Here is an 882,782-nt window from a genome sequence, read left to right as displayed (position 1 = left end):
AATCAAGCCACAGCAGACGGAACCGCTCCAAATGGCGATCCAGTAAGTGATGATAGTGATGATCCATCGGATACAACTAGTGATGATGATCCAACCGATACAGAGATTGTTCAGAGTCCAGAGTTAAGTATTACCAAAACAAGTAGTTTAGACTTAGGCTCAGACGGAGTAGTGAGTGTAGGAGATGTTATTACCTATACTTATACAGTAACCAACACAGGAGATGTCACCGTATTTGATGTGAGTGTGAATGAGAGTGCAGCAAACTTTACAGGAACCGGTACCTTACCAAGTCCAGTATATGTAAGTGGAGGCACAGATGAAGATGGAGATGGCGATTTAGAAGATATGGCAGTAGGCAACGGAACGATAGTTTACACGGCAACCTATGCAATTACCCAAGACGATATCGATGCAGGAGTTGTAACGAATCAAGCCACAGCAGACGGAACCGCTCCAAATGGCGATCCAGTAAGTGATGATAGTGATGATCCATCGGATACAACTAGTGATGATGATCCAACCGATACAGAGATTGTTCAGAGTCCAGAGTTAACATTGACAAAAACTGCAGTAATATCCACTGATATTGCTCCAACAGGTGCGAGTTTAGGTGATGAATTAACATATACTTTTAGTGTACAGAACACTGGTGATGTTACTATTACTAATATTACAATTGATGATGCATTAACAGGAACAACTGGTTTAACTATATCGCCGTCATCTTTATTGCCAGGTGAAATAGGTATTGCGACAGCTACATATATTATAGATCAAGATGATATTGATGCTGGCTTTGTAGAGAATAGTGCAACAGCGACAGGTGATAGTCCAAGTGGTACAGACGATGTAAGTGATACTAGTGATAATGGAGATGAGACGAGTGATGGTCCAGATGCTGATACTGATCCAACTAATGACCCAACAATTGTAACAATTAATCAAAACCCTGAATTGAGTATTATTAAAACAAGTTCTCTAGATTTAGGAGATGATAATGTTCTAAGTGTAGGTGATGAGATTACTTATACTTATACGGTGACTAATGTTGGAAATGTAACAATTTATGATGTTAGTGTGAATGAAAGCGCTACAAACTTTACAGGAACTGGAACTTTACCAGTACCGATGTATGTAAGTGGTGGCTCTGATGAAGACCTTGAAAATGATTTAGAAGATATGATTGTTGGTGTAGGCACCATAGTTTATACAGCAAGTTATATAATTACGCAAGAGGATATTGATGCAGGTGTAGTAACAAACCAAGCAACTGCAAACGGTACGGATCCAAATGGTAGTTCTATTAGTGACACTAGTGATGACCCAACGGATGCAACAAGTGATGATGATCCAACAGATACAATTTTACTTGGTACCCCAGACATTGAAGTGGTAAAAACATTTAGTATTACAAATGATATTTCACCTGTAGGAGCAAGTCTAGATGATGAAATTACATATACAATTACTGTTACAAATACAGGTAATGTAACACTTGATAATGTTATGATTGTTGATACATTCACTGACTTAGATGGTAATCCACTAGTATTCGTTTCGGGACCAATTTTTGAAAGTCCGTCTTCTCAAGGTAGTTTAGAAGGAGTATTATTAGTTGGCGAAACAGCTACATATACAGCAACGTATATTATAGAGCAAAATGCTATTGAAGCAGGTGGATTCCAAAATAGTGTAGTAGCTAGTGGAGATAGTCCAAACGATGTAACTGTCAGTGATGTAAGTGATGATGGTGATGATTCTGATGGAAACACTGAAAATGACCCTACAGTAATTACAATAACTGCAGATCCAGAAATTAGTTTAATTAAAACGATTGAGCCATTAGAAGATACAAATGGAGATGGTATTATAGGAGGATTAGATGATGTTATTAATTACATCTTTATTGTAGAAAATACAGGGAATCTTACGTTAACTAATATTGTTATTGAAGATAACTTACCAGGCTTAAACTTGGTAGGTGGTCCTATAACTGAATTGTTACCAGGTGAAATAGATAGTACAACGTATACTGCGACATATACGATTACTCAAGCTGATTTAGATATTGGTACTGTAACTAACTCTGCATCTGTTCGTGGTGAATTAATTGGTGGTGACCCTACGGATCCATCAGATGATATTATAGATACTAGTGATGACCCAACAGATAGTTCAGATGAAGATGACAATGGTGACGGTGAACCAGATGATCCAACAGTAGTTATTCTAAATACAATGTTCGATTTAGAAATCACTAAAACTGTTGATGAGTTAAGACCTGTAATTGGTGATTTGGTAACATTTACTATTGAAGTAGCAAACATTGGTAATGTAACAGCAACTGACATAGTAATAGATGAACAAATTCCTGATGGTTATGTGTTTGTTTCTGCAATTACAACCGCAGGTGTGTATTCAGATTTTGACGGAGAGTGGACAATTTCACAATTAAATCCTGATCAAGTTGAAATTTTACAAATTACTGTTGAAGTATTAGGATTTGGAGACTATCTAAATATTGCATACATCGATAGTGCTTCTGGTGGGACCGATGAAGACCCTAGTAATAATGAGGACGATGCTTCTGTAGATCCAATCTGTTTAACAATTTATAATGAATTCTCTCCAGATGGAGATGGTGTTAATGAAACGTTTGTAATTGATTGTATAGAACGTTTCCCTGATAATAAACTAGAGGTTTATAATAGATGGGGGAATATAGTCTACTCTGCTAAGGGATATTTAAATGATTGGAAAGGTACTTCTAACGGAAGAGCCGTTATTAACCAATCAGATGATTTACCAGTAGGTACATATTATTATGTACTAGACCTAGGTGATGGTTCTGATCCAAGAGTTGGATGGTTATATATTAATAGAAATAACTAATTAATACTGAATTATAAAATAATTAAAATGATACATAAATCATCACTAATAAAGGGATTAATAGTTTTAGTATTTACACTAATCAGTACTATTAGTTTTGGACAGCAAGACCCACAATACACGCATTATATGTATAACACTTTGAGTGTTAATCCTGCGTATGCTGGACAGAGAGAAACTCTAAGTGTTGTAGGTTTACATAGATCTCAATGGGTTGGTATTGATGGGGCGCCACAGACGCAATCCTTAAGTATTCATTCGCCATTAAGAAACGAGCGTGTAGGATTGGGTTTAAATATTGTAAAAGATGCTTTAGGTCCAGCTACTGAATCGTTTATAGATGCAAGTTTTTCTTATACTATTCCATTAAATGCAAATGATTTAAAATTATCTTTTGGAGCAAAGGGAGGTTTACATATTTTGGATACAGATTGGAGTAAGGGGCGTTTTCAAAATACGGATCCCAATAATTTTGGTGAAAATATAAATCTAATTTCACCTATGATTGGTGCAGGTTTATATTTGCATACTCGTAAATGGTATTTAGGCTTGGCAGTTCCTAATTTTATACAGACAGAACACTATGATGATTATGAAGAATCTGTTGCCACAGAACGTATGCACTTTTATTTCATCGGTGGATACGTATTTAATATTAGCGAATCAACAGAATTAAAACCAGCGCTTATGTTAAAAGGTGTTTCTGGGGCGCCATTAATAGCAGATGTATCGGCTAATTTTTGGTATCAAAAGAAGCTTACTTTTGGTTTAGCTTGGCGTTGGGACGATTCAGTTAGTGCATTAGCAGGTATTCAAGTAACACCTGGAATGTTTGTTGGATATAGTTACGATATGACCTCTACTGGTTTAAATAATTATAATAGCGGAACCCACGAAGTAACCCTAAGATTTGAAGTTAAAAGAGTTGGTAGAATTTTATCTCCACGTTTCTTCTAAAAAAATTACTATGAAAACACTATCAAAATATCTATTATTAGCTTTTGTAATTGTAATATCCTCAAATGCTTTTTCTCAGAGAGGAAAAATTCAAAGCGTTAAAAATGATTATAGAAATTTCGCCTATGTTAAAACAAGTGAAGTTTTATTAGAGGTTGCTAATAATGGTTATAAGTCTGCAGATTTATTTCAAAAATTAGCCAATTCGTTTTATTTTCAAAATAAAATGGAGGAAGCGGCGAAGTGGTACGGTGAGTTAATGCAATTAAATGAAGTAATAGACCCAGAATATTATTTTAGATATGCATTAGCTTTAAAAGGAATAAAAGACTACGAAAATTCGGATAAATGGATGGAGAAATTCAATTCACTTAAGCCAGATGATACAAGAGGAAAAGCATTTTTATCTAAAGTAGATTATAAATCTGCAATTGAGGAAATGAGTAGAGACGACATAGAACTGGTAAATTTAGATATCAATACACCTTTCTCTGATTTTGGAACAACGGAACATGAAAACGGAATTGTTTTTGCTTCAGCAAGAGGAGGCGGACGATTATATAAATGGAACGAAGAGCCTTACCTAGATTTATATAAAGCTGAGAAAAATGAAGATGATACCTTTGAAGAGCCTAAGAGTTTTGGAGAAAATGTAAACACAAAATTTCATGAGTCAAGTGCTATATTTTCACCTAATGGAAAATACATGTTCTTTACACGAAATAACTTTTTTAGATCAAAATACAAGGAAGATGCTGTAGGTATTAATAGGCTACAGCTATATAGAGCTACTTTGAGTGAAGACAGTATTTGGGGAAGTATACATAAAATACACTTTAATAGTATAGACTATAGTGTTGCTCATCCTGCTCTTAACTTAACAGGTACAAAATTATACTTTGCATCAGATATGCCAGGAACACTTGGTCAATCTGATATTTTTGTTGTAGATGTTAATGAAGATGGTACCTTAGGAGAACCTGAAAATTTAGGTAGTTCAATAAACACAGAAGGACAAGAGTCTTTTCCTTTTATAAATTCAGATGGTGATTTATACTTTTCTTCAACCGGTTTTCCAGGTTTAGGTGGTTTAGATGTGTTTGTTTCAAAAGGTGCTGACCAAAAAGTACTAAATAGCGCTAATCGAAATTTTCCTATAGAAAATGTTAGTGAGCCAATAAATAGTCCTTATGATGATTTTGGTTACTATGAAAACTTAGTAACTAAGCGTGTATATTTTAGTTCTAACAGAGAGGGTGGTAAGGGTAGTGATGATATTTATACTTTTAAATTCCCAGAAATTAAATTAATTGTAGAGGGAGAAATTAAAGATATAGATACAGAAGAGATTATACCTGGTGCTACCGTTATATTATTAGATGAAAACGGAAAAGAATTAGATAGACAAGTAGTTGGTGAAGATGGATATTTTAAATTTGACGTAGACCCAGAAAAAGAATACCTAATTCGAGTTCAAAAAGATAAATATACTTCAGATGAGCAACGGTTTACAACACCTAATAGAAACCAAGAGTTGTTAATGGAATTGCGTATTGAAAAAGATGAACAACAAATTGAACCGTGTGACGATTTAGCCAAAGTATTAGATATTCCAATTATTTATTTCGATTTTGATAAGTCTAATATAAGATATGATGCAGAAATTGAAATTCAAAAAGTATTAGCCGTACTAAACAAGTACCCTACAATGCATATAGATATTCGTAGTCATACAGATTGTAGAGGTCCAGCTTCTTATAACGAACAATTATCAGACCGTAGAGCAAAGTCTACAAGAGCATATTTAATAGAGAAAGGAATTGCCGCTGAACGATTAACAGCTAAAGGTTATGGAGAGTCTCGTTTGGTTAATGATTGTGGTTGCGAACCAAGTAATGAATCTGAGTGTTCAGAAGCAGAACACCAGCTTAATAGACGTAGTGAGTTTATTATTACTAGTATAGATGGTAAAACTTGCGATGATAAAGTAGAGAGTGAAGATTAAATAAATCATTCAAAAATAGACTTTAATAGCCGTTTAAATTTTTAAACGGCTATTTTTATGAAATCCTTTACTTTTATTAATCAATTAGGAGTTAATTTTGTAATATGACAGAAGAAAAAGTCATCCTAGTGGATGAAAACGATAATCAAATTGGTTTAATGCCAAAAATGGAAGCACATGAAAAAGCACTTTTACATCGTGCCTTTTCAGTTTTTGTATTTAATGATAACAATGAATTAATGCTACAACAACGTGCCGCACATAAGTATCATTCTCCAGAGTTATGGACAAACACTTGTTGTAGCCATCAACGCGATGGAGAAACTAATTTAAGCGCTGGTAAGAGACGATTAGAGGAGGAGATGGGATTTGTTACAGAATTAGAAGAAAAGACATCTTTTATATATAAGGCACCTTTTGATAATGGTTTAACAGAGCATGAGTATGATCACGTTATGGTAGGTCATTTTAATGAAGCTCCAAACATTAATGAAGAAGAAGTCATGGCTTGGAAATGGATGAAGCTTGAAGATGTAAAGAAAGATATCAATGAAAACCCAGATATATACACAGCTTGGTTTAAAATAATTTTTGAAAAATTTTATGAATTCATAAATATTAAGAAATAATGAAGGTAACTGTACATAGAAAGGCACATTTTAACGCAGCTCACCGATTATATAGAAAAGATTGGAGTTTTGAGAAGAATGAATCTGTTTTTGGTTTGTGCAATAACCCCAATTTTCATGGTCATAATTATGAATTGATAGCGAGTGTAACTGGAGAAATAGATCCGGAAACAGGCTATGTAATAGATGTAAAAATTTTAAAAGATATTATTAAAGCTGAAGTAGAAGATGCATTTGATCACAAAAATTTAAATGTAGAAGTTGAAGAGTTCAAAGAATTAAACCCAACAGCAGAAAATATAGCGGTTGTTATTTATAATAGAATTAAACCTAAATTAGATGCAAAGTTTCATCTTGAAATTACATTGTATGAAACACCTCGAAATTTTGTAACTTACTCAGGAAATTAATATTATGAAAAACGCATTGCACCCTTTGAAGTTTCAACCCATTTTAAAAGATAAAATTTGGGGTGGAGAAAAGTTAAATAAAAATTTTAATAAACCATCAGATTCTAAAACTTTAGGAGAAAGTTGGGAAATTAGTACGGTGCCAGAAGACGTTTCTATTGTATCTAATGGTGAATTAAAAGGCCAGTCACTTCAAGATTTAGTTGAAAATTTTAAAGCAGATATGTTAGGAGCTAAAAATTATGAGCGATTTGGTAATGAATTTCCTCTGCTAATTAAATTTATAGATGCAAAGCAAGATTTAAGCATTCAGTTGCACCCAGATGATAAGTTGGCAAAAGAGCGTCATAATTCTTTTGGCAAAACAGAAATGTGGTATGTAATGCAAGCAGATAAAGATGCTAATCTAATTGTAGGCTTTAACCAAAATATGGATAAGGAAACTTACCTAAAACATCTCCAAGATAAAACGCTTACCAAAATATTGAATTTTGATAAAGTAAAAGAAGGTGATACTTATTTTATTGAAGCAGGGCGAGTACATGCAATTGGAGCAGGTGTTTTATTAGCGGAAATTCAGCAAACTAGTGATGTAACTTACCGTGTTTACGATTGGGATAGAGTGGATGATAATGGTAATGAGCGCGAATTACACAATGATATCGCAATTGATGCTTTTAATTTTAATATGAAGAACGATTTTAGAGTAGATTATGATACTCAAAAAAATGCTTCAAATACAATGGTGAGTTGCCCATTTTTTACTACTAATTTTCTAGAATTAGATGATGAAATAAAAAAACAGAATACGCACGATTCGTTTTTAATTTACATGTGCGTTGATGGTAAAGTTGAAGTTATAACAAATACTTCAAAAGATATCATATCTAAAGGCGAAACTATTTTAATTCCTGCACAGATTAAGGACTATACATTAAAAACAAATTATGGTAAACTCTTAGAAGTGTACGTTTAAAACTTCAAAATAAAGACTGTTATACAGTATTAAATAACTAAAAGGATTTAGTACTTTTGCGGTTATTAAAAAATAAAATTATTATGGCAAATAAAAGAGATTTAAAAAAAGATATAAACTACGTTTTAGGAGATATTATTGAAGCGGTTTACGTATGGGAATTAACTAATTCTGAAAAACCAACAAAAGAAAGTGAAGCAATCATTGATGAAGCTATTACGACTTTTGATGAATTAATTGCACGTGTTAATAACAGAGCAGTAGAAGATAAGAAAGCTCACTTTAAAGCTATTGTGAATGATCTTGAAGCAAAAGGAAAAGGACTTATAGAAAAAATCAATAATTTAAAATAAATTGATTTGCAAATTTAAAAATCTATTTTAAATTTGCGCTCGCTTATTGAGAGATTAATAAGCTTGTTTTTTGCCGATGTAGCTCAGCTGGCTAGAGCAGCTGATTTGTAATCAGCAGGTCGTGGGTTCGAGTCCCTCCATCGGCTCTTAATAAGAAGCTTCAATCATAGGGTTGAAGCTTTTTTTATGTATATATATTAGCTCAAACTTTAATTTTTATTTCAATTATTCACTTATTAATTAGTTGAATTCTAAAATTTTAGTTCTAAAATTGAAAATTAATTCTTACAAGTACATTAATTTAAGTATATTTTGATTTTATTATTTAAATTCAAAATTATATGAAAAAAAATTTACAATTAAGCTTAGCTTTACTTGCAAGTATTGCAATTTATGGTCAAGAATACGATGCATGTGGCAATATAGAAACAGTGCCTTACTCAACAAATTTTTCAAGTTTCTTACCATCTTGTTGGGATGAAGCAGATTATGCTACAATTACAGATGGACCATCTGTTTTTGGAACTGGAGGTTGGGCAGTAGATGGCTTTAATAACAATGGCACAACAGGTGCAGTGAAAACACGTGTAAGATGGGCAGGAAAGAAAGACTGGTTAATTTCGCCATATTTAGACATAACACCTGCGTCATCTACAGGAAGTTATTCTGTTAGTTGGGATATGGCATTTGCAGGGCATTTAGGAACAACTTTTCAACCGTTAGCTGCTGATGATGAATTACATTTGTTAATTAAAAAGCAAGGAGCAACAGAAGTTTGGACTTCCATTGCTGTATATGATGATACTACAGTATTGGATGATGCAGGCGAAACAATAATTATTGAAATTCCCGCTGCTTATAATGGCAGTGTAATTCAGTTGGCATTTTGGATAGATGAAGGAACAAATGGATATAACGCAGGAGATGGAACATATAGTGATGTAGATTTATCTATTGATAATTTTCAAGTAATAGAAACTACAGCAGCAAATTCATGTGATCCTGTAGCAGATTTGGATGAAGATTTTAGTAGCGTAATAGAACCAAACCTACCTGATTGTTGGGTTTCTTTAATTGGAACAACTGCAGTTAATGATGATGCAGAGATTAGTAGCCAAAGTTTGTATGCTAATTCAGCTTCTAATGCATTAGTTATATTTTCTCTAGAAAATGCTAATGATACTACCGACGAATCCATAATATTAGTTTCACCAGAAATTTCTAATCTGTCATTGGGTACACATTCCTTAAGTTTTTATGCATTTTCAGAAAACGATGATATTATAGTAGGTACACTTTCTGATCCTAATGATGCATCTACATTCACCGCTTTAGAAACTGTTGAATTATCTAATGATTACTCAGCAGATGGTAATTATGTAGAGTATAATGTTGATTTTACCGGTTATACAGGAACCAATAGTTATATAGGGTTTAAGCACCCAAGAATAGAAGATACACCTTCTTTTATTTATTTAGATGATATTACTTGGCAAGTAGATTCTAGTTTATCAATAGGCGACAGTATTGAAGACAAAGACATAAAAATATATCCAAGAATAACATCAGAAAATGTTTATGTGGAAGGTTTTGAATTTCAATCGGCGAATGTTTTTACATTGACTGGTCAGAAAATTGCAGTTCAATTTAGTGGTTCAATGATTTATACTAATAAACTGAGTTCTGGCATGTATATCGTTCAGTTGACAGATTTAAATGGCAATAACTACACAGGTAAATTTATAAAAAATTAATATTTAATATAAAAATTGAAGGCATATGAGAGTTACGGCAAAGGAGCGTTTTTAAGGCTATGATTAACAATTCAATAAATAGCTTACAAGATTTATTAAAACAAAAAATCCAATCATTATTTGATTGGATTTTTATATTACAGTTAGTTTTAAAACTATTATTCTGTCTTATGGCTCGCTACAACTTCAGCTAATTTTTTTCCATAAAAGGAATTTTTAATTCTAGGCGTAAGGTTGTTGTAAATAGAATCTATAAAAATAGGATTGGCTTTCCTAGCTTCAAATAACGCTAAGTATGGCGAAATTTCACTATCTCTATTGTTTATTGCAAATTGAATTGTATACGCATACTTTCGTTTAACTATGGTGTTTGCTAAATTTGATAAAGAATCTGCTGCAATACTATCTTGTGCTTTAAGAGCTAAAAACTTTTGCTCAATAAAATCTAAATTTTGATTATTATATTTAGTAATAATCTTTAAATAATCATCTAATAATTCTTGTTGTTTAGACCCTTTTATTTCAGAATCATAATTAAAGTTCTTTAACGTCGTATTAATTTCTGTAACCCCTTTATCTGCAAAAAACGGAATGTAATGTTCTGCACCATCGTTTTTAAACATTTTTAAATAAAGAATTATTGGTTCTTCAATATTAGTATGAAGCATAAATTCATTCTGACCGTTAATTGTCATAGAATCTAAATCTACGATACTAGAGTCACCATCTTTTTGAAGATAAACCACGCCTTTTTTTAACCCTTTAACACTACCTCTTAAAGTAAAGTTAGCATCGCTTTCTTTACCACAAGAGATGGCCAAAACAGATAAAATAATGAGACTTATGGCTTTGTTTAATTTTGTCATTTGTTGTTATAAATTTAGTCTGTAAATATCTTAATAATAGTTTAAATATGGTTAACTAATTGCGGCTAATTCCATTAAAATTGTACAACCAATTGCAGCAATTGTTCCAACAGCATAACCAAATACAGCAAGTAATACACCAACTGTAGCTAGAGAAGGGTGAAAAGCTGATGCTACAATTGGAGCAGAAGCAGCACCACCAACATTTGCTTGGCTACCTACGGCTAAGAAAAAGTATGGTGCTTTAATTAATTTTGCAATAAGCATTAAAAGTAGGGCATGTATTGTCATCCAAACAATACCAATTGCAATTAGGCCAACATTATCAAAAATCATGGTTAAATCCATTTTCATTCCTATACTAGCTACTAAAATATAGATAAAAACACTTCCAAACTTACTAGCACCAGCGCCTTCGTAATTTTTAGCTTTTGTATATGATAATAGAATAGCAATTAAGGTAGCTACGCTTATCATCCAAAAGAACTTTGAACCTAAAAAGGTGAAAATATTTTTTGTAGTAGGCGATTCTATATTGTTAACAATATTTTCAAAAGAAGGGGCTAAAAAATTAGCACTTAAATGTGCAATACTAACAGTACCAAAAGCTATGGCACAAATAATCATAATATCTGTTAGCGAAGGGTTACGTTTAACTTTTTCTGAAAACGTTGACATTTTGTTTTTTAATTCTTCAATTGAAGATGTATCTGCATTTAGCCACTTATTTATTCTATTTCTTTTTCCAATACCAATTAGTATTATAGCCATCCATATGTTAGCCACAACGATATCTACAAATACCATTCCTCCATACTTGGCTTGGTTGTAACCATAAATTTCTAACATAGCGGTTTGGTTAGCACCACCTCCAATCCAACTACCAGCTAGCGTAGAAAGTCCTCTCCAAACAGCATCTGGTCCAACACCTCCAACAGTTTCTGGAGAAACACTAGCAATTAATAATATGGCAATAGGGCCACCAATTATAATACCTACAGTTCCTGCAAAAAACATTACTAAAGCTTTCCAACCGAGATTAAAAACAGCTTTTAAATCTATACTAAGTGTCATTAAAACCAAGGCTGCTGGTAATAAATATCTACTAGATACATAATAAAGGTTAGAACTATGTTCTGTTATTTCGCCAGTTTCAGAAACAGTTGTCCAGTCTGGAGATATAAGACCAGTGGTTGTTAAAACTGCCGGAACCATGTAAGCCATAAATAATCCTGGAACTATTTTATAAAATTTAGACCAAAACCCAGTTTTAATAGATTCTGTAATAAAAACAAATCCTAAGGCTAACATTAAGAGGCCAAATACAATAGTATCGTCAGTAAAAATTGGAGTAGTATCCATAGATAATTTTATTTTAATGTCCGCAAAATACAAAAATTAAAAACGAAAAAAAGCGACCATTTCCGATCACTTTTTGTCTTTATCATTATCCTTTTGTTTAGGTTGCCGATTATGCGCTTTTAGATATTGCATAAGCATCCATTCTATTTGGCCATTGGTACTACGAAATTCGTCTGAAGCCCATTTTTCAATGGCTTTCAGCATATCTTCATTCATTCGTAATGCAAAGGCTTTCTTTTTAGACATTATTACATTAATTAATTTTATTGTTATAAGAGGCTAATACATTTTTAACATCATTTTGTTTTTGTGTACCTATTAAAAGCTTTTTCTTGTTTTTTAATATCAGTTGAATTCCAATATCTCCAGAGACGTTTATTGCTTTACCTTTAGATTTGTTCCAAAATGCGCCTCCCTTTAATCCCCAACCACCGTACTCACCTAATGCGTCATAAGATCTTACATAGACGTTTTGGATGTCTTTCCATTTAATAACCTTAAAACTCCAGTGAAAAGGAAAAAACTTATAATGAATCCCAGTTTCGTCAATACGAGTTGTAAGTTTAAATACAAAGATAATACTAGAGCCTAAAAGAATAAGAAATATGAAACCAATTACTTCTATATATGTAAAGCTTTCAGGACTTTCAATGTATTCTTTTATATAAATACTAATTGGCACTATGGCGCTAAATAAAATTAGTATAATTAACCATAATTGATTAAATCGTTGTTCTTCTTTAAAAATTTTCATTATCTGTTTTTGTCGCGTTCAAATATAATTAAAGGTGAATTTTGTCCTATATGTTTCACTTCCCAACCTTCTCTTGCATATTGATTTAAAAGGTCTTCATATTTCTGAATTCTATTTTTAAATCCTAATTTTGGTTGAATTACTTTGTACTCTTTCATATTTTAATGATTTAAGGTTCCTGTGTTTAAAACTGGTGAAGCATCCTTATCGCCACAAAGTACTACCATAAGGTTACTTACCATGGCAGCTTTACGCTCTTCATCTAAATCAACAACTTGTTTTTTATTAAGTTCATCTATAGCCATTTCTACCATACTTACGGCACCTTCAACAATTTTATGTCTTGCTGCTACAATAGCTGTGGCTTGTTGGCGCTTTAACATGGCATTTGCAATTTCTTGTGCGTAGGCTAAATAGCCTATTCTAGCTTCTAATACTTCTATACCAGCGATAGATAAACGTTCGTCTATTTCTTTTTCTAAGGCAGTACTTACTTCGTTAACACTAGATCGTAGAGTTATATCTTCATCTACACCTTCATCTGCAAAATTATCATAAGGATACATACTGGCTAGTTTTCTAACAGCGGCATCTGTTTGTACGCGTACAAAGTTTTCATAATTATCTACATCAAAAGCGGCTTTATAGGTATTGTGAACTTTCCAGACTAATATTGTGCTAATCATTATTGGATTTCCTAATTTATCATTCACTTTTAAACGTTCGCTATCAAAATTACTTGCTCTTAATGATATCTTCTTTTTTGAGTAAAAAGGATTTACCCAATAGAAGCCGTTCTTTTTTACAGTACCAACATATTTTCCGAATAACAGTAAAACACGTGAACCATTTGGTTGTACCATTAAAAAACCAAAGGCTAATATTAGTGCTGCTAAGATGCCAAAAATCGACCAACCTGTTTTTGTAATAAAAATAAGGGCTATACTACCAAAGAATAGGATTAAAAATAAAAACAACATTAAATAGCCATTTGCCGGAACGATGATTTTTTCTTCTTTCATGATTTGTAAATTTAATTGGTTAATTATTATTAATCAATATGATATTAAAATAATATCATAAAGATATAATTTATTAAGTTAGTATGCAAACCAATTATTTTGTTACAGCTTTTTAATAAATACCTTAAAAATAAACTTTGGCACGCCATTTGTGTTATACTAAGTGTAATGATTAATACGATAGTTACCCTGAGTAACATTACTACAAAATCGTAACATTACATTTGGTTGGTTAGTTAAGAAAAGGCATCTCGTGGTTGGGATGCTTTTTCATTTGTAATATTTTTGGACATAAAAAAAGCATCTCGTTGTTGAAATGCTTAGATATTTGAGTGCTAATTAATTCTTACGATTTAATAAATGCTGAAATGGATGTTATCAGTTGAGGAGAAATTTCTCTAAAGGACTCATTATAAGATTTTGAGTTTTCTAAATCATCACCGTCTATTTCAAAAAGTACATGATTCATGTTTTCAATAATAACTAACTCAGCTTTATCATTAGCTTCTTTTAAAAGTTTAGCTTCCTTTTCCGTTACTTGTAAATCTTTAGTTCCATTAATAATTAGAATAGGCATTTCTAATGTTTGGATAACTTCAGTTGGGTTATAAGACATCCAATTTATCATGAAAGGTTGGGTGTCTACATTAAATACGGCTCCTAAAGCTGCAGGATAATCGGTTGTTGTTTTACCCTCTTTTAAACTTGCAACAACGCGTTTGGTGTCTTCGGTATACATAGATGCTGTTTTTTCCACTTGTTCTATTATAACATCACCTATATTATTACCAGCACCAGCTAATGAAATAAAACCATCAGCTTTGTCTTTCCCTGCTAACATACCAACTAAACTTCCTTGGCTATGACCAATTACATAAATCTTACCATATGTATCTTTTTCTTTAAAAAAATCTATAACAGCCGAAGCATCGTTTACAAAATCATCAAACATTATATTTGGATCTACACGGTTGGTTAGTATTTGTTTTACTATACGTTTATCATATCTAAAGGTTGCGATATCTTTATTGGTAAGTTGTTCTGCTAGTTTTTTTAATGAATTATTTTTTAAAAAATTTTGATTTCCATTTCTATTTGTTGGCCCAGAACCAGCAATAATTATGGCTAAATTGGGTTTGTCTACTGATTTAGGCAATAATAAGGTACCATTTATCCATTTGGTTATAGATAATTCTGTTTCTGTAAAAGTTGTATTCTGACTGTAGCTTATACAACCAATAAAACATAATAATAAAACTAAATACTTTTTCATTTTGTAATTTTTTTGTGTGATAAAGTTAATTTAATTGTGTTTTAGTTGTAAATTATTAAGCAAATTTTATTCCATTTTTATGATTTTTTTTACCTGATTTCTGTGGTTTTATATTGGTATTTAATCGTTAATATATGTTTTTTGTCTAAATATGTTAAAATTTAGTGTATTTTATCGATAAAATATGTTTTTTAGCTTGTAGGATAAAAATGAATTATATCTTTGACATGTACTAAAAAAAAAGTTTTTAGTTCAATGGATTAATTAATTAATATTTGCCGTGTGTTGTGTATAATTAGAGACCCTAAATCTACCAGCATAGTAAAAAGCAAATAAACGAAAACCGAGATTGAGGGATCTCGGTTTTTTGTTTTTGTATACTTTCTGTTTATTTAATTTTACTAACATTTATGAATTTTTAGTATGGTAATCTTCAAGCTCATTCACAATTTAAATTGATCTTTTGTTTTGATTTTATAAAATTGGGTTCAAAATTCTATTTTTTCTTTAATTTAGTATTTCCATATGAAATGTAAAGCACTCTTTTACGTAATTAGTTTACTTTTTATTTTGGTGGGTTTTCAAGTAAAGAAAGCCTTACCAGAAGGTTTTGTTTATGTAGATACCATTATACCAGATATAGATGTAGAATTGCGATATTTTTCATCGAATAATTTTGTTGGTGATACTATTGATGGTTATAAAGTAAACCGGTTAATTTTAACAAAACCAGCAGCTGAAAAACTGAAACTTGTGCAAGATGAGTTGCAACAACAAAATTTATGTTTAAAAGTTTATGATGGCTATAGACCACAACGTGCTGTAAATCATTTTATCCGTTGGGCAAAAGACTTAAATGATACGATTAAGAAGCAACAATTTTATCCTGAAGTAGATAAACGAAACCTATTTAAATCGGGTTACATTGCTTCGCGTTCTGGTCACAGTAGAGGTAGTACTCTAGATTTAACCATTGCAGATGGAGAAACAGGTGAGCCTTTAGATATGGGAAGTCCTTTTGATTTTTTTGGAGAAGAATCTTGGGTTGCAGATGAGGATTTAACAGAAGAACAACGTAAAAACCGTGAGTTATTACAATCTGTTATGATAAAACATAACTTTAGAAATTACCCAAAAGAATGGTGGCACTTTACCTTACGTTGGGAACCATACCCAAAAACTTATTTTGATTTTGAAATTGAATAAACTAAGACTTCTTTAAGTTTATTAAACCTAATATTGGACCTACAGCTAAAATCATAAATGCAAATTGTCTATAACCATCTTGGCTTAACAAAATATTTAAAACCTGAATACTAATAATTGTAACTGAATATCCAATACAATTTACAATGGTTAATGCTGTACCTTTAGAACTAGCATCGCAATTTTGGGCTACCAACGTAGAAAATAATGGTGAATCTGCTATAACAGCCATTCCCCAAATTATAAGAAATATTATAAAAATAAAGCTTGAATTTATCTTAATAAATAAAGGCGAAAGCAAACAGCACAAACCAGAAATACTTATAGATAACATTGCCGTTTTACGTATACCATAAGATTTTGAAAGGAAACCTCCAATAATACAAGATATGGTGCCAGACGCAATAATTATAAAAGCAAATAAAGCAATGTTTAAGCTAATGTTATGAAGTTTTGTATGTGTAATTAGAAGCACTGGTACAAAGGTCCAAAACGCGTAGAGTTCCCACATATGTCCAAAATAGCCAAAAGCAGCAGACCTAAATGATTGCTCTTTAAAAACGTTGAGTACTTTTGAAAGCTCAAATTTTTGAGCTAATTTTTGATATGGTCCATTTGGCACAAATAGCAGAATGAGAAAACCACCTATTAAGGCTAGTGAAGTAGTAACCCAAATAACCAATTCCCATTTAAAATTTAAATTAAACGATTTTATTAAATAAGGAAATGCAGTACCTAAAACTAAAGCAGCTATTAAAAAACTAAGCGATTTACCAAGTCCTTTTTTAAAATGGTCAGCCGCAATTTTCATTCCAACAGGATAAATACCTGCCAAACAAAATCCAGTGAGAAACCTAAATGTAATTAAAGTATAAATGGTATTTGCAGAATACAGCATGCCAAGATTAAAACTAGCTCCTAAAATAGCACAGACAAAAAATACTTTAGATGGTGAAAAACGATCACTTATGGTAAGCATTGCAAAAATAAAGGTGCCTACTATAAAACCAAATTGAACAGAAGAACTTATATCTCCTAAAGACGCCTCACTTAAATTAAAATGACCAATTAAATCATCTATTATAGAATTACCTGCAAACCATAATGATGTGCAACAAAACTGAGAAAAGATTATTATGGCTAATACCCATTTTGATGAGCTCTGTATTGTTTTCAATAGTGCTGAAATTAGGAATTGTGAAGTTTATTTATAAATATTTATATCTACGTTTACGTTTTGTTCACCATGATATTTTTTGCCGTATACCAAGTCTATATCATATTTAATATTGTAGATTTTTAAAAAATTATCTACATCGTCTTTTTTAGCTTTAGCTAATTTTAAATCGTTTCTAAATTGATTCAAGGGTCCAATTGCTAAAGGTAAAACTCCCATTAACCCTACAGCTGAAATTATAAAAGGAACTGTGCCAATTACTCTAAATTTTAATAAATACTGCGCCAAAAAGTAGCCAGCCAAAATAACAGCGAGACCAATAATTAAAAAGACTACAAAATTAATATAGACCAGAGTTTGTGTCTTTAAGATACCTTTATATTCAACATTTGTTGCTTCAATTTTAGGTCTTAATTTAGAATCTAATTTTGCTTTAACACATTTATTAATAAAATCAGGTTTTCTATTGGTAAGCCCACAAAGTGTTCCTGTTTTAAAATCTACTACTTGATGATCGCATAATTGGCAATGTTTTGTAATATTCATCTGTGAATTAAATTTTAGAGATACATATATGCCCAATACATTAAGAAAAGCTGTAGTGGTAATCGTAATATTAGTATCCATTTAGGGATTCCTGCAGAAGCTTTTTTGCTAGACAGCATATAAAAATGAACTAATAGAAATACGGCCAACATTACAATTATTCCATAAATTGAAACTGCCTTGAGTGTTGGTATACATAAACCTATACCAAAACTGATTTCTGCAATACCACTTAAATACACTAAAGTTTTATGGTTAGGCAGATATCTTGGCATAATACGCATATACATTTTTGGTTTAAAAAAATGCATTGCACCAGCTAAAATATACATTGCAGCCATTACGTATAGACCTAATGGCTCATTCATCCTTATAAGTTTTAAAGGTTATGCCAATGCCATAATTATATAAATCTCTTTTAATAAGACTAGACTGCAGACCATTTCCTTTGTCAAATTTTACCCAATTATTACCATTAATGAATACACGTTTTATATATGTATTTTTAGATTCAATTTCATTGGTAAAGGGTAGAAGTGGTCTAAAATTTGTTGGTATTTTAACAACACCTCCATTTTTAGAAACAATCTCCTTGTATTTTTTATTAGGTAATAATTTCCCCATTTTATTAGTATATCCTAATACTTGTAGAGATATAAAAAAACCATTATCTGGTACATAAATATCAAAATTATCTACATCTAGTTCATAAGAATCGCCATCTTTTTCAGTAGCTTTAAATACAATAGTTTCGTAGGTTAATACCTCACCTGGCATACCATCGTTATTTTTATAAAATTGAACTTTAAATAAGGTTGAGAATTTCTTTTTGTCACTATTTTTTTTATTTCGTTTTTCCCAGTCTTTAGACTCTAAAGCGATAGGAAAGAATACGGTTTTTAATTTTTGGTCTTGGCTTGTTGTTTTAGGGAAATAAACGGCAATTTCAGATTCTATAGTTGGTAACCAGCAATTATAATAATCATCATCTAAAAAAGGTTTTAGTTTTTCTTCTTTAAATTTTCTATCCTTTTTAAAATTAAGCATTACTTCATCTAGCTGATGCGATTGTGCTTTCATTATTATTTCGGTAGATAAGTTTTTAGTTGAAATATTTAAATTTTTAAAACCAATTGCAGATATAAATAGCGAATCTATATCTGGATATAACTTTTCAGTAAAAACAAATACCCCTTCATCATCGGCAAAAATACCGTTACCATTGCCAAAAGATATCGTTGCATAGCTTACAGGATAATTTGAAATACTGTCTTTTATAGTGATTTGAGCAAAAGATAATTGCCCAATACATAGCAGCGTAAATAGAAATTTGTACATGTTTTAGATTTATAGATTTTAAAGATACATCATTTATAGGCATAAAAAAACGTCTCAATTATGAGACGCTTTTAAATTATAATAATTACAAGAGTTACGCTTTACCAACATGTTTTTTAGTTTGTGTAAATCCTATATACAAGCCAACACCTGCCATAAAGAATATTAAAGAAGGATAAACGGCATCACCTAAACCAGTGTAGGTATCTAAAATATTAGCAATAAATACACCCAAACCAATTCCCATTAATAGAAAAGCTAAATTTAATACAACCACTTTCCAAGAGGAGCCAGTTCGTTTGCCAATGTTAAAAATACTGGCATCAGCACCTTTTTCTATAAGCGCTAAACGTTCTTTGTTTCGGGTAGAAAAGTATAGATATACAATTCCAAAAATAGATAAGAATAAACTTAAAGGGATTAATATTTCTTCATTCATAATGTTCGATTTTTTTAATTGATTAATTTTATTTGTTTCATAGCTTATGACGATACTAATTAAACTTAGGTTACACTTTTGGTAAAAAAAATAAATATTTAACTAAGTGTAACCTTAAATAATGTTTTGTCGTCTATACTAATATAATGACCACCAACGACGACCAAATACTAATCAACGCTATAAATAATGGCAATACCAAAGCATATGCACAACTTGTAGATTGCTATAAGGAATTTGTTTACGTTAGCTTTAAGAATGTTAAAACACAGAGAAGAAGCAGAAGAGGTGGCACAAGATACATTTGTAAAAGTGTTTAAGTCATTAAATAATTTTAAAGGTGATTCTAAATTTTCTACCTGGATTTACAGAGTGACCTATAATACTTGTCTAGACCGTATAAAAAAGAATAAAAAGTATATAAATGATGTTGCTATAGATGAATTTACCATGAACAAATTAGATACTATAGACAATGCGTTAGACCATATAATAATGGAAGAAAGACACGCTTTAATTAAAAGGTGTGTTAATATGTTACCACAAGATAGCAGCGCATTATTAACGCTATTTTATTTTGAAGAATTATCTTTAGATGAAATATCTAGTATTATTAATATTGAAGCGAATACAATAAAAGTGAAGCTTTTTAGAGCACGAAAGAAATTGGCAGTTATATTAGAACAATATTTGAAACCAGAAAACAGATTGAAACATGAGAGAGGATAACAAAAAAATAGAGCAATTTATAAATAATATTATGTCTGAAGCTGGTTTAGAACAACCTTCGTTAGATTTCACAGCAAATGTTTTGTCTCAGATTGAAGTTACTTCTACTTCTAATGCAACGGTTTATAAACCTTTAATTTCAAAATCAGTGTGGATTTTAATTTTAGGAAGTTTTATAGCCTTAATTGGTTATGTTATTATTGGAAATACCGAAACAACGGCAAGTTGGATAGACCGTTTAGAATTACCAAAAGTGTCTTTAAATCTTTTTGAAAATGTATCTAGTCATTTATCGTCAACTTTAATGTATGCTTTTGTGTTATTGGCACTAATGGTAAGTATACAAGTCCCTTTGGTAAAATATTATTTTAAAAACCGCATAACATTTTAATCTGGGTAATACCAAAAAAGTATAGATAACAGGTCTCGTTTTACAGTGTCTTGCTTTTTTAAGGTATTATATTTAATAGTAAGTAAGTGTTTCCCTTTACTTAAAGATTCTGTAGGTAAGTAGGTTTCAAAACCTAAAGTGTTTTTATTAATAACAAAATCTGACGTAAATTGTAGTGTGTCAATTTCAATAGTGTATAATTTATTGAATGTTTTAAGATAGTCTCTCTTTAAACTATCGAATTTTTGTCTCTGGTTTTTAGAATCAAATTTTGCACTATTATAACCTTTGCTAAAATCGGTAATCATGCCTCGTTTGTCCTTTTCTGGTTTTAAGTTTTTGTTGAAACTGAAAATATTATCTTCTATAGATTCAGTAAATCTAATAAATACTTTTACAAAATTACCTGTAATAATTTTAGATTGTATAGCAGCATCATCAATAAAAAGTTCATTGTCTTCTTTTACTAAATCTTCATAATTATTATCACTTGTAGTATAGGCATTAGATTTAGATTGTTCGCTAAAATAGTTTGAGAAATTATAATCTACAGAAGAAAAAAGACTAACAATAATAAACATTGGGAAGAGCACAAAACTTAATCGTTTTCCAAATTTATTGTCTAAAAAATTATATACAATTGGTCGGTACAAAAAGCTTAAAGTTATAAAGCTAAATACCCAATAAAATGGAAAGTAAAATTTAGATATCCATTTATTCTTTTTTAATAAACCTTGCGTAGCAAAGTCAAAAAACGTTAATAGCATACCAAAACAGATAAAAAGCATAATTGGCACACCAAGTGTAAGTCTTAACCATTCTGGGAAACTCTCGTTTTCAATTATATATTCCGCTGTTAAAACAATTGCGATTAGAGAAAATGTTAAAGCTAAAACATAGAATATAAGTAAGAACGAAACCGCAAACATAATACTACAGTAATTCTCTAATCGCCCAATGTATCTATCAAAAGACCCAACTCTTTTCTTTAAATATTTTGTGAATTTTGGGCTGTATTTAAGGTAGTCATAATCAATATCACCAGAAACATATCGCAATCCTAAAGCTCCAATCCATAAACCTCGTAATAAGACATGTAAGAGTAGGTTAACTAGCAAAATAACACAAGAAAACAATGCTACTTGTGTAATAATATTTTCATGCACAACACCATTTACAGAGGCTTCAATACTTGCAATTTTAATAGAATTATAAGCCGTAAACAAACCAAAAATGGCAAAACCAGAGATTAATAATTCTAGTTGCCAGCTTTCTTCTTGTAATTTTTCGAGGAGTTTTTTAAACGCTGGTTTATTGTAATTGTCACTCATGTTATAATTGGTCGGTTGATAATGTGTTTAAAATTAAACATATTCAGCTAAATTCAATCTTTTAATTAATATTTTGAAACCTTTTATAAATTCTATCGTTTTTAATAATAGAAACGGCTAATCAATACAATGCATCAAATAGATACTAAACTTATAAAGCTTTGCAAAAAAGGAAATGAAGTTGCGCAAATGCAAGTTTATGATTGTTATGCACAAGCAATGTTTACTATTGCTTGCAGATATCTTAATAATGATGAAGATGCCAAAGATGCAATGCAAGAAGGGTTTTTAAAAGCTTTTAGAAATATTGAACAGTATCATCCCAAAGCTACGTTTGGTGCTTGGTTAAAACGGATAATTATCAATCAATGTTTAGATGTTCTTAAGAAAAATCAATTACAATTTGATGCTATTGAAGTTTCAGAACTAAGAATAACAAACGAAGATGATTGGCAATTTGATAGTTCAATTTCAAAACAAGAGATATTAAATGCCATTAAGCAACTTAACGAAAAACATAAAATAGTAGTAAAACTATATCTGCTAGAAGGTTACGACCATGAGGAGATTTCAGAGATTCTTGAGATTCCTATAAAAACATCGAGAACACATCTGAGACGAGGTAAACTAAAACTACAAGAGTTATTAAAACACAAATACAATGAAGCGAGATATTAGATACTTATTTAATGATGAGGACGACAATTTAAAACAGCTTCCTGATAATCATAGAGCTGAGTTTATGACGCAACTGAAAAAGCAATCTAAGCCAAAACGAAAACCATTTGTTTGGTTAAGTGTAGCAGCAATTTTGCTTATTGCATTAACCGTTGGTTTTAATGTTTTTAATACAGATATAGATACAAATAAGCCTGAAGCAATAATTGCGCAAGTAGAAAGTATTGAAGCCGAATATTTAGCCAATATTGAAACCGAATGGCAAAATTTTATAGCCTTAACCGAAGATGAAAAATTGGTAAAACGCTTCAGAAAAAAGCTAGATGAGTTAGATAGTGACTATCAAGAGATTTCAGTACAATTTAAAAACGATAGTAATAATATTTTAGTTATTGAAGCTTTAGTAGACAACCTTCAAACGCGACTTCAAATATTAAAAGACATACAAAAACACATCAAAATATTAAATCAAAATAACGAACAACATGAAAACACTATTTAAATTATTGGCATTGATGCTCATCACATTATTGCAACTTAATGCACAACAGCACAATATTTTTAACAAAAGCTTTGATGCAAATTCTATTACTACATTAGATTTGAATCTTGATGGTGTATACGTCAAAATTGAAGAGTCTTTAGACAATAAAATCCATTTTAATTATACTATCGAGTTTGATAATTACTCTAAGAAAGCAATTGAAGAACAATTGGAAGGGATTAACACGATTGCAAAAATTGTCGATTCAAAATTATTGTTTGAAACCTTTAGTGAAACCCCTTTGTCTGATGTAGTTTACAGTATTGAAAGTTTACATGGTATTACTTTTGAGGGTGATTACATGACTTTTAAAGAAACTTCAGAAATACGATGGAGGAAACCTAAAAAGTATTTTTATGGAATGAATGATGATACTAAAGTAGAAACTTTAAAAGAGTATCTTAAAGATTTAAGAGGATTAGATGGTGAAGGAAGAGCACAAAGAATAGATTCTAAAAATGTAAAGACTTTAAAAACTAATTTTATTATAAAAATACCTGCTGATATTAATCTAAGAATCCGATCTTTTGATTCTCACATGACTTTTAAGTTAGATTTAACCGGATTAGTTAATGTGAATGCAAGGAATACTAATTTACAATTTATGAGTTTAACCAATCCTTTAAACAACTTTGATATTGCTAATGGAAAATTTAGAAGTAATGATTTAAAAGGTGGTGCGTATAAGTTTAATCATGTCAGTGACTTAAAAATTGCAAGTGTAGATCATCTTAATATAGATAGTGAATTTACGACCATAATTATAGGAGAAGTAGGTAGAGAGGTGAAAATTGTAGATTTTAATGGAAAATATTGGTTAAATAATTTTTCAGAAGGTTTTAAATATTTTCAAATGGATACTGAATACTCTGAAATCAATCTGTTTTATCCTGAAAAGTCAAGCTATTATATAGAAACTTATGGTACAGATACATTGCACATCTATGATAAAACAAACTTTGAGATTGAACCAAATCGAAAAAATGAATTATCTAAAATGTTCGTAATTGGTAAGGCATCTAACATAAATAAAATTCAATTAAACTCGGTTCATGGTATAATTAGGTTTGGAAAAGACTTTATTGAAATTAATGAGTAATATTATTTTTTCAGAATAATAATTAAAACTTTTTAAGAGCTGTAATCCTGAACTAATTTCAGAATCTAAATTGAAAATTCTGTGCACTGTACATAGAATCTGAAACAAGTTCAGATTGACAAATGAGTAGATTTATAACTACAAGTCAGAGGTTTTACAGACTATGTCATTCCTCAAATTTTATCTAAAAAAAAGCACTTAGATAAACTAAGTGCTTTTTGTCTTTGTTCTTGGCTTTAATATTTAGTATCTTTTTTTAATACCAACGCTTTTTCTTCTTCTTAGAAGCCTCACTTTTTCTTCCTTTTTTATACTTGCTTCCTTTCTTTTTATGCACTATAGGGTTGGCCTTTGGGTCTAATGGATAAGGATGTTCTGTCTCAACAGGTATTTGTACGTTTATGGCATTTTCTATGATTTTTACATAGCTTTTCTCATCTGCAGAGCACATTGCGTAGGCTTTACCAATGTTACCAGCTCTGCCAGTTCTACCAATTCTATGGACGTAAGTTTCGGCTACGTTTGGCATATCAAAATTAAACACGTTATCTAGTTCGTTAATGTCAATACCACGTGCTGCAACATCTGTTGCGATTAATACTTTAACGTAACCGTTTTTAAATTTATTTAGTGCTGTTTGTCTATCACTCTGGTTTTTATCGCCATGTATAGAATCTACTGTATAACCGTTTTTAAGCAAGGTTTTTTCAAGCTTATTGACACCAAATTTAGTACGTCTAAATATTAAAACGTTCCCTTTTATAGTGTTGCGCATTAAGTGCAAACACAATTCAATTTTGTTACGTTTTGGTACATAATACAATACCTGACTTACATCTTTTGCAACAGAGCGTGTTGGAGTAACATCTATACGTTCTGGGTTTTTAAGTATGGTTTTTGCTAATTCTTCAATTTTAAATGGAATAGTAGCAGAGAATAATAAGGTTTGCTTGTTTTCAGGGCAAAGTCTGTCAATTTTCTTTACATCATCTATAAAACCCATGGCTAGCATTAAATCGGCTTCATCTAGCACAAAGGTTTCAATATAATCTAGGTTAATGTAATCTTGCTTGTGTAAATCGAGTAGGCGACCAGGTGTTGCTACTAAAATATCAACCCCTTTTTTTAAAACATCAATCTGTGGTTCTATAGATGTACCACCAAAAACAACTAAAGAACGCAAATTAGTAAATTGTGCGTAGGTTTTAAAGTTTTGCTGAATTTGAACCGCTAATTCTCGAGTAGGACTAATTATCAGTGCTCTGATTTTTTTTCCTCGTTTTGGCGCATCTTGTTTATCGTACAATTGCTGAAGAATAGGAAGTGCAAAGGCAGCCGTTTTACCTGTTCCGGTTTGAGCAGAAACAGTAACGTCTTTTTTATTTAAAATTAACGGAATAGAACGTTGTTGCACTAAAGTAGGTTCTGTATAACCAGAAGTTTCAACAGCTTTTTGCAATGGCTTTATTAAATGTAAGTCTTTAAATGACATGTGTTTTGTGTTTGTTAAATTTGTCTTTCCTGCGAAGGCAGAAAACCACTTTGTAGGTTAAATTTGTAGATTCCTGATTTCGTAGGAATGACAAATAAGATGTGGTAAACATAGCACAAAGGTAAATGAAATGTTTTACCAACGCTCAGCAACCCAATCCTTTTGTTCTTTTTCTGTTAAAAACGTCCAAGCTATAAATCGGCTTATTTTGTTGCCTTGTCCCATTTCAATGGTTTTTACATCAGTTGCATTTACTTTTTGTAAAATTTTATAAGTGGGTTTTAAGGTTGTTTCTTTAGAAATTAAACTCGTAAACCAATAGCATTGTTTACCAAAATGTTTGCTTTCGTAAATCATATCTTTTACAAAACGTGCTTCGCCTCCTTTGGTCCAAAGTTCGTTCTGTTGACCTCCAAAATTTAAAAGTGCTTTGCTTGGTCGTTTTCCTTTTAGGTTTTTTAATTTTTTTAAACTTGCTTTTTGAGCATCGTCTAATGAGGCATGGAATGGCGGATTACAAATGGTGAAATCTACTTTTTCTTCAGGCTTTAAAATATTGTAAAAGAAGTCATTCGATTTTTCTTGTCGTCTAATTTCTAAATTAGATTTTAAGTTTTTATTACGTTGCTCAATCTCTTTTGCTGAGGTAATAGCTTTCTCGTCTGTATCACTGCCAATAAAAGACCAACCATATTCATGCTGACCAATAATTGGGTAAATACAATTGGCACCAACACCAATATCTAAACCTTTTATGTGGTTACCTGTTGGGATTTTAGAAGTATTGCCTTTTAATAAATCGGCAATATTATGAATGTAATCTGCTCTTCCAGGAATTGGAGGACACAAATAATGCTGCGGAATATCCCAATATTGTAATTTGTAATGATGAATTAATAACGCTTTATTCAAGGCTTTTACAGCTGCAGGATTAAAAAAATCTATAGATTCATCACCATATTTATTAGGTGCAACATACGCCGCTAATTCTGGTGAACTTTTAATGAGTTTTTTGAAATTATAGCGTTCTCTATGTTGACTTCTAGGATGAAGCTCAGATTTTACTTTTGGATGCTGTTTCTTTTTTTGCAAAGTTTCTATTGTTTAGAGTTGCAAAGGTAAGCTAAAAGCATTTGGTTAAACGTTTGTTTTCTCGGCAATAATATAGAGGTAATCACCGAGGTTGTTCTCGTAAGATTTAATGATATCGTTAATTTTTCCGTTGTCTATATCATTTCTTAACATTTGTAAGCCTAGTTTAACTTCATCTTTGTTAGCTAATGCACTAAAAGATGAAATTCCATTTCTAATACTTGCGTCAAAATATAATTCGGGATTATGCTTACCACAATATAGAAATTGGTCTTTTAAATCTGGTTTTATGTTATAGAGTTCGGTTTTTGAGATTTTTAATCCTGAAAGTTGCATAGCATTTTCAATTACTTCCATCGATGGCATTTGTATAATGGAATCTTGTAGCATTTTAGGAAAATAATGATTCAGCCAATAGCCTTTCATCTGCTGAGGCGTGGAAGTAAAGATTACAATTTTTCCGTTGGGTTTTAAAATATAATTAAATTCTGAAAAAGCTCTTGTAATATTTGGCCAATGATGTATGGTTAATGTTGCTATAATGCCATCGATGCTTTGATAATCTAAGTTTGTTTTTTCGGCAGCAGCAAAATTCCATTCTATATTTCGGTTAGTAGCGTGTGCTTGTTTTAGCATTTCTATAGATGGATCGATACCCATAAATTGAAATCCTTTTTGTTGCAACGCATCGGTGTAATTACCTGTTCCGCACCCTACATCTAAATACAAACTGTCTTTTTTAGGGTTGAGGTGTTTAAGAAATTGTTCGGTTAAATAAGGATCCGCTTTACGTGTTTGGTTGTAATTGATTCCTATTTTGTTGTATATGCTAGAATTCATAATTTTCTTATTATTTCAAAAAAAACTTTAAACGCTTTTTAAGATTTTCAGGTAAAGCATCATTATTTAGTAATAAACTAATATGGTCTCGATTCTTATTCTCTGCATATAATAATTTAAATAACTGAAAAATAGAAACACCATTTGGTTGCTGTTCTACTAATTGAAATGTATCGTTAATTTTTACTTCACCTTCTTCTAAAACTTTTACATAAGTACCAGAAAAACCATGGTCAACAAATTGTTTTAAAACGGCATTAGAACCAAACTTATAAGCAAATTTAAAACAAGGTTCTCTAGGTTGAGTAATTTGGACTAAAGCATTACCTAATTTATAAATACTTCCAATGGTAAGTTGTTTTTCATCTAACCCATTAACCGTGAGATTTTCGCCAAGCATGCCAAAACTCCAATCTAAATGCGGATACAAGTTTTGCCAGTAAGGATATTGGTCTGCAGAAAAGAGATAGCAAGCTTTAAACACGCCACCATGTACTTTTCTATCAGAAACTGTATCACCTTTAACATCAGTCTTGCCTAAGTAAATTCCCTCTTGAGTTGGTTTTTTATAAATGCCAGTAGTTACTTCTTTATCATTCCAAATAAAAGTTGTGGGTTGTGCAATATTGGTTGAAATGACTTTCATTATTGTTGATTAATAGTTTTCCAAACAGGATATAAACTTTTTACTGAGGTCTTATATTTTTCTGGTAAACTTGTAAGGGGTTCTAAAGTAAAGGTAAATGGTTGATCTGTTTTAAAATTCCAATAGCGATCATTTAAAATTCCATCAGTGGTTTCTATTTGAAATTTTGGAAAATTGGTCATTGAGAATTCTCCTTCCGCATTAACGTTAATACCAAAAGCAACTAAATCTTCAATGGTTGCGTAGGTGAGTGCTAATTTTGCATTAAGGGTTTTAGTGTCTTCTGAAGTATAGAATTCTATACTTTTTTTAGAATACTCATTAAATTCTGATTCCCATTTTGCGTCTGTCTTACTTATTTCTAGTAATTCTGAAGTTACACTGAGACTATCACTTTCTTGCTGAATGATAGAAACCAAATTTTCTTGTAGTATAAAAATGTTTTTTTCTGAAGGATTTATGGTTACAGTTGTTTTTTCTGAAATTATTTGGCCTTGGTTAAAACCAAAAAAGGAACCAACAATAAATAGTAGTATTTTAATTTCTTGCATAGGCTAATTTAAATAAAAAAGCGCAAGTTATAGAACTTGCGCTTTTTAGCTATTAATCCTAGGGGAAAATAAATGGATATTTATTAGTTAGGACTACAAATCTATAACTATTAACTAGTTATAAAATTGATGTATGTTAAGAAATTAATTAGATAATTCTTTTCTTATTCTACTTAAACTTTCTGTGGTAATACCTAAATAGGAAGCGATATGGTAATTTTTAATATTTTTTTCAATAGAAGGGTAAGATTCTATAAAATACAAATAACGCTCTTTGGCAGGTAATGCTAAATTGGCCAGAATTCGTTTTTGAAATGCAGCGAATGATTTTTCTAATTTTATTCTGAAAAATTTATCAATTTTAGGGATGCTGTTATATAGTTTTTCTTTGTCTGCTTTAGAAATAACATAAACGGTAGAGTTCTGTATTGCTTCAATAGTTAAAATGGCCTTTTCGTTAGAGAAGAATGATGTAAAATCACTAATCCACCAATCTTTTATACCAAATTGAATGGTATGTTCTTTACCTAATCTATCTATGTAATAAGATCGTAAGCAGCCATTAGATATAAAATATTGATGGTTGACAATTTCTCCGTAATTAATGAGGATGGTCCCTTTCTCTACGTCTTTTTTATGAAACACAGAGTTGATGAGCTCAATTTCACTAGGACTGAAATCAATACCTTTAAAAATTTCTTTTATTATAGAACTATCGGAGCTCACGTATAAATATAACTTTCTGTTAAGTTATATAAAACATTTGCAATGAGTGTATTATAATCGACAGATTATAGTATTAAACGGTTAAACCGCTAATTCTATAATTGTGATAGAACATAATATTATTCAATTTTTTTTGCAATATTTTCTTCACCGCCTTGGTAAATTGTAAAACTATCTACATTGCCGAGGGCGTCTTTATTAAAAGTCATTTTTATGGCAGCAACTTTAGCAAAAAAGTCAGTGTTGTTTTCTGCATAGATTTCAAATTGACCTTGGCCAGTGGCTTGAGCAAAAATTTGATTCTTATTTACAGTTATAGTAACGTTGAAATTAGGAGCAAGTTCATAAACACCTATATAGTCTTTTAAAGTATTATGAGGCAACGTAATTTCTTTTCTAGGTAGTGGCATTGATTTATCTATCGCTTTCCCGATATTTTCAGTACTAGCTATAAAAATAGCCTGACGCTTTCCATCATCGGTTTTAGAAAATTTGTATTCAATGCCACTGTCTTCAAACATAAAACGATTTTCAGATAATGGATATATCTCAAAAGGTGTATTAGTTTCAGATTCTTTCATGCTATTTAATTTGCCATCTTTTAAAAAGATATGTCTAATAGCACCATCTTCAAACTCATAAGCACCAACCCATTGTGCCATTTTAGCTTCAGGTAATTCTATAACATCTTTCATTGTAGGAAATGGTTTTCCTATGGCAATTGCAGCTAATTTTTCTGTAACAGCACCAATATCGTTACAACTACAGTTGCTAAGGCCAATTACGTAGACGTCTTCTTCAATAAGGTAAATTCCGTTAGTTGAGGTGCCAAAAATGCCGCCACTGTGGGCATAACCTTTAGAGCCTTTTAGGGTTGTTTCTCCCAGACCGTAGCCATAGAAAATGTGTTCGCCATTATTTAGTTGAGACCCGTTAATAGCTTTTTGTAAAGTAGACGCTTTAATAAGAGTATTATTGGTTAGAGCATTTTGCCATTTTAGCATATCGTCTACTGTAGATATAAGTGCACCAGCAGCATGTGGTACAGTCATGCTAAGATAGCTAGCGTTTACAAAACCACTCTCGTCTTGTTCATAAGCTTCTACTCTGTTTTTTACAAGTTCTCTGTTATTTCCGTAGCGAGAGGCTAACATGTTTAATGGTTTAAAAATTTCGTTTTCAATGAAATTCTCATAAGTGTCTTTACTGATAACTTCTATTATTTTACCAAGTAAAACGTAGCCAGAGTTATTGTATTTATAGTCTTCACCAGGATTAAAATCCATTGGTTCATTTTTAAAATAATCTATAAGTTGGTCTAGAGTAAAGTCTTTTCTTGCTACTTCGTAAAGGTTGCCAATACTTGTATAACTTTTTATGCCAGAGGTATGATTGAGTAAATGATGTACGGTTATGGTTTTACCCTGAGTAGGATAATCTGGAAGAAACTTTGTTATAGGATCGTCTAAATTTAATTTTCCTTGTTCTTGAAGCATTAAAATAGCGACTGCTGTAAATTGTTTAGATATAGATGCGAGCATAAATACATTTTCTGGTTGCATATCTACGTTAAGTTCTAAACTAGATTTTCCTACGGCTTTTCTATAAATTGGTTTGCCATCCTTGGCTACTAAAATGGTAGCACCTGGAGCATTAGCATCATTGTAGAATTGCGCTACAATATCATCAAATTGTGGTTTTAGATCTTGTGCTTTTAAGGTTGAAATAAATAAGCCACTTAATAAGATGAACAATAAGGTGTGATTGGTTTTCATTTTGCTTGAAGATTGATTCATATTATTAAGACGACTTTAAAACCAATACGTTACAAAAAAAAGCCGCTTTGAACTAACAAAGTGGCTTTTTAAGTTGAGACGCTTGGCTTTTTACAGCTAAGTCATCTGTAATTTATTTAATCATATCGTAGCTACGCTTAATAAAGTTAGTTAGCTCTTCACCTTTTAATAGGCCTTGAGATAAACGTGCTAAATCTAAGCTCTGATTAATTAGTCGTTCTTGTTTCTTTTTAGTTTTAGTACTTAAAATTTCACCAACTAATTCAGAGTTTGTATTTACAATTAAGTTATGGATTTCTGGCATGCTACCAAACATGTTCATTCCGCCACCACCTGTTGCTTGCATTTCTTTCATTCTACGCATAAACTCTGGTTGCGTAATAATAAAAGGAGAAGCATCGCTATCCATAGCTTCTAATTGTATAGAGAATTTTTCAGAAGGAATCACTTCTTTTAAAAGCGTATCTAATTGTGTTTTTTGCTCTTCTGTTAATTTAGAAATAGTAGTATCTTCTTTTTTAATTAAATTGTCAATATGGTCACCATCTACTCTTGCAAAAGAAACATTTTCTTTAGTAGTTTCTAATTTTTGTATTAAATGCGATACAATAGGAGAATCTAATAACAACACTTCATAGCCTTTAGCTTTGGCAGCCTCAATGTATGAGTGTTGTTGGTCTTTATTAGATGCATAAAGAATTACTAATTTGTCGTCTTTATCTGTTTGGTTTGCTTTAATTTTATTGTAAAGCTCATCGTAAGTATAATACTTACCATCTACTGTTGGGTACAATGCAAAGGCATCAGCTTTTTCAAAGAATTTTTCTTCAGAAAGCATTCCGTATTCAATTACAATTTTAATGTCGTCCCATTTTGCTTCAAAATCTTCGCGATTAGCGTTAAATAAAGATTTTAATTTATCAGCAACCTTACGTGTAATATAAGATGATATTTTCTTTACAGCACCATCAGCTTGTAAGTAAGAACGCGATACGTTTAATGGAATATCTGGAGAATCAATTACACCTCTTAACATGGTTAAGAATTCTGGTACAATACCTTCTACGTTATCTGTTACATATACTTGGTTTTGGTAGAGTTGAATTTTATCTTTTTGAATATTCATATCGTTTGTCATCTTAGGGAAATATAGTATTCCGGTAAGATTAAAAGGATAATCTACATTTAAATGAATATTGAAAAGAGGTTCTTCAAATTGCATTGGGTATAACTCTCTGTAAAAGCTACTGTAATCTTCATCTTTTAATTCTGAAGGTTGTTTTGTCCAAGCAGGATTTGGGTTATTAATAATATCGTCTACGGTAATTTTTTTATGCGGTTCCGTAGTTTCTTTACCATCTTTGTCTTTAGTTGTTTTTGGAGTAAAGTCTGGGTCGTTTATTTCCTTAGTTCCAAATTTAATAGGAATAGGCATAAACTTATTATACTTATTTAATAATTCTCGTATTCTAGATTCCTCTAAGAATTCTGTTGAGTCATCAGCTATATGAAGAATAATTTCTGTACCTCTACTTTCTTTGTCTGCTTCTTCTAATGTAAATTCTGGAGAACCATCACACGTCCAATGTGCTGCAGGAGCACCAGTATGAGATTTTGTAATTATTTCTACTTTTTCTGCAACCATAAAGGCAGAGTAAAACCCTAAACCAAAGTGACCAATGATACCAGAGTCTTGTGCAGAATCTTTATACTTATCTAAAAATTCTTCAGCACCAGAAAAGGCAACTTGGTTTATGTATTTTTCTACTTCTTCTGCAGACATCCCTAATCCTTGGTCAATAACGTGAAGTTTTTTTCCTTCTTTGTCAATTTTTATTTCAATCTGTGGATTTCCGTATTCAGATTTAGATTCACCAATACCTGTAAGGTGTTTTAATTTTAAGGTGGCATCTGTACCATTACTAATTAGCTCACGTAAAAATATTTCGTGATCGCTGTATAAGAATTTTTTAATAAGCGGAAAGATATTCTCTACCGATACATTAATACTTCCTTTTGTCATTTTTATGTAGTTTTTGTCATTCCTGCGCGGGCAGAAATCTAATTAATAATTGTTTTAATTACGTTTTACTACTTGTCAAATAAAATACCAAGACATAAAAGGTGACAAACTGACACAAGTACTATGCGTGCATAACGAATATAAAATCTAATAAAAATAAATCGTCTCTTAAATATTAAATTGCAGAACTAAATAATAACTATGTATAATTCAAAAATAATTGGCTTAGGAAAGTATGTTCCTGATAATGTTGTAACTAATGACGATTTGTCTAAAATAATGGACACAAATGATGCGTGGATACAAGAACGTACCGGAATTAAAGAACGTCGTTGGGCTGTAAAAGGTGATGGAGATACAACGGCAACCATGGGTGTAAAGGCAGCAAAAATTGCCATTGAACGTTCTGGTTTAGATAAAGATGATATTGATTTTATAGTGTTTGCAACATTGAGTCCAGATATGTATTTTCCTGGTCCAGGAGTACAGGTTCAGCATGCTTTAGATATTAAAACAGTTGGTGCATTAGATGTACGTAATCAATGTTCTGGTTTTGTATATGCCATGTCTGTGGCAGACAATTTTATAAAAACAGGCATGTATAAGAATATTCTTGTAATTGGTAGTGAATTACACTCTCACGGATTGGATAAAACAACTAGAGGACGTGGTGTTTCTGTAATTTTTGGAGATGGTGCAGGAGCTGCCGTTTTAACCAGAGAAGAAGATACTACTAAAGGTGTTTTATCTACACATTTGCACTCGCAAGGCGAACATGCAGAAGAGTTGGTTTTAGTTGCACCAGGCATGGGAAAACGTTGGGTAACTGATATTTTAGCAGATAATGACTCAAAAGATGAAAGTTATTTTCCTCACATGAATGGACAATTTGTATTTAAAAATGCTGTAGTTCGTTTTAGTGAAGTTATTATGGAAGGTTTAATTAAAAACCAATTAAAAGTTGATGATATTGATATGCTAATTCCGCATCAGGCCAATTTGCGTATTGCTCAATTTATACAGAAGAAATTTAAGCTTGGCAATGACCAGGTATTTAATAACATACAAAAATACGGTAATACTACAGCAGCATCAATTCCAATTGCGTTAACCGAAGCTTGGGAAGAGGGTAAAATAAAAGAAGGCGATACTGTTGTACTAGCTGCTTTTGGTAGTGGGTTTACTTGGGGAAGTGTTATTATGAAGTGGTAGTAAAATTAGATATAATTAAACAACAAAAAGCCCAAACAGAACTTCTGTTTGGGCTTTTCAACTATTAACCAAATTTAACTAATCATATATAAATTCCCAAAATTTATAATACTATGATTAAAACCTACTACTATATAGACGCTAAAATTTCAGTTTTATTTCATAGCAATCTATATTTAACGTGTATTTAACAAAAACCCGAAACGGAAGTTTCGGGTTTTCTTTACTTAATAGTTAATACACTAACACTAACCATCAACTATAGATATAACTATTAAATATTTTTTTTAGAACATTCCACCACCTTCTTTAACATCGTTATCTCGTCGTTTACGAGATTTTGCTCTGTAGTTTCCGCCTCCAAAACGGTAAGATAAACTGGTTGATATTTGTTGGCTCTCCCAATTAAATTGTCCTTGTTGTGCATAAGGTCTTTCGCCATCAAACTGTGCATACATAGTATCAAAGATGTCATTATAGCTTAGGCTAAAGCTAGCTCTGTTATTCTCAAGAAAACTATAACGCATACCAAGGTTTACCATTAGCATGTCGTTAGTTTCAAATTGAATGTTTTTATTTTTAGAACGGTACATGCCAAAGGCAGAAAAACTTAGACTTTTACTCACTTTAAAGTTATTAAAAGCTCTTGCGCTCCATGCTACATTGTCTACTTCAACTGTATTTAAAACAATATCATTATTAGTATCAAAAGACTCGGCTAAGCTCTTTTGCGTTTGAGAATATAAGTCAAAACTTGCATTTACACTCCACCATTTTGTTGGTCTGTAGTTAGAAGAAAATTCAATACCATAAGCTGAGGTGTTGTCAAAGTTTAAATTGGTAAAAATTACTCGGTTAATGTCTGTACGATCTATTAAAATAGCTTGTTGAATTTCATCTTCAATTATTCTATAAAAAACACCTACAGTAATACTTCCTTTTTCAAGTTGTCTTGTATAATTTGTTTCAATAGAATTGGTAAACTGTGGACGTAATTCTTGGTTTCCAAATTCTGATATTAAAGGCGTGCTCCAGTTTGGTAAAGGATTTACTTGTCCAATACCTGGTCGATCAATTCTTCTGCTATAACTAAATTGATAAGAGTTTTTCTCAGAAGGTGAATAGGTTACAAATGCGGACGGATACAATTCAAAATAATCATTTTCAAAGGGTATATTTAGTTCTTCATTGCTATCTAAGTCTTGTTTAAAGGCATCAGAATTTACATTTACCGTTTCTGCCCTTATTCCTAATTGATAACTCCATTTTTCTAACTTTTTACCATACGTAGCGTACGCAGAATATATGTTTCTAGTATAATCGAAATTTGTAGTTGTTGGTATATAGGTTCCATTTTCGTTTTGCTCTCTAGCGTCAGACTCATAGAAAATACTAGTATCAAACAGACGTGCTTGTAACCCTAATTCTAATTTTACAGATTCAGATAAAGGATTAACATAGTCTAAATTAAATGTTGTACTATTTCTATCTGTGTCTGTATCTTCAATAAAATTTGGTCGTTGAGAATTAAAAAATAAATTGCTATTATCAACATATCCTTCATATATATTATGGTCTACTTCTAATTCTATATTATGGCCTTCTTTGTTAAAATTGTGCTTATAATTAAAGTTGTATTGTTGCGAATCGTTTTTGTTTATCCCAAATAAGTACTGCGATTCATTAAGAGACTCATCTAATAAATAGTTGATATATGAATTTACATCTGTTTCTCCATCAAAGATATTTTGGTTAGTAAATACAGATATGGAGTTTTTGTCATTTAAGTAATAATCTAATCCTATTTTAAATAAATGCGATTTGTTATCATTTAAAATATCAAAATTTTGATTTATTTCTTGTTCGGTTCTATTAATGTAACCATAGTTGGCATTTCTGCTAATGTTATTGCCATAAGACCCATAAATATTTAATTTACCATTTCTATAATTAGCATCGATAGAGCTGTTAAATTTAGGTTCAATATCGTGTGCTAAACCTACTGAAAGATTTCCATTAAAACCAATTTTTGTATTTTTATGTAGTACAATATTAATAATACCACTCATCCCTTCAGGATTATATTTTGCTGATGGATTGGTGATTAATTCAACACTTTTTATAGTATTAGAAGGTATTTGTTTTAGTAATTGCTCTGCCGGAATATTAGATAATTTTCCATCAACCATAACTCTAACATTTTGGTTACCACGCAAACTAATAGAGCCCGTTTGCTGATCTATACTTACAGATGGTAAATTATTCATTAGCTCACTAGCAGTTGCGCCTGCGGTTTGCAAATCTTTACCAACAGTAATGACTTTTCGGTCTACTTTCTGTTGTATGGTAGATACATCTGCAACAATGGTAACTTCATCTAAACCTGTAGATTCTTCCTCTAGTTTTAGGTCGCCTAGATTTACTTTATAATTTCCTTTTCCCAAGGTTACACTTTTATCTATAGTTTTAAATCCTACAAACTGAATAGAAACTGTAATCGTTCCTTCTGGTATATTTTTAATTTCAAAAGTACCATCATCATTAGTAATTCCGCCTGTAATTATTTTTTTAGCAGCATCCTTAATAACAATGTTTACATAAGGTAAGGGTTCATTTAATTGTGCATCGATAACGCGTCCATAAACAGAACCGTTTTTAATGTCTTTGTTAGAATTGGGTTGGGCTAGTGCAGTAAAAGATAATATTAATGCACAGAAAAGCATAACTGATTTCATTTTTGATTGATTTTTTTTGATTGATTTGATAGTTTAATACTGTTAAGACGACTAACTTTAACGTATGTTACTTAAATTATTTACGTTAACATCTTTTTAACATTATGAAGAAAAAAACACTTGTTATTGGCGCATCTCTAAAAGAAGAGCGTTATTCAAACATTGCTATAAAAAGACTTAGAACTTTTAATCATCCTGTAAAAGCCTTTGGTTTAAAATCAGGTAGGGTTGAAGACGTAACGATTGATACGGAATTAATTGATTATGATACTATTGATTCTGTAACACTTTACCTAAACCCAAAAAGACAACAAGATTATTATAATTATATCATTAGCTTAAACCCTAGGCGTGTAATATTTAATCCAGGCACTGAAAACCCTGAGTTTTACCAATTGCTAAGAGATAACAATATTGAGTTTGAAGTAGCCTGTACTTTAGTACTTTTGGGTACTAATCAATATTAAGATTTCTTTCTTATAACAAGGAGTCCAAGGAACATTAAAAGTCCGTTAATCATCAGTATTTCAAAACCAATTTCGTAACCATTGAATAACTCTTTAGAATATAAGTTTAGAGTGTAAGACAATATTGGAGCTACAATAGCAATAATCCATACAAACTTGTCTTTAATTTTTGATTTAGTAATAAGTCCAAAAGCAAATAAACCTAATAGTGGGCCGTAAGTGTAACCCGCAGCTTTAAATAATTCCCATATTACGGAAACATCTTTAAATATTAAATCAAACAAAACAATTACTATAACTAATAATATACTAAAGCCAATATGAACGCGTTTTCTAAGATGTTTTTTTTGAGTTTCAGGTTTGTTATCAATATCTAAAATATCAAAACAGAATGATGTTGTTAAGGATGTTAATGCAGAATCTGCACTAGAATATGCTGCAGCAATTAAACCTAGCAAGAAAAATGCTGAAGTTACAATGCCAATTTCTGGAAGCATTGCTATGGTTGGGAACAAATCGTCTTTAGAAGCTGTTAACCCTTTGTTTTCTGCGTATTGCGTTAGCATTAAACCTAGAACCAAGAAAAGTATATTTACAAAAATTAAGACCACACTAAAGGTAATCATGTTTTTTTGTGCATCTTTTAAGTTACGGCAAGTTAAGTTTTTTTGCATCATATCTTGGTCTAAACCTGTCATAGTAATGGTGATGAAGATTCCAGATAAAAAGCTTTTCCAGAAATATTGTTCGTTGTTACCATCTTCAAAAAAGAATACTTTACTTAATTTACTGTCTTTTGTATAGGTGATAACATCGCTAATACTATTTAAATCTAATGCAGAAGCTAAAAATATGATAGCTACAACTACAGATATCAGCATAAATAAAGTTTGAAGCGTATCTGTAAAAATAATGGTCTTTATTCCGCCTTTAAATGTATAAAGCCAAATTAAAGCAATAGTAATTATTACTGTAATGGCAAATGGAATATTAAAAAGGTCAAAGACTAATAATTGTAAAACTTTGGCAACTAAAAATAAACGAAAAGCAGCACCAACAGTTCTAGAAATAAGAAACGCAATAGATCCTGTTTTATAACTAATAATTCCAAAACGGTCTTTTAGATACGTGTAAATAGAGGTGAGATTTAATCTATAATAAAGCGGTAATAAAACATAAGCAATAATGAGGTAACCAAAAAAGTATCCAAACACAACTTGAAGGTAGCCAAACTGCCTAGCTTCTACAGCACCAGGAACCGAAATAAATGTAACTCCAGAGAGCGATGCACCAATCATACCAAAGGCTACTAAGTACCAAGGTGCAGATTTGTTAGCTTTAAAAAAAGCAGCATTACTATCTTCTCTGCCTGTAAAATAGGAAATGATAACAAGTAGTAAAAAGTAACTTGCAATAAGAATTAGTATGGAAGTTGGTGTCATGTTAAAAGCTTCGTTTTCATCAATATTTTTGAAAAGTAGTACATTTGAAAAAAAAGAATGCTTTAAAAAAGATTTTTTTTATGAAAAAATATGCTTTCCAATTTGTGTTTTTATTTATTTGTTTAGGTCTTAGCGCGCAAGATTTTAAACAATTAATCGCAGAAGGTTCTCATACCATTGAAGAAATTGTTTTGGTAGCTGAAAATCATTTTGATTCCGTTGGTAGAGAACGCGGAACTGGTTATAAACCTTTTAGACGTTGGCAGTATTTTGCTGAGCGTGCTATGGATGAAACAGGTAAACTAAAGTCTTCAGAATTTTATTATAATGAATTAAATAATTTAAATGCTGATCGGAACAGCGAAGGTTTTACGGCCAAGACTTTAGTTGGTACTTGGGAAGAAATGGGGCCTACATATTGGAATGCTACCTCTGGATATAATCCTGGTGTTGGAAGAATAACTTCGATTTCTATAGATCATACCAATTTAGATCATATTATAGCTGGCAGTGAGACTGGTGGTGTTTGGAAAAGTTTAGATGGAGGAGCAACATGGACGGTTTTAACAGATAATTTAGCGAATATAGATGTGCGATCTTTGGCAATAGATCCTAATAATAGTAATTACTATTTTTGGGGTTCTACAAATGGTTCTATATTTAAATCTTCAGATGGCGGTTCTACATGGTCTCTCCATAGTAATGTTTCGGGTGGTTCTGTAAATAAAATATTAATTCACCCAACAGATGCTCAGATAATGTATTGTACTTCTCAAGGTAATGGTATTTATAAATCAACAGACGGTGGACTAAATTGGAGTTCCATTTATTTTGCTGGTGTTAGTGGTGGATATGATGTAGATTTTAAACCAGGTGATCCCAGTATAGTGTATGCTTCTGGTGATGAATTTTATAGGTCTTCTAATAATGGTGTGAGTTTTGTTAAAATCTCTGGCGTTGCTCCAGATGAATTTAGTTATGGTCCAAAAATGATTGCTGTTTCTCCAAACGATGCATCAGTGGTTTATGTTCTAGAAGCCAATAGTGGTGTTTTTGGGGCCCTCTATAAATCAATAGATAGTGGAAGTAGTTTTACAAAATTAACGCATACGGCAAATTATTTTGGTTATGATACTAATGGAAGTGATGATTTAGGGCAAGCACCAAGAGATATGGATATTGCCGTTAATCCTAATGACGCCAATGATGTGCATATAGCAGGTATTAACACGTGGCGCTCTACAGATGGAGGTATTTCTTTTAATATAACATCTCAATGGACGCCAAATGGAGCGAGTAATTTAAATATAGGGTATTGCCATGCAGATGTAGATATTTTAGAATTTGTGGGTTCTGGAGCAGAAACCAAACTTTTTGTTGGTACCGATGGAGGAATTTATAAAGCGGATAACCCTACAACGGTTGATAGTAATTACTATACAGATTTAACAGTAGGTATGGGTATTAGACAGTTTTATAAAATAGGTGTAAGCCAAACAAATCCTGTTGTTGTTACAGGTGGTTCTCAAGACAATGGATCGTCGGCATTGTTACCAGATGGTAATTGGATAGATTGGTTTGGCGCAGATGGTATGGAAGGATTTGTAGATAAAAATAATTCTAACATTTTTTATGGTACTGCACAGTTTGGAACATTATTAAATTACTCTTATAGTGCGCTGTCTAATTCTATTTCATATTTAACACAACCAGATAATAAAGGAGGAGACTATACTTGGAATTGGATTGTGCCTTTTGAACAAGACCCAATAACTCCTAATACAATTTATTGTGCGTTTGATGAGGTTTATAAATCTATAGATGGTGGTTTTAATTGGGAATCCATATCTCAATCGTTTTCTAATAATATAGATCATTTAAAAATAGCACCAACAGATAATAATAAGATTTACTTAGCTATTAATGGTGTACTTTGGTACACGCTTAATGCCGGTATTTCATGGACGCAATCATCGTTAAATTTGGGAGGTGCACAAATTAATAGTATTGCGGTACATCCCACAGATGCTAATAAAATAGCCATCGCAACTACTAATAGTGAAAAAGTTTATGTAAGCACCGATAACGGTGTCACTTTTACAGGGATTGGTTGGGATTTGCCTAATTTCTCAGCTCAGGCTTTAGCATGGCAAAATAATGGAGAAGATGGTTTGTATTTAGGAATGAATTATGGTGTGTATTATACCGATAATACTTTAGGTAATACTTGGTCTTTGTTTAATAATGGATTACCAAATGTTAGAATAAATGAGTTGGAAATTAATGCAGCAGATAACAAAATATATGCGGCAACGTACGGAAGAGGGTTGTGGAGATCTAGTCTTTATAATGAATCTTTAACTGATAGTGAATTTAAAATAGACGAATTTAAGATGTATCCAAATCCAGCAACACATCAAGTGAATTTAAAATGGAAGATATCAGAACCTGTAACCGTTAGAGTTTTTAACGCTTTAGGTAAGTTGGTTTTTTATTCAAAAAACAAAGACCTTTCAAGTACTTATAAGATTGATTCTTCATCATTTGCATCTGGTATTTATTTTGTGAAATTAAATAGTTCTAAGGGTGAATTAATAAAAAAACTTATCATAAATTAGTAATGTAGCGTATTGTAAAAGTCCAATTGTAATGCCCTTACGATTGGGCTTTTTTGTACTCAAAAATCAATACCTTTGCAACTATGGAATTTTCATCAAAACTCTTAGAAAACGCAGTAAATGAAATGGCACAATTACCTGGTATTGGTAAACGTACAGCCTTACGTTTGGTACTACATTTATTAAGACAACCAGAAAACCAAACGTTTCAATTAGCAAATTCTCTCACCAAGGTTAGATCCGAAATTAATTTTTGTAAATCTTGTCATAATATTAGCGATAAAGTGCTTTGTGAGATTTGCGAAAATCCAAATAGAAACAGAGAACTCATTTGTGTAGTTGAAGATATTAGAGATGTTATGGCTGTAGAGAACACAAGTTCTTTTAAAGGGTTGTATCATGTTTTAGGTGGTAAAATATCACCCATGGATGGTATTGGACCACAAGATTTAAATATTACGTCTTTAGTAGAAAAAGTAAAATCTGGAAAGGTAAAAGAGTTGATATTTGCAATGAGTCCAACGATGGAAGGCGACACTACAAATTTCTATATTTTTAGGCAAATACAAGGCTATGATGTCTCAACATCCACCATAGCTAGAGGTGTTGCTGCAGGTAACGAACTAGAATATACAGACGAAATTACCTTAGGTCGCAGTATTATAGATAGAGTTCCTTTTGAAGCTTCATTAAAATCATAAATTGTTTTGAAGCTATCTGTTGTTATATTAAATTACAATGTACGCTACTTTTTAGAATTATGTTTAAAAAGTGTAGAAGATGCTGTAGCAAATATTGATGCGGAAATTATTGTAATTGATAATAATTCTTCGGATGATAGTTGCTCCATGGTTAAGCAATTATTTCCTTTTGTTAAATTAATTGAGAACAGAGAAAATTCAGGATTTTCAAAAGGGAATAACATTGCGGTTGCAGAGGCAAAGGGAGAATATTTGTGTATTCTTAATCCAGATACTGTTGTAGCAGAAGACACGTTTACTAAACTCCTTAATTTTTCAAAATCTAAGACTAATCTTGGTATTGTTGGTTGTCAGCTTATTGATGGTAGAGGTAGATTTTTACCAGAGAGCAAACGAAATATTCCAACACCAAAAGTGTCATTAAAAAAAGTGCTTGGTAAGACTAACGATTATTATGCAAATGATATTGGTATAGGTAGTATTAGAAAAGTAGATATTCTTGTTGGTGCTTTTATGTGGTTGAAAAAAGAGGTTTATACAGCTGTTTCAGGTTTTGATGAATCTTATTTTATGTACGGAGAAGATATAGAATTATCTTATAAAGTACTAAAAGCTGGATACCATAATTACTATTTCGGAGAAACTACAGTTATTCACTTTAAAGGAGAGAGTACATTAAAAGACGCAACATATGCAAAACGCTTTTATGGTGCAATGCAGATTTTTTACAAAAAACATTTTAAACAAAATATACTATTTAATATTGTGGTTTGGTTTGGAATTAAATTAGCCCAATTCTTAAATAAAATGCCCCAAAAAGTTGAAATAGCTTCAAAAAGAACAATAGTATATACTAACGGTATTGAAGAATCCTTAGAAGTTCAATTGCCAAAACCTGTTCATTTTAAGACAACTATTCAAAATAAAGCAGAACATCATAGTATGGTAATATACGATTTTAATATTCTGAAAATCAGTGATATAATTTGCGATATGAAGGCAATGTCTAAACAAGAAAATATTGTTTTTAGATTTCTGCCAAAAAGCAGTAAATTTATCCTCGGAAGTGATAGTGCTACAAATAGAGGTGAAGTGTTACATTTCTAGGATGTAAAAATGAATAAAAATCAGTGATTCGTCTATTTTTTTATTAATTTTGCAAACAATTACAAAATAAAGACCTTCAAATTAAATATATGTCAAAGTTCGAGCTTAAGTTACCTAAAATGGGAGAAAGTGTTGCAGAAGCAACTATAACCTCATGGCTTAAAGAAGTAGGAGATACGATTGAAGCTGATGAAGCTGTTTTAGAGATTGCTACAGACAAAGTAGATAGTGAAGTTCCAAGTGAAGTTGATGGTGTCTTAGTAGAAAAATTATTTAATGTTGATGATGTTGTACAAGTAGGACAAATCTTAGCAATTATAGAAACAGAAGGTGGTGATAATGTAGAGGTAAAAGCACCAGAAGCAGCACCAGAACCAATTATAGAGCCAGAAACGCCTAAAGCTGTTGCTGAGGTTGCACAAACTATTGTGGCAGCAAAATCTACAACTGAACCAGTGGTGTCTACAGAAGGTCGTTTTTACTCGCCTTTAGTAAAAAACATAGCTAAAAAAGAGGGTATTTCACAATCAGAATTAGATGCAATTGCAGGAACCGGAAAAGATAACCGTGTTACTAAAAATGATATAAAAGCGTATTTAGAGTCACGTAGTTCAGGACCAGTTGCTCCAAAACCTGCAGCAACTCCAGTAGCTGAGCCAGTAACAAAAGCTCCTAGCACTCCTGATGCTCAAAGCAATGGTTTGGAGGTGCCAAAAGCTAAACCAGCTCCTGTTGCAGAAAAATCAAAAGCAGAAACATCTACAGAGAAGCCAAAAGAAAACCCAATTGCTATTTCAGATGGTGATGAGATTATTGAAATGACTAGAATGGGGAAACTCATTTCTAAATACATGGTAGATTCTGTGCAAACTTCTGCACATGTACAATCATTTATAGAAGCTGATGTTACCACAATTTGGAATTGGAGAAAGAAAGTTAAAAATGATTTTATAAAACGCGAAGGTGAAAACCTAACCTTTACACCAATCTTTATGGAAGCTGTAACTAAGGCGTTAAAAGAATTTCCAATGATGAACATTTCAGTTCAAGGCGATAAAGTCATTAAAAAGAAAGCTATAAATGTTGGTATGGCTGCAGCTTTACCAGACGGTAATTTAATTGTACCTGTCATTAAAAATGCAGATCAGTTAAATTTATTTGGTATGGTAAAACGTGTAAACGATTTAGCAACTAGAGCAAGAGAAAATAAATTAAATCCAGATGATATTCAAGGAGGAACATATACTGTAACTAACGTTGGTACGTTTGGTAGTATAATGGGTACACCAATTATTAATCAACCTCAGGTTGGAATATTGGCATTAGGTGCTATTAGAAAAATGCCCGCCGTTATTGAAGGACCAGAAGGAGACTATATTGGTATTCGTTACAAAATGTATTTATCGCACTCATATGATCATAGGGTGGTTAATGGTGCCCTTGGCGGACAGTTTGTAAAGGCTGTAAAAGATTACTTAGAAGCTTGGGATTATAATCGTGAGATTTAATTAATATTTCTATATAGTAGTAAAATAAAATTTTTAATTTAGAATATAAAAAGCACAGTATTTAAACTGTGCTTTTTATATATAATATGTTAGTGTTTCAAATTTATGATGTTTTCAAAGTTTTTCATCTTCTACAAAACCTTCCCATCGACGCATGTAAGTAATAAAGGTGTGACTTAAACCTTCTTGTTTTAAATAATCTACACTTACAGGATTTTTAACAGGCGTAAAGTAAGGATCGTCCATAACACGCGTTGGAAAATCATGATGTAAAATTCCAGAGCGACCAATAGTAACAAAGTCAACACCTAAATCTAACACTGTTTGCACATCTACTGCAGTTCTTATGTTGCCAGCAACAGTTAATTTTACAGTTTTAAAATCGAGTTGTAAAATATGCTCTAATAAATTTAATTTGCTTTCTGGGTATTCTTCTGGTAATTTAAAGCAATCCCAAAGTGAAATATCTAAAAAGTCAATTTGCTTAGCATCTATAAGCTGTTGTGATATAATTTTTATTTCAGATAATTTCATCCCAAATTTCTCAGGAGATAATCTTACACCTAGTAAAAAGTCATTGCCACATTGTTTTCTGATTTCGTAAATAATTTCAAATAATAATCGCGAACGATTTTCAAGTGAGCCACCATAGCTATCTGTTCTTTTATTAAAATCCGAACTCAAAAATTGAGTTAAAATATACCCATGTGCTCCATGTACTTCAACACCATTATAGCCGCATTTTTTAGCTCTTATAGCTGCATTGATAAAGTCTTCTTTTAGTTGTACAATTTCATCTAATGTTAACGCTCTAGCATTATGTTTGTCATTATCAGAAGGACATACACCTTTCTGTTTAATCACCTCTTTTGGCGAGCGCATACCAGCATGATGTAATTGTATGACGGCCAAGCTCCCTTCGGCTTTAATAGCTTTTGTCAGTTTTTTGTGCCCTTCAATTAAATCGTCAGAGAATATACCTAGCTGGCCAGGAAACCCTTTGCCAATTTGTTGTACATGCGAGGCGCAAGTCATAACCATTCCAAATTGTCCTTTAGCTCGCATAGTAAGCCAATGAAATTCTTCATCAGATAATTTACCATTCTCAAAACTTTGTCTATTTGTTAAAGGAGCTAACATAAAACGATTTTTCATTTTTGTACCGCAACTAAATGTTATCTGGTCTGAAGGATTGTTTTTCATAAGGTGTTCTAAATCTATTTGCAAAGCTAATTTCGCTCATTTATTTTTTAAACTCAAATAAGACAAAAAATTAACGCAATTATTTTAATCTCCATACCTTTGTTAAAAATTACAAACAATGCAACTGAATCTCTCAAAACCTATTTGTTTCTTCGATTTAGAAACCACTGGAATAAATATCTCAAAAGACCGAATTGTAGAAATATCAATCTTAAAAGTTTTTCCAAACGGAAAAGAAGAGGCTAAAACATGGATTGTAAATCCTGAAATGCCAATTCCAGCAGAGGTGACGGCAATTCATGGAATTTCAGATGCAGATGTTGCAGATAAACCTACGTTTAAAGCACTATCTAAAGAAATCTATAATATGATTAAAGATTCTGATTTAGGCGGATTTAATTCTAATCGTTTCGATATTCCATTATTAGCAGAAGAATTGTTACGAGCAGGTGTGGATTTTGATATGAAAAACACCCAATCTGTAGATGTTCAAACTATTTTTCATAAAATGGAACAACGTACTTTAGTTGCTGCTTATAAGTTTTATTGTAATAAAAATTTAGATGATGCACATAGTGCAGAAGCAGATACTAAAGCAACGTATGAAGTTTTAAAAGCTCAATTAGATCGTTACGACGAATTAGAAAATAACACTAAGTTTTTAGCCGAATTCAGTTCTAGAAAGAAATTCGCAGATTTTGCAGGTTTTTTAATATATAATAAAGAAGGAGAAGAGTGCTTCTCATTTGGTAAGCATAAGGGAAAACGTGTGTTAGAAGTTTTAGAAAAAGAACCAGGTTATTTTGGTTGGCTGTTAAATGCAGATTTTCCATTATATACTAAAAAGGTTTTAACGGCAATAAAATTGAGTCAGTTTAATAACAAATTGAGCTAATTTTTTTCATTTCGTACTCGATGCCGAATTAAATTTGAAGTAAGAATGTATAATAGATAAGATTCCTGGGGTCTCAGGAATGACAGAAATATGAAATTAATCTGTATAGGTCGTAATTACACAGACCACATAAAAGAATTAGAAAACGAAAAGCCAACGGATCCTGTTATTTTTTTAAAACCAGATACGTCTATATTATTAAAAAAACAGCCCTTTTTTATTCCAGATTTTTCAGATGAGGTGCATTATGAAGTTGAGGTATTAGTAAAGATTAACAAAGTAGGTAAATATATAGATAAGAAGTTTGCACATAAGTATTTTGATCAAATTGGTTTAGGTATAGATTTTACAGCGAGAGACCTTCAGGCTCAATTAAAAGAAAAAGGCTTACCTTGGGAAAAAGCTAAGGCTTTTGATGGTGCAGCTATTGTGGGTAAATGGATAGATAAGACTTACTTTAAAAATATTAATAACATCAATTTTAGTTTAAAAAAGAATGAAGAGATCGTTCAGAATGGAAATACTGAACTCATGCTTTGGAAAATTGATGAAATTATAGAATATGTCTCAAAATATTTCACTTTAAAAATTGGAGATATTATCTTTACAGGCACGCCAGCAGGAGTTGGTAAGGTATTTGCAGAAGATCGATTAATAGGATATCTTGAAGACGAGGAAATGTTTTCAATAAAAATTAAATAAATGTCAAAACATTACAAATTAGATAGAGTTAGAGAAATGGCAGATAATGACGAAGATTTTGTCTTAGCTATTGCCTCAGCTTTTTTAGAAGAGGTGCCAGAGGATGCAGAGCGTCTTAAAATAGGTGTACCGGCAAAAAACTACAAAGATGTATACCAGGCAGCTCATAAAATGAAACCAACAGTAGATTTGTTTGAGTTAGGTGTTTTAGATACACTTATTGAAGTACAGGATTGGGGAAAATTTGAGCAAACTGATAAAAACGTAGATCAACAACTTCAAATTGTATTAACTGCAGTAGAGAATGCGGTTGAAGAAATTAAAGCCGATTTCGGACTCTAAATGCAAGCAGAAATAATAACTATTGGCGATGAAATTCTTATTGGCCAAATTGTGGATACAAATTCTGCATTTATAGGCAAGGAGTTCAATAAATTTGGGATTTCAGTTTATCAGATTACATCTATTCAAGATGACAAATCACATATTCTTCAAGCTTTAAAAGAAGCAGAAGCCAATGCCGATATCATTATTATAACAGGTGGATTAGGACCAACTAAAGATGATATTACAAAACACACCATTTGCGAATACTTCAATGATACCTTAGTGGAGGATAAATCTGTATTAGCCAATGTAGAACAAATTTTTTCTAAATGGAGTTCTGCACCACTTTTAGATGTTAATAAACAACAAGCCTTGGTGCCTTCTAAAGCAAGTGTATTAATGAACCATAATGGTACAGCTCCTGGTATGTGGTTAGAAAAAAATGGAAAAGTGTTTGTGTCACTTCCAGGTGTGCCTTATGAGATGAAAGCTTTAATAACAGATCAAGTTATTCCTAAATTAAGACAGCAATTTCACTTTCCATACATTTTACACAAAACTATATTAACCTATGGAAAAGGGGAGAGTGCCCTTGCAGAAGATATTTTTAAATGGGAAGAAGCATTACCTAGTTTTATAAAATTAGCCTATTTACCAAGCTTAGGAAGAGTACGGTTACGCCTGTCAGGTAAATCTCAGGATAGAAAGAAACTTGAAGAAGAAATTCAAAAACAAGTAGATTTACTTCTACCACAAATTGAAGATATTTTTGTTGGGTTTGAAGAAGATAAATCTATAGAAGCCATATTAGGAGAAAGATTAGCCCAATTAGGGAAAACCTTATCCGTAGCAGAAAGTTGTACAGGGGGAAAAATTGCATCGTCTTTTACAGAAAATGCAGGTGCCTCTCGTTATTTTAAAGGTAGCGTTGTTACTTATGCAACAGAAACTAAAGTGGATGTTTTAGGTGTGTCACAAGAGATGATTAACAAACATTCTGTAGTAAGTAAAGAAGTTGCAGAGGCAATGGCAAAAGGTGTACAAAAATTATATAACACAGATTACGCAATAAGTACTACAGGCAATGCAGGACCCGAAAAAGGGGATTCAGATGCAGAAGTAGGTACGGTTTGGATAGCAATTGCCACAAAAGATAAAGTGTTTTCAGACGTTTTTAACTTTGGTACTCTTAGAGAAAAGGTAATTGGAAGAGCAACAAGTAAGGCTTTTGAGATGTTATTTAAAGAAATTTAAAAAAAGTAGAAATATTTTTGCTAAACCTCAAAGTTTTATTAAATTTGCACCCTGTTAAAAATGTCCGTATTCGGATGTTATACTCTAAAGACTACTGTTAATAGGGATTTGCTTAAAAACGAAGCGTTTAAAAGAGTATACAGAGAATTAATAATACACCTAAAGAAAGAAAACAATGTCAAGAGTTTGTGAACTTACAGGGAAAAAAGCAATGGTAGGAAACAATGTTTCTCATGCTATGAATAAAACAAAACGCAAGTTTGGAGCAAACTTGATTAAAAAACGTTTTTATATTCCTGAAGAAGATAAGTGGGTAACATTAAAAGTTTCTACATCTGCATTAAAAACTATCAATAAAATTGGTATCGATGCAATGTTAAAAGAAGCTAGAGCAAAAGGATTTTACAAATAATAGCGTAGACGCTTAAGTCAATTTACTATGGCAAAGAAAGGAAATAGAATACAAGTTATCTTAGAGTGCACAGAGCACAAAACTTCTGGTCAACCAGGAACATCAAGATATATTACAACAAAGAATAAGAAAAATACGCCAGAACGTATGGAGATTAAGAAATTTAATCCTATCCTTAAGCGTATGACAGTTCATAAAGAGATAAAATAAGAAAACCATGGCAAAGAAATCAGTAGCGTCTTTACAGACAGGATCAAAGCGTTTGACAAAAGCGATAAAAATGGTAAAATCACCAAAAACTGGAGCTTACATGTTTGTAGAATCAGTAATGGCACCAGAATTTGTCAATGACTTTTTAAACAAGAAATAATCTTTATTATTTATAGATTTACTAAACTGCTTTCTTATGAAAGCAGTTTTTTTATGTCTATATTTGAGGAATTATGACAACTTAGCAGTAAAATATTAAAGGCAAGGTTGTTGTTTTAGGTATTGACAGTATCCTTAACCGAGTCATATAAAGTTATTTTAGCTTTTGACCTTTAAACTAAATAGATGAGTTTTTTTAAAAAAATATTCTCTTCAGAAAAGAAAGAAACCCTAGATAAAGGTTTAGAGAAATCTAAATCCTCTTTTTTTAGCAAATTAAATAAAGCTGTTGCCGGAAAATCTAAAGTAGATGATGATGTTTTAGATAATCTTGAAGAAATCTTGGTCACCAGTGATGTTGGTGTTAATACCACATTAAAAGTTATAACAAGAATTGAAGAGCGTGTTGCTAGAGATAAATATTTAGGCACATCAGAATTAAATAGAATTCTTCGTGAAGAAATTGCAGCTTTACTCTCGGAAACTAAATCTGGAGAGGAAACAGACTACGTAGTTCCTGAGTTACCAAAACAAGCCGATGGAACTAAAACACCATATGTGCTTATGGTTGTTGGTGTTAATGGTGTTGGTAAAACAACTACAATTGGGAAATTAGCCTATCAGTTTAAGAAAAAAGGACTTAAAGTGGTTCTGGGAGCTGCTGATACCTTTAGAGCAGCGGCTATAGATCAATTACAAGTTTGGGCAGATAGAGTAGAGGTACCAATGATAAGACAAGAAATGGGTTCTGACCCTGCTTCGGTTGCTTTTGATGCGTTGCAATCTGGTGTAAAACAAGATGCAGATGTTATTATTATAGATACCGCTGGCCGTTTACATAATAAGATTAACTTAATGAATGAGTTAACTAAAGTTAAGCGAGTAATGCAAAAAGTTGTTGGAGATGCACCTCATGATGTGTTATTGGTATTAGATGGTTCTACTGGGCAAAATGCCTTTGAACAAGCTAAGCAATTTACAGCAGCCACAGAAGTGACATCTTTGGCAGTAACCAAACTTGATGGTACTGCAAAAGGAGGTGTAGTTATTGGTATTAGTGATCAATTTCAAATACCTGTAAAATATATTGGTGTTGGTGAAGGTATCGAAGATTTACAAGTCTTTAATAAATATGAATTTGTAGATTCATTCTTCAAGTAGTATACTTCCTACGAAAGTAGAAATCTTAACGTAATATTTTAAAAATTGTAGTATTTGTTTTATTGATAATTTTGAATAAATCTTACAATTTTAAAAGCACTAAAGTTTTAAAGCCGATAACAATAGTTACACTGTTGTATTCGGCTTTGATGTTTATAAAATACACTGACAAGTTAACATTGCTTTTTCGTGAACCAAGAAACCCTCTGTTACCAAAGTTCTTACATAATTACGCTGCTTTTCCTTCATATTTTGTTGTGCCATTTTTTTTGGTACTACTTTTTTTATGTATTCAGGTTTTAAGAAAAAAGAAATATAATTTCAAAATGGTATATCTCTTATTTGGTTTAGCTCTTTTATTTTATATTTTTCAAGAACAAATTTATAAATTCATTATAGGCTTCAGCCCTTATAATAATTAAAACTATTCTATCTTTTTAAAGTAAAATGACCTCTATAGTTAAGACCATTTGCTCTAGTAACAACAAACCAATAATCTGATGTAGGTAGTTTATGTCCGCCATAAGTACCATCCCAAACTGAGTAAGCATCTAAAGTTTTAAGTAATTTTCCGTACCTATCAAAGATTTTAATTGTTAAACTAGGTTCGGTTAAAGCATTCTTTATATACCAAGTATCATTGGTACCATCTCCATTTGGTGTAAAAAACTTAGGGTAATTTAAAAGGTAAACCACTTGTTCCGTTACATCGCAACCGTTTTTATCTCTTACATATATTGTGTATTCTCCAGAACTTAAATTAGTAAAACTGTTACTATCTTGGTAATTAATGTTGTCTATAGAATACTCATAATCTCCTAAACTTAATTCAGAAAGATGAACAGTAATAGAATTGTTATAGTCTGTCCAATCTTCAATGTCTATATAAGATATAATTGCAGCGTTAGATTGTATAACTTCAAAGCTTTTTGTGGCTTCGCAAATATATGTAGAATGATTTTCTGTTACAGTAACACTGTAATCGCCAAGCATATCATTTGTTACGTTTATGGCATGCGTAGTTTCTCCTGTTGACCATAAATAACTGTAAAAACCTGTACCTGCATCAATTGTAATATAATCTTCAGTTTCACAAATTCCAACATAATCTGAAATGGCTATTTCAGGTGTTGCTACTAAATTAATAGTGATTTCTGCTATTTGGTAACAATTATCTGAAGAGTCTATTCTAGCGTAAATAATGCTAGAATCTTCATAGGTATTATAATTTTCTGGATTAGTAATTAAACTGTCTTCATTGTAGTTTTGTGCACCAGATAAACTTTCAAAATAACTAAAAGAACAATCTATACAATCTGTTATGTCAGATTCATAAAATGTAAAATCAATAGTTTCTTCATTATCATTGTAGGTGTCGCATAAAATTACCATAATATCATTAACTATAAGTGTTGGTTCAATGATATTGACTAACACCGAAATTAACTCTTCGCTTTCGCAACCATTAACTGTTTCTTGTGCACCATAATAAACAAAACCATCAATAAGGTTAGTAGTGTTACTAATTAAATTTCCGTTAGTTTCTGCATCATACCAAACGGCTGAGCCACTGACTTCGATATCTGCAACAGTAGCTTGTTGTGTGGAGCAGAATTCTTGTTGAGAAGAACCTGTTAATGCTTCAGGTGTTTCTAATATGGTAACTTCAAATATTTCTGAAGCAATTCTACAAGATTCAGATCCTATATTAATACCATTAGCAACGGTAATTCTGTATTGAAATTCTCCTGGATTACTAGTGTCAGTAAACAAATAACTTTGGGTGGTTTCCCCTTCAATATCTGTCCAGTTTAATCCTAAATCATCTGAATATTGCCATTGAAACTGTGGGTCTAAATATCCAGAAGATACTTCAGCCTGAAATGTATAATTAGAAATTTCGTCTTCACAAAGTGTTATACTGCTACCTAATTCATCATTAATAGAATTGGTAATGGTTGGTCCACATGGTCTAAAGGCTATATCATCTAATGCTATATCATTACCAGGATGCGCACTTGGTGCAGAATTCAATATAGTGATAACAACCTCTGTGTCGTTTTCTAAAGTAAAATAGAAGCCGTATTGTAACCAACTGCCAGAGGTAGTCTGTGCAATGTCACCCGTATTATAAGACCCTAAAATATTGCCAGAGGTATCACTAATTCTAAAGGTTACGTCTGGGTGATACTCGTCTGTACCTGCAGAAGGATTCATTATGTTAATAAGCCATGCCGAAAATTCGTACGTGGTATTAGAGCACAAACCAGTTACCGATTTGGTGTAAAAGACACCTTCATTGGCTAAAACAGCACTATTAATAACCATCATGTATCCATTGGTGTCACCAGTATGGTCAGTTGTTACGTGCCAAGCCGTTCCTTTTAATCCGCTGGTTGTGGAGGCAATTGTGTATTCACCTTCGTCTAATTCCCCAGAACTACTATATGTAAAAGCTGTAATGTCAGCGCCTAAGGCATCACCTCTTCCTGAGCCCGAACCAAAATCTATTTCTACTAAAGGGTCTCCTAAATTTCCTTCACAAAGTTGAGCGAATGCTTTTGGATAAAAAAAGCTTAAGATGATAATGGGTAAATAAGTTTTGATGTTCAATGTTTCCGTATTTGATTAATTCTTTGGGTAAGCTATTTTTTTTAGATGCGTTTTTTATTTAAAACTTGTGGTGTATTGCGATAAGTTTTTGAAAAAAGACCTACAATAAAAATTGTATTTTTATAAAAAATTGAATAATGAGAAATTGTGTTTATATAGTAATGGTGTGCTGTTTGATATCGTGTAAAAAACCTAATTCTTCTGAAGCACGGATGCCTATTCAAAGAATAGAAATAATTGATGATTCTTCAGTTTTAAGTGCTATTTCAACCAAAGATTTTAGAGACTTTAAAGTGTTAGATTCTAAATATATCACTAAAGATGAATTGTGGAAAGTCCTTAATCCGCAAATGGAAGACTTTACAGAGGCGGATTACAACCGTTTAAAACCGGTAATATTAGAGCAGACGATTACTGAACTACAAGTGAGCAGAACCCGTAATATTTTTACTTATGAGGAATTAACGAAATTCTATTTATTCAGAATCAGAAAGTTTGATAGAGAAAACCCATTGTCGTTAAACTCTGTGATTGCAGTTAATCCCAATGTTATTGAAGATTCTAAACAAAAAGATAAAGACTTTTCAACTAAAAAGAGTAAACATCCCATTTTTGGAATGCCTATTTTATTAAAAGATAATCTAAATGCTAATACAATGGCAACTACAGCTGGTGCAGTTGCTCTAAAAGACAATATAGCCAAAGATGCTTTTATAGTTAGTCAATTAAAAACTAAGGATGCCTTAATTTTAGGAAAAGCAAATTTAAGCGAATGGGCTTATTTCTTCTGTGACAACTGCCCAAGTGGCTATTCTGCTATTGGAGGACAAACGTTAAATCCATATGGTAGAAGAGTTATTGATACTGGAGGTTCTAGCTCTGGTAGTGCTGTAGCTGTAGCAGCAAATTTTTGTGTTGCGGCTATTGGTAGTGAAACGGCTGGTTCAATATTATCTCCAGCTAGTCAAAATTCTGTGGTTGGTTTAAAACCAACAATAGGTTTAGTGAGTAGAGCAGGTATAGTGCCTATTTCATCAACATTAGATACGGCAGGTCCTATTGCAAAATCAGTTAGTGATATCGCTATTGTCTTAGATGCGATTTCTGGTTATGATAGTTTAGACTCCAAATCAACCAATAAAAAGGACGCCTATGTCTATTTTAACACACCATCTTCTGAACTTATAAAAGGAAAACGATTTGGCGCACCAACACGTTTAAAGGAAGATTCTTTATATGTTAAAGCATTAAAGGTTTTAAAAGAAAAAGGAGCTGAAATTGTTGAAATTGAAGAAGAGAAGGTAAGCTTACCAAATTTTATTAGATTACTAAATTTAGATATTAAAAATGATTTACCGCTGTATTTAAAAAACTATGCTAGTGCTAATATTGAAATAAAATCAGTGGATGAAATTATAAATTTTAACCAAACAGATTCTTTAAAAAGGATGCCTTATGGTCAAAGTTTGTTAAAAGGAATTGTAGCTGATAGTGGTGATTTAGAATATTTAGAAAGAATTAAAGATACCTTAAAAACAAATGGACAATTGTTTTTTGATAAACCAATGCGCACACATAATTTAGATGGTTATTTATCTATTAATAATTATCATGCCGCATTTGCAGCCGTTGCAGAATATCCTGCTTTAACTATTCCTATGGGTTATGATAGAAATGGAGTGCCTAAAGGACTCACGTTTATTGCAAAACCGTATCAGGAAAAAGTAATTATCGATTGGGCTGCAATTTATGAAGAGGCCTCACAATTAAGAATAGCACCTAAGGACTATAATTAATTTATTAAAGCGTTAATTTTTATCCAAAGGTCATTATCAAAACTAGAAAGCGCAAAGTTTTCGCTATCTGCCGCTTGTCCCATTCTTATTACAACCAATTCTTTGCTAGGTACAACATATATTTTTTGGTCGTTTAAACCCAACGCAGCAAAAGTATCATCTGGCGCATCTGGTATAAGTTCACCTGGAAATTCAACTTGACTTTGAGGTAAATGATATGTGGACTTACCGTTTAGCCACCATAAATAACCATAGGCTAAATTGATATCTTGAGAAGTGTTTGTAGCTTCTGCTACGAAGTTTTCATTTAAAATTTGCGTGTCTTCCCAGCTGCCATTGGCATAGGTTAATAAACCAAATCTTGCCATGCTTCTGGTGTTGCTCCAATACACATTAATGTTTCCTAAGGTGGTCCAACTGCCATTCATCCCAATAGGATCCTTAAGTTTATTTGTAAAGTAGTTATCCCAAGTTTCATTTGTTGCTTGTTCTACAACGTCTTGCATTTTCACAAATACATTGTGGTAAGCCCAACGTGTGCCAGCGTCAGCGACATACTGTAGATTTTCTGGAGATATATCATCGCCTGCTTCATCATCTAAACCAGATGTCATTGATAACAGATGTTGACATGTAATTAAATCTTCCTTTTCAGCAGGAGCACTTGTCCAACCTGTACCAACATAGTCAGACACTTTATTATTTATATCTATGAAACCTTCTTGTTCCGCAATACCAGAAATTGCGGTTGTTAAAGTTTTTCCGGCACTTGCCCAATACCATGTGGAATTAGCATCATGACCATTCATATATTCTTCTACTACAATTTTACCCTTATGCAAAATCATAAAACTTTTGGTATTTTTTTCTTCTAAAAAGTCTAGTAATGGTTGAAGCTCAGTTGTATTCCAGTCTAATTCTTCTATAGTTTTTGTTTCCCATGTATCTGAATTTATAGGTGGAAAATAAATAGCCTCTGTTTGCGGTGCGTCATCATCATTAGTGTCACTATCACTAGAACAAGATAAAATGGTGCAAAAACAAATAAAAAAAGTGAGTAATTGTAAAGTTTTCATGGCTAAGTATTTATTTATGACTGTTAAATATACTAAAGGTTTAATTAACGTTGTATCTTTGCAAACTGATTTTATAGAACATGCGTACAAAAACTCTTAAGAAAAACAGAATCAATGTTGTAACCCTTGGCTGTAGTAAAAATGTTTACGATAGCGAAGTATTAATGGGGCAACTTAAAGCTAGTGGTAAAGATGTGGTCCATGAAGAAGAAGGTAACGTTGTTGTTATTAATACTTGTGGATTTATAAATAATGCCAAAGAGGAAAGTGTGAACACCATTTTGGAGTACATGCAAAAGAAAGAAGATGGCGTAGTAGATAAGGTATTTGTAACGGGTTGTTTAAGTGAGCGTTATAAGCCAGACTTAGAAAAAGAGATTCCTAATGTGGATCAGTATTTTGGTACAACTGAATTACCAGGCTTATTAAAAGCCCTTGGTGCAGATTATAAACACGAGCTTATTGGTGAACGTCTAACTACAACACCAAAAAATTACGCCTATCTTAAAATTGCCGAAGGATGTGATAGACCTTGTAGTTTTTGTGCAATCCCAATTATGAGAGGTAAACACAAAAGTACACCAATAGAAAACTTGGTTACTGAAGCTGAAAAATTAGCAGCTACAGGCGTTAAAGAATTAATACTTATCGCTCAAGATTTAACTTATTATGGTTTAGATATCTATAAAAAACGAAACTTAGCTGAACTTTTAGAACACTTAGTTAAAGTTGAAGGGATTGAGTGGATACGCTTGCATTATGCGTTTCCAACAGGTTTTCCAATGGACGTTTTAGATATTATGAAGCGCGAGCCAAAAATTTGTAACTATTTAGATATTCCTCTACAGCACATATCAGATTCTATCTTAAAAAGTATGCGTCGTGGTACAACTAAAGAGAAGACCACTAAATTACTTAAAGATTTTAGAGCTAGAGTGCCTGAGATGACTATTAGAACCACTTTAATTGTTGGTTATCCTGGAGAAACTCAAGAAGATTTTGAAACCCTTAGAGATTGGGTAAAAGAAATGCGTTTTGAGCGTTTAGGATGCTTTACATATTCTCACGAAGAAAATACACATGCCTACAACTTAGAGGATGATGTACCAGAAGATGTAAAGATTGAACGTGCCAATGAAATTATGGAAATTCAATCTCAGATTTCTTGGGAATTGAATCAAGCTAAAATAGGACAGGAGTTTAGAGTAGTGATTGACCGTAAAGAAGGAAATTATTTTGTTGGTAGAACAGAATTTGATTCGCCAGATGTAGATAATGAAGTTTTAATTGATGCCTCTAAAACTTATTTGAAAACAGGTGAATTTGCAACTATAAAAGTGATTGAAGCAGAAGACTTCGACCTTTACGGCGAAGTCTTATAAATTTATTAAATTTTAAGTTGTTTTAAAGGTGTGCAACGTTTGATTAACAACCATCATCAGGACCAAAAGTAAATACCAATTCTTGGTTTGTTTTTTCGCCATTAGCCTTTTGTGCAGGTATCCATTGACCAGGAATATTTTTTACTAATTCCATTAATTTTGCATCAATTTCGGGATAGCCAGTTGACATGGCGTCGTGTTTAACATCTGTTACTTTTCCTTTTTTGTTGATAATGAAACTTATTTTTATGGGGTAAATTTTATTATCTGTTATTATACTCATAGCTCTTCTGCTATGGTCTTTAAAATAGTTTACTAATGCTTCTTTGCCGGCAACATATTGTGCTTGTTGATTGGGTACAACCGTAATATGTGGGCTTATAAACATGTCTTCAATGTTTCTGGTTTTAGGGTTTTTACCTTTAAATTCTGATTTTACAGTAAAATGACTAAAGTAATCTGTAGCCTTTAAAATTTGAAGTTGAGTTTCAGTAAATGCAGCTGTTTTTCCTGATTCTTGTGTATTTGAGTGTTCGTTATTTTCAATAACAATGAGGTTGATGTATTTTATATCTATAATTTGTTCTTTTTCTTCTTTTGTAATAAAATCGTAAATACTTGTTGCTTTATCTATATCAGATTTTTTTACTGCTTTAAAACGGGTATCAACGCCATAATACAAATTAGGTAATGGTTTCTCATATGGACCAAAAAAAGCATTGTTTTCAATGAGTGGTTCAATTGGTTCTGTGGTTGCTGTTTCTTTAGATTCATTCAATTTCAAATTAGTAAAACCAAATAAAACAATAGCAAGAATTGCCAAGGCCGTTGTAGAAATAATAATACGTTTTTTCATAATATGTTGTTTTTTGAGATGAATATACTCAAATGTATTATGGAATGCGGTGGCTATTGTAAAACAAAATGTAAAAAAAGTGTAAAAACTTTGTGAACAATTAATTTTTAAATATTTAACTGCATGAGTATGTGATATTACTCGGCTTTTTCATAAGCTTCTTTCATCCATAAAATTAATTCATCATCTAAATCATTAACCGATGTAATTTGTACACGATGCGTGCACATTGTACCAAATGGACCAGAATTACCTAGTCTAACTGTAGTTGGTTTTTCAGGTAGTTTTAATCCTAAATCTATTCGGGTTTTAGTAGCTGGTTTAATAAGAACAAATTGTCGCTTTCTAATAAAGCTAACACTTGTTTTCTTTGGTGTAATAGTTACATCGTCTCCAAACGCTTCAATTATAGAATGCAGTTTTTCATAAATAGGAATCAAAGCTTCTTTGCCTTTATATTGGTTAGCAACTAAATCGTCTTCCGAATGATTTTCTTCTTTAGATAGTGTTACAATGGTGTTGGCGAAACCATGAGTTACTCCGTGTTCTTTCTTTAAAAAATTAACGCCTTCTGAGTGTTTAGCAAATGCTTTTTCTTTTAATATAGATTTCCATTGCTCTAAAGATTTACCTGTTTTTGCAGGCATATTATTAATCATTGTTTGTAAGGCTTTTTCCATGAGTTATTGTTTTTAAAAGGGTTAAACGTGACTTTTTACAAAAATGTGTGTCTTATAATTGAACACAAATATCAGTAATATGAACAGAGCCGTTAGACACAATAGAATGCAAATTGTATTATTATCTTGTTACACGTTAGTCTGTTTTCTTATTTGGTATTTTCTATTTTAATTATTTAGAAGGTAAACTATTAACGTAATCAAAACTTTGTTCAAAATAATTTACTAATAACGCTTTTTCTGTATAAAGGGATTCAGGTACCAAGACATAATCTTTCATTTTTGCCCCATAAGAATAATAATACCCAGTATTATGTTCTTCCATAAATTTAGCCGCTTTTTCTTTTGGTAGACGTATACCAATTTCACCTGCTTTATTAAGTAATGTAAACATATAACCATTAGAAGAGGTGTAAATCATTTTTTTGCCTTTGCGCTCAAAGCCATGACAAGCATTTGTAATTCCGTCATATAATTTTAAGGTTTCATCCCAATTCATAACTTTATATGTGTTGATCAACTAAAATAGCGTTGCCGTCTGGATCTAACACAGCAAAACTTGCAGGTCCAGAAGTCGAGGCATCAGCTTCATGTTCAAATGTTATGTTTTTAGATTTTAAAGCTTTTTGAATAGTTCTAACATCATCAAAATTTTCTAAAGTATTAGCGTTTTGGTCCCAACCAGGATTAAAGGTGAGGATATTATTTTTAAACATACCTTGAAATAAACCAATCAATGATTCACCATTTTTCATAATAAGGTAATTTTTTCTAAATCACCACCAAAAACGGAAAACCCTAAAGTTTCATAAAATGTTTTTGATGCCTTTATGTCTTTTACAGCAAGACTTACTGAAAATGCGCCTAGTTTCATAATCTTATTTAGTTAGACTTAAAGATAATGAAAGTTTTGATTATGACTTTTAGTAGTTGTTTTTTTTAATGGGTATAATATGTTGGTTAAATTAAGATTTTAATTTTAATTCGGTTTTGAACATTCGTTTAATGGTTTGTATAAGAGTAGTAGTGGATTAAAATGCACTGCTCTTCCGTTTGACAATTTACATAATTAAATTATAATAGCGATTCAGGTTGGCACCAAAACCGCTATTACTTTTATACTTTGTTGGCAATAGTGTTCAATTTTTATAATACGATGTTAAGTTTGACAATATTTAGTCATTTTCTATTGTTTCAAGTATATAATTAACCAAAATCAATGCATTTTTTGAAGCTTCTAACTGATTTAATGTACCAGAAATGTATGTGTCTAATTGTGGGCAATACCATAAAAACGAGGCAGTAGCACCAGAATGACCAATAAGTTGTAAATCTGATTCTGTATCAGTTAACTCACCAATAGAAACTTGTCTTATCCCAAAACCGTATTCCATACCTTTAGTTTCAGTTACCCAATTTTTCATAGCTAAACGTGTATCTTTTTTTACAATGGCATTATTATTAAAAGCTTTTAAAAACGTAATTAAATCTTGAGCTGTTGAGACTAAACCGCCTCCGCCCCAATCAGCACTTAAGCTTTTAAGTGATGACAACTCGTATTGACTAGCATAGAACTTAACGATTGGAAGGTTGTTTTCTATAGAAGATGACTTTAAGTTGACATAAGAACTATTCATTTTTAAGGGTTGAAAAATATGCTGACTAAAGAACTCATTTAACGATAAACCACTAACGTTTTCAATTATCAACGCCAAAAGCACATACCCTGTGTCTGTGTAATGATAACCTTCACCAGGAATAAAATGAGGTGTCATTTTTTCTTTTGAAAATTGAATCAGTGCTTCTGCAGACCACAATTTATTGCGATTCATCAATAGTTGATTGATGATATTCGGACTTCCGTCATTAGTTTCATCTGTGAAATAATCAGGTAAACCAGAGGTGTGTTGTAATAAATGTGCAATGGTTAAATCTTGAGAATAGTTTTTGCCATCAAGTACATGAAGGTTGTTCATCAGTGAATCTGGTAAGTACTGAGCGATTTTATCTTCAAAATTTAATTTATTCTGATCCTTTAAAATACCTATTGCTGTTGCCGTAAACATCTTGGTAATGCTAGCTGTGTAAAAGGGGTGATCTATTGCAATAGAATCTTCTTTACTTTCCGCAATCTGAATGTTAATACCAAGAGATCCAGAATATACGTGTAGTATTCCTCTTTTAATATTTTCCTTTTCTAATTCGGTTTTAAATCGTTGTTTAATTGTTGTTTCTGTTGTTTGCTGAGCAATAGCTGATAATCCAACTAAAAATATTAAACCTAGAAATAGATGTTTCATAATGTTAGTTTTAGAATTTTAAGATGGTTTTATAAGTTAAAATTTTATTCCAATATAAAGGTTGGGTTCAAATAAGAAATAGGAATCCCATTTATTGTCGAGTTGCTTAAATGAATCTGGCGTATTGGTGTCAAAATGCCAAACATTACAATGAAATTGCGGCTCTATAAAAAACTGTTTCTTTTTACCAAAAGCAAAATGATAACCAATATGATATGAGTTGTAGAGTTTGAATCCGTTGGCTATTTTTTTGTCATTAAGATCTAAATAGGTTTTGTATAATGGTAAAACTTCAACCGAAGCAAATAACCCTTTCCATAGCATACGTTGATATGAAATACCTATACCTGTTTCGCGTAAATACCCTGGATAAAATTCGGTTTCAGTATCTATTTTATCTGTAAGTCCATCCCACCATTGAATTCCCATAGGTTGAAATAAGCGCCAAGTAGCAAATTTTACACCAACGATATTTTTAGCGTCAAGCTCACGTTTAACGTGTAATTCAATGTGTTGCGTATTAGTTCTTTTGCCTCCGTCACCAATATTGGATAAGATAATAGCAGGAAAGCTAACTCTGTATTTTAATTCATTGTCACTTTGGTTAGATGATTCTGAGATCTGTTGTGCAAAAGCGTTAAATGTAAAAAGTGACAGGCAGATGATTAATAGTTTTTTCATTTTGATAAATATTTAATTGTTCGTTTTTTGATTGATGTTTTGATGGTACAAAGATGCAGTAGAAGTGAAGACTAATCGTTCTGAATTATGATTCGGTACCTTTTTGATATTTAGTACTAATCCTTAATTTTTATATGAAAAGAAAAAGACTTAACAGTTTTACTATTAAGCCTTTTATTAGTTCTTAGGGTTTATTTATAACAACGCCTCGGGATGCGAAGTGAGTTTGTCTACATTTTTTGTGATTTTCTCGATATCCCAATCCCACCATTTAAGTTCTAATAATTTACAAATGATGTCTTCTGAAAAACGTTTTTTAATCGGTTTTGCAGGATTACCGCCAACAACAGTATAGGGTTCTACGTTTTTTGTAACTACTGCTTTTGTGGCTACTATTGCGCCATCACCAATGGTTACACCAGGCATGATGGTAGCATCATGTCCAATCCACACATCATTACCAATTATAGTATTCCCTTTGGTTGGATAGCTTTTGCCATCCATTGCATGTTGCCATGCACCACCAAAAATGGCAAAAGGGTAAGCAGATGTGGCTTCGGTTAAATGATTACCACCATTCATAATAAAAGTTGCGCCAGAAGCAATCATGCAAAACTTACCAATGATGAGTTTATCACCTGTAAAATCAAAATGATATTTGACGTTTTTTTCAAAGTTAGAAACATCTTCAAAATCGTCATAATAGGTGTAATCGTCAACTTCAATATTAGGATTGTTAATGTAGTTTTTCAAAAAGCACAACTTATCGTAATTGGCTAACGGAAAAACGGTATTTGGATCTGGTATGTTCATATCTCTAGTGTGTTGGCTTCTTCTCTAAAATAGTCTTTTAAATGATAATCTCCATAAGTTGGTGCAATATTATCCTCTGCCATTAAGGTTAAGAAAAATTCAATCGGTCCATAGGTTTTTACACTGGTAAATGTTCTTAAAGTCCAAATAGTGAATCGTCTTAAGCAATCTGGTAAATGCGTTATTTTTATAGGCTTGTTTAATGAAGTCAGAGCTAGTTTACTAATATCATTTAAGCTTAATATATCAGGACCTCCAACGGTTAGTTCGTTGTTGTAATCCTCTAAGTTATCGACAATAGCTTTTGCTAAATCCTCTCCTTGAATTGGGTTGAATCTTTGATTGCCTGATCCAAATAAATACACACGACCAGATTTTGCCATTTGCAGAAAGTCTTTCATATCAGAGAAAAAACCATTAGGTCTTACAATGGTATAGTTCAATCCTGATGTTTTTAAAGCATCAACAAACTTTTCTTTGGCTTCAAAAATTTTCAAATGTCGATGTTTATTGCCATTAATAGCAGACACATAAACAAAGTGGCTTACACCAGACTTTTTAGCTTCTTCAAGTAAATTCATATTTGCTTGATAATCGACATCCATATACGTTAAACCATCCTTTTGCCTTGTAATACCAACGGTTGAAATGACCGTATCTATGCCCTTACAAATGTCTCGTAAAGTTTCGGGTTTGGTGACTTCGGCTTGCTTAATTTCCAGATAGTTTTCATTAGGATTATCTAACTGATTTAGCTTACGGACAATAGCAACAACCTGGTTTTGTTTTTCTATTAAAACCTTTAATAAATGCTTGCCTAAATAACCTGTAGCACCTGCCAATAAAACGTTGGTATGTTGCATGCCTGTAATTTATTGGTTAAACTCGTTTGTTAGTAGTTGTTCAATAATAGTATTACGTTGTATGCCAGTATCATCTTGCTTATTGCTTAATAGTACAATTGTAGCATCGTATTCTGGTATAAAGCCAATCATACTCCAATAACCATTGATATCGCCACCATGCCAATAAAGTGTTGTATTGCCTTCTTGCGTGGTAAACCAACCTAAACCAAAGTCAACATACCCACTTGGTACATCTTGCGCGAATATGTCGTCTTTCTCTACGGTTGTAAACCAGGTTGTTTTTACAGCATTCGTCCACGTTTCCATATCTTTTGGTGTACTACTAAAATCGCCAGCGCCAAAAGCAACAGCTATAGGGTAAGTGCTGTTTGCATTGCCATCCTTGTAACCTTCAGCATGCGTGTTAGGGTTGATAGCGTCAGTTCCTTTGAGTGTATCACCCATTTCCAAAGGGTTAAAGATATTTTGTTGAATATAATTATGATAAGGCATTTGAGTTAATTCCTGAATCAACAATGCTGCAATGAGGTAATTTGAATTGCTGTATTGTTTACTTGCGCCTGGTGCAAAGTTGAGACCGTTTTCAGAAATCAAATATGTAATAACTTCATAAATATCTTCTTCATCTAGAATTTCACCTTGTTCAAAGGCATCTTCAACTATAAATTGATAATCTGGAATACCGGATTGATGAGATAATAAATGTGCGATTGTTATTTGATCACCGTTTGGGAATTCAGAATCGAATTCATCTAAAGTTTGATTAAAACTGGTTACGTAACCATCACGCTTTAATTGAACAACAGCTGCTGCTGTGAGCGTTTTAGATACTGAACCGATTCGGTATGCTAGTTCGTAATCTTGCGACAATGTTGTAGTTTCATTGGCTAAGCCAAACCCTTGACGTACCAAATCATTTCCATTTTTTGTGATAATAGCATAGCCTTGAAAGTTTATGTCGGTTAATAAATTTTCAGCAGTAGTGTAGTTGATTGCTGGTGTGTTGTTGTCATCATCTGTTGAACATGATGTAAAAAGGATGACCATGCTAATGGCTAAAGCGACTAATAATTTGTGTAATGTTGTCATAACTGTTCGTTTTTAATTGATTGTTTGATACTGCAAAATTGACGTATAATCAGTTATGAGTCGTGCTAAATTATAATTTAGAACGTTCGGAATTTGAAATGAAAAGTAATTTACTTAGAGTGTTTTTGTACCCATTTGCTAGGTGTAATGCCTTCAGTTTTTTTAAAAAAAGTATTAAAAACGCTTTTAGAATTAAAGCCACTATCATAAGCCAGCCCAAGAATAGTAAGGTGAGAATTCTTAGGGTCTAAGGCTATTGTTTTAAAATGATTTAAGCGATAAGAATTAACAAAGTCATTAAAATTATAACCTATACAATCATTTAATAACCAAGATAATTTATTTGGGTGAAGATTTACTTGTTTTGCAAGTGATCTCAAATTTAAATCTTGATTCAAATAAAGATGTTGAGATTCCATGATTGTATTCAGGTTATCTATTAAGTTATTTATTTCTTCTTTTTCAAAATAATCTTTTTTAGAGCTATCATTTTGTTCATTCTGATGAAACCTTGCTGCGTTGAATACAAAATTAGATTTCAATTCTTCCTTTTGTAAAATTTCTTCTTTAATAGGCTTAAGAAAAGGATCGTATTTATACCAAACAACTTGTCCCATTCTACGCTCTACTTTATCAATTAATAAACTTATTGCTTTTTCTTTTTCATTGGAATATAAATTTAAATAGATATCCCAAGGATATAATAAAGGCGATTTCAATGTTTTTAATTCACCTATTATATTGTTAATTTTTAAGCTTGCATTTTCAACTTTATTATATAAATCGAATAATGCTAATGCAATTTTTTTTAAGGATGGAATTTTATTTTCATTATCTAAAAAGTATAAAAGCTCTTCTCTTTCGTTCAATTGAATTAATACAAGAGCTTTTAAATTATGAAATAAACTGAAATCTGCATCTAGTTCGAGCCCTTTATTTATGTATTTAAGAGATTCACCTGCCTCATTATTTAAATAATGTAATGTTGAACGCGTATAATTAGCATTGGCTGATAATGGATTCAATAAGAGGGCTTGCTCATTTAATTTTATGGCCTTTTTAAAATCACCCGTTGAACGATGTATTTCTGCCATAAAATCTAACACTTCTGAGGATTTCGGGTTAATATTTAGGGCTTTTTGAAGATAATCATACGCTAATTTAGAATTCCAATTCCCCCAAAATTCCTTAGCAGCAAGGGCAAAATACCCATCTACGGATTCAGAATTTATTTCAGCTCCAAGATTTAAGTAATTTGTTGCTTTAGAAAAAGTTTCTTGTTTAGGTAGATAACCCCATGCAGCAAGAAGACTGTAACACAATCCTATACTAAAGTAAGGTTCGCTATATTCTGAATCATATTTAATACTTTCTTTAAAAAAGGAAATAGCCTGTTCAATAGCAGGAAGATTCCATTTGAAAAAAAAATAACGCCCTTTTAAGTAATTATCATATGCTTTTAAACTATTTGTTTTTTTACTTACTAAAGTATCTTCAATATCAAAATGCCCAAAATTATTTCTTACTTCGTCTGCAATAGCAAGACTTATTTCATCTTCTAAATCGAAAATATCTATTAATTCCCTATCGTATCTTTTAGACCAATAATGAATCCCTTCCTTAACATCAATTAATTGAGCCGTGATTCTCACCTTTTCTTGAAACTTTTTAATACTTCCTTCAAGAATGGTATCCACATTTAATTGCTCACCAATTATTCTTATATCAATATCCTTTCCTTTAAAAGCAAAAGATGAGGTTCTTGCAATTACTTTTAAGCCTTTTACTTTTGTGAGTGCATTAATAATCTCTTCCGTAATTCCATCGCAAAAATATTCGTTTTCAATATCACTGCTCATATTGACGAAAGGAAGGACGGCTATGGATTTTTGATTATTCAAATTTCACAAAATTTAGAAGCATACATTATTCGTTGTTGTATACACATTCTTACTCTCGCATTATTGGCAATGTCTCGCGAATATAAAAGCGTTTCAATGTTTTATATCCAACGTTAAACGAAGGTAGTTTTTCCGAGGTTTATAGTCAAGTGACTCACTCTTAAATATTTATATTTTTATCATCAATTGTTAATAAATTGAAACACCATTTATTACTATAACTCCAAATACTCTGTAATTACTTAACTCATACTTTTAAGCGCTTCAATAATCTCATCTGGTTCAGAGCGCGTTCTGTAATCTACATTGACGTAATTCCATTTTACAATGCCTTCTGTATCTAAAATAAATGTCGCAGGAATAGGTAGAACATTAGCATTACCATTATTAATAGTCTTTAAATCTAGTCCTCGATCTACACGCATATGTTCCATTAAAAATTCTGGGACTTCCCAAGCCACGCCATATTGTCTGGCAACTTTAGCATCTTGATCCGACAACACTGTAAATTCCATTTTACTAATTTCGTTTTCAGTTAAAGAATCATCTGGCACTTCTGGGCTAATAGCAACTAAGCTTGCACCTAAAGCTTGTATCTCATTGAGTTTAGCCTGCAATGCTCTTAATTGTAAGTTGCAATATGGACACCAGCTCCCACGATAAAATGTAACAACAACTGGTCCTTTTTCTAATAAATTGGCTAATGCAATTACTTCTCCTTTTGCATTTGGTAATTCAAAATCAATAGCTTTATCGCCAATTTTAAGCGCATCTTTTCCGTCTTCAAAGGCTTTTGCTTTGGCTATAACATCATCAACACCTTGCATAAATTCTGGTTTTGCGTTTCGTCCTGCTGCAATTTTGGCGTCGGTTTGTTCTTTTAGGGTTTTCATTTCATATTAGGTATTTAATTTGACTAATTTTTTAATAATGCTTCAATAAAAAATTCAATTTACCCATAATCTAATAACTGAAGTTATTCTTTAATTTTAATTAACGTTTTAAGTAGTGTTTACAACTCGTAAGCATTGTTGTTGACTAAGAATATAGAATTCACAAAAAACAACTTACCGTTTTCCCAAAAGCTTCTAAAAAGAGGATTGTCTACCATGTAAATAAAACTACCACTTCCCATAGTTTCTTCTCCGAAAACTAAAGTTTGGTCTAAATTTTTTACGGCATTTTTACCTGCAAATCCAGAATAGATTTTGGTGTTATTTAAGTAAGCCACATTATAGCCACTATCTAATAAATTGTATGCAGAACTACCTAGTTTTAAAGTGAAATAATTATCATCATAACCAAAAGCCATAGGATGCGTAGCGTCTACTTTAGTATTAAAAATGGCACCTGTAATTAAGTGGTTGCTGTATTCGCGTTCACGCTGAGCGTAAGGTGTTAAGTTTTTGTCGTCTTCATTATCATCAGCATCTTTGTAGCTTAAACTAAATCCGTCTTTACCAGCAAAGCTTCTAAGTGCACCATCAATAGCAATTACTTTTCCGCCAGACCTTACCCATTTTTTTAATTTCGTTATGTTGTCACCAGTTAATACTTTGCCATAATAACCATTTGGTATAATTAAAACGTTGTATTTATTTAGGTTGGTTTTACCTAAATCATCTGTATTTATAGAAGTTACTGGGTAATGTAATTGTTGCTCAAAGAAATGCCAAATCTCACCATAACTTAAGGATGATGTACCTTCACCAGAAAGCACCGCAATTTTTTGTTGGTTGATTAACTTAATATCTGGTGAGCCAATATCTGGTGTTTTTTGAGAAAATCCAGAAGTGATTTCTGTTAAAGGCTGTGCATGTTCTTGTGCAAGAGCATTTAATTTTGAAACCATTTTTTCAATATGTTTATTGTCGCCTTTAGTGATAATTAAAGAACCACGACCAAAGGTTTTATCATTAGAAGTAAATGACTTTTCTGTAAAACGTACTTTAAAATTGTGCTTCAATAATGCTGCTAAAAATTGTGCATCTTCCATAGAATTCCATTTGCTCACATAACCATAAGCATCATTTAAAACCATAAGCGATTTTTTACTCGCTGTTTTACTACTGCTCACTTTAGAAGTTGTGGCGATAGCGTCTAATCCATAAGCATAAGGTAGTGACCAAGCCGTAATATCATAGGTTAACGAATCTGAAAGCAATGTGTTTGGTTCAAATAAAACTTTAACCATTTTACCTTTGGGTTGGTTAGAATGTACTACCAAAGCATTAGCATCTACATTAAAACTACCTTGGTTTCCTGTAGCATAATGGTAGCCAGAAACTTTAGAGCTAGTTGCGTTTTCAAATGAAATTTGATGTTTATTTAAAAGGGTTTTTAAGCGATTAATTTTGTCTTCATTCCCTTTTAAAACGTAGCTTTTATATTTGAGATTATCATTTTTAAAGAATTTACCAAACTCAATATTTAATTGTTTGGCATTTTTTGAAGCCATTTCTACAGTAGAAATTCCTGTGGTTGTATGATGAGTTAAGCGCTCTACCAAAGTTAAAACATGACCTTCATCGTTTAAGATGCCTAAACCTGCCATACCATGACCACCTTGCTCGTAGGTCATTCCCATGGCACCCATAAAAGTGGGATAGGTATCACCATAACTTGGGTACAATAAATCAAAACGTTCTCTAGTGAAAAATAACCAACCTTCTTTGTCAAAATATTTAGCATGGTTCTGACCAATTTGTGTTTGAAAATCGCGTTGCCAATCTGAAATTACCTCATGAAACGGTTCTGCTGCAGGCGCAAAATAATACGGTTCGTTAATACCTTGCTCGTGGAAATCTACGTGCACATGTGGCATCCAAGAATTATAAACCTCTAAACGTTGTTGTGTTTCAACTTGTGTTGCCCAAACCCAATCTCTATTTAAATCAAACAAGTAATGATTTGGTCGTCCGCCTGGCCAAGGTTCGTTGTGTTCACTGGCTTGTTTGTCTATATCGTAAGGTTCGCTTTTGGTTTCGTTATACCAATTAATGTAACGGTCTCTACCATCTGGATTGACGCTAGGATCCATAATTACAACCGTATTTTCTAGTAAATCTTGTTCTTCAGTTAGTAATTTATATAGAGTTAGCATGGCAGCCTCAGAGCTAGATGCTTCATTACCATGCACATTATAACTAAGCCACACAATAGCAATATCAGTAGCTGTTGGGTCTCCATCTAATAAACCAGCATTTTTTAAATTGTTTTCTCTTATGGTTTCGAGATTTTTCATGTTAGCTTCACTCGTAACAAAAGCTAAATACATGTTTCTACGTTCATTGGTTTTTCCGTAGTTAACCAATTTTACTTGGTTAGGAGTAGCAGTTTCAACAGCTTTAAAATATTCAATAACTTGATGATTTCTACTAAACTGTGTCCCAATATCATAACCTAAAACGTCATTAAGAGAGGGAATAGTTTGTGCTGATGTTAAGGATAGACTGCCAAAAACGACCAATAAAACGAAGACTAATTTTTGCATTGTAATTTAAATTAAGGTTGTAAGCAAGTAAAGATAGTTAGTGCAACTGAATTAACTAAAAATTAGCAGATAAAAAATTGAAGAACCTTATCTTTATGCCGAAATTATGATTTGTTATTTTACAATGATATAAATAACGTCTTTTCGAGTGGATTCTATCATTGCAATGAATAGAATTTGTATCGAGAACTTTAATTTCAATTAGAGCTAAGTTCTCGATACGATTTTAAAAAGAAAATCACTCGAACGGACGTAGAATAGAAATTTTGATTTTATAAATGAATTCCAAACCAACCACCAACTATATTCCATTTAAGGAAACCCATTATTTTTCTGATTTTATATGCGATTATCTCGCTGAAAAACCAGAATTAAAAGATTTTTACCATCGTTTTCCTAAGCTTGAAAATTTTGAAGCTCAGATAAAAGAGAAGTCTAAGTCATTTCGAAGCGAAGCGAGAAATCACATCACCAAGGTTTTAGAACACCAATATAAGAACCTTAATCCTTCAGATGTAACTTCTAAAAACATTGAAAAGCTAAAGCTAGAAAATACCTTTACCATTACAACAGGTCACCAATTAAACCTGTTTACAGGACCACTTTATTTTTTGTTCAAGATTATTTCAACTATAAATTTAACAAAGCAGTTAAAAGCAGAATATCCCAATTATAACTTTGTACCAATCTATTGGATGGCTTCAGAAGACCACGATTTTGAAGAAATCAATTTCTTCAATTTTAAAGGAAAAAAAATACAGTGGAATTCTAACCAAACAGGTGCTGTCGGTCATTTTAACACGGAAGGTTTAGACGATGTGTTTGAAATTATTTCTTTAGAATTTGGAGAAGGAAGTAATGCCGAACAATTAAAAACATGGTTTAAGGAAGCGTATCTAAAACATAATAATTTAGCTGATGCGACACGCTATTTGGCAAATGAATTGTTTGGCGAACACGGCTTAGTGATTATAGATGCGGATGATAGCGCATTAAAACGTTTGTTTATACCACAGATGAAAAAGGAAATGCTAGAACAAACGGCATTTAAAACAGTATCTAAAACCAATAATAAGTTAGAAGAATTAGATTTAAAAATTCAGGTTAATCCAAGAGAAATTAATCTATTCTATATAAAAGATGGCTTGCGCGAACGTATTGTTGAAAATGAAGGTGCCTATTCAGTTTTAGATTCAGATATCCAATGGAGCGAGACTGAACTTCTAAATCATCTAGATGAAGCACCAGAATGTTTTTCGCCTAACGTCATTATGCGACCTTTATATCAAGAAGTGATTTTGCCAAATCTCTGTTATATTGGTGGAGGTGGCGAAATGATTTATTGGTTGCAATTAAAATCTAATTTTGAAGCGCAGAGCGTTACATTTCCAATGCTGTTATTGAGAAATTCAGCTTTAATAAAAACAGCTAAACAAGCTGAAAAGCTTAAAAAATTAAATATTTCAGATAAAGACTTATTTTTAGATAGACACGAGTTTATCAATAAAAAGGTTAGAAAAATTTCTAATATAGATATTGACTTTTCAGACCAAATAGCGCATTTAGAAGCTCAGTTTAAATCTCTTTTTGAATTAGCAGAACAAACCGATAAATCATTTATTGGTGCTGTAAAAGCGCAAGAAGTAAAACAATTAAAAGGCTTAAAACATCTCGAAAAACGTCTACTACAAGCACAAAAGCGAAAATTAGCAGACCAAATTAGCCGTTGTACAGAATTGCAAGAACAGTTGTTTCCTAATCAAAGTTTACAAGAACGAAATACCAATTTTTCCGAGTTATATTTAGAGTTTGGAGACCAATTAATTCCTGAATTATTAAAAGCCTTAGAACCTTTAAAAGGTGAATTTCTAATATTAAATTTAAAATAATCAATGCATCATATTGATATTGAGTTAATTGAAATGACATTAGATGTCATGAAGTATGTTATCGGAAGAGTTTCTGCAACCGAACATCAAATAGGTAAACCAAAAAAATCAGAAGAATTATTAGCCTTAGTTGGAGAAACCGTAACACCAAAGGGAGTTGGTGGAGAGTACGCTTTTAACCTTTGGAAAGAGCATTTAGCAAAAACAAATGTGCCAGTTGATCATCCTAGAAATTTAGCATTTGTGCCAGCATCACCAACTAAAGCTGCTATTATGTTCGATTTAATAACGTCGGCTTCTAGTATTCATGGTGCGTATTGGATGGAAGGTGCAGGTGGCATTTTTTGTGAAAACGAAGCTATGAAATGGATTGTATCCTTAACGGGCTTACCAGAAGGTGCTTTTGGTGTTTTTACTAGTGGAGGTACAGCAGCTAATTTATCTGCGATAGTCACTGCAAGAGAACATTGGAGAGAAAACCCAGAATTTAAAAGAGAAAAAGGGTTAATAATTACATCATTAGGTGCGCATTCTTCTATAAAATCTATGGCCAAAGTAGCAGATGTAGATATACTGTTGGTAGACTCTGAGGAGCATTTAACAGGTGATGCCTTAATGGAAACTATTTCTACATTAACAGAGCATCAACGTAAATGTTTATTTGCTGTTGTGGCAACTGGAGGAACCACAAATGCAGGTATTATTGACGAGTTAGATAGTATTGCAGCAGTTTGTGAAGCAGAGAATCTATGGTTTCATGTAGACGCTGCTTATGGTGGAGGCGCTTTGGTTGCAGATTCCGTGCGCCATTTATTTAAAGGTATAGAAAAAGCTGATAGTATAACTATAGATCCTCACAAATGGATGTTTTCGCCATACGATTGTGGTGCGGTTATTTATAAGAATATGGAGTTGGCAAAAAATGCCCATTCGCAACAAGGGTCTTATTTAGAAATTTTTAAAGACGAAGGTGCACACGGATTTAATCCAACAGACTATCAAATTCAATTAACAAGAAGAGTAAGAGGTTTACCTTTATGGTTTTCTTTGGCAACTCATGGTACAGACCGTTATAAAGAAGCTGTAGAACGTGGTTTGGAATTGGCACAAATAGCAGGTCGTTTAATAGAAGCGCATCCAGATTTAGAATTGGTTAGAGAGCCAAGTTTATCTTGTGTTTTATACAGAAGAATAGGATGGGAGCCAGAAGATTATACACATTGGACATACGAAAATCACGATAAAGGATTTGCATTAGTTACACCAACTAAGTGGAAAAATGGTGATACATATGAAACCTGTTCTCGTTTCTGTTTTATCAATCCAGATACCACAGAAAAGGACATTCAGTTGATTTTAGAGACTATGGTTTAAACTAAAAGTTTGGACGTGTTAATTTTATAAATTATTTTAAATTTTGAAAGAATTAACTTAATAACAGGAATGCTGATATTATGTTAAAAACTTAATTTAAAAAAATTGTAAATCGTAAAACGTAGTTCGCAAATCTATCCTTATTTTTGCGCATGCAACACAACAAAGTCCTTATTTTAGATTTCGGTTCGCAATACACACAGCTTATTGCGCGTCGCGTTAGAGAATTAAACATCTATTGCGAAATTCACCCATTCAATAAAATTCCTTCAGATTCAGATAGCTTTAAAGCTGTTATTTTATCTGGTAGCCCAAATTCTGTTAGAGGAGAAGATGTACTTCATCCAGAATTAGATGGTATAAGAGGAAAAAAACCAATGCTTGCCGTTTGTTATGGTGCGCAATACTTAGCCCATTTTTCTGGTGGTGAGGTTGCGGAGTCTAACACTAGAGAATACGGAAGAGCCAATCTCGATTTTGTAAAAAAGAACGAAGATTTCTTTGAAAATATACACGAAGGCAGCCAAGTATGGATGAGTCACAGTGATACTATAAAACAATTACCAACTAATGGTGTATTGTTGGCAAGTACAAGTGATGTAAAAAATGCCGCTTATAAAATTGAAGGTGAAGAAACCTATGCTATTCAGTTTCACCCAGAAGTGTATCACACAACAGATGGTCATCAATTGCTTCATAATTTTTTAATTAAAATAGCCAAAGTCGATCAAGACTGGACGCCAAATGCGTTTGTAGAAGAAACAGTGCAAGAACTAAGGGAAAAACTAGGCAATGATAAAGTTGTATTAGGATTATCTGGAGGTGTAGATTCTTCTGTAGCAGCTATGTTATTGCATAAAGCAATTGGCAAAAACCTATATTGTATTTTTGTAAATAACGGTTTATTGCGTAAAAATGAATTTGTAGATGTACTGCATCAATATGAAGGCATGGGATTAAACGTTAAAGGTGTAGATGCTTCGGCACGCTTTTTGGAGGCTTTAAAAGGGTTGAGTGATCCAGAGAAGAAGAGAAAAGCAATTGGAGCAGAATTTATTGCAGTTTTTGATGATGAAGCACACTTAATTGAAGATGTAAAATGGTTAGCACAAGGTACTATTTATCCTGATGTAATTGAAAGTGTATCTGCAACAGGAGGCCCAAGTGCAACTATTAAGAGTCATCATAATGTAGGAGGATTACCAGATTATATGAAGCTAAAAGTGGTAGAACCATTAAGAGCTTTATTTAAAGATGAAGTTAGACGCGTTGGTGCATCAATGAATATGGATAGTCAATTGTTAGGTCGTCATCCATTTCCTGGTCCAGGATTAGCAATTAGAATCCTTGGAGATCTAACTGAAGAGAAAGTACGTATATTACAAGAAGTAGATGCTATTTTTATTAATAACCTTCGTTCTTGGAATTTGTACGATAAAGTTTGGCAAGCAGGTGCTATGTTATTACCAGTGAATAGTGTAGGTGTAATGGGAGACGAACGCACCTATGAAAAATGTGTAGCTTTAAGAGCTGTAGAAAGTACAGACGGAATGACTGCAGATTGGGTAAATTTACCATATGAGTTTTTGCAAAAAACTTCAAATGAGATTATAAATAAAGTAAAAGGTGTTAATAGGGTTGTGTATGATATTAGCTCTAAACCACCCGCTACTATAGAATGGGAATAAAAAGTAATATATACATGAAACATATTTTAACCATCTTATTAATTGCATTTACCATTGGCTTAAGTGCTCAAAACTATGTTGAACACAAAGTGCAACCAGGTGAAACTGTTGAGATAATTGCTAAAAAATATTTGGTGACGCCTTTTGATATTTATGCATTAAATCCGGATGCTAAAAATAATTTTAAAACACATTCAGTTTTAATTATTCCTAATTCTAAAATTAAGAATGAACCAATTGTAGAAAATAGTAGAGAACTAACAGGTTATAAATCTCATAAAGTTAAAAGAAAAGAAACTATATATAGTATTACTAAACAGTATGGTATTTCTGAAGAAGAGCTTAAAAAGGCAAATCGTAGATTGTATTCAGAAAACCTAATAAAAGGTGATAAATTAAGAATTCCTCAATATAGAACCATAATATCAAAACAAACATTGAGTAATACCGTAAAAAAATATACGGTTCAACCATCTGAAGGGAAGTGGAGAATTGCTTATAAATTTGGTATTTCTGTCTCAGAATTAGAAGATTTAAATCCTAATATGAATGAGGTTATACAACCTGGAGATACCCTTAATGTTCCTAATATAGAAGATACAGACGAAAAACCTATAGAAGCGTCTTATGGATATTATGAAGTTTTGCCAAAAGAAACGTTTTATGGTTTAAAGGGTAAATTAAACTTAACACAAGAGCAGCTAGAGCAACTAAATCCAGATTTAAAAACATCTGGTTTAAAGGCAGGTATGGTGTTAAAAATACCTCAGAGTTCTGAAACAAGAATTGCTGCAACAATCAATTCTAATATTAATACAACAGACTTAAAGCGTAATCTTACCAATTTTAAAACTAAAAAAATTGCGTTAATGATGCCTTATCAATTGCACAAAATTGATGTAGATTCTGTAGAAGAAGCAAAAGATCGTATAAAAAACAACAAACTATTATCTATAGTTTTAGATTTTCATGTTGGTGTTTTAATGGCGTTAGATTCTGCTAAACAATTAGGAATATCTACAAACTTAAAGGTTTTTGACACGCGTTATCATTCTGCAATTACTTCAAAATTATTAGCTGAAAATGATTTTTCAGATTACGATGCGGTTATTGGACCAATGCAAGAGGAAAGTTTTGATCGTGTGGCATCGGCTTTAAAAGGTGACCGAGTTCCGGTTATCGCAGCTATGAATAAGCCAAAACAAGTGTATAGCAATGTTTTTCAAACATTACCAGAAGATAAGTTGTTAAGAAAAACAATGTTAGATTTTATAAAAGCGGATAGTTTAAAAGTACAGGTTGTAATTATTTCGGATCGTGCTAATAAAGCAGATAGTGAGGCTTTACAAAAGCAGTTTCCGGGTTCTAAATTAATTCTTTCAAGATTAGATAAGAAAAATAAAACCAAGGATGCCTTCTTTATTTATCATTCAGAATTACAGAACGTTTTTAAACCAGGTAAAACTATTGTCTTTTTAGAAACGGATAACGATTCTTTTGCATCTAGTGTTATTAGTATGCTTAATGGTTTTAATGTAGATAAAACAGAAATAATTTTAACGACATTAAAAAAAGGTAAGGCATTTGAAAGTAAAGATATTGATAATATTAATTTGTCTAACTTAAAATTTCATTATGCTTCTGTTCATAGAGATTATGACGAATCTAAAACAAATGGATTTGTAAAGGCTTATAGAAAAGAATATGGTGTTACACCAAGCAAATACGTGGCTCGTGGTTTTGATATCACTTTAGATTTATTAATGCGTTTAGCCTCTGCAGAGAATTTATATGAAGCATCTGGTGATACTGTAGAAACTGAATATATAGAAAATAAATTTAGATATACTACAGACTTTTTTGGAGGCTATGTTAACCAGGCTGTTTACGTTGTTAAATTTGATGATTTAAAGGTTGTTGAGGCAAAGTAATAATTGTAAGGGAGTTATACTTTAATTTAACTTGATTTGCTAAGTTTAAAAAAATAGAATAATTTTTAATAAACGACGTTATTTTAAAAGGTATGCAATCCTAATGTAGTATAGTAATCACTTTAATCCTCTTGTCCATTGAAAAATATAATACTATGTTTATTCGTTTTTTTTATTGGTAGTAAACCTAATGAGGAAACGCTTAATTGGGATGCAGACAAGAAACTAACTTGGGAAGATTTTAAAGCAACGCCAAATAATAATTCTGATGCGGTAGCTTTAACAGCTTCGGGTATAACGTTTGGTTATTCTGTTCAAACATCAGGTAAACATATTATAGAGTTTTCTACTATTGTAGAAGCACATTTTTATCCTAATAAATCTTGGTATAAAGAGGATCAGAGTAATATTCATATTTTGGAACATGAGCAACTTCATTTTGATATTACAGAACTATATGCACGTAAGTTTAGAGAACAGATTTCAGAACTTCAGGTTAATCAAAATATTAAAAAACAGTTAAACAAATTACATGAAGATATTAATGCTGAGCTTAGTACTGCGCAGCATAAGTACGATAAAGAAACGCAACATTCAATTGATGCTGATCAGCAAAAAAGATGGTCGAACTATGTTGAAAAAGAATTGGCAAAGCTAGATATTTATAAATCCTCCCTCTAGATTTGCATGTTATAACGCATTGCAATCTTAATTTTTATTATGGAATTAGATGGACAACTACTTATTGAGTTAGCGCACTATAAAATGCCATTTGGTAAGTATAAAAATCAATATTTAGTAGATTTACCTGAAGCTTATTATGTATGGTTTCAACATAAAGGGTTTCCACCAGGTAAGTTAGGTAGCATGATGAAACAGATGTTAGAAATTAAGGTTAATGGTTTAGAAGATATGATTAGAACCATTAGACGCGATTTTGCAAATCGGTAATAGTTCTTCTTTTATAGTTTGCCTTTACATTTCATTGTGAAGCATTGGTAACTACGAGTTAGATACCATTAAAGCAGAAGGACGTGACTTTTTTTAAACTTTAGTGTCTTATTATTGAAGGAAGTCATAACAGTCCTTAGATTAATGAAACATAAAGTAAACCTATAAAGGTCAATAAAAAGAAACATTAATCATTTTAGCAAACACTTACTGAAAGTTAAGCCCCAAATTAATTTTCATATAAAAATCCTGATACATTGTATCAGGATTTTTTCTATTTATTTAGCATATGCACCAGATGAATACGTTAATTCGTAACTGTGTGTGTAAACTTCAAATACAATTCCGAAAGGGTCCTCAACATAACACATTTTATAGGGTTTGTCATTAGGATAATATTCTCGTATAGGCATTCTTTGTTTACCACCAGCAGCAACAATTTTGTCAACTAACGTTTCAATATCTGGATCTTGAATACAGAAATGAAATAAGCCTGTATTAAAAGGATTGAATTCTGGTGCTTCTTTTACACCATTAGGAAAAGAAAATAATTCAATACCAATACCATCTGAAGTAGACATGTGAGCAATTTCAAAACTTTCCCAATCCTCTCCAAAAACATCAATACACATAATGCCAATTGCAGTATCTGTCTCTTTCTTTACAGTAGAAGGTTCCATTATTATATACCAACCCATAACATCCGAATAGAATTTTACAGCCGCCTTAATATCTGGTACTGTAATACCAATATGCGAAAATGATTTTGGATAATTTTTATTTGTTTCCATAGATTTTATTTTAGGTTACAAAATTAATTTATATTTGTCAAAATGGCAATAACTTACTAAAAAGTATTATAGTGTACAAAAAGAGTTAAATGCTGATTATTAATTATTTAAATTATTTTTTTATGAAAATTAATTGTCCGTTAAACTATACAATGACCTTAATTGGTACAAAATGGAAGCCATTAGTGCTTTTTCATTTGTTAGAAGGTGCTTCGCGCTCTGGCGTATTACAGAAAAAGGTGCCAGAAATATCTAATAAGATGTTTACGCAAACGGTTAGAGAATTAGAAAAAGATGGACTTATTTCTAGGAAAGTATATCCTGTAGTACCACCAAAAGTAGAATACAAGCTTACTAAACGTGGCGAATCCTTAGAAGGTATTTTAAGAAGCCTTGATAAATGGGGTGTAGAAGATTGTAAAAATTAAACCTTTAGTGATTTAATTGGTTTTGTTGAGGTCTATTTTTAGCATATAAAATTACTCACATTTAGCTTGTATAGTTTTGTGTTTCCACTGTATCCAATATTCTTGTAAGCCTTCTGCTGTGATTTTTAGTTTACTTATGTCTAGATGTTCTCCTGGTAAAAGTAGTTGTTGTAATTGTGCCTTGCGTTGAGAAAGGGCAGGTGCATGGTTCCATCCACCGACATGATCAAAAGAGGTGTAAGCGTTACATTTTGTATTTACGGCTATAAATGGTATAGATAAATAATATGAAACCTCTCCAGAGCCCATACCTTTAGTAGTCATTGTAATATTTTTAAAATCCACTTTGCTATATGCTCCCGTTTTATAAAGTACTTTTAATTGGTCTCCAACAGCAGCAGACATTTTGTTTGAGAATTGGTGTGCGATATCCTCACCATTAATAAATTCTTTGCCAACGTAGGTTCCTTGGCATTCTGTAATGCTACAAGAGATTTGGTTTCCTAAAAAAGATTTAGTTAGGGATGAAGAAGTTTCAGTTTTACAGCGCATTAAAACTGAACTAAAGATAATAATTACCATGAAATATTTCATATTGGCTTTACTAAGGTAGTTTCCACATTTTACGTTTTCTAGACTTTTTGTTAATAATTTTAGTACCAAGTAAGGTTTCCCATAATAGGAGACCGGCTATTTTTTCAACTTTAGTGGTTTCTACTAAAAAGTCCTCTAGGTGTTCACTTGTTTTTTTATTCGGAATAATAAAAGACCACATATTTATGGTTCCAGTATTTCGTTCAGTTAAGACTGATTTAAAAAAGGCATGTGGTATGGGTAATGAAACTGAAATATTAGCATTATTATCACCCATCATAACTACTTCTTGGTCAAAATAAAATAACGGACCACTGATAACGTAGGTTTCAAAAACTTTTGGGTCACTATCTAGTATTCTAATGGCTTCTTCTAGTTTTTTCCATACTCCTTTATTAAAATCTGGTTTCTGCGGACACATATTAGAAAGTAAAAATGTTTCGCTGTTCTGAATTTCATTTTCAAATTGATTTGCGCTAGCAACAAGATGGCCTCTGTCTAAACCAGAGTTTTGGTAGACTTCTTTATCGGCTCTAAATCCTTCCGGAATTCTATAATCTGAACGAAAATTATCTAAGCGTTCTATATCAGTTCTGTCTTTATCAATTATTTCTAAAGCCCATTTCGCTTGTCTAAAATAATAAGAATAACCTAATACGTAATGTCTGTTGTACAATATTTGATCTGCTGTAGGCAGACCATACCTTGTTTCTCTTTTTAAATTAGGATGGTTCATAAATTATTAATATCAAAAGTTTATATGTATTCTTATTTTTTTGGGTGTTTTTTAGTTACATATTATTTACAATTAAAGAAAATAATCCTAATTATTACATTAGGATTATTTTTATTTAAGATTAGGGTTGATTTAACATTTTATGATTGATTAATTTCTCTGAATTTAATTTGGCCTACTAGATGTATTAAATTTATGCAAAATATAAATGCTTTATAATACGTAGTTCTACGTATATTTTAATATAAATGAGTGTATTATATCGATGTAATTAAAATAACGTAAAAATGATAGAGCTTCTGAGTATAAAAATTTAAGAAAAAGAAATGGCATTTAAATTAACATAATGTATTTAAACAAAAAAAATCCTGATGAATTACTATCAGGATTTCTAAGTTCTATTAATGAGTTGTCTACTTTCGCTGACATTTGTGTTACACTACAAGTACCCATTCGCCTTTATTAATTAACGGAATGGCTTGCTTATATTTTACATCTTTAGTTTCTCCACTCATAACATGCTTAATAGTTACTTTATCATTACGACCAATTTTTGGTTGATCTCTAACAATAGTTTCTACTACTTGTTGTTGACGAGAAGCACCTTCACCTACTTGTCTACTTTGTGAAGCACGCTCATCTAAATTTTGAATTTCTTCTTTTTGAGTTTCTAATTTTTCTTGTTTACGAGCTCTAGCTTCTTGAATTGTGTTTGCTGTTTCTTGTGGAATTTCCCCTTTAAATAAAAATGAAATAACATCTTTATTAACTTGGTCTATCATAGCTTTAAACAGCTCAAAAGATTCAAACTTATAAATTAATAATGGGTCTTTCTGTTCGTGTACAGCTAACTGAACCGATTGCTTTAACTCATCCATTTTACGTAAATGGGTTTTCCAAGCATCATCTACAATAGCTAAAGTAATATTCTTTTCAAAATCGTTAATTAACTGTGTTCCTTTAGTTTCGAATGCTTTTTCTAAATCGGTTACAACTTGTAAATTTTTAACACCATCTGTAAATGGTACAACGATACGCTTAAATTTATCGCGCTGTGTGTTATATACATTTTCAATTACAGGAAATGCCAAATCTGCTGCTCGTTGCATTTTTTCTCTGTAGTGCTTAAATGCTGCTTTGTAAATAGTGCCAGCAATTTCTTGAGCACCAAGTTTTCCAAATTCAGCTTCAGAAATAGGAGATTCCATAGAGAAGTAACGGATTAATTCAAACTCAAAGTTCTTATAATCGTTAGCATCTTTGTTATTAAGAGCAATACCTTCTGAGGTATCAAAAATCATGTTAGCTAAATCTACTCTAAGACGTTCTCCGTGTAAGGCATTACGACGACGCTTATAAACAACCTCACGTTGTGCATTCATTACATCATCATATTCTAATAAACGCTTACGTACACCAAAGTTATTTTCTTCTACCTTTTTCTGCGCACGTTCAATAGATTTAGAAATCATACCATGTTGTATCACTTCGCCTTCTTTTAAGCCCATTCTGTCCATCATCTTTGCAATTCGCTCAGAACCAAATAGACGCATTAGGTTATCTTCTAATGATACATAAAACTGTGAACTTCCTGGATCTCCTTGTCGGCCAGCTCTACCACGTAACTGTCTATCTACACGACGAGAATCGTGACGCTCTGTACCAACGATAGCTAAACCGCCTGCGGCTTTAACTTCGTCACTTAATTTTATATCTGTACCACGACCAGCCATGTTGGTGGCGATTGTTACTTGGCCTGCATTACCGGCTTGTGCTACAATATCTGCTTCCTTTTTATGTTGCTTGGCGTTGAGTACATTATGTGGTATTTTACGTATACTCAGCATTTTTCCTAAAAGCTCTGAAATCTCAACGTTAGTTGTACCAATTAAAACGGGTCTTCCTGCTTGCGATAACGCTGTAACTTCATCGATAACGGCATTGTATTTTTCACGCTTTGTTTTGTATACTAAATCGTCTCTATCTTCTCTAGCTATTGGTCTGTTAGTAGGAATTTCCACAACATCTAATTTATAGATTTCCCAAAGTTCGCCAGCTTCTGTAACGGCAGTACCTGTCATACCAGACAGTTTACGATACATTCTAAAATAATTTTGAAGTGTTACCGTAGCAAATGTTTGTGTAGCAGCTTCAACTTTTACATTTTCTTTTGCTTCAATGGCTTGGTGTAATCCGTCACTGTAACGACGACCATCCATAATACGACCTGTTTGCTCATCTACAATCATAACCTTGTTGTCCATAACAACATATTGATTGTCTTTTTCAAATAAAGCGTAGGCTTTTAGCAGTTGATTTAATGTGTGAATACGCTCTGACTTAATACCAAAATCTCTAAATAAATCTTCTTTTAAATTAGCTTCTTCTTCAGAGGATAGACCTTTTGATTCAATTTTAGCTATTTCAGTTCCCATTTCTGGCATAATGAAGAAATTTGGGTCATCGGCACCAGATAAGAACTCTACACCTTTGTCTGTTAATTCAACTTGATTATTTTTTTCATCGATAACGTAATAAAGTTCTGCATCTACTTTTGGCATTTCTCTATTGTTATCTTGCATGTAAAAGTTTTCGGTTTTTTGAAGTAATTGTTTTATTCCTTCTTCAGATAAAAACTTAATTAAAGCTTTATTTTTTGGTATACCTCTATATGCTCTTAATAATTGAAAACCACCTTCTTTAGTGTCTCCAGCAGCAATCAATTTTTTAGCTTCGGCTAAAACGCCAATAAGATATTTACGTTGTACTTCTTCGATTTTTTGAACTTTAGGTTTAAGTACATCAAACTCGTGTTCATCTCCTTTTGGTACTGGGCCAGAAATAATTAATGGTGTACGCGCATCATCAACTAATACAGAATCTACCTCATCTACAATAGCGTAGTGGTGCGGACGTTGTACTAAATCGTCTGGTGAGTGTGCCATGTTATCACGCAGATAATCAAAACCAAATTCATTATTTGTTCCGTAAGTAATATCTGCATTATAAGCTTTACGGCGCGCATCAGAGTTAGGTGTATGGTAATCAATACAATCTACACTTAGACCATGAAATTGAAATAATGGTGCCATCCACGCGCTATCTCTTTTTGCTAAATAGTCGTTTACTGTAACTAAATGAACCCCTTTACCTGCTAATGCGTTTAAATAAACCGGAAGCGTAGCTACCAATGTTTTACCTTCACCAGTCTGCATTTCTGCAATTTTACCTTGGTGCATGGCAACACCACCAATAAGTTGAACATCGTAATGAATCATGTCCCAAGTAATTGGTTTACCTGCAGCATCCCAAGAGTTTGCCCAAATAGCTTGGTCGCCTTCTAAAGTTACATAGTCGTTTTCTCCAGAAATTTCTCTATCAAAAGCATTTGCAGTTACAGGTAATTGTGTATTGTTCACAAAACGTTTTGCTGTTTCTTTTACAACGGCAAAAGCCTCAGGTAAGATAGCGTTTAAAACACCTTCTGTTACCTCATAGATTTCGTCTTCGATTTTATCTACTTCTAAATAGATGTCTTCGCGCTCGTCTATATCTTCCGTGTTTTGTGCTTTTTCTAAAAGCTCTTCTTTTTTAGTGTTTAATGGCTGTCTTGCTTCGGCAATTTTAGCTTTAAACTCGGCTGTTTTTGCTCTTAATTGATCATGTGATAAAGCTTCTAAGGCTGTTTCAAATGATTTTATTTTTTCAACAATAGGCTTAATTGCACTTACATCTTGCTGAGATTTATCTCCTACAAAAAGTTTAAGTACTTTATCTAAAAATGTCATATTTTATATTTTGTAAAGATTGTTTGGTGTTAATCTTTGTTTTTGTTTCAGTTAGTTGCTGGCTTGCGTTTTAATGTTTTATAATTAGTGAATTAAAAAGCATCCGAAAATAAAAAAAGTCTCTTAGGTATAGAAACGCAAGAGACTTTTTTGTGATAATTTTATGTGTTAATATTCATCCTCGTTCCAGAGGTAATCTTCATCAGTTGGGTAATCTGGCCAAATTTCTTCAATTGAGTCGTAAGAATCTCCTTCATCTTCAATAGCTTGTAAATTTTCAACAACTTCTAAAGGAGCTCCTGTTCTAATTGCGTAGTCAATAAGCTCATCTTTGGTTGCTGGCCAAGGTGCATCACTTAAATAAGATGCTAATTCTAATGTCCAATACATAGTTGCGTGTGTAATTTAATTTTTGCAAAAATAATTTTTTAGTTGAACAATTCAAGAAAAAATTAAATTAATTAGTTTGTTACTTTAATAATTTTATTTATTGGTCTCACTGAACATTTATATTTAAGTGTTTTTGAATGATTCTAATTTTCACTTATAAATGTTTAATCATTATAAAAAGAACGTATAATATTCAGTATTTTTAAATCAGAATATTGCAATATTCATAATTTAAAACCTTTTGAATTTATGAATTTTTTTCAGGAATCCATTTTACTTCATCGGCTTGTAAATCATATGACAACTTCCGTGCCAATACAAAAAGGTAGTCAGATAGTCTATTAATATACATTAATGTTTCGGGTTGAAAGGGTTCTAAGTCATTAAGATGCGATGCTAAACGCTCTGCTCTGCGGCAAACTGTGCGTGCAATATGACAGAATGACACAGTTTGGTGACCACCTGGTAAAACAAAATGCGTCATAGGAGGAAGGCTGTCTTCCATAAGGTCCATTTCCTTTTCTAATTTCTCAATATCTTCGTTTGATATTTTAGGAATATTTAAACGGGCTTTACCATTTTTTAATTGCGACTTTTCTGGATCTGTGGCTAAAATGGCACCAACGGTAAACAAACGATCCTGAATATGCATCAACGTATTTTTGTACAATTGATTAATCTCTTGGTCTCTAATTAGACCTATGTGAGAATTGAGCTCATCTATAGTTCCGTAACTTTCAATTCTAATATGATGTTTAGGAACACGTGTACCGCCAAATAATGCCGTTGTACCTTTATCTCCTGTTTTTGTGTATACTTTCATGTTTCAAAGTTAAGTTTTTAATGTTGAATGTGGAAAGTTGGAATGTTGAAAGTTATAAAGTTTAAAAGTTGGAAGTTTGAAGTTTCTCTCAAGTGGGCAAAGGCATAAAACTATGTATAATTAGTTTAGCTACATATTAGTTTTTCCCCTTTGGGGAATTTAAAAATCTATTGGAGAGCATGAAGTGAATTAAGGGGCTTATTCATTAAACGTATCACTCTCAATAATACCATCTCTTAAACGAATAACGCGTTTGGCGTGTGCAGCAATATCTTCTTCGTGTGTTACCATAATTACGGTATTACCTGAGGCGTGAATTTGGTCAAATAAAGCCATAATCTCTGTTCCGGTTTTAGAATCTAAGTTTCCAGTTGGCTCATCTGCTAAAATAATTGACGGCTTATTTACCAATGCTCTCCCAACAGCTACACGTTGTCGTTGTCCACCAGAAAGTTGATTGGGTTTGTGGTCCATACGGTCTGCCAAACCAACATCTGTTAAGACTTCTGTAGCGCGTTGTTCTCGGTCTTTTTTAGATTTTCCGGCGTAAACCATTGGTAATGCTACGTTATCTAAGGCAGTAGTTCTAGGTAATAGGTTAAAGGTTTGAAATACGAAACCTATTTCGGTATTTCTAATATCTGCGAGCTCGTCATCAGACATTTGGCTTGCGTCGTTTCCATTTAACTTGTACGTACCTGCTGTTGGTGTATCTAAACAACCTAGTAAGTTCATTAATGTAGATTTACCAGAACCAGAAGGTCCCATAATAGCCACATATTCACCACGTTTTATATCTAAATCTATACCTTTTAAGACATGTACAATTTCTTGTCCTAATTTAAAATCTCTAATGATATTTCTAATTTCAATGACGTTGTCACTCATAATTAAGGTCTTAGTTGCTTAACTGCTCTGCAAGATACTAGTTTTTGTAGCAATTTTATTATAAGACGTTAAAGTATCTTGTATGTTACAATCTAATTTTAAAATGTTCTTTTACTTGTTCTATTCTAAAGAAAACAAAGCCTAAATAGAAACAATCTACAGTGACTTTAACTGACTTATGGTTCTTGATATATTCCCAAGCTTCCGTCATGCCTTTAGACCAATAAATGTCATCGAATAGGAAAACTGTATCATTATGAATTTTAGGTAATAAGGCTTCAAAATATTGAATTGTTGCGTCTTTGTTATGATGACCATCAAAGAAGATAAAGTCGAATTTGTCTGTAGTTAAGTTTGGAATTGTATCCGTAAAACTTCCTGTTATAAACTCAACATGTTTAATGTTTCGTTTTTCTATTTCAGATTGTGCAAAAGCAGATGTGTTGGCACAACCTTCAATAGTTGTAATTTGAGAGGTTTTGTTGGCTAAGGATAAAGGATACGTTCCCATTCCTAAAGAGGTGCCTAATTCTAAAATAGTTTTTAAATTGAAATATTTTGCTATTCTAAACAATAATTGAGACTCTTTTTTTGAGCTACTTGAAGCCTTAACCATAGCACTTACTTTTCGCTTTTTGGAATCGAGTACTTTTGAACCAGCACCTAAATCGGTTATCGTTAATTCTGCTTTTGATTCTTTTAAAGAATTACGATATGTTTCTAAAGCGTTGTATTGGGGATATTTTGTGTTGTCATAAAGACATTTGGTAACAAAATTATAGACAAAAGGGGAGTGGACACCATGTTGGTTGGTGGCTTTTGTTAAAAATTTTATGTAGGATTTTATTTGGTACATATATTTAGTTGAAAAGTTGAAAAGTTGAAAAGTTGAACGTTTGAAGGTTTCAAAGTATCAAAGTTTCAGAGTTAAAAAAAGTTTCTATGAAAACTCATTTTTTTAATATCACTTCACACTTTTACCCTTCTAATTTTTCAGACAATTCAAACCAACGCATTTCTTTTTCTTCGATTGTATCCATAATCACTTGAAGCTTTGCGGAAAGTTTTCCTATTTCGTCTTGAGTTAAATCTGGATTATTGAATTTAGATTCTAATGCTGTTTTATCTAATTCTAATGCTCTAATTTTAGATTCTAAATTTTTATATTCTTTTTGTTCGTTATAATCTAGTTTGTTGGCTTCGTTTTTCTTTTTTGCTTTTGTGTTGTCTTTTTTTTCTGAAATTTCAATTTGTTTTGTTTGACTACTATCATAAGCTCTAAAGTCTGAATAATTCCCAGGAAAATCATCTACAACACCCTGACCTCTAAACACAAATAAGTGGTCTACAATTTTATCCATAAAATAACGATCGTGAGACACAACTAACAGTACTCCAGGGAAATCCATTAAGAAATCTTCTAGAACATTTAAGGTTACAATATCTAAATCATTAGTAGGTTCATCTAATATTAAAACATTAGGATTTTGAATTAAAACAGTACATAAATACAACCGTTTTTGTTCGCCACCACTTAATTTTTCGACAAAATCCCATTGCTTTTTTCGGTCAAAAAGAAAACGTTCTAATAATTGCTGAGCGCTAATTTGTCTGCCTTTTGCTAATGGTATATAGTCGCCGAATTCTTTAATAACATCGATTACTTTTTGGTTGGGTTTAGCCTTAATTCCTCCTTGAGTGTAATAGCCAATCTTAACTGTTTCTCCTATAACCACTTTACCGCTATCTGGTTGCATACTTTGGGTTAAGAGATTTAAAAATGTAGATTTTCCGGTGCCATTTTTACCAATAATACCAATACGTTCGCCTTTTTTAAAGGTGTATTCAAAACCATTTAAAATGGTTTTATTTTTAAATGATTTAGACACCTTATGGAATTCTATAATTTTACTGCCAAGACGTTCCATGTTAATTTCTAATTGGACTTGGTGGTCGTTACGACGTTTGTGTGCTTTAGATTTTATTTCAGAAAAATCGTCTATTCTACTTTTAGATTTTGTGGTACGTGCTTTGGGTTGGCGACGCATCCATTCTAGCTCTTTTTTAAAGAGTTGTTTGGCTTTACCAACTTCTGTAGCTTCATTTTCAATTCTTGCTTCTCTTTTTTCTAAGTAGTAAGAATAGTTGCCTTTATAGGTGTAGAGTTGGCCATGGTCTAACTCTATAATTTCGTTACAAACACGTTCTAAAAAATAACGATCGTGCGTTACCATAAACAAGGTTTGCTGTGTTTTAGCAAAATAATCCTCTAACCATTCTATCATTTCTAAATCGAGATGATTGGTTGGCTCATCTAAAATTAAAATATCTGGTTTGCTTAAAAGGGCTTGTGCTAAAGCTAATCGTTTTTTTTGGCCACCAGACAAAGTTTTTACTTTTAGTGTTAAATCATCTAGTTTTAATTGAGAGAGTGTTTGCTGGTATTGTGTTTCAAATTCCCATGCATTATATCTATCCATAGCTTCAAATGCTTTCTGATAAGCATCTGTATCTTCCGGATTTTTTAAAGCATGTTCATAAGCTTCTATAACTTTAAGAATAGGAATGTCTGAAGCAAATATTGTTTCATCAAGCGTAAGATTTGGGTCTAATTCTGGCTCTTGATCTAAGAATGCTAATCTGAGTCCTTTTCTAACTACAATTTGACCGTTATCTGGTGCGTCCTTGCCTGCTAAAATATTTAGAATAGATGTTTTACCACTTCCGTTTTTGGCTACAAATGAAATTTTTTGATCTTTATGTATGCTAAATGATAAATCTTTAAAGAGTACCAACTCTCCAAATGATTTTGATATGTTTTCTACGTTGAGATAATTCAAACTTATTTATTTTAAAAATGTATCAATGGAATAAACCAAAAACAAAAGTAATTGTTTTGTTATTACTATTGATACATTATATTTGTCTTTAAAGATCCATTGTTTATATGAAGCGTATAAAGCTTTTAATCATTTTATTAGTTTGTGTTATTGTTTCCTCATGTATTCCTCACAAAGACACCATTTATTTGCAAAATAAAGAGAATTCAATTAATAATACTATTCCTTATAATTTAAGCGAAATTCAGAAACCTTATAGAGTTCAAATTAATGATATTCTCAATGTAAGAGTTAAGGCTATAGATCAAGAAACTGTTGAGATTTTAAATCCAATAGGAGAAGAAAATTTAAATGCGTCAAGTGCAGAAAGGTCTTATTTTGATGGGTTTACTGTTGATGTGCACGGTAATATAAGAATACCAACCTTAGGTTATATAAATGTTTTAGGGTTTACAACTGAAGAAATTGAGAAAATCATTGAGAAAAAATTATTAGATGAACAGTTTAAAATTACAGCTAATATTTTTGTAACGGTAAAATTAGCAGGTTTACGTTTTACAGCTAATGGAGAAGTAGGTAATCCTGGTAGTGTGGTTTTATTTAAAGAACGTGTGAACATTTTTGAAGCAATTGCTAATGTTGGTGAGATACCAGTAACAGGTAATAAAAAAGCTGTAAAGATTATTAGACAATATCCTCAAGGACAGAAAATACATACCTTAGATTTAACTGATGTTAAAGTGATGAGGTCTCCGTATTATTATATTCAACCCAATGATATTATATATGTAGAACCCTTAAAACAAAAATCTATAGGGACTGGTGAAACAGCAATATCAAGTTTATCTGCCATTGTAACTGTTGTATCACTGTTATCTACTACAGTTTTATTATTTTCAAGATTATAATAGATGAATACAAGAGTGTACGACGAAATTGAAGAAATGGAGCTGCAAGGTACCAGTTTTGACTTTAAAGGGTTTTTGTTTAAAGTTATAAGTCTATGGAAATTTGTTGTGTTATGCATTGGTGTAGCACTATTGGTTGCTTATTTTGTAAATGTTAGAAAAGAAAGTATCTATAGATTAGATTCACTAATCACTATAGATAATGACCAGAGTCCATTTTTTACGGCAAATACTAGTATTTCCTTTAATTGGGGAGGTGTTTCTAGTAAAGTAGGAAGTATTTTAACTGAAATTAAAACAAGGTCTCATAATGAGTTGGTTGTAGATTCTTTAGAGTTCTATAAAGAATATTTATACCAAGGCGAATATCATTTGGTTGATATTTATAAAGCTGCACCATTTGAAGTAATTACAGATAAGTCTAAGCCGCAAGCTTTAGGTAAAGCCATAGCCATAGATGTAATTAACAATACAACGTACCAATTAAGTTATGAGTTTTCTAACGCTCAAGTGTTATGTCAAATTTTTGACACTAAAGATAAAATAACGGCTCACGTTACACCTGGATTATTTTCTAAAAAATATAAATTTGGAGAGGTAGTAAATACAGCATTTTTTAACGGTATTGTAAAACTAAAATCAAACGCCGTTATAAATGATGAAGCTAAATATTTTATTAGGTATTCTAATTTTGATGGTGTAGTAAATCAATATAAAAATAATATAAAAATAGAACCATTTTCTAGAGAATCATCTTCTGTGTTAAGGTTGTCTTTAGTAGGAAAAAATAAGTCTAAAATTGTTGACTTTTTAAATGCTACATCAGCGATATTAAGTAGAACAGAATTAGAAAGAAAAAACCTATACGCAACAAATACTATAAAATTTATTGATAGTAGTTTAGGTGCGGTGAATACAAATTTGAAGGCTGTAACCGATGAAATGAATGATTTCCGAAAGACAAATAAGGTTTATAATGTAGAAGAAGAAATTAGTCAGATTTCAGAACAATTAAAAGAGTATGAACAAGAAAAATTAGTAGAAGAATCTAAACTAAATTATTTAAATACGCTTCAAGACTATCTGGTTACAAAAACAGATTACACAAAATTAGCAGCACCAACTTCTGTTGGTATTGAAGAGGGTAATATATTAAGTGGTGTTTCTCGTATAATAGGTTTGTCTGTTCAACGTCGTAATCTTGAATATTCTACAAAGGAAGGCTCTATATTGTTTGAAGATATAGACCGTCAAATAGATACAGAAAAAAACGTTTTACTAGAAACAATCAATGCAACAAAGCAAACGATTAGTGTTCAATTAAATACTATAGGGAGAAAAATAGCAAATTTAGAATCAAAACTCAGTGATTTACCAGAAGGACAGCAAGAGTTTTTAAAAATTCAAAGAAAATTAGATTTAAGCCGTGAAGCCTATGAAATATATCAAGCAAAGCGAGGAGAGGCAGCAATTGTAAAAGCCGCTAATATATCTGATATTACTGTAATTGATGAGGCAAAAGATATAGGAGATGCACCAATAGGACCTAATAAAACTCTCAACTATATGATGGGTTTAATGATTGGTTTTTTTGCACCTATATTATTAATATTTCTTATATATCTATTAGATAATACCATTCATGGCTCAGATGAAATTGCTAGAATGTCTAATATTCCAATATTAGGGTTAATTGGAAAATATCGTTACAATAATAATTTGGTGGTTTATGAAAAGCCAAAATCAGCCGTAGCAGAATCTTTTAGAGCAATTAGGTCTAGCTTGCAATTTATTTTTAAAAACAAAAAAGTAGATACTAAAGCAAATACTTTAATGATAACCTCTTCAGTTAGTGGAGAAGGTAAAACGTTTACTTCAATAAATATAGCTACAGTGTATGCGCTTTCTGGTAAAAAGACAATCTTGTTAGGTTTAGATTTACGAAAACCTAAAATATTTGACGATTTTGAAATTGATAATGAAAAAGGAATAGTTAATTATTTAATTGATGATAGTCCTTTAGAAGACGTCATAATAAATACACATATTGAAAATTTAGATTTAATAACTTCGGGACCAATCCCTCCAAACCCTTCAGAATTATTGATGGGAGATAAGTTAAAAGGCGTTATAGAGAAATTTAAAAACGAGTATGATATTATTATTTTAGATACGCCTCCACTTGGTTTAGTAACAGATGCATTAGAGTTAGTACAATATGCAGATGCAACCATTTTTATGGTGAGATTAAATTATACAAAAAAAGGTATGTTACAACTTGTAAACGCTAAACATAAAACAGGAGAACTGAAAAATGTTAGTTATGTTCTAAATTTTTACAAGCACAAAAATAATTATAATTACGGTTATGGTTACGGTTATGGTTACGGATATGGTGTGTATGGAAGTGCCTACCATGAAAAAGATAAGAATTCGTTTTTAACTAAAATTAAGAATTTAGTTAAGAGGACTTAATATAACTAATCTCATATATATTGATTACTAAAACTCAACTTAGGATTAAGCGTTTATTTGATTTTTCCTTAGTCATAGTGTTTTTGCCGTTCTTAATTATCCCTATTTTTCTATTAATAGTAATTGCTACCATTGATACCCGAAAATATGGTGTCTTTACACAGTATCGTATTGGTCAGCACGGTAAGCCCTTTAAAATTTATAAAATAAGAACATTACGAGATGGTAATCATCAATTAGGTAACATGGACAAATATGCATCAAAAACAGGTGTGTTTTTAAGGAAATCAAAATTGAATGAGCTTCCGCAGCTATTTAATGTTTTAATAGGAGATATGAGTTTTGTTGGTCCTAGACCTGATTTAGAGGGTTTTGCAGATAAATTAGAGGGTGAAGATAGGATAATATTGTTGGTTAAACCAGGTATAACTGGTCCTGCTACTCTTAAATATAAAAATGAGGAGAACATATTAGCCAGACATAAGGATCCAGAACATTACAATAGAACGATTATTTGGGTAGATAAAGTGAAAATCAACAAAAATTACGTTAAGAACTATAGTTTTTACTTAGATTTGAGATTCATTTTTAAATCTATTTTAAACAAATGATAAATTCGGAAGATAGAATTGCAATTATTGGATTAGGCTATGTTGGTTTGCCTCTGGCTGTAGAATTTGCTAAAAAATTCTTTGTTGTTGGTTTTGATATTAATAAATATCGTATTAGCGACTTAAACGATGGAATTGATAAAACCTTAGAAGTAGATAATGAGGAGCTTAAGTCTGTGCTAACAACAGATATTAATGCTGAAAATGGTTTGTATATTACCGATGATATTGAAGCATTATCTAAACCAAACTTTTACATTGTTACAGTGCCTACGCCTACAGATGCATTAAATAAACCTGTTTTTACACCTTTAATTAAAGCAAGTGAAACGGTTGGTAAAATGTTAAGTAAAGGAGATATTGTAGTTTATGAATCTACAGTTTATCCAGGTGCTACAGAAGATATCTGTATTCCTGTTGTAGCTAAAACTTCCGGATTAATTTATAATAAAGACTTTTTTGCGGGCTATTCACCAGAAAGAATAAATCCAGGAGATAAGCTCCATACAGTAACAAAAATCCTTAAAGTAACTTCAGGTTCAACTCCAGAAGTAGCAATTAAAGTAGATAATTTATATAAGGAAGTCATTACAGCAGGGACGCATTTAGCGCCATCTATTAAAGTTGCAGAAGCTGCAAAAGTAATAGAGAACTCACAAAGAGATATTAATATTGCTTTTGTTAACGAACTGTCTAAAATTTTTAGACTTTTAGATATAGACACAAAAGCAGTTTTAGAAGCGGCTGGAACTAAATGGAATTTTTTGAAGTTCTCACCAGGTTTGGTAGGTGGACATTGTATTGGTGTAGACCCATATTACTTAGCACAAAAAGCTATTGAGTCTGGTTATAATCCAGAAATAATATTAGCAGGTCGTAAAATGAATGACAGTATGGGTGGTTATGTTGCTACTGAAACCGTAAAAATGATGATTAACAAAGGGGCTACAATTAAAGGTTCAAAAGCACTTGTACTCGGAATAACTTTTAAAGAGAATTGTCCAGATATCAGAAACTCTAGAGTTATTGATATTATTGAAGAGCTACAGTCTTATCATGTTAACGTAGAGGTTTATGATCCATGGGCTTCAGTTGAAGAAGTAAAACATGAATATGATTTAGACTTAATTAATGATTTTAATCAATTAAGTTCAGACTACGATGCGGTTATATTAGCCGTTTCTCATAATGAATTTTTAAAATTAGACATAACTAAATTAAAGTCAAATTCAGGTGTTGTATTCGATGTAAAATCGTTGTTGCCTATAGATACAGTTGACGCAAGATTATAATATATGTATTCAAATCCACATCACACTAATGACCTTTCAGAATTAAGTTTTTTAATCACAGGAGGAGGAGGCTTTATAGGGTCTAATTTAACAGAATATTTACTTAAGTATAACGCAAAGAAGGTTCGTGTTTTAGATAATTTTTCGAATGGTCATCGTGAAAACTTGATAGAATTTATGGAAAATCCAGCTTTCGAGTTAATAGAAGGCGATATTAGAGATTTAGAAACTTGTAAAAAAGCAATGGATGGTATTGATTATGTGTCTCACCAAGCCGCTTTAGGTTCTGTGCCACGTTCAATTAATGATCCAGCTACAACTAACGAGGTTAATATTTCTGGGTTTTTAAATATGATGATTGCTCTCAAAGATAGTCCAACGGTTAAACGAATGGTTTATGCAGCATCAAGCTCTACGTACGGAGATAGCAAGGCGCTGCCAAAAGTAGAAGATACAATTGGTAAACCATTGTCACCGTATGCGGTAACTAAGTATGTAAATGAATTATATGCAGATGTTTTTGGTACAACTTACAATACAGATGTAATTGGGCTTCGTTATTTTAATGTTTTTGGGCCAAAACAGAGTCCAAGTGGTGCCTATGCTGCTGTAATTCCTTTGTTTATGCAAGCTTTAAAGGACAATGTGCCTTCTAAAATTAATGGTGATGGTGAGCAAACAAGAGATTTTACATTTATCGATAATGTGGTGCAAGCTAACGTAAAAGGATTTTTTGCGTCAAAAGATGCTAAAAACGAGGTGTTTAATGTAGCTTGTGGAGAACGTATAACTATTAATTATTTATGGGATTCATTAAGAGCTGCTGCAAATTCAGAGTTAAAAGCTATATACGGTCCTAATAGGCAAGGTGATGTAAGGGATTCTTTGGCAGATATTTCTAAAGCCCAAAACCTGTTAGGATACCAACCTAGATATACAGTAAGAGAAGGCTTAAAAATTACTTGGGATTCCTTTAGTTAATCCGTTTTATTTTAGATTCACAACATATTTAATATTTAATGTTGAAAGTTAAAATTAAAAAGCATTAGGGATCAATTATTTCTCAGAATGCATTTCTTATATTCGCGTTAATAATATTAAAGCATTAATAATTGAAAACTACCGATCAAGAGCATTGGCTATATGTTATATCTTCTAAAAAGAAGCTAGTAGATTTTAATTTTAAAGAAATTTGGAGGTATAAAGATTTGCTCTTTTTATTTGTAAAAAGAGATATAATTACCCTGTATAAACAAACGGTTTTAGGACCACTTTGGTACTTAATTCAGCCCTTATTTACATCTTTAATATTTACTTTAATCTTTAATAATTTAGCAGATATACCAACAGGTAATGGTGTTCCTGGATTTTTGTTCAATTTAGCAGGTATAACAACTTGGAATTATTTTAAAGAATGCCTTTTAGGTACAAGTGATACCTTTAAAAAGAATGAAAATATTTTTGGTAAAGTTTATTTTCCAAGAGTTATTATGCCAATGTCTGTTGTTGTCTCTAATTTATTAAGATACGGAATTCAGTTTTTAGTTTTTACTGCAGTTTATGTATACTATGTTAATTTTACAACATCCGCTTTTGGCGTTTTTCCTAGCTTTGAGGTTGTTATTTTACCATTTTTAATTTTTCTAATGGCACTCTTAGGATTAGGTTTAGGGATGATAATTTCCTCAATGACCACTAAATACCGCGATTTAACATTTTTAATTCAATTTGGAGTTCAATTACTAATGTATGGTTCTGCGGTAATGTACCCTATGTCTTATTTTAATAATAAGTTGCCTAATTATTATTGGCTTATAGAATGGAATCCTATAGCTATAATTGTAGAGTTTGTTAGAAATATTACATTAGGCATAGGTGTGTTAGATTTATATAAACTACTGTACGCAACTTTAGTGAGTTTTATTATATTCTTAGTGGGATTAGTTATATTTAATAAAACAGAAAAAAGCTTTATAGATACAATTTAATGAGTGCTGAAGTAATTTTAAAAGTAGAAAATATAGGGAAACAATACCGTTTAGGCCTTGTTGGAACAGGCACAATTAGTCATGATCTTAATAGATGGTGGAAGCGAATATTGGGAAAAGAAGATCCGTATTTAAAAGTAGGAGAATCAAATAATAGAACCAAAAAAGGTCAATCAGATTATGTTTGGGCTATAAAGAACATAACTTTTGAGGTTAAAAAAGGAGAGGTACTTGGTATTATAGGGAAAAATGGGGCAGGTAAATCTACTCTTTTAAAAATATTGTCTCGTGTAACAGGGCCGTCAACAGGTGAAATTAAAACTAAAGGAAGAATAGCCTCATTGTTAGAAGTAGGTACAGGTTTTCATCCAGAAATGACAGGACGAGAAAATATCTATTTAAATGGAGCTATTTTAGGAATGACTAAAGCAGAAATTAGAAGTAAAATAGATGAAATAATTGATTTTTCGGGTTGTTTAAGATATATAGATACTCCAGTAAAGCGCTATAGTTCTGGGATGAAGGTGCGCTTAGCCTTTGCTGTTGCTGCACATTTAGAACCAGATATTTTGGTGGTAGACGAAGTTTTAGCGGTAGGCGATGCTGAGTTTCAAAAAAAGGCCATAGGTAAAATGCAAGATATTTCTAATAGTGATGGGAGAACTGTACTCTTTGTAAGCCATAATATGGAGTCTATGGCGCGTTTATGTAAAAGGGGGTTACTTCTAAGCAATGGAGAAGTTAAATTTACAGGGAATATAAATGATGTAATAAATTTCTATTTAAGTGAAAATTTAAATTTCAAATCGAAATTTATAGAAGAGAATGTTAACGGAAATTGTATTGTAAAAAGTGTCAGTTTAATTAATGATGAAGATAATTCTTCTTCAAATTATAGGTTTGATGAAGCTATAAATATCGTATTTGAAATTGAAAAAAAGAACATTGATGATTATAAATATAATTTATCGTTTGCCATCGTTAATGCTAGTGATTCGGTTATATTAAGCTCTTCTTTTAACGATTTAAATAATTTTAATATAGATCAGGGTGTAAGTCATTATAAGGCTACTATTAATGGAAACTTTTTAAATAAAGGAGATTATTATGTAAGATTGTTTTTTCAAAATGAATCCCTTAAAAAGAATATACAAAGAGTGGATTGTCTTAATTTTAAAATTAACGAAACAGGATTTTATAAAAATGCACAGTTTAGAAAGGCCTATATAATTCCTAATTTAAATTGGGAAAAGATATGAGTAAAAAAATTTTTATACATGTTGGTACCCACAAAACTGGTACAAGTAGTTTTCAAAAAACTATAGTTAAAAATGCTCAAAAATTAAAAAATGCTAATGTAAAATACATAAATTTATATCAGTTTGAGTATGCTCAGAAATTAATGGCGTTAGAAAACTTTGATAATAATCTTGTTATAAAACTAGAGCAGTTTATAAATTCTAGACTAGAACAAGATATCAACTCTTATATTATTTGTTGTGAGTATTTATCTGGTAATCCTAAAAAATTATATTCTAATGTTTCGGTAGTTGCTGAGGTTTTATATAAAAGTTTAAACAATTTTGAAGAAAAAAAAGCTTTTGTGGTTTTAAGAAATCAAAACCAGTTTATTCAATCTATTTATACGCAGTATATTCATCAATCAGAAAATTATCAATTAAGTAATTTAATTGATGAAACAAAGTTAGAAGGGATTAAATGGTGTGGATTTCTAAAAAAATATGAAAGCGTCTTTGGTGAGAACAATGTATTCGCAATTCCTTATGATAAGGAAATTTTAAATTCTAGAAATAAACTTTCTTACTTTAGTGAATTTTCAAAAATAAACATATTAGAAAATTTAGACGAGGACTTCTCTAATATAGGCTACAATAAAGAAGCTGTAAAGATAGCAGAAGCCTGTAACCCACATTTAAATAGCATAGAAAAGAAAACGCTTAGAAGTCTTTTACAAGAAAATTTTAATAAAGGTGTTTTTTCGGAGTACAAAATTTTAGATACTCAGCAGAAAAATCAAATAGATAACTACTTTAAAGACGATAATTTACTTCTTTTTCAAACATATTTTAAAAACTTTAGTATTTCCAGTTTTTCAGAAAATATTATTAATAAAGAATATAATAATACTGAATTTAAAGAAACAGCATCTAATAGATTAATTGTTATCTTATTAAAAGAATTAAATAGAGCGACTAAAAAAAATAATGCAAAGCAAGAATTTCAATTTCAAGATTTGATTGTTTTATCAAAGAAAATTGTAAAAAAAATATTAGGTAAAAGTAGTAACAGGGCTTTGTATCCAGATTTTCAGCGAAACACAGAGTTTAAAGAACGTTTTTCACCCTATGATAAAGCTGTTATTTTAGGGTCGTCGTCGTCTATAAATAAGCTAGATGTTACAAGGTTTTCTAACGATTTAGTAATTACTGTAGGTAATTTTTATGAGCATCCGCTTATAAATGAAATAAATCCTAAAGCACATATTTTTGCGGCATCTCACCCACCAATTACAACAGAGGTTTTAGAAAATTGGTGGAATCGTTGTAATGAGGTTTTACCAAGTACTACAATTCTACTAATAGAAAAAAGAGACAAATTGGTAGCAGAACAGGTGTTTAAAAATCGTGAAGTCTATTATTATTCTTACGGTGGAAATTTACCTGTAGATTTTACAAAGCCAATAAAATCGCCTTGGAGTGTTACAATTGTGGCTTTGCAATTAGCTATTTATTGTAAGGTAAAGACTATTGGTTTACTGGGAATTAATCACGATTGGCAATGTATTAAACCGTATACACATTTTTATTCTCATAATAAGCCAAGTTTAGAGTACTATTTAAAAGCTGCAAATATTGAAATCAGTTATGAGAAACAAAAGCAGCCATTTCCTAAAGAGCGTTTGTATAGAGAATACGAACTATATCAGCAATATGAAGCTTTAAAAAAAGAGGCTGAGAGATTACATATCGATGTATTTAATTATGATCCTTTTTCAGATTTCGATGTTTTTGAACGCAAAAACATATCAAATCTTACAGTAAAAAATAAAGATGGTGCTTAGAAAAATTATATCAAAAATTGTTGGCTATTTTATACCGCAGTTACGACCTATTTTAAATGATGAGGTATCGTTAAATTATTATAAAAATAACACAAGAGATTTTAAACAAGCCGAATTCTCCAAAATATATGAGCCTTACAGAATTGTAAATTGTACTATAGGTAAGGGAACGTATATATCAGTTAATTCTAGAATTTCTGGTTTAACAGTTGGTAAATTTTGTTCTGTTGGTCCCAATTTTGTTTGTGGATGGGGAATTCATCCTATCGATGGCATATCTACTAATCCATACTTTTACAGTACTGCAAAGCAAAACGGACAAACGTTGGCTAGTAAAAATTTAATAAATGAACGGTCTAAAGTAACAATTGGTAATGATGTTTTTATAGGTTCTAATGTCACAGTTTTAGACGGAATTACTATAGGCGATGGTGCTGTTATTGGAGCAGGTGCAGTGGTTTCTAAAAACATTCCAGATTACGCGGTTGCTTATGGAAACCCAATAGAAATTAATAAATATAGATTCACGCCATCACAAATTGAAAGTTTAAAACGAATAGCCTGGTGGGATTTTGATGACGATAAATTAAAGGATATAAATAAAATGTTTTATAATATAGACGCGTTTATAGCTAAATATGATAAATAAGGGATGAGCGTAAAATCATCAAATAAAATTTCAATAATTACCATAAACTATAACAATGTTTATGGACTAAAGCTAACTGCAGAAAGTGTATTAAATCAGACATTTTCTAATTTTGAATATATTATAATTGATGGTGATTCTAACGATGGTTCTAAAGCGTATTTGCAAACGATAACTAGAGATAACTTTATTTGTATTAGCGAACCAGATTCTGGTATATATAATGCCATGAATAAAGGCATAGAAAAAGCTTCTGGAGACTATTTGTTGTTTTTAAATAGTGGCGATGTTTTAGAAAACGACAATGTTATAGAGACTATTCAACCTTATTTAGAGCAAGACATTAGTGTATTGTCTGGTAACATTATTTTTAATGAAAACTCTGGTAAACGTTTAAGAGAGCATCCTAATAAAATGACATTTTCATATTTAGTAGGTAATGCCATTTCTCATCCTTCTACATTTATTAAAAAATCATTATTTGTTAAATACGGCAATTACTCTGAAGAGTATAAAATAGTGTCTGATTGGGCATTTTTTCTAAAGGTATTAGGTTTAAATAACGAAAGCTATAAGAAAATCCCGGAAGTAATTTCAATTTTTGATACTAAAGGTGTTTCGACAAATTCAGATAATTTAAAAAGCATTTATGCAGAACGTCAATTGGTATTAAAAACATTTTTTCCTAGAATATTTAATAATGATGGCGACACTTTAATTTTTAATCACTTTATACATCAGAATAAGCGATTTAGGATGTTAAAAGAAATAGAGAATTATTCGTTTTTTAGAAAAGTTACAACGCTTAAACTAAAACTTATCTTATGGTTTGCTAAATTGTTTTCAAAACCTTCTAAATAATGAAAAACCTTTTAGTATTTGGACCCATAGGAGATTTTGGAGGTAGAGAATTAGAGACTGGTTTTATAGCTAGCTCACTAAGCGATGATTATAATGTAACAATACTTACTACTAATTATTTAACTCATAAATCTCAGGTTTTCGATTTTGTAAAAGAATCAGATGTTAAGATACTAAATCAGTTAATTTATAATAGAAATATATGGTTTAAGATTATAACGTATATAGCCTATTTAAAATCTTTTAGAAAAAAGCCAATCTTAAGTTATGTGAGCAATAAATTGGCAAAAAAAACAGGTTATAGAAATTATGCTATAAAACAAATAGAACAGGAAATAGATAATAACGAAGCTATTGTGGTTTGTGCACAAATTACCAGTAATTACATAGACCATATAGTAAACTATGCTTATAAAAAACAAATCCCTGTTTTTTTTAGAACCTCTAATACTATTAAAGTAGAAGATGTATTTAAAAAGAATTGGTTGAATAAGGTAACCCTCTTTGCGCATCATTCATTCTCTAATGCAGAACGATTATCATCTTTAAAAACTCATAATTATAAAATAATTGATCAATGCACATTTAAAGAAGATGAATTATTAAGCTTAAAACCTTCAAAAGCATTTAAAAACGTATTATGTATTGGAAGATTTTCAGATGAAAAAGGTATTAAAGAATTGTTTAATTTTTTTGCAAATCATGTTCTTAATTTAAATATTAAAATCATTGGAGACGGAAAGTATTTTAATGAGCTCAAGTCGAGAAGTGAATCCATTAAAAATGTAGAATTACTTGGGTTTTTAAATCAGACAGAGATTTTAAAACATTTTGAAAGAGCAGATGCTATTATTATACCGTCTTTTGAAGAATCTGGCCCATTGGTTGGCTTAGAGGCTATGGCTGCGGCTAAGTTAGTTGTTTCTACTAAAGTTGGTGCTATGGAAGAAAGACTAAAAGGGCTAGAAAATCAATTTTGGTTTAACATAAATTCGCCTGAAACACTTGAAAAAGTATTGCAGTTTATTCTTAAATTAAACTCTGAAACAATTGAAAAAATAGCATTAGAAAATAGACGTAGATATGTGGAAAAGTATAAAATGACAATGATAAAAAGTCAATATAAAAATGCTATTTTTAAACTTTTACAAAAATAAAGATTATTTAGGATTATGAGAGTAGGGATGAATCCTCAAAAGCAATCAAAAAAAATTCAATTAAAGTATCAACATAGATTAATAATTGTTGTTTTTATTCCTTCCTTAGATGGTTATTACAAAAATGTATTAGATGTTTTTAAACTGTGTTTAGATTCAGCCATTGCTACTACAAATTCTAATTGCGCAATAACGGTTGTAAATAATGCGTCTTGCAATGAGGTTGGTGAGTATTTAAATATTAAATTAAGTGATAATGCAATAGATACCGTTATTCATCATAAAGAAAATATTGGAAAAATAGATGCATTAATAGGTGCAGCAAGAGGGAGTAGAGAACCAATTATTACGGTTTCAGACGTAGATATCCTTTTTAAGCATGGCTGGCAAACAGAAATTGAAAACGTTTTTTCTACTATTAAAAATGTAGCTTCAGTATCTCCAATACCTTGCAGAAGGTTTATAAATTATGAAACGTCTTCAACCTTTAGTCAAATTTTATCTAAAAAAGTAAAATTTAAATTTGAACCTATTCCTGAGAATCATACTTCTCAAAATCAATTTTTAGAAAGTTTTCATTGGCAACTAGAAAACGATAGTAACGCAAAGTGGCCCGTAATTGAGTCTAATGGTTTAAAAGCTGTTGTGGGTAGTGGTCATCAAATATTAAGTATGCGACGCGAGTTGTTTCATTCTACTGTACCAAAGGAACCATCACTGGTATTAGTAGGTAATAATTCTGAATTCTTATATTGCGACGAACCGATTAATAGGTCTGGAGGTATGCGATTAGCCACTTATCATAATTTTGCTTATCACATGGGAAACACGGCAGAAAAATGGATGTATGATATTCAAGATGAAAATCTAAAACAGGAAAAATCAATTCCTAATGAAGTTAACGCAATCAACCTATTAGAATTTAAGCCAAAACAAATTAATTTTGGTTGGTATAAGCTTAAAAAACGAATAATAAATAAGTTATTTAAATTAAGGTACAAACAGTAGTTGATATAAAGATTACTCTTGTGCTAAAACTATTATAAATGAAAAATAATCCTTTTATAGAAATATCTGGTAGAAAAATAGGTGCAGATTTTCCGCCTATAGTAATTGCAGAAATAGGTATAAACCATGAAGGTTCAATCGTTGTAGCTAAAGAAATGGTTGATGCAGCATTTAGGGCAGGCGCAGAGATGGTAAAGCATCAAACTCATATTGTAGAAGATGAAATGAGTATTGCGGCTAAAAAAGTAATACCTGGTAATGCAGATGTTTCTATATACGATATTATGGAGCGTTGTGCATTAAATGAAGCTGATGAACTAGAATTGAAAAATTATGTAGAAAGTAAAGGCATGATTTTTATATCTACTCCATTTTCTAGAGCAGCAGCAGAACGATTAAATAAGTTTAACGTGCCAGCCTATAAAATTGGTTCTGGAGAATGCAACAATTATCCTTTATTAGAGCATATCGCAAAATTTGGTAAACCTGTAATTCTAAGTACAGGAATGAATACTATAGAAAGCGTAAGTAAGGCAGTTGCTATATTTGAAGCGCATAAAACACCTTTAGCACTATTGCATACTACAAATTTGTATCCTACACCTTCTCATTTAGTAAGATTTGGAGCTATGATGGAATTACATAATGCGTTTCCTCAAAACGTATATGGTTTAAGCGACCATACCTTAAATAATAATGCGTGTTTGGGAGCAGTAGCCCTTGGTGCGTCTATTTTAGAACGCCATTTTACAGACCATATGGAAAGAAAAGGGCCAGATATTGTGTGCAGTATGGATGAGGAGGCGTGTAAGAATCTCGTAACTGGCAGCCAAGAAATTTGGTCAATGAGAGGCGGAACTAAAGAACCTGCAAAAGAAGAAAAAGTAACCATAGATTTTGCTTTTGCTACGGTTTGTACGATAGCAAAAGTTAATAAGGGAGACATATTAACTGAGCAAAACATTTGGGTAAAACGCCCTGGTACAGGTAAAATATTAGCAGAAGATTATAAAACTATTTTAGGTAAGGTGGCTCAAAGAACAATAGAGGAAGGTGAGCATCTAGATTATAAAGATTTTATATAATGCGAAAAATAGTCTTTCTTACTGGTACAAGAGCAGATTTTGGTAAAATTAAGGCGCTTATACAAAGTGTTGAAAATCATAACGATTTTGAACCTTATATTTTTGTTACAGGCATGCATCTTATGCAAGAATATGGTTATACTTTAATTGAAGTTGAGCGTTGCGGATTTAAAAATATAGAAACGTTTCACAACCATACAGATGAAGCTACTATGGATTTAACCTTGGCCAAAACAATTAACGGATTTTCTCAATATATTAAAACAATTGAACCTGATTTAATTGTGGTTCATGGCGATAGAGTTGAAGCTTTAGCAGGTGCCATTGTAGGAAGTTTAAATAATGTTTTAGTCGCTCATATAGAAGGAGGCGAACTATCTGGTACTATTGATGAGTTAATAAGACATTCGGTTTCTAAGCTAAGTCATATTCATTACACCTCTAATGAAGAAGCTAAAAAAAGATTAATGCAAATGGGCGAATTAGAGGAGTCTATTTTTACTATTGGTTCTCCAGATGTGGATATTATGTTCTCTAATAATTTACCGTCTCTAAAAGAGGTAAAAGATTATTATCAGATAGATTTCGATACGTATGGTGTAGCAATGTATCATCCGGTTACAACCGAAATTGAGGGTTTAGAAGATAGAGCAAACCAGTTTGTAGAGGCCTTAATTGAAAGTAAAAGAAATTACGTCGTCATTTATCCTAATAACGATTTAGGGAGTAAACATATTCTTAACGCTTATAAAAGATTAGAAAACAATAGTAATTTTAAAATATTCCCATCCGTTAGGTTTGAGTATTTCCTAACACTCTTAAAAAAATCCGATTTTATTATTGGTAATAGTAGTGCAGGAGTAAGGGAAGCACCTTATTATGGTGTTTCTACTATTAATATTGGAAATAGACAATTAAACAGAGCTAGCTCATCTAAAATTATTAATGTACCATGCGAAAAGCAGATGATTTTAGAAGCATTTAAAAAGCTCAATCAATCTACAGAGAAGTCAAATAACTCTTTTGGTAAAGGCGATAGTGCAAAACAGTTTTTAAATAGTTTAGAGTCTTTAGCAGTCTGGTCTATTAATCATCAAAAACAGTTTAAGGATGCCTAAAGAAAAGCATATTCTTTTTTTAGTGCCAGATGGCGTAGGTATAAAAAATTATATTTACTCAAATATAATTAAGGAATTAAAAGAAAATGCAAAAATATCTATTTGGTCGCCTTTACCAATTGAGGCTTTTGCTGATGTAAAAAAGATTCATAATATAGATTTTCAATACAAGCAAATAAAGCTAAAGCCAGAAAATATAAAAACGCGTTTGTATAGAGAAGCTACAACCTTTGCGCGTTTAATTCATAACAGTAAAATACAGAGTAATCCTTCAATATTAACGAATTGGCGACCTAGCAAATATAGTTTAAAGGTTAAGCTTCTTTATAAAAGTGCAGAGATTTTAGGTTCTTATTTATCAAAAAAGTACACTAAAATTTTACACTTCGAACAGAAAAGTAGAAACAATATTTCTTCCTTAACTATTGATAATTATATTAAAGAGTTAGAGAAATTAAATCCAACATCAATTTTAATTACGCATCAACGTGTACCAGGATTAATGCCTATTTGTTTGGCTGCGAGAAAACTAAATATAAAAACTTTTACCGCCATTTTTTCTTGGGATAATCTTCCAAAAGCTAAATTGGTTGTAAATTCTGATTATTATATCGTATGGTCTGAATGGATGAAAGCAGAAATGAAGACCTATTATCCAGAAATATCAGAAAATAGAGTTTTATTGATTGGCTCACCTCAATTTGAGTTTTATTTAGATAAAAATAGAATTACTCCTCGCGAAGAATTTGCACATATACATGGATTAGATATTCATAAAAAATGGATTTGTTTTAGTGGAGATGATCAAATTACGTCGCCATTTGATAATTTGTTTTTAGATGATATAGCAACATCATTAGAAAGTGAAAAGGATGATATTCAAATTATTTTTAGAAGATGTCCTGTGGATTTCTCAACGAGATATGATAGTACGTTAAGTAAATTTAATAATTTAATTGTTTCAATAGACCCTTTATGGAACAACGAATCTAATTCTGGTTGGGTAGGTTATTTTCCTAAATACCAGGATATTGATATGCAAGTAAATCTAGCTTATCATTGTAGTATGGTTATTAATTTAGGTTCTACAATGGCATTAGATTTCTCTATTTACGACAAGCCTTGTTTGTATCTTAATTATAATCCAGCCTATAGCAAAGTTTGGAGTACTGAAATGATTTATAGTTTTCAGCATTTTAGAAGTATGAATGGTTTAGATGCCGTTGGCTGGTTAAACGATAAAGATAGTATAAGAAATACAGTTTTAAAAGCTCTTAATCCTAAGCAAGAAATAGCGGTAGATAGAAAAAAATGGATGGAAAAACTAGTTCTTCATCCATTAGATGAAAATTCAAGCAAAATTGCTAAAGCACTACTCTAATGCATATATGTTTTATAACAAATGAATTTCCCAAAAAAGGCTACGCACATGGAGGCATAGGAACATTTGTGTCTACTTTGAGTAAAGGTCTCGTTGAGAACGGAATTAAAGTTAGTGTTGTGGGTAAGAATTATGAAAGTAAAAATGAAGTAGAGTTAGTTAATGGTATTAAAGTATATAGACTATTTTCAAAAAATGTTAAGGGTTTAGGGTGGTTATTTAATTCGAGAATAATAGCCAAAAAACTTAAAGAAATTCATTCTGAAACTCCCATTGACATAGTAGAGGCTTCAGATATGGGATTAGCATTTTTACCTAAGTTAACAGGGGTTTCTTATGTAATCCGTATGCACGGCGGACATCATTTTTTTGCAGAGTCTGAGAAACGTAAAGTTGAAGTTTGGAAAGGTATTCAAGAAAAATTATCTTATAAGAAAGCAGATGGTTTTATTGCTGTGTCTGATTATGTTAGAAATCATACGTTCAAATATTTACCATTAAATAATCGTCCGGTAGAAAAAATAAATTCACCTGTTAATTTAAATCATTTTCAGCCTATAAATAAACCTTATAAGCCTTTTAAAATAGTTTTTGTAGGCACGGTTTGTGAGAAAAAAGGAATTCGTCAACTAATAAATGCTATGCTACCTATTTTAGAGGCTTATCCAGAGGCTAGCTTAGATATATATGGAAGAGATTGGCTATTTCCTAATGGAGATTCTTATATTGAAATGTTAAAAACAACAGAACTGCCAAAATTAGGAAATAAACAGAATAAGGTCAATTTTTGTGGAGCAATTGATTATGCTGAAATTCCATTGAAATATGCAGAAGCACATGTATGTGTTTTTCCATCTCATATGGAAACTCTTGGTCTTGTTGCTCCAGAAGCGATGTGTATGGGTAAACCTGTTATCTTTACAAAATTAGGTCCTGGGCCAGAAGTTATCTCTCATGGTATAACAGGATTGTTATGTGATCCTCATAATCCGTTAGATATAGCTAAACAGATTAAATGGGGTTTTGCTAATTCTGAGGCAGCATTACAAATAGGTTTAAAGGCTAGGGAAAGCGTGTTAAATAATTTTAATATGGATAAAATAGTAACTCAGAATATTTCGTTCTACCGTCAATTTTCAAAAAAGTAATAAATGAATTTAAGATATAATGTTATCAAAATTTAAAAAGGATATTAGTAAATATAAAGCGTATAGTCAATCTAATACCATAATCTTACTGTTGACGCAACAAGGACTTTGGGCTTTATTTGTATACCGAATATCTAATGCTTTGTTTGTTAGTAAGTCACCTCGATTAATAAAGCGATTTTTGTTAGTGTTTTGTTTAATTGCGCAGAAATGGATTGAGATATTAACTGGCATATCTCTACCGTATTCAGCTACTATAGGAGAACGATTTTATATTGGTCATTTTGGGGGTATAATTATAAATGCAAATGCCATTATTGGTAATAACTGTAATATATCTCAAGGTGTAACTATTGGTGTAAGTGGTATAAGTGAAAAAAGAGGTGTACCAATTATCGGTAATAATGTTTATATAGGTGCTAGTGCAACAGTAGTAGGAAAAATTAAAGTTGGAGATTTCGCCGTTATAGGTGCTAATTCATTGGTAACAAAAGATGTGGAGTCTAATTCTACGGTTCTAGGTGTACCTGCTGTAAAAGTAAGTGATCGCAATTCAAATGGATATATATGAATTTAAAAACAAAACGATTGCTAGTTATATCCTTAGCGCCTACTATTTTAAAAGATGGAAAATTTTGGTCTTATGCACCATATGTTAACGAAATGGATTTATGGTTTAAATATGCAGAACAACAACGTATTTTGGCTCCATTTTCGTATCCTGAGAATGTTTTAATAAAGCCATTTAGTACAGAAAATATTGGGCGTTATTACATACCTTTTTTTGCATTCAATTCTTTTTTTAATATTTTAAAAGCTTTAATTATTCTTCCTTTTGTAATATTTCAAATGATAAGAGCTATGCTTTGGGCGGATCACATTCATTTACGTTGTCCGGCTAATGTCAGTTTAATTGCAAGTTTTGTTCAAATTTTATTTCCTTGGAAGCAAAAAACCACCAAGTATGCTGGTAACTGGGACCCTAGAAGTGATCAACCTTTAGGTTACCGAATGCAAAAAGCTATACTTAGAAACACTACCTTAACTAAAAATATGAAAGTACTAGTTTATGGTGAATGGCCTGGTGAAACATCAAATATTTATCCATTTATTACAGCGACATATAGAGATAGTGAGCGTGTACCATTTCAATCTAAAGATTATTCCAAAGAATTAGTATTTGTATTTGCAGGAATGTTGGTGCCTGGAAAACGACCATTATTAACAATTAAATTTATAGAGCATTTAAACAAAAACGGAATTGCTGCAAAATTAGAAATGTTTGGAGATGGTGTTTTAAAGCAAGAATTACAAGATTATATAATAAAACAGAACCTAAGCCAATATATTAAACTACATGGAAACCAAGATAAAGCAGTGGTAAGGCAAGCATTGTTAGATGCTCATTTTAATATATTACTTTCAAAAAGTGAAGGATGGCCAAAAGCAGTGGCAGAAGGTATGTTTTATGGTTGTATTCCAATTGCTACTTCAGTATCTTGTGTCAATTGGATGTTAGGATATGGCAGTAGAGGAATAATTGTAGAGCCAGAACTTAATGCTGCTATAGATAGTTTTATTAAAGTTTACAATGCAAATGAATTAGATAGTTTAGCACTAAATGCATTAAATTGGTCGCAACAATATACCTTTGATAGATTAGAAAACAACATTGAAACTGTTTTAAACGGAACATTTAAGAGTAAAGTATAATTTATTCGTTTATAAATCCTAGAATTAACTAAAAAGTGCAGTACAATTAGGAGTGAAATATAGCTTAGATGAAATATTATTATGAAAATGCGCGTACTACAATTAATAGATAGTTTAGAGCCTGGTGGTGCGGAGCGTATGGCAGTAAATTTGGCAAATGCTTTAGCTGAGGATAATGTGTTTTCTTGCATTTGTGCAACAAGAGCGGAAGGTGCCTTAAAATCTACAATTAATAAGAGCGTAAATTATTTATTTTTAAATAGAAAATATGTAGTTGATGTAATTGCTTTGATACGTTTAGTAAAATTTGTAAAAACAAGTAATATATCAATTATTCACGCTCATGGATCGTCGTTCTTTTTTGCTTGGTTACTAAAATTAAGGTTACCAAATTTGAAATTGATATGGCATGATCATAATGGTAATAGATCTGAAGTAAAAGGATTATTTCCGAGGTTATTAAAACTTTGTTCAAGTAAATTTGATGCCGTCTTGTGTGTTAATGACAACTTAAAACATTGGATTCAAACTAATTTAAAGGCTAGTAACCTTCATGTTATTCAAAACTTTCCTATGCTATCTTTAAGTGAGCATACAACAATTTTAAAAGGCGAAAAGGGAAAAAGAATATTGTGTCTAGCAAATTTAAGACATCCAAAAAATCATTTATTATTACTAGAAAGTTTTAAAGACCTTTGCGATAAGTTTTCAGGTTGGACGTTGCACATAGTAGGTAAAGACTACAATGATGATTATAGCAATGCAGTTAAGGAATTTATTAATAGTGAAAAATTATCTAATTCTGTATTTATATACGATTCATGTAATGATACGTCTAATATTATTTCTCAAGTAGAAATAGGAGTATTATCATCTAATTATGAAGGTTTACCAATGACATTGTTAGAGTATGGTTTGGGAGGTTTAGCAGTTATAGTAACCAATGTTGGTGATAATAGCAAGGTAATCATCAATGATGAATTTGGTCATTTAATACCTGTTAAAAATCCAAAGGCTTTAACGGAGTCCCTATTATTTTATGTAGGTAATGAAGAAGATAGGATTGCTGCAGGAAAAAGGTTAAAACTACACGTGCAGAATAATTTTTCTAAAAAAAGTGCTTTAAAAAAGATAATTGATGTCTATTTGTCTTTAAATAATAGTTGATGGTGACAAATCAATTCCGAAATAGAAAATATCATTTTACAAACGACTCGTATGTCTTTTTAGTCTTATTACATCTTGTAATAGGTGTTTGTGTTTTTTATATTCCATTGTTTCCAAAAGTGTATTTTGCCGTTACAAGTCTTTACTTTTTAGTTCAGGTTTTAGCAGCTCCTAATCAATCTAAAACAATGTGGGTGTTATTAGGTTGCGCTTATATTGCAGCAGCAGAATCTTTATTTAGGATGACAGGTGGTGGTTTGTTTTATGAATTTTCAAAATATTATATCATCTTACTCGTGTTAATTGGGATGTTCTACAAAGGTGTTTCAGGTAATGGGTACGCCTATTTTATTTACCTTTTATTATTATTACCTTCTGTTTTTGTGGCTTCAACCACGTTAGGTATAGATTTAGATTTTAGAAAATCAATAGCTTTTGTATTAAGTGGACCTATTTGTTTAGGAGCATCAGCCTTATATTGTTATGAAAAACGAATAACACAAGAGCAGCTTTTTCAAATCTTGGCGTATTTAACATTTCCGATACTTTCAATGATGATGTATTTGTTTATGTACAATCCAAGTATAAAAGAAGTATTAAAAGGTACAGGGTCTAATTTTGAAGCGTCAGGAGGGTTTGGTCCAAATCAGGTTGCAACTTTATTAGGTTTGGCAATGGTAACGTTAACGGTTCGTTTTTTTTTAAAATCACCATCATTGTTTTTAAAAATTTTTAACTTGATTTTGCTAAGTTTGGTTTCATTTAGAGCATTAGTAACATTTAGTAGAGGAGGTGTGTTCACTGCAATTTTAATGATTATAGCATTTTTATTTGTTTTATATGGTAATTCTAAATATAAACAACGTCAAAAAATAATAGGGTCGTTGGTTTTACTAGCAATAGGTGTTATGATTACTTGGGCTTTTACCACAAATCAAACAGATGGATTAATAGAAAATCGATACACAAATAAAAATGCAAAAGGTTTAGAAAAAGATGATGTTTCTACAGGAAGAGTAGATTTAATTACAAGAGAATTTGAAGGATTCTTAAGACACCCGTTTTTAGGAGTAGGTGCTAATGGAATGAAACAGATAAGATTAGAAGAAGAGGGTGAAATTATTGCATCTCATAATGAGGTAAGTCGTTTATTTTCTGAGCACGGCATTTTTGGTGTTATTATTTTATTATTACTAATATTTACACCCTTAGTATTTAGATCAAGATATAAAGGAAATTTGTTATTCTATTCTTTTATAATATTTTGGTTTGCAACAATTAATCATTCAGCTATGCGTATTGCAGCGCCTGGTTTTATATATGGTTTAGCATTATTACATATAATTAATGAAAAAAAACGTCCTTTACATAGGAAACGCGTTATCCAATAAAGGAAAAACAAGTTCTACTATAGATACTTTAAGTACACATTTAAAAGATATGTGCCATTTAAAAATAGCTTCTACGAAGTCTAATAAAATATTACGTTTATTAGATATGATGTTGTTAGTAATAAAGCATAACAGAAACACAGATTATGTTTTAATTGATACCTATAGTACTTTTAATTTCTACTATGCTTTAATTATAAGTCAGTTGTGTAGGTTGTTTAGTATAGAATATATCCCTATTCTGCATGGTGGTAATTTAGAAAATAGATTAAAAAATAATGCTAAATTGAGTCAGCTCATTTTTAAAAATGCCTATAAATTAATTGCACCTTCAAATTTTTTAAAATCAGTATTTAATAAGTATAGCTACAGTAATGTTACGTATATTCCTAATAGTATAGAATTAGAACAATATACTTTTAAAAAAAGGGATATAGATGTTATTAAGTTATTGTGGGTAAGGTCTTTTTCATCAATATATAATCCAGAATTGGCAGTGTTAGTTCTAGAAAAATTATTAAAAGATAATATAAAAGCAGAATTAACGATGGTTGGGCCAGAGGTTGATGGTTCTTTATTACAAGTAAAACAATTCGCAAAACGTAAAAATGTAACTATTAACTTTACCGGTAAACTTTCTAAAAAAGAGTGGATTAACCTGTCTAAAAATTCTAATATTTTTATAAATACTACAAATTTTGACAACACTCCAGTTAGTGTAATAGAAGCTATGGCACTTGGTTTGCCTGTAGTATCAACTAATGTAGGAGGCCTTCCATTTTTAATCTCTAATACTCACGATGGTGTTTTGGTAAATGCTAATGACTGTAAGGCAATGGTAGATGCCATAATTAGAATTAAAAATGATGAAAAATTTAAAAATGAGTTAGTTGAAAATGCTCGTAAAAAAGTTGAAGATTTTAGTTGGAAAGTTGTTAAACCCAAATGGGCTGCCCTTTTAACTTAAATAAATGTTCAGAATCAATTGTACTTATTATCTTTACGGCCTAGTTTCCCCTCAAAATGACTAAAAAGAAAGGCATTCACTTCGAAGTATCAGAACGAAAGGTTCTATTGAGAATTTTAGATTTGGTAATGGTTTTTTTTGGTGTTTATATCCTTAGTATGTCTTTTGATTTCGAATATATTGAAGTCAGTAAAAGTAATAGCATTGCATTAATTCTTTTAGGTGTATATATATCAATATTCGGAACAATTTTTGAATTATATGATCTTCAAAAGGCAAGTAAACTAGATTCTACATTTAGAAATATTATAATTACAGCATCAACAGTAGTATTGTTTTACTTATTAACACCAGTACTTTCTCCATATTTGCCTGCCGAAAGAATGCAAATTGTATATCTCTATTTAACTATAATTTCCTCAATTTTATTATGGCGATTGTTATATATGAATTTAATTGAATCGCCTCGTTTTTATAAACGTGTACTCTTGGTAGGAGAGGTTTCAAATATCGAAGGTTTGGTAAGAGCTTTAGATACATCTGATCCTAATTATAAAATAGTAGGTTTTATTAATAGTGAGAGCTCCTATAAAGAAGCAGTAAAATTTAAAGGTTTAAAAGAATTTGAAGCCAACAGTTTTTTACAAACCATAGAAGACGAAAAAATTTCGGAGATTTTAGTGGCCAGCTTTAATTCAGAAGCGATAACTGTTGAGGTTTACCATGATCTAATGTTGCTATTAGAACGCGGATTTAAAATAAGAGACTACACACAAGTCTATGAAGAATTACTTCAAAAAGTACCTGTGCAATTTGTGGGTAAGGACTTTTATAAATATTTCCCTTTTAGTCGCAGTAACGAAAACAAACTTTACATTTATTTTCAAAGAGGATTTGATGTTGTAGTGTCATTATTAGGTTTGTTTTTTGGATTGCTAATAGCTCCAATTATATTAATAGGAAATGTAATAGGAAATAAAGGCCCTTTATTTTATACGCAAGAGCGCGTTGGTCGCAACGGTATAACCTTTAAGATTATTAAGTTGAGAACAATGGTGGTAAATGCTGAAGCAGATGGTGTAAAATGGGCAAAAAAAAATGATACAAGAATTACTGCTTTTGGTATGTTTTTAAGGCGATCTCGGTTAGATGAAATTCCGCAATTTATTAATGTATTAAAAGGCGATATGAGTATAATTGGTCCTAGACCAGAGCGTCCGTTTTTTGTAAATGAATTATCTAGAATCATTCCTTTTTATGAAACGCGTCATATCATTAAACCAGGTCTTACAGGTTGGGCTCAAGTGAGTACTAGATATGGTGGTTCTGTAGACGAGAGTTTAACAAAATTACAATACGACTTATATTATATTAAGCATAGAAGTATATTTTTAGATTTTAATATTGTTATAAAAACACTAAGTACAATATTATATTACAGAGGGCAATAATTACAATTTGCTTAGGTGTTTACAGAGGTAAACAAACCTTAATAATAAAGCTATTAACAAAGGTATTAAACCAATCGCAAATACTTGTATGCCACTTATCCAATGAAACGTTAGTAATGCCAACATAATTATTAGGAGTTTTACATATCGTTTTAACCAATTCTTAATTTTTGGTTTTAATAACTGAACAACTATTATAATATTAAGAGGAAAAGCCCATAAAAGATTAAAGTTATAAGCTGTGGCTGAATGGTCTGTGGCAAACCAGAGTAATAATAATACAATACCAATAACTCCCGTAATACCAAAAATCACAGAATCTATCCATTTAGTTCTCTTGTTGTTTTTATAATCTTTGTAAGTAATAATGAGTATTCCAATACCGATTAAACCAATTATAAACAGCGGACTTAAAAGAAAATCAAAGTAAGAAGACTGGGTTTCTTTTTTTTCAAAAATATTAGAAGATGCTTTAACCAATTTATTAGTACCATTTAGGGTTGCATCTGCAAAAAATGTATTTATATATTTAGGTAAAAACATATGTTCAGCTGTTGTAGCTTCTACGTCTATAACAGAGCCTAGGGCAATGTCAATACCAAAACTTCCCCAAGTATTTAAGCCAACATGGTTATGTATTAATGATCTAAATGTTTTGTGTTTAAAATCCTCTGGTAAATTATAATCTATTTGCCTAGTTGTTGCTTTAGCTGTTACATCTCTAATCCTTGTAGCGCAATTGTCAAAAAAGAAATCGTAGATGTAACGTCTGTTTTCTGGTTTATAATTGGTTTCTAAAAAACTAAAAAGCTTTTGTTTTTCTTCAGCTGTAAAATTTAAAATTTGTTCGTCTATAGTTCTGTTATACTTAGTATAATAATAGTATATGTCAGCAAAACTGTGTTTACTCATAAGATATTCTAATTTGCCTTGAGTAAATTTTAAATAAAAATTTGGTGCATCAAAATCATACTGACCATAGCCATATACAGCATCAATCCCTAAGCTATTATCTTTTATTCTAAAGGCATTATGGCCAAAGGCATCATTTAAAGAGCTGCCAGGACCTATAGTTAATACAGATACTTCAGCATCTGGTGAGAGTTTGTATTGCTGAGAAAATGCAGAATTAATTGTAAATAGAACTATTAAAACTAAATATCTAAATTTCATATGTTGTACTATCTAAAGACGCTAAAATCAATTTTTAATGAGAACACATTGGAATAAAGTGCTGCACTTTGGTCTCCAATATCAGTGAAAGCATAATCTATTTCTATACCTCTATATTTAAAACCAACGCCAAAATTTGGTTGAAATGTTAATTGCTCAGAGTCGTCAATTTGCAGTTCGTTTTGAAAATTACCTGCTCCAGCTCTTAAAAAAACTAAATCGGTATAACCAAACTCAAAACCCAATGCCGGATTAATACTTGCAAAAGATGTTGATATAATGTCATTATTTTCTGCAAAACGAACGTTTAAATTTGCAGCAGCAAGTAAAGTGTAATCGTAATGGAAAATCCATTTTTTAGACATTCCTATTTCTAGTTTAGGTATAGTTATTTCGGTAGTTTCTGGTAATTCTTGGTTTTCTCCATCAATTGCACCACTAATTTGTTCAAATTTTTCTTCGTCTATAGACCAGGCGTTAAACGTAGTTGTAATGTCCCTTGCCATAATACCAAATTTCCAATCGTTATTACCTTCAAATTGAATTCCAGCATCTAAACCAAAACCCCAAGATGAGGCAAAATCACCAATAATTCTTCTTATTATTTTTGCGTTTACACCAAAATTTAAACCATCTAAGGGTAATTTTCTGGCATATGAAAACGTTAGACCATAATCTGCAGTAGAAAAGGTACTAATTCTATCATAATTAATATTTCCTTGGTCGTCAATTAATTGCGTAGTATCTAAAATATCATCTACACCAAACCTAATTAAAGAAATACCAATAGCACTTTGGTTATCTAAAGGCATTCCATATCCAATATAATTGTAATTTGCAATGTTGGCAAAATAACTAGAATGCATTAACGCTAATTGTTTTCCTTCTAAATGCACTAATCCTGCAGGATTCCAATAACCAGAATTTACATCGTTTGTTTGAGATACTACAGCATTGCTCATACCTAATGCAGCAGCATCAACACCAATATTCATAAATTCATTTGAATATTTTCTTGTAGTTTGACCCGAAACTAAAAATGTAGCAAGTGTTAATAGAAGTGCTAAGTGATTTTTCAACGGCAAAATTTTTTTACAAAGATGCACAATATTTTATATCTATTTAACTGTAAAATAAGGTTGTTATTGTTTTCTTTTTTAGCAATTTTAAAATTAATAAGTACAGACTGAAATACTTTTTTATTTTTACACAAAATTAAATTATGAGTTTTAAACGCCATATTCCTAATATTGTAACCTTGCTTAATTTGTTTTCGGGCTGTATTGCAGTGGTTTTTGCAGTATATGGTAATTTTGTGGCATCCGCTTTTTTTGTGTTTTTGGGTATATTTTTTGATTTTTTTGATGGACTTTTAGCGCGTAAATTAAATGTACAAAGCCCATTAGGTATTCAATTAGATTCCTTGGCAGATTTGGTAACAAGTGGTGTTGTACCAGGTGTTATAATGTTTAAGTTAATTTCCGATTCTTTAGGAACCTCTAATTTTAATTATGCAGTGGATTGGTCGTCTAGTGTATTTTCTACTATAGTTGAGATGCCATTACTACCACTAATAGGTTTGTTAATTGCTTTGGCTTCAGCTTATAGATTGGCAAAATTTAATTTAGATGAAGACCAGCAAACCTATTTTAAAGGTTTACCAGTACCTGCCAATACTTTAGTTATAATGGCATTTCCATTAATATTAGAATATCAGAATAGTGATTTAATGAACTCAATTATTCTAAACACATGGTTTTTAGTTGGTGTAACATTTTTGAGTTGCTACTTGTTAAATTCTAATATAAAACTATTCGCATTAAAATTTAAAAATTGGAGTTTTAAAGCGAATGCCGTACGTTATATTTTTCTTATTCTCAGTGTTGTACTTTTAGTTGTACTTCAATTCGCTGCGATACCACTAATTATTGCAATGTATATTATATTATCAATTTTAGACAGAAAAAATATTCACTAAAGCTAATACACAATAATCTTATTAATAAAATCCAAATAATACTTCAATTATGGCTCAAATTATATTTACTCTTTTAATGCTTGTAATGCTACAAGCTGTTTTAGGTTTTGATAATTTACTTTACATTTCTTTAGAATCTAAAAAAGCACCTTTAGATGCTCAGAAGCGCGTAAGAAAGGTTGGAATTTTAATAGCTATTGTTTTAAGAATAGTACTTTTATTTGTTTTAGTTAGGGTTATTGGTTTTTTTCAAGAACCATTTTCGTTTTTAACAGGTCATATGGAAGATGTTTTAGAATTTGCTTTTAATGGTCATAGTTTAATTGTTTTAGCAGGTGGAGGCTTTATTATCTATACGGCAATTAAAGAAATTTGGCATATGATTGCTGTACCTGATTTAGACCATGACGTAGAAGAAGGTACAGTTGAACGAAAAAAAACGGCTAATGCGGTGATTGTTAGTATTGTTATAATGAATTTAGTATTTTCCTTCGATTCTATATTGGCAGCGATAGGACTAACAAGTGAAATTGAAGATTCTTCAACGGCATTTATAGTAATGGCAATAGCGATTGTAGCTAGTGGATTATTAATGTTGTTTTTAGCAGATAGAATTTCAACGTTCTTAGCCAAAAATAGAATGTATGAAGTATTAGGGCTCTTTATTTTATTTATAGTAGGAATTATGTTAGTGACCGAAGGTGGTCATTTAGCACATTTAAAAATCTTTGGAAATGAGATTGTACCAATGAGTAAAACCACATTTTATTTTGTAATTGTAGTTTTAGTTATTGTAGATATAGTTCAGGGTCGTTACCAAAAGAAACTTATAAAAGAGAGAGAGAATACACTAAAAAAAGAGTAATAAAACCAGTTAAGTAATGGAAAAGTATAAGCTTAAATATTTAATTTATATTTTCTTATCGCTAATGGCAATTCAATTTGTTATTGGTTTGTTAGATATTTTATTTTCTCAAACAGATAATGAATTGACCTCTATTACTTCCATCTTACTATCAGTCTGTAGTATACCACTGAGTTTAATTAATAGCAAACTACCATTTTTTGTATCAGAAAATATTGTGATGATTCTAATATATTGGGCCATCAATTTAATAATACAATCTATATTTGTTTATGGTGTTTTATTAGTGATCCAGAAAATGAAACAAAGTAACAAAGGTTAAAACTCTAATTTCTTTTTACGAAGTTCAAAGTTTTGACCTAAATAGACTTTACGTACCATTTCGTCGCTGGCTAATTCCTCGGGTTTACCCGCTTTAAGAATATTACCTTCAAACATTAAATATGTTCTATCTGTAATAGCAAGTGTTTCTTGTACATTATGATCAGTAATTAAAATACCAATATTCTTTTTGGTTAATTTGGCAATAATTCGCTGAATGTCTTCTACAGCAACAGGATCAACACCTGCAAAAGGTTCATCTAGTAAAATAAAATTAGGGTCGGTGGCAAGGGCACGTGCAATTTCTGTTCGTCGTCTTTCACCACCAGAAAGCAAATCACCTCTGTTAGTTCTAATATGTCCTAAACCAAATTCTTCTATCAAAGATTCCATTTTCTCATGCTGTTCTTTCTTGCTCAATTTAGTGAGTTGTAAAACACTTAAAATGTTATCTTCTATACTTAATTTTCTAAAAACAGAGGCCTCTTGTGCTAAATAACCAATGCCGTTTTGAGCACGTTTGTACATTGGGTATTTAGTAATGTTAGTATCATCTAAATAAATATTACCACCATTTGGTTTTATAATACCTACAATCATGTAGAATGATGTGGTTTTACCAGCACCATTAGGACCTAATAAACCTACTATTTCACCTTGGTTCACCTCTAGTGAAACATCCTTTACTACTTTTCGTCCGTTATAGGACTTCATTAAATGTTCTGCTCGTAACTTCATGTTGTATTTAAGAACGTTAAAATTAATAAAATCATATCTAAAAGGTTGATTTTACAAATCATTTATTAAAAGTTTAACCTTAAAAGTTTTTTATTTTAGGTTAAGCTCGCTTAGCTTTTCGCTTTTGATTTCTTACAACAATTGCAGAAATATAAATACTTACTTGGTATAATAATAAAATAGGAATAGCAACAATAACTTGACTCGCGATATCTGGAGGCGTAATAATTGCTGACAAAATTAGTACAATAACCAGCGCAAATTTTCTGTATTTTCTAAGAAATTGAGGTGTTACCAAACCGGCCTTTGTTAAAAAGTAAATAACAATAGGAAGCTCAAAAACAAAACCAGAAGCAATAGAGGAAGAGCGCACAATTGCAATAACAGAACTAATATCAAACTCATTAGAGATTTCTTCGCTAATTTGATAATTAGCTAAAAAGTTAAGAGATAACGGTGTAATAATATAATATCCAAACAGTACACCAATAAAAAATAGTAATGATGCAATCACAATAAAACCTCTAGAGTTTTTACGTTCACTTGGTTTTAATCCTGGGCTAACAAAACTCCATAATTGATATAAAACGTATGGAAAAGATACTATAAAACCAGCGTAAATAGAGGTCCATATGTGTGCAGAAAACTGACCTGCAACTGTTCTATTCTGAATTATAAAAGGAAATTCAGCAGCACAGAATGTTGTGTCTGTCATGCCTAAAAACTTAGAGGCCTTACATAAACTTTCGTAGGTTGGAAAATTCATGTGTGTAGGACCAAAAATAATATCGAAAATAAAATTCTTAAAAATAAAAGCTAATGTTGCGGCTACAGCCACACTAATTACAGCTCTTACCAAATGCCATCTTAAATCTTCGAGATGGTCTAAAAACGACATCTCATCTACCTGCTTTTTCGCCATTATATAATGCCTTCTTTTATTAAATCGTGTAAATGAACAACACCTGCATACTTAGCATCTTGCTCAACTAATAATTGTGAAATTCCAAATTCTTCCATTATCTCTTTAGCATCAACAGCCATGGCGTCTTCAGAAATTCGCCTAGGATTATTACTCATAATGTCTTTAGCTTTTAAAGCAGAAATATCATCGCTCTTACTAAGCATTCTTCTTAAGTCACCATCGGTAATAATACCAATAATTTTTTCGTCTTCAACAACAGCAGTAACACCTAACATTTTTTCAGTAATTTCTACAATAACTTCTTTTAATGAAGCGTCTTTGTTTACTTGTGGTTTTTTATTTTGAGAAGACAAATCATTCACTCTTAAATACAAACGCTTACCAAGTGCGCCACCAGGATGGTACTTTGCAAAATCCTTACTAGAGAAACCACGTAATTCTAGCAAACAAACTGCTAGGGCGTCACCTAATACTAATTGTGCAGTTGTACTTGTTGTAGGTGCAAGATTATTTGGGCAGGCTTCTTGCTCCACAAATGCATTTAAAATATAATCCGCTTGAAGACCTAAAAACGAATCTTTATTGCCTGTAATTGCAATCATTTTATTTTTTGCATTTTTTATTAGTGGTACTAAAACCTTAATTTCTGGTGTGTTTCCACTTTTAGAAATACAGATTACAACATCATCTTTTAATATTAATCCAAGATCGCCATGTATAGCATCTGCCGCATGCATAAAAACAGCAGGTGTACCTGTAGAATTAAGAGTTGCAACTATTTTATTAGCAATAATTGCACTCTTACCAATGCCTGTAATAATAACTCGACCTTTAGACTCATAAATTAATTCTACAGCATCAGCAAAATCCTCAGTTAGTAATTCTGATAAATTATTTATAGCTTTACTTTCTAATTGTATAGTTGTTTTTGCAGTTTTTAAGATAGATTGCTTTGTGTTCAAAACTTATTATTTATTGAGTTTTATAGATATAAAGAATTTGTTATCTTTAAAGTTCTTGCAAATGTATATAAAATACCAATAGGGATTAATGAGTATTGAAGAAATTGACTTACACGCCTCGCTTAAAAAGCACTTTGGATTTTCGGGATTCAAAGGTCTTCAAGAAGAAGTAATAAAGAACGTCGTAGCTGGCAATAACACTTTTGTTATTATGCCAACTGGTGGTGGAAAATCTTTATGTTATCAGCTACCAGCATTAATAAAAGATGGTACAGCCATAGTTGTATCACCTCTTATTGCTCTAATGAAAAATCAGGTAGATGCCATAAGAGCTGTTTCTGAGCATGAAGGTGTTGCACACGTTTTAAACTCTTCTTTAAATAAAACGGAAGTAAAAAGAGTAAAAGACGATATTATTAATGGTGTCACTAAATTACTTTATGTAGCTCCAGAGTCATTAACAAAAGAAGAATATGTTGACTTTCTAAGAACTGTCAAAATTTCTTTTATGGCTGTTGATGAAGCACATTGTATTAGTGAATGGGGACACGATTTTAGACCAGAATATAGAAATTTAAAAACCATAATAAAACGTATAGGTGATGACATTCCTATTGTTGGTCTCACAGCAACCGCTACACCTAAGGTTCAAGAAGATATTTTAAAAAGTTTGGGCATGCCAAATGCTGTTACTTTTAAAGCGTCTTTTAATAGACCTAATTTGTATTACGAAGTACGGCCTAAAACTAAAAATGTAGATGCAGATATTATTCGTTTTGTAAAACAGAATGAAGGAAAATCTGGTATTGTATATTGTTTAAGTAGAAAACGCGTTGAAGAATTAGCACAAGTTCTGCAAGTAAATGGAATTAAAGCAGTGCCTTATCACGCAGGTTTAGATGCAAAAACTAGAGTAAAACATCAAGATATGTTCTTAATGGAAGATACAGATGTTGTGGTTGCAACCATTGCCTTTGGTATGGGTATTGATAAACCAGATGTTCGTTTTGTAATTCATCACGATATTCCAAAAAGTATAGAAAGTTACTACCAAGAAACAGGAAGAGCAGGTAGAGATGGTGGAGAAGGTCATTGCTTAGCTTACTATGCATATAAAGATATTGAGAAATTAGAAAAATTTATGGCAGGCAAGCCTGTTGCAGAGCAAGAAATTGGTCATGCGCTTTTACAAGAAGTGGTGGCATTTGCAGAAACTTCTGTGTCTAGGCGTAAATTTATATTACATTATTTTGGTGAAGAATTTGATAACGCAACGGGAGAAGGAGGCGATATGGATGATAATGTTCGTCACCCTAAAAAACAAGTTGAGGCTAAAGAAGATGTTAAACTATTACTCGAAATAGTTCAAAAAACCAATGAAAAATATAAAGCTAAAGATTTAGTACAAGTATTGGTTGGCAATTCTAACGCACTAATTTCTTCTCACAAAACCGACACCCAAGATTTCTTTGGTGTAGGTAAAGATAAGGATAAACGTTATTGGATGGCATTAATTCGTCAGGTTTTAGTTGCTGGTCAATTAAAAAAAGATATTGAAACTTATGGTGTTTTAAGATTAAGTGAAAAAGGGCTAGATTTTATTTCTAAGCCAGAATCGTTCTTAATGGCAGAAGATCATGTGTTTGACGAAGACTCTAACGATAGTATTATAACAAATGCTAAAGGTGGAGGTGCTACGGCTGATGAAAATTTAATGAAAATGCTTAAAGATTTACGTAAGCGTAATGCTAAAAGATTAGGTGTTCCGCCATTTGTAATTTTTCAAGACCCTTCATTAGAAGATATGGCATTAAAATATCCTATATCTATTGAAGAATTAAATAATGTACATGGTGTAGGAGAGAGTAAAGCTAAAAAGTATGGAAAGGATTTTGTAGCTTTAATAGCCGATTATGTTGAAGAAAATGAAATTATACGACCGGATGATATGGTTGTAAAATCTACTGGAACTAATTCTGCTATAAAACTATATATTATTCAAAATGTAGATAGAAAACTACCTTTAAATGATATTGCTTCTTCAAAAGGTATGGAAATGCCTCAATTTATTAAGGAAATGGAATCTATTGTTTTCTCTGGTACAAAATTGAATATCAATTATTGGATAGATGAAATTTTAGACGAAGACCAACAAGAGGAGATTCACGATTATTTTATGGAAACAGAAAGTGATAAAATTTCTGATGCTATAGAAGAATTTGATGGAGATTATGATGACGAAGAATTACGCCTATATAGAATAAAATTTATGAGTGAAGTAGCCAATTAAGGCTATAATTATAAAGTGCTATTGCCAAGTCCGGTTGAGTTTAGGAATAAAAATTCTTAAATATAAACCGGGCTTTTTTATTCTTCTTCTTCTTCTTGATTAATGACTACAGCTTTTTCAAATACAAGGTGGTGTTTTTTAAGTTTTATTTCTACAGCATTTAACGTTGTATTTTCTAAGGTTTTAATGTCGTTTTCTTCAACCTGAAAATCTATTTTGGTAATACTTCTGCCTTTAATACTAGAATTTTCAGATTCAAACTCTGGCATATCAGAATCTAGTTTTAATTCAAAATTGTCACCTACAAAGGTTAGTGTGGCACCACTTTTACATTTAATATGTAATTGACCAACAATAACGGTTTGAAAAAAGAAATAACCACCCAATTCATTTAAACCAGCATAGAGTACGTTGTTCTTAGATACACCATAAGGTTGGTTTTCAACGTCTTTAATTATTGCTTCAATGCTGTCCTTAGTTTCAGAAGTTTTACTGCCAAAAATTTTAGATAAAGAAAATGCCATATTTAATTTTTTTCAAAACTAAACTTAATAATTTAAAACTCAAATTCTCGGTATAGAGTTTCAGTCCTCAGTCCTCAGTCCTCAGTCCTTAGTCTTCAGTCTTTTGTCTTAGGTCTTCAGTCTTCAGTCTTTAGTCAATATTATCATATTCGCAAAAATTAACAGTTAATTCGTAAATCGTAAATCATTGCCTATCTTTGCACTCCTAAATAAAATTTAATACAATGCAAGACGGATTATACGCAAAATTTAACACCACAAAAGGTGCAATTTTAGTAAATTTAGAGTTTGAAAAAACTCCAGGAACAGTTGGTAATTTTGTGGCATTAGCAGAAGGGAATTTAGAAAATTCGGCTAAACCACAAGGAACACCTTATTATAATGGATTAAAATTCCATAGAGTAATTCCAGATTTTATGATTCAAGGTGGTTGTCCTCAAGGAACTGGTACTGGTAATCCTGGTTATAAATTTGATGATGAGTTTCATCCAGATTTAAGACATTCTGGTCCTGGTGTATTAGCTATGGCAAATTCTGGTCCTGGTACAAACGGAAGTCAATTTTATATTACACATGTTGCAACCGATTGGTTAGACGGAAAGCACACTGTTTTTGGAAATGTAGTTGAAGGACAAGATATCGTAGATGCTATTGTACAAGGTGATACTATTGACAGTATTGAAATAGTAAGACAAGGAGAAGCTGCAGAAGCGTTTAATGCTATTGAGGCTTTTAGAACTTTTGAAGGAGCTAGAGAAAAACGTTTGGCTGCAGAACGCGAAGCTGCAAAAGCTGAGTTAGATAAATTGGCTGCTGGTTTTGATGTAACTGAATCTGGGTTACGTTATAAAATAATACAAAAAGGAGATGGTAAAAAAGCTGAGAAAGGTAATACGGTTTCAGTGCACTACAAAGGCCAATTGGCAGACGGAACTGTTTTTGATTCTTCATATAAGAGAAATTCACCGTTAGATTTCCAAGTAGGTGTTGGGCAAGTTATACCTGGTTGGGATGAAGGTATTTGTTTATTAAACGTTGGTGATAAAGCGCGTTTAGTTATACCAAGTGATTTAGCCTATGGAGCTGCTGGAGCAGGTGGTGTAATTCCTCCAAACGCAACGTTAGTTTTTGATGTTGAATTAATGGACGTAAAAGGGTAAACTTTTGTTTATACCATGCAAAATAGATAAAGGGTCTCACAGAACAGTGAGACTTTTTTTTGCGAACTAATCAATTTTGTACATTTTGTGTTAAGCTGTAAAAGAGATTTAAGTTACTTTCTAATTATTAGGTTTTTAATCAATTTTAGAAAAGACGGAATATTAACTTATAAGATAAAAAGTGCTAAAAATCAGTTGATTAGTAATGTTTTAAAAAAAATAGTCAAGGTTTTTGTAGTTTTTAAAATAAAACTCTAATTTCCATTTATATTGAATGTAAAGCATAAAATGATTAGCATAAAACATACCGATTTTTACAATGACGTTTTAAAAGTATTAAATTATAAGTTTGGAAGTGTTTTTATTTTTAAAGGATACGTAGTCTCAGAGATTAATGAAGGCGTGAGTTTTTCTTGGGAAAGTCATGCTCAGATTATTGTAAAAGATGTCACTGATTTTACTAAATGCGATGGAAGCGATATTGTATATATATCTAATAGAATTTATTCGTATTCTCTAGTGCCAACAGATTGGCTTAAATTTTTTAAAAATAGTTTTCATTTAAAAGGCTATGGTGTTATTGGTTATCATAAAATGAGTTTTGTAAACACAGTAGTAGAAAACTTATTCTTTAAAAAGAAAATTAGACGATTTAATTCTCTTAATTCTGCCATTCAATGGGCAAAAAGTTTTGATATTGTAGAGGCTTAAGCTGAAGATTATTAGTAATTAAAACGTTTTGCTACACCAATATCTATTAAATAGCTTAGTCTTAATTGAAGATTTATTGGTTTCTCATTAAGGTGTTCTGTATAGTAAATTAGGCCTTCTTTTCTAGGGTTTAATTCTGCAATACAGTTTTTACCGTATGTTGCGTTTGTTCTGCAATCAAAATCATAATATAAGAGCTTCGCTCTATCCAAATTATTTGAGGCGAGATGTGTTAATAATTTTTTTCTGTTGACGGTTGTTATTTTTAATGATTTAATGTCATTAATTGAGGTTAGTTTTTGCTTTTTGTTATTTAAAATAATGCCTGTTATTAAAAAGTAGTATTGTGTTAGTTTGCTATCGTCTAATAACCAACCGTTTTTAGAATTATTATTTTTTAAATAAGACAGTTCAAAGGTAAAGGTTGGTATATCTATATTTAAGTAATGCAATTGCGCTTTTTCATCGATATAATAAGATTGATTATTAACGGTCATTATTACATCTATACCTAGCAGTTGTTGGTCTATTTTTTTTATTCTTCTAAATTCAATCTTTTTATTAGCATAGATGTTATCTAAATATTTAGATAATAAGTCTTCTTGTGCTAAATCAGATTTAAAATTAGACATTGATTTGATTATATAGTGCTTTTCCTATTTTTTCAACAACACCGACAACTAGCGCATTTCCCATAAAAAAGGCACGTTTGGCATCTGTAATGCCTTCTAGTTTTGTGTGATTATCCGGAAACATATTAAGTCGTTCTAACTCAATAGGTGTTAATCGTCTTAAACCTTTATGGGTTTGGATTACATGTTTAAAACGTGATGGAGATTTACCACCTTCGCCTGTAATAATGGTTCTAGAAGCGTTATCTAAAGCATCAGGATAAATCATGCCACCTTCAGAATATTTGTAAATAAAACCATCTGCAGATTTGCGTTCAATAGTTTTTGCACCTTTTAAATATTCCCATTTTTCTTTGTCTTTATCTGCTATAAAAAACTCAGGTGGTACGTTTTCTTTTTGCAAAATATCCGCCAAAACAGTTGTCTCACCATCGTAATTTGGAGTTGTTTTAGTTGTGAAAACTTTACCGTTAATAAGTAAACCAGTGTTTAAAAAAGGAGATAGTTTACCATTTTTATTAAAGTTATTGGTGATCTCTACCAAGTTACCTTTTAAAGCAATCTCTTCAATGACGTTGGTTTTGTTAACAGGGAACGCCTCTGCAATTGTGCCAGATTCCGTGAGCCATTCTACTTTACTTGATTCTAAAAGTCTTTTATAAGTTGAAGTAGATTTGTGATAACCAATAAAAAATACACGTCGTCTGCGTTGTGGCATTCCATATTCTGCCGCATTTATAACACGCCATTCTACAGCATAATCTAAGTCATTTAAACTTTGAAGCATAACGGCAAAATCACGTCCTCTTTGTTTGGCAGGAGATTTTAATAATCGATCCACATTTTCTAAAAACAGATATTTTGGTTTGTGTGTTTTATTTTCTAAAATATTATGAATAGACCACCACAACACACCTTTTTTACCTTTTAAACCTTTAGAATTATGTAATGTTGTGGCAACAGAATAATCCTGACAAGGAAAACCGCCTACTAATAAATCGTGGTCTGGTATGTCTTCAACGTTTCTAGTAACTACTAGGTTGATGTCTTCATTTGAGTGATTTTCTTTACCAAAACGAGCTTCGTAAACTTTAGAAGCATGTTGTAATTTAGTAGAAGGTTCCCATTGGTTACTCCATACAATTTCATAATTACTTTTTTCGAGTCCTAGTCTAAAACCACCAACTCCTGCAAATAATTCAGCAACTTTTAATTTATTTGTTTCCATGTATTAGTTAAGAAGTCGTTTTATTCTAATTAAGGATAAAGGTAATTTTAATTTTTTTATCTAAAATCTAATGTGAATTATCTAGTTCTAAAAAAAAGAATTGTATCTATTTAGTGCTATTATTTCTTATAACAACCGTTTGCACAGCTCTAGGTGCAATTGTTGTTGTAAATGTTTTATTATCTAGATTTAGTGATACGTTAAAAACTTCTTCATTTTTATTGTAAATAATAATGGAGATAGAATCATCTGTGTTTTTCGCAGCAGTGTAAATAAGACCTTCAGAATTTAAACTTTTTAATTCAATTCTGTGGGCATCTGGTCTAATAAATTTACTAAAATGACTGAGTAAATAATATAGAGGTGTGTATATAACTTGGTCAGTTGTTGGATTAATAAGTACTGGTGCACTATTGTAATTATTGTATGGATTTGGTTGACCTTTATGGCTTAAAATACTGCACCATTCTACATAACCTTGCGTGCCATGGTTTAAATCTGTAATTATATCTGTAGCATAGGTTTCAAACGGAACAAATGTACCAGCATAATCTGTACTTGCTCTCCAGTATTGACCAATAGGATCGTTAGCATCAATATCTATGCTAGATTCTGAATGAATCATTCCTTTGTTTGGCCATTTTTTTTGTAACTCTGCTAATTCATTTGCGTACCAGTTATTTTGTTTTAATTCAGAATTTGTGTACCAATGAAATGCAGTTCCCCAAGCATATTTAGAAGCTTCTGGGTCGTTATATGTTGCGTCTACGTAATCATTCATGGTAGATTTATTATGATCGTAAATAAGTACACGTAAACCAGACTCTAAATCGTCTAAATTAAGATGGCCATCTTTTACAAGTTGAGGGCCAAGATGATCTCTTAAAAAATCTCTTCCTTGTTCTGGTGTAAAACCGTTACTGTCCCATTGTGCATCATGTGCGTGTAGAGGTTCATTCTGTGGTGTAATTCCCCATAAATTAATACCTTGTGCTTTATACGCGCTTACATATTTTGAAATGTATTCTGCCCAAAGTCCATAATATTTTGGTTGTAAAGTTCCATTAGTCATGGTTGCGGTTTCACCTGTTTTCATCCAAGAAGGCGGACTCCAAGGTGACGCGATTATTTTAAAATCTGCACCAGGAATATTTGATGCCTCTAAAATCATAGGAATAAGGTCATAGCTAGGTTCTACTAGCTCAACACCTCTTACTTGGTCATTTTCCTCACCAGAAAATCCTTTTAAATCTTCGTTAATACTAAAAGTAGTAAGGTCTTCGTCACCTTTTTCTACATAAGTATAATGGGTGTTAGAGTAATCACTACTATTAATATGTGTTCTTGTTAAGGTAAAGCCAGCTCCTTCGGTAGGACTAAAAAGTTTGGTTAAAACATTTTTACGAGATTCTACAGGAATTGTAGCGAGATTCCAAGCAGAAGACTCTGTGAATGATGCACCAAAACCGTAATATTTTTGAAATTCTTTATCTGGATATACCGTTATTGTTACTTCTTTTATGTCTTTGGATTCCGTTTGAAATTCTTCAGGTGATATTTTTTTTAAGTTATCACCTGCATATGATGTTTGATAAACTTCAGACATGTAGTCGTCGTATTTACTTTTTTCTGTACAACTTACTATAATCAAAGCGATTAATACTATTATTACATAATTTATGCCAGAATTGCAGAGATTTTTAGTTTGTTTACTGTTAGAGATATTCATAGTTTATTTAGGATATTGGTTTATTTTAACTGTAAATTATTCGCAATAAATATAGGCTTTATTCAATATTTAAGAAAGAATAATATAAATTTTAAAAGGTTGAATTTCTTCTTAAAAAGAGGTGTGTAATTTCAACTTAAAAACTGATAATCTCTGTGTATTTAGGCGTGGTTATTAGGTTTTAAAAATGTTAATTTTTGATGTAATTTTATCGTAAAACTAATTTTTTAACCACTTCTTTACGTAAGGATTCATTTAACATTTTAATAATTTTATCCGTTCCGTAACTTAATTCTTCTCGCAAAACACTAGAACTGAGTTGCACGTATAAAGTATTGTGCTTTAACTCTATAGCAGTTGTATAGTTATTTACACCGTTTCCCATTAGGTTTGTCCAAGCTTCACGCACATCTACTTTGTCTAAGCCAGATTGTAAATTGTTTTTTTCTACAAACTGCTTTAAGATATCTTCTATAGATTGATTGTCGTTATTCCGTTTTGCCATAATATTGAATTTTCAATAACTCATTTTACAAATTTACTCTTCTAAATTTAATTTTATAGGCGTATATCTTTTGTATAAATATATATTTTGGTCTTCGGTTATTATTTTGAGTTGTTCTTCGTTAGCGTTTAAAACAGTTTCTTTCCAGTTAGTATATGGTGTTGTGTAATAAATATATAGTATGTTATCTTCAATTTTTAACTGAATGTCTTCTGCATCACCAGAGGTGTAATACGTATCGTTAATACCTGGTTTAAGTTTTTTTCTAAAGCCTTTTAAACTGTCTTTTATACCTATATAATCTATAGTTTCATTGAATTTATATTCTTTTTTGCTGCCATCTGCCATAGTAACTTCTTGTATTTCCCAGTAGCCTTCTATATGCTTAATAAAAGGTTTAGGGTTTTTAGAGCAACTAAAAATGCTTGCAGCAATAACAACGAATAAATATGTTATTAATTTGAAATTGATTCCATTTTGCCCTATAAAACTCCATTTCAATAAATTAGGAAACTGTTTCATAATTTAAAAATTTTATAAGATTGATGCGTTTGTTTTATGACATCTTCTGTACGTTCAGCATGTGTATCACTAATAAAAATTTGCCCAAAATGTTCATTATCAACCAAGCTTATAATTTGTGATACTCTGTTTTCATCTAACTTATCAAAAATATCATCTAATAATAGAATAGGAGAGACGCCACTTTGTTGTTTTATAAAATCGAATTGTGCCAATTTTAAAGCTATTAAAAATGATTTTTGTTGGCCTTGACTTCCAAATTTCTTAATAGGAAATTCGTCAATTGTAAAAACCAAATCGTCCTTATGCGCACCCACACTTGTATATTGCAGCGCCTTGTCTTTATTGATGTTTTTAGCGAGTAAATCAATTAATTTAGTATTAAATAAATCACTTTTATAAGTTAGGTTAATGGCTTCTTCGCTTTGTGCAATGGCTTCATATCTAGATTTAAATATAGGAATGAAAGTTTGTAAAAAAGCGTCGCGCTTTTTGAAAATTTCACTACCATAAGTATGTAGCTGTTCGTTGTAAATAGCTAAAGTATCTGCGTTAAAAGTATTGTTTAATGCAAAAAACTTTAATAGTGCATTTCGTTGAGATAATACTTTATTATAGTTAATAAGTTCTGTTAAATAACTTTTGTCACTCTGAGAAATTACGCTGTCTATAAATTTTCGTCTGGTATCACTACCTTCAATTATTAAGTCGCGATCTGCAGGAGAAATTATAACTAAAGGAATAAAACCAATATGCTCACTAAATTTCTCATAAGCCTTACCATTTTTTTTAATTACCTTTTTTTGTCCTCGTTTTAAGGATACAATTATTTTTTCGTCGCGTTCATTTTTTGTGAATTTTCCATCAACTACAAAAAAATCTGCATTGTGATTTATATTCTGAACAGCAATAGGATTAAAATAACTTTTTCCGAAAGCCAAATGATAAATCGCATCTAAAGCATTGGTTTTTCCGATACCATTTGCACCAACAAAACAATTGATTTTGGTGTCGAAATCGAAAACCTGACTTTCAAAATTTTTATAATTAACTAAAGATAGTGTGTTTAGATTCATGAAAAGTAAACAGATTCCTTGATTTTACTGATGTAGAAAAGCTTTTTAAGCTTGTTATTAATAATTCAAAAATAACAAATAAATAGGCTTTTAAATCCCAATAAAAATTTTATTTTTGCGCACGCACAAAATGACAATTTATGGCAACGTATAATAAAAGAGGCTACAAACCAAAAACAGTAAAGGAGAAGGAAGTAATTGTTGAAGAAGAATCAACAACAGCAGAAGTATTTAATACTTTAGATGAAGGAGCTTCAAAAGCTGAGGAATGGGCTGTAAGAAACCAGAAGTATATAATAGGTACCGTAGGTGCAATTGCTTTATTGGTTTTAGCATTTTTAGCTTACAATAAATTTGTAGCTGAACCTAATGAGAAAGATGCAATGAACGAGATGTATACTGCAAAGAAATATTTTAACGATGCAGTTAATGGTATGTCATCAGATTCATTATATAGAATGTCTCTAGAAGGAGGTGAAGGTAAATATGGTATGCTAGATATTATTGACAACTATAGCGGAACACCAGCTGCTAATTTAGCAAACTATTATGCTGGTATGGCATATTTAAATTTAAAAGATTACCAAAAAGCTGTAGAACATTTAGATGATTTTTCTAGTGAAGACATAATGTTAGGTCCAATTGCAAAAGGCGGAATTGGAGATGCTTTTGTTCAATTAAATCAATCAGATAAAGCATTAGAGTATTACGAAAAAGCATTTAAGGCTAATGTTAATGACTTTACAACACCTTTATATTTATTAAAAGCGGCTAAAGTTGCTATTGATTTAGGTGAAAATAGTAAAGCATTAGATTATTTAACTAGAATTAATACAGAATTCTCAGATTCTAAAGAGTCTAAGGAGGCAGAGGTGTTAATTGGTAAAGTAGAAGCAAGCTTATAATATATGGCAACTGCAAATCATAATTTATCAAATTACGATAAAGCTACAATCCCAAACGCGAAAGATTTTCGGTTTGGGATTGTTGTTTCAGAATGGAATGATAAAATTACCGAAGGTCTTTGGCAAGGTGCTTTTGATGCACTTATAGATTGTGGTGCTGTTAAAGAAAACATTGTACGGTGGAATGTTCCGGGAACGTTTGAGTTAACTTACGGTGCCGCACGCATGAGTAAAAGTATATATGCAGACTCTGGTATGCTAGATGCTATTATTGTAATAGGTTGTGTAATACAAGGGGAAACAAAACATTTCGATTTTGTATGTGAAGGCGTTACTCAAGGTATAAAAGACTTAAATCTTAAAGGTGATATTCCGGTTATATTCTGTGTGCTTACCGATAATAATATGCAACAATCCATTGACCGTTCTGGCGGAAAGCATGGTAACAAAGGTACAGAAGCTGCTATAGCTGCAATTAAAATGGCAGAGTTGCGCAAGCAGTCGTTGTAGTTTTTTTATTTTATAGTCTTCAGTCTTCAGTCTTCAGTCTTCAGTCTTCAGTCTTCAGTCTTCAGTTCTTGGTCTAGGTTTTTCAATAAAAAGAATTAAGTAAAGTTTATGTTTCCAATAAAATTTATTTTTACCAACTACCAACTACCAATTACTAACTACTAACTCTGGCATTCTTTTTGTTAATAATTTTAAGGAATCCTTAAGGGTTAATTCCTTGTATTTTCAGTACTTTTGAGATTAATCTATTGTAATTTACAAATCATTTGTTTCAACAAAGAAAAAATAAGCGCTTTAATTATAAATCAAGACTTCAGGATTCCGAAGAAAAAAAGTCGAAAGCCGACTTCGAAACTCAATGGAATGAGCTAAAAGGAAATGATAAGAAACGTGGAAATGTTTTTACCTCATTACCGCTTTTAATCGTAATGTTAGTTTCACTTTTTGTTTTACTTTATATTCTAGAAGGATATATAAAATAGGGATACTATGGGATTAATGAAATTAAAAAAAAATAAAAAATATAATTATCAACCTCGTTATTATAAAGGAGATGGTTTTGAGCTTAAACATAAATTTGATGATTATAGAACTACCATAGATCCTGCAAAAGGATTAAAAGGTAAATTTAATGCTGCTGTAAATGATTATAAACATAACAATGATAAAAGCGTTAATAGACGTGTTCTTATTATTGTTGGCATTTTAGTTTTTTTGTTTTTGTTTTTAATAGGTTTTGATCTCTCTATTTTTCTCCCAAATAGCTAATGTCAGATATTATTCAACTTTTACCAGATCATGTTGCTAACCAAATTGCAGCAGGTGAGGTCGTTCAACGTCCTGCTTCCGTAGTAAAGGAACTCTTGGAAAATGCCATTGATGCCAATGCTACTGAGATAAAATTAATTATTAAAGATGCTGGTAAAACGCTAGTACAAGTTATTGATAATGGTAAAGGAATGAGTGTTACAGACGCTCGCTTAAGTTTTGAGCGTCATGCCACATCAAAAATTAGAGCTGCAGAAGATTTATTTCAACTTAATACAAAAGGGTTCAGAGGTGAAGCTTTAGCAAGTATTGCTGCTATTGCGCATGTTGAATTAAAAACTAAACAAGTTGCTGATGATTTAGGAACGGTAATAGTTATAGAAGGAAGCGATGTAAAATCTCAAGAAGTTTCTGTAACTCCTACTGGTACTTCGGTGTCGGTGAAACATTTATTTTTTAATATTCCTGCAAGACGTAATTTTTTAAAGTCAGATACGGTAGAATTAAGACATATTACTGATGAGTTTCATCGTGTGGCTCTAGCGCATCCAAATATAGCATTTGCATTTTATCATAACGGAAGTGAATTATTTAATGTGCCACAAGAGAATTACAGACAACGTGTGGTGCATATATTTGGAACAAAAACCAATGAAAAATTAGTACCTGTTGAAGAAGAAACAGAAGTATTAAAAATATCAGGTTTTGTTGGTAAACCCGAATTTTCTAAAAAGACAAAGTCAGAGCAATATTTTTTTGTTAATCAGAGATTTATAAAAAGCCCATATTTAAATCATGCTATAAAATCTGCTTTTGAAGGTTTGCTAAAAGATGGTTATCATCCCAGTTATTTTTTAAATCTTATGGTAGATCCAAAGTCTATAGATATTAATATTCATCCTACAAAAACCGAAATAAAATTTGATGATGAGCATACGCTTTATGCTATTTTACGTGCAGCGGTGAAGCATAGTTTAGGGCAATTTAATATCGCTCCAATTTTAGATTTTGAACAGCAAAGTAGTTTTAATACACCATATAATTATAAAGATAAAACTGCAGCAGCACCAGCTATTGAGGTAGATCGCAGTTTTAACCCATTTGCAGATGATTCTTCTTCTAAAAATAGTAGTCCTAAAACTTCAAATTATAATAACGAATATAAATCTAAACCAACACCAGCTTGGGAAAGTTTGTACGTTGGTTTAGAATCTAAAAGTAATAATTCGCCATCTGATTTTAGTGAAGTAACGTTTGAAAGTGCAACTAAAAACGAATCTATATTTAACGATTCAACAATAGAAACCGCAAAAACAACCTTTCAGTTACAACAGAAATATATTGTAAGTACCATTAAATCTGGTATGTTAGTTATAGATCAAAACAGAGCACATCAGCGCATTTTGTACGAAAGTTTTCTAAAACATATAACAATACAAGAAGCTACGAGTCAGCAGTTATTATTTCCGTTACAGTTACATTATACACCTAGTGAGACAAAAATAATTCAGGATTTAAAAACCAATTTAGAACATACAGGTTTTGTGTTTTCAGAATTAAGCACAAAAGAAATTACAATTACAGGTGTACCAGTTGGTGTACCAGAAAGTGAGGTGTCTATTATTTTAGAGCAGTTAATAAGCGATGTAGAAAATGATGTGCCAGATACTAATTTTAGTGCAGCAGATTTATTAGCAAAATCTATGGCTAAAAGTTTAGCCATAAAAAATGGGCAATCTTTAAATAGTACAGAGCAAGAACATATAGTAAATAGCTTATTTGCCTGTAAGGAACCTAATGTATCACCAACTAATAGACCTACGTTTATTACCATGGCAGTTGATGATATTGAGAAAAAATTTATGTAGAGTATGGGAAGACAATTGACAGATGCAGTAAAAAATTTACTAATAATTAATGTTTTAGTTTTTATAGGAATGGTTTCTGTTGGTAACAATAATGAGCCATTTACAACTTGGTTTGCTTTGTATTTTCCGGAGAATGCAAGGTTTCAACCATGGCAAGTATTAACACATATGTTTATGCATGGAGATATTATGCATATCTTTTTTAACATGTTTGCTCTATGGATGTTTGGTACAGCTGTAGAGCGCATTTTTGGTTGGAAAAAATTTATAATGTTTTATTTATTGTCAGGGTTTGGGGCAGCAACACTTCAGATAGCATTTTCATATTATTTTTATAATACCGGATTAGCCGAGTTGGTAAATGCTGGTTTTTCTGAGACGAATATAATAGAGTTGTTGTCAACAAATCAATATAGCCAAAATTGGGCTAATGTTTTAGGTGATATAGAAAATACAGAACGTTTTGCCGGTTCTTATATTTCACCAATGGTTGGTGCTTCAGGTGCAATTATGGGTATTTTAGTGGCTTTCGGGATGTTGTATCCAGATAATAAATTAATGCTTATTTTTTTGCCAATTCCTATTAAAGCTAAGTATTTTATACCTGGTATTATAGTGTTAGATTTAATTTCTGGTTTAACTGGTCAATCATTTTTTAGTCCTAGTAATACGGCTTATATGGCTCACGTTGGAGGTGCTTTAACTGGTTTTCTTTTAATGTATTTCTGGAAAAAAAATGAGAAGGATAAATACCGTTGGAATTAATTATGAGTACAATAGATAATTTAAAATTTAAGTATAAAAATTTAGATGTTTTTGGTAAAATTATAGCCATTAATATCTTGGTGTTTTTAGTTGGATTGGTTTTAAAATCATTGTTGCGCCTCAATTTATTCACCTTTTTTGAACTGCCAGCTGGTATAATGAATTATTTGTTTCAACCATGGTCTTTAATCACTTACGGATTTTTACATAGTGGGATATTTCATTTGGTGTTTAATATGTTATTCTTGTATTATTTATCTAGAGTAACAATGAATTTGTTTCGTACTAAAATGATTCTTAATATTTATTTCTTAGGGATTATTTGTGGTGGTTTAGCATACTTAGCAACGGCAAATCTGTTGCCAATTAAATTTATTGGGCAAAATGATGTTCTTGTTGGTGCATCCGCAGGTGTAAGTGCACTTTTATTATTTGTAGCGGTTTATATTCCAAATACAGAAATACGGTTGTTTAATGCTTTTAATGTAAAATGGAAGCATATTGCATTGGTTATTGTAGGTATAGATTTATTTAGACTGTTAACAGGCGTAAATCAAGGAGGATATGTTGCGCATTTTGGCGGTTATCTTTTAGGTTACATCTATGCTACTAAATTATTAAAAGGTACTGATATAGGCATTGGTTTTGAGCGTACTATGGACAGTTTTATGAGTATTTTTAAATCTAAATCTCAGTTAAAAACAGTACATCGTAAAACCAACAAGAAAAAAGAGTATGTTGGTAAAACCAAAGACGAGTTTAACCAGTATAATAACCAAAAGAAAATAGATTTAATTCTAGATAAAATTAGTAAAAGTGGTTACGAGAGTTTAACTGCAGAAGAAAAAGAATTCTTATTTAAAGCTGGTAAATAATAAGGACGTGAAAGGGTTGAGATTTGGTAGTAAAATTGTATTTGTAATCAATTCATTGGTGGCATTTCTACTGCTTATATCTTACATTTTACCTTATATTCCACCTAAAAGTTTTGCAACATTGTCTGTGTTAAGTTTAGGTGTACCTTTACTTATTTTATCTAATTTGTTATTTTTTATATTTTGGTTGCTCCGTGTAAAAAAGCAAATGATTTTATCGCTTGTTGTATTACTACTAGGTTACAATTATATTAGTTCAATGTATAAGTTTTCTGGAGCTTCAAAGGTTGAAGATGATGCCAATTTCTCTGTAATGTCCTTTAATGTTAGAATGTTTAACAAATTTAATTGGTTGCCAGAACCAATAGATAAGGAGCATATAGTAAAAATATTAGCAGACGAAAATCCAGATATATTATGTCTTCAAGAATACCCAAGAGGCGAACGTGTAGAGATTGTTGGTTATGATAGTTTTAATGCTAAGTATGTTAAAGGTATTAAAGGCGGACAAGCTATTTTTTCAAAATTTCCAATTGTAAATTCGGGCTCCTTAGAGTTTCCTAATACCTTTAATAACGCCATTTTTGCAGATATTGTAAAGGAGAAAGATACCATTAGAATTTATACGTTTCATTTACAATCTTCTGGTATAAATACAGATGTTGAAAACCTAAAAAACGAAACATCCGGACATTTATTTAAGCAGGTTGGTGCTACGTTTAAAATGCAACAAGACCAAGTGGCCCTTTTTTTAGCACACAAAGAGAAATGCCATTATAAAACTATTGTAACAGGAGATTTTAATAATACAGCCTATTCTTATGTCTACAGAAAAATAAAAGGTGATGATTTGGTTGATACGTTTGAAGAAGCCGGTAACGGTTTTGGAAGAACCTTCGATTTTAAATTTTTCCCAATGCGTATTGATTTTATTCTTGCAGATCAAGATTTTACTGTAAATGGTTTTAAAACTTACGATGTAAAACTATCGGATCACTTTCCTATAAAAACGACTTTAAAATTACATTAAACTACAGTCTACAATATCTGCAATAATATGGATCACTAATCCTAGACCCAATATGCGAGTTTGTTTTGGAATTAGTAATACTAAATATATAATAATAGCGTAGTAGGAGTGAAGCGGATGAAAATTGATGCTACAACGATTTGGGTCAAACATAGGGTTTGCTAATAAATGATCTAAATCTATAAGCATACCTAAGATCATTATGGTGTATGCTTTAATCCAAATTTTTCTATAAATTAGAAGTGCTACAAGCAGAGGTAAACCAAAATGAATACCGTAATGTACTATTGGTTGAAGCATAAAAACTAAATTAAAGATAGCTGTTGCTGTTTTAAATACAACTCCGTATTTGGACCTTCGTTAAATAATACATCTAAGATACTAAGGTTAGGTATAAATCCATGTTTTTCAGTAAATACTTGAGTATATGGCTTTATTGAATCTACCTTAAAATTACGTTTAGTTATGGCTCTAAAATCCGTTATTCCAATAGGCTTTTTTTCAAATGTAGATGTATTAATTGGATTTACATTAAGTTGAATTGCATCAGAAATTAGTTCAAAACACTTTAAATTTAAATCCAATATATAATGAAACTTTAATTCAAAAATTGGCATTAAATCATCTATATAGAATTCAAAAAAAGGTGACATGCTATAAGCAGATTGTAAAGATTTTAAATGCTGTACTTGCCATTGTGCGTCGTTAGCAATTTTTACATCTTTATAAAGTTGTCTGTTTTTCTGAGAAAAGGTTACAGGCACAGTTAATGCAAGTTTGCCATTGGCACCATAGATTTCTGTTCTATTTCTAAAAGATTGCTTTTGGTAATTATCGCAGACTTCAAAATAAACTGAATCTGCATTAACAATAGTCCAAAAATGTACAATATTTGGAAAATATGTAGGATGAATAACGGCTTCCATTTAGACTTTTTTATAAAAGCCTAATTACGACTTGGCTTTTTTTTTCTTACGCCATTTATTAAAAAATACAAGGCCTAAAACAATAATTATAAAAGGAATAATATAAGAGGTGCGTTCTCCACTTCCGCTTACCGTAGTAAACACTCTATCCCAACGGATACGCACATCGTTAGAACCATCTAAAATACCGTCAATACTCATCCAAATAAATACAGGTTTTCCAAAAATGTGGTTGTATGGTACAAATCCCCAATATCTACTGTCAATAGAATTATGTCTATTGTCTCCCATCATCCAATAATAATCTTGATTAAAGGTATATGAAGTTACAGGTTGGTCATCAATTAAAATTTGATTTCCTCTTGTAACAACTTTATGACCTTCATATTCTGAAATTGCACGTTTGTATATAGAAATATTATCAGTACTAAGTTGTATTGTTGCCCCAGCTTTTGGTATCCACATAGGTCCAAAATTATCTGTATTCCACTTGTAATTAGGGTCTCTAGGGAAAAGATTTCCATCTACACCTTTCTCTGTCTTTAGAGGTGAAATATTAGCTACTTCTGGATGTGATTTTAATTTAGCTATAGCTTCTTTTGTTGCAGCAGGTATTCTGTAAGTTCCTTCTGTATTACCATACCCTAAACCATCTGTTATATCATATTTTTTTAAAATATCAAAAATTCTAGCGGGTTGTAATTGACGCTTAAATGAAATTTCATAAGAAAATTGAATATGAGCTCTTGGTGGGAGTTTGTTTTGCTTTCCATTAATAAATACATAACCATTTCTTATTTCTAAAGTATCACCAGGAATACCCACACAACGTTTTACAAGATTTGTTTTCTTGTCAATTGGCTTGTAGTAGTTACGATCAGGGTTAAAGTCATTCATATCTAATAACGTATCGGCTGGTTGGTTAAAAACCACAATGTCATTACGTTCTACACTTTCAAAACCTGGTAACCTTAAATAAGGAAGTTGGAATATATTTTTCCAAGATGTGTTACGCTCTTCAAATTTATCGTCAAATAAATAAGATTTGGTGTTTAATTTAGGAATGGTATCATGCACCATTGGTGCAGCAACCGTTGTCATTGGTACTCTTGGGCCATAATGTAATTTACTTACAATTAAAAAATCACCAACTAACAATGATTTCTCTAAAGAGGATGATGGAATTACAAATGGTTGAAAGAAGTACGTATGCACAATTGTGGCGGCCACAATAGCAAAGAGTATTGAAGTTATCCATTCACCTGCTGTTGTTTTTGGTGATAATTTTCTGTTTTCAATAAAATTAACATCTGCAATATAATTGAGATAATACAAATAAAAACCTAAGGTTATAATGCATAAAAGGGCATCTACTTTACTATCTTTTCCGAAAGTTCTTGCAGTTTCTACCCATACGGCCGGAATCATAATAAGATTTACTATTGGTAAAAACATTAAAATAATCCACCACCATGGACGTGATATTATTTTCATTAAAATAACGGCATTGTAGATTGGTACAAATGCTTCCCAAGCTTGTCTGCCAGCTTTAACGTATAATTTCCATGTGCCTAAGCCATGTATAATTTGTATAACGAGTAAAAATATAAACCACTGTGTCCAGCTCATAATGTAGTATTTAATCTAGTAGGTTGTAAATTATTTCAATTTGTCTCAAAATTTTGACAAATTAACCAATGTTTAACACATCTTTCATAGTAAAGACGCCTTTCTTGTTTTTAATCCACTCAGCTGCAATAACGGCTCCCATCGCAAAACCTTGTCTGCTATGCGCTGTATGCTTAATGCTAATAGAATCAATTTCAGAGTTATAGGTTACTTCGTGAGTGCCAGGAACGTCTTCTATACGTTTAGCGTCAATAAAAATCTCATTAGCTTTAGGCTGCTCTAAAGTCCAATTTTTATAAGTAGAATTTTTAATAATTTCTTCGGCTAAAGTTATAGCTGTTCCGCTTGGAGCATCTAACTTTTTTGTATGATGAATTTCTTCCATTTCAATTTTATATTCAGAGAAACCAGACATTAATTCACTTAGTCTTTTATTGATTTCAAAAAATATGTTTACACCTAGACTAAAGTTAGAGGCATAAAGAAATGTACCATTCTTTTCTTTGCAATAAGAAACAACGTCATCATATTGTTCTAACCAACCGGTTGTTCCGGATATTACAGGAACTCCTGCGTCTAGCGCTTTTTTTATATTGTAAACGGCAACTGTAGGTATACTAAAATCTATAGCAACTTCAGCATCTTTAAAATTATAATCCGAGTCAGCATCAGAAACTTTTAATACAATGCTATGGTTGCGATTTAAGGCAATAGTTTCAATGCTTTTACCCATTCTACCATAACCGAGTAGTGCTATTTTCATGTTAAAATTTAAAATTAAGTGTGAGGCCTAAATCTGAAGTGTTTTCGAGCTCGTTATATTGATAATGTGGACTTAAACTAAGATTTTCATCTACATTAAACTGAAGCAAATGTGCATCTATATTGGCATCTAAAATGTTTAAAGCATAAAAACCAAATGTAACAAGCAAAGAAAGGTCTTTATTTCGTCTGGCTTGTGTTTGTGCTCTAACAAGAGCATCAGTAGAAATATTTGGTGTGTCTCCATCACCATAAAATTCATCGTCCTTAAAACCTGCCAAACGTCTTTTGTAAGCATCTCTATACCTGTTTAATTGACGCGTATTAAAGTCATAGACTAAGATACCTCCTGTAATGGCACCAATAACTATTGGTATTTTCCAATACCTCTTATTATAGGCCTGACCTAAACCAGGTAAAACAGCAGATAAAAAGGCTGCTTTTGCAGGTCTTAAAGGGTCTATTTCGGTTTTAACAATGCTATCTGTAGAAATAATTACTTTATCATTAACAGCAACACGAGTACTGTCTGTTTCTATCTCGGTTTGAGCATAGGTAAACAGTAATGAAATAATACACCATAAAACTGCTAAGAAATTCTTATTTGGTTTCACGTTGAACTAATTTTTTAATTCTATTAAAATCTTCTTCAGAATGGAATGGAATTGTGATTTTTCCGCTACCATTCTTTGCTACTTTAACGTCTATTTTATGTCCAAAGTATTCTGAAAATTCTCTAATACCTTTTTTAATGTGTTTTGGAATTTCTAAAACAGAAGTTTCTGGCTTAACAGGCGTTTCGGTATTTAAATTCTTTACTAATTGTTCCGTGGCTCTTACAGAAAGTTTATTGGTAATTATTTTTTCATAAATCTCAAGTTGGTCTACTTGGTCATCAATATTTACTATTGCTCTACCATGACCCATGCTTATAAAACCGTCTCGTATACCCGTTTGAATAATTGGGTCTAACTTTAGTAAACGTAAGTAATTTGCAATTGTAGAACGCTTTTTACCAACGCGTTCACTCATTTCTTCTTGCGTTAGGTTTATCTCATCAATTAAGCGTTGGTATGACAAGGCAATTTCTATGGCATCTAAATCTTGACGTTGAATATTTTCTACCAAAGCCATTTCTAATGACTCTTGGTCATTGGCAATTCTAATATAAGCAGGTATGGTTTCTAGGCCAATTAATTTTGAGGCTCTAAAACGACGTTCACCAGAAACTAATTGGTAATTGTTAAATGCTAATTTTCTAACCGTTATAGGTTGTATTACACCAAGTTCTCGTATAGAAGATGCTAATTCTCTCAGTGTTTCTTCATTAAAGTTAGTTCTTGGCTGAAATGGATTTACTTCAATACTATTAATATCTAATTCTACAATATTACCAACTACTTTATCTGCATTTTTATCTTCTGCTGAATTTATATCGTTTTCAGGATCTTTTAATAAGGCCGATAGACCTCTGCCTAATGCTTGTTTTTTAGTTGCTTTCGCCATTATAATTCATTTTTCTTAATCAGCTCTTTGGCTAAGTTTAAATAATTTACTGCACCTTTACTACTAACATCATAGTTAATAATACTTTCACCATAACTTGGTGCCTCACCTAAACGTACGTTTCTTTGAATAATAGTATCAAAAACCATATCACTAAAGTGTTTCTGCACTTCTTCTACTACTTGATTTGATAATCGTAAACGTGAATCGAACATGGTTAAAAGCATGCCTTCTATATCTAACGCTTGGTTATGAATTTTTTGTACACTTTTAATAGTATTTAACAGTTTTCCTAAACCTTCAAGCGCAAAATACTCGCATTGTATAGGTATTATTACAGAATCTGCAGAAGTAAGAGCATTTAGAGTTAATAAACCTAAAGATGGTGCACAGTCAATTAAAATATAATCATAATCTTCTTTTAAGCCATGAATAGCCTTTTTTAACATATACTCACGTTCTTCCTTATCTACTAATTCTATTTCAATAGCTACAAGGTCTATATGTGCAGGTATTACATCTACGTTTGGAGCATTTGAAGCTACAATAGCTTCTTTTGCCTCAATAGAATGCTCTATTAATTGGTAAGAGCCAATATCAACAGCATCTACATCTAAACCTAAACCAGAACTTGCGTTGGCTTGTGGGTCTGCATCTATAAGTAATACTTTTTTCTCTAATGCACCTAATGAAGCTGCAAGATTTACTGAGGTTGTGGTCTTACCAACGCCTCCCTTTTGGTTTGCTATTGCAATGATTTTACCCATTTAATAATGTTCTTAGGAATGAAGTGATAAAATTACGATTATTTACGACTTTAGAAAATTGAATTTGTTAACAATAAATTAAAGATTTAATTGTCTTTAATTTTTAGTTGCTTCACGGAATTTTTATTTAAAAATTGTAATAGTTTTTCAAAGTACGCTGTGCCTCCAGTTTTCCAGACATTGAGATGATTAGCGTTTTCAACTTCTAAAAATTCTTTGTTTTTACTTTTTATGTTTAAAAAATTAGCTTTTCCGTAGTTTATATTAATTCGGTCGTCTTTTGTACCATGAACCACTATAATAGGTTGGGTAATTTTTTTGCAATATAAAAGTGGGTTGGCATCGTTAACATTAAAATTTGCAATATCAGCAGCTCTGTTTACTAAGTAATTTGAAAATGGTTTATAGCTAAAACCTACATTAAGCTGAAAATAATCGTGTACAATAGACCTGAAGTCTGAAAATGTACTTTCTATAATTCCAAATTTAATACGTTTGTCAAATCCCATAGCTTGTAATCCAATAGCTCCACCAAGAGACTGTCCCCAAATACCAATATTGTTAAGTTGTTCTTTATTAATTAAATAATCTATAACATTCTTTACGTCTTGTTTTTCATTAACACCAAAGGTGCAAAACTGACCTTCACTTTCTCCATGTGCTCTAGAATCTAAGGCAAAAGAATTAAAACCATTCTGAGCTAAAAAAGTACTTAACTCTAAAAAGGCTTCTTTGTTTGAGCGAATGCCATGCAAAAGTATAATAGTACCTTTAGTAGAATCTAAACTAGAAAATGATAATCTACCAGATAAATTAATACTGTCAAAAGACGTTATAATAAGATCTTTTCTTTTGATGTCTTTATTGTCATTTAGAGTAATTTTGGCAGTCTTTACCTTATTTCGGTTTATTAAATTAACTACAGGATTTCTAATTTCAGTGATTAATCTAGGAATGATGAAATGAGTAATTAATACACCAAAAATTACTATAATTACAATGATTCTTTTTAGTATTTTAAACCTTCGTTTTGGAGTTGAATTACGCATCAATCAATATCTCTAATAGCCGTATTGCAGCATCACTAATTTTTGTACCAGGACCAAATACTGCTGCTGCTCCAGCATCAAATAGATATTGATAATCTTGCTTTGGAATAACACCACCAACAATAACCATAATATCTTCGCGTCCGTAATTTTTAAGTTCTTTAATGACTTGCGGAACTAAAGTTTTATGGCCTGCAGCTAATGAAGAAACACCAAGTATGTGTACATCATTTTCTACAGCTTGTTTTGCAGCTTCTTGTGGTGTTTGAAATAAAGGTCCAATATCTACATCAAAACCAACATCTGCATAACCAGTAGCGACTACTTTTGCGCCACGATCATGGCCATCTTGTCCCATTTTTGCAATCATTATTCTAGGACGTCTTCCGTCTTGTTCTGCAAATTGGTCTGCTAGCTCTTTTGCTTTCGCAAAAGATTTATCGTCTTTTATTTCTTTACTATACACGCCAGAAAATGATTTAATTTGTGCTTTGTGTCGTCCAAATTCGGCTTCTAAAGCATCGCTTATTTCACCTAAAGTTGCACGTTTTCTTGCTGCATCTACAGCTAAAGCTAATAAATTATCTTCACTTGTCTTTGCAGATGCTGTTAATTTAGATAATGCTTTGGTTACTGCGTCTGTATTTCTAGTTGCTTTTATATGGTTTAAGCGATCTATTTGTTGTAGACGAACGGTTTTGTTATCAACTTCTAAAGTAGAGATTGGGTCTTCTTCCTCTAATTTGTATTTATTAACTCCAACAATTATATCTTGGCCAGAATCTATACGTGCTTGTTTACGCGCTGCAGCTTCTTCAATTCGTAGTTTAGGGATGCCGGCTTCAATAGCTTTAGTCATACCGCCTAATGCTTCAACCTCTTCAATAAGTTTCCAAGCTTGGTTTACAATATCATCGGTTAATTTTTCTACATAATAACTGCCAGCCCAAGGGTCAACAGTTTTGGTAATTTGTGTTTCTTCTTGTAGATAAATTTGTGTATTTCTAGCAATACGAGCAGAAAAATCTGTGGGTAATGCTATAGCTTCGTCTAACGCATTAGTGTGCAAACTTTGTGTGCCACCAAAAGCAGCAGCAGTTGCTTCTATGCATGTTCTGGCTACATTATTAAAAGGGTCTTGTTCTGTTAAGCTCCATCCAGAAGTTTGGCAATGTGTTCTCAGTGCTAAAGATTTTTGATTTTTTGGGTTGAATTGCTTCACTAATTTTGCCCAAAGCATACGAGCTGCACGCATTTTTGCAATTTCCATAAAATGATTCATGCCTATAGCCCAAAAGAACGAAAGACGAGGCGCAAAGGTGTCAATGTCCATACCCGCAGCTAATCCTTTTCTTATATATTCTAATCCATCAGCTAAGGTGTATGCTAGCTCAATATCGCAAGTAGCACCAGCTTCTTGCATGTGGTAACCAGAAATGCTAATACTGTTAAATTTAGGCATGTTTTTACTGGTATATTTAAAAATATCTGAAATTATTTTCATTGAAGGTGTAGGAGGATAGATATACGTATTTCTTACCATAAACTCCTTTAAAATGTCATTTTGAATGGTACCTGCTAGTTGTTCTGGTTTAACACCTTGTTCTTCAGCTGCTACAATATAAAATGCCATAATTGGCAAAACGGCACCATTCATGGTCATGGAAACAGACATTTTATCTAGTGGAATTTGGTCGAATAGAATTTTCATGTCTTCAACCGAATCGATTGCTACACCAGCTTTACCAACATCACCAATTACGCGTTTGTGGTCAGAATCATAACCTCTATGAGTGGCTAAATCAAAGGCAACGGACAATCCTTTTTGGCCAGCAGCTAAATTTCTACGGTAGAAAGCATTGCTTTCTTCTGCGGTAGAAAAACCAGCATATTGTCTAATAGTCCATGGTCTACGAACATACATGGTTGAATATGGACCTCGAAGATTTGGTGCAATGCCAGCAACAAAATTTAAATGTTCTAAATCCTTAATGTCTTGCTTAGAGTAGGTAGTTTTTACCTTAATATTTTCAGCCGTTAAGAATTCCTCTTGAGTATTTAATTCAAAATTTTGAGCGGTGGACTTTAACGTTAAATGTTGAAGATTTTTTCTACTCATAATATCATTTTTTCTAAAAACGGGTCAAAATTCACATCAAAAGGTGTAGATAGATTTATGAATGCTGTTTTTTTATTTGAAGACACAAAGTATATATGTTGAAATATTTGGTGATAATTATCTTCGTTTTCAACTTTGTAAATGGCTTTAAAAACTTGAGTATTACCATTATTGTTGTGTTTGGCTGTTAGTTTAGTGTATTTTAAATCTGTAAGCTGAGATAAATTATCTTGATTTTGCCTTATTATACCTAACAAATATTTTGCATCTTGTCTTGTAATTGGTGTATATGGAATTGTATTTATTGTATAGGTGGAATACGCTGTACTATCGAAAAAAATGTAGTGATTTCCCTCTATTTCTCGCATGGTTTTGAGACGTTTTTGTTCAATTTTTAATTTTTTATTATCAACAACTAATGAGTCAATTAATTGATTGTATTCAACAGCATTGTATGGCTTAAAACTTTCTGGTAAAAAGACTTTTATGCCATCTTTATCTAAATAATGTTGTTTGCCAAAAAGTTGGTCTGAGGCATTGATTTCTGTCCAATTTTTTATTTCATTTGCAACCTCATAGCATGAAGTTAAAAGCAGCAGAGGTAATATAAAAATTAATACAATAGGTTTTTTCAATGTCATATATTATTCTTGGTTTAATCTTTTGTTTTCCAGTTTTTCAGATAATCTTTTTTTAATTATAGGTTCAATTAGAGTTTTGCGTTTTTCTATTTTTAAAAACGGACTAATTTCTAAATTATCTTTCATTTTATCTAAAGCATTTGGGTACTTGTTTGTACCTAAAAGTATCAGCTTTTCAGCATCAAATTCAGTTTGTTCTTTAGAGGCGCTTTCTTTTATTTTTCTTTGAATCGTTCCTGTTTTAAGTTGACTTAAAAAACCTCCATTAGCTTCAATATTTTTAAAAATTTCTAAAGCTTTTTCTGCTAACTGCGTCGTTAAACTTTCTATATAGTATGCGCCATCTGCAGGATTGTTTACTTTATTAAAATAACTTTCGTTTTTAAGAATTAACAATTGGTTTCTGGCAATGCGATCACCAAACTCATTTGATTTATGGAATATTGCATCATAAGGTTGGTTACAGATTATGTTTGCACCACCTAATATAGCACTCATACATTCTGTTGTTGTACGTAGCATATTTACGTTATAATCGTAAATTGTTTTATTACGTTTGCTTGGTGTTGCGATGATGTTACACTCTGTTTTGAGATTATATGCTGCTGCTAAGGTAGACCATAATTGACGTAAAGCTCTTGTTTTTGCGATTTCGAAAAAATAATTACCACCAACAGCGATATTGAATGTAACGGTAATGTTGTTGAGATTACTGTTTTTAGATGCTTCAAAGTGGTTTAAATACTCATTAACATGGGCTAATCCATATGCTAATTGTTGAACAATAGTTGCGCCAGCATTTTGGTAAAGACTTAAATCAACACTTAGTTGTTGCGTTGTATTTATAATGTTTTCAAAAATTTTATAGTCGTCGTTTAAGCTTTTGTACCAATTACCTGTCTTTGCAAGGTTACCAATAATATCTGTGTGTATGGTGATTTTTGGTAGTTCGGTTTTGTAATTTACTTCTGATAAAAGATTTTTAATATAATCTTCAGAAAGAAAACTACATATTACATTTATGTTGGTTTTTGAGAGATCTATATTTTGAAATAATATTTCTGCGCTAATGTCTCTTGACGTTATTTTAAAGAATATACTTTCTGCGCCTCTATTTATAGCATCTATGGCTTTTAAATTTGCATTTTCTGCATTGGTGACAACGATGTATTGAGAGATTTTCCATTGGGTAGCCTTGCTATTTGAAACTTCTGCCAGCGTTTCAAACTCGTCAGCATGGTAAAAGGGTTTTACATTGATGTCTTCATTAGTTTTCCAGATCAGTTCATCGTTATAATCTGCTCCTTTTAAGTCAACTTGTATTTTTTGTTTCCATGCTTTTGAAGAAACGGCCTCAAATTCTTTAAATAATGATTTACTCATCTTCTGATTGTTTCACAATACTGTCTTGGTATTCAATTATATAAATATCCTCGTTTGGCTTTTTCATATAATAATTTTCTCGGGCTGTACGTTCAATACCTTCGTCAGTACTTAATTCTTTAATGGCTTTATCATCTTTTGCCATTTCATTTTTATAATGTTCTTTTTGGTATTCTAACTCTTCAATGTCTTGGTTCAATTCGTGATGAAATAACCAAGAATGTGCATCAAAAAATAACATCCACACTACAAAAACGACTATAACAATTATATATACGTTCTTAAAGGGTTTTAGATATTTAGAATTTAAAATGCTCATTATAATCTTTCGTTAATTATAGTTTTAACGATATCTACAGCTACTGTGTTGTACTTGTTGTTAGGAATTATAATATCTGCATACTCCTTCATTGGTTCAATAAATTGCTGATGCATAGGTTTTAACGTGTTTTGGTAACGCAATAAAACTTCATCGATATCTCGTCCTCGCTCTGAAATGTCTCTTTTTAAACGACGAATTAATCGTTCGTCTGAATCTGCATGTACAAAGATTTTGATATCAAAAAGATTGCGAATTTCTGAGTGCGAAAGAATTAAAATTCCTTCTACAATCATAACTTTTCTGGGTTTAGTGACAATGACATCACCTGTTCTATTGTGCTTAACAAAAGAGTAGACAGGTTGGTCTACTGATTTACCTTCTTTTAATTCTTTTAAATGTTGTTCTAATAATTCAAAATCAATAGATCTAGGATGGTCAAAATTAATTTTTACACGCTCTTCAAAACTTAAATGCGTAGTGTCTTTATAGTAAGAGTCTTGAGATATTACACCAACTTCACCTTCTGGTAATTCTTTTAAAATAGTGTTGACTACTGTTGTTTTTCCGCAGCCAGTTCCACCTGCAATTCCTATAATTAGCATATTTAAATATTGATTAGTTTTGAATGCTACAAATTTATATATTTAAGTATAATGATTGGCTATAACTCTGAAACTTTATCTACAGTAACTACATCACTATTCTTATTTCCCCAACTATTATTAATATAATTCATTACATCGGCAATTTCTTGATTGCTTAAGCTAAAAGAAGGCATTGAACCATTATAAGTAACACCATTAACAATGATTTTACCAGATAAGCCATGTTTTATAGCTTTTATACTTTCCGTTTGTTTTTTTATTAAATAATCCGATTCTGCGAGAGGTGGAAAGACATTAGGAATTCCCTTGCCAGATGGTGTATGGCAAACCGAACATTGGTTTTTGTAAATTGGCTGACCTCTTTTAATACTATCCTCTAGAGGTTGAGGTTCTTGGTTTTTGGTCAATGTATTTGATGTTTTAGAATTTGAATTACAAGCTAGATTAATAGCTAAAAAACAAATGGCGAAAAATTGGTTTTTCATTCTACTAGGTTTTGTACTGGTATTTGCTTATACTGGTAAATAATAAAATTTAAATAAATGGACTTGAAAGTATTTAAATTTTATAGAGATACAACTCAAGAATTAATAGATTAAATATAGGCTAAAAAAATACTTTTTTAAAGTTAGTAAAATGTTGTTGGATTATAAAGAAAATCTATATATTTGCAGTCCGAAATTGGGAAACCAAAATTCGGGGTGTAGCGTAGCCCGGTTATCGCGCCACGTTTGGGACGTGGAGGCCGCAGGTTCGAATCCTGCCACCCCGACTTTTAAACAAAAAAAGCTCAGCATTTGCTGAGCTTTTTTTGTTTATTGAGTTCTTAAAACCATTCAAAATGAATTCCGGATACAATTACAGCACCTACTAATACTACAAGGGTTATAATAACGATTCTCATTCCGTTTTTAGTTGTATTATCTTTTTGAAAAATATAGTCTCCTCTTTCTTCGTGTTCTTCTTTTATAAATTTCATTGATTTTTAATTTTATTTGTTAATGTAAATTGTTTTTTTGTTGACAAATGCCAACATACCTTCTTTAGATAATTCTCTTCCATAGCCCGATATTTTAGTGCCTCCAAAGGGTAATCTTGGGTCAGATTTTACCATCTCATTAATAAAAAACGCACCATCTTCTATTTCAGAAATACGCTTAGAGGCTGCGTCATAATTAGATGTAAATACCATTGTACCCAAACCAAACTTTGATTGTGATGCGGATTTATAAGCTTCATCTTCGTCTTTTACTTTGATAATAGCGGCTACAGGTCCAAAGGTTTCCTCTTTAAATACTGGCATTTCTGCTGTAACATTTGTTAATATAGTAGGTTGATAATAAGCACTATCTCGTTGATTTCCTATTAAAACTTTAGCACCTAAGTCTATAGATTTATTGACTTGTTCTTCTAATATTTTAGCTAAATCTTCACGCGCAAGACAAGACATTGTTGTAGTCTCATATAATGGATTACCATAATTTAAGTCTTCTACTTTAGATTTAAATTGCTTTATAAATTCATCATATAGCTCTTCAACGACTATAAATCGTTTAGCAGCAATACAGCTTTGACCAGAATTTTGCATCCTTGCCTTTACTATAGTATCCATATGTTTTCTTAAATCGGCATCTTTTAAAATAATACAAGCATTGTTTCCACCTAATTCTAATAGAGAGGGTTTAAGGTTTTTACCTGCCAATTCGGCTATTTTTCTACCTGCTTTTTCACTTCCTGTTAAAGAAACGGCTTTAACGATGTCATTTTCTATAATTGTTTCTATACCATTATGGTCTGTAACTAGGGTTTGAAAACACCCTTCTGGAAATCCTGCATTTAAAAATAATTTTTCAATGGCAATGGCACAACCTGTAACATTAGAGGCATGTTTTAGTAGCCCAACATTACCTGCTGTTAATGTTGGTATTGCAAATCTAAAAACTTGCCAAAAAGGATAATTCCATGGCATTACAGCTAAAATACAACCCAATGGATCATAACTAATAAAGCTCTCGTGTGCTTCGGTTTCAATAATGTCGTCTTGTAAAAATTGGTCGGCATTAATAGTGTAGAAATCTATTAATAAGTTACATTTTTCAATCTCCGCTTTACTTTCTAGAAGTGGTTTACCCATTTCCTTTGTTATAAGTTCACTTAATTCATCTTTATTTTTATCTATCTCATTTGCAAGATTTTGTAATAATTTAATGCGTTTAGAGATTTCTAAAGCTTTCCAATCTTTTTGTGTATTATCAGCTAATTTTAATTTGTTAATTAAATCTTCATTACTATTTAAAGTATAAGTTTCTAGTTTGTCTCCGTTATAAGGATTGTATGTATTGATTTCTTTTTTCATAATAACTGTTTCTTACACAAATTTAATTGTATTCCGTTCTATGTCTTAATGCTATTGCTATAATGTTTAACGCTAATAATAAATAGCAATACAGCTAACATCGCTATCTAAAGAGTTAAGCTAAACTTTGTAATGCTCATACCTTTGTATCACATCAAAGCGCTGAATTTAAATGATAATTAAAAGGAAAACAATTATGAGTAATAACGGAAATACAATATTAGGAATTTTAGCAGGTACAACAGTAGGAGTAGTTTTAGGGATATTATTTGCACCAGATAAAGGAAGTGTAACAAGACAAAAAATTGCAGATGAAGCAGCGACGAAAAGAGATTTAATGGCAGAGAAAGCTACGGAATTGAGAGATTCTTTAGGAAACAAAATTTCTTCACATAAAGAGAATTTAGACCATCAAGTAGAGTCTATTGTGTCTAATGCTAGTTATAAAGCTGAAGATGTAATTACAACACTTGAAGCTAAATTAAAAGATTTAAAAGCGAAGAATAAGAACTTACAGAAAAAAGCCTAATTGATGAGTGTATTTGAAGACATAAATCAAACTACAAAAAAGGCATCTAATGCTGGTGAGCGCTATATTAAGTCGTCTCATCAATATTTTAGATTAAAGATTTTTCAACAGTTAACCTTGTCATTAAGTCTAATGGCTAAGGTAATAGCTGTTGGTAGTCTTTTATTTGCGGGCTTAGTATTTTTGTCTGTTGCTGGTGCAATGGAATTGAGTAGACTGCTTAAAAGTCATCCCTTAGGTTTTTTGCTTATGGGTCTTATTTACATAGCTGTTGCGATTTTAATCTACTTATTTAGAGCTAAATTTAATAGTTTGATTATAAAAAAAGTTGGACCAAATTTTTTCAATTAACATGAAGACATATACATCATTTAACGATATAAATAACGATTTAAAACGTTATAAACTAGAGCGGGATATTGCTTGGGAAGAGTTAAAACTTATAAAAAATGAATATAAGGAAGACCTACAACCCCTAAATTGGGTAAGTACAGCTTTAAAGTTAACAGGTAAATACAGCGTTGTCGCCTTAATTAGAAAATGGCTATTTAAAAAGTAATCTAGCTTACCATCACTTTAGATGGAACTTGTTTGCTAAATTCATTTGGTGAAATTCCATATTTGTCTTTAAAAATCTTAGAAAAATAACTTCTACTGGTAAAACCAATGGTGTATACCACTTGTGAGATATTTAAATCACTAGTTTTTAATAAATCTCTAGCCAATTCTAATCTTACATGTCTTATAAATTCTGTTACAGTTCTGGTGTATAAAAATTTAAAACCATCCTGAAGTTTGGCTTGAGACAAACCAGACTCTACAGATAAATCCTCTAAATTATATGATTTAGCAGGATTTTTTAAAATACGTTCTCCAATTTTTCTAACCCGTTTTAGTTCACTTTTAACTAAAGATGTTGGTAATTCTACACCTTGAGATTGTCTGTTGTATTGCTGAATGTGTAAAGATAAAATCTCGTAAACTTTGGCTTCCATTTTTAAAATACGCAACATGCCTTTAGTTTTTATATTGTGTAATTTTTTTACATGATCTGCCATTTTTAAGTTAAGAGTACCATGATGAGAAAAACGATTATCGTGATCAGTATCTACAAATACTTCTTGTAGTTTTTTATTTAAGGTAGAAACTTTAGTTGTTCGTTTTTTAAGAAAGTCTTTTCTAACAATTTGAATAATATTAGTTTCAATTTTAATGCCTTCCTTAAAATGTAAATAGTTAATTCCGTCTGTTTTATTTGTGAAAATTAGTGTTTGAAATTGCTCAATTAAAACCTCTTTGCTTTGTATACCAAAACGGTGCAAAAATTCACCTTGAAGATTGTAAATAAATCTAATTGGGTTAAATTCTGTTGCTTCAATTTTCAATATAATTTCTTCAAAAAATTCAATATTGTAAATCATTAAATTTACGCCCCAATCAAACGGAATTACTTTAACCATTCCGTTGGCTTTATGGTTATTAACAACTAGTGTGCTTTCTCCCCAACGTTCTAATATTTCACCGCCAATTTTTTCTTGTAATTGCTCTATTATTTGTTTAGTGTTATCAGCGCTTATTTCTATTTCAGTCATAATTTATTTGTTTAACAATAGCGTTAAAAGTTAATAAGATAATAGAACTTTCGTTCTCATTTAATGTTCAAATAAATCTAAACTAAAGAGGAAATTACCTCATTGATAGAATAATTTGTTTGTTGGTAAAGATAGCTTAAAAACAAATTGAAAATTTATTTTTTTTAAGAGCCTAATTTATTTCCAATTTTGAGTCTAATTATTAGAAATTTTAATGTCATTATTATTTGAGTTAAAACTGAAATCGTTTGCATCAATATTAGCTAACTAGTCCCATTAACTTTGTTACAGCTACGAAAAAGAGCTAAAAAAACAAAGATGTCAATTGGTACACATCTTAAAAATAAAGTGCCATAAATTTTAAACAAAAGATATGAGTACATATACAGAAGAAGTAGGAAAAAAATTAAATAATCTACTAGAGAAAACATACGATGCAGAAAAAGGATTTAAAAAAGCAGCAGAAAATATAGAGCATGCACCTTTAAAATCGTATTTTAAAAATAAGGCTCAAGAGCGTTATAATTTTGGATATGAGTTAAAACAAGAAATTAGAAGTTTTAATCAAGATATTGAAAAAGGAGGAAGTTTAACTGGCACAGCACACAGAGCATGGATGGATATTAAAAGTTTACTATCTTCAGATGCTGAAGAGTCTATGTTAAATGAAGCCATAAGAGGAGAAAAAGCTGCTATAGAAGAATATGAAGAAGTTTTAAACGAACAAAGCTTACCAATGAGCACAAAATCAATATTGCAATCCCAAAAATCCACAATAAATAATGGATTAGCAAAAATTAATTCGTTAGAAGATTTACACTAAAAAAGTTTATTAGTTAGGTTAGGTTAGGTTAGATTGAAGAAGGTGTCATACGTTAGTATGGCACTTTTTTTATGGACTTAACTACAAGGAAATGAGTTAGTAAACTTATGGAATGGGCTAATTTAATATTAGCATTGACAGTATCTTTATATTAAGAAATTAGAAGAGCTAATTTCTATTAATTAACACTAAAACCATAAAATTATGTTACGTTGGACAATCACATTTATTATAATAGCATTAATAGCAGCCGTATTGGGATTTGGAGGAATAGCTGGAGCTGCTGCCGGAATTGCAAAAGTTATTTTCTTTATATTTTTAATTCTATTTGTATTCTCTTTATTAAAAGGGCTAGTTAAAAAATAATTTAGAAAAATTTAGAATAATATAAAAAGCTTCAAGAGTTACTTACTCTTGAAGCTTTTTTGTTTTCACTGAAAACCGTGATATTCAGAACTTTTAATTGGTGTAATTTTGTATTACCAAATCTCACAACTAGTAATGCCGTCTAGATTTTATAAAAAAGACCATCAAAATGTTACTTTTGTGTACAGAATATAAACGCTAATGCAAATTAAAACCATACTATTTCTAATTATTAGCTTTGTATCACTTTTAGGTTTTAATCAAGAAGTGCATTATAACTTTAAAGCTTTTGGTCATATGCCACAAGTAGTTGGAAATGATATTTTTGAAAAATTAAATGATGCAGAAACCTCACAAATTAGATTTCGATATTTAGATACAATTGCGCAGATTTATCTAGAATCTGGACATGCAGATTCTTTAATGCATTACGGTAAATTAATAAAAAGTGAAGCTTTTTACAAGGATTCTACTTTTCAGAATATAAAAAGTATAAAACTTAGAGCGTTGTATTATGAAGCAGTTGCAGCACACAAAATGGGATTGTTTGATGAAGCAATTAAATCTTGCATAGAAGGCCTAGGGTTTTCAAATTCAGAAGGTTATATAAATAATTATTTAAAATTACAATTAGCTGAAACTTACTTGTTTAAAGGAGAATTAGAAAAATCTAAGGCACTTTTAGAAACGTTACCACAAACCAAAACAGACCATAAATTCTATTTAAAAAATAATGTAGTAAAAAGTCATTGGCTTATTTTAGATAAGGATTATGATTTGGCAAAAGCCATGCTTAATGAAACTTTATCAGAAGATTTTGTAAAAGATTTTAAAAAGCTAAAATTAGAACTAGAACTTAATTTATCTGAAATTGAATTAAGAAAAGGAGATTTTAAAAGCTTAATAGATAAATCTGAAGCCATAAAAAAAGAAGCTCTAAACCTTGGCTTTTACGATGTGTTTATAGAAGCTACTTTAGATGTTGGTTATGGTTATGCTATGCTTAGAAATTTTGATATTTCTGAAATGGCATTAAGTACAGCCTATATAAATACGGTGCAATGGAACCGATTAGAGCTTCAAAAAAAGGTAATAAATGCCTTGGTAAAATTATATAATGCCAAAGGAGATTATAAAAATGCTTATGGTTTAATGACGCAGTATCAAAGTGTAACTAGAGAAATTGCAGATAACCAAAATCAAAGATTAGTAAAAGATTTAGAACTTAAATACGAAACTTTAAAAAAGGAAAAGGAGATTGATAAATTACAAGAAGACCAAATTTTGCAAGAAGCAGAGATTCAACGCCAGAAAACAATAAAACATGCCTTTTTAATTGGTTTTTTGGTGATTTTAATACCTATTATTTTGTTGCTAATTGTGTATTATCAAAAATTACAAACTCAGAGTTTGGTAAATAAGCAACAAGAAGCGTTGAATCAGCAAGAAGTAAAAACCTTATTACAGTCTCAAGAATTAGATTTGGCCAAAAATGCTATTGCAGTGCAATCTAAAGAACGGAACAGAATAGCACGGGAATTGCACGACAGTATTGGCGGGAATTTAGCAGGAATAAAATTAAAAATGAATAGCCTTGGCGATCATCAACCAGAGTTTAGACAAATTTTAAATCAGTTAGATGCTACTTACAATCAGGTTAGAGAAATTTCGCATAGTTTAATTCCTAAAGAATTTGAAGCGTCAGCATTTATAGATTTGGTAAATAATTACATTCAAAATATAAAGGAAGATGTCTCAGTAGATTTACGTTTTGACGCCTTTCCTAAAGAGGCAATTAATGCTATTAATGTGCCAATTCAAGTTGCTTTATTTAATATTGTAAAAGAACTAATTACTAATGCTTTAAAACATGCCAAAGCTGATGAAGTAAGTATTCAGCTAACGTCGCCCTCTAGTGAAAACAGCATTGAACTTATTTACGAAGACGATGGCATTGGCTTTGATCTAAACAATGAAAATAAAGGCATTGGTTTAAATAATATAGAAACCAGAGTAGCTGATTATAAAGGCACAATGTCTATAAATACGGCAATAAATAGAGGTACTGTAATTAGTATCAGTATACCAAAAACATAACTTATGAGTACACCATATTCAATTATAATTGCAGACGATCATTCTATGTTTTTAGATGGTTTAACTAGTATTTTGGCTAATGAAACGTCTATAAAAATTATTTTAACAGCAAAAACGGGAACTCAGGTAATAAAATATTTAAGAATAAATTCTGAAGAAAAAATAGATTTAGTTATTACGGATATTAACATGCCAGAAATGGATGGTGTAGAGCTTAATGCTGCAATAAAGGAAGAATTTCCTAAAGTGAAAACCCTTGTGGTTAGTATGTTAGAGGATGCAAAAAAAATTAAAGTATTAACAGAGGCTAATGCTAACGGTTATATTTCTAAAAATGCTGAGAAAACAGAATTATTAAAAGCCATTAAATCTATTTTACATGGTGAAAACTATTTTTCGCCTCGCATAAAGCAAGTTTTAATGGAGGCTATGTTTTCTGACAAGTTAGAACCCGAAATTTCTCTCAGTAAAAGAGAAACAGAGGTTTTAAAACTTATAGCCCTAGAGTTTACCACACAAGAAATAGCAGACCAATTATTTTTAAGTAAACACACCATAGAGAGTTATCGTAAAAATCTGATTTCTAAGCTTGGAGTCCGCAATTTAGCTGGTCTTACCCGTTATGCAGTAGAAAAAGGTATGCTAGATTAAATAACATATCCCAGAAAACAGGGTAATCACTTTTACTACTTACCGTCTGTTGTACAGGTGCTTATTTACTGAAATTTGTATCATAATTAATCACTAAAAATTTTATATTATGATTTACGGAATTTCTTTAATCCTTTTGAGCATTATCGCAGTGCCATCACTTATTTTATCAAAAAAACCTAACGCACAAGAGTTGTTAGACAAAGTTGCACCTTACCAAGGTTGGATAGGTATTGTCTTTTGCTTTTTTGGAGTTTGGGGAATTATTTCTGCCTTCTTAAATATGGGTTGGTTAACAGCAGCACCAATTTGGTGGATTACATTATTAGCTGGTAGTTTTGTAGAAGCTACACTTGGTTTTATGCTTGGCTTTGGCATGATAAATAAATTGTTGTTAAGTAAAAACGTAGCAGCCAAGGAAAAAGCAACTCAATTAAGGGAGAAATTAGCACCAAAATTGGGTAAATTAGGCATCTTAGGTCTTATTGTTGGTGGTTGGATGATTGCAGCATCATTAATGTTTTCAGTAGTATAGTTTATAAACTTCTAGGTAAAAATAAAGATGAAACACTATATTTTAATAACACTTTTGTGCCTTACAACATTTGGTATAGCACAGAACGAAGCAGGTCCGAGAACGGTAACTACATATGGTTCAGTTAAAATTGAATCTAAAGAAAAACTGTACAAAACAGATGTTACATTATCATTAGAAAATAGTTATTACACTGATAATGTGTGCACATCAATAGATGAGCTAAAAGCAAAATATTTTGCTGAAGCTAAAAAAAGAGGCATAGATACTTCTAAATTTATACAAGATGATTTGGCATATACTTCATCTGGTTACAGAAAAGGAGGAACCATGCTTCATTTTGAAACTAATGACAAATCTGAAATGCTTAAAGTCGCCAGTATAAATATGGCTCAAATAATGCCAGCATATGTGCAGGTTAAAGATGTAGTAAACGATGAGCAGATTAAACAATTGGTAAAACAAGCCATAGCTAATGCTTATAAAAACGCTAAAATTTTAGCAGAAGCTTCTGGCGAAGAAATAGACAAAATTTATGCTGTTAGTAGCTATGATTTAGAAGGCGACACGTATTGGAGAACACCAAACTCTAGTCCTTCATATTTAAGATTAACAGTAATCTATTTATTAAAAGATTAATGTGTAATGTTTATGGTATCACTTATTTAATAGTGATTTGTTAGTTAGGAGTTAAAGTCTGTGTTCATTTTTTCAAAGATGTTCGCAGACTTTACATTTATAACAGTCTATTATATTACTCCACACGTTTATAATTTTCAGAATAAATTTTATTACCCTCTTCGTCAATTTCAATTTGTTCAAAACGGTTTTCCGATAAATCTAATTCGAATTTAAATTCTTGTTGTTCTTTAATTACCTCATTCATAAAAGCAGAACCAAAATCTAAAACTTCAGTTAATGTACCTTCATCATAATTGTAAGAACCATACCCAAAAAACTCAATAGAATCTGTCTTTAGTAATTTACACCACATTACTTTACTATCTGTAAACATTTTAACTTGTTTAGAAATGGTATTGTTAGAGAATGAATCTACAACCACATTATCCTTGTAATTATAGAACCCTACAAGTTCCCAAGTGCCTTTAAGCTTATTTAATTTATTTTCAGTTGCTGTTTCTGCTTCTATTGGTTTTACTTCAGTTTCAGGTTGGTCTTTGCAAGAAATTACAAACACCAAAGCCATAATTAATAGTACTAAATTTGATTTCATAATTTTAGAGATTTTCAGTTAAACACCTATAAATTACGAAATTATAAATAGAAAACCATTGTATTTGTAAAATTTATAAAACTATAGATAGTGTTAATAACTATTCTGTAAGGTTTTAGTCAAAAAACCTACTTTTGTTATAGCTATAAAAAAATAAGGTTATGTCTGATACAATTGAAAGAGTAAAATGTTTAATTATAGGTTCAGGACCTGCAGGGTACACTGCTGCTATCTATGCCTCTAGAGCGAATATGGAACCTGTTTTATATCAAGGAGAACAACCAGGAGGACAATTAACAACGACTAATGATGTTGAGAATTTTCCGGGTTATCCAGAAGGAATTACAGGACCAGAAATGATGATGCAATTACAAAAGCAAGCAGAGCGCTTTGGTACAGATGTGCGTCATGGCTGGGTGAGTAAAGTTGATTTTTCTGGAGATATACATAAAGCGTGGATTAATGATGAAAAAGAAATTCATGCAGATACGGTAATTATTTCTACAGGTGCTTCTGCTAAATACTTAGGCCTTCCATCTGAACAAAAATATTTAAAGCTTGGTGGAGGTGTATCTGCATGTGCGGTTTGCGATGGTTTCTTTTATAGAAATCAAGAAGTTGTAATTGTGGGCGCAGGAGATTCAGCTTGTGAAGAAGCTCATTACTTATCTAAACTTTGTAAAAAAGTCACTATGTTGGTAAGACGAGATGAGTTTAGAGCTTCTAAGATTATGGCACAACGTGTTATAAATACAGAAAATATAGAAATCCTTTATAATACAGAAACTGAAGAGGTTTTAGGCGATGGGCAATTAGTAAATGGCGTTAGGGTATTTAATAACAAAACCAATGAAAAACACGATATTGAAGCTACAGGTTTCTTTGTAGCTATTGGCCATAAGCCTAATACAGATATTTTTAAAGGTATTTTAGATTTAGATGAAACTGGCTATATTATTAATGCACAACCAGGCACAAGCAAAACTAATGTAGAAGGTGTATTTGTAAGTGGCGATGCTGCGGATCATGTTTATAGACAAGCTATAACTGCAGCAGGTACAGGTTGTATGGCAGCGTTAGATGCTGAGAGATACTTAGCAGCAAAGAATGCTGATTTTGAAATTGCAACGTCTAGTTATAACTAAAATTTTTACCACATTATATAAAAGCCGAAACGAAAGTTTCGGCTTTTTTTATGTTTAAATTTTAGAGAAAAATCAATCATTGTGTTAAAAAATAAGATATAATTATTTATATGATTTTTGTCATAATTTAAAATGCTATTAATATAAATCTTTGCATAAACATTAATAGCAAGACAATGAAACATTCAATTAAATTTCCAGCATTTTTTATTTTGGTTATTATAAGTGGTCTATTTTCTACCCAAATAACATATTCACAAAATTTCACCTTAAGCAATTCTAATTCGGTATTAGAAGTACACGGTACATCTTCTTTACACGATTGGCATTTAGATACAGAAAAGCAATCTGGTAAGCTTGTTATTTCTAATACAGAAGATTTAACAATTGAAAGTTTAAGTGTTTCTATAGAAGCAGAAAGCCTTAAGAGTGGAAAATCTTCTATGGATAACAATACCTACGAAGCTTTAAAAACGGATGATTATAAGACAATGGATTATAAGTTAACTTCTGTGAGTAAGGTAGATAAACTAACTGATACTTCATTTAAAGTTACCGTTGTTGGAGACATGACAATTGCAGGTGTTACTAAATCACTAACAATGATTGTATCCGTAAAAATCGATGGGTCTAAAGTTTCGTTAGAAGGCGAAAAGTCTTTTAAGATGACAGATTTTGGGGTAGATCCACCAAAAGCACTTTTAGGAACCATTAAAACAGGAGATGAAATAAAAATCATTTTTAAATCAGTATTCAATAAAAATTAACATTAATAAAATTTTTTTAATAACAATTAAACCTAATACATATGAAACCAGTATTAAAACTCGTAACCCTTTTCATTGTAATTACAATGGGATATACAGTATCAGCACAAAACAAAGCAAAAAGAGATTTAGATAACTATAGAACTCCTGATCAAAGAGGTGTAAATTTATTTGAAGCAAAAAAAGATACAGTTACAACTTTTGAAGATATTAAAGTAAGAATAGGAGGTGCGTTTGCATTACAATATCAGGCTTTAGATAATGAAAATTCAGGGTCTGTAGCAATGGCAGAAGTAGGCAGTAACTTTAACCTAGCAACAGCTAACTTAGACTTAGATGTAGCACTTTTTGATGGTGTTAACATGCACTTAAGAACATATTTGTCTTCTAGACACCACCACGAACCATACGTTAAAGGCGGTTATTTTCAAGTTGATAAATTAGATTTCATCAAAGAAGGTTTCTTAGAAGAACTTATGAAAAAGACGACTATTAAAATTGGTCATATGGAAAACAACTATGGTGATGCACACTTTAGAAGAAGTGATAACGCAGAAGCTATACATAACCCATTTGTAGGTAACCTAATAATGGATTCTTTTACAACAGAAGTTGGTGCAGAAGTATATTACAATACAGGAAACGGTTTCTTTGGTATGGTAGGCTTCACAAATGGTAAATTAAATCAAAGTACGTCTATTTCTGACGGATCTACAGGTGGCGCTGCATTTTTGGCTAAAGTAGGCTATGATAAGCAAATTTCTGAAGACTTTAGATTTAGATTATCTGGATCTATTTACAATACAGGTTATGCACAAAGAGTTTATCTGTATAGTGCAGATAGAGCAGGTTCTAGATATTATGACATATTGCAAGATGCTTCTGCAACTAGTGATAACTTTAGATCAGGTCGTTTTGATCCATCTTTTACAAATAAAATTACAGCCATAATGATTAACCCATTTGTTAAGTATGGTGGTTTAGAAGTGTTTGGTACTGTAGAATTAACATCTGGAAAAGCATTAAGTGAAACAGATAGAAGAAATGCAGAACAATATGCAGGTGAAGTTATCTACAGATTTGGAGAAAAAGAAAATGTATTCTTAGGCGCTAGATATAATACAGTTAGTGCTGAATTAGCTAGTGGTGACGATGTTAGTATAAATAGATTTCAGTTAGGTGCAGGTTGGTTTTTAACTCAAAATGTACTTTTAAAAGCGGAGTATGTAACTCAAGAATATAATGATTATCCTACAGCTAATCTTTTAGAAGATGCTAAGTTTAATGGACTTATGGTTGAGGCTGTTATTAGTTTCTAAAAAAAATAATTAACTTGGCCTTTGTCTCTTTAGATGAAGGCCTTTTTTTTATTTTCATCATGGTAAGAACATTAATATTTCTCATTGTAATTTTTATATACTCTAATAAAGCAGAGTATATAATGAATGCGTCTACAATTAAAGAATCTACAGTTGTCTTAGCAACAGATAGTTTTTTAAAAATAAATGGTGAAACTAATGTAAGTACGTTTGAGTGTCAGTTTAATATGTCTGCTATCTCAAAATCCATAGCCATTCAGTATACAGATTTAGAGCATAATATTGAATTTAAAGATGCTAAATTAATATTACCTAATGTAGAATTTGATTGTGGAGGAAAAGCAATTAATAAAGATTTTAGGGCATTGCTAAAAACAGAACAATTCCCTGAAATTACACTTAAATTAAAAGAATTATCTAAAGTAGAAACTAGTAGTAATACAAGAACAGCTATAATTGATATTTTAATAAATGATGTTGTAAAAACTTACAGAATACCAGTAACTATAGTTAATAACGACTTATTAAACGTTGGTGGTGTTATGCCATTAGATATTACAGATTTTAACTTAGTTGCACCAACAAAAATGTTAGGTATGGTTAAAGTATCTCCAATTATAGAAATAGAGTTTTTGCTTAAAATAATAGAATCTTAAAACTAATATTTCTTTTTCTGAAGTTTAGCGGTGTCTCCAAATTTTGTAATTGTTATTGTAGAATTTCCATATAGGTAAATTTCACTATTACCAGAAGCTGAAATGGTAATATTATCTACGGCAGAAATAGTTAAATCGCTAGAATCCTCTACACTTATATCTGCAGATTTAACATCAAATTTTTCACCGTTAAAGTTAGTTGAATTATCTAATCGTAAAACAGAACTATTAGTGTTTCCTTCTATCACAGCGTCTGCTCGTTGGTACAAATCAAAATCAGCTATTTTACTAGTTACTAAAGCATCTAATTTAGTATTGTCACTAAGTTCAATCTTAACAGAATCTGCAGTTAGGTTTAATCTTGTTTTAGATTTACCAGAGCTTTTATAATCAAATGATTTAGCAATTATATTTAAGTATGCTCTAGAATTATCTGCTGTCACTAAAGTAACATCGTTAAGTTCCATAGATGTTAGTGATCGAATTTCTCCATCACCTCTAGTTTCAATATTAGACAGCAAATCGCCATAGTTAACAGTAATATTTAGTTTCTTTTTAGATGAAATCCTTACTTTCTCTATAAAGGTTAACACACCATCAACAACATTAAAATCTATAACCTCGTGTAGGTTTTCATCAGCTTCAATATTAACTGAAGGTTTGCTATTGTAAACCATTTCTATAGAAAAATCCCCATCAACTAAAATAGAGTGGAAATCATCAACATAAGTTTGTTGTATGGTAACGTTTCTATTTCCTTTTATTTTTTCTTCAGATTGTGCAGATGCCAATGGTAATGTTACCACTGTAATAAATAGAATGCGTAATAATTTTTTCATATTCTAATAGTTTATTGTCTCTTATAAGACACAAAATCCACTAAATTAGTCACTGTAATAGGTTATTCACCTCTTTAATGAATTTGGTTTGTCAATATTAACAATTTCTCTTTAATATTGGTCAATAAAAGTTTTGAACTAAGATAAATAAAAACCATCCCAAACTCTAATTAGAATTTGAAATGGTTTTAAATTGACTGATTGGTGTTTGTTTGGTTGGTTATCTCTATGAGGTTATTTTAATGTTATTGTTTTCTAATACTACCAGCTGATGTGTCTGATTTTTCTACTTTTTCTGGGTTTCCAGAATATCTAATATCTCCTCCGCTTGTAGCTTTTGCTATCAGTGATTCTGATGTATTTAAAGATATATCTGCACCACTTGTGGCTTTAGCATTAGAAGACTTAGCCTTTAGGTCTGAAGCATTAATATCACTACCACCTGTTGCAGAAGCTTTAAAATTGTTGGTGATACCACTAAGTTTTATATCACTACCGCTTGTAGAGCTACATTCTAAAAAGTTAGTTTTTACAGCAAGTTTAATATCTGCTCCACTTGTACAATTTAGTTGTAAATTTTCGGCTACAATAGTATTTGTTGAAAATACATCGCTTCCACTGGTTGCCTTTATAGAGGAGATGTGTTCTACATTTAAAAGTATTTTTCTAGAGGTTGCTCTTCTTATATTTTCTGTAGTATATATTCTTAATGTACCGTTTTCAACGTCTGTCATTATAAGGTCCATTAAGTTTTCATCGGCTTCAATAGTTAAAGCAACATTATCTGTTTGAGTAATGTAAAGGTCTAATCCTTGGCTTACTTTAATGTTCTCAAAATCACTAGAAATACTGCGATCTACATTAATTACATTGCCGTTTCCGTCAATGCCTGTTCCTAAATTCATAGAAAAGTTGCAAGAAAATAACATTAAACTAATTATACTGGTTACGATTATTCTGGTTAGTGTTGTCATAAGTTCTGTTTGTTTTTTGATTGATGAAATTCTTGTTTTTATAAATGTATTAAGGTTTTATCTTTTTTTAAATTAAAAAGTGATGAGTTGTTTAATTTTGGGTATCAATCATCAATAGTAACACCATCTTCTTCATTAATCTCATAATCAACAGTAGATGTTTTAGATTTTGACTCTTGCGTATTGGGTTCAGATTCATTTGAAGCATTAACAATTGTTGCATCAGATTTAGATTCTTGAGTGTAGCTGTCTTCCGTTATATAATCATCTTCATCTAAAGTGTTTTTTTTACGTTCACAGTCTAAACATTCTACATCATCTTCAATGACTTTAAGATATTGATTTTCCATACCATTGTCTAAAATATCGTTTGCAGAGCTATAGTTTTTATGAAAATTATAAGTGTTATTATTAGCAAATAGTGTAGTACCTTCTGGTAAGTAAATTATAATTTCAATATGCTGGTCACTAAACTTATTTTCTGCATTTGTGGTTAAATAAGAATTTAGTTTTAATTCATTTTCAACTAATTCATAATTATAGTTAATCGCCTCAGCACGTTCTCTGGCCAAATTATAATTACTACCTCTAGCAAATGCATTTATTTTGATTTTTGCCAAAGAATCTGTGGTAGACCTAACAATAAATCTAACATCTGTAGCAGAAATAATATTCTCGTAGTTATCATCATTACTTAATTTATAGTCATATCTGTCGCTATACAAATGCTTATTATAGTTGTCATGGTTAATCATTTTAATTTTTAATGTATCGTTTTTAGTAATATGTAAAATATTTTCACTTTGTGTAATGTTGGCATCATAAGCATGTTCTGTTGCTTGTTTTATTCCTGTAATAATTAATCCTATTATAGACACTATCCATAGCCCTAATAATGCAAATTTGGCTACGCTACCTATAGATTTTAGGTTGTTTATAAGAATTTTTAAGCCTAGATAAAAGACAAAGAAAAAAGGAATACCTATGGCGAAAAACAATAATAATGACATTAACCATATAGGAATATTTGCTGCATTAGATGCATTAATAAAATCCATACCAGGAAAATGAACAGCATTGGTTACACCAACAGTAAAAAAGGCAATAATTAACCCAATAATAGTACTTATACCTATAGTGATTAGAATAATTCCAATAAACTTGGCAACAATTTTTAAGAAAAACATAATAATGCTACCAATAGATTCAAAAAAGGATTGTGAACTCGATTTTAACTTACTGCTTTGTTTCTGAAAATCAACACTTTTAACGGTTTCAGATATATTATCAGACACATGGTCAAAACCTTCTTTCAGTCTATCGCCATGCTTTTTAAAGTCTACATTTTTCACGGATTCTGAAACCGTTTCAATGCCGTCTTTAATTTTTTTTTCAATGTTACTGATGTTCACTGGGTCGCCAGACATGGTTAGTTTTTCTGCCGTGGTTTTGGCTTCAGGGATTAATGCCCACAGTAAAATGTAAAGTAAAACACCTGTACCTGCACTAAAGAAAAGTATAACCCAAATCAGTCTAATCCATAATGCATCAATGCCAAAATAATGACCTAATCCTGCAGCAACACCGCCAATATATGAGCTGTCTGTGTCTCTATATAAACGTCTCATGGCGTTAGACTTAGACTTGTAGTTTGGTTGTGGTCCATCTTCAAAGATTTCATCATCAACTAGGTAGTCTTCTGGTTGTCCCATTATGGTAATGACCTCATCAACGAGTTTAATACCAACAACTTGCTTTTCATTTTGAATACGTTCAGAGAACAATTCTGCAATACGTGCTTCAATATCTGCAATGATTTCTGTTTGACCTTGAGAATCTGTAAATGAACGTTTTATAGCCTCAAGATAGCGCGATAATTTTAGGTATGCATCCTCGTCTATATGAAAGAATATACCTGCTAAATTAATATTGACTGTTTTATTCATTTTTTTTGATGTTTTTTTGTGTTGGTAACTAGGTTAACGGCATTTTGTAAATCGCTCCAAGTGGCGTTTAATTCATTTAGAAACAGTTTGCCTGTTTCTGTAAGACCATAATATTTTCTTGGTGGTCCTGAGGTAGATTCTTCCCAACGGTAATTGAGTAAACCTGCATTTTTTAATCTTGTTAATAGTGGATAAATAGTACCTTCTACAACAAGCATTTTTGCATCTTTTAGAGTGCCTAGAATTTCTGCTACGTATGCGTCTTCATCTTTTAAGATTGATAATATGCAATACTCCAGAACACCTTTACGCATTTGTGCTTTTGTGTTTTCTATTTTCATGTGTTATGAGTCTTTAATTCTATTAAACTGTTCATTTTTTGATTGATAATTATTAAGTGATTAAATAACGAGTGATTAAGTCGTGTTATATTATTTTAAAAAGTTAATTGTAAACGGGTACTTATAATTTTCGCCATCTCTTGCAGATAAACTCGCCTTAACTATAAGGGCTAACTCTATAATAAAAGCAAGCACTGCAATAGCACCTAAACTTCCTCCAATATACAGTAGAGGAGATGGGTGGTCTATATTAATATGAAAGTTGTTAAAACCGTTAAAATCTATAAAACTCATGTTTCTAAAGACTTTAAATATAAAAAACGGAACACTTAACGTGCCTATAATTATAGCATACAGCAAAACACTAATTTGAAAATTAATAGCTTGTTTACCATGTTGATCAATAAAGTCTGACTTGTCTTTATTTGCTGCCCATAATATTATAGGGCCAATAAAATTACCAAACGGAATAATAAACCTAGAAAATGTTGACAAATGAATAAATGTCGCTAAATTTTTATGATGATTATCTAACATAATAAAAAGTATATAATAGTTTCTTATACAAATATATGTCTTTAAAAAGGTATTATGTTACGCATAGTACTAAAAATTAACATTTTGTTAACATTAGTAAGGTTGAGTTTTTTCAATTATTTTAGTGAAAATTTTAAATTATAATATGAATATTTCGCCATCAAAACTCAACACGTTCTTAATGTTTAAGTTACCTGCCGCGTATTTTACAGGTGTAAGAACCAAACATTTAGATGATACCACTTGTGTTGTGTCTGTAAAACATCGTTGGGTAAACCAAAACCCATTTAAATCTATGTTTTGGGCTGTGCAAGGCATGGCTGCAGAATTAACTACAGGTGCATTAGTAATGAAAAAGATTAAAGAAAGCGGAAAAAAAATCTCTATGTTAGTTGCCAGCAATAATGCCACCTTTACAAAAAAAGCTACTGGTAGAATTACATTTACTTGTAAAGAGGGTCATAAAATAAATGAGGCAATAACAAAAGCAATTGAAACAGGAGAAGGACAAACCGTTTGGATAAATGCCAATGGTGTAAATGCTGAAGGCATAGAAGTTTCTTCTTTTAATTTTGAATGGACCTTAAAAGTAAAGTCATAATTAATAGTGCTGTATTAAATTCTGACAGCTATTGTAACAAAGTTTATAAATCGTCAACATATATAGAAATCAATCTTTAAACGAAAATTATAATATTATGGAACAATTATCAAATTACAGTAATAGAGATGCACACGAAATCGATTATCGAATCTATGGCGAAGAAATGCAATATGTAGAAATAGAATTAGACCCGCAAGAAGGAGTTATTGCAGAATCAGGAAGTTTTATGATGATGGACGATGGTATTAAAATGGATACAATATTTGGAGATGGTTCGCAAAAAGATACTGGGTTTTTAGGTAAAATTTTAGGTGCAGGTAAACGAATTTTAACTGGTGAGAGTTTATTTATGACCGCTTTTTACAATGATTTAACAGGAAAACGAAACGTATCATTTGCGTCGCCTTATCCTGGTAAAATTATTCCTATTGATTTACAAGAGTATGGCGGAAAATTTATTTGCCAAAAAGATGCTTTTTTGTGTGCAGCAAAAGGTGTTAGTGTAGGCATTGAGTTTTCTAAAAAACTAGGACGAGGACTTTTTGGAGGCGAAGGCTTTATAATGCAAAAACTAGAAGGCGATGGAATGGCATTTGTTCATGCAGGCGGTACAACTGCTGTAAAAACGTTGGCTGCCGGTGAAACCTTAAGAGTAGATACAGGTTGTATTATTGGTTTTACGCAATCAGTAGATTATGATATAGAATTTGTTGGAGGTATTAAAAATTCAATTTTTGGAGGTGAAGGCTTATTTTTTGCAAGACTCCAAGGACCAGGCAAAGTTTATATTCAATCGTTACCATTTAGTAGATTGGCAGGAAGAGTTTTGGCATCTGCACCACGATCAGGAGGAAATTCTAAAGGCGAAGGAAGTATTTTAGGTGGTATAGGAGATTTATTAGATGGTGATAATAGGTTTTAGACTTATTATTAAGTTAGCTATTTTTTAATTTATTTTTTTATCACAAATGAAAAACTAATTGGGTTTTAATGAGGTAACAGTAATTTTTAACATAATAAGCTGTTAAACTTTTTAAGAAACATATGGTAGTTTAAATTTTTTACTACCTTTAAAAAAGAATTAAAACAAAAAGCCTATACAGAAGATTACTTTTTTAAACCTAAAACTAAAAAATACCTATGGCAAGAGCAATGTACGAGTACACTAAAACGGTACTTAGCAAAGTTAGTTTTGATACCACATTATTTTGTAAGGAAGTACAGAAAGCAGTTAGACGCTTACTACCTCATGAATTAGAGGAACTTACAATCTATATACAATCTTTAATCAATCAAAACCCAGAATTAGACCAATGTTTAATTTATTTAAAAGCATAAATATTTAAAACAGATATACAATTAAAGCGACTTACGAGTCGCTTTTTTTATGATTTATAATTTCAGAGTTTTAATAATAGAATTAACTTTGAAAAAAAATAATTACTCTTGAGGAAGGTATTTATCTTCATATTACTTTTATCTATTTCTCTTAGATCATTATACATGGTTGGTAATGTTTTGTATTATCAGCTAAATATAGATTACATAATAGAAACTTATTGTGTAAATACAGATAAGCCAGAACTAAAATGTAATGGAAAGTGTCATTTAGCTAAACAACTTACAGCGGTAAACAATACAGATGATTCTGGTAAAGCCATAACTAGTTATTACGATTCATTTTTTCCTGTTTTTACTCAAAAACTACCAGTTTTAGAGATTAAAAGCTTTTCTTATTACATAGAAAAGCAAAAAATTAACTCAAATAATAACGGTTACACTTACCATTTTAATTACTACCATTTTAAGCCTCCAATGGCATAGTTTTATTTTTAGACTTGGATAGTTCTATTTATCCATTACATTTTCAAATTATAAAATAAAACAAAAACAAATGAAATTACTTAAATATACATTTGCACTTTTGGCGTGCGCAATATTTACAAACTGTTCTATAGACAATGATGATAATGAAGAAGATTTATCTGGTGAGACAGGAGAATTAATTCTAAAATTTGATAATTCTGTTGGTGATCAAGATTTTATCTTTGAGACGTCTTATTCAAAATCTAATAACGAATCTTTTAAATTAACTAACGTAAAATACATTATTAGTAATGTAAGAGTAACTGATACCGAAGGTAATACATTTACTTACCCAACAGAAGAGAATGTATTTATAGTTAGCGAATTAAATGGTAATAATGCTGGCGAAATTTATATAACGTTAAATGATATTGATGCTGCAGATTATACAGAAATCACTTTTGGTATTGGTATAGATCAAGAGCGTTTTGCACTTGGTGCAGATGGCCAAGGAGACTTTTTAGATTTAGCTTCAGAAGAAGGTATGATGTGGAGTTGGGCTTCTGGTTATAAGTTTGTAAGATTTGATGGTACATTTTCAACAGATACAGTTACAGACGAACCATTAAATATTCATATGGGAAGCGTTGGTGAAGCTTTAGATAATTATAGAGAAGTGACTTTATCCTTTCCAAATACAGTTTTAGTAAGAGAGGAAAATTCGCCAGAAGTACATATTGTTGCAGATATTTCTAAAGTGTTTGATGGAGCCACAACAGTAAATTTTGCAGATGGTTACGATCAAGTACATACAGACGAAACAGAAACACCAATTATAGCATCTAATGTACAAACGATGTTTGAGGTTCACCATGTACATAACGATTAATCAATATTAAAATCATTGGGAATTTTATATTCCCAGTGATTTAATATAAACTATTGATTATGAGATATATAAGAGAAATGCTACTTGTGATGGTATTGGTATTTTCTTGTTCTGAATCTTCAGATATAGCAAAATATGAGCCTGTTTCAGTAGAGGTAGAAATGCCTTCTAATTTTCCGGATATGGTTTATAATATGGATAATAACCCTATAACCGAAGCTGGTTTTGAATTGGGTAAGGATTTATTCTACGAAGGTAAATTATCTTCTAACAACGCTATTGCATGTGCTTTTTGTCATGAACAAGCATTTGCATTTACGCATCATGGCCATAATTTAAGTCATGGTGTAGATGGAGGCGTTGGGACAAGAAATGCACAGCCTATTCAAAATTTAGCCTACCAAACATCATTTATGTGGGATGGTGCTGCAACACATTTAGACTTGCAACCCATTATTCCTTTAACAAGTGAAGTAGAAATGAATGAAACATTGAGTAATGTGATTTCAAAATTAGAGGCAGATACTGATTACCAAGACAAATTTGCACGTGCTTTTGAAGATGGTGAAGTTAACACTGAGAATATGTTAAAAGCATTATCTCAGTTTATGGTTATGATGGTGTCTTCAAACTCTAAATATGATAAATATGTTAGAAATGAAGATAATGTAACTTTTACTGCGCTTGAAACCGATGGACTAAATACATTTAATAATAAATGTGCTACTTGCCATGCAACAGATTTATTTTCTGACCAAAGTTTTAGAAATAATGGTTTGCCTATAAATCCATTGTTAGATGATAAAGGAAGTTACGATATTTTAGAAAACACGGAAGATTTATACAAATTTAAAGTCCCGAGTTTACGTAATGTTGTAGTTACATACCCTTATATGCACGATGGCAGATTTACAACCTTAGAAGCCGTTTTAGATTTTTATGATAATGGAGCTATAGATAATGGAAATGTAGATCCATTATTGTTAAGAGAAGATGGTAGTTATGGTATAACACTGTCTGATTATGAGAAGGAAAGCTTAATTGCTTTCTTAAATACTTTAACCGATACTGAATTTTTAGAAGATGAACGTTTTGCAGAATTTTAAAATAAAACTAATTTTAATTGTGCTATTAATTTGTAGTACTACAAATTTAAAGGCTCACAATCCTAATACTTTATGTAGTAATAGTCATCAATTTAAGTGGTTTTGCGATTTATGTGGGTGCTCTACAAGTAGTGGTAGTTTTGGTTTTGGTACGTTGAGCAATGCAAATTTTGTTGGTGTACGCTATATCTACCAAAGTTTTGAGTCTAAAGCAGGCATTTTTACAAATTCGCCAACAAGTACAGAAAAATTTAATACAATTCAGTTGTGGGCTCAGGTCCCAATAAATGATAATTTCTATGTTACAGCAAATGTGCCATACCAAGATTTAAGCAGAAAATTAGAAAGTGAAACAGAAAATTTAAATGGACTTGGCGATGTTAGTGCCATTGGTTGGTACAAATTAATGTTTTATAAAAAGAAGAAAGATTCTACAACAATTGATTATAACTTAACAAAAGAAGCTTCAGGACATTCTATTCAATTTGGAATAGGCGTAAAATTACCAACTGGAAAGTTTGAAGAGCGCTTAACCGATAATGTAAATCCAGGCTTCCAAGTTGGTACAGGTAGTGTAGATGGTATTTTCTCTGTGGGTTATAACTACGGAAGTGATAAAATTGGTGTAAATACGTTATTTAGTTATTATCTAAAAGGTGAGAATAAAAATGATTACCAATTTGGTAATCAGTTTAGTTATTCTGCTAATGTATATACTGTTTTTGCCAGAGAGAAAATGAATATAATGCCATTTATAGGCTTATCAGGTGATGTTTATGATTCTATTAAACAATATGATGAAACATTGCAAGATACAGATGGAAGTATTCTTAATGCATCTTTAGGTTCAGAATTAGCCATTGATAAATTTATTTTTGGAGCTAGTTATACTTTGCCAGTAAGTCAGAATTTATTTGGAGATAATGTAGAGTCTCAACAACGTTTTTCGTTGTATGTGAATTATGCTATTTAGAACAAAATTTAGAATTTAAATAAAAAACCTTGTCACAATCTTATGTAACAAGGTTTTTTTATTATCCAGTATTTATTTAGCCTTAGGGCTAATAATTTCTACATTCTGAAAAGCAATTGCGCCACGTATTATACCAGAAATTACCTCGTGGAGAGCATTAATAATTTGCATTTTTAATTCACTTTTATGATAAATAATACTCACTTCTCTTGCAGGTGAAGGTTCTTTAAAATGTCTAATATGTTTACTAAAATTTTCATTAACATCTAAAGTATGTAGATAAGGGAGTAAGGTCATTCCCATACCTTCGTTAGATAATTTTATAAGCGTTTCAATACTACCACTTTCTAATTGAAAATTATCATCCATTTGATCTTTAAATGTTTTACAAAGATTAATAACGCCATCTCTAAAACAATGTCCATCTTCTAAAAGCAACATATCATCGATATCTAAATCAGCAACCTCAATGGTTTTGTTTTCTCTTAATCTATGGTTTTCTGGGATATAGGCTACAAAAGGTTCGTAATATAAAACACGTTCTTTAATATTATCGCTTTCTAAAGGTGTTGCAGCAATTGCAGCATCTAAATGACCGTCACTTATACGCGTTAAAATCTCTTCGGTAGTTAATTCTTCAATCTTAAGTTTAATTTTAGGGAATTTTTTAATAAAATTCTTTAAAAACATAGGGAGTAATGTAGGCATAACGGTTGGGATTATTCCTAATCTAAATTCGCCACCAATAAACCCTTTTTGCTGATCAACGATATCTTGTATTCTATCCGCTTCGTTTACAATATTTCTAGCTTGAAATACAATTTTACGACCAACTTCGGTTAATTCAATTGGTTTTTTTCCACGATCAAAAATTATAATATCCAATTCATCTTCTAACTTCTGTATTTGAGTACTTAAAGTGGGTTGCGTAACAAAGCATTTTTCTGCTGCCTTAGTAAAATTTTTATGTTCTGCAATGGCTAATGCATATTTCAGTTGTGTGATCGTCATGACTATTTGATTTGGCTATAAAAGTATAAAAACTATTCATATAATCTATGCTTAATAAACCTTATTATTTCGTAAATTTGAGTAACAAAAAAGTAAATAATTATGAAACTAAATAGCATTGGTTTAGATACCAAAAAAACAGAAGAATTAGCTGAAGAATTAAATCAGTTGCTAGCAAATTTTCAACTATATTATCAAAATTTACGTGGAATTCACTGGAATATACAGGGAAGAGCTTTTTTTAACTTACATGAAAAATTTGAGGAATTATATACAGAAGCAAATTTAAAAGTAGATGAAATTGCTGAGCGAATTTTAACTTTAGGAGCCACGCCTTTACATACATTTGACGATTATGTAAAAGCTGCAAAAGTGCCTATTGGTAAAAACGTATCAGTTGATGAAAAAGCCGTTGAGCTTATTGTAAATTCACTTACCGAGTTGTTAAAATTAGAACGTTCTATTCTTGAAAATGCAGGAGATGCAAATGATGAAGGTACTAGCGCTATGATGAGTGATTTTATTACCGAGCAAGAAAAAACAGTTTGGATGATGAAAGCTTGGCTGGGAGAAACAGTATAATTTTTTTTATAAATAAAGAAGCCTTAAAGTTTATTCTTGAAGGCTTTTTTTAATCAATTTACTAACTTATAAATTAATATTAATTTATTTAATCACAGTCTCTGCTCAGTAACATTTCGTCTCCATTATTAGATAATAATGATATAGAACATGGTAAATCACAATCAATAATCATCCAATCACCACTTGCTTGTTGTAGGTTTGGTCCAGAAAAACTTAGAGATAGCATGTTACCGTTTACTGAATTTTCGCTAGCAGACCAATTACCATTAAAAACAGCTCCGTTACTCATCCATTCTAAGGTGCCATCAGAATTAAAAGTAATATTATAATCAACAAATTCTTCTGAGTCGTTATAGTCACTAATAGACCAACCAGAATTGTTAGTTAGTGCATCTGAAATAGCACTTGGTAAACAAACATCATTTCCAGAGTTACAGAATACAAAATCAGCTTCTGTATAACCAGCACATATGGCATAGCACGCATTATCAAAGACAACCGTAGTACCATCAATATTAACACAAACAGGATCTATTGGCTCATCACCACATTCTTCACAATCCTCATTAACACCGTCACAATCTAGTTCTATTATGTAGCTGTCATTATAAAATTCTAAGTCATCATCATCACAATCAAAAATCCAACTACCATTAAGTAATCCAAAGTCTTGTAAACCATCTATGTTTAAAATAAGAGTATCATTAGTACTTGTAATGTTCCAAGTAGCTATTTCTGTTACAGTAATTTCTCCAGTAACGATAAACTCACCGTTTTGATTGAAGTTTACATTATATGCATTTACAATGTTGCCATTAAGGTCGTATAATTCAATGTTGTATAATTCACAACTAGCAATTAAGGTATTTTCTAAACTAGTACTATCATATTGGCAGTCATCATCATTATAATCTTCGTTGCATTCTTCTAATATATTTTCTAAATCTTCAACGCTATTGATGGTTACTGTAATGGCTTGGTTATTGTCATATACAGATATTGTAAATGGATAAACAAAATCAAAGTTATATACATTATAAGTTGCATTACCAAAATCTTCGAGAGAATTAATAGTAATTACATTTCCATTTTCAATGATGATATCTATAGGGAAATTAAATTCAAAACATTCATTTCCTCCACCAGAGTAATAGTCTTCTTCGCAATTTTCAATAAAATCATCTTCTTCAAAGCCATCACACTCAGCATAGCACTCGTTTGGGTAAGTAACAATAAAGGTGTTTCCGCTAGGATCGGTTATTTCTACACAAACAGGATCATAAATTTCGAAGCATTCACAAGTTTCAATATCATCAAAATCACAATCTTCAATTAAATCAATAAATTCTTCTTCATTATTAATTGTTACAACTTCAATAGCATTAGTGTCATTATTAAAGGTCTCTACATTAAAAGGAAAAGCAATTCCATTAACGTATAATTGGTCGGTTGATGTTAATAAAATGCTGATAATCCCATTTAAGTCATCAACAGTAACTGCTGTACCGTTGTTATAAGATAAGGTAATGGGGTAAACAAAATCAAAACAGAAGTCTAAAACAATATTACCAGCAGGATTATCGGTTTGTGTAACATTACCGTCAGAATCAAACTGTATTGTTAATGCAGCAAGTGCAGCTGTAATTGATTCACTTTCTTCAGTTTGTTGTTGATTTTCAATAATAGATTCATTGTTAGTACAAGATGTAAACATCAATAAAGAAAACGCTAAGCTAAAAAGTACTAATTTTAATTTTTTCATTGTAATTGTTTTTGGTTTAACTAGTTTTATTGAGGTTAATCATTAACAAGACAACATAACTTTATAAAACCCTACTTTTTTCTCAAATTATTTTTTTCATAGTTTTGAAACTGAAATTTCAAAAGCGCTAATGTTTAAAGATAACCGTAATATTTGTCACTCAAAAACCTTTGAGAAGATCTATAAAGCTTACGCAAAAGACATAAGGCGTTTTCTGTTTTTTAAAACGCAAGATATTGAAAGGGCAGAAGATTTAATGCAAGATGTATTTATAAAATTATGGAATAATTGTAGTAATGTAGATTATAACAAAGTAAAAAGTTACATATTTAGTATTGCTAACAATATGTTTTTAAATGAGGTAAAGCACCAGAAAGTGGTTCAAAATTTTAATAAACAGCATAAGAAAGAAAGTTCTAATGAGTCTCCAGAGTTTATCTTGTTAGAAAAGGAATTTATGGAAAAGCTAGAGGCTACTATTGATTCTTTACCAGAAAAACAACGCGAAGTTTTCTTAATGAATAGAATAGAGAAGAAAAAATATAAAGAGATAGCAGAGCAACTAAATATTAGTGTAAAAGCTGTAGAAAAACGGATGCATCAAGCACTAATTATAATGCGAAAAGAGATAGGAAATGTGTAAATAATCTATAAGAAAGTAGGGTTTTGCAATTTAATGTTGTCTTAATATTAGAATCAAATGAATAAAGAGCATTTACATAACAATTCAGATACGTTTTTAGCCAAATGGTTAGAAGGAGAGCTTACAGATACTGAACTAAAGCATTTGGTAAGTGAGGAGGATTATACTATGTTTTTAAAGTTACGAAAAGGTTTTAATGTTAAACAGCAACTCGATGCTTCTGTCGATAAATCATTTGTAAAGATTAAAAAACAAATAGAGCAGAAGCCACCAAAAGTTAAGCCACTTTATACAAATTGGGCTATTGGTATTGCAGCTTCAATAGTAATGTTATTTGGCCTGTTTATGTTTACAACGAGTAATGAAGTTATAATTGAAACAGATTTTGGAGAGCATAAAACAATTGCACTTTTAGATGGTTCTGAAGTTATTTTAAATTCTAAATCTAAGCTTATTTACGATGAAGATGGTTGGAAAAATGATCGTAAACTTTATCTAGAAGGAGAAGCCTATTTTAAAGTAGCTAAAGGCAAAACGTTTGTTGTAAATACTGATAATGGCTCAGTGTCAGTATTAGGAACTCAATTTAATGTAAATACTACAAATGGTTTTTTTGATGTTGTATGTTTTGAAGGTAAAGTGCTTGTAAAAACTATACAGTCAGAAAACATTCTATTACCTCATAATGCTCTAAGAAGTGTAAATGGAGACGCTATTAAAACATATAAAAGTTCTAATAAAATGCCAACATGGATACATGGTGAAAGCACATTTAAAAGTGTACCTGTACGTTATGTTGTAAAAGCCTTAGAAAATAAATACAATGTAAAGTTTAATACAGAAGCCATTGACAACTCAGAAGCATTTACAGGTAGTTTTCCGCACGATAGTTTAAATATTGCTTTAAAAACAGTATTTGAAACGCTCAATATTACATATAATGAAAGAGAAAAAGGTAACATTAAACTGAGCTATAAAGAATGAGGTTAATATATATCTTGGTCTTAATGTTACTACCTACACTAGCCTTTTCTCAAGAAGAGGCTTTTTACATAGAGTTCAAAGATGTATTACTACAAAATGCTATTGAAGACATAGAAGATACTTACAATGTTTTGTTTTCTTATAAAGACGATTATGTTAAGGATAAAAGAATTTCCGTAACTCGTAAAAAGAGAACTTTGTTAGAGGTTTTAAATGAATTAAAAACACAAACTAACCTTAATTATAAGATTATTGAGAAACGCTATGTTGTTGTTAGTTTAGCGCAACAAGAAGAAATAGATAATACCAAAAAATTAGATCTAGTCCTTATTAAAAGCTACCTTACAAAAGGTATAGAGAAAAACAGTGATGGTACCTATAAGTTATATCCTTCTCAATTGGGTATTCTACCAGGTATAACAGAGCCAGATGTTTTAGAAAGTATTCAATTATTACCAGGCGTATTGAGTCCTAACGAAACTGCATCAGGCTTTTTTGTTAGAGGTGGTTATGCAGATCAAAACCGTATAATTTGGGATGGTATAAATATTTATCACAAAGGACACTTATTTGGGATGATATCACCTTTAAATCCAAATGTGGCCTCAGAAATAAACTTTATAAATAAAGGCACGCATGCTAGGTATGGAGAACGCTTATCTTCAGTAATAAATATTAATTCTAAAAATGAGATAGCCAATACACTTAATACTGAAATTGGTATTAATGGCGTTAATGCAGATGCTGTTATAGAATTACCAATAATAAAAGATAAGCTAAATATACAGGCATCCTTAAGAAGAAGTTATACTGATGTTTTTGAAACATTTACATTCAATCAATTTGCAGATAAGGTTTTTAATAGCACTAAGATTAATGAAGCAGAAGAAGGCGAAAATGATTTTTCATTTATAGACTATAATTTAAAGTTGAATTATAAGTTAAATACCGCTCATAGTTTCTATGCAAGTATTATAAATATTGATAATCAGTTAGATTATTTTTCAATTGAATCTAACACAGATAGAAGCTTTAATGATCTTCTAAACATTAGAAATGCTGGTTATAGTTTACGTTGGAATTTTAAATGGAATAATAAGTTACAACAGAAAACTCAGGCCTATTTTTCTGACTACGAGCTCAATTACAATTTTCTAACTTTTGAAAACAACGAACAGGTTTCTAATTTCGAAAAACGAAATATAATTTTTGATTCAGGATTATCCACAGAATTAAATTACAGAGTCTCAAAAAAGTTTAATTACGACTTTGGTTATCAGTATACATTAAAAGATGTGGCTTATGCGTTTTTAAACACCACCAACTTAAGATTCGTGCTAGATTCTGAAGAAAACATAGTGCAAACGCATAGTGCTTATGTTAATGTAGATTATAAAAACCCTAATTTTTTTGATATATCTTTTGGTTTAAGAAACACCTATTTTCAAGAACTAGATGCTATACGATTAGAACCAAGACTACTTGTTTTTAAAGACCTCAGTCAATATTTTAAGTTACAGGCCAGTGCAGAAATTAAAAACCAGATTATTAGCGAAATTGATGAAACCGTTTTTAGTGACTTGTCTTTAGAAAATAGAGTTTGGAGACTTGCCAATGGAGAAAATTCACCAATAATTAATAGTAAGCATGCTTCACTTGGTTTTATTTATTCTAAAAGTGGGTTTAGTGTAGATACAGATATCTACCTAAAACGTATGAAAAATATTTCGGCTTTATCTTTAGGATTTTTAAACCCAGAGAATATTGGTTTCAATATAGGTAATCAAAATATTTTTGGAGCAGATGTGTTTCTTAAAAAGCGGTTTAGAAGATTTAACTCTTGGATTAGTTATTCTTACATCAACGCAAAAAGTCAGTTTAGTGATTTAAATAATAATAAGGCTTTTAATTCTAGGACTAACATAACTAATGCCATATCTACCGCTTTAAGCTATAAGTTACATGGATTTCAAGTAGCCTTAGGTTGGAAATGGCAAACCGGAAGACCGTACACTATAGCTAGCGATAATAGTTTAGGTGACTTAGAGTTTAATAATGGCATTAACACAGGGCAATTACCTGTTTATCATCGTTTAGATTTATCTTCAACCTATACGTTTAAAATGTCTAAAAGAAATAAACTAAGAGGTAAAATTGGTTTGTCGGTTCGGAATTTGTACAACAGAAATAATCTCATTTCAAGAGAGTATAGAGGAAACAACAGTTTAAATGATTCTGTTGAAATAATAGAACGTTATTCTATTGGTATTACACCAAACTTTATGTTTAGACTATATTGGTGATATAATGAAAAAACCTTCGATAGTTTTTATCGAAGGCCTGTCTTTTTTTAGATTGATGATAATGTTTTTTTTAGAATCTAATATTAAGTTCTAGATTAGTGTCCTCTACTTTAAATTTGGCATCATCATAATTTGGAGGGCCAAAAGACATAGAGTTATTAGACATACCGTAAGATTCTAAAGGCATTCCATTTTCACTAAAATCCATATTATTGTTTTCATTAGCATCATGAAAAGCAATAATTGCATATTCACCAGCTTCTACGTTTTCAAAAGTGATAGCGACCTTACCATCCTTTATTTCAGATTTTGCATTCATTATAGCTTTAGCTTTCATAAAGGTGTCTTTATTGTGCAGAGACATCATAACTAAACCTTTATCACTGGTAACATTATCAATTGTTACTGTAATAGTTGCTGTGTCTTGAGAAAAGCCTAACAATGAAGTTAATACAAGTGTTAATGTTAAAAATAAATTTTTCATAATTTGAAGTTTAATGGTTAGTGATAAATACTATTCGTTTTGTTTGATGATTCAAATATCTAACAATAGGTATTGTTTTTTTAATTGTATTTACTGAATTGTAATTTTAATAGGATGAGTTGTTATTTTATTTGAAGTAAGTTTCAACCAATCACCAATCACCAATGACCAATGACCAATCACCAATGACCAATGACCAATCACTAATTATTAATCACTACAAAAGCCCTCTCGCTTTAATCTCTAAATATTTGTTAATAGTATTTATTGTTAGATGTTCAGGTGCTGTTAAAATAGACTGAATACCATGTTTTTGAAGCTCGTTGACGATAAGTTTTTTTTCGTACATAAATTTCTCAGCTATAGTTTTCTGAAAAATTTCAAATGTATTATGCGCTTCTATATTAGTTAACTTCTCTAGTTCTGTGTTTTCAAAAAAGATAACAACTAAAAGATGGTGCTTTGCAATAGCTTTTAAATAAGGTAACTGGCGATGTAGTGCGTCTAAAGTTTCAAAATTAGTGTAGAGCAGAAGTAGACCACGTTGTGTAAGGCTTCGTTTAACATCTATATATAATCTTGAAAAATCGGATTCTGAGAAATCAGTGTTTACATTATATAAGGTTTCTAGAATTTTATTCATTTGAGAAGGTCGTCTTTCTGCAACCACTTTATTTTCAACCTTACGAGAAAAAGTAAACATTCCGGCTTTATCTTGTTTTTTTAAAGCCACATTACTAATTACTAATGTTGCATTTATGGCATAATCTAAGAGGCTTAAACCGTCAAAAGGCATTTTCATGGCTCTTCCTTTATCTATTACCGAATAAATAGGTTGCGAGCGCTCATCTTGAAACTGATTTACCATTAATTGGTTTCGCTTGGCTGTTGCTTTCCAGTTAATGTTTCTTATGTCGTCACCATTAACGTAATCCTTAATTTGCTCAAACTCCATGGTATTACCAATTCTTCGTATTTTCTTTAAACCATATTCAAACAATTTATTAGAAAATGCCAAAAGCATATACTTTCTCAGTTGCAAAAATGATGGATAATTGGGTACCATAGCATCTTTTGCAAACTGAAAGCGTCGCGTAACTAAACCAATAGGTGAATTAACGAAAATGTTGAGATTACCAAAGTAATATTCGCCACGTTCTAATGGTCTTAAGGTATATGTGATTTTCTTTTTGTTAAGCTTGCTGAGTTGAGTATTAATTTCAAAATCGCGCTTTTGGTATTGAAAAGGCATTTCGTCTATTAACTGTAAATCAGTTCTAAAATTATAAGCATTTTCAATGGTGATTTCAATTGGGTTATCATCACCATTACTTAATTTTTCTGGTAGAATACGTGATGCTGAAATTCCTTTTTGTTTAAATAATAATACAAAATCAATGAGTACTAAACCTAGCGCAATAAAAAATAAAATGGTCACAATGCTCTCTAAACCAGGGTAAATGTAGGCGAGGATAAACAGTGCTACAAAAATCATGGCAACAACAAAAAACCGAAAGGTCAAATAAGTATGTTTAAAAAAACGCTTCACTATCTAGGAATCTCAATAGTTTCAAGGATTTGGTCTACAACTTTATCTACTGTAAAGGCTTCCATTTCGCGTTCTGGTGTTAATACTAATCTGTGTTTTAAAACCGCTTTTGTACAACGTTTAATATCGTCTGGCGTTACAAAATCTCTACCATTAATAGCTGCATTTGCTTTGGCAGCATTTAATATAGCAATTGAAGCTCTTGGTGAAGCTCCTAAATACAAATTAGCGTTGGTTCTGGTATTATGAATTATGGAAGCAATGTAATTTAATAGGTTATCTTCCACAATAATTTGCTTAATAAGGTTTTGATAATTCTTAATAGATTCTGCAGACAACACAGCTTTAATTGAATCAAAATCCATTTTGTCTTGGCGCGAATGATTATCTACTAAAATTTGAATTTCATCTTCTAAAGAAGGATAATCTACATCTATTTTAAATAAAAAACGGTCTAATTGCGCTTCTGGTAATCGGTAAGTTCCTTCTTGTTCAATTGGGTTTTGTGTAGCGAAAACTAAAAAGGGTAATTGCATATCATAACGCGCACCATCCATAGTTATTTGACGTTCTGCCATCACCTCAAACAAAGCTGCTTGTGTTTTTGCAGGTGCTCTGTTAATTTCATCAATTAGAACGATGTTGGAGAAAATAGGTCCTTTTTTATACTCGAATTCACTCGATTTTACATTAAAAATTGAAGTACCAAGAATATCACTTGGCATTAAATCTGGTGTGAATTGAATTCTACTAAAATCAACAGCCATAGTTTTAGCTAACATTTTAGCCGTAACCGTTTTTGCAACACCAGGAACACCTTCTATAAGTGAATGTCCATTAGTTAAAATAGAAATAATTAAAAGCTCAATCATTTCATTTTGTCCAACAATGAATTTTGCAATTTCATTCTTAATGTCTTCAACACTCTTTTGTAAAGGTTGAAGGTTTATACGATTTTGAAAACCTTCGGATTCCGTTTTTGCAGTTTCTTGCGTGCTTGCTGTTTCAGTATTAGAAGGGGTAACTTTGTTTTCTTCTGTAGTTTTTTTGTCATCAAAATTATCTGATGATGGTATATGTTGATCTTCCATAATAACTTATGTTCGTTTAAAATGTTCTATTTTTTTATTCAATTCTATCAGGTCTTGCTCTGTATGATAGGGTTTAGACTTTAAAAAAACAATGTAATCTACTAAGTTTTTAGTCTCTTCTTTAGTGTTACTAGATTTTGCGGCAAGATTGTCTATAAATTTAGAATTAAATTGATTAGTTTCTAAGTAATAACGCGTTCTAATGTGTTCTAAAAAGTACTGAATCTTCTTTTGTATAATATTGGTAAAATTACCATGTTGGTAATATAATTCTCCAATAGTCCTTGTAAAATCTACAGTAGCATTATCTAATTTTTTAATAACAGGAATAATACGTTGCGTACGTTTTCCTCTAAAAATAACAAAGAGAATTAAACCAAACATACTTATATAAAAAGCCCATTTTAAGGCCGAATTAGATAGAATGAAGCGGAGAGGACTGGTTATTATTTTGCGTCCGCTTTTGTAATTGTTATCCCAAATAATTTGTTGTTTTGGCAAGTAAGATAAAACTGTTGCGGCATAATTTTCATTATCATTTAATAGATGGTAATTAGTGAACGCAAAGGGATTAGTGTGTAAAATAAATTGGCCATTATTTTTACCAAAATCTACTTTTATGAAATTGGCATGTGTTTCATCTTCATCATCTTCATTTTTAGAAGTTAAGGTTCCTAAAACAGTTGTTTTTAAGGTGTCAATAGATTCAAAAAAGCTGTTTTCAATAACATCTTTATATAATCTATTGTTGTCTTGTAAATGTGGACTTGTAAATTTATTTTTAGCTTCTTTTCTGTAAATATCAGTGTATTGTTTTTGTACGCTTACATTTAGTGTATCTAGTACATTACCATAGAAATAGGAGCTGCTAATGAAGACGGTATTACCGTCTTCCACAAATTTCATTAATGCGTTAGATTCTTCATTATCAAAACTTACTAAATTATTAATAAGCATTAACGACTTGGGTTCTGAGAATTCTTGGTCTTTTAAATATTCGTAAACAGATTGTTTAGAAACTAAAACGTCTCCTTTAGAAAATGTTTCAAGTTCATTAAAAAGTACAAAGCAACCTAAAGGAATCTTATCTGCAGCAGAATAAGAATTTCGCCAATTTAGAGCTTTTGGTTTGGCAATTTCTGCTATCATCATAAAAACAATTACTGCGCCAATGATATAGAGCGCAATTTTAGAACGCTTATCCATGTTGAGATGTTTTTATGAGTTGATTAAAATCAGCTTTATTTTTATTAAAACTTGCCTCATTTATTGGGAATTCACCATACCAAACATAATCGTATATATAAGATACACGTTTAAATAATGTTTTAAGTTGGTTGTCTTTTATTTCGTTTAAATAATCGGTGTTTGTTTTTTCGTAGTGCCATTCTATAACCTTTTTGTTGGCCAGAGATTTTAATGATTTTAAGTATAGATAGCGCGTTGCTAATCTATAATTTTGTTCTTTTAAGGCTTTTGATATAAGAAGGTCAAAATCTATTTGCTCAATGTTTTCTTCTACATAATTAAATCCTTCAATAGCTGCAGTTTCGGTTTTAAATACTGAATTTATTGGGTTTTCTAATAAAAACTTAATGAGCAGATACAATATAATAACACCTAATAATCCGTATACAATATATTCTAGAGTTTGGTAATCTATCCAATCTATATCAAATCCAAAAACATCACCTAACCAATTAAAGAATTTTCTAAGAATTTGTTGTATAAGATTAATGCCTCCTGTATCATTGATAGAATAGTTAAAATCACTATCAGCATAGTTTTCTTTAAAGTTTTCTTTAAAGTAAGTAACGTCTATATTAGATGAATCTGTCTTTACAATAACGTCTTGAGCCCACAAATAAGATGAGCCAAAAACGGACATTAAAAAAGTACTGATATGGTTAAAATTAGGTTTATTCATTTACTCCAATTTCATCAATTTTCTTTTGAAGGAATAAATTATATTTTACTTCGTTGAGGTTGTAATATAAAATTCCATAAGAAATCTGCGATAAGGCTTGTGTATAAATAAATGATAATAGAAAAGCTGCAAAGCCAAAAGTAAATATCAACGTAGCGAAAGTACTTGTGGTTAAATCTATATTGCTTTCAATTGAAAAATAAGCGTAAATACCTATAATTACACTAGGTATAGATATAATTAGCATTGTAATCATAGAATTTAAAATACCTATTACTAACCCATATAAAACAATTCGCCAAAAATTAGACATAGTAAAACTAAAACCCTCAGAAAGTGCATCACCAACACCTTTACTAGTTGAAAAAATGGACATAAATGTTAAGCCAAAAACAGCAGAAAGTGTAAAGTTTAAACCGTATTGAGCAATCATTCCTAAAAATGGAATAAAAGCCAAAACCATAGTAATAATGAAGTATCCAAAAACAATAAGGGCTCCTATTAATATAAATACAAAAATAGTTCCGATACTGTTTAATATACTATTCCAAATTCTTTTTGATTCTATTTCTCCTTCATGCTTAACATAATCGGCAACATAGGCACTAGAAAAACTGTAATTAATTAAAGAAGTAACAAAAACAATTAAAAACAAAATAATAACACCAGCGATAAAATAACTCTCGGTAGCAACATTATTACCCATTCCAAATCTAAAATCTTGGCTGGCCAAACCCATAAAACCTGTAACCAAAAGGTAAGAACAGATTAGAGTTAATATTATACTAACTGCATTATATCTTAGATATAAGTTGGTATAACTTTTAAAATTATGTTTCAAGAAAAGAAAATAGGTATTTATAATATCACCAAACGTACTTCTTGTTCTAAGTTCTATATATTTTTCGTTCACGTTAATAGAGATTTAGGTGATTCTGTGGGTAAACTAACTGCCTGAGATTTGCTCGCTTTATTTAATTTAATAGGGTAGATTATGTAATAATAGACAATAATAAATAAAGACAAAAGTATAATGCTATAAGCTAAAGTCCAATGTATTTGCTCCCCATAACGTGTTATAAAACCTTCAATAAAACCAGCGACTATAAACAGCGGAATAGTACTTACCACAATTTTTAATCCGTCTTTAGCACCTTTCATAAAAGCAACGCGTCTAGAGTACGTTTTTGGAAATAAAAAACTATTTCCCATCACCAAACCAGCACAACCTGCAATAACAATTACTGATATTTCAATAGTTCCGTGCAGCCAAACTGTAGATGTTTTTTCCAAAATACCTTGATTGTAAAAAAACGTTATAAATGCACCTAGCATAATACCATTACTAAAAAGCACGTAAATAGTACCAACACTAAAAATGGCTCCACATGCAAAAGCCATAATAGCAACTCTAATATTATTTATAGTAATACCTAAAAAGGTACCTATACTACTACCGCTTTTGTAAACAGCCATTGGTTCACCATTTTCAATATTTTCTAAGGTCATGTTTACATATGCATCACCTAGTATTAATCTAATAAAAGAATCGTCATTTAAGGTAGAAACTGCACCAATAGTAACTGCAGCCATAAATATTAGAAAAGTATATAGTAAGGTTTTATGATATTGATAAAAGAATAATGGAAACTCATCTCTCCAAAAGGAAATAATTTTGTTTTTAGATTCTTTTTTAGTGATATAAATTTTTTGATGTGCTTGCGAAGCTAATGAATTTAGATACAATAAGGTCTTACTGCCAGGATAATAAGTCTGAGCATAAGATAAATCATTAGTAAGTTGTATATAGTAAGAAGCTAAGTCATCCGGATTTATTTTTACATTATTATCTAATGCGTTTTCAAAACCAATCCATTTTTCCTTATTTTGCTTCACGAAAGACGCTTCGCGCATAAATTCATTTTAATTATAAACGAATATACATTTCCATGAGCAAATTAGCAATTAACACGGCACAAAATGTCAACTTAGATTATAAGTTAATAGGTTTAGGAGAACGTATGGTTGCTTTTCTTATAGATGGAATTATCTTAATAACCTATATGACTATTATTGAAAATCTGGTTTCAGTTTCTGAAATTTTTGATGCAGATAGTTGGACCAGACGAGGTTTTTTAGGTTTATTTACGTTACCTGCACTTTTTTACTCAGTGATTTGCCATATCGTTTTTGGCGGGCAAACAGTTGGTAAAATGTTATTAAAAATAAAAGTAGTTAGCGTAGACGGATCACCAACCCAATGGTATAATTTCTTTGTAAGGTGGATGCTAAGAATCGTTGATTTATGGATTTTTTCGCCATCTATAGGAATATTAAGTATTTTATTGTCTGACAAAAAACAGCGTGTAGGTGATGCAGCAGCTGGTACAGTAGTTATTAGTGTAAAGAAAAAACACAAGATAACAAGTACAATACTTGAAGATATTAGTGAAGATTACCAACCTGTTTTTAGTAATGTAACTCAACTTACAGATAAGGATGTTAGAATAATAAAGGATGCTTATTCTATCTCAAAAAAGAATAATGACTTTAAAACCTTAACAATTTTGAAGAAAAAGATTTGTGATACATTACAGATTGAATCTAAGTTATACGATGTTCAGTTTATAGACACAATTCTTAAAGATTATAATTATTACACGCAAAATATGTAAGCAGAGAACCACGTTTTTTATTTCTAAAAACGAGAGTGAATCGCTTATGCTGAGCGCACACTAAATATCTCACAAAATAATTTTTTAATAATTATTTATTTTGAATGCTTTTAACTGATTAAGACTATTGTAACTAAAACGAATATAAATTCATGTTTTTTCAAATAGTAGACATATTAGGAACCATTGCTTTCGCTATTTCTGGTGCATTAGTGGCAATGAATAAACGCATGGATCCATTTGGAGTTCTTATTATAGCCTTTGTAACTGCTGTAGGAGGAGGAACTTTACGCGATATTATGATAGGAATAGAACCTGTTTCTTGGATGAAAAATATGACCTTTGTTTACGTTATCATAGGTTCTGTGGTTTTCGCAGTTCTCTTTAGAAAACGAATTAATTTTTTAAGAAAATCACTCTTCCTTTTTGATACTATTGGGATTGCATTATATACTTTAGTTGGTATAGAAACCGGTCTTATTGCTGGTTTACATCCAATAATTTGTATAGCATTAGGTACTATGACGGCCTGTTTTGGTGGTGTGTTACGTGATGTTTTATGTAATGAAATCCCTGTGGTATTTAGAAAAGAGATTTATGCTACGGCTTGCATTTTGGGAGGATTTACCTATTTTATTCTACGTAAATTTTTATATGATGAAAATTATTTGTTTGTTATTGCTGGTTTGGTAGTCATTGTTATTAGACTAATTGCGGTACGTTTTAAAATTAGTCTGCCGAGTTTGTATAAAAAAGATAATATATAGCTCTGAATAATTAATTCAGTAAAAAAAATGCCAAGTATTAGAATTGTACTTGGCATTTTTTATAGTAATAATTAAATATATTTAATCTGCAACTACAGGTCTTGTAATTGGAGTATCACTTTTAACTACTACAAAAGATGAGATAGGATAATATGCTTCATAACCACTATTAACTACCCATGGCGAAAAATAGTATTCATAATCTATTGAAGTACCAGCAACACTATTAGTAAATTCATCAATTCTGGTTGGTACTTCCATTCCTGGGCACCATCCGGCTCTATCTGGAGTCCAATTTCCTGGTGCTTGATTATTAACAGGGTTAGAGGCACAGCCTAGTGGTCCTAAATAATGATCAAAAGTTGAAACATTATTTATATTTATATTATGTGTTCTATAACACCATTCTGCACATCTTCTGCCATCGTTATCACTTGGATAAGCTTCACCCCAACCACTAATTATAGTTCTTAAGTGTGTACTTTGTGCATTGCTCGGTATAGTTATAGTTTTAGTTAAATCTTTATCATGAGATGTTCCATAAGGTACACCTGCGGCAGAACCATTATCATAATTTATAATTCTTGCTATTTCGTAATATTGATAATCTGGTGTGCCTTCTATATAATCAAAATCTATACTAACTTCATATCCTTTTGCATTCCAGCACTCAGTTCTAATTCTTAATTCAACAGTACCAGTTAATAACGACTTAAAATCTGTTACATCAAACTCAAAACCTCTCTCTAATTGGCTGTTGTCATTCCAGTAAGGTGTTATAAATCTTGCCATCTCAAGTCTTTCTCCAGATATAGGATCCGTAACCTTAACATTTGCAAAAACATCCCATTCATCACAACCGCCTGTAGGACATGTAAGCTGAACATACATTTTTATAGTTTCAATGTTAGTTAAATCATCATGTAGAGTAAAGTTTTGTACAGAAGTTTGAGTATAACCTCCACCAAAAGCAACACGCTCTTGATCAAAAGTTTGGTAGTTATGTATTACAGGAGTCCCTTCACCAGATAATTGAACTGTAATATCGTCATCTAATTGTTCGTTCTCAATGGTTAAAACACCGTCTAAATCACCAATTGATTGTGGAGTAAATCTAAGGAAAACTACATTTGTATCGCTTATATCTTCAGAAGAAATTACGAGGTTATTAGAAAAAACGCTGTTATCATTAGAAACTTCAAAGCCTCCAGATGTTGTTAGCGTAGTATTAGAGGTTATATGGGTTAGTGTAAGAGTTAAATTTTCTGAAGTAGAATAACTATTAACTTGAGTATCTTCAAAATTTATTTGATTACTTGAAAGTGCAATTGTTGGAATAAGGTCTAAACCTGTCCCTGAAACTTCAATAATAATATTTTCAATTTCTTCGTTCTCAATGGTAACTGTACCTTCTAAATCCCCTACAGAAAGAGGTGCAAATTGAATGAATATGTTTTGCGAGTTATTTAAATCTTCTACAGATATGGTTATGTTATCTGAAAAAGTACTGTTATCTGTTGAAATTTGAAAGTTAGCAGACGATGAAATATTAATCTCAGTTTCTATATCAGTTATAGTAAGGGTGATTGGTTGAGATACTGATACGTCGTTAATTTCAGTGTCGGCAAAAATTAATGCATCTGATGAAGATGTTATTGAAGACGTTTCTCCAGAACCAGAGTTACCATTATCATCATTGCCACAACTTATACTGACTAAAGTAAATAATAAAATAAAGCAATAATAAAATTTGTGTTTAAAGTTTTTCATGAGGTTTTGTTAAAAATTAATGAGTGTAAGCTAAATTAATTTTTTTTTAAAAGTTACAAATGAAATGCCCATTTTACTTTAGTATTTTTATGATAATGATGCTTTTTGTATTGTTTATTGTTTATTTTTAAAAATGGCGTTATTAAATTGAGAATAATATAATATTGTGTTTGTTATAAATTGAATACAAATTATACTCCAAACTGAGTTAAGTGATGGTCTAGATGTTTGTAAAACATATTATTCCATTCCGTTTTATTTAATTTTCCAAAAGAATGGCTTTCACGGTTATGATAATAGTCACTACCCAATTCTTGGACTTTAACGATATAATCAACCAATCGGTCTTTTTCTAAATTAAAGTCTTTTTCATTGGTAATTAAAAAAACTGGTGCAGTACGGCTGTTTCTTTTATAGGGTTTTTCACTCACTACAACTTTTTTAACAAACGTTTTAAGCATCCATTTCATTAAACCTTTTGGTTTAGGGTGTTTGTCTTCAAAATCCATTTCGTAAGTAACATTGCAATGGGCTAACATTTGGTCTACAGACATTTTTCCCCAATTTGGTTTAGTGTTTGGGTTAAGTTGGTTAATACGTGCAATAACCTCTTCTGTAACAGCTTTGTCAAAAATGTTTTTCATATTTGGTTGTTTTTTGGTTGGTTGATTATCCTTTAATCATATCTCTGTATTCCTCAAAAAACGCTTCAAAAAGACTCATGTTTTTATTAAAGAATTCCATAACATCGCGCCAAGTGTTTTTATTATGGATAGATACTTTTTTTTCTAAAGGTATGTAAATACGAGATATCTCTTTGCCATTATTTAAAAAAAACTCCTCCTCGTAAATAGCATCTGGTAAATACTCATTTTTTAAAATACCCTTTAAAGCTTCTAATTTTTCCCAGCAATTAATTCGGTTTTCTAAGTCGTCTTCTAAATCTAATGCAATTAATGCCGACTTTGTATCGAAGTGAAATTTAAAAGCAGCACCTTTTATTTTAGTATTATATAACAACCATTTTCTTGGAAATGATTTCCCAAAACTGGTCCAAAATTCTTGTCTTAATAGTCTCGATTCTTCTTTGGAAAACATTTATATAAAATAAGCAATTATAATCCCTAAAATAATAGCAATTAACTTAGATAGATTGAATTTATGGCCTTCACTAGATTCAAATAAAATTGTAGTAGCTATGTGTAAAAATATACCAATAACAAAGGCATTAATAACATCTACATAATTAAGCATTACACTAGAGTGGTTAGAAATAAAGGTTCCAAAAGGTGTCATTGAAGCAAAAACAATTAAGAAAAATATAATTTGAAATTTGCTGTAACTAGATTTTAATAAAAATGCAGTAATTAAAATAGCAATAGGTATTTTATGAATTAAAACACCATAAACCATGTCATTGTGCTGATGTATAGGAAAACCTTCTAAAAAGCTATGTATACAAAGGCTAATAAATAGTAGCCATGGAAAATTGGTATCCTTATTATGTATATGCACGTGGCCATGTTCTGCACCTTTAGAGAAAAACTCTAAAATGATTTGTAGCAGTATACCAAACATAATATACAAACCCGTTTTTTTTGCATTTAAATGCAGATATACCTCTGGTAATAAATCAAAAAGTGTAAGTGCTAGTAAGAAAGCACCACTAAAAGATAGCAGTAATTTTGTGTATAAAGATTTTTGCTTTTTAGTAAAAAAAGCAATTACAACGCCAATAATAACGGCTAGTAATGGAAGTAAATAGCTGTTCATTTTACTTAAAAATCAGTATTAAACGATCTGAAGTTTCAGGATGATATTTTTTTAATTTATAATTACCAAAGACATCTAATAAGTGAACGCCTGCTTTTTTAAATAGGTTTTCAAAATCTTCTAAAGTAAAAGCTTTAACACGTTCTTGAAATTCAAACTGTTCTCCATCAGCTTCAAAATTGATGTCTTTTATAATGTAACCATTTTTTACATAGCGTTGCTGATGAAAGTCTATGCCTTCTACTGTTTTAACATCTTCTGCAACTAAATTTTTAATAACGTAATTTGTATTCATAAAATCTATAACACCAAAACCAAATTCGTTAAGTTCTTCTTTTATAGCTGCTATTGTTTTAAGATTACAATTCTCATCTTCAAAATAACCAAAGCTTGTAAATAGGTTAAAAACGGCATCAAAAGTATCTGGATATGTTTTGCTCATATCATGTACATTAAACTTTAATGTTTCGTTTTCATATTGTTTAGCGTGTGCAATACTTTGCTCAGATAAATCTAAGCCTGTTACGTTGTAGCCTAAGGAATTTAAATACACAGAATGTCTACCTTTACCACAAGCCAAATCTAATATTTTAGCTTGTGCTGGCAGGTTAAGGTAATTGGTGAGATTATCCATAAAACCTTGGGCTTCTGTGTAATCTCTGTCCTTATATAAAATATGGTAATATGGTGTGTTAAACCAAGAAGCATACCATTGTTTAGTTGATTTACTCATAATGTAAAATGTACTGCAAAAATACTGTATTTTTGCAATCTATTTATAGTAGTATATGGAAGATAATTTCAAAATGTTAGCCAAGACGTTATTTGGCTTTGAAGATATTTTAGCAAAAGAACTCACGCAACTTGGTGCTATGCAAGTAGAAAAAGGGGTGCGTAATGTTAGTTTTGTTGGTGATAAAGGCTTTATGTACAAAGCAAATCTTGGCATAAGAACTGCTATTAAAATCCTAAAACCAATTCATTCTTTTAGAGTAACAAAAGAAGAGGATCTTTACAAAAATGTAAAGAACATGAAATGGGAAAATTACATAAAAGCTAATGGTTCCTTAGCTGTTGATGCTACTGTACATAATAGTGTTTTTACCCATTCTCTTTATACAGCGTTAAAAACAAAGGATGCTATAGTAGATCGTTTTAGAGATTTAGAAGGTGTACGGCCAGATGTAGATTTGCGTTTTCCAGATTTAAAAATAAACGTCCATATTGATCGTCAGCGCTGCACAATTTCTTTAGATACCTCTGGTGAATCTTTACATAGAAGAGGGTATAAGTCAGCCACTAATATTGCACCAATTAATGAAGTTTTAGCTGCTGGTTTAATAATGATGAGTGGTTGGGATGGACAAAGCGATTTTATGGATCCAATGTGTGGTAGTGGAACTATGTTGGCAGAAGCTGCAATGATTGCCTGTAATATACCACCAAATCTAATGCGCAAGGAATTTGCTTTTGAGCGTTGGCAAGATTGGGATGTTGATTTGTTTGAGAAAATTGAAGAATCACTGTTGAAAAAAACACGTGATTTTCATTATAAAATACTAGGTTACGATAAGTCGCCATCAGCTGTAGCCAAAGCAAAGGAGAATATTAAGAATGCACATTTAGATGAATTTATTCATATTCAGCATGAAGATTTCTTTAAAACTCGTAAATCTGGAAATGAAAAATTACATATGGTTTTTAATCCGCCTTATGGAGAACGTTTAGAGAATTTAAATGTTGAAGAATTCTACGGAAATATTGGTTCTACTCTAAAACATGGTTATCCTAACACCAATGCGTGGTTGGTAACTTCTAATCTTGAAGCTTTAAAATTTGTAGGATTAAGACCTTCTCGAAAAATAAAAGTTTTTAATGCTAAACTTGAAGCAAGATTAGTAAAGTATGAAATGTACGAAGGGAGTCGTAAGGCAAAGAAAAACCTTTAGTTTTAAATGGTTTTTTACATTTCGGTATGTTTAGTAAGGTACTCTGAGAACCATTTTAAATCATTTAACACGTATTTTTCGTTCTCATCATCAAATCCAAGAATTTGATGTATTCTGTCTTTGGTATCTACTAAATTAAGAGTACCCACGTATAATTCATCATTTATTTCTTTAACATTGTAGATAAAGGTTTTAATGTTGTTAGAATCAAATGTGTTTTCTCCAAATTCATTTTTAATTTTTATAACTTTTGGTAATAATGTTTTTAAATTATTATTGGATTTTTTTTTATTTTGAATTCTCGAAAAGTTAAAATAAGCAGTACCAGCCAAAAATAAGATGCCTGCAATTATTTTTCCGCGGTTGGCTCCCAAAAAATCAAAGTTATCCCAAATTAGAAATGTAGTTATGCAGATTGCAGCTATTAGAGGGAAAATAATAAGACCTAATACAATGGTATAATCTGTTTTTGATTTTCCGATAATGATAGTTCCATATTCAGAAACATAAGAAATTTTGTGCCTTTTTAGCTTAGACTCTAAAATAGTAGTACTAGGATTTTTCATTTAATTCTTGCAATTGTAAATTATAATCGTATTGCAAATCTTCATGCAGTACACTAATTTTTTTCTTAATAGATAAGATTTGACGCTCATATAAATTACTGAGTGTTGTGTTTCTATGTATTGAAGGTTTTAGTTCGTTAAGACGTTTGCAGAAGTAGAGTAGGAGTTCTACCTCTGTTGTTTTTTTTAAAGAATATCTACTGTAAACTCTTATTTGTCTTAAGATTTTCCGAATCGTTTTCTTCATGTAGAAGTAACTATCTGTATTTATAGCTTCAAATAATTCATCTAAAGTTGTTTTTACACTGGCTACATAACCATCTTCATCATGAGATTGAAATAATAAATAAGTGAGTAACGCTTTATTTTCTTTTTTAAATTTCCCTAAACGCAAGCATAGTTCTAGAAGTTCTTCTTGGGATAAATGCTTTAATTCCTTTTTTATAATGGCAATAGATTCAATTTTCATTATCTAAATGTAGTACTAAATTATTAATATGGAAATCTAATTATTAATCTTTAAAAAATATTGCCTTTAAAATTACAGATTATCAAAAACAATTAATCAAATTAACAAAGATTAAAAAAAGCTAGAATTATAATAATTACCTAACATTTCAACGGGTTGATACACAAAAATCTATCTATATTTATAGATAACAACTAATCTGATTAACTAAATTTTTTTTATTATGAAATTAAAATTACTTTCTTTTTTAGGTGCAATTTTTACCTCTTTTATTTTTTCACAAACCCAGAATTGTCTTGATTTTGATGGAACAAATGATTTTGTTCAAACAACCTATGCAGGAGTTTTAGGTTCTTCAGACAGAACGTTTGAAGCTTGGGTAAATTTTAGTTCTAATGCACCAAGTACTAATTTGGCTATTATAGATTATGGTGCTGGTAGTTCTGGATCGAGAAATACATTTATGATAAATTCTAACAGAGGGTTAAGCTTTATTTCTGGAGGTACTAATGCAAACTTATCATCTACATCTACAGGGATAATTACGGCTGATACATGGACACATGTAGCTTTTGTTTTAGATAATGGTACAGGGTATCTTTATGTAGATGGGGCAGAAGTAGGAACGGGTAACTTAAGTGGAGTTAACACAACTTCATCAACAGATTTAAGAATTGGTCAGCGTGTACCTGGAGGTACCATAAGATTTTTAGGAAAAATTGATGAGGTAAGAATATGGAACGTAGCGCTTTCTCCAAGTGAAATTATGGCAAATATGAATAGTGAAATTTGTCCATCTACTGCTGGATTAACGGCATATTATCAGTTTAACGAGGGAATGGATGGTGCTGACAACACTACTGTGGATACTTTACCAGAATTGGTTGCTGGCAATGACGGCGTTCTAAATAATTTTACTCTTAATGGTGCTACCTCTAATTGGGTTTCTGGTAGTACAGCTTTAGCAAGTTTTGCTGTAGATACTTCGGTAACGGAGAGTAATGGTGTTCTTACAGCACAACAATCTGGAGCTACTTACGCTTGGATAGATTGTGGAAATGATAGTTTTATTTCTGGTGAAACTGCCGCGAGTTATACGCCTACGGCTGTTGGTGATTATTCTGTAGAAATTACTTACAATGGATGTGTTTTACAATCGGATTGTATCACTGTTTCTTCTCTTGGAGTAACAAATAATCAGTTATTAGATAATTTAAGTATATCTAAAAATCCTTCACAAGTTTTAAGTTTTAATAGAATGATTGAAACTGATGCAAAAGTATCTATACATTCATTATCTGGAAAAGAATTGTTTGTCGCTACCATGAGTGATGCTCAAACATTTAGTCCGTCTATAGCTTCTGGTTTATATTTGGTAACGGTAACTCAAAATAATGCTAGTAAGACTTTTAAATGGATTAAAGAGTAAAAAAAGAAGATTTTTATAGACCTAAACTAGAATTAATAATTTGTATCTTAATGCCTATTAAATATAGAAGCTAGGTTAATTTAAAATTAAAAAATAAAAGCAGTTTATTTACTGATGTTTTCAGCTAAATAAACTGCTTTTGTTTTTAAAATTAATCTAGAAATTGAATTTGGGTGTTTTTCAATAGACAGGAAGTTTAAAAAAAAATCAGTGAGTTTGATTTTAAACTGGCTTTATAACTATCTTAATTTTGAAATTAAAATAATTAATAAGAAAAAAGGGCTTTATTCTCTTTTTTTAGCTTCCTTCAGCGTAAACACAATTCTAGTAAATCTTCTAATGGTTAATGCCTAAGCTCTTATTTATTGTAATATTTAATACAATATTTACATTACAAATTTAGTGCTTTTAGAACTGTTTTTTTATAGGTTTGACCAATTGGGATGGTGTGTGTGTCGATTGTGATTTGATTGCCAGAAAGTTGATTCATTTTATTAAGGTTAATACTAAAAGATTTATGAATTCTTAGAAAATTATTTGGTAAGCTTTCTATGAATTTAGAAAATGTACTATGAGTTGTAATTGTTTTAATTTCAGTATGTACTTTTACATAATCTCCATAAGCTTCGATGTATTGAATATCGTTTAAAACTATTCTATGTAAAGCTTTATTTTCTTTTATAATGATAAAATCATCTTCCCTATTAACGTTACTATTAGTAATTGAAATCTTCTTAATAGCCGCCAAAAAGCGTTGGTATGATATGGGTTTTAATAAATAATCTATAGCATTAACCTCAAAACCATCAACCGCATATTGAGGATAAGCAGTTGTAAAAATAACTTTAGGTGGGTTTTTAAGTGCTTTATAAAAATTTAATCCAGATTGTTGAGGCATATTTATATCTAAAAAAAGCAAATTTATATCATTATTAAGTTCTAAATATTTAAGGGCTTCAATTGCATTGTTGCATGTTGCTTTTAAATCCAAGACATCTGTTTTTTCTATAAAATGTTGAAGTACCCGCTGTGATGAAACTTCATCGTCAATTATTAAACATGTTATTAGTTGGTTAACCTTCATTGATTATTAATGTTACTTCAAAAGTATCTTTTGTTTCGTTAACTTCAAACTGATGTTGATTTGGATATACTAATTTCAGATTGTTTTTTAGGTTTTCTATGCCAACACCTGAATATTTTTCTTCAAGTTGATTTTTTGTATTTAAGTTAGCATTACTTATATTAAATTTAAATTGTTTATCATTTTGGTGTAGCTTAATTTTAATAGGTGTATTAGTTTGGCCAGCAATGACTCCATGTTTGAAGCTGTTTTCCAATAACGGTAATAATAACATAGGATAGATTTTAAAGGATTCTTCTTCTATATCAATTTCAAAATGGGTTGTGTTTAGAGTTTCTACGCGATGATTATGAAATGCAATATAATTTTTAAGTAAACTAATTTCATCTTTTATAGAAACACGTTCTGTGTCCGAATCGTAAATAACATACCTCAAAACATCAGAAAGTTGTACAATAGCATTTGTTACACCGTCTTTCTTTTCTAATGCTAAAGCATAAATAACATTTAAAGAATTAAATAAAAAGTGCGGGTTTAGTTGAGCTCTTAAAGTAGTTAATTGAGTCTCTATTTGCTGATTTTTTAGACGTAATATTTTGTTCTCATTAGTATTAAAGTAAAACCAATCTTCTGCTAGTTTTAATAATGTTGTGAGCACTAAAAAAATAATAAAAACTAATAAAATATTAGGTTTTGAGAGATAGGAAATAAAAAAGTAACTCGGAAATATAGTGTCTAATATAGGATGTAAAAGCCATGAACTTAAAAAGGCAAAAATTAATAGGTTTATAACAAAACTTAAAATGTAAAAACCGTATTTTTCTTGTTTTAATAATTGAGGAATATAAATATAGAAATTAATACTAACAGGTATAGCCAACAATATTATAAATACGGTAGTATAAATGTAGTCTATTTTAATTGGTGCTTTTCCTTTTGAAAAAACAAAGAGTAAAATTATAAATGCCAAAACCCACAGAACACCATTAAAAATAATTGGTCTGTGGTAATTTGTTTTCTTTATAAGTAAATTTAAATTAAGGCTTTGCATTAGCTTTTATTAAATTTAATTTATCTGCTGATTTCCATGTTTTATCTTTATTGCTAATTTCATTAAATAAATCTGCTTCAACACATTTTTTTAAAAATGATTGTAATTCTTCAGAAGATGCTGTTATTAATAAATCTTGTTGAAACCCAACATTCTCATGTTTTAGACGTATTTTTTGATTTTCAAAAAGATCTTTAATGTGCTCTTCACTTAACCATGATAGTGAAACTACTGCTTCGGAGTTAGTATCTAATTTTGCAACCGAATGTGTTTTAAGAAGATGTTCTGCTGCTAAGCTGTTGATTTCTTCATCTTCAATCTCAATAGGAATAAAGTCTAAAAAATACTGCTCTTTAATTTTAAATGGCATAGCTATAAAACCAGCTTCTTTTTCTTTTTTTAAGTAGGTGATGTAATAGCCTTCTTTATAGATTTCAAATGTTTTTAATTCTTCTTTTGATAATTTGAGACCATTCTTTTCATCTTCTTCTATTTTAGATTTAATGGATTCGACATTCCATTCTCCTTTTTTGTTATCTACCCAATTTCCTAATAGCTTTTCATTAAAGCTTAAGCTATCTTTTGTGTAGAATGGTTGAAGTGATTTTACAATACAAGAGCTAAATAATAGTACAACTAATATTAAAATAATTCCTTTGGTTTTCATAATACATTGTTTTAAAATATTCAACTAAGCTATATATATTAAATTTTTACCACAACAAATTTCGATAAACAAAATGCAACTAATGTCAAACAATTTATAACAAAAAAGAGAAGGCTTATTCCTTCTCTAATTAATTTTTTAAGTATATCTAAAAATCCTTTAAAAGTTTTAAGTTTTAATGGAATTATTGATGCTGATGTAAAAGTATCTATACATTCATTATCTGGAAAAGAATTGTGTGTTGCCATTATGGGTGATGCTCAAACATATTGTCCTTCTATCGCTTCTAGTTTATATTTGGCAACAGTATCTCAGAATAATGCTAGTAAGACTTTTAAGTAGGTTAAAGAGTAATTCTAAAAATTGATAAGACCAATACTTATCCTCAAAACATGTAATAGTTGAAAAGTTAATTCGGGATTTTGAGTTTTTTTATTATTTAATTTTTTTACATAAAGGATAACTTTAAAAATTAATTTAACGTAATATTTATGGTTTAATATAAAAATGGCAATCTTAGAAGATTGCCATTTACATTTATCAAATATTGTATTCGTTGTGTTTTACCAAGTCATTTTATTTAGCCAATATTGGTCACCTAATTTGGTAATGTAGTACACGATACCATAATTTTTTACTGGGACTACTGTTTTGGGTAAAATATTTGGTGTTGTTGGTATACTGTGGTCTGTTAATCTTACTTTTGGTTTTAAGTATGTAATATTATTGTCTGTGTAAAACGAATTTAAAGATGATCTATCGTTATAATTAGATAATACTCTAATTCCATTTTCTAAATTTAAAGCGGTAAATGATCCAATTTCTTTTTGATGGTTTTTTAATTTCATTTCTTTAAATAAAGGTGTGAATCCTTTCAATGTTCCTTTAGTATCCATATTAACAATAATACTAGACCCATAAGTATAGAAATAGTCTAATTCTGTAGACATGGAATTGCCTGATTTTCTAAATGCACTATCAGTTAATTGTTTTTCACCAAACACATAAATTTCATCACCAATAACTTTAGTATCTACAATAGCCAAGCTTTTTAAATCTTCTGAGTTTATAGTTGAGCTCCATTGGTGTATGCCTATTAATTTGTTTAAATTTAAATCGTATAGGTAAGCCCCATCATTATCTTGGCCTTCTTTTTCATTTATTTTTATAATTGCTTTTTTTCCATTCCAATAAAAACCAGTTAGCATTGATTTGCCATTAACGTCAATTAATTCTGTCGACATTGGCATAAAACCATCTGAGGAAAATTCTATAGTTTCTACACTATTTCCGTTAAAGTTTAAGATTTCCGATTTTCTGGTCTTCTTATATTCATCTGTAACTTTAACCATTGATACCTTACCGGTATTATCTACAAATACTTCTTCGTTATAGGCTCTTTCACTACTATAGTTTAGAGTTTCACTTTGATTCCATAGGAGGTTTAAACTGGTGTCATAGACCCAAATCTTTACTTTTTCATTAGATTTTTTTTCAAAAGGTAAGTTAGCAACAATAGCAATTTTAGATTGATCAGGAGAAGTTGCAATATTAAAAAAACCAGATTTAGAATAGCCCTCAATATCAAAAGAGGCTATAATAGTGTTGTCACTAACAGAATTATCTGCTTGGGTATAAACTTGGGCATTCAACTGATGTAATTTAGATTTTTTATCCATTACAGTAGATAAAAATAGTAATTGATCATCAGTTTCTATAACCCTTCTTAAATCAGAAGCACGTAACCCTAATTTTGGTAAATTGAAGGTTTTGCTATCTATAGCTTGAAAAGTTTGGTCGTACTTGGTTAATACCATGGCTTTAATATTATCCATCATTACATTATCTAAGTGATGCAATGTCATAAAACCATATGGTGACGGAAAAACAATATTATAAATATCTTTTTCACTTTCTTTTTTAAACGATTTACCATGTTCTGTTTTAAAGGTTTGAGAAAACCCAAATGAAAAAGTTAAAAAAGTGGCTATTGCAATAATGTAAGCTTTCATAATTACAGGTTGTATATTTGTTCTTCTAATCTAGTAAATCTACCTTTTTCATCGTAGCTTAAGTCTAAATCAATACGTTTTTCTTGCATTAGATTTAATGTTTCTTCTGCTTTTGCTTTGTCCTTTAAACTGATATCTACTTTCATTAAATTAAAGAAAATTATTTTAGCAATGTCTTTGTTCATTACTGCTTTTTTATCTTTGTAATCTATTTTATTTAGTTCTGAAAACCAGATGTCTCTAACATTATTAAGGTCAGAACGTACTTTTTCTCTTAATTCAGAGCTAGTATCTTCTTTTAATTTTCTATAGGCAGAAACTGCCTTTATTTTGGCATTTTCTAAAATGTCATAATCTCGTTTTTTGTTTTTAGGGTATTCAATTTTTATAGTCGCGGCAACTGGTACAAAACCAAATTGACTATTAATATAATCATTAATTTCTTCCATTATTTTATTAACATTGTTTTTTTCATAACGGTCTAGGTTAATAGTGTTACTAGAAGATGACGTTAAAAATTTAAATTCTTCATCAAATGTTTTTTCATCTATTACGGTTGCACCATTTAATACGGTTAGTTTAGAAGGTTGGCTGTAAAATGTCTGTCCGCCATTTGTTTGAAATTCCATTTTGCTAATATCTATAGCAAAAAGCACGCCTTCGCCACGTTCATAACCAGAAAGTGTAATACCGTCAGCTAATACTTGGTTGTCAAAAATAAGATAGTCGTTTAAGTTAGGATCTCTATAAACAGGCTCTCTTGGTTCTATATATTTAGGTTTAGCAGGTACCACTAGTTTTGGTTTTTTGCCTTGGTCAGTTAAGGCTAAGCGTTCTATTAAAGATAATTCTTTAAAATCTTTCATTTCTTTATCATAACGTTCTTCTGCTTTTTTTACGTCATCATCGTAACTAGCTAATTTTTCTTGGTATTCTGCTTCGCTCTCTTTTAAAACATTTGAATAATTTGATTTTTCTTCTTCAAAATCTTTTAATGATTGTGTCTTTACATCTTCTTCAGTTAACGTATAAGGAGTTTCAACTACAACTTTGTACGCATTAATAGATGCGTCTAGTGGGTTTTTGGGTGTTTTTACATCAAAGTATCTTACTTGCTCAAACATTGCCCTTTGCGAATGCCCTAAAGTGAATATCATTAATGCAATAAATGTTAGTAGGAAATAATTTTTCATTATATACGTTTTTTGATTTTTTAATGTTTTAAAAATACAATAATTAAATTTGGTAATATATAGTTAATAAACAGGTGTGTAGACTATTGTTGTTAAATAATAAAGCTTTAAATTGAAAGTTAAAGTGTTATTGATTTGTTATTTGATGAGTTACAATTTAATATTATAAAGCGACAAGGCTTTACGTTAAATTGAAATTAAAAAAAATACCTATTGTTAACGTAATTTTGGATAATCTGACGGATTTAGTTCGTGCATAACGTCATAAATAGCTTCAAAGATGTCTTCTACAGATGGTTTAGAAAAATAATCACCATCAGTTCCGTAAGCAGGTCTGTGTGGTTGCGCCGCTAATGTTTTTGGTTTGCTATCCAAATATTCAAAGGCATTTTGCTCATTTAGTATTTGATCTAAGATAAATGCAGAAGCTCCTCCTTTTACATCTTCATCAATTACCATAACTCTATTGGTTTTGGCAATACTCTTTACAATGTCGTGATTTAAATCGAAAGGTAATAACGACTGCACATCAATAATTTCTGCGTCAATACCAACTTCTTGCAGTTCTTTAGCGGCTTGTTCAACCAATCTCAAAGTAGAACCGTAAGATACTAAAGTGATATCGTCACCTTTTCTAATAGTTTCTACAATACCAATTGGTGTTTTAAATTTACCAATATTATTTGGTAATTTTTCCTTTAATCGGTAGCCATTTAAACATTCTACAACTAAAGCGGGCTCATCACTTGCAAGTAAGGTGTTATAAAAACCAGCAGCCTTAGTCATATTTCTTGGTACTAAAACATGAATTCCTCTTACAAGGTTTAAAATACCTCCCATTTGTGAGCCAGAGTGCCAAATACCTTCTAATCTGTGGCCTCTAGTTCTAACAATTAATGGTGCTTTTTGGCGTCCTTTAGTTCTGTATTGAACGGTTGCCAAATCATCGCTCATTATTTGAAGCGCATACATTAAATAATCTAAATATTGTATTTCTGCAATAGGTCTTAAACCTCTCATAGACATACCAATACCTTGACCTATAATTGTAGCTTCTCTAATTCCGGTATCTGCCACTCTAAGTTCGCCATGTTTTTTTTGTAAACCCTCTAAGCCTTGGTTAACATCACCAATATATCCTGCATCTTCTCCAAAAATTAAACTTTCTGGGTATTTAGTAAAAATAGCATCGAAATTTTCTCTTAAAACAACGCGTCCATCAACTTCTTTGGCATTGTCGTCATAAGTTGGTTTAATTTCAGATTGTTGTAATACATTTAGATTAGATTGGCTATGTAGATGCGAACTATATTTTGGTTGTATAATTGAGAAATAATTATTTATCCAATTCTGAAGTGCAGTTTTTGCAGATGAATTTTCTGATACTACGTAGCGCAGTGCCTTACGAGTAGCGGATAAAATATCTCTTCTAAGCGGCTCATCTATAACTTCTAAATCGTGTACCAATTTTTTTATAAATACACCATTGGCACTAGTGCTGGCTAACTGATTTAGTAATTTAAGAGCCTCTGCAGCTTCTGCTTTTATTGGATTAATAAAGGTTTCCCAAGCTTCTTTTTTTGCGAGTCTTACTTCGCGCTTTATTTTACGTTCTAGGTCTAATAATTCGTCGTCTGTTGAGATGTTATTGGCAACAATCCAATTACGCATTTGCAAATTACAGTCGTATTCAGCTTCCCAATTTAAACGATTTGTGTCTTTATATCTTTCGTGAGAGCCAGAGGTTGAATGCCCTTGAGGTTGTGTTAGTTCTTGTACATGTATAATTACAGGTACATGCTCTTTTCTAGCAATAATGGCAGCACGTTGATACGTATCCATTAATTCTGGGTAGTTCCATCCATTAACTCTAAATATTTCGTAGCCATTATGGTCTTCAGTACGTTGAAAACCTTTTAAAATTTCTGAAATATTTTCTTTTGTTGTTTGGTGTTTAGCGTGTACAGAAATACCATAATTATCATCCCATACACTTATAATCATTGGTACTTGTAAAACGCCAGCAGCGTTAATGGTCTCAAAAAACAAACCCTCACTTGTACTTGCATTACCAATAGTTCCCCATGCTATTTCATTACCCGAAACAGAAAAATTAGTAGTATTTATACCTTTTACTTTTCTGTAAATTTTAGAAGCTTGTGCTAAACCTAAAAGTCTTGGCATTTGGCCTGCTGTAGGTGAGATATCTGAACTAGAATTTTTTTGTTGTGTAAGATTATTCCAATGGCCATTTTCATCTAAACTATGCGTAGCAAAGTGTCCACCCATTTGTCTACCAGCAGACATAGGTTCTTCTTTTAAATCTGTATTGGCATATAAACCAGCAAAAAATTGCTCTACGGTTAGTTCTCCTATAGCCATCATAAAGGTTTGATCTCTGTAATAACCAGATCTAAAATCGCCGTTTTCAAAAGCTTTAGCCCATGCAATTTGCGGAATTTCTTTTCCGTCGCCAAAAATTCCAAATTTTGCTTTACCTGTTAAAACTTCTCTACGACCTAACAAACTACATTCTCTACTGGTTACAGCAAGTTTATAATCATTTAAAACTTCCGCTTTAAAATCATCAAATGTAATTTCTGTTTTTGTGTCAGGATTTGTCTTCATGCAGGAATAACTAATTTTACGCGAAAGTACAAAAATTAATACTCTTATGCAATAAGGGTAATAGTTATAATAATATCATATTCTTTAAAAAGTTGTATTTTTATTAAGAATATTTCAATATAATTAAAAATATTAACAATTGATTAGGAATTTGTTAATACCACTTTCTTCTAAAAAGACCTAGAAGAACTTGAGGATCTACAGTAAACATAAAGCGGATACTTTTATCGTAATCTGGCTGTGCAATTTCCCAACCTAAATTTGAATAAATTGGTAGATAAATTTCAAAATAATCTTCTACTAAATTTAATCTAATACCAGAATCGTAAACAAACTTTGTGTTTTCAAATTTGTTTTTTACTAATCCTAAATCACCATAAGCTTGAATATATCTCCAAATCGATGTGCTAAAATTTGCAGTAGTCATCCATTGATTTGCAAAGGCAGGTTCTAATTGCGATTTAAAGCCTCCTTCTGCAATAATAAGTTGTTGACTAAATAGGCCTGCAGCTTCAGAACGTCCTAAATAATTAAGGTCAAACATGTAGTCTGTTGGTCTATCTAAAGCAAAACTAAAATAATCATCTCTTGGGTCTGAATTGTTTTCTAAAAAGAAACCTGCATAAAATCTAAAGTTTATATTTCTGTTACTTTTGGTTAATTTTCTAAACTCAAAATTAAGAGCAAGCTTACTAAACTTATCTGCAATCTGAAAATCGGTATTAAATTTTGAAAAATTTATAATTCCAGGATTAGAGTGTGTGTAGTTTAAATTAAAAACACCGTAATCTGGTTCGTCTACAATGGTGGTAGCATTTTCTCCAAGTTCTCTTTTAATACTTACGAACCTAGCAGTAATAATATCTGTAGCATTAGATCTAAAATTTTTATCGTCTCTAAAAGCAAATGAAATTGAGGGCCTTAATCTTGTAAAAAAAGCATCATCAGCAAAAGATTGATAACCAGCAAACATGCCATAGGTTATATTGTATAAATTTTGGTTTTCTATATTGTGTGTGTAGAATATAGACGTAGAGCCGGTTAAGGCTTTAGATTTTGTAGCATATTGCGGTGAAAAACGATAGTTTAATCGTTTTCTCAACGTGGTTTTATTATACACTTTAGCACCTAATGTTAAACCATCATAAATATTATTAAATTCCACCAGAGGCATAAAGAATATTTGATTGTAATTTGGGTCTTCTACATCTTTAAATAATCTAAATTGTAATGGTTTGTTATTTAACAAACCTCCATTTACGGCTTTATAATTATCTCTTTGATTGTACTCTGGTATAACATTGTCATAATCTAGTACAAATTTTTCTGTACTATCTTTTTCTATTGTAACTGTTTTTTTGCCTTGTATGTTTTCTACCCATAATTTCCCTATTACACTATCGTTTTGTAATTTAAATAACGAGATAGGCATTGTATTATTACGCTTGTTTTTTATGGTTATTTTTAAAGAATCTTGTAAGCTTTCTACTTCTGTAATTTTAAAATCAATTTTTTTTCTTGAATTTATAAAATCTGTGAAAAACCAATCTATGTTTTTGTTGGTTTTAGATTTTATATAGTTTTTAAAATCATCAATTGTTACGGATTTCAATTGATAGGATTTTAAAAATTCGGTAATATTTTGAGTTAAACTAATATCGTCTGTAAAATGGTCTAAATAATTAAGACCAACGCCTGCTTTGTATTTTCCGGCAATATTAGCATTAAATTTTGTGAGTGAGTCTTTAGATGTAGAAATAGGTTGGTCTCTGTTTTTTCGAGCAATTTCCATGGAGTACAAAAAGTACTGAAAGTTAAATTCTAAATCTGCAGCATGAAAAGCTCTTATGCCCCAAACATCGGCTAGAGTTCCTAGTAATTTTTTATCTGGATAATTTTCTTCTACATACTTAATTAAGAAATAAATCTGAAGTCCTTCACTTAGCCAATGGTCTTTTCTAGGGTTAAGGAGTAAGGTGTTATCAATATATTTTTTTAAAGCAGTTTTTAAAAGTTTTAATTCATATTGAAAATCATTAGGGAATGGTCTTAAAAAATCTGGTAATTGATTTATTCCGTAAAGCGGATTTTTTTGATAATCTATATGAGAAACTAGTAATAATTGATGAGGGTATTCACCTAGATGTTTAGTTAAATATCTTGTGACTTTATCAGTTATGATAGCTTTTTCAGTTGTAGTGATTTCTTTTTCATATATGTTAGAAGCTATTGTAAAATCGTCTGTTCTTATAAAACGAAATGAAGGAAATTTTTCAATAGCAAGATAAGAGTCTAATCTATCTTTACCAGTTAAGGTAAGGGTTTGTTTTTGATTTTTGTTGTTAGCTTCTAAATTTAAAAAGTCTAATTCTGATGTTACTTTATAATTTCTAGGATAGGTTAGTTTTAATGTAATATCTGATTTAGGTACAAATAAATCATCTAAGTTTTTATTACTGTAATAATGCCATTTACCATCAAATATAACTGGCGTAATGTACCAGTATTTAAGATGAAAGTCCTCATTTTTTGTTATACCATAATCTGTAAAAGTTGCATCTGGTATTATAAGATCGTAAATAAGTTGCAGGTGGTAAGATTCTCCAGGGTTTAATGGTTTAGCTAAACTTACGTTTATAACATCTGGATGATTTTTTAATCTCGTATAGTCCAACTTGGTAGAGTCAGAATCTTTTATAGCAGTAACCAATGTATAGCCACGTTGTTCGCTTTTGGCTAAGTGAAATTTAGTACTAAACTCTTCTTCAAAACGTTTTGCTAAAGGTGTTGTTTTAGTTGAGTAACTGTTATTCCAATCACTTAAATAAATTTCATTTAGCGCTATGTTAGTTTCGTTTTTATAAATTATTGATTGATTAACATTAATGGTTTTTGTTTCTACAATTACATTGGCAGAAATATCTATAGCATTCTGTGTATAACAGGCTAAGCTAAAGGCAAATAGTAAAACCGTTATTTTTAATACATGATTCAATTAAAAACTATGAATTTTAATGGATTGATATTTCGGTTTAAAAGGGCTAGATAATAGAGGCCGTCTTGTAAACTTGAAACATCAAGATATTGTTTTACTTCGCCGTTGGTTTGAAATGTTTTCACCTGCTGACCTAAACTATTATATATAACTATAGTTTCATTATTGTAATTGAAATTATAATTTAAGATTAACGTGTCGTATATAATATTGCTCTCTAAATTTAACTTACTGACAGATTCAAGCTCATTTATACTTAAAAAAGTAGCATCCGTTTGCAGCGATAATGTAACGGGTAAATGATCACTAAAATTGTGTAAATGATTTCTTAATGTATACGAAAATTGTGAACCAGTGGTTTCGCAGTCTGAAGAATTGATAGATTTATTCCAACAAGATACCAATCCATTATTACCGTATACCTGATAAGAATCGGCAACAAAACTAAGGTCTGTTGAATTTGCCATATTATCAGAAGTTAGAATGAAATCAAAACGATCATCAAAACCACCTGTAGATCCACCATAACCTGTTTGAGTTCTGGTAGACTGTGTAAATACATCTACGTAACTAGAATTATTATGCCAACTACCAACACGGTTTGCAGGATCTATAAAAGTAATATTGTTATTGGTGTTTAATAAAGTTTGAAACGCACTTTCGCTAGAGGTATAAACATTTAAATCTCCACTAAATAGTACAAAAGTGTCATTAGTAAGCGTATCTAGATAGATTTCCAAATCTTCTATCATCTCAAAACGTTTTTGTGCATTTGTTGTTCCGCTAGATGCTTTTAAATGACCAATAATTACGTAAAATTCAACTGGATTGGTATTTTGATTAACAGTGTTTAATTGTAATCGATACACATTAAAATCTCTTAAGTAGGTAGGAACAATAATTTCTTGAATAATTGTAAACTTACTACTATCATAATAAAGTAGATTTTGTAAATCATTTTGGTCTCCATAGTTGTCGTCTGAAGTGTTGGAAACGTAAGTTGCCATTTCAAAATCTGAACTAATTTCAGACTTAGTTACATTTAAAACATCTATTGCACCAGAAAGATTATTTAACTCACATACTAAAAATAAATCGGGTTGATAGTCATTTATAATATAAGCTAAATCATTAATTCTGTTAGGTACAGCGTCTTCTAATGGATAATTTAATAAATTATAAAACATTACTTTAAAGGTCTCTTGTGCAGAAACAATTGAAAGGGAAAGTGACATTAGTGTAAAAAAACCAAAGATTTTCTTTTTCATAGCTGTGAATAAAAAATAGGTTTTCTTAGAAATTTGGACTAAGGTTGTACTCTTTGTAAAAGTTGTTTAATATTTCAATAACTTCTTCACCAGTGTCAACTAAATGTATAAGGTCTAAATCTTTTTCGCTAATATTTCCTGCTCCAAGTAAGGTAGATTTTATCCAGTCCATTAGTCCACCCCAAAATTCTTTACCAACTAAAATAATTGGAAAGGTTTCAATTTTATGCGTTTGTATAAGGGTTATAGCTTCAAACAATTCATCTAATGTTCCAAATCCTCCTGGCATTACTACAAATCCTTGCGAGTATTTTACAAACATTACCTTTCTAACAAAGAAATAGTCAAAATCTAAACTTTTATCATTGTCTATATAAGGATTGTCATGTTGTTCAAAAGGTAAATCTATATTTAAACCAACAGAGGTTCCGCCAGCAATATGAGCACCTTTGTTACCAGCTTCCATTATACCAGGTCCACCTCCTGTAATAACGCCATAACCTTGATCTACAATTTTTTTAGCAACGTCTTCTGCTAATTTGTAATATTTATGGTCTGGCTTTGTTCTAGCTGAACCGAAAATAGAGACGCATGGTCCAATTTTACTTAGTTTTTCGTATCCATTTACAAACTCTCCCATGATTTTAAAAATAGCCCATGAGTCGTTTGTTTTTATTTCGTTCCAACCTTTGTTTTTAATTGCGTTTCTCATTTAGTATGTCTTAATTTTATTTATTTTGTTTGGCTACCGTTTTTGGTTATAACGGTAATGATTTGTTTTTTTGCGACTTGCGAATTTAGTTAAAAAAAGAAATGTATATTTTAGTTTTTAATATAGTTTTAATTCATTTCTTTCTTTAAAAATTTAGCCGTGTAACTCTTTTTATCTTTTATAATTTGTTCTGGTGTACCTTTTGCAACAACGTTTCCGCCACCTTTTCCGCCTTCGTAACCAATATCTATAATGTAATCTACGGTTTTAATAACATCTAAATTGTGTTCAATAATTAAAACCGTATTACCTTTGTCGGCTAATTTGTTAAGCACTTTCATAAGTACTCTAATGTCTTCAAAGTGTAAGCCTGTTGTAGGTTCGTCTAAAATATAAAATGTATTGCCAGTATCTCTTTTGCTTAATTCTGTGGCTAATTTAATTCGTTGTGCTTCACCACCAGATAGTGTTGTACTTTGTTGACCTAACGTAATATAGCCTAGGCCTACATCTTTTATTGTTTTTAGTTTTCTGTGAATCTTAGGAATGTGCTCAAAGAAACCAACAGCTTCTTCAATGGTCATATTCAATACGTCACTAATAGATTTACCTTTGTATCTAATTTCTAAGGTTTCTCTATTAAAACGTTTGCCTTGGCAGGTTTCGCATTCTACATAAACATCTGGTAAGAAGTTCATTTCAATAACTCGTAATCCTGCGCCTTGGCAGGTTTCGCAACGTCCACCTTTTACATTAAAACTAAATCGACCAGGTTTGTAACCACGTATCATAGCTTCTGGTATTTTAGAAAATAAGCTTCTTATTTCATCAAAGGTTTTGGTATATGTTGCAGGATTACTACGTGGTGTTCGGCCAATTGGTGATTGGTTAATATCAATGACCTTATCTAAATGCTCTAATCCTTTTATACTCTTGTAAGGCATTGGTTTCTTTACACCTTTAAAATAGTGTGCGTTAAGAATAGGGTAGAGGGTTTCATTAATTAAGGTAGATTTTCCACTACCAGAAACGCCTGTTATACCAATCATTTTGCCTAACGGAAATTCAACATCTATATTTTTTAAATTATTTCCTGTACACCCTTTTAAAACTAATTTTTTGCCATTACCTTTTCTTCTGGTTTTAGGGATTTCAATTTCTTTTTCGCCATTAAGATAAGCTGCAGTTAAGGTATGTTGTTCTCGTAATTCTTTTGGTGTGCCCTCACTAATAATTTCGCCTCCATGTTTGCCAGCAAAAGGGCCAATGTCTATAACATGGTCTGCTCGCTCAATCATATCCTTGTCATGCTCAACAACAATTACAGAATTACCAACGTCTCTAAGTGAGACTAGAGAGTTAATTAGTTTTTCGTTGTCTCGCTGATGTAACCCAATGCTCGGTTCGTCTAAAATATAGAGCACACCAACCAATTGCGACCCAATTTGTGTAGCTAAACGAATGCGCTGAGCTTCACCGCCAGAAAGTGATTTAGAGCTGCGGTTTAAAGATAAGTACGTAAGACCAACATCTAATAAAAATTGTACTCTACTTGTTATTTCTTTTATTATCTCTGATGAAATTTTTTGCTGCTTTTTGCTAAGACGTTCCGTTAAGTTCTCTAACCAAAGTCCTAATTCTACAACATCCATATGTACTAAGTCTGCAATGCTTTTGCCATCTACTTTAAAGTAGAGCGATTCTTTACGTAAGCGAGAGCCTTCGCATACAGGACATTCTACTTTATCCATATATTCTTTGGCCCAACGGACTAAAGAGGTGGAGTCTGAATTGTACTGACTTTCTATAAAATTAGCAACACCTTCAAAATCTATTTTATAATCTCTGGTAACACCTAAAAGTTTACTCTCAACTGAAAATTTATCTTTTCCACCGTACAAAATAATTTGTTTAGCATCTTCAGGTATATCTTTCCACTCATCGTTTAAAGAAAACTCAAAACGTTGTGCTATGGTTTCAAATTGTTTAAAAATCCAACTTTTCTTTTGTGGTCCATGCGGTGCAAGAGCTCCGTTTTTAATAGATAAGGTCTCGTCTGGTACTATCTTCTTATCATTTACAACATACAATTCGCCAATACCATTACAGTTAGAACAAGCACCTTTTGGAGAATTAAAAGAGAAATTATTTGGTTCTGGGTTTGGGTATGATATTCCAGAAGACGGACACATTAAATTTCGACTAAAAAAACGTGGTTCATTGGTGTCTTGGTCTATAACCATTAAGACATCTTCTCCATGATACATGGCTGTATTTATGGAATCCATTAAACGTTTTTCGTTATCCTTACCATTGTCAATTTTTAATCTATCAATAACAATCTCAATGTCGTGCGTTTTGTAACGGTCTAACTTCATACCTTTTTCAAGGTCTACAATCTCACCATCTGTTCTAACTTTTACAAACCCTTGTTTTGCAATTTGCTCAAATAATTCGCGATAATGTCCTTTACGAGAACGAATTACAGGCGATAAAATATTGATGCGTTTGTCTTTGTACGATTTTAGAATTAAATCCTTTATCTGTTCATCATTATAGCTCACCATTTTTTCTCCGGTCTCGTAACTATACGCGTCTGCTGCTCTTGCATAGAGTAAACGCAAAAAATCATAAATTTCTGTTATAGTACCAACTGTTGAACGAGGCGACTTACTTGTTGTTTTTTGTTCAATGGCAATTACAGGTGAAAGCCCGTCAATTTTATCAACATCTGGGCGTTCTAAACTGCCCAAAAATTGACGTGCGTAGGCAGAAAATGTTTCTATGTAACGACGTTGCCCTTCGGCATAAATAGTATCGAAGGCTAATGAGGATTTTCCACTGCCAGATAAACCAGTAATAACAACCAATTTATCTCTAGGAATGGTAACGTCTATGTTTTTAAGGTTGTGAACGCGCGCTCCTTTTACTTCAATAGCATCGTTAAATTGGTTCATCTTTTGTTTAATCTTCCTTTTGTTTATAGCATTTCTGTTTATTTAATAAACAGATTTGCAAAGGTACAAATTATAGTTGTGATAGAGAATGTTAGAAAGTAAACCGCTAATATGATTTATTCTTTAATTGTTAAACTATCTGTTTTTGCACGCTCTATATTTTCTTGTAATTTGTTTATCTCGTCTGTAGATTGACTTTCTCTTAAAGCTTCCTTTTTATTCGAAATATTTTCTAAAGTTTCGTTGATTTGGTTGTCATCAATAGTATCATCTGTATTTAAATCTTTTGATTTTTTACCAAGTTTTACATTAAAATCTTCGCTGTTACCTTCAATAACAACTGGAATTCCTATGAGTCCAAGAGGTGGTAAACCAATTCTCATTTTTAGACTTAAATTGCCATTTAAACTTGTTTGCCCTTCTAGTCTCAGTTTAAAAGGACGGACTTTAAATTTGAAGCGTTCTATGTCTAATACATTATTGTTTATTGAAGAATTAATGGTGATTTCTGAAATTTTGGGGTCGTTGAGTTCTTTAAATCCAGATTTTTCTGAAACTTTACCCAATAACTTGTAGCCATCGAATTTCACATTGTGTACTTTAATGGTGCCTTTTCCATTTAAAGATGGAAGGTTAGGCAACATATCTTGGTCTAATTTCCCTGTTAATGCATAATCTATGGACACGATTCCGGAAGCTTGTGCAGCAGCAGGTGCTAATTCTTTAAATAATGCCATACTATTATATCCTTTTTCTATATTCAGTTTTTTAGCATCAATATCTAAAGAAAATAAAGCGTCTTTTGTTGAGGTTGGTTGGTAAAAGCCTTCTATTTTAGCTGCGCCATCCACCAAATTTAGAGCGCTGTTTTTTAAAAATAAACCTTGTTCTTTTATACCTAAGTTGCCTGAAAGTTTACTGATTTTTAGACTGTTATAAAGTAAGCTGTCAATACTTATCTGTATAGCTAAATCTATATTTTTTGGCACTTGCATTACACCACTTACAACATTCTCAACAGTATTAGAATTAACTAAACTATCTGTGCTTTGTGTTAGCTGATCTTCTTTTGGAAAAAACTCCGTAATATCAACCATTGGAGCGTTTAGCGTTAGGTCACCTTTTAAAATACCTTTAGAGTAAAGTGCATAATCTAAATAGTTTTGAAAATACCCATTCAGTACAACATCAGACGATTGATGTTTTACTGTTAAATTAGTAAATGCCATTTTTTCATTTAAAAACAAAAATTTTCCTTCTTTTACAGTAACAGCATGTTGTAGAATATTACTTTTAAATTCTAAATTAGAGAGGTTTAATGTCCCAGTATTACTGTTGTTTTTTACTGAATTACTAAGCTGACCTTTTAAATCTAAATCTGCAAAAAGCTGACCGTTTGTAATGTTTATAGGTAATTCTATAACTTGATTTATTGCGGTAAAGTCAATAGTTCCGTAGCCTTTAATTTGATATTCCGGATTGTCAAAATTCTTAAAAAAGCCCGAACTTGTAAATTGGTTATTTAGAAAACTAAAATTAAGCGCATTAATCCTTAACGTAGATTCTTGGTAAGTTTGCCCTTTGTTTTCTGCAATAGCCTTTAGTTGAATATCTATAATAGGTTCTGGATGACCAGAAGTTTGTAACGACCCATTGACTAATTTAAAAGCACCATTGGTTTTAGGTAATTTAGAGGCGAGCGGTTGGTAAATACCATCAGTATGAATATCAGCTGCTAATACTCCGTTGAATTTTAAGTCTGGAAGATTTAAAGTTTGATTAAGAATATTAAGGTCAATCTGTGATTTTATATTAGATTTTACATAAAGTGAATCTGTTGTTCCATGCACAGAAACCTGTCCTTTTGTACTTTCATTGTTGAGTAAAAAATCAAAATTATCTAAATTAAAATTGATATAATTATCAGTTAAGTACCCTTTTAATTTAAGATTTAAATTTTCAATGGGCTTTATGGCAGTATTATGCTTTATTCTTCCATCAACGATATTAACATCTAAATCTATTCTATTAATAGCAGAAGAATCTGGGACTATACCAGAATAACCCGCAAGTTGAATTGTTGCATCTAAATCACCATTAAGCAGTACATCTTTAGACCATTCTACATATTTTGGAGGTAATGCACTTACCACATTTTCTAATGTGCCATCTTCAGTTTTAAAGTGAAGGTTATAGGCTAAGCCATTATCATATACATCGAGATTTCCGTTAAAATTAACTTTTAAATCATTTAGAGAAAAGGTGTTTTTATCTAAGGCAACAGAAAGGTTTTGCGAATCGTATATGGTGAATGACCTTGCTTTAATCTTCTTTCCGTTTAAATAATCTGTGTGATCAAAAACCACATCTACACTAGTAATGTCTAATCGAGAACCTAATTCTAATTTACCACCTACAATGCCACCCCTTCCATTGTAATTAAGTCCACGAGAACTAATCGTTATACCATTATCTTTGTCAATATAATGAATAGACGCATTTTGTAGTTGAAGTCTTCTAAGGTTAAGGTTTAATCCAGAAGATGTGGTATCTGTAGCAATAGAAGTGGTGTCTGTAGCATTATAAACGTCGTAATTATTTCTTCCAAATTTATCTTTAATTAAGTTTATGTTGCAATCGGTTAAATACGTTTCGTGTACTACAACCTTATCAGAAAAAATGAGTTTAAACACATTAATACCAAACCCTAATTCTTTTGCACTAATTAAGGTGTCTTTTTCAAAAGGTTGCGCACTGGCTAAATTAATATCTTCAAAAGAAAACGTTAATGAAGGGAAGTGATGAAAAAATGAAATATTAGAGTCTTTAAACTGAAGTTCTGTGGTTAAATTATTATTAATGCCTTTTTTTATTTCGGTAGAAATAACATCATTAAATAATGTTGGTAAGGCAAACAGACCAATAATTAGCAATACTATTATTCCTAAAGTCCATTTTAAAACTTTCTGCCACCTGCTTGATTTTGCCTTGTCCATTAAACCACTTTAGTCTTAAAGTATTAGACATCAAAATTAATATTATTTTTAAAAAAGATGGTTGAAGAATAGTTAATAATAAAGGGTATAATTGTTAAATTCTAAAAAAGGCAATGTATTCTACCAATTAGAAAAAGAAACTCCCAAACCAACCGTATTTTGGTAATGGTTATAATCTACTAAAGTTTCGCCATAACCTGTAAAAAGTTGCGCATGAAGATTAAGATTTTCATTTAAAGGATAGAGGTAATTAAATTGTAAGCTGCCTCTGTTGTCTTTTACAGTAAATGTGTTTGTGAGTACAGTATAAAAGGTATGCTTTTTTAATTTGTAGATGGCGGTTAGTCTTCCGTTTCCTATGAAATCTGTAATTAAGGGGTTTTCATCTTCATCGTCTGGTAATCTTAACCAAGGCGTTAAGTATAATGTTAGGTTTTTACTTTCCATTGCAATGTTAAATATTATACGATTCCAACTACGAGAGCGCGGTAAATCTCTTCCGTTAGATTGGTGATTAAGGCTAACACTTGCCATTTTTATATTAAAACCTGCAACCGTAAGGTTTAAAGGATAGGTTATTATTAGTTCAGGTTCGTAATTAAGTTCTCTAAAAGCTCTAGAAATATCTGTGTTATAAATTTGCCAATGCGCAATTTGTGTATATGTAGCCCATAAATCGCCCTTACCAAACAAAATAGATTCAGCCAATTTAGTTTTAAAACTGAGTTGAAATTTAGCTTCTAAACTGTTGTAATCTATTTCTTCAGTTACCGAATAGTCTGAATTTTCACTATAAGGCAATTTATTAGGTGTATCTGACCATCTAGACGCGGTAAAGTAAATAGGTTTATATGCTGTAATTTTAAAGGTTCCTTGTTTATTTGCTTTGTCTAAATCCCAAACGGTCGCTATAGATTTAAGTGACGTTGTTTGCTGTATAAGTTTTTGCGCATTTAAATGAAGACACAAAAGCATTAGTATTAATAAGCTAGCTCTTGTTTTATTCATAAATTGTTGTATTGGTTGAGAATAGCAAAGCTATTTTTTAATTTTTAATTGTAATAGATAAACTTTTGTTTTTAACATCTAAAATAATGATTCTGTAGTTTTGTGCCTCATATGCTTTAAGTATCTTTACCATGTTAAAATAACTAAATAGATAATTAGATGAAAATTATAGGAATCGGTAAAAACTACGTTAACGATAACGCAGAACTTAGTGCGGCTAAAACCGGAAGCCAAACCATATTTACAAAGCCAGAATCTACATTGGTAACAGATAATAAAGATGTTGTATTTCCGAAAATAACCAACCAACTAGTTTATGAGGTTGAGTTAGTGGCAAAGATTGGAAAACAAGGAAAAGATATTGCGTTAGAAGACGCTAACTCTTACATCTCAGATATTGCGGTTGGTATAGATTATACCGCAACAGATGTTTTATCGGCAAGTAGAGAGAAAAAGGGACCATGGGCATTAGCAAAGGGTTTTGATGGCGCTTCGCCAATATCTAGCTTTAAACCAGTTTCGGAATTTACGGATTTGACCAATATTAATTTCGATTTAAAAATTAATGGCGAGCAAAAACAAGAAGGTAACACTAGTCTTATGATTTACAATTTTGCTGAAATTATTGCGTATGTGTCTTCGTTTATGACTTTAGAAGAAGGTGATCTTATATTTACAGGTACACCTGCAGCAGGTAAAGGGACTAATGTAAAAGGTGATCATTTGCAAGCTTCTATTGAAGGTGAGTTGTTATTAGATTTTAAATTGGTGTAATTTCAACCTAAATAAACTATTATCGCAGCCTTTTAAATTAAATAAAGGCTGCATTTTTTCTAAATTTTAATCTTCACGACCAATCTTATTATAAGCACGTATCACTAAAATTGCCCAAATAATGACACAAATAGATACAAAAATTGAAAAAGAGATAATTATATCATTTGGTTCCATTTAATATCTGTTTTATAAAAATTACAATTCCGAGCAAGGTTGGTGCCCAAAGCCCTATAAAAATAGCATGCAATTGATCACCTCTTAAAAATAAATATTCTGCAACACCGATAATTAAGGCACATAGCAGCAGCATAAATAGATTTAAAGGGCCAATTTTTTTTAATAAATTCATTGTAGATTAATTATATATTCTTGTAAGTTAATAAAAAAATACACTGAATACATCTTTTTAAAGCAGTATGCGCTTTATCTTTGTTAAAAGCCTACTCGCTATGTCTAAAAACAAAAAGCCCGATCAAATAGTATTTAATGAAGATACGCAACGTTACGATTCGTCATTAAAGCCTTATGCTACAAATGTAGGAGCGCCTTCTATACAAGTGACAGATAATTCTACTTGGAAAACGCGAAATATTAATAAAGCAAATAAACAGATAAAGGCGAAGTATATAGAGCTTAAAGCCGCTTATGATAAAATGATGAAAGAGTTAGAGTACAATACCTTAGTGTATAACTCGCGCTACAGCTTTGAGCCACTTATTGGAGAAACCTACCACTTGTATCGCGATAAAAAGAGCGAACCATTTTTATCTATAATTAATCCGGAAAGTTGCAATTTTGATTACATAGGCAGTTTTGTGCTTAACAGTGAGCTTATCTGGAAAAAAGTAGAAGCCTAAAATAAAGCATCAAACATTTTAATAAAAACAAAAAAGTATACCGTAAATTCGGTATACTTTTTTGTTTAGGTTGTATTGGTATTATTACATAATTTCAATTTCATTGGCTCGAAGCGCTTTGTTGTAATCTGCTTTTACGTTGCTTAAATAGCCAAAAAATTTGCTGCCATCTTTTTTAGTTAATACTACTTTTATATCGCCATCATCTTCCGTAATAATATCTTTAATAATAACCACATTATTCTTAACACTTTTGTAACCTGTTACAGTACCACGTTTAATTAAAATGTTTGGTTTAGGAAAGTAAATATAGCTGTAAGTATTAGAGGATGGGGATTTTATGATTAAAATATCTCCAACTTTAGGTTGATTACTAGTAAAAGACAAAAAGAGAATTCCTAAAAATAAAAGGGTTAAAATTGATTTTTTCATATTTTAATAGGTTAAAATTGTTTATTTTTTAAAGATAATACAATTTTAGATAAGTAAAAAAGTTTATAAATGAGTTTTATCAGTTTACAAAATAACAACGTTTTAATAGTTATTTTTTTAATTTAGTGTTGTATTTATAAATCATTTTAAAATAAATAACATGAAAATATTAGGTATAGGATCTAGAATAAACCATACTACATACGGCAAAGGTGTAGTAACTAATGTTACCTCAAAACACTATTGGGTAACCTTTATTGAAAACGGTTTAGAAACCATAGATATTGACTCTGAATTTGAAGTCATTGAGGCTGCAGAAGATGAGGTAGATACCATTAGCTTTTTTGAAGTAGAACAAAGTTTAAAATCGATATTAAGAAAATGGTCTGATGTTTCTGAAGTGGTGACTATTGCAGATAAATGGAAAGGCGGAAAACTTATATTAGAACCTGGTGATACTAATCTTAAAGGTAAAGAATTACCAATAGATACGTTTTTTCATAAAATAACAATGGTACGTGATCGTCTGCGAGTAATGGAGCAAAAAATAAACTCTAGTAATTTAGGAGAACAAGAGAAGATAGATTTACAACAATACATCGCCAGAAGCTACGGTAGTTTAACCAGTTTTAATGTATTGTTTAAATTGAAGAGTCAACAGTTTGTTGGTCAGCGAAAATAGGGCACAAGCATAAATTAAAAAAAAACAGCATCAAATCTTAATTAGTAAAATTTAATGCTGTTTTTGTATCTCTATTTTATAGGTGTATAGATCTATCTTATACCTGTGCTTACACCTCTAATTTTTTTAATTCTTGGTAATTTCTGGTAAGTCTTTTTATTAAGATTCCGTAGATTAACTTATAAAACAACCAAATTAAGCCAAGGAATATTGCCGTTAAACCAACCGCAACTATAGACATAATAATTAGTTCTTTAGTGCTGGCATTATTTAGTTGATCAGACATTTCAGGATGTTCGTTAATAGAAAAATATAGGGAAAACGGAATACTAATTAGCGCAATACATAGATTATACAGCACATAATACTTAATTATTTTACGCGTTTTAAGAATGCTTTCCATGAGTTTTTTTGCGTTATCTGTAACCGAAATCGCTTTGTGTGCATTATAAAGTAAATAAATAAACAGTATTATAACGCCATAGCTAAGAATATTTAAACTTACATATAGCCAGCTATGACTAATTTCTTCAAGTTGCGCTTTTAAGCGGTCAGAGACAACAAAAGGTAAAAAGTTTATTAATATCCAAAACACCAATTCAGCCAAACTAATGTAAAATAAAGTTTTTACAATAGAAGATGATTTTTTATGGCTCATCTTATAAATATCGGTATCCGAAAATGTTTCAAACTGATGTTCGTTTTGTTTCCAGTCTTTCTTTAATAATTCTAATTCATCCATATAATTACGGATTTAGTATGGTTCTTAATTTCTTTTTAACACGGTTCATTTTTACACGTGCATTAACTTCAGTAATACCTAAGGTTTCACTGATTTCTCTATAGTCTTTATCTTCTAAATACAATAGGACCAAGGCTTTTTCAATATCATTTAATTGATGTACCGCTTGGTATAAAAGTTTTAATTGTTGTTCTTCAGTATCATCATATTCTTCTGCTTTAATTTTAAATTGCACCGCATCAAAAGCCTGCGTGTCTATGCGTCTTTTAGATTTTCTGTATAACGTAATTGCGGTATTTAATCCTACTCGATACATCCAAGTACTAAATTTGGCATCGCCTCTAAATTTAGGATAGGCTCGCCATAATTGTATAGTAATTTCTTGAAACAAATCGTTATGCGCATCCACATTGTTAGTGTACAAACGGCACACCTTGTGTACAATGTTTTGATGTTTCTGCAACTGTTCTACAAAACTATGTTCTAGTTCTTTATTCAATTGTTGAGTTAGGTTGGTTATCTTATTAGTAGTATAAGTGTTGGTTTTGTTACAAATTTATTTAACTAAAGTTAAATAGTATCTCTATTGCCTCTATAATTTGTAAATTTACTGGAGTAACAACTTTAATTATTTTATGAATATTCCAGATACAAATTTCCCAAGAATTGTAATTATAGGTGGTGGTTTTGCCGGTGTTAATTTAGCGAAGTCTTTAGCCAATAAAAATGTACAAGTTGTGCTAGTAGACAAACATAATTACCACACATTTCAACCTTTATTATATCAGGTGTCAAGTTCTGGTTTAGAGCCAGACTCTATAGCTTATCCGCTTCGTAAAATAATTAAAAAGCATAAAAATTCATTTTTTAGATTAGCTGAGGTAGACCAAATATTAGCAGAGTCTAATGAGATTATAACCTCTATCGGTCATTTAAGGTATGATTATTTAGTTATTGCTACTGGTACCAAAACAAATTATTTTGGCAATACAGCTATTGAATCTCATAGTATGCCCATGAAATCCGTACCGCAAGCGTTAAATATTAGAAGTCTAATTTTAGAGAATTTTGAAAAAGCAGCAATTGCCACATCAGAAAAAGAACGCGAAGCCTTTTTAAATTTTGTAATTGTAGGTGCAGGACCAACAGGAGTGGAGTTGGCTGGCGCCATAGCAGAACTAAAGAACAATATACTTCCTAGAGATTATCATGATTTAAATCCGGATGATATGCATATTCATCTTATAGAAGGTTCAGACCGTGTTTTGCCACCAATGAGTGAGCACGCTTCTAAAAAAGCAGAAACGTTTTTAAAGCGTTTAGGTGTAAAAGTGAGTTGTAATACTATTGTAAAACATTACGACGGTAAAACAGTAACCACTAATTCTGGCGACACCATGGCCTCTGAGACCCTTATTTGGGCTGCTGGAGTTACCGGAGCACCAGTACTTGGTTTGCAAGCAGAATCTATAGTTGAAAAAACTAACCGTTATAGTGTAAACCATTACAATCAAGTAGAAGGGTATAACAACATTTTTGCTATAGGAGATATTGCTTTAATGTCAACGGAAGCGTACCCTAAAGGGCATCCTCAAGTGGCGCAACCTGCTATACAACAAGGTAATTTATTAGGTAAAAATTTATTGCGTTTAATAGATAATAAACAATTGAAAGCATTTGTATATAAAGACAAAGGCTCCATGGCAACCATTGGAAGAAATAAAGCAGTTGTAGATTTAAAACATTATAAGTTTGGTGGTTTTTTTGCTTGGTTTGTATGGATGTTTGTTCATTTAATGTCACTAGTCGGTTTTAGAAACCGTGTGATTGTGCTTTTCAATTGGACGTACAACTATATTAATTTTGATAAAGCTGCGCGGTTAATAATTCGTCCTTTTAAGAAATAAGTGTTATTGGTTATAGGTTGGGAGTTGTTGTTTCATGGTTTTTGTTCAATGGCTTTAGCTCAGATTATTGTTTTCTTACCTAAATTATTTATAATATTCAATTCATCATTCAAAAGTTACAGTTGGGTAACTTAGAATTCTGTAAGCATGTAAAATTGAAGAAGTTTGTTTCATCAATTAAAAAACGAACTTTAATCAATCAAAACCATGAACAAGCTCATCACTATTCTAATTTTATTAATTTTTGGTGTTACCAATGCGCAAACTACCATTTCTGGAAAGGTTACAAATGCTAAAAACGAACCTATTAATGGTGCTAATGTTTATTTAGAAGGTACCTATGATGGTGCAACAACTAATGAAGATGGCGAATTTAACTTTACAACAGAAGAAACAGGAACACAAACTTTAGTGATTTCATTTATGTCTTTTGAAACTAAATCTATATCTAAGGATGTTTCAGAAATGAATCAACTTATTATAAAATTAAGAGAAGATGTAGAATCTTTAGATGCAGTGGTTTTAAGTGCTGGTACGTTTGAAGCCAATGATAATAGCAAGGTTTCTGTATTAAAACCATTAGATGTGGTAACCACAGCAAGTGCCTTAGGCGATTTTGTTGGCGCATTACAAACCTTACCTGGTACCTCTAACGTATCCGAAGATGGACGTCTATTTGTAAGAGGAGGAAATGCAGACGAGACTCAGATTTTTATAGATGGTATAAGAGTTTTTACACCATATACGCCTTCGCCAAATAATTCGCCAACACGAGGTCGTTACTCACCATTTTTTTTTGATGGTATTACGTTTTCAACTGGTGGTTATTCCTCAGAATACGGTCAAGCGTTATCTAGTGTTCTTCTTTTAAATACTATTGATGAACCAATCCAAGAGAAGACCGATATTGGTATAATGAGTGTTGGTGCTACGTTAGGAAATACACAGAAATGGGAAAAATCTTCATTAAGTTTTAATGTGTCTTATATTAATTTAGGGCCTTATTTAGAAGTTTTTGAAGATAGAAACGATTGGCAAACACCATATAGTAGTGCGCAAGGCGAAACTGTGTTTAGACAAAAGCTAGATAACGGAATGCTAAAGTTTTATGCAGCTTTTGATACCTCTAATTTTGAATTGACTCAAGAGGATATTAATTATGAGAATGGTATAGATTTTAAATTAAATAACAGTAATTTTTATTTAAATACATCTTACAAAGGTGTTTTGGGAGCCAATTGGACAATGACTACAGGTCTTAGTTATACGTACGCAAAAAACAAATTAGGAATTGAAGCTAGCGACATTGATGGTACTGAAAACTCAGCACATATAAAGTTAAAACTAAAAAAACGTTTCCATAGTAGATTTAAACTCAGTTTTGGAGCAGAACAATTTGTAACCGATTACAAAGAGAATTTTATGGATAATACATTAGATGAAACCTATGGCTATGACAATAATATAACGGCAGGTTTTGCAGAAGCTGATATTATTTTCTCAAAAAAATTAGCTTTAAAAGTGGGTATGCGTGCCGATTATAGTTCTATATTTAAATCAGCAGAAGTTGCTCCAAGAGCAGCCTTGGCTTATAAAGCTTCTAAAAACGGGCAGTTCTCATTAGCTTATGGTAACTTTTTTCAGAACCCAAATAGTGAAATATTAAAGTTTAATCAAGATTTAAGAGCCGAAAAAACGTCTCATTACATTTTAAACTATCAATACGTAAACGATGGTAAAATATTTAGAGCAGAAGCTTATAGAAAGGATTATGATAACTTAATTAAATATGATACAGAATTTGTACAGTATGATAGTAATTTTAATAACACAGGAGACGGTTATGCGCAAGGTTTAGATTTTTTCTGGAGAGATAACACAAGTATTAAAAATGTAGATTATTGGTTAAGTTATTCTTATTTAGATACAGAACGTAATTATAAAAATTTTGAAACATCAGCTCAACCTAATTATGCAACTAATCATAATTTATCTGTCGTAGGTAAATATTGGATAGATGGTTGGAAGAGTCAAGTAGGTTTGGCCTATAGTTTTTCATCTGGTCGTCCATATACTAATCCTAATACCAATCAATTATTAGGTGAAAAAACAAAATCTTTTAATAGTTTAAGTTTAAATTGGGCCTATTTGTTAGACCAGCAGAAGATTTTATACTTCTCAGTAAATAATGTTTTAGGATTTAAAAATATTAATGGCTATCAATATTCTAATACACCAGATTTTAACGGACAATATAATAGAAGTGCTATTAAACCAGCAGCCGATCAGTTCTTTTTTGTAGGATTCTTTTGGACTATAAGTGAAGATAAACAAGACAATCAATTAGATAATTTATAAATGATAATAATATAATAGATAAATTTAAACCTGACCAAAATCATTATTTAATAGACATAAGTAGAGTAATTTTATACTATTAAATTAAACGTCATGGAACTCAAAAAAAACCCAAAAGCCAATGTAGGTCGAAACAGCAGTTTATACTTTGCTGTTGGCTTAAACGTAATGTTACTCCTTACATATATAGGACTAGAACATAAGACTTACGATAAAGATGTAATTACTGCCGATGTTTTAATGTTAGATGATCAATTTGATGAGGATATACCAATTACAACTATAAATATTCCGCCACCACCTCCTCCTCCTGCTCAAAAGCCAATGATAACTGAGGCTATTACTATAGTAGAAGATGTTGAAGATGTAGAAGAAACAGTTGTAAAGAGCACCGAAATAGGACAAGATGATATTATAGACGAACGAGAAATAGGTGTAGAAGAAGTAGAAGTTGTTGAGGTAGAGGAAGATATAGAAGTGCCATTTTCTGTAATTGAAAAAGTACCTACTTTTCCTGGCTGTAAAGGTACAAATGCCGAATTAAGAAAATGTTTTGAAGAAAAAATGCAGGCTCACTTGTTAAAAAACTTTAGATATCCAGAAGCCGCTGCAGAACTTAACATACATGGTAGAGTATTTGTGTTTTTTGTTATTGACAGAACAGGTAGAATTACTAAAATTAAAAGTAGAGGACCAAACCATTTGTTAGAAGCAGAAGCAGAACGTATAATGAGTTTACTGCCAAAAATGGAACCAGGAACACAACGCGATAGAAATGTAAGTGTACCATATAGTATTCCTATTAACTTTATATTGCAAGAATAAATAAACTCGTTATATAAACAACAGCAGTCAAGAGCACTGAAAATAAAATTTCATTGTCTTTTGACTGTTTTTTTGTTTACTATTGACTATATGGATTTTTCAAATTATACCAGTTACATAATGTGTTTTTAAACGTAAAGGTACCAGCGGGAATTAAACCCACTTTTTTAAGAATTGTATTAGAAGCTACGTGCTTACTATCTGCAGCTGCACCTATTTCTTTTAGCTTTAAGTCTTTAAAACCAAATTCTAGAGAGGCTAATGCTGCTTCAGTAGCAAAACCTTGTCCCCAAAATTGTTCTTTAAATCTATAACCTAAATCGTAATAATTAAATTCTGTTCTTACTTTATCTTCTAATTTTAGTCCAGACCAACCAATAAATGTATTGGTTGCTTTTTCAATAACGGCTAATCTTCCCAAACCATTTGTTTTGTACTGTTCTAATATATCTTCTATAATAGCTTCGGACTGATCAATAGTTTTTACAGGATTATTTCCTAAAAATAGATGCACTTTAGGGTTAGAATCTAATTCAAAAAAATCTTGAATATCATCTTTAACGATTGGTCTTAATAACAAACGTTCTGTTTCTATCGGTTTTATAATCATACTCGTGTTTTATTGAATTTTCTTTAATAGTTAACACTTTATTAGTTATAAATTTATTCAATTAAATTTAAGTCCGTATCTTTTATTTTTAAATGACACTTTTAAAAATTACAAGGTATTAAAAAGTACTAATATGAAGCAAATCATAACTTTTGGAGAGGTTTTAATGCGTATTTCGCCACGCGGAAATAAAAAATTTATGCAATCTAATTTAGCGGAATTTTATTTTGGAGGTACAGAATTAAATGTAGGTATTTCTATTGCTAATTTTGGTGGAAATGTTAAGCACATTAGTGCAGTATCTGAAGATTTTATAGGTGATACAGCCATATCTTATATTAGAAAATTTGGCGTAAGTACATCTTCTGTTGTGCGTTCTAAACGTCCGCTTGGTGTTTACTTTTTAGAGGTTGGTGCCGTAATGAGACCAAGTCAGATATCATATAATAGATCTCATTCATCTTTTTCTGAAATTCTGCCCTCTATGGTAGATTGGGAAAAAGCTTTAAAAAAAGGGAATTGGATGCATTGGACAGGTATTACACCAGCTCTAACCCAAGGTGCTTACGATACCTTAAAGGAAGGATTACAATTAGCAAAAGAAAAAGGAATTACGGTTTCTGCAGATCCAACCTATAGAAGTGGCTTATGGAAATATGGACAAGACCCAAAAGAAGCATTAATAGAGCTTTTAACCTATTCTAATATTTTTATAGGCGGAATCAATGAAATTAATGAAGTATTAGATACAGATTATAGTTATTCTAATGAAGATTTTATAACAGCATGTAAACATTTAATGGAAACGTTTCCTTCTGTTGAAAAAGTTTTTGATAAGATTAGGACCTCTTTAAATGCCTCTTGGCATAAAATTAGAGCTAGAATGTGGAATGGCGAAGAGTTTAGAGAAACCGAAGATTTAGATATTACGCATATTGTAGATAGAATTGGTACAGGTGATGCCTTTGCTGGTGGATTAATTCACGGTTTACAACATTATGATGATTATAAAGCGATGTTATTTGCATGTGCCGCTTGTGCTTTAAAACATACTTATGAAGGTGATGTGAATTATAGTAACGTTGATGATGTTGTACAAATTATTGAAGGTAATATTTCAGGTCGTTTTGTCCGTTAGAAATTGGTGTTTTAATTGATAAAGTGGATATTAAATCTTATTCTAGATTTAATATCCACTTTTTATTATTAATTTTTTAAGATGTAGCAACACATCTATAAAAAAGGGAATAGTATCAAATTAATACTAATGAAAGTTTGTTCACTATTATTCTTCAGAAATAGGAAAACCGCGATCGCGCATTAAAGCTTCAATTTTAGCATCACGTCCTCTAAATTTTCTGTAAGCCTCTGCTGGATCCATCGCATTACGCGGTGCAAACAAATACTTTACTAATTTGTCTGCTACTTCTTTATCATAAAAACCACCTTTAGCTTCTTTAAACGCTTCAGACGCATCACTTGTTAAAACATCTGCCCACATATAGCCGTAATATGCTGTTGCATAACCTTCACCAGAAAACACATGTCCAAATTGAGGTGTTCTATGACGCATTGGCAATTCTTTAGGCATTCCTAATTCTACTAAAGTTTCACGTTCAAATTGATTAATATCTATTTCTGTTGGGTCTGCTAAGTGCAATTTCATATCCATTAGAGCAGAAGCCAAGTATTCTGTAGTACCAAATCCTTGATTAAAAGTTGAGGCTTTCTTAATCTTTTCTACTAAACTTGCAGGTATAGGTTCGCCAGTTTTATAATGCACCAAATATTTATTAATTACATTATCTGTAGATAACCAACGCTCTAGTAATTGCGATTGGAATTCTGTATAATCTCTCACACCTCCATTTAATGTTGGATATTTTACATCTGCTGAGAAGAAGTGAAGGGCGTGTCCGAACTCATGAAAAAAGGTGGTAGCATCATCCCATGATACCAAAACAGCTTCACCTGGAGCAGGCTTAACAAAGTTAGAATTGTTAGATGCTAAAACATTCATGTCACCTTCAAAAGATGCCGAGCTTCTATAGGTTGTAGCCCATGCACCAGAACGTTTTCCTTCGCGTGCATAAGGGTCTAAATACCAAAGTCCAATATTTTCACCAGAGTCCTTATCGGTAACTTCCCAAACCTTAACATCTTCATGAAATACAGGTACAGAATCTTCTTCTACAGGCGTGAATTTGTAATTAAATAATTCACCAGCAACATAAAACATGGCTTCAGTAAGTTTATCTAATTGTAAATATTGTTTTACTTCATCGCTATCTAAATCGTATTTCTTTTTACGTACTTTCTCTGCATAATATCTATAATCCCAAGGTTCAATAGTAATGTTATCTCCCAACTCATTAGCTATAGTTTGCATATCTGCCACTTCTTCTTTAACTCTTTCAGTTGCAGCAGGCCAAACCTTAAGCATTAAGTCCATAGCATTTTCTGGAGTTTTTGCCATACGGTCTTGCAAACGCCATTCGGCATAATTTTTATAACCCATTAGACCAACGCGTTCTTTTCTAAGTTTTAAAATTTTGGCAATAATGTTATTGTTGTCGTATTCATCACCATTGTCACCTCTAGAGTAGTAGTTTTCCCATACTTGTTTGCGTAATTCGCGTTCTGTAGAGTACGTTAAAAAAGGATCCATAGAAGAGCGCGTATTGGTAATAGCGTATTTTCCTTCTTGGCCTTTATCTGTTGCAATTTTTGCTGCAGATTTAATATAACCATCAGCTAAACCACCAAGTTGATCTTTATTTAAATACGTGATATAATTTTCTTCGTCGTGCAATACGTTATTAGCAAAATACGTGTATAATGACGATAATTCTTTATTGATGGCAGCATAACGCGCTTTCTTTTCGGTATTAAGGTTGGCGCCATTCATTTCAAAACGTTTATAAATTAAATCTACAACACGTTGCTCTTGAGGTTCTAAAGGTGATTTTTGCGCAGCATCGTATACGGTTTTTATACGTTGGAATAGTTTTTCGTTTTGAGAGATTTTAGATCTAAAGTCGGAAAGTTTGGGCGCTAATTCAGACTGAACTTTTCTAAATTCTGGAGACGACACATTGGCTCCCATAATGCCATAATAGGCAAAAACGCGGTCTAAAGGTTTACCAGCACTTTCCATGGCAACAATGGTGTTTTTAAACGTTGCTGGTTCTGTATTATTTGCTATAGCCTCAATTTCTTCTAAATTTAGTTTCATAGCTTCTTCCATAGCAGGTTTTATAGCTTCCACGGAAATTTTATCGAAAGCCGGAACGCCTTCAAACGGACCTGTCCATTCTTGTATTAATACATTATCGCTCATTGCTGTTTCAATAGGTTTTTGGTTTTCTTCATTACAGCTAGATAATACAATGATACTGCAAATTAGGGTAGATTTTAATGTTTTAGAAATCATTATTGTTTGTTTTATAAGAGGAAAATATGTTGTGTTTTAAATAAAGAAACAAGATACAGAATTAAGAGCAAAACTGTTATTAAAATATTTATAATTGTTAGAGAACTTCTCTTTATTTTAAAATAAGAATTTTGTTGTTTTTTTTAATCAATGAGCTCTATTTTTCTAATATAAACGTTGTGTAAAGGCCAGTCACCTTCGTCTGTTTTTACGCTATTGATTTTATCAACTACCTCCATGCCAGATGTTACCTCTCCAAATACGGTGTAGTCACCATCTAAATATTTTGCGCCACCAGGTCGCTGAATAATAAAAAACTGAAAAGGTGATGCTAATTTATAAGCATTTTCAATTTCGCTACTAGGCATAGAAATTGCTCCTCTTTTGTGTGTATAACCGCGTTTAGTGTCTGGCGGTAATAAATACTTTCCTATTTTTTGTCGTTTTTTAGCTAGGTCATAGTCATCACTACTGCCACCTTGTATCACAAAGTTTTTTACGACTCTATAAAATTGTGTGCCATCAAAATATTGGCGTTTTGTGAGGTAGACAAAATTGGCTCTGTGAAATTTTGTTTTGTTGTACAGTTTAATTTCAATAATCCCAAAATCGGTAGTAATACGCGCTTTGTTTTCTTTGTTTTCTTTTTCGTATTCTAAAAAGAATTCCATCGCATTAGCATCTGTAAGTTTAGGGTAAGCAGAAGTAATTTCTTTTTTTTGTGTTATTTTAGTTTTAGTAATCGTAGAATCTTTTACAACCGAATTATTCGTTTTTTTTGAAGTTTGTTTATCTTCACAATTCAGGAGTAATAATCCTATTCCGAGAACTATCGGAAACACAAATTGAAATTTCATAAATGCTATTTAGTACGTTTTTAGAATCTGTAGTAAAAATAAAACATCTTGCGCTTTTGGGCGAAGACTCGCATGCAAAAATGTCTCCACCTTATCGTTTAAATTTGGTAAATAAAATTAATACGGCTTCAAAAACACCTCGTAAAGCTGGAGTTATGGCGTTGTTTTATCCAAAAACTGATAATCAAACTTATTTGGTTTTAATTCTGCGTAAAACTTATAAAGGCGTACATTCGGCTCAAGTTGGATTTCCTGGTGGTAAATATGAAGACGAGGATTATAATGATTTACAAGAAACAGCAATTAGAGAAACTGAAGAGGAGATTGGTGTCTCTAGAACAGAATTTGATGTTTTAAAAATGATATCACCTATTTATATTCCTCCAAGTAATTTTATGGTGCATCCTTTTATTGGTATTTCTACAAAACCACTAATTTTTTCTAAACAAGATGAAGAAGTAGAAGCAATTATAGAAGTAAAGCTTTCTGATATTTTAAGTGAAATTAATTCGGTAACAGCAACAGTACCAACCTCTTTTAATGTTGAAGTGGAAGTTCCTGCATTTAAATTAAGCAATCATATAGTTTGGGGAGCTACAGCAATGATTCTTGGGGAAATAAAAGACTTGTTAAAACAGGTTTTATAACTTAACATATTGGTTACATTTGTAATCGATTAAAAATTGAAAAATAACTATGGGATTATTCAAAAAAAATCCTTTCGGACATATACTTTGGGTTAAAAAATGGCTTATTAGACTTTTAGGTGTAGCTACACACAGACGTTTTAGAGGGTTTAATGATTTGCAGATTGAAGGCTCTGATATTATTAAGAATCTACCAGATACTAATGTGTTGTTTATATCTAATCATCAAACCTATTTTGCAGATGTAATTGCCATGTTTCATGTTTTTAACGCCAGTTTAAGTGGTCGATTAGATAGTATAAAGAATGTAGGTTATTTATGGAATCCTAAATTAAATATGTATTACGTAGCGGCCAAAGAAACCATGAAATCTGGTTTATTACCTAAAATCTTTGCATATACAGGTTCTATTAGTATAGAGCGCACCTGGCGATCTAAAGGAAAAGATGTTAATAGACAAGTGAAAATGAGTGATATTACCATGATAAAGACCGCCTTAGATGATGGTTGGGTAGTGACATTTCCACAAGGTACAACGACACCTTTTAAACCCATTAGAAAAGGAACTGCTCATATTATTAAAACATACAAACCCGTTGTTGTGCCTATTGTAATAGACGGTTTTAGACGATCATTTGACAAGAAGGGACTGAGAATAAAAAAGAAAAATATTTTTCAAACTTTTGAAATAAAAAAGCCTTTAGAAATTGATTATGACAACGAATCAATTGCAGAAATTGTTGAAAAAATAGAATACGCCATAGAGCAACATCCTTCTTTCTTAAAAGTGATTCCTCAAAAGGAATTAGAAGAAATGGAACGCATGAATAGAGAACTACGAGATATGTAGTTATTAGTTTGATTTCTTAGGATTTATTTTTGAAATATTAAGAATAAATTGATGTTTTTATTTCAAAAAGTTAATAACTAGTCTAAATTTAAACCTTTTAGATCAGTCATTTCAATTCCTAAAATTAATAATTTATGAAAGGATGGTAGTTGAGCACCACTTTCTGTAACCGTCCAATTTTCCCAAGTGGCTTCTAAACCTTCAATTGGTAGAATGTCTACCCACATTTGAAAACTTATGGGTTTACCGTTATCACCAAAATGCCATAAATAAGAATCTCCTGGTGTTGTGCCTCCAGATGTGTAGGTCACTAAAAGGGCTTTTTTATTATCTTCTGTTTTAACAAGGCGTCTTTCTACACCATCATCAAATACTTTGTATGGTGCTACTAACCAAAAGGAATCATTATTAAAATAATTTTGAGCTTTTGTAATATAGTCTTGTTTTTCTATTCCATTATACTCTTGCTCTAAAACAAATACTTTTGATTTTGATGAGTCTTCAAAATCTAAAATCACGCTAAAATCATCCCAATACACCTCACAAACCTGATCTGATTTATACCATTTATAATGATGCATATTTTTAAATGTCCATTCTAAATAATCGGTGTTTAAATATGCGTCTACGTCTAAAGACTTAAGCATTTTTGTAGCAAGTTGGTCAGCATCAGCACCTAGTTTTCCTGTAGGTAAGTCTTCATTGTATTTTAAATACATAAAACCAAAGAGTAGGAGTGTAGGTAAGGTAAAGAAGATTATAATTCCTCCAATTATTTTTAGTATACTTTTAGCTGTATAAGTTTTTTTTGCCATTATTTTTTCTTGTTTTAAAATCCGTCTGCTGTATCATCGCCACGTTTGTCTGCACCACCTTCTAAAGTACCATTATCTAATTTTAGTATACCATCTACTTTACCAATTATAGGAGAACGTTCTATATTAATATTATAGCCAATAGATTTTAAATCCTCGATAAGTGTAGAGTTGAAAGAATTAGGCTCCATACGTATTTCATCTGGTAACCATTGATTGTGAAAACGTGGTGCGTCAACAGCTTGTTGCATGCTTAATCCAAATTCGTGTACGTTAAGTATAGTTTGTAAAACAGATGTGATAATTGTTGAACCACCTGGTGTACCTACAGACATATAAAATTCGCCATTTTTTTCAACAATAGTAGGTGTCATTGAGCTTAACATGCGTTTTTCTGGTGCTATACTATTGGCCTCAGCACCTATTAAACCAAAGTAATTAGGTTCACCAGGTTTACTGCTAAAATCGTCCATTTCATTATTAAGAAAAAAGCCTAACTCTTCCACATATAATTTTGAACCATAAGCGCCATTTAAAGTTGTAGTTACAGCAATAGCATTTCCAAATTGATCAACAATAGAGTAGTGCGTTGTTTCTTCGCTTTCGTATTCTAATGTGTTTCCGTGAGATAAAGAATCGGCAGGTGTGGGTAAATTAAAAGAAAAGTTGTCCATTCTGTTTTTAAGATAGGCTTTACTAGTTAATGTTTGCAGTGGAATATCTACAAAATCTGGGTCACCAAGGTAGAAACTTCGATCTGCATAAGCACGTTTTTCGGCTTCTACTATAACTTGTATTGTTTTTAATGAATTATGTCCAAGTTCTTTTAAGTTAAAAGGCTCAATCATAGTCATTATTTGATTTAAGCAAACACCACCAGACGAAGGAGGTGGCATTCCTGAAATAGTTAAATCATCATATTGAAACGTTACAGGTGTTCGCCATTTGGCTTCATATTTTTCTAAATCTTTTGCTGTAATTATAGCACCTTTATTTTGAAGGTAATTAACTAAGATTTTAGCCGTTTCGCCTTCATAAAATTCTTTACGTCCGTTTTGAGCAATACGTTCTAGAGTTTTTGCTAAAGCTTTATTTATAACAGTATCACCAGCTTTTAAGCTGTTGTTGTATAATATTTCTTTCTTATTTACAGCTCTAAATAAACTATCATATTTTTTAAAACGCTTTTCTTGATTTTTTGTTATAACAATTCCTTTTTTTGCTAATGCTATTACAGGTTTTAAGATGGTTTTTGTTTCTAATTTTCCAAATCGTTTTTGTGCTTCAAAAATACCAGCAATAGTTCCTGGTATACCAACAGCCATGTGACCAATTGTACTTTTATCTTTAATAATATTTCCATTTGTATCTAAATACATGTCTTTTGTAGCTTCTAAAGGTGCTTTTTCTCTGTAGTCTAAGGCACCTTTACTACCATCAGCTAAACGGTAAACTAGAAATCCGCCACCACCAAGATTTCCTGCAAAAGGATAAGAAACTGCTAATGCCATTTCGGTTGCCATCATAGCATCAAATGCGTTTCCGCCTTGTTTTAAAATAGAGACTCCAATTTTAGACGCTTCGGCTCTGGCACTTACAACCATTGCTTTTTCAGTAATAAGACCTTGTTTATTTGTTACAGCATCGGTTTTATTTGTTTCCGTTTTGCAACTTAAGATACAGCAAACGAGCAGAATTGGTAATATATATAATTGTTTCATACGTTAAATAGGTTTTCAATGTCTTCTCGTTTTTTGTGACTAAAAACAATTAATTCATCAAAAAAAGTAGTAAAATCAGTTTCAAAAGCCTCATAATATTCTACGAGTTCCTTTGTAGCTTCGTTCATTTTAGAGCGTCCTTCTGTTCTGTGATTCATGCCGTTTAAAACTTTTTGAATGCCATCAATTGTTGCGTAGCTCAATAGCCAATTACCTTCAATGATTAATGGCGAAATTCTTTTAAAACGAGGTGGAAGAATTTCAATATTTTTATTTAGGCTTTTATAAAATACATCTACATATTCAGCTAAAGGTATTTTAGAATACGTCATCCAGTTTTTAGCTAAAAAATGGTCGAAAAAAATATCTACAATTACACCACTATAATGTCCGTAATTGTTGTGAAGGCGTTTTGTACATTGTCTAAAAATTGGGTGTGCATCTGTAAATGTATCTATATGTCGGTGAAGTTGAATACCAATTTGAATGTCTTTTGGATACAACTTATATTTATTGCCTCTAACACCATCACCAACAAAGTTGCCAATAGTAATAAGTTCGTTATCGCCAGAAAGATAAATGTGTGCCAGAAAATTCATTATTCTAATTTACAAATTCAAAATTAACTCAACTTAATTTTAAGATAATACTTTGTTTTTCTTTTTTTAATATTTAGAAATACAATTAAATTTTTGAAGGCTAAATATTGAATTCAAGGTTAATTTTCGGTTAAAAGACAAAAGTCAAGATAAGTTAAAGACCTAAGTTAGATTAAGATATTATATTTGCTAAAAATAGAAAATATACATGACATTAATAAAATCAATTTCAGGAATCAGAGGAACTATTGGAGGAGCAGTAGACGAAAATTTAACACCTATAGACGCTGTAAAATTTGCTGCAGCTTATGGTACTTGGTTAAAAAACCAGCGTAAAAAAGAAACGTATAAAGTTGTGGTTGGGCGAGATGCACGTATCTCTGGAGAAATGATTCAGAATTTAGTAATGAATACCTTGGTAGGTCTAGGAATTCATGTGGTTGATTTAGGATTGTCTACAACGCCAACGGTTGAAATTTCAGTACCATTAGAACATGCCGATGGAGGTATTATTTTAACAGCAAGTCATAACCCTAAACAATGGAATGCTTTAAAATTATTAAATGCTAAAGGTGAATTTTTAAATGGGGCTGAAGGTCAGAAAATATTAGAAATTGCAGCCTCTAATGCTATGAGTTTTTCTGAAGTAGATGACTTAGGAAAAATTGCAGTTAATGATGCTTATATAGATATTCATATTGATGAGGTTTTAGACCTTGAGCTTGTTAATGTAAAAGCCATAAAAGATGCCAATTTTAAAGTGGTTGTAGATGGTGTTAATTCTACAGGTGGTATTGCTATTCCTTTATTATTAGAACGTTTAGGTGTAGAGCCTGTAAAATTATATTGCGACCCAACAGGTCATTTTCCTCATAATCCAGAACCGTTGAAGGAACATTTAGGAGATTTAGCAAAAGCTGTAGTTAAGGAGCGAGCTGATTTCGGAATTGTTGTAGATCCCGATGTTGACCGTTTGGCTTTTATGGATGAGACTGGTGAAATGTTTGGAGAAGAATATACCTTGGTGGCTTGTGCAGATTACGTACTAAGTAAAACGCCAGGTAATACAGTAAGTAACATGAGTTCTACAAGAGCTTTGCGTGATGTTACTGAAAAACATGGTGGAACCTATGAAGCTAGTGCTGTAGGTGAAGTTAATGTGGTGACTTTAATGAAGAAAAATAAGGTTGTTATTGGTGGTGAAGGAAATGGAGGAATAATTTATCCGGATTCTCATTACGGTCGTGATGCTTTAGTTGGTGTAGCGTTATTTCTAAGCTTATTAGCAGAAAAGCAAATGAAGGTAAGTGAGTTAAGAGCTTCTTACCCAAATTATTTTATGAGTAAAAAGAAAATTCAATTAACACCTGGTTTAGACGTTGATGGAATTTTATCGACTATGGAAGCTAATTACAGTGATGAAAAATTAACGACTATTGATGGTGTAAAAATTGATTTTGCAGATAGTTGGGTACACTTACGTAAGAGTAATACAGAACCAATTATTAGAATTTATACAGAAGCGCCTTCTCAGGAAGCAGCAGATACTTTAGCTGATCGTTTTATTGCAGAGATTAAGAAAGTTGCTAATATTTAGTATCTTTAAATACTTTAAATTATTAAGATAATAAGACTTCTATTTTTAATGAATAGAAGTCTTATTCATTAACATATTTGGCTATGATTATAAAACCTAACACAACAGAGTCTACAGAATTAGAAAACTATTTTAGTCAATTTAGAAAACATATAATCGGCCAAAATCAAACTTTTGAGTCACCATATGGTAAGCAAAAAATCATTTATACAGATTGGACAGCTTCTGGTCGCTTATACAGACCTATAGAAGAAAAGATATGTAATGATATAGGTCCTTTTGTAGCTAATACACATACAGAGACTACAGTTTCTGGTACAGCAATGACTAAGGCTTATCATAAAGCAAGACGCATTATTAAAGACCATGTTAATGCTAATGAAGATGATATTCTTATCGTTTCTGGTAATGGGATGACAGGTGTGGTGAATAAATTTCAACGTATTTTAGGATTAAAAATTCCAGAGAATTTACAAGAATATACTAAGATTCCCGAAGAAATGCGACCCGTTGTTTTTGTGTCACATATGGAGCATCACTCAAACCAAACCACATGGTTAGAGACTTTGGCTAAAGTTGAAGTTGTACCACCAAATGAAGAGGGTTTATTTTGTCTTAAAAACTTAGAAAAATTATTAGTAAAATATAAAGATTATACAATAAAAATAGCCTCTATTGTTGGTGGCTCTAACGTTACAGGTATACAAACACCATATCATGATGTGGCTAAATTAATGCACCAACATGGCGGTGTTTGTTTTGTGGATTTTGCTTGTTCTGCTCCTTATGTAGAGATGAATATGCATCCAGAAGATAAAGAAGCGCAATTGGATGCTATTTTCTTCTCACCGCATAAATTTTTAGGAGGACCTGGAACTTCTGGTGTTTTAGTGTTTAACAAGAAATTATATAAAAATATGGTGCCAGACTGTCCTGGAGGTGGAACCGTAAGTTGGACGAATCCTTGGGGAGAACACAAATACATAGATAATATTGAAGACCGAGAAGATGGTGGCACACCAGGATTTCTTCAAACCATAAAAACAGCATTATCTATTCGTTTAAAAGAGAAAATGGGTGTTGCAAATATGTTGCAACGCGAGCATGAGTTGGTGACTATTGTTTTTAATAAATTAGGTGATATACCTAATATAAATATTCTAGCTGGTCAGCACCAAGACAGGTTAGGTGTTATTTCGTTTTACATAGATGATTTACATTTTAATTTAGCTGTGAAATTGTTGAATGATAAATTCGGAATTCAAACAAGAGGAGGTTGTAGTTGTGCAGGTACGTATGGCCATTTTTTGTTACACGTAGATCAGCAAATGTCGCATGAGTTAACTGATGAAATTTCAATTGGAGATTTAGTGCGTAAACCAGGTTGGATACGTATGTCTATTCACCCAACAACTACAAATGCCGAAATTGAATTTGTTTGTAATAGTATTATTGATGTTGCTAAGCATCATAAAGTTTATGCAGTAGATTATGAATATTCAAAATGCAATAATGAGTTTATTCACAAATCATTGCTAGAAACAGATACTTCTGGTCCAGATATAGAAGCTTGGTTTAAGATGTAGATTGGGTCTTAAGTAAAGATATTACTTCACTTACATTTTAAACAGAATGCAGTTTTATAAGAATTCTGCAGGTACTTTGTCCCTGTGTTTCCAACGTTTGTGAGTCCATAAATAATATTGTGGTGCTGCTTTAATTTGTTCTTCAACAAGTTTAAAAAACAAATCTGTAATCTCGTAATCTTTGAATTCTTTTGGGGTTTCGGTTATGGTTGTAAATGTCGTTTCGTAATATCCACGTTTAATGCGTTTAACACTAAAAAAGACAACAGCCATATCTAACTTTTTGGCTAACATTTCTGCACCAGTATACATAGGCACTTTTATACCCATAAACTCATTCCAATGAAATGCTTTATTGGCTTTTGGTGATTGATCAGATACAAATCCATTAATGGTTAACTCACCTTCTGTTTTACTTTTCATTAAAACACTTAAAGTTTCTTTAGTAGTAATTAAGTGAGAATTATATTTTGCCCTAATACGTTTTACTAATTTGTCGAAATATTTATTGGCTAACCGTTTATAAACGGCATATCCTTTATGCTGAACATATTTTTGAAGAATAAAAATCCACTCCCAACTGCCATAATGCGCACACATTAATATTATGCTTCTTTGTTTTTTTTCTAAGTCGTTAATTAACTCAACATTAGTAAATTTAAAACGTTTTTTCATCTGTGCTTCAGTAATGGTTAACGATTTAATGGCTTCAACCATCATATCACAAAAGTGATGATAAAACTGACTTGTTATTTTACTAATTTCTTTTTCGGATTTTTCAGGAAAAACTAGTCTTAAATTGTTCTTTACAGTAGATTTTCTGTAACCTAAAATTCTATATATAACAAGGTAAATTACGTCAGAAAACGCATAAAGTAATCTAAATGGTAAAATGGAAATTAGCCAAAGAATTGGGTAAACTAAGATATAAGCAATAAGTTGCATTAAAGTATGATTGCAATTAAGTACAAATATATATATTTGATTATTAAGAATAGAGTTTATGAACAATTTAGGTATTAGTTTAGTTACCATAATTATTATTGCAGCTAATGTTATTATTTCAATTAAAGGATTTGATGATCGTGGCTTTTTTGAGAAATTTAAGTTTAATGTTGGCAGTATTAAACGAGGTGAGCAAATAAGAATGTTAAGTTCTGGCTTTTTACATGCAGATATATCGCATTTATTTTTTAATATGTTTACCCTTTATTTCTTTGCAGATTTTGTGGTTGCTAAATTAGGTTCTATTCATTTCTTAATCATTTATTTTGGGAGTTTAATTTTTGGTAATCTATTATCTTTGTATTTTCATAAAAACGAGTATTGGTATAGTGCCATTGGTGCAAGTGGTGCTGTTACAGGTATTTTATATGCTGCCATATTATTAGAGCCAAGTATGAGTTTGTATATGTATTTTATACCTATTCCAATTCCTGGTTATGTGTTTGGTATTGGCTATTTGTTATACTCTATTTATGGTATGAAAAACAAAGTGGGTAACATTGGTCACGATGCGCATTTTGGTGGTGCTATTGGTGGTTATGTGATAACCTTAATTTTATATCCAAGTTTGTTTCAAACCAATTTGGGTTATATAGGTTTATTGTCTATTCCAATTATTATTCTTTTTGTATTGTACAAAACAGGAAAGCTGAAGTAACCGTTACTCATACTAATAGCAAATTATATGCTGTTATGTTATGACATTTGTCATCTTATTAAGAATTATCCAAAGTCATCTTTGTGGTTTAATTAATTCTAAAACAAAAGAGATGGCTACATCTAAAACACTACATAATTTTCATATTCCTGTAATGGGATTAGCATTTACCATAGACAGTCCAATAAGAGTGGCACAATATGGTATATCTTCTGTAATCTCTATTATAGATGATGATTTGGTAGAAAAAATGAATGCGTTTTACAGTGAGAAATTTAATAAACCTTATAAAGAAATTACAAAAAAAACACACGATTATCGTGCAGAACGCATCACATCTTACCTCAATTTAGTAGATGAAGTTGTAAAAGAAAAATTTTCAAAATTTAAAACTGAACTATCAGATAGTAAAATTGCTTTAGAAAACTTCTTAGCAACATTACCAAATACCTCTGATTTTAAAAAGGGACTTTCTAATTTAATGCATGAAGGTGTGGTACTAAAAGATAATCTGAAAAACTATTTAGAAACACATTTAAAAGCGGGTGATATTGATGTTAACATTATGACCAAAGTAGATAAAGATAATTTTGAAAAATCTGAACAGCTACCAACAATGTTTAATGATGCACACGCATCACTTAGAGGTTTTGCAAAAAGTAACTTAAGGTCTTCTGTAGTGCTTTCAGCAGGTATGAATCCTAGATTATACAGCTATTTTGAAACGTTTAAAGATTTCTTTCCTGATGAAAAAGGTCAATTAAAAAAGAAAATTATTTTAAAAGTAAGTGATTATCGTTCTGCCATTATTCAAGGAAAATTTTTAGCTAAAAAAGGATTATGGGTTTCAGAATACAGAATAGAATCTGGTTTAAATTGTGGAGGACATGCTTTTGCTACAGATGGTTTTTTATTGGGACCAATTTTAGAAGAATTTAAGTCTAAAAAAGTTGAGCTTATCCGAGATACGCACGCTGTTTTAGTAAAGGGATTAAGTCATAAGGAATTAGAAATCCCAACAGAACCATTGGAATTAAAAATTACAGTTCAAGGTGGTGTTGGTACAGCAAATGAACAGTCTTTTCTATTAGACCACTACGATGTAGATTCGGTGGGTTGGGGAACACCATTTTTATTGGTGCCAGAAGCAACTTCGGTAGATCAACAAACAAGAGATTTAATGCTTAAGGCCCAAGAAAAGGATTTGTATTTAAGCGGAATTTCTCCTTTAGGTGTACCATTTAACACCATAAAAGGAACAACTAATGAATTTTATAAACAACAGCGTATTAAAAACGATAAAGCAGGTAGTTCTTGCCCTAAAAAGTTACTAGCGTTAAGTAAAGAATTTGGAGCAGAAGGTATTTGTACAGCCTCTAAAAAGTATCAAGATGCAAAATTACAAGCCTTAGAAACTAAAAAAGAGTCTTTAACAACAACGCTTTATAACAACGCCAAAGCTAAAATTACAGAGAAAACATGTCTTTGTGTTGGTTTAGCAAATGCAAGTTATATTGAGAATGATATAGCTATTAAAGGTCAGAAACAAGGTGTTGTTGTGTGTCCTGGTCCTAATCTGGCTTATTTTAACAGGGAAACGTCATTATTTGATATGATGAAACACATTAACGGAAATGCTTCGGTTTTATCGCATATCAACCGACCAAATATGTTTGTAAAAGAACTAAAGATGTATGTAGATTATTTAAAAAATGAAATACAGTCATTGTCGGAAGACATTACAGTAAAACAAGTTAAAAAATGGAATGCCTTTAAAAGTAATCTGTTTAAAGGTATTTCATATTATCAAGATTTGTTTCTTTCGTCTACTACAAGTGATTATAAAAACATTCAAGAAGAATTTCAGCTTTATAAAGCCGAATTAGAAGCTATAATTATTCCTGAATTTGTAAAAGTTTAATTTTTGTTTTTTAATGCTTCCTATTATTAATAAGCTCGTTAAATCTTAAAATAGGAAGCATTTACTTCTTTACAATCATATATTTTACAATACTTTTGCAACAAATAATTGTAAAATGCATAACGATACTATTGTAGCTTTAGCAACACCATCTGGTAGTGGAGCAATAGCTGTTATAAGATTATCTGGTAAAGAGGCTATAACTATTGCTTCAACTTGTTTTAAGTCTGTTTCAAACAAAGATTTAAATAAACAAGCAACACACACTATTCATTTAGGCCATATTGTAGAAGATAATAGAACCATAGATGAGGTTTTAGTATCTGTATTTAAAGACCCAAACTCTTATACTGGTGAGAATGTAATAGAAATATCTTGCCATGGTTCATCTTATATTCAACAAGAAATCATTCAACTCTTTCTTAGAAAAGGCTGCAGAATGGCTACTGCAGGCGAGTTTACCTTACGTGCATTTTTAAATGGTAAATTAGATTTAAGTCAGGCAGAAGCTGTAGCCGATTTAATTTCTAGTGATAATGAGGCCTCACATCAAATAGCCATGCAGCAAATGCGAGGTGGTTTTTCTTCAGAAATATCAAAACTTCGCGAAGAACTACTAAATTTTGCATCGTTAATAGAGTTAGAATTAGATTTTGCGGAAGAAGATGTGGAGTTTGCAGATAGAACTCAATTTAAAACATTAGTAGAACGTATTACTTTTGTATTAAAAAGATTAATTGATTCATTTGCTGTAGGTAATGTAATTAAGAATGGAATTCCTGTGGCTATCGTAGGTGAGCCAAATGTAGGGAAATCTACGTTGCTAAATGCGTTATTAAATGAAGATAGAGCCATCGTTTCTGAAATTGCAGGTACCACAAGAGATACTATTGAAGACGAAATTTCAATAGGAGGTATAGGGTTTCGATTTATAGATACAGCAGGAATAAGAGAAACTGACGATATTGTTGAAAGTATTGGTATAAAAAAGACTTTTGAAAAAATAGAACAATCTCAAGTTACCATTTATCTGTTTGATGCAAGTAAAGCCATTGATTTACTTGAAGAGGTAAGAATAGAAATTGAAAAAATAAGAAATAAGTACCCTCAAAAACCTTTATTAGTTATTGCTAATAAAATTGATAAATTAGAGGATTTAGAATTAGCTAAAATGCAATCTAAAATCCCAGAAATAAACTTACTTTCTGCTAAAACAGGTTTTGGAGTAGAGCAATTGACCAATTCTTTACTAAGTTTAATTAATACAGGAGCGTTAAGAAATAACGAAACTATAGTAACCAACTCGCGTCATTATGATGCGCTTTTAAAAGCTTTTGAAGAAATCCAAAAAGTACAGTATGGTTTAGAAACTGGTTTGTCTGGAGATTTATTAGCTATAGATATTAGGCAAGCTTTATACCACTTTGGTGAAATTACAGGTGAGATTACCAATGACGATTTATTAGGAAATATTTTTGCTAATTTCTGTATCGGGAAGTAACTTACTTTCTTTTATTTGTTAATCCCTTGTTATTCTTGGATTTATAGAGTTTTATCTTCTCTTTTTTGTTGTTTATTTGCTCTTTTTTAATTAAATTTGTTGTATATCTGTTGCCTAAAACGCAAAATTGTTGCCCATTTCTGTTGGCGAAGATATTGGCGAAATGATGCACCATAACGCACCACGTTGCACCATTACGCTACATAAAGCACCATTTATGAGCAGTAATTTATTCATTCCTAAAACTTGTAAGCATTGCGGTAATGCGTTTACAGCACGTACAACAGTTACTAAATACTGTGGTGATACCTGCGCAAAAAGAGCCTATAAGGCACGCAAGCGTAAAGAAAAAATTCAAGCTACTCTTACTGAAGATATGCAACAACAAAAAGAAGTTGTTCAAGTTCATAATCCTAATACTGTAAACCATAAGGATTTTTTGAGCGTTACAGAAGCCTCACAATTAATTGGTGTTAGTAGATGGACCATTCAAAGAATGATTCAACAAGGGCGTTTAAAAGCTGTTCCTTTTGGTAGAAAGCGTATTGTAGCAAGATGGCAAATAGAAAACCTTTTTAATTAGTAGATTATGAAAGTAACATTAAGACAACGCAAGAAGAACGATAAAATTAGTTTGTATTTAGATTACTATCATAAAGGCAAACGTAAAACTGAATACTTACGCTTATACCTTACACCTAATCCTAAAACTAAAACTGAAAGAGAGGTTAACAAGAAAACCAAACAACTTGCAGAAACTATATGTGCACAGCGACAAATAGAAATTCAAAACGGTATTTATGGCTTTCAAGATATTGAAAAGCTAAAAGGTAGTTTTATTACTTATATAACAGCTTTAGCAGAAAAGAAAAATACAAGTTCTGGCAATTATGGCAATTGGAACAGTATGCTAAAACATCTAAAAACTTTTTGTCAGACAGACGTAAGTTTTCAAGATATTGATAAGGATTTCGTAGAACGCTTTAAAGAGTATTTAGATAAGGATGCAATGGCAAGAGCAGGTAAAAAATTATCTCAAAACTCTAAATATTCTTATTATGGAAAATTCAACGCTGCATTAAAACAAGCTGTTAAGGATGGTATTTTAAGAATAAACCCAGCAAATGGTGTTGAGTATTTTAAACAAGGTGAACCTCAACGAGAGTTTTTAACTTTGGATGAATTACAAATAGCAGTTAACACAGAATGTGAGTTACCACTTTTAAAAAGTGCTTTTATATTTTCTGCGCTTACCGGTTTACGTTGGTCAGATATTGAAAAACTAATATGGTCAGAAATCCAGCACTCAAAAGAAATGGGATATTATATCCGATTTAGACAAAAGAAGACTAAAGGTGTCGAAACCTTACCAATATCAGACCAAGCAAGAAATCTATTAGGAGAAAAAGGTAATCCAGACGATAAAGTATTTGATGGTTTACATTATAGTGCCTGGTCTAACTTAAAATTGCAACAATGGATGATGAAAGCAGGTATTACTAAAACTATTACCTTTCATTGTGCGCGTCATACCTACGCTACCTTACAGTTAACTTTGGGTACAGACATATATACAGTATCAAAATTATTAGGTCATAAAGAGCTACGGACTACACAGATTTATGCCAAAGTAATTGACGATAAAAAGAAAGAAGCTGCTAACCGTATTCAACTGGATTTATAATGAAAGGAAGTATATTTTCAAGTTTGGTTTCTATAACCAATGGCTTACATAGAGATAATAGGCAGGAAAAGGATTTTAAATACTTATTGTCTGATTTTAAATTGAACCAAAAAGCTAATAACGCAGTTTTTAAAGTAAACTTTAAAAAACCTTTAAATGCGAAAAAAGAATACTATCAAAAGCTAATATTTAATGAAACAGAAAATACAGTAGCATCATTTGCGAAGGAATTTCCGAAAAATGCAACTACACCAGAAAATAAATACAGCTATACCATTCTACTTAATAAATTTGATAAGTACTTAAATGACATTGCAACTTATATCAATAAAAGAGGAATAACATCAGATTTCAACAATGACGACAATTATATCATAAACAACCTAAAAGTGTCTGCTATAAGATTGTATGCTGAACTACAAGGGCAATACGGACAGTTTTCGGAAAATACAAAATTCTCAATTTCTGAAATTGCAGAAAAATACTTTAATGATGAAACTTTTGATGTTAGCTTAATAGAAAAGAACACCACTAAAAAAGTGGCTACCAAAACAACATCAAAACTTAAAAGCAAACCGAAAACCTCATTTGCGTTTAAAGGAAAAGATAAATCAAATCTTTTAAAAGTACTTGAACAGCTTCAAATTAAAATAGATTTATTAGAAAATAGAACGACTACAAAACAGCTGTTAGAGATTCTAACAACAGATGATTTTACTTCTTTAAGTTTTAATATTTATTTTGAAGCTAATACAACTGCAATTAGATACATCTTTGACAAACTAAAACCTCAATTTAAAAATTTAAAGTTATCTGAAATTGAAAGGTCTAATAAGTTTTATACTAAAAATGATTTTGAGTTAACTGCTCAAAATTTATCTTCAAGCAAGCAATATACTTTTAAAGAAAAAGAAACTATTGATAATATTTTCAAACAAATGCAATAAAAAACATTGAGAACATTGAGATTTCTCAATGTAATCTCAATACTACCTAAAAATCTTCATTTTTTAAAAATCTACATTTTCAACCTTTGTCCTGTTCTTGAAAACCAAGAATGACATTTGGCCAGATGTCCTCATTTATTTAAAACAAAATAAACGATGGACACAAATATCATCGAAAAGTTAGACCGCATTGAAAAACTCTTATTAGAGCAACAAACAATGCAAAAGCAAGTATTAAACTTTAATGAAACTTGCAAGTATTTAGAATTATCCCAATCGCACTTGTATAAACTTACAAGTACGGGAACCATTCCACATTATAAACCTAATGGTAAAAAGATTTATTTCCAACGAGAAGAGTTAGACCATTGGTTACTGCGTAACCGTATGGACTCAAGAGACGAAATTGAACAGCAAGCTGCCGATTACCTAATTAAGAAAGGAGCGGTGAAGTTATGACTGAAATAATTGATTTAATCTTGGCGCTCTCACAAGATGTTAAGGACTTAAAAGCACGTATCGAATTGTTGCGACAATCGAGAGCAGAAGTATTAAAAGATACGTGGATAGACAATCAAGATGTATTGCAGACCTTACATATTAGTAAGCGAACGCTACAAACTTTAAGAACCAATGGCACTTTGCCTTACAGCAAAGTAAAAGGTAAATTTTACTATAAAGTTGCTGACATAGAGCAATTGCTTCAAGACAACTACTACAACCATAATTTCAAGCGAGATGGAAATAAGTAGAGAAGCAATTTTAGACAAAACACATTATGGTTTAAAAATCTATGCCTATGTGTTGAGGCAGTATTATCCTAATCAAACAGTCCTTTCTGTAAAAGGAAGGGACTGTGGGATAACTCGCAATCCATTTAATGGTGGTAAAGAAACCTTACGGATTCATATTGTTGGTATTATAGCAACACATAGAGATATAGAATTAGAGGCCTTTAAAGGTGATGTATTCGATTTTGCACAATACCATTTTAGAATAACCGATGAAGAAGAATTATTCCAGAAGATAAATCAAGAGCTACATCTAAATTTAGAAGTCAAGGGAAAAGACGAATTGGAATGGCTTAATGAACCAGACGATACCTGGTATGCCAACTGTAGCTTTTTTAAAGCACCTGTTCACAATGTGTTTCCTTCTGAAACTCTACGATTGCATCAAGTATTTGCATTAATCACAAGTGATAAATACAAAAGAATTACTGAAGATTTAAGAGCAATTACCAATGTAAAAGAAGCACGTAAATTCAAAGCGAATCGCTTTGATTACGTAACACTTTCAGGAATATTTGAAAAACGAGGCGATAAAAATTTGCTAAAGCATTCTAATTTATTAACCATTGATTTTGACCATTTAGAGAATCTACAAGAGTTAAGAACGCAGCTCTTAAATGATGAATATTTTGAAACCGAAATGCTATTCATATCACCATCTGGTGATGGCCTAAAATGGATTATTAGAATAGATATTTCAGAAGTATCACATTCAGAATATTTCACAGCAGTAGCAAATTACATTAAACACAATTATAACATTGAGGTTGACCAGTCAGGTAAAGACGTTTCCAGAGCGTGTTTTTTACCATACGACCCAACAGCCTTTCTACATAAAAGACATCAAGCATTATGACTAAAATATTTAACCCAAAAGATTGGTTAGAAGTTCCTAAAGAGCCAACAAAACCAAAAAGAAACAAGACAATAACTCACGTTATTGCTGTTGCTGATAACGATATTGAAGCCTACATTTCAGCAATCGAGCAATCAGGTACAGACATAACAGGAAGTTATGCCACTTGGAGAGATTTAGGCTTTGCTTTAGCAGAAGAATATGGAGAAACAGGAAGGGATTATTTCCATCGAATAAGTAAAAATTATGCAGGTTACGATACCAAAGAATGTGATGCACAATTTGATAAATGTTTAAACGCAAAAGGACACGGAATTACAATTGCTACCTTTTACCATTATGCACATAATTCAGGCGTCAAACCGCCTAAACAACAGTACAACAACGAAGTTGCAACAAATGTTGTAACGGTTATTGATACACAAGAGCAAGCAATGCCAACGATACCAGAAACGGTATATGAAAATTTGCCACAGTTTTTACAACAAGTTGTAAACCCTGCTAATGGACAGGAAGAAAAGGACATTTTGTTATTAGGTGCATTAACAGCGTTTAGTGCTTGTTTTCCTAAACTCTTCGGAATCTATGACCAACGTAAAGTGTTTTGTAATTTATATCTATTTGTTACAGCACCTGCATCTGCAGGTAAAGGAAGACTTAACCAAATTAAAAATTTGGTAGAACCTGTACACAAGTTAAAACGAGAACAAGCCAAAGTATTAAAACAGCAATTTCAAGCAGAAACAGCTACTTATAATATGAACAAGGGTAAAGATGAAAACTTGGAAAAACCAAGTAAACCACCAGAAAGAATGCTGTTTATTCCTGCCAACAATAGTGTAACAGGCGTATATCAATTAATTTCTGATAATGATGGTAGAGGATTAATTTTTGAAACCGAAGGAGATACATTAGCACAAGCCTTTAAAAGCGATTATGGTAATTATTCCGATGGATTTCGTAAAGCCTTTCATCACGAAACCATAAGTTATTATCGTAGAACCGATAGAGAATATGTAGATATTGAGAAACCGTGTTTATCAACAGTATTATCAGGGACACCAAAACAAGTGGCAACCTTAATACCTAATGCAGAAAATGGTTTGTTTAGTCGCTTTATGTTCTACTATATGAATATAAAACCAACTTGGAAAAACGTGTTTCAAAATAGCAATAAAGTAGGTTTAGACGATTACTACAACCAATTGGGTAGCGAGTTTTTAGAATTGTACAAAACGCTAAAAAACAATCCAGAGATTGAAATACGATTAACCACAACCCAACAACAGCAATTCAATACGTTTTTTGAATCTTTACAGACCAAATACATCAACCTACAACCCGAAGAGTACATCGCAACGATAAGGCGTTTAGGCTTAATTGCGTTTAGGATAATGATGCTATTCACAGCATTTCGTATTATGGAAGATGGTGATGTAAACGCAACTAAAGAATGTGAGGATATGGATTTTAAAAACGCACTAACCATAATTTCAATTTTAGTGAAGCACAGTAGTAAAGTATTTAATGATTTACCAATAGAGCAAAAAGTAACAAAACGGTTAAATAGAAAAGAACGCTTTTTAGAAAGTTTACCAAAGCAATTTAGCAGACAAGAGTATTTAGATTTAGCCACAAAACAGAGCATCCCACATAAAACAGCAGAAGGTTATATTACCAAATTTGTTGATGCAGGATTAATACACAGAGAAGCACACAATAACTATTCAAATCCTGCAAAGATATAGTTAAGGATTTGAAGGATTTAAGGATATGATTAAATGGATTTCCTCAAATCCTCAACTTCCTCATTACCTGTTAATAACTGTTTATATCTTTTTACTTTCCTTTTGTTTCCTTTTATTAAATTAGACAAATATTGACAAGTCAAAATATCTCTAAAATGACATTTGGTAATTATATAAGGAAGTTAAGGGAAGAAAAGCAACTATTACTGCGTGAGGTTGCCTCTCAAATGAACATTGATACCGCCTTATTAAGTAAGATTGAACGTGGAACACGTATGGCCAGAAAGGAACAAGTAGAAGATTTAGCAAAGGCTTTAAACAAAAGTAAAAATGAGTTACTAAACTTTTGGATGGCTGATAAAATTGTCAATATGCTTAAAGATGAATCCAACATTACGGAAATCCTCAAAAAAGTAGAAGAAGAAATTAAGAACTTAACCAACAAAAAACAGCAGCTTTAAATGGCATTATTTCAAACATCAGTAATAAAAACATATCTGGCGCAACAAGATAATTCAGTAGTAGAGCGTGCCTATAAAAAATATACCAAGTATTTTCATAATGCTACCATTCAAGAGAATATTAAAAACTCTAAAGAAGAACAGTACCAGGCAAAGTTTCTGGATGAGCTGTTTGTCAATGTCTTGGGTTATACGCTAAATCCAAAGCCTGATTTTAATATCACTACCGAGTTTAAAAACCAAAAAGGAGCTGGTAAAGCAGATGGAGCTATTTTAAAGGAAGCTAAAGCAATTGGCGTAATTGAACTAAAGGGAACCAATACCAAAGATTTAGAAAGCATCCGTAAACAGGCGTTCGATTATAAAGCCAATCAAAAAGGCTGTGTGTATGTTATTACGTCCAATTTTGAGAAGTTGCGATTTTACATTAACGATGCTACTGAGTTTTTGGAGTTTAATCTCTTTCAATTAGCACCCGAAGAATTTGCTTTAATGTACCTATGCTTACAAAAGGATAACATTCTTAACAATCTACCGCTAACCATTAAAGAAGCGTCTTTAGTTGAAGAAGACAAGATTACCAAACAGTTTTACAACGACTATTCCGTATTTAAACGCGAACTCTTTAGAGACCTCGTAAAACGAAATGCCAAACGCCTAAAACAAAATGTCATTGCGAGCGAAGCGCGGCAATCTCATAATGGAGACGATAGCACCGAACTAAAAGCACTCGAAAAAAACGTAAAACTATCCCTATTCAAAAAATCACAGAAACTCATAGACCGTTTCCTGTTCATTTTCTTTGCCGAAGATAGAGACCTGTTACCACCAAATTCAACCATACAGATATTAGATAAGTGGAAAGCCGACATCGATTTTGGTGACGAACGCCCATTATATAATCTCTTTAAACAATACTTTCATTTTTTAGATGAAGGTAGAAAAGGCACAACCTCAAGAGCAGAAATCTATGCCTACAATGGCGGATTGTTTAAACCGGATGCCATTTTAGATAGTTTGGAGATTGATGACGACTTGCTTTATAAACACACCTACAAACTCGCTAAATACGATTTTAGCAGTCAAGTAGATGTCAATATTTTAGGGCACATCTTTGAAAACTCACTTAACGAAATAGAAAGCGTTAATGCCGAAATTGAAGGTGGCGAGTTCGATAAGCAAAAGAGCAAGCGTAAAAAAGATGGCGTGTTCTACACACCCAAATACATTACCAAATACATTGTAGAAAATACCGTTGGTAAACTTTGCCAAGAGAAAAAAGACCAATTAGGTTTTAAGGAAGAAGCCTATTTCGAGATAAAAAAGGGAACACACCAAAACACCAAAAAGCAACTATTAGAAGTTTTAGATAATTACAGAGCGTGGTTACTACAAATAACCATTTGCGACCCAGCTTGTGGCTCTGGAGCATTTTTGAACCAAGCATTAGATTTTCTTATTAAAGAACACCGTTACATCGATGAGCTAAAAGCAAAAGTATTAGGTGGTGGCCTTATATTAAGCGATATAGAAAACACCATTTTAGAAAACAATATTTATGGCGTAGACCTTAATGAAGAATCTGTAGAAATTGCTAAACTATCGCTTTGGTTACGTACCGCACAACCACGACGAAAACTCAACGATTTAAGCAACAATATTAAATGTGGTAACTCATTAATTGATAGTAAAACCGTTGCAGGAGATAAAGCCTTTAATTGGCAACAAGAATTTCCACAGATATTTGATAAAGGTGGTTTTGATGTGATTATTGGAAATCCACCTTATGGTGACTATTTTACGCCAACGGAAAAAGATTATTTACTGAAAAAATATCAAAAGTCTTTTTCTGGGACATTTGATATGTACATATTCTTTTTTGAGGTAGCTCTGAATATTTTAAATGAAGAAGGAAGATTGTGCTACATAACCCCAAATACTTTTGTTGATTATTCCCAGTTTTCAGGATTAAGAAGCTTACTAAAAGAAAATAATAATATTGAACAAGTTATTACACTTTCAAAAGTTTTTGAAGATGCAATAGTTGATACGACGATTATCTCGCTTGTTAAAAATATAAAACAATCTAACACATTTTTAGGTGAAATTTTTAAAATGAAACTTAAATCTTTAGATGATACCATTTTATCAGAAATAGATTCAGAAAACCTCTTAAATGAAGGGTTTATTATTAAATCAAGTAAAGGTTTTGATGTATTTAGTTTAATTCATAAATGTCCATTTAAACTTTCAGATTTAGTAAAAATAACTCAAGGTGTCACAACAGGAGGAAACAAGGCTTTTATAAATAGAAAATCTTACTTTGTGGATAATGATATTCCAGAAAAATATGTCAAAAAAGTTTTAAAAGGCAAAACAATAAATAGATATCGGGTTCTTTTTGATGATGAGTATATATTGTATTCTACAAAGACTACCAATCCAGAGGTTCAAAATAAAATTTCAGAACTTTTAGAACCTTTTGAAGAAAAACTCTCAACAAAAAGAGAAACAAAAAAAGGTACATTACCTTGGTATTGTTTGCATTGGGCAAGAGAAGAAGAAGACTTTAATGAACCTAAAATTCTTATTCGTCAAACGGCGTCAGAGATAGTTGGTGTTTTGGATGAGGAGAATTATTATCCAATAGATACAATTCATACATTAAATCTAAAAGTTAATATTAAAGATAAAAAAACTCATCTGTCATTCATTCTCGGATTAATAAATTCTAACCTCTTTAAATTTCTTTATAATTGGAAACTTGATGAAGGAGGAAAGGTCTATCCTCAAGTTAAAAAGGTGAATATTGAATGGTTTCCGGTTGTCGATTTAGAGAGCACTATAATTGACGATATATCTATAATAGTTTTAAAAATACAAGACCTATATAAAACCCAGAATGAAATAAGAGATAAGCTTGTAAGGTATTTGTGTTCAAAATTTAATCTTGATAAGGTAAGTCAATCTTTGTTTAACTGGCACGAATTAGACTTTGCAGACTTTATAAAAGAACTCAACAAAGCCATTAAAAAAGCAGGTGGCACACCATTAACCAAAAAAGACGAGTTTGAGTGGTTAGAACTCTTCGAGGACAACAAGAAAAAAGCCCAAGAGTTACAAACCCAAATCACCCAAACAGAAAAAACAATTGATACGATGGTGTACGATTTATATGGCTTAACACAAGAAGAACGAGACATTATAGAAAATTCATAAAAATTAATAGTAGTTGTCATTGCGAGAAGCGCAGCGACGTGGCAATCTTTTAAATTGAAACTAAAAAAATAAATATGTAAAACTGAAAATCCCAATACCAATGCAAGAACACCTCAAAACCAACATACTTAACTTTAAATGGCCAAATAGTGCGCCTATCATTTATTTATCTATAGAAGATATGGAAGGTAGTCATCCCATCCATAAATCTAAATTTTCAAGGCAGATTAAAGAGGTGTTTTCAGATGCAGACTTATCTAACACAGACCAAATATTTACAACATTTACAACAGAAATACCAGATGCACCAAGCATTAAGCTAAATTTAGTAGATGGTAGAGAATTAAGAATTTATAAGCAATTCCTTAAACATCAATTAAGAAGCTATTTTAAATCTAAAGACTATATAGTAGTAAAAAACTTCGTTGGTGATGTACAAGTGTGGATGCCTTCAAAAAAAGGGAATACAGCAGACTATAACCTCTACTATAAATTTTCATTTAAAATACAGTTTGCAAAACTCGCAGACTTACCAGAGTTAATTGTATCATACGATGGTACTTCAAAAGTCCTTACAAAGTCAGTTAAGGATATTGAGGATTCAGAGTTAATAAAGCGTTGTGTATATGGTCAAAAAACGTTCAATTACCAAATGGACCTCGATACAGAGGAAAAACAAGAATTTTACAATGCTATTCAGTTTGAGCAAGCATACCCAATTTTTAATTTGCCATTAGCACGAGCATTAGATATACCTATTGAGGAACCTGTAAGACCAGCCAACAAATACCAAAAGTATGTAGCACTTATTAATAATTTCGCTACCAATTATCTGTTTACAGAAGACTTTAAAGCCATATTTCCGTTTAAGACTGATGCGTTTATTGAGGTGCCACTCAATCGTATTAATCATATCGACCCACAAGTAGGTTTATTGGAATTTGGTAAAGACCAATACGGTAACAAGAAAACCCATTTAGTGCCTAAATTGGCAATGAATAATCTCAATCCTTACAAAAGACCAAACAACCAAAACATTAAGTTTTTCTTTGTGTACCATACCTCACATAAAGAAGCAATTAAAACCTTTTATAATAACCTTAAAAATGGTGTTACATCCGATAAAAAGTATTTTAAAGGAATTGAGGCTTATGTAAACATTAAGGCTTCAACATCTAAAGAACATTTTATTGAGTTTACCAACGAAAACAACCCAATACCAGAAATAGTTGAAAAGTTAGAGAGCTTAACCTTCGACCACGATAATGTACGTTATGCGGCGTTCTATTTAAGTCCTTTCGATAAGTATACACCAAATCCCGAAGACCGAGATATCTATATTCAAATCAAAGAATTGTTTTTAAACGAAGGCATTGTTACACAGGTTGTAGATTATGAAAAAATGGTGGTTAATATCGAAAATCAATACAACTTCCAATTTTCATTACAAAATATGGCGTTGGCAATTCACGCCAAATTAGGTGGTGCACCTTGGAAACTCGCAGTAACCGATAAAAAAGAATTAGTAATTGGTGTTGGTGCTTTTACCAATCAAGGCGAAAACAGACGGTATATAGCAAGTGCCTTTAGTTTTCAAAACAATGGTTTATTTAGAAAGTTCGAATATTTTGACCAAAGCGAAACAGACCTATTAGCAGGTAGTATATGTAAAGCCATAAGAGATTTTACATCGGTTGCTGAAGCAGATAAAGTAGTCATTCACTTTTATAAGGAAATGAGCTACGAGGAACTAAAACCTATTATAAGAGGGATGCATACATTAGGGTTGAAAATTCCTCTTTACATTTTAAATATCAATAAAACAGAAGCAGAAGATATTATTGCTTACGACCTTAATTGGAACAAAAAGCTAATGCCTGTAAGTGGCACATACATACGTATTAGCGAAAATCAATTCCTGTTGTTTAATAATGCACGTTACCCTAATTCACAGCGGTACGCAGATACAGATGGTTATCCGTTTCCAATAAAAATTAAGGTAAGCAGTCCAGATGAAGATGCTTTTGAAGATGCAGATGTAGTATTAGAACTATTAACGCAAGTGTATCAGTTTAGCAGATTGTATTGGAAGTCGCTTCGACAACAAAATGTACCAATCACTATAAAATATCCAGAAATGGTAGCACAAATAGCACCGCGATTTAATAATGGAGTTCCAGACGATGCCAAGGATGCATTATGGTTTTTATAATTTACTAATCAATTTATTTGCACAACCATTGCATCAAAAAATTAGTATCTTTGCTTCAATGAAATTTTTAGCATTCATATTAGCTATAACAATGTTAGCATTATCTGCAATGCCTTGTTCAGATGGTCAAAATTTAGAAGACCAACAACACGAGGAAATTAGTGCTGAACATAATCATCAAAAAGATAGTGATGATTCTTGTCCTATAACTTGTATTTGTAATTGTTGCGGTATATCAATAACCTATGAGCCATTGGCGACATTTGAACTATTAAATTTTCATAAAATTTCGACTCAATTAATATCTACATATCAGTCGAATTATAGATTTGATTTCCATTCTAATATTTGGCAACCGCCACAAGTAATAAGCTAAAACGTTTCGATTTTAAATCAATTATTTAGTTAATTACAATTATAATTCAATGAATAAATACCTATTGAGCCTAAAGCTCATATTAATACTTTGCCTATCGTTAAAGGCACAAACATCAGACATACAAATTAAAGTCATAACAGAGGCAGATAACGAACCTTTAATGGGCGCTACTGTTTACTTTGAAGCATTAGAAAAAGGAGCAGTCACCAATTTTGATGGTATTGCAGAATTTACAGAAATACCAGACGGTCAGCATCAAATAATAATTTCCTTTTTAGGTTTTGAAACATTTGAGACAACAATTCAAATTCCAAGTAATACAGAATTAATGTTTAAACTAAAAGAGGGCGGTAATCAATTAGATGCTGTAGTATTGCAATCTACAAGAAGCACAAGAACAGTACGAAAAATACCAACACGTATCGAGTTTATCGGTGCAGAGGAATTAGCAGAAAAAGCAATAATGAACCCTACTAATATTTCTATGGTGCTTCGTGAAAGTACAGGAATACAAATGCAACAAACATCATTAAGTAGTGGGAGCACCAACATTCGTATTCAAGGATTAGATGGTAGATACACACAACTTTTAAGAGATGGGTTTCCCTTATATGGTGGTTTCTCAAGTGGATTAAGTATTCTACAAATACCACCTTTAGACTTACAACAATTTGAAATTATAAAAGGAAGTTCATCAACCCTTTATGGTGGTGGTGCTATTGCAGGATTGGTAAATATGGTATCTAAAACACCAGACTTTGAACCTGCTTTAGATATAATGCTTACACAAACACAAGCATTAGGAAGTACAGCCAATGTATTTTATAGTAAAAGAAATGAAAAATTCGGTGTATCACTTTATGGTTCTGGTCATTATCAAAAAGCATACGACCCAGAAGATGATGGCTTTAGCAACCTGCCAAAAACAACATCAATTTCTTTTAATCCTAAACTGTTTTATTATCCATCAGATAAAACAATGCTCTGGTTTGGGTTAAACGGAACGTATGATGATAGAATTGGTGGAGATATTACCAAAATTGAAAGTGGTGCGGATGGTATTCATCAATATACAGAAGAAAACAACTCAAAACGATTAAGCAGTCAATTTGTATATCAAACACAATTAGATTCCGTTAGTTCATTAGAGTTTAAAAATAGTGTCTCTTTTTTCGATAGGAACTTAACTGTTCCGGATTTCAATTTTGATGGCAAACAAACAAATACGTTTACTGAAATATCTTATAATACAGCTTCAGATAAAACGGATTGGATAGTTGGAGCTAATCTATATACCTCAAATTTTGATGAAAATGATAACGTACCATTACAGCGAGACCAAAAAGATGTAACCTTTGGTGCATTTGCAAATAATATCTTTGACATATCAGATAATTGGATATTGGAAACTGGATTAAGAGCAGATTATAATACGGATTTCGGTTTCTTTCCACTTCCAAGAATTTCATTACTTTATAAAAACAATAGTGGATTTTCAAGTAGAATTGGTGGAGGTTTAGGGTATAAGATTCCTGATATTTTTACAGAAGAAGCAGAGTATATTAACTTTGAAAATGTGCTTGCAATAGATAAATCTACAGTAGATGCAGAACGTTCTTATGGTGTTAATTTCGATGTGAATTATCAAACACGATTATCGGATGAGATTGGTTTTTCCATAAACCAATTATTCTATGTGACTGCTATTAATGATGGACTGCTTTTAAATTCAACAGATAACGGATTTTTTCAATTTGAAAATGCTTCAGATAAAATATTCAGCAAAGGTTCAGAAACGAACATCAAATTTACATATAAGGATTTTAGATGGTTTTTAAATTATGCATTTATTGATACAAGGCTAAATTATTTAGAAGGCAATCCTCAAAAACCCTTAACAGCAAAACATAATGCAGGAAGTGTTATAATGTACGAATCTAAAAAATGGCGCATAGGTTATGAAACTTATTATACAGGGAAACAGTTCTTGTCTAATGGTACAGAAACTACAGACTTTGTAACTATGGGTTTAATGGTTATGCGTAACTTTAAATTGGGAAGTGTATTTGTAAATTTCGAAAACTTTACAGATAGAAGACAAAGCAGGTTTTCACCTTTGGTTTTACCACCGCACGAAAATCCTGTTTTCCCAGAAATATATGCGCCTACAGATGGTTTTATATTTAGTGTAGGACTTATTATTAAACCATTTGGAAACGAAGACCACGATTAATTATGGAAACAATAGAACAAGTATTAGAATCAAAAAACATACGAGTTACTGCAATGCGTATGTTAATTTATAAGTTCCTAGTTGAGAAGGAGGTTGCAGTAACATTGAGTGATATAGAAAATGCTTTTGAAAAAGCAGACAGAACTACCTTATACCGTACAATTAAAACTTTTGAGGAAAAAGATATTGTCCATCAAATTGATGATGGCACAGGTATTACCAAATATGCTTTATGTGAAAAGGGATGTAATTGTGAAATTGAAACTGATTTGCACTTACACTTCCATTGTAACAATTGCAATGAAACCATTTGCTTAACAGACCATAAAATACCCCAAATTAAAGTGCCTGATGGCTTTGTTTCGGAAAATGTAAACTTGGTTGTAAAAGGTATATGTGATAAGTGTAGTGGATAACAAATGCACTTCCATTGCACTTACTATTAAATTACTTTTATCCAAAATTAGTGGATATGAAGTTTAATACTAAAATACCTAAACATCTTAAACAGGCTTATAACGAAGAATTAAAACAATACAGTTTCTGTTTAGAAAATAAGCATTTTGGCAATGCTTGGTATCATTTAGAACGCAGTCATATCATAGGGCAATCTTATCCAATAGAACATACCTATTCACATTGGTTAATGCTAAAATTTGGATTTAGACAAAAAGATACTAAAGAAGTAATAGGTCAAATAGTTAGGTTGTTTGTGGGTGGCTGGAAATCATTTATAAATCACGTTCCACTTGGTAATACAGGTGGAGCAAACGTGCCACCATTAAAACGGATGCCTATTCCCAATGACATTGAAAAATTATTAGATATTAAATGAAAAAAAAGAAAGTCAATTTAAGAGATTTAAAACCAAATTCAGAAGAACAACATTCTCACGATGATGGTCACGACCACGGAGATGGAAGTGCATTCAAGACATACATTCCTGCTATCATAAGTTTTGTTATGTTAATGGTAGGTATCGCTGTAGATTATTTTGATGCGATTCCTCAATTTCAAGGATGGATTCGAGTAGTTTGGTACACTTTAGCATATATTCCAGTTGGATTTCCTGTAATTAAAGAAGGTTGGAAAAGTCTTATAAAAGGCGATGTTTTTACCGAGTTCTTTTTAATGTCTATTGCCACCATTGGTGCGTTTATCATTGGTGAATATCCTGAAGGTGTGGCAGTAATGCTATTTTATGCAGTAGGAGAATTATTTCAAAACGCAGCAGTTAATAGAGCAAAAGGAAATATTAAAGCCTTATTAGATGTTCGACCAAAAGAAGCCAATGTATTTCGTGATGGTGATTATGTTAGTGTGTCGCCAGAAGCTGTAAATATTGGTGAAAAAATACAAATTCGAGTAGGTGAGAAAATACCGTTAGATGGGATTTTATTATCCGAAAAAGCATCTCTAAACACCGCAGCGTTAACAGGCGAGAGCAAACCAGATTCCATTCAGAAAGAAGCAAAGGTTTACGCAGGTAGTATCAATTTAGAAAGCGTTATTGAAGTTGAGGTAACCAATAAGTTTGAAGATAGTTCAATTGCGAGAATATTAGACTTGGTTCAAAATGCTACAGCTCGTAAATCTAAAACAGAATTATTTATCAGACAGTTTGCTCGTATCTACACACCAATCGTTGTATTCTTGGCTATTGGCGTGACATTCATTCCTTACTTTTTTGTAGATGATTATGTGTTTAGAGATTGGTTATACAGAGCATTAATTTTCTTGGTAATATCTTGTCCTTGTGCGTTAGTGATTTCAATTCCATTAGGTTATTTCGGTGGATTGGGAGCAGCTTCCAAAAATGGAATATTATTTAAAGGTGCTTCATTTTTAGATGCAATGACCAAAATAAATACTTTGGTAATGGACAAAACAGGAACCGTTACCAAAGGTGTTTTTAAAATCAAAGAAGTAAAAGCAATTGGTTGGAATGAAACCGAATTTATGCAATACTTAATGGCGTTGGAAGAACAATCCACGCATCCAATTGCTAAAGCTATTTTAGAGTACAAAGCTGAAGGAGAAGATTTTGAAGCACAAGACGTTTCTGAAATTGCAGGTAAAGGTTTAAAAGGCGTTGTTAATGGTAAAACAGTTTTAGTAGGAAATAAAGCCTTAATGACTGCGAATAATATAAATGTTCCATCTGAAACGGAATTTATTGTAGAATCGATAGTATTAGTTGCAATCGATAATCAATTTGCAGGTTATGTAGTCATAGCAGATGAATTAAAAGAGGATGCAAAAGAAACTATTACAGCATTACACAAAGTAGGCATTAAAAATATTATGATGCTTTCCGGTGATAAAGATTCCATCACGCAACAAGTCGCTAAAGAGTTGAATATCGAAAATGCTAAAGGTGGTTTACTTCCAGAAGATAAATTAAACGAAGTTGAAATTTTAAAGAAAAATCCTGAAAACAAAATAGCCTTTATAGGTGATGGTATTAACGATGCACCTGTTTTAGCAGCAAGTAACGTTGGTATTGCAATGGGTGGTTTAGGTAGTGATGTAGCTATTGAAACAGCAGACGTTATCATTCAAACCGACCAGCCTTCAAAAGTAGTTAGAGCCATTAAAATAAGTCGTTCTACACGCAAAGTAGTTTGGCAGAATATCATTTTAGCGTTTGGAGTTAAAGTTATTGTCTTGATATTAGGAGCAGGTGGTTTAGCCACAATGTGGGAAGCTGTTTTTGCAGATGTAGGAGTAGCATTATTAGCAATTTTAAATGCAGTTCGATTGCAGAAAATGAAATGGGATTAAGCAGATTAATCAATTAAACTTCTGTTAAACAAAATCAATAGTTGTTAAAATTTCGTAACTTCGCAATCAATATGAAGCAGATTTTCCATAAAATAATGTCTTTAGCAATGACTTTTGTAGTGTTATTCTCTACAATGTCATTTACTGTGAATATGCATTATTGTGGAGATACTTTAGTAGAATCTGCTATCTTTCAAAAAGCCAAAGGTTGCGGAATGGAAATGGAAAAGCCTTCAACCGAAGAATGTTCTATTACCAAGAAAAATTGTTGTGATGATAAACAATTAGCAATTGAAGGTCAAGACGAATTACAATTGCAAGTTGACAAAATCACGTTTGAGCAACAAGTATTCATCGCTTCATTTGTATATACTTACATCAACCTTTTTGAAGGGTTAGATAAAAATGTTTCTTCTTTTGAGGAATACAAACCACCATTAGTCGTCAAGCAAATCTTCAAGATTGACGAAACGTATTTAATTTGATTTTTAAACATTAGACTATTTATATCCTATGGCATTATGTCGTAAGGATAATTTACTGTATTCGGTGTTTTTACAACACTATTGTCTAATTGTTTAAAATCAATCATATGCTAAATAAAAGCATCAAATTTTTAATAGAAAACAAACTCGTTGCAGTTTTACTACTTGTCCTTTTTATTGGATGGGGAACTGTTAACGCACCTTTTAATTGGGATACAGGATTTTTACCAAGCGATCCTGTAGCAGTAGATGCTATCCCCGATATTGGTGAAAATCAACAAATCGTATTTACCAAGTGGGATGGTCGTTCCCCACAAGATATAGAAGACCAAATAACCTATCCATTAACCACTTCATTATTGGGTATTCCAGGAGTAAAAACCATTCGTAGTTCCTCTATGTTTGGATTTTCAAGTATCTATATCATTTTTGAAGAGGATATAGAGTTTTACTGGAGTAGAAGTCGTATTCTCGAAAAACTTAATTCCTTACCAAGTGGTTTATTGCCCGAAGGTGTTAATCCTGCTTTAGGTCCAGATGCCACAGGATTAGGACAAATATTTTGGTACACACTTGAAGGTCGTGATGAGAACGGTAATGTAACAGGTGGTTGGGATTTACACGAATTACGTAGTATTCAAGATTACTATGTTAAATATGCCTTGTCCTCTGCAAGCGGTGTTTCTGAAGTTGCATCAATTGGTGGTTATGTTCAAGAGTACCAAGTGGATGTAAACCCAGAACTAATGCGACAATATAATATTGGTTTGCACCATATTGTTAAAGCTGTAAAAGAAAGTAATAAGGATATTGGCGCACAAACCTTGGAAATTAACCAAGCTGAATATTTAGTTCGTGGTTTGGGGTATGTAAAATCCATTGCAGATATTGAAAATGCTGTAGTTGATTCTGAAAATTTCACTTCAATAAAAATTAAAGACATTGGAAAAGTTTCATTAGGTCCAGCAACAAGACGAGGTTTATTGGATAAAGAAGGTGCTGAAGTTGTTGGTGCTGTTGTGGTGGCTCGTTATGGAGCAAACCCAATGGAAGTCATTAATAACGTAAAGGAAAAAATTAATGAATTAAGTGCAGGATTACCTTCAAAAGTTTTGGCAGATGGAAGAACATCACAAGTTACCATAGTGCCTTTTTATGACAGAACAGAATTGATACAAGAAACTTTAGGTACACTCAATGAAGCCTTAACTCTTGAAATATTGATTACCATTTTGGTTATAATCATTATGGTGTTTAATCTTCGAGCTTCTGTCTTGATTTCAGGATTATTACCAGTTGCAGTCTTAATGGTATTTATTGCGATGAAACTCTTTGGCGTCGATGCTAATATTGTCGCATTATCTGGTATTGCAATTGCTATCGGAACAATGGTCGATGTTGGTGTTATACTATCAGAAAATATCATTCGGCATTTAGATGAAGATGATGGAACACAATCCATTAATACAGTAGTTTACAACGCAACAGCCGAAGTTTCTGGTGCAATCGTAACCGCAGTAATGACTACAATTATAAGTTTCATTCCTGTATTTACAATGATTGGCGCTGAAGGTAAATTGTTCAGACCATTAGCATTCACAAAAACCTTTGCATTAACAGCTTCAATAATTGTAGCATTGTTTTTAATTCCACCTTTTGCAGCGTTTTTATTCAGAAAGAAAAGCATAAAAACGCATTTTAAATATGCTTTAAATGGCGTTTTAATAGTATTAGGGATAATAGCAATAATCTATGGTTATTGGTTAGGATTAATATTGATAGCTTTTGGTATCACAGCATTGTTAAGTACTCAAAATAAAATAACAGAAAAACAATCCAACTTAATTAATATCATAATATGTACAACTGCAATAGTATTTCTGTTAGCGGAATATTGGAGACCTTTAGGAGTTGATAAAAGTATCTTCTGGAACCTCATCTTTGTTGGTGTCATTTGCTTTGGCTTATTGGGTGTTTTCTCATTGTTTATCAGGTATTATACTCGAATTTTAAGATGGTGTTTAGATAATAAATTACTATTTCTTTCAATTCCAACTGCAATTGTCATTGCTGGTTTTTTCATAATGAAAAACACAGGCAAAGAATTTATGCCATCGTTAAATGAAGGTTCTTTTTTATTGATGCCTACTTCTATGCCACATTCTGGTGTAGAAGAAAATAAGCGTGTTTTACAGCAGTTAGATATGGCAGTTGCCAGTATTCCAGAGATAAAAACTGTTGTTGGAAAAGCAGGTCGTACAGAATCTGCATTAGACCCAGCACCACTATCAATGTATGAAAATGTTATTCAGTATAAGTCAGAATATATGCTGAATGAAAACCGAGAACGTCAACGCTACAAAGTGAATAATGATGGCTTGTTTGAATTAAAAGATGGTCGTTTTATAACGAACCCAAATAATACTGAAAACACACCTTTCAATACTGTTTCAAGGTCTCAATTAATAAAAGATAATAATGGTGAGTTCTATCGAAATTGGAGACCTGAAATACAATCACCAGATGATATTTGGAATGAAATTGTTAAAGTTACCAAACTACCAGGCGTTACATCTGCACCAAAATTGCAACCTATTGAAACCCGATTGGTAATGTTGCAAACAGGAATGCGAGCACCAATGGGTATTAAAATAAAAGGGCAAGATTTAAAGCAGATTGAAGCGTTTGGAATGCGATTAGAAGATATTTTAAAACAAGCTGAAGGTGTAAAAGATGAAGCTGTTTTTGCAGACCGTATTGTAGGTAAACCCTATTTGTTAATTGATATTGATAGAGAGAAAATTGCTCGTTATGGCGTAACCATTGAGGAAGTTCAAAATGTTTTGAAAGTGGCTGTTGGTGGTATGGTATTAACACAGACAGTAGAAGGTCGTGAGCGTTATGGTGTTAGAGTTCGTTACCCAAGAGAATTAAGAGCAAATCCAACCGATTTAAAACAAATCTATGTGCCTGTTGAAAAAGGAAGCCCTATTCCTTTAAGTGAATTAGCGACTATAAAATATGAACAAGGTCCACAAGTAATTAAAAGTGAAGACACTTTTTTAGTTGGCTATGTGTTATTTGATAAAATGGATGGTTTTGCAGAAGTCAATGTGGTAGAAAATGCACAAACCTTAATTCAAGAAAAGATAGATAGTGGCGAATTGGTAGTCCCAAAAGGTATCAACTACCAATTTACGGGAACGTATGAAAACCAATTAAGAGCAGAAAAAACCTTGTCGGTTGTTGTGCCTTTAGCGTTGGCAATCATTTTCTTAATTCTGTATTTCCAATTTCGTTCAGTAGGGACATCACTAATGGTATTCACAGGTATTGCAGTTGCTTTTGCTGGTGGTTTTGTAATGATATGGCTCTATGGTCAAGATTGGTTCTTAAACTTCAATGTCTTTGGTGAAAATCTGCGCGATTTATTTCAAATGCACCCCATTAATTTAAGTGTAGCAGTTTGGGTTGGGTTTATTGCACTATTTGGTATCGCAACCGATGATGGAGTTGTAATGGCAACTTATTTAACACAAACATTCGATAGAAACACACCAGAAAATAAAAAAGAAATCAGAGCATCAGTAGTAGAAGCAGGAGAAAAACGTATTAGACCTTGTTTAATGACAACTGCTACTACAATATTGGCATTATTACCAGTATTAACATCTACAGGAAGAGGTAGTGATATAATGACACCTATGGCAATACCAAGTTTTGGCGGAATGCTCATTGCCTTAATCACTTTGTTTGTTGTACCAGTATTGTACAGCTGGAAAGCAGAAGTTCAACTTAAAAGAACATCAAAATGAAAAATATAATTCTAATAATCAGCATTTTGTTTGTTTCCGCTTCCGCGAAAGCACAAGAGCTTCAATCCTACATTCAAGAAGCAGAATCAAACAATCCAGATATTCAAAAATTTGAATTGCAGTACAAAAGAGCTTCAGAAAAGGTAAAAGAGGTCAACACCATTCCTAATACCGAATTTGGTGTCGGTTATTTTATAAGTGAGCCAGAAACCCGAACAGGTGCGCAACGCTTTAAGGTGTCAGCAAAACAAATGTTACCGTGGTTTGGTACGATTACTTCACGAGAAAATTATGTGAGTTCATTAGCTGATGCAAAATACGAAGATATTGTTATTGCAAAGCGAAAGTTAGTGGCTTCTGTATCACAATCCTATTACAATCTATATGCTAACAAAGCAAAACAAGAGGTGCTAACCGAAAACATTAAATTATTGGAAACCTATGAAACATTAGCATTAACATCGGTTGAGGTTGGTAAAGCATCTGCAGTAGATGTATTACGATTACAAATGCGTCAAAACGAATTGCAACAACTTAAAGATGTATTGCACCAACAATTTTTAGCAGAACAGACCAAATTCAATAACCTATTGAATAGGGAAAATGATGTTACAGTCTACGTGGTAGATAGCTTAATTATACCTTCAGAAGATTTTGAAATCAATACTGAAAATATAGCATTACATCCCGAATTACTTAAATATGATAAACTTTATCAATCCATAGAACAATCAGAATTGTTGAACCAAAAAGAAAGCAGTCCTATGATAGGTTTTGGGTTAGATTATATCAATGTTTCTGAAAGACCCAATATGGATTTTAGTGATAACGGAAAGGATATTGTTATGCCAATGGTTTCGGTATCTATCCCAATTTTTAATAAGAAATATAAATCCCAAACCAAACAGAATGAGTTGCAACAGCAGGAAATTACATCTCAAAAACAAGAACGGTTAAATGCATTGGAAACGCTTTTAGACAAGGCGATTAACGAACGTATTTCTGCAAGAATAAGTTATGAAACCCAAACTAAAAACTTAAAGCAAGCCAAAGATGCAGAAGACATTTTAATCAAAAGCTATGAAACAGGAACGATTGATTTTAATGATGTTTTGGATATTCAAGAGTTGCAGCTAAAGTTTCAAATGAACCAAATAGAATCTGTGAAGACCTACTATGTGCAAAGTACAATCATTAATTATTTAATTCAGTAAACAATGAAAACATTTAACACAATATTTCTCTTGTTTCTAACTTCAATGGCATTTGCCCAAGTTGGTACAAATGGTCAAGATAGAAAAGAAGAAGGCCGAAACATACAAGAGTATAACCTTACTATAGAAGAAAATGAAATAACTCTTTCAGGTGTAACCGCCAAAGGAATGACAATTAATGGTGGAATTCCAGGTCCTACATTAGAATTTAATGAAGGTGACCTCGCTATTATTAACGTAACCAATAAAATGGATGAAGAAACCTCTGTACATTGGCACGGTTTAATACTTCCTAATTTTTATGATGGTGTACCTTATTTAACTACGCCACCTATAAAACCAAATACTACATTTCAATATAGAATACCTATAAACCAATCTGGCACATATTGGTATCATTCCCACACGATGTTGCAAGAGCAAAAAGGAGTTTATGGCTCAATAGTCATTCATCCTAAAGAAAAGACCTTGGACTATGATAAGGATTTAGTCGTAGTCCTTTCCGATTGGACAAATGAAAAACCAATAAATGTACTGCGAAACCTTAAACGAGGAAATGAGTGGTATCAGGTTAAAAAAGGAACAGCGGTACCATTAAGCAGAGTTATAAAAGAAGATGCATTAGGCGCACAATTCAAATTTTGGCGCGATAGAATGGAAGGTGCAGATATTGCAGATATCTACTATCCTGCGTTTTTAGCCAATGGTAAAAAAGTTGCAGAATATCCAGAGTTTAAAGCAGGTGAAAAAGTACGACTACGTTTTATTAATGCATCTGCTTCATCTTATTATTGGCTGGATTTTGGTGGTGGTAACCCGATGATTGTAGCGAGTGATGGTGTGGATGTAACACCAAAATATAAAAACCGATTTCTTTTTGCAATTGCCGAAACCTATGATGTGATTGTAACCATTCCAGAAGGCACATTGGAAATTACCGCAACAGCACAAGATGGTTCTGGTAATATGTCCATTCGTTTAGGTAGCGGAAAACTGTATCCAGCAACAGTTATAGACAGACCAGATAAAGTAGCTATGATGAAGCAAATGGCAAAAATGGATATGAAGATGGGTGCACCTGCTTTAGTAGGAAATAAAAACAGTAACACACCAGAAGTCCTAATGCAGAAATATGGGATGAAGATGAATATGGATATGAAAGATGGACAGATGGAGAATGAAATGAATATGGAAATGAAAAAGGATGTGATGCCAATGAATCATAAGATGATGCAAAAGGACACCACTTCATTTAATTATGACACACGTAAAACCTATTTCAATTATGATTTTTTAAAGGCAAAAGAAAACACGACTTATAAGGCAGACATACCTGTAACCGACCTTTTACTTAATCTAACAGGTAATATGCAACGTTATGTTTGGAGTTTGAATGGCATACCACTTTCGGAAACAGACAAAATTAAAATTAAAGGTGGAGAGGTTACTAGAATTACTTTGAATAACCTAACAATGATGCATCATCCAATGCACTTACACGGACATTACTTTAGGGTCATCAATGAAAATGGCGAACGTTCCCCATTAAAACATACCGTCAATGTACCACCTATGCAAAAAGTGGTCATCGAATTTTATAACGAAGAATATGGTGATTGGTTCTTTCATTGTCACGTGTTATATCATATGATGGGTGGTATGGCAAGAGTATTTAGCTATGATACACCACGCGATGAAAGGATGAAACCTTATCCAGTTCAAAAACTAATTGATGAAACTGACCATTATTACTCTTGGGGAGCTGCACGTGTAGGTTCAAACTTTAATGAACTTTTATTGATGTCAAGCAACATTCGTAACGAATTTGGACTACGTGCCGAGTTTGATTATAACCAAAATGCCGAGATAGAAGTAAATTATAACAGATATCTCAATGATTGGGTACGTGTGTATGCAGGTGTAAATACTGAAACTTCTACACCAAATTCTTATGATACATTTAATACTGTAGGATTAGTTGGAGTTAAATATTTCACGCCTTACAGATTTAATGTGGATGTGAGTATGGACCATCAACTGCGCCCAAGAATACGTTTGGACAGAGAACTATTGATTTTTCCTAGAATTTTTCTCGAAGGAGAATACGAGTATAGAGCGGATTTTGGATGGGTCAATGATTTAGAAAACAACAATTCTTATGAAGGTGAAACTCAATGGTTAATTGGAGCATCGTACATCTTATCTCGAAATTTTTCAATTCAAGGGAATTATAACAACCGATATGGTTGGGGTGGTGGACTTTCAATTAGATTTTAAATAAAATTATAACAATGAAACACACATATCACATACACGGAATGACCTGCAACGGTTGTCGCAGTCACGTTGAGGAAACACTTTCTAAAGTAGAAGGCGTTTCAAAAGCAACCGTCGATTTAGAAAAGGCAGAAGCTACCATAGAAATGGAATCGCATATTCCTATAGAAAAGTTTCAAGAAGCCTTAAAAAAGGATGGTGATAGATATAGCATTCATAAACAAGGTGAACAACATCAATATTCAAAAGATAAAAAGAAAGTGCAATCCAAAGGAAAAGGCACAGGCACATTTTATTGTCCTATGCATTGCGAAGGCGATAAAACTTATGACGAACCAGGCGATTGTCCTGTATGCGGTATGGACTTGGTAGAAGAACAAAATCTATCAACATCAAATGCAGAGCAATGGACGTGCCCGATGCATCCTGAAATTGTAAAAGAAGAAGCAGGTTCGTGTCCTATTTGTGGGATGGATTTAGTGCCAATGGAAACAGATAGTTCAGCAGAAGAAAAAACGTATAAAAAGCTATTAAAGAAATTTTGGATTGCCACAGCATTCACCTTGCCCATTTTCTTAATGGCTATGAGCGAAATGCTCAATAACAATCCGTTGTACGATATAATGGAACAGAAATATTGGAACTGGATTCAATTTGCATTATCAATTCCAGTAGTGTTTTATGCCACTTGGATGTTCTTTGAACGTGCCTATAAAAGCATTAAGACTTGGAATCTCAATATGTTTACACTTATTGGGATTGGTGCAGGTGTGGCGTGGTCGTTTAGTGTTTTTGGTATGTTCTTTCCAGACGTATTTCCAAGTCAATTTAAAACCGAATCGGGAGCAGTTCACGTGTATTTTGAGGCGGCAACAGTTATTCTAACATTAGTACTTTTAGGTCAATTGTTAGAAGCTCGTGCACATAGTAAAACCAATTCGGCAGTAAAAGAACTGTTGAAATTAGCACCTAATAAAGCCATAAAAATAGTAGATGGTGAAGAAGTTGAAGTCAGTATTGACGAGATAGAACTTAATGATATTCTAAAAGTGAAACCAGGAGATAAAATTCCTGTGGATGGTGTGATAACTGAAGGCGAAACAACTATTGATGAATCTATGATTACAGGCGAACCTATTCCTGTAAACAAATCTCAAGAAGATAAAGTAAGTAGCGGAACCATTAATGGGAATCAATCCTTTTTAATGAAAGCAGAAAAGGTAGGAAGTGACACTTTATTATCACAAATCATTCATATGGTTAATGATGCCAGTAGAAGTCGTGCACCTATTCAAAATTTAGCAGATAAAGTTTCAGGCTATTTTGTGCCAGTTGTAGTTCTTATTTCTATTATCACATTTATTGTGTGGTCTATTTGGGGACCAGAACCAGTTTATGTGTATGCGTTTGTCAATGCAATTGCAGTACTAATCATTGCTTGTCCTTGTGCTTTAGGTTTAGCAACACCAATGTCTGTAATGGTTGGTGTGGGTAAAGGTGCTCAAAATGGTGTATTGATTAAAAATGCTGAAGCTCTTGAAAAAATGGATAAGGTAAATACGCTTATCGTTGACAAGACAGGAACAATTACCGAAGGAAAACCAACAGTTGAAACCGTTGGAGCTTTTAATGATGCTTTAAGCGAAAAAGAAGTGTTACAATACATCGTGTCATTAAATACAAATAGCGAACATCCTTTGGCAGAAGCGACAGTTAAATATGGCAAAGAACACAACGCAGAAATTTTAAAGTCCGAAGATTTTAGTGCTGTTACAGGAAAAGGTGTTGAAGCTAAAATTGATGGAAAAAATGTAGCATTAGGTAATCCTAAAATGATGGAATATGCTAAAGCGGATATTACTTCTAAAATGAAAGACGAAGCTAAATCTTACCAAGAACAGGGTAAAACAGTTTCTTATTTGTCAATAGATGAAACCGTAGTTGGATATGTAGTTATAGGCGATAAGATAAAAGAAACAAGTGCTAAAGCCATTAAAGCACTTCAGGATAAAGGGATTGATGTTATAATGCTTACAGGTGATAATCACGATACAGCACAAGCAGTAGCATCAGAACTAAATCTTGCAGATTTTAAAGCCAGTATGTTACCAGAGGACAAACTCAAAGAAGTAGAAAAATTACAAGAAAACGGAAAAGTAGTTGCTATGGCAGGTGATGGTATTAACGATGCACCAGCATTGGCTAAAAGTGATGTCGGTATTGCTATGGGAACTGGAACAGACGTAGCGATAGAAAGTGCTATGATAACTTTAGTAAAAGGCGATTTACACGGTATTGTAAAAGCAAAAAATTTGAGTAATGCTGTAATGAAGAACATTAAGCAAAACCTATTTTTTGCACTTATCTACAACACTTTAGGTGTACCTATTGCAGCAGGTGTGTTGTTTCCATTCTTCGGAATACTACTCTCGCCAATGATAGCAGCTTTAGCAATGAGTTTTAGTTCGGTTTCGGTAATAGGTAACGCACTACGATTAAGAACAATTAAAGTATAACTATAAAATCAAATAATTATGGAAAATTCAAAAAAACACTCAAACAAAGGAAATTACAAAACCTTCTTTATAATGTTGGCTTGCTCATTTGTAGCAATGTACATCACAATGTATTTAAACACCTATTCCATAGACCACGTATGGTTTAGTTTAACACGATTCTATATGACGTGTTTAGGGATTTCAACAATGGCAGTGATAATGTGGTTTTTTATGCGAAAAATGTATAATAATAAAAAGAAGAATATCGCCATACTTGCAGGTAGTTTCATACTGTTTCTTGGTGCATTAGGGTTGGTAAGAACACAAGCACCCATTATTGGTGATGTACTTTGGATGAAAGCAATGATTCCACATCATTCTATCGCTATTTTAACAAGTGAAAGAGCAGATATTCAAGACCCAGAAGTTAAAAAATTAGCGGAAGATATTATTAAAGCACAACGAAAAGAAATAGAAGAAATGAAAGCAATGATAAAACGATTAGAGAATGAAAAATAATAAAATAGTCATATATATTGGCATACTCGTAGTAGGTGTGTTATTGGGTTGGTTGCTTTTTGGTGGCTCATCAAATGAAGAAATAGACCATAATCACGATGCGGTTGCAGCAACCAATCAAATGTGGACCTGTTCAATGCATCCACAAATTATGCAACCAGAACCAGGTGATTGTCCTATTTGTGGAATGGATTTAATTCCTGCCGAAAGTGGAAGTGATGGCCTGTTAGCAGACCAATTCAAATTAACCGAAAATGCGATGGCTTTAGCCAATATTCAAACAACTGTTGTAGGCAAAGGAAATGTTGATGGCAACACCCTTAAATTATCTGGTAAAATTGCTGAAAATGAAGAAGCTAATGCAGTACAAGTCAGTTATTTTTCGGGTAGAATAGAACGTTTGAATATCAGTTTTACAGGAGAAGAAGTCCGTAAAGGTCAATTACTAGCAACCATTTATTCGCCAGAATTGTATGCAGCACAACAAGAGTTAATTACAGCATCGTCTTTAAAGGAATCACAACCTGCATTGTACAAAGCGGTTCGTAATAAATTGAAGTTATGGAAGCTATCTGAAAATCAAATCAATCAGATTGAAGAAACTCAAAAAATAAAAGAAAACTTTCCAGTTTATGCAACCGTTTCAGGTACAGTTACCGAAAAATTAGTAGAACAAGGCGACTACATCAAACAAGGTCAACCATTGCTTAAAATTGCAAATCTCAATACGGTTTGGGCAAACTTTGATGTCTATGAAAATCAAATCGATTTATTTAAAAAGGGACAAGAAGTTTTAGTGACTACAAACGCTTATGCTAATAAGGAATTTAAAGGGAAAGTCGATTTCATTGAACCAATATTAAATACCAAAACAAGAACAGTAACCTTACGTGTGGTGCTTAATAATAAAAACGATGTATTTAAACCAGGAATGTTTGTAACCGCCAATATTGAACGAGTTTCAAGAAGTAATGATGAGGTATTAACAATCCCAGCATCTGCTGTACTTTGGACAGGTGAACGTTCTGTTGTCTATTTAAAAACCAATCCAGACCAAACCGTTTTTGAAATGCGTGAAGTTGTTTTAGGGAATCAAATTGGTAATGAATATGAAGTTGTAGAAGGTTTATTTGTTGGAAATGAAATCGTAACTAACGGAACATTTACTGTAGATGCTGCTGCACAACTACAAGGCAAAAAATCAATGATGAATAAGCAAGGTGGTAAAACAATGACAGGTCACGAAGGTCATTTAGGTATGGATAATAATTTAAAAAATGAAAGCGACCATACTTATATGAATGAACGCTTAAAAGTGTCAGGGAAATTTCAAGAGCAATTAAAAGAGGTATACTATGATTACATCAATTTAAAAGATGCTTTAGTAAAAGAAGACTCAAAAGGTAGTTCAAAAAATGCAACTACTTTACTATCAAATTTGGGTAAGATAGATATGAAATTGCTTAAAGATGAAGCACACAATCATTGGATGTCATTAATAGATGAGATAAAATCTTCTACAACTTCAATAGCCGGTTCACAAGACATTAAAACCCAAAGAAATCACTTTAAACACTTGTCTTCACATTTAATTAAAGCGGTTCAAATATTTGGTGTAAAAGAAAAGGTATATGTAGAATTTTGTCCAATGGCAGATAACAATAATGGTGCTTATTGGTTAAGCAAAGAAGAAAAAGTAATCAATCCATACTTTGGCGAAGCAATGCTAACCTGTGGTGAAGTAAAACAAGTAATAGAATAATAAATCAAGTAATAACAATTAAATTTTAAACAATGAATTTTTCAAAGAAAAATCACGAACACAAAAACAAAAATGTAATCGACGTGAGTAAAAAAGTAATTTTAAGTGTAGCTGTAATAGCAGCATTAGGTTTAACAAGTTGTAAAAACGAAACCAAAAAAGAAACAGAAACCACAACTACTGAAATGTCAAAAGATATGGCAATGACAGACCTGTCTTTTGGTGTAAGAGGAAATTGCGGAATGTGTAAAAACACTATCGAAAAAGCAGCTAACGGTGTTGAAGGTGTTGCAAGTGCTAATTGGGATGTCGATAAAAAGAAGATTGATGTGTCTTTTGATGATACAAAAACCGATGCAATGGCAATCCATAAAGCAATCGCAGCTTCAGGATATGATACCGAAAAAGTAGCAGGTGATGAAGAAGCATATGATGGTTTACCAGGTTGTTGTAAATACGACCACGAAATGATGATGAATCAATCTGGTGAAGAAGAAAGTGATGACCATTCAAATCACGACCATTAAGCAATAATGAAAGAGTCTTTTTCGGAAGGCTCTTTTTTATTCCCCACAACCCAAAACCCAGTTTTTTCGCTTGCCTTGTCTTGAGCCTGACGAAAGCTCAAAATCCTCTGTCTTTTGTGTTGTTCCGCTCACCTAACAAGTTTAGCGTTTTTTTGTCTTTAAGGTAATAGCATATTACAGCTTTGGTTTTCATAAAATCAAACCAAACTGCAAAAAGCTATTCTGTTATTATTTTATCATAAAACCCTAAACTCACCCAAGCTATGTTACATAATACAAGTTATAGTAGCAAACGGCACTTTTCAAAGGTTTGCTATCGCAGTATTAATGCATTTTGTAGCTATAACTGGTATTATGTAAAATATCCGCTATTCCAACGCGCACTTCCGTACATTAAACCACATTTTGAACTAACATTAAACATTTGAACATTTTAAGGTTTCCGTTAATTGATAATAATATTCGTTACCTCATTCAAGCTGCACAAAACCATCGTTAAGTCCAAGTATTCCTTACCTCAAGTCTTTGTTTGTTTCATTTCGTTAACAAATATAAAAGTCCACTTTTCCCCACCACCCAAGTCAGCGGTTATAAAAAAATAGGTTTATAAAGTGTAGTAATACCCCATAGCATATTGCTTTTTCTCGTGCCTCAAAAAAAGCAATTAGCTATTGTCTAAAAGTCCTGTATAAGTAGCTTGTTTAAATGCTGTTTTATCAAACAACTATTTAAAACGCTACCCATACAAACGCTTCATCCAACACTTAATAACAAAATGCAACCTATTTTTTTAAGTGTTAATTCCCCAGAAAATTTAAAGGCAATTTCAATCAAGTTTAAACCAATTTGAAATATTAAAATAAAAAAAGATGGCAAATATATGTGGCTACCTCTGCCAACCGCACAAGGCTATAAAGGTCAAGCCCTACGGGTTTTGAATAAAACTTTTTTCAAGACCCTTTTTCTTTTGATTTAGACATTCAACTCAAAAACTTTTATCCAAAAACCTTGACAGCCTTACCCACGCCACAACAACTATGGCTATCTTTTTTCTTTTCAAAAAAAATAATGGCGCGAAGCGTAGCGAAGCAATTTTAAATTGGATAGCTATGTCAACTTTTGAACTAAAAACACACCAAATCGGAAGAACCTACTCGAACCCTCATTTTTTTATTCTAAACAAAGGTCTAAACAGCGGAAAACCACTCTTAAAATCCTGTGCTAACTGTTTCGTTGTCACTACTACAACAGAAGAGTTAAAACACACACTTTTTCACTTATCTATGATGTTGCAAATAGGCGGTTTTTACGCTTACTATTTAAAAGGAAGTGTTATTCAGTTTATTTCAATAGATGATTGTAGGAACACTTTGAAAAACAGTTACAGCTCATTGTTTTATGATGCAATTCAGTTGCAAAAGCATATTAATATTGTGTCAGCAATTAACAAAAAGGAAAAGGAACTTCATAAAATCATTTCAAAAATGGCAGATTTGAAAGTGTCATATATTCAAAACCTATTTTCTAAAAAGCAAAATCGGGCAACAAAGGGCAACAAAAACCAAATCAATCTATTAGCATAGTATTTGCCATATATTACTTGTGTTGGATAAAGACCGTATCAAGTCCGAACCAACTTCGAACGAATATAAATTTTTAATTTTTTTTGAGATGGGTAAAATTTCACAAGGTATTTTAGGTGGGTTATCTGGAAAAGTAGGTAACGTAATTGGAGGTAATTGGAAAGGTATTGATTATTTGAGAATCAAACCTTCTAGTGTAGCAAATCCTCGAACAGAAGGGCAAGTTAACCAAAGAAACAAATTTACTGTTACTTTGGAGTATCTTCAACCGAATTTAGGATTTATCAAGAAAGGGTATAAATCTTATGCGGTGCAAAAAACAGAGTTTAATGCAGCAATGTCTTATGTATTGAATAATGCGATTACAGGAGCTGCACCAAACTTTACTGTAGATTATTCATTAGCTTTATTAAGTAGAGGTAATCTATCTGGAGCATTGAACCCTACAACAGATTTAGCAACTGCGGGACAAGTAGAATTTACTTGGGATGACAACTCTGCTGAAGGTAATGCAAATGCAACTGATAAAGCAATGATTTTAGTTTACAACCCAAGTAAAAAGGAATCAATGTATATTCTTGATGGTGCTGATAGAACTGTAGGGTCACAAATCATTACAATTCCAAGTACTTATGCAGGTGATACAGTCGAGCTTTTTATGGCATTTATTACTGCTGAAGGTAATACCGTGTCAAACAGCGTTTATTTAGGCTCTGGAACAGCTAATTAACGGTAGATGTTTTTATGTATGAAACCACTCTTTATGAGTGGTTTTTTTATGCTATATTCGTAATTGAATTTATTAATGATTGCCTTTAATTTACCCTTTTTAGGTGTTTTTTTGTATCCTATTTGTTGCCCAAATGCTCTAACCCCAATAAATATAAGGTAAATTACATATTGTATTGGTAAGTAATTTATTTGATCTTCTAAATAATAGCATACTTTACGTAAAACTTAGTTTTTAAGCTTTAAAATTAATTCAATTTTAAGCATTTTTTTAATTAACAGAGTTAATGAAGTTGTTATTTATTATTCAAATTGTTGTGAATTAGTTTATTTATTGCGTAAATTATGCCTAATAGTTTTTGCGAATAAGCCCTTAACTTAGTTTGCTTTACTAACTAAACCGCTATATGACTATTTATTTTGCAATTATTTTTGGCTTTATAGGTATTACCTTTTTATTTCTATTACTATATAGATTAAGGTCTAAATTTGGATTTACTCCACTTTTTATGCTCCTTGGTTCTATGCTCTATTTTCAAGCGCAAAATGCGCAACTTTTAAATACAAATCTAGGAGATAGTATATCAATATACTCAGTAAATTCAATCATAGCTGTATGTATTTTAACCGTTATTTTACTTTTTTATGTAAAAGAAGGTATTGCACAAACAAAAACAGTTTTATTGGGTGTTTTTATAGCAAGTACTATGATGTCTTTGATAGTGTTTTTTACAGCTGCCAATCAAAATAGTACTACAGAGGTTAAGAGTCTATTTATTATATATTTAAAACCTTTTATATGTAATATAATGTTGCTGGTTGCAGGATTACTGTTAATCATATTTTATCAAAAACTAATTAACTCTGTTAAAAAACCATCGTTACTAGTTTTGTTTTGTAGTAGCATATTAATGGCTACAATAGGATATACGTTATTATACAATTTATCGTTTAATTATAATGCTACAGATTTTAAAAGGCAGTTAATCTATCAACTAACCAATACTTCCTTTTTAGCAATAAGTGCAGGTGTGATACTTCATCTTTATTTAAAGTATTTTGAGCAAGATTCTGATGCTTTAAAACTAAATATTAAAAGAAATGTATTTTCTATTCTGGCTATAAAAAACACTGAAAATGATTTAGATATAGTTGTAGGCGATTTTGACGCTAAATCAAATGTTTTATTAGAAACTACATTAAATAATATTTCAGATGGTTTTGTAACCTTAGATAAAAATTGGCGATTTACATATGCCAATGTTAAAACCGGAGAGTTTCTTAACCAGAACCCTAAAAGTCTAATAGGTAAAGAAATCTGGAATGTATTTCCGGATAATAAAGACTTATCATTTTCTAAATTATATCATAAAGCAGTAATGTCTCAAAAAGAACAGTTTTATGAAGGTTATTATGAAAAATTAGACAAATGGTTTGAAAATAGAGTATACCCAACAAAAGATGGTGTAACCATTTATTTTAGAGATATAACAAAGCGTGTAAAATCAGAAGGTCATGGTCAAATGTTAAACTCTCTAATAAATAGTAGTGATCAATTTATCGGTTTAGCTACTTTAGAAGGTAAACCATTTTATTTAAACCGTAATGGTAGAGCCTTAGTTGGTTTAACAGAACAAGACAATTTGCCTGCTACTATTTATAATTTCTACCCATCTAATTATAAAAAAGAAGTTAAAAATGTGCAATTAGCTGAGGTATACAAAAAAGAAAGTTGGAGAGGAGAAACATATTTTATAAATCTTAAAACTAAAGAATTAATTCCGGTTGAGGTATCTCGTTTTTTAATTAGAGATGAACAATCAAATAAACCAATTGCATTAGGTATTGTTGCAAATGACATTACAAGTAGAAAAATCTCAGAAAATAAAATATTAGATTTTCAGCACAAAATGCAAGCTGCTATAAGAATAGGTAATATTGGTCATTGGTCTTGGGATATGTCTACAGACGAAGTATACTGGTCAGATGTTATGTATAATATATATGATGTAGACAAAGATACCGTTGTAGAATATAATACAGCTTCAAATTGCGTGCATCCAGAAGATAAAAAATACTACAATGAAACAAGTGCACAACGTATTGAAAATAAAAGCAACAAGCCATTTGAATTTAGAATTTTAGCAAAAAATGGCACCGTAAAATATGTTATGGTACAAATGGAGGTTATAGAAGATGCTTCTGGTGTGCCTATAAAATTTCATGGAACGGTTATAGATGTTACAGAACGTAAACACGCAGAAGAAAAATTAGAAAACAGCGAATTATTATTTAGAGAACTAACATCTAGTGCACCAGTTGGTATTTTTAGAATGGAACTAGACGGAAGTTGCTCTTATGTTAATTCGCAATGGCAAATCTATGCTGGTATGTCTTTTAATGATGCTATGGAATTTGGGTGGACAAATGCCATACATCCAGATGATAGAGAACGCGTGTTTAAGTCTTGGATGGAAATAGTACCAACAGGTAAAGATTTTAACGTAGAATTTAGATTTTTAAATCCAGACGGAAAAATTCTATGGATGACGGTTAAGGCTGTAGGTAATTATAACGCTGATAAAAAGCTATATGGGTATACAGGTATTTGTCTCGATGTTACAGAAATAAAAGTAGCGCAACAAAACCTTATAAAAAGTGAAAAACTATTTAAGCGTTTAACGTCTAAAGCACCAGTTGGCATATTTCAAACTACCAAAGAGGGTTTATGTAATTATGCTAATAAACAATGGTTACAAAGTGCAGGTTTAACTTATGAAGAAGCAATGGGTGATGGTTGGGCAACTGCATTACATCCAGATGATTTAAACAGAATAGCAGAAGAATGGCAAAATTATATAGAATCTAATAAGACAGAATTAGAAACCAGTTTTAGATTTTTACATAAAAATAAAGAAGTTATTTGGGTAACTGTTAAAACTGTTGCCACCTTTGATGCAGACAATAGGCTAAACGGATACATAGGTATGACTATCGATATTACAGATAAAAAAATAGCCGAAGAAAAATTAATTAATAGCGAATTGCTTTTTAGAGGGTTAACAAACAACGCACCTGTAGGAATTTTTAAAACAGACAAAGATGGGGCTTGTAATTTTGTTAATAATGAATGGATTAATTACGCAGGTATATCCTACGAAGAAGCCATGGGCTTTGGTTGGTCTAATGCATTACACCCAGAAAATAAATCTTACATAATAGATCATTGGCAAGATTGTGTTGCTAATAATAAAGAATATAATGTAGATTTAACATTCTTCAATAAAAAGAAAAATAAAACCTATTGGCTCTCTGTAAGGTCAGAAGGGTTATATGATTTAAATAACAATCTTATAGGATTTGTTGGTATATGTTTAGATATCACAGAAAGAAAAAAAGCAGAAGAACAATTAAAAGAAAACGAAAGGTATTTAGAGAATATATTAAATAATATAGGCGACCCTATTTTTGTAAAAGATGACCAAAGTAGAATTATTTTAGCCAATGAAGCATTAAGTACCTTTTTTAATATAAAAAAGGAAGATATTTTAGGTAAAACTTTAGCTGAAAAATTTCCTGCAGATGCTAGAAATCGATTGTTAAATAATGACCAAAATATTTTAAAAACAGGTTTAGTTAATATACAAGAGGAAACACTTAATCTAAATAATATAGAAACAAGAACTTTTATAACCAAAAAGACAAGATTTATAGATAGTAAAGAAAAAAAATATATTATAGGAGTAGTAAGAGATATTACTGAAAGAAAAGAAACAGAGTTGAAAATTGCAGATATGCAACATAAAATTGAATCTGCCATAAGAATAGGGAACATAGGTTATTGGAGCTGGGAAATTGAAACAGACGAAGTGTTTTGGTCAGATTTAATGTACGATATATTTGAGTTAGAAAGAAACACTATCCTAAACTATAACACAGTACTAAATTGCGTACATCCAGAAGATAAAGATTACTATGATAAAACCACAAAAAATAGAATTACTAATAAAAGTAATAAGCCAATAGATTTTAGAATTCTATGTAAAAATAATATTGTAAAATACATAACAGCACAAACAGAAGTAATATTAGATGACCAAGGAAATGCAATTAAATTTCAAGGTACAGTATTGGATATTACAGAAAAGAAAGTGGCAGAAATAGAATTAATAAATAATGAAAAATTATTTAAAGGTCTCATTTCTAATTCGCCAATTGTTATTTATCAAACCGATAAAAACGGAGCTTGTAACTATATAAATGAAAAATGGTATCATTTAACAGGGCAAACAATTAATGAAGCCTTAGGATATGGTTTTGCAAATGCTATTCATCCAGAAGATAGAGATCGAGTAATTAATAAATGGAATAATGCCGTAAAAAACCAAGAAAATTTTAAAACAGTGTTTAGGCATCTTAAACCAAATGGTACAGTGATATGGTTCTCTAACAAAGCAGTTAAAACCTATGATGCTAACAATAAATTCTCAGGCTATATAGGCACAATATTAAATATTACAGATGCCAAAAAAGCAGAAGAGATAGAACAAAAAAGTAAACAATATCTCAATGATATATTAAATAATATTGGAGATCCTGTATTTGTAAAAGATAACCAAAGTAAGTTAATTTTAGTTAATGATGCACTTTGCAATACGTTTGGCTTACAAAGAGAACAAATAATAGGTAAAACTTTAGGTGAAAAAATACCAGCAAAAGAATACGAAACATTGCTTAAAATAGAAAATCACATCCTACAAACAGGCGAGGAGGTAGTTAATGAAGAAACAGTAAGTTTAAATAATAAACCAACTCGAACATTTTCTGTTAAAAAAACAAGATATATAGACAATGACAGTAACAAATTAATTGTTGGTGTGCTAAGAGATATTACCGAGCGCAAAAAAGTTGAAGAAGAAATTAGAAAAGCACACCAGCGTTTAACTACCCATTTAAATAATTCGCCATTAGCAATTATAGAATGGGACACGGAGTTTCATATTACAAGTTGGTCTACAAAAGCAACAAAAATTTTTGGATGGACTGAGGCAGAGGTTAATGGTAAAAAAGTTAGCGATATTCGTTTTGTTTATGAAGAAGATGAATCCTTAATAAATAAATATTATTTAGAATTAAAAAATGCAGAAGTTAATTTTAATAGAATAATAAACCGTAATTATACAAAAGATAACAAAGTAATTTATTGCGAGTGGTATAACTCAGCGCTATTAGATGCAGAGGGCAAAATAGAGTCCTTTTTGTCTATGGTACAAGATGTTACAGAGCGTGTAGAAATAGAGAAAAGTATAAAAGAAAGTGAAGAAAAATTCTCAAAGGTATTTCACTCTAGTCTAATAGGATATTCTATAATAAATACAGATGAAGTAAGAATCGATGTTAATGAAGCTTTGGCAAAAATTTTAGAGACAACAAGAGAACATTTAATTGGTAAAACAATGGAGGGCGCTCAAATAGAACTTATAGATGATGCCTATTATCAGCAAAAAAATAGACTTTTAGATAAGCTTTTAAAAAATGGGTATTTACACAACGAATCTATAAATAGAACATTAAACAGTGGTAAAAAAATTAACCTTTTAACCTCTGTAGAACCCATAGAAATTTCAGGAGAAACTCATGCACTTTTTGCAGTTATTGATAATACAGAAAATAAAATAACAGAATTAGAATTAGAGAATTATAGAAATAATTTGGAGGAGTTAGTAAATATAAGAACCTCAGAAGTAGATTCTAAAAATAAAGAACTAGAACGGATGAATAAATTATTCATCGGTAGGGAGTTAAAAATGAGAGATTTAAAAAATGTAATAAAAGACTTAAGAAAAAAGTATGAGCAATAATTACGTTATATTATTGAAGTAATTGGTAAGCTAATAGCATTATGAAAAGTACGCCCTTTTATCGTTTTCTTAAGAAGCCTTTAGTAATCTCTGTGATAACTATCATTGCACTTTTGGCTATCACTCAGTATGTGGCTTATCAAAAATACTTAATCAATGAAAATGAGCAACGCAAAGAATTAAATAATGAAATAAATATAATTAAAGACAAACTACAGGCTTTAATTATGTATAATTATTCTGCAACAAAGTCTTTGGCTTATATTGTAGAACGTAATGGTATACCATCAGATTTTGATGAAATAGCAAAAGATTTTTTAAACCATCAAAACTATTTTGATGCAATAGAATTAGTAGATAGTACAGGTGTAATAACCCATGTATATCCATTAGAAGGCAACGATGTCATAGGTTTTAATATATTATCTAGTAAAGCAGCAAGCCAAGGTGCTTATGCAACGATTGAAAGTAAAGATTTTTTTATAGCAGGCCCAGTAAATTTAAAACAAGGTGGTGTAGGTATAATAAGCAGACAGCCTATTTTTATTGATAATAAATTTTTTGGGTTTTCTGCAATAGTTACAAAACTGTCAACATTTCTAGAAGACTTAAATATAGCCGAAAAAAAAGACAATAGATTTTATTATCAATTATCAAGAGTAAATAGCAAAACAGGAGAAGAGCAATTCTTTTTAGAAAATAAATTATCAGTTTATCAAGAGTATGCAGTACCAATAGAAATGTCATTTGGTGAGTGGAAATTATATGTAGTACCAATAAATAGAAAGGTAAATTCTGCTTTCAGTTATTCTGCAATAGGTATTTTACTAGCACTATTAGTTGGTTGGTTAGTTTGGAGGTATACTGGGCAAACAGAACGATATAATAAAATTTTAACAGAGAAGTTAGCGAGTCAAGAAACGGAATTAAAATTAATACACAAAAAAGCAGAAAAGCAGATAAAAAAAAGTGAGTTAGATTTAAATAGAGCGCAGCGTATTGCAAGTATTGGAAGTTGGGAGTACAATTTAAAAACAAAACGCCTTTTTTTTTCCAAAGAAATGTATAGAATAATTGAAAAAGACTCAGAAAAATTTAAAGTAACAAGAGATAATTATTACCAGATTCTTCACCCAGAAGATAGAGAAAAGGTAAAAATAGCCATTGATAGCTTTTTAGAAAAAAAAGAATCTTACAATATAACTTATAGGCTATTACTGCCAAATGACCGCATAAAACATGTCAATGAACATTGCGAATTGTTGTTAGATAAAAAAAATAATTTATCTAAATCTTTTGGTACTATACAAGACATTACTAAAAGAGTAATTAGTGAAAACGAGCTATTAAACTTTAAAATAAATTTAGAAAACCTAGTCAATCAAAGAACAGAAGAACTTAACGATAGTAAAGAAGCATTGTTAAATTTATTAGAAGACATTAATTTGCAGTCTCTTGAATTAGAGAAAGAAAAAGCCAAAGCACAATCTGCAGATGCTATGAAATCCGCATTTTTGGCAACTATGTCGCATGAGTTAAGAACACCAATGAATTCTATAATAGGGTTTACAGGTATTCTGCTAAAAGAATTGGCGGGTCCATTAAATGAAGAGCAAAAAAAGCAGCTCAATATGGTTAAAAGAAGTAGTAAAAATTTATTAGATTTAATAAATGATATTTTAGACATTTCAAAAATTGAAGCAGGAAAACTAAATGTAACGTTTTCATCATTTAATTATCATACGATTATAGATAAAACAATCGCCTTTTTTGAACCACAAATTTCTCAGAAAGGACTTAAGTTAGTAACAGATATTAAAAATGATCAAATAACGGTCTATAGTGACGAAAGACGCTTAGAACAAGTACTTATAAATCTTATAACTAATGCTATTAAGTTTTCAGAAAAAGGAACCATAATTGTAAAAGTTTATATTTTAGAAGATTATGTTGTTACCGAGGTAATTGATCAAGGTATAGGAATAAAAGCCAAAGAAATGAATAAATTATTTCAGCCATTTGTTCAGATAGAAGGTGGATTAAGTAGAAAGCATGAAGGTACAGGTTTGGGATTAACCATTAGTAAAAGCTTAATAGAAAAGCTAGGCGGCACAATACGTGTAGAAAGTGAAATTGGTAAGGGAAGTAATTTTACATTTACAATACCGCAAAATAAAGTTAATTAATTGCTATTAATAATATAAAAAACAGAGGGAATTTGAGTACAACAAATTGGGATTAAATATTCAGTAAAAATGAAACCATCTATTTTAATAATAGAAGATAATGAACAAAATATGTATATGTTGTCTTATCTTTTAACAAAAGAAAAATTTGAAGTTATTAAGGCATATAATGGTAAAGACGGACTAAATTTAGCAACTAGTTATCAACCAGAAATTATCTTAGTAGACATTCAGTTACCAGATATGGATGGTTATGAGATTTGTTTACAACTTAGACAAACAGATATACCAAAATCTACAACAATAATTGCCGTTACATCTTATGCAATGCAAGGCGATAGAGAAAAAGCTATAAAAGCAGGTGCAGATGGTTATATTGAGAAACCAATAAATACAGAAACATTTATAGCAGAAATGCAAAAAATCTATAAATCAAATCAATTATAGTAGTATGGGTACTATTTTAATAGTAGATGACATATATGAAAATCTCTATTTACTAAAAGTAATTTTAGAAAAAGGAGGTTTTGAGGTAATAGAGGCTTATAATGGTAAAGAAGGGCTAGATCAATTGTCTAAACATAAAGTAGACCTCATTATTTCAGATATATTAATGCCAGTAATGGACGGTTATATGTTTTGCCAAGAATGTAAAAAACAAGACAATTTAAAAAATATTCCATTTGTATTTTATACATCTACCTACACCGAAAAGTTAGATGAAGAACTAGCCTTAAAATTAGGAGCTGCAAAATTTCTACGAAAACCAATGGATTACGACAAAATCGTAACGATAATCAATAAAATTTTAAAGCAGCATACCATTGAAAAAGACCCAATAGAATATCAAAATAAGGATTTTTCTGAAAAAGAAGTTTTAAAATTTTACAGTAAAAGGCTTATAAGTAAACTAGAGCAAAAAAATATAGATTTAGAAAAAGAGATAGTAGAACGAAAAAAAATTGAAAAATCATTAATAGATAAAAACGAAGTACTAGAGTTATTTGCCTCTAACATAGCAATAGAAAAAATCTTTGAGCAATTAATTCTCAATTATGAAAGGGAAAATAGTGGATATTATGGATCTATAAGTTTAGTGTGTAAGGAAGGAACTCACTTAGAATTAAGCGCAGCACCCAGTTTGCCAAAAGCGTATAATGAAGCCTTAAAAAGATTTGAAATTGAAGACCAAAGAGGCTCTTGTGGCACTGCGGCATATAATAAAAAAACGGTAATAGTATCAGATATTAGTACAGATACTTTATGGGATTTTGATAGAGCGTTAGCCTTGTCTCACAATTTAAAGTCGTGTTGGTCTGTACCTATACTCTCAAAAAACAATGATCTTTTAGGTACGTTCGCCATTTATAGCAATGAAATTAATACGCCTACCGATGATCATATTAGAGATTTAGATTTTGCCGTAAGTTTAGCAGTAATTGCAATTGAAAAAACTATTATTACTGAAGAAATTAAGAAAAAAGATCAATCTTATAAATTGTTAGTTAACCAAGCTAGTGATGCTATTATTACTTATGATTTTGACGGCAATATTTACGATTTTAACAAAGCCTCATATATAATGTTAGGCTATACCAAAGAGGAATTTACACAGCTAAAAATTCAAGATTTTTTGGTAAATAAAGTTAGAGATGAAAATATTATTCAACGCATACGTCTGGGTAATTCTGAGGTTTTTCAGAGGCAATTAGTAGCTAAAAACGGCCAAATAATTGAAGGTGAGATTTCTGCGCAAATACAGCAAGATGGTAGAGTAGTTAGTATTATAAGAGATGTAACAGAACGTCAAAAAAATCTTCAATCTATTAAAAAAGAAAAAGAATTTTCTTCTGGTCTTTTAGAATCTATGCAAGAAGGCTTGTATGTTATTAATTTGGAGTCTGAAATTATTAGAGTAAATCCGGCATTTTGTAAAATGACAGGCTTCTCAAAAGAAGAATTATTAGGAGCAAAAAGACCATATCCTTTCGCGGCACCAGAAATGGCATCTAAAAACAATGAGCGTTACAAATTATTAATTGAAACCAATAATAATCCTAATTTCGAGAATATATATAAGCGAAAAAATGGAGAACGTTTTCCTGTGCAAATTATGGTATCTAGGATAAATGACGATCAAGGAAATGTCATAGCTTTTTTTGGTACTATACAAGACATTACAGAAAGAAGAAAAGCTGAGATAGAATTAAAATTGTCTAAAGAGTTTAATGACAAGTTAATTATGTCTATGCAAGAGGGTTTAATAATTGTTAATGTAGATACCAAAATAATATTGGTAAATGATTCCTTTTGTAAGATTACAGGCTATGATAGAAACGAACTTTTAGCACAAAGTCAACCTTTTTCATTTTGGAAAAAAGAAGATTATAAAAAAGTCTTAGCAATACAGAATTCTGTTGCACAAAAAGAAAGAAAAGAAATATGTTTTGATATCAAAAGAAAAAATGGAGAGATAATTAAAGCTTCCTTTAATTCGGGTACCATTAAAAATAATGATAATGAGGTTATAGCAGTATATGCTACGGTAAAGGATATATCAGAAGAAGAAAAAGCAAAACAAATACTCATAGAGAAAGAGAAAAAATCTAACCAAAAGAAAAACGTAATTTTAGAATTAGCACAGTTGGTAGGTAAAGATATTCACTCTTCATTAAAGAGAATAGCGCAATTAGCAGCAGAGACATTAAAAGTATGTAGAGTTGGTATTTGGAGCTTTAATAAAGATATGAGCATCTTAAAATCAGAATATTTCTACGATTTAAATAAAGGGTTTATAAATCCCAATTATATAATAAATTATGCAGATAATCCTTATTATTTTGAAGCATTAAAACTGTATCAATCTGTTCGTGTTAACGATGCTCAAGATAACTTAATAACCAAATTATTTAACGATAATTACTTAATACCAAATAATATTAGGTCATTGTTAGATGTTTTTGTGCAAAGTTCTAATAGATATTACGGCATTGTCTGTTTTGAGCATAAAGGAGACTTTTTAAGAGAATGGACAGCAGAAGAGCAAGAATTTGCGTCTTCTATCGCTAATATTGTTTCGTTAATGGTAGAAAGTTCAGAAAGAAAACTTGCAGAAAATAAACTTGTTAGTGCTAATGAAAAACTCTTAAAGGCTAATAATGAGTTAAACACTTTGAAAAACAAACTTCAACAAGAAAACGTTTATCTTAGAAATGAATTAGACCTAGTTTTTAATTATGAAGAAATGGTGTACGGAAGCGAAGTATTTGCAAACGTTTTAAGTGAAATAGAAAAAGTAGCACCCACGGACGCAACAGTTTTACTTCTTGGAGAATCTGGCACAGGAAAAGAATTATTGGCAAGAGCTATACATAATATAAGTAAACGAAATAATAAACCGTTAATTAAGGTAAACTGTTCTGCAATACCAAGAGAACTTTTTGAAAGTGAATTGTTCGGTCATAAAAAAGGATCTTTTACAGGTGCTTTTGGAGATAAAGTAGGAAAGTTTGAATTAGCGGATAACGGCACCTTGTTTTTAGATGAAATAGGAGAATTGCCATTAGATATGCAACCAAAAATATTAAGATTCTTACAAGAAGGCGAAATAGAAGTGGTAGGAGGTTCTGAAATAAAAAAATTGAATGTTAGGGTTATTGCAGCAACTAATAGAGACTTGAAAGAAGAAGTACAAAAAAAGAAATTTAGAGAGGATTTGTATTTTAGACTCAATGTATTTCCTATTAATATCCCATCACTTAAAGAAAGAAAAGAAGATATTCCTTATTTGGTAGAACATTTTGTAGAAAAGTTTAACAAAGCATATGGTAAAAACATAAAGTATATTTCCGATGAAGCTATGACTAAACTTAGAAGCTATGATTGGCCAGGTAATATTAGAGAATTAGAAAACCTTATAGAACGTGCATCTATTCTTTCTGCAGATGAGACTTTATTAATTCCTGGCTTTGAATCGGCAAGCCAAAAGGTAAAATCTATACATAATAAAGACTATTCTTTAGATGCAGCTCAAAAAACGCATATATTGATGGTGTTAGAACAATGTAATTGGAAAATAACAGGAGATAATGGCGCAGCAGCACTTCTAAAACTAAAACCTAGTACATTGAGAGACCGTATGTCTAAATTAGGTATAAAAAAGCCCATAGCTAAGTAACGGCATTTCGTTAATCTTATAAATTTTATAACAAAAGTCACGGTATTCCGTGACTTTTGTTTTTGGTGATTTTTACTAAAAAAATATTTAATTAACTGATAATTAGTTATTTATAAATTAATTTTGATTTTTTTTTAATATTTGGCACACCAATTGGTATTTAGTTTTGCAAATGAGATAATTATGAAAAACGTAATTGAATTTGATGGAATTAAATTTTGGGTAGACCAAAACACAATCCATTGCGATTTAAATACGGTTTTCTTTAAAACATTCGATTCAGCAATTATAGAAGAACTATTTTGTGATATTTTACCACTAATATCTAATGGTACCTACATGCCTATAATAGTTAACTTAGAATCGCTTAATCGTAAAAATGCTTTAAGAATCTTTAGAATTATATCTAAAAGTGCAGTAATAAAAAAACTAGTCCTCTCAAGAATATTCTTAGTCGATTCTTTAAAATTAAAGTTAGTATTATCTCTAAATAACATTCTTGTAAAACAAGTTGTCCCAAATAAAATTTATACAGATTTTAATACAGCACATGAGTTTTGTAAAAATGATTTTAAAATTTTTAATACAGTTAGCCAACAAGCATTCTCATGAGCAAAGTAATAGGATTTAATAACGCTATATTTTGGACAGATGACACTGATATACTCTATTGTGATTTTAGTAATGATGATCCAAATTTAAAACTAGATATAAAAAATGGAAAAGCTTACGTTGATGCTATTCTTACATTATGTGACGGAAACTCTAAACCATTTTTAATTGATTTGTCTAAGACATGTGGTTCGTTCACTATATCTATAGTAAAGTTATTAGCGAGAAATCCAAAGTTAACAAATGTAAAAGTGTCAGAATCGTATTTAATAGACACAATGGGAATAAAATTATTAATCGCTTATTATAAAAAACTATATGATCCAAATACAACATTCGGAATTTTTAAAGATAAAACCTTGGCAAAAAAATTTTGTCAAAACATAGATAATTGTATTAATAGCAATATGTTGAAACTTGCTGAATAAACGCCTTAATAATATTAATTAAGGATACGTTCAGAATAAAATAGCAATCACTTACAACATTGGATCCCTATTAACAACCCATCCAATGTAAGTGTTTTTTAAAGTAGAGTATTTTCTTATGCCCTAACTGAGATTTATAACTACTACTTTTATAAAACACGTTAAGTGAATTATCGGTAACTATTTCATTTAAGGCGTTTTAAGTGAGTTCAATGTTTAATAAGGAAAGAGAGCTAATTAGCTCTCTTTTTTTTGTACCAATTATATCATATGTTTTTTGTCGCTTTAATAACTAAAACGATTAATTAATTTTTGTTTAATACCTTTGTAATGAGACGTAATTTATAAGGTAAATTAACGTCTAAACCATAAAAAAAAAGCTATGTTAACTTGGAAAGATATTATCAATTTTTCAGTAAATGGAAACCCAAAACCAGACCGAAGAGTTGAAAAAACAGAAGAAGAATGGAAAGCAATTTTAACACCAGAACAATTTAGAATTACCAGAAAAGCAGGTACAGAAGCACCGCATTCAGGAGGATTGTGTACAACCTATGAAGCTGGTAAATACAACTGCGTTTGTTGCAATACACCATTGTTTGATTCTACAATTAAATTTAATTCTGGTACAGGTTGGCCAAGTTTTTCACAACCTATTAAAGAAAACGCTATAAAATATATAAGAGATACAAGCTTTGGTATGGTTAGAGTAGAAGTACAATGTAATACTTGCGATGCGCACCAAGGCCATGTGTTTCCAGATGGACCAGAACCTAGCGGTTTGAGGTATTGCATCAATTCAGAATCTATGGTGCTTCAAACGGAAGAACAAATTTCAGAATAAGGTTTACTTATAATATGGCAATTCAATTCAACATAAAAGATAGGTTTAACCAAGAACTTCCTGCAGATAAAATTCTAGAGAATTCTAGAAGACAGGTTAAGGAAGCTTGTTTTTCTTATGTAACACCAAAAATTCCTAGTAAGCCGTCGTTAATTCATGTTTCGCCAGAAATGTTAGAAAATTTAGGTCTAACGGAAGCTGTTAGTAAAACTGAAGAATTCTTAAACGTGGTTACAGGTGCTGAGGTTATACCAAATACTAAACCGTATGCCATGTGTTATGCAGGTCATCAATTTGGTAATTGGGCAGGGCAGTTAGGCGATGGTCGCGCTATAAATTTAACGGAAATAGAGCACAATAATAAACATTGGGCGTTGCAATTAAAAGGTGCTGGCGAAACACCATATTCGCGCTCAGCAGATGGTTTGGCGGTTTTAAGGTCCTCAATTAGAGAATACCTTTGTAGCGAAGCCATGTTTCATTTAGGAGTGCCAACCACAAGAGCATTATCCTTAAGTTTATCTGGCGATGATGTCCTACGAGATGTTATGTATAATGGCAATGCGGCTTACGAAAAAGGTGCTATTGTAAGTAGAGTTGCAGAATCGTTTTTAAGATTTGGGAGCTACGAGATTTTTGCTTCAAAAGGCGATGCTAAAACCCTGAAAACCCTTGTGGATTATACGATTAGAAACCATTATTCAGAATTAGGAGAACCGTCTAAAGATACCTATATCGCTTTTTTAAAAGCAGTTACAAAACGCAGTTTAGACATGGTTGTACATTGGCAACGTGTAGGTTTTGTGCATGGTGTAATGAACACGGATAACATGTCTATACTCGGATTAACCATAGATTATGGGCCATATGGTTGGTTAGAAGGTTACGACCAAGGTTGGACACCAAATACCACAGATAATACACACAAAAGATATCGCTTTGGTACTCAGCCACATATTGTACTTTGGAATTTAATTCAACTCGCCAACGCCCTATATCCATTGGTAGAAGAAGCAGAACCTCTAGAGGAAATTCTTAATAATTATCAAATTGAAGTGCAGCTAGAACTTCAACAAATGATGCGTTCAAAATTAGGGTTAAAAGTGGCAGACCGAAATGATATTCAACTTATTGAAGCCTTAGAAAACGTGTTACAACTTTCGGAAACCGATATGACTATCTTCTTCAGGAATTTAGCCAACTTAGAAAAAGAAAATACTGAAAATTGGTACGCTACAATTGAAAATGCCTTTTATAAACCAGAAGAGATTTCAGGCGAAATTAAACTACAATGGTCCTCTTGGTTTAAAACCTATGAAGAGCGGTTAACGCTTGAAACCTTATCTGATGCTGAAAGAAAATCTGAAATGAATAAGGTAAACCCTAAATATGTGCTTCGAAATTATATGGCACAATTGGCTATTGATGATGCAGATAAAGGGAATTATGACTTAATAGATGAATTTTTCAAGCTATTAAAAAAACCGTATGATGAGCAGCCAAATTCAGAAAAATGGTTTGCAAAACGCCCAGAATGGGCAAGAGATAAAGTAGGGTGTTCTATGTTATCTTGCAGTTCTTAAAAAAAGAAAGATTTTTACCAAATTAGTGTAATTTATTTCAATAATAGAGACTAAGTTTAGTGTAAATTTAATTGAAAAATAAAAAGAAGAATGTCAGAATATAAAAAAGCATACATTGCAGGCGGTTGTTTTTGGGGAATGGAAGATTTGTTTAGAACACGTCCCGGAATTATAGATACAGAAGTAGGCTACCAAGGTGGCGAAAATGAGAACCCAACTTATAAACATCATCCAGGTCATGCTGAAGGATTAGAATTAACTTACGATCCAAATGTAACCTCTTTTAAAGCAATTTTAGACTACTTTTTTAGAATGCATAATCCTACAACAGTAGACCAACAGGGCAATGATAAAGGGTCTAGTTATCGTTCTGCTATTTTTTATCAAAATGATGAAGAGAAGCAAATTGCAGAAGAAATGATAGCTGTTGTAGATGCTTCTGGTAAATGGGATTCTAAAGTGGTTACAACGTTAGAACCTTTTGCACCATTTTGGAAGGCAGAAGAGTATCATCAAGATTATTTAGAAAAAAATCCAAATGGCTACACATGCCATTACCTAAGATTTGAAGAGTCTTATATTTAAGAATAAACTATTTTAAAACTTTTAAGACGTATTGAAACTAAAATATTTAGGCCTAGGAACAGCTGCAATTGGCAGACCAGTTTACATTAATATTAAGGAAAATGCTGATGAGACACCGTTTAACTTATTAGCATTTAAAACCGAAGGCGTAAAAGTTTTAGATGAGGCTTACAATAAAGGTGTTCGTTTTTTTGATACGTCACCTGGTTATGGTTTGGCAGAAGAATTATTAATTGGTTGGTTAAAGCAAAAAAACGACCCAACTATTAAAGTCTCTACAAAATGGGGTTATACTTATGTTGCCAATTTTAAACCAGATGCAACAGTACATGAAGTTAAAGAGCATTCGCTTAAAAAACTAAATGAGCAGTGGGAAAAATCTAAATTGTTGTTACCTAATTTGGCGCTCTATCAAATACATTCTGCCACTTTAGACACTGGTGTTTTAGATAATTTAGACGTACTAAAACGCTTACACCACATAAAAAAATCACATCATATTACCATAGGTTTATCTACTACAGGTCATAATCAAACTGAAATTTTAGAGAAAGCTTTGACGGTTGAAGTTGAGAATGAACCGTTATTTCAATCGTATCAAAGTACCTTTAATATTTTAGACCAAAGTATTGCACAATATAAAAACAAATTACAAAAATTGTCTGGGTCGTTTATTATTAAAGAAGCTTTGGCCAATGGACGATTAATCCCGAATTCAAATTATTTCAACTATAAAAACCTTTATACATTTATAAGTCAATTGGCTGATAAATATAAAGTTGGTGCAGATGCTATTGCTTTAAATTATTGTGCATCTGTTTTTCCTGAAGCTATAGTTTTAAGTGGTGTAAATAATAGCCATCATTTAGATGCTAATTTAAAAGTAGTTGAGTTCTCTTTAACCACTTCTGAGTTAGAACAATTAAGTGCTTTTAGAATTTCTAGCAATAAATATTGGCAAGAACGGAAGCAACTAAAATGGCATTAATTCCCTTTTATACGTTGCCATAAACTCAATAATAATGCTTTTCCGTCGAATTGGTTTTTCTCTTGTTCAACAAAATTAACGTTGCCCGTAGCATCAACATCGATTAAATATTTAAACACAAAATCTTGAGAATTGGGTTTTAAATTTATTAAACCAAAACGTAAATCGTTGTAGTATAATTTATCGTCTATTTGATTAATGGTGTACCAACCTTCAGAGATGGCAATCATTCGTTTTACCTTCTCATTTTCAATAAGATTGCCTAATAAATGATGATTTTTAGCATAGGTTTGAAATGAAATAGCTTGGGTATCAAAAAAGGAATAATCTGCAATAAGATAATGGTCTTTAGTATCTATGTTAGCATTCCAAAGTATTGTGTTTAAGGCAGAAGGTCTGGTGTCTAATTGTTGATAAGTTATATTTTGAAGTTTTAAGGCGTCTTTAAATTTTGTAAACGCTAAACTTTTAAACAGAAATGTAAGTGCTAAATAAGTTGAGCTTATCGCAAGACCTATAGTATTGTATACGCGCCTTTTTTTAGACGTTCGCTTTTGAAATAGTACTAAAATAACGCATATTAAAAACGGCAAGGTATACAATGGGTCTATTACAAAAATAGTTTTAAAAGCCAATCTCATATCTAAAGGCCAAAATAATTGCGTTCCCCATGTGGTATGTGCATCTAAGATAGGGTGTGTAATAAATGCCCAGAAAAACAGCCAAGCCCAACCTTTAAAACCTTTGTATTTCTCGTATTTAGAAACCATCCAACCAAAAATAGGCGCAAAGAGTATTGAGAATAGAATAGAGTGTGTAAAGCCACGATGCATAGCTAATGCAGAAACCGTATCTGTAAAGTGCGAAGCTAATACATCTAAATCTGGAATGGTGCCAGCGATAGCTCCATACAAAAGCGCTTTGTTACCTACTTTTTTTCCTAAAACAGCTTCGCCAACGGCTGCACCTAAAACAATTTGTGTGAGTGAATCCATAATTGAATGTAAAAATACGGTTTCTTAGATTGAATTGAGTTAAATATTACACATGAGATTTTAACTATTATTGTAACAAAAGTTACGTAACAACACCATCTAAATTATTATTTTTAGTAAAACTGATTTAGAATGAAAAACATATTAGGATTCGTTGTATTGGTCTTGTTTTTAGTGAGTTGTAATTCTTCTAATAAAAACGACCCTTACAGTAAAGCTAACAAAGCGGTTGCCGCTACAAAGGAACATCCTGGTAAAAAACTTATGGAGACTAATTGCAATATTTGTCATAGTCCCACAGCAGCTGAAAATAATAGAATTGGTCCACCAATGATTGCTATAAAAAGGCATTATATAGATAGTGGAACCACAAAAGAAGAGTTTATCTCTGCGATGCAAGCTTGGATTAAAAATCCTAATGCTAAAGATGCCAAAATGTTAGGTGCTATAAAACGATTTGGTGTTATGCCAAAACAGGCGTATCCTGAGAAAACAATAGAACAAATTTCAGAGTATTTGTACGATTTTGAAATTGAACAACCCGATTGGTTTGAAGCCCATTACAATGAAGAAATGGGAAATCAAAAGGGAACAAGAAATGGTAAAGCCATGCAGCATGGAAAGAATAAACAACAAGCAGAAGTAAATTTTGAAGAATTACCATATGGCGAACGTGGATTAAAATATGCACTAACAACAAAAGCGGTTTTAGGTAAAAACTTAATGGGAACCATTCAGCAAAAAGGTGTTTTAGAAGCTTTAAAGTTTTGTAACGCGCAAGCATATCCTTTAACAGATAGTATGGCGGTTGTACATAATGCCAAAATTAAGCGTGTTACAGACAAGCCAAGAAATCAACAAAACACAGCTAATTCTGAAGAGTTAATTTATATTAACAACTTTAAAACAGCTATTGCAAACAATGAAGAACCTAAGCCACTTGTAAAAGAATTTAATAATAATATAAAAGTTTATTACCCAATTACGACTAATACAATGTGTCTGCAATGTCACGGCAAACCAAATGAAACAATAGATGAATTAACATTAGCTAAAATTAAAACGTTATATCCAATGGATGAAGCTGTTGGCTATAGCGAAAATGAAGTAAGAGGTATATGGAGTATTTCTTTTGATAAATAAATTCAAGTCAGGTATGAGTAAATTTTCAGAAATAATAAATAAAGACCAACCCGTTTTAGTTGATTTTTTTGCAGATTGGTGCGGACCATGCAAAATGTTGAGTCCTATTTTAAAACAAGTAAAAGACGAGTTAGGCGATGATGTTGCTATCATTAAAATAGATGTAGATAAAAATCAACCTTTAGCAACCAAATACCAAGTAAGAGGTGTACCAACAATGTTACTCTTTAAAAACGGTAAGCAAGTTTGGAGACAGTCTGGCGTTTTGCAAAAAGAAGAGTTATTAAAAGTTATATATAGTTATAATTAGGTACTTATATAAATTTGACACTATTAAATTATGTATAACGCCTTATTTTGAAGTTTTTATCAAATACTGATATATATCATACTTGGTAAAAGTTTAAGTTGTTAATTTTACGGTAAGAAATAATAGATTATAACATGATTAATTCTTTAATAGCCTTATATAGCTGGACAGGTGGAGTAGTAATGATTGCCATCTTCGCGGTAGTATGTATTACCTTAGTTGGTATTTTAATTAATTTTATGTCTAAAGGAAAGCCTAAAGATGTATCTAATGATTTGCTAGAAGAAGAACATAAAGAGAACTAAATTTAACTAATAATATATTCAAAAAAAGGGGTAGTCTCTACATAACTACCCTTTTTTCTTATTTAAATATTATTCAATGCCTAATTCCTTTTTAATATGTTCTACATTGAGGTTCTCTAATAACTCTACTAAATTAGGATATCTATTTTTGTGATAACCAAATTCTTTAATTTTAAATTCATTAATTGCGTCTTCTTTAGTCCAATTTTCTACAATTATTCTGTAAGCTGCTATCATAACACCTGTTCTATCAGAACCATGCCAACAATGTATTAATACTGGTTTTTCTGCATTTTGCACGCGTTGTAAAACTTCTATTACATCTTCTTCTTGAATAAATTTAGTAGCTAAGGGTATATGCTCTAATTGTAAATCTGTGTTTTGTGCCTTTTTTATGTCGTTGCGCAAACGCCTTAAGTTTATAATTGTTTTAACTCCAGAATTTTCTAATTCTTTAAAACCCATTTTACTAGGTTGCTCTGATCGAAATAAAGAGTCGTTTATACAGTATAGATTATTAAAGTACTTGGAGTTTACCGTTGTATAATTATCAGTTTTCAACTCTTGCTTTTCTGTATCATCTTGTGAATATCCATAAGAGATTATAAAGAGCACTATTAGTGTTAATTTGTTCATTAATAAATAATTATATGTTTAAAAACTGTATTGAAGAAAAGCAGAGAAATTTCTTCCTGGTTCTGTAATGGGTGTTCTTCCAAATTCTGCTTGATTGGTAAACGAAAAATTTAAATGGTTATTATAGTTTTTATTCAATAGATTCATAATAGCCAATCCTAAGGTAATATTTTTAACGGGTTTTATACCTAATCTAAAATCTATAGTTTGGTAACCGTCAGTTGTAGTCTCACCATAGCTATATGAAATGTTATTTTGTTGCGCAACTATATTGTACTGAACGTTAGTCCATAGTTTAGATTTTTCATATCCTAAAACAAATTTTGTTGTAAAAGGAGGTGTTAATGGTAGAGATTCATCTAAATCTTTATTTCTAGAATAGATATAAGAAAATTCAGATTTTAAAAAGTAATTATTTAAAAAATCTAATTCTACCATCATTTCAACACCAGTTTTGTAGGCATTATCAATATTTCTAAACACTTTTGGGTGAACAGGATCTAGTGTTGCATTATATTTTCTGGTTAAGTTCTCATCAACAATTCCTACAATATAATTGTCTAAAAGTGAATAATATAAGGACGTTTCAAATTTTAAATTATTATAGCCATTTTTTAGTAAAGTGTTTCCTTTAAATCCAATTTCAAATTGATTATTAATTTCAGCTTTTAAATTAGGGTTACCAATATATTCATAAGGATCTTGGCCAACTGTAAAATGATTTATAAAACGCTCTATCATATTAGCAGATCGTACACCACGGCCATAGGCCGCTTCAAGTGTAAAATTATTTGAAACCCTATGCTTAATAGAAACTGTTGTACTTATATTGTGTTCAGTACGTTTATCCAAGTCATACATTTCTGCAAAATCTTCTTCTGGATCTTGTATGTTTGATGTTACATTATCATATCTTACACCTGCTGTTAAAATGGTTTTAAGATTTAAATTATACTTTAATTCTGTAAAGATGCCTAAATCGGTAATGTAAGCGTCTTGCCATACCTTATCATTAAACTCTAATGGATTTGTTAATGTATTTCCATTCATTATTTTAACAAAGCGTGTTCTATTGCCTTCTCGTGCAACATGCATGGCGTCTAAACCAGAGAACATGTTAAATTTTTTAAATGGTGTCCAATTCAATTCAATTTTTCCACCAATTGTAGTTGCATTTACATTAGATGCAGCTTCCGTTATACTAAACGAAGGCCTGTTGTCATTAGTCATTAAATGGTCTACATAACTATAATAGGCTTTTGCGGTTAATGATTTTAAGGTTTTACCTATATGGTCTAGTGAATAATCTAACGCCATAATATTGCTATTATCATATTCGGTATCCATGGCTAATGCGGCATGTAATACATCACGTCCAAAAGATTGTCGCCAATGTGCTTGTAAGCGTTGGTTTTGAGAAAAATTATAACCAATTTTAAGTCCATAATCTGTACTTCTAAATGATGAAGGGATTTGTGTACCATCGCCATCTTCATAATTCCCAAAATCTCTATAGCCAGCATTAGCAACAATATCAAATTTATTTTGAATGTATTGAAGTTGTACAAGGTTAACTATAGAATTTCCGTTACTCTCATAACCACCAGATACTTTACCATGTAAGTCATAATCTTCAAAGTCTGGTTTTTGTGTTACAAGATTTACAATGCCTCCAAATGTAGCACCATATCTCACAGTATATGGTCCTTTTATAATTTCAATTTTAGAAATTTCTTCAGGAATTATATGTGTGGTAATAGGGTCCATGCGGTTAGGACAAGCATGCATTGCCTTTGTGCCACCATCATATTGTATGTTTAGTTGTTCATATTGCGTACCTCTAAAAGACGGGTCTATGGCATAATTTCCTCTTTTTATAACTGAGAATCCGTTGATATTATTAAATAAATCAGCAACATTTTTAGGTTGCACAATTTTCTCATCATATTTATTTGCAACTACTGTAAGTACTGGGTCTGTTTCTAAATTTCCAGTGACTATTACGGTAGTTAATTTTGTTACTTTTTTAGTAGTATCTTTTTGAATAGTTTTTTTTTCTTGGCCATAAGATACAGTAGTGATAAGTGCACATAATAGTGCACCAAATAGTGTTTTCATAGTCTCAAATGAATTTGTTTAGCTTAATAATTCTGGTAGTAATAACTACTTATGTAAAAGAGCCAAAAGACTTCGGAGGATGAAAACTGGTATTAATGTTGTTAAAAGAATAATGATTAATATAAACCGAAACGTTGACCTTTTTTAGTCTCAGTTTGTTTTTAAATTCAAAATTAGTGATGGTATTTGGGCAGTAAATAAGTTCTTTAAAGTCAATAATACTTTCTGGTGTATTTTGGCTACTGTTCTGCGATTCAGCAACTTTTTTTAAATGACACTTTCCGTTACACTGCATCTGAGGTTTGTCCTTATTCTCACAAAGATTTTCTATAAAACCAATTGGGTCTAATTGATAATAGGCATATGTCAATGAAGTCTTTGTACTATTGAATAAAATCAATACTAATAAGAAGTTACTTAAGATGTATGTGCCAAATTTCATTTTGTAAAAATAGTTTACGCACCTAAAATTAAAACTGAGTATTATCATTTATAAAAGGAACGTATTATCACCTTTTTTTGGTTGTAATTATCAAAGATCTATATAAAATAGACTTTCTAAGGTAACCTTAGTTACATAGCTAAAAACTATTGCAAACTATATTTGTTATAAATTAATTTAATACAAGAGAAAACATGAATATAGCAGAAACAGTAAAAGAGGAACAAACCTTTTCAATGCCAAGAATTGGAGATAAAGCACCAGAATTTAAAGCCGTAACGACACAAGGAGAAATTAATTATCCTTCTGATTATAAGGGGAAATGGTCCATATTATTTAGTCATCCAGCAGATTTTACACCAGTTTGTACATCAGAGTTTATGACATTTGCACACTTAGAAGAAAAATTTGAAAAAGCAAATTGTAGTCTTATTGGTCTATCTATAGATGGTCTTTACAGCCATATCGCTTGGTTAAGAACTATTAAAGATAAAATTGAATTTAACGGAATGAAAGACATAGAAGTTACGTTTCCGTTAATTGAAGATATCTCTATGGATGTTGCCAAAAAATATGGAATGATTCAGCCAGGAGAAAGCAAAACACAAGCCGTTAGAGCCGTGTTTTTTGTAGATCCTAATGAAATTGTTAGAGCCATCATTTATTACCCATTAAGTATAGGAAGAAACTTTGATGAGTTGTACAGAGCATTAATAGCAATGCAAACTTCAGATAAATTTAATGTAGCAACACCAGCAGATTGGAATCCAGGTGACGATGTTATAGTTTCACCAGCAGGATCTTGTGGTGTGGCCGAAGAACGAATGACCTCTACAGAAGAATTAGAGTGTAAAGACTGGTTTTTCTGTACTAAAAAATTAGATAAAGATTTGGTTTTAAACGAAATCTTAAAAAATTAATTATTTAAATAGGTTGAAATAAAGTCTCATTTTGAGGCTTTATTTCTTATAAATTGTAAGTATCAGTAGATGGTATTTGCATTTATCTATAAGGTTGAACACTATATTTTAAGATTATAAAATTAGGATATTATGAATGTTATACAATTTGAAGATAAACCATTAGCACATTATTCTTACGCTATAATTAGTGGTAATGAAATGGCATTAGTGGATCCAGCAAGAGACCCAAAACCTTATTATCAATTAGCCGAAAAACATAATGCAAAAATAAAAGCTGTATTTGAAACGCATCCACATGCGGATTTTGTGAGTAGTCATTTACAATTACATCAAGAAACTGGTGCAATCATTTATGTGAGCAAATTAGTAGGTGCTAGTTATACACATCAGTCTTTTGATGATGGTGACACTATTACTATTGGAGATGTTACGTTTTCTGCTATTAATTCACCAGGTCACTCACCAGATAGTATCACTATTATAGCTGTAGATAAGGATAATAACCATGCTATGTTTTCGGGAGATACACTTTTTATTGGAGATGTAGGTAGACCAGATTTAAGAGAAAAAGCGGGTAACATGAGAGCTAAACGAGAAGAGTTAGCAAAAAGTATGTATCATACCATGCAGCAAAAATTCAATCATTTACCAGATGAAACTATAGTGTATCCAGCACATGGAGCAGGTTCGTTATGTGGAAAAAATATGAGTACAGACTCACAAAGCACTTCAGGAAGAGAACGAACAGAAAATTGGGCGTTTAAAGATTTAACTGAAGACGAATTTGTAAATCATATTTTAAAAGACCAACCGTTTATTCCTTCGTATTTCGGATTCAATGTTGATATCAATAAAGAAGGAGCAGAGAATTTTCAAATGAGTATTGCAGTCCCAATATTTCAATTTCAGATTAGTAAGTTTATTAATGATGGTGCTTTAATTATAGATACAAGAAGTAAAGCGGATTTTGATAAAAATCACATACCAAAGAGTATTAATCTAATCGCAGAGACTGAAGATGATAAATTTGAAACATGGTTAGGCTCTATTGTAAAACCTAATGAAGCATTTTATTTAGTTATAAAATCTATAGACGATAGAGATAAAATGTTATCTCGAATTGCTAAAATTGGCTACGAAAAACAATTAATAGGATTGATGACTCTAGGTGAAACCAAATTTGAAGACTCAGATGTTTTAAATTTTAAAGATTTTAAAAACAAACCCGATAAATACACTATTATTGATATAAGAAACAAAAGTGAAGTAGGAGAAGGAAAAATCTTTAAAGAGGCTACAGCAATTCCGCTTCATCAATTACGAGATGCAAAAGATGCAATACCAACAGATAAGCCTATAGTTGTACATTGTGCAGGTGGTTACAGAAGTGCAGCTGGTAGCAGTATTATTTCTAGTCAACTTAAGGACGCTGTAGTTTATGATTTAAGTGATGATGTTACTAAGTTTAAATAATTGAAGACCATAGGAAAGTTAACCATAAAAGATGTGGCGTTTGTAGCAGTTCAAATGTTACTGTTTTTAGCCTATTTATTAGCCATTTAGTATAAATACATCAATGTCAATAAAAAACAAAACCTATAAAATTACAGCTATTACTGGTATTGCGTTGGTAGTCGCTAATATGATTGGTACTGGTGCATTTACCAGTTTAGGTTTTCAGTTAAAAGATTTAGAAAATCCTACCGTTATACTTATACTTTGGGTTTTGGGAGGCCTTATTGCGTTATCTGGTGCATTTAGTTATGCCGAAATAGGCACGCACATCACACGCTCTGGTGGAGAATATGCATTTCTTACCAAGTTGTTTCATCCGCTTGTTGGGTATTTATCGGGCTGGATTTCTATAACCGTTGGTTTTGCGGCACCAATTGCGCTGTCGGCAATGGCATTTGTTGCTTATTTTCCTTATTTTAACCTTAATCCAAAATGGACAAGCATTCTATTAATAGGTGTTGTTACGCTTATTCACACTAAAAATCTTTCATTAAGCTCTAAGTTTCAGAATATAAGTACGGTTTTAAAAGTTGCTATAATCGTTGTACTCATTATAATTGGTATTTGGCAAGAACCATCGTTTCAAAGTGTTGGCTTGTTTAATAATTCAGATTATCCTAATTTAATTTCACCAGCATTTGCCATTGCTTTAATATATGTGAGTTATTCATATTCTGGCTGGAATGCAGCGGCTTATATTACAGAAGAATTCAAAAATCCTAAAAAATCATTGCCTATTGCATTAATAGGAGGCACCATTTTAGTAACTGTGCTTTACACTTTTTTACAATACGTATTTATAAAACACGTACCAATACCAGAGTTAAAAGGGCAATTAAATGTTGGTACCATTGCCATGAATAAAATGATTGGCGAAGATTACGGACGATTATTCGGATTATCCATTTCCTTATTATTGGTGTCAGGTATAAGCGCTATGGTTTGGGTAGGCTCTAGAGTAACGTCTAATATTGCCAAAGACCATCAGTTTTGGCAGTATTTTAAATCCGAAAAAAATAACATACCACAACGCGCCTTATGGTTGCAATTTGGTATCAGTGCCTTGTTAATTTTAACAGGAACCTTTGAGCAAATATTAATTTATTGTGGTATTCTATTAACACTATCTTCTATGGTAACAGTTTTCGGCGTTTTTAAATTGAGAAGTCAACATAAAATGACAAAATCTAACAGTTTTAAAAGTCCACTATTTCCTGTTTTTCAACTGATATTTATTATCTTATCCATATGGATGATTGTCTATGCCTTTATTAATAGTCCGTTTGAAGTTTTAGTGGGTTTAAGTAATATTTTATTAGGTTTTATAACCTATTGGAGGAGTAATACATTAAATAGTAAACATAATATAAATTGAATTAAAAGAATTTTAAACAAAACAAAACAAAATGAGAAGAACAAAACAGATTTTTATGGCAACAGCAATAACATTAGCGTTAGTTGGCTGTAAAGAAAACAATGAAAAAAGTGATAAAAAAGATGTTAAAATGGAACAAAATCACGATTCTAAACCTAACAAAGACCATCATGCAAAACACCATCATATGGATAGTGCAAAAACAGCAAATGATTATATGCATCAATCAAATACCGAAGAATTAATAGAGCGTTTTGAGTCACCAGAGCGTGATGCCTATCAAAAACCAGAATTGGTTCTGGACTATTTGGGAGATGTAAAAGGTAAAAAAATAATGGATATTGGTGCTGGTTCAGGATATTTCTCAGTGAAATTAGCAGAAAAAGGAGCTCACGTTATTGCAGCAGATGTCAGTGATGAATTTCAATCGGCATTAAAACAAAGAATAGAAGCTAATAAACTCGAAAACATAGAACTTCGTAAAATCCCATATGATAGTCCAGATTTAAAGGATAATGAAGTGGATATGGTATTAATTGTAAATACATATCACCATATAGAAAACCGAATCGATTATTTTTCAAAAGTCAAAAAAGGAATCAAATCAGAAGGAGAATTAGTAGTTATAGATTTCTTTAAAAAGGAAATTCCTGTTGGTCCACCATCTAACCATAAAATTGATTTAGAAACCGTAAAACAAGAATTAACAGAAGCTGGTTATACCCAATTAGATGTAAATGTAGATTTACTGCCTTACCAATTTATCATTAAAGCAAAGTAATTATGAACGACTTTTGGAATGAACGCTATGCCAATGAAGAATTTGCTTATGGTACCGAACCTAATGCATTTTTTAAACAACAGCTAGATAAACTCAAACCAGGAAAACTATTACTACCAGCAGAAGGTGAAGGTCGTAATGCTGTATATGCAGCTGCCCAAGGTTGGGAAGTTACTGCTTTTGACATGAGTAAAAAAGGCAAAGAAAAAGCATTGAAGTTAGCAAAATTGAATGATGTTAAAATTACGTACCAAGTTATTGGTGCAGAAGAATTTAAAACCGATGAGGAGTTTGATGTTATAGGTTTAAGTTTTGTGCATTTGCCAATAGAAATTCGTGAACAAGCACATCAACATTTACTTCAGTTTTTAAAAGTTGGAGGAACGATAATTTTTGAAGGTTTTGCAAAAGGGCAGTTAGGTAATACTTCTGGTGGTCCTAAAAATGCAGCTATGTTGTTTTCTATTGAAGAAGTTAAAAATGAATTTGCAGACTTGGATTTTAAAATTTTAGAAGAAAAAACTATAGAGCTTTCAGAAGGCGATTATCATAAAGGAAAGGCGCAAGTTGTGAGGTTTGTTGGTGTAAAATTATAAGAGATTAGAAACATAATTTTTTTAAACTAAATTTTAACATATTTCAGACCCCAAATACAAAAATTTGTAACCAATGTAACATAGCAACCTTTGTAAAATCGATAACTTTGTATAATCCAAAATAAGACATATGGAAGATATGCTATTCTATGATCGAATGCAGTTTGCATTTACGATTACATTTCATTATTTATTTCCACAGTTGACTATGGGATTATCGTTATTGATAGTCTTTTTTAAAGGGAAATACCTCAAAACTAAGATTGATAAATACAACGACGCTGCAAAATTCTGGATGAAGATTTTTGCACTCAACTTTGCTATGGGAGTTGTAACAGGTATTCCAATGGAATTTCAATTTGGTACCAATTGGGCAAAGTTTTCAGAATTAACAGGTGGTATTATAGGTCAGACATTAGCCATGGAAGGTATGTTTTCATTTTTCTTGGAGTCCTCCTTTTTAGGACTCTTTTTATTTGGTGAAAAGCTATTAGGTCATAAACTTCACTTTGTCACAGGTTTTCTTGTCTTTTTGGGCTCTTGGGCAAGTGGTTATTTAATTATTGCCACGCATTCTTGGATGCAATATCCTGTGGGTTATGAGGTGTTAGAAAACGGAAAGTTTATACTCAATAATTTTGGTGCCTTATTCTCTAATCCTTGGTTATTACCTTCATATTTACATAATCAGGCTGCATCATTAGTAACATCGTCTTTTGTAGTCGCCGCAGTTGGTGCATTTTATTTACTAAATAATAAACACAGCGATTTTGGAAAGCTTTTTGTAAAAACAGGTGTTGTTTTTGGGTTAATATCTAGTTTAATAGTGGCATTTCCAACAGGAGATTGGGCTGCTAAAAATGTAGCCGAACATCAACCGGTTACTTTCGCGGCTATGGAAGGTATTTTTGAAACTGAAGAAGGTGGTTCAGAAATAGTACTAATTGGTCAGCCTAACATGCTAGAGAAAAAGCTTGACAATAAAATTGCTGTACCAAACATATTAAGTTTTTTAACCTATCAAGATTGGAATGCAGAAATTAAAGGTTTAAATGAGTTTGATGAGAGTGTGCATCCTACAAACGTTCCTGGTTTATATTATTCTTACCATATAATGGTTGGTTTAGGGACTATTTTTATTGGTTTAATGTTATTGGCAGCTGTTCAATTATATAGAAAAAAACTATACAAAACCAAGTGGATATTATGGGCCTTAATGTTTATGTTACCATTTCCATATATAGCAAATACTACAGGTTGGTACACAGCAGAATTAGGTAGACAACCTTGGTTAGTCTATAACTTATTACGCACTGCTGATGGTGCTTCACCTACGGTGTCATCTGGTAATACCTTGTTTACATTACTTGGTTTTATTGGCTTGTATCTGTTGCTAGGCTTACTATTTTTAATGTTAGCCGGAAAAATTATTAATAAAGGTCCTCAACTAGAAAAACACTAATTATGGAATTATTTTGGTATATCGTTTTAATGACAATGCTCGCTGTTTATGTAATTTTAGATGGTTACGATTTTGGGGCAGGAATAATTCATTTGTTTTTCGCTAAAGAAGAAAAAGATAAAAAGGCTATAACTAACGCCATTGGTCCTTTTTGGGATGCTAACGAAGTCTGGTTAATTGCAGCAGGAGGTGTATTGTTTTTTGCATTTCCTACCTTATATGCATCATCTTTTAGTGGTTTTTATTTACCATTAATTATGATTTTGTGGTTGCTTATTTTTAGAGCCATTGGTTTAGAATTAAGAGGACAAATCCATAATAAAATGTGGGAAGCCATTTGGGATAAAGCCTTTGGTATTGCCAGTTTACTATTAGCATTGTTCTTTGGTGTAGCTTTAGGTAACGTGGTGAGAGGTGTAAATCTTGGTAATGTGGTAAATGGAGTTTCTACTCAAGAAGCGCATTATTTCTTTTTACCACTTTGGAATCCGACGTTCAGTCCGCAAGCAGAACAGTTAGGAATTATAGATTGGTTTACTTTATTATTGGGAATAATAGGTGTTGTAGCACTTACAATTCATGGTGCCAATTGGATAATTTTTAAAACCAATTCTGGTTTAAATGAAAAATTAAAAAAAGTAGTGTTTAACCTCAATATTGTAATGGTTGTATTGGTTGTCATATCGCTATTAGTATGGCATGTAATTGAGCCAAAACCATTTCATAATTTCCTAGACAAACCTTGGTTATTTATTTTTCCAATCATTACATTTACAGGATTGTTTGGTCTGTTTAAAGTAAAAACCTTCAAAAAACATGGCATGGGATTTTTGTTTTCATCGTTGTTTTTATTTGGAGGATTAACATCTACCGTAGCATCTATATTTCCAAAGGTATTACCATCAACCAATACTGTAAATCCAGATTTAACCTTGTATAATATGGCTGCGCACGGATATGGATTAGGTGTTGGTGTCTATTGGTTTATTATTGCTATCATTTTAGTTATCACATATTTTACAATACAGTATCGTGTATTTAAAGGAAAAATGGACGATGTTGGTTATGGCGAACATTAACTAAAAAGATAAAGTTATGACAGGTGCGTTAATTTCCTTGATTAGCATATTTATAGGAATCATAGCTGCCAACATTTACGGTTATTTAAAACAAAAATATTCTTTTGGGTTTACCGGAAATACATTGGTTGGCGTATTTGGAAGTATCTTATTAATTAAAACGTTTGGACGTTTAGGTTTTGACCCTTGGTCTATTATGAACAATGGCGATTTTGATGCCGTACGTCTTGTGGTTAATTTATTCATGTCTGCCTTAGGAGGTATTACCCTTTTGATACTCGCTAAAAAGCTCTATTTGCACATCAATAAACCGTAGCCAAAACTTACCCTTGGCTTGTGTAACCTAAGTTACTGTGAACTCTCTCGAAGTGAAGTACCTTTATTAAAAATTAAGGTCATGTCTAAAATTGTCATTTTAGGAGCAGGAATTTCTGGTCACGTTGCAGCTACAAATTTACGTAGAAAATTATCTAAACAACACGAGGTTGTAGTTGTGTCGCCTAACAGTAATTACCAATGGGTTCCTTCAAATATTTGGGTTGGTATTGGTAGAATGAAGTCCGAAAAAATCTTGTTTCCTCTTGCACCTTTATACAAAAAGAAAGGTATTGGTTTTAAACAAGCTAAAGCCATTTCATTTCATCCTGAAGGTGATACTACAGAACCAAAACCTTACGTATTATCAGAATATGTTGCTGGAAATAATAAAGGACAACAAGAAAAAATAACCTACGATTATCTCATAAATGCCACAGGGCCGAAATTAAATTTTGAAGCTACAGAAGGCTTAATTCCTGGCGAAAACAAAACCTATTCCGTTTGTACTTATACACATGCAGACCACGCTTGGCATGGGTTAATTGACGTTATTCAACAAATGAAAAAAGGAAAAAAGGCCAAAATATTAATTGGAACAGGTCATGCAAAATCAACATGTCAAGGTGCTGCTTTCGAATATATTTTGAATGTAGAAAACGAGTTAAGACGACACAAGGTAAGAGATATGGCTGAAGTAACATGGATTTCTAACGAATATCAGTTAGGTGATTTTGGAATGGATGGCATGTTAATGAGTTATGGAAGTATGACCATGAAATCTCATGAGATGATTGAAATGATTTTTGAAGACAGAGATATCAAATGGATTTTAGGTGCAGGCGTAAATAAAATTGAAGATGGTGTAGCACATTACGAAAATTTAGAGGGCGAACACAAATCTGAAACTTACGATTTTGCCATGTTAATTCCGTCTTTTTCTGGTCATGGTTTTAAAGCTTATGATAAAAACGATAATGATATAACGGAAAAACTCTTTAGAGGATTTATGGTTGTTGATGCGGATTATACACCAAAACCTTATGAAGAATGGTCGGTTAGAGATTGGCCAGAAACTTACCAAAATCCTAGTTACAATAATATTTTTGCACCAGGTATTGCGTTTGCGCCACCACATTCTATTTCAAAACCTCGAAAAAGTAAAAACGGAACAGATATAACACCAGCACCACCAAGAACAGGTATGCCATCTGGTATTACTGCAAAATTAGTAGCCGATAATATTATAGATACTATAAAAGGAGGTAAAGAAAGTTTACATCATAAAGGCTCAATGGGAAATATGGGAGCAGCCTGTATTGCTTCGGCTGGTTATGGTTTAACAAAAGGTAGTGGAGTAAGTATTACCACGTATCCTATAGTGCCAGATTATGAAAAATATCCTAAAACTCAAGGACGACAATTAGGAAAAACCTTTGGAGAAATAGGATTAGCTGGTCATTGGTTAAAATTGGCTTTACATCACGCTTTTATTTATAAAGCTAAAATGAAACCATTTTGGTGGTTAATTCCTGAATAGTTATCTGGGTTAATACTGAAAATTAAATATTATTTTAATCAGAGTAGTGTCCCCTTGAGGGGACTTTAGGGGTGTTTTATTATGAGAACAATAGTAGTTGAGTTGGAGACATAAAACTGTAAAAATTAAAAAATCATGACACAAAGAATTTCAAAATATCAAAGATTTAAAATGATGAATCCTGTGATTCAGTTTTTCAAATTCATTTATTTAAGTATAAAAATAATGATTGTTGTAGCTGGAGGACATGGAGGCACTAGAAAAGTGAACTGATGTGGTTATCAGTTTTTTTGATTGATTGTAAAAAGCATTCATTTTTAAGGTGAATGCTTTTTTTATGGAATAAATCTAAGTTGTTTATAAAAAAGATTCTGAGTTTACAATTTTAATACCCTTAGCTACCATTTCTTGTTTCAGTTTATCTAAATGAACATTATCTAATGCTTTTGAAGCATCTTCAATAAAGGTACAATTAAAGCCTTCATTAAAAGCATCTAGTATTGAAAAGTAAACACAAATGTCTGCAGCCAAACCACAAAAGTAAAGTTCAGTAATTCCTTTTTCTTTCAAATAACCCGTTAAACCTGTAGATTTTAAGTGTCCGTTATCATAAAAAGCACTGTAACTATCAATAGAAGTATTAGTGCCTTTTCTAAATATAGCTTCAAAGTTTTTAGTATTTAAATCTGGGTGGAATTCAGCACCTTCTGTTCCTTCTACACAATGGTTTGGCCATAAGGTTTGTGGTTTACCATGCAATTCTATAACATCAAAATTAGATTTGTCTTTATGGTTTGTAGCAAAACTAACATGATTCAAAGGATGCCAATCTTGGGTAGCTATAATTAAATCAAACTTATTATTTATGGAATTTATTACAGGAACAATTTTATCTCCTAAAGGAACAGGTAACGAACCGTTTGGCATAAAATCATTTTGTACATCAATGATAATTAAGGTTTTCATGAGGAAGTATTTTATAAAATAAGTTTTAAAATTTATTCTTTTTAATTAAAAGGTCGCGTTCATTTTTAAGTTTTGTGCTTAACCCTATTTTATAAATGTGTGGATTTTGAAAACGTTTATATTCATCGGGAAGTTGTTGTAATCGTGATAGTGAATATTCTTTGATTTCAGTAACAGTTCTAGAAGCAATAATTCTTTTACCATCTTTCATTACTTGTTGCAATAAAGGCTCATGTTTAAACCTATTAAGATCTAAGCTTTTTGTATTATCAAAAGGATGTTCCATAAGCGAAACACTTTCTTCGGAGTAAATGGTTACAGCATCTGCTCCATAAAACATATTATTTTCGTCTATCATTCTATAAACTTGTTTTTTAAAAGGCAATGACGTTTTAATAATATTTTCCGATAGTTTTATTCGTGGTGTATTATTAAATTCAGAAAGTTTATAAACACCATCTATAGAAGCATCGGGCTTTCCAGTAACTAAATTTGTTCCAACGCCATAAATATCAATGTATGCACCTTGTTCTTTTAAACTTTTAATAACATATTCGTCTAATTGATTAGAAACTACAATTTTTACATAACTTAAATCAGCTTCGTCTAATAAAGCGCGAGTTTTTTTAGATAGGTAAGCTAAATCTCCACTATCTAACCTAACACCTAACAATTTATCGCCACGTTCTTCCATTTCTTTTGCTACTTTTATGGCATTTGGTAGCCCACTTTTTAAGGTATTATAGGTGTCTATTAACAACACGCAATTTTTTGGACGCATTTTGGCAAAATCTCTAAAAGCTTGGATTTCTTCTTCATAGCTTTGTATAAAAGAGTGTGCCATTGTACCTGTTGAAGGAATATCGTAATCTTCGGCAGCCTTTACGTTACTTGTACTGTCAAAACCACCAATAGCAGCTGCTCTAGACGCATAATAACCACCTGTAGCATGAGCGCGACGTAAGCCCATGTCTAGTAATATACCGTTTTTAGCGCTATATTTTATTCGGCTAGCTTTAGTGGCAATTAACGTTTGAAAATTTAGAATATTTAATAACAAAGTTTCAATAATTTGTGCTTCAATAATATTCGCTTCAACTTGTAATATTGGTCTATTTGGGAAAACAACGTCACCTTCATTACTGGCATAAATATTACCTTTGAAACTAAAATTCTTGAGATAATTTAAAAAATCATTTTCAAATCCTTTTTGTTTTAAATAATTCATGTCAGAAGAAGAAAACTCTAAAGTTTCAAGTATGTTTAAAACATCTTCTAGTCCTGCAAAAATAGAATACCCACCTTTATATGGGTTATGTCTAAAATAATAATCGAAAACGGCTCGTCCGTTTGGTTTGGTGCCAAAATAAACTTGCGCCATGGTTATTTGATAAAGGTCAGTATATGCTGCGGTAATATTCATAAAAATTAGAAATATTTTTTAACTAAATATCTTAAAATTTATCAGATATCTCGTTTAGAATTTTGAAAAATAAAGACATAAATTTAAGCATATTTAACCATTTTACGCAGAACAATGATTTTAAAACTTAGAATGTATAAGTATTAAGTAACAATAGTTACTAACGTTTGTTTTAGGTTCCTTTATTTTTGCATGGTAATGTGAGGAAATGTATTTCTATAATTATTATTAAAATACAATGAATTTGGTTTTGAGTACGTTACAATTTAAAGAATTTAATAAAAGTTAACTGATGTGGTTATCAGTTTTTTGGTTGGTTGTTAAAAAGGCATTTATATTTTAATATGAATGCCTTGTTTATTTATTAATTTAAATCCATGTTGAAAAACCCACCACAATTCTTTTTTCTTTTTTTAGAGAACTGCGTTATTAAATAGGCAGTTGTGATTAGATTTCTTAATTCGCATAAATCTGTTGATATTTCCGAATGGTCGTATAGACGTTTATTATCCTCGTAAAGAACTTTTAGCCGTTTTTCAGCACGGAGTAAGCGTTCATTAGATCTTACAATTCCTACGTAATTGGTCATAATGGTTTTTACCTCATTTCTATCGTGAGTTATCAAAACTTTTTCCATGTTTTTAATGACACCATTGTCATTCCATTCTGGGATATCTTTTGGCATATTAGTTTTTGTAAACTTTTTGCTCACATTTAAAAAAGCGCTATGTGCATAAACCAATCCTTCTAATAAAGAATTTGAAGCCAATCTATTTCCTCCATGCAATCCTGTTCTAGTAACTTCGCCACAAGCATAAAGTTTTTTTATGGATGTTTTAGAGTTTTTATTAACTACTATGCCACCGCAAATGTAGTGAGACGCTGGTGCTACAGGAATAAAATCTTTTTTTATATCTATACCAAGTGATGTGCATTTTTCCGAAATATTAGGGAAGTGTGTTTTAAATTTTTCAATATTTAAATGTCTGCAATCTAAATAAACATGAGAATTTCCACTTTTTTTAAGTTCGTTATCAATTGCTCTCGCCACAATATCTCTTGAGGCTAGTTCTTCCCGTGCATCGTAATTGTGCATAAACTTCTGGCCATTACTATTTCTTAACTTGGCTCCAAATCCTCTCACAGCTTCAGAAATTAAAAATGCAGGATATTCACCAGGATTGTATAAAGCTGTTGGATGAAACTGAATGAACTCTACATCTGCAATTTCAGCTTTTGCTCTGTAAGCCATGCCTAAACCATCACCAGTTGCAACCTTTGGGTTTGTTGTAGTTTCGTAGACTTGACCATTACCACCAGATGCTAGCATAGTAAACTTGCTAATATAAGTTTTTACCACTGATTTTTTTTGGTCCAAAACATAAGCACCAAAGCAAGTTATTTTACTGTTTCGCTTTGTTTTTTTCTTTTTGGTTTGGTGTTCGGTTATTAAATCAATGGCGTAATGGTATTCTAAGAATTCTATGTTTGGTTTTGCTTCTACTTGTTTTAGTAAAACACGTTCTATTTCTGCTCCTGTAATATCAGTATGATGTAGAATTCGATTTTGTGAGTGTCCACCTTCTCGTCCTAAATCGTAATCGCCATTTTCGTTTTTATCAAATTTTGTTCCCCATTCAATTAATTCTTGTAAACGGTTTGGTGCATCATTCACCACCATTTTTACAACTTTTTCATCACACAGACCATCACCAGCAATTAAAGTGTCTTTAACGTGTTGCTCAAAACTATCAATGTTAGAATTTGTAACAGTTGCAATACCTCCTTGCGCGTAATTGGTATTAGATTCATTTTTTTTATCCTTTGTAATAAGAATAACTTTCGCTTCCTTAAATTTTGTAGCCACTTTTAAAGCAAAGGTTAAACCAGAAACTCCTGAGCCTATAACTAAAAAATCAGTTTCTATAGTAGTGTTTTTATTGCTCATAAGGTGTTATTTAGAAAGTTCTAACATTCTTTCAATTGGGACAATAGCTTTTTTAGCCAATTCAGCATCTACTTCTATATTCGGTAATTCGTGTTTAATACATAAATAAAGTTTTTTTAAGGTATTCATTTTCATGTAAGCACATTCGCTACAAGCGCATGTATTATCATCTTCAATAGGTGCAGGAATTATTGTTTTATTTGGGTTTTCTTTAGTCATTTCGTATAAAATGCCAACTTCAGTTGCCACAATGAATGCTTTCTTTTTACTATTTTTTACATAATTAAGCAAACCTGATGTAGAGCCAATATAATTTGCGGTTTTTAGGATGTGAGCTCCAGATTCTGGGTGTGCAATTATTTCAGCATTAGGATGTTCTTTGTGGATTTTAATTAATTTTTCCATAGAAAAAGCTTCATGCACAACACAAGCGCCATCCCAAAGTAGCATATTTCTTCCTGTTTCTTTATTTAAATAAGCACCTAGATTTTTGTCTGGCGCAAAAATAATAGGTTGGTTTTTTGGTATGGCCTCAATAATTTTCTTAGCGTTAGAGGATGTACATACATAGTCACTTAGCGCTTTTATTTTAGCAGAACAATTAATATAGGTAACCACAACATGATTTGGATGTTGCTTTTTGAATTCTGAAAATGCTTCAGCAGGACAAGAATCCGCCAAGGAACATCCTGCTAGTAAATCTGGCAAGACTACTTTTTTAGAAGGATTTAAAATCTTAGCAGTTTCTGCCATAAAATGAACACCAGCAAATATAATAATGTCTGCATCTGTTTTTGCCGCTTGTTGAGCTAAGGCAAGGCTATCTCCAACAAAATCTGCAATTTCTTGGATTTCATCTTTTTGATAATAATGTGCTAATAGAATGGCATTTTTTTCTTTTTTTAATTTTTCTATTTCAGTTACATAGTCAATATGTGGCGTTTCTATATCTAGAAAATCTTTCTTATGAAGGTCTTGCTTCGCAAGTTCTAAAGTTTCCATGTTTAGGATATTTACTAAAATTTATATACTAGTTAATAGCTTGTAAAATTAGGAACTTAACCAAGCTAAAAACATGACAAAACGCATATAATGGTTTTAACAAATAAGCTTAAACCATATATACAGACAAACCGTTTTGTTGCTATAGAATTCCAGAGTAACATTGGTTACAGACTTAACAAACGCATTACAGTAATTTCGCAGTATAAATAATAATTCAATGAAAAAAACTGTTAGTATATCACTGTTATTCTTTGTTTTAAGTTTGGTTTTACATTCGCAAGAGAACGTGGCAATCACCAAAAATGAAGTCTTAACTAAAGTTTCAGAAAATAACACAAGCATTAAAATTTCTGAAGAAGAGTTTAAGCAAGCCAAAGCAGATTTTAGACAAACTAATGCGGTGTTTTTGCCAAACATAACAGCAAGTCATACAGCTATAGCAACAACGAATCCTTTAATGGCTTTTGGTTCTAAATTGAATCAGGAAATTTTAACACAAAACGATTTTAATCCAGCGTTATTAAACGACCCATCGCAGATTGAAAACTACGCTACCAAGTTTGAAATACAACAACCATTAATTAACGTAGATGGTATGTTTCAACGAAAAGCAGCCAAATCTAAAATGGAAGCGATGGCTTTAAAGACGGAACGTACACAAGATTATTTAGCATTTGAGGTTGAAAAAGCCTACATGCAATTACAATTGGCATATAAAGCTGTAGATGTTTTAGAAACGGCTTTAGAAGCGGCCAATGCCAATAAACAATTAGCAGATAATAGTTTTAAACAAGGGTATTTGCAACGTGCAGATGTGCTAAATGTTGAAGTACGCGTTACTGAGGTAAAGAATCAATTACAAGCTGCAAAGAGTAATGTGCAAAATGCCTCAAATTATTTGTCTTTTTTAATGAATGATGACACCTATGTAGTTTACACACCATCAGATGAATTAGAGGTAACAACGACAACAATAGCGGATAAGTCAATTTCTGAAAACCGTTCAGACATTAAAGCCATGCAATTAGCCTCTAATGCTTATGAAGCGATGAACAAGGCTGATAAAATGGCATTTCTTCCAAGATTGAATGCATTTGGTAGTTATGAGTTGTACGATGACCAAATTTTTCAAGCCGATGCCAATGGTTATTTATTTGGAGCACAATTAAGTTGGGATGTTTTTCAAGGGTCTAAGCGTTTTGGAAAAGCCCAAAAAAGTAAAGCTGAATATGAAAAATCGAAACTAGAATACAAGCAATATGTATCACAAAGTCATTTAGAATTAAACAAAGCAAAACGTGCCTTTATTGATGCTGAAAACAAATTGCAATTAAACACTTTAGCTTTAGAACAATCTGAAGAATCTTTAAGAATTAGAACCAACAGATTTAAAGAAGGCTTAGAAAAAACGTCTGATTTATTGATAGCTGAAACACAATATGCTCAAAAACAATTGGAGTATTACCAAACCATTTTCGAATACAATTACGCACAAGCTTATTTACAATTTTTAACTAAAGAATAATTTTTCCTGCAAGGTTTCCAAAACCTTGTAGGTATCAACATAAAAACAATCAAAATGAAAAAATATATTTATTTAATAACGCTTACAGCAACAGCATTTTTTGTAACAAGCTGCGGAAGTGAGGATAAAAAAGCAGTTGAAGACAATTCGCCAGCAATTGTTGTAAAAACCAGTCAGGTAGAAGCCAATAGCAACAGTCCATTTTTGGCAGTGAGCGGAAAAATTCAGGCTACAAACAGTGCAGATTTAAGTACCAGAATGATGGGTTATGTAAACAAAGTGCACGTTAATGTTGGAGATAAAGTGCGTAAAGGACAATTATTAGTGTCTATTAATAATGCCGATTTACAAGCTAAACGTGCACAAGTAAATGCAGGAATTACAGAAGCAACAGCTGCTTTTAATAACGCACAAAAAGATTACAACCGATTTAAAAATTTATTTGCAGAAAACAGTGCATCTCAAAAAGAAATGGATGACATGACGGCTAATTTTGAAATGGCAAAAGCACGATTAGAATCGGCTAACCAAATGAAAAATGAAGTGAATGCACAATTCACTTACAGTAATATTACAGCACCATTTAGAGGAACTATTACTAGTAAAAATGTAGAAGCAGGTAATATGGCAAATCCAGGAGTGCCATTAATAAGTATGGAGACACCAGGTGCTTTTGAAGTCATGGCTATGGTACCAGAATCTGAAATTTCTACGATTAAAAAAGGAACTACAGTTGATGTTTTGGTAAAATCTATTAACCAATCCATTAAAGGAAAGGTGACTGAAGTTAGTACATCTGCAAAAAATACAGGCGGACAATATTTAGTGAAAATAGATTTAGGTAAAACAGAAGCCAATATTTTATCTGGCATGTTTACAACGGTTCAATTTCCTGTAGAACGTAAAGCTAAATCAGAAATGGTTTTAGTACCAACAGAAGCTATTATAACTAACGGACAATTATCTGGTGTGTATACCGTAAGCCAAAGTAATACAGCATTATTACGTTGGTTACGTTTAGGAAGAACTTTTGGAGACCAAGTAGAAGTATTATCGGGTTTAAATGGAGATGAAGCTTATATCATATCAGCAGAAGGAAAGCTTTACAATGGTGCAAAAATCAGTGTTCAGTAAACAGTCACAGTTTTCAGTATCTGGTCAACTAAAATAAAAGAATAACATAAATAAGGGAAAGCAGTAAAAGTAACAGTTTTCAGTTTATCCCATAATGATTTTCCCCTTTGGGGAATTAAAGGGGCTTAAAAATATTATTAACTAAAAAATAACCCGTAACAGTTTTTTCCCGAGCTAGTGCTGAGCGCAGTCGAAGTAGGGAAATTAAAAGGGGCCAATTATGAAAGAAGGAATCGCAGGTAAAATCGCCAAAGTCTTTATGCAATCCAAGCTCACCGTGCTTTTGATGATTGTATTTATGGTGGTTGGTGTTTATAGTTCGTTTTTAATTCCGCGTGAGGAAGAACCACAAATAGACGTGCCAATGGCAGACATTTTTGTTGGTTATCCTGGAGCAAGTCCTACGGAAGTAGAGTCGCGCGTGATTAAGCCGTTAGAGCAATTAATTTCAAATATTAAAGGTGTAGAATATGTGTATTCAACGTCGATGAAAGAGCAAGGTATGGTTATCGTGCAATTTTATGTAGGCGAAGATATTGAGCGTTCGTTTGTGAAAATGTACAACGAAATCAATAAACATATGGACCAAATGCCAGCTGGTGTTACGTTTCCGTTGGTGAAAACGAGAGCGATTGACGATGTGCCAATGTTAGGTTTAACGTTGTGGAGCGAGAATTATGATGATTTCCAACTCAACCAAATGGCTCAAGAGTTAGAAGCCGAAATTAAAAAGGTAAATGATGTTGCGATTACCCACAAAATTGGTGGAAGAGACCGTCAGTTGCGTGTAGTTTTAGATAAAGATAAACTGGCAGCAAGCGGATTAGATTTCTTGTCAGTTTCTGAAATGATTAAAGCCAACAACAGCCAATTAAGTGCAGGAAGTTTTGATAAAAGTGATACAGAATTCCTTGTAAATACTGGTAAGTTTTTAGAATCGGTTACTGATGTTGAGAACTTAGTAGTTGGTGTGCTGCAAAATCAACCAATTTATTTAAAGCAAGTGGCTAAGATTATTGATGGGCCAGAAGTACCTCAAAATTACGTGAGTTTAGGTTTTGGTAAAGGAAGCGAAGCATCAGCCCAATATAAGTCTGAATATCCTGCGGTAACGATTTCTGTTGCCAAAAGAAAAGGTGCAGATGCTATGAAAATTGCAGAAGTCATTATTGATAAGGTAGACCATTTACGTGCCAATTTAATTCCGGATGATGTCCATGTAGAAATTACAAGAAATTACGGAGAAACTGCATCTCATAAAGTATCAGAATTATTATTACACCTTATTGGCTCTATAGTTGCGGTTACTATTGTTGTAATGTTAGCCATGGGTTGGCGTGGTGGATTAGTGGTGTTTTTATCCGTGCCAATTACGTTTGCATTAACGTTATTGAGTTACTATATGATGGATTATACCTTAAATAGAATTACGTTATTCGCTTTAGTATTTGTTACAGGTATTGTCGTCGATGATTCCATTATTATTGCCGAAAATATGCACAGGCATTTTAAAATGAAACGCTTGCCTTTTAAACAAGCGGCTTTATATGCTATTAACGAAGTAGGTAACCCAACCATTTTAGCAACGTTTACTGTAATTGCTTCGGTTTTACCTATGGCCTTTGTGTCTGGGTTAATGGGTCCATATATGGCGCCAATGCCAATTGGAGCATCTATTGCTATGATTTTATCTTTATTTGTAGCCTTAACCATTACACCATATTTAGGTTATATTTTCTTAAGGGAAAAGGATAAGAAAGGCGTAGAAGACAAACCTGAAAAAGCCATAGAAGGTACACTTATTTACAAAGTTTACAACAAATTTGAAAGACCTCTTTTAGAAAGTAAAGGTAAACGTTGGTTGTTTTTATTAGGAACCTTCGCTGTATTATTAGGAACTATGGCATTGTTTTTTACCAATTCAGTGGCTGTAAAAATGTTGCCTTTTGATAACAAGAATGAATTTCAGGTAGTGATTGATATGCCTGAAGGAACAACGCTTGAAAGAACAGGTGTTGTAGCTCAAGAAATTTCACAATATTTATCTAATAGACCAGAAGTGGTGAATTACCAAAACTATGTTGGGACATCTGCACCAATTACTTTTAACGGATTAGTCCGTCATTACGATTTACGTGGTGGAAGTAATATGGCGGATATTCAAGTGAATTTATTGTCTAAAGAAGACCGTTCAGCCCAGAGCCATGATATTGCTAAACTACTACGTCCCGATATTCAGAAAATAGCAGCAAAATACAATGCTAATGTAAAGTTGGTAGAAGTGCCACCAGGACCACCAGTACTATCAACTATTGTTGCTGAAGTTTATGGACCTGATTATGATAAACAAATTGAAATTGCAGATAACGTTCAGAATATTTTAAGAAATACAGACGACGTGGTTGATATTGATTGGATGGTAGAAGACGACCAAACCGAATACCAATTTGATATTAACAAAGAGAAAGCGATGTTATATGGAGTTGCACCACAGCAAATTGCCTACACCATGAATATGGCTTTATCTAACAGAGCGATTACAACGCTTTATGATGAAGATGCAGTAAACCAAATAGGTTTGGTGTTGGCTTTAGATGAGAAAGAAAAATCGACGATTACAGATATTTCACAATTAAAGGTTAAATCTAAAATGGGAACTATGGTGCCAATTTCTGATTTAGTAGATATTTCTCAAAATACTGCAGCAAAAAGCATTTACCACAAAAATCAAAAACGTGTTGTTTATGTGATGGCAGATATGGCTGGAGAATTAGAGAGTCCTGCGTATGCTATTTTAGGAATGGAGAAAAAGTTGAAAGAAATTCCATTGCCAAAAGGTTACGAAATGAACGAAATGTACTTAGGGCAACCAGAATTTGAAGATGATTACACCGTAAAATGGGATGGCGAATGGCAAATTACTTTAGAAGTATTTAGAGATTTAGGAATTGCCTTTTTAGGAGCCATAATTTTGATTTATATCTTAATTGTAGGCTGGTTTCAAAACTTTAAAGCACCAGTGGTTATGATGGTAGCTATTCCGTTGTCTTTAATCGGAATCATTCTTGGTCACTGGATAATGGGAGCATTTTTTACAGCAACTTCTTTTATTGGTATGATTGCTTTAGCAGGAATCATGGTAAGAAACTCGGTATTACTTATTGATTTTATAAACCTGAGAATCGCAGAAGGCGTACCAATTAAACAAGCAGCCATTGAAGCAGGAGCCGTTAGAACAACACCAATTTTACTGACGGCAGGAACGGTTGTGATTGGAGCCTTTGTTATTCTATTTGACCCAATATTTCAAGGTTTAGCCATTTCATTAATGGGAGGAACTATTGTATCTACGGTGTTAACTTTATTGGTTGTGCCATTAGTATATTATATGATAGAGAAGAAGAATTATAAATAATTATTCTTAGTTAGTTATCCTGCAAGGTTTTCAAAACCTTGTAGGTATAAAAAATAAAAAACACCCCTAAAGTCCCCTCAAGGGGACAACTGACTCGGTTGAATTGGACGATTGTCCCCTTGAGGGGACTTTAGGAGTGTTATGAGATAATTGAGATTTAAAATTAATACCTGCAAGGTTTTAAAAACCTTGCAGGTAGTAAAAATAGAAACAAATGAAATTAGTCATAGTTACAGCTGTAGAGCAGTATCAGAAAGAGGTTTTGAAACTTTTTAAAAAAGCAGATATCGAAAATTTCAGTAGTTCTGAAATTGATGGACATAAAAATAGTTCGTCTTTGTTAATGGCTTCTAATTGGTTTCCTGCAGAAAAAGGAGGCAACGAATCTAGCATGTTCTTTTCGTTCACTGATGAAGAGCGCATTGATGCCTTGTTTGAAGCTATAAAAGAATTTAATAAAAATTTAGAAACTAACAATCCTATAAAGGCGATTGTAGTTCCTATTGAAAAATTTGTATAAATTAAAAAATAATTAAAATGTTAAATACATATTTTAGAGTTATTGTTGGTTTTATGGTGCTTTTAAGCGTTGTTTTAACCGTTTATGTCAATCCAAATTGGATGTGGTTTACTGTATTTATTGGAGTAAATTTAATCCAATCCGCTTTCACAAAATGGTGCCTGTTAGAAACTATTTTAATGAAATTAGGCGTAAAGAAAGAGGGTGGAAGTTGTAAGTCTTCTTAACAGCGATTACCTTCTTTTTTATATAAAGTAGATTCAGAGTTTCTATAAATTTAATTATTAGGATATTCTTAATTGTAATTTATTCTATGTTTAGAAAGCGCGAGTTGCAATGAAAACTGTATAATAAGTATCGAAATCAATGCGTTTTATTTTCAATAAAGTCTTATTTATGAGTTACTATTAGTTTTTTAGTAAAAGATTCATTGTTTAAAAGTTGAATAGTGGCTAAATAAACACCATCATTTAATGATTTTGAAGAAAAACGATACTGATTTTCAACAGATAAAATAGAATGATTTAAAACTAGCCTTCCATTCATATCGTATACTTTAAACGATTTTAAGTCACGCATATTAGGGTTTGATAGAAGAAACTGAGCCTCTTGGTTATTCGCTATAATATCAAATTGGTTTTTAATATGAGTTTGAGCATCTAATGTACTTTCATTTTGAAATACAATTCTAAAACGTGAATCAAAATTTCCTGCATTAATATTTATATCATAGTCCTGTTGTGTTAAATCTACATAAATATCATTTTCTATATCGTGTAAATATATAGGTTGACCTTCATCAAAATTTTGAACGTCAAAAATGCTGAATTTTAATTGTTGCTGTTCTCCGGACTTAATCACTACAGGTATAGATAAATCTAAAGTGTAAGTATTTGCTTGAATGGTATAAGGTACTGAGTTGAAGATCCAATTAGCATCTGATGAAGTGTTACTAGAGGATTTAGCTTCTAAACCATAATCAAATCCTGGTGTTGCAGAGTCGTGAAAATTATGAAGCAATTGCCGTGTATATTGATCGTTAAATGTAACATTTAAACGAAACCGTTTAAAATCATCAGGCACATTGTTAAGACCGTATTCATTATATAAAGGTTCGCTTGAATCCATGTTTTTCGATGAAGCTGAGTTGCTTACATTTCTAAAGAAAACGCTATTTCCATCTGAAATCTTTTCATACACGCGATGGGCATTTTTTACATACACTAATGAGCCAGGCAATGTACTACTGGCCCCTTCAATCATAAAGCCTTGACCGATAGGAATATATCGTTTTGATATTTTTGTACCTGTATTATCTGGTGTTGGAGCTAAAGGAATTGGATTACCGGCACTATCATATGCTGAAAACATTGCATTTACAAAGCTCTCTACGCCTGTGTTTGAAATTGTATAAGAAGCGTAACCACCTACATATTCATCAAGCATATGTGATCCTTCATCAGATTGTTCCCAAAAATATAGAGCACCAGTAGTTGTAGGGTGTGGACTCGGACCATTATTTAAATTTGTGTTTTGAGAATCGTGAATAAAAAGTAAAGCATCTATGGCTGATGGGTAAGGGTTACCAATTAACGTAAATTCATTAGCAGTAACTAAATTACTTATGGTTCCATTATTGGCTTTACCTCTAAAATCGTAAAGTTGGTTATTAGTTCCAGATACACCTTTCATGGTAAAACCAAGTCCAGGTAAAATAGGAGCAGACTCACCAACATAGTTCCAATCTGCATAGTCATTAGATGTGCTAAATGTATAGAGCCAACGATTAGAGATTGTTAATGATGGTGTTGAAACACCATCATAACTAGATGTAAACCCTACATCAATACTAGAAGTTAAACCTTCTGGGTCTTGAGCAGTTATAACGTAAGTGGCCTCGTCAATTAAATTGACACGCGCAGATTCATTGCCAAATGAACTAGAATTGTTCCCTACTGGTGAACACCAATAATTATAGGTGTAATTACTGGCATTACCGGTCTGGTAAACACTGAGTTCACCAATACCTGTATTTGCAGAAACTTCATTGCCTTGAATGAGTTGTCCCTCTTTTCTTAAATAAAATTTTGAATCTGCTTCACCTAAAGTGATAGCATCGTTTACAAAAATGATTTCATCATTAACTATTATGAAATTGTCATTTCTTACGCTTAATTGTGCATAGGAAGAGAAAATAATACCAGTAAATAAAATAAAAACGGTTAGAGTCTTTATTTGAAAATTAAAAGGATTTACTAATGAACGATGATAAAACATTATAATTGATATTTTAATTGCTAAAACACTTATTTACCATAAACTTAAAAACAATATGTTCATATAATTATGAAACAATTCTTACTGGTAATATATTATATTTCAACAGCTATAGTTATTTTATGTAATAGATTTGATTTTGAATGTAAAAATGCTATTATTAACACCTAGTCATCTATTTATTTCTTTTAGTATAATTAATTTACAGTTGCTGTAATGTTTGATTCAGAATAAGACCAATTGTCACTTCCTAAATTTCTTCCCCACAATGAAATTGTATATGTTCCATCGCAAGAAATATTAGTTCCACTTGTACCATTGTAACCATTAAAAAGATCATGGTTCACTTCTGGAAAATCACCACCTGACAGACTGATGTCACTACAGCCATCAGCTCCAGTTAAACGAACTTCAAAAGATAAAGTGTCTGTTGTGCTAGAGCCAGTAAGTTTTACTATGGTCGACCAGTTTACTAAAACAACATCTCCGTTTATTACATCTAGGGCAGAAGATGTAGGAGAAATTCTTCTCCAGTCATCTAAACTATTATAATTGGCACCCGTACCTCTCGCAAAAGTAGCAGTTCTTGTAGATCTAATATTTAATACACCCTCACTGTCTGCATAAACAGATCTATTTTGCGAATTACTTAAATCTCGTATACGAGCTTTCCCATTAATGTCTAATTCTTCAGTAGGTGCAGTTGTGCCAATTCCTAAACCGTTTGTGGTTAAGGTCATTTCAGTAGTTGTTGTAACCGTAGTTCCTGCTGTTACTCCTTCAGCTATTTCAAAAGACATTGCAGCATTAGTACTACTGTCTACATTTACACTTATTCGTGCTGCATTACCATTTGAATCAGGTATTCTGTTAGTGTTATTAAAACTAACATTTGCATTTCCGCCCCCATCATTGGCTGTAAGTGCTACCGATCCTGAATTTCTGCCAATTTCTATTCTATTGGTGTTCATTTGGGCATGTGTTGATGCTGCTCGACCCACTTGGATATTACCATTGAGAACGTTTAGCCTTTCTTCAGGATTTGACATGCCAATACCAATTCTATTAGTATCAGCGTCTACTGTAAATGTAGACCCATCAACTTGAAAAGCATCATCAGCACCACCATTAAAATTTATTGTGTTTGAGTTTAAATTTATTACACGATTTGCAGTAATAGTACCATTGGTAGAATAGATGTTGTCATCATTACCACCACCAGCAGCTACAATTTGAGCGGCAGTTCTTCTACGAATGTTACCATTAGAATCTCTAGTTAATATATTATCTGTATCATCACCATTATTTACGGTTCTAATTCTTGCGGTGCCGTTAATGTCTAATTTAGCAGTTGGGTCATTTATTCCAATCCCTACATTACCACCGTCTTCAATAAATAAATCATCTGTATTATTAGTTCCTAGCCTTACTTGTCCAGATCCACGATTACGAAGGTACATAATACCATTACCTTCATTATCAATAATAAAATCACCATCAGTTCCATTATATCTAATAATTTCAGCATCATTTGAGGCATCAGCATCAGTATAGAATTGAATTCTAGAATTTCTATTACCAGTTCCCATTTCATTAAGTCTAAAATCACCATCACGAGCAATATTTGTTCCTAATCTACTGTTGCCGTTTACATGTAATCGTTCTGTTGGTGTGGTTGTTGCTATACCTACGTTTCCAGAATTGTTTATTCTTACTCTTTCGTTGTTGTTTGTATAAATGGCTAAATTGCCATCACCTTGTTGCTGTAGTCCTGTATCGGTATCACCAATAGCTAAATCTATATTAGGATTTGCTGTTCCAATCCCTACATTGTTTGCACCACCGTCGATGACTAAGGTATTAGCATCAAAATTAACATCGTAATTATTTTGTGTGATGTTACGATGGTTAGTAATTGTACCATTAGTAGAATAAATATTATCATCGCTTCCACCACCAGCAGCTACAATTTCGGCCGCTGTTCTTCTACGGATATTACCACTAGAATCTCTTGTTAGTATATTATCTGTTGCAGCTCCATTGTTTACAGTTCTAATTCTAGCAGTTCCGTTGATATCTAATTTAGCTGTTGGGTTGCTTACGCCTATACCAACCTCGTTAGCGCTACCATCGATTACCAAAGTGTTAGAATCAAAATTAACATCAAAGTTATTCTGAGTTATATATCGATTTGCAGTAATAGTACCATTGGTAGAATAAATATTGTCGTCATTACCACCACCAGCAGCTACAATTTGAGCGGCAGTTCTACGGCGAATATTACCACTAGAATCTCTAGTTAAAATATTATCTGTATCAGCACCATTATTTACGGTTCTAATTCTTGCGGTTCCGTTAATGTCTAATTTAGCAGTTGGGTCACTTATGCCAATGCCGACATTGCCACCATCTTCAATAAATAAATCATCTGTATTATTAGTTCCTAGCCTTACTTGTCCAGATCCACGATTACGTAGGGACATAGTGCCATTACCTTCATTATCAATAATAAAATCACCATCAGTACCATTATTTCTAAGAATTTCAGCATCATTAGAGGCGTCAGCATCTGTATAGAATCTAATTCTAGAATTCCTATTACCAGTTCCCATTTCATTAAGTCTAAAATCACCATCACGAGCAATATTTGTTCCTAATCTACTGTTGCCGTTTACATGTAATCGTTCTGTTGGTGTGGTTGTTGCTATACCAACGTTTCCGGAATTGTTTATTCTTACTCTTTCGTTGTTGTTTGTGTAAATGGCTAAATTGCCATCACCTTGTTGTTGCAGTCCTGTATCAGTATCACCAATAGCTAAATCTATATTAGGATTAGTTGTTCCTATACCTACATTGTTTGCACCACCGTCAATTACTAGGGTGTTAGCATCAAAATTAACATCGTAGTTATTTTGTGTGATGTTACGATGGTTAGTAATTGTACCATTAGTAGAATAAATATTATCATCGCTTCCACCACCAGCAGCTACAATTTCGGCCGCTGTTCTTCTACGGATATTACCACTAGAATCTCTTGTTAGTATATTATCTGTTGCAGCTCCATTGTTTACTGTTCTAATTCTAGCAGTTCCGTTGACATCTAATTTAGCTGTTGGGTTGCTTACACCTATTCCAACCTCGTTAGCGCTACCATCGATTACCAAAGTGTTAGAATCAAAATTAACATCAAAGTTATTCTGAGTTATATATCGATTTGCAGTAATAGTACCATTGGTAGAATAGATGTTGTCATCATTACCACCACCAGCAGCTACAATTTGAGCGGCAGTTCTACGGCGAATATTACCACTAGAATCTCTAGTTAATATGTTATCTGTATCAGCACCATTATTTACGGTTCTAATTCTTGCGGTTCCGTTAATGTCTAATTTAGCAGTTGGGTCACTTATGCCAATGCCGACATTGCCACCATCTTCAATAAATAAATCATCTGTATTATTAGTTCCTAACCTTACTTGTCCGGATCCACGATTACGTAGGTACATAATACCATTACCTTCATTATCAATAATAAAATCACCATCAGTACCATTATTTCTAAGAATTTCAGCATCATTAGAGGCGTCAGCATCTGTATAGAATCGAATTCTAGAATTTCTATTACCAGTTCCCATTTCATTAAGTCTAAAATCACCATCACGAGCAATATTTGTTCCTAATCTACTGTTACCATTTACATGTAATCGTTCAGTAGGCGCTGTTGTTCCAATACCTACGTTTCCGGAATTGTTTATTCTTACTCTTTCGTTGTTGTTTGTGTAAATGGCTAAATTGCCATCACCTTGTTGTTGTAGTCCTGTATCAGTATCACCAATAGCTAAATCTATATTAGGATTAGTTGTTCCGATACCTACATTGTTAGCACCACCATCAATCACTAGAGTGTTAGCATCTATATTTAAATCAAAATTGCCTGTAGTTAGTGTTCTATTAGCATCAAGTACGAGATTTGTATTTGCAATATTAGTATCTGAATTACCAATAATATCTGCTAATGGAACAGTTGCTGTATTACCATTTTCTAGAGTGATACTTAGATTTGATCCTGAAACACTAAAATTTGTAATAATTTGATTATCAATATTAGAGCCCGCAGCTATACGTACCCATTGGTTTGTGTCCCAGTAATAAAAACCTGGTTGTACATCGTTAATAGATTGCGTATTGTAAACTATTAGACTTTCTACATTTCCTGCGGTAATCGTAGAATTATCATTAGTTCCAGTAAGACTTACTCTCGGAATTAATAATCCTTGAGTATTGGCTTCGATATCTAAAATTGACGAGGGATTAGGAGTCGTTGTACCAATTCCTACTTGTGCGTTAGTATAAAAACAAAAGCAAAAAAAGGCAATGGTAATTTTTAAAACGTTGGATAAATTAAGATTCATGATTTGAAAATATTGTTATTCTGTGTTTACAAATAAACAAAATAAAAATCGATAAAACACAATAAAATCCGATAAAATGCAATATTAATGTAGTATTATACCTATTTTATGTAGGGTATTTCTGCTAGTTATCGGTGAAATTGGATTTTAATTATTTGATTAATAAGTGTTTAAATAAAATTATGTAACAATATCATTTATGAAATAAAATAAATAAAACGTCCTTTATTTATAGAAAATCTAGGCCTTCAAATTTAATTCTTAAGTAGGTAAAAGGCTACAAATTAGGTTAAACTCTTTTTTATAAAAATTAAAAACGAAAAAAAATATTCCGTTTAATGCAATTGAAGAAATTTATAAATATGTAAAATTATTGAGTTAATTTAATATTTTTATAGTTGAGATCTTACGTTTTTATTGAAATATATGTAACAATTTTAAAATAATGACGTCTTATTGTTATAAAATCATTAATCATGGAATCTAATTATTATACGCTTAAACGCACAGACAATCAATTAATATTAATAACTCATTTATCACAATTACTTACTTATGTAACTGGTTTTGGTGGGTTAATAGTACCATTAATTATTTGGGTAACTCAAAAGGAGCATGTCAGTGGGATGGATGAACATGGTAAGTCTATTTTAAATTTTCAATTAAGTCTTATCGTTTATTCCTTAATAAGTATTCCATTAATCTTTGCATTAGGTTTAGGTATTTTACTTTTAATATTAGTTGCAATCTTGGCGTTTGTTATGCCAATTGTAAACGCTATAAAAGCTAGTAATGGAGAATTACCTAGCTATCCATTGTCTATTAATTTTGTTAGTTAGGATTTAAAAGAAATGGAACTTAAAAAGACTTATCAATTGATAAGTCTTTTTTTTGTTTAGAAAAAAACTAAGGTATTACAGAAAAATAAAAATTTGTTATCATTATTATAGTTTAAGTTTGTTTATTCTTAAAATGAGGTTTTTTAAAAGATATATCGCTTTATTGGGTTTTGTGTGCCAATTAGCAATGGCCGTAAATCAAAACCCTATCACTGTAGACATGGCAAGTGTTTCAAATCTTCCAGATGTAGAATTTTATGATATTCTAGAAGATAATGAAAATTACATTTGGTTGGCAGCGGATAAGGGGTTGTATCGCTATAATGGTCAGTCTTATAAACGTTTTGTTAATCTCAAGCAAAAGGCTAATTCTCTTTTTCAGCTAAAATTAGATGAGCAAGGTAAGTTATGGTGTAATAATATATATGGACAATTGTTTTATGTAGAAAACGATAGTCTTAAGTTGTTTTATGATGCTAATATATTGTCAAAAGGGCAATTAGCACCTTACCAAATACTAAGAAATAGCATCCGATTATTTACCATAACAGGTGTTTATGATATTAATAAATCAAACAAGAAAGTAACTAAGGTATTTGACGGTATTTGTCTAAGTAGTGCTAATAATAGTTTATCTAATTATACATTTTTAATTAATAAAGAAGGTCGAATTAAACAACATAGATTGTACAAATTTGAAAATAATGAACCTACTAAAATTTTAGAAATTAAAAGCTCAAATTTTATACAATCTCCAAAACTTTTCGCTTTTAAAGACACCGTTTTTTTTATACACAAAGTTGCAAATGCCAATATTATTTATCTTGTGGATAAAGTTAGAAACCATGCTAAACAGATAGTAACACCATTAGCTTTACAGAATGAAACTATATATAACCTTTTAAATATTGAAGACGACTATTGGTTTTTAACCAGTTCTGGTGCATTTCTATATACTTTAAAACATAATAAGTTAGAATTTAAAGAACAATTGTTTAAGGCCGAATCTATAACAGATGTTGAAGTAGATTTTAATGGTAATTATTGGTTTACAACATTAGACAATGGTGTTATTGTTTCTCCAAATTTAAATATTCGTTGTGCAGATATAGAAACGTTTGAAGCTAAGGTTACAGCTGCAGTTGCTTTAAAGAATAATAATTTTGTATTGGGAACCAATAATGGGAAATTGTTGTTTTATAATGAATCTACTCATATTAAAACCTTAAAATTACCAGGTAAAAAAATTATTGGTAAACTATACTTTGATGCTCAAGAAAACCAATTAATAGTTAGTATTAATTCTTCGGAATCTTATATAGTAAATTTAAAAACTAATAAAATAGTAGATGTAAAGCATACGTTTTCAGTAGCCAAGTCTTTTTCTAAAATAGATGAAGAAGTACTGTTTTATGGTAATTATAGGCAAGGTATTGTATATAAAAATCCTTTCAACAACCCACAAAAACAAATAATTAAAGAGAGTCGTGTTAAGGCATCTGTGGTGCTAAATAATCAATTATATGTTTCTTATGTCGATGGATTTTATAAATATGATTTAAATACATTTCATTCTAAAGAAATTCTTTACAAGAAAAATAGTCTTCTGGTAAATTCTATTGCAAATAACGATAAGTCAATTTGGTTAGCAACACAGCATAACGGATTACTTAAACTAGAAAATAATAACATTACAGAAGCTAAAATTAATTTACCAAATAAACTACAAGTTAATGAGATTCAATCAGATGGAGATATTCTTTGGATTTCTACAGATTTAGGCCTATTTCATTATAATACAATAAGTAAAACTTTAAAGTTGTTGGGAGAGCAAGATGGTTTAAATATTGCTGTTAATGACTTTTTGGTGCTTCAGGATAAAATAATAATTACTTTACCCAAAGCCTTTTATATTCTTCCAAAAAAGGAAGGGTTATTTAAAGAATATAAAACTACTAATGTTAGAATAGAATCTGTTAGTATTAACGGCAAAGACACCTTGGTTAATTCTCATTACAGATTACCTTATAATTTAAATAACATTGTTTTAAAATTTAATTCAAACGGCTTTCAATCCAATGCCAACGTCAAATACCAATATCGAGTAAAACAAATAGATACAAGTTGGCATGGTATTCCTTTAAATACACATTTTGTAAATTTTAATAGTTTAGCGAGTGGCATTTATACTTTTGAGATAAAAGCACAAAATGTAAGTGCAAAACAGCCTGTTTTTGCTAAGCCAATAACATTTATTATAGCAAAGCCATTTTGGGAAACCTATTGGTTTTACGGTTTAGTGCTTTTGATAGTTTTTGGATTAATTTGGCTGTATTTTAGTTGGCGCTTACAACAAAAAGAAGAGCAACGTATTGCAGAAATTGATAAAATCTTAATAGATAAAAAAATCACCAATTTGAGATTAGAAAATTTGCGTTCTCAAATGAATCCACATTTTATTTTTAATGCTTTAAATTCTATTCAAGATTATATAGTGTCTAATGAAAAAGAATTAGCTAGCTCATATTTAGTAAAGTTTAGCCGCTTAATCCGTATGTATTTAGATTACAGCCAGCAAAACGAAATTACTTTAGAAGAAGAGTTAAACGCTTTAAAACTATATTTAGAATTAGAAAAAGTACGTTTTGAAGAAGAGTTAGAATATGATATAAATATAAATCATCAAGTAAAAACAAAACAAATAAAAGTACCTTCGTTGTTTATTCAGCCTTATGTTGAAAATGCATTAAAACATGGTTTATTACATAAAACAAAAGATAGACAACTAATGGTTGATGTAAAAATTGTTAAAAACAACATCTTACAAATTACAATAGAAGATAATGGCATAGGTAGAGTGCAATCTGAAAAATTAAAACGACCTAACCAACAGCACAAACCCTTTGCTACTAAAGCTAATGAAGAACGTGTTCATCTTTATAGAAATAAATTAAAACGTAATATAACCATTGCTATTGAAGATTTATATACTCAAAATCAAATTGCTTCTGGTACCATGGTGGTTATAACAATGCCAATTCAATAAGATATGAAAGCCATAATTATAGACGATGAAAAACGCGCTAGACATTTACTGTCTAATCTCTTAACAGAGCATTGCACAAGTATCACAGATATTGTTGAAGCTCAAGATTTAGCAACTGGTGTGGACTTAATAAAGACTATAAAACCAGACGTGGTATTTTTGGATATTGAAATGCCAAATCAGTCGGGTTTAGATATTCTAAAATATTTTCCAAATCGTATTGATTTTAAAATCATTTTTGTCACAGCGTATAATCAATATGCAATTGAAGCTTTTAAATTATCAGCAGTAGATTATCTATTAAAACCGTTAGATACTATTGAATTAAAAGAAGCTGTTACAAAAGCAGAGGAAGCTATAAAAACAAACAATTTAAACGACCAATTAAACAAATTACGCGACTCGCTTAAACAGTTGTCAATAGATAAAATAGCTTTAGAAATCCCTAAAGGAATTATGTTTGCGTCTCATAAAGATATCGTTTATTTTGAGGCAGATAGCATGTACACCAACGTGCAACTTATAAACGGAAACCAAAAAACCATTTGTAAACCATTAAAACATTTTGTTGAGCAATTAGAACGAAATGCTATGTTTTTTAAATGTCATCGTTCGTATTTAATTAACTTAAAATATGTGGATGAATTGGTGAAAGACGATGGTGATTACTTACTAATGAATAACCAAAAACGGATACCTATTTCAAAATCTAAACGCGATCAGTTTTTAGAGGTTATTAAAGAAACGTTTTTGTGATTTTAGATTTTAACTAATTTTTTATTTAGAAAAAAAATCCAACACTTTAGAAAAATTGTTATTAAGATAGGATGTTTAGTCACTTCCTTTGAAGTCTATTAAACACAATTCTTATGAAAAAAATTATTCTATTATTAGTTTTAGCATCATGCTTTAATGCGGCTAATGCGCAATTAGGCAAAATGTTAAAAAAGAAAGCCAAAGCTGCTGTAGAGAAAAAGCTTAATAAAAATGAAGATACAAGTTCATCTTCAAAAAATGAAAATGCAACCGGAATGGTTGGTAGTGCTTCATCTTCCAATCAAAGTTCATCTAAGACCGAATATACAGATGAAGAGTTTAAAGCAGAATTGGCTAAAAAATATCCTAACGATCAAGCAAAGCAAGATTTGTATTATCAGAAATATCTTGAGAAAAAGCAAAAAGACATTGAAGCGAATGCACCTAAAGCAGACTCAGGTATAAGTGATGATTTTTTATACATGTCGTATCCGTTTGCTATGACTAAAGGTATGAGTGCCGTTGGTGTAGATCGTGTAAAATTAAGACGTCAAATGACCGATATGGGTGATAACGTCGATATATTACCAGCACAAGATCCAGAATATTCGTGGTTACGCTTTTTAACCACACCAGAATTAGTGGCTATGTCACCAGAAGGTTATATTGGTTACGAGTTGGTTTCCGGAATGTTCACTACTAAAGTGGGAGCAGACCGATCACAAACTTTAGAACTCGGCACTGGCATGCCAATCTTGGTAAGAGGTATGCTTATTGCAGACGATGTGTTTGTAATTTATGCCGCATCGCACCAAGGCGGACATGCATTTAATGTGCCATCGTATATGCATCAAAAAGATATTACAATTTTAAATGTTATTGGTAAAGGTGAGCAACAGTTTCATTTAGAATGGTTAGAAAAAGCAAAGCCAATAGTAAAAGAATTTGAAGCAACCTTAAAAGCTAATTATGATGCTGCAGCAAAATCTACTAGAGACGCTATAAAAATGCCAAAAGCTGGTAGCATGAATAGTAATACATCATTAAAAAGTTTTGCTAAAGAAAATGTGTCTAAAACTATTGAAAAAGATGGTGCCAAATTGTTAAAATTAAATATAGAATCTAACGATTGGAGTGTTGTTAAAAACAAGTATACAGGTCATATTATGTATCGTTGGATAAAAGGAGCTTTTACAGAGAAAAACAAAAATAACGATTGCTATTTACAAGGCTTTTTAATTAAGCAACATTACAATGGCTCTGGTTATGGAAGTTCAGAATTTGGTGGTGTTATCCATGGCCAAATGCCTTATGGGCAGATAATGAATTGTGAGTAAAAGGAGCTATCGTTTTTTTAGTTAATTAAAGTCTGTTTATCTAAGCAGGCTTTTTTTTAAGTTATAATGTAAGTGTAAACTTTCGGTTTCTTTTAGAAAGAAATTTCAGTTATTCAGAAAAAAGCGAATTGAAAACCTTTAAGTTGATTGTTGCTTTGTAGTCTATTAATTTAAAAATTCTCAACTACAATGAAAAAAACAGTACTATTATTTATAACCTGCTTGTGTTTTGGTTTGTTTTCGGCGATGGCCCAAAATGTGAACATTCCAGATATTAACTTTAAAAACTATTTATTAGGAAATACAGCAATTAATACCAATAGCGACTCGGAAATTTCTGTAGCAGAAGCACAGGCTTTTACAGGAACTATATCGGCAACAGGACTTGGAATAACAGATTTAACAGGAATTGAAGCCTTTGTAGATATTACCATATTAGAAGTATATTCAAATAGCCTAACATCTATAGACGTTAGTAATAACACTAATTTAACACGATTACATTGTGCAGATAACCAAATAACCCAATTAGATGTTAGTAACATACCTACATTAAATCAAGTTCATTGTCAAAACAATCAGCTTGTAGAATTAAATTTAGCTAATGGCAATAATGCTAATTTTATCTATATGAAATCTTATAACAACCCTAGTCTTACTTGTATTCAGGTAGATGCAGGAACTGTGCCACCATCAAATGTAGGTTTGTATGATGTAGGATGGACTAGAGATTTAGAAACTAGAGTAGTAGAAGACTGTAGTATTAGCGTTACTTACGTTACAATTCCAGATGCCAATTTTAAGTCTTATTTAGTTGGTAACAGTGCCATTAACACAGATTATGATCAAGAAATATCTGTTGCAGAAGCTCAGGCGGTTACAGGAGTATTAGATGTAAGTAGTTTGGCAATTTCAGATTTAACTGGGATTGAAGCTTTTATTAATCTTACCGAATTAGATTGTAGTTATAACACAATTGCGGCTTTAGATGTGTCAACTATTACAGGTCTTGCTAATTTAAATTGTAAAGAAAATAATATTTCTAATTTAAATGTACAAGGGACTTCATTAGTAGCCTTAGATGCTGAAGATAACAGTTTAACGAGTTTAGATGTTTCAAATTTAGCGACCTTAACAACTTTAAATTCGAGATCAAATAATATTTTAAATTTAAATCTTCAAGGTGCAACTGGTCTAGAGGTTTTAAATTGTAGCGATAATAGCTTATCTACGTTAAATGTAAGTTTAAATACAAACCTTATGGATTTAAATTGCAGTGATAATAACTTAACAAATGTAGATGTTACTAATTTAACAGCTTTAACAACTTTAAATATTAGTGACAATGCCATCTCATCGATTGTACTTACTACAAATTCAAATTTAAATACATTAACAGCAAACGATAATAACTTTTCTAATATTGATGTATCTAATAATACAATGTTAACTGATTTAATTGTGGCAAGTAATAGCTTAACAAGTATAGATATTACTAATAACACAATGCTTACTGCTGTAGATTTCCAAGATAATTCTATCAGTAGCCTAGATATTAGCAATAACCCTAATTTAACTAGAATTCACGCTGCTTTTAACCAATTTACAACTTTTGATATTAGCGCTTATCCTCAAATAAATCAATTGTTAATATATAACAATCAGCTTACTAGTTTAAACGTAGCTAATGGTAATAACTCTAATTTTGTATACATGAAGGTATATAATAATCCTGATTTAACATGTGTACAAATAGATTCAGGATATACACCAAACCAAGTAGGATTGTATGATTATGGTTGGACTAAAGATACAACCACAAACTATAGTGAAAATTGTATTCCTACAGTGTATTATGTTAATGCAAATGCCTCCGGAAATAATGACGGAAGCTCTTGGACAGATGCTTTTACTAGCATTGAAGATGCACTAAATAATGCATTATTAAATGATGAAATTTGGGTATCTAGTGGTGTTTATACGCCAGCAACAGCTGCTTCAGTATTAGCATTAGATTTGGAAAACTTAAAAATATATGGTGGTTTTGATGGAACTGAGTTAACCTTAGCAGATCGTGATTTAACTAAAGTATTTACCGATAATGTTACTATTATTTCTGGAGATATTAATGGTGATGATATTGAAGGTGATTTCACAACTAATAAAACCGATAATGCCACAACATTAGTTAGTCTTGAAGATGATAATGTCATTTTTGATGGCTTTGTACTTAAAAATGCGTATACCTCTGGGTCTAGTCCAGTTATCGCAACTAATACCAATGTTACCAATTTTACTATAAAAAATACATGGATTACAGAAAATTATAGTGAAGGTTTACTATTAGATTGGAGAAGATTTTCTGGAGACTTGGTGATTGAAAATTTAGCTATAACCAATAATGCTAGTAATAATGGTGTTGTTTTGATAGAGCATAGCGCTTCAAATTCAGATGCGTTAACGTCTCATTGGGCAAATATTCTATTTACAGATAATACGTATAATTCAGATTTTGGTGCTATTTGGTTTAGAAGAAGTACGTCTTCTAACGGCAACAGAAGTGTGGTACACTATTTAAATAATGCTACAATTGTAAATAACGTTAACAACCACGCAACCGCACAACATGTCGTTAACGTTAGTGGTAGTGGTTGGATCCGTTTAGAAACAAGAAATAGTATTTTTTGGCAGAATAAATATAATGGAAGCCAATTTAGTACGGTAGATATTGAGAATAGTAAAGTAAATGAAGGCGATAGCCAAACCATTAATGTTTACAATACTATTGCACAGGTGACAGCAGCTGCTACTTCTGGGACTTTCAATACAACTAATTTAACACTGTTAGATCCATCAACGGACAATTTAAATTTAGATGCTGAATATAAACCAACGACGGCTTCAAATTATATCATAGATCAAGGTGATAATTCTTATTATGATACCACAATTTTTACGAGCTTAGATTTATCTGGTAACAACAGATTTTTCAATACGACTATAGATTTAGGTGCTTATGAGTATAATTCTACATTAGGATTCGAGGATGAAACTTTCACTTCAAATACCCTAAAATTATATCCAAACCCTGTAAATGATAAATTATATATTCAGTCTGCGGCACAAATTGAAAGTGTAGCAATTTACAATATTAATGGACAATTGGTTAAACAATCTCAGTATATTAATAACGCAATTGATACCGCTAATTTACCTACTGGGTTTTATCTTATTCAAATGAAAACAGCAACAAAATCGGTAAACCATAAGTTTTTTAAAAACTAGATTAGTCACATATAAAAGCGCTCATTTTTATGGGCGTTTTTTTAAATTCACATAGAATAAATAATATGAAATTACTTAAATATTGTACAATAGTATTATATGCATTGGTTATTACGGCTTGTGCCTCAGATGATAGTTCTAATTCTTATGAAAATAATATTACAGTAGAAGCTTCTACATACCCAATGAACTCTGCTGTTGTTGAAACTTCATTTAATAGTGTGTATTTAAATTTAACTAATATTTCAGAGATACAAATTGAAGACTCTTTTTTAGGTACTACAATTACTAATGTCGATTTATTTACGGCACAAATTAATGATTCTGATTTTACTCCTAATTCCACTTATGAATTCCATGAAATTTCAAGTTTAGAATTCGTTGTAAATGGAAGTATTATCAATGGAGAATATGAAGACGGATTTGTTCAGTTCTATAAAAGCGGAAATAATTCTGACTTAGAAATAACTGAAGGAAGCATAACTATTATAGATTATGATGTAGATGGTATTCAGTTAAGTTTTTCGTTTACAAGGGCAGATGGTTTAGAAATTACTGGAGTTTACGATGGATCTTATATTTATATTAATGAATTTTATTTAGATTAGAAGTTACCTAATAAAGACTATAAAAAAAGCACACTATTAGAAAGTGTGCTTTTTTATTAATTATACAATACTTAGCTATTTAGCATTACTGGCATTACAAGCATTGTAACAAATTCACCTTCATCTAAACCATCAGTTGGAGTTAAGATTCCTGCTCTGTTTGGTAAGCTCATTTCTAACTGTACGTTATCTGATCCTAAGTTGTTAATCATTTCAGTTAAGAAACGCGAGTTAAATCCAATTTGCATATCATCGCCTTGATAATCACAAGTTAAACGCTCTTCTGCTTTGTTAGAGTAATCAATATCTTCAGCAGAAATATTTAATTCAGCACCAGCGATTTTAAGTCTAATTTGGTGTGTTGTTTTGTTAGAGAAAATACTAACACGACGAACAGAGTTTAAAAATTGTGTTCTGTCTATAACTAATTTATTTGGATTCTCTTTTGGTATTACAGCTTCGTAATTAGGGTATTTTCCATCAATTAAACGACAAATCAATACGGAGTTTTCAAAAGTAAACTTAGCATTAGATTCATTGTATTCTACTAAAACGTCATCTTCACTACCTGCTAAAATTCCTTTTAAAAGATTTAAAGGTTTTTTAGGCATAATGAACTCTGCAGTTTCAGTAGCACTAACATCGTTTCTTGTATATTTTACCAATTTGTGAGCATCTGTCGCTACAAATGTTAAGTTATCTTGAGAAAACTGAAAAAATACACCACTCATTACTGGTCTTAAATCATCATTACCAGCAGCAAAAATGGTTTTACTAATTGCAGTGGCTAAAATATCACCCATTATAGTGGTTGTACTAGCATCTTCAATAGAAACTGCATTTGGGAATTCTGCACCATCAGCATAAGCCAAAGCATATTTACCATGATTAGAGCTAATTTCAACCGTATTGTTTTCTTCAACAACAAAGGTTAAAGGTTGTTCTGGAAATGTCTTTAAAGTATCTAAAAGTAAACGTGCTGGTAAAGCAATACTTCCTTCAGAATCACTTTCTACATCAATCGTTGCAGACATTGTTGTTTCTAAATCACTAGCCGAAATCGTTAATTTCGATTGGCTAAGCTCAAATAGAAAATTATCTAGAATAGGAAGTGTATTACTGTTATTAATAACACCTCCTAATACTTGAAGTTGCTTTAATAAATATGTACTTGAAACAATGAATTTCATACTATATATATATATTTAATACGTTTAATTGGTCTTACAAATATATCTTAATAGATGGGTTTTATAAAACAAACTTATTAACAAATTAGGCTTAAGAATACACAATTCGCAACAATACTTTGCTAGAATTTTAAGATGCGTATTTTCGTTTTCTTAAATAGTTGAAAGCAAAACCAAATAAACCTAAAAGTATGATTGGCAACGCTATATTAATAAATTGCCACGTACCTTTACTTTCTTTTACCTTATCTGCATCTAAAAATGCCACTTTAATTTCTTTGGCTCTTATGTTTATAAGTCCTGTATCGTCTAAAAGATAATTTACGGTATTAAGCAGAAATTCCTTGTTACCAAAAGATTTTCCTGTCATTTGATCAAAGCCTAATTCTAAAGGTCTATTTTTAATAACTTCGTTTTTAGCAACGTTTCCATCAGAAATTACAACCATTTTAGTTGCTGTACTTTTAGATTTATAATTTTTAACCTTAAATGGTAATACACGTTTGTCGTACACAGAGGTAAATTCGCCTTCTAATAAAACAGCTAAATTCTGAGGCCCTAAATTATAACTAGCTTCATCTGGAGCTTGTGTAACATTTGCTAAAGAAATTGTGGTTGGTGCGCCTTCAATTTTAGATTTAGGGGAACTTTGTAACAATATAGATTTTTTAATGTTATTTTTTAAGGTATCAATTGGGCTAGCAAAATCAAATTTAACTAAGTTTAAATTCTTAGTAATAGCATGATTTGGATTAGAGGCAGCCAATGGCGAATATTGCCATTGTATAGGTTGCATTTGTGCCTGACTTCCTTCACCAATTGACAACATAATAGGAGCAGAGTAAAGGTCCTTTACTAAAGTAGGATTAACACGTACACCGTATTGAAAGAAAAAGTCATTCAACTTTAAATCTCGTAAAATAGAAACGCCAGTTCCTGTGGCATTGTACAAACTGTCTTTGTCCATTACTACAGATTCTGTAAGCCAAAGGCTTTTTCCACCATTCATGGTATATTGGTCTAAAACCAGTTTTTCGTTTTCAGAAAAAGCAATACTTGGTTTTGCAGAAACGATTAAATCGTATTGTTCTAAATTCTCTAAAGTCCCTTGTGGATTGGTAGCTACGCTATCTAAAGTAAATTGCGCTAAATTATAATAAGGCTTTATTGTTTTTAAAAAATCTGCAATATAAATATCGTCTAATTGTCCGTTTCCTTTTAAAATGGCAATCTTTTTTTCTTTTGCTTTAACTAATTTTCTAAACCCATCTGCAAAAGCATATTCTAAGGATTGAACAGAATTATTAATTTGCTCTGGTAAACCAAGTGTAATGCTTCGTTTTAAAAGCGGAATTTTTAAGGTTTGGTCTTTGTAACTTGCAAAAGCCCAAGGAAAAATAATGTCTTGCGTCACTTTTCCTGTGCTATTATCGGTATTAATATAAGGTTCTAAACCAGCATTTGTAAGTTCCTCAATGTATTGCTGACGCGTAGCTTCATCTTTTACTGGATCTATGTAATTAACAAAAATCTGATTAGATTCTTGTTGAAATTCTTCTACCATTTGTTTTACTTCAGTTTGAAGCAACCTAAATTCTGAAGGAAAATCCCCTTCTAAAAACACATCAATTATTAATGGCGAATCTAAGTCGCTAATCAATGATTTTGAAACATCCGAAAGTGTGTAACGATGGTCTTTTGTTAAATCGAAGCGCTGATATACTGAGCTCGATATTGCATTAACAATAATGAGTCCAATTATAATGGCAACGATATATAGGATAGTTTTATTCTTTTTCATTCTCGAAGGTTATTTCTTCTTGATAAGGTTTTAAAGCGATGACTTTATCATCTTCAAATATAATTTCTACGCGTTCTCTTTGGTCGTTAAAAGCACCAGGTTCTATGCCAAGTCCGTAATTCCATTTGTTGGTATCATGTTTTTTATTAGCATCATCCCAACTAAGCCATTCTGCTTTGCCTAAAAGCGTAGTTATCTCTTGTTTTGAAACACCAATAAGTGTATCAGACTCAATAGTATTATCAATCATTTCATAACGTAGAGCAGGATTCTCTATCCAAGCTTCGCTGTTAAAATATTTTTGATGATGGTAATTACTAATAATATTTAAAAACGGATAAAACATAAAGAAAAAAGCAAATGGTGTAGCTACTAAACTTATGATTGCTGTTAGCCATTTACGCTTGTCTACAGTGTTAAAAAATAAAAACAATAAAACAAATACGAAGACTAAAAATATAACTAAAAGTGGTGTAATTATCATGTTAATGTTTTTGAATTCTAAGTTTAGTAAACATTAAAAAGGCTAAAGCGATACTTATAAAATAAACTAAATCTCTAGTGTCAATTACACCACGACTCATACTATTGTAGTGTGCAGACATTCCAAGATTTTCCATATAGATTAGGTCTCCAAATACGTTGTAATTAGATAAGCCTTCAAAACCAAAATAGAAAAAGAAACAAATAAAAACAGCAATTATAAAAGCAACAATTTGATTATCTGATAGTGTTGAAGCAAATACGCCAATCGCTGTGTAAGCGCCAATTAAAAACAACAACCCAAAATAAGAACCAATAGTGCTTCCCATATCTAAATTGCCTTCTGGATTTCCTAATTGTGAAACCGTGTAAACATATAATAAAGTGGGAATCAAAGCCATTAAAATTAAAACAAAAGCACCAAAATACTTACCTAATACTATTTTAAAATGAGAAATAGGCTTAGTAACTAACAACTCTAAAGTACCTTGTTTTTTCTCATCGCTAAAACTACGCATGGTTACTGCTGGCACAAGGAAAATAAGAATCCAAGGCGCTAATAAAAAGAACGATGATAAACTGGCTTGGCCATTATTTAAAATATTGAATTGGCCTTTAAAAACCCAAAGGAATAAACCATTGAGTAATAAAAATACACCAATAACTAAATAGCCTATTGGCGAGGCGAAAAAGGTGTTTATTTCTTTTTTAAGTATTGCTAACATATTTTAAATTCAGTATTCAGTATTCAGTATTCAGTATTCAGTATTCAGTATTCAGTATTCAGTATTCAGTATTCAGTATTCAGTATTCAGTATTCAATTATTTTTTCTAACAGCTATTCAATCGAAGCTATTTTATCAACACTCCAAGCTTCAGGCTTTCCATTAAACAAAGGTTTTGTTTTAGACCAAACCGCTTTAAATAAATCAGAATGTCTGTAATTATTTAAAGCGTTTTCAGAATTCCAATAACTATAAGTAAAAAAGATATTGGTATTATTCTTGTCTCTATATAGTTCTAAAAATTGGCAACCTTCAAAATTCCTAATCTTATCCTTTACGGTTTCAAAATTAGCCAAGAATTCTTCAATTTTAGAAGGTTCAAAACTCAGTTTTACAATTCTTACTAACAAATCTTTTAAGTTTTAGAGAAATTAACAGTGACAGTATCCATATTTTTTAATCCCATTAAAGTTGAGGCACCACCAACCGTTAAACAATTACTTTTATATACTGCAATTTCTAAATAACCAGAAGAATTAAAAACAACTAAACCTTTACCATCCACATTTCGTTTAGACTCTTCAACATCAAAATCTATAATATCACTAAATCTATTATAAATTTTATCAAATTTATGGTTCCTAGCAGAAACTTCAAACTTTCTGGTTTTTTGTACAGATTCAAAAAATTGGCGTTTAATATTTGTTACTACATTTCCGTAATTATCAATATAAATAACACTGCCTATAATTTGGTTTTGTTCGTCGTTTACAAACGGAATTAAATTTTTAATTGGTTTAATAGTGTTAATAACTTTTCCAATTACATCTAAAGTTCCTCCACGTGCAATATGGCAAGCCACTTTTACAAAGATATCTAAAACAGGGAAGTTAGTTTCAACCCTATCATGTATGTTAATTTCTACCAACTTTTCAGGTACAATTTCGTTACAAATCATACTCATAATACCATTGTTGGCACATATAAAGTAATGGTCGTCTAGTTTAACTGCAATATGCTTGTTTTCAGGGCTTAACTCAGAATCTATTCCTATTAAATGAATCGTTCCTTTAGGGAAACTACTATATGCATTTTGTATAATATAAGCCGCTTCAGCAATATTAAAAGGCGATATAGAATGCGAAATATCAACAATATTTATCTGCTCAAGTTCACTAAAAATAGCGCCTTTTATAGCGCCAACAAAGTGATCTTTTTCTCCAAAATCAGTCGTTAAAGTGATTATTGCCATGGATTGATTGTTGATATTTTTTTAAGATTTGTGATTGTAAAATTATTAGCTTTGTGTGTACACGCTTTGTAGTACAAAATTAATAAAAGAAAAGAGATTAACGCATTAAATAAAGCACGCTTTTGAACGAACTTATATTAGAATTAGAAGAAATTTCACCAAAAGAATTCTTCGGAGCACAAAATGCAAATATTGCGCTACTTAAAAAGTACTTTCCAAAACTAAAAATAGTAGCAAGAGGCAATAAAATTAAAGCCTATGGAGACGAGGATTTACTAGAGGAGTTTGATCGCAGAATGACCATGTTAATAAAGCATTTTGCAAAATATAATAAGTTAGATGAAAACGTAATAGAACGTGTATTAACCAGTCAAAGCAGTGATGATTATACAACATCTACTAAAAGTGGAGAAACTATAGTGCATGGTGTAGGCGGAAAACTCATAAAAGCACAAACCGCAAATCAACGTAAGCTTGTAGAAAGCATGCGCAAAAACGATATGGTTTTTGCCATAGGACCAGCAGGTACTGGTAAAACCTATACAGGTGTGGCACTGGCAGTTCAAGCATTAAAAAGTAAAGAAGTAAAACGAATAATATTAACACGTCCTGCGGTAGAAGCAGGCGAAAATTTAGGATTTTTACCAGGTGATTTAAAAGAAAAACTCGATCCATACATGCAACCATTGTATGATGCGTTACGAGACATGATTCCGGCAGAAAAATTAGACAACTACATAGAAAAAGGCGTTATTCAAATCGCACCATTAGCCTTTATGCGAGGCCGTACCTTAGATAATGCCTTTGTTATTTTAGACGAAGGGCAAAACACCACACACGCCCAAATGAAGATGTTTTTAACACGTATGGGAAGAAATGCTAAGTTTTTACTAACGGGTGATCCAGGCCAAGTAGATTTACCACGTCGTTCTATTTCTGGACTAAAAGAAGCACTTTTAGTACTAAAAGATGTAGAAGGCATTGGCATGATCTATTTAGATGATAAAGACGTCATTCGTCATAAACTCGTTAAAAAAGTCATAGCAGCCTATAAAAGTATAGAAAACAGAGATTAAAATTTTTAGAAGCTATTTCCAGCTTTCCGCTATATCTTTTTTGCTTTTAATGGCAAAAAAGGATGCCGCTTCAATCTGGGCTAGGGCTTAACCATAAATTAAAAATCAAAACAAACAACTAGCTAAAACCCATTAGTTAAAAGCCGTAAAAATGAATAATACCATAATAGATACCAATTTCAATTTTCCTAATCAAAAAAGTCTTTACAAAGGAAAAGTAAGAGCCGTTTATAATATTAACGATGAGCAATTAGTAATGGTAGCTACAGACCGTTTAAGCGCTTTTGATGTGGTAATGCCTAAAGGAATTCCGTATAAAGGGCAAATTCTAAATCAAATAGCAACCAAAATGATGAAAGAAACCGAAGATTTGGTGCCAAATTGGTTAGTTGCCACACCAGACCCAAATGTAGCAGTTGGCCATTTATGCGAACCATTTAAAGTAGAAATGGTAATAAGAGGTTATATGTCTGGTCATGCAGCAAGAGAGTATAAAGCTGGTAAACGCGTGCTTTGCGGTGTACCAATGCCAGAAGGCATGAAAGAAAATGACAAATTTCCATCACCAATAATTACTCCGGCTACAAAAGCAGAAATGGGTGATCATGATGAGGATATTTCTAGAGAAGACATTCTAAAACGTGGTATAGTTTCAGAGGAAGATTATTTGGTGTTAGAAGATTATACAAAAAAACTCTTTCAACGCGGCACAGAAATAGCAGCCGCAAGAGGTTTAATTTTAGTAGACACTAAATACGAATTTGGTAAAACCAAAGACGGTAAAATTGTGCTAATAGACGAGATTCACACACCAGATTCTTCACGTTATTTCTATGCAGACGGTTACCAAGAACGTCAAGACAAAGGCGAATCACAAAAGCAATTGTCAAAAGAGTTTGTAAGACAATGGTTAATTGCTAACGATTTTCAAGGATTAGAAGGCCAAACTGTACCTTTTATGAGTGATGAATATATAGAATCTGTCAGCGAGCGTTATATAGAATTATACGAAAACATTACAGGCGATAAATTTGTAAAAGCAGATGTTTCAGATATTCAGAGTAGGATAGAAGCTAATGTTTTGACTTATTTAAAGTAGAGGAGTGTAGTCATATCGAACGCATGTGAGATATCACATAGTTGTTTTAGTTAATTATTTGTTGAATTATTGGTAATGTGTGATTTCTCGTCGCTCATGCTTCGCTCTGTCGAAATGACTAAGTGCAGTCATATCGAACGATGGTGAGATATCACATAGTTGTTTAGGTATATAATTGTTGAATTATTAGTGTTATGTGATTTCTCGTCGCTCATGCTTCGCTCTGTTGAAATGACATTGTGTTATTCTTCAACCTCTTTTTCTTGGATTACTACTTTATCTTTCTTAAAAATAGGAACTAAGTAAGATAAGTTAAATCCAAAACCACCGCCAAATGCACTACTGTCGTAAGTTCTGTTATATCCAGGGATATAGAGATTTTCATAATTGTCAATTTCCTTGTCTGTAATTAATACTTTTAATTGAACGTTTATGCCTCCATAAAAATTATTGAAAAGTTCAGCTTTTAAGCCTATTTGAAGTTCTAACCAAAGCGCTGTTAAGCCACTAAATTCTGTTCCTTCTTCTATAGAATATTGGTCATCCCAGTATTGATTATAAACATCGTAAATTGTATAACTATTTAAAGTCTGGCTAAATGTACTGGCTCCTACTCTAAAACCAGAATAAATCATGTTTTCCATGTCTAACCAGTTTTTGTAAAAATTCATGTCTATTCCACCTTTAAAATAACTTCCTTTTGTGGTATTATTTAAGTAATCGGTTTCAAGAGTTTTTTCTTCATTACCAATTTCTCCTGCAATATAGATGCGTTTTGTAAGTCGGTAATCTCCCATAATTTCAAAACCAGTATAATCATCATCAAAATAAGTACGCGCCAATTTACTTAAATCAGCACCTATACGTAATCCATACTTTTGTTTATAGACTAAAGTATCTTTAACCGTTTTCTTTTTTTGAGCGAAAGCTATTGTAGAAAACAATAGCAAAACTATTACGCTTTTAATGATAGATGCGTACATGTGTTGTGTTTTCATTCTCTACAGTGCTTTCAATACTTTCTTCAATAATAATATTTCTAATCCAAGTGTCATCATCTAGTGTTGAATCTCTTGAAACACCTAGGTTGATAAACGTGCTTTTATAACCACATGCTCTAGATACATAAACAAAGTCTGTACTATATCTAATTTCTAAAATATCAATATTAGATTCACCAGAACCATCTATTCTTAAGTTAGTATCTTTTTCTAAAATAAAGCGTGTAGTAATAAAATTGTTACCTAGGTCGTCGGTTAGTTTTAATGGTAATGCTATGATGTCTGTATTAACGTTAAAAACATATGATGGAGCATCATCAATCGTATCACTTTCGTCATAAACTTCAACTATAGAATCTGATGATTCTGTAGGTTCTGTTGTTATGCCATCTTCATCTGTAAAAATGCCTTCACCATAAACCGTTAGTCTAGGTACGTCTTTTAAATCATCTGGATTATCAGTATCGTAGAATTCTATAATTAAACGAGGTGTTGTAGATGTTGTGTAGGCACATATATCATCACGCTCGCAATTAATGAACGAAATGGCTATAAGTAGAACTATGTATTTTAAGTTTTTCATTTAATTTTTTTCAAATAAAACTACTGTTTCAATATGTGCAGTGTGCGGAAATTGATCTACTAAACTTATTTTTTTTATGGTGTAACCAGCTTCCATTAATTGCTCAGTATCTCTTGCCTGCGTTGCAGGGTTACAAGATACATAAACCAAACGTTCTGCCTTTAGGTTTATTATTTTTTTAAGAGTTTTTGGCGCTATACCAGCTCTTGCAGGATCTAAGATAATCGTTCTTATTTTATTGGTGTATTCTGGATGTTCTGTTAAGAATTTACCAACATCTGCTGCATAAAATTTTAAACCTTCTATATTATTTCGTTTGGCATTTTCTTTAGCATCTTCAATCGCAGCTGCAACAATATCTACACCAACTATTTTAGTATTATCAGCTTTATTAGCTATAATTTGCCCAATGGTTCCTGTCCCGCAAAATAAATCTAAAACAACCGTATTATCTACGGCTTCTTTATTTTCTAAAGCATAATCTACAACCTTTGAGTATAATTTTTCTGCGCATTTTGGGTTGGTTTGAAAAAAGCTCTTCATGCTAATTTCAAAATTTAAGTCGAGTAATTCTTCTACAATTTTATCATCGCCATAAACTAGAGAAATTTCACCTGTAGTTGCAATAGTTCTGTCTCCTGTTTCGTCATTAATAGTATGTAATAAACCTGCAACTCTATCACCAAATAATTCAACTAAATAATTAGCAAATTTATCTAAATCAAATTTTGGCAAATCATAAGATGTAGTTACTAAATTGAATAATAGTTGATTGGTTTTAAAAGATTTTCTAACTACAAAGTATCTAAAGAAACCTTCCCTTTTCGGTGCATGCCAAGGTGCCAAACCTGTTTTTTCACAATACTCTTTAATGTCTTTAAGTTGGTTTTCTAATTCGGCATCAAATAAACCAGAATCTTTCTTTAGGTCATCGCCACACCACCAAGTACCACGTTTTTTAAAACCGAGTGTAAATTCGTCAACATCAGTTTTTAATTCGTGATTATATCCGATGGCAGAAAACCCATATTCCATTTTATTTCTATAATGAAAGGTGTTCGGCGAGGTTACAAATTCGTCAAACTTATCTTCAATATCGGCAACTTTACCAATACGTTTAAATAACTCTAGGGTACTTTGCTTCTTGTATTTATGCTGTTTTTCAATAGGCAAATTAATATAAGGTGCACCAGGAATACTTTGGTAAGGCATATCAATTTCATCTTCAGATGGTTTTAAAACATCAAAAAGTTTGCCTTCGGCATATTTTTTACTACTCTTTTTAATCTGCGTTTTTACCAACTGACCTGGTAATGTATTAGGTACAAAAACAACAAATTCGCCATGTTCATTTCTTATGCGACCAATACCTTTGCCACCAAAAGCATAATCTTCTATTAAGAGGTCTATGATTTGTCCGCGTTTTACAAATTTGTTTCGTTCTCTTCTTGGCATTTTTTATATTAATTAAGCTGCAAAGATAGGTGCAATTTTGTGAATAGTAAAGCCGAAAAGTAAGCTAATATTAGTGATTTTAGAATAATAAAAAAACGACTTAGTTCTCTAAGCCGTTTTAAAATAATTAAGGGTAACGTATTTAGTTCTTATTAAATTTCTCTAAGATTTTTCCCATTTGTTTTCCTGCAGCTTCTCTGCCACCAAGACCAAATGATAATACCACTGTAAGTGCTACGGTTCCTAAGGTAATACCGAAAGCTAGATTTACAATTTCGTCTGCAATTCCCATAGAACGTAAGCCAATAGCTAAGAATATGGCAATGATGCTAATTTTTACAATAGAAACCACAAAAGGATTATTTTTGCTATTTAATGCTTTTGTAAATAGGTTAGAAATAATTAAACCAATTCCAATAATTACAATTCCGAATAAGATTTTACCAGCGTAAGCTAAAACGGTATCGATAATTTCTGTGAGTTGTGTGAATTCTAATTTCTCAAAAGCCGTAAGCATTCCAAAAACAAAAATAAGAGCATAAGCAATGTTAGAAATCATTTTAGCGATGCTTTTAGTACCAACGTATTCAGACATATTCATTTTAGCTACTAAACCATCTACATTAAGGCTTTGTAATAATTCTTTTAAAAGTTGAGCCACAAAACGACCCACAAAAACAAACACTAAAATGATAATAGTTGCTACTAATATTCTAGGGATAGCTTCAAAGAAAGAGCTTAACATTGTTGTAGCAGGTTCAGAAATCGCTTTCATGTCTAAAATGTGAAATGCCGAAATCAATAGTGGAATAAAAATAAATATGAAGACTACTTTCTTTAAAATAGAAACCACATTGATATTTTCTGGTAATCTTAATTTTGGTATAAATTTTTGAATTGTGTCTCCCGATAATTCTACTAATTCAGATACTATTGTTGCTAGCATGTAACCAATATATGCTACTAAACCTGCGCCAATAATATTTGGAATGTAATCTGTAAATCCGTTAAGTAAGTTCTTTATAGGGTCTAATACATCTGTTAAGCCTAGTTTTCCTAAGGCTAACATAAACACAAATATCATTACTAAAAAGTAAAGTAATTTTCCGATAAATGAGGATAGCTTTAATTTTGAATTTTTTAGTTTGTCATCTACACCAGTTTTCTTTATAAGTTTTGTGGTCATTCGTTTTACAAAACCAGCAATAAACCAACCGATAATTAGTATTAAAACGGCTGCAATTACACCAGATAAGCTTTCTCCAAATGAGGCTGTTAAGTTGTTAAATAATTCTGTTAAATAGTCCATGATTAATTAAAGTTGAATAGTTAATATTATACAATTGAGACACTTAATGTTTCATAAAGACACAACAAGAAGACGAAAGTCCTTAGGATTTTAAATTATAAAATTGAGTTAGCAAGTGTGTTTATGACTGCTCAATAGGAATTGATTTTTTTTGAAAAAAAGTTACAAATCTTAAAAATTGGTGTTAAATAATGAGAACTAATTTATAATTGAAGATTAATATTTAGTAATTTGCAGCCTCTAGGGATGATTTCTTTCCCACGCTGAATTTTCGGATACTTCGAAAGGATAAAGGTAGATAAGGAACTCGCTAAGCGAGATTTAATTATTAATGTTTGCATTTATTAATGTTAAACGATGCCTTCTAAAGAGGCATAAACCTTAAATTATTTTTAAAAATGGCTGTTTTAGACCAATTAACATCGCAGCAAGCGATAGATTTAGAAAACAAGTATGGTGCGCATAACTATCATCCGCTTCCAGTAGTATTGAGTAGAGGAGAAGGTGTCCATGTTTGGGATGTAGAAGGTAAACAATACTACGATTTTCTTTCTGCATATTCTGCAGTAAACCAAGGACATTGTCATCCAAAAATTGTGGCAGCAATGACTTCACAAGCTCAAACTTTAACCTTAACATCACGAGCTTTTTATAACGACATGTTAGGGAAATATGAAAAATATGCTTCTCAATTATTTAATTTCGATAAGCTTTTACCTATGAATACAGGTGCAGAGGCTGTAGAAACAGCTTTAAAGCTTTGTAGAAAATGGGCTTACGAAGTAAAAGGAATTGATGAAAATGAAGCCGAAATTGTAGTTTGTGAAAATAACTTTCATGGTAGAACAACAACGATTATTTCATTTAGTAACGATCCTGTTGCTCGTAAAAACTTCGGTCCATATACAAACGGATTCATAAAAATAGAATATGATAATCTTAAGGCTTTAGAGGATACAATAAAAAACAATGCTAATGTTGCAGGCTTTTTAGTAGAACCAATACAAGGTGAAGCTGGTGTTTATGTGCCAAGTGAAGGATATTTATCTAAAGCAAAAGCTATTTGCGAAAAGTATAATGTTTTATTTATTGCAGACGAAGTGCAAACAGGTATCGCTAGAACAGGTAAAATGCTAGCCGTAGATCATGAAAACGTAAAACCAGATATTTTAATACTAGGTAAAGCTTTATCGGGAGGTGCTTATCCTGTTTCTGCTGTATTAGCAAATGATAATGTAATGAATGTTATAAAACCAGGAAATCACGGAAGCACATTTGGTGGAAATCCAATTGCGGCTGCTGTTGCTATTGCAGCTTTAGATGTCGTAAGAGATGAGAATTTAGCCAATAATGCTGAAGAATTAGGGCAATTATTTAGAAGTGAATTATCTAAATTTATTGAAACTAGTTCTATTGTGAATACTGTTAGAGGAAAAGGATTATTAAACGCTATTTTAATAAATGATACAGAAGAAAGCGATACTGCTTGGAATATCTGTTTAAAGTTAAGAGATAATGGTTTATTAGCAAAACCAACACATGGAAACATTATTCGTTTTGCACCACCTTTAGTAATGACTAAAGAACAATTATTAGATTGTGTTTCAATTATAACAAAGACTTTAAAGGCGTTTGAATAATATAATTAATAATATTAAGTAATAAAAAAAAAGCGATTTTAATTAAGAAAATCGCTTTTTTTTGATTTGTATAAATAACAGGTTATTCATTAGCGGCATCTTCTAGCCCTTGCTCATAACCTTTATTAAACTCTTCGCTAAAAGTTTCAAAGAATTCCATTCTTCTTTCAAAACCTCCAGTTGATAAGTCGTAAATATTATAAATTAAAGTAATTGCACAAATTATAGTAACTACTAAAGCCATTGTTTTTGCTGTAGTCATAGCTTTTACACTTGCAGGATCGTAGTCATCTGGACTTAGGCTTGCTTTTTTCAATCCGCTTTGCGCAATAAAAAAGGCTGGTGCAGCAAGTAAAACTCCAAGTCCACCAAAGCAGCAGCATAAAAGGCCAATGATTGATAATACGTAAACGATTGCTGGATTTAGTTTCTGTTGTTCCATAGTTAAGTTTGTTTTAAGTAAAGTTTGATTAGATAGCTTCCAACGATAATAATAACATTAGATATGGCTAATATAAAAATAATTTTATTGCTGTTTTTAAAATTCTTAAAACTGTTGATAATCAAAAATCCAAAAAATCCTATTAACGTATAAATAGCTGGATACATATAAAACGCATCAATAAATTGACCATTAAGAATTAAAGCAATAGAACGCTGTATACCACAACCCATGCACTCAAAACCTAAAATTTTTTTATTTAGGCAAGGTAGCATGTAATCTTCTATTCCTTCTGTAATTATTAGCATGTTGCTAAAGTAAGGATTTGCTAAATATTTTGGTAATTGCAGTTAATATTTTTCTAAACCTTATTTTTGCAGTGTAAACGTAGTATGAGTTATGAATATATCTAGATCTATAAATTTTTTCTGTATCGTAGTTGGTGGTTTAATTGCATTTTATGCAAATGCAGAACAAAAGCAAAACACTTATTTATTAATAGTAGGAATAGTATTATTAATGTTAGGTGTTTACAGAACCTCTAGAAATATTCCGAGTAAATCGGAAAAGCCAGAAGAACCATTTGTTAAAACTGAAATGAAAGATGAAATTTAAAGTAGGTGATACAGTTGAAACCATTGATGATGCTATAACAGGGATTATTACTAAAATTTCTGAAAATTTAATTACTGTTGAAGATATTGATGGTTTTGATTTGCAATTTGAAGCCCATGAGTTAATGATTTCAGCTTCTGGTAATTCATTAGAAAATGCAGTATATAACACAGATTTTGATGTTGTAAAAAAAGAAAAAGAATCTAAAAAACGAAAGTCGGCACCAGCCGTTAAACCTAAAGAAAGAAATGCACCAAAGTTTGAAGTAGATTTACACATTCACCATTTAACTAAATCATCTCGTGGCATGACTAATTTTCAAATGCTCAATCTTCAATTAGATACTGCCAGAGGTCAATTAGAATTTGCTATTAGAAAACGTATTCCTAAAATTGTATTTATACATGGCGTAGGAGAAGGCGTGCTAAAGCAAGAATTAGAAACCTTATTTAGTCGTTATAACAATGTAAGATATTATGATGCCGATTATAAAACTTATGGCTTAGGTGCCACGGAAGTTAGAATTCTTCAAAACGTTGCGCCTTAATCTTCATCTTCTGGTTCGTTAGTGATGTCAAAAGAGTTTTCAAAAGTCCCAAAATCTATATAGTCTGAACTTATTATTTCAAAACCTGCGTTTTCTATAATAAAACTTGTTGTTACTGATCTTGTATAAATATTATAGATAAATCCTGTGTCTTCAAATTCTTCATTTGCGTTGATAACCCCATCATTATAATTGTATAAATAACGATATATATCAATGCCTTCTGTGTTAGTTACATAATTATCAAAAGCTCTTGGGTCTTGGCCATCTTCACTTAAATCTTCTAGTCTTGTAAGAACACCATCACCATCGTCATCATCATCTAAATAATCTGGAGTACCGTCCTCATCAGTATCAAGTATGTTTGTAGGGTTACCATCATCATCTAATTCGTCGGTATCAATTTCATAAATTGTTAATACATTATCGTTGTCATCGTCTTGGTCTATATAATCTGGTATGCCGTCTTCATCAGAATCTAAAGAATCCCAGTAAATACCATCCGCAGAGGCTTCACCAGATAAGCCTTCGTATTCGTTTGTTAACCCATCGTTATCATCATCTTCTACAGTTGTAGTAACGTATACGGTTCCACTATCGGCATAGTCATCGTCGGTTATAACTAAATCCCCTGGAGGAATAATATCACAAAGTTCATCATCTTCAAGAGCTCTATTAAAGGATCTAAAAATAAATTGAGTTTCACCGGTTTCTGAAATTGTTAATTCTGTCGGTACATCTGTGATTGTAGGTGTTGTAAACAATAACTCATTAGCGTCGTCTCGCTCTATAATTAGTAATAATGCCTCGTTTGGGGAATCTCTGGTGTCGTATATTATATAAGAATCGATGTCGTTTTCACAGCGTTCTAATTCGCCTTCAAAATCTAAATCAATAGTAAAAATATCACCATCATCACAAGACACTAATAAGACTAAACAAAAAAAGATATATAAATGACGTTTCATAAAAGGATATGTATTTCTTACAGCTGTTTCTATTTAAAAATTGTATGTCAATGTTTCTAAATTAAATCTAATACAATTTCAATTTGAACAAAAATAAACGATTTGTAAAATTATAACGTTGCATTATCTAAATAATTTTATTTAAGATATTTTTGTGCCATGAAACAGGTTTATCTAGATAACGCAGCAACTACAGCAATAAGACCAGAGGTGATACAACGCATGACTAAAGTTTTGCAAGAACATTATGGTAATGCCTCATCTACGCACAGTTTTGGGCGTTCTTCTAAGGCGCTTTTAGAGCAATGTAGAAAGAATATTGCATCGTATTTTAACGTAGCCGCATCAGAGATTGTTTTTACCTCAGGAGGAACAGAGGCGGATAATTTAGCTTTACGAAGTGCTGTTAGAGATTTAGAATGTAATGAAATAATTACATCTAGAATAGAGCACCATGCCGTTTTACATACAGCCGAGCAGTTACAAAAAGAGTATGATGTAAAAATCACCTATGTCAACCTAAACGATTGTGGTCTTGTAGATTATACGCATTTAGAGCAATTATTACAAGAAAGCAATAAAGCTGTTGTGAGTTTAATGCATATTAATAATGAAGTTGGTAATATTTTAGATTTAGAGCGTGTTGCTAAAATGTGTAAGTCTAATAATGCATTGTTTCATACAGATACTGTGCAATCGGTAGGACATTATACAATAGATTTACAAAAAATTCCATTAGATTTTTTAGCGGCTAGTGCGCACAAATTTCATGGACCCAAAGGTGTTGGGTTTTGTTTTATAAGAAAAGAATCTGGTCTAAAACCTTTAATATTTGGAGGTGAGCAGGAGCGAGGTTATAGAGCAGGTACAGAATCTATACATAATATTGTGGGTATGGATGAGGCTCTAAAAATAGCATATACTAATCTTGAAAATGATAAGGCATACGTATTTGATTTAAAGAATTACTTTATTGAACAAATAAAATCTAAATTACCAAATGTTAGTTTTAATGGGAGTTGTTCAGACTCTAAAAATAGCACTTATACTTTGGTCAATGTATGTTTGCCTATTGCACCCGAAAAAACAAGTATGTTGCAATTTCAACTAGATTTAAAAGGTATTGCTTGCTCTAGAGGAAGTGCTTGCCAGAGTGGAAGTAGCCAGCAATCTCACGTATTAACAGAGATTTTAACAGAAGAACATTTAAAACAACCTTCTGTTCGTTTTTCATTCAGTATTTATAATACAAAAGAAGAAATTGATTATGTGGTTGAAACCTTAAGTGCGTTTGCTAATACTTAAGAATTAAAATCTGGCAGATAATCTTAAGTTAAAAACGCGTGGTGTTAGGTAATTTGGTATAGCATATTGCGCCTTACTATAAACATCTCTAACCCAAGTATTGGTTATAGAATTTTGATTATTAAACATGTTATAGATTTCAAAACCAATAGACAATTCTTTTACTGATTTCTTCCATTTTGCATTATACGTCCTTTCTGGGTTAACCGCTTGATAAGAAATACCTAAATCTGCACGTCTATAATCTCTAAGTCTTATTTGATAATCGTAAGGGTCTGCATAACTAGGAGAGCCACCCGGAACACCTGTATTATAAACTAAGTTGAGGTACATTTTTAAATCTGGCATATTAGGAACATAATCTTGAAACAAGGCACCAAATTTTAAACGTTGATCGGTAGGTCTTGCAATATAGCCACGATCATCTATATTTTCTTCAGTTTTTAAATAGCCAAAACTAAACCACGATTCTGTGCCAGGTACAAATTCACCATTAAGTCTTAAATCTAATCCATAAGCATATGCTTTAGCATTATTGTCAGCGCTATAACGTATTCTTACATTTTCTAAAGTATAAGGATTTACATCTGTCATACCTTTGTAATAGCCTTCTATAACCAGTTTAAAGGGTCTGTCCCAAATTTCAAAACTTTGCTCGTTATCTAAAACAATATGATAAGATTGTTGTGCTTTAACATCTGGCTGTACAGTACCAGTAGAATCTCTTAATTCTCTATAAAAAGGTGGTTGGTAGTATAAACCACCTGCAATTCTAAATAATACGTCTTTTTCCCAATTGGGTTTTATTGCAAATTGCGCTCTTGGACTAAACACCGTTTGTGTTTTACTACTTTCAACATCTCCACTAACAGACCAACTATGTGTTCTAAGACCTGCATTATAAAAAACTTCGCTTCCATTCCAATCTGTACTTTTGCTATATTGCACAAAGGCTTGAAATCTATCAATCGAAACTCTATTTAAAGCTCTAATGTTCTCATAAGCGGTTAATGGACCAGAGAAAGATTCGTAGGGTTGATTATTTGGCTGACTAAAACGAGGTGGCCTAATTGAAAATCCGGCTGAATCAATGATTTCATATTCAACTAAACGGTCTCTGATATCTTCATTGGTGTATTTTACAGACCATTCTAATGTGCTTTCTTCGTCAATTTTATAATCACCTCTATGTTCTACATTAACTATAAATGCATCTAAATCATTACGAGCATGCGTTAATTGAGACCCAATACCTTCGCTAAATTCCACTTCACCTAAATCTTCATCTCCAATATTTGTATTTACTTCGCCTAATCGGTATTGTGCTAATATGTCAAAATATTCTTGTTCCGTTGTTTGGTACGCAGAACCTATTAATTTTAAAGTTAAATTTTCGTTTATAAAATAATTAGCTTTTAAAGCACCAAAATAGGTTTGGTATTCGTCTTTTTCTTGACCTTCATAAAATACTAAAAGTGCCACAGGGTCAGAGATTGTTCCAAAATTAGTTTGTCTATTTTCTGGTTGAAAGTTGTATTTATTTAATGAAATATTCCCTAAAAAATTAACATGAAACTTACTTGTAAATCTATAAGTTAAAAAAGTTTGAGCATCTGCAAACACAGGTTCTACATTGCCTTCAGTTTCTAAACTGTTTAACAATAAACTATTATCTCTGTATCGAACACCCGCAATACCAGAAAATTTTCCATCTTTAGAAACGGTTTCGGCTGCAAGGCTTCCGCCGAGTAAACTTAAATCTGCTTTTAATCCAAAATCTACAGGATTACGATAAGTTATATCTAAAACTGAGGATAATTTATCACCATACTTAGCCTGAAAACCACCGGCAGAAAAATCTACATTATGTACTAAATCTGTATTAACAAAGCTTAAACCTTCTTGGTTACCAGAACGAATTAAAAAAGGTCTATATACTTCTATTTCGTTAACGTAAACAAGATTTTCATCAAAATTTCCACCTCTTACCGAATATTGCGTGCTTAATTCATTAGAAATATTAACACCAGGTAATGTTTTTAAAATATTTTCTACACCTGGTTGTGCCCCTTTTATAGTTCTAAGCATTTGTGGAGAAATAGAGGTAACGCCTTCTACCTTTAATCTTGTATTTGTGTTAATTACTACTGTAGATATTTGTTCTACCTCTAACAACATCATAGGGTTGAATTCTAATTCTTGCCCATTTTTTAATAAAAATTTCTGCTCAATACGCTCATGAGAGATATGTGTAAATACCACGGTTACCTCTACACCATAAGGTATTTTTAATTCGTAAAAGCCATTGCTGTTGGTGGCTGTGCCTTCTCCGGTGCTTGCTTTAATGTTTACATTTTCAATTGGTGTATTTCCTTCATCTAAAATAACACCTCTCACAATAGCGGTTTGCGAAAATGATAGCATACTAAAAAGTAAGCTTGTTAGGATGGTTAAGTGTAAGCGTTTCAAATAGGGTAGTTTTATTTTCTGTAAAATATAGCTTCAAATGTAGAACTATTTCCAACATTATCGGTTACAATTATCTTTAATTCGTTCTTAGTATCTTTAACGATATTATCATTAAAATCGTGTATTAAGGTATTGGTTTTATAATCATATTCCATTAAAATCCAGTTTCCATTAACAGAAGCCCTATATTTACTAATGCCAGATAAATCATCAGTAATTTTAACTTTTAAATAACGGTATTTACTGAGCCACTTTTTATCTTGAAAATTAATTGGTTTAATAGTCGGTGCAACCGTGTCCATTGCCAAAGCATAAGTACCAAATTTTTTGCTTTTTGCACTTAAAATTTTACCCTTTCTTGTGGTTGTAATATAACTTGGCTTTTTGTAATAACCATGCAGATTAGCAATGAAAATTTTATTTAAATGTTCGGTTTTGTAATTGCTTAAATCGTAATTAATATAGAAATTCTTTTGAATTGGAATTTTATCTTCATGAAGAAAAAGTGTGTCAGAACTCACTTTAAAATCTATATAAGTATCATCATATAGCGTATTTTCATAAAAATTTACGCTTACTAAACCAGAATTTAAATTTGTTGTTTTGTCACTGTAAATAAGTGATTTATTGGTGTGGTCGCTAATACTATCTTGTACAATAGTTTCTGGTTTTCCTTTTACAGGTATAGTTACCCAAGTTTCGTTATTATGATAATCTCTAATTCTTATTTTATAAACGTTAGCAGTACTATCTTCAACTAAAATATAACCGTTGTCATTGACATTTTTGTACATGCTCAATGGATTATTTGGTTCTATAAAAAGCTTTTGAATTCTAGATTTTTTTGTTTTAAAGTAATCGTAATCTATAAAACGTTTAATATGTTTAGTTTCTTCAAAACTGAATCGTTTAAAATCAATTTCAAAACTCCTATTGCCGTTGTAGATGGTTTGTATATTGCTTACGCCGTTATTATTTGGTGCTAAATCTTGCTTATCATAAGAGGTGACTCCAAATCCTATTTTTCCATAAGCTGTTATTTCTTCTACAGTATAGTCGCCAGATTTTTGAGGAATTAAGCGTAATTGTGTACGTTTATTATTACCGTTAATAATAGCGTTTTTGTCCTTAGGATATGCAAATATAGCTGAAACATAAGGTGCTTTTGTGTCTTTTACTTGTAAACCAAACAGTAAAGGATTCATTGGTCGTTCTTCATTATCTCTAATTTCAAAATGAAGATGCGGACCACCAGAGCTTCCAGTATTACCAGAATATGCAATTACTTCGTTTGGTTGAATAAGGAGTTCTTCGGTATGAGGAAAAACTTCAACTTCAAAACTTTCTTTGTCGTATTGGCATTGTTTAATGTATTCTTCTAAACGATTAGATAATTTTTGAAGATGCCCATAAACCGTTGTGTACCCATTAGGATGCGTAATATAAATGGCTTTACCATAGCCGTAATGCGAGATTTTAATTCTACTCACATAACCTTCTGCCGCTGCATAAACTTTTAATCCAACTTTTTGTTGAGTTTTTATATCTAATCCACCATGAAAATGTGTTGAACGTAATTCTGCAAACGTACCAGCTAGAACGATTGGAATATCTAACGGATTTCTAAAATAATCTTGAGGGTACTTTGATTGGCCATAAATAGAGCAAGAAAGTAAAAAAAATAGAAAAAAATGTTTCATATATGCAACTCGAACAGCTAAAGTATTAATTTGATAACGAATTACAAATGTTAAAAGTGTATTATTTTTAAATGTAATTATCAACTTTTTTAGCCTCACAAAATTATTTAAGCTAAAATTTATATTTTAATACGCCCTTTTTAAAGTTTTTATTTGTGAAAAAAGCCTAACAATTTAATTCCTTTAACATTACAGTATTAAAAAATAATTGTAAAAAATTGGGTTTTTACATTAGGTATGTTAACTTTGTTCACATAGTATTGAATTGCTTTAATGAGTAAAATAGAAGACATTGTTGATGCGTTAGAGAATAAAATCAGTAAGATTTTACATAAGCAAGAAGTTTTAAAACAAACCAACGCTAAGCTCGCTGATCAATTAGAAAAGCAGCAACAAAAGCTTTTGGAGCAGCAAGAAGAAATTGCTGATTGGGTAGATAAATATGATACTCTTAAAATAGCGAATTCAATGCTTGGTAGTGACGAAAATAAACGAGAAACAAAGCTCAAAATAAATGCACTAATTAGAGATATAGACCATTGTATTGGTCAGTTATCTGAATAAAATTGGGAAATATATTATATGCCAGATCAATTAAAAATAAAACTTTCTATAGCTAATAGAGTTTATCCGCTAACGATAAATCCGGCTCAAGAAGAAGGTTTGCGAAAAGCTACAAAGAAAATTGAAGCTATGATTGGGCAATTTGAGCAGAATTACTCTGTAAGAGATAAGCAAGATGTTTTGGCCATGTGTGCTTTACAGTTTGCGGCTCAAGTAGAGCAAAAATCTATTGATAAAGAGTATGTAAATGTGGAGGTTCAAGAAAAGTTACAGGCTTTAAATGAACTTTTAAATGAGCATATTTAACTCGTACGTTCTTTAAAATAAAATAAGGTTACTGCCTATATTAGTTACATTTTTTGATAAACTCAACGATCAATTCTTTAAAAAGGGTGAGTTTAAGTTGTAAAATCGTGCTGTTAGTACTGAACTTGTTTCAGTATCTTAGACAGATTTTTGATCAGCTTGTTAGCCCTAAACTTGTTTTTAAGGAGTTTATACAAAACCGCTAACTGATATAGGCTTTTTTTATATACTAAACTAAACAACAAACAATGGACAGCAATACAATTATATATATAGTTGGGGCCGTAGTATTAGGAGTAATACTAGGATTTATTATAGCAAAAGCTTTAGAAAAAGGTAAGGCATCTAAGTTAATTGCAAATGCAGAAAGTGAATCTAAAACAATATTAAAGCAAGCTAAGTTAGATGGAGAATCTATAAAAAAAGATAAAATTCTTCAGGCAAAAGAAAAATTTATTGAGTTAAAAGCAGAACACGAAAAAGTCATTCTTTCTCGAGATAAAAAAATGGCTGAAGCTGAAAAGCGAATTAGAGATAAAGAATCTCAAATTTCTAATGAGCTTAATAAATCGAAAAAAGCTAATCAATCTTTAGAGTCTAAAATTAAAGATTACGATTATAGAAACGACTTCCTAGAAAAGAAACAAGAAGAAATTGAAAAGGCACATAAAAGCCAGATTAAACAATTAGAAGTTATCTCTGCATTATCCGCGGAAGAGGCTAAATCTCAGTTAGTAGAATCACTTAAGGAGGAAGCTAGAACAGATGCCATGGCTTTTGTGCAAGATAGAATAGAAGAGGCCAAACTAACAGCACAGCAAGAAGCTAAGAAGATAATTATAAACACCATTCAACGTATTGGTACAGAAGAAGCGGTTGATAATTGTGTGTCTGTATTTAATATAGAATCTGATGATGTAAAAGGACGAATTATTGGTAGAGAAGGGAGAAATATTAGAGCAATTGAAGCAGCAACAGGTGTTGAGATTATTGTAGATGATACACCAGAAGCCATAATTTTATCTTGTTTTGATTCTGTTAGACGAGAAATTGCACGTTTATCATTACACAAATTGGTTACTGACGGAAGAATACATCCTGCAAGAATTGAAGAAGTTGTTAGAAAAACAGAGAAGCAAATTGAACAAGAGATAATTGAAGTTGGTAAACGCACAGTTATCGATTTAGGAATTCATGGTTTACATCCTGAATTAATAAAAATGGTAGGGCGTATGAAATACCGTTCTTCTTACGGACAAAATTTATTACAACACTCTAGAGAAGTGGCTAAACTTTGTGGTGTAATGGCTGCAGAATTAGGCTTAAATCCTAAATTAGCTAAAAGAGCTGGTTTATTGCATGATATTGGTAAAGTGCCATCTTCTGAAACAGATGTAGAAACACCTCATGCTATTTTAGGAATGCAATGGGCAGAAAAGCATGGTGAAAAACCAGAAGTTTGTAATGCTATAGGTGCACACCACGATGAGATAGAAATGACTACTCTATTATCTCCAATTATACAGGTATGTGATGCTATTTCTGGTGCTAGACCAGGCGCAAGACGTCAAGTTTTAGATTCTTACATACAGCGTTTAAAAGATTTAGAAGATGTAGCCTTTGGGTTTACTGGAGTTAAAAAGGCTTATGCAATACAAGCAGGTAGAGAATTACGTGTAATTGTAGAAAGTGAAAAAGTTACAGATGATAAGGCAGCTAGTTTATCGTTTGAGATTTCTCAGAAAATACAAACAGATATGACGTATCCAGGACAAGTAAAAGTTACCGTAATTAGAGAAACTAGAGCAGTAAATATTGCAAAATAAGATGATATAATTTTATACATAAAAAAGTGTCTTTAGAAATAAAGGCACTTTTTTTATGATAGTTTTAAATTTGAATTCAGCAAGAAATAGAAATAATGCAAATTTATTTTTGCTTTTGAAATGTCAGTGAAAACGCTGTACCTTCATTTAATTTGCTTTCTATTTGTATAACACCTTGTAGTGCTTCTACTTGTGTTTTAGTTATATATAAGCCAATACCTCTAGAATCTTGTCTGTTTGTACCATGAAACGTTTGGTACATTTCAAAAATATGATCTTTAAATTTTTCCATATCAATACCAATACCATTATCCGAAATTAAAATTTTTATGGTGTCCTTAGTATGTACAGATTGAATGATTATTTGAGACTTTTTATTAGGATCTGAATATTTAATACCATTAGAAATTAGATTATAAAAAATACTATCTAAGTAAGATTTGTTAGAGAGTATCACTTCATCTTTACGAAGCGCATTATGTATTGTTACACCTTTTTCTTCACTCTCAATACTTAAACTTTCTATAATTTTACTACAACAATTATGTAAATAAACACGCTCGTTAATTTGGCTAACTTGGGCTTTAGATTTAATAGTTATAATATCATCGAGGTCTACAATAGTATTAGTTAATGATTCTGAAATAGATTTTAAATGCCGAATTAAATCTTCTTTTTCGGTATCAGTTTCCGCATCATCATAGAATTCTAAAATATTTTTAAAATTACCAATGTGTGTTTTTAAATTATGAGAAACAATATGAGTAAAACTATACAGTCTCTTATTTTGGCTCGTTATTAATTGTAGGTTTTTATTTTGTTGATCTTGGTTTTTCTTTAAATGAGAGATATCTGTATGTGTACCAATTATGCGTGTAGGTTTATTTTGGTCGTTTTTTTCAATAACTTTTCCTTTATCTAAAATCCACTTATAAGTGCCATCTTTACATAGAATTCGGTACTCGTTTTCATAATACTCTACATCTCCATTTATGTGCGCTTTAAAATCTTTAAAATAAGATTCTCTGTCATCTGGATGAACTTTATCATCCCATGCTTTAGATTTATTTTTTAGTTCACTGTCTTTATAACCTAAGAGTTGTTTAGATTCTTTTGAATAGAAAACTTTATTAGACACAATGTCCCAATCCCATAGACCAACATTAGAAATCTCTACGGCCGTTTTATATTTTTGGTCTTCAAAATTATCGTTAGAAAGATGGTTCTTTTCGTAAAATTTTGACTTGTAATTAGTTAAGTTAAAATCTGAGAATTTCATGGAATATTATTTTGTATTAAGACACAAAATGTAAAAATTTGTCATGGTTAAAGTTACTCTTTTTTAATTACTTTCTAGGGTGATATTTATTTAAGACTTCACTTAAGTGAGAGCGGTCAACATGCATGTAAATTTCTGTAGTTGTAATACTTTCATGGCCAAGCATCATTTGTATAGCACGTAAATCTGCACCATTCTCTAATAAGTGTGTGGCAAAAGAATGTCTAAATGTGTGTGGAGAAACTGTTTTTTTTAATCCAACGATTGCAACGAGTTTTTTAATAACTGTAAAAATCATGGCACGTGTTAACTTTTTACCTTTATAATTTAAGAATAAAATATCCTTTGATTCTGGTTGTACATCAATATGATTTCTAATTGACATCCAAATATTTATGAATTTCTGGGTAGATTCACCAATAGGAACAAAACGCTGTTTATCGCCTTTACCCGTAACCTTTATAAAACCCTCTTCAAAAAACAAATCAGATATTTTCAAATTAATAAGCTCACTAACACGCAAACCACAACTGTATAAGGTCTCTATTATTGCTCTATTTCTTTCGCCAAGATTTACACCGTTGTATTGATAACTTAAGTCAATGGCATTTATTAAATTATCTATGTCTTTTATAGATAAGGTATCTGGTAGTTTTCTTCCAATGCGTGGTGATTCTATTAAATCTAATGGGTTTGTTTCTCTGTAGTCTTCAAAAATTAAATAATCGAAAAAATTTCGAAGTCCAGAAATTAATCGTGCTTGTGATCTTGGGTTTATGGTTTTAGAAACCGAATAAATAAAATCTTTTATGGTGTTATTATCTATTTCTATTGGAGATATAGAAATAGTATGATTTTCTAAATAGGAAGTAAGCTTTTTAATATCATAACAATAATTCTCAATAGAGTTGGTGGAAAGGCCTCGTTCTATTTTAAGGTAATTTTTATAATCTGTTATGGCTTGGTTCCATTTCATATATAAATTTGGATATAAAAAATAGTGCGGAAGCTAAAGTTTTAAAACAAAAAAAGTCATCTTTTTAAGAGGTAAAGATGACTTTTAATAATATAGTTATTTATTATAATCCAGGGTAAGAATCAGTTAGTATTTGTACAATATCAATAATATGCCCTACAATAAAGAAACCGAATGTTATTATGTATAAAACATTCCAATACCATGGACTACCAATGTACCATCTATGAGCGGCAAAACCACCTAGCACAAACCATAAAGCGGCTGCAACCCATTTGTCTTTCCCAGAACTTGCAGCAGGTATAGCTTCTGCAATTTCATCTTCAGAAATGTCAGTAGAAACTGAGTTTTCGATGTTGTTTACAGTAGCTCTTTTAACAGGAAATGATGCATAAGAAGCACTCATACATAAAAAAATAGCGATTGTTGAAAGTAATAATTTAATTTTCATAAAAATTGGTTTAAGTTTGTTCGAAAATATATATAATAATTGAAAATTCAAACAATTTTATTGCTAGTATTTTAATAAAAATAAAAATATTAAGTGATATATTGAAAAAATCTTATTCAATGAAATTTTTTAAAGTTTTATTATTTACTCTTATCGTTTGCCAATTTACAGAAAGCCAAAATGAAAATAAATATGTTGGTTTTATAAAATTGAAGGACACACTCTTAATTAAGTACAGATTAGAATTTAGTGAGTCCAATGGTGAAATAAGTGGTTATAGTTTAACAGATTTTGGTGGTGAGCATGAAACTAAGTCCAAAATTTCTGGTATTTATGACCAAACAAATCATAGGATATCTTTTAAGGAAGTAGAATTGATTTACACAAAATCACCAGTGTCTTTAGATGATTTTGATTTTTGTAATATTCACCTAGAATCCGCAAAGTTTAAATTAGGTGCCAATGAATTTAATGGTAACTTTAAAGGAAAGTTTAGCGATGGAACACAGTGTATTAATGGAGAATTAGCTATGAGTTCTGTTGAAAAAGTAGCTAATAGAGTTGCAAAGTTTTCTAAGAAGGTACAAAAATCAAAACGTATTGAAGATAGTATAAAGGATAAAATGAAAAATTTAAAAATATTAGATTCACTGAATCTAAATGTTTTAAAAAAGAATGAAGTTACATCTGTTTTTACTAAATCTAAAGTTATGAAATTTTTTATCTACGATGGCGGTAAAATAGATAAGGATGTTGTTACAATTTTGAGTGAAGGAAAAATAGTGTTACTTAATTATGAGATATCCGAAAATAAAAAAGTAATTGAAATCCCAATAAAAACAAAGAAAACAACGATTACAATAATTTCAAATTCTGTAGGTACTATTGGTACTAATACTACTGTTTTAGAAATTGTAGATGATGTAAATAAAATTAAAACTTTAACTAGCCTTAATAAAGATGAAAAAACCTATATTGATATTTTTCAAAAATAACGATTTCAATTTTCAGGGTGTTTTATCTATTTAAGCTAACTAAGTAATTTTAAGATATTTACTTTATGAAAAAACTGATAATTATAAATGGTCCAAATTTAAACCTTTTAGGTAAGCGAGAACCAGAGATTTATGGTAGCCAAACCTTTGAAGATTATTTGGAAATTTTAATAAATAAATACCCTAAAGTTGAGCTAGATTACTTTCAATCTAACATAGAAGGCGAACTCATAGATAAAATTCAAGAAACTGGTTTTTCAGCAGATGGTATTATATTAAATGCAGCTGCATATACACATACATCAGTTGGTATTGGAGATGCTATCAAAGCGATTTCCACACCTGTTATTGAAGTTCATATTTCAAATACATTTTCTAGGGAAGAATTTAGACATCAATCTTATATTTCGCCAAATGCTTCAGGTGTAATTTTAGGTTTTGGTTTAAAGAGTTATGACTTGGCTATTGAGAGTTTTTTTAATGATTAATTAAAAATGATATGAAGCTATTTCTAAAATCATTTTTGTTTGTAATTCTGTTTTTAACATTTAATGATGCTTCTTCGCAAACTCAAATAGGGATTAAAGGAGGTGTTAATTATACTTTTTTTAAGGTTAATCAAGGTAATTTTGGCAATTTTTCAAAAGCTGAAACAGGCTATTATGGTGGCTTATTTGCTGATTTTAAGATTGAAGAGGATTATAGTTTTCAGGCAGAGTTATTATACATTGGTCTAAATGATTTTAAATTCTTAAATGCTCCCTTATATTTTAAGTATAATGTATTCAATAACTTCCATATTTTAGTTGGTCCTAGTTTAAATTATTTTTTCGATTTTTTTAATGCCAAATTAAAAGTTAGAGCAGATTTGAGTTTGGATTACGATTTTTCATCAAAATTGAATGTGCATATGAAGTATGTTATTGGTTTTAAAGAGATTTCACCAAATGGATTGTTTTTAGGTATTGGTTATAGATTGTAAAATTTTTCAAATAAAAAAAATGCAATTCAGTTCAGAATCGCATTTTTTTTATTTGACAACCATCAGAGTAAGCGTTCCTTCCTTCTGGGAAGGCTAGGAAGGGCTCTCTTTTTATAAGTGTATCACTTCATCATAAGCGGCAGCGACAGCTTCCATAACCGCTTCACTCATTGTTGGGTGAGGGTGGACTGCTTTTAAAACTTCATGCCCTGTAGTTTCTAACTTACGTCCTAATACCGCTTCAGCAATCATATCCGTTACGCCAGCGCCTATCATGTGACAGCCTAACCACTCACCATATTTAGCATCGAAAATTACTTTTACAAAACCTTCTTTGTTTCCACCTGCACTTGCTTTTCCAGAAGCAGAGAATGGAAATTTACCAATCTTTACATCTAAACCTTGTGCTTTAGCTTGCTCTTCAGTTAAACCTACAGATGCAATTTCTGGTGTACAATACGTACAACCAGGAATATTGCCGTAATCTAAAGCTTCTACATGCTGACCAGCAATTTTTTCTACACATAGAATTGCTTCTGCAGATGCAACGTGCGCTAAAGCTTGGCCTGGTGTTACATCTCCTATAGCGTAGTAACCAGGAATATTAGTTTGGTAATAATTGTTAACTAAGATTTTATCTCTATCAACTGCAATACCAACATCTTCTAAACCAATATTCTCAATATTAGATTTAATACCAACAGCAGATAATACCACATCTGCCTCTAATACTTGTTCTCCTTTTTTAGTTTTTACTGTAGCTTTTACACCTTTACCAGATGTGTCTACAGAAGTTACTTCAGCAGAAGTCATTATTTTTATACCATTTTTCTTAAAGCTACGCTCTAATTGTTTAGATACTTCATTGTCTTCAACTGGTACAATTTTATCTAAATACTCTACAATAGTTACCTCAGTTCCCATTGAGTTATAAAAATATGCAAACTCTACACCAATAGCTCCAGAACCTACAACTATTAATTTCTTAGGTTGTTTCTCTAAACTCATGGCTTGTCTGTATCCAATTACTTTTTTACCATCTTGAGGTAAACTTGGTAATTCTCTAGAACGTGCACCTGTTGCAATTATAATATGGTCTGCAGAATACTCAGTACCATCAACGTCAATTTTCTTTCCGGTTTTAAGAGTTCCGAAACCTTCAATAACGTCGATTTTATTTTTCTTCATTAAAAACTTAACACCGTTGCTCATTCCATCAGCAACACCACGACTTCGTTTTACAACTGCATCAAAATCATAATCAGCATCTTTTACTTTTAAACCGTAATCTTCAGCATGCTTTAAGTATTCAAAAACTTGAGCAGACTTTAAAAGTGCTTTTGTTGGTATACAGCCCCAATTTAAACAGATTCCTCCAAGACTTTCTTTCTCAATGATGGCTGTTTTAAAACCTAATTGCGAAGCTCTAATAGCTGCAACATAACCACCAGGACCACTTCCTAAAACAATAATATCGTATTTACTCATGCGTAAGTTTTTTTATTAAATTCTTTGAAGTTACAAAAGTAAGAAATTCAAAATATAAAATGTAATTAGTTAGTTCTAATTTTAGTAAAACAGATGGATTGTTTTGGTTAAATATCATCTGTAAAATGCTTACGTCTTTTTTCTGCTTTAAATTTTAATTTGTTATAAGATTTAGATTCTCCTTTGGCTATTGACAGTGTTTGCCAATTATTTTCCTTAATTGTTTTGCCTATGAACACAATTTGTCCTATATGGTACGCATAATGCATTGTTTGTCTATTAATTGCTTCAGTGATAGTGTGTCCCTGATTTCTTATGTATATAATTTGCTCTAAGTTTTCGTTGTTTAGTGGCTTAATAGCTTTAAATAGACAAAGCCAACCTTGTTCCCAAGCTTCTATCAATTGTTGCTTGGTATTAAAATTATCCTGGAATTCCTCATCGCGTTTTCGCCATTCTTTCTCACCATCTTCGGTTAAAAAATTTGTCCAGCGACTTAACATGTTGCCATGAAGATGTTTCACAATTATAGCGATTGAATTAGAATTAATGCCAAATTCTGTTTTTAATTCTGCCAGTGTAAGTTGGTCTAAGGTTTTATCACCAAGACTTTTGTAATACTGAAGTTGTTTGATAACACTTTTTAAATAGGAAGAGGCCATATTTTTAATTTTGTTGTATAAAAATAGCGATACATTATTTATTACATCGTTAATTTGTATAATAAGATAATATATAGCTATTTTTAATTTAAACGCTTTACTCTTCGGTAGCAACAAATATCAGAGCATCACCATTTATACAGTGCCTTTTGCCTGTTGTTGCTCTTGGCCCATCATTAAAAACATGTCCTAAATGCCCTCCACAAGTGGCACAATGTTCCTCATCTCTAGTATAACCAATTTTTGTATCTGTACCATAAGCCACATTACCTTCTATTTCTCTATCAAAACTTGGCCAACCAGTACCAGAATCAAATTTATGTTCACTTTTAAACAATGGTGTATTACAAGCAGCACAATGATAAACTCCTTTTTTGTAATTTTTATTTAATGGACTAGAAAATGGACGTTCTGTACCAGCTTCTCTTAAAATATAATATTGCTCAGCAGTGAGTTGTTCTTTCCACTCTGCTTCAGTCTTAGTGATTGCAAATGTTTCTTTTTCACTAGATTCCTTTTTCTGCGCTGCAGAATTACAATTAAACAATGTAATAAACGTAATAAATGACAGCACTTTTTTCATAACCTAATTTTATTTTCTTTTTTCAATATTTTATGGGTCGAAAGTTAGTTTGTTTCATTACAAAATACTGGTTTTATTTAACAAAGATTTTATAAAAATGATAGTGGTATTTAGCAATTTAATTGTTAAATTTAAAAACTAATACTAAATAAGAACTAATGAAAATAGTGCATATAAGCGCAGAATGTTATCCAGTTGCAAAGGTAGGAGGATTGGCAGATGTGGTTGGAGCTCTACCTAAATATCAAAATCAATTAGGTGCAGATAGTAGCGTTATAATGCCTTTTTATAATAACACTTTTACTCGAAAACATAATTTTGAATCTGTATACAATTCAAAAATCCATCTAGGTTATATTGAGTATGATTTTGATATACTAAAATTATCAACGCAAATTTTAGAGTTTGATGTATTCTTTATCGATATTCCAACATTATTGTATAAAGATTATGTGTATTCTAATGACGATACTGACCGTTTTTTAGCATTTCAGATAGCAGCATTAGATTGGATTTTAACTTTAAATAAGAAACCAGATTACATCCACTGCCACGACCATCACACAGGTTTAATTCCGTTTATGGCCCAAGAAAGTTATAAGTATAGTGCTCTAAATAAAATACCTGTAATAACAACTATACATAATGCGCAATATCAAGGTTGGTTTAAGTATCATCATTTATATAAAATACCAGACTTTGATAATAACAACGTAGGATTATTAGACTGGAACGGAATTATAAACCCTTTAGCAGCAGCCATTAAATGTGCCTGGCGTATAACTACCGTTTCTCCTAGTTACATGGAAGAACTTATGATTAATGCTAATGGATTAGAGGGTTTATTAAGAGCAGAAAATGCAAAGGCTGTTGGTATTTTAAATGGAATAGATACCGAAGTATGGAATCCGGAAACAGACAAATACCTTATAAAAAATTATAAAGTATCTTCTAATCAATCTGGAAAATTAGCAAATAAAAAGTGGTTGTGTACAGAGTTTAATCTAAATCCAGAAAAACCTCTATTTGCATTTATTGGTCGCTTGGTGGGTGAGAAGGGCTCAGATTTATTTCCCGATGCTTTTAATGTTGCCCTAAGAAATAATGATATTTCAATTTTACTTCTAGGTTCCGGAGATCCAAATACAGAAGAAAGATTAAATGCACTTAAAAATGAAAATGAAGGTAGATATAACAATTTTATAGGTTATGATGAAAGGTTATCACATATTATATATGCAGGAGCAGATTTTTTATTAATGCCATCTCGAGTAGAACCTTGTGGATTAAATCAAATGTATGCTCTTCGTTATGGAACGATTCCAATAGTTAGAAGTATTGGAGGTTTAAAAGATACAATTATCGATATTGAAAATGATGGTTTTGGATTTGTACATAAAGAAGCTTCTGTAAATGATATTTGTTATTCTATAGAAAGGGCAGTCAATTTTTATAAAGCTAAAACAGAACTTAAAAAGATTAAAAAATATATTATGCAAATTGACCACTCTTGGGGAAATTCTGCGAAGCAATATATAAAACTTTATAAGTCAATAACAACTAATTAACTATAACTAAAGAACTAAAAAAATAAATTATGATAAATGAAAGTGTACTATCAATTATACTGGGTGGAGGCCAAGGGTCTAGATTATATCCATTAACGGCTGATAGATCTAAACCAGCAGTACCAATAGCAGGTAAATATAGATTAGTAGATATACCTATATCTAATTGTATAAATTCAGATATAAAAAGGATGTATGTATTAACACAGTTTAACTCTGCCTCTTTAAACCAACATATAAAGAACACTTATCATTTTAGTTTTTTTAGTAGTGCTTTTGTTGATGTTTTAGCAGCAGAACAGACCATGCAAAGTGATAAGTGGTTCCAAGGTACTGCAGATGCTGTAAGGCAAAGTATGCATCATTTTTTACAAAATGAATTTGATTATGCTTTAATTCTTTCAGGAGACCAATTATACAATATGGACCTAGAAGATATGATTGAAAAACATAAAGAAAGCAACGCAGAAATATCTATAGCCACATATCCAGTTACAGCTAAAGATGCTACTGGATTTGGGCTTCTTAAAACAAATGAAGAAAGCATTATTACTTCATTTATTGAGAAACCTGCAGCAGAATTATTACCTAATTGGACCTCTGAAGTAAGTGATGACATGAAAGCAGAGGGAAGAAATTATCTGGCCTCAATGGGAATTTATATTTTTAATAGAGACCTTTTGGTAAAACTTATGGAAAATCCAGATACTATAGATTTTGGAAAAGAGATAATACCACAAGCCATACATAACCATAAAACATATAGTTACCAATATGAAGGTTATTGGACAGATATCGGAACCATAGAATCCTTTTTTGAAGCTAACTTGGGTCTAACGGATGATATTCCAAAATTTAATTTGTACGATGAAAACAGAATTTACACTAGAGCCAGAACGTTACCAACTTCAAAAATTTCGGGAACGATATTAAACAAAGCAGTAATATCAGATGGATGTATTATTCAGGCAGAAAAAATTGAAAGAAGCGTAATAGGCATTAGATCTAGAATTGGCAAAGAATCTATAATAAAAAACACTTATATGATGGGTAATGATACCTATGAGTCATTACATGATATAGAAGTAAAAAATATTGAAAACTTATTAGGAGTTGGTGATAGATGTTACATAGATAATTGTATCGTTGATAAAAATTGTAGAATTGGAGATGATGTTAGAATAGAGGGTGGTAAACACTTACAAGATGAAGAAACTGATAGTTACCTTATAAAAGATGGTATTGTAGTAATTAAGAAAGGTGCAACAATACCAAAAGGAACAATAATCAGTTAAATAAATCTTTTACAATAGATGGCAGAAATTATCAATTATAGTTTGTTTACTGATTTTGATATTAATTTATTTAAATCAGGAAAACATTATCGTTTATACGAAAAATTTGGTTCTCACATTATAACTGTAGATGGAGTAGAAGGTGTTTACTTTTCAGTTTGGGCGCCAAGTGCAAATACAGTTTCAGTTGTTGGAGATTTTAATTATTGGACAGAAGGCGAACACAAATTAAGTGTACGCTGGGATTCTAGTGGTATATGGGAAGGCTTTATACCAGGTTTGGGTAAAGGTACTAAATACAAATACAAAATAGAAAGTAATCATAATGGTGTAAAAACTGAAAAAGCAGATCCTTACGCTAGACGATATGAACATAATCCTAAAACTGCATCTATTGTTTGGGACGAGCCTTATACCTGGAAGGATACTAATTGGATGAAAAAACGTAAGGCCAATAACGCCTTAGACGCTCCATTCTCGGTTTATGAAGTTCATTTAGGCTCTTGGAAAAAGAAAGTTGAAGAAAATCGTTTTTTATCGTATGTAGAAATGGCAGATGAGTTAGTTTCTTACGTAAAGGATATGAATTTTACCCACGTAGAACTAATGCCAGTAATGGAATTTCCTTACGATCCATCTTGGGGTTATCAGGTTACAGGTTACTTTGCACCTACATCAAGATTTGGTTATCCTGAAGAATTTAAATTATTGGTAGATAAACTTCATCAAAATGATATTGGGATAATTTTAGATTGGGTGCCATCTCATTTCCCAGAAGATGCTCATGGTTTAGGTTTTTTTGATGGATCCGCACTTTACGAGCATCCAGATCCAAAAAAGGGCTATCATAAAGATTGGAAAAGTTTAATTTTTAATTATGGTCGTAATGAAGTTAAATCGTTTCTAATAAGTAATGCTATTTTTTGGTTAGATCAATTTCATGCAGATGGACTTCGGGTAGATGCCGTTGCTTCTATGCTATTTTTAGACTATAGTAGAGAAGATGGTGAATGGGATCCAAACATGTTTGGAGGAAGAGAAAATCTTGAAGCAATGTCATTTTTAAGAGAAATGAACGAAGCTGTGTATGCTGCATTTCCAGATGTACAAACTATTGCAGAAGAATCTACTGCATTTCCTATGGTATCAAAACCAACGTATTTAGGTGGTTTAGGATTTGGCATGAAATGGATGATGGGATGGATGCATGATACGCTTCAATATTTTGCAAAAGAGCCTATTTATAGGCAATACCATCAAAACGATTTAACATTTTCAATGACGTATGCGTTTACGGAAAATTTTATGCTTCCGTTAAGTCATGATGAAGTTGTTTATGGTAAAAAATCAATTTTAGGACGTATGCCAGGAGATGAGTGGCAACGCTTTGCTAATTTAAGATTACTATATAGTTACATGTTTACCCATCCTGGTGCCAATTTATTGTTTCAAGGTGCAGAATTTGGCCAAAGTGAAGAATGGGATTTTCAAAACAGTATTGATTGGCATTTATTACAATATGCACCTCATAAAGGTGCTCAAGAATTGGTTAAAGATTTAAACATTTTTTACAAAAGCCAACCTGCATTGTACCAGAAACAGTTTTCTATAGATGGCTTTGAATGGATAGATTATGGAGATTCTAAAAATAGCGTATTTACATACATTAGAAAAGGTCATGACGAGATTGATAATTTAGTTATAGCTTGTAATATGACACCTGTCCCTAAAGAAAATTACAAGTTAGGTGTACCAAAGGCAGGTAAGCTAAAGGAGGTTTTTAATAGTGATTTAAAAAAGTACTTTGGAAGTGGTCAATACAGTAACAAACTAAAAACTACCAAGAAGGACCCTTGGCATTTTAGGGATCAATCCATTGTAATTGATATTCCACCCTTAGGTATGGTTGTTTTTAAATACCAAAACAAAATAGTTTCTAAACCCAAGGTAAAATCAACTAAAAAAAGAACAACAAAATCTAAGACCAAGTAATTAAGTAAAAAAAAATTAAAAAAGACCATTCTAAACTTTATTAGAAAGGTCTTTTTTATTTTTAATTAGCTGTATTGAAAAGGATATGTCTAAAAAAACATGTCCTTATAACAGATGTTTTCTTAAGTTTACAAAAGTTGCATTTTCATTATTCTACTTTAAAATGAATACCACTACAAAACAAGGTTTATTAAAATACGGCATTCCTTCTATAGCAATAATTGTTGTTGTTATTCAGTTATTTTTAGTTAACACAAAAGATTTGAGTAGATGGAAAGGTGGAGGATATGGTATGTATACTGAGATGCATTACGTCTATAATCAAATATATATTCCTGGTATGTCTGTTGATTCTTTGGTAAAAGATAACCCTAAAATGAAATCTACTTTAGGTCATTTAATGCTAATGCCAAATAAAATAAATCTAAAGAAAGCTGCCAAATTAGTATTGGATACGTTTAAAAAAGATAGCATCCATATTCAAATTTGGAAGCCTGTTGTAAATGTAGAAAAGGAAACCTATACCAGAGTTTTAAAAGAAGAAATCCGTTTAAATAAATCGAATCTTTGAAACCTTGGTCTTACATACAATTAAAGTTAAGGGAACCAATATTTTTGGGTAAGCAATTGCTGTTATTGTTGCTACTAGTTTACATCATTATTTTAGGAGAAGATTATTTTTTTATTAAAACTACTATTATCTGTTTGGGTTTAACGTTGTGGTTTGTTTTTAATAGTAAAATAAGAGAAAAAATGCCATGGATAGTTATTATTGCACTTCTATTAGTTGATTTATATTATTCTTACTTCTGGGTTGCTAATCATCATTTTATGTTACTTTTTATGGTACTGTCTTTAATGTTATTAACTTTTCATAAGCAAGAATCTATTTTTATAAAAAACATTCAATTCCTTGTGGTTGTTGTAATTATGGCCTCAGTAATTCAAAAACTGTCGTCATCTCAATTTATAAATGGTAGTTTTTATTATCATGCCTTGGATGTAGGCGCTTTATTCAAAAAGATATTTATTTTTTTTCCTGATAGTTTAGACATAGTTCAAAATAATTCAGATAATATAAATGTCTTGTATAAAAGCGACCCTAATTTAAGAGAATACATTGTATTGAAACCTGTTTTTAATAATCTTAAACTTATAAGTGTATTATTTGCATGGCTTACCATAATTATAGAGTTCATAGTAGCTGCGGCATTATTATGGAAACCCAAATCTACTGTTACACATCTTCTGTTTATAGCAATGATTATTGCTGTTCTTGTTACTAGGTTAGAAACAGGTTTTATGGCGCTTCTCTCTTTAAGTGGTTTGTTTCTTTGCGCTAATAAATATTTAAGATTTATTTATATTTTAATTATTCTGGGATGCATCATATTAATAATAACTAAGATAGGGTATCATTAATATTCAATAATTTAACATAATCTTCATTAGAAAATAAATGTGCAGAATATGTTTTTAGAATGATGTGCTGTTAAATTTTAGGAAATCAAGTAAAATATGCATGTAAATTAGAACTATCGCAAAAAATAATACATAAAAAGCGATTGTTAGCAACAATTGGCATTATACTATGAGAACCCTTTTATTTATTGGATTTTTTCCGTTTTTTTGTGTCAGATTTTGATAAAAAATTGACCTATGATTGTAAATACAGAATTAGAAAATAAAGGGAATTTATTTCCATCAAACATAATTGACTTTAAAAAAGATGTTGATAAGCTATATTTTACAGCCGCTAATGACGTTATTTTAGAATTAACTGTTGTTAGAGATAGTCTATTACGTTTTAGATATACCACGGTTGGAAATTTTAAAAATGATTTTTCATACGCTATTACTAAGTATGCGAGTATAGGTTATAATAAATTAGAAATAGAAGAGCGCAAAGACTGTTATGAAATAACCACTTCAAAGTTGCGTTGTGAAATTTCAAAAGTAAATATGAAAGTATCTATTTATGATGCTTTAGATGGTACATTAATTAACCAAGATGAAAGCGGATTTCATTGGGAGGAAAGTTATGAGTTTGGTGGAAACATCGTAAAAATGAGTAAAATTTCTAACGATGGAGAAAGTTATTATGGACTAGGAGATAAACCAAATCATTTAAATTTAAAAGGAAAGCGATACAGTAATTGGGTAACAGATTCTTACGCATATGGTAAAGACACAGACCCCATTTATAAAGCCATTCCGTTTTATACAGGTCTACATCATAGTAAAGCCTATGGTATTTTCTTTGATAACACCTTTATGTCCTATTTCGATTTTGCGCAAGAACGTAGAAACGTTACCAGTTTTTGGGCGCAAGGTGGTGAAATGAATTATTATTTCTTCTATGGTCCAAAAATGAGTGATGTTGTAGAAAGTTACACGGATTTAACTGGTAAGCCTCATCATTTACCACCACTTTGGGCATTAGGTTTTCATCAATGTAAATGGAGTTACTACCCAGAAAGCAAGGTAAAAGAAATTACATCTACATTTAGAAAACTTCAAATTCCATGTGATGCAATTTATTTAGATATTGATTATATGGATGGTTTTCGCTGTTTTACATGGAACAAAGAACATTTTCCAGATCCAAAACGTATGGTCAAAGAATTGTTAGACGATGGATTTAAAACCGTGGCAATTATTGATCCAGGTATTAAAATAGATAAAGAGTATTCTGTTTTTAAAGAAGCTTTAGAAAAAGATTATTTCTGTAAACGTGCAGATGGTGATTACATGAAGGGTAAAGTTTGGCCAGGTGAATGTTATTTTCCAGATTATACAAATCCAGAAGTTAGAGATTGGTGGTCTGGTTTATTTCAAGAATTGATTGAAGATATAGGAGTAAAAGGTGTTTGGAATGATATGAATGAGCCTGCTGTAATGGAAGTGCCAAATAAAACATTCCCAGATGATGTTCGCCATGATTATGACGGAAACCCTTGTAGTCATAGAAAAGCGCACAACATCTATGGTATGCAAATGGCCAGAGCAACCTACCAAGGTTTAAAGAAATATTCGTATCCAAAACGACCGTTTGTTATTACACGTTCTGCTTATTCTGGCACACAACGTTATACATCAACATGGACAGGTGATAATGTAGCTACTTGGGAACATTTATGGATTGCCAACATGCAGGCACAACGTATGGCAATGTCTGGTTTCTCTTTTGCTGGTAGCGATATAGGTGGATTTGCAGAGCAACCGCAAGGTGAGTTATTTACGCGTTGGATTCAACTAGGTATCTTTCATCCATTTTTTAGAGTACATTCATCTGGTGATCATGGAGACCAAGAACCTTGGGCTTTCGATGAGGATGTAACGGATATTGTGAGGAAATTTATTGAAATTCGTTATCAAATTTTACCATATTTATATACAGCTTTCTGGAATTATGTTGATCATGGAACCCCTTTACTTAAGTCACTAGTATTATATGATCAAGAAGATGTGCAAACACATTACAGAACTGACGAATTTATTTTTGGAGAACAAATTTTAGCTTGTCCAATTTTAGAGCCAAATGCAAAAGGAAGACGTATGTATGTACCAAAGGGAAAATGGTATAATTTCTGGACAGATGAGGTTATAAAAGGAGGTAAAGAAATGTGGGTAGATGCAGATATTGATAGTATGCCAATATTTGTAAAAGAAGGTGCAATAATACCTAAATATCCAATTCAGCAATATGTTGGCGAAAAGGAAATTACCGAAATCACTTTAGATGTTTATTACAAAAAAGGCAAAGAAAAAAGCGAGTTGTTTAGTGATGCTAATGATGGTTTTGATTATACTAAAGGACGCTATAGTTTAAGAAATTTCTCATTTACCGGAAAAGCAAATGAGTTAATTATTAATCAATATAAGGAAGGTAAATATGTTACAAATTATGAAACTTTTAATATTAAATTTCATGGATTACCTTTTGATGTGGTTGAAGTGCAGCTAGATAATGAAAAATTAGAATTAGAAAGTTTAAAGGTTAATGGAGTAACATCAATAGTTGTAGATAAGAATTTTGCAGAATTACACATCATAGGTACTAAGTCGGAATCGTAAATAGTTAATAGTGACCAATTGGGTATTTTTGTGTCTTATTACTATAAATTCATTTTTGTATTTTAGTAATTCTTAATAAATCAATTTATCATGAAATATATTAAAGTAGTTTTCGTACTACTAATTGTAGCAGTAGTTTACGCTTGTGCAACCAATCCTTTTACAGGTAAAAAGACAATGGCTTTTGTTGGTAACGACCAATTGTTTCCATCAGCTTTTGCCCAATACAATCAAGTAAAATCAGAGAGTAAGGTAATTACAGGGACATCAGATGCTGAGATGATAACAAGAGTTGGTCAACGTATTGCAGCTGCTGCAGAACGCTGGTTAGTTGCTAACGGAAATCATGGATATTTAGATGATTACCAATGGGAATATACGTTAATAGAATCGGATCAAGTAAATGCTTGGTGTATGCCAGGTGGTAAAATAGCATTTTACACAGGTATTTTACCAATAGCGGCCAATGAAACAGGTGTTGCCGCAATTATGGGGCATGAAGTAGTGCATGCGTTAGCAAATCACGGACAGCAACGTATGAGTGCAGCATATTTACAACAAGGTTTGGCTGTTGCAGGTAATGTTGCATTAGCAAGTGATGATCAAGCTTTAGGTATTTTTAATCAGTCTTTTGGTGTGGTATCAAATGTAGCCGGAATGTTGCCATTTAGTAGAAGTCATGAAACAGAAGCAGATAAAGTTGGTTTAATTTTAATGGCTATTGCTGGTTATAATCCAGATGAAGCTGCTGAATTATGGAAAAGAATGAAAGCTAATAGTGGATCTTCATCTACACCAGAGTTTTTAAGTACACACCCAAGTAATGATTCTAGAATTGCAACATTACAAGAACTGGCACCAAAAGCAAAGGAAGAAGCTAAAAAGTTTGGAGTTACTTCGTTTAGACCAATAAACTGATTACTTATTATTATATATTTAAATTTTTAAGCTGCTTGTTAAGAGCAGCTTTTTTTATGTTATATTGTGGCTTAATTTACTTAGTTTTTCGTAAAGTTTACTAAAGGATTAAAACTACTACCTAACAAACTAATATTATGAATAAATTTGATAAAGGAAGTAAAAAACTTCTAAACGCTTGGGCTTTTTACGATTGGGCGAATTCCGTTTATACATTAACTATTGCCTCCTCAATATTTCCAATATTTTATTCTGCTTTGTTTTTAGGGCAAATTGAAAAAACGGTACCTGCATTTGGGATGGTTTTTAAAAGTACTGCTCTTATCACTTATGTTACAGCATTTACATTTTTAATTGTAGCCTTTTTATCGCCAATTTTATCTGGTATTGCAGATTATGTAGGTAATAAAAAGAATTTTATGAAGTTTTTTTGTTACACAGGTAGTTTAGGTTGTATTGGTTTGTATTGGTTCAATTTAGATAGTATTCACTTAAGCCTTCTCTTTTATTTTATGGGATTAATTGGGTATTGGGGAAGCTTAGTGTTTTATAATTCGTATTTACCAGATATTGCGTACCCAGAACAACAAGATAGTATTAGTGCCAAAGGTTTTAGCATGGGTTATATTGGTAGTGTAATTTTGCTACTAATAAATTTAGGTATGGTTATGATGCCAGACCTATTTGGTTTTGATACTAGTATTTCACAAAATATATTAGACACTGGTACAGAAACTGAAATTGCTGATGCATTAGAAAAAGCCAAGAATAATGCCTCTTTTGAAGCAATGCGTATATCATTTATAACTGTGGGTTTATGGTGGATTCTTTTTAGTCAATATACATTTTACATATTGCCTATAGGTGTATCAAAAGGGCATAAGGTCACTAAAGATATTGTCTTTAATGGCTTAAGAGAATTAAAACAAGTTTGGTTTCAACTAAAGCAAAATTTAAGATTAAAGCGTTATTTGGTAGCCTTTTTTGTGTTTAGTATGGCAGTACAAACTATTATGCTAGTCGCAGTTTACTTTGGAGAAGAAGAAATTGCTTGGGGAAGCTCTGATGCTAAAACGCAAGGCTTAATTGTAAGCATTCTCGTTATTCAATTGGTTGCTATCCTTGGTGCATTTTTAACATCCAAAGCATCTTCTAAATTTGGAAATATTAAAACACTTATTGTTATTAATTTCTTTTGGATGGCATTATGTTTTTATGCTTATTTTATGGAATCACCAGAACAATTTTATATTGCAGCGGGTTTTGTAGGTTTGGTTATGGGAGGTGTTCAATCTTTAGCGAGGTCCACTTATTCTAAATTTTTACCAGATACAGAAGATACAACGTCGTATTTTAGTTTTTATGACGTTGCAGAAAAAATAGGTATTGTTATAGGAATGGTGATTTTTGCTACCATAGATCAAGTTACAGGAAGTATGAGAAACGCCATTTTGTTTTTAGTTATCTTTTTTATAGCAGGTATTGTTTTACTTTTTAAAGTACCTAGGCATGCTGATTGACTTTGCACTATGAACTATTAATTAGGTAGTTGATTTAATAAAAGTTTTTTAAACCCATAACAAAAGAAATCCATACAATTATTCTTATATTGCGTTTAACTAATATATTTATCAATGAAAAAGCTCGTATTTCTTTCAATTTTATCTGCTATGTTTTTTACATCATGTAGCAACAGCGTAGACTTAGCAATAGACAATCCAACTGATTTTTCTGTAGAAGTAGTCGTAGATACACTTAGAGTAGTTGTGCCTCCAAAAGAAGTTGTTTGGGTAGAAATGGGCAAAGGAGAACATCAATTAACTTTAGAGAACGATAGTATAATTAAATTTAATTTTCAGTCTGATGTCTATATGGTTAATCCATCATTGTCAGAATATTTATTGGCAGATGAGTATTATGGTCCAGAGATGTATCAAGATACTTATGCGGCTAACCTAACAAATAAAGAAGTTACATTTTTAGGAATACCTATGGAAGGTAATTATGATGTGGTTAGAGATGTTATTAATGAAGTAACTTGGGATTATGGACCAAGAGAGTCGTTGCCAGAAATGGTAGAAGTAGATTCTGATGAGTCTTATACCAGTTTAGTTAAAGCATACGACCCACAAGAATTTATGGCGTTAATGATGAGTTCTTATTCAGGTGAAGAATAAAATTAAAAAGTCCCAATAATCTATCTATATTGAAAACTTCGTTAGGAACACACATCACTTGGGATGTATACAACTGCAACGCCAAGGCCATTTCGTTTATTCCAAAAGTTAAAACGGTTTTAAATGCTATTGTAGAAGAGCTGCAGCTTTCTAAAGTGAATGAATCTTTTAAGCAATTTGAGCCGATTGGTGTAACAGGCTTCATTCTATTAGAAGAAAGTCATGTAAGTATACATACTTGGCCAGAGTATCAATTTGCCGCTGTAGATATTTTTTCATGTAAACATTTTGATGCCGAAAAAATTCAGAAATTACTCATGTCTTCTTTTAGTTCAAATAAAGTAATTATCAAACAGATAGAAAGAGGAGACGCTATTGATGTAATTACAAAAGAGTTTAACTAGTAAAACCTTATTCTTCTACAGATTTCCAATTCTCACCAGATTTAATTCTGTAAAGCTGCATTGTTGAAATACCAAATTGTTTTGCAATCATTTTCATTCTTGTTCTACGATTTGGATCGTTTATCTTTCGTTTTATAAGCTTTACTTTTGTTTCAGTTAGTTTGGCAGTGGATGGTATTTTACGCACCATATTTTTATACTTTGGATTACTAAACTGGTGAAGCTCTTTTTCTCTTTTAGTAGCCCATTTTAAATTATCAACATGGTTATTTGTTTTGTCATAATCTAAATGAATAACATATATACCATCATTTTTTTCTAAAAAATGTTCAGCCACAAGTTTGTGGACATATCTACTCGTTTGTTTTCCGTTTTTTTTCTGTTTTACAGGTAAGTTTTGGTAACCGTTGATGTAGTATTTTTTTACAAGCGTTTCTTCACTTGTTTTACAATTTATTATACGGCCATAGTTTGAAATTTTAAACTTTTCATTATCATCGATGTTATTATCAAAAACAATAGTTTTCCATTTCTCATTCCAGTAATCTCTTATCATTGCTCGCTTACGTTAGTTTGTGGCAAAGTTACAACAAATATTTTTTTACGAAATTTTAAGTGGTTTTAAGGAAATTTATTACAAAAAGAATGTAAGATTTTAAATGATAAAATGCGACATAAATTCGCAATCATCAGTAATAATTGGAGATTCTTGAGCTCTTAAATTAAGAGCTGATGCTTTGGTTGTGAAGAACATACCGATTTGGTAATAATACTTTTCTAAATCTTGATTTAAAGGATAGTATTTTTGAAAAACCATCTCTTGGTTGCTATAATCTCCTACAGATTCTTGCCTTGCTTTTGTTTCAGTTTCAATAACAATATTTTCGCCTAACCTGCCATAAATGGGCTTCTTTACGTATTCTCCTAAACGTGCTTCTTGCTGTAAATACGTTTCTGCAATGACATTATTTGGGAAATTTTGAGAAATGTAGGCTAAGAATTTTTTATTCTGCCAAATGGCTGTGTAAGGTGGATTTAAAACAACCACCTTATCGTTACAAATTATATCAGATAAGGTTTTAGCCAATTCTGGCTCGTCATTAAACATCCAATCCCAAGGAACCATTTTAAAAAGTACATCAATTTCTTCAAATTCACCGCCAATTTCATAAAAAACGCCTTCATCTGAAAATGTAATATGCTCTAAATCTGAATACATTGGTTTAAAGCCGGCTTGGTAAGCAATGTCTATTATACAGTTTACATTTTCTACATCTTCAATATATCCAAATGAAGTTCCTAAAAATGTAGGATTAGGTTTGTTTAGTGTACTTTTAAGGCTAGAAAGAGTTGTTTTTATATCCTCACTTAATGTATTAAAACTTTGAGGATTTCCTTTTAATTCTGCTAACTGCAATGGATGCCATAATAGTGTTTCTGGTATGGTGCTGCATGTGTCTGCATTAAATTCTATAATACGACCATAATCAGATTTTAGTCCACCATTGATATCAAATCTTCCGTAAAGAAAAGGATGTTTGGTTTTATTTTTCCAGCTGTGAATAATACATTTTTGAAAAGAGAGCGGAATACCTAAATCTCCTAACCTCTCTTCGGTAATAATTTTATCTGTAGCGCGTTGAAATAAATAGAAAGCTTCATCAGAAATACGACGTAATTGTTCTATTTCTGAACGGTAAATACCAAGTAACTCTTCAGAAAAATAATCTTCTCCTAAAAACCAATGTAAACGATTTGGGACATGTTTCTTTTTAAGGCGTTTAATTTCCTTAAAACGATTATCCTCCAAATGATCTAAACGACTTTCCACTGCCATAGCCTTTAGATGATGAACCAGGTACACTTACACGACGAGATGTAGCTGAGCTTTTTAAATCATTTTTTAAACTTGTAGACTTATTATAAGCCGAAGCGTTTTTGTAGTTGCTCTGTTTAGGCGTAACATTGTTCATGTTTCTATTAAAATAAGAGCTTGCTAAAGAATAATATAAAATACTTCTTAGACCAGAGTGGCGGTACGTAGAAGAATTGTCATCTTTTAATTTTCTTAAGGATAAAGTATCAACAGTACCTTCTAAAGTATGCACAATTGCAATAGATTTTTCCTTATCGTCTATAATACGCTCATCAATTATTTTATAATCTTCACCAGGTTCAACTTCTTCAACTTCAGTAATTACACCTTTAGTAGATTCGTAAATCGTTTCTTCTTGTGCATCTTTAATTCTTGGACTTCCGTCTTCTTCTCCACAACTTTGTAAAGCTAAGGTGGCAGAGACGGCAGCAATTAAAGTTATTTTTTTAGTTAAAGCAAGACCTGTTATAAAATTTTTCTTCATCTTTGAGCTGTTGTTTATACCTCAAACATAGTCAAATTTTTATGAAAAAAAAAGCCATTATTCCTTTTGCTGTTTTTATTGCAGGATTATGTTCTATTATCTATGAATTACTGATTAGTACTACAGCGACTTATTTTCTTGGTGATGGTGTTAGGCAGTTTTCTATTATCATAGGTGTTTACTTGTTCTCCATGGGAATAGGTGCTTTTTTAACTAAATTTCTTAAGGATAAACCTCTCATTTTTTTTATTAATGTAGAGTACCTTTTAGGTTTTATAGGAGGTATTTCAGTGCCTTTACTTTATATGCTTTTTGTGTATGTGTCACCAACAGTGTTGCAGATTAGTTGTTTGGCAATAATATTTATAATTGGTATGTTAACTGGTATGGAAGTACCTTTGCTAACGTTTGCATTAGAGGATAGTAATATAAAGAATAATCTTTCTAACATTTTGTCGCTAGATTATATTGGTGGCCTAATAGCAACACTGATTTTTCCGTTTATTATTTTACCTTTTGTTGGGCTGTATTACTCCTCGCTAATTTTTGGTATTGTAAATATTTTATTAGGAATTATTTTAAATTATTCAATGCTAAAAGATAAAAAAAGTAATAGTATTTATGGGTTTTTGGTCATAGCTGTATTACTAACTTTAGTGGTTTTAGGAGGACGATTTTTAGAAGTTTGGGATCAGAAAATATATAAAAGACCAATTGTATTAAATGAGCAAACACCATATCAAAAAATTGTAATGACAAAGAATAGTGATGATGTTCGTTTGTATTTAAATAGAGTAATTCAATTTTCTTCTTCTGATGAATATCGTTATCACGAATCTTTAGTGCACGTACCATTGGCTATGCATTCTAACCCTAAACGTGTTTTAATTCTTGGAGGTGGAGAAAATTTGGCCAGTAGAGAAGTATTGAAAAATAAAAAGGTACAACAAATAGATGTTGTAGATATTGATAGTACTATGTTTCATTTGGCAAAAAAAAATCCCTACTTAAAAGACATTAACCAAAATGCGGCCTTAAATGATAAGGTAAATTTAATTGCCGAAGATGCCTTCACTTTTCTATTTAATAATGATGAAAAGTATGATATTATTATTGCAGATTTACCAGACCCAACTAACCAAGCTATTGCAAGATTATATAGCAAACAGTTTTTTTTAATGGCGAAACGAAATTTAAAAAAGGATGGTGTTTTTGTAACACAGTCTGGAGAAATTTATTTCTCAAATACGGTTTTTAGTTGTATTAATAACACTTTAAAATCTGTGTTTGAAACCGTAGAACCTTATCACACCTATATACCTTCATTTGGAGATTGGGGATTTATTATTGCTAGAAATGGTAATAGCATTAGGGAAATTGATATGAATAGTTTACCAAAAGATTTAAAATACTTAAACCTAAATCAAATAGAACAAACCTTTGTTTTTCCGCAAGATATCAAAATTGCCGAAACTAAATTAAATACTTTAGATAATCCTATTATTCTAAATTACTTCTTGGATGATTGGGGAAAATGGAAAGCTGATTTTCAAACAGGAACGAAGTAAAAAATAAGGACAAGCAAAGCTCATCCTTATTTCGATTTGTTTTTTACAATTTAATTACTCACACTTCCTGAGCCTGTAATTTTAGTGTCTTTATTTGTTGGGTTTCCGGAGTAGTTAACGTCACCAGAACCTGTTATTCTCACAACTAATTCGCCATCACAAACCACATCAGCACTTCCTGAGCCTGTTATTTTAGCAGTAACGTTTGTACTGTTTAAACTATCACCTTCAAAATCTCCTGAACCCGCTACTTTTACAGTTAAATCGGTGGTGTTGCCTTCTAATTTAATATCTCCAGAACCTGCAATATTACTTTCTGTTTCATCAGAATCTATATTTAATTCAATATCACCAGAGCCAGCTAAAGACACCTTAAATTTATCTGCTTCTATTGTACCTGAATTTTTTACATCTCCAGAACCTGCAAGTGACACAGAATTTATGGATTTATAAGGTATAGTAACAACAATCGTTTTAGTCGGTTTTAAATTATAGCCATCCTTAATACGTACAGATAGCGTGTTATTCTTAACTTCTACCAAGATATACTCCATAAGGTTGTCATCGCCTTTAATGGTAATATTGCCTTCTTTGCCTGGTACTAAATTAAAGTCCATGGATCCGGCAGTTTTAACGCCATCATAAGATGCTGTAGAAAATGTTTCTGTGGTAATGTTTCCATTACCTTTAATTTTTTTCCATTTTCCCCATTGTGCGTGAGACAAACTTGTACTTAATAAAATGGTAAGAACTGCGATTGATTGTAATAGTTTCATAATTGTTTGTTTTTTAATTGATTTATAATTGATGATGTTTTAATCTAAATTTAATTCTTCTTAAAAGTTACACTTCCGTATTCAGAATTAATTTTAACAAAATTACCAGAGTCTTTAGAGCCATAGAAACCACTATATTTTTTTTCGGTCATTTCTATTTCTTTATTTATAAAATTAAAGCCATCTGATTGTCTTAAAGATGCAAATTCTAAGTCGATATTGAAGTTAAAATTATAGTCTTCGTCATGTCCAATAGTGATACCTGTAAACTCTGCTGTAATATCTATATTACCAGCTTTAGAAGCCATTCGGTCAATTTTTAAAGAACCATAGTTGGCATTTAGTTTTACATTTTTATAAATGTTACCTAATCTTAACGTTAGGTAGTCACCTTTGCCTTCAAAATTATTAACATTATCTACTTTTAAAGACCCATAATCACAATTGTAGGCTACATGTTCTGCTACTTCTACAATAGATTTTGTATAGTCTGCTTTTATCATTAAATCTTTAGTTTTTGCAACGGTAAATCCGCTATAATCTGCTGTGATTTTACCTCCTTTAATGTATTCAAAATAGCAATTAGAACTATAATCAAATCTAATATCGTTATTGCTAGACATGAGCTCTTTAGTGGTTATTTTACCATAATCACAGCTAATTTTTGTAGCTCCATGTAATCGGTCTAAATTTATAGATCCATAATCTTGAGATAAATCTACATTACCAGAAATTGGCATTTTAATCACATAATTTATTTCAATCTGAAGATTCATGTTTTTTCCCCAATTCCACCAACTACTTTTGTTTTTACTAATGTTTGTAATGGCGGAAACCATGTCAGTGCTAGAAGAGAAATCTACAGTTATACCATCAATTTTTTCTTCAACTTTTTCAGCATTATTTCCCGAAACTTTAATATGTATATCAAAATCTATGCGATTTTCTTCCCATGTAATTACATCTACGCTCCCAAAACTATTATCTACTTTTAGGGTGGCATTAGACGAGACATTAAATGTCTTTTTTATACTGCGCTCTTTTGAAGATTTCTTGAGGTCCTCTCCAGAATTTGCTATTACAATACTCGGTAAGAGTAAAAGTAAAAAGGCAATTTTATAATGTATTTTTAGGTTCATTTGTGTTTGTTTTAAGTTCTTTAATGATTTCAATCTGTTCTAATACAGTATTTAAAATATCGATTCGGTTTTGAAAGTTAGAAATCATCGCATATATAACACGTTGGTTTTTTCCGCTTTCGGTTAAATCTGTTTTTAGTTTTTGATAATCGTTTTCTAAAAGTTTAATTTGTGCTAAAGCATCTGCTATAATTTGCTCAGTTAGTGGTGAACGTTCTTTGTTTAGTTTTTTTAATTCGTTTTCAATGGTTACTGTAAAGAAATCTTGTGTTTCTGACATTTCTGGTGATACACTTGCTAAATCTAAATCTTCAGAATCAGTTTGTAACGTGGTAAAAAGACCTAAACATATTATTATAGAAGCTGCAATGGCTAAAAAAGGTTTCCAGTTAAAACCAGAGGTTTTTTTCTCTTCTACTGAAGCGATATTGCTAGATTTTAATTTATCTAAAAACCTTTGTTTATGATTAGTTTGAGGTGTTTCAATATCAAATTGACCCTTCAAATTTTCAAATAAACTATCTAAATTATCTTTTTCCATAATTATGTATTAAGATGCTTTTAGTACTAATTTTTTTCTTAAACTTTCTTTTGCTCTCGATATTAAAGTTCTGCAATTGGCGTAAGAGATATTCATAATCTCGCAGATTTCTTCGTAATCGTATCCTTCAATTAAATGTAGTGTTAGGCATAAACTGTAATTAGGTTTTAAAGTTTTCATAACGGTTAAGATTTGTGTCACTTTCTCATTATTTTGATCTGGTTCAACAATACCTTGGTCATCTTCAACTTTGTAAATTACATGGTCTATAGGCACTTCATTTTGTTTTACTGTTTTATTGTAATAGCTAATACTATTATTTATTACAATACGTTTTAACCATGCACCAAACATGTTGGTGTCTTCTAAGGACTTCAATTTTGTAAAAGCCGTTAAAAAAGACTCTTGCATAATGTCCTCAGCTTTAAAAGAATCTTTTACAATTCTTATGGCTGTGTTATACATCGCTTTGTTGTATCTGTTGTAAATTTCTAACTGTGCACGTTGGTTACCAGATTGACAAAGGATTAATAACTGTTCGATATTTTGATTGGTTGATGTCAAAAAACAATTGCTTTTACTTATAGATAATGTCTTTTTTAAAGTGTTACAGTTTTAATAAAAAAAGTTTTATTATTTGATAAAGGTAATGGCATAACAATTGAAATTACATTAGTGTGAATAACTTTGAATATCTTTTAAGTGACTGATATTCAGTGTAAAGTTAATTTTTAATACATTTAAAATAATGTTGTTCTGTTTGTTTTTATGACAGAATGACCATAATATATATATGAAAAAATCCAAATTTATAAATTTAGACAATCTGTCATTTCAAGATTTTAACGAAAATTCAGAGTTAATACCGTTAATGACACCAGAAGATGAAGAGTTAATTAACAACGAATCTTTGCCAGATTCTTTACCAATTTTACCTCTGAGAAATACGGTACTTTTTCCCGGTGTTGTAATTCCTATTACTGCAGGTCGAGATGCATCTATTAGATTAATTAATGATGCCAACAAAGGCGGAAAAGTTATAGGTGTTGTTTCTCAAATAGATGAAAATGTAGAAAATCCTAAAGCAAAAGATATTTATAAAACTGGTACAGTTGCCAGAATTTTAAAAGTATTAAAAATGCCAGATGGTAATACTACAGTGGTAATACAAGGTAAGAAGCGTTTTGTGATTAATGAGATGGTTTCAGAAAAACCGTATTTAACAGCAACAATATCTGATATACCTGAAGCAAAGCCAGCTCCAGATAATGAAGAATTTAAAGCCATAATTGATTCTATTAAAGATTTATCTTTAGATATTATAAAGGAAAGTCCAAATATTCCTTCAGAGGCAAGTTTTGCTATTAAGAATATTGAGAGTAGTTCATTTTTAATCAATTTTGTGTCTTCTAACATGAATCTAAAAGTAGAGGAGAAGCAAGAGTTATTAAAAATTAACGATTTAAAAGAGCGTGCGCTTCAAACCTTGAAGTACATGAATCTAGAATTTCAAAAACTAGAGCTTAAAAATGATATTCAATCTAAGGTTCAAAGTGATATGAACCAACAGCAGCGCGAGTATTTCTTGCATCAACAAATGAAAACCATTCAAGAAGAATTGGGTGGAGGTGTATCTTCTGGTGAGGAAATAGAAGAAATGCGAGCACGTGCTAAAGACAAAAAATGGGACGATAAAGTAAAGGAGCATTTTGAAAAAGAATTAGCTAAAATGCAACGTATGAATCCTCAGGTTGCTGAGTATTCTATTCAACGTAATTATTTAGACTTATTTTTAGATTTACCATGGAATGAGTTTAGTAAAGATAAATTTGATCTTAAACGTGCTCAGAAAATTTTAGATAGAGATCATTTTGGTTTAGAAGACGTCAAAAAAAGAATTATAGAATATTTGGCCGTTTTAAAACTTAGAAACGACATGAAATCCCCAATTCTATGTTTGTATGGACCTCCAGGTGTTGGTAAAACATCTTTAGGAAAATCTGTAGCCGAAGCTTTGGGTAGAGAATATGTAAGAATTTCTTTAGGTGGTTTAAGGGACGAAGCAGAGATTAGAGGACACAGAAAAACTTATATTGGTGCAATGCCAGGACGTATTATTCAGAGTTTAAAAAAGGCACAAACATCTAACCCTGTTTTTGTTTTAGATGAGATAGATAAATTATCTTCTAGTCATCAAGGTGATCCGTCCTCTGCATTGTTAGAAGTTTTAGACCCAGAACAAAATAATGAGTTTTATGATAATTTCTTAGAGCTTGGATATGATTTATCTAAAGTAATGTTTATTGCAACCTCTAATAGTCTAAATACAATTCAGCCTGCATTAAGAGACCGAATGGAAATTATTAATGTTACAGGTTATACTATTGAAGAAAAAGTAGAGATTGCAAAACGCCATTTATTACCGAAGCAACTTAAAGAGCATGGTTTAGATGATAAAGCATTAAAAATTGCAAAACCACAATTAGAAAAAATAGTTGAAGGTTATACTAGAGAATCTGGAGTTAGAGGCTTAGAAAAGCAAATTGCAAAAATGGTACGTTATGCTGCCAAGAATATTGCAATGGAAGAAGATTACAATATTAAAATCTCTAATGATGATGTCATTGAAGTTTTAGGAAGCCCAAGATTAGAACGCGATAAATACGAAAACAATGATGTTGCTGGTGTAGTTACAGGCTTAGCTTGGACAAGTGTTGGTGGAGATATTTTATTTATAGAGTCTATTTTATCTAAAGGTAAAGGTGCGTTGTCTATTACTGGTAACTTAGGGAAAGTAATGAAAGAGTCTGCGACTATAGCCATGGAGTACATAAAAGCTAATGCAGAAGAGTTTGGTATTAATCCAGAAATTTTTGGTAAGTACAATGTGCATATACACGTGCCAGAAGGAGCTACTCCAAAAGATGGACCAAGTGCAGGTGTTACCATGTTAACATCTTTAGTATCTTTGTTTACGCAACGTAAAGTTAAAAAGAGCTTGGCTATGACAGGTGAAATTACATTACGTGGTAAAGTTTTACCTGTTGGTGGTATTAAAGAAAAAATCTTAGCGGCTAAACGCGCTCGTATTAAAGAAATTTTGCTTTGTGAAGACAACAGAAGAGATATAAATGAAATTAAACCCGAATATTTAAAAGGATTAACGTTTCATTACGTAACAGAAATGAGTGACGTTTTAAAGTTGGCTCTTACCAAGCAGAAAGTAAAAAATGCAAAAAAATTATAGATTAAATATATCCATTATTGCCCTCGGATTTTCTAGTATTTGCGCAGTGGCACAAGATGCTGTAAAATATAAAGATGTTTTTTTAGATGGAAAGCCAGCTAAATTAAATATTTCTACAGGAGAAGTTAAACTAGTAACGGCAGAAGAACTAGTTGTTAAAACTAAAGGTTATACTGTAAAAGAGAGCTCAGCTATTCTTGAAAATAATGAGGACAATAATGGTGAAATCTATTATGTTACTGAAGCAGATTTTTATACGGTTGCAGAAGGTGAAACTTTATTGGATGTTGCAAAAAAATATAGTGTTTCCTTAACTAAATTGAAAGAAGTAAACGGTTTAGAAACTACCTTGGTAGATGCTGGCCAAAAACTACGTATTGGTAACTTTAATGCAATTAAAGCACCAAATGAAAATACAACATCTTCCAAAACATCAAATTTAGAATCTTCAAATACTACTTTAATTATCACAGATTCTGTAAATAGTGATTATTACATTGTAAAAAATGGAAATACCCTCTTTAGTTTAGCGAGACAATTTAAGTTGAGTGTAGATGAATTAAAACGCTTAAATAATTTAAATTCTAACTTAATTACAGTTGGTCAAAAGCTTAGAATTGTAGATTCTGTTTCAGTAGAAGAAGAGTCTAATCATAATAATTTGCCATCAATTTATATTGTAAAAAGTGGTGATAATTTGTACCGTATTGCCTTAAATAATAATACAACTGTTGAGGTTATTAAAAAACTAAATGGACTAACAAGTAATTTAATCACTGTAGGCCAAAAATTACAATTACATTAGAAAAAATTACGTTAGAAAAAATAAAAAAATCATATCATCGTTTTAAGATAGATTTAGTTATTTTGCAAAATCTATGATTAAAAGGATTTTCACCTTATGTATTATGCTTTCTGCATTACCTGTTTTTGCACAATTGGGTGGCGAATCAACCTATCAATTTCTAAACTTAGTATCATCTCCAAGACAAGCCGCTTTAGGAGGTAAAATCATTACCAATTTCGATAAAGATGTAACAGAAGCATTATATAATCCGGCTTCTATAAACTATCAAATGAATAATCAATTGGCTCTAAATTATTCTAGCTATTTAGGTGGAATAAGCTATGGGACAGCTGCATATGCTTACACTTGGGATAGACATGTGCAAACCTTTCATTTTGGGGTAACTTACATCAATTATGGTTCTTTTGATGGTTATGATGTTAATGGAAATTCAACCGGAACATTTAGCGGTAATGAGACCGCAATTTCTCTGGGTTACAATTATCAAATTCCATATTCTGATTTTTATGTAGGAGCCAACGTTAAGTTTATTACATCATTGTTAGAACAATACAATTCCATTGGAGGCGCAGTAGATATTGGAGTAATGTATATTAATGAAAAATTAGATTTTCATGCGGCTTTATCTATTAGGAATTTAGGAAGTCAATTTTCAACATACGCTGGTCAATATGAGCCGTTACCATTTGAGGTTAATTTCGGAATGTCACAAACCTTAGAAAACATGCCGTTGCGTTGGCATGTAACGTTAGAAAATTTACAAAAATGGCCAATATCAGTTGCTAATCCTGCAAGAACAACGACAGATTTAGATGGTAACCAAACCGAAGAAAAAGTAAGCTTTTTTAATAAAGGTCTTCGTCATTTAATATTAGGAGCAGAGTTGTTTCCAGACGGAGGCTTTAATTTACGTTTTGGGTATAACTTTAGACGGGCAGAAGAATTAAGAATTGAAAACCAAAGAAATTTTTCGGGCTTATCATTTGGTGTTGGTATAAAACTAAATAAAATGAAATTTAGTTATACACATGCGAGATATTCTGGCGCTTCTAATACAAGTTTCTTAGGGCTTCAAATAGATTTACGATAAATAGAATAGATAATTTGTATTTCATATTATAAGGTATAAAATGCTTATATTTCTAAAGGTCTTAATTTTTAATTGGAGTGTTTGGCCTATAAAGAACTTTAGGAATAAGTAATAAATTTGAATAAAATAATTTAAAAGATTCCCATTTTCATGGGAAATAAATATGAATAAAATTGTAATTGCCATAGACGGATTTTCTTCAACAGGAAAAAGTACAATAGCTAAGCAGCTAGCAAAAACACTTAACTATATTTATGTAGATACAGGTGCAATGTATAGAGCTGTCACTTATTTTGCTTTAGAGAATAAATTAATAGGTGAAGATTTTTTTAAAGAAGATGAATTAATTGAGAGACTAGGAGAAATTGCCATAACATTTAAGTTTAATGAAGCTGCTGGTTTTGCTGAAGTGTATTTAAACGGCAAAAATATTGAAGCAGATATTAGAACGCTTAAAGTTTCAAAATTTGTGAGTCCTGTGGCTACTTTGTCTGAAGTTAGACGAAAGTTAGTAGAGCAACAGCAACTTATGGGAAAAGATAAAGGGATTGTAATGGACGGAAGAGATATTGCAACTGTTGTTTTTCCTGATGCAGAGTTAAAAATATTTATGACGGCTTCTGCCGAAACAAGAGCAAAGCGTCGTTATAAAGAATTATTAGACCGTGGACATCAATTAAGTTACGATGAGGTTTTAGAGAACGTAACAACAAGGGATCGCATTGATTCTACAAGAGAAGAATCACCTTTAGTAAAAGCTGATAATGCAATAGAAATTGATAATTCTAATATGACTATAGATGAGCAATTACAGCGTTTAATTGTATTGGCTGAAGAATTGATTTCGAAATAAAAAACACATAATTTGTATTTACAAAAAAAGCGACCAAAATGGTCGCTTTTTCATATAATTTATCGTTCCTCTTCTCTTATAAATTAGGAATGATTAATTCTTGATCAGGATGAATAACATCAGGATTTTTAAGTAAATCAGAGTTAGCAGCAAAGATTTCTTTATACTTCATTGCATCACCATAATAGTGCTTAGCAATTTTTCCTAAAGTTTCTCCAGAAGCAACAGTATGTCTAGCATACACAGACTCATCTGCAACTTTAATATCAGCGATGATATCAGAAGGCTCTACACCACCTACTTCTTTAATTTTATCCCAAAGTAAGTTTTTTTCGTATTGTGTAGCTGCAGTACCTAGTACTTTAAGTACACCATTTTCTTCAGTTACTTCTCCGTTTTGGATATTTAATTTCTCTCCTAAATCTAATACGCTTTGGTATTTTGCTTTAACCATTGTTTATAATGTTTTAATTGTTAATAGTAATTATTGTAAATATACCAAAATATGTGCCAAGATTTATGCAATAAAGCATCATTTTGATATTCTTATTTATAGGAAACACTAATTGTTGTTTGGTCACTTTATGAGATAGTTTTATTCTTCTATTACTTTAGTATAAATTTCCCAATGACGATGCTCATTCTCATAATACCAAAGTTCCAAGGTGTTTTCAGTGATTAAATATGTTTCTGTATTAATGTTTCCATTTTCGGAAGCAAACGTTATCGTTGTATTATCGGTATCTAAATTAAAGGAACCGTAATTTTCGCCACTATAAATATAAGTATAGTAACCTATTAAATCATTTTTGGTGTCATTATCAGAAAAAATAAGAGATTCGCAACATACAATTTCAGCAGTAGATGTATTATCGATACCTCTCATGCTTATTTCCCATTCGCCTAAAATACCTGTGTTTTCTAATGGATAATTATTAGAATCATCATCACTACAACCGAAAAAGCAACAAGAGAAGAGTATAAAAAATAGAACTGAATTTTTCATAACTTTAAATGTTTGGTTATAAAATTAATTCAATTGAATGAGATAGAATTTATTTATGCGTTATCTAATTGTAAATTTAGCGTTTTAACGGCTTGTTAATAAACTGTTTAAACGTTGTTACATTTAGGTAAATATGTTTTGTTTTGTTTTAAAAATATTGTACTTTTGCAGCCCTTTTTAGCGGATTAAAGAAAGAGAAAAGGGAATAAACTTAATTTTAATTAATATCTTCTGTAGATTTTCCGTGTTATTTCTATAACTACAGAATACAAATTTTAATTCAGCACACATGTCTGAAAAAGAAACAAATCAAGCTGAGGTTGAAGCAACTGAAGCAGTTCAAGCTCCAGTAATCTCTGAAGCACAAGCAAATCCAGAAAAATTCTTAGCAGAGTTCGATTGGCACAATTACGAAGAAGGAATTGAGCAAGTTGCGGACACAAAATTAGAAGAGTTTGAAAAATTAGTATCTGAAAATTTCGTTGATACATTAGATGATCAAGTTGTAGAAGGTACTGTAATCACAATCACAGATCGTGATGCAATTATTGACATTAACGCAAAGTCTGAAGGTGTAATTTCACTTAATGAGTTCCGTTACAACCCTAACTTAGCTGTTGGTGATAAAGTAGAAGTATTAATTGATGTACGCGAAGATGCAACTGGTCAATTAGTATTATCTCACAGAAAAGCGAGAGTAATTAAAGCATGGGATCGTGTAAACAATGCACATGAAACTGGTGAAATTGTAAACGGTTTTGTAAAATGCAGAACTAAAGGTGGTATGATCGTAGATGTATTTGGTATAGAAGCTTTCTTACCAGGTTCTCAAATCGATGTGAAACCAATTAGAGATTACGATCAGTACGTAAATAAAACTATGGAATTTAAAGTTGTAAAAATCAACCACGAATTCAAAAACATAGTTGTTTCTCATAAAGCGCTTATTGAAGCAGATATTGAAGAACAAAAGAAAGAAATCATTGGTCAACTAGAAAAAGGACAAGTATTAGAAGGTGTTGTAAAAAATATTACTTCTTATGGTGTGTTTATCGATTTAGGTGGTGTAGATGGTTTAGTACATATTACAGATTTATCATGGTCTCGTATCAACCATCCAAATGAGATTGTTGAGTTAGATCAGAAATTAAATGTTGTAATCCTTGATTTTGATGAAAACAAATCAAGAATCCAATTAGGTCTTAAACAGTTATCTAAACATCCATGGGAAGCTTTAGGTGAAACTGTAAAAGTAGGAGATAAAGTAAAAGGTAAAGTAGTAGTTATTGCAGATTACGGTGCTTTTGTTGAAGTAGAAGAAGGTGTAGAAGGATTAGTTCACGTAAGTGAAATGTCTTGGTCAACACATTTACGTTCAGCGCAAGATTTTGTATCTGTTGGAGATGAAATTGAAGCGGTTATCTTAACTTTAGATAGAGAAGATCGTAAGATGTCTCTTGGTATTAAGCAATTAACACCAGATCCATGGACAGATATTACTAACAAATACCCAGTTGGTTCTAAACACACAGGTATTGTACGTAACTTTACAAACTTTGGTGTTTTTGTTGAATTAGAAGAAGGTATTGATGGATTAATTTACATCTCTGATTTATCTTGGACTAAGAAAATTAAGCATCCATCTGAGTTCTGTAATGTAGGTGATAAGTTAGATGTTGTAGTATTAGAGTTAGACGTAGATGGACGTAAATTATCATTAGGTCACAAACAAACTACAGAAAACCCTTGGGATAAGTACGAAACTGAATTTGCTTTAGGTACTACGCATACTGCAGCAATTACAGAAGTAGTAGATAAAGGTGCAACTATAGACTTTAATGAAGATATCGTTGCATTTGTACCAGCACGTCACTTAGAGAAAGAAGATGGTTCTAAACTAGGTAAAGGTGAAGAAGCAGAATTCAAAATCATTGAATTTAATAAAGAATTCAAACGTGTTGTAGCATCTCATACAGCAGTATTTAGAGAAGAAGAAGCTAAAATCGTTAAGCAAGCTGTAAGAAAAGCAGAAGCTCAAGCGGCAGAAGCTAAACCAACTTTAGGTGATGCAAATGATGCTTTACAAGCTCTTAAAGATAAAATGGACGGGAAGAAATAAGCCCACGCATTAATCTATATTAAAAAGCCTCTCGATTTTCGAGAGGCTTTTTTTGTTTTATAATTTGTACGGTTTAGATATGTCTTTGTGTGTAAATTGTATTGTAAACAAAAAATTTTACCCTAAATTTGTAAACCAACAACGTTTGGAAACTATATGAGTCATAAAGTACTACTTAACTCTAAAGAAGTCAATATTATCCTTCACAGATTGGCTTGTCAACTCATTGAAAATCACGATGATTTTTCTGAAACAGCATTGATAGGTATTCAGCCAAGAGGAAAGTTTTTAGCAAATCGTTTAGCTAAAATTCTAACCGAAGATTACAATATTAAAAACATTCAACTTGGTCATTTAGATATTACTTTCTTTAGAGATGATTTTAGAAGAGGAGAAAAACCATTAGAAGCCAATACTACAATTATAGATTTTATTGTTGAAGATAAAAACGTAGTTTTTATTGATGATGTTTTATATACCGGAAGAAGTATAAGATCTGCTCTAACGGCAATTCAATCTTTTGGAAGGCCTAAGGATATAGAATTGTTAACTTTAATAGATAGACGTTTTAGCAGGCATTTACCAATACAACCTAATTATAGAGGAAGACAAGTAGATGCTATAGATAACCAAAAGGTTATTGTTAAGTGGCAAGAAAATGAAGATGAAGATGCAGTTTATTTGGTTAACAAATAATTGAATTAAATCATATAATAAAAAGTGAATTGCTAAAGGCGAATAGCTAATAGCTAAAAGCAAAATAGAATGAGCGAATTAAGTGTTAATCACTTATTAGGAATTAAATATCTCACTAAAGAAGATATTGACCTTATTTTTGATACTGCCGATCAGTTTAAAGAGGTTATTAATAGACCTATTAAAAAAGTACCATCACTTAGAGATATTACTATAGCAAATTTGTTTTTTGAAAATTCAACCAGAACAAAGCTTTCTTTTGAGTTAGCGGAAAAACGATTATCTGCAGATGTTATTAATTTTTCGGCTTCCCAATCTTCGGTAAAAAAAGGAGAAACACTTATAGATACAGTTAATAATATTCTGTCTATGAAAGTAGATATGGTAGTAATGCGTCACCCAAACCCTGGAGCTGGTGTATTTTTATCTAAACATGTTAATGCAAGTATTGTTAATGCTGGTGATGGTGCACATGAGCATCCTACTCAAGCCTTGTTAGATTCTTATTCAATAAGAGAAAAATTAGGAAGCGTTAAAGGTAAAAATGTAGTTATTGTTGGCGATATTTTACATAGTAGAGTGGCACTTTCAAACATATATGCTTTGCAATTACAAGGTGCAAATGTTATGGTTTGCGGGCCAAAAACATTACTGCCAAAATATATTAAAGAGTTGGGCGTTAAAGTAGAAACCAATCTAAAAAAGGCTTTAGAATGGTGCGATGTAGCTAATATGTTACGTGTACAAAACGAACGTATGGACATTAGCTATTTTCCTTCTACAAGAGAATATACTCAGCAATTTGGAGTTAATAAAGAGTTATTAGATAGCTTAAATAAGGAGATTGTAATAATGCATCCTGGACCAATAAATAGAGGTGTAGAAATTACAAGTGATGTTGCAGATTCTAAACAGGCTATAATTTTAAATCAGGTAGAAAACGGTGTCGCTATTAGGATGGCAGTGATTTATTTGTTAGCTTCTAAAATTAAACAGTAGGATATGATAATAGATAGAGACGGTAATACTACAATAATAGCACAAGAAAAAGCTTCGGTAAAAACATTAGTTAATAATATTGAGCAGGCTTATGATAAGTATAAAAACTATCATCTAATTGTAAGATTATCTAGTTTAGAAAAAATAAAATTAGAAGATATTTTAGAATTTCTTCGGTTAAGTAATAATCATAGAGCAGATAAAAAGAGCTTTGTTGTGGTATCTGATCAGGTAGATTTAGATAATATGCCAGACGAAATTGTGGTGGTCCCAACTATACAAGAAGCATATGATATTATAGAAATGGAAGATATGGAACGCGACTTAGGGTTTTAAAAGTCTATTAGTTGATGGTGTCTTTAAGTCATTTCAACCTATTAAATACAATTAATGAAATTAACTATTCTTGGCTGCCATAGTGCAACACCACGTATAAATACAAATCCAACATCGCAAGTTTTAGAAATTAAAAACCATATGTTTTTAATAGATTGTGGTGAAGGAACTCAGGTAGAATTAAGACGAAACAAGGTTAAGTTCTCTAGAATTAAGCACATATTTATTTCTCATCTTCATGGTGACCATTACTTTGGGTTAATAGGTTTAATAAACACATTTAGTTTATTAACTAGACTTACAGAACTTCATATATACGGACCAAAAGGTCTAAAAGAAGTTGTTTTACTTCAAATGAAATTATCTGGAGGATGGACACAATATCAACTTATTTTTCACGAATTAAATTCTAAACATTCAGAATTAATTTATGAAGATGATAAAGTACAAGTACATACAATTCCACTTAAACACAGAATTTATACCAACGGATTTCTTTTTAAAGAGAAAGAGAATGAGCGTAAATTAGATATTAATATGGTAAATGAAGCCAATATTGATATGGCTTATTACAGAAAATTAAAGCAAGGTTTTGATGTGGTTAATGAAGATGGCGTTCTTATTAGTAACCAAAAAGTAACCAAAGACCCAGTGCCAGCAAAAAGTTATGCGTATTGCAGTGATACAGTTTATAATGAAGAAATGCTTCCTATTATAGAAGATGCTACAGTGCTTTATCATGAATCTACGTTTTTAGAAAAAGACGAAGCACGCTGTGAGCCTACAAAACATAGTACAGCAAAACAAGCAGCTACAATAGCAAAAAAAGCGAATGTAGATACTTTAATACTTGGCCATTATTCTACACGTTATAGCGACTATAACTTGTTTAAAAACGAAGCCAAAACTGTTTTTGAAAATACCGTTTTATCTAAAGACGGCAAATCGTTTGAATTTTAACGTTTATCTCAATTCAGTTAAATGTTGTACCCAACCAATAGCTTCCTCTAAACTAGACGAACGTTTTAAGCTTATTGATGCTAATTTCTTCTCAATACTAGCACTCATAAAAGAAGAGTTAGAATACGTTACAATAGATGCTGCCACTAACATATTATCATCTTTATCAAAATAAGACCACAAAATAGGGTCAATAGAATAAGAATTAACACGGTTAGCTATATAAGCTAGTTTTTTATCAAAACCGTAGTGAGCGGTTATTTCTGTTAGTAATTCGTTTAACTTATCAAAATTAAAGTGAACACCTTCGTTAACTTCCATAATAATGAAGTTTTCAAAGAGGTAATTGGTTCCAAAGTCTAAAGTTAATTTTTCATAAGTTAATGATTTTGACAGGAGGGAATTTTCAAAGTGCATTTAAGGGAATTATTTTTTAAGGGTGGTTATTTTATAAAACTACACTTTTTTTGATAAAAACAAAATATTGAATTAACTTCGTATTCCTATGGAAAAGGACTTAAGCGATTACAGAAAATCTTACGAAAAAGGGGAATTATTATTAAGTAATGTTCCAGAAAATCCATTAGAATTATTTAGAGATTGGTTTGTTGAAGTGGATACAAATTTTAATGTAGACGAGACCAATGCTATGACTATTTCTACCTTAGGGCTAGATGGTTATCCCAAAAATAGAGTTGTACTTCTTAAAAAATACACGCACGAAGGTTTTATATTTTACACTAATTATAATAGTGAAAAAGGGAAGGCTATTGCTAATAATCCTAATGTATGTTTATCTTTCTTTTGGCATGCTGCAGAACGTCAAATTATCATAAAAGGGACGGCAGAAAAAATTTCAGAAAATCTTAGTGATGGCTATTTTGAGTCGAGACCACGAGGAAGTCAGCTAGGAGCAATAGCTTCTAACCAAAGTGAAACTGTAAAGGATAGAACAGAGTTAGAACTAAAATTAAAATCTTTAGAGTCTAAATTTGAAGGAAAAGAAATAGAACGACCTAAAAATTGGGGAGGCTATATGGTAAGACCTGTTGAATTAGAATTTTGGCAAGGTAGACCAAATCGACTTCACGATAGAATAAGATATCAACTACAAGCAGATTATAACTGGAAAATTGAGCGTTTGGCACCATAATTACACTTTAGCTTTTAATTATTACCACATCCATTGTTTTTAAATAATCATACTTAAATTTAAGGATACTATCTACCAAATTTTTTGATACAATTTGCGTATGGTTCTGTAATCATTACTATTCATTTTTTATATTACTATTAATTCGATGAATAGCCTTTTTAATCGGTTGTATGGTAGTAAAATATAGCAAATACATGTATTTCGTCGATGTTTTGCATATTAATCCGATTAAAAACATGCATTTTGTCGTTTTTAACATTTATTTAACATTTTAATAAATATGTGAGTTTAATTTAGTGTTGCCAAATAGTAATATCCTACTTATGAAGACTCTAAAAAAAATATTTTTCTTCGCTATAATTGTGTTAAGTTTCACCTCTTGTTCTACAGATTCTGTAGACGAAGGTATTGCAACAATTGAAGTTCCTTCAACTCCTCAAGCCAAGCAAATTGAGATTGAAATAATGGAATTAATAAACCAACATAGAATTACTTTAGGTTTAAATACGCTACAAAACCATGATACGGTTAAAGCGGTAGCATCAACTCATACTACTTATATGATTGCAGAAGCTAATGTCTCTCATGATTATTTTTTTCTTAGAAAGGAAAGTTTAGAGACCAATGCAAATGCCAATGAAGTGACTGAAAATGTAGGTTATGGGTTTCATACTGCAGAAGGTGTGGTTAATGCTTGGTTGGCAAGCACAAGTCATAGAGAAAATATAGAAGGTGATCATACAGATTTTGATGTCTCTGCAGAGCAAAATGCGGAAGGTAAATGGTATTTTACAAATATTTTTATTAAAAGATAGTTCTTATATATAAGTAACGTAAATAAACTAGACGTAACGATTCTACTGTGTATTAAATAGAAATTATCCCTAATATCTAACACTTATTAAACTTATAACCCTTACTTATGATGCAAAAATTACTCTACAGTTTAATTGTCTCATTGATGACTTTTTCTTCTTTTTCCCAAAGTGTAAAAATTACAACTATGGTTGAAGGGGATTGCCCAACTGGTTCAGTGGCACCAAGATTTATTGAATTATATGTTGAAGGTAGCGTAGATGTTACAGATTTACAAATTCAGTTTCAGTTTGCCTCAGCTACAAATTGGGTAACTAATAATTCTATAGGTACTGGTATACATACAGACACCTATTTATATCTTGTAAACGATGTTACTGCTTTTGATGACAACTTTCCAGGTGTGAGAACGTCTGTAAATACAACAATTGGAACCGTTTTATCTAGTGTAGAAGGTGGTGATAAGGTAAGATTGATAGATGCAGCTAACGGAAATCAAGTTATAGATATTTTTGGGTTTGATGGTCAAAATGGTGAAACAGAATCTTGGAACTTTTCAAACTCTTATGTAAAAAGGAATGCTGGTAGTGGTCCAAGTAGCACCTTTACAGAAGCCAATTGGTCTATTACGCCAAAAAATACGCTTTTATTTGAAGGTGTTTGTTGGAGTGAAGGTGCTTTAGATAACATTGTAACTTTGCAAAATTACGCCTTATCAACAGATGATTTAGATTTATCGTCTTCACGGATAAGTTATTATCCAAATCCTGCCAAAAGTGTAATTAGAGTTTCTGGATTAGAAAATAATGAAAGTTATGTAATGTATAATATTTTAGGAACAAAAGTGCTTAATGGAATTTTAGATAACGATAAAAGTATTGATGTAAGTGGTTTATCTACAGGTATTTATTTATTAAAAATAGCATCAGGTCATACCTTAAAAATCATTAAAGATTAAGCTAGATTAATTCAAGGTTGATTTTGAAATCTCTGTTCGTTTTATATGAGCAGGGATTTTTTTGTTAAAATTTAGATAGGCTTTATTCTTTTTCAAAAACAGCTTTTAATTTAATAAATGGTACAGCAAACAACTTCTTTTTAAATACGGATGTTTTACGTTGTTTATGCCATTGGTTAGATCGGAATCTAAAATATGTTTTACTAGATTTAGTATGAGTGTAAATGAGACTAGGCGCTGAGAGGTACATTGCGCTTTCAACTTTAACAAAGTCTGGTTTAATGGTTTCAATACCTATAAACATACCAATTTTAGAAAATGGAATACCTTTTTCTTCTAAATCTACTATAAGGTTTTTAGTTTCAGTTTCTGGTTTTATAATTATGTTTTCAAAATGAATTAAATCTCCAGGAAACCCTAAATTATCCACATTATAAAAAGCTATTCTATAGTAGGTTTGATAAGTAAGAAATTTATCGTCTTTAATTGTTTTAAATTTTAAATGAAGTTCAGTGAGCTTGCCATATTTATTCTTAGGATTTTCTATAAATATGGCCACTTCGGACCCATATGGTTGAGAAAGTGGAAATGTTTGATTTCTGTTTCCTGTAGATAGTTGGGTGCTATTCTTACTAAAATTTTTAGGATTACTATGAATTAAAATTTCTTTTAATGGTTCAGTTTTAGAGGTAAGTTCTAAATTCAGTTGATATTCCTTGTTCTCTTGAAATTTACTAACGGCTAATTTTTGTTTTTTATATCCTATATAGGAAATAATTAACGTGTCTTTTACTGTAGTTTTTGATAAGTTAAATTTATACCCACCATTTTCATCTGAGTAAACACCAATCCTTTTATCTTTAATACTGATATTAACATAGGATAACGCTTCATGTGTAAGACTATCTGAAATTTTCCCTTTTAATGTTTGAGAGCTTATTGTGAGGTGAATGAGTACAAGTATTATTACAGTATAATATTTCATCACATAGAGTAAAGTCAAACTTACAGTATTCTATTTAAATTTTGGGTACAGATTGCACTTTCCTAAATAAAAAAAGCAAGCCTTATTAAGCTTGCTCTTCGTTCTTTTGGTGTGTTTTTTAAATTTTATTCATTGTCTTCATTACCATCTACAATATAGAAATATGATCGTCTATTAACCTGGTGTTCTTCTTCACTACATTTTACTCCGTTTTCACATTTGTTAAGCAGTCTAGTTTCTCCAAATCCTCTTGCACTTTGTATTCTACTTCTTTCAATACCTCTAGAAATTATATATTCTGCTGTTGATTTTGCACGTTTGTCAGATAGTTTTAGATTGTATTTATCACGACCTCGGCTATCGGTATGTGCTTCAATTTTAATAATCATTTCATCGTGTTTACGCAATACGTTAACAATGTTTTCTAGTTCATATTGTGCATCAGTTCTAATGGTTGCTTTGTCATAATCAAAGAAAATAGGGTTAATGATTATTTGACTTTCTAACAACATTGGTTTTAAAACAAGATCTAAAATGTTTTCTTCTTCATTTTTATTAGATGTTATTATGGTTTTCTGGTCTTCGTGATAATCATCTTTTGTTCCAAGAATTGTATATTTTTTATTACATTCTACTTCAAAAGCATAAGCTCCATCTTCTTTTGTTATGGCTTCGGCAATAATTTTGCCTGTTTCATCAATTAGTTTTACGGTAACACCATTTAGTATAATTTCGGTTCTGTGTTCTGTAGCAATACCAGAAATTAGTTGAACACATTTTGATATGGTAAAGCCATAAATGTCATCTCCACCTTTGCCTTCTGGTCTGTTACTAGAAATATATCCTTTTTTAGTTTCATTGTCTATGTAATAGGCAAAATCATCGTAACCACTGTTAAATGGAGCACCTAAATTTTCTGGCGCTGTTATATTTTTTGAGTCTTTTAGAATATTAGATTTAAAGATATCTAATAACCCTAGGTTTAAATGACCATCCGAAGAAAAATAAAATGTACTATCTTGACTTACAAATGGAAACATTTCACGTCCTTCAGTGTTAATTTTATCACCTAAATTTATGGGTTCTCCGTAAGTTCCATTTTCTTTAATAGACACTGCATAAATATCGGTTTGCCCAAAACCATCAGCACGATCAGATACAAAATATAGTGTTTTGTTATCCACGCTCAGTGCAGGATGACCTGTAGAATATATTTCGTCATTAAATGGTAATTCTTCTGGTTCAGTCCATAGTTTACCAACTAATGTAGATTTATATAATTTAAGATGAGTTGTTCCTTCTTTATCATATTTTAATCGTTGTCTTTGGTTAACGTTATCTCTAGTAAAATACATAGTTTTACCATCGTTAGTTATAGCAACAGATGCTTCATGATAAACGGTGTTAATACCTTGGCTCAATAATTCAGAAGGCTTATCATATGTGTTTAAAGCTATACCTTCTTCATTAACTTTTTCTGTAAAATCAACTTGAAAAATATCTAAAAAAGGTTCTTTGTTCCAATTATAAACTTTTTTATTTTCACCTCTTGCAGATGCAAAATAAAGGGTACTATCTTTTACAAATGATCCAAAATCTGATAATTCAGAGTTAAATGATAAGTTCTCCATAGTGACCATTAAATCGACATTCTTAGAGGTTAATTGGTCAAAAACTCCTACATTATTAGGGTCGTAACCTTTTAATCTACTATCACCTTTTTGTGCATCACTTAATTTTTTAAACCAAACATTGGCTTCTTCATAATTACCAATACTTCTTAGTGATTGTATATATTTATAAATATATTCAGCTTCAATATTTTTGTATTTAGTAAGTGCTTTTTTGTACCAATAAACAGCTTTTTCAGAATTAGAATTATTGTAGTAAGCATCACCTAAGCGCGTTAAAACGTGAGCATCTGCTTTTCCTTTTTCTACTACTTTTTCATATAATTCTATAGCTTTTACATAGCCGTAATTTTCAAAAAACTTATCAGCTAGTTTGGTTTGAGAAAATGATAATGAACTAGTAATAGCTAAGAATAATGTGAGTACTTTTATTTTCATATAACTAGAGTGTTTAGAAATATCTAGGTGATTTAATTCGTTTACTTTTAAAGACTTCAAACATTAGTAATACTTCATGTGTGCCACTAGTATACGCTGATAAATCTGAAATTGGATATTCATAAGCATAACCTATTCTTAGTTGTCTTGAAATTTGAAAATCAGCTATTCCACCAATTGCAGCAGCCTGCTCATTTATTCTGTAGGCACCACCAATCCAGAATTTTTCATTAAATAGAAAGTTAGCAGAAATGTCAAAGGATAAAGGTGCTCCATTTGTTGCTTTTAATAAAATCGAAGGTTTAAGCTTTGTAGTTTCGTTTAAATTAAATACGTAGCCACCAGTAAAATAATAACTTATTCTTTCTAAAGCTACATAATCTATAGTACCATTATGTCCTTTGTTATAGTCTATATTTAGAATTCTTGGTGCAGATAAACCAACATACCAACGTGCATCATGTAAAAATAAACCAGCACCAACATTTGGACTCCATCGGTTAGATACATCATTAAAAAAAGGATCATCTACTACAGATGGGTCGTTTAGTAATGTTTCGTCTAAGGTGTAATGAGTTACACCAGCTTTCATACCAAAAGCTAATTTTGTTGTTTTACCAGTATTTATGGTGTATGAATAATCTGCATATAAGTATGAAAAATTCTCGTATCCTAATTGATCATTGATAAAAGAAATTCCCACTCCCATTTTTTCATTTCTTAAAGGTGTATGTACTGATAATGTTTGAGTCTCAGGACCACCTTCTAAACCAACCCACTGACTTCTATGCAAACCAACAACACTAAGTGTTTCTCTGCTACCAGCATAAGCCGGATTAATAGAGATGGTGTTAAACATGTATTGCGTAAACTGCGGTAACTGCTGGGCAAAGGCTGTAAATCCGCTTAGCAAAAGTATAGCAATACTAATATATTTTGAAAACTTCATCGGTTAAGGTTATTTGTTTGTTGCTACGTATATAGGACCTGTAAAAGGTGATAAACCGCTATTTTTTAAATTAACTATATAATAGTAAGTACCTGTAGGGACGTTACCAGAACTTCCTACTGAAGCACTGTTAGAAAATCCATTCCAATTATTTTTATAATTATTAGATTTGTATATTTCTGCACCCCATCTATTAAAGATTTGAATTTCTACTTCAAAGTCACAATCTTCTACACCAGTAATAGTAAAGAAATCATTAAAACCATCTCCATTTGCGGTCACTGTTTTTGAAATAACAACGTCATCTTCACCACATCTTAGAACCACACAATCATCATCTAAAGTTATGTTTAACTCTACTTCAGTTTGACATGGTCCATCGAAAATAGTATACATAAATGTATAGTCTCCTGTAGCGTGTATACCTGGATCAAAATAACTTCCGTCTAGTGTTGCATTACCATAGATTACACTCCATTCACCATCTGTCTCATAATCTCCAGATAATAAATTAAACAAATCAAATTCTGGGTCTAAAGTACAGCGTTCTGTATCTAATGCTTCAATATATGTGCCTACCTCTACAGCAATAGTTTGTGTAAAATCTGCCATATTACCACAATCGTCAGTAACAGTCCATATTCTAGTTATATCATAGAATTCTGGATCAATACCAATTGTAGATTCTTCATGGAATTCTACTTCAATATTATTTGAGCAAGAGTCTTCAAAAACTAAACTAGGAACAACTGGAATGTCACTACATAAAACTGACATAGAAGTTTCTATAGGTGTTAATAGTGTAGGAGGGTTATTATCTTCTACAGTTATTATTTGTGTGTGAACGTTTTCATTATTACAATCATCAAAGGCGGTCCAAGTGCGTACTATGAGATAGTCTCCTATACAAGACCCAGTAACAATTTCTTCTTCAAAGGTAACTTCTGCTAAGCTACAATTATCTGTTGCAGTTAAACTTTCTACGCTAGGTACTGCATCACATTCTGTTGTTAAATCTTGAGGTAATGTTTCATTAAAAATAGGCGCTGTAGTATCTTGAACCGTTATAGTTTGAATATGTGTAGTTGTGTTATTACAAGCGTCACTCAATGACCATGTTCTTGTAATAGTAGCTTCTCCAGAACATTCGCCATTAACAATAGTATCTGTAAATACTGCTTCTAGGCCCACAGCACAATTATCTAATTCATCAGTAACATCACCTGTTAAGGAGACGTTTGTAACATCTATATCACATTCAATAGTAATATCTTCTGGTACTGTAAAAGTAGGCGCAGTTGTATCTTCAATAGTTAAGATAGCGGTCAATGTTGAGGCATTACCACAATCATCCGTTACGGTATATAGTACTGTTATTGATCCTGCAGAACCACATGTTGTGATAAGATTAGTATAATCGAAATCAGAAGTAACTATGTTTGTTGGGCTAACATCACAGGTATCAGTTCCACACGTTTCAAGTGCTACAATATTGGTAGCATTCCATGCTAAAGCTAAATTTTCGGTATCTAAACCTGCACATTCTATGGTTTCGTCAATAACAGCACAAGCAGATAAATCTGGCCCAGTAGTATCTTCTAAAGTAAGGGTAGCCGTAAAAGATGTTGCATTATTTGCAGAATCTGTTAGTGTATAAGTAACAGTAATTGTTCCACCCGCACCACATGTTGAAACTAGGTTATTAAATACGTAGTCTGATGTTACACTAAAGTTATTATCACACGCATCTGTTGCGCAATTTTCTAACGCTAATATATTCTCGGAATTCCAAGTGTTAGCAATAGTTTCATTATCTGTTCCGCTACATTCTATTGTAGCATCTAAAACTGCACAATTAGAGACATTAGGCGGTGATGTATCTTCAATTAACTCTGTTATTGTTTGCGAAGTAGCATTAACATTGGTGTTATTAATTACTTCTAAAGCATTTACTGTTGCGGTATTAATTACTTCAGTGGCATCAATATCTAATTGAGTTACCAAATAAATGGCCGTATAATACCAAGTTTCAGAAGGAGCTAAAAGACTATCTCCATCTATATCTCCCGATACATAGTCAATAGTAACAGCTGGTGTTGCATTAGATAATAATGGGTCTGTTATAGTTACATTGCTTAAAGCAACATCACCAGTATTTGTTACTTGAAAAGTATATGTTATTGTTTCATCAATTTCTGTACAACCATTACCATTATCATTATTGAAGTTTCCTATTTTGACGAGTTCAATACCAAATTCACTACAAAGTGTTACTTCAGTGTTATTTGCATCAATAATATAAGTGTCATTAGCTTGTACAGTTGTAGTTCCATCAGGTTCTAAACCAGAAGCTGTTACATTGTTAGTAATATGACCGGCATCTACATTAGCTTGTGTAATTGTGTAATTAGGAGCTGTGAATACCCAAGTTTCCGTTGGGTCAAGAATACTATCGTTATTATCGTCTCCAACAAGTGAAAGGGTAGAAGTTATATCTCCGCCTAATAAATCATCGGTAATTGTAATTGTGTTAATAGAAACATTACCAGAGTTTGTTACTGTAAAAGAATATGTTATTTCATCACCTTCACCAACACAACCTGCAGTTGCTGTGGAAGCGGCTTTCACAATATTAATTCCGCCATCGCTACAAAGTGTTACTTCAGTGTTATTTGCATCAATAATATAAGTGTCATTAGCTTGTACAGTTGTAGTTCCATCAGGTTCTAAACCAGAAGCTGTTACATTGTTAGTAATATGACCTGCATCTACATCAGCTTGTGTAATTGTGTAATTAGGAGCTGTGAATACCCAAGTTTCCGTTGGGTCAAGAACACTATCGTTATTATCGTCTCCTACAAGTGAAAGAGATGAAGTTATGTCTCCACCTAATAAATCATCGGTAATTGTAATAGAGTTTATAAGTACGTCACCAGTATTGGTTACTGTAAATGTATAAGTAACTTCATCTTCTGCTGTAACACAATCTGTAACTGCACTCGTTGCCGTTTTAACAATACTTAAACCAGCAACGCCATCTAGTGTAATATAAACTGTAGCTTCATCAAGTGCATTAGGAGTACCATTATCACTAAGACTATAAATAAATGAATCTGTTCCAGTATATCCAGCATTTGGAGTATAAGAAAATTCACCAGTATTAGCATTTATATTTACAACAACACCTTGGGTTGATATTACAGATGTTGATATCACTGTTTGTATGTCACCTTCTATATCATTGTCATTAGATAATACGTTTCCTGTTAAGATACTTGTAGGATTAACATAATACGCATCATCATTTGCATTAGTGGTATTTGGAGTACTAGAATCTTGCACTGTTATAGTTACTGTAGCAGTATCGCAAAGTTGAGGTGTAGCATCATCACAAATAGTATACGTAAAGGTGTCTTCTCCTGAAAAACCAGGATTGGGTATATAGGTTATTGTGTTATTTGGATTAACAGTTATTGAACCATTAGCAGGATTTGTTGTTCCGGTAATATTAATGGAATCTCCGTCTTGGTCAAAATCATTTGAAAGAATAGCAATTTCAATTGGTGTTGCTTCAGGAGTTGTAGCAGTATCTGCATTAGCAATAGGAGCTTCATTATCATCTTCACTTTCTGGTAATATTTCAATATACGCAATAGCTGAATCACATGCTTGAGGGTTTCCATCATCACATATTGTGTATTCAAATGTATCTTCACCTATAAATCCAGAATTTGGAATGTAAGTGTACGTGCCATTAGGGTTAATTGTTACAGAACCGTTTGAAGGATTTGTGTTAGCGGTTACTGTTTGTATATCACCTTCTAAATCCTCGTCATTAGTTAATACGTTACCAGTAACAGATTGGTCCACAAAAGTATTGTTAATATCTGCAATGGCATCAGTACAATTTATTAGAATTTCACTGGTTATTGTTGTTGAACAGTTATTAGCATCTAAAATTGTAAATGTATAATTTCCTGGATCTAAATCTGAAAATATTCCATCATTTTGATAATTAGCACCTGCATCTTTTGAATAGGTATAAGGAGCAGTGCCACCTATACCTGAAATGGTAATGCTTCCTAATCCCGAACAAATAATATTAGATTGCGAATTTATAGAGCCTGATAAAGCTTGAGAAGGTTGTGAAATTTGAATATTATGAACCACAGGATCACAAGACGAGCCATCCATTGCCACACTAACAGAATAATTACCAGCACTAACATTAGATATTGTACTAGAAGCAACATTAGTATCAACTTGACCATTAGACCAAGTAAAAGTATATGTAGCATTAGGGTTTATTGCAGAACTAGCAGACACAGTAGCCTCACCAGTAGCTTCACCATAACAAAGCACGTCCGTAATAGTGCCAGAAGTTGTAGCGGTATCACAATCGTCAGTACAAGTAATATCAACAGTTTGTATGGTTTCACAATTATTGGCATCTGTAATAGTAACGGAATAGGTGCCTATTGCTAAATTAGAGATAGTAGCCGTAGTTTGGTTACCAGCCGACCATAAATAGGTATAAGGTGCAGTACCACCAGATGGATTAGCTGTAGCTGAGCCATCATCACAGCCTTGAGCAGATGTAGCGTTAACTTTATCAATAGAAACAGACAATGCAGCTGAAGGTTGGGTAATTGTAAAATCTACTGTTACTATACAATCATTGGCATCAATAACTGTGTAGGTATAGTTGCCTGTTGCTAAATTTTCAAAATAGTTATTTGATTGTAAAGTTGTTCCGTTATCTAATGAGTATTGGTAAGGTGCTGTACCTCCACTGACTTCATATTTTATTTTACCAGTTGATTCTCCAAAACACAATACACTCGTATTATAAATTAAATTTGTTGATAAGGCTTCGTTTGGTTGAGTTAAAGTAATGGATTCTGTATCTGTACAACCATTATCATCAGTTACAGTTACTGTATATGTACCTGCAGTTAAATTAGATAAATTTTGATCGGTAGAACCATTACTCCATGCATATGTCAAATTACCAATTCCACCCCATACGTCTATTGAAATTGCTCCAGTAGCATCTCCATAACACAGTATATCTGTTGTTGAAACCACATTAATTATTATTTCGTCGGGTTGGGTTATTTCTAAATCTACAGTAGATGTGCAATCTAACGCATCTATAATAGTTACAGTATAATTACCTGCAGAAAAAGGAGGTGCAAAGAAATCACTAGTTTGGGTAGTTGTACCACCATCAACTGAATACAAATATGGAGGAGTTCCACCAGAACCAATGACTTTAAAATCTCCGGAGTCGTTACCATAACAATCTACATGTTTTATCCAATCTACGACAACAGCTAACTCTTCATTTGGTTGTTCAATTTCAAAAACTTGATCTTTAGTACAGCCATTTGCATCTGTTACTGTTATAGTATAAGAACCCGCGTATAAATTATTAATATCTTGGGTGGTTGAAGAATTGCTCCAGTTATAAGTGTAAGGAGGAGTTCCACCTGTTACAGTAACATCAATTGCACCATCATTACCTAATTTACAAGAAACATCTGTAATTTCTGATGTTATTTTTATACTAGATAATTGAATAGGGTTATTAGAATAAATTTTTTCACAATTTGAGTTTATATTTTTTAATTTTAAGTTATAAGAGCCTGCAGGCACATTAAAAATTGGAGAACTTTGATAATCACCCGAATTTAATTTATATTCATATTCGGCACCTAAAGGCGAAGTAACTTCTATATTAAAGGTTCCATCTGTATTGCAATCTATTTGGTATGTTGGGTCTGGTGGTAAATCTACAAAGTTGAGATACACAGTGGCTTGATCACATACGCTTTCGTTTGGTGCAGGTAAACAAACACTATATTCAAAACTAACTTCACCTGTAAAACCAGGGTTTGGTTCATAGGTATATGTACCATCTGTATTTAATTCAAAAAAGGCACCAGCAGTGGTTGGAGCAGAAACTAAACTAAAAGTAGAATTTTCAGGTGCATTATTTGTAAGTTTTAAGTCACCATTATAAGTTTCGTTAATACAATTAACCTCGTGGTTGTCAACCGCATATTTTTGAAGAATTAAAAATTTACCATCACCGTGATCGTTGGTTGAAGCATTAAATTCAATTTTCGTTATTTTAGAACCTAGAGGAACTATGTCACTTAAATAGAAAAGCGCCATTCCAATGGTTTTGTTTTGTTCAACCGTTCTATCCGTTAACCAATAATCAGTACCAGGGTTTGGAGTTTGATTTGGAGGTTGATAAGTACCATTTATGGTAGAATAATTAGCTCTAACAAAAGTTTCTCCTAAAAAAGTTTCTGTACCGCCACCCATAGGTGTACCATAAACTGCTATATGATAACAATTATTTGCGTTTCGTTCTGTAATGGCTAATACGCCACCTTCATTTGCCGGAATTGATGGATTGTAAAAAATAGTCTGTTTTTGGGCATCTGTATATGCTACTCCATCAAAATTTTGACATATGTTTCTTCCGTTTTTACTGCAAGAGAAAAAGTGATTAAGATTTTTGTCTTGAAACGCAGATAAAGCTGCATCATGCCACAACGGATTACTACTATCATTAAATATTGTTGTTGAATTTTCATTTATGTGGTTATAAGAATCACCATTTGGACCAACACGCGTCATCTCATAATCCGTGGGAACTACAAATGTATTATATAATTCTCCGTCAATAGTAATGGATTTAATCGTTGCAGGATAAGTACCATCTGGTTGTGTAGCCTCTAACCATTGAAAGGTTACACCAGTTTGTATAGAAGGTGATTGCTGTGCTACTAATAAATTTGACAATACAACAAAAAAAGCTAAAATGACAGCTCTTGTTATATTTATTACAGAAACACAATTGTATTTTTTTCTCATACCGTACATAATAACTTATTGTATCAATAATTCAATATGTGTACTGAACGCATTTATGGCAAAAAAAATGGCATAAACAATTCAGTATAGAATATTAATGTTATTCGTTTTTGTTAAAATATAGAGGGAGATATTATTAACGTAAATGAAATATATTTAATGGATTAATATATTTTTTGATTTGGCATCATTTACATTATTTTTACGTTACAAAATAAATATTTACTAAAACCATAAACAAACTTTGATGTTAAGTCGGCAATTTACTCGATATAATGGACATGTACAACATTTAATCGGTAAAATTTGCATTTTATCGTAATTGTATGAAAAGTATTACATTAATTAGACATGGAAAATCGTCGTGGAAATACGACGTTATTGACCGAGAAAGACCATTACAAAAAAGAGGTGTTGATGATGCAAAACTAGTTGCAAATGAGTTTGTTAGATTGAAAGGCTGTGTTGGTAAAATCTATTCTAGTCCAGCAAGAAGAGCATTAAATACTTGCGAAATTTTTACAGAATTGTTGAAAATAAGCAAAAATGAAATTTCAATAAACGAAGAATTATATGATTTTGACGGTAGAAATGTCATAGATTTTATCAAAAAATTGCCAAATACTATTGATGATGTTATGATTTTTGGACACAACCATGCATTCACATCAATTTCTAATATATTTGGTGATGTATTAATAGATAATCTTCCTACTAGTGGATTAGTAAGGTTGAATTTTGAAATTAATACTTGGACAGATTTAAATAAAGGAACTACAGAATTTGTTATTATTCCTAAGGAATTAAGAAAATGATAAAAGAAAAAAATATATACATCAACAGAGAATTAAGTTGGTTAAAATTTAATGAGCGTGTATTGCAAGAAGCAGCTGATACAGAAGTTCCTTTAATAGAACGTCTTCGCTTTTTAGGTATTTTTTCTAACAATTTAGATGAATTTTTCAAAGTTAGATACGCTACAGTCAAACGAATATACGAAGCTGGTAAAGGTGGTAAAAGCGAACTTGGTGGGATTAAGGCAGGTGATTTGTTAGAAAAAATTACGGAAATTGTAATACAACAGCAAATTAATAGTGGTAAGATATTGGATAGCATAGAAGCTCAGTTACAGCAAGAAAATATTCACGTTATAAATGAGTCGCAGATAAAGGATGATTATCATGAATTTGTTAAGAATTATTTCTATCAAGAAATTAGTCCAGCATTGGTAGTTATTATGCTAAATGAAGATGTAGGTTTGCCAGAACTTAAAGATATTTCTGCTTATTTAACAGTGAAAATGAGCAGTACTAATGCTAAAGACCAGTTAGCGTTAATTGAGATATCTTCTGCAATGGATAGGTTTGTCGTTTTGCCTAAAATCGATGATAAGAACTATATTATTATGTTAGATGATATTCTTAGATATTGTTTAGATGATATATTTAACATATTTAGTTACGATACTATATGTGCACATATGATTAAAATTACCAGAGATGGTGAGCTAGATTTTGATAGTGATTTAAGTAAAAGTTTTATAGATAAATTATCTGAGAGTGTTAAGGATAGAAAAAGTGGTGCACCTGTTCGTTTTGTTTATGATAAAAATATAGATCAAGAAACTCTTAATTTCTTATTATCTAAAATGGGTATTGATGAGAAAGAAAGCATTATACCTGGTGGACGTTATCACAACAGACGTGATTACATGAGCTTTCCTAGTTTAGGAAGAACAGATTTATTATATAGTAAAATAAATCCCTTGCCTGTTAAAGGACTTAGTTTAGAAGATAGTATTTTTAAAACAATCGCAAAAAAAGATTATCTAATTTATACACCATATCATACATTTTCTTACGTCGTAAAGTTTTTAAGAGAAGCTGCCTTAGACCCAAAAGTAAAAACCATAAAAATTACTATATACAGATTAGCTCAAATTTCTCATGTTGCAAGTTCTTTAATCAATGCCGCAAAAAATGGTAAAAAAGTAACAGTATCTATTGAGCTTAGAGCACGTTTTGATGAGGAAGCAAATATTAATTATGCAGAGCAAATGCAAGATGAAGGTGTAAATATGCTTTTTGGTGTAACAGGTCTAAAAGTACATGCTAAAATGTGTGTCATAGAACGCAAAGAAAATGATAAATTAGTACGTTACGGATTTATTAGTACCGGAAACTTTAATGAGTCTACTGCAAAAATTTATACCGATTTTACCTTAATGACGGCTAACCCTAAAATCTTAAAAGACGTTTATAAAGTTTTTAATTTTTTAGAAGTTAATTACAAGGTAAATAGATATAAACACATTATTACGTCACCACATTATACTAAATCTAAGATTTTTGCATTAATCGATAACGAAATTGAAGCTGCAAAAAAAGGTCAACCAGCATTTATTAAGTTAAAAATAAATAGCATAAGTAGCTACAAAATGATTGACAAATTGTATGAAGCGAGTAGAGCGGGTGTCAAAATTCAGATGATAGTTAGAGGACTTTGTTGCTTGGTGCCAGGCATTAAAGGAATGAGCGAAAATATTGAAATTATTAGTATAATAGATAAGTTTTTAGAACATACACGTTTGTATATTTTTTCTAATAATCAAAATCCAAAAATATTTATTTCTTCTGCAGATTGGATGACACGTAATATAGATAATAGAGTAGAAGTAAGTTGCCCTATTTATGATGAAGAAATTAAACAAGAACTTCAACAATTGTATAATATATGTTGGAATGATAATGTTAAATCAAGAATAATTAATGCAACGCAAGATAATAGTTACCGACGAAATAATAAGCCAAAAATAAGAGCTCAATTTCATACTTATGAGTACTATTTAAATAAATTAGAAGGATAGTTATGTTGAAGATACAGAAATATGCGGCCATTGATATTGGGTCTAATGCTGTAAGATTATTAATTTCAAATATTATAGAGCAGGACGATGAACCTGTGATTTTTAAAAAAAATTCCCTCGTTAGAGTACCAATTAGATTGGGTGCAGATGTTTTTTTAAAAGGAGAGATATCAGAATACAACCAAAACCGAATGTTAGATACCATGAAGGCCTTTAGTCTAATTATAAAATCTCATGGTGTGGTTAGATATAAAGCATGTGCTACTTCTGCCATGCGAGAAGCAAAAAACAGTGAGCCCTTAACCAAGAAGGTTTTTGAAACTTGTGGTATTAATATAGAGGTTATAGATGGAGAAGAAGAAGCCGCAATAATAGCCGCAACAGATTTGAAATCCTTTATAAATCCTAATAAAACATATTTGTATGTTGATGTTGGAGGAGGAAGTACGGAATTTTCTATTATTCATAATGGTGATAAAAAACTGTCTAGGTCTTTTAAAATTGGTACTGTAAGATTGCTAAATGATATTGTAAAACATGAAACTTGGTTAGACTTAGAAAGTTGGATTAAAGAGAACACCAAAACATATGATAAAATTGAATTAATAGGTTCTGGTGGAAATATCAATAAAATTTTTAAAATTTCTGGTAAAGATGCAGGAAAGCCATTAACTTATTTTTATTTAACAAGTTATTATAAAACGCTTCAAAATTATTCTTACGAAGAACGAATAACTAAATTAAACCTTAATCAAGATAGAGCTGATGTAATTATACCTGCAACAAGAATATATCTCTCTGCTATGAAATGGAGTGGCGCAAAGGATATCTATGTGCCAAAAATTGGTTTATCTGATGGTATAATAAAAAGTATGTATTATGAAACTGTATCTAGTGTTGTTATTTAGAAAAACTAATTAATTTATGTAGTTTATCTGATTTTTCCTTATTACACACTCAAAATATAGAAATTAATTTATCTTAGCTTTCTTTAATAACTAATTATGAAAAAATATTTATTTCTTTTAATTTTCGCTTCATTCACAAGTTTTGTAATGGCTCAAGACATTTTTTATGGTGTTAGAGGTGCAATAAATGTATCAAATTTAGATTTTGACCCAGACGCTGACTTCAAAAATCAGCATAGAAATGGTTTTGCTTTTGCCGGATTTGTGGATTTTGAGTTTAATGAGAAATTTGCTCTTAGAACAGAGTTGCAATGGTCTGCAGAAGGTGGAAAAGCTGAAGAATTAAGAGCAAATTATTTGCATTTACCTTTATTACTTAATATTTCGTTTTCAGACCGATTTGCTTTATTGGTAGGGCCACAACCTAGTTTAAAAACATGGAATGATTATGATGGGTTTGCTACATTTGCGGTTTCAGGTGTTGTAGGTATAGAATTTATGATAACCGACGAATTATTTATAGACGCAAGAGCAGCTTATGGTTTAACTAATGTTATAGACCATGATTTAACAAATTTAGAAGCTAAAAATAGTGTTCTACAATTTGGTTTTGGTATGAAACTATAAATAAAGAGAGACTAGTTTCCATAAAAAAAAGCCTTAACTTAAAAAGTTAAGGCTTTTTTTATTTAGCCATGTATAGTTTCTTTATTACCAAGAGATTTAATAATCTCGGCCTCATAGTTTAGTAAAGCATCCCACTTAGCATCTACTTCTTTACGATCTCCATATTTTCTGGCAAAATTTAAAAACATGGTATAATGTCCTGCTTCACTAATCATTAATTTTCTATAGAATTTAGCCAGTTTTTTATCCTCAAGTTGTTCAGATAATAGTCTAAAGCGCTCACAACTTCTGGCTTCAATTAATGCCGCATACAATAGTCTATGCACTAATTGTGTTGTTCTACTACCTCCTTTAGGAAAGAACTTTATTAGTGCAATAACATAATCGTCTTTTCGATCTCTTCCTAACGTCCATCCTTTTTCTAAGATTCTATCGTGCACCATTTTAAAATGACTCATTTCTTCATTCACTAATTCAATCATTTCTTGAACAAGTTCTGTGTATTCAGGAAATCCTACAATTAATGAAATGGCTGTACTTGCAGCTTTTTGCTCACAGTAAGCATGATCAGTTAAAATATCTTCAATATTTTTTTCTACGATATTCACCCATCTTGGGTCCGTTGGTAATTTTAATCCTAACATACTTATTTTATTTATAATTGTACACTGTGAGATTTTCCGTTTTCATCAATAAACAACCTGTGAGACGAAGATTTTTTAGATTCAGGTATACCGTAAATAATGTCTATTAATACCATGTTGGTAAAAGAAGGGTCATCATTTAGATTAATAGATTTTAAAGTGGCGAGTTTATTAAAATTATACAAGTTAGCACCAATTGGTAAATCAGTTTTGTAATTAAAAACAGTGTTAATTTTTTGTTTGTTAAAACTCTCTTTATATATTTCTTTATCATCTTTTAAAACAGTGATGTCAAATTTAAAATTTCTATAATGTGTTTGGTAATTAACCGTGTCTTTTATTTTTGAAAAACGCACCGAATTAGATAAATCAGTGTAGGTTTTAATTTTTACTCTAAAACCGTTACTCATAGTAGTATCTACGTCTTGTTCTATATATGTTTTAGGTACATAAACATTAGTTTCAAAATTTACTGTTTTTTTAAATTCTTCAATACTATCAGAAAGTGCTTGATTTTGAGTTTTTCTACCATCACAGCTAGAAAAACCAATTCCTATTATTAATAAAAGTAAGATTAACTGTTTCATTATATCAGGTTTTAAATATCCAACCCAAACGTTTGTCTTAAGATTTCTATGTTTGGATTTTTTTCTTTTAACTTTTCGTATTTCTCTAATGGTGTAAAAGCGTATTTTTTTGCAATTTCTTCGTTAACGGTAATATCTAATTTTAAATCGTAATTAAGTAATTTCTTCTTTAAAAATGCCATTAGCGGAAATTCCGCACGTTCTAATTCTATTTTATTGGTATTATTAGAATAAGTGAGATAAATGGTTGTACCTTTTAATTTTGGTTGATCCATTTGTAAAATAGATGCCATAATTTTTTCACCTTTTTTATCCATTTGTGCTGTATACATTTGCCAAGCTTCATCGAGAGCTTCTTGGGTAACAGCTTCTTTAGGTAAATCTTCTTCATCTATTACTACATCCATTTGGCGTAGTTGATGTTCCTTTTTTTCTCTAATACTTTTTAATGATAAACCAGACGTAGAAGATTTAGGTTTATTAATTGATATTTTAGGAATTGCAGGTTTAGGAATTGTTGCAATTTTTTCTTCAGGTTTTTCTTTAGTACTAGAAACGTTTTTATTTTCAACTGGTTTTACGTCAGTTTTTAGTTTTGAAACAGTAATAGGTGTAATGCCTCTCGCTTTAAAGTACGAAGGCGGAATTATGAAGTACTTAGAATTTTTTTTTTCTCCATCAAAAGTGATAGAGGCAAGTTGCATAAGGGTTAACTCAACAAGTAGACGTTGATTCTTACTAGTTTTATATTTTAAATCGCAGTCATTAGCAAGTCTAATGCCTTCCATAAGAAAGGTGTGTGTGGTTTTTAGCGATTGTTCTTGGTATTTTAAACTTGTATCTTCTCCGACTTCTAACAGCGGAATAGTTGATGGATTTTTACAGACCATTAAATCTCTAAAATGCGAGGCTAAACCAGCAATGTAATGATGGCCATCAAATCCTTTAGACAGAATTGAATTAAATTGTATTAATAAATCTGGAATTTTATTTTCTAAAATTAAATCTGTACTTGTAAAATACGTTTCGTAGTCTAATACATTTAAATTTTCAGTAACTGCTTGTCTTGTTAGGTTTTTCCCAGAAAAACTAACCACACGATCAAAAATAGAAAGTGCGTCTCTCATGGCACCATCTGCTTTTTGGGCAATGATATGTAAAGCATCATCTTCAGCTGTAATACCTTGTTCTTTTGCTATGTATTTTAAATACTCTTTAGCATCAGAGACCGTGATTCTTTTAAAATCGAAAATTTGACAACGCGATAAAATGGTTGGAATAATTTTATGTTTTTCTGTCGTTGCTAAAATAAAAATACAGTGCTTTGGTGGCTCTTCTAATGTTTTTAAAAAAGCATTAAAGGCTGCTTGAGACAACATGTGTACCTCATCAATAATGTAAACTTTGTATTTACCTACTTGAGGAGGAATCCTTACTTGATCCGTTAGACTTCTAATATCATCAACAGAATTGTTAGAAGCTGCATCCAGCTCAAAAATATTAAACGCAAAATCTTCGTCTTCTTTAGTATCTCCATCACTATTTATCATTTTAGCCAAAATACGAGCACATGTTGTCTTACCAACACCTCTTGGACCTGTAAATAGTAAAGCTTGTGCTAAGTGATTGTTTTCAATGGCATTTAGTAAAGTATTTGTAATAGCTTGCTGACCTACAACATCCTTAAAGGTTTGTGGTCTGTATTTACGAGCCGATACTACAAAGTGTTCCATTAAAAATATACTGAATTACAAATTTAAGAATAACCTATAAATAGCGAATTCTAAGAGGTTAAAAATTAGTATGAGTTATTAACAATTTGTGTACTTTTGCGGCAAGTAAATCGCCTTATCGATCTAAATACTGAAACAAGTTCAGCACAAGGTAGGAAAGTCCGAACACCATAGTGCAATCATAGTGGTTAACAGCCATCCATCGTAAGATGAGGAAAAGTGCAACAGAAAGAATGTACAGGTAATGCTGTAGTGAAATCAGGTAAACTCTATGTGGTGCAATGTCATGTAAACTAACGTTTGAGCGTGCACGCGCGATTGTTAGAGGGTAGGCAGCTAAAGTTTATTAGTAATAATAAACGTAGATAAATGATAAGGGCTCTTTTGAGTACAGAATTCGGCTTATAGATTTGCTTAACTAAACAAGCTTCATGTTAATTCATGAAGCTTTGTTTTTATTATTTATGTTGTCTTTTAGTTCTTAATTTATTCAAAAAAACTAAACATATTTCCGCCATAACTTTTAGAATATGAAAAATGTTCTAAATGGCTTAAGTCTGTGTGTTTAGAGTGTTCTACAATTAATAAACCAGTGTCTTCTAGTAATTCATTTTTAAAAACTAATTCCGGAATTTTAGAAAAAGTATCCAATTCAAAGTCATAAGGCGGATCAGCAAATATAATAGTGTGTTTTTGTTTTAATTTTTCAAGAAATTTAAATACATCACTTTTAATAGTTGTAATATTCATATCAAAAGCCTCTGCGGTTTCATTTATAAATTTAATACAACCAAAATTTGCGTCTACTGATGTTATTTGTTCAGTTCCTCTAGAAGCAAATTCATAACTTATATTGCCAGTACCAGAGAATAAGTCTAGTACAGATATATCATCAAAATAGTAATGATTATTAATAATATTAAAAAGTGCTTCCTTAGCCATATCTGTAGTTGGCCTTACAGGTAATTTTTTAGGAGCCGTGATGCGCCTGCCTTTATACAAACCCGATATTATACGCATTAAAAAGAATTTAAGATTACATAATGTTGGTGCAAATATCGTCTGTCTGTTTCTGCTACAATATTAAATTTATAGGTTTTATCTATAAATGTAACGTGTCTAATATATAGATAAAGCATCACAAAATTTTCGTCCCCAATTACAATGCTACCACTTAGCAGAACCTGAGTAGATTCTACGTCTAATTTTAATTGCTCAAATACAAATAAGACATAATAAATAAAATCTTCTTTACTATGGTATTCAAAAACATTATATAATTGAAGCTTGCCATTTTTTAAAACTAAAAGTTCTAATGTATTTTTATTTACGTTAATATAAACTATTGGCTCTTCAGTAATTGATTCTGGAGTTTGAATAAATGAATCAATAAGTATACTAGAGGAGTGTTTGTATACAAACGCACCAAAAGTTTCAAAAATATAATTATTAATATTTACGTAAGGTACATAAACATTTACACTATTATTTATGGCAATTCTATCTTCTGTAATAAAATCGTTTCTAAGAATTTTAGAATTAAATTTTAAATAATCTGCTTTACTTTCTGAATTAAAAAGTGCTTCTGGTACTAGTGTAGAAAGCTCGTTTTGGTGTATTACTAATACATCATTAAAGTCTTCAGAAAAAGCAGTATTGGTACTTAATTCTGTTTTTAGATGGTTAAGAACAGCATCTGGCATTTGTTTCTGTTCAAAATCTATAGTTTTAAGAAATTCAACTTCATTTGAAGTTCTGTTTAGTATACAAAAAGAAAGCCCATTCAAATTAATTTGAATGGACAACTCTTTAATATCGTTTGTTTTCAAACTATTCTTTGTTTGTGTAACTCTTAGGCCAGTTTCCTTTAGTGAACACTTCATCCATAGATCCAACAATTAACGTTGGTCCGTTTACACCATCTACAGAAACTACTTGTTTTTCTTTCTCAACTAGATATGGTTCTTGATCAGCTAAGACCACAGCTTTATCTACACTAGCCTCAAATACAGGGAATTCATCTAGTTTACCAGCTTTTAATGTAAATTTAGCACCTTCTTTACCTATTCCTACGTCCATCATTTTTTTGTATCTATCACTACCTTTAAAAATAGAATCTTTTAAATTCCAATAATCTAAGGTGTCAATTAGAGTTAATGTTTTCATAGTTTCTACACCACCAAAAGCTCTTGTTCTTTCTTCATCTAAAACCAAGGTATCACGTCTTTGTGTAATTGGCACTTGTCCGTTTTCTACAAAATCGATAAGTTTATCAAAACTATCTGTATAGGTTCCATTTACATCTTTATAGGCTAACTGAGAATCTCTAATATCAATTAATTTATCAATTACTATAGAAAAACGTTCCTTTTTTAATTGGTTAAATTGAATCTCTTTATAAACGGACATATACGTCTTATAACCTAAGAAAATAATTAATGCCCAAAGAATTATATTAAGAAAAGGTTTAATTTTTTTTGGTACGAACTTGTCAATTAACCATACAATTCCTATGGTTAAAATTATAATCAATACAATTGCTAGAATTATCATATAAAAGTTTTTATTAATTAGGTCTAACGCAAATCTACAATTTTTTTTTGTTGCTAAAAACTATCTAAATAAAAAAATAAGTAAATATTTTTTTGACATTCAAAATTGAGATTATTACTATCTTGCACATCATATTTTTTCACTATGATTTCTAATGCTTCTGCATTTTATTCGTTATTAAAATCTAAATTTCTATTTACGCCAACTTCTAAGCAAGACATGGTGTTAATGCAGTTATCTCAATTTATTTTTGATAAAAATAAAAACGCTATTTACTTATTAAAAGGCTATGCAGGAACCGGAAAAACAAGTATAATAGGTACTATTGTTTCTAATCTATGGCAAGCTAAAAAAAGTGCTGTTTTATTAGCACCAACAGGTAGAGCTGCAAAGGTGATTTCTAACTACTCTAAAAAAGAGGCGTTTACAATTCATAAAAAGATTTATTTTCCTAAAAAAGATAAAGGTGGTGGTGTAAATTTTGTAATACAACCTAACAAACATCGTAACACTATTTTTATTGTAGATGAGGCTTCCATGATATCTGATACGCCTTCTGATACAAAATCTTTTGAGAGCAGCTCGCTTTTAGATGATTTAATGAGTTATGTGTATTCTGGTCACGAATGCAAATTACTACTTATTGGAGATAAGGCACAATTGCCACCTGTAAAGTCAGATTTAAGTCCAGCACTAAATGAAAATAAACTGAGTTTAACTTATAATAAAGATGTTATTGGTATAGAGTTAGATGAAGTGGTAAGACAAGAACAAGATTCTGGTATTTTAAGTAATGCTACAGAGCTTAGAGCTGTTTTAAAATCTGAATTTTACGAGAGTTTTAAATTCGATTTAAATGGTTTTACAGATAGTGTGCGGTTAATTGATGGTTACGAAATTATGGATGCCATTAATGACGCTTACAGTAATGATGGTTATGAGGAAACGGCAATTATAGTAAGAAGTAATAAGCGTGCAAACGCTTACAATCAGCAAATAAGACAACGTATTTTATTTAACGAAAGTGAGTTGTCTGCAGGCGATTATTTAATGGTAGTAAAGAATAATTATTTTTGGATAAAACCAACAACAGAAGCCGGATTTATTGCTAATGGAGATATTATTGAAGTACTAGAAATATTTAGCATAAAAGAATTATATGGTTTTAGGTTTGCCGAAGTAAAAGTACAAATGGTAGATTATCCTAGAATGAAACCTTTTGAAACAGTGTTGCTTCTTGATACTATTGACGTTGAAAGTGCATCTTTAAGTTACCAAGAGTCTAATCGTTTATACCAAGAAGTATTAAAAGATTACGAAGAAGAAACATCTAAATATAAACGCTTTTTAGGCGTAAAGAACAATAAATTTTTTAATGCTTTGCAAGTTAAATTTTCTTACGCCATTACTTGCCATAAATCTCAAGGTGGACAGTGGAATACCATTTTTGTAGAGCAACCTTATTTGCCTAACGGAATGGACAAAGATTACATACGTTGGTTATATACTGCCGTAACAAGAGCTAAGGAAAAATTATATTTAATTGGCTTTAAAGATGAAATGTTTATAGAAAAAGATTAATCTTTTTCTATATTTTAGTAACCACAATGAAAGTAATTAAAAAGATATTTAAACGAACACTCTACTTGTTGTTGGCTCCTATTGGATATTTTATTATTTCACTTATTTTCACATATATAACAATTGATAGAAAGTATAATGCTAATAACGATGTCTCAATTTATTTAAGTACAAATGGTGTTCATTTAGATGTTATAATTCCAAAAGAAAAATTAAGTAACCAGATATTGGTTGGAGTTAAATATAATACTTCTGATAAGTATTTGGCGTTTGGTTGGGGTGATGAGAATTTTTACATCAATACACCATCATGGAGTGATTTAACGTTTAGTAACGCTTTTAGTGCATTGTTTTTAAAAAGTTCAACATTAATGCATGTTACTAGGTATAAATCACTTGGTAATAATTGGATTGAAATAAAAATTAGTGAATTTGAATTAAAAAAACTTAATATATTCTTGCAGAGTTCATTTCAGACTAATGAAATCGGTAATAAATTAATACTTAAAAATAAAGGATATTCATCTAACGATGATTTTTATAAAGCTTTAGGTAGTTATTCTTGTTTTAATACATGTAACAGTTGGGTAAATAGAGGATTTAAAAATAGTGGTCTAAAATCTTGTTTATGGACACCATTTGATTTTGGGCTATTGAGTAAGTACAATTAAATATGGAAACTATTCTTAGTATATTTTTGGGTATAGGACTTTCAGCTTCAGTAGGTTTTAGAGTTTTTTTACCATTATTTGCATTAAGCTTAGCGGCTTATTTTAATGTTTGGGACCTTAATGAATCTTGGATGTGGGTAGGAAGTACAACAGCGGTTATTACATTAGGTATTGCAACTTTAGTAGAAATTGTTGCTTATTATATTCCTGTTATAGATAATGCATTAGATACAATAGCAATTCCATTAGCAACATTAGCTGGCACGGCAGTTATGGTATCTACAGTTGCAGATTTAAGCCCTGTAATTACATGGGCTTTAGCTATAATAGCAGGAGGAGGAACGGCAGCTGCAGTAAAAAGCTCAGCGAGCACAACAAGGTTAGGTTCTACAGTTTCTACAGCAGGTATAGCAAATCCAATAATTTCTACAGTAGAAACAGGAACATCAATCGTTATGTCCGTTATGTCTATATTTTTACCAATTGTAGCTATTCTGCTTGTTCTATTAATTTTTTATTTAATTTATAAATTCTATAAAAAAATTAAGAGAAAAGCACCTTAGTAACTCTAATAAACTTAGAAAGTTTTATATCAATTTTAAAGCTTATTTTTGAAAATTCACAAGTACACGTAATAGAGATGAAAATTATTTCCATGATTCCTGCACGTTATAGTGCATCGCGATTTCCAGGTAAGTTAATGCAAAATTTAGCCGGAAAATCAGTAATTCTAAGAACTTATGAGGCTACTGTTGCAACAGAATTATTTAGTGAAGTTTATGTAGTTACTGATAGTGATATCATTTACAAAGAAATTGTGGATAATGGCGGAAAAGCTATTATGAGTTTAACAGAACATGAGTCTGGAAGCGATAGAATTGCAGAAGCGGTAGCTAATGTAGATTGCGATATCGTTATTAATGTACAAGGAGACGAGCCTTTTACCGAGCGCGAAAGTTTAGCTAAAGTCATTGATGTTTTTAAGGACGATAAAGCTAAAGAAATAGATTTAGCCTCTCTTATGGTTGAGATAGAAGATTGGGAAGAAATAAACAATCCTAACACCGTAAAAGTTATTGTAGACCAACAGAATTTTGCTTTATATTTTTCACGTAGTCCAATACCATTTCCAAGAGATAAGAATGCAGGAGCTCGCTATTTTAAGCACAAAGGTATTTATGCCTTTAGAAAAGAAGCATTATTAGATTTTACTATTTTACCAATGCAATTTCTTGAGGCTTCAGAGAAAATTGAATGCATTAGGTATTTAGAGTATGGTAAAAGAATTAAAATGGTTGAAACAACTATACAAGGGGTAGAAATAGATACACCAGAAGATTTAGAAAGAGCAAAGAAATTATGGAAGTAGACTATAAAAACATAAAAGTTATTGGCTTCGATGCTGATGATACACTTTGGGTAAACGAAACCTATTTTAGAGAAGCAGAAGAAGCTGTAGGTAAGTTATTATCTCAGTATGAAACGCCAAACAAAATAGATCAAGAGCTTTATAAAATGGAGATTAAAAACCTACCAACTTATGGTTATGGTATAAAAGGTTTTGTGTTATCTATCGTAGAGTTGGCTGTAGAATTATCTAACGGAAAAGTATCTAATGATGTTATTTTAGAAATTTTAAATATCGGTAAAGACATGATAAATAAACCGATAGAATTGTTAGATGGTGTAGATGAAGTTCTAAAAACATTATCTAAAGATTATAAATTAATTGTAGCCACAAAGGGAGATTTATTAGATCAGGAACGTAAACTAGAAAAATCAGGGTTGTTAAAATATTTTCATCATATTGAAATTTTAAGCGAAAAACAAGATGCGAATTACTCCAAATTATTGAAACATTTAGATATTGAACCAGAAGCTTTTCTGATGGTTGGAAACTCTCTTAAATCTGACGTTTTACCGTTAGTTAATATTGGTGCTCAGGCAATTCATATACCGTTTCATACTACTTGGGCACATGAAAAAGTAACTAAAAAAGAAGCAAATGGCTCCAATTATAAAACAGTACAAAGATTAACCGAAATTTTAGACTTTTTTAATTAGGAATTTGAAAATATTAGATAAAAACACCTGGAATAGAAAAGCTCATTTTGAGTTCTTTAACACATTTGTGGACCCTTATTTTGCGGTTACCTTTAAAGTAGATGTTACTAAAGCCTATGAATTTTCTCGTATAAACAATGTTTCGTTTTTTGTAACGTATTTGCACGCTACAATGAAAGCAGTAAATGAGGTAGAGAACTTTAAATACCGAATAAATAAAGACAATGATGTTGTAGCTTTTAATACTATACATGCATCACCAACCATACTAAGACCTAATAAAACTTTTGGTTTTACATTTATAAATTATGATGAGGATATTTTAAAATTTCAAGGTAATTTTATAAAAGAAAAAGAAAGAGTTTTTAATTCCAATGAATTGTTTCCACCTGTAAATTCAATAGACTGCATACATTGTTCATCGTTACCATGGGTAAACTTTACAGGTCATAAAGAACCTTTTAATGGACAAAAAGATTCTATACCCAAATTAGCATTTAGTAAAATGGAGATTAATGGTAAAAAAAGAGAAATGCAAATTGCTGTAAGTGTTAATCATGCATTGGTAGATGGCTACCACGTTGGTCAATTTAATAATAGAATACAATTTCACTTAAATAACCCATAAATATAAACTAAGTTGTTATTTTTGTTAAAGATATAAAGTAAATGATATATAAAAATTATCCAATGGTATCCAGAGTTGTTTTTGGACGTGGAAGTTTCAATCAACTCGATGAAATTCTTTCTCCAAAACGCAATGGAAGAAATGCACCATTTATATTTTATGTTGATGATGTTTTTAAAGGCAATCATTGGTTAACATCAAGAATTACGTTGTCTTACAAAGACAAAATTATTTATGTACCTACAAAAGAAGAGCCAAGAACTGAGCAAGTTGATCAGTTAGTAGAAGATATTATTTTAGAGCATAGTGAACTGCCATCTGGTATAATTGGTATTGGTGGAGGTATAGTTTTAGATATTGCTAAAGCAGTAGCTTTAATGCTAACCAATAAAGGCGAATCTAAAGACTATCAAGGTTGGGATTTAATTAAGCAGCCTGCAATTTATCATGTCGGTATTCCAACACTTTCTGGTACTGGTGCAGAAGTATCCAGAACTACAATCTTAACAGGTCCTGAACGTAAGTTAGGCATTAATAGTGATTATACACCTTTTGATCAAGTCATTTTAGATCCAGAATTAACCAAGGATGTTCCAAAAGATCAATGGTTTTACACTGGTATGGATTGTTTTGTACATTGTGTAGAATCTCTAAATGGAACGTTTTTAAACGCCTTTAGCCAGAGTTATGGTGAAAAAGCATTTGAGCTTTGTAAAGAAATTTTTTTAGAAGATACTTTATCAACAGAAGAAGCTCAAGATAAATTAATGATGGCTTCATGGCATGGCGGTATGAGTATTGCCTATTCTCAAGTAGGTGTTGCTCATGCAATGAGTTATGGATTAGGTTACCTATTAGGTATAAAACATGGTATAGGTAACTGTATAGTTTTTGATCATTTAGAAGAATATTATCCTGAAGGAGTAGCCATATTTAAAAAAATGAAAGCCAAACATAGCATTCAACTTCCACAAGGTATTTGTACAGATTTAGAAGATTATCAATTTGATAAAATGATTGACGTGGCATTGAGTTTAGAACCACTTTGGGAAAATGCTATCGGTAAAAATTGGAAGTCCATAATAACTAGAGAAAAGCTTCTGCAGCTTTACAAAAAGATGTAAGATGCACTGGCTAGCTAAACTCATTTATTACAATATTTTAGGATGGAAAGTTGTAGGAAATGTCAATTTCTCTAAAGACACTGTGAAGAAAGCTGTAATTATTGCTGCGCCACATACAAGTTGGAGTGATTTTTATATTTCATTATTACTGAGAAAAGTAACTCAACTTAAAACAAATTTTATTGGCAAAAAAGAATTGTTTACATGGCCTTTTGGTTACTATTTTAGAGCAGTAGGAGGACATGCATTAGATAGAACTTCGGGTCAAAATAAAGTAGAGGCTATTGCTAAGTTATTTGAAGGAAAAGAAGAGTTTAGATTGGCACTTTCTCCTGAAGGTACTAGGAAAAAAGTAGATAAATGGAAAACAGGGTTTTACTATATTGCAAAACAAGCTAATGTACCTATTATTATGTTTACTTTCGATTTTAAAAACAAGCAGAATATGGTTTCACAACCATTTTACCCAACAGATAATATGGAAGCAGATTTTGCTTTTATGAGGTCATTTTATAAAGATGTAATTGGTAAAGTAAAGGAAAATAGTTAAGTAGCTAATTAAATAAGAAATTTGGCATAGCAATTGATGTGTACATTATGCAATGAAACATAAAGTAAACTATAAGTCACTAAAAAGAAACATTGTTACAAAAAGCAATCTAATTAATTAGGTTGCTTTTTTTTAGTAATAAATTTATCTAATAATGAATTTGTTTGTAGTTGAAGTTTATTCTTAAAAAAAGACATACCTCCAAACAAGAATCCCTTAAATCCCATAGCTTGTTTTGCCCAATCGCGTAAATTAAATACATCGGTATGTTTTATTATTAAACCATCTTTAAACTCAAAAGTAGCATCAATTTTATTGTGAACTTTATTGCCTGTTTTACTAAAAGTATAGAACGCTTCCCAATGTGCAGACCCTGTTTTTTCATTAGTAATTATATTAGAATACTCTGCTTTAAAATCTTTTCCGTTTTGTGAGGCACAAAGCATTAACCACATATATTTTGCACGTTCTCCTTTTAGAACTCCAAATGCTGGATCCTCAAAAACTACATCATCATGGTAGCAATTTATCATTGTTTCTCCATCAGAATTGCTTAATGCGGTATAAAATGTTTCAATAAGTCTTTTCATAAGAATTCTATATTTAGTTGACAAAAGCAATTATTTTAATATAATAATTAAAATTTTGTTTATTTCCATATCCAATCGGTTTGGTCAACTATCTCGATATTAATATCAGTAAATATTTTTTTAAATCCTTTCAAGTCATCAATTGCACGTTTGGGGATGATAAACGAGACATTAGATTTTAGCTTTAAGAAAAAGTGTTCTTTTATTTCAATTAAAACATCAAATTCAGAATAATTTATTGTGCTTTGTGTACCTTCTTCAATTCCCTCTATAGCTCTAGAATTTTGATTAAAGGTTAATGAGATTTCCTTATCTATTCTGTTTTTGTAATTTTCTTTTATATGGTTTTCAAAATGCTTTTTATATCTGTACTTAGCATATACAGGATGAATTAGATACCAAATAATAGCAATTATAGCAAAAGTAATTGCTAAAATATAGTTGCCAATAAGTATGGCGATTAGAATTAAAACCGCATATATAATAGGAACAATAATTCTTGATTTTTTACGATTTTTCTGTTGAACTTTAGATTTTGAAGAAAAATAAAGCTGATACTCTAAAAAGTCAGAAAAGCTTAAATCGTATTTTAAATTCATTCTTTTAATAATTTAAATTAGCTGGTGTAGCGTTTAATTTTATCCATTAATTTTCGTGTATTAGAATATACAAAGGCGTTGGTTTTTGCATAATGAAATGATAAAAAACAAACCAATGATAAAAAGAGTAGTGCACCAATTAAGGCTTGCCAAGGTGTTAGGGATTTGCCTATAATTTGGTGCAATCCTAGTCCTGTAAAACTGCCATATATTATTATAAAATGTATTACATATATTGAAAGTGTCTTTTGTCCTATTTTTAGGATTAAAGGCTGTTTAATATAATTTTCTGCTAAATAAAATATAGAAAACAAAACTAAGACATTCCCGAGTCTGGTATATAAATAATTGTAATATGCTACCTCTTTAAATAATGAAATATCTAACCAATAATAAAGTTTCATTAATACGTAAGAAGATTTAAAAATTAATGCAATTCCCACAAGGAAAAACCCAGAGACAATAGCGATTTTAAATTTAGGGCGTTCTACATAACGGTAAAATAAAGTGGCTATAAAAGCGCCAAAGGCTACATAACCAAACCATGGAATTATGGTAAATACAGACCCATTAGATTTTGATAAATAATTTGAAATGGCAATAGGTAAACCAGGTAATTCCAAGAAACGATATAAAGGTTCTGTCATAAAAACGATACCACCCAATATCAACATTAATATAGAAAATAATAACGTTTTCTTTAAGGTTATTTGATATACTAAAACGATTAGAATAAGCGATAAGCCTATACACTGTAGAACATCAACAATGAGAAAATAACTGCTGAATTTCCCAAATAGCCATTCAAAAATAGGAACTCGTAAAATATAGCCAATACCAATTAGCATTAAACCTCGCATAAAGCCTTTTCGCATTCTGTAATTTATAGAATCCGTTTGTTTAGCTCTTATCAGAAGATACGAAAAAATGAGGCCAGAAATGGTGAAAAATGTTGGTGCTGTAATACCTCTAAAGTACTCCCAAATATTAAACGCTAAGTGGTTTTGATTTCTATAAATAGGGTTGAGTAGTGTATCTATAAAATGCCCTTGTAGCATCATTAAGATGGCAAACGCTCTAACAGCATCTATAAAATATAATCGTTTTACTTTCAATTAATCATTGGGTTGGGATGTAAATATATGATTTATTGAATTAAAGGTTTTTTAAGTTTAGATTTTTAATTCATTTTTGGGTCAGATCTCAATACACCAGAACCAGTATGTACATTACCAACCTCTGTTATAACAGCACCTTCAGGACCAGCCATTTGCCAATGTGGAGATTCTACTTTTTGTAATGATGCAAAATCACCTTCATTAGCTTCAATAATATGGTTGGTAGTTACCTTACCATCCCAATGTTCCTTTGGTACTACAACTTGTGGAAACTCATCACGATTGTTTATACCAATACCTGCAATATAACTTTTACCATGTCTTACAAGCCAACCTTCCATTTTTGCAGGATTTCCTTCAGCGGCAAAATGCATATGCTCACCTAGCATCTGATTTGGTAGTAGAAATATATCCATTAACATATATTTATCTTCCGTATTGTTTACAAACATAACAGAGGCTAATCCCAGTTCTGCATAATTACCTTGGTTATAATCGGTTAACCAAATTTTTTCTCTTAAACCATCAAAAACAGGATAATTATGGTACTCTAACATTTCAATTAAAGCATCTTTAGCTTTTTCTTTTAGAAAATTACCTTCAGAATCATAGAATTGGTCGTTTGTAAATTTTAATTCCTTTTTAGAATTATCTGATACTATTGACTCTGGCACTATTTCTGTAACTGTTTCAGTATTTTCTTTACAATTGGTAATTAAAGTAAAACTTAAAAGTGTTAATAATATTAAAGACTTATTCATAAAAAAAGAATATTTTGAGGTTATAAGCTGTTTAAATATAGTGTATTTATAAATGTATTAAAAGGTCTATTTGTTTTTTTAATTTGTTTAAATTGAATTGAAAATCCTAGCTAAATTATTTTTTAAATCTTCAATAACACATAAGTAATATTAAAAAAAGAGGAACATAAAATTTAAAATGTGTCTTAGACAAAATATCTTTATTCTGCTTTTAAAAATTGCTTTCTTCTGCCATTTTAACAACACCAACGGTTAAAATTAAATTAGCAAATCTACGTTGTTCTCCTGTTTGAATAATTAATGTAGTGTTTGGGTTTCTTATTTTGTCGTAAAAAGACCAGCGTTCCATTTCTTCCCAAGTGACATCACCTAATAATTTCTTATAGGCTCGGTGTATTTCTGCATTTGCTTCAACTGGTTTCTCCATTACAATAGCACCTTGTATTGGGCATACTTCTAAAATACCTTCTAATACGGTAATTGCGTCTAATAATCCAGGTCTAAAATTTAAATGTACTGTTGTGGAATTAGGACCTGTCATTGCGCCAACAGGTAAATTTCCGTCAGCAATTACAACTTGTGCAAAATGACCAGAGCGTGCAAGGACTTCCATAATAGTTGGGTGAATTACTGCAGTTTTAAGCATAATATTTCATCTAGTTAAGTATTATATTTTAATCACCATAAATTAATGATTTTCTTAAAGAGCTTTTACAAATATAGCGTATTAAGCTATTTTTATATAATATATCGACTAGTCAAATATTCATAATTAATATGAAAACAATGCTGTTAATTAAAACGGTTTACTAATTTTAACGTCTATGGAATTTTTAAACCAATTACTCAGTGATTTTTCCTCATTAGCTTGGGGACTGCCGTTACTTATATTGTTAATAGGAGGTGGACTTTATTTATTAATTCGTTCTCATTTTTTGCCATTTAGATACCTTGGTCACGCCATTAATGTGTTAAGAGGCAAATATGATGATCCAAATGATCCTGGTGAGATTTCTCATTTTCAGGCATTAACAACAGCTTTATCGGCAACAGTAGGTATGGGAAATATTGCAGGTGTTGCTGTGGCTATAGCAGTAGGTGGGCCAGGCGCTGTATTTTGGATGTGGATGAGTGCTATAGTTGGTATGTCTACAAAATTTTTCACTTCATCTTTAGCTATAATGTACAGAGGTAAAGATACTAATGGAGAAATACAAGGTGGACCAATGTATTTTATCATAGAGGGCTTAGGGAAATCTTGGAAACCATTAGCTATGTTTTTTAGCCTCTGTGGTCTCATTGGAGCATTACCAGTATTTAATGTTAATCAACTAACACAAGCTTTAAATGATATTTTATTAGTTCCTAATGGCGTAGAAGTTGGGCTGTATACTAATCTTACAATTGGTGTAATCTTAGTGTTTATAACAGGTATGGTTATTTTAGGAGGTATTAAACGAATAGGGAACGTTGCTTCTCGTTTAGTGCCAAGTATGGTAGCGTTGTATTTTGTGTTGGTGATAATAATTCTTGTAACGCATAGCGATGTCTTAGTATATTATTTAAAACTCATTTTTACAGATGCTTTTGCCGCTAATTATTATCCAAAAGACGACACATTTTTAGGAGGAGTTTTAGGAGCGCTAATTCTCCATGGGATAAAGCGAGGCGCATTTTCTAATGAAGCAGGTATAGGTACGGCACCTATGGCGCATGGAGCAGCCAAAACAGACGAGCCAATAAGAGAAGGTTTAGTAGCAATGCTTGGACCTGCTATAGATACATTAATTGTTTGCACACTTACTGCTTTAGCAATTTTAGTAACTGGTGTTTGGGAGTCAACCTCAGATAATGGTGTTAGCTTAACGGCTGCTGCTTTTGGTAGTGTAATGCCTACTTTTGGTAAATATTTACTACTTATTTGTATATCTGTTTTTAGTTTGAGTTCTTTATTCTCCTATTCGTATTACGGAACTAAATGTATGTCTTTTCTTTTTGGAGCAGATAAAAAACATTTCTATAATTACTTTTATATTTTAAGTATTTTAATAGGAGCAACTACAAGTTTAAGTATGATGATAAATCTTATTGATGGCGTATTTGCGTTTATGGCCATACCAACAATGTTAGCAACGATAATTCTAGCACCAAAAGTAATTGTGGAATTAAAGCGTTACGTTAAAAATTTAAAGACTTTATAGACTAGTGGTAGTTTTTTTAATCTGTATATTTTCGTCAATACAATCTCTCCGCTTCTTAAAGTAATGGTAATGTCTTTCTAATTGTCTTTAATAACTACTAGTTTGCCTTAAAAGGGTATTTTAATTATTCTTTGTATAGGTATAAAAATTAGTGTAATTATTTATTATTTGGCGAATATTTTAATAGATATTCACTTTTTTAACAATTGTCTATATTTTTTATTGCTAATTTGGTATATTTATGCTAAATAAGTATATATGAATATTGATTGTTGTCCAAATTGCGGGTCTGACCACTACATTAAGAGTGGTGTAGTTAATGGTAGACAGCGCTATAAGTGTAAAAAGTGTAATTATTTTTTTTCTGTGAATAAAATAGGAAAGCAAATAGATGATTACTATGTTAATAAATCACTTCAGCTGTATTTAGAAGGATTAACCTATCGAGAGATTGAACGTATTCTAGGAGTTTCTCATGTTAGTATTATGAATTGGGTGAAAAAGTATAATATTAAAAGGCCTTATAATTCAAACTATCATCCAACCTACAAAATACTCAACGCAACAGAGCTTGGATTGTATTTTAGCGAAGCAAATAATATTAAGGGAGCAGGCGTTATTGTTACTGAGTTGGGCGATAAGTTTATGTTAATTAAATGGGAGCGTTTTAAAGATTAGTATAGTAAATTAACAATAAAATATATTAAGTTTATTTTAACTGATTGTTTTATAGAATTTAGTGGTGCATACAAAACCAATTTATAACTAACTAAATTTTTAAACAATGAGAAAACAACACTTTATATTGATTGGACTTCTTTTAGTATCCTTTCAATTATTGAAGGCTCAAGGCTCACCAGATTACTCTGGTGGTCTTAAGTTTAAATTTAACGAAGATGGCTCTAAATATCTTCGGCTTATTTCTTGGGCACAAGTACAAGCCAATTATAATACAGATGATTCTTTCGATTCAAACGGAAATGAAAACAGTAAATTAAGTTTCAATTTACGTCGTGCAAGAGTTTTAATGTTTGCGCAAATCAACAAAGACTTTTTAATCTTAACACATTTTGGATTAAATAGTTTAACAAGTACTACGTTAAGTCCTACAGGTACAGGAGAAGGGTCGCAACTTTTTTTTCATGATGTTTGGGCGCAATATAATTTAGGTAAAGACCACACTATTGGTGGAGGGCTTCATTATTTTAATGGTATCTCTAGATTAAATAATCAGAGTACTTTAAACATGATGACCTTAGATAATAATCGACAATCATGGGCAACAATAGGTTTGTCTGATCAGTTTGCTCGTCATTTAGGTGTATTTTTAAAAGGAAAATTTGATAAGCTACAATATCGCGTGGCAATTAATGATGCTGCTTCTTCTACATTAGATTCTAGAACAGCAACAGCAGGAGGAGATGCTGTGTATAATGGACGTTTAAACCTAGGTTCTAAAGATGCAGGTAAAACTTATGCAGGTTATTTCGATTATCATTTCCTTGATCAAGAGTCAAACTTTTTACCATATAAAGTAGGTTCTTATCTTGGAGGAAAAAAAGTCTTTAATATTGGTGCAGGTTTCTTTCTGCATCCAAAAGGTTCCGTTATAGATACAGGTACTGCTTTGTCACCCAATTTAGAGGGCGAAGATGTCTCAATTTTTGCAGTCGATGCTTTTTATGATGCTCCAATTGGAGAGAATGGAAGTGCGCTTACAGCATACGCAGTATTTCAAAATAACGATTACGGTAAGAACTATCTCTACAGTGCTTACGGTACAGGAAGCATGATTTACGGTCATGTTGGTTATGTTTTAAAAGGTGATGCTGCCAAAACAAGATATCAACCATACATCAGTTATGGAACTCATAGTTATGATGCTGTAAGTGATGATAGAACTACTTTAGGTGTAGGTGTAAATGCTTATATGAGTGGACATAATTCAAAATTAACTTTAGAATATAAAAATCAACAGTTTGGTGCTTTAGATGCAAATACTATTTCGCTTCAGGCTATGATTTATCTATAAAAACGAATAACGATGAGTGAAAAACAACAAAACGCAACGGCGTACTGGAAAGAAAATTTAAAGTATTTGGTTATTCTATTAACTATATGGTTTGTAGTATCCTTTGGGTGTGGCATATTATTTAAAGAAGCATTAAATGAATTTAAACTAGGAGGCTTTAAACTAGGATTTTGGTTTGCACAACAAGGATCCATATATGTATTCGTAATTCTAATATTCGTTTATGTAAGAATTATGAACAGACTAGATAAAAAATATGGTTACGACGAGTAATCCTTAACTAACTTAAAAACAAAAAGATTATGAGCGTACAAACGTGGACTTGGATATTAGTTGGGGTTACATTTGCCCTATATTTCGGAATAGCAATTTGGGCCAGAGCAGGCTCAACTAAAGAATTTTATGTTGCAGGTGGAGGCGTTTCTCCATTAGCAAATGGTATGGCAACTGCTGCCGATTGGATGAGTGCGGCTTCCTTTATTAGTATGGCAGGTATTATTTCCTTTGCAGGTTATGATGGCTCTGTTTATTTAATGGGTTGGACAGGTGGCTATGTGCTTTTAGCATTATTACTTGCGCCATATTTACGGAAGTTTGGGAAATTTACAGTACCAGATTTTATTGGAGATAGATATTACTCAAACACGGCAAGAACAGTAGCTGTAATTTGTGCTTTAATTGTTTCATTTACCTATGTTGCAGGTCAAATGCGTGGTGTTGGGATTGTGTTTTCTCAATTCTTACAAGTAGATATTAATATAGGTGTTATTATAGGAATGACAGTAGTTTTAACCTTTGCATTATTAGGAGGTATGAAAGGTATCACCTATACGCAAGTGGCACAATACTGTGTTTTAATCTTTGCATTTATGGTGCCTGCATTTTTCATTTCTATGCAAATGACAGGAAATATTATTCCGCAAATAGGCATGGGAGGAACTGTTGAAGGTGGTGAATTTCTCTTAGATAAATTAGATAAACTTCATACAGAATTAGGCTTTAATGAATATACAAGTGGAACAAAATCTACTTGGGATGTATTCGCCATTACTTTAGCATTAATGACAGGTACAGCAGGATTACCTCACGTAATTGTGCGTTTCTTTACAGTGCCTAAAGTGAAAGATGCCCGTAAATCTGCAGGTTATGCTTTATTTTTAATTGCAATTTTATATACCACAGCACCTGCAATCGCAGTATTTTCTAGAACTAATTTAATTGAAACAGTCAGCAATCAACAATATTCTGATATTCCGGTTTGGTTTAAAAATTGGGAGAATACTGGGTTAATTGCTTGGTCTGATAAAAATGGCGACGGAAAAATTCAATATGTTAAAGGGAATGCTTTAGACGGCAAAAAGCCTATTTATACAGATGCTAGAGGTTTAAATGGTGAACGAATGATTTCTAATGCAAGTGAAGCAAAGAATGAACTATATGTTGATAGAGATATTATGGTATTAGCTAATCCAGAAATTGCAAATCTTCCAAATTGGGTGATTGCTCTTGTAGCAGCAGGTGGTTTAGCAGCAGCTTTATCAACAGCAGCAGGATTACTTTTAGTAATTTCTACATCAATTTCTCACGATTTAATTAAGAAACAATTAAAGCCAGACATTTCTGATAAAGGCGAATTAACAGCAGCAAGAATTTCAATTTTTGTAGCAATTTTAATCGCAGGATACTTTGGTATTAATCCACCAGGATTTGTCGCCGCAGTCGTCGCCTTGGCATTTGGTCTCGCTGCCGCCTCATTCTTTCCTGCTATTATTTTAGGAATTTTTGATAAGCGAATGAACAGTCAAGGAGCAATCTCAGGTATGGTTGTAGGTATTGTTTTAATGTTATTCTACATGATGAAGTTTAAACTAAACATGTTTGGAGGTGGTACCAGTGAAGATTGGTGGTTTGGCACCTCTCCAGAAGGATTTGGTACCATTGCAATGTGCGTTAACATTGTAATTTCGGTAGTAGTGTCTAGATTAACATCAGCACCTCCTCAAAATGTTCAAGATATGGTGGAAAGTATAAGAATACCATCTGGAGCAGGTGAAGCTTCAACTCATTAAATTAGAGTTCGTCTTATTATGATTCTAACTCAATATTGTGAGTTAAAAATCAGCATTACTCATGTAGTGCTGATTTCTTATATTAGTAGAATAATTGCAAATTTATAGATTTAGTGATTTTAAAGAAGAGTTAAATCTTATTTAGTATATACAGTATATGAAAAAAAGGCACGAACAAAAATTGGTAGTTTTATCAATTGCGCTACTGTTAATTTTTAATATTCCATTAGTATTAATTTTTAATAATGAAGATGTCATTTTTGGTGTTCCTGTGTTTTATTTTTCAATATTTTCGCTTTGGTTAGTATCGGTAGTTGTTTCATATGTAGTATTAAAACGACACTATGAATAACTACGCATTAGTTCTTGTTATTATTGTTTATTTGGCTGTGTTATTTTACATAGCTTTCATAGCTGAAAAAAAGAAGCAAAGTAAGTGGGTTAATAATCCTTATGTGTATACACTATCATTAGCTGTTTATTGTTCTGCTTGGACGTATTATGGCAGTGTGGGTATTGCGGCTAATTCTGGTATAGATTTTTTGCCAATTTACTTAGGGCCTGTAATTGTTGCACCACTTTGGATTGTGGTTTTAAGAAAAATAATAAGAATTTCTAAACAGCATAAAATTTCTTCTATCGCAGATTTTATCTCCTTACGATACGGAAATAGTAGGTTGTTAGGTGCTTTAGTGACTATTGTTTGTCTTTTTGGAACCTTGCCATACATTTCCTTACAGCTAAAAGCTGTTTCTGAAACTTTTGAAATTATGTCTGATGAGACCAGCTATATTTCTACCACTGTCTTTGATGATTCTACTTTTTATGTGGCTTTAATATTAGCTATTTTTGCAGCATTTTTTGGAACTCAGAATGCAGATGCTTCAGAAAAACATAAAGGAATAATAGCAACTGTAGCTTTTGAGTCTATTTTAAAATTGGTATTCTTTCTCGTTATTGGCATATATATTAGCTTTTACTTATTCGATGGTACTACCGATATTTACAATAAAATAGCTTCAGCAGAAAATTTTAGTTCACTCATAAGGATAGGAGAATTAGAAGACGGCTTTAATTGGTCTTTTATGATAGCTTTGTCAGCAATGGCCATATTTTTATTGCCAAGGCAATTCCAAGTTTCGGTTTTAGAAAATAATAGAGAGAAGCATTTAAAAAAGGCAATTTGGTTGTTTCCTTTGTATTTATTGTTGTTCAATATTTTTGTTGTATTTATAGCTTGGGCAGGGAAATTAACTTTTGGTAGCTCTATTAATGCAGAATATTTTACCTTGTTACTACCTTTAAAAAATGGCAATTTGTTTTTAGCTACTCTTGTTTTTTTAGGTGGATTTTCAGCAGTTATATCAATGGTGGTTGTCTCAACTTTAGCTTTGTCTACTATGGTGAGTAATAATCTAATAATACCTTATGGTTTTTTAGATAAGTTTATAAAAAATCAACCAGAGCGTAACTCTAAGTATATTAAGAATATTAGACGTATTTCTATTTTTATAATCATAATTACAGCCTATTTCTTTTATGTGTCTTTTTCAAAAGAACTGTCTCTATATTCTATAGGCTTAATTTCTTTTGTTATTATAGCACAACTCGCGCCTTCTTTTTTTGTCGGTTTGTATTGGAATAGAGGTTCAGCAAAGGCAGCAATAATTGGCATTATAGTAGGTTTTTTTGTTTCGGTTTACACATTGGTACTTCCATTTACTATTGCAGCATATACAGGTACCGATGATTTTACACAATATGGTTTAATGGGTATTTCTAATTTAAAACCCTATGCTTTATTTGGTATTGATTTTTTGAGTCCTCCTGCACATGCATTTTTCTGGAGTATGACTTTTAATCTTTTGTGTTATTTAACGTTTTCATTAACATCAAAGGGAAATTATAGAGAACGAAATTATGCAGAAATGTTTGTAGATAGTAAGAATTTTACAACGCTTCAAGATAGTGCATTAGTATGGAAAGGGGAAGCTTATGTTTCTGATATTAAAAATGTACTCATTAGATTTTTAGGTGAGAAAAGAGCAACTAGAGCATTAAATATTTTCTTTACTAAATACAAATTACCCAAAGACACACAATTAGCTGATGCGCGATTAATTAATTTTTCCGAAAAACTCTTAACAGGAAGTATAGGTTCTGCTTCTGCAAAAATTTTAATAGCCAGCGTTGTAAAGGAAGAGCAAATTAGTTTGGTTGAAGTGCTAAAGATTTTAGAAGAATCCAAAGAAAATATAGTGAGTAATAAAGTTTTGCTCGAAAAATCTAATGAATTGTCTCAATTATCTTCAAAATTAAAGGATGCTAATAAAGAATTAATTAGCAAAGACCGACAAAAGGATGAGTTTTTAGATACCGTTGCCCACGAGCTTAAAACACCAATTACTGGTATCCGAGCAGCTACAGAATTATTGATGGATGACAACGATGATATGCCTAAGGAAACTAAGACACAATTTTTAAAAAATATCCTTCAAGATTCAGACCGTTTAGGACGCTTAATTAATAATATTTTAGATTTTGAAAAATTAGAAACAGGTCGTTTACATTTAGATATACAATACAAAGATATTCAAGAAACAATTGTAAAAGCAATTTCTAGTATTTCTCAAATAGCCGCTAGAAAAGAGGTCACCATAACAAATAATAACACACATAGTTTTAGCACCAATTATGATGAAGACCGCATACTTCAAGTTTTAACTAATTTACTCTCAAATGCTATCAAGTTTTGTAGCCCTAAATCTGGAAAAATTATAGTAGATTATAAATTAGGAAATGAAACAGTTGAAATATCTGTAACGGACAATGGTAAAGGGATTCCTGAAGAAGATTATGATTATATTTTTGATAAATTTTACCAGTCTAAAGACCAAAACACTAGAAAACCACAAGGAAGTGGATTGGGTTTAGCTATTACCAAGCAAATAGTAGAAAAACATAACGGTAAAATTTGGGCAAAAAAAGACGTTAAAATTGGTGCCTCACTTGTTTTTACGATACCATTTAAGTAAATTGTTCTCATAAAGTATGAAGAAGAAAATTTTAATTGTAGATGACGAACCAAATATTGTAATGTCATTAGAATATACTTTCAAAAAACAAAATTTTGAAGTATTCATTGCAAGAGATGGAAGTGAGGCTTTAGAGATATTAAAACATCAAACACCAAGTGTAGTTTTATTAGATATTATGATGCCAAATGTAGATGGTTATCAAACTTTAAAACATATTAAAAACACAGAGAATTTAAAACATACTAAAGTTGTTTTTTTAACAGCTAAAAATAAAGCTTCAGATATTGAAAAGGGTTTAAAACTCGGAGCAGATAAGTATTTAACAAAACCTTTTTCAGTAAAAAAAATAGTTTCAGAAATTTTGGAACTTACAGAATAGATATAGTCAACTAAGACTTTTAATAAATTGGTTTTGTATGCAAACAAACAAGTTTAATTAAAAGTTTAATGACATGAAATTTCAAATAAATCCTTTAGCATCAGATATTATTATTAGTATCTATGTTATTGCTACTTTATACCTAAGGTTTAAATTTGAAAATACGGCAGATGTTAGCCCAATGCTTTCTATAGTTATGGGAGTTTGCTTTGTAGTGATAATTTGGGCGTTGGTAAAACTTAAAGTGCTTAATCCTAATTGGTTTGGCTTACTTAAATCTTAAAAAAGTAAAGCCATTCAGCATCTTTTTTTTTATATTAAATGAATTGCAGATTCTGCCTGGTATATGTAATAACCAGACATTATAAGAATGCTTTAATACATAATTAAGTACTAAAAAAAATTACTAAATATTAATAAATAAAACTATCTACAATCAACTAATTTGATGAATAACTAATAAAAATAAACAACAACATTATGAGTAATTATCACATAAAACACTTAGAAGAATATTATCAAGTCTATCGTAAGTCTGTCCGAAATCCTGAAAATTTTTGGGAAGAAATTGCTGAAGAACATTTTATGTGGCGAAAAAAATGGGACAATGTGCTAAGTTGGGATTTTGAAAAACCAGAAGTAAAATGGTTTGAAGGTGCAAAACTTAATATTACAGAAAACTGTATAGATAGGCATTTGTACACAAGAGGTGACAAAACAGCAATTATTTTTGAACCTAATAATCCAGAAGATGAATCAGAACATATTACATACAGAGAATTACACGAGCGTATGTGTCAATTTGCTAACGTTTTAAAAGAAAAGGGTGTTAAAAAAGGAGATCGCGTTTGTATTTATTTACCAATGATTCCTGAATTAGCAATTTCTCTATTAGCATGTGCACGAATTGGAGCAATACATTCTGTGGTATTTGCTGGTTTTTCATCAACAGCATTAGCAACAAGAATTAATGATAGTGATTGTAAAATGGTAATAACTTCAGATGGTTCATATCGTGGTGCAAAAACAATAGACTTAAAAGGTATAGTAGATGAAGCTTTAGAAGAATGTGATGGTGTAAATAATGTCTTAGTTGTTAACAGAATTAATTCAGAAATAAACATGAAAGATGGCCGTGATTATTGGTTACAACCTTTATTAAATGAAGCTTATCATGATTGCGACCCAGAAATAATGAATGCAGAAGATCCTTTGTTTATTCTCTATACATCTGGTTCTACAGGTAAACCTAAAGGAATGGTTCATACCACTGGTGGTTATATGGTGTATTCAGCTTATACGTTTAAAAATGTATTTCAGTATAGAGAAGAAGATGTGTATTGGTGTACAGCAGATATTGGGTGGATTACAGGTCACAGTTATATTGTTTACGGGCCATTGTGTAATGGAGCAACAACTGTAATGTTTGAAGGTGTACCAAGTTATCCAGATTTTGGGCGCTTCTGGGAAATTGTAGAAAAACACAAGGTAAATCAGTTTTACACAGCTCCAACAGCAATTAGAGCATTAGCTAAAGAAGGTGTTGACCATTTAGAAAAACACGATTTATCCTCAATCAAAGTATTAGGAACAGTAGGAGAGCCAATAAACGAGGAAGCGTGGCACTGGTATGATGATAACGTAGGCAAGAAAAAAGCACCAATTGTAGATACGTGGTGGCAAACAGAAACAGGCGGTATTATGATTACGCCAATCGCTTTTGCAACACCAACTAAACCAACCTATGCAACACTACCTTTTATTGGTATTCAACCAGCTTTAATGGATGAAAATGGTAAAGAAATTAAAGGAAATCAGGTAGATGGACGTTTGTGTATTAAATTTCCTTGGCCAAGTATGGCGAGAACCATATGGGGAAATCATCAACGTTATAAGGATACATACTTTTCGGCATACAAGGATAAATACTTTACAGGAGATGGCGCTTTAAGAGATGAGGTTGGTTATTACAGAATTACAGGTAGAGTAGACGATGTTATTATTGTATCTGGTCATAACCTTGGTACTGCACCAATAGAAGATGCTATTAACGAGCATCCAGCAGTTTCAGAAAGTGCAATTGTTGGTTTCCCACACGATGTTAAAGGAAACGCATTATATGGTTATGTAAGTCTAAAAGAAACAGGTGAATACAGAAATCATGATAATCTAAGAAAAGAAATTAATCAAATCATTACAGAACAAATAGGGCCAATTGCTAAGTTAGATAAAATTCAATTTACAGATGCCTTACCAAAAACACGAAGTGGAAAAATTATGCGTCGTATTCTTAGAAAAATTGCGAGTAATGATACAAGTAATTTGGGAGATACAAGCACGTTGTTAAATCCTGAAGTTGTTCAAAATATTATAGATAATGTTTTATAGCTTTTAAGACGCATTGGCTTTTCTGGTTTTAGCTAATTCAATAATGGCTTTCAGTTTTGCCTTTCGTTCTTCAGATTTAGATTTAATTCTATTCTTTTTCTGAGCAATTAATTTACTGTGTTTAGCCTTGTTTGCTGTATTTTTTTCGCGTCCTTTTTTGGCCATTTTATAGTAATTATAAATTATATGCAAAACTAAGCATAATTTAATATAAAGGTAATGGCATTGTTCGTTCTTCTTTTCGGCAATGCCATTTGCTTTTTTATCTTTGAAAAAAAAATACAATGTTAAAAGCAGTTTTATTTGATATGGATGGTGTAATTGTGGATACAGAACCCTTGCACAGAAAAGCCTATCACCAAATGTTTGAAGAAGTTGCAATTGATGTAAAAGAAGATTTATATACCTCTTTTACAGGGCAATCAACTATAAATATATGCAAACGATTAGTAGATTATTTTTCTTTAAATGAAACACCAGAATATTTGGTAAGTTTAAAACGCAAGCATTATAATAGTATTTTTGAAAATGACGATTTACAATTAATAGATGGTGTTTTAGATAGAATTAAAGATTATCATGCCAACAATGTTACTTTGGTTGTTGCGTCTTCAGCATCAATGCCAGGAATTCAACAAATTTTTAATTACTTTGATTTAAACCAATATTTCAGTGCTAAATTTAGTGGTGCAGATTTAGAGAAATCCAAACCACATCCCGAAATTTTTCTAAAAGCGGCAGAATTCACTGGTTTTAAAAAATCAGAATGTATGGTCATAGAAGATTCTACCAATGGTATAAAAGCTGCGCATTCAGCCGGAATTTTTTGTACAGGTTTTAAAAGTAAGCATTCCTCTGGGCAAGATTATTCCTTAGCAAATATGGTGGTTTCTAGCTTTGAGGAAATTAGTTACTCTAAAATTGTTAATCTTATTTCGTAATTATTTGCTAAATTTTTCTTGAATCTCGTTAACAATATCAGCAATTTTTGCATCCTTTTGTGCAGATAAGATGCTAGTTGGTTGGGCTTGTCTAACATTACAATTACTAATTGCACAACGTTCGCAAGTAACTCCAACGTCAGCTTTAGAAATTGATTCACTCTCGGTAAACGCAATTTTTCGTTTAAGTTGATTATTAATTTGTAAACCAATATTTACACTTCTATAACTGTTAGCAACAAAAGGGTCTGCCGTTGCAGAAGAAAAGATTAAATAGCTTTTATCTTCATTTGGGTAATTAGAGATTTGTATGTCAAATTCATGTGGTTTGTTACTTTTACTAATTTCTTCCAATACTTTAAGAGAAACCCAACGTCTACAATAATGTTGATTGGTTTCATTGGCATGCGGCGACTGTTGCTTTGATAAATGTAATTCTTTGTTTAATTTGAAATGATTTGAGTCCTTTTGATGAGAAAATCTTAAAAAGAATAAGCTTTTAAGATTAAAATCTTTAGTTAAAACATTAGTTAATCGTTGATAAATAGACTCTGGTGAAGCATTGTAATTTCTAATAATGCGCTCAAAATCTTTAGGTTTAAATGATTTTTTTGAAAATAAATCTTTCAAGTCTTCAACTAAACTGGCTCTAGGTATAATTAATGCACCTGCAAAATAAGAAGCATGAAAATTATTTAGTACTTGATCAAAATTTTCGAATTTAATCCAAGAAAATGTATAAAGACGGTCGCTAATTTCTAAATAATTATAAGCAATTTCTTTAGCATAGATAAATGTTTTTTGGGCATCATCTATATGTCTAGCTAATAAAAGTGTTTTTGTTTTAGGGACATATACAGAACGTAAATTAGCTAATTCTGTATGAGAAGTAAGTTCCGTAGAGTTTATAGTGTAACCGAATTCTTCAATTAAAATTTCTTCAAGTTCAATAGATTTTAAAGGTTGATTTAAGTCAACGTGGTAGGTTTTTGCAAATTTTAAAACCGCTTGTTCTAAATCATCAAAGTAATTATTGTTGGCTTCTTGGTAAGAGCGTACAGAAGCCAAATAAAAACTCTCTTTACTAAAGTTGTAGTTTTTTGCAATTTCAATAATTGTACTAATAAACGCTGTTACTTTTGCTGGTGCATTAGAGATAATATCAATCATAGTGCTTTCTTGAATTCCAAATAACTCTAAAGGAATTTCTTTAAGTAACTTAGATTGTAATATCTCACCAATTGGAGCTAAGTTTTTATCTAGCTTTAAAGACACAATTTCATCGTAAGGAACATCTAAATGTTCAGAAAGTGCAGCAATTTTATCTGGTTTAGGATATTTTTTTCCTTTTTCAATTTCGTTTAAATACGATTTTGAAAGTCCAGACAATTTAGATAAACCAAAAAGCGAAAGCCCTTTGTCTGTGCGTATTTGCTTCAGTTTTAATCCAAATATCAGTTTAATATAATCTTGTTCCATAATAACAAATATAACACTATTTGCGAACTTATATAAATAGCGAAAATATATATTTAGCGAACGTTCGCTTGTTTTTTTGAAAAATTGGTTGTAACATTGCTTCATCAAATAAAACTACAGCATGGAAATCTCAGTAACAACACAACAAAAATTGAAATTTGCACCAGAGGTGACTAATTTCTATCCAGAACTTTTAACTGAAGACGCTATAGAGTTTCTTACAGTATTGCAAGAAAAATTTAATGCTTCGCGTTTATCTTTATTAGAACGAAGAGAACAACAGCAACTTATTTTCGATAAAGGTGGTTTTCCGTCTTTTCCTTCAGAAACAAAATCTCTTAGAGAATCTGATTGGACAGCAGCTGCTATTCCAGATGATTTAAAAGACCGTCGTGTGGAAATTACTGGTCCTGTAGACCGTAAAATGGTGATTAATGCACTCAATTCAGGAGCCAAAACATTCATGGCAGATTTTGAAGATAGTAATGCGCCAAGTTGGAAAAATACTTTAGAAGGGCAACAAAACTTAATTGATGCCAATTTAAAAACTATTGAGTTGTTAGACGAAGCTAGAGGCAAGCACTACAAACTAAATGACCAAACTGCTGTATTAATTGTAAGACCAAGAGGATTACATTTAAATGAGCGTCATATTTTGGTAAATGGCGAAGAAATGTCTGGTAGCTTGTTCGATTTTGGACTATACGTATTCCACAATACGGTTGCCTTAATGGAAAACAATTCTGCACCTTATTTTTATCTACCAAAATTAGAACACTATTTAGAAGCGCGTTGGTGGAACGAGGTGTTTGAATTTGCTCAAAACTATTTGCAAATTCCATATGGAACTTTTAAAGCGACCTTATTAATAGAAACTATTACAGCAAGTTTTCAATTAGACGAATATATCTATGAACTTAAAGACCATATTGTAGGTCTAAACTGTGGGCGTTGGGATTACATTTTTTCATACATCAAAAAGTTTAGAAATCATAAAGACTTTGTAGTGCCAAACAGAGACCAAGTGACTATGGCATCACCGTTTATGGCAGCTTATTCTAATTTGGTAATTCAGCGTTGTCATAAAAGAGGTATTCATGCCATGGGAGGAATGGCAGCACAAATTCCTATTAAAAACAATCCTAAAGCAAATAATGCTGCGCTAGAAAAAGTAAGAGTAGATAAAGAGCGCGAAGCCAAAAACGGACACGATGGTACTTGGGTGGCGCATCCTGCGTTAGTTGAAGTTGCTATGAAAGAATTTGATAAATATATGCCAACACCAAATCAAATTTTTAAGAAGCGCGAAGATGTTGTGGTCACTGAAGCAGATTTAGTAGAAATTCCTCAAGGAACTATTACAGAAGCTGGCGTTAGAAAAAATATCAATGTTGGTATTCTATATCTCGAAGCTTGGTTAAGAGGTTATGGAGCAGTAGCACTTTATAACTTAATGGAAGATGCAGCTACAGCAGAAATTTCGAGAACACAAGTTTGGCAATGGTTAAAAAACGAAGTGATTTTAGAAGATGGAAGAGTTTTTAATAAAGCCTTATTTGATGCATTATTTGATGATGAAGTCGAGAAAATAATAAGAGAAGTAGGTGAGGGGAAAATAAAGAACACCAAATTTTCTGAAGCTATCTCATTATTCAAAAGGTTAGTAACACAAACTGAATTTGAAGAGTTTTTAACCCTTTCAGCGTATCAATTAATATAAAAAAAATGTCTCGCAACTACTGGAATAGATTACGAGACTAATTATCAAAATTTGGAATAAACTTAATAATCAAAAGCAAAATTATGAAAAATTTAGGACAAAGTAACTATCGTTCTGCATTAGAAACCGTAAGAAATCTTAAAGCTAAGTACGGACAAACATGGAATGCCATTAAACCTGAGAGTGCTGCCAGAATGGTAGCTCAAAACCAATTTAGAACTGGTTTAGATATTGCAAAATATACAGCAGCAATTATGAGAGAAGATATGGCAGCTTATGATGCAGATTCATCAAATTACACACAATCTTTAGGTTGCTGGCATGGTTTTGTGGCGCAGCAAAAAATGATTGCTGTTAAAAAACACCACAAAACAACGAGCAAACGTTATTTGTATGTTTCTGGTTGGATGGTAGCTGCATTACGTTCAGAATTTGGACCATTACCAGATCAGTCAATGCACGAGAAAACTGCTGTTGCAGGTTTAATTGAAGAAATTTATGATTTTTTACGTCAGGCAGATGCGATTGAGCTAAATGATTTGTTCCGAAGATTAGAAAATGGCGAAGATGTACAACATGAAATAGATAATTTTGAAACGCATATTGTTCCAATCATTGCTGATATTGATGCTGGATTTGGTAATGAAGAAGCAACCTATTTATTGGCTAAAAAAATGATTCAGGCTGGTGCTTGTGCTATTCAAATTGAAAATCAGGTGTCTGATGCTAAACAATGTGGACATCAAGATGGAAAGGTTACCGTTCCTCATGAAGATTTTATAGCAAAATTGAATGCTGTACGCTATGCTTTTTTAGAGTTAGGAGTAGAAGACGGAATTATTGTGGCAAGAACAGATTCTGAAGGTGCTGGTTTAACTCAAAAATTACCCGTAAGTCAAGAACCAGGAGATTTAGCCTCTCAGTATTTAGCTTTTGTGGATGCGGAAGAAGTGGCTATTGAAGATGTCAAACAAGATGAAGTATTATTAAAGCGTAATGGTAAATTGGTACGTCCTATTAGGTTAGCAAACGGTTTATATAAATTTAAAGACGGTTCTAATATTGATAGAGTAGTTTTAGATTGTGTTACTAGTTTGCAAAATGGAGCTGACTTATTGTGGATTGAAACACCAACGCCAAACGTGAAGCAAATTGCGCATATGGTAAATAGAATTAGAGCAGTGGTGCCAAATGCTAAATTGGTTTACAATAATTCACCATCATTTAACTGGACGTTGAATTTCCGTAATCAAGTATTTGATGAAATGTTGGCTGAAGGTGAAAACATGACAGCTTATGATAGAAATAATTTAATGGATGCGCAGTATGATCATTCAGAATTATGCCATAGAGCAGATGAGAAAATAAAAACCTTCCAAATGGATGGCGCAAGAGAAGCTGGTATTTTTCATCACTTAATTACATTACCAACATATCATACAACAGCATTGCATATGAATGATTTAACCGAAGGTTATTTTGGAGACCAAGGTATGTTAGCGTATGTAAAAGGTGTGCAAAGACAAGAGATTAGAAAAAATGTATCTTGTGTAAAACACCAAAGAATGGCTGGTTCTGATTTAGGTGATGACCACAAAACATTTTTTGCAGGTGAGAAAGCACTAAAAGCAGGTGGTGTAAATAATACATCTAATCAGTTTGAAACGAATTCAAATGCAACAAAGATGAATAAAAAACTAAGCGTAGTCGCTTAAACGGTAAAATAAATCTTAATTTTTTATTTTAAATTAGTTAGTTAAAGGCACACTCTTTTGGGAGTGTGTCTTTTGTTTACAACAAACCAATCCTTTTATGCGAACGCAATAAGCTTTTTAAGGTTAAATCTTTATTTTTATTTAAAATGGCAAGTAGTTTTAAAAATAGAATGGCTGTAATGTAGGCATCACCAGAAGCTGTGTGTCTGTCGTGTAAAGGAATGTTGAATCGTTTTGAAAGTTCATCTAAACTAAAATGTTCTTTGGCTGTATCTAATTTTGTTTTTTGAAATAGATGTCCTGTATCTAATACTTTATTTTTTAGTTTGGGTAATTGCATTCTTTTTAAAGCATTATTAATCATAGTAACATCGAAAGCGGCATGATGTGCTACTAAAACAGCATCTTTTATATAATCTAAAAATTGAATGATGACTTCCTCTTCTTCAAGCTTTGATAATTGTCCGGCTTTTAATAAACCATGAATTTTTACGGTTTCAGCATTAAAATGTTCTTGAATCACATAAGATTCTAATTGGTCTGCAATTTTAATTTTAAAATTTTCAACACCAACACAACCAATGGATAAAATTCGGTCTTCTTTGGTGTTTAGTCCTGTGGTCTCCGTATCAAAAACGCAAAACCGAATAGCTTCTAATTCATTTTTTTGTTGAACTTTAAAATGAGAAAGATAATTCTGCCAAAATTGTGGATACGTTTTTCGTTTAAACCAGCTCATATTACATTAATTGAGAAAGTTTAAATCTTGTTTGAATAAGCTCTTGCACTGATTTTACGGCTTTAAAACTTTGTTTTAATTTCAGCCTATCTACTTTGCTTAGCGACTTTACATCAATAAATCGTCCGGAATCAGAATTTTGTAAACCTTGTTCTGTTCTAAACCATAACAGGTCTTTGTAGGCTTCAATACAAAATAGGTAGATGTCTTTGTTTTGTGGTTCTAATTCTACCAATTTTTTAAAACGTTCTACGGTGTTATTTGTAGATTTAATATTGTGCGAAAGAATAAGTAAACGTGCAGCATCAACTAAAGGCATCATGGAGCGTGCTTTAATATCAAATTGATTTTTATGTTCGCCATCATCTTCAACTAAAAACTGTCTAAAAAAGCTTAAAGGAGGAGGGTTTTGTAATGCGTTTCTTCCTAAATAGGTTAAAAATATATCGTGGTTTTCTATACTTTTAAAAATATTTTGAGCTAGTTTTTCAATAAGTGTTTTATTACCATATACATGTTCAAAATCGAAGAAAATGGTACAGAGCATTAAATTATCTTGGTCTGGTATTGTTATCCATCTGTTAAACTGAAGGTTCCATTCTGAAACCGATAAACACCATTTAAGATTGCTACTCATCATATTTGCAGGGCATAATTTAAAACCAACAGTAGCTAAATCGTTATTAATTTGCTTGGCTAAGTTTAGAAAATAAGTTTTAGTCGCTTCTTGTTTATCTTTAGAAACATCTTTGTAGACCAAGGCATTGTCTTGGTCTGTTAGTAACAATTGCTCTTGCCTGCCTTGACTGCCAATAGCTAGCCAAGCGAATTCAGTAGGAGGTTTTGTGTCTTGTTTATTAATCGCTGAGTCTATTATTTTTTGAGTAATAACATTGTTGATGGTTGAGATTAGTTTGGCTGCAAACTCAATAGGTAAGTCTTGTTCTAAATACCGTTTTAATAATTTTTCGGCTTTTGCTCTAATAGCTTTTAATTGCTCTGCTGTTGCACTTCGCTTTATTTCCTTAACTAAAGACGAAGCGCTGTTTTCCCTTAAAACAATAATATCATGTTCAGATAAAATGCCTGTTAATTTAGAATTGTTGGTGCCATCTTCTGTAATACACAAATGGGTTATTTGATGTTTCAACATGGCAATTTGCGCTTCGGCAACAGTGGTGTTTTTTTGGTAGGTGATTACAGGCGAAGACATAATTTTAGAAACAGATTCTGAAATTGAAAAGCGACCTGTTGCAATCTTTATTCGTAAATCTTTATCTGTTATAATTCCTATAGGTTTAGAATCTTTTTCAATGACAATAGAACCAATACGTTTGTCTGTCATTATTTGTGCAGCAGATTGAATGGTAGTTTCAATAGTGCAAGTAATTGGATTTTTAGAATAATCTACAGATTGAAGGCTTGTAAATTCTGAAGAAACTATTGATGAAGCATCAGATTCTAATTGTTTAGTGTTAGAAATAAAACTAGTCATTAAAAACCGACTAGCATCTGAATTGGTTGTAATATATTCTTCTAATAATTGTGATGAAATTGAATAGACAATACTCTCTTCAATGGCAATAGCATCTAAAATATAATTGTCTTTTCTCAGTAAAGCTCTAAGTCCAAAAATGTCACCTTCATCACATTGGTCAACTATAGTTCCTTGACTTGTGTACAATCCAATAGCACCATTTTTTACAACGTAAAAATGATTTTTAATTGCTTGGTCAATGTTGAACAATGCTTGGTCTTTTTCAAAATAGCCAACTTCTACAGCTTCAGCAATAGAAAAGAGTTGATGTCTGGTTAGCATGTTAAAAGGAGGGAAGTCCTTAAGAAAATCATATATACGTTTAGCAATAGTATTCATGTTAGTAAGTTAGCTAAAATTTAAATTGAAAAACATTAAACACATTGTAAGTTTGCTAAATTGATATATCTAAAAATACAATAGAAAATTTTGAATTTTATCCAAAGTAATAGGATTTAGAGCTCTGGCAAATCAATTAATTTAACATTTAAGAATAAAATAGTTTTATAATTATTCAATATCTTGGTGAAAATCAAATGAATAATAAGTTATGAAAATCAAAAAACGTAATGTCTTAAGACTTTTGTCTATTACTTTAGTTATGTGTGCTTTTATGGCAACAAATCACCTAGAAGCGCAAAATAAAAAGAAAAAGAAGAAGAAAAATCAAATTGAAGCATCTGCTCCAAAACCAAAATCTAAAACTAAATCGATAAAAGATCTTACAAAATCTAGCAAAAAAATAGAAGGGCTTTTTACAATGTACAGAGATACTATTACAGGTTCTTTACAAATGGTTATTACTGAAGAGCAACTAGGAAAAGAGTACATTCACTTCAATCAAGTATCTAATGGTGTAATTGACGCTGGCCGATTTAGAGGAGCTTATGGAGGTTCTAAGGTTTTTAAAGTTAAGAAATTCTATAATAAAATAGAGTTTGTATCCCAGAACACATCATTTTATTTTGATCCAGACAATGCTATTTCAAAATCTAAGGATGCAAATACTAGTGAAGGTATAATGGCTGCTGTAAAAATTGAAGCGCATGATAACAAGGAAGGTTTATATTTAATAAAGGCAGATGGTTTGTTTTTAAAAGAAACCTTCTCTCAGGTAAAACCACCACGTTTTCCAGGTGCTAGTCCAATGTCGTTTACGCTAGGTAATTTAGATAAAAATAAAACCAAAATTAATTCTATTAAAAATTATAACGATAACACTAATTTAGAAGTAGAGTATGTGTACTCCAAACCTTCAGTATTAAATGGAGGTTCTAGAGGTGTAACAGATGGTAGAAATGTTAGTATTAAAGTGTTTCATAGTTTAATTGCTATGCCAGATAATGATTATGAGATTCGTTTAGATGATCCAAGAGTTGGGTATTTTACTACGCAAGTTAATGATCAAACTGCTACAAATTCTACACCATATAAAGATTTAGTACATCGTTGGAATTTAGTAAAGAAAGATCCAAATGCTGCAATTTCAGAGCCAGTAAAGCCAATTACGTGGTGGATGGAGAACTCAACACCTGTAGAGTGGAGAGAAACTATTACACAAGGTGTATTAGAATGGAACAAGGCTTTTGAAAAAGCAGGATTTAAAAATGCCATGGTTGTAAAGTTACAACCAGATGATGCAGATTGGGATGCTGGCGATATTAATTATAATGTACTACGTTGGACGTCTTCACCAAATCCACCATTTGGCGGTTATGGTCCAAGTTTTGTAAACCCTAAAACTGGTGAAATAATTGGTGCTGATATTATGTTAGAGTATGTACATTTTACAAATAGAGTGTTCTACGATCAATTATTTGATTTAGCAAAAGCAGATGCAGAATTTGATGCCTCAGAATATTTACAGAAAAATAAAGTATTATGTTCTTTTGGACATGTAATGCACGAGAATACTATGTTTGGACAAGCAGTAGTTGAAGCTGCTGGAGGTTCTGAATTAGAAATGGAGAGAATGAAAGAAGAAGCTATGTTAGCCTTAATTATGCATGAAGTTGGCCATACCTTAGGTTTAAATCATAACATGAAAGCGAGCCAGTTATTTTCGCCGGAAGAATTAGCAAACAAAGATTTTATTGAAGGAAAATGTTTAACAGGTTCTGTGATGGATTATGCCGGAATTAATATCACTAACGATAGAACCAAACAAGGACAATATTATGACACTTCTGTAGGACCTTATGATGTTTGGGCAATACAATTTGGATATACACCATTTAAATCTGAAGATGAAAAAGTAGCTTTACTCAATAGAAGTACAGAACCACAACTAATTTTTGGAAACGATGCTGATGATATGCGTGCTCCAGGAAAAGCAATCGACCCAAGGGTAATGATTGGTGATTTATCTAATGATCAAATAGGATACTCTATTGATAGAATAAAGTTAGTAGATAGTATGATGCAAGTTGTAAAATCTAAATTTTCAAAAGAAGGAGAATCTTATCAAGAATTAAGGAGAGCATATTATATTTTAAGTGGTCAACGAGCAACTGCTGTTAATGTAATTTCTAGGTTTATTGGTGGTGTTTATGTGGATCGTGCTATGGTTGGGCAAGAAGGCGGTACACAACCATTTACTCCTGTAAGTTTAGAGGATCAAAAACGCGCCATGGATGCTTTAAAAAAATATGCCTTTGCACCAGAAGCCTTTAGTGCACCAAATGATTTATATAATGATTTAGCAATGCAAAGACGTGGATATGGATTTATGAGAGGACCAGAAGATCCAAAAATTCATAATCAGGTTTTAACATATCAGCGTAATGTGTTAAGACATTTATTACATAGAAATACGTTACAGAGAATAACAGATAGTGAATTGTATGGTAATGATTATAGCTTGTCTAAATTTATGACCGATTTAAATTCGTCTATTTTTAAAGCTGATATTTTTGGAAATGTAAATTCATTTAGACAAAATTTACAATTAGCTTATACCAATATGCTAATAGATATGTTGATAGGGAAGCAAAATAGCCGTTATACCAATAATGCAAAATCAATGGCGTTGTACAATTTAAAACAAATTAGAAGTATGGCAGCTCCAAGTGGCAATGTTTCTAGTAAAGCACATAAGCAGCATTTACGTATGTTAATAGATAATGCTTTAAAGGAAGTGAAATAAAATAAGTTCTATTTTATATAAAATGTAAAAGGCACAAAATGTAGAAAATTACGTTTTGTGCCTTTTTAAATTACTAATGTATTAAAGATTTATCCTTCAAATTCCATATCGTCATCGCCATTTCCTCGGTTTCTAGAATTTTTTTCGCGCTTATTTAATTGCTGATTAAATCTATAGGTAAATGAAAGATTTATTTGTCGTTGTCTCCATTGAAATTCGTTATAACGCTCAAAGAAATCTGTTGTAGTAGTGGCTTTATATTTTCTAGAGTTAAATAAATCTCTAACGTTTAAAGCTAGCGTCCCTTTTTTATTAAAAATTTCTTTACTAAAAGCTAAGTCTAAAGAAAAGATACCCTCTGCATCTGTTTGCGCATCTTGACTAGGACCTCTATAAAAAGCACTAGTTTGCCAATCTATAGCAAATGGTAATGTTACTTTAGAACTAAAACGACCAAACCAACTTGTGTTTTTTGAACTGTAGTCTACATCGTTAAACTCACCTTCCGTTTCAAATTGAAAGAAATTAAAACTAGAGTTTAATCTTAACCATTTAGCTGGTGTGTACATTAAACCTAATTCTACACCTGTACGGTCGTTAGAGGATAAGTTAATTGGTATGGTTCTAATAATGTCTATACCATCGGTAGTTTGTTGCCCTGTGTTTTCTTGAACACGCTCAAAAGAGTCTGTTTCGTGCTGGTAATAAATAGATGAGGTTAAGGTAAATTTTTCCCAACGTTTTAAATAACCTAGGTCAAATGTACTAGAAAATGCAGGATCTAAATTGGGGTTTCCTTGCCAAATGTTTGTTCTACTAGAACGTGAAGGAAACGGATTAATATAACGTCCTCGAGGTCTATTTATTCTTCTGTTAAAGCCAAGTGTTATACTTTCTTCAATGTCTGAATCTTCTTTATTAAGGTTGTAAATTAAATTAACTGTAGGAAATAAGCCGAGATAATTTTTATCAAAATCTGTTTCAATTGGGAAACCGAAATAATCGTTTAATTCTTCTTCTGTTAATCTAGAATCTATTTCACCTTTTAATTGCGTGTTTTCTAATCTCAACCCTAGCAAGAATGAAAACTTACCAAACTTGGTTCCGTATTGAGTGTAAACGGCATTCACGTTTTCATCGTAGTCAAAAATGTTTGAAACAAATTCGTTTAATTCTAACACACCTGTATCTAAATCTTCTTGGTCTAGTTCATAATCTGTAATACTATTTTTAAAATTTCCACGATAGCCCGCTTCAAATCTAGAACCTTTTCCTAATGGTAAAACATAATCTGCTTGTATTAAATACTCTTTCTGATCTTCATCTGTTGTTTCTTGTTCAATCTGAAAAGCTTCTGCATCAGTATCATTTGTAAATAAGTAATCTTCGTTTAAATAAGTATATGCTTCTTCTTTATCTTTTTCAAATTGAAAATCTACTGTAAGTTTATGGTCTGTATCTTTTCCAAACTGCTTAGCATAGTTAACAGCTACTTGGTAGCCATCACTTTTTTCTGTTTCTCGTTCTCTTCTTAGAGTTTCTTCAATAATAGTATTGCTGTTATCAAATCTTTCACTATTATTTAAACCAACATCTGCATCTGTACCAAAATTATAAAAGAAACTACCTGTAATAGAAGAGGTTTTACTTAAAAAATATTCCATACCAATATTGGTATTGTAGTTTCTTCTAATACGGTCTACATCTTGGTTTTCTAAAATTCTTCTGTATTCTGGTTCTGAAATTGAACCATCATCTTCTACAGTGTCAAAATAATTAACATCTATTAAAGAAGTTCTAGGAGCATTAAAATATCGCCAACCAAAATTAGAAAAGAGGTTGTATTTTTCTTTTCTGTAATTTAATGCAGCGGAAACGCCAACATTGTCTGGGTTACCTGCAGTAAGTGTAACTGAGCCGTTAAAACCTAAAGTTTCCTTTTGTCTTAATATTATATTTAGAATACCTGCAGTTCCTTCTGCATCGTATCTAGCGGAAGGCGATGTGATGACTTCAACACGTTCAATTGCATCGGCAGGTAATTGACTTAGTACATTACTATCTCCAAAACCAGCCATTGCAGATGGTTTACCGTTAATTAAAATACGAACGTTTTCGTTACCTCTAAGGCTAATGGCACCTTCTACGTCTACAGTAACAGACGGTACATTGTTTAAAGCATCACTTACTGTTCCTCCTGCTGTGGTTAAATCTTTACCAATGTTATAAACTTTTTTGTCTAGTTTAATTTCTACAGTAGTACGTTCTGCAACCACCATAACTTCATCTAAGGATTCTTCATCTAAAGCGAGTTTTATGGTGCCTAAATTGGTGTTTTTAGAGTAATTTTTATTTGGGAATGTTTTTGTTTGATAAGAAATATATTCTACAGATACAACGTAATCACCAACAGGTACTTCTACTTTAAATTTTCCTTTAGCGTCTGTTATGCCTCCTGTAACTATATTATTATTATTATTATTATTATTATTATTATTATTATTAGATTTTATAACAACAGTTGCATATTCTAATGGAACGTTGGAGCCTTCTTCTATTATAGTTCCTTCAATTTTTATGTCCTTTTGAGCATGAGAGGCAAAAGACAATGTAAAAATGAATAATAGAGTAGCGTAAAAGTTTAATTTCATTACAATTTTTTAAAGGTTAGTATTGATATAGGACTAGCAAAAATACCTTTAGTTCAATCGTAAATGGTTAATCTTTTGTTAAAGCAATGTGTTAAAAAAGTCTGTATGAATTCTAATTTTAAAAAATTAGTCCTCGTCCTTTTTTTTCTTCTTTTTTTTACGCTTTTCTTTTATCACTTCTTTTTCGTCAAATTTACCTTTAATCATTTCTTTGATCTTAGCCATATCAGCATCAGAAATTAATTCTTCTAAATCTTTAAAATGATTGTTTTCAAGATTTTCAATAGCATTTTTTCTGTCTATACTATGGTCGTATTTTACTTTAAAAAGTGCCACTTTGGCTTCAAAAAAACTATTAATGTTTTGCTTAATAATATGCTTTTGAAATTCGTCTGCTTCTAATGTGGTTAAGAAATTATTAATAAATTCTTCTTTGCGCTCTTCCATTTCGCGCGCACGTTTTTCTAATTGTTCTTCTGTTGGTTCACTACTTGCTTGAGGAATTCTATTAGAGTTTCTGCGCATTTGTGCATTTGTACTTAAAGCAAATAGTACCATAAATAATAGTAAAGTAGTCTTTTTCATTTTTTATTGTATTAAATGATTTCGGTGATTGATTCTGGCGGTCTGCCAACAACAGCTTTATCTTCATTAACCACAATTGGTCTTTCAATTAATTTAGGATGGTTAACCATAGCTTCAATAATGTTTTTGTCTGAAAGGATTTTTCCTTTAAAATCGGATTTCCAAATGGCTTCATTTTTACGAACTATGTCTATTGGTTTAACACCTAATTTTGAAATAATAGATTCTAATTCTATAACACTTAATGGTTGTTCTAGATATTTTATTGTTTCAAATTCTTTGCCTGAATCTTCTATAATTGCTAGACCTTGTCTAGATTTTGAACATCTTGGGTTATGGTATATTTTAATCATATTTATTTACAGAATAAGCGATAACTTTATTTTGTTAATTACAATTATAATGCCGAATCTTCTTTTTGACCCATCATCATTAAATAAGCTTTTAAAAAAGGTTCTATGTCCCCGTCCATTACGGCATCTACGTTTCCTGTTTCGTGTGCCGAGCGCACGTCTTTTACTAATTTATAAGGATGCATAACATAGTTTCTTATTTGGCTTCCCCATTCAATTTTCATTTTACTAGCTTCAATATCATCGCGTTGCGCCATTTGCTTCTGTAATTCAATTTCGTATAATTGAGATCTTAACATTTGCATTGCTCTAGTTCTATTATCGTGTTGAGAACGTGTTTCTGAACATTGAATTTGTATGCCAGAGGGTTTGTGTAATAACTGAACTTTTGTTTCAACTTTATTGACATTTTGACCTCCAGCACCACTAGATCTAGCTGTTGTTATTTCAATATCTGAAGGATTAATATCTATTTCAATAGAATCGTCTACTAACGGATAAACATATACTGAAGCAAAGCTAGTGTGGCGTTTTGCATTACTATCAAAAGGAGAAATACGCACTAAACGATGTACACCGTTTTCACCTTTAAGCCAGCCAAAAGCATAGTTGCCTTCAATCTCTAACGTTACAGTTTTTATGCCTGCAACATCGCCTTCTTGCATGTTGAGTTCTCTAACTTTAAATCCGCTTTTTTCTGCATACATTAAATACATACGCATTAGCATACTTGCCCAATCGCAAGACTCTGTTCCGCCCGCACCTGCAGTAATTTGTAAAACGGCACTTAAACTATCGCCTTCTTCAGAAAGCATATTTTTAAATTCTAGTTTTTCAATGGCATTTACAGCAGCTTCAAAACGGTTTACAACGTTCTCCATAGGAGCTTCGTCTTCTTTGTAAAATTCGTATATAACTTCTAAATCTTCAAAAAGCGATTTAGCATCGTTATAATCGTTAACCCAACTTTTTTTCTCTCTAATGGATTTCATTACCAATTCTGCAGCTTTAGAATCGTTCCAGAAATTAGGGTCGAAGGTTTGCTCTTCTTCGTTAGATATTTCTATGAGCTTAGCATCTAAGTCAAAGATATTGTCTAAGTATGTCTAGACGGGAATTAAGATCTTTAATTTGATCTGATGTAATCATATATTTTGTTGTTTCTACAAATATATGCAGTGGATTTAAAGTGCCATAATTTTGAATTGTTTTTTTAATGAATTCTATATGGTAAAATTGGAAATAATTAGGTGGATACGTGACATAGCAATACCATTTCTTAAAGAATAGGCTAATTACGTCTTTTAAAATTTGAGTAAAATTGTAAATGTTTTTTTGATTTACTCAGTAACAATTTGCTAGTGTTTTTATTTAAGATAACAGGTTAATTATAGTTGATTAACCGAGGATATTGTTGTTATATCGTATATTAATGGGCATTGAGGTTTTAGTGATTAATTTTAATTTTCTTTGCAATAAATTACTAATAAATGAATGAAGGTTTAGAGAACTTTTCAATTTTAATACCTGATAGTGACGACCAAAAAGTTTTAGCATATCAAGTAGTAAATTGTCTATCCTTTTATAAAGCTATTAAGATTTATATTATGTCTTCTAACAAGAATAGTCATTTACGATATTCTAGAAGAATTAAACATTTTTCCTATTATCCTAATGGAAGTACCGCAACATGGATAAGTAATATTAATAAAGAAGTTGAAAGACATAAGATTGATCTTATTATGCCCATTTTTGATGGTGGTATTGCGCGTATTATTAAAAACAAAAGCTTACTGAAAGACGCATGTAAAGTTTGTGTTTTACCTTCAAATGAAAATTATTTTACCGCTATTGATAAAGGTCTTTTATATCGATTTTTAAAGATTAATAATCTTCCCTGTCCTGAAAGTGAAATTACTAAGCCTAATGAGCTTCCTAATTTTAATAACTTAAAATTTCCAATAATAGCTAAACCCGTTAATGGCTATAGTGGCGGTAACCAAATTAAAATATTAAAGAACCCAGAGGAAGTTGAAAATTATAACAAATTAATTAAATATAATTGTAACGTTATTTATCAAAATTATGTCAATGGCTACGATTTATGTTGTAATGTTCTTTGCGATAAGGGAGAAATAAAAGCGTATTCAGTTCAAAGTACTGAGAAAATTGAACATCAAGATTTAGAACCTCAAACAGGATTTAAATTTGTTGATAATACTCAATTATTAGAGATTATTAAAAAAGTAATGAAGGGTTTAGAATGGTCTGGTGTAGCAAATATAGATTGCAGATATGATAAGGATGATAACAGTTTTAAAATAATAGAAATAAATAGTAGGTATTGGATGAATATTGACGCATCTTCTATGGCGCAAGTTAACTTTCCATATTTGCATTGCTTATTAACATTAAACAAACTATTTGATTATAAAAAGGCTAAAGAAATTTCTTATGTTAATTTAAGAGGTTTAGCGCGCCTAGTTTCAAATAAACCTGCGACGTTATTAAAAGTAAAATACATTCTACATAGTACACCTTTGAAATTTGTTTTCAAGGATCCTATACCAATGCTCTTTATTTACGCTTGGAGAACAAAAAAGTTATTAAAAGCCAAGTTTAAGAATTAATTGAATCAATATTTTTAATTAGTAAAGCGTTCTGTTAAGCTATAAGATAGATATTTATAAAATATTATATCCCAAGTATTAAAGGATAAAAGTCAAATTTTTTATTATTTAAGAATAAAAAAAGAGGTACTGTAAGCACCTCTTTTTAAAATTATATTTATTAGTATTGACTACCACCAGTAGCAATAGTTATGTGGTGGTACATAATCGCATAATTCACCACCTAAAGAACTTTGTCCTTCAACTACTTCTAGAACTCCTCTCTTGTAGCCAGGTCCAATGTTTAAGTTACAGTTTGTTTTAATTTTAGTGTAATAGCAGTTACCTACATAAACATATAAGTATTTGCCAAAAGTACCATTACTGTTAACTCCGCTTACAGCAATTTCATCGTTAAGACCTACAACGCTATCAAATACTTTTACAGCATAACAAGTATTTTCGTAACGCTGGTATACTCTAACTCTGTAGTCGTTATGCCAATCCCATTTTAAAGTTAAATCAGTTACTTTACCTAAACAATCATCACATTCTTCAACAGGAGCAGCAGGTAAGTCTTTTGTTATTAAAATTGATTGAACGTCATCTGGATTTGCAGGAATTAAAAGTAATCCTAATTTTTCGCCACAAGATGGTGTATATCCTTCACCGTTTGCAACAGCCAAGTCGTAGATATCATCACCTAATGCATCATCAATATAGTTTACCCAATCACCAGGAGTTGGCGTTAAATAATCTGTAAAATCATTGTAAAATGGCCCCTCAATTAATTTCCAAATTGCATATTGTACGTGTCCGTATGTGTAAACAGATTCATCACTGATATCGATATTGTTAAGAATCCAGTTAACTTTATCGAAATTTTGTGGATTAGTGTAAACATTTTCAAAAGTACCACCAGCTAAAATAGCGTCGTCGTAGCTAGAAATAACACTAAAATCTAAAAAATCGTCCTCAGCACTAAGACTTGGTAATCTATCAGAACAATATGCCTGAACAATGTCACCACCATCTAAAGATACATCAAAGTAACCATTAGTTCCTGGTTTACTAATTACTTCAATGTTTACTGTTGGATCGTATCCTGTTTCTAATAAATCAGGAGTACATGCTACTACAGATTTCTGAATAAACTCTTCGTTGCGTACACTTAGTAATTCACTTTTATCAGTAAATACTAATTCATCTTTTTCTAAAAGTCCATCAGAGACAACATTGCCATCTCTAAAATTTAATTCAACTTGCTGATTTTGTGACTCGTCTATAGACTCATCTTGACACGATGTAAAACCGATTAGTACAGAAAGTAAAATTAATTTTGATAATTTTCTCATTTTCAATTGTATTAAGTAATATATGATTAATAGTTAGACGAAATTATCTTAACATAAAGTTATGTTAAAAAAAAACTGTTGAGAACTCTAAAATTTCAGTTAAATAGAAAAGTGGTGTTTATTTTATCGATGAAATAACTATATATGGCTACAACAGACTTTAATCTTCGATAAACTGTTTTTATTTCAGAACCATATAAGTTTGATATTTATTAATTACATATTTAATGATGGTTTTTTTTGATAAATAATTCAATTTAGATATATAATAATACTATTAATGTAAGTTTTGTTGATTTTGCATATTGAGTAGAATTTTTAATATAGGTGAAATATAACTTATGAAATAAAACTATTTTTGCTAATATTTAATAGAATTTGCTGAAATGATTATAGATTTAAGAAGCGATACAGTTACAAAACCAACAAAACGCATGTTAGAAGCTATGATGTCTGCACGTGTGGGTGATGATGTTTTTAGAGAAGACCCAACTGTAAATGAGTTAGAGGAACGATTGGCTAAAATGTTTGGAAAGGAAAAGGCTTTGTTTTTTCCATCAGGAAGTATGGCAAATCAAATTGCCATAAAATTACACACCAATCCTGGCGAACAAGTAATTTGTGATAAATACGCACATATCTATAATTATGAAGTTGGAGGTGTGGCTTTTCACAGTGCAGCCTCTTGTAAATTAATAGATGGTAACAGAGGTATGTTTACTGCGGAACAAGTTATAGAAGCTATTAATCCACCAGAATATTATTATAGTCAATCTAGTTTAGTAGAAGTAGAAAATACAACCAATAAAGGAGGAGGAGCCTGTTGGGATTTTAAAGAATTTGAAAACATAAAGAAAGTCTGCAAAGCCAATAATTTAGGTTTTCATATTGATGGTGCAAGAATCTGGAATGCTATGGTAGCTAAAAATGAAACCACGTTGCAATACGGAAATGTTTTCGATACAATTTCGGTATGTTTAAGCAAAGGTTTAGGTTGCCCTGTGGGTTCTGTTTTAATAGGAGACGAGGACATTATGAAACAATCCTTAAGCTTGAGAAAACTATTTGGTGGCAATATGAGACAAATAGGTTATTTAGCAACAGCTGGTTTGTATGCTTTAGATAACAACATAGAACGCCTTGCAGACGATCATAAGCGTGCCAAGGAAATAGGAGAGGTTCTATCTAAATTGCAGATTATTAAAAAAATAGAACCCATTGAAACTAACATCGTTATTTTTGAATTAAACGATGATGTGGATGAAACACAATTCCTAAATAATCTAAACGAAAAGAATATTAGAATTATAGGCATGGGAAGCAATAAGCTTCGCATGGTCACACATTTGGATTATACAGACCAAATGCATGACAAGTTAATGGGAGTTTTAAAATCCTTATAAATAATGTATGCCTTAAAAAAAAGTTACTATTTCAACAGTATTTTTAAAGTATTGGTTTTCCCCTTTGGGGCATTAAAGGGGCTTCTACTTAAATATATCCATCCCAGGAATGCTAGGCATGCCTTCTTTGGCAACAGCAGCAACTTCAGTTTCGTGCACATTGGTAGCTTTTTCTATGGCTTTATTTAGTGTAAGAATGAGATAATCTTCAAGCATATCCTTATCTTCAAGCAACTCATCAGCAATGTCAATAGATTTAATAGTTCTATTAGCAGTAATCGTTACTTTAAGTTTATTATCGTTACTTGCTTCGTCAATTAAAACGGTGTGCAAACGTTCTTTAGTTTCTTCAACTTTTTTCTGAGCTTCTTTTAATTTGCCCATCATTCCCATCATATCTCCAAACATATATTGTGTCTTTTAAATTTTTACGCTGTAAAATTAGTAAATTGCGCGACTTTTTAGATTAAAATTTTCTTAAAACAAATGACAAAAATTTCAGATTTAAAACCACCAATTGCCAAAAAGATTCCGCATCAATTAGAAAAGCATGGCGACGTGCGTGTTGATAATTATTTTTGGATGAAAGACAGAGAACATCCAGAGGTTATTGACTATTTAAATGCCGAAAATGCGTATTGCGATGGAAAAATGGCACATACCAAAGCGTTTCAGAAGGATTTGTTTGAAGAAATGAAAGCCAGAATAAAAGAAGATGATTCTTCAGTACCTTATAAATATAATGGCTATTGGTATATTACCAAGTTTGAAAAAGGAAAAGACTATCCAATTTATACACGTAAAAAAGAAAGTTTAGATAATCCTGAAGAATTATTATTTGACTGTAATAAAATGGCAGAAGGAGAATCTTATTTCAAATTAGCAGGTATAAGTATTAGTCCAGATAATAAAAAAGTCTCATACGGAATTGACAAAACAGGACGACGAAATTATACCATCCATGTAAAGGATTTAACAACTAATAAAGTAGCAGACGATAGAATAGAAGGGACTACAGGTTCTTCAAGCTGGGCAAATGATAATGCAACCTTGTTTTATACTAAAAAGGATGAGGTTACACTGCGAGCATTTCAAATTTTTAAACACCGTTTAGGAGATACATCTAAGGACAAACTTGTTTTTGAAGAAGGCGATGATACATTTGGTGCAGCCGTTTACAAATCTAAATCTAGAAAGTACATTATTATTGCTTGTTATAGTACATTAACAAACGAGTATCATATTTTAGATGCGGATAATCCTGAAGGTGAGTTTCAAGTTTTTCAACCAAGAATTAGAGGATTAGAATATAGTATTTCTCATTATAATGACCATTTCTATATTACTACTAATAAGGACAAGGCGACCAATTTTAAATTAATGAAAACTTTAATAACTAATACTACAGTTGAAAATTGGACAGAAGTTATTGCACATAGAAACGATGTTCTGCTAGAAGGCATTGATATTTTTAAAGACTATTTAGTTGTTAGTGAACGTAAAAACGGACTTAACGAAATTAGAATAAAACGTTGGGATAACACTGAAGATTACTATTTGCCTTTTAATAATGAAACGTATACAGCCTATACAGGGACAAATGTAGATTTTGATACGGAATTATTGCGTTATGGCTATAATGCTATGACAACGCCTTCTTCGGTTATTGAATTTAATATGCGTACCAAAACTAAAACCGTTTTAAAAGAACAACAGGTGTTAGATAAAAATTTTGATAAAGACAATTATGTGTCTGAACGTATTTGGGCAACAGCAGAAGATGGTACAAAAATCCCAATGTCTATTGTTTATAAAAAGGGAATTAAGAAAGATGGTACTAATCCCTTATTACAATATGCCTATGGAAGTTATGGTTCTACCGTAGATCCATACTTTTCAACTATAAGGTTAACTTTATTAGACCGTGGATTTATTTATGTGATCACACATATAAGAGGCGGTGAATATCTTGGACGAGATTGGTATGAAAACGGAAAGTTACTCAACAAGAAAAATACGTTTTCAGATTTTATAGCATGTTCAGTACATTTAATTAAAGAGCGTTATACATCTTCTAAGCACTTATATGCCATGGGAGGAAGCGCAGGTGGTTTACTAATGGGAGCAATTATTAATAAAGCGCCAGAATTATATAACGGTGTTATTGCAGCAGTACCATTTGTAGATGTCATTACAACCATGTTAGATGATTCAATTCCTTTAACAACAGGTGAGTATGACGAATGGGGAAATCCTAATGATGTTTTGTATTATAATTATATTAAGTCATATTCTCCATATGATAATGTAGAAGCTAAAGCATATCCAAATATGTTAGTAACAACGGGTTTGCACGATTCGCAAGTTCAATATTGGGAACCGGCAAAATGGGTTGCTAAACTTAGAGATATGAAAACAGACAACAATCAGTTGTATTTAAAAACTAATATGGATGCTGGTCATGGTGGTGCCTCCGGACGATTTGAAAGTTTAAAAGAAGATGCCGAAGAGTTTGCATTCTTGCTAGATTTAGAAGGAATTACCAACTAGTTTTAAAAAAAGTGTTACATTTGCGAGGTTTTAGGTGTCTAATTTATAAAACTAGGTTACTGTAAAATATTTTTTATGAAGCAAAACAAAAATGTATTTGATAATGTACTTCAACTAATAGGAAACACACCTCTTATCAAATTAAACAGAATGACTGCTGACTTTGACGGCGATTTTTACGCAAAGGTAGAGGCATTTAATCCAGGTCATTCTTCTAAAGATAGAATTGCGTTACATATTATAGAAGAAGCAGAACGTCAAGGTATTTTATCACCTGGTGATACAATTATTGAAACCACTTCTGGTAATACAGGTTTTAGTCTTGCTTTAGTTAGTATTATAAAAGGTTACGATTGTATTTTAGCTGTAAGTTCTAAATCATCTGCAGATAAAATAGACATGTTAAAATCAATGGGCGCAAAAGTTTATGTTTGTCCTGCACACGTAAAGGCAGATGATCCTCGTTCTTATTACGAAGTAGCAAAACGTCTGCACGAAGAAAATAAAGGTTCTATTTATATTAATCAGTACTTTAATCAATTAAATATTGATGCACATTACCATTCTACAGGCCCAGAAATTTGGGAACAAACCGAAGGAGAAATAACACATCTCGTAGCTTGTAGTGGAACAGGAGGAACTATTTCTGGTGTTTCAAAATACTTAAAAGAGCAAAACCCAAATGTAAAAGTAATTGGTGTTGATGCATATGGTTCTGTTTTAAAGAAATATCACGAAACACGTGAGTTTGATGATAAGGAAATTTATCCATACCGAATAGAAGGATTAGGTAAAAATCTAATACCAACTGCAACTGAATTCGATTTAATAGATAAGTTTATTAAAGTTACTGACGAGGAAAGTGCACACACTGCAAGAGAGGTTTCTAATACAGAAGGTCTATTTGTAGGTTACACAAGTGGTGCAGCAATGCAAGCTATAAAACAACTGCAAGAAGAAGGTGAATTTAAGCCATCAGATAAAATTGTGGTAATATTTCCGGATCATGGATCGCGTTATATGAGTAAAGTTTATAACGATAAATGGATGGAAGATCAAGGCTTTTTTGACAGTAAATCAGAAGTACAAGCTACCATAGAATACGTAAAGTAAAAAATGATATATATATAAAACCTATTACATTTTATGTGATAGGTTTTTTTTGTTTAAAACTTAGTTAATAGTATAAATAAATAAATTATGCAGTCATAATATTATTACCTAATTTTGCAGACACTAACATAACTAATTTAACAATTATTAAAAGGATCTCTACGAGCTAATTTTAGCTGAATTTGAATAAAATAAATATTGAATAGAAAACTATATTTGAAACCGAAAAAAATAATATCGGTTTGCTTACTTTAAAGTTTAAACAATATTAGATAGATTTAAAAATGATATTAGAGATAGGGATTGATAGCAATTAACAAGCATGAAAGATTTATTTGAAAAGATTTATAGAGATAAAGGACCATTAGGAAAATGGGCAGAACAGGCAGAAGGATATTTTGTATTTCCAAAGCTTGAAGGTGAAATCTCTAATAGAATGAAGTTTCAAGGAAAAGATGTTATTACTTGGAGTATAAATGATTATTTAGGTTTAGCCAATCACCCAGAGGTTAGAAAGGTAGATGCTGAAGCTGCTGCAGAATACGGTTCTGCATATCCAATGGGAGCACGTATGATGTCTGGTCACACAGAATTACACGAGAAATTACAAAATGAATTAGCTGATTTTGTTAGTAAAGAAGCTGCTTACCTTTTGAACTTTGGTTACCAAGGAATGGTATCTACCATAGATGCTTTGGTTGCTAAAGACGATATTATTGTTTATGATGTTGATGCACATGCATGTATAATAGATGGTGTGCGTTTGCATATGGGTAAACGTTTTACATATAAACATAACGATGTAGCAAGTTTAGAAAAAAACTTAGAGCGTGCTACTAAAATGGCAGAACAAACAGGTGGCGGAATCTTAGTGATTTCTGAAGGTGTATTTGGTATGCGTGGTGAGCAAGGTAGATTAAAAGAAATAGTTGAACTAAAGAAAAAGTTTAATTTTAGGCTTTTTGTTGATGATGCGCATGGTTTTGGTACCTTAGGAGCAACAGGAGCAGGAGCTGGTGAAGAACAAGGTGTGCAAGATGATATTGATGTGTATTTTGCAACCTTTGCAAAGTCTATGGCAAGCACAGGTGCATTTATTGCTGGTGATCAAGAAATTATTGATTATTTAAAATACAACTTACGTTCTCAAATGTTCGCTAAGTCATTACAAATGCAATTGGTAGTAGGCGCATTAAAACGTTTAGATATGTTGCGTACCATGCCAGAACTTAAAAAGAATCTATGGACAGTTGTAAACGCGTTACAATCTGGTTTAACTGAGCGTGGTTTTGATATTGGAACAACTCAAAGTTGTGTAACACCAGTATATTTAAAAGGTAGTATTCCAGAAGCCATGGCATTGGTAAAAGATTTACGTGAAAATCATGGTATATTCTGTTCTATTGTTGTGTATCCTGTAATACCAAAAGGCTTAATTTTATTAAGAATGATTCCTACAGCTACACACACATTAGAAGATGTAAAAGAAACATTAGATGCTTTTGATGCTATTAGAGATCGATTAGAAAATGGAACTTATAAAAGAATGTCAGCAGCTTTAATTGCTGCTATGGGTGAATAATTTATTCACTTTTACCAAATAAAAAAGGTCATCACAAAAGTGATGGCCTTTTTTATTATACTGTTGTTTTACAAACTTTTAATTATAAATCCTTTTTAAAAGTTTTACGTCTTGCGTAAACCTTTGGGTCAAAGTGTTTCCAAATTTGTTTTATGGCGTAATTATCTTCTAATTCAGGGGTTCTATAACAGGTTTCAATTCCTTTTTCTTTAAAGGTTTCATAATATTCGTTAAATATTACAGCATGTACACCTTTATTTTGATAATCAGGATGTATACCTATGAGGTAGAATATTACATCTTTGCTATTTTTCTTTGCTTTTAAGATATGAGTAAACCCAAATGGAAATAATTTTCCTTTCGTTTTTTGAATAGCCTCTGAAAACCTAGGCATAACAATCGCAAACGCAATTAATGAATTCTTATCGTCAACAACAAACTTGATGTATTCTGGGTTTACAAAACTGATAAATTTCTTTTTAAAATATGCTTTTTGTAAGTCCGTAATTTCAACAAAAGATGAAAGCTCGGCGTAGCTTTCATTAAACAAATCGAACATTCGATCTACATAAGGCATTACCTCTTCCGTTTTAGTAAACTTTAGAGCTTTTAATTTATATCTACGTTTAATTAATTGTTGCGCCTTTATAAAAAACTCTGGTTGTACATTAGAAAAAGGAAATTTACTTTCGGAGTATTCTTTTTCTATTTGATAATTTAAAGCTTTGTAATGCTCTATATAATAGGGATGATTGTACCATGTAATCATTGTTGCTAAATGGTCAAAACCTTCCGTCATTACACCAACCTTATCTAAGTTAGAAAATCCAACTGGTCCTTCAACATAGCTTAATTTCTGCTCTCTACCAATATTCTCAACAGTTTCTAACAATTTTTGGCTAACTGCTTTATCGTCTATAAAGTCGAACCAACCAAAACGCATCTTTTTTATGTTTTGTTTATCAACTTCTAGCCAATTAATAATTGCTGCAATTCTTCCAACAATGTTATCACCTTTATAAGCTAAAAAAAAACGCGCTTCCGCATCTTTAAATATGGGGTTTTTATCTTTATTAAAGGTTTCTAGTTCTTGTTTTATAATTGGAGGTACCCAATATTTAGAGTTTTTGTATATAGAAAAAGGAAAGGTTACAAATGCTTTTAAATCCTTTTTAGAAATGGCTTCTTTTATTGTAATCATGTAATTAGGAAAGCTATAAATTAAGAATCAAATTCGTCTAATTTCTTCTTTTTGTTTTTGTTTCTGCGCTCTTTTCTTTTACCTTCTTCTTTTGCAGAATTACCATTGTCAATTTTTTTGTCTTTATGAAAGTCTAAACGGTAAGAAGCTCCAAATGCTATATTAAAAACAGTTGGTGTATCTTTTGTATTAAAAGCAATATTTGCATCTATTTGAAAATCTTTAGTCCAAAGGTAAGCACCTCCAAATCTAAAAATATTATCTGCATAAAAATCACTTTGTATGCCTTGTGTTTCTCCAAAAACCACCCATTGTGGTGTGAATGAATGTGTTAACGTAAGTATGTATGAAAAATCGGATTGATCTGTACCTATTCTGTCTTTAATTAAATTCATTACAAAAACCCAACCGCCATTAAAATTGTTTTGGGTTGCAATCATTATTTTTGGACTAAAGCCTTCAATTCCAACATCAGTATACGGATTTCCTTTTGTATCAAAATTTGCTCCAGCGTATATAGAAATAGCTGGTATCAAAGACTTCCAATTAAACTTTCTATTAGCATGGTAGCTATAAAGATTAGGTTTGGCTTCCTCTGCATTTTTGTAAGGGTCATATATTAAATATTTAGCACCTATGGTGAAATTTTTAAAATTTGAACGTTTATTATCATCTGCAACTAAGCCATTATTATCCGTAAAAGTATCATTTTGATAAATGCCATCAAGAGATAATTCTAATTCTTCAAAAAGTAAACCGTAGCGCAGTCCAAAATCTAAACCAAAGCCAGAAACTTCATAATTACTTAACGCGTGTTCTTCTTTTACAGTATATGCTCCAGCTTCAAATTGTACAATTCCAGTTCCAACGGAAAAAGCACTTTTTGAGACTCCAGGTCTGTTAGAATTAATAACTTCTGTGTATTGCGCAAAAGCAGAATTAAAAGACGTAACTAATAATAAAATAAGGGTTGATTTGAGTATTCTCATTTTTACAGGATTTAAAACCATTCAGTTTAATGTAGATTTGAGTCAAATATATAGATTTTATACTTTTTTTAAGGAATAATAACGTATTATAAATGACTATAATTGTATTTTTGATTAAAATTAAATTTATTATTGAAGCAGCTTAGTCCATGCAATTACTAAGAACTATATTAATTATCTTGTTGGTTTATTACGGTTTTAAGATTTTATCTCGTCTTTTTGCCCCTTTATTAGTGCGTTTCGTTGCTAAAAAGGCAGAACAAAAATTTGGACAACAATTTGGTGGATTTCAAAATCCAAACCAACAAAGACAACAAGCAAGGCAAAAAGAAGGAGAAACGGTAATTGATAAAATGCCAAATAAAAATAAATCTTCAAACCAAAAAGTAGGTGAGTACATTGATTACGAAGAAATTGATTAGTTATTTAATATCCTACATAGGAAATATATATTTCTTTCAAAAAAAATAACTACTTTTCAGAATCATTCAACTTAAAGCATTTTCATGTCATTTTCCATTAAGCGTATTTTACCACATGTCCTTGTATTATTAGGGTTTGTAATTGTTTCATTAGCCTATTTTAGTCCTGTTTTACAAGGTAAAAAAATTAACCAAAGCGATATAATGCATTACATTGGTATGGCTCAACAGCAAAAAGAGTTTGCCAAAACTACAGGAGAAGAAACGTATTGGACAAATAGTGCATTTGGTGGCATGCCAACGTATCAGTTAGGTGCAAAATATCCTCATAATTATATTAAAAAATTAGATTTAGCATTGCGTTTTCTTCCAAGACCGGCAGATTATCTATTTCTTTATTTTATAGGTTTTTATTTTTTATTAGTAGCTTTAAAAGTAGACTTTAAATTGGCTGCTTTAGGTGCTTTAGCTTTTGGATTTTCAACTTATCTTATAATTATTCTAGGAGTTGGGCATAACTCAAAAGCACATGCCATTGCATATATGCCGTTGGTTTTAGCCGGAATTATACTTGCATTTAGAAAGAAATATATCTTAGGGTTTTTACTCACAACTATTGCTTTGGGTTTAGAGATAGTTGCAAACCATTTTCAAATGACCTATTATTTATTGTTACTGGTCTTGGTTTTAGGATTAGCTTATTTAATAGATGCCTTTAGAAAAAAAGAATTACCACATTTTTTTAAGTCAGTTGCATTGTTAACTATTTCTGCTGTTTTAGCTGTTGGCCTTAATGCTACAGGCATTTTGGCAACACAAGAGTATGTTAAAGAAAGTGCTCGTGGACAGAGTGATTTAACTATTAATTCAGATGGATCACCAAAAGCGGTAACAACAGGTTTAGATAGGGATTATATAACAGAATATAGTTACGGAATTTTAGAATCATTCAATCTTTACATCCCAAAATTTATGGGAGGCGGAAATTATGAAGATGTTGGTAAAGATTCTGAAACTTATCAAGCATATATAAGATTAGGCGCTTCACCAATTGAAGCACTAGATGCTGCTAGAAATGCACCAATGTATTGGGGAAAACAGCCCATTGTAGAAGCACCAGCCTATGTTGGCGCTGTTATAATATTTCTATTTGTTTTAGGATTATTTTTAGTTAAGGGTAGATTGAAATGGTGGCTTGTTGGTGGCACAATTTTATCCTTATTGTTGTCTTACGGAAAAAATCTAGGATTCTTAACTGATTTCTTCATCGATTATGTACCTATGTACAATAAGTTTAGAGCGGTAAGCTCAATACAAGTTATACTAGAATTGTGCATTCCAGTCTTAGGAATATTTGCATTATCTCGACTATTTAATGATTTTCAAAAGGATGAAGAAAAACTAAAAGCATTATATTACTCAGTTGGTATTACAGCAGGTTTGGCTTTAATATTTTTATTATTTAAATCTGCTTTATTTGATTTTGAAGGTTTAAGAGACGACCAATATATTGGTGCGTACGGACAAGCTTTTATGGACTCTATTATTGAAGATAGAAAGTCTCTAATGACCACAGATACATTAAGAACTTTAATATTAGTTTTACTTTCTGCAGGAACAATATTTTTATTCTTAAAAAAGAAATTGTCAGAAAACTTAGTCGTTGTGATTTTTGCTGTTTTAATACTTTTTGATTTGGTTTCAGTAGATAAGAAATATGTAAATAACAATGATTTTATATCAGCTGTAAGAGTAGATAAGCCATATCAACCCAATCAAGCAGATATAGAGATTTTAAAAGATAAGAGCCATTTTAGAGTAATGGATATGTCTAGTGATGGGCAAAGAATGCCAGCAAAAGCTGCGTATTACCATAATTCTTTAATGGGATATAGTGCAGCAAAATTAGGACGCGTAGAGGAGTTGTTAGATTTTCATGTGTATAAAAACAACATGAATGTCCTAAACATGTTAAACACAAAATACATCATCGCAGAAGAACAGAACACTATTTTTCCATATACCAATACAGATGCTAATGGTAACGCTTGGTTTGTTTCAAATTTGAAGGTTGTTGCAGATGCAAATGAAGAAATCTTAGCTTTAGATAGTTTAAATACCAAAACTCAAGCGGTTATGGAAAGGCATGAGTTTGAAAATTTTGCTAGCTCAATACCTAAAGCACAAATCAAAACTATTAATAATTATGTTTTTGATTTAGATTCTACAGCTTCAATTGATTTAAAAGAATTTAAGCCTAACTATTTAAAATACGAATCTAGTAATAGTAATAAAGGCTTAGCTGTATTTTCTGAAATTTTTTATAAACAAGGTTGGGATGCTTATATAGATGGTAAATTAGTACCTCACTTTAGAGTAAATTACGTGTTGAGAGCCTTAGAATTACCAAAAGGAAAACATACAATAGAATTTAAATTTGAACCGCAAGTAGTTGAAACAGGAAGTAAAATTGCTTTAGGAAGTTCTGCTATTTTGGGTGTTTTATTGCTTATAAGTATATTTTATTCCTTCAAAAATAAAAAAGACTGATTGTGATTTCTGCGAAGACAGGAATCCGCATTTAAATCATTAGTTAATAGATTCTTGCCTTTGCAGAAATGACAGACATGAGCAAAAAAAAAGTACTAATCATAACCTATTATTGGCCACCAGCAGGAGGTCCAGGCGTACAACGTTGGTTAAAGTTTGTGAAGTATTTACCAGATTTTGAAATAGAACCTATAGTGTATTGTCCTAAAAACCCAAATTACCCAATATTAGATGATAGTTTGGTCAATGAGATTCCAGAAAATATAACTATTTTAAAGCAACCTATTAATGAGCCTTACGGTTTGGCTAGCTTGTTTTCTAAAGGCAAATCTAAAACGATAAGTTCTGGCGTTATACCAAAAGCGAAAAAACAATCTATTGTTGAGAAAACAATGCTTTTTGTGAGAGGGAATTTCTTTATTCCAGATGCTCGTAAAAATTGGATAAAACCTTCGGTAGATTTCCTGTCTCAATATATAAAGAAGCAAAAGATTGATAACATTATTACAACAGGTCCACCACATAGTTTGCATTTAATTGGTTTACAATTAAAAGCTAAATTAGATTTAAAATGGTTTGCAGATTTTAGAGACCCTTGGACGACTATTGGCTATCATAAAGATTTAAAACTTACAGCTTCTTCAAAGGCGAAACATTTAGCTTTAGAGCACAACGTTTTAAATTCAGCAGACCAGATTATTGTGACAAGCCATCATACCAAAAAAGAGTTTCAGACCAAAACAAAACAACCCATTACGGTTATTACTAATGGTTATGATGGTCATAATAATAGAATAGAAGGGAAGGATGAGAAATTCACACTATCTCATATAGGTTCTTTATTATCTCAAAGAAATCCGTTAGTTTTATGGGAAACCCTTTCAGAATTAATAAAAGAAAACAAAGATTTTTCTGAAGCTTTTAGGTTACAATTAATAGGTGTTGTTAGTGATGACGTTATTGAATCTATTAATCAATTCGGATTAAAAAATCATTTAGATGTTGTAGGTTATGTGAGTCATGACGAAGCTATAAAGTTTCAAATGAAATCGCAATTATTATTATTAATAGAAATTGATTCCGAAGACACCAAAGCCATTATTGCAGGTAAAGTTTTTGAATACCTTATTGCCGAAACTCCAATACTGGCTTTAGGTCCTAAAGATGCTGATGTAGAAAAAATTATCACGTCAACCAACACAGGAACCTATTTTAATTATACTCAAAAGGCGGAATTAAAATCTCAATTATTAACTTATTTTGAAGCATTTCAGAATAAAACTTTAATTGTAAACCCTATTGGTTTACAGCCTTACAGCCGAAAAGCATTGACAGAAAAATTAAGTCAACTTATAAAAGATAACTGATTATTTATCGTAACGGTGAGATTTTCCCTTGACGGGATTTTAGGGTGATTTTTAAACAAAAAACAATATACAAATTGAATTTTTATAAACGTATTTTGCATCACTATGGGAATAGTATTAAACCAATCTTTTAAAAACACAATAACCACGTATTTGGGTTTTGGTATAGGTGCGATTAATACGCTTTTTCTTTATACCAATTTTCTAACCGACGAATATTATGGATTGGTGGCTTTTTTACTTTCTGCAGCTAATATTATGATGCCTTTTATGGCTTTTGGAGTTCATAATGCGATTGTAAAATTCTATTCAACATTTAAAACTAGAAATGGTATTAATAGTTTTCTAACGTTTATGTTATTTCTGCCTTTTCTGTTTATTATACCTGCTACATTTATAAGTTATTTTGCGTACGATATTATTGTAGAATGGTTGTCTAATGAGAATCAAATAGTAGAAAATTATATTTGGCACATTTTTGTACTAGCGATTTCAATGGCTTATTTCGAAATCTTTTTTGCATGGACCAAAGTGCAAATGCAAACCGTTTTTGGTAATTTAATGAAAGAGATTTTTCATAGAGTTTGCATTATGTTTCTATTGTTGGCTGTTTATTTTAATTGGTTAACAGCAGATGGTTTTATTGTGGCACTTGTTGCTGTATATGTAATTAGAATGGTAATAATGAAATTGTATGCCTATTCTGTTAGATTTCCGAATTTGAAATTTCAAAAATTAGAGCGTCAATTTTCTATTTTAAAATATGCAGCATTAATGATTATAGCAGGTTCTGTTGCTACGTTAATTTTAGATATAGATAAGTTTATGATTGGTATAATGTTGCCAGATATTGAGAAAGTGGCTTATTATAGTGTGGCTATTTTTATTGCAACTGTAATTGCTGTTCCACAGCGTGCTATGCATCAAATTATGTTACCATTATCTGCAAAGTATCTTAATGAGAGGGACTATGATTCACTTGAAGATTTATACAAACGCAGTTCTATGACGCTTTTGGTGATTAGTGGCTTTATATTTCTGTTGATTATTTTAAATATTAATCAGCTGTACGAGATTCTTCCAGATAAATTTACAGGAGGACTTTTTGTAGTTTTAATTGTAAGTTTAGCTAAGTTGTATGATAACAGTTTGGGTAATAACAATGCCATTTTATTTAATAGTGATTATTACAGAATGGTGTTGTTTTTTGGAGTGTTGTTAGCCATTATGGCGATTATTCTTAATGCTATTTTTATACCTATTTATGGCATTGAAGGTTCTGCATTTGCAACATTTTTAGCCGTTTTTATCTATAATACGGTTAAAATTTTATTTGTAAAACAAAAATTTAATATGTTGCCTTTCACTTTAGGTTCTACCAAAATTGTAGTAACATTATTGGTATTATCTCTAGGGTTTTACTTTTGGGATTTTCCTTTTCAACCTATACTAAATATAATTTTGAAATCAATTTTAATAGGATTAATTTATGTAATTCTTATATTTAAATTAAATGTTTCTGAGGATATTTCAAATCAGATAAAAAAGTATTTACGTTTCAAGTAATATTCGTTTTCTCAATTATAATAAATATTGGAGATAAGATTATAAAATAGAAATTCCTGCTTTCGCAGGAATCTATAAAAAAGAATGTCCCATAAGGTGCTCTAAAGCATACATCAAATGGGACATCCTAACCAACCAAAAAAATCTTTTTTATCCTCTTGTACGTTTTGTGTTAGATCTAGTAGCACTTCGGTTAGTGTTTCTACTGCTGTTAGATCTATTAGACACAGACGTTGTTTTTCTTTTATTTTGAACGGAGCTTACCTTTCTAGTGCTTTGAGATCTATTGTTACTTGATCGTGTTGCTGTAGTTCTAGGCTTGCTCGTAGTTGTTCTATTATTAGACACAGTTCTGTTCGTTCTGGTCACATTATTATTTCTTGTGCTTCTAGTAGTTGTCGTTGTGCTACTACGTGTTGTTGTAGTAGGTGTGTTAACTCTAGTTGTAGATCGTGTTGTCACTGCTCTATTATTTCTTGTAGTTCTAGTAGGCGTTACTTTATCTGTGGTGCGTCTTGTACTAGTTCTAGTTGTTGTATTATTATTTCTAGACGTTCTTACAGCATTGTTTGTATTTAAACGTGTAGCTCTAGTTGTAGCAATGATTTTGTTATTTCGTGTTGCACGTGTTCTAATGCTTCTTTCTGTTTTATTTCTTGGTGTTTGTACATATCTACGTGTATTTCTTACAGTAGTAGTACGTCTTGTTACATGTCCATTATCTCTTCTTACAATGTTGTAATGTCTTACATTATTAGTGTAAGGTCTGTAGTAAATATGTCTTACAGGAGTATAAAATTGTCTGTAAGGATTTACATGAACCATACAAAAATTAACATTTGGAATTGCATAAAACCTATGCCATGGTCTGTAAACGTATGCTCTATTATATGCATTTATAAAACCATCATATCTCCAAAATGCGTTATTTCTGTAATATACATTTAGTCCACCTAATCTAGTAATTCTTCCTCTAGAGTTGTAGTTAATAAAAATGTTGCCTATTTGGTTAACTCGTCCGTAATAATCATAATAAATAGGAGTGTTTTCTATTTGAATTATTGCACCAAACTCATCGTACTGTATGTACGGATTGTAATTGTAACCGTTGTTAAAACTTAAGCTAAATCCAGGAGTATCTATGTTAACATTTACATCTGGTCCGTAATTTGGTATATAAAAATCAAATTGACCATCTGCAAATACAGAAAATTCAATACCAGCTTCTGTAAATATGAAAGAATTGCCATAACCTCTCACATAGTTATTAATTGAAGCTTCTGCTTCTGATGTTGTGTTAGTTGTTGCGAATGCAGTTGTGCTTATTGCTACTAAAGCTGCAAATAAATATAGAATTCGTTTCATAATAAATGGGTTTTAAATTAAACTCGTTTAGTAGTAAACAAACAGCGTGCCAAAATATTTAAGTAGCTTAAAATTAGGTAATTATAATAGTGTAATTTTGTTTTAATTACAAATATTGAAATTGAAATTATAAAATTATGTAAGAAATATTATAATTTTTGTTACTTTTAAAACGGATTGCCAACTAAAATGAAAACCAACCAAACAAATTGTAAAAATTGTGAACAACCTTATGATGAAGGTTTTCAGTTTTGTCCGCATTGTGGACAAAAAACAAACGACGAATTAACTATTGGCGTTTTATTTTATAACACCATAAGTAATTACTTTTCGTTTGATGCTCGTTTTATAAAAAGTTTTATTCCATTATTATTTAAACCAGGTTATTTAGCTAAAGAGTTTATTAAAGGAAAACGTTTGTTGTATTTGCATCCTGCACAGATGTATTTGTTTATTTCTGTTGTATTCTTTTTTATATTTTCTTTTACCGTTAGAAATCAAACAGAACTATTAAACGAAGAATTAAGAAAAACTTTAGAGGGAGACGATGTTTCTACTGTGGTGGATTCTTTAAAAATTAGTAAATCAGATTCTTTAAGCAGATTAAAAATTAAAAAAGCTTTAAAAGACAATCAATATTTAACCAGAATGTCTGATGCCGAAATAGATTCTATTGTTTCATTAGAAAAGTTACCAAAGAAAACTGATATTTCATTTGATTTTAATGAAGCAGAAATAGATTCCTTAATAAGAATTAATGCACCAGATACCAAGATTTATAAAGCAATGGGTTTGGAAGAAGATGACGGTTGGTTTAAAACAAAACTGTATGAACAAGCTCTAAAGTTTTATAAGGCTAGAGATGGCGGAAATATTCTACATGCGTTTTATGATACAATACCTATTGCATTATTCTTTTTATTACCCATTTTTGCCTTAATTATAAAGTTACTTTATTTTAGAAAAGGACGATATGCACATCATTTAGTATTTAGCTTTTACTTTTTTTCTTACCTCTTTACCGTATTCAGTATTATTTTTGGTGTAAATTTAATTTGGGATATCCCAGATTGGATAGACTGGCTTGTAGCACTTTCTACATTTTTTTATTTAATGGCTGGTTTAAAGAATTTTTATGGTAGAGGATGGTTTGTAAGTTGGTTTAAGTGTAGTATTGCAACCTTTATGTTTATGACCATTGTAATACCAACCACAGCTATAATAATAGCTTTGTATGCATTTATGTTTTACTAATTAGTAGAACCAGCATGCCAAATAGGGACGTTTAAAAACTCACTTAAAACTTCAGCATCTTTAATTAAAGATTTTAAATTTCCATGATCAACAACGTTTTTTCTAGAACTATCATTTAAAACTAAATTGAGCTCAAAACTTTTGTAAGAACCTTTATCACTTTTTACATGCTCACCAATAATTTGTAAAGCAATAATAGTGTTTAAAGGAATGTATTTTTTGGAAGTATCCCTTCTTATTTTATGAATATCAACATTATAAGCTTTGTAATAAACACCTAATTGTTTGTCGAAAACACGTGGTTTGTAAAAGCTATAAAACATAAAACTTCCAGCAGAAAAAAAAATTAGCCCAAAAATGAGTAAGAACCAATTTACAGATGCGCTATCAAAATTAGATTTAAATAAAGGGATTATACCAAAAAATAAAACGCCAAACCCTACGGCTAAAAAAATAAAACTAAAAAGGGCAACACCAATAGAAGGTTTATAAAGCACTTTTGAACTCGATTTTTCAACAAGAACATTCGTTTTAAAACTTGCGCCACCATAAACTAAAGGAGCAGTAGATACGGAAGATTTAAAATTATCATTCTTCAGAGAATTTTCTTTTGCTTCTATAACTTCATTATGAAATCCTCTTGGTAATTCCATATTATAATTTTTCTTGAAGATATTTTCCTGTTATGGAATTCTTGTTTTTTGCAATTTCTTCCGGTGTTCCTGCGGCAACTAATTGCCCTCCATGTTTACCGCCTTCAGGTCCTAAATCAATAATATAATCGGCACATTTTATTAAATCGATATTATGTTCAATCACAACTATAGAATGCCCTTTACTTATTAACGCCTGAAATGATTTTAGTAATTTCTTTATATCATGAAAATGGAGTCCTGTAGTAGGTTCATCAAATATAAATAGTGCATTATCACTTTTACTCCCTTTTCCTAAAAAAGTAGCTAGTTTAATACGTTGAGCTTCACCACCAGAAAGGGTAGAAGAGGATTGGCCTAAAGTAACATATCCTAAACCTACATCTTGAAGCGGTTGTAATTTTCCTTGTATTTTAGTTTGTTTGTGAGTTGAAAAGAAAGCAATAGCGTCATCAATAGTAAGATTAAGAATGTCATCTATAGATTTACCTTCAAACTTAACTTCTAGTATTTCTTTTTTAAAACGTTTTCCATTGCAGGTATCACAAGTTAAATGCACATCTGCCATAAATTGCATTTCTATAGTCACTTCGCCTTCACCTTTACAAGTTTCACAGCGTCCACCATCTACGTTAAAACTAAAATGTTTTGCCGCATAATTTCTTATTTTACTTAGTTGTTGTGCAGCAAATAAAGCTCTAATATCATCATACGCTTTTATATAGGTAACTGGATTAGAGCGCGATGAACGACCAATAGGATTCTGGTCTACAAATTCTACATGTTTTATATTACTGTGATTGCCTTTAATTTCTGAAACCTGACCAATTTTATCACTAAAACCAGTTAATTTCTTTTGTATTGCAGGAAATAATATTTTTTTAACTAACGTGCTTTTTCCACTACCAGAAACTCCAGTTATTACTGTTAGCATGTCTAATGGTAGTGAAACATCTATATTTTGTAAATTATTTTCGCGAGCACCAATTATATTCACACTATACTTTGAGGTTCTTCGTTTTTTTGGAATCTCTATTTCTAGTTGACCATTTAAATATTTTGCAGTTAAAGTATCTGCTGCTAGAATGTCTTTAAAATTGCCAACTGCCATAACTTCACCGCCAAAAGTTCCGGCTTCCGGACCAATATCTATAATAGCATCGGCTGCTTTCATTATATCTTCATCATGCTCAACAACAATAACCGTATTGCCTAAATCTCGCAATGTTTTTAAAACGTCTATTAAACGTTCAGTATCTTTAGGATGCAGGCCAATACTTGGCTCGTCTAAAATATACATAGAACCAACTAGGCTACTACCTAAAGATGTTGCTAAATTAATACGTTGACTTTCTCCACCAGATAAGGTGTTAGATCTTCGGTTTAAAGTTAAATAACTTAAGCCAACATTAGAGAGAAATGCAAGACGTGTATTTATTTCTGTTAATAAACGTTTTGCAATTTTAGCATCACTTTCACTAAGCTTTAATTTGTTAAAAAAATCGGCTAATTCATCAATTGGTAAATCAACTAAATCTGTAATAGTAGCGTCACTTACTTTTACATAATTAGCCTCTTCTCGCAAACGTTTACCATTACAAACACTACATTTGGTTTTACCACGATAGCGCGATAACATTACACGATTCTGAATTTTATAAGCTTTAGACTCTAGCTCAGCGAAAAAAGAATCTAAGCCTTCAAAGTACTTGTTTCCTTTCCATATGAGCGCTTTTTGCTCATCTGTTAATTGAAAGTATGGTTTATGAATAGGAAAATCAAAATGATGCGAGTTATTAACCAACTGGTCTTTATACCAACTCATAGAATCTCCACGCCAAGGAAATATGGCATTTTCATAAACCGATAATGCGGTATTAGGGATTACTAAATCAGCATCAATACCAATAATATCACCATAACCTTCGCATTTTGGGCAAGCACCATAAGGATTATTAAAGCTAAATAAATGAGTATTAGGTTCTAAAAAAGACATACCATCTAATTCAAACTTATTATTAAAAATCGTTTGCTTATTATCTGAAAGCGATTCTATAATGCAGGTGCCAATACCTTCATAAAAGGCAGTTCCTACAGCATCTGCTAATCGGTTGAGAAAATCTTCATCATTTTTAAAAACGATTCTGTCTACAACAAGAAATAAATTTTTATCAGGTGATATTTCTCCTTTTAAGGCTTCGTCAATTCTAACTACTTCATCTTTTACCTTAATACGTGCATAACCTTGCTGTTGTAAAGTTTTAAGTTTGTTTTCTATGGTTCTGCCTTCTTCTAATAATATAGGAGCTAAGAGAAGTAATTTAGAACGTTCTTCAAATTTTGAAATAAAGTTTATAACATCAGAAACTGTATGTTTTTTTACCTCCTCTCCAGAAATAGGCGAGTAGGTTTTTCCAATTCTAGCAAATAATAATTTTAGATAATCATATATTTCTGTTGTTGTACCAACTGTAGAACGTGGATTTGTAGAATTTACTTTTTGCTCAATGGCAATGGCTGGTGCAATACCTTTTATATAATCTACTTTGGGTTTGTTAAGTCGTCCTAAAAACTGACGCGCATAACTACTAAGACTTTCTACATAACGTCTTTGGCCTTCTGCATAAAGGGTATTAAAAGCTAAACTAGATTTACCCGAACCTGATAACCCTGTAATAACTACTAACTTATTTCTAGGAATAACCACATCAATATTTTTAAGATTATGCAGTTTTGCACCTTTAATTATGATGTTTTCTTTTGGGTTAACGTCTATAACAGTAGAATTCATAGGATATAATCGGTATCTAAGTTTGCAAAGATACTTAATACCTAATGAAGATTAAAACAACCTAAATAATTCGTTTATAACTTAATCAATTATCATTTATGAAAGAATTGCCAAACAAAGTTAATTGGTATATAATATAAGTCATCGGCTTACACTTTTAAGTTTTAAGTTAAAATCCTGTCTAAAACAACGATTCAATCTATAAAAGGAACACTTTATCCGACAAAATGTTAAAATTTAGGGTTTATGTTTGTTTTTTCGGAATGATTGTTGTTATATTTGGAACATATCCATTTAAACACAACTGCTTATACTATAATATTACTTTAAAAAAAAACAACTTTTTAACCCCAAACTTAATAGGTAATTATTGAGTTTTAAAGTAATTATTATGAAAAAAGAACTTGTCCAAGACTCGCAGTTGGTTAGCAATTATATTAACGGTAATGAAAATGCACTTTCTATATTAATTGAGAGGCATAAGCAAAGAATTTACAGTTTTATATATTCTAAAGTTTATGACAGAGATGTTACTGAAGATATTTTTCAGGATACATTTATAAAAGTTATTAGAACTTTAAAACGAGGAAAATATAACGAAGAAGGTAAATTTTTACCATGGGTAATGCGTATTGCGCATAATTTGGTGATAGACCATTTTAGAAAAAACAAGCGTATGCCAAAATTTGATAATACAGGCGAGTTTAGTATTTTTTCTGTTTTAAGCGACTCTAGTTTAAATGCTGAAAAAACTATTATTAAGGACCAGGTAGAATCTGATGTGCGTCGTATTATTGAAGAATTACCAGAGGATCAAAAACAAGTACTATTGATGCGTATGTATCAAGATATGAGTTTTAAAGAAATTTCCGAAAGAACAGGTGTAAGTATTAATACTGCATTGGGTAGAATGCGTTATGCACTTATTAATATGCGAAAAGTTATAGATCAAAATAATATAATTTTAACAAATTGATACAATAAAGTATTTAGAAATACGTTTTTGCTATATATAAACTTATAAATTATTGAAATGGCAAAAATTTACTCTAATGTTTCCCCAAAAAACAATAACCTAAAACCAAAAGATGAAACGATAAGTTTTCTTTTGAATTACTCTAAGGCTTTAAGTGTTATAAATTATAATAAATTGAAGTTTGAAGCACTTCTAAATTAAGTTGTATTAAAAATCCTAATGTAAAAGTATTAGGATTTTTTGTAAAAAGTAACTCTTCATAATTAGAAGTAGCTAAATACTCTGCTTTTAATTTTCTTAAATATTGAATGGTTTTTTCTTTTAACGGATGATTATTTTTTAAACAATTTTTTATGTCTTCGTCATAAACAGTTAAAATTATATACCAATGTCCCGTTCTACTTGTGTAATTATTCTCAAATATTTTAATCCCGGTTTTGTTATCTAATATATCATCTGCTACAACTAAAGGTAAATTAAACGTTTCATCCGTTCGTTCTGCTTCATAATAGGTTAAGTATAAAATTTGATCTTCTATTTGAAATGGAACATTAACGCCAACATCTACGTTATTTAATCTATATTTTTTATTAATATAATTATAAAATTCATTTGCGTCTTTTGGGTCGTTAAAGATAAATGATGTTTCCCTAGGCATTTGCTTTTGAAACTTTTTAGCCAACATTACCTTGTAGTCTTGGTTTTTAAATTTGGGAGCAACTTTATAAGGTATGCAAGAAGAAATAGCTAATACAAAAATTATAACGATAAACTTTTTCATGGATTGGTGATTTATGTTATCGCATCAAGTTTTGTACCAAAAAAAGCTTATTTTTTCTTTTTATAGTAGTCATCTAAAACAGATTTTCTTCCAATAGTTTTTGTAATAATATCTTTTTCTAAATCCCAACCGCGTGCAGGTGAATACTGTCTGCCGTACCAAATGATTTGCAGGTGTAAATCATTCCAAAGTTCCTCAGGAAATAATCGTTTGGCATCTTTTTCGGTTTGCACTACGTTTTTTCCATTGGTAAGATTCCATCGGTACATTAAACGATGAATATGTGTGTCTACAGGAAAAGCGGGAATACCAAAAGCTTGAGACAATACAACAGCAGCTGTTTTGTGTCCTACTGCTGGCAATTCCTCAAGTTCTTCATACGTTTTTGGAACTTTACCATTATGTTTTTCTATTAGTATTTGAGACAAACCATGAATACCTTTACTTTTCATTGGCGATAAACCAACAGGTTTTATAATTTCTCTAATCTCTTCAACACTTAATTTAACCATATCATAAGGGTTATCTGCACGTTCAAATAACAGCGGTGTAATTTGATTAACACGCACATCTGTACTTTGAGCAGACATTAAAACCGCTATTAATAAAGTATAAGGGTCTTTGTGATCTAGAGGAATAGGAATCTCAGGATATAATTTATATAATGTATTTATTACGAAATTAACTTTTTCTTGTTTTGTCATTTTGTATTTTTACGATTAAGACATTATATACAAATTTACATAATATGACACACTTAAAAGTAGGCGATAAGGCTCCAGATTTTTCAGCGCTAGACGAACAAGGTAATAGAGTCTCATTATCAGATTATAAAGGTAAAAAATTAGTAGTTTTCTTTTACCCAAAAGCAAGTACACCTGGTTGTACAGCAGAAGCTTGTAATCTTAACGATAATTACCAACGTTTTCAATCTTTAGGGTATGAAATTATTGGCGTTAGTGCGGATAGTGCTAAGCGACAAGCTAACTTTAAGACCAAATATGGTTTTCAATATCCATTGCTAGCCGATGAAGATAAGGCGGTAATTGAAGCTTTTGGGGTTTGGGGACCAAAGAAATTTATGGGCAAAGAATATGACGGTATTCACAGAACTACATTTATAATTGATGAAAATGCTGTGATTACAGATGTTATATCTAAAGTGAAGACTAAAGCGCATTCTGAGCAAATATTAGGTGATTAAAATCTTATGTACTTTAAAAAAATAAAAGGTTACACATAGGTAACCTTTTATTTTTATAATGTAAACTGTATGTAGTTGCTAGTTTTTATGCAAAACCTCTTCAGATTCGCAACCAAATAAGCTCTTTTCTTTAATTAGTTTAGCAACTCCTTCAGGCAACATTTTTTCCCATCCATTTTCATTATTATTAATCATCTTAAGTACTTTTCTTGAAAAAACAGATAAGTTAGAGCGGTCATAGTCAGCAATATCAACTACTTTTCCATTGTATTTAAAGAACTTGTATAATTCCTTCATACGTGGATGTACTTTAAGATTTTCACTTGTTGTAAGGCTACCATCCTCATTTTCCATAGGATATAAATATACACGTAAATCTTTGTAAAATAGTTTACCAAAAGCTTCTAAAATTCCACCACTTAAATGACGGTAATATTTTTCGTCAAAAATATCTACGAGGTTATTTACACCCATAGCTAAGCCCATTCTTGCTCTAGAGTATTGAGAGAAATATTCTACTAGTTTATAATATTCTTGGAAATTTGAAATTAACACAGTTTGTCCGAGAGAACATAATAGTTTAGCACGATCCATAAAATCTTGCTCATCAATTTCTCCTTCAGCTCTTAGATTAGATAAGGTAATCTCAAAAATAACTTGTGTTTTTTCTTTTTCTACTTTATTTTCTTTTATAAACATTTCTAAAGACCTCTCTAGCATGTCCATATTTACTTTAGTTACAGGTCTAAAGCTACCTCTTAGTGTTAAAATGTTCTTTTTATAAAGTACACGTGCTGGTAAAACGTTGTTTCCGTCTGGAGCAAACATTACGGCATCTGTCATTCCGTTTTTAACTAATTGTAAACTCATTAAACGGTTATCTACATCTTTAAATACAGGGCCAGAGAAATTAATAGTATCAATTTCTAGTTGATCTTTATCTAAGTGGTCGTATAGATAACGTAATAATTTGCGAGGTTGGTTGTATTTATAAAATGCACCGTAGATTAAATTTGTACCTAATTTGCCTAAAGTTTCTTGCTGTAAACGAGCATCTGTTTCTTTAAATCTTACATGTATAATAATGTCATTATATTCTTCGCCTGGTGCAACTTGGTATTTAATTCCTACCCAACCGTGGCCTTTATATTTTTTAGCAAAATCTATAGTAGCTACCGTATTTGCATAAGAGAAAAATATTTTGTGAGGATTACTATCTCTAGTAATACGCTCTTCCATAAGGCGCACCTCATGGTTTAGCATTTTTCTAAGTCTAGCTTCAGTTACATAACGTTTGTCGTCTTCAATACCATAAATGGCATCACTAAAGTCTTTATCATAGGCAGACATGGCTTTAGCAATAGTACCAGACGCTCCACCTGCTCTAAAAAAATGACGCACCGTTTCTTGTCCTGCACCAATCTCAGAGAAGGTGCCGTAGATATCAGCATTAAGATTAATGCGTAATGCTTTATCTTTCAGTGATGGGATGTTTTCTATTAAAGTATCACCTTTATACGTTATTTCCTTCATTAAATCTGGGTTTCAATCGTTTTCGCAAAGGTATCAATTTACTGTTGCAAACAAAAAAATAAGTTTATTTTTGTGAAATCACTTTCTGAATTTAAAGTATTATAAATTAAATTGATGATTTTTTTCAATTTTATTCAAATAGAAAAGAAAATAGATTGTTTTATTGCGGTAATATTAATTTTAAAAAAGAACGATTAAATTAATTAAGGTTGAAAATCACGTTTTTAGGTACTGGTACTTCTCAAGGCATTCCAATTATAGGTAGTAATCATCCTGTATGTTTAAGTGAAAACCCTAAAGACAAAAGGTTACGGGTTTCAGTTTTAGTAGAGTGGGAGGATTATACTTTTGTAGTAGATTGTGGTCCAGATTTTAGACAACAGATGCTTAGAGCAAAAGTTACTAAAATAGATGGTGTTATTTTTACACACGAGCATGCTGATCATACTATGGGATTAGATGATATTCGTCCTTTTTTCTTCAAACAAGGTGATATTGATTTGTTTGCCCATCAACGTGTTTTTAAATCTTTAGAAAAACGTTTTGACTATATTTTTACAACAGGCGAAAAATATCCTGGAGTACCAAGTGTTACAAAACATATTGTTAAAAATGAACCATTTTTGGCAGGTAATCTCAACGTTATTCCTATAGATGGCTTACACTATAAATTACAGGTTTTTGGTTATCGCTTTGATAATTTTGCATATCTCACGGACATGAAAACAATTGCAGAAACTGAAATAGAAAAGCTTCAAAATTTAGATGTTTTAGTGGTGAATGCACTGCGAATTACAGAGCATATTTCACATTTTAATTTAGATCAAGCGTTAGAACTCATTAAAAATTTAAAACCAAAACGTGCTTACTTAACACATATTAGTCATCATCTAGGTTTTCATGATGATGTACAACAAAACTTACCAGAAAACGTTTTTTTAGCATACGATAATTTACAAATTACTATATAGATATGAAGAGTAAAATTTTAATGTATTTATTCATTTTTACAGTTTTATTATTAATTTTTCAATTCGTAAATTCTAAAAATATTTTAGATAAGTACGAAGCGGATATCGTAAAGGTAAAAGCTAAATTGGCAGAAAGTGAAAAAGAGGTGAAAGCATTAGAAGACAAAAACTTTGAATTGAGTTATTTTGATATTAGTGGAAATGAGGATGCTTTAACGTATTTTGAAGCAGAAGGATATGATACAGAGCAGTTAATACCTGTAATTATTGAAGGGTTATATAATATGAATGATTATGAAGGTGATGACCACCCAATTGTACCGTACGTATCTATGACAGACTCTAAATTGTTAATTAACAAAATTAAAGTCTTAAACCATAAATGGATTATTGCCAATTTTACGGATGGCGAATTTTGGGGTGAAATTTTTGTGAGTTACGAGATTGATGAAGAAAATAAACTTAAATATAAATTGGTAGAATATTTAATGTATCCTACCATTAATTAAGAAGGTTAAGTTCAGTTAAATTTAGTTGCTATTTTTCTTCTTTTTATAGTTCCTTCCATACCACAATAAAATACCGGTTACAGGTAATGATGCTGTGATAAGGCTAATTAAAAAGGCTAAAATTTTACCAGCAATTCCGCCAATGGCACCAATGTGAATGTCGTAATTCATTCTTAGAATTTTATCTGCAAATTTGGCGTCTTTGTATTTTCCGTAAATAGCTGGAGTTTCAATTTCTTTTAAGGTATTTTGGTCAAAAAATCTGTAATCAGCATCGTAATAAAGTCCTTTACTATTAGAAACTTCTACATAAATACTTTCAGTTTCGGTTTTAGGATAGTGCAACTCAAAAGCAACAGCTTCTGGATTTTCTTTTTGAAGTTTTACAATTAGGTAGTCCATTGGCACAGTATCACTGTTGCTGCGTAATTCACTTTCATTCTCGGGAATAATAAAAGCAGGGACTTTGTCGCCTCCTGTAGAGACATATACCACATATTTTAACCAATTATAAGAAATTACAGAACCTGTAAACGCAATAATTAAAGCAAAAGAGCAAATGTAAAACCCTATAACTGTGTGCAAATCGAAGTTTTTACGTTTCCAACGTGTTGTTTTTTTCCAATCGAAGGTTATTCGTTGTTTTAAGTTTTTTCGTTTTTTAGGTATCCATAGAATAAAACCAGATATTATAATAAGAATAAAAATTAATATAGAAGCAGCAACAACTTGTTCACCTATAGCTTTAGGCAACCATAAGCGCATATGGCCTTTTAAAATAAAAGCAAAAAAACCTGTAAGATGGTTGTCTACTTGTATAACTTCTCCGTTATATGGATTTAAAAAAACACTTTGATAAAATTCAGGTTCGGCATCATAAAAAATAACTTCAATAGCATCTGTATTTTTTTTAAAAACAGTACCATGTATGGTGTTTTCTGGGAAAACAGGGCTTGCATAGTTCTTTGCTTCAGTAGGTGTTAGTATTGGTGCATCTTGTGGTGTTACATATTTGTAATCATCATAAGTTGCTTCAATTTCTTCTCTAAATGCCCAACAACAACCCGTAATTGCCACAATAAATACAACAAGTCCTGTTGCTAGTCCTAAAATTTTATGAAGTTGAAAAATAATTTTTTTTGCAGCCATAAAGTGTCTTTAATTTAAAAAAGAGCAAACCTACACTAAGGCTTGCTCTTTATTTATTTAAAACTAATTTAGAATTTATAGGTAAAAGTACCAAGTAACACACGCTGTTGTTGAGGTGTTATTGTACTCCAACCAGAGTAATAACTTTCATCGGTAAGGTTATTTCCTTTAACGCTAACTCTAAATTTATCAGTTTCGTAATAAACAGATGCATTAAAGATTGTATAAGCCGGAATATAAAAACTTCCTGTTACTGCTTGGTAATCCGTCATGGTATCATATTTAGATTGGCCGTTAAAACCAGCACCTACACCAAAGTTTTTAAAGAATTTATAATCTGCCCAAAAGTTATATGTAATTTCTGCACCAGATTCGCCATAACGATTTCCTTCTAAAAATCTTGCCGAAGGTGAATCTGTAATTTCAGAATCGTTGTAACTAAAGCCAGAGTGAATATTTAAGTTTGAAATTGGGTTAGCATTAACCTCCAACTCAATTCCTTGACTATTAATTTCTAAATCTTGAGTTTGTGTTGCCCAATAATATTTGTTATCTACATTAATATTGTAATAACTTAAAGTCGCTTCTAATTTATTATTAAATAGGTTGGTTTTTGCTCCAACTTCAAATTGATTAGCTTGCTCAACATCAAAAGATTCTAATGTAGTATTAGCATTACCCAAATCATCATAAGTTGTAACGTATTCAGGATTTACGTAAGAAAACCCATTTTGATAATTTGCGAAAATTGATAACTCATTTAAGATAGGCTGAAAAACAATTCCGAATTTTGGTGAAAACGTAGACTCGGTATATTCGGTATCATCGTCTGTATCTGTATTTCTGTCACCTTGGTAGTCAAATCTATCATAACGCACACTTCCCATAACGGATAATGATGGTAAAATATTAATAACATCAGATACATAAGCACCAAAGATATTCTGGCGAATATCGCTATCTACATTTCCTATACCAGATAAGGCAGCACTTAAATTTTCTTCATTTATTTCAGGTTCACCAAAAATTAAATCACCATCAATATTTATAGTGTGTAAGTAACCCCAATTAGAGCTATTATCAATAATATTGTAATCTAGGTAATCTGCTCCAACTAATAATTTGTTTTCTAAATCGCCAATTTTAAATGTACCTGTAAAGTTCTGTTGTAAGTTAATTGTTTTTGTTTTAGAGTCTGTGTCTTGCGCGTATAATGCAAAATTTTCAGTTCCAACAATTGCAGAAAGGTCAGTATAATCAGCATAGTTCCATAAATAGGTATAATAACCTAACGACTTCGCTGAACTACCAGATATTAACGTTTGAGAAGACCATTGGTCAGTAATTTTCCAAGCGATTTCTCCACGGAAATTTTGAGTAAGATTGTTTATAGTTACATCGTTACTTGTAAAGGATAAATTGGTGTCGTAACCTAAGTCGTCAATAGAATTAAATGCTAAGGTTCCATAACGGTTTAAGAATAAAAACGTCTCGTTAGTTTGCTCATTGTCAGAAACTTCATAAGAAAAGTTTAAAGTCACATCATTATTAATTTTATAGGTTAATGATGGCGCCAAGAACACTGATTTTTTTAGTCCAGCATCTTGAAAACTATGTTCTTGCTGAAAACCTGAGTTAATACGGAAAGATAATTTATCATTAGCACTAACATTAACATCTGCATTAAATTTAGCAAAATCGTAAGAACCACCAGAAACAGTTATTTCTCCACCTGTTCCGCTATATGGCTTTTTTGTAATAATGTTTATTAAACCACCATAAGAGGTTACAGAGCTTCCAAATAAAGTGCCAGAAGGCCCTTTAATAACTTCTACACGCTCAATGTTAGATGGATTGATAAACCCGTTAGTAATACCAGCAACACCATTTACTAATTGTGGTTGTACAGCAAAACCACGACTAGAGTAGTAACCTGCACCATCGCCACTTCTACCAGTAGATGACCATAATTTTGTAACACCAGCCGCATTTTTTAAGGCATCTTCAAAAGTATTTACAGATTGAGATACTAATAGTTGATTGGTAATTGTATTGTAAACTTGCGAATTTTCAATGTTTTTTAAAGGCATTTTTGAAACGTATGCACTTGTTTTTCTTGAAAATTTGTTTTTTCTATCCACATCGAGTACAACTTCTTCTAAAATTTCATTTCCTTCATATAGAATTATAGTTGATAAATCTACATTTTGGTTGTCTGTAACAGACACTAAAACTTCTTTAGTTTTAAATCCTATATATGAAATTACAAGTGTGTAATCGCCGTTTTCAATTGAGTTAATTACAAATTTTCCGTTGTCGTCTGTTTGTGTTCCTTTTGTAGTATTTTTAATGGATATATTTACGCCAACAAGGGGTGAATTATTGTTGTCAGTTACAGCTCCTTTTATAGTTGCATCTTGTGCAAAAGCTAAACTACTTAACAATAACAATGTTAAAAATGATAATAGGTTTTTCATCTGTTTTTATTTAGACTTATTATAGATAATAATTTTGCAGCAAAAATATTTATGTCTTTTGACATATGCAAATTATTTATAACAAATCTAAATAAGATAATTAAAGCTATTACTTAGCTGCTCTAAACGAGTTATTTATGAAGACAATATTTATTAGATATGGTTCTCTAACCAAGCCTTTAAGTCATAAAAATTCTGAGGTGCAACACCATGTCCCACAGGATATTCAGAATACACATGATTAATATCTAAAGCCTTTAAAAACACAGGTGCTTTTTGTGCCCAATCTACAGGAATCACTTGGTCTACTGAACCATGAGAACAGAAGAAGTTAAGATGAGAAACGTCTGCTTTATTTATTGATTTAGGTATAATATCTTCATTAACATAACCACTTAAAGCCAGAATGTTTTTAACTTTATCAGGATACGTTAATGCCACAGCATAACTCAATATAGTCCCTTGACTAAAACCTAATAAAGTTACGTTATTAGAATCTACAGCGTAAGTATCGCAAGCATAGTCAATAAACTCAGCAATTTTATCTACCGATTCTTTTGCTTGTTCATTATCACTCCATTTTCCTTTATCAGCATCAAAATTAATAGCATACCAAGCGTTTCCATAAGGTTGCATAGCGTAAGGTGCTCGTAAAGAAATAATCATTAATTCTTCTGGCAATTCTGAAGCAAATGAAAACAAATCATTCTCGTCACTGCCGTAACCATGACACAATATTAAAAGAGGTGCGTTTTCTTTTAAAGAAGAAGGCCTTGTGATGTAGTGTAATTTCGACATAATTATTGACCTATAGATTTAAAAATATTTTGAAACACATCGCCTATTAATGGAATTTTATTCATTTTTCCAGAAATAGCTCCTATTAAACCATAGAAATATAAAATTGAAAAGAAAACCCAAAAAGACATACTTACCATCATGCTATCCATACTACTTACTACAAAAGCAATAATTGTATAAAGAATGCCTAAACCTAAACCTTGTCTAATATGAAAAGCCGTAAACGGATTCTTTTTATCTTGATTCATAAAAAAGGCAATTAGCGTACCCAATAACGTTAAGTAAGCTACTAAACCTAAAGTTTTTCCTTCGTCTATTGTATTTTGGTTCATTATTTTAAAACAATTTTATTGTTGGCAATAATGCCATAAGTTTCACCTTTAAGTTGTTTTCCTATAAACATACTATTCTTAGAACGCGATGTAATGTGTTTAAGACTAAATTCGAAATCTTTATCAGGATTAAACAATGCTAAATCTGCTAATTCACCTTCGTTTATTGTAGATTCAGAAACACCAAATCTTGATTTTCCTTGTGTTAAAAGACTAATCGTTTTCTTTGTTGTAAATATTGTTTGTAGAGCTCCAAAAGCAGATTCTAAACCAATGGTTCCGTATTTGGCATAATCGAACTCTATCTTTTTGTCTTCTATATCAATTGGGTTATGGTCTGTAGTAACCATATCAATAGTGCCATCTTTTAAGCCTTCAATTAAAGCATCGCAATCGGTTTGCGTTCTTAAAGGCGGTAAAACTTTGAAATTGGTATCAAAACTATGCAAAACGTCATCTGTAAACATAAGGTTGTGGACAGCCACACTGCAGGTAACATTCAGGTTTTTAGCTTTTGCAGTTCGTATTAATTCTACTGATTTTGCTGTAGAAATTGTTGGTATATGAAGTTTACCTTCTGTGTATTCTAAAATAAATAAATCTCTAGCTAATTGTAATTCTTCAGCTAAAGTCGGATTTCCTTTTAAACCTAATTTAGTACTATTAATGTTTTCGTTTGCTACACCAAGTCCAGATATTTTAGATTCTTGCGGAAACGAGCAAACTAATCCATTAAAATTACTTGCATATTGCAATGCAATTTTCATTAAGTTAGGATTACAAATTGGTTTTTGATAATCGTAAAAAGCAACTGCACCAGCATTAGTCATATCAAACAACTCAGCTAAATCTTCACTTTGGCTACCTTGGGTTAAAGCTCCAAGAGGATAGAGGCTAACCGCATGGTTCTGTGCTTTAGATTTTACAAACGTAATATCTGCATAACTATCAATCACAGGATTAGAATTAGCATTTAAAGCCACAGCAGTAAAACCAGAATTTGCCGCAGTTTTTAAACCATTGCTAATAATTTCACGTTCTTCATAACCTGGCTCACCAAAAGATACACTACTATCAAACCAACCTTGCGAAATATGCAAGTTGTCTAGTTTAATTTCTTTGTAATTATTGGGATTGGTAATGCGTTTTGAAATCTTGGAAATACGACCTTTTTCAATTAAAATATCAACCGTTTCATTGTGAAAATCACTTTTAGAATCAACGATGGTTGCAGATTTTATGAGTGCGTTCATTTAAGATATTTTAGAAGTAACATTTCAATTATTAGAAATAGTAATGCAAAAATAACAAACCATTTCCATAACGCATTAATACTTGTGTCACTTTTTATATTATTAATTGTGGTTGCTAAACTAGTTTCAACATCTGCTTCTGCCAAAGCATTTAAATTGTAATAACTAAGGTTGCTTTCTGTTCTGTTGTAATTGAAACTGAGATTTTCGAGTATGTTTTCTTTATTCTTAACGTTTAATATGCCTGCAACATTTGGAAAATCTTCAGTTTCTAAAACTACCGATTTGCTAAATGTTTTTTGAAGCGGAATGACAGAAGTTTCATCAGAATCTAAAGTTAATATATCATCTTGACCAATTGAAGTTTGAATAGCAATAGAATTTGGCTGACCAATAGTGTAATACAATTGCGATAATTTTAAACTCTGTAAGCCTAGATTATACAACACAGGAATTATTAATTGTGAATTTTTGAAGTTTGAATTATCCGAATTTAATGCAGAAGAAAAAGCGTAACTATTAGCATTACCAACTAAAAAAGGCGAACCATCTTCGTAAGATAAAACGTTGTTAGCATTTGAAGTAAAACGGTATGATTTTTCAACCTTTGGATATTGAAAATTAGTCACTTTAGCGTAAAAAGCATTAGCCAAAAGCGGATGATTATAGTTGATGCTTGTTATTCGTTTTTCATCCGTATTTTGTTTAGAAAAAACACTGAGATTTAAATCTCTAAACGTTTGATTATAAGAATTTAAGTCAATTTCTTTTGAAGGAATAATTAATAATTTACCACCATCGTTTTTAAAAGCAATTAAAGCTGTTTTTAAAGCATTAGAAATGTTATTTAATTCATTAAGGACGATAAGATTTTGTTCAGGAATTAAATTAAAATTAAGAGCGTTTAATTTGAAACTTTTAAAGTCGAATTCATCTTCCGTATAAATCCGATTTAAAAACGAATCATCCGCATCTTCGTTTATCGCCAAAACTTTAATTTTTGGTTTTGTATTAATATTAAAATAGAAGGTATTATCGTATTGCAAACCTGCATCTTCTATTGTTATTTTGCCATTTATGGCTTTATTGTTCGCAATTGTAAAAATGGCTTCCGCTTCGTCATCAATAGACACTGCGCTTTTTGTGAGTAAGGCATCATTATTAAATAAGGAAATGGTAACGTTGTCAACTGGTTCCGCTTGGTTAGATAATTTTACGTTTAAATCTAAAGTTTCAGAAGTAGAATTAGAAACAAAAACACTGTCTATACTAATGTTTGAAACCAATGTTGATTTAGGTTGGACTAATTTTAGTTGAACCGTTGAATCTTTTTCAAAATTTAAAAGACTTCCTTTTTGCTGAAAATCTGAGACTAAAACCAAATTCTTTGTAGCAGTACCTGAATTAGAAAATAGTTGTTTTCCTTTTAAATATGCTGCATCATAATTGAGTTGATTTGGCGAATACGATAATTGAATTAAATCGTTTTTTAAGGCTTTAATCGTTGTGTTTCTGAAGGTTTTATCGTTAGTAAACAAATTGATTTTTTCATCCTCTGGCAATGTGTTTATAATATCTTGTATGGATGCATTAAGCAAGGTACCGTTGCTGCCAGTAGCTTCCATACTAAAGGAATTGTCTAGATAAATAACCGTTTCTTGAGTTTCGTTAAATGCTTCTGTATTTGGTATATATGGTTGTGCAAACGCAATAATAGCACAGGCTAAAAGTAGCATTCTTGTAAAAAGGGTTATCCATTTTTTTAATTGAGAACTTTTACGTGTTTGTAGCTTTACAGATTTTAAAAATTTAACATTGGTAAATTCAACTTTTTGAAAACGACGAAGCTGAAATAAATGTATAAGAATAGGAATAACCAGCAGAAATAGTGCATAAAGTAATTCGGGATTTTTAAACTGCATTCGTTGTTGTTATCTGTTTTATTTTTAAACTTTTGATGCTTTATTTCTCGTTTCTTTACATCCCTAAAGTCCCCTTAAGGGGAAAATCTCACTGTTGCGAATAAAAAAATCTGAAAGATTTTTTTATTAATTGTCCACTTGAGGGCATCTTAGAGGTGTAAAATTATACCATTAAAAATAGTCGATATTCTTACTATTAATTATGTTTCTAAAACCTAGCAGGTCTCGATTGTTCAAATATAAATAATCATAACAGATAACCTCGTTTAGCTTCTGAGAATTTTAACAGAAAAAGAAATAATCTATCATGGATTCCATATTTTGAGTTTCAAAATACTGGGTTATTTCTTCTTGAGCTTTGGTGTTGGCAACAGTTACAATACTTTGAGGGTTTTTAAGTTCTGCTAAATAATCAAAATTATAGAGCTCTTGGTCGTAGATATGTTTTCCTATTTTCTTTGGGTTATCGCAAATCCAGAAAAACGGAATCTGTTGTTTCAATAATATTTTGGCTAAGGTTTTGCCTTTATGTCCTGCGCCCCAAATTGCTAACCGTCTAGAAGTATCATAATTCAACTCTAAAAAATATTTCACTTTAAGGTCTAAAAAGGAATTCTCTGCATAATGCTGGTGTGTTCTAGAGGTTCTTGTACTATAATCTCGCCAATGCAGTAAAACTTTATCACTAGGAATACAAGTGTAATTTGCTTTGTAAAATCGGAAGGCTAAATCGTAATCTTCTGGGTAAATGTCTGAATTAAATCCATTACAGGCATCAAAATCTTCTCTGTGAAGCATCCAACAAGGTGACGGAATCACACATTCTTTATAAATTTCAGAATAATTAGCGCCTTTAATGGTTAGTTGGTTGAGCCAAGATTCATAACGTGCAAAACCATCACTAAGTCCATCTGCTCTAAAATATTTTACTTGGCCTACGGCTAAATGTCCTTTGCCATAGGCTTCAAGATTAGAAACCATTGTTTCCAGTCGGATTGGTGTCATAATATCATCACTGTCCATTCTAGTTACATAGCTTCCAGAACTATAAGAATAGGCTGTTTTTAAAGCTTCTATAATTCCTAAGTTATTATTTTTAAAAACTTTAAGTCTAGCATCCGTTTTTGCATGGTTTTCTACTATTTTGTACGAATTATCATCAGAATTGTCATCAATAAAAATAGCTTCCCAATTAGCGTAAGTTTGATTTAAAATAGACTGAATACACTCTGTAATAAAGGCTTCTGTGTTTTTAAAAGGAATTAAAATACTAACTAAAGGTTGCGACATGTTGCGAATTTAACAAAACCTTTAGGTTTTTAATAGTAACACATTGTAGATTTGTGGGTCTTATAAAAAAATAAAAATTTAAACATGAAGAATTATTTAGCCATACTTGGTTTAAGTGTCGTTTTGGTAGGTTGTGGATCAGCAAAACCAACAGCAAATGATTTAGCAATTAGCAATCCTATTGTTACAGCATTAGATTTAACAGCTGTAGATAATGATAGAGTACCTGTTACAATAAATCCAGGTCGTTTTACAGCCGAAAAGGTGACATACAGATTACCAAGGGTGGTACAAGGAACCTATGCTGTAAGCGATTTTGGTAAATATGTTGATGATTTTAAAGCTATTGATTACGATGGTAATGAATTGACAGTAACCAAGGAAGACACTAATACTTGGACAATAGCAAATGCAACCAAATTAGATAAAATTCTATATTATGTGAATGATACATTTGATATTGAAACGACTGGTGGTATAGGAGGAGAGCAACCTTTTTCTCCATCTGGAACAAACATTGAAGAAGATAACTATGTTTTAAACCTTCATGGTTTTATTGGTTATTTTGATTCTTTAAAGAATAATCAATATACCGTTGATGTTACTGGGCCAGCTAATTTTGTAAGAAGTTCTGCTTTAGAAGATAAAGGTGTAAAATCTAGTGAAAACGGAACAGTTATAACGAGCAGTTATTTTGCACAACGTTATTTTGATATTACAGACAATCCAATGATGTATGGAAAATTAGATGTTGAAGAATTTATGGTTGGCGATATTAAAATTGTTTTAAGTCTTTATTCTCCAACAGGAAAACATACTGCTGCAAGTTTAAAAGAAACGGTTTATAAAATGATGGAAGCCCAAAAGAGCTATTTAGGAGACGTAAACAGTACTCCTCGTTATGATATTTACGTGTATTTATCTAGAGGTGATGAAACGTCACCAAAAGGTTTTGGAGCCTTAGAGCATCATACTTCTACAGTAGTTGTTTTTAATGAAAACATGCCACTTGATGCTTTAAAAAGCTCTATGGTAGATGTTGTAGCACATGAATTTTTTCATATTGTCACACCATTATCAGTACACTCTGAAGACGTTCATTATTTTGATTATAACAAGCCAACATTTTCTAAGCATTTATGGATGTATGAAGGGGTTACAGAATATTTTGCACAACATTTTCAAGTTTATGAAGGTTTAGTTGATGAAGCTACGTTTTACAAAACAATGCAGTCTAAAATAGATATTTCTAGATCGCGTTTAGATGATGCTATGAGTTTCACAATTATGAGTGAAAACGTATTGGATGAACCTTATGCTGATCAGTATTACAATGTGTACATGAAAGGTGCTTTAATTGGTATGTGTATTGATATCTTAATGCGTAAAGAAAGTGATGGAAACAGAAGTATGCTGTCTTTAATGAAAGAGTTATCTGCAAAATACGGAAAAGAAAAGCCGTTTGAGGATGATAAGCTGATAGCAGAAATTACAGCTATGACTTACCCAAGTATAGGTGAATTCTTAAAAACACATGTAGAAGGAGATGTGCCAATTAATTACGAAGAATTTTTTGCGATGGCAGGTTTAGTTAAAGGTGAGGCTCAAGTAGAGACTAACTATATTTTTGCTGGTGGACAAAACATCATTTTTGATGGTGACCAAGAAAAGGGTGTTATTTTCTTTTCTTCAATGGTAGAGAAAAATTCATTTTGGAAATCTCAGGGTGTTTTAGCAGGTGATGTTATTAAGAAAGTAAACGGTGCAGATTTAACATTAACTAATGCACAAGGAATAATTGGTGGTATGTTTGGATGGCAAGAAGGACAAGAAATCACTATGGATTTAGAACGTGATGGAAAGCCAATGCTTATTAAAGCTACGTTAACAAAAGCGTATGCTACTGATGAAACTATTGTAGAGGATGAAAATGCTACTGAATCTCAGAAAGCATTGCGTGCTGCATGGTTAAAAGGTTAATTAATGGTTATTTTTAGTGAAAGCTAGAACTGTAAAATAATTGAATTAAAGAAAAGGCTTCCGAAATTAGGAAGCCTCTTTTTATTTTGCCACTGTAAAACAAAAAGTACTGCCTTTACCAATTTCTGAAGTTACACTTATTTCTCCGTTAAGTTTATCAACTAAATTTTTAACCGTACTCAATCCAATACCAGTACTAGATTTTCCATAATCATTTTTTACGGTTTTAAATATTTCAAAGATTTTATCTTGTTCGGCTTCAGGTATGCCAATACCGTTATCCTTTACACTAAATTTGTGGTAGTCTTCTAATAATTGGTAGGAGATGGTAACAATACGCTCGTCCTTGTCATTATATTTTAAAGCATTATCAACTAGGTTGAGTAATATTTGAGTTAAAGCTGCTCTATTTACATTTTTAATAAGTACATTAGAATAAATGAGTTTATCGTTTTTAGAAATTAAAATGTGTTCTATATCTTCATAAATGTTATCAAGATTAAAATCTTCCTTTTTCGATTTTACTAAACGATCAGATTTATAATAAATTAAAATGCCATCTATATAATTTTTTAGAACGTTTGTAGATTCTTCAATGTATTCTAGATACGTTATAGACTCTTCAGATAAATTAGAATCCTTGTCGTCTTTAAGTAGATTGGTTAAAGAAGTGATATTTGCCAAAGGAGATTTTAAATCGTGAGATACGTGGCTGGCAAAAGCACCTAGTCTTTTATTACGTTCTTGGAGTTCTGCTTTAGTCTTTTTAAGTTTCTCATTTTTTCTTCTTAATTCAAGTAAATTAATCACCTGTTTTCCTAAAGACTTTAATGCTCTAATTTGCGATTCATTAAGTTCTCTAGGCTTGTGATCAAAAACACAAATAGTACCAAGTGCAAATCCATTGCTATTTTTTAAGGGAACTCCAGCATAAAAAACAGCATTTTGTTCTGTAAGTAATGGGTTACCTGTGAAACGATTATCTTTTCTGGCATCATTTATAATTAAAATCTCTTCTTCTAAAATTGTATGACCACAGAATGAAATATTTCTAGGCGATTCATTAAAAGGAATACCATAGTGCGATTTAAAATAATTACGCTCAGTATCTAATATGGCAATTAATGCAATAGGGACATCACAAATAGTTGCAATTAACTCAGTAATATTGTCATAATCTTCCTCAGGTAGAGAATCTAAAATGTTATAAGATTTTACTGCTTTAAGACGTTGAATTTCATTATCTGGAAATTTAGGGCTTACCATATATTAGCTTTGATTTTGTGTTTAAATTAAAGATAACGTTTAAGGATTTTAAATAAGGATAACCCTAATTTTTTTAACAGTGTTTTATTAGTTTTTGCAAGTAAAGTTGCTTTTAAGCGTACTTTTTAAAACCCTTCAAAAACACCTAAACCAAATAAAGCAAAATCATATTTCACTGGATCATCACCATCTAGTTGTCTTAAGGCATGGTCTAACTCAGCTAAGGCTTTTCCATCATTTTGTTTTCGTTTTAATAAGCCTAGCTTTCTGGCTACGTTACCAGAATGCACATCTAAAGGACAACTCAGTTGAGAGGGAGAAAGAGAATTCCAAATACCAAAATCAACCCCTTTTTTATCATGTCTCACCATCCATCGTAAAAACATATTTATCCGTTTAGCAGCAGAATTTTTAAGAGGGTCACTAACATGTTTTTTAGTGCGATCTAAATGTGAAATTTCAAAAAATATTTTTTTGAATTGATGTATACTATGTTGAAGCGAATCTGTCTCAGCATGCTTGGCAAAAACGGCTTCTATACCTTGATGATTTTTATAAATATGTTGTAGACTTTGTACAAATTGTATAAAATCATTGCCATTAAATGTTCTATGTACAAAAGGTATTAGTTTTTCTAAATCAGATTCTTGGTGTTGTGTAATAAATTGAAAAGGGGATTGTTCTAACATCGCCATCATTCTGTTAGCATTTTTTATAATGCTTTTTCTATTTCCCCAAGCAATGGTAGCTGTTAAAAATGCAGAGATTTCAATATCTTCTTTTTTAGAGAATTGATGAGGAATCTGTATTGGGTCGCTCTCTATAAACTTTGGGTTATTGTAGAGCACAACTTTTTCTTCTAAAAAGTCTTTTAATTCTTGTTTTTTTAGTTTTGGCATATGTGGAGCAAAAATATTAAAAGCTATCATAAAAATTACCAAAGTAGATACTATTCCATTTAATATGATACAAAAAATTATGCTGCATTAGATATGGCAAAGTACGATGAACGACTTCTGAAATGGAAAAAATCACATTAGGAATTTCTCTATAGCGTATTTAAAGAGAGCGTAAAAATACCTGCAGAAGATATGTTGGTGTTTTGAAGTGGTTTGAAACCATCTACAAATAAACAATTAAATCAGTATCTAAGAATTATAAACTTGGTTTTCTTGTTCTGCTACACGAATAAATGTGGTTCTTTTGGTTAATTCCTTTAAGCGTTCTGCTCCAACATAAGTACATGTACTTCGCAGACCTCCTAAAATATCTTGAAGCGTGTTTTTTACGTCACCTTTATACGGAACTTCTACAGTTTTACCTTCACTAGCTCTATATTCTGCTACGCCACCAACATATTTATCCATTGCAGTAGAAGAACTCATACCGTAAAACTGTTTAAACTTTTGCCCGTTTCTTGTAATAAGTTCGCCACCACTTTCTGTATGACCAGAAAACATGCCACCTAGCATAACAAAATCTGCGCCTGCACCAAAAGCTTTAGCTACATCACCAGGCGTTGTGCAACCACCATCACTAATAATTTGCCCACCTAAACCATGAGCAGCATCCGCACACTCTATAATTGCAGATAATTGTGGGTAACCAACACCAGTTTTAACACGTGTTGTGCACACACTTCCAGGGCCAATACCAACTTTTACGATATCTGCACCAGAGAGTAGAAGTTGTTCTACCATTTCGCCAGTAACCACGTTACCAGCAATAATAATTTTATCAGGATATTGCTTTCTTGTTTGTTGTACAAATTCTACAAAATGTTCAGAGTATCCATTAGCAACATCAATACATATAAATTTTAGCTGAGGATTGTTTTTAAAAACAGCTTTGAGTTTGTTAGAATCTTCTTGTCCTGTGCCAGTGCTTATGGCAATGTAATCTTCGAGACCTTTTGGAGATTTTGATAAAAATAAATTCCATTCATCTACAGAGTAATGCTTATGAATGGCTGTAAATAGCTTTTGTTTAGATAATTCTAGAGCCATTTCAAACGTACCAACTGTGTCCATATTGGCAGCCATAATAGGTATACCTTTCCAAGTTGCTGTGCTATTTAAAAACGTAAAGTTGCGTTCTAAAGTTACTTGCGATCTGCTTTTTAGAGTAGAACGTTTAGGTCTTATCATTACATCTTTAAAGCCCAGTTTAATATCGTGTTCTATACGCATTTTGGAAATGTTTTTGGTTATAACCAAAAATACAATTCTTTAAAAATTACACGGCTCACAATTGTAACTAAGTAAGATTGTTTTATTAACAATTGTTTATATCCAAAATGAAACAAATAATTATTTAAAGTAATAAATAGAGTTATTACTTCACGGCGATCATGCTAATTTCAACATTTACAAATTTAGGTAAATTGGCAACTTCTACAGTTTCTCTTGCTGGAGCAGTAGCTTCATCAAAATAACTACCATAAACTTCGTTTATTTGTTTAAACGTATTCATGTCACTAATAAATATGGACGACTTTATAACGTTGTCAAAAGTCATATCTGCCGCAGCTAAAACGGCTTTCATGTTTTCCATTACTTGCTTAGTTTCCGTTTTAATATCCTCATTTACTAACTCCATAGTCTCTGGATGCAACGCAATTTGTCCTGAAGTATATAATGTATTTCCTGTTAAAACCGCTTGATTGTATGGTCCTATTGGAGCAGGAGCATTTGGTGTATTAATTATTTTTTTCATCTTAAAAAAGAATTAAATCGTTTTAATTATAATTAGGATAAAAACGGTAAAATATTTGTGTTTTTATCTTACATCAAATTTAAGAATTTTTGATAAGAAAACACTTGTAATATTTGCTATAATATGAAGGGTGTAACTTTAGACTAGTTTCCTAAAGTTTTATCTGCCTGACGTTGTTTGTCGTATTTTAAATCGCTTAACATACTAGACGAGATACCAATAAAGAAGTTCCAAGAACTATTATCACTAAAAGGAATCCAGCTAAAGTTCATTCGCCAACTTAATAAATCGCGCTCAAAACGCAGTTGTGTGTAGGTGAAACCTTGATTTAAAAAATCATAACCAGAAGATGCACCAACACTCCATCTAGGAGATAAATCTACATCACCAGAAAACATTAAAGAATGTGAGGTGATTTCATTTTGCCGCGTTGTATTGCTATAATTTGCGGAATAAGCCAGTCTTAAGCTCCAAGGCATTTTGTAATTGTAGAAATCGTTTGTTTCTTCTTTATCGCCTTTGCTTTTATCGTCATCACTTAAGCGTTTGTTAGCATAATCTTCTGAGCGGCCAAATAAATCATCTGTTCGGCCTCCAGACCTCGCAGATTCTTTAGAGGAGGCATCACTTTGTGCTGTTTCATCTCCTGTAAAGCTGTCGTTAGATAAGGTGTAACTCATAGTCATGTTAGCAGAAGTTAATCTAAATAAACTACCTCCATTATTTATGTTAAATGTATTAATAACGTTATTGTTACTGTCTAGAGCATACGGATTTAGTGTCATACCAAAATTAATACTCATCTTATTGTCTAAGATTTGTGTTCCTCCTGTGACTCTTACCGGACTAATATTTAATGAATCTGCTGCTAAATCATATGCTGTAGAAAAGTTGAAACTATTTAAAATAAATTTTTTCTCTGGTTCTGTTTGTGTAGAATCTTTAGCTCTTACTTTAGCTTCTAAGTTGTTAGTAACGGATAAACCAATACTGCTAGAAAAATTATTGCTTGGGCTGCCATACAATGAATTTTCAAAACGTGTATATGCTACATCAGAGGTTGTTCCGTCTGCATCAATAACTTCGTAAGTTTCATAATAATTATCAAATGCAGGTGTAATGGAGTAACTTAAAGAAGGTCTCATTACATGTCTTATAGCTTGTATTTTTGGGTCTTTTCCTTCTTTTTCAAAATTATACATTCCGTATATAGTAGTACCTACACTTGCTCCAAAATTATAGGTTAAAAAACGGTCAAATCCATATTGGTCAATAGAGACAACTTCTTCTTCTGTTTGATCATAGTATTTGCTAACTGTTTTTAATGTCCAGTTTTCTTCTAAATTAGCATTTGCACTAACACTAAAATAATCAAACACTTTAAAGTTTGTTGTTAATGGAATGGTATGTTTCATACCAATTTCGGCATCATCAAACATTTCACTTTTACCAAAAATAGAATCGTTAGTGCTTATGTTGTATTCACCTCTAGTTGTAACTTGAAAATTAATGTTTTCAATTATACCTTCTTTAGTACCAGATTTAGGCGCAAACGGATAAACTCTTCCCATTGAAGCTTGCAATGTAGGTAACGTTAAATCTATATCTCCTGTATTAGTGTTTTGACTATGTGTAGCCGTTAAACTTACATTAACTTGCGGTTCTACATCAAAGGTTTTTGAGTAAGACACTGAAGATGCTAACGTATTATTTAAAAAACTAGATTGGTTAAGCTGATTTATAGATTCTTGAAAATAAGTACTACTACCTAAGTTAACCGATGCAGAAAATGTAGAAGACGGATTTGCTTTAGAATCTTGAGAATGCGACCATCTTAAATTAAAAATAGTACTTTGACTAAAATCAGAGAAACCACGTTCACTATTTAATAAGTTTTCATACCTAAAGCTTACATTTCCTCTATATTTATAACGAACAGCATAGTTGTTTTCAATTCTCAATCCATAACTACCGTTAGTGTAATAATCACCAAGAACAGCCAAGTCTAAATAATCGCTAATTGCAAAATAATAACCTCCATTTTGAAGAAAATAACCTCTATCATTACCAGAATCTTCACCAAAAGATGGAAAAATTATTCCAGAGGTTTGTTTTTTGGTCATCGGAAAAAATGCAAATGGTAATGCAATTGGTGTGGGTACACCATAAATTTCCATATAAGTTGGTCCAACAATTACCTTTTTATTAGGTACCAATTTCATTTTAGAGGCTACAAATTGGTATTCTGGATCCTCTTCACTTTCGGCAGTAGTAAAACGTCCGTTTTTCATAAAATAAACAGAGTCATTTTCCTTTTTTGTAATAGGAGAGTAAACTTTAAAACCTTGTTGTTCTGTTCTAGAATTAAATACTAAGGCCTTTTTTGTTTCTGTATTAAAGACAATAGAATCTGGTTCTATAACATTTTCTCCTTGAGTAAAAACAGGCCTTTGAGAATAGCCAGTAGAATCTTTAATTCTTCCTGCATATACTAGGTTTTTACTATAGTCTATTTCAATAATTCCTGCTGTAATTTCCATGTCTTCATAGGTAACGACAGCTTCATTATACATATAGATTTTTTGTTTCCTTTGATTCATGGAAACATAATCTGTAGCTTTATATTTCACAATACCAGTTAAAAGCTCCTTCTTCTTAATAGTATCTTTTTTAGAAGAATCAATTTCTTTAGTATTAATAGGTGGTTTTAATATAGAATCTGTAGCAATTGAAGCTGTGTCTTTTTCTTTCTCAGCAGGAATTGAAACACTAGGTTTAGGAAGTTCTTGAGCCAAGCTTGCAGTGTTTATAAACACTGTAAAACTCAATAAAAAAAGTATGTTTATTCTATTTGTACGCAATGCTTTTAAATGTATTTTTGTAAAAGTATGGCTCGGTTTTTGAAACGCCAAAAGTACAGTTATTTTTTTGTGATTAATTTATTAAATTCATAAAGTTGAAAAATAGACTGTATTTATTAAAATTATCAAATAAATTGAGACAAAAAATCGTTACTAAAATATGCAAACGATGCAAAAACAATTAATAGTATTTCTACTTCTTTTATTTATAACTTCTTTAACATCTTACAATAATTTATATGCACAAGATGATAAGTTTGTTGTTGTTTTGGATGCTGGGCATGGAGGTAAAGATCCAGGTCGACCTACAAAAAATGGTTATAAAGAAAAAGACATAGCTTTAAAAGTTGTTTTAGAATTAGGTAAGCAATTAGAAAAGTATGCAGATGTGAAAGTTATTTATACACGAAAAACAGATGTGTTTTTAGAGTTGTATGAACGTTCTGCAATAGCTAATAAAGCAGATGCAGATTTGTTTGTATCTGTACACTGTAATGCTCATAGTTCTCAAGCTTTTGGAACCGAAACTTATGTGTTAGGTGCTAAAAATGATGAAAGAAATATGGCTGTAGCCAAAGCGGAGAACGAAGTTATATTCTTAGAAGATAATCACGAAGAAAATTATGAAGGTTTTGATCCTAGTTCTCCAGAAACTGCTATAGCTCTAGGTATTGTGCAAGAGATTTATGTAGAACAAAGTATAGTTTTAGCCCGTAAAATTGAAGACAACTTTTCGGGAAAACTTAAAAGAAAGAGTAGAGGTATTAAGCAATTAAGTTTATGGGTTTTACACAATACATATATGCCAAGTGTTTTAGTGGAAACAGGTTTTATTACTAATAAGACGGAAGGTGCTTTTTTAAATTCTAAAGATGGCCAAACTAAAATAGCAACGGCCATTAAGGATGCCATTATAGATTATAAAAAGGAATTAGATTTAAATGTAGGAAACCACCTTTCTATTAAAGAAGATGAATTGCCTACGGCAGAAAATGAGGAAATCAATCCACAAATAATAGAAGGCGTTATTTTTAAAATACAAATAGCATCTAGTTCTAGAGATATTGAAGCAAAATCGTATAATTTTAAAGGTCTAAGTGAGATAACTAAAGAAAAATTAGAGAACATATATAAATATTACAGTGGAAATACTTCAGACTTTAATAAAATTCAATCACAGTTAGAAGAGGCCAAGCAAGAATATTCAGGCGCTTTTATAGTAGCTTTTAAGGACGGTAAAAGAATTAGTATGACCGAGGCATTAAAATCTGCAACAGATTAAGAATATTATTAATATATTTATTACTAATTTTGTTACAAACCAAACAATAGCCCATTGAAAATTTCAAGAGAAGTTAAAACTGCTGTATTAGTCCTTGCTGGTATAGCATTTTGTATCTATTTATTCACGTATTTAAAAGGTGAAGAATTATTTACAACCACAAATACCTACTATACAGAATTCGATTACAATTCATTGTCAATGGCTTCACCAGTAACGGTAAAAGGTAATAAAATAGGAAAAATAAAGAATATTTACTACGATTTTGATTCAGGTAAAACAAAAGTTGCTTTTAAGGTTACGCCAGATTTAAAATTTTCAAAAAATAGTGTTGTCAGGTTGTATCAAGATGGATTAATGGGAGGCAATGGCTTGGCCATCATAGATGCTAATGATGGTAATTTTGCTAAAGATGGTGATTTTATAAAATCTGAAATAAAACCAGGAATGATTTCATCTTTAGAAAAGAATTTTTCTGGTATCAGTGAAGATTTAGGATCTACCTTACGTTCATCAGATTCCTTATTAACAAATTTGAATGCATTGGTGGACGACGAATCAGAAAAAGGCCTGAAGCAAACTATTGCAGAGTTAAACTCAACCTTAAGAACATATAATAGAATAGGTTTAAAAGCAAATAGCTTATTGAATCAGCATGATGAAAAATTAGGGTCTATTTTAGATAATTTTGATACCACTACTAAGGAGTTGGCTATCTTAATGAAAGATCTAAATAAGGCAGAATTAGCCAATACAGTAAAAAACTTAGATGAACTAATACTTAAATTCAACCAATTAGCCACAGGCCTACAAGCAGGTGATGGCTCATTGGGCAAGTTTCTAAAGGACGACAATCTCTACGACAATTTAGAAAATGCAACGAAAGAATTAGAATTATTACTTTTAGATATTAAACTACATCCTGCGCGTTACAGACGTATTTTATCTAAAAAAGAAATTCCTTATCAGGAACCTACAGAAGCTGAATTAAACAACAATTAGATTATCCAACTCTATGGAATACATACCAAATATTATTTTTGTAATTTTATTAATTGCAGGCATTGGTTATTTTGCAAATAATGTAAAAAAACTAATCCGAAACATTAAATTAGGTCAAAAAGTTGATGCTAGTGACCAAAAATCCGAACGTTGGAAAAACGTTGTTAATATTGCATTAGGCCAAAGTAAAATGGTCAAAAGGCCAGTTTCTGGTATTCTACATGTTGTAGTCTATGTAGGTTTTGTGATTATTAACATGGAAGTCTTAGAAATAATAATCGATGGACTTTTTGGAACTCATAGAATAGGTCAAGAATATTTACCTGCAACTTTATACGGATTCTTAATAGGTGCTTTTGAGATTTTAGCCGTTTTGGTGCTGGTTTCTGTTGCTGTATTTTGGATTAGAAGAAATGTAATCAAAATTAAACGTTTCTTAAGTTCAGAAATGAAAGGCTGGCCTAAGAGTGATGGCAATATTATACTTTATTTTGAAGTTGTATTGATGTGTTTGTTCTTAGTAATGAATGCAACAGATACCGTTTTTCAAACGGCCAATTCAGGTAATGTAATCTCACAATTTATAGCACCTTGGTTTAGTGGTTTTGAAATAGAAACACTTCATACTATAGAAAGAATAGCTTGGTGGTTACATATAGCTGGTATTCTTGTATTTTTAAATTATTTATATTTCTCTAAACATTTACATATTTTATTAGCATTTCCTAATGTGTATTACGGTAGCGTAGAGCCAAAAGGTAAATTTAATAATCTCGATGCGGTTACTGCCGAAGTAAAATTAATGATGGATCCAGATGCAGATCCTTATGCCGCACCTCCAGAAACAGCAGATGATGAAGTGCCAGCTAAGTTTGGTGCTAGCGATGTTATGGACTTAACGCAAGTGCAGTTACTTAATGCATATACGTGTACTGAGTGTGGACGTTGTACCTCTTCATGTCCTGCAAATCTTACAGGTAAAAAGTTATCACCACGCAAAATTATGATGGATACAAGAGATCGTCTAGAAGAAGTTGGTAAAAACATAGACCTTAATAAAGGTAAGTTTGTAGATGATGGTAAGCAATTGTTAGGCGATTATATTACAAATGAAGAACTTTGGGCATGTACAACCTGCAATGCATGTGTAGAAGAATGTCCTGTAAGCATTAACCCATTATCTATAATTATGGAAATGCGTCGTTATTTAGTGATGGAGCAAAGTGCCGCACCAATGGAATTAAATAATATGATGACTAATATAGAAAATAATGGAGCGCCATGGCCTTATAACCAAATGGACCGTTTAAATTGGAAAGACGAAAACTAAGACCTGTTGAAAAGTTGAAGGGTTTAAATGTTTCTAGCTTAACAATTAAAGAAACCAATAACAATTTAACAAAGAAACAGTTACACAATTAAATAAACCTGATAGAATGAGTGAGCAACTAAAAGTGCCAACTATGGCAGAAATGATGACAGAAGGTAAGCAACCAGAAATTTTATTTTGGGTTGGTTCAGCTGGTAGTTATGATGATAGAGCAAAGAAAATCACAAAAGCTTTTGTTAAGATTTTAAATAAAGCGAATGTTGATTTTGCCGTTTTAGGAACTGAAGAAAGTAATACAGGAGATGTTGCAAAACGTGCAGGTAATGAGTTTTTATTTCAGATGCAAGCCGTTATGAATATTGAAGTTTTAAACGCTTACGAAGTAAAACGAATAGTAACCTGTGATCCTCATTCATTTAATTGTTTAAAAAACGAATATCCTGGGCTTGGCGGTAATTATGATGTTATTCATCATACCCAATATATCCAAGAATTAATAAGTACAGGGCGCTTAACATTAGACGGAAACACTTATAAAGGAAAACGTGTCACTTTTCATGATCCATGTTATTTAGGTAGAGCAAATAGTGTATATGATGCACCAAGAGATGTACTTAAAAAAACAAATGCAACTTTAATAGAAATGAAACGCCACAAAGGTACGGCGTTATGTTGTGGAGCAGGAGGTGCACAAATGTTTAAAGATGCAGAACCAGGAAACAAGGAAATTAATGTTCTTAGAACCGAAGATGCTATTGAAACACAACCAGAAATTATAGCAACCGGTTGCCCATATTGTAATACCATGATGACGGATGGCGTTAAGTTTAAAGAAAAGGAAACCGAAATTACAGTAATGGATATTGCAGAACTTATTGCAAACGCCTAAAATCTCCAATTTAAAATTTTATGTTAGTAGATTTTAACACATTACCAGAAGAATCTAGAGTTTGGATTTATCAAGCAAATCGTTCGTTTTCTGAAGAAGAAATTGATCAAATTAAATCGCAATTAGATACATTTATTGAGGCTTGGACAGCACACGGAAAAGATTTAAAAGCGGGTTATAAACTTGTTTATAAAAGATTTATAGTAATAGCTATGGATCAGAGTCTAAATAGTGCAACAGGTTGTTCTATAGATAGTTCAGTGAGTTTTATACAACAATTAGAGCAACAATACAATGTAGATTTAATGGATAAAATGAATGTGTCTTATAAGCAAGGCGAATTTATTGCGTATAAGCCATTGAGTGATTTTAAGAAAATGGCACAACAAAAAGCAGTGTCTAAAAAGACAATTGTATTTAATAATTTAGTTACAAATATTGCGGAGTTTAATGAAAACTGGGAAGTACCTGCAAGCGAAAGTTGGCATAATCGATTTCTTAAATAAGATTTTACATTAAACCTTTTTATATATAAAATAGATTAGTCACTTTTACGACAATTAACAACAACGAAACTTACATTGTGGCAACAGATATTTTTTTACTAAACATTTCAGGACAAGATAAACCAGGATTAACCTCTAGCTTAACAAGTGTTTTAGCTGAATATGATGCCAAGGTTTTAGATATAGGACAAGCAAATATTCACGATACCTTATCATTAGGTATAATGTTTGAAATTAAGTCGGGTAAAAAATCAGCTGCAGTTCTAAAGGATTTGCTTTTTAAAGCTTATGAATTAGGGATTACGGCCAAATTTTCACCAATTTCACTTCAAGATTATGAAGATTGGGTAAGTCTTCAAGGCAAAGACCGATACATTGTAACCATTTTAGGAGAAAAATTAACCGCTGAGCAAATCTCTGAGGTAACTAAAGTTATTTCTAGTAGAAATTTAAATATAGATTCTATAAAACGATTAACTGGACGATTATCATTAGTTGAAAAAGTTGACTATCCAAGAGCATCTATTCAGTTGTCTATTAGAGGAAAAATTGAAGATAAACCTGATTTTACACAGAAAATCATGGATATTTCAAATGATCTAGATGTCGATATTGCGTTTCAAGAAGATAATATTTTTAGAAGAAATAGACGTTTAGTTTGTTTTGATATGGACTCAACTTTAATTCAAACTGAAGTTATTGATGAACTCGCAGAATTAGCTGGTGTAGGAGAAGAAGTAAAAGCAATTACAGAATCTGCAATGCAAGGCGAAATAGATTTTAATGAAAGTTTTAAAAGAAGAATGAAACTTTTAAAAGGTTTGAGTGAATCTGTTTTGCAAGAAGTAGCAGAACGCTTACCAATAACAAAAGGGGCAAGACGACTAATTGATACATTACATAATTACGGTTTTAAAACCGCTATTTTATCTGGTGGTTTTACATATTTTGGACATTATTTGCAAAAAAAATTAGATATAGATTATGTCTTTGCAAACCAATTAGAAATTAAAGATGGCGCCTTAACAGGTGGATATCTTGGTGATATTGTAGATGGTAATAAGAAAGCTGAATATTTACAGCAGTTAGCTGATGAAATGGGTATTGATATTAGCCAAACCATTGCTGTTGGAGATGGTGCTAACGATTTACAGATGCTAAATCTTGCAGGTTTAGGCATTGCATTTCATGCCAAACCTAAAGTAAAAGACAATGCGCAGAGTTCTATTTCTAGTATAGGATTAGATGGTGTGCTTTATTTGCTAGGTTACCATGATAGGCATATAGATTTACTATCTTAAACCGCACTAAATTGTTTATTTTATCGTTTATAAAAGTATCTTAAAGTCTTCATTCTTCCTTTAAAATATGCTAATTTGGCACAATATTCGTTATTTTAAATAAAACGATAAAAGATTGTCAATGCGTTACATTTTACTTTTCCTTATATGTAGTTGTTTTCAGTTTAATTTTGCACAAGATTATTCTAAAAATCCACTTCAAACTAAAGATTCTATTCAACAACAAAAATGGGTGGATAGTCTTTATAATTCTATGTCTTTAGATGAAAAAATAGGCCAGTTATTCATGGTTCAGGTATTTTCAAATAAAGGAAAAACACATGAAAACGCTATTGCTAGCTTAATTAAAAAACATCATATTGGCGGATTAATTTATTCAAATGGAGGACCAATTCGTCAAGCAAAATTGAATAATGAATTACAGGCGGCTTCTAAAATACCATTGTTAATTGGTATGGATGCAGAATGGGGTTTAAGTATGCGTTTAGATTCTACGTATGCCTTTCCTTGGAATATGACTCTTGGTGCTATAACAGATAACAATTTAGTAGAACAAACAGGCAGATATATTGGTGAGCATTGTAAACGCCTTGGAGTTCATTTTAATTTTGCTCCTGCGGTAGATATTAATACAAATCCAAATAACCCAATTATTGGTAACCGTTCTTTTGGTGAAGATCGAGATAATGTTACCGATAAAGGTTTAGCATTTATGAAAGGTATGCAAAGTGCTGGCACGTTGGCCAACGCAAAGCATTTTCCTGGTCATGGTGATACTGAAGATGATTCGCATTTAAAGTTACCTACCATCAATTTTAGTGCAAAACGAATTGATTCTATTGAGCTATATCCTTACAAAAAGTTAATTAAGCAAGGTTTAGCAAGTGTTATGGTTGCGCATTTAAATGTGCCTAGTTTAGAGAAGCGAAGAGACTTTCCGTCTTCATTATCTAAACATATAGTAACTGATATATTAAAAGAACAATTAGGGTTTAATGGTCTAATTTTTACAGATGCATTAACAATGAAAGGTGCTGCAGATTATGTAGCTAAAGGTGTAGATGGTACTAATAAAAAGAGTTTAGTGACAGGTGGCGAAATAGATTTAATGGCATTTTTAGCCGGTAATGATGTTATGTTAATGTCTGAAAATCCAGCAAAAGGAATAGCTAAATTTGTAGAGGCTTATACAAGTGGGACAATTACTGAAGAGCGTTTGTCGCATTCAGTAAAGAAAATATTAATGGCCAAATATAAAGTAGGTTTACATAATTATTCACCTATTGGAATTTATAATTTAGAAAAAGATTTAAACAGACTTAAAGATGATGCACTCTACGGAGAACTCATGGAAAATGCTATTTCTGTTGTCAAAAATACTGATGCTTTATTACCGTTTAGAGATTTAGAAACAAAGAAAATAGCGTATGTTTCGCTTGGTAATGACGATGGTTCAGCATTTTTAGATGAGTTAAGAAAATATACAAAAATACATGAAATAAGAGCAGATAAGCTAGACGGTTTACTTACAAAGCTTCAAAATTACAATACCGTTGTAATCGGTTACCATAAGTCTAATGCCAATCCTTGGAAAAGTTTTAAATTCTCTCAAAAAGAATTGGCTTGGCTATATGAAATTTCTAGAACCAATACGGTTGTATTAGATGTTTTTGCAAGACCATATGCTTTAAACGATTTATTGTCTGTAGAAAATATTGAAGCTATTGTAATGAGCTATCAAAATAGTGAGATTGCGCAACAAAAATCGGCACAACTTTTATTTGGAGCTATTGCTGCTAAAGGAAAATTACCTGTAAGTGCAGGTGAGTTTTTTCCATTAGGTACAGGAGAAACATATAACTCTATAATGAGTTTAAGTTACGGATTGCCAGAGCGTGTAGGTATGGATTCTAAATTATTAAGCAAAATAGATTCTGTGGCCAACCACGCTATTAACGAAAAAATGACACCAGGAATTCAATTATTAGTGGCCAGAAAAGGTAAAGTAATCTATAATAAAAATTTTGGTTATCATACTTACGCTAAGCAGAATAAGGTAGATTTTGATGATATTTACGATGTTGCATCGTTAACAAAGATATTAGCAACATTACCAGTGTTAATGGAATTAGAAGAAAGAGGTTCTATTTCATTAGATAATACTTTAGGTCAGTTAATGCCAGAATTTAAAACCACGAATAAGAAGAATATCACCTTAAAAAAAATGCTTTCTCATTATGCGAGATTAAAACCTTGGGTGCCTTTTTATTATGCAACATTAGATTCTGTAACAAAACAACCAGACCCCAAATATTATAGAAAAAAACGTACAGAAGGGTTTGAAGTAGAGGTAACTAATACGCTTTTTATGCGTAATGATTATCAAGATTCTATTCAGAAAATCATTAGAGAAACAGAATTACTGTCTAGCTTACGTTACCGTTATAGTGATTTACCATATTATATTCTTAAAAACTATCTTGAAGGTTTCTATGATAAACCATTAAACGAAATAGCACAAGACCGTTTTTATAAATCCTTAGGCGCAAATTATACAACTTATAATCCTCGAAAAAAATTCAGCTTAAGAAATATTGTTCCAACAGAGATTGATAATTATTATCGCTATAAAAAAGTACATGGTTATGTCCATGATATGGGTGCAGCAATGCAAAATGGAGTAGGAGGACATGCTGGTGTTTTTAGCAATGCCAATGATGTCGCTAAAATTATGCAAATGTATTTGCAAAAAGGATTTTATGGAGGTAAACGCTATCTAAAAAGTGAAACTATAGATAAATTTAATCATTGTTATTATTGTGATAGCGATAATAGAAGAGGCATTGGTTTTGATAAACCTCAGTTAGGTGACTCTGGTCCAACTTGTGGTTGTATATCTATGACTAGTTTTGGGCATTCAGGTTTTACAGGTACATATGCTTGGGCGGATCCAGAAGAAGAAATTGTCTATATCTTTTTAGCTAATAGAACTTATCCGCAAGCAGGTAAAAATTTGTTGCTACGAGAAAATATTAGAACCGAAATTCAACGTCTTATTTATGAGGCAATTATTGAGTAAGTTATAAAGTTGAACGTTAAAAAGTTATTAAAACCTAAGATGGCAGAATTAAATCCTATAACTTTAACTAAAAATTGGAATGTGAAAGCATTGTAAATAATTTACGACTATAAACGCACTTTAATTTCAAGAATTAATTATATATGAAAATAGGAATAGTATGTTACCCAACATTTGGAGGTAGTGGAGTCGTTGCGACAGAATTAGGCTTAGAGCTTTCTAAACGTGGTCACGAAATTCATTTTATCACCTATAGTCAGCCCGTAAGACTAGAATTGTTGAGTAGTAATGTTCATTTTCATGAAGTGCATGTACCAGAATATCCATTATTTCATTATCAGCCATACGAGTTAGCATTATCTAGTAAATTAGTAGATATGGTAAAATTGCATGGTATAGAATTATTCCATGTGCATTATGCCATTCCTCATGCTTATGCTGCGTATATGGCGCAACAAATGTTAGAAGATGAAGGTATTATAGTGCCTATTGTAACCACTTTACATGGTACAGATATTACTTTAGTAGGTAGCCATCCATTTTATAAACCAGCAGTAACGTTTAGTATTAATAAGTCTGATGCGGTTACGTCTGTTTCAGAAAGTTTAAAAAAAGATACACTACGATTATTTGATATTAAAAAAGATATTCATGTCGTTCCAAATTTTATAGATTTAGAAAAGCACGAACCTAAATTTACAGATTGTCAACGAGCTATGATGGCAGATGATAATGAGCGCATAATTACACATATTAGTAATTTTAGAGAAGTTAAGCGTATACCAGACGTCATTAAAATATTTTATAATATTCAAAAAGAAATTCCTGCAAAATTAATGTTGGTTGGTGAAGGCCCTGAAAAAGAAGGTGCTGAAATATTAGTGGAAGAATTAGGAATTTCAGATAGTGTAATTTTCTTAGGAAATAGTAATGAAATAGATCGTATTTTATGCTTTACGGATTTGTTTTTATTGCCATCTAATACAGAAAGTTTTGGATTAGTAGCGCTTGAAGCCATGGCAAGTGGTGTTCCTGTTATTTCTACTAATACTGGTGGGTTACCCGAAGTAAATGAAGATGGATTTTCGGGTTATTTAAGTGATGTTGGTGCTGTAAAAGATATGTCTGCAAATGCTGTAAAATTACTATCTGATGTAGATACTTTGAATAAATTTAAAGCGAATGCAAAAATACAATCTCAAAAATTCGATTTGCATAATATTGTACCTATGTACGAGAAAATATATGAGGAAACCTTAAAAAAGTTTATGGCTGTTTAGTTAGACCAAACAGCATAACCTTCACGTCTTAATTCTATTGTTATTTGTTCTTCAGCCTTTAAAGCTTCTGCTCTTGTAAAAAAAGGATCTATATGATTATATAAACTCGGACGTAAATACGTACCATATTTTTCAACAATGTTTGACGAGATTTTGTAACCTTTCTTATTTCTATGCCCTGTTTTATGCTGAAGAAATCTTTCCTTAGGCGTTTTACTCGTCATGCCAACATACAAACATTCTAAAACACCATTAAACTGTGGATTTGCTTTTCTAAACTTCGCATTTTCAGTAAATACACGTTTAGAAAGTTCTATCACGTAAATGGTGTAAAGTGTTTTTGGCATATGGTTTAAACCTTAAACATTTTTAAAGACCTTTTTTTAAAGTTAAGAGTTACACTTTTAAAACTACCATTAACAATCATATTTTTCTCTGATTCATTTAATATGAAACTAACTTTAGTTAACCATATATTTGAAACATTAGAAAAATCAGATTCAATTTCTTTAGTATCTGAAGGAATTAGAATACTCCGTTTATCAGTTTCAAAGACTAACTCACAACCTTTAAGGGTTTTAATATTGGTTGTACTTAAAATTGAAACATTTAAAAATTCATAACCAGCTAGATTTTGAAAAGACCCAAATAATTGACCAAGTTTAGATTCAGCAAGTTTTGTACCTTTAATATTCTGTATTAAATCTTCTGTAAAAGTATCAACATGATTGCGCTCCATAGCTTTGATGTTTCCAAATCCAGCTAACACTTTATCTATGGTTTTAAAAATATTCATGGTAAACTATGGGTTGTTGCCGTTTACTTCAACAAAAAGGCTTTTAAATCTTCATAAGAACTCGCTTTAATTGAAACTTTTTCTTTATCCATAACAGCTTTAATTTGAGAAGGTAAAGGCACGGTTTTCTCAATAACGTCTTCAACAACATCTAAGAATTTTGTTGGATGTGCTGTTTCTAAAAATACCACATGAGCATCATTATTTTCTAAATACTTTTTTGCACCTAAATAACCAACTGCACCATGCGGATCAGCAATATAATTGTGTTCTTTATAGATTTCTAGTAGTGCTGCTTTAGTTTCCTCATCAGAAAAACTATACGATGACAAGTTAGATTTTAACGTATCAAAATCATTGTTATGTAATTCTTGAATTCTAATAAAATTACTAGGATTACCAACATCCATAGCATTACTAATGGTTTGTACGGATGGTTTTGGGTTGTAGGTTTGAGATATCATATAGTTCACAACCGTATCATTTGCATTGTTAGATGCAATAAAGTGTTTAACAGGTAAACCTAATTTTTGTGCAACCATACCAGCGCAAATATTTCCAAAGTTTCCGCTTGGTACAGAAAAGGCGATATCTTTATGTTTAGATTTTAATTGCTTATACGTAAACATAAAGTAAAACAACTGTGGTAGCCAACGCGCAATATTTATTGAATTTGCCGATGTTAATTGCATTTTACTCGTTAACTCCTTATCCATAAAGGCACGTTTTACCATGTCTTGGCAATCATCAAAAACACCATCTACTTCTAGTGCTGTAATATTTTGCCCTAGAGTGGTTAGTTGTTTTTCTTGTATGTCGCTTACTTTTCCACTAGGATAAAGTATAACAACATTTACACCGTTTACACCTAGAAAACCATTAGCTACAGCGCCTCCTGTATCTCCAGAAGTTGCCACTAAAACGGTAACATCATTAGTGTTTGTTTTGTTGAAATAACCTAAACATCTTGCCATAAAACGAGCGCCAACATCTTTAAAAGCCATGGTTGGTCCATGAAATAATTCTAGTGTAGAAATATGCTCATTAATCTCAACAACAGGAAAATCGAAGTTTAAAGTTTCTTCTACAATTGTTTTTAGTACATCTTCTGGAATTTCTGGAAGTATAAATTGTTTAATGGCTTCAAATGCGATTTCTGTATTCGATTTATCTTCAATAGTTTCAAAAAATGAAGGGTCTAAAGGTGTTATTGATTCAGGAAAATATAAACCTTTATCTGGCGCAAGTCCACGGACTACAGCATCTGCAAAAGTTGTATTGGCTGCTTTTTTATTTAGAGAGTAATAGTTCATTATAATGTTTTTATACCTTGGGTATTAATTTTAGAAACGTAAGTTTCAAATTGTATGTTAGATTTTGAGTATGCATTCTGCATAGATAACTGAACAGCTTTGGCAGTAGCTTCACTTTTACTCAATGCGAAAATTGAAGGGCCAGAACCAGAAATTGCACAACCTAAAGCTCCTGCTTCTAATACAGCCGATTTTACGTCATCAAAATGCGGAATCAATTGTTTTCTGTAAGGTTCTATAACCACATCAGTTAAAGATTCTTTTATTAAATTGTAATCTGAAGTGTGTAAACCATGAACCAAACTTCCAACATTTGCCCATTGTGTTATGGCATTTTCTAAAGGAATTTCTTTTGGAAGAATTGCCCTAGATTCTGATGTTTTAACTTCAATCTGTGGATGAATTAAAGTTGCAAATAAATCTGGAGGTGTTGGTAATTCTAAAACCTTTAACGGACATGCACTTTTAACAAGTGTGAAACCTCCAAAAATTGCAGGCGCTAAATTATCTGCATGTTCGCATTTGCTAGCTAAAGCTTCGCCTTTCATGGCAAAATTAGTGAGTTCGGTATTGTTTAATGGCTTTCCTAATAATTCGTTCATACCAAAAACACTACCTGCAGCACTTGCAGAACTACTACCAATACCACTTCCTGGTTTTATCTTTTTATAAATTTCAATTTCGAATCCACAATCTGGCTGTAACGCATTGTACATGGCTAGTGCCGAAACACCAGCAACATTCTTCTCGGCTTCAAAAGGAAGGTCGTAACCTTCAATTTTTGTGATTTTAATCCCATTTTCTTCTGTTTTTCTAATCACCATTTCGTCTCCAATGGTGTCTAAACAAAAACCAAGGACATCAAATCCGCAAGCGACGTTAGCGACTGTAGCAGGCGAAAATATTTTGATTTCGTTTTTCATGCTTAATTATTAGCAATTCTTATAATATCTGCAAACAATCCAGAAGCTGTAACATCTGCACCAGCACCAGCACCTTTAATAATCATAGGTTGTTCTGGGTAACGCTGTGTGTAAAACATTACAATATTATCTTTTCCTTTTAAGTTGAAAAAAGGATGACCTTCAGGAATTTCTTTTAAGCCTACTTTGGCTTTTCCGTCATTAAATTCGGCTACAAATTTTAGTTGACAATTTTTATCTTCAGCGGATTTAAATAAACCTTGGTAATAAGCTTCGTCTGTTTTTAAGGTTTCAAAAAAATCATCAACAGAAGAGGCATTCATTGCCGCATCTGTTAAAAAATTATCGCTTTCTAAATCGGCAAGCTCAATAGCGTGTCCACTTTCTCTAGCCAAAATTAAAACTTTTCTTGCAACATCAATTCCACTCAAATCAATTCTTGGGTCAGGTTCTGTGTAACCTTCTTCTTGTGCTTGTTTTACCACATCATAAAATGTAGTTTCAGCATTAAAGTTATTGAATATAAAGTTTAAGCTGCCAGATAAAACAGCTTGTATGGTATTGATTTTATCGCCAGAAGTTATTAAATGACTCAATGTGTCTATAACCGGTAAACCTGCACCAACATTGGTTTCAAATAAGAATGAGGCGTTGTATTTACGAGATAATGTTTTTAACTCATTGTAATATTCAATATTACCAGAACATGCAATTTTGTTACACGCTACAACAGAAATACTTTGTTTTAGATATTCGCCATAAATTTTAGACACCGCTTCGTTTGCAGTGATATCTACAAAAACAGAGTTTCTTAAATTTAAAGATTTTGCATGCTGAAAGAATCCTTCTAAACTTGCTGTTTCTCCAGCTTCTAATTGTTCTTTCCAGTTTTTAAGATCAATACCTTCATCATTTACAACCATTTTTCTAGAATTTGATAATCCAGTAATTCTTAGGTTGATTTTAAAGTTTTCTTTAACGTATGCTTTTTGTTGCTTTATTTGTTCAATAAGTCGTTCGCCAACATTACCAACACCTGTAATAAACAGATTAATTTGTTTCGTTTTTATTTCAAAAAACTGCTCGTGTAAACTATTTAAAGCTTTTTTTACATCGTTTTTATGGATAATAGCAGAAATATTTCGCTCAGATGCACCTTGTGCAATCGCTCTAATATTAACGTTGTTTTTACCAAGTGTACTAAACATTTTTCCGCTAATACCTTGGTGGCTTTTCATTTTATCGCCAATTACCGCAATGATAGATAAATCTGTTTCAACAACAATTGGGTCTATTTTTTGTAAGGCAATTTCGTATTCAAAAACCGTATCAATAACTTCTTTAGCGCGTTGTGCATCGTTTGCAGAAATACCAAAACATATAGAATGTTCTGAGGACGATTGTGTTATTAATATGATATTAATTTTCTCTTGAGCAAGTGTTTCAAAAAGACGTTTACTAAAACCAGGAACACCAACCATACCATTACCTTGTAAGGTTAATAATGCAATGTTTTCAATATTACTTATACCTTTTACTGGCGAATTATCTGTATTAACGGTGTTTTTTGTTATAGTTGTCCCAATTGCTTCGGGTTCCATTGTATTTTTAATAACAATAGGTATTTGTTTTTTAAGCACAGGCATCACAGTAGGAGGGTAAAGAACTTTTGCACCAAAATGCGATAGTTCTACAGCTTCTTGATATGATAATTCAATAATAGGAGAAGCTTGTTTTACCAGCTTAGGGTTTGTGGTGTACATACCACTAACATCTGTCCAGATTTGTAATTCGTTTGCATCCATTGCAGCGGCAATAATTGCAGCTGTATAGTCTGATCCACCACGACCTAATGTTGTAATTTCGCCATGTGTAGATTTTGAAACAAAACCAGGAAATAAAACAATTGAATTAGAATTAGTACTAAAGAAATTTTGGATATTAGAATTGGTAACTTCAAAATTTACAATAGCATTATTAAAGTTAGAATCTGTAACAATAACCTCTTGTGAGTTTTTTAGTGCAGCATCTAAACTTCTAGATTTTAAAGTATGATAAATTATAGTAGACGATAAAGCTTCACCAAAACTTAATAATTTATCTTTTGTTTTTGGTGATAATTCATTAATAAGGTAAATACCGTTAAGAAGACTTTTAAGGTCGTTTAATTTTTCTGAAATGATGTCGCTTAAACTATCTCGTTGTTTTTTTATTTCATTATCATTTGCTGAGTTTTCAAATAACCCTTCAATAACTTTATTATGTATAGACCAGATTACATCGTATTTTTGTTTGTAAGCTTCGTTTTTATTACAAGCTAAATTTGCAGCTTCTAATAATTTATCTGTAATACCGCCAACCGCAGAGACTACAACGGCAATATTTGTATTTTTAGATTGTTGATCTAATATAGTTATAACTTTATTTATGTTTTCGGCTGAACCTACTGATGTTCCACCAAATTTAAGGACTTTCATATTTTTTAAAATTTAAGAGAATAAAATGTCTGTATAGACAAAAAGGGACGAAGTGCATATTAGAAATTACCCCAAAGGGTAATAATAGTTGAAATAAAAAACATAGAAATAGACATACCGAATGTATGTGAGATTGTATTTTCTGATATGTTTATTTTTTTCGTCATTACATGTCAAAAGTATTATTTTTACAGTAATAAAAAAACTAATTTTTCCTTTTTAGGGAATTTTTAAAAAAGCGCTAGTCTTTGCAATTAAATTGAATTATTCCTAGCGTTTTGTGAAAAGTTTTAAACTATTCACATGAAACAATTGCTATGTTGAAATAAATTCTCAAAATGAAGTTTATTAGTAATGTTACATGTAATCACATTTAAATTATAACAAGTACAGATGAAATTATTTTCGAAAGAACAGATTTATGAAGGCGATAAATTAACTACTGAGCGTCAAAAAATAACATCAACAGATTTAATGGAACGTGCCGGAATTCAGATTTTCAACTGGATTCATACGCGTATGCAAGGTGCTCAAGTACCAATCCATGTGTTCTGCGGAATAGGTAATAATGGAGGTGATGGTTTAGTGTTAGCAAGGCACTTAGTTACACATGGCTATAATGTTGTTACTTATATAGTTAATTGCAGTGATAAACGTTCTAAGGATTTTCTAATTAATTATGATCGTATAAAAAACGTATCAAAGGAATGGCCAAAAATGTTGAGCTGTAAAAATGATTTTTCTGAAATAATAATAAAGGAAGAAGATATCATAGTAGATGCTGTTTTTGGTATTGGATTAAACCGTCCACCCAATGATTGGGTAAAAGCATTGTTTGAACAATTCAGAGTATCTAAAGCATTTACATTATCTATTGATGTGCCTTCCGGTTTATACACAGATAAGGTTGTTGAAGATGAAAAAAATGTAGTTAATGCTAATTATACATTGAGTTTTCAGACGCCTAAATTGGTATTCTTTTTACCTGAAACAGCAAAATTTACTGTACAGTGGGAAGCCTTAGACATTGGTATTGATCGCGATTATTTAATAAATACCGATACAGAAGTAGAACTTATTTCAAAACATGAAGTTTTACCACTTTATAAACCGAGACAAAAATTTTCTCATAAAGGAGATTTTGGACATGTATTAATATTAGGAGGAAGTTATGGGAAAATAGGAGCCGTTAATTTAGCGAGTAAAGCAGCTTTAAGTTCTGGTGCTGGACTAGTAACAGCTTATACTCCAAAATGTGGTTATCAAAGTTTACAATCTGCAATACCAGAAGTTATGGTTGTTACAGATAATGATGAAACACACATTTCTAATATTGATTTTACCATTGAGCCAACAGTAACTGGAGTAGGAGTAGGACTAGGAACTTCTGCTAGAACAGCTAAAACTTTTGAAGCCTTTTTAAAAACCAATAAAACACCTTTGGTTATTGATGCTGATGCTATTAATTTATTATCTAAAAAGAAGGCTTTGCTAAAATTGTTACCAGAACAAACTGTATTAACACCACATCCAAAAGAGTTAGAACGTTTGATTGGCAAATGGTCTAATGATTTTGAAAAACTTAATAAGGTAAAAGAGTTTTCAAAGAAATACAATGTTATAGTGTTAATAAAAGGTGCTAATTCTATTACTGTTTATCAAGATAAACTTTATATAAATACAACAGGAAACCCAGGAATGGCAACAGCAGGTTCAGGAGATGTTTTAACAGGAATTATTTCTGGTCTCATAGCTCAAGGCTACGAGCATTTGTCAGCAACCATTTTTGCAGTTTACTTACATGGAAAATCTGCAGATATTGTGCTAGAAGATTATGGTTATCAAAGTTTAATAGCAAGCCATATAATTGATGGTGTAGGTAAAGCATATATTGATTTGTTTAAACAACCAGAACAATCAAAAGAAGCTGAACAACAAGCAGAACCAAAACAACAATAAAAAATGTACAACAGAAAAGCCTGTCTATAATTAACTAGACAGGCTTTTTTTATTGTGCATAGAGTATTAATTATAATAACTCATTCAATAATTTTGTTAAAGCAGGATTAGATGGTCTAGGCGCATCAGCACTTACTATATTTCCATTAGGATCAATAAGAATAAATCTAGGTATAGAAGTTACCTGATAACTTTTCATGAAATCTGAAGAAAAAGCTTTATCTGCTAATAGTTGAACACCACCTAGGTCTTTATCTACAATCATTTTTTTCCAACCTTTATAGGCTGCTGCAGCATCGCTTTTATAACCACGTCCGTTATCTACAGAAATACTAACAAATTCAATGTTTTTATCATGAAATTGCTCTTCAACTTTTTTTAGCGAAGGGATTTCTTTAATGCAAGGTCCACACCATGTTGCCCAAATATCAATGTAGACATATTTACCTTTAAAATCTGAAAGTGATGTATTTCCTCCAGCATTATTTTCATAATTTATAAAATCAGGAGAAGGGCCACCTTTTGGTAAGGCTTCACGAGCAGCTAGTTTTCCTGTCATAAATCTTGTAACTTGTTGTAACGTTCTATCAATATTCCTATCCATCATTTTTATATGAAGAGAATCAACTTCAGGATACGTTTTTTTTAATTTTTCATAACCTAATTTGTACTGTTTTGTAGCTTCTTCAAATTCAGCTCTAGAGCCATTAGCAATTAAATTTTGTGTAAAATGTTCTTTGGATAATAAATAAGATTTTAAAGAAAAATTATTAATATCAGATGCATCTCCTGCAAATTCCATAGAGTCTACAAAAGAATTATAATCGGTTTCAAAAGAAGTTACATTGTCGTTTTTTAAGTATATAGGCCCAATTTCTTTTCCATGTTGAAAATTAAAATCACCTGCCACAACTTTTAAAGTATCTTCAAATGTGCCATCATCATTTAATGTTATAATTTTTTCGTATTCTCTTCCTCGGTAAATTTTAAGTGTTTTACTTTCATCTGGGTTATTAATTTTTCCAGAAAGTGTAACATAATCTTTCGGTTCTCCTTTGCATGCAACTATGGTAATAATTGAACAAAGTAATACTATTTTTTTCATTGTTTTCAATTTTTTTAGGAATGTAAAAATAAGCATTAATAGGTAAAAACAAAGTAGGAATGAATTATTAACAAATCCTTGTAATCTCCAAAATTATTCTCAATTTTGAATACTAAATATTTCGACTAATGAACAACTATCATGTTATCTCTTCTGGTGCTTTAGATATTGTAACTATTTATAATATTTTTTATAAAAATAAGAAGCTAAAACTCTCTGAAGGTTCTATTAAGAATATAAAGAAATGTAAGTCTTATTTAGATGATAAACTCACTAATAACAAAAAACCAATGTATGGTATTAATACAGGGTTTGGTTCCTTGTATAATGTTAAAATTTCTGATTCAGATTTAAGTCAGTTACAAGAGAATTTAGTAATGTCTCATGCTTGTGGAACAGGTGAACGTGTGCCAGAATCCGTTGTTAAAGTTATGCTTTTATTGAAAATTCAGTCGTTAAGTTATGGTCATAGTGGTGTGCAATTGGCAACTGTAGAACGACTTATTGAGTTTTTTAATAATGATATTTTTCCATTTGTTTATACGCAAGGTTCTCTTGGTGCGTCTGGTGATTTAGCACCATTAGCACATTTGGCGCTTCCACTTTTGGGTAAGGGAAAAGTAGTGCATAATAATGAGGTTTTTGAAGCTTCCGTGATATTAGAAAAGTTTAATTGGAAACCAATTACTTTAGAAGCAAAAGAGGGGTTAGCTTTGCTAAATGGCACACAATTTATGAGTGCTTACGGTGTGTATTTATTATTATTGTCTCATAAAACATCGTATTTAGCAGATATTATAGCAAGTATATCATTAGATGCTTTTGATGGTCGTTTGGACCCTTTTCATGATTTAGTCCATGCTGTTAGACCTCATCCAGGTCAACGAAAGGTGGCAAGACGTTTTAATGAATTTTTAAAAGGAAGTGAGTTAATTTCTCGCGATAAAGAACATGTACAAGACCCGTATTCATTTAGATGTATTCCGCAAGTACATGGTGCAACAAAGGATACATTAGATTTTGTAGAGCAAGTGATATTAACTGAAATTAATTCAGTTACGGATAACCCAAATATTTTTCATGAAGAAGACTTGATTATTTCTGGAGGAAATTTTCATGGTCAACCATTAGCTTTAGCATTAGATTACTTAAAAATTGCTATGGCAGAAATTGGTAATATTTCTGAACGTAGAGTTTTTCAATTAGTATCTGGTTTAAGAGGTTTGCCAGCTTTTTTGGTTGACAATCCAGGTTTAAATTCTGGTTTTATGATTCCGCAGTATACAGCAGCAAGTATTGTAAGTGCCAACAAACAATTAGCAACACCAGCCAGTGTAGACAGTATTGTGTCTAGTAATGGTCAAGAAGATCACGTTAGTATGGGTGCAAATTCAGCAACACAAGCTTACACTTTAGTTAAAAATGTAGAGCGTATAATAGCTATTGAATTAATGAATGCTTCCCAAGCGATAGAATTTAGAAGACCCTTAAAAACGTCACCTTTATTAGAGTCGTTTTTAGAGCAATACAGAAAAGTAGTTCCATTTATAAAAGTTGATGAAGTATTACACGACGATATTCAGGCTTCAATTCAATTTTTAAAAGATGTTGATATAGAAATTGAAGAGTTGTTTTTAAATCATTATAATTTGAAATAAATTGATTCTGTTTATTATGTGTTGTTTATTATATCATTTCCCCATTCAATAGCTTCTTTCATATTAGAAAATATTTTGTAGGGTTTATTGTAAAATAGTTTTTCTATTTGGGCATTTCCTATTGCTTTATTATTATCTGAAATTATAGCAAGACCTACTAAATTTTCAATTTTTGAAACTTGGTAGTAAACTTTAGGGTCTAATGAATAAGAATTAATTCTATTTGATAAATAGAAAAAATTTGAGTTTTTAAAATACGTTTGTGCAACATCTAAAAGTACTTTATGTTGCTCTACAACTATATGTTCTCCATCATTTATCGTTGTAATAATGTGATTATCATATATTTCCATTTGACAAAAGTCAAAGGTTAATAAATCTCTCATTTTTAAGGGTTGGTTAGGGAAAGAAAGATAAAAAAAACTCCTTTATTTTAAAGGAGTTTTTTAATTTGTTCTGATTTATTTTAAGATTCTGTTGTTTTTTCAGAAGATTTTATTTGTATGCTTAAGTCGTCATCGTTTTCATTAAAATCAATTAGAATTGAATCTCCTTCATGAATTTTAGAATTAATAATTTCTTCGGCTAAAGCATCTTCAACATATTTTTGTATGGCTCTATTAAGTGGTCTTGCCCCATATTGTTTATCAAAACCTTTTTCTGCAATATAATCTTTAGCTTTCTCTGTTAATTCTAATGAATATCCTAGTCCTTTAATTCTTTCAATTAGTTTAACCAATTCAATATCAATAATTTTATTAATATCCTCTTTTTCTAAAGCATTAAATACAATTACATCATCAATTCTATTTAAAAACTCTGGAGCAAATGCTTTCTTTAAAGCATTTTCTATTACGCCTTTAGCATGATCAGATTCTTGGGCAATTGCGGCAGAAGTTCCAAAACCGACACCAGTACCAAATTCTTTAAGTTTTCTGGCACCAATATTAGATGTCATTATAATTATAGTATTTCTAAAATCTATTTTTCGTCCTAAACTATCTGTTAAATAGCCATCATCTAAGACTTGTAAAAGCATATTAAAGACATCTGGATGTGCTTTTTCAATTTCGTCTAATAAAACTACAGCATAAGGCTTGCGTCTTATTTTTTCTGTTAATTGCCCACCTTCTTCATATCCTACATATCCAGGAGGTGCACCAATTAAACGAGAAATTGCGAATTTCTCCATGTATTCACTCATGTCAATTCTAACTAAAGAATCATCACTCTCAAATAATTCGCGAGCTAAAACTTTAGCCAGCTGTGTTTTACCTACGCCAGTTTGACCCAAAAAGATAAATGAACCAATTGGTTTATTTGGATCTTTAAGTCCAGCTCTATTTCTTTGTATAGCTTTAACAACTTTAGCAACGGCTTGATCTTGCCCTATAACCTTTCCTTTTATTAGATCTGGTAATTGCGCTAGTTTATTAATTTCGGTTTGAGCAATCTTATTTACAGGTATACCTGTCATCATAGAAATAACATCAGCGACGTTATCTTCTGTTACTACTTCTTTATGAAGTTTTGTTTCTTCTTCCCATTTTTCTTGCGCTGTTGCTAACTCTTTTTCTAATCGTTTTTCGTCATCTCTTAGTTTTGCAGCTTCTTCATATTTTTGCTTTTTAACAACACTATTCTTAGTTTCTTTAACTTCTTCAAGTTTCTTTTCTAGTTCAATAATTTGTTTAGGAACATCAATATTAGTAATATGAACTCGAGAACCAGCTTCATCTAAAGCATCTATAGCTTTGTCTGGTAAAAATCGTTCGGTCATATAACGATTAGTTAATTTTACACAGGCTTCAATAGCTTCATCGGTGTAGTCAACGTTATGGTGTTCTTCGTATTTTCCTTTTATGTTGTTAAGGATTTCTATAGTTTCTTCTACAGAAGTTGGCTCAACAATTACTTTCTGAAAACGACGTTCTAATGCGCCATCTTTTTCAATATATTGTCTATACTCATCTAAAGTGGTTGCACCAATACATTGTATTTCACCTCTTGCTAGAGCTGGTTTAAACATATTAGAAGCATCTAGACTTCCGGTTGCGCCACCTGCACCTACAATGGTATGAATTTCGTCAATAAAAAGAATAATGTCATCATTCTTTTCAAGTTCGTTCATAACGGCTTTCATTCGTTCTTCAAACTGACCTCTATATTTTGTTCCGGCAACTAAACTTGCTAAATCTAAGGTCACCACACGTTTATTAAATAATGTACGAGATACTTTTCGTTTTACAATTCTAAGTGCCAGTCCTTCTGCGATAGCAGATTTACCAACACCAGGTTCACCGATTAATAATGGGTTGTTTTTCTTTCGTCTACTTAAAATCTGAGACACACGTTGTATTTCTTTCTCTCTACCTACAACTGGATCTAATTTACCTTCTTCTGCAAGTACAGTTAAGTCTCTTCCAAAATTGTCTAATACAGGTGTTTTTGATTTCTTGTTAGTTTTGCCTGCTTGTCCTCCAAACGGATTCTGTTTAGCTTGTTCATCTTCATTAATATCATCATCAGAAAACGACTCTGCTTTTGGAGTTTCTAAATAATCATCTTCGCTCGTTGCCATAGATTTAAATTCTTCTTTTACGTTATCATAATCCACTTTAAGCTTATTAAGAAGCTTTGTTGTTGGATCATTTTCATTTCTTAAAATACACAATAATAAATGTGCTGTGTTTATTGAGGTGCTTTGAAACAGTTTTGCTTCTAAAAATGTAGTTTTTAATGCACGCTCTGCTTGCCTTGTTAAATGCAAGTTCTTCTTTTCGTTAGATGTTGTAACTATGTTAGGATTAGCAGGACTTAAAATCTCTACTTTGCGTCTTAAGTGATTAAGATCAACCTCTAGCGCACCTAAAATATCTATTGCTTTACCGTTACCATCTCTTAATAAGCCAAGCATTAAATGCTCTGTGCCAATAAAATCATGACCTAAACGTAAAGCTTCTTCTTTGCTGTAAGCAATAACATCTTTAACTCTTGGGGAAAAATTATCATCCATACTAAATTCCTTTCTGCTTTAAAAATAATAAAAACATATTAGGTAACAGGCAAAAACCATACCTTAAATTATATCTTTATGTAATGAGTTAAACGAAGAGAGTAAAAAAGCATTTTAAATCAAAGAAAAATAGGAGATATTTATTAACTAAAAAGATATTAAATATTGTTAATAAAAAAACCTAAAAACCAAGCTAGATTTGTTTAGAAACAGTAGTATTTTGGTTATATTAGCATGTTATTGAATATTACAAAAAAACTAATTAATTTTATATATGGCAGAAGGAGAAAAACTCATTCCAATTAACATAGAAGATGAAATGAAATCGGCCTACATTGACTATTCAATGTCGGTCATTGTGTCACGTGCGTTACCAGATGTAAGAGATGGATTAAAACCAGTGCATAGACGTGTACTTTATGGTATGCATGAACTTGGTGTTAGATCTAGTGGAGCACATAAAAAATCCGCGAGAATTGTAGGAGAGGTTTTGGGAAAATACCATCCACATGGTGATACTTCAGTTTATGACACAATGGTTCGTATGGCTCAGGAGTGGAGCTTACGATATATGTTAATTGATGGCCAAGGAAATTTTGGTTCTGTAGATGGTGATAGTCCGGCTGCTATGCGTTACACAGAAGCGCGTATGCGTAAGATATCTGAAGAAATGCTTGCAGATATTGATAAAGAAACCGTAGATCATAAATTAAATTTTGACGATACTTTAGAAGAACCTACTGTATTACCAACACGTATTCCTGGTTTATTGGTAAACGGTGCATCTGGTATTGCTGTTGGTATGGCAACGAATATGCCTCCTCACAATCTTACAGAGGTTGTTAACGGAACTATTGCTTATATTAATAATAATGACATTGAAATAGATGAATTAATACAGTATATAAAAGCACCAGATTTTCCAACGGGAGGAATAATTTATGGATACGACGGTGTAAAGGAAGCTTTCCATACAGGTCGTGGGCGTATAGTAATGCGTGGAAATGCTGTAGTTGAAGAAGTTCAAGGAAGAGAATGTATTATAGTTACTGAAATTCCTTATCAGGTTAATAAGGCTGATATGATTAAGAAAACAGCAGACCTTATTAATGATAAAAAACTTGAAGGAATTTCCTCTATTAGAGATGAGTCTGATAGAAATGGAATGCGTATAGTTTATGTATTAAAACGTGATGCTATACCTAATATAGTTCTCAATAAACTATTTAAATATACGGCTTTACAATCTTCTTTTAGTGTAAATAATATTGCCCTAGTAAATGGACGTCCTCAACTTTTAAACTTAAAAGAGTTAATTCATCATTTTGTTGAACACAGACATGATGTGGTTGTGAGACGAACAACTTATGAATTACGTAAGGCTGAAGAACGTGCACATATATTAGAAGGATTAATTATAGCATCAGATAACATAGATGAGGTTATAAAGATTATCCGAGCATCATCAAACGCAGAAGAAGCTCGTAATAATTTGATAGAGCGTTTTAAACTTTCAGAAATTCAGGCAAAAGCTATTGTAGAGATGCGTCTGCGTCAATTAACTGGTTTAGAGCAAGACAAGTTACGTGCAGAGTACGATGAGATAATGAAAACAATTATTGATCTTAAAGATATCTTAGACAAGAAAGAACGTCGTATGGATATTATAAAAGAAGAACTTGAAGTTGTTAGAGATAAATATGGTGATGAGCGTCGTTCTGTTATAGAATATGCAGGTGGAGATTTGAGTATAGAAGATATGATTCCAGATGAACAAGTTGTAATCACAATTTCTCATGCTGGTTATATTAAACGTACGTCACTAACAGAGTACAAAACACAAAATAGAGGAGGAGTAGGACAAAAGGCCTCTACTACACGTAATGAGGATTTCTTAGAGCATTTATTTGTAGGTACTAATCATCAATACATGTTATTCTTTACGCAAAAAGGAAAATGTTTTTGGATGCGTGTTTATGAAATCCCTGAAGGATCTAAAACATCAAAAGGTAGAGCAATTCAGAATTTAATTAATATTGAGCAAGACGATAAAGTGATGGCTTTCATATGTACTCAAGATTTAAAGGATGAGGATTACATTAATAGTCATTATGTAATAATGGCAACAAAGCAAGGTCAGGTTAAGAAAACGTCTTTAGAACAGTATTCTCGTCCTAGATCTAACGGTATTAATGCAATTACCATTAAAGAAGATGACGAGTTATTAGAAGCTAAATTAACTACAGGCGAAAGCCAGGTAATGTTAGCTTTAAAATCTGGTAAAGCCATTAGATTTGAAGAAGCAAAAACAAGGCCTATGGGTAGAAATGCTTCTGGTGTTAGAGGAATTAGACTTCAAGATGAAAAAACAGATGAAGTTATAGGAATGATTGCTGTAAACGATATGGACAGTAACATTTTGGTGGTTTCAGAAAACGGGTATGGAAAGCGCTCTAGTTTAGAAGATTACAGAATAACAAATAGAGGTGGTAAAGGTGTAAAAACAATATCTATTACCGAGAAAACCGGAAATTTAGTATCTATTAAGAACGTTACTGATGATGATGATTTAATGATTATAAATAAATCTGGAATTGCTATAAGAATGGCAGTAGCAGATTTGCGCGTTATGGGTAGAGCAACCCAAGGTGTGAAATTAATAAATCTAAAAGGAAAAGATTCTATTGCAGCCGTGGCTAAAGTGATGAAAGATGATGATGAGAACATTGAAGATATAGAGGCTGAGTTAATAGAAGGCGATGTAAAAGAAGATAAGTCATCTGACAATACAGACCCAAAAGAAGATGGCACGGCTATTGATAATTAAAAACTAAAACTAATATTTAACAAAAAAACTATTTATTACAAGATGAAAAAAATAACGACATTAGTGCTTTTATTAGCAATTAGTTCAATGTCTTTTGCTCAAAAAGATGAGTTAAAAGCTGTTGAAAAAGCACTTAAAAATGTAAATTTCTCGGATGCTAAATCTGCAGTTGCTTCAGCTGAGGCCTTAATAGACAAAATGGATGATAAGTCAAAGGCAAAATTTTATTTCCTTAAAGCAAAATCCTTATACGCTAATGGAGCAGGAACTGATGCAGATATCGATAAGGCTATAGCAACCTTAAATGATCTAAAAACTTTAGAATCCTCTATGGGTAAATTAAAGTACACGGATCAAGCAAATGAAATGAAATCTGAGATGTACAATACGTTTATTACAAAGGCTAATGATGCCTTTAAAAGCAATGATTTTAAATTAGCAGCTGGTAGATTTGAGAAAATTTATAGAGTTTCACCAAAAGATACGTCTTACTTATATAGTGCAGCATATTCTTCAATAAGAGCTAATGATTATCCTGGTGCTTTAAAATATTATATAGAACTTGCAGACCTTGGTTATACAGGTATTACAATGAACCATTATGCTACAGAAAAGGAATCTGGTGAAGAACAATTATATGCAGATAAATCTGGAAGAGATTTTGCTGTAAAAACTTTAAAAACTCACATTAAGCCTAGAGATGAGAAAACTGAATCTAGACGATCAGAAATTGTAAAAAATATTGCTTTAATTTATGCTGATCAAGGTGAAAGTGAAAAAGCATTAGCAGCTACTGTTGAGGCTAGAGATGAAAACCCAGATGATTTAGGTCTTATTGTTGTGCAAGCGCAAACCTATTTAAAATTAGGAAACAAAGATAAATTTACTGAACTAATTGATGAAGCGTCAGCTAAAGCAGATGGCAATGCAGAGTTTTTATATAATTTAGGTGCCTTATTAGGTGAGTCAGACAATCCTGAGGAAGCAAAAAAATATTATCAAAAAGCTATTGATGTAGACCCTACATATAATAATGCTTATTTAAACATGGCATTTGTAATTTTATCAGATGAAGCAAAATACATTGAAGAAATGAATGCAATTTTAGATAGTAGTAAACCTGATTATAATAAGTACGATACTTTAAAGGCTAAAGTAAATGATCTTTACAATGAAGCTATTCCGTATTTAGAAAAATCACTTTCTTTAAATGAAACTGTTAATACAGCCAAGAATTTAATGAACTTATATAGTGCAATTGGAGATACAGATAAATTTAAGGCTATGAAAGCTAAATACGAATCTTTAGAAGCTTCAGCTTCTGGAAATTAATGTTTTAGTTTAGACAATAAAAAAAGCGACTAAATTTTTAGTCGCTTTTTTTATACTATTTTTTTAATTACTCTAAGTTTATGTGTGTGCGTTTTTTTGTCGGTATTATAAATACCACTGTGGTCTAATCGGTCAATCCTTACTTTGCCATGAGCATGTATTATATAATTGTCTTTCATTATAATACCAACATGTGTTATGTTACCTTCTGCATTGTCAAAAAAAGCTAAATCACCAGGTTCACTTTCCTCTATAAAACTAAGAGCTTCTCCTTGAGTAGCCTGTTGAGAAGCATCTCTAAGTAGTTTATAGCCATTTAATTTATATACCATTTGTGTAAAGCCAGAGCAGTCTATACCAAAAGGAGATTTTCCACCCCAAAGGTATGGTGCATTTAAAAATAGAAAAGAGGTATTAACTATGTTTTCTTTTTCACTTATGGTATTTACAGCAGTGCCTTCAAACTTATGTTGTAATAAATCTATGCCATTTAGATTAGATCCAACCGGAATAGGGTAAAGGTTATTTAAGTTATCTGAAACAAATTCAATTAAATCTTTAGATAAATAAATATCCGCGGATTTAAGTTGGCTATAATTACTTTCTTCAATTTCAAGATATTGTTTATTATCAATCCAACCTTCGTAATTATCAAAATAAAATCTAATACGGCTCCATTTCTTTCTTTGTTCTAAAACTTTAAAAAAGTCACCATACAATGCTTGTGTTACCATTTCACTGGTGTCACTAGGTTCTAATCGTATAGGTACAATACCAAGATTGCAAATGCCGTATTGCATAAATTTTTTTTAAGCGTTTTCTAATATTAGTGCTGAAGCACCACCACCACCATTACAAATAGCAGCTGCGCCCAATTTAGCATTATTTTGATGTAAAACGTTAATTAAAGTCACTAAAATTCTTGCGCCAGAACAACCGAGTGGATGTCCTAAGGAAACAGCGCCTCCATTAACATTTACATTGCTATCATTTAAACCTAAGATTTTCATATTTGCTAAACCTACCACAGAAAATGCTTCGTTAAATTCAAAAAAGTCAATGTCACTTATATCCACATTGGCTTTAGCTAATGCTTTAGGTAATGCTTTAGATGGTGCAGTAGTAAACCATTCTGGTTCGTGAGCTGCATCAGCATAGCCTTTTATTGTTGCTATAGGTGTTAATCCAAGTTGGTTAGCTTTTTCCTTACTCATTAAAACTAAGGCTGCAGCTCCATCATTAATAGTAGATGCATTGGCAGCTGTAACTGTTCCATCTTTAGTAAAGGCAGGTCGTAAAGTTGGGATTTTATCCATTTTTACATTAGTATATTCTTCGTCTTTATCCACAATTATAGGTTCTCCTCTTCGTTGCGGTACTTCTACAGAAATAACTTCATCTTTAAATTTTCCAGAATCCCAAGCAGCTTTAGAGCGTTCATATGACTGTACAGCATAGGCATCTTGGTCTTCTCTTGAAAAATTATATTCAGCAGCACATGCGTCAGCACATACACCCATTGCATTATTATCGTAAGCATCTACAAGACCATCTTTTTGCATACCATCTTGGAGAGTAGCAGGACCAAATTTGGTAGCTTTCCTAGCATGATAGTAATGTGGTATAGAGCTCATATTTTCCATTCCTCCTGCAACTACAATATCAGCATCACCTAGCTGAATAGCTTGTGTAGCTTGCATTACAGCTTTCATACCAGAAGCACATACTTTATTTATAGTAGTACAAGGTGTTGTATTTGGTAAACCTGCATATATTGCAGCTTGTCTAGCAGGTGCCTGACCTGTGCCAGCTGAAACTACATTACCCATTATAACCTCATTAACCAATTCTGGTTTCAAATTAATCTTATCTAATGCACCTTTAATTGCAGCAGCACCTAAATTTGGGGCAGAGACAGAAGATAAACTTCCTAAGAAACTGCCAATAGGAGTTCTTACAGCAGAAACGATAACGACTTCCTTGTTCATATAAATATAATTGTTGTTGTTTCGTGCGAAATTAAACAATTTTTAAGAGTTTTTAGAATGTATTATTGATATTAGCCGTCTAAAATTTTAATATTTATTACATTTGATTGTATATGAATGTATTCCTTAATAAATGGTATAAAAATCATGCCTTAGGCTATAAAATATTGCTGTATTTGGTTACAACATTATTTATAGTTTATCTATTTCCAAAAACAGGAAAATTTAGATACTCTTTTGAAAAGAGTAAACCATGGCAATCAGAAAATTTATACGCACCTTTTAATTTTGCTATAAAAAAAACTAATGAGGAAATCGAGAAAGAGAAAGCTGAAATTGAATCTCAGAGTCCAGTTTATTTTGATGTAAATAAAGAGGTAGAGCGTGAGGTTTTGGTTAAATACTCTAATAGATTTAAACAAGTTTTTGAGGATTCTAGTGCTTATAGTATCAAAAACTCTAATCTCTATAAGGAAGGTAAATCTATTGTTGAAAAAGTTTATAAACTTGGTATATTAGATTTAGAATATAGTTATAATAACGAAAGAAATGTGGTTTTAGTTATTTCTAATAAAGTTCAAAATGAATTGCAATATGGCAGCTTAAATGAGTTAGGAGACTTAAGGCAACTTATAGAAAAACTGTTACCAAATAATCTATCTGTAGATGCTAAAAACCGAATGATTTCAATTTATTTCGATGTCATTAAACCAAATATAAGTCTTAATAAAAGTTTAACTGAGAAAGTTCTTGAAGAAGAGTTATCTAAAATATCTTTAACAAGAGGTCAAATTGAAAAAGATCAATTAATCGTTTCTAAAGGGCAGGTTATAGAAGAGGATCAATATGATATTTTAAACTCATTAAAATCTGAATATGAATCTCATGTATGGAACACTAAAAACTATAATTGGGTTCTAGTAGCATACACTTTGTTGGTGGCGTTGGCATTGCTCATGTTGTTACTTTTTCTACAAAAATATAGAATTGAAGTTTTCTTAGATAATACTAAAGTGACCTTTATATTTTTCAATATCGCATTAATGATATTGCTTACCACATTAGTAATTAATTTTAATTCACAATATATATACGTAGTGCCTTTATGTATTTTACCATTGGTGTTAAAAGCGTTTTTTGATGCTAGGTTAGGTTTATTTGCTCATGTTTTAACTGTTCTGCTGTTAGGTTTTATAGTGCCTAATAGCTATGAATATATGTTTCTACAAATTATAGCAGGTATGGTAACTATATTAACAGTTTCTGAACTGTATAAGAGGGCTAATTTATTTATTTCTGTGGGTCAAATTACTTTCATTTATATAATTGCTTACTTTGCCTTTTTTGTAATACATGAAGGACAATTAACAGGAATTAAATGGGAAACTTTTGGTCTTTTTGTGCTTTGTGGACTCGCAACTTTATTTGTTCAGCCTTTAATCTATATCTATGAAAAAATATTTGGATTAGTTTCGGATGTCTCATTATTAGAACTTTCAGATACAAATACTAAACTGCTAAAAGAATTATCTAATAGAGCGCCGGGAACATTTCATCACTCCTTAAATGTTGCAAATTTAGCGGAGGCATCAGCAAATGAAATAGGAGCTAATGCTATGTTGGTGCGAGTAGGAGCTTTGTATCATGATATTGGTAAAATGAAAAATCCAACATATTTTACTGAAAACCAAAGTACAGGTATTAATCCTCATGATGAATTATCGAGTAAGGAAAGTGCTAAGATAATTATTGAACACACCCTCAATGGAATAGAAATAGCAAAAAAGAACAAATTACCTGATCGTGTTATTGACTTTATTAGAACTCACCATGGTACTAGTTTAGTATACTATTTTTACATAAAAGAGAAAGTTAATAATGAATTAGTAGATATTGCCGACTTTACGTACCCTGGCCCTAAACCGTTTAGCAAAGAAACTGCTATATTAATGATGTGTGATAGTGTTGAAGCTGCATCAAAAAGTTTAAAAGAACCTACAAGCACTAAAATAAATGAATTTGTAGAAAATATTATCAATAAACAGATGGAGGCTGGGCAGTTTTTAAATGCAGATATTACCTTTAAAGAGATACAATCCATTAAAAAGGTTTTAAAGCACAAATTAGCCAATATTTACCATTTAAGAATAGAGTATCCAGAATAGAACTATTTAAAACATATTTATAGAAACAAAAAAGCCTTAACTTAATAGTTAAGGCTTTTTGTGATCGCACTAGGATTCGAACCTAGGACCGCCTGCTTAGAAGGCAGGTGCTCTATCCAGCTGAGCTATGCGACCATTTAGAGTGAACTCTAAAATTTCAATGAAAGTCGGGGTGGCAGGATTCGAACCTGCGGCCTCCACGTCCCAAACGTGGCGCGATAACCGGGCTACGCTACACCCCGAAATGTGATAGTCTAAAAAAATATACATACAGTCTCAATTACTGCAGTAAATTTTGCGGAGAGACAGGGATTCGAACCCTGGGTAAGTGTTTCCACCTACGACGATTTAGCAAACCGCTCCTTTCGGCCACTCAGGCACCTCTCCAGTAAATTAATGAACGTAATTCGTTAAAATTGCGGATGCAAATGTAGTACTTCATATTAAAGAAAACAACATTTTTATAAAATTATTTTCACATAATTCAATTATTATTTATAAACAAATTATTATCAGAGATATAGGTAAAAAAAAAGCTTGAATTATATAAATATTTAGTTTTTATTAAATTACTACCAAACTATGTTAAAACGACGTTCTTGTAGTAAAAATCCTATTTTTATCTTCTATTTTCATTATAACTCATTGATAGTTAATACTCTTTTTTACTTATAAACGGCAATTTTATCCGATAAAGTAAGAAATAGTTGTCATTTTGTTCCAAAAATCATGCATTTCGTCGAAAATATAGAGCTTTTCGTCGGTGATATATTTTTTGTTTTATAAATTTGCAATCCCAAATTAAATGAATTGAGTTTTTAAGCTTTTTTCAAAAACTAAATAAAAAATGAAAAACCTACTTAAGTTAAAGGCATTTTTATGTCTAATTTTATTATTTTCTGCATGTACTCCTTCTGATGCTGATTTTGATACAGAGAGTATTTCTGATGTTGATTACACAATAGATTCTATACTAAATCCTTGTGATAATGAGGATCCAAAAACAAGAGTTATCAATAATGGTACTGTTGCATTTGATTTATTGGTTGTGCAAAATGATGCTACGCCTGTAGTTACTATTTTTAATATCCCACCAAATTCTACTACATCTTGGGCTAATTTTAATGAAGGCGAGTATGTATTTGCTTTAAATTGTTCTGATCAAAATGTAAGTGATGATAAGGTACAATTGCAAATGGATAATTGCACAGCATTTGAAATTGAAATAGATTCTAATAATCAGATTGTATCGTACGTACCTATAGTGCTTTAGTGCAAACGATTACAGTTTTGTTGTTGTTAATATCTGTTGTAAAAAACAGGTAAATCTCACCACCATCTGTAATCTTTAGTTTCTTGCGTATTTCTTTTACAGATACGGGGAAGTTTCTAGTAGTGATATTGGCTTTGCTTATATTTTCTTTTGCAATAATTTTTTTATTGAAAGGTAATACGCTTTCTATTTTAAATCGTCTACCTGGAAATTCTAATAAATTATTTGAGGTATATAGATGCGAATGTTGGTGAAGTTTATAAATGTTTAATTTATAACTTACTGAGATGAACCCACCAGATTTAAGTACAGCGGTATTGGGCTCATATAAATAGGTTAGCGGTAAGTTATAGCTTGCTGTTGCTTGCTGTTCTTCTTCAAAAATATATTCAAAAAACTGTGAATCTTTATTATTGAAATTCACAGTTTTTACGTTTACTTTTCCTTTATAATTTTTTTCTAAAATCCATAATAATTCCTTCACCTCATTATTACTGGCTACAATATGGATTTCTCGTACGTAATTTAAATCTTTAAGCGTAGCTGTTAAATCTAATAATGGAGATGTTTTAATCATTACGTTATTAGCACGCATAAGTAGTAATTTTTGTTGTTTTTTAATATCTGGCGTACAATCAGATAATAAAAATACTTTCTTTTTTAATTGATCTCTTCGGGAAGGGTCTATATAAATCCAATCAAAAGTTTTATCATTTTTTATTAATTCTTCAATGCCATTATCATTTAAGCAATTAATATTTGAAATATTTAACGCCTTAAAATTGTGCCGAACCATTTGTGATAAATTTGTATTAATTTCACAATGTGTAACCTTTTCAATTTGTTTTGAAAAATAATAAGTATCTACACCAAAACCACCTGTAAGATCAATTAAGTTTTTGCCAGAAACTAAACTGGCTTTATATTTTGCAGTAGTCTCAGAAGAGGTTTGTTCAATATTTAATTTATTTGGATAGTATATGTTTTTGGCGTTAAACCATGTTGGTAGTTTTTTTGTGCATTTTTTTTTAGCTTCAATTTGTTCAATAATAAGTTTTGAATCGATATTCTTAAAAGGAATTCCTTTTAATATTAATTTAGAGGTGTCAGAATTTAAATTTTCATTTATAAATTCTTGAATTTCAGTATTTAAAATAGTGTGATTCAAATTGAATTAAATGCCTTTTGTAAACTTTTTTACAATTTTATATTCAGATAAAAATTCCTTCAAAATTACTTTAATAGCCGTATATGTTGGGACAGCGACAATCATCCCTACAATACCAAATAAAATTCCTGCTATAATTATAACTAAAAAAATTTCTAAAGGATGGGATTTTACACTTTTTGAAAAGATATACGGTTGGCTAAAAAAGTTATCTACCAATTGAGCAATGATAAAACCAATCATTACATAAGTTGTTTTGGGTAAAATAACGTCGCTAAAACTCTCTCCTAAATTACTAGACATACTAAGAAGCAACATTAAAAAGCCACTTACTAAAGGACCAACGTAAGGTACAAGATTAAGAAGTGCACATAAAAATGCAATTACTATAGCGTTATCTATTCCGAAGATTAATAGGATAATAGTGTAAATTATGAACAATATTAAAATTTGAAATATTAACCCAACAAAGTAGCGCGACAATAAATCTTTTATAGTATTTATAGAACGTTTTGAGCGTTCTTCATTTCCGCTAGGCACAAATATCATTATACCATCTTCAAACAATTTACTGTCTTTTAAAAAGAAAAAGGATATAAATAACACGGAAAATAAACCAATACTAAAACTACCTAAACCACTAATAAAGCTGTTTAAGAAATCTGGAATAATTGCAAAGTCTAATTTTGAAAGTACATTAGACTCTTTAATAGATTGCTCAACATCTATATTATTAAACTCAAAATAGGTTATGATTTGATTGTATAAATCTTCTACATTAACTTGTAATTGTTCAATATTTAAAAGCGATAAATTATGACCTTGTTCTACAATAAGTGGAATAAACAAGCCAACTAAACCAACTAATAAGCCTAAAAGTAATACCATGGTAACAACAACAGATAAGGTGTTGTTAAATTTTAATTTACGTCTAAAAAAAAGGATAATTGGTCTGCCAATAAGTGAAATAACAGCAGCAATAGCTATATAAATTATTACGGATTGTATTTTAAAAAGAAAATATAAAACTAAAGCAATTGCCAAAATTATACCTAATGCTCTTAAAATGCCATTGGCTAAAGTTTTTGAATTCATTTCTGTTTGTTTATTTACTCAAAGATGCTGAATTAAATTCAGCACGACAAATTTAAGAATTAAGTTGTTTTGTTATTTCGTATAGGGCAATGCTAGTCGCTTGTACCACATTCATACTACTATTATTACCAAACATATTAATATGCACCACACTATCCACTTGGTTTAAAATAGCTTCTGAAACTCCAAAATTTTCATCACCTAAAATCAATGCTATGGGTTGATTAGTGTCTAATTTAAATGTTGTTAAAGGTTGGCTGTTTTCTGTGATTTCTAAGGCAATAAGATAATAGTTTTTAGATTTTAGCGCTTCAATTTCAGATTCTATTTGTTCTGAAATACTATAGGAAACGTATTTTTCAGTAGAGCGCGATGTTCTTGTTATACGTTTGCCAATAGAGATATTGGTACCACAAAAAATGAGTTCTTCTACACCAAAAGCGTCTGCAATCCTGAATAAACTACCAATATTTGGCGCATTAGTTACATTATCGCATACAACTGTAATGGCATGTTTTTGTTTTTTAAAATTGGTGTTGTAGTGGGTAAGTTGACTCAATGTGTTTCTAAAAAAATATATGACGTTTATGGTGTCTGTTTAGTCGACCATTGTTCTATTAAAATTACTCGATTTCTTTTTCATTTCTGTCCAAAACCAAATAGGTATGGATCCAGTTAATGTTGATATAAATCCAAAATCCCACATAAAATAAGTGGCTATTACCGCAAGTACTAATCCTGCCAAAACATAGGTGTAATTATCCTCTGCATATAAACGATTAATATGTTTTTTAGTAATGTTACCACAATGCTTACAACGATGTTTAAATTCGTTTGTTCCTGTTTCCATTAATAAACCATATCTATCTGTAGCTTTTGTTTTGATGGAATTGTCTTTTTTGCAAGAACTACAACGGTAACTTAATTTCATTTTTCAGGTTTCAATTTTAGTTTTTAATTCTCAAAAGCATATTTTATAATGTTGGCACCCATTTTTAGAGCTTTTTCTCTAACATCTTCTGGGTCATTGTGTACTTCTTGATCTTCCCATCCATCACCTAAATCACTCTCAAAGGTAAATAATAAAACGAGCCTGTTTTCTACAAAAATTCCGAAAGCCTGAGGTGCTTTTCCGTCGTGCTCATGTATTTTAGGAAGTCCGTTAGAAAACTCATACGCAGCTTTAAATATGTCATGATCTTTAGGGATTTCTACTAATTCACTGTTAGGGAAAACCTTTTTTAGTTCTTTAGTAATGTAAGGTTCCATGCCATAGTTGTCGTCTATGTGAAGAAATCCACCCGAAATAAGATAATTTCTTAAATTTTCGGCATCATCTTCACTAAAAAATACATTGCCGTGACCTGTCATATGTAAAAACGGAAACTGAAAAATATCTGTACTTCCAACTTCTACAGTTTGAATATTTTCATTTATACTAGTATCAATATTATTGTTACAATATTTTACTAAATTAGGTAATGCTGTGGGATTACTGTACCAATCACCACCTCCTTTATATTTTAAGATAGCAATATCTTGAGAAAATATAAAGAGGTTAAAAAGTGTAAAATATAAGGTAACTATAAATTTCATTTGCTTATTCATTTAAAAACGCAACAGAGTGACAAGCAGCAATAGCAGCCGTTTCTGTCCTTAAACGTGTCTCTCCCAAAGTTACAGGAATAAAGTTGTGTTGCAAGGCAATTTCAATTTCTTTAACGCTAAAGTCGCCTTCTGGTCCTATTAAAATGGTACAATCTTTATTTGCTTGTAATTGAGATTTTAACGATTTTTTATCTGTTTCTTCACAATGTGCAATAAATATTTGATTGTTAAAGTCTTGTTTTATAAATTCTTTAAATGTAATTGGTGTATTTAACTTAGGTAAGTAACATTGTAGCGATTGCTTCATTGCAGACTGAATAATTTTTTCAAAGCGTTCTGTTTTTACAACTTTACGTTCGCTATGGTCGCAGATAATAGGAGTAATAGTTTCAATGCCAATTTCAGTAGCTTTTTCTAAAAACCACTCGTACCTATCATTCATTTTTGTTGGTGCAACTGCTAAATGTAAATTATATTTACGTTTAGGCTGTGGCCTTTTAGATGTTATAGAAACAACACAGTTTTTCTGTTCTGCAGTAGTTATTTCTGCAGTAAATAACCAACCTTTTCCGTTAGTTATATTTAAGAGGTCTCCTTCTTTTTTTCTTAAAACTTTAGCAATGTGTTTGCTCTCGTCTTTATCGAATTTAAAAGTTAAATCGTTTTCAGAAATATTTGAATTATAAAATAGTTGCATTGCTAATCTAAGTCTTCAGAAAATTTTAAAACTGTAATTTCTTCAATAGGCGTTTTTACTTCCGTTTTCACTACAAGATAGTACATGTTATTTTCCGTGTCATCTACAGTAAAAACTTCATTTAAAGGATGTTTTTCTTCAAAGGCAACACTATCAAAAGCTTTGGACATATCACCTGCTTTTATCCAGCCAGTATCGCCACCCATTTTAGCAGTAGGTCCAAAGGAGTAATGCTTTGCTAAGTCTTTAAATCTATAGCCTTCGTTGTACTTTGCTAATACTTTATTTCGTTGTTCAATAACATCTTCTATAGACGTTTTTGAAGCATTAAAAACAATGATATTAAATTTAGAATACATCACTTCAGACTTATCAATAACTTTGTAGTAGGTTTTTTTAAAGTCAGTTTTTATTACTTTTTTTCCCCCTTTGGCTAAATTGAATAAATCGTTAGCTAATCTGGTTTTATGTTTAGCTTTATTAAAAGTGAAAAGTTTACCGTTTTTAGGTTTCTTTTCTTTTAAGAATGTTGTCGCTTCCTCAGAACTAGATATTGAATCTAATTGCTGTTCTAATGAATCTTGAGAAAAACTAATGATAGGAATTAATAAGAAAATTGATAATAAATACTTCATGGTTATTTAGGTTTTGATTTAGGTATTACAAAACAACTAAATATTAAAACACCATAAAAGTAAAGTCATAAAGATATTAACAGATGTGTTAACAATTTAGATATTGAACATGTTATTTAACACTAAATGAGACGAAATTCTTTATTAAAAGAATTTAAATTTAAAAAGTAGACTAAATCTTTAATCTAGCCGTGGCCATAACATCAAAACCAGAGAAATCTCTTTCTAAATATTTTAAATAACCAACAATAGCAATCATTGCAGCGTTATCTGTTGTATACTCAAATTTTGGGATATAGCTGGTCCATCCAAACTTGTCTTCAGCATCTTTTAATGCTTTTCTAATTCCAGAATTAGCCGAAACGCCTCCACCAATAGCAATATGATTTATACCTGTTTGTTTTACCGCTAGTTTTAATTTTGCCATTAAAATGCCTATTATGGTATATTGAATTGAAGCGCATATATCATTGAGATTGTCTTCAATAAAATTAGGGTTTGCTTTTACTTCTCGTTGTACAAAATAAAGAATGTTGGTTTTTAATCCTGAAAAACTAAAGTTTAATCCATCCACTTTTGGTTTTGTAAATTGAAATGCTTTGGGATTACCAATTTGCGCTCTACGGTCTATTTCTGGACCAGCAGGATAACCTAAACCTAAAACTTTTCCGCTTTTGTCATAAGCTTCACCAACCGCATCATCTATGGTTTCACCTAAAACTTCCATATTAAAATGACTCGTTACTTTTACAATTTGTGTATGACCTCCAGAAATGGTCATTGCTAAAAATGGAAATGGTGGTTTTTTATGGTTGTCTTCATCTATAAAATGAGCTAAAATATGCGCTTGCATATGGTTAACATCAATAAGTGGAATATCTAAACCATAAGCCAAGGATTTTGCAAAAGATGTACCAACTAACAAAGAACCCATTAAACCAGGACCACGTGTAAAAGCTACAGCGCTAAGTTGTTCCTTTTTAATTCCGGCTTTTTCAATCGCTTGGTGCACTACAGGTACAATATTTTGTTGATGTGCACGAGAGGCCAGTTCTGGTACAACACCACCATATTCTGCATGTATTTTTTGGTCTGCAACTACATTACTTAAAATGCGGTTGTTACATAATATTGCAGCAGATGTGTCATCGCAAGAAGATTCTATTCCAAGGATGTAAATATTTTCTTTTTCCATAGTCGATATTAGGCACAATAATTGTTAATTTTACAAGTTAAAGTCCGGCATTAGGTTTAACAATGTATTGTTAGGGCAAAGGTAAAAAGTTTTAAAACATTTAAAGACAATAAATTTATCAAACAGATACTCAAAATATTAGGTAAAATAGTAGCAATAATCTTGCTACTATTTTTCATTTTGTTTTTGATTCTTTCTATACCTGCTGTACAAACCAGATTAGGAAGATATGTTACCGATAGACTAAATAATGATTTTAAAACCGATATCAACGTTGGTAGAGTTGGTTTACAGCTAAATGGTGATGTAGAGTTAAAAGAAATCTTAATTAGAGATTATAAAAAAGATACGTTAATTAGTGTTGGTGAACTTAATAGTTCTATTATAAGTTTTAGAAACTTAATTAATACAAAACTGAATTTTGGAGATATTGATGTTCAAAATTTAATTTTTAACCTAAAAACTTATAAAGGTGAAACAGATACCAATTTAGATATTTTTGTTGCAAAGTTTGATAGTGATAACCCACGAGTTGGACCTAGTGAATTTTTATTCTCATCGAGTGATTTATCTATAGAAGATGGTATTTTTAAATTAACAGATGAAAATTTAGAAACGCCAGATGTTTTTAAATTTACTGAATTAAATGCTAATGCAACCAACTTTTTAATTAATGGTCCTGAAGTTAGTACTCGTATTAATAAATTTAGTTTTAGAGATAGTAGAGGTATCGCTGTTAAGAATTTAATGTCAAATTTTGAATATACCTTAGATCACATGACCTTTGGAGATTTAAACATTCAAACAGAAGCATCAGAACTTAAAGGCGATTTAAGATTTAATTATAAGCGTGAAGATTTAAAATACTTTAAAGACAAAGTTAATGTCGTTGCAAGTTTTAGGGATTCTAATATATCGTTAACAGAACTTAATGCTTTTTTTGATGAATTTGGTACAAATCAACAAGCTAGTTTTAATGCAGACTTATCAGGGACTTTAAATGATTTAGTAGCCACCAACTTAAATGTTAGTACAACAACAAATACACGGATAATTGGTGATATAAGTTTTAAAAACTTATTTAGCAGAGAAGATGATAGTTTTGCTTTACAAGGCGATTTTAAAAATTTAGCTTCAAATTATAGAGATTTAACAGCGTTATTACCAAGGCTATTAGGTAATTCTATTCCTAGTGTAATTTCAAAGGTTGGAAATTTTAATATTACAGGCACAACGTTTATTACAGCTAAATCCGTTGAGGGCGATATAGAAATAGATACAGATTTAGGCTTTATAAAATCTGATTTGCAACTTACTAATATTGACAATATAGATGACGCTAATTATATAGGAAATATAATTTTAAACGATTTTGATATTGGAAAATTAATTGATGATCCATTAGTAGAAACAACAACTTTAAATCTAGATGTAGATGGTAAAGGGTTTACCATAGATAATCTTAGAACTGATGTAAAAGGTGCCGTAACTACTTTAAAATATAATGGTTATACCTATAGAGATATTGAACTTTCAGGTGATTTAGGAAATAAAATATTTAATGGAGTTTTAAATGTTGAAGATTTAAACCTGCAGCTAAACTTTAATGGTTTAGTAGATTTTTCAGAGGATATTAAAAAATTCGATTTTAAGGCTAAAGTTGGTTATGCTAATCTTAATGAATTAAATTTTGTTACACGAGATGAAATTTCAGAATTTAGAGGTTTAGTAACTATGAATGGTACAGGTTCTACCTTTGATAATGCAGAAGGTGCTATAAATATTAAGAATACGACGTATAAAAATCAAGATAACAGCTACGATTTTAAAGATTTTGATATTGTTTCTTCATTTGAAGGTAAAGAGCGTACTTTGTCCATTAACTCACCAGATATTATTAATGGGAAAATAACAGGGCAATTTAATATTGCAGATGTGCCTGGATTAATAGAAAATTCAATAGGAAGTATATATACTAATTATGTGCCCAATATTTTAGAAGAAGGACAATATCTTAACTTCAACTTTAATATATACTCTAAAATAGCAACCGTATTTTATAAAGAATTAATATTAGGTAAAGATACTTTTATAAAAGGTAGAATTGAAACAGATGCAAAAGGTTTTGAACTTACCTTTAACTCGCCTGAGATTAAGTTTAAGAACTATTTTGCAAATCAAATAAACTTAAACATTGACAATAGTAACCCATTATACAATACCTTTATAGAAGTAGATAGCATTGGTACAGGAGTCTACAATGCTTCACAATTTAATTTAATTAATGTTACTAAGCGAGATACACTTTTAGTTAAATCTGAATTTAAAGGAGGTAACAATAATACAGATAACTACAATTTAAACTTGTTTTATACCATAGATAAAAATAACCAGTCTGTGGTTGGTATTAGAAAATCTGATGTTAAATTCAAAGGTTACAATTGGCTCTTAAATTCTAAAAAAGATACGCTCAATAAAATTCGTTTTAACAGAAATCTAAAAGCATTTGATATTCTTCCTATTAGTATCACCCAGGGCGATGAAGAAATTTTAGTTTCTGGTAAAATATCAGATTCAATTAATAAAAGATTTAATGTTGATTTTAAAGATGTAGAACTCGTAAAAATTACACCTCGTATTGATAGTTTAGACTTAAAAGGTTTGGTTAATGGTAAGCTAGAGGTTTCTCAAAACGATGGTATCTACTTACCAAAATCTAACGTAGAAATTAGTGACCTTTTTGTAAACAACTATGACTTAGGCAAACTAAAAGCAAACATAGAAGGTAATAATTCCATAACAGACTACTACGTTGATATGTCGCTAATCAATGATAACTTAAAATCTTTAGCAGCAAAAGGAACAATTGATGTCTCGGCAAATAATCCTACCATTAATTTAGACGTCGATTTTGAGGAATTTTTATTAGATCCTTTAAATCCGCTAGGAGAAGGAGTAATAAATAACATAAGAGGATTAGTATCAGGTAGTGCTAAAGTTAGTGGAAGTTTAAACAAACCAAGTATTGATGGAGAGCTACTATTAGATAGAGCAGGTTTGTCTATTCCGTATTTAAACGTAGATTATGGTTTTGATTTCGATTCTAAAGTTGAATTAAAAGGACAGCAATTTATATTTAAGAATGTGGCAATGACAGATTCTAAATATTTCTCTAAAGGAAATTTAAATGGATTTATAGAACATTATAATTTTTTAAATTGGAGGTTAGGATTAAGACTTAATACTAACCGATTACTCGTTTTAAATACTGAAGAGTCTGTAGACGAGCTGTACTATGGTACAGGTTTTATTTCTGGTACAGCAGAGATAAAAGGACCAACTGAGCAATTGGTGATTGAAGTTAATAATGGAAGAACAGAAGCAGGTACAGAATTCTTTATTCCACTTAATGATGCAGAAAGTTTTGGCGATAATACATTTATTAATTTTTTAAGTCCAAATGAAAAACAAGCAAAAGTAAAAGGTGAAATTTCAGAACAGATTGAAGTAAAAGGTTTAATCTTAGATTTTGATTTAAATGTTAATCAAAATGCCACAATAGAAATAGTAATAGATAAAGAAGCTGGTAGTACAATTAAAGGAAAGGGAGAAGGAACATTAAACTTTTTTATTAATACTAATGGTACATTTAATATGTTTGGTGATTTTACAGTATACGAAGGGTTTTATAACTTTAAGTATGGTGGTTTTGTAGAAAAGAAATTTAAGGTTGAAGAAGGCGGAAATATTGTTTGGCAAGGTGACCCTTTAGGAGCAGAGTTAAACCTAAAAGCTGTATATTCTGGTAGTGCTAATCCTTCTGTATTATTAGACAATCCTATAACGCAAAGTATAGATGTTGATGTAGAAATACATTTAACAGGTCAGTTAGAACAACCAGAGCCAACTTTTGATTTTAGGTTTCCTGGCGTAAGTTCTACAGTAAAATCAGAGTTAGACTACAGGTTATCTTCTAAAGAAGAAAAAGACAATCAAGCCTTAATATTTTTAGCAACAGGTGGTTTCTCTAATGGTATAGAAGGTGCCAATTTTACAGGTACAATCTCGGAGCGTCTTACAGGTATTGTAAATAATTTATTTGGTACAAACAACGGAAATTTAGATGTTGGTTTCGATTTAGAACTTGGGCAAGACACACCAGACTTGCAAACAGATAATAAATTTGGCGTTACACTTCAAACTAAAATTAACGATAAAATATTGGTTAATGGTAAAGTAGGTGTACCATTTGGTAGTGCTAGTCAAACTGTAATTAGTGGAAATGTACAAATAGATTTTTTACTTAATGAAGATGGTACGTTAAGAGCTAAAGTATTTAATAGGGAAAATAGTATTGTAAATCTTGGAGATGAAATAGGTTACACGCAAGGTGTGGGTTTATCTTATAATGTAGAATTTGATACGTTTAAAGAATTACTTCAGAAACTATTTTCTGGAAAAAACAAACAAGAAAAATTTACTAAAAAGCAGTCTCAAAAAGAAGCTAATAATGACAGTGATTTTATGCCAAATTTCATGACAGTTAAAGAAAAAAAGGCAAAAACAAAGTCTAATTAACTCAATATTCTTTGTTTTTTAAATATATTTATTAACGAAAACGTTTGAATTGTTTTTTCAACAAATATTTATGATAATAGTCACATATTTCTGTGTAATGTTTACTAATTTTACTGTAAACAAAATATGGAAATGCTACAAACAATTAAAAAAATAGGTGTTTTAACATCTGGAGGAGACGCTCCAGGAATGAATGCTGCAATAAGATCTGTAGTAAGAACTTGTGCTTTTCACGATATAAAATGTTACGGTATTTATAGAGGTTACGAAGGGATGATAGAAGGTGACTTTGTAGAAATGGATGCTCGTAGTGTAAAAGGTATTATTAATAAAGGCGGCACAATGTTAAAATCTGCACGTTCAACCAAATTTAGAACTAAAGAAGGTAGAATAAAAGCTCACGAACAATTATTAAAAGCAGGTATTGATGCTTTTGTTGTTATTGGTGGAGACGGAAGTTTTACTGGTGCAATGATTTTTAATCAAGAATTTAATTTCCCGGTGATGGGAATTCCTGGTACAATTGATAATGACATTTATGGTACATCACATACATTGGGTTACGATACAGCTTTAAATACAGTGGTAGATGCTATTGATAAAATTAGAGATACGGCAAGTTCTCATAATCGCTTGTTCTTTGTAGAAGTAATGGGTAGAGATGTAGGGCATATAGCTCTAAATGTTGGTATTGCTGGTGGTGCAGAGGAAATTTTAATACCAGAAGAAGATTTAGGATTAGATAGATTAGTAGAATCATTACGTAGAAGTAAGAAATCAGGAAAGTCTTCTAGTATCGTAGTAGTAGCAGAAGGTGATAAAATAGGTAAAAGTGTTTTTGAACTTAAGGATTACGTAGATCAAAATATGGAAGATTACGACGTAAGAGTATCCGTTTTAGGACATATGCAACGAGGTGGTTCACCGTCTTGTTTTGATCGCGTATTGGCCAGTAGAATGGGTGTAAAAGCAATAGAAAGTTTAATTACCGGTAAAAGCAATTATATGGTTGGTATTAAAAATGATGTTATGGAGTTAACACCATTTGACCAAGCTGTAAAAGGTAAATCAAAAATTAATATGGAACTTTTAAGAGTTTCAGATATAATGACAATTTAATAATAAGAACGAAAATTAAAATAGAAAAATGGCAAATTTAAAATTAGGAATTAACGGATTCGGTAGAATAGGAAGAATTGTATTTAGAGCAACAGTAAAACGTAGTGACGTAGACGTTGTAGCAATTAATGATTTATTAGATGTTGATCACTTAGCTTACTTATTAAAGTATGATTCGGTACACGGAAGATTTGATGGTACTGTAGAGGTAAAAGATGGACATTTAGTTGTAGATGGAAAAACAATCCGTGTAACTGCAGAAAGAGATCCAAAAAACTTAAAGTGGGATGAAGCAGGAGCAACTGTAGTAGCAGAATGTACAGGTATCTTTACAACTTTAGAAACAGCGCAATACCATATTGATGGTGGTGCTAAAAAAGTAGTAATCTCTGCGCCAAGTAAAGATGCTCCTATGTTTGTAATGGGAGTAAATGATGATAAATTAACGGCAGATAATGCAATTGTATCTAATGCATCTTGTACTACTAACTGTTTAGCACCTATAGCTAAAGTAATTGAAGATAACTTTGGTATTGAAGAAGCTTTGATGACTACAATTCACGCGGCAACTTCTACACAATTTACAGTAGATGCGCCATCTCGTAAAAATTACAGATTAGGTCGTTCTGCGTTAAATAATATTATTCCTACATCAACAGGTGCTGCTAAAGCTGTTGGTAAAGTAATACCAGAATTAGATGGAAAATTAACAGGTATGGCATTTAGAGTGCCAACTGCAGATGTTTCTGTTGTAGATTTAACAGTAAAAACTAAAAAAGAAACATCTTTAGAAGAAATCAAAAATGCAATGAAAACTGCTGCTGCAGGTTCTATGGAAGGTGTTTTAGGGTATACAGAAGATGCTGTAGTTTCTCAAGATTTTGTAAGTGAAGTAAAAACTAGTGTTTTTGATGCAGATTCTGCAATAGAATTAAATTCAACGTTCTTCAAGTTAGTATCTTGGTATGATAACGAATTTGGTTATTCTAACAAATTAGTAGATTTAGCTCAAAAGGTAAATAGCCTTTAAGACATATTATTAATTCTGAAAATTCCGTAGGATTATGTATTGTCATAGACTACGGAATTTTTATTTATACATATCACTATCATGATTTTAATTACAGATGGCGGTTCTACAAAATGCGATTGGATTGCTATAGATAAAGATGGTAACCAAGCCGTTGATAAAATTAGAACCAAAGGTTTAAATCCAGCTATTGTTGCTGAGAAAAAATTGAATAAAATAATAGGTAAGAGTAAAGAGTTAATGGCTATTGCCGATCAAGTAACACGTATTTATTTTTATGGTGCAGGTTGCGGTACAGATAAACCAACATTACTTCTTAAATCTATACTAGAATTCTATTTTAAAAACGCAATTGTTGAGGTTAGAGAAGATACGTATGCCGCCGTTAGAGCATGTATTAATACTAACGATGAAGCTGCTGTAGTTTGTATTTTAGGTACTGGGTCTAATTGTAGTTATTATGATGGTCATAAACTACACCAAAGAGTAGCTAGTTTAGGTTTTATTTTAATGGATGATGCCAGTGGTAATTATTTTGGTAAACAACTAATAAGAGACTACTACTTTAAAAAAATGCCAGATACTATTAGTGTTGCTTTTGCTCACAAGCATAATTTAGATGCAGATTTTATTAAATATAATTTATATAAACAAACCAATCCTAGCGCATACCTGGCTGATCATGCAGAGTTTATGTTTATTAATAAAGATTCAGAATATATAAGTAACCTTATAACTAATGGTATTCGTCTATTTGCAGAAAATATGATTCTTCAATATAAGGAGGAATTAGAAACTGGAATTCCTGTACATTTTGCAGGTTCTATTGCATTTTTTGGACAAGAAGAAATTAAACAAGTTGCTAATGAATATGGCTTTAAAGTTGGTAATTTTGTTAGAAGGCCAATAGAAGGATTGGTAGATTATCACGTAAAGAATCTTTAATATGGAAATTGCAATTATTGCGCATGATGGTAAAAAAGCTGAAATGGTTCAGTTTTTAAATCAGAATAGAGAAATTTTAGAACATAAAAATATCACTTTAATATCCACTGGTACCACTGGAGAAAAAGTAAGTAAGGCGGGTTTAGAAGTTAATGCACTATTATCTGGACCCTTAGGTGGCGACGCACAAATTGCAGCAAGGGTTGCAGAAGGTCATTGCCATATGGTGTTGTTTTTTAGAGACCCTTTAGATCGACATCCTCATGAGCCTGATATTTTAATGCTTATGCGATTGTGCGATGTACACAATGTACCATTAGCAACAAATCCTGCGACAGCAGAATTACTTATAAAAGGCTTATAATTTTTAATAATCTGTTAATAAAACTAGGCAAGCCTATTGTAAAACTTATATTTTGGTTATATCTTTGTGCTATTAAAACGTAAACGAAACAAAAATTATGTTCGAATTTGATCAATACTTAGGATTTTTAGCATTTTTAACCATTTTAACTATAGGATTTTGGTTAATGATTTTCCTTTTAACTTTTGTTATACCTTATTGGGTATTTGGTTCAGCTATTGAGCGTTTTAAAGAAATAAAAGAAGAAAAGAAAGCTGCACGAGAAGGTCTAACCTTAGAATAGTTTTCTCAATAATATAAAAAAGAGCATAAATTTTAAATTTATGCTCTTTTTTTTTGTTATTCGCTTCTACAAAATATATTATTAAACTTGTAAAACTCCCATATTAAAAGGTTTTTCAATAGGAGCGTGGTTAGCAGCTTCAATTCCCATAGAAATCCAAGTTCTAGTATCTAATGGGTCAATAATAGCATCTGTCCAAATACGAGAAGCTGCATAATATGGTGAGACTTGATCGTCATATCTCTGTTTTATTTTATTAAATAATGCTTCCTCTTTTTCTTTAGTAATTGTTTCACCTCTCTTTTTTAGAGAAGCCGTTTCAATTTGTAATAATACTTTAGCTGCAGAATTTCCGCTCATTACAGCTAGTTCAGCACTTGGCCAGGCAGCAATTAGTCTTGGGTCATAGGCTTTTCCGCACATGGCATAGTTTCCTGCACCATAACTATTACCTATAACAATAGTAAATTTTGGTACTACAGAGTTACTTACGGCATTAACCATTTTTGCACCATCTTTAATTATTCCGGAATGTTCAGATTTGCTACCAACCATAAAGCCTGTAACATCCTGCAAAAATACTAACGGAATCTTTTTCTGATTGCAATTAGCAATAAAGCGAGTTGCTTTATCAGCAGAATCATTGTAAATCACACCTCCAAATTGCATTTCACCCTTTTTAGTTTTTACCAATTTTCGTTGATTAGCAACAATACCAACAGCCCAACCTTCAATTCTGGCATATGCTGTAATTATTGTTTTACCGTAATCTGCTTTATACTCTTCAAATTCAGAATCGTCAACCAATCTTTTTATGATGTCTTTCATATCATATTGGTCTGCTCTACTTTTAGGGAGGATACCGTAAATATCATCTGGATTCTCTTTTGGTTTTTTAGATTCAGCTCTGTTGTATCCAGCTTTATCAAAATCACCAATTTTATCAACTATAGATTTTATTTTATCTAAAGCATCTTTATCATCTTTAGCTTTATAATCAGTAACACCAGAGATTTCGCAATGTGTAGTTGCACCGCCTAAAGTTTCGTTATCTATAGATTCACCAATTGCAGCTTTTACTAAATAACTTCCTGCTAAAAAAATACTTGCTGTTTTATCTACAATTATGGCTTCATCACTCATAATAGGTAAATAGGCTCCACCTGCAACACAGCTTCCCATAACGGCAGAAATTTGAGTAATTCCCATGCTGCTCATTATAGCATTGTTCCTAAATATGCGACCAAAATGTTCTTTGTCTGGGAAAATTTCATCTTGCATTGGTAAAAACACTCCAGCACTATCCACTAAATATATTATTGGTAAACGATTTTCTATGGCAATTTCTTGAGCACGTAAATTCTTTTTACCTGTAATAGGAAACCAAGCACCTGCTTTTACAGTTGCATCATTTGCAACTACAATGCACTGTGTACCATTAATGTAACCCATTTTTACAACAACACCTCCAGAAGGACAACCACCATATTGCTCATACATGCCTTCGCCTGCAAATGCACCAATTTCAATGGACTTAGATGTTGAATCTAATAAATAGTCTACCCGTTCACGAGCAGTCATTTTACCTTTTGCATGATGTTTGGCAATACTTTTTTCGCCACCACCTAATTTTACTTTAGCAATTCGTTTTTTTAAATCGGAAACTAATAGCTTATTGTAGTCTTCGTTTTGGTTGAATTTTATATCCATTTATTTAGTTCTGTTTTGTACGAATTTACAAAATGATAATATGTTAAGAAAGTGAATATTTTGTTAAAAAAATATTACATGGAAATATATTCCTAGGAATATAAAATTAATTTTGTGTATATTTGTACCCTAACTAAATTTAAGTGTTATGAAAAGAGATAAGATTATTTTTTATGCATCTACAGGTCTATTAACTTTATTAATGTTATTTTCTGTGAGTATGTATTTTTTTAAAAACGATATGGTTTCAGATATGTTTGAAGGTTTTGGATATCCTTCTTACATTATTTACCCTTATGCTGTCGCCAAATTATTAGGGCTATTTGCTATTTGGAACCCTAAATTTAAAGTGATTAAAGAATGGGCTTATGCTGGTTTCTTTTTTGCTTTTGTTTTGGCATTTTTCGCTCATTTTATGATTAGTGATGGAGGGCACTTTTCACCATTAGTTGCAATTATTCTTTTAGCAATTTCTTATATTTTTAACAAAAAAACTCAAAATTAGTATGAAAACGATTATAGCATTTGCCGGAAGCAACAGTAAACGGTCAATTAATAAACAGCTTGCAAGTTATACAGCAAATTTAGTGAGTAATGTAAACGTAGAAATCTTAGATTTAAATGATTATCAACTGCCATTATATAGTGTTGATTTTGAGCAAGATAATGGGTTGCCCAATGTTGCAGAACGTTTTGTAGAGATGATTAAAAAATCTGATGGTATTATTTTGTCTCTTGCAGAGCATAATGGGGCATATACTGCAGTTTTTAAAAACTTATTTGATTGGATGTCTCGTGTAGAGCAAAAAACCTTTCAAAATAAACCCATGTTATTAATGGCAACATCTCCAGGAGCAAGAGGTGGTGCTACTGTTTTAGAAATTGCAAAGGGAAGATTTTCATATCATAATGCTCAAATTGTCGGTGAGTTTTCATTACCGTCATTTTATGAGAATTTTTCAGAAGGCAAAATAAATAACGATACTTTAAATGAAGAGTTATTGGTGCAAGTAAGACAATTTGAAGAAGCACTTTAATAATCAGCTTTATATCATTATTCACTAAAATAATCTAAGCTAATGGGCGATTTTTCAAAAGATATAAACTCCACTTTTCCAAATCAAAAAGTTAAGGCATTATTGAATATAATGTATACAGCTAATTGGATTAAAAGTTACCAAACCTCCTTTTTTAAGCCTTTTAAAATTTCATCACAACAGTATAATATTTTAAGAATATTGAAGGGAGCAGAAAAACCATTAAAAGTTCAAACTATTAAAGAGCGCATGGTAGAACGATCTCCAAATGCAACGCGTTTAATGGATAAACTTAGTGCAAAAAGATTAATTGAGCGTATTGCTTGCCCAACAGATAGACGTGTTGTGCACATTAAAATTACTGAAGAAGGAATAAATCTATTAAACGAAATTTCTAAGTCTCACAAAACAGATATACTAAAGAATATAACGGAGGAGGAAGCAACTCAATTAAGCAATTTATTAGATAAAATTAGATGAAAAAGTTAATTCATAAAGCGCAAAGTAGAGGATTTGCCGATCATGGTTGGTTGCAGGCTAATCACTCATTTAGCTTTGCCAATTGGTATAATCCTCACAGATTACATTTTGGTGCTTTAAGAGTGTTAAATGACGACGTTATTGCGCCCAACATGGGATTTGGTACTCATCCGCATGACAATATGGAAATTATAACCATTCCATTACAAGGTATTTTAAAGCATAGCGATAATATGAATCACAACAGGCAAACGGTTGTACCTAGTGAAGTGCAAGTAATGTCTGCAGGCACAGGTATTCAGCATTCCGAAATTAATGGATCTTTAAATGAGCATTTAAAATTGTTTCAAATTTGGATCATACCTAATAAACGGAATGTAACACCAAGTTATCAACAAAAAGTATTTAATGAAGGAGATAGAAAAGGAAGACTTCAAACTTTAGTAACATCTTATGAAGATACTGATTCGGAAAGTTTAAAAATTCATCAAGATGTTAAATTATCTCGAATTGATTTAGTGGAAGGTGAATCATTTAATTATGTTTTAAAAACTGAAAAACATGGTGTTTATGTTATGTCTATTTCAGGTAAATGTGAAGTTGAAGGAGAAATTTTAGAAACCAGAGATGCTATTGGACTTTCTGAGTTAGATGCTTTTAAAATCATTTCAAAAACTAATTGCGAATTATTATTTATAGAAGTGCCAATGCTTAAAATATAGATTTTCATTAATTTTTATAATAGAAGCATCACAAATAGTGATGCTTTTTTTATTTAAAATGCGATATTTGTAATACAACTAACTACTAAAACTTAAAGAATAAGAATATGGCGATGAATAAAAATACAGTACTGTCTTGGGCAACATGGATTATGATATTTGTGGGATTAGGATTAATTGCACTTGGTGCATTTAGATATGATGACGTTGCAGGTTGGGGATTTGCAGCAGTTGGTGGAGGTTTTTTCTGTATTGCTTGGGTGTTTAATGCCTTAAAAGGAAGAGTGTAATTAACCTTTTAATTTTAAATTGATTAAATAAACTTTAAACTAAAAAAATGAGTGACGATAAAAAAGTAATTTTTGCCATGTCTGGCTTAACTAAGACATTTTCAGGAGCAAATACACCAGTATTAAAAAATATATATTTAAGCTTCTTCTACGGCGCTAAAATAGGTATTCTTGGTCTTAACGGATCAGGTAAATCAACTTTGTTAAAAATTATTGCTGGAGTAGATAAAAACTATCAAGGTGATGTGGTATTTCAACCAGGTTATACAGTAGGTTATTTAGAGCAAGAACCGCAATTAGATGATGACAAAACGGTAATGGAAGTTGTACGAGAAGGTGCTGCAGAAACTGTTGCCATTTTAGATGAATATAACAGTATAAACGAGCAATTTGGTTTGGAGGAAGTTTATAGTGATGCGGATAAGATGGAAAAGCTAATGAACCGTCAAGCAGAACTACAGGATCAAATTGATGCTGCAGGAGCTTGGGAATTAGATACCAAATTAGAAATTGCTATGGATGCTCTGCGCACACCAGATGGTGATAAAAAGATTGGTGTACTTTCTGGAGGTGAGCGTCGCCGTGTCGCATTATGTCGTTTATTATTACAAGAGCCAGACGTTTTACTATTAGATGAGCCCACCAACCATTTAGATGCAGAATCTGTACATTGGTTAGAACATCATTTAGCACAATATAAAGGTACCGTAATTGCTGTAACTCACGATAGATACTTTCTAGATAATGTAGCAGGATGGATTTTAGAACTCGATAGAGGTGAAGGTATCCCATGGAAAGGAAACTACTCGTCTTGGTTAGACCAAAAATCTAAGCGTATGGCACAAGAGAGTAAATCAGCGTCTAAACGTCAAAAAACATTAGAACGAGAGCTCGATTGGGTACGTCAAGGCGCAAAAGGAAGACAAACAAAGCAAAAAGCACGTTTAAAGAACTATGATAAATTAATGAGTCAGGATCAAAAACAGCTCGATGAGAAATTAGAAATCTACATACCAAATGGTCCGCGTTTAGGTACCAATGTAATTGAAGCTGCAGGTGTTGCAAAAGCCTATGACGATAAATTATTATACGACGATTTAAACTTTAATTTACCTCAAGCTGGTATTGTTGGTGTTATTGGTCCAAATGGTGCTGGTAAAACTACAATATTTAAGATGATAATGGGAGAGGAGAATCCAGATAAAGGCGAGTTTAAAGTAGGTGAAACAGCTAAGATTGCATACGTTGACCAAAAGCACTCAAATATTGATCCAGAAAAAACAATTTGGCAAAACTTTAGTGATGAGCAAGAGTTGGTGATGATGGGAGGAAAGGAAGTAAATTCTAGAGCCTATTTAAGTCGATTTAATTTCTCTGGAGGTGAACAAAATAAAAAGGTAAAATTGTTGTCAGGTGGAGAGCGAAACCGTTTACATTTGGCTATGACACTAAAAGAAGAAGGTAACGTATTACTATTAGATGAGCCTACCAATGATTTAGATGTAAATACCTTAAGAGCTTTAGAGGAAGGTTTAGAGAACTTTGCAGGTTGTGCCGTAGTTATTAGTCACGATAGATGGTTTTTAGACAGAATATGCACCCATATTTTAGCGTTCGAAGGTGATTCTCAGGTTTATTTCTTTGAAGGAGGATTTAGTGACTATGAAGAAAATAAGAAGAAGCGATTAGGGGGTGACCTAATGCCAAAACGTATTAAGTACAAAAAGTTGGTGAGGTAATTTAAATTACCTAATAAAATAAAAATAGCCAGCAAATTGCTGGCTATTTTTATTTTATAAATTACGTTCTAAATCTTTAATTTTAGCTTTAAGTTTTCGGTTTTTTAAAAACTGTAAAAACCATAATATTATCATAGTTACAAGCGCTACCGATAAAATACTAATTAATTTATTAGTTGTGTTTTCACTGGTTTTTATGGATGTTCTTATAAATTCAATCATTCCAAATATTTGTTAGCTTTCTCCATATAAATGACCGCTTGGTGTTCCATCATCAGAATTTTCATAGTCTTTAAATGCATTGGTTTGCATTAACTTTTTATTTTCTGCTTTTAGCTTATACATTTTTAATATTGCAAAAATAATAAGAACAAAAAAAACGGTAGCTACTGCAATCAAAATCATGGTTAGTTGCGTGGTTGTAACAATCAGAGGCTTAGGGAGTAGGTTACTATTCATGGTGTTGTTTATATAGAATTGGGCTTGTAGAGTGCTAAGATATATAATTATATTTTCTTAAACCTTTAATTTTAAATTATTTACGAAAAAAATACGAAAATTTCATCGTTTAAATGTAGTTAAAAGTCGACGAATAACAGTGTTTTTAAGGTTTATTTAAGGTTTTATGCTTTCAATCTTTCTCAAATTATAATGAACATTTTTTTAATGTAAAAAGAATTATGTAATGGATTTCTTGAATTATTTTGAATTAGACTGTAACATTTTTAATTATTAATCTACCTATATTTTAGTAAGTAAAGTTTTTATAGTCTTAAAAAATTACCGAAATTGTTATCCTTAAATTGTTCAACTTAATAACACTACACAAATATGTCTGATGATTTTGATTTATTAGAAACCAATTCCAATGAAAAAACAGCTAAAGTCGATGTAAATTGGGGAAAAGCTATTGACCAAATGAAGTCTAAATTGGCTCAAGAAGATGATCCAGAAAGCCGTCAGAAGATATTAAATGCAACATTAGATAATGTTGTAGACATGGCTGAAAAAGACAGAACAACATTATTAGATGCCATAAAAGACTTAACAGATTACCAAGATGAAGTTGGTATTATGTTTGAAGGTTTTTCGGCTTTAAACGCAGAAGAACAAAAAGTAATTGACGATGCAGTAAAACGTTTAGAACGTGCTAAGGTAAAACTTGAAGACGCCAATAATAAACCAGATACATGGTGGAATAATCTTTGGGGTCGAAAAAGCAAGATTAAAGATGCAGAGGCAGAACTTAAAAATGCTCAAAAAGAACGTGATGCATCAGATAATAAAGCAAAAGCCATGTTTCAGCAACGTATTGAGACTGCCGATGTACAAACCTTGTTAAATGAATTGTCATTTAAAAGTCAAGCAGCTATTAAACGTTTAAAGGACAGAGAAATTGAAATAAAAGAAGTTGAAGAGAGTTTAAAAACAGCCATTGTTGAAGCCTCTAACAACCACACCAAAGCACTTCAAAAGAAAAAAGAAGTAGAGGACAAGTTAGAAGAACAATATGCATTGTTAAAACAAGCACGTCAAGCATTAGAAGAAGTTGCGGATAAGCAATCTACAGAATATTCAGATGCCTTAGGTAAAGTAACTACGTTAGAGCAAAAGGTTGAAGAATTAGAAGGTCTTAAAAATGCTTATACAACCTTAGCGGCTTCAAAAGATAGTTTCGTTCACAAACATAACCTTACAATTAAAGTTCTTACATCGTTACGTAGTAATTTACAAACGCATAGAGCAAAATTAAAGAGTGATACTGATGAGCGTCTAAAATATTATGACGGTTACGTTGTAGCTTTAAAAGCACGTACAGACCAAGAATTTGCAGCTATTTTAGAACACTTAGGTGTTAAAACTGATGAGCATATTGGAGAAACTTTAGCAGCAATGCATACAGCAAGTGCTAAAGCACGTCAAGAAATGATGGACAATATTCCAGTGCACGAAAAAGTGATGCAAGGTGTCTATGGAAGTTATGCTGAAGCATTACAAGAAATTAGAGAAAAGGATAAGTCTATTCAGTCTAATTTTGCGGACCGTTACGGCATTGATATGAAAGAAATTTTTGAAGATTATTACGCAGCAGACGGAAACGCACCAGTAAATGACGGAGCAGGTGAACCAGCAGATTCACCGAAGCCAGAAGCTAGTGACGACGACCTTTTAGGATAAAAATTAGTGAGCAGTCTTCAGTATTCAGTTGGCAGTAAAATCGTGACTGAATACTGTTGCTACACACTAAAACTTCAATAACTTTTTAAATACGTTTTGGGTATTCGTAGATTACTGTAAACTGAATACTGCCAACTACCAACCAGAATGATAGTTACACCCTTAGATTCCGCAATATTAGATTCCAAAGAACAGTATGTGTTCTATCACAAAATGATAGATTTCACATTAAAGGAACTTATTGTTGCTGTACAAGAAAAACAATTACTAAACAACCAAGAAGTTCAATTATTTAAACAATACAGTGATTTATTATTGTATTCAATTGAAGCCATGCGTGTAAAATACATGTATGACGAAGAGGAAAACATGAAAGTGGATTTAACCGATTCTGGATTTCCAAATTATCTTGAGTTTAGATATTTGTTTAATGATTTGGAATTACGTGAAGAGTATCTGGGTAAACTTACAGATGTAGAAACTCTAAAGGACGAATTTTTAGACACGCTAATGCGGAAAAAAGAGCCAATTGCAAAACGCAAACTCTTTCAAGCATCATCAATTGTTTATTATACATCGGCAAAAAAAGAATATATTTTTAATCGTTTTGTACAAGGTAAAATAATGCAAGTGTCAGAAAATGCCGAGGCAGACTATTTGGTAAGTTGGAGCTTTTATGATGTTACACACAACAGACCATACATTTGCTATATGTATTTTAATTATGACGGTAAAAATGTGCAAGATTATAAAGATGAAATCTATTCTATTCTTAAAACTGTAGCAGATCGCGATATGAATCTAGATACCATGGCTTATGCTATAGATAAGCGTTTGCCAAAAGTGTTTCCTAAGCACATAAGACGTGTAGATTTAGGACCAATACACAATGTATTTGCTAAAGACGAAAACAAAGTAACACATGCCATTTTGCAAAGTATAGCGAGTAAAGAAGTGCCTTTAGAATCTTATGCTATATCATTTAAAATAGACGAATTAAAATCTAGTAGCGAATTTAGAGAAGGCAGTTTTTTTAGTAAACAAACCTTTCAAAAATGGGATACAATTTTTAGACAACGCTATGTATTTGCACCACATAGAATTATACAATTACTTTATAATAAAACACCAGAGATTATGAATAAGTTGGCGATGTCGCCTATTCAAATTTCGGAACTAAATACAAAATAAGTTTAACGTTAGAAGATTGTAGCTCAAAAATTAGAGTGATAAAACTTCTCACTTTTTACTTTTCACTTATAACTTAACCAATGGAACACAACTCAACTTTCCCTATAAAACAAAATGAATTAGACATGCTTCGAGATGAAGCAACAACATATCTAAAATCTATTCAATGGGAACAAAGTCAACGCGCAAAAAATAAAGATGCAGATGCTAAAGACGAATCTATTTTATTGTATTTGTCTAGAGCCAATAACGGAAGTAACGTTAATGTTACTTCAGTTTCTAAAACCATTTTAGCCTTAAAAAAGCGTTTATTACCAGAGTCTGTGGCACTTCCTATTTATTTAAATCAAACGTTATATGCCGTGCAAGAAGCTATAACGCTTGGTATTTGGATTAAAGATTCATTTTATGATGCTTCAGGATTATCGAGTTTAAGTGAAAATAAATCTGCTTTAGATAGCTCAGGAAGACGAGAATACGAAAGTAAAATGCATACAGCAACGGCTTTTATGCTATTTTCAACAGCGTATAAAGTTCTTCACGATTTAAAACCACATGCTTCAGATGATTTATCTGTAATGAAACAGAAATTTGCAGGCATACCAGAAGTATCATTTTTAACACCTTTAAAAGGAATTTCTTGTCAGTTATTTTATTACGATAAATATTTAGGGCATCCTGAAATTATAAAGTCAGACAAAGATGTTATTGATTTTACAGTCGTTTATTTTGAAGCGTTAATAGACGAAATTCAACTTAGAAAAAGTAGTTTAGAATACACCGAAACCATAGTTGATAGAACTTATAAATTAGAAAATTCAGAATTTGCAGTATCTGGCTGGGAAAATTCATTTTCTGGCACAGCAAAGAGTATAGAATTTAATAAAATTCAGTTTGAGCAAATTGTAGGTAACAGAGATGCTAAACATTTTGCACGTCGTTTAACAGAGCGCTTATTAAGTTACGATATAGAAGCAAAGAAAAACCCATTTCAAGAATTAGGTGGATTTATGCCAGTTTTTATGGGTTACGGTATTCCTGGTACAGGTAAAAGTATGTTAATTGCAGCAATTGCAACCCGATTAAAAGAACATTCAGATAATTTAGATATTCCATTTTTATTCCACCCAATGCCAGATACGTTGATTAGTACGTTTCAAGGTGGTTCTGCCGAAAAAATGGTAGAGTGGATGAAGCCATTGCAAGACCCAACAAAATTAATTTTTGCGCCAATAGATGATGCCGAAAACAATTTGCAAGAACGTACAGCACAAGGCGTTTCTGCAGGAGTAAAAGAAGTAATTGGTGTGTTTTTAAGATATACAGAAGGCGCTTATGCTGTAAATTATGGTAACAGTTCTATTGGTTTATTTACCAATTTGCCAGAAATGTTAGATAAAGCCGTAATTTCTAGAGTGCAAGGCAGATTTAAAATAGATGGTGCACGCACTGAGCACGATTTTGTTGATCAAGATTACATTTGGTGGAAAAAGTTAAATGATACTATGCCAGATTTTGTAAACATGAATGATCCAGAAGTGTATAAATATTTGTCAGACCAAGGGTTAGCCAGCAGTATGGGAGACATTCTTAATACCATTGAAAAACCTTCAGAAGCAAGAGTACATGATACTTTTGATAAAGTAGAAAAGCTTCATCAAGAGACGGATCATATGTTTTATGCAGCGTTATATAAAGAAATTCAGAAAATATTTCCGTTTTTCTCTTCAAGAGATGTAAGAAATATTCAATCTGCTATTTCATTGCGTCTTACGGATTTTGATTTAGAACAAGATTGGTTTGAAAATCCTGAAACGTATTTCAAAAAAGATTACGAGACTAAATTTAATATGCTTCAAGAATTAATGAAATCTAATATGAAAGGTTTAAACTTTTCAGATATTAGAAGACAAGAAGTAATAAGATATTTAGATAACGTAGCAACCATTGCAGATACAGACTTTAAACGAAAAGTAGATGCTAGAGTAAACCAAATGAATATTGAAACTAAGGCTCGCGAGCAATTTGGTATTAAAGGCTAAAAATGGAAGAGAACGCAAATAAAGAAATAGAAATAAATGAAGTGGTCAAAGCGCCTACTAAAGGTTGGTTGCAGCGACTAAAAGATGAAAGCTGGGAAGCTGAATTGCTAGTCTCTGCCATTGCTATTTTTGGGATATTTCAGATGTTTGATGTTATTGATTGGGGAACAAATAAGTTTATTAACATATTAAATCCTAGTCAATATTTAGTGGGTTATGCCATTTTATTTATAGGATTATTTGCCATAAGTATTTTGGCATCAATGTTTGTAATTCATTTTTTTCTTCGTGCGTATTGGATTGGTTTAGTAGGCTTAAATTCTGTTTTTCCAGATTACAGTATAGAAGATAGTGCCTATTCAAAAATATATACAGAGAAGATTCTTTCTATTCTTCCAAAATTAGAAGACTCAATAAAAAAAGTAGATGAGCTGTGTAGCGTTATTTTTTCGGCAGCATTTACGTTTTTATTGATGTATGCTTACATGGCTTTAATGGCTTGTCTTTACCTGCTGTTATTTAATTTGTTATCAGGTTTTATACCTACACTAATTCTTTTAATTCCATTAGTTTTATTTATTGGAGCCATGATGTTTCAAATAATTATTGGTACCATAGCTAATTTGAAGAAAAATAGAGAAAAAGAAAGTCTTCAGGTTTTATATTTTAAAGCTGTAAAATATACCTCACTGATTATGATTGGACCTTTGTATAAGTCCATTCTGCAAGTATCAATGATATTTGGTTCTAATTTTAAGAAGAACAAATCCCTTGCTTATTTAATGCTGTCGTTTTTAGTTGTTGGAATGCCCTTGGCTATTATTCAAATGAATAAAACTAACATTCCGTATTTAATTAAAACAGGAATTGGAGTAGAAGACGACGAATTAAAAATAGACCCAAATTACTATGCGTCAGAAAATACAAGCAGCACATTTCTTTTAGCACCAGAAATTGCTTCAGATGTTATTAAATCTAAAGTAATTAAAGTCTTTATACCCATTTTTGATAATGAAAAGAAGCTGAGAGAAGGCACTTGCGAAACTTATAAAGAGGATGAAAATTTAACCAAATCAGAACAACGAAAAGCGAGTGGTTTAAGTTTTTTAAATTGCTATAAAACGTATAATACAGTATTTTTAAATGATGAAAAAGTAGATGCCAATTTCTTAAAATATAAGCATCCAATAACAAAACAATTTGGAGTTATAGGTTATGTATCGTTAAAAGATGCAACCTTCGGAATGCAGACTATTACTATTAAAAAAGAATATAGCAAGGATAATGTAAAGTCTTGGTCAATTCCTTTTTATTATACCGAAAACAATTAGAAACAAGCCTTTAAATGAATAATAACCTTAAAAATATTACTAAAACTAACCTGTCGAAAGAATGGGCAACATTAGATAGAATAGATTACGATTTTCAATTTAAAAATGGTGATTGGAAACGTTTGTCTAGAGAATGCTATAATCGTGGTAATGGTGCGGCAATTTTGTTATATAATTCTTTAAAAGGAACGGTTATATTAACAAAACAATTTCGTATGCCAATCTATGAGCAAAACAAAGAAGAAGGCATGTCTATTGAAGTATGTGCTGGTGCTATTGATAACAGTGACGAGCCTTTAGAAACTATTATTAGAGAGACAGAAGAAGAAGTTGGTTATAAAATTAACAACGCCAAACAAGTACTCACGGCATATACATCACCAGGTGCATTAACAGAAAAAATGTTTTTATTTGTTGCGGAATATAGTGAGGAGATGCAAATAAACGAAGGTGGTGGTTTAGAAAGTGAAAATGAAGAAATAGAAGTTTTAGAATTATCGTTTTCTAAAGCTATTAAAATGGTCAAAGACCAAGAAATTATTGACGCAAAAACAATAATGTTATTGCAGTTTGCGCAGTTAAATAATTTGTTAGACTAAGATGCAAAAATTAAAAAAAGCACATTTATATAGAAGTGAACTAATTCCGGTGAGTGGCAAACTGGTAGAGCGCTATAATAAATGCTTAAAAACCTTAGGTTTTAAAGAAACTAAACTAAAATCATTTTCTATTGACGGTATTGGTTGGAGCCCAGAGGTAGCAGACGAAAAAGAAAATGTACATTACCTAAATCATGGTGATGCTAATCCGCATGGCATTATTATTTCACCATTACAAAAAGGAAAACCGGTGTATTTGCCATTTCATTCTTTTGATAAAGAAATGATGCAACATGTGTTTAGAACTCATGGACCAAAAATTAATGATATCACAAGAGATTCTGCCATTTGTATCGATTTTGACCAAGATATTGATGTCTTTTACGAACCATTAGACGTGCTTAAATACAAGAATGTTAGTATAACATTTCGTCTAATAGATAATCTTGAAGACAAACAAAAAGAACAATTAAAACTCATTGATAAATTTAGAACTGAAAATAATTTTATTGATGAGCGTATTCATCAACAATTATTAGACTCTGCCACAACTTATGGAGACTTAAGAGACAGAGATTTAAGTTTACATCCTTTGCATTATTCTACAGGTTCTTTTTTTACAAGAGCATTTGGAGGTGTTTATTTGCTTAGAGATTTTATAAAGCCAATTATAATTTTTGAAAATTTAGACCATTATAAAGAAGCTATAAAAGATACTGTTTATGATATTTTAATCTATCATATCTCGCAGCCAGAATTAGTAGAAAAACTGAAAAGCCATCTAATTATAGACTGTGATTTAGAACAGGTTGTAGATACACCTAATTATAACAGAATTAAAAAGTTTGAATTATATCAGTTTTTAAAGGAAACAGAACATCCTATTAAAGATATATTAGATAATAAAGTACTGTTTAAGAGTTACTTAAATAAAATTGATATAAAAGCGCGTAAACAAGTGATGAGTGTAGAATTATATCTCGAAAAACTAGAACGTAGCAATGCCTATAAAATTGAAGATATAGTAGACCAACAATTGTATTTTGCATTGCATCAGCCACATTCTTCGCTTTCAGCAGAGCACAGAGACTTAATACACAAATTATTAATAAACATTGCACCAAAAGACGTTTTGTTCTTGTACTGGTACGATAAAGAACAGTTTTATAAGAGTTATGACACTTGGGACGACTCTTTTAAAGATTGGGTAATTGAAAGAATCCGTAACAATATCTAATAATTTTAGACTAATTTTATAACAGCTGTCATTCCGCAATTGATGCGGAATCCAATAAATGAAAATAAATTGTTATCAAAGGAAGGTTGATTTAATTAGATAAGGTCATATTAAATTGGTTAGATTATTTCAAGGAATGAAATTTGTAATAGATTTTAAGACCTAGAACAGAATGACAAAAAACTAAAAACATAAAAAATGATGTCACTAGAAATAATAGCTTTTGTAGCTTCAATACTATTCGGAATTGTATTGTATTGGAGAGAATCTAAAAGCAATAAAGTATATAAGTTTTTCAACAAACTTTTTTATTCTAAAGATTTACAAATGGATGCCAATAGTAAAAAAGGTTTCTTATATCAACAATCTTTCTTAATGCGGTTGGTCTATATTGCTGTACTATTTTTAGTAGGTATACTTATTACTAGATTTTTAATTCCTATAGATTTAATGACCATTTCTTTATTTGCATCTAGTATGTTTGGTACTTTATTAGGAACTTATTTAGCAAATTTTGTGTTTAAATCGTCTGAAGTTATAGATGAAAAAGGAGATTCATTACTAGATGCCGTTAAGGACACTGTAGAAAAAGGAAAAGAGTTTATACAAGATTTAGAAACAAAAGAAAGTACTAAAGATGTAGAAATAGAGCAAGAGATAAAAGCGAAGCCTAAAGTAGAAAAACAAAGTGCACGTGACCGATTAAAAGATAAGGGTCTTATGTAATACCAAGTGTTTTTTCTAAGTTAATTTAAATATGATATTACATATACGTTACACTATATGTAATACGGATTTGAAAAAAGATGTTTAATAAATAAAGATTTCTGTCAAGTCAGGAATTACAAACAATTATGATTAAAAGTTATTGGAATAAAGGAGGAAAACAAAAAGTAATTACAATTTTCGTAGTCTTGCTATTATTAGTGCTATTATTCTTTTTTAGAGACGATTACCAGCCAGCTTTATTATTTATACGTAAATATATTTTTATAATTATAATCAGTGCATTGGTTTTAATCTTAGGCTTAAGAAAATTCAGAAATTCATCTAGTATTGGTACACGTTTAGGTATGTTAGCTTTGCTTATTGGTTTTTTCGGTATATTATATACAGTTGGTTGGCATTTAAAAATGTACGATTACATGAAAACCTATAATGTATTCAATAGCTTAAATAAAGTTGAAATAAATGAATTACCACTAACACAAAATGAACGTATACAACCACTTAGAAATATATTTTCTATGGCCAATGAAAGTGTTGGAGAAACAAAAGATGTCTCATTACCACATTTGGTGCGCATTGGTACTGAAAATAAATGGACAATGGCCATTCAGCCAAGTGAAAAGTATGTTATGCAACAAATGAGTGATAATACAGAAGAAGTATTTGCAGTAAGCAGTACAACACCTTTTCCGCGTTTTTCTAACGAAAATAGAATTTCTGTAACCTTCTCAATTGGAGAATCTTTAAAGTTTAGCAGAAATACATATAATGCAGTAGTACAGCGTTTTAATCCTTGGATGTTATTTAATTACGAGCCAAGTGATACATTTTACATGAAAAATGATGATGGCAAATGGGTAGAAGTAGTAAGTTTAATTAAATGGAAAGGTTTCTTTTTTCCTTATCCATCATTTGGAGGAGTAATGATTATTGAAAGTGGTGAACATGATATGAATGATTATTTAGAGCGTATCACAATCGGTAAAGGAACTTTTGTAAGTCCAGAAGAAATTAAAAATCATCCGTTTTTAAATAAACAAAATACCTTAGCAGAAGAAGTGTCTCAGTTACAAGCAGAATCATTAAAGTTCTTAGGAGGTTTTAGCGACCCTTTACCATGGAACATGGAAACAGCGGTAAAAATCCCAATGATGCCTAAAGATCAAAATCAACAACCGTATGTTACTGATTTTGATTTTGCAGGTTCTAATTCAGATGCTTTTAGTGGTTTGTACCATTGGTTTGGTTTGGAGCCAGTAGGAGAAGAGCGTACTAGTTTAAGTTATAGTGTATTTATTCCGGCAGACGGAACAGATAGACTGTACTACTTTGATCACGCTTCTAAAAAACAAGGTTATGCAGGTGTTTCTGCTATGCCTTTAAAAGTAAAAGAATCTAGGAAAGAATACGATTGGTCAGCTAATACACCTGTAGAATTTAGACCATATATAAAAAATATAGCAGGAAGAAAGCGCATGTTTTTCTTAGGAACAGTATCTTCTATTAGCGAAAAAAACGCTAAGCAATTTGACGGTTCTGCTACACCAGATTTAGTTTTAATTGATAGTGAATATAGAGATGTTATTTGGATAGACGTTAAGCATCCTAGTACTTGGGACGAGGAAGTTTATAACCAATTAAACGAAGCATGGAGAGCAAGTGAAGGTATTGGTTATTATTACAAAGAAGTGCCAAAAGATGAAGATGTTATGGAACAGCAAATGGATTCCATAATGAGTATACCTAAAATTGAAGATAATACAGATAAAATAGATGCGCTTCAACGTCAATTAGATTCGTTAAAAGCATTAGGCGGACAATAAAATATTTAGTTTTATAGTATTTAGACCTGTCAAGTTTTTTAAACCTGACAGGTTTTTTTAGCAATAAGATATTACTCATTTTATTTATGCATTACAGCAATTATATCTATTGTTGTCTTAAATTTGTTTCAGATTTAGATGATAAAACTAAAATTCTATAAACATCTTTATATCACAGCGTTCATAAGGACAATTTTCTTCAACCTTAATTTCCACAAAACCATATTTTCTATATAAATAAATTGCATTTTCTAATTTTCTACTTGAATAGAGTAGAAGGCCTTTTAAATTTTTAGTTTTACCAAAATCAATACAGTGTTGCAATAATTGCTGACCAATTTTTTGTCCGCGTTTTTCTGGTAATACGGCCATTTTTGTTAATTCAAAAAAGCCAGTTTCAGTTGTTGGCATTAAAGCAGCAGTACCTACAACTTTATCATTTTTTAATACAAAGAAAATATAGCCGCCTTTATCAATTATATAGGTGATGGGGTTACTTAATACGTCTTTATCATAAGATTCTACGTAAAAATGTGCTTTGAGCCATTCAATATTTAAATTGTAGAAATCTTGGGTGTATTCTGGTTTAAAATCAATAATTTTAATTGCCATTTGCTCTAATAAAATCTGTTATGAGGTACGTAATTAGTTTACCAACTTTAGTATTGGTTTTCTTTGTTGGTGCTGCTTCGCAAATGTGAATGTAGGTTACGTTTTTATGTTTTCCAAAATAATTAACGAATTGTCTAGCCTGTTTAACGCTAAATCCACTTGGTGATTTTGCACTACTTGGTATGTTTTCTATAGCATCGCAATCTATTTCAATACCAAAATAGCTTTCTGAGACATGGTCTAATGCAGATTTCATTTCGGGTTTAAAGTCAACCTCGTTTCTTACTTCAATAGACTCATATGTATTGTATTTAATGGACTTTACTTTTTTCATCTTTTTAAGTAAAGCATCAGACGTATAGTTTTCATGCAGACCAAAAACAAAATAATTTTTTAAAAAACCTTCAGCATAAGCATAACTAAAACCATTGCCACTGTGTCTGCCTTCTTCTGCTCTAAAATCTGAATGTGCATCAAAATTAACCACATTAATTCTTTTGTTAAGCGCTAAAGCACTTCCTTTTAAATTTCCATAAGCATTATTGTGCCCTCCACCAATTACAATTGGGATTTTTTTAGCTTTTACTATAGAGGCTACAATTTGTGTAACATCTTTATCAATGGTATTAACAAAATTTCTAATTTTTGAAAGTTCTTTCTTTTTAGATCTATCTAAAGCTAACAAAGTTTCACGTTGTTCATTATACATTAAACACCCTAAGATTAAAATGCGTTTTGGAGTGGTAAAATCGTTATTCTGTATATTTAACAAAATTTTTATTGTGGCTTCCCAAGTCTTGTAAGTTCCTGTTTGTCCGAAGTTTCCGTATACGCCAACGTCTTCTGCAATACCAAATAATACATAGTCAACGTCTAAATTAACAATATCATCGTATATGTTAGTGAGATTAGGTAATACCTGAATATGTTCTCCAAATTTTGATTCACCTTTACGTTTATTTAAAAGCTGTTGTTTTTCTTTTTCTGTAAATACTATAAGATGATTCATTTGGACGAATAATTAAATAATAGAATAAAAATACAGTTTTATTTAATTACATTGATCTCAAATTAATTATAAAACAACAATTAATAATACCTAAAATCAGATAATTTATGGAAGGTACACAAAAATCAAATACCGCGTTAAAAGTTGGCTTAGCAATATTGGCTGTATTGTTCTTAGTCACTGCATTTTATACATCTAAGTTGTATAATGAAAAACAAGAAAATGAAAAACTATTAGTTAGCGAAAAGCAACAGGTTTTAAATGACCTTAATAATTTAGCTAAGGATTATGATGAAGCAATTGCAGAAAGCGAAATTAAAAATGAAGATTTAATTGCAGCTAGAGAACGTATTCAAGGTTTAATGGATTCTTTAAAAATATCTCAAAGTAGCGTTAACAGTTTATGGAGATATAAGAAGAAGTACCAAGCGTTAGAAGAAGAAATGGAAATTTTATTAGCTGAGAACGACCGTTTAAAAGTAGAGAATGAATATTTAGCAACATCTTTAGACAGTACTCAGGTACAATTAGCAGAGCGTACTATGTTTACAGATTCTCTATTAGTGCAAAACACACAATTGGCTACTGTTGTTAAAGATGCAGCAGCGTTACAAACTGTTGGTTTAGTTGGTATGGGAGTTATTGAAAGAAGTAGTGGTAAGCAAATACCAACAGAGAGAGCTAGTAGAAGTGATAAGCTTAAAGTTTGTTTTACTGTTGCTAAAAATACGCTAACAGAAGCTGGTGATAAAGAACTTTACGTACAAGTTATAGACCCATTAAATAATGTACTTGGAGCTAACGGTCAAATTAATTTTGACGATCAAGTACTTAACTATAGCTTAATTAGTAGGTTTAATTATGAGAATAGAAACTTAAATATTTGTGAGTATATAGATGAACTTCAAGACTCCAAATTTGAAAAAGGTCGTTATAAAATAAATGTTTTTAACGATAAGGCATTAATTTCTGCATCAGAGTTTACTTTGAAATAAGGGGATTAATTAATTGATTAATAGGTAAAATCCAGAAGTGAACTTCTGGATTTTTTTGTTTTATTATATTTAAAAATTGATATTAATTTAATAATTGACCATTTATAATAACCTGTTCAATTGGGTTATGTGCAAATCCATATGGAATTTCACTGTAATGATTCATGGGCTTTGTAATTAATAAATTTGCTTTTTTTCCTCTGGTAATACTTCCATACATATTACTAATTCCCATTGCATATGCACCATTTATAGTTGCTGCATTAATGGCTTCCTCTGGTGTCATTTTCATTTTTACACAAGCAGAACTTACAATAAAATTCATATTTCCGCTAGGTGCAGAACCTGGGTTGTAATCTGTTGCTATTGCTAACGGTAAACCAGCATCTATTATATCTCTAGCTTTTGTATATGGTATTCCTAAAAAGTAGGAGCAACCCGGTAAAGCTACAGGTATTGTGTTGCTTCCTTTTAAAGCTTCAATATCCTTATCATTAAGTTCTTCTAAATGGTCTACCGATAAAGCATTGTACTCAACACCAAGTGCAATACCTCCTAAAATATTAAACTGATTAACATGTATTTTAGGTTGAAGATTATAGGCTTTTGCAGCTGCTAAAATGGCTTCGGTCTCTTTTAAATTAAAATAACCTTTTTCACAAAATACATCTATATAATGAACAATGTTGAGTTGTGAAGCCTTCGGAATTAATTCTTCAATAATTAATTTAATATACTCTTGTTTTTTAGATTTATATTCAGCCGGAATAGCATGTGCAGCAAGTAACGTAGGAATAATGACTGCCAAACTTTCTTGCTTAATTCGTTTTATAACCCTAAGCATTTTTAATTCTGCTTCTACAGTTAGTCCGTAACCGGTTTTAATTTCTACGGCTCCAGTTCCCATAGCAATTAATTCATTTAATCGTTTTATAGATTGCTCAAATAACTCATCTTCTGATGTGTCTTGTAAAACCTTTGCGGAATTTAAAATGCCACCACCTTTATTTGCAATTTCCTCATAAGATAATCCATTAATTCTATCTACAAATTCTGATGTTCTATCGCCAGCATAAACAATATGAGAATGTGAGTCGCACCAAGAAGGTAACACAATTTTTCCGGCAGCGTCAATAGTAATATCTGCTTCTATAGGTCTATAATCTTCCATTTTACCAAACTCAATAATTGTATCGTGGTCTATATATACATACGCGTCTTCAATTATAGAGAGTGTTTTCATTTCTTCACCTTTTAGGATAGTGACATTAGACTCATGTGCTTGTAAAAGTTGTTTAATATTTAAAATGAGGGTTGACATATTGGTTGGTGTTTTTGTAAAGATTGTTAAAATTTTGAACAAAAAAAAACACTAATAGCAATTTATTAGTGTTTTTTTTATGAATTGTGGTTATATTCTTGATTTATTTCAAAATAAATATTTTAAAATTATCCATTTTTACTAAAATAAGAAACACTTTTAATTCTATTTATTTTAAGCTTCCAACCATGTTTTCTGGTTTTACCCATTCGTCATAATCTTCGGCAGAAACGTAACCTAAATTAACAGCTTCTTCTTTTAATGTGGTGCCATTTTTATGCGCTGTGTTTGCAATTTCTGCAGCTTTGTAATATCCTATTTTAGTATTTAATGCGGTAACTAGCATTAAAGAATTGTTTAATAATTCTGTTATAACTTTATGATTTGGTTCTATACCGCTAGCGCAGTGTTCTTCAAAACTTACACAAGCGTCACCAATTAATTGCGCAGATTGTAAAATATTTGCTGCCATCATTGGTTTAAAAACATTTAGCTCATAATGGCCTTGTGTACCACCAACGGAAATGGCTACGTCATTACCTATTACTTGAGCGCATACCATAGTCATAGCCTCACATTGTGTAGGGTTTACTTTCCCTGGCATAATAGAACTACCAGGCTCGTTTGCAGGTATTATTATTTCACCAATACCAGAACGTGGTCCTGAGGCCATCATTCTTATATCATTCGCAATTTTGTTTAATGATACTGCAATTTGTTTTAAAGCGCCATGAGTTTCTACAATGGCATCATGAGCTGCTAAAGCTTCAAATTTATTTTCCGCAGTTACAAAAGGTAATTCTGTAAAATCTGCAATATATTTTGCTACTAAAACATCGTAACCTTCTGGTGTATTTAATCCTGTACCAACAGCTGTTCCACCTAATGCTAATTCACTTAAATGTGCTAAAGTATGTTCTAAGGCTTTTAAGCCATGATCTAATTGAGACACATACCCAGAAAACTCTTGACCTAAGGTTAAAGGTGTAGCATCCATTAAGTGTGTACGACCAATTTTTACTACGGATTTAAATTCTATAGATTTTTTATGTAATGTATTTCTAAGTTGAATAATCCCTGGAATAGTAGTTTCTACTACTTTTTTATAAGCAGCAATATGCATGCCTGTAGGAAATGTGTCATTAGAAGATTGTGACTTGTTTACATCATCGTTTGGTTGAATTGTTTTTTCACCTTCTCCAATTACTTTCCCAGCAATTTGATGAGCTCGGTTAGCAACAACTTCATTAACATTCATGTTACTTTGAGTACCTGAACCAGTTTGCCAAATGACTAAAGGAAACTGATCGTTGTGTTTGCCCTCTAAAATTTCATCACATACTGTAGCAATTAAATCTCGTTTTTCTTTAGATAAAACATTTAAATCACAATTAGCAAATGCAGCTGCTTTTTTTAAGTATGCAAAACCATATACAATCTCTAAAGGCATAGAGGCAGAAGGTCCTATTTTAAAATTATTACGAGAACGTTCAGTTTGCGCTCCCCAAAGTTTTTCGGCAGGTACTTTTACCTCACCCATTGTGTCTTTTTCTATACGGAAATTCATTTGTAATATATTTTTAGCTCTTACAAATTTAAGGGTTTTGTAAGATTTAAGTGCTAATTATTGTGGTTTTATTTAACAGTTTTACAGTTGAAAAGTTGGCAAGATGCTGTTATCAATTAATCTGATTTTTAGCTTTGTCCGCGTTAAAATATATATGTACTTCTATGAGGCTATTTATTTGAGCAATTCTTTGATGTAAATAAAGATAAGATTATAAACCTATCCACCAATCCGTGTACGTGTTGGTAGAATCTTTTACCATTATTTGTTCACCAATTCTGGGTGTAATAACCTCAAGATTTAATTCTTTTGCTTTCTTAGTAACACGCTTTATTGGGTCTGTCCATTCATGTAATGCTAACTTGAATCCTGCCCAATGAATTGGCATTATTTTGTTGGCTTTTACATCAATTCCGGCTTGTGCTGTTTCTTCTGGCATCATGTGTATGTCAGACCATTTTTCGTTGTATTGACCGCACTCCATAAGTGCTAAATCAAAAGGGCCATATTTTTCACCTATCTCTTTAAAATGATTAGCATAACCACTGTCTCCACTAAAATAAATGTTTTCGGTTTTAGATTGAATAACCCAAGAACTCCATAAGGTACTTTGTCCATTATTCATTTTACGACCAGAAAAATGTTGAGCAGGAGTGCAGACTAAATTTAAACCTTTAAACTCTGTATTTTGCCACCAATCTAATTCTGTAATTTTATGAGATGGTACATTCCAAGCTTTTAAATGTGTGCTTAAGCCTAATGGTACATAAAAATGTTTGGTTTTATCTTTAATTTTTAAAATTGATTTATAATCTAAATGATCATAATGATCGTGCGAAAAAATAACGGCATCAATTTCTGGTAGTTTTGCGATTTCTAAAGGAAATTCTTTATTAAACCGATTACCACCTAAAATATCTAAAGGAGCTGCCACTTTGCTAAACATTGGGTCTAGTAGAATTGTTTTGCCATCTATTTGTAATAAAAAAGAAGAATGCCCAAACCAAACCATTCTAGCTTGGCCTGTATAATTTGCAATAGTTGTAGAATCTATTTTAACTGCTTTTAAGTCTTCTTTTGGCCTTCCGTTAGGCACTTTTGTAGTAAAAAAAGCATACACCAATTTCATAGTTTCGGTAAAACTTAAATCTTTAGGAACCGGATTTGTATTATTAAATTTTCCATCTCTAAATTGTTCAGATTTTGCATAGACAGCTTTTTGTTTTTTAGAAACATCGCCACCAAAACTAGGGTAGAAGTTAGTAAAAGCAAAGTACGTTATTACCAATAAGCCAATTATAATTAAGGTTGTAATCATTATTCGTTTTAAAATATTTTTAATCATTTTACTAAATTCTAGAGCAAAATTATACGAGTTAAAGATGTTTAGTTGGATTTTAATTACTGATTGTAAAATACAAAATACCGAATTTAATTATTAATATCTATCAATTGCCAGTCTTCGTTTGGTTGTTTGGTTAAGTAAACATCTACGTTTACATCTTTTTCAATTCCTTTAACTGTAATTGATAGTTGGGCTTTACCAAAACCATTAGTTATATTTATGCTACCAGAAGGCATAATTCCATAACCTGTTATTCCTCCTGTTTCTTCTAAAATAAGTTTGTTCTGTTCTATGTTTTCTACAGCTACTTTGTAGGCATCAGAGTTTTTCATTACAGAGCCAATAAAAATTACCAAAAAAGTAATGAAAATTAAACCAGCTAAAATTAAAGCAAGTATTCTTGGAGTTTTACTTGGTTTGTGAGGATTTTTAACTACGCGAGTTTTTGCTATATTATCTCCTAAACGTTTTTTCTCATTGCTAGATGCAAGAACAATAAATTCTACAGGCCAAATGATTAAAAAGATATTTCTAATGAATAATTTACCTATTGAGGGTACAACTTCAGGATTGTCTTCATCTCTAACCATAATACCAAAAATCCATTTGCCAATACTGATGCCATTAATTGAATCTTTACCGAAATAAATAGTAAAACCTAACAATAATGTTGTTAACATTACTGCTGTTATTTTAGAGAAATCAGGGTTATTTAAATAATCTGGACCTAATATTAAAAACGTAATAGAAACGATTAAAAATGTTATTACAAAATGATCTATTAAAAAGGCTGCAATTCGTCTTTTTCTACTTGCTAATTGGTATTGAAAGCCTGAGGTTTTTTGCATGTTTAATGAGGTTGAACCAATTTTAATAAAATAATAAGGAGGGTTGCTGTTAAAACTTTTTAGAATTTTTGAAAGCGCATTTAATATCTGCTACTTATTTGTATGTAAATATATTTATAATTTTAAAATTCATTGATAGAATTAAAGCTTATAATTAACTCACCTTTGAGAGAAGTTATAGTTTTTAAACTTTTTAAGGGCAAATAGAATAGACGAACGGAGAATGTTTCTGTTAGTTTAGTTTTATTAAGCCATTATTTTACCATCAACCATAGTAAGTTTTCTGTCTGCCATAGCAGCTAATTCTTGGTTGTGTGTAACAATAACAAATGTTTGATTAAACTCATCTCTCAGTTTAAAAAATAAATTGTGTAATTGCTCAGCAGACTCGCTATCCAAGTTACCAGATGGTTCATCTGCAAAAATAATATTAGGTTTATTAATTAAGGCTCTGGCTACAGCAACACGCTGTTGTTCTCCACCAGACATACTGTTTGGTTTATGGTGAATTCTATCTTTTAAGCCTAAATAGTTTAATAATTCTATAGCACGTTTTTCTGCCTCTGCTTTTGGTGTGTTATTAATAAAAGCAGGAATACAAACGTTCTCTAATGCAGTAAATTCTGGCAGTAATTGGTGAAATTGAAAGATAAAGCCAATATTTTTATTTCTAAATTTAGCTAAAGCTTTGTCGTTTAATGTTTTTATAGATTCGTTATTAATAATGAGTTCAGTATCTGCATAATAATCTGGCTTATCTAAAGTACCTAAAATTTGAAGTAATGTTGTTTTACCAGCACCAGAAGCACCAACAATAGAGATAACTTCACCTTCTAAAATGTTTAAATCTACACCTTTTAAAACTTGAAGTTCTTTATAGGCTTTCTTTATTTGTTTGGCGGAAATAACTGTTTTACTCATACGCTGTGAAAGTAATACTTAATGTAATAACACGCAATATTTAGGATGCGGATTTGTTATTTTTAAAAACAGATTTTAGACCATTGAAGTCTATAAAATACTGAACTCGTAAAGACAACGTGTGTTGTATTGGTTGGTCAAATAAATTATTTAATGTATCAGTGTAACTCTCTTCGGCTAAGGTATCTCTGTTAAAAAGCTGATTTCTGTAAAGAGCAGTTAAAAAACTACCAGGAGCAAATTGCCATGAATAACTAAAATCAATATTCCATGTACTGAAATTAATATTAGGACTATCTCCAATATTATCAAAAGAATAACCAGATGCTGTAGTTAATAAGCCATTATCTAACAGGGTAAAAAAATCATTATCATATTTTACAGTATCCCAGTAATGTCTAAAGGTTAATGCTAAAGTATTTAAAGGGTTAAAGGTGTAATTTGCAGAAACACTATTGGTTAAACTATGCCTATTGCGTTCTCCAAAAATAGGTTGGTCATCTACAAAAGTGGCATAACCTCTAGAGCCATTAGATACATTTAATGCTGCAGAATAAATAAGTAAAAATTTATCGTTAAACCTAAACCTTGGACTTAATGTTAAGTTATAGCCAAATAAGTCTCTGCCATCTTCAAATATCTTAAAAGAATTAGCGTTAATATCAAACGCAAATTTTTTATTATAATTAGAGGAATAATAACCACCTGCGCTAGCTAAATTTTCATATATAAAGGCTCTTCCGTCCCTAGATTCAAAATAATCATATTGTTTACCTGGTTCAAAATCTGCCCAAAAGCCATAGTTATTTAGTCCTTTATTTTGTGCATTAAATTCAGCACCAAAATTAGTACCTGTAAATGTTCCTGGATTTGCTAGATTTTCATAGTTTACATATGCATTAACGCTATAGCTATTTAAATTACCTTTGGGTTCAAAAATCTGATACGAGATATCTGCTCCAAAATTGTTATAATTATTTCTGTAAATTAGTCCAAGGTCATTGATGTTATATTTGGTATCTGCAAAACTATGATCAAAACTATATCTTAAATTACCATGAGTTTTACCTACATAAATGAAGGTGCTGTAACCCGTTTCTAGTTCGCTATTTTGGTAATTAACATTGCTCATTTTTAACTGAGGCACAATTCTGTAGGTGTTTCTTTTGTTTTTAATATCACCAACTAAGGCAGTGGCATTACCATCTCTAAAATTGCCTTCTCTTAAAACATTGGTATTAATTAAACCAATAGAAGAATTACCGTTAAATTGTTTGTCTACAACAAGGATATTATAATTGGCAAATGGCTCCACAACTTCTTTTCTTGATTCTTGTGTATCTGTATTTGTAATGGTTGCGTATGTTTTTTCAGTTATAGCATTAAAAAGGCCAATACCAAGTCCGTCTTTTGTTCTTCCGGAGACTTTTATAGCATTTAAAACTTTTACCTCGTTTGGAATGCTAGCTTCTTCATTATCTGCTAAATTGAGTTGACCGCTAGGACTATTTCCAATTCGTCTAGAAAAAAATAAATCACCTTTAGAAAATAAATCCACACCTTCAGTAAAAAATTGTCGTTGCTCTGAGAAGGTTTGTTCAAAAGGCCCTAGGTTAAGGGTAATATTATCAAAACCAGCTTGACTAAAATCTGGAACCAATGTTGCATCTAAAGTGAAATTATCTGTAATACCATATTTTACGTCCATACCAAAGGTTAAATCAGTATCTGTATCACCATCATAATTATTAATTAGACCTGTAGAAAATGGATAAAGATTTAATCTCACAGGAGGTTTAATATTATCTAATCCTTTTAATTCTCCATGGTATAGACCAACATAACCTTGTGTTGGATCTAAGGGATTCCAAGTATATTGTGAGCGCAAACGTCTAAAATGTCTATGGAATTGAATGCCCCAAGTAGGTTCTTTTTGATCGGCAAATCTTAATGCTCTATAAGGTATTTTCATTTCTAATGCCCAACCATCATCGTTAATTTTAACCGCACTTTCCCAAACGGCATTCCAACCATAATCTTCGCCAATTGTTGGGTTTGCAATAGCATCTGCTTGCTGGCCAGAACTAAAAACTACGAAGTATGTATCGTTTTGAGAATCGTTATTAGGATTTAAAGCCACTAAAAAAAAATCACTTTGCCCAAAGTTATCTCTAGCTGTTAGTTGTTTCATTATTTTTGATGGGTCATCATAGAGATATGCGGCAATGTAAATAGCATTATCATCGTAAGAAAGTTTTACTTCGGTTCGTTCTTCATTTGGTAGTTTATTGCCAATTTCGGGTCTAATTTGAGTGAAATTTGTGGCAATTTCAGCATTTTTCCAAACGTTATCATCTAAAATACCATCTATCTTAGGAGCGTTTTGCGTACGTTCCATTTGAAGCGATTTTTTTTCCTGTGAGAAAATACAAAGTGTTAAAATAAAGTAAAGTAGGAGTGAAAGGTGCGAACGTAAGTTCATAATTGATTGATTTCTTATGATTGATATAACTATATAGATGCAATTATTTAGCGGTTGTTACACTTATATAATGACAAATCTAACTTTAGATGTTAGGCTTATATCTTAATTATATGTTAAATCCTAGTTTTTAGAAACTGTTGTAACTGATGCCTTCTATATTTTGGAACACTTATTGCTTTAACATGGGTAATAAATATGATATATGAATAAATACAAAATACTTGGACTTGGCTTATTGTTAGATGCTTTGGGCTATGTCTCTTTTATAATACCTGGAGTAGGTGAGTTTTCTGACATAATTTGGGCACCTATTTCGGCATGGTTAATGACAAAACTATATGCTGGCAAAGCTGGTAAGATTGCAGGTGTAATTACTTTAATTGAAGAAGGTTTACCTGGCTTAGATGTTATACCTACATTTACGATAATGTGGTTTTATACTTATGTTTTTAAAAAGGAAAATGTTTAAATTTATGATATAAAAAAAGCACTCAACTGAGTGCTTTTTTTAACTGTATTACAAACTATATTTATTGTACCTCGATATCAAACGTTACTTCTACGTCAGTACTACCACCAGCTCCTTCTGACGTTCCATCATTTGGTTTAGTTGGTTCGTGCTTTAAGATAATTGTTAATGTACCAGTAGCAGCATCACCTGTTTCTAAAGTAGAGGTAATTCCTATTGGGTTTCCATCTTCGTCAACATCTGTTTTAGTAACAACGATATCACTGATAGATGATGTAATAAAGAATTCGTGTTCATCACCTTCTTCTTCAACTTCTTCTGTAATATCTTCAGCTGGATCTTCTGTTTCATTTAATAATTCAATTTCACCAGTGTATATTGTATTTGCCATTAATGGCCCAGAAATTGTGTAAGTTGGTAAAGCACTTCCGTCGCCATCGACATCTTGAAATTCTAAAGTAACAATGTCAGTACCGTTAGTAAGTTCATAAGTAACTGTAGTAATTAATTCTTCTTCGTGATCGTGGTCATCACCATCATCATCGCTAGAACAACTTACTATTGTTAAACTAGAAATAAATAATAATGCTAATAATTTAATTGTTTTAATTGATTGTAAATTTTTCATTTTTTTCATTTTTGTGTTAATAATTAATTTTAATCTTTAAGTTGAAGTTTCTACCTAACTCATCTGCATAATATCTAAGCCTATTTAAATAGTCTCTATATGAGGTGTTAAATATATTTTCTACGTTAAATTCTAATTTTAAATTTCCTTTTTTAAAAGCTTTAAGTTCTATTGAACTATTAAAACTAAATAAGGAATAAGAGGATGGAGTAGAACTAATGTCTACATACACATCTTCTTGTAAAGTTGCATTGTAAGTGTAAAAATTGTAATCTGGATATCTTTTTTGTTGTAATACAGTTTTGTGATTTAAACTAAGTGTTAATTGGTTTAAATCTTCATTTTTATAAGATATACTATTGTAAAAATTAGTTGCAGGCATATTAATTAAGGCAATTTTGTCTGTTTTATTATCTCCTTGGAGAAGACTAATACTACCGTTGTATGTAATCTTTTGACTAATTTTTTTATTGATGTCTAAATCAACACCAAAAATTTGAGCATTGACTTGGTTATATTCCCAAACAGGGAAAGCACCACGAACTGTGGTTGTTATACCTGTAGGAATAAGTTGAATATAATCATTAATGTAATTATAATATGGACTTATTGAAAACCCAAAATTTTCATTATTACGTTCTAATGAAGCAATAAATTTATGTGCTATTTCTTTGTTTAAATCTAGAGAACCTGTTTCAAATCTGGCAGCACCATGATGTAGTCCGTTGCTAAATAATTCCGAAGGATTAGGAACTCGAGAAGCTAAACCATAATTTACGTTAAATGATAAATTGTTATTAAATTGCTTTACATAACTAACATTGGTAGATAGGTTATTAAACGTGCCTTTCCAATCTGCTTCGTCATTTCGTCCTTCAGAATTTATATTTGTGTAGTCATATCTAACACCAGCACTAATCTCTGATGTATCGTTTAAATTGTAACTACCAATAGCATATAAGCCTCCATCATATTTTTCGTAATCTGGGATTAAAGCGCTAGTACCTGTGCCAGAAATAGCATCGTTTTGTTGAAAGCGCAACAATATACCTGTATCAATCTTTAAATTACTAAAATAATCTATCCTTAAATTAGGTTGAAAAGTATTGGTAAATAAGCGTAAATCAATTACAGGTGTATCTGCTAAATCGCCTCGTCTTAAATCAAATTCTTTTCGTCTATTTATTTGCAAATCATATTGTAGGGTTAATTTCCCTAATCCTTTAAAACGTTTATAAGCTTCTATTTTGGCTAAATGATGTAGTATATCTTGTCTTGGATAGTCAATGTCATAAGAAAAATCATCTGCCACTATAGGTTCGTCGCTATTTATTGCGTTTACCAAATCATTAACATTACCAATGTGCGAAGATTTTAAAATCGCTAGTTCATTATGGACCAAGCTATAATAGGCATCAAATCCTTTTTCAAAGCTGTTATAACCAAAATTAAAAGACCCATTTAAATTCTTTAATCCAGAATTTGTTAAGTAATAGTCTGGTGCTTTAAAATCACCAAATTGTTTATAGCTCGCCTGAATTTTTCCGTAATAGCCAGACTCATAAGTTTTAACTAATTCTGAATTAACAATTCCACCACGACCATTAGAATTTAATGCTACAATAGAACTACCAAACAAGCTATCTATTGCTATATATTTTTTAGGTCTAATTAGTATTAATCCTCCTATAGCATCACTTCCATACCTAAGTGTGTTAGCACCTTTTATAACTTCAATTCTGTTACTAGAATTAAGATCAATATTTGGTGCATGCTCATCTCCCCAATCTTGGTCAAACTGTCTCACATTATTGTTAATAATTAACAAACGGCTACTGTGTAAACCATGTATCATTGGCTTTACAATTGTGTTTCCTGTATTTAAAGAAGAAACACCACTGATGGTATTTAGAGCATCTCCTAAAGATTTGTCTGAGTAATTGTCTATAACCGATTTATTTATAGATCGTTCTACGCTTGTACTTTCGGTTTTTAAGTTAGAGTTTACCGTAACCTCATTGAGTTCTTCTAAATGATGTTCTAAGTATATTTTCTTAAACATATCATTTTCAATAAGAAATGAAACTGTTTTAGTTTCACAACCTACATGAGAAATTGTTAAAGTGATGGTGCCGTTGCATAGATTTTCAATCTTAAACTTTCCATCAAAATCAGATACAACATATTTATCAATTTCTTTAATATATATGGTAGCTGAAGAGATGAGTGTTCCGTCATGAAAATCAGATAGCTCTCCTAAAAAAGTAAAAGTACAGTCTTGACTATAGCTAAAACAGGTAAACGCTAAAGCTAGGCCAATAATGAATTGCTTCATTAAATAGATTTTATTTATTAATGTAAATTATTTTGAAGTTACACTGTTTGAGGAGGACCTCTTAAAAATCTAGAAAGTGGTTGATAATTAGTTGAAGAAATATAATATGAAGACAAGTGTTGAGAAACGGTCTTCTTTGTAGTTATTTCAAAATTGCTAATTTCTAAAAATAAATTATGTGTAAGCTTGAATTTATAAAAATTACAGTCAAAATCAGATTCATGAAAATGGGTGTCAGAAGAATCGTCATTGTTACAAACCGTATGTGAGTGATGGCTAAATACATGGTTAAATTTAACGGCAGATGGCAATAATACCGCAAGCATTAGCATAATTGCTAAGCCTTTACATATTGATGATATTACTGTATTAAAATTCAATCTACAAATCGTTTAAGCCCAAATCTTCTAAGCATTTTCTTTTCAAATTCCCAAAAAAACTTGAATTGACCAAAAAGCCATCCAAAGCTTACAAGTAAAATTTGATAAAAAATAAGCCCAATGATAATAAATAAAACCCAATAAACTATAGGGTTTAGGTTTTCTTTAGTAATTCCTAAGAATTTAATAATTGGTCGTCCTACATATAACGAAGATGATCCTGTAATTGCAAAGACCATAAAAACCCTTATCATTTCCCACTTGTAATCTAGAATCCACTTTTTTTCTAATTTTTTAAATATGAAAAGTGTTACTTTTAAAAGTAGATAAAAAATAATAATAGCAATTAAAATTACTAGTAGTAAATTGTATTTTTTTAAAAAAGCATTAGATATTTTAAAACCGGAATACCCTAATATTAATATACCAAAAAAGGGAAATAACAACTGCCAATTGTGTTGTATTTCCCATTGTTTTTTAAATTTATCCATAGCATAATTGTTATGCTACAAAATTAATAAAATAAGCTGTCTTTCTATTCTAAATTCGAGGTCTAAAAGAAGATAATCGTTGGTTGTGTTTTATTTGAAAGTAAACAAAGTAGTTATATAATTTATAATTAACCTCGTAACCATAATCTGTAGTTGTGTCGTAGTCTATACGTAATTCATAAAGATTTGGGTCGTATTGACCAGGTTGAAGATTTCTTTGATTCCAAGATTGTACCAATATTGCATTTCTACTTTCTAGCCAATCTTGCGAATAATAACCTTCTGGTCTTGCTGTAGACACTAACCATGCGTTAAAACCTGGTTCTATAATTATAATTTCGTAATCATTTTCATCGCTATTAATTACAACGGTATCATTAGCTACTAAACTATCCGTATTTGAGTTGTCTACAACTGGATCTGTGTTGTAAGATTTACAGCTCGCTATTAAAATTAGAATAATAAAAAATGGGATAAGCTTTTTCATAAGATTAAAGGTATTAAAAAATTGTTAGTCTGTTTTGCTTTTTAAGTTGATTTAACACTTTAAAGAAACAAGGAATGTAAACTAATAACAACCTATAATAAGTAAACACAGCTTTACAATGGGGTAACTCACCATTTTAATTAGTTAGGTTTGTATGAAACAAAAAAAGCAGCTCATTAGTAGCTGCTTTAATTTTATATACGGTAAGAATTTTTATTTTCCGAATAAACCTCCTAAAAGACCTCCAATTCCTCCAGAGCTTTTGCTTCCGCCTAAAACCATACCTGCTACATCATCAATTACACTACCATCTCCATCAGAATCTAATATTTTTTCTAAGAAACTTTGCTCATTTGCAGTTTCATTACCTCCAAGTAAACCTCCTAAAAGTCCGGTAATTCCATTTTGGTCAGTTACATTATTTTGGCTAGCTTGTTTACCTAAAACACCCATTAAAATTGGTGCAGCTACTTTTAAAATATTTCCAACTGATCCTGCATCTAAACCAGCTTTTTGACCAATAACTTGCTCAACACCTTGTTGCTTACTTCCTAAAACATGGTTAAGAATTTTAGAACCATCGTTAGTTACTTCTTCATCAACTCCACCACCAAATAAACCACCAAGGTTATCTAAGATACTTCCGTTATGCTTTCCGCTTAAAGCACCCATTAATCCTGCCGCACCTTCTGGAGTAGAAGCATTACGTTCCATTGCTTTCATAAGTACTGGTAAAGCCATAGTTAATACGCTACTTGTTTTACCTGTATCTGTTCCTGTTGATCCAGAAACACCGCTTATTATTGTTTTTCCTAAGTCACTGTTTAATAAATCTAAAATTCCTGCCATTTTGTTGTATATGTTTTAAGTTAAAAATAGTTTCAGTTTTAAAGGTACAAAAAAAAAGTCCCACATTAAGTAGGACTCATTTTTTATGGATTGGTCACATTTATATATGATTAGCCAAGTATACTAATAATTTGTTCAGCTAATTCCACACCAATTCTATCTTGAGCTTCATTAGTTGCAGCACCTGTATGAGGTGTTAGTGATAATGCAGAGTTCATTAATAATTGAATTTCTGGTTTTGGTTCTTTTTCAAAAACATCTAGAGCTGCTCTTGCTACTTTTCCGCTTTCTATAGCTTTAACAAGTGCAACTTCGTTAACCACACCACCACGTGCAGCATTAGCTATAATTACACCATCTTTCATTTGTTTAAACTCAGCTTCATCAATAACATAGTCTTTTTGAGCTGGTACATGTAATGTTAAAAAGTCTGCTTGTTTTAAAACCTCTTCCTTAGAAATTGTTTTAATTTCAAAATTTACGTTTTGGCCATCAAAGAATTCTAATTGTAAATCTGCTTTTTCTATAAATGGGTCAAAAGCAACCACTTTCATTCCTGCTCCTAAAGCTACTTTTGCTGTGGCCTGGCCAATACGTCCAAAACCTAATACTCCTAAAGTTTTGCCTTTTAATTCTGTTCCCTTTGCGTAGGCTTTCTTTAAACCTTTGAAATTAGCGTCGCCTTCTAATGGCATATCTCTATTAGAGTTATGTAAGAAACGTGCTAAACCGTAAAAGTGACCAAATACTAATTCTGCAACAGAATGCGATGATGCAGCTGGTGTGTTAATTACACTTAATCCTTTTTCGCGTGCGTATTCTACATCAATATTATCCATACCTACACCACCACGACCAATGATTTTAAGGCTAGGGCAGTTGTCAATTAAATCTTTTCTTACCGTTGTTGCGCTTCTTACTAATAATACCGAAATTTCATTTGTATTGATGTAATTTTCTAATTGTTCTTGGGCAACTGTTGTTGTTATAACTTCGTAACCAGCAGCTTCTAAGGCATCAATACCACTTTGAGAAACTCCGTCGTTTGCTAATACTTTCATGTTTGTTTATTCGTTTAAAAGTGTGAAGGTTTAAAAGTTTTTAACTTGGAGACTTCAACTTTAAATTATAATTATTTTTTAATTTTTAATAAGCAACCGTAAACTGCAACAAAATACTGCTTCGTTTTTAGGGCCAAGTAAATACTGTAATCTGTCTACTGAATACTGCCTACTATTTTAAGCTTTACTTTCTAATTCACTCATAACTTCCACAAGGGCTTTAACACTATCTAAAGATAAGGCGTTATACATTGAAGCTCTGTAGCCACCAACGCTTCTGTGGCCATTAATGCCATTAATACCAGCTTCTACACACATGGCGTCAAATGTTTCTTTTAGATTTTCATTTTCTAGGGTGAAGGTCGCATTCATGTTAGAACGGTCTTCTTTTGCAGCATATCCTTTAAATAATGGATTTAAATCAATTTCAGAATAAATTAAACTTGCTTTTTTCTCATTAATCTCTTCAATAGCCTTAATACCACCTAAATCTTTTAACCACTGCATTGTAAGCATGGATACGTAAACTGCAAACACAGGAGGCGTATTAAACATACTGCCTTTACTGATGTGTACCTTATAGTCCATCATTGATGGAATTTTACGAGATACTTTTCCTAAAATATCTTCTTTAATAACTACTAAAGTTGTACCTGCTGGTCCCATATTTTTTTGAGCACCTGCGTAAATTAAATCAAATTGCGTAAAATCTAACTGACGTGAAAAAATATCGCTACTCATATCACAAACCATAGGAATTGGTGAGTTTGGGAAACTCTTCATTTGTGTTCCAAAAATGGTATTATTAGATGTACAGTGAAAATAATCGTAATCTTCTGGGATATCATATCCTTTTGGGATGTAATTAAAGTTAGCGCTTTTAGAAGTGCCAACTTCATAAATATCATCGTATATCTTAGCTTCTTTTATAGATTTATCTGCCCAAGTACCAGAATTTAAATATCCAGCTCTTTTTTCTAATAAATTTAAAGCTACCATTAAAAATTGTGTGCTTGCGCCTCCTTGTAAAAATAAAGCTTTATAGCCTTTTCCTTCTAAACCTAATAATTCTAATGCCAAGGATCTAGCATTTTCCATAACATCTACAAAAGGTTTACTACGATGCGAAATTTCTAAAAGCGATAAGCCGTCGTCAAAGTTTAAAACTGCTGCTGCTGCTTGTTCCATTACCGATTTTGGTAATACACATGGTCCTGCACTAAAATTATGTTTCTTCATTTATTCTTAGTTTATATTTCAGAAAATTTCAACATTTCTGAGTTTTTAAATAATAGTTAAACAGATACAAAGGTGGCACTTATTTGATTAAATACTGTTATTAAAATGATAATTTTTAAGTCATATTTCTAATAAAAATTCAATGGTATCTACATTGTCTGCATAATCATATAACTCAGGATTTTGTGTTTTTCCGAATGGAATTTCGGTATCTAAAAAATCTTGAGAAACAACACATTGTATCTTGTCTGATTCTGCACTTATTTTTTGTTTAAGTTCTTCTGTGGAATTGTAAAATTCATAAAATAACGTAGCAATAGGAGAGGCGTAGCTTTGGTCTTCCTTTATCATAAGAAATCCGTTTTCTAGCATATCAAATTCGCTCATTAAATAAACCGCTTTGTTATAATCGTAATTGTTGGCGTATTTAGTTTCGTTTATAATAGGATGCCATTTATAAACGGCTTTAAAAAGGGGTTGAAAATCATAATCCTTTGGCACAAATAACTTAGATACGTTTCTGCAGCCTAAACCATAATATCTAAAAATATCATCAGATAAATTTTCTAATTGCTCAGTGGATTCGTTTCCTGTTAAAACGGCCACTGAATTTCTGTTTTTTCTAATTATGGAGGGTTTATTTTTAAAATAGTATTCAAAATAACGTGCAGTATTATCACTTCCTGTGGCAATAACAGCATCGAAACCTTCTAGTTTTTCTTCTGTAAATTTAATTTTCCCTTTAAAATCTGGTTCTACAATTTCTAGATATTTCGCTAAAAAAGGTAATAAGTGCATATCGTTAGAAGATTGTTTAACCAGTACATTATGACCAGAAATAAGTACGCATAGAAAATCATGAAAACCAACTAGAGGAATATTTCCTGCCATGATTACTGCAACTGTTTGTGGATTTACATTATTAAAATTGTATTTGCTTAACCAATTTGATATATTGTTTTCTTTTAGGGCTTTAGACCAATTTAATAAGGTGAATTCAATATTTTTTTTAGAAAACCAACCATTAGATTCTTGTGCTAATTTTATTTGATGCTTAAAGCCGTCAAAAAATAAATCGTTGGCTTCAACTTTATTGTTTTTAACAGGTTCATTGTTCTGAAATTGTTGTAAAAAACCACCCAATTTTATAAATGCGTTAATTCTTTGTTGTAAATCCATATATGGTTTGGTTAAACGATGTTTTGGCTTTATTTTTGCATTTGCAAAATTACGCAATCCATTTGAGCGAGAAAAAGTTTGTTGTAAAATATGGTTTAAATTTTGCGGATTCAATCTGACATTTAATTAAAATAAACAAACAGATTAAAAAAAGAAAAAGAAAAATATTATGGCAATAATAATCACAGACGAATGTATTAATTGTGGCGCATGCGAGCCAGAATGTCCAAATACTGCTATCTATGAAGGTGCTGATGATTGGCGTTATTCTGATGGTACTAGTCTATCTGGAAAAATTGTTTTACCAGATGGTAAAGAAGTAGATGCAGATGAAACACAAGAACCTATTGATGATGAAGTCTATTACATTGCACCAGATAAGTGTACGGAGTGTATGGGTTTTCATGAGGAGCCGCAATGTGCAGCAGTTTGCCCTGTAGATTGTTGTATACCAGATGATGCACATGTGGAAACAGAAGAAGAGCTTTTAGCAAAACAACGTTTTATGCATCCAGATGGTCATTAATTGAGTTTTATATAAAATTGAATAAGAAATCCTAAGTCTAGTGCTTGGGATTTTTTTTAATGATAACAATGTAATCTATGACTAATACATAGGTAAAGTCTATTTTACTAACATCTTATTTAAATTATTAAGTAATTGAAAATATAATAAATTAAAAGCAACAATTAATAATAATATGGAGCAATCAGAATTCTTAGAAAAACATATATTTAAAGGCTTAACTAATATTAATGATGGGTTTGATTCTGATGACATTCAGTACTTTACGGAAGCTGATTTTGAAATTGTATTACAACGTGTAGAGCATTTTGGTATTAGCGTTTATGGTATAGAATCTTGGTTAAATGGCGAAATGTTTGATGTTTATAGTCATGATGCTTATAGAAAGAAAGCTACTGACCCAAGATGGTACAATAAAGCATTTTCAGAATTTAAAAAACGCCAAGAAGGTTTGGCATATGCGGCAAGTTATAAGGTTTCTAAAAAATTTTTAGAGCGAGAATAATATAGCATTTAGTTTGTACATATTTCAATTATAAATCTTCAGTGTTTAACTCAAATTTTTTGTATTTTTTTGTTAAAATATTGATTTTTAGTTAATTAAGGTGTTTTTACGCATTGCTTTTAGTTTATTTTTTGTAAATTTAGCTGGTTGTATATTTGTTAACTGTATGTAACAGTTGATTTTATTGTTTGTGAATTCTAATAAAGGGTGGAAGATTGTTAGTGGTCATTATTCGCCTTTAAAAATAAAAATAACAGATTGCTAATAGAAGTTGCTGTTTTCCCTTAATTTAATATTTAAATCCTGAGTCTCTAGCTTGGGATTTTTTTCTTCATTTTTTAATTATCTGCTCTAAAGCCGATATTTGAAATTATCGGATAATAAGCCGATAAAGTTGTGTATTGGCTAAAAAACCGATATATTTGTGTAAAACCCAGAAAAATGATAGCAGTAATAACAGGAGATATAATCAACTCTAGAGAGATAGACGTAAAGCGTTGGTTAGCACCTCTAAAAAAAACGCTTAATTATTATGGTAACGAACCTAAAAATTGGGAGATATTTAGAGGTGATAGTTTTCAGCTTTTAATAGAACCACAAAAAGCATTACTTGCAGCTATGCATATTAAAGCAACAATTAAGCAATTAAAATCACAAGATGTTAGAATGGCTATTGGTATAGGCGATGAAAGCTATGAATCTAACAAAATAACAGAATCTAATGGGTCTGCATACATAATGTCTGGTGATTGTTTTGAAGCACTTAAAAAGCAAACTTTAGCCATAAAGACAACGGACCAAAATTTCAGTGAATCTATAAATATTATGCTTAGTTTAGCATTATTAACTGCTAATAATTGGAGTAGTACAGTTGCTAAAGTAATAACAACAACTTTAGAGCATTCCGATAAAAAACAAGAAGATTTGGCGCAATTATTAAATAAATCACAGAGTAGTATTAGTGAAGCTCTAAAAAGAGGAGGCTTTGAAGAGATAATGACTATGAATAATTTTTATAAAGCAAAAATCTCTCAAATATGATACTCTTATTTACAAAATTTTTAATCGCTCACATCATTGGAGACTTTGTTTTGCAACCAGATAGTTGGGTAAAAAATAAAAAAGCTAAAAAGCATAAATCAAAATACTTATACTTTCATGGTTTAGTACATTTTATGGCATTATTAGTTTTGTTTCAATTCAATTGGTCGTTTTTACCATATTTTTTGATAATAGTTATCAGTCATTTAGTAATTGATATTGTTAAAATAAATCTCGAAGAAAAAGTTAATACCAGATGGTTGTTTTTTATAGATCAAATACTTCATGTATTAATTATAAGTGCAATAGTTTATTTTAAAGCGCCTTATAAATTGGATTTTGAAAAACTATATTCTAAAGAAGTACTTCTATTACTACTTGCACTGTTAATAATTACTTCTGTATCTTCCATAATTATGAAAATGTTAATGGGAACATGGAGTTTAGAAGAAGATAATTCTGAAGACTCATTAGAAAGCGCAGGTAAATACATTGGTATCTTAGAGCGTTTATTTGTATTTAGTTTTATTTTGCTAAATCAGTGGAGTGCTATTGGGTTACTCATTGCTGCAAAATCCGTATTTAGATTTGGCGATTTGTCTAGAGCAAAAGATAGAAAGCTTACCGAGTATATGCTTATAGGTACATTAATAAGCTTTGGTATGGCTATATTTATAGGTCTGTTGTACAAATATGCAATAACTTTAGTCTAGATTTAAATAATCAAAAAACATTTAAAACAGAGTAAAACCAGTTTAAATAATAAAATCAATGACCTACCAAGATGTTTTTAACGAATTCTGGGAACAAGTAAAAGAAAGTGTAGAAGCTAAAACGTTTGCAAAATTAACCATGGCAAAAACCATTGGTAAGCCTGAGTTAAAAAATATTTTCTTAAGACCAATATATTCTGAGGATGAGTTTAAGGTGTCTCTTAAATATAGCTTTAGGCCAAGAGAAACCGAAGATATAGAAGAAGAAATGACTTTAGAAGACGCTTTACCTATTGTAAAGCAACATTTAAAATCCTCTTTTTTATCTGTACTATTATTTACTACGGAAAAGGATGTAGTTTTTAAAGTGAATAAAAAAGGTATTGGTAGTATTACTGAGAACTATCCTACTTTTAAGAATGTGAGTTAACTACAGAAAAATATAAAATAGATTACGAAATATTATATTAAATCCTAAGTCTTTGGCTTGGAATTTTTCTTGTTAAAATACATAGATTTACGTATTGAATTTCTGTTTTGAAAAGGGTAACTTCGATTACATGTGCTGAACTTGCTTCAGTATCGTCTGATATAAGTCATTAAAACGGACTCATATCATTAAAGTTAGTCACCATAAAATTTAAAAAATGAGAATAACAATCATTTTAATTATTATGACAATTCAAGTAGGTTGTAAAAACCGTAATGAGACGAATATTAAGTCTGAAAATTCTACAATCACTGAATTCACGACATGCAAATACAATAATGAAGCAATTACTAAATATCACATTCTAACTAATAAAGCTGAAATTGCAATTTGTGATGGTGATTTCGATAGAGCATCCAAAAATTATTCATTGGCATTTAGAGAAATCAAAAAACCTTTTGGACATGATGTTTATAATGCCGCACTTTCAAATCAACTCTCTAATAATTTAGATGAAAGAAATTTAAATATTCAACTACTTATAAATAATTCTGATGATTTAAGTTTGCTAAAGTCAATTTTTGTCAACACATATATAGATGAAAACCTCTGGAATTCTTTTATCGAAAAAAGAACGACTGAATATGACACAAGATTAAGAAATGAATTTAAATCAATTTGGGAAAGAGATCAATTGTTCAGACCAATGTACGATACTCATGATGACACTATTCAAGCTAATCGAATAATAAATATGAACAGGATACTTTCAATAACTGATTCTGTTGGCTTCCCTTCTCAGATAGAGCTCGGTTATAGAAAATCCTTAAGAGGGCAAAATCATGATGTGGTTTTAGTTCATACATCTCAAAGAAGAAGCAACAATAAAAACATTATTGATCTTGAACCAATTCTTTGCAAGGCAGTAAATGAGGGACGATTTGATCCTGAACAGGCAATCTCTTACCTGCATTTCCAAAATGATAAAGATAAAGGTAATTTTGAGGTTTACTCAACTTGGCAATATAGACATCACTTGTTGCCAGATTCTCTAAATAACAAAATATGGCTTCGGAATTTGAATAAGGAAAATTATGAACGTGCTAATGAAATAAGAAAAAAATGGAACGCTGATCAATTAGATGACATTGCAACGAAATCTGATTTTAATTCAAAAAGTAACATACCGTTCATATTTACATCAGTTATGACATTCATTGAAAATATGCCAACAGATCTTACTCTAGAAGAGGCTTTAGAACAATATAAAATGACTACTTCAGATAAAAGACCATTTGAAAAGTCAAAAACACGGTGACTAACAATGTATATAAAACATAGCTATTATAAGATTTGCGAGAGGTTTATGTGTATTTACGAAGACTGCCAAATTTTTAAATTTGGTTTTTTGGAAATTTAAGATAAAAAGAAAAATTTAAAAATTCGGCTCGTTTATAATCCGAAACGAAAGTGTTTTTTAACACGCTACGTTTCAAATACGGAAACGATAAGCGCAATCCAAAAATCGCATTTCAATTATTCTTAAATCTTTTAAATAACCATTATACTACATGTCTATTTTAGAACCGATGTTTTAATAAAAAATATTACAAAATTTAGTTTCACTTCAGGAACCACTTCTTTAGGTTATAAATATTTTTTCATTTCGTTTTTAAGAACTTTATAATGAAAAAAAATCATGTACTTTTGCAAACGCAAAAATAATATTCAATGAAAGCTGGAATTGTAGGATTACCAAACGTAGGAAAGTCAACCTTATTTAACTGTTTATCTAACGCTAAAGCACAGAGTGCAAACTTTCCGTTTTGTACTATAGAGCCTAATATTGGTGTGGTAAATGTGCCAGACCCAAGATTAGAGAAATTAGAAGAACTAGTGAGTCCAGAGCGTGTAATACCTGCAACGGTGGAGATTGTAGATATTGCCGGTTTGGTAAAAGGTGCTTCTAAAGGAGAAGGATTAGGAAATCAGTTTTTAGCAAACATTAGAGAAACAGATGCCATTTTGCATGTATTGCGTTGTTTTGATAACGAGAACATTGTACACGTTGATGGTTCTGTAGATCCTATTAGAGATAAGGAAACTATTGATATGGAACTGCAGTTAAAAGACTTAGAAACTGTAGAAAAGAAATTAGATAAAGTAAAGCGTGCTGCCAAAACTGGTAATAAAGAAGCACAGAAAGAAGAGGCTATACTTTTAAAAATTAAAGAAAACATAGAAGCTGGTATTTCAGTTAGAGCTATTGAGTTTTCTGAAGAAGACTACCAAGATTACGTAAAGCCATCTCAGTTCATTACAGACAAGCCTGTATTGTATGTTTGTAATGTAGATGAAGGTGCTGCAACAACTGGTAATGCTTATGTAGATAAAGTAAGAGATGCTGTTAAAAATGAAAATGCAGAAGTCTTAGTGTTAGCTGTAGGCACAGAAGCAGATATTAATGAGTTAGACGACTATGAAGAGCGCCAAATGTTCTTAGCAGATATAGGATTAGAAGAACCAGGTTCGGCAAAGTTAATTCGCTCGGCTTACAAACTTTTAAATCAGCAAACGTATTTCACAGCTGGTGTAAAAGAGGTTAGAGCTTGGACGGTTAATGTAGGAGCAACTGGTCCGCAAGCAGCAGGTGTGATTCACACCGATTTTGAAAAAGGTTTTATTAGAGCAGAAGTTATTTCTTACAACGATTATGTAGAATACGGAAGTGAAGCTAAAGTAAAAGAAGCTGGTAAAATGAGAGTAGAAGGGAAGAATTACATTGTTAAGGATGGTGATGTGATGCACTTTTTGTTTAATGTTTAAGTAGCCTTTGGCTTTTAGGTGTTAGCTCTTGGCTTAGCTTGTTTTTGTGTAGGGTTCTTGGATTTTTAGTTTCAAAGTTTCAAAGGCTCAAAGTTTTAAAGTTATAGAGACTTAAAGACTTAAAGATTTTTGATTTCTTATTATTTGTTATTGAGTTGAATTTTTTTTCAACATTTCAACATTAAAACCTATAAAAGTGCCCAAAATCGAAATCAAAACCCTAATAAAAGCAGACCTGAAAACCTGTTTTGATTTAGCACGTAGTATTGATTTTCATAAGGAATCTATGTCAGATTTTAAGGAGAGAGCTGTGGCAGGTAAAACATCTGGTTTAATAGAGCTAGGTGAATGGGTAACTTGGGAGGCGAAGCACTTTGGTGTTACGCAACAATTGACTTCAAAGATCACAGCATTTGAAAGTCCAACTTATTTTGTAGATGAGATGGTTTCTGGTGCTTTTAAAAGTTTTAAGCACGAGCATATTTTTCAGATTAAAAATGAACAAACACTAATGATTGATAAGTTTCATTTTGTGTCGCCATTTGGATTTATGGGTAAATTAGCTAATGTACTTTTTCTAAAACAGTATATGCATAATTTATTACAAACAAGAAATCAGTTATTAAAACACCAAGCTGAAACTATGTTTTACTTTGAACGTCGTAATTCTTAAATCTTTTCATTTTTTCTTTAATAGCAAGAGCGTTAATTTCATAACATGAAATCTAAGCAATCATTTATTTATGGTATTTTATTAGGTATTTTAGGTATTGTGCTATTTTCGTCTAAAGCTGTAATGGTTAAATTAGCGTATCAATACCGTATTGATGCACTAAGTATGTTGCTTTTGCGTATGTTGTTTGCCTTTCCGTTTTATATCATTATAGCCTTTAGTTATAAGAGTGAAAATAAAGCTTCTTTAAAAAGAAAAGATTATCTGTGGTTGGTATTTTTTGGATTCGTAGGTTATTATATGGCAAGCTATTTCGATTTTGTTGGCCTTACATATATAAAAGCGAGTTTAGAAAGGATTATACTTTTTGTATATCCAACCATAGTGTTGTTGTTTAATAAATTATTTCTAAAAAAAGCAATAAATAAGCTTCAAAAATTTGCAATTTTTATAACGTATATTGGTATTGTAATTACGTTTAGTAGTGAAGTTACAGTCTCTGGTAATAATACATATTTAGGAGGTTTATTTGTGCTTCTTAGTGCTATAACGTATGCATCTTATTTAGTTGGTAGCGGATGGTTGATTCCTAAGTTTGGCGTAATGCGTTTTACGGCTTATGCCATGTTAGTATCTTGTATTTGTGTGTTTGTACATTATGGATTATTTTCTAGAGTAGCAATTTTAAATTATCCTTGGCAAGTGTATGCGCTTGGTTTAGCAATAGCTGTATTTGCCACGGTTATACCTTCGTTTTTAGTGTCTATGTCTATAAAATTAATCAATTCATCAAATTTTGCAATAGTTGCAGGTATTGGCCCAATTTCAACTATAATATTAGCTGTTATTTTCTTAGATGAAAATTTATCTCTACTTCAAATATTAGGGACTTTGGTTGTTATTTTTGGAATCTTGTTAATTTCAAAAAGTAAAAAAGGTTGATTGCATTTATTCAAAATCACCTTTTCAATAGTTCATTGTAACCTATATCAATGTTCTCAACAGTTTTAATGCATTATTGTTAATTACTTTACAAAAACGGTATTTCATTTTTTACGGTATAATCTTATATTAGCGTTCCATCTTAAATTTTACCTATATCTATGTCAGAACAGTCTAACTATACCGAAGATAACATACGCTCACTCGATTGGAAGGAACACATCCGGATGCGACCAGGTATGTATATCGGAAAATTAGGTGATGGTTCTTCTCCAGATGATGGTATTTATATTCTTCTTAAAGAAGTTTTAGACAACTCTATTGATGAGTTTGTAATGGGAGCAGGTAAAACCATTGAGATTTCTATTCAAGGTGAGCGCGTTATAGTTAGAGATTACGGTAGAGGTATTCCTTTGGGAAAAGTAGTTGATGTTGTTTCTAAGATGAATACTGGTGGAAAGTACGATTCTAAAGCTTTTAAAAAATCTGTAGGTTTAAATGGGGTTGGTACAAAGGCCGTAAATGCATTATCATCTTATTTTAGAGTAGAATCTACAAGAGACGGAAAATCCGCATCTGCAGAATTTGCACAAGGAAATTTAACCAACCAAGAACGATTAGAAGAAACCAGTAGACGAAAAGGGACAAAGGTTAGCTTTATTCCTGATGACATAATCTTCAAAAATTATAAATTTCGTAACGAGTATGTTGTGAAGATGCTTAAAAATTATGTGTATCTAAACCCTGGATTAACCATAGTTTATAATGGCGAAAAATACTATAGTGAAAACGGATTAAAGGATTTATTATCAGAAAACATTAATGAATCAGATATGCTTTATCCTATCATTCATTTGAGAGGAGAAGATATAGAAATAGCTATTACACATAGCAAAACGCAATACAGTGAAGAATACCGTTCGTTTGTAAACGGACAAAACACAACGCAAGGTGGAACGCACTTAGCGGCTTTTAGAGAATCTATTGTAAAAACCATAAGAGAATTTTATGGAAAGAGTTATGAGGCTTCAGATATACGAAAATCTATAGTAGCAGCCATTGCGATAAAAGTAATGGAACCAGTTTTTGAGAGTCAAACAAAAACAAAATTAGGTTCTACAGATATGGGAGGCGATTTGCCAACGGTAAGAACGTATATTAACGACTATGTAAAGCGTTATTTAGATAATTTTTTGCATAAAAACCCAGACTCTGCAGAGAAAATACAACGTAAAATACTTCAGGCAGAACGAGAGCGTAAAGAATTATCTGGTATTAGAAAATTAGCCAAGGATAGAGCTAAAAAAGCCAGTTTACACAATAAGAAATTAAGAGATTGTAGAGTACATTTTGGTGATACTAAAAAAGATGGTTACTTAGATACAACTTTGTTTATAACTGAGGGTGATTCTGCATCTGGTAGTATTACAAAATCTAGAGACGTTAATACGCAGGCTGTGTTTAGCTTAAAAGGAAAGCCTTTAAATTGCTATGGCTTAAGTAAGAAAATTGTTTACGAAAATGAAGAATTCAACTTATTACAAGCGGCTTTAAATATTGAAGAGTCTCTTGAGGATTTACGTTATAACAATGTGGTAATAGCTACAGATGCCGATGTTGATGGTATGCATATTCGTTTGTTGTTAATTACATTTTTCCTGCAATTTTTTCCCGAAATTATTAAAGAAGGACATTTATATATTTTACAAACACCTTTGTTTAGAGTACGTAATAAAAAGGAAACTATTTATTGTTATTCTGAAGACGAAAGAAGGGCTGCAATTGAAAAATTAAAAAACAAACCAGAAATTACAAGATTTAAAGGATTGGGTGAGATTTCGCCAGATGAATTTGTACATTTTATTGGTGATGATATTCGTTTAGATCCTGTAATGTTAGATAAGGATATGTCAATTGAAGAGTTGTTATCTTTCTACATGGGAAAAAATACACCTACGCGCCAAGAATTTATAATTGATAATTTAAAAGTTGAATTAGACGTGGTTGAAGATACCGTATGAGAACAGATAATAGAAGTATAAAAAATACAATTGTTACCATCTATTTTGTTTTTATGGTTATTGCTTTGTTGTTTGTAACCGTATTCAGTTCATTTCATTTAATTGAGAATTATATAGCTCATATAGGACTGTTCTTATTGTTGATTTTAATAGGTATTTATGTTGTGGCGAGGTTTTTTGAATATGATAGTGACAGCTCTAAATTAATAATTACAAGTAAAGGGTTTATTCTTACAGAATATATCAATTACAGAGAGTATAAAAAAGAAATAGAGAAGCGTACGGTAATTAGTTTTAAAATATATAATTTTCTTTTTTATAAATCATTGGTGATTTTAAGGCGAAGTGGAGATAAAGTTAATGTTGTTAAAGAACGTTTTAATATTACATTGTTGAAAAAGAAGAAAATAAATTACATAAAACAATCTTTAAGAAAAATAATTAAGGAAAATAAAAAAGCTAAACTAGGATAAATGGCAGAAGAGCATGACGAGTTATTAAATGAGGATAACGGAAACCAAGAAACTATAAAAAAGGTTACCGGAATGTATAAAGATTGGTTTCTAGATTACGCATCCTACGTAATTTTAGAACGTGCTGTACCAGCAATTGAAGATGGTTTTAAGCCAGTTCAGCGTCGTATTATGCACTCCATGAAAGATTTAGATGATGGTCGTTACAATAAGGTGGCTAATATTGTTGGGCATACCATGCAATATCATCCTCATGGTGATGCAAGTATTGCAGATGCTATGGTTCAAATAGGTCAAAAAGATTTACTTATTGATACTCAAGGGAACTGGGGAAATATTTTAACAGGTGACCGCGCAGCAGCTTCTCGTTATATAGAAGCACGATTGTCAAAGTTTGCTTTAGATGTTGTTTATAATCCAAAAATTACAGAATGGCAAGCGTCTTATGATGGTAGACGAAAAGAGCCTATAAATTTACCTGTAATGTTTCCGTTGCTTTTAGCACAAGGAGGTGAAGGAATTGCGGTTGGTTTGTCTACTAAAATATTACCACATAATTTTATAGAATTGATTGATGCTTCAGTTAAGCATTTAAAAGGGAAACGTTTTACGATCCTCCCGGATTTTCCAACTGCCGGAATTGCTGATTTCTCTAACTACAATGATGGTTTAAGAGGAGGGAAAGTTAGAGTTAGAGCAAAAATTTCTCAACGTGATAAAAATTCGTTAGTTATTACAGAGATTCCTTTTAGCACCACAACATCATCTTTAATAGATTCAATTTTAAAAGCCAATGATAAAGGGAAAATAAAAATTAAAAAGATTGAAGATAATACTGCCTCAGAAGTTGAAATTATAATTCATTTACCGTCTGGTTTATCACCAGACAAAACTATAGACGCCCTTTATGCATTTACAAATTGCGAAATTTCTATTTCACCTTTAGGTTGTGTTATTGAGGATAATAAACCATTTTTTGTTGGTGTATCTGAAATGCTGCGTCGCTCTACAGATAATACAGTTCAGCTTTTAAAAAGTGAATTAGAGATAAAACTGGGTGAGTTTGAAGAGCAATGGCATTTTGCATCTCTAGAGCGCATTTTTATAGAAAATAGAATTTATAGAGATATTGAAGAAGAGGAGACTTGGGATGGTGTTATTAATGCTATAGACAAAGGACTTCTACCACACATTAAACATTTAAAAAGAAAAATTACAGTAGAGGATATTACGCGTCTAACTGAAATTAGAATAAAACGTATTTCTAAATTTGATATTGATAAAGCTCAACAAAAAATAGATGCCTTAGAAGATCAGATAGCTGAAGTAAAACATCATCTAGCCAATCTAATTGACTATGCCATAGCATATTTCGAAAGATTGAAAAAAGAATATGGCGAAGGTAAAGAGCGCAAAACAGAAATTAGAATCTTTGATGAAGTAGACGCTACAAAAGTTGTTATTAGAAACACAAAACTTTATGTAAATAGGGAAGAAGGGTTTGTAGGCACATCTTTAAAACGCGACGAATATGTTTGTGATTGTAGTGATATAGATGATATTATTTGTTTTACTAAAGAAGGTAAAATGATGGTAACAAAAGTAGATTCTAAAACTTTTATAGGTAAAAATATTATCCATGTCGCTGTATTTAAGAAAAAGGATAAACGCACCATTTATAACATGATTTATCGCGATGGCAAAGGTGGTCCTTCGTATGTAAAACGGTTTGCAGTAACCAGTATGACAAGAGATCGCGAATATGACCTAACTAATGGTAATAAAGGCTCTGTTTTATGGTATTTCTCAGCAAATCCAAACGGAGAAGCAGAAGTGGTTTCAATCTCACTAAGGCAAGTAGGTAGTATAAAGAAATTGAAATGGGATTTAGACTTTGCAGATGTACTTATAAAAGGTAGAGCATCGAAAGGAAATACGGTTACAAAATATGCTATAAAACGTGTAGAGCTAAAAGAGAAAGGTGTTTCTACCCTGAAACCTAGAAGAATTTGGTTTGATGATACAGTACAGCGACTTAATGTTGACGAAAGAGGTGAGTTGATAGGTGAATTTAGAGGTGAGGATAGGTTGTTAATTATTAATCAATCTGGTGTTGTGAAAACTATAATCCCAGAATTAACAGCGCATTTTGATTATGATATGATTATCTTAGAGAAATGGGTTCCAAAAAAACCAATTTCAGCAATTTACTATGATGGTGAAAAGGAACGCTATTATGTAAAACGATTTTTAATTGATCAAGAAGGTAAGGAGGAAAAATTTATATCAGATCATGCAGATTCTCAATTAGAGATAGTATCAACAGATTGGAGACCAATGGTAGAGGTTGAATTTACTAAAGAAAGAGGAAAAGACCGCAAAGAAAACATGCAAGTTAATCTTGAAGAATTTATTTCGGTAAAAGGTATTAATGCACTTGGTAATCAATTGACTAGAGAAAAAATTAATCAGGTTAATTTATTAGAGCCATTGCCTTTTGAAATACCAGAGGAGGTTCATGCAGATGATCTAGAAGTTGTTGACGAAGAAACATTAGATTCGTCATCACAGGAAAAGTCTAAAGAAGATACTAAAGAAAAATCAGGAGAAGATAATTCTAGTAATGATGATGATTTAGACGCTAATGATCAAGGTCAGGTTACTTTGTTTTAATATCTATTCTCTAGTTAGAGAGGTAATTATTGTTAAATACCTTAATTTCTTTATCAATTAGTTCTTGTTTATTTAATGTATTTAACAACCCTTTGTTTTCTATTAAGTCATTAAAAAAAATAGAGAATTTTTTTGCACCCGTTGCATTTAAATGATGTAAATCTAAATAATTGTTGTTAGGAAAATACATAGCGTCAAAATCTAGGAATTCTACATCCTTAAATTTTGTATTTAATACATTTTTGTAAATTGATTCGTTAACTAAATCTGCATATTGTGGGTGTTGTGGTGATCTAATTAGGTAAATTTTTATATTGTTTTTTGTTGAAAAATCAACAATTTTTCTTAGATAACTGATGTTTTTTTCAGAAAGTGCTAATGTTTTAGAAATACTATAGTTAAAATCATCATTTCTTATCATGTCTTCTACTTTAGTTATATCGGAGTAAGAATAACCGCCAATATCTCTTATAAAATCAAAATTTTGACCCAATACTCTGTAAAGTTGTTTTCTTGTTGCAATTGAGTAACTGGCAAATAAATCTGAAGAATTATTATCTAGAAGTAAGTTAAAATCTTCTTGGTCTAAAAATGGACTATAATATTTAATTTTTGCAGACATTTTATCAAATCCCCAAATCCAACTATCCATAGTACTATCTATTTGGTTGTTTGCAAACTCTAGAAACAATGTATTTATTTGCTTATTGTTGTCAACTAATTTTCTTAATTTCTGGTAATTATAAAAATAAGACTCTCCAGAGGCAGATAGGTTTATTGTATTTTTAAGAAGTGAATCATTTAACGCATAGGCAGAGTGAGAATGCCCAAGTATTAACTTTGTATTTTTTTCATTGAATTTAAAATTGGCATTTTGTTTTACGATATAGTTAGTGAATATTACTAGAGCTAAAACTGAAAAAGTTGATACTAATAAAAAAATAATTGTTTTTTGAATAAATGTCTTCATATTAAAATTGAAAATAAATGAATTCTTGTTCTTTCCCAATGAACAAAAATATTATACAAACAACACCTAAATAAAATAAAATTCTAAAAGTTTTATTCCATTTAAAACCGAATTTTTCTAAGCCATACTGTGTGTCTCTCCCCAGCCATTCTATAAACATAAGAAAACCTATTAATACTAAGACTTCTATAGCATGGGTTCTGTTTTCAAATTCTGGAATTGACAGAAAGCTTTTAGAAAAAATCCCATTCAAATAGCTTATAGCATGGCTTACGTTATTGGCTCTAAAAAACACCCAAGCTATTACTGTTAAAAAAAATGTAGTACACATTTTTAGCATATCTGAGATATTCGGTGTTAGTTTTCCTTCTGCAACTGTTCCTATATTAGATCTGTTTTTGTTCGCTAATAATAAAGGTAAAAAGTATAGAGCGTTTAATGCTCCCCAAACAATAAAGGTCCAATTAGCACCATGCCAAAAACCACTTACAATAAAAATAATGAAGGTATTACGGACTTTCATTGCTGTACCTCCTTTGCTACCTCCTAATGGAATATACAAATAATCTCTAAACCAAGTAGATAAAGACATGTGCCATCTTCTCCAAAATTCTGCTATATCTCTAGAAAAATAAGGAAACGCAAAATTCTGTTTTAGGTTAAAACCAAATAATCTTGATGTACCAATAGCAATATCTGAATAACCAGAAAAATCACCATAAATTTGAAATGTAAAAAATAGAGCGCCTAATAATAATCCGCTACCGCTGTACTCCGTATGATTGTTAAAAAACTCATTAGCAAATTCGGCACAATTATCTGCGATTACTACTTTTTTAAACATTCCCCAGAGTATCTGTCTTAGACCGTCAACGGCTTTGCTATATTCAAATTTTCGTTTCGAGTAAAATTGCGGTAATAGGTTGGTTGCTCGTTCAATTGGCCCTGCTACTAATTGTGGAAAAAAACTAACAAAAGCAGAAAATGCAATGAAGTCCTTAGTAGGATTAAGCTTTCTTTTGTATACATCGATGGTATAGCTTAAAGTTTGAAACGTGTAAAAACTAATACCAACTGGAAGAATAATTTTTAATGAACTTGCATGTAATTCGGTTCCAAATAGAGTAAACGCCGAAATTAAATTATCTAAGAAAAAATTATAATATTTAAAAAAACCTAAAAAACCTAAATTTACAATTATACTAAGCCATAGAAATCCTTTTCTTTTTTTCGAATTTTCCTCCGTAGATAGAGCTACACCGATCGAATAATCGACTATTGTGCTAAAAATAATTAATGATAAAAAGCGCCAATCCCACCAACCATAAAACAAATAGCTAGCAATAACAATTAACAAATTTTGAAGTTTTAAACTTTTATTACAAAAAAACCAATATAATATAAAAACAACTGGTAGAAATACTGCAAAATCTATTGAGTTAAAAAGCATTATTGAATTTTATTAGTGAAATGTTTTTTCTAAAGAATTTAATTTTCGCGAAATATAGTTAATGGTAAAACGGTTGAAGCAATTAATTCTTGTTTTTAGTTAAATCGTATAATTATGTCGTTCTATAGCAAAACTTTAAATAAATAAAATTAATCTTTATTAGTCTCAATGAAATCTGTTGTTTTTTGTATAATTAATTCATTTACAGTAGTTCCAAATGCTTTTCCTAAATCTAATTGTCCTTGTGTGGAGTAATGAATATTGTCATTTAGTTTTTCTAAATTATCAGTATCTATTAGGTAGGTATTTGTTATTAGAGAATTAATGTGTAATTGAGCTTGTTGTATTTCTGGTACAAATTTAAAGATTTTATGTTCTGTATTTACTTTGCCGAAAATAAAGGGTAAGTTATCATTGTTAAAATCTTTTCTAACCCTATCTATTAAGGATTTCAAATAAGTTTCATAAGACTTTGAGGTGTTTTTATAACATGCGTCTGCTTCACCTTGCATCCATATAAATGCCAAGTTTTGAGTTTTGTAATTATCAGTAATGGATTTAGACATTTTTAAAAAATTTAGATAAATTTCTCCAAAATCTATATTTCTCTCTATCTGAGATTCAACGTTTGGAAGCCATTCAGATATTGAAGACCCGCTTATAGCATATTTTATAAAAATGAAATTTAAATTCGGAAATTTTTCATTTAGTTTTTTTGCTAGTCCTACTTCGGGTCCAAAATTATAGGGCAGTGAATTTAGTTTTGTATCTGTACTGTAATTAAAAAAAGATACATTATTTGGTAGTGTTTTATCTGTTAATTGGCTAACATTACCTAGGCCAGCCATATTTGATTGCCCTGCCAAATAAATAACATAATATTCTTTGTTTATATCTAGTGTTGTCTGGTATCCTAATTTTTCTTTTTGGTGATTGCAACTAAATAAAGCTATTAGTATTAAAAAAAAAAATTGTACTTTACTTTTTACGTTCATTACTTTTTTAGGTTTTTCTTCACTGTTTTAAAATTCAAAAACTCTACAAATAACGAAAAGGCAATTGCAAAATAAAGATAACCTTTAGGAATAGCTCCAACGGTTTGGTTAAATAATTTGGTGTGAGATAGATGTGCTGCTTCAGTAATTAACATAAAACCAATTAAGATTAAAAATGCTAGTCCTAATATCTGAATACTAGGATGTGCATCTATAAATTTTCTAATAGGGTTTGCAAACCCTATCATTATTGCAATAGATATCATTACAGCGATTATCATTAATACTAATGTGTAATTATGGTTGTTGTGTAAGCCGTTTGTCATTCCTACCGCAGTTAAAATTGAGTCTATTGAAAAAATAAAATCAATAATCACAATTTGAACTATAGCATTGCTTAGTGATTTTATAACTTTAGACTTTGCATTATCTTCGTCATAATTTGGGTCTTCAACCTTTTCTCTAATCTCTGTTGTGCTTTTATAAATTAAAAACAATCCGCCAACAAATAAAATTAATGCTTGCCAGCTTATTTCGGCATTTATCCAAGATAATTTTATAGTAAAGAAAGGCTTACTTAATCCTACTAAGAATGAAACAAAAAACAATAATATAATTCTCTGTAGCATAGCGAGAATAAGGCCGATGTTTGTGGCTTTATTGCGTTGGTTTTCTTGTAATTTATTCGCGGCAATTGATATGAAAACTATGTTGTCGATTCCTAGAATGATTTCTAAGAATGTTAAAGTTAAAAGAGCCATTATAGCATCTGTTGTTAATAGAAAATCTAACATTGTGTTAATCTAGTTTTTTGGCAATGCCTTGTTCAATATTAAGAGGTTTATTTGGTCTTTTTACAGCTAGTTTATATTCAAACGTATATGAGTCTTCAGTTGTAGTAAGGATTTTCATGTGAATAGCATCCTTCTCGGAATTACTAGTTGGATGTAGTTTTTTGAGAATAAATTCGCAATCATTTATCCAGCGAATAGAGGATGAGTCAGCCTTGTTATTGTGGTAGTCGATATTGTATTTTTCTGTTCGTTTAAATTTAGAAGTGTGTTTAATACCATCTATGGTGTAGGTGAATTCAAATGTACCTGTTTTAAAGTCTTTACATTCTCTTTTAATGGAGTAGCAACTTGTTAGTGAGATTAAAAATATAAAGCCAATTCGTATTTTCATTGTGAATCTTTTTACAAAGATAATAAATAGCTATTCTAGTTTTACGGGTTATAGCTTTTAAAAGTGCCATCTGTGTAGAAAATAACAATTTTTTCTATGTCTGAATTTTTAGAAGTTTCAGTTTTGTTTTCTACAAAAGTATTTTGAACACTGTGCTTCTCTTTTGGTTTAATTGTGGTTTCAATTTCATTAGTTCTTTTTGTAAAAGGAAAATTTCCTATGCCTTTAAGTAGCCAGTATAATTCTACTTCAGGGTAGGCATTAAGAACTTTCATTACAAAGTCTAAACTTGGCTTATTTCTTCCTGATAATATATGCGAAATGCTAGAGCGTTGTACACCAATTTTTTCAGCAAAACTAGAGGCAGTTTCATTATAAAAATCAATGATTTTTTGCAGTCGTTCCGTAAACTCTTTGTGGTTTATCATTGTAAACTTTAATTCAGCCTTTTAATTTATACAAATGTAAACATTTGTTTTTTAATTAGTGTTAATTGTATTAAAAACATTAACATGTAGTTGTTTTTTTTGTTTAAATAAAACTTGTAAAACACTGAATTAAAGCAATTTGATAATAATTTATTTTATTAAATAGATATATGTAGATTAACACATTGTTTATCTAACAGATTTTTAAAAACACTGTTTAATATTGTAACAAATATTGTGAATTACAACTGTTTACAAATGTAAATTTTCAAATGATTACATTTGTAGCAAATAATTTTATCATATGAATTTAGAGCTTTTAAATAATGCATTTTCTTTAGTGAAGACACCGCTATTAAATGGTAGGTATATAACTAATTCTCATATTGAAAAATGTTTCAATAGCTATAAAAAATCAAGAATAAATGTGCTGGGCAAGTCTGTAGAAAATAGACCAATTTATGGATTTAAATTTGGGACAGGGCCAATTAAAATATTGTTATGGTCGCAAATGCACGGTAATGAATCTACATCTACAAAAGCTCTTTTTGACTGTTTTAATTTGTTTGAAAAAAAAGATATTTTAGTTAACTCAATTTTAGAAACCTGTACCTTATGTGTAATTCCTATTTTAAATCCTGATGGTGCAGAAAAATATACACGTGTTAATGCTAGCAAAGTTGATCTAAATAGAGATGCTCAAGATTTAAGTCAGCCAGAGAGTATTTTGTTGCGAGAAGTTTATAATGATTTTCAGCCAAATTACTGTTTTAATCTTCATGGCCAAAGAACAATTTTTAGCGCAGGTGAAAAAAATAATATAGCAACACTATCGTTTCTATCGCCAGCTCAAGATGAAAATCGTTCGTTAACGCCTAATAGAAAAGTAGCAATGACAATTATTTCAGAAATAAATGATTTGCTGCAGCAAGTAATACCGGAATCTGTGGGTAGGTATGATGATGGTTTTAATATTAATTGTGTTGGTGATACTTTTCAGAGTTTTGGTGTGCCAACTATTTTGTATGAAGCTGGTCATTATGCAAATGATTACGAAAGAGAGGAGGTAAGACGATTAATGTTTATCTCTATATTAAAGGGATTAGAAGTTATTTCGAAAGGAATAAAAGAAGATAAGCATATAGAGTATTTAGCTATTCCTGAAAATGCGAAATGTTTTTACGATGTTATTATTAGAAATGTAAGACTGTGTAGAGATGATAGGGATTTTTTAGATATAGGAATACAATTTCATGAAGTTTTGAAGGGTGGCTTTGTAAGGTTTATCCCAAGAATTGAGGTTATTTCAAAATTAATTGAAAAATTTGGACATAAAGAGGTTGAAGCTAATGGTGGTGTTGTTGTTGTAAATGGAAATAATGAATTCCAAGAGGGTTCCGAAATCGATTTCGTGTTGTTAAATAATGAAGAAATCTCGTTATATTCTTAAAATATTTCATTTTTAATGATTAATCGTTAGGATAAATGTCTTATTTTTGCGTTTAATCTAAAGATTATTAAATAATGGCAAAGTTTAAATTAGATGAAGTTGATCATCAAATTCTCGATATGCTTATCGATAACACACGTATACCTTTTACAGATATCGCAAAGAAATTATTGATTTCTGCTGGTACTGTGCATGTGCGTGTTAAAAAAATGGAGGAAGCTGGTATTATAAGAGGTTCATCTTTAACATTAGATTATCATAAGCTTGATTATTCATTTATTGCTTATGTTGGTGTTTTTCTTCAAAATACATCTCAAACAAAATTTGTTTTAGAACGTATTAATGAAATTCCTTATGTAACTGTAGCTCATATAACCACAGGTAAATTTAATATTTTCTGTAAAATTAGAGCAAAAGACACTATGCATGCAAAAGATATTATCTTTATGTTAGATGATATCGATGGTGTTTATAGAACAGAAACTATGATTTCTTTAGAAGAAAGTCTTAATGATAAAAAGCGATTAATGCATACGATTTTCAATGAATTGTAATTGAGTTAATTTATAACTTATAGCCCTTGGTTTAAATGCTTAGGGCTTTTTTATTAAACAATTACTTTAGGTGGCTTATGATAAATTCAAATGAATACAATTCATATTATCAACCCTATATTGATTATGCTACAAACAGTTCTATTTTAGAGGGTTTAAGTATTAACCTAAAAGATGTAGTTGCGTTTTTTGAAACCATTTCAGAAGAAAAACAAGAATATGCATATGCAAAAGGTAAGTGGACTATTAAAGACATACTTCTGCACCTTATAGACACGGAGCGCATCTTTTCTTATAGAGCATTACGGATATCAAGAAATGATAAATTGCCATTACAGGGTTTTGAGCAAGATGATTATGTCTTAAATGGATATGCTAATAATCGCAGTATGGAAAACCTAATAAAGGAATACATAGCTGTAAGAAAATCTACCATAGCATTATATAAAAGTTTTAACACAGATGCATTGTTAAAAATAGGTGAGGCTAGTGGTTTCCCAATATCTGTTAGGGCTTTAGGTTATATTATTACTGGTCACGAAAATCATCATGTATCGGTAATAAAGAAACGTTATCTTTAGCTTTCATAATAATCAAAAGCCTCTTCAATTAGTTCATTGCTTACAATACAATCTATCTTTGGTTGTCCAATAGCTTCTAAGAGCACAAACTTAACTATACCATGACTGTTTTTTTTGTCGTATTGTAAGAGATCAATAATCACCTTTTGATCATTTTTAGTAATAGGTACTTTAGTAAATGTTTTTAAAATACCTTCATTAATTATTTTTAATTCTTCTTTAGGTAAACCACAAATTTTAGTAGACAAATAACTTTCTAAAAGCATCCCAATAGCTATGGCTTCACCATGTAATAAAGGTGTTTTATCTGCATTTTCTAAAAAATAGCTTTCAATAGCATGACCAAGGGTGTGTCCAAAGTTTAAAATTTTTCTTAAGCCTTGTTCAGTCGGATCAGAAGTTACAACTTTATTTTTAATAACTACGGAGTCATAAATTAATTGATCTAAATCTGAAATGTCTAATGCTTCGAGATGTGTTAAGGTATTCCAATAATCTTTATCAAAAATTAAACCGTGTTTAAGCATTTCGGCAAAGCCAGAAACCATTTCTTTAGGAGCGAGAGTGTCTAAAAAAGAAGTGTCAACGCCAACCATTTCACCTTCGTTTATTACACCTACTTGATTTTTTAATGCACCTAAGTCAACTCCTGTTTTGCCTCCAACTGAAGCATCTACCATTGCTAAGAGAGTCGTGGGTATATTAATATAGGCTATTCCGCGCATATAAGTACTAGCAACAAAACCACCTAAATCAGTAACTACACCACCACCTAAATTTATTAACAAGCTTTTTCTATCTGCATTATATTCTGACATTGCTTCCCAAACACCAGTACAGATATCAATGGATTTATTTTCTTCTCCATTAGGCATTTCCATAACTTCAATGTCAATATCTCCAGACTCTACCTGTTCTAAAAATTTAGGTAAGCAATAATCATGAGTATTTGTATCCACTAAAACAAATATTTTAGAAGGTTGAGTTGTTTCTATGTATTTATTTAACTCTATGTAAACTTCAGAATTAAAATAAACAACTGCATTTTTTGTTGATATAGAATCCATTATATATAATCTAAATTGATAGCGTGAAAATACTCCCTTTTTCAGAAAAAATAAGACTAATAATAAATATATTTGTATATATATTTTAATTATAATGATCAATCGTTCACTTTTTGAAAACACAAAGACGGCTTTTACATTAAAGTCAGACTCTGCATTAGAGCGAGCATATTTTTTATTTAAAATGATTTCCTCCGAGCCTTTAGTTCGTATAGGGACTCTGGCTACAAATTTTGCCTTAAAAGCACATTTACCAGTAGAAGGATTAATAAGGTCTACTGTTTTTGATCACTTTTGTGGAGGTGTAAATGAAGACGATTGTCTTTCTGTAATTGATAGTTTATATACAGAAGGCGTTAGTTCTGTTTTAGATTACTCAGTAGAAGGTAAGGCTGCAGAAGAACAATTTGATGAAGCTTTAAATAAAATATTAAAAATCATTAATTTTTGTGATGAAAAGGAGGCTATGCCAATTGTTGTATTTAAACCAACAGGATTTGGAAGGTTTTATTTATACCAAAAAAAGACAGAAGGTAAAGCTTTTAGTGTTGAAGAACAAGCAGAATGGGATAGGGTAGTTAATCGTTTTGATGCTGTTTGTAAATTAGCAAAACAGAAAGATGTCGAAGTTTTAATAGATGGCGAGGAAAGTTGGATGCAAGATGCAGCAGATGATTTAGTGGAGGAAATGATGGAGCGTTATAATAAAGATGTGCCTATTGTTTATAATACATTACAATTATATCGTTGGGACCGCTTTGATTACCTTAAAAGTTTACACGAACGTTCTAAAAAGAAAGGTTTTAAAATAGGAATGAAGATTGTACGAGGTGCATATATGGAGAAAGAGCGAGAAAGAGCAAATGAAAAAGGGTACAATTCACCAATTTGTGAAAACAAAAAAGCTACGGATGATAACTTTAATGTAACGCTCGAATATATTGTTAGAAATTTAAATGATATTTCAGTTTTTATCGGTACTCATAATGAATTGAGTTGTTATTTAGCAATGGAATTAATGGAAACCTATAATATTTCTAAACAAGATAATAATGTTTGGTTTGGACAATTATATGGTATGAGTGACCACATAAGCTTTAACTTGGCTGCAGAGGGTTATAATGTTGCAAAATATATTCCATTTGGTCCAGTAAAAGATGTTATGCCATATTTAATAAGAAGAGCAGAGGAGAATACCTCTGTTGCTGGGCAAACAAGCAGAGAACTAACATTAATAAAAACAGAGAAGAAAAGACGAAAATTATAGTGTTTCAATTTTGTAAAAATAGCAAAATGCCACTTTTAATTAAAAGTGGCATTTTTTATTAACGAATATGTAATTTATGCTTTTTTATAAAATTCATACCATTTTTTCTTTCTGTTAGGGTTATTGCCGTATCCATATCCGTAACCGTATCCACCATAACCTTTTTTACCTTGCTGAACACCATTTAATAACATAGTCATTTTAGGTAGTCTTTTTTCTGCATATAATGGTTTAGCAACATGTTGTAATAGGCGGCTATCAATTTTACCTGCACTAACAACATAGATAAACATATCGGCTAAATGTGATATCAATAGCGTATCGCTTACAATACCCACAGCAGAAGTATCTGCAATTATGTAATCATATTTGTCTTCAAAATAATTAAATAACTCGTCCATTCTTTCGCTCATTAGTAACTCAGATGGATTTGGTGGTATAGTTCCAGAAGGAATAATATCTAAATTTTCAATTTCTTTATGTTTAAATATAACATCCTTTGGTTTTAGTGCCGTGTCAGCAATATAATCTGATAATCCCTTGTTTGGTTGGTCAATTATGTTTAAATACTCTAATATTTTTGGAACCCTAATGTCTGTTTCAATTAATAATACAGATTTTCCTGAAAATGCAATTGATGAGGCTAAATTAGTACTTGTATGAGATTTACCTTCTTGTGGAACTGTTGATGTTATAAATATTTTTTTAGCACGACCTTTAACATCTCCCAACATAAAATCAATATTAGATTTTAATATACGAAAAGCTTCTGCTTTTGGAGTATAGTCCACCTTTTTAACGAGTTTATTCTTTTTGGATGTCTTCGGTACATCTCCTAAATACGGAATATCTAATAATTCAACCAAATCGTCCTTTCTGTATAATTTAGTATTTATTAGATTAGAAAGGTAAATTAGTCCTACAGGGATGCCTATACCAAATATAAAAGATGCTATAAAGATAATCCCTTTGTTAGGTGATACAGGCCTATGAGAAGATGATGCTCGGTCAATTATTTTAGCACTAGGTGAGTCCATTCCTAGTTTTATAGCGGATTCTTCTCTTTTTTCTAATAAATAAAGATATAAAGACTCTTTTATATCTTGTTGTCTTTTAATATCTCTAAATTGTCTCTGTTTGGTAGGATTTGAAGATAATCTTCCCTGAATTCTTGAATTTTCTCTGTTTAAACTACTAAGAGTTAATTCTGAACTTGATTTTATATTTTTTAAAGAATTTTGAATATTTAGTTTAAGTGCAGAAATTTGATTGTTTAATTGAATTACAACAGGGTTTTGATTACTTGAGTTTTTTAATAATTTATCTCTTTGAGCAACAAGCTCGTTGTGGCTTTTTAATACTTGTGCTGTATTTGAATCTCCAATTCCTATATCTGCCGGTAGCATATCGCTACTTCTATCAGTACTATTGATTTCTTCTTGTAGGTAGTCGATTAATTGAATATTTCTAGATTCATTAGCTATTTGTGATTGGATTTGTTGTCCTGTCTGAAGATTTAAATCTGCTCTAGAATCTAGGGCGGTTAAACCTTGTTTTATTTGAATATCTTCGGCAGAGTAATCTACTTTTCTTAACTCCTCAGAAACTTGCGCTAATCGTTTGTCAATAAATTCGGATGTGGCTTTTACAACCGCTTCCTTTTCTAATAGAACATCATTATTATATTCATTTACAAGTTCATTTAATATGTCAACTGCTTTTTGCGAATTTGTATCTTTTAAGTCTAATTTAATTACACTAGATCCAGTTTCAGTGATTACATTAATTTTTGCTTGATAAGCATCTACTAAGTCGCTAACTTTTGATATAGAGATTTTTAAGTTACTTCCTACCACAGGAGAGTATTTACCACTATTTGGTGTTAAAACCATGTCACCAAAGCCTGTTTTAATCCTTGAACCAAAGGAGTGTAATTTCCCGTCCTTGTTATCTCTTGCAACTAAAGATTTACCTTCATTTTTGAATGATAAAAACTCTGTAGGTGATTTAATTTTAATGTATAGAGTGGTGTCTAAATTATATATGACTGAATCACTTGCGAAAAAACTTAATTTAACTGGAGGATTTTGATAGATTTCTCTTTCCTTAATGCTTCCTTCTTCAAAACATCTAATATTAAGATTTAAATCTTTTATAACATTAGATATTAGTGTTTTCGATTTTATAATTTCAATTTCATCTTTTATTTTATTTGTTCCATCTGAAAACAAACCCTCGCTCGTCATTTCTTCGATTGATGGAAGTTTTTTTGATTGCTTCTCATCTCTTATCTTAATTGTTGCCGATGCTTTATATTCAAAAGTTGCATATCTGATATAGGTATAGCCAAGAAAAAGGGCAATAAAAATTGACATCAATATTATTTTCCAATGAGATAGAAAAGTATCTATAGTTTGCCGAATTTCATTTGGCTTTATGGTATGTTTTGAATCCATAAAATATTAAAATTATACTATTTTATTAAAAATACAGCTAAGATAGTCGTTAAGGTACCAATTGCAGAGATTAATACACCATTATTTTGATTGTAGGTAGATGATCTTACTTTTGCATTATTTGGTTCAACATATATAACATCATTTTGTTGTAAATAATATAAATGAGAATTTACTGTATTAATTGAGGTTAAATCTATATAAGCAAACTTTTTAACACCATCTATTTCTCTAATTAGTTTAACGTTTTTACGTTTTCCATATATGGTTAAATCATTTGCAAGACCGAGCGCTTCTAATAATGTCACTCTTTCGTCTTGTAAAGTGAAAGTGCCTGGTTTATTAACTTCACCTATGATAGTTATTGTAAAATTAGCTAGTCTTATATTTACTATTGGATTATTAACCATAATTTTAATTTTGTCGACCAACTTTTTTGTTAATTCTGTGCGTGTTAAGCCTTCTACCTTTATTGTTCCCAAAACAGGGAACTCAATATTTCCATCAAAGTCTACTAAATAAGATTGTTGTTGAAGTGTTCCTTGAGCACTTCCTATGTCTGATGTGTTGTTAGATATTACAGGTAAATTAAATGGTCTAACGGTGTCTGGATCTAAAGCTGAGACATTAATAATTAATAAATCATCTGGTTTGTAGGTTAATTCTCTTGGTTCAGATACAAGTTGACTTTCCTCTAGCGGTTCATCTTGAAAGTAGATGAAATCTTTACGTGTAGCACAAGATGTAGCGGTAATTATGGCTAATAATGAAATAATTAAAATTCTTGATTTCATGTAAATTGTATTATTCATTAGTTTTATTTAATTTATTTTTTGGAATCTAGTACTTCGTATGTAGAATTATTAGAAACGTATTCAGGTATTAATTTTTTAATAGACGCAACAATTTCTAATGGTTGCGTTAAAGTCCCTACTGAGGTTAAATCGTTTATTTGATTTTCTACGCTTTCAATATCCACATTTCTAGACTTAGCAATCATAATTTTATCGTGGTAAGTTTTCTTAGTATTTTCACCATCTGCTAAAAGTTCTTCGTATATTTTTTCTCCAGGTCTAAGTCCGGTAATTTTTATGTCAATATCTTCGGGGTAACGTAAACCAGAAAGAATTATCATATTGGTTGCTAAATTGAAAATTTTAATTGGTTCTCCCATATCAAATACAAAAATTTCTCCACCATTACCCATAGCAGCAGCTTCTAATACAAGTTGACATGCCTCAGGTATTGTCATAAAATATCTTGTGATTTCTTTATGAGTAACTGTAAGTGGACCTCCTTTTTCTATTTGTTTTTTAAATAAAGGTATCACTGATCCGTTAGATCCTAATACATTACCAAATCTCGTTGTTATAAATTTTGTTTCCCCTTTTCCTTTCAAACATGTAACATAAAGCTCTGCAATTCTTTTTGTTGCACCCATTACGTTTGTTGGGTTTACAGCTTTGTCTGTTGAGATTAATACAAACTTATCTACACCATGCTTAACAGCAATATCTGCTACATTTTTTGTACCACCAATATTAACACTTACCGCTTCAAAAGGGTTATTCTCCATCAAAGGTACGTGTTTATACGCAGCGGCATGGAATACCATTTTTGGCTTGTACAGATTGAATATTTGATCAATTCTAGTTTTATTTCTTACATCAGCAACAATAGCTTCAATATTTTGGAGGCCTTGTTGTCTAAATTCTTGTTGAATATCATAAAGTGCAGATTCTGCATTATCAACTAAAATTAATTTTTTAAAGTTATATAAACTAGCTTTTCTTGCAATTTCGCTACCTATTGATCCCGCCGCACCAGTAATCAGTATAACTTTATTATCGTACTGATCTTCTAAGTCTGGATTTTTTATGTTTATTGGGTCTCTACCAAGTAAATCTTCAATTTTAACTTCTTTTATTTGCCCTACACTTAAATCGCCATCAATCCAATTTTGAACTGGAGGAACTATTTTTACTTTTAAGCCTAAAGAGAATAGATTGCCGGTAATTTGTAATAAACGAGTAGGATCAATGTTTTGAATTGAAATTATAACTTCTTCTACATTATGTTTCTTTATGAATTTTTCGTCAATACTATCGATTTTATAAACTTTTAGTAAGTTTATTTTTTTACCTATTTTTTGTTCATCGTCGTCAATAAAACCTACAACTTCTAAGCCATTTTTTGTGTCATTAACAATAGCGTCATAAGTTAACATGCCAGAGTTTCCTGCACCAAATATTAAAATATTTGAAACTGATTGAAAATCTTGTGTGATGTAATTATAAATGGATTTAATAAATAGTTTAGAGCCAACTAAGAATAAAATATTTAATAATAAATGGATATATACAATAGAACCAGATATACTAAACACACTATCTTGACCAACAAATTTTCTACTAAGAAAAGTAATACAAATAAGGATGGTTGCTAAAATATTTGCTCCAATAATGATGTTAACAATATCTTTAAAACCAGTAAATCTTACTACACCTTTGTAGGTACCTACAGCTATTAAGCTAATTGCAGCAATTAATGCCACGTAAGGTATTTGATTTATTAGTTTGAGGTAATCAAACTTTAAAGTAAAATTATATCTAATAATATGGGCGATAAAAAACATAGCAACTACTATAGCGATGTCAAATAGTAGCACTAACCATTTTGAGGCATATTTTTTAGATATTTTATTTAAGTACTTTATTAGCATGCTGCAAAATATGTGTTTATTGCCGAAACTACTCTATTGAGTTCTATTTCGGTTAAATTAGAACCACTTGGAAGACATAGTCCTTTTTCAAATAGCTCATCGGAAACACCATTGAGATAACTTGGTGAATCTTTAAAAACAGGTTGTTGGTGCATTGGTTTCCACAATGGTCTAGATTCTATATTTTCTTTTTCTAAAGCTAATCTTAAACCTTCTCTGGTTGATTTAGAATCTAATAAGATGCAACTTAACCATCTGTTAGAAAAATAGCCTTCTGGCTCCATTAAAAATGAGATTTGAGAAATATCCTTAAAAGCATTTTTATAAAATTCAAAATTAGCACGACGATTGGCAACATGGCTGTCTAAAATAGTCATTTGCCCTCGACCAATACCAGCTACAATATTAGACATTCTATAATTGTATCCTATCTGAGAATGCAGATAATGTGGTGCATTATCTCTAGCTTGTGTTGCTAAAAATACAGCCTTTTGCTTTAATTCTGCAGATTTTGTAACCAAAGCTCCTCCTCCAGAAGTTGTAATAATTTTGTTTCCGTTGAACGATAAAATAGATAATTCGCCAAATGTTCCGCAATTTCTTCCTTTATATCGGCTACCTAATGATTCTGCGCTGTCTTCTAACACAGGTATTTTGTATTCTTCTGCGATTTTATTTATTTCGTCTACCTTATAAGGCATTCCATATAAATGAACAGCTATAATCGCTTTTGGCTTATTTCCTTTCTTTATTCTATCTTTTATTGCAATTTCTAATTGAATTGGGCACATGTTCCATGTGTCTTTTTCACTATCAACAAAAACGGGAGTTGCACCTTGATAAACTATTGGATTTGCAGAGGCTGAAAAAGTTTTACTTTGGCATATAACTTCGTCTCCATGTTTCACACCTAACAATATAAGACTTAAGTGTAGGGCAGAAGTGCCAGATGCTAATGCAGCGACATAAGTATCTTCTTTAAGGTAAGATTCTAAATCACTTTCAAAACCATTTACGTTTGGTCCTAATGGAGCGACCCAATTAGTATCAAAAGCTTCTTGCACATAAGATTGCTCATTGCCACTCATATGTGGTGACGAAAGCCAAATTTTTTCATTCATAGGTTTTTTCTTTAAGATAGTACCTAAAGTTTATATTTAATGGTGTTTGGGACCCAAATAATCAATAGCGTTTATGATGCTAATATAAGTCCATAAAATATAAACCAAAAAACAAAAATAATGATTTACGACGAACTGTTGGGTTTAGACGATATATAAAAAGTTAATTTGTTATAAATGTATATAAATCAGGTAAAAAGGAAAGATTTTAATAATTTATAAGGCAGATATATATATTGAATAAGTTATACGAAACAAGGAGTGCTTTGTTGTGATTAAATTGAAAATATTAGATTAAAACTAACAAGTTTTATTGTGCCTTTTTGGTACCAGTAAAAGCTGGCATGTCTACTGTTTCAGAACTATTAATATCACTTTTCTTAATAACCTTATAAAAAGTTAACCATAAGATTTTTACATCTAAAATAAAAGATTGGTTGTCTACGTAATAAACATCATATTTAAACTTTTCTTCCCAAGAAATTGTATTTCTACCATTAATTTGAGCCCAACCTGTAATACCTGGTATTACTTCGTGCCTTCTATTTTGTTCTTCATTGTAAAATTCTAAATATTGAGGTAATAATGGGCGAGGACCTACTAAACTCATATCACCTTTTAAAATATTTATTAGCTGTGGAATTTCATCTAAAGAATATTTTCTACAAATATTTCCCGTTTTTGTAATACGTTGCATAGCTGGTAATAACACACCATTATCATCAGTTTTGTCTGTCATGGTTTTTAACTTTAAGATTGTAAATATCTTGCCGTTTTTTCCTGTTCTTCTTTGGTAGAAGAAAGGTTTTCCATTATTAGAAATAGTTAAAATTATTAAGAGGATAATAAATATTGGAGAAATAAAAATTAGTCCAAAAAATGCCGCTAAAAAATCAAAAAGGCGCTTAATGAGATTTCTATATAGTTTCATAATAAATTACTTTAAAGTTGTTCTCTAATTATTTTTATTAAATCACTATTAATAATATTAACATCAAAGCGCTCTTCTGCATATTTTCTACTGTTAATACCCATTTCCTTAATTTTATCTGGATTGGTTATAAAATATTCCATTGGCTTTATTAGGGCCTCAAGACTTTGAGGCTTAATTAAAAATCCGTTTACACCTTCTTTTACAGATTCTCTACAACCTACTGAGTCGGTTGTTATTATTGGGTTTCCGCATGCGCAGGCCTCTAATGTTGTTCTTGGTAATCCTTCTCTGTAATAACTGGGTAGTACAAATATATCTCTGTTATTTAGATGTTCTGGAATGTTAGATTGAGGTCCGTGAAATATTAGTATTCCTTTATCATGTAAATCGTTAATTTCTATTTCATCTATGGCTGAAGGCGATGTTTCTGTCATACCTATTAAATGAAACTCTGATTGAGGATACTTTGCTTTTAGTATTTTAGCAGCTTCCATGTAAAGGGCAATCCCTTTTTCTTTAATTAATCTCGCCACTAATAAAAAACTCACTTTATCTGTAGCATTTTTTTCTTTAAAGGTAAACTCATTAAGATTTACACCAGAACCACTAACAAAGTCTACTTTTTGTTTTTTAGAAATAACTTTTCTATCTAAAAACAATTGGTAATCGTCTTTATTTTGAAATACAATAACTTTGTTTTTTCTTATCGATAATTTGTATAAAACTTCATTAAATCTTTGTAATACCTTCGCTTTTGTAGATAAACCAGTAAAAGCGTAGCCTAAACCTGTGATTAAAGAAATCACCGGAACTTTACACATATTTGCAGCCATAGAACCGTATATAACAGGTTTTACTGTATATGGAAATACGATGTCTATTTTTTTGTCTTTTATAATGGATTTTAATTCTAAAATTGATTTAAAATCTTTAAATGGATTAAGACCTGTACGTTGTAAATTAAATTCTATAGGCGTTGCTCCTAAATTTTTTATTTTTTCTTTGAATTCATCCGCAAAATCAGGAGCAGCAGCGAAGACCTCAAATCCGTCATCAACTAAACTTTTTATAAAATCACCTCTAAATCTTATAAGAGAAGCATCAAATGATGCAATAAGTAATATTCTTTTTTTCTCCATTTGAGTTAGTGTTGTTTGAGGTAATTAAATTTATACCATTTCTGAAAACAGTAATAAGACCATACTCTAAACGTACTATCTTTTTTACTATCTAAATGATCTTGTACCAATTTAGTGATAAATTCTATATTAAATATGCCTTGAGATTTTAGTAACTCTGGTTCAATATAACTTTCCAATTCTTTTCTTAGACTTTGCCTTAACCAGTCTCCAGTCGGTGATCCAAACCCACTTTTACTTTTTTCTAAAAATTCATCAGGAAATTCTGACCTAAAGGCTTCTTTTAGTATATGTTTTTTATTCCAACCTTTCATTAAGTAATTTTCTGGTAATGTATTTGCAAATTCCCACAAATCTTTATTAAGAAAAGGTGCTCTACATTCTAAAGAGGTCATCATACTTGTTCGGTCTACTTTTGCAAGCATACCACCTTCTAAACTCATAATTTTATCAACTAACCTAAAATCGGTTAACGTTTCAATCTTTTCTTTACCAAGAATTTCCTTATATTCTTTAAAAATATTTGAATCAAAATAATCTGGAGACATTAATTCTTCTAGCTGAGCACTTGTGTTTGCTAATGAAATTATATCCCAATAAAATCCACCATTATAGTCAATAGCATTTAATAATTTATTAATTCTGAATCGTTTTCCTCGCGTATCATCTTTATTAATAAGGTACTTATTGCTTAATTTAGAGATTGTTTTATGTAGACCTTTAGGGACAATATTAGTATATCTATTGTTCATTTTGCCTATGTAATATTTGTTGTATCCACCAAAAACTTCATCTCCACCATCGCCTGTTAAAGCAACTGTGACATGTTCTCTTGTTTTTTCTGAAAGTAAATGGGTTGGGAGGGCAGCTGTATCTGAGAAAGGTTCATCAAAATTAACTAGAATTTCATGAATATTATTTTTTAAATCGTCTTCATCAATAATAAATTCATGATGATTACTATTTACCATATCTGCTACAACTCTAGATTTATCAGTCTCATCATAAGATGCTTTTTTAAAACCAATAGAAAAGGTGTCAATTTTTCTATCTGTTGATTGGGCTAAGCACAATGAAATAATAGATGAATCTACACCACCAGATAAAAATGTACCTAAACCAACATCTGCAATAGATCTACTATCTACGCTATTGTATACTAATTCTTTAGTTTTTGCTTTAGCATCTTCAAATGAAATGTTACTCTCTATTGGTTTTGGCTCAGCATTTATTTTATGAATTGATGTACTATGAGAGGCTAAATCATATTCTATATAATGATTGGCTTCTAGTTTATAAATGTTATCATAAATAGTGTGTGGTGCAGGTATATAGGTTAATCTAAAATAAAGATTCAAACCTTTTTTTGAAATGTTTGGCGTAAAATCAATGGTATTAATTATAGATTTTAATTCTGATGCCCAAATAAATTTTTGATCTGTATTTGTGTAATACAATGGTTTTTCTCCAAAGAAATCTCTAGCAATAAATAGTTTATTAATGTTTTTATCATAAATGCTAAAACCGTACATACCATCTAGCCACTTAAAGGCTTCTACACCATATTTTTCATAGGCTTTAAGAATAACTTCAGTATCACTAGAGGTGTTAAAAGTTACACCTTCGGTTAATAATCTGTTTTTTAAAACTTTATAGTTATAGATTTCTCCATTAAAAACAATAACTATTTGTTTATCATCTGAAAATATAGGTTGCTTACCAGAAGATAAATCTATAATAGATAATCTTCGCATTGCCATACCAACAGTATATTGTTCATTTTCTTCAGCAAATAAACCATCTTGATCTGGACCTCTATGAATAATTAGATTATTCATATTATTAAGAACCACAGAAATATCTTCTTTGTTTCTGTTGGTTTTTACTATAATACCGTTAATTCCACACATTTAATATTGATTTAATTCTGGATGAATTTGTTGAATTTTGCATATATTGCATCTAAATGATACTCTTTTGCACGCTGTAAGCTGAGCTTACTAAATTTCTCCCTTTCTAGAGGGTTATTATGAAAATAATCTAATGCACTACTTAACCCAATATGGTCATCGTTATTGACTAAAATCCCATATTTTCCAATATAAAACTCACCAGTTTTTATTGAAACTTCTTCGTTTTCATTTAATAACTCTAATGGTCCCGAAAGACAATTTGTTGAAATGCTTGGCAAACCAATAGCCATAGCTTCTAATAATGCATTAGGAAAGCCTTCTGTAAATGATGATAATACAAAACAATGATTACTTAATAAATAGTCATTTACATTTTTAACCTTACCCTTTAAAGATATACTATCTTCTAAGTTGAAATTTATTATTTCGCTGTTTAAATAATCTTGTAATTCGCCACCTCCTAAAATTGATAAATCGTATTTTAATACTGATTTATTTAGAGCACGAATAATCATTATTTGATTTTTTCTTTTGTTTAATGTTCCAGCAGTTATAACCTTTAGCGTTTCAAAATTTTGATTTAAAACGTTTGAATCTATTGTTTTTTTAGGTATTTCAATAGGATTATAGATAACTTCCATCGGAATTTTAATTCCAAAATTATCTTTTAAATCTTTATTAATATGTACAGAATTTGAAAAAAGCTTATCACATCTATTGTAAAATATTGGGTAAAACACTTTTGATATATAAAGCGATAGTTTACTTGAAACATTATCTGAAGGAAAACCACGTTCACTTATAATGGTTTTAACAGATTTATTGAATGTTGAAATAATGCCGTTAATTAAATTCGGAAATGCTAAAAATGAAATTGAAATACTAATATTTTCTTTTTTTACAAATTGATAATATTTTCTAATGAATTTTAGAGTATCAACAGCTTTTAAATAGAATGGTCTATCTGGACTTGTATCAGATAGGATTACTAGATTCACATTTTCTGGTATTTGAAAATGAATGTTATTATAGAATAAAACTAAAGTAACATTATAATCTAATCTAAGACTTTTTAGTAACAGACTAATTACTTTTTCTGCGCCACCACTACCTAAAGTTATACTTATTATGCTAATATTTTTATTTGAACTTTTCACTTTAAGAAGTTAGTTTGCAATTTGGATAAATAATTTTTCGTATTGATTGATTATTGTTTCTTTATTAAATTTAATATAGACGGATTCTCTTACTTCCTCTGGTTTCCATTTTTTATTTTCATTAAGTTTTTCTAGGTAGTCCATTTCGTTGTCTACTATATAGCCATTAATACCGTTTTCAACTATTTCTTTAGTGCCACCAGGAGCGTTAAACGCAATTACAGGTGTTCCTATAACACAACTTTCGAGTAAGGCATTTGGAAATCCTTCTACATAAGAACCTTGTAAAAATAAATCGTTTTTAGATATAAAATCATTAACGTTATTAGTAAAAGGAATATGAGTTATTTTGTCTTGTAATCCATAACTTTTAACTTCTTCTAATATTTCATCTTTTAAATTTCCATCTCCAATAATAGTGTAGTGGAATGGGAATTTTAGTTGAGATAACATTTTTAAAATCCTAGAATGACCTTTGACTTCCGTTAATCTGCCAACAGTTATAAATTTTTTAATATTAGTAGAATCTGATATTTCTTTTACAGGTGGTAAACTAGATATAGGGTTGTTAATTACACAAATTTTATTTTCTGGAACTTCATAATTTAATTGCATATCCATTGCCATGTCTCTAGATTGGCAAATAATCATATCTAAGTTTTTAAAACTACTACTTATAAAATGAGCAGGAGACCATTTTCTAGATTTTTTTTCATTTTTACGTTTACTTAGAATAGTGGCTTCTCTTCCAATAAACTTAGTATTTTTAAAAAGAGGAGAAATAATTGACATGGCAGTGTTAACATGAGAAATGGAGCTAAGAACTATATTAGGTTTTAATTTAATAATAGTACTTATGATTAAAGGTAATGCAGTAAGAATTCTCGGTTTATTTAGGTAAATTACATCAACGTTATTAACATCATAAGCATTATCTTTTTTAAAACCAGCAATTAAAAGTATTGGTTCAAACTTGTTCTTACTAATATTTTGTGATACAAAAGAAATTACTCGCTCAGCTCCACCCGGAACTAATGATGGAAGTAAAAAAATGATTTTAATTTTTTTTAAATTATTCACAATTTGAAATATTTAAACATTTAATTGAAAAAACGAAATTTATAAATGAGCAATATTTATTTGTGAAATATGTAGAGCGAGATGTGTTATTAAAAAATAAAGCAGTATTTAAAACTATTAATAGTATTGAAAAAGTAAATAACATTTTTTATTTGAGCTGTAGTTTAATAGCAATAATTTTTACCTTGTAAATATCCCCTAAGTTATTTAGAAAATCAAAATTATTCTTTAAAAGGTATGATAAAGACTTTAATTAACATTATCCAAATTTATTGAATTAAATTTTGATTATAAAGTGTTGATTATTAATTATTTATAAATGTATGATTGAGGTTATATATGTTTTATGATTTTTTTGATATCTATTTCGCTGATTACTTTGGCTGGTACTCCTGCAATCATTGTATTTTCTTTTTCAAAAGACTTATTAACTACTGCATTAGCACCTATGGCAGTGTTATTGGCTATCGATATATTACCATAAATTTTTGCACCAGGAGCAATATATATATTGTCTCCTAAAACGGGAGCTTCTTTTTCTCCTCCAGATGCACCGATGTTAACACAAGCATGTATTCTGCAATTGCTACCAATTTTTGTAGCTCCATTAATAACTATTGTGCCGTAATGTACAATAGCTAGACCTGGACCAAAAACATTTATTGGAATGGAAAATCCTAGTTTTATAGATGTTTTTTTGAACCTGTATCTTAGATAATAACAATAGATTTTATTAATTCCTGTATTTTTGCAATTTGTATAAAACTCTAACTTTCTTAATATTTTTTGAAATTTCCATATTGGATTTGGTGAGATTATTGAGATTAATTTTGAACTAATATCGTTGTGTTTTATTCCACAAGCCAATTTATCTTGCTTTAAAAAACTTTTATACTCGGCAAAGGATTGAATCATTTAAAAAAAAATTATGAAATTAATGTGAATATTAGACTTACAATCTATTGGGTATTATATAATATCTGGTAATTCAGGGTTTTCTTTATTATGATGAATTAAATATCCAACGAATATAAATAAAACTATAAGATAAGATTGATTTATAACACTTTGTAAACTTATCATAAATATATACAGAACAAATAATATAGAAATTGCAAAAAATCGATGTTGAGGTTTTAGTGAAAATGTTCCAAAAAACAGAGTACCTAACATTATTAGAAAAAATAAAAAGGTAAATAAACCTGCGTCTACCCAGACACCAACATAGGTATTATGAACTAGTTTATGTACCGCATAATCTACGCCATTACCCATAAATGGGTTTTCAACAATATAATCAAATGCTTTTGTAACTAAATCTCCTCTACCAGAACTATCAACTTCATCAAAATTTAAAGTTAAAAGATTGATTATGTTATTTACCTTTCCTGTTTGAGCAACAGATAACCCTAAATGTGGTATTTGAGATTTTAGAGTAAATATGCCTACATATAGCAGAGGTATTAATGCAGCTATTAAAACGAGTCTTAGCCCTGTAAAAAACTTATAATTTATAAGAAAGAAAACAATGGTAAATACAAATAAACCAGTAGTAGAAAACGTTAAGACTAAGCTATAAAATATTAATAAAAGCATTACTACCTTTAAAATTATAAAAATGTATTTTTTAGGTTGAAAGAAGTGATTCAATAAAATAAATGCAAATATACTTGTATGAGCAGCAGCATTTGCATCTCCTGTTATACCACCTGCTCGGTCAAGAGCCCAACCATGTTCTGAACCAGTATATACGTTAATGTTTAATTTAATTAAAACAATAGTGAGAAAAGCAGAGATAACAAAACAGATAGTTATTATTTTAAAAAAAATCTGAAATTGCCGTCTATTACTTAGTAAAAAGAAAAATCCTATACAATATATAACAGGAACAAAAGTAGCAATTATTGAAGACTCAAAACCTGTAACACCAGTTGCCATTAGTCCAAAACTGTAATATAAAAGATAGAAAATAAACCACAATCTGTTAATTTTAGATAATGATTTAAAATTTTTTCTAAATAAAAAAATACCTAATACAATAAGAACTAAATTAAAATAAGCCATTAATTGCGCAATGGTAGGGGAAATAAATTTTCCGATTGTGGCTTGTATATTTAAACAACTGCAGACTAAAGGATAATAGAAGCAAATAGTTACTATTAATTTATTCATTGAGTCTTAGTAATTTCGTTAAATAATTTCTCATACTTACTAGTAATAGTTTCAATTTTAAATCTATTTAAAGATTTTATACCTTCGTTAGATAAATTAATTCTTAACTCTTTATTAGATATTAGTTGACTGAGAGAATCTTGCATTTTAGACATATTTTGGTCCTCTATTAAAAAACCATTTACGTTATTGTTAATAATATCAGAAGGTCCTGTTTTACAATTATAAGCTATACAAGCCATGCCTTGAGACATAGCCTCTAGTAAAACCATTGGTAACCCTTCAAATCTTGAAGGTAATATAAAAATTGACGACTTATACATTACTTCTGAAACATTATTTATAAATCCTGTAAATATTATTTTATCCAAAATATCATATTGAACAGCTAATTGTTTTAAATGATTCATTCCTAAATCTCCGGAGCCTGCAATTTTCAATTTCCAATCAGGAAATTTTTTAAAAATAGGCACTATTAATTCTAATAGATTATCGAATCCTTTATGATGATATCTATTTAAATTCCCTACCGCGAGTATTATATTTTCACGTTTATGAGTATTAGTTTTTATTGGCTCAAAACTGCAAGGGTTTGGCAATACTAACGCATTAACACCATATTTTTTATAAAAATCTATATCAAAAGAAGTTAGTACTGTAACGGCATCTGCTTTTTTATAAATGTACTTTTTTGTAAAGTTGGTTATTCTTTTGCGCCCTTTCATATATCTTAAATGTGAGTTATGTTCCTGGGCAATAATTTTAATTGAAAAAAGTTTTGCAACAATAATCGAAATTAGATTTGTTAATGTAATAAATGATATTATTATTTCTGGTCTATTAGCTTTATTTTTATAATGTAAACTTAAATTTGTAATACTTCTTAGAGTATGGCTTGGTAATTTTACTTGTTTGAGTTTTACTTTTTTTATAGATGGGTCTAGGGCGTAATTGTCTTTGCCTTCAAACAATGTAATCACTGATATTTTATAATTAGGATTTTTGGCTAAACTATTAACCATAAGTACTAATACACGCTCAGCGCCTCCTCCTTTTAAAGTAGAAATTATAAAATCAATTTTCATAATTTATTTTTTTGAATTGTTTATAGGTGTAACCGAAGTAAAAACAACTACTAATAATTAATACAAAAGTAGTACTTAAAGCTAAACCATAAACGTCATATTTTTTAATTAAAATAAAGTTTAAAGTTATATTTACAAGTAAATTAACGAATGAAATTTTGGCCATAAATTTATTCTTATTGATACTTGTTAAGAATTTAACAATAATTAAAGTACATAAATAAAATGGCACGTTGATTAGAAGAATTTTCTGAATATTTGATACTTTTAAGGTGTCTTCATGGGTAAATTCATCACGTTCTAGCCATAACTCTACAATGTAATCTGAAAGAAAAATACCAAATATCACAGCAATTATACCTATCACTAAAACTAATTTTAGAATTTTAAAAAGATAATTGTAGGCCATGGTTAAATCCTTATTGGCTAACCTAGAAAAATGAGGTAAAAGTACACTTCCTAAGGCCATAATAACTATTGTAACACCAAAGGCTGGTATTCTGTTACCGTAATTTAATGCAGCTAATGATCCAACTACTAATTGACCAACAAAAAATTGATCAATAAAAGTGTTCATACTAGAGAGAAAACTCGAAGTGATTTTAGGTGGTAGTTGTGTTAACATTATTCTAGAATTAGAATTTAAAACCGGTTTACTTAACGTTATGTCTTTGAAAATTATAGCTGATATTATTAGAAATATGAATCCAACTATACTTCCGGCTAATGTGCCATATGCTAAAACCATGTTACCAAAATAATCTTTAAGAAAAAATAGAAAAAATAACATTGATATTAACGGGAAAAGTTCGTAAATCGTAGCAAGTAGAAAGCGATTTTCAACCTCTAGAAGTCCAGAAACTACTGTTGAAAAGCCCCATAATATTAAACATGGTAAAATTATAAATAATTGCGTTTTTACAAGATGGTAATAATGTTCAGAATGACCAGCGTATAAAGATTCTAAAAATAAATCTATAAAAAAATAGGCTAATATTATAGAAAGACTGGAAACTATGAATGTAATTAAAAATACTATACTTTGAAATCCGGATTTATTACCATTATTTTTTAGCTCTGATATATAATTTGGTATAAACAAATGTTTTAAAGAATTTAAAAATACACTTTGTATAAAGGTAGGTATTAGTATTGCTACCAAAAAGGTATCTAAAGTTTCTGATAATCCAAAAGAGCCAGCTATAATGGTTTCTTTATAAAATGCGAGGCCTTTAATAACAAATGTAACAAGGGCCACAGTAACCATACTTCTAATAATAGTATCGCTATGGGCAGTTTTAATCTTGTTATAAATTTTTTTACGATAGTTTAAAAACACTTAAAATTTTATAAGGAATGAAACATTTAAATGAAAGGATATGGGTCGTTTTTTTATGCATTTATTAGTAATGATTTAAAATAATTATAAGTTATGATTATATAAGTTTAGATAATAAATGACTTTGATAACCAGAGTTTGCAAATATGTTAAAAATATTAATATCTAAGTTTTTTTTAAGTTGATGAGACTAAAAATCCGATATGTATCAGATATTTCAATTATATATTGTTAATAACTCTGTATAAGATCGTATTAGTTGAAATTAATAGTTGCTTTGAATAATTATTTTTGTAGTACAATTTACTGATTTGTTAAATATTGAGATAGAGAAATCTAAAACCGTTAAATGATCGTATTTTAAGATGTAATGTCAATTTTAATTAAATTATAGGATTAAGATTACAAAAAAATGACATTAATCGATTAATTGAGTTTTTTAACAGAATTTGCGTTTTATATTTTTAAATTGCGACCCCTACTTATGACTAATACGATTGAATTTATGAAATTTATACCCCTATCAAATATTAGATTAAAATTTTTTTATTCCTTTTTTGCCATAATTATCAGTTCTAATATTTATTCTCAACAATTAGCTTTTCCTACAGCCTATGGAGCAGGTGCATACGCAACTGGAGGTCGTGGAGGAGAGGTAGTGCACGTCACCAATTTAAATGACAGCGGAACTGGAAGTTTAAGAGAGGCGATGTCAATGACCGTTCCTAGAACAATTGTTTTTGATGTAAGTGGAGTTATTCAATTAAATAGTATACTCGCAATAGGTGCAGCCAATAGTAATTTGACTATTGCGGGCCAAACAGCTCCAGAAGGGGGAATTACTATTGATGGAGGTAGAGTTTATTTTGGTTTTGTAGATAATGTTATTGTGAGACATATTCGATTTAAAGGTGGTCTTTCTGCCGATACAAATATATGGAATGATGATAATTTAGGTAATGACTCGTTCTCAGCAGCTGGTTCAATTACTAATCAGATATTTGATCATTGTAGTTTTGCTTTTGGAGTTGATGAGTGCGCTAGTTGGTATGCAACTGGAGATGGGCAAAACGTAAATGATGTAACTGTACAAAATTGTTTGTTTGCAGAAAATGTAAAGGGTTCAATTATTGGAAAACAGTCTGGAACATCTGGTGCAGCACCAACTATTTCATTCATAGGAAACCTTTTTTATAATTCTGGATATAGGTTTCCAAACATAGCTGGTGATAATGGTAGAATTGATATATTTAATAATATTGTTTGGAATGCAGACGGACGACTAATCAGAGGAAATGGTAGTTTTAAACTAAATCAAATTGGAAACTATTATAATTACGGTTCAACATTACTTTCAGATACTAGTCTTAATGTTTTCTTCTTTGGAACTATCCCTGAAATCTTTATAGAAAATAATGAAATTGTAGCCCCAAACACTAGCGATTATGGACTAACGAGCTTAGTTTCAGAAATGAATAATAATAATAAATTAAGCTGGAAGTTTTTTTTAGATGGCGGAGGTTATAATTATGGTGACCAGCTTCCAAGTAATTATTTTGTAGATACTCAACACGAAATCTTAGGTAGGCCTGTTGATTTGTTAACTGGCAATCAAACATTAATACAAACTGCCAGTGATGTTGGTTGTAATTCTAGATTAAATGCTAATGGTTCTGTTAGTGATAATACAGATGTTTTAGATGCAAATTGGTTAAACGCAGTAAATAATGAAATTTTTACAAATAAATTATCACAATCTGAATACGTTGTTCCTGCAATTAATTCTATTGAACGGCCGGATAACTTTTATGTGTCTAATCCTCATATTCCTGAAATTTGGTTTAATAATAATGTTCCAGATGGGCAAGATCATAATAGCTATGCTCCAAGTGGTTATACATGGTTAGAAGAATATTTAAACCAAGTAGATGGGCCAACTGTAACCATAGCTTTAGAAAATGTGGAAATTACTCCAGAAGCTGTTACATTAAATATTCCAGAGACAATTACTTTAACAACAGAGTTTACCCCTGTTGACGCTTCAAATTTAAATGGAACATGGTCATCTAGTAATGAATCCATTGCAACTGTTACTGCAGAAGGAATTGTAAATTCAATTTCAGAAGGAGAAGCAACTATTACATTTGTATCAGAAGATGGAAATTTTACAGATACATCTATAGTTACAGTAACTAATATTATAATTCCTATTGAATCAATAACTATTACTCCAAATCCTGTACAACTGGATATTAATGAATCCATACAGTTAAATGTAGAAATTACACCAAGCAATGCAACATTTACAAATGGTACTTGGATTAGTAATAATGAAAATGTTTGTACTGTTGATGAGAATGGATTGGTAACTGCATTAGCAGAAGGTGAAGCTGAAATTACATTTGTTACAGAGGATGGTCAATTTTCAGAAAGTATCTTTATTAATGTTGTTGATGTATTTTATGGAAGTTATATTTTATATAATGCCATTTCAGATGAGATAATTCAGAATATTGAAGGGGATGAGGCTATTAATTTGGCAGATGAAGGTAATCAAATTAATTTTAGATGTATACCTCAAGGTGGAGACGATAATCCTGCTGTAGAAAGTATTGTTGTTACTTGGACAGGACCAACCAGTGGAACATGGACAGAAAGTGTCCCTTTATATGCTGGTTTACCAGGTGGACATGTTGATTTAAATTTTGAACCATATGTTGTTGAAGAAGGTACTTATAATTTTACGGTTAAATATTACAGCCTTAATGCAGCAGCAGGTGATGTTGTTGCGGTAGATAATTTTTCTTTGTCGTTTTTTTTTAATGTATTACCAGTGGCTGATGCCGGATTAGACCAGGTAATTTGCGAAGGTGATATTGCTGAACTGACAGCTTCTGGAGGGCCCTATTTTCTTTGGGACAATGGGGAAACAACACCGACTATTAGTGTATCGCCGGAAGTAACAACTACATATTCTGTAACAGTTTTTGATGATAATGGAAATGAATCTACAGACAGCGTTATTGTGTCTGTAATAAATATTCCAATTGTTACTTTAACAGAGAATCTTACAATTTGTGAGGGAGATTCAGTTACATTAACTGTTTCTGGAGGTAGCTCATATTTATGGGACACGGGAGAAACTAGTGAATCAATAATTGTGAATCCTTTATTTGATACAGTATATTCTGTGGAGGTGTTTAGCGACAATAATTGTTCTAGTGTAGGAACAGTTAGTGTTTTTGTGAATGAAGTTCTAGATATTAATATATCAAATGACATTGTAATTGTTTTAGGAGAAAGTGTAACATTAACAGCGGAAGGTAGTGATAATTATTTGTGGAGCACATCAGATACCAGTCCATCAATTGTTGTAAGTCCTGAAGAAACAACGGTATATGAGGTTACTTCATTAAATGATAATGGTTGTATTAGTACTTCGGAGGTTGTAGTTACAGTAGTACCTCCAGTTATCGCAAATGCTGGTGAAGATGTTACAATATGCAATGGAGAATCAGTAGATTTATTTGCTACTGGAGGTGTTTTATATGATTGGGGTGGAGGTATTAGTGCAGATTCACTACATACTGTAGCACCAAATAGTACTACAACTTATTCTGTCACGGTAACTGACGATTATGGACATATGGATACTGACACTGTAACCGTTTTTGTTAATGAATCACCCAATCTAATTATAGATGACGACATTTTCATTATGATAGGTCAATCGGCAACACTGAATGTCAATGGCGGTGATACATATCTATGGAATACTGGAGAAACAACATCATCTATTACTGTTCAACCATATGTGACAACACTATATACAGTTACAGGCAACTTAGAAAATGGTTGTGAACAAACCGTTGATGTATTGGTAACTGTTGTAGAGGAGTTGAATGCAAATGCAGGTGAAGATATTTCTATTTGTTTAGGTGATGCTGTTACTTTGATTGCAGAAGGAGGAATAACGTATTCTTGGGATACAGGTGTAAATAGTGCTATATTAGAAGTTTATCCTAACGAGACAACAACATATACAGTAACAGTTGGAGATGCTTATGGAAATATTGATACAGATGATGTTACAGTTATAGTTAACCCTATTCCTGCCGCTAATGCAGGAGAAAATCAAACTATTTGTGAAGGTGAAACAGTTACTTTAACAGCAACAGGAGGAGATTCTTATTTGTGGAGCAATGGAGCTACAACACAAACAATAGAAGTGAATCCATTAGAAGATACAACTTATACAGTAGACGTACATTTAAATAATTGTGTTGATACAGATAGTGTTACGGTATATACTTTAGAAACCCCTGAATTAACTATCAGTGAAAATGAGGTAATTGTAATAGGTGAGGCAATAGAGCTTAGTGTTAATGGTGGTGATTCTTACTTATGGAATACAGGTGAAACTACAAGCAATATTTTAGTTAGTCCGGAAGAAACTACAACCTATTTTGTAACTGGATATAATGAGCATGGTTGTGAAAGTGTTTTAGATGTTACTGTAACAGTTATTCCTGGAGTTGTTGCTTATGCCGGAGAAGATGTTGAAATTTGTATAGGAGAAAATATAAATTTAAGCGCATCTGGTGGACAAACATATTTGTGGAATACAGGTGATACAGGTGCTAATCAGAATTACTCACCTACAGAGACTACGACTTATATTGTAACCGTCACTGACGCTTATGGTTACAGTGATACGGATAGTGTTACAGTTACGGTAAATGAAAATCCTAATTTAAGTATTACTGAAGATTTGTTAATAGTGGAAGGACAAAGTGCAAACCTTTCAATTAATGGTGCTGAATCTTATTTATGGAATACAGGAGAGGTCACCAATAGTATAATAGTGTCGCCTTCAGAAACCACAACCTACTCAGTTACAGGGTATTCAATGAATGGATGTTCAGATACAATAAGTGTTGTTGTAACAGTAATACCAGAAGTTATTGCTTATGCTGGAGAGGATGTTGTTATATGCGAAGGAGAAAGTGTAACATTAACAGCAAGTGGAGGAATGTATTATTCATGGAGTACTGTAGAAACTGGTAATTCTATTATTGTTCAGCCAAGTGAGACTACAACATATTCGGTTTCAGTTTCTGATGCCTATGGAAATATAGATACAGATACAGTAACAGTAATTGTAAATGAATCACCTCAGATTAATGTGAATAATGATGTTTACATAATAGCAGGTATGAACGCAACTTTATCGGTCTCTGGAGCTGATGAGTATTTATGGAGTACCGGTGAAACCACTAGTTCAATTGTCGTAAATCCAATGGAGACTTCAATTTTTACAGTTGTTGGTATTTCTAATGTAGGCTGTCAAAGTATAGAACGAGAAATAGTAGTCAATATCGTTCCTGAAGTAGTGGCAGATGCAGGAGAAGATGTTGCAATTTGTATTGGTGAAAGTATAACGTTATCTGCTTCAGGTGGTTCTGATTTTTTATGGAGTACAGGTGAAACAGGAGCATCAATTATTGTAAGTCCAGATGATACAACTCTTTATTCTGTTACAGTAATGGATGAATATGGTAATTCTGACTCTGATGATGTAATCGTAAATGTTAATGCAATTCCAATTATTTATGTTAGTGATGATATTACTATTGTAGAAGGAGAAAACACTATATTGCAGGCTGATGGTGCAGTTTCTTATGTGTGGAGTACAGGTGATACATCTTCTTCTGTAAATGTTAGTCCTTCAGAAACTACTACTTACACAGTGTATGGTATTTCTAATTCTTGCGTTAGTAATGAGAAAGAAATAGTGGTGACGGTTATACCTTTGTTTGTTGCTTCTGCAGGCTTAGATGAGCGTGTTTGCGATAATTTAAATTATGAAGTTGTTTTAACAGCGAGTGAAGGAGATAGTTATTTATGGAGTACAGGTGAAACATCACAATCCATAGTTGTAAGTCCTATGGCTACTACTACCTATCATGTTACAATAACACAAGGAATTCAAGAAGATTCAGACTCTGTTACTGTGTATGTTGACCCTAGTCCACAAGTTGTGATAGAGAATGGAGAGAGTGTAGATATTATGAGTGGTGATTTTATAACCTTATCAGCGTCTGGTGCTAATAGTTATGAATGGAATAATGGTGCTACACAACCAAATATAGCTGTTAGTCCATCCGAAACGACAACATATGAGGTTAGAGGTTATATAGGAGATTGTTATGATGATAAACAGGTGACAGTTAATGTACATCATCCTGTAGAAGCGGAGGCGGGAGAAGATGTTTCTATTTGTTTAGAAGATGTTGTGTTGTTAACAGCTACAGGTGGTGATGAATATTTGTGGAGCACAGGAGAAACTACTGCAACAATTGAAGTTTCACCATTAGTTACAACAGATTATACAGTTACTGTTTTTAATGCTTTAGATTTTGATGAAGATACAGTAACGGTTGAGGTAGATTTAAACTGTAGTATACAAAATGATGACCCTACAAATTCTAATACCGAAGCGGTGAGTTTAACTGTTTTTCCTAATCCTGCATTAAATGAAGTAAATGTTAAGCTTACAGGTGTGTATGAAGTCTCGTATGTTTATTTCTACGATGTAACAGGAAAGCTTGTTAATAAAATAGAAATTTTTAATGAAGATTTAAACCCTTCTACAACAACGACTATAGATATTTCATCTTTTCAATCAGGTATTTACTTTGTAAAATTTATTGATAATGGTAAAAAAGATTTTACCAAAAAGTTAATTGTAAATTAATTAATAATCGTAAGATGTACTTTTAAATAAAAAAGCACTACTTTTTAAGTAGTGCTTTTTTATTATTTATTTTAAAGATTATTTTCCAATAGACGAATATTCAAAACCAATCTTAGTCATTTCTTCCTTATCTAATATGTTTCTTCCATCAAAAATAAATGCTGGTTTTTTCATATTGTCATATATTTTTTTCCAATCGTAAGATTTAAATTCATCCCATTCTGTCATTATTGCAACAGCATGAGCATCTTTGGTTGTCTCATATGGGTCTGCATAAGTATTGACTAATTCATTATTTTCTTCAGAAGTCCTAGTGTTTAAATAATTAAGGTCGGCTTGTACTTTTTTACTACTTACTTTAGGATCATAAACAGCAATATTTGCTTGTTCATTTAGTAAATGGTCTGCAACGTAAATAGCAGCTGATTCTCTAGTATCGTTAGTGTCTTTTTTAAAAGCCCAACCTAACATTGCTATTTTTTTACCTGAAACGGTGTTATATAACGTGCTAATTAAGTTGTCAGAAAAACGTCTTTTTTGGTGGTCATTTAAAATAATGACTTGTTCCCAATAATCAGCTACAGCATTTAATCCGTAACTTCTAGCAATGTATACAAGGTTTAAAATATCTTTTTGAAAACATGAACCTCCAAACCCAATAGAAGCATTTAAAAATTTTGGGCCAATTCTAGAGTCCATACCAATAGCTTTTGCCACTTCATTAACATTTGCTTCTGTATGTTCACACAATTCTGAAATTGCATTAATAGAAGAAATTCGTTGCGCTAAAAATGCATTTGCTGTTAATTTTGATAATTCTGAAGACCAAACATTAGTTCTTAATATTCTATCTTGAGGTACCCAACTACCATAAACATTAGCTAAACTTTCAATAGCCTCTTCAGATTCACCACCAATTAAAACACGATCAGGATTTAATAAATCTTGAATTGCCGTTCCTTCCGCTAAAAATTCAGGATTTGATAAAATACTAAACTTAACGTCACTACCTGTGTTGTGTAAAATACTCTTTATAGCTTGTGCTGTTCTAACTGGTAATGTAGATTTTTCAACAACAATCTTATCCGTTGTAGCAACTTCTGCAATGTTTCTTGCACATAATTCTACATATTTTAAATCGGCTGCCATGCCTTTTCCTTTACCATAAGTTTTAGTTGGCGTATTCACCGAAATAAAGATCATTTCGGATTCCTGAATGGTTTTGTCAATTTCAGTTGAAAAAAATAAGTTTTTTCCTCTTGTTTCTTCAACTATTTCTGCTAAACCGGGTTCATATATAGGTAAGTTTGAAACATCCTCATCATTCCAAGCAGCTATTCGATCTTCATTTATGTCGACAATAGTTACTTTTATATCAGGATTTTTCTTAGCAATAACAGCCATAGTAGGTCCCCCTACATATCCAGCACCAATACAACAGATTTTTGTGATTTTCATTCTTTTAAGTTTATTTTAATTTGAGTTTTATTTATAAAAAAATCAAAGACAATTTTTTATTTCAAAAACATTTTTTTTCGATAATTATATTTTTCAAAAATAGTAACATTAGTATTAGTAATTAACTATTTGTAATAATTTTTAAACCAATCTATAAAAGATTTTACACCTTGTTTAATTGAAGTGTTTGGTCTATAGTCGTAATCCTTAATTAGTTCATCGACATCTGCCCAGGTTCTTTCTACATCACCTGGCTGCATTTCCATCATGTTTTTGATTGCAACTTTATCTAAATTAATTTCAATTTCCTTTATAAAATCTAATAATTTAACAGAATTGTTATTGCCAATATTATATACTTTATATAGGTTATTGGTGTCAATTCTTGGTTGAGCTGATTTTTCAATAATTCTTACAACACCTTCAACGATGTCATCAATATACGTGAAATCCCGCTCCATATTTCCATGATTAAATACTTTAATTGGTCGGTCATTAACAATGGCATCGGTAAATAAAAACATGGCCATATCTGGTCGTCCCCAAGGACCATAAACAGTGAAGAATCTCAAACCTGTTGTTGGAAACTTAAATAAATGACTGTATGTGTGAGCCATAAGTTCGTTACTCTTTTTGGTTGCAGCATATAAACTTATTGGGTGATCCACATTATCATCTGTAGAGAAAGGAATCTTCTTATTCATTCCGTAAACACTAGAGCTACTAGCATAGACTAAGTGTTTTATATCATAATTTCTACAACATTCTAAAATATTAAGAAAACCAACTAGATTTGAGTCTACATAGGTTTCAGGGTTCTCGATACTGTATCTTACTCCTGCTTGTGCTGCAAGGTTACAAACAATATCAAATTTTTGTGAATCAAATAATTTAGGTAGTTCGTTTCGATCCTCTAAATTCATTCTAACAAAAGAAAAATTAATGGAAGTACTTTTGCATAAAGTGTTGAATTTAATGGCTTCACTTTTATCGATTCCTAATTCTTTTAATCTTGAATATTTTAAATTAACATCATAGTAATCATTAATATTATCTAAACCGACTACAGAATGACCTTTAGAGGTTAAAACTTTTGAAACAAAATAGCCTATAAATCCTGCAGCTCCTGTTACTAATATATTCATTATAATTAATTTTTAAATTATAGTTTTCAAATATTATAAATTAGAATGAGAACACTAATTTATAGTGAGATCAATTTCAATAAATTAGATGTTTGTATAATAAATATCGAGGAGTGTCGCTATTGAATCACAATTTTTCATTTTTAACTCCATTTCACGTTCTTTATAGGTGTTTTCAATTAAATAAACTTTACAAGAATCTAATTTAGTTTTACTTTTTGAGAAATTAACATTCCCAAATTTTATTAAATTTCTTACTGTAACAGTATCAATTTGCTCAATATTAATAAATTTAGATGCTTTATTTGTGAAGTTTATTGGTTTAGAATTTATATTTTTTATGGTCCTAGCATTTGGTCCATAATCACAAGACGCATCCTTCCCATTTAAAAAAAACAGGAGTAAAATTAACCCAATAGAAAATCCGCCAAGATAGTAACCTAAACGATGTATAAATTTCATGTAAAAAAATGCTTATAATAGCTAGAATATAGTTTAAAACTATAATTAAAAAATTAATAAATTAGCATCGTTATAATCTAATCCAAACCATTCTGCAACGGATTTATTAGTTAAAATGCCGTGGTAAAAATACAACCCATTTTTTAAACCTCGGTCAAATCTAATGGCATTTTCTATACCTCCATATTCTCCAATTTCTAAAAGGTATGGTGTGAAAATATTACTTATTGATACTGAAGCTGTTCTAGAATAACGTGCAGGAATATTTGGAACGCAATAATGTATTACACCATTGTGATTAAAAATAGGCTTATCATGGGTGGTCACCTCACTAGTTTCAAAACAACCACCCATATCTATACTAACATCGATGACTACTGAACCCGATTTCATGTGGTCAACCATGCTCTCGGTAACTACAATTGGAGCCCTATTTGTACCTCTTACCGCTCCAATTGCAACATCGCAACGTTTTAATGCTTTGATTAAATTTTTTGGTTGCATAGTTGATGTGTAAATTGTACGACCTAAATTATTTTGTAGTCGGCGTAATCTAGTAATAGAGCTATCAAACACTTTTACGTTTGCACCTAAACCAATTGCAGAACGTGCAGCAAATTCTCCTACAGTTCCAGCACCTAAAATCATTACTTCTGTAGGAGGTACGCCATTAATGTTTCCCATCATTAAGCCGTTACCACCGTTGACGTTTGAAAGAAGTTCTGAGGCAATTAATATGGAGGCTGTACCTGCGATTTCACTTAAGGAACTCACTGCGGGATATTGCCCATCATCATCTTTTATGTATTCGAAAGCTAACGCAGTAATTCTTTTTTTTGCTAAGGCTTCAAAGTATACTTTATTCTGAGTTTTTATTTGAAGCGCAGAAATTAAGAGCGTTTGTGGATTAATTAGTTTAATCTCATCTAAAGAAGGCGGTTCTACTTTTAGTATAATTGGACAAGAATAAACTTTAGCAGTGTCTTTTGTGACTTCTGCACCGGCTTCACTATAGTTTTTATCTTTGAAATTAGCTCCTTCACCTGCACCAGATTCTAATAAGACTCTGTGACCGTTTGCCGTTAAGGCTGAAACCGCATCTGGTGTTAAACAAACTCGTCTCTCTTGAAAGTGTGCTTCTTTAGGGATGCCTATAAAAAGCTCTCCTTTTTGTTTTAGAATTTCTAATGTTTCTTCTTGTGGTAGTAATTGCGCTTTTGTAAAAGGAGATAAAGATTTACTCATTGAAGTTGTTACTTTAGTTGACCATTGCAATATAATGAATAACGTTATATAATTGTAACTTCAATCGAGAATTAAAAATACGATGGTTGTTTAAAAATACCGTTTAACCTTACCCCAAAAACCTCTTGGTTTTATCATAAACTCTTCTTCAAGTTCTTCAAGGGTTTTATCTGAATTATTTATTTTATTGAACATTTTGGCTCTTATAAGATAAATAGAAGGAACTACTATCACTAATACAGGTAATAAAAATAGTATTTGGTTTTCGTCAATATGTTGTAATTCTGCGTTGTAGCTAGTTATTATTTGAAAAGAATACATAACTATTGGTACTAAAATCGCGTGATACCACCAATGCCTGCAGGTAAAAAACCAAATAACAGCTAAAATTAATGGGACAATTTTACCAGTATAAACCCACATAGCATATTGTGCAGACTCCCAAAAGCCACTTTCATATGTAAACAAAAAAGTCTCCCAAATTTTTACATCTGGAACACTTTCATGTATTAAATACAATAATGGAGTAGAGGCTATAAACGTGGCGACAATTGACCCAACAAAAGCACTTCTACTTAATTTTCCGTTATCCCCATTTAACGAGTTTTCTTTTCTTTTTTTCAATTTTTGTTGTAGTTTGTCCATCTAAGTCAATAATGTTCGTAGCTTGTACAGTAAATAACATACCTCCGAAGATAGCAATTGCCAAAACTAAGTTTCTTTTGTTTTTCATAATTCAAGGGATTTAATTAATTAATACTTCAAAAGTAAAAGCTTTGATTAGTGCTTACAACTTTAAAGATGTTAAATTCCTTATAATGAACAACTTTATATTACGGTAAAACCGTAATACACACTTATTTTTGTAGGATTATTCTTCTTTATAATGTTTAGTTTTTACCGTTTTTATTTGATTTTAAATGGTTTAGTATACTGTTAATTTAAGATTCCTCAAATTGTCTTCAAAGTACGTTATTGTAACTGTTTGGTGTTTATTAGGTAAGAGTTCATCTATGCGCTCTGACCATTCCATAAACAACCAATTGTTTGAGTTTAAGTAATCTTCTATTCCAAAATTATAGGCTTCATCTAAAGATTCAATTCTGAAAAAATCAAAATGGTAAACTTTGTCGTTAGGTAATTTATATTCATTAACTATAGAAAAAGTTGGACTTGAAGCGATATCATTACTTTTCATTGCTTTTAACAATGCATTAATAAACGTCGTTTTTCCAGCTCCCATACTGCCATTAAAAAGTATAATTTTATCTTTAAGATAATTTAAAACATCATTTGCAATGAAATCTATATCTTTTAAATGATATGTATACTCTTTAATTTCCACTAGTAAAATTGTAGTTTACACGGCAATGTTATGAATAATATTTTAAATAACCAAGAAAATTACGTATTTCATCGGTTTTTTTTGCGTTTTGTGGATTTGAAACTGTAGTTAACTAATAATCAGAAATTTAATTATCTTTAATTTATTTAGGTTGCATTACTACAAATGGAATAATCATTTCTTCTAACGATACACCACCATGTTGATAGGTGTTTCTATAATAACTCACATAATGATTGTAGTTATTGGGGTAGGCTAAGAACATATCTCCTTTTGCAAAAATAAAAGAGCTGCTCATGGTTAATGATGGTAAATGAATAGATTTAGGGTTTTTAACAGCTAAAACATCTTTTTCTTGATATGTTAAACTTCTTCCTGTTTTATAACGTAAGTTTAAACTCGTATCTCTATCTCCAATGACTTTTGATGGTGCTTTTACATTAATTGTTCCATGATCAGTAGTTAAGATTAATTTAAAGCCAAGTTGTTGTGATAGTTGAATCATTTCAAGTAAAGGTGAGTTTTTAAACCAACTTTGAGTTAAGGAGCGGTACGCTTTGTCGTTAGATGCTAGTTCTTTTACAACCTCCATTTCGGTTTTACTGTGAGAGAGCATATCAACAAAGTTGTATACAATAACATTTAGGTCATTATCCTTTAAAGCCTTAAAGTTTTCAACTAACTTTTTACCAGCTTTTAAATTTGTAATTTTATGAAATTCATGTTTTATGTGTCTTAGGCCTAAACGCTTAAGTTGTTCTTTTAAAAAGTCAGCTTCATGCAAGTTTTTACCTCCTTCATCAGTATCATTTTTCCAATATTGAGGAAATAAACTTTCCATATCAGCAGGCATTAATCCAGAGAAAATTGCATTTCTTGCGTATTGCGTTGCTGTTGGTAAAATACTATAAAATGATAATTCTGATGATTTTTTGTAATAGTTGTTTACAATAGGTTCAAAGGCTTTCCATTGATCATAACGTAAATTATCAATAACTATTAAGACTGTAGGTTGTTTATCACTCAACTCTGGTACAACTTTGTCTTTAAACAATGTATGAGACATTACTGGAGCTTCTGTGTTAGGTTGAAACCAATCTTCATAATTTTTTTCAATAAACTTACCAAACTGCATATTGGCTTCCGTTTTTTGAGATTCTAAAATATCTGACATTCCTACATCTTCAATATCTTCAAGCTGTAACTCCCAATAAATAAGCTTTTGGTATAGTTCTATCCATTCTTCATAAGAATTAACCATAGACAAATCCATAGCAATTTTTCTAAACTCTTGCTGATAATTAGAAGTTGTTTTTTCAGAAACTAAACGCGAGTGATCTAGGTTTTTTTTAAGGCTTAATAAAATCTGATTCGGATTTACAGGTTTAATTAAATAATCTGCAATTTTATTACCAATGGCTTCTTCCATTATGTATTCTTCCTCACTTTTAGTAATCATTACCACGGGTAAGTTGGCTCGTTTTTCCTTAATTTCATTTAAGGTTTCTAAACCAGTAAGTCCAGGCATATTCTCATCTAAGAAAACAATATCAAAATTAGTATCTGTAATAATTTCTATTGCTTCCGTACCACTTTGACATTTAGTTACGGTGTACCCTTTTTGTTCTAAAAATATTATATGTGGCTTTAATAAATCTATTTCATCGTCTACCCAAAGAATATTTATCATGTTATGTATATTTGTTTAATAATTTTTGAATTCTATAAATTTTGCCTACAAAAAATAAGCTTAAAATCTTTAACGATCCAATTTACGGATTTATTACCATTCCTAATTCGTTAATTTTTGATATTATCCAACATAAATATTTTCAACGATTAAGAAGAATTAGTCAAATGGGATTATCTTATTTGGTTTATCCAGGTGCACATCATACACGTTTTCACCATGCATTAGGTTGTATGCATTTAATGCAGAAAGCTATAAATGTCCTACGTTTTAAGGGAGTTATGATTTCTCAAGAAGAAGAAACAGGTTTATTAATTGCTATTTTATTGCATGATATTGGTCATGGCCCATTTTCTCATGCTATGGAACATAGTATTGTAAATGATGTTTCTCACGAAGAAATTTCACTGTGTTTTATGGAAGAGTTAAATAAAGAGTTTAACGGAAGTTTAACTTTAGCTATTTCAATTTTTAAAGGGGAATACCCCAGACCCTTTATGTGTCAGCTAATATCTAGTCAGTTAGATATGGATAGAGCAGATTACTTAAAAAGAGATAGTTTTTATACAGGAGTTGCAGAAGGAAATATTAACAGCGAACGCTTAATTACAATGCTAAATGTTGTAAATGATGAATTAGTTGTAGAAGAAAAAGGAATTTTAAGTGTAGAAAAGTTTTTAATTGCCAGACGGTTTATGTATTGGCAAGTTTATATGCACAAAACAGGTGTTGTTGCAGAACAATTGTTAATGGGAGTTTTAAGACGAGCAAAAGAACTAGTGCAGCAAGGTGAGAAGTTAAATAGTAGTAATGCGTTATTTTATTTTCTTTTTTCTGAAATAAATGCAGAAAGCTTTACAAATGATACACTGAAGGTTTTTTCACAGTTAGATGATTATGATATTGTGGCTGCATTAAAAGAATGGCAAAGGCATGAAGATTTTGTTTTAAGTAATCTTTGTCAGATGATTTTAGATAGAAATTTATTGAAAGTGAAGTTAAAAAATAAACCGATTAGATCATCAGATTTAAAATCACATACAGATGCTTTAATGGAAAAACATAATATTACTAAGCATGCAGCACAATACTTTGTGTTTAACGGAGAGTTAACTAATCAAGCCTATCAGAATAAATTTCAGAAGATTAACATTTTATTTAAGACAGGAAAAGTGAAGGATATTGTTAAAGCTTCAGACCAATTAAACTTAAAAGCATTAAGTAAACCGATTACAAAATATTATATGTGCTATCCTAAAAAGAAAATGTAATCCTTTTTTTCTATTTTTGCATGTACTAATAAAGACATTAAAAATTATTTTTTGAAATTTACAGCAGAACAAATTGCAGGTATTTTAAACGGAACAGTTGTAGGAGATACTAACATAGAAGTTTCTAAGCTTTCTAAAATAGAAGAAGGAACTAAAGGTTCATTAACCTTTCTATCTAATGCAAAATATACACCTTATATTTATTCAACCCAGGCTTCAATTACTATTGTTAATAATAATTTTGAACCTGAAAAACCAATTTCTACAACTCTCATTAAAGTTGAAGATGCTTATGAAGGTTTCTCTAAGTTGTTAGAATATTACGATAGAATTAAAACTAATAAATCAGGAATAGAACAACCGTGTTTTATACACGAAAGTGTTAACGTTCCAGATAACATATACATAGGGGCTTTTGCTTATATTGGAAACAATGTAAAACTTGGCGATAATGTAAAAATTTATCCTAATGTTTATGTAGGTGATAATGTAGTTTTAGGTGATAATACTATACTATTTCCTGGAGCCAAAGTTTATTCAGACTGTATCATTGGTAAGAATTGTGTAATAAATTCTGGTTCAGTAATAGGAGCAGATGGATTTGGTTATGCACCTACAAAAGATGGAGGTTATAATAAAGTACCACAAACAGGTAACGTAATATTGGAAGATTTTGTAGATATTGGTGCAGCAACTACCATAGATAGAGCAACAATAGGTTCTACGATTATAAGGTCTGGTGTAAAACTAGATAATCAAATTCAAATAGCGCATAATGTAGAAATTGGAAAAAATACAGTAATAGCTGCACAAACAGGTGTTGCAGGTTCAACCAAAATTGGAGAACAATGTGTCATTGGTGGCCAAGTTGGTATTGTTGGACATTTAGTAATTGGTAATAACGTTAAAGTGCAAGCACAATCTGGTATTGGAAGAAATGTAAAAGATAACGAAATCTTACAAGGATCTCCGTCTTTTGGTTATTCAGACTGGAATAAATCTTATGTTTATTTCAAAAACTTACCGAAACTTGCAAAAACTATTAATGAATTAGAAAAAAAAGTAGATGGCAATAATTAAAACAGAAATCAAACAAAAAACCATTGAAAAGGAAGTAGGATTATCTGGTGTAGGACTTCATACTGGTGCAGAAGTAAAATTAATATTTAAACCTGGTGCAGAAAATACAGGATTTGTGTTTGTACGCGTAGACTTAGAAGGAAGTCCTAAGTTGCAGGCAGATGCCAATTTTGTAACTAGTACACAACGTGGAACCTGTTTAGAGAGAAATGGTGTAACTATACAAACTTGCGAGCATGTTTTAGCAGCATTGGTTGGTTTAGACATAGATAATGCAATAATAGAATTAGATGCATCAGAACCTCCTATTATGGATGGTTCTTCAAAGTTTTTTGTAGAAGCTTTAGAAGAAGCTGGTATTGTAGAGCAAGAAGCATATAGAGAAGTTTATGAAGTAACACAAGTAGTATCTTACACAGATGAAGAATCTGGCAGTGAAATTATTTTAATGCCTTCAAGTTCGTATCAAATTACTACAATGGTTGATTTTGGTACAAAGGTTCTGGGGACACAAAATGCTACCTTAACTAATGTTGCAGATTTTAAAGCTGAAATTTCAGATGCTAGAACATTTAGTTTCTTGCATGAAATTGAAATGCTTCTAGAAAATGGTCTTATAAAAGGTGGTGATTTAAATAATGCTATAGTATATGTAGATAAAGAATTGTCTCCAAAAACTATGGAAAAATTAAAAGTAGCATTTAATAAAGATAGTATTGCTGTAAAGCCAAATGGAATTTTAGATAACTTGACACTGCACTATCCAAATGAGGCTGCTCGTCACAAATTATTAGATGTCTTAGGAGATTTAGCGTTAATAGGAACACGTATTAGAGGTAAAGTTATAGCAAATAAACCGGGACATTTTGTAAACACACAATTTGCAAAAAAAATATCTAAACTTATAAAGAACGAGAGACGAAATAATGTTCCGCAAGTAGATTTAAATTCAGTTCCTTTAATGGATGTTAACCAGATAATGGAAATGTTACCTCACAGACCACCATTTTTATTGCTAGACAAAGTTTATGAATTATCAGACAACCATGTTATAGGAATGAAAAATGTGACCATGAATGAGGAGTTTTTTAAAGGTCATTTTCCGGGTGCACCAGTAATGCCAGGTGTTTTAATTGTAGAAGCTATGGCGCAAACTGGTGGAATACTAGTATTGAGCACTGTACCAGACCCTGAAAATTATTTAACATTCTTTATGAAAATGGATAATGTAAAATTTAAGCAAAAAGTGGTACCTGGTGATACATTAATATTTAAATGTTCTTTAATAACACCTATAAGAAGAGGTATTTGCCATATGCAAGGATATGCATACGCTAACGGCAAACTATGTGCCGAAGCGGAGTTAATGGCGCAAATTTCAAAAGTTAAATAATATATTAAACTTTTATAAGAAAGCCCATTTACACTAAAGTACAAACATGTTTATAATTAAAAAATAAGAAATGAACCAACCGCTAGCATACGTACATCCTGGAGCAAAGATTGCAAAGAATGTAGTAATAGAGCCTTTTACAACAATACACAATAATGTGAAAATTGGAGAGGGCACTTGGATTGGAAGTAATGTAACTATTATGGAAGGTGCTCGTATTGGAAAAAATTGTAATATTTTCCCTGGTGCAGTAATATCTGCTGTACCTCAAGATTTAAAATATAACGACGAAGAAACCACTGTAGAAATTGGTGATAACGTTACTATTAGAGAATGCGTTACCATTAACAGAGGAACTTCAGACAGAATGAAAACAGTCGTTGGTAATAATTGTTTAATAATGGCATATTGCCATATTGCACACGACTGTATTGTCGGTAATAACTGCATATTCTCCAATAATAGTACCCTTGCTGGTCATATTACTGTAGGTGATTATGTGATTTTAGCTGGTATGACGGCTGTACATCAATTTTGTTCTATTGGAAACCATGCGTTTGTAACTGGTGGTTCCTTGGTGCGTAAAGATGTTCCTCCTTATGTAAAGGCAGCTAGAGAGCCTTTATCGTATGTTGGTATTAATTCAGTTGGTTTAAGACGAAGAGGTTATTCAACGGAGAAAATAAGAGAGATTCAGAATATATACCGCATGCTTTATCAAAAAAATTACAATAATACACAGGCTTCAGATTTAATTGAAGCTGAGATGGAAGCCACTCCAGAGCGCGATGAAATCTTACAATTCATTAAAAACTCTCATCGTGGTATAATGAAAGGTTACTTTAAATCTAATTAAAATAGTATTTATTGAAATCAATAAATCGCTTAAAAACTTATATTAATAAATAAAAAATAATAATGGCAAGTACTTCAGATATTAGAAACGGATTATGTATAAAGTATAATAATGACATTTATAAAATAATAGAATTTCTTCATGTTAAGCCTGGTAAAGGTCCTGCTTTTGTAAGAACTAAGTTAAAAAGTGTTACAAGTGGAAAGGTAATAGATAATACATTTTCAGCAGGTCATAAGATAGACGATATACGTGTAGAAACACATAAATTTCAATATTTATATAATGATGGTGAGTTTTATCATTTTATGAATGAAGCAGATTACACTCAAATTAGATTATTAGAGTCTGCATTAGATAGACCAGACTTAATGAAGGAAGGTGAAGTGGTAACTATTCAGATTAATACTGAAGATAATATGCCACTTTCAGTAGAATTACCAGCATCGGTTATTTTAGAAATAACAGCAACAGAACCTGGGGTTAAAGGAAATACAGCTACAAATGCTACTAAACCAGCAACTGTAGAATCTGGAGCAATAGTTAATGTACCACTATTTATTAATGAAGGTGATAAAATTAAGGTAGAAACTGCAAAAGGCACATATAAAGAACGTATTAAAGAATAAATTTCAGAAAGCAGTCACAACCTCAATAGTTAGAATCCTTTCTGTGACTGAGAACTTAATATTAAGATATGAAATTTCCAAAGCCACATTCCTTAAAACAAATTGCATCATTAATTAACTGCGAATACAAAGGTGCTGACGATTTTGAAATTTTGGGCATTAACGAAATTCATGTGGTAGAACCAGGTGATATTGTATTTGTTGATCATCCAAAATATTATGATAAAGCATTAAAATCTGCAGCTACCATTGTTTTAATTAATAAAGATGTTGAATGTCCGGAGGGGAAGGCGCTTTTAATTTCAGATGATCCTTTTAGAGATTTTAATAAGCTTACAGAACATTTTAAGCCCTTTAAAGCATCAAATTATGCAATTGCAAATGATTCTAAAATAGGAGAAGGAACTCAAATTCAACCAAATTGTTTTATTGGTAATAATGTTACTATTGGTAAAAACTGCATTATACATTCTAACGTAAGCATTTACGATGATGCTATTATTGGTGATAACGTTACTATACATGCTGGTACTATTTTAGGAGCAAGTGCATTTTATTATAAAAATAGGCCAGAAGGTTATGATCAATTAAAATCTGGTGGTCGTGTTATTATAAAGGATAATGTAGATATAGGTGCATTATGTACTATTGATAGAGGTGTAACAGGAGATACAACTATTGGAGAAGGCTCTAAATTAGATAATCAAATACAAATAGGTCACGACACTGTTATTGGTAAAAAATGTTTAATAGCATCCCAAACTGGTATTGCCGGTTGCGTAGTTGTTGAGGATAACGTAACAATTTGGGGACAAGTTGGTGTAAAAAGTGGTATTACAATAACAAAGGGTACTGTTTTATATGCGCAATCTGGTTTAGGACATACCACTGAAGAAGGTAAAACTTATTTTGGCTCTCCTGCTATAGAGGCAAGAACATTTTTTAAGGAGCGTGCTTACGTTAAAATGATTCCAGAGATTCTTCAAAAATTAAAAAACATATAATTTTAATTAAAGATTTTTAGTCTTAAATAAAAATTATAAAAGAGGTCGGTTTTGCGTAATAAATCTCTTATTTTTGTGCAACAAATTTTAAAACTTAAAAACAACAATATCAAATGAGCGTTTTAGTTAATAAGAATTCTAATATTATAGTTCAAGGTTTTACAGGAAGTGAAGGAACATTTCACGCTGGGCAAATGATTGAATATGGAACAAATGTTGTAGGAGGTGTTACTCCAGGTAAAGGAGGACAAACACATTTAGACAAGCCAGTTTTTAATACAGTTGCTGAAGCTGTAGAAAAAGTAGGTGCAGATACTACAATTATTTTTGTACCACCAGCGTTTGCTGCTGATGCCATAATGGAAGCTGCAGATGCAGGTATCAAAGTAATTATTACAATTACTGAAGGTATTCCTGTTGCAGATATGATTAAAGCTGCTGACTATATAAAAAATAAAGAATGTAGATTAATTGGCCCAAACTGTCCTGGTGTTATTACTCCGGGAGAAGCTAAGGTAGGTATCATGCCTGGTTTTGTTTTTAAATCTGGTAATGTAGGTATTGTTTCTAAGTCTGGTACGTTAACGTATGAAGCTGCTGATCAAGTTGTAAAGCAAGGTTTAGGTATCACTACTGCAATTGGTATTGGTGGGGATCCAATTATTGGAACCACTACTAAAGAAGCCGTAGAATTATTAATTAATGACCCAGATACTGAAGCTGTTGTAATGATAGGTGAAATTGGTGGTCAATTAGAAGCTGATGCTGCTAACTGGTACAAAGAAAGTGGAAGTAAGAAACCTGTTATCGGTTTTATTGCTGGTGAAACTGCACCTGCCGGTCGTACAATGGGACATGCTGGTGCTATTGTAGGAGGTAGTGATGATACTGCTCAAGCAAAAAAGAAAATTATGAGAGCTTGTGGAATCCATGTTGTTGATTCTCCTGCTGAAATTGGTAAAAAAGTAGCTGAAGTTTTAGGATAAAAAACTTCTGTTAAAATAAATATAAAAACATCTCGTTATTAATCCATTGGCTATATTTTTAGCTAATGGATTTTTTTTATCCGTTATTCAATCAATTTAAATCTATACAATGAAAATCACTAAATCAGTATTACTGCTTTTGTTAGTTGCAGTATGTTTTGGGTGTAAAACCGAAAACGAAACTAAAAAGGTCGGTTACATTATTGAAACCAGTCAAGACGCTAATGGATTCAATTATGAAACCGTCACAAACGATCCAACCGGATTAAGACTTTATACTCTAGATAACGGGCTTAAAGTTTATTTAGGTAAAAATGAGGAAGAGCCTAAAATACAAACACTTATTGCAGTTAGAGCAGGTTCAACATACGATCCAGCAGATAATACAGGTTTAGCACACTATTTAGAACACATGGTTTTTAAGGGAACCGATAAAATAGGAACTCTAAACTATGAAGAAGAATCTAAATTGATAAAACAAATTTCTGATTTGTACGAAAAGCATAAAGCAGAAAAAGACCCAGAAAAGAAAAAAGAAATTTATAAAAAGATTGATGAGATTTCATTAGAAGCTTCTAAGTTATCTATTGCTAATGAGTATGATAAAATGACCAATTCATTAGGTGCAGAAGGGACAAATGCTTTTACGTCTAATGAACAAACAGTTTATGTAAATAAGATACCTTCAAACGAAGTAGATAAATGGTTAGAGATAGAAAGTGAGCGTTTTAGTAAACTAGTTTTACGATTATTTCATACCGAATTAGAAGCTGTATATGAAGAATTTAATAGAGGACAAGATAGTGATGGACGTAAACAATACTTTGCAACTTTAGAAGGGTTGTACCCAACACATCCATATGGTACACAGTCTACAATTGGTATTTCAGAGCATTTAAAGAATCCTTCAATGGAAGCTATTAATGCTTATTTCGATAAATATTATGTACCAAATAACATGGCAGTAATTATGGTAGGTGATTTAGATTTTGATTCTACAATTCAAAAAGTTAACAAAGCTTTTGGTAGTTACGAGAAAAAGGAAGTTACGCATCCAACTTTTCCAGAGTTAGATCCTATTACAACTCCTGTTAAAAAAGAAGTTTTAGGCCCAACGGCAGAATCTATTTATGTTGCTTTTAGGTCTAAAGGAAAAGGTTCTGATCAAGAGGTTATTTTAAATTTAGTAGATTATATGTTAGCTAATTCTCAGGCTGGTTTAATAGACTTAAATCTTAATCAAAAACAGTTAGTACAACGTGCTTCTTCTTTTACAAATTTTAATAATGATTATGGTTTTCATTTACTTTATGGTTCTCCAAAAGCAGACCAAACATTAGATGAAGTTAAAGACTTATTGTTACAGCAAATAGATAAAATTAAAAAAGGCGAGTTTGAAGACTGGTTGTTAGATGCCGTAATTAATGACATGCGATTATCACAAATTAGAGAGTACGAAAATGGCTCTGCTACAGCTTATGCTTATTTAGATGCATTTATTGGTAAGCAAGATTGGAAAAATCGTTTAGAGATATTAGATGAAATGAAAAAAATCACTAAACAAGAAGTTGTGGATTTTGCAAACACCTTCTATGGAAATAATTACGTAGAGGTACATAAACTTAAAGGTGAAGATAAATCTATTGTAAAAGTTGAAAATCCTGGTATTACTCCAATAGAATTAAATAGAGGTAAAGAATCTGATTTCTTAAAATCTATTAACAAAATGGTTTCTCCAGATTTAAAGCCTCAATTTATAGATTACAAAACAGCAATTAAAGAGTCTAAAACAGATAACGGACTTAAATTATCTTTTATAGAAAACCCAAACAACGATATTTTTGATTTAAATATCATATTTGATATGGGACAAGATAATGACAAAATGTTATCCCTTGCTGCTGGATATTTAGATTATTTAGGAACTGAAAAATATACACCAGAACAGTTAAAACAAGAGTTTTATAAAATTGGAGTAAGTTACAATGTCTTTTCTTCTAGTGATAAAACATATGTTGGTATTTCTGGTCTTAAAGAAAATTTAGATGCCGGTTTAGAACTCTTAGAACATTTATGGAATAACGCTGAAGCCAACCAAGAATCTTACGATAAATATGTACAGAGTATTTTAAAAGGAAGAGAAGATGGTAAAACTCAAAAAGGAAATATTTTTTGGAATGGTTTAATGAGTTACGGACAATATGGTGAAAATTCTAGATTAAGAAATATTTATTCAGAAGTAGAGCTTAAAGCTATAAGTCCTGTTGAATTAGTTAATAAGATTAAAGAAATGCGTGCCTATAAGCAAAGAATATTTTACTATGGTAATGCAGAAGATGAAGCTAAAGCCGCTTTAAATAAACATCACAAAATACCAGAAACTTTATTAGACTATCCAGAAAAAATAGAATATACTAATTTAGAAACAGGAGGTAATGTGTACTTTGTAGACTATGACATGGTACAAAGCGAGATTTTATTATTAGCAAAAGGAGAGGAGTTTAGTGCAGAGAAAATGGCAGCATCTCAGTTGTTTAACACCTATTTTGGTAGTGGATTATCGTCGATTGTGTTTCAAGAAATTAGAGAATCTAAATCTTTAGCTTATTCTGCTTTTTCTAGTTATAGAATGGCAAGTGAGCAAGGAAAACCAGATTATACCATGGCATATGTAGGTACACAAGCTAATAAATTAGAACAAGCTGTTAATGCAATGATGGAGTTAATGACAAATATGCCAGAAGCAGAAGACCAATTTAACCAAGCAAAAGAAGCAACGTTAAAGAAAATTGCAGCAAAACGAATTACAAAGTCTAATATATTCTGGACTTATGAAGGCTTAAAAAAGCGAGGTATTGATAATGATAACCGTGAAGAAATCTATAATACTATAAAGAATATGACAATGGATGATCTTAAATCCTTCTTTAATAATAACATTAAAGGTGAAAATTATAATGTTATGGTTATTGGAAATAAGAAAGATATGGATTTTGATGCCTTAAGTAAATTAGGAACTATAAAAGAATTAGATATTGATTATCTTTTTAATTATAACCAAACTGAAGAGTTAAAGCAATAAGAATAACTTTTTAAGTTTTAATCTAAACCTCATATTGATATAAATATGAGGTTTTTTTATGTCTTAAAATTTTTAATTTATAGTATATTTGAATTGAAAAGAAGCGTAAAATTGAATTAATAATTTTACTGTAAACGTCGTTGATAAAGACAAGACTAACTAATTGAATAAATAGATATGAAACTTTTAGAAGGAAAAACAGCCATTATAACAGGTGCAAGTAGAGGCATTGGAAAAGGAATTGCTGAAGTATTTGCAGATCATGGTGCAAATGTGGCTTTTACATATAGTTCTTCAGTTGAAGCGGCAAATGCTTTAGAAAAAGAATTGAACGGAAAAGGGATTAAGGCAAAAGGTTACCAGAGTAATGCTGCAAATTTTGAAGATGCTCAAAAATTGGCAGCAGATGTTTTAGAAGAATTTGGTACTATTGATATTCTTATTAATAATGCAGGTATCACTAAAGATAACCTTTTAATGCGTATGCAAGAAGCTGATTTTGATAAAGTAATAGAGGTTAATTTAAAATCAGTATTTAACATGACAAAAGCTGTACAGCGTACCATGTTGAAACAACGTAAGGGGTCAATAATAAATATGAGTTCTGTTGTTGGTGTTAAGGGCAATGCTGGTCAAACAAATTATGCTGCTTCAAAAGCCGGAATCATTGGGTTTTCTAAATCTGTAGCTTTAGAGTTAGGGTCTCGTAATATTAGAAGTAACGTTATTGCTCCAGGTTTTATTGAAACTGAAATGACAGCAAAATTAGATGAAGAAACAGTTAAAGGTTGGAGAGCGGGAATCCCTCTTAAACGTGGAGGTTCACCTGAAGATGTTGCAAATGCTTGTGTGTTTTTAGCAAGTGATTTAAGTGCTTATATAACAGGACAAACCTTAAATGTAGATGGAGGTATGTTAACTTAGTATTATTGTAAATAATCATATAAAAACAAAAACAGCGCTAATTTAGCGCTGTTTTTGTATATTATTATTTTTTAAATATTCAGTCTACTATAAACCATAGATTTATAACTTTCTCCAATCGGAATTCTTTCATCTTTAATAACAATTCTATTTTTTTGAATAGATGTAATTTTGTTAACATTGACAATGTAAGAACGATGTACTCTAATAAATATATTTTCTGGTAATTTATCTTGTATTTCCTTAAAACTCATTAATGTTAGTATTGGTTTAGAATCTTCAGAATGAATTTTTAAATAATCTTTTAAACCTTGAATGTGTTTTATTGATTTAATATCTATTTTTAAATTTTCATATTCAGATTTTACAAAAATAAAATCATCTTCATGTTGTTGTGTAATAGATTTTGTTAGTTCTCCACCCGCTGAAGATACATTAAACGAGGTATTAACTTCACTTAATTTAAGCATTTCTTTTACTCTATTTACAGCTTTTAAGAAACGAGGAAAAGGAATAGGTTTTACCAAATAATCTATAGCATTTAAATCAAATCCTTCTAAGGCGTATTCTGGGTATGCTGTTGTAAATATAAAATAAGGTACTTTTCCTTCTAAGGATTTAATAAGTTCTATACCTGTAATATTTGGCATTTCAATATCAGAAAACACTAAATCTATGGCATTATTATTAATAAAATCTAAAGCTTCAATAGCGTTGGTAAAAGTACTGATTACTTCAACATCGCTTAATGCTTTACAATAAGATTCAATAACATTAATAGCTAAGGGCTCATCATCAATAATTATGCACTTCATTATTTTTTAAGATTTATCGTTAAATATACTTTGTAGAGTGTTTTATCATCTTCTATGGTTAATTCATGATTATTATTATACAAATGGTTTAGTTGGTTTTTTATGTTTGCTAAGCCTACACCAGAATTTTTATCATCACGTTTATATATACCCACAATGTTTTCTACATTAAAAATTAATTTATCGTTTTCAACTACAATTTTAATATCAATTTGTGTATTACCTTTATAGTCGGTTCCGTATTTAAAAGCATTTTCAATAAATGAAATTAATAACAAAGGATATATTTTAAGGTGTCTAGTCTCACCTTTTATGTTAAGTTTAACAGCTTCGGTGTTTTTTAAACGTAATCGTTGTAGAGCGATATAATTTTGTATGTAATTTATCTCTTTTTCTAACGGTACTTGCTCATCACCAGCTTCGTAGAGCATATACCTCATTAGTTCTGATAAGGTAATTACAGCTTCTGGCGCATCATCGGATTTGCTCTGTACTAAAGAATAAATACTATTTAGAGAGTTGAATAAAAAATGTGGGTTTAGTTGATTTCTTAAAAATTGAAGTTTAATTTCTTTTTGTTCATTTTCTATAGCTTTAGTCTCGCGATCTCTTTTGTAAAAGTCAACAACTAAACTAAAAATACCACCTAAAAGAAATATAGTAAATGAAAATACTACTGGAATAGCATGTTTTAGACCAAAAGGTCCTTTTGGCATAATTGGAGGTTTTGGTCTGTTTACAAACTCATTAGCAAAAGTGGTTGTTATAAACTCTTCACTCAGGTAATTATAAAGTATTAAAAATCCAATAGATAATATAACATATACTATAAGTCTTCTTTTTAAAAGAAAATGAGGAACTAAAAAGGAGTAATTTACATAGAATAGAATTGGGCGAATGGCTTGTCTAAAATATAAGTTTGATGGAATTTTTCCTAAATCAATATAAGCAGTTAATAACGGAAAAAGGCTAATACAAAGCCAAACTATAATGTGTATTAAAAGTTCTTTATGTGAGATTTTTTTTACCAAAATTTAATGATTAATTCAAACTATTTATTTTCAAAATTAATGTTATTATTTATTAGGTCATTTTTACTTATTACTGGAAAAACATTTTTAGATAGTTTACTCACAACGAGGTTACCTATTTTTTTAGCATCTTCTTTTGTTTTGAAACTCTGTTTTCCTTTAGCGGAAGGTATATATTCTTGTCTTATAAACATGGTATCGTTTTTGTAAATTTCGTAAATCCAAGAATCTTTATTTTCTATAACCTTAAGTGAGTATAACGATTGGTTTGTTGCTTTACTTTTGTTATTGGTGTTTTTAATATATAAAAAGAAAATAGTTAATGTTAAAATCAACATAAACACACCGATGTAACTATATATTTTTTTCATAATATATTTATTAAAATAAAAGTCAGAATAATGAAGTATAATCAACATTATCCTGACTCTAAGGTAAGGCTATTAATAGGTGTCTAAAAAATTAATAGCCCATTTCAATCAATCTAAACAATGTATTATATCTTAATTGTCGTCATCGTCTTGTTCTGCATTTGGAAAAAACTCCATATTATCATCTAAATATAGTGTACCGTTTCTTCCCAAGGCTACAAAAGCACGTGATCCATTAGTAAATGCAATAGCATCTCGTCTTGCATATAATTCAAATTCTGTTTTTTCAACCCAAGATTCAGTAGATGGTGTGTATTCATAAACAGTATCAATACTTCCTCCATACTCTCCACAGGCTACATAACCTTTACCATCTATTGTAAATGCAACAGCATTAGATCTTTCAACGTAATCGTCATCATCTTCATCGATATCTTCAAGCTGTGTCCATTCTTCTGTATCTAAATCAAATACCCAGAAATCTGTTTCATAAACGCCATTACTAATGCCAGTTCCTAAATACACATTATTATCAATAGTAAATGTTACACCATCTCTTCTTTTATCGCCTCCAAAGCCGTAAATTTCAGTCCATGTATCTGCAACTGGATCATATTTCCAGAAGTCTTTTTTATCACTTCCGTCATATCCAGTACCAACATAGCCATAGCTATCAGAACCAAAAGCTACTGTTCCGTATCTAGCAGAACCAGCAAAATCTGCAATTTGTGTCCAAGTATTGGTTGCGGTATTGTATTTGTAATAATCAGATAATTCTTCGTTAGTATCACCATTATAGCCAGTTCCCATGTAACCTTCAGTACCTATTACAAAAGATGATGCCGAGCTACGTTCTATACCAGGGAAATCTGCTAGCTGCTGCCAAGAATTGGTATCCATGTTATAGCTCCAAAAATCATTATAGTAATCGTCACCATCATAACCAGTTCCCATATAACCAATATTATCAATTGTAAAGGCAGAAGAACTGCTTCTTGCTTCTTCGTTAAAAGTAGATTTTTTTACCCAGTTTCCATCAGTGTCATCGCTGTCGTCATCACCATTACAATTGTAAAACAGTGTAAGCATAGCAGTTAAATAAAGTAACCTAATTGCTGCCTTGTTATTAAATCTTTTCATTTCACTTAATTATTTAATTGTTTAAACTAATTTTTGATTGCTTTAGCGAAAAGTTATTTATCGCTTTTAACGGCTAACTTACTACCTGAAACTTTTAGGTTAATTATTAAATAGACCTAGGCTCATTTTTTGTAGACCAACACAGGTATTTAATCTATAAAATGATTAATGAAATTTTATAGTATAAAATGTGCTGTTAGTAGATAGAATACGAGAGTAGGTATATTATACTTTTTATTAAAGAGTTAGGTTAGTTGATTTGTACAAATAAAATAAATCAAATGTCTAAATCTTATCTAAAATTATTCGCCGCAATTACCATGGCAATATTTGTAATTTCATGTTCTACAGACTCAGACGAAGAAAGTACTTTAGCTGGTGAAGATTTTACAAATACAAATATTAGAGTCCTTTCAATTGATACCTTTTCGGTTAAGTTTTCTACAATGAAGTTCGATTCTATTTCAACTTCAATTAGTAGTAGATTATTAATTGGTCAGTATGCAGATGACGAAATGGGTAATGTAAGTTCTTCAGCATACATGCAAATAAGCGCATCTTCTTATTATTTAGATAATGATGCTGTTTTAGATAGTATAGGTTTAGTATTAGGTTATGACACCTATTATTATAATGATACTACACAGGTTGCCTCGTTAGAGGTTTATAAATTAACTGATAAAATGGAGAGTGATGATGATGCGTTTTATAATACGTCAATAACAGCTTCAGAATCTACACCTATATTGAGCACATCATATTATCCAAACCCAAATAGAGATTCGCTATACGTTACTCTGCCTTATTCTTTTGGAGAAGAATTGTTTAACGATATTAGAGACAATAATATAACAGATGACGAATCCTTATATCAACAATTAAAAGGTTTAAAAATTAAACCAGGCGATAGTGATAATGGAGCTATAATGGGTTTTTCTCCCTCTAGTGCAGATACTTATATTCGCTTTTATTACACTATTCCAGATGAGTTAGAAACTGAAGAATACACCTATGATTTTTCAATAAACAGCTATTACAATCATACAGAAGCTGATGTTACAGGCTTGCCTTTAGAAGTGCTTACCGATCAAGAAGATAATTTAGATTCTTCAGATAGTAATGGCATTAGTTATAACCAAGCAGGTACAGGATATGTGACTAAAATAGAATTTCCAACTATTAAAGAAGTTTTTGATATAGGTAGAGAAGGAACCATTTTAGATGCAGTGCTTTATATTGAGCCTAATACCACTTCTCATTCAGATATTCAACCATTAAGCGAATCATTATTGTTGTATACAATAGATCAAAACAATGATTTAGCTAGTCAAGTTGCTAATAGTGTAGATGTTGTTTCAGGAACATTGTCTACAGATAACTCAGAATTTAATCTCATTACTTATGAAGTGCCTGTAATTGATTTTATAGATCAAAAATTAAGTGAAAGTCCAGAAACAGAGGATGCCCTTATTTTAATACCAGAAGATTATAATTCTACAATCAATAAAATAATTTTTAATGACGCCGAAAAATCTGATTATAATACCAGATTAGTCATAACCTATGCTATCTATGAATAAATCTAAATACATACTTATTTTTACATTGGTAATAGGATATTTTGGCTATTCTCAATCTAATAATTTAACCAATTCTCCATATTCGCTTTTTGGCTTAGGTGTAGAAAGTAACTCTGGTACAGGTAGAAATAGTGGACTAGGTAAAACAGGGATTTCGTTAGATGCTTCTTATGGTCTTAATTTATACAACCCAGCTTCATTAGCGACAATGAAACCAGATGAATTTTTCTTAGATTTTGGAGGAACTGCAGAGTTTGTGAGTTTATCAGGTAACGATCTCAACGAGCAAAAATCAACATATAGCTTTTCTAACATGTCTTTTGGATTTAATGGAGGAGGAAAATACGGTATAGCATTAACATTAAAACCATCTACAGATGTTGGTTATTCCTTAACAGGAATTGAAAGTAATATTGAAGGTAGTTCAGAACAATTTTATACAAATATTGAAGGTACTGGTGGTTTAAACGAACTACGACTAGATTATGGAAGAGCTATTACCAAAAATTTAAATGTAGGTTTTAAAGCGGCTTATTTGTTTGGAAAAATTGAAGAAGATGAATCTATTATTACAAGTACTAGTTATTTAAATATTAACGAAGTTAATTTTTATAGAGGTGGACGATTAGGATTAGGATTACAATATAAGTTTAAGGAAAAACATGATTTTGGATTTACTGTAGATTTTCCTACTAAATTAACAGGTACAAAAGATGTCGTTATTGGTAAATATTCTAATTCAGCATATTCAGTTCTAGAGGAAACCGAAGATGAAGATATAGATGATTTTTCTATACCTCTTAATATTGGGTTTGGCTACAGTACTAAAATTAAAACCTTATTGTTAACAGCAGATTATAGTAAGAGTTTTTGGTCTTCAACCGACCAGTCAGATGCTATTGGAGACTACGTAAATCAAGATGTTTTTAGTTTTGGAGCATCTTATTCTGTAGATCCAAAAAGTTATAAATACTGGAAACGCGTGGATTTTAGAATGGGCTTAAATTACAATTCTGGCTATCTTAAGGTAGATGATAAAAGAATAGATACCTATGCTGCTTCAGTTGGTATAGGTTTACCAATTGGTAAAAAATCATTATTAAATGTGTCATATACATTCGGTAATAGAGGAACTACAGATAGTATTCTTATACAAGAAAATATTAATACGCTTAATATAAATATATCACTATCAGACTTGTGGTTTCAGCAGCGTAAATACAATTAATATTTGTAAAATTCTCTTCGATAAAACAACCAATTTCATCTAGAGAATTACCGCAAACATCTATTACGGTTTTATACTATTGTATATAGTTTCATTTTTGAAGTGTTAATTAGAAATACACAAAAAAATGAAACTATTTTTTATTATATCAAGTTTAATACTATCGCAATTTACTTTTGCGCAAGTGGTTTCTCCCAAAGCAGAAGTATGGTCTTTACAAGATTGTATTACATATGCAATTGAAAACAATATCACCATAAAAGATGCGGCATTAGATAAATCACAAGCAGATGTTGATTATTTCGAAGCTAAATCTTCAAGATTACCAAACCTTTTTGGCTCAGCTTCTCAAAGTTTCACTAATGGTAATTCTATTGATCCTATTACTAGTGATTATGTAACAGACCAAATCTATAGTACAAATGTTGGATTATATAGTTCGGTGACCTTGTTTCAAGGGAATCAAATAAACAATCAAATTGCTCAAAACGAATTACTCGTAAATCAAAGTCAGTTTCTTAAAGAAGAAGCAAAAAACAACATCATACTTAGTGTTTTAGAAAACTATCTACAGGTATTACATGCCAAAGAAGGCATCACTATTGCCGAAAACAATTTAAAATCTACAGAGCAAGAAGTACAACGCGCCAAAGCCAGATTAGATGCTGGTACTATTGCTTTAAGTGATTATACCGAAGCGCAGAGTCAAGCTGCAACTAATAAATATGCTTTAATAAATGCTAAAAATACCTACCAACAATATATTATAGCTTTGAAGCAATTGTTAGAGTTAAATCCTACTCAAGACATTGAAATAGAACCATTAAATGATGATACTGATTATGCAGCTATTTTATTAGACAAAGTAGCTATTTACAACAAAGCGCTTGGTATTTTACCTGAGGTGAACGCCAGTAATATAGCCATTGAAGCTAGTGAAAAAGACTTAGATATTGCAAAAGGTGGTTATCTACCAACATTATCGTTAACCTCTAGTTTGGGTACTGGTTATACAAGTATTGCTGATAATACATTTTCAGACCAGTTTGATGTTAATTTCAACCAACGTATTGGGCTATCGCTTAATATTCCAATTTTTAATAGAAATGCCACTAAGGCAGCAGTACAAACTGCAGAAATAAATATTGAAAAGGCACAAATAGACAAGCAAACAACGGAAAAAGAAATTTACCTAAAAGTAGAAACTGCATACCAAAATGCACTATCTGCTCAAGAGCAATTAGTAGCTGCAGAATCTTCTGTTGAAGCTGCTAAACAATCTTACGAGTTAGCACAAAAAAAATACGAATTAGGAGGATTAAGCACAACTGATTTAGTGATTAGTCAAAACACCTATACTAGTGCGCAACAAGACTATTTACAAGCAAAATATTTAAACATACTTTATCATCAATTACTAGAATTTTATCAAGGAAACGCTATCACACTTTAATTATAAAAGAAATGAAAACAAATAAAAAAATACTCATAGCAGGTATCTCAGTAGCTATAATTGCACTGGTACTTTATAACATTTTTAAACCAAGCGAAACAGTTTTGGTAGAAGCTAAAACTATCACTGTTACTACTGGAGATGTAACCACATTAGTTACTGCAACTGGTACTATTGAGCCAATTACACAAGTCGATGTTGGTACACAAGTTTCTGGTGTGGTAGAAAAAATATATGTGGACTATAATAGTGAGGTTAAAGAAGGGCAACTTATTGCAGAACTAGATAAAACTAATCTTAAAGCAGCAGTAGTTGAAGCTCAGGCAAATTATGATAGTGCAATAAGTCAAAAAATATATACTGAAACAATCTATAATCGTCAAAAAACACTTTATGATAATCAAGTAATAAGTAAAGCAGATTTTGATGATGCTCTATATGATTATCAAACTGCTAAAAATACTGTGACGCAACGTTATTCTTTACTTCAAACGGCAAAAACCAATTTAGGTTATGCCAATATCTATTCGCCAATAGATGGTGTAGTGTTGTCTAGAGATATAGACGAAGGACAAACCGTTGCTGCCAGTTATAGCACACCAACGTTATTCACTATTGCACAAGATTTAAAAGAAATGCAGGTTGAAGCTGATGTGGATGAAGCTGATATAGGAAATGTTAGAGAAGGGCAGCGTGTTACGTTTACCGTAGATGCTTATATAGGCCAAACGTTTGAAGGTGAAGTAACGCAAGTACGTCTTAATCCAACAACAACATCAAACGTTGTCACTTATACAGTTGTAATTAAAGCGCATAATCCAGATTTAAAACTAAAACCAGGATTAACAGCAACCATTTCTATCTACACTTTAGAGTTGAAAGATGTGTTGACTACTGAAGCTAAAGCGGTAAACTTTAAACCAGACCCAGCAATAATGGCACAGTATATAGAACAAAATAACCTCACAATGCCAGAGCGTCCTCAAAATGGTGGTCCAGAAAACAACAATGAACAACCAGATGAAGAGATGACAATGCTTTGGGTATTAAATAATGATAAATCCATAACACCAAAACCTGCAAAACTAGGCGCAAGCGATGGCGTTAACGTACAAATTTTAGAAGGTATTTCTAAAGGCGAACAATTAGTATATAGCCTAAAAGGTGGAAGTGCTGCTGCACCATCAGGAGCACCTCAAGGTTCTAATGAGAGTCCGTTTATGCCAAAACCACCAGGAGCAAAAAAATAAAACATCATGGCTAAAGAAACGATTAAAATAGAAAACTTGAAGCGCCAATTTACCATGGGTTCTGAAACGGTTCACGCGTTAAAAGGCATTTCATTTACCATTGAGGAAGGCGAATTTGTAACCATAATGGGTTCTAGTGGTTCTGGTAAAAGTACCATGCTAAATATTCTAGGTTGTTTAGACCAACCTACTTCTGGTAATTATGAAATTGATGGTGTAAAGGTGAAAAATTTGTCTAAAAATGAATTGGCAACTATTAGAAACGAAAAGATTGGATTCATTTTTCAGTCCTATAATTTACTAGCACGAACAAGTGCTATTGAAAATGTAGAATTACCCTTATTATATAACAGTAAAGTAACTTCTGAAGAGCGAAGGGAGCGAGCAATTAAAGCCTTAGAGATGGTTGGTTTGGGCGACAGATTGTATCACACACCTTCGCAACTTTCAGGAGGACAACAACAACGTGTTGCTATTGCTAGGTCTTTGGTTAACAATCCAGTTATGATTTTAGCAGATGAGGCCACCGGAAACTTAGACACCAGAACATCGTATGAAATAATGACCTTGTTTCAAGAATTAAACAAAAAAGGGATTACCATCACCTTTGTAACACACGAGCCAGATATTGCCACATTTAGTAGCAGAACCATTGTTTTAAAAGATGGTGAAATAATGCAAGATTATAAAAATCATAACGTACAATCTGCTGCAGAGCAATTAGCACAATTACCTGTAGAAAATCATTAATTATGAGACTATTAAACTTACTTAAAATAGCCTATAAAGCTATTATCCTAAATAAAATGAGAACCTTGCTTACCATGCTAGGTATTATCATTGGTGTGGCTTCGGTAATTGCTATGTTAGCTATTGGAGAAGGTTCTAAAGAGAGCATTCGTTCTACCATTTCTAGTATGGGTTCTAATATGATTACCATAAGACCTGGTGCAGACGATAGAGGTCCAGCAAGAGGAAGTGGCGGAAATGTACAAACCCTTACTTTAGAGGATTACAACGTTATTAACGAAAAGGTTGATTTATTATCAAACAGTACACCTGTTGTAAACAGTAGCGGACAAGTAATTAACGGTTCTAACAACTGGCCGAGTAGTATTTATGGTGTATATCCAGAATATTTAGACATTAAAGTGGTTGGTTTACAAAGCGGAAGTATGTTTACCGATGCTGAAGTAAAAACAGCATCCAAAGTAGCACTTATTGGGCAAACGGTTGTAGATAATGTGTTTCCTAATGGTGAAGAACCTGTTGGACAAATGATTCGTTTTAACAACATTCCATTTAAAGTGATTGGTGTGTTAGAAGAAAAAGGAGAAAATACCTTTGGGCAAGACCAAGATGATATTGTAATAGCACCATTTACAACCGTTCAAAAACGTATTCTGGCTATCGATTATTTAAATCAAATTATGGCATCTGCAGTTAGTGAAGATGATGCACCAGAAGCTGTAGAAATTATTACTGAAATATTAAGAGAACAGCACAAATTACAAGATTTTGAAGATGATGACTTTACTGTACGTTCTATGGAAGAATTAATTTCAACCTTTAGTTCTACCAGTGAAATGCTAACCATTTTGTTAGTTGCTGTTGCCGGAATTTCACTATTAATTGGTGGTATTGGTATTATGAATATAATGTACGTGTCTGTAAAAGAACGTACCAAAGAGATTGGTTTGCGTATGGCTGTTGGCGGAAAAGGCTCAGATATTTTAATGCAGTTTTTAATAGAAGCCATTTTAATAAGTATTACAGGTGGTGTTTTAGGCGTAGCTTTAGGTTTAGGTGCTACAGTGTTTATTGAGAATTTCCTAAACTGGCCAACAAGTGTTGCGCTATATTCAATAATAATTTCCTTTGCAGTTTGCGCAATAACTGGTATCTTCTTTGGGTGGTATCCGGCAAGAAAAGCTGCGGCTTTAGACCCAATAACAGCATTACGCTACGAGTAAATACTAATTACTAAAAAATATAAAAATGAAGTATAATTTATTAAAAATAGGAGGATTAAGTGTTCTACTTCTGTTTGCAAACTGTAAAAACACAACGAACACAGAAAAAGACACTAAACCAAATGCTAATATTCAGTTTGTACTATCAGATACAGGCCAAGATAAATTTTATGACAACGATGGTAACCAAATTGAGACACCTAACTTTGATGATGATTACTACGGTCAAGATGCGCAATTTAAAGGAATAGTTTCATCATATAAAGATAATGGCGATGGTACAATAACCGACTTAAATACCGGTTTAATGTGGCAAAAAACACCAGATTATAAAAAACATAACTTTTATGATGCTTTTGATTATGTAGATGAGCTTGAAATTGGAGGTTATACAGATTGGAGATTGCCAACTATTAAAGAACTGTATTCATTATTAAATTCTAATGGCGAGCTATTTCCTGAAGATTTAAGTAAGTCGAAACCATATTTAGACACCGATTATTTCGATTTTGAATATGATAAAAGAATGCCTTATGCCGGTCAATATTGGTCGAGTACCAAATATGTAAAAGGCCCAATTCAAAATATAAAAATTGAAGGTGCTTTTGGGTTTAATTTTGCCGACGGACACATAAAAGCTTACGAAACAGGTTTGTATTATAACGGAGAAAGTGGTGTAAGAAATCCAGGTAATTATGTAAGAGCCGTTCGTGGTAAAGAAAATGTTTACGGAGTTAATGATTTTGTAGATAATAACGATGGTACAATTACCGATAAGGCTACAGGATTAATGTGGCAAAAAATTGACGATGGCAATGCATACAATTGGGTAGATGCGCTTAAATACGCTAAAAATAGTTCGCTTGGTAATTATAACGATTGGCGATTACCAAATACTAAAGAACTACAAAGTATTGTAGATTACAATAAGAAAACATTTCCTGCAATTGATGAAAATTATTTTAAATGTACAAACCCAGATAGTTGGTTCTGGACAAGTACCACACAAGGCGATTTTAAATACACCGCTTGCTACATAGCTTTTGGTAAGGCTTACAGTAAAGATAATAGTAAAGTAAAAGATTATTTCGACTGGCATGGTGCTGGTGCGCAACGCTCAGACCCTAAAGCAGGTAAAATTGAAGATTATTTAATGGAATCTGTAAATGCAGCAGATTCAATTAGGATAAAAAATTATGTTCGTTTAGTAAGAAATTTATAAATAGTTTCTCATGAAAACAATAAAACACAACAGAATATTAGGTAGTACTTTCATGGTAATTGCGCTAATATTTGCACAGTCTTGTAAAGAAAAAAACACTCAAACAAGTGTTACAAATACTAAAGCAAACTATACCCAAGTAGCAACAGGACAAATTCATGTTTATGACGAAAATGGCAATGTAGTTTCAGAGTTAAAACCTGGTGATTCGCTTTACGGTCAGGATGCTCATTATTTAAAAGGTAAAAAAATGAGCTTCAAAAAAAATAATGATGGCACAATAACCGATAACAACACAGGATTAATGTGGGAAGAAATTCCAACCACTGAGGGTTTCGATTGGCAAGGCGCCAAGGATTATGTAGAAAATTTAGAATTGGGTGGTTATGATGATTGGAGACTACCAACGGCTAAAGAATTATTTTCTATAAGCGATTTTAGTGAAGGTTGGCCCTATTTAGATACTACTTATTTTTCATTAGTTAATAATGAGCATGTAGATAAAAGTGAACAATATTGGACAGCCAATAAGTACCTTGGCCACACAGAAGAAGGACAATACACTGCTGTTTTTGGTGTTAATCACGCCACAGGACATATAAAAGCATATCCTGGAGAAGCACCTAAAGATAGGAAAGATAGAAAAGGCCCACCGCCAAATAACCAACAACCACGCGGACAAGAAGGTGAGAATAGAAATGAGAATAGACCGCCACCACCTGGCAATGGCGAAAGACCAATGGGTAACCCAATGTTAAAACATGTTAGAGCGGTTAGAGGAAATACCTATGGTGAAAATGATTTTAAAGACAATGGAAATGGCACTATTACTGATAATGCAACAGGATTGATGTGGGCTAAGAATGATAGTGAACAAGGTTTAGATTGGAAAAATGCGCTTTATTATGCCGAAAATTCAGAACTAGCTGGCTATTCCGATTGGCGTTTACCAAATGTAAAGGAATTACAAGGTATCGTAGATTATAATTTTGCACCCGAAGCCAAAGATGCTTCTAAAGATAGAGCTGCAATACATCCGTTATTCAATATTTCTGATATCACTAATGAAAATGGCGATAAAGATTATCCATATTTTTGGACAAGTACTTCCGCCAGATTTCAGAAAGGAAAACCTTATTACTATGCTTGGTATGTAGCATTTGGTAGAGCTGTTAGTCAAAACGGGTTAGATTCTCATGGTGCAGGAGCTGTAAGATTTGACACAAAACACGAAAACGGACCAGCAGGTGAAGGCGGAGAACGTTACTACAATTATGTACGTTTAGTTAGAAATGTAGATTAAATCAACCTCTTAATAATTTAAAAATGAAAAAAAACACAGATTTAGGATTACTAATCCTTAGAATAACAGTAGCAGGTTTAATGCTATTTCACGGTATTGCAAAATTAGGCCATTTAGATGGTATAAAAGGAATGTTAAGTGCCAATGGTTTGCCTGAGTTTATGGCTTATGGTGCTTATATTACAGAGATAGTTGCGCCATTAATTATAATAGTTGGCTATAGAACAAGACTGGCGTCTTTAGTATTTTTTCTAGGCATGCTTTTTATTATATTTCTTGCACATGCCAATGATATTTTTGCAATTTCAGATAAAGGAGCATTTCAAAACGAATTAATTTATTTCTATACATTTGGTTCTGTAGCATTGTTTTTTACAGGAGCTGGAAAATATGCCATATCTTCGAAAAATATTTGGGATTAAAACTCATTTTTATTTATGGATAAAAACAAAAAAATAACGCTATTTTCTCATATACTAGTATGGTTAGTTCTGTTTAGTATTCCGTATATTTTATCGTATGGACAAGAGCAAAATATCAATAGAATAATTGCGCATTTTTGGATTCCTATTCTATTCTATGCTATTATTTTTTATACCAATTATTTTGTTTTAATTGATAAATATTTATTCAAAAAGGAAACCGTTTTATATATACTTATCAATGTCTTAATTATAGCCATTTGTATCACTTTAAAAGAACAAATTGAAAGTACTGTTTTTTCAGATATTCTTAGAAATAAAGATGGTAATGCGCCACCTTTAAAAATGATGATTTACGTACAAATGTTTTCTTATTTGGCACCATTATTATTTTCAATAGCAGTAAAAACAACAAAGCGATGGGTTAAAACCGAAGCAGAGCGAAAGGAAGCTGCCAACTTTAAGTTACAATCAGAGCTACAACATTTACATTATCAGTTACAGCCACATTTCTTTTTTAATTCATTAAACAACATCTATGCGTTGGTAGATATTTCGCCAGAAAGAGCCAAAACATCTATCCACAGCCTGAGTAAATTAATGAGATATATGCTTTATGAAACCAATACCGAAGAAATTTCATTAAGTAAAGAAATAGAATTTATGTCTAAATACATTGAGTTAATGAAACTACGAGTTACTGATAAAACTGTGGTGAATTACAGTTTTCCAAAAGACAGCAATCAAATTAAAATAGCACCTTTATTGTTTATTTCATTAATAGAAAATGCTTTTAAGCATGGTGTATCAGCAAGTCAAGATAGTACAATAGATATTACAATGACTCTTGCAGATGATAAGGTAGTCTTTAAAACAATAAACAATAACTTTCCTAAAAACACTGAAGATAAAAGTGGTTCTGGCATAGGATTAAAAAATTTAGAAAAACGTTTAAATCTGCTATATACAGATAAATATAAATTTAATACTAAGGTAGAAAACAACCTTTTTATTGTAAATTTAGAATTAGAAATCATATAAATTATGAGTAGCTTAAAAATATCTTGTATCGCTGTAGATGATGAGCCTATGGCTTTAAATTTGGTAGAAAGTTATATTGAAAAAACACCGTTTTTAGAACTCAAAGCTAAATGTAGTAGTGCTATTGAAGCAATGCAATTTATTAAAGAACATCCTGTAGACTTACTTTTTTTAGACATACAAATGCCTGATTTAACAGGAATAGAGTTTTCTAAAATGTTACCCAAAGATTCGCGCGTTATTTTTACAACAGCATTTGACCATTATGCTTTAGAGGGCTTTAAAGTAGATGCCATAGATTATTTATTAAAGCCCTTTGATTATGCAGAGTTTTTAGCCGCAGCGAATAAAGCTAATACTTGGTTTGAGTTGGTAAAAGGAAAACGAGAAAGTTTACTCTCTGAAGAAAAAGAATTTCTTTTTGTAAAATCCGAATATAAACAACTTCGTATTAAACTTGCTGATGTCTTATATTTTGAAGGCTTAAAAGATTATATCAAAATTTGGTTAAAAGATAATCCTAAACCTATTTTAACCCTTATGAGTTTAAAATCTTTAGAACAAGAACTACCAAATACGCAGTTTATGCGAGTGCACCGTTCTTTTATTATATCTCTAAATAATATTGATGTTATTGAGCGTAGTCAAATTATAATTAATGACCAACGCATTACTGTATCTGAGCAATACAAGTCAAAATTTCTAGAGTTTATAAATAGTAATTCTCTTTAAAATATTTCGTCTATAGTTTTATTGTATTAAAAGATAGATTTTCTGTGTTAGTATATTGTCTTTCTTATAACGGTTATACAAAGCTATTTTTACTTTTTTAATTTCTAAAATGAAAATATTATGAGAAAAATTGTACTTTCTTTAGCCATCATAATAAGTGTTTCTAGTTGTGATAGTGTAAAAAATGTAAACACATCAAATTTATCTGATGCTGCAACGTTGTTAAGTTCTTTAAGTTCTAATTCAACAGTTCAACAGATTACTACATTATTTGGTTTGTTAGACGCTAATAACGATGAAGCTATTAGTACATCAGAGGCTATAGGCTCTGTTTCAGAAAATTTTAATGTGTTAGATACTGATAATAGTTCTAGCTTAAATCTAACTGAGTTAACTGGGCTGTTAGGTTTATTAAAATAAAATTCATTGTTTAAATCTTAAAAAAAGCATACTAAAAACGGTGTGCTTTTTTGTTTATATCTTAATATGAAATTATTATATCTATAAATATTTCTATTTCGTAGATGAAATTTAATAGAACATCTATTTGCCTTTTTTTCAAAAAATAATGCCCATATCTTTAAACTATAATTGTTAATAGAAGTCTTAAATAACAGTAAGTAAAGTGTAATTAATAATATAAGCATTATGAAAACCTTAATTAAAATATTTGTTTTACCAGCTATACTATTTATGGCGGTTTCAACAGAAATTACAGCTCAAAATAAAAGAAGTTCAGCGACAAAGAAAACAGAAAAAACAGTTGCTACTAAAAAAACAACAACTTTGTCTAATAAAAGAATACCAAGTGCAAGAGTTACTTATAAAAAACCTACAAGAAAGGTTGTTTCTGTAAGGTCTATCCCAAACAGAAAGACAGTAAAACACAAAGGGCAAACCTATTATTATGCAAATAATAAGTTTTATTCGCATTCAAGAGGACGTTTTATCGTTATTGCTCCAAAAGTAGGATTTAGAATTAATGTACTCCCAGAACATTACAGAAGAGTTAGATTTAATTCTCACATATATTTTAATGTGGATGGTACATTTTTTATTGAAGTTGGTGATGAATATGAAGTGGTAGAACCAGAAATCGGTACAATTGTGTATGAATTACCAGATGATTATGAAAAAGTTACTATAGATAACCTAACTTATTATGAATACGGAAACATTTTATACGAAAAAATACAAGTAGATGGCACCAGAGCCTACGAAGTTGTTGGTATTATAGACATGGAATAGACACATTATTTGATTAGATTGATTGGTTGATTGATAGAAAAGGAGGGTAGTTTTTATAATTATTCTCCTTTTTGATTTAGAAAGAATTTATAATACCATTATAATTAATTCTTTTAATTATTCGTAATTTTGAAACTTATGCGATAGAATAAGGATAATGCAAAAGTCAACTGAATAATTATTGTATACACAATTAATTTAATGCAAAATATCACAATAGTATATATAACAATTGCTGCATTTACAGCGCTATTATTAGCGCTGTTTCAGTATTTGTATAAATCGAAATTAAAGTCGAATTTAAAATACCTACTCACAGCATTACGAGTAATTTCAATATTTGGGATTTTATTATTAATCATTAACCCAAAGTTTGAATCCTATATTTACTTTGACGAAAAGCCAACATTAGTGCTTGCAGTTGATAATTCAGAATCAGTTTCTTATTTAAAACAAGCTGATAATGCAAAGCAAATGGTAAATGCATTATTAGATAATTCAGATTTAAACGACCGTTTTAATATTGAAACTTACAGTTTTGGCAAATCCTTATCGTCTTTAGATAGTTTAAATTTTAATGAACGTCAGTCTAATTTAGCATTGGCTCTAAAGCAATTTGGTGAAGTATATGCTAACCAAATAGCACCAATTGTAGTAGTGAGCGACGGAAATCAAACCTACGGTTCAGATTACAGTTATGTGTCTAAAAGTATTAAACAACCTGTTTACCCTGTAATTTTGGGTGATTCTACGGTGTATTCAGATTTAAGTATAAAGCAGCTAAACGTTAATCGCTATGTGTACTTAAAAAATAAATTTCCTGTAGAGGTTATCGCTAATTATAGTGGTACCGAAAGCATAACAACAGAACTGAAAATTTGGTCCGGGAATTCTGTTGTATATAGAAAACAACTGCAGTTAAATGCATCAAAAACTTCCGAAATTATATCTACAGCCTTATTGGCAAATAGTGTTGGTGTAAAAACGTATCGAGTTGAATTGGTGCCTTTAGAAAGTGAAAAAAATAAAATTAATAATTCTAAGAATTTTGGAGTTGAGGTTATAGACCAAAAAACTAATATTGCCTTGGTTTATGATAGAATGCATCCAGATTTAGGTGCACTTAAGAAAGCTATTGAAAGTAATGAACAACGAAGTGTAGAATTAATTAAGCCAAAAGATTATTTAACGCAAGTTAATGATTTTCAATTAGCTATATTGTATCAACCAAACAATACATTTAATTTAGTTTTAAAAGAAATTCAAACTCAGAAAATCAATACGTTTATAATTTCTGGCGAAACGACTAATTGGAATATCTTAAATGAAAGTCAAGATTATTTCAAACAAAAAATAACAAATCAAACCGAAAATTACCAACCAAGTTTAAATAGAAATTACGGAACTTTTATTGTAGAAAATCTAGATTTTAATAGTTTTCCACCTTTAAAATCTGAGTTTGGAACACTTCAAATCTCAGTACCATTTGAAACCTTATTATACAAATCAGTAAACGGAATTACTACTGAAGATGCATTGCTTGCCACATTTGAAGCCGACGGAACAAAACATGCCATTCTAAATGGAGAAGATATTTGGAAATGGCGAGCACAATCATTTTTAAACACCAATAGCTTTAATAATTTTGATGAATTCATTAATAAACTTGTTCAATATTTAAGCTCTAATAAAAAAAGAAAACGTATCAATATTGATTACAAATCGTTTTATAATGGCATTGATGACGTCATAATTTCAGCGCAATATTTTAATAAGAATTTTGAGTTTGATAATTCCGCTTCGCTTAGCATCATTTTAAAAAATAAAAATGACGAGAGTATAAGAGAGGTGCCTCTATTACTTAATAATGGTAATTACACCGTAGATTTAAGTGGTATTAATTCTGGTTTGTATGATTTTACGATAAAACATAATTCAGAATCTGTAGCAACATCTGGAAGTTTTCAAATTTTAGAATATAATGTGGAGCAGCAGTTTTTAAACGCAGACATTACAAAGTTAAAAGCTTTGGCTTATAATAGTGATGGAGAGGCGTACTTTACAAATCAATCGCAATTATTAATAGAACATCTTCTCAAAGATAAACGCTATGCAACTATACAAAAAAGCACTAAAAATATCGTACCTTTGATAGATTGGAAATATCTACTTGGCATTATCGTTTTAAGCCTTTTTGCGGAGTGGTTTATTAGAAAATACAACGGACTAATTTAAGCTAATATATAATAAACATGGAAAAATTACCTAAAGTTGGATTGCCGATTTTAATCGGAATTATAATTCTCGTCATTTTAGTGGCAAAATCAGCAGTAACTATTGGACCTGGAGAAGGTGGTGTTTTATTTGAGCCTTTAGGAGATGGTATAAATACAGAAAGAACTTATGGAGAGGGCTTTCATATTGTAGCACCTTGGAATGATATGATTGTTAAAAAAGTAAGACAGCAGTCTATTTCTGAAAACATGAATGTACTATCTGTAAACGGATTAGATATTACCGTAAGTGGGACTATTTGGTTTGAGCCCGAATATAAGAACCTGGGAAAGTTAATTCAAACTAAAGGTGAAGATTATATAGAAGAATTACTAAATCCTGCCATTAATGCAGCTGCCAAAAGTGTGGTTGGTCGTTACACACCAGAGCAATTATATTCTAGTAAAAGAGATATTATTGAGCTAGAAATCTTAGAAGAAGTTAGAAATGAACTCGATGGACAATTTGTAAACGTTAAACGTGTTTTAGTAGAAAATGTAAAGTTACCTACAACAATAAAAGATGCGATTGAGCGAAAACTAAAGCAAGAGCAAGAGTCTTTAGAGTATGAGTTTAGGCTAGTCACGGCAAAGAAAGAGGCAGAAAAAGTAATCATTGAAGCGCAAGGAAAAGCAGATGCTAATAAAATATTAAGTGCGTCGCTTACAGATAAAATTCTTCAAGATAAAGGTATTGAAGCTACGGTTAAATTATCAGAATCTCCAAATAGTAAAACTATAATTATTGGCTCTGGAGAAAGTGGAATGCCAATTATTTTAGGAAATCAATAAAGAATAAGTTGAAATATTAATTATTTCTTAAAAATGTAAATTTTTTATTTATTAATTAGGATTTCAAAATATTATTTCACAATCTTTGTATTAAGAAACAGAAACATGACATTTATTCAATTACATCATCATTTTCATACTGGCAGTCAAGCGAGGTGAATTTGTATTGAATAATTTCAAGATATATTTTAAAAACCCGTTTGAGAATTTCAAGCGGGTTTTTTATTTATTAAACTCAGAAATTCTTAGACATAAAACAAAAGATTCCTGCTTTCTCAGGAAATATTATGAATAAACTAAAAATTGCAGTTCAAAAATCAGGACGTCTTAATGAAGACTCCATGAGAATTTTAAAAGAAATCGGAATTTCTGTAGACAACGGTAAAGACCAACTTAAAGCGTCGGCACGTAATTTTCCGTTAGAAGTGTTTTACTTAAGAAATGGCGATATTCCTCAATATTTAAGAGACGGCGTGGTAGATGCAGCTATTATTGGAGAAAATGTTTTAATAGAAAAAGGTAAGGATTTAACTATAGTAGAGCGTTTAGGTTTTTCTAAATGTAAAGTGTCTATTGCAGTGCCAAAATCTTCTAAAGCAACGAGTTTAAAGGATTTAGATGGTAAGCGTATTGCAACTTCGTATCCAAATACAGTAAATCAGTTCTTAGATAAAGCTGGTGTTAAAGCAAATTTACACATCATTAATGGTTCTGTAGAAATTGCACCAAATATTGGTTTAGCAGACGGAATTTGCGATATCGTCTCTAGTGGAAGTACCTTATTTAAAAACGGACTCAAAGAAATTGATGTTTTATTAAAGTCCGAAGCGGTTTTAGCAACGTCGCCATTAATTTCTGAAGAAAACCAAACATTAATTGATAAAATTCAATTCCGTTTAAAATCTGTCTTAAAGGGGAGAAATAGTAAATATGTGTTATTAAATGCGCCTAACAATAAGCTTGAAGAAATCATTAACCTATTACCAGGAATGAAAAGCCCAACGGTTTTACCTTTAGCTACTGAAGGTTGGAGTTCTGTACACTCCGTAATTAACAAGAATGATTTTTGGGAAATTATTGATGAATTAAAAGCTAATGGTGCAGAAGGCATCTTAGTTTGCCCAATCGAAAACATGGTACTTTAAAAAAATCCTATAAGGTTTCAAAAACCCAACAGGTATTATTGTTACAATATGAAATTAGTTACAAATCCAGATAAATCAACGTGGTCAGAGTTACTAAAACGACCAACCCAAACCATTGAAGACATTGAAGCCACTGTAAAAACGGTTTTCAATGATATTAAAATCAATGGCGATAATGCTGTTGAGAAATACACATCTAAGTTTGATGGTGTTACACTTCTAAACAATAGCGTAACAGAAGAAGAAATAGCTGAAGCAGCTAGTAAGGTTGACGAAAATCTAAAAACAGCAATTCAATTAGCCAAAGCTAATATTGAAACATTTCACAGCGCGCAAAAAACAGATAGAGTTGAAGTAGAAACTATGTCTGGTGTGGCTTGTTGGCAAGAAAAACGTCCAATTAAAAAAGTTGGATTGTATATTCCTGGTGGTACTGCACCTTTATTTTCAACGGTTTTAATGTTAGCAGTTCCTGCGCAAATTGCAGGTTGTAAAGAGATTGTGTTATGTTCGCCACCAAACAAAGAAGGAAAAATTGCGAACGAAATTTTATATGCTGCACAATTATGTGGTGTTACTAAGATTATAAAAGTAGGAGGAATTCAGGCCATTGCTGCATTGACTTTTGGTACAGAAACCATTCCGCAAGTCTATAAAATATTTGGTCCTGGAAATCAGTTTGTAACGGTTGCAAAACAATTAGCCACGCAATTTGGTGTTGCTATAGATATGCCAGCCGGTCCAAGTGAACTTTTGGTAATGGCAGACGATTCTGCTAATGCGGCTTATGTAGCGTCAGATTTATTGAGTCAGGCGGAACATGGTGCAGATAGCCAAGTGATTTTGGTAACTACGTCTAAGGATTTTGCTGATAATGTTAGTGAGGAAGTTGAAACTCAATTAGAAACTTTACCAAGAAAAGATATGGCTGAGATTTCTATTTCTAATTCTAAAACTATTGTGGTCAATGATTTTGACACCGCTTTAGAATTAATAGACACTTACGGTCCAGAACACTTTATTGTTGCCACTGAAAACGATGATTTCTTTGTTGAAAATATAGGAAATGCTGGTTCTGTCTTTATTGGGAATTATACACCAGAAAGTGCAGGTGATTATGCATCAGGAACCAATCACACCTTGCCAACTAATGGGTTTTCAAAAGCGTATTCAGGAGTGAATTTAGATAGTTTTCAAAAGAGTATGACCTTTCAAAAGATTTCTAAAGAAGGGATTCAAAATATTGGAAATGCTATAGAACTTATGGCAGAAGCAGAAGGGTTGCAAGCACATAAGAATGCGGTAACCTTAAGGCTAAACGATTTAATTAATGAGTAATAGCGTCACTTCGAGTGATTTCGAGGAACGAGAAATTTTAGCGAGAAGCAATTAAAATGAAGGAAAATTTCAACATAAATAATCTCTTAAGGGATAACATAAAAAACATTAAACCTTATTCTTCAGCTAGAGATGAATATAAGGACATTACAGACGGCATGTTGTTTATCGATGCTAATGAAAATCCGTTTAACACCAACGTAAATCGTTATCCAGACCCTCAGCAAGTCAATTTGAAGAGGCAATTAGCTGAATTAAAAGGGGTTTCAGAGAAAAATATTCTTTTAGGAAACGGAAGTGACGAAGTGTTAGACTTAATATTTAGAGCGTTTGGCGAACCAAACAAAGATAAAATCATTACATTACCACCAACGTATGGTATGTATTCCGTATTAGCAAATATTAATGCGGTCGATAATATTGAAATTCAATTAGAACCTAATTTTCAACCCAATACGAATGCAATTTTAGGAGCGGCAAACAATCAAACGAAACTATTATTTTTATGTTCGCCAAATAATCCTACAGCTAATAGTTTTGAAGCGGATAAAATTGAAACATTAATAAATAAGTTTGAAGGCATTGTAGTCATTGATGAAGCGTATATCGATTTTTCAAAAGAAGAAAGTTGGTTGAATCGTTTACAAGAATTTCCGAATTTAATAGTAACACAAACCTTATCTAAAGCTTATGGTTTAGCCGGAATTAGATTAGGAATTTGTTATGCTTCGGAAGTAATTATATCTGTTTTAAACAAAATAAAACCACCATATAATATTAATCAATTGACGCAAGATAAAGCTTCAGAACGATTAAATAATATAGGAGCTATTAAGAAAGAAGTCAGCACAATTTTATCTCAACGCGAAATATTAGCTGAAAAATTAGAAGATATTTCACTTGTAGAAAAGGTTTACTATTCAGATGCTAACTTTTTGTTAGTCAAGGTAGATGATGCCAATAAGCGTTATAATGAATTAGTAGAAAAAGGTATTGTTGTTAGAAATAGAACCACACAAGCCTTATGCGAAAATTGTTTGAGGTTTACCGTTGGAACTGAGGCTGAAAATGAGAAGTTAATCGAAGTATTAAATCAATTATAAAAATGTTTGTCATTCCTGCGCAGGCAGGAATCCAAAATGATAAACTATAAAATTAAAAAAGATTCCTGCTGTAGTTTATCTTGAGCGATAGTCGAAAGGCAGGAATGACAGAAAAAAAATGAGACCAGTATTATTCATAGACAGAGACGGAACACTAATTAAAGAACCTGCAGATGAGCAAATAGATTCTTTTGAAAAATTAGAGTTCTACCCAAAAGTATTTCAATATTTAAGCAAAATCGCTAAAGAATTGAATTTTGAAATCGTGATGATTACCAACCAAGATGGTTTAGGAACAGACGTATATCCTGAAGATACCTTTTGGCCAGTGCATAATTTCGTTTTAAAAACGTTTGAAGGCGAAGGTGTGGTTTTCAAAGAGCAGTTCATTGACAGAACATTTGCAAAAGACAATGCACCAACTAGAAAGCCGAATACAGGTTTGTTAACCAAGTATTTTTCAGAGGACTATGATTTAAAGAATTCATTTGTAATAGGCGACCGTTTAACTGACGTAGAGTTGGCTAAAAACTTAGGTGCAAAAGGCATTTTTATTAATGACAATACCAACTTAGGAACCGACGAAGTTACTGTTAGTAATAATGAATTACAGAACTACATTGCACTAGAAACAAATGATTGGGAAGCCATTTACAAATTTCTAAAAACCACAGAACGAGTGGGTTCTATAGAACGAAACACCAATGAAACTCAGATTAAAATCGACCTAAATTTAGACGGAACCGGAAAAAGCAACATTGATACTGGCATTGCGTTTTTCGACCATATGTTAGACCAAATTTCACGTCATGGTCAGATGGATTTAAACATTAAAGTTGATGGTGATTTAGAAGTAGATGAGCACCACACCATAGAAGATACAGCAATTGCTTTAGGCGAAGTCTTTGCTACAACCTTAGGAAACAAATTAGGAATAGAACGTTACGGTTTCTCTTTACCAATGGACGACTGTCTCGCCCAAGTTGGTATTGACTTTGGAGGAAGAAATTGGTTAGTTTGGGAAGCCGAATTTAAACGCGAAATGATTGGGAAAATGCCAACCGAAATGTTTTATCATTTTTTTAAATCTTTTACTGATGGTGCAAAATGTAATCTCAATATAAAAGTAGAAGGCAATAACGAACATCATAAAATTGAAGCCATTTTTAAAGCCTTTGCAAAAGCGATTAAAATGGCAGTAAAACAAGATGTTGAAAAAATGATTTTACCAAGTACAAAGGGAATGTTGTAAAAAAAAGAGCCCATCCTAACCTTCCCATAGCGAAGGAACTAGAAGCGTTTGAAAATTATGAATAAAGAAGATAAAATTGTTTCAAATAAGAGTAAGAGTTCTTCCCCTTTTGGGAAGCTAGAAGGGGCTTCATCGTCATTAGTAATAATTAATTACGGAGCAGGAAACATTAAAAGCATCCAATTCGCGTTTAAGCGATTAGGTGTAGAAGCTATTTTAAGTAACAATCCAGATGAAATTATTGCTGCAGATAAAGTGATTTTTCCTGGTGTAGGCGAAGCGAGTTCTGCCATGAAAATGCTTAAAGAGAGTGGTTTAGATAAATTAATTCCATCATTAAAACAACCTGTTTTAGGTATTTGTTTAGGTATGCAGTTAATGTGCAAGCATACAGAAGAAGGCGATACTAAAGGCTTGGGCATTTTTAATGCTGAAGTGAAACGATTTTCAAATAAGGTAAAAGTGCCACAAATGGGTTGGAATACCATTTCAAACTTAAAATCTGATTTATTTAAAGATATTAAGGACAATGAGTTTATGTATTTAGTCCATAGTTATTATGTTGAAAATTGTGATGAATCCATTGCAACATCAAATTACGATTTAGAATATGCTTCAGCATTAGAAAATGATAATTTTTATGGCGTTCAGTTTCATCCAGAGAAAAGTGGATTAAAAGGTTCAAAAATTTTACAAAATTTTTTGAATCTTTAAATCCATTCTGAACTTGTTTCAGAATCTTTTGAATATGAAAAAATATTATTGTTACATACTGTCAAATAAAAATAGAACAGTGTTGTATGTTGGTTATACTGATAATATAAAAAGAAGAGTTTTACAGCATAAACAAGGAAATGGAGCTTTATTTACCAAGAAATACAATGTAGCTGATTTAATATTTTATGAAGAATATGATAATTCTAAAGAAGCTAGAGATAGGGAAAGACAGCTAAAGAATTGGCATAAAGAATGGAAATTGAATTTAATAAAGGTTTCGAACCCAAGTTTAAATTCAATAAATATAATATAAAGACCCTGAAACAAGTTCAGGGTTGATTAACAAGTTAATCAATGAGAATAATACCAGCAATAGATATCATAGAAGGAAAGTGCGTACGACTTACAAAAGGCGATTACGACACCAAAAAAATATATAACGAAAATCCATTAGAAGTGGCTAAATCTTTTGAAGATGCAGGTATTGAATATCTTCATGTTGTGGATTTAGATGGTGCAAAAGCAAGTCATATAGTAAATTATAAAGTATTAGAAAGCATTGCTACTAAAACCAATTTGAAGATAGATTTTGGTGGTGGTTTAAAATCTGATGAAGATTTAAAAATTGCATTCAATTCTGGAGCCAATCAAATTACAGGAGGCAGTATCGCCGTGAAGAATCCTGAAGTTTTTCAAAACTGGATTTCAAAATTTGGAGCAGAGCGTATTATACTTGGAGCCGATTGTAATAACGAGAAAATTGCAATTAGCGGATGGCAAGAAGAAAGCACCTTAGAAGTGATTCCTTTTATAAAAGACTATCAAGCTAAAGGGATTCAGTATGTGATTTGTACAGATATTTCAAAGGATGGTATGTTAGAAGGCCCAAGTTTTGAGTTGTATGATAGAATATTAAAACAGAGTAATGTCATTTCGACAGAGCAAAGCGACGAGAAATCTCATAATTTAAAACTAATAGCTTCAGGAGGCATTTCAAATTTTGATGAATTACCTAAACTTAAAGAAATGGGTTGCGAAGGTGTCATCATCGGAAAAGCCATTTACGAGAATAGAATTAGTTTAAAGGAATTAGAGAATTTTATAATTAATAGATAGCTATTAGCTTTTAGGTGTTAGCTATTAGTTAATTGCCAAAAGCCAAAAGCCAAAAGCGAGAATATGCTCACAAAAAGAATAGTACCATGTTTAGACATCAAAAACGGAAGAACCGTTAAAGGTGTCAACTTTGTAGATTTAAGAGATGCAGGCGACCCAGTTGTACTGGCAAAGCAGTATGCAGATTTAGGTGCAGATGAATTGGTGTTTTTAGATATTGCAGCGACTATAGAAAATAGAAGAACCATGCACGATATGGTTTTAAAAGTTGCTGAACAAGTTAATATTCCATTTACAGTTGGTGGAGGAATATCCTCTGTTGAAGATGTAGATGATTTGTTGCATTGTGGTGCAGATAAGGTGTCTATTAATTCGTCTGCAGTAAAACGTCCAGATTTAATTAATGAATTGTCACAAAAATTTGGAAGTCAATGTGTTGTTGTAGCTATTGACGCTAAGCAAGTTGATGGCGAATGGTTAGTACATTTAGCAGGAGGCACCATTCCTACAGACATTAGATTATTCAATTGGGCAAAAGAAGTTGAAGAACGAGGTGCGGGAGAAATACTTTTTACATCAATGAATCATGATGGTACCAAAGCCGGATTTGCAAATGAAGCTTTAGCGCATTTATCTGAATTAGTTAATATTCCTATTATTGCTTCAGGTGGTGCAGGAACTATTCAACATTTTGTAGATACCTTTAAAGATGGTAAGGCAGATGCAGCATTAGCAGCTAGTGTGTTTCATTTTGGAGAAATACCAATATTAGAATTAAAAGAAGAATTAAAACAACAGGGTATTCCTGTTAGATTATAGTTGTCATTCCTGCGCAGGCAGGAATCCAATATAAAATATTAATAAAATAGATACCTGTCGTAGTTTATTTGAGCGATAATTTAAAAGCAGGAATGATAAAAGAATATTATGAACGTAGATTTTAATAAAAGTCCAGACGGTTTAGTACCAGCAGTAATTCAAGATGCAGTAACTAACAAAGTTTTAATGCTAGGTTATATGGATGCTGATGCATTAGAGAAAACTATTGATACTAAGTTGGTCACTTTTTTCAGCAGGTCTAAACAGCGACTATGGACAAAAGGCGAGGAGAGTGGTAATGTTTTAAATCTAGTAGATATAAAGTTAGATTGCGACAGCGATGCTTTATTAGTAAGAGCAAGTCCAGCAGGTCCAACATGTCATAAAGGAACAGATACTTGTTGGAATGAAAGCAATACTCAAACTTATGGTTTTATTTCAGAACTAGAGGAAACGATTGCTTCTCGAATAAAAGCTGGTAACTCTGAAAAATCTTATGTGGCTTCTTTGTTTGAAAAAGGAATTAATAAGATTGCGCAAAAAGTAGGCGAGGAAGCTGTAGAAGTGGTGATTGAAGCTAAAGATAATAATGATGATTTGTTTTTAGAGGAAAGTGCAGATTTATTCTTTCACTATTTAATGTTACTTCAAGCAAAAGGTTTTAAGATAAATGATGTTGTTGAAGTATTAAAAGGTAGGGGTTAATTTTTATAGAAACCATATTATAGCTTTAATAATTAATTTAATGAAGTAAGTTCAGTTTAATATCTATTGGTATATTAAGTTTTTGATTATTAGTTTCTTATCAATTATTGCTTATTAATTTAATAAAGAGGGATTTCTAAAGTAATTATGTTCATTAAAATATGCTAACGGTTAAACAAAATTGGTTTAAGTATCTGAAATTTAGATACTAAGCATTTTTTTGTAAATCTCAATATCTCCGTTTATCGATAAAATATGCTTTTTATCGGATTTATATGGATTTAAACGATTTTTTATTTTTTTTAATCGATAAATTATGCGTTTCATCGATTTTTCGTAAGGTTCTTCTAAATTTGTATTTATAATTTAACATAAATCAAAAACCCTAATCTTATGAATTTTTTTAAATCTACTTTATTATTACTATTTGCGTTATTCTTAACAAGCGCATCTAATGCTCAAGTAAATTATACGTACACTCTTGCAGGCGGATGGTCTCCGAGTAATCCTATTGGAATTTCAACATCTATTGATGAAATTGAAATTGAATCTGGTGTTGTAAACATTAATGCAAACACTATTTGTGCAAGCCTAACTGTAAACGAAGGTGCTACCGTATTTTTGCGTTCAGGATATACTTTAACTGGTAATGTAGAGCTTTACTCTACATCTACAGAATTTGCTAGTTTTATATCTAACGGAACAATAGTTGGATTGGTAAGATATTATAGACATGTTGAGCAAGTTGCTCCTATTGGAACAAATGACTTAATTGCATCTCCATTGTCTGGTCAATTGTTTTCAACGTTTCATGTAGACAATTTAAACTTACCAGCATCAGGTACATTGAGAGCATTTGCGCCATTTAACACATCAACAGGTGCTTATGAAAATTACGATATTGTAACTAATGCAGCTACAGTAATAGAGTCTGGACAAGGTTTTAGAACTGCAACTACAGACGATAGCGAATTGGTGTTTACAGGAACTGTAAGGAATGATAATGTTTTAGATATTCCTATTACAAAAAATGCAACAAATAACGGATGGAACCTTATTGGAAATCCATATCCATCATACATTGATTTTGCGCTATTTTTTGAAATAAATGAAGATCAATTTGATGCTGGTGGAGCACAAGCAATCTATGGATATGATGGTGATGCATCAGATGGTTGGGTAATTTGGAATCAGGCTGTAATAGATAATCCAGATGTTCCAGAATTTATTGCTCCTGGTCAAGCATTTTTTGTTAAGTCTAAGCCAGGTGGAGGTTTAATTGATTTTACTTTGGCAATGCGTTCTGTTGGCCAAGGTGATGATTTCATTGCTGGACGTTCAGAAACAACAGGTCCTCATCATGGACATATTAAATTAAATTCTAGTGCTGCAGGTTCTAGTTTTGATACCGATTTTTACTTTAATGATAATGCCACTTGTGGTTTTGATCCAGGATATGATTCAGGTATTTATGGATCAACGCCTCCAGCATTTTCTTTATACTCTAATTTAATTGAAGAGAATTCTGGTGTAGCTCTTGCTATACAAGCAATGGATCCACCTTCAATGGATAATTCAGTTATATCTTTAGGTGTTCATGCAACACAAGGGCAAGAAGTTACTTTTAGTATTACAGAAACAGATATGCCAACAAATATTAATATTTATTTAGAAGATAATGAATTAAGCACATCTACATTATTAAATTCTAATGACTATATATTTACTGCAGCATCAGATATTTCAGGAACGGGTCGTTTTTATTTAAGATTTGAAAACCAAGCATTAAGTATTATAGATGATAATACTACTGAATTTGATACTATTAGTATTATTTCTAATCTAAAGAATGACACTATTGAAATCAATGGACAGTTAAACGGTGATACCATGGCAGAATTATACGATATTAATGGTCGCCTTATTTTAGAAAGTGCACTGAACACTAAAAGCACTACTCAAATTTTAGATGTACAGTATTTAATACCTGGTGTTTATGTAATGGCATTAAATGGAAATAATTCAAACCAAAAACGTACAGAAAAATTAATAATTAAATAGCCCCAAATTAATACTCTGTTGAAACTATCATAGTCTTAGGATTATGGTAGTTTTTTTATTGAATAATGTTTAGCAATATTTTTGCATTCTTCTTTAAAATAGCGTTCTTGTCAGTATGTTTAATCAACGTTATTATTACCTTATAAAAATTCAATATTTAGGCTATCGTTTTCATGGTTGGCAGAAACAGCCAGATGTAAAAACGGTACATCTAATGATAGATAGAACCCTTAAATATATTTTAAAGGATATAAGGTTTAAAACTTTAGGAGCAGGTAGAACAGATGCTATGGTTTCTGCAAATGAAGCTGCCTTAGAATTATTTATTTATAATAAACCTATAGAAGATTTTGATGAATTTTTAGAAGTGTTTAATCATAATTTACCACAAGATATAAGGGCCTTGTCTATTAAAGAAGTTGATAATAAATTTAATGTTATTCAAGATTCTAAGCTTAAAGAATATCATTATGTATTTTCAGAAGGTCAAAAAAATCATCCATTTTGCGCACCTATTTTAACTACTATATTAGAACCACTCAATGTAGATTTAATGAAAAAAGGAGCCAAGTTGTTTGAGGGTGCTCATAATTTTAAAACTTATTGTTATAGAGCTACGGATAAAGGTGAATATTTTAGAACAATTGAAGCTTCAGAAATTGTTGATAACACTATTTATACTGCCAATTTTTTTCCAGAAAAATCTTATGTATTTAAGGTTAAAGGAAAAGGATTTATGCGGAATCAAATTAGATTAATGTTTGGCTGTTTAATTAAATTAGGTAGAGGAGAGGTTACATTAGATTATATTGAGGACACTTTGAAATTTGAAAGTACAGAGGTGATGGACTACATAGCACCAGCATCTGGTTTAATTTTACATTCATTAGATTTTCAATAAAAAAAGGTATTAGCAGAACTAATACCTTTTTAATTTTTGGTTGGTTAAGTAATTTTCTTACTAAAAGAAAAATAATTAATTTTTAAATATAAAATATTTATAAGTTAATTAGCTAATATTGTAACTAATAAATATTGAATATTAAAAATTTGTGTTAATTATTGGTTCTTTTTAAAAGAAAAAGTAATTGTAATTAATCCGCAACGTGGAGTTTTGGTTCTTTGTTAACAAATTTACCATCCACAGATTCACCTAAAATAATAACTTCTTTAGAGCGTTCGTACATTTTTATTGCACGATGCATCTGTAATTTAGTACCACTGTAAAGTTTTACACCTGTTTTTGAGCCTTTGTTTCTGATTTCAATATAGTAACCATCCTTTAATTTAGTTGGTCTAGTTGCTGGTCTACCCATAAATATTATCTGTTTTAAAAAGTAGTGCATAATAGCAAAAATTAAATCAACTCACAAGTTTATTTAACTTCAGTTATTAATGAGATATTCACTTTTATTTTTTTTTGTTAAAAACAGACTTATTGCTGCTTAATAAAAACAATCGTATTGTAATGAAAATTCAAAAAAATAATTGGTTTAATTTTAAGAAATTATAATTTTTTTAACAATTGCTAGTTCAAAATTAATTCTGAAGAATTTTGAAAAGAGCTAAGACTAATTGTAAAAGAGCAAAGCCTTGACTTCTATAATTTAGAAATTTGTAATGTACCGTTTTAGGCAAATTAATTAATGCTTTACGGACAATAGTTTTAATAAAAAATGCAATTATGAAAGAACAATTTAATAGAGCACTTGGCAATTTAGTAGATAAATTAATAGGATGGTTTAATACCATTATAGAGAGTATACCTAATTTAGTTTTAGCCATTTTAGTAATGGTAACAACTTACTTTGCAGCTAAATATATTAGTAGGTTAGTTGGTAAACTAATTGATAAAAAAGTAGAGCAGGCCTCAATTAAGAGCGCAATAAGTAGAGTAAGTTCAGTAGTTGTAGTAGCTTTAGGGTTATTTGTTGCACTAGGTGTATTAAACTTAGGTAAAGCGTTAACGTCATTATTAGCTGGTGCTGGTGTGGTTGGTTTAGCCATTGGTTTAGCATTACAAGGTACTTTAGCAAATACATTTGCGGGTCTTATATTGTCTTTTAGAAAGAAAATACAAATTGGTCATTGGGTAGAAACAACTGGTTACTCTGGTGAAGTTATGGATATAAATCTAAAAGATTTTACTCTAAAAGAGTCTGATAATAATATTGTTATCATTCCAAATAAGACCATTTTAGACAATCCATTAAAAAACTATTCTCTAACTACTAGAATGAGAATATTTTTAGAGTGTGGTGTAGGTTATGAGTCCGATTTAGAAAAAGTTGAACAACTTACTAAACAAGTAATAGCAGATACTTTTGATCAGGTAAAGTCTCCAGATGATGTAGAGTTTTACTACACAGAATTTGGAGGAAGTTCTATAAATTATCTATGTAGATTTTGGATTGATGCCGAAAGTATGTTAGCAAAATTAAGAGCAAAAACAACAGCAATAATTGAAATTAAAAAAGCGTATGATAAGGAAGGTATTAATATTCCTTTCCCAATTAGAACCTTACAATTCGATAATAAGTTAGATGTAAAAGCGCCAGATTTTAAGGAAGTATACTCTAACAACTAATCATATTTGAGACAAAGAAATTCTAGAGCGTTGAAACTCTCAGTATAATAGCAAAATAAATATATTATATCGTAAGGATATTTAAAGTATAATTTTAAAACCAAGAAAGATGAAAAAAATAAGTTATTTATTTATAGCCTTATTCAGTTTAAGTTTATTAACCACCAGTTGTAGAGAACAAAAAACTACTGAAGAAAAAATTGAGGAGGCAGTAGACGATACGGGAGATGCAATTGAAGATGCAGTAGATGACGTTTCAGATGAAGTTGAAGATGCTGTTGATGATACCAAATAATAACATTTAGAATATTTAGTATTACATAGAAGCCATCATTAAGATGGCTTTTTATATTTTTATAAAATTAAGATAAAACACTTATTAATTCTTATGACTAATACCGTACCAAAAGAAATATTCACGTTTTTTAAAAAGCTTGAAAAGAATAATAATCGCGATTGGTTCAATGAGCATAAACCAGAGTTTAAAGCCATAGAGGTAAAAGCTAAAGCTGCCTATAATTATTTGGGAGAATTAATGGCTACCCACGATCAAATTGAGAAAATCAAGATATTTAGAATTTATAGAGATGTCCGGTTTTCAAAAAATAAATTACCTTATAAAACACATTTTGGTGGTTCTTACAGCAGAAAAAAACCAGAATTAAGAGGTGGCTATTATTTGCATATTCAGCCTAATAATGAATCTTTTATAGCAACAGGCTTTTGGAACCCAAATAAAGAAGATTTATTACGTATTAGAAAAGAATTTGAAATGGATGATAGTGAAATGCGAGATATTTTAAATGATAAAACATTTAAAGAAACTTGGGGAAGCTTTACAGGGGATGAATTAAAAACAGCTCCAAAAGGGTTTAACAAAGAGCATTCTGCTATAGATTTAATTAGAAGAAAACAATATATATTTCTAAAAAAGTATTCTGATAAAGAGGTGTTAGAAGATGATTTTTTAAATAATGTAAACGAAGCCTTTATAAAAATAAGACCATTTTTTAATTATATGAGTGATGTACTTACCACAAATCTAAATGGTGAATCTTTGTTATAACCTTACCATAGTTAGGCTTTCTCTAAACTATTTATATCATTAAAAAGTTGAATGCTATGTATTAAACGTTCTTTAATTATATTAGTTAACCGTTTATTTAGTGCAGATGAGTTTTTAATGTAGAGTTCGTATTCATCAACCGTAAATTGGCCTATAACCATGCCTTTTAATGAATTTCTAAATTTTATATCCTTCTGTATTGCGTTAGAAATATACTTTAATTGGTCTTCTAAACTTAGACTATAAAAAACATTTTTATGTTTTCTTATATAGTTTTTAAAAACGGCAATAATTAAATCATGTTGTAATTTAATAATAGGTCTCAATGTTTTATTTTGAAAAGCTTCTTCTGCACTTGTAGCATCATGTACTTTAGCTGATAATATTTGAGGTCTAATAGAAAGTAGATTATTTAATCTTGAAGCCATAATATGGTTATTAAGGATTAATTCGGAATTAAATTTAATCAATTAGAGAACGCATCAACTTATTGTAAAATTATCTTGTTAACGCTGTTATTAACATTGTGCATTTTAATATTTAAAAATGCAATGGTTTATAAAGGTTAGAACCGCAAGTATATCTTATCTTTAAGGTATAAAATAACTTTAAAAAAAACATTCAAACATATGAGATTTCATACAAGAAAATGGGTTAAACCCGAAGATTTAAATCCAAATGGTTCACTATTTGGCGGGCAACTATTAGCATGGATAGATGAAGAGGCTGCGCTTTATACTATAATTCAATTCGAAAATTCAAAAATCGTTACTAAGTTTATTTCTGAAATTAACTTTATGAGTTCTGCCGTACAAGGTGATATTGTAGAACTAGGAATAGATGTGGTTAAGTTCGGTAAATCTTCAATAACCCTAAAATGCGAAGCCAGAAATAAAATGACAAGAGAGACTATTTTAACGGTAGATAATATTGTAATGGTTAATTTAGGGGCAGATGGAAAACCAAAACCACATGGTAAAACTGAAATTGAATTTGTTAAAGATAGATTGGCTTAGTTCAACTATTTTTTATTTGCCTAAATCTAGTTCGTAAATTTCTAAATCAAAGTAATTAACGGCTGCTAACACGTGGTCAAAAATATCACCTATTATAAACTCATAGTTTTCCCAACGTTGGTCTTTGCTAAACGCGTATATTTCCATAGGAATTCCTTGAGTTGTAGGTTCTAGTTGCCTTACCATTAGGGTCATGTTCTTATTAATGGCCGAATGGTTTTCAATATAAGTTTGTAAATATTTTCTAAAAACACCAAAATTGGTAAGATTAATACCGTTAATTAAAACAGATTTATCAGCACCATGTTCAACATTATATTTGTTAATCTCAATTTCTTTGCGCTCAATATAATTAGTTACTAATTGAATTTTTTTTAGTTTAGCAATATCTTCAGGTTCTAAAAACTTAATAGTAGATACTTTTACTATTACAGAACGTTTAATGCGTCTTCCGCCAGAAGATAACATACCTCTCCAGTTTTTAAACGAATCTGATATTAATGCATAAGTTGGTATTGTAGTAATAGTTTTATCCCAATTCTGAACTTTTACAGTTGCTAAATTTATTTCGGTAACCTCACCGTCTGCTCCATATTTTTCAAAAGTAATCCAATCACCAATTCGAACCATATCATTAATTGATACCTGTATACTTGCAACAAAACCTAATATAGTATCCTTAAAAATTAATATAATAACAGCAGAAGCTGCACCTAAAGTCGTGGCAAATTCTAAGAAAGAAACACCGGTTACAATAGCAATTATTGAGAAAAAACCTAGCAGCCATGCAAAAATCATAAACACTTGTACATAGCTATCAATGGGTTTGTCTTTATAGCTAGGCAAGGTTTTAAGATAATCTTTTACAGAACTTAAAAGACTTCTTATAATTTGAAGGGTTAAAATTATGGTAATAACTTTAAGTGTTTTTTCAATAATATCTTGGGTGAATTCGAAGTCAGAAAATACCTGAGGCACAAACTCTATTAGGATTAATAATGGAATAATATGGGCAACATTTCTTGGGAGTTTGTTAGAAATTAAAATATTGTCAAAATTGGTTTTGGTGCGTTTAGCAACACTCGATGAAAATCTCCATAGCAGACGTTTCGTAACGTAATCTACAGCAAAAGCAATCATTGCTAAAGCTATAAGTAATCCAAGCATATTTAAATACTCAGACGTGTTTTTAGATAAACCTTTATCTATAAAAAAATCGTATAAAAAGTGTTTTATATTAAGCACGTTTTGTCTTTGTTAAATATTTTTTATCAATATAAAAAGTGCCAAAAGGTAGAACAGATGCAATTAAAACAATCCAAAGTGTGCGTGTAGTCCATTTCATATCAGAACTAATTAATACAGCCATTACCACATAAATCATAAATAAAATACCATGAGGCATTCCTAACATCTTTACATATTGAGGATCGTTATAAAACCATTTTAATGGCGATGCTATAAAAAGTAATAATAAATAAGATACACCTTCAAATAGTGCTACAATTCTAAAAAAGGGCAAAAGTTTTAACATCTTTATAATTTTAAAGCAAAAGTACTGTAGAATTAAAGAATACGTTTAGGATTTAACAGCTTTTAAGATTTTTTTTAAAACTATAATTCTTTAAGTATCTTTAACCGATTATTTCTATAATATATCAAACATTTTATGAAAAAAATCTTAACGTTATTGCTGTTTGCAGGCATTGTTTTGTCCTGTTCTACAGCTCAATCTGTAGGTAAAAAGAAAAGTAATGCTAAAGCAATACAGGTAAATGCAAAAACACCAGTAAAGAAAAAAGGAAAAATTAAAGATTATAGTAAGGTAATTACCAAAGATGCTATAACTGATACAGGTTTATTTAACGTTCATTTAATTGGTGAAAAGTACTTTTTTGAAATTCCTTTAAAGTATTTAAATACAGATATGCTTTTAGTAAGTCGTTTTGCAAAGTTGCCATCTAATTTAGGAGGTGGTTACGTTAATGCAGGTACAAAAACAAATACACGATTAATAAATTGGGAACGTTTTAAAGACAAAATTTTAATTAAAGAAAAATCATTTAGTGCAATTGCTGCAGATAGTTTGCCAATTAACGTTTCGGTCAAAGCCAATAATTACGAATCCACGTTATATGCTTTTGATATAAAAGCATTCTCAAAAGATTCAAGTGCTGTTGTTATTGATGTAAGCAGTTTTTATGGTTCTGATGTTAAATCTATCAGCGGATTGTCATCTAGATTGCGTTCGGCCTATAAGGTTAAAAATTTAGATAAATCTAGGAGTTTTATAAACTCTGTAAAAAGCTTTCCAGAGAATATAGAAGTGATTCAAGATTTTACCTATAATGCTGCTAAACCTCCTGTAAATACTGGTGATGAAACTATAAGTGTGCAAATGAATCAATCCATGATTCTATTACCAAAAACACCAATGCAACCAAGACTTTTTGATGAACGTGTAGGTTGGTTTACACTTAGTAAATACGATTATAGTAGTGAAGAATTAAAAGCAGATAGAAAGACCTATTTGAGACGATGGAAATTAATCCCTAAAGATATTGAAGCTTATAATAGAGGCGAGTTGGTAGAGCCAATTAAACCTATAGTGTATTATTTAGATCCTGCTACACCAATGAAATTTCGTTCTTATATGAAAGAAGGTATTGAACTTTGGCAGAAAGCATTTGAAGCAGCCGGATTTAAAAATGCAATTATCGCTAAAGATCCTCCAACTAAAGACGAAGACCCAGATTTTAGTCCAGAAGATATAAGATATTCTGTAGTAAGATATGTTGCAAGTACAACTAGAAATGCAACAGGACCAAGTGTAGCAGACCCAAGATCTGGTGAAATTATAGAAAGTGATATAATTTGGTATCACAACCATTTACGCTCGTACCGAAATCGTTATTTATTAGAAACAGGTGCAGCTAATCCATTGGCAAGAACACTTAATACACCAGATGAAGAAATTGGTGAAATGATGAAGATGGTCATTGCGCATGAAGTAGGCCATACACTAGGACTTCCACATAACATGAGTGCAAGTTATGCTTACGATGTAGAAAGTTACAGAGATGGTGCATTTACTCAACAAAACGGAATTGCTGCAACCATAATGGATTATGCACGTTATAACTACATTGCACAACCAGGAGATGAGAATATTAGATTTGTGAGACAACTAGGTCCTTATGATAATTATGCCATTAACTATGGTTACAGGTATATTGATTCTGCTAAGTCTGCTGATGATGAAAAGGAAATTCTAAACAGTTGGATTTTAGAAAAGGTTGGAAATCCTATTTATAAATTTGGAAAACAAAGTAGTCGTTTTGATCCTACTGCACAAACTGAAGATATTGGTAATAATAGTATTTTAGCAAGTACTTATGGACTTAAAAACTTAAAAATTGTTGCTAAAAATTTACCATCCTGGACATGTGATCAAACAGATAATTATGAGGATTTAGAAGAACTTTATGGCGAATTGCTTAGTGTTTGGAGTAGATATGTAGGTCATGTAGTTACACATGTAGGTGGTGTGGTAGAAGACACTAAAAATCCATCGCAAGAAGGTTCAGTGTATAATCCGGTTGATAAAGACTACCAAAAGTCCGCCATACAATGGTTGCATAGAAATGCATTTGAAACTCCAATGTTTTTAATAGATAAGTCTATTCTTCAAAATATAAATTATGCTGGCTACACCGAAAAAATTAGACGCTATCAAGCAAGACATTTAAATAATTTGCTCAGTTTTGAACGTGTAGGACGTTTAATAGATCACAATGCACTCGATTCTAAAAGTTATTCGGCACTAGAAATGCTTAGAGATTTACGTAAAGGAATTTGGTCAGAAACCAATAAGAGTTTAAATGTTTCAATTTTTAGACGTAACTTGCAACGTGTGTATTTAGATGCTATGTTTAAATTATTTACCGAAGATTTAGATCCAAATAGAAGCAGGCAATATTTTAATGTTAATCAATCTGATATTAGAGCATTGGTTAGAGGTGAGTTAAATGTAATAAAGAGAATGCTAACTTCGGCAGCTAGAACAAGTATAGATACTGAAACAGAATATCATTATAAAGATAGTATAGAAAGAATTAACACAATTTTAAATCCAAAATAACATGAAGAAATTAATTTCACTAGTATTTATTTTAAGTATTTCAGCAACTACTTTTGTATGCGCACAAGGTAAAAAAAGCCAAAAGGATATGTTTGAGTCTACATATCAAAACTCTAAAGAGTTAGTTAGCTCTAAGAAATTTGTTTATCAAGGAGATTTGGTTTTAGGAGAAGGAACACGTGAAAGTTTAACTGAAAATAATCAACTAAAAATTGATGGAGCTGAAGTCTCTGGTAATATATCAGCGCCAACATCTGAAAATAAAACTATTAATTTAGAAGGAGATATTGAAGATTACTCTGTTAATTTTAAAGATCAAATACAACAAATTTCTATTAATTTTAATGCCAATACAGATTCTGGATTGGTCTCTGTTAACATTGAAGTTAAACCTAACGGAAAAGCATTTTTAACTTTAACAAAAGAGGATGATACTACTGTTAAATGGACAGGTAGTTTAAATAACCTATAAGTATTTGGTTTTTATTTAATGACTTGAAGAATGTATTAGCAAGATAGTTGTTATATATTTTATATATTTGTACTTGTCTTATTGAAGATATACTACAAAAAATAGCTTTCCCACAAGTTATTGCACTAGACTCTAATACTATTCATTGTTAAGATAATTAACTTGTTTGCATTACAATATTTTCAAAAGCCCACAGATATTAATATTTAAAACTACGAATGGCTAAATCACAACAGACTTTTAGTAAAAGTGAAAAAGAAAAAAAACGATTAAAAAAACGCGAAGATAAGCGTAAAAAAATGGAAGCGCGTAAGCTTCAAAAAGAAGAGAATGGTTCTAGTGGAATTCCATTAGCTTATGTGGATCATAATGGTAATTTAACAGATACACCACCTGATCCTTCAATGAAAGTTAAGGTAAAAGCAGAGAACATTGTTATTGGTGTACCTCAAAAAGATGATTCAGAAGTTGAAGAGTTTGATCCAATTAGAAAAGGTAAAGTTTCATTTTATGACAATTCAAAAGGTTTCGGTTTTATTATTGATTCAGAAACTAACGAAAAACATTTTACACATGTAAGCAGTATTATAGATGACATTGCTGAAAATGATAATGTAACCTTTGAACTTGAAAAAGGACAACGTGGAATGAATGCTGTTAAAGTAAAACAAGCTTAACGTCATTATAGAAAAATTTAAAGCCATTATTTTAGTTAATAATGGCTTTTTTGTTAAATAAAGATTTTATATTAACTTGCAAATCTCAAATCTCAAATCTCAAATCTCAAATCTCAAATCTCAAATCTCAAAATCATGAAATCGTTAAAAATTATTTCTACATTGGTTTTAACCTGTACAATTTTACTTGGAGCAATTGCTCAAAATAAAACATCTAACAATGTTATTAAAGAGATAGATAATTCTCAGGCACTAACAACATTATCAAAATCAATTAAAAATGCTGACTTATTAGATTCGCTTAAAGAAGAAAATTTGTATACTATTTTTGCACCATCTAACGATGCATTTAATAAATTAACAAAAGATGCAAAAAATATCCTTCTGCAAACCGATAATAAAGAACAATTGCAAGAAGTTTTAAAATACCACATTATTATTGGTGATTTTAGTAAAGATAAAATTTTAAAAGCTATAAAAAAGGGTAGAGGAGAAGCTAAATTTAAGATGCTAAATGGAGGTCAATTAATAGCTTTAAAACAAAATGATAACATAATATTAAAAGATGAATCTGGTAATGTATCTACGTTGGTATTAACAGATAAAACATGTTCTAATGGTGTTATTCATATAATTGATACTTTAGTTATACCAAGCTTGTAATATTTGCGTTATAAGTTTAGGGTAAGAATTGGTACATTAGTAGGTTTTGCTAATTCTTAAAAGCACAAGTGTTTAACTTGTGCTTTTTTTATCAACTATTAATAAACAAACAAAAAATGAAGCCAAAATTAGTTGCAATAGCAGATAAATACCTCGTTGGAAATAAAAGTAGAATGCTACATGGACAGTATGCTAACATTGTAAGTCTTTGGAAAAAATTTAGACCAAGAAGCAAAGAAATTCTAAACAACTTAAATTCTGAATATATAGCCATTCAAGTTTATGAAGATTTCAATTCCACTGAAAAAGCATTTGATATATGGGCATGTGTAGAAGTTTCAGATTTTGAAAATATTCCTAAAGACATGCTAAAACTAACAATACTTAAGGGCTTGTATGCTGTGTTTAATCATAAGGGCATTAATGCAGCTGCCACATATCAAAGTATAATAACAGAATGGTTGCCAACTTCTGGATACAAAATTGATAATCGTCCTCATTTTCAAGTAATGGGAGAGCGTTATATTAATGGAAGTCCAGATTCTGAGGAGGATTTTTATGTTCCTATTTGTTCTAAATAGTGATAATTATTCTTTAATAAAAACATTAAATTTTACGGCTAAATTAGATGGTGCTATAAAATAGATTTTGTAAATTTACTAGTGAAATTTAACTTCTATTAGTAACTAAATCTGTTGTGAAATGAAGCATAAATCCTCACTATTATTTTTAGCAGTTTTACTGTTAATGTCTTGTAATCAAACCAATGATAAGACGATACGTCATGAAGAAAAGGCTCATGCAAATTTAGATAATGAGCATAATCATTGGACTTATGTTGGCGAAACTGGACCTGAGCATTGGTCTGAGATTGAAAAACAATCTGACTGTGATGGAAAACGGCAATCTCCTATAAACATTTTAGATATTGATGTTGTAGAAGATGCTTCATTAAAGCCTATTGAAACCCATTATTCTAGTCATGTAAAAATTCATGAAGTCACTAATAATGGACATTCAATTCAATATAATTTTGAAAAGGGTGATTTTATTTCTTTAGAAGGAAATGATTATGAGTTAAAACAAATTCATTTTCATGAACCTTCAGAACATACTATAAATGGTATTCGGTATCCTTTAGAGATGCATTTAGTGCACGCTAATAAGGATAATAAGATTGCTGTAATAGCAGTAATGGCTAAAGAAGGAGAAAGCAGTGAGGCTTTTACCTTTTTAGAAAATTATCTTCCTATTTATAATGGAGATACTAAACAAATTGATAAAGATTTTGATATCAATCTAAATTTACCAAAAAATAAGACATACTATTCTTATGGAGGCTCTTTAACAACGCCACCTTGTACAGAGGACGTATCTTGGTTTGTATTTAAGGACCCAATTACCGTGTCTTTAGAGCAAGTAATGGAATTGCAAAAATTAATGCCTGTAAATAATTATAGAAATACACAACCTATAAATGGAAGAATAGTTCACCAAAGTAGCACGCAAATAGGTAAGATGTAAACTTATTATAGATACTAAACAAAATTTAAAACCCAACCCTAAAATTGCAACCGCTTTTGTAATTACTGCAGCCAAAGGCCGTTTTTCCTTTTAAAATTTTACCTGTTTTACATTTAGGGCACGCATCTCCAGCTTGTAATGGTGGTTGTTTTGCAACTTGTTTTGGTTCAAATTTTAATTTAAAATTATCATCAAATCGTAATAAGCCTTCAGACACTTGTCCTTCAATTTTAAAGCCTTTTAAATTTACTGTAGAGCCTTTAGATAGTAAGCGTATATATTGTTTTTCAGAAATTTTCTTCTCACCAAAACTAAATGGCAAGGTAAAATCACAAGACTTACCATAAAGATTGCAACCATAAGCTGTTTTACCTTTTAAAAGCTGACCATTTTTACATTTAGGACAAGAATTACCTACTAAAGTTGTTGGTTTAGTTTTGGTTTTTGCTTTTCCGTTTCCTGCAGGTTTATTGTTTATAGCAGATATTCTAGTTTGTACTTTTTCGCTACGGACCTCGTAGACTAAAGCATCAACCATACGTTTCATGCCTCTAATAAAGGCACTTGCGCTGAATTCTCCTTTTTCAATATCTTTTAATTGCTTCTCCCAAGAACCTGTAAGTTCTGCAGATTTTAAAAGTTCATTCTGAATGGTGTCAATTAATTGTATGCCAGTTATTGTTGGTAAAATCTGTTTTTTGTTTCGCTTAATATATTTACGCCTAAAAAGTGTTTCAATGATGTTTGCACGGGTTGATGGACGACCAATACCATTTTCTTTCATTAAATCCCTTAATTCTTCATCTTCTACTTGCTTGCCTGCGGTTTCCATAGCACGCAGAAGGGAAGCTTCAGTGTATTGATTAGGTGGCTTGGTTTGTTTTTCTAAAAAGGAAGGTTTGTGTGGTCCTTTTTCACCTTTAACAAAAGTGGGTAGTAATTTATCTTTTGATGTATTAGAAGAAGAAGTTCCATCTTTCTTTTCAAAAACAACACGCCAACCTTTAGAAAGTATTTCTTTTCCTGTAGTTTTAAAATTTACGTCTGAAGCTTTGCCAATTACTGTGGTGTTAGATACCTTACAATCGTCATAGAAAACTGCAATAAAACGTTTTACTATAATATCATAAACTTGTTGTTCGTTGTATTGTAAATGTGTTTGTATTCCGGTAGGAATAATAGCATGGTGATCGGTAACTTTTTTATCGTTAAAAACACGAGAAGACTTTTTAATCTTTTTGTTTAAAATAGATTCTGTAAGATAAGAGTAATCAGTTAGTTTAGATAAAATGCCTTTTACTTTAGGGTAAACATCATTTGGTAAAAAAGTGGTATCAACTCTTGGATAGGTAACTGCTTTTTTTTCGTATAATTTCTGAGCTATTTTTAGTGTATCATCTGCTGAAAATCCAAATTTAGTATTACAATACACTTGTAAACCTGTAAGGTCAAAAAGTTTTGGAGCATATTCTGTTCCTTTCTTTTTTGTGATTGAAACAATCTCAAATTCATCTTCTTTTACCTTGTTAGCTAATTTTTCGCCATCTTCCATTTTAAGAAAACGCCCTTCTTCGTAACTAAAAAGTGTATCTTTATATAATGTTTGTAACTCCCAATACGGTTGTGGTACAAAGTTTTCAATTTCCTTAAACCGATTTACAAGCATCGCTAGAGTAGGTGTCTGTACGCGTCCAACAGATAAGACTTGCTTGTAACCGCCATGTTTAACAGTATAAAGTCGTGTGGCATTAATACCTAACAGCCAATCGCCAATGGAGCGCGAAAAACCTGCATAATACAAATTATCATAATTTTCTGCAGGTTTAAGATTTTTAAATCCTTCTTTAATAGCTTCAGTAGTTAACGAAGAAATCCATAATCGTTGAACTTTTCCTGTATAATTTGCTTCATTAATTACCCAACGTTGAATAAGCTCTCCTTCTTGGCCAGCATCACCACAGTTTATAACAACTTCGGCTTTATCAAATAAACTTTTTACAATATTAAATTGCTTTTTAATGCCATCATTATTAGCTACTTTAACCTTAAACTTTTCTGGTAACATTGGTAAATTGTTTAAATCCCAGCTTTTCCAATAAGGCTTGTAATCTGCAGGTTCAAACAGAGTACAAAGGTGACCAAAGGTGTAAGTTACTGCATAACCGTTACCTTCAAAGTAACCATCTCGTTTGGTGGTAGCTCCTAATACAGCGGCAATTTCTCTGGCAACACTTGGTTTTTCTGCAATACAAACTTTCAAAAATTGTAAATTTTAAGGACTGCGAAAATACAGAATTTTATAAACAGGAAGTAAAATATTTACGGTTCTAAAACTAATTTCTGACCAATTTTTAATGTCGTAGATTGATTTATAGAGTTTGTTTTACAGAGTCTTGCTAGTGACATGTGGTTTCGTCTAGAAATACCATAAAGGGTATCTCCTTTTTTAACAACGTAAAATTTTGGTTGTTGTGTTAAACTAAGTAGAGCAGCTTCATCCTCAGATTTAATAACCTTTATAGGGCTTACTCGTTTGGAGTTATGAAACCTAGCGTGCGTCCATTTTTGAGTCACCCAAATACGTTGTGCTCTTATGGTGTTTTTATCTGAAAAATCGAATAAATATTCTGGGTGAATTGGATGACCTTTATAACTTAATTCTAAATGTAAATGACTGCCTCTAGAATTACCTGTATTACCACCTTTTCCTAGGTATTCGCCCTTTTTTATAGAGTCGTTAGCTTTTGCATTAATATGAGATAAATGGGCATAAGTAGATTCTAAACCGTTATAATGTCTCACTACAACCACGTTACCAAATCCTCTAGAGTATTTTGCTATTCTAACCACACCATCTAAAATAGCAACAACGCTATCGCCAGTAACTAAATCAATATCAATACCGTTATGCGGACGACCTCTTCGCCAACCATAATGAGATGTTACCACTTTTGTATGTGGCACAGGTGAAGCAAAAGTACTGTCTGTAAATTCTATTTCTAAAGGATATTTTTGAATTACTTCTCTATAAGGATTGTGATTGGTATTATCCCAAAATTCTCCTGTTATATCCGTAGAAGTTGTAACTGTTTCAGATCTAGAAACTAAAGGAATGGTAATGTAAGTGTTAAGGTTACTCTTATTTAATTTTAAAGGATGTAATTCAATTTTAATAACGTTTTGTACGGAATCACTCTGTGCAAAAATGCAACAAATAGAACATATAAAAGCAATAAAGAAAAAGATGTTTTTCATAGAGGGATATGTAATCTAACAAACTTTAAAAACGTAAAGATATAATAATTATTATTTCTAGATAAAATTTAAAATTCAACCGAGTTTGATGAAAAAAATCTAGGGAAATCAGCAATTTCAATACATATCAATTGGCTTCTTACTTTTTTTGTGTAGGAAAGTGTTGTAAATTTGCATCTTCAAAATAAAACCCTAAACTATATTTATGTCTCAACCAAATCAAGCTGTTCAAGAAAAGAAAACGGATAAAGAGTTATATGATTACCAACAAGGTGCTATAAAACAAATATTTGAAAAGTTTGACACAGAACGTGATGATTACCATTTATTATACCAGTTACCAACAGGTGGTGGTAAAACAGTAATCTTCTCTGAAATGGTGCGCCAATACCTAAAAAACCACAATAAAAAGGTATTAATAATGACGCATAGAGTGGAACTTTGTAACCAAACCGCTAAAATGCTAGATGGTTTTGGTGTGACTAACAAAGTTGTTAATAGTAAGGCTAATTTAGATGACCAAGCAGAGTATTCTTGCTTTGTGGCTATGGTAGAAACCTTAAATAATAGATTAAATGACGACATGTTAGATATTTCTGATGTTGGTTTAGTTATTATTGATGAGGCGCATTATAACTCCTTTACAAAACTGTTTAAGTTTTTTGAAAAATCTTTTATTCTTGGTGTTACGGCAACACCTTTAAGTTCTAATAAAGATTTGCCTATGAAGGATAATTACGATGAACTTATTACAGGTGAAACAATAGCAAATCTTATAGAAAATGAGTTTTTGGCTAGAGCAGAAACCTATGCATATGACATGGGTTTAACCTCTTTAGAAGTAGGTTCTAATGGAGATTATACGGTTAAATCTTCAGAAGATTTATACTCGAGTCCTGCCATGTTACAAAAACTATTAGATGCCTATAAAAAGCATTCTCTAGGTAAAAAAACTTTAATTTTTAATAACGGAATTAACACGTCAATTAATGTGTATTATGCTTTTAAAGAAGCAGATTTACCAATAATGCACTTAGATAATACAGCAACTAAAAAACAGCGTAAGCAAATTTTAAAATGGTTTCATGAAACACCAGATGCCATTTTAACGTCTGTAAGTATTTTAACAACTGGTTTTGATGAGCCAACCATTGACACTATTATATTAAATAGAGCTACAAAATCGTTGACCTTGTATTACCAGATGATTGGTCGTGGTTCTCGTATTCTAAATAATAAAACAAAATTTACTACCATTGATTTAGGTAATAATCTTTATCGCTTTGGACCTTGGGGAGCAGATTTAGATTGGCAAACCATTTTTAATTCGCCTAATTGGTTTGCAGACCGTATTAAAGATGATGAAGTAATAGAGGCTAATTTTAAGCACGATCTTTCAGAAGAGGTAAAAGAAGAATTTTCTAAATCTGAAGAAACGTATTTTGATATTAAGCAAACCTACAAAGATGCCGTAGCTAAAGGAGAATCATCTAAAGTGGTTTTAGAACGTTCTATAGAACAACATGCTAAAATTTGTATAGAAAACAGTGAGGATGTCTATGATGCTTTGGCTTTAGCAAAATTGTTAAAAGATGATATAAATCAACGTATAGAAACCTATGCTAAATGTATTAGTAGAAGTACGTATAATTTCTTAAAATGGTTAAAAGACGATTATCAGAAGAAATTAAATTCTTATCTAAGAACTAATTTTGATGAAAAGTTTGAAGAAATTCATGGTTATCCTCCTGAAGATTAACATATAGCATTAAATATGTACTACTAATTTATTGTTATATGAGCGAAAAACAAATAAATGAGCCTGAAGATATTTCTTTAGATGACATTGAAAAATGTATTGCTACTTTAGAGCGTTTAGTAAAGAATACCAATCAAATATTTGAAATTCCTAAACCACAACGAACGGCTTTAATTAAAGCTTCTGGGCAATTATCTCGCCCAAGTAGAGAAGAGTTTTCGCGTCGTAAAAAAGATGCTAAAAAAGCGGCAAAACGAAAGCAAGCCGCACGAGATAGACATGCGCGTAAAGAAACAGGTATTAGAAGTGCAAGAGAAGCGCATGTTTTTGTAGCACCTAAACTATTGCCAGAAGCCGATTTAAAGGCAAAAGAACAGTTAGAATTAGAATCTCCTAGAAACTGTTATGTATGTAAAACACTGTATACAAAACTGCATCACTTTTATGATACCATGTGCCAAGAATGTGGTGATTTTAATTACGCTAAACGCTTTCAAACTGCAGATGTAAAAGGCCAAGTAGCTGTAATTACTGGTTCTCGCTTAAAAATTGGATATCACATTACTTTAATGTTATTGCGTGCTGGTGCTACTGTAATTGCTACTACGCGTTTTCCTGTAGATTCTGCTTTGCGTTTTTCTAAAGAAGAGGACTTTACAGAATGGGGACACCGATTAAAAATTCACGGTTTAGATTTAAGACATATTCCTAGTGTAGAAATCTTCTGTAATTTTATTGAGCAACGTTATGAGAAATTAGATATTCTTATAAATAATGCAGCGCAGACGGTAAGACGTCCAGCAGGATTTTATAGTCATCTCATGCCAAATGAAGAACGACCAATAGAAGAATTACCAAAATTTGCACGCGATTTACTGAAGGATCATACCGAATGTTTACAAGAATTAAAAGAATTAACACCAGGCGCATCTTCTAATAAAAATATGCCTGTAACTTGGCATGGACCAGAACCAGGCATTGGTTTGCGTTCGTCGGCTAAACTGTCGCAAATTCCATACAGTTTTGATAACACTTTAGTAGCGCAAGAGGTATTTCCTGAAGGAAAATTAGATGCCGATTTACAACAAATAGATTTAAGAAAAACAAACAGTTGGCGCTTAAAATTAGGTGAAATTGAGACCACAGAAATGATAGAAGTACAGTTAGTAAATTCTGTAGCACCTTTTGTTTTGTGTAATCGTTTATCTGAAGTAATGAAGAAAGAGAACACTGGTAAAAAGCACATTATCAATGTTTCAGCAATGGAAGGAAAGTTTCATACGTTTTTTAAAGAAGATCGTCATCCACATACCAATATGGCTAAAGCGGCTTTAAATATGTTAACCCATACTTCAGCTGGTAGTTTAGCCAAACATGGTATTTATATGAATGCCGTAGATACAGGTTGGGTAACTGATGAAGATCCTGCAGAACTCGCAAAACGCAAACAAGAGTTGCACGATTTTCAACCACCTTTAGACATTGTAGATGGTGCAGCTAGAGTAATGGATCCTTTATTTGATGGTATTAATACTGGTAAACATTGGTCTGGTAAATTCTTAAAAGATTATCGACCTATCAGTTGGTAATTAGAAATTTTAGTTCCTATTATTACTTCTAAAAGACTGTTAATGCTATTGTTAATTTAATGTTTTAATAGTATCTTTAGTACATTATGTACAAGAATTCATTATTTAAACCATTACATTTAATTTTAGTATTAGTTTTTACAATTGTATTATGGAGTTGTAAATCTAATAGCGTTTCTTCAAGTAAAACACGCTTAGATGACATTAACAAGTTACAAATGTTAATGGATAGAGATGCTTATTACATAGATATAGAAGTTGTATATCCATTAAATACCTTGGCTACACAGCAAGTTGCAAATGCTTTGTTGTTGTCTAGGACTGGTAATAATGCAAGTAGAATCGATGTTTCGGGAGATGGTCATTTTGTACAAATAAAGTCGGATTCTGTAAAAGGAAATTTATCGTTTTTTGGAGAAAGACGCTTAAGTGGCGGGCATTATGGTGGTACCAATGGTGGTATTGTGTTTAATGGTTTACCTAAAGATTATCTAAAAGGAATTAATGAAAAGAAACGAAAACTAGAGATAAAATTCACCACGAATCAGGAAGATGAAATTTCCGAGAATTACGAAGTTAAAATAGAGATATTTCCTAATAATAAGGTTAATGTAAACATAGCATCAACTTTTAAAAGCTTTATAAATTATTCAGGAACGCTAAGGGATGACATTGTCTTTCAATAACCAATTTTGGTGTTCTTTTTTACTACCTTAAAAATCATTTATATTTTACCAATAATTCTATTGTTTATACAAAGGACAAATTACCTTTGCACCACAATAAATAAACTATGGCTACATTTTCAGAATTAGGAATTCATAAATCATATATTAAAGGTCTAAAAGAGCTAAACATTGTTAAGCCTACTGAAATACAAGAAACTGTAATTCCTGTTTTACTAGAATCTAAAACAGATTTAATTGGTTTAGCACAAACAGGTACTGGTAAAACAGCAGCTTTTGGTTTACCTGTTTTACATGCTATTGATACTTATAATTCTAGTGTGCAGGCTTTAATTATTGCACCAACAAGAGAGTTGGTACAGCAAATTCAGAAACAATTATTTAGGTTTACAAAGTATATAGAACATAAAATATTTGCTGAAGGTGTTTATGGTGGCGAAAAAATAGATAAACAGATTAATAAACTGAAGAGAACTACTCATATTATTGTAGCAACACCTGGTCGTTTACTCGATTTAATAGAACGAGGTGCTGTAGATATTTCTAAAATTAAAATTTTGGTTTTAGATGAAGCTGATGAAATGCTAAGCATGGGTTTTAAAGAGGATTTAAATAAAATCTTAAAGTTTAATACCTCTCGAAGAAATACTTGGTTGTTCTCAGCAACTATGCCTGTAGAAATTAAAAATATCATAAAAAACTACATGTCACCAAACGCAGTTAGAGTAGAAGTGAACAAAAATGCATTGGTAAACGAGAATATTTCACATCATTATATACAAACGACGATTAAGGATAAAGTGAATATGATTATTCGCATTTTAGATAAGCGTCCAGATGAACGAGGAATTATTTTCTGCAGAACTAAAGCTGGTGCAAAAGCGCTGTCAGAACAATTACAACATGAAGGTTTTGCCGTTGGCGCATTAGAAGGTGATATGCAACAAAAAGAACGTGATAAAGTAATGCGTGCTTTTAAAAATGAAAGTTTGCAAGTCCTTATTTCTACTGATGTTTCGGCAAGAGGTATCGATGTTAATAATCTTGGGTTTGTGTTGCATCATCAGTTACCAGAGCATATAGATTATTACACACACAGAAGTGGTAGAACCGCAAGAGCTGGTAAAACCGGGCAATCTATTGCATTGATTATTCCTGGTGAAATGCAAAAAGTTATTGATACGCAAAAGGCTTTAGGTATTGTGTTTAGAGAGATTACTATGTAGTTTCCGTAAGTTTTAGGGCCTTCTTGTCATTTCGACGGCGTGAGGAACGAACGACGAGAAATCACATTACATAATTCTAAATTTACTATACAATTCATTTATAAGCTTATAGGATGAGATTCCTCTTCGTTCCTCATTCGGAATAACAAATCCAATTAAATAATCCATTTAACGAAAATTACTTCCTCACAATTCAAGTACAAAAATCATAGCTTAGAGCAGCAGAAAATTGCATTTCAATTTTTAAGTACTATCTTGTCTGTCTAAATAAACTATATACAACGATATAACAGCAATGAAATCATTCACAATTGAGGAGATTAATGCCTTTGTAAACGGCGAAGTTGTAGGTTCTACAACTCATAAAATCACAGGATTAGAACAAATTCAAAATGCTACCGAAAATCAAGCCACCTTTATAGGTAACCGAAAATTCGCAAAACTTTGGCCAGAATCTAAAGCGAGTTTAGCTATTGTAAATGATAATTTAGATATAGAACCAGGTGAAAATAGAGTCTTAATTAAAGTAAAAAATGCCGACTTAACTATGGCACAATTACTAGAATCTTTTACACCAGAAGCGCCTCATTTTGAAACTGATATTCATCCTGCAGCTAACATTGATGCTACTGCTAAAATTGGTAATGGAAGTAGAGTAGGTGCTGGTGCTTACATTGGAAAAAACGTGGTTATAGGCGATAATGTTACCATTTACCCTAACGTGACCATTTTAGATGATACTACCATTGGAGCGCATACTACGATTTGGTCTGGGACTATAATTAGAGAGCGTTCTGTTATTGGTAGTCATTGTATTTTTCATAATAATGTAAGTATTGGTGCCGATGGTTTTGGTTATCGTCCAAGTGAAGATGGAAGAGGACTTGTGAAAATTCCGCATATAGGAAACGTAGTCATTGGTAATGGTGTAGAAATAGGTGCCAATTCTTGTGTGGATCGTGGTAAGTTTAGTTCTACTATTTTAGGCGATGGTTGTAAAATTGATAATTTGGTTCAAATTGCGCACAACTGTGTCCTTGGTCGTTCTTGTATTATGGCAGGAAACTCTGGTCTGGCAGGTTCTGTAACCTTAGGTGATGGTGTAGTTATAGGAGGAAGCGCTTCTATAAAAGACCATACCACTATTCATTCTGGTGCAACCGTTGGTGCAGGTTCTGGCGTTATGAATGATGTTGAAGCCGGAAAAACAGTTTTGGGTTATCCTGCTGTAGATTCTAGGGAAATGTTGAAACAATGGGTGGCGCTTAGAAAATTAGCGCGCTAAACTTCAAACATAAATACAATTTAATCGTCACTTCGAGTGAAATTCGTTTTTTAAAATTTTGTATTGAGAAGCATCTAGTGAATAAAGGTTCTCGATACAAATTTGCTATTTCAAATTCACTCGAACTGACGTCTAATTCTTCATTTCAACAAAAAAGTTGAAACACTCAAATTAATGTTACTATATAAATTGTTATTTAAGGCGAAGAATTAAGCTGATTTCTGCTCAACATTTTGTTTTAAATGCAACAAACCAGCTACCATACCATCTAATTCGTGCTCTAAGAAACTAGCATTTCTTTTACTAAAGCCTTTAATAGTATTAGCGTAAAGTTCTACACCAGCATGCTTAATACAAACACTATACGTATCGTTTTCTGCATCTAATTTTACCGAAGTTCTGTAATCACTAGAAATTAATAACCAGTAGCACAAGCTGTTAATCTGGTTAAACAAAGAGAATTTTGTTTCCATAATATTTTCATTTTAATCACCAACTAAATATAAAACTCAATTGGAGTAGTAGATTGAGGGAAATCTAAGACAAAGGTATCATCTATTAGTTGGTAGCTCTAATTTGTATGATGAAACGACCATATTTACCGATTATACCTATATAATGAACATATTATCCGTTAATTAACAGGTGATTTTATTTTGGCATTATTGTTGAATATTAATCTGTAGTTATTAAATATTCAGTAAACATCATCAGTATTTAAAATATATATATTACTTAACCTAGTATTATGGAGGCTCATCAGTTTTTGATGGGCTTTTTTTTGGTCTATATACAAGACTTCGATTGTATTTAGAATAGTAATTGTAGCATATCAGTTAAAGGCTGAGTGCTAGGTTATCTAATTTTAACCATAGAAATTTAGATTATGACCACATCGCAAAGCTTTAAAATAAAAGATTTCCCAAAATTGCTAGTAACATCATTTAAATCTTGGTTTAATGGCCAACCCTTTGAGCGCAGTGCTATTGTAGCCTATTACGCTGTACTATCATTACCAGCTTTGGTGATTATTATACTTAAAGTAGTAGGTAATTTTTTGGGCGAAGATATTGTACAAGGTGAATTATTAGATGAGATAACAAAAGCTATTGGAGCAGATGCTGCAGACGCTATTAGAACTATAATTAAAAATAAAAGCGCAGAGAAAACTTCTGTTTTTGCAACTATAATGGGTATTGCAACGTTATTATATGGTTCTACAGGAGTGTTTTTTCAAATACAATCGGCACTAGATGATATTTGGGAACAAGTACCAGCTTATAAAAACAATATTATATCTACTGTAATGAGCCGATTAAAGAGTTTTGGGTTTATATTAATTCTGGGCTTTTTGTTGTTAACCAGTTTTGTTTTAACCTCTTTATTAAGTGCTTTCAGTAAACAATTAAACCGTTTTTTACCAGAAAATTGGTTCGATTTTTTATATGTAATTGACTTTTTAGTCTCGTTAAGTTTTATATACGTACTTTTTGCTGCCATGTTTAAGTATTTACCATCGGCAAAAATTAAATGGGCTTCCGTGCGTGTTGGTGCTGCATTAACCACTATTATGTTCTTAATTGGCAAATACCTTTTAGCTTTATATTTTAATACCATGGAACCAGGTTCTACGTATGGTGCTGCTGGATCTATTATTCTAATAATGCTTTGGGTATCTTACTCGAGCTTAATTTTATTATATGGTGCCCATTTTACCAAAGAGTATGCAAATCATTATATTGAAGACGATTATATATCTTAAATTATAAAATTCATTACGGTATACTCACTTTTTTTGTAATTTACGATTAAATGAATTTATGAAATTATTCAACAAATTTAGATTTAAAACGATAGAAGGGAAGCGTCTAAAAAAATATCTTCTATATGCTATTGGCGAAATTATATTGGTGGTAATTGGCATTTTAGTTGCCGTAACCATTAACAATTATAATGAAGACAAAAAAGCCGAAAGAGAATTGGTTAAAATTGCCAAACAAATTGAAAAGAAAATAACAAAGGATATCACTATTGTTGCGGAACCTCGGCAAGACATAAAAGAACAATTAAAGCAGTATAATCTATAGAGTCTGCGCCGTTTTTATTCACTATGAGTATTCAGTTTTTACCAGTTAACCCAATATTATCATCATCTTTAGATCATGTAGCTTCTAATAATTCGGACTTATCTAACAAGCTTCTAGAAATTCAGCAAGATTATAATGTAATGGATCGCACGTTACGACCAATGGAAGACATTATGAAAGATGAATTGATAAAGAATATCAATTATATTAAAGATAATTTTAGTTGGATGAAAAATTAGTTGGTGACAAACGTAATTTTACGGTTGAAGAATATAAATATTTTGGTTCTGATGATTATAGAAACCGTGTATTGCATATGCGTTTTTTATATGTAAATGGTTATGATGACATTTTAGCTGAAGTTGAAACTCTTTTAAATACACACTTAGAAGAATTAAATACACTGATTAAAACCGAGTAGAAGATTTACTGTGTTTTACAAAACCAATTGTAATAGTAAATTTATAAGTGAGGTGAGTAATAATAAATACTATTTTACATAATATAAATTATAGGACAATCTGTAGCAATTTACGTAATAGCGCTTTTTAGCGATATTTGACATAATTATAGTTTTAGTGACACGCAGTGTCCTAATATCTATAAAGTATAACGTTCATGATTAAATAAACAAATACTGTGAGATTAATAATATATAAATTGATACAAAAAAACGCACTAATAAACATTAATGCGCTTTATATATAAATGCTCTAAAACCTTATTACAGTTTCAAAATGGTTCTTCCTTTTAATTGACCTTTTAGCTAATGTTAATGAGTTTAACTTCCAATAGCTATTAAAATTTATTTTCTACTTCAGCAGCTTGCAACATTAAATAATGTAAATCGGTATTTTTTATAAACGGTTTTAATAATTGGCTTCCTGGACCATACATGGCTAATTCTACATAATCTGCAGAATGTTGCATACTAATCCAACCAACCGAATTGTATTGTTTCTGTATTTCTGCTAAAGGTTTAAATGGTAAATGTTTAGGATTATAAAGTCCATCTTCGGTTATTAAATTAGAATAATAGCTTAATAAAAGTTTGGCTTCATCATCGGTAACACTAAAATTATTGGCATATGATATGCGCTCTTTTATTTGTGAAATTGAAGATTCTTTTCCTAAACCATTTAAAACCCAATCATTGGTATGTTTATAGTTTTGTATGCTATCAAAATTATCATTAGCCTGGTGTCCGTATATAACTCCAGGGTTTGCATTTCCGTGATCAGTGGTGATAATTACTAAAGTGTTTTGGTCTTTTTCTGCAAAATCCATAGCTACTTTTATAGCTTCATCATGTGCGGCTTGATCATATATTAGTCCAGCTATATCATTACCATGTGCAGCCCAATCTACTTTACCAGCTTCAACTTGTAATACAAAGCCATTGGGGTGATTTTTCATATTATCAATGGCTTTTTTTGTCATTTCTGCAAGTGTTGGAACACTTTTTAATAGTTCTTTATTTTGTTCTCTGTCTTTAGAATACGGTAAACCGTTATTAGCAAACACACCTAATAAAGGTTTTGTTGTACTTGCCGCCAGCATTTTTTTTCTAGATTTTGCAACAGTATATCCTGCCTTTTTAAAAGCTTTATACATGTCTTTTTTATCGCTTCTGGTTTCTGCAGAAAAGTACTTATGCCCTCCTCCCATCATAACATCAAATTGTTGTGCTAAGTATTTTTCTGCAATTTTTTCTTGTGCATTTCTTTTTTTAGAATTTACACAAAAACCTGCAGGCGTTGCATGAGTAATAGGTACAGTTGTAACACAGCCTGCTTTTTTACCAGCCTGTTTAAATTTTTGCCATATGGGTAAATGTTGCTCTCCATTGCTGCTTACATTAATAGCACCATTACTAATACGTTTTCCGCCTCCCCAAGAAGAACTTGCCGCTGCAGAATCTGTTACAATAGAACTTGCAGAAGCCATATCCATTAAGGCTCTAGAGACTTTATTCTCTTTATACAATTGTAGCCAATTAGACCCTTTTCCTGTTTTTCTAGATAGGTATAAATCTGCCATGTTTAATGTGCCAATACTCATACCATCACTAACAATAATTATTATATTTTTGGCTTTTTTATTTTTAAATTCTGAATCTAAAATGGGTGTGCTATGTGTTTCTAATGGGTTTAAAACAGATAATCCCATGGCTGTTAATGCACCGTTTTTAAAAAAATCTCTTCTTTTCATGTTGTTATTTTTTTAATTCACTTTTTCTAATTTACAATCTTTTAAAATATAAATGAGATGATCAACATCTTCGCTATTTAGTTGAAGGGTTGCTGTAATTTTTACAACTGTATCTGTTTTTAATTTAGGGTTGTCATCTAATCGTAATTCTACCACTGTTTCTGGTCCACCCATACCACAGAAAAAACACATTGCCATGGTAGATTTTGATAAGATATACAGGTTGTCTTCTGGAGAAATATTTAAAAAATAACCTTGTAATTCTACTAGTTGGCCATCTAAAGATTTAACATTTTCTCCAAAATTAGGATACATAAAGTACTCCTCGTAAATAGGAAAATACTTATCTGTAAAAGTGACATCAGCCAGATCATCCCAAGTAATAGATTTTTGCGCCATACTTAGATTACAAGCTATTATAAAAAGTAAAAAGAGTTTAGTTTTCATTAGATAATATTTTAGAGAGATTCATTTTTAAAATAGGTATTACAGCAAAACATATAGCTATAATAACCAATATAAAGACCCAAAATGCAATTTGAAATACGTTTATAAATTCTAAATTGAATCTTAGAGTTTGCTGATATTGACTATCTACTAATTGAAGTACTAAAAGTAGTCCTATTTGCGATAATAAAACACCAAAAACAATACTTATTATACTAGTAATAAAACCTTCTAAAGCTACAATTTTTATGAGTTGAAAATTACTAGCTCCAAAGGTTCTTAGCATTGCTAAATCAAAAGCACGTTCTTTAACCATTTTATATAAATTAATGAATATCATTAAACTAGAAATGAATAAAATGATATATGCAACCCAAGAAATAGCCTTAACACCAATACCTGTAAAATTAAATAAACGTTCTATTTCATATTTGGGTATAGCGGCTTGCATAGTTGTATTTTCATTAATTTGTCTAGGAATAGTTATGAGTCCCATGGCGTTTCTAAACTTAATGAGCATTGAGGTAATTTCTTTATTTTCTTCATTTGTATGCGCATGTTGGTGAGTTTCAGTATGATGATCTTCATCGATATCTTGGTGTAGATGATCATTGGTTTTTGTTGTTTCTTTATGCTCAGCATGCTCAGCATGCTCTGTGTGCTCTGTGTGATTAGAATGGTTGTGCACATCCCAAACGGTTTCTAAGGGTGTAATAATTAATCGATCTATTACTTGGTGAGATTCTTCATAAATACCAACAACAATTAATGGTGTATTATGTGTGTCTTCAATATCACTATTTAAGCCATGAGAACTTAAAAATTTGTCACCAATTTTTAAACCAGTTTGTTTGGCAACCTTATAACCTAAAACGACCTCCATTGGGTTTTTAAAATCGATTCCTTTGGCTATTTTGGTCTTATAAAACTTAGAAAATGCGTTTGTGGTACCAACAATTCTATAACCTTTATAATTATCGCCATACGATAAAGGAATTGCTGTTTTTATTAAGCGATTTTTTGCTATTTTTTTTGCTTCAGCATAGGAAATGTTTCCGGTAGGATTATCAATATGTAGCACAGATGCTAATACTAATTGTAATGGACTTCCTTTGGCTCCAATAACAATATCTGCATGGCCTAAATTATTATTAAATTGTTGTTTTATTGAATTGTCTATTTGTTCTATACAAATAAGTAAACCAATACTGATGGTAAGTGATATAATACTTAATATTGTATATAGAGGTTTATGAAAAAGATTTTTTATACTAATTCTCCAAATAATCATAACTCTAGTATATTTTGAAACTTTGATTTTATTCTATGATCATGGGTAATTACTATTAAATTTGCATGAGATGCTTCTGCTTGTTTTTGTAATAATTCTAAAACTCTACTACAATTATTATCATCTAGACTAGATGTTGGTTCATCTGCCAAAATAAGTTTAGGTTGGTGTACAACTGCCATGGCAATACCTAAACGTTGTAATTGGCCTTCGCTGAGCGTATTAGTAGTGCTGTTTTTTAAATTTATTAAATCTAGGTTTTCTAATAATTGATTTATCAACTGATTATTAATAGGTTTATTTGCAAAATGAAGACGTGCCTTTAAATTGTCATAAACATTTAGTGCTTTTATGGCTTAGTTTTTTTGAAAAATTAGTCCTATTTGTTCGCCTCTAAAAGCATCTAACTGAGATTGCTTTAACTCATTTATCTTCACATTATTAATAGTTATTGTACCAGTTTTAGGTTTTATTAAACCAGCAATGAGATGTAAAAGTGTAGTTTTACCAATACCAGATTCACCTAAAATTAATAGCTTTTGCTTTTCTTTTAATGCTATATCCGGAAAACGAAAATGTTGATCTTTTTTACGATAGTAAAATTGTAGGTTCTCAGTTTGTAACATCTAATTTCAAAATTAATGATTTATGGGCCATTGGTCTTGTTGAGGAAACAATTGACTTTGCCAAATTTTTATTTCTGTTTCCGTTAAAATGCAATCTTCTAAATCTGAAATCATCGATTCTTTATCAATATGCTGACCAATAAAAACAAGTTCTATTTTTCTATCTCCAAAAACGGCATCCCATTGCGATTCAATTTGTGCTTTATTGTCGTTAAAGGCGCCATAATTAATCCTCTCGGCAAAAGGCATTGATGCCCACCATACGCCTGCATTATCTGCTTTGCAAGAACCACCTGCAGAACTCCATATCAAGGCTTGATTAGATCTTGAAGCCAACCAAAATAGCCCTTTACTTCTAATAATATTTTGAGGAAAACGTTGATTTAAATACGTAAGAAAACGCTCTGGATGAAACGGTTTTTTACTTCTAAAAACAAAAGAACTAATACCATATTCTTCGGTTTCTGGGATATGTTCATTTTCTAATTCTTTTACCCAACCTGCAGAAGCTTCGGCCTTTTCATAATCAAATAAACCTGTATTTATCACATATTCTAAATCTACGTTAGAGTTGGTTGTAGTAATAATTTTGGCTTCCGGATTTAATTTATGGATTATAGCTCGTAGTTCTTCTAAGTTATCTTCTGAAACTAAGTCTGCTTTATTTAACAAGATAACATTGGCAAACTCAATTTGATCCGTTAATAGGTTTACAATGGTTCTGTCATCGCCTTCAATATTTGTTAATTCTCTTGATGCTAAATAATCTGCACTAGAAAAATCTTTTAAGAAATTAAAAGCATCCACAACCGTAATCATATTATCTATATAGCTAAAACGACTTAAGTCTATGCTACCATCTTCGCTCTCAAAAGTAAAAGTTTGTGCCACAGGAATAGGCTCACTTATGTCAGTACTTTCTATTAATAGATAGTCGAATTTATTTTGTTTGGCAAGCTTCTCTACTTCTATCATTAAGTCTTCTCGTAATGTACAGCAAATACAACCGTTAGACATTTCTACAAGTTTCTCTTCGGTTCTAGATAAAGTGTTTTCATTTTCAATAAACTGAGCATCAATATTTACTTCACTCATATCATTTACAATAACGGCTACTTTTAAACCTTCTTTATTGTGTAAAACGTGATTGAGTAAAGTTGTTTTTCCGGCTCCTAAAAAACCACTTAAAACGGTAACTGGTAATTTATTCATAATCTTCTTATTTAATATAAATTATAATTCTATTTGATTGAGTTTATTCATTTTTTCAATTAAATCTCCAGCTTTGATTCTAGCTTGTTTTGGGTTGCGATTTTTGATATAATTTGAGATATAAAGGGATGAATATATTTATGATTTACCCATAATAAACCATCTTTAGGGTTGTCTTTTAATTAAAATAAAATTTTTCTCTACAGATTAAATTGGAATAAATAGGATAAAACTTATTGTGTTGCGCATTATAAATTTGCCCTTTAATAGTTACTGGTTGAAATAAGGAATCATTCAAATTATAATTAAGCTCATTAATTTTATCATTCAAATAATAGGAAAACAACAAGTTTTGAAATTGATTATTATTCCAAAACTTGGAGTACCCTTTTTGCTCTTCAATTTTGTTGTAAAGCTGTTCTAGGCCAGTTATATTTTTAAAAAATTGGTGCCCTAAAGCGTCTAAAATAATTTTGTTTTTGCTAGAGAGTATAAAGAATATGTTACCAATTTGTTTAGTTATAATCAATTCACTTAGATTGTCCAAGATTCTTTTATCTTGAGAAAATGTATTTCCCAAAGAGGTGTAAAAATAATTTTCGTAACTAAACATGGTATTAATTACAGGTTCTAAATTATCTGTAGGACACACAAGGAATAGATTGTTTTGCATAATCGTAGGCCAATTTAAGCAAGGTTTATAAGTTTTTAAATGCTTCTGTTTCCATAATTGATACCGATTCAAAGTGGTCTGGATTTTTGGTATGTATTACATCAAAGTTTCTAACATCAACATAATCGTTAAATGCTTCACTTGTATTTATAATTACGCCACCAAGTAAAAATATTCTTTCACATGAAAACTCGTTTATACTCATTTTTACCAATTGCTTTATCTGCTTATTTATGGCTACATAAGTATAATCAGTTATAGCTTTTTTTGGATTATTAGCATTAACAATATCATGCTTAAAAGGCATAAGAGATTGTTCTAATTGTATTTGTTGTTGATCGTAATACACATTTTGAGGTACGTAAGTTGGTTCTTCGTCACTTTTTTGAAATCGTTCTAATGCGAGCATTAGAGCACCACAACTATTTGTTAAACGCGATTGGCCTATTCTGCGCATTCTGCCCAATTCACCTTCGTCTGTTATACCAATATGTGGACCATAAAAAATAAAGGCGTCTCCTCCATCTGGAATATGGTGAGAAAAAGCAACCATGCCTGTAAAACCAGAAAATGGCAATCCTCCTAAACCTCCCATGGTAAATGGTCTACTTAATACTTTACGGAAGTCTGTTGAAACATTAACATCATCGGAGCAAACAGATGTTGCAAACAACATTTTTTTTAAGTCAGATTTGTATTCCGTTTCTAAAAGTGATAAATAACTTTCTGTAATTTCTGCTCCAGTTTTTGCAGCAGGATAATGTTTGTTTACTGTGTCTTTAATTTTCATGGTTATCGTTTTTTGTGATTATTTATTTTGAAGTGAATTAAAGAAATCAGCCCTTATTTTAGGTTTATTAAATTGACCTCCATATTCAATAGTTGTGGTAAAACTTTCTTTATCTTTTATACCTCTAGATGATACACATAAGTGTTTTGCAGTTACAGATACTATAACATCTTCGGTTTCTAAAACAGTTTGTAAATCATTTAGAATTTGTAGTACTAAGCGTTCTTGTACTTGTGGTCTACGCGCATAATAATCTACCAAACGATTAATTTTAGATAAGCCAATAACTTTATCCTTTGGTATGTAAGCGACATCTGCATAACCTACTATAGGCAGAAAATGATGCTCGCAAGCGGAGTCTATATTAATATGCTGTTCTATTAGCATTTTGTTATAGCCATACTTATTTTCAAATACAGAAAGTTTTGGTTTATTTATTGGGTTGAGCCCATAAAACAACTCCTTTACATACATTTTTGCTACACGATATGGTGTGCCAGACAAGCTATCATCTGTTAAGTCGAGCCCAATTTCTTCCATGATCATCTTAAAATGATGCTCGATGTTTTTTATTTTTTCGTCATCAGTTTTTTTAAAAGCATCGGTCCTTAAAGGTGTTTCTACACTTGTTGATATATGGTTGTCACCAGTAATTTCAATTTGGTCTTTAGTTTTCATTTACACAACATTTATCGGTTTCACATTTACAGTATTTTCTATTGTAGAGATGTAATATTACTAAAGCAATTGCCGGAAAATATATAGCACTTTCTGCCAAAGGGATTAACTCTAGTTTCTCATTTAGAATTACAAATACTAAACCTAGCCAACTTAGCCAGAGCATTGGTTTTATCCAGTTTATAGAGGTTGTTTTAGTGGACCAATAAATGGCAAAAAATGAAATCACTAAAAAAATATAATCAATAGATTTCCACCAAATTGGTGCTGTTGTACTGCAAGATGCTGCACAAGAATGTGCAATAAAAATAAAAGGTGTAGCTACACAATGTATAAGACATAATGAACTTGCAAAGGTTCCCAAAATATCGGGTTTTTGATTTATGGATATCATATATAATTATGAGTATTAATTAGTCTATTATTTTTATATCTAAAGAAGTAATCCTTTGCCAACCTGTAACGTCAGTTACGGAATAAGAGCAATGGTAATCACCAGAATCTATGTCATTTGGTATATCAATACTTACATTAATTTCATAGCTTGTTAATCCGGCTTCAATAGCGTAATTTTCTATAAAAATAAATGGGTTTATTGGGTCTTTAATAGGATCCAATTCACATGTCGCCTCTTGATCATCATGTGTGTGATGGTCAAAATTATTATGTATATCTATACTGTAAGATGCTAATTCTAAATTATCTATAACTAAGGCACTAAAACTGTAGGTTTCACCTTTACTTAGTTCTTGGCACGCCTGTGGAAATCCACCATCATAATTAACTAAAATTGTAGGTTTGTCTAAATCTGTTGTATTGTCATCATCGCTAGAACACGATGTTACTAGAATTAGAAAAGCTAAAAAGTAGAAATGTTTAATTGTAAGTTTCATAGTATGCGTTATAAAATCGGATAACATATTAAAATGCTATGCGATATCATTATTATGTGTTATTCTGTAACATCAATATGTGTTTCATATTCTTCTGTATTACCATCTTCATCTTCTACTGTAAATATTACATGATATTCACCAGCCGGAGCTGTTGCAGGTACATCAATATGTTCGTGAAAATCAGCTTCTGTTAATTCATGATAGCCTTCTTCAAAAACAGCTTCATAGTCCCATTCAACTTCACCATCAACAGGTGTAAGATCATGTGCATGGATATCAACACTAATATTATGAATTCCGTTAACCGCAGTTATCATAAACTCAGTATGCATATCGCTACCTCTTGCAACCGTAGCATCTATTGAAATTTCACTCAATGTGATATAGTCTAAAATCTGAATATAGCCTTCTACTTCTGTGCTGTTTCCTAATTCATCAGTAACTAATAATTCTATATGATATTCTCCTGAAGGAATATTTGTTGGCACATCTATATGCTCATGGAAAGTTGGATTGATTGCCATGTAGTTACTGTCTGTAAAAACTTGTACAAAATCCCAATCTTCTTCATCATCACCAGGCGTTAAATCATGCGCATGAATAGATAGTGTAATACTACTTACAATTTCTTCTGCAGTAATATCAGCTTCAATATGAATGTCTGAACCTTTGTAAGCAACTTGGTCCGTAGAGTGAGTACTTCCTTCTCCATATTCAAAATTTGAAATAACTGGAGCATTTGAAGACGAGCCATCATCATCACTGCTACATGAGTATAAAAATGTACCAAGGAAAAGCGTAATGGCTATTAATTTGAAATTAGATTTAATTTTCATCATTTTTGATTTTAAGTTTAAAGTAATAGTTTTCATTTTTGTTTTTAAGTATTAAAAAGTTTGTGTTAACGCTATTGATATGTTTCTGCCAGCCTCTGGCACATCTATTAAGCGGTAAAAGCTAGTGTGATCATAATATTCAGTATTGAAAACATTATTTAATTTCAATCTGATTTGGAGTGGGGCACTCTTTTTTAGAGCAGAAATTGATGTTATAAAGGACATATTTAGCACCTCATAACCTTCGGTGGTTTCTTCAGGTGGTACTATTTCGTTTTGATCGGCTGTAATTCTAAAATCTGCCGTAAGACTAGGAGCTTTTAATAAACCTAAATCTTTAAATTGATAATTAGCAGTTATTAACGTAGAAAAAGGTGGTGAAAACGGTAATGTAAAATCCTTTTTAGGTCCACTGGTTTGCCTAGCATAAATGTACTCTGCCGCTACATTTAATTGTAAGTTGTCAAAAATCGTAGTACTGGCTCTAAATTCACCGCCAAACCTAAAAACTTTGGCCTGCGTGTATTCGTAAATTTGTTGGGTTTGAAAGTAATTAGACGTAGGATTTAGATAAATATAATTATCAAAGAAGTTGATAAATGGGCTAATACCAATACTACTATTTTTAAATTTATGACTAACATCAATATCTAATTGATACGATTGTTCTGGGTCTAAATCTAGGTTTCCTTTTTCATAACGATACATGTGATAATTAACACCATCGGAAGCTAATTCATTAGCTAAAGGCATTCTAAAACTCTTACCAATATTAAATTTATAAGTAGTATTGTTTTGTATATAACTTAAGCCTAAAGACGCACTAATGTTGCCAAAATTCAGCGTTTTGTTTTGCGCTCTTTGCAAATAGATATACGAGGTTGAACCATCTTCGTTATTTACTGTAGATTGAAACCAATCGTTGTAAGATTTAGTTTCTAAAATTCCAAAATCGTAGCGAGCACCAGCTAAAAGATGTAAATCTGTATTGATTTTATAAGTATCAAAAGCAAAAGCACCAATAGTAAAACGATTGTATTCCGGAATTAAAAATCCCCAACCACCAATGTTGTTATTTTGGTATTCGGTGTTAATACCTGCTACAACAGTGTGTTTTTCATTGGGTTTAAACGTGTCTTTAATATTTAAAGAATAAGTGTTTTTAACAAACTCGCGCTCTTTAGTATCGTCTGGTTTAGGCATATAACCATGCGAGGTTGGTTCTGTATGCTCTTCGCGATGGTTATTTTGATAACCAACATCAAACAATAATGTGTGATTGTTAAATTCTATAGAGGTGTTGTTGATGATTTTAAAATGATTCACTTTATGGTATGGTAAATCTATATCTCTATTAGAAGCGTCGTAATCTATCTCAGAAACTCTAACTTCTAAACCATGTGCATTGGCAAAAAAACCGTTTTTAGCATATACATTACTTATAAAGGTTTCTGAGGTTATGTTTTTAGACGTGTACCCTATACTAAAATTAGCATTTGCTTCTCTACCCGCTGTATTTCTTAAATTATTATCATGAAGCTCAAAAATGTAGTTTTCATAATTTATCTTTTCGGTCGGTACTTTGTAGTCACCATAATCTCTATAAGTCAAGCGTGTACGATAAAACCATTTTTCGTTTCGTTTTTGAAGACCAAGAGATATACCTAACAAATCATTATTGGTTTCACCTAATAGATTCACCTCGCCATTAAATGAGTGTGCTAATGGTACTTTATTAGGTTCAATATCTACAACGCCTGCAATTGCATCTGAGCCATAAACCAAAGATGCAGCACCTTTAATTATTTTTATATTTTCAATACCATATTGATCTATTTCTAAACCATGATCATTTCCCCATTGTTGTGCTTCGTGCTTTACACCATTTTGTACCACTACTACTCTATTAAAACCTAAACCTCTAATTACTGGTTTAGACTGACCAGAACCTATTTTAATGGTACTAACGCCTGGTATTTTACTTAGTGTTTGCATTAAACTGTTCTCTCTATTGGTTTCTAAATATTCTTTAGAAACTAATTCGGTGACGATTGGTGTTTCTTTTGCTAAGCGTTTTTTAGTTTGTCCTGTAACGGCTATTTCGTTTAAACTGGTGGTAGATTCTTCTAATACCACTTTTATAAGTTCCATGTCTGAAGACACTACAACAGAAACAATTTTTGGTGAATATCTAATGTGAGATATTTTAAAGTTATAATTGCCTTTTGAAACATCGCTAATACTGAATGTTCCTGTTGAAGCTGTTACTGCAAATAAATTCTCACCAATAATATTAACACCTTCAATAGGTTGAAGGGTTTTAGAATCTAGCACTACACCTTTTATGTTAAAGCTATGTTGTGCAAACACTACAGAACTGAGACTAATACTTAGCCAAAGACTCACTGTTTTATAAAACATACTGAGATTAAATAGAAATTGAAATTTGTTCTTAGGAGCGAACGTTAATTAGTAATACTAACAGTTTATGTATGGTGTTTCTCCACGTTTTGCATGGCTTTTTAATGACTATTGAATAGTGTTTTTACAATATAAATCACCTTATCATTAAAGACGTTGAATGTAGAAATACAGAAACTATGTATTGCAGAATTTATACAGAATAAGGAGGTGGTCTAGAAAATAATTGATTAACAGAATAAGAATTAATACCTGCAAAAGTGTAGATATTAATAACCTCTTGGTGAAGTATTGTCTCTGTATTTTCTATTGAAACTAATTGAACTTCTGGAGCAAGTGCAGGTGTTAGATTTTGAGTAAGCGTAAAATCACAAATTTCACAGTGCGTATCATGATCATCGTTATCATCTATGTGTGATAATGCATGTAATCCTACCATTTTCATTGAAAGAAAAAGAATCAGGAAAAAATACGTGATACTATGTTTTAAAACACTGGTTTTCATTAAAGAATTGCGCTAAATAACTTAAATTTATAAGTATTATGTATGCAAAGATATTATTATTTTTTATTATTGCAATAGAATCGCAATAATATAATGCATATAAATCGCATTAGTATGAAAAGAAGAAAAACACCAACTAAAGAAGCTGTTTTAGAGGTATTAACTAAAGCAGGAAAAGCTATGAGTCAAGACGCTATAGAACAGCAAATTTCTATAGATATTAACAGAGCGACGATTTACAGAGTATTGAATCGATTTTGCGATGATGGCGTTTTGCATAAAATTGTTGCCGAAAATGGCAAACAGTATTTTGCCTTATGTAATGATTGCGAAGAACAACATAATCATGATCACTTCCACTTTAGGTGCACTCAATGTGAAACTGTAGAATGTTTGCCTGTAGAAGTCAATTTGGCGATACCAAAAGGTTATCTTGTAGAAAATATGAATTGTGTAATCTCTGGTGTATGTAAAACTTGCGTCTAATGCAATCGAAATTTTAGTATTCTACCTTAAACTTTTAATTTAATAACGCTGATTCTTAAACAAGTATTTCTTTTATGCTTCTGTTTTTCAGTGTAATATATTGTTTTAAAATAACTTCAATTTTTACATAAGTTTTAATAGTACAATCTGCTTAATATCAGTAATTTTGTGCCTATTTAATTTTTAAGTCGATAACTTTATTTTTATAATAAACTTTAATTATGAAACAATTTATAATAGCGCTTTCTGCAATACTTTTAAGTACAAGCGCGTATGCTCAGTTTGAAATATCTCTAAGTGGTGGCTATGCTATTGGAAGTGCAGGAATGAAACTTGGAGAAACGCAAACAGCAGACGGAACAGAAAATAGCTATGGCAGCTATGGAGAAGGAATTAATACACAAATACGTGGTGCGTATTATTTTAATGAGCATCTTGGAACAGATTTAAGTATTGGTTACTTATATGGTTCTGACCAAACAGTGTCTAAAGTGAGATTAACAGGTTATGAAGTAGATGCTATTGCTCGAGCACGTGCTTTTGGCGCTTCAATGTCAGTGATTTATAAGTTTAATGAGAATGTGTACACACGTCTTGGTGCATTAGTTAAATTAGGCGGTAAAACAGAAGCTGTAGTGAATCAAAAAGTGACGTTTTCTGAAGCTGAAGCTGAAGCTTTTGGTGTGCCTTTTGGTTCTTATTCAGAAACAGATTATGTAGAAGATTTTCATGGACAATTTCCTTTGGGTTTTGTTGCTTCCATTGGTTACAGACATGATTTAAATGCTAACTTTAGTGTTTTTGCAGAAGCTGAATATTATGGAATTAGCTTAAAACGAAAAGATTCTGAGATTACAGAATTTAATACCAATGTGGTTTTAGCAGATGGAACCGTTGCCGTGAGCGGACTGTATTCTTTAGATAATTTACCAGCAGGTGTAAATCGTGTTACACATTATGTGGATTATCTGTCTAGCGATAATACAGATACTTCAAAGGAACTGGCTGTAAAAGTACCGTATTCTTCTTTTGGGATAAATATTGGTATTATCTATAAATTTAAACGTGCTGCGTCAACTAACAAATAAGTTGACCTCGCTCCTAGTCTATTTTTAATTAGATTTATTCAATTACAAAACGAATACTTTGATCTGTTGTTTTTAAAATATAAACGCCAGAGGTAAAACCAACTAAATCTAGATTAATAGTTTGTTGCTCTATGTGTTTAGAAATTAATAACTGCCCTTGTAAGTTGTACACTTTAAGAGTCCCAATGTTGTTGCGTGTTTTAGAAACCGTTAACGTGTTTTGTGTTGGTATTGGGAATACATTTAACGGGTCTGTTATAAATTCAGATTCTGAAATAGATAAGGCATTTAATGCGCCAAAACCCAGTGTTGTACCCACATCGGCAACGTTGTAAGGTCCTTTATTACCGTTGGCTCCAAATTCTTCAGCACCAGCATCAATATTAGCATCTCTATTGCCATGTAAAATATCTTCTGTTAAAAATGAAAAACTGCCAAGACCAGCATCAATTGCTGCACTTCCGCTTTCTATGGTGTAAAAATCGGTTCCACTAGTTAAAAGTCCAGATGTAACAGTTTGATTTGAGTTAACTCCATTGGTTAAATCCCAGCTTCCATTTTGAGTAATGTTACCTTCGTAAATAGATGTTCCTGTTGGTGCTGTTACTTCTTGAAATGCATTATCTTCTGAATCTAATATTATATTGTTAGCAACAATAATATTCTCTGGTGCCAACGTTGCGCCACTTAAACTGGTGCCAATTCTAATACCTAAATCGCAATTTACAAGCGTATTATTAACTACAATTGCATTTTTTACTTGATAATAACCAGATAATGCAGAATTTACTTGGCCATTCATTACATTTAAGGCACCTGTTGTGCTAGAGCCTGACCCACCTGGTTTTCTATATCTTAATCCTTCAAAGTAATTATTGTAAACTTTATGATTTTCACCAATAACGCGCACACCTCCAGAAAATGAGTTTTCATTTCCAAAAAAGAAGTTTCCAAAGACTTCAGCATTATTACCATGTCTTAAGGTTAATGTGCCTTGGTAATCTCTAAAAGTATTGTTGTAATATTTATTGCTTCCAGATTTGTTTGAAATAATTTCAACTTCACCAGACCAATTGTAAAACAAATTATCATACACTTCTGTAAATGAGTCTGAAAGTGAAGTACTACTCGTTCCTATTCTAATAGCATCTTGGTCGTTTAAGCCATTAACATCATTATTAACTGGTACTCTGTCTGCAAAATAGTTATGATGTATTTTAGAATAATCTGGCGTTGAATTATTATGATTATCATTAATAATGCTACCAACACCGTTTTTACCAATAAAAGAGCAATAACTCACCTCATTATATTCGCCATAAATAATAATCCACTTAAAAATGTCTTCCGCTTGACTTAATGTACCATTATAGCTATCAATTTTTATGTTTCTTACATGGCAATTCACACAATCATTATTACTTGTATCTCTAAATTCTATTACAGGCTCTATTCTATCATTGGTGGTTATAAGACCTGATGCATTTTGAAAAACAATACCTTCAAAAATAATATAAGAACCGCCTAAACTTATATGAGAACGACCTTCAAAAAATACATTGCCAGGATTTTGAGCTTTAATAATACAAGGTTGCGTTTCTGTAGCATTTACATTAATAGATAATAGTACATTATTGTAAGTACCATCTGCGATTTCTATAACAGTGCCTGATTGTGCATTAGAGACTGCATTTAATAACTCGGTTGTAGAGCTAACCACTTGGGCATTAATACTAATAAATGTTAGGCAAAAAAAGAGGTAGAGATAATTTTTCATAACAAGACAATAAAAAGTAAAATTGGTTAACCAATTTCAAAAATATTGAATTTTATGTTATAAATACTATAATTCTGTTGTTTTGAAGGATAAATAGTTGGATACTTAGTTGTTTAGTTATATTACTTGAGGATTTTGAATTCTTATTTGGTTTAACCATTCAATAAAGTAACTAAATTTGCTCAAATTTCGGTAATCTAAATTTATCACTAATGCAAAACTCATCCCCAACCATAAACGTTTTAGATTTAGACAATAATCCTGTAAACCTAATGCAAGTTTACAACAGCAAAATTTTGTTGGTTATTATCTATAACAATGATTGTTTGGGTTGTACAGGGCGTGCTATTCCTTTGGCTTACGAGTTTCAACAAATTTTTGCTGAGATTCAGGTTGTTGGTATTCATGCAGATTTTGTAGGTAGAGAAGGTTCTAAAACCACTATTAAAAGCATATTTACAAGTGGAGAGATTCCTTTCCCTATTTACATTGATAAAGATCATAAAGTCTATGACCAGTTTAATGCAGAAGGCACACCTCAATGGTTACTATTTACGGAACAAGGTGAACTTTTTCGTTCTGTTTTTGGGTCCCAATCCAATGCAAAAAATCGGTTGTATTATGCTTTAGAAAGTTTGGTTAAAAGCTAATAGACATTAATTAAAACTTAATTTTAAAAGCGTCAAATAAATGACTCATTGTCCATGCAGGACCAATCATTAAAAACTGTAAATCTTTTAAGAAGGATGGCTTTTTACCCTCGTGATTATGACCTATAAATTGGCCTATCCAAGACACTACAAAAATACCAAGCATTATTTGCCAAAGTGGTGCAAATTGTAATAACGAAATTTGATCTATTGTTAAAAGTACAATCGCAGAAAATACCAGCATACCAATAAATAATACAAGTGATAAACGTAAATAGTAGATGAGTCCTAATACAATGACAAGCGTTCCAAAATGCATGTAAGGTGCTAAAACATCAGGGAAAACAGTACGTATAGCTTCTGGTACAGGAATACTAGCCAATAACCCAATAAGACTAAAAAAGATAAGTGGTACACAAACATAGTGTATGGCAATATTTAATTTGGTTTGGTGACTTACTGCGTATTCGCTTAAAAGGGCATCTATTTTTCTCATTTAGTAGTATTTAATTTGTTGTTGTTTTAATAAATTTTCGGAGTTCTTGGTATTCGTTTAATCCTTTTTCCGTTAAATATGGTAAAAGTAGATTCCACTGAATTTCTATAGAAGGTCGTTTGTTAACCTTGTACTGTTCTGTCTTCATTATTTGTTTTTGGGCTTGCCAAAATGTACTGATCATCCATATGGTATAAATCACCTTATCGTAGTCTATAGTTTGGTTTTCTGGTACCATTCTACCCGATTCTATATAGTAATCAATTAGTTTTCTGGCATCTTTAAAACGCACCAAATTAGATGCTTCATATTGTTTTGAAATGCCAGGATAAACCGTAGAAATGTGTACTATTTCTTTAAAAAAAAAGGCATAACGTTGTTGCAGATTATCAAATTTCTGCATCATTTCTTCAAAATGAAACAATGTAATGTAGGTGTTCTCAGGAAGAATGTAATCTAAGGTTTCATTGTACATTTCCGTGTAAATTACCTTTAGTAAAGCTTCCTTGTTTAGATAATGATACCTTAAATTTCCTGCACTAATTCCCAGTTTATCGGCTATTTGTTTCATAGAAACTACCGAAAATCCTAAGGTGTTAAATAACGAAATCGCTTCTGTTTTTATTTTATGTTTCATAATGATGGTTACGAATATAGAACATAATTACTAGAATACAAAAATAATTAGTAAACACTGACTAAATTCATGTATTAATAAAATATTTATTATTTAAGGGTTGGGTAAAATAAGGACCTACACGTCAATAGGTAAAGATGCAATAATGCTGTTGTGTTTTAATTCAAACTTAAATCTATGTATATGAAAAACCTTATTCCTGTTTTGCTCATAAGTTCTATTGTAATGTCTTGTAATGAAGATGATTATTCACCTGTAGAAGACGATGTAATAATTTCTGAAGAATTACCAATAGACTCTAATATTCTTAACCTTCCTGATTCACCTTTTAATTATGCTAACATTGTATTGCCTGATTATTTTTTAGATAACGATGTACTTAATGAAGACAACACACCTAACAATAATGCTGTTACAGATGATGGTGCCGTTTTAGGACGTGTTTTATTTTATGATAAAAAGCTCTCTTTAAATAATACAATTGCCTGTGCGTCTTGCCATTTGCAAGAACATGGTTTCTCTGACCCAAATCAGTTTAGTATTGGTTTTAATGGTGAATTAACGCCAAGGAATTCTATGGGTTTAGCTAATGCTAGATTTTACCAAAATGGACGCTTTTTTTGGGATGAACGTGGTGCTACGTTAGAGGCACAAACGTTGATTCCTATTCAAGATTTAGTAGAAATGGGCATGACGTTAGACGCATTAGAAACTAAATTAGCACAAGAAAATTATTATCAGGTTTTGTTTACAAATGCATTTGGTGATGGTAATGTAACAAGCCAGAGAATAGCCTTAGCCTTATCTCAATTTATACGTTCTATGGTGTCTTACCAATCTAAGTTTGACGAAGGTTTAGCACAAACACAAAATATTAACAACAACTTTCCTAATTTTACAGCATCTGAAAATAGAGGAAAACAACTGTTTTTAAGTAACCAAACACGTTGTTTTGATTGCCATGCAACCAATGTATTTGTTGGTGATGACGCCAGAAACAATGGCTTAGATGCTACAATTACAGATTTAGGTGTTGGCGGAATTACAGGAAATAACAATGAACTTGGTGAGTTTAAAGTACCATCTTTAAGAAACATTGGTTTAACAGGGCCTTATATGCATGATGGCAGGTTTTCAACCTTAGAAGAAGTTATTGAACATTACAATAGTGGTGTTCAAAATAATCCTAATTTAGATAATCGCTTAAGACAAGGAAACAATGTACGTCGTCTTAACCTTTCTGATGCTGATAAGCAGGCTTTGGTAGACTTTTTACATACCCTTACAGATGAAGAATTTATAACAGACGAAAAATATGCCGATCCTTTTACTGATTAAATGCTTATAAAAATAAGTATATTTACTCATTAATTAACGATATTTAATGAATAAGCTTATTTCTGTTTGTGATGAAGATGTATATAATAATTTATATAAAACACATGCTGAAGGTTTAAGAAATCATCTATATTATAAGTTTGGCAATTTAGCTCAGGCAGAAGATGTTGTACAAGAATCGTTTATAAAATTATGGGCTAAATGTAGCACTATCATTTACGAAAAAGCAGTTGGTTTTCTTTACACTGTTGCTAAAAATCTATTTATAGATAATTTAAGATCTAAAAAAGTAGCTTTGAAATTTGAAAAGAATACCGTAAAAACATACAATCATGAAGATCCTTATTTTCATTTAAGAACTAAGGAATTTCAAGAAAAACTAGAAACCACTATTTCTGCTTTACCAGAAAAGCAACGCGAAGCTTTTTTATTAAATAGAATTGAAAAATTAACGTATAAGGAAATTGCTTTAAGGCTAGATATTAGTCAAACCGCTGTAGAAAAGCGTATAGCCAAAGCTTTAGTGAAGCTAAAAGAATTGACAGAATTGCAAAAACGTAGTTTTTAATATTGGTAAACAACTAGAATTGAACATATTATATAAATTGAATTAAACATGTATTAATTGTGGACAGTAAATTTACAGATGAGGATTTTTTAGCACGTTGGTTAGACAACCGTTTAACAAACGAAGAGCAAGCTGAACTTGAAAATTCTGGTGAACTAAACAATCTAAAAGCGGTTGTTGATGATATTGGCACATGGAAAGTTGAAAAATTTAATGTAAACAAAGGTTTAGAAGATTTAAAAAAGCGTAAAAAATTAGTAATTACTCCTGCGCCACAGAGAAAACAATCAAAAATACATTGGTTAAGTATTGCAGCGAGTGTACTCTTTTTGTTGACAGCAGGTTATTTTACTGTCAATTATTTTATTACCAAAGAGACTACCATTACCACAGAAATAGCAGAGACTAAAAGTATAACCTTACCAGATGGTTCCGTTGTAGAAATTGATGCATTATCTAAAGTAACTTACCAAAAGAAAGATTGGGAAAATAATAGAACGATTACCTTAGATGGCCAAGCATTTTTTGATGTCACTAAAGGCAGACCATTTAAAGTGGTCACTGAAACAGGCAGCATTAATGTTTTGGGTACACAGTTTAATGTAAATGCTAGAGCACAAATCTTTGAAGTTAAATGTTACGAAGGGAAAGTAAAAGTTTTTTATAATACTGATGCAGAAATTCTTACAAAAGGAGAATCTGTAATTGCAAAGGCAGACCATTTAATAAACAATACACATACTTCTAACGCTCCAGATTGGCTTAAAGGCTTTAGTAAGTATAATGAAACTAAGCTTTTAGATGTTGTTAATGATTTAGAATTGTATTATGAAGTACATATAGAATTACCAAGTAAATACCAAGATTTACAATTTACAGGTACTTTAACTCACAAGGATTTATATACCGCTTTAGAAACCTTATTTACCTCTATGGAGATAAGCTACAAAGTAAATAACAACAGTGTAACCGTTAATTAATTGATGAATTTAAGGGTGTTCTCATACAAACTGATTATTACTATAGCTTGTTGTTGTGCAATTAACTTAGGTACGTGCCAAACAACTAGAGGCATTAAACTCTCAGATAAATTAGAAGAACTAGAGAAAAAATTCGATGTTAATTTTTCATACAATCATACATTTTTTGATGGTATCTTTTTAAAGTATGATTTTAATTGCGAAACTATTGAAGCGTGTTTAAGTATTATTCAACAACGAATTCCAGTGAGTTTTGATACCAAGGACACCATTAATTTTATGGTAATTCCTGAACGCAGTACAATAAGTTTCAATGTTATTGAAGAAGAATCTAACGAAACGGTTTCAGAACTAATTTATCAAATAAACCAAAGTAAACGATTGAATATTAAGGCTCAAAATGGTGTTTTTACACTTAAAGATGTGTTTCCTTTAGATTCTATTCATATTTATTCTGGTTTTCATAAAGATATTCATATTCAGGCAAAAGATCTAAAATCTGCTAAAACACTAAAATTCTATAAGGAGCAGTTTCATTTAGATGGTGTAATTTTAAAAAGTTATTTAACGGAAGGAATTGATGCAAAAATAAGTAACCATATATTACAAATAGACACAGAAACTTTAGGCTTGTTAGCAGGTGAAACCGATGGTGATATTTTTAATGTGTTAAATAGTATTCCTGGTATACATTCACCTAGCGGAAAATCTGGAAACCTTAATTTTAGAGGTAGTACTTACGATCAGAATCTCATACAGATTGATGATATTCCTATTTATCATTCGGGTCATTTTTTGGGTGCTATTTCGCCTTACAATAGTTCTGTTATAACTAATGTAGACGTGCAACGAAATACCTTGCCAGCTAAATATGGTGGTCGTGTTGGTGGACTTATAGACATGGTAACCACAAATAAAATTCTAGATAGTACACGTTACGAAGTGGCTGTGAATACATTATTTTCTGGTGCCACAATAAAAACGAAACTTATAGAAGATAAATTATCATTAATAGCAGGTTTTAGAGGGAGTTATCCTAGATTTAAATCGCCAAAATTAGAAGCTATTTCAGAGCTAATTTTTCAAGGTAGTAAGTTAGAATCTGAAGCAGACCAAGTAAATACATCAGATGATTTTGAAATGGGCTTTTCTGATATGAATGCTAAATTGAATTATAAAATTAATGACAAACATTCCGCTTCTATTAGTTTTATAAATATTCAGAATGATTTATCTGCTGAAATTAAAGGAGATTCTGGAAGCAATGAAACTGATTTTAGAGATTTAGAGCTAGATAATTGGGGAATTACAGGAAAATGGACAGCTAATTTTTCTGAAAAATGGACTTCAGAATTAAGATTAAGTCGTTCTAAAATGTACCTAGTTAGTGATAGTCAAGGATTTGTTTTAGAAGAGCGCAATAGCAGACAAAAATATGATAATACCATTACAGATTCGCGTTTAATTACTGAAGTTGTTTATAATTATAGTAAAAGTTTATTGTTTGAAACGGGCTATACGTTAACAGAACATAGTTTGGTTAGTAATGAAGTTGATCAAGAAAATAGTATAGACTCTAAACGAAATCAAAGTGCTACCGTTCACTCTTCTTATTTATCACTTCAAAAAAACTGGCAAGACATTTTAATTATCAATTTTGGGTTTCATAATAATTATTATAGTCCAACAAAACAGCTCTATATTAACCCAAGATTTACCGCAAGTTTTGCTGTAAATAAAAGATTATATTTAAAATCATCTTTTGGAAGTTCTAATCAGTTCATTCAAAAAAAATATACTAATGATTTTGATGATTTTAATATTACAAATCAACTTTGGTATTTACCTAGTAAAGATATTTCTACCTTAAAAGCTAAGCAAGGCATGCTGGGTGTGGTTTATGATAATTCTAAGTGGTTAATAGATTTAGAATTATACAGTAAAAAGACTAATCATATTACTAATAAATCAGATAATGCTCAAGGTAGTCTTATCAGTTCTGGTGCTAATTTATTTGTAAAAAAGCGTTGGAATAACATAGAAACTTGGGTAAGCTATGCATTAAGTAGTACAGAATCTGATTTTAGTGGTGTAACTACGGATGCCTTTTTTGACCAAACACATTTATTAAATATTACAACATTGTTTAATCTTAAGCAATGGAAATTCGCCCTGTCTTGGGGATATTTTTCTGGTATGCCAGTTATATTTCCAGATGAAACGGATAGCAATACATTGGATCCAATTTTATCGGATCGTTTTGACGCTCAACATCAACTCGATTTTTCTTCGTCTTACACCTTTTACAATTCATTAAGAACTCTAAAAACAGTAATTGGTTTATCTATACTTAATGTTTATAATGCAGATAATACGGTTAATATTTTTCAAAATACTTCAGAAAGCACGTATAGAAAGGGTACAAAATTTTCGCCAAATCTCCAGGTGAATTTTTACTTTTAAACACCTGAATAACAGGTGTGTAAATCTGGTTTGCATATTCCTAAAATCAGCTATTTTATTTTTTTTAAAATTTAAGGTTGGGTAAAATAATACTTCATTCGTATTACAGATATATTAACAACGAAGCTAGATTTTATTTTATCGAATTTCATAAATCTTAAAAATTATGACCACAAAACATCTAAAAAAATCTTTTATTATTACAGCATTATTAATTGGGTTTCAATCGTGCACAAATGATGAAGAATTTGATAGTGAAAGTTCAAATTCAACAAGCGTGGCCGTTATTGTATCAGATGATACCACAGAACTCATAACTGAATGGAGTAAACTTTGGGTAACATTAGATCAATATACGGTTGGCATGCGGCCAAATACGGTAACACGATCATTGGCCTATATTCATCTTACTGGCTACGAAACAGCTATTCCGTTTATGAACAATTATACCTCTAACACAAATAGGTTTAATAATTTAAATATAAATAATAATGTTTATGAGAATAATGTAAATCTAAATTTAGCTTTAAATACAGCCTACGCTATTGCAATAGATCATTTTATGCACAGTTTGGAGACAGGAGTAAGACAAAATATTGCAGCTTTTGAAGCCGAAAAAGAGGCTTTATTAACACAAGGACTTACTGATAATGAAATAGAAAATTCTGAGCGTTGGGGAAGACATGTAGCACAACGTGTTATAGACTATGCAGAAAGCGATAGAGATGCTGAAGAACAAATTATTAATCAGACACCAAATGATTATGTAGCACCAGAAGGGGTTGGACTTTGGGAAGCTGCTGATAACGAAGATGCATGGTTTCCGTATTGGAGAGAAGTAAGAACATTTGCTATTACGCCTCAACAATCTAGTAGTACCAGTTTTAATTCTGTTTTGCAGCACAGTACTAATACTAATAGTCTTTATTATAGACAAATGAACGATGTATATGAGTCAACAACTAACGCTGCGGCTACAAATGGAGAAGATCTTTGGATTGCAGAATTTTGGGCAGATGATGTAGAAGGTTTAATGATTAGTCCACCAGGAAGGCACTACTCTATTGCTAACCAATTAATAGAACAAAATGACTTAGATTATGACGAAACGTTAGAGCTTTTATTAAGATTAGGATTAGCACTAAATGATGCCGCTGTTTCTGCTTGGGATGATAAATACACCTACAATATAGAACGTCCAAGTAATTATATTAGAGAATATATAGATGAAGATTTTACAACTAACTTATCTAAATTTATTAGTGGTAGCAATCCTGCTTTTCCAAGTTATCCATCTGGTCATGCTACATTTGCTGGTGCTGCTGCTGGTATATTTATTGATTTTTTTGGTTCAGATAATATGAGTATTACAGATAATACATATACAGGTTTTACAAACTTATCATTTAACGGAACAGCTAGAAGTTTTACTTCATTTACAGAAATGGCTTATGAAAACGCCTATTCACGTGTGCCTTTAGGTGTACATATTGAGCAAGATGCCATAGAAGGTCTAAGACTAGGTTTTGAAGTTTCAGATGCAGTAAACAATCTAAATTTACAAAGCGGAAATTAATCCATTTATGACACATTGAAAGTCACAATAGTAAATATTGTGACTTTTTTTGTGCTTAAACTAAAGCGTGTAATTCTAAATCCGTGCAGTTCATCGAAAAAATAGAGTGAAAATTCAATTATTCGATGACTGACATTTTTTTTAGGTTTAAAATATTAAATTTGATGTACTTAACCTACAAAATATATTGTTATGGAATTAAAAAAACTACTATTTAGTTTAGTTGTTGGTTGCTCCTGTTTTAGTGTTACAAATTATATAGAAGCCCAAACTAATCCTATTAATCCAACTGAAGCTGCTACAAATTTTAATATTTTTACGTCTGGTGATGCCATTGCTATTAGAACAGAAACCGAAGGTTCTTGGGCTGTTGGTGGTGATTTTACTTTAGATGGAACTATTAACATTTTTGGTGGTGTAAACTATTACAATCAAGATACACAACCTACTGCTTTAGTGGTCGCAGGAAAGATTAATTATAATTCTGGTCAGTTACAAATTTTACAGAACAACTATGTTAAAATAGGTGATTTATCTACAAGTTCAATTTTTGAAGTTGACCAAAACAATGTTGCGACCAATACTAGAATTACAGCCCTTGGAGGAAATTTCGATAGTACACCAAGAATTGCTCTAGCAACTCAACAAACCTCAAATTCTATTGCAGAAAATCCTCAGGTAGATTTTAGTTCTGCTTTTATAGAATTTATTTCGATTTCAGATTATTTAGGTACGCTTCCAACTAATACAACCTGGACGGCATCTGAATATAATTATGGTAAATTATGGATTGATTTAATACCAAATGAAACTAATATTATCAATTTAACTGTTGCAGAATTTAATGCCTTGAGTGAAATAAAATTTAACAATCAAGTGCCATCAACAGATGCTCCTTTTATAATTAATATTACAGATAGTGCTAATGGTAATGAGGTAATTATAGATAGTTGGCCAAATATAGTTGGTAGCCCATTAAGTTATGCGCCATATATTTTAATCAATTTCCCTGATATTACATCTACTATAACATATACTGGTGGTGCTCAAATTTACGGTACTATTTATGCACCAGAAGCGCGATTTAATAATAGAAGTAATTTTAATATTGATGGTCAAATTATTGTAGAAATGTTTGAACAAAATTCAGGAGAGGTTCATCCTTATATTTTTGATTCTACTATAGATATTCCTGATGATTCTACACCTGAAGAAATCTGTGATGGTATAGACAATAATGGTGATGGCGTTGTAGATGAAGGTTTTGCTGATACAGATGGAGATGGTGTTGCAGATTGTGTAGATAATTGTGTAGATACTTACAATCCTGATCAAATAGATGAAGATAATAATGGTATTGGAGACACTTGTGAGGTACAAGAACCAGAAGAAATCTGTGATGGTATTGATAATAATGGTGATGGTGTTGTAGATGAAGGATTTGCTGATACAGATGGAGATGGTGTTGCAGATTGTGTAGATAATTGTGTAGATACTTACAATCCTGATCAAATAGATGAAGATAATAATGGTATTGGAGACACTTGTGAGGTACAAGAACCAGAAGAAATCTGTGATGGTATTGATAATAATGGTGATGGCGTTGTAGATGAAGGTTTTGCTGATACAGATGGTGATGGTGTTGCAGATTGTGTAGATAATTGTGTAGATACTTACAATCCTGATCAATTAGATGTAGACGGAAATGGTATTGGAGATGCTTGTGAGGTTCAAGAACTAGAATGGTTTTGTGATGGTCTAGATAATGATGGTGATGGCCTTATAGATGAAGGTTATACAGATACAGATGGTGATGGTGTAGCAGATTGTATAGATAATTGCTTGGAAACTTTTAATCCAGACCAATTAGATGAAAACAATAATTATATTGGTGATGTTTGCGAAGGTGCTTTTGAAGGTGCTGGTAGAGCAGCTCATAGTTTAGAAGTTTACCCATTACCTTTTAAAGGTATTCTAAATTTAAAATACACGTCTAATATAGATGCTAATGCAACTATAGAAATTTTTAATATTCAAGGTAATTTGCTAAAACGTATTGAAAACTCAATAAATAAGAGTGCTAATATAATTAAGGTAGATTTAACTGATGCTGTAATTGGAAACCAGGTATTATTTGTGCGATTAACAACAACTGAAGGTGTTATATACAAAAAGGTTATTTCTAATTAGATAACATAATTTAAATAATTAAAAAAGTCAGATAACATTATAGTTTATCTGGCTTTTTCATTTTAGTAGTCTTTCTACTAATTCCATGTTTTCTTGAGTAGCTAAATTAGTTCCGCCAGTCATTGTGGTTGCTACACCACATATAACGCCCCATTTTAAAATATTTTCAGAAGAAAAACCTTGTACGATACCATAAACTAAACCAGCAACCATACTATCACCAGCACCAATGGTACTTTTTACTTTTACTGAAGGAGTATTTTGGTAAAAAATTCCATTTGAAGACGCTAAAAACGCACCTCTTGCACCTAATGAAACAACAACGTATTCTGCTTGTTTATTTTTTATTAATTGCTTAGCAAATTCTTCTTGTTCAGTTTTTGTTAGAAAATCTTTTCCTGCTAGTTGTGCTAATTCACCTTGGTTAGGTTTCATTAAAAACACGGGTTTTTTAAGACTTTCCTTTAAAGCTTTTCCTGAAGTATCTATAATAATTTTTACGTTTTTAGCTGTTAAATCTTCTATTAATTCCACATAAAAACTAGGAGACATATCATCTGGAATACTTCCACTAAGAATAAAAATAGAATCCTCTGTAACTAGCTTATTTATAGTATTTTTTAATGTTTTTATTTCAGTATTACTTAACCCCTTTCCTGGCATACCAAATCGGTATTGTAAATCGGTTTTAGCATCTACAACAGCCAAATTTTCGCGTGTCCATGCCTCTACGTTTACTGGTGTTATTTGTAATTGTTCGTCTTCTAGTAATTTTTTTAATTTTTTACCAGTATCGCCTCCACAAGTAAAAACACAATTGTTTTTTACGCCTAGTGTATGCAGCACTCTAGAAATATTAACACCGCCTCCTCCAGCTTGAAACTCAATGGCATTACATTTTAATTTTTGTTCAGGTAAAAGCTGTGCAATTTTTGCACTTTTATCTAATGCAGGATTAACGGTTAAAGTAACAATATTCATATTTTAGATGCTATTTTATGGCTATGTAAAAATTAATTTTTTAATAATGTAAAATAAAAAGTGGTACCCTTACCCTCTTCACTTTCTAACCAAATTTCACCATTGTAAAAGTTTACAATCTTTTTTACAATAGATAATCCTATTCCAGAAGAAGAGCCTGTGCTTTCCAACTTTGTAAAAACTTTGAATATTTTATCAAAATAGTCAGATTTAATACCTATTCCATTATCCTTTACAAAGAATTCATATTTATCGTCTTTTTCAATACAGCCTATTTCTATTGTGTTATTGGCTTTATCAGAATATTTTATTGCATTCTGAATCAGATTTTGGAATATTTGTTTAAATCGCCAAGTATTACCAGAGATACTTGGTAAATTGTTTTGAATTTTGATAGAGGTATTTTCAGGTATTAAAAGCGTTTCTGTAACCTCATTTATCATAGTATTAAAATTAATTAAGGTGTCTTGAGCTTCTAATTTGTCTATGGTAGAATAATCTAAAATTCCTTTTATAAGATTATCCATTTTTTCAACGTTAAATATTACTTGTTCTAATGGGTAAAACTCCTTTTCATCAATTTTAGATTTATTATCATCCATAAACCAACCAACCAAGGTATGAATATTTATTAATGGTGCTTTTAAATCGTGAGACACCACATGTGCATATTCGTTTAATTGTTCATTTTGAAGTGATAAATCTTTGAGTAGTTGTTCTTTCTTCTCTTCCTGAACTTTTATCTTTTCTTCTTGTTCTTTACGTTGAATAACATTAACTAGCATATTTGCGTAAACAAAGAGAATATCTTGTTCATTGTCGTTGTATTTATTAATTTTTTTTACCGAATCAAAACCAACAAAACCAATCAGTTCATCGTTTTTAATTTTTGGTATAGTAATTAAACTTTTAATACCTTGCGGTTCTAAAATAGCACGTAATCCAAATTCGCCATCTTCTGGTAATAAACTCACATCTTCTACATAGAAAGCTTCGCCTTTTTTATGTGCTTCTAACCAATGTGTAATATAATCAATAGGAATATTTTGTAAATTGTTTATTTCGGGTTCAATACCATCACTACACCATTCATAAGTATTTGAGGTTGTATTATTAACAAAATCGTATGAAAAAACATAACTACGGTCGGACTCTACAAACTCTCCAATTTGTTTTAATGATTTATGAATTAAATCATCTATATCTGATAAATCTGAATTAATATACGTAGTAGAAATACTAATTAATAATTGCTGAAACCTAAGTTGTCTTTCAATTATTTTATCTTTCTCTATTCTTAATAACTGTTCTTCCTTGTTCATTTGTAATTAGATTATTAAAGTGTTGAGCGTAAATCTGTTTGAAATATACTCTATCCATTTATAAAAATAAAATTAAGTTTTAAAAAATATAATTTTTTAATCATCAAATTTATTTAGATAGAGCGCTATTTTTATTTAAAACTGCTATGTAAATTAAAATAAAATTAGCTTGAAAAATCAGTTAAATACCTACCAATATTTGAGGTCTTTTTTTTGATTATGAGTATCTTTGTTTAGAACGAAAATCACTCTACAATTCTCAATTTTCTAATACCAAAAATGAAAAACTATAAACCAAAAAACAGACTAAATTCTCAGGCATATATTGATGGTATATTAGATGGAGACCGAGTTATTCTATCTAGAGCAATTACAATTATTGAAAGTAACTTAGAAAGCGATAAATTATTAGCTAAAGAAATTGTTCAAAGTATACTACCAAAGTCTGGTAAATCAATTCGTATTGGTATTACAGGAGTTCCAGGTGTTGGCAAAAGTACTTTTATTGAAGTCTTTGGATTGCATTTGATAAAACAAGGACATAAAGTTGCCATTTTATCTATTGACCCAACCAGCCAGCGCTCTAAAGGTAGTATTTTAGGTGATAAAACAAGAATGGAACAATTGGCAGTATTGCAAGACGCCTATATTAGGCCTTCTGCTTCTGGAGATACTTTGGGTGGCGTTTCTAATAAAACTGGTGAAACCATGTTACTTTGTGAAGCAGCTGGTTATGATGTTATTTTAATAGAAACTGTTGGTGTAGGACAATCTGAAACTGCAGTACATGGCATGACTGATTTCTTTCTATTATTAATGCTTGCTGGTGCTGGAGATGAATTGCAAGGTATAAAGAAAGGTATTATGGAAATGGCTGATATGGTGGTTATAAATAAAGCTGACGGAGACAATATTAAAATGAGTGAATTGGCAAGAGTTCAGTACCAAAATGCACTTCATATTTTCCCTATGTCTGAGTCTGGTTGGAGCCCTGTGGTAACCACTGCTTCTGCTTTAAAAAATATTGGAATTTCTAATGTTTGGGATGAGATTTTAAAATTTAAAACATTAGTTAAAGACAATGGTTATTTCTTTAAAAATAGAAATCATCAACAAATAAAATGGATGTACAATAACATCAATGATGAATTAAAACAATTGTTTTATGGGTCAAAGAGTATTAAAAGTCAACTTTCAATTTTAGAAAAAGATATTATCGCCTCTAAAATCTCACCTGTAAAAGCAGCTCAGCAAATTCTAAAAACCTTCAAAAACTCATTTTAAGTTGATTTTTACATTTGGGTTTTAAAATCATAACATTTTGTGAATACTCTGGCCTTTTATTTTAAAATATTTAATCCGTTATTATAATTTTAGTTGAAAACCAATTTTGCATTTATGGTTACAATAAGCCATAATAAAAAAGCCTAACCTCTTACAAGATTAGGCTTTATATTATAATATAAGACTAAACGCTTATTCTTGCTCTAAGTATTTTTCCATAATAGTAATTGCGGCTTCAGAAATCACAGTACCAGGACCAAAAATGGCTACCACTTTTCGTTCTAATAAATAATTATAATCTTGTGCTGGTATTACGCCACCTGCAAAAACCATAATATCTGGTCGGCCCATTTTTTCCAATTCACCAATTAATTGAGGAATCAATGTTTTATGACCTGCTGCTAAACTAGAAGCACCAACAAAGTGTACATCATTTTCTATGGCTTGTTTTGCTACTTCTTCAGGTGTTTGAAATAATCCTCCCATATCCACATCAAAGCCTAAATCTGCAAAACTAGAAGATACAACTTTTGCACCTCTATCATGCCCATCTTGTCCCATTTTTGCAATCATAACTCTAGGACGACGACCTTCTATTTCTGCAAATTTATCCGTCATGTTTAAAGCTTTGGCAAACGTATTATCACTTTTCACTTCCTTTCCGTACACACCACTTATTAATTTAGTATCTGCTTTATGTCTGCCAAAGTGAACTTCTAAAGCATCAGATATTTCACCTAAAGTAGCAAAATTCTCAGCAGCTTCAACAGCTAAAGCCAATAAGTTACCTTCTCCTCCACCTGCACAATCTTCTAAAGCTTTTAAATTTGCTGCCACTAACTCTGAGTTTCGTTCAGCTTTCATTTTATTTAAACGTACAATTTGAGAATTTCTAACAACCGTATTATCTACTTCTAAAATTTCTATATTCGATTTTTCATTGGTTTTAAATTTATTAACGCCAACAAGAATATCTTGTGCAGAATCTAAACGGGCTTGCTTACGAGCAGATGCTTCTTCAATTCGTAATTTTGGCACACCTGTTTCAATAGCTTTTGCCATGCCACCAAGCTCTTCAACCTCTTCAATAAGTTTCCAAGCTTTTTTAGCAATCTCTTGAGTTAAATATTCTACGTAATAAGAACCAGCCCAAGGGTCAACAGCTTTTGTGGTTTGTGTTTCATCTTGAATAAAGATTTGTGTATTACGCGCAATCCTTGCAGAGAAATCTGTTGGTAATGCTATGGCTTCGTCTAATGCATTTGTATGTAAAGATTGTGTGCCTCCTAATGTGGCAGCCATAGCTTCTATGCAAGTACGGGCGACATTATTAAAAGGGTCTTGCTCACTTAAACTCCAACCAGACGTTTGACTATGTGTACGTAATGCCATTGATTTTGGATTTTTAGGGTTAAATTGTTTAATAATTTTTGCCCAAAGCATACGTGCTGCACGCATTTTTGCTATTTCCATAAAATGGTTCATTCCTACTGCCCAAAAGAAAGATAAACGTGGCGCAAACTCATCGATTTTTAATCCAGATTTTAATCCAGTTCTAATATACTCCATACCATCGGCCAAGGTATAAGCTAATTCAATATCTGCAGTGGCACCAGCTTCTTGCATGTGATAACCGCTAATTGAAATAGAGTTAAATTTAGGCATGTATTTAGTGGTATAATCAAAAATGTCGCCAATAATTCGCATAGAAGGCAATGGTGGATATATGTACGTGTTACGAACCATAAATTCTTTTAGAATATCATTTTGAATAGTGCCAGACAATTTTTCTAAAGCAACGCCTTGTTTTTTTGCTGCAGCGATATAAAAAGCCATAATTGGTAATACTGCTCCATTCATGGTCATAGAAACCGACATTTTATCTAAAGGAATTTGATCAAACAAAATTTCCATATCTAAGATAGAATCTATAGCAACACCAGCTTTACCAACATCACCTGTTACACGAGGATGATCCGAATCATAACCACGATGCGTCGCCAAATCAAAAGCAACTGAAAGTCCTTTTTGGCCTGCAGCTAGGTTTCTTCTATAAAATGCATTAGACTCTTCTGCTGTGGAAAAACCTGCATATTGCCTAATAGTCCATGGACGCATAGCATACATAGCACTATAAGGACCTCTTAAAAATGGAGGAATTCCTGCAGAATAACTTAAATGCTCTGCTTTAGCAATATCTTCTTTTGAAAAATGTTTTTTAACAGGAATACCTTCTGGTGTATTCCAAATGTCTTTATTTTCTGAAGCTTCAACCGTTTGTTTAACCGCAGAATTTAATGTTATATCTGAAAAATCTGGTCGCATAGTCTTAAGATTTTAAGGTTTTTTGAACTTTATCTTGAATGCTGGTTAGTGTTACAATAACATCTGTTTTCATATTAACCACACCATCTAAACCAGCTTCAGTTAATTCGTCCATGTTTTTAGGAGCACCTGCTAACAGTAATACTTTGTTGGTATTTAATGCTCTAAATGATTTTATAAAGTTAAGGGCTGTTTCATCATAATCTTGGTCAGAACTACAAATTACAACCACATGAGCATCTGATTTAGCCGTTTCTGTAGCCGCATGTTCAGCATTTTCAAAGGTCTCTTCTTGCTGGATATCAAAACCACTAACACCAATAAAATCATAAGCAAAAGCTGCTCTGGATTTTCGCATGGTTAAATTTCCATAACTGGCTAGTTGTACAATTGGTCTTACATTGGTTGTTGCTACTATCTCTTCTGTAACACGTCTCATGGCTTCAATTTCTAGAGATGCTCGTCGTGGTGTTAATACTTTTGTATTATCAACGCTTCCTTTAGAAAGAAGATTAGCTTCAACGGTTTCCATTAAGTTAGGGTACTTATTAACACCTACCATTGCAATTCTACGTTGGCTTATTAGTTTTAATTTTTGAAGTCGAATTTCTGCAATTTGCTGTTGTATAGTTTCGTTTTCAAAAGCTTTAAAAAATCCACCTTTAGCTTCAATAGCTTTAAATAATTCTAAAGCTTTTTCTGCAATTTTAGTACTTACCTCTTCAATGTAATAAGAGCCATCTACAGGATTAGATACTTTACCAAAATAAGACTCTTCTCGTAATATGGTAGTAATATTTCCTGCAATACGATTTGAAAAATCCGAAGCACTTTTAAACTCTTTATCGTAAGGATCAATTAATACGCCATCTACGTTGCCTAAAATAGCAGACATGGCTTCAGTAGTGCAACGTAATAAGTTAGTTTCTGCGTCTGTTATTGATTTACTCCAAATAGATGTTTTTGCCGTTAAGATTTTAGAAAAATCGGAAACATTATATTTAGCAGCAATTTCGGTTAATAAATTATTGAAAGCTCTAAATTTACCTATTTCAACAAAATACTCTAAACCTATTGCCAATAGAAAATTTAAGTTGTTAAAAACGTCTTGGACAGCAACACCTTTTTCTTTTAGTTTCTCTGTTAAAAATACTAATGCATTTAAAGTATAAGCGATCTCTTGAACTTGATTAGCACCAGAGTCTAAAAACTCAGTTCCGGAAATAGTAAGTGCTTTAAAATTTGGGAAATCTGCTGTTAACTTTATTAATTCTGCTGTAATTTCAATCTTATTGTCATCAAAATTACCAGTTGTAACATAGCTAGATATTAGACTAGTGTTAATGTATCCCTTTAAGTCTTTATTTTTTGCAAATTCGACTAATTCTTTTGTGAATTTTAAGGTGTTATTATATAATTCAAAGGATACTGTAACAGTATTTAAATCTATATCTTTTAAAAGTTCTTCAACTTTAACATTGTTTATAATTTGAAAAATGATTCCATTAAGTCCTTCTTCAATGGCTTTTTTTGCTAAATCATTTCCTGTTTCAGAACAGCAAACAGCAACTGTACGATAATTGACTAATGATTGAGAATTCTCTCCTGTATTTTTAAGTTGAGTGATGTTATTTTCACTGTTGTAACAAGGTTGAATCTTAATACCATTTAAGTTTTTCCAAACTAGTTTTTTTTCAAAATCAGCACCTTTTAAATCGGCTGTAACTCTTTCCATCCACTGTTCTGTTGTTACAGGTGGAAATTCTGAAAAGAGTGGTTTATTATTGTTATTCATAATAATTACTATTATCAAATTATTTTATCATTAAACTACTTCCAAATCTTTCAAAAATAGCTTTATAACTATCTCTTAAATCTAAATTGGTATAACCACCATAATTAAACCCTATTTCTAGATTTTATATGTTTAAAAGCCTTTTTATCTGTTATGGCATTTGGTATTTGATGACTTTAAAATTTACAAATGTGTGTTTGTACACATTTAAATAAAAAGAAAATTTATCCTAAAAAACTTAAAATAATACCGGCAGCAATTGCAGAACCAATTACACCTGAAACATTTGGAGCCATAGCATGCATTAACAAATAATTAGTTGGGTCTGATTTTAAGGCTTCAGTATGCACAACTCTTGCGCTATCTGGAACTGCTGAAACACCTGCAGCACCAATTAATGGATTAATTTTATTGTCACCTTTTAAGAATAGATTCATAAATTTAGCAAATAACAAACCTCCACAAGTGGCAATAACAAATGATATTGCTCCAAGTCCAAAGATTAACATAGAATCTTTAGTTATAAAAATATCAGCTTGCGTTGATGCTCCTACTGTTACACCTAATAAAATGGTAACAATATCTATTAATTTGGTTCTTGCAGTATCTGCTAAACGCTCTGTTCTACCAGACTCTTTAAGTAAGTTACCAAAGAAAAGCATACCTAACAATGGTAATGCGCTAGGAGAAATAAACGTAGTTAATATTAAAGCTACAACCGGAAAAATCATTTTTTCTTTTTGTGTAACAGCTCTTGGTGGCTTCATTTTAATTTTTCTGTCTTTTTTAGATATTAGCATACGCATTAATGGTGGCTGAATTACTGGTACTAATGCCATGTATGAATACGCAGCAATGGCTATTGGCCCAATTAAGTTTTTAACGGTTGTACCATCTGGCAATATGTTTACACCGTTTGCTAATTTAGAAGATAAGAAAATAGCTGTTGGCCCATCTGCACCACCTATAATACCAATAGCGCCAGCTTCAGGTAGATTAAACCCTAAATAAATAGCTCCTAAAAATGTGGCGAAAACACCAATTTGTGCCGCACCTCCCAATAACATTAATTTTGGATTTGCAATTAATGACGAAAAATCGGTCATAGCACCAATACCTAAGAATATCAACGGAGGGTAGACCCCTTTTACCACACCAAAATATAGATAGTTTAAAACAGAACCAGTTTCGTAAATACCTGTTTGGTTTCCGGCGACAAAAGGAATATTTCCTAAAATAACTCCTGCTCCTATTGGGATAAGTAATAAGGGTTCATAATCGAATTTTATACCTAAATAAATAAAAATGATGCCTATAATAATCATTATTACGTTTCCAGATGTAGAATTTGCAAATCCTGTATAACTGTAAAACTTTTTTATACCATCAAATGCACCATCTAAAACACTTTTATCTTCTGTAATATCTGTTTGAGTAGAGCTTACTACAGTAGTTGTTGTAGGGTTTGTATTTGTGCCTAATCCAAGTACTGGTCTTATAAAAATCAGTAACGATAATGCACTAAATATTATAATTAATTTCTTCATTTTTTTGTTAACTAATGGTTAGTATACTTAAGTGAAAAACACTACATCTAAAATGCCTATTCTAATTCTAGCATTACGGCATCTTGTAATACTTGCTGCCCTACTTCAACTTTAATAGCCGTTATTACACCAGATTTTTCAGCCACAATATTGTTTTCCATTTTCATAGCTTCAAGAACTAAAAGTAAATCGTTCTCTTTTATGGTGTCACCAACATTTACCTTAAGAGCTAAAATTACACCTGGTATTGGTGCTACAATTTTAGTTGTTGTAGATTTTGGATTAACCTTTAATGGCACCGCAGGTTGTTTTGAAGCCGAACGCACCAAGGTTGGTGTTTTAGACTGCTTAATCTCTTTTTTCATTATAACATCAAATGAAGTACCATTGACTTCTAGATTAATCACATTATCCTCTTGCGACTTTATATTTACAGTATAACCGTTTTCGTTAACTTTGAATTTATAACTTTTCATCTGTTTCTATTTATTGAGTTTTATGCGCACATGTTGTACTTTAATTATTGTTATTTTTAACAATAAAATTTTGAATATGCTCATTTCAATTTTTATAATTTATTTTGAATACCATATATTTTAGAACTCCATGGTGAATAGGCCTTTTTTACTTGTTTAATTGTTAAAATTCCGCTTTCAACATCGTGTTGTTCACTTAAGTACATATGTACTGCAGCTCCTATAACTGCTGAAATTTCACCTGTAAAACCACTGTCTCCTTTTACTTTTATATCACTGATTTTTCTGTCTTTTCTTTTGGTAATTATCTTATAGATATAAAGCATTACAGGTAGTCCGTAGTTAAAGAAAAGCGCTAGAATAACTAAGGCACTAAAAACAATTAATAATCCTGTAATTAAAATTACATACCCTTCACTTATGGGATCTGTGCTAATTAATAGTTGTATCATTATAATGGAATATTTGAATGTTTTTTTGGTGGATTTACATCTTTCTTATTTTGAAGTAATTCTAAAGCTCTAACAATTCTAAAGCGTGTATTTCTAGGTTCAATGACATCATCTATAAAACCATATTTAGCAGCTTGATACGGATTAGCAAAACGTTCTGTGTATTCATCTTCTTTTTGCTGTATATAATCTTCTTTTTCAGAATGGTCTTCAATTTTTCTAATATTTGAGCCCTCTAAAACCTCTACAGCTCCTTTTGCTCCCATTACTGCAATTTCTGCCGTTGGCCAAGCATAGTTTATATCGCCTCTTAATTGCTTACAACTCATTACATCATGAGCGCCACCATAAGATTTACGCAGTGTAATAGTTACTTTTGGTACAGTAGCTTCTCCGTAGGCGTATAATAATTTAGCACCATGTAAAATAATTCCGCCATATTCTTGCCCTGTTCCAGGTAAGAAGCCAGGTACATCTACCAGAGTGACAATAGGAATATTAAAAGCATCACAAAAACGTACAAAACGCGCTGCTTTGCGAGAGGCATCAATATCTAAAACACCTGCATAATATTTTGGTTGATTAGCCACAATACCAACAGGGCGACCATTAAATCTTGCAAAACCTACACAAATATTTCTTGCATAGTTTCTATGTACTTCTGTAAATTCGCCATTATCTGTAATTATTGAAATAACATCAACCATGTCATAAGGTTGATTAGGATTTTCTGGAATAATCTCATTTAAAGCATCTTCTAATCTATCTATTGGGTCATTACAACTCAATATTGGTGCTTCTTCTAAATTATTAGAAGGCATATAGCTCAGTACCTTTCTTATTAACAACAAATTAGTTTCATCATCTTTAGCTAAAAAGTGAGAGACGCCAGAACGTGTGGAGTGTATTTTGGCACCACCAAGTTGCTCTGCTGAAACCACTTCTCCCGTTACTGATTTTACCACTTTAGGACCAGTAACAAACATATAACTGGTCTCTTCAGTCATAATTGTAAAATCTGTTAATGCTGGCGAATAAACCGCTCCACCTGCACAAGGACCAAGTATGGATGATATTTGAGGTATAACACCAGAAGCCATTATGTTACGCTGAAAAATTTCTGCATAACCTGCCAATGACCTAACACCTTCTTGTATACGTGCACCACCAGAATCATTTAATCCTATTATAGGTGCTCCTATTTTCATTGCCATATCCATTACTTTACAAATTTTTAAGGCATATGTTTCTGATAATGAACCACCAAACACCGTGAAATCTTGAGCAAAAAGATAGACGATTCTACCATCAATTGTTCCGTGGCCAGTTACAACACCATCAGACAAGAATATTTGTTTATCTAATCCAAAAGATTTTGTTCTATGAGTTACAAACATGTCAAATTCTTCAAAACTATCATCGTCTAAAAGAATATCTATACGTTCGCGAGCTGTTAATTTACCTTTAGCATGTTGTGAGTCTATTCGTTTTTCTCCTCCTCCCAATTTGGCTTTAGCTCTTTTTTCTATGAGCTCGTTAATTTTATCTTGATTTGCCATAATGTTGTTTTGCTAATCTTTTATAATAGTTTGAAATTAATCTTGTTTAGAACATAGTTCTGTAAGAACACCCAATGTAGATTTTGGATGTAAAAAACCTATATCTAAGCCTTCTGCGCCTCTTCTAGAGGTTTTGTCAATTAAAGTTACACCACGTTCTTCTGCAAGTTTTAAAGCTTCATTGGTGTCATTAACTGCAAATGCAATGTGATGGATTCCTTGACCTTTTTTTGCAATAAATTTTCCGATAGGACCATCTGGTGATGTACTTTCTAATAATTCAATTTTTGTATTACCTACCAAAAAAAAGGCTGTCTTCACTTTTTGATCGACAACCTCTTCTATAGAATAGCATTTCATCCCTAATACCTGTTCATAGTATTTTATGGCTTCTTCTAGATTATCTACTGCTATACCCAAATGCTCTATATGAGAAATATTCATGATTAAATAATTAAGTTGTTTAATTTGCATCAAAGTTAGTCTAGGTTAATTTTGTATTATATGACAGATGTCATGTAATAAAAATTTATTGCTTTTCTATTATTTAATTTCTAATGAATTGGTTAGTTTTATGAAAATACTGAGTAAATTCTTAACGTTATTTTAGCTAAACCTTATGTTATAAAAAATAAAAAAGAGGATAGTTTAAGTTCTATCCTCTTTATTTATCTAATACGTTGAATTTTATATAATTTGTAGAAATTTAATTCAAATACTTAATGTTGATTGTTTTTGAAGTATAACATCATTTCCAGAATTGATAGATGTGGTCTAACTGTAGTTTTTTCAAAATCTGAAATAACATTGTTTGCACTAAATTCTTCACTACTACTATTTTCATAATTTAATTTTTAGAAATATAATTTCGTTTTACCATATAAAGGTTAAAATTATTATAGCTAAAAGAAAGATTAACTTAGGGCTAAAAATGGTAAATATCTGCTTTATTCTAAAATGAACTTTATCGAATGCTTTTTTTGCACATCATGCCAAACAAAATCTATAAGTTGTTGGCTTTCTCCTTCGGTATATAACTCCATCTTATTAACAACGACTTGGTGTGCTTTTTCGGGATGATGGTCTAAAACTTCATTTTTACGATACACCAGATTTTGAATAGTTAAGATTTCAATACCCCTGTTATCAGGTTTTTAGAATTAAATACAATATGTGGTATCTTTTTCCCATTACATTTTTGATTTAGAATTCTCAAGCGCTTTTCTAATATGCTCACTATCCCAATGGTTATCAAAATCTACGATACCTCTTTTAAAGTCAGCTTCTAGCAATTCTTCTTGCTCTTGTAATTCTTTTCGAGCTTTAAAAATATAATCTTCCTCGCGTTTAGGTGCTTTAGCTAATCGTCTTAAACTTGTCTCATCGTACTTGATGAAATTTTTAACCTGTCTGTTTAAAGTATATTTTCTAAAACCTAATTTGTGTAACACATCACTTGCGAGCGATAATGAAGTATCTAAAGATTCTCTATAAATGTTTTCTCTACCAAGGTTTAACAACTCATAAGCATCGTATCTGTTTTTAGTACGAATCATTAGTTCTACATGAGGATATTTTTCTTCCACAATTTTACTAATGGCTTTAGAAACCTTTACTCTGTTAGTAGCAATAATTATAATTTTAGCATCTGCAATTCCTGCAGATTCTAACAAATCTATACGCGTTGCATCTCCATAATACACTTCAAACCCCATTTTACGAAGAAAATCAACACGATTAGAATCTTGATCTAAAACGGTGGCTTCTACACCATGAGACCTTAAAAAACGACCAACAGTACTCCCGAAATGTCCAAAACCAACCAAAATTATTTTTTGAGATTTTGCAATATGGTCCATAGGTCGCTGAATGGATTCTTTGGTTCCTACTTTTGGAAGAATAAAACGCTCATTTATGATACTTATTATAGGAGTTAAAGCCATACTTAATGCTGTAATTACTAACAACATATCCAGTTGTTCTTGTTCTAAAATATTAAGTCCGAATGCAAAAGACAGTAATACAAAAGCAAATTCTCCAACTTGAGCTAAACTGAAGGTTAACAATAATTTTTGGTCTAGTTTCAATTTGAAAACTTTACCAGTAATATATAAAATTATAGCTTTTAATACAATAATGGCGATTAAAACGCCTGCTATAGTTAACGGACTTTTAGCAATAACGATAAAGTTAATAGACGCACCAACTGCCATAAAAAACAAACCTAATAACAGGTTTTTAAAAGGCTCTAAGGTGCTTTCTAATTCATGTTTAAACTCGCTACTCGATAAAACGACTCCACCTAAAAACGCACCTAAAGCCGGACTTAAACCTACCAATTCCATAATAAGAGCAATGCCAAATACAATTAAAAATGCTGCAGCAATTAACAATTCGCGAACACCTGTTTTTGCAACCTTTCTTAGCATTGGTACAATGACAAAACGACCTAAAGCTATAACAATAACCACTGATAAAATAATTGCTAACGTTTGAAAACCTAATGGCAAACTATCAATTAAACTGAGAGATTCATTATGGCTGTCTGTATGTAATTCTTCATTAGAATTAGATAATAAAGGCATTGCACCAATCATAAAAATCACAATAATATCTTGAAACAGTAAAATTGAAAAAGCGCTAGTTCCAAAGGTAGTGTCCATCAACCCTTTTTCTTTTATGGTCTGCATAGCAATAGCTGTAGAAGATAAAGCTACAGCCATGGAAATTACTAATGCGACTTCCCAATTATATCCTAAGAAATAGAACAATAAATACGATAATAACATGGTACCTCCTACTTGAATTCCTCCCATTCCAAGTATGGTTTTACGCATATTCCAAAAGTTTTTAGGTTCTATTTCTAATCCAATAAGAAATAACATCATGACAACTCCAAACTCTGCAAAATGTAAAATATCTTCGCCTTCTTCACCAATAAAACCTAGAACATAAGGACCGATTAAAACGCCAGCTAATAAATAACCTATCACAGAACTCAAGCCTAATCGTTTAGCAATGGACACACAAATTATGGCACCTGCTAGAAATACAATGGCTTCAAAAAGTAAACTTCCAGTCATAAATTTTAAGTGCTTTTAAGTTGTGGAATATCATTAATGAAAGACATTTTTTTAAAGTCTTTCATAGTTAATTCAGCTTGTAATAAATCTATTAATGTACCGTAGTTAATTTTATAATCGTGTAATTTTTCATCGGAAAGGTTATGAGTTCCCATTACTGCAAAAGGTGGAAAATACGTCATGCCACATAAATTTGCAGTTTGCTCAAAAGGTCTTAAAAATTGCTCTACTGTAAAACTATTGTAACCTGCTGAACAATATACTTCTTTAGAGCCTCCTGTAGTTATGGCATTTAAGCAGATTTTATTGTGAAGGGCTTTTCCTTCTGGTCCATAAGCCCAATTAAATTCTAATACCATATCTATCCATTGTTTCATTAATGGCGGACAACTATACCAGTAAAATGGATGATGCCATATAATAATGTCATGTTGCTCTAATAATTTTTGTTCTCTTGGTACATCGATATGAAAATCAGGATATTCATCATACAAATCATTAATAGTAACGTTTTCTTTATTTTTAATTTGATTGATTAAAGCTAAGTTTGCTCGAGATTTTTCAAATTTGGGATGAGCGAAAAGGATTAATATTTTTTTCATGCTTCAATTTATATAATATCTGCTCTAAATTTTCTAAATGTTTAAATTAAGCTACTAAATTAAAGGCGAGTTTAATTCCTGTTATAATCATGCCTGTTCCAATAATGGCAATAATTAATCCCATTATTTTTCCTATTACAGAAATTACATTATTACCTACAATTTTTACAATTAAATCACTTAATCTAAACGTAAAATAAGTTAATAAACTCATGGAACCAAATATGGCTATCACTAGTATAATGTGCACTGTTTCTGCTTTAGCAACAAAATTCATAGCCGTTACAATTGTTCCTGGACCTGCTAAAATTGGAATGGCTAAAGGCGAAACAGCAATATTTTCATCTATATCTACATTATCAATTGTTTTTACATTAGATTGCTTAGACTGAAGCATATCAAAACCTATAAAAAATATTAGAATTCCACCTGTAATTTTAAAAGCAGGAATTGTAATGTTGAATAATTCAAAAATATATTTACCTAAAAGTACAAATACGGCGACGATTATAAACGCTATAAAATTAGAGCGTCTGTTAATATCATGTTTGGTTTTTCTATGTGCACCTTGCGTTAATGACAGAAAAACCGTCATATTAGAAATAGGGTTTGTTATCGCAAAAAATGCCGTAAACACAGCTATTGAAAACGTAATTAAATTATCCATATTGATTTAAAATTAATCCTGCAAGAACTTGAATATCTGCTATGCCACCAAAATATTTTGTTTTATTTAAGAAAATTAGTCCAGTAGAATTTTAAAATATCAATAGTTGTTATTTTTTTAATGAAGCTATAAATTTTATTATTGGTATAATATAAGAAATGCTGAGACTAATTATAATTAATCTCAGCATTTATTTATAAAGGTTAAATGATAATTAGAATTTTAAACTATCTAAAAAATCATTTACTTTTTCTTTTGATTCTCCTGTTTTTTTCTGGATTCTACCAACTAATTCATCTTCTTTTCCTTCTTGGTAATCTAAATCATCATCGGTTAAATTTCCCCATTTTTGCTTCAGCTTACCTTTAGCAATATTCCAGTTTCCTTTTAATTTATCTTCTACAGCGTTCGTCATTTTATATGCTTTTAATGTTATATAAACCACTATTGGTCTACGCTTGTAAAATTACAGTTAACTTAAAGCTTTACTTAACGCTATCGATTTAAAACTTAGTTCAAATCAAAAAAATGCTGAATAATAACTTAAACCAAACTGCTGGTTAAATCTAACAATGTTTCAATTTTAGACTCGTTATAAGCATCTGGATGCGCATTCTTATATCAACCTCTATCGTTATCAAAATAAGAACCTGTTTTATTGGCATGAATGCTATCCATGGCTAGAGAATATAAAATATCTACACCTTTCTCCGCAGGCGACCAATGTTGACCATAAGGTTCTTTCGCCATTTTTGTATTTAATAACGAACCAGGATTTACAGCAATGGTTGTAATATTTGGATGTTGTTTTGCAAAATTGAACGACCACATGGTTAAAGCTAATTTACTTTGTGCGTAAGAATCACTTGAATTAATTGAAACATCTCCAGTTAAAACACCTTTTTTTACAGTGGATTGCGCAGCAGAACTTAAATTAACCACTCTTGTATTTGTTCCTTTTTCTAAAACCGAAATAATGTTTTCTGTTAAGATGAAAGGCGCCAAGTAATTTACAGCCATTCTAATATCTAAACCGTCTTTGGTTTTATTTGAAGGTGTTTTTAAAACTCCTGCATTATTAATTAAAATATCTAAACTTGGTAGTTCATTTTTAATTTGTTCAGTCATTTGTTTTACAGTATTTAAATTTAAAAAATCGGCTACAAAACCTTTGATGTTTTGGTTTTTTGAAGCTTCTTTTAGTTCATTAATTACGGTATTTAATTTGTCTTCACTCCTACCATGAAGATATATTTGGTGTCCTTCTTTAGCTAGTTTTAAAGCGGTTAGTTTCCCAATGCCATCGGTACTTCCTGTTATTAATATGGTTTTCATTTTTTTTATGTTTTTTGTTGAAATGTCAGCCCTAAATTGTTCTCGATACGATTATTCTTCAGAATGTCTTCTGAAGAATAATCACTCGAACTGACGTTTCTAATTCATTTGTAAAGTATTCTATCTTTTAGAATGGTGCAACAGTATCTTTTGGTCCATCAGGTAAACTCCAACGTTGGCGAGCGGTAACATTTTCTAATGCAACGTCTTTAATACTATTGCTGTTACTAATATTTCCATAACTACTGGTGCTTCCTCGTGGTATCTGCATATTATCGCCATACAACCAAAAATGCTATTTGGTGTATAATTAACCGTATTTCCGTTTATTTTAATGCGCCCACTACCCGATTCAAAATATAGAATCTCGAAAAAACGAATACTGGTGTACTCGCAAAACGAGAAAAATGTTTGCTCTTTGTATTGCTGAATAACGATATTTTCTAGAATTGTTCTTGCCATAATTATAATTAATTAAACCTTTTAAAAAATGAAAAAGCCACTCAGAATGTGTTTTACATTAGGTGGCTTTTTTCTGTTGTTAACCAAATTAACATTTTTTAATATATTGTTTGGTCGGAAAACGATTTTAGAGCGTAGTTACAATTTATATTTCAGTGAAGATTTCGCTTTCCGGTAATCTAGATTTTGGTGTTTTATCGGTTGTGTTAAAGTCAGATTCTGCTCTATATCCAATGGAAACCGCTACTAAAGCTGTAAAACCTTTTTCTCTTAAACCAAATTCTTCATCTAAAGCTTTTACATCAATACCTTCCATTGGTGTGGCATCAATACCTAAAGTAGCAACACCTAACAAAAAGCTACCTATGTTAAGATATACTTGTTTTTCCATCCAATGATTTAAATCTTTTAAATCGTATTTATGTATGTCTGCAAATGTTTTTACAGCACCTATAAATCCGTTTTTAACATCTTCATTAGGGAATCTTCCGTTTTTATCATCTACATCTGCAATGTGTTTGTAGTAATCTTCATTAGCATCGGTTTTTGCACAAAAAAGCACCACAGCTGAAGCGTTAGTTACTTTTGGTTCGTTAAAATGAAAAAAGCCTTGTGTTCCTTTAGCCATTCGTGCTTTTCCTTCTTCAGTTTCAGCAATAATAAAATGCCAAGGTTGTAAGTTAACACTTGAAGCGCTCATTCTTAAAAGGCTTTTAACTTGATTCATATCTTCTTCAGATATTTTTTTGGTTGGGTCAAATTCTTTAGTAGTGTATCTCCAGTTTAATGTTTCTTTTAAATTCATTTTTAATTGATTTTTATTATGGATTTAATTTATACTATCAAAATTATAGTAACAAAAGTATCTGTAGTTTACATTCTGTGCAATAACGGTCAAAAAGTATAGTTTAATTTTTTATAGTATAAAAAGGTCTAAACTCAACAATATCAGTAGATTTAAACGAATGTTAAATTTACTATAAAAAGTATAGTTGTATAATTAATGATAGTACAATACCTTTGTACTTATTTAAACAAATACTATGTATAAATTTAAAGGAAAAGAATACCCTTGTTGTGCCAGTTTAACTATGGGACTAATTGGTGGGAAATGGAAAACGGTAATTATATTTCATCTTATTGATAAGACTTTACGATACAATGAGCTTAGAAAAGAAATGCCTACTGTAACTGAACGCACATTAAGTTTACAATTAAAAACCTTGGAAGAAGATGGTATTGTAAAAAGAAAGGTTTACACCTCTAAACCACCTTTAAAAGTGGAATATTCGTTAACCGATTTTGGTAAAACGTTAATACCTGTGGTACAATCTATTGCAGATTGGGGTGTTAATGTTGTTGAAGGAAAAAGGGAAATTATTAAATAATTTAATTGCTTAATTCCATTTTTTTAGATTCCCTAATTAATGCCCTAGCTAATACGGTTGTAGCATCAATTATTAAACTATCTTCAATTTTATCGTATTGAATAGCTAATGGTATTTCGGTACATCCTAAAATAACAGCTTGTGCACCTTTACGAGATAAATAGGTTGCTGCCATACTTAAGTTTTCTTTCGCTTTTTCATTTACAGGATTTGAAAATGCTTTGATACCATAAGATGTATCATAAATAGAAGGATGTACAAATAAATCTTGAATATCTTTTGAAGGTTGAATGACTTCAATATTATATTTAGATAAAACTTCTGGATATACTTTTGCCAAAATGGTTCCTGTAGTACCTAATACTCCTACTCTAGTTATATCTGGATGCTTTGTAGAAATATACAATCCTACTTCTTCTATTAAATTAACCAAAACACAAGACTTCGGGATACTTTTTTCAATTAGACTTAAAATAGGCTTAGCGTGTGCAGTATTACAAGGTATTCCAATAATTCGAGCTCCACTAGCTATTAAAGAGGCTATTATTTCGGTAATTGCAATCCCAGGATTAGTTTCGGTTTCACCTAAAAGATATTTTGTTCTGTCAATAATTTTATGTGGGACAGACAGCATAGATACAGGTAAATGCTCTTGGTCTGAAGTTGCTTCGGTTAAATCATAAACCTTTTTAATTAAGTCGATTCCTGCGTAACTACCTACACCTCCAACTATACCTATCATTTTATTTGTCATCATTGTGCTTTGAGAAATTGAATTTCAAATTAAAAACATCTACTATTAATTTTATCTTAATATTATTATAATTTATTGTTTTCATTGCACTAAGCTTAAACCTTTGTTAAAAAAAAGAATGAACATTCATTTTTTTATATCTTTGTATCTCAATTAGTATAAAAATGGGAAAACTTCAAAAAAGCATTGATAAACGAAACGCTTTGGTAAAAGCAACAATTGAGTTAGTAAACAATAATGGGTTTCATGCTACTCCTATGAGTAAAATAGCCAAAATGGCAAAGGTTTCTCCTGCTACAATTTACCTGTATTTTGAAAACAAACAAGATTTAGTAAATAAGACGTATATAGAGGTTAAAGCCAAATACACAAAATATGCATTTTCTAATTATGATGAAACTATGCCAGTAGAAGTTGGCTTTAAATTAATTTGGAACCGTATTGCAGATTTTAAACTTAAAGAGTGTGAAAACGCCATGTTTTTAGCACAATGTGACAACACACCAATGATTGATGAAGTAAGCAGACAAGAAGGCATAAAACACTTGCAACCACTACTAGACCTTTGGGAACGTGGTAGACAAGACGGTATTATAAAACCATTGTCTGATTATTTACTTTACGCCTACGCCATTAATCCCTTATCCTTTCTAATGATGATACAGAAACGAGGTGTTTTTAAGTTAGACAAAGTGCATTTAGAAGAAGCCTATCAATCTGCTTGGAGTAGTATAAAAGTTTGTCAATAACATGAAAAAAACAGCAATTTTATTAGGTGCTTCAGGCTTAACAGGTGGTTTATTATTAGACCAACTTATTAATGATAAGCGCTACGAAAGTATTAAGTTATTTTCACGTTCAAAACTTAAAGGTTTACCAAGTAAAGTCACTCAATTTATAGGTGATTTGTTAGAGCTAGAACAATTTAAAAGTGATTTTACTGGAGATCAGGTGTTTTGTTGTATTGGTACAACAAAAGCCAAAACACCTAACAAAGATCAGTATAAAAAAATAGATTACGGGATTCCGGTTTCGGCAGCAAAATTAGCTAAAGCCAATGGTATAGAGACTTTTATAGTTATTTCAGCTTTAGGTGCAGATGCAAAAAGTACCGTGTTTTACAATAAAACAAAAGGCGAAATGGAACGCGATGTGTTAAAACAAGACATTAAAAAAACAGTTATTCTACAACCGTCATTAATTGGTGGTCGTCGTGAAGAACGTCGTACGCTAGAAATGATTGGAAAAGTACTGTTTAAAGTCATTCAGCCTTTATTCTTTGGAAAACTAAAAAAATTCAAAATAACAGATCCAAAACAAATGGCTAAAGCCATGATAATTATAGCAAATAGTACTAATCATAGAGACGTTATAATTACTTCAAACGATATAAAACGAATCACAAAAAACAACTAAAATTAGATATGGAATTATTAGAAAAATTAAACTGGAGATACGCTGCAAAAGCCATGAATGGTGAGAAAGTTGCAGAAGATAAAATAGAACGAATACTAGAAGCTGCACGTTTAGCACCTACATCTAGTGGATTACAGCCTTTTGAAATTATAGTAATTAAAAATCAAGAGATAAAAGAACAAATAAAACCGGTAGCTTGGAACCAATCGGTTATAACAGATTGCTCTCACCTACTCGTATTTGCAGCTTGGGATACTTATACTGCAGATAGAATTAATTATATGTTTGATTTAACTAACGATATCAGAGGTTTTAAAAATGAAGGTTGGGAAAATTATCGCCAAATGTTATTAAATGCTTATCCTCAAAAAGATGCTGAGGAGAACTTTAATCATGCTGCAAAACAAGCCTATATTGCTTTTTCTCAAGCCATTGCGGCTGCTGCATTTGAAGGCGTGGACGCAACTCCCTTAGAAGGTTTTGATCCTGCTGCTGTAGATAAAATTTTAAGCCTACGCGAAAAAGGACTGCGAAGCGCTGTGTTATTGCCTATTGGATATAGAAATGCCGATGAAGATTGGCTAGTTGACCTTGTAAAGGTTAGAAAGCCAATGGAAGATTTAGTTACAGTAATAGAGTAAATCTTATTGTAATATCATATAATATCAACTAAAAAAAAGAAAATAAAATGAACAATTTTGAATTTAAAAACCCTACCAAAATTATTTTTGGAAAGGATACAATAGAAAAAGTAAACCAAGAAATTCCTGAAAATGCTAAAGTTTTATTGCTTTATGGTGGCGGAAGCATTAAGAAAAATGGAATTTACGAGCAAGTAAAAACTGCTTTAGCAGATGTTGATGTCACTGAGTTTGGAGGTATACCTGCAAATCCAGAATATGCAACGCTTATAAAGGCTTTAAAAGTTATTAAAGATGAAAAAATCACCTTTTTACTAGCAGTTGGTGGTGGCTCTGTAATTGACGGCACTAAATTTTTATCTGCAGCTGCTGTTTATGATGGCGATACACCTTGGGATATTTTAACTGAAAATGTTAGAACTGAAAAGGGTATGCCTTTTGGAACCGTGTTAACGCTACCAGCAACAGGATCTGAAATGAATTCTGGAGCAGTTATTACACGTGCAGAAACTAAAGAAAAATTAGCAATGGGAGGACCAGGTTTATTCCCTGAATTCTCTATTTTAGACCCTCAAGTGATTACGTCAATTCCAAAACGTCAATTAGCAAATGGATTAACAGATGCATTTACACACGTTTTAGAACAATATATGACCTATCCAATTGGTGCTTTATTACAAGATCGCTTTGCAGAAAGTATTTTACAAACCTTAATTGAAGTGGCGCCAACGGTTTTAAAAGACCCAACAGATTATAAAGCAGCTTCAAATTTTATGTGGAGTTGTACAATGGCTTTAAATGGTTTAATACAAAAAGGTGTGCCAACGGATTGGGCAGTTCATGCTATGGGACATGAATTAACAGCTTTATTCGGTATTGATCACGCACGCACATTAGCAGTTATTGCACCAAGTCATTACAAATTTAATTTTGAATCTAAAAAAGAAAAATTAGCACAATATGCAGAACGGGTTTGGAAAATTACTGAAGGAAGTACAGATGATAAAGCCTACGAAGCTATTGTAAAAACTGAAGCATTTTTCCGAGAATTAGGCATTGATACTAAGTTGTCAGAATATACGAAAGATTACGAAGGTACAGCAGAAAAAATCTCCGAACGTTTTATAAATCGTGGATGGACTAAACTTGGTGAACACAAAAGTTTAACTCCAGAAAACGTTGAGAAAATTGTTAAAATGGCTTACTAGTTAAAACGTCAGTTTTGAGTGTTGTTAAAATGCAGTAATAGCAAAAATTCTAAGGTTTTTAATTACACTCATACTGACATAACTACGACTACTTTATAGTTTTAAGACATAAAATAATCACCCTTTTAACTAATACAAAAAGCCTGTATAAAATTAATTATACAGGCTTTTTTTTATAAATAATATTAAAATTTTGTTACTCTAACCTTCTCTACGTAACACTTCTAAAGGCGAACTCTGTAATACGGTTCTAATATTAGTTAATCCAATAGCCAAGACTAACAGCGTAATTCCTGGTAAAAAGACCAGGAAAGGAATTAAAGAAGGTATGAATGCTTCTTTAAACACAAAAAACGCCAAACACAAACTACTTAATAAAGCTAATAAAATACCTACTAAGCTTCCTAGCAGCCCTAAAAATAGATATTCAAAAGCTGAGATTTGTAAAATTTGTTTGTTTTTAGCACCAATTGTTCTTAATAAAACACTTTCTTTTATACGTTGATATTTACTGGTTCTAACAGAGCCAATTAAAACAATAATTCCGGTTAAAATACTAAAAAAAGCCATAAAATTTATAATCCAAGATACTTTATCTAAAATATCTTCAATGATTGTATAGACTTGTCTTAAATCTATTATGGATACATTTGGATATTTGGCAACTAAATCTCGCTGCAAGTCCGCAGAACTTTCTGCATCTGTAACTGAGGTTAAAATGACATTAAATTGTGGGGCTTTTTCTAATACACCTTTAGGAAATACCACATTAAAGTTAGGTTGTAATTGTTGCCAATCTACTTTTCTTATGCTTCCAATAGTGGTTTCCATCAAAACTCCTTGAACATTAAAAACAATAGTATCTCCAATATCTACTTGTGTTGATTCGGCTAAATTTTCAGAAATTGAAATTACAATAGGTTCATTTGGTCCTAACGCATCAACCCACTCACCTCTTATAACGTCTTCAGAATTTAAAAGTGAATCGCGATACGTACTTCTAAATTCATGATTTAAAAATCCACGTCGTCGTCTTGTAGAATCTTGTCGCAATTCATTAACCAATTTGTCTTTAATTTTATGCATACGCATAGTTACAATTGGAATATTGCTTAAAATTGGTAAGCGTTTAGCTTTAATGTTATTCTCAATAGCTTCGCGCTGTTTTAATTGTACATCTAAAATAATGATATTCGCATTTTTAGAAGTCTGCTCAATATCTGTTTTTGCTAGTAAAATATCTTTAGAAAAGTACAAAGTACTTATCAAACTAGTACCCAAACCAATAGCTACAATTAAAACTACAGTTTGATTATTAGGTCTAAACAAGTTGAGTAAACTTTGTCTGGCTGTAAATCCCCAACGCTTAGGAAAATAACGTCTAATACCTCTAATACATAAAATTGCAACACCTGCTAAAACCGAAAAAGCAATAACTGTAACGCTGATGAAACCTAAGGCATACATCACATCATTTAGCAACCAAACTGAGAATAAGAACAGAAATACTAATATGGAAGCGAATACTAATAATCTTACTTTTAATGGCTCTTTTGAGGCTTGTTCATCTACACGTAATACTTCTAATGGTGAGACATACCAAGTTCTTAAAAGTGGCAATAGCGAAAATAATACAGACATAAATAAACCGAGTAGTATGCCCATTATAATAGGTTGAACCGAAATTGAAATTTCTACTGTAAATGGTAAAAAATCTTTTAAAAACAATGGAAATAACTCTTGAAGACCAACTCCAATTAATGCGCCTAAAAGTCCGCCTATTATACCAATACCTGCAATTTGAATAAGGAAGATATAAAAACTCTGTTTTCTAGAAGCTCCCAAGCATTTTAATACTGCAATCGCTCGTAGTTTCTCTTTTATATAAATATGCACTGAACTTGCAATACCAATACAACCCAATAATAATGCGATAAAGGCAGCTAAATTTAGAAATTTACTGACATTTTCATAGCGATTTCCTAATCGTTCACTAGTTCTAATATGTGTATTAATTGAGGCACTTTCTGCTTTCAATTTTGGTCTTAATACCTTATCTAAAGCTTCTAAATTCACAGATTCAGCAACTTTAAAAAAGTACTTATATTCTTTTCTACTTCCAAATTGAAGGAGCTCAGTATCCTCTATAAAACGATTTGGAATAACAATTGGAGGTGCAACAGATGTTGAAATTGCTGTAGTACCAGGAATTGCTTTTAAACTGCCAGAAATAGGTAAAGTTACTTTGCCAACTTTAATAGAATCACCTGGTTTAATATTAAATTGTAGCATTAAAGTAGCATCAACTAAAGCTCCACCTGATTCTTGATAACTTACTGCAGCAGAAGTAGGTTGCGTATCAATAGTACCATAAAAAGGAAAATCGCCTTCTAAGCCACGTACTTCAACTAATTTAGTGCCTCCATTTTTAGGAAACGCAATCATTGACACAAAATTAACCTCAGAAGCATCAGGTTTTAACGAATCTACAATAGCTTTTGTTCTTTCTGTAGGAACCTGTCTTGTTTTAATAACGTAGTCTGCACCTAAAATGGATTTAGACTGTTTTTTAATATTATCTATTAGATTAGTGCTAAATAACTGAATAGAGACCACAGCAGCAATGCCTAAAATAATAGAAGCCATAAACAGCAATAAGCGGACTTTACTTGCTTTGGCATCTCGCCATGCCATTTTAAATAACCAATTTGTGTTTTGTTTCATGTTTAAACTGAAAGTTTACTGAACTAAAGTGCGTTCGTTGGTTAAAATTTGTCCGCCTTTAAGTCTTAAAATTTGTTGTGTTCGGTTTGCTAAATCCAAATCATGAGTAATAATGACCAAAGTTGTTCCGGCTTCTTTGTTTAACTCAAATAACAACTGAATCACTTTTTCGCCAGTTTCTTCGTCTAAGTTTCCTGTTGGTTCATCTGCAAACAATATAGAAGGTGCATTTACAAAAGCACGTGCCAATGCAACACGTTGCTGCTCACCACCAGATAATTGCGATGGATAATGATGATAGCGATTAGCTAAACCTACTTTTTCTAATAGCTGTTTACTCTTTGCTACAGCCTCTTTGTTACCTTGTAATTCTAATGGTACACTTACATTTTCAAGCGCTGTAAGTGTTGGTAATAATTGAAAATTCTGAAAAATAAAACCAACGTTCTTATTTCTTAATTGTGCGCGTTGATCTTCATTTAAATCACCTAAATCCTCGCCACAAAGTTCTACATTACCAGAATTAGGTTGGTCTAAACCTGCACATAAACCTAATAAGGTAGTTTTACCGCTTCCTGATGGCCCAACAATAGAAAAGGTTTGTCCTTTTTCAACTTCAAATGAGATGTTATGCAATACCGTTAATTGTTTGTTACCGCTAGAATATGTCTTTTCTAGACCACTTATCTTTAATATCTTTGGCATATTAATTTTAATTTATAAACGTCTTATGTACAAGGCTCAAAATAATCAATTGGTTTTAAATTCTTTCATCTTAACACCAGCTAAATTCTTAAAGTTTTGTTATATTCTAATAGGACTTTTATTAATGGCTTGTGGTAACGATAAATCTGAAAAAACTAAGGAACAAACTACATCTAAAACCAAAACCGAAAAAACCACTACAACGAATTCCCAAACCAAAACCATTTTATGTTTTGGTGATAGTATTACTGCTGGTTATGGATTAGATGATACCAACGATGCTTTTCCTGCGGTGATCCAGCAGAAAATTGATAGTTTAGACTTAAATTATACAGTTATCAACTCTGGCGTAAGTGGAGAAACTACAGCTGGTGGAAAAGGTAGAATTGAATGGATTTTAAATCAATCTATAGATGTTTTCTTATTAGAATTAGGTGCGAATGATGGCCTTAGAGGTGTTGCTTTATCTGAAACAAGAGCTAATCTTCAGGTAATTATTGATGCCGTAAAAACTAAAAGTCCTGAAACTAAAATTATCCTTGCTGGTATGCAATTACCTCCAAATATGGGCCAAGATTATACCACAGAATTCAGACAATTATTTATTGATTTAGCTAAAAAAAATAAGCTAGAATTTATTCCTTTTATTTTGAAAGATGTTGGTGGTATTGCTGAATTGAATCAAAAAGATGGTATACATCCTACTGCAGAAGGACATAAAATCCTTGCTGAAACCGTTTGGGACGTTTTAGAACCTTTAATTAAGTAACATTGGTTTTTAAAACTAATCATCGCAACTCGCAAAAAACAGACTGTTTTCTGAAATAATAACCTCTTTAGTAGATTCTACAGTAGACTTCAATTTTACAAATGGAATAAGGTCAGTATCTGTTGGATCTTCAATATGAGGAAAAAACTCATTGCCATATTCTAAAATATCTGGCAGAATTTCTGATTGCGTATGTGAGTTTACAAAATTGAGCGTTTCTTCATCTAAATCTTCAATTTCTGAACGCTTATTCAATTTGCTTCGTTCATCTAACGTTAATGCACCATCGTTATAGGTTACATAAAATTTACCTCCTTGTGAGTAATAAAATGAAAACAGTTGCTATTGAAGCCTTCATAAATTATAGTTTTATAATTTAAATATAGGTCTATAATTTTACACAATAGTTGTTTTATACTTTCCAATTCTTTTTTACATTATTCTAACAGAATAAAAAAAGCTCTACAAAATAAATTGTAAAGCTCTTTTCTACATTATGGAAATTATGGTTAGGGTTATTGAATTATGTTCTTTGTAATCAAAGCATCTATCTCTGCTTGTTCTATTTTTGGATTTGCACCTTCACTACCTGCAACAATTGCTCCAACAGCACATGCAAAATCTAATGAAGTTTGTGGTGAATTTCCTTTTAGTAATTTATTAATTAAAGACGCTAAAAACGAATCACCTGCACCAACAGTGTCCTTAACTGTGACTTTATAGCCTTTGTTGTAATAAAATGTATCTTGATAATATAAAATGGCTCCATTAGAACCTAAAGTGACACAAATAGTGGCTGTATTTGTTTGTTTAGCAATAAATTCAATTATAGCTTCCATTGCATCTGATTTAAACTCTAAATTAGCTGCAATTTCTAGAATTTCATCATCATTAAATTTAATAAAATTAGCATAGCCCATTAATTGATTAAGAATCTCTTGATTATAGTGTGGTGCTCTAAGATTAATATCAAAAATTTTATAATTAGCTATATCTAAAAGTGCTAATAAAGTGGCTTTAGAATTGGCATCTCTTGCACTTAAACTACCGTAAATAAAGGCATCTGAGATTTCTGTTTCATTTTTAGCGGACTCAGTTAATTGAATATTATCCCATGCTGTAGGATGTTCTATATTATAGGTTGCCGAGCCCGTTTCATCAAGCGTTACTATTACTTCACCTGTTTTTAAGAAATCATCAATTTGTAAGTTTGTAGTATTAATTCCGTGATCTATGATATGTAAGGCAGTATTTTTTCCGTTGTCATCTTTTCCAATTCTACTTATAATAGAAACATTATTTTCTAAAGAATTTAGACGTAAGGCAACATTTAAAGGTGCTCCTCCAATTGTTTTATGTGTAGGAAAAACATCCCACAACACTTCTCCAAAACATACTATATTTTTCATACTATTTATTTTTTAGAAAGCACTATTAATACTTTTTAAATTATCTTCAATGTTATTACTTGTTATGTCGTTATAAGCATTTACAAATGCTTCAGTAAACACAGGATTCTGTTTTAAAGCACCAAACACCGACTCCAATTCTAAAAAGGCAGTTGGATGCTGCTTTGCTTCTTTTGCTTTTTCGTTTAAATCTTGTTTTAAAGCATCCTTAATGTTTAAAGCGTTTCCATTTTCATCAGTACCTAAACTATAAATTGCCCAAGAAGCTGTTAAAAATGCTGCTAGTTTAATAGAACCATTACTTGCTAATTGCGATTGAATGGTTGGTAAAATAAAAATGGGATATTTAGCAGAAGTTTCTGAACAAATACGCTCAATTTGATCTTTAATATTGATATTTCCGAAGCGCTCCAACAACGATTGTTTGTAGGCATCTAAATCAACACCTTCTAATCCTCCTAAAGTTGGTGTAACTTCTTTATCCATATAATGCTTTAAAAAAGCACTGATGTTAGGATTGTTAACTGCCTCATCAATAGTGTTATAACCCAATAAAGCTCCCAAAATACCTAAAACAGAGTGTCCAGCATTTAACAATTGAAGTTTCATTTTTTCATATGGTTCTACGTCTTCTACAAACTGCGCACCTACTGTTTCCCAAGATGGTCTTCCAGATATAAAATTATCTTCAATAACCCATTGTTTAAAAGGCTCACAAACTACTGGCCAAGCATCATCAATACCAGAAGATTCTTTTAAATGTGCAATATCTTCTGCAGCAGTTACAGGTGTAATACGATCTACCATTGCATTTGGAAAAGAAACATTTTTATCAATCCAATCCATTAAGCCAGGTTCTGCTTTAGATACATAGCTTAGCAACATGTTTTGCGTCATGTGACCATTACCTTGAATGTTATCGCAAGACTGAATAGTAATTCCATTTAAACCGTGTTCTTTTCTTAATTTTAAAGCTTGCGTTAAATAACCAAATATGGTTTTTGGTGTATCAGGATTTTCTAAATCGTGAATAATTAACGGATTTGTAAAATCGAATGATTTAGTCGCTTCATTATAATTATAGCCACCTTCTGTAATGGTTAAAGTGACAATTTTAACCTCAGGACTTGCCATTTTTTCAATGACTTTTATTGGATTTTCAGGAGCATATAAGCATTCAACAATAGAACCTATAACACGTTTGGTATGTGTACCATCTAACTCTTTAACAATTAAAGTATACAAGCCGTCTTGCTCTTTTAGTGTATTGTAAATTTTAGTATCAAAATCTAATAAAGCCACACCACAAATTCCCCATTCTTTTATGGTTTCATTATGTAATAATTGGTCTGTATAAAAAGCTTCATGTGCTCTATGAAATCCTCCAATACCAACATGTACAATACCTGTTTTTATAATATCTCTATTGTATTTTGGTACTGCAATTCGTTGTCCAATTGCAGAAAGGTTTTTATTATTTATTTTTAAGTTTTCCATTACAGAATATTTTTTTATTTGCTTTCAAATCTTTGTAATAATACAGCAAAAATGATGATAGCACCTTTAACTACTTGTTGTGGGTACGAAGGCACATTTAATAAGTTTAAAATATTTCCTATTAATCCTAAAATAAGTACACCCATTAAGGTATTTATTGCTGTTCCTTTTCCTCCGTTTAAGCTTGCTCCACCAATAACTACAGCTGCAATAGCATCTAACTCCCAAGCCATTCCCATATTTGGAGACCCTAAATTGGTTCTAGAAGCTACAATAATAGCAGCAGTTGCTGCTAAAGCTCCAGAAATAGCATAGACTAAAAATTTGTATTTATTGACTTTAATTCCGGATAAACGAGATGCTTCTTCATTACTTCCAATAGCTATAATTAATCGTCCAAAAACGTTGTAACGTAGCATAACCATAGTACAGATAACGATGATAAAAAATACTATTGCAATGTTTGGAATACCTAAAGTAGCGTTATTTGCGAAGTCTGACATGAATTTACCTCCAACAGTTGTGAAGGTAACTGGAGAACCTTTAGAATAAATAAAACTTAATCCTCTAGCAATGGTCATTAATGCTAAAGTTGCTACAAAAGGCGCCATTTTTTGATAAGCAACAAGGTAACCTGAAATACTTCCTAACCCAAAACCAATAGCAATAGTCATTAAAATAGCTAATGGTAAAGCAAAAATATTGACCAAAATAGCAAAGGCAACGGCTAATAATGCCACCATAGAACCTACAGATAAATCTATACCTCCTGTTAGGATTACAATGAGCATACCAATACTAATGATACCAATACCAGACACTTGTTTTAATAAGTTAGAAAGGTTTACCGATGTAAAAAATACATCTGAAATTAGTGCTGAAAAAATCACTAATAATATAAAAATGAATATTGTATTATATTTAACTAAGAACTTTAGTATTCCGCCTGGAGAACTTAGTTGTTGTTTAATTGTTAAAGCCATAACGTTAATATTTAATTAGTTTAGTTATTTTGTTTTAATGGTTCTCCTATAGAGTAACGTAAAATGTTTTCTTCTGAAAATTGTTCTTTTTGTAGTTCTCCATAAATGGTTCCTTCATGCATTACTAGAATACGGTCAGAAATTCCCATAATCTCAGGCATATCTGAAGAAATTACAACGACACCAACCCCTTTTTTAGCAACTTCATTAATAAGTTTATAGATTTCAATTTTTGCACCTACATCTACGCCTCTGGTTGGTTCATCAATAAAAATGACTTTACTGTCAATACTCAACCATTTTGCTAATGCAACTTTTTGCTGATTACCACCACTAAGATTTTTTACATTAACCTCAGAGTTTGGTGTTTTAATGTTTAACTTTTCAATTAAACCCAATACCTTTTTGTATTCGTTTTCTACGTTTATAAAGCCGAGTCTACTAGATATAGACTTGAAGCTGGTTACACTAATGTTTCTTCTAATAGATAGTGGTAAAAACACACCTTCTTCTTTTCTATCTTCCGAAACAAAACCAATTTGATAACCTGCAGCATCTACCGGAGAGTTGGTATTAATTACCTCCCCTTCTAAGGTTAATACTCCAGATTTCTTTTTATCTGCACCAAAAATCAATTTAGCAGTTTCTGTTCTTCCACTTCCTCCTAAACCAGCAATACCAAGAACTTCACCTGGTTTTACAATGAAAGAAACATCATGTACCAAGGTTTCTTTTGCGGTTAAATTTTTCACTTGAAAGATTGGAACTTCTCCTATTTTAATATCTCTTTTTGGATATAAATCTTTTAACTCACGACCAATCATTAAGCGAATAACACCATCTTTATCTGTTTCAGAAATTGGCATACTACCTGTATCTACACCATCTCTAAGAACCGTAACAGTATCTGCTATTTTAAAAATTTCTTCTAAATGATGGGATATGTATATAATAGAAATGCCTTGTTCTTTTAATCTAAAAAGAATTTGAAATAGTTTTTTTACATCTTTAGGATCAAAGACTGTTGTTGGTTCATCTAAAACCAAAATTTTAGTGTCTTCTGAGATAGCTTTTGCAATTTCAACCACTTGTTTTTGTACAATACTTAAGTCTTTTACTTTAGCTGAAGCATCAATTTTAAAGTCTAGAGAATCTAATAATTTTTGTGCATCTTCAATTAATTCTTTCCAGTTCATCCAAGATTTACTAGCCCCTAATTTGTGCAAATAAATATTTTCTGCAACCGATAAATCATTCACTAAAGACAATTCTTGATAAACTACATTAATTCCTAAAACCTGACCTTCGTGAGTGTTTTTTGGTGTAATTTCTTCCCCATCTAAAATCACTTTACCAGCATCTTTTTGATGTACACCACTCAATATTTTAATTAAAGTAGATTTACCAGCACCATTTTCACCTAATAAAGCATGAATTTCTCCCGACTTTACTTTTAAGTTTACATCTTTAAGTACAGAAACAACTCCAAAACTTTTGGAAATTCCTGACATTTCTAGACGATATCTGCTTGTTGCATTTTTCATGTCAATTACGATTAAAAGATTGCGTTTGGATTGTAGTACTTAGCAGCATTCTCTTTGGTAATTAATAAAGGTGCTGTGTATAATTTTTTATCAAAGTCTCGCTTACCATTTAAATATTCTGTAGCATAAAGCACAGCGTTTTTACCAATTTGCACAGGACTATTCATAGCAGTACAACCATAAAAATCAGTTTCCATGATATATTTTATAGCCTCTTTTTGCCCATCTGCACCAGCAACAATTAAAATATCATCGGTTTTACCAGCTTGTGCAATGGCTTTAATAGCTCCTAATACACAAACATCAGATTCTGTAATAACTACATTTACATCTGGATGTGCTACTAAAATATCTTCCATTGCTTTAAGTCCGCCTGCATAAGACCATTCTGTATAGGCTTGTGTTTTTACATTTAGGTTAATCTTACCAAGCGTACGCAATTGTTCTTCTGTAATTCCTTGTAACAAACCTTGTTTACGAGTACGACCTACTGGGTTTCCAGCATTTCCGCTTAATAAAGCAATATTCATAGGTTTGTTTCCAAACTTTTTGGCTAACCACTCACCTGCTAATTCACCATTCGCTAAATTGTTAGATTGTATAGTAGTTACAAATTCTGCTTCAGGACTAATAGAGCTATCAATAATAAAAACAGGTATACCAGCTTCTTTTGCTAATTTAGTAACACCAACTAAAGCATCAGGATCTTTAGGATTTAATAATAAAGCATCTACACCTTTTGTAATTAAATCTTCTACAGCTGCAATTTGTTTATTAATATCATCTTGACCATCCGCAGATAAAAATGTCATTCCATTTTTTTCTGTAGTTGATTTTATGCTTTGCCACAATGCTTGATAATAAGGAGCATTTAGTGAAGGTGAGCAATAGCCAATTTTTTTACCTGTTAAATCGATTTTACTCTCAAAAACATCACCAATCTCTTCTTTAGAATTTGAAGACGTATCAGCTTGATCCAACTGTTCTGCACAATTATTAAAATTAAAGATGAATGAAATTAATATGATTGGCAAAAACAATTTCTTAAAATTGAGATTTGAAATTTTTGTTTTCATAATTATAAGTTTAATGGATTATCGCGTTATTATTATTAAATAATCAGTTATTCAATTAAAATAATGTAATATCTAATTGTATCACTGTTTTTTCTTGCTCAGGATTCCACATTAATGTCATATCAACAGGGATTGTGTGCTTTAAAAGTTCAAATTGTTTGTTGTAAGTTGCTCCTACATTAATGATGTTTCCGGCACCTTCTGTGTAGAATGTTTTATCCGTAATAAATGACCAAGCACCGCCTGCAAATAGAGATAAGCTAGCGTCTTTATTTTTCCATACCTTGCTGTTTACTTCAAAATAGTGTGTCCAAGAATTTTTTAAATCACCATTATCTTGTATTTCATAATCACCAGAACCACCGCCAATAATTGTAGCAAAGTACAATAAGGTATTTGGCGTTATGTTATAGCCAAAATTAAGATCCACAAAATTATAACCTTGTGTTTTATCAAAACTCCAATATTCTAATTTATCACCTCGCTCTTCAACACCTGTATAATTGTTGTGAGAAACAGCTTCTATAAAAAACTTATCAGAAAATCGGTATTTGGTATATATAGATACTTCTTTATAATAAGCACTCTCATTTTCGCCTGTTTCAATATGGTTTACATCAACTGTAGAGAAGCTTGCTCCACCCCAAAAACCAAAAGTAAATTTTTTGTTTTTAGAATTATACTCTAAGCTACTTGCTATCATTGCACCAGGATGTACTACAAACCCATGCCAAGTATGCATGTTTTTTAAATGTGCACTAAAGCTAAATGGAGAATAATCATCTTCCATAATTTTCGGCTTTTCTGTATCGCTGTTATCACCTATGATATCATTTTGAGCAAATATCATATTAGATGTTAGTAACATTGTCGCTATAGTAGTTATATAAAAGATACTAAAACGTTTTCGTTCTTCAAAATATAAATTACTGTTAGATAGCTTTAGCGTTAGGATTTTCATTTGTAGAGATATTAAATGTTGTACATAATTATTAACGTCATATTTACGTTTATTATTCAAATGTATTACAAAAAAAAATAAAAAACCTAATTTTTTAGCAAAATTATATGTTAAATTATCATTTAGGTATACTAAATTGATAATATTCTTATGGTTTTATCAATTAAAAGTGGTAATATTGCTAGTGTAAAAATGACGTTTAATAAACCGAATAAAACTACAAATATTAAAAAAATAAGATTTATGAAGGCTGAAAAAATATTGAATATTTCTGTAGATTGTGTAGTATTTGGCTACGATGTTAATACCAAATCTTTAAATGTTTTACTTATAAACCGATTTTTAGAATCTAAAGGTGAAGTTTTGGTAGATGATTACGTTTTAACAGGTTACCATGTATATACGCATGAAACTTTAGATGAAACGGCTACTAGAGTTTTAAAAGAACTCACCGGTTTAACCAATCAGTACAAAAAGCAGTTTAAAGCCTTTGGTAATCCGGATCGTTTAACAAATGAAAAAGATTTGCTTTGGATTAAGAATGAAGAATTTAATACCAGAACAATAACTATAGCTTATTATTTTTTATTGAAAACAGAAGATGTTTCATTAAATAACGGTAACGATAAGGCTACTTGGTTTCCTGTAAATGATTTACCCATTTTAGGTTTTGATCATAATACAATAATACAAGAAGCTTATGAAGATTTAAAAGAGAAGTGCTTATCTGAGCCTATCATATTTAAGCTACTTCCTGATAAATTTACTATTAATGATGTTCAAGATTTGTACGAATCTATATTAGGAATTGAAATAGATAATAGAAATTTTAGACGAAAACTTATCAATAAAAAATACATAATTGCCTTAGATGAAAAACAAGTTGGCGTTTCTAAAAGACCAGCGCAATTATATATGTTTAGTTTAGATATCTACAATAAGATGTTTCAAAAAAATTACCTTATTAGTATATAGTTCATTTATTAATCACAAATTGAATACAAAATAATATTTCTAAAAATAAACCAATATCTTCGCGCGAATTATGTGGATGTATCTTGGACTATTAGCGGCTTTATTTTTAGGTTTACACAATTTGTGCAAAAAACATGCAGTACAGGGAAACGAAGTGTTTCCTGTACTTTTTGGCACTATATTTTCTGGCTTTTTATTTTTATTACCAGTGTATTTTGGTTCAATTTTTTATGAAGAGCAGTTTGTAAAAATGAACTTGTATATTGCAGATATCCCATGGAAAAGCCATGGGTTTATTGCTATAAAATCTGCTATAATGGCAAGCTCTTGGGTATTGGCTTATCAAGCATTAAAACATTTACCTATTACTATAGTTACACCTATTCGGTCTGCAGGTCCATTTTTTACATTTATTGGCGCCATTTTAATTTATCAAGAACAACCTAATTTTTTACAATGGATTGGTTTTTTTCTTATCATTTTCTCAGTGATTCTCTATTCTAGAATTGGAAAAAGCGAAGGCATTAATTTTAAGCGAAACAAATGGATTTTTGCCATTATTGGCGCTACATTTTTAGGAGCTTCTAGTGGATTATACGATAAGTTTTTAATTCAAAACTTAGAACTTTATCCTCAAACTTTACAGTTTTGGTTTTGCTTTTATACGGTTTTAATTCTCCTTATAATTTTATCTATTACTTGGTTTCCTTTTAAAGAAAAACGAAAAGCCTTTAAATTTCGATGGACCATTGTTGCTGTTGGTGTGCTATTAGTTGGTGCAGATTATTTCTATTTTAAGGCATTGCAAGATCCAGATGCTTTAATAATGTTATTGTCTGCTATTAAGCGTAGCCAAATAATTATTTCTGTAGTAGTTGGTGGCTTAATTTTTAAAGAAAAGAATAAACGTAAAAAGTTAGTTCCTTTATTAGGAATAATGATTGGTGTTGGATTAATTTTGTATTCTTAATCTTTTTGCCGCATACCTGTAGGGACACAAATTTGTAAATCAGCTAAACTCCTAAGACGTTTTTTTTTAATACCTAGTGCTGAAATATTGTTTGTTATCACTTTACTTTCTTGTAAAAGGCAAGCATACTACTAATGTTAATTATTTTATTCACTGTCTTTCTATTCAAAATTTAGACGATTCTTCTGCAATAAAGTGATTAGATTAATTTAACATTAAATAACAGTGGTTAGTTTGTCTATTTCAGGCAATATCTAGAACTTAGCTAAAAAGTATAAAAATGACAATTTTTGTAGACATGGATGATGTGTTGGCAGATACTTACGGCAAACACATAGAATTATATAATAAAGAACACCAAAAAGATTTACATATTAGTCAGATTTCGTCTGGTGAAATGTGGCAAAATGTACCAGAAGAACATTACCCAAGTATTAGACAACATGCGCTGCAACCTGGCTTCTTTAGAAACTTAAAACCTATAAAAGATGCCATAGAAGTTATGGAAGCTTTGTATAAAAAACACGAGGTTTATATTGCTACAGCTGCAACGCAATTTCCTAATTCTTTAATTGAAAAAAGCGAATGGCTAGCAGAACATATGCCTTTTATTACATGGCAACACCAAATAATGTGTGGTGATAAGTTTATATTAAATGGTGATTTACTAATTGACGATAGAGTCTATAATTTAGAACATTTTAAAGGCGACACACTTCTTTTTAATTCTCCACATAACGTTAATGATACAGGTTATACAAGAGTTGGAAGTTGGCAAGAAATCGCAGACCGTTTATTGTAAAACAAATGATGATTCAATTTTTAAATTGATAATAATCAGAAATAAACCTACCTTGCTAAAAGAAGTTAAAATGACACCGCAAAATGAATTCAGATTACAGTAAAATAATTGAAAATGCCTATAAACTTACCAAACCGTTAAAAGATAAAGGAAAACTCGCAACATATATACCAGAACTTGCTAATGTAAATCCAGAAAAGTTTGGTGTACACCTAACTAAAATTGATGGCACCTGTTTTGGTCTAGGAGATAATTTAGAGCGTTTTTCAATTCAAAGTATTGCAAAAGTTTTGTCATTAACCTTAGCGGTAAAATTTTTAGGTGAAAAGATTTGGACACGAATTGATGTAGAACCTTCTGGAACAAAATTCGATTCTCTCTTACTTTTAGAAACTAACAATGGTATTCCTAGAAATCCTTTTGTAAACTCTGGAGCTATTGTAATCTGTGATATTTTAATTTCTCATTTAGAAAATGCGAGAGAAGAATTCTTAGAATTTGTAAGAGATATAAGCGATATTCCAAACTTAACTTATTCCGATAAAATTGCAGATTCAGAAAAAGCAACAGGTTATAGAAATGTAGCATTATGCAACTTTATAAAATCTTTAGGGAACATTGAAAATGAACCAGAAGAGGTTTTAGATTTTTATTTTGACATGTGTTCTTTAGAATTAAACTGTAAAGAATTATCTAATGCGTTTTCGTTTTTAGCCAATGGCGGAAAAAAACTAAGAGATAACAAGCAAATTATAACTACCAGCCAAGCAAAACGTATAAATGCCTTAATGTTAACTTGTGGATTTTATGATGAATCTGGCGAGTTTGCTTTTGAAGTGGGTTTACCTGGAAAAAGCGGTGTTGGTGGTGGTATTGTAGCGCTTTATCCCAATAATTTTACTATTGCAGTTTGGAGTCCAAGACTTAATCCTAACGGTAATTCGTTTAAGGGTATGAAATTGTTAGAAACTGTGACTACATATTCTGAAATGAGTATTTTTTAGCACATAAATACCTGTAAAACTTATAATTTCGTAAATCTTTGCCGTAATGCCAAAATAGAATTTCTCATAGTAATTTCTATTGATTTGTAATTAAATTTAGTAACTTATATTTTTTAAAAATTACTAAATATTTTCTATATCAATGGCATTAAAAATTGTAATTTCTCACAAAACTACTTATAAATATGATCGTAAAGTAGCCTTATCTCCTCATGTTTTTAGATTAAGACCTGCACCACATTCTAGAACTCCAATAGAATCATATTCTATAAAAATTAAACCAGAAAATCAATTTTTTAATTGGCAACAAGATCCTTTTGGTAATTACATAGCACGATTAGTTTTTCCTGATAAAACAGATGAATTATCTATAGATGTAGAAATTATTGCCGATTTAAAAACCATTAATCCTTTCGACTTTTTTATTGAAGAATACGCCGAAGAATTCCCTTTTGAGTATACAGATATTATTAAAAAAGAACTTCAACCATATCTAGAAATCACTGATAAAGGACCGTTATTAAAAGAGTTTTTAGAAACCTTAGATCTTACACCAAGAAAAACCATTTACTTTTTAATACACGTTAATCAAAAAATTTATGAATATCTTGATTATAATATTAGATTGAATCCTGGCGTACAAAGTTGCGAAGAAACCTTAAGTTTAAAAAAAGGTTCTTGTAGAGATTACGCATGGTTATTTGTACAAACATTAAGACATTTAGGCTTTGGAGCAAGGTTTGTTTCTGGCTATATAGTTCAACTAAAATCCGATGAAAAATCATTAGATGGTCCTTCTGGCCCAGAAGAAGACTTTACAGATTTACACGCTTGGGCAGAAGTTTATTTGCCTGGAGCAGGCTGGATTGGGTTTGATGCTACTTCTGGCTTATTAGCAGGTGAAGGTCACATTCCTTTGGCTTGTACACCGTCTTTTGAAAGCGCTGCTCCAGTGTCTGGGATGACAGACGTTTGTGAAACTGAATTTATTTTTGAAAATTCAGTAACACGTATTTTTGAATCGCCTAGAGTTACAAAACCATACACAGAAGAGCAATGGAAAGCCATAGATAAATTAGGTCATAAAGTAGAAAAACAACTTCAAAAAAATGATGTGAGGTTAACCATGGGTGGCGAACCTACGTTTATTTCTATTGATGATTTAGAATCACCAGAATGGAACACAGATGCAGATGGACCACATAAACGAAAATTAGCAAAGGATTTATCTAAACGCCTACACCAAGAATTTGGAAAAGGTGGTGTTTTACATCATGCTCAAGGTAAATGGTATCCCGGAGAACCTTTGCCAAGATGGCAAATTGAAATCTGTTGGCGTAAAGATGGAAGACCAATTTGGTATAACAAGAAGTATTTAGAAACCTACAGTGATAATTTTATTGTACCTCCAAATACCGATAAATTATTCTTAGAAACATTAGCCACTTATTTAGGGATTACATCGCAACATATCTTACCTGGTTTTGAAGATGCGTTTTACTTTCTTTGGCAAGAAGGCAACTTACCAATAGATGTAGATCCTACAAAGGATAGAGATAACACCTTAGTAAAAAACAAACTAAAAGACATTTTAGAAAACGGGACCTCTACTCCTGTTGGTCATTTATTACCTTTAAATAATGCTAATGGTAAATGGTACACATGCCACTGGCAATTTAGAAGACAGCATTTATTCTTAACTCCTGGAAATTCTCCAATGGGATTGCGATTGCCTTTAAGCGCGTTACTAGAAAATCCTGAGCACGAAATATTACCATCCTATGAACCAGATTTGTTTTCAAAAAAGAAGCCTTTACCAAGTTATAGAGATATTGTAAAAAAACGCCAAAAAGCTTTTTTAGAGGAAGGCTTAAATGATAAAGAGCCTAATTACTTTGTAAGAACAGCAATTTGTGCAGAAGTTAGAGATGGTAAATTATATCTATTTTTACCACCTCTAGACGCTGCAGAAAGCTTTTTAGATTTAATTGCATCCATAGAATATACAGCTAAAGCATTAAAAGTACCAGTTATTCTAGAAGGTTATGAACCTCCAAAAGACCATAGGTTAGAGACGCTTAAAATAACTCCAGATCCAGGTGTTATAGAGGTTAATGTACATCCTGTTGCTAACTGGACAGAATTATGTAATAATACATTTAAATTATACGAACAAGCTAAATTATCTAGGTTAGGAACAGAAAAATTTATGCTAGATGGCAAACATACTGGTACAGGAGGAGGAAATCATGTAACACTCGGTGGTACTAGCCCTTCTGATAGTCCATTATTGCGTCAGCCAAGTTTACTGCGTAGTTTACTAACCTTTTGGCAACATCATCCTGGTCTTAGCTATTTATTTTCTGGCTCATTTGTTGGCCCTACAAGTCAGGCACCAAGAATAGACGAAGCACGTACAGATAGTTTATACGAGTTAGAAATTGCCTTTAGCCAAATTCCAAAAGATGGTGAAGTTCCTTTTTGGTTAACAGATCGATTGTTTAGACATCTTTTAACAGATTTAACAGGTAACACGCACAGAGCCGAGTTTTGTATTGATAAGTTATATTCACCAGACTCATCCACAGGACGTTTAGGAATATTAGAATTAAGAGGTTTTGATATGCCTCCTCATGCCAGAATGAGTTTAGTACAAATGTTATTGGTTAGAACCTTAGTGGCTTGGTTCTGGAAAAAACCATACGAACACAACTTAGTGCGTTGGGGAACAGAACTACATGATAAATTTTTAATAGAACATTATGTAAGAGAAGATATAAAAGATATTGTTTCGCAATTAAATAAAGCTGGTTATAAATTTGAAGTGGATTGGTTTAATCCGTTTTTCGAGTTTAGATTTCCGCTTCATGGTATGGTAGAAATTAATAATATTCATTTAGAATTAAGAGCTGGAATTGAACCTTGGCACGTATTAGGAGAAGAAATGACAGGAGGAGGAACGGCAAGATATGTAGATTCTTCTTTAGAAAGACTTCAAGTAAAAGTGAATCATTTTATAGAAGAGCGTTTTGTTTTAACATGTAATGGTGTTAAGGTTCAATTAAAAAGTACTGGTGTAAAAGGTGAGTATGTAGCAGGTATTAGATATAAAGCTTGGAATCCCTACTCTGCTTTACACCCAACCATTCCTGCAGATACACCTTTAGTTTTTGATATAGTGGATACTTGGAATAAACGCTCTATAGGAGGTTGTACTTATTTTGTAACACATCCTGGTGGTCGTTCTTATGAGGTTTATCCTGTAAATAGTTTTGAAGCAGAATCTCGCAGAATTAATCGCTTTTGGGAATTTGGCCATACACAAGGCGAAATTAATTCTGTTGAAAACATTAATCAAGATATAGAAGCTTCATCTAGAACTGTTAAGAAAAAAAGTAGCTCAAAACGTTTTACATTTAAGGAATTACCCGTTAATTTTGAATTTCCTTATACTTTAGATTTGCGTAAAAAATAATAGTACCGTTGTATATTATATGATGACTAAAACAAAACCATTATTTGAAAATTATTTTTCAGAATCAAATAATTATGATGAACTTCTAACGTCTAAATTGACGATTAAAGATAATTGGAAACTATTATCTAATAACTTGGTTAAAATTGGCCCAAGAAATCTTGCTTTAAAACAAGAGGATATAAATTGGCTTTTAGCAGAAAATGGAGTAACCTATAATGTTTACAATGACCCAAAAGGATTAAATAGACCATGGGATTTAAACGTTGTTCCTTATATATTGCATCAAAATGAATGGAATCTTATTGAAAAAGGTATTCAACAACGCGCACAATTATTAAATCTTATTTTAAAAGATTTATACGGTAAAAGAGAATTATTAAAAGAAGGCATTATACCTCCAGAAGTTATCTATGCACATAGTGGTTTTCTTCGTTCTTGCGATCAAATTGAATATAAGAATTCTAAACATTTACTAATCTATGCTGCGGATTTAGCACGTGGACCAGATGGACAAATGTGGGTTGTAAATGATAGAACTCAAGCACCTTCTGGTATGGGTTATGCTTTAGAAAACAGATTTTCTACAAGTAAAATTATACCACAGCTTTATACGGATATTAATGTTACTCAACCCTCAAGTTTTTTTAATGATTTTAATCAATTGTTATTAAATATTGCACCAACAAATATAGAAAGTCCTATGGTTGTTATCTTAACACCAGGACCACATAATGAAACTTATTTTGAACACTCTTACTTATCTTCATTTTTAGGTTATCCCCTTGTTAAAGGTAATGACTTAGTAGTGAGACATGGCAAAGTTTGGTTAAAATCATTAAAAGGTTTAAAGCAAGTTGATGTTATTTTAAGACGAATTGATGACAGCTTTATGGATCCTTTAGAGTTAAGAGAAGATTCTTATTTAGGTGTTGCAGGAATTTTAGAAGCTGTAAGATTAAACAACGTTGCTATTGTAAATCCAATAGGAAGTGGCATTCTAGAAAACCCTGCATTAATTCCTTTTATGGAAAATATTTGCAAATATTTTTTAAACGAAAAACTAATTCTACCACAAATTGCATCTTGGTGGTGTGGACAAGAAAAAGAACGAAAACATGTTTTAGAAAATTTAAGTGCTTTTGTACTTAAACGAATAGACCGATCTAAAAGAGAGCATATTTATTTCTGTGAGTTTTTAGACAAGAAAGCATTAAAAAATCTAAAAAAAGAAATTATTGAAAACCCTTATAATTTTGTGGCGCAACAAAAAATATCCTTTTCAACAGCTCCTAATTTTGTAGACAGCAAACTAGAACCTAGGAAAATTTTATGTAGAACCTTTGCAGTTGCTAAAAATGACAGCTATAGCGTAATGCCAGGAGGCTTAGTTAGAGTTGCGGCTGAGCGAGAAGAATTATTTGTATCCAACCAACGAGGTGGAACAAGCAAAGATTTTTGGATAATTAACAATAATCCACAACCTTATTTACAGAATTATTCTTGGAATAAATCTAACACAAACCCATCAACTACCATAAACGATGTACCTAGTAATAAAGCCGAAAATTTATTCTGGTCAGGACGCTATTTAGGAAGAACACTAGTTACAGCCAGATATCTAAGAATGGTACTTAATCAGATGGCTCAAGTTCAGTACAACACAAGAGAACCTGATTCTGAAAATTTAAAAATTCTATACAGTTCAATAACTAAGATAACATCAACTTTTCCAGGTTTTGTAGGCGAAAATGCAGAAGAAGTTTTAAAAAATCCTTTGAAAGAAATTGAAAGCTTAATCACAGACGAAACTAGGATAGGAAGCTTTGCCCAATCCATGCAGAGTTTTAACAATTCTTATTATTCTTTAAGAAATTTATGGTCTAAAGATATGTGGCGTGTTTTTGATGGCATTCAAAAACATATTAGAAAATTAAAAGAAGAAGATGCACACACCATTTTCACCTTAACTACTTTTTTTGACAAAATAATTACCCGATTAATAGCTTTTATGGCTCTTATTGAAGAGAGCATATTAGTAAGACAAGGGCTTCTACTCTATTTTATAGGTTTAGAACTTGAAATTAGTGCCATGTCTATTGAAAAATTCAGAGCTTTATTAGTAATTAGCCATAACGAAGATTTAACCTACGAAGTTTTAGAATCTTTATTGAATAGTCATGAGAGTTTAAATATTTATAGATATAGTTACAAATCTTATTTGAGTATAGAAAATGTAGTGAACCTTTTAATTTTAGACACGGAATACTCAAGGTCTTTAACCTATAGATTACATCGTTTAAAAAAGGATATTAATAAACTACCAAACACCAACAAAAATGGCGAGATGTCGATATGTCAAAAAAATATTGATGCCGTAATTTCAAAAATTGAAAGTTTAACTATTGAAGACATGCTGCAAGTTAATCCCACTTCTGGCATGCGAGAAAATTTAGATTATTTACTTTCTGAACTAAGTGACTTATTACATAATACATCACTTTCCATATCTGACACTTACTTTAATCATTCTCAACCACAAAAACAGTTGGTTAATAGAAAAATAGCTAATTAATATGATTTTTGATCTTTGGCATAAAACAAAATATAGTTACGAGAATGGTGCTTCTTTTTGCCATAACCTCACAACTCTAAAACCTAAAAATTTCCCAGGTCAAAAGCTGTTAGACTATAAATTAGAAATAACGCCTACTCCAACTGACGTTTCAGAGCGTTTAGACTTTTTTGGCAATACTGTAACGCGTTTTTCTATTCAACAAAACCATAAAGAATTAATTGTAATCGCAAGAAGTAAAGTTGATCGAGATTATAGTTTACAAATTGATGTAACAGAATTTGAAAAAGGAAAAAAAGTAACAATAAAGGAAGCTTTAAGTCATCTAAAAGAAACAAACTCTGAAATTATTAATGTACGTCAGTTTATCTTATCATCACCTTTAATTTCTAACATTAGTCAAGAAATTACTAATTATGCTACTGTATCCTTTAAACCTGATCGCTCATTATACGAAGCTACTTTTGAGCTGATGCAACGTATTTTTACAGATTTTAATTTTGTACCTGGTTTTACAAATATAGCAACGCCTCTAAACGAAGTTATGAGGGAGAAAAAAGGAGTTTGCCAAGATTTTGCACAAATAGCAATTGCCTGTGTAAGATCAATGGGTTTACCTGCTAGATATGTAAGTGGTTATATTGAAACCTTACCACCAGAAGGCAAAGAAAAACTCATTGGTACTGACGCTTCGCATGCTTGGTTTTCTGTATATATACCCACTTATGGTTGGGTAGATTTTGATCCTACTAATAATCAAATACCAAAAAATCAACATATTGTTGTAGCGCACGGAAGAGATTACTATGATGTTCCTCCACTTAAAGGTGTTATTTATAGCGTAGGCAAAAACACTATGCAAGTTTCTGTTGATCTAAGACCAGCAAAACCTAATATAGAACAAATGCAAAGTCAATCTCAACAACAGTAAAGATTTCAATTTATCTTAATGCATTAAGCGTTCTTTAGAAAAATAATCATTATAAATAGCTGTAGATACCTTATTCAGTTTTACTTGCATATTATCTAAATATTCATGTAAACCTTGAGCAATAATTACGTTAATATTTATATTTTCAAGTTGAGTTCTTAATTCTATTATTCGCTTTTGAGCTTCGTTATTACCACCTAATTTACTAGCGCATAAGCGTTCTATAGAATTCTCCGTACGTAATAAACAATTTAGAATAGAGCGAGGAAATTCAGAATCTAATATTAAAAATTCTGCGATACCTGTAGACGTTAATTTTCCATGTTTTTTGCGATACATATCATAAGCACTAACCGATTTTAGTAAAGCAGTCCATTGTATTAAATCTAGAGACGACCCAACCTGATTGGCAGAACCTAACAGTAAATGATATTTTACATCTAAAACTCTAGATGTTTTGTCTGCACGTTCTAAAAATTGTCCTATTCTGGCAAAAATCCAACCTTCGCTTCTAGAGATGGTCGCATCGTACATACCATACAATAATTGACAACCATTTTTTATATCGTAAAAAAACTGACGGACTTCTGTGTCGTTTAGTTTCTTTTTCTTGGATGATTTTTTTACTAGATAATATAAGGCATTAATTTGTTCCCAAACTTCTTTTGTTATTTCGGTTCTGATAGCTCTAGCATTTTCTCTAGAATTAATAATGCAATTGTAAATGGAATTGGGATTTTCTTTCTCAAAAGCCATAAAATGGATCACATTCTTTTTTTCAGTTGTAGTATTAAGAGAATCATATAATTTCCAATCTCCTGTTATCACTACAAGTGGTTTCCATTGTTGTTCTTCATTGGGAGACAATTCTAAAGACAAATTGAAATTAACATCCATAAAACGTGCATAATTTTCTGCGCGTTCTAAATATCTATTCATCCAATATATGGTATTTGCAACTCTACCTAACATAAATTATATTTTAACTGTTTAAAACCCAAGTATCTTTACTTCCGCCACCTTGAGATGAATTAACGACTATTGATCCTTTTTTTAAAGCCACACGTGTTAACGCTCCTGGTATTATTTTTATATCATCGCTGTAAAGTGCATATGGCCTTAAATCTACATGTCTTCCCTCAATTGTATTATCAATTACGGATGGAACTCTAGATAAATTAATCATCGGTTGAGCAATATAATTTCTAGGGTTTTCTTTAATTTTAATGATAAATTCTTGTTGTTCCTTCTTTGTAGATTTTGGACCAATTAACATACCATATCCACCAGATGCATCGGTTTGTTTTACAACTAATTTACCTATATTATCTAACACATATTTTTTATCATCTTCTTCAGCACATATATATGTTTTTACATTAGGTAAAATCATTTCTTCACCTAAATAATACTTAATTATTCTAGGGATATAGGCATATACAGCTTTATCATCTACTACTCCAGTGCCTGGTGCATTTACTAGTACCACATTTCCTTTTAGATACGCTCTAAACAAACCTGGTGTACCTAATAACGAATTTTTATTAAAAACTTCTGGATCAATAAAATCGTCATCAACTCTTCGGTAAATCACATCTACACGTTGTAATCCTTTAGTAGTAATCATATAGACAAAATCATTTTTAACAACTAAATCTTGTCCTTCTACCAATTCTGCTCCCATTTGTTGAGCTAAATAAGAATGTTCAAAATATGCAGAATTATAAGTTCCTGGTGTTAATACTGCAACCGTCGGTCTTTCTACTTTAGATAAAGACTCTAAGGTATCTCTCAATATATGTGTGTAGTTATTTACTGGTCTCACATCTAATTTTGCAAACAATTCCGGAAAAGTTCGTTTCAAAATCTCTCTATTTTCAAGCATATAAGAAACACCAGACGGACACCTTAAGTTATCTTCTAAAACATAATATTTTCCATCTCCACCTTTAATTAAATCAGAACCTGTAATATGACACCATACATCTTTAGGTGGTTTAAACCCTTCCAATTCTTTTAAATAACACACCCTAGAAAAAATCATCTCTTTAGGAATAATTTTATCCTTTATAACTTTTTGGTCATTATAAATATCTTGAATAAATAAATTTAGTGCCTTAATACGTTGCTGTAGGCCTTTTTCTAAATGTTGCCATTCTTTATTATTGATAATTCTAGGTATAATGTCTAAATGAAGAATACGCTCTACACCTTGATTATCGTTATACACATTAAATGTCATACCTAATGAAAGTTGAGCTCTATCTGTAGCATGCTGTAACTGATTTAACTTACGCGGACTCATTTTTTTTAAATGGTCTAAAAAAAGTTTGTAATTAGGTCTAACTACATTGTTTTCATCAAACATTTCATCATAAAAGCCTTTAGAATCATAAGCAGATAAATTTAATTTTGACATAATTATTATTGTGTATAGTTTTAGATTAAAAAAGCTAATTCAACTAAACCTAATTGGACTAATTGAAAAATAAAATGTGTTATGAACCATTGTACGTTAACAAAGTACAAAAAATAAAAGGTAGAAACTAATATTGATTATTACTTTGCGATAAACTTATTTAAGAGAATAAAAAAATATTAATTTGAAAATTTTGAGTTCTTATAATTAAAAAATCTGAAAATTTTTCTTACAAAAAATAGTCGCTGTTATTTTATCTCAAAATATAACAACGCTATAATAATCTAAAATTGATACGCTAAAAGCGTATTCTTATGTATAACTTAAAATTAAAACAACTTGAGCAAGTCAACCATTTAAATAACACTTATACAGTGTATATTATGTATCTTCGTAGCTAATTTATTAAACTTTAGTGTTACAAATTAAAGCCTACTTAGAGTCTATAGCTACTATTTCTGATAACGATTGGGAATTCTTTATGTCTAAATTGAAACGACGTGTTATACCTAAAAAAGAAGTTTTTTTAAAATGCAACCAAGTTGAAAATCATATTTCATTTATAGAATCTGGTGTGGTTCGTTTGTTTATTCCTAAAGAAAATCCTGAAAAAGAAATTACTTTTGGGTTCAGTTTTAAAGACCAATTTATAAGTGCGTACGATTCTTTTTTAACACAAAAACCTTCAGTCTATCAATTACAAGCGTTAACTAAAACAACTATTTTAAGCATTACATATAGCGATTTACAAGATGTTTATAATACAACACAAATAGGAAATCTTATAGGACGCTTAACTGCAGAACGTTTATTTTTAATTAAATCTAAACGCGAACAAAACCTACTAAATCTCACAGCAGAAGAACGTTACGTTAAATTATTTAAAGAAAGACCAGAAGTCCTAAAAGTCATTCCTCTAAAGTACGTTAGTTCTTATATAGGCGTAACTCCACAAGCTTTAAGCCGAATTAGAAAGCGCTTAGTATAGCATTTTATTGAACTTAGGTTCATTGTTTCAAGTTGAGCTTCAATTTATCTTTGCAAAAAATATTTATTATGACAATAGTAGTTTTTGTAATTGTACTTTGGTATGGAGGTTTGTTCTTTCAATCCTTCTTTTTACATCGCTATGCTGCACACCAGGTTTTTACTATGTCTAAAACCATGGAGCGTATCACTTTTGTACTGACTTGGATTTTTCAGGGCTCTAGTTATTTAAGTGCTTATGGTTATGGTATAATGCATCGTATGCACCATGCTTACACAGATACAGAACAAGACCCACATTCGCCATCTTATGATGATAATCTTTTTGCTATGATGTGGAAAACTAAAACCATTTATCAAGATATTAATCAACAACGTATAGAAGTTGATCAACGTTTTACCAAAAATGTACCACAATGGAAAAGTTTTGACACATTTGCCAGTTCTCGTTTCTCTAGACTATTATGGATTATAGGCTACATTTTATTTTTTACAGTTTTTGTAACCTCTTGGTGGCAATGGCTTTTATTACCAATTACCTTTTTAATGGCTCCAATACATGGTGTAATTATCAATTGGTTTGGACATATTTACGGGTATGTTAATTATAAAATGAAAAATACAAGTAAAAACCTATTCCGTTTCGACTTTCTGATGATGGGAGAAGGTTACCACAACAATCACCACAAATTTGCAAGCAGAGCCAATTTTGGTGTAAAATGGTACGAAATAGATATCACTTATCTTATTATAAAAGTGCTTAACGCATTTGGTATTATAAAGCTAAAACCTATAAAAGTGAAAGCATAACAGGTTGTTTGTCTATTTCTCTCTTAAAGCAAAAGACATTATCTTGCAGTATCTTTAAATTTTAAGATTAATTGAGCAATTGCAAATGATGTACACAATTATTGATGTTGAAACCACAGGACAGACTAATCGGATGACCGAAATATCTGTTTTTAAGTTTGATGGTCGTCAAGTTGTCGATGAATTTACATCTTTAATTAATCCTGAAGCATTTATTCCGCAACATATTACAGCGCTCACAGGCATAGATGCGTCAATGGTTGCTGCTGCGCCAACCTTTACAGAAGTAGCAGAAGATATATTAAGTATTACCCAAGACACCATATTTGTAGCACACAATGTAAACTTTGATTACAACGTAATACAAGGTGAATTTAAACGCATAGGACAAGAATTTACAAGAAAAAAACTATGTACAGTTCGCTTATCTCGTAAGTTAATTCCTGGTCATCGTTCTTATAGTTTAGGCAAACTATGTAAAGCTTTAAATATTGATTTGGTAGATAGACACAGAGCAAGAGGCGATGCAGAAGCTACCGTAATTTTGTTTAAATTATTATTACAACAGCCCAATGCTGAGGAGGTTTTTAAAGAATTTTTAAATAAAAACTCTAGAGAATCTACCTTACCCCCTAACTTACCTAAAGAAAAATTTGAAGCTTTGCCAACCACTCCAGGTATTTATTACTTTAAAAATAAAAAAGGAAAGGTAATATATGTTGGTAAAGCTATAAACATTAAAAAACGAGTACTAAGCCATTTTTACAGTAAGACTAAAAAATCTTTAGAAATGGTTAGGGAAACAGGCGATATAGATTTTGAATCTTCGGGTAGTGAACTCATTGCTTTACTTATGGAAGATGCCGCTATAAAGCACTACTTTCCTATTTATAATAAAGTAGCTAAACGGGCTATTCAATCATTTTCAATTTTTTCTTATGAAGACCGAAAAGGTATTCTACACTTAGCAAGCAATAAAACTAAATTGGTCCCTAAACCTATCGTTACCTTATTTAATATAAGAGATGTACGTGCCTGTTTAGAATCAATTTGTAAGCAGTTTAGTTTATGCCCTAAATATTGTCATCTACAAGAATCCGTTTCAGAATGTTCACATTACAGTATTAAGAATTGTAATGGTATATGCAGAAATGAAGAATCTATAGAAAATTATAATAATAGAGTTTTAGAAGCTATACACAATCTGTCTAACCAAAAAGATGATATTATTTTAAAAGAAAAAGGCCGAAATAATAACGAAGAAGCCTTTGTAATGATTAAAGATGGCCAATATTTAGGCTATGGATTTGTAAGCAAAGAAGAACAAATAAACCATATTGATGATTTAAACACATTTCTAATTCCTCAGAAAAATAGCATAGATATTCAAAGGATATTACAACCAATATTGATTGGTCGTTAAAAAACTTTAAGACTTAACTAACTTTACATTAACAGCAGTAGGACCTTTTTTACCTTCTTCAATCTGAAAAGTTACTTTATTATTCTGCTTAATTTTATCAACACAGTTTGTGGTGTGCACAAATATTTCGTCGTCAGTCCCAGTAATACTAATAAAGCCAAAACCTTTGGTGTAATTAAAAAACTTCACTTTTCCTTGTTTTACTTCGTTAGTCTTGCTTCCTTTAAATAAATTTTTAAAAAATTGTACTATCATTATAAACTGACATTAATTTGTAATTCGTTTGGTATTACAAATTTACATTTTGTTTTTATCCTACCAAACGTATCTACTAAGTATCGTTGCTTTTTAATTAGTAAAAAAATTAAATATCTTTTAATTACAAACTAAAATAGAGGTCATTTTTTCATATTATATGATAAAAATCAATTTATTAACTTTTTCTTATACTTAATTTTGTTCAGTATTTTTACAAATCATTAACAGAACAATTAGTTTCAACTTATCAAATGAACCAAAAATTAACGAACAAAGCCGTATACATTACCACTACGGAACCCAACAGCGGAAAATCAATTATCTCATTAGGTTTAATGCATTTATTATTAGGTAAAGCTGCCAAGGTAGGCTATTTTAGACCAATTATAGATGATTTAGCACCTGGTAAAATAGACAATCATATTAATACAGTAATCAGTTATTTTAATCTCGATTTAAAATTTGAAGATGCTTATGCTTTTAAACGAAGTGAGGTAATCAAAAAGAAAAACGAGAATAAAGACGATGAAATTATAGGCCATATTATAGATAAATTTAAAACTATAGAAGAACGTTTTGATTTTATTCTGGTTGAAGGCAGTAGCTTTGTTGGTGAAGGTTCTCTAATTGAGTTTGATATTAATGTATTAATTGCTAAAAATTTAGGTGTACCTGCTATTATACTAGCAAGTGCTAAAGGCAAAACCATGGAAGAACTAATTAGTACACTTTACATGGCTTTTGATTCTTTTAGAGAAAAAGGAGTTGAAGTGTTATCCGTAATAGCAAATATGGTGGACTCAAATAAATTAGAGCATGCCGTTACAGAATTAGAAAAGGTTTTACCTTCTAATGTTATGGCAAATGCAATACCAGCTAACCCAAAATTATCTAATCCATCTATTAAAGAAATTGTAGATGCATTAGATGGAGAAATTTTATTTGGAGAAGCTTACATTAATAATCAAGCAGGTAATTTTAGTGTTGGTGCAATGCAACTCCGCAATTATTTAACACATTTAAAAGAAAACGCTTTGGTTATTACACCTGGTGATCGAGCAGATGTTATATTAGGAGCATTACAAGCTAATTTATCTGAAAACTATCCTTCTGTTTCTGGTATAGTTTTAACAGGTGGTTTAACTCCTGAAGATTCTATTATAAAATTAATAGAAGGACTTTCTGATATTGTTCCTATTATATCAGCTCCAAGAGGAACTTATAATGTTACCAACCAAATAGGTGAAATAAAATCTCAAATTTATGCTGAAAATACAGACAAAATTATAACCTCTATTAAAGAGTTTGAAAAACATGTAAAAGTAGATCAACTTGTAGAACGCTTAATTACATTTGAAACCAAAGGTGTAACACCAAGAATGTTTCAGTATAATTTACTAAAACAAGCAAAATCTAATAAAAAACACATTGTTTTACCAGAAGGATATGACGAGCGCGTATTGAGAGCTACAAAACAACTAGTAGATTTAGATGCTGTAGAGATAACACTACTTGGCGATAGAAAATTAATAGAAGAAAAACTTTTAAATTTAGATTTAGACTTAGATTTAAATTTGGTAAATGTTGTAAACCCAATAGAATCTCCAAATTTTGAAGCCTATTCAGAAACGCTTTATCAGTTACGTAAACACAAAAACGTTAATCTTGCAATGGCGCAAGATTTAATGGAAGATGTGTCTTATTTTGGTACAATGATGGTGCACAAAGGCGATGCAGATGGTATGGTATCTGGAGCAGTACACACTACACAACATACTATTAGACCAGCACTTCAATTTATAAAAACTAAACCTAAAACGTCAATTGTATCTTCTGTTTTCTTTATGTGTTTAGAAGATCGCGTATCTGTCTATGGTGATTGTGCCATAAACCCAAACCCAACATCAGAGCAATTATCTGAAATTGCAATTTCATCTGCTCAAACCAGTAGAGCGTTTGGTATAGACCCAAAAGTAGCTATGCTCTCCTACTCTTCTGGTACCTCTGGAGTTGGAGAAGACGTAGATAAAGTTAGAGCAGCGACAGAACTTATAAAAGCTAAAAACCCAGAATTAAAGGTTGAAGGCCCTATACAATATGACGCAGCAGTAGATATGCGTGTAGGGAAAACAAAATTACCAAATTCTGAAGTTGCAGGTCAAGCCAATGTTTTTATTTTTCCAGATTTAAATACGGGGAACAACACATACAAAGCTGTGCAACGTGAAACAAAAGCATTAGCTATTGGGCCAATTATTCAAGGTTTAAACAAACCAGTTAACGATTTAAGTAGAGGTTGTACAACAGATGATATTTTTAATACTGTTATTGTAACCGTAATCCAAGCACAAGATTTTTAAAATTATAAAAATGAATATATTAGTAATAAATTCTGGAAGTTCCTCAATTAAATTTCAGTTAATCCAAATGCCTTCAGAAACGTTAGTTTGTAGTGGTTTAGTGGAACGCGTTGGCCAAAAAGATGCTATTCTTAATTACGAAACAAATACTGTAGATATTAAAGAAATACATCATATAGCTAACCATAACGAAGGATTGCAACGTGTTGTAGATTTGTTGTTAGACCCAGAAAAGGGTGTAATTAAAAATACAGATGAAATTGAAATAGTAGGACACCGTGTGGTACATGGTGGAAATTCATTTTCTAAAACAACGTTAATTACAGAGGAGGTTAAAGATAAAATTGATGAATATGCTACTTTAGCACCTTTACATAATCCTAACAATTTAGTGGGTATAAAAGTTGCTGAACAACTTTTTCCTAATGCCAAACAAGCCGCAATTTTTGACACTGCATTTTTCCAAACCTTGCCAGAAAAAGCTAAAAAATACGCAATACCAAACGAGCTATACAAAAAACATGGTATACAAGTTTATGGTTTTCATGGCACTAGTCATAAATATGTCTCAGAAAAAGCACTCGATTATTTAAAATTAGAAAACTCTAAAATAATAACAATTCATTTAGGCAATGGTTGTAGTATGACAGCCGTAGAAAACGGAATTAGTATAGATCATAGTTTAGGTTTTACACCTTCTAATGGTTTAATTATGGGTACACGTAGTGGTGATATAGACCATGCTATTGTGTTTTACTTAGTAGATACATTAGGTTATAGTATGGACAAAGTGAATACTATGTTAACCAAAGAGAGTGGAATGCTAGGACTTACAGGGTACAGCGACTTAAGAGATATTGAAGCTGAAGCAGCCAAAGGAAACGAAGATTGTAAATTAGCATTAATTATAAACACTTACAGAATTAAGAAATATATTGGTGCATACACTGCTGCAATGAATGGTTTAGACGCTATTGTGTTTACAGCTGGTATTGGAGAAAACTCTAATTATATTAGAGAAAAAGTTTGTATTGATATGGAATATTTTGGAATTGAATTGGATACAATTAAAAACGATTTAAGATCTAAAGAAATAAGAGAAGTTAATACTGCAAATTCTAAGACTAAAATATTAGTAATACCAACAAACGAAGAATTAGAAATTGCTAAACAAGCTTATAATGTTGTAAAATAATCCAAGTTGATTAATAGCAATTTTACAACAATAAAAAAAGCTCTAGATGAAATCTGGAGCTTTTTTTTAAAATTTAATTTTATATAGTAAAGTTACATCTTTCGCTGTTTAAAATCTGCTTCAATTTGTAAAATAACCCAATTTGTAATTTTTGAAGCCACGAGACCTCTAAAAATTGAGATTATTGGTTTTAACCACCATGACTTTATTCGGCCATTTAATTCTGTTTTAATTATTGCTTTTATTCTATTCTTTAAAGGTTTCTTAAGTTCTTTAAAAGCTTTTAAATTAAATTTAGGAAAACCTTCTACTTCATATTTAGTAGGATTAGTATCACCATCAATTATACTAATATCTGGTATAATAGGCATATAAGTTTTAAAACCACCATCCTTTTGTTTTACTTTCTTATTAAAAGTATTAATAGCTTCATCACTTACACCATAAAACAGATTCTCTGGATCATCTTTATCGCATTCTAAAAATAGAATTCCTCTTAAAAAATTGCGTGCATTATCTCTACCTAAAAAGAAATCATGTTGTCTAAACTTTATATCTAGAAAACCTCCAAAACCTCCTAAAGCACCTGTGGCTAATGGCGGATGATCTCTTTCTTCCATTTTTCCTGGTTTTAATTTTCTAGGAAAAGACATTAATTTAAACAACCCAATACCATAGGTGTCACTTTGTTTATTGCGTGCCTGATTGAGAATTGTTGGCACAAGTGCACCTAAAACACCCATTATATTAGAAACTTCATAATTAACAGATTTTGTTGTTGTGCCTTCAAAAAAACTAGGGAATGGGTCAATTAATACTGTCCCAAAATGTGGGTTTTCTGCATCTGGTTGGCCATGTTTACTAATTAAATGGCGTAAAACTTCATCAAAAGGTTCGTTATTTATTGTACCTCCATCAATGGCTGTAAATTGAAAATTTGAATTACTTTCTGGTTCTATAAACACATCTTTTTCATCAGTTAAAGATTTTCTAGTTTTCAAACTTTTGTTTAAAAAATTCGTAGAAAATTCATCATTAAAATAACGTGGCTTTAGACCTATAGGAAATGCACCAGTTGCCTTGGTTACTTTAATTAAAAAATCTCTCGATTTTAAATTATGAGGATGAAATGGTAAATGTTTGTGAAGATCTAATTCTTCGTTGTAATTCAACTTAAAATGTGCAACTACATCATGACTACTTACTCTATGTGAAGGTGTAGCGTCTAAAAATTTAGATTTTATTCTACTAAGTTTTACTTTATAATCTATGGGCCTAAGACTCGTAAGCGTTATAAGTAAACGTAAATCTTTAGATATAAAATTTGGAAAATTTTCTAAACTAGCAGTTTTAGGCAACTCCTTAAACACACGGTCTGCAATTGCATCAATAGGCGTAGAATTTAGAAGTGAAGTAACACCATCTTTTGAGTTAATATCTGAGGTGTCTAACATTTTTTCGAATGTAGATTTTCCTTGCTTTGACGTCTCATAAAGGCTTAAATCATCATCTAAAAACACCCAACTATCATAAAGAATATTTCCTGTTTTAGAGTAAGATACTTTTTTTACAGGCTGCCAATTACCAGCATACATAGCCAAAGTTGCAATCATACCAACCATTCCACCAGCAGATGCACCTCCAATAGCATCAATTATTACACTATGATTAGGAATATGACTATTAGGATTATCTGCTTGTTCTGTTTTTGCTCGCTCCCACGCTGTCAATGCTTCAAGTAAGTAATCTACAAAACCTGCTGTATATGCACCTGCTGAAACCGCTCCTGCAAGTGAAAGTCCTAAGTGAAAGGTTTGTTTACTCATTAAGCAATTGATTTAATAATTATATATTAGGCATTTATTATTAAGCCTTTAAAATAAGGAAATAAATATAAACAAAGTTCTATCACAATAACATATAAGAGGGATTAGTTAGAACAAAAAAAAGTCCTGAATAAAATTCAGGACTTTAAATATTTATAAAAATGTTTTATTAAGAATCTGCTCTTAAAATAATATCTCGCTGAGCCACTAATAAACCTTCTTCTTTATTTAATTTTAAAATTCTAGTAGGATCTCCTTTTTTCTCCATACGTTTTCTGCATGTTTTTGTAAGTAAAGGATCTTCATCAAAAAGAAATGTTTCTACTTCATAAGCATCTTTTGAAGGTTCTTTAACAATAGGATATAATTGTTGTAATTGATTATATCTTCTGTCTCCTCCTGGTACAAATGTATAAAATGTATAACGACCATCTTCATCTGTCTTTATCCAACCTCTATGGTTTACATAACGCTTTTCATTTTCCTCTATTAAATCAAAATCTCCATTTTCATCTGGTTGTTGTACATATAAAATCACATCCTTTGCAGGTGTAACACCATCACTCTTATATATGATACCAGAAATTTTTAATTTATTAGTCTTAGATTCAAAATCTGGAATAGTATCAGTATTTATCAGATTTGTATCGTCTTTATCATAAATAGGAAGCTCTATTTTAGAATTTTGTGCAAAAATAAAACTAGTTGCACTTATAAGACTTATTAAACAAAGTAAAGGAAATCTCGTTTTCATATGAAAATGTATTTAGGGTTATACCAAATTTCATACTTAATAATAGGATTTCAATAAATATCTTATTAAGACGATATTTTTACGACAAACTGAAATTGTTTACGAAAAATTCCGACGAATTACATTTATTTTGTTCTATAACAGAAACTTCTATCTATTTAATTATGTACTTTTTAAATAATCAATTACAAATTAAAAGAGATTTTTATTATTTAGACAGTTCCGTAAAACTTAAATTTTTAATCACAAAATTGAAAAAATCAACCAAAATTGTTAATTTATATCAATTTTTGTAATAATTGTATTTTGTCGATAATATTTACTTTTAATCAGTAAAATAAGCACTTTAACTGTATTATTTATCTTTTAATCGGAAAAATTTTAATAAAAAAACATGTTTTTTGATGGTTTTCTTTAAATAATTGCATAGATTTGCCTCACAATGAATAATTCAATTAATTAATTATGAAACTAAAATTTACTTTATTAACTCTCTTTCTTGTTCTAATAAGCGCCTTGAGTTTTGCTCAAAAAAGTAATAACTCGCAGAGTATTATTAGTGGCAAAGTAAATATTTCAAAATACCACAGTAGAGAAGAATTAAAAAATTTAGATAAAGGTGAATTACTTACCTTATATATAGAGCGTATAGAAGTTATTGTAAATATACTTCCTAATATTGCGTTTGCCACAAAACCAGGTGTTACAATGGCATCTTTGGGAATTCCGGAAACCAAGGATAACAAAAAGGCCTTAGAAGAAAATAAAGAAGCTTCAGATACGTATTTTGATAGTACTATAGAATTTCAAAAATCAATATTACCTTATTCAGATAAAAAAGATTTAATTGCGGCAATTTTGTTTTACGAATCTACTTTAAAAGCATTACATACGTACGAAGATTTCAAAAAAGATTAGTTAGTTTTATTTATAATAGTGTTTTAAACCTTGGCTTTTTTAAAGTCAAGGTTTTTTTATTATATACATAACTTTATTTTGTAAAACACATAAAATCATCTTCAAAAGCCCTTTTAATGTAAGAAATAATGTACGATTTAAATTAATTTGTGTATTTCATCGATATTTTTTGTGTTTCATGGAATAAAATTTTATTTTTGGTTACTAATAGTAAAAAGCCCCTTAAATCTATTAAAAGAATAAACCTATTATGAAAAAAAATACGCTCACAACGCTTATCTTACTTTTGGTACTTGGCAACATGTTTGCTCAGCAAGAAAAAGGTATAACTGGTTACGATAACTGGTTAGATAACTGGACGGATTTTAAACCAAACAAAGCCAATTACGAAGAGCCTACACAAATTTTGTCTGGAGATATAGATGAGAATACTACGTTAACAAAACGTAATACTTATTTATTACTTGGCGAAGTTTATGTAATGAACAATGCAACCTTAACAATAGAACCTGGCACAATAATCTTAGGTGATTTTGAGACTAATGGTTCTTTAACTATAAGTAAAGGTTCTAGAATACATGCTGTTGGTACAGCAACTGACCCAATTATTTTTACGTCTAGTAAGTCTGATAAAAAAGCAGGTGATTGGGGAGGAATTTTTATGCTTGGTGATGCTCCAATTAATACTTTTGGAAACATAAGCTCTATTAATTACGGTTTAAACCCTTCATCAACAGAAAACATAAGTTATGGTGGAGATAAAATAGACAGTGATTCCGGAACTTTAGAATTTGTAAGAATTGAATACGCTGGAAAAATGACAAAATCTTTTGGTCATTACAGTGGACTTACGCTTGCTGGAGTTGGTTTAAAAACTATCATTAATAATGTAATGGTTAGTTATTGCCAAGGAAACTCCTTTAGTGTTTTAGGAGGTAATGTAGATTTAACTCAAACAATTTCTTTTAGGTCTAGTAGAAATGATTATTATTTTAATTACGGAACTCAATGTAGCATGTCTAATGCCTTAGCTGTAAGGTCACCTTATGTTTCTAGTGCTGATGGTTCTCGTTGTATGTTTGTTAAATCTTACGATATAAAAGAAAATGCAGATGCCACTAAGAAAGAAACTTATGTACATGCTGAAAATTTAACTTTGGTAAATGTAAGTAACGATTTAGCATCAGATATACAGGTTGGTCTTGTACAAGAAGCGATTTACGTAGATACAGATGTTTCTTTTCATATTGATAAAAGCGTAATTTCCGGATTTAAGCCTGCTGTTTATTTTGCAGAAAAAATGGCCATAAATAGTGTAAACCTTGATAAAATTAAATTCACTAATTCATACTTTAATAATTGTGAAGGAAATATTTTTAGAAAAGGTTATACTAATAATGATGATTTAGAAAGTTGGTATGGTAGCAGAGCATTTAACAATGTTTACTCTAAAGGTCCAGATTCAGAAACTTTTATAAATTCTACCAATACTAGATACCCAGATTTTAGATTAAAAATTAATAAAATTATAGCTTCTAATGAAGTGTATGAAGATGATTAAATAACCCAGCCCTAATTAATCTATTAAAAAAACACAAAATCCCCAAACTTAATGCCTACACCTACCAATATAAGACGTATAATCTTAAGCTTTTGCCTATTTGCAATTTTAACGCAAACAGAGTTTAATGCGCAAATAGTTATTGGTACACCAAACCTAGGATTCAGTCAGGCGTGTGCTAATGAAGACTTTAATACATTCAGTACAACATTTATATTTTCTCCAGAAACTGGTCTATACCCTACAAATCAGTTTTCTATAGAATTATCTGATTCAGATGGTGATTTTTCTAATGCAGAAGTTATTTATACATCATCACCAGGTTCTGTAACTGTATCACCAGCTACATTGCAATTTGCAATACCAGAAACAGCAGCCGGAGAAAACTATAAAATAAGAATAAAAAGTAGTGCTCCAGTAGCAACAAGTTCTGGCTCAATTTCATTTTCTGCATATTACAAACCACAAGATGCTCCATTTACTATTAACAATTTAGTGTCAACAGGTGCATTTTGTTCAGGTGGAAGCTATTTACTAAGTATAGATAATCCTGGTACAGGAAATAATGATTCGCCTTTACTCTACCCAAACCTTAATTTTAAATGGTACAGAGAGACAAGCCCTACAACTTCAGAGTTTGTTGCTGATGGAAATACATTAGAAGTTACTTCTAATGGTACTTATTTTGTTGAAACCGATTATGGGTCTTGTACTTCAGATTCATTTTCTAATAGAGTTACTATTACAGAAGTTGTTTCTGGAGAAGCAAATGCTACAATTGTCTCTAGTTTAGGTAATCCTTATTGCCCTGGAGAAGGTACTACAACGTTAAGTACAATGGTTGGTCTTTCTTATCAATGGTATAAAGATGGCGTTTTAATTGACGGAGCAACGTCTCAAATGTACAACACTAATGAATCAGGAATTTTTGCTGTTCAAGTAGATTTAGGAGATTGCTCTGCATACGGTACTATAGATTTAGTAAGCGAATTATTTGACAGCAGTATTGATGTCGCTGAAGAAGTAGATATTTCTGAAGGTGATTTTATTATCGTAAATATAACAGACAATGCTCAAAACCCTGAATACGCTTGGTATTTAGACGGCAACTTAATTCCTGATGCAACAGAACCTTCTTTTCAAGTTGAAGAATTTGGTGATTATACAGCCACAATAACAGAAAATTCAGGTTGTAGTGTTACTATAGAATATTATTTTACTGTAGTAGAATCCTTAAACCTCTTTCCTGATATAGATAATATTCCAAATGTTATTAGCCCTAATGGAGATGGCATTAATGACACATGGATAATACCACAAGATTATGTTCAAGATAGCTCTAACACTGAAGTTGTTATAATGAATAATAAAGGTAAAATAGTTTTAAAAACAAACGCTTATCAAAATAATTGGCCTCAAAATGAATTAAACCTAAACAGTGTAAACCAAGTTTACTATTACGTCATAACCACTGAAGATAATAAAACTAAAAAAGGTTCTATAACTGTAGTTAAATAATATGAAAAGACTTTTACTCTTAATATTGTGTATTTGTTCTGTGCAGACTTACCACTCTCAAGAAGATGGTGATGGTGTTGTTTCATTAAATTTACCTGCAAGAAACTCACTTACGTTTAATAAATTTAATATTAACCCAACTTTTAGTTTTGTAAGAGAACAAACCAAATACATCACCTTTAATAACAAAAGAGAATGGGTACAATTTGAAAATGCACCACTCACCTATTTTGGTAGTTACTCAGGAAGATTTGCTGAGAATATCGGTGCCGGAATTGGCGTTTTTCAACAAAATTACGGTGTATTAACTACCTTTGGAGGTCTTTTAAATTTTGCTTATAACGCAAGAATAGGAAGAAGTAACAACCTTACTTTTGGTTTAAATATAGGTGCTTACAAAAGCGGTTTAAACACTGGTGCTGTTGTTACAAATTTTGATGACCCTTCATTACAAAATATACCAGATAACACCGTGTTAACCATTAATCCTGGTATTAATTTTGGTACAGATTATTTAGATTTTGGTATTTCTATTAACAACTTGGTAATGTATAATTTTACCTCTTCTACTTTAATAGAAGAAAATCAAGAACAAAGCATAGATGCACATGTTATGTATACTGGTTATATGGATAGCAGAGGCTTCTTTGATGAAAGTAAATTCACGGGTTTATTAAAAACAGATATCTACGAAGACAAAACCATAGTATCTGCTGTAGCAATGATTACAGTACCTAAGGGATTTTGGTTTCAAGGTGGTTATAATTCATTCTACGGCCCTACTGCTGGCATCGGATTAAATATTACAAACAATATTGCATTAGAATATAACTATGAGAATGCAATTGGTGAAAACGCTAATTTTGGTAGTTCTCACGATTTTTCGATTGCTTATAGATTCCAGAACAACAAATATTACGATTATAGTCCACAAGACGAGGTGACTAGTATTTTATCTAAAAACAACAAAAGACGGCGAAGAGTAGTAAAATCGAATAGTAAAAAGACGAAAACATCAAGCAAAGCACAAACCAAATTAACTGAAAACAAAAAAGCTGAAGAAGCAATTAATATTGCTAAAGCAAAGGCTGAAGCAGAAGCACTGGCAAAAGAAAATGAAGCACTTGCACTATTAGAACAAAAGAAAAAAGAAGAGCAAATTAAACAAGCTCAATTAGAAAAAATTGAAGCAGATAAAAAAGCCCAAGAAATTGCTGATAAACGAGCCGAAATCGCCGAACTGCAAAAAGCCAAAGAAGAAGCTGAGGCACAAGCTAAATTGTTAGCAGAACAAAAAGCTAAGGAAGAAGCTGAAGTACAAGCTAAATTGTTAGCAAAACAAAAAGCCAAAGAAGAAGCTGAGGCACAAGCTAAATTGTTAGCAGAACAAAAAGCTAAAGAAGAAGCTGAGGCACAAGCTAAATTGTTAGCAGAACAAAAAGCTAAGGAAGAAGCTGAGGCACAAGCTAAATTGTTAGCAGAACAAAAAGCCAAAGAAGAAGCTGAGGCACAAGCTAAATTGTTAGCAGAACAAAAAGCTAAAGAAGAAGCTGAGGCACAAGCTAAATTGTTAGCAGAACAAAAAGCTAAAGAAGAAGCTGAGGCACAAGCTAAATTGTTAGCAGAACAAAAAGCTAAGGAAGAAGCTGAAGCACAGGCTAAATTATTAGCAGAACAAGAAGAAGCTAAAGAAGCCGTTGAAACTGAATCTAAAATAGATTTAATTGAAAACCCAACAGATGAATTAGCTATTTCAATGAAGGCGATTAGAACATCTACAGATAATTCAAAAGATTACCAAAACGAATTATTAGATCGTTTCAATGAAATTGTAGAAATAAAAGATAAAGACCTAAAGAGTTTAAAAGAAGAGAATGATCTTAGTGAACAGGGGATTGTGGTTGCACCTAGACCATTTAAAAGTATTACTGCTGAGAACAATGAATTAAACGCCATTAAAAAAGATTTAGATAAAGTAATTATTTCTAGAGCTAATAAAATTGAAGAATTAACAGCATTATACAATGAACGTTCTGAGATTAGTGAGTATGTTCTAGACGAAGTGACTATTTTTTACAAAAAAGAAATCGACAAATTAAATAATGAGCAACAAAAAACTAAGGCCTTAAGGTCTCAATTAAATGAGAAATTAGAAACAATTAGAATTGCTACAGAATTTGAAAAAAGAAGACGTATAAAGAGAGCTGCTTACAATAGTGACGAAGATCAATACAACCAAGATCGTGCTACTTTGAAAAATATTAAGCAAACTACTAAATTAAATGAAAGTGTATTTAAACCTGAAGATTTTGATTATGGAGAACAATTAGGAAGCAATATTAGCATCCTTAAAAATATCAAAAATGTAGAAAGCGGGTATTATTTAATTATTGCCGTACATAGTGATAAAAAACGTAGAGATGAATTTTTAACAAAAGTAGTTTCTGCCGGAAGAACAGATATAGATTTCTTCCATGATGTAAGCACCAGTAAGTATTATATATACTATGAAAAGCACACTAATATCAGTGATGCCAATAAAGCATTAAAAACTAAAGGAAATAGACCATATAATGGAAAAATGTCAATAGTGAAAATTGAAAATTAATAGAAGTTAAGCCGTTTTTTAAGTAATCTTTTGCCCCCAAAGATTATGATGGAAACATAAAAAACCTACACCATGAAAAAACCTACTTTTTCGAGAATAACCCTCATAATTCTATTGCTGCTTTTAGGACAGCACGCCGTATCACAAAACCTTGTACCTTTTTCTCCTAGGTATGATGAAGCCATAAAAGGAGACATGTTATTAATTGGAAACAGTAATGTGGGATTACATGCTTCTAATCCATATAACGGAACCAATGCCAATGATCAAGTCAATGCTGCCGTTTATGTAGATATCGATGGCGATGCAAGTACGTTTAATTCCAGTAGTGCCGATCTAGATATACCAAGCGACTTAAGTTGTTATCAAATTGTATATGCAGGTTTATATTGGAGTGCAGTTGTAGACGGTGATGATCCAATTTCAGATGTAAAATTCAAAGTTCCAGGTGGATCTTATGTAGATATAACAGGTACTGAAATATATTACCAAAATGCTGCAAATAATAGTCAGTCTAATACATATGCATATTACCATGATGTAACAGATATGCTAACAGCTTTAGCCGATCCAGAAGGTACTTACACAGTTGCAAACATTTCTAGTTTAGTTGGTCCAAAGCCAAATTCTGAAGGACTTTCTGCAGGTTGGTCCTTATTTGTAATTTATGAAGACCCTTTATTACCAAGTAAATACATCACTTCATTTGACGGTTTTACAAAAATTACCAGTACTATAAATGAAACATTTCCTGTAAGTGGATTTAACACTATACCAACTGGTCCTGTTAGAGCAAAATTTGCTTTTAGTACAATTGAAGGTGACCGAAGATGGACTGGTGATTATTTAAGACTTAATGGAACCACAATAAGTGTAACCGATAATGGCGGAAACACCATTCGTCCCGCAAATAACTTTTTTAATAGTACGGTTTCAGATATAGATCCATTAACTAATACTTCTCAATTATTCACAACAAGAAATCCAAACAGTTCTAATACACTTGGTTTTGATGCCGGAATTATTAATATTCCGAATCCTGGCAACTCATTAATTGCTAATAATGCAACTTCTGCTAATATTAGCCTTGGTAGTAACTTAGATATATACTATTATTATTTCAGTGCATTCGCCATTGAAATTATAGCTCCAAATATTGTACTCACAAAAATTGTTGAAGATGAATTTGGAAACAATATAGGTGATCAGTTAGTAAATTTAGGTGCTCCTTTAAATTATGTTATTGGTTTTCAAAATACAGGAAATGATGATGCTACTAATTTTCAAATTAGAGATATTCTTCCTGTAAACATCGTTTATAACCATCCAACAGATTTAGTATTACCTCCTGGTGTTACGGCATCTAGTTATAATCCTGTTACAAGAGAATTAATTTTTGATATTGATGATTCAGTTGTAGAACAAAATGATCCTGTTTTAGAAATAAGAATTGAAGCACAAGTTGTAGATAATTGTTCAGAATTACTTGAAGCATGTTCTAACCTTATCCAAAATCAAGCTTTTGCATCTTACCAAGGTACTATTAACCCAGACTTCACTATTACAGATGATCCAAGTTTAAGTTCTAACACAGGCTGTTTAATTACGCCACAAGCCACTAATTTCTTAGCAGATTTAGATTGTGGATTCCAAGAGGATATTGTACTCTGTGGTGAAAGTGTAGAATTAACAGCTGCTAATGGTTATGATACTTATGCATGGTCTACAAGTCCTACAGGCACACCTGTTATTGGAACAGGCCAGTCTATAACAGTTACTGAAACAGGATCATATTATTCTTATAATACAGCAATTGCACCATGTCAATCAATTGTTCAACGTTTTAATGTTGAGTTATTTGGAAATAATACAACAAACCCAGTAATTCCTTACGCAGACGAAGTTGTTATATGTCCTAACAACGGAAAAGAATTGCCTAATATATTTTTATGTGGTGCAAACGACTTTAGAGATATTCAAACTAACATTTCAGACTCAACTTCTATTATTTGGGAAAAATTAGACGAAACTAGTTGTGCTGCCGTAACAGATATTGACTGTGCTAATGAAGAACCAAGTTGTACTTGGAACTCAGTAGGTACAAATTCAAATTTTGTTGCCGATACAGCTGGTCAGTACAGAATTACTATCAATTATCCTGGTGGTTGTTTTGTTCAATTTTATTTTAATGTCTATGAAAATTTATTAAGTCCAACCGTAAATGCAACAGACATAATATGTACAACAGACGGAAGTATTACAGTTAACGATGTACCTTCTGGTTACGAGTATAGTTTAGATAATACAAATTTTCAATCTAGCAATATCTTTTCAATTAATACAGCTGGTACTTATACTATTTATATTAGACAAATTGGCGTAGACACTAATCCTTGTATATTTACAGTACCAGATGTTCTAATTAGAGATAGAGAATTTACAGCCTCTACAACGGTAACCCAACCTCTTTGTCATGGCGATAAAGGAAGTATTAATTTGGCTGCTAATGATGCTGACCCTCAGTATTCATTTACTTTAACTCAATCTGGAACTTTAGTGAATAGCATTGGTCCTATTGTAGACAATAACTATACATTTGAAAATTTAAATGCTGGAACATATACAGCAACTATTGAATCTGAAAATGGTTGTGTTGTTTCAGAAGAAATTGAAATAGTTGAGCCTGCTTTATTGACTGCTACAATAGCCTTAACTACACCTCTATCTTGTGAGGACGGTGTTGTAACAGTTTATCCAGTTGGTGGAACATCTCCATATTACTACTTTGTAAATGGTAGCACAGATTTTCAGTCAACTTCAGATATCATAGTATCTTCAGCTGGTACTTATAATGTAGAAGTTGTGGATGCTAACAATTGTAGTACAACTGTATCTATTAATGTAGATGCTATTGCAGAACCAGAGTACAATGTTACAAAAACAGATATAACATGTGAAGATGATGGCAATACTGGAACCATAACTGTAAATCTAACAAATGCTAATGGAAGCACTATACTTTACAGTATTGATGGTGGCACAACGTATCAAAACTCAAATACATTTACAGGTCTATCAGATGGTTCTTATGATGTTGTATTACAATACACATCAGGCACTGCAGAATGTACTACTACTCCAGAAACTATAGTTATTAATTCTGGTGCATCAATAGTAGGAACAGCTGATCTTACTGCTCCACTAACATGTTTAGATAATGGAACTATAACGGTAACAAACGTTACAGGTGGTGATGCACCTTACACTTACAGTATAGATGGTGTTAACTTTCAAACGAGTAATATATTTAATGATTTATCTCAAGGAACTTACACTATAATAGTACAAGATGACAACGGTTGTACGTCTGCAACCAATGAAATTACTATTGCAGCATTAAATCCTCCTACTGATTTAACTTTTGATCATACTGCTATTACGTGTCCTACAAATACATCAACAATTACAATTACTGGTGTAACTGGAGGAATTGGTACTTTAGAATATCAAATCACAGCACCAGTTTCAGATGCAACACCTTATCAAACATCAACAAGTTTTGCTAATTTAGAACCAGGCACATATACATTTCAAGTTAAAGATGAAAATGATTGTGTTTATTCAGAAACTTATACTGTAGACCCAATTCCTGTTCCAACTTTGGCTGTTGTATTAACAAAAGACTTAGACTGTACTACCTCTCCAGATGCTGTTATAACCGGAACAATTACAGGGCCTTCGCCTTATACTTATGCAGTTTCGTTTAACGGCGCAGCTTATACTGATTTAGGAGCTACAGGTACACCTTTCAATTATGCTGCTGCTAATGATGGTACATATCAATTTCAAATTACAGATGCTAATGGTTGTATTGCAGAATCATCTGTAATTACTGTTGACCCAGTATCGTTACCAGAATTAAGTGTTGTTGTACAAACACAACCAATTTTATGTAATGGTGATACTAATGGTGCTATTGATATTACAATAGATACTAGTGTTGGTACACCTCCATATGTAACCAATGTAAATAACGATACAACAGGAACAGATTATGGGACGCAAACATCTAGCTTACCTGCCGGAACTTATACAATTACAATTACAGATGCTAAATCTTGTACAGTAACCGAAACTATTATTATTGATGAGCCAGATGCTATACTTGTAGATTATGATGCTATAGATATCACTTGTGATACTAGTGGAATTTCTCAAGGTTCAGTAATTATAAACTCAGTAGTTGGTGGTACGTCACCATATAACTATTTTGTAACTGGTACCAATGGTTATTCTAATTCAGAATTAAATAATGCAGGAACAACCTCTGTAAGTTTTGATGTTGTTGACTTTGGTCTATACGAAATTAATGTTGTAGATGCTAACGGATGTTCTGTATTGGTACAAGACGTTTTAGTAGCCTCTCCTCCTACTGATTTAGATATTAATATTAGTACTACAACAGACTGTTTAACAGGTGGTGAAGCTGAGGTAAGTGTTGGGTCTACACTAAGTAGTTCTGGTCCTTTCTACTTTGCTATATATGAAGGTCCTTCTACAGTTTATCCAACAGGTACTTGGTTAGCAGAAGATGCTCCTGGAAGTCAATCTGCAACATTTACTGGTTTAATGCCTGATGTACTTTATACATTTATTGTTTACGATCAATCAACAAATTGTAGTTATTATGAACCATCTACTATTGCAGTACCAACAAATTCAACCTTAACTACTTCAGCTTTTAGTTCTAATAACATAACATGTACTGGCAGTGCTGATGGAAACGTTACATTTACAGTTAACAGTATTTATACAAGTGATGTTAATGTTAATTATGAAATATTTGATTCATTATCATTAAATTCTACTGGAATAGTGGGCTCTGGATCTGTACCTGCTAATGGTTCCTTAACCGTGACTGATTTAGGACCATTACCATTTGGAAATTATTTTGTTTCAATAAGTGAAACATCTGGTCCAAATTCTGGTTGTGGTATTGTTACAGCACCTTTCAATATTACAGAATCTGCTTTTGCTTTAGAATTAGTAGTTTCAATAGATCAAAATGCTAATTGTAATCCAAACTCTGGTGTTATAAGTGCTATTGCTTCAAATGGAACTTCGCCTTATAGATATCAAATTACAACGTCATCTACTGCGCCTTTAGCTTCAGATACAGCATGGAGTTCTGCAAGTACATTCAATGAAGATGCAGGTAGTTATTATGTACACGTAATTGATGCTTATAATTGTATTGTTACTAGTCCTGTTCAAGTATTAGACATGGATCCAACACCTGTTATTGCAGCAGTAAACACTAACCAATGTACAGTAGCCGAAGGTGAATTTGAAATTGATGTAACTTTAGATACAGCCGGTATGCCACCATATACCGTAAGTATAAATGGAGGTGCTTTTCAAACACAAACTTTTCCATTTACATTAACTAACTTATACTCTGGTTCTCATTCTGTAGAAGTTAAAGATGTTAACGGTTGTGGTAATATCGTAAACTTAGATATCCAAGCTCCAATTTTAATTACTCCAGAAATTACAGCTTTACCGTCTTGTAATAATGATGACGGAGAAATTACAGTAACTGGTAATGGTGGATCTGGATCATATACTTATAGCATTGCTCCTAACCCATCATCTATAACTTTAACAGGTAATGTGTTTTCTGGTGTACCTTCAGGTACTTATACAATAACAATAACAGATGCACTAACCTTATGTACTGAAGAAGTTTCTGTAACCTTATCAGAAGCTATTGCGCCAACGTTTACATTAACACCGACTTCAGTTACGTGTTTTGGAGATAACTCTGGTTCTTTTGATATTAATATTGAAAACTATACCGGAAACTATACATACCAAGTTTTTGATACTACAGGTAATTCTGTAACTGGAGCAATTAGTGCTAATACCTCTACAAATCCTCTTACCGTATCTGGTATGGAAGCTGGCACATTCTCTGTAGTTATTACAGAAACTGATTTCCCATTCTGTTCTGCAACATCTAACGTTATTATAACATCACCTGCTGCACCATTAACATTAAATATTACTGAAACATCAGATGTAACATGTAATGATAACCAAGGAACAATTACTGCAATTGCGTCTGGTGGTTGGGGAGATTTAGAATACGAATTAACAGGTGATGCAACTGTTGCCTATTCTGAAAATGGAACATTTACAGACCTTTCTGCAGGAACTTATGTTGTTAATGTAAGAGATTCAGGTGGTTGTATTGTTTCGGAATCAATTATTTTAGAAACACCTGACCCAATTACTGCTACCTTTACGCCTAGCACAACAATGTTATCTTGTTTTGGTGATCAAGATGCAAGTATCACTATCACTAATGTAACTGGAGGACAAGAATCTAATTATTCTTATACTTTAAACACTGTTTTACCAACTCCTAGTGTATCTGGACCACAAACTTCGAATGTTTTTGAAAACTTAGGACCTGGAACTTATTTTGTAGTAATTACAGATGGATACGATTGTGAATTAACATCAGTAGATATTGTAATTTCAGAACCAACACCTGTTGTTGCTAATTTAGTGAGAACAACGACACAAACCTGTTTAACAGAATCTACATTAACATTAAGCGCAACTGGCGGAACTGGAATTTATTCTTATAGTGCTAATGCTTCATTTAGTCCAATTATTGGAACATTTACATCATCAACAACATTCTCTGTGCCAGATGGTACATATTCTTACTATGTAAGAGATGCAAATGGATGTGAAACTAATGTGTCTAATGAAATTACAGTAGAACCTTTACCAACATTAACAGTATCGTTAGAGTCTACTAATCCTACAATCAATTGTGCAGGAGATAATAACGGAACAATTTCGGCAACAGCAATTGGAGGTTTAGGAAATTACACGTATACATTACAAGATGCTTCAGGAAATCCTGTTACGGCTACACAGAATACGCCAGGATATTTTACAGAACTTTACGCTGGCGATTATACAGTATTAGTAGAGAGTGGAGATTGTGTCGCTACATCAGAAATGATTAGTATCACTGAACCTGATGCACCTTTAGATGCAACATTAATAGTTAACAATATAACTTGTGCCGGAAATAACAACGGTAGTGTAGAAATCACAGCAACTGGTGGTACAGGAGTCATTAAGTATGCTATTTCACCTCAGTTAAATCAGTTTTTTGACAATAATTTGATAGAAAATTTAGAACCAGGAGCTTACGACTTAATTGTACAAGATGAATTGGGATGTTTCTTAAGTTTTAGCTTTACAATTTTAGAACCTGCACCTGTTATATTAAGCATTGTTCCAGATTCACTATTCCCAGAAGTATGTAGTGGTGACGAAGATGGAGAATTTAGTATTAGTATTTCAGGAGGTACATTACCATACAGCGTAAGTTTAGACGATTATGAAGGTGTTTATACTGTTGGTAATTCTTCTCAAAATGAATTTGATTTTACAAATCTACCTGGCGGAGATCATACTGTGTATGTTCGTGATGCTGAAGGATGTGAGTCACAATGGAATATTACCTTCCCAGAATCAGTAACAATATTACCAGAAATAATTATAGAAAATATTTGCGAGGATAATACTCAAGGCAATGTTGTTACAGTAATGGTAGATGAATCTATAACAGATTTAACTCAGCTAGATTATTCGTTAAATGGAGGTCCATACCAAGAGAGTGATAAATTTATAAATGTACCTGTTGGAACAGATTATTTTATTGAAGTAAGACATACCAATGGTTGTGTTCAAACTACTGAGTTGTTTGATATAGAAGCTACAGACCCAATTACTTTAACTTTAGAAGAAGGGGAATTAAATGAATTTATTGCTGTTGCTGCTGGTGGTGAAGGTGGTTACCAATTTACTATGAATGGTGAAGATTATGGTACGCAAAATTCATATATAATAACAGAATCTGGCACTTACGAGGTTATTGTAACCGATAGCGCTGGTTGTTATGCAATAGCTTCTATTGAATTGGAATTTGAAGATATCTGTATCCCTAACTGGTTTACACCAGATGGTGATGGTAACTACGATACATGGGCACCAGGATGCACAGAAAACTATCCTAATCTAACCTTTGATATATTTGATCGCTATGGACGTAAAATAGCAGAATATCATGTTGGTGAAGCTTGGGATGGTAAGTATAAAGGAAGAGAACTTCCTACTGGAGATTATTGGTTTGTTGTAAAAACTAACGACTCCACTCACGATAAAGATTTTGTTGGACACTTTACACTATATAGATAATAGCAAAGAATAAAAAAGATAACATTATGAAAAAATTAGCCCTATATATTCTTTTTCTGGTCTTTGCACAAAGCTATGGCCAAGAGTTAAACCTACCTGTATTTACGCAGTATTTATCTGAAAACAATTTTGTAATATCACCAACCTATGCTGGGATTGGTGATAACTTAAAAATTAGAGTTAACGGATTAACACAATGGGTAGGTATTAAAAATGCTCCAGATAATCAATCACTATATGCAGATTTTAGAATTGCCAATAGTACAGGTGTTGGTATAAGTGCTTACAATGATAAAAATGGTAATACAAGACAAAAAGGTGTAAAATTTTCTTTTGCACACCATTTAATATTAGATTATAAATCCAAACAATATTTATCTTTTGGATTGTCTTATAACATTAATAGTTTTAGGATAGATATTGAAAACTTTAATACCACGTACGACATCCCTATTATAGATCCATCCATTACAGATGATCGTTCTATATCTAATAATAATTTTGATGCTGGTTTTTTATATCGTTATAAAGCATTTTACTTAAGTGCTAATGCCAACAACTTTCTTAAAAAAGATACTGATGATTATATTGGTCTAGAGCCAAGTCGTTTGTTAAACTACCAAATCTATTCAGGTCTTGTTATAAAAAGTAAAAATAATAAAGATGTAGAATATGAACCTTCTGTATTTTTTCAGTTTTTTGATAGTGATAAACGATCTAGTACAGATATTAATTTTAAGTATAGAAAATTCAATAGATTAGGAGATTATTACTTTATTGGTGCCTCCTATCGTTATTTAAATGACCAGTTCTTTAAACCTTTAAATTTAGGACCGATGGCAGGTATAACATATAATAACTTTTATTTTGGTTATGCTTACCAGTTTACCTTTAATGATTTATCTGGTTATAATACAGGTACACATATGGTAACTATCGGTTTAGACTTATTTCAAGGTATTAGTAATTGTGCTTGTACAAAAGGAACTAGTCAGAGTTACTACAGATAATAATAGGATTAATTTATTTCTAGTTTGTAACCAACACCATGAATGTTAGTGATTTTAATTGATGAATCGGTTTTAAGCTTTTTACGTAATTTAGAAATGTAAGTATCTAAACTACGACTAACAAAAACACCGTTGTCTTCCCAAATACGTTTGGTTAATTCATTTCGCTTTATAACTTGGTTTGGTCTAGAGGCTAAAAGAAAAAGTAGTTCGCATTCTTTTTTAGATAATGTAATTTCAGATGCTTCTTTTACTAACTTGTTTTGATCAGGATAAAATTTAAAACTTCCTAATTTTGTACTATTATCATTTTCATCAATAAATTTATGCTTAGTCTTTTTTAAAATTTTTCTATGTATTAGAAATGCTATAAATAAAAGTGATAAAACAATTAAGGTTGTAATTAGAATTGAATATATTGAGGTTGTTTCAAGCTCGTTAATAAATTTTAATTCAATTAAATAACATAAATTAGGTAACGTTCTGCCTGAACAAGGTATTATAGTTTGTTCGGTTCTATCACTCATTTGGTAACTATATGCTACTTCATAATCTATACAATGTTTAACCTCTACCCTATAATGTTCTGGTAAATTAGATTTTTTTAAACTGGTTGCAATAGCAGATACTAACATTTCTGGTTCTATGGGTAAGCTTTCACTGAATGATAATCTATAAGTATTAGAATTAGATTGTATTACCGGAAGAATTAAAGACGTAGAATCATTGTGAAACAACAATATGCTGTTGCCAGCATCTCTTAAAGCTATTTTTGTACGTTCAGAAACATCATTTTGGTTTTCCGTTGAGCAAGACCAACTTATTCCAATACATAGAAAAAGTACAAATTTGCAGAACCTCTGGATTATTTTTTGCTTCATAACTACCGTAAAGAACACACAAATCTATGACTTTAAACTTCAGTTTACATTTCTTTTACACTTTTTTGACATCTTTTTAGCTTCAATAGGCACTATTTAATCAAACTTAAATTTCTTTAATTTGTAAACCAACAAGAATTCTATTTTTATAATTACTTTTAGAATTCTATGAAAACGCAAACAATTCTTCGTTACAAAGGATATTTAGAAACACCCTCTTTATTTGTTTCAGAAAATATAATAGAATATGAAATACTTCAACTACAATCAACCTATAATGATAAAATTGATCCTGACAGCTTCAAAAATAACAGGTTAGGAAAATTAGTTGAAGAATTTGTGTTTCATCAATTAAAGAAAAAATCAGAAATAAAAATTGTTTCCCAAAATCTTCAGATTCAAAATGGTAAACAAACTATTGGAGAACTTGATTTGTTGTATTATGCTAATGAACTACCTATACATCTAGAAATTGTTTACAAATTTTACCTATATGATTCTTTAAAACATTATAGCAATCCACTGTTCTACTGGATTTGTCCTAACCGCAAAGATACTTTAGACTATAAATTAGAAAAATTAAAGCGTAAACAATTTCCATTGTTATACACAGACCAAACTAAACTACAATTAAAAAAGTTAGGTTTTACTATTAATAACATAAAGCAACAACTTTGTTTTAAGGCACAACTTTTTCTTCCTTACTATAATAAAAAAATTAATGTAACACCTTTAAACAAAGCGTGTATATCTGGTTTTTATAGCTCTTATAAAACAATTTCGGAATTTGATACATTTCAATTTTATATTCCAGATAAGTTAGATTGGTTAATTAAACCTCATAATAATGTTGAATGGTTAACATTTAATAATGCTAAAAGTAAAATTGACACATTTATAAATACTAAAAAATCACCTCTGGTTTGGCTTAAAGGTGAAAATAAAGAAATTATAAAATGTTTTATAACTTGGTGGTAAATATGAAGACACAACAATATTATAAAATATACAAACCATACGGCTATTTAAGTCAGTTTATAAATCATCAGAATAAAAGACGAAATAAAAAGCTATTAAGTGCACTATATGATTTGCCAGAAACTATAATGGCTGTAGGTCGTTTAGATGAAAAGTCCGAAGGTTTACTGCTCCTTACTACAGATGGTAAATTTAGTAACCACATTACAAGTTCAAAAATTGAAAAAGAATACCACGTTATGGTAGATGGTATTATAACACCAGAAGTTATAGAAGAACTTAAAAATGGTTTAGAAATTTCTGTTTCAGGAAAACCTTATATTACAAAACCGTGTAAAGCGGAAATTTTAGATGATTCTTCTCATATTTTTGAGCGTTTTGTACGAGATGAAAAACATGGTGTTACATCATGGTTATCTATTACGTTAACAGAAGGGAAATTTAGGCAAGTACGTAAAATGACTGCTAAAGTAGGATTACCAACATTACGATTGGTGAGAGTAAGAATTGGAGATTATAAGTTAGATTGTATGACACCCGCAGAAATTTTATCTATTAATTATTAGAAGCCGTTTTTTCTTCTTTTTCATCTTTTTCTTCTGCCTCTTTTTTAGTAATAATCATCTTTTCATTATTAAAAATAATAGTGGCTTTTACACCAGTTAAGAGATTCCATTCTTTAGAAGAAATTACATTGCCTTTATCATCGTAAACTACAAATTCTGCAGTATTTGGACCAGAATCACCTTGGTTTAAGGCTACAATATCTACCGTATTTTTACCATCTAACAAATCTACTTCTACTCGTCTATAACTACTTGTAAGCAATAAATTATGTTTAATTACAGCACCATTGATTAAGATTTGTACACGATCACCATCAGGATATTGATGGTCTCTACAAACAATATTTACAAATTTGGTATCTACATTATGTTCGCCTAAAAACTGATCAGACATTTCTCTAATAATTCCGCCTTTAACAGCTTCCTTATTCCAACGTTTTTCAAAAATCTCACCTGGACTTTTTAAACCATCATTCTCAATCATAGAAAATGGTCTTTCTGTTTCTCTAATAACAAATTTTTCTTCTTCGTCTTTTTTATCACTAGATTTTTTCTCTTCGTCCTCCTTTTTAAGAGTAGGAGCCACTTTAATTTTTACTAACGTAGAATCTTTATCTTTCTTAGATTCCACTGCAGGAATATGTATAGTCTTTGTTTTTTTATCCTTAATTTGAGCAAAACTCATACTGCTGCAAAAAATGCATAATAAAACTAGTATGTATTTGGTAGTTTTCAATTTCAATTAAAAATATTTAAAATATAAGTAACAATAACTATACCTTAGTGTTAATAATATCAAATTAAACGTATAAAAAAAGAAATTCTTACAAAAAAACGTTAAAACTTACCATTAAAGCTAATTCTTAAACGTCTGTTATATTCTTCAAATAACCAATCTTTATAATTTTGAGTACTATTCATTATACAGTAACAATATTGTTTTACTCTAAAGGCTATTTCATCTTGTAAATCTTTAATTAGCTCTCTTGCATCATAAATATCTTCACTATTATCTATACAAATTTGAGAATGTTGTGCAATAGAACGCTCAATTACTGTAAATGATTTTTTACCAGAGTTAATCACTTCTTTATATTCTGCTTTTACATCAAAATTTAAGTTAAATGATTTATTAAATTTTACTTTTAATGCATCTGGCATAGTGTAGACAAAATCGCGCTCTAACACTTCATCATCTACAATATTATCTAAATATAAATCTGGATTTTTAAAGATATGTTGCCAATCTACTGGTTGATTCCAAGGGCCAAAACGTGCTTCATTATTGCCTAAATCTATTACCTGAAAGGTATTTCTATCTTTATAAATTCTGCTACCACGACCAATCATTTGAAAATATAATGTTAGTGACCGTGTTGCTCTGTTTAAAATAATTGTTTCTACTGTAGGTTCATCAAATCCTGTAGTTAGTATACTTACTGAAGATAAAACAGCATCTGGTGTTTGTTTAAACCATTTTAAAATATCCTTACGTTCTTGTTTGTTCGCTGTATTATCTAGATGCCTTACATTATATCCCGCTTTTTTAAAGGTGTAGTATACTTCTTTAGAGGTGTAAATACCATTATTAAAAATTAAAGTCTTTTTACCTTTTGCCATCTCTTCATACGCAGAAAGTAATTTTGTTTGCATAAGACTATTGGTATATAATGCTTCTGAAGATTTTACTGTATAATCTCCATTAATTCCAATTTTTAGAGACGTTAGACCTACATCGTAATTAAAAACTTCTGCATTGGCTAAAAAACCGTTTTTTATTAAGGTAGAAATATCATCACCTACAATTAATTTATTGTAATTATCCTTCATCGGAAGCTTAATATTACTACTTAAGGGTGTTGCTGTTACACCTAGAATAAAGCAATCTTCAAAAAACTTAAACAATTTTCTAAAAGAATTATAATGTGCTTCATCAATAATAACTAATCCAATATTTTTTAATTTAAAATCATTATCAGACAAACGATTATTAAGGGTCTCGACCATTGCTACAAAACACTGATAGTCGTCTTGGTCTGGTAATGTTTTAACCTTACTATTAATAACCTTATTTTTTACATTAAAGCCAGATAAAACATTGGAGGTTTGTTTGCAAAGTTCTATTCTATGCGTAAGAATAACCACCTTCTTTTGGTGTTGCTTTATATAACGTCTTACAATTTCAGAAAAAATAACAGTTTTCCCTCCACCTGTTGGTAATTGGTATAAGAGGTTAAAATCATCAGACTCATTTTTCATCACATCAAAAATGCGATTAAGGTCTCTATTCTGGTAATCATACAGGCTTTTCTCGGTTGCTTTTTCTTGTAAGATTTCAGATTCTGATGACATAAATTGATTTTACCAATGAGTTAATTTTGCAAAAATAACACATTACAAAGGTTTTTTAATTGAATTGTTAACAAGATTTAACAAGATTGGTACTGTTGTTGTGAATGTTAAAGAATTAACATTTAAAATCTTATATTATGAAATCATTTAGAAGACATTCTGCAACGGTCAATGCAGGATCAATGGCAGACATTGCATTTTTACTACTAATTTTCTTTTTAGTTACCACAACTATTTCTGCAGACAAAGGTATTTTGAGGCAACTTCCCAGAGTTTGTGATTCTGGCGATTGTACAGATAATATTGCAGAACGAAATCTTATGCGCGTTTACGTTAACGCTCAGCAACAAATTATGATTGATGATGAGATTGTAGAATTATCCGAAATTAAGACAATTGTAACATCTTTTATAGATAATAATGGCTATTCTAATTGTAATTATTGTAAGGGCGAACAATTAAAAGCGTCATCTGATCATCCAAAAGAAGCTGTAATATCCTTAAGACATGATGCACTCACAAAATACGAACACTTTATTGCTGTGCAAGATGAAATTACAAAAGCTTATTATCAATTACGTTTACGTTATGCGAAAGAAGTGTTTAATAAAACACCAGAACAATTAACTAAAAAAGAATTAAAGCAAGTACAAGGTGCTTTTCCTTTTAAAGTGTCAGAAATAATGGTAAAACATACTAATTAATAATAGAATCCTTTATTGGTAAACAGTATTGGATTTTTATCTCTTTCTTGCCCCATTTTTTTGCTTTTTGAATATCGTTACCCATATAAATATCTATGCGCTTACGCCAACGACGGTTCATTTTATCTTTAACCGTATATAAACTATCAAATCCCTGAATCTTAACCTGCATGTTATGTACCAAACCAGAATCTAACAAATCTCTAGATACTGCAATATATCTTAAACCTGGTTTTAAACTATCTCCAAATGCCGTAATCGTAGGATGTGAACTTGTTTGGTATTCTAAAGAATTATATGCTGTTGCTGTTACCACAATTGTTTTATCAACACATTTTTTCTCTACTTCCCTATTACAGCTATATAACTGTAATAATAGAATGCTAATAATGATGTAATTATATTTCATCATTATAAATATAATAATAATTGTTAAAATATGTTAAATCATTACTTTGCAATACATAGTACTGTAACAAAATTATAAAATTAGCGTCTATCTAGTATAACCAATTAAAAACAAACATTATGAGAACTTTAAACAGCAACCAAATTAAAAGTAAAACAATAGAATCTAAAAGTTATTCTTGGAACAGCAAAAGGCGTTATAGATAACATTGTTATTAATTAATAAATCATGAAAGCACTATCAAAAATCATCAATACATCAAATAGTTTGGACGACGATTTAAAAACAGTTAAAGGTTAATTTAAAATTAATTTTAAAAAAAAGTCAGTTTCTTTAAAATAAGAAACTGACTTTTTAATTTATAAAATTAAAATTAATTTTTAATTATCTTTTTGGTAACCGTATTAGTACCTGAAGATAATTTAACAAAATAAACACCACTTTGGTAAGAAGAAACATTTATCTGATTCACAACATTAGAATCTAACTCTCCCTTAACTATTTCTTGACCTAAAGTATTAAATATTGAATAGTTTACCTCTGTATTTAAATTTGTTAATTCAACATTAATTATATCATTTATTGGATTTGGGTATACTGAAATTAAACTTTCCATATCAAATTGATTTACACTTAATGCATCTTCTACTTTAAACGTAACTGATTCCCCTGAACCAAAATCTCCACCAGTATTAATTAAAATACCATTTTCATCTGTTAAAGAATATGAACCATTTCCGTATGTACAACAAATTCCATCTCCATAAGCATCTGATATAGTAAATGTGTAACACTCATTTAAAGTTGGCAGTGTAATAATTTCCTGAGTCGTAGAATTTGCCGCATATCCACTTGTAGGACTACTACTCACTACTGTGCCAGAACTATCTGTTAAAGACCATGTTGTTTCATAACCATAATTATCTATTGTAATATCTACAGTTATGGTTGATGTGGTGTAAGATTCTGCAACATCAAAATTAAAAGCTGAGGTATCATTTGATGTATTCTCGTCAGATACTCCATTTGGGTTAGATATATTAACTACAAAAGTATGACTTCCTGAAGCTAAATTAGAATATGTTGGAGTAGCAACCACTAAGCTGGATCCACTCGCAATATTCCCTGTCCAATTTAAAACTGTACTTGTATCAGAATCTATGTAATATTCTACAGTTGCAGAAGTTAACGCTAAGTTACCTGGGTTAGATATTGTAACTTGTGGTGTAAAATCTTCTCCACATTGCAGGCTGTTATTTGTGCCTGTTCCTACTGTAGCATCGTTATCATAAGTTTGTAGTGCTGGATATTGCCCAATTGAAGTTACACCAGTATTTGCTGGGTCTAACCAATCTTTTAATCTGGTAGCGGAAGTAGTTCCATAATCCCAAGCCACACCAAAACGACCGTAAAAATCGTACTGACCATTATTAGATGTTCCGTTACAAGCTGCTGCACCACCAGAAAGCATTCCTATTAATTCTCCACTTTCATTAAATAAACCAGATCCAGAAGAGCCCTGTTCTGTTACGCCTAACTCCCACTCTGTAATATACCACATTTGAGTATTTGCATTACCATTAAAGTTTACTGTATTTCTTGTTGCGCCATCATCATCTCTACATGTTTTTTGAATATCTCCACTTGGATGGTGAATACCAAAGTTAACTACAGGTGTTTGAGTTGTTGAATTATTCCAGCCTGCCCATACAACATCTGGGTTATTATTAAAAAAACTTGTATCTGTAATTTCAACTAATTCCATATCAGATTGAGAACTATTTGCTCTTAACGTAGAACCACTTACAGTTTGGTCATAACTATTATTTGGACTACTTGCTGTTGTACTACAAGATGGTGTACCACTTCTCCAATTAAATCTAAATGCCCAACTACCTTCTCCACCACTACAGTGATTTGCTGTAATAAAATATGGAGTTCCATCGTTATTTGTGTTGTTCACTAATGTTCCAGAACAAAATCCAGAACCACCAGTAACTAACATACCTGCTGCTTTTTTTACATTTTCTTTTACCGTGTTTAAGCTATAAGGATCTGTAGTTGGTGAGATATCACAATCTACATCTTGATTACAATCACCAGAATCTCCTAAAGCTTTTTGATAAGATTTTGCTGTACGATAACCGTGTACTACTGATCCAACAACTATTGACGCTGTACCAGTTACATTAGCTGGTTGATAATACTCTACTATAGCTTCATTACCTTCTACCATCCATGTACCTAACACATTTTCTTCGTTATTATTATAGTGAGAAAAAGGTCTTAATAAATCTGTCTTATCACTATTATAAACGTATAATTTAGCGCCTTCAGGAATATTAAAAACATCAAACATAAAATTTAATGTTAATGCACCTTCTGAGGTGTAGGCCATTCTCCAGATACGGTCACCATTTTCTAGAGTGGTCCATTCACCTACACTATTAAAATTATGACCAACATATAATTGGTGTCCAAATCTCCAAGGAATAGATTTGTTTGTGTCGTTTACTTTATCTTCATCAATTAATGCTTGTAAATTAAAAGAAGGTAATTTAAATGCTCTAGGAGTACTTAAACTTTTATATTGCCAACTTGGTGGTTTAACATCTTCTGGTATTTGCTGGGCAAATGAAAAGATTGAAATAAATAAAAAGGGTAAAAGTAATTTAAATTTCATAAGGGATATTTTAATTAAGCGCTAAATTTAACCATTTATTAACCTATTCTTTAAAACCATCCATGGAAATAACAATTTCTACGATAATTTTATAAAAAAACTGAATAAATGCTTAGAAATATGCTGTTTTTGTTAGTTCATCAAAAGAACGTATAAATAATATATTATAAAATTAATTTATACGTAACAGAACTATGTATCTACTAAAATTGTATTTTAATCTACAAATTATCTTTAGTTAATAGACTAATAATTCTTTTAAAGCACTTTCAAACCTACCTTTTGCCAAATACTGTTCTTCTAATTGACCAATAAATGGTATTGGAGTTTCCATACTTGCCACGCGTTTAACAGGTGCATCTAAATACTCAAAACATTCTTCCATTAATAAGGCTGAAATATCACTTGCAATACCTCCAAATAATGAATCTTCTTGTAGAATAATTGCTCTTCCGGTTTTTTTAACAGAATTAATTATAGTGTCTTTATCTAAGGGCTGTAATGTTCTTAAGTCTATTAAATCTGCAGAAATATCTTTGTTAGTATTTAAAATATCTATAGCCCAGTGTACACCTGCGCCATAAGTTATAACAGAAACGTTTTCACCTTCTTTTAATATACTTGCTTTTCCAAATGGAAGTGTGTAATAATCCGTTGGTACATTTTGTTTTATACTTCTATACAAAGCTTTATGCTCAAAAAATAATACAGGGTTAGGATCATTAATTGCTGTTGCCAATAAGCCTTTGGCATCATATGGAAAAGCAGGGTAAACTACTTTTAAACCTGGAGTTTTAGTAAACCAAGCTTCATTAGTTTGCGAGTGAAATGGTCCTGCAGCCACACCTCCGCCACATGGCATTCTAACCACAACATCAGCTTGTTGTTGCCATCTATAATGAGATTTTGCCAGATAATTAACAACTGGATTAAAACCAGAAGTTACAAAATCTGCAAACTGCATTTCAACCACAGATTTCAGCCCTGTAATAGATAAACCCATCGCTGTTTCTACAATTGCAGATTCACAAATGGGTGTATTTCTTACACGTTCTTTACCAAACTCATCAAGAAATCCTTCCGTAATTTTAAATACACCTCCATATTCTGCTATATCTTGTCCCATTATAACAAGATTTTTATGTTTTTGCATAGATTGTCTTAAACCTTGAGAAATGGCGTCTATTAAACGCAATTCATGATTACTGCTATTTGGAATAATTTCCAAATAATCATAAGGCTTGTAAACATCATTTAACTCTGTAATTTCATTTGGTACAATTTCTGGTTCTGCATTGGCCATTTCTAATGCAGCTTCTATTTCTGCTTTTATTTCGTCAATATAGGCAGTATCTGTAGACGGATTTAATATCTTATTACTATATAAATAACTTCTAAAATTTTCTAAAGGATCTTTAGTTTTCCATTCTTCAATGAGCTCATTAGGAACATATTTAATACCACTTGCTTCTTCATGTCCTCTGCGTCTAAAAGTTTTAAACTCAATTAATATTGGTCTTGGGCGTTTTCTTATACTTTCGGCAAGTTTTTGAACCTTAGTATAGGTTTCAATAATATTATTTCCATCTAGTATAAATGATTCTATACCGTAGCCCTTACCTCTATCAGCTAAATTCTTACAATTATACTGTTCTCTTGTCGGTGTAGAAAGACCATAACCATTATTTTCTATACAGAATATTACTGGTAAATGCCATACCGAAGCAACATTTAATGCTTCATGAAAATCACCTTCGCTTGTACCACCTTCTCCTGTAAATACAGCAGTTACTCTTCCTGTGTTTTTTAATAAGTTACCTAAAGCAATACCATCTGCAACACCCAATTGTGGTCCTAGATGAGAAATCATTCCTACAATTTTATAGTCTTGTGTGCCAAAATGAAAAGAGCGATCTCTACCTTTAGTAAATCCGCTTGCTTTACCTTGCCATTGACAAAATAATCTATGTAATGGAATATCTCTAGTAGTAAATACACCTAAATTTCTGTGCATTGGTAAGATGTACTCATCAGCTTGTAAAGCCATAGTTACACCAACAGAAATTGCCTCTTGACCAATACCCGAAAACCATTTTGAAACTTTTCCTTGACGCAATAAAATGAGCATTTTCTCTTCTATTAATCGAGGCTTTAGCATCTTTTTATAGAGTTCTAATAAAGTTTCGTTATTTAGATTTCTTTTATCGTAGGCTATGTTACTTTTGGTGATTGTTGGCATAAATTGAGATTTCCGTAATAGACCAAATGTAATTAAAATTGATGCAATAATCCATATTAGCCCTTAAATTGTCAATAAATTCGACCTAATTTTTAAGACTATTATTGTTAACTTTGTATATTCACAAAATTTTTAAATTATAATCCAATGGATAGAATACCTAGCGTAGATTTGAAAGATTTCATTTCTGACGATCCAATACGTAAACAAAAATTTATTGATGACATAGGAAAAGCTTATGAAGACATAGGTTTTGTTGCCTTAAAAGGACATTTTTTAGACGATACTTTAGTTGATAATTTATATGATGAAGTTAAGAATTTTTTCAATTTACCATTAGAGGTAAAAGAAAGCTATGAAGTACCAGGAATTGGAGGACAACGTGGTTATGTTTCTTTCGGAAAAGAGAGTGCTAAAGGGAAAAAAGAAGGTGATTTAAAAGAATTTTGGCATTTTGGCCAATACGTTGAAGATGACGAAGCAAGACGTAAAGAATATCCTGAAAACGTTACAGTAAATGAATTAGCGCAATTTAATGAAGTAGGAAAACAAACCTACAAAATGTTAGAAAAAACAGCAAAATACGTTTTAAGAGCATTAGCGCTTTATCTAAATTTAGAAGAAACCTATTTTGATAATTTTATACATAACGGTAATTCTATTTTAAGACCTATACATTACCCTCCCATTACTGAAGAACCTAAAAATGCTGTTAGAGCTGCAGCGCACGGCGATATTAATTTAATCACCTTGTTAATGGGTGCGCAAGGAAGAGGTTTACAAGTACAACGCCATGACGGAGAATGGATTGATGCTATTGCAGAGCCAGATGAATTAATGATAAATGTTGGTGATATGCTATCTAGACATTCTAACAACAAACTGAAATCTACGATTCACAGAGTAATAAATCCGCCAAGAGAACTTTGGGGAACATCGCGTTATTCAATACCATTTTTTATGCATCCAATAAGTGAAATGAAATTAGATGTTTTAGATAGTTGTATTGATGAAGACCACCCTAAACAATTTGAAGATATTACCGCTGGGGAATTTTTAACAGAACGTTTAATAGAATTAGGACTTATTAAAAAATAAAATATAGTGTTCAGTGAGTAATTTTAGATTATAAAGCTTTCTTAACACAAAATTCTACTACTAAAAACTGTAAATAGAACCCATGGATTTAAAAGACCAATTAAAAAATCTTTTTCCTAATCATAAAGAAGATTCCGCAGAAGTTTCGGAAGATTCTAATAATGATTTATGGCTTCAAGACGCCCCAATTATTTGTAAGTACGAAAAACGAAAAGGTAAACCTATTACTATTCTAGAGGGTTATACTGGTGCTACAGAAGATTTTAAAAAACTTGCCAAAGAACTAAAAACTAAACTAAGTGTTGGCGGCAGTTTTAAGGATGATAAAATTATCATTCAAGGTGATTACAGAGATAAAATAATGACCATGTTAAAAGAAAAAGGGTTTAATGTAAAACGTGTTGGAGGCTAATTTTATGATAAAAAATGAATTGCATATTACCAATGGTAACGCACTTACCGATTATTTAAGAGAATTAGATTTTAAAGAAGATATACTAACATGGCAAGAGATTTTATGCGAAGGACCTACAATACCAAAAATAGATTCTGATGAGTTTTTTAAACTTCGTGCAGATTTTTTAAATACTACTTACGATATTGATGTTGATTTTAAAGAGCTTCAAAAAGAGTTATCCTTATTAGACAATACTGATAATTACTCAGAAATTAACCTATGGTTTGAATATGATTTGTTTTGTCACATTAATATGCTCGGTGTAATTAATTTATTACATCAAAAAGAAATTAAGAAACCAATATATCTTATTTGCAGTGGGCGTGTTAAAGGTGAAAAAAGTTTAAAAGCTTTAGGCGAATTAAATGCAGGGCAATTAAAATCTCATTATAAAAATAAAGTATTACTTACTAAAGACGATCTAGATTTTGCTATTGCCTTATGGCGAACCTATTGTGGAAAAGACCACAATATCTTTAAACCTTATATTGTTTCTAAGTCTAATTTTAAATACATGAGCAACTGTCTAAAAGCTCATTTAAAACGGTTTCCTGACCAAAAAAGTGGTTTGGGTGCTATGGAAGCCAATATTTTAAAAATACTAAATGAAAACGACATAAAATCGGTAGATCATTTGTTAGTATATTGTTTAAATTACCAAGGCTATTATGGTTATGGAGATTTACAATTAAAAAGAAAAATTGATAAATTAGCATTGTTTTATACAGTAACAAATGAAGGCGTTACACTTAATAGAAAAGGACATAAAGCCTTGTTAAAACAAAATAATTTTGCTGCAGAAGTAAATAATAGTATGGTTTATGGAGGTGTGAATAGATTAGATTATCAATTTAATGTAGATGAAAATAAACTAATTAAAACGATTGCTAATGTCCATTAAAAATTCAGAATTAATTTTAAATCCAGATGGTAGTGTATATCATTTAAATTTAAAACCAGAAAATATATCAGACACCATCATTTTTGTTGGTGACCAAGATCGTGTAGAAAAAATCACTAAACATTTTGATAGTGTAGAATTTAGTACTCAAAAAAGAGAATTTAAAACGCAAACCGGCTATTATCAAGATAAAAGAATATCGGTTATTTCAACGGGTATTGGACCAGACAATATTGATATTGTTTTAAATGAGCTAGATGCTTTAGTTAATATAGATTTAGAAACACGCCAACCAAAAAAAGAATTATCTAGTCTAAATATAATTAGAATCGGAACTTCTGGTTCTCTCCAAGCAGATATTCCTGTAGATGCTTTTGTGATGAGTACACATGGCTTAGATATTAATGGTATGCTACATTTCTATCAAATTGATGAAATTAGTAATCCAGAAGTAGAAGACGCATTTATAAAACATACCCATTGGGATAAAAATAAAGCAAGACCTATAATTATTAATAATAGTAAATACCTTGAAAAATATTTTGACGGCGTTAAAATGTTTAAAGGTATGACAGGTACAGCAGGAGGTTTCTATGGCCCACAAGGACGTGTACTGCGTTTACCGCTACAAGATGCTGGTCTAAATGAAAAATTAGATAATTTTAATTATAAAGATTACAGAATTACAAATTTTGAAATGGAAACTTCTGTAATCTATGGGTTATCAAAACTATTAGGTCATGAAGCACTTTCACTGAACGCCATCATAGCCAACAGAGCTAATGGAGACTTTAGTAAAGACCCAAAAAAAACCGTAGAAAAATTAATAAAATACGCCTTAGAGCGTATTGTTAATATATAAAAACATCTTTTTAAGAGAGAAAGAAAGCAACACGTTGAGCATAAGATGAAAAAAGTAAATATTGGTGGAGTACCAGAACATTTTAATTTAGCTTGGTATTTAACCTTAAAAAATGGCGAATATAAAGCTGAAAACATTAATCTTAGATGGCACGATTATCATGGCGGAACTGGTGCGATGTGCAAAGCATTACGTTCTGGTGAAATTGATATGGCTGTAATCTTAACCGAAGGCATTATAAAAGATGTTATTGATGGTAACCCTTCTAAGATTGTACAAACATTTGTAGAAACACCTTTAAATTGGGGAATTCACGTCGCAGCAGACTCTAAATTTAAAAGTTTAGAAGACATTAAAGGCACAAGAGCTGCAATAAGTAGATATGGTTCTGGTTCACACCTTATGGCTTATATTAATGCTAAAAATAATGATTGGGACTTAGAAAAAGACCTAAAATTTGAAGTTATTAGTAATTTAGATGGTGCCATAAGAGGACTTACAGAAGGTAAAGCCGACTATTTTATGTGGGAAAAATTTACAACCAAACCTATCGTAGATGATGGTATATTTAGAAGAATTGGTAATTGTCCGTCTCCTTGGCCATGTTTTGTTATTGCTGTAAGAGAAGACTTTATTGAAAACAATAATGACGAATTAAAAACAATCTTAAACATTATTAACCAAACCACAGCAGATTTTAAATCCATACCAAGCATAGACAAAACTATTGCTAATAGATATGAGCAAGAGTTAGAAGATGTACAAGAATGGCTCTCGTTAACCGAGTGGTCACAAACCATTTTGGATAAAAAAACAATTCAAAATGTTCAAGACCAATTGTTTAATTTAAATATAATTCCGAAAAAAGTAGACTACGATTTTCTTATTCATAACGTGGAATAAACGTTTTTAATAGGCTTTCTAATTCATTGTATTCCTATTGACAAACAAATAGTTTAACTCGATAATTTTCTTAGAATTCAAAAATTTTTCTATATTTGAAATAAGCCTAATCTTACAATCAATCTATAAATAACCTAATATGATAATAACAATAGCGATAGTTCTAGCTTCATTAGTTGTCTTGAATTTTTTGTTATTAATATTCAGTTGCAACAAAACATCAAAGAAGGTAGACAGAAGAGTACCTCCTTATTTAAAAGTAAAAAAAACAACTACTTTAAAGTCCAATCAATTAGATTCTGGCCAACTTGCACCAACTGGGAGTTAGTTTCACTAAAACATTTATTACCAAACCAATACCCTCTATTTGCACTTAATGGTGAGGGATGTCCGCTTTGTAACACAATATGTTTTAAGTTATCTATAAGCTTATTTTTTTTCTTAGCAAATCCGCCCCAAAGTAAAAAAATCACATTGCTTTTTTCATCATTAATTGTTTTAATTACGGCATCTGTAAATGTTTCCCATCCTTTTTTTTGATGACTACCAGCTTGGTGAGCTCTAACTGTAAGTGTGGCATTTAATAATAAAACGCCCTGTTTAGCCCATGGCATTAAGTTTCCACTTTTAGGGTAAGTAATTCCCAAATCATTTTTAAGTTCTTTAAAAATATTAACTAATGAAGGTGGATGCTTAACACCTTCATTTACAGAAAAACATAATCCGTTGGCCTGCCCAACATCATGGTAAGGGTCTTGACCAATAATAACCACCTTTACGTCATTAAAGGTACAATAGTTAAAGGCATTAAAAATTTGAGATTTAGGCGGAAAACACTCATAATTTTGATATTCATCTGAAACAAAATCCATTAAATCTTTAAAATAAGGTTTATTAAATTCTGGTTCAATGTGTTTTTTCCAGCTATTATCTATAGTTAAGTTCATGTAAGGTTCTAATTAATATTCAAAAATAAAAAAACATCTATAATTATTATTAGCTAAATAAAAGCACTGTACAGTATTAGGCATATAGTCACTTTTGCCCTAAATTTGTAATGCTTAAAAAAAGAAAAAAAATTACATGATAAACATTCATGAAAAAACATTAAAAGACCTTGAGTTTTTTACCGTTTTAGACCAAATTAGCGAACATACAATTACGGCTTTAGGGAAAGATGCTGTACAATCTATTTTACCTTTTAAGGAAGAAAAACAACTAAAATTAGAGCTAGCATATGTTAATGAATATTTATCATCTTTTGAAAATGAAAATAGAATTCCTAATCATGGATTTGAAACCATAACCAAAGAATTAAAATTACTAAATATAGAGAATACATACCTCGAGGTTTCTAGTTTACAGAAATTGGTAAGCATGTCTCTAACAGTAAACACTATTTTAAAATTTTTAAAGAAGTTTGAAGAATATTATCCCAAATTATACACCTACAGTCAACCCATAGAACTCAATACATCAATTATAGAACAAATTGATGCTGTTGTTGACCGATTTGGTGATATAAAGGATAATGCCTCTCCTCTACTTTCTACACTTCGAAAATCTATTAATCAACTCAAAGGCAAAATTAATAGTAGTTTTTCTTCGGCATTAAATACGTATCACAACTTAGATTATTTAGATGATATTAGAGAATCTGTTGTAGAAAATAAGCGTGTTCTTGCTGTAAAGGCCATGTATCGTAGAAAAGTACGTGGTGCCATAATGGGTGGAAGTAAAACCGGAAGCATCGTATACATTGAACCAGAAACCACTTTACAATATACCCGAGAACTCAACAATTTAGAATACGAGGAAAAAGAAGAAGTTATTAAAATTTTAAAAGAACTTACGGATTACATTCGAATGTTTTTACCGCTTCTTAAAGATTATCAAACCTTTTTAACGCAAATAGATTTAGTTTCTGCAAAAGCCAAATATGCACAAAGCATGAATGCTATTTTGCCAGAATTCTCAGATGAACGCAGTATGTATCTACGAGAAGCATACCATCCTCTCCTCTATTTAAACAATAAAGAAAAAGGCGAAAAAACATTTCCTCAGACGCTTGGACTAAAAAAAGACAGCAGAATTATTGTTATTTCTGGTCCAAATGCTGGTGGAAAAAGCATAACACTAAAAACCGTTGGTTTATTACAAACCATGTTACAAAGTGGTATGCTAATACCTGTGCATGAGCGCAGTAATGTTTGTTTATTTGATAGAATACTAAGTGATATAGGCGACAATCAATCTATAGAAAATCATCTAAGCACCTATAGCTATCGACTAAAACAGATGAATTATTTCTTAAAAAAGTGTAACAATAAAACATTGTTTTTAATAGATGAATTCGGTACAGGAAGTGACCCAGAATTAGGAGGCGCTTTAGCTGAAACATTCTTAGAAGTCTTTTACGAGCGTGAAGCTTTTGGGATTATAACCACGCACTATTCAAACTTAAAATTACTTGCAAATGAGTTGCCTCATATTGAAAATGCCAACATGCTTTTTAACGAGCGTACACTAGAACCTATGTACAAATTGGTGGTTGGGCAAGCCGGAAGCTCTTTCACTTTTGAAGTCGCACAAAAAAACGGAATTCCGTACAGCTTAATCAATAAATCTAAAAAGAAGATTGAACGCGGTAAAGTGAGGTTTGATGCTACTATTGCAAAGCTTCAGAAAGAACGTAGCAAATTAGAACGCACTGAACGTTCGCTAAAAGAAAACGAAAAAAAGAAAATCTCTGAAGCCGATAAGCTTGAAGAAATCAATGCTAAGGTTCAAAAGAAATTAGAGAATTTTCAAGAGTTATACGATTCTAACCAGCGTTTAATTTACTTAGGTCAAAAAGTTAATGATATTTCTGAAAAGTATTTTGAAGACAAAAAGAAGCGCGAATTAATGGCAGAATTATTTCGTTTGGTACAAATTGAAAATTCAAAACGAAAAAAACTATCTGCAAAACAAAAACGTGCCGAAAAGCATAAAGAACGTCAAGTAAAAGCTGAAGCAGAAAAAAAAGTTGAAGTTATCCGTAAAAAGAAAAAAGCTGCTAAAAAGAAGGAAATTAAAGTAGAAAAACCAAAACCAATTTTAAAAGTTGGTGACCGTGTACGTATGCAAGATGGAAGAGCCATTGGTAGCATAGATTCTATAGAAAAAGGGAAAGCTAATGTTAATTACGGCATGTTTACCACTAACGTTAGCTTAGATCAATTGGAATTGGTTGAGGCTAAAAAATAAAAAAAAACGATGGCAATAATGCCATCGCTTTTCAAGAATTGCTAGCAATATTAGTTACAATTCGCTGCAACATCTCTTACCTCGGTTACTGAATCAACAATATTATTTAAATACATGTTTCCTTTTATGGTAACCTCTACAAAATCTGAACCTATATTAGTAATTACACCTAAAAAATTTGAAATTTCGAGCTGTGTAGCAATTTCAAATCCAGACATAGACTCTGGGCCTTGGGTATGATTACCTGTTAATCTTAAGCGTTTTACATAAGGCACTTTTACGTTAGAATATGTTTGGTAAGCATCATAAACCAATGAAGCGCTACCTGCAGGTACTGTCACTATTCTATTTGAAAAGAAGGTATTTGTTTCTGAAACCGATTCTTCAGCTGAGACTGTAGATGATGAACTGGCTTCTGTTGAAACTTCCAATCCTGCCGATGCTTCAGCGGTTACAGAACCACCATTACCAAAGAAACTTGCTTCTGCAGTAGCACTAACTGTAACATCAACATTTGTAGTAACTCTAGAGCTTAAACCAATGGTTTCAGAAAATGCATTTGTATATGTAGTTGTTACTTCTTTTTCTATACCTACTTGTTGTTCTAAATTTCCAGAACCGCAATTTTTTAAAGTACTGTTAAAACCAAAAGAGGTCTCAACTGCAGGCAAAATTGGTTGTAAATATTCCGTGTCTAATTGGGTAACTTGCCAATCAATATCTAAAGAAATTATTCTAAAGTACTGAATGGTTCCACCGTCATTTGTGTCCCAATTAATATCTGAACCATTTGCTATCCGTCTTAATGGTTTATTGTCAAAGGCACCTCTTATAGTATATAATCCATTAGATTCCTTTTGAATTTTGAATTTTAAGTCTTCACCTAAAGAATTAGGATTCGTAGACGGAAAGGAATAAGCACCAGACTGTCTAAATGTTCTTGTTGATGACCCAACCCTTAAATAACGATTAGTTATAGCTGAATATATAGCAACTGTATTGTCCTCATTTTGATATTGATATATATAAAATTGTTCACTTGTTGTCCCATGACTAAAAGAAGATGATCGCTCTTCTAGCCTAAGACTTCCATCATCACTGCTTCCAGGTTTCCATACAATAGTATTTCCAAAGTTACCACTTGGATCAACCAACTGTAAATAATAGCGCATATCACCATTAAAATGTAAATTATTAGAAACTGCTTCTAAATTCGAAGCATCAACATCAAATTGGTTACCATTTTCTTCAAATGAAACTACACTATAAGTTTCAGATAAAATAACGTTATCTGATGGATTTAAAACCTCAATCTCAAGTCCCACACCATTTCTCAGTTCATCAACTGCACTTTCTGTTAAATCATCAATTGAGAGATTTAGTTGCGCTATGTTTGTAAATGGATCAACAACCAACTCTTGGTCATAATTACCTTGTGTTGCTGTAGTTGTAATATTAACTTTTACAGGATTATAACCTTTTTTAGCCAAGTCTCTTGTATTAATTAATAAGCCTAAGTCTCCTCCATAATTTTCTAAGTCGTCTTCAGCAATTCCGTTAACCTGCTCAATCTCTCCATCTCCTGGACCAGAACCATCATCCTCTTTACTACACCCAAATACAAGGAGTAATAAAGTACACATCGTAATACGTTTAAAAATTTTAATAGCTGTTTTCATAATACATAAATTTTTGCGAATTGTTTCTGAGTCAAAACTAGACGTCAAATCCACTAAAATCTAATTTTTGGCATGGACAAAGTATGGACAGAGGAATCGAAATTATATATATATACCATAAAACCTAAAAAATCCAAATAAACACAAATAACTGATTATCAATGTTTAATAAAGAGAATTAATATCTATTCATATAGACAATGCATAGACAAGGTATTAATTAAAATCATTGTGTAGATATTAAGGCTGTCCAAGCCACTTTAATTTTAACTAACTTCGTAACAGCTAATTATTAAATATTTGTGATATGTTTTTTCGGATTATTATTCTTTTCCTAGTTTGTTTTTCTTCATCAATATTTGCTCAACGACAAACAAAAATTGACAGTTTAGAGAAGGCGTTGTTAGAATCAAAAATGGACATAGATAGATTTCACATCCTTAATCATCTATGGAGTGAACATATTAATAACAATATTGAAAAATCCTTAACTCTCTCTAAGGATATGATAAACCTAGGTAAAGCACTTAAAATTGATACTATTATTGGATTTGGTTTAGAACACAAAGCTGTAACCTATTCTTATATGAATAAGTTCGACAGTTCTAAAGTAAACTTTAACAAAGCATTGAAGATTTATGCACAACGTAATGACAACAACAAAATAGCAGGAATTGAACGCAATATTGGACAAGATTATAACATGATTGGAAAATTAGATAGCGCATACCATTATTATGATAAAGCAGAAAAAAATTACTCTAAAGCTAATAACATGGTTGGCATTGCAGATATATACAATTCGAAATCTATTGTTTTCTTAATGAAAGGCTACTACAACTTAGCATTAGAAAAGGCATTAAAGGCTGAAAGTATATATTCTACTAAAAATTTGTTTATGGACTTAAACCAAAACAGATTGGTTATTGCGAGTGTATATGGCGAAATGAAGGATACAATAAATGCAATTGACTATCATAAAAAAATATTGAAATACTTTAAAAAAGAGAACCAAAAAAGACAATACGCTAGTACATTAAATTTAATTCTAAGTCTACAAATACCCAACAAAGAGAAAAATGAAGAAAACGGTAAGTTTATAAATGAGTTATCAGAGATTAGTAACTCTATTAAAGACCAAAGTCTTATTGATGATGCCTTAGAAAGAAAAGCACAATTTCTAATAGCAAATGATAAAATTGACGAGGCAAAAACAATATACCAATCGATGCTAAGTAAACCAACTATTATAAATGATAGTTACTCACTAGCATATTTAAACATGCATCTTGGTGAATGTTTATTATTACTTAACGACCACAATAATGCCATAAAGTATCTAAACACATCTATAACAGAAGCAAATAAAAATAACCTTGACGCAATTAAATCAAAAATTCACAAACTATTATCAAATACGTATCAAGCTACTAAAGAATTTGAAAGTAGTTTAAAACATTATAAAATTTATAAAAATTTGGAAGATGACATTTCTAATACTGACATAAATAATCGGTTTTCTGAATTGCAAACCATTCACGAAACCGAAAAAAAAGAAGCAGAAATAGCCTTGCAACAAGAAGAAATAAAAAACTTAAACATAAAAGCTATAAATGACAATTTAACTAAAACACTCTACGGAATTGGTATGTTCTCGTTACTTGCTATTGTAGGCCTACTCTTCTTCGGTTTTAAGCAACGTATGAAGAAAAATAGAATAGAACGCGAAAAACAAGAAGAAATTTACAAGCAGGAAATCGCCTTTAAAAAGAAAGAATTAGCGTCACAAACTCTTCACCTAGTTCAAAAAAGTTCATTCATTCAAGAGCTAAAAGAGAATTTAGAAAAAATAAAAAACTCCCCAGAATTGTTTAAAGTGGAATTCCGGAGACTTGTAATGCTTCTCAAAAAAGAGAGTGCTGAAGATAAAGATTGGGAAGTATTTAAAAGTTATTTTTCTGAAGTACATAATGACTTCGACAATAAAATAAAAACTATTGCAGAGGACATCTCTGAAAAAGAGATTCGTTTAGCATCTTTTCTACGTATGAATTTAACAACCAAAGAAATTGCTTCAATGCTTAATGTTTTACCAGACAGTGTCCTAAAATCAAAATACCGATTAAAGAAGAAGTTAGCCTTAAACAAAGACGTGGATTTAACTGAATTTTTAAATACATTATAGGTATTAGCTTTATCTTTACACTATGATATCTCAGATTCCAAATAACAAACAACTCATACTTTTTGATGGTGTTTGCAACCTTTGCAACAGTAGTGTTTTGTATGTTATTAAGCGAGATTCTAATAACAAATTCTTGTTTGCGCCTTTAGAGAGTAAAATAGGTACTGAAATTATTAAGAAATTTAATATTGATACTGAGAAAACAGATTCAATCTTATTGTATAATGCTGAAAAAGATAAATTAACATACAAATCTACTGCTGCATTGTTAATTGCTAGCCATTTAGGTTTACCGACTAATTTATTATCGGTTTTCTTAATTGTCCCTGCTTTTTTTAGAAATTGGGTTTACAATTATATTGCCAAAAACCGTTACAAATGGTATGGTAAAAAAGAATCTTGCATGATTCCAACAGCAGAATTAAAATCTAAATTTATAGATTAATTAAGTTTCACTTTAACACAAAAAAAAAGCCCCATCACAACCAAATGAAGGGCTTAATTTTAATTAACAACTTACTTAAAATTAAATTGAATTTTACAAAAAATGTATTCAATTCTAATTATCTTGAGGGAAAATATTGAATTGTATCATAGCACAAATTTTGCTAATACAAAATTAGTTGCAGCGTAAAGGAATTTCTAATAAACTCGTTGTAAGCCTAATTAATTTTGATTAATAAAAAAAAACTGCAAATATTTACCATTAAAAACACAGAAGTAGTACTTGCCTTACTCAATGATAAGGTACTTTTACTCACGCTAAGTTTCAGTTTACTCATAACCCTTTTCTTTAAATGATGTAACACAATAATTTTGAGTATAACTAAATATTCAAGATTATGAAACTCCTACCTAAATTATTAAAATGGCAACTATTATGCTTATTTGTATTATGTACTAAAGTTAATTATGCTTTTCAACAACCTTCAAAAATTAAAACGGTTACTGTTTATTTAGATGGTGCAGAAATACAGAGAGAAGCCACGGTAAAATTAAACTCAGGTAAATCTATAATTACACTTCATAATTTATCGCCTTATATAGAGGAAAGCAGTATTCAAGTTTCAGGTTTAGAAAACGCCTCTATACTATCTATAAATTTTGGAATAAATTATTTAACCAAACAAAAACAAAGCGATTCTATTGTTTCATTACAAAATGAACTAAAACGTCTTAATGAGAACATTCAATATCAAAACAATCTCATTTCTGGTTACAATGAAGAATTAAGCTTAATTCAAAATAATAAAAAACTGGGCAATGCTAATGAAGTGGTAAGCTTAGAAAAATTAAAAACCTTTGCCACTTATTATAGAACGCGCATTACAGAATTAAAAACAGACATTAACACTTCAAATTCTAAAATTGATGACTTTAAACAATCACAAACAAAAATTCAACAACAATTAGCCGAATTTAATGTTGAAGAAAAGACACAAACAGGCGAAATAAAATTAAAACTAAACAGTGAAGTTACCGCAGCTTTAAACTTAAAAATAAAGTATAATATAAAGAATGCTGGTTGGTTTCCTATTTACGATTTAAAAGCAGAGAAAATAAACCAACCTATTAATCTTGAATATAAAGCACATGTGTACCAAAGTTCTGGTTGCGATTGGGAAAACGTAAACCTTGTACTCTCAACAAGTGACCCAAATACCAATAACGAAAGACCAAACGTAAATCCTAAATATTTAAATTTTATCAGTCCTTATAGTAATTACAACTCTAAACGTGCCACTAAGAGTTATAATTATAAGTATAATCCGTTAGTAAAAACGGTTACTGGTATTGTTACTTCAGCATCAGATGGTTTACCTTTACCTGGAGTTTCTGTCATTGAAAAAGGAACATCTCATGGAGTACAAACCGATTTTGATGGTAAATACACTCTAAAAACAACATCTGGAAACTCTTTAGTATACTCTTATGTTGGCATGATTTCAGAAGAGTTACCAATTCACTCTAGTATTATGAATGTAACTTTAACGGAAGATAGTAGTCAGCTTGATGAAGTAATTATAGTTGGTTATGGCACAGCAAAAAAAGAAAATTTTACAAGTGCTCAATATGGAAATAAAGTACAGCAAATGATGGATGAAGAGTTTGATGATGACCCATACATTAAACCTGTGAATTATACAGCAACGGGAAATATTATAGAAGAAGGTATCACCAACACCAACTTCAAAATTGATAAAAAGCATAGTATTCCATCAGATGGTGATATTACAGTTATTGAAATAGATAAATATAGTGTACCTGCTACTTATAACTATTTTGCTGCACCTATTTTAAATGAAAATGTATTCTTAACAGCTAAAATTGGTAATTGGGAACAATACAACTTATTGCCAGCAGAAGCTAACGTATATTTTGAAGGAAGCTATTCTGGTAAAACTAATATTAATCCTTCAGCAACTACAGATAGTTTAACTGTTTCACTTGGTGTAGACCCAAATATTGTAGTAAAACGCACACAGTTAAACGATTATAAAAAAACCACATTTATAGGCAACAATAAAGTGGTACAAAAGGCCTATGAAATTGAAATAAAAAACAATAAAAATTCTAATGTACAGTTAACTCTTTTAGACAGAATCCCTAAAAGCCAGAATAAATCTATTAAGATTGATGATGTAGAAACAGGTACTGCTAACTATAATGATGACAAAGGAATTTTAAAATGGATATTAAACTTACAAACAGGTGAAACTAAAACTTTAAAACATGCTTACTCTGTAAGATTTCCCAAAGGAAAACATGTGAATTTGTAAGTAAATACAAGTCTCAAAACAAAATAGTTTCAATTAGAGCCTAGCTTCCGTTAGTTAGGAATGAATCTAATTCTTATAAGAAAAAATAGTCTAATTTTTTATAAGTGTCTTTAAAACGATAGACTAACTATTTTTGGTTTTGAGGCTTTTTTAAATTGACTTAAACAAGCGTGTTAAAGCCTTTAACATATTTTGCTCCGTAATATCAAAGTCGTCATCTGCAAAAAACAAAACTCTAATATCTTCTAGAAGTATATCTACATCTTCTTTACCATAAAGATGCTGCTCTAAACTTGTGGTAATTTTTTTAAGACCTTGATAGTCGTTATCTCTATCAAATTCTTCATGAATTTCTTGAAAAGTTTCCTTATCTACTTTAGAGATAATTAATTCTCGTTCTTTTTCAGATTCTTTAAAATCAGCATTTGCAGCAAATAATAAGACGTATGCTACAAGTTCATCTTTAGTCCAATCTATTGTTTTCATGTTAATTTTCCACTAACGTGGCATTTTTTATTCGGTTAAGCTTCCATATTCTGTCCATGATCCATCATAGACTATTAAATCTTTATAATTACAGAGGGTTGCCGCCAAAGCAACAACACAAGCTGTAATACCAGAACCACAACTAAAAAGCATCGTTCTATTTTTCGTCTCTAACTTACTAAATATTTCTGATAACTGACCAATAGGTTTTAAAGTATTTCCATTTATCAAATCTGTGAATGGTAAATTCTTAGAATTGGGAATAGTTCCTCGCCTTAAACCTTCTCTAGGTTCATCTACCAAACACTTAAATCTAGCCTCTGACCTCGCATCTATAATTAAAACATTTGAGTCTTTAATAAATTGATTTATACCATCAAAATCGGTCATTAATTCTAGATTAAATTCAACAGTAATGTTACCTATTTGATACGTATCTTCAACATAAGGTTGAATAGGAAAATTTTTTAATGTCCACTCTGGTAATCCGCCATCTAAAACAGCAACATTATTAAACCCAAACACCTTAAACAACCACCAAACTCTAGCACTAGAATAAATACCTTTATCATCATAAACCACAAGGCAAGAATCATTGTTTATTCCTAGATTTCTAGCTTCATTTTGAAATTGTTCTTTAGATGGTAACGTACTTGGATAAGGTGCAGAAACATCACTAAACTTGTTCTTAATATCAAAAAAACGTGCTTTTAAAATCCGTTTAGATTCAGAGTCTATGACTTTATTAATGGTGGCATCTAATACTATTAAATTTGAAGCGTCCTTATGTTCATTCAGCCAATCTACTGATACTAATGGTGAGTTATGTTTTAAAATTTTCATAAATAAAATACATTATTTATTACTTTACGGTCTCATAATTATCATCCCATTCTTTTGCTTTAGGATTATCGTGTAATTTACCAAGGGATTTTGCAACAATCATAGAAACTGTAGCATCACCTGTTACATTTACAACGGTTCTACACATATCTAAAGGTCTATCTACTGCAAAAATTAAGGCCAATCCTATTGGTAATAATTCAGCCGGAAAACCAACAGATTCTAAAACTATAACCAACATTACCATACCAGCACTTGGTACAGCGGCACTACCTATTGATGCTAATAGCGCAGTTAATACAATAACAACCTGATTAGTAAATGTTAGGCCTTCTGGCCAAATAACTTGCATAATAAAAACAGCTGCAATGCCTTGATATAAACTTGTACCATCCATATTAACCGTAGCACCAACTGGTAACACAAAACCAGACACTTCTTTATCTACACCAATATGCTCTTCTACCCTTTCCATTGTTACTGGTAAAGTTGCTGCGCTAGAACTCGTTGAAAATGCAAGTAATTGCGCAGGACTCATATTCTTTAAAAACCACAGTGGTGATTTTTTAGTCACCAATGTAATTAATAATAAATAGAAGCCTATCATTAAAACTAAACCAACAACCACGCAAAGTGCATATTGTACTAATTTTAGAAGTATTTCGGTATCATCAAAAGCAATAATAACATTGGCCATTAAAGCAAAAACAGCATATGGAGCAAACAGCATAATTAAGTCAACCATTTTCATAATGACTTCATTGAGCGAATCGAAAATGTCTACCATAGGTTTGGCTTTTTTCTCTCCTATTAAGAGCAACGAAATACCAACAAACAGCGCAAAACAAATAACTTGAAGCATTTTAGCTTCTCCCATTGCTTTAAAAATATTACTTGGAAAAATATCTACTAAAGCCTGCAGTGGTCCTGCATTTTGTTGTGCACTAGCCTTTTCTAATTTATCTGTTACACCAGCATCATTTTCGTATTTAAGCTTTATCTTTTCTATGGTTGCTTCTGGCATGCCTGCTCCAGGTTTTACAACGTTTACTATTGTTAAACCAATAACAATAGCAATTAATGTTGTACCAACGTAAATGGCTATGGTACGTAAACCCATGCTTTTTATCTTAGAGATATCCTTTAAGTCTGAAATCCCTTTTATTAACGACGCTAAGATTAATGGAACAGCAATTAATTTAAGAAGATTAATAAATATTTTACCAAATGGTGCAATCCAATCTGTTACAAATTGCTGATTACTCATTGAATTCATTATGAAGCCAAAAATAATTCCGAGAATCATGCCAATAATAATCTTCCAGTGTAATGCTAATTTCTTCATGCTTTTCCTTAACCCTTTCCAAGGGAAAAGGATTTATTTAATTTAAAATTCTTATCTAATGTTAATTACCAATTTATAATAATTACTATTATCATTATTACTATGGCATAAGTTAATACTCCTAAAGTTCTTGCCTGAGATGCTTGTTCAATTTTTTTATCGAAACCAAACGATTCTAACCGTTTATTTTCCGCTTTATTAAACTCATAAGTATTTAATAATCCACCATCCGTTTGAAATGGAAACAAGAAAAAAGTTAACCATTCTCTTGTGGTTAAAGGAATATCTTTCCGCTTCTTTCTATTTTCTTCTTCTAAATTCAAACAATTTAGAGATTAAAGTCTTGTAACTCTATCTAGCAGTAAATAATCTGCTAATACCAAAGCAGCCATGGCTTCTACAATAGGTACAGCTCTTGGCACAACACAAGGATCGTGTCTGCCTTTGCCTTGCATTTCTACAATTTCGCCTGCACTATTTAATGCATCTTGTTTTTGTATAACCGTTGCTACTGGTTTAAAGGCCACTCTAAAATAGATATCCATCCCATTAGATATACCACCTTGTATACCACCAGATAAATTAGTTTTTGTGGTTCCATCTTCATTAAATAAGTCATTATGCTCGCTTCCTTTCATTTTTGCTCCACAAAAACCGCTTCCATATTCAAAGCCCTTTACAGCGTTAATTGACAGCATGGCTTTACCTAACTCAGCATGTAATTTATCAAAAACCGGTTCTCCGAGTCCAACTGGTACATTTTTTATAACACAAGTAATTGTGCCACCAATAGTATCTCCTTGCTTTTTAATTTCTTCTACTTTAGAAATCATTTTCTGTGCAGAAACTTCATCAGGACAGCGAATAATATTAGATTCTATTTTACTAAAATCTAAATCTTGATAAGGTTTATCTATAAAAATATCACCTACCGAAGAGGTAAATGCATTAATTTCAATTTTTGATAAGAATTGTTTTGCAATCGCACCTGCTACAACACGAGAAGCCGTTTCTCTTGCAGAACTACGTCCTCCTCCTCTATAATCTCTTACGCCATACTTTTTATCGTAAGTATAATCTGCGTGACTGGGACGATACACATCTTTAATATGGCTATAATCTTTAGATTTCTGGTTGGTGTTATGTATTACAAAACCAATTGGAGTTCCTGTGGTTACACCTTCAAAAATACCAGAATAATACTCTACAGTATCTGGCTCTTTTCGTTGCGTTACAATTTTAGATTGACCTGGTTTTCTTCTATTAAGCTCATTCTGAATTTCCTCTAAATTAAGCTTAATTCCTGCAGGACAGCCATCTATAATTCCACCAATCGCTTTTCCATGAGACTCACCAAATGTTGTAAGTTTAAATAATTTTCCAATCGTATTTCCTGCCATTACAATTTATTTTACGCTAATGTAATTGTATTATCAGAAAAATGAAAATTGTAGTTCTTATTTATAAATATAAATTACCGTTCTTCTAATAATATCTTTTTAAGATGAGCTTTTTAATTCAATTGTTTACATTTATAACATTAATGTAATATTGTGCAATTATGAAATTTAATTTATTCATTTTAGTGTTTAGCTTATTAATGTTTGAATGCTCCTCAGATGATACCAATAATGAAACTTCAGATGGTATTTATTTTCCTATTGGTTTAGATAACACCTGGAATTATAGTGTAGAAAACACAAGTGAATCTAATCCTGAATTAAACTTCAGTGCTACTGATGTAGTAACTATAAATTCTGTTGCCGACAATATGTTTACTATGACAGTTAATAATGGAACTGCACCTGCTAACGGAACTATGAATACCTTCTTTGGTTCTGGTACATTTATAACATCAAACTCTACTTTATTATATAATGGAGATTTTGAAATATTATCCGAAACTGAAGAGTTACCAATTCCAGATATTAATTTAACCGATTTCACACTTTACGACACTAATGCTAGCTTAGATACGCAATTATACAGTGATACTAATAGTTTTACAGAAGATGTAGACTTAAATGGCCAAATATTACCTATAACTACTACTTACCAAATTACAAATACATATCTCAACAATTTAAGCTCATTAACTGTAAATGAAACAACGTATACTAATGTTATACATACTGAAATTAAGGTTAATATAGAGGTTAGTACTGTGATAGATATAGGCTTCCCAATTTCGCAATCTATTTTAGATGCACAAGACATACTAGTAATTAATAATTATTATGCGGAAGATATTGGACTTATTAAATCTGATGCCAATCAGAGTTTTCAGCTAAACGAACAGTTCTTAACTCTAATGACTACTTTTGGAGGGTCCTTAGATTTTCCTTCTAACATTAGTGTATATAATTCTCAAGAATTAGAAAGTTACATCTTTAATTAACATAATACCATTTCATTACTGCTAATACCAAACATAAAATAACAGACCGTTAAGTTATTTTAAAACAAAATGGTTTAGTGAAAACAATTTAGCCAAGCTTACTGACTTTTACAAAATTGTAATACCTGTAATTACACATAACATTTAGTTCATGTTTTAATAACAATTTACTCATTGATAGTTAATTATAGGGTAACTCTGTTTCTATAAAAATTAATGTTCTTTGCATGTATAATTTTAACTATTGTGAAAATAAAGAGAAAAGTAGAAATAGCAGTAATTTCAGATGTACACTTAGGTACTTACGGTTGCCATGCTAAACAGCTTTTAACGTATTTAAACAGTATTGAACCCAAAAAGCTGATTTTAAATGGTGATATCATAGATATTTGGCAATTTAAAAAACGCTACTTCCCTAAATCTCATCTTAGTGTCATTAAAAAAATAATGGACTTTGCTGCAAACGGTACCGAAGTTATATACATTACTGGCAACCATGATGAAATGCTTAGAAAATTTACCGATACAGAAATTGGTAACGTTTCTATTGTTAACAAATTGGTTTTAGAATTAGACGGAAAACGCGCTTGGTTTTTTCATGGTGATGTTTTTGATATTTCCATTCAGAATGCCAAATGGTTGGCAAAACTTGGTGGTTATGGTTACGATTTACTCATACTAATGAACCAATGTACTAATTGGTGTTTAGATAAACTCGGCAAAGAACGGTATTCACTATCTAAAAAGATTAAAAACAGTGTAAAAGGAGCTGTAAAATATATTAACGATTTTGAAACGGTAGCCACAGACTTAGCTATTGAGAATGGCTATGATTATGTGATTTGTGGACATATTCATCAGCCAAAAATGTTAAAAATTGAAACTAAAAAAGGACATACAACCTATTTAAATTCTGGTGATTGGGTAGAGAATTTTACTGCGCTAGAATATCAGTTTAAACGCTGGAAAATCTACAGCTACAGCGAAGATAAACTCTCTGCTTTCTTTGCAGATGAAGATTTAAAAGATATGAATATGCAAGACTTAATTGCCGCTATCACTATCGTTGAGCAACCAAAAGCTAACAAAAAGAAGAAAGAAAAGCTAAAGTAAAGCGTCTTTTAATATTGATATAGGATGCTGAGCTACTCTACCAGTTCCATCTTTAATTTGATGTCTGCAACTTGTTCCATTCGCAGAAATCATAACATCATTTGAAGCTTTACGAATAGCAGGAAACAAGGTTTGTTCTCCAATCTGCATACTCACTTTGTAATGCTCTTTTTCATAACCAAAACTACCAGCCATACCACAACAACCACTTGGTATTATGGTTACTTTATAGTTTACTGGTAAACTCAATACATCAAAGCTCGATTTTTGATTTGCCAAAGCCTTTTGATGACAATGACCATGAAATTTAATGGTCTTAATATTTTTAGTAAATTGTTCTGGTTTTATGTTTCCTAATTGAATTTCTTGTTGAATAAATTCTTCAATTATCAATGTGTTTTTTGCAATGGATTTTGCCGATTCTTTATCATCTGCTAATCTTAAATATTCATCTTTAAACGATAAAATAGCTGAAGGTTCTATACCTATTAAAGGTGTGTTTTCAGTTATCAAATCTTTGAATTTGGACACGTTTTTATTTGCCATTTTTTTCGCCTCTGCAACCAAACCTTTTGAGAGCATTGCTCTACCAGATTCTGCATTTGTAATGATGGAAACCTTGTAATTTAAACGTGTTAAAAGCTCAATGGCATCTACACCAATTTCAGTATCTAAATGATTGGTAAATTCATCATTAAAGAGAAACACTTCTTTAATACAATTTTTGTTAACTAACTTGTTATTAATTAATTGAAGTTCTTTATCTAAACTTTTATTTGAGATTAAAGGTAAGCTACGTTGTTTAGCAATGCCGCCAACTGATTTTATAATGGAACTTGTAAATCCGTTAGAAAACATAAAATTTGTTAGCTTCGGAACTTTACTCGCATACCCATTAATTTTGTTATTATAAGCAAACAATTTTGTTCTAAAAGGGACACCATTTGCTTGTTGATATTGGTATTGAAATTCGGCTTTTAAAGCTGCTACATTTACGCTACTTGGACATTCACTTGAGCAGGCTTTACAACTCAAACACAAATCAAAAACTTGCTTTAATTCTTCATGATTAAACTTATTCGCTTTCTCAGAATGTGTTAAAAATTCTCGTAACGCATTTGCTCTTGCTCGTGTGGTATCTTTTTCATCTTTTGTGGCTCTATAACTCGGACACATAGTTCCGCCAAACTCAGGTAATTTTCTACAATCGCCAGAACCATTACATTTTTCAGCTTCGCGCAAAATACCTTCGGAACTCGAGAAATCTAATAGTGTTTCTATTTGTGGCTCTTTTCTATTAGTTTCGTAACGTAAATTCTCATCCATAGAATAAGCATCAACTATTTTATGAGGATTGAAAATATTTTGAGGGTCGAACGCAGATTTTATTTGTTTAAGAATTTCATAATTAGGCGCACCAATCATCAACGGAATAAATTCCGCTCTCACAATACCATCGCCATGTTCACCAGACATAGAACCGTTGTATTTCTTTACAAGTTTAGCAACAGCAGTAGTAATTTCTCTAAAAAGCTGAACGTCTTCTTTTTGTTTTAAATCTAAAATAGGTCGTAAATGCAACTCTCCTGCTCCAGCATGTGCATAATAAACGGCATTTTGGTTAAAGGTTGTCATTAGCGCTGTAAATTCAGATATGTAATCTTCCAAATCTTCAAGCGCAACCGCTGTGTCTTCAATACAAGCTACAGCCTTTTTATCGCCAACAATATTTCCTAGCAGACCTAAACCTGCTTTTCGTAGTTCAAAAGCCTTATTGATATCTACACCTTTTAAAACAGGTTGCGCGTAACTTAAATTTAATTGCGATACGATTTGTAAAAATGCATCTATTTCTAGTTGAAGTAATTCCGAAGTGTGAGCACGCAACTCGCACATTAAAATAGCAACAGGATTACCTTCAATAAATGTTCTATTGCGTTGCTGCGTTTTATTATGCTTTGTAAGATTCAGAATAGAATCATCCATCATTTCGCAAGCATGTAAATTATGTTTCATCACATGTGCAACTGACTTCATACAAGCTTCAATACTATTAAAATGAAGCGCAACCATAGCACTTTCACTTGGTGGTAAATCATCAAGTTGCAACGTGATTTCCGTTGTAAAAGCCAATGTACCTTCACTTCCTGCTAACAAATTACACATGTTAAAACTTGAACTTGAAGTCGAACTTGAGAATACATTAGACTTAATTAGTTCATCAATAGCATAACCTGTATTTCTTCTATGTATCGTGGGTTTTGGGAAATTATCTATTATCTGATTCTGAATAGTTTCAGATTCTAACGCTTCAAATATGGTTTTATAAATATGACCTTCAAGCGTGTTTAATTTCGTTTTATGATGAAATTCTTCAGATGTCAAATCTGAAAATTCCGCTTCAGTACCATCGCTTAAAATAGTTTTAAGACGAATTACTTTATCTCTAGTTACACCATATTGAATGGATGTGGTTCCTGAAGAATTATTACCAACCATGCCACCAATCATACAACGATTAGACGTTGAAGTATTAGGGCCAAAAAATAAGCCAAAAGGTTTGAGATAATTATTCAGCTCATCTCTTACCACACCTGGCTGAACCGTTACCGTTTTTTCAGATTCATTAATATCTAAAATACGCGTAAAATATTTTGATACATCAACAACAATACCTTCACCTACACATTGTCCTGCTAACGAAGTTCCTGCTGTTCTAGGAATTAAAGAGGTATTATTATTCTTAGCAAAATTTATTAAGCGTTTTAGATCCTCAGTATGCTTTGGCAAAGCTACTGCCATTGGTAATTTTCTATAAACCGAAGCATCTGTTGCATATAGCTTTCGCATTAAATCGTCACAATGTAATTCGCCTTCTAATTCAGAATTTAGCCTTTTAAGCTTTTCAAGGTCTACATTTAGCATATACGTTAATAATTGATGGATTCAGGTTATAAAATTGTGCTAAAAAAAATGCTCAACAATCAATTTTGGTATAATTTTGGCGTTATGAAAGAAAGCAATTTTGCAATTGCTAAAATTAAAAATTTTAAAGCAAAATTATTATGAAGAAATTATTTTTATTAAGTTCATTGTTAATAGGATTTACAACAATAGCATCTGCTCAAGACATCGCAGATAACGCCATAGGATTACGAATTGGAGACAGTGATGGCTTTGGAACAGAAGTTTCGTACCAACGTGCATTAGGCGATAACAACAGATTAGAAGTAGATTTAGGATGGCGAAGTGGTAATAATTATGACGGTTTTAAATTAGCTGGTCTTTACCAATGGGTTTGGCAATTAGAAGGCGATTTTAACTGGTATGCAGGTGCAGGTGCTGGTCTTGGCTCTTATAGTTTTGATAGTTATAATAACGAAAGCGACTACAATGACACGTTTGCCTTTTTAGCTGGTAACGTAGGTATAGAATATAGCTTTGATTTTCCGTTATTACTATCTTTAGATTTTAGACCAGAAATAGGCTTTGGAGACGTCAATGATGATTTAGACTTTGATATTGCTTTAGGAGTGAGATATCAATTTTAAAATTGAATACATATTTTTTTTACTAAACCACCTTTTCTAGGTGGTTTTTTTATTAACTTCTCCCTCATGAAACAACTTGCTATCATTGGTCTTGGTCCTAGAGGGCTTTATGCTTTAGAAAATGTTATCACCCAATTATCGCAACACAATAAAGAAATCCAAATTCTAGTTTTTGAAAACTCAAAAGAGCCAGGTGCTGGCCATGTTTGGCAAGAAGAACAACCAGATTCTAACTGGATTAATATTACAGAACGCGCACTTACGGGTTTAGAAAACAGACCAAAACTGCACTACAGAAATGCAACTATTGAAGCGTTTCCATCATATCATAATTGGTGTAATTTTACTTTAGAGCCACATGAAAACGATACATTTCCGCCAAGGAAGAAATTAGGCAAGTATCTTAACGAAAGTTTTAATTCTAATTCATCTGAAGCTCCAGGAATTGATTTTAAATGAATATAACCATTCAAGTTCTCTTCTAATCGCAGTTTCCTTGCCACAGCCACTAAGCGTTCCATGGTATAATCTGCACTTTTAAAAATGCCAGAACTGAGAAATAAGCCGTCTATATAATTTCTGCGATAGAAATTGATAGTTAAATCCACAACTTCCTGAACCTTGAAAGCAGCACGTTTTATATCATTACTTTTTCGAGTGACGCAATACGCACAATCAAAAATGCAATAATTGGTTAATAGTATTTTAAGTAACGACACACAACGACCATCTTCGGTGTAAGAATGACAAATTCCCATGCCAGTAGCATCTCCTAAACCTTTGTTAGTATTAGCGCGTTTGCTTCCGCTAGATGAGCAAGACACGTCATATTTTGCGGCATCTGCGAGTATTTTTAATTTTTCTTGGGTACGTTGAAAAGACAATTCTTTTTCCTCCTCTTTCTATTAATTATTTTGACTCACAAAATTACTACATATAAAAGTATTTAATTGCTACACGTTGTAGTATTATGGAAATAGTGGAAATATAAAGTTTATCCAATCAAATGAGTTAAGATTTACAGCATAACCTTTAAACTAAAATTATAGTAAAACTTACATTGAAGTATTATGAAAAAATTCATGATTCTAATAGTAATACTAAGTACACAACATATGAGTGCACAGCACAAAATACCAGAAGATATACGAACTAATGTAGAAACGGCTTTAGCTTATTATCCGCAATTAGACAATGTTAAAATAGAATTTAGATTTAAAAAAAATATTAAAAAATCGACGATGCAAGCACGACCAACATTTGGCAGTTTTTTTAAGTCTAAAAAGGATAGAAATTACATTATTCTTATTAGTGAGAAATTTAAAATTGCAGATAAGGAATTTTTAACCAGACACATACCAGATGATATTTTTATTGGTTGGATTGGTCATGAATTAGGCCATATTATGGATTACCAAGATAGAACAAAAGGCAATCTTATTTGGTTTGGACTAAAATATTTGTTTTCTGAAAATTCTATAATTGAAGCAGAACGTTGTGCAGATAGTTTTGCTGTAGCCCAAGGCATGGAAGACTATATTTTAAAGACTAAAGACTTTATTTTAAACCACGCTGACATTACGCAATCTTATAAAGATAGAATTATAAAGTATTATCTATCACCTGAAGAAATTATGGAATTAGTAGCACATAGAGATGCAGAACGAGCATTGATTGAGGATTGATAAATCACAACCATTTCATTTTTTAAAACAAAAAAGCTATTACTTCTATAATAGCTTTTTTAATATTTTATTCAGTTGAAATCTATTAAGACCCTTCAATAAACGCTTCCCATTCTGCAAACTTTTCTTCTCCCATAACACGTTCCATTTTTACTTGTCCACCTTTTTTCTTGTTTTTTTCGTTCCAATCGTAAAAACGTTCTGGTGGAATTATAGTCACTTTTACACCATGTAATGCTTTGTTTCGTGCGACCTTGTAATTTTTGTTCGCCTGTTTTAAACTTTCATCTAAAGCCTTCGCTATTTCAGAATTATCAACACCTTCTACATCAGAACCTAAATACCAATAGTGATAAAACTCATCATCATCGCCTCGTTTAGCGCAAATAGTATATTCTGAAATGGTGGTATCAAATTTTTCTTCTAATTCCCGCATCGCAGCATCCATTTTATTCACTGATAATTGCGAACCAACTGTATTTAAAAAGAATTTAGTTCTTCCAGTAATTTTAATTTCGGCACGTTTCACATCTATAAATTCTATAGTATCGCCAATTAAATAACGCCAAGCACCACTTACTGTACTAATAATTAATACATAATCTTGGTCTTTTTCAACCTCTTTCAAGGTTAACGCTGGTGCTTCCTTTTTTAGGGAACCATCTTCATTTATATATTCTGGTTTAAAAGGTACAAATTCAAAATAAATACCATTATCTGTATTCAGTTGCATAGCATCAGTTTCTGGTCGTACTTGCGTAGCAATGTAACCTTCCGAAGCCAAATACGTATCAATAACGGTAACTGGTTTTCCTAATAAGGCCTTAAAACTCTTTTCATATGGTGCAAAAGCGACGCCTCCAGATGTATACACTTGCAAGTTGGGCCAGATCTCATGAATGTGATTTAAATTGTGATAATCTATAACTTTTTGAAGCATTAATTCTATCCAAGACGGAATGCCACTTAAGGCACCAATATCCCAATCTTTTGCGCGTTCTACAATACGCTGCACACGGTCGTCCCAATCATCAATCTGCGAAATTTCATCTCCAGGTTTATAATATCCTCTAAACCAAGATGGAATATTACTTGCACTAATGCCACTAATTTCGCCTTCTTTATGGTCGTCTTTTTCAATTAAATCGGTAGAACTCCCAAGCATCATAATTTCCTTTTCGAAGAAATCTGCAGGAAGGTCAAAATTATTGAGTGCAAACACCTGTTTAATTCCAGAACCTCTAATAGCTTCAATCATAGCATCAGTAACCGGAATTCGTTTACTAGTTTTCCCAGTTGTACCAGAACTCAACGCAAAATATGATGGATTTCCTGGCCAAGTGACATCAGTTTCACCATCTTGAAGTTTGTGCCACCAGTTATCATTAATCTTATTATAATCGTAATAAGGCACTTGCGCTGCAAACGATTTTTGAGGGTTCTCACTCTCTAAAATATGTTCAAAATTAAAATGAGCTCCAAATTGTGTGTGTTTTGCCGTTTCAAGCAATTCCTTTAATACTTTTTCTTGTGCTTTTTCATGAATAATTTCAGTAGTAAACGTGTCTTTTAGCTCAATGACACCTTTTATAATATTTCCTAATATAGCCATAATGTGTTTTAAAATTTTTAATTATGCTGCGATTTTTCTACAGGCTTCTGCACATTTTCTGCAGGTTTTAGCACATGTTTTACAATGTTCGTGCTCATGCTCACCACAATGATCTGCGCAATAATCGCAAATTTCGGCACACAATAAAGCGTACTGTTTTATAAACACACTATCTGCGGTAATTACCTTTATTAACATATCGCAAGCATCTGCGCATTGAATACAACATTTAGGACAATCGTTAAAACTTTCTTTTCCTGACATTTCAGAAAAACAGATTCTACAGTCTATAATACATTCTAAATTAGTTTCAACAATCTCCTTATATAAAGTTTTCATAATAAATGATTTAAATATTAATTTTTACTAAGGTCTTCAATATTTAAAGAAGGTTGTATTGCAATTGCTAAAAGATTTAACGCATATCATATATTAAAATCTTCCAGCTTTAAAAATTATTGTATAGACTAATTTTAATCGTATTTGAGTTAAGAATTGATTCCATTTTAAAGCTTATTTCATCTTAACTTAAAAACGAAAGAATTATGAAAGAGTGGTTTAAATTTTCAACAGATGGTTTTCTTTCCATTATATTAACAACGATAGGTATTTATGTAGCATTAATAGTTTTAACACGCATAAGTGGCAAACGAAGTTTTTCTAAAATGTCTAGTTTCGACTTTTCTTTGACAGTTGCTATTGGTTCCATAATGGCAACAGTTATAATTTCTAAATCAGTGTCTTTACAATATGGCATTAGCGCATTGGCAATTATATATTCTATACAAATGTTAGTGGCTGCGGCCAGAAGAACAAAATTTGTACAACAAATAATTGACAACAAACCAACGTTATTAATGAAAGATGGCAAATTATTAAAAGCCAATTTAAAAAAATGTAAAGTCTCAAATTCTGACATAAAAGCTAAGCTAAGAGAAGCCAATGTGATACAATTATCAGAGGTTAAGGCGGTCATTTTTGAGTCTACAGGCGACATTTCCGTTTTGCACGGCACAAGCGATAAATCTATTGATGAATGGATTATGGATTTTTAGAATAAAGCTTAAAAATTTGTTTAATTTTGCTTTCAAATAATGATAAATTAAGAAATCTGTATTTAATATGAAAGACACTGCATTATCTTCTACACACCAAGCACTTGGTGCAAAAATGGTTCCTTTTGCTGGTTATAATATGCCAGTTCAATATGAAGGTGTAAACGCTGAACACGAAACGGTTAGAAAAGCGGTTGGTGTTTTTGATGTCTCTCATATGGGCGAATTTTTAATAGAAGGTCCTAATGCTTTAGCGTTAATACAAAAAGTATCTAGTAACGACGCTTCTAAATTAGAAATAGGAAAAGCACAGTACAGCTGCTTACCAAATGATGATGGTGGCATTGTAGACGACTTAATTATTTATAAAATTAAAGACGAAACCTATTTATTAGTAGTTAACGCTAGTAATATTGAAAAGGATTGGAACTGGATTACCTCTAAAAACGATGTTGGTGCAACAATGCGCGACTTAAGTGAAGACTACGCTTTACTAGCCATACAAGGACCAAAAGCCGTTGACGCAATGCAATCTTTATCTAGCCAGGACTTAGCAGACATAAAATTCTACAACTTTATTGTTAGTGATTTTGCAGGTATAGAGCATGTCATTATTTCGGCAACGGGTTATACTGGTAGTGGCGGATTTGAAATTTATTGCAAAAATTCTGAAGTAAAACAAATTTGGGACAAAGTCCTTGAAGCTGGTGCGGATTTCGGAATTAAACCGATTGGTTTAGCTGCAAGAGACACCTTACGTTTAGAAATGGGTTATTGCTTATATGGTAACGATATAGATGATACAACATCGCCAATTGAAGCCGGATTAGGTTGGGTTTGTAAATTCAATAAAGACTTTACAAATAGTGAGGCCTTAAAAGCTGAAAAAGAGCGCACACCAGAACGTAAATTGGTCGCTTTTAAATTAGACGAACGCGGCATTCCTCGCCAAGGTTATGATATTGTAGATAGCAGTGGAAAAACTATTGGCAATGTAACTTCTGGTACCATGAGCCCTAGTTTAGGTATTGGTATTGGTTTGGGTTATGTACCAAAAGTATTTTCTAAGGTAGATAGCAAAATCCATATCCAAGTGCGTAAAAAAGCCATTCCTGCTACGGTTATAAAATTGCCGTTTTTTAAAGGTTAATTGATAGAATGTTGTGTGATTAATGAAGAAGGAAACAGCGCAAAAACATCGTATTCTAGTACTTGGTGCAAGTGGCTATATTGGTAATGCCATTTACAAAGAATTAGGACCTTATTTTAGAACCTTTGGCACCTACAGAATCCCAAAAAAGGAATTTGAAAAGAACAAACAATTCTTTCAATACAACGTTGAAGAAGATGATGTTTACGAAATTCTTGAAGCTACAAAACCTTCTATAATTATTTCTGCACTTCGCGGAAATTTTAACGCACAAGTTATTGCGCATCAACATATTATAGAATACGTTTTAAAGCATAAGTGTAAGTTTATATTTTTATCTTCGGCTAATGTTTTTGATGCTTACAGTCAATATCCAAGTTACGAATTAGACAAAACATTAAGCCATAGTGTATACGGACATTTTAAAATAAAGATTGAAAATTTATTATTACGAATGCCCAAAAAGCAGGTCGCAATAATTAGACTCCCAATGGTATTTGGACCTGCTTCACCACGATTAAATGAGCTAAAAAAAGCTATAAAAGAAAAGGAAGCTGTAGAGGTGTTTCCTAACTTAATAATGAATGTGACGTTAGATAAAAAAATGACGCAACAAATTCATTACATCATTAACAGAAATAAGCATGGTATTTTTCATCTTGGTAGCACAGATTTAGTGCATCATGATGATTTTATCAAGGAAATCCTAGCGCTTATTACAGATAAAAAAGTACTTACAAAGCAAGTGTTTACTACTAATGAAGACCGTTATTTAGCCGTTTTACCAAAGTTTAATAAACTGCCAAAACATCTTCAAATTACAAGTGAAGCCGTTTTAGAAGAATTAAAAAAGTAGTTTTTAAATAAAAGAGCCCGTTTTCCTGTTTCAATAGTGAAAATAATAGTAATTTTAAAGAAAACCCAGCTTATGAAATTAGACGATGATACTATAGAAAAGAAATTATTACATCTTCCGGAATGGGATTATTACGAGAATGCCATTCATACCGAATATGAATTCGATAATTTTAAGGATTGTTTCAGTGCGATGAGTCGTATTGCGTTTGAGTGCGAAGCCTTAAACCATCATCCTAATTGGAGCAATGAATACAATATTTTAAAAATTTCGTTATCCACACACGACGAAGATGGTGTAACCATTAAAGATTTTAAACTTGCCGAAGCTATTGAAGCTATTGTTGAGGAAGAGGATGATTAGATGGTTAGATGGTTAGATGGTTAGAATTAAATACTTTGAAAAAATAGCATTCCAACGCTCTAGCTATTCAAGTTACACTTAAAATCTATTTTCTTTTCTCTATCTTCTTTATTCTTTTTTTGAATTCTCTACGCTCTCACTTCTACGCTCTTATTTTCTTCAACCTTCCAATCAATTAGAGATAAAATTCACATTTACCAATAATCATACTTCAAGATTTTTAATAATTTCTTAAATTTGCTATGCCTTGTCTTATATTTTAGATTAGGCATTTTTAAAACTTAATAATTTATAACTTTTTTTACTATGGGAAGAGCTTTTGAATTTAGAAAAGCAAGAAAAATGAAACGTTGGTCTGCAATGAGCAAAGCCTTTACACGTATTGGTAAAGACATTGTAATGGCAGTAAAAGAAGGCGGTCCTGATCCAGATAGTAATGCACGCTTAAGAGCAGTTATACAAAATGCAAAGTCGGTAAATATGCCGAAAGCCAATGTAGAACGTGCTATAAAAAAAGCAAGCGAAAAAGGACAAGGCGATTATAAAATTGTACTTTTTGAAGGTTACGCACAACACGGTATTGCCGTTTTAGTTGAAACTGCAACGGACAATAACACACGTACTGTAGCTAATGTAAGGTCTTATTTTAATAAAACGGATGGAAGTTTAGGAACATCTGGTTCAGTTGTTTTTATGTTTGACCATACTTGTAATTTTAAAATTGAAGACAAAGATTTCGATTTAGAGGAATTAGAGCTAGAATTAATAGACTTTGGTGTAGAAGAAATTTTTGCAGATACAGATGAAGACGAAAATGGAGAAGAGCAAAAATGCGTTATGATTTATGCGCCTTTTGAAAGTTTTGGAGATATTCAGTCTTATTTAGAAACTAACAATATTGAAATAATTTCTTCTGGTTTTGACCGTATCCCTCAGGTTACAAAAAAAATCACTCCAGAACAAGCTGAAGATGTAGAAAAACTATTAGAAAAGCTTGAAGAAGATGATGATGTTCAAAATGTATATCATACCATGGAAGAGAGTGCATAATTTTACACTTCACATATTTAAAAGAGGGCTTCTGCCCTCTTTTTTTTGTCCTACTCTAAAAATAATAGTACTTACTTATTTTATTCCAATTTAACCTCGTATTTTTATAATTCTGAGTTAATCAAGGTTTAAAAAACTAATATTTAAATTTATTAACTAATTTCATTAAAAATTCACATCCAAGTTCGTATTTATAAAAATGATTTAACATGAGTGTATTAAATAAATTTCAACTTAATGGAAAAACAGCATTAGTCACTGGTTGTAAAAGAGGTATTGGCAAAGCTATGGCAATTGCTTTAGCAGATGCTGGTGCAGACATTATTGGTGTTAGTGCCTCTTTAGAAAAAAAGGGAAGTGATGTAGAAAAAGAAATCACTAAACTCGGTAGAACATTTACAGCGTATACCTGCGATTTTAGTGACCGAAAAGCGCTTTATGCGTTTATAAAGATGGTAAAAGACGATTTTCCTGTAATAGATATTTTAGTGAATAATGCAGGCACCATAAAACGCGCTCCAGCATCAGAACATAGCGATGAGATTTGGGACCACGTCATTGAAGTCAACCAAACAGCACAGTTTATACTAACAAGAGAAATTGGCAAAACAATGCTTACTAGACAGTCTGGTAAAATTGTTTTCACTGCTTCATTATTAACGTTTCAAGGCGGAATTACAGTACCTGGATACGCGGCCAGCAAAGGCGCAATTGGCCAAATAACCATGGCATTCTCTAACGAATGGGCTGCAAAAGGGATTAATGTTAATGCCATTGCTCCTGGCTATATAAGTACCGATAATACTGAAGCCTTGAGAAAAGACTTAGATCGTTCTGAGGCCATTCTTTCTAGAATTCCAGCTGAACGTTGGGGAAAACCTGAAGATTTCGCTGGTCCAATAGTGTTTTTATGCTCTGAAGCATCAAGCTATATGCATGGCAGTGTTCTACTTGTTGATGGCGGTTGGATGGGACGATGACAACATCAAGATAAATCTCTACATACTTTATCTAATAAACTAAATAATGAAACACAATCTACTTATAGTCTTAACAACGCTTTTACTACTTTCTTGCAACAAAACAACTAAAGTTAACGACGAAGTTTTAGTTAGAAACACTAATGAGCTTCAAAATGCCATTACGCAAGCTCAACCAGGTAGCACAATTATTTTAGCTAATGGTATTTGGAAAGATGCCAAAATAAAATTCTATGGCTTAGGTACTAAAGACGCTCCTATTACGCTAAAAGCTGAAACACCAGGCGAAGTATTTATCGAAGGACAATCATTTTTACATTTAGGTGGCACGCATCTTAATGTTGAAAGTTTATATTTTAGAAATGGCTATTCTCCCAAAAGTTCTATCATTAAATACATGATTAATAAAGATAGCATTGCCAACCACACTAGAGTTACAAATACAGTCATTGAAGGTTTCACAAAACCAAACCGCTCTACAAACGACCGTTGGGTAGAATTTTACGGCAAACACAATCAATTAGACCATTGTTATATTTCTGGAAAATCTAATGATGGCGAAACAATTAGAGTCTTTTTTACAGGCAACGAACACATTAATAATCATCACCAGATTGTGAATAATTATTTTGGTCCAAGACCAAGAAAAGGTGGTCCAAGAGCAGAAACCATAAGAGTTGGCGACAGCAAAACAAGATTTACACCAGGCTATGTTAACGTTTCTAACAATTATTTTGAAGCTTGTAATGGCGAGGTTGAAATCATTTCAGATAAAACAAATTACAACTCATTTACCAACAATATCTTCTATAAATGCGAAGGCTCATTGGTGTTAAGACATAGCAATTATGCCACTGTAGACTCAAACATTTTTATTGGCGGCGACGATTCTGATTTTTATGGTGGAATAAGGGTTGTAAATACAGGGCATTGGATTACTAACAACTATTTCTACAAAATACGAGGCGAACAATTTAGAAGTCCGCTAGCCATAATGAATGGAATTCCTATGACACCTTTAAATCGTTATAAACAAGTTGTAGATGTTGTAGTTGCTAATAACACTTGGATAGATTGTAAATCGCCATTTCAAATAGGTGTTGGTCAAAATTTAGCAAGTGTAGACGTCTTACCTAAAAGCGAAATTCGTTCCGCGCCTCCTATAAGAACAACTATTGCTAACAACCTTATTTATAATACAAAATCAGACAAAGCGCCTTTGATTAATCATGATGATATGAGCGGAATTCTATTTAAGAATAATGTTTTAGATAACAATGCTAATGTCTTTTCAGAATTTAATGTGTTTCAAAATGAAACCATAAAAATGAAGAAAATCAATAACTGGTTATATGTACCTGAAACTAACAACAAAGTTTTAGATAGCGTATTTAATGGTTATGACTTTGAAAGAATTAAAAACGACTTATTTGGTTCATCTCGCAATGATAACAATAAAGTTGGCGCAATTAACCAATTAGCTGCTGCTGAAAACTTTAAAATTGACAAAAGTCAGTATGGACCAGATTGGTTTTCAACTGAAATAGATACTACTCAACCTAATGTACTTAAGGCATCATCAAATCCTGGCGAGCTTTCAAAATTAATTCAACAAGCACAACCAGGCGGTATTATTGAACTCACTGACACTGAATACTCAGTAAGCACATCTCTTAAAATTGATAAAGACATAACGCTTCGAGCTAATGGAGAAAATAAAGTTGAAATTATTTATAAAGGAAAAGCACACACACCTTTATTTGAAATGCATCCTAAAGGGAATCTTAAACTTCAAAATATAAATATAACAGGACAAGGGAATCAACTCACGTTTGCACCTCTCGCTGAAAATATGGCTTCAGCTTATAATCTATTTATAGAAGATTGCAGTATTGACAATTTCAACTACATTTTAAAAGCTTCAAAAGGGTCTTTTGCGGATAGCATCAACTTCAAAAAAACAGTGATTAAAAATAGTAAAAATGGCTTTGTTTTAGCGGCTGATGAAAAAGGCGATTACAATGCAGAAATGGTGACTTTCAACAATTGTGAATTCAATACTATCAATCAAAATCTTATTCATTTTTACAGAGGTGGCTATGATGAATCTACTATTGGTGGTGTTTTAACGCTTTCTAATAATCTATTTACAAATTGTGGTAAAACAGAAAAATCTGGTCTATTAATAAAAACACCAGGTATTATCAATGTGGATATTTCAGACAACACATTTAAGAATAATAATGTAAAACTTGTCGCGCTTCTTTGGGGCGAAAAGAATAATCATCATAAAAATAACACGCTCATTAATTCTGGAGAAATTATAGTTGAAGACCAACAAAAACTAGAAATTTTATATTAACACCAGCCACACCATGAATAAATTTAAAATAATACTCAAAAACCTTGGTCCTGGTCTGTTGTTTGCAAGTATGGCAATCGGAACATCGCATTTAGTACTTTCCACAAAAGCAGGTGCTCAATATGGCTGGATTATGGTAATCCCAATTATTTTGGCTAATCTCTTAAAATATCCATTTTTTGAATTTGGTATTAGATATACCAACATTACTGGTAAAAGTAACATTGAAGGCTACAGTAATCGAGGAAAAGGCTATTTATGGTTGTACGCTTTTATCACTTTAGCGACTAGCATTGCTAGTCCTGCTGCATTATGTTCTATTGCAGCAGGTCTTTTAATTAATATTTTAGGCATCCATGATGTTGAAATAACCACAGTGGCTTTAGGTTTGTTTATTTTTAATAGTATCATTTTAATTATAGGAAAATATAAATTATTAGAAACCACACTGAAGTTCTTAATTCCTATATTATTTGGCGCTTTATTAGTAACCACTGTACTCGTAATTAACAAAGGTCAAATCGCTCCTATTGCTAATTTTAAAGCTCCAGAAATATTTAACGAAACAGGTATATTATTTTTAATTGTTTTAATCGGCTGGATGCCAACAGCTGTAGAAGGCAGTAGTTGGCTAAGCCTTTGGAGCGCTGAAAAATATAAAGTAGACCTTAAAAAACCACCATTAAAGGAAGCATTACAAGAATTTAACTTAGGTTATATAATGACTGCTGTTTTAGCGATTTTCTTTTTAACCATTGGTTGTATGACGCTTTATGGCTCTGGCACAGAATTAAGCGGAAACGCAACTATTTTTGCAGACCAAGTGATTAACCTATTTTCTAGCCATATTGGTAATTGGGCTTATGTATTTATTGCTATTTCTGCCTTCGCAACCATGTATAGTACCTGTTTAACACAACATGATGCCATAGCAAGAGTGAGTGTAGATATCATTGGTTTATTAGTTGGTGAACACCAAAAATTTAAAGGACGAAAATACTACGCTTCTAGTATTATAATAATAGCTGTAATGAGCATTATTGTATTATATGCGCTTGGTGCAAACATGGGCTTAATTTTAGCGGTAGCCACTGCAACTTCTTTTGTCCTTGCACCTATAGTTGGTTATATGAATTTAAAAAATGTAATGAGTAATGAAGTTCCATTAGACCATAAACCAAAACTAAGATTACAAATCTTAACCTATTTAGGGATATTGTTTTTATCACTTCTTTCCATTTATTACGCTTGGATTCTAATATTTTAAACTATGAATTTATCTCGAAGAAAATTTATTAAAAAAACCGGAATTACTGTAGCTGGAATTCCTATTGCACCTTTACTAATGAATATGTCTAGTGGAATTGCAGATGACAAACCACTAGATGTTCATCTCTTCTCAAAACATTTACAGTTTTTAGATATTAAAGAAGCGGCTGAAGTTGCTGCAGAATTAGGCTTTAACGGACTAGATTTAACAGTTAGACCAAAAGGACATGTACTACCAGAAGATACACTTACTGACTTACCAAAAGCCATAAGCGATATTAATTCTGTTGGCTCTTCTTGCAAAATGATTACCACTGCTATAACTGATATTAATAATGCTTTCGATTTAGATATTATTCAAACAGCTGCCAAACATCATGTACAATTTTATAGAATGAATTGGTACAAATACCATGAAGAGATAACCATGGAAGAATCCATTGCCATCTACCAAGAACAGATTAAAAACCTAGGAGAAATTAACAAGCAACATAATATTATAGGCTGTTATCAAAACCATGCTGGTACCAAAGTTGGCGCATCATATTGGGAAATAAATCAATTATTAGAAAGCGTAAACATAGATTATTTTGGTGTTCAATACGATATTCGTCATGCTATGGTAGATGGCGGATTATCTTGGCAGAATGGATTAAAACTTCTTAATGATAACATTCAAACCATAGTATTAAAAGATTACAAATGGGCAAAGGTTAATGGAAAATACAAAGTAATAAATGTGCCTATTGGAGAAGGTATGGTAGATTTTATAAAATACTTTAAACTTCTAAAGTCTTACGGATTAAATCCACCAGTATCACTTCATTTAGAATATGATTTAGGAGGTGCAGAAAAAGGACGAAGTGAATTTAAAGTGGATAAAAAAGTGGTTTTTGATGCTATGAGATCAGATTTAAAAATGATTCAAAAACTTTGGAAGCAAGCTTAATTAAACCCAGATAATGACTAAAAATTTAGGATTAAAATTTACCATCTACTTTAGTTTATTGTTCTTAATTTTAGCATGTGAGGAATCAAAAAACTTATTTCAAGAGAACGAAAATGATTGGTCGTCTTATGGCGAAGCTAATTGGTCATTTTCTAATAACATTCTTACTGGTAAAATTAAAAAAGGAGAAGGCTACCTTATTACAAAACAACACTATAGCAATTTTGAATTAAAGTTAGAATTTAAACCAGATAGCACTATAAATTCTGGTGTTTTTATACGTTGTAATAGCGAAAACATGAATCCTGAGACATGTTACGAACTTAATATTTGGGATGTACATCCTGACCAAACGAATAGAACAGGTGCTGTTGTCGCAAGAGCAAATCCATTAGCAAATGTTTCCACAATCAACCAATGGAATACATATAGAATACTAACCAAAGAAAACCAACTGAAAGTGTGGATTAATGACACCTTAACCATTGATACTATAGATAGTTTTTCTGCAACTGGTTATATTGGTTTACAAGCCAAAGGCCATGGAGAAGTGAGTTTTAGAAATATAAACATTACTACGCTCAATTAGAATTATAGCCACTTCCCTATTCTCTTAATTTATTCACAAAAAGTTTAAAATTGTTTTGAATTTGATTTATTAATCGTAATATTGCAATAAACAAATACAACAATTAAAATGGGATTAGCTAAAACAGAAATTTTTACAGACTTACAAAATGAAATAGCTGTAATAGCTAAAGCATTTGGTCATCCTGCTCGTGTCGCTATTTTACAACATTTATTTAAAATGGATACTTGTGTATGTGGCGATTTAGTTAACGAAATAGGATTAGCCCAACCAACCATTTCTCAACATCTAAAAGAATTAAAACTTTTAGGCTTAATTAAAGGCAATGTTGAAGGCACAAGTGTTTGCTACTGTATTGACGGTGAAAATTGGACTAAAATGAAAGCCATAATAATGCAGTTTTTAGACCAAGACATTTCAAAAACAGATTGTTGCTAAAAAAATTTTGAATTTAATAATCGCAATATTGCAATAAACAAATAAAAATATATTATGAAATTATCAGAAATTAAAAACAAGCTTAAAGAATTAGAAACCATCGCGTTTCAATTACCAAATGGCGATTTGGTTCCTAGTCATTTTCACGTAACAGAAGTTGGTAAAATTACCAAAAACTTCATCGATTGTGGAGGAACCGTTAGAAACGAAGAAGTTGTAAACTTTCAACTATGGAATGCAGATGATTATGACCACAGATTACATCCTGAAAAACTAGTTGATATTATAGAACTTTCTGAAAAAGTATTAGGTATTGAAGATTTAGAAATCGAAGTAGAATACCAAGGCGATACTATTGGTAAATTCGGGTTAGATTTTAATGGTACAAATTTCTTGTTAACCAATAAACAAACAGATTGTTTAGCAAAAGATAATTGCGGAATTCCTGCAGAGAAACCAAAATTACAATTTAGAGATTTAACTGAAGAACCTTGTTGTACACCAGATGGCAACTGTTGTTAAACCTAAAAACATATTAAAATGATAACCACAAAATCCAACCTCTTTTCTGAAATAGAAACGTTAGTGCAAGGTTTAAACCCGGAAACGATTTCCGAAGAAAGAAAAACAGTCCTACAGCCATTAGTAGAATTCATTCAAAATAAGGTTTCAAATAACCAAGATATACGCATCAATTTTATTTGTACGCATAACTCACGTCGAAGTCATTTATCTCAAGTTTGGGCACAAACCATGGCACATTACTTCAACATTAAAAATGTGTTTTGTTATTCTGGCGGAACGGAAGCTACAGCACTTTTTCCAATGGTTGCTGAAACTCTAGAAAACTCTGGTTTTAAAATAAAAACGCTTTCCGAAGTTAAAAACCCAGTTTATAGCATTAAGTATGGTCAAAATGAGCATCCTATCATTGGTTTTTCTAAGAAATTAGATGATGACTTTAATCCAAAATCAGAGTTCGCTGCTATAATGACCTGTGATTCTGCAAACGAAGCTTGTCCTTTTGTTCCTGGTGCTGAAAAACGTATTCCTATTACGTTTGAAGACCCAAAGGCCTTTGATAACACACCACAACAAGCAGAAAAGTACTATGAAAGAAGTCTTCAAATTGCCACTGAATTATTTTACATTTTCTCTCAAATCAACGCATAAGTAATGAAAAAGAAATTAAGTTTTTTAGATAGTTATTTAACCGTTTGGATTTTTGCTGCCATGGCTATTGGTGTTGCAATTGGTTATTTTTTTCCATCATTTCCAGAAATTGTCAATTCATTTAGCAGCGGAAGCACTATTATTCCCATTGCAATTGGGTTAATAGTTATGATGTATCCTCCTTTAGCTAAAGTGAATTTTGCCTTACTACCTAAGGTGTTTAGAAACACAAAAATCCTATCCATTTCATTAATTCTCAACTGGATTATTGGCCCTGTTTTAATGTTCTTTTTAGCCATTATATTCTTGCGCGATTATCCAGAATATATGGTTGGATTGATTTTAATTGGTTTAGCCCGTTGTATCGCCATGGTTTTAGTTTGGAATGATTTGGCGGATGGAAGTAGCGAGTATGGTGCTGGTTTAGTAGCTTTAAACAGTATTTTTCAGGTATTTACTTATAGTTTTTATGCTTGGATTTTTATCACAGTACTTCCACCCTATTTTGGATTTGAAGGTGCCATTGTAGACATTTCTGTTGCAACTATTGCAGAAAGTGTTGCTATATATCTTGGCATTCCTTTTGTTTTAGGGATTTTAAGTCGTGTTATTTTAGTTAAATTAAAAGGCGAAGCATGGTACACTAACAAGTTTATACCAACTATTTCGCCATTAACTTTAATCGCATTACTGTTTACAATTGTCATTATGTTCTCTTTAAAAGGCGAGTTAATTGTTGAAATACCAATGGATGTTTTAATCATTGCCGTTCCTCTTTTAGTTTATTTTACTTTAATGTTTATCATTGGTTTCTTTTTTACAAAAGCAACAGGAGCAGAATACGATAAAACCACAGCTGTAGCATTTACAGCAGCAGGAAATAATTTTGAATTAGCCATAGCCGTTGCTATTGCTGTTTTTGGACTAAATTCTGGTCAGGCATTTGCAGGCGTTATTGGACCATTAGTAGAAGTGCCAGCTTTAATTTTACTGGTTCGTGTGTCCTTTTGGTTGAAAAAGAAGTACTTTGATACACCTAAAATTGTAAAGTAATGAGAATCGCTTTTTTTTCAGATATACATGCTAATTTACCAGCTTTAGAAGCGTTTTTTAAAGATGTTGATGCGGAACATGTAGATGCCATTTATTGTTTAGGCGATTTGGTTGGTTATAATGTGTGGCCAAATGAAGTCGTTAACGCAATCAGAGAGCGAAACATACCTACCATTATGGGCAACCATGACGAAGCCTTGTTGTTACCTATTGTTCAAGAATCAAAACCATCTAACAAAGGTTTAACGCGTGCAATGGTTTCAGATGAAAATAGAAATTACCTTATTAATCTACCTAGACATTTAGCACTCAATTTTATGACTAATCAAGAACCATTTAATTTATTAATGGTTCATGGTAGCGTAAAAGCAATTAACGATTATATGGTTGTTGATTATCCGGAAGCTGAAGTTTTACAAATGATGAACTCCCATAAAGCAGATGTATTGTTATGTGGACATACGCACAAACCCTTTCATCGTATTATAAAAAGCGAAAATGGTTACAAACATGTTGTAAATATTGGTTCCGTTGGGAAACCAAAAGATGGCGATTCTAGACTTTGTTATGCTATTTTAGAACTCAATCAAAATACTATACCCTCTAATCCTGAAGCTATAAAGGTAACCTTTAAAAGAGCAGAATACGATGTTGAAAAAGCAGCAAAGGCTGTTGAAAACAGTGAATTTAGTACTGCTTATGCTGAAGCATTAAGAGTTGCTAAATAATAAGAACTAATAAAATCAAAATTTATATGAAATGTGACAAATGTCACATTTCTTTTTAATAACCAATCGTACATTTGCGATAGACAATTTAATTAGATGAAACGAAATTTAGAACCTATAACTTATAAAGCAGATACAAAAGCCTTAGCTAAATTTGCAAAAGCCTTAGCGCATCCTACTCGTATAGCCATATTAAATTATTTAGATAAGCAATCTTGTTGTTTTACGGGCGATTTGGTAGATGTTTTTCCTTTAGCACAATCTACAATTTCTCAACATTTAAAAGAATTAAAAAATGCCGGATTAATTCAAGGCGAATTAAAATCTCCTAAAATAAAATATTGTATTAACCAAGAAAACTGGAATACAGCTAAAACATTATTTCAGCAATTTTTTGAATAATATTATTTATAAATCAATCGTCTATTGGCGATAAACAAATTAAATTATTATGAGCAAAGTAATTAAAATCTTAGGTACAGGTTGTCCAAAATGTAAATCAATGACAGGTATTGTCAGTGATGTAATAAAAGAAAATAACATCGATGCTACTATTGAAAAAGTTGAAGACATTATGGAAATCATGAAATTCAACGTTATGTCTACACCTGCTTTAGTGATAGATGATGTTATTACCATAAAAGGCAGAATCCCTTCTAAAAGCGAAGTACTCGCCTTACTGAATTAAACACATGTATTATGAATTATCAAATTGATGCGTCTTCAAAAGTTAATGAAGACGCTGTTATTCATATAAAAGCATCTAATATTGAATTTGGTACGACTTCAAAAACGGCTAAAATTCTTCCTAATCCAGCGGAATTATTTTTGGGTTCATTTGCTGCTTGTATGCTAAAAAATGTTGAACGTTTTTCAGAGATGATGAAATTTAACTATACAAAAACGACACTTAAAGTTAATGCCACACGATTAGAAAATCCACCAAGAATGGAAGATTTAGTCTATAAATTAACCATCTATACCGACGACCAAAAGCTAAATACTGCTTTATTAAAAAAGAACATTGAAAAGCATGGTACTATTTATAATACTATAAAATTGTCTTGTCATATTGAAGGAACCATTAAAACACTTCAAAATGTTTGATTGGATACAAAACTTAGCAGACTGGACAGTTTATGATGTTTTAGAACTAGATAAAGGAGCTCACTTATCAGAAGCGCTCAACTTCTTTATTTACGATACTATTAAGATTTTACTCTTACTCTTCGTCATTATCTTTATAATGGGAATAGTAAATAGTTATTTTCCTATTGACAAGGTTAAAAACTACTTATCTCGCAACAAATTATATGGCTTAGAATACCTTATGGCTAGTCTATTTGGCGTGGTTACACCATTTTGCTCTTGCTCCTCAGTGCCTTTGTTTATAGGCTTTGTAAGAGGTGGAATTCCGTTAGGTGTTACTTTTGCTTTTCTCATTACTTCGCCTCTAGTTAACGAAGTTGCCATTGGACTCTTTATTGGGCTTTTTGGGTTAAAAACAACTTTAATCTATGTAGCTAGTGGAATTTTATTAGGAACAATATCTGGTTTTATACTTCAGAAATTTAAATTAGATAAATACTTAACACCATGGGTTAAGGAAATTTTAGCCAATGCCCAAAAAGAACAAGATGCCTTTATTGCAGATAAAAAATCTTTAAAAGATAGATTGCCTGTTATTTGGGATGAAGTAAAAACCATTTTAAAAGGTGTTATTCCTTATGTCGTTGTTGGTATTGCCATTGGTGGCTTAATGCATGGTTATATTCCCGAAGGTTTTTTTGAAAAATACATGGCTAAAGATAACATCTTTGCCGTGCCAATTGCTACTATATTAGCGGTTCCTATGTACTCTAATGCTTCTGGTATTTTACCTGTTGCTCAAGTTTTAGTTGCCAAAGGCATTCCGTTAGGTACTGCAATAGCATTTATGATGGGTGTTGTTGGCTTATCCTTACCAGAAGCCATGCTTTTAAAGAAAGTAATGTCTTTAAAGCTTATTGCTATTTTCTTTAGTGTTGTCACTTTATGCATTATCATTTCGGGTTACTTATTCAACATATTACTATAAACTTTAATCAATAAAAAATGAAAAAAACAATTAAAATTTTAGCTTCACTAATCATAATAGTACTGCTAACGGCTTGTAATGGTCAAACCAAAACCAGCAATAAAACTATAGATAATTCGGTTTCTAAAATTGAAGTTTACGACTTCCACTCTACGCATAGATGCATGACGTGCAATGCCATTGAGACCAATACAAAATATACTTTAGATACGTATTTTGCTAACGAATTAAAAGCTAATAAAATTACGTTTCAAGTAGTCAATGTAGATGAAGAAAAGAATGAAAGTATTGCTGAAAAATTTGAAGCCTCAGGTACCGCATTAATCTTAAATGTTATTAAAGATGGAAAAGAAACAAAAATCGATTTAACAGAATTTGCTTTTATGAACGGAACTAACCAAGAGGCCTTTTCTTCTGAACTTAAAGCCAAATTAGATACCGAATTGAAAGCGCTTTAATTTCGCTAGAATCTACAGCATGGACTTTTTACAATCGCTTTTAGAGAATTATAATATTCCTATTTTATCAGCTCTTATACTCGGATTAATGACAGCCATTAGTCCGTGTCCTTTAGCGACTAATATTACTGCAACAGCTTTTATTTCTAAAAACATTTCGAGCAAGAAAAAAGTATTTTTAAGTGGTTTGTTATATTCCTTAGGTAGAGGGTTTAGTTATACAACCATTGGATTAATACTATATTTTGGCGCAAGTAAATTTCATATTGCACGTTTTTTTAATCAGAATGGCGAAAAGTATTTGGGGCCTTTATTGATTATTATAGGATTGATAATGTTAAATATTATTAAGCTTAATTTCTTAGGAAAATCTAATTTTCAAGAAAAATTATCCGAAAAATTTATAAACAAAGGGCTTTTAGGCTCCTTTTTAATTGGAGTTGTTTTTGCTTTAGCCTTTTGTCCTTATAGTGGAGCATTGTTTTTTGGCATGCTTATTCCCATGACCATAGCATCTGCAGATGGATTATATTTGCCCATTGTATTCGCTTTTGGAACAGGTTTGCCTGTTATACTATTCACATACTTATTAGCTTTTACTGCAGGAAAAGTTGGAGTCTTTTACAACCGAATTACTAAAATTGAAAAAATAATGCGTTTGGTTGCAGGTGTTGTATTTATAATCACTGGCTTGTATTACGTTGCTATTTTTACAGGAATTATAAAATAGAAAAATCAACCTAATATTTTAACTAACAACTCCTTAAGCAAATCGCCTTGAGGTGTTGCATTAGCACCTACACCTTTGCTTTTTACATCAAAATCTCGTAGGACACCAATGACATAACTTACCTTTTTCATCGGATAATTACGTGCTGCATCTAAATACTCATTAACAAAATAAGGGTTCACTTTTAGAGCAGATGCAACAGTCCTTGGGTTTCTATCAGACATACCATGAAGATGTAATAATTGCGAAAAGAAACCAAACAATAAAGACACGGTTACAACCATAGGATTGTCCTTAGGATTGTCTGCAAAATACTTAGCAATTTTATGGGCTTTTACAACATTACGTTGACCAACCGCTTTACGCAATTCAAAATTATTATAGTCTTTACTTATTCCTATGTTTTCTTCAATGTGTTCTGGAGTAATCTGTGTTCCTGCAGGTAAGACGATTTTAAGTTTACTGAGCTCGTTGTCAATTTTCCCTAAATCCGTACCCAAAAATTCAACCAACATTTGTGCTGCTTTTGGTGAGATATCGTATTTCTGACCAGCAAGTACACGTCGTATCCAATCTGCAACTTGGTTCTCGTACATTTTTTTACTCTCATAAACCACACCAACCTTATTTATAGCTTTATACAACGCTTTACGCTTGTCTAACTTTTTGTACTTATAGTTAAGCACTAAAACGGTTGTTGGTTGCGGATTTGCAGCATATTTCGCTAGTTTCTCAATAGTTCTGCTTAAGTCCTGGGCTTCTTTTACAATAACAACTTGTCGCTCTGCCATCATTGGATAACGCTTAGCATTACTGACAATATCATCTATGGTAATATCTCTACCATAAAGCACCATTTGGTTAAACCCTTTTTCTGCTTCATCTAATACATTATCTTCAATAAAATCAGACACTTTATCAATGTAATAAGCCTCCTCACCCATTAAAAAATAAATAGGTTTTATGTCGCCTTTTTTTATTGCAGTAACTATTTGTTTTGCTTCGTCCAAAAATGTAAAAATTACAAGTTTATAATTTGTACTTTGGATATTGCGTCTATGTCCTTAAATTTGAACCAAATCAGTAATTTTAGTGTTTCAAGAGCTCAACTTTCCAAAGTTTGAATACCGTTTCAAAAGTACAGAAAATAAAGTTTCTATTTTTGATGTCATTCGTAAAAAATTCATCATACTTCAACCCGAAGAATGGGTACGACAACATTGTGTTCATTTTTTAATCAACGACAAAAACTACCCTAAATCACTGATTAATGTTGAAAAAGAGCTCACCATTAATGGCTTAAAAAAACGTTATGATATTGTTATTTTTAATCCTGATGGCAGTATTTTTTTAATTGTAGAATGTAAATCGCATAGCATAAAAATAGACCAAACTACTTTTGACCAAATTGCACGCTATAACCTTGTTTTAAATGCGACGTATTTAATGGTAACTAACGGTTTAAATCATTATTATTGTAAAATGGATATGGAACAAGAACGTTATTCGTTTTTAAAGGAAATTCCTGCTTATAAATCCCTATAAATGCTTCAAACAAAAGACTTAGCTGTTGTTATTTTAAACTGGAATGGACAAGCATTGCTAGAACAATTTTTGCCTTCAGTTTTAAAATATTCTAATGATGCTGTGGTTTATCTTGTAGATAATGCCTCTACAGATGATTCAATTGACTACGTATCTGAAACCTTTCCTACAGTTAAAATCATTAAAAACACTGAAAATGGTGGCTATGCTAAAGGTTATAATGAAGCTTTAAAACAAGTTGAAGAGCCATTATTTTGCTTGCTAAATAGTGATATTGAAGTTACAAAAAATTGGCTTCAGCCTATTGTATCAGAATTTAACACCAACGAAAATACGGCTATTATTCAACCCAAAATATTAGATTTTAAAAATAAAACGCAGTTTGAATATGCCGGAGCAGCAGGTGGCTTTATTGATAAATATGGTTATCCTTATTGCAGAGGCCGTATTTTTGACACCCTAGAACAAGACAAAGGACAATACAACGATACAAAAGCTATTTTTTGGGCTTCTGGAGCATGTTTGTTTATTAGAAATTCTGTTTTTAAAACTTTAAATGGTTTTGATGAAAGTTATTTTGCACATATGGAAGAAATAGATTTGTGCTGGCGCGCTTTTAACAACAATTACAACGCTAAATATATTGGTAATTCTGTAGTTTATCATATTGGTGGTGCCACTCTAAGCAATATAAACCCAAAAAAAACCTATCTAAATTTTAGAAATAGCCTCTTTACACTTTTTAAAAATGTAGATGCTAATTTAATAGCTATTATTTGGGTTAGAATGGTGTTAGATGGTATTGCTGGTATTCGGTTTTTATTTCAATTTAAACCAGCTTTTTTATTTGCTATTTTAAAAGCACATTTTTCATTTTACAAGAATTTGCCACGTCTTATAAAACAACGAAAAAAAATTTCTAAACGCTCAGGTTATTTTGAAACCAAATCTATTGTTTGGTCTTATTTTACAAAGCAAAGAACTACCTTTTAGGTGTTTATAAAAACTGTTAAAGTTTATGTTAATCCATACACCATGGACTCTTCTTTTCCATAATTTTGTTGTGTTAAAACTAAAATTTTAAACAATCATTAAATTATGAAAAAACTAATAGTATTAAGTGCATGTTCAATGTTATTTTTAGCCTCTTGTGTGTCTAAGAAAGAGCATATTGCCTTACAAGAAAAATATCAAGAAACTCAAGATTTATTAAATACAGCTACTGTAAAATTAAATAGTTGCTTGTCTGATGTAGCGGCTGCCAATGCAAGAGTAGAAACAATGAAAGACCAATTAGCTGATTTACGTAAAGCAAATCAAGATTTAATTGATACTAAAGGTAACTTAACAACTTTAACTCAAAAGGGTGCTGAAAATCTTGAAAAATCTTTAGAAAGTTTAAAGGAACGTGATTTAAAAATCACAAGATTACAAGATGCTTTAACTAAAAAAGATAGTGTAACACTTGCTGTTGTAACAAGTCTTAAAAAAGCAGTTGGTATTAGTGATCCAGATATAGAAATTAATGTAGAAAAAGGTGTAGTATTTATCTCAATTGCTGATAAATTATTATTTAAGAGTGGAAGCTACAACGTAACTACAAGAGCTAATGAAATATTAGGTAAAGTTGCTAAGGTTATTAACAGTAAGCCAGATTTTGAAGCTATGGTAGAGTCACACACTGATAATGTGCCATATAACAAGCCACCATTAATTGATAACTGGGATTTAAGTGTAAAACGTGCAACATCTGTAGTAAGAGTTTTAGAAAGCTTAGGTGTTAATTCTCAACAATTAATTGCTTCTGGACGTAGTTCTTATGTGCCTTTAGTAGAAAATGATACTGCTGAAAATAGAGCAAAAAACAGACGTACACGTATTGTTGTATTGCCTAAAATTGACCAATTCTATGAAATGGTTGAATCTGAAATGAAAAACTTATCTGAAGGAAACTAATCCTTACAGATATTACAATACAGAAAACCCAATGCCAATGCATTGGGTTTTTTATTTAATACAATTATTAAAAAGATTCCTTCTTAGTTTAAATTATCATAAGCTTTAACAAGTCTTATAAATTCTGCTCTATAACCTTCTTTATCCTCTCCTCTTCCTAATTCTGCTAATTGAATCACCTGAGATAATGGTGCTTCATTAAAATATTTAGACTGTCTTAATTGCATACCAAATAAGGCAACTGCCGAAGCAAAATTCATATCAACAGAAGCTTCAGAAATGCCACTATGTTGTATGTGCTCTATTTGTATACTTACATCTTCTGTTGGTTTTTTGTATCTAAACTTCACAGTAAATAATTCATCTTTAAAGTTTTCAGTTTGTGCGGATGAAGTATATTTTAATTTTGGTGCCTTTTTTAAATAATCATTTTCAACGCCAATAGGAATAACTTCGTACAACGCAGTTACGGTATGTCCACTTCCTAATTCGCCAGCATCTTTAGTATCATCTATAAAATCTTCATCTGCCAAAAGCCTATTTTCATAGCCAATTAATCGGTAGGCCTGTACTTTTTGTGGATTAAATTCTATTTGAATTTTTACATCCTTTGCTATAGTATACAACGTACCACCAAATTCTTTACCAAAGACTTTTTGAGCCTCTTGCATATTATCAATGTACGCATGGTTTCCGTTTCCTTTATCAGCTAAAGTTTCTAACTTAGAATCTTTGTAATTTCCGTAACCAAATCCTAAAACCGAAAGAAACACACCAGAATTACGTTTTTCTTCAATTAATTTTTTCATGGCTTTATCACTAGAAGCACCAACATTAAAATCACCATCTGTTGCTAATATAACTCTATTATTACCATCTTTTTTAAAATTCTTTTCTGCTAATTTATAAGCCAAATCAATTCCTGCACCACCTGCTGTTGAGCCACCAGCATTTAAATTATCTAAAGCATTTAAAATGGTTTGTTTTTGATTTCCTGAAGTTGGCTCTAAAACCACACCTGCTGCACCAGCATAAACCACAATTGATACCTTGTCTTTTTCTCGCAATTGATTAACTAATAATTTAAAAGCACTTTTTAATAAAGGTAATTTGTTCTGAGAACTCATGGAACCAGATACATCAATTAGAAAAGTTAAGTTAGATGGAGGTAAATTATTATTTTCGTATGTTTTACCTTGCAAACCAATTCTAACCAATTGTGTATCTGCGTGCCAAGGCGTTTTTACAACTTCTGTATGTATTGAAAATGGATGTTCATCTTCTGGCTGTGGATAACTATAATTGAAATAATTTACCATTTCTTCAAGCTTTACAGCATCTGGTACTATTCTTTGCCCATTGTTTATCATGCGTCTAACATTACTGTAGCCTGCTTTATCTACATCTATTGAAAATGTGGACAATGGTGTTAATCCTGATATCTTAAACGGATTTTCATGAATTTCCGCGTAAGTCTCTGTGTTTGTTTCTTTATAAGTTTTGGTATGAGAAGAAATCTGCACAGCACCATTACCAGCTCTTGATCCATAAATAGCTGTAGCTTCGCTATCTTTTAGAACCGTTATACTTTCAATATCGTTTGGATCTATACTATTTATATCACCATTAAAAGGCACACCATCAACGATTATTAGAGGTTTATTATTTCCATTAATAGTACCAATTCCTCTAATTCTAACATTTGCATTAGTTCCTGGTTGACCAGAACCACTAGTTATATTTATTCCTGAAACTTGTCCTTGTAATGTTTGAGCTAAATTGGCATTGGGTCTTCTTTTAGTTTCAGTACGCACTGATGAGACCGCTCTTGTATAGGCTTGTTTTTGGTATGTGCCATAACCTACAACGACAACTTCATCTAACGTTAAATCATCTACTAGCATTGAAATATCAATGACTATTGCTTCATTCACTTTTTTAGTTACCGTTTTATAACCTAAAAAACTAAATTTTAACACATCCTCTGGTTTTACTTTTATGGAATATTTTCCATCAAAATTAGTTTGTGTGCCTTGAGACGTTCCACCAACAGTTACAGTTACACCAGGTAAAGGCGTGCCATCAAAATCGGCAGTTACGGTTCCGGTAATTGTTTTTTCTTGAGATTGTAATTGCCAGGCGGACAATATGATACAGCAAATAAGAATAAAATTTTTCATGTGAGTTGATTTATAAGTTTGTGTAAACCTATATACAATCACTATGAAATAAAACTAGTAATGAGTAAAGTATGCAATTGAGTGAGTTAACCTTCTAATACAGAATTAATCGTTTTTTTTCGTTGAATTTTACCATTAACAGTTTCTAAAAATCGATCTATAAAATAAATTTTCTTTGGAACTTCAAATTTTGTTAGGCCTTTTAAAAATTTAATTCTTTCTGCAATACTTTCTTTTGAATCGCGCGGATTTTCAACAATTAAAATCAATTTCTCACCTAATTCTGCATCTTCTTCACCTGCAAGAATAAAGCGTTCATCAATAACAGGTTGAAGCTTCTCTTCAATTTGCTCAGGAAATAATTTTACACCTCCAGAATTCACCACATTATCAAAACGACCTAAAAGTTTAAAACTAGTTTCTGACTTTAAATCAACAATATCATTAGTTACCAAAGTTTCTTTTACTAATTTTGGTGCTTGAATTACTAGACAATTTCTTTCGTCTTGTTTAAATTTTACATTTTCTAAAGCATTAAAAAATGGTTCCTTTTCGCCAGATTTAGATTCTAAAGACCTCACTGCAACATGCGTTACTGTTTCTGTCATTCCGTAAGTTTCATAAAATCTTGGTTCGCAGTTTTTAATTTTTTCAAGTAAGGGTTTAGTTACCTTAGATCCTCCAACAATAATGGTTTTAATATTTTGAATATGATTAATAGTATGCTTTAATTGCAACGGAATCATAGCACAGAAATCGTAAGGCACTTCATAATCGAAAATAGGATGACCTGAAGGCTCTACAAAATCTATTTCTAATCCTAATACTAAAGCACGTACAAACATCATCTTTCCTGCTATAAAATGACTCGGTAAACAATGCAAAGCTTTATCTCCTGGTTCTAAACCAAAAAAGTTACCTGTTGCAATGGCAGAGTTTACCATAGCTTGCTTTTTTAATTTAATCTGTTTTGGATAACCCGTAGAACCAGAAGTATTAACAATTAAAAAATCTTTATTATTTAACCAATCTATTAAAAAATTTCCTGTTATTCTTTCGTAGGGTTTACCTTCTTTTATAAGACTATAGGCCACTTCTTTTAACTCTTCGTGTTTAAAATGAAGTCCGTTAAACTTAAAACGATTATGTACTTTTTCGTATGTTGGTGTCATAATTTCTTATTCAATTATTTTATAATCTTCTTTTGGAGGCTCAGAGACTTTTCCGAATAATTTTTCTTTCCAATTAGTCCATCCATACATTTTAGACAGAATGAATAACAAGATAGGAAAAATAACAAATACTGGTACAATAATATCTACTAATGCTGCTTCTGTTGGATCCGAAGTATCTTTTAAAATGGAATACGTTTGAAATGCTGTCCAATCTGCTGTTACCAATAAAGCTGTAAACAAATTGTTAGCTGCATGAAATCCAAGTGCTAATTCCATGCCTTCATCCATTAAAGTGATAATACCTAAAAACAAACCTGTACCAATATAATATATCATTATTACATTGCCTAATTTTTCAACCTCAGGGTTTGCAATATGAAGCATACCAAAAATAAAAGATGTTACTAATAAAGGAAACCATTTGGTTTTAGTAATTACGCCTAAACCTTGCATTAAATACCCTCTAAATAAATATTCTTCACAACTGGTTTGAAGTGGAACTAAGGCTATAGCGATAACACTGAGTATTAAGAAGTTCTTTAAATCAAAATTCCAAACATAGTTTTCTGGTGTCATAAAATAATCAACTAAAACTAATCCAGATGATAAAATTCCCCAAGCAAAAAATATAACCCAAAAACGTTTCCAATCGATTTTTTTACGTGCTGTAGTTAATTGCGTTATGGTCATTTTATGTAACCATTTGTTTACCGCAAATATGCCTACTAAACCAACTGCAAATGACAATAACATTAGCGCTAAATTGAGATTAGATTCTAAAACACCCATCATTGTGCTTTCGTCTAATTCAAATATATTTAGACCTTGATTATTCGCTTCAATAAAAGCAGCAACTGTAAACGGTATCTGACCAGCTATTACAAAAATGATAATAATAATTGTACCTACGAGATATCTCCATCCTTCATGTAATCCTTTGTAGGCTTGTTGTATGTAATTCATGCTTATAAATTAAATTTCCAGGGTTGTTTTAAATTGTATTGCAAAGTACCATTTTTTACTGTTAATGGCGAAGAAAAATTGTTGGTATATAAACTTCCGGTTCCTAAACCTTGTGGCATTTTACTTTTTAAAGTGTAGGTCCATTGTGAGATGGCATTTAAGCCTACATTGCTTTCTAAAGCACTTGTAATCCACCAATCTATATTTAAATTTTCAGCAAAATCTATCCATTGTTGGCTTCCTTCAAATCCACCAACCAAACTTGGCTTTAAAATAATGTACTGCGGTTTTATAGTCTGTAATACATTTTGCTTCTCCTCTTTTTTAAAAATACCTATTAATTCTTCGTCTAAAGCAATTGGTAAAGGCGTCTCTTGGCACAATTGAGCCATAACCTCAAATTGCTTAGGTTTTATAGGTTGCTCTATGGAATGTAATTGGTATTCTGAAAGTCGTTTTAGTTTCTCTAAAGCATTATTTGGTAAAAAAGCGCCATTGGCATCTACTCGCAATTCTATGTCGTTAACAGAAAATTCTTTTCGGATAGATTTTAAAATATTTAATTCCGTTTGAAATTCAATGGCTCCAATTTTTAGCTTTATACAATCAAAACCAGCTTCAATCTTTTCTTTTATTTGGGTACGCATAAATTCCTCACTTCCCATCCAAACTAAACCATTTATTGGGATTGCGTCTTGACCTTTTGTAAAATCTGATGGAAATAATTCAAACTGATTTGTGCTTTCTAAAGATTTAAAAGCGGTTTCTAGTCCAAATTGAATACTTGGGAACTCGATGAGTTTGTCTAAAAGGATATTTAAACCTAAATGAATGTTATCGCAAGTCCATTTTAAGGTAGTTTCATAATTTGGTCTATCATCAATAGATAAGCCTCTTAAAATACCACACTCACCTACTCCAGTTTTACCGTTTTGTTCTATAACAATAAACCAAGTTTCTTTGGTAGTCATTACACCTCTCGATGTTCCGCTTGGTCGTTTAAACTCTAAATTATATTTGTGGTAGGTTGCTTTCATTTATTCCATCAAAAATAGCTAATAATAAAAATATGAATTACCTATTAAACCGAAATTATTTAGGATTGAATTAAATTTATTTTTAAAGCCAATAAACCAAAACATACTTCTATCGTCGCTTCTTACGAGACTTATGTTTCCGTTTTCTGCGAGAACCACTAGAAGAATTAGATTTTGTTGTAGGTACAGCGTCATCAAACGTATTTTTAACAGCTTTAAGATTCACACTTTTCCAACCTTTACTTTCTTGTTCTGGAACTAAAGCTTCTACCAAATCTTTTCGACCTACTTTATTTAAGGTCTTTTTTATCCAATCTCTATTTTCTTTTTTATACCAAAAGAAGAAACGATGTTGATCATCTTTCTCTTTTTTAGTTTTTGGTGTCTTGGTTGGTTTCAAAGTATATGGATGATAACCACTATAATAAATCACAGTAGCAACCGTCATTGGTGTTGGTGTAAACCCTTGTACTTGTTCTAACTGAAAGCCCATATCTTTGGTTTCTGCAGCTAAGTTTGCCATATCTTCTACTTCACAAGCAGGATGATTTGAAATAAAATAAGGAATCAACTGCAACTTTAAACCTTTTTTAATGTTGATTTTATCAAAACGCTCTTTAAACTTATGAAAATAAGTAAACGAAGGTTTACGCATTAGCTTTAAAACAGGATCAGAGGTATGTTCTGGAGCAACTTTTAATCGCCCAGAAATATGTTTAGTCAT

781 protein-coding genes, 5 tRNA genes, 2 other RNA genes and 3 pseudogenes (1 of these 791 running past the window's edge) are annotated in these 882,782 nt (G+C 31.4%); 435 read left to right on the top strand and 356 right to left on the bottom strand.

Translation table 11 applies throughout. The features are described 5' to 3' along the window. The 9 genes from GN138_RS04750 to GN138_RS04710 form a co-directional block, all read left to right on the top strand. Positions 1–2,895: DUF7507 domain-containing protein (locus GN138_RS04750; protein ID WP_157362614.1), on the top strand; the 2,895-nt coding region annotated here is incomplete at its 5' end. Positions 2,896–2,922: 27 nt separating this feature from the next. Beyond that, the gene (locus tag GN138_RS04745) at positions 2,923–3,852 is read left to right on the top strand and encodes a PorP/SprF family type IX secretion system membrane protein (protein ID WP_157362612.1); all 930 of its coding nucleotides are present in this window, start codon (positions 2,923–2,925) and stop codon (positions 3,850–3,852) included. A 10-nt stretch (positions 3,853–3,862) separates the two neighbouring features. Further along, on the top strand, positions 3,863–5,857 hold the full coding sequence (locus tag GN138_RS04740; RefSeq protein WP_157362610.1) for an OmpA family protein: 1,995 nt from the start codon (positions 3,863–3,865) through the stop codon (positions 5,855–5,857). Positions 5,858–5,961: 104 nt separating this feature from the next. Beyond that, on the top strand, positions 5,962–6,486 hold the full coding sequence (gene idi, locus GN138_RS04735) for an isopentenyl-diphosphate Delta-isomerase (RefSeq protein ID WP_157362608.1): 525 nt from the start codon (positions 5,962–5,964) through the stop codon (positions 6,484–6,486). Beyond that, positions 6,486–6,896: a 6-pyruvoyl trahydropterin synthase family protein gene (locus GN138_RS04730; RefSeq protein ID WP_157362607.1), complete on the top strand. Its 411-nt coding sequence runs from the start codon at positions 6,486–6,488 to the stop codon at positions 6,894–6,896. The genes idi and GN138_RS04730 overlap by 1 nt, the downstream gene beginning before the upstream one ends. 4 nt (positions 6,897–6,900) lie before the next feature. Then, positions 6,901–7,872 carry a type I phosphomannose isomerase catalytic subunit gene (locus GN138_RS04725; RefSeq protein WP_157362605.1) on the top strand — a complete coding sequence of 324 codons (972 nt, stop codon included), beginning with the start codon at positions 6,901–6,903 and terminating at the stop codon, positions 7,870–7,872. A gap of 83 nt (positions 7,873–7,955) precedes the next feature. Then, positions 7,956–8,225: a hypothetical protein gene (locus tag GN138_RS04720; protein WP_157362603.1), complete on the top strand. Its 270-nt coding sequence runs from the start codon at positions 7,956–7,958 to the stop codon at positions 8,223–8,225. 72 nt (positions 8,226–8,297) lie between these two features. Continuing rightward, positions 8,298–8,371: transfer RNA gene (locus GN138_RS04715), tRNA-Thr, on the top strand. 195 nt (positions 8,372–8,566) lie between these two features. Continuing rightward, the gene (locus tag GN138_RS04710; protein ID WP_157362601.1) at positions 8,567–9,979 is read left to right on the top strand and encodes a T9SS-dependent choice-of-anchor J family protein; all 1,413 of its coding nucleotides are present in this window, start codon (positions 8,567–8,569) and stop codon (positions 9,977–9,979) included. A gap of 158 nt (positions 9,980–10,137) precedes the next feature. Here GN138_RS04710 and GN138_RS04705 read toward each other — a convergent pair whose 3' ends face one another. The 7 genes from GN138_RS04705 to GN138_RS04675 form a co-directional block, all read right to left on the bottom strand. After that, on the bottom strand, positions 10,138–10,845 hold the full coding sequence (locus tag GN138_RS04705; protein ID WP_157362599.1) for a DUF4369 domain-containing protein: 708 nt from the start codon (positions 10,843–10,845) through the stop codon (positions 10,138–10,140). Between the two features lie 51 nt (positions 10,846–10,896). Continuing rightward, a complete protein-coding gene (locus tag GN138_RS04700; RefSeq protein WP_157362597.1) occupies positions 10,897–12,207 on the bottom strand; it encodes a DUF819 family protein in 1,311 nt (436 codons plus the stop codon). Between the two features lie 66 nt (positions 12,208–12,273). After that, positions 12,274–12,453, bottom strand: coding sequence for an Arc family DNA-binding protein (locus tag GN138_RS04695; RefSeq protein WP_157362595.1), 180 nt, complete (start codon positions 12,451–12,453; stop codon positions 12,274–12,276). Between the two features lie 7 nt (positions 12,454–12,460). Then, positions 12,461–12,961, bottom strand: a complete 501-nt coding sequence (locus tag GN138_RS04690; protein WP_157362593.1) for a hypothetical protein — start codon at positions 12,959–12,961, stop codon at positions 12,461–12,463. After that, the gene (locus GN138_RS04685) at positions 12,961–13,119 is read right to left on the bottom strand and encodes a DUF4177 domain-containing protein (protein ID WP_157362591.1); all 159 of its coding nucleotides are present in this window, start codon (positions 13,117–13,119) and stop codon (positions 12,961–12,963) included. The genes GN138_RS04690 and GN138_RS04685 overlap by 1 nt, the downstream gene beginning before the upstream one ends. A 3-nt stretch (positions 13,120–13,122) precedes the next feature. Beyond that, positions 13,123–13,983: an SPFH domain-containing protein gene (locus GN138_RS04680; protein ID WP_157362589.1), complete on the bottom strand. Its 861-nt coding sequence runs from the start codon at positions 13,981–13,983 to the stop codon at positions 13,123–13,125. Positions 13,984–14,329: 346 nt separating this feature from the next. Further along, positions 14,330–15,256 (bottom strand): alpha/beta hydrolase, encoded by a 927-nt coding sequence (locus GN138_RS04675; RefSeq protein WP_157362587.1) that lies wholly within the window; start codon positions 15,254–15,256, stop codon positions 14,330–14,332. Positions 15,257–15,781: 525 nt separating this feature from the next. Here GN138_RS04675 and GN138_RS04670 point away from each other — a divergent pair. Continuing rightward, a complete protein-coding gene (locus tag GN138_RS04670) occupies positions 15,782–16,462 on the top strand; it encodes a M15 family metallopeptidase (RefSeq protein ID WP_157362584.1) in 681 nt (226 codons plus the stop codon). 1 nt (position 16,463) lies between these two features. Here GN138_RS04670 and GN138_RS04665 read toward each other — a convergent pair whose 3' ends face one another. The 5 genes from GN138_RS04665 to GN138_RS04645 all read right to left on the bottom strand — a co-directional run bounded on the left by GN138_RS04665 (position 16,464) and on the right by GN138_RS04645 (position 19,962). After that, positions 16,464–17,639: an MFS transporter gene (locus GN138_RS04665; RefSeq protein WP_157362582.1), complete on the bottom strand. Its 1,176-nt coding sequence runs from the start codon at positions 17,637–17,639 to the stop codon at positions 16,464–16,466. A 27-nt stretch (positions 17,640–17,666) separates the two neighbouring features. Beyond that, positions 17,667–18,185 (bottom strand): hypothetical protein, encoded by a 519-nt coding sequence (locus tag GN138_RS04660; RefSeq protein ID WP_157362580.1) that lies wholly within the window; start codon positions 18,183–18,185, stop codon positions 17,667–17,669. A 14-nt stretch (positions 18,186–18,199) separates the two neighbouring features. Beyond that, the gene (locus GN138_RS04655) at positions 18,200–18,553 is read right to left on the bottom strand and encodes a DoxX family protein (RefSeq protein ID WP_157362578.1); all 354 of its coding nucleotides are present in this window, start codon (positions 18,551–18,553) and stop codon (positions 18,200–18,202) included. Further along, a complete protein-coding gene (locus GN138_RS04650; RefSeq protein WP_157362576.1) occupies positions 18,546–19,523 on the bottom strand; it encodes a hypothetical protein in 978 nt (325 codons plus the stop codon). Before GN138_RS04650 ends, GN138_RS04655 begins: the two co-directional genes overlap by 8 nt. Positions 19,524–19,617: 94 nt before the next feature. Next, complete coding sequence (locus tag GN138_RS04645; protein WP_157362575.1) at positions 19,618–19,962, bottom strand: DUF6249 domain-containing protein; 345 nt, start codon at positions 19,960–19,962, stop codon at positions 19,618–19,620. A 258-nt stretch (positions 19,963–20,220) separates the two neighbouring features. Here GN138_RS04645 and GN138_RS04640 point away from each other — a divergent pair, with 258 nt between their 5' ends. Both GN138_RS04640 and GN138_RS04635 read left to right on the top strand, forming a co-directional pair. Further along, entirely contained in the window at positions 20,221–20,691 is a 471-nt protein-coding gene (locus tag GN138_RS04640; RefSeq protein ID WP_317162701.1) for an RNA polymerase sigma factor, read from the top strand. Next, the gene (locus GN138_RS04635) at positions 20,678–21,082 is read left to right on the top strand and encodes a hypothetical protein (protein ID WP_157362573.1); all 405 of its coding nucleotides are present in this window, start codon (positions 20,678–20,680) and stop codon (positions 21,080–21,082) included. Before GN138_RS04640 ends, GN138_RS04635 begins: the two co-directional genes overlap by 14 nt. Here the strand turns inward: GN138_RS04635 and GN138_RS04630 are convergent. Next, positions 21,079–22,413, bottom strand: coding sequence for a hypothetical protein (locus GN138_RS04630; protein ID WP_157362571.1), 1,335 nt, complete (start codon positions 22,411–22,413; stop codon positions 21,079–21,081). The genes GN138_RS04635 and GN138_RS04630 overlap by 4 nt on opposite strands. A 129-nt stretch (positions 22,414–22,542) precedes the next feature. On the opposite strand from GN138_RS04630, the gene GN138_RS04625 reads away from it, so the two are divergent. The 3 genes from GN138_RS04625 to GN138_RS04615 are packed head-to-tail and all read left to right on the top strand — an operon-like array spanning position 22,543 to position 24,734. After that, a complete protein-coding gene (locus GN138_RS04625) occupies positions 22,543–23,091 on the top strand; it encodes an RNA polymerase sigma factor (protein WP_157362568.1) in 549 nt (182 codons plus the stop codon). Continuing rightward, a complete protein-coding gene (locus GN138_RS04620) occupies positions 23,075–23,593 on the top strand; it encodes a hypothetical protein (RefSeq protein ID WP_157362566.1) in 519 nt (172 codons plus the stop codon). Before GN138_RS04625 ends, GN138_RS04620 begins: the two co-directional genes overlap by 17 nt. Then, complete coding sequence (locus GN138_RS04615; RefSeq protein WP_157362564.1) at positions 23,577–24,734, top strand: hypothetical protein; 1,158 nt, start codon at positions 23,577–23,579, stop codon at positions 24,732–24,734. The genes GN138_RS04620 and GN138_RS04615 overlap by 17 nt, the downstream gene beginning before the upstream one ends. A gap of 256 nt (positions 24,735–24,990) precedes the next feature. Here GN138_RS04615 and GN138_RS04610 read toward each other — a convergent pair whose 3' ends face one another. The 8 genes from GN138_RS04610 to htpG all read right to left on the bottom strand — a co-directional run bounded on the left by GN138_RS04610 (position 24,991) and on the right by htpG (position 33,900). Then, the gene (locus GN138_RS04610) at positions 24,991–26,226 is read right to left on the bottom strand and encodes a DEAD/DEAH box helicase (RefSeq protein WP_157362562.1); all 1,236 of its coding nucleotides are present in this window, start codon (positions 26,224–26,226) and stop codon (positions 24,991–24,993) included. A gap of 135 nt (positions 26,227–26,361) precedes the next feature. Continuing rightward, entirely contained in the window at positions 26,362–27,318 is a 957-nt protein-coding gene (rlmF, locus tag GN138_RS04605) for a 23S rRNA (adenine(1618)-N(6))-methyltransferase RlmF (protein ID WP_157362560.1), read from the bottom strand. Positions 27,319–27,363: 45 nt separating this feature from the next. Next, on the bottom strand, positions 27,364–28,158 hold the full coding sequence (locus tag GN138_RS04600) for a class I SAM-dependent methyltransferase (RefSeq protein WP_157362558.1): 795 nt from the start codon (positions 28,156–28,158) through the stop codon (positions 27,364–27,366). A 10-nt stretch (positions 28,159–28,168) separates the two neighbouring features. Continuing rightward, complete coding sequence (locus tag GN138_RS04595) at positions 28,169–28,804, bottom strand: MOSC domain-containing protein (protein ID WP_157362556.1); 636 nt, start codon at positions 28,802–28,804, stop codon at positions 28,169–28,171. Then, positions 28,804–29,355 carry a hypothetical protein gene (locus tag GN138_RS04590; RefSeq protein WP_157362555.1) on the bottom strand — a complete coding sequence of 184 codons (552 nt, stop codon included), beginning with the start codon at positions 29,353–29,355 and terminating at the stop codon, positions 28,804–28,806. Before GN138_RS04590 ends, GN138_RS04595 begins: the two co-directional genes overlap by 1 nt. Positions 29,356–29,499: 144 nt before the next feature. Continuing rightward, positions 29,500–30,081: a Crp/Fnr family transcriptional regulator gene (locus tag GN138_RS04585; RefSeq protein ID WP_317162700.1), complete on the bottom strand. Its 582-nt coding sequence runs from the start codon at positions 30,079–30,081 to the stop codon at positions 29,500–29,502. 119 nt (positions 30,082–30,200) lie between these two features. Beyond that, positions 30,201–31,856 carry a serine hydrolase gene (locus GN138_RS04580; protein ID WP_157362553.1) on the bottom strand — a complete coding sequence of 552 codons (1,656 nt, stop codon included), beginning with the start codon at positions 31,854–31,856 and terminating at the stop codon, positions 30,201–30,203. Positions 31,857–31,989: 133 nt separating this feature from the next. Next, positions 31,990–33,900, bottom strand: a complete 1,911-nt coding sequence (gene htpG / locus GN138_RS04575) for a molecular chaperone HtpG (RefSeq protein ID WP_157362551.1) — start codon at positions 33,898–33,900, stop codon at positions 31,990–31,992. A 201-nt stretch (positions 33,901–34,101) separates the two neighbouring features. On the opposite strand from htpG, the gene GN138_RS04570 reads away from it, so the two are divergent. Then, on the top strand, positions 34,102–35,112 hold the full coding sequence (locus tag GN138_RS04570) for a 3-oxoacyl-ACP synthase III family protein (protein WP_157362549.1): 1,011 nt from the start codon (positions 34,102–34,104) through the stop codon (positions 35,110–35,112). A gap of 287 nt (positions 35,113–35,399) precedes the next feature. On the opposite strand, the gene GN138_RS04565 is transcribed toward GN138_RS04570, so the two are convergent. Next, positions 35,400–37,847, bottom strand: a complete 2,448-nt coding sequence (locus GN138_RS04565) for an outer membrane beta-barrel family protein (RefSeq protein WP_157362547.1) — start codon at positions 37,845–37,847, stop codon at positions 35,400–35,402. Positions 37,848–37,951: 104 nt separating this feature from the next. Here GN138_RS04565 and GN138_RS04560 point away from each other — a divergent pair, with 104 nt between their 5' ends. Next, positions 37,952–38,314 carry a CoA-binding protein gene (locus tag GN138_RS04560; protein ID WP_157362545.1) on the top strand — a complete coding sequence of 121 codons (363 nt, stop codon included), beginning with the start codon at positions 37,952–37,954 and terminating at the stop codon, positions 38,312–38,314. On the opposite strand, the gene GN138_RS04555 is transcribed toward GN138_RS04560, so the two are convergent. Continuing rightward, entirely contained in the window at positions 38,311–39,756 is a 1,446-nt protein-coding gene (locus tag GN138_RS04555) for a sodium:solute symporter (RefSeq protein ID WP_157362543.1), read from the bottom strand. The two genes, GN138_RS04560 and GN138_RS04555, sit on opposite strands and share 4 nt — an antisense overlap. An 80-nt stretch (positions 39,757–39,836) precedes the next feature. Between GN138_RS04555 and GN138_RS04550 the strand changes: the two genes are divergently transcribed. From GN138_RS04550 to GN138_RS04535, 4 genes are all read left to right on the top strand, one after another. Next, a complete protein-coding gene (locus GN138_RS04550) occupies positions 39,837–42,374 on the top strand; it encodes a T9SS type A sorting domain-containing protein (protein WP_157362541.1) in 2,538 nt (845 codons plus the stop codon). Between the two features lie 83 nt (positions 42,375–42,457). Continuing rightward, complete coding sequence (recR, locus tag GN138_RS04545; RefSeq protein WP_157362539.1) at positions 42,458–43,075, top strand: recombination mediator RecR; 618 nt, start codon at positions 42,458–42,460, stop codon at positions 43,073–43,075. A 6-nt stretch (positions 43,076–43,081) separates the two neighbouring features. Next, complete coding sequence (locus GN138_RS04540; protein WP_157362536.1) at positions 43,082–44,182, top strand: glycosyltransferase family 2 protein; 1,101 nt, start codon at positions 43,082–43,084, stop codon at positions 44,180–44,182. A gap of 89 nt (positions 44,183–44,271) precedes the next feature. Further along, positions 44,272–45,690: a dihydrolipoamide acetyltransferase family protein gene (locus GN138_RS04535; RefSeq protein ID WP_157362534.1), complete on the top strand. Its 1,419-nt coding sequence runs from the start codon at positions 44,272–44,274 to the stop codon at positions 45,688–45,690. A 114-nt stretch (positions 45,691–45,804) separates the two neighbouring features. Here the strand turns inward: GN138_RS04535 and GN138_RS04530 are convergent, their stop codons facing one another. Continuing rightward, on the bottom strand, positions 45,805–46,845 hold the full coding sequence (locus tag GN138_RS04530; RefSeq protein ID WP_197429313.1) for an NADH:flavin oxidoreductase: 1,041 nt from the start codon (positions 46,843–46,845) through the stop codon (positions 45,805–45,807). A 166-nt stretch (positions 46,846–47,011) separates the two neighbouring features. Here GN138_RS04530 and GN138_RS04525 point away from each other — a divergent pair, with 166 nt between their 5' ends. The 8 genes from GN138_RS04525 (at position 47,012) to ftsY (ending at position 52,013) form a co-directional block, all read left to right on the top strand. Further along, positions 47,012–47,788, top strand: a complete 777-nt coding sequence (locus GN138_RS04525; RefSeq protein WP_157362530.1) for a 3'-5' exonuclease — start codon at positions 47,012–47,014, stop codon at positions 47,786–47,788. Between the two features lie 90 nt (positions 47,789–47,878). Then, on the top strand, positions 47,879–48,490 hold the full coding sequence (locus GN138_RS04520; RefSeq protein WP_157362528.1) for a fumarylacetoacetate hydrolase family protein: 612 nt from the start codon (positions 47,879–47,881) through the stop codon (positions 48,488–48,490). Further along, the gene (locus GN138_RS04515) at positions 48,491–48,832 is read left to right on the top strand and encodes an Hpt domain-containing protein (protein ID WP_157362526.1); all 342 of its coding nucleotides are present in this window, start codon (positions 48,491–48,493) and stop codon (positions 48,830–48,832) included. Further along, positions 48,833–50,071, top strand: a complete 1,239-nt coding sequence (locus GN138_RS04510) for a competence/damage-inducible protein A (RefSeq protein WP_157362524.1) — start codon at positions 48,833–48,835, stop codon at positions 50,069–50,071. Between the two features lie 175 nt (positions 50,072–50,246). Continuing rightward, positions 50,247–50,483, top strand: coding sequence for a 50S ribosomal protein L28 (rpmB, locus tag GN138_RS04505; protein ID WP_157362522.1), 237 nt, complete (start codon positions 50,247–50,249; stop codon positions 50,481–50,483). A gap of 27 nt (positions 50,484–50,510) precedes the next feature. Beyond that, the gene (gene rpmG, locus GN138_RS04500; protein WP_157362521.1) at positions 50,511–50,693 is read left to right on the top strand and encodes a 50S ribosomal protein L33; all 183 of its coding nucleotides are present in this window, start codon (positions 50,511–50,513) and stop codon (positions 50,691–50,693) included. A gap of 7 nt (positions 50,694–50,700) precedes the next feature. Then, positions 50,701–50,853, top strand: a complete 153-nt coding sequence (locus GN138_RS04495) for a DUF4295 domain-containing protein (protein ID WP_008271041.1) — start codon at positions 50,701–50,703, stop codon at positions 50,851–50,853. Positions 50,854–51,038: 185 nt separating this feature from the next. Continuing rightward, the gene (gene ftsY / locus GN138_RS04490; RefSeq protein ID WP_157362519.1) at positions 51,039–52,013 is read left to right on the top strand and encodes a signal recognition particle-docking protein FtsY; all 975 of its coding nucleotides are present in this window, start codon (positions 51,039–51,041) and stop codon (positions 52,011–52,013) included. A gap of 429 nt (positions 52,014–52,442) precedes the next feature. Here ftsY and GN138_RS04485 read toward each other — a convergent pair whose 3' ends face one another. Next, entirely contained in the window at positions 52,443–54,626 is a 2,184-nt protein-coding gene (locus tag GN138_RS04485) for a T9SS type B sorting domain-containing protein (RefSeq protein ID WP_157362517.1), read from the bottom strand. Positions 54,627–54,838: 212 nt separating this feature from the next. Between GN138_RS04485 and GN138_RS04480 the strand changes: the two genes are divergently transcribed. Beyond that, complete coding sequence (locus GN138_RS04480; protein ID WP_231743035.1) at positions 54,839–56,422, top strand: amidase family protein; 1,584 nt, start codon at positions 54,839–54,841, stop codon at positions 56,420–56,422. Here GN138_RS04480 and GN138_RS04475 read toward each other — a convergent pair. Further along, positions 56,419–57,498 (bottom strand): serine hydrolase domain-containing protein, encoded by a 1,080-nt coding sequence (locus GN138_RS04475; protein WP_157362513.1) that lies wholly within the window; start codon positions 57,496–57,498, stop codon positions 56,419–56,421. The genes GN138_RS04480 and GN138_RS04475 overlap by 4 nt on opposite strands. An 80-nt stretch (positions 57,499–57,578) precedes the next feature. Here GN138_RS04475 and rimO point away from each other — a divergent pair, with 80 nt between their 5' ends. Then, a complete protein-coding gene (rimO, locus tag GN138_RS04470; protein ID WP_157362511.1) occupies positions 57,579–58,880 on the top strand; it encodes a 30S ribosomal protein S12 methylthiotransferase RimO in 1,302 nt (433 codons plus the stop codon). A 43-nt stretch (positions 58,881–58,923) separates the two neighbouring features. Here the strand turns inward: rimO and GN138_RS04465 are convergent, their stop codons facing one another. The 12 genes and pseudogenes from GN138_RS04465 to GN138_RS04410 form a co-directional block, all read right to left on the bottom strand. Then, complete coding sequence (locus tag GN138_RS04465) at positions 58,924–59,736, bottom strand: energy transducer TonB (RefSeq protein WP_157362509.1); 813 nt, start codon at positions 59,734–59,736, stop codon at positions 58,924–58,926. A 137-nt stretch (positions 59,737–59,873) separates the two neighbouring features. Beyond that, positions 59,874–60,416 (bottom strand): DUF4287 domain-containing protein, encoded by a 543-nt coding sequence (locus GN138_RS04460; protein WP_157362508.1) that lies wholly within the window; start codon positions 60,414–60,416, stop codon positions 59,874–59,876. A 172-nt stretch (positions 60,417–60,588) separates the two neighbouring features. Continuing rightward, entirely contained in the window at positions 60,589–60,915 is a 327-nt protein-coding gene (locus GN138_RS04455) for a hypothetical protein (RefSeq protein WP_157362506.1), read from the bottom strand. A 4-nt stretch (positions 60,916–60,919) separates the two neighbouring features. Then, a pseudogene (locus GN138_RS04450) lies at positions 60,920–61,290 on the bottom strand (VOC family protein). Positions 61,291–61,591: 301 nt separating this feature from the next. Further along, positions 61,592–62,716, bottom strand: a complete 1,125-nt coding sequence (locus tag GN138_RS04445; protein ID WP_157362504.1) for a serine hydrolase domain-containing protein — start codon at positions 62,714–62,716, stop codon at positions 61,592–61,594. Positions 62,717–62,752: 36 nt separating this feature from the next. Beyond that, positions 62,753–63,397, bottom strand: coding sequence for a hypothetical protein (locus GN138_RS04440; RefSeq protein ID WP_157362502.1), 645 nt, complete (start codon positions 63,395–63,397; stop codon positions 62,753–62,755). A 195-nt stretch (positions 63,398–63,592) separates the two neighbouring features. After that, positions 63,593–64,210 carry a CatB-related O-acetyltransferase gene (locus tag GN138_RS04435; protein ID WP_157362500.1) on the bottom strand — a complete coding sequence of 206 codons (618 nt, stop codon included), beginning with the start codon at positions 64,208–64,210 and terminating at the stop codon, positions 63,593–63,595. Further along, on the bottom strand, positions 64,207–65,073 hold the full coding sequence (locus tag GN138_RS04430) for an SDR family oxidoreductase (RefSeq protein WP_157362498.1): 867 nt from the start codon (positions 65,071–65,073) through the stop codon (positions 64,207–64,209). The genes GN138_RS04435 and GN138_RS04430 overlap by 4 nt, the downstream gene beginning before the upstream one ends. Positions 65,074–65,082: 9 nt before the next feature. Beyond that, positions 65,083–66,165 carry a serine hydrolase domain-containing protein gene (locus GN138_RS04425; protein WP_157362496.1) on the bottom strand — a complete coding sequence of 361 codons (1,083 nt, stop codon included), beginning with the start codon at positions 66,163–66,165 and terminating at the stop codon, positions 65,083–65,085. A 110-nt stretch (positions 66,166–66,275) separates the two neighbouring features. Then, a complete protein-coding gene (locus GN138_RS04420) occupies positions 66,276–68,066 on the bottom strand; it encodes a helix-turn-helix domain-containing protein (protein ID WP_157362494.1) in 1,791 nt (596 codons plus the stop codon). Between the two features lie 242 nt (positions 68,067–68,308). Beyond that, positions 68,309–68,959 carry a peroxiredoxin-like family protein gene (locus tag GN138_RS04415; RefSeq protein WP_157362492.1) on the bottom strand — a complete coding sequence of 217 codons (651 nt, stop codon included), beginning with the start codon at positions 68,957–68,959 and terminating at the stop codon, positions 68,309–68,311. A gap of 119 nt (positions 68,960–69,078) precedes the next feature. Next, entirely contained in the window at positions 69,079–71,559 is a 2,481-nt protein-coding gene (locus GN138_RS04410) for a M14 family metallopeptidase (RefSeq protein WP_157362490.1), read from the bottom strand. Positions 71,560–71,837: 278 nt separating this feature from the next. Between GN138_RS04410 and bshC the strand changes: the two genes are divergently transcribed. From bshC to GN138_RS04380, 6 genes are all read left to right on the top strand, one after another. Continuing rightward, complete coding sequence (gene bshC, locus GN138_RS04405; protein WP_157362488.1) at positions 71,838–73,448, top strand: bacillithiol biosynthesis cysteine-adding enzyme BshC; 1,611 nt, start codon at positions 71,838–71,840, stop codon at positions 73,446–73,448. A gap of 3 nt (positions 73,449–73,451) precedes the next feature. Then, positions 73,452–74,822, top strand: coding sequence for a pyridoxal phosphate-dependent decarboxylase family protein (locus GN138_RS04400; protein ID WP_157362486.1), 1,371 nt, complete (start codon positions 73,452–73,454; stop codon positions 74,820–74,822). A gap of 152 nt (positions 74,823–74,974) precedes the next feature. Next, on the top strand, positions 74,975–76,510 hold the full coding sequence (gene guaA / locus GN138_RS04395) for a glutamine-hydrolyzing GMP synthase (RefSeq protein WP_157362484.1): 1,536 nt from the start codon (positions 74,975–74,977) through the stop codon (positions 76,508–76,510). A 14-nt stretch (positions 76,511–76,524) separates the two neighbouring features. Beyond that, positions 76,525–78,441 carry a LysM peptidoglycan-binding domain-containing protein gene (locus GN138_RS04390; RefSeq protein WP_197429312.1) on the top strand — a complete coding sequence of 639 codons (1,917 nt, stop codon included), beginning with the start codon at positions 76,525–76,527 and terminating at the stop codon, positions 78,439–78,441. A 138-nt stretch (positions 78,442–78,579) separates the two neighbouring features. Continuing rightward, positions 78,580–79,122, top strand: a complete 543-nt coding sequence (locus GN138_RS04385) for a DUF922 domain-containing protein (protein WP_157362480.1) — start codon at positions 78,580–78,582, stop codon at positions 79,120–79,122. 39 nt (positions 79,123–79,161) lie between these two features. Then, positions 79,162–79,392: a DUF3820 family protein gene (locus GN138_RS04380; RefSeq protein WP_157362478.1), complete on the top strand. Its 231-nt coding sequence runs from the start codon at positions 79,162–79,164 to the stop codon at positions 79,390–79,392. A 278-nt stretch (positions 79,393–79,670) separates the two neighbouring features. Here GN138_RS04380 and GN138_RS04375 read toward each other — a convergent pair whose 3' ends face one another. Further along, complete coding sequence (locus tag GN138_RS04375) at positions 79,671–80,183, bottom strand: lactoylglutathione lyase family protein (RefSeq protein WP_157362477.1); 513 nt, start codon at positions 80,181–80,183, stop codon at positions 79,671–79,673. A gap of 122 nt (positions 80,184–80,305) precedes the next feature. On the opposite strand from GN138_RS04375, the gene GN138_RS04370 reads away from it, so the two are divergent. Beyond that, positions 80,306–80,611 carry a winged helix-turn-helix transcriptional regulator gene (locus GN138_RS04370; RefSeq protein ID WP_157362475.1) on the top strand — a complete coding sequence of 102 codons (306 nt, stop codon included), beginning with the start codon at positions 80,306–80,308 and terminating at the stop codon, positions 80,609–80,611. Positions 80,612–80,662: 51 nt separating this feature from the next. Here GN138_RS04370 and GN138_RS04365 read toward each other — a convergent pair whose 3' ends face one another. The 8 genes from GN138_RS04365 to GN138_RS04330 form a co-directional block, all read right to left on the bottom strand. After that, positions 80,663–81,163, bottom strand: a complete 501-nt coding sequence (locus tag GN138_RS04365) for a hypothetical protein (protein ID WP_157362473.1) — start codon at positions 81,161–81,163, stop codon at positions 80,663–80,665. A 52-nt stretch (positions 81,164–81,215) separates the two neighbouring features. Next, a complete protein-coding gene (locus GN138_RS04360; RefSeq protein WP_157362471.1) occupies positions 81,216–81,941 on the bottom strand; it encodes a DNA/RNA non-specific endonuclease in 726 nt (241 codons plus the stop codon). Positions 81,942–82,375: 434 nt separating this feature from the next. Continuing rightward, positions 82,376–85,729 (bottom strand): preprotein translocase subunit SecA, encoded by a 3,354-nt coding sequence (gene secA / locus GN138_RS04355; RefSeq protein WP_157362469.1) that lies wholly within the window; start codon positions 85,727–85,729, stop codon positions 82,376–82,378. A gap of 168 nt (positions 85,730–85,897) precedes the next feature. Then, positions 85,898–86,119, bottom strand: a complete 222-nt coding sequence (locus GN138_RS04350) for a DUF2795 domain-containing protein (RefSeq protein WP_008272287.1) — start codon at positions 86,117–86,119, stop codon at positions 85,898–85,900. Positions 86,120–86,366: 247 nt separating this feature from the next. Continuing rightward, the gene (locus GN138_RS04345; RefSeq protein WP_157362466.1) at positions 86,367–86,942 is read right to left on the bottom strand and encodes a cob(I)yrinic acid a,c-diamide adenosyltransferase; all 576 of its coding nucleotides are present in this window, start codon (positions 86,940–86,942) and stop codon (positions 86,367–86,369) included. 198 nt (positions 86,943–87,140) lie between these two features. Then, positions 87,141–87,830, bottom strand: a complete 690-nt coding sequence (locus GN138_RS04340; RefSeq protein WP_157362464.1) for an ABC transporter ATP-binding protein — start codon at positions 87,828–87,830, stop codon at positions 87,141–87,143. An 85-nt stretch (positions 87,831–87,915) separates the two neighbouring features. Continuing rightward, the gene (locus GN138_RS04335; protein ID WP_157362462.1) at positions 87,916–88,686 is read right to left on the bottom strand and encodes an O-methyltransferase; all 771 of its coding nucleotides are present in this window, start codon (positions 88,684–88,686) and stop codon (positions 87,916–87,918) included. A gap of 121 nt (positions 88,687–88,807) precedes the next feature. Next, entirely contained in the window at positions 88,808–90,670 is a 1,863-nt protein-coding gene (locus tag GN138_RS04330; protein WP_157362460.1) for an ABC-F family ATP-binding cassette domain-containing protein, read from the bottom strand. A gap of 107 nt (positions 90,671–90,777) precedes the next feature. On the opposite strand from GN138_RS04330, the gene GN138_RS04325 reads away from it, so the two are divergent. From GN138_RS04325 to GN138_RS04220, 22 genes are all read left to right on the top strand, one after another. Continuing rightward, the gene (locus GN138_RS04325) at positions 90,778–91,578 is read left to right on the top strand and encodes a polysaccharide biosynthesis/export family protein (RefSeq protein ID WP_157362458.1); all 801 of its coding nucleotides are present in this window, start codon (positions 90,778–90,780) and stop codon (positions 91,576–91,578) included. A gap of 3 nt (positions 91,579–91,581) precedes the next feature. Then, a complete protein-coding gene (locus GN138_RS04320; protein WP_157362456.1) occupies positions 91,582–94,053 on the top strand; it encodes a polysaccharide biosynthesis tyrosine autokinase in 2,472 nt (823 codons plus the stop codon). A 20-nt stretch (positions 94,054–94,073) separates the two neighbouring features. Beyond that, complete coding sequence (locus tag GN138_RS04315) at positions 94,074–94,664, top strand: sugar transferase (protein WP_157362454.1); 591 nt, start codon at positions 94,074–94,076, stop codon at positions 94,662–94,664. Beyond that, a complete protein-coding gene (locus GN138_RS04310) occupies positions 94,661–95,956 on the top strand; it encodes a nucleotide sugar dehydrogenase (RefSeq protein WP_157362452.1) in 1,296 nt (431 codons plus the stop codon). Before GN138_RS04315 ends, GN138_RS04310 begins: the two co-directional genes overlap by 4 nt. A gap of 3 nt (positions 95,957–95,959) precedes the next feature. Continuing rightward, positions 95,960–96,937, top strand: coding sequence for an SDR family oxidoreductase (locus GN138_RS04305; protein ID WP_157362450.1), 978 nt, complete (start codon positions 95,960–95,962; stop codon positions 96,935–96,937). 131 nt (positions 96,938–97,068) lie between these two features. Continuing rightward, positions 97,069–97,944 (top strand): ABC transporter permease, encoded by an 876-nt coding sequence (locus GN138_RS04300; RefSeq protein WP_157362448.1) that lies wholly within the window; start codon positions 97,069–97,071, stop codon positions 97,942–97,944. Further along, a complete protein-coding gene (locus GN138_RS04295) occupies positions 97,944–99,203 on the top strand; it encodes an ABC transporter ATP-binding protein (RefSeq protein WP_157362446.1) in 1,260 nt (419 codons plus the stop codon). Before GN138_RS04300 ends, GN138_RS04295 begins: the two co-directional genes overlap by 1 nt. Continuing rightward, positions 99,200–101,026, top strand: coding sequence for a hypothetical protein (locus tag GN138_RS04290; protein ID WP_157362444.1), 1,827 nt, complete (start codon positions 99,200–99,202; stop codon positions 101,024–101,026). Before GN138_RS04295 ends, GN138_RS04290 begins: the two co-directional genes overlap by 4 nt. Next, positions 101,016–101,675, top strand: coding sequence for a CatB-related O-acetyltransferase (locus GN138_RS04285; RefSeq protein WP_157362442.1), 660 nt, complete (start codon positions 101,016–101,018; stop codon positions 101,673–101,675). The genes GN138_RS04290 and GN138_RS04285 overlap by 11 nt, the downstream gene beginning before the upstream one ends. A 3-nt stretch (positions 101,676–101,678) precedes the next feature. Next, a complete protein-coding gene (locus tag GN138_RS04280) occupies positions 101,679–102,536 on the top strand; it encodes a glycosyltransferase family 2 protein (RefSeq protein ID WP_157362441.1) in 858 nt (285 codons plus the stop codon). Beyond that, positions 102,536–103,693: a glycosyltransferase family 4 protein gene (locus GN138_RS04275; RefSeq protein WP_157362439.1), complete on the top strand. Its 1,158-nt coding sequence runs from the start codon at positions 102,536–102,538 to the stop codon at positions 103,691–103,693. Before GN138_RS04280 ends, GN138_RS04275 begins: the two co-directional genes overlap by 1 nt. 15 nt (positions 103,694–103,708) lie before the next feature. Continuing rightward, positions 103,709–104,701, top strand: a complete 993-nt coding sequence (locus GN138_RS04270; protein WP_157362437.1) for a glycosyltransferase family A protein — start codon at positions 103,709–103,711, stop codon at positions 104,699–104,701. A 38-nt stretch (positions 104,702–104,739) separates the two neighbouring features. Continuing rightward, a complete protein-coding gene (locus GN138_RS04265) occupies positions 104,740–105,786 on the top strand; it encodes an N-acetylneuraminate synthase family protein (protein WP_157362435.1) in 1,047 nt (348 codons plus the stop codon). Then, the gene (gene neuC, locus GN138_RS04260) at positions 105,786–106,904 is read left to right on the top strand and encodes a UDP-N-acetylglucosamine 2-epimerase (protein WP_157362433.1); all 1,119 of its coding nucleotides are present in this window, start codon (positions 105,786–105,788) and stop codon (positions 106,902–106,904) included. Before GN138_RS04265 ends, neuC begins: the two co-directional genes overlap by 1 nt. Then, positions 106,897–108,285, top strand: a complete 1,389-nt coding sequence (locus tag GN138_RS04255) for a hypothetical protein (RefSeq protein WP_157362431.1) — start codon at positions 106,897–106,899, stop codon at positions 108,283–108,285. The genes neuC and GN138_RS04255 overlap by 8 nt, the downstream gene beginning before the upstream one ends. After that, positions 108,285–109,433: a glycosyltransferase family 4 protein gene (locus tag GN138_RS04250; protein ID WP_157362429.1), complete on the top strand. Its 1,149-nt coding sequence runs from the start codon at positions 108,285–108,287 to the stop codon at positions 109,431–109,433. Before GN138_RS04255 ends, GN138_RS04250 begins: the two co-directional genes overlap by 1 nt. A gap of 19 nt (positions 109,434–109,452) precedes the next feature. Further along, complete coding sequence (locus tag GN138_RS04245) at positions 109,453–110,004, top strand: serine O-acetyltransferase (RefSeq protein WP_157362427.1); 552 nt, start codon at positions 109,453–109,455, stop codon at positions 110,002–110,004. Then, on the top strand, positions 110,001–111,146 hold the full coding sequence (locus tag GN138_RS04240; RefSeq protein WP_157362426.1) for a glycosyltransferase family 4 protein: 1,146 nt from the start codon (positions 110,001–110,003) through the stop codon (positions 111,144–111,146). The genes GN138_RS04245 and GN138_RS04240 overlap by 4 nt, the downstream gene beginning before the upstream one ends. Before the next feature lie 81 nt (positions 111,147–111,227). After that, on the top strand, positions 111,228–112,313 hold the full coding sequence (locus tag GN138_RS04235) for a glycosyltransferase family 4 protein (RefSeq protein WP_157362424.1): 1,086 nt from the start codon (positions 111,228–111,230) through the stop codon (positions 112,311–112,313). Beyond that, a complete protein-coding gene (locus GN138_RS04230; protein ID WP_157362422.1) occupies positions 112,313–113,704 on the top strand; it encodes an O-antigen ligase family protein in 1,392 nt (463 codons plus the stop codon). Before GN138_RS04235 ends, GN138_RS04230 begins: the two co-directional genes overlap by 1 nt. Beyond that, complete coding sequence (locus GN138_RS04225) at positions 113,661–114,671, top strand: glycosyltransferase family 4 protein (protein WP_157362420.1); 1,011 nt, start codon at positions 113,661–113,663, stop codon at positions 114,669–114,671. Before GN138_RS04230 ends, GN138_RS04225 begins: the two co-directional genes overlap by 44 nt. 56 nt (positions 114,672–114,727) lie before the next feature. Beyond that, positions 114,728–116,122 carry an exopolysaccharide biosynthesis polyprenyl glycosylphosphotransferase gene (locus GN138_RS04220; protein ID WP_157362418.1) on the top strand — a complete coding sequence of 465 codons (1,395 nt, stop codon included), beginning with the start codon at positions 114,728–114,730 and terminating at the stop codon, positions 116,120–116,122. Here the strand turns inward: GN138_RS04220 and GN138_RS04215 are convergent, their stop codons facing one another. Both GN138_RS04215 and GN138_RS04210 read right to left on the bottom strand, forming a co-directional pair. Continuing rightward, positions 116,123–117,295 (bottom strand): lipoprotein N-acyltransferase Lnb domain-containing protein, encoded by a 1,173-nt coding sequence (locus GN138_RS04215; protein WP_157362416.1) that lies wholly within the window; start codon positions 117,293–117,295, stop codon positions 116,123–116,125. It abuts the gene before it with no gap. Positions 117,296–117,303: 8 nt separating this feature from the next. Further along, positions 117,304–118,374, bottom strand: a complete 1,071-nt coding sequence (locus tag GN138_RS04210) for a putative type IX sorting system protein PorV2 (protein ID WP_231743033.1) — start codon at positions 118,372–118,374, stop codon at positions 117,304–117,306. Between the two features lie 143 nt (positions 118,375–118,517). Between GN138_RS04210 and GN138_RS04205 the strand changes: the two genes are divergently transcribed. The 3 genes from GN138_RS04205 to GN138_RS04195 are packed head-to-tail and all read left to right on the top strand — an operon-like array spanning position 118,518 to position 120,460. After that, the gene (locus tag GN138_RS04205) at positions 118,518–119,273 is read left to right on the top strand and encodes a CDP-alcohol phosphatidyltransferase family protein (RefSeq protein WP_157362414.1); all 756 of its coding nucleotides are present in this window, start codon (positions 118,518–118,520) and stop codon (positions 119,271–119,273) included. 49 nt (positions 119,274–119,322) lie between these two features. Then, positions 119,323–120,138, top strand: a complete 816-nt coding sequence (locus GN138_RS04200; RefSeq protein WP_157362412.1) for a TerC family protein — start codon at positions 119,323–119,325, stop codon at positions 120,136–120,138. A 16-nt stretch (positions 120,139–120,154) separates the two neighbouring features. After that, positions 120,155–120,460: a hypothetical protein gene (locus tag GN138_RS04195; RefSeq protein WP_157362410.1), complete on the top strand. Its 306-nt coding sequence runs from the start codon at positions 120,155–120,157 to the stop codon at positions 120,458–120,460. On the opposite strand, the gene lptB is transcribed toward GN138_RS04195, so the two are convergent. The 3 genes from lptB to GN138_RS04180 all read right to left on the bottom strand — a co-directional run bounded on the left by lptB (position 120,457) and on the right by GN138_RS04180 (position 123,084). Beyond that, positions 120,457–121,197, bottom strand: coding sequence for an LPS export ABC transporter ATP-binding protein (gene lptB, locus GN138_RS04190; protein WP_157362408.1), 741 nt, complete (start codon positions 121,195–121,197; stop codon positions 120,457–120,459). The two genes, GN138_RS04195 and lptB, sit on opposite strands and share 4 nt — an antisense overlap. Positions 121,198–121,297: 100 nt before the next feature. After that, entirely contained in the window at positions 121,298–122,119 is an 822-nt protein-coding gene (tatC, locus tag GN138_RS04185; protein ID WP_157362406.1) for a twin-arginine translocase subunit TatC, read from the bottom strand. After that, positions 122,119–123,084 carry a KpsF/GutQ family sugar-phosphate isomerase gene (locus GN138_RS04180; protein WP_157362404.1) on the bottom strand — a complete coding sequence of 322 codons (966 nt, stop codon included), beginning with the start codon at positions 123,082–123,084 and terminating at the stop codon, positions 122,119–122,121. The genes tatC and GN138_RS04180 overlap by 1 nt, the downstream gene beginning before the upstream one ends. 88 nt (positions 123,085–123,172) lie before the next feature. Here GN138_RS04180 and GN138_RS04175 point away from each other — a divergent pair, with 88 nt between their 5' ends. Further along, positions 123,173–125,374 (top strand): ATP-dependent DNA helicase RecQ, encoded by a 2,202-nt coding sequence (locus GN138_RS04175; protein WP_157362402.1) that lies wholly within the window; start codon positions 123,173–123,175, stop codon positions 125,372–125,374. Between the two features lie 77 nt (positions 125,375–125,451). Here GN138_RS04175 and GN138_RS04170 read toward each other — a convergent pair whose 3' ends face one another. Beyond that, complete coding sequence (locus tag GN138_RS04170) at positions 125,452–125,898, bottom strand: hypothetical protein (RefSeq protein ID WP_157362400.1); 447 nt, start codon at positions 125,896–125,898, stop codon at positions 125,452–125,454. A gap of 224 nt (positions 125,899–126,122) precedes the next feature. Here GN138_RS04170 and GN138_RS04165 point away from each other — a divergent pair, with 224 nt between their 5' ends. Both GN138_RS04165 and GN138_RS04160 read left to right on the top strand, forming a co-directional pair. Next, a complete protein-coding gene (locus GN138_RS04165; protein WP_157362398.1) occupies positions 126,123–127,058 on the top strand; it encodes a peptidylprolyl isomerase in 936 nt (311 codons plus the stop codon). Positions 127,059–127,346: 288 nt separating this feature from the next. After that, positions 127,347–127,769, top strand: coding sequence for a hypothetical protein (locus GN138_RS04160; RefSeq protein WP_157362397.1), 423 nt, complete (start codon positions 127,347–127,349; stop codon positions 127,767–127,769). Positions 127,770–127,780: 11 nt separating this feature from the next. Here the strand turns inward: GN138_RS04160 and GN138_RS04155 are convergent, their stop codons facing one another. The 6 genes from GN138_RS04155 to recF form a co-directional block, all read right to left on the bottom strand. Beyond that, positions 127,781–128,401, bottom strand: a complete 621-nt coding sequence (locus GN138_RS04155) for a hypothetical protein (RefSeq protein ID WP_157362395.1) — start codon at positions 128,399–128,401, stop codon at positions 127,781–127,783. Then, positions 128,394–129,629, bottom strand: a complete 1,236-nt coding sequence (locus GN138_RS04150) for a DNA cytosine methyltransferase (protein WP_157362393.1) — start codon at positions 129,627–129,629, stop codon at positions 128,394–128,396. Before GN138_RS04150 ends, GN138_RS04155 begins: the two co-directional genes overlap by 8 nt. Positions 129,630–129,735: 106 nt before the next feature. Then, on the bottom strand, positions 129,736–131,358 hold the full coding sequence (locus GN138_RS04145; RefSeq protein ID WP_157362391.1) for a glycoside hydrolase family 30 protein: 1,623 nt from the start codon (positions 131,356–131,358) through the stop codon (positions 129,736–129,738). Between the two features lie 208 nt (positions 131,359–131,566). Further along, complete coding sequence (locus tag GN138_RS04140) at positions 131,567–131,863, bottom strand: DUF721 domain-containing protein (protein WP_157362389.1); 297 nt, start codon at positions 131,861–131,863, stop codon at positions 131,567–131,569. A 33-nt stretch (positions 131,864–131,896) separates the two neighbouring features. Next, entirely contained in the window at positions 131,897–132,385 is a 489-nt protein-coding gene (locus tag GN138_RS04135; protein ID WP_231743032.1) for a hypothetical protein, read from the bottom strand. Continuing rightward, complete coding sequence (recF, locus tag GN138_RS04130) at positions 132,382–133,461, bottom strand: DNA replication/repair protein RecF (RefSeq protein WP_157362387.1); 1,080 nt, start codon at positions 133,459–133,461, stop codon at positions 132,382–132,384. Before recF ends, GN138_RS04135 begins: the two co-directional genes overlap by 4 nt. A 140-nt stretch (positions 133,462–133,601) precedes the next feature. Between recF and GN138_RS04125 the strand changes: the two genes are divergently transcribed. From GN138_RS04125 to GN138_RS04095, 7 genes are all read left to right on the top strand, one after another. Continuing rightward, positions 133,602–134,366, top strand: a complete 765-nt coding sequence (locus GN138_RS04125) for a tetratricopeptide repeat protein (RefSeq protein WP_157362385.1) — start codon at positions 133,602–133,604, stop codon at positions 134,364–134,366. 3 nt (positions 134,367–134,369) lie between these two features. Continuing rightward, positions 134,370–134,876 carry a 6,7-dimethyl-8-ribityllumazine synthase gene (gene ribH / locus GN138_RS04120; protein WP_157362383.1) on the top strand — a complete coding sequence of 169 codons (507 nt, stop codon included), beginning with the start codon at positions 134,370–134,372 and terminating at the stop codon, positions 134,874–134,876. 489 nt (positions 134,877–135,365) lie between these two features. Continuing rightward, entirely contained in the window at positions 135,366–135,644 is a 279-nt protein-coding gene (locus GN138_RS04115) for a riboflavin synthase subunit beta (RefSeq protein WP_157362381.1), read from the top strand. Then, on the top strand, positions 135,644–137,512 hold the full coding sequence (mutL, locus tag GN138_RS04110; RefSeq protein WP_157362379.1) for a DNA mismatch repair endonuclease MutL: 1,869 nt from the start codon (positions 135,644–135,646) through the stop codon (positions 137,510–137,512). The genes GN138_RS04115 and mutL overlap by 1 nt, the downstream gene beginning before the upstream one ends. 3 nt (positions 137,513–137,515) lie before the next feature. After that, positions 137,516–138,277, top strand: coding sequence for a rhomboid family intramembrane serine protease (locus tag GN138_RS04105; RefSeq protein WP_157362378.1), 762 nt, complete (start codon positions 137,516–137,518; stop codon positions 138,275–138,277). Positions 138,278–138,279: 2 nt separating this feature from the next. Continuing rightward, complete coding sequence (locus tag GN138_RS04100; RefSeq protein ID WP_157362376.1) at positions 138,280–139,152, top strand: rhomboid family protein; 873 nt, start codon at positions 138,280–138,282, stop codon at positions 139,150–139,152. Positions 139,153–139,159: 7 nt separating this feature from the next. Then, positions 139,160–140,182, top strand: coding sequence for an endonuclease/exonuclease/phosphatase family protein (locus GN138_RS04095; protein WP_317162699.1), 1,023 nt, complete (start codon positions 139,160–139,162; stop codon positions 140,180–140,182). On the opposite strand, the gene GN138_RS04090 is transcribed toward GN138_RS04095, so the two are convergent. From GN138_RS04090 to GN138_RS04025, 14 genes are all read right to left on the bottom strand, one after another. Continuing rightward, positions 140,174–140,482 carry a DUF6122 family protein gene (locus tag GN138_RS04090; protein ID WP_157362372.1) on the bottom strand — a complete coding sequence of 103 codons (309 nt, stop codon included), beginning with the start codon at positions 140,480–140,482 and terminating at the stop codon, positions 140,174–140,176. The two genes, GN138_RS04095 and GN138_RS04090, sit on opposite strands and share 9 nt — an antisense overlap. 5 nt (positions 140,483–140,487) lie before the next feature. Next, positions 140,488–141,108: a WbqC family protein gene (locus tag GN138_RS04085; RefSeq protein WP_157362370.1), complete on the bottom strand. Its 621-nt coding sequence runs from the start codon at positions 141,106–141,108 to the stop codon at positions 140,488–140,490. A 24-nt stretch (positions 141,109–141,132) separates the two neighbouring features. Beyond that, positions 141,133–142,737: a signal peptidase I gene (lepB, locus tag GN138_RS04080; protein ID WP_157362368.1), complete on the bottom strand. Its 1,605-nt coding sequence runs from the start codon at positions 142,735–142,737 to the stop codon at positions 141,133–141,135. 61 nt (positions 142,738–142,798) lie between these two features. After that, positions 142,799–143,500 carry a 4-hydroxy-tetrahydrodipicolinate reductase gene (dapB, locus tag GN138_RS04075; RefSeq protein WP_157362366.1) on the bottom strand — a complete coding sequence of 234 codons (702 nt, stop codon included), beginning with the start codon at positions 143,498–143,500 and terminating at the stop codon, positions 142,799–142,801. A 1-nt stretch (position 143,501) separates the two neighbouring features. After that, positions 143,502–144,113, bottom strand: coding sequence for a DUF5683 domain-containing protein (locus GN138_RS04070; RefSeq protein ID WP_317162698.1), 612 nt, complete (start codon positions 144,111–144,113; stop codon positions 143,502–143,504). Further along, positions 144,100–145,005, bottom strand: coding sequence for a ParB/RepB/Spo0J family partition protein (locus tag GN138_RS04065; RefSeq protein ID WP_157362364.1), 906 nt, complete (start codon positions 145,003–145,005; stop codon positions 144,100–144,102). Before GN138_RS04065 ends, GN138_RS04070 begins: the two co-directional genes overlap by 14 nt. After that, on the bottom strand, positions 145,005–145,772 hold the full coding sequence (locus GN138_RS04060; protein WP_157362362.1) for a ParA family protein: 768 nt from the start codon (positions 145,770–145,772) through the stop codon (positions 145,005–145,007). Before GN138_RS04060 ends, GN138_RS04065 begins: the two co-directional genes overlap by 1 nt. 86 nt (positions 145,773–145,858) lie before the next feature. Next, positions 145,859–146,821, bottom strand: coding sequence for an alpha/beta hydrolase (locus tag GN138_RS04055; RefSeq protein ID WP_157362361.1), 963 nt, complete (start codon positions 146,819–146,821; stop codon positions 145,859–145,861). Next, on the bottom strand, positions 146,814–148,940 hold the full coding sequence (scpA, locus tag GN138_RS04050; protein ID WP_157362359.1) for a methylmalonyl-CoA mutase: 2,127 nt from the start codon (positions 148,938–148,940) through the stop codon (positions 146,814–146,816). Before scpA (GN138_RS04050) ends, GN138_RS04055 begins: the two co-directional genes overlap by 8 nt. After that, entirely contained in the window at positions 148,937–149,581 is a 645-nt protein-coding gene (locus GN138_RS04045; protein WP_157362358.1) for a hypothetical protein, read from the bottom strand. Before GN138_RS04045 ends, scpA (GN138_RS04050) begins: the two co-directional genes overlap by 4 nt. A 3-nt stretch (positions 149,582–149,584) precedes the next feature. Then, the gene (locus GN138_RS04040; RefSeq protein ID WP_157362355.1) at positions 149,585–150,964 is read right to left on the bottom strand and encodes a methylmalonyl-CoA mutase subunit beta; all 1,380 of its coding nucleotides are present in this window, start codon (positions 150,962–150,964) and stop codon (positions 149,585–149,587) included. Further along, positions 150,957–151,283, bottom strand: a complete 327-nt coding sequence (locus GN138_RS04035; protein WP_157362353.1) for an FtsB family cell division protein — start codon at positions 151,281–151,283, stop codon at positions 150,957–150,959. The genes GN138_RS04040 and GN138_RS04035 overlap by 8 nt, the downstream gene beginning before the upstream one ends. Continuing rightward, positions 151,283–151,888 carry a uridine kinase gene (udk, locus tag GN138_RS04030; protein ID WP_157362351.1) on the bottom strand — a complete coding sequence of 202 codons (606 nt, stop codon included), beginning with the start codon at positions 151,886–151,888 and terminating at the stop codon, positions 151,283–151,285. Before udk ends, GN138_RS04035 begins: the two co-directional genes overlap by 1 nt. 59 nt (positions 151,889–151,947) lie before the next feature. Further along, complete coding sequence (locus GN138_RS04025; protein ID WP_157362350.1) at positions 151,948–152,376, bottom strand: c-type cytochrome; 429 nt, start codon at positions 152,374–152,376, stop codon at positions 151,948–151,950. Between the two features lie 212 nt (positions 152,377–152,588). On the opposite strand from GN138_RS04025, the gene GN138_RS04020 reads away from it, so the two are divergent. Further along, positions 152,589–152,663, top strand: a tRNA-Pro gene (locus tag GN138_RS04020). Positions 152,664–152,717: 54 nt separating this feature from the next. Here GN138_RS04020 and GN138_RS16005 read toward each other — a convergent pair. Both GN138_RS16005 and GN138_RS04015 read right to left on the bottom strand, forming a co-directional pair. Beyond that, positions 152,718–152,870, bottom strand: a complete 153-nt coding sequence (locus GN138_RS16005; RefSeq protein ID WP_197429311.1) for a hypothetical protein — start codon at positions 152,868–152,870, stop codon at positions 152,718–152,720. Between the two features lie 12 nt (positions 152,871–152,882). Then, positions 152,883–154,247, bottom strand: a complete 1,365-nt coding sequence (locus GN138_RS04015) for an NAD-dependent succinate-semialdehyde dehydrogenase (protein WP_157362348.1) — start codon at positions 154,245–154,247, stop codon at positions 152,883–152,885. A gap of 196 nt (positions 154,248–154,443) precedes the next feature. Between GN138_RS04015 and GN138_RS04010 the strand changes: the two genes are divergently transcribed. The 3 genes from GN138_RS04010 to GN138_RS04000 are packed head-to-tail and all read left to right on the top strand — an operon-like array spanning position 154,444 to position 155,335. Then, positions 154,444–154,776, top strand: a complete 333-nt coding sequence (locus GN138_RS04010; protein ID WP_157362346.1) for a YtxH domain-containing protein — start codon at positions 154,444–154,446, stop codon at positions 154,774–154,776. 3 nt (positions 154,777–154,779) lie between these two features. After that, positions 154,780–155,127: a hypothetical protein gene (locus tag GN138_RS04005; protein WP_157362344.1), complete on the top strand. Its 348-nt coding sequence runs from the start codon at positions 154,780–154,782 to the stop codon at positions 155,125–155,127. A gap of 1 nt (position 155,128) precedes the next feature. Beyond that, positions 155,129–155,335 (top strand): DUF6327 family protein, encoded by a 207-nt coding sequence (locus GN138_RS04000; protein ID WP_157362342.1) that lies wholly within the window; start codon positions 155,129–155,131, stop codon positions 155,333–155,335. Between the two features lies 1 nt (position 155,336). Here the strand turns inward: GN138_RS04000 and GN138_RS03995 are convergent, their stop codons facing one another. Beyond that, a complete protein-coding gene (locus tag GN138_RS03995) occupies positions 155,337–156,368 on the bottom strand; it encodes an AraC family transcriptional regulator (protein WP_157362340.1) in 1,032 nt (343 codons plus the stop codon). A gap of 373 nt (positions 156,369–156,741) precedes the next feature. Here GN138_RS03995 and GN138_RS03990 point away from each other — a divergent pair, with 373 nt between their 5' ends. The 6 genes from GN138_RS03990 to GN138_RS03965 all read left to right on the top strand — a co-directional run bounded on the left by GN138_RS03990 (position 156,742) and on the right by GN138_RS03965 (position 161,479). Beyond that, positions 156,742–157,191 carry a ferritin-like domain-containing protein gene (locus tag GN138_RS03990; RefSeq protein WP_157362338.1) on the top strand — a complete coding sequence of 150 codons (450 nt, stop codon included), beginning with the start codon at positions 156,742–156,744 and terminating at the stop codon, positions 157,189–157,191. 204 nt (positions 157,192–157,395) lie between these two features. Next, positions 157,396–157,557 carry a DUF1328 family protein gene (locus GN138_RS03985; RefSeq protein ID WP_157362336.1) on the top strand — a complete coding sequence of 54 codons (162 nt, stop codon included), beginning with the start codon at positions 157,396–157,398 and terminating at the stop codon, positions 157,555–157,557. Positions 157,558–157,758: 201 nt separating this feature from the next. Beyond that, positions 157,759–159,654: a sensor histidine kinase gene (locus tag GN138_RS03980; protein WP_157362334.1), complete on the top strand. Its 1,896-nt coding sequence runs from the start codon at positions 157,759–157,761 to the stop codon at positions 159,652–159,654. 3 nt (positions 159,655–159,657) lie between these two features. Then, positions 159,658–160,305, top strand: a complete 648-nt coding sequence (locus GN138_RS03975) for a response regulator (RefSeq protein ID WP_157362332.1) — start codon at positions 159,658–159,660, stop codon at positions 160,303–160,305. A 109-nt stretch (positions 160,306–160,414) separates the two neighbouring features. Continuing rightward, positions 160,415–160,840 carry a hypothetical protein gene (locus tag GN138_RS03970; RefSeq protein WP_157362330.1) on the top strand — a complete coding sequence of 142 codons (426 nt, stop codon included), beginning with the start codon at positions 160,415–160,417 and terminating at the stop codon, positions 160,838–160,840. Positions 160,841–160,867: 27 nt separating this feature from the next. After that, positions 160,868–161,479 (top strand): SIMPL domain-containing protein, encoded by a 612-nt coding sequence (locus GN138_RS03965; protein WP_157362328.1) that lies wholly within the window; start codon positions 160,868–160,870, stop codon positions 161,477–161,479. A 115-nt stretch (positions 161,480–161,594) separates the two neighbouring features. On the opposite strand, the gene GN138_RS03960 is transcribed toward GN138_RS03965, so the two are convergent. Beyond that, positions 161,595–162,074 carry a hypothetical protein gene (locus GN138_RS03960; RefSeq protein ID WP_157362326.1) on the bottom strand — a complete coding sequence of 160 codons (480 nt, stop codon included), beginning with the start codon at positions 162,072–162,074 and terminating at the stop codon, positions 161,595–161,597. A gap of 161 nt (positions 162,075–162,235) precedes the next feature. On the opposite strand from GN138_RS03960, the gene trxB reads away from it, so the two are divergent. The 4 genes from trxB to GN138_RS03940 all read left to right on the top strand — a co-directional run bounded on the left by trxB (position 162,236) and on the right by GN138_RS03940 (position 165,961). Then, positions 162,236–163,219, top strand: a complete 984-nt coding sequence (trxB, locus tag GN138_RS03955; RefSeq protein ID WP_157362324.1) for a thioredoxin-disulfide reductase — start codon at positions 162,236–162,238, stop codon at positions 163,217–163,219. Positions 163,220–163,395: 176 nt separating this feature from the next. Continuing rightward, positions 163,396–163,986 carry a YceI family protein gene (locus GN138_RS03950; RefSeq protein WP_157362322.1) on the top strand — a complete coding sequence of 197 codons (591 nt, stop codon included), beginning with the start codon at positions 163,396–163,398 and terminating at the stop codon, positions 163,984–163,986. 41 nt (positions 163,987–164,027) lie between these two features. Next, positions 164,028–165,305 (top strand): hypothetical protein, encoded by a 1,278-nt coding sequence (locus GN138_RS03945; protein ID WP_157362320.1) that lies wholly within the window; start codon positions 164,028–164,030, stop codon positions 165,303–165,305. Positions 165,306–165,364: 59 nt separating this feature from the next. Then, positions 165,365–165,961 carry a YceI family protein gene (locus tag GN138_RS03940; protein WP_157362318.1) on the top strand — a complete coding sequence of 199 codons (597 nt, stop codon included), beginning with the start codon at positions 165,365–165,367 and terminating at the stop codon, positions 165,959–165,961. Positions 165,962–165,963: 2 nt separating this feature from the next. Here the strand turns inward: GN138_RS03940 and GN138_RS03935 are convergent, their stop codons facing one another. From GN138_RS03935 to GN138_RS03915, 5 genes are all read right to left on the bottom strand, one after another. Continuing rightward, a complete protein-coding gene (locus GN138_RS03935; protein ID WP_157362316.1) occupies positions 165,964–166,800 on the bottom strand; it encodes a GIN domain-containing protein in 837 nt (278 codons plus the stop codon). A gap of 245 nt (positions 166,801–167,045) precedes the next feature. Next, positions 167,046–167,774 carry a head GIN domain-containing protein gene (locus tag GN138_RS03930; RefSeq protein ID WP_157362314.1) on the bottom strand — a complete coding sequence of 243 codons (729 nt, stop codon included), beginning with the start codon at positions 167,772–167,774 and terminating at the stop codon, positions 167,046–167,048. Between the two features lie 104 nt (positions 167,775–167,878). Further along, positions 167,879–169,720 carry a PspC domain-containing protein gene (locus GN138_RS03925; protein WP_157362312.1) on the bottom strand — a complete coding sequence of 614 codons (1,842 nt, stop codon included), beginning with the start codon at positions 169,718–169,720 and terminating at the stop codon, positions 167,879–167,881. Beyond that, positions 169,717–170,061: a PadR family transcriptional regulator gene (locus GN138_RS03920; protein WP_157362310.1), complete on the bottom strand. Its 345-nt coding sequence runs from the start codon at positions 170,059–170,061 to the stop codon at positions 169,717–169,719. Before GN138_RS03920 ends, GN138_RS03925 begins: the two co-directional genes overlap by 4 nt. A 90-nt stretch (positions 170,062–170,151) precedes the next feature. Continuing rightward, entirely contained in the window at positions 170,152–170,598 is a 447-nt protein-coding gene (locus GN138_RS03915) for a DUF4870 domain-containing protein (protein ID WP_157362308.1), read from the bottom strand. 145 nt (positions 170,599–170,743) lie between these two features. Here GN138_RS03915 and GN138_RS03910 point away from each other — a divergent pair, with 145 nt between their 5' ends. The 7 genes from GN138_RS03910 (at position 170,744) to GN138_RS03880 (ending at position 175,976) form a co-directional block, all read left to right on the top strand. Then, the gene (locus GN138_RS03910) at positions 170,744–171,199 is read left to right on the top strand and encodes a DUF4442 domain-containing protein (protein WP_157362306.1); all 456 of its coding nucleotides are present in this window, start codon (positions 170,744–170,746) and stop codon (positions 171,197–171,199) included. 97 nt (positions 171,200–171,296) lie between these two features. Then, positions 171,297–172,124 carry a TIGR00266 family protein gene (locus GN138_RS03905; RefSeq protein WP_157362304.1) on the top strand — a complete coding sequence of 276 codons (828 nt, stop codon included), beginning with the start codon at positions 171,297–171,299 and terminating at the stop codon, positions 172,122–172,124. A gap of 218 nt (positions 172,125–172,342) precedes the next feature. Further along, complete coding sequence (locus tag GN138_RS03900; protein WP_157362302.1) at positions 172,343–172,540, top strand: hypothetical protein; 198 nt, start codon at positions 172,343–172,345, stop codon at positions 172,538–172,540. A 108-nt stretch (positions 172,541–172,648) separates the two neighbouring features. Further along, complete coding sequence (locus GN138_RS03895; RefSeq protein WP_157362301.1) at positions 172,649–173,026, top strand: hypothetical protein; 378 nt, start codon at positions 172,649–172,651, stop codon at positions 173,024–173,026. A gap of 70 nt (positions 173,027–173,096) precedes the next feature. After that, positions 173,097–173,897, top strand: a complete 801-nt coding sequence (locus tag GN138_RS03890; RefSeq protein WP_157362299.1) for an MbnP family protein — start codon at positions 173,097–173,099, stop codon at positions 173,895–173,897. Between the two features lie 59 nt (positions 173,898–173,956). Then, positions 173,957–175,003, top strand: a complete 1,047-nt coding sequence (locus GN138_RS03885) for a cytochrome-c peroxidase (RefSeq protein ID WP_157362297.1) — start codon at positions 173,957–173,959, stop codon at positions 175,001–175,003. Between the two features lie 19 nt (positions 175,004–175,022). After that, complete coding sequence (locus GN138_RS03880; protein ID WP_197429310.1) at positions 175,023–175,976, top strand: transporter family protein; 954 nt, start codon at positions 175,023–175,025, stop codon at positions 175,974–175,976. A gap of 72 nt (positions 175,977–176,048) precedes the next feature. Here GN138_RS03880 and GN138_RS03875 read toward each other — a convergent pair whose 3' ends face one another. Then, positions 176,049–176,987, bottom strand: coding sequence for a LysR substrate-binding domain-containing protein (locus tag GN138_RS03875; RefSeq protein WP_157362295.1), 939 nt, complete (start codon positions 176,985–176,987; stop codon positions 176,049–176,051). Between the two features lie 102 nt (positions 176,988–177,089). Between GN138_RS03875 and GN138_RS03870 the strand changes: the two genes are divergently transcribed. Beyond that, a complete protein-coding gene (locus GN138_RS03870) occupies positions 177,090–177,569 on the top strand; it encodes a Dps family protein (protein ID WP_157362293.1) in 480 nt (159 codons plus the stop codon). A gap of 88 nt (positions 177,570–177,657) precedes the next feature. Here the strand turns inward: GN138_RS03870 and GN138_RS03865 are convergent, their stop codons facing one another. Then, positions 177,658–179,334 (bottom strand): hypothetical protein, encoded by a 1,677-nt coding sequence (locus GN138_RS03865; protein ID WP_157362291.1) that lies wholly within the window; start codon positions 179,332–179,334, stop codon positions 177,658–177,660. Positions 179,335–179,464: 130 nt separating this feature from the next. On the opposite strand from GN138_RS03865, the gene GN138_RS03860 reads away from it, so the two are divergent. From GN138_RS03860 to GN138_RS03850, 3 genes are read left to right on the top strand one after another with little or no spacing between them, the layout of a single operon-like run. Beyond that, complete coding sequence (locus GN138_RS03860; protein ID WP_157362290.1) at positions 179,465–179,977, top strand: RNA polymerase sigma factor; 513 nt, start codon at positions 179,465–179,467, stop codon at positions 179,975–179,977. Between the two features lie 57 nt (positions 179,978–180,034). Then, a complete protein-coding gene (locus GN138_RS03855; RefSeq protein WP_157362287.1) occupies positions 180,035–180,961 on the top strand; it encodes a FecR family protein in 927 nt (308 codons plus the stop codon). A 23-nt stretch (positions 180,962–180,984) separates the two neighbouring features. Then, entirely contained in the window at positions 180,985–183,264 is a 2,280-nt protein-coding gene (locus GN138_RS03850) for a FecR domain-containing protein (RefSeq protein WP_197429309.1), read from the top strand. A gap of 70 nt (positions 183,265–183,334) precedes the next feature. On the opposite strand, the gene GN138_RS03845 is transcribed toward GN138_RS03850, so the two are convergent. From GN138_RS03845 to GN138_RS03815, 7 genes are all read right to left on the bottom strand, one after another. After that, positions 183,335–183,748 (bottom strand): DUF2141 domain-containing protein, encoded by a 414-nt coding sequence (locus GN138_RS03845; protein WP_157362283.1) that lies wholly within the window; start codon positions 183,746–183,748, stop codon positions 183,335–183,337. A gap of 217 nt (positions 183,749–183,965) precedes the next feature. After that, positions 183,966–185,243 (bottom strand): DUF58 domain-containing protein, encoded by a 1,278-nt coding sequence (locus GN138_RS03840; protein ID WP_157362648.1) that lies wholly within the window; start codon positions 185,241–185,243, stop codon positions 183,966–183,968. A gap of 53 nt (positions 185,244–185,296) precedes the next feature. Continuing rightward, the gene (locus tag GN138_RS03835) at positions 185,297–186,388 is read right to left on the bottom strand and encodes an AAA family ATPase (protein ID WP_157362281.1); all 1,092 of its coding nucleotides are present in this window, start codon (positions 186,386–186,388) and stop codon (positions 185,297–185,299) included. 6 nt (positions 186,389–186,394) lie between these two features. After that, positions 186,395–187,594, bottom strand: a complete 1,200-nt coding sequence (locus tag GN138_RS03830) for a DUF4350 domain-containing protein (protein ID WP_157362280.1) — start codon at positions 187,592–187,594, stop codon at positions 186,395–186,397. Then, complete coding sequence (locus tag GN138_RS03825) at positions 187,587–188,315, bottom strand: hypothetical protein (RefSeq protein WP_157362278.1); 729 nt, start codon at positions 188,313–188,315, stop codon at positions 187,587–187,589. The genes GN138_RS03830 and GN138_RS03825 overlap by 8 nt, the downstream gene beginning before the upstream one ends. After that, complete coding sequence (locus GN138_RS03820) at positions 188,308–189,228, bottom strand: hypothetical protein (RefSeq protein ID WP_157362276.1); 921 nt, start codon at positions 189,226–189,228, stop codon at positions 188,308–188,310. The genes GN138_RS03825 and GN138_RS03820 overlap by 8 nt, the downstream gene beginning before the upstream one ends. Further along, positions 189,225–190,229, bottom strand: coding sequence for a stage II sporulation protein M (locus GN138_RS03815; protein WP_157362273.1), 1,005 nt, complete (start codon positions 190,227–190,229; stop codon positions 189,225–189,227). Before GN138_RS03815 ends, GN138_RS03820 begins: the two co-directional genes overlap by 4 nt. Positions 190,230–190,264: 35 nt before the next feature. On the opposite strand from GN138_RS03815, the gene GN138_RS03810 reads away from it, so the two are divergent. Further along, complete coding sequence (locus tag GN138_RS03810; RefSeq protein ID WP_157362271.1) at positions 190,265–190,990, top strand: RDD family protein; 726 nt, start codon at positions 190,265–190,267, stop codon at positions 190,988–190,990. A 152-nt stretch (positions 190,991–191,142) separates the two neighbouring features. After that, the gene (locus tag GN138_RS03805) at positions 191,143–191,757 is read left to right on the top strand and encodes a trimeric intracellular cation channel family protein (protein WP_157362269.1); all 615 of its coding nucleotides are present in this window, start codon (positions 191,143–191,145) and stop codon (positions 191,755–191,757) included. A gap of 81 nt (positions 191,758–191,838) precedes the next feature. Here the strand turns inward: GN138_RS03805 and GN138_RS03800 are convergent, their stop codons facing one another. The 5 genes from GN138_RS03800 to GN138_RS03780 form a co-directional block, all read right to left on the bottom strand. Continuing rightward, positions 191,839–193,527: a peptide-N-glycosidase F-related protein gene (locus tag GN138_RS03800; RefSeq protein ID WP_157362267.1), complete on the bottom strand. Its 1,689-nt coding sequence runs from the start codon at positions 193,525–193,527 to the stop codon at positions 191,839–191,841. Positions 193,528–193,718: 191 nt separating this feature from the next. Further along, positions 193,719–194,171 carry a DUF1569 domain-containing protein gene (locus GN138_RS03795; RefSeq protein WP_157362265.1) on the bottom strand — a complete coding sequence of 151 codons (453 nt, stop codon included), beginning with the start codon at positions 194,169–194,171 and terminating at the stop codon, positions 193,719–193,721. A 25-nt stretch (positions 194,172–194,196) separates the two neighbouring features. Next, positions 194,197–194,625, bottom strand: a complete 429-nt coding sequence (locus GN138_RS03790) for a DUF4268 domain-containing protein (protein WP_157362263.1) — start codon at positions 194,623–194,625, stop codon at positions 194,197–194,199. Beyond that, on the bottom strand, positions 194,626–195,300 hold the full coding sequence (locus GN138_RS03785; protein WP_157362261.1) for a ZIP family metal transporter: 675 nt from the start codon (positions 195,298–195,300) through the stop codon (positions 194,626–194,628). Between the two features lies 1 nt (position 195,301). Continuing rightward, positions 195,302–196,033, bottom strand: coding sequence for a class I SAM-dependent methyltransferase (locus GN138_RS03780; protein ID WP_157362260.1), 732 nt, complete (start codon positions 196,031–196,033; stop codon positions 195,302–195,304). A gap of 55 nt (positions 196,034–196,088) precedes the next feature. Here GN138_RS03780 and GN138_RS03775 point away from each other — a divergent pair, with 55 nt between their 5' ends. Beyond that, positions 196,089–197,249, top strand: a complete 1,161-nt coding sequence (locus GN138_RS03775; protein ID WP_157362258.1) for a THUMP domain-containing class I SAM-dependent RNA methyltransferase — start codon at positions 196,089–196,091, stop codon at positions 197,247–197,249. A 14-nt stretch (positions 197,250–197,263) separates the two neighbouring features. On the opposite strand, the gene GN138_RS03770 is transcribed toward GN138_RS03775, so the two are convergent. Further along, entirely contained in the window at positions 197,264–197,815 is a 552-nt protein-coding gene (locus tag GN138_RS03770) for a hypothetical protein (protein ID WP_157362256.1), read from the bottom strand. Beyond that, on the bottom strand, positions 197,802–198,284 hold the full coding sequence (locus tag GN138_RS03765; RefSeq protein WP_157362254.1) for a hypothetical protein: 483 nt from the start codon (positions 198,282–198,284) through the stop codon (positions 197,802–197,804). Before GN138_RS03765 ends, GN138_RS03770 begins: the two co-directional genes overlap by 14 nt. A 223-nt stretch (positions 198,285–198,507) precedes the next feature. Here GN138_RS03765 and GN138_RS03760 point away from each other — a divergent pair, with 223 nt between their 5' ends. Next, complete coding sequence (locus tag GN138_RS03760) at positions 198,508–199,713, top strand: LamG-like jellyroll fold domain-containing protein (protein ID WP_157362253.1); 1,206 nt, start codon at positions 198,508–198,510, stop codon at positions 199,711–199,713. A gap of 391 nt (positions 199,714–200,104) precedes the next feature. Here the strand turns inward: GN138_RS03760 and GN138_RS03755 are convergent, their stop codons facing one another. The 12 genes from GN138_RS03755 to GN138_RS03700 form a co-directional block, all read right to left on the bottom strand. Then, on the bottom strand, positions 200,105–200,797 hold the full coding sequence (locus tag GN138_RS03755) for a LytR/AlgR family response regulator transcription factor (RefSeq protein ID WP_157362251.1): 693 nt from the start codon (positions 200,795–200,797) through the stop codon (positions 200,105–200,107). Further along, complete coding sequence (locus GN138_RS03750) at positions 200,787–201,848, bottom strand: sensor histidine kinase (protein WP_157362249.1); 1,062 nt, start codon at positions 201,846–201,848, stop codon at positions 200,787–200,789. The genes GN138_RS03755 and GN138_RS03750 overlap by 11 nt, the downstream gene beginning before the upstream one ends. Beyond that, complete coding sequence (locus tag GN138_RS03745; protein ID WP_157362247.1) at positions 201,835–202,515, bottom strand: hypothetical protein; 681 nt, start codon at positions 202,513–202,515, stop codon at positions 201,835–201,837. The genes GN138_RS03750 and GN138_RS03745 overlap by 14 nt, the downstream gene beginning before the upstream one ends. A 563-nt stretch (positions 202,516–203,078) precedes the next feature. Further along, a complete protein-coding gene (locus tag GN138_RS03740; RefSeq protein WP_157362245.1) occupies positions 203,079–204,527 on the bottom strand; it encodes a hypothetical protein in 1,449 nt (482 codons plus the stop codon). Positions 204,528–204,529: 2 nt separating this feature from the next. Next, positions 204,530–205,720 (bottom strand): hypothetical protein, encoded by a 1,191-nt coding sequence (locus tag GN138_RS03735; protein WP_157362243.1) that lies wholly within the window; start codon positions 205,718–205,720, stop codon positions 204,530–204,532. Between the two features lie 216 nt (positions 205,721–205,936). Next, the gene (locus GN138_RS03730; protein WP_157362241.1) at positions 205,937–208,348 is read right to left on the bottom strand and encodes an alpha-ketoacid dehydrogenase subunit alpha/beta; all 2,412 of its coding nucleotides are present in this window, start codon (positions 208,346–208,348) and stop codon (positions 205,937–205,939) included. 154 nt (positions 208,349–208,502) lie between these two features. After that, a complete protein-coding gene (locus GN138_RS03725; protein WP_157362239.1) occupies positions 208,503–211,343 on the bottom strand; it encodes a gluzincin family metallopeptidase in 2,841 nt (946 codons plus the stop codon). Next, on the bottom strand, positions 211,340–212,611 hold the full coding sequence (locus GN138_RS03720; protein ID WP_157362238.1) for a T9SS type A sorting domain-containing protein: 1,272 nt from the start codon (positions 212,609–212,611) through the stop codon (positions 211,340–211,342). Before GN138_RS03720 ends, GN138_RS03725 begins: the two co-directional genes overlap by 4 nt. 25 nt (positions 212,612–212,636) lie before the next feature. Further along, a complete protein-coding gene (locus GN138_RS03715) occupies positions 212,637–213,323 on the bottom strand; it encodes an LOG family protein (RefSeq protein ID WP_157362236.1) in 687 nt (228 codons plus the stop codon). A gap of 128 nt (positions 213,324–213,451) precedes the next feature. Beyond that, positions 213,452–216,280: an excinuclease ABC subunit UvrA gene (gene uvrA / locus GN138_RS03710; protein ID WP_157362234.1), complete on the bottom strand. Its 2,829-nt coding sequence runs from the start codon at positions 216,278–216,280 to the stop codon at positions 213,452–213,454. A gap of 116 nt (positions 216,281–216,396) precedes the next feature. Continuing rightward, the gene (locus GN138_RS03705; RefSeq protein WP_157362232.1) at positions 216,397–219,276 is read right to left on the bottom strand and encodes an AsmA-like C-terminal region-containing protein; all 2,880 of its coding nucleotides are present in this window, start codon (positions 219,274–219,276) and stop codon (positions 216,397–216,399) included. Positions 219,277–219,396: 120 nt separating this feature from the next. Then, the gene (locus GN138_RS03700) at positions 219,397–220,284 is read right to left on the bottom strand and encodes a phospholipase A (RefSeq protein WP_157362230.1); all 888 of its coding nucleotides are present in this window, start codon (positions 220,282–220,284) and stop codon (positions 219,397–219,399) included. 159 nt (positions 220,285–220,443) lie between these two features. Between GN138_RS03700 and GN138_RS03695 the strand changes: the two genes are divergently transcribed. Next, a complete protein-coding gene (locus GN138_RS03695) occupies positions 220,444–221,058 on the top strand; it encodes a fumarylacetoacetate hydrolase family protein (RefSeq protein WP_157362228.1) in 615 nt (204 codons plus the stop codon). A 163-nt stretch (positions 221,059–221,221) separates the two neighbouring features. Here the strand turns inward: GN138_RS03695 and GN138_RS03690 are convergent, their stop codons facing one another. Beyond that, positions 221,222–221,410 carry a hypothetical protein gene (locus GN138_RS03690; RefSeq protein WP_157362226.1) on the bottom strand — a complete coding sequence of 63 codons (189 nt, stop codon included), beginning with the start codon at positions 221,408–221,410 and terminating at the stop codon, positions 221,222–221,224. Between the two features lie 100 nt (positions 221,411–221,510). Here GN138_RS03690 and GN138_RS03685 point away from each other — a divergent pair, with 100 nt between their 5' ends. Continuing rightward, on the top strand, positions 221,511–221,918 hold the full coding sequence (locus GN138_RS03685; protein WP_157362224.1) for a DUF2452 domain-containing protein: 408 nt from the start codon (positions 221,511–221,513) through the stop codon (positions 221,916–221,918). An 84-nt stretch (positions 221,919–222,002) separates the two neighbouring features. On the opposite strand, the gene GN138_RS03680 is transcribed toward GN138_RS03685, so the two are convergent. Beyond that, positions 222,003–222,350 carry a hypothetical protein gene (locus GN138_RS03680; RefSeq protein WP_157362222.1) on the bottom strand — a complete coding sequence of 116 codons (348 nt, stop codon included), beginning with the start codon at positions 222,348–222,350 and terminating at the stop codon, positions 222,003–222,005. Positions 222,351–222,510: 160 nt separating this feature from the next. Between GN138_RS03680 and GN138_RS03675 the strand changes: the two genes are divergently transcribed. Next, positions 222,511–223,032 (top strand): hypothetical protein, encoded by a 522-nt coding sequence (locus GN138_RS03675; RefSeq protein ID WP_157362220.1) that lies wholly within the window; start codon positions 222,511–222,513, stop codon positions 223,030–223,032. 109 nt (positions 223,033–223,141) lie between these two features. Here GN138_RS03675 and GN138_RS03670 read toward each other — a convergent pair whose 3' ends face one another. Then, entirely contained in the window at positions 223,142–223,774 is a 633-nt protein-coding gene (locus GN138_RS03670) for a hypothetical protein (RefSeq protein WP_157362218.1), read from the bottom strand. Positions 223,775–223,778: 4 nt separating this feature from the next. After that, a complete protein-coding gene (locus GN138_RS03665; RefSeq protein ID WP_157362216.1) occupies positions 223,779–224,273 on the bottom strand; it encodes an RNA polymerase sigma factor in 495 nt (164 codons plus the stop codon). A gap of 136 nt (positions 224,274–224,409) precedes the next feature. On the opposite strand from GN138_RS03665, the gene GN138_RS03660 reads away from it, so the two are divergent. The 3 genes from GN138_RS03660 (at position 224,410) to GN138_RS03650 (ending at position 228,864) form a co-directional block, all read left to right on the top strand. Then, entirely contained in the window at positions 224,410–225,681 is a 1,272-nt protein-coding gene (locus GN138_RS03660; RefSeq protein ID WP_157362214.1) for an NAD(P)/FAD-dependent oxidoreductase, read from the top strand. Positions 225,682–225,888: 207 nt separating this feature from the next. Then, a complete protein-coding gene (locus tag GN138_RS03655; RefSeq protein ID WP_157362212.1) occupies positions 225,889–228,039 on the top strand; it encodes a TonB-dependent receptor in 2,151 nt (716 codons plus the stop codon). A 93-nt stretch (positions 228,040–228,132) separates the two neighbouring features. Continuing rightward, positions 228,133–228,864, top strand: coding sequence for an energy transducer TonB (locus tag GN138_RS03650; RefSeq protein ID WP_157362210.1), 732 nt, complete (start codon positions 228,133–228,135; stop codon positions 228,862–228,864). 79 nt (positions 228,865–228,943) lie between these two features. On the opposite strand, the gene GN138_RS03645 is transcribed toward GN138_RS03650, so the two are convergent. Further along, a complete protein-coding gene (locus GN138_RS03645) occupies positions 228,944–229,474 on the bottom strand; it encodes a GNAT family N-acetyltransferase (RefSeq protein WP_157362208.1) in 531 nt (176 codons plus the stop codon). Positions 229,475–229,607: 133 nt separating this feature from the next. Here GN138_RS03645 and GN138_RS03640 point away from each other — a divergent pair, with 133 nt between their 5' ends. Continuing rightward, on the top strand, positions 229,608–230,612 hold the full coding sequence (locus GN138_RS03640; protein WP_157362206.1) for a sugar kinase: 1,005 nt from the start codon (positions 229,608–229,610) through the stop codon (positions 230,610–230,612). Between the two features lie 147 nt (positions 230,613–230,759). Here GN138_RS03640 and GN138_RS03635 read toward each other — a convergent pair whose 3' ends face one another. Both GN138_RS03635 and GN138_RS03630 read right to left on the bottom strand, forming a co-directional pair. Then, positions 230,760–232,907: a M3 family metallopeptidase gene (locus GN138_RS03635; protein ID WP_157362204.1), complete on the bottom strand. Its 2,148-nt coding sequence runs from the start codon at positions 232,905–232,907 to the stop codon at positions 230,760–230,762. A gap of 143 nt (positions 232,908–233,050) precedes the next feature. Beyond that, on the bottom strand, positions 233,051–233,764 hold the full coding sequence (locus tag GN138_RS03630; RefSeq protein WP_157362202.1) for a peptidylprolyl isomerase: 714 nt from the start codon (positions 233,762–233,764) through the stop codon (positions 233,051–233,053). Between the two features lie 2 nt (positions 233,765–233,766). Here GN138_RS03630 and GN138_RS03625 point away from each other — a divergent pair, with 2 nt between their 5' ends. Together GN138_RS03625 and GN138_RS03620 are read left to right on the top strand one after the other, a co-directional pair. Then, positions 233,767–234,411 (top strand): NUDIX hydrolase, encoded by a 645-nt coding sequence (locus GN138_RS03625; RefSeq protein WP_157362200.1) that lies wholly within the window; start codon positions 233,767–233,769, stop codon positions 234,409–234,411. Positions 234,412–234,460: 49 nt separating this feature from the next. After that, positions 234,461–235,261: a lysophospholipid acyltransferase family protein gene (locus tag GN138_RS03620; RefSeq protein ID WP_157362198.1), complete on the top strand. Its 801-nt coding sequence runs from the start codon at positions 234,461–234,463 to the stop codon at positions 235,259–235,261. 77 nt (positions 235,262–235,338) lie between these two features. Here the strand turns inward: GN138_RS03620 and GN138_RS03615 are convergent, their stop codons facing one another. The 3 genes from GN138_RS03615 to GN138_RS03605 are packed head-to-tail and all read right to left on the bottom strand — an operon-like array spanning position 235,339 to position 238,396. After that, positions 235,339–236,076 carry a hypothetical protein gene (locus tag GN138_RS03615; RefSeq protein WP_157362196.1) on the bottom strand — a complete coding sequence of 246 codons (738 nt, stop codon included), beginning with the start codon at positions 236,074–236,076 and terminating at the stop codon, positions 235,339–235,341. A 14-nt stretch (positions 236,077–236,090) separates the two neighbouring features. Beyond that, on the bottom strand, positions 236,091–237,797 hold the full coding sequence (gene ggt / locus GN138_RS03610; protein WP_157362194.1) for a gamma-glutamyltransferase: 1,707 nt from the start codon (positions 237,795–237,797) through the stop codon (positions 236,091–236,093). Then, on the bottom strand, positions 237,794–238,396 hold the full coding sequence (locus GN138_RS03605; protein WP_157362192.1) for an acyl carrier protein phosphodiesterase: 603 nt from the start codon (positions 238,394–238,396) through the stop codon (positions 237,794–237,796). The genes ggt and GN138_RS03605 overlap by 4 nt, the downstream gene beginning before the upstream one ends. Before the next feature lie 208 nt (positions 238,397–238,604). On the opposite strand from GN138_RS03605, the gene glmM reads away from it, so the two are divergent. Next, on the top strand, positions 238,605–239,993 hold the full coding sequence (glmM, locus tag GN138_RS03600) for a phosphoglucosamine mutase (RefSeq protein ID WP_157362190.1): 1,389 nt from the start codon (positions 238,605–238,607) through the stop codon (positions 239,991–239,993). A gap of 83 nt (positions 239,994–240,076) precedes the next feature. After that, on the top strand, positions 240,077–241,579 hold the full coding sequence (locus GN138_RS03595) for an aminotransferase class V-fold PLP-dependent enzyme (protein ID WP_157362188.1): 1,503 nt from the start codon (positions 240,077–240,079) through the stop codon (positions 241,577–241,579). A 54-nt stretch (positions 241,580–241,633) separates the two neighbouring features. On the opposite strand, the gene GN138_RS03590 is transcribed toward GN138_RS03595, so the two are convergent. Continuing rightward, on the bottom strand, positions 241,634–242,524 hold the full coding sequence (locus GN138_RS03590) for a lysophospholipid acyltransferase family protein (RefSeq protein ID WP_157362186.1): 891 nt from the start codon (positions 242,522–242,524) through the stop codon (positions 241,634–241,636). 58 nt (positions 242,525–242,582) lie between these two features. Here GN138_RS03590 and GN138_RS03585 point away from each other — a divergent pair, with 58 nt between their 5' ends. The 38 genes from GN138_RS03585 to GN138_RS03385 all read left to right on the top strand — a co-directional run bounded on the left by GN138_RS03585 (position 242,583) and on the right by GN138_RS03385 (position 296,651). Then, a complete protein-coding gene (locus GN138_RS03585) occupies positions 242,583–243,242 on the top strand; it encodes a rhomboid family intramembrane serine protease (protein WP_157362184.1) in 660 nt (219 codons plus the stop codon). Positions 243,243–243,354: 112 nt separating this feature from the next. Then, positions 243,355–245,163 carry a hypothetical protein gene (locus tag GN138_RS03580; protein WP_197429308.1) on the top strand — a complete coding sequence of 603 codons (1,809 nt, stop codon included), beginning with the start codon at positions 243,355–243,357 and terminating at the stop codon, positions 245,161–245,163. 115 nt (positions 245,164–245,278) lie between these two features. Next, entirely contained in the window at positions 245,279–246,664 is a 1,386-nt protein-coding gene (mnmE, locus tag GN138_RS03575; protein WP_157362182.1) for a tRNA uridine-5-carboxymethylaminomethyl(34) synthesis GTPase MnmE, read from the top strand. 130 nt (positions 246,665–246,794) lie between these two features. After that, positions 246,795–247,247 carry a helix-turn-helix domain-containing protein gene (locus GN138_RS03570; RefSeq protein WP_231743031.1) on the top strand — a complete coding sequence of 151 codons (453 nt, stop codon included), beginning with the start codon at positions 246,795–246,797 and terminating at the stop codon, positions 247,245–247,247. A 6-nt stretch (positions 247,248–247,253) separates the two neighbouring features. Then, positions 247,254–248,348, top strand: a complete 1,095-nt coding sequence (locus GN138_RS03565) for a site-specific integrase (protein ID WP_157362180.1) — start codon at positions 247,254–247,256, stop codon at positions 248,346–248,348. Continuing rightward, positions 248,348–249,295, top strand: a complete 948-nt coding sequence (locus GN138_RS03560; protein WP_157362179.1) for a DUF6617 family protein — start codon at positions 248,348–248,350, stop codon at positions 249,293–249,295. The genes GN138_RS03565 and GN138_RS03560 overlap by 1 nt, the downstream gene beginning before the upstream one ends. Before the next feature lie 156 nt (positions 249,296–249,451). Beyond that, positions 249,452–249,754, top strand: coding sequence for a helix-turn-helix domain-containing protein (locus GN138_RS03555; RefSeq protein WP_027879783.1), 303 nt, complete (start codon positions 249,452–249,454; stop codon positions 249,752–249,754). After that, positions 249,751–250,047 carry a helix-turn-helix domain-containing protein gene (locus tag GN138_RS03550; protein WP_157362177.1) on the top strand — a complete coding sequence of 99 codons (297 nt, stop codon included), beginning with the start codon at positions 249,751–249,753 and terminating at the stop codon, positions 250,045–250,047. Before GN138_RS03555 ends, GN138_RS03550 begins: the two co-directional genes overlap by 4 nt. Continuing rightward, positions 250,034–250,942, top strand: coding sequence for a BT4734/BF3469 family protein (locus GN138_RS03545; RefSeq protein ID WP_157362175.1), 909 nt, complete (start codon positions 250,034–250,036; stop codon positions 250,940–250,942). The genes GN138_RS03550 and GN138_RS03545 overlap by 14 nt, the downstream gene beginning before the upstream one ends. Then, positions 250,939–252,690, top strand: coding sequence for a DUF3987 domain-containing protein (locus GN138_RS03540; RefSeq protein ID WP_157362173.1), 1,752 nt, complete (start codon positions 250,939–250,941; stop codon positions 252,688–252,690). The genes GN138_RS03545 and GN138_RS03540 overlap by 4 nt, the downstream gene beginning before the upstream one ends. A 155-nt stretch (positions 252,691–252,845) precedes the next feature. After that, positions 252,846–253,151: a helix-turn-helix domain-containing protein gene (locus GN138_RS03535; RefSeq protein ID WP_157362171.1), complete on the top strand. Its 306-nt coding sequence runs from the start codon at positions 252,846–252,848 to the stop codon at positions 253,149–253,151. Next, complete coding sequence (locus GN138_RS03530; RefSeq protein WP_157362169.1) at positions 253,152–256,370, top strand: Eco57I restriction-modification methylase domain-containing protein; 3,219 nt, start codon at positions 253,152–253,154, stop codon at positions 256,368–256,370. A gap of 100 nt (positions 256,371–256,470) precedes the next feature. Then, the gene (locus GN138_RS03525; RefSeq protein WP_157362167.1) at positions 256,471–258,582 is read left to right on the top strand and encodes a Piwi domain-containing protein; all 2,112 of its coding nucleotides are present in this window, start codon (positions 256,471–256,473) and stop codon (positions 258,580–258,582) included. Beyond that, positions 258,539–258,958, top strand: a complete 420-nt coding sequence (locus GN138_RS03520; RefSeq protein ID WP_231743030.1) for a DUF6660 family protein — start codon at positions 258,539–258,541, stop codon at positions 258,956–258,958. Before GN138_RS03525 ends, GN138_RS03520 begins: the two co-directional genes overlap by 44 nt. A gap of 49 nt (positions 258,959–259,007) precedes the next feature. Next, positions 259,008–261,194, top strand: a complete 2,187-nt coding sequence (locus tag GN138_RS03515) for a TonB-dependent receptor (RefSeq protein ID WP_157362165.1) — start codon at positions 259,008–259,010, stop codon at positions 261,192–261,194. A gap of 2 nt (positions 261,195–261,196) precedes the next feature. Further along, positions 261,197–261,610, top strand: a complete 414-nt coding sequence (locus GN138_RS03510; protein WP_157362163.1) for a Fur family transcriptional regulator — start codon at positions 261,197–261,199, stop codon at positions 261,608–261,610. A 56-nt stretch (positions 261,611–261,666) separates the two neighbouring features. Further along, the gene (locus GN138_RS03505; protein WP_157362161.1) at positions 261,667–262,029 is read left to right on the top strand and encodes a DUF3703 domain-containing protein; all 363 of its coding nucleotides are present in this window, start codon (positions 261,667–261,669) and stop codon (positions 262,027–262,029) included. Then, positions 262,026–263,978, top strand: a complete 1,953-nt coding sequence (locus tag GN138_RS03500) for a heavy metal translocating P-type ATPase (RefSeq protein ID WP_157362159.1) — start codon at positions 262,026–262,028, stop codon at positions 263,976–263,978. Before GN138_RS03505 ends, GN138_RS03500 begins: the two co-directional genes overlap by 4 nt. A 71-nt stretch (positions 263,979–264,049) precedes the next feature. Beyond that, the gene (locus GN138_RS03495) at positions 264,050–264,463 is read left to right on the top strand and encodes an HYC_CC_PP family protein (protein ID WP_231743029.1); all 414 of its coding nucleotides are present in this window, start codon (positions 264,050–264,052) and stop codon (positions 264,461–264,463) included. A 107-nt stretch (positions 264,464–264,570) separates the two neighbouring features. Beyond that, entirely contained in the window at positions 264,571–268,278 is a 3,708-nt protein-coding gene (locus GN138_RS03490; protein WP_157362157.1) for an efflux RND transporter permease subunit, read from the top strand. Then, positions 268,275–269,492, top strand: a complete 1,218-nt coding sequence (locus GN138_RS03485) for a TolC family protein (RefSeq protein WP_157362156.1) — start codon at positions 268,275–268,277, stop codon at positions 269,490–269,492. The genes GN138_RS03490 and GN138_RS03485 overlap by 4 nt, the downstream gene beginning before the upstream one ends. Positions 269,493–269,495: 3 nt before the next feature. Beyond that, positions 269,496–271,769, top strand: coding sequence for a multicopper oxidase domain-containing protein (locus GN138_RS03480; protein WP_036122979.1), 2,274 nt, complete (start codon positions 269,496–269,498; stop codon positions 271,767–271,769). A 14-nt stretch (positions 271,770–271,783) separates the two neighbouring features. After that, complete coding sequence (locus GN138_RS03475; RefSeq protein ID WP_157362154.1) at positions 271,784–274,285, top strand: heavy metal translocating P-type ATPase; 2,502 nt, start codon at positions 271,784–271,786, stop codon at positions 274,283–274,285. Between the two features lie 18 nt (positions 274,286–274,303). Next, positions 274,304–274,786: a DUF305 domain-containing protein gene (locus GN138_RS03470; protein WP_157362152.1), complete on the top strand. Its 483-nt coding sequence runs from the start codon at positions 274,304–274,306 to the stop codon at positions 274,784–274,786. Then, positions 274,776–276,548: an efflux RND transporter periplasmic adaptor subunit gene (locus GN138_RS03465; RefSeq protein ID WP_157362150.1), complete on the top strand. Its 1,773-nt coding sequence runs from the start codon at positions 274,776–274,778 to the stop codon at positions 276,546–276,548. Before GN138_RS03470 ends, GN138_RS03465 begins: the two co-directional genes overlap by 11 nt. A gap of 32 nt (positions 276,549–276,580) precedes the next feature. Next, the gene (locus tag GN138_RS03460; RefSeq protein ID WP_051881039.1) at positions 276,581–277,075 is read left to right on the top strand and encodes a heavy-metal-associated domain-containing protein; all 495 of its coding nucleotides are present in this window, start codon (positions 276,581–276,583) and stop codon (positions 277,073–277,075) included. Between the two features lie 1,109 nt (positions 277,076–278,184). Further along, on the top strand, positions 278,185–278,658 hold the full coding sequence (locus tag GN138_RS03455) for a DUF6943 family protein (RefSeq protein WP_157362148.1): 474 nt from the start codon (positions 278,185–278,187) through the stop codon (positions 278,656–278,658). Between the two features lie 88 nt (positions 278,659–278,746). Next, entirely contained in the window at positions 278,747–279,388 is a 642-nt protein-coding gene (locus GN138_RS03450) for a DUF6266 family protein (RefSeq protein ID WP_157362146.1), read from the top strand. 406 nt (positions 279,389–279,794) lie between these two features. Then, the gene (locus GN138_RS03445) at positions 279,795–285,248 is read left to right on the top strand and encodes a PAS domain S-box protein (RefSeq protein WP_157362144.1); all 5,454 of its coding nucleotides are present in this window, start codon (positions 279,795–279,797) and stop codon (positions 285,246–285,248) included. Positions 285,249–285,289: 41 nt separating this feature from the next. Then, the gene (locus GN138_RS03440; RefSeq protein WP_157362142.1) at positions 285,290–287,434 is read left to right on the top strand and encodes a sensor histidine kinase; all 2,145 of its coding nucleotides are present in this window, start codon (positions 285,290–285,292) and stop codon (positions 287,432–287,434) included. Between the two features lie 69 nt (positions 287,435–287,503). Further along, a complete protein-coding gene (locus GN138_RS03435; protein WP_157362140.1) occupies positions 287,504–287,881 on the top strand; it encodes a response regulator in 378 nt (125 codons plus the stop codon). A 4-nt stretch (positions 287,882–287,885) separates the two neighbouring features. Beyond that, positions 287,886–291,611 carry a sigma 54-interacting transcriptional regulator gene (locus GN138_RS16135; RefSeq protein ID WP_231743028.1) on the top strand — a complete coding sequence of 1,242 codons (3,726 nt, stop codon included), beginning with the start codon at positions 287,886–287,888 and terminating at the stop codon, positions 291,609–291,611. Positions 291,612–291,794: 183 nt separating this feature from the next. Further along, on the top strand, positions 291,795–292,223 hold the full coding sequence (locus GN138_RS03410; protein ID WP_157362138.1) for a hypothetical protein: 429 nt from the start codon (positions 291,795–291,797) through the stop codon (positions 292,221–292,223). Continuing rightward, positions 292,220–292,651: a DUF7793 family protein gene (locus GN138_RS03405; protein WP_157362136.1), complete on the top strand. Its 432-nt coding sequence runs from the start codon at positions 292,220–292,222 to the stop codon at positions 292,649–292,651. Before GN138_RS03410 ends, GN138_RS03405 begins: the two co-directional genes overlap by 4 nt. A 382-nt stretch (positions 292,652–293,033) precedes the next feature. Continuing rightward, on the top strand, positions 293,034–293,495 hold the full coding sequence (msrB, locus tag GN138_RS03400) for a peptide-methionine (R)-S-oxide reductase MsrB (protein WP_157362134.1): 462 nt from the start codon (positions 293,034–293,036) through the stop codon (positions 293,493–293,495). 20 nt (positions 293,496–293,515) lie between these two features. Continuing rightward, the gene (locus GN138_RS03395; protein WP_317162705.1) at positions 293,516–295,078 is read left to right on the top strand and encodes a protein adenylyltransferase SelO; all 1,563 of its coding nucleotides are present in this window, start codon (positions 293,516–293,518) and stop codon (positions 295,076–295,078) included. Between the two features lie 90 nt (positions 295,079–295,168). After that, complete coding sequence (gene msrA, locus GN138_RS03390; RefSeq protein ID WP_157362129.1) at positions 295,169–295,663, top strand: peptide-methionine (S)-S-oxide reductase MsrA; 495 nt, start codon at positions 295,169–295,171, stop codon at positions 295,661–295,663. Between the two features lie 31 nt (positions 295,664–295,694). Continuing rightward, on the top strand, positions 295,695–296,651 hold the full coding sequence (locus GN138_RS03385) for an aldo/keto reductase (protein ID WP_157362128.1): 957 nt from the start codon (positions 295,695–295,697) through the stop codon (positions 296,649–296,651). On the opposite strand, the gene GN138_RS03380 is transcribed toward GN138_RS03385, so the two are convergent. Beyond that, a complete protein-coding gene (locus GN138_RS03380; protein WP_157362126.1) occupies positions 296,648–297,646 on the bottom strand; it encodes a metal-dependent hydrolase in 999 nt (332 codons plus the stop codon). The two genes, GN138_RS03385 and GN138_RS03380, sit on opposite strands and share 4 nt — an antisense overlap. Positions 297,647–297,778: 132 nt before the next feature. Here GN138_RS03380 and GN138_RS03375 point away from each other — a divergent pair, with 132 nt between their 5' ends. The 3 genes from GN138_RS03375 (at position 297,779) to GN138_RS16000 (ending at position 299,404) form a co-directional block, all read left to right on the top strand. Beyond that, the gene (locus GN138_RS03375) at positions 297,779–298,789 is read left to right on the top strand and encodes a c-type heme family protein (protein ID WP_157362124.1); all 1,011 of its coding nucleotides are present in this window, start codon (positions 297,779–297,781) and stop codon (positions 298,787–298,789) included. Between the two features lie 13 nt (positions 298,790–298,802). Beyond that, the gene (gene trxA / locus GN138_RS03370) at positions 298,803–299,099 is read left to right on the top strand and encodes a thioredoxin (RefSeq protein WP_157362122.1); all 297 of its coding nucleotides are present in this window, start codon (positions 298,803–298,805) and stop codon (positions 299,097–299,099) included. 134 nt (positions 299,100–299,233) lie between these two features. Next, positions 299,234–299,404 (top strand): hypothetical protein, encoded by a 171-nt coding sequence (locus tag GN138_RS16000; protein ID WP_197429307.1) that lies wholly within the window; start codon positions 299,234–299,236, stop codon positions 299,402–299,404. Between the two features lie 69 nt (positions 299,405–299,473). On the opposite strand, the gene GN138_RS03365 is transcribed toward GN138_RS16000, so the two are convergent. Genes GN138_RS03365 through GN138_RS03355 form a run of 3 tightly spaced genes read right to left on the bottom strand, consistent with a single transcriptional unit; the run spans position 299,474 to position 302,600 of the window. Further along, a complete protein-coding gene (locus GN138_RS03365) occupies positions 299,474–300,040 on the bottom strand; it encodes a phosphatase domain-containing putative toxin (protein ID WP_157362120.1) in 567 nt (188 codons plus the stop codon). Positions 300,041–300,058: 18 nt separating this feature from the next. Next, positions 300,059–302,158 carry a TonB-dependent receptor domain-containing protein gene (locus GN138_RS03360; protein WP_157362118.1) on the bottom strand — a complete coding sequence of 700 codons (2,100 nt, stop codon included), beginning with the start codon at positions 302,156–302,158 and terminating at the stop codon, positions 300,059–300,061. A gap of 49 nt (positions 302,159–302,207) precedes the next feature. Continuing rightward, positions 302,208–302,600, bottom strand: coding sequence for a hypothetical protein (locus GN138_RS03355; RefSeq protein ID WP_157362116.1), 393 nt, complete (start codon positions 302,598–302,600; stop codon positions 302,208–302,210). A gap of 194 nt (positions 302,601–302,794) precedes the next feature. Between GN138_RS03355 and GN138_RS03350 the strand changes: the two genes are divergently transcribed. The 10 genes from GN138_RS03350 to GN138_RS15995 all read left to right on the top strand — a co-directional run bounded on the left by GN138_RS03350 (position 302,795) and on the right by GN138_RS15995 (position 312,459). Then, positions 302,795–303,520 carry a peroxiredoxin gene (locus tag GN138_RS03350; RefSeq protein ID WP_157362114.1) on the top strand — a complete coding sequence of 242 codons (726 nt, stop codon included), beginning with the start codon at positions 302,795–302,797 and terminating at the stop codon, positions 303,518–303,520. Positions 303,521–303,652: 132 nt separating this feature from the next. Continuing rightward, complete coding sequence (locus GN138_RS03345; protein ID WP_157362112.1) at positions 303,653–304,996, top strand: MBL fold metallo-hydrolase; 1,344 nt, start codon at positions 303,653–303,655, stop codon at positions 304,994–304,996. 103 nt (positions 304,997–305,099) lie between these two features. Then, positions 305,100–306,413, top strand: coding sequence for an APC family permease (locus GN138_RS03340; RefSeq protein WP_157362110.1), 1,314 nt, complete (start codon positions 305,100–305,102; stop codon positions 306,411–306,413). A gap of 31 nt (positions 306,414–306,444) precedes the next feature. Then, a complete protein-coding gene (locus tag GN138_RS03335; RefSeq protein WP_231743027.1) occupies positions 306,445–307,194 on the top strand; it encodes a class I SAM-dependent methyltransferase in 750 nt (249 codons plus the stop codon). Between the two features lie 2 nt (positions 307,195–307,196). Then, positions 307,197–307,790, top strand: coding sequence for a class I SAM-dependent methyltransferase (locus GN138_RS03330; RefSeq protein WP_157362108.1), 594 nt, complete (start codon positions 307,197–307,199; stop codon positions 307,788–307,790). Positions 307,791–307,920: 130 nt separating this feature from the next. Further along, a complete protein-coding gene (locus GN138_RS03325; RefSeq protein ID WP_157362106.1) occupies positions 307,921–309,252 on the top strand; it encodes a cytochrome ubiquinol oxidase subunit I in 1,332 nt (443 codons plus the stop codon). Between the two features lie 2 nt (positions 309,253–309,254). Further along, positions 309,255–310,331 (top strand): cytochrome d ubiquinol oxidase subunit II, encoded by a 1,077-nt coding sequence (cydB, locus tag GN138_RS03320; protein ID WP_157362104.1) that lies wholly within the window; start codon positions 309,255–309,257, stop codon positions 310,329–310,331. A 16-nt stretch (positions 310,332–310,347) separates the two neighbouring features. Then, complete coding sequence (locus GN138_RS03315) at positions 310,348–310,647, top strand: hypothetical protein (protein ID WP_157362102.1); 300 nt, start codon at positions 310,348–310,350, stop codon at positions 310,645–310,647. 81 nt (positions 310,648–310,728) lie between these two features. Continuing rightward, positions 310,729–312,186, top strand: coding sequence for an NAD(P)/FAD-dependent oxidoreductase (locus GN138_RS03310; RefSeq protein WP_157362100.1), 1,458 nt, complete (start codon positions 310,729–310,731; stop codon positions 312,184–312,186). Between the two features lie 135 nt (positions 312,187–312,321). After that, on the top strand, positions 312,322–312,459 hold the full coding sequence (locus GN138_RS15995; protein ID WP_169338356.1) for a hypothetical protein: 138 nt from the start codon (positions 312,322–312,324) through the stop codon (positions 312,457–312,459). Positions 312,460–312,543: 84 nt separating this feature from the next. Here GN138_RS15995 and pncA read toward each other — a convergent pair whose 3' ends face one another. From pncA to nadA, 4 genes are all read right to left on the bottom strand, one after another. Next, on the bottom strand, positions 312,544–313,152 hold the full coding sequence (gene pncA / locus GN138_RS03305) for a bifunctional nicotinamidase/pyrazinamidase (protein ID WP_157362098.1): 609 nt from the start codon (positions 313,150–313,152) through the stop codon (positions 312,544–312,546). 25 nt (positions 313,153–313,177) lie between these two features. Beyond that, the gene (locus tag GN138_RS03300) at positions 313,178–314,575 is read right to left on the bottom strand and encodes a nicotinate phosphoribosyltransferase (RefSeq protein WP_157362096.1); all 1,398 of its coding nucleotides are present in this window, start codon (positions 314,573–314,575) and stop codon (positions 313,178–313,180) included. A 364-nt stretch (positions 314,576–314,939) separates the two neighbouring features. Next, positions 314,940–316,523, bottom strand: a complete 1,584-nt coding sequence (gene nadB / locus GN138_RS03295) for an L-aspartate oxidase (RefSeq protein ID WP_157362094.1) — start codon at positions 316,521–316,523, stop codon at positions 314,940–314,942. A 6-nt stretch (positions 316,524–316,529) separates the two neighbouring features. Next, positions 316,530–317,525, bottom strand: coding sequence for a quinolinate synthase NadA (gene nadA / locus GN138_RS03290; protein WP_157362092.1), 996 nt, complete (start codon positions 317,523–317,525; stop codon positions 316,530–316,532). 220 nt (positions 317,526–317,745) lie between these two features. Between nadA and GN138_RS03285 the strand changes: the two genes are divergently transcribed. From GN138_RS03285 to GN138_RS03265, 5 genes are all read left to right on the top strand, one after another. After that, entirely contained in the window at positions 317,746–319,053 is a 1,308-nt protein-coding gene (locus GN138_RS03285) for a TolC family protein (protein WP_157362091.1), read from the top strand. 54 nt (positions 319,054–319,107) lie between these two features. Next, positions 319,108–320,187, top strand: coding sequence for an efflux RND transporter periplasmic adaptor subunit (locus GN138_RS03280; RefSeq protein WP_157362089.1), 1,080 nt, complete (start codon positions 319,108–319,110; stop codon positions 320,185–320,187). A gap of 220 nt (positions 320,188–320,407) precedes the next feature. After that, positions 320,408–323,602, top strand: a complete 3,195-nt coding sequence (locus tag GN138_RS03275; RefSeq protein ID WP_157362086.1) for an efflux RND transporter permease subunit — start codon at positions 320,408–320,410, stop codon at positions 323,600–323,602. 214 nt (positions 323,603–323,816) lie between these two features. Next, positions 323,817–324,122 carry a hypothetical protein gene (locus tag GN138_RS03270; RefSeq protein WP_157362084.1) on the top strand — a complete coding sequence of 102 codons (306 nt, stop codon included), beginning with the start codon at positions 323,817–323,819 and terminating at the stop codon, positions 324,120–324,122. Between the two features lie 17 nt (positions 324,123–324,139). Next, a complete protein-coding gene (locus GN138_RS03265; RefSeq protein WP_157362082.1) occupies positions 324,140–324,349 on the top strand; it encodes a YgaP family membrane protein in 210 nt (69 codons plus the stop codon). 163 nt (positions 324,350–324,512) lie between these two features. Here GN138_RS03265 and GN138_RS03260 read toward each other — a convergent pair whose 3' ends face one another. Together GN138_RS03260 and GN138_RS15990 are read right to left on the bottom strand one after the other, a co-directional pair. Further along, positions 324,513–326,399, bottom strand: coding sequence for a T9SS type A sorting domain-containing protein (locus GN138_RS03260; RefSeq protein ID WP_157362080.1), 1,887 nt, complete (start codon positions 326,397–326,399; stop codon positions 324,513–324,515). A gap of 197 nt (positions 326,400–326,596) precedes the next feature. Next, positions 326,597–330,811 (bottom strand): beta strand repeat-containing protein, encoded by a 4,215-nt coding sequence (locus GN138_RS15990; protein WP_197429306.1) that lies wholly within the window; start codon positions 330,809–330,811, stop codon positions 326,597–326,599. Positions 330,812–331,287: 476 nt separating this feature from the next. Between GN138_RS15990 and GN138_RS03250 the strand changes: the two genes are divergently transcribed. The 6 genes from GN138_RS03250 to GN138_RS03225 all read left to right on the top strand — a co-directional run bounded on the left by GN138_RS03250 (position 331,288) and on the right by GN138_RS03225 (position 340,682). Continuing rightward, the gene (locus GN138_RS03250) at positions 331,288–331,650 is read left to right on the top strand and encodes a DUF4870 domain-containing protein (protein WP_157362079.1); all 363 of its coding nucleotides are present in this window, start codon (positions 331,288–331,290) and stop codon (positions 331,648–331,650) included. A 133-nt stretch (positions 331,651–331,783) separates the two neighbouring features. After that, positions 331,784–334,696: a sensor histidine kinase gene (locus GN138_RS03245; protein WP_231743026.1), complete on the top strand. Its 2,913-nt coding sequence runs from the start codon at positions 331,784–331,786 to the stop codon at positions 334,694–334,696. Between the two features lie 3 nt (positions 334,697–334,699). Next, positions 334,700–335,452 carry a LytR/AlgR family response regulator transcription factor gene (locus GN138_RS03240; RefSeq protein ID WP_157362076.1) on the top strand — a complete coding sequence of 251 codons (753 nt, stop codon included), beginning with the start codon at positions 334,700–334,702 and terminating at the stop codon, positions 335,450–335,452. Between the two features lie 113 nt (positions 335,453–335,565). Further along, positions 335,566–336,789 carry a hypothetical protein gene (locus tag GN138_RS03235; protein ID WP_157362074.1) on the top strand — a complete coding sequence of 408 codons (1,224 nt, stop codon included), beginning with the start codon at positions 335,566–335,568 and terminating at the stop codon, positions 336,787–336,789. A gap of 189 nt (positions 336,790–336,978) precedes the next feature. After that, complete coding sequence (locus GN138_RS03230) at positions 336,979–340,074, top strand: T9SS type A sorting domain-containing protein (RefSeq protein ID WP_157362073.1); 3,096 nt, start codon at positions 336,979–336,981, stop codon at positions 340,072–340,074. A 65-nt stretch (positions 340,075–340,139) separates the two neighbouring features. Continuing rightward, complete coding sequence (locus tag GN138_RS03225; RefSeq protein WP_157362071.1) at positions 340,140–340,682, top strand: hypothetical protein; 543 nt, start codon at positions 340,140–340,142, stop codon at positions 340,680–340,682. Positions 340,683–340,753: 71 nt separating this feature from the next. On the opposite strand, the gene dnaN is transcribed toward GN138_RS03225, so the two are convergent. The 6 genes from dnaN to GN138_RS03195 all read right to left on the bottom strand — a co-directional run bounded on the left by dnaN (position 340,754) and on the right by GN138_RS03195 (position 346,133). Beyond that, positions 340,754–341,872 (bottom strand): DNA polymerase III subunit beta, encoded by a 1,119-nt coding sequence (gene dnaN, locus GN138_RS03220; protein WP_157362069.1) that lies wholly within the window; start codon positions 341,870–341,872, stop codon positions 340,754–340,756. A gap of 130 nt (positions 341,873–342,002) precedes the next feature. Next, entirely contained in the window at positions 342,003–343,673 is a 1,671-nt protein-coding gene (gene gldG, locus GN138_RS03215; RefSeq protein ID WP_157362067.1) for a gliding motility-associated ABC transporter substrate-binding protein GldG, read from the bottom strand. Further along, a complete protein-coding gene (locus GN138_RS03210; RefSeq protein ID WP_157362064.1) occupies positions 343,660–344,157 on the bottom strand; it encodes a hypothetical protein in 498 nt (165 codons plus the stop codon). Before GN138_RS03210 ends, gldG begins: the two co-directional genes overlap by 14 nt. Position 344,158: 1 nt before the next feature. Beyond that, entirely contained in the window at positions 344,159–344,881 is a 723-nt protein-coding gene (gene gldF / locus GN138_RS03205; RefSeq protein WP_157362062.1) for a gliding motility-associated ABC transporter permease subunit GldF, read from the bottom strand. A gap of 113 nt (positions 344,882–344,994) precedes the next feature. Further along, complete coding sequence (locus GN138_RS03200) at positions 344,995–345,291, bottom strand: putative quinol monooxygenase (RefSeq protein ID WP_157362060.1); 297 nt, start codon at positions 345,289–345,291, stop codon at positions 344,995–344,997. 5 nt (positions 345,292–345,296) lie between these two features. Next, complete coding sequence (locus tag GN138_RS03195) at positions 345,297–346,133, bottom strand: SAM hydrolase/SAM-dependent halogenase family protein (protein ID WP_157362058.1); 837 nt, start codon at positions 346,131–346,133, stop codon at positions 345,297–345,299. Positions 346,134–346,255: 122 nt separating this feature from the next. Between GN138_RS03195 and GN138_RS03190 the strand changes: the two genes are divergently transcribed. Together GN138_RS03190 and GN138_RS03185 are read left to right on the top strand one after the other, a co-directional pair. Further along, positions 346,256–347,209 carry a PhoH family protein gene (locus GN138_RS03190; protein WP_157362055.1) on the top strand — a complete coding sequence of 318 codons (954 nt, stop codon included), beginning with the start codon at positions 346,256–346,258 and terminating at the stop codon, positions 347,207–347,209. Positions 347,210–347,360: 151 nt separating this feature from the next. Continuing rightward, positions 347,361–348,308: a phosphoribosylaminoimidazolesuccinocarboxamide synthase gene (locus tag GN138_RS03185; protein ID WP_157362053.1), complete on the top strand. Its 948-nt coding sequence runs from the start codon at positions 347,361–347,363 to the stop codon at positions 348,306–348,308. 242 nt (positions 348,309–348,550) lie between these two features. Here GN138_RS03185 and GN138_RS03180 read toward each other — a convergent pair whose 3' ends face one another. The 4 genes from GN138_RS03180 to GN138_RS03165 form a co-directional block, all read right to left on the bottom strand. Then, a complete protein-coding gene (locus GN138_RS03180; protein ID WP_231743025.1) occupies positions 348,551–349,306 on the bottom strand; it encodes a DUF6048 family protein in 756 nt (251 codons plus the stop codon). Continuing rightward, positions 349,272–349,892 (bottom strand): DUF6452 family protein, encoded by a 621-nt coding sequence (locus GN138_RS03175; RefSeq protein WP_157362051.1) that lies wholly within the window; start codon positions 349,890–349,892, stop codon positions 349,272–349,274. Before GN138_RS03175 ends, GN138_RS03180 begins: the two co-directional genes overlap by 35 nt. Continuing rightward, on the bottom strand, positions 349,893–351,347 hold the full coding sequence (gene rlmD / locus GN138_RS03170; protein ID WP_157362048.1) for a 23S rRNA (uracil(1939)-C(5))-methyltransferase RlmD: 1,455 nt from the start codon (positions 351,345–351,347) through the stop codon (positions 349,893–349,895). Positions 351,348–351,489: 142 nt separating this feature from the next. After that, positions 351,490–352,656 (bottom strand): mechanosensitive ion channel, encoded by a 1,167-nt coding sequence (locus GN138_RS03165; RefSeq protein WP_157362046.1) that lies wholly within the window; start codon positions 352,654–352,656, stop codon positions 351,490–351,492. 398 nt (positions 352,657–353,054) lie between these two features. Here GN138_RS03165 and rocD point away from each other — a divergent pair, with 398 nt between their 5' ends. Next, complete coding sequence (gene rocD, locus GN138_RS03160; RefSeq protein WP_157362044.1) at positions 353,055–354,296, top strand: ornithine--oxo-acid transaminase; 1,242 nt, start codon at positions 353,055–353,057, stop codon at positions 354,294–354,296. A gap of 82 nt (positions 354,297–354,378) precedes the next feature. Here rocD and GN138_RS03155 read toward each other — a convergent pair whose 3' ends face one another. Further along, positions 354,379–354,738 carry a CCC motif membrane protein gene (locus GN138_RS03155; RefSeq protein WP_157362042.1) on the bottom strand — a complete coding sequence of 120 codons (360 nt, stop codon included), beginning with the start codon at positions 354,736–354,738 and terminating at the stop codon, positions 354,379–354,381. A 2-nt stretch (positions 354,739–354,740) separates the two neighbouring features. After that, positions 354,741–355,046, bottom strand: a complete 306-nt coding sequence (locus GN138_RS03150) for a DUF2752 domain-containing protein (RefSeq protein ID WP_157362040.1) — start codon at positions 355,044–355,046, stop codon at positions 354,741–354,743. 91 nt (positions 355,047–355,137) lie between these two features. Between GN138_RS03150 and GN138_RS03145 the strand changes: the two genes are divergently transcribed. Both GN138_RS03145 and GN138_RS03140 read left to right on the top strand, forming a co-directional pair. Next, the gene (locus tag GN138_RS03145; RefSeq protein ID WP_157362038.1) at positions 355,138–355,353 is read left to right on the top strand and encodes a hypothetical protein; all 216 of its coding nucleotides are present in this window, start codon (positions 355,138–355,140) and stop codon (positions 355,351–355,353) included. Continuing rightward, positions 355,343–355,900 (top strand): Smr/MutS family protein, encoded by a 558-nt coding sequence (locus tag GN138_RS03140; protein WP_157362036.1) that lies wholly within the window; start codon positions 355,343–355,345, stop codon positions 355,898–355,900. Before GN138_RS03145 ends, GN138_RS03140 begins: the two co-directional genes overlap by 11 nt. Here GN138_RS03140 and GN138_RS03135 read toward each other — a convergent pair. After that, a complete protein-coding gene (locus GN138_RS03135) occupies positions 355,897–356,868 on the bottom strand; it encodes a hypothetical protein (protein WP_157362034.1) in 972 nt (323 codons plus the stop codon). The two genes, GN138_RS03140 and GN138_RS03135, sit on opposite strands and share 4 nt — an antisense overlap. Positions 356,869–357,027: 159 nt before the next feature. Between GN138_RS03135 and GN138_RS03130 the strand changes: the two genes are divergently transcribed. Then, entirely contained in the window at positions 357,028–358,173 is a 1,146-nt protein-coding gene (locus GN138_RS03130) for a cysteine desulfurase family protein (protein WP_157362032.1), read from the top strand. Between the two features lie 3 nt (positions 358,174–358,176). Here the strand turns inward: GN138_RS03130 and GN138_RS03125 are convergent, their stop codons facing one another. Together GN138_RS03125 and GN138_RS03120 are read right to left on the bottom strand one after the other, a co-directional pair. Next, complete coding sequence (locus GN138_RS03125) at positions 358,177–360,597, bottom strand: TonB-dependent receptor (protein WP_157362639.1); 2,421 nt, start codon at positions 360,595–360,597, stop codon at positions 358,177–358,179. Positions 360,598–360,653: 56 nt separating this feature from the next. Then, the gene (locus GN138_RS03120) at positions 360,654–362,342 is read right to left on the bottom strand and encodes a M23 family metallopeptidase (protein ID WP_197429305.1); all 1,689 of its coding nucleotides are present in this window, start codon (positions 362,340–362,342) and stop codon (positions 360,654–360,656) included. Between the two features lie 273 nt (positions 362,343–362,615). Between GN138_RS03120 and GN138_RS03115 the strand changes: the two genes are divergently transcribed. The 4 genes from GN138_RS03115 (at position 362,616) to rny (ending at position 365,038) form a co-directional block, all read left to right on the top strand. Beyond that, positions 362,616–362,906 carry a hypothetical protein gene (locus GN138_RS03115; protein ID WP_157362029.1) on the top strand — a complete coding sequence of 97 codons (291 nt, stop codon included), beginning with the start codon at positions 362,616–362,618 and terminating at the stop codon, positions 362,904–362,906. Between the two features lie 18 nt (positions 362,907–362,924). Continuing rightward, on the top strand, positions 362,925–363,212 hold the full coding sequence (locus GN138_RS03110) for a cell division protein ZapA (protein WP_157362028.1): 288 nt from the start codon (positions 362,925–362,927) through the stop codon (positions 363,210–363,212). A 60-nt stretch (positions 363,213–363,272) separates the two neighbouring features. Continuing rightward, positions 363,273–363,403, top strand: a non-coding RNA gene (gene ssrS / locus GN138_RS03105) — 6S RNA. Between the two features lie 57 nt (positions 363,404–363,460). Next, positions 363,461–365,038, top strand: a complete 1,578-nt coding sequence (rny, locus tag GN138_RS03100; RefSeq protein WP_157362026.1) for a ribonuclease Y — start codon at positions 363,461–363,463, stop codon at positions 365,036–365,038. A gap of 103 nt (positions 365,039–365,141) precedes the next feature. Here the strand turns inward: rny and GN138_RS03095 are convergent, their stop codons facing one another. The 3 genes from GN138_RS03095 to GN138_RS03085 all read right to left on the bottom strand — a co-directional run bounded on the left by GN138_RS03095 (position 365,142) and on the right by GN138_RS03085 (position 367,699). Beyond that, the gene (locus GN138_RS03095; RefSeq protein ID WP_157362024.1) at positions 365,142–366,317 is read right to left on the bottom strand and encodes a sensor histidine kinase; all 1,176 of its coding nucleotides are present in this window, start codon (positions 366,315–366,317) and stop codon (positions 365,142–365,144) included. A 67-nt stretch (positions 366,318–366,384) separates the two neighbouring features. Beyond that, a complete protein-coding gene (xerA, locus tag GN138_RS03090) occupies positions 366,385–367,293 on the bottom strand; it encodes a site-specific tyrosine recombinase/integron integrase (protein WP_157362022.1) in 909 nt (302 codons plus the stop codon). A 103-nt stretch (positions 367,294–367,396) separates the two neighbouring features. After that, a complete protein-coding gene (locus GN138_RS03085) occupies positions 367,397–367,699 on the bottom strand; it encodes a TM2 domain-containing protein (protein WP_231743024.1) in 303 nt (100 codons plus the stop codon). Between the two features lie 164 nt (positions 367,700–367,863). Between GN138_RS03085 and GN138_RS03080 the strand changes: the two genes are divergently transcribed. From GN138_RS03080 to GN138_RS03070, 3 genes are all read left to right on the top strand, one after another. Beyond that, on the top strand, positions 367,864–368,739 hold the full coding sequence (locus GN138_RS03080; RefSeq protein WP_157362020.1) for a hypothetical protein: 876 nt from the start codon (positions 367,864–367,866) through the stop codon (positions 368,737–368,739). 65 nt (positions 368,740–368,804) lie between these two features. Then, the gene (aroQ, locus tag GN138_RS03075) at positions 368,805–369,227 is read left to right on the top strand and encodes a type II 3-dehydroquinate dehydratase (RefSeq protein WP_157362018.1); all 423 of its coding nucleotides are present in this window, start codon (positions 368,805–368,807) and stop codon (positions 369,225–369,227) included. Positions 369,228–369,238: 11 nt separating this feature from the next. Then, positions 369,239–369,721, top strand: coding sequence for an outer membrane beta-barrel protein (locus tag GN138_RS03070; protein WP_157362016.1), 483 nt, complete (start codon positions 369,239–369,241; stop codon positions 369,719–369,721). 111 nt (positions 369,722–369,832) lie between these two features. On the opposite strand, the gene lpdA is transcribed toward GN138_RS03070, so the two are convergent. The 3 genes from lpdA to msrB (GN138_RS03055) all read right to left on the bottom strand — a co-directional run bounded on the left by lpdA (position 369,833) and on the right by msrB (GN138_RS03055) (position 372,454). Continuing rightward, on the bottom strand, positions 369,833–371,209 hold the full coding sequence (lpdA, locus tag GN138_RS03065) for a dihydrolipoyl dehydrogenase (RefSeq protein ID WP_157362014.1): 1,377 nt from the start codon (positions 371,207–371,209) through the stop codon (positions 369,833–369,835). 107 nt (positions 371,210–371,316) lie between these two features. After that, positions 371,317–371,871 carry a DUF1572 family protein gene (locus GN138_RS03060; RefSeq protein ID WP_157362012.1) on the bottom strand — a complete coding sequence of 185 codons (555 nt, stop codon included), beginning with the start codon at positions 371,869–371,871 and terminating at the stop codon, positions 371,317–371,319. A 97-nt stretch (positions 371,872–371,968) separates the two neighbouring features. Further along, positions 371,969–372,454: a peptide-methionine (R)-S-oxide reductase MsrB gene (gene msrB / locus GN138_RS03055; protein WP_157362010.1), complete on the bottom strand. Its 486-nt coding sequence runs from the start codon at positions 372,452–372,454 to the stop codon at positions 371,969–371,971. A gap of 158 nt (positions 372,455–372,612) precedes the next feature. Between msrB (GN138_RS03055) and GN138_RS03050 the strand changes: the two genes are divergently transcribed. The 10 genes from GN138_RS03050 to speD all read left to right on the top strand — a co-directional run bounded on the left by GN138_RS03050 (position 372,613) and on the right by speD (position 384,885). Further along, on the top strand, positions 372,613–374,022 hold the full coding sequence (locus GN138_RS03050) for a glycogen synthase (protein WP_157362008.1): 1,410 nt from the start codon (positions 372,613–372,615) through the stop codon (positions 374,020–374,022). Between the two features lie 29 nt (positions 374,023–374,051). Next, a complete protein-coding gene (locus GN138_RS03045) occupies positions 374,052–375,317 on the top strand; it encodes a glucose-1-phosphate adenylyltransferase (protein WP_157362006.1) in 1,266 nt (421 codons plus the stop codon). An 18-nt stretch (positions 375,318–375,335) separates the two neighbouring features. Then, positions 375,336–377,309, top strand: a complete 1,974-nt coding sequence (gene glgB, locus GN138_RS03040; RefSeq protein ID WP_157362004.1) for a 1,4-alpha-glucan branching protein GlgB — start codon at positions 375,336–375,338, stop codon at positions 377,307–377,309. A 163-nt stretch (positions 377,310–377,472) separates the two neighbouring features. Continuing rightward, the gene (locus GN138_RS03035; protein WP_157362002.1) at positions 377,473–377,880 is read left to right on the top strand and encodes a hypothetical protein; all 408 of its coding nucleotides are present in this window, start codon (positions 377,473–377,475) and stop codon (positions 377,878–377,880) included. A gap of 182 nt (positions 377,881–378,062) precedes the next feature. Next, positions 378,063–378,731, top strand: coding sequence for a hypothetical protein (locus GN138_RS03030; protein WP_157362000.1), 669 nt, complete (start codon positions 378,063–378,065; stop codon positions 378,729–378,731). 237 nt (positions 378,732–378,968) lie between these two features. After that, positions 378,969–381,386: a glycoside hydrolase family 31 protein gene (locus GN138_RS03025; protein ID WP_157361998.1), complete on the top strand. Its 2,418-nt coding sequence runs from the start codon at positions 378,969–378,971 to the stop codon at positions 381,384–381,386. Between the two features lie 90 nt (positions 381,387–381,476). Beyond that, positions 381,477–382,304 carry a M48 family metallopeptidase gene (locus tag GN138_RS03020; protein ID WP_157361996.1) on the top strand — a complete coding sequence of 276 codons (828 nt, stop codon included), beginning with the start codon at positions 381,477–381,479 and terminating at the stop codon, positions 382,302–382,304. Positions 382,305–382,441: 137 nt separating this feature from the next. Next, positions 382,442–383,824, top strand: a complete 1,383-nt coding sequence (locus tag GN138_RS03015) for an MFS transporter (protein WP_157361994.1) — start codon at positions 382,442–382,444, stop codon at positions 383,822–383,824. 114 nt (positions 383,825–383,938) lie between these two features. Beyond that, positions 383,939–384,481: a hypothetical protein gene (locus tag GN138_RS03010; protein ID WP_157361992.1), complete on the top strand. Its 543-nt coding sequence runs from the start codon at positions 383,939–383,941 to the stop codon at positions 384,479–384,481. Between the two features lie 29 nt (positions 384,482–384,510). Continuing rightward, a complete protein-coding gene (gene speD / locus GN138_RS03005; RefSeq protein ID WP_157361990.1) occupies positions 384,511–384,885 on the top strand; it encodes an adenosylmethionine decarboxylase in 375 nt (124 codons plus the stop codon). Positions 384,886–384,892: 7 nt separating this feature from the next. Here the strand turns inward: speD and GN138_RS03000 are convergent, their stop codons facing one another. The 3 genes from GN138_RS03000 to GN138_RS02990 all read right to left on the bottom strand — a co-directional run bounded on the left by GN138_RS03000 (position 384,893) and on the right by GN138_RS02990 (position 387,245). Beyond that, complete coding sequence (locus GN138_RS03000; protein ID WP_157361988.1) at positions 384,893–385,441, bottom strand: HNH endonuclease; 549 nt, start codon at positions 385,439–385,441, stop codon at positions 384,893–384,895. Between the two features lie 99 nt (positions 385,442–385,540). Then, entirely contained in the window at positions 385,541–386,722 is a 1,182-nt protein-coding gene (locus GN138_RS02995; RefSeq protein WP_157361986.1) for a glutathionylspermidine synthase family protein, read from the bottom strand. After that, entirely contained in the window at positions 386,685–387,245 is a 561-nt protein-coding gene (locus tag GN138_RS02990; RefSeq protein WP_157361984.1) for a hypothetical protein, read from the bottom strand. Before GN138_RS02990 ends, GN138_RS02995 begins: the two co-directional genes overlap by 38 nt. Positions 387,246–387,286: 41 nt before the next feature. On the opposite strand from GN138_RS02990, the gene GN138_RS02985 reads away from it, so the two are divergent. Next, positions 387,287–388,813: a polyamine aminopropyltransferase gene (locus GN138_RS02985; protein WP_157361982.1), complete on the top strand. Its 1,527-nt coding sequence runs from the start codon at positions 387,287–387,289 to the stop codon at positions 388,811–388,813. A gap of 50 nt (positions 388,814–388,863) precedes the next feature. On the opposite strand, the gene GN138_RS02980 is transcribed toward GN138_RS02985, so the two are convergent. The 4 genes from GN138_RS02980 to GN138_RS02965 are packed head-to-tail and all read right to left on the bottom strand — an operon-like array spanning position 388,864 to position 391,833. Continuing rightward, positions 388,864–389,589, bottom strand: a complete 726-nt coding sequence (locus GN138_RS02980; protein WP_157361979.1) for a head GIN domain-containing protein — start codon at positions 389,587–389,589, stop codon at positions 388,864–388,866. 50 nt (positions 389,590–389,639) lie between these two features. Continuing rightward, positions 389,640–390,728: a hypothetical protein gene (locus GN138_RS02975; protein WP_157361977.1), complete on the bottom strand. Its 1,089-nt coding sequence runs from the start codon at positions 390,726–390,728 to the stop codon at positions 389,640–389,642. Continuing rightward, entirely contained in the window at positions 390,706–391,269 is a 564-nt protein-coding gene (locus GN138_RS02970; RefSeq protein ID WP_157361976.1) for a hypothetical protein, read from the bottom strand. Before GN138_RS02970 ends, GN138_RS02975 begins: the two co-directional genes overlap by 23 nt. A 9-nt stretch (positions 391,270–391,278) precedes the next feature. Continuing rightward, the gene (locus GN138_RS02965) at positions 391,279–391,833 is read right to left on the bottom strand and encodes an RNA polymerase sigma factor (protein ID WP_157361973.1); all 555 of its coding nucleotides are present in this window, start codon (positions 391,831–391,833) and stop codon (positions 391,279–391,281) included. Positions 391,834–392,062: 229 nt separating this feature from the next. Between GN138_RS02965 and lon the strand changes: the two genes are divergently transcribed. From lon to cmk, 4 genes are all read left to right on the top strand, one after another. Next, on the top strand, positions 392,063–394,516 hold the full coding sequence (gene lon, locus GN138_RS02960; RefSeq protein ID WP_157361971.1) for an endopeptidase La: 2,454 nt from the start codon (positions 392,063–392,065) through the stop codon (positions 394,514–394,516). Then, entirely contained in the window at positions 394,500–395,321 is an 822-nt protein-coding gene (locus tag GN138_RS02955; protein ID WP_157361969.1) for a LysM peptidoglycan-binding domain-containing protein, read from the top strand. Before lon ends, GN138_RS02955 begins: the two co-directional genes overlap by 17 nt. Before the next feature lie 73 nt (positions 395,322–395,394). Further along, the gene (porQ, locus tag GN138_RS02950; protein WP_157361967.1) at positions 395,395–396,414 is read left to right on the top strand and encodes a type IX secretion system protein PorQ; all 1,020 of its coding nucleotides are present in this window, start codon (positions 395,395–395,397) and stop codon (positions 396,412–396,414) included. A 163-nt stretch (positions 396,415–396,577) separates the two neighbouring features. Then, positions 396,578–397,267 (top strand): (d)CMP kinase, encoded by a 690-nt coding sequence (gene cmk / locus GN138_RS02945; protein ID WP_157361964.1) that lies wholly within the window; start codon positions 396,578–396,580, stop codon positions 397,265–397,267. Positions 397,268–397,343: 76 nt separating this feature from the next. On the opposite strand, the gene GN138_RS02940 is transcribed toward cmk, so the two are convergent. Then, complete coding sequence (locus GN138_RS02940) at positions 397,344–397,721, bottom strand: LysM peptidoglycan-binding domain-containing protein (protein WP_157361962.1); 378 nt, start codon at positions 397,719–397,721, stop codon at positions 397,344–397,346. Between the two features lie 141 nt (positions 397,722–397,862). Beyond that, complete coding sequence (locus GN138_RS02935) at positions 397,863–398,273, bottom strand: hypothetical protein (RefSeq protein WP_157361961.1); 411 nt, start codon at positions 398,271–398,273, stop codon at positions 397,863–397,865. A 289-nt stretch (positions 398,274–398,562) separates the two neighbouring features. Here GN138_RS02935 and rpsA point away from each other — a divergent pair, with 289 nt between their 5' ends. The 5 genes from rpsA to GN138_RS02910 all read left to right on the top strand — a co-directional run bounded on the left by rpsA (position 398,563) and on the right by GN138_RS02910 (position 403,383). Then, positions 398,563–400,392 carry a 30S ribosomal protein S1 gene (gene rpsA / locus GN138_RS02930; RefSeq protein ID WP_157361959.1) on the top strand — a complete coding sequence of 610 codons (1,830 nt, stop codon included), beginning with the start codon at positions 398,563–398,565 and terminating at the stop codon, positions 400,390–400,392. 156 nt (positions 400,393–400,548) lie between these two features. Then, complete coding sequence (pyrR, locus tag GN138_RS02925; RefSeq protein WP_157361957.1) at positions 400,549–401,088, top strand: bifunctional pyr operon transcriptional regulator/uracil phosphoribosyltransferase PyrR; 540 nt, start codon at positions 400,549–400,551, stop codon at positions 401,086–401,088. Positions 401,089–401,157: 69 nt separating this feature from the next. Continuing rightward, complete coding sequence (locus GN138_RS02920; RefSeq protein ID WP_157361954.1) at positions 401,158–402,087, top strand: aspartate carbamoyltransferase catalytic subunit; 930 nt, start codon at positions 401,158–401,160, stop codon at positions 402,085–402,087. Positions 402,088–402,090: 3 nt separating this feature from the next. Beyond that, entirely contained in the window at positions 402,091–402,423 is a 333-nt protein-coding gene (locus tag GN138_RS02915) for a ribonuclease Z (RefSeq protein WP_157361953.1), read from the top strand. Between the two features lie 54 nt (positions 402,424–402,477). Continuing rightward, positions 402,478–403,383 (top strand): ribonuclease Z, encoded by a 906-nt coding sequence (locus GN138_RS02910; protein WP_157361950.1) that lies wholly within the window; start codon positions 402,478–402,480, stop codon positions 403,381–403,383. Between the two features lie 3 nt (positions 403,384–403,386). On the opposite strand, the gene GN138_RS02905 is transcribed toward GN138_RS02910, so the two are convergent. Continuing rightward, positions 403,387–403,800, bottom strand: coding sequence for a hypothetical protein (locus tag GN138_RS02905; RefSeq protein ID WP_157361949.1), 414 nt, complete (start codon positions 403,798–403,800; stop codon positions 403,387–403,389). 88 nt (positions 403,801–403,888) lie between these two features. Between GN138_RS02905 and pdxH the strand changes: the two genes are divergently transcribed. The 3 genes from pdxH to GN138_RS02890 all read left to right on the top strand — a co-directional run bounded on the left by pdxH (position 403,889) and on the right by GN138_RS02890 (position 406,313). Beyond that, entirely contained in the window at positions 403,889–404,536 is a 648-nt protein-coding gene (pdxH, locus tag GN138_RS02900) for a pyridoxamine 5'-phosphate oxidase (RefSeq protein ID WP_157361947.1), read from the top strand. 326 nt (positions 404,537–404,862) lie between these two features. Then, positions 404,863–405,354, top strand: a complete 492-nt coding sequence (locus tag GN138_RS02895; protein ID WP_157361944.1) for a CAP domain-containing protein — start codon at positions 404,863–404,865, stop codon at positions 405,352–405,354. A gap of 107 nt (positions 405,355–405,461) precedes the next feature. Further along, complete coding sequence (locus tag GN138_RS02890; protein ID WP_157361943.1) at positions 405,462–406,313, top strand: T9SS type A sorting domain-containing protein; 852 nt, start codon at positions 405,462–405,464, stop codon at positions 406,311–406,313. 82 nt (positions 406,314–406,395) lie between these two features. Here GN138_RS02890 and GN138_RS02885 read toward each other — a convergent pair whose 3' ends face one another. The 4 genes from GN138_RS02885 to GN138_RS02870 form a co-directional block, all read right to left on the bottom strand. After that, positions 406,396–407,298 carry a carboxypeptidase-like regulatory domain-containing protein gene (locus tag GN138_RS02885; RefSeq protein WP_157361941.1) on the bottom strand — a complete coding sequence of 301 codons (903 nt, stop codon included), beginning with the start codon at positions 407,296–407,298 and terminating at the stop codon, positions 406,396–406,398. Positions 407,299–407,423: 125 nt separating this feature from the next. After that, positions 407,424–409,367: an OmpA family protein gene (locus GN138_RS02880; RefSeq protein WP_157361939.1), complete on the bottom strand. Its 1,944-nt coding sequence runs from the start codon at positions 409,365–409,367 to the stop codon at positions 407,424–407,426. A 13-nt stretch (positions 409,368–409,380) separates the two neighbouring features. Beyond that, positions 409,381–410,316, bottom strand: a complete 936-nt coding sequence (locus GN138_RS02875) for a PorP/SprF family type IX secretion system membrane protein (RefSeq protein ID WP_157361937.1) — start codon at positions 410,314–410,316, stop codon at positions 409,381–409,383. A 9-nt stretch (positions 410,317–410,325) separates the two neighbouring features. Next, positions 410,326–417,207, bottom strand: a complete 6,882-nt coding sequence (locus GN138_RS02870; RefSeq protein WP_197429304.1) for a DUF7507 domain-containing protein — start codon at positions 417,205–417,207, stop codon at positions 410,326–410,328. Positions 417,208–417,533: 326 nt separating this feature from the next. Here GN138_RS02870 and GN138_RS02865 point away from each other — a divergent pair, with 326 nt between their 5' ends. The 4 genes from GN138_RS02865 to GN138_RS02850 all read left to right on the top strand — a co-directional run bounded on the left by GN138_RS02865 (position 417,534) and on the right by GN138_RS02850 (position 421,608). After that, positions 417,534–418,022: a SixA phosphatase family protein gene (locus GN138_RS02865; protein ID WP_157361933.1), complete on the top strand. Its 489-nt coding sequence runs from the start codon at positions 417,534–417,536 to the stop codon at positions 418,020–418,022. Next, positions 418,019–420,073: a polyphosphate kinase 1 gene (gene ppk1, locus GN138_RS02860; RefSeq protein ID WP_157361931.1), complete on the top strand. Its 2,055-nt coding sequence runs from the start codon at positions 418,019–418,021 to the stop codon at positions 420,071–420,073. The genes GN138_RS02865 and ppk1 overlap by 4 nt, the downstream gene beginning before the upstream one ends. 2 nt (positions 420,074–420,075) lie before the next feature. Next, positions 420,076–420,981 (top strand): Ppx/GppA phosphatase family protein, encoded by a 906-nt coding sequence (locus GN138_RS02855; protein ID WP_157361929.1) that lies wholly within the window; start codon positions 420,076–420,078, stop codon positions 420,979–420,981. Positions 420,982–421,077: 96 nt separating this feature from the next. Then, positions 421,078–421,608, top strand: coding sequence for a porin family protein (locus GN138_RS02850; protein WP_157361927.1), 531 nt, complete (start codon positions 421,078–421,080; stop codon positions 421,606–421,608). Positions 421,609–421,670: 62 nt separating this feature from the next. Here GN138_RS02850 and miaE read toward each other — a convergent pair whose 3' ends face one another. The 3 genes from miaE to dnaX are packed head-to-tail and all read right to left on the bottom strand — an operon-like array spanning position 421,671 to position 424,572. Then, entirely contained in the window at positions 421,671–422,252 is a 582-nt protein-coding gene (miaE, locus tag GN138_RS02845; RefSeq protein WP_157361925.1) for a tRNA-(ms[2]io[6]A)-hydroxylase, read from the bottom strand. An 11-nt stretch (positions 422,253–422,263) separates the two neighbouring features. Next, entirely contained in the window at positions 422,264–422,839 is a 576-nt protein-coding gene (locus GN138_RS02840) for a hypothetical protein (protein WP_157361923.1), read from the bottom strand. An 11-nt stretch (positions 422,840–422,850) separates the two neighbouring features. After that, positions 422,851–424,572, bottom strand: a complete 1,722-nt coding sequence (gene dnaX / locus GN138_RS02835) for a DNA polymerase III subunit gamma/tau (protein WP_157361921.1) — start codon at positions 424,570–424,572, stop codon at positions 422,851–422,853. Between the two features lie 102 nt (positions 424,573–424,674). Between dnaX and rnpB the strand changes: the two genes are divergently transcribed. Continuing rightward, an RNA gene (gene rnpB, locus GN138_RS02830) (RNase P RNA component class A) lies at positions 424,675–424,993 on the top strand. A 65-nt stretch (positions 424,994–425,058) separates the two neighbouring features. On the opposite strand, the gene rsmD is transcribed toward rnpB, so the two are convergent. Genes rsmD through GN138_RS02815 form a run of 3 tightly spaced genes read right to left on the bottom strand, consistent with a single transcriptional unit; the run spans position 425,059 to position 427,125 of the window. Further along, complete coding sequence (rsmD, locus tag GN138_RS02825) at positions 425,059–425,592, bottom strand: 16S rRNA (guanine(966)-N(2))-methyltransferase RsmD (protein WP_157361920.1); 534 nt, start codon at positions 425,590–425,592, stop codon at positions 425,059–425,061. Beyond that, the gene (locus GN138_RS02820) at positions 425,592–426,401 is read right to left on the bottom strand and encodes a DUF3822 family protein (RefSeq protein WP_157361918.1); all 810 of its coding nucleotides are present in this window, start codon (positions 426,399–426,401) and stop codon (positions 425,592–425,594) included. Before GN138_RS02820 ends, rsmD begins: the two co-directional genes overlap by 1 nt. Position 426,402: 1 nt before the next feature. Beyond that, on the bottom strand, positions 426,403–427,125 hold the full coding sequence (locus GN138_RS02815; RefSeq protein ID WP_157361916.1) for a hypothetical protein: 723 nt from the start codon (positions 427,123–427,125) through the stop codon (positions 426,403–426,405). 144 nt (positions 427,126–427,269) lie between these two features. Here GN138_RS02815 and GN138_RS02810 point away from each other — a divergent pair, with 144 nt between their 5' ends. The 8 genes from GN138_RS02810 to GN138_RS02775 all read left to right on the top strand — a co-directional run bounded on the left by GN138_RS02810 (position 427,270) and on the right by GN138_RS02775 (position 433,743). Beyond that, positions 427,270–428,706, top strand: coding sequence for an ATP-dependent DNA helicase (locus tag GN138_RS02810; RefSeq protein ID WP_157362637.1), 1,437 nt, complete (start codon positions 427,270–427,272; stop codon positions 428,704–428,706). A 26-nt stretch (positions 428,707–428,732) separates the two neighbouring features. Then, a complete protein-coding gene (locus GN138_RS02805; protein WP_157361913.1) occupies positions 428,733–429,377 on the top strand; it encodes a DUF2459 domain-containing protein in 645 nt (214 codons plus the stop codon). A 2-nt stretch (positions 429,378–429,379) separates the two neighbouring features. After that, a complete protein-coding gene (locus GN138_RS02800; RefSeq protein ID WP_157361912.1) occupies positions 429,380–429,940 on the top strand; it encodes a DUF4126 domain-containing protein in 561 nt (186 codons plus the stop codon). A gap of 77 nt (positions 429,941–430,017) precedes the next feature. Further along, positions 430,018–430,746: a 3-deoxy-manno-octulosonate cytidylyltransferase gene (kdsB, locus tag GN138_RS02795; protein WP_157361910.1), complete on the top strand. Its 729-nt coding sequence runs from the start codon at positions 430,018–430,020 to the stop codon at positions 430,744–430,746. Further along, positions 430,737–431,441: an HAD family hydrolase gene (locus GN138_RS02790; RefSeq protein WP_157361908.1), complete on the top strand. Its 705-nt coding sequence runs from the start codon at positions 430,737–430,739 to the stop codon at positions 431,439–431,441. Before kdsB ends, GN138_RS02790 begins: the two co-directional genes overlap by 10 nt. A 4-nt stretch (positions 431,442–431,445) precedes the next feature. Then, positions 431,446–432,069, top strand: a complete 624-nt coding sequence (locus tag GN138_RS02785) for a CatA-like O-acetyltransferase (RefSeq protein WP_157361905.1) — start codon at positions 431,446–431,448, stop codon at positions 432,067–432,069. Between the two features lie 62 nt (positions 432,070–432,131). Then, positions 432,132–433,193: an iron-containing alcohol dehydrogenase family protein gene (locus GN138_RS02780; protein WP_157362636.1), complete on the top strand. Its 1,062-nt coding sequence runs from the start codon at positions 432,132–432,134 to the stop codon at positions 433,191–433,193. Position 433,194: 1 nt separating this feature from the next. Beyond that, positions 433,195–433,743 carry a 1-acyl-sn-glycerol-3-phosphate acyltransferase gene (locus tag GN138_RS02775; protein ID WP_157361903.1) on the top strand — a complete coding sequence of 183 codons (549 nt, stop codon included), beginning with the start codon at positions 433,195–433,197 and terminating at the stop codon, positions 433,741–433,743. Between the two features lie 113 nt (positions 433,744–433,856). Here GN138_RS02775 and GN138_RS02770 read toward each other — a convergent pair whose 3' ends face one another. The 5 genes from GN138_RS02770 to GN138_RS02750 all read right to left on the bottom strand — a co-directional run bounded on the left by GN138_RS02770 (position 433,857) and on the right by GN138_RS02750 (position 437,457). Beyond that, on the bottom strand, positions 433,857–434,333 hold the full coding sequence (locus GN138_RS02770; RefSeq protein WP_157361901.1) for a nuclear transport factor 2 family protein: 477 nt from the start codon (positions 434,331–434,333) through the stop codon (positions 433,857–433,859). Between the two features lie 59 nt (positions 434,334–434,392). Beyond that, positions 434,393–434,932 (bottom strand): YcxB family protein, encoded by a 540-nt coding sequence (locus tag GN138_RS02765; RefSeq protein WP_157361899.1) that lies wholly within the window; start codon positions 434,930–434,932, stop codon positions 434,393–434,395. Positions 434,933–434,949: 17 nt separating this feature from the next. Continuing rightward, entirely contained in the window at positions 434,950–436,047 is a 1,098-nt protein-coding gene (locus tag GN138_RS02760) for a heparan-alpha-glucosaminide N-acetyltransferase domain-containing protein (protein WP_157361897.1), read from the bottom strand. Positions 436,048–436,112: 65 nt separating this feature from the next. Further along, positions 436,113–436,811, bottom strand: coding sequence for a cupin domain-containing protein (locus GN138_RS02755; protein ID WP_157361895.1), 699 nt, complete (start codon positions 436,809–436,811; stop codon positions 436,113–436,115). A 211-nt stretch (positions 436,812–437,022) separates the two neighbouring features. Next, positions 437,023–437,457 carry an RbsD/FucU domain-containing protein gene (locus GN138_RS02750; RefSeq protein WP_157361893.1) on the bottom strand — a complete coding sequence of 145 codons (435 nt, stop codon included), beginning with the start codon at positions 437,455–437,457 and terminating at the stop codon, positions 437,023–437,025. A 178-nt stretch (positions 437,458–437,635) separates the two neighbouring features. Here GN138_RS02750 and GN138_RS02745 point away from each other — a divergent pair, with 178 nt between their 5' ends. The 10 genes from GN138_RS02745 (at position 437,636) to acs (ending at position 448,918) form a co-directional block, all read left to right on the top strand. Continuing rightward, positions 437,636–439,012, top strand: coding sequence for an alanine/glycine:cation symporter family protein (locus GN138_RS02745; protein WP_157361891.1), 1,377 nt, complete (start codon positions 437,636–437,638; stop codon positions 439,010–439,012). A gap of 258 nt (positions 439,013–439,270) precedes the next feature. Continuing rightward, entirely contained in the window at positions 439,271–439,690 is a 420-nt protein-coding gene (locus GN138_RS02740; RefSeq protein WP_157361889.1) for an IS1/IS1595 family N-terminal zinc-binding domain-containing protein, read from the top strand. A gap of 106 nt (positions 439,691–439,796) precedes the next feature. Further along, the gene (locus GN138_RS02735) at positions 439,797–441,044 is read left to right on the top strand and encodes a hypothetical protein (protein ID WP_157361887.1); all 1,248 of its coding nucleotides are present in this window, start codon (positions 439,797–439,799) and stop codon (positions 441,042–441,044) included. A 12-nt stretch (positions 441,045–441,056) separates the two neighbouring features. Beyond that, a complete protein-coding gene (locus tag GN138_RS02730) occupies positions 441,057–441,317 on the top strand; it encodes a DUF4212 domain-containing protein (protein WP_157361885.1) in 261 nt (86 codons plus the stop codon). 29 nt (positions 441,318–441,346) lie between these two features. Next, positions 441,347–443,113, top strand: a complete 1,767-nt coding sequence (locus tag GN138_RS02725; protein WP_157361883.1) for a sodium:solute symporter family protein — start codon at positions 441,347–441,349, stop codon at positions 443,111–443,113. 157 nt (positions 443,114–443,270) lie between these two features. Next, positions 443,271–443,465 (top strand): hypothetical protein, encoded by a 195-nt coding sequence (locus GN138_RS02720; protein WP_157361881.1) that lies wholly within the window; start codon positions 443,271–443,273, stop codon positions 443,463–443,465. Then, the gene (locus tag GN138_RS02715) at positions 443,458–446,148 is read left to right on the top strand and encodes a sensor histidine kinase (protein ID WP_157361879.1); all 2,691 of its coding nucleotides are present in this window, start codon (positions 443,458–443,460) and stop codon (positions 446,146–446,148) included. Before GN138_RS02720 ends, GN138_RS02715 begins: the two co-directional genes overlap by 8 nt. Before the next feature lie 16 nt (positions 446,149–446,164). After that, positions 446,165–446,530, top strand: coding sequence for a response regulator transcription factor (locus GN138_RS02710; protein ID WP_157361878.1), 366 nt, complete (start codon positions 446,165–446,167; stop codon positions 446,528–446,530). Positions 446,531–446,603: 73 nt separating this feature from the next. After that, the gene (locus GN138_RS02705; RefSeq protein ID WP_157361876.1) at positions 446,604–446,813 is read left to right on the top strand and encodes a hypothetical protein; all 210 of its coding nucleotides are present in this window, start codon (positions 446,604–446,606) and stop codon (positions 446,811–446,813) included. A 182-nt stretch (positions 446,814–446,995) separates the two neighbouring features. Further along, entirely contained in the window at positions 446,996–448,918 is a 1,923-nt protein-coding gene (gene acs / locus GN138_RS02700) for an acetate--CoA ligase (RefSeq protein ID WP_317162704.1), read from the top strand. A gap of 3 nt (positions 448,919–448,921) precedes the next feature. On the opposite strand, the gene GN138_RS15985 is transcribed toward acs, so the two are convergent. Beyond that, complete coding sequence (locus tag GN138_RS15985) at positions 448,922–449,083, bottom strand: hypothetical protein (RefSeq protein ID WP_197429302.1); 162 nt, start codon at positions 449,081–449,083, stop codon at positions 448,922–448,924. A gap of 119 nt (positions 449,084–449,202) precedes the next feature. Between GN138_RS15985 and GN138_RS02695 the strand changes: the two genes are divergently transcribed. Continuing rightward, positions 449,203–449,859 (top strand): HAD family hydrolase, encoded by a 657-nt coding sequence (locus GN138_RS02695; protein WP_157361872.1) that lies wholly within the window; start codon positions 449,203–449,205, stop codon positions 449,857–449,859. Here the strand turns inward: GN138_RS02695 and GN138_RS02690 are convergent, their stop codons facing one another. After that, complete coding sequence (locus tag GN138_RS02690; protein WP_157361870.1) at positions 449,860–451,338, bottom strand: helix-turn-helix domain-containing protein; 1,479 nt, start codon at positions 451,336–451,338, stop codon at positions 449,860–449,862. Positions 451,339–451,459: 121 nt separating this feature from the next. Between GN138_RS02690 and aceB the strand changes: the two genes are divergently transcribed. Both aceB and GN138_RS02680 read left to right on the top strand, forming a co-directional pair. Next, positions 451,460–453,058 (top strand): malate synthase A, encoded by a 1,599-nt coding sequence (gene aceB / locus GN138_RS02685; protein ID WP_157361868.1) that lies wholly within the window; start codon positions 451,460–451,462, stop codon positions 453,056–453,058. Between the two features lie 83 nt (positions 453,059–453,141). Continuing rightward, a complete protein-coding gene (locus GN138_RS02680) occupies positions 453,142–454,773 on the top strand; it encodes an isocitrate lyase (RefSeq protein WP_157361866.1) in 1,632 nt (543 codons plus the stop codon). Positions 454,774–454,849: 76 nt separating this feature from the next. Here the strand turns inward: GN138_RS02680 and GN138_RS02675 are convergent, their stop codons facing one another. Together GN138_RS02675 and GN138_RS02670 are read right to left on the bottom strand one after the other, a co-directional pair. Then, the gene (locus tag GN138_RS02675; protein ID WP_157361864.1) at positions 454,850–455,512 is read right to left on the bottom strand and encodes a 3'-5' exonuclease; all 663 of its coding nucleotides are present in this window, start codon (positions 455,510–455,512) and stop codon (positions 454,850–454,852) included. Between the two features lies 1 nt (position 455,513). Continuing rightward, complete coding sequence (locus tag GN138_RS02670) at positions 455,514–457,388, bottom strand: DUF294 nucleotidyltransferase-like domain-containing protein (RefSeq protein ID WP_157361862.1); 1,875 nt, start codon at positions 457,386–457,388, stop codon at positions 455,514–455,516. Positions 457,389–457,599: 211 nt separating this feature from the next. Here GN138_RS02670 and GN138_RS02665 point away from each other — a divergent pair, with 211 nt between their 5' ends. Further along, positions 457,600–460,194 carry a zinc-dependent metalloprotease gene (locus GN138_RS02665; RefSeq protein WP_157361860.1) on the top strand — a complete coding sequence of 865 codons (2,595 nt, stop codon included), beginning with the start codon at positions 457,600–457,602 and terminating at the stop codon, positions 460,192–460,194. 89 nt (positions 460,195–460,283) lie between these two features. Here GN138_RS02665 and GN138_RS02660 read toward each other — a convergent pair whose 3' ends face one another. The 4 genes from GN138_RS02660 to prfB form a co-directional block, all read right to left on the bottom strand. Then, entirely contained in the window at positions 460,284–462,845 is a 2,562-nt protein-coding gene (locus GN138_RS02660; RefSeq protein WP_157361858.1) for a TonB-dependent receptor domain-containing protein, read from the bottom strand. 126 nt (positions 462,846–462,971) lie between these two features. Then, positions 462,972–463,430 (bottom strand): hypothetical protein, encoded by a 459-nt coding sequence (locus GN138_RS02655; protein WP_157361856.1) that lies wholly within the window; start codon positions 463,428–463,430, stop codon positions 462,972–462,974. 11 nt (positions 463,431–463,441) lie between these two features. Further along, positions 463,442–463,783 (bottom strand): arsenate reductase (glutaredoxin), encoded by a 342-nt coding sequence (gene arsC, locus GN138_RS02650; RefSeq protein WP_157361854.1) that lies wholly within the window; start codon positions 463,781–463,783, stop codon positions 463,442–463,444. 44 nt (positions 463,784–463,827) lie between these two features. Beyond that, positions 463,828–464,932, bottom strand: a protein-coding gene (prfB, locus tag GN138_RS02645) for a peptide chain release factor 2 (RefSeq protein ID WP_157361852.1) whose coding sequence is annotated in 2 segments (ribosomal slippage) — positions 463,828–464,868 and positions 464,870–464,932 — 1,104 coding nt in all. Because the reading frame shifts where the segments join, the coding sequence is not laid out codon by codon here. 341 nt (positions 464,933–465,273) lie between these two features. Between prfB and GN138_RS02640 the strand changes: the two genes are divergently transcribed. After that, positions 465,274–466,413: an ATP-grasp domain-containing protein gene (locus tag GN138_RS02640; RefSeq protein ID WP_157361850.1), complete on the top strand. Its 1,140-nt coding sequence runs from the start codon at positions 465,274–465,276 to the stop codon at positions 466,411–466,413. A 170-nt stretch (positions 466,414–466,583) separates the two neighbouring features. Here GN138_RS02640 and GN138_RS02635 read toward each other — a convergent pair whose 3' ends face one another. After that, positions 466,584–467,747 carry a hypothetical protein gene (locus GN138_RS02635; protein WP_157361848.1) on the bottom strand — a complete coding sequence of 388 codons (1,164 nt, stop codon included), beginning with the start codon at positions 467,745–467,747 and terminating at the stop codon, positions 466,584–466,586. A 386-nt stretch (positions 467,748–468,133) separates the two neighbouring features. On the opposite strand from GN138_RS02635, the gene GN138_RS02630 reads away from it, so the two are divergent. Then, positions 468,134–469,150 (top strand): threonine aldolase family protein, encoded by a 1,017-nt coding sequence (locus GN138_RS02630; protein ID WP_157361845.1) that lies wholly within the window; start codon positions 468,134–468,136, stop codon positions 469,148–469,150. Positions 469,151–469,234: 84 nt separating this feature from the next. Here the strand turns inward: GN138_RS02630 and GN138_RS02625 are convergent, their stop codons facing one another. Beyond that, positions 469,235–469,558, bottom strand: coding sequence for a YbaB/EbfC family nucleoid-associated protein (locus tag GN138_RS02625; RefSeq protein WP_157361843.1), 324 nt, complete (start codon positions 469,556–469,558; stop codon positions 469,235–469,237). Positions 469,559–469,636: 78 nt separating this feature from the next. Here GN138_RS02625 and GN138_RS02620 point away from each other — a divergent pair, with 78 nt between their 5' ends. The 3 genes from GN138_RS02620 (at position 469,637) to GN138_RS02610 (ending at position 474,395) form a co-directional block, all read left to right on the top strand. Continuing rightward, a complete protein-coding gene (locus GN138_RS02620; protein WP_157361841.1) occupies positions 469,637–471,700 on the top strand; it encodes a S9 family peptidase in 2,064 nt (687 codons plus the stop codon). Positions 471,701–471,775: 75 nt separating this feature from the next. Next, positions 471,776–472,813, top strand: a complete 1,038-nt coding sequence (locus tag GN138_RS02615) for a PLP-dependent cysteine synthase family protein (RefSeq protein WP_157361839.1) — start codon at positions 471,776–471,778, stop codon at positions 472,811–472,813. 322 nt (positions 472,814–473,135) lie between these two features. After that, a complete protein-coding gene (locus GN138_RS02610) occupies positions 473,136–474,395 on the top strand; it encodes an aminotransferase class I/II-fold pyridoxal phosphate-dependent enzyme (protein WP_157361837.1) in 1,260 nt (419 codons plus the stop codon). 82 nt (positions 474,396–474,477) lie between these two features. On the opposite strand, the gene GN138_RS02605 is transcribed toward GN138_RS02610, so the two are convergent. Further along, positions 474,478–475,596, bottom strand: a complete 1,119-nt coding sequence (locus GN138_RS02605; protein WP_157361835.1) for a GTP cyclohydrolase — start codon at positions 475,594–475,596, stop codon at positions 474,478–474,480. A 20-nt stretch (positions 475,597–475,616) separates the two neighbouring features. Continuing rightward, positions 475,617–476,585, bottom strand: a complete 969-nt coding sequence (locus GN138_RS02600; RefSeq protein ID WP_157361832.1) for a transporter — start codon at positions 476,583–476,585, stop codon at positions 475,617–475,619. 149 nt (positions 476,586–476,734) lie between these two features. On the opposite strand from GN138_RS02600, the gene GN138_RS02595 reads away from it, so the two are divergent. The 4 genes from GN138_RS02595 to GN138_RS02580 all read left to right on the top strand — a co-directional run bounded on the left by GN138_RS02595 (position 476,735) and on the right by GN138_RS02580 (position 482,490). Next, positions 476,735–477,007, top strand: a complete 273-nt coding sequence (locus GN138_RS02595; RefSeq protein ID WP_157361830.1) for a DUF4834 family protein — start codon at positions 476,735–476,737, stop codon at positions 477,005–477,007. Between the two features lie 84 nt (positions 477,008–477,091). Next, complete coding sequence (locus tag GN138_RS02590) at positions 477,092–479,557, top strand: YfhO family protein (RefSeq protein WP_157361827.1); 2,466 nt, start codon at positions 477,092–477,094, stop codon at positions 479,555–479,557. Between the two features lie 77 nt (positions 479,558–479,634). After that, positions 479,635–480,924, top strand: a complete 1,290-nt coding sequence (locus GN138_RS02585; RefSeq protein WP_197429301.1) for a glycosyltransferase — start codon at positions 479,635–479,637, stop codon at positions 480,922–480,924. Between the two features lie 105 nt (positions 480,925–481,029). Continuing rightward, a complete protein-coding gene (locus GN138_RS02580) occupies positions 481,030–482,490 on the top strand; it encodes an oligosaccharide flippase family protein (RefSeq protein ID WP_157361824.1) in 1,461 nt (486 codons plus the stop codon). 150 nt (positions 482,491–482,640) lie between these two features. Here GN138_RS02580 and GN138_RS02575 read toward each other — a convergent pair whose 3' ends face one another. After that, complete coding sequence (locus tag GN138_RS02575) at positions 482,641–483,855, bottom strand: hypothetical protein (protein WP_157361822.1); 1,215 nt, start codon at positions 483,853–483,855, stop codon at positions 482,641–482,643. 189 nt (positions 483,856–484,044) lie between these two features. Between GN138_RS02575 and GN138_RS02570 the strand changes: the two genes are divergently transcribed. After that, a complete protein-coding gene (locus tag GN138_RS02570) occupies positions 484,045–485,109 on the top strand; it encodes a DUF3667 domain-containing protein (protein ID WP_157361820.1) in 1,065 nt (354 codons plus the stop codon). Here GN138_RS02570 and GN138_RS02565 read toward each other — a convergent pair. Together GN138_RS02565 and uvrA (GN138_RS02560) are read right to left on the bottom strand one after the other, a co-directional pair. Beyond that, the gene (locus tag GN138_RS02565; RefSeq protein ID WP_157361818.1) at positions 485,106–485,762 is read right to left on the bottom strand and encodes a hypothetical protein; all 657 of its coding nucleotides are present in this window, start codon (positions 485,760–485,762) and stop codon (positions 485,106–485,108) included. The genes GN138_RS02570 and GN138_RS02565 overlap by 4 nt on opposite strands. A 1-nt stretch (position 485,763) precedes the next feature. Beyond that, complete coding sequence (uvrA, locus tag GN138_RS02560; protein WP_157361816.1) at positions 485,764–488,553, bottom strand: excinuclease ABC subunit UvrA; 2,790 nt, start codon at positions 488,551–488,553, stop codon at positions 485,764–485,766. A 391-nt stretch (positions 488,554–488,944) separates the two neighbouring features. Here uvrA (GN138_RS02560) and GN138_RS02555 point away from each other — a divergent pair, with 391 nt between their 5' ends. Next, a complete protein-coding gene (locus GN138_RS02555; protein ID WP_157361814.1) occupies positions 488,945–489,529 on the top strand; it encodes an RNA polymerase sigma factor in 585 nt (194 codons plus the stop codon). A gap of 157 nt (positions 489,530–489,686) precedes the next feature. Here the strand turns inward: GN138_RS02555 and GN138_RS02550 are convergent, their stop codons facing one another. Both GN138_RS02550 and GN138_RS02545 read right to left on the bottom strand, forming a co-directional pair. After that, positions 489,687–490,310: a hypothetical protein gene (locus tag GN138_RS02550; protein WP_157361812.1), complete on the bottom strand. Its 624-nt coding sequence runs from the start codon at positions 490,308–490,310 to the stop codon at positions 489,687–489,689. Positions 490,311–490,357: 47 nt separating this feature from the next. Next, complete coding sequence (locus GN138_RS02545; protein ID WP_157361810.1) at positions 490,358–491,014, bottom strand: endonuclease III domain-containing protein; 657 nt, start codon at positions 491,012–491,014, stop codon at positions 490,358–490,360. A 44-nt stretch (positions 491,015–491,058) separates the two neighbouring features. On the opposite strand from GN138_RS02545, the gene bcp reads away from it, so the two are divergent. Continuing rightward, entirely contained in the window at positions 491,059–491,514 is a 456-nt protein-coding gene (gene bcp / locus GN138_RS02540) for a thioredoxin-dependent thiol peroxidase (RefSeq protein WP_157361808.1), read from the top strand. 78 nt (positions 491,515–491,592) lie between these two features. On the opposite strand, the gene GN138_RS02535 is transcribed toward bcp, so the two are convergent. Next, positions 491,593–493,047: a TonB-dependent receptor gene (locus GN138_RS02535; protein WP_157361806.1), complete on the bottom strand. Its 1,455-nt coding sequence runs from the start codon at positions 493,045–493,047 to the stop codon at positions 491,593–491,595. A 209-nt stretch (positions 493,048–493,256) separates the two neighbouring features. Between GN138_RS02535 and GN138_RS02530 the strand changes: the two genes are divergently transcribed. Next, positions 493,257–494,018 carry an MBL fold metallo-hydrolase gene (locus tag GN138_RS02530; protein WP_157361804.1) on the top strand — a complete coding sequence of 254 codons (762 nt, stop codon included), beginning with the start codon at positions 493,257–493,259 and terminating at the stop codon, positions 494,016–494,018. Positions 494,019–494,020: 2 nt separating this feature from the next. After that, a complete protein-coding gene (locus tag GN138_RS02525) occupies positions 494,021–494,527 on the top strand; it encodes a hydrolase (protein ID WP_231743023.1) in 507 nt (168 codons plus the stop codon). Positions 494,528–494,548: 21 nt separating this feature from the next. On the opposite strand, the gene GN138_RS02520 is transcribed toward GN138_RS02525, so the two are convergent. From GN138_RS02520 to GN138_RS02490, 7 genes are all read right to left on the bottom strand, one after another. Continuing rightward, positions 494,549–495,676, bottom strand: coding sequence for a PepSY-associated TM helix domain-containing protein (locus tag GN138_RS02520; protein WP_157361802.1), 1,128 nt, complete (start codon positions 495,674–495,676; stop codon positions 494,549–494,551). A 68-nt stretch (positions 495,677–495,744) separates the two neighbouring features. Next, positions 495,745–498,153: a TonB-dependent receptor gene (locus GN138_RS02515; RefSeq protein ID WP_157361800.1), complete on the bottom strand. Its 2,409-nt coding sequence runs from the start codon at positions 498,151–498,153 to the stop codon at positions 495,745–495,747. Positions 498,154–498,306: 153 nt separating this feature from the next. Further along, positions 498,307–498,951 carry an alpha/beta hydrolase gene (locus GN138_RS02510; RefSeq protein WP_157361798.1) on the bottom strand — a complete coding sequence of 215 codons (645 nt, stop codon included), beginning with the start codon at positions 498,949–498,951 and terminating at the stop codon, positions 498,307–498,309. A 2-nt stretch (positions 498,952–498,953) separates the two neighbouring features. After that, a complete protein-coding gene (locus tag GN138_RS02505; RefSeq protein WP_157361795.1) occupies positions 498,954–499,286 on the bottom strand; it encodes a hypothetical protein in 333 nt (110 codons plus the stop codon). Beyond that, positions 499,286–500,539, bottom strand: coding sequence for a dihydroorotase (locus tag GN138_RS02500; RefSeq protein WP_157361793.1), 1,254 nt, complete (start codon positions 500,537–500,539; stop codon positions 499,286–499,288). The genes GN138_RS02505 and GN138_RS02500 overlap by 1 nt, the downstream gene beginning before the upstream one ends. Further along, positions 500,536–502,461, bottom strand: a complete 1,926-nt coding sequence (locus tag GN138_RS02495; RefSeq protein WP_157361791.1) for a BatA domain-containing protein — start codon at positions 502,459–502,461, stop codon at positions 500,536–500,538. Before GN138_RS02495 ends, GN138_RS02500 begins: the two co-directional genes overlap by 4 nt. Before the next feature lie 282 nt (positions 502,462–502,743). Then, entirely contained in the window at positions 502,744–503,751 is a 1,008-nt protein-coding gene (locus tag GN138_RS02490; protein ID WP_157361789.1) for a glycosyltransferase family 2 protein, read from the bottom strand. A gap of 84 nt (positions 503,752–503,835) precedes the next feature. On the opposite strand from GN138_RS02490, the gene GN138_RS02485 reads away from it, so the two are divergent. Continuing rightward, positions 503,836–505,731: a M61 family metallopeptidase gene (locus tag GN138_RS02485; RefSeq protein ID WP_157361787.1), complete on the top strand. Its 1,896-nt coding sequence runs from the start codon at positions 503,836–503,838 to the stop codon at positions 505,729–505,731. Positions 505,732–505,812: 81 nt separating this feature from the next. Here the strand turns inward: GN138_RS02485 and GN138_RS02480 are convergent, their stop codons facing one another. The 5 genes from GN138_RS02480 to GN138_RS02460 form a co-directional block, all read right to left on the bottom strand. After that, positions 505,813–506,997, bottom strand: a complete 1,185-nt coding sequence (locus GN138_RS02480; RefSeq protein WP_157361784.1) for a GAF domain-containing sensor histidine kinase — start codon at positions 506,995–506,997, stop codon at positions 505,813–505,815. Between the two features lie 125 nt (positions 506,998–507,122). Next, a complete protein-coding gene (locus GN138_RS02475; RefSeq protein ID WP_157361782.1) occupies positions 507,123–507,896 on the bottom strand; it encodes a TIGR02757 family protein in 774 nt (257 codons plus the stop codon). A gap of 249 nt (positions 507,897–508,145) precedes the next feature. Then, positions 508,146–509,186 carry a GMP reductase gene (guaC, locus tag GN138_RS02470; protein WP_157361780.1) on the bottom strand — a complete coding sequence of 347 codons (1,041 nt, stop codon included), beginning with the start codon at positions 509,184–509,186 and terminating at the stop codon, positions 508,146–508,148. Between the two features lie 145 nt (positions 509,187–509,331). Further along, positions 509,332–509,712, bottom strand: a complete 381-nt coding sequence (locus GN138_RS02465) for a Rid family detoxifying hydrolase (RefSeq protein ID WP_157361778.1) — start codon at positions 509,710–509,712, stop codon at positions 509,332–509,334. Between the two features lie 143 nt (positions 509,713–509,855). Next, positions 509,856–512,624, bottom strand: a complete 2,769-nt coding sequence (locus GN138_RS02460) for a putative LPS assembly protein LptD (RefSeq protein WP_157361776.1) — start codon at positions 512,622–512,624, stop codon at positions 509,856–509,858. A gap of 109 nt (positions 512,625–512,733) precedes the next feature. On the opposite strand from GN138_RS02460, the gene GN138_RS02455 reads away from it, so the two are divergent. The 8 genes from GN138_RS02455 (at position 512,734) to bshA (ending at position 523,242) form a co-directional block, all read left to right on the top strand. Continuing rightward, the gene (locus tag GN138_RS02455; protein ID WP_157361774.1) at positions 512,734–513,855 is read left to right on the top strand and encodes an N-acetylmuramoyl-L-alanine amidase family protein; all 1,122 of its coding nucleotides are present in this window, start codon (positions 512,734–512,736) and stop codon (positions 513,853–513,855) included. 54 nt (positions 513,856–513,909) lie between these two features. Beyond that, positions 513,910–514,857 carry an MlaD family protein gene (locus tag GN138_RS02450; RefSeq protein ID WP_157361772.1) on the top strand — a complete coding sequence of 316 codons (948 nt, stop codon included), beginning with the start codon at positions 513,910–513,912 and terminating at the stop codon, positions 514,855–514,857. A 13-nt stretch (positions 514,858–514,870) separates the two neighbouring features. Beyond that, complete coding sequence (locus GN138_RS02445; protein ID WP_157361770.1) at positions 514,871–516,187, top strand: (Fe-S)-binding protein; 1,317 nt, start codon at positions 514,871–514,873, stop codon at positions 516,185–516,187. 106 nt (positions 516,188–516,293) lie between these two features. Beyond that, positions 516,294–517,076, top strand: coding sequence for a (Fe-S)-binding protein (locus GN138_RS02440; RefSeq protein WP_157361768.1), 783 nt, complete (start codon positions 516,294–516,296; stop codon positions 517,074–517,076). Between the two features lie 20 nt (positions 517,077–517,096). Next, positions 517,097–517,582 carry an ABC transporter ATPase gene (locus GN138_RS02435; RefSeq protein ID WP_157361766.1) on the top strand — a complete coding sequence of 162 codons (486 nt, stop codon included), beginning with the start codon at positions 517,097–517,099 and terminating at the stop codon, positions 517,580–517,582. A 77-nt stretch (positions 517,583–517,659) separates the two neighbouring features. Then, positions 517,660–518,883 (top strand): phosphoserine phosphatase SerB, encoded by a 1,224-nt coding sequence (gene serB / locus GN138_RS02430; RefSeq protein ID WP_317162696.1) that lies wholly within the window; start codon positions 517,660–517,662, stop codon positions 518,881–518,883. A gap of 121 nt (positions 518,884–519,004) precedes the next feature. Beyond that, positions 519,005–521,962 (top strand): glycoside hydrolase family 3 N-terminal domain-containing protein, encoded by a 2,958-nt coding sequence (locus GN138_RS02425; protein ID WP_157361764.1) that lies wholly within the window; start codon positions 519,005–519,007, stop codon positions 521,960–521,962. A gap of 143 nt (positions 521,963–522,105) precedes the next feature. Next, positions 522,106–523,242: an N-acetyl-alpha-D-glucosaminyl L-malate synthase BshA gene (bshA, locus tag GN138_RS02420; RefSeq protein ID WP_157361762.1), complete on the top strand. Its 1,137-nt coding sequence runs from the start codon at positions 522,106–522,108 to the stop codon at positions 523,240–523,242. Here bshA and GN138_RS02415 read toward each other — a convergent pair. From GN138_RS02415 to thrA, 5 genes are read right to left on the bottom strand one after another with little or no spacing between them, the layout of a single operon-like run. Then, positions 523,239–523,589: a ribose-5-phosphate isomerase gene (locus GN138_RS02415; RefSeq protein WP_157361760.1), complete on the bottom strand. Its 351-nt coding sequence runs from the start codon at positions 523,587–523,589 to the stop codon at positions 523,239–523,241. The two genes, bshA and GN138_RS02415, sit on opposite strands and share 4 nt — an antisense overlap. 5 nt (positions 523,590–523,594) lie before the next feature. Then, complete coding sequence (locus GN138_RS02410) at positions 523,595–524,038, bottom strand: hypothetical protein (protein WP_157361758.1); 444 nt, start codon at positions 524,036–524,038, stop codon at positions 523,595–523,597. Positions 524,039–524,061: 23 nt separating this feature from the next. Next, positions 524,062–525,351, bottom strand: coding sequence for a threonine synthase (thrC, locus tag GN138_RS02405; protein ID WP_157361756.1), 1,290 nt, complete (start codon positions 525,349–525,351; stop codon positions 524,062–524,064). Then, a complete protein-coding gene (locus GN138_RS02400) occupies positions 525,351–526,274 on the bottom strand; it encodes a homoserine kinase (protein WP_157361754.1) in 924 nt (307 codons plus the stop codon). The genes thrC and GN138_RS02400 overlap by 1 nt, the downstream gene beginning before the upstream one ends. A 2-nt stretch (positions 526,275–526,276) precedes the next feature. After that, complete coding sequence (thrA, locus tag GN138_RS02395; RefSeq protein WP_157361752.1) at positions 526,277–528,751, bottom strand: bifunctional aspartate kinase/homoserine dehydrogenase I; 2,475 nt, start codon at positions 528,749–528,751, stop codon at positions 526,277–526,279. Positions 528,752–529,144: 393 nt separating this feature from the next. Here thrA and GN138_RS02390 point away from each other — a divergent pair, with 393 nt between their 5' ends. Then, positions 529,145–530,710, top strand: a complete 1,566-nt coding sequence (locus GN138_RS02390; RefSeq protein ID WP_157361750.1) for an NAD(P)H-hydrate dehydratase — start codon at positions 529,145–529,147, stop codon at positions 530,708–530,710. A gap of 70 nt (positions 530,711–530,780) precedes the next feature. Here GN138_RS02390 and GN138_RS02385 read toward each other — a convergent pair whose 3' ends face one another. Beyond that, positions 530,781–531,815 carry a TlpA family protein disulfide reductase gene (locus GN138_RS02385; RefSeq protein WP_157361748.1) on the bottom strand — a complete coding sequence of 345 codons (1,035 nt, stop codon included), beginning with the start codon at positions 531,813–531,815 and terminating at the stop codon, positions 530,781–530,783. A gap of 128 nt (positions 531,816–531,943) precedes the next feature. On the opposite strand from GN138_RS02385, the gene hutH reads away from it, so the two are divergent. After that, positions 531,944–533,473 (top strand): histidine ammonia-lyase, encoded by a 1,530-nt coding sequence (hutH, locus tag GN138_RS02380; protein ID WP_157361746.1) that lies wholly within the window; start codon positions 531,944–531,946, stop codon positions 533,471–533,473. A 14-nt stretch (positions 533,474–533,487) separates the two neighbouring features. On the opposite strand, the gene GN138_RS02375 is transcribed toward hutH, so the two are convergent. Together GN138_RS02375 and GN138_RS02370 are read right to left on the bottom strand one after the other, a co-directional pair. Further along, entirely contained in the window at positions 533,488–533,859 is a 372-nt protein-coding gene (locus GN138_RS02375) for a hypothetical protein (RefSeq protein WP_157361744.1), read from the bottom strand. 80 nt (positions 533,860–533,939) lie between these two features. Further along, complete coding sequence (locus GN138_RS02370) at positions 533,940–536,489, bottom strand: ATP-dependent Clp protease ATP-binding subunit (protein WP_157361742.1); 2,550 nt, start codon at positions 536,487–536,489, stop codon at positions 533,940–533,942. A 274-nt stretch (positions 536,490–536,763) separates the two neighbouring features. On the opposite strand from GN138_RS02370, the gene gyrA reads away from it, so the two are divergent. Then, positions 536,764–539,316, top strand: a complete 2,553-nt coding sequence (gene gyrA / locus GN138_RS02365) for a DNA gyrase subunit A (protein ID WP_157361740.1) — start codon at positions 536,764–536,766, stop codon at positions 539,314–539,316. 42 nt (positions 539,317–539,358) lie between these two features. After that, entirely contained in the window at positions 539,359–540,648 is a 1,290-nt protein-coding gene (locus tag GN138_RS02360; protein WP_157361738.1) for a tetratricopeptide repeat protein, read from the top strand. A gap of 50 nt (positions 540,649–540,698) precedes the next feature. Here the strand turns inward: GN138_RS02360 and GN138_RS02355 are convergent, their stop codons facing one another. Continuing rightward, complete coding sequence (locus GN138_RS02355; RefSeq protein ID WP_157361736.1) at positions 540,699–541,448, bottom strand: C40 family peptidase; 750 nt, start codon at positions 541,446–541,448, stop codon at positions 540,699–540,701. A gap of 9 nt (positions 541,449–541,457) precedes the next feature. Next, positions 541,458–542,636, bottom strand: a complete 1,179-nt coding sequence (locus GN138_RS02350) for an acetyl-CoA C-acyltransferase (protein ID WP_157361734.1) — start codon at positions 542,634–542,636, stop codon at positions 541,458–541,460. A 113-nt stretch (positions 542,637–542,749) separates the two neighbouring features. On the opposite strand from GN138_RS02350, the gene GN138_RS02345 reads away from it, so the two are divergent. Then, positions 542,750–544,801 carry an HD family phosphohydrolase gene (locus tag GN138_RS02345; RefSeq protein ID WP_157361732.1) on the top strand — a complete coding sequence of 684 codons (2,052 nt, stop codon included), beginning with the start codon at positions 542,750–542,752 and terminating at the stop codon, positions 544,799–544,801. A gap of 61 nt (positions 544,802–544,862) precedes the next feature. On the opposite strand, the gene GN138_RS02340 is transcribed toward GN138_RS02345, so the two are convergent. The 3 genes from GN138_RS02340 to GN138_RS02330 form a co-directional block, all read right to left on the bottom strand. After that, positions 544,863–544,936, bottom strand: a tRNA-Arg gene (locus GN138_RS02340). A gap of 32 nt (positions 544,937–544,968) precedes the next feature. After that, positions 544,969–545,043, bottom strand: a tRNA-Pro gene (locus GN138_RS02335). Positions 545,044–545,099: 56 nt separating this feature from the next. Then, positions 545,100–545,188: transfer RNA gene (locus GN138_RS02330), tRNA-Ser, on the bottom strand. A gap of 460 nt (positions 545,189–545,648) precedes the next feature. On the opposite strand from GN138_RS02330, the gene GN138_RS02325 reads away from it, so the two are divergent. Then, the gene (locus tag GN138_RS02325; protein ID WP_157361730.1) at positions 545,649–546,074 is read left to right on the top strand and encodes a hypothetical protein; all 426 of its coding nucleotides are present in this window, start codon (positions 545,649–545,651) and stop codon (positions 546,072–546,074) included. Here GN138_RS02325 and GN138_RS02320 read toward each other — a convergent pair. The 8 genes from GN138_RS02320 to tsaD form a co-directional block, all read right to left on the bottom strand. After that, positions 546,061–547,242: a THUMP-like domain-containing protein gene (locus GN138_RS02320; protein ID WP_157361729.1), complete on the bottom strand. Its 1,182-nt coding sequence runs from the start codon at positions 547,240–547,242 to the stop codon at positions 546,061–546,063. The genes GN138_RS02325 and GN138_RS02320 overlap by 14 nt on opposite strands. Positions 547,243–547,248: 6 nt before the next feature. Beyond that, on the bottom strand, positions 547,249–548,337 hold the full coding sequence (locus tag GN138_RS02315) for an AI-2E family transporter (protein ID WP_157361727.1): 1,089 nt from the start codon (positions 548,335–548,337) through the stop codon (positions 547,249–547,251). Positions 548,338–548,389: 52 nt separating this feature from the next. Beyond that, entirely contained in the window at positions 548,390–548,896 is a 507-nt protein-coding gene (locus tag GN138_RS02310; protein WP_157361726.1) for a TrmH family RNA methyltransferase, read from the bottom strand. A gap of 39 nt (positions 548,897–548,935) precedes the next feature. Then, positions 548,936–549,268 carry a hypothetical protein gene (locus tag GN138_RS02305; protein WP_157361724.1) on the bottom strand — a complete coding sequence of 111 codons (333 nt, stop codon included), beginning with the start codon at positions 549,266–549,268 and terminating at the stop codon, positions 548,936–548,938. Between the two features lie 23 nt (positions 549,269–549,291). Then, positions 549,292–549,933 (bottom strand): DUF4159 domain-containing protein, encoded by a 642-nt coding sequence (locus GN138_RS02300; protein WP_157361722.1) that lies wholly within the window; start codon positions 549,931–549,933, stop codon positions 549,292–549,294. Between the two features lie 4 nt (positions 549,934–549,937). Beyond that, positions 549,938–550,642, bottom strand: coding sequence for a 16S rRNA (uracil(1498)-N(3))-methyltransferase (locus tag GN138_RS02295; protein ID WP_157361720.1), 705 nt, complete (start codon positions 550,640–550,642; stop codon positions 549,938–549,940). A gap of 2 nt (positions 550,643–550,644) precedes the next feature. Beyond that, entirely contained in the window at positions 550,645–551,277 is a 633-nt protein-coding gene (locus GN138_RS02290; protein ID WP_157361718.1) for a peptidylprolyl isomerase, read from the bottom strand. 172 nt (positions 551,278–551,449) lie between these two features. Further along, entirely contained in the window at positions 551,450–552,472 is a 1,023-nt protein-coding gene (tsaD, locus tag GN138_RS02285; RefSeq protein ID WP_157361716.1) for a tRNA (adenosine(37)-N6)-threonylcarbamoyltransferase complex transferase subunit TsaD, read from the bottom strand. Positions 552,473–552,658: 186 nt separating this feature from the next. Between tsaD and GN138_RS02280 the strand changes: the two genes are divergently transcribed. The 6 genes from GN138_RS02280 to GN138_RS02255 all read left to right on the top strand — a co-directional run bounded on the left by GN138_RS02280 (position 552,659) and on the right by GN138_RS02255 (position 560,791). Continuing rightward, complete coding sequence (locus GN138_RS02280) at positions 552,659–557,050, top strand: translocation/assembly module TamB domain-containing protein (protein ID WP_231743022.1); 4,392 nt, start codon at positions 552,659–552,661, stop codon at positions 557,048–557,050. 132 nt (positions 557,051–557,182) lie between these two features. Beyond that, on the top strand, positions 557,183–558,169 hold the full coding sequence (pfkA, locus tag GN138_RS02275; RefSeq protein ID WP_157362633.1) for a 6-phosphofructokinase: 987 nt from the start codon (positions 557,183–557,185) through the stop codon (positions 558,167–558,169). Between the two features lie 28 nt (positions 558,170–558,197). Then, complete coding sequence (gene gap, locus GN138_RS02270) at positions 558,198–559,199, top strand: type I glyceraldehyde-3-phosphate dehydrogenase (RefSeq protein ID WP_157361714.1); 1,002 nt, start codon at positions 558,198–558,200, stop codon at positions 559,197–559,199. Between the two features lie 81 nt (positions 559,200–559,280). After that, complete coding sequence (locus tag GN138_RS02265) at positions 559,281–560,144, top strand: N-acetylglucosamine kinase (protein WP_157361712.1); 864 nt, start codon at positions 559,281–559,283, stop codon at positions 560,142–560,144. A gap of 1 nt (position 560,145) precedes the next feature. Then, positions 560,146–560,508: a methylglyoxal synthase gene (locus tag GN138_RS02260; RefSeq protein ID WP_157361710.1), complete on the top strand. Its 363-nt coding sequence runs from the start codon at positions 560,146–560,148 to the stop codon at positions 560,506–560,508. A gap of 97 nt (positions 560,509–560,605) precedes the next feature. After that, complete coding sequence (locus GN138_RS02255) at positions 560,606–560,791, top strand: hypothetical protein (protein ID WP_157361708.1); 186 nt, start codon at positions 560,606–560,608, stop codon at positions 560,789–560,791. A gap of 81 nt (positions 560,792–560,872) precedes the next feature. Here the strand turns inward: GN138_RS02255 and GN138_RS02250 are convergent, their stop codons facing one another. Further along, positions 560,873–562,501, bottom strand: coding sequence for an acyl-CoA carboxylase subunit beta (locus tag GN138_RS02250; protein ID WP_157361706.1), 1,629 nt, complete (start codon positions 562,499–562,501; stop codon positions 560,873–560,875). 148 nt (positions 562,502–562,649) lie between these two features. Here GN138_RS02250 and GN138_RS02245 point away from each other — a divergent pair, with 148 nt between their 5' ends. The 6 genes from GN138_RS02245 to ettA all read left to right on the top strand — a co-directional run bounded on the left by GN138_RS02245 (position 562,650) and on the right by ettA (position 566,769). Then, positions 562,650–563,006, top strand: a complete 357-nt coding sequence (locus GN138_RS02245) for a DoxX family protein (RefSeq protein ID WP_157361704.1) — start codon at positions 562,650–562,652, stop codon at positions 563,004–563,006. 1 nt (position 563,007) lies between these two features. Next, positions 563,008–563,538, top strand: a complete 531-nt coding sequence (locus GN138_RS02240) for an NADPH-dependent FMN reductase (RefSeq protein ID WP_157361701.1) — start codon at positions 563,008–563,010, stop codon at positions 563,536–563,538. 42 nt (positions 563,539–563,580) lie between these two features. Next, positions 563,581–564,018, top strand: coding sequence for a MarR family winged helix-turn-helix transcriptional regulator (locus GN138_RS02235; protein ID WP_157361699.1), 438 nt, complete (start codon positions 563,581–563,583; stop codon positions 564,016–564,018). Continuing rightward, on the top strand, positions 564,015–564,740 hold the full coding sequence (locus GN138_RS02230; protein WP_157361697.1) for a pirin family protein: 726 nt from the start codon (positions 564,015–564,017) through the stop codon (positions 564,738–564,740). Before GN138_RS02235 ends, GN138_RS02230 begins: the two co-directional genes overlap by 4 nt. Positions 564,741–564,847: 107 nt before the next feature. Next, positions 564,848–565,030, top strand: coding sequence for a CAL67264 family membrane protein (locus GN138_RS02225; RefSeq protein ID WP_157361696.1), 183 nt, complete (start codon positions 564,848–564,850; stop codon positions 565,028–565,030). Between the two features lie 47 nt (positions 565,031–565,077). Then, positions 565,078–566,769, top strand: a complete 1,692-nt coding sequence (gene ettA / locus GN138_RS02220; protein ID WP_157361694.1) for an energy-dependent translational throttle protein EttA — start codon at positions 565,078–565,080, stop codon at positions 566,767–566,769. 54 nt (positions 566,770–566,823) lie between these two features. Here ettA and GN138_RS02215 read toward each other — a convergent pair whose 3' ends face one another. Beyond that, positions 566,824–566,991, bottom strand: a complete 168-nt coding sequence (locus GN138_RS02215) for a hypothetical protein (protein WP_157361692.1) — start codon at positions 566,989–566,991, stop codon at positions 566,824–566,826. Positions 566,992–567,600: 609 nt separating this feature from the next. On the opposite strand from GN138_RS02215, the gene GN138_RS02210 reads away from it, so the two are divergent. From GN138_RS02210 to GN138_RS02175, 8 genes are all read left to right on the top strand, one after another. Then, positions 567,601–568,947 carry a microtubule-binding protein gene (locus GN138_RS02210; RefSeq protein WP_157361690.1) on the top strand — a complete coding sequence of 449 codons (1,347 nt, stop codon included), beginning with the start codon at positions 567,601–567,603 and terminating at the stop codon, positions 568,945–568,947. Positions 568,948–569,094: 147 nt separating this feature from the next. Further along, positions 569,095–570,138 (top strand): hypothetical protein, encoded by a 1,044-nt coding sequence (locus GN138_RS02205; RefSeq protein ID WP_157361688.1) that lies wholly within the window; start codon positions 569,095–569,097, stop codon positions 570,136–570,138. Between the two features lie 80 nt (positions 570,139–570,218). Next, on the top strand, positions 570,219–572,180 hold the full coding sequence (locus GN138_RS02200; RefSeq protein WP_157361686.1) for an AAA family ATPase: 1,962 nt from the start codon (positions 570,219–570,221) through the stop codon (positions 572,178–572,180). 2 nt (positions 572,181–572,182) lie between these two features. Then, on the top strand, positions 572,183–573,511 hold the full coding sequence (locus GN138_RS02195) for a hypothetical protein (protein WP_157361684.1): 1,329 nt from the start codon (positions 572,183–572,185) through the stop codon (positions 573,509–573,511). 14 nt (positions 573,512–573,525) lie between these two features. Then, a complete protein-coding gene (locus GN138_RS02190) occupies positions 573,526–574,110 on the top strand; it encodes an NUDIX domain-containing protein (RefSeq protein ID WP_157361682.1) in 585 nt (194 codons plus the stop codon). A gap of 1 nt (position 574,111) precedes the next feature. Then, positions 574,112–575,347: a DUF6638 family protein gene (locus tag GN138_RS02185; RefSeq protein WP_157361680.1), complete on the top strand. Its 1,236-nt coding sequence runs from the start codon at positions 574,112–574,114 to the stop codon at positions 575,345–575,347. A 198-nt stretch (positions 575,348–575,545) separates the two neighbouring features. Beyond that, entirely contained in the window at positions 575,546–576,073 is a 528-nt protein-coding gene (locus GN138_RS02180; RefSeq protein WP_231743021.1) for a hypothetical protein, read from the top strand. Between the two features lie 128 nt (positions 576,074–576,201). Continuing rightward, positions 576,202–577,899, top strand: a complete 1,698-nt coding sequence (locus GN138_RS02175; protein WP_157361678.1) for a hypothetical protein — start codon at positions 576,202–576,204, stop codon at positions 577,897–577,899. 147 nt (positions 577,900–578,046) lie between these two features. On the opposite strand, the gene GN138_RS02170 is transcribed toward GN138_RS02175, so the two are convergent. Both GN138_RS02170 and GN138_RS02165 read right to left on the bottom strand, forming a co-directional pair. Then, complete coding sequence (locus tag GN138_RS02170; protein WP_157361676.1) at positions 578,047–578,511, bottom strand: GNAT family N-acetyltransferase; 465 nt, start codon at positions 578,509–578,511, stop codon at positions 578,047–578,049. After that, positions 578,501–579,520 carry a formimidoylglutamase gene (locus GN138_RS02165; protein WP_157361675.1) on the bottom strand — a complete coding sequence of 340 codons (1,020 nt, stop codon included), beginning with the start codon at positions 579,518–579,520 and terminating at the stop codon, positions 578,501–578,503. The genes GN138_RS02170 and GN138_RS02165 overlap by 11 nt, the downstream gene beginning before the upstream one ends. A gap of 107 nt (positions 579,521–579,627) precedes the next feature. On the opposite strand from GN138_RS02165, the gene GN138_RS02160 reads away from it, so the two are divergent. Further along, entirely contained in the window at positions 579,628–580,515 is an 888-nt protein-coding gene (locus GN138_RS02160) for a chromosome partitioning protein ParA (RefSeq protein WP_157361672.1), read from the top strand. A gap of 82 nt (positions 580,516–580,597) precedes the next feature. On the opposite strand, the gene hutI is transcribed toward GN138_RS02160, so the two are convergent. The 6 genes from hutI to GN138_RS02130 form a co-directional block, all read right to left on the bottom strand. Next, a complete protein-coding gene (hutI, locus tag GN138_RS02155) occupies positions 580,598–581,836 on the bottom strand; it encodes an imidazolonepropionase (RefSeq protein WP_157361671.1) in 1,239 nt (412 codons plus the stop codon). 169 nt (positions 581,837–582,005) lie between these two features. Further along, on the bottom strand, positions 582,006–583,403 hold the full coding sequence (gene fumC / locus GN138_RS02150; protein WP_157361669.1) for a class II fumarate hydratase: 1,398 nt from the start codon (positions 583,401–583,403) through the stop codon (positions 582,006–582,008). A gap of 211 nt (positions 583,404–583,614) precedes the next feature. Continuing rightward, positions 583,615–584,748: an MBL fold metallo-hydrolase gene (locus GN138_RS02145; protein ID WP_231743020.1), complete on the bottom strand. Its 1,134-nt coding sequence runs from the start codon at positions 584,746–584,748 to the stop codon at positions 583,615–583,617. A gap of 86 nt (positions 584,749–584,834) precedes the next feature. Beyond that, positions 584,835–585,596: an RDD family protein gene (locus GN138_RS02140; RefSeq protein ID WP_157361667.1), complete on the bottom strand. Its 762-nt coding sequence runs from the start codon at positions 585,594–585,596 to the stop codon at positions 584,835–584,837. 246 nt (positions 585,597–585,842) lie between these two features. Continuing rightward, the gene (locus tag GN138_RS02135; protein ID WP_157361666.1) at positions 585,843–586,517 is read right to left on the bottom strand and encodes an ABC transporter ATP-binding protein; all 675 of its coding nucleotides are present in this window, start codon (positions 586,515–586,517) and stop codon (positions 585,843–585,845) included. Positions 586,518–586,557: 40 nt separating this feature from the next. Further along, positions 586,558–588,915, bottom strand: coding sequence for a DUF5916 domain-containing protein (locus GN138_RS02130; RefSeq protein WP_231743019.1), 2,358 nt, complete (start codon positions 588,913–588,915; stop codon positions 586,558–586,560). A gap of 289 nt (positions 588,916–589,204) precedes the next feature. Here GN138_RS02130 and GN138_RS02125 point away from each other — a divergent pair, with 289 nt between their 5' ends. Beyond that, positions 589,205–589,471 (top strand): hypothetical protein, encoded by a 267-nt coding sequence (locus GN138_RS02125; RefSeq protein WP_157361664.1) that lies wholly within the window; start codon positions 589,205–589,207, stop codon positions 589,469–589,471. Positions 589,472–589,532: 61 nt separating this feature from the next. Here the strand turns inward: GN138_RS02125 and GN138_RS02120 are convergent, their stop codons facing one another. The 8 genes from GN138_RS02120 to GN138_RS02085 form a co-directional block, all read right to left on the bottom strand. Beyond that, positions 589,533–590,099, bottom strand: a complete 567-nt coding sequence (locus tag GN138_RS02120; protein WP_157361663.1) for a type 1 periplasmic binding fold superfamily protein — start codon at positions 590,097–590,099, stop codon at positions 589,533–589,535. A 16-nt stretch (positions 590,100–590,115) separates the two neighbouring features. Next, positions 590,116–592,434, bottom strand: coding sequence for a TonB-dependent receptor (locus GN138_RS02115; RefSeq protein ID WP_157361662.1), 2,319 nt, complete (start codon positions 592,432–592,434; stop codon positions 590,116–590,118). Positions 592,435–592,810: 376 nt separating this feature from the next. Beyond that, positions 592,811–593,305, bottom strand: a complete 495-nt coding sequence (locus GN138_RS02110) for a DUF6787 family protein (protein WP_157361661.1) — start codon at positions 593,303–593,305, stop codon at positions 592,811–592,813. Between the two features lie 49 nt (positions 593,306–593,354). Beyond that, positions 593,355–593,792, bottom strand: a complete 438-nt coding sequence (locus GN138_RS02105; RefSeq protein WP_157361660.1) for a DUF6146 family protein — start codon at positions 593,790–593,792, stop codon at positions 593,355–593,357. 213 nt (positions 593,793–594,005) lie between these two features. Then, a complete protein-coding gene (locus GN138_RS02100; protein WP_157361659.1) occupies positions 594,006–594,641 on the bottom strand; it encodes a DUF937 domain-containing protein in 636 nt (211 codons plus the stop codon). A gap of 110 nt (positions 594,642–594,751) precedes the next feature. After that, entirely contained in the window at positions 594,752–595,702 is a 951-nt protein-coding gene (locus GN138_RS02095) for a D-2-hydroxyacid dehydrogenase (RefSeq protein WP_157361658.1), read from the bottom strand. Between the two features lie 177 nt (positions 595,703–595,879). After that, positions 595,880–596,941: a 3-phosphoserine/phosphohydroxythreonine transaminase gene (gene serC / locus GN138_RS02090; RefSeq protein WP_157361657.1), complete on the bottom strand. Its 1,062-nt coding sequence runs from the start codon at positions 596,939–596,941 to the stop codon at positions 595,880–595,882. Positions 596,942–597,061: 120 nt separating this feature from the next. Continuing rightward, positions 597,062–598,120, bottom strand: coding sequence for an acyl-CoA reductase (locus tag GN138_RS02085; protein ID WP_157361656.1), 1,059 nt, complete (start codon positions 598,118–598,120; stop codon positions 597,062–597,064). 169 nt (positions 598,121–598,289) lie between these two features. Here GN138_RS02085 and GN138_RS02080 point away from each other — a divergent pair, with 169 nt between their 5' ends. From GN138_RS02080 to GN138_RS02025, 12 genes are all read left to right on the top strand, one after another. Beyond that, entirely contained in the window at positions 598,290–598,646 is a 357-nt protein-coding gene (locus GN138_RS02080) for a 4Fe-4S dicluster domain-containing protein (RefSeq protein ID WP_157361655.1), read from the top strand. Positions 598,647–598,821: 175 nt separating this feature from the next. Then, positions 598,822–599,151 (top strand): hypothetical protein, encoded by a 330-nt coding sequence (locus tag GN138_RS02075; protein ID WP_157361654.1) that lies wholly within the window; start codon positions 598,822–598,824, stop codon positions 599,149–599,151. A 441-nt stretch (positions 599,152–599,592) separates the two neighbouring features. Beyond that, the gene (locus tag GN138_RS02070; protein ID WP_157361653.1) at positions 599,593–600,192 is read left to right on the top strand and encodes a SatD family protein; all 600 of its coding nucleotides are present in this window, start codon (positions 599,593–599,595) and stop codon (positions 600,190–600,192) included. Next, positions 600,189–600,905, top strand: coding sequence for a DUF3307 domain-containing protein (locus tag GN138_RS02065; RefSeq protein WP_157361652.1), 717 nt, complete (start codon positions 600,189–600,191; stop codon positions 600,903–600,905). The genes GN138_RS02070 and GN138_RS02065 overlap by 4 nt, the downstream gene beginning before the upstream one ends. Before the next feature lie 58 nt (positions 600,906–600,963). After that, the gene (locus tag GN138_RS02060) at positions 600,964–601,335 is read left to right on the top strand and encodes a hypothetical protein (RefSeq protein WP_157361651.1); all 372 of its coding nucleotides are present in this window, start codon (positions 600,964–600,966) and stop codon (positions 601,333–601,335) included. A gap of 217 nt (positions 601,336–601,552) precedes the next feature. Beyond that, the gene (locus GN138_RS02055) at positions 601,553–602,653 is read left to right on the top strand and encodes a hypothetical protein (protein WP_157361650.1); all 1,101 of its coding nucleotides are present in this window, start codon (positions 601,553–601,555) and stop codon (positions 602,651–602,653) included. 413 nt (positions 602,654–603,066) lie between these two features. Continuing rightward, positions 603,067–604,161, top strand: a complete 1,095-nt coding sequence (ychF, locus tag GN138_RS02050) for a redox-regulated ATPase YchF (protein WP_157361649.1) — start codon at positions 603,067–603,069, stop codon at positions 604,159–604,161. Between the two features lie 196 nt (positions 604,162–604,357). Next, complete coding sequence (locus GN138_RS02045; RefSeq protein ID WP_317162695.1) at positions 604,358–604,834, top strand: SRPBCC family protein; 477 nt, start codon at positions 604,358–604,360, stop codon at positions 604,832–604,834. Between the two features lie 45 nt (positions 604,835–604,879). Beyond that, complete coding sequence (locus GN138_RS02040; RefSeq protein WP_157361648.1) at positions 604,880–605,776, top strand: DMT family transporter; 897 nt, start codon at positions 604,880–604,882, stop codon at positions 605,774–605,776. Positions 605,777–605,937: 161 nt separating this feature from the next. Then, positions 605,938–607,797, top strand: coding sequence for a DNA topoisomerase IV subunit B (locus GN138_RS02035; RefSeq protein ID WP_157361647.1), 1,860 nt, complete (start codon positions 605,938–605,940; stop codon positions 607,795–607,797). Beyond that, on the top strand, positions 607,794–608,270 hold the full coding sequence (locus GN138_RS02030; RefSeq protein ID WP_157361646.1) for a hypothetical protein: 477 nt from the start codon (positions 607,794–607,796) through the stop codon (positions 608,268–608,270). The genes GN138_RS02035 and GN138_RS02030 overlap by 4 nt, the downstream gene beginning before the upstream one ends. Next, a complete protein-coding gene (locus tag GN138_RS02025) occupies positions 608,271–610,943 on the top strand; it encodes a DNA gyrase/topoisomerase IV subunit A (protein ID WP_157361645.1) in 2,673 nt (890 codons plus the stop codon). A gap of 10 nt (positions 610,944–610,953) precedes the next feature. Here the strand turns inward: GN138_RS02025 and GN138_RS02020 are convergent, their stop codons facing one another. From GN138_RS02020 to GN138_RS01995, 6 genes are all read right to left on the bottom strand, one after another. Next, on the bottom strand, positions 610,954–611,913 hold the full coding sequence (locus GN138_RS02020; protein ID WP_157361644.1) for a hypothetical protein: 960 nt from the start codon (positions 611,911–611,913) through the stop codon (positions 610,954–610,956). A 1-nt stretch (position 611,914) separates the two neighbouring features. Then, positions 611,915–613,363, bottom strand: coding sequence for an MBOAT family O-acyltransferase (locus GN138_RS02015; RefSeq protein WP_157361643.1), 1,449 nt, complete (start codon positions 613,361–613,363; stop codon positions 611,915–611,917). Between the two features lie 149 nt (positions 613,364–613,512). Continuing rightward, positions 613,513–614,358 (bottom strand): sialate O-acetylesterase, encoded by an 846-nt coding sequence (locus tag GN138_RS02010; protein WP_157361642.1) that lies wholly within the window; start codon positions 614,356–614,358, stop codon positions 613,513–613,515. Continuing rightward, entirely contained in the window at positions 614,358–615,152 is a 795-nt protein-coding gene (locus GN138_RS02005) for a TerC family protein (RefSeq protein WP_157361641.1), read from the bottom strand. Before GN138_RS02005 ends, GN138_RS02010 begins: the two co-directional genes overlap by 1 nt. Positions 615,153–615,156: 4 nt before the next feature. After that, positions 615,157–615,543 (bottom strand): hypothetical protein, encoded by a 387-nt coding sequence (locus GN138_RS02000; RefSeq protein ID WP_157361640.1) that lies wholly within the window; start codon positions 615,541–615,543, stop codon positions 615,157–615,159. 41 nt (positions 615,544–615,584) lie between these two features. Continuing rightward, positions 615,585–615,971, bottom strand: a complete 387-nt coding sequence (locus GN138_RS01995) for a helix-turn-helix domain-containing protein (RefSeq protein ID WP_157361639.1) — start codon at positions 615,969–615,971, stop codon at positions 615,585–615,587. Between the two features lie 304 nt (positions 615,972–616,275). Between GN138_RS01995 and GN138_RS01990 the strand changes: the two genes are divergently transcribed. From GN138_RS01990 to GN138_RS01980, 3 genes are all read left to right on the top strand, one after another. After that, positions 616,276–617,421: a M14 family zinc carboxypeptidase gene (locus GN138_RS01990; RefSeq protein ID WP_157361638.1), complete on the top strand. Its 1,146-nt coding sequence runs from the start codon at positions 616,276–616,278 to the stop codon at positions 617,419–617,421. Between the two features lie 74 nt (positions 617,422–617,495). After that, positions 617,496–617,975, top strand: a complete 480-nt coding sequence (locus GN138_RS01985) for an Lrp/AsnC family transcriptional regulator (protein WP_157361637.1) — start codon at positions 617,496–617,498, stop codon at positions 617,973–617,975. 77 nt (positions 617,976–618,052) lie between these two features. Next, positions 618,053–618,556 carry a DinB family protein gene (locus GN138_RS01980; RefSeq protein ID WP_157361636.1) on the top strand — a complete coding sequence of 168 codons (504 nt, stop codon included), beginning with the start codon at positions 618,053–618,055 and terminating at the stop codon, positions 618,554–618,556. Here GN138_RS01980 and aroB read toward each other — a convergent pair. Next, complete coding sequence (gene aroB / locus GN138_RS01975; protein ID WP_157361635.1) at positions 618,553–619,623, bottom strand: 3-dehydroquinate synthase; 1,071 nt, start codon at positions 619,621–619,623, stop codon at positions 618,553–618,555. The genes GN138_RS01980 and aroB overlap by 4 nt on opposite strands. Positions 619,624–619,717: 94 nt before the next feature. Here aroB and GN138_RS01970 point away from each other — a divergent pair, with 94 nt between their 5' ends. Continuing rightward, positions 619,718–620,890, top strand: coding sequence for a proline dehydrogenase family protein (locus tag GN138_RS01970; protein WP_157361634.1), 1,173 nt, complete (start codon positions 619,718–619,720; stop codon positions 620,888–620,890). A 74-nt stretch (positions 620,891–620,964) separates the two neighbouring features. On the opposite strand, the gene GN138_RS01965 is transcribed toward GN138_RS01970, so the two are convergent. From GN138_RS01965 to murJ, 13 genes are all read right to left on the bottom strand, one after another. Beyond that, on the bottom strand, positions 620,965–623,346 hold the full coding sequence (locus tag GN138_RS01965; RefSeq protein ID WP_157361633.1) for a GumC family protein: 2,382 nt from the start codon (positions 623,344–623,346) through the stop codon (positions 620,965–620,967). Between the two features lie 17 nt (positions 623,347–623,363). Then, the gene (locus GN138_RS01960; RefSeq protein WP_157361632.1) at positions 623,364–624,140 is read right to left on the bottom strand and encodes a polysaccharide biosynthesis/export family protein; all 777 of its coding nucleotides are present in this window, start codon (positions 624,138–624,140) and stop codon (positions 623,364–623,366) included. Between the two features lie 32 nt (positions 624,141–624,172). Next, complete coding sequence (locus tag GN138_RS01955; RefSeq protein ID WP_157361631.1) at positions 624,173–626,068, bottom strand: polysaccharide biosynthesis protein; 1,896 nt, start codon at positions 626,066–626,068, stop codon at positions 624,173–624,175. Continuing rightward, the gene (locus GN138_RS01950) at positions 626,062–627,189 is read right to left on the bottom strand and encodes a DegT/DnrJ/EryC1/StrS family aminotransferase (RefSeq protein ID WP_157361630.1); all 1,128 of its coding nucleotides are present in this window, start codon (positions 627,187–627,189) and stop codon (positions 626,062–626,064) included. Before GN138_RS01950 ends, GN138_RS01955 begins: the two co-directional genes overlap by 7 nt. 310 nt (positions 627,190–627,499) lie before the next feature. After that, a complete protein-coding gene (locus GN138_RS01945) occupies positions 627,500–628,120 on the bottom strand; it encodes a sugar transferase (RefSeq protein WP_157361629.1) in 621 nt (206 codons plus the stop codon). A gap of 11 nt (positions 628,121–628,131) precedes the next feature. Beyond that, positions 628,132–629,262 carry a glycosyltransferase family 4 protein gene (locus tag GN138_RS01940; RefSeq protein WP_157361628.1) on the bottom strand — a complete coding sequence of 377 codons (1,131 nt, stop codon included), beginning with the start codon at positions 629,260–629,262 and terminating at the stop codon, positions 628,132–628,134. Positions 629,263–629,267: 5 nt separating this feature from the next. Next, on the bottom strand, positions 629,268–631,172 hold the full coding sequence (gene asnB / locus GN138_RS01935; RefSeq protein ID WP_157361627.1) for an asparagine synthase (glutamine-hydrolyzing): 1,905 nt from the start codon (positions 631,170–631,172) through the stop codon (positions 629,268–629,270). A gap of 11 nt (positions 631,173–631,183) precedes the next feature. After that, positions 631,184–632,332: a glycosyltransferase gene (locus GN138_RS16285; protein WP_157361626.1), complete on the bottom strand. Its 1,149-nt coding sequence runs from the start codon at positions 632,330–632,332 to the stop codon at positions 631,184–631,186. A 9-nt stretch (positions 632,333–632,341) separates the two neighbouring features. Further along, on the bottom strand, positions 632,342–633,412 hold the full coding sequence (locus GN138_RS16230; RefSeq protein ID WP_157361625.1) for a glycosyltransferase: 1,071 nt from the start codon (positions 633,410–633,412) through the stop codon (positions 632,342–632,344). A 333-nt stretch (positions 633,413–633,745) separates the two neighbouring features. Continuing rightward, on the bottom strand, positions 633,746–634,327 hold the full coding sequence (locus GN138_RS01920; RefSeq protein ID WP_157361624.1) for a serine O-acetyltransferase: 582 nt from the start codon (positions 634,325–634,327) through the stop codon (positions 633,746–633,748). A 54-nt stretch (positions 634,328–634,381) separates the two neighbouring features. Then, positions 634,382–635,584, bottom strand: coding sequence for an O-antigen ligase family protein (locus GN138_RS01915; protein ID WP_157361623.1), 1,203 nt, complete (start codon positions 635,582–635,584; stop codon positions 634,382–634,384). Then, complete coding sequence (locus GN138_RS01910) at positions 635,581–636,669, bottom strand: glycosyltransferase family 4 protein (protein WP_157361622.1); 1,089 nt, start codon at positions 636,667–636,669, stop codon at positions 635,581–635,583. Before GN138_RS01910 ends, GN138_RS01915 begins: the two co-directional genes overlap by 4 nt. Further along, a complete protein-coding gene (murJ, locus tag GN138_RS01905) occupies positions 636,659–637,936 on the bottom strand; it encodes a murein biosynthesis integral membrane protein MurJ (RefSeq protein WP_157362629.1) in 1,278 nt (425 codons plus the stop codon). Before murJ ends, GN138_RS01910 begins: the two co-directional genes overlap by 11 nt. Before the next feature lie 577 nt (positions 637,937–638,513). Here murJ and GN138_RS01900 point away from each other — a divergent pair. Then, on the top strand, positions 638,514–644,765 hold the full coding sequence (locus tag GN138_RS01900; RefSeq protein ID WP_197429299.1) for an Ig-like domain-containing protein: 6,252 nt from the start codon (positions 638,514–638,516) through the stop codon (positions 644,763–644,765). A 78-nt stretch (positions 644,766–644,843) separates the two neighbouring features. On the opposite strand, the gene GN138_RS01895 is transcribed toward GN138_RS01900, so the two are convergent. The 8 genes from GN138_RS01895 to porX all read right to left on the bottom strand — a co-directional run bounded on the left by GN138_RS01895 (position 644,844) and on the right by porX (position 652,110). After that, positions 644,844–646,223, bottom strand: a complete 1,380-nt coding sequence (locus tag GN138_RS01895) for a nucleotide sugar dehydrogenase (RefSeq protein WP_157361620.1) — start codon at positions 646,221–646,223, stop codon at positions 644,844–644,846. Positions 646,224–646,348: 125 nt separating this feature from the next. Further along, positions 646,349–647,368: an NAD-dependent epimerase gene (locus GN138_RS01890; protein ID WP_157361619.1), complete on the bottom strand. Its 1,020-nt coding sequence runs from the start codon at positions 647,366–647,368 to the stop codon at positions 646,349–646,351. Positions 647,369–647,452: 84 nt separating this feature from the next. After that, positions 647,453–647,830 carry a hypothetical protein gene (locus GN138_RS01885; protein WP_157361618.1) on the bottom strand — a complete coding sequence of 126 codons (378 nt, stop codon included), beginning with the start codon at positions 647,828–647,830 and terminating at the stop codon, positions 647,453–647,455. Between the two features lie 45 nt (positions 647,831–647,875). Beyond that, positions 647,876–649,075 (bottom strand): alanine dehydrogenase, encoded by a 1,200-nt coding sequence (locus GN138_RS01880; protein ID WP_157361617.1) that lies wholly within the window; start codon positions 649,073–649,075, stop codon positions 647,876–647,878. A gap of 90 nt (positions 649,076–649,165) precedes the next feature. Beyond that, the gene (locus tag GN138_RS01875; RefSeq protein ID WP_231743018.1) at positions 649,166–649,699 is read right to left on the bottom strand and encodes a hypothetical protein; all 534 of its coding nucleotides are present in this window, start codon (positions 649,697–649,699) and stop codon (positions 649,166–649,168) included. Then, positions 649,662–649,808, bottom strand: a complete 147-nt coding sequence (locus GN138_RS15980) for a hypothetical protein (RefSeq protein ID WP_197429298.1) — start codon at positions 649,806–649,808, stop codon at positions 649,662–649,664. The genes GN138_RS01875 and GN138_RS15980 overlap by 38 nt, the downstream gene beginning before the upstream one ends. A 192-nt stretch (positions 649,809–650,000) precedes the next feature. Then, positions 650,001–650,420, bottom strand: a complete 420-nt coding sequence (gene tsaE, locus GN138_RS01870) for a tRNA (adenosine(37)-N6)-threonylcarbamoyltransferase complex ATPase subunit type 1 TsaE (protein ID WP_317162694.1) — start codon at positions 650,418–650,420, stop codon at positions 650,001–650,003. 142 nt (positions 650,421–650,562) lie between these two features. Continuing rightward, complete coding sequence (porX, locus tag GN138_RS01865) at positions 650,563–652,110, bottom strand: T9SS response regulator signal transducer PorX (RefSeq protein WP_157361615.1); 1,548 nt, start codon at positions 652,108–652,110, stop codon at positions 650,563–650,565. Between the two features lie 41 nt (positions 652,111–652,151). On the opposite strand from porX, the gene GN138_RS01860 reads away from it, so the two are divergent. The 9 genes from GN138_RS01860 (at position 652,152) to fabG (ending at position 663,335) form a co-directional block, all read left to right on the top strand. After that, positions 652,152–653,381 (top strand): HD domain-containing protein, encoded by a 1,230-nt coding sequence (locus tag GN138_RS01860; RefSeq protein ID WP_157361614.1) that lies wholly within the window; start codon positions 652,152–652,154, stop codon positions 653,379–653,381. 51 nt (positions 653,382–653,432) lie between these two features. Continuing rightward, positions 653,433–654,461: a UDP-3-O-(3-hydroxymyristoyl)glucosamine N-acyltransferase gene (lpxD, locus tag GN138_RS01855; protein WP_157361613.1), complete on the top strand. Its 1,029-nt coding sequence runs from the start codon at positions 653,433–653,435 to the stop codon at positions 654,459–654,461. After that, positions 654,448–655,854 carry a bifunctional UDP-3-O-[3-hydroxymyristoyl] N-acetylglucosamine deacetylase/3-hydroxyacyl-ACP dehydratase gene (locus tag GN138_RS01850; RefSeq protein ID WP_157361612.1) on the top strand — a complete coding sequence of 469 codons (1,407 nt, stop codon included), beginning with the start codon at positions 654,448–654,450 and terminating at the stop codon, positions 655,852–655,854. The genes lpxD (GN138_RS01855) and GN138_RS01850 overlap by 14 nt, the downstream gene beginning before the upstream one ends. Before the next feature lie 70 nt (positions 655,855–655,924). After that, positions 655,925–656,710: an acyl-ACP--UDP-N-acetylglucosamine O-acyltransferase gene (lpxA, locus tag GN138_RS01845; protein WP_157361611.1), complete on the top strand. Its 786-nt coding sequence runs from the start codon at positions 655,925–655,927 to the stop codon at positions 656,708–656,710. 62 nt (positions 656,711–656,772) lie between these two features. Next, the gene (gene efp, locus GN138_RS01840; protein ID WP_157361610.1) at positions 656,773–657,339 is read left to right on the top strand and encodes an elongation factor P; all 567 of its coding nucleotides are present in this window, start codon (positions 656,773–656,775) and stop codon (positions 657,337–657,339) included. Positions 657,340–657,407: 68 nt separating this feature from the next. Next, positions 657,408–658,343 carry a UDP-3-O-(3-hydroxymyristoyl)glucosamine N-acyltransferase gene (locus GN138_RS01835; RefSeq protein WP_157361609.1) on the top strand — a complete coding sequence of 312 codons (936 nt, stop codon included), beginning with the start codon at positions 657,408–657,410 and terminating at the stop codon, positions 658,341–658,343. Positions 658,344–658,456: 113 nt separating this feature from the next. Beyond that, a complete protein-coding gene (sucD, locus tag GN138_RS01830; RefSeq protein ID WP_157361608.1) occupies positions 658,457–659,329 on the top strand; it encodes a succinate--CoA ligase subunit alpha in 873 nt (290 codons plus the stop codon). A gap of 109 nt (positions 659,330–659,438) precedes the next feature. Beyond that, complete coding sequence (locus GN138_RS01825) at positions 659,439–662,411, top strand: M16 family metallopeptidase (protein ID WP_157361607.1); 2,973 nt, start codon at positions 659,439–659,441, stop codon at positions 662,409–662,411. 177 nt (positions 662,412–662,588) lie between these two features. Then, positions 662,589–663,335, top strand: a complete 747-nt coding sequence (gene fabG, locus GN138_RS01820) for a 3-oxoacyl-[acyl-carrier-protein] reductase (protein WP_157361606.1) — start codon at positions 662,589–662,591, stop codon at positions 663,333–663,335. 71 nt (positions 663,336–663,406) lie between these two features. Here the strand turns inward: fabG and GN138_RS01815 are convergent, their stop codons facing one another. The 4 genes from GN138_RS01815 to GN138_RS01800 all read right to left on the bottom strand — a co-directional run bounded on the left by GN138_RS01815 (position 663,407) and on the right by GN138_RS01800 (position 666,692). Continuing rightward, on the bottom strand, positions 663,407–664,150 hold the full coding sequence (locus tag GN138_RS01815) for a LytR/AlgR family response regulator transcription factor (RefSeq protein ID WP_157361605.1): 744 nt from the start codon (positions 664,148–664,150) through the stop codon (positions 663,407–663,409). Further along, entirely contained in the window at positions 664,150–665,181 is a 1,032-nt protein-coding gene (locus GN138_RS01810) for a sensor histidine kinase (RefSeq protein WP_157361604.1), read from the bottom strand. Before GN138_RS01810 ends, GN138_RS01815 begins: the two co-directional genes overlap by 1 nt. Before the next feature lie 20 nt (positions 665,182–665,201). Then, a complete protein-coding gene (locus GN138_RS01805; protein WP_197429297.1) occupies positions 665,202–665,552 on the bottom strand; it encodes a DUF4907 domain-containing protein in 351 nt (116 codons plus the stop codon). Between the two features lie 132 nt (positions 665,553–665,684). After that, a complete protein-coding gene (locus GN138_RS01800) occupies positions 665,685–666,692 on the bottom strand; it encodes a Kelch repeat-containing protein (protein WP_157361602.1) in 1,008 nt (335 codons plus the stop codon). Positions 666,693–666,973: 281 nt separating this feature from the next. Here GN138_RS01800 and GN138_RS01795 point away from each other — a divergent pair, with 281 nt between their 5' ends. The 26 genes from GN138_RS01795 (at position 666,974) to GN138_RS01670 (ending at position 694,366) form a co-directional block, all read left to right on the top strand. Continuing rightward, entirely contained in the window at positions 666,974–668,272 is a 1,299-nt protein-coding gene (locus GN138_RS01795) for a DUF4270 family protein (RefSeq protein WP_157361601.1), read from the top strand. Beyond that, positions 668,265–669,500 carry a hypothetical protein gene (locus tag GN138_RS01790; RefSeq protein ID WP_157361600.1) on the top strand — a complete coding sequence of 412 codons (1,236 nt, stop codon included), beginning with the start codon at positions 668,265–668,267 and terminating at the stop codon, positions 669,498–669,500. The genes GN138_RS01795 and GN138_RS01790 overlap by 8 nt, the downstream gene beginning before the upstream one ends. Before the next feature lie 127 nt (positions 669,501–669,627). Then, complete coding sequence (locus GN138_RS01785; protein WP_157361599.1) at positions 669,628–670,953, top strand: TolC family protein; 1,326 nt, start codon at positions 669,628–669,630, stop codon at positions 670,951–670,953. An 11-nt stretch (positions 670,954–670,964) separates the two neighbouring features. Further along, positions 670,965–672,203, top strand: coding sequence for an efflux RND transporter periplasmic adaptor subunit (locus GN138_RS01780; RefSeq protein WP_157361598.1), 1,239 nt, complete (start codon positions 670,965–670,967; stop codon positions 672,201–672,203). Between the two features lie 6 nt (positions 672,204–672,209). Then, on the top strand, positions 672,210–672,953 hold the full coding sequence (locus tag GN138_RS01775) for an ABC transporter ATP-binding protein (RefSeq protein WP_157361597.1): 744 nt from the start codon (positions 672,210–672,212) through the stop codon (positions 672,951–672,953). 2 nt (positions 672,954–672,955) lie between these two features. Further along, positions 672,956–674,176 (top strand): ABC transporter permease, encoded by a 1,221-nt coding sequence (locus tag GN138_RS01770; RefSeq protein WP_157361596.1) that lies wholly within the window; start codon positions 672,956–672,958, stop codon positions 674,174–674,176. 25 nt (positions 674,177–674,201) lie between these two features. Beyond that, on the top strand, positions 674,202–675,398 hold the full coding sequence (locus GN138_RS01765; RefSeq protein WP_157361595.1) for an Lcl C-terminal domain-containing protein: 1,197 nt from the start codon (positions 674,202–674,204) through the stop codon (positions 675,396–675,398). A 10-nt stretch (positions 675,399–675,408) separates the two neighbouring features. Continuing rightward, positions 675,409–676,701 carry an Lcl C-terminal domain-containing protein gene (locus GN138_RS01760; RefSeq protein ID WP_157361594.1) on the top strand — a complete coding sequence of 431 codons (1,293 nt, stop codon included), beginning with the start codon at positions 675,409–675,411 and terminating at the stop codon, positions 676,699–676,701. 23 nt (positions 676,702–676,724) lie between these two features. Beyond that, the gene (locus GN138_RS01755; protein WP_157361593.1) at positions 676,725–677,123 is read left to right on the top strand and encodes a DoxX family protein; all 399 of its coding nucleotides are present in this window, start codon (positions 676,725–676,727) and stop codon (positions 677,121–677,123) included. Positions 677,124–677,138: 15 nt separating this feature from the next. Continuing rightward, on the top strand, positions 677,139–678,164 hold the full coding sequence (locus GN138_RS01750; RefSeq protein ID WP_157361592.1) for a sensor histidine kinase: 1,026 nt from the start codon (positions 677,139–677,141) through the stop codon (positions 678,162–678,164). 3 nt (positions 678,165–678,167) lie between these two features. Further along, positions 678,168–678,896: a LytR/AlgR family response regulator transcription factor gene (locus GN138_RS01745; RefSeq protein ID WP_157361591.1), complete on the top strand. Its 729-nt coding sequence runs from the start codon at positions 678,168–678,170 to the stop codon at positions 678,894–678,896. 120 nt (positions 678,897–679,016) lie between these two features. Further along, entirely contained in the window at positions 679,017–679,316 is a 300-nt protein-coding gene (locus GN138_RS01740) for a hypothetical protein (RefSeq protein WP_157361590.1), read from the top strand. Positions 679,317–679,544: 228 nt separating this feature from the next. Further along, positions 679,545–680,144 (top strand): DUF6515 family protein, encoded by a 600-nt coding sequence (locus tag GN138_RS01735; protein ID WP_157361589.1) that lies wholly within the window; start codon positions 679,545–679,547, stop codon positions 680,142–680,144. Positions 680,145–680,345: 201 nt separating this feature from the next. Continuing rightward, the gene (locus GN138_RS01730) at positions 680,346–682,379 is read left to right on the top strand and encodes a vWA domain-containing protein (protein ID WP_157361588.1); all 2,034 of its coding nucleotides are present in this window, start codon (positions 680,346–680,348) and stop codon (positions 682,377–682,379) included. A 17-nt stretch (positions 682,380–682,396) separates the two neighbouring features. After that, a complete protein-coding gene (locus tag GN138_RS01725; protein ID WP_157361587.1) occupies positions 682,397–683,209 on the top strand; it encodes a prohibitin family protein in 813 nt (270 codons plus the stop codon). A gap of 287 nt (positions 683,210–683,496) precedes the next feature. Continuing rightward, positions 683,497–684,354, top strand: a complete 858-nt coding sequence (hisG, locus tag GN138_RS01720; protein ID WP_157361586.1) for an ATP phosphoribosyltransferase — start codon at positions 683,497–683,499, stop codon at positions 684,352–684,354. 48 nt (positions 684,355–684,402) lie between these two features. After that, positions 684,403–685,692, top strand: coding sequence for a histidinol dehydrogenase (gene hisD, locus GN138_RS01715; protein ID WP_157361585.1), 1,290 nt, complete (start codon positions 684,403–684,405; stop codon positions 685,690–685,692). 56 nt (positions 685,693–685,748) lie between these two features. Then, positions 685,749–686,795, top strand: coding sequence for a histidinol-phosphate transaminase (gene hisC / locus GN138_RS01710; protein WP_157361584.1), 1,047 nt, complete (start codon positions 685,749–685,751; stop codon positions 686,793–686,795). A 118-nt stretch (positions 686,796–686,913) separates the two neighbouring features. Then, positions 686,914–688,047, top strand: coding sequence for a bifunctional histidinol-phosphatase/imidazoleglycerol-phosphate dehydratase HisB (gene hisB / locus GN138_RS01705; protein ID WP_157361583.1), 1,134 nt, complete (start codon positions 686,914–686,916; stop codon positions 688,045–688,047). Between the two features lie 57 nt (positions 688,048–688,104). After that, positions 688,105–688,761 carry an imidazole glycerol phosphate synthase subunit HisH gene (gene hisH, locus GN138_RS01700; protein WP_157361582.1) on the top strand — a complete coding sequence of 219 codons (657 nt, stop codon included), beginning with the start codon at positions 688,105–688,107 and terminating at the stop codon, positions 688,759–688,761. A gap of 34 nt (positions 688,762–688,795) precedes the next feature. Beyond that, complete coding sequence (locus GN138_RS01695) at positions 688,796–689,077, top strand: GIY-YIG nuclease family protein (RefSeq protein WP_157361581.1); 282 nt, start codon at positions 688,796–688,798, stop codon at positions 689,075–689,077. A gap of 41 nt (positions 689,078–689,118) precedes the next feature. Then, the gene (gene hisA / locus GN138_RS01690) at positions 689,119–689,880 is read left to right on the top strand and encodes a 1-(5-phosphoribosyl)-5-[(5-phosphoribosylamino)methylideneamino]imidazole-4-carboxamide isomerase (protein ID WP_157361580.1); all 762 of its coding nucleotides are present in this window, start codon (positions 689,119–689,121) and stop codon (positions 689,878–689,880) included. A gap of 63 nt (positions 689,881–689,943) precedes the next feature. Next, a complete protein-coding gene (gene hisF / locus GN138_RS01685) occupies positions 689,944–690,699 on the top strand; it encodes an imidazole glycerol phosphate synthase subunit HisF (protein WP_157361579.1) in 756 nt (251 codons plus the stop codon). Positions 690,700–690,807: 108 nt separating this feature from the next. Then, positions 690,808–691,404, top strand: coding sequence for a bifunctional phosphoribosyl-AMP cyclohydrolase/phosphoribosyl-ATP diphosphatase HisIE (hisIE, locus tag GN138_RS01680; RefSeq protein WP_157361578.1), 597 nt, complete (start codon positions 690,808–690,810; stop codon positions 691,402–691,404). Between the two features lie 393 nt (positions 691,405–691,797). After that, entirely contained in the window at positions 691,798–693,465 is a 1,668-nt protein-coding gene (locus GN138_RS01675; RefSeq protein ID WP_157361577.1) for a T9SS type A sorting domain-containing protein, read from the top strand. Between the two features lie 115 nt (positions 693,466–693,580). Further along, positions 693,581–694,366 carry a tRNA pseudouridine synthase A gene (locus GN138_RS01670; RefSeq protein ID WP_157361576.1) on the top strand — a complete coding sequence of 262 codons (786 nt, stop codon included), beginning with the start codon at positions 693,581–693,583 and terminating at the stop codon, positions 694,364–694,366. A gap of 193 nt (positions 694,367–694,559) precedes the next feature. On the opposite strand, the gene GN138_RS01665 is transcribed toward GN138_RS01670, so the two are convergent. Then, entirely contained in the window at positions 694,560–694,781 is a 222-nt protein-coding gene (locus tag GN138_RS01665; protein WP_157362628.1) for a hypothetical protein, read from the bottom strand. Positions 694,782–695,149: 368 nt separating this feature from the next. Between GN138_RS01665 and GN138_RS01660 the strand changes: the two genes are divergently transcribed. The 3 genes from GN138_RS01660 (at position 695,150) to GN138_RS01650 (ending at position 697,118) form a co-directional block, all read left to right on the top strand. Next, positions 695,150–696,052, top strand: a complete 903-nt coding sequence (locus GN138_RS01660) for a mechanosensitive ion channel family protein (RefSeq protein WP_157361575.1) — start codon at positions 695,150–695,152, stop codon at positions 696,050–696,052. 109 nt (positions 696,053–696,161) lie between these two features. Beyond that, positions 696,162–696,347 (top strand): hypothetical protein, encoded by a 186-nt coding sequence (locus GN138_RS01655; protein WP_157361574.1) that lies wholly within the window; start codon positions 696,162–696,164, stop codon positions 696,345–696,347. 93 nt (positions 696,348–696,440) lie between these two features. Then, complete coding sequence (locus GN138_RS01650) at positions 696,441–697,118, top strand: DUF2461 domain-containing protein (protein ID WP_157361573.1); 678 nt, start codon at positions 696,441–696,443, stop codon at positions 697,116–697,118. An 11-nt stretch (positions 697,119–697,129) separates the two neighbouring features. Here GN138_RS01650 and GN138_RS01645 read toward each other — a convergent pair whose 3' ends face one another. After that, the gene (locus GN138_RS01645; RefSeq protein WP_157361572.1) at positions 697,130–697,546 is read right to left on the bottom strand and encodes a glyoxalase; all 417 of its coding nucleotides are present in this window, start codon (positions 697,544–697,546) and stop codon (positions 697,130–697,132) included. Between the two features lie 201 nt (positions 697,547–697,747). Here GN138_RS01645 and GN138_RS01640 point away from each other — a divergent pair, with 201 nt between their 5' ends. Then, complete coding sequence (locus tag GN138_RS01640; RefSeq protein ID WP_157361571.1) at positions 697,748–698,134, top strand: acyl-CoA thioesterase; 387 nt, start codon at positions 697,748–697,750, stop codon at positions 698,132–698,134. Between the two features lie 12 nt (positions 698,135–698,146). On the opposite strand, the gene GN138_RS01635 is transcribed toward GN138_RS01640, so the two are convergent. Together GN138_RS01635 and GN138_RS01630 are read right to left on the bottom strand one after the other, a co-directional pair. Beyond that, on the bottom strand, positions 698,147–699,379 hold the full coding sequence (locus GN138_RS01635) for a mechanosensitive ion channel family protein (protein ID WP_317162693.1): 1,233 nt from the start codon (positions 699,377–699,379) through the stop codon (positions 698,147–698,149). Beyond that, positions 699,372–699,668, bottom strand: coding sequence for a DUF3817 domain-containing protein (locus tag GN138_RS01630; RefSeq protein ID WP_157361570.1), 297 nt, complete (start codon positions 699,666–699,668; stop codon positions 699,372–699,374). The genes GN138_RS01635 and GN138_RS01630 overlap by 8 nt, the downstream gene beginning before the upstream one ends. A 135-nt stretch (positions 699,669–699,803) precedes the next feature. Here GN138_RS01630 and GN138_RS01625 point away from each other — a divergent pair, with 135 nt between their 5' ends. The 6 genes from GN138_RS01625 (at position 699,804) to GN138_RS01600 (ending at position 705,611) form a co-directional block, all read left to right on the top strand. After that, positions 699,804–702,275 (top strand): zinc-dependent metalloprotease, encoded by a 2,472-nt coding sequence (locus tag GN138_RS01625; protein ID WP_157361569.1) that lies wholly within the window; start codon positions 699,804–699,806, stop codon positions 702,273–702,275. A 1-nt stretch (position 702,276) separates the two neighbouring features. Continuing rightward, positions 702,277–702,747, top strand: coding sequence for a DUF4251 domain-containing protein (locus GN138_RS01620; protein ID WP_157361568.1), 471 nt, complete (start codon positions 702,277–702,279; stop codon positions 702,745–702,747). 218 nt (positions 702,748–702,965) lie between these two features. Then, complete coding sequence (locus GN138_RS01615) at positions 702,966–703,424, top strand: cold-shock protein (protein ID WP_157361567.1); 459 nt, start codon at positions 702,966–702,968, stop codon at positions 703,422–703,424. 135 nt (positions 703,425–703,559) lie between these two features. Then, the gene (locus tag GN138_RS01610; protein ID WP_157361566.1) at positions 703,560–704,087 is read left to right on the top strand and encodes a fasciclin domain-containing protein; all 528 of its coding nucleotides are present in this window, start codon (positions 703,560–703,562) and stop codon (positions 704,085–704,087) included. Positions 704,088–704,203: 116 nt separating this feature from the next. Then, positions 704,204–704,668: a GyrI-like domain-containing protein gene (locus GN138_RS01605; protein ID WP_157361565.1), complete on the top strand. Its 465-nt coding sequence runs from the start codon at positions 704,204–704,206 to the stop codon at positions 704,666–704,668. A gap of 121 nt (positions 704,669–704,789) precedes the next feature. Beyond that, entirely contained in the window at positions 704,790–705,611 is an 822-nt protein-coding gene (locus GN138_RS01600) for a carbonic anhydrase (protein ID WP_157361564.1), read from the top strand. 25 nt (positions 705,612–705,636) lie between these two features. On the opposite strand, the gene GN138_RS01595 is transcribed toward GN138_RS01600, so the two are convergent. After that, complete coding sequence (locus tag GN138_RS01595) at positions 705,637–707,871, bottom strand: type IA DNA topoisomerase (RefSeq protein ID WP_157361563.1); 2,235 nt, start codon at positions 707,869–707,871, stop codon at positions 705,637–705,639. Positions 707,872–707,930: 59 nt separating this feature from the next. Beyond that, complete coding sequence (locus GN138_RS01590) at positions 707,931–708,866, bottom strand: M23 family metallopeptidase (RefSeq protein ID WP_157361562.1); 936 nt, start codon at positions 708,864–708,866, stop codon at positions 707,931–707,933. 205 nt (positions 708,867–709,071) lie between these two features. On the opposite strand from GN138_RS01590, the gene GN138_RS01585 reads away from it, so the two are divergent. The 5 genes from GN138_RS01585 to lpxD (GN138_RS01565) all read left to right on the top strand — a co-directional run bounded on the left by GN138_RS01585 (position 709,072) and on the right by lpxD (GN138_RS01565) (position 715,411). After that, a complete protein-coding gene (locus GN138_RS01585) occupies positions 709,072–710,625 on the top strand; it encodes a DEAD/DEAH box helicase (RefSeq protein WP_157361561.1) in 1,554 nt (517 codons plus the stop codon). Positions 710,626–710,663: 38 nt separating this feature from the next. Continuing rightward, positions 710,664–712,214 (top strand): SDR family oxidoreductase, encoded by a 1,551-nt coding sequence (locus GN138_RS01580; protein WP_157361560.1) that lies wholly within the window; start codon positions 710,664–710,666, stop codon positions 712,212–712,214. An 86-nt stretch (positions 712,215–712,300) separates the two neighbouring features. Then, positions 712,301–712,900: a DUF4251 domain-containing protein gene (locus GN138_RS01575; RefSeq protein WP_157361559.1), complete on the top strand. Its 600-nt coding sequence runs from the start codon at positions 712,301–712,303 to the stop codon at positions 712,898–712,900. Between the two features lie 107 nt (positions 712,901–713,007). Further along, complete coding sequence (locus GN138_RS01570) at positions 713,008–714,126, top strand: DEAD/DEAH box helicase (RefSeq protein WP_157361558.1); 1,119 nt, start codon at positions 713,008–713,010, stop codon at positions 714,124–714,126. Between the two features lie 295 nt (positions 714,127–714,421). Next, complete coding sequence (gene lpxD, locus GN138_RS01565) at positions 714,422–715,411, top strand: UDP-3-O-(3-hydroxymyristoyl)glucosamine N-acyltransferase (protein ID WP_157361557.1); 990 nt, start codon at positions 714,422–714,424, stop codon at positions 715,409–715,411. A 209-nt stretch (positions 715,412–715,620) separates the two neighbouring features. On the opposite strand, the gene GN138_RS01560 is transcribed toward lpxD (GN138_RS01565), so the two are convergent. Further along, positions 715,621–715,884 carry a hypothetical protein gene (locus GN138_RS01560; protein ID WP_157361556.1) on the bottom strand — a complete coding sequence of 88 codons (264 nt, stop codon included), beginning with the start codon at positions 715,882–715,884 and terminating at the stop codon, positions 715,621–715,623. Positions 715,885–716,297: 413 nt separating this feature from the next. Here GN138_RS01560 and GN138_RS01555 point away from each other — a divergent pair, with 413 nt between their 5' ends. The 4 genes from GN138_RS01555 to GN138_RS01540 are packed head-to-tail and all read left to right on the top strand — an operon-like array spanning position 716,298 to position 717,919. Next, positions 716,298–717,173 (top strand): YihY/virulence factor BrkB family protein, encoded by an 876-nt coding sequence (locus GN138_RS01555; protein ID WP_157361555.1) that lies wholly within the window; start codon positions 716,298–716,300, stop codon positions 717,171–717,173. A 58-nt stretch (positions 717,174–717,231) separates the two neighbouring features. Further along, on the top strand, positions 717,232–717,498 hold the full coding sequence (locus GN138_RS01550) for a DUF6090 family protein (RefSeq protein ID WP_157361554.1): 267 nt from the start codon (positions 717,232–717,234) through the stop codon (positions 717,496–717,498). Between the two features lie 23 nt (positions 717,499–717,521). Further along, positions 717,522–717,737 (top strand): hypothetical protein, encoded by a 216-nt coding sequence (locus GN138_RS01545; protein WP_157361553.1) that lies wholly within the window; start codon positions 717,522–717,524, stop codon positions 717,735–717,737. Continuing rightward, positions 717,722–717,919, top strand: coding sequence for a hypothetical protein (locus GN138_RS01540; RefSeq protein ID WP_157361552.1), 198 nt, complete (start codon positions 717,722–717,724; stop codon positions 717,917–717,919). Before GN138_RS01545 ends, GN138_RS01540 begins: the two co-directional genes overlap by 16 nt. A 377-nt stretch (positions 717,920–718,296) precedes the next feature. Here the strand turns inward: GN138_RS01540 and GN138_RS01535 are convergent, their stop codons facing one another. The 13 genes and pseudogenes from GN138_RS01535 to GN138_RS01475 all read right to left on the bottom strand — a co-directional run bounded on the left by GN138_RS01535 (position 718,297) and on the right by GN138_RS01475 (position 730,018). Then, positions 718,297–719,709, bottom strand: a complete 1,413-nt coding sequence (locus tag GN138_RS01535) for an alkaline phosphatase (RefSeq protein ID WP_157361551.1) — start codon at positions 719,707–719,709, stop codon at positions 718,297–718,299. Positions 719,710–719,721: 12 nt separating this feature from the next. Continuing rightward, positions 719,722–720,156 carry a hypothetical protein gene (locus tag GN138_RS01530; RefSeq protein WP_157361550.1) on the bottom strand — a complete coding sequence of 145 codons (435 nt, stop codon included), beginning with the start codon at positions 720,154–720,156 and terminating at the stop codon, positions 719,722–719,724. Then, positions 720,146–721,447, bottom strand: coding sequence for an ABC transporter permease (locus GN138_RS01525; RefSeq protein ID WP_157361549.1), 1,302 nt, complete (start codon positions 721,445–721,447; stop codon positions 720,146–720,148). Before GN138_RS01525 ends, GN138_RS01530 begins: the two co-directional genes overlap by 11 nt. After that, positions 721,444–722,073: pseudogene (locus tag GN138_RS01520) on the bottom strand (ABC transporter ATP-binding protein). The gene GN138_RS01525 and the pseudogene GN138_RS01520 overlap by 4 nt, the downstream one beginning before the upstream one ends. A gap of 12 nt (positions 722,074–722,085) precedes the next feature. Then, positions 722,086–723,285 (bottom strand): GTP-binding protein, encoded by a 1,200-nt coding sequence (locus tag GN138_RS01515; protein ID WP_157361548.1) that lies wholly within the window; start codon positions 723,283–723,285, stop codon positions 722,086–722,088. A gap of 178 nt (positions 723,286–723,463) precedes the next feature. Beyond that, positions 723,464–723,958 carry a hypothetical protein gene (locus GN138_RS01510; protein WP_157361547.1) on the bottom strand — a complete coding sequence of 165 codons (495 nt, stop codon included), beginning with the start codon at positions 723,956–723,958 and terminating at the stop codon, positions 723,464–723,466. 25 nt (positions 723,959–723,983) lie between these two features. Beyond that, a complete protein-coding gene (locus tag GN138_RS01505) occupies positions 723,984–724,748 on the bottom strand; it encodes a hypothetical protein (protein ID WP_157361546.1) in 765 nt (254 codons plus the stop codon). A gap of 18 nt (positions 724,749–724,766) precedes the next feature. Next, positions 724,767–725,426, bottom strand: coding sequence for a GTP cyclohydrolase I FolE (folE, locus tag GN138_RS01500; RefSeq protein WP_157361545.1), 660 nt, complete (start codon positions 725,424–725,426; stop codon positions 724,767–724,769). After that, positions 725,416–725,820 carry a MerC domain-containing protein gene (locus GN138_RS01495; protein WP_157361544.1) on the bottom strand — a complete coding sequence of 135 codons (405 nt, stop codon included), beginning with the start codon at positions 725,818–725,820 and terminating at the stop codon, positions 725,416–725,418. The genes folE and GN138_RS01495 overlap by 11 nt, the downstream gene beginning before the upstream one ends. Positions 725,821–725,839: 19 nt before the next feature. Continuing rightward, positions 725,840–726,319 carry a DUF4625 domain-containing protein gene (locus GN138_RS01490; RefSeq protein WP_157361543.1) on the bottom strand — a complete coding sequence of 160 codons (480 nt, stop codon included), beginning with the start codon at positions 726,317–726,319 and terminating at the stop codon, positions 725,840–725,842. A gap of 59 nt (positions 726,320–726,378) precedes the next feature. Beyond that, a complete protein-coding gene (locus GN138_RS01485) occupies positions 726,379–727,194 on the bottom strand; it encodes a DUF4625 domain-containing protein (protein WP_231743017.1) in 816 nt (271 codons plus the stop codon). A gap of 15 nt (positions 727,195–727,209) precedes the next feature. Beyond that, entirely contained in the window at positions 727,210–729,564 is a 2,355-nt protein-coding gene (locus GN138_RS01480; protein ID WP_317162692.1) for a TonB-dependent receptor, read from the bottom strand. A 208-nt stretch (positions 729,565–729,772) separates the two neighbouring features. Further along, on the bottom strand, positions 729,773–730,018 hold the full coding sequence (locus tag GN138_RS01475; RefSeq protein ID WP_197429296.1) for a hypothetical protein: 246 nt from the start codon (positions 730,016–730,018) through the stop codon (positions 729,773–729,775). Between the two features lie 180 nt (positions 730,019–730,198). Between GN138_RS01475 and GN138_RS01470 the strand changes: the two genes are divergently transcribed. Both GN138_RS01470 and GN138_RS01465 read left to right on the top strand, forming a co-directional pair. Next, positions 730,199–730,570 carry a Fur family transcriptional regulator gene (locus GN138_RS01470; protein ID WP_157361540.1) on the top strand — a complete coding sequence of 124 codons (372 nt, stop codon included), beginning with the start codon at positions 730,199–730,201 and terminating at the stop codon, positions 730,568–730,570. A gap of 221 nt (positions 730,571–730,791) precedes the next feature. Next, complete coding sequence (locus tag GN138_RS01465) at positions 730,792–731,658, top strand: outer membrane beta-barrel protein (RefSeq protein WP_157361539.1); 867 nt, start codon at positions 730,792–730,794, stop codon at positions 731,656–731,658. Positions 731,659–731,692: 34 nt separating this feature from the next. Here the strand turns inward: GN138_RS01465 and GN138_RS01460 are convergent, their stop codons facing one another. Then, positions 731,693–733,435, bottom strand: a complete 1,743-nt coding sequence (locus tag GN138_RS01460) for a chondroitinase-B domain-containing protein (protein ID WP_157361538.1) — start codon at positions 733,433–733,435, stop codon at positions 731,693–731,695. A gap of 212 nt (positions 733,436–733,647) precedes the next feature. Between GN138_RS01460 and GN138_RS01455 the strand changes: the two genes are divergently transcribed. Then, on the top strand, positions 733,648–734,085 hold the full coding sequence (locus GN138_RS01455; RefSeq protein ID WP_157361537.1) for a TlpA family protein disulfide reductase: 438 nt from the start codon (positions 733,648–733,650) through the stop codon (positions 734,083–734,085). Between the two features lie 10 nt (positions 734,086–734,095). On the opposite strand, the gene GN138_RS01450 is transcribed toward GN138_RS01455, so the two are convergent. Both GN138_RS01450 and GN138_RS01445 read right to left on the bottom strand, forming a co-directional pair. Continuing rightward, a complete protein-coding gene (locus GN138_RS01450; RefSeq protein WP_157361536.1) occupies positions 734,096–734,581 on the bottom strand; it encodes an Mpo1 family 2-hydroxy fatty acid dioxygenase in 486 nt (161 codons plus the stop codon). Between the two features lie 10 nt (positions 734,582–734,591). Beyond that, positions 734,592–735,218: a TetR/AcrR family transcriptional regulator gene (locus tag GN138_RS01445; RefSeq protein ID WP_157361535.1), complete on the bottom strand. Its 627-nt coding sequence runs from the start codon at positions 735,216–735,218 to the stop codon at positions 734,592–734,594. Positions 735,219–735,401: 183 nt separating this feature from the next. Here GN138_RS01445 and GN138_RS01440 point away from each other — a divergent pair, with 183 nt between their 5' ends. The 6 genes from GN138_RS01440 (at position 735,402) to GN138_RS01415 (ending at position 744,333) form a co-directional block, all read left to right on the top strand. Continuing rightward, entirely contained in the window at positions 735,402–736,556 is a 1,155-nt protein-coding gene (locus GN138_RS01440; RefSeq protein WP_231743016.1) for a cytochrome-c peroxidase, read from the top strand. Between the two features lie 46 nt (positions 736,557–736,602). Next, on the top strand, positions 736,603–737,124 hold the full coding sequence (locus GN138_RS01435; protein ID WP_157361533.1) for an RNA polymerase sigma factor: 522 nt from the start codon (positions 736,603–736,605) through the stop codon (positions 737,122–737,124). A 59-nt stretch (positions 737,125–737,183) separates the two neighbouring features. Continuing rightward, a complete protein-coding gene (locus GN138_RS01430) occupies positions 737,184–738,104 on the top strand; it encodes a FecR family protein (RefSeq protein WP_157361532.1) in 921 nt (306 codons plus the stop codon). Between the two features lie 3 nt (positions 738,105–738,107). Beyond that, complete coding sequence (locus tag GN138_RS01425) at positions 738,108–740,567, top strand: TonB-dependent receptor plug domain-containing protein (protein WP_231743038.1); 2,460 nt, start codon at positions 738,108–738,110, stop codon at positions 740,565–740,567. Positions 740,568–740,733: 166 nt separating this feature from the next. Then, complete coding sequence (locus GN138_RS01420; protein ID WP_157361530.1) at positions 740,734–742,143, top strand: vanadium-dependent haloperoxidase; 1,410 nt, start codon at positions 740,734–740,736, stop codon at positions 742,141–742,143. Positions 742,144–742,335: 192 nt separating this feature from the next. Next, positions 742,336–744,333, top strand: coding sequence for a collagen-binding domain-containing protein (locus tag GN138_RS01415; RefSeq protein WP_157361529.1), 1,998 nt, complete (start codon positions 742,336–742,338; stop codon positions 744,331–744,333). 57 nt (positions 744,334–744,390) lie between these two features. Here GN138_RS01415 and GN138_RS01410 read toward each other — a convergent pair whose 3' ends face one another. Further along, positions 744,391–745,314, bottom strand: a complete 924-nt coding sequence (locus GN138_RS01410) for a 1-phosphofructokinase family hexose kinase (protein WP_157361528.1) — start codon at positions 745,312–745,314, stop codon at positions 744,391–744,393. Positions 745,315–745,346: 32 nt separating this feature from the next. Continuing rightward, positions 745,347–746,636, bottom strand: a complete 1,290-nt coding sequence (locus tag GN138_RS01405) for a sensor histidine kinase (protein WP_157361527.1) — start codon at positions 746,634–746,636, stop codon at positions 745,347–745,349. A 279-nt stretch (positions 746,637–746,915) separates the two neighbouring features. On the opposite strand from GN138_RS01405, the gene meaB reads away from it, so the two are divergent. Beyond that, positions 746,916–747,920 carry a methylmalonyl Co-A mutase-associated GTPase MeaB gene (gene meaB, locus GN138_RS01400; protein ID WP_157361526.1) on the top strand — a complete coding sequence of 335 codons (1,005 nt, stop codon included), beginning with the start codon at positions 746,916–746,918 and terminating at the stop codon, positions 747,918–747,920. A gap of 192 nt (positions 747,921–748,112) precedes the next feature. Here meaB and scpA (GN138_RS01395) read toward each other — a convergent pair whose 3' ends face one another. The 15 genes from scpA (GN138_RS01395) to nfsB all read right to left on the bottom strand — a co-directional run bounded on the left by scpA (GN138_RS01395) (position 748,113) and on the right by nfsB (position 763,028). Next, positions 748,113–750,245 carry a methylmalonyl-CoA mutase gene (gene scpA / locus GN138_RS01395; RefSeq protein ID WP_157361525.1) on the bottom strand — a complete coding sequence of 711 codons (2,133 nt, stop codon included), beginning with the start codon at positions 750,243–750,245 and terminating at the stop codon, positions 748,113–748,115. A gap of 4 nt (positions 750,246–750,249) precedes the next feature. Next, entirely contained in the window at positions 750,250–752,040 is a 1,791-nt protein-coding gene (locus tag GN138_RS01390; protein WP_157361524.1) for a methylmalonyl-CoA mutase family protein, read from the bottom strand. A gap of 224 nt (positions 752,041–752,264) precedes the next feature. Beyond that, positions 752,265–753,587, bottom strand: coding sequence for a sodium ion-translocating decarboxylase subunit beta (locus GN138_RS01385; protein ID WP_157361523.1), 1,323 nt, complete (start codon positions 753,585–753,587; stop codon positions 752,265–752,267). 56 nt (positions 753,588–753,643) lie between these two features. Beyond that, positions 753,644–754,063 carry an acetyl-CoA carboxylase biotin carboxyl carrier protein gene (locus GN138_RS01380; protein WP_157361522.1) on the bottom strand — a complete coding sequence of 140 codons (420 nt, stop codon included), beginning with the start codon at positions 754,061–754,063 and terminating at the stop codon, positions 753,644–753,646. A 92-nt stretch (positions 754,064–754,155) separates the two neighbouring features. After that, entirely contained in the window at positions 754,156–754,515 is a 360-nt protein-coding gene (locus GN138_RS01375) for an OadG family protein (protein WP_157361521.1), read from the bottom strand. After that, positions 754,515–756,074 carry an acyl-CoA carboxylase subunit beta gene (locus tag GN138_RS01370; protein ID WP_157361520.1) on the bottom strand — a complete coding sequence of 520 codons (1,560 nt, stop codon included), beginning with the start codon at positions 756,072–756,074 and terminating at the stop codon, positions 754,515–754,517. The genes GN138_RS01375 and GN138_RS01370 overlap by 1 nt, the downstream gene beginning before the upstream one ends. 36 nt (positions 756,075–756,110) lie before the next feature. Next, positions 756,111–756,518, bottom strand: coding sequence for a methylmalonyl-CoA epimerase (mce, locus tag GN138_RS01365; protein WP_157361519.1), 408 nt, complete (start codon positions 756,516–756,518; stop codon positions 756,111–756,113). Between the two features lie 503 nt (positions 756,519–757,021). Next, positions 757,022–757,183 (bottom strand): hypothetical protein, encoded by a 162-nt coding sequence (locus tag GN138_RS01360; RefSeq protein WP_157361518.1) that lies wholly within the window; start codon positions 757,181–757,183, stop codon positions 757,022–757,024. A gap of 81 nt (positions 757,184–757,264) precedes the next feature. Next, a complete protein-coding gene (locus GN138_RS01355) occupies positions 757,265–759,157 on the bottom strand; it encodes a monovalent cation:proton antiporter-2 (CPA2) family protein (protein WP_157361517.1) in 1,893 nt (630 codons plus the stop codon). Positions 759,158–759,162: 5 nt separating this feature from the next. Continuing rightward, entirely contained in the window at positions 759,163–759,759 is a 597-nt protein-coding gene (gene kefF, locus GN138_RS01350; protein WP_157361516.1) for a glutathione-regulated potassium-efflux system oxidoreductase KefF, read from the bottom strand. 46 nt (positions 759,760–759,805) lie between these two features. Continuing rightward, positions 759,806–760,426, bottom strand: a complete 621-nt coding sequence (locus GN138_RS01345) for a MarC family protein (protein WP_157361515.1) — start codon at positions 760,424–760,426, stop codon at positions 759,806–759,808. A gap of 214 nt (positions 760,427–760,640) precedes the next feature. Beyond that, on the bottom strand, positions 760,641–760,841 hold the full coding sequence (locus GN138_RS01340; protein ID WP_157361514.1) for a CsbD family protein: 201 nt from the start codon (positions 760,839–760,841) through the stop codon (positions 760,641–760,643). Positions 760,842–761,047: 206 nt separating this feature from the next. Beyond that, positions 761,048–761,761, bottom strand: coding sequence for an SDR family NAD(P)-dependent oxidoreductase (locus GN138_RS01335; protein WP_231743015.1), 714 nt, complete (start codon positions 761,759–761,761; stop codon positions 761,048–761,050). Between the two features lie 127 nt (positions 761,762–761,888). Beyond that, positions 761,889–762,032 carry a hypothetical protein gene (locus GN138_RS01330; protein WP_231743014.1) on the bottom strand — a complete coding sequence of 48 codons (144 nt, stop codon included), beginning with the start codon at positions 762,030–762,032 and terminating at the stop codon, positions 761,889–761,891. A gap of 336 nt (positions 762,033–762,368) precedes the next feature. Further along, positions 762,369–763,028 (bottom strand): oxygen-insensitive NAD(P)H nitroreductase, encoded by a 660-nt coding sequence (nfsB, locus tag GN138_RS01320; protein ID WP_157361513.1) that lies wholly within the window; start codon positions 763,026–763,028, stop codon positions 762,369–762,371. Between the two features lie 238 nt (positions 763,029–763,266). Between nfsB and GN138_RS01315 the strand changes: the two genes are divergently transcribed. After that, a complete protein-coding gene (locus GN138_RS01315) occupies positions 763,267–763,611 on the top strand; it encodes a winged helix-turn-helix transcriptional regulator (RefSeq protein ID WP_157361512.1) in 345 nt (114 codons plus the stop codon). Position 763,612: 1 nt separating this feature from the next. On the opposite strand, the gene GN138_RS01310 is transcribed toward GN138_RS01315, so the two are convergent. Continuing rightward, the gene (locus GN138_RS01310; protein WP_231743013.1) at positions 763,613–764,368 is read right to left on the bottom strand and encodes an aspartate/glutamate racemase family protein; all 756 of its coding nucleotides are present in this window, start codon (positions 764,366–764,368) and stop codon (positions 763,613–763,615) included. A 161-nt stretch (positions 764,369–764,529) separates the two neighbouring features. Between GN138_RS01310 and GN138_RS01305 the strand changes: the two genes are divergently transcribed. The 4 genes from GN138_RS01305 to GN138_RS01290 are packed head-to-tail and all read left to right on the top strand — an operon-like array spanning position 764,530 to position 767,630. Beyond that, the gene (locus GN138_RS01305; RefSeq protein WP_157361511.1) at positions 764,530–765,114 is read left to right on the top strand and encodes a TetR/AcrR family transcriptional regulator; all 585 of its coding nucleotides are present in this window, start codon (positions 764,530–764,532) and stop codon (positions 765,112–765,114) included. Position 765,115: 1 nt separating this feature from the next. Beyond that, positions 765,116–765,781 carry an NAD(P)H-binding protein gene (locus GN138_RS01300; protein ID WP_157361510.1) on the top strand — a complete coding sequence of 222 codons (666 nt, stop codon included), beginning with the start codon at positions 765,116–765,118 and terminating at the stop codon, positions 765,779–765,781. Positions 765,782–765,789: 8 nt separating this feature from the next. After that, positions 765,790–766,422, top strand: a complete 633-nt coding sequence (locus GN138_RS01295) for a nitroreductase family protein (protein ID WP_157361509.1) — start codon at positions 765,790–765,792, stop codon at positions 766,420–766,422. A 47-nt stretch (positions 766,423–766,469) separates the two neighbouring features. Further along, complete coding sequence (locus tag GN138_RS01290; protein ID WP_157361508.1) at positions 766,470–767,630, top strand: iron-containing alcohol dehydrogenase; 1,161 nt, start codon at positions 766,470–766,472, stop codon at positions 767,628–767,630. 201 nt (positions 767,631–767,831) lie between these two features. Here GN138_RS01290 and GN138_RS01285 read toward each other — a convergent pair whose 3' ends face one another. Beyond that, positions 767,832–770,324: an ABC transporter permease gene (locus GN138_RS01285; RefSeq protein WP_157362624.1), complete on the bottom strand. Its 2,493-nt coding sequence runs from the start codon at positions 770,322–770,324 to the stop codon at positions 767,832–767,834. Positions 770,325–770,369: 45 nt separating this feature from the next. Then, positions 770,370–771,059, bottom strand: a complete 690-nt coding sequence (locus GN138_RS01280; protein WP_157361507.1) for an ABC transporter ATP-binding protein — start codon at positions 771,057–771,059, stop codon at positions 770,370–770,372. 25 nt (positions 771,060–771,084) lie between these two features. On the opposite strand from GN138_RS01280, the gene GN138_RS01275 reads away from it, so the two are divergent. After that, positions 771,085–771,828: an arylesterase gene (locus GN138_RS01275; protein ID WP_157361506.1), complete on the top strand. Its 744-nt coding sequence runs from the start codon at positions 771,085–771,087 to the stop codon at positions 771,826–771,828. A gap of 15 nt (positions 771,829–771,843) precedes the next feature. Here GN138_RS01275 and GN138_RS01270 read toward each other — a convergent pair whose 3' ends face one another. The 7 genes from GN138_RS01270 to GN138_RS01240 form a co-directional block, all read right to left on the bottom strand. Beyond that, entirely contained in the window at positions 771,844–772,083 is a 240-nt protein-coding gene (locus GN138_RS01270) for a hypothetical protein (RefSeq protein ID WP_157361505.1), read from the bottom strand. Between the two features lie 260 nt (positions 772,084–772,343). After that, entirely contained in the window at positions 772,344–773,237 is an 894-nt protein-coding gene (locus tag GN138_RS01265) for a carbohydrate kinase family protein (protein ID WP_157361504.1), read from the bottom strand. A 12-nt stretch (positions 773,238–773,249) separates the two neighbouring features. Further along, complete coding sequence (locus GN138_RS01260) at positions 773,250–774,734, bottom strand: mannitol dehydrogenase family protein (protein ID WP_157361503.1); 1,485 nt, start codon at positions 774,732–774,734, stop codon at positions 773,250–773,252. 14 nt (positions 774,735–774,748) lie between these two features. After that, positions 774,749–775,717: an ABC transporter permease gene (locus GN138_RS01255; protein ID WP_157361502.1), complete on the bottom strand. Its 969-nt coding sequence runs from the start codon at positions 775,715–775,717 to the stop codon at positions 774,749–774,751. A 20-nt stretch (positions 775,718–775,737) separates the two neighbouring features. Further along, positions 775,738–777,261, bottom strand: coding sequence for a sugar ABC transporter ATP-binding protein (locus GN138_RS01250; RefSeq protein ID WP_157361501.1), 1,524 nt, complete (start codon positions 777,259–777,261; stop codon positions 775,738–775,740). Between the two features lie 11 nt (positions 777,262–777,272). Beyond that, positions 777,273–778,337, bottom strand: coding sequence for a substrate-binding domain-containing protein (locus GN138_RS01245; RefSeq protein WP_157361500.1), 1,065 nt, complete (start codon positions 778,335–778,337; stop codon positions 777,273–777,275). Positions 778,338–778,392: 55 nt separating this feature from the next. Then, a complete protein-coding gene (locus GN138_RS01240; protein ID WP_231743012.1) occupies positions 778,393–779,298 on the bottom strand; it encodes a hypothetical protein in 906 nt (301 codons plus the stop codon). A gap of 150 nt (positions 779,299–779,448) precedes the next feature. Between GN138_RS01240 and GN138_RS01235 the strand changes: the two genes are divergently transcribed. The 7 genes from GN138_RS01235 to GN138_RS01205 all read left to right on the top strand — a co-directional run bounded on the left by GN138_RS01235 (position 779,449) and on the right by GN138_RS01205 (position 790,030). Continuing rightward, positions 779,449–780,273, top strand: a complete 825-nt coding sequence (locus GN138_RS01235) for an NUDIX hydrolase (RefSeq protein ID WP_231743011.1) — start codon at positions 779,449–779,451, stop codon at positions 780,271–780,273. A 70-nt stretch (positions 780,274–780,343) separates the two neighbouring features. Further along, positions 780,344–781,243, top strand: a complete 900-nt coding sequence (locus tag GN138_RS01230; protein WP_157361499.1) for an EamA family transporter — start codon at positions 780,344–780,346, stop codon at positions 781,241–781,243. Positions 781,244–781,523: 280 nt separating this feature from the next. After that, complete coding sequence (locus tag GN138_RS01225) at positions 781,524–782,045, top strand: 5' nucleotidase, NT5C type (protein ID WP_157361498.1); 522 nt, start codon at positions 781,524–781,526, stop codon at positions 782,043–782,045. A gap of 83 nt (positions 782,046–782,128) precedes the next feature. Continuing rightward, the gene (locus tag GN138_RS01220) at positions 782,129–783,049 is read left to right on the top strand and encodes a glutaminase (protein WP_157361497.1); all 921 of its coding nucleotides are present in this window, start codon (positions 782,129–782,131) and stop codon (positions 783,047–783,049) included. Between the two features lie 142 nt (positions 783,050–783,191). Beyond that, positions 783,192–786,524 carry a transglutaminase family protein gene (locus tag GN138_RS01215; protein WP_157361496.1) on the top strand — a complete coding sequence of 1,111 codons (3,333 nt, stop codon included), beginning with the start codon at positions 783,192–783,194 and terminating at the stop codon, positions 786,522–786,524. Between the two features lie 19 nt (positions 786,525–786,543). Further along, positions 786,544–789,099 carry a circularly permuted type 2 ATP-grasp protein gene (locus GN138_RS01210; protein ID WP_157361495.1) on the top strand — a complete coding sequence of 852 codons (2,556 nt, stop codon included), beginning with the start codon at positions 786,544–786,546 and terminating at the stop codon, positions 789,097–789,099. Between the two features lies 1 nt (position 789,100). Further along, a complete protein-coding gene (locus tag GN138_RS01205) occupies positions 789,101–790,030 on the top strand; it encodes a transglutaminase family protein (RefSeq protein ID WP_157361494.1) in 930 nt (309 codons plus the stop codon). A 15-nt stretch (positions 790,031–790,045) separates the two neighbouring features. Here GN138_RS01205 and GN138_RS01200 read toward each other — a convergent pair whose 3' ends face one another. Together GN138_RS01200 and GN138_RS01195 are read right to left on the bottom strand one after the other, a co-directional pair. Next, positions 790,046–791,002 carry an alpha-E domain-containing protein gene (locus GN138_RS01200; RefSeq protein WP_157361493.1) on the bottom strand — a complete coding sequence of 319 codons (957 nt, stop codon included), beginning with the start codon at positions 791,000–791,002 and terminating at the stop codon, positions 790,046–790,048. A 10-nt stretch (positions 791,003–791,012) separates the two neighbouring features. Next, positions 791,013–792,449: a circularly permuted type 2 ATP-grasp protein gene (locus tag GN138_RS01195; protein WP_157361492.1), complete on the bottom strand. Its 1,437-nt coding sequence runs from the start codon at positions 792,447–792,449 to the stop codon at positions 791,013–791,015. A gap of 415 nt (positions 792,450–792,864) precedes the next feature. Between GN138_RS01195 and GN138_RS01190 the strand changes: the two genes are divergently transcribed. The 3 genes from GN138_RS01190 to GN138_RS01180 all read left to right on the top strand — a co-directional run bounded on the left by GN138_RS01190 (position 792,865) and on the right by GN138_RS01180 (position 795,669). Further along, entirely contained in the window at positions 792,865–793,437 is a 573-nt protein-coding gene (locus GN138_RS01190; protein WP_317162691.1) for a Crp/Fnr family transcriptional regulator, read from the top strand. A gap of 68 nt (positions 793,438–793,505) precedes the next feature. Beyond that, positions 793,506–794,246 (top strand): acyl-CoA desaturase, encoded by a 741-nt coding sequence (locus tag GN138_RS01185; protein ID WP_157361491.1) that lies wholly within the window; start codon positions 793,506–793,508, stop codon positions 794,244–794,246. An 85-nt stretch (positions 794,247–794,331) separates the two neighbouring features. After that, complete coding sequence (locus GN138_RS01180; protein WP_157361490.1) at positions 794,332–795,669, top strand: exonuclease domain-containing protein; 1,338 nt, start codon at positions 794,332–794,334, stop codon at positions 795,667–795,669. Positions 795,670–795,675: 6 nt separating this feature from the next. On the opposite strand, the gene GN138_RS01175 is transcribed toward GN138_RS01180, so the two are convergent. Next, positions 795,676–795,924, bottom strand: a complete 249-nt coding sequence (locus GN138_RS01175; RefSeq protein WP_157361489.1) for a cold-shock protein — start codon at positions 795,922–795,924, stop codon at positions 795,676–795,678. 254 nt (positions 795,925–796,178) lie between these two features. Between GN138_RS01175 and pta the strand changes: the two genes are divergently transcribed. Continuing rightward, positions 796,179–798,287 (top strand): phosphate acetyltransferase, encoded by a 2,109-nt coding sequence (pta, locus tag GN138_RS01170; RefSeq protein WP_157361488.1) that lies wholly within the window; start codon positions 796,179–796,181, stop codon positions 798,285–798,287. 10 nt (positions 798,288–798,297) lie between these two features. After that, on the top strand, positions 798,298–799,482 hold the full coding sequence (locus tag GN138_RS01165; protein WP_157361487.1) for an acetate/propionate family kinase: 1,185 nt from the start codon (positions 798,298–798,300) through the stop codon (positions 799,480–799,482). 92 nt (positions 799,483–799,574) lie between these two features. Here GN138_RS01165 and GN138_RS01160 read toward each other — a convergent pair whose 3' ends face one another. Together GN138_RS01160 and GN138_RS01155 are read right to left on the bottom strand one after the other, a co-directional pair. After that, positions 799,575–801,308 (bottom strand): patatin-like phospholipase family protein, encoded by a 1,734-nt coding sequence (locus GN138_RS01160; protein ID WP_157361486.1) that lies wholly within the window; start codon positions 801,306–801,308, stop codon positions 799,575–799,577. A gap of 169 nt (positions 801,309–801,477) precedes the next feature. Further along, positions 801,478–802,062 carry a peptidase associated/transthyretin-like domain-containing protein gene (locus tag GN138_RS01155; RefSeq protein ID WP_157361485.1) on the bottom strand — a complete coding sequence of 195 codons (585 nt, stop codon included), beginning with the start codon at positions 802,060–802,062 and terminating at the stop codon, positions 801,478–801,480. Positions 802,063–802,527: 465 nt separating this feature from the next. On the opposite strand from GN138_RS01155, the gene GN138_RS01150 reads away from it, so the two are divergent. The 6 genes from GN138_RS01150 to GN138_RS01125 all read left to right on the top strand — a co-directional run bounded on the left by GN138_RS01150 (position 802,528) and on the right by GN138_RS01125 (position 817,963). Then, entirely contained in the window at positions 802,528–802,980 is a 453-nt protein-coding gene (locus tag GN138_RS01150) for a hypothetical protein (RefSeq protein ID WP_157361484.1), read from the top strand. A gap of 250 nt (positions 802,981–803,230) precedes the next feature. Further along, positions 803,231–804,541: a hypothetical protein gene (locus GN138_RS01145; protein ID WP_157361483.1), complete on the top strand. Its 1,311-nt coding sequence runs from the start codon at positions 803,231–803,233 to the stop codon at positions 804,539–804,541. Positions 804,542–804,592: 51 nt separating this feature from the next. Beyond that, positions 804,593–806,059, top strand: a complete 1,467-nt coding sequence (locus tag GN138_RS01140; protein WP_157361482.1) for a T9SS type B sorting domain-containing protein — start codon at positions 804,593–804,595, stop codon at positions 806,057–806,059. Position 806,060: 1 nt separating this feature from the next. Next, positions 806,061–808,667, top strand: coding sequence for a PorP/SprF family type IX secretion system membrane protein (locus GN138_RS01135; RefSeq protein ID WP_157361481.1), 2,607 nt, complete (start codon positions 806,061–806,063; stop codon positions 808,665–808,667). Between the two features lie 72 nt (positions 808,668–808,739). Next, on the top strand, positions 808,740–816,953 hold the full coding sequence (locus tag GN138_RS01130) for a T9SS type B sorting domain-containing protein (RefSeq protein ID WP_157361480.1): 8,214 nt from the start codon (positions 808,740–808,742) through the stop codon (positions 816,951–816,953). A gap of 26 nt (positions 816,954–816,979) precedes the next feature. Beyond that, the gene (locus tag GN138_RS01125) at positions 816,980–817,963 is read left to right on the top strand and encodes a PorP/SprF family type IX secretion system membrane protein (protein WP_157361479.1); all 984 of its coding nucleotides are present in this window, start codon (positions 816,980–816,982) and stop codon (positions 817,961–817,963) included. Positions 817,964–817,971: 8 nt separating this feature from the next. Here the strand turns inward: GN138_RS01125 and GN138_RS01120 are convergent, their stop codons facing one another. Then, positions 817,972–818,844 (bottom strand): winged helix-turn-helix domain-containing protein, encoded by an 873-nt coding sequence (locus GN138_RS01120; RefSeq protein ID WP_157361478.1) that lies wholly within the window; start codon positions 818,842–818,844, stop codon positions 817,972–817,974. Between the two features lie 168 nt (positions 818,845–819,012). Between GN138_RS01120 and GN138_RS01115 the strand changes: the two genes are divergently transcribed. Both GN138_RS01115 and GN138_RS01110 read left to right on the top strand, forming a co-directional pair. Next, on the top strand, positions 819,013–819,822 hold the full coding sequence (locus GN138_RS01115; protein ID WP_157361477.1) for a DUF1853 family protein: 810 nt from the start codon (positions 819,013–819,015) through the stop codon (positions 819,820–819,822). A 2-nt stretch (positions 819,823–819,824) separates the two neighbouring features. Beyond that, a complete protein-coding gene (locus GN138_RS01110) occupies positions 819,825–820,388 on the top strand; it encodes a pseudouridine synthase (RefSeq protein WP_157361476.1) in 564 nt (187 codons plus the stop codon). Here GN138_RS01110 and GN138_RS01105 read toward each other — a convergent pair. Together GN138_RS01105 and GN138_RS01100 are read right to left on the bottom strand one after the other, a co-directional pair. Next, positions 820,378–821,073: a hypothetical protein gene (locus GN138_RS01105; RefSeq protein WP_157361475.1), complete on the bottom strand. Its 696-nt coding sequence runs from the start codon at positions 821,071–821,073 to the stop codon at positions 820,378–820,380. The genes GN138_RS01110 and GN138_RS01105 overlap by 11 nt on opposite strands. 152 nt (positions 821,074–821,225) lie before the next feature. Next, the gene (locus GN138_RS01100; RefSeq protein ID WP_157361474.1) at positions 821,226–822,740 is read right to left on the bottom strand and encodes a DEAD/DEAH box helicase; all 1,515 of its coding nucleotides are present in this window, start codon (positions 822,738–822,740) and stop codon (positions 821,226–821,228) included. Positions 822,741–822,877: 137 nt separating this feature from the next. Between GN138_RS01100 and GN138_RS01095 the strand changes: the two genes are divergently transcribed. Next, the gene (locus GN138_RS01095; RefSeq protein ID WP_157361473.1) at positions 822,878–823,444 is read left to right on the top strand and encodes an ExbD/TolR family protein; all 567 of its coding nucleotides are present in this window, start codon (positions 822,878–822,880) and stop codon (positions 823,442–823,444) included. On the opposite strand, the gene GN138_RS01090 is transcribed toward GN138_RS01095, so the two are convergent. The 3 genes from GN138_RS01090 to GN138_RS01080 all read right to left on the bottom strand — a co-directional run bounded on the left by GN138_RS01090 (position 823,437) and on the right by GN138_RS01080 (position 828,775). Continuing rightward, on the bottom strand, positions 823,437–823,856 hold the full coding sequence (locus GN138_RS01090) for a 3D domain-containing protein (RefSeq protein ID WP_317162690.1): 420 nt from the start codon (positions 823,854–823,856) through the stop codon (positions 823,437–823,439). The two genes, GN138_RS01095 and GN138_RS01090, sit on opposite strands and share 8 nt — an antisense overlap. A gap of 370 nt (positions 823,857–824,226) precedes the next feature. After that, positions 824,227–826,536, bottom strand: a complete 2,310-nt coding sequence (locus GN138_RS01085) for a T9SS type A sorting domain-containing protein (RefSeq protein ID WP_157361472.1) — start codon at positions 826,534–826,536, stop codon at positions 824,227–824,229. Positions 826,537–826,774: 238 nt separating this feature from the next. Then, positions 826,775–828,775, bottom strand: a complete 2,001-nt coding sequence (locus tag GN138_RS01080; RefSeq protein WP_157361471.1) for an alpha-ketoacid dehydrogenase subunit alpha/beta — start codon at positions 828,773–828,775, stop codon at positions 826,775–826,777. Positions 828,776–828,922: 147 nt separating this feature from the next. Here GN138_RS01080 and GN138_RS01075 point away from each other — a divergent pair, with 147 nt between their 5' ends. The 5 genes from GN138_RS01075 (at position 828,923) to GN138_RS01055 (ending at position 832,996) form a co-directional block, all read left to right on the top strand. Then, positions 828,923–829,873 carry an isopenicillin N synthase family dioxygenase gene (locus tag GN138_RS01075; protein WP_157361470.1) on the top strand — a complete coding sequence of 317 codons (951 nt, stop codon included), beginning with the start codon at positions 828,923–828,925 and terminating at the stop codon, positions 829,871–829,873. An 82-nt stretch (positions 829,874–829,955) separates the two neighbouring features. After that, positions 829,956–830,285 carry a translation initiation factor gene (locus tag GN138_RS01070; protein WP_157361469.1) on the top strand — a complete coding sequence of 110 codons (330 nt, stop codon included), beginning with the start codon at positions 829,956–829,958 and terminating at the stop codon, positions 830,283–830,285. Positions 830,286–830,289: 4 nt separating this feature from the next. Next, entirely contained in the window at positions 830,290–831,231 is a 942-nt protein-coding gene (locus GN138_RS01065; protein WP_157361468.1) for a DUF1835 domain-containing protein, read from the top strand. Further along, entirely contained in the window at positions 831,221–832,093 is an 873-nt protein-coding gene (locus tag GN138_RS01060; protein ID WP_157361467.1) for a nucleoside phosphorylase, read from the top strand. The genes GN138_RS01065 and GN138_RS01060 overlap by 11 nt, the downstream gene beginning before the upstream one ends. Before the next feature lie 45 nt (positions 832,094–832,138). Continuing rightward, positions 832,139–832,996 carry a substrate-binding domain-containing protein gene (locus GN138_RS01055; protein WP_157361466.1) on the top strand — a complete coding sequence of 286 codons (858 nt, stop codon included), beginning with the start codon at positions 832,139–832,141 and terminating at the stop codon, positions 832,994–832,996. A gap of 272 nt (positions 832,997–833,268) precedes the next feature. Here the strand turns inward: GN138_RS01055 and GN138_RS01050 are convergent, their stop codons facing one another. Continuing rightward, on the bottom strand, positions 833,269–833,943 hold the full coding sequence (locus GN138_RS01050) for a uracil-DNA glycosylase (protein ID WP_157361465.1): 675 nt from the start codon (positions 833,941–833,943) through the stop codon (positions 833,269–833,271). A 136-nt stretch (positions 833,944–834,079) separates the two neighbouring features. Between GN138_RS01050 and GN138_RS01045 the strand changes: the two genes are divergently transcribed. Then, the gene (locus GN138_RS01045; protein ID WP_157361464.1) at positions 834,080–836,245 is read left to right on the top strand and encodes an endonuclease MutS2; all 2,166 of its coding nucleotides are present in this window, start codon (positions 834,080–834,082) and stop codon (positions 836,243–836,245) included. 50 nt (positions 836,246–836,295) lie between these two features. On the opposite strand, the gene GN138_RS01040 is transcribed toward GN138_RS01045, so the two are convergent. Beyond that, positions 836,296–837,924: a hypothetical protein gene (locus GN138_RS01040; RefSeq protein WP_157361463.1), complete on the bottom strand. Its 1,629-nt coding sequence runs from the start codon at positions 837,922–837,924 to the stop codon at positions 836,296–836,298. 415 nt (positions 837,925–838,339) lie between these two features. Between GN138_RS01040 and GN138_RS01035 the strand changes: the two genes are divergently transcribed. The 3 genes from GN138_RS01035 to GN138_RS01025 all read left to right on the top strand — a co-directional run bounded on the left by GN138_RS01035 (position 838,340) and on the right by GN138_RS01025 (position 842,889). Continuing rightward, on the top strand, positions 838,340–840,109 hold the full coding sequence (locus tag GN138_RS01035) for a hypothetical protein (RefSeq protein WP_157361462.1): 1,770 nt from the start codon (positions 838,340–838,342) through the stop codon (positions 840,107–840,109). A 22-nt stretch (positions 840,110–840,131) separates the two neighbouring features. Beyond that, on the top strand, positions 840,132–840,554 hold the full coding sequence (locus tag GN138_RS01030; protein ID WP_157361461.1) for a thiol-disulfide oxidoreductase DCC family protein: 423 nt from the start codon (positions 840,132–840,134) through the stop codon (positions 840,552–840,554). 397 nt (positions 840,555–840,951) lie between these two features. Beyond that, on the top strand, positions 840,952–842,889 hold the full coding sequence (locus tag GN138_RS01025; protein ID WP_157361460.1) for a mucoidy inhibitor MuiA family protein: 1,938 nt from the start codon (positions 840,952–840,954) through the stop codon (positions 842,887–842,889). A 150-nt stretch (positions 842,890–843,039) separates the two neighbouring features. Here the strand turns inward: GN138_RS01025 and GN138_RS01020 are convergent, their stop codons facing one another. The 5 genes from GN138_RS01020 to aroC form a co-directional block, all read right to left on the bottom strand. Next, a complete protein-coding gene (locus GN138_RS01020; protein WP_157361459.1) occupies positions 843,040–843,375 on the bottom strand; it encodes a hypothetical protein in 336 nt (111 codons plus the stop codon). A gap of 27 nt (positions 843,376–843,402) precedes the next feature. Then, positions 843,403–844,218, bottom strand: coding sequence for a sulfurtransferase (locus GN138_RS01015; RefSeq protein ID WP_157361458.1), 816 nt, complete (start codon positions 844,216–844,218; stop codon positions 843,403–843,405). Positions 844,219–844,237: 19 nt separating this feature from the next. Continuing rightward, entirely contained in the window at positions 844,238–845,563 is a 1,326-nt protein-coding gene (locus GN138_RS01010) for a dicarboxylate/amino acid:cation symporter (RefSeq protein ID WP_157361457.1), read from the bottom strand. 65 nt (positions 845,564–845,628) lie between these two features. After that, complete coding sequence (locus GN138_RS01005; RefSeq protein ID WP_157361456.1) at positions 845,629–845,886, bottom strand: hypothetical protein; 258 nt, start codon at positions 845,884–845,886, stop codon at positions 845,629–845,631. A 12-nt stretch (positions 845,887–845,898) separates the two neighbouring features. Then, a complete protein-coding gene (gene aroC / locus GN138_RS01000; protein ID WP_157361455.1) occupies positions 845,899–846,963 on the bottom strand; it encodes a chorismate synthase in 1,065 nt (354 codons plus the stop codon). Between the two features lie 161 nt (positions 846,964–847,124). Between aroC and GN138_RS00995 the strand changes: the two genes are divergently transcribed. Together GN138_RS00995 and GN138_RS00990 are read left to right on the top strand one after the other, a co-directional pair. After that, complete coding sequence (locus GN138_RS00995; protein WP_157361454.1) at positions 847,125–847,961, top strand: hypothetical protein; 837 nt, start codon at positions 847,125–847,127, stop codon at positions 847,959–847,961. A gap of 216 nt (positions 847,962–848,177) precedes the next feature. Next, positions 848,178–849,074, top strand: a complete 897-nt coding sequence (locus GN138_RS00990) for a UDP-2,3-diacylglucosamine diphosphatase (RefSeq protein WP_157361453.1) — start codon at positions 848,178–848,180, stop codon at positions 849,072–849,074. Here GN138_RS00990 and GN138_RS00985 read toward each other — a convergent pair. Beyond that, positions 849,066–851,999 (bottom strand): FAD-binding and (Fe-S)-binding domain-containing protein, encoded by a 2,934-nt coding sequence (locus GN138_RS00985; RefSeq protein ID WP_157361452.1) that lies wholly within the window; start codon positions 851,997–851,999, stop codon positions 849,066–849,068. The two genes, GN138_RS00990 and GN138_RS00985, sit on opposite strands and share 9 nt — an antisense overlap. Before the next feature lie 140 nt (positions 852,000–852,139). Between GN138_RS00985 and GN138_RS00980 the strand changes: the two genes are divergently transcribed. Beyond that, a complete protein-coding gene (locus tag GN138_RS00980) occupies positions 852,140–852,625 on the top strand; it encodes a hypothetical protein (protein WP_157361451.1) in 486 nt (161 codons plus the stop codon). A 66-nt stretch (positions 852,626–852,691) separates the two neighbouring features. Then, complete coding sequence (locus GN138_RS00975; RefSeq protein WP_157361450.1) at positions 852,692–853,084, top strand: FAD/NAD(P)-binding protein; 393 nt, start codon at positions 852,692–852,694, stop codon at positions 853,082–853,084. Here the strand turns inward: GN138_RS00975 and GN138_RS16120 are convergent. Then, positions 853,048–853,509, bottom strand: a pseudogene (locus GN138_RS16120) (putative DNA modification/repair radical SAM protein); the annotation flags it as partial. The gene GN138_RS00975 and the pseudogene GN138_RS16120 sit on opposite strands and share 37 nt — an antisense overlap. A 186-nt stretch (positions 853,510–853,695) precedes the next feature. Here GN138_RS16120 and GN138_RS00970 point away from each other — a divergent pair. Continuing rightward, entirely contained in the window at positions 853,696–854,310 is a 615-nt protein-coding gene (locus GN138_RS00970) for a hypothetical protein (protein WP_231743010.1), read from the top strand. 85 nt (positions 854,311–854,395) lie between these two features. Here GN138_RS00970 and GN138_RS00965 read toward each other — a convergent pair whose 3' ends face one another. Both GN138_RS00965 and GN138_RS00960 read right to left on the bottom strand, forming a co-directional pair. Continuing rightward, entirely contained in the window at positions 854,396–855,922 is a 1,527-nt protein-coding gene (locus GN138_RS00965) for a GH3 family domain-containing protein (RefSeq protein WP_157361449.1), read from the bottom strand. 21 nt (positions 855,923–855,943) lie between these two features. Further along, a complete protein-coding gene (locus tag GN138_RS00960) occupies positions 855,944–856,261 on the bottom strand; it encodes a four-helix bundle copper-binding protein (RefSeq protein ID WP_157361448.1) in 318 nt (105 codons plus the stop codon). Between the two features lie 206 nt (positions 856,262–856,467). Here GN138_RS00960 and GN138_RS00955 point away from each other — a divergent pair, with 206 nt between their 5' ends. The 21 genes from GN138_RS00955 (at position 856,468) to GN138_RS00855 (ending at position 873,202) form a co-directional block, all read left to right on the top strand. Beyond that, positions 856,468–856,977 carry a DUF421 domain-containing protein gene (locus GN138_RS00955; protein WP_157361447.1) on the top strand — a complete coding sequence of 170 codons (510 nt, stop codon included), beginning with the start codon at positions 856,468–856,470 and terminating at the stop codon, positions 856,975–856,977. A gap of 67 nt (positions 856,978–857,044) precedes the next feature. Next, entirely contained in the window at positions 857,045–858,127 is a 1,083-nt protein-coding gene (gcvT, locus tag GN138_RS00950) for a glycine cleavage system aminomethyltransferase GcvT (protein WP_157361446.1), read from the top strand. A gap of 22 nt (positions 858,128–858,149) precedes the next feature. Then, positions 858,150–858,983: a sugar nucleotide-binding protein gene (locus GN138_RS00945; RefSeq protein ID WP_157361445.1), complete on the top strand. Its 834-nt coding sequence runs from the start codon at positions 858,150–858,152 to the stop codon at positions 858,981–858,983. Positions 858,984–859,055: 72 nt separating this feature from the next. Continuing rightward, a complete protein-coding gene (locus tag GN138_RS00940) occupies positions 859,056–859,346 on the top strand; it encodes a 4a-hydroxytetrahydrobiopterin dehydratase (protein ID WP_157361444.1) in 291 nt (96 codons plus the stop codon). A 306-nt stretch (positions 859,347–859,652) separates the two neighbouring features. Beyond that, a complete protein-coding gene (locus tag GN138_RS00935; RefSeq protein WP_157361443.1) occupies positions 859,653–860,396 on the top strand; it encodes a YebC/PmpR family DNA-binding transcriptional regulator in 744 nt (247 codons plus the stop codon). Positions 860,397–860,605: 209 nt separating this feature from the next. Then, positions 860,606–861,376 carry an SDR family NAD(P)-dependent oxidoreductase gene (locus GN138_RS00930; protein WP_157361442.1) on the top strand — a complete coding sequence of 257 codons (771 nt, stop codon included), beginning with the start codon at positions 860,606–860,608 and terminating at the stop codon, positions 861,374–861,376. Positions 861,377–861,422: 46 nt separating this feature from the next. Then, positions 861,423–863,738 (top strand): chondroitinase-B domain-containing protein, encoded by a 2,316-nt coding sequence (locus GN138_RS00925; protein WP_157361441.1) that lies wholly within the window; start codon positions 861,423–861,425, stop codon positions 863,736–863,738. 13 nt (positions 863,739–863,751) lie between these two features. After that, on the top strand, positions 863,752–865,005 hold the full coding sequence (locus tag GN138_RS00920; RefSeq protein WP_157361440.1) for an NRAMP family divalent metal transporter: 1,254 nt from the start codon (positions 863,752–863,754) through the stop codon (positions 865,003–865,005). 3 nt (positions 865,006–865,008) lie between these two features. Further along, positions 865,009–865,956 (top strand): sugar phosphate isomerase/epimerase family protein, encoded by a 948-nt coding sequence (locus GN138_RS00915; protein ID WP_157361439.1) that lies wholly within the window; start codon positions 865,009–865,011, stop codon positions 865,954–865,956. Between the two features lie 13 nt (positions 865,957–865,969). Continuing rightward, positions 865,970–866,545, top strand: a complete 576-nt coding sequence (locus GN138_RS00910; RefSeq protein ID WP_157361438.1) for a 3-keto-disaccharide hydrolase — start codon at positions 865,970–865,972, stop codon at positions 866,543–866,545. Positions 866,546–866,653: 108 nt separating this feature from the next. Then, positions 866,654–866,983, top strand: coding sequence for an ArsR/SmtB family transcription factor (locus tag GN138_RS00905; RefSeq protein ID WP_157361437.1), 330 nt, complete (start codon positions 866,654–866,656; stop codon positions 866,981–866,983). A 54-nt stretch (positions 866,984–867,037) separates the two neighbouring features. Further along, positions 867,038–867,505, top strand: coding sequence for a DUF6428 family protein (locus GN138_RS00900; protein WP_157361436.1), 468 nt, complete (start codon positions 867,038–867,040; stop codon positions 867,503–867,505). Between the two features lie 18 nt (positions 867,506–867,523). Next, the gene (locus GN138_RS00895) at positions 867,524–868,156 is read left to right on the top strand and encodes an arsenate-mycothiol transferase ArsC (RefSeq protein ID WP_157361435.1); all 633 of its coding nucleotides are present in this window, start codon (positions 867,524–867,526) and stop codon (positions 868,154–868,156) included. Between the two features lie 3 nt (positions 868,157–868,159). Next, positions 868,160–869,209, top strand: a complete 1,050-nt coding sequence (gene arsB, locus GN138_RS00890) for an ACR3 family arsenite efflux transporter (RefSeq protein ID WP_157361434.1) — start codon at positions 868,160–868,162, stop codon at positions 869,207–869,209. Continuing rightward, positions 869,209–869,937, top strand: coding sequence for a metallophosphoesterase family protein (locus tag GN138_RS00885; protein WP_157361433.1), 729 nt, complete (start codon positions 869,209–869,211; stop codon positions 869,935–869,937). The genes arsB and GN138_RS00885 overlap by 1 nt, the downstream gene beginning before the upstream one ends. 96 nt (positions 869,938–870,033) lie before the next feature. Continuing rightward, positions 870,034–870,339, top strand: coding sequence for an ArsR/SmtB family transcription factor (locus tag GN138_RS00880; RefSeq protein WP_157361432.1), 306 nt, complete (start codon positions 870,034–870,036; stop codon positions 870,337–870,339). 49 nt (positions 870,340–870,388) lie between these two features. Continuing rightward, the gene (locus GN138_RS00875) at positions 870,389–870,625 is read left to right on the top strand and encodes a thioredoxin family protein (protein ID WP_157361431.1); all 237 of its coding nucleotides are present in this window, start codon (positions 870,389–870,391) and stop codon (positions 870,623–870,625) included. 11 nt (positions 870,626–870,636) lie between these two features. Further along, entirely contained in the window at positions 870,637–871,044 is a 408-nt protein-coding gene (locus GN138_RS00870; protein WP_157361430.1) for an OsmC family protein, read from the top strand. Further along, positions 871,037–872,014, top strand: a complete 978-nt coding sequence (locus GN138_RS00865; RefSeq protein WP_157361429.1) for a permease — start codon at positions 871,037–871,039, stop codon at positions 872,012–872,014. Before GN138_RS00870 ends, GN138_RS00865 begins: the two co-directional genes overlap by 8 nt. Before the next feature lie 17 nt (positions 872,015–872,031). Beyond that, the gene (locus tag GN138_RS00860; RefSeq protein WP_157361428.1) at positions 872,032–872,472 is read left to right on the top strand and encodes a nitrophenyl compound nitroreductase subunit ArsF family protein; all 441 of its coding nucleotides are present in this window, start codon (positions 872,032–872,034) and stop codon (positions 872,470–872,472) included. 19 nt (positions 872,473–872,491) lie between these two features. Next, positions 872,492–873,202 (top strand): aromatic aminobenezylarsenical efflux permease ArsG family transporter, encoded by a 711-nt coding sequence (locus GN138_RS00855; RefSeq protein ID WP_157361427.1) that lies wholly within the window; start codon positions 872,492–872,494, stop codon positions 873,200–873,202. A gap of 5 nt (positions 873,203–873,207) precedes the next feature. Here GN138_RS00855 and holA read toward each other — a convergent pair whose 3' ends face one another. Continuing rightward, entirely contained in the window at positions 873,208–874,212 is a 1,005-nt protein-coding gene (gene holA / locus GN138_RS00850; RefSeq protein WP_157361426.1) for a DNA polymerase III subunit delta, read from the bottom strand. 82 nt (positions 874,213–874,294) lie between these two features. Here holA and GN138_RS00845 point away from each other — a divergent pair, with 82 nt between their 5' ends. From GN138_RS00845 to GN138_RS00835, 3 genes are all read left to right on the top strand, one after another. After that, positions 874,295–874,747: a type I restriction enzyme HsdR N-terminal domain-containing protein gene (locus GN138_RS00845; protein WP_317162689.1), complete on the top strand. Its 453-nt coding sequence runs from the start codon at positions 874,295–874,297 to the stop codon at positions 874,745–874,747. Next, complete coding sequence (locus GN138_RS00840) at positions 874,748–875,740, top strand: glycosyltransferase family 2 protein (RefSeq protein WP_157361425.1); 993 nt, start codon at positions 874,748–874,750, stop codon at positions 875,738–875,740. Between the two features lie 105 nt (positions 875,741–875,845). After that, entirely contained in the window at positions 875,846–876,703 is an 858-nt protein-coding gene (locus GN138_RS00835; RefSeq protein WP_157361424.1) for an OmpA/MotB family protein, read from the top strand. 83 nt (positions 876,704–876,786) lie between these two features. On the opposite strand, the gene GN138_RS00830 is transcribed toward GN138_RS00835, so the two are convergent. The 5 genes from GN138_RS00830 to GN138_RS00810 all read right to left on the bottom strand — a co-directional run. Continuing rightward, the gene (locus GN138_RS00830) at positions 876,787–878,883 is read right to left on the bottom strand and encodes a VWA domain-containing protein (protein ID WP_157361423.1); all 2,097 of its coding nucleotides are present in this window, start codon (positions 878,881–878,883) and stop codon (positions 876,787–876,789) included. Positions 878,884–878,969: 86 nt separating this feature from the next. Then, entirely contained in the window at positions 878,970–880,055 is a 1,086-nt protein-coding gene (locus GN138_RS00825; protein WP_157361422.1) for an AMP-binding protein, read from the bottom strand. A gap of 6 nt (positions 880,056–880,061) precedes the next feature. Beyond that, the gene (locus tag GN138_RS00820) at positions 880,062–881,021 is read right to left on the bottom strand and encodes a CPBP family intramembrane glutamic endopeptidase (protein ID WP_157361421.1); all 960 of its coding nucleotides are present in this window, start codon (positions 881,019–881,021) and stop codon (positions 880,062–880,064) included. A 2-nt stretch (positions 881,022–881,023) separates the two neighbouring features. Next, positions 881,024–882,058 (bottom strand): o-succinylbenzoate synthase, encoded by a 1,035-nt coding sequence (locus GN138_RS00815; RefSeq protein WP_157361420.1) that lies wholly within the window; start codon positions 882,056–882,058, stop codon positions 881,024–881,026. A 109-nt stretch (positions 882,059–882,167) separates the two neighbouring features. Beyond that, a protein-coding gene (locus GN138_RS00810) for a YgiQ family radical SAM protein (RefSeq protein ID WP_157361419.1) crosses the window boundary here: on the bottom strand, positions 882,168–882,782 show its final stretch. 1,356 nt of this gene lie beyond the right edge of the window; only the last 615 of its 1,971 coding nucleotides appear in the window; its start codon lies off the right edge, out of view — the gene reads right to left on this strand; its stop codon occupies positions 882,168–882,170.

Source organism: Winogradskyella endarachnes (genome assembly GCF_009741275.1).
GTDB lineage: Bacteria > Bacteroidota > Bacteroidia > Flavobacteriales > Flavobacteriaceae > Winogradskyella > Winogradskyella endarachnes.
Note: the sequence above shows the minus strand (reverse complement) of the source record. Positions and strands in the feature narration are given on the sequence as shown.

Bases quoted from the DNA above. Each gene is read 5' to 3' on its own strand.
- GN138_RS04745 (WP_157362612.1), top strand. From the start codon at position 2,923: ATGATACATAAATCATCACTAATAAAGGGATTAATAGTTTTAGTATTT.
- GN138_RS04740 (WP_157362610.1), top strand. From the start codon at position 3,863: ATGAAAACACTATCAAAATATCTATTATTAGCTTTTGTAATTGTAATA.
- idi (WP_157362608.1), top strand. From the start codon at position 5,962: ATGACAGAAGAAAAAGTCATCCTAGTGGATGAAAACGATAATCAAATT.
- GN138_RS04730 (WP_157362607.1), top strand. From the start codon at position 6,486: ATGAAGGTAACTGTACATAGAAAGGCACATTTTAACGCAGCTCACCGA.
- GN138_RS04725 (WP_157362605.1), top strand. From the start codon at position 6,901: ATGAAAAACGCATTGCACCCTTTGAAGTTTCAACCCATTTTAAAAGAT.
- GN138_RS04720 (WP_157362603.1), top strand. From the start codon at position 7,956: ATGGCAAATAAAAGAGATTTAAAAAAAGATATAAACTACGTTTTAGGA.
- GN138_RS04710 (WP_157362601.1), top strand. From the start codon at position 8,567: ATGAAAAAAAATTTACAATTAAGCTTAGCTTTACTTGCAAGTATTGCA.
- GN138_RS04705 (WP_157362599.1), bottom strand. From the start codon at position 10,845: ATGACAAAATTAAACAAAGCCATAAGTCTCATTATTTTATCTGTTTTG.
- GN138_RS04700 (WP_157362597.1), bottom strand. From the start codon at position 12,207: ATGGATACTACTCCAATTTTTACTGACGATACTATTGTATTTGGCCTC.
- GN138_RS04695 (WP_157362595.1), bottom strand. From the start codon at position 12,453: ATGTCTAAAAAGAAAGCCTTTGCATTACGAATGAATGAAGATATGCTG.
- GN138_RS04690 (WP_157362593.1), bottom strand. From the start codon at position 12,961: ATGAAAATTTTTAAAGAAGAACAACGATTTAATCAATTATGGTTAATT.
- GN138_RS04685 (WP_157362591.1), bottom strand. From the start codon at position 13,119: ATGAAAGAGTACAAAGTAATTCAACCAAAATTAGGATTTAAAAATAGA.
- GN138_RS04680 (WP_157362589.1), bottom strand. From the start codon at position 13,983: ATGAAAGAAGAAAAAATCATCGTTCCGGCAAATGGCTATTTAATGTTG.
- GN138_RS04675 (WP_157362587.1), bottom strand. From the start codon at position 15,256: ATGAAAAAGTATTTAGTTTTATTATTATGTTTTATTGGTTGTATAAGC.
- GN138_RS04670 (WP_157362584.1), top strand. From the start codon at position 15,782: ATGAAATGTAAAGCACTCTTTTACGTAATTAGTTTACTTTTTATTTTG.
- GN138_RS04660 (WP_157362580.1), bottom strand. From the start codon at position 18,185: ATGAATATTACAAAACATTGCCAATTATGCGATCATCAAGTAGTAGAT.
- GN138_RS04655 (WP_157362578.1), bottom strand. From the start codon at position 18,553: ATGAATGAGCCATTAGGTCTATACGTAATGGCTGCAATGTATATTTTA.
- GN138_RS04650 (WP_157362576.1), bottom strand. From the start codon at position 19,523: ATGTACAAATTTCTATTTACGCTGCTATGTATTGGGCAATTATCTTTT.
- GN138_RS04645 (WP_157362575.1), bottom strand. From the start codon at position 19,962: ATGAATGAAGAAATATTAATCCCTTTAAGTTTATTCTTATCTATTTTT.
- GN138_RS04640 (WP_317162701.1), top strand. From the start codon at position 20,221: ATGTTAAAACACAGAGAAGAAGCAGAAGAGGTGGCACAAGATACATTT.
- GN138_RS04635 (WP_157362573.1), top strand. From the start codon at position 20,678: ATGAGAGAGGATAACAAAAAAATAGAGCAATTTATAAATAATATTATG.
- GN138_RS04630 (WP_157362571.1), bottom strand. From the start codon at position 22,413: ATGAGTGACAATTACAATAAACCAGCGTTTAAAAAACTCCTCGAAAAA.
- GN138_RS04625 (WP_157362568.1), top strand. From the start codon at position 22,543: ATGCATCAAATAGATACTAAACTTATAAAGCTTTGCAAAAAAGGAAAT.
- GN138_RS04620 (WP_157362566.1), top strand. From the start codon at position 23,075: ATGAAGCGAGATATTAGATACTTATTTAATGATGAGGACGACAATTTA.
- GN138_RS04615 (WP_157362564.1), top strand. From the start codon at position 23,577: ATGAAAACACTATTTAAATTATTGGCATTGATGCTCATCACATTATTG.
- GN138_RS04610 (WP_157362562.1), bottom strand. From the start codon at position 26,226: ATGTCATTTAAAGACTTACATTTAATAAAGCCATTGCAAAAAGCTGTT.
- GN138_RS04600 (WP_157362558.1), bottom strand. From the start codon at position 28,158: ATGAATTCTAGCATATACAACAAAATAGGAATCAATTACAACCAAACA.
- GN138_RS04595 (WP_157362556.1), bottom strand. From the start codon at position 28,804: ATGAAAGTCATTTCAACCAATATTGCACAACCCACAACTTTTATTTGG.
- GN138_RS04590 (WP_157362555.1), bottom strand. From the start codon at position 29,355: ATGCAAGAAATTAAAATACTACTATTTATTGTTGGTTCCTTTTTTGGT.
- GN138_RS04580 (WP_157362553.1), bottom strand. From the start codon at position 31,856: ATGAAAACCAATCACACCTTATTGTTCATCTTATTAAGTGGCTTATTT.
- htpG (WP_157362551.1), bottom strand. From the start codon at position 33,900: ATGACAAAAGGAAGTATTAATGTATCGGTAGAGAATATCTTTCCGCTT.
- GN138_RS04570 (WP_157362549.1), top strand. From the start codon at position 34,102: ATGTATAATTCAAAAATAATTGGCTTAGGAAAGTATGTTCCTGATAAT.
- GN138_RS04565 (WP_157362547.1), bottom strand. From the start codon at position 37,847: ATGAAATCAGTTATGCTTTTCTGTGCATTAATATTATCTTTTACTGCA.
- GN138_RS04560 (WP_157362545.1), top strand. From the start codon at position 37,952: ATGAAGAAAAAAACACTTGTTATTGGCGCATCTCTAAAAGAAGAGCGT.
- GN138_RS04555 (WP_157362543.1), bottom strand. From the start codon at position 39,756: ATGACACCAACTTCCATACTAATTCTTATTGCAAGTTACTTTTTACTA.
- GN138_RS04550 (WP_157362541.1), top strand. From the start codon at position 39,837: ATGAAAAAATATGCTTTCCAATTTGTGTTTTTATTTATTTGTTTAGGT.
- recR (WP_157362539.1), top strand. From the start codon at position 42,458: ATGGAATTTTCATCAAAACTCTTAGAAAACGCAGTAAATGAAATGGCA.
- GN138_RS04535 (WP_157362534.1), top strand. From the start codon at position 44,272: ATGTCAAAGTTCGAGCTTAAGTTACCTAAAATGGGAGAAAGTGTTGCA.
- GN138_RS04530 (WP_197429313.1), bottom strand. From the start codon at position 46,845: ATGAAAAATCGTTTTATGTTAGCTCCTTTAACAAATAGACAAAGTTTT.
- GN138_RS04525 (WP_157362530.1), top strand. From the start codon at position 47,012: ATGCAACTGAATCTCTCAAAACCTATTTGTTTCTTCGATTTAGAAACC.
- GN138_RS04520 (WP_157362528.1), top strand. From the start codon at position 47,879: ATGAAATTAATCTGTATAGGTCGTAATTACACAGACCACATAAAAGAA.
- GN138_RS04515 (WP_157362526.1), top strand. From the start codon at position 48,491: ATGTCAAAACATTACAAATTAGATAGAGTTAGAGAAATGGCAGATAAT.
- GN138_RS04510 (WP_157362524.1), top strand. From the start codon at position 48,833: ATGCAAGCAGAAATAATAACTATTGGCGATGAAATTCTTATTGGCCAA.
- rpmB (WP_157362522.1), top strand. From the start codon at position 50,247: ATGTCAAGAGTTTGTGAACTTACAGGGAAAAAAGCAATGGTAGGAAAC.
- rpmG (WP_157362521.1), top strand. From the start codon at position 50,511: ATGGCAAAGAAAGGAAATAGAATACAAGTTATCTTAGAGTGCACAGAG.
- GN138_RS04495 (WP_008271041.1), top strand. From the start codon at position 50,701: ATGGCAAAGAAATCAGTAGCGTCTTTACAGACAGGATCAAAGCGTTTG.
- ftsY (WP_157362519.1), top strand. From the start codon at position 51,039: ATGAGTTTTTTTAAAAAAATATTCTCTTCAGAAAAGAAAGAAACCCTA.
- GN138_RS04480 (WP_231743035.1), top strand. From the start codon at position 54,839: ATGCCTATTCAAAGAATAGAAATAATTGATGATTCTTCAGTTTTAAGT.
- GN138_RS04475 (WP_157362513.1), bottom strand. From the start codon at position 57,498: ATGAAAACTTTACAATTACTCACTTTTTTTATTTGTTTTTGCACCATT.
- rimO (WP_157362511.1), top strand. From the start codon at position 57,579: ATGCGTACAAAAACTCTTAAGAAAAACAGAATCAATGTTGTAACCCTT.
- GN138_RS04465 (WP_157362509.1), bottom strand. From the start codon at position 59,736: ATGAAAAAACGTATTATTATTTCTACAACGGCCTTGGCAATTCTTGCT.
- GN138_RS04460 (WP_157362508.1), bottom strand. From the start codon at position 60,416: ATGGAAAAAGCCTTACAAACAATGATTAATAATATGCCTGCAAAAACA.
- GN138_RS04455 (WP_157362506.1), bottom strand. From the start codon at position 60,915: ATGAATTGGGATGAAACCTTAAAATTATATGACGGAATTACAAATGCT.
- GN138_RS04445 (WP_157362504.1), bottom strand. From the start codon at position 62,716: ATGAAACATCTATTTCTAGGTTTAATATTTTTAGTTGGATTATCAGCT.
- GN138_RS04440 (WP_157362502.1), bottom strand. From the start codon at position 63,397: ATGAAAAAACTATTAATCATCTGCCTGTCACTTTTTACATTTAACGCT.
- GN138_RS04435 (WP_157362500.1), bottom strand. From the start codon at position 64,210: ATGAACATACCAGATCCAAATACCGTTTTTCCGTTAGCCAATTACGAT.
- GN138_RS04430 (WP_157362498.1), bottom strand. From the start codon at position 65,073: ATGCAACATACCAACGTTTTATTGGCAGGTGCTACAGGTTATTTAGGC.
- GN138_RS04425 (WP_157362496.1), bottom strand. From the start codon at position 66,165: ATGACAACATTACACAAATTATTAGTCGCTTTAGCCATTAGCATGGTC.
- GN138_RS04415 (WP_157362492.1), bottom strand. From the start codon at position 68,959: ATGAAAACCCTAAAAGAACAAACCGACGCCAAAATTGCAGCAGGACGA.
- GN138_RS04410 (WP_157362490.1), bottom strand. From the start codon at position 71,559: ATGCAAAAATTAGTCTTCGTTTTATTGGTCGTTTTTGGCAGTCTATCC.
- bshC (WP_157362488.1), top strand. From the start codon at position 71,838: ATGAATTCCAAACCAACCACCAACTATATTCCATTTAAGGAAACCCAT.
- GN138_RS04400 (WP_157362486.1), top strand. From the start codon at position 73,452: ATGCATCATATTGATATTGAGTTAATTGAAATGACATTAGATGTCATG.
- guaA (WP_157362484.1), top strand. From the start codon at position 74,975: ATGCAACACAACAAAGTCCTTATTTTAGATTTCGGTTCGCAATACACA.
- GN138_RS04390 (WP_197429312.1), top strand. From the start codon at position 76,525: ATGAAACATATTTTAACCATCTTATTAATTGCATTTACCATTGGCTTA.
- GN138_RS04380 (WP_157362478.1), top strand. From the start codon at position 79,162: ATGGAATTAGATGGACAACTACTTATTGAGTTAGCGCACTATAAAATG.
- GN138_RS04375 (WP_157362477.1), bottom strand. From the start codon at position 80,183: ATGGAAACAAATAAAAATTATCCAAAATCATTTTCGCATATTGGTATT.
- GN138_RS04370 (WP_157362475.1), top strand. From the start codon at position 80,306: ATGAAAATTAATTGTCCGTTAAACTATACAATGACCTTAATTGGTACA.
- GN138_RS04365 (WP_157362473.1), bottom strand. From the start codon at position 81,163: ATGCGCTGTAAAACTGAAACTTCTTCATCCCTAACTAAATCTTTTTTA.
- GN138_RS04360 (WP_157362471.1), bottom strand. From the start codon at position 81,941: ATGAACCATCCTAATTTAAAAAGAGAAACAAGGTATGGTCTGCCTACA.
- secA (WP_157362469.1), bottom strand. From the start codon at position 85,729: ATGACATTTTTAGATAAAGTACTTAAACTTTTTGTAGGAGATAAATCT.
- GN138_RS04350 (WP_008272287.1), bottom strand. From the start codon at position 86,119: ATGTATTGGACATTAGAATTAGCATCTTATTTAAGTGATGCACCTTGG.
- GN138_RS04345 (WP_157362466.1), bottom strand. From the start codon at position 86,942: ATGAAAGTATACACAAAAACAGGAGATAAAGGTACAACGGCATTATTT.
- GN138_RS04340 (WP_157362464.1), bottom strand. From the start codon at position 87,830: ATGAGTGACAACGTCATTGAAATTAGAAATATCATTAGAGATTTTAAA.
- GN138_RS04335 (WP_157362462.1), bottom strand. From the start codon at position 88,686: ATGTACCAAATAAAATCCTACATAAAATTTTTAACAAAAGCCACCAAC.
- GN138_RS04325 (WP_157362458.1), top strand. From the start codon at position 90,778: ATGAAGCGTATAAAGCTTTTAATCATTTTATTAGTTTGTGTTATTGTT.
- GN138_RS04320 (WP_157362456.1), top strand. From the start codon at position 91,582: ATGAATACAAGAGTGTACGACGAAATTGAAGAAATGGAGCTGCAAGGT.
- GN138_RS04310 (WP_157362452.1), top strand. From the start codon at position 94,661: ATGATAAATTCGGAAGATAGAATTGCAATTATTGGATTAGGCTATGTT.
- GN138_RS04305 (WP_157362450.1), top strand. From the start codon at position 95,960: ATGTATTCAAATCCACATCACACTAATGACCTTTCAGAATTAAGTTTT.
- GN138_RS04295 (WP_157362446.1), top strand. From the start codon at position 97,944: ATGAGTGCTGAAGTAATTTTAAAAGTAGAAAATATAGGGAAACAATAC.
- GN138_RS04290 (WP_157362444.1), top strand. From the start codon at position 99,200: ATGAGTAAAAAAATTTTTATACATGTTGGTACCCACAAAACTGGTACA.
- GN138_RS04285 (WP_157362442.1), top strand. From the start codon at position 101,016: ATGGTGCTTAGAAAAATTATATCAAAAATTGTTGGCTATTTTATACCG.
- GN138_RS04280 (WP_157362441.1), top strand. From the start codon at position 101,679: ATGAGCGTAAAATCATCAAATAAAATTTCAATAATTACCATAAACTAT.
- GN138_RS04275 (WP_157362439.1), top strand. From the start codon at position 102,536: ATGAAAAACCTTTTAGTATTTGGACCCATAGGAGATTTTGGAGGTAGA.
- GN138_RS04270 (WP_157362437.1), top strand. From the start codon at position 103,709: ATGAGAGTAGGGATGAATCCTCAAAAGCAATCAAAAAAAATTCAATTA.
- GN138_RS04265 (WP_157362435.1), top strand. From the start codon at position 104,740: ATGAAAAATAATCCTTTTATAGAAATATCTGGTAGAAAAATAGGTGCA.
- neuC (WP_157362433.1), top strand. From the start codon at position 105,786: ATGCGAAAAATAGTCTTTCTTACTGGTACAAGAGCAGATTTTGGTAAA.
- GN138_RS04255 (WP_157362431.1), top strand. From the start codon at position 106,897: ATGCCTAAAGAAAAGCATATTCTTTTTTTAGTGCCAGATGGCGTAGGT.
- GN138_RS04250 (WP_157362429.1), top strand. From the start codon at position 108,285: ATGCATATATGTTTTATAACAAATGAATTTCCCAAAAAAGGCTACGCA.
- GN138_RS04245 (WP_157362427.1), top strand. From the start codon at position 109,453: ATGTTATCAAAATTTAAAAAGGATATTAGTAAATATAAAGCGTATAGT.
- GN138_RS04240 (WP_157362426.1), top strand. From the start codon at position 110,001: ATGAATTTAAAAACAAAACGATTGCTAGTTATATCCTTAGCGCCTACT.
- GN138_RS04235 (WP_157362424.1), top strand. From the start codon at position 111,228: ATGAAAATGCGCGTACTACAATTAATAGATAGTTTAGAGCCTGGTGGT.
- GN138_RS04230 (WP_157362422.1), top strand. From the start codon at position 112,313: ATGGTGACAAATCAATTCCGAAATAGAAAATATCATTTTACAAACGAC.
- GN138_RS04225 (WP_157362420.1), top strand. From the start codon at position 113,661: ATGAAAAAAAACGTCCTTTACATAGGAAACGCGTTATCCAATAAAGGA.
- GN138_RS04220 (WP_157362418.1), top strand. From the start codon at position 114,728: ATGACTAAAAAGAAAGGCATTCACTTCGAAGTATCAGAACGAAAGGTT.
- GN138_RS04215 (WP_157362416.1), bottom strand. From the start codon at position 117,295: ATGAAATTTAGATATTTAGTTTTAATAGTTCTATTTACAATTAATTCT.
- GN138_RS04205 (WP_157362414.1), top strand. From the start codon at position 118,518: ATGAGTTTTAAACGCCATATTCCTAATATTGTAACCTTGCTTAATTTG.
- GN138_RS04200 (WP_157362412.1), top strand. From the start codon at position 119,323: ATGGCTCAAATTATATTTACTCTTTTAATGCTTGTAATGCTACAAGCT.
- GN138_RS04195 (WP_157362410.1), top strand. From the start codon at position 120,155: ATGGAAAAGTATAAGCTTAAATATTTAATTTATATTTTCTTATCGCTA.
- lptB (WP_157362408.1), bottom strand. From the start codon at position 121,197: ATGAAGTTACGAGCAGAACATTTAATGAAGTCCTATAACGGACGAAAA.
- tatC (WP_157362406.1), bottom strand. From the start codon at position 122,119: ATGGCGAAAAAGCAGGTAGATGAGATGTCGTTTTTAGACCATCTCGAA.
- GN138_RS04175 (WP_157362402.1), top strand. From the start codon at position 123,173: ATGAGTATTGAAGAAATTGACTTACACGCCTCGCTTAAAAAGCACTTT.
- GN138_RS04170 (WP_157362400.1), bottom strand. From the start codon at position 125,898: ATGGCATTTTCTTTATCTAAAATTTTTGGCAGTAAAACTTCTGAAACT.
- GN138_RS04165 (WP_157362398.1), top strand. From the start codon at position 126,123: ATGCAAGACGGATTATACGCAAAATTTAACACCACAAAAGGTGCAATT.
- GN138_RS04160 (WP_157362397.1), top strand. From the start codon at position 127,347: ATGATTAGCATAAAACATACCGATTTTTACAATGACGTTTTAAAAGTA.
- GN138_RS04155 (WP_157362395.1), bottom strand. From the start codon at position 128,401: ATGTCTAATTTTAAATCTGATTTAGCACAAGAAGACTTATTATCTAAA.
- GN138_RS04150 (WP_157362393.1), bottom strand. From the start codon at position 129,629: ATGGAAACAAATAAATTAAAAGTTGCTGAATTATTTGCAGGAGTTGGT.
- GN138_RS04145 (WP_157362391.1), bottom strand. From the start codon at position 131,358: ATGAATATCTCTAACAGTAAACAAACTAAAAATCTCTGCAATTCTGGC.
- GN138_RS04140 (WP_157362389.1), bottom strand. From the start codon at position 131,863: ATGGCAAAACGGAATAACGACAATCAATCTATAGAAGATATCTTAAAG.
- GN138_RS04135 (WP_231743032.1), bottom strand. From the start codon at position 132,385: ATGAAACAGTTTCCTAATTTATTGAAATGGAGTTTTATAGGGCAAAAT.
- recF (WP_157362387.1), bottom strand. From the start codon at position 133,461: ATGAATCTAAACACACTATCTTTAGTTAATTATAAAAATTTTGAAAGT.
- GN138_RS04125 (WP_157362385.1), top strand. From the start codon at position 133,602: ATGGCAACGTATAATAAAAGAGGCTACAAACCAAAAACAGTAAAGGAG.
- ribH (WP_157362383.1), top strand. From the start codon at position 134,370: ATGGCAACTGCAAATCATAATTTATCAAATTACGATAAAGCTACAATC.
- GN138_RS04115 (WP_157362381.1), top strand. From the start codon at position 135,366: ATGGGATTAATGAAATTAAAAAAAAATAAAAAATATAATTATCAACCT.
- mutL (WP_157362379.1), top strand. From the start codon at position 135,644: ATGTCAGATATTATTCAACTTTTACCAGATCATGTTGCTAACCAAATT.
- GN138_RS04105 (WP_157362378.1), top strand. From the start codon at position 137,516: ATGGGAAGACAATTGACAGATGCAGTAAAAAATTTACTAATAATTAAT.
- GN138_RS04100 (WP_157362376.1), top strand. From the start codon at position 138,280: ATGAGTACAATAGATAATTTAAAATTTAAGTATAAAAATTTAGATGTT.
- GN138_RS04090 (WP_157362372.1), bottom strand. From the start codon at position 140,482: ATGCTTCAACCAATAGTACATTACGGTATTCATTTTGGTTTACCTCTG.
- GN138_RS04085 (WP_157362370.1), bottom strand. From the start codon at position 141,108: ATGGAAGCCGTTATTCATCCTACATATTTTCCAAATATTGTACATTTT.
- lepB (WP_157362368.1), bottom strand. From the start codon at position 142,737: ATGAGCTGGACACAGTGGTTTATATTTTTACTCGTTATACAAATTATA.
- dapB (WP_157362366.1), bottom strand. From the start codon at position 143,500: ATGAAAATAGCACTACTCGGTTATGGTAGAATGGGTAAAAGCATTGAA.
- GN138_RS04065 (WP_157362364.1), bottom strand. From the start codon at position 145,005: ATGGCGAAAGCAACTAAAAAACAAGCATTAGGCAGAGGTCTATCGGCC.
- GN138_RS04060 (WP_157362362.1), bottom strand. From the start codon at position 145,772: ATGGGTAAAATCATTGCAATAGCAAACCAAAAGGGAGGCGTTGGTAAG.
- GN138_RS04055 (WP_157362361.1), bottom strand. From the start codon at position 146,821: ATGCGTAATTCAACTCCAAAACGAAGGTTTAAAATACTAAAAAGAATC.
- scpA (WP_157362359.1), bottom strand. From the start codon at position 148,940: ATGAGTAGAAAAAATCTTCAACATTTAACGTTAAAGTCCACCGCTCAA.
- GN138_RS04045 (WP_157362358.1), bottom strand. From the start codon at position 149,581: ATGACATTGAAAAAACCTATTGTATTAATTTTTATATTACCTCTGCTG.
- GN138_RS04040 (WP_157362355.1), bottom strand. From the start codon at position 150,964: ATGAGTAAATCATTATTTAAAGAATTTGAGGCCGTTTCTTCAAAAGCA.
- GN138_RS04035 (WP_157362353.1), bottom strand. From the start codon at position 151,283: ATGAGCATTTTAAATTCTAAATATCTAAAACCCTTTAAGAACGTATAT.
- udk (WP_157362351.1), bottom strand. From the start codon at position 151,888: ATGCTAATTATAGGAATTGCAGGTGGAACTGGCTGCGGAAAAACAACA.
- GN138_RS04025 (WP_157362350.1), bottom strand. From the start codon at position 152,376: ATGAAAAACCAATTTTTCGCCATTTGTTTTTTAGCTATTAATCTAGCT.
- GN138_RS16005 (WP_197429311.1), bottom strand. From the start codon at position 152,870: ATGAAATTTATAAAAGAAGAACACGAAGAAAGAGGAGACTATATTTTT.
- GN138_RS04015 (WP_157362348.1), bottom strand. From the start codon at position 154,247: ATGAAAAAAGAAATCAATACATACAATCCTTATAACGGAGACAAACTA.
- GN138_RS04010 (WP_157362346.1), top strand. From the start codon at position 154,444: ATGAGTAATAACGGAAATACAATATTAGGAATTTTAGCAGGTACAACA.
- GN138_RS04005 (WP_157362344.1), top strand. From the start codon at position 154,780: ATGAGTGTATTTGAAGACATAAATCAAACTACAAAAAAGGCATCTAAT.
- GN138_RS04000 (WP_157362342.1), top strand. From the start codon at position 155,129: ATGAAGACATATACATCATTTAACGATATAAATAACGATTTAAAACGT.
- GN138_RS03995 (WP_157362340.1), bottom strand. From the start codon at position 156,368: ATGACTGAAATAGAAATAAGCGCTGATAACACTAAACAAATAATAGAG.
- GN138_RS03990 (WP_157362338.1), top strand. From the start codon at position 156,742: ATGAGTACATATACAGAAGAAGTAGGAAAAAAATTAAATAATCTACTA.
- GN138_RS03985 (WP_157362336.1), top strand. From the start codon at position 157,396: ATGTTACGTTGGACAATCACATTTATTATAATAGCATTAATAGCAGCC.
- GN138_RS03980 (WP_157362334.1), top strand. From the start codon at position 157,759: ATGCAAATTAAAACCATACTATTTCTAATTATTAGCTTTGTATCACTT.
- GN138_RS03975 (WP_157362332.1), top strand. From the start codon at position 159,658: ATGAGTACACCATATTCAATTATAATTGCAGACGATCATTCTATGTTT.
- GN138_RS03970 (WP_157362330.1), top strand. From the start codon at position 160,415: ATGATTTACGGAATTTCTTTAATCCTTTTGAGCATTATCGCAGTGCCA.
- GN138_RS03965 (WP_157362328.1), top strand. From the start codon at position 160,868: ATGAAACACTATATTTTAATAACACTTTTGTGCCTTACAACATTTGGT.
- GN138_RS03960 (WP_157362326.1), bottom strand. From the start codon at position 162,074: ATGAAATCAAATTTAGTACTATTAATTATGGCTTTGGTGTTTGTAATT.
- trxB (WP_157362324.1), top strand. From the start codon at position 162,236: ATGTCTGATACAATTGAAAGAGTAAAATGTTTAATTATAGGTTCAGGA.
- GN138_RS03950 (WP_157362322.1), top strand. From the start codon at position 163,396: ATGAAACATTCAATTAAATTTCCAGCATTTTTTATTTTGGTTATTATA.
- GN138_RS03945 (WP_157362320.1), top strand. From the start codon at position 164,028: ATGAAACCAGTATTAAAACTCGTAACCCTTTTCATTGTAATTACAATG.
- GN138_RS03940 (WP_157362318.1), top strand. From the start codon at position 165,365: ATGGTAAGAACATTAATATTTCTCATTGTAATTTTTATATACTCTAAT.
- GN138_RS03935 (WP_157362316.1), bottom strand. From the start codon at position 166,800: ATGAAAAAATTATTACGCATTCTATTTATTACAGTGGTAACATTACCA.
- GN138_RS03930 (WP_157362314.1), bottom strand. From the start codon at position 167,774: ATGACAACACTAACCAGAATAATCGTAACCAGTATAATTAGTTTAATG.
- GN138_RS03925 (WP_157362312.1), bottom strand. From the start codon at position 169,720: ATGAATAAAACAGTCAATATTAATTTAGCAGGTATATTCTTTCATATA.
- GN138_RS03920 (WP_157362310.1), bottom strand. From the start codon at position 170,061: ATGAAAATAGAAAACACAAAAGCACAAATGCGTAAAGGTGTTCTGGAG.
- GN138_RS03915 (WP_157362308.1), bottom strand. From the start codon at position 170,598: ATGTTAGATAATCATCATAAAAATTTAGCGACATTTATTCATTTGTCA.
- GN138_RS03910 (WP_157362306.1), top strand. From the start codon at position 170,744: ATGAATATTTCGCCATCAAAACTCAACACGTTCTTAATGTTTAAGTTA.
- GN138_RS03905 (WP_157362304.1), top strand. From the start codon at position 171,297: ATGGAACAATTATCAAATTACAGTAATAGAGATGCACACGAAATCGAT.
- GN138_RS03900 (WP_157362302.1), top strand. From the start codon at position 172,343: ATGGCAAGAGCAATGTACGAGTACACTAAAACGGTACTTAGCAAAGTT.
- GN138_RS03890 (WP_157362299.1), top strand. From the start codon at position 173,097: ATGAAATTACTTAAATATACATTTGCACTTTTGGCGTGCGCAATATTT.
- GN138_RS03885 (WP_157362297.1), top strand. From the start codon at position 173,957: ATGAGATATATAAGAGAAATGCTACTTGTGATGGTATTGGTATTTTCT.
- GN138_RS03875 (WP_157362295.1), bottom strand. From the start codon at position 176,987: ATGACGATCACACAACTGAAATATGCATTAGCCATTGCAGAACATAAA.
- GN138_RS03870 (WP_157362293.1), top strand. From the start codon at position 177,090: ATGAAACTAAATAGCATTGGTTTAGATACCAAAAAAACAGAAGAATTA.
- GN138_RS03865 (WP_157362291.1), bottom strand. From the start codon at position 179,334: ATGAAAAAATTAAAATTAGTACTTTTTAGCTTAGCGTTTTCTTTATTG.
- GN138_RS03860 (WP_157362290.1), top strand. From the start codon at position 179,465: ATGTTTAAAGATAACCGTAATATTTGTCACTCAAAAACCTTTGAGAAG.
- GN138_RS03855 (WP_157362287.1), top strand. From the start codon at position 180,035: ATGAATAAAGAGCATTTACATAACAATTCAGATACGTTTTTAGCCAAA.
- GN138_RS03850 (WP_197429309.1), top strand. From the start codon at position 180,985: ATGTTACTACCTACACTAGCCTTTTCTCAAGAAGAGGCTTTTTACATA.
- GN138_RS03845 (WP_157362283.1), bottom strand. From the start codon at position 183,748: ATGAAAAATTTATTTTTAACATTAACACTTGTATTAACTTCATTGTTA.
- GN138_RS03840 (WP_157362648.1), bottom strand. From the start codon at position 185,243: ATGATTTTTGTAGCACTGTTTATCCTCGCCTACATTTACCCTGGTTTA.
- GN138_RS03835 (WP_157362281.1), bottom strand. From the start codon at position 186,388: ATGGAAGATCAACATATACCATCATCAGATAATTTTGATGACAAAAAA.
- GN138_RS03830 (WP_157362280.1), bottom strand. From the start codon at position 187,594: ATGGATAAGCGTTCTAAAATTGCGCTCTATATCATTGGCGCAGTAATT.
- GN138_RS03825 (WP_157362278.1), bottom strand. From the start codon at position 188,315: ATGAATAAACCTAATTTTAACCATATCAGTACTTTTTTAATGTCCGTT.
- GN138_RS03815 (WP_157362273.1), bottom strand. From the start codon at position 190,229: ATGCGCGAAGCGTCTTTCGTGAAGCAAAATAAGGAAAAATGGATTGGT.
- GN138_RS03810 (WP_157362271.1), top strand. From the start codon at position 190,265: ATGAGCAAATTAGCAATTAACACGGCACAAAATGTCAACTTAGATTAT.
- GN138_RS03805 (WP_157362269.1), top strand. From the start codon at position 191,143: ATGTTTTTTCAAATAGTAGACATATTAGGAACCATTGCTTTCGCTATT.
- GN138_RS03800 (WP_157362267.1), bottom strand. From the start codon at position 193,527: ATGAAAAACTTTAAACACAAATTTTATTATTGCTTTATTTTATTATTT.
- GN138_RS03795 (WP_157362265.1), bottom strand. From the start codon at position 194,171: ATGAAAAACATTTTTGACAAAGCTGTTACAGAAGAGGTTATTGCACGT.
- GN138_RS03790 (WP_157362263.1), bottom strand. From the start codon at position 194,625: ATGTTTTCCAAAGAAGAATCGAGACTATTAAGACAAGAATTTTGGACC.
- GN138_RS03785 (WP_157362261.1), bottom strand. From the start codon at position 195,300: ATGAACAGCTATTTACTTCCATTACTAGCCGTTATTATTGGCGTTGTA.
- GN138_RS03780 (WP_157362260.1), bottom strand. From the start codon at position 196,033: ATGAGTAAATCAACTAAACAATGGTATGCTTCTTGGTTTAACACACCA.
- GN138_RS03775 (WP_157362258.1), top strand. From the start codon at position 196,089: ATGGAAGATAATTTCAAAATGTTAGCCAAGACGTTATTTGGCTTTGAA.
- GN138_RS03770 (WP_157362256.1), bottom strand. From the start codon at position 197,815: ATGAAAAATCCTAGTACTACTATTTTAGAGTCTAAGCTAAAAAGGCAC.
- GN138_RS03765 (WP_157362254.1), bottom strand. From the start codon at position 198,284: ATGAAAATTGAATCTATTGCCATTATAAAAAAGGAATTAAAGCATTTA.
- GN138_RS03760 (WP_157362253.1), top strand. From the start codon at position 198,508: ATGAAATTAAAATTACTTTCTTTTTTAGGTGCAATTTTTACCTCTTTT.
- GN138_RS03755 (WP_157362251.1), bottom strand. From the start codon at position 200,797: ATGAAGGTTAACCAACTAATAACATGTTTAATAATTGACGATGAAGTT.
- GN138_RS03750 (WP_157362249.1), bottom strand. From the start codon at position 201,848: ATGCAAAGCCTTAATTTAAATTTACTTATAAAGAAAACAAATTACCAC.
- GN138_RS03745 (WP_157362247.1), bottom strand. From the start codon at position 202,515: ATGAAAACCAAAGGAATTATTTTAATATTAGTTGTACTATTATTTAGC.
- GN138_RS03740 (WP_157362245.1), bottom strand. From the start codon at position 204,527: ATGAAAGCTTACATTATTGCAATAGCCACTTTTTTAACTTTTTCATTT.
- GN138_RS03735 (WP_157362243.1), bottom strand. From the start codon at position 205,720: ATGAAAAATTATTTCCTACTAACATTTATTGCATTAATGATATTCACT.
- GN138_RS03730 (WP_157362241.1), bottom strand. From the start codon at position 208,348: ATGAAGACAAATCCTGACACAAAAACAGAAATTACATTTGATGATTTT.
- GN138_RS03720 (WP_157362238.1), bottom strand. From the start codon at position 212,611: ATGAAAAAGAAAATCTTTGGTTTTTTTACACTAATGTCACTTTCCCTT.
- GN138_RS03715 (WP_157362236.1), bottom strand. From the start codon at position 213,323: ATGAGAAACGCAATTAAAAACAAAGGTTGGAACGAAATAAAAACAAAC.
- uvrA (WP_157362234.1), bottom strand. From the start codon at position 216,280: ATGAACCAATTTAACGATGCTATTGAAGTAAAAGGAGCGCGCGTTCAC.
- GN138_RS03705 (WP_157362232.1), bottom strand. From the start codon at position 219,276: ATGGACAAGGCAAAATCAAGCAGGTGGCAGAAAGTTTTAAAATGGACT.
- GN138_RS03700 (WP_157362230.1), bottom strand. From the start codon at position 220,284: ATGAATAAAACAAGAGCTAGCTTATTAATACTAATGCTTTTGTGTCTT.
- GN138_RS03695 (WP_157362228.1), top strand. From the start codon at position 220,444: ATGAAAATTATAGGAATCGGTAAAAACTACGTTAACGATAACGCAGAA.
- GN138_RS03690 (WP_157362226.1), bottom strand. From the start codon at position 221,410: ATGAATTTATTAAAAAAAATTGGCCCTTTAAATCTATTTATGCTGCTG.
- GN138_RS03685 (WP_157362224.1), top strand. From the start codon at position 221,511: ATGTCTAAAAACAAAAAGCCCGATCAAATAGTATTTAATGAAGATACG.
- GN138_RS03680 (WP_157362222.1), bottom strand. From the start codon at position 222,350: ATGAAAAAATCAATTTTAACCCTTTTATTTTTAGGAATTCTCTTTTTG.
- GN138_RS03675 (WP_157362220.1), top strand. From the start codon at position 222,511: ATGAAAATATTAGGTATAGGATCTAGAATAAACCATACTACATACGGC.
- GN138_RS03670 (WP_157362218.1), bottom strand. From the start codon at position 223,774: ATGGATGAATTAGAATTATTAAAGAAAGACTGGAAACAAAACGAACAT.
- GN138_RS03660 (WP_157362214.1), top strand. From the start codon at position 224,410: ATGAATATTCCAGATACAAATTTCCCAAGAATTGTAATTATAGGTGGT.
- GN138_RS03655 (WP_157362212.1), top strand. From the start codon at position 225,889: ATGAACAAGCTCATCACTATTCTAATTTTATTAATTTTTGGTGTTACC.
- GN138_RS03650 (WP_157362210.1), top strand. From the start codon at position 228,133: ATGGAACTCAAAAAAAACCCAAAAGCCAATGTAGGTCGAAACAGCAGT.
- GN138_RS03645 (WP_157362208.1), bottom strand. From the start codon at position 229,474: ATGATTATAAAACCGATAGAAACAGAACGTTTGTTATTAAGACCAATC.
- GN138_RS03640 (WP_157362206.1), top strand. From the start codon at position 229,608: ATGAAGCAAATCATAACTTTTGGAGAGGTTTTAATGCGTATTTCGCCA.
- GN138_RS03635 (WP_157362204.1), bottom strand. From the start codon at position 232,907: ATGATTTCTAAAACATTAAAATCTACCCTAATTTGCAGTATCATTGTA.
- GN138_RS03630 (WP_157362202.1), bottom strand. From the start codon at position 233,764: ATGAAATTTCAATTTGTGTTTCCGATAGTTCTCGGAATAGGATTATTA.
- GN138_RS03625 (WP_157362200.1), top strand. From the start codon at position 233,767: ATGCTATTTAGTACGTTTTTAGAATCTGTAGTAAAAATAAAACATCTT.
- GN138_RS03620 (WP_157362198.1), top strand. From the start codon at position 234,461: ATGGGATTATTCAAAAAAAATCCTTTCGGACATATACTTTGGGTTAAA.
- GN138_RS03615 (WP_157362196.1), bottom strand. From the start codon at position 236,076: ATGGCAAAAAAAACTTATACAGCTAAAAGTATACTAAAAATAATTGGA.
- ggt (WP_157362194.1), bottom strand. From the start codon at position 237,797: ATGAAACAATTATATATATTACCAATTCTGCTCGTTTGCTGTATCTTA.
- GN138_RS03605 (WP_157362192.1), bottom strand. From the start codon at position 238,396: ATGAATTTTCTGGCACACATTTATCTTTCTGGCGATAACGAACTTATT.
- glmM (WP_157362190.1), top strand. From the start codon at position 238,605: ATGACATTAATAAAATCAATTTCAGGAATCAGAGGAACTATTGGAGGA.
- GN138_RS03595 (WP_157362188.1), top strand. From the start codon at position 240,077: ATGATTATAAAACCTAACACAACAGAGTCTACAGAATTAGAAAACTAT.
- GN138_RS03590 (WP_157362186.1), bottom strand. From the start codon at position 242,524: ATGCAACTTATTGCTTATATCTTAGTTTACCCAATTCTTTGGCTAATT.
- GN138_RS03585 (WP_157362184.1), top strand. From the start codon at position 242,583: ATGAACAATTTAGGTATTAGTTTAGTTACCATAATTATTATTGCAGCT.
- GN138_RS03580 (WP_197429308.1), top strand. From the start codon at position 243,355: ATGGCTACATCTAAAACACTACATAATTTTCATATTCCTGTAATGGGA.
- mnmE (WP_157362182.1), top strand. From the start codon at position 245,279: ATGCATAACGATACTATTGTAGCTTTAGCAACACCATCTGGTAGTGGA.
- GN138_RS03565 (WP_157362180.1), top strand. From the start codon at position 247,254: ATGAAAGTAACATTAAGACAACGCAAGAAGAACGATAAAATTAGTTTG.
- GN138_RS03560 (WP_157362179.1), top strand. From the start codon at position 248,348: ATGAAAGGAAGTATATTTTCAAGTTTGGTTTCTATAACCAATGGCTTA.
- GN138_RS03555 (WP_027879783.1), top strand. From the start codon at position 249,452: ATGGACACAAATATCATCGAAAAGTTAGACCGCATTGAAAAACTCTTA.
- GN138_RS03550 (WP_157362177.1), top strand. From the start codon at position 249,751: ATGACTGAAATAATTGATTTAATCTTGGCGCTCTCACAAGATGTTAAG.
- GN138_RS03545 (WP_157362175.1), top strand. From the start codon at position 250,034: ATGGAAATAAGTAGAGAAGCAATTTTAGACAAAACACATTATGGTTTA.
- GN138_RS03540 (WP_157362173.1), top strand. From the start codon at position 250,939: ATGACTAAAATATTTAACCCAAAAGATTGGTTAGAAGTTCCTAAAGAG.
- GN138_RS03535 (WP_157362171.1), top strand. From the start codon at position 252,846: ATGACATTTGGTAATTATATAAGGAAGTTAAGGGAAGAAAAGCAACTA.
- GN138_RS03530 (WP_157362169.1), top strand. From the start codon at position 253,152: ATGGCATTATTTCAAACATCAGTAATAAAAACATATCTGGCGCAACAA.
- GN138_RS03525 (WP_157362167.1), top strand. From the start codon at position 256,471: ATGCAAGAACACCTCAAAACCAACATACTTAACTTTAAATGGCCAAAT.
- GN138_RS03520 (WP_231743030.1), top strand. From the start codon at position 258,539: ATGGAGTTCCAGACGATGCCAAGGATGCATTATGGTTTTTATAATTTA.
- GN138_RS03515 (WP_157362165.1), top strand. From the start codon at position 259,008: ATGAATAAATACCTATTGAGCCTAAAGCTCATATTAATACTTTGCCTA.
- GN138_RS03510 (WP_157362163.1), top strand. From the start codon at position 261,197: ATGGAAACAATAGAACAAGTATTAGAATCAAAAAACATACGAGTTACT.
- GN138_RS03505 (WP_157362161.1), top strand. From the start codon at position 261,667: ATGAAGTTTAATACTAAAATACCTAAACATCTTAAACAGGCTTATAAC.
- GN138_RS03500 (WP_157362159.1), top strand. From the start codon at position 262,026: ATGAAAAAAAAGAAAGTCAATTTAAGAGATTTAAAACCAAATTCAGAA.
- GN138_RS03495 (WP_231743029.1), top strand. From the start codon at position 264,050: ATGAAGCAGATTTTCCATAAAATAATGTCTTTAGCAATGACTTTTGTA.
- GN138_RS03490 (WP_157362157.1), top strand. From the start codon at position 264,571: ATGCTAAATAAAAGCATCAAATTTTTAATAGAAAACAAACTCGTTGCA.
- GN138_RS03485 (WP_157362156.1), top strand. From the start codon at position 268,275: ATGAAAAATATAATTCTAATAATCAGCATTTTGTTTGTTTCCGCTTCC.
- GN138_RS03480 (WP_036122979.1), top strand. From the start codon at position 269,496: ATGAAAACATTTAACACAATATTTCTCTTGTTTCTAACTTCAATGGCA.
- GN138_RS03475 (WP_157362154.1), top strand. From the start codon at position 271,784: ATGAAACACACATATCACATACACGGAATGACCTGCAACGGTTGTCGC.
- GN138_RS03470 (WP_157362152.1), top strand. From the start codon at position 274,304: ATGGAAAATTCAAAAAAACACTCAAACAAAGGAAATTACAAAACCTTC.
- GN138_RS03465 (WP_157362150.1), top strand. From the start codon at position 274,776: ATGAAAAATAATAAAATAGTCATATATATTGGCATACTCGTAGTAGGT.
- GN138_RS03460 (WP_051881039.1), top strand. From the start codon at position 276,581: ATGAATTTTTCAAAGAAAAATCACGAACACAAAAACAAAAATGTAATC.
- GN138_RS03455 (WP_157362148.1), top strand. From the start codon at position 278,185: ATGTCAACTTTTGAACTAAAAACACACCAAATCGGAAGAACCTACTCG.
- GN138_RS03450 (WP_157362146.1), top strand. From the start codon at position 278,747: ATGGGTAAAATTTCACAAGGTATTTTAGGTGGGTTATCTGGAAAAGTA.
- GN138_RS03445 (WP_157362144.1), top strand. From the start codon at position 279,795: ATGACTATTTATTTTGCAATTATTTTTGGCTTTATAGGTATTACCTTT.
- GN138_RS03440 (WP_157362142.1), top strand. From the start codon at position 285,290: ATGAAAAGTACGCCCTTTTATCGTTTTCTTAAGAAGCCTTTAGTAATC.
- GN138_RS03435 (WP_157362140.1), top strand. From the start codon at position 287,504: ATGAAACCATCTATTTTAATAATAGAAGATAATGAACAAAATATGTAT.
- GN138_RS16135 (WP_231743028.1), top strand. From the start codon at position 287,886: ATGGGTACTATTTTAATAGTAGATGACATATATGAAAATCTCTATTTA.
- GN138_RS03410 (WP_157362138.1), top strand. From the start codon at position 291,795: ATGAAAAACGTAATTGAATTTGATGGAATTAAATTTTGGGTAGACCAA.
- GN138_RS03405 (WP_157362136.1), top strand. From the start codon at position 292,220: ATGAGCAAAGTAATAGGATTTAATAACGCTATATTTTGGACAGATGAC.
- msrB (WP_157362134.1), top strand. From the start codon at position 293,034: ATGTTAACTTGGAAAGATATTATCAATTTTTCAGTAAATGGAAACCCA.
- msrA (WP_157362129.1), top strand. From the start codon at position 295,169: ATGTCAGAATATAAAAAAGCATACATTGCAGGCGGTTGTTTTTGGGGA.
- GN138_RS03380 (WP_157362126.1), bottom strand. From the start codon at position 297,646: ATGGATTCACTCACACAAATTGTTTTAGGTGCAGCCGTTGGCGAAGCT.
- GN138_RS03375 (WP_157362124.1), top strand. From the start codon at position 297,779: ATGAAAAACATATTAGGATTCGTTGTATTGGTCTTGTTTTTAGTGAGT.
- trxA (WP_157362122.1), top strand. From the start codon at position 298,803: ATGAGTAAATTTTCAGAAATAATAAATAAAGACCAACCCGTTTTAGTT.
- GN138_RS16000 (WP_197429307.1), top strand. From the start codon at position 299,234: ATGATTAATTCTTTAATAGCCTTATATAGCTGGACAGGTGGAGTAGTA.
- GN138_RS03365 (WP_157362120.1), bottom strand. From the start codon at position 300,040: ATGAACAAATTAACACTAATAGTGCTCTTTATAATCTCTTATGGATAT.
- GN138_RS03360 (WP_157362118.1), bottom strand. From the start codon at position 302,158: ATGAAAACACTATTTGGTGCACTATTATGTGCACTTATCACTACTGTA.
- GN138_RS03355 (WP_157362116.1), bottom strand. From the start codon at position 302,600: ATGAAATTTGGCACATACATCTTAAGTAACTTCTTATTAGTATTGATT.
- GN138_RS03350 (WP_157362114.1), top strand. From the start codon at position 302,795: ATGAATATAGCAGAAACAGTAAAAGAGGAACAAACCTTTTCAATGCCA.
- GN138_RS03345 (WP_157362112.1), top strand. From the start codon at position 303,653: ATGAATGTTATACAATTTGAAGATAAACCATTAGCACATTATTCTTAC.
- GN138_RS03340 (WP_157362110.1), top strand. From the start codon at position 305,100: ATGTCAATAAAAAACAAAACCTATAAAATTACAGCTATTACTGGTATT.
- GN138_RS03335 (WP_231743027.1), top strand. From the start codon at position 306,445: ATGAGAAGAACAAAACAGATTTTTATGGCAACAGCAATAACATTAGCG.
- GN138_RS03330 (WP_157362108.1), top strand. From the start codon at position 307,197: ATGAACGACTTTTGGAATGAACGCTATGCCAATGAAGAATTTGCTTAT.
- GN138_RS03325 (WP_157362106.1), top strand. From the start codon at position 307,921: ATGGAAGATATGCTATTCTATGATCGAATGCAGTTTGCATTTACGATT.
- cydB (WP_157362104.1), top strand. From the start codon at position 309,255: ATGGAATTATTTTGGTATATCGTTTTAATGACAATGCTCGCTGTTTAT.
- GN138_RS03315 (WP_157362102.1), top strand. From the start codon at position 310,348: ATGACAGGTGCGTTAATTTCCTTGATTAGCATATTTATAGGAATCATA.
- GN138_RS03310 (WP_157362100.1), top strand. From the start codon at position 310,729: ATGTCTAAAATTGTCATTTTAGGAGCAGGAATTTCTGGTCACGTTGCA.
- GN138_RS15995 (WP_169338356.1), top strand. From the start codon at position 312,322: ATGACACAAAGAATTTCAAAATATCAAAGATTTAAAATGATGAATCCT.
- pncA (WP_157362098.1), bottom strand. From the start codon at position 313,152: ATGAAAACCTTAATTATCATTGATGTACAAAATGATTTTATGCCAAAC.
- GN138_RS03300 (WP_157362096.1), bottom strand. From the start codon at position 314,575: ATGAATATTACCGCAGCATATACTGACCTTTATCAAATAACCATGGCG.
- nadB (WP_157362094.1), bottom strand. From the start codon at position 316,523: ATGAGCAATAAAAACACTACTATAGAAACTGATTTTTTAGTTATAGGC.
- nadA (WP_157362092.1), bottom strand. From the start codon at position 317,525: ATGGAAACTTTAGAACTTGCGAAGCAAGACCTTCATAAGAAAGATTTT.
- GN138_RS03285 (WP_157362091.1), top strand. From the start codon at position 317,746: ATGAAAAAAACTGTTAGTATATCACTGTTATTCTTTGTTTTAAGTTTG.
- GN138_RS03280 (WP_157362089.1), top strand. From the start codon at position 319,108: ATGAAAAAATATATTTATTTAATAACGCTTACAGCAACAGCATTTTTT.
- GN138_RS03275 (WP_157362086.1), top strand. From the start codon at position 320,408: ATGAAAGAAGGAATCGCAGGTAAAATCGCCAAAGTCTTTATGCAATCC.
- GN138_RS03270 (WP_157362084.1), top strand. From the start codon at position 323,817: ATGAAATTAGTCATAGTTACAGCTGTAGAGCAGTATCAGAAAGAGGTT.
- GN138_RS03265 (WP_157362082.1), top strand. From the start codon at position 324,140: ATGTTAAATACATATTTTAGAGTTATTGTTGGTTTTATGGTGCTTTTA.
- GN138_RS03260 (WP_157362080.1), bottom strand. From the start codon at position 326,399: ATGTTTTATCATCGTTCATTAGTAAATCCTTTTAATTTTCAAATAAAG.
- GN138_RS15990 (WP_197429306.1), bottom strand. From the start codon at position 330,811: ATGAATCTTAATTTATCCAACGTTTTAAAAATTACCATTGCCTTTTTT.
- GN138_RS03250 (WP_157362079.1), top strand. From the start codon at position 331,288: ATGGAATCTAATTATTATACGCTTAAACGCACAGACAATCAATTAATA.
- GN138_RS03245 (WP_231743026.1), top strand. From the start codon at position 331,784: ATGAGGTTTTTTAAAAGATATATCGCTTTATTGGGTTTTGTGTGCCAA.
- GN138_RS03240 (WP_157362076.1), top strand. From the start codon at position 334,700: ATGAAAGCCATAATTATAGACGATGAAAAACGCGCTAGACATTTACTG.
- GN138_RS03235 (WP_157362074.1), top strand. From the start codon at position 335,566: ATGAAAAAAATTATTCTATTATTAGTTTTAGCATCATGCTTTAATGCG.
- GN138_RS03230 (WP_157362073.1), top strand. From the start codon at position 336,979: ATGAAAAAAACAGTACTATTATTTATAACCTGCTTGTGTTTTGGTTTG.
- GN138_RS03225 (WP_157362071.1), top strand. From the start codon at position 340,140: ATGAAATTACTTAAATATTGTACAATAGTATTATATGCATTGGTTATT.
- dnaN (WP_157362069.1), bottom strand. From the start codon at position 341,872: ATGAAATTCATTGTTTCAAGTACATATTTATTAAAGCAACTTCAAGTA.
- gldG (WP_157362067.1), bottom strand. From the start codon at position 343,673: ATGAAAAAGAATAAAACTATCCTATATATCGTTGCCATTATAATTGGA.
- GN138_RS03210 (WP_157362064.1), bottom strand. From the start codon at position 344,157: ATGATAATTACACCACTTTTAGTTATATTTTTAGTCTTCGTATTTGTT.
- gldF (WP_157362062.1), bottom strand. From the start codon at position 344,881: ATGTTAGCAATACTTAAAAAAGAAATAAACACCTTTTTCGCCTCGCCA.
- GN138_RS03195 (WP_157362058.1), bottom strand. From the start codon at position 346,133: ATGGCAATAATCACTTTAACGACTGATTTTGGAGAAAAAGATCACTTT.
- GN138_RS03185 (WP_157362053.1), top strand. From the start codon at position 347,361: ATGAATAATACCATAATAGATACCAATTTCAATTTTCCTAATCAAAAA.
- GN138_RS03180 (WP_231743025.1), bottom strand. From the start codon at position 349,306: ATGAAAACACAACACATGTACGCATCTATCATTAAAAGCGTAATAGTT.
- GN138_RS03175 (WP_157362051.1), bottom strand. From the start codon at position 349,892: ATGAAAAACTTAAAATACATAGTTCTACTTATAGCCATTTCGTTCATT.
- rlmD (WP_157362048.1), bottom strand. From the start codon at position 351,347: ATGCCAAGAAGAGAACGAAACAAATTTGTAAAACGCGGACAAATCATA.
- GN138_RS03165 (WP_157362046.1), bottom strand. From the start codon at position 352,656: ATGGACTATTTAACAGAATTATTTAACAACTTAACAGCCTCATTTGGA.
- rocD (WP_157362044.1), top strand. From the start codon at position 353,055: ATGGCTGTTTTAGACCAATTAACATCGCAGCAAGCGATAGATTTAGAA.
- GN138_RS03155 (WP_157362042.1), bottom strand. From the start codon at position 354,738: ATGGAACAACAGAAACTAAATCCAGCAATCGTTTACGTATTATCAATC.
- GN138_RS03150 (WP_157362040.1), bottom strand. From the start codon at position 355,046: ATGCTAATAATTACAGAAGGAATAGAAGATTACATGCTACCTTGCCTA.
- GN138_RS03145 (WP_157362038.1), top strand. From the start codon at position 355,138: ATGAATATATCTAGATCTATAAATTTTTTCTGTATCGTAGTTGGTGGT.
- GN138_RS03140 (WP_157362036.1), top strand. From the start codon at position 355,343: ATGAAATTTAAAGTAGGTGATACAGTTGAAACCATTGATGATGCTATA.
- GN138_RS03135 (WP_157362034.1), bottom strand. From the start codon at position 356,868: ATGAAACGTCATTTATATATCTTTTTTTGTTTAGTCTTATTAGTGTCT.
- GN138_RS03130 (WP_157362032.1), top strand. From the start codon at position 357,028: ATGAAACAGGTTTATCTAGATAACGCAGCAACTACAGCAATAAGACCA.
- GN138_RS03125 (WP_157362639.1), bottom strand. From the start codon at position 360,597: ATGCTATCATTTTCGCAAACCGCTATTGTGAGAGGTGTTATTTTAGAT.
- GN138_RS03120 (WP_197429305.1), bottom strand. From the start codon at position 362,342: ATGAAACATTTTTTTCTATTTTTTTTACTTTCTTGCTCTATTTATGGC.
- GN138_RS03115 (WP_157362029.1), top strand. From the start codon at position 362,616: ATGAGTAAAATAGAAGACATTGTTGATGCGTTAGAGAATAAAATCAGT.
- GN138_RS03110 (WP_157362028.1), top strand. From the start codon at position 362,925: ATGCCAGATCAATTAAAAATAAAACTTTCTATAGCTAATAGAGTTTAT.
- rny (WP_157362026.1), top strand. From the start codon at position 363,461: ATGGACAGCAATACAATTATATATATAGTTGGGGCCGTAGTATTAGGA.
- GN138_RS03095 (WP_157362024.1), bottom strand. From the start codon at position 366,317: ATGAAATTCTCAGATTTTAACTTAACTAATTACAAGTCAAAATTTTAC.
- xerA (WP_157362022.1), bottom strand. From the start codon at position 367,293: ATGAAATGGAACCAAGCCATAACAGATTATAAAAATTACCTTAAAATA.
- GN138_RS03085 (WP_231743024.1), bottom strand. From the start codon at position 367,699: ATGAGTGCTTCTTATGCATCATTTCCTGTTAAAAGAGCTACTGTAAAC.
- GN138_RS03080 (WP_157362020.1), top strand. From the start codon at position 367,864: ATGAAATTTTTTAAAGTTTTATTATTTACTCTTATCGTTTGCCAATTT.
- aroQ (WP_157362018.1), top strand. From the start codon at position 368,805: ATGAAAAAACTGATAATTATAAATGGTCCAAATTTAAACCTTTTAGGT.
- GN138_RS03070 (WP_157362016.1), top strand. From the start codon at position 369,239: ATGAAGCTATTTCTAAAATCATTTTTGTTTGTAATTCTGTTTTTAACA.
- lpdA (WP_157362014.1), bottom strand. From the start codon at position 371,209: ATGAGTAAATACGATATTATTGTTTTAGGAAGTGGTCCTGGTGGTTAT.
- GN138_RS03060 (WP_157362012.1), bottom strand. From the start codon at position 371,871: ATGGCCTCTTCCTATTTAAAAAGTGTTATCAAACAACTTCAGTATTAC.
- msrB (WP_157362010.1), bottom strand. From the start codon at position 372,454: ATGAAAAAAGTGCTGTCATTTATTACGTTTATTACATTGTTTAATTGT.
- GN138_RS03050 (WP_157362008.1), top strand. From the start codon at position 372,613: ATGAAAATAGTGCATATAAGCGCAGAATGTTATCCAGTTGCAAAGGTA.
- GN138_RS03045 (WP_157362006.1), top strand. From the start codon at position 374,052: ATGATAAATGAAAGTGTACTATCAATTATACTGGGTGGAGGCCAAGGG.
- glgB (WP_157362004.1), top strand. From the start codon at position 375,336: ATGGCAGAAATTATCAATTATAGTTTGTTTACTGATTTTGATATTAAT.
- GN138_RS03035 (WP_157362002.1), top strand. From the start codon at position 377,473: ATGAATACCACTACAAAACAAGGTTTATTAAAATACGGCATTCCTTCT.
- GN138_RS03030 (WP_157362000.1), top strand. From the start codon at position 378,063: ATGCCATGGATAGTTATTATTGCACTTCTATTAGTTGATTTATATTAT.
- GN138_RS03025 (WP_157361998.1), top strand. From the start codon at position 378,969: ATGATTGTAAATACAGAATTAGAAAATAAAGGGAATTTATTTCCATCA.
- GN138_RS03020 (WP_157361996.1), top strand. From the start codon at position 381,477: ATGAAATATATTAAAGTAGTTTTCGTACTACTAATTGTAGCAGTAGTT.
- GN138_RS03015 (WP_157361994.1), top strand. From the start codon at position 382,442: ATGAATAAATTTGATAAAGGAAGTAAAAAACTTCTAAACGCTTGGGCT.
- GN138_RS03010 (WP_157361992.1), top strand. From the start codon at position 383,939: ATGAAAAAGCTCGTATTTCTTTCAATTTTATCTGCTATGTTTTTTACA.
- GN138_RS03000 (WP_157361988.1), bottom strand. From the start codon at position 385,441: ATGATAAGAGATTACTGGAATGAGAAATGGAAAACTATTGTTTTTGAT.
- GN138_RS02995 (WP_157361986.1), bottom strand. From the start codon at position 386,722: ATGGCAGTGGAAAGTCGTTTAGATCATTTGGAGGATAATCGTTTTAAG.
- GN138_RS02990 (WP_157361984.1), bottom strand. From the start codon at position 387,245: ATGAAGAAAAATTTTATAACAGGTCTTGCTTTAACTAAAAAAATAACT.
- GN138_RS02985 (WP_157361982.1), top strand. From the start codon at position 387,287: ATGAAAAAAAAAGCCATTATTCCTTTTGCTGTTTTTATTGCAGGATTA.
- GN138_RS02980 (WP_157361979.1), bottom strand. From the start codon at position 389,589: ATGAAACTATTACAATCAATCGCAGTTCTTACCATTTTATTAAGTACA.
- GN138_RS02975 (WP_157361977.1), bottom strand. From the start codon at position 390,728: ATGAACCTAAAAATACATTATAAAATTGCCTTTTTACTTTTACTCTTA.
- GN138_RS02970 (WP_157361976.1), bottom strand. From the start codon at position 391,269: ATGGAAAAAGATAATTTAGATAGTTTATTTGAAAATTTGAAGGGTCAA.
- lon (WP_157361971.1), top strand. From the start codon at position 392,063: ATGAAAAAATCCAAATTTATAAATTTAGACAATCTGTCATTTCAAGAT.
- GN138_RS02955 (WP_157361969.1), top strand. From the start codon at position 394,500: ATGCAAAAAAATTATAGATTAAATATATCCATTATTGCCCTCGGATTT.
- porQ (WP_157361967.1), top strand. From the start codon at position 395,395: ATGATTAAAAGGATTTTCACCTTATGTATTATGCTTTCTGCATTACCT.
- cmk (WP_157361964.1), top strand. From the start codon at position 396,578: ATGAATAAAATTGTAATTGCCATAGACGGATTTTCTTCAACAGGAAAA.
- GN138_RS02940 (WP_157361962.1), bottom strand. From the start codon at position 397,721: ATGGTTAAAGCAAAATACCAAAGCGTATTAGATTTAGGAGAGAAATTA.
- GN138_RS02935 (WP_157361961.1), bottom strand. From the start codon at position 398,273: ATGAAAAATTCAGTTCTATTTTTTATACTCTTCTCTTGTTGCTTTTTC.
- rpsA (WP_157361959.1), top strand. From the start codon at position 398,563: ATGTCTGAAAAAGAAACAAATCAAGCTGAGGTTGAAGCAACTGAAGCA.
- pyrR (WP_157361957.1), top strand. From the start codon at position 400,549: ATGAGTCATAAAGTACTACTTAACTCTAAAGAAGTCAATATTATCCTT.
- GN138_RS02920 (WP_157361954.1), top strand. From the start codon at position 401,158: ATGAGCGAATTAAGTGTTAATCACTTATTAGGAATTAAATATCTCACT.
- GN138_RS02915 (WP_157361953.1), top strand. From the start codon at position 402,091: ATGATAATAGATAGAGACGGTAATACTACAATAATAGCACAAGAAAAA.
- GN138_RS02910 (WP_157361950.1), top strand. From the start codon at position 402,478: ATGAAATTAACTATTCTTGGCTGCCATAGTGCAACACCACGTATAAAT.
- GN138_RS02905 (WP_157361949.1), bottom strand. From the start codon at position 403,800: ATGCACTTTGAAAATTCCCTCCTGTCAAAATCATTAACTTATGAAAAA.
- pdxH (WP_157361947.1), top strand. From the start codon at position 403,889: ATGGAAAAGGACTTAAGCGATTACAGAAAATCTTACGAAAAAGGGGAA.
- GN138_RS02895 (WP_157361944.1), top strand. From the start codon at position 404,863: ATGAAGACTCTAAAAAAAATATTTTTCTTCGCTATAATTGTGTTAAGT.
- GN138_RS02890 (WP_157361943.1), top strand. From the start codon at position 405,462: ATGATGCAAAAATTACTCTACAGTTTAATTGTCTCATTGATGACTTTT.
- GN138_RS02885 (WP_157361941.1), bottom strand. From the start codon at position 407,298: ATGAAATATTATACTGTAATAATACTTGTACTCATTCACCTCACAATA.
- GN138_RS02880 (WP_157361939.1), bottom strand. From the start codon at position 409,367: ATGAAAATAAAAGTACTCACATTATTCTTAGCTATTACTAGTTCATTA.
- GN138_RS02875 (WP_157361937.1), bottom strand. From the start codon at position 410,316: ATGAAGTTTTCAAAATATATTAGTATTGCTATACTTTTGCTAAGCGGA.
- GN138_RS02870 (WP_197429304.1), bottom strand. From the start codon at position 417,207: ATGAGAAAAAAATACAATTGTGTTTCTGTAATAAATATAACAAGAGCT.
- GN138_RS02865 (WP_157361933.1), top strand. From the start codon at position 417,534: ATGAAAAGTATTACATTAATTAGACATGGAAAATCGTCGTGGAAATAC.
- ppk1 (WP_157361931.1), top strand. From the start codon at position 418,019: ATGATAAAAGAAAAAAATATATACATCAACAGAGAATTAAGTTGGTTA.
- GN138_RS02855 (WP_157361929.1), top strand. From the start codon at position 420,076: ATGTTGAAGATACAGAAATATGCGGCCATTGATATTGGGTCTAATGCT.
- GN138_RS02850 (WP_157361927.1), top strand. From the start codon at position 421,078: ATGAAAAAATATTTATTTCTTTTAATTTTCGCTTCATTCACAAGTTTT.
- miaE (WP_157361925.1), bottom strand. From the start codon at position 422,252: ATGTTAGGATTAAAATTACCAACGGACCCAAGATGGGTGAATATCGTA.
- GN138_RS02840 (WP_157361923.1), bottom strand. From the start codon at position 422,839: ATGAAACAGTTAATCTTACTTTTATTAATAATAGGAATTGGTTTTTCT.
- dnaX (WP_157361921.1), bottom strand. From the start codon at position 424,572: ATGGAACACTTTGTAGTATCGGCTCGTAAATACAGACCACAAACCTTT.
- rsmD (WP_157361920.1), bottom strand. From the start codon at position 425,592: ATGCGTATAATATCGGGTTTGTATAAAGGCAGGCGCATCACGGCTCCT.
- GN138_RS02815 (WP_157361916.1), bottom strand. From the start codon at position 427,125: ATGATAATTCTAGCAATTGTATTGATTATAATTTTAACCATAGGAATT.
- GN138_RS02810 (WP_157362637.1), top strand. From the start codon at position 427,270: ATGATTTCTAATGCTTCTGCATTTTATTCGTTATTAAAATCTAAATTT.
- GN138_RS02805 (WP_157361913.1), top strand. From the start codon at position 428,733: ATGAAAGTAATTAAAAAGATATTTAAACGAACACTCTACTTGTTGTTG.
- GN138_RS02800 (WP_157361912.1), top strand. From the start codon at position 429,380: ATGGAAACTATTCTTAGTATATTTTTGGGTATAGGACTTTCAGCTTCA.
- kdsB (WP_157361910.1), top strand. From the start codon at position 430,018: ATGAAAATTATTTCCATGATTCCTGCACGTTATAGTGCATCGCGATTT.
- GN138_RS02790 (WP_157361908.1), top strand. From the start codon at position 430,737: ATGGAAGTAGACTATAAAAACATAAAAGTTATTGGCTTCGATGCTGAT.
- GN138_RS02780 (WP_157362636.1), top strand. From the start codon at position 432,132: ATGGTATCCAGAGTTGTTTTTGGACGTGGAAGTTTCAATCAACTCGAT.
- GN138_RS02775 (WP_157361903.1), top strand. From the start codon at position 433,195: ATGCACTGGCTAGCTAAACTCATTTATTACAATATTTTAGGATGGAAA.
- GN138_RS02770 (WP_157361901.1), bottom strand. From the start codon at position 434,333: ATGAAAAGACTTATTGAAACATTTTATACCGCATTAAGCAATTCTGAT.
- GN138_RS02765 (WP_157361899.1), bottom strand. From the start codon at position 434,932: ATGAATTTAAAATACGATTTAAGCTTTTCTGACTTTTTAGAGTATCAG.
- GN138_RS02755 (WP_157361895.1), bottom strand. From the start codon at position 436,811: ATGAATAAGTCTTTAATATTATTAACACTTTTAAGTTTTACTTTAATT.
- GN138_RS02750 (WP_157361893.1), bottom strand. From the start codon at position 437,457: ATGCTTAAAACTGCAGTAATTCACCCAACTATTATGGAAGTCCTTGCA.
- GN138_RS02745 (WP_157361891.1), top strand. From the start codon at position 437,636: ATGGAATTTTTAAACCAATTACTCAGTGATTTTTCCTCATTAGCTTGG.
- GN138_RS02740 (WP_157361889.1), top strand. From the start codon at position 439,271: ATGAATATTGATTGTTGTCCAAATTGCGGGTCTGACCACTACATTAAG.
- GN138_RS02735 (WP_157361887.1), top strand. From the start codon at position 439,797: ATGAGAAAACAACACTTTATATTGATTGGACTTCTTTTAGTATCCTTT.
- GN138_RS02730 (WP_157361885.1), top strand. From the start codon at position 441,057: ATGAGTGAAAAACAACAAAACGCAACGGCGTACTGGAAAGAAAATTTA.
- GN138_RS02725 (WP_157361883.1), top strand. From the start codon at position 441,347: ATGAGCGTACAAACGTGGACTTGGATATTAGTTGGGGTTACATTTGCC.
- GN138_RS02720 (WP_157361881.1), top strand. From the start codon at position 443,271: ATGAAAAAAAGGCACGAACAAAAATTGGTAGTTTTATCAATTGCGCTA.
- GN138_RS02715 (WP_157361879.1), top strand. From the start codon at position 443,458: ATGAATAACTACGCATTAGTTCTTGTTATTATTGTTTATTTGGCTGTG.
- GN138_RS02710 (WP_157361878.1), top strand. From the start codon at position 446,165: ATGAAGAAGAAAATTTTAATTGTAGATGACGAACCAAATATTGTAATG.
- GN138_RS02705 (WP_157361876.1), top strand. From the start codon at position 446,604: ATGAAATTTCAAATAAATCCTTTAGCATCAGATATTATTATTAGTATC.
- GN138_RS15985 (WP_197429302.1), bottom strand. From the start codon at position 449,083: ATGGCCAAAAAAGGACGCGAAAAAAATACAGCAAACAAGGCTAAACAC.
- GN138_RS02695 (WP_157361872.1), top strand. From the start codon at position 449,203: ATGTTAAAAGCAGTTTTATTTGATATGGATGGTGTAATTGTGGATACA.
- GN138_RS02690 (WP_157361870.1), bottom strand. From the start codon at position 451,338: ATGGAACAAGATTATATTAAACTGATATTTGGATTAAAACTGAAGCAA.
- aceB (WP_157361868.1), top strand. From the start codon at position 451,460: ATGGAAATCTCAGTAACAACACAACAAAAATTGAAATTTGCACCAGAG.
- GN138_RS02680 (WP_157361866.1), top strand. From the start codon at position 453,142: ATGAAAAATTTAGGACAAAGTAACTATCGTTCTGCATTAGAAACCGTA.
- GN138_RS02675 (WP_157361864.1), bottom strand. From the start codon at position 455,512: ATGAGCTGGTTTAAACGAAAAACGTATCCACAATTTTGGCAGAATTAT.
- GN138_RS02670 (WP_157361862.1), bottom strand. From the start codon at position 457,388: ATGAATACTATTGCTAAACGTATATATGATTTTCTTAAGGACTTCCCT.
- GN138_RS02665 (WP_157361860.1), top strand. From the start codon at position 457,600: ATGAAAATCAAAAAACGTAATGTCTTAAGACTTTTGTCTATTACTTTA.
- GN138_RS02660 (WP_157361858.1), bottom strand. From the start codon at position 462,845: ATGAAATTAAACTTTTACGCTACTCTATTATTCATTTTTACATTGTCT.
- GN138_RS02655 (WP_157361856.1), bottom strand. From the start codon at position 463,430: ATGAAAAAGACTACTTTACTATTATTTATGGTACTATTTGCTTTAAGT.
- arsC (WP_157361854.1), bottom strand. From the start codon at position 463,783: ATGATTAAAATATACCATAACCCAAGATGTTCAAAATCTAGACAAGGT.
- GN138_RS02640 (WP_157361850.1), top strand. From the start codon at position 465,274: ATGAATGAAGGTTTAGAGAACTTTTCAATTTTAATACCTGATAGTGAC.
- GN138_RS02635 (WP_157361848.1), bottom strand. From the start codon at position 467,747: ATGAGAAAATTATCAAAATTAATTTTACTTTCTGTACTAATCGGTTTT.
- GN138_RS02630 (WP_157361845.1), top strand. From the start codon at position 468,134: ATGATTATAGATTTAAGAAGCGATACAGTTACAAAACCAACAAAACGC.
- GN138_RS02625 (WP_157361843.1), bottom strand. From the start codon at position 469,558: ATGTTTGGAGATATGATGGGAATGATGGGCAAATTAAAAGAAGCTCAG.
- GN138_RS02620 (WP_157361841.1), top strand. From the start codon at position 469,637: ATGACAAAAATTTCAGATTTAAAACCACCAATTGCCAAAAAGATTCCG.
- GN138_RS02615 (WP_157361839.1), top strand. From the start codon at position 471,776: ATGAAGCAAAACAAAAATGTATTTGATAATGTACTTCAACTAATAGGA.
- GN138_RS02610 (WP_157361837.1), top strand. From the start codon at position 473,136: ATGAAAGATTTATTTGAAAAGATTTATAGAGATAAAGGACCATTAGGA.
- GN138_RS02605 (WP_157361835.1), bottom strand. From the start codon at position 475,596: ATGATTACAATAAAAGAAGCCATTTCTAAAAAGGATTTAAAAGCATTT.
- GN138_RS02600 (WP_157361832.1), bottom strand. From the start codon at position 476,585: ATGAGAATACTCAAATCAACCCTTATTTTATTATTAGTTACGTCTTTT.
- GN138_RS02595 (WP_157361830.1), top strand. From the start codon at position 476,735: ATGCAATTACTAAGAACTATATTAATTATCTTGTTGGTTTATTACGGT.
- GN138_RS02590 (WP_157361827.1), top strand. From the start codon at position 477,092: ATGTCATTTTCCATTAAGCGTATTTTACCACATGTCCTTGTATTATTA.
- GN138_RS02585 (WP_197429301.1), top strand. From the start codon at position 479,635: ATGAGCAAAAAAAAAGTACTAATCATAACCTATTATTGGCCACCAGCA.
- GN138_RS02580 (WP_157361824.1), top strand. From the start codon at position 481,030: ATGGGAATAGTATTAAACCAATCTTTTAAAAACACAATAACCACGTAT.
- GN138_RS02575 (WP_157361822.1), bottom strand. From the start codon at position 483,855: ATGAAACGAATTCTATATTTATTTGCAGCTTTAGTAGCAATAAGCACA.
- GN138_RS02570 (WP_157361820.1), top strand. From the start codon at position 484,045: ATGAAAACCAACCAAACAAATTGTAAAAATTGTGAACAACCTTATGAT.
- GN138_RS02565 (WP_157361818.1), bottom strand. From the start codon at position 485,762: ATGGAATTACCAAGAGGATTTCATAATGAAGTTATAGAAGCAAAAGAA.
- uvrA (WP_157361816.1), bottom strand. From the start codon at position 488,553: ATGAATTCTACTGTTATAGACGTTAACCCAAAAGAAAACATCATAATT.
- GN138_RS02555 (WP_157361814.1), top strand. From the start codon at position 488,945: ATGAAAAAAGAACTTGTCCAAGACTCGCAGTTGGTTAGCAATTATATT.
- GN138_RS02550 (WP_157361812.1), bottom strand. From the start codon at position 490,310: ATGAAAAAGTTTATCGTTATAATTTTTGTATTAGCTATTTCTTCTTGC.
- GN138_RS02545 (WP_157361810.1), bottom strand. From the start codon at position 491,014: ATGACAAAACAAGAAAAAGTTAATTTCGTAATAAATACATTATATAAA.
- bcp (WP_157361808.1), top strand. From the start codon at position 491,059: ATGACACACTTAAAAGTAGGCGATAAGGCTCCAGATTTTTCAGCGCTA.
- GN138_RS02535 (WP_157361806.1), bottom strand. From the start codon at position 493,047: ATGAAGGAAATAACGTATAAAGGTGATACTTTAATAGAAAACATCCCA.
- GN138_RS02525 (WP_231743023.1), top strand. From the start codon at position 494,021: ATGAAGAGTAAAATTTTAATGTATTTATTCATTTTTACAGTTTTATTA.
- GN138_RS02520 (WP_157361802.1), bottom strand. From the start codon at position 495,676: ATGGCTGCAAAAAAAATTATTTTTCAACTTCATAAAATTTTAGGACTA.
- GN138_RS02515 (WP_157361800.1), bottom strand. From the start codon at position 498,153: ATGAAAAACCTATTATCATTTTTAACATTGTTATTGTTAAGTAGTTTA.
- GN138_RS02510 (WP_157361798.1), bottom strand. From the start codon at position 498,951: ATGTCGAAATTACACTACATCACAAGGCCTTCTTCTTTAAAAGAAAAC.
- GN138_RS02505 (WP_157361795.1), bottom strand. From the start codon at position 499,286: ATGAACCAAAATACAATAGACGAAGGAAAAACTTTAGGTTTAGTAGCT.
- GN138_RS02500 (WP_157361793.1), bottom strand. From the start codon at position 500,539: ATGAACGCACTCATAAAATCTGCAACCATCGTTGATTCTAAAAGTGAT.
- GN138_RS02495 (WP_157361791.1), bottom strand. From the start codon at position 502,461: ATGCAGTTTAAAAATCCCGAATTACTTTATGCACTATTTCTGCTGGTT.
- GN138_RS02490 (WP_157361789.1), bottom strand. From the start codon at position 503,751: ATGTCGCAACCTTTAGTTAGTATTTTAATTCCTTTTAAAAACACAGAA.
- GN138_RS02485 (WP_157361787.1), top strand. From the start codon at position 503,836: ATGAAGAATTATTTAGCCATACTTGGTTTAAGTGTCGTTTTGGTAGGT.
- GN138_RS02480 (WP_157361784.1), bottom strand. From the start codon at position 506,997: ATGGTAAGCCCTAAATTTCCAGATAATGAAATTCAACGTCTTAAAGCA.
- GN138_RS02475 (WP_157361782.1), bottom strand. From the start codon at position 507,896: ATGCCAAAACTAAAAAAACAAGAATTAAAAGACTTTTTAGAAGAAAAA.
- guaC (WP_157361780.1), bottom strand. From the start codon at position 509,186: ATGCGTATAGAACACGATATTAAACTGGGCTTTAAAGATGTAATGATA.
- GN138_RS02465 (WP_157361778.1), bottom strand. From the start codon at position 509,712: ATGAAAAAAATAATTAATACACCAAATGCTCCTGCTCCAATAGGACCA.
- GN138_RS02455 (WP_157361774.1), top strand. From the start codon at position 512,734: ATGCAAACGATGCAAAAACAATTAATAGTATTTCTACTTCTTTTATTT.
- GN138_RS02445 (WP_157361770.1), top strand. From the start codon at position 514,871: ATGGAATACATACCAAATATTATTTTTGTAATTTTATTAATTGCAGGC.
- GN138_RS02440 (WP_157361768.1), top strand. From the start codon at position 516,294: ATGAGTGAGCAACTAAAAGTGCCAACTATGGCAGAAATGATGACAGAA.
- GN138_RS02435 (WP_157361766.1), top strand. From the start codon at position 517,097: ATGTTAGTAGATTTTAACACATTACCAGAAGAATCTAGAGTTTGGATT.
- GN138_RS02425 (WP_157361764.1), top strand. From the start codon at position 519,005: ATGCGTTACATTTTACTTTTCCTTATATGTAGTTGTTTTCAGTTTAAT.
- bshA (WP_157361762.1), top strand. From the start codon at position 522,106: ATGAAAATAGGAATAGTATGTTACCCAACATTTGGAGGTAGTGGAGTC.
- GN138_RS02415 (WP_157361760.1), bottom strand. From the start codon at position 523,589: ATGCCAAAAACACTTTACACCATTTACGTGATAGAACTTTCTAAACGT.
- GN138_RS02410 (WP_157361758.1), bottom strand. From the start codon at position 524,038: ATGAATATTTTTAAAACCATAGATAAAGTGTTAGCTGGATTTGGAAAC.
- thrC (WP_157361756.1), bottom strand. From the start codon at position 525,351: ATGAACTATTACTCTCTAAATAAAAAAGCAGCCAATACAACTTTTGCA.
- GN138_RS02400 (WP_157361754.1), bottom strand. From the start codon at position 526,274: ATGAAAAACGAAATCAAAATATTTTCGCCTGCTACAGTCGCTAACGTC.
- thrA (WP_157361752.1), bottom strand. From the start codon at position 528,751: ATGAAAGTCCTTAAATTTGGTGGAACATCAGTAGGTTCAGCCGAAAAC.
- GN138_RS02390 (WP_157361750.1), top strand. From the start codon at position 529,145: ATGAAATTATTTTCGAAAGAACAGATTTATGAAGGCGATAAATTAACT.
- GN138_RS02385 (WP_157361748.1), bottom strand. From the start codon at position 531,815: ATGAAAAAAATAGTATTACTTTGTTCAATTATTACCATAGTTGCATGC.
- hutH (WP_157361746.1), top strand. From the start codon at position 531,944: ATGAACAACTATCATGTTATCTCTTCTGGTGCTTTAGATATTGTAACT.
- GN138_RS02375 (WP_157361744.1), bottom strand. From the start codon at position 533,859: ATGAGAGATTTATTAACCTTTGACTTTTGTCAAATGGAAATATATGAT.
- GN138_RS02370 (WP_157361742.1), bottom strand. From the start codon at position 536,489: ATGGATGATAATTTTTCCCCAAGAGTTAAAGATGTTATTGCTTACAGC.
- gyrA (WP_157361740.1), top strand. From the start codon at position 536,764: ATGGCAGAAGGAGAAAAACTCATTCCAATTAACATAGAAGATGAAATG.
- GN138_RS02360 (WP_157361738.1), top strand. From the start codon at position 539,359: ATGAAAAAAATAACGACATTAGTGCTTTTATTAGCAATTAGTTCAATG.
- GN138_RS02355 (WP_157361736.1), bottom strand. From the start codon at position 541,448: ATGCAATACGGCATTTGCAATCTTGGTATTGTACCTATACGATTAGAA.
- GN138_RS02350 (WP_157361734.1), bottom strand. From the start codon at position 542,636: ATGAACAAGGAAGTCGTTATCGTTTCTGCTGTAAGAACTCCTATTGGC.
- GN138_RS02345 (WP_157361732.1), top strand. From the start codon at position 542,750: ATGAATGTATTCCTTAATAAATGGTATAAAAATCATGCCTTAGGCTAT.
- GN138_RS02325 (WP_157361730.1), top strand. From the start codon at position 545,649: ATGAAAAACCTACTTAAGTTAAAGGCATTTTTATGTCTAATTTTATTA.
- GN138_RS02315 (WP_157361727.1), bottom strand. From the start codon at position 548,337: ATGAATTCAAAAACTTTAGCCAATGGCATTTTAAGAGCATTAGGTATA.
- GN138_RS02305 (WP_157361724.1), bottom strand. From the start codon at position 549,268: ATGAAATTAAGTTACCGTTGTAGTTCTTGCAAAAAAGACAATTCCATC.
- GN138_RS02300 (WP_157361722.1), bottom strand. From the start codon at position 549,933: ATGAAATTTATAGTTACCTTATATTTTACACTTTTTAACCTCTTTATA.
- GN138_RS02295 (WP_157361720.1), bottom strand. From the start codon at position 550,642: ATGCAACTATTTTATAATTCAAATATTTCTGAAAACGATTTAACTTTT.
- GN138_RS02290 (WP_157361718.1), bottom strand. From the start codon at position 551,277: ATGAAGTATTTATTATCAATTTTCTTATTAATTCCTATCATTAGTTTT.
- tsaD (WP_157361716.1), bottom strand. From the start codon at position 552,472: ATGGAAAAAGAAAATATTTACATCCTTGGAATAGAATCTTCTTGCGAT.
- pfkA (WP_157362633.1), top strand. From the start codon at position 557,183: ATGCTACAAACAATTAAAAAAATAGGTGTTTTAACATCTGGAGGAGAC.
- gap (WP_157361714.1), top strand. From the start codon at position 558,198: ATGGCAAATTTAAAATTAGGAATTAACGGATTCGGTAGAATAGGAAGA.
- GN138_RS02265 (WP_157361712.1), top strand. From the start codon at position 559,281: ATGATTTTAATTACAGATGGCGGTTCTACAAAATGCGATTGGATTGCT.
- GN138_RS02260 (WP_157361710.1), top strand. From the start codon at position 560,146: ATGGAAATTGCAATTATTGCGCATGATGGTAAAAAAGCTGAAATGGTT.
- GN138_RS02255 (WP_157361708.1), top strand. From the start codon at position 560,606: ATGTTCGAATTTGATCAATACTTAGGATTTTTAGCATTTTTAACCATT.
- GN138_RS02250 (WP_157361706.1), bottom strand. From the start codon at position 562,501: ATGGATATAAAATTCAACCAAAACGAAGACTACAATAAGCTATTAGTT.
- GN138_RS02245 (WP_157361704.1), top strand. From the start codon at position 562,650: ATGAAAAGAGATAAGATTATTTTTTATGCATCTACAGGTCTATTAACT.
- GN138_RS02240 (WP_157361701.1), top strand. From the start codon at position 563,008: ATGAAAACGATTATAGCATTTGCCGGAAGCAACAGTAAACGGTCAATT.
- GN138_RS02235 (WP_157361699.1), top strand. From the start codon at position 563,581: ATGGGCGATTTTTCAAAAGATATAAACTCCACTTTTCCAAATCAAAAA.
- GN138_RS02230 (WP_157361697.1), top strand. From the start codon at position 564,015: ATGAAAAAGTTAATTCATAAAGCGCAAAGTAGAGGATTTGCCGATCAT.
- GN138_RS02225 (WP_157361696.1), top strand. From the start codon at position 564,848: ATGGCGATGAATAAAAATACAGTACTGTCTTGGGCAACATGGATTATG.
- ettA (WP_157361694.1), top strand. From the start codon at position 565,078: ATGAGTGACGATAAAAAAGTAATTTTTGCCATGTCTGGCTTAACTAAG.
- GN138_RS02215 (WP_157361692.1), bottom strand. From the start codon at position 566,991: ATGATTGAATTTATAAGAACATCCATAAAAACCAGTGAAAACACAACT.
- GN138_RS02210 (WP_157361690.1), top strand. From the start codon at position 567,601: ATGTCTGATGATTTTGATTTATTAGAAACCAATTCCAATGAAAAAACA.
- GN138_RS02205 (WP_157361688.1), top strand. From the start codon at position 569,095: ATGATAGTTACACCCTTAGATTCCGCAATATTAGATTCCAAAGAACAG.
- GN138_RS02200 (WP_157361686.1), top strand. From the start codon at position 570,219: ATGGAACACAACTCAACTTTCCCTATAAAACAAAATGAATTAGACATG.
- GN138_RS02195 (WP_157361684.1), top strand. From the start codon at position 572,183: ATGGAAGAGAACGCAAATAAAGAAATAGAAATAAATGAAGTGGTCAAA.
- GN138_RS02190 (WP_157361682.1), top strand. From the start codon at position 573,526: ATGAATAATAACCTTAAAAATATTACTAAAACTAACCTGTCGAAAGAA.
- GN138_RS02185 (WP_157361680.1), top strand. From the start codon at position 574,112: ATGCAAAAATTAAAAAAAGCACATTTATATAGAAGTGAACTAATTCCG.
- GN138_RS02180 (WP_231743021.1), top strand. From the start codon at position 575,546: ATGATGTCACTAGAAATAATAGCTTTTGTAGCTTCAATACTATTCGGA.
- GN138_RS02175 (WP_157361678.1), top strand. From the start codon at position 576,202: ATGATTAAAAGTTATTGGAATAAAGGAGGAAAACAAAAAGTAATTACA.
- GN138_RS02170 (WP_157361676.1), bottom strand. From the start codon at position 578,511: ATGGCAATTAAAATTATTGATTTTAAACCAGAATACACCCAAGATTTC.
- GN138_RS02165 (WP_157361675.1), bottom strand. From the start codon at position 579,520: ATGAATCATCTTATAGTATTTACAGAAAAAGAAAAACAACAGCTTTTA.
- GN138_RS02160 (WP_157361672.1), top strand. From the start codon at position 579,628: ATGGAAGGTACACAAAAATCAAATACCGCGTTAAAAGTTGGCTTAGCA.
- hutI (WP_157361671.1), bottom strand. From the start codon at position 581,836: ATGTCAACCCTCATTTTAAATATTAAACAACTTTTACAAGCACATGAG.
- fumC (WP_157361669.1), bottom strand. From the start codon at position 583,403: ATGAATTTCCGTATAGAAAAAGACACAATGGGTGAGGTAAAAGTACCT.
- GN138_RS02145 (WP_231743020.1), bottom strand. From the start codon at position 584,748: ATGATTAAAAATATTTTAAAACGAATAATGATTACAACCTTAATTATA.
- GN138_RS02140 (WP_157361667.1), bottom strand. From the start codon at position 585,596: ATGCAAAAAACCTCAGGCTTTCAATACCAATTAGCAAGTAGAAAAAGA.
- GN138_RS02135 (WP_157361666.1), bottom strand. From the start codon at position 586,517: ATGAGTAAAACAGTTATTTCCGCCAAACAAATAAAGAAAGCCTATAAA.
- GN138_RS02130 (WP_231743019.1), bottom strand. From the start codon at position 588,915: ATGGAACGTACGCAAAACGCTCCTAAGATAGATGGTATTTTAGATGAT.
- GN138_RS02125 (WP_157361664.1), top strand. From the start codon at position 589,205: ATGAATAAATACAAAATACTTGGACTTGGCTTATTGTTAGATGCTTTG.
- GN138_RS02120 (WP_157361663.1), bottom strand. From the start codon at position 590,099: ATGAAAAATTTACAATCAATTAAAACAATTAAATTATTAGCATTATTA.
- GN138_RS02115 (WP_157361662.1), bottom strand. From the start codon at position 592,434: ATGAAGCAATTCATTATTGGCCTAGCTTTAGCGTTTACCTGTTTTAGC.
- GN138_RS02110 (WP_157361661.1), bottom strand. From the start codon at position 593,305: ATGGATAAATTTAAAAAACAATGGGAAATACAACACAATTGGCAGTTG.
- GN138_RS02105 (WP_157361660.1), bottom strand. From the start codon at position 593,792: ATGAAAAAGCTTATCCCATTTTTTATTATTCTAATTTTAATAGCGAGC.
- GN138_RS02100 (WP_157361659.1), bottom strand. From the start codon at position 594,641: ATGGCAGGAATTTTAGATTTATTAAACAGTGACTTAGGAAAAACAATA.
- GN138_RS02095 (WP_157361658.1), bottom strand. From the start codon at position 595,702: ATGAAAGTATTAGCAAACGACGGAGTTTCTCAAAGTGGTATTGATGCC.
- serC (WP_157361657.1), bottom strand. From the start codon at position 596,941: ATGAAGAAACATAATTTTAGTGCAGGACCATGTGTATTACCAAAATCG.
- GN138_RS02085 (WP_157361656.1), bottom strand. From the start codon at position 598,120: ATGGATTTACAACAAAGAATTAACGCATTTATAAAATTGGGTGGTTTT.
- GN138_RS02080 (WP_157361655.1), top strand. From the start codon at position 598,290: ATGGCAATAATAATCACAGACGAATGTATTAATTGTGGCGCATGCGAG.
- GN138_RS02075 (WP_157361654.1), top strand. From the start codon at position 598,822: ATGGAGCAATCAGAATTCTTAGAAAAACATATATTTAAAGGCTTAACT.
- GN138_RS02070 (WP_157361653.1), top strand. From the start codon at position 599,593: ATGATAGCAGTAATAACAGGAGATATAATCAACTCTAGAGAGATAGAC.
- GN138_RS02065 (WP_157361652.1), top strand. From the start codon at position 600,189: ATGATACTCTTATTTACAAAATTTTTAATCGCTCACATCATTGGAGAC.
- GN138_RS02060 (WP_157361651.1), top strand. From the start codon at position 600,964: ATGACCTACCAAGATGTTTTTAACGAATTCTGGGAACAAGTAAAAGAA.
- GN138_RS02055 (WP_157361650.1), top strand. From the start codon at position 601,553: ATGAGAATAACAATCATTTTAATTATTATGACAATTCAAGTAGGTTGT.
- ychF (WP_157361649.1), top strand. From the start codon at position 603,067: ATGAAAGCTGGAATTGTAGGATTACCAAACGTAGGAAAGTCAACCTTA.
- GN138_RS02040 (WP_157361648.1), top strand. From the start codon at position 604,880: ATGAAATCTAAGCAATCATTTATTTATGGTATTTTATTAGGTATTTTA.
- GN138_RS02035 (WP_157361647.1), top strand. From the start codon at position 605,938: ATGTCAGAACAGTCTAACTATACCGAAGATAACATACGCTCACTCGAT.
- GN138_RS02030 (WP_157361646.1), top strand. From the start codon at position 607,794: ATGAGAACAGATAATAGAAGTATAAAAAATACAATTGTTACCATCTAT.
- GN138_RS02025 (WP_157361645.1), top strand. From the start codon at position 608,271: ATGGCAGAAGAGCATGACGAGTTATTAAATGAGGATAACGGAAACCAA.
- GN138_RS02020 (WP_157361644.1), bottom strand. From the start codon at position 611,913: ATGAAGACATTTATTCAAAAAACAATTATTTTTTTATTAGTATCAACT.
- GN138_RS02015 (WP_157361643.1), bottom strand. From the start codon at position 613,363: ATGCTTTTTAACTCAATAGATTTTGCAGTATTTCTACCAGTTGTTTTT.
- GN138_RS02010 (WP_157361642.1), bottom strand. From the start codon at position 614,358: ATGAACGTAAAAAGTAAAGTACAATTTTTTTTTTTAATACTAATAGCT.
- GN138_RS02005 (WP_157361641.1), bottom strand. From the start codon at position 615,152: ATGTTAGATTTTCTATTAACAACAGATGCTATAATGGCTCTTTTAACT.
- GN138_RS02000 (WP_157361640.1), bottom strand. From the start codon at position 615,543: ATGAAAATACGAATTGGCTTTATATTTTTAATCTCACTAACAAGTTGC.
- GN138_RS01995 (WP_157361639.1), bottom strand. From the start codon at position 615,971: ATGATAAACCACAAAGAGTTTACGGAACGACTGCAAAAAATCATTGAT.
- GN138_RS01990 (WP_157361638.1), top strand. From the start codon at position 616,276: ATGAATTTAGAGCTTTTAAATAATGCATTTTCTTTAGTGAAGACACCG.
- GN138_RS01985 (WP_157361637.1), top strand. From the start codon at position 617,496: ATGGCAAAGTTTAAATTAGATGAAGTTGATCATCAAATTCTCGATATG.
- GN138_RS01980 (WP_157361636.1), top strand. From the start codon at position 618,053: ATGATAAATTCAAATGAATACAATTCATATTATCAACCCTATATTGAT.
- aroB (WP_157361635.1), bottom strand. From the start codon at position 619,623: ATGGATTCTATATCAACAAAAAATGCAGTTGTTTATTTTAATTCTGAA.
- GN138_RS01970 (WP_157361634.1), top strand. From the start codon at position 619,718: ATGATCAATCGTTCACTTTTTGAAAACACAAAGACGGCTTTTACATTA.
- GN138_RS01965 (WP_157361633.1), bottom strand. From the start codon at position 623,346: ATGGATTCAAAACATACCATAAAGCCAAATGAAATTCGGCAAACTATA.
- GN138_RS01960 (WP_157361632.1), bottom strand. From the start codon at position 624,140: ATGAAATCAAGAATTTTAATTATTTCATTATTAGCCATAATTACCGCT.
- GN138_RS01955 (WP_157361631.1), bottom strand. From the start codon at position 626,068: ATGCTAATAAAGTACTTAAATAAAATATCTAAAAAATATGCCTCAAAA.
- GN138_RS01950 (WP_157361630.1), bottom strand. From the start codon at position 627,189: ATGAATGAAAAAATTTGGCTTTCGTCACCACATATGAGTGGCAATGAG.
- GN138_RS01945 (WP_157361629.1), bottom strand. From the start codon at position 628,120: ATGAAACTATATAGAAATCTCATTAAGCGCCTTTTTGATTTTTTAGCG.
- GN138_RS01940 (WP_157361628.1), bottom strand. From the start codon at position 629,262: ATGGAGAAAAAAAGAATATTACTTATTGCATCATTTGATGCTTCTCTT.
- asnB (WP_157361627.1), bottom strand. From the start codon at position 631,172: ATGTGTGGAATTAACGGTATTATAGTAAAAACCAACAGAAACAAAGAA.
- GN138_RS01920 (WP_157361624.1), bottom strand. From the start codon at position 634,327: ATGATTCAATCCTTTGCCGAGTATAAAAGTTTTTTAAAGCAAGATAAA.
- GN138_RS01915 (WP_157361623.1), bottom strand. From the start codon at position 635,584: ATGAATAAATTAATAGTAACTATTTGCTTCTATTATCCTTTAGTCTGC.
- GN138_RS01910 (WP_157361622.1), bottom strand. From the start codon at position 636,669: ATGAAAATTGATTTTATAATTTCTACTTTAAAAGGAGGAGGCGCTGAG.
- murJ (WP_157362629.1), bottom strand. From the start codon at position 637,936: ATGGTTACTGTGGCCCTTGTTACATTTGTTATTAAAGGCCTCGCATTT.
- GN138_RS01900 (WP_197429299.1), top strand. From the start codon at position 638,514: ATGAAATTTATACCCCTATCAAATATTAGATTAAAATTTTTTTATTCC.
- GN138_RS01895 (WP_157361620.1), bottom strand. From the start codon at position 646,223: ATGAAAATCACAAAAATCTGTTGTATTGGTGCTGGATATGTAGGGGGA.
- GN138_RS01890 (WP_157361619.1), bottom strand. From the start codon at position 647,368: ATGAATATATTAGTAACAGGAGCTGCAGGATTTATAGGCTATTTTGTT.
- GN138_RS01885 (WP_157361618.1), bottom strand. From the start codon at position 647,830: ATGAAATTTATACATCGTTTAGGTTACTATCTTGGCGGATTTTCTATT.
- GN138_RS01880 (WP_157361617.1), bottom strand. From the start codon at position 649,075: ATGAGTAAATCTTTATCTCCTTTTACAAAAGCGCAATTACTACCACAA.
- GN138_RS15980 (WP_197429298.1), bottom strand. From the start codon at position 649,808: ATGAAAAACAAAAGAAACTTAGTTTTGGCAATTGCTATCTTCGGAGGT.
- porX (WP_157361615.1), bottom strand. From the start codon at position 652,110: ATGATAAATATTCTTTGGGTAGACGATGAAATAGATTTATTAAAGCCA.
- GN138_RS01850 (WP_157361612.1), top strand. From the start codon at position 654,448: ATGGCAATAATTAAAACAGAAATCAAACAAAAAACCATTGAAAAGGAA.
- lpxA (WP_157361611.1), top strand. From the start codon at position 655,925: ATGAACCAACCGCTAGCATACGTACATCCTGGAGCAAAGATTGCAAAG.
- efp (WP_157361610.1), top strand. From the start codon at position 656,773: ATGGCAAGTACTTCAGATATTAGAAACGGATTATGTATAAAGTATAAT.
- GN138_RS01835 (WP_157361609.1), top strand. From the start codon at position 657,408: ATGAAATTTCCAAAGCCACATTCCTTAAAACAAATTGCATCATTAATT.
- sucD (WP_157361608.1), top strand. From the start codon at position 658,457: ATGAGCGTTTTAGTTAATAAGAATTCTAATATTATAGTTCAAGGTTTT.
- GN138_RS01825 (WP_157361607.1), top strand. From the start codon at position 659,439: ATGAAAATCACTAAATCAGTATTACTGCTTTTGTTAGTTGCAGTATGT.
- fabG (WP_157361606.1), top strand. From the start codon at position 662,589: ATGAAACTTTTAGAAGGAAAAACAGCCATTATAACAGGTGCAAGTAGA.
- GN138_RS01815 (WP_157361605.1), bottom strand. From the start codon at position 664,150: ATGAAGTGCATAATTATTGATGATGAGCCCTTAGCTATTAATGTTATT.
- GN138_RS01805 (WP_197429297.1), bottom strand. From the start codon at position 665,552: ATGAAAAAAATATATAGTTACATCGGTGTGTTTATGTTGATTTTAACA.
- GN138_RS01800 (WP_157361602.1), bottom strand. From the start codon at position 666,692: ATGAAAAGATTTAATAACAAGGCAGCAATTAGGTTACTTTATTTAACT.
- GN138_RS01795 (WP_157361601.1), top strand. From the start codon at position 666,974: ATGTCTAAATCTTATCTAAAATTATTCGCCGCAATTACCATGGCAATA.
- GN138_RS01790 (WP_157361600.1), top strand. From the start codon at position 668,265: ATGAATAAATCTAAATACATACTTATTTTTACATTGGTAATAGGATAT.
- GN138_RS01785 (WP_157361599.1), top strand. From the start codon at position 669,628: ATGAAACTATTTTTTATTATATCAAGTTTAATACTATCGCAATTTACT.
- GN138_RS01780 (WP_157361598.1), top strand. From the start codon at position 670,965: ATGAAAACAAATAAAAAAATACTCATAGCAGGTATCTCAGTAGCTATA.
- GN138_RS01775 (WP_157361597.1), top strand. From the start codon at position 672,210: ATGGCTAAAGAAACGATTAAAATAGAAAACTTGAAGCGCCAATTTACC.
- GN138_RS01770 (WP_157361596.1), top strand. From the start codon at position 672,956: ATGAGACTATTAAACTTACTTAAAATAGCCTATAAAGCTATTATCCTA.
- GN138_RS01765 (WP_157361595.1), top strand. From the start codon at position 674,202: ATGAAGTATAATTTATTAAAAATAGGAGGATTAAGTGTTCTACTTCTG.
- GN138_RS01760 (WP_157361594.1), top strand. From the start codon at position 675,409: ATGAAAACAATAAAACACAACAGAATATTAGGTAGTACTTTCATGGTA.
- GN138_RS01755 (WP_157361593.1), top strand. From the start codon at position 676,725: ATGAAAAAAAACACAGATTTAGGATTACTAATCCTTAGAATAACAGTA.
- GN138_RS01750 (WP_157361592.1), top strand. From the start codon at position 677,139: ATGGATAAAAACAAAAAAATAACGCTATTTTCTCATATACTAGTATGG.
- GN138_RS01745 (WP_157361591.1), top strand. From the start codon at position 678,168: ATGAGTAGCTTAAAAATATCTTGTATCGCTGTAGATGATGAGCCTATG.
- GN138_RS01740 (WP_157361590.1), top strand. From the start codon at position 679,017: ATGAGAAAAATTGTACTTTCTTTAGCCATCATAATAAGTGTTTCTAGT.
- GN138_RS01735 (WP_157361589.1), top strand. From the start codon at position 679,545: ATGAAAACCTTAATTAAAATATTTGTTTTACCAGCTATACTATTTATG.
- GN138_RS01730 (WP_157361588.1), top strand. From the start codon at position 680,346: ATGCAAAATATCACAATAGTATATATAACAATTGCTGCATTTACAGCG.
- GN138_RS01725 (WP_157361587.1), top strand. From the start codon at position 682,397: ATGGAAAAATTACCTAAAGTTGGATTGCCGATTTTAATCGGAATTATA.
- hisG (WP_157361586.1), top strand. From the start codon at position 683,497: ATGAATAAACTAAAAATTGCAGTTCAAAAATCAGGACGTCTTAATGAA.
- hisD (WP_157361585.1), top strand. From the start codon at position 684,403: ATGAAATTAGTTACAAATCCAGATAAATCAACGTGGTCAGAGTTACTA.
- hisC (WP_157361584.1), top strand. From the start codon at position 685,749: ATGAAGGAAAATTTCAACATAAATAATCTCTTAAGGGATAACATAAAA.
- hisB (WP_157361583.1), top strand. From the start codon at position 686,914: ATGAGACCAGTATTATTCATAGACAGAGACGGAACACTAATTAAAGAA.
- hisH (WP_157361582.1), top strand. From the start codon at position 688,105: ATGAATAAAGAAGATAAAATTGTTTCAAATAAGAGTAAGAGTTCTTCC.
- GN138_RS01695 (WP_157361581.1), top strand. From the start codon at position 688,796: ATGAAAAAATATTATTGTTACATACTGTCAAATAAAAATAGAACAGTG.
- hisA (WP_157361580.1), top strand. From the start codon at position 689,119: ATGAGAATAATACCAGCAATAGATATCATAGAAGGAAAGTGCGTACGA.
- hisF (WP_157361579.1), top strand. From the start codon at position 689,944: ATGCTCACAAAAAGAATAGTACCATGTTTAGACATCAAAAACGGAAGA.
- hisIE (WP_157361578.1), top strand. From the start codon at position 690,808: ATGAACGTAGATTTTAATAAAAGTCCAGACGGTTTAGTACCAGCAGTA.
- GN138_RS01675 (WP_157361577.1), top strand. From the start codon at position 691,798: ATGAATTTTTTTAAATCTACTTTATTATTACTATTTGCGTTATTCTTA.
- GN138_RS01670 (WP_157361576.1), top strand. From the start codon at position 693,581: ATGTTTAATCAACGTTATTATTACCTTATAAAAATTCAATATTTAGGC.
- GN138_RS01665 (WP_157362628.1), bottom strand. From the start codon at position 694,781: ATGGGTAGACCAGCAACTAGACCAACTAAATTAAAGGATGGTTACTAT.
- GN138_RS01660 (WP_157361575.1), top strand. From the start codon at position 695,150: ATGAAAGAACAATTTAATAGAGCACTTGGCAATTTAGTAGATAAATTA.
- GN138_RS01655 (WP_157361574.1), top strand. From the start codon at position 696,162: ATGAAAAAAATAAGTTATTTATTTATAGCCTTATTCAGTTTAAGTTTA.
- GN138_RS01650 (WP_157361573.1), top strand. From the start codon at position 696,441: ATGACTAATACCGTACCAAAAGAAATATTCACGTTTTTTAAAAAGCTT.
- GN138_RS01645 (WP_157361572.1), bottom strand. From the start codon at position 697,546: ATGGCTTCAAGATTAAATAATCTACTTTCTATTAGACCTCAAATATTA.
- GN138_RS01640 (WP_157361571.1), top strand. From the start codon at position 697,748: ATGAGATTTCATACAAGAAAATGGGTTAAACCCGAAGATTTAAATCCA.
- GN138_RS01630 (WP_157361570.1), bottom strand. From the start codon at position 699,668: ATGTTAAAACTTTTGCCCTTTTTTAGAATTGTAGCACTATTTGAAGGT.
- GN138_RS01625 (WP_157361569.1), top strand. From the start codon at position 699,804: ATGAAAAAAATCTTAACGTTATTGCTGTTTGCAGGCATTGTTTTGTCC.
- GN138_RS01620 (WP_157361568.1), top strand. From the start codon at position 702,277: ATGAAGAAATTAATTTCACTAGTATTTATTTTAAGTATTTCAGCAACT.
- GN138_RS01615 (WP_157361567.1), top strand. From the start codon at position 702,966: ATGGCTAAATCACAACAGACTTTTAGTAAAAGTGAAAAAGAAAAAAAA.
- GN138_RS01610 (WP_157361566.1), top strand. From the start codon at position 703,560: ATGAAATCGTTAAAAATTATTTCTACATTGGTTTTAACCTGTACAATT.
- GN138_RS01605 (WP_157361565.1), top strand. From the start codon at position 704,204: ATGAAGCCAAAATTAGTTGCAATAGCAGATAAATACCTCGTTGGAAAT.
- GN138_RS01600 (WP_157361564.1), top strand. From the start codon at position 704,790: ATGAAGCATAAATCCTCACTATTATTTTTAGCAGTTTTACTGTTAATG.
- GN138_RS01590 (WP_157361562.1), bottom strand. From the start codon at position 708,866: ATGAAAAACATCTTTTTCTTTATTGCTTTTATATGTTCTATTTGTTGC.
- GN138_RS01585 (WP_157361561.1), top strand. From the start codon at position 709,072: ATGTCTCAACCAAATCAAGCTGTTCAAGAAAAGAAAACGGATAAAGAG.
- GN138_RS01580 (WP_157361560.1), top strand. From the start codon at position 710,664: ATGAGCGAAAAACAAATAAATGAGCCTGAAGATATTTCTTTAGATGAC.
- GN138_RS01575 (WP_157361559.1), top strand. From the start codon at position 712,301: ATGTACAAGAATTCATTATTTAAACCATTACATTTAATTTTAGTATTA.
- GN138_RS01570 (WP_157361558.1), top strand. From the start codon at position 713,008: ATGGCTACATTTTCAGAATTAGGAATTCATAAATCATATATTAAAGGT.
- lpxD (WP_157361557.1), top strand. From the start codon at position 714,422: ATGAAATCATTCACAATTGAGGAGATTAATGCCTTTGTAAACGGCGAA.
- GN138_RS01560 (WP_157361556.1), bottom strand. From the start codon at position 715,884: ATGGAAACAAAATTCTCTTTGTTTAACCAGATTAACAGCTTGTGCTAC.
- GN138_RS01555 (WP_157361555.1), top strand. From the start codon at position 716,298: ATGACCACATCGCAAAGCTTTAAAATAAAAGATTTCCCAAAATTGCTA.
- GN138_RS01550 (WP_157361554.1), top strand. From the start codon at position 717,232: ATGAAATTATTCAACAAATTTAGATTTAAAACGATAGAAGGGAAGCGT.
- GN138_RS01545 (WP_157361553.1), top strand. From the start codon at position 717,522: ATGAGTATTCAGTTTTTACCAGTTAACCCAATATTATCATCATCTTTA.
- GN138_RS01535 (WP_157361551.1), bottom strand. From the start codon at position 719,709: ATGAAAAGAAGAGATTTTTTTAAAAACGGTGCATTAACAGCCATGGGA.
- GN138_RS01530 (WP_157361550.1), bottom strand. From the start codon at position 720,156: ATGAAAACTAAACTCTTTTTACTTTTTATAATAGCTTGTAATCTAAGT.
- GN138_RS01525 (WP_157361549.1), bottom strand. From the start codon at position 721,447: ATGATTATTTGGAGAATTAGTATAAAAAATCTTTTTCATAAACCTCTA.
- GN138_RS01515 (WP_157361548.1), bottom strand. From the start codon at position 723,285: ATGAATAAATTACCAGTTACCGTTTTAAGTGGTTTTTTAGGAGCCGGA.
- GN138_RS01510 (WP_157361547.1), bottom strand. From the start codon at position 723,958: ATGCAAAACAATCTATTCCTTGTGTGTCCTACAGATAATTTAGAACCT.
- GN138_RS01505 (WP_157361546.1), bottom strand. From the start codon at position 724,748: ATGAAAATTAAAGACACAGTAAACAAACATTATCCTGCTGCAAAAACT.
- folE (WP_157361545.1), bottom strand. From the start codon at position 725,426: ATGAAAACTAAAGACCAAATTGAAATTACTGGTGACAACCATATATCA.
- GN138_RS01495 (WP_157361544.1), bottom strand. From the start codon at position 725,820: ATGATATCCATAAATCAAAAACCCGATATTTTGGGAACCTTTGCAAGT.
- GN138_RS01490 (WP_157361543.1), bottom strand. From the start codon at position 726,319: ATGAAACTTACAATTAAACATTTCTACTTTTTAGCTTTTCTAATTCTA.
- GN138_RS01485 (WP_231743017.1), bottom strand. From the start codon at position 727,194: ATGAAAACTATTACTTTAAACTTAAAATCAAAAATGATGAAAATTAAA.
- GN138_RS01475 (WP_197429296.1), bottom strand. From the start codon at position 730,018: ATGGTAGGATTACATGCATTATCACACATAGATGATAACGATGATCAT.
- GN138_RS01470 (WP_157361540.1), top strand. From the start codon at position 730,199: ATGAAAAGAAGAAAAACACCAACTAAAGAAGCTGTTTTAGAGGTATTA.
- GN138_RS01465 (WP_157361539.1), top strand. From the start codon at position 730,792: ATGAAACAATTTATAATAGCGCTTTCTGCAATACTTTTAAGTACAAGC.
- GN138_RS01460 (WP_157361538.1), bottom strand. From the start codon at position 733,435: ATGAAAAATTATCTCTACCTCTTTTTTTGCCTAACATTTATTAGTATT.
- GN138_RS01455 (WP_157361537.1), top strand. From the start codon at position 733,648: ATGCAAAACTCATCCCCAACCATAAACGTTTTAGATTTAGACAATAAT.
- GN138_RS01450 (WP_157361536.1), bottom strand. From the start codon at position 734,581: ATGAGAAAAATAGATGCCCTTTTAAGCGAATACGCAGTAAGTCACCAA.
- GN138_RS01445 (WP_157361535.1), bottom strand. From the start codon at position 735,218: ATGAAACATAAAATAAAAACAGAAGCGATTTCGTTATTTAACACCTTA.
- GN138_RS01440 (WP_231743016.1), top strand. From the start codon at position 735,402: ATGAAAAACCTTATTCCTGTTTTGCTCATAAGTTCTATTGTAATGTCT.
- GN138_RS01435 (WP_157361533.1), top strand. From the start codon at position 736,603: ATGAATAAGCTTATTTCTGTTTGTGATGAAGATGTATATAATAATTTA.
- GN138_RS01425 (WP_231743038.1), top strand. From the start codon at position 738,108: ATGAATTTAAGGGTGTTCTCATACAAACTGATTATTACTATAGCTTGT.
- GN138_RS01420 (WP_157361530.1), top strand. From the start codon at position 740,734: ATGACCACAAAACATCTAAAAAAATCTTTTATTATTACAGCATTATTA.
- GN138_RS01415 (WP_157361529.1), top strand. From the start codon at position 742,336: ATGGAATTAAAAAAACTACTATTTAGTTTAGTTGTTGGTTGCTCCTGT.
- GN138_RS01410 (WP_157361528.1), bottom strand. From the start codon at position 745,314: ATGAATATTGTTACTTTAACCGTTAATCCTGCATTAGATAAAAGTGCA.
- GN138_RS01405 (WP_157361527.1), bottom strand. From the start codon at position 746,636: ATGAACAAGGAAGAACAGTTATTAAGAATAGAGAAAGATAAAATAATT.
- meaB (WP_157361526.1), top strand. From the start codon at position 746,916: ATGAAAAACTATAAACCAAAAAACAGACTAAATTCTCAGGCATATATT.
- scpA (WP_157361525.1), bottom strand. From the start codon at position 750,245: ATGCGACCAGATTTTTCAGATATAACATTAAATTCTGCGGTTAAACAA.
- GN138_RS01390 (WP_157361524.1), bottom strand. From the start codon at position 752,040: ATGAATAACAATAATAAACCACTCTTTTCAGAATTTCCACCTGTAACA.
- GN138_RS01385 (WP_157361523.1), bottom strand. From the start codon at position 753,587: ATGAAGAAATTAATTATAATATTTAGTGCATTATCGTTACTGATTTTT.
- GN138_RS01380 (WP_157361522.1), bottom strand. From the start codon at position 754,063: ATGAAAAGTTATAAATTCAAAGTTAACGAAAACGGTTATACTGTAAAT.
- GN138_RS01375 (WP_157361521.1), bottom strand. From the start codon at position 754,515: ATGATACAACTATTAATTAGCACAGATCCCATAAGTGAAGGGTATGTA.
- GN138_RS01370 (WP_157361520.1), bottom strand. From the start codon at position 756,074: ATGGCAAATCAAGATAAAATTAACGAGCTCATAGAAAAAAGAGCTAAA.
- mce (WP_157361519.1), bottom strand. From the start codon at position 756,518: ATGAATATTTCTCATATAGAGCATTTGGGTATAGCAGTAGATAATCTA.
- GN138_RS01355 (WP_157361517.1), bottom strand. From the start codon at position 759,157: ATGACTGGAAGTTTACTTTTTGAAGCCATTGTATTTCTAGCAGGTGCC.
- kefF (WP_157361516.1), bottom strand. From the start codon at position 759,759: ATGAAAAAAATATTAATCCTTTTCGCTCATCCCAAATTTGAAAAATCT.
- GN138_RS01345 (WP_157361515.1), bottom strand. From the start codon at position 760,426: ATGGATAATTTAATTACGTTTTCAATAGCTGTGTTTACGGCATTTTTT.
- GN138_RS01340 (WP_157361514.1), bottom strand. From the start codon at position 760,841: ATGACGAACGCTGTAGAAGATAAATTAAAAGGAAACTGGAATATTGCT.
- GN138_RS01335 (WP_231743015.1), bottom strand. From the start codon at position 761,761: ATGAAAACCATATTAATAACAGGAAGTACCGATGGCATTGGGAAACTA.
- GN138_RS01330 (WP_231743014.1), bottom strand. From the start codon at position 762,032: ATGCAGATACCACGAGGAAGCACCAGTAGTTATGGAAATATTAGTAAC.
- nfsB (WP_157361513.1), bottom strand. From the start codon at position 763,028: ATGAATTTAAAAGAAACATTAAACTGGAGATACACTACTAAAGAATTT.
- GN138_RS01315 (WP_157361512.1), top strand. From the start codon at position 763,267: ATGTATAAATTTAAAGGAAAAGAATACCCTTGTTGTGCCAGTTTAACT.
- GN138_RS01310 (WP_231743013.1), bottom strand. From the start codon at position 764,368: ATGATGACAAATAAAATGATAGGTATAGTTGGAGGTGTAGGTAGTTAC.
- GN138_RS01305 (WP_157361511.1), top strand. From the start codon at position 764,530: ATGGGAAAACTTCAAAAAAGCATTGATAAACGAAACGCTTTGGTAAAA.
- GN138_RS01300 (WP_157361510.1), top strand. From the start codon at position 765,116: ATGAAAAAAACAGCAATTTTATTAGGTGCTTCAGGCTTAACAGGTGGT.
- GN138_RS01295 (WP_157361509.1), top strand. From the start codon at position 765,790: ATGGAATTATTAGAAAAATTAAACTGGAGATACGCTGCAAAAGCCATG.
- GN138_RS01290 (WP_157361508.1), top strand. From the start codon at position 766,470: ATGAACAATTTTGAATTTAAAAACCCTACCAAAATTATTTTTGGAAAG.
- GN138_RS01285 (WP_157362624.1), bottom strand. From the start codon at position 770,324: ATGGCATGGCGAGATGCCAAAGCAAGTAAAGTCCGCTTATTGCTGTTT.
- GN138_RS01280 (WP_157361507.1), bottom strand. From the start codon at position 771,059: ATGCCAAAGATATTAAAGATAAGTGGTCTAGAAAAGACATATTCTAGC.
- GN138_RS01275 (WP_157361506.1), top strand. From the start codon at position 771,085: ATGTACAAGGCTCAAAATAATCAATTGGTTTTAAATTCTTTCATCTTA.
- GN138_RS01265 (WP_157361504.1), bottom strand. From the start codon at position 773,237: ATGAAAAATATAGTATGTTTTGGAGAAGTGTTGTGGGATGTTTTTCCT.
- GN138_RS01260 (WP_157361503.1), bottom strand. From the start codon at position 774,734: ATGGAAAACTTAAAAATAAATAATAAAAACCTTTCTGCAATTGGACAA.
- GN138_RS01255 (WP_157361502.1), bottom strand. From the start codon at position 775,717: ATGGCTTTAACAATTAAACAACAACTAAGTTCTCCAGGCGGAATACTA.
- GN138_RS01250 (WP_157361501.1), bottom strand. From the start codon at position 777,261: ATGAAAAATGCAACAAGCAGATATCGTCTAGAAATGTCAGGAATTTCC.
- GN138_RS01245 (WP_157361500.1), bottom strand. From the start codon at position 778,337: ATGAAAACAAAAATTTCAAATCTCAATTTTAAGAAATTGTTTTTGCCA.
- GN138_RS01240 (WP_231743012.1), bottom strand. From the start codon at position 779,298: ATGAAAATCCTAACGCTAAAGCTATCTAACAGTAATTTATATTTTGAA.
- GN138_RS01235 (WP_231743011.1), top strand. From the start codon at position 779,449: ATGGTTTTATCAATTAAAAGTGGTAATATTGCTAGTGTAAAAATGACG.
- GN138_RS01230 (WP_157361499.1), top strand. From the start codon at position 780,344: ATGTGGATGTATCTTGGACTATTAGCGGCTTTATTTTTAGGTTTACAC.
- GN138_RS01225 (WP_157361498.1), top strand. From the start codon at position 781,524: ATGACAATTTTTGTAGACATGGATGATGTGTTGGCAGATACTTACGGC.
- GN138_RS01220 (WP_157361497.1), top strand. From the start codon at position 782,129: ATGAATTCAGATTACAGTAAAATAATTGAAAATGCCTATAAACTTACC.
- GN138_RS01215 (WP_157361496.1), top strand. From the start codon at position 783,192: ATGGCATTAAAAATTGTAATTTCTCACAAAACTACTTATAAATATGAT.
- GN138_RS01210 (WP_157361495.1), top strand. From the start codon at position 786,544: ATGATGACTAAAACAAAACCATTATTTGAAAATTATTTTTCAGAATCA.
- GN138_RS01205 (WP_157361494.1), top strand. From the start codon at position 789,101: ATGATTTTTGATCTTTGGCATAAAACAAAATATAGTTACGAGAATGGT.
- GN138_RS01200 (WP_157361493.1), bottom strand. From the start codon at position 791,002: ATGTTAGGTAGAGTTGCAAATACCATATATTGGATGAATAGATATTTA.
- GN138_RS01195 (WP_157361492.1), bottom strand. From the start codon at position 792,449: ATGTCAAAATTAAATTTATCTGCTTATGATTCTAAAGGCTTTTATGAT.
- GN138_RS01185 (WP_157361491.1), top strand. From the start codon at position 793,506: ATGACAATAGTAGTTTTTGTAATTGTACTTTGGTATGGAGGTTTGTTC.
- GN138_RS01180 (WP_157361490.1), top strand. From the start codon at position 794,332: ATGATGTACACAATTATTGATGTTGAAACCACAGGACAGACTAATCGG.
- GN138_RS01175 (WP_157361489.1), bottom strand. From the start codon at position 795,924: ATGATAGTACAATTTTTTAAAAATTTATTTAAAGGAAGCAAGACTAAC.
- pta (WP_157361488.1), top strand. From the start codon at position 796,179: ATGAACCAAAAATTAACGAACAAAGCCGTATACATTACCACTACGGAA.
- GN138_RS01165 (WP_157361487.1), top strand. From the start codon at position 798,298: ATGAATATATTAGTAATAAATTCTGGAAGTTCCTCAATTAAATTTCAG.
- GN138_RS01160 (WP_157361486.1), bottom strand. From the start codon at position 801,308: ATGAGTAAACAAACCTTTCACTTAGGACTTTCACTTGCAGGAGCGGTT.
- GN138_RS01155 (WP_157361485.1), bottom strand. From the start codon at position 802,062: ATGAAAACGAGATTTCCTTTACTTTGTTTAATAAGTCTTATAAGTGCA.
- GN138_RS01150 (WP_157361484.1), top strand. From the start codon at position 802,528: ATGAAACTAAAATTTACTTTATTAACTCTCTTTCTTGTTCTAATAAGC.
- GN138_RS01145 (WP_157361483.1), top strand. From the start codon at position 803,231: ATGAAAAAAAATACGCTCACAACGCTTATCTTACTTTTGGTACTTGGC.
- GN138_RS01140 (WP_157361482.1), top strand. From the start codon at position 804,593: ATGCCTACACCTACCAATATAAGACGTATAATCTTAAGCTTTTGCCTA.
- GN138_RS01135 (WP_157361481.1), top strand. From the start codon at position 806,061: ATGAAAAGACTTTTACTCTTAATATTGTGTATTTGTTCTGTGCAGACT.
- GN138_RS01130 (WP_157361480.1), top strand. From the start codon at position 808,740: ATGAAAAAACCTACTTTTTCGAGAATAACCCTCATAATTCTATTGCTG.
- GN138_RS01125 (WP_157361479.1), top strand. From the start codon at position 816,980: ATGAAAAAATTAGCCCTATATATTCTTTTTCTGGTCTTTGCACAAAGC.
- GN138_RS01120 (WP_157361478.1), bottom strand. From the start codon at position 818,844: ATGAAGCAAAAAATAATCCAGAGGTTCTGCAAATTTGTACTTTTTCTA.
- GN138_RS01115 (WP_157361477.1), top strand. From the start codon at position 819,013: ATGAAAACGCAAACAATTCTTCGTTACAAAGGATATTTAGAAACACCC.
- GN138_RS01110 (WP_157361476.1), top strand. From the start codon at position 819,825: ATGAAGACACAACAATATTATAAAATATACAAACCATACGGCTATTTA.
- GN138_RS01105 (WP_157361475.1), bottom strand. From the start codon at position 821,073: ATGAGTTTTGCTCAAATTAAGGATAAAAAAACAAAGACTATACATATT.
- GN138_RS01100 (WP_157361474.1), bottom strand. From the start codon at position 822,740: ATGTCATCAGAATCTGAAATCTTACAAGAAAAAGCAACCGAGAAAAGC.
- GN138_RS01095 (WP_157361473.1), top strand. From the start codon at position 822,878: ATGAAATCATTTAGAAGACATTCTGCAACGGTCAATGCAGGATCAATG.
- GN138_RS01090 (WP_317162690.1), bottom strand. From the start codon at position 823,856: ATGATGAAATATAATTACATCATTATTAGCATTCTATTATTACAGTTA.
- GN138_RS01085 (WP_157361472.1), bottom strand. From the start codon at position 826,536: ATGAAATTTAAATTACTTTTACCCTTTTTATTTATTTCAATCTTTTCA.
- GN138_RS01080 (WP_157361471.1), bottom strand. From the start codon at position 828,775: ATGCCAACAATCACCAAAAGTAACATAGCCTACGATAAAAGAAATCTA.
- GN138_RS01075 (WP_157361470.1), top strand. From the start codon at position 828,923: ATGGATAGAATACCTAGCGTAGATTTGAAAGATTTCATTTCTGACGAT.
- GN138_RS01070 (WP_157361469.1), top strand. From the start codon at position 829,956: ATGGATTTAAAAGACCAATTAAAAAATCTTTTTCCTAATCATAAAGAA.
- GN138_RS01065 (WP_157361468.1), top strand. From the start codon at position 830,290: ATGATAAAAAATGAATTGCATATTACCAATGGTAACGCACTTACCGAT.
- GN138_RS01060 (WP_157361467.1), top strand. From the start codon at position 831,221: ATGTCCATTAAAAATTCAGAATTAATTTTAAATCCAGATGGTAGTGTA.
- GN138_RS01055 (WP_157361466.1), top strand. From the start codon at position 832,139: ATGAAAAAAGTAAATATTGGTGGAGTACCAGAACATTTTAATTTAGCT.
- GN138_RS01050 (WP_157361465.1), bottom strand. From the start codon at position 833,943: ATGAACTTAACTATAGATAATAGCTGGAAAAAACACATTGAACCAGAA.
- GN138_RS01045 (WP_157361464.1), top strand. From the start codon at position 834,080: ATGATAAACATTCATGAAAAAACATTAAAAGACCTTGAGTTTTTTACC.
- GN138_RS01040 (WP_157361463.1), bottom strand. From the start codon at position 837,924: ATGAAAACAGCTATTAAAATTTTTAAACGTATTACGATGTGTACTTTA.
- GN138_RS01035 (WP_157361462.1), top strand. From the start codon at position 838,340: ATGGACATAGATAGATTTCACATCCTTAATCATCTATGGAGTGAACAT.
- GN138_RS01030 (WP_157361461.1), top strand. From the start codon at position 840,132: ATGATATCTCAGATTCCAAATAACAAACAACTCATACTTTTTGATGGT.
- GN138_RS01025 (WP_157361460.1), top strand. From the start codon at position 840,952: ATGAAACTCCTACCTAAATTATTAAAATGGCAACTATTATGCTTATTT.
- GN138_RS01020 (WP_157361459.1), bottom strand. From the start codon at position 843,375: ATGAAAACAATAGATTGGACTAAAGATGAACTTGTAGCATACGTCTTA.
- GN138_RS01015 (WP_157361458.1), bottom strand. From the start codon at position 844,218: ATGAAAATTTTAAAACATAACTCACCATTAGTATCAGTAGATTGGCTG.
- GN138_RS01010 (WP_157361457.1), bottom strand. From the start codon at position 845,563: ATGAAGAAATTAGCATTACACTGGAAGATTATTATTGGCATGATTCTC.
- aroC (WP_157361455.1), bottom strand. From the start codon at position 846,963: ATGGCAGGAAATACGATTGGAAAATTATTTAAACTTACAACATTTGGT.
- GN138_RS00995 (WP_157361454.1), top strand. From the start codon at position 847,125: ATGAAATTTAATTTATTCATTTTAGTGTTTAGCTTATTAATGTTTGAA.
- GN138_RS00990 (WP_157361453.1), top strand. From the start codon at position 848,178: ATGTTCTTTGCATGTATAATTTTAACTATTGTGAAAATAAAGAGAAAA.
- GN138_RS00985 (WP_157361452.1), bottom strand. From the start codon at position 851,999: ATGCTAAATGTAGACCTTGAAAAGCTTAAAAGGCTAAATTCTGAATTA.
- GN138_RS00980 (WP_157361451.1), top strand. From the start codon at position 852,140: ATGAAGAAATTATTTTTATTAAGTTCATTGTTAATAGGATTTACAACA.
- GN138_RS00975 (WP_157361450.1), top strand. From the start codon at position 852,692: ATGAAACAACTTGCTATCATTGGTCTTGGTCCTAGAGGGCTTTATGCT.
- GN138_RS00970 (WP_231743010.1), top strand. From the start codon at position 853,696: ATGAAAAAATTCATGATTCTAATAGTAATACTAAGTACACAACATATG.
- GN138_RS00965 (WP_157361449.1), bottom strand. From the start codon at position 855,922: ATGGCTATATTAGGAAATATTATAAAAGGTGTCATTGAGCTAAAAGAC.
- GN138_RS00960 (WP_157361448.1), bottom strand. From the start codon at position 856,261: ATGAAAACTTTATATAAGGAGATTGTTGAAACTAATTTAGAATGTATT.
- GN138_RS00955 (WP_157361447.1), top strand. From the start codon at position 856,468: ATGAAAGAGTGGTTTAAATTTTCAACAGATGGTTTTCTTTCCATTATA.
- gcvT (WP_157361446.1), top strand. From the start codon at position 857,045: ATGAAAGACACTGCATTATCTTCTACACACCAAGCACTTGGTGCAAAA.
- GN138_RS00945 (WP_157361445.1), top strand. From the start codon at position 858,150: ATGAAGAAGGAAACAGCGCAAAAACATCGTATTCTAGTACTTGGTGCA.
- GN138_RS00940 (WP_157361444.1), top strand. From the start codon at position 859,056: ATGAAATTAGACGATGATACTATAGAAAAGAAATTATTACATCTTCCG.
- GN138_RS00935 (WP_157361443.1), top strand. From the start codon at position 859,653: ATGGGAAGAGCTTTTGAATTTAGAAAAGCAAGAAAAATGAAACGTTGG.
- GN138_RS00930 (WP_157361442.1), top strand. From the start codon at position 860,606: ATGAGTGTATTAAATAAATTTCAACTTAATGGAAAAACAGCATTAGTC.
- GN138_RS00925 (WP_157361441.1), top strand. From the start codon at position 861,423: ATGAAACACAATCTACTTATAGTCTTAACAACGCTTTTACTACTTTCT.
- GN138_RS00920 (WP_157361440.1), top strand. From the start codon at position 863,752: ATGAATAAATTTAAAATAATACTCAAAAACCTTGGTCCTGGTCTGTTG.
- GN138_RS00915 (WP_157361439.1), top strand. From the start codon at position 865,009: ATGAATTTATCTCGAAGAAAATTTATTAAAAAAACCGGAATTACTGTA.
- GN138_RS00910 (WP_157361438.1), top strand. From the start codon at position 865,970: ATGACTAAAAATTTAGGATTAAAATTTACCATCTACTTTAGTTTATTG.
- GN138_RS00905 (WP_157361437.1), top strand. From the start codon at position 866,654: ATGGGATTAGCTAAAACAGAAATTTTTACAGACTTACAAAATGAAATA.
- GN138_RS00900 (WP_157361436.1), top strand. From the start codon at position 867,038: ATGAAATTATCAGAAATTAAAAACAAGCTTAAAGAATTAGAAACCATC.
- GN138_RS00895 (WP_157361435.1), top strand. From the start codon at position 867,524: ATGATAACCACAAAATCCAACCTCTTTTCTGAAATAGAAACGTTAGTG.
- arsB (WP_157361434.1), top strand. From the start codon at position 868,160: ATGAAAAAGAAATTAAGTTTTTTAGATAGTTATTTAACCGTTTGGATT.
- GN138_RS00885 (WP_157361433.1), top strand. From the start codon at position 869,209: ATGAGAATCGCTTTTTTTTCAGATATACATGCTAATTTACCAGCTTTA.
- GN138_RS00880 (WP_157361432.1), top strand. From the start codon at position 870,034: ATGAAACGAAATTTAGAACCTATAACTTATAAAGCAGATACAAAAGCC.
- GN138_RS00875 (WP_157361431.1), top strand. From the start codon at position 870,389: ATGAGCAAAGTAATTAAAATCTTAGGTACAGGTTGTCCAAAATGTAAA.
- GN138_RS00870 (WP_157361430.1), top strand. From the start codon at position 870,637: ATGAATTATCAAATTGATGCGTCTTCAAAAGTTAATGAAGACGCTGTT.
- GN138_RS00865 (WP_157361429.1), top strand. From the start codon at position 871,037: ATGTTTGATTGGATACAAAACTTAGCAGACTGGACAGTTTATGATGTT.
- GN138_RS00860 (WP_157361428.1), top strand. From the start codon at position 872,032: ATGAAAAAAACAATTAAAATTTTAGCTTCACTAATCATAATAGTACTG.
- GN138_RS00855 (WP_157361427.1), top strand. From the start codon at position 872,492: ATGGACTTTTTACAATCGCTTTTAGAGAATTATAATATTCCTATTTTA.
- GN138_RS00840 (WP_157361425.1), top strand. From the start codon at position 874,748: ATGCTTCAAACAAAAGACTTAGCTGTTGTTATTTTAAACTGGAATGGA.
- GN138_RS00835 (WP_157361424.1), top strand. From the start codon at position 875,846: ATGAAAAAACTAATAGTATTAAGTGCATGTTCAATGTTATTTTTAGCC.
- GN138_RS00830 (WP_157361423.1), bottom strand. From the start codon at position 878,883: ATGAAAAATTTTATTCTTATTTGCTGTATCATATTGTCCGCCTGGCAA.
- GN138_RS00825 (WP_157361422.1), bottom strand. From the start codon at position 880,055: ATGACACCAACATACGAAAAAGTACATAATCGTTTTAAGTTTAACGGA.
- GN138_RS00820 (WP_157361421.1), bottom strand. From the start codon at position 881,021: ATGAATTACATACAACAAGCCTACAAAGGATTACATGAAGGATGGAGA.
- GN138_RS00815 (WP_157361420.1), bottom strand. From the start codon at position 882,058: ATGAAAGCAACCTACCACAAATATAATTTAGAGTTTAAACGACCAAGC.